At 69.0% G+C, this 911,794-nt stretch carries 858 protein-coding genes, 12 tRNA genes, 1 other RNA gene, 14 pseudogenes and 3 riboswitches (2 of these 888 only partly in view); of the genes and pseudogenes, 536 read left to right on the forward strand and 349 right to left on the reverse strand.

Features of this window, described 5'->3' with window-relative positions:
- Positions 1–499: the 3' portion of a phosphoglyceromutase gene (locus AC37TH_RS09570; protein WP_490764126.1), read on the forward strand. 251 nt of this gene lie to the left of the window's left edge; only the last 499 of its 750 coding nucleotides appear in the window; the start codon falls outside the window, past its left edge; the stop codon is at positions 497–499.
- Between the two features lie 107 nt (positions 500–606).
- On the opposite strand, the gene phoU is transcribed toward AC37TH_RS09570, so the two are convergent.
- The gene (gene phoU, locus AC37TH_RS09575) at positions 607–1,263 is read right to left on the reverse strand and encodes a phosphate signaling complex protein PhoU (protein ID WP_490764127.1); all 657 of its coding nucleotides are present in this window, start codon (positions 1,261–1,263) and stop codon (positions 607–609) included.
- A 189-nt stretch (positions 1,264–1,452) separates the two neighbouring features.
- Between phoU and AC37TH_RS09580 the strand changes: the two genes are divergently transcribed.
- The gene (locus tag AC37TH_RS09580) at positions 1,453–2,604 is read left to right on the forward strand and encodes a sensor histidine kinase (protein WP_490764128.1); all 1,152 of its coding nucleotides are present in this window, start codon (positions 1,453–1,455) and stop codon (positions 2,602–2,604) included.
- Positions 2,601–3,284: a response regulator gene (locus tag AC37TH_RS09585; protein ID WP_490764129.1), complete on the forward strand. Its 684-nt coding sequence runs from the start codon at positions 2,601–2,603 to the stop codon at positions 3,282–3,284. The genes AC37TH_RS09580 and AC37TH_RS09585 overlap by 4 nt, the downstream gene beginning before the upstream one ends.
- An 87-nt stretch (positions 3,285–3,371) precedes the next feature.
- Here the strand turns inward: AC37TH_RS09585 and AC37TH_RS09590 are convergent, their stop codons facing one another.
- Positions 3,372–3,878 (reverse strand): hypothetical protein, encoded by a 507-nt coding sequence (locus AC37TH_RS09590; protein ID WP_490764130.1) that lies wholly within the window; start codon positions 3,876–3,878, stop codon positions 3,372–3,374.
- A 165-nt stretch (positions 3,879–4,043) separates the two neighbouring features.
- On the opposite strand from AC37TH_RS09590, the gene AC37TH_RS09595 reads away from it, so the two are divergent.
- The 4 genes from AC37TH_RS09595 to rlmB all read left to right on the forward strand — a co-directional run bounded on the left by AC37TH_RS09595 (position 4,044) and on the right by rlmB (position 8,286).
- Positions 4,044–4,526 carry a CarD family transcriptional regulator gene (locus tag AC37TH_RS09595; protein WP_021763858.1) on the forward strand — a complete coding sequence of 161 codons (483 nt, stop codon included), beginning with the start codon at positions 4,044–4,046 and terminating at the stop codon, positions 4,524–4,526.
- Positions 4,527–5,732 carry a 2-C-methyl-D-erythritol 4-phosphate cytidylyltransferase gene (gene ispD, locus AC37TH_RS09600; RefSeq protein ID WP_490764131.1) on the forward strand — a complete coding sequence of 402 codons (1,206 nt, stop codon included), beginning with the start codon at positions 4,527–4,529 and terminating at the stop codon, positions 5,730–5,732.
- 65 nt (positions 5,733–5,797) lie between these two features.
- Positions 5,798–7,231 carry a cysteine--tRNA ligase gene (gene cysS, locus AC37TH_RS09605; protein ID WP_490764132.1) on the forward strand — a complete coding sequence of 478 codons (1,434 nt, stop codon included), beginning with the start codon at positions 5,798–5,800 and terminating at the stop codon, positions 7,229–7,231.
- Entirely contained in the window at positions 7,228–8,286 is a 1,059-nt protein-coding gene (rlmB, locus tag AC37TH_RS09610) for a 23S rRNA (guanosine(2251)-2'-O)-methyltransferase RlmB (protein ID WP_490764133.1), read from the forward strand. Before cysS ends, rlmB begins: the two co-directional genes overlap by 4 nt.
- Before the next feature lie 99 nt (positions 8,287–8,385).
- Here rlmB and AC37TH_RS09615 read toward each other — a convergent pair whose 3' ends face one another.
- Both AC37TH_RS09615 and AC37TH_RS09620 read right to left on the reverse strand, forming a co-directional pair.
- On the reverse strand, positions 8,386–9,690 hold the full coding sequence (locus AC37TH_RS09615) for a DUF4032 domain-containing protein (RefSeq protein WP_490764134.1): 1,305 nt from the start codon (positions 9,688–9,690) through the stop codon (positions 8,386–8,388).
- 103 nt (positions 9,691–9,793) lie between these two features.
- Positions 9,794–10,888, reverse strand: coding sequence for an ABC transporter ATP-binding protein (locus AC37TH_RS09620; protein ID WP_490764135.1), 1,095 nt, complete (start codon positions 10,886–10,888; stop codon positions 9,794–9,796).
- Positions 10,889–11,166: 278 nt separating this feature from the next.
- Between AC37TH_RS09620 and AC37TH_RS09625 the strand changes: the two genes are divergently transcribed.
- The 5 genes from AC37TH_RS09625 (at position 11,167) to AC37TH_RS09645 (ending at position 15,576) form a co-directional block, all read left to right on the forward strand.
- A complete protein-coding gene (locus tag AC37TH_RS09625) occupies positions 11,167–12,072 on the forward strand; it encodes a DsbA family protein (RefSeq protein WP_490764136.1) in 906 nt (301 codons plus the stop codon).
- 65 nt (positions 12,073–12,137) lie between these two features.
- Positions 12,138–12,210, forward strand: a tRNA-Thr gene (locus AC37TH_RS09630).
- A gap of 281 nt (positions 12,211–12,491) precedes the next feature.
- Positions 12,492–13,223 (forward strand): DUF2510 domain-containing protein, encoded by a 732-nt coding sequence (locus AC37TH_RS09635; protein WP_490764137.1) that lies wholly within the window; start codon positions 12,492–12,494, stop codon positions 13,221–13,223.
- Positions 13,224–13,388: 165 nt separating this feature from the next.
- Positions 13,389–14,222 carry a siderophore-interacting protein gene (locus tag AC37TH_RS09640; RefSeq protein ID WP_490764138.1) on the forward strand — a complete coding sequence of 278 codons (834 nt, stop codon included), beginning with the start codon at positions 13,389–13,391 and terminating at the stop codon, positions 14,220–14,222.
- 70 nt (positions 14,223–14,292) lie between these two features.
- A complete protein-coding gene (locus AC37TH_RS09645; RefSeq protein ID WP_490764139.1) occupies positions 14,293–15,576 on the forward strand; it encodes an O-acetylhomoserine aminocarboxypropyltransferase/cysteine synthase family protein in 1,284 nt (427 codons plus the stop codon).
- A gap of 26 nt (positions 15,577–15,602) precedes the next feature.
- Here AC37TH_RS09645 and AC37TH_RS09650 read toward each other — a convergent pair whose 3' ends face one another.
- On the reverse strand, positions 15,603–16,796 hold the full coding sequence (locus AC37TH_RS09650; RefSeq protein ID WP_490764140.1) for a MalY/PatB family protein: 1,194 nt from the start codon (positions 16,794–16,796) through the stop codon (positions 15,603–15,605).
- A 124-nt stretch (positions 16,797–16,920) separates the two neighbouring features.
- On the opposite strand from AC37TH_RS09650, the gene AC37TH_RS09655 reads away from it, so the two are divergent.
- Entirely contained in the window at positions 16,921–17,637 is a 717-nt protein-coding gene (locus tag AC37TH_RS09655; protein WP_490764141.1) for a GAF and ANTAR domain-containing protein, read from the forward strand.
- 9 nt (positions 17,638–17,646) lie between these two features.
- Positions 17,647–18,360, forward strand: a complete 714-nt coding sequence (locus AC37TH_RS09660; protein WP_490764142.1) for a GAF and ANTAR domain-containing protein — start codon at positions 17,647–17,649, stop codon at positions 18,358–18,360.
- On the opposite strand, the gene AC37TH_RS09665 is transcribed toward AC37TH_RS09660, so the two are convergent.
- From AC37TH_RS09665 to AC37TH_RS09675, 3 genes are all read right to left on the reverse strand, one after another.
- Positions 18,357–18,749, reverse strand: a complete 393-nt coding sequence (locus AC37TH_RS09665) for a PLD nuclease N-terminal domain-containing protein (protein WP_490764143.1) — start codon at positions 18,747–18,749, stop codon at positions 18,357–18,359. The two genes, AC37TH_RS09660 and AC37TH_RS09665, sit on opposite strands and share 4 nt — an antisense overlap.
- A 141-nt stretch (positions 18,750–18,890) precedes the next feature.
- Positions 18,891–19,220 carry a YciI family protein gene (locus AC37TH_RS09670; RefSeq protein ID WP_490764144.1) on the reverse strand — a complete coding sequence of 110 codons (330 nt, stop codon included), beginning with the start codon at positions 19,218–19,220 and terminating at the stop codon, positions 18,891–18,893.
- Between the two features lie 109 nt (positions 19,221–19,329).
- Entirely contained in the window at positions 19,330–20,367 is a 1,038-nt protein-coding gene (locus AC37TH_RS09675; RefSeq protein WP_490764145.1) for a LacI family DNA-binding transcriptional regulator, read from the reverse strand.
- Positions 20,368–20,507: 140 nt separating this feature from the next.
- On the opposite strand from AC37TH_RS09675, the gene AC37TH_RS09680 reads away from it, so the two are divergent.
- From AC37TH_RS09680 to AC37TH_RS09695, 4 genes are all read left to right on the forward strand, one after another.
- Positions 20,508–21,425, forward strand: a complete 918-nt coding sequence (locus AC37TH_RS09680; protein ID WP_490764146.1) for a carbohydrate ABC transporter permease — start codon at positions 20,508–20,510, stop codon at positions 21,423–21,425.
- Between the two features lie 140 nt (positions 21,426–21,565).
- Positions 21,566–22,375: a carbohydrate ABC transporter permease gene (locus tag AC37TH_RS09685; RefSeq protein WP_490765094.1), complete on the forward strand. Its 810-nt coding sequence runs from the start codon at positions 21,566–21,568 to the stop codon at positions 22,373–22,375.
- Between the two features lie 95 nt (positions 22,376–22,470).
- The gene (locus AC37TH_RS09690; protein WP_490764147.1) at positions 22,471–23,817 is read left to right on the forward strand and encodes an ABC transporter substrate-binding protein; all 1,347 of its coding nucleotides are present in this window, start codon (positions 22,471–22,473) and stop codon (positions 23,815–23,817) included.
- A 96-nt stretch (positions 23,818–23,913) separates the two neighbouring features.
- Complete coding sequence (locus AC37TH_RS09695; RefSeq protein ID WP_490764148.1) at positions 23,914–25,743, forward strand: glycoside hydrolase family 35 protein; 1,830 nt, start codon at positions 23,914–23,916, stop codon at positions 25,741–25,743.
- A gap of 96 nt (positions 25,744–25,839) precedes the next feature.
- On the opposite strand, the gene araA is transcribed toward AC37TH_RS09695, so the two are convergent.
- From araA to AC37TH_RS09715, 4 genes are all read right to left on the reverse strand, one after another.
- The gene (gene araA / locus AC37TH_RS09700; RefSeq protein ID WP_490764149.1) at positions 25,840–27,357 is read right to left on the reverse strand and encodes an L-arabinose isomerase; all 1,518 of its coding nucleotides are present in this window, start codon (positions 27,355–27,357) and stop codon (positions 25,840–25,842) included.
- Positions 27,357–28,067, reverse strand: coding sequence for an L-ribulose-5-phosphate 4-epimerase (locus AC37TH_RS09705; protein ID WP_490764150.1), 711 nt, complete (start codon positions 28,065–28,067; stop codon positions 27,357–27,359). Before AC37TH_RS09705 ends, araA begins: the two co-directional genes overlap by 1 nt.
- On the reverse strand, positions 28,064–29,731 hold the full coding sequence (locus AC37TH_RS09710; RefSeq protein ID WP_490764151.1) for a xylulokinase: 1,668 nt from the start codon (positions 29,729–29,731) through the stop codon (positions 28,064–28,066). The genes AC37TH_RS09705 and AC37TH_RS09710 overlap by 4 nt, the downstream gene beginning before the upstream one ends.
- A gap of 160 nt (positions 29,732–29,891) precedes the next feature.
- Entirely contained in the window at positions 29,892–30,935 is a 1,044-nt protein-coding gene (locus AC37TH_RS09715) for a LacI family DNA-binding transcriptional regulator (RefSeq protein ID WP_490764152.1), read from the reverse strand.
- A 102-nt stretch (positions 30,936–31,037) separates the two neighbouring features.
- Between AC37TH_RS09715 and AC37TH_RS09720 the strand changes: the two genes are divergently transcribed.
- Entirely contained in the window at positions 31,038–31,979 is a 942-nt protein-coding gene (locus tag AC37TH_RS09720) for a siderophore-interacting protein (protein WP_490764153.1), read from the forward strand.
- Between the two features lie 10 nt (positions 31,980–31,989).
- Here the strand turns inward: AC37TH_RS09720 and lepB are convergent, their stop codons facing one another.
- The gene (gene lepB / locus AC37TH_RS09725) at positions 31,990–32,724 is read right to left on the reverse strand and encodes a signal peptidase I (protein WP_490764154.1); all 735 of its coding nucleotides are present in this window, start codon (positions 32,722–32,724) and stop codon (positions 31,990–31,992) included.
- 215 nt (positions 32,725–32,939) lie between these two features.
- On the opposite strand from lepB, the gene AC37TH_RS09730 reads away from it, so the two are divergent.
- The 4 genes from AC37TH_RS09730 to AC37TH_RS09745 all read left to right on the forward strand — a co-directional run bounded on the left by AC37TH_RS09730 (position 32,940) and on the right by AC37TH_RS09745 (position 37,668).
- Positions 32,940–34,280: a M23 family metallopeptidase gene (locus AC37TH_RS09730; RefSeq protein ID WP_490764155.1), complete on the forward strand. Its 1,341-nt coding sequence runs from the start codon at positions 32,940–32,942 to the stop codon at positions 34,278–34,280.
- Positions 34,281–34,367: 87 nt separating this feature from the next.
- Complete coding sequence (locus tag AC37TH_RS09735) at positions 34,368–35,708, forward strand: maltokinase N-terminal cap-like domain-containing protein (protein ID WP_490764156.1); 1,341 nt, start codon at positions 34,368–34,370, stop codon at positions 35,706–35,708.
- A gap of 68 nt (positions 35,709–35,776) precedes the next feature.
- Positions 35,777–36,409, forward strand: a complete 633-nt coding sequence (locus AC37TH_RS09740) for a GntR family transcriptional regulator (RefSeq protein WP_490764157.1) — start codon at positions 35,777–35,779, stop codon at positions 36,407–36,409.
- Positions 36,406–37,668: an MFS transporter gene (locus AC37TH_RS09745; protein ID WP_490764158.1), complete on the forward strand. Its 1,263-nt coding sequence runs from the start codon at positions 36,406–36,408 to the stop codon at positions 37,666–37,668. The genes AC37TH_RS09740 and AC37TH_RS09745 overlap by 4 nt, the downstream gene beginning before the upstream one ends.
- 164 nt (positions 37,669–37,832) lie before the next feature.
- On the opposite strand, the gene AC37TH_RS09750 is transcribed toward AC37TH_RS09745, so the two are convergent.
- The 7 genes from AC37TH_RS09750 to paaA all read right to left on the reverse strand — a co-directional run bounded on the left by AC37TH_RS09750 (position 37,833) and on the right by paaA (position 43,890).
- The gene (locus AC37TH_RS09750; RefSeq protein ID WP_490764159.1) at positions 37,833–39,221 is read right to left on the reverse strand and encodes an LLM class flavin-dependent oxidoreductase; all 1,389 of its coding nucleotides are present in this window, start codon (positions 39,219–39,221) and stop codon (positions 37,833–37,835) included.
- A 112-nt stretch (positions 39,222–39,333) separates the two neighbouring features.
- On the reverse strand, positions 39,334–40,104 hold the full coding sequence (locus tag AC37TH_RS09755) for an enoyl-CoA hydratase/isomerase family protein (RefSeq protein ID WP_490764160.1): 771 nt from the start codon (positions 40,102–40,104) through the stop codon (positions 39,334–39,336).
- Positions 40,105–40,165: 61 nt separating this feature from the next.
- Positions 40,166–41,272, reverse strand: a complete 1,107-nt coding sequence (gene paaE, locus AC37TH_RS09760) for a 1,2-phenylacetyl-CoA epoxidase subunit PaaE (protein ID WP_490764161.1) — start codon at positions 41,270–41,272, stop codon at positions 40,166–40,168.
- Positions 41,272–41,769 carry a 1,2-phenylacetyl-CoA epoxidase subunit PaaD gene (paaD, locus tag AC37TH_RS09765; RefSeq protein WP_490764162.1) on the reverse strand — a complete coding sequence of 166 codons (498 nt, stop codon included), beginning with the start codon at positions 41,767–41,769 and terminating at the stop codon, positions 41,272–41,274. The genes paaE and paaD overlap by 1 nt, the downstream gene beginning before the upstream one ends.
- Positions 41,766–42,626, reverse strand: a complete 861-nt coding sequence (gene paaC / locus AC37TH_RS09770; protein ID WP_490764163.1) for a 1,2-phenylacetyl-CoA epoxidase subunit PaaC — start codon at positions 42,624–42,626, stop codon at positions 41,766–41,768. The genes paaD and paaC overlap by 4 nt, the downstream gene beginning before the upstream one ends.
- On the reverse strand, positions 42,623–42,937 hold the full coding sequence (gene paaB, locus AC37TH_RS09775) for a 1,2-phenylacetyl-CoA epoxidase subunit PaaB (protein WP_490764164.1): 315 nt from the start codon (positions 42,935–42,937) through the stop codon (positions 42,623–42,625). Before paaB ends, paaC begins: the two co-directional genes overlap by 4 nt.
- On the reverse strand, positions 42,937–43,890 hold the full coding sequence (paaA, locus tag AC37TH_RS09780; protein ID WP_490764165.1) for a 1,2-phenylacetyl-CoA epoxidase subunit PaaA: 954 nt from the start codon (positions 43,888–43,890) through the stop codon (positions 42,937–42,939). The genes paaB and paaA overlap by 1 nt, the downstream gene beginning before the upstream one ends.
- Before the next feature lie 95 nt (positions 43,891–43,985).
- On the opposite strand from paaA, the gene paaI reads away from it, so the two are divergent.
- The 3 genes from paaI to AC37TH_RS09795 all read left to right on the forward strand — a co-directional run bounded on the left by paaI (position 43,986) and on the right by AC37TH_RS09795 (position 46,456).
- Positions 43,986–44,387 carry a hydroxyphenylacetyl-CoA thioesterase PaaI gene (paaI, locus tag AC37TH_RS09785; protein ID WP_490764166.1) on the forward strand — a complete coding sequence of 134 codons (402 nt, stop codon included), beginning with the start codon at positions 43,986–43,988 and terminating at the stop codon, positions 44,385–44,387.
- Positions 44,388–44,460: 73 nt separating this feature from the next.
- Positions 44,461–45,786, forward strand: a complete 1,326-nt coding sequence (gene paaK, locus AC37TH_RS09790; protein WP_490764167.1) for a phenylacetate--CoA ligase PaaK — start codon at positions 44,461–44,463, stop codon at positions 45,784–45,786.
- 73 nt (positions 45,787–45,859) lie between these two features.
- Positions 45,860–46,456, forward strand: a complete 597-nt coding sequence (locus tag AC37TH_RS09795) for a TetR/AcrR family transcriptional regulator (protein ID WP_490764168.1) — start codon at positions 45,860–45,862, stop codon at positions 46,454–46,456.
- Between the two features lie 9 nt (positions 46,457–46,465).
- Here AC37TH_RS09795 and paaZ read toward each other — a convergent pair whose 3' ends face one another.
- From paaZ to AC37TH_RS09815, 4 genes and pseudogenes are all read right to left on the reverse strand, one after another.
- Positions 46,466–48,571: a phenylacetic acid degradation bifunctional protein PaaZ gene (gene paaZ / locus AC37TH_RS09800; protein ID WP_490764169.1), complete on the reverse strand. Its 2,106-nt coding sequence runs from the start codon at positions 48,569–48,571 to the stop codon at positions 46,466–46,468.
- Positions 48,568–49,484 (reverse strand): annotated as a pseudogene (locus tag AC37TH_RS09805) (3-hydroxyacyl-CoA dehydrogenase family protein). Before AC37TH_RS09805 ends, paaZ begins: the two are co-directional and overlap by 4 nt.
- On the reverse strand, positions 49,481–50,254 hold the full coding sequence (locus AC37TH_RS09810) for an enoyl-CoA hydratase/isomerase family protein (RefSeq protein WP_490764170.1): 774 nt from the start codon (positions 50,252–50,254) through the stop codon (positions 49,481–49,483). Before AC37TH_RS09810 ends, AC37TH_RS09805 begins: the two are co-directional and overlap by 4 nt.
- A 35-nt stretch (positions 50,255–50,289) precedes the next feature.
- Entirely contained in the window at positions 50,290–51,486 is a 1,197-nt protein-coding gene (locus AC37TH_RS09815; protein ID WP_490764171.1) for a thiolase family protein, read from the reverse strand.
- 144 nt (positions 51,487–51,630) lie between these two features.
- On the opposite strand from AC37TH_RS09815, the gene AC37TH_RS09820 reads away from it, so the two are divergent.
- The gene (locus tag AC37TH_RS09820) at positions 51,631–52,029 is read left to right on the forward strand and encodes a PaaI family thioesterase (RefSeq protein WP_490764172.1); all 399 of its coding nucleotides are present in this window, start codon (positions 51,631–51,633) and stop codon (positions 52,027–52,029) included.
- A gap of 187 nt (positions 52,030–52,216) precedes the next feature.
- On the opposite strand, the gene AC37TH_RS09825 is transcribed toward AC37TH_RS09820, so the two are convergent.
- A complete protein-coding gene (locus AC37TH_RS09825; protein ID WP_490764173.1) occupies positions 52,217–52,645 on the reverse strand; it encodes an Lrp/AsnC family transcriptional regulator in 429 nt (142 codons plus the stop codon).
- A 128-nt stretch (positions 52,646–52,773) separates the two neighbouring features.
- Between AC37TH_RS09825 and pdhA the strand changes: the two genes are divergently transcribed.
- The 6 genes from pdhA (at position 52,774) to AC37TH_RS09855 (ending at position 58,992) form a co-directional block, all read left to right on the forward strand.
- On the forward strand, positions 52,774–53,880 hold the full coding sequence (gene pdhA / locus AC37TH_RS09830; protein ID WP_490764174.1) for a pyruvate dehydrogenase (acetyl-transferring) E1 component subunit alpha: 1,107 nt from the start codon (positions 52,774–52,776) through the stop codon (positions 53,878–53,880).
- A complete protein-coding gene (locus AC37TH_RS09835; protein ID WP_490764175.1) occupies positions 53,877–54,935 on the forward strand; it encodes an alpha-ketoacid dehydrogenase subunit beta in 1,059 nt (352 codons plus the stop codon). The genes pdhA and AC37TH_RS09835 overlap by 4 nt, the downstream gene beginning before the upstream one ends.
- The gene (locus AC37TH_RS09840) at positions 54,932–56,356 is read left to right on the forward strand and encodes a dihydrolipoamide acetyltransferase family protein (protein ID WP_490764176.1); all 1,425 of its coding nucleotides are present in this window, start codon (positions 54,932–54,934) and stop codon (positions 56,354–56,356) included. The genes AC37TH_RS09835 and AC37TH_RS09840 overlap by 4 nt, the downstream gene beginning before the upstream one ends.
- A gap of 30 nt (positions 56,357–56,386) precedes the next feature.
- Positions 56,387–57,715 carry a M57 family metalloprotease gene (locus tag AC37TH_RS09845; RefSeq protein WP_490764177.1) on the forward strand — a complete coding sequence of 443 codons (1,329 nt, stop codon included), beginning with the start codon at positions 56,387–56,389 and terminating at the stop codon, positions 57,713–57,715.
- A 23-nt stretch (positions 57,716–57,738) separates the two neighbouring features.
- A complete protein-coding gene (locus AC37TH_RS09850) occupies positions 57,739–57,864 on the forward strand; it encodes a hypothetical protein (protein ID WP_490764178.1) in 126 nt (41 codons plus the stop codon).
- Between the two features lie 105 nt (positions 57,865–57,969).
- On the forward strand, positions 57,970–58,992 hold the full coding sequence (locus AC37TH_RS09855; RefSeq protein ID WP_490764179.1) for a DMT family transporter: 1,023 nt from the start codon (positions 57,970–57,972) through the stop codon (positions 58,990–58,992).
- Here the strand turns inward: AC37TH_RS09855 and AC37TH_RS09860 are convergent.
- Together AC37TH_RS09860 and msrB are read right to left on the reverse strand one after the other, a co-directional pair.
- Entirely contained in the window at positions 58,976–59,527 is a 552-nt protein-coding gene (locus AC37TH_RS09860; RefSeq protein ID WP_490764180.1) for a nitroreductase family protein, read from the reverse strand. The two genes, AC37TH_RS09855 and AC37TH_RS09860, sit on opposite strands and share 17 nt — an antisense overlap.
- Positions 59,524–59,961 carry a peptide-methionine (R)-S-oxide reductase MsrB gene (gene msrB / locus AC37TH_RS09865; protein ID WP_490764181.1) on the reverse strand — a complete coding sequence of 146 codons (438 nt, stop codon included), beginning with the start codon at positions 59,959–59,961 and terminating at the stop codon, positions 59,524–59,526. The genes AC37TH_RS09860 and msrB overlap by 4 nt, the downstream gene beginning before the upstream one ends.
- A gap of 167 nt (positions 59,962–60,128) precedes the next feature.
- On the opposite strand from msrB, the gene AC37TH_RS09870 reads away from it, so the two are divergent.
- From AC37TH_RS09870 to groL, 4 genes are all read left to right on the forward strand, one after another.
- A complete protein-coding gene (locus AC37TH_RS09870; RefSeq protein WP_490764182.1) occupies positions 60,129–60,422 on the forward strand; it encodes a DUF3263 domain-containing protein in 294 nt (97 codons plus the stop codon).
- Positions 60,423–60,436: 14 nt separating this feature from the next.
- Positions 60,437–60,985, forward strand: a complete 549-nt coding sequence (locus AC37TH_RS09875) for a LytR C-terminal domain-containing protein (protein WP_490764183.1) — start codon at positions 60,437–60,439, stop codon at positions 60,983–60,985.
- A 172-nt stretch (positions 60,986–61,157) separates the two neighbouring features.
- Positions 61,158–61,361, forward strand: a complete 204-nt coding sequence (locus AC37TH_RS09880) for a cold-shock protein (protein WP_490764184.1) — start codon at positions 61,158–61,160, stop codon at positions 61,359–61,361.
- Between the two features lie 185 nt (positions 61,362–61,546).
- Entirely contained in the window at positions 61,547–63,166 is a 1,620-nt protein-coding gene (groL, locus tag AC37TH_RS09885; protein WP_490764185.1) for a chaperonin GroEL, read from the forward strand.
- A gap of 244 nt (positions 63,167–63,410) precedes the next feature.
- On the opposite strand, the gene AC37TH_RS09890 is transcribed toward groL, so the two are convergent.
- The 3 genes from AC37TH_RS09890 to AC37TH_RS09900 are packed head-to-tail and all read right to left on the reverse strand — an operon-like array spanning position 63,411 to position 65,862.
- Entirely contained in the window at positions 63,411–63,857 is a 447-nt protein-coding gene (locus tag AC37TH_RS09890; RefSeq protein WP_490764186.1) for a sensor histidine kinase, read from the reverse strand.
- Positions 63,749–65,116 (reverse strand): sensor histidine kinase, encoded by a 1,368-nt coding sequence (locus AC37TH_RS09895; protein WP_490764187.1) that lies wholly within the window; start codon positions 65,114–65,116, stop codon positions 63,749–63,751. The genes AC37TH_RS09890 and AC37TH_RS09895 overlap by 109 nt, the downstream gene beginning before the upstream one ends.
- 53 nt (positions 65,117–65,169) lie before the next feature.
- The gene (locus AC37TH_RS09900) at positions 65,170–65,862 is read right to left on the reverse strand and encodes a response regulator transcription factor (RefSeq protein ID WP_055895214.1); all 693 of its coding nucleotides are present in this window, start codon (positions 65,860–65,862) and stop codon (positions 65,170–65,172) included.
- Positions 65,863–65,988: 126 nt separating this feature from the next.
- On the opposite strand from AC37TH_RS09900, the gene AC37TH_RS09905 reads away from it, so the two are divergent.
- Genes AC37TH_RS09905 through AC37TH_RS09920 form a run of 4 tightly spaced genes read left to right on the forward strand, consistent with a single transcriptional unit; the run spans position 65,989 to position 69,762 of the window.
- Positions 65,989–67,215 carry an NAD(P)/FAD-dependent oxidoreductase gene (locus AC37TH_RS09905; protein WP_490764188.1) on the forward strand — a complete coding sequence of 409 codons (1,227 nt, stop codon included), beginning with the start codon at positions 65,989–65,991 and terminating at the stop codon, positions 67,213–67,215.
- Positions 67,202–68,113 carry a dihydropteroate synthase gene (gene folP / locus AC37TH_RS09910; RefSeq protein WP_490764189.1) on the forward strand — a complete coding sequence of 304 codons (912 nt, stop codon included), beginning with the start codon at positions 67,202–67,204 and terminating at the stop codon, positions 68,111–68,113. Before AC37TH_RS09905 ends, folP begins: the two co-directional genes overlap by 14 nt.
- A complete protein-coding gene (locus AC37TH_RS09915) occupies positions 68,106–68,861 on the forward strand; it encodes a pyrimidine reductase family protein (RefSeq protein ID WP_490764190.1) in 756 nt (251 codons plus the stop codon). The genes folP and AC37TH_RS09915 overlap by 8 nt, the downstream gene beginning before the upstream one ends.
- Before the next feature lie 28 nt (positions 68,862–68,889).
- Positions 68,890–69,762, forward strand: a complete 873-nt coding sequence (locus AC37TH_RS09920) for an aminoglycoside phosphotransferase family protein (RefSeq protein WP_490764191.1) — start codon at positions 68,890–68,892, stop codon at positions 69,760–69,762.
- A 92-nt stretch (positions 69,763–69,854) separates the two neighbouring features.
- On the opposite strand, the gene AC37TH_RS09925 is transcribed toward AC37TH_RS09920, so the two are convergent.
- From AC37TH_RS09925 to AC37TH_RS09935, 3 genes are all read right to left on the reverse strand, one after another.
- Positions 69,855–71,495, reverse strand: a complete 1,641-nt coding sequence (locus tag AC37TH_RS09925) for a DNA repair helicase XPB (protein ID WP_490764192.1) — start codon at positions 71,493–71,495, stop codon at positions 69,855–69,857.
- 139 nt (positions 71,496–71,634) lie between these two features.
- Positions 71,635–73,497, reverse strand: coding sequence for a helicase-associated domain-containing protein (locus AC37TH_RS09930; RefSeq protein ID WP_490764193.1), 1,863 nt, complete (start codon positions 73,495–73,497; stop codon positions 71,635–71,637).
- Positions 73,498–73,528: 31 nt separating this feature from the next.
- Positions 73,529–73,837, reverse strand: a complete 309-nt coding sequence (locus tag AC37TH_RS09935; RefSeq protein WP_490764194.1) for a hypothetical protein — start codon at positions 73,835–73,837, stop codon at positions 73,529–73,531.
- Positions 73,838–73,893: 56 nt separating this feature from the next.
- Here AC37TH_RS09935 and AC37TH_RS09940 point away from each other — a divergent pair, with 56 nt between their 5' ends.
- Positions 73,894–74,274, forward strand: coding sequence for a cold-shock protein (locus AC37TH_RS09940; protein WP_490764195.1), 381 nt, complete (start codon positions 73,894–73,896; stop codon positions 74,272–74,274).
- Entirely contained in the window at positions 74,267–75,091 is an 825-nt protein-coding gene (locus tag AC37TH_RS09945; protein WP_490764196.1) for a DUF3027 domain-containing protein, read from the forward strand. The genes AC37TH_RS09940 and AC37TH_RS09945 overlap by 8 nt, the downstream gene beginning before the upstream one ends.
- Here AC37TH_RS09945 and AC37TH_RS09950 read toward each other — a convergent pair.
- Positions 75,005–75,220: pseudogene (locus AC37TH_RS09950) on the reverse strand (hypothetical protein); the annotation flags it as partial. The gene AC37TH_RS09945 and the pseudogene AC37TH_RS09950 sit on opposite strands and share 87 nt — an antisense overlap.
- The gene (gene serC / locus AC37TH_RS09955) at positions 75,187–76,302 is read right to left on the reverse strand and encodes a phosphoserine transaminase (RefSeq protein ID WP_490764197.1); all 1,116 of its coding nucleotides are present in this window, start codon (positions 76,300–76,302) and stop codon (positions 75,187–75,189) included. The gene serC and the pseudogene AC37TH_RS09950, both read right to left, overlap by 34 nt.
- Before the next feature lie 121 nt (positions 76,303–76,423).
- Between serC and AC37TH_RS09960 the strand changes: the two genes are divergently transcribed.
- The 6 genes and pseudogenes from AC37TH_RS09960 to AC37TH_RS09985 all read left to right on the forward strand — a co-directional run bounded on the left by AC37TH_RS09960 (position 76,424) and on the right by AC37TH_RS09985 (position 81,279).
- Entirely contained in the window at positions 76,424–77,113 is a 690-nt protein-coding gene (locus tag AC37TH_RS09960) for an iron-dependent transcriptional repressor DtxR (protein WP_490764198.1), read from the forward strand.
- 296 nt (positions 77,114–77,409) lie between these two features.
- Positions 77,410–78,240: a C40 family peptidase gene (locus AC37TH_RS09965; protein ID WP_490764199.1), complete on the forward strand. Its 831-nt coding sequence runs from the start codon at positions 77,410–77,412 to the stop codon at positions 78,238–78,240.
- Between the two features lie 469 nt (positions 78,241–78,709).
- Positions 78,710–79,207, forward strand: coding sequence for an HNH endonuclease (locus tag AC37TH_RS09970; RefSeq protein ID WP_490764200.1), 498 nt, complete (start codon positions 78,710–78,712; stop codon positions 79,205–79,207).
- A 202-nt stretch (positions 79,208–79,409) separates the two neighbouring features.
- Positions 79,410–79,697, forward strand: a pseudogene (locus tag AC37TH_RS09975) (DUF4190 domain-containing protein); the annotation flags it as partial.
- Between the two features lie 154 nt (positions 79,698–79,851).
- The gene (locus AC37TH_RS09980) at positions 79,852–80,136 is read left to right on the forward strand and encodes a hypothetical protein (RefSeq protein WP_490765119.1); all 285 of its coding nucleotides are present in this window, start codon (positions 79,852–79,854) and stop codon (positions 80,134–80,136) included.
- Between the two features lie 39 nt (positions 80,137–80,175).
- Positions 80,176–81,279 (forward strand): ABC transporter ATP-binding protein, encoded by a 1,104-nt coding sequence (locus AC37TH_RS09985; protein ID WP_490764201.1) that lies wholly within the window; start codon positions 80,176–80,178, stop codon positions 81,277–81,279.
- Positions 81,280–81,336: 57 nt separating this feature from the next.
- Here the strand turns inward: AC37TH_RS09985 and AC37TH_RS09990 are convergent, their stop codons facing one another.
- Both AC37TH_RS09990 and AC37TH_RS09995 read right to left on the reverse strand, forming a co-directional pair.
- Positions 81,337–82,974 carry an amidohydrolase gene (locus AC37TH_RS09990; protein ID WP_490764202.1) on the reverse strand — a complete coding sequence of 546 codons (1,638 nt, stop codon included), beginning with the start codon at positions 82,972–82,974 and terminating at the stop codon, positions 81,337–81,339.
- A 133-nt stretch (positions 82,975–83,107) separates the two neighbouring features.
- Positions 83,108–84,043 (reverse strand): LysR family transcriptional regulator, encoded by a 936-nt coding sequence (locus tag AC37TH_RS09995; RefSeq protein WP_490764203.1) that lies wholly within the window; start codon positions 84,041–84,043, stop codon positions 83,108–83,110.
- A gap of 148 nt (positions 84,044–84,191) precedes the next feature.
- Between AC37TH_RS09995 and AC37TH_RS10000 the strand changes: the two genes are divergently transcribed.
- The gene (locus tag AC37TH_RS10000; protein ID WP_490764204.1) at positions 84,192–85,649 is read left to right on the forward strand and encodes a purine-cytosine permease family protein; all 1,458 of its coding nucleotides are present in this window, start codon (positions 84,192–84,194) and stop codon (positions 85,647–85,649) included.
- Positions 85,646–87,193 carry a GMC family oxidoreductase gene (locus AC37TH_RS10005; protein WP_490764205.1) on the forward strand — a complete coding sequence of 516 codons (1,548 nt, stop codon included), beginning with the start codon at positions 85,646–85,648 and terminating at the stop codon, positions 87,191–87,193. Before AC37TH_RS10000 ends, AC37TH_RS10005 begins: the two co-directional genes overlap by 4 nt.
- A 447-nt stretch (positions 87,194–87,640) precedes the next feature.
- Here AC37TH_RS10005 and AC37TH_RS10010 read toward each other — a convergent pair whose 3' ends face one another.
- Both AC37TH_RS10010 and AC37TH_RS10015 read right to left on the reverse strand, forming a co-directional pair.
- Positions 87,641–89,164, reverse strand: coding sequence for an APC family permease (locus AC37TH_RS10010; protein ID WP_490764206.1), 1,524 nt, complete (start codon positions 89,162–89,164; stop codon positions 87,641–87,643).
- Positions 89,165–89,207: 43 nt separating this feature from the next.
- Positions 89,208–90,671, reverse strand: coding sequence for an aldehyde dehydrogenase family protein (locus tag AC37TH_RS10015; protein ID WP_490764207.1), 1,464 nt, complete (start codon positions 90,669–90,671; stop codon positions 89,208–89,210).
- Positions 90,672–90,919: 248 nt separating this feature from the next.
- Between AC37TH_RS10015 and AC37TH_RS10020 the strand changes: the two genes are divergently transcribed.
- Genes AC37TH_RS10020 through AC37TH_RS10035 form a run of 4 tightly spaced genes read left to right on the forward strand, consistent with a single transcriptional unit; the run spans position 90,920 to position 94,497 of the window.
- The gene (locus tag AC37TH_RS10020; RefSeq protein ID WP_490764208.1) at positions 90,920–92,200 is read left to right on the forward strand and encodes a flavin-containing monooxygenase; all 1,281 of its coding nucleotides are present in this window, start codon (positions 90,920–90,922) and stop codon (positions 92,198–92,200) included.
- Positions 92,200–92,637, forward strand: a complete 438-nt coding sequence (locus AC37TH_RS10025; protein ID WP_490764209.1) for a RidA family protein — start codon at positions 92,200–92,202, stop codon at positions 92,635–92,637. Before AC37TH_RS10020 ends, AC37TH_RS10025 begins: the two co-directional genes overlap by 1 nt.
- Positions 92,634–93,305 (forward strand): DUF1028 domain-containing protein, encoded by a 672-nt coding sequence (locus AC37TH_RS10030; protein WP_490764210.1) that lies wholly within the window; start codon positions 92,634–92,636, stop codon positions 93,303–93,305. The genes AC37TH_RS10025 and AC37TH_RS10030 overlap by 4 nt, the downstream gene beginning before the upstream one ends.
- 7 nt (positions 93,306–93,312) lie before the next feature.
- Positions 93,313–94,497, forward strand: a complete 1,185-nt coding sequence (locus tag AC37TH_RS10035; protein ID WP_490764211.1) for a M20 family metallopeptidase — start codon at positions 93,313–93,315, stop codon at positions 94,495–94,497.
- Positions 94,498–94,523: 26 nt separating this feature from the next.
- On the opposite strand, the gene AC37TH_RS10040 is transcribed toward AC37TH_RS10035, so the two are convergent.
- Positions 94,524–95,162: a TetR/AcrR family transcriptional regulator gene (locus AC37TH_RS10040; protein ID WP_490764212.1), complete on the reverse strand. Its 639-nt coding sequence runs from the start codon at positions 95,160–95,162 to the stop codon at positions 94,524–94,526.
- A 111-nt stretch (positions 95,163–95,273) separates the two neighbouring features.
- On the opposite strand from AC37TH_RS10040, the gene AC37TH_RS10045 reads away from it, so the two are divergent.
- Both AC37TH_RS10045 and AC37TH_RS10050 read left to right on the forward strand, forming a co-directional pair.
- Positions 95,274–97,274 (forward strand): primary-amine oxidase, encoded by a 2,001-nt coding sequence (locus AC37TH_RS10045; protein WP_490764213.1) that lies wholly within the window; start codon positions 95,274–95,276, stop codon positions 97,272–97,274.
- 34 nt (positions 97,275–97,308) lie between these two features.
- Positions 97,309–97,827 (forward strand): hypothetical protein, encoded by a 519-nt coding sequence (locus AC37TH_RS10050; RefSeq protein ID WP_490764214.1) that lies wholly within the window; start codon positions 97,309–97,311, stop codon positions 97,825–97,827.
- Between the two features lie 6 nt (positions 97,828–97,833).
- Here the strand turns inward: AC37TH_RS10050 and AC37TH_RS10055 are convergent, their stop codons facing one another.
- On the reverse strand, positions 97,834–99,522 hold the full coding sequence (locus tag AC37TH_RS10055) for a CocE/NonD family hydrolase (protein ID WP_490764215.1): 1,689 nt from the start codon (positions 99,520–99,522) through the stop codon (positions 97,834–97,836).
- 84 nt (positions 99,523–99,606) lie between these two features.
- Here AC37TH_RS10055 and AC37TH_RS10060 point away from each other — a divergent pair, with 84 nt between their 5' ends.
- Positions 99,607–100,263, forward strand: a complete 657-nt coding sequence (locus tag AC37TH_RS10060; protein ID WP_490764216.1) for a TetR/AcrR family transcriptional regulator — start codon at positions 99,607–99,609, stop codon at positions 100,261–100,263.
- A 98-nt stretch (positions 100,264–100,361) separates the two neighbouring features.
- Positions 100,362–100,706, forward strand: coding sequence for a LysR family transcriptional regulator (locus AC37TH_RS10065; protein WP_490764217.1), 345 nt, complete (start codon positions 100,362–100,364; stop codon positions 100,704–100,706).
- Between the two features lie 50 nt (positions 100,707–100,756).
- Here AC37TH_RS10065 and AC37TH_RS10070 read toward each other — a convergent pair whose 3' ends face one another.
- Entirely contained in the window at positions 100,757–101,170 is a 414-nt protein-coding gene (locus AC37TH_RS10070) for a MarR family winged helix-turn-helix transcriptional regulator (RefSeq protein WP_490764218.1), read from the reverse strand.
- Between the two features lie 47 nt (positions 101,171–101,217).
- On the opposite strand from AC37TH_RS10070, the gene AC37TH_RS10075 reads away from it, so the two are divergent.
- Positions 101,218–101,997 carry an alpha/beta fold hydrolase gene (locus AC37TH_RS10075; protein ID WP_490764219.1) on the forward strand — a complete coding sequence of 260 codons (780 nt, stop codon included), beginning with the start codon at positions 101,218–101,220 and terminating at the stop codon, positions 101,995–101,997.
- A gap of 50 nt (positions 101,998–102,047) precedes the next feature.
- Here the strand turns inward: AC37TH_RS10075 and dinB are convergent, their stop codons facing one another.
- The 3 genes from dinB to AC37TH_RS10090 form a co-directional block, all read right to left on the reverse strand.
- Positions 102,048–103,244 (reverse strand): DNA polymerase IV, encoded by a 1,197-nt coding sequence (dinB, locus tag AC37TH_RS10080; RefSeq protein WP_490765095.1) that lies wholly within the window; start codon positions 103,242–103,244, stop codon positions 102,048–102,050.
- A gap of 69 nt (positions 103,245–103,313) precedes the next feature.
- Entirely contained in the window at positions 103,314–104,387 is a 1,074-nt protein-coding gene (locus AC37TH_RS10085; RefSeq protein WP_490764220.1) for a DNA glycosylase AlkZ-like family protein, read from the reverse strand.
- Positions 104,388–105,167 carry a hypothetical protein gene (locus tag AC37TH_RS10090; protein ID WP_490764221.1) on the reverse strand — a complete coding sequence of 260 codons (780 nt, stop codon included), beginning with the start codon at positions 105,165–105,167 and terminating at the stop codon, positions 104,388–104,390.
- Between the two features lie 95 nt (positions 105,168–105,262).
- Here AC37TH_RS10090 and AC37TH_RS10095 point away from each other — a divergent pair, with 95 nt between their 5' ends.
- Positions 105,263–105,883 carry a TMEM175 family protein gene (locus AC37TH_RS10095; protein WP_490764222.1) on the forward strand — a complete coding sequence of 207 codons (621 nt, stop codon included), beginning with the start codon at positions 105,263–105,265 and terminating at the stop codon, positions 105,881–105,883.
- Here AC37TH_RS10095 and AC37TH_RS10100 read toward each other — a convergent pair.
- The gene (locus AC37TH_RS10100) at positions 105,877–106,320 is read right to left on the reverse strand and encodes a CGNR zinc finger domain-containing protein (RefSeq protein WP_490764223.1); all 444 of its coding nucleotides are present in this window, start codon (positions 106,318–106,320) and stop codon (positions 105,877–105,879) included. The two genes, AC37TH_RS10095 and AC37TH_RS10100, sit on opposite strands and share 7 nt — an antisense overlap.
- A 134-nt stretch (positions 106,321–106,454) precedes the next feature.
- Here AC37TH_RS10100 and AC37TH_RS10105 point away from each other — a divergent pair, with 134 nt between their 5' ends.
- Genes AC37TH_RS10105 through AC37TH_RS10115 form a run of 3 tightly spaced genes read left to right on the forward strand, consistent with a single transcriptional unit; the run spans position 106,455 to position 108,596 of the window.
- A complete protein-coding gene (locus tag AC37TH_RS10105; RefSeq protein ID WP_490764224.1) occupies positions 106,455–107,003 on the forward strand; it encodes an NAD(P)H-dependent oxidoreductase in 549 nt (182 codons plus the stop codon).
- Positions 107,000–108,043, forward strand: a complete 1,044-nt coding sequence (locus tag AC37TH_RS10110) for an SLAC1 family transporter (RefSeq protein ID WP_490764225.1) — start codon at positions 107,000–107,002, stop codon at positions 108,041–108,043. The genes AC37TH_RS10105 and AC37TH_RS10110 overlap by 4 nt, the downstream gene beginning before the upstream one ends.
- A gap of 55 nt (positions 108,044–108,098) precedes the next feature.
- Entirely contained in the window at positions 108,099–108,596 is a 498-nt protein-coding gene (locus tag AC37TH_RS10115) for a hypothetical protein (protein WP_490764226.1), read from the forward strand.
- Positions 108,597–108,663: 67 nt separating this feature from the next.
- Here the strand turns inward: AC37TH_RS10115 and AC37TH_RS10120 are convergent, their stop codons facing one another.
- The 3 genes from AC37TH_RS10120 to AC37TH_RS10130 are packed head-to-tail and all read right to left on the reverse strand — an operon-like array spanning position 108,664 to position 109,937.
- The gene (locus AC37TH_RS10120) at positions 108,664–109,107 is read right to left on the reverse strand and encodes an SRPBCC family protein (protein ID WP_490764227.1); all 444 of its coding nucleotides are present in this window, start codon (positions 109,105–109,107) and stop codon (positions 108,664–108,666) included.
- Positions 109,108–109,122: 15 nt separating this feature from the next.
- Complete coding sequence (locus AC37TH_RS10125; RefSeq protein WP_490764228.1) at positions 109,123–109,566, reverse strand: SRPBCC family protein; 444 nt, start codon at positions 109,564–109,566, stop codon at positions 109,123–109,125.
- Entirely contained in the window at positions 109,563–109,937 is a 375-nt protein-coding gene (locus AC37TH_RS10130) for an ArsR/SmtB family transcription factor (protein WP_490764229.1), read from the reverse strand. Before AC37TH_RS10130 ends, AC37TH_RS10125 begins: the two co-directional genes overlap by 4 nt.
- Before the next feature lie 139 nt (positions 109,938–110,076).
- Here AC37TH_RS10130 and AC37TH_RS10135 point away from each other — a divergent pair, with 139 nt between their 5' ends.
- From AC37TH_RS10135 to AC37TH_RS10145, 3 genes are all read left to right on the forward strand, one after another.
- Positions 110,077–110,970: an oxidoreductase gene (locus AC37TH_RS10135; protein ID WP_490764230.1), complete on the forward strand. Its 894-nt coding sequence runs from the start codon at positions 110,077–110,079 to the stop codon at positions 110,968–110,970.
- Positions 110,971–111,012: 42 nt separating this feature from the next.
- Positions 111,013–111,561 (forward strand): hypothetical protein, encoded by a 549-nt coding sequence (locus AC37TH_RS10140; protein WP_490764231.1) that lies wholly within the window; start codon positions 111,013–111,015, stop codon positions 111,559–111,561.
- Between the two features lie 63 nt (positions 111,562–111,624).
- Positions 111,625–112,296, forward strand: a complete 672-nt coding sequence (locus AC37TH_RS10145) for a DnaJ family domain-containing protein (RefSeq protein ID WP_490764232.1) — start codon at positions 111,625–111,627, stop codon at positions 112,294–112,296.
- A 36-nt stretch (positions 112,297–112,332) separates the two neighbouring features.
- Here the strand turns inward: AC37TH_RS10145 and AC37TH_RS10150 are convergent, their stop codons facing one another.
- From AC37TH_RS10150 to AC37TH_RS10160, 3 genes are read right to left on the reverse strand one after another with little or no spacing between them, the layout of a single operon-like run.
- A complete protein-coding gene (locus AC37TH_RS10150) occupies positions 112,333–113,166 on the reverse strand; it encodes a hypothetical protein (protein ID WP_490764233.1) in 834 nt (277 codons plus the stop codon).
- Complete coding sequence (locus AC37TH_RS10155) at positions 113,091–113,588, reverse strand: DUF6114 domain-containing protein (RefSeq protein WP_490764234.1); 498 nt, start codon at positions 113,586–113,588, stop codon at positions 113,091–113,093. The genes AC37TH_RS10150 and AC37TH_RS10155 overlap by 76 nt, the downstream gene beginning before the upstream one ends.
- Positions 113,579–114,175: a DUF6230 family protein gene (locus tag AC37TH_RS10160; RefSeq protein WP_490764235.1), complete on the reverse strand. Its 597-nt coding sequence runs from the start codon at positions 114,173–114,175 to the stop codon at positions 113,579–113,581. The genes AC37TH_RS10155 and AC37TH_RS10160 overlap by 10 nt, the downstream gene beginning before the upstream one ends.
- Positions 114,176–114,351: 176 nt before the next feature.
- Between AC37TH_RS10160 and AC37TH_RS10165 the strand changes: the two genes are divergently transcribed.
- Together AC37TH_RS10165 and AC37TH_RS10170 are read left to right on the forward strand one after the other, a co-directional pair.
- A complete protein-coding gene (locus AC37TH_RS10165; RefSeq protein WP_490764236.1) occupies positions 114,352–114,936 on the forward strand; it encodes a TetR/AcrR family transcriptional regulator in 585 nt (194 codons plus the stop codon).
- A gap of 212 nt (positions 114,937–115,148) precedes the next feature.
- Complete coding sequence (locus tag AC37TH_RS10170) at positions 115,149–116,114, forward strand: nucleoside hydrolase (protein ID WP_490764237.1); 966 nt, start codon at positions 115,149–115,151, stop codon at positions 116,112–116,114.
- A gap of 73 nt (positions 116,115–116,187) precedes the next feature.
- Here the strand turns inward: AC37TH_RS10170 and AC37TH_RS10175 are convergent, their stop codons facing one another.
- On the reverse strand, positions 116,188–117,222 hold the full coding sequence (locus AC37TH_RS10175) for a LacI family DNA-binding transcriptional regulator (protein ID WP_490764238.1): 1,035 nt from the start codon (positions 117,220–117,222) through the stop codon (positions 116,188–116,190).
- A gap of 92 nt (positions 117,223–117,314) precedes the next feature.
- On the opposite strand from AC37TH_RS10175, the gene uriH reads away from it, so the two are divergent.
- From uriH to AC37TH_RS10190, 3 genes are read left to right on the forward strand one after another with little or no spacing between them, the layout of a single operon-like run.
- A complete protein-coding gene (uriH, locus tag AC37TH_RS10180) occupies positions 117,315–118,271 on the forward strand; it encodes a uridine-preferring nucleoside hydrolase UriH (RefSeq protein ID WP_490764239.1) in 957 nt (318 codons plus the stop codon).
- Positions 118,268–119,701: a uridine transporter UriT gene (gene uriT / locus AC37TH_RS10185; RefSeq protein ID WP_490764240.1), complete on the forward strand. Its 1,434-nt coding sequence runs from the start codon at positions 118,268–118,270 to the stop codon at positions 119,699–119,701. Before uriH ends, uriT begins: the two co-directional genes overlap by 4 nt.
- A gap of 60 nt (positions 119,702–119,761) precedes the next feature.
- A complete protein-coding gene (locus tag AC37TH_RS10190; RefSeq protein ID WP_490764241.1) occupies positions 119,762–120,679 on the forward strand; it encodes a ribokinase in 918 nt (305 codons plus the stop codon).
- Between the two features lie 86 nt (positions 120,680–120,765).
- On the opposite strand, the gene AC37TH_RS10195 is transcribed toward AC37TH_RS10190, so the two are convergent.
- Positions 120,766–121,101: a hypothetical protein gene (locus AC37TH_RS10195; protein WP_490764242.1), complete on the reverse strand. Its 336-nt coding sequence runs from the start codon at positions 121,099–121,101 to the stop codon at positions 120,766–120,768.
- Positions 121,102–121,204: 103 nt separating this feature from the next.
- On the reverse strand, positions 121,205–122,041 hold the full coding sequence (locus AC37TH_RS10200; protein ID WP_490764243.1) for a DsbA family protein: 837 nt from the start codon (positions 122,039–122,041) through the stop codon (positions 121,205–121,207).
- Between the two features lie 191 nt (positions 122,042–122,232).
- Here AC37TH_RS10200 and AC37TH_RS10205 point away from each other — a divergent pair, with 191 nt between their 5' ends.
- Both AC37TH_RS10205 and AC37TH_RS10210 read left to right on the forward strand, forming a co-directional pair.
- Positions 122,233–122,859, forward strand: coding sequence for a class I SAM-dependent methyltransferase (locus AC37TH_RS10205; RefSeq protein ID WP_490764244.1), 627 nt, complete (start codon positions 122,233–122,235; stop codon positions 122,857–122,859).
- Between the two features lie 95 nt (positions 122,860–122,954).
- A complete protein-coding gene (locus AC37TH_RS10210; RefSeq protein WP_490764245.1) occupies positions 122,955–123,587 on the forward strand; it encodes a G5 domain-containing protein in 633 nt (210 codons plus the stop codon).
- Between the two features lie 18 nt (positions 123,588–123,605).
- Here the strand turns inward: AC37TH_RS10210 and AC37TH_RS10215 are convergent, their stop codons facing one another.
- Complete coding sequence (locus AC37TH_RS10215; RefSeq protein ID WP_490764246.1) at positions 123,606–125,039, reverse strand: MDR family MFS transporter; 1,434 nt, start codon at positions 125,037–125,039, stop codon at positions 123,606–123,608.
- A 104-nt stretch (positions 125,040–125,143) separates the two neighbouring features.
- Here AC37TH_RS10215 and AC37TH_RS10220 point away from each other — a divergent pair, with 104 nt between their 5' ends.
- The 4 genes from AC37TH_RS10220 to AC37TH_RS10235 all read left to right on the forward strand — a co-directional run bounded on the left by AC37TH_RS10220 (position 125,144) and on the right by AC37TH_RS10235 (position 131,218).
- Positions 125,144–125,761 (forward strand): ArsR/SmtB family transcription factor, encoded by a 618-nt coding sequence (locus AC37TH_RS10220; RefSeq protein WP_490764247.1) that lies wholly within the window; start codon positions 125,144–125,146, stop codon positions 125,759–125,761.
- Complete coding sequence (locus tag AC37TH_RS10225; RefSeq protein WP_490764248.1) at positions 125,758–127,077, forward strand: MFS transporter; 1,320 nt, start codon at positions 125,758–125,760, stop codon at positions 127,075–127,077. The genes AC37TH_RS10220 and AC37TH_RS10225 overlap by 4 nt, the downstream gene beginning before the upstream one ends.
- Positions 127,078–127,170: 93 nt before the next feature.
- A complete protein-coding gene (locus AC37TH_RS10230; RefSeq protein WP_490764249.1) occupies positions 127,171–130,896 on the forward strand; it encodes an AAA family ATPase in 3,726 nt (1,241 codons plus the stop codon).
- 142 nt (positions 130,897–131,038) lie between these two features.
- A complete protein-coding gene (locus AC37TH_RS10235; RefSeq protein ID WP_490764250.1) occupies positions 131,039–131,218 on the forward strand; it encodes a hypothetical protein in 180 nt (59 codons plus the stop codon).
- A 36-nt stretch (positions 131,219–131,254) separates the two neighbouring features.
- On the opposite strand, the gene mscL is transcribed toward AC37TH_RS10235, so the two are convergent.
- The 3 genes from mscL to AC37TH_RS10250 form a co-directional block, all read right to left on the reverse strand.
- Positions 131,255–131,683: a large conductance mechanosensitive channel protein MscL gene (gene mscL, locus AC37TH_RS10240; RefSeq protein WP_490764251.1), complete on the reverse strand. Its 429-nt coding sequence runs from the start codon at positions 131,681–131,683 to the stop codon at positions 131,255–131,257.
- 39 nt (positions 131,684–131,722) lie between these two features.
- Positions 131,723–132,064 (reverse strand): FmdB family zinc ribbon protein, encoded by a 342-nt coding sequence (locus AC37TH_RS10245; protein ID WP_490764252.1) that lies wholly within the window; start codon positions 132,062–132,064, stop codon positions 131,723–131,725.
- Between the two features lie 62 nt (positions 132,065–132,126).
- On the reverse strand, positions 132,127–132,711 hold the full coding sequence (locus tag AC37TH_RS10250) for a 5-formyltetrahydrofolate cyclo-ligase (protein WP_490764253.1): 585 nt from the start codon (positions 132,709–132,711) through the stop codon (positions 132,127–132,129).
- A 58-nt stretch (positions 132,712–132,769) separates the two neighbouring features.
- On the opposite strand from AC37TH_RS10250, the gene galU reads away from it, so the two are divergent.
- The 4 genes from galU (at position 132,770) to AC37TH_RS10270 (ending at position 135,821) form a co-directional block, all read left to right on the forward strand.
- Positions 132,770–133,750 carry a UTP--glucose-1-phosphate uridylyltransferase GalU gene (gene galU / locus AC37TH_RS10255; protein WP_490764254.1) on the forward strand — a complete coding sequence of 327 codons (981 nt, stop codon included), beginning with the start codon at positions 132,770–132,772 and terminating at the stop codon, positions 133,748–133,750.
- A 22-nt stretch (positions 133,751–133,772) separates the two neighbouring features.
- Entirely contained in the window at positions 133,773–134,435 is a 663-nt protein-coding gene (locus AC37TH_RS10260; protein WP_490764255.1) for a GNAT family N-acetyltransferase, read from the forward strand.
- A gap of 145 nt (positions 134,436–134,580) precedes the next feature.
- Positions 134,581–135,693 carry a hypothetical protein gene (locus AC37TH_RS10265; RefSeq protein ID WP_490764256.1) on the forward strand — a complete coding sequence of 371 codons (1,113 nt, stop codon included), beginning with the start codon at positions 134,581–134,583 and terminating at the stop codon, positions 135,691–135,693.
- Between the two features lie 52 nt (positions 135,694–135,745).
- A tRNA-Ala gene (locus AC37TH_RS10270) sits at positions 135,746–135,821 on the forward strand.
- A gap of 77 nt (positions 135,822–135,898) precedes the next feature.
- On the opposite strand, the gene AC37TH_RS10275 is transcribed toward AC37TH_RS10270, so the two are convergent.
- The 3 genes from AC37TH_RS10275 to AC37TH_RS10285 all read right to left on the reverse strand — a co-directional run bounded on the left by AC37TH_RS10275 (position 135,899) and on the right by AC37TH_RS10285 (position 137,448).
- Positions 135,899–136,429, reverse strand: coding sequence for a hypothetical protein (locus AC37TH_RS10275; protein WP_490764257.1), 531 nt, complete (start codon positions 136,427–136,429; stop codon positions 135,899–135,901).
- Positions 136,426–136,671: a DUF2076 family protein gene (locus AC37TH_RS10280; protein ID WP_490764258.1), complete on the reverse strand. Its 246-nt coding sequence runs from the start codon at positions 136,669–136,671 to the stop codon at positions 136,426–136,428. The genes AC37TH_RS10275 and AC37TH_RS10280 overlap by 4 nt, the downstream gene beginning before the upstream one ends.
- 168 nt (positions 136,672–136,839) lie before the next feature.
- Positions 136,840–137,448 carry a sensor histidine kinase gene (locus AC37TH_RS10285; RefSeq protein ID WP_490764259.1) on the reverse strand — a complete coding sequence of 203 codons (609 nt, stop codon included), beginning with the start codon at positions 137,446–137,448 and terminating at the stop codon, positions 136,840–136,842.
- A gap of 25 nt (positions 137,449–137,473) precedes the next feature.
- Between AC37TH_RS10285 and AC37TH_RS10290 the strand changes: the two genes are divergently transcribed.
- The gene (locus AC37TH_RS10290) at positions 137,474–137,902 is read left to right on the forward strand and encodes a hypothetical protein (RefSeq protein ID WP_490764260.1); all 429 of its coding nucleotides are present in this window, start codon (positions 137,474–137,476) and stop codon (positions 137,900–137,902) included.
- A 50-nt stretch (positions 137,903–137,952) separates the two neighbouring features.
- On the opposite strand, the gene AC37TH_RS10295 is transcribed toward AC37TH_RS10290, so the two are convergent.
- Positions 137,953–138,621, reverse strand: a complete 669-nt coding sequence (locus tag AC37TH_RS10295) for a response regulator (RefSeq protein WP_490764261.1) — start codon at positions 138,619–138,621, stop codon at positions 137,953–137,955.
- Positions 138,622–138,898: 277 nt separating this feature from the next.
- On the opposite strand from AC37TH_RS10295, the gene AC37TH_RS10300 reads away from it, so the two are divergent.
- From AC37TH_RS10300 to AC37TH_RS10320, 5 genes are all read left to right on the forward strand, one after another.
- Positions 138,899–140,935, forward strand: a complete 2,037-nt coding sequence (locus tag AC37TH_RS10300) for a bifunctional lysylphosphatidylglycerol flippase/synthetase MprF (RefSeq protein WP_490764262.1) — start codon at positions 138,899–138,901, stop codon at positions 140,933–140,935.
- Positions 140,936–140,974: 39 nt separating this feature from the next.
- Complete coding sequence (locus AC37TH_RS10305; RefSeq protein WP_490764263.1) at positions 140,975–142,288, forward strand: alpha/beta hydrolase; 1,314 nt, start codon at positions 140,975–140,977, stop codon at positions 142,286–142,288.
- Between the two features lie 63 nt (positions 142,289–142,351).
- Positions 142,352–142,915, forward strand: coding sequence for an RNA polymerase sigma factor (locus tag AC37TH_RS10310; RefSeq protein WP_490764264.1), 564 nt, complete (start codon positions 142,352–142,354; stop codon positions 142,913–142,915).
- Between the two features lie 88 nt (positions 142,916–143,003).
- The gene (locus AC37TH_RS10315; RefSeq protein ID WP_490764265.1) at positions 143,004–144,302 is read left to right on the forward strand and encodes a hypothetical protein; all 1,299 of its coding nucleotides are present in this window, start codon (positions 143,004–143,006) and stop codon (positions 144,300–144,302) included.
- A 147-nt stretch (positions 144,303–144,449) separates the two neighbouring features.
- A complete protein-coding gene (locus AC37TH_RS10320; protein ID WP_490765096.1) occupies positions 144,450–146,348 on the forward strand; it encodes an FAD-binding monooxygenase in 1,899 nt (632 codons plus the stop codon).
- A gap of 28 nt (positions 146,349–146,376) precedes the next feature.
- Here the strand turns inward: AC37TH_RS10320 and AC37TH_RS10325 are convergent, their stop codons facing one another.
- On the reverse strand, positions 146,377–146,994 hold the full coding sequence (locus tag AC37TH_RS10325) for a LysE/ArgO family amino acid transporter (RefSeq protein ID WP_490764266.1): 618 nt from the start codon (positions 146,992–146,994) through the stop codon (positions 146,377–146,379).
- A 71-nt stretch (positions 146,995–147,065) separates the two neighbouring features.
- On the opposite strand from AC37TH_RS10325, the gene AC37TH_RS10330 reads away from it, so the two are divergent.
- Positions 147,066–147,950: a LysR family transcriptional regulator ArgP gene (locus AC37TH_RS10330; protein ID WP_490764267.1), complete on the forward strand. Its 885-nt coding sequence runs from the start codon at positions 147,066–147,068 to the stop codon at positions 147,948–147,950.
- A gap of 21 nt (positions 147,951–147,971) precedes the next feature.
- Here AC37TH_RS10330 and AC37TH_RS10335 read toward each other — a convergent pair whose 3' ends face one another.
- Positions 147,972–149,123: an epoxide hydrolase family protein gene (locus tag AC37TH_RS10335; protein ID WP_490764268.1), complete on the reverse strand. Its 1,152-nt coding sequence runs from the start codon at positions 149,121–149,123 to the stop codon at positions 147,972–147,974.
- Between the two features lie 61 nt (positions 149,124–149,184).
- A complete protein-coding gene (locus AC37TH_RS10340; RefSeq protein WP_490764269.1) occupies positions 149,185–152,160 on the reverse strand; it encodes an aminotransferase in 2,976 nt (991 codons plus the stop codon).
- Positions 152,161–152,256: 96 nt separating this feature from the next.
- Here AC37TH_RS10340 and AC37TH_RS10345 point away from each other — a divergent pair, with 96 nt between their 5' ends.
- Positions 152,257–152,646, forward strand: a complete 390-nt coding sequence (locus AC37TH_RS10345; protein WP_490764270.1) for a DUF3054 domain-containing protein — start codon at positions 152,257–152,259, stop codon at positions 152,644–152,646.
- A 133-nt stretch (positions 152,647–152,779) separates the two neighbouring features.
- Here AC37TH_RS10345 and AC37TH_RS10350 read toward each other — a convergent pair whose 3' ends face one another.
- From AC37TH_RS10350 to AC37TH_RS10365, 4 genes are all read right to left on the reverse strand, one after another.
- Positions 152,780–154,051 (reverse strand): DUF445 domain-containing protein, encoded by a 1,272-nt coding sequence (locus AC37TH_RS10350; RefSeq protein ID WP_490764271.1) that lies wholly within the window; start codon positions 154,049–154,051, stop codon positions 152,780–152,782.
- A complete protein-coding gene (locus AC37TH_RS10355; protein ID WP_490764272.1) occupies positions 154,048–155,160 on the reverse strand; it encodes an aminopeptidase P family protein in 1,113 nt (370 codons plus the stop codon). The genes AC37TH_RS10350 and AC37TH_RS10355 overlap by 4 nt, the downstream gene beginning before the upstream one ends.
- Before the next feature lie 64 nt (positions 155,161–155,224).
- Positions 155,225–156,382: an acyl-CoA dehydrogenase family protein gene (locus tag AC37TH_RS10360; protein WP_490764273.1), complete on the reverse strand. Its 1,158-nt coding sequence runs from the start codon at positions 156,380–156,382 to the stop codon at positions 155,225–155,227.
- 76 nt (positions 156,383–156,458) lie between these two features.
- Positions 156,459–157,214 (reverse strand): SDR family NAD(P)-dependent oxidoreductase, encoded by a 756-nt coding sequence (locus AC37TH_RS10365; protein WP_490764274.1) that lies wholly within the window; start codon positions 157,212–157,214, stop codon positions 156,459–156,461.
- Between the two features lie 60 nt (positions 157,215–157,274).
- Here AC37TH_RS10365 and AC37TH_RS10370 point away from each other — a divergent pair, with 60 nt between their 5' ends.
- From AC37TH_RS10370 to AC37TH_RS10380, 3 genes are all read left to right on the forward strand, one after another.
- Complete coding sequence (locus AC37TH_RS10370) at positions 157,275–157,883, forward strand: TetR/AcrR family transcriptional regulator (RefSeq protein WP_490764275.1); 609 nt, start codon at positions 157,275–157,277, stop codon at positions 157,881–157,883.
- Positions 157,871–158,665, forward strand: a complete 795-nt coding sequence (locus AC37TH_RS10375; RefSeq protein ID WP_490764276.1) for an alpha/beta fold hydrolase — start codon at positions 157,871–157,873, stop codon at positions 158,663–158,665. Before AC37TH_RS10370 ends, AC37TH_RS10375 begins: the two co-directional genes overlap by 13 nt.
- A 107-nt stretch (positions 158,666–158,772) precedes the next feature.
- On the forward strand, positions 158,773–159,756 hold the full coding sequence (locus tag AC37TH_RS10380) for an aldo/keto reductase (RefSeq protein WP_490764277.1): 984 nt from the start codon (positions 158,773–158,775) through the stop codon (positions 159,754–159,756).
- Positions 159,757–159,809: 53 nt separating this feature from the next.
- Here the strand turns inward: AC37TH_RS10380 and AC37TH_RS10385 are convergent, their stop codons facing one another.
- The gene (locus AC37TH_RS10385; RefSeq protein WP_490764278.1) at positions 159,810–161,021 is read right to left on the reverse strand and encodes an MFS transporter; all 1,212 of its coding nucleotides are present in this window, start codon (positions 161,019–161,021) and stop codon (positions 159,810–159,812) included.
- Between the two features lie 283 nt (positions 161,022–161,304).
- Between AC37TH_RS10385 and AC37TH_RS10390 the strand changes: the two genes are divergently transcribed.
- Both AC37TH_RS10390 and AC37TH_RS10395 read left to right on the forward strand, forming a co-directional pair.
- Positions 161,305–163,782, forward strand: a complete 2,478-nt coding sequence (locus AC37TH_RS10390; protein ID WP_490764279.1) for a ribonucleoside-diphosphate reductase subunit alpha — start codon at positions 161,305–161,307, stop codon at positions 163,780–163,782.
- 110 nt (positions 163,783–163,892) lie between these two features.
- Positions 163,893–164,882: a ribonucleotide-diphosphate reductase subunit beta gene (locus tag AC37TH_RS10395; RefSeq protein WP_490764280.1), complete on the forward strand. Its 990-nt coding sequence runs from the start codon at positions 163,893–163,895 to the stop codon at positions 164,880–164,882.
- Positions 164,883–164,978: 96 nt separating this feature from the next.
- On the opposite strand, the gene AC37TH_RS10400 is transcribed toward AC37TH_RS10395, so the two are convergent.
- The gene (locus tag AC37TH_RS10400) at positions 164,979–165,965 is read right to left on the reverse strand and encodes an AraC family transcriptional regulator (protein WP_490764281.1); all 987 of its coding nucleotides are present in this window, start codon (positions 165,963–165,965) and stop codon (positions 164,979–164,981) included.
- 63 nt (positions 165,966–166,028) lie between these two features.
- Here AC37TH_RS10400 and AC37TH_RS10405 point away from each other — a divergent pair, with 63 nt between their 5' ends.
- From AC37TH_RS10405 to AC37TH_RS10420, 4 genes are all read left to right on the forward strand, one after another.
- On the forward strand, positions 166,029–166,859 hold the full coding sequence (locus tag AC37TH_RS10405; protein WP_490764282.1) for a sulfurtransferase: 831 nt from the start codon (positions 166,029–166,031) through the stop codon (positions 166,857–166,859).
- 71 nt (positions 166,860–166,930) lie between these two features.
- A complete protein-coding gene (locus tag AC37TH_RS10410; protein WP_490764283.1) occupies positions 166,931–167,947 on the forward strand; it encodes a PLP-dependent cysteine synthase family protein in 1,017 nt (338 codons plus the stop codon).
- Positions 167,948–167,973: 26 nt separating this feature from the next.
- Positions 167,974–169,275, forward strand: coding sequence for an NtaA/DmoA family FMN-dependent monooxygenase (locus AC37TH_RS10415; protein WP_490764284.1), 1,302 nt, complete (start codon positions 167,974–167,976; stop codon positions 169,273–169,275).
- Positions 169,275–170,738: an aromatic amino acid lyase gene (locus tag AC37TH_RS10420; protein WP_490764285.1), complete on the forward strand. Its 1,464-nt coding sequence runs from the start codon at positions 169,275–169,277 to the stop codon at positions 170,736–170,738. Before AC37TH_RS10415 ends, AC37TH_RS10420 begins: the two co-directional genes overlap by 1 nt.
- Here AC37TH_RS10420 and AC37TH_RS10425 read toward each other — a convergent pair.
- Positions 170,711–171,226, reverse strand: coding sequence for a GNAT family N-acetyltransferase (locus AC37TH_RS10425; protein WP_490764286.1), 516 nt, complete (start codon positions 171,224–171,226; stop codon positions 170,711–170,713). The genes AC37TH_RS10420 and AC37TH_RS10425 overlap by 28 nt on opposite strands.
- Positions 171,227–171,459: 233 nt before the next feature.
- Between AC37TH_RS10425 and AC37TH_RS10430 the strand changes: the two genes are divergently transcribed.
- Genes AC37TH_RS10430 through AC37TH_RS10440 form a run of 3 tightly spaced genes read left to right on the forward strand, consistent with a single transcriptional unit; the run spans position 171,460 to position 174,139 of the window.
- Positions 171,460–172,359, forward strand: coding sequence for an ABC transporter substrate-binding protein (locus AC37TH_RS10430; protein WP_490764287.1), 900 nt, complete (start codon positions 171,460–171,462; stop codon positions 172,357–172,359).
- 5 nt (positions 172,360–172,364) lie between these two features.
- Complete coding sequence (locus tag AC37TH_RS10435) at positions 172,365–173,351, forward strand: amino acid ABC transporter permease (RefSeq protein ID WP_490764288.1); 987 nt, start codon at positions 172,365–172,367, stop codon at positions 173,349–173,351.
- Entirely contained in the window at positions 173,348–174,139 is a 792-nt protein-coding gene (locus tag AC37TH_RS10440) for an amino acid ABC transporter ATP-binding protein (RefSeq protein ID WP_490764289.1), read from the forward strand. Before AC37TH_RS10435 ends, AC37TH_RS10440 begins: the two co-directional genes overlap by 4 nt.
- Before the next feature lie 92 nt (positions 174,140–174,231).
- Here AC37TH_RS10440 and hrpA read toward each other — a convergent pair whose 3' ends face one another.
- On the reverse strand, positions 174,232–178,095 hold the full coding sequence (hrpA, locus tag AC37TH_RS10445; protein WP_490764290.1) for an ATP-dependent RNA helicase HrpA: 3,864 nt from the start codon (positions 178,093–178,095) through the stop codon (positions 174,232–174,234).
- A gap of 82 nt (positions 178,096–178,177) precedes the next feature.
- Between hrpA and AC37TH_RS10450 the strand changes: the two genes are divergently transcribed.
- From AC37TH_RS10450 to AC37TH_RS10460, 3 genes are all read left to right on the forward strand, one after another.
- Positions 178,178–178,807, forward strand: coding sequence for a hypothetical protein (locus tag AC37TH_RS10450; RefSeq protein WP_490764291.1), 630 nt, complete (start codon positions 178,178–178,180; stop codon positions 178,805–178,807).
- 5 nt (positions 178,808–178,812) lie between these two features.
- A complete protein-coding gene (locus AC37TH_RS10455; RefSeq protein ID WP_055896466.1) occupies positions 178,813–179,103 on the forward strand; it encodes a winged helix-turn-helix domain-containing protein in 291 nt (96 codons plus the stop codon).
- 151 nt (positions 179,104–179,254) lie between these two features.
- Positions 179,255–180,847, forward strand: coding sequence for a long-chain-fatty-acid--CoA ligase (locus AC37TH_RS10460; RefSeq protein WP_490764292.1), 1,593 nt, complete (start codon positions 179,255–179,257; stop codon positions 180,845–180,847).
- On the opposite strand, the gene AC37TH_RS10465 is transcribed toward AC37TH_RS10460, so the two are convergent.
- The 3 genes from AC37TH_RS10465 to AC37TH_RS10475 form a co-directional block, all read right to left on the reverse strand.
- Positions 180,844–181,326, reverse strand: coding sequence for a hypothetical protein (locus AC37TH_RS10465; protein WP_490764293.1), 483 nt, complete (start codon positions 181,324–181,326; stop codon positions 180,844–180,846). The two genes, AC37TH_RS10460 and AC37TH_RS10465, sit on opposite strands and share 4 nt — an antisense overlap.
- 119 nt (positions 181,327–181,445) lie before the next feature.
- Complete coding sequence (locus tag AC37TH_RS10470; RefSeq protein WP_490764294.1) at positions 181,446–181,856, reverse strand: hypothetical protein; 411 nt, start codon at positions 181,854–181,856, stop codon at positions 181,446–181,448.
- A gap of 84 nt (positions 181,857–181,940) precedes the next feature.
- The gene (locus tag AC37TH_RS10475) at positions 181,941–182,774 is read right to left on the reverse strand and encodes an aldo/keto reductase (RefSeq protein ID WP_490764295.1); all 834 of its coding nucleotides are present in this window, start codon (positions 182,772–182,774) and stop codon (positions 181,941–181,943) included.
- Positions 182,775–182,951: 177 nt separating this feature from the next.
- Here AC37TH_RS10475 and msuE point away from each other — a divergent pair, with 177 nt between their 5' ends.
- Positions 182,952–183,554: an FMN reductase gene (msuE, locus tag AC37TH_RS10480; protein WP_490764296.1), complete on the forward strand. Its 603-nt coding sequence runs from the start codon at positions 182,952–182,954 to the stop codon at positions 183,552–183,554.
- Between the two features lie 34 nt (positions 183,555–183,588).
- Entirely contained in the window at positions 183,589–184,983 is a 1,395-nt protein-coding gene (locus AC37TH_RS10485; protein WP_490764297.1) for an NtaA/DmoA family FMN-dependent monooxygenase, read from the forward strand.
- Between the two features lie 18 nt (positions 184,984–185,001).
- On the opposite strand, the gene AC37TH_RS10490 is transcribed toward AC37TH_RS10485, so the two are convergent.
- Entirely contained in the window at positions 185,002–186,123 is a 1,122-nt protein-coding gene (locus AC37TH_RS10490) for a fatty acid desaturase family protein (protein ID WP_490764298.1), read from the reverse strand.
- Positions 186,124–186,266: 143 nt separating this feature from the next.
- On the opposite strand from AC37TH_RS10490, the gene AC37TH_RS10495 reads away from it, so the two are divergent.
- Positions 186,267–188,174, forward strand: coding sequence for a thioredoxin domain-containing protein (locus AC37TH_RS10495; protein WP_490764299.1), 1,908 nt, complete (start codon positions 186,267–186,269; stop codon positions 188,172–188,174).
- On the opposite strand, the gene AC37TH_RS10500 is transcribed toward AC37TH_RS10495, so the two are convergent.
- The 3 genes and pseudogenes from AC37TH_RS10500 to AC37TH_RS10510 all read right to left on the reverse strand — a co-directional run bounded on the left by AC37TH_RS10500 (position 188,171) and on the right by AC37TH_RS10510 (position 189,853).
- Positions 188,171–188,506 (reverse strand): hypothetical protein, encoded by a 336-nt coding sequence (locus AC37TH_RS10500; RefSeq protein WP_490764300.1) that lies wholly within the window; start codon positions 188,504–188,506, stop codon positions 188,171–188,173. The two genes, AC37TH_RS10495 and AC37TH_RS10500, sit on opposite strands and share 4 nt — an antisense overlap.
- 158 nt (positions 188,507–188,664) lie before the next feature.
- Positions 188,665–189,549: pseudogene (locus tag AC37TH_RS10505) on the reverse strand (aminodeoxychorismate lyase); the annotation flags it as partial.
- A gap of 4 nt (positions 189,550–189,553) precedes the next feature.
- Positions 189,554–189,853: an acylphosphatase gene (locus AC37TH_RS10510; RefSeq protein ID WP_490764301.1), complete on the reverse strand. Its 300-nt coding sequence runs from the start codon at positions 189,851–189,853 to the stop codon at positions 189,554–189,556.
- A gap of 94 nt (positions 189,854–189,947) precedes the next feature.
- Between AC37TH_RS10510 and AC37TH_RS10515 the strand changes: the two genes are divergently transcribed.
- Positions 189,948–191,501: a DUF7059 domain-containing protein gene (locus tag AC37TH_RS10515; RefSeq protein WP_490765097.1), complete on the forward strand. Its 1,554-nt coding sequence runs from the start codon at positions 189,948–189,950 to the stop codon at positions 191,499–191,501.
- 71 nt (positions 191,502–191,572) lie between these two features.
- Here the strand turns inward: AC37TH_RS10515 and AC37TH_RS10520 are convergent, their stop codons facing one another.
- A complete protein-coding gene (locus AC37TH_RS10520) occupies positions 191,573–192,094 on the reverse strand; it encodes a metallophosphoesterase family protein (protein WP_490764302.1) in 522 nt (173 codons plus the stop codon).
- 122 nt (positions 192,095–192,216) lie between these two features.
- Here AC37TH_RS10520 and AC37TH_RS10525 point away from each other — a divergent pair, with 122 nt between their 5' ends.
- Together AC37TH_RS10525 and AC37TH_RS10530 are read left to right on the forward strand one after the other, a co-directional pair.
- On the forward strand, positions 192,217–193,248 hold the full coding sequence (locus AC37TH_RS10525; protein WP_490764303.1) for an aldo/keto reductase: 1,032 nt from the start codon (positions 192,217–192,219) through the stop codon (positions 193,246–193,248).
- On the forward strand, positions 193,245–194,729 hold the full coding sequence (locus AC37TH_RS10530) for an MFS transporter (RefSeq protein ID WP_490764304.1): 1,485 nt from the start codon (positions 193,245–193,247) through the stop codon (positions 194,727–194,729). Before AC37TH_RS10525 ends, AC37TH_RS10530 begins: the two co-directional genes overlap by 4 nt.
- Here the strand turns inward: AC37TH_RS10530 and AC37TH_RS10535 are convergent.
- Positions 194,704–195,297 (reverse strand): NADPH-dependent FMN reductase, encoded by a 594-nt coding sequence (locus AC37TH_RS10535; protein ID WP_490764305.1) that lies wholly within the window; start codon positions 195,295–195,297, stop codon positions 194,704–194,706. The genes AC37TH_RS10530 and AC37TH_RS10535 overlap by 26 nt on opposite strands.
- Positions 195,298–195,405: 108 nt before the next feature.
- A complete protein-coding gene (locus tag AC37TH_RS10540) occupies positions 195,406–195,714 on the reverse strand; it encodes a hypothetical protein (protein WP_490764306.1) in 309 nt (102 codons plus the stop codon).
- Positions 195,715–195,830: 116 nt separating this feature from the next.
- Here AC37TH_RS10540 and AC37TH_RS10545 point away from each other — a divergent pair, with 116 nt between their 5' ends.
- A complete protein-coding gene (locus tag AC37TH_RS10545) occupies positions 195,831–198,725 on the forward strand; it encodes a helix-turn-helix transcriptional regulator (protein ID WP_490764307.1) in 2,895 nt (964 codons plus the stop codon).
- A 17-nt stretch (positions 198,726–198,742) separates the two neighbouring features.
- On the opposite strand, the gene AC37TH_RS10550 is transcribed toward AC37TH_RS10545, so the two are convergent.
- Complete coding sequence (locus AC37TH_RS10550) at positions 198,743–199,228, reverse strand: TraR/DksA family transcriptional regulator (protein ID WP_490764308.1); 486 nt, start codon at positions 199,226–199,228, stop codon at positions 198,743–198,745.
- Positions 199,229–199,325: 97 nt separating this feature from the next.
- On the opposite strand from AC37TH_RS10550, the gene AC37TH_RS10555 reads away from it, so the two are divergent.
- Positions 199,326–199,616: a hypothetical protein gene (locus tag AC37TH_RS10555; protein WP_490764309.1), complete on the forward strand. Its 291-nt coding sequence runs from the start codon at positions 199,326–199,328 to the stop codon at positions 199,614–199,616.
- A 39-nt stretch (positions 199,617–199,655) separates the two neighbouring features.
- Here the strand turns inward: AC37TH_RS10555 and AC37TH_RS10560 are convergent, their stop codons facing one another.
- The 3 genes from AC37TH_RS10560 to AC37TH_RS10570 all read right to left on the reverse strand — a co-directional run bounded on the left by AC37TH_RS10560 (position 199,656) and on the right by AC37TH_RS10570 (position 202,652).
- Positions 199,656–200,144 carry a glutathione peroxidase gene (locus AC37TH_RS10560; protein WP_490764310.1) on the reverse strand — a complete coding sequence of 163 codons (489 nt, stop codon included), beginning with the start codon at positions 200,142–200,144 and terminating at the stop codon, positions 199,656–199,658.
- A gap of 86 nt (positions 200,145–200,230) precedes the next feature.
- Positions 200,231–201,178, reverse strand: coding sequence for a sulfurtransferase (locus AC37TH_RS10565; RefSeq protein ID WP_490764311.1), 948 nt, complete (start codon positions 201,176–201,178; stop codon positions 200,231–200,233).
- A gap of 88 nt (positions 201,179–201,266) precedes the next feature.
- Entirely contained in the window at positions 201,267–202,652 is a 1,386-nt protein-coding gene (locus AC37TH_RS10570; RefSeq protein ID WP_490764312.1) for an L-serine ammonia-lyase, read from the reverse strand.
- A 145-nt stretch (positions 202,653–202,797) separates the two neighbouring features.
- On the opposite strand from AC37TH_RS10570, the gene AC37TH_RS10575 reads away from it, so the two are divergent.
- From AC37TH_RS10575 to AC37TH_RS10590, 4 genes are all read left to right on the forward strand, one after another.
- The gene (locus tag AC37TH_RS10575) at positions 202,798–203,037 is read left to right on the forward strand and encodes a helix-turn-helix domain-containing protein (RefSeq protein WP_490764313.1); all 240 of its coding nucleotides are present in this window, start codon (positions 202,798–202,800) and stop codon (positions 203,035–203,037) included.
- Entirely contained in the window at positions 203,030–203,539 is a 510-nt protein-coding gene (locus AC37TH_RS10580; protein WP_490764314.1) for a Clp protease N-terminal domain-containing protein, read from the forward strand. The genes AC37TH_RS10575 and AC37TH_RS10580 overlap by 8 nt, the downstream gene beginning before the upstream one ends.
- A 147-nt stretch (positions 203,540–203,686) precedes the next feature.
- Positions 203,687–204,691, forward strand: a complete 1,005-nt coding sequence (locus AC37TH_RS10585; RefSeq protein ID WP_490764315.1) for an ATP-binding cassette domain-containing protein — start codon at positions 203,687–203,689, stop codon at positions 204,689–204,691.
- Positions 204,688–205,506, forward strand: coding sequence for an ABC transporter permease (locus AC37TH_RS10590; RefSeq protein WP_490764316.1), 819 nt, complete (start codon positions 204,688–204,690; stop codon positions 205,504–205,506). Before AC37TH_RS10585 ends, AC37TH_RS10590 begins: the two co-directional genes overlap by 4 nt.
- Positions 205,507–205,595: 89 nt before the next feature.
- Here AC37TH_RS10590 and AC37TH_RS10595 read toward each other — a convergent pair whose 3' ends face one another.
- Positions 205,596–208,904: an AfsR/SARP family transcriptional regulator gene (locus AC37TH_RS10595; RefSeq protein ID WP_490764317.1), complete on the reverse strand. Its 3,309-nt coding sequence runs from the start codon at positions 208,902–208,904 to the stop codon at positions 205,596–205,598.
- Positions 208,905–208,988: 84 nt separating this feature from the next.
- Between AC37TH_RS10595 and AC37TH_RS10600 the strand changes: the two genes are divergently transcribed.
- Positions 208,989–209,573 carry a class I SAM-dependent methyltransferase gene (locus tag AC37TH_RS10600; protein ID WP_490764318.1) on the forward strand — a complete coding sequence of 195 codons (585 nt, stop codon included), beginning with the start codon at positions 208,989–208,991 and terminating at the stop codon, positions 209,571–209,573.
- 102 nt (positions 209,574–209,675) lie between these two features.
- Here AC37TH_RS10600 and AC37TH_RS10605 read toward each other — a convergent pair whose 3' ends face one another.
- Entirely contained in the window at positions 209,676–210,281 is a 606-nt protein-coding gene (locus tag AC37TH_RS10605; RefSeq protein WP_490764319.1) for a CoA-binding protein, read from the reverse strand.
- Positions 210,278–211,576 (reverse strand): O-acetylhomoserine aminocarboxypropyltransferase/cysteine synthase family protein, encoded by a 1,299-nt coding sequence (locus AC37TH_RS10610; RefSeq protein ID WP_490764320.1) that lies wholly within the window; start codon positions 211,574–211,576, stop codon positions 210,278–210,280. Before AC37TH_RS10610 ends, AC37TH_RS10605 begins: the two co-directional genes overlap by 4 nt.
- 84 nt (positions 211,577–211,660) lie before the next feature.
- A riboswitch (guanidine-III (ykkC-III) riboswitch) is annotated at positions 211,661–211,726 on the forward strand.
- A 10-nt stretch (positions 211,727–211,736) separates the two neighbouring features.
- Here AC37TH_RS10610 and AC37TH_RS10615 point away from each other — a divergent pair.
- Positions 211,737–212,057, forward strand: coding sequence for a DMT family transporter (locus AC37TH_RS10615; protein WP_490764321.1), 321 nt, complete (start codon positions 211,737–211,739; stop codon positions 212,055–212,057).
- Between the two features lie 99 nt (positions 212,058–212,156).
- Here the strand turns inward: AC37TH_RS10615 and AC37TH_RS10620 are convergent, their stop codons facing one another.
- The 4 genes from AC37TH_RS10620 to AC37TH_RS10635 all read right to left on the reverse strand — a co-directional run bounded on the left by AC37TH_RS10620 (position 212,157) and on the right by AC37TH_RS10635 (position 218,344).
- The gene (locus AC37TH_RS10620; protein ID WP_490764322.1) at positions 212,157–213,173 is read right to left on the reverse strand and encodes a YeiH family protein; all 1,017 of its coding nucleotides are present in this window, start codon (positions 213,171–213,173) and stop codon (positions 212,157–212,159) included.
- A 25-nt stretch (positions 213,174–213,198) separates the two neighbouring features.
- Positions 213,199–214,974: a cell wall-binding repeat-containing protein gene (locus tag AC37TH_RS10625; RefSeq protein ID WP_490764323.1), complete on the reverse strand. Its 1,776-nt coding sequence runs from the start codon at positions 214,972–214,974 to the stop codon at positions 213,199–213,201.
- Positions 214,975–215,071: 97 nt separating this feature from the next.
- On the reverse strand, positions 215,072–216,661 hold the full coding sequence (locus AC37TH_RS10630) for a S53 family peptidase (RefSeq protein WP_490764324.1): 1,590 nt from the start codon (positions 216,659–216,661) through the stop codon (positions 215,072–215,074).
- 69 nt (positions 216,662–216,730) lie between these two features.
- Positions 216,731–218,344 (reverse strand): dolichyl-phosphate-mannose--protein mannosyltransferase, encoded by a 1,614-nt coding sequence (locus tag AC37TH_RS10635; RefSeq protein ID WP_490764325.1) that lies wholly within the window; start codon positions 218,342–218,344, stop codon positions 216,731–216,733.
- Between the two features lie 44 nt (positions 218,345–218,388).
- Between AC37TH_RS10635 and rsmI the strand changes: the two genes are divergently transcribed.
- From rsmI to AC37TH_RS10660, 5 genes are all read left to right on the forward strand, one after another.
- Entirely contained in the window at positions 218,389–219,204 is an 816-nt protein-coding gene (gene rsmI, locus AC37TH_RS10640) for a 16S rRNA (cytidine(1402)-2'-O)-methyltransferase (protein WP_490764326.1), read from the forward strand.
- A gap of 55 nt (positions 219,205–219,259) precedes the next feature.
- Complete coding sequence (gene metG / locus AC37TH_RS10645) at positions 219,260–220,849, forward strand: methionine--tRNA ligase (RefSeq protein ID WP_490764327.1); 1,590 nt, start codon at positions 219,260–219,262, stop codon at positions 220,847–220,849.
- On the forward strand, positions 220,846–221,775 hold the full coding sequence (locus tag AC37TH_RS10650; protein WP_490764328.1) for a TatD family hydrolase: 930 nt from the start codon (positions 220,846–220,848) through the stop codon (positions 221,773–221,775). Before metG ends, AC37TH_RS10650 begins: the two co-directional genes overlap by 4 nt.
- Positions 221,772–222,620, forward strand: coding sequence for a 16S rRNA (adenine(1518)-N(6)/adenine(1519)-N(6))-dimethyltransferase RsmA (gene rsmA / locus AC37TH_RS10655; protein ID WP_490764329.1), 849 nt, complete (start codon positions 221,772–221,774; stop codon positions 222,618–222,620). Before AC37TH_RS10650 ends, rsmA begins: the two co-directional genes overlap by 4 nt.
- 90 nt (positions 222,621–222,710) lie before the next feature.
- Positions 222,711–223,583, forward strand: a complete 873-nt coding sequence (locus AC37TH_RS10660) for a 4-(cytidine 5'-diphospho)-2-C-methyl-D-erythritol kinase (RefSeq protein ID WP_490764330.1) — start codon at positions 222,711–222,713, stop codon at positions 223,581–223,583.
- 103 nt (positions 223,584–223,686) lie between these two features.
- Here the strand turns inward: AC37TH_RS10660 and AC37TH_RS10665 are convergent, their stop codons facing one another.
- Both AC37TH_RS10665 and AC37TH_RS10670 read right to left on the reverse strand, forming a co-directional pair.
- On the reverse strand, positions 223,687–224,520 hold the full coding sequence (locus AC37TH_RS10665; RefSeq protein WP_490764331.1) for an undecaprenyl-diphosphate phosphatase: 834 nt from the start codon (positions 224,518–224,520) through the stop codon (positions 223,687–223,689).
- Between the two features lie 256 nt (positions 224,521–224,776).
- Positions 224,777–227,629, reverse strand: a complete 2,853-nt coding sequence (locus AC37TH_RS10670; protein ID WP_490764332.1) for a helix-turn-helix transcriptional regulator — start codon at positions 227,627–227,629, stop codon at positions 224,777–224,779.
- Positions 227,630–227,784: 155 nt separating this feature from the next.
- Here AC37TH_RS10670 and AC37TH_RS10675 point away from each other — a divergent pair, with 155 nt between their 5' ends.
- Both AC37TH_RS10675 and AC37TH_RS10680 read left to right on the forward strand, forming a co-directional pair.
- The gene (locus AC37TH_RS10675) at positions 227,785–229,590 is read left to right on the forward strand and encodes an ABC-F family ATP-binding cassette domain-containing protein (RefSeq protein ID WP_490764333.1); all 1,806 of its coding nucleotides are present in this window, start codon (positions 227,785–227,787) and stop codon (positions 229,588–229,590) included.
- Between the two features lie 46 nt (positions 229,591–229,636).
- On the forward strand, positions 229,637–231,265 hold the full coding sequence (locus tag AC37TH_RS10680; protein WP_490764334.1) for an acyl-CoA dehydrogenase family protein: 1,629 nt from the start codon (positions 229,637–229,639) through the stop codon (positions 231,263–231,265).
- Between the two features lie 58 nt (positions 231,266–231,323).
- Here AC37TH_RS10680 and AC37TH_RS10685 read toward each other — a convergent pair whose 3' ends face one another.
- Together AC37TH_RS10685 and AC37TH_RS10690 are read right to left on the reverse strand one after the other, a co-directional pair.
- Positions 231,324–233,819: a CDP-glycerol glycerophosphotransferase family protein gene (locus tag AC37TH_RS10685; protein ID WP_490764335.1), complete on the reverse strand. Its 2,496-nt coding sequence runs from the start codon at positions 233,817–233,819 to the stop codon at positions 231,324–231,326.
- An 84-nt stretch (positions 233,820–233,903) separates the two neighbouring features.
- Positions 233,904–234,407 carry a MarR family winged helix-turn-helix transcriptional regulator gene (locus AC37TH_RS10690; RefSeq protein ID WP_490764336.1) on the reverse strand — a complete coding sequence of 168 codons (504 nt, stop codon included), beginning with the start codon at positions 234,405–234,407 and terminating at the stop codon, positions 233,904–233,906.
- 88 nt (positions 234,408–234,495) lie between these two features.
- On the opposite strand from AC37TH_RS10690, the gene AC37TH_RS10695 reads away from it, so the two are divergent.
- The 3 genes from AC37TH_RS10695 (at position 234,496) to AC37TH_RS10705 (ending at position 237,000) form a co-directional block, all read left to right on the forward strand.
- A tRNA-Gln gene (locus AC37TH_RS10695) sits at positions 234,496–234,567 on the forward strand.
- Positions 234,568–234,597: 30 nt separating this feature from the next.
- Positions 234,598–236,022 carry a bifunctional UDP-N-acetylglucosamine diphosphorylase/glucosamine-1-phosphate N-acetyltransferase GlmU gene (glmU, locus tag AC37TH_RS10700; RefSeq protein WP_490764337.1) on the forward strand — a complete coding sequence of 475 codons (1,425 nt, stop codon included), beginning with the start codon at positions 234,598–234,600 and terminating at the stop codon, positions 236,020–236,022.
- On the forward strand, positions 236,023–237,000 hold the full coding sequence (locus AC37TH_RS10705; RefSeq protein ID WP_490764338.1) for a ribose-phosphate diphosphokinase: 978 nt from the start codon (positions 236,023–236,025) through the stop codon (positions 236,998–237,000). It begins immediately after the preceding gene.
- A gap of 29 nt (positions 237,001–237,029) precedes the next feature.
- On the opposite strand, the gene AC37TH_RS10710 is transcribed toward AC37TH_RS10705, so the two are convergent.
- From AC37TH_RS10710 to AC37TH_RS10720, 3 genes are all read right to left on the reverse strand, one after another.
- Entirely contained in the window at positions 237,030–237,380 is a 351-nt protein-coding gene (locus AC37TH_RS10710) for a hypothetical protein (protein WP_490764339.1), read from the reverse strand.
- Positions 237,381–237,426: 46 nt separating this feature from the next.
- Positions 237,427–238,878, reverse strand: coding sequence for an NADP-dependent phosphogluconate dehydrogenase (gnd, locus tag AC37TH_RS10715; RefSeq protein WP_490764340.1), 1,452 nt, complete (start codon positions 238,876–238,878; stop codon positions 237,427–237,429).
- Between the two features lie 187 nt (positions 238,879–239,065).
- Positions 239,066–239,725, reverse strand: coding sequence for a hypothetical protein (locus tag AC37TH_RS10720; protein ID WP_490764341.1), 660 nt, complete (start codon positions 239,723–239,725; stop codon positions 239,066–239,068).
- A gap of 278 nt (positions 239,726–240,003) precedes the next feature.
- Between AC37TH_RS10720 and AC37TH_RS10725 the strand changes: the two genes are divergently transcribed.
- The 4 genes from AC37TH_RS10725 to mfd all read left to right on the forward strand — a co-directional run bounded on the left by AC37TH_RS10725 (position 240,004) and on the right by mfd (position 245,764).
- Positions 240,004–240,636 carry a 50S ribosomal protein L25/general stress protein Ctc gene (locus tag AC37TH_RS10725; RefSeq protein ID WP_490764342.1) on the forward strand — a complete coding sequence of 211 codons (633 nt, stop codon included), beginning with the start codon at positions 240,004–240,006 and terminating at the stop codon, positions 240,634–240,636.
- A gap of 8 nt (positions 240,637–240,644) precedes the next feature.
- A complete protein-coding gene (gene pth, locus AC37TH_RS10730) occupies positions 240,645–241,226 on the forward strand; it encodes an aminoacyl-tRNA hydrolase (RefSeq protein ID WP_490764343.1) in 582 nt (193 codons plus the stop codon).
- A gap of 141 nt (positions 241,227–241,367) precedes the next feature.
- A complete protein-coding gene (locus AC37TH_RS10735; RefSeq protein ID WP_490764344.1) occupies positions 241,368–242,069 on the forward strand; it encodes an alpha/beta fold hydrolase in 702 nt (233 codons plus the stop codon).
- Between the two features lie 77 nt (positions 242,070–242,146).
- Entirely contained in the window at positions 242,147–245,764 is a 3,618-nt protein-coding gene (gene mfd, locus AC37TH_RS10740; protein WP_490764345.1) for a transcription-repair coupling factor, read from the forward strand.
- Between the two features lie 24 nt (positions 245,765–245,788).
- On the opposite strand, the gene nhaA is transcribed toward mfd, so the two are convergent.
- Complete coding sequence (nhaA, locus tag AC37TH_RS10745) at positions 245,789–246,940, reverse strand: Na+/H+ antiporter NhaA (protein ID WP_490764346.1); 1,152 nt, start codon at positions 246,938–246,940, stop codon at positions 245,789–245,791.
- Between the two features lie 196 nt (positions 246,941–247,136).
- On the opposite strand from nhaA, the gene AC37TH_RS10750 reads away from it, so the two are divergent.
- The 5 genes from AC37TH_RS10750 to AC37TH_RS10770 all read left to right on the forward strand — a co-directional run bounded on the left by AC37TH_RS10750 (position 247,137) and on the right by AC37TH_RS10770 (position 251,975).
- The gene (locus tag AC37TH_RS10750; RefSeq protein ID WP_490764347.1) at positions 247,137–247,862 is read left to right on the forward strand and encodes a nucleoside triphosphate pyrophosphohydrolase; all 726 of its coding nucleotides are present in this window, start codon (positions 247,137–247,139) and stop codon (positions 247,860–247,862) included.
- An 81-nt stretch (positions 247,863–247,943) separates the two neighbouring features.
- Entirely contained in the window at positions 247,944–249,002 is a 1,059-nt protein-coding gene (locus AC37TH_RS10755) for an iron-siderophore ABC transporter substrate-binding protein (protein WP_490764348.1), read from the forward strand.
- Positions 249,003–249,010: 8 nt separating this feature from the next.
- Positions 249,011–250,096 (forward strand): FecCD family ABC transporter permease, encoded by a 1,086-nt coding sequence (locus tag AC37TH_RS10760; RefSeq protein ID WP_490764349.1) that lies wholly within the window; start codon positions 249,011–249,013, stop codon positions 250,094–250,096.
- Complete coding sequence (locus AC37TH_RS10765; protein WP_490764350.1) at positions 250,093–251,166, forward strand: FecCD family ABC transporter permease; 1,074 nt, start codon at positions 250,093–250,095, stop codon at positions 251,164–251,166. The genes AC37TH_RS10760 and AC37TH_RS10765 overlap by 4 nt, the downstream gene beginning before the upstream one ends.
- Positions 251,167–251,168: 2 nt before the next feature.
- Positions 251,169–251,975, forward strand: a complete 807-nt coding sequence (locus AC37TH_RS10770; RefSeq protein WP_490764351.1) for an ABC transporter ATP-binding protein — start codon at positions 251,169–251,171, stop codon at positions 251,973–251,975.
- 342 nt (positions 251,976–252,317) lie between these two features.
- Here AC37TH_RS10770 and AC37TH_RS10775 read toward each other — a convergent pair whose 3' ends face one another.
- Entirely contained in the window at positions 252,318–253,442 is a 1,125-nt protein-coding gene (locus tag AC37TH_RS10775) for an epoxide hydrolase family protein (protein WP_490764352.1), read from the reverse strand.
- Between the two features lie 138 nt (positions 253,443–253,580).
- Between AC37TH_RS10775 and hisS the strand changes: the two genes are divergently transcribed.
- Positions 253,581–254,873, forward strand: a complete 1,293-nt coding sequence (hisS, locus tag AC37TH_RS10780; protein ID WP_490764353.1) for a histidine--tRNA ligase — start codon at positions 253,581–253,583, stop codon at positions 254,871–254,873.
- Positions 254,874–254,888: 15 nt separating this feature from the next.
- On the opposite strand, the gene AC37TH_RS10785 is transcribed toward hisS, so the two are convergent.
- Positions 254,889–256,433 carry an MFS transporter gene (locus AC37TH_RS10785; protein WP_490764354.1) on the reverse strand — a complete coding sequence of 515 codons (1,545 nt, stop codon included), beginning with the start codon at positions 256,431–256,433 and terminating at the stop codon, positions 254,889–254,891.
- Positions 256,434–256,481: 48 nt separating this feature from the next.
- On the opposite strand from AC37TH_RS10785, the gene AC37TH_RS10790 reads away from it, so the two are divergent.
- Complete coding sequence (locus AC37TH_RS10790) at positions 256,482–257,093, forward strand: TetR/AcrR family transcriptional regulator (protein WP_490764355.1); 612 nt, start codon at positions 256,482–256,484, stop codon at positions 257,091–257,093.
- Between the two features lie 14 nt (positions 257,094–257,107).
- On the opposite strand, the gene AC37TH_RS10795 is transcribed toward AC37TH_RS10790, so the two are convergent.
- The gene (locus AC37TH_RS10795; RefSeq protein ID WP_490764356.1) at positions 257,108–257,389 is read right to left on the reverse strand and encodes a DUF1905 domain-containing protein; all 282 of its coding nucleotides are present in this window, start codon (positions 257,387–257,389) and stop codon (positions 257,108–257,110) included.
- Positions 257,390–257,527: 138 nt separating this feature from the next.
- Between AC37TH_RS10795 and eno the strand changes: the two are divergent.
- The 5 genes and pseudogenes from eno (at position 257,528) to AC37TH_RS10820 (ending at position 262,813) form a co-directional block, all read left to right on the forward strand.
- A pseudogene (gene eno / locus AC37TH_RS10800) lies at positions 257,528–258,810 on the forward strand (phosphopyruvate hydratase).
- Between the two features lie 244 nt (positions 258,811–259,054).
- Entirely contained in the window at positions 259,055–259,588 is a 534-nt protein-coding gene (locus AC37TH_RS10805) for an FtsB family cell division protein (protein WP_490764357.1), read from the forward strand.
- Positions 259,588–260,103, forward strand: a complete 516-nt coding sequence (locus AC37TH_RS10810; RefSeq protein WP_490764358.1) for a DUF501 domain-containing protein — start codon at positions 259,588–259,590, stop codon at positions 260,101–260,103. Before AC37TH_RS10805 ends, AC37TH_RS10810 begins: the two co-directional genes overlap by 1 nt.
- Positions 260,100–261,359, forward strand: coding sequence for a S8 family serine peptidase (locus AC37TH_RS10815; RefSeq protein ID WP_490764359.1), 1,260 nt, complete (start codon positions 260,100–260,102; stop codon positions 261,357–261,359). The genes AC37TH_RS10810 and AC37TH_RS10815 overlap by 4 nt, the downstream gene beginning before the upstream one ends.
- Positions 261,360–261,397: 38 nt before the next feature.
- Positions 261,398–262,813, forward strand: coding sequence for an NAD(P)/FAD-dependent oxidoreductase (locus AC37TH_RS10820; RefSeq protein ID WP_490764360.1), 1,416 nt, complete (start codon positions 261,398–261,400; stop codon positions 262,811–262,813).
- A gap of 102 nt (positions 262,814–262,915) precedes the next feature.
- On the opposite strand, the gene AC37TH_RS10825 is transcribed toward AC37TH_RS10820, so the two are convergent.
- Entirely contained in the window at positions 262,916–263,500 is a 585-nt protein-coding gene (locus tag AC37TH_RS10825; RefSeq protein WP_490764361.1) for an IMPACT family protein, read from the reverse strand.
- A gap of 129 nt (positions 263,501–263,629) precedes the next feature.
- Here AC37TH_RS10825 and AC37TH_RS10830 point away from each other — a divergent pair, with 129 nt between their 5' ends.
- Positions 263,630–264,871, forward strand: coding sequence for an MFS transporter (locus AC37TH_RS10830; protein WP_490764362.1), 1,242 nt, complete (start codon positions 263,630–263,632; stop codon positions 264,869–264,871).
- A 39-nt stretch (positions 264,872–264,910) separates the two neighbouring features.
- On the opposite strand, the gene AC37TH_RS10835 is transcribed toward AC37TH_RS10830, so the two are convergent.
- Positions 264,911–265,354, reverse strand: a complete 444-nt coding sequence (locus AC37TH_RS10835) for a MarR family winged helix-turn-helix transcriptional regulator (RefSeq protein ID WP_490764363.1) — start codon at positions 265,352–265,354, stop codon at positions 264,911–264,913.
- A 63-nt stretch (positions 265,355–265,417) separates the two neighbouring features.
- On the opposite strand from AC37TH_RS10835, the gene AC37TH_RS10840 reads away from it, so the two are divergent.
- The 4 genes from AC37TH_RS10840 to AC37TH_RS10855 all read left to right on the forward strand — a co-directional run bounded on the left by AC37TH_RS10840 (position 265,418) and on the right by AC37TH_RS10855 (position 268,734).
- Positions 265,418–266,827, forward strand: a complete 1,410-nt coding sequence (locus AC37TH_RS10840; protein ID WP_490764364.1) for an MFS transporter — start codon at positions 265,418–265,420, stop codon at positions 266,825–266,827.
- The gene (locus AC37TH_RS10845; RefSeq protein WP_490764365.1) at positions 266,824–267,426 is read left to right on the forward strand and encodes a YbhB/YbcL family Raf kinase inhibitor-like protein; all 603 of its coding nucleotides are present in this window, start codon (positions 266,824–266,826) and stop codon (positions 267,424–267,426) included. Before AC37TH_RS10840 ends, AC37TH_RS10845 begins: the two co-directional genes overlap by 4 nt.
- Before the next feature lie 89 nt (positions 267,427–267,515).
- The gene (locus AC37TH_RS10850; protein ID WP_490764366.1) at positions 267,516–267,899 is read left to right on the forward strand and encodes a phage holin family protein; all 384 of its coding nucleotides are present in this window, start codon (positions 267,516–267,518) and stop codon (positions 267,897–267,899) included.
- 61 nt (positions 267,900–267,960) lie between these two features.
- The gene (locus tag AC37TH_RS10855) at positions 267,961–268,734 is read left to right on the forward strand and encodes a hydroxypyruvate isomerase family protein (RefSeq protein WP_490764367.1); all 774 of its coding nucleotides are present in this window, start codon (positions 267,961–267,963) and stop codon (positions 268,732–268,734) included.
- 31 nt (positions 268,735–268,765) lie between these two features.
- Here the strand turns inward: AC37TH_RS10855 and AC37TH_RS10860 are convergent, their stop codons facing one another.
- The 7 genes and pseudogenes from AC37TH_RS10860 to AC37TH_RS10890 form a co-directional block, all read right to left on the reverse strand.
- Positions 268,766–269,155, reverse strand: coding sequence for an isochorismatase family protein (locus AC37TH_RS10860; protein WP_490764368.1), 390 nt, complete (start codon positions 269,153–269,155; stop codon positions 268,766–268,768).
- A pseudogene (locus AC37TH_RS10865) lies at positions 269,124–269,315 on the reverse strand (isochorismatase family protein); the annotation flags it as partial. The pseudogene AC37TH_RS10865 and the gene AC37TH_RS10860, both read right to left, overlap by 32 nt.
- A 168-nt stretch (positions 269,316–269,483) precedes the next feature.
- Positions 269,484–270,710 (reverse strand): RNA polymerase sigma factor, encoded by a 1,227-nt coding sequence (locus tag AC37TH_RS10870; protein WP_490764369.1) that lies wholly within the window; start codon positions 270,708–270,710, stop codon positions 269,484–269,486.
- Entirely contained in the window at positions 270,707–271,042 is a 336-nt protein-coding gene (locus tag AC37TH_RS10875) for a YciI family protein (RefSeq protein WP_490764370.1), read from the reverse strand. Before AC37TH_RS10875 ends, AC37TH_RS10870 begins: the two co-directional genes overlap by 4 nt.
- A gap of 17 nt (positions 271,043–271,059) precedes the next feature.
- Positions 271,060–271,656, reverse strand: coding sequence for a dihydrofolate reductase family protein (locus AC37TH_RS10880; RefSeq protein ID WP_490764371.1), 597 nt, complete (start codon positions 271,654–271,656; stop codon positions 271,060–271,062).
- A 79-nt stretch (positions 271,657–271,735) separates the two neighbouring features.
- On the reverse strand, positions 271,736–271,987 hold the full coding sequence (locus AC37TH_RS10885) for a hypothetical protein (RefSeq protein ID WP_490764372.1): 252 nt from the start codon (positions 271,985–271,987) through the stop codon (positions 271,736–271,738).
- Positions 271,988–272,006: 19 nt separating this feature from the next.
- Positions 272,007–272,080 (reverse strand) — tRNA-Leu (locus AC37TH_RS10890).
- 64 nt (positions 272,081–272,144) lie between these two features.
- On the opposite strand from AC37TH_RS10890, the gene AC37TH_RS10895 reads away from it, so the two are divergent.
- From AC37TH_RS10895 to AC37TH_RS10905, 3 genes are all read left to right on the forward strand, one after another.
- Positions 272,145–272,558 (forward strand): hypothetical protein, encoded by a 414-nt coding sequence (locus AC37TH_RS10895; protein ID WP_490764373.1) that lies wholly within the window; start codon positions 272,145–272,147, stop codon positions 272,556–272,558.
- A 193-nt stretch (positions 272,559–272,751) separates the two neighbouring features.
- Positions 272,752–273,120, forward strand: a complete 369-nt coding sequence (locus AC37TH_RS10900) for a VOC family protein (protein ID WP_490764374.1) — start codon at positions 272,752–272,754, stop codon at positions 273,118–273,120.
- Between the two features lie 354 nt (positions 273,121–273,474).
- A complete protein-coding gene (locus AC37TH_RS10905; RefSeq protein WP_490764375.1) occupies positions 273,475–274,125 on the forward strand; it encodes a YbhB/YbcL family Raf kinase inhibitor-like protein in 651 nt (216 codons plus the stop codon).
- Positions 274,126–274,335: 210 nt separating this feature from the next.
- Here the strand turns inward: AC37TH_RS10905 and AC37TH_RS10910 are convergent, their stop codons facing one another.
- Positions 274,336–274,803, reverse strand: a complete 468-nt coding sequence (locus AC37TH_RS10910) for a hypothetical protein (protein ID WP_490764376.1) — start codon at positions 274,801–274,803, stop codon at positions 274,336–274,338.
- Positions 274,804–275,021: 218 nt separating this feature from the next.
- Between AC37TH_RS10910 and AC37TH_RS10915 the strand changes: the two genes are divergently transcribed.
- Entirely contained in the window at positions 275,022–275,456 is a 435-nt protein-coding gene (locus AC37TH_RS10915; RefSeq protein ID WP_490764377.1) for a pyridoxamine 5'-phosphate oxidase family protein, read from the forward strand.
- A gap of 139 nt (positions 275,457–275,595) precedes the next feature.
- Here the strand turns inward: AC37TH_RS10915 and AC37TH_RS10920 are convergent, their stop codons facing one another.
- A complete protein-coding gene (locus AC37TH_RS10920) occupies positions 275,596–276,276 on the reverse strand; it encodes a cation diffusion facilitator family transporter (protein ID WP_490764378.1) in 681 nt (226 codons plus the stop codon).
- Positions 276,277–276,324: 48 nt separating this feature from the next.
- Here AC37TH_RS10920 and AC37TH_RS10925 point away from each other — a divergent pair, with 48 nt between their 5' ends.
- The 3 genes from AC37TH_RS10925 (at position 276,325) to AC37TH_RS10935 (ending at position 277,883) form a co-directional block, all read left to right on the forward strand.
- Positions 276,325–276,906, forward strand: coding sequence for a cation diffusion facilitator family transporter (locus AC37TH_RS10925; RefSeq protein ID WP_490764379.1), 582 nt, complete (start codon positions 276,325–276,327; stop codon positions 276,904–276,906).
- A gap of 222 nt (positions 276,907–277,128) precedes the next feature.
- Positions 277,129–277,416: a hypothetical protein gene (locus AC37TH_RS10930; RefSeq protein WP_490764380.1), complete on the forward strand. Its 288-nt coding sequence runs from the start codon at positions 277,129–277,131 to the stop codon at positions 277,414–277,416.
- 92 nt (positions 277,417–277,508) lie between these two features.
- Positions 277,509–277,883: a YchJ family protein gene (locus AC37TH_RS10935; RefSeq protein WP_490764381.1), complete on the forward strand. Its 375-nt coding sequence runs from the start codon at positions 277,509–277,511 to the stop codon at positions 277,881–277,883.
- On the opposite strand, the gene AC37TH_RS10940 is transcribed toward AC37TH_RS10935, so the two are convergent.
- Positions 277,880–280,090: an Ig-like domain-containing protein gene (locus tag AC37TH_RS10940; RefSeq protein WP_490764382.1), complete on the reverse strand. Its 2,211-nt coding sequence runs from the start codon at positions 280,088–280,090 to the stop codon at positions 277,880–277,882. The genes AC37TH_RS10935 and AC37TH_RS10940 overlap by 4 nt on opposite strands.
- Positions 280,091–280,299: 209 nt before the next feature.
- Here AC37TH_RS10940 and AC37TH_RS10945 point away from each other — a divergent pair, with 209 nt between their 5' ends.
- The 4 genes from AC37TH_RS10945 to AC37TH_RS10960 are packed head-to-tail and all read left to right on the forward strand — an operon-like array spanning position 280,300 to position 284,790.
- On the forward strand, positions 280,300–280,950 hold the full coding sequence (locus AC37TH_RS10945) for a TetR/AcrR family transcriptional regulator (RefSeq protein WP_490764383.1): 651 nt from the start codon (positions 280,300–280,302) through the stop codon (positions 280,948–280,950).
- Positions 280,947–282,203 (forward strand): MFS transporter, encoded by a 1,257-nt coding sequence (locus tag AC37TH_RS10950; RefSeq protein WP_490764384.1) that lies wholly within the window; start codon positions 280,947–280,949, stop codon positions 282,201–282,203. Before AC37TH_RS10945 ends, AC37TH_RS10950 begins: the two co-directional genes overlap by 4 nt.
- On the forward strand, positions 282,203–283,480 hold the full coding sequence (locus tag AC37TH_RS10955) for an amino acid deaminase/aldolase (protein WP_490764385.1): 1,278 nt from the start codon (positions 282,203–282,205) through the stop codon (positions 283,478–283,480). Before AC37TH_RS10950 ends, AC37TH_RS10955 begins: the two co-directional genes overlap by 1 nt.
- Positions 283,477–284,790 (forward strand): D-arabinono-1,4-lactone oxidase, encoded by a 1,314-nt coding sequence (locus AC37TH_RS10960; RefSeq protein ID WP_490764386.1) that lies wholly within the window; start codon positions 283,477–283,479, stop codon positions 284,788–284,790. The genes AC37TH_RS10955 and AC37TH_RS10960 overlap by 4 nt, the downstream gene beginning before the upstream one ends.
- 351 nt (positions 284,791–285,141) lie before the next feature.
- Here AC37TH_RS10960 and AC37TH_RS10965 read toward each other — a convergent pair whose 3' ends face one another.
- Entirely contained in the window at positions 285,142–285,288 is a 147-nt protein-coding gene (locus AC37TH_RS10965; protein ID WP_490764387.1) for a hypothetical protein, read from the reverse strand.
- A gap of 448 nt (positions 285,289–285,736) precedes the next feature.
- On the opposite strand from AC37TH_RS10965, the gene AC37TH_RS10970 reads away from it, so the two are divergent.
- Positions 285,737–286,303: a LemA family protein gene (locus AC37TH_RS10970; protein WP_490764388.1), complete on the forward strand. Its 567-nt coding sequence runs from the start codon at positions 285,737–285,739 to the stop codon at positions 286,301–286,303.
- A gap of 9 nt (positions 286,304–286,312) precedes the next feature.
- Positions 286,313–287,215 (forward strand): M48 family metallopeptidase, encoded by a 903-nt coding sequence (locus tag AC37TH_RS10975; RefSeq protein WP_490764389.1) that lies wholly within the window; start codon positions 286,313–286,315, stop codon positions 287,213–287,215.
- Positions 287,216–287,239: 24 nt separating this feature from the next.
- Here AC37TH_RS10975 and AC37TH_RS10980 read toward each other — a convergent pair whose 3' ends face one another.
- Positions 287,240–287,662 (reverse strand): hypothetical protein, encoded by a 423-nt coding sequence (locus AC37TH_RS10980; protein WP_490764390.1) that lies wholly within the window; start codon positions 287,660–287,662, stop codon positions 287,240–287,242.
- 70 nt (positions 287,663–287,732) lie between these two features.
- A complete protein-coding gene (locus tag AC37TH_RS10985; protein ID WP_490765098.1) occupies positions 287,733–288,941 on the reverse strand; it encodes a winged helix-turn-helix domain-containing protein in 1,209 nt (402 codons plus the stop codon).
- 177 nt (positions 288,942–289,118) lie between these two features.
- On the opposite strand from AC37TH_RS10985, the gene AC37TH_RS10990 reads away from it, so the two are divergent.
- From AC37TH_RS10990 to ilvA, 6 genes are all read left to right on the forward strand, one after another.
- Positions 289,119–290,258 carry an ABC transporter substrate-binding protein gene (locus tag AC37TH_RS10990; protein ID WP_490764391.1) on the forward strand — a complete coding sequence of 380 codons (1,140 nt, stop codon included), beginning with the start codon at positions 289,119–289,121 and terminating at the stop codon, positions 290,256–290,258.
- On the forward strand, positions 290,237–291,202 hold the full coding sequence (locus AC37TH_RS10995) for an ABC transporter permease (protein WP_490764392.1): 966 nt from the start codon (positions 290,237–290,239) through the stop codon (positions 291,200–291,202). Before AC37TH_RS10990 ends, AC37TH_RS10995 begins: the two co-directional genes overlap by 22 nt.
- The gene (locus tag AC37TH_RS11000) at positions 291,199–292,152 is read left to right on the forward strand and encodes an ABC transporter permease (protein WP_490764393.1); all 954 of its coding nucleotides are present in this window, start codon (positions 291,199–291,201) and stop codon (positions 292,150–292,152) included. The genes AC37TH_RS10995 and AC37TH_RS11000 overlap by 4 nt, the downstream gene beginning before the upstream one ends.
- 5 nt (positions 292,153–292,157) lie before the next feature.
- Positions 292,158–293,246 (forward strand): ABC transporter ATP-binding protein, encoded by a 1,089-nt coding sequence (locus AC37TH_RS11005; RefSeq protein WP_490764394.1) that lies wholly within the window; start codon positions 292,158–292,160, stop codon positions 293,244–293,246.
- A 163-nt stretch (positions 293,247–293,409) separates the two neighbouring features.
- A complete protein-coding gene (locus AC37TH_RS11010) occupies positions 293,410–294,687 on the forward strand; it encodes an AI-2E family transporter (protein ID WP_490764395.1) in 1,278 nt (425 codons plus the stop codon).
- An 89-nt stretch (positions 294,688–294,776) separates the two neighbouring features.
- The gene (gene ilvA, locus AC37TH_RS11015; protein ID WP_490764396.1) at positions 294,777–296,036 is read left to right on the forward strand and encodes a threonine ammonia-lyase; all 1,260 of its coding nucleotides are present in this window, start codon (positions 294,777–294,779) and stop codon (positions 296,034–296,036) included.
- Between the two features lie 270 nt (positions 296,037–296,306).
- Here ilvA and greA read toward each other — a convergent pair whose 3' ends face one another.
- Positions 296,307–296,795, reverse strand: coding sequence for a transcription elongation factor GreA (gene greA, locus AC37TH_RS11020; protein ID WP_490764397.1), 489 nt, complete (start codon positions 296,793–296,795; stop codon positions 296,307–296,309).
- A 112-nt stretch (positions 296,796–296,907) separates the two neighbouring features.
- Complete coding sequence (locus tag AC37TH_RS11025) at positions 296,908–297,303, reverse strand: DUF4307 domain-containing protein (protein WP_490764398.1); 396 nt, start codon at positions 297,301–297,303, stop codon at positions 296,908–296,910.
- Positions 297,304–297,491: 188 nt separating this feature from the next.
- Here AC37TH_RS11025 and AC37TH_RS11030 point away from each other — a divergent pair, with 188 nt between their 5' ends.
- Positions 297,492–297,764 carry a hypothetical protein gene (locus AC37TH_RS11030; RefSeq protein ID WP_490764399.1) on the forward strand — a complete coding sequence of 91 codons (273 nt, stop codon included), beginning with the start codon at positions 297,492–297,494 and terminating at the stop codon, positions 297,762–297,764.
- Between the two features lie 80 nt (positions 297,765–297,844).
- Here AC37TH_RS11030 and trhA read toward each other — a convergent pair whose 3' ends face one another.
- Complete coding sequence (gene trhA, locus AC37TH_RS11035) at positions 297,845–298,534, reverse strand: PAQR family membrane homeostasis protein TrhA (RefSeq protein WP_490765099.1); 690 nt, start codon at positions 298,532–298,534, stop codon at positions 297,845–297,847.
- A gap of 263 nt (positions 298,535–298,797) precedes the next feature.
- Between trhA and AC37TH_RS11040 the strand changes: the two genes are divergently transcribed.
- The 5 genes from AC37TH_RS11040 to AC37TH_RS11060 all read left to right on the forward strand — a co-directional run bounded on the left by AC37TH_RS11040 (position 298,798) and on the right by AC37TH_RS11060 (position 304,486).
- Positions 298,798–299,583 (forward strand): isoprenyl transferase, encoded by a 786-nt coding sequence (locus AC37TH_RS11040; protein ID WP_490764400.1) that lies wholly within the window; start codon positions 298,798–298,800, stop codon positions 299,581–299,583.
- A gap of 181 nt (positions 299,584–299,764) precedes the next feature.
- Positions 299,765–300,757, forward strand: coding sequence for a hypothetical protein (locus AC37TH_RS11045; protein ID WP_490764401.1), 993 nt, complete (start codon positions 299,765–299,767; stop codon positions 300,755–300,757).
- Positions 300,758–300,881: 124 nt separating this feature from the next.
- Positions 300,882–302,006: an aminotransferase class V-fold PLP-dependent enzyme gene (locus tag AC37TH_RS11050; protein ID WP_490764402.1), complete on the forward strand. Its 1,125-nt coding sequence runs from the start codon at positions 300,882–300,884 to the stop codon at positions 302,004–302,006.
- 308 nt (positions 302,007–302,314) lie between these two features.
- Positions 302,315–303,658 carry an RNA 5'-3' helicase PhoH2 gene (gene phoH2 / locus AC37TH_RS11055; RefSeq protein WP_490764403.1) on the forward strand — a complete coding sequence of 448 codons (1,344 nt, stop codon included), beginning with the start codon at positions 302,315–302,317 and terminating at the stop codon, positions 303,656–303,658.
- Between the two features lie 135 nt (positions 303,659–303,793).
- On the forward strand, positions 303,794–304,486 hold the full coding sequence (locus AC37TH_RS11060; RefSeq protein ID WP_490764404.1) for a prepilin peptidase: 693 nt from the start codon (positions 303,794–303,796) through the stop codon (positions 304,484–304,486).
- 124 nt (positions 304,487–304,610) lie between these two features.
- On the opposite strand, the gene AC37TH_RS11065 is transcribed toward AC37TH_RS11060, so the two are convergent.
- Genes AC37TH_RS11065 through xseA form a run of 5 tightly spaced genes read right to left on the reverse strand, consistent with a single transcriptional unit; the run spans position 304,611 to position 308,945 of the window.
- Complete coding sequence (locus AC37TH_RS11065) at positions 304,611–306,017, reverse strand: class II fumarate hydratase (protein ID WP_490764405.1); 1,407 nt, start codon at positions 306,015–306,017, stop codon at positions 304,611–304,613.
- A 55-nt stretch (positions 306,018–306,072) separates the two neighbouring features.
- On the reverse strand, positions 306,073–306,729 hold the full coding sequence (locus tag AC37TH_RS11070) for a carbonic anhydrase (RefSeq protein WP_490764406.1): 657 nt from the start codon (positions 306,727–306,729) through the stop codon (positions 306,073–306,075).
- Complete coding sequence (locus tag AC37TH_RS11075; protein ID WP_490764407.1) at positions 306,726–307,382, reverse strand: DUF4245 domain-containing protein; 657 nt, start codon at positions 307,380–307,382, stop codon at positions 306,726–306,728. Before AC37TH_RS11075 ends, AC37TH_RS11070 begins: the two co-directional genes overlap by 4 nt.
- Positions 307,379–307,678 carry an exodeoxyribonuclease VII small subunit gene (locus AC37TH_RS11080; RefSeq protein WP_490764408.1) on the reverse strand — a complete coding sequence of 100 codons (300 nt, stop codon included), beginning with the start codon at positions 307,676–307,678 and terminating at the stop codon, positions 307,379–307,381. Before AC37TH_RS11080 ends, AC37TH_RS11075 begins: the two co-directional genes overlap by 4 nt.
- 10 nt (positions 307,679–307,688) lie before the next feature.
- Complete coding sequence (xseA, locus tag AC37TH_RS11085; protein ID WP_490765100.1) at positions 307,689–308,945, reverse strand: exodeoxyribonuclease VII large subunit; 1,257 nt, start codon at positions 308,943–308,945, stop codon at positions 307,689–307,691.
- A gap of 99 nt (positions 308,946–309,044) precedes the next feature.
- On the opposite strand from xseA, the gene AC37TH_RS11090 reads away from it, so the two are divergent.
- Positions 309,045–310,073 carry a 4-hydroxy-3-methylbut-2-enyl diphosphate reductase gene (locus AC37TH_RS11090; protein ID WP_490765101.1) on the forward strand — a complete coding sequence of 343 codons (1,029 nt, stop codon included), beginning with the start codon at positions 309,045–309,047 and terminating at the stop codon, positions 310,071–310,073.
- On the opposite strand, the gene AC37TH_RS11095 is transcribed toward AC37TH_RS11090, so the two are convergent.
- Entirely contained in the window at positions 310,070–310,435 is a 366-nt protein-coding gene (locus tag AC37TH_RS11095; protein WP_490764409.1) for a winged helix-turn-helix transcriptional regulator, read from the reverse strand. The genes AC37TH_RS11090 and AC37TH_RS11095 overlap by 4 nt on opposite strands.
- A 95-nt stretch (positions 310,436–310,530) precedes the next feature.
- Between AC37TH_RS11095 and AC37TH_RS11100 the strand changes: the two genes are divergently transcribed.
- Positions 310,531–311,400: an SDR family oxidoreductase gene (locus tag AC37TH_RS11100; RefSeq protein ID WP_490764410.1), complete on the forward strand. Its 870-nt coding sequence runs from the start codon at positions 310,531–310,533 to the stop codon at positions 311,398–311,400.
- A gap of 73 nt (positions 311,401–311,473) precedes the next feature.
- Here AC37TH_RS11100 and AC37TH_RS11105 read toward each other — a convergent pair whose 3' ends face one another.
- Together AC37TH_RS11105 and fbaA are read right to left on the reverse strand one after the other, a co-directional pair.
- The gene (locus tag AC37TH_RS11105) at positions 311,474–312,211 is read right to left on the reverse strand and encodes a DUF6264 family protein (protein ID WP_490765102.1); all 738 of its coding nucleotides are present in this window, start codon (positions 312,209–312,211) and stop codon (positions 311,474–311,476) included.
- Positions 312,212–312,346: 135 nt separating this feature from the next.
- Positions 312,347–313,372: pseudogene (fbaA, locus tag AC37TH_RS11110) on the reverse strand (class II fructose-bisphosphate aldolase).
- A 219-nt stretch (positions 313,373–313,591) separates the two neighbouring features.
- Here fbaA and glpX point away from each other — a divergent pair.
- Positions 313,592–314,593 (forward strand): class II fructose-bisphosphatase, encoded by a 1,002-nt coding sequence (gene glpX, locus AC37TH_RS11115; protein WP_490764411.1) that lies wholly within the window; start codon positions 313,592–313,594, stop codon positions 314,591–314,593.
- An 88-nt stretch (positions 314,594–314,681) separates the two neighbouring features.
- Here glpX and AC37TH_RS11120 read toward each other — a convergent pair whose 3' ends face one another.
- Entirely contained in the window at positions 314,682–316,064 is a 1,383-nt protein-coding gene (locus tag AC37TH_RS11120) for a DNA recombination protein RmuC (protein ID WP_490764412.1), read from the reverse strand.
- Between the two features lie 104 nt (positions 316,065–316,168).
- On the opposite strand from AC37TH_RS11120, the gene iolC reads away from it, so the two are divergent.
- The 7 genes from iolC to AC37TH_RS11155 all read left to right on the forward strand — a co-directional run bounded on the left by iolC (position 316,169) and on the right by AC37TH_RS11155 (position 324,603).
- A complete protein-coding gene (gene iolC, locus AC37TH_RS11125) occupies positions 316,169–317,146 on the forward strand; it encodes a 5-dehydro-2-deoxygluconokinase (RefSeq protein WP_490764413.1) in 978 nt (325 codons plus the stop codon).
- Positions 317,133–318,035, forward strand: coding sequence for a Cgl0159 family (beta/alpha)8-fold protein (locus AC37TH_RS11130; RefSeq protein ID WP_490764414.1), 903 nt, complete (start codon positions 317,133–317,135; stop codon positions 318,033–318,035). The genes iolC and AC37TH_RS11130 overlap by 14 nt, the downstream gene beginning before the upstream one ends.
- Positions 318,036–318,144: 109 nt before the next feature.
- Positions 318,145–319,659 carry a CoA-acylating methylmalonate-semialdehyde dehydrogenase gene (locus tag AC37TH_RS11135; RefSeq protein WP_490764415.1) on the forward strand — a complete coding sequence of 505 codons (1,515 nt, stop codon included), beginning with the start codon at positions 318,145–318,147 and terminating at the stop codon, positions 319,657–319,659.
- Between the two features lie 8 nt (positions 319,660–319,667).
- Positions 319,668–320,654 (forward strand): 5-deoxy-glucuronate isomerase, encoded by a 987-nt coding sequence (gene iolB / locus AC37TH_RS11140; protein WP_490764416.1) that lies wholly within the window; start codon positions 319,668–319,670, stop codon positions 320,652–320,654.
- Between the two features lie 14 nt (positions 320,655–320,668).
- A complete protein-coding gene (gene iolD, locus AC37TH_RS11145; RefSeq protein WP_490765103.1) occupies positions 320,669–322,552 on the forward strand; it encodes a 3D-(3,5/4)-trihydroxycyclohexane-1,2-dione acylhydrolase (decyclizing) in 1,884 nt (627 codons plus the stop codon).
- Between the two features lie 23 nt (positions 322,553–322,575).
- A complete protein-coding gene (locus AC37TH_RS11150) occupies positions 322,576–323,493 on the forward strand; it encodes a sugar phosphate isomerase/epimerase family protein (protein ID WP_490764417.1) in 918 nt (305 codons plus the stop codon).
- 93 nt (positions 323,494–323,586) lie between these two features.
- Positions 323,587–324,603, forward strand: coding sequence for a Gfo/Idh/MocA family protein (locus AC37TH_RS11155; protein ID WP_490764418.1), 1,017 nt, complete (start codon positions 323,587–323,589; stop codon positions 324,601–324,603).
- 84 nt (positions 324,604–324,687) lie between these two features.
- Here AC37TH_RS11155 and AC37TH_RS11160 read toward each other — a convergent pair whose 3' ends face one another.
- Positions 324,688–325,449: a GntR family transcriptional regulator gene (locus AC37TH_RS11160; RefSeq protein WP_490764419.1), complete on the reverse strand. Its 762-nt coding sequence runs from the start codon at positions 325,447–325,449 to the stop codon at positions 324,688–324,690.
- A 129-nt stretch (positions 325,450–325,578) separates the two neighbouring features.
- Positions 325,579–326,160, reverse strand: coding sequence for an exonuclease domain-containing protein (locus tag AC37TH_RS11165; RefSeq protein ID WP_490764420.1), 582 nt, complete (start codon positions 326,158–326,160; stop codon positions 325,579–325,581).
- A gap of 143 nt (positions 326,161–326,303) precedes the next feature.
- Between AC37TH_RS11165 and AC37TH_RS11170 the strand changes: the two genes are divergently transcribed.
- The 3 genes from AC37TH_RS11170 (at position 326,304) to AC37TH_RS11180 (ending at position 328,886) form a co-directional block, all read left to right on the forward strand.
- Positions 326,304–327,050: a class I SAM-dependent methyltransferase gene (locus AC37TH_RS11170; RefSeq protein WP_490764421.1), complete on the forward strand. Its 747-nt coding sequence runs from the start codon at positions 326,304–326,306 to the stop codon at positions 327,048–327,050.
- Between the two features lie 155 nt (positions 327,051–327,205).
- The gene (gene ychF, locus AC37TH_RS11175; RefSeq protein ID WP_490764422.1) at positions 327,206–328,279 is read left to right on the forward strand and encodes a redox-regulated ATPase YchF; all 1,074 of its coding nucleotides are present in this window, start codon (positions 327,206–327,208) and stop codon (positions 328,277–328,279) included.
- A gap of 370 nt (positions 328,280–328,649) precedes the next feature.
- Positions 328,650–328,886 (forward strand): hypothetical protein, encoded by a 237-nt coding sequence (locus tag AC37TH_RS11180; protein WP_490764423.1) that lies wholly within the window; start codon positions 328,650–328,652, stop codon positions 328,884–328,886.
- Positions 328,887–328,971: 85 nt separating this feature from the next.
- Here AC37TH_RS11180 and AC37TH_RS11185 read toward each other — a convergent pair whose 3' ends face one another.
- The gene (locus AC37TH_RS11185; protein WP_490764424.1) at positions 328,972–329,160 is read right to left on the reverse strand and encodes a hypothetical protein; all 189 of its coding nucleotides are present in this window, start codon (positions 329,158–329,160) and stop codon (positions 328,972–328,974) included.
- Positions 329,161–329,319: 159 nt separating this feature from the next.
- On the opposite strand from AC37TH_RS11185, the gene AC37TH_RS11190 reads away from it, so the two are divergent.
- The 3 genes from AC37TH_RS11190 to AC37TH_RS11200 all read left to right on the forward strand — a co-directional run bounded on the left by AC37TH_RS11190 (position 329,320) and on the right by AC37TH_RS11200 (position 330,990).
- Positions 329,320–329,715 (forward strand): DUF2510 domain-containing protein, encoded by a 396-nt coding sequence (locus AC37TH_RS11190; protein WP_490764425.1) that lies wholly within the window; start codon positions 329,320–329,322, stop codon positions 329,713–329,715.
- Between the two features lie 191 nt (positions 329,716–329,906).
- Positions 329,907–330,377, forward strand: a complete 471-nt coding sequence (locus AC37TH_RS11195) for a DUF8821 family protein (RefSeq protein ID WP_490764426.1) — start codon at positions 329,907–329,909, stop codon at positions 330,375–330,377.
- A gap of 46 nt (positions 330,378–330,423) precedes the next feature.
- Positions 330,424–330,990 (forward strand): GNAT family N-acetyltransferase, encoded by a 567-nt coding sequence (locus AC37TH_RS11200; RefSeq protein WP_490764427.1) that lies wholly within the window; start codon positions 330,424–330,426, stop codon positions 330,988–330,990.
- Positions 330,991–331,006: 16 nt separating this feature from the next.
- On the opposite strand, the gene AC37TH_RS11205 is transcribed toward AC37TH_RS11200, so the two are convergent.
- Positions 331,007–332,125: an NAD(P)/FAD-dependent oxidoreductase gene (locus tag AC37TH_RS11205; protein WP_490764428.1), complete on the reverse strand. Its 1,119-nt coding sequence runs from the start codon at positions 332,123–332,125 to the stop codon at positions 331,007–331,009.
- A 1-nt stretch (position 332,126) separates the two neighbouring features.
- Positions 332,127–332,837 (reverse strand): alpha/beta hydrolase family protein, encoded by a 711-nt coding sequence (locus AC37TH_RS11210; protein ID WP_490764429.1) that lies wholly within the window; start codon positions 332,835–332,837, stop codon positions 332,127–332,129.
- 324 nt (positions 332,838–333,161) lie between these two features.
- Between AC37TH_RS11210 and AC37TH_RS11215 the strand changes: the two genes are divergently transcribed.
- Positions 333,162–337,319 carry a hypothetical protein gene (locus tag AC37TH_RS11215; RefSeq protein ID WP_490764430.1) on the forward strand — a complete coding sequence of 1,386 codons (4,158 nt, stop codon included), beginning with the start codon at positions 333,162–333,164 and terminating at the stop codon, positions 337,317–337,319.
- On the forward strand, positions 337,316–342,127 hold the full coding sequence (locus AC37TH_RS11220; RefSeq protein WP_490764431.1) for a hypothetical protein: 4,812 nt from the start codon (positions 337,316–337,318) through the stop codon (positions 342,125–342,127). Before AC37TH_RS11215 ends, AC37TH_RS11220 begins: the two co-directional genes overlap by 4 nt.
- A gap of 46 nt (positions 342,128–342,173) precedes the next feature.
- Here the strand turns inward: AC37TH_RS11220 and AC37TH_RS11225 are convergent, their stop codons facing one another.
- Positions 342,174–343,574 (reverse strand): MFS transporter, encoded by a 1,401-nt coding sequence (locus AC37TH_RS11225; protein WP_490765104.1) that lies wholly within the window; start codon positions 343,572–343,574, stop codon positions 342,174–342,176.
- A 47-nt stretch (positions 343,575–343,621) separates the two neighbouring features.
- On the opposite strand from AC37TH_RS11225, the gene AC37TH_RS11230 reads away from it, so the two are divergent.
- Positions 343,622–344,101 (forward strand): nucleoside deaminase, encoded by a 480-nt coding sequence (locus tag AC37TH_RS11230; protein WP_490764432.1) that lies wholly within the window; start codon positions 343,622–343,624, stop codon positions 344,099–344,101.
- A 48-nt stretch (positions 344,102–344,149) separates the two neighbouring features.
- Here the strand turns inward: AC37TH_RS11230 and AC37TH_RS11235 are convergent, their stop codons facing one another.
- Positions 344,150–344,395 carry a hypothetical protein gene (locus AC37TH_RS11235; protein ID WP_490764433.1) on the reverse strand — a complete coding sequence of 82 codons (246 nt, stop codon included), beginning with the start codon at positions 344,393–344,395 and terminating at the stop codon, positions 344,150–344,152.
- Positions 344,396–344,514: 119 nt separating this feature from the next.
- Here AC37TH_RS11235 and AC37TH_RS11240 point away from each other — a divergent pair, with 119 nt between their 5' ends.
- From AC37TH_RS11240 to AC37TH_RS11250, 3 genes are read left to right on the forward strand one after another with little or no spacing between them, the layout of a single operon-like run.
- Positions 344,515–344,877 (forward strand): DUF7882 family protein, encoded by a 363-nt coding sequence (locus AC37TH_RS11240; RefSeq protein WP_490764434.1) that lies wholly within the window; start codon positions 344,515–344,517, stop codon positions 344,875–344,877.
- 4 nt (positions 344,878–344,881) lie between these two features.
- Positions 344,882–345,205: a DUF7882 family protein gene (locus AC37TH_RS11245; protein ID WP_490764435.1), complete on the forward strand. Its 324-nt coding sequence runs from the start codon at positions 344,882–344,884 to the stop codon at positions 345,203–345,205.
- A 53-nt stretch (positions 345,206–345,258) separates the two neighbouring features.
- Complete coding sequence (locus tag AC37TH_RS11250; protein WP_490764436.1) at positions 345,259–345,507, forward strand: hypothetical protein; 249 nt, start codon at positions 345,259–345,261, stop codon at positions 345,505–345,507.
- Between the two features lie 107 nt (positions 345,508–345,614).
- Here AC37TH_RS11250 and AC37TH_RS11255 read toward each other — a convergent pair whose 3' ends face one another.
- From AC37TH_RS11255 to AC37TH_RS11270, 4 genes are all read right to left on the reverse strand, one after another.
- Positions 345,615–346,550, reverse strand: coding sequence for an NADP-dependent oxidoreductase (locus tag AC37TH_RS11255; RefSeq protein ID WP_490764437.1), 936 nt, complete (start codon positions 346,548–346,550; stop codon positions 345,615–345,617).
- Positions 346,551–346,640: 90 nt separating this feature from the next.
- Positions 346,641–347,774 carry an NYN domain-containing protein gene (locus tag AC37TH_RS11260; protein WP_490764438.1) on the reverse strand — a complete coding sequence of 378 codons (1,134 nt, stop codon included), beginning with the start codon at positions 347,772–347,774 and terminating at the stop codon, positions 346,641–346,643.
- A 92-nt stretch (positions 347,775–347,866) separates the two neighbouring features.
- Positions 347,867–349,315, reverse strand: a complete 1,449-nt coding sequence (locus AC37TH_RS11265) for an aspartate aminotransferase family protein (protein WP_490764439.1) — start codon at positions 349,313–349,315, stop codon at positions 347,867–347,869.
- Between the two features lie 19 nt (positions 349,316–349,334).
- The gene (locus tag AC37TH_RS11270; protein WP_490764440.1) at positions 349,335–350,819 is read right to left on the reverse strand and encodes a CoA-acylating methylmalonate-semialdehyde dehydrogenase; all 1,485 of its coding nucleotides are present in this window, start codon (positions 350,817–350,819) and stop codon (positions 349,335–349,337) included.
- Positions 350,820–350,929: 110 nt separating this feature from the next.
- Between AC37TH_RS11270 and AC37TH_RS11275 the strand changes: the two genes are divergently transcribed.
- Positions 350,930–352,624 carry a PucR family transcriptional regulator gene (locus AC37TH_RS11275; protein WP_490764441.1) on the forward strand — a complete coding sequence of 565 codons (1,695 nt, stop codon included), beginning with the start codon at positions 350,930–350,932 and terminating at the stop codon, positions 352,622–352,624.
- A gap of 246 nt (positions 352,625–352,870) precedes the next feature.
- On the opposite strand, the gene AC37TH_RS11280 is transcribed toward AC37TH_RS11275, so the two are convergent.
- The 9 genes from AC37TH_RS11280 to AC37TH_RS11320 form a co-directional block, all read right to left on the reverse strand.
- Positions 352,871–353,209: a cupin domain-containing protein gene (locus AC37TH_RS11280; RefSeq protein WP_490764442.1), complete on the reverse strand. Its 339-nt coding sequence runs from the start codon at positions 353,207–353,209 to the stop codon at positions 352,871–352,873.
- An 11-nt stretch (positions 353,210–353,220) separates the two neighbouring features.
- Positions 353,221–354,141, reverse strand: coding sequence for an ABC transporter permease (locus AC37TH_RS11285; protein ID WP_490764443.1), 921 nt, complete (start codon positions 354,139–354,141; stop codon positions 353,221–353,223).
- On the reverse strand, positions 354,138–355,151 hold the full coding sequence (locus AC37TH_RS11290; RefSeq protein ID WP_490764444.1) for an ABC transporter permease: 1,014 nt from the start codon (positions 355,149–355,151) through the stop codon (positions 354,138–354,140). Before AC37TH_RS11290 ends, AC37TH_RS11285 begins: the two co-directional genes overlap by 4 nt.
- Positions 355,151–356,329 (reverse strand): polyamine ABC transporter substrate-binding protein, encoded by a 1,179-nt coding sequence (locus AC37TH_RS11295; RefSeq protein WP_490764445.1) that lies wholly within the window; start codon positions 356,327–356,329, stop codon positions 355,151–355,153. The genes AC37TH_RS11290 and AC37TH_RS11295 overlap by 1 nt, the downstream gene beginning before the upstream one ends.
- A 1-nt stretch (position 356,330) precedes the next feature.
- Positions 356,331–357,209, reverse strand: coding sequence for an ABC transporter ATP-binding protein (locus AC37TH_RS11300; RefSeq protein ID WP_490764446.1), 879 nt, complete (start codon positions 357,207–357,209; stop codon positions 356,331–356,333).
- Positions 357,206–357,433 (reverse strand): ATP-binding cassette domain-containing protein, encoded by a 228-nt coding sequence (locus AC37TH_RS11305; RefSeq protein WP_490764447.1) that lies wholly within the window; start codon positions 357,431–357,433, stop codon positions 357,206–357,208. The genes AC37TH_RS11300 and AC37TH_RS11305 overlap by 4 nt, the downstream gene beginning before the upstream one ends.
- 79 nt (positions 357,434–357,512) lie before the next feature.
- On the reverse strand, positions 357,513–358,919 hold the full coding sequence (locus tag AC37TH_RS11310) for an FAD-dependent oxidoreductase (protein ID WP_490764448.1): 1,407 nt from the start codon (positions 358,917–358,919) through the stop codon (positions 357,513–357,515).
- Positions 358,920–359,177: 258 nt separating this feature from the next.
- Positions 359,178–359,570: a cupin domain-containing protein gene (locus AC37TH_RS11315; protein WP_490764449.1), complete on the reverse strand. Its 393-nt coding sequence runs from the start codon at positions 359,568–359,570 to the stop codon at positions 359,178–359,180.
- 133 nt (positions 359,571–359,703) lie between these two features.
- Entirely contained in the window at positions 359,704–360,273 is a 570-nt protein-coding gene (locus tag AC37TH_RS11320) for a carboxymuconolactone decarboxylase family protein (RefSeq protein ID WP_490764450.1), read from the reverse strand.
- Between the two features lie 69 nt (positions 360,274–360,342).
- On the opposite strand from AC37TH_RS11320, the gene AC37TH_RS11325 reads away from it, so the two are divergent.
- Positions 360,343–361,098: a class I SAM-dependent DNA methyltransferase gene (locus AC37TH_RS11325; RefSeq protein WP_490764451.1), complete on the forward strand. Its 756-nt coding sequence runs from the start codon at positions 360,343–360,345 to the stop codon at positions 361,096–361,098.
- A 95-nt stretch (positions 361,099–361,193) separates the two neighbouring features.
- On the opposite strand, the gene AC37TH_RS11330 is transcribed toward AC37TH_RS11325, so the two are convergent.
- The 7 genes from AC37TH_RS11330 to AC37TH_RS11360 all read right to left on the reverse strand — a co-directional run bounded on the left by AC37TH_RS11330 (position 361,194) and on the right by AC37TH_RS11360 (position 368,926).
- Positions 361,194–361,556, reverse strand: coding sequence for an iron chaperone (locus tag AC37TH_RS11330; RefSeq protein ID WP_490764452.1), 363 nt, complete (start codon positions 361,554–361,556; stop codon positions 361,194–361,196).
- Between the two features lie 28 nt (positions 361,557–361,584).
- Positions 361,585–363,162, reverse strand: coding sequence for an MDR family MFS transporter (locus AC37TH_RS11335; protein WP_490764453.1), 1,578 nt, complete (start codon positions 363,160–363,162; stop codon positions 361,585–361,587).
- A gap of 114 nt (positions 363,163–363,276) precedes the next feature.
- Positions 363,277–364,419, reverse strand: a complete 1,143-nt coding sequence (locus AC37TH_RS11340; protein WP_490764454.1) for a cysteine desulfurase family protein — start codon at positions 364,417–364,419, stop codon at positions 363,277–363,279.
- A complete protein-coding gene (gene nadC / locus AC37TH_RS11345; RefSeq protein WP_490764455.1) occupies positions 364,416–365,276 on the reverse strand; it encodes a carboxylating nicotinate-nucleotide diphosphorylase in 861 nt (286 codons plus the stop codon). Before nadC ends, AC37TH_RS11340 begins: the two co-directional genes overlap by 4 nt.
- Positions 365,270–366,847 (reverse strand): L-aspartate oxidase, encoded by a 1,578-nt coding sequence (gene nadB, locus AC37TH_RS11350; RefSeq protein ID WP_490764456.1) that lies wholly within the window; start codon positions 366,845–366,847, stop codon positions 365,270–365,272. The genes nadC and nadB overlap by 7 nt, the downstream gene beginning before the upstream one ends.
- A 1-nt stretch (position 366,848) precedes the next feature.
- The gene (gene nadA, locus AC37TH_RS11355) at positions 366,849–368,147 is read right to left on the reverse strand and encodes a quinolinate synthase NadA (RefSeq protein WP_490764457.1); all 1,299 of its coding nucleotides are present in this window, start codon (positions 368,145–368,147) and stop codon (positions 366,849–366,851) included.
- Positions 368,144–368,926, reverse strand: coding sequence for an NUDIX hydrolase (locus AC37TH_RS11360; RefSeq protein WP_490764458.1), 783 nt, complete (start codon positions 368,924–368,926; stop codon positions 368,144–368,146). Before AC37TH_RS11360 ends, nadA begins: the two co-directional genes overlap by 4 nt.
- A gap of 144 nt (positions 368,927–369,070) precedes the next feature.
- A riboswitch (glycine riboswitch) is annotated at positions 369,071–369,171 on the forward strand.
- 1 nt (position 369,172) lies between these two features.
- Positions 369,173–369,273, forward strand: a riboswitch (glycine riboswitch).
- Positions 369,274–369,340: 67 nt separating this feature from the next.
- On the opposite strand from AC37TH_RS11360, the gene gcvT reads away from it, so the two are divergent.
- The 3 genes from gcvT to gcvP are packed head-to-tail and all read left to right on the forward strand — an operon-like array spanning position 369,341 to position 373,818.
- Complete coding sequence (gene gcvT, locus AC37TH_RS11365; protein ID WP_490764459.1) at positions 369,341–370,522, forward strand: glycine cleavage system aminomethyltransferase GcvT; 1,182 nt, start codon at positions 369,341–369,343, stop codon at positions 370,520–370,522.
- Between the two features lie 2 nt (positions 370,523–370,524).
- The gene (gene gcvH / locus AC37TH_RS11370) at positions 370,525–370,896 is read left to right on the forward strand and encodes a glycine cleavage system protein GcvH (RefSeq protein WP_490764460.1); all 372 of its coding nucleotides are present in this window, start codon (positions 370,525–370,527) and stop codon (positions 370,894–370,896) included.
- 15 nt (positions 370,897–370,911) lie between these two features.
- Positions 370,912–373,818, forward strand: coding sequence for an aminomethyl-transferring glycine dehydrogenase (gcvP, locus tag AC37TH_RS11375; RefSeq protein WP_490764461.1), 2,907 nt, complete (start codon positions 370,912–370,914; stop codon positions 373,816–373,818).
- 91 nt (positions 373,819–373,909) lie between these two features.
- Here gcvP and AC37TH_RS11380 read toward each other — a convergent pair whose 3' ends face one another.
- A complete protein-coding gene (locus AC37TH_RS11380) occupies positions 373,910–374,704 on the reverse strand; it encodes a CPBP family intramembrane glutamic endopeptidase (RefSeq protein WP_490764462.1) in 795 nt (264 codons plus the stop codon).
- Positions 374,705–374,976: 272 nt separating this feature from the next.
- Between AC37TH_RS11380 and AC37TH_RS11385 the strand changes: the two genes are divergently transcribed.
- The 3 genes from AC37TH_RS11385 (at position 374,977) to AC37TH_RS11395 (ending at position 379,504) form a co-directional block, all read left to right on the forward strand.
- Positions 374,977–376,767, forward strand: coding sequence for an ABC transporter family substrate-binding protein (locus AC37TH_RS11385; RefSeq protein WP_490764463.1), 1,791 nt, complete (start codon positions 374,977–374,979; stop codon positions 376,765–376,767).
- A 191-nt stretch (positions 376,768–376,958) separates the two neighbouring features.
- Positions 376,959–378,491 carry an ABC transporter permease gene (locus tag AC37TH_RS11390; protein ID WP_490764464.1) on the forward strand — a complete coding sequence of 511 codons (1,533 nt, stop codon included), beginning with the start codon at positions 376,959–376,961 and terminating at the stop codon, positions 378,489–378,491.
- Positions 378,491–379,504 (forward strand): ABC transporter permease, encoded by a 1,014-nt coding sequence (locus AC37TH_RS11395; protein WP_490764465.1) that lies wholly within the window; start codon positions 378,491–378,493, stop codon positions 379,502–379,504. The genes AC37TH_RS11390 and AC37TH_RS11395 overlap by 1 nt, the downstream gene beginning before the upstream one ends.
- A gap of 41 nt (positions 379,505–379,545) precedes the next feature.
- Here the strand turns inward: AC37TH_RS11395 and AC37TH_RS11400 are convergent, their stop codons facing one another.
- Positions 379,546–380,172 (reverse strand): PH domain-containing protein, encoded by a 627-nt coding sequence (locus tag AC37TH_RS11400; protein ID WP_490764466.1) that lies wholly within the window; start codon positions 380,170–380,172, stop codon positions 379,546–379,548.
- An 86-nt stretch (positions 380,173–380,258) separates the two neighbouring features.
- On the opposite strand from AC37TH_RS11400, the gene AC37TH_RS11405 reads away from it, so the two are divergent.
- From AC37TH_RS11405 to AC37TH_RS11415, 3 genes are all read left to right on the forward strand, one after another.
- Entirely contained in the window at positions 380,259–382,112 is a 1,854-nt protein-coding gene (locus AC37TH_RS11405) for an ABC transporter ATP-binding protein (protein ID WP_490764467.1), read from the forward strand.
- A gap of 112 nt (positions 382,113–382,224) precedes the next feature.
- Complete coding sequence (typA, locus tag AC37TH_RS11410; RefSeq protein ID WP_490764468.1) at positions 382,225–384,147, forward strand: translational GTPase TypA; 1,923 nt, start codon at positions 382,225–382,227, stop codon at positions 384,145–384,147.
- A 67-nt stretch (positions 384,148–384,214) separates the two neighbouring features.
- Positions 384,215–384,688, forward strand: a complete 474-nt coding sequence (locus AC37TH_RS11415) for a hypothetical protein (protein ID WP_490764469.1) — start codon at positions 384,215–384,217, stop codon at positions 384,686–384,688.
- 97 nt (positions 384,689–384,785) lie between these two features.
- On the opposite strand, the gene efeB is transcribed toward AC37TH_RS11415, so the two are convergent.
- Genes efeB through efeU form a run of 3 tightly spaced genes read right to left on the reverse strand, consistent with a single transcriptional unit; the run spans position 384,786 to position 388,234 of the window.
- Positions 384,786–386,105, reverse strand: coding sequence for an iron uptake transporter deferrochelatase/peroxidase subunit (efeB, locus tag AC37TH_RS11420; RefSeq protein ID WP_490764470.1), 1,320 nt, complete (start codon positions 386,103–386,105; stop codon positions 384,786–384,788).
- A 7-nt stretch (positions 386,106–386,112) separates the two neighbouring features.
- On the reverse strand, positions 386,113–387,291 hold the full coding sequence (efeO, locus tag AC37TH_RS11425) for an iron uptake system protein EfeO (RefSeq protein ID WP_490764471.1): 1,179 nt from the start codon (positions 387,289–387,291) through the stop codon (positions 386,113–386,115).
- Between the two features lie 43 nt (positions 387,292–387,334).
- Positions 387,335–388,234, reverse strand: coding sequence for an iron uptake transporter permease EfeU (gene efeU, locus AC37TH_RS11430; protein ID WP_490764472.1), 900 nt, complete (start codon positions 388,232–388,234; stop codon positions 387,335–387,337).
- 101 nt (positions 388,235–388,335) lie between these two features.
- Between efeU and AC37TH_RS11435 the strand changes: the two genes are divergently transcribed.
- The 4 genes from AC37TH_RS11435 to AC37TH_RS11450 all read left to right on the forward strand — a co-directional run bounded on the left by AC37TH_RS11435 (position 388,336) and on the right by AC37TH_RS11450 (position 391,665).
- Positions 388,336–388,710, forward strand: coding sequence for a DUF6113 family protein (locus tag AC37TH_RS11435; RefSeq protein ID WP_490764473.1), 375 nt, complete (start codon positions 388,336–388,338; stop codon positions 388,708–388,710).
- Positions 388,711–388,748: 38 nt separating this feature from the next.
- Positions 388,749–389,069 (forward strand): ferredoxin, encoded by a 321-nt coding sequence (fdxA, locus tag AC37TH_RS11440; protein WP_055895722.1) that lies wholly within the window; start codon positions 388,749–388,751, stop codon positions 389,067–389,069.
- A 16-nt stretch (positions 389,070–389,085) separates the two neighbouring features.
- Positions 389,086–390,204 carry a succinyldiaminopimelate transaminase gene (gene dapC, locus AC37TH_RS11445; protein ID WP_490764474.1) on the forward strand — a complete coding sequence of 373 codons (1,119 nt, stop codon included), beginning with the start codon at positions 389,086–389,088 and terminating at the stop codon, positions 390,202–390,204.
- A gap of 162 nt (positions 390,205–390,366) precedes the next feature.
- On the forward strand, positions 390,367–391,665 hold the full coding sequence (locus AC37TH_RS11450) for a citrate synthase (protein ID WP_490765105.1): 1,299 nt from the start codon (positions 390,367–390,369) through the stop codon (positions 391,663–391,665).
- A 116-nt stretch (positions 391,666–391,781) separates the two neighbouring features.
- Here the strand turns inward: AC37TH_RS11450 and AC37TH_RS11455 are convergent, their stop codons facing one another.
- Entirely contained in the window at positions 391,782–394,370 is a 2,589-nt protein-coding gene (locus AC37TH_RS11455) for a penicillin acylase family protein (protein ID WP_490764475.1), read from the reverse strand.
- Between the two features lie 112 nt (positions 394,371–394,482).
- The gene (locus tag AC37TH_RS11460) at positions 394,483–395,109 is read right to left on the reverse strand and encodes an SACE_7040 family transcriptional regulator (protein WP_490764476.1); all 627 of its coding nucleotides are present in this window, start codon (positions 395,107–395,109) and stop codon (positions 394,483–394,485) included.
- A 105-nt stretch (positions 395,110–395,214) separates the two neighbouring features.
- On the opposite strand from AC37TH_RS11460, the gene AC37TH_RS11465 reads away from it, so the two are divergent.
- The 8 genes from AC37TH_RS11465 (at position 395,215) to AC37TH_RS11500 (ending at position 404,549) form a co-directional block, all read left to right on the forward strand.
- The gene (locus tag AC37TH_RS11465; RefSeq protein ID WP_490764477.1) at positions 395,215–396,822 is read left to right on the forward strand and encodes a carboxyl transferase domain-containing protein; all 1,608 of its coding nucleotides are present in this window, start codon (positions 395,215–395,217) and stop codon (positions 396,820–396,822) included.
- A gap of 5 nt (positions 396,823–396,827) precedes the next feature.
- On the forward strand, positions 396,828–399,017 hold the full coding sequence (locus tag AC37TH_RS11470) for an acetyl/propionyl/methylcrotonyl-CoA carboxylase subunit alpha (RefSeq protein WP_490764478.1): 2,190 nt from the start codon (positions 396,828–396,830) through the stop codon (positions 399,015–399,017).
- Positions 399,014–400,225: an acyl-CoA dehydrogenase family protein gene (locus AC37TH_RS11475; RefSeq protein WP_490764479.1), complete on the forward strand. Its 1,212-nt coding sequence runs from the start codon at positions 399,014–399,016 to the stop codon at positions 400,223–400,225. The genes AC37TH_RS11470 and AC37TH_RS11475 overlap by 4 nt, the downstream gene beginning before the upstream one ends.
- 121 nt (positions 400,226–400,346) lie before the next feature.
- On the forward strand, positions 400,347–401,114 hold the full coding sequence (locus AC37TH_RS11480; protein WP_490764480.1) for a CoA transferase subunit A: 768 nt from the start codon (positions 400,347–400,349) through the stop codon (positions 401,112–401,114).
- Positions 401,111–401,815: a 3-oxoacid CoA-transferase subunit B gene (locus tag AC37TH_RS11485; RefSeq protein ID WP_490764481.1), complete on the forward strand. Its 705-nt coding sequence runs from the start codon at positions 401,111–401,113 to the stop codon at positions 401,813–401,815. Before AC37TH_RS11480 ends, AC37TH_RS11485 begins: the two co-directional genes overlap by 4 nt.
- On the forward strand, positions 401,812–402,357 hold the full coding sequence (locus AC37TH_RS11490; RefSeq protein ID WP_490764482.1) for a MaoC family dehydratase: 546 nt from the start codon (positions 401,812–401,814) through the stop codon (positions 402,355–402,357). The genes AC37TH_RS11485 and AC37TH_RS11490 overlap by 4 nt, the downstream gene beginning before the upstream one ends.
- Complete coding sequence (locus AC37TH_RS11495) at positions 402,354–403,175, forward strand: HpcH/HpaI aldolase/citrate lyase family protein (protein ID WP_490764483.1); 822 nt, start codon at positions 402,354–402,356, stop codon at positions 403,173–403,175. The genes AC37TH_RS11490 and AC37TH_RS11495 overlap by 4 nt, the downstream gene beginning before the upstream one ends.
- Before the next feature lie 165 nt (positions 403,176–403,340).
- Positions 403,341–404,549, forward strand: a complete 1,209-nt coding sequence (locus AC37TH_RS11500) for an aldo/keto reductase (RefSeq protein WP_490764484.1) — start codon at positions 403,341–403,343, stop codon at positions 404,547–404,549.
- Between the two features lie 78 nt (positions 404,550–404,627).
- On the opposite strand, the gene AC37TH_RS11505 is transcribed toward AC37TH_RS11500, so the two are convergent.
- Positions 404,628–405,212, reverse strand: coding sequence for a TetR/AcrR family transcriptional regulator (locus AC37TH_RS11505; protein WP_490764485.1), 585 nt, complete (start codon positions 405,210–405,212; stop codon positions 404,628–404,630).
- Between the two features lie 172 nt (positions 405,213–405,384).
- Here AC37TH_RS11505 and AC37TH_RS11510 point away from each other — a divergent pair, with 172 nt between their 5' ends.
- Both AC37TH_RS11510 and AC37TH_RS11515 read left to right on the forward strand, forming a co-directional pair.
- On the forward strand, positions 405,385–406,761 hold the full coding sequence (locus AC37TH_RS11510) for a M16 family metallopeptidase (RefSeq protein WP_490764486.1): 1,377 nt from the start codon (positions 405,385–405,387) through the stop codon (positions 406,759–406,761).
- Positions 406,762–406,799: 38 nt separating this feature from the next.
- On the forward strand, positions 406,800–407,402 hold the full coding sequence (locus AC37TH_RS11515) for a histidine phosphatase family protein (protein WP_490764487.1): 603 nt from the start codon (positions 406,800–406,802) through the stop codon (positions 407,400–407,402).
- 95 nt (positions 407,403–407,497) lie between these two features.
- Here AC37TH_RS11515 and AC37TH_RS11520 read toward each other — a convergent pair whose 3' ends face one another.
- The gene (locus AC37TH_RS11520; RefSeq protein WP_490764488.1) at positions 407,498–407,992 is read right to left on the reverse strand and encodes a GNAT family N-acetyltransferase; all 495 of its coding nucleotides are present in this window, start codon (positions 407,990–407,992) and stop codon (positions 407,498–407,500) included.
- Between the two features lie 79 nt (positions 407,993–408,071).
- Here AC37TH_RS11520 and dapB point away from each other — a divergent pair, with 79 nt between their 5' ends.
- Both dapB and AC37TH_RS11530 read left to right on the forward strand, forming a co-directional pair.
- Positions 408,072–408,851: a 4-hydroxy-tetrahydrodipicolinate reductase gene (gene dapB / locus AC37TH_RS11525; RefSeq protein WP_490764489.1), complete on the forward strand. Its 780-nt coding sequence runs from the start codon at positions 408,072–408,074 to the stop codon at positions 408,849–408,851.
- A 5-nt stretch (positions 408,852–408,856) separates the two neighbouring features.
- Positions 408,857–409,309, forward strand: a complete 453-nt coding sequence (locus AC37TH_RS11530) for a hypothetical protein (protein ID WP_490764490.1) — start codon at positions 408,857–408,859, stop codon at positions 409,307–409,309.
- Between the two features lie 76 nt (positions 409,310–409,385).
- Here the strand turns inward: AC37TH_RS11530 and AC37TH_RS11535 are convergent, their stop codons facing one another.
- The 4 genes from AC37TH_RS11535 to AC37TH_RS11550 form a co-directional block, all read right to left on the reverse strand.
- Complete coding sequence (locus AC37TH_RS11535; protein WP_490764491.1) at positions 409,386–410,276, reverse strand: TIGR01777 family oxidoreductase; 891 nt, start codon at positions 410,274–410,276, stop codon at positions 409,386–409,388.
- Positions 410,277–410,279: 3 nt separating this feature from the next.
- Complete coding sequence (locus AC37TH_RS11540) at positions 410,280–410,705, reverse strand: OsmC family peroxiredoxin (RefSeq protein WP_490764492.1); 426 nt, start codon at positions 410,703–410,705, stop codon at positions 410,280–410,282.
- Between the two features lie 109 nt (positions 410,706–410,814).
- Complete coding sequence (locus AC37TH_RS11545; RefSeq protein WP_490764493.1) at positions 410,815–411,330, reverse strand: DUF4395 domain-containing protein; 516 nt, start codon at positions 411,328–411,330, stop codon at positions 410,815–410,817.
- Positions 411,317–411,757, reverse strand: a complete 441-nt coding sequence (locus AC37TH_RS11550) for a thioredoxin family protein (RefSeq protein ID WP_490764494.1) — start codon at positions 411,755–411,757, stop codon at positions 411,317–411,319. The genes AC37TH_RS11545 and AC37TH_RS11550 overlap by 14 nt, the downstream gene beginning before the upstream one ends.
- 138 nt (positions 411,758–411,895) lie before the next feature.
- On the opposite strand from AC37TH_RS11550, the gene dapA reads away from it, so the two are divergent.
- The 16 genes from dapA (at position 411,896) to dapF (ending at position 428,812) form a co-directional block, all read left to right on the forward strand.
- On the forward strand, positions 411,896–412,873 hold the full coding sequence (gene dapA / locus AC37TH_RS11555) for a 4-hydroxy-tetrahydrodipicolinate synthase (RefSeq protein WP_490764495.1): 978 nt from the start codon (positions 411,896–411,898) through the stop codon (positions 412,871–412,873).
- A 65-nt stretch (positions 412,874–412,938) separates the two neighbouring features.
- Positions 412,939–414,615, forward strand: a complete 1,677-nt coding sequence (locus tag AC37TH_RS11560; protein ID WP_490764496.1) for a ribonuclease J — start codon at positions 412,939–412,941, stop codon at positions 414,613–414,615.
- Positions 414,616–414,754: 139 nt separating this feature from the next.
- Positions 414,755–415,753, forward strand: coding sequence for an efflux RND transporter periplasmic adaptor subunit (locus AC37TH_RS11565; protein WP_490764497.1), 999 nt, complete (start codon positions 414,755–414,757; stop codon positions 415,751–415,753).
- Positions 415,750–416,454, forward strand: coding sequence for an ABC transporter ATP-binding protein (locus tag AC37TH_RS11570; RefSeq protein WP_490764498.1), 705 nt, complete (start codon positions 415,750–415,752; stop codon positions 416,452–416,454). The genes AC37TH_RS11565 and AC37TH_RS11570 overlap by 4 nt, the downstream gene beginning before the upstream one ends.
- Positions 416,451–417,671, forward strand: coding sequence for an ABC transporter permease (locus AC37TH_RS11575; RefSeq protein WP_490764499.1), 1,221 nt, complete (start codon positions 416,451–416,453; stop codon positions 417,669–417,671). The genes AC37TH_RS11570 and AC37TH_RS11575 overlap by 4 nt, the downstream gene beginning before the upstream one ends.
- A 52-nt stretch (positions 417,672–417,723) precedes the next feature.
- Positions 417,724–418,215 carry a GNAT family N-acetyltransferase gene (locus AC37TH_RS11580; RefSeq protein ID WP_490764500.1) on the forward strand — a complete coding sequence of 164 codons (492 nt, stop codon included), beginning with the start codon at positions 417,724–417,726 and terminating at the stop codon, positions 418,213–418,215.
- Between the two features lie 96 nt (positions 418,216–418,311).
- A complete protein-coding gene (locus tag AC37TH_RS11585; RefSeq protein ID WP_490764501.1) occupies positions 418,312–421,107 on the forward strand; it encodes an FtsK/SpoIIIE family DNA translocase in 2,796 nt (931 codons plus the stop codon).
- A gap of 5 nt (positions 421,108–421,112) precedes the next feature.
- Positions 421,113–421,736, forward strand: coding sequence for a CDP-diacylglycerol--glycerol-3-phosphate 3-phosphatidyltransferase (pgsA, locus tag AC37TH_RS11590; protein ID WP_490764502.1), 624 nt, complete (start codon positions 421,113–421,115; stop codon positions 421,734–421,736).
- The gene (locus AC37TH_RS11595; RefSeq protein WP_490764503.1) at positions 421,723–422,223 is read left to right on the forward strand and encodes a CinA family protein; all 501 of its coding nucleotides are present in this window, start codon (positions 421,723–421,725) and stop codon (positions 422,221–422,223) included. Before pgsA ends, AC37TH_RS11595 begins: the two co-directional genes overlap by 14 nt.
- 157 nt (positions 422,224–422,380) lie before the next feature.
- The gene (locus tag AC37TH_RS11600; RefSeq protein WP_055895785.1) at positions 422,381–422,692 is read left to right on the forward strand and encodes a helix-turn-helix domain-containing protein; all 312 of its coding nucleotides are present in this window, start codon (positions 422,381–422,383) and stop codon (positions 422,690–422,692) included.
- A 90-nt stretch (positions 422,693–422,782) separates the two neighbouring features.
- A complete protein-coding gene (locus tag AC37TH_RS11605) occupies positions 422,783–423,007 on the forward strand; it encodes a DUF3046 domain-containing protein (RefSeq protein ID WP_490764504.1) in 225 nt (74 codons plus the stop codon).
- Between the two features lie 189 nt (positions 423,008–423,196).
- Complete coding sequence (recA, locus tag AC37TH_RS11610; RefSeq protein WP_490764505.1) at positions 423,197–424,270, forward strand: recombinase RecA; 1,074 nt, start codon at positions 423,197–423,199, stop codon at positions 424,268–424,270.
- Positions 424,271–424,469: 199 nt separating this feature from the next.
- Entirely contained in the window at positions 424,470–425,273 is an 804-nt protein-coding gene (locus AC37TH_RS11615; protein ID WP_490764506.1) for a regulatory protein RecX, read from the forward strand.
- Positions 425,274–425,361: 88 nt separating this feature from the next.
- Entirely contained in the window at positions 425,362–426,972 is a 1,611-nt protein-coding gene (miaB, locus tag AC37TH_RS11620) for a tRNA (N6-isopentenyl adenosine(37)-C2)-methylthiotransferase MiaB (RefSeq protein WP_490764507.1), read from the forward strand.
- A 53-nt stretch (positions 426,973–427,025) separates the two neighbouring features.
- Positions 427,026–427,928 (forward strand): tRNA (adenosine(37)-N6)-dimethylallyltransferase MiaA, encoded by a 903-nt coding sequence (gene miaA, locus AC37TH_RS11625; RefSeq protein ID WP_490765106.1) that lies wholly within the window; start codon positions 427,026–427,028, stop codon positions 427,926–427,928.
- Positions 427,929–427,930: 2 nt separating this feature from the next.
- Positions 427,931–428,812, forward strand: coding sequence for a diaminopimelate epimerase (gene dapF, locus AC37TH_RS11630; RefSeq protein ID WP_490764508.1), 882 nt, complete (start codon positions 427,931–427,933; stop codon positions 428,810–428,812).
- A gap of 114 nt (positions 428,813–428,926) precedes the next feature.
- Here the strand turns inward: dapF and AC37TH_RS11635 are convergent, their stop codons facing one another.
- Positions 428,927–429,595 carry a class I SAM-dependent methyltransferase gene (locus AC37TH_RS11635; RefSeq protein WP_490764509.1) on the reverse strand — a complete coding sequence of 223 codons (669 nt, stop codon included), beginning with the start codon at positions 429,593–429,595 and terminating at the stop codon, positions 428,927–428,929.
- A gap of 57 nt (positions 429,596–429,652) precedes the next feature.
- Here AC37TH_RS11635 and hflX point away from each other — a divergent pair, with 57 nt between their 5' ends.
- Entirely contained in the window at positions 429,653–431,206 is a 1,554-nt protein-coding gene (gene hflX, locus AC37TH_RS11640; protein WP_490764510.1) for a GTPase HflX, read from the forward strand.
- Between the two features lie 13 nt (positions 431,207–431,219).
- On the opposite strand, the gene AC37TH_RS11645 is transcribed toward hflX, so the two are convergent.
- Entirely contained in the window at positions 431,220–431,840 is a 621-nt protein-coding gene (locus tag AC37TH_RS11645; protein WP_490764511.1) for a DUF1003 domain-containing protein, read from the reverse strand.
- A gap of 323 nt (positions 431,841–432,163) precedes the next feature.
- On the opposite strand from AC37TH_RS11645, the gene AC37TH_RS11650 reads away from it, so the two are divergent.
- From AC37TH_RS11650 to AC37TH_RS11660, 3 genes are all read left to right on the forward strand, one after another.
- Positions 432,164–433,195, forward strand: coding sequence for a methylenetetrahydrofolate reductase (locus AC37TH_RS11650; RefSeq protein ID WP_490764512.1), 1,032 nt, complete (start codon positions 432,164–432,166; stop codon positions 433,193–433,195).
- Positions 433,192–435,546 carry a 5-methyltetrahydropteroyltriglutamate--homocysteine S-methyltransferase gene (metE, locus tag AC37TH_RS11655; RefSeq protein WP_490764513.1) on the forward strand — a complete coding sequence of 785 codons (2,355 nt, stop codon included), beginning with the start codon at positions 433,192–433,194 and terminating at the stop codon, positions 435,544–435,546. The genes AC37TH_RS11650 and metE overlap by 4 nt, the downstream gene beginning before the upstream one ends.
- Positions 435,547–435,657: 111 nt before the next feature.
- Entirely contained in the window at positions 435,658–436,008 is a 351-nt protein-coding gene (locus AC37TH_RS11660; protein ID WP_490764514.1) for a metallopeptidase family protein, read from the forward strand.
- A gap of 162 nt (positions 436,009–436,170) precedes the next feature.
- Here AC37TH_RS11660 and lexA read toward each other — a convergent pair whose 3' ends face one another.
- Positions 436,171–436,890 (reverse strand): transcriptional repressor LexA, encoded by a 720-nt coding sequence (gene lexA / locus AC37TH_RS11665; protein WP_490764515.1) that lies wholly within the window; start codon positions 436,888–436,890, stop codon positions 436,171–436,173.
- A gap of 234 nt (positions 436,891–437,124) precedes the next feature.
- Here lexA and AC37TH_RS11670 point away from each other — a divergent pair, with 234 nt between their 5' ends.
- The 6 genes from AC37TH_RS11670 to AC37TH_RS11695 are packed head-to-tail and all read left to right on the forward strand — an operon-like array spanning position 437,125 to position 441,588.
- On the forward strand, positions 437,125–437,493 hold the full coding sequence (locus AC37TH_RS11670) for a LysM peptidoglycan-binding domain-containing protein (protein ID WP_490764516.1): 369 nt from the start codon (positions 437,125–437,127) through the stop codon (positions 437,491–437,493).
- Between the two features lie 57 nt (positions 437,494–437,550).
- On the forward strand, positions 437,551–438,654 hold the full coding sequence (locus tag AC37TH_RS11675; RefSeq protein WP_490764517.1) for a histidinol-phosphate transaminase: 1,104 nt from the start codon (positions 437,551–437,553) through the stop codon (positions 438,652–438,654).
- Entirely contained in the window at positions 438,651–439,253 is a 603-nt protein-coding gene (hisB, locus tag AC37TH_RS11680) for an imidazoleglycerol-phosphate dehydratase HisB (protein WP_490764518.1), read from the forward strand. Before AC37TH_RS11675 ends, hisB begins: the two co-directional genes overlap by 4 nt.
- The gene (gene hisH / locus AC37TH_RS11685) at positions 439,250–439,882 is read left to right on the forward strand and encodes an imidazole glycerol phosphate synthase subunit HisH (protein WP_490764519.1); all 633 of its coding nucleotides are present in this window, start codon (positions 439,250–439,252) and stop codon (positions 439,880–439,882) included. Before hisB ends, hisH begins: the two co-directional genes overlap by 4 nt.
- Positions 439,883–439,937: 55 nt before the next feature.
- On the forward strand, positions 439,938–440,684 hold the full coding sequence (priA, locus tag AC37TH_RS11690; RefSeq protein WP_490764520.1) for a bifunctional 1-(5-phosphoribosyl)-5-((5-phosphoribosylamino)methylideneamino)imidazole-4-carboxamide isomerase/phosphoribosylanthranilate isomerase PriA: 747 nt from the start codon (positions 439,938–439,940) through the stop codon (positions 440,682–440,684).
- Entirely contained in the window at positions 440,668–441,588 is a 921-nt protein-coding gene (locus AC37TH_RS11695; protein ID WP_490764521.1) for an SseB family protein, read from the forward strand. The genes priA and AC37TH_RS11695 overlap by 17 nt, the downstream gene beginning before the upstream one ends.
- A gap of 15 nt (positions 441,589–441,603) precedes the next feature.
- On the opposite strand, the gene AC37TH_RS11700 is transcribed toward AC37TH_RS11695, so the two are convergent.
- Complete coding sequence (locus AC37TH_RS11700; protein WP_490764522.1) at positions 441,604–442,845, reverse strand: MFS transporter; 1,242 nt, start codon at positions 442,843–442,845, stop codon at positions 441,604–441,606.
- Between the two features lie 78 nt (positions 442,846–442,923).
- Between AC37TH_RS11700 and AC37TH_RS11705 the strand changes: the two genes are divergently transcribed.
- The 12 genes and pseudogenes from AC37TH_RS11705 to AC37TH_RS11760 all read left to right on the forward strand — a co-directional run bounded on the left by AC37TH_RS11705 (position 442,924) and on the right by AC37TH_RS11760 (position 458,099).
- Positions 442,924–443,817, forward strand: a complete 894-nt coding sequence (locus tag AC37TH_RS11705; protein WP_490764523.1) for a LysR family transcriptional regulator — start codon at positions 442,924–442,926, stop codon at positions 443,815–443,817.
- Positions 443,818–443,905: 88 nt separating this feature from the next.
- Positions 443,906–445,069, forward strand: coding sequence for a hypothetical protein (locus tag AC37TH_RS11710; RefSeq protein ID WP_490764524.1), 1,164 nt, complete (start codon positions 443,906–443,908; stop codon positions 445,067–445,069).
- Positions 445,070–445,137: 68 nt separating this feature from the next.
- The gene (locus AC37TH_RS11715) at positions 445,138–445,353 is read left to right on the forward strand and encodes an SCO4848 family membrane protein (protein ID WP_490764525.1); all 216 of its coding nucleotides are present in this window, start codon (positions 445,138–445,140) and stop codon (positions 445,351–445,353) included.
- A 20-nt stretch (positions 445,354–445,373) separates the two neighbouring features.
- Positions 445,374–445,943, forward strand: a complete 570-nt coding sequence (locus AC37TH_RS11720; protein ID WP_490764526.1) for an HhH-GPD-type base excision DNA repair protein — start codon at positions 445,374–445,376, stop codon at positions 445,941–445,943.
- A 57-nt stretch (positions 445,944–446,000) separates the two neighbouring features.
- On the forward strand, positions 446,001–446,336 hold the full coding sequence (locus tag AC37TH_RS11725; protein WP_490764527.1) for a nuclear transport factor 2 family protein: 336 nt from the start codon (positions 446,001–446,003) through the stop codon (positions 446,334–446,336).
- Between the two features lie 349 nt (positions 446,337–446,685).
- On the forward strand, positions 446,686–450,456 hold the full coding sequence (locus tag AC37TH_RS11730; protein WP_490764528.1) for a hypothetical protein: 3,771 nt from the start codon (positions 446,686–446,688) through the stop codon (positions 450,454–450,456).
- 309 nt (positions 450,457–450,765) lie between these two features.
- A pseudogene (locus AC37TH_RS11735) lies at positions 450,766–454,246 on the forward strand (TM0106 family RecB-like putative nuclease).
- Between the two features lie 58 nt (positions 454,247–454,304).
- A complete protein-coding gene (locus AC37TH_RS11740; RefSeq protein WP_490764529.1) occupies positions 454,305–454,712 on the forward strand; it encodes a helix-turn-helix domain-containing protein in 408 nt (135 codons plus the stop codon).
- Between the two features lie 95 nt (positions 454,713–454,807).
- The gene (locus AC37TH_RS11745) at positions 454,808–455,227 is read left to right on the forward strand and encodes a VOC family protein (RefSeq protein WP_490764530.1); all 420 of its coding nucleotides are present in this window, start codon (positions 454,808–454,810) and stop codon (positions 455,225–455,227) included.
- A gap of 237 nt (positions 455,228–455,464) precedes the next feature.
- The gene (locus AC37TH_RS11750; RefSeq protein ID WP_490764531.1) at positions 455,465–456,412 is read left to right on the forward strand and encodes a MetQ/NlpA family ABC transporter substrate-binding protein; all 948 of its coding nucleotides are present in this window, start codon (positions 455,465–455,467) and stop codon (positions 456,410–456,412) included.
- Positions 456,413–456,417: 5 nt separating this feature from the next.
- Complete coding sequence (locus tag AC37TH_RS11755; RefSeq protein ID WP_490764532.1) at positions 456,418–457,443, forward strand: methionine ABC transporter ATP-binding protein; 1,026 nt, start codon at positions 456,418–456,420, stop codon at positions 457,441–457,443.
- Positions 457,440–458,099: a methionine ABC transporter permease gene (locus AC37TH_RS11760; protein WP_490764533.1), complete on the forward strand. Its 660-nt coding sequence runs from the start codon at positions 457,440–457,442 to the stop codon at positions 458,097–458,099. The genes AC37TH_RS11755 and AC37TH_RS11760 overlap by 4 nt, the downstream gene beginning before the upstream one ends.
- A gap of 128 nt (positions 458,100–458,227) precedes the next feature.
- Here AC37TH_RS11760 and AC37TH_RS11765 read toward each other — a convergent pair whose 3' ends face one another.
- Positions 458,228–459,499, reverse strand: a complete 1,272-nt coding sequence (locus AC37TH_RS11765) for a citrate synthase (protein WP_490764534.1) — start codon at positions 459,497–459,499, stop codon at positions 458,228–458,230.
- Positions 459,500–459,576: 77 nt separating this feature from the next.
- On the opposite strand from AC37TH_RS11765, the gene AC37TH_RS11770 reads away from it, so the two are divergent.
- Entirely contained in the window at positions 459,577–460,731 is a 1,155-nt protein-coding gene (locus tag AC37TH_RS11770; protein ID WP_490764535.1) for a citrate/2-methylcitrate synthase, read from the forward strand.
- A 67-nt stretch (positions 460,732–460,798) separates the two neighbouring features.
- Positions 460,799–461,449 carry a putative glycolipid-binding domain-containing protein gene (locus AC37TH_RS11775; RefSeq protein WP_490764536.1) on the forward strand — a complete coding sequence of 217 codons (651 nt, stop codon included), beginning with the start codon at positions 460,799–460,801 and terminating at the stop codon, positions 461,447–461,449.
- Between the two features lie 8 nt (positions 461,450–461,457).
- On the opposite strand, the gene AC37TH_RS11780 is transcribed toward AC37TH_RS11775, so the two are convergent.
- Together AC37TH_RS11780 and AC37TH_RS11785 are read right to left on the reverse strand one after the other, a co-directional pair.
- Complete coding sequence (locus tag AC37TH_RS11780) at positions 461,458–462,723, reverse strand: MFS transporter (protein WP_490765107.1); 1,266 nt, start codon at positions 462,721–462,723, stop codon at positions 461,458–461,460.
- A 98-nt stretch (positions 462,724–462,821) separates the two neighbouring features.
- Positions 462,822–463,250 carry a hypothetical protein gene (locus tag AC37TH_RS11785; protein WP_490764537.1) on the reverse strand — a complete coding sequence of 143 codons (429 nt, stop codon included), beginning with the start codon at positions 463,248–463,250 and terminating at the stop codon, positions 462,822–462,824.
- Positions 463,251–463,401: 151 nt separating this feature from the next.
- On the opposite strand from AC37TH_RS11785, the gene AC37TH_RS11790 reads away from it, so the two are divergent.
- Positions 463,402–464,976, forward strand: coding sequence for a bifunctional phosphatase PAP2/diacylglycerol kinase family protein (locus AC37TH_RS11790; protein WP_490764538.1), 1,575 nt, complete (start codon positions 463,402–463,404; stop codon positions 464,974–464,976).
- Here the strand turns inward: AC37TH_RS11790 and AC37TH_RS11795 are convergent.
- From AC37TH_RS11795 to AC37TH_RS11815, 5 genes are read right to left on the reverse strand one after another with little or no spacing between them, the layout of a single operon-like run.
- Positions 464,916–467,426 (reverse strand): ATP-dependent DNA ligase, encoded by a 2,511-nt coding sequence (locus AC37TH_RS11795; protein ID WP_490764539.1) that lies wholly within the window; start codon positions 467,424–467,426, stop codon positions 464,916–464,918. The two genes, AC37TH_RS11790 and AC37TH_RS11795, sit on opposite strands and share 61 nt — an antisense overlap.
- A 31-nt stretch (positions 467,427–467,457) precedes the next feature.
- Complete coding sequence (locus AC37TH_RS11800; RefSeq protein ID WP_490764540.1) at positions 467,458–468,249, reverse strand: nucleotidyltransferase domain-containing protein; 792 nt, start codon at positions 468,247–468,249, stop codon at positions 467,458–467,460.
- A gap of 38 nt (positions 468,250–468,287) precedes the next feature.
- Positions 468,288–468,584 (reverse strand): DUF4287 domain-containing protein, encoded by a 297-nt coding sequence (locus AC37TH_RS11805; RefSeq protein ID WP_490764541.1) that lies wholly within the window; start codon positions 468,582–468,584, stop codon positions 468,288–468,290.
- A 26-nt stretch (positions 468,585–468,610) separates the two neighbouring features.
- On the reverse strand, positions 468,611–469,177 hold the full coding sequence (locus tag AC37TH_RS11810) for a dihydrofolate reductase family protein (protein ID WP_490764542.1): 567 nt from the start codon (positions 469,175–469,177) through the stop codon (positions 468,611–468,613).
- Positions 469,174–470,043: an alpha/beta fold hydrolase gene (locus AC37TH_RS11815; protein WP_490764543.1), complete on the reverse strand. Its 870-nt coding sequence runs from the start codon at positions 470,041–470,043 to the stop codon at positions 469,174–469,176. Before AC37TH_RS11815 ends, AC37TH_RS11810 begins: the two co-directional genes overlap by 4 nt.
- A gap of 89 nt (positions 470,044–470,132) precedes the next feature.
- On the opposite strand from AC37TH_RS11815, the gene AC37TH_RS11820 reads away from it, so the two are divergent.
- The 4 genes from AC37TH_RS11820 to AC37TH_RS11835 are packed head-to-tail and all read left to right on the forward strand — an operon-like array spanning position 470,133 to position 473,394.
- On the forward strand, positions 470,133–470,771 hold the full coding sequence (locus AC37TH_RS11820) for a TetR/AcrR family transcriptional regulator (protein WP_490764544.1): 639 nt from the start codon (positions 470,133–470,135) through the stop codon (positions 470,769–470,771).
- 58 nt (positions 470,772–470,829) lie between these two features.
- Positions 470,830–471,429, forward strand: a complete 600-nt coding sequence (locus AC37TH_RS11825) for a DUF1349 domain-containing protein (RefSeq protein WP_490764545.1) — start codon at positions 470,830–470,832, stop codon at positions 471,427–471,429.
- A gap of 49 nt (positions 471,430–471,478) precedes the next feature.
- Entirely contained in the window at positions 471,479–472,432 is a 954-nt protein-coding gene (ku, locus tag AC37TH_RS11830) for a non-homologous end joining protein Ku (RefSeq protein WP_490764546.1), read from the forward strand.
- Positions 472,429–473,394, forward strand: a complete 966-nt coding sequence (locus AC37TH_RS11835; protein WP_490764547.1) for a DNA topoisomerase IB — start codon at positions 472,429–472,431, stop codon at positions 473,392–473,394. Before ku ends, AC37TH_RS11835 begins: the two co-directional genes overlap by 4 nt.
- Here the strand turns inward: AC37TH_RS11835 and AC37TH_RS11840 are convergent.
- Positions 473,387–474,829, reverse strand: a complete 1,443-nt coding sequence (locus AC37TH_RS11840; protein WP_490765108.1) for an MFS transporter — start codon at positions 474,827–474,829, stop codon at positions 473,387–473,389. The two genes, AC37TH_RS11835 and AC37TH_RS11840, sit on opposite strands and share 8 nt — an antisense overlap.
- Positions 474,830–475,122: 293 nt before the next feature.
- On the opposite strand from AC37TH_RS11840, the gene AC37TH_RS11845 reads away from it, so the two are divergent.
- Complete coding sequence (locus AC37TH_RS11845; RefSeq protein WP_490764548.1) at positions 475,123–476,034, forward strand: sigma-70 family RNA polymerase sigma factor; 912 nt, start codon at positions 475,123–475,125, stop codon at positions 476,032–476,034.
- A gap of 5 nt (positions 476,035–476,039) precedes the next feature.
- Here AC37TH_RS11845 and AC37TH_RS11850 read toward each other — a convergent pair whose 3' ends face one another.
- Positions 476,040–476,381 (reverse strand): DUF7882 family protein, encoded by a 342-nt coding sequence (locus AC37TH_RS11850; RefSeq protein ID WP_490764549.1) that lies wholly within the window; start codon positions 476,379–476,381, stop codon positions 476,040–476,042.
- Between the two features lie 92 nt (positions 476,382–476,473).
- On the opposite strand from AC37TH_RS11850, the gene AC37TH_RS11855 reads away from it, so the two are divergent.
- Positions 476,474–477,973 carry an SDR family oxidoreductase gene (locus AC37TH_RS11855; RefSeq protein ID WP_490764550.1) on the forward strand — a complete coding sequence of 500 codons (1,500 nt, stop codon included), beginning with the start codon at positions 476,474–476,476 and terminating at the stop codon, positions 477,971–477,973.
- 4 nt (positions 477,974–477,977) lie between these two features.
- On the opposite strand, the gene AC37TH_RS11860 is transcribed toward AC37TH_RS11855, so the two are convergent.
- Entirely contained in the window at positions 477,978–478,550 is a 573-nt protein-coding gene (locus tag AC37TH_RS11860; protein WP_490764551.1) for a MarR family winged helix-turn-helix transcriptional regulator, read from the reverse strand.
- A gap of 76 nt (positions 478,551–478,626) precedes the next feature.
- Between AC37TH_RS11860 and AC37TH_RS11865 the strand changes: the two genes are divergently transcribed.
- From AC37TH_RS11865 to AC37TH_RS11890, 6 genes are read left to right on the forward strand one after another with little or no spacing between them, the layout of a single operon-like run.
- Positions 478,627–479,709, forward strand: coding sequence for a polyprenyl synthetase family protein (locus tag AC37TH_RS11865; protein WP_490764552.1), 1,083 nt, complete (start codon positions 478,627–478,629; stop codon positions 479,707–479,709).
- Positions 479,706–480,629 (forward strand): phytoene/squalene synthase family protein, encoded by a 924-nt coding sequence (locus tag AC37TH_RS11870; RefSeq protein WP_490764553.1) that lies wholly within the window; start codon positions 479,706–479,708, stop codon positions 480,627–480,629. Before AC37TH_RS11865 ends, AC37TH_RS11870 begins: the two co-directional genes overlap by 4 nt.
- Positions 480,626–482,224, forward strand: a complete 1,599-nt coding sequence (gene crtI / locus AC37TH_RS11875; protein WP_490764554.1) for a phytoene desaturase family protein — start codon at positions 480,626–480,628, stop codon at positions 482,222–482,224. The genes AC37TH_RS11870 and crtI overlap by 4 nt, the downstream gene beginning before the upstream one ends.
- Entirely contained in the window at positions 482,221–482,550 is a 330-nt protein-coding gene (locus AC37TH_RS11880) for a lycopene cyclase domain-containing protein (RefSeq protein WP_490764555.1), read from the forward strand. The genes crtI and AC37TH_RS11880 overlap by 4 nt, the downstream gene beginning before the upstream one ends.
- Entirely contained in the window at positions 482,547–482,867 is a 321-nt protein-coding gene (locus AC37TH_RS11885; protein WP_490764556.1) for a lycopene cyclase domain-containing protein, read from the forward strand. Before AC37TH_RS11880 ends, AC37TH_RS11885 begins: the two co-directional genes overlap by 4 nt.
- Positions 482,864–483,751: a prenyltransferase gene (locus AC37TH_RS11890; protein WP_490764557.1), complete on the forward strand. Its 888-nt coding sequence runs from the start codon at positions 482,864–482,866 to the stop codon at positions 483,749–483,751. The genes AC37TH_RS11885 and AC37TH_RS11890 overlap by 4 nt, the downstream gene beginning before the upstream one ends.
- A gap of 48 nt (positions 483,752–483,799) precedes the next feature.
- On the opposite strand, the gene AC37TH_RS11895 is transcribed toward AC37TH_RS11890, so the two are convergent.
- The 4 genes from AC37TH_RS11895 to AC37TH_RS11910 form a co-directional block, all read right to left on the reverse strand.
- Entirely contained in the window at positions 483,800–484,630 is an 831-nt protein-coding gene (locus tag AC37TH_RS11895; RefSeq protein WP_490764558.1) for an alpha/beta fold hydrolase, read from the reverse strand.
- Positions 484,627–485,109, reverse strand: coding sequence for an SRPBCC family protein (locus tag AC37TH_RS11900; RefSeq protein WP_490764559.1), 483 nt, complete (start codon positions 485,107–485,109; stop codon positions 484,627–484,629). The genes AC37TH_RS11895 and AC37TH_RS11900 overlap by 4 nt, the downstream gene beginning before the upstream one ends.
- Positions 485,106–485,483 (reverse strand): ArsR/SmtB family transcription factor, encoded by a 378-nt coding sequence (locus AC37TH_RS11905; RefSeq protein WP_490764560.1) that lies wholly within the window; start codon positions 485,481–485,483, stop codon positions 485,106–485,108. The genes AC37TH_RS11900 and AC37TH_RS11905 overlap by 4 nt, the downstream gene beginning before the upstream one ends.
- Positions 485,484–485,603: 120 nt before the next feature.
- Entirely contained in the window at positions 485,604–485,984 is a 381-nt protein-coding gene (locus AC37TH_RS11910; RefSeq protein ID WP_490764561.1) for a glyoxalase superfamily protein, read from the reverse strand.
- A gap of 204 nt (positions 485,985–486,188) precedes the next feature.
- Here AC37TH_RS11910 and AC37TH_RS11915 point away from each other — a divergent pair, with 204 nt between their 5' ends.
- A complete protein-coding gene (locus AC37TH_RS11915) occupies positions 486,189–487,139 on the forward strand; it encodes a J domain-containing protein (protein WP_490764562.1) in 951 nt (316 codons plus the stop codon).
- 38 nt (positions 487,140–487,177) lie between these two features.
- Entirely contained in the window at positions 487,178–487,567 is a 390-nt protein-coding gene (locus AC37TH_RS11920) for a VOC family protein (protein WP_490764563.1), read from the forward strand.
- Here the strand turns inward: AC37TH_RS11920 and AC37TH_RS11925 are convergent.
- The 3 genes from AC37TH_RS11925 to AC37TH_RS11935 are packed head-to-tail and all read right to left on the reverse strand — an operon-like array spanning position 487,564 to position 489,196.
- Positions 487,564–488,376, reverse strand: a complete 813-nt coding sequence (locus AC37TH_RS11925) for a DUF72 domain-containing protein (protein WP_490764564.1) — start codon at positions 488,374–488,376, stop codon at positions 487,564–487,566. The two genes, AC37TH_RS11920 and AC37TH_RS11925, sit on opposite strands and share 4 nt — an antisense overlap.
- Positions 488,376–488,747, reverse strand: coding sequence for an RNA-binding S4 domain-containing protein (locus tag AC37TH_RS11930; RefSeq protein ID WP_490764565.1), 372 nt, complete (start codon positions 488,745–488,747; stop codon positions 488,376–488,378). Before AC37TH_RS11930 ends, AC37TH_RS11925 begins: the two co-directional genes overlap by 1 nt.
- 2 nt (positions 488,748–488,749) lie before the next feature.
- The gene (locus AC37TH_RS11935; protein ID WP_490764566.1) at positions 488,750–489,196 is read right to left on the reverse strand and encodes a hypothetical protein; all 447 of its coding nucleotides are present in this window, start codon (positions 489,194–489,196) and stop codon (positions 488,750–488,752) included.
- Between the two features lie 71 nt (positions 489,197–489,267).
- Here AC37TH_RS11935 and AC37TH_RS11940 point away from each other — a divergent pair, with 71 nt between their 5' ends.
- Positions 489,268–489,801 carry a hypothetical protein gene (locus AC37TH_RS11940; protein WP_490764567.1) on the forward strand — a complete coding sequence of 178 codons (534 nt, stop codon included), beginning with the start codon at positions 489,268–489,270 and terminating at the stop codon, positions 489,799–489,801.
- Here the strand turns inward: AC37TH_RS11940 and AC37TH_RS11945 are convergent.
- A complete protein-coding gene (locus AC37TH_RS11945; protein WP_490764568.1) occupies positions 489,785–490,615 on the reverse strand; it encodes a DUF1295 domain-containing protein in 831 nt (276 codons plus the stop codon). The genes AC37TH_RS11940 and AC37TH_RS11945 overlap by 17 nt on opposite strands.
- A gap of 79 nt (positions 490,616–490,694) precedes the next feature.
- Between AC37TH_RS11945 and AC37TH_RS11950 the strand changes: the two genes are divergently transcribed.
- The 4 genes from AC37TH_RS11950 (at position 490,695) to AC37TH_RS11965 (ending at position 493,238) form a co-directional block, all read left to right on the forward strand.
- A complete protein-coding gene (locus AC37TH_RS11950; RefSeq protein ID WP_490764569.1) occupies positions 490,695–491,309 on the forward strand; it encodes a CDP-alcohol phosphatidyltransferase family protein in 615 nt (204 codons plus the stop codon).
- 12 nt (positions 491,310–491,321) lie between these two features.
- On the forward strand, positions 491,322–491,825 hold the full coding sequence (locus AC37TH_RS11955) for an FHA domain-containing protein (RefSeq protein ID WP_490764570.1): 504 nt from the start codon (positions 491,322–491,324) through the stop codon (positions 491,823–491,825).
- Between the two features lie 26 nt (positions 491,826–491,851).
- A complete protein-coding gene (gene ftsR, locus AC37TH_RS11960) occupies positions 491,852–492,550 on the forward strand; it encodes a transcriptional regulator FtsR (protein WP_490764571.1) in 699 nt (232 codons plus the stop codon).
- Between the two features lie 142 nt (positions 492,551–492,692).
- Entirely contained in the window at positions 492,693–493,238 is a 546-nt protein-coding gene (locus AC37TH_RS11965) for a MerR family transcriptional regulator (protein ID WP_490764572.1), read from the forward strand.
- A 115-nt stretch (positions 493,239–493,353) separates the two neighbouring features.
- Here the strand turns inward: AC37TH_RS11965 and AC37TH_RS11970 are convergent, their stop codons facing one another.
- A complete protein-coding gene (locus tag AC37TH_RS11970; protein WP_085368010.1) occupies positions 493,354–494,160 on the reverse strand; it encodes a ParA family protein in 807 nt (268 codons plus the stop codon).
- 80 nt (positions 494,161–494,240) lie between these two features.
- On the opposite strand from AC37TH_RS11970, the gene AC37TH_RS11975 reads away from it, so the two are divergent.
- The 4 genes from AC37TH_RS11975 (at position 494,241) to AC37TH_RS11990 (ending at position 500,500) form a co-directional block, all read left to right on the forward strand.
- A complete protein-coding gene (locus AC37TH_RS11975; RefSeq protein WP_490764573.1) occupies positions 494,241–497,645 on the forward strand; it encodes a pyruvate carboxylase in 3,405 nt (1,134 codons plus the stop codon).
- A 142-nt stretch (positions 497,646–497,787) separates the two neighbouring features.
- Positions 497,788–499,107, forward strand: a complete 1,320-nt coding sequence (locus AC37TH_RS11980) for a MinD/ParA family ATP-binding protein (RefSeq protein WP_490764574.1) — start codon at positions 497,788–497,790, stop codon at positions 499,105–499,107.
- 35 nt (positions 499,108–499,142) lie between these two features.
- Positions 499,143–499,634: a peptide deformylase gene (gene def / locus AC37TH_RS11985; protein WP_490764575.1), complete on the forward strand. Its 492-nt coding sequence runs from the start codon at positions 499,143–499,145 to the stop codon at positions 499,632–499,634.
- Positions 499,635–499,654: 20 nt separating this feature from the next.
- Positions 499,655–500,500: an NAD-dependent epimerase/dehydratase family protein gene (locus AC37TH_RS11990; RefSeq protein WP_490764576.1), complete on the forward strand. Its 846-nt coding sequence runs from the start codon at positions 499,655–499,657 to the stop codon at positions 500,498–500,500.
- Here the strand turns inward: AC37TH_RS11990 and AC37TH_RS11995 are convergent.
- Positions 500,497–502,326 carry an AMP-dependent synthetase/ligase gene (locus AC37TH_RS11995; protein WP_490764577.1) on the reverse strand — a complete coding sequence of 610 codons (1,830 nt, stop codon included), beginning with the start codon at positions 502,324–502,326 and terminating at the stop codon, positions 500,497–500,499. The genes AC37TH_RS11990 and AC37TH_RS11995 overlap by 4 nt on opposite strands.
- Positions 502,327–502,475: 149 nt before the next feature.
- On the opposite strand from AC37TH_RS11995, the gene AC37TH_RS12000 reads away from it, so the two are divergent.
- From AC37TH_RS12000 to AC37TH_RS12010, 3 genes are all read left to right on the forward strand, one after another.
- Positions 502,476–503,426, forward strand: a complete 951-nt coding sequence (locus AC37TH_RS12000) for an ROK family glucokinase (protein WP_490764578.1) — start codon at positions 502,476–502,478, stop codon at positions 503,424–503,426.
- A gap of 9 nt (positions 503,427–503,435) precedes the next feature.
- A complete protein-coding gene (locus AC37TH_RS12005; protein ID WP_490764579.1) occupies positions 503,436–504,125 on the forward strand; it encodes a lysophospholipid acyltransferase family protein in 690 nt (229 codons plus the stop codon).
- Between the two features lie 127 nt (positions 504,126–504,252).
- Positions 504,253–505,581: a class II 3-deoxy-7-phosphoheptulonate synthase gene (locus AC37TH_RS12010; RefSeq protein WP_490765109.1), complete on the forward strand. Its 1,329-nt coding sequence runs from the start codon at positions 504,253–504,255 to the stop codon at positions 505,579–505,581.
- A gap of 80 nt (positions 505,582–505,661) precedes the next feature.
- Here the strand turns inward: AC37TH_RS12010 and pknB are convergent, their stop codons facing one another.
- Positions 505,662–507,578: a Stk1 family PASTA domain-containing Ser/Thr kinase gene (pknB, locus tag AC37TH_RS12015; RefSeq protein WP_490764580.1), complete on the reverse strand. Its 1,917-nt coding sequence runs from the start codon at positions 507,576–507,578 to the stop codon at positions 505,662–505,664.
- A 91-nt stretch (positions 507,579–507,669) separates the two neighbouring features.
- Positions 507,670–508,809, reverse strand: coding sequence for a LysM peptidoglycan-binding domain-containing protein (locus AC37TH_RS12020; protein WP_490764581.1), 1,140 nt, complete (start codon positions 508,807–508,809; stop codon positions 507,670–507,672).
- A gap of 150 nt (positions 508,810–508,959) precedes the next feature.
- Here AC37TH_RS12020 and AC37TH_RS12025 point away from each other — a divergent pair, with 150 nt between their 5' ends.
- Positions 508,960–509,301, forward strand: a complete 342-nt coding sequence (locus AC37TH_RS12025) for an Rv2175c family DNA-binding protein (RefSeq protein ID WP_490764582.1) — start codon at positions 508,960–508,962, stop codon at positions 509,299–509,301.
- A gap of 19 nt (positions 509,302–509,320) precedes the next feature.
- On the opposite strand, the gene AC37TH_RS12030 is transcribed toward AC37TH_RS12025, so the two are convergent.
- Positions 509,321–510,439, reverse strand: coding sequence for a polyprenyl synthetase family protein (locus AC37TH_RS12030; protein ID WP_490764583.1), 1,119 nt, complete (start codon positions 510,437–510,439; stop codon positions 509,321–509,323).
- Between the two features lie 76 nt (positions 510,440–510,515).
- On the opposite strand from AC37TH_RS12030, the gene AC37TH_RS12035 reads away from it, so the two are divergent.
- The 21 genes from AC37TH_RS12035 (at position 510,516) to dnaE (ending at position 534,573) form a co-directional block, all read left to right on the forward strand.
- Positions 510,516–510,902 (forward strand): SCO2097 family morphological protein, encoded by a 387-nt coding sequence (locus AC37TH_RS12035; RefSeq protein WP_490764584.1) that lies wholly within the window; start codon positions 510,516–510,518, stop codon positions 510,900–510,902.
- A 263-nt stretch (positions 510,903–511,165) separates the two neighbouring features.
- A complete protein-coding gene (mraZ, locus tag AC37TH_RS12040) occupies positions 511,166–511,597 on the forward strand; it encodes a division/cell wall cluster transcriptional repressor MraZ (protein ID WP_085367985.1) in 432 nt (143 codons plus the stop codon).
- 108 nt (positions 511,598–511,705) lie between these two features.
- Positions 511,706–512,659: a 16S rRNA (cytosine(1402)-N(4))-methyltransferase RsmH gene (gene rsmH, locus AC37TH_RS12045; protein ID WP_490764585.1), complete on the forward strand. Its 954-nt coding sequence runs from the start codon at positions 511,706–511,708 to the stop codon at positions 512,657–512,659.
- A complete protein-coding gene (ftsL, locus tag AC37TH_RS12050; RefSeq protein WP_490764586.1) occupies positions 512,656–513,354 on the forward strand; it encodes a cell division protein FtsL in 699 nt (232 codons plus the stop codon). The genes rsmH and ftsL overlap by 4 nt, the downstream gene beginning before the upstream one ends.
- Before the next feature lie 18 nt (positions 513,355–513,372).
- Positions 513,373–515,121, forward strand: a complete 1,749-nt coding sequence (locus AC37TH_RS12055; RefSeq protein ID WP_490764587.1) for a peptidoglycan D,D-transpeptidase FtsI family protein — start codon at positions 513,373–513,375, stop codon at positions 515,119–515,121.
- Positions 515,122–515,149: 28 nt separating this feature from the next.
- Positions 515,150–516,694, forward strand: coding sequence for a Mur ligase family protein (locus tag AC37TH_RS12060; protein ID WP_490764588.1), 1,545 nt, complete (start codon positions 515,150–515,152; stop codon positions 516,692–516,694).
- Positions 516,694–518,121, forward strand: coding sequence for a UDP-N-acetylmuramoyl-tripeptide--D-alanyl-D-alanine ligase (locus AC37TH_RS12065; RefSeq protein WP_490764589.1), 1,428 nt, complete (start codon positions 516,694–516,696; stop codon positions 518,119–518,121). Before AC37TH_RS12060 ends, AC37TH_RS12065 begins: the two co-directional genes overlap by 1 nt.
- Positions 518,118–519,230: a phospho-N-acetylmuramoyl-pentapeptide-transferase gene (mraY, locus tag AC37TH_RS12070; protein WP_490764590.1), complete on the forward strand. Its 1,113-nt coding sequence runs from the start codon at positions 518,118–518,120 to the stop codon at positions 519,228–519,230. Before AC37TH_RS12065 ends, mraY begins: the two co-directional genes overlap by 4 nt.
- Positions 519,227–520,756, forward strand: coding sequence for a UDP-N-acetylmuramoyl-L-alanine--D-glutamate ligase (gene murD, locus AC37TH_RS12075; protein WP_490764591.1), 1,530 nt, complete (start codon positions 519,227–519,229; stop codon positions 520,754–520,756). The genes mraY and murD overlap by 4 nt, the downstream gene beginning before the upstream one ends.
- Positions 520,722–521,951 carry a putative lipid II flippase FtsW gene (gene ftsW, locus AC37TH_RS12080; protein WP_490764592.1) on the forward strand — a complete coding sequence of 410 codons (1,230 nt, stop codon included), beginning with the start codon at positions 520,722–520,724 and terminating at the stop codon, positions 521,949–521,951. The genes murD and ftsW overlap by 35 nt, the downstream gene beginning before the upstream one ends.
- Positions 521,948–523,015 (forward strand): UDP-N-acetylglucosamine--N-acetylmuramyl-(pentapeptide) pyrophosphoryl-undecaprenol N-acetylglucosamine transferase, encoded by a 1,068-nt coding sequence (locus tag AC37TH_RS12085; protein ID WP_490764593.1) that lies wholly within the window; start codon positions 521,948–521,950, stop codon positions 523,013–523,015. Before ftsW ends, AC37TH_RS12085 begins: the two co-directional genes overlap by 4 nt.
- Positions 523,016–523,070: 55 nt before the next feature.
- Positions 523,071–524,480: a UDP-N-acetylmuramate--L-alanine ligase gene (gene murC / locus AC37TH_RS12090; RefSeq protein ID WP_490764594.1), complete on the forward strand. Its 1,410-nt coding sequence runs from the start codon at positions 523,071–523,073 to the stop codon at positions 524,478–524,480.
- Positions 524,481–524,491: 11 nt separating this feature from the next.
- A complete protein-coding gene (locus AC37TH_RS12095; protein ID WP_490764595.1) occupies positions 524,492–525,493 on the forward strand; it encodes an FtsQ-type POTRA domain-containing protein in 1,002 nt (333 codons plus the stop codon).
- Positions 525,494–525,649: 156 nt separating this feature from the next.
- On the forward strand, positions 525,650–526,825 hold the full coding sequence (ftsZ, locus tag AC37TH_RS12100; protein WP_490764596.1) for a cell division protein FtsZ: 1,176 nt from the start codon (positions 525,650–525,652) through the stop codon (positions 526,823–526,825).
- Positions 526,791–527,492, forward strand: a complete 702-nt coding sequence (locus tag AC37TH_RS12105) for a YggS family pyridoxal phosphate-dependent enzyme (protein WP_490764597.1) — start codon at positions 526,791–526,793, stop codon at positions 527,490–527,492. The genes ftsZ and AC37TH_RS12105 overlap by 35 nt, the downstream gene beginning before the upstream one ends.
- 63 nt (positions 527,493–527,555) lie before the next feature.
- Positions 527,556–528,068, forward strand: a complete 513-nt coding sequence (locus tag AC37TH_RS12110) for a cell division protein SepF (protein ID WP_490764598.1) — start codon at positions 527,556–527,558, stop codon at positions 528,066–528,068.
- A gap of 67 nt (positions 528,069–528,135) precedes the next feature.
- The gene (locus AC37TH_RS12115) at positions 528,136–528,432 is read left to right on the forward strand and encodes a YggT family protein (protein ID WP_490764599.1); all 297 of its coding nucleotides are present in this window, start codon (positions 528,136–528,138) and stop codon (positions 528,430–528,432) included.
- Positions 528,433–528,582: 150 nt separating this feature from the next.
- Positions 528,583–529,452 (forward strand): DivIVA domain-containing protein, encoded by an 870-nt coding sequence (locus AC37TH_RS12120; protein ID WP_490764600.1) that lies wholly within the window; start codon positions 528,583–528,585, stop codon positions 529,450–529,452.
- Positions 529,453–529,483: 31 nt separating this feature from the next.
- Entirely contained in the window at positions 529,484–530,065 is a 582-nt protein-coding gene (lspA, locus tag AC37TH_RS12125) for a signal peptidase II (RefSeq protein ID WP_490764601.1), read from the forward strand.
- 2 nt (positions 530,066–530,067) lie between these two features.
- The gene (locus AC37TH_RS12130; protein WP_490764602.1) at positions 530,068–530,988 is read left to right on the forward strand and encodes an RluA family pseudouridine synthase; all 921 of its coding nucleotides are present in this window, start codon (positions 530,068–530,070) and stop codon (positions 530,986–530,988) included.
- 114 nt (positions 530,989–531,102) lie between these two features.
- Positions 531,103–534,573, forward strand: coding sequence for a DNA polymerase III subunit alpha (gene dnaE / locus AC37TH_RS12135; protein ID WP_490764603.1), 3,471 nt, complete (start codon positions 531,103–531,105; stop codon positions 534,571–534,573).
- Between the two features lie 23 nt (positions 534,574–534,596).
- Here dnaE and AC37TH_RS12140 read toward each other — a convergent pair whose 3' ends face one another.
- The gene (locus tag AC37TH_RS12140; protein WP_490764604.1) at positions 534,597–535,145 is read right to left on the reverse strand and encodes a flavin reductase family protein; all 549 of its coding nucleotides are present in this window, start codon (positions 535,143–535,145) and stop codon (positions 534,597–534,599) included.
- A 62-nt stretch (positions 535,146–535,207) separates the two neighbouring features.
- Between AC37TH_RS12140 and hisD the strand changes: the two genes are divergently transcribed.
- From hisD to AC37TH_RS12155, 3 genes are all read left to right on the forward strand, one after another.
- Entirely contained in the window at positions 535,208–536,512 is a 1,305-nt protein-coding gene (gene hisD / locus AC37TH_RS12145) for a histidinol dehydrogenase (protein ID WP_490764605.1), read from the forward strand.
- A gap of 63 nt (positions 536,513–536,575) precedes the next feature.
- Positions 536,576–537,058, forward strand: a complete 483-nt coding sequence (gene nrdR / locus AC37TH_RS12150; RefSeq protein ID WP_490764606.1) for a transcriptional regulator NrdR — start codon at positions 536,576–536,578, stop codon at positions 537,056–537,058.
- 39 nt (positions 537,059–537,097) lie between these two features.
- A complete protein-coding gene (locus tag AC37TH_RS12155) occupies positions 537,098–538,141 on the forward strand; it encodes a quinone-dependent dihydroorotate dehydrogenase (protein WP_490764607.1) in 1,044 nt (347 codons plus the stop codon).
- Here the strand turns inward: AC37TH_RS12155 and AC37TH_RS12160 are convergent.
- Both AC37TH_RS12160 and AC37TH_RS12165 read right to left on the reverse strand, forming a co-directional pair.
- Positions 538,106–539,041, reverse strand: a complete 936-nt coding sequence (locus AC37TH_RS12160) for an RNase H family protein (RefSeq protein ID WP_490764608.1) — start codon at positions 539,039–539,041, stop codon at positions 538,106–538,108. The two genes, AC37TH_RS12155 and AC37TH_RS12160, sit on opposite strands and share 36 nt — an antisense overlap.
- A gap of 2 nt (positions 539,042–539,043) precedes the next feature.
- Entirely contained in the window at positions 539,044–539,640 is a 597-nt protein-coding gene (locus AC37TH_RS12165) for a DUF3043 domain-containing protein (protein ID WP_490764609.1), read from the reverse strand.
- Positions 539,641–539,682: 42 nt separating this feature from the next.
- Between AC37TH_RS12165 and AC37TH_RS12170 the strand changes: the two genes are divergently transcribed.
- The 5 genes from AC37TH_RS12170 to AC37TH_RS12190 all read left to right on the forward strand — a co-directional run bounded on the left by AC37TH_RS12170 (position 539,683) and on the right by AC37TH_RS12190 (position 544,779).
- Entirely contained in the window at positions 539,683–541,110 is a 1,428-nt protein-coding gene (locus AC37TH_RS12170) for a dipeptidase (RefSeq protein WP_490764610.1), read from the forward strand.
- A 94-nt stretch (positions 541,111–541,204) separates the two neighbouring features.
- Positions 541,205–541,561 carry an iron-sulfur cluster insertion protein ErpA gene (gene erpA, locus AC37TH_RS12175; RefSeq protein ID WP_490764611.1) on the forward strand — a complete coding sequence of 119 codons (357 nt, stop codon included), beginning with the start codon at positions 541,205–541,207 and terminating at the stop codon, positions 541,559–541,561.
- Between the two features lie 141 nt (positions 541,562–541,702).
- Positions 541,703–542,590, forward strand: coding sequence for an aa3-type cytochrome oxidase subunit II (gene ctaC / locus AC37TH_RS12180; protein WP_490764612.1), 888 nt, complete (start codon positions 541,703–541,705; stop codon positions 542,588–542,590).
- A gap of 11 nt (positions 542,591–542,601) precedes the next feature.
- Positions 542,602–544,353 carry an aa3-type cytochrome oxidase subunit I gene (gene ctaD, locus AC37TH_RS12185; RefSeq protein ID WP_490764613.1) on the forward strand — a complete coding sequence of 584 codons (1,752 nt, stop codon included), beginning with the start codon at positions 542,602–542,604 and terminating at the stop codon, positions 544,351–544,353.
- A gap of 3 nt (positions 544,354–544,356) precedes the next feature.
- Positions 544,357–544,779: a cytochrome c oxidase subunit 4 gene (locus AC37TH_RS12190; RefSeq protein WP_490764614.1), complete on the forward strand. Its 423-nt coding sequence runs from the start codon at positions 544,357–544,359 to the stop codon at positions 544,777–544,779.
- A gap of 75 nt (positions 544,780–544,854) precedes the next feature.
- On the opposite strand, the gene AC37TH_RS12195 is transcribed toward AC37TH_RS12190, so the two are convergent.
- The 6 genes from AC37TH_RS12195 to ctaE form a co-directional block, all read right to left on the reverse strand.
- Positions 544,855–545,169, reverse strand: a complete 315-nt coding sequence (locus AC37TH_RS12195) for a hypothetical protein (protein WP_490764615.1) — start codon at positions 545,167–545,169, stop codon at positions 544,855–544,857.
- A complete protein-coding gene (locus AC37TH_RS12200; protein ID WP_490764616.1) occupies positions 545,163–545,708 on the reverse strand; it encodes a putative RNA methyltransferase in 546 nt (181 codons plus the stop codon). The genes AC37TH_RS12195 and AC37TH_RS12200 overlap by 7 nt, the downstream gene beginning before the upstream one ends.
- Before the next feature lie 123 nt (positions 545,709–545,831).
- Entirely contained in the window at positions 545,832–547,451 is a 1,620-nt protein-coding gene (gene qcrB, locus AC37TH_RS12205) for a cytochrome bc1 complex cytochrome b subunit (RefSeq protein WP_490764617.1), read from the reverse strand.
- Positions 547,448–548,521, reverse strand: a complete 1,074-nt coding sequence (gene qcrA, locus AC37TH_RS12210; protein ID WP_490764618.1) for a cytochrome bc1 complex Rieske iron-sulfur subunit — start codon at positions 548,519–548,521, stop codon at positions 547,448–547,450. Before qcrA ends, qcrB begins: the two co-directional genes overlap by 4 nt.
- Before the next feature lie 39 nt (positions 548,522–548,560).
- Complete coding sequence (qcrC, locus tag AC37TH_RS12215) at positions 548,561–549,382, reverse strand: cytochrome bc1 complex diheme cytochrome c subunit (RefSeq protein WP_490764619.1); 822 nt, start codon at positions 549,380–549,382, stop codon at positions 548,561–548,563.
- A 25-nt stretch (positions 549,383–549,407) separates the two neighbouring features.
- Positions 549,408–550,046 carry an aa3-type cytochrome oxidase subunit III gene (ctaE, locus tag AC37TH_RS12220; RefSeq protein WP_490764620.1) on the reverse strand — a complete coding sequence of 213 codons (639 nt, stop codon included), beginning with the start codon at positions 550,044–550,046 and terminating at the stop codon, positions 549,408–549,410.
- Positions 550,047–550,178: 132 nt separating this feature from the next.
- Here ctaE and trpD point away from each other — a divergent pair, with 132 nt between their 5' ends.
- The 6 genes from trpD to AC37TH_RS12250 all read left to right on the forward strand — a co-directional run bounded on the left by trpD (position 550,179) and on the right by AC37TH_RS12250 (position 557,033).
- Positions 550,179–551,228 carry an anthranilate phosphoribosyltransferase gene (trpD, locus tag AC37TH_RS12225; RefSeq protein ID WP_490764621.1) on the forward strand — a complete coding sequence of 350 codons (1,050 nt, stop codon included), beginning with the start codon at positions 550,179–550,181 and terminating at the stop codon, positions 551,226–551,228.
- A gap of 20 nt (positions 551,229–551,248) precedes the next feature.
- A complete protein-coding gene (gene dhaK / locus AC37TH_RS12230; protein ID WP_490764622.1) occupies positions 551,249–552,250 on the forward strand; it encodes a dihydroxyacetone kinase subunit DhaK in 1,002 nt (333 codons plus the stop codon).
- A gap of 22 nt (positions 552,251–552,272) precedes the next feature.
- Positions 552,273–552,911, forward strand: a complete 639-nt coding sequence (gene dhaL, locus AC37TH_RS12235; protein WP_490764623.1) for a dihydroxyacetone kinase subunit DhaL — start codon at positions 552,273–552,275, stop codon at positions 552,909–552,911.
- Positions 552,904–553,668, forward strand: coding sequence for a dihydroxyacetone kinase phosphoryl donor subunit DhaM (gene dhaM / locus AC37TH_RS12240; protein ID WP_490764624.1), 765 nt, complete (start codon positions 552,904–552,906; stop codon positions 553,666–553,668). The genes dhaL and dhaM overlap by 8 nt, the downstream gene beginning before the upstream one ends.
- 128 nt (positions 553,669–553,796) lie before the next feature.
- Positions 553,797–555,509 (forward strand): MFS transporter, encoded by a 1,713-nt coding sequence (locus AC37TH_RS12245; protein WP_490764625.1) that lies wholly within the window; start codon positions 553,797–553,799, stop codon positions 555,507–555,509.
- 3 nt (positions 555,510–555,512) lie between these two features.
- The gene (locus AC37TH_RS12250; protein ID WP_490764626.1) at positions 555,513–557,033 is read left to right on the forward strand and encodes a leucyl aminopeptidase; all 1,521 of its coding nucleotides are present in this window, start codon (positions 555,513–555,515) and stop codon (positions 557,031–557,033) included.
- An 82-nt stretch (positions 557,034–557,115) separates the two neighbouring features.
- Here the strand turns inward: AC37TH_RS12250 and AC37TH_RS12255 are convergent, their stop codons facing one another.
- Both AC37TH_RS12255 and AC37TH_RS12260 read right to left on the reverse strand, forming a co-directional pair.
- Entirely contained in the window at positions 557,116–557,619 is a 504-nt protein-coding gene (locus AC37TH_RS12255) for a GNAT family N-acetyltransferase (RefSeq protein WP_490764627.1), read from the reverse strand.
- A complete protein-coding gene (locus AC37TH_RS12260; protein WP_490764628.1) occupies positions 557,616–558,917 on the reverse strand; it encodes an aspartate aminotransferase type Ic in 1,302 nt (433 codons plus the stop codon). The genes AC37TH_RS12255 and AC37TH_RS12260 overlap by 4 nt, the downstream gene beginning before the upstream one ends.
- A gap of 68 nt (positions 558,918–558,985) precedes the next feature.
- Here AC37TH_RS12260 and AC37TH_RS12265 point away from each other — a divergent pair, with 68 nt between their 5' ends.
- Positions 558,986–559,633, forward strand: a complete 648-nt coding sequence (locus AC37TH_RS12265; RefSeq protein WP_490764629.1) for a DUF1345 domain-containing protein — start codon at positions 558,986–558,988, stop codon at positions 559,631–559,633.
- A 46-nt stretch (positions 559,634–559,679) separates the two neighbouring features.
- Here AC37TH_RS12265 and AC37TH_RS12270 read toward each other — a convergent pair whose 3' ends face one another.
- Positions 559,680–560,162: a dihydrofolate reductase gene (locus AC37TH_RS12270; RefSeq protein ID WP_490764630.1), complete on the reverse strand. Its 483-nt coding sequence runs from the start codon at positions 560,160–560,162 to the stop codon at positions 559,680–559,682.
- Positions 560,159–560,968 carry a thymidylate synthase gene (locus AC37TH_RS12275; protein ID WP_490764631.1) on the reverse strand — a complete coding sequence of 270 codons (810 nt, stop codon included), beginning with the start codon at positions 560,966–560,968 and terminating at the stop codon, positions 560,159–560,161. The genes AC37TH_RS12270 and AC37TH_RS12275 overlap by 4 nt, the downstream gene beginning before the upstream one ends.
- 80 nt (positions 560,969–561,048) lie before the next feature.
- Between AC37TH_RS12275 and AC37TH_RS12280 the strand changes: the two genes are divergently transcribed.
- From AC37TH_RS12280 to AC37TH_RS12300, 5 genes are all read left to right on the forward strand, one after another.
- Complete coding sequence (locus tag AC37TH_RS12280; RefSeq protein ID WP_490764632.1) at positions 561,049–563,220, forward strand: purine-cytosine permease family protein; 2,172 nt, start codon at positions 561,049–561,051, stop codon at positions 563,218–563,220.
- A gap of 10 nt (positions 563,221–563,230) precedes the next feature.
- On the forward strand, positions 563,231–564,058 hold the full coding sequence (locus AC37TH_RS12285) for a Nif3-like dinuclear metal center hexameric protein (RefSeq protein WP_490764633.1): 828 nt from the start codon (positions 563,231–563,233) through the stop codon (positions 564,056–564,058).
- Between the two features lie 71 nt (positions 564,059–564,129).
- Positions 564,130–564,864: a zinc ribbon domain-containing protein gene (locus tag AC37TH_RS12290; RefSeq protein ID WP_490764634.1), complete on the forward strand. Its 735-nt coding sequence runs from the start codon at positions 564,130–564,132 to the stop codon at positions 564,862–564,864.
- 54 nt (positions 564,865–564,918) lie between these two features.
- Positions 564,919–565,303: RNase P RNA component class A (gene rnpB / locus AC37TH_RS12295), an RNA gene on the forward strand.
- A gap of 27 nt (positions 565,304–565,330) precedes the next feature.
- Complete coding sequence (locus AC37TH_RS12300; RefSeq protein WP_490764635.1) at positions 565,331–565,750, forward strand: hypothetical protein; 420 nt, start codon at positions 565,331–565,333, stop codon at positions 565,748–565,750.
- On the opposite strand, the gene AC37TH_RS12305 is transcribed toward AC37TH_RS12300, so the two are convergent.
- The 4 genes and pseudogenes from AC37TH_RS12305 to map form a co-directional block, all read right to left on the reverse strand.
- Entirely contained in the window at positions 565,723–566,415 is a 693-nt protein-coding gene (locus AC37TH_RS12305; RefSeq protein ID WP_490764636.1) for a response regulator, read from the reverse strand. The genes AC37TH_RS12300 and AC37TH_RS12305 overlap by 28 nt on opposite strands.
- Entirely contained in the window at positions 566,412–568,910 is a 2,499-nt protein-coding gene (locus tag AC37TH_RS12310; RefSeq protein WP_490764637.1) for a DUF4118 domain-containing protein, read from the reverse strand. The genes AC37TH_RS12305 and AC37TH_RS12310 overlap by 4 nt, the downstream gene beginning before the upstream one ends.
- Positions 568,911–568,924: 14 nt before the next feature.
- Positions 568,925–569,681, reverse strand: a pseudogene (gene ppgK, locus AC37TH_RS12315) (polyphosphate--glucose phosphotransferase).
- Between the two features lie 36 nt (positions 569,682–569,717).
- A complete protein-coding gene (gene map, locus AC37TH_RS12320; RefSeq protein ID WP_490764638.1) occupies positions 569,718–570,584 on the reverse strand; it encodes a type I methionyl aminopeptidase in 867 nt (288 codons plus the stop codon).
- A gap of 12 nt (positions 570,585–570,596) precedes the next feature.
- On the opposite strand from map, the gene AC37TH_RS12325 reads away from it, so the two are divergent.
- Entirely contained in the window at positions 570,597–570,806 is a 210-nt protein-coding gene (locus AC37TH_RS12325) for an SPOR domain-containing protein (protein WP_490764639.1), read from the forward strand.
- 93 nt (positions 570,807–570,899) lie between these two features.
- On the opposite strand, the gene panB is transcribed toward AC37TH_RS12325, so the two are convergent.
- Positions 570,900–571,751, reverse strand: a complete 852-nt coding sequence (gene panB, locus AC37TH_RS12330) for a 3-methyl-2-oxobutanoate hydroxymethyltransferase (protein ID WP_490764640.1) — start codon at positions 571,749–571,751, stop codon at positions 570,900–570,902.
- Between the two features lie 104 nt (positions 571,752–571,855).
- Between panB and glnA (AC37TH_RS12335) the strand changes: the two genes are divergently transcribed.
- Positions 571,856–573,193: a type I glutamate--ammonia ligase gene (gene glnA / locus AC37TH_RS12335; RefSeq protein WP_490764641.1), complete on the forward strand. Its 1,338-nt coding sequence runs from the start codon at positions 571,856–571,858 to the stop codon at positions 573,191–573,193.
- 5 nt (positions 573,194–573,198) lie between these two features.
- Complete coding sequence (locus tag AC37TH_RS12340) at positions 573,199–576,222, forward strand: bifunctional [glutamine synthetase] adenylyltransferase/[glutamine synthetase]-adenylyl-L-tyrosine phosphorylase (RefSeq protein ID WP_490764642.1); 3,024 nt, start codon at positions 573,199–573,201, stop codon at positions 576,220–576,222.
- A gap of 64 nt (positions 576,223–576,286) precedes the next feature.
- Here the strand turns inward: AC37TH_RS12340 and glnA (AC37TH_RS12345) are convergent, their stop codons facing one another.
- Entirely contained in the window at positions 576,287–577,711 is a 1,425-nt protein-coding gene (gene glnA, locus AC37TH_RS12345; protein WP_490764643.1) for a type I glutamate--ammonia ligase, read from the reverse strand.
- Between the two features lie 139 nt (positions 577,712–577,850).
- On the opposite strand from glnA (AC37TH_RS12345), the gene AC37TH_RS12350 reads away from it, so the two are divergent.
- Positions 577,851–578,288 (forward strand): RDD family protein, encoded by a 438-nt coding sequence (locus AC37TH_RS12350; RefSeq protein WP_490764644.1) that lies wholly within the window; start codon positions 577,851–577,853, stop codon positions 578,286–578,288.
- A gap of 193 nt (positions 578,289–578,481) precedes the next feature.
- Here the strand turns inward: AC37TH_RS12350 and AC37TH_RS12355 are convergent, their stop codons facing one another.
- The 3 genes and pseudogenes from AC37TH_RS12355 to lipB form a co-directional block, all read right to left on the reverse strand.
- The gene (locus tag AC37TH_RS12355; RefSeq protein ID WP_490764645.1) at positions 578,482–579,180 is read right to left on the reverse strand and encodes a DUF4191 domain-containing protein; all 699 of its coding nucleotides are present in this window, start codon (positions 579,178–579,180) and stop codon (positions 578,482–578,484) included.
- Positions 579,181–579,229: 49 nt separating this feature from the next.
- A pseudogene (gene lipA / locus AC37TH_RS12360) lies at positions 579,230–580,220 on the reverse strand (lipoyl synthase).
- Positions 580,217–580,867, reverse strand: coding sequence for a lipoyl(octanoyl) transferase LipB (lipB, locus tag AC37TH_RS12365; RefSeq protein ID WP_490764646.1), 651 nt, complete (start codon positions 580,865–580,867; stop codon positions 580,217–580,219). The pseudogene lipA and the gene lipB overlap by 4 nt, the downstream one beginning before the upstream one ends.
- A gap of 300 nt (positions 580,868–581,167) precedes the next feature.
- On the opposite strand from lipB, the gene AC37TH_RS12370 reads away from it, so the two are divergent.
- Positions 581,168–582,703 carry a hypothetical protein gene (locus AC37TH_RS12370; RefSeq protein WP_490764647.1) on the forward strand — a complete coding sequence of 512 codons (1,536 nt, stop codon included), beginning with the start codon at positions 581,168–581,170 and terminating at the stop codon, positions 582,701–582,703.
- 62 nt (positions 582,704–582,765) lie between these two features.
- Here AC37TH_RS12370 and sucB read toward each other — a convergent pair whose 3' ends face one another.
- From sucB to AC37TH_RS12385, 3 genes and pseudogenes are all read right to left on the reverse strand, one after another.
- Positions 582,766–584,316, reverse strand: coding sequence for a 2-oxoglutarate dehydrogenase, E2 component, dihydrolipoamide succinyltransferase (gene sucB, locus AC37TH_RS12375; RefSeq protein ID WP_490764648.1), 1,551 nt, complete (start codon positions 584,314–584,316; stop codon positions 582,766–582,768).
- A gap of 64 nt (positions 584,317–584,380) precedes the next feature.
- A complete protein-coding gene (gene lpdA, locus AC37TH_RS12380; RefSeq protein ID WP_490764649.1) occupies positions 584,381–585,754 on the reverse strand; it encodes a dihydrolipoyl dehydrogenase in 1,374 nt (457 codons plus the stop codon).
- Positions 585,755–585,863: 109 nt separating this feature from the next.
- Positions 585,864–587,380: pseudogene (locus tag AC37TH_RS12385) on the reverse strand (leucyl aminopeptidase).
- 96 nt (positions 587,381–587,476) lie between these two features.
- Here AC37TH_RS12385 and AC37TH_RS12390 point away from each other — a divergent pair.
- The 5 genes from AC37TH_RS12390 to AC37TH_RS12410 all read left to right on the forward strand — a co-directional run bounded on the left by AC37TH_RS12390 (position 587,477) and on the right by AC37TH_RS12410 (position 593,322).
- Complete coding sequence (locus AC37TH_RS12390) at positions 587,477–588,409, forward strand: proteasome assembly chaperone family protein (RefSeq protein WP_490764650.1); 933 nt, start codon at positions 587,477–587,479, stop codon at positions 588,407–588,409.
- Between the two features lie 28 nt (positions 588,410–588,437).
- Positions 588,438–589,778 (forward strand): MFS transporter, encoded by a 1,341-nt coding sequence (locus AC37TH_RS12395; RefSeq protein ID WP_490764651.1) that lies wholly within the window; start codon positions 588,438–588,440, stop codon positions 589,776–589,778.
- Between the two features lie 221 nt (positions 589,779–589,999).
- Complete coding sequence (locus tag AC37TH_RS12400; protein ID WP_490764652.1) at positions 590,000–591,325, forward strand: RNA polymerase sigma factor; 1,326 nt, start codon at positions 590,000–590,002, stop codon at positions 591,323–591,325.
- Between the two features lie 9 nt (positions 591,326–591,334).
- Positions 591,335–592,609: a MurT ligase domain-containing protein gene (locus AC37TH_RS12405; protein ID WP_490764653.1), complete on the forward strand. Its 1,275-nt coding sequence runs from the start codon at positions 591,335–591,337 to the stop codon at positions 592,607–592,609.
- Positions 592,606–593,322: a type 1 glutamine amidotransferase gene (locus AC37TH_RS12410; protein ID WP_490764654.1), complete on the forward strand. Its 717-nt coding sequence runs from the start codon at positions 592,606–592,608 to the stop codon at positions 593,320–593,322. The genes AC37TH_RS12405 and AC37TH_RS12410 overlap by 4 nt, the downstream gene beginning before the upstream one ends.
- Before the next feature lie 57 nt (positions 593,323–593,379).
- On the opposite strand, the gene alr is transcribed toward AC37TH_RS12410, so the two are convergent.
- The 3 genes from alr to AC37TH_RS12425 form a co-directional block, all read right to left on the reverse strand.
- Positions 593,380–594,456, reverse strand: coding sequence for an alanine racemase (gene alr, locus AC37TH_RS12415; protein WP_490764655.1), 1,077 nt, complete (start codon positions 594,454–594,456; stop codon positions 593,380–593,382).
- Positions 594,453–594,944, reverse strand: a complete 492-nt coding sequence (locus AC37TH_RS12420) for an alanine racemase C-terminal domain-containing protein (RefSeq protein WP_490764656.1) — start codon at positions 594,942–594,944, stop codon at positions 594,453–594,455. Before AC37TH_RS12420 ends, alr begins: the two co-directional genes overlap by 4 nt.
- A 267-nt stretch (positions 594,945–595,211) precedes the next feature.
- On the reverse strand, positions 595,212–595,448 hold the full coding sequence (locus tag AC37TH_RS12425; RefSeq protein WP_055896232.1) for a DUF7455 domain-containing protein: 237 nt from the start codon (positions 595,446–595,448) through the stop codon (positions 595,212–595,214).
- A 212-nt stretch (positions 595,449–595,660) separates the two neighbouring features.
- On the opposite strand from AC37TH_RS12425, the gene AC37TH_RS12430 reads away from it, so the two are divergent.
- Positions 595,661–597,745: a DNA gyrase/topoisomerase IV subunit B gene (locus AC37TH_RS12430; protein ID WP_490764657.1), complete on the forward strand. Its 2,085-nt coding sequence runs from the start codon at positions 595,661–595,663 to the stop codon at positions 597,743–597,745.
- Between the two features lie 93 nt (positions 597,746–597,838).
- Here the strand turns inward: AC37TH_RS12430 and AC37TH_RS12435 are convergent, their stop codons facing one another.
- On the reverse strand, positions 597,839–600,316 hold the full coding sequence (locus tag AC37TH_RS12435; protein WP_490764658.1) for a DNA gyrase/topoisomerase IV subunit A: 2,478 nt from the start codon (positions 600,314–600,316) through the stop codon (positions 597,839–597,841).
- A gap of 63 nt (positions 600,317–600,379) precedes the next feature.
- On the opposite strand from AC37TH_RS12435, the gene AC37TH_RS12440 reads away from it, so the two are divergent.
- The gene (locus AC37TH_RS12440; protein ID WP_490764659.1) at positions 600,380–601,516 is read left to right on the forward strand and encodes an alkaline phosphatase family protein; all 1,137 of its coding nucleotides are present in this window, start codon (positions 600,380–600,382) and stop codon (positions 601,514–601,516) included.
- Here AC37TH_RS12440 and AC37TH_RS12445 read toward each other — a convergent pair.
- From AC37TH_RS12445 to AC37TH_RS12455, 3 genes are read right to left on the reverse strand one after another with little or no spacing between them, the layout of a single operon-like run.
- Positions 601,464–602,789, reverse strand: a complete 1,326-nt coding sequence (locus AC37TH_RS12445; protein ID WP_490764660.1) for an acyltransferase family protein — start codon at positions 602,787–602,789, stop codon at positions 601,464–601,466. The two genes, AC37TH_RS12440 and AC37TH_RS12445, sit on opposite strands and share 53 nt — an antisense overlap.
- A 53-nt stretch (positions 602,790–602,842) precedes the next feature.
- On the reverse strand, positions 602,843–603,859 hold the full coding sequence (gene sepH / locus AC37TH_RS12450; protein WP_490764661.1) for a septation protein SepH: 1,017 nt from the start codon (positions 603,857–603,859) through the stop codon (positions 602,843–602,845).
- Positions 603,825–604,019: a hypothetical protein gene (locus AC37TH_RS12455; RefSeq protein ID WP_490764662.1), complete on the reverse strand. Its 195-nt coding sequence runs from the start codon at positions 604,017–604,019 to the stop codon at positions 603,825–603,827. The genes sepH and AC37TH_RS12455 overlap by 35 nt, the downstream gene beginning before the upstream one ends.
- Positions 604,020–604,225: 206 nt before the next feature.
- Between AC37TH_RS12455 and AC37TH_RS12460 the strand changes: the two genes are divergently transcribed.
- Positions 604,226–604,519 (forward strand): DUF4193 domain-containing protein, encoded by a 294-nt coding sequence (locus AC37TH_RS12460; protein ID WP_026307201.1) that lies wholly within the window; start codon positions 604,226–604,228, stop codon positions 604,517–604,519.
- A 10-nt stretch (positions 604,520–604,529) separates the two neighbouring features.
- Here AC37TH_RS12460 and AC37TH_RS12465 read toward each other — a convergent pair whose 3' ends face one another.
- Positions 604,530–604,976 (reverse strand): DUF3093 domain-containing protein, encoded by a 447-nt coding sequence (locus AC37TH_RS12465; RefSeq protein WP_490764663.1) that lies wholly within the window; start codon positions 604,974–604,976, stop codon positions 604,530–604,532.
- Positions 604,977–605,014: 38 nt separating this feature from the next.
- Here AC37TH_RS12465 and dut point away from each other — a divergent pair, with 38 nt between their 5' ends.
- The 8 genes and pseudogenes from dut to dxs all read left to right on the forward strand — a co-directional run bounded on the left by dut (position 605,015) and on the right by dxs (position 615,098).
- Positions 605,015–605,473 carry a dUTP diphosphatase gene (dut, locus tag AC37TH_RS12470; protein WP_490764664.1) on the forward strand — a complete coding sequence of 153 codons (459 nt, stop codon included), beginning with the start codon at positions 605,015–605,017 and terminating at the stop codon, positions 605,471–605,473.
- Positions 605,470–606,096 carry a DUF3710 domain-containing protein gene (locus AC37TH_RS12475; protein WP_490764665.1) on the forward strand — a complete coding sequence of 209 codons (627 nt, stop codon included), beginning with the start codon at positions 605,470–605,472 and terminating at the stop codon, positions 606,094–606,096. Before dut ends, AC37TH_RS12475 begins: the two co-directional genes overlap by 4 nt.
- Before the next feature lie 10 nt (positions 606,097–606,106).
- Positions 606,107–606,892, forward strand: coding sequence for a DUF3159 domain-containing protein (locus AC37TH_RS12480; RefSeq protein WP_490764666.1), 786 nt, complete (start codon positions 606,107–606,109; stop codon positions 606,890–606,892).
- Positions 606,893–606,895: 3 nt separating this feature from the next.
- Entirely contained in the window at positions 606,896–609,271 is a 2,376-nt protein-coding gene (locus tag AC37TH_RS12485; RefSeq protein ID WP_490764667.1) for an HAD-IC family P-type ATPase, read from the forward strand.
- Positions 609,272–609,416: 145 nt separating this feature from the next.
- Positions 609,417–612,231, forward strand: a pseudogene (acnA, locus tag AC37TH_RS12490) (aconitate hydratase AcnA).
- Positions 612,232–612,314: 83 nt separating this feature from the next.
- A complete protein-coding gene (locus AC37TH_RS12495) occupies positions 612,315–612,587 on the forward strand; it encodes a type II toxin-antitoxin system TacA family antitoxin (protein ID WP_490764668.1) in 273 nt (90 codons plus the stop codon).
- Positions 612,584–613,102, forward strand: a complete 519-nt coding sequence (locus AC37TH_RS12500) for a GNAT family N-acetyltransferase (RefSeq protein ID WP_490764669.1) — start codon at positions 612,584–612,586, stop codon at positions 613,100–613,102. Before AC37TH_RS12495 ends, AC37TH_RS12500 begins: the two co-directional genes overlap by 4 nt.
- 55 nt (positions 613,103–613,157) lie before the next feature.
- Positions 613,158–615,098, forward strand: coding sequence for a 1-deoxy-D-xylulose-5-phosphate synthase (gene dxs / locus AC37TH_RS12505; RefSeq protein WP_490764670.1), 1,941 nt, complete (start codon positions 613,158–613,160; stop codon positions 615,096–615,098).
- A 17-nt stretch (positions 615,099–615,115) separates the two neighbouring features.
- Here dxs and AC37TH_RS12510 read toward each other — a convergent pair whose 3' ends face one another.
- Positions 615,116–615,652, reverse strand: a complete 537-nt coding sequence (locus tag AC37TH_RS12510) for a dihydrofolate reductase family protein (protein WP_490764671.1) — start codon at positions 615,650–615,652, stop codon at positions 615,116–615,118.
- A 72-nt stretch (positions 615,653–615,724) separates the two neighbouring features.
- Between AC37TH_RS12510 and AC37TH_RS12515 the strand changes: the two genes are divergently transcribed.
- Positions 615,725–616,105, forward strand: coding sequence for a MerR family transcriptional regulator (locus AC37TH_RS12515; protein ID WP_490764672.1), 381 nt, complete (start codon positions 615,725–615,727; stop codon positions 616,103–616,105).
- Positions 616,102–617,079: an aldo/keto reductase gene (locus AC37TH_RS12520; RefSeq protein WP_490764673.1), complete on the forward strand. Its 978-nt coding sequence runs from the start codon at positions 616,102–616,104 to the stop codon at positions 617,077–617,079. The genes AC37TH_RS12515 and AC37TH_RS12520 overlap by 4 nt, the downstream gene beginning before the upstream one ends.
- Before the next feature lie 84 nt (positions 617,080–617,163).
- Here AC37TH_RS12520 and AC37TH_RS12525 read toward each other — a convergent pair whose 3' ends face one another.
- The 4 genes from AC37TH_RS12525 to AC37TH_RS12540 are packed head-to-tail and all read right to left on the reverse strand — an operon-like array spanning position 617,164 to position 623,436.
- Positions 617,164–620,142: a glycoside hydrolase family 2 TIM barrel-domain containing protein gene (locus AC37TH_RS12525; protein WP_490765110.1), complete on the reverse strand. Its 2,979-nt coding sequence runs from the start codon at positions 620,140–620,142 to the stop codon at positions 617,164–617,166.
- Positions 620,139–621,086, reverse strand: a complete 948-nt coding sequence (locus AC37TH_RS12530; protein ID WP_490764674.1) for a carbohydrate ABC transporter permease — start codon at positions 621,084–621,086, stop codon at positions 620,139–620,141. Before AC37TH_RS12530 ends, AC37TH_RS12525 begins: the two co-directional genes overlap by 4 nt.
- Positions 621,083–622,099, reverse strand: a complete 1,017-nt coding sequence (locus AC37TH_RS12535) for a carbohydrate ABC transporter permease (RefSeq protein ID WP_490764675.1) — start codon at positions 622,097–622,099, stop codon at positions 621,083–621,085. Before AC37TH_RS12535 ends, AC37TH_RS12530 begins: the two co-directional genes overlap by 4 nt.
- Positions 622,096–623,436: an extracellular solute-binding protein gene (locus AC37TH_RS12540; protein ID WP_490764676.1), complete on the reverse strand. Its 1,341-nt coding sequence runs from the start codon at positions 623,434–623,436 to the stop codon at positions 622,096–622,098. Before AC37TH_RS12540 ends, AC37TH_RS12535 begins: the two co-directional genes overlap by 4 nt.
- 78 nt (positions 623,437–623,514) lie before the next feature.
- On the opposite strand from AC37TH_RS12540, the gene AC37TH_RS12545 reads away from it, so the two are divergent.
- Positions 623,515–624,129 (forward strand): TetR/AcrR family transcriptional regulator, encoded by a 615-nt coding sequence (locus AC37TH_RS12545; RefSeq protein ID WP_490764677.1) that lies wholly within the window; start codon positions 623,515–623,517, stop codon positions 624,127–624,129.
- Positions 624,130–624,182: 53 nt separating this feature from the next.
- On the opposite strand, the gene AC37TH_RS12550 is transcribed toward AC37TH_RS12545, so the two are convergent.
- The 4 genes and pseudogenes from AC37TH_RS12550 to AC37TH_RS12565 form a co-directional block, all read right to left on the reverse strand.
- Positions 624,183–626,321 carry a 3-hydroxyacyl-CoA dehydrogenase NAD-binding domain-containing protein gene (locus tag AC37TH_RS12550; protein ID WP_490764678.1) on the reverse strand — a complete coding sequence of 713 codons (2,139 nt, stop codon included), beginning with the start codon at positions 626,319–626,321 and terminating at the stop codon, positions 624,183–624,185.
- 3 nt (positions 626,322–626,324) lie between these two features.
- Positions 626,325–627,529 (reverse strand): annotated as a pseudogene (locus AC37TH_RS12555) (thiolase family protein).
- Positions 627,530–627,600: 71 nt separating this feature from the next.
- The gene (locus AC37TH_RS12560) at positions 627,601–628,797 is read right to left on the reverse strand and encodes an HRDC domain-containing protein (protein WP_490764679.1); all 1,197 of its coding nucleotides are present in this window, start codon (positions 628,795–628,797) and stop codon (positions 627,601–627,603) included.
- Positions 628,790–629,383 carry a DUF3000 domain-containing protein gene (locus AC37TH_RS12565; RefSeq protein ID WP_490764680.1) on the reverse strand — a complete coding sequence of 198 codons (594 nt, stop codon included), beginning with the start codon at positions 629,381–629,383 and terminating at the stop codon, positions 628,790–628,792. Before AC37TH_RS12565 ends, AC37TH_RS12560 begins: the two co-directional genes overlap by 8 nt.
- Positions 629,384–629,482: 99 nt before the next feature.
- On the opposite strand from AC37TH_RS12565, the gene AC37TH_RS12570 reads away from it, so the two are divergent.
- Positions 629,483–630,688: an alpha/beta hydrolase family protein gene (locus AC37TH_RS12570; protein WP_490764681.1), complete on the forward strand. Its 1,206-nt coding sequence runs from the start codon at positions 629,483–629,485 to the stop codon at positions 630,686–630,688.
- On the opposite strand, the gene AC37TH_RS12575 is transcribed toward AC37TH_RS12570, so the two are convergent.
- The 4 genes from AC37TH_RS12575 to AC37TH_RS12590 are packed head-to-tail and all read right to left on the reverse strand — an operon-like array spanning position 630,685 to position 632,763.
- Positions 630,685–631,074 (reverse strand): VOC family protein, encoded by a 390-nt coding sequence (locus AC37TH_RS12575; protein ID WP_490764682.1) that lies wholly within the window; start codon positions 631,072–631,074, stop codon positions 630,685–630,687. The two genes, AC37TH_RS12570 and AC37TH_RS12575, sit on opposite strands and share 4 nt — an antisense overlap.
- Positions 631,071–631,355, reverse strand: a complete 285-nt coding sequence (locus AC37TH_RS12580; RefSeq protein WP_490764683.1) for an ArsR/SmtB family transcription factor — start codon at positions 631,353–631,355, stop codon at positions 631,071–631,073. The genes AC37TH_RS12575 and AC37TH_RS12580 overlap by 4 nt, the downstream gene beginning before the upstream one ends.
- Positions 631,356–631,410: 55 nt before the next feature.
- The gene (locus AC37TH_RS12585; protein ID WP_490764684.1) at positions 631,411–631,854 is read right to left on the reverse strand and encodes a SufE family protein; all 444 of its coding nucleotides are present in this window, start codon (positions 631,852–631,854) and stop codon (positions 631,411–631,413) included.
- 9 nt (positions 631,855–631,863) lie between these two features.
- Complete coding sequence (locus AC37TH_RS12590) at positions 631,864–632,763, reverse strand: sulfurtransferase (RefSeq protein ID WP_490764685.1); 900 nt, start codon at positions 632,761–632,763, stop codon at positions 631,864–631,866.
- A 155-nt stretch (positions 632,764–632,918) separates the two neighbouring features.
- On the opposite strand from AC37TH_RS12590, the gene zapE reads away from it, so the two are divergent.
- The 4 genes from zapE (at position 632,919) to AC37TH_RS12610 (ending at position 637,282) form a co-directional block, all read left to right on the forward strand.
- A complete protein-coding gene (gene zapE, locus AC37TH_RS12595; RefSeq protein ID WP_490764686.1) occupies positions 632,919–633,968 on the forward strand; it encodes a cell division protein ZapE in 1,050 nt (349 codons plus the stop codon).
- A gap of 202 nt (positions 633,969–634,170) precedes the next feature.
- On the forward strand, positions 634,171–635,445 hold the full coding sequence (locus AC37TH_RS12600) for an ammonium transporter (protein WP_490764687.1): 1,275 nt from the start codon (positions 634,171–634,173) through the stop codon (positions 635,443–635,445).
- 114 nt (positions 635,446–635,559) lie between these two features.
- Positions 635,560–636,861, forward strand: coding sequence for an ammonium transporter (locus AC37TH_RS12605; RefSeq protein ID WP_490764688.1), 1,302 nt, complete (start codon positions 635,560–635,562; stop codon positions 636,859–636,861).
- Between the two features lie 64 nt (positions 636,862–636,925).
- Positions 636,926–637,282 (forward strand): type II toxin-antitoxin system PemK/MazF family toxin, encoded by a 357-nt coding sequence (locus tag AC37TH_RS12610; protein WP_490765111.1) that lies wholly within the window; start codon positions 636,926–636,928, stop codon positions 637,280–637,282.
- Between the two features lie 7 nt (positions 637,283–637,289).
- On the opposite strand, the gene AC37TH_RS12615 is transcribed toward AC37TH_RS12610, so the two are convergent.
- From AC37TH_RS12615 to AC37TH_RS12625, 3 genes are all read right to left on the reverse strand, one after another.
- The gene (locus AC37TH_RS12615; protein ID WP_490764689.1) at positions 637,290–638,306 is read right to left on the reverse strand and encodes an acetamidase/formamidase family protein; all 1,017 of its coding nucleotides are present in this window, start codon (positions 638,304–638,306) and stop codon (positions 637,290–637,292) included.
- Entirely contained in the window at positions 638,303–639,802 is a 1,500-nt protein-coding gene (locus AC37TH_RS12620; protein WP_490764690.1) for an APC family permease, read from the reverse strand. The genes AC37TH_RS12615 and AC37TH_RS12620 overlap by 4 nt, the downstream gene beginning before the upstream one ends.
- A gap of 77 nt (positions 639,803–639,879) precedes the next feature.
- Positions 639,880–640,947: an ABC transporter substrate-binding protein gene (locus AC37TH_RS12625; RefSeq protein ID WP_490764691.1), complete on the reverse strand. Its 1,068-nt coding sequence runs from the start codon at positions 640,945–640,947 to the stop codon at positions 639,880–639,882.
- Positions 640,948–640,956: 9 nt separating this feature from the next.
- On the opposite strand from AC37TH_RS12625, the gene AC37TH_RS12630 reads away from it, so the two are divergent.
- Positions 640,957–641,466: a MarR family winged helix-turn-helix transcriptional regulator gene (locus AC37TH_RS12630; RefSeq protein WP_490764692.1), complete on the forward strand. Its 510-nt coding sequence runs from the start codon at positions 640,957–640,959 to the stop codon at positions 641,464–641,466.
- Between the two features lie 91 nt (positions 641,467–641,557).
- Here AC37TH_RS12630 and AC37TH_RS12635 read toward each other — a convergent pair.
- Positions 641,558–641,630, reverse strand: a tRNA-Val gene (locus tag AC37TH_RS12635).
- A gap of 164 nt (positions 641,631–641,794) precedes the next feature.
- On the opposite strand from AC37TH_RS12635, the gene AC37TH_RS12640 reads away from it, so the two are divergent.
- From AC37TH_RS12640 to AC37TH_RS12660, 5 genes are all read left to right on the forward strand, one after another.
- Positions 641,795–641,867 (forward strand) — tRNA-Gly (locus tag AC37TH_RS12640).
- 53 nt (positions 641,868–641,920) lie between these two features.
- Positions 641,921–641,994, forward strand: a tRNA-Cys gene (locus AC37TH_RS12645).
- A gap of 20 nt (positions 641,995–642,014) precedes the next feature.
- Positions 642,015–642,089, forward strand: a tRNA-Val gene (locus AC37TH_RS12650).
- A 209-nt stretch (positions 642,090–642,298) separates the two neighbouring features.
- Positions 642,299–644,281 (forward strand): threonine--tRNA ligase, encoded by a 1,983-nt coding sequence (gene thrS / locus AC37TH_RS12655; RefSeq protein WP_490764693.1) that lies wholly within the window; start codon positions 642,299–642,301, stop codon positions 644,279–644,281.
- The gene (locus tag AC37TH_RS12660) at positions 644,269–644,925 is read left to right on the forward strand and encodes an HIT family protein (RefSeq protein ID WP_490764694.1); all 657 of its coding nucleotides are present in this window, start codon (positions 644,269–644,271) and stop codon (positions 644,923–644,925) included. The genes thrS and AC37TH_RS12660 overlap by 13 nt, the downstream gene beginning before the upstream one ends.
- A gap of 101 nt (positions 644,926–645,026) precedes the next feature.
- On the opposite strand, the gene pdxY is transcribed toward AC37TH_RS12660, so the two are convergent.
- From pdxY to AC37TH_RS12690, 6 genes are all read right to left on the reverse strand, one after another.
- Positions 645,027–645,878 carry a pyridoxal kinase PdxY gene (pdxY, locus tag AC37TH_RS12665; RefSeq protein WP_490764695.1) on the reverse strand — a complete coding sequence of 284 codons (852 nt, stop codon included), beginning with the start codon at positions 645,876–645,878 and terminating at the stop codon, positions 645,027–645,029.
- 12 nt (positions 645,879–645,890) lie between these two features.
- Complete coding sequence (locus AC37TH_RS12670) at positions 645,891–646,262, reverse strand: hypothetical protein (RefSeq protein ID WP_490764696.1); 372 nt, start codon at positions 646,260–646,262, stop codon at positions 645,891–645,893.
- Between the two features lie 3 nt (positions 646,263–646,265).
- On the reverse strand, positions 646,266–647,387 hold the full coding sequence (locus tag AC37TH_RS12675) for a hypothetical protein (protein WP_490764697.1): 1,122 nt from the start codon (positions 647,385–647,387) through the stop codon (positions 646,266–646,268).
- Between the two features lie 106 nt (positions 647,388–647,493).
- Positions 647,494–647,901 (reverse strand): hypothetical protein, encoded by a 408-nt coding sequence (locus tag AC37TH_RS12680; RefSeq protein WP_490764698.1) that lies wholly within the window; start codon positions 647,899–647,901, stop codon positions 647,494–647,496.
- A 143-nt stretch (positions 647,902–648,044) separates the two neighbouring features.
- Positions 648,045–648,452 (reverse strand): hypothetical protein, encoded by a 408-nt coding sequence (locus AC37TH_RS12685; RefSeq protein ID WP_490764699.1) that lies wholly within the window; start codon positions 648,450–648,452, stop codon positions 648,045–648,047.
- A gap of 64 nt (positions 648,453–648,516) precedes the next feature.
- The gene (locus AC37TH_RS12690; RefSeq protein WP_490764700.1) at positions 648,517–649,824 is read right to left on the reverse strand and encodes an aminotransferase class I/II-fold pyridoxal phosphate-dependent enzyme; all 1,308 of its coding nucleotides are present in this window, start codon (positions 649,822–649,824) and stop codon (positions 648,517–648,519) included.
- Positions 649,825–649,911: 87 nt separating this feature from the next.
- Between AC37TH_RS12690 and pdxS the strand changes: the two genes are divergently transcribed.
- The 11 genes from pdxS (at position 649,912) to AC37TH_RS12745 (ending at position 660,568) form a co-directional block, all read left to right on the forward strand.
- Positions 649,912–650,814 carry a pyridoxal 5'-phosphate synthase lyase subunit PdxS gene (pdxS, locus tag AC37TH_RS12695; RefSeq protein ID WP_490764701.1) on the forward strand — a complete coding sequence of 301 codons (903 nt, stop codon included), beginning with the start codon at positions 649,912–649,914 and terminating at the stop codon, positions 650,812–650,814.
- Complete coding sequence (gene pdxT / locus AC37TH_RS12700) at positions 650,804–651,412, forward strand: pyridoxal 5'-phosphate synthase glutaminase subunit PdxT (protein WP_490764702.1); 609 nt, start codon at positions 650,804–650,806, stop codon at positions 651,410–651,412. Before pdxS ends, pdxT begins: the two co-directional genes overlap by 11 nt.
- A 120-nt stretch (positions 651,413–651,532) precedes the next feature.
- Complete coding sequence (locus AC37TH_RS12705; protein WP_490764703.1) at positions 651,533–652,294, forward strand: YebC/PmpR family DNA-binding transcriptional regulator; 762 nt, start codon at positions 651,533–651,535, stop codon at positions 652,292–652,294.
- Positions 652,295–652,309: 15 nt separating this feature from the next.
- On the forward strand, positions 652,310–652,903 hold the full coding sequence (gene ruvC, locus AC37TH_RS12710; protein ID WP_490765112.1) for a crossover junction endodeoxyribonuclease RuvC: 594 nt from the start codon (positions 652,310–652,312) through the stop codon (positions 652,901–652,903).
- Positions 652,900–653,547 carry a Holliday junction branch migration protein RuvA gene (ruvA, locus tag AC37TH_RS12715; protein ID WP_490764704.1) on the forward strand — a complete coding sequence of 216 codons (648 nt, stop codon included), beginning with the start codon at positions 652,900–652,902 and terminating at the stop codon, positions 653,545–653,547. Before ruvC ends, ruvA begins: the two co-directional genes overlap by 4 nt.
- Entirely contained in the window at positions 653,544–654,584 is a 1,041-nt protein-coding gene (ruvB, locus tag AC37TH_RS12720; RefSeq protein ID WP_490764705.1) for a Holliday junction branch migration DNA helicase RuvB, read from the forward strand. Before ruvA ends, ruvB begins: the two co-directional genes overlap by 4 nt.
- A gap of 57 nt (positions 654,585–654,641) precedes the next feature.
- A complete protein-coding gene (yajC, locus tag AC37TH_RS12725; protein WP_490764706.1) occupies positions 654,642–655,049 on the forward strand; it encodes a preprotein translocase subunit YajC in 408 nt (135 codons plus the stop codon).
- 69 nt (positions 655,050–655,118) lie between these two features.
- Positions 655,119–656,867 carry a protein translocase subunit SecD gene (gene secD, locus AC37TH_RS12730; RefSeq protein WP_490764707.1) on the forward strand — a complete coding sequence of 583 codons (1,749 nt, stop codon included), beginning with the start codon at positions 655,119–655,121 and terminating at the stop codon, positions 656,865–656,867.
- Positions 656,867–657,883 carry a protein translocase subunit SecF gene (gene secF, locus AC37TH_RS12735; protein ID WP_490764708.1) on the forward strand — a complete coding sequence of 339 codons (1,017 nt, stop codon included), beginning with the start codon at positions 656,867–656,869 and terminating at the stop codon, positions 657,881–657,883. Before secD ends, secF begins: the two co-directional genes overlap by 1 nt.
- 9 nt (positions 657,884–657,892) lie before the next feature.
- On the forward strand, positions 657,893–658,246 hold the full coding sequence (locus AC37TH_RS12740; protein WP_490764709.1) for a rhodanese-like domain-containing protein: 354 nt from the start codon (positions 657,893–657,895) through the stop codon (positions 658,244–658,246).
- A gap of 69 nt (positions 658,247–658,315) precedes the next feature.
- Positions 658,316–660,568 carry a RelA/SpoT family protein gene (locus tag AC37TH_RS12745; RefSeq protein ID WP_490764710.1) on the forward strand — a complete coding sequence of 751 codons (2,253 nt, stop codon included), beginning with the start codon at positions 658,316–658,318 and terminating at the stop codon, positions 660,566–660,568.
- On the opposite strand, the gene AC37TH_RS12750 is transcribed toward AC37TH_RS12745, so the two are convergent.
- From AC37TH_RS12750 to AC37TH_RS12760, 3 genes are all read right to left on the reverse strand, one after another.
- Positions 660,555–661,124 (reverse strand): type IV toxin-antitoxin system AbiEi family antitoxin, encoded by a 570-nt coding sequence (locus AC37TH_RS12750; RefSeq protein ID WP_490764711.1) that lies wholly within the window; start codon positions 661,122–661,124, stop codon positions 660,555–660,557. The genes AC37TH_RS12745 and AC37TH_RS12750 overlap by 14 nt on opposite strands.
- 95 nt (positions 661,125–661,219) lie before the next feature.
- On the reverse strand, positions 661,220–662,449 hold the full coding sequence (locus tag AC37TH_RS12755) for a DUF349 domain-containing protein (protein WP_490764712.1): 1,230 nt from the start codon (positions 662,447–662,449) through the stop codon (positions 661,220–661,222).
- Between the two features lie 106 nt (positions 662,450–662,555).
- Entirely contained in the window at positions 662,556–663,335 is a 780-nt protein-coding gene (locus AC37TH_RS12760; protein ID WP_490764713.1) for a peptidylprolyl isomerase, read from the reverse strand.
- A gap of 192 nt (positions 663,336–663,527) precedes the next feature.
- On the opposite strand from AC37TH_RS12760, the gene AC37TH_RS12765 reads away from it, so the two are divergent.
- The 31 genes from AC37TH_RS12765 (at position 663,528) to rpe (ending at position 696,199) form a co-directional block, all read left to right on the forward strand.
- On the forward strand, positions 663,528–664,868 hold the full coding sequence (locus tag AC37TH_RS12765; RefSeq protein ID WP_490764714.1) for a replication-associated recombination protein A: 1,341 nt from the start codon (positions 663,528–663,530) through the stop codon (positions 664,866–664,868).
- Positions 664,869–665,042: 174 nt separating this feature from the next.
- Entirely contained in the window at positions 665,043–665,672 is a 630-nt protein-coding gene (gene rpsD, locus AC37TH_RS12770) for a 30S ribosomal protein S4 (RefSeq protein ID WP_490764715.1), read from the forward strand.
- 140 nt (positions 665,673–665,812) lie between these two features.
- Positions 665,813–666,190: a DUF948 domain-containing protein gene (locus tag AC37TH_RS12775; RefSeq protein ID WP_490764716.1), complete on the forward strand. Its 378-nt coding sequence runs from the start codon at positions 665,813–665,815 to the stop codon at positions 666,188–666,190.
- Positions 666,191–666,265: 75 nt separating this feature from the next.
- On the forward strand, positions 666,266–666,457 hold the full coding sequence (locus AC37TH_RS12780) for a hypothetical protein (protein WP_490764717.1): 192 nt from the start codon (positions 666,266–666,268) through the stop codon (positions 666,455–666,457).
- 42 nt (positions 666,458–666,499) lie between these two features.
- The gene (gene alaS, locus AC37TH_RS12785) at positions 666,500–669,157 is read left to right on the forward strand and encodes an alanine--tRNA ligase (protein WP_490764718.1); all 2,658 of its coding nucleotides are present in this window, start codon (positions 666,500–666,502) and stop codon (positions 669,155–669,157) included.
- Positions 669,158–669,163: 6 nt separating this feature from the next.
- Entirely contained in the window at positions 669,164–669,631 is a 468-nt protein-coding gene (ruvX, locus tag AC37TH_RS12790; RefSeq protein ID WP_490764719.1) for a Holliday junction resolvase RuvX, read from the forward strand.
- Position 669,632: 1 nt separating this feature from the next.
- Positions 669,633–671,321, forward strand: coding sequence for an endolytic transglycosylase MltG (mltG, locus tag AC37TH_RS12795; protein WP_490764720.1), 1,689 nt, complete (start codon positions 669,633–669,635; stop codon positions 671,319–671,321).
- Between the two features lie 10 nt (positions 671,322–671,331).
- The gene (locus AC37TH_RS12800) at positions 671,332–672,537 is read left to right on the forward strand and encodes a shikimate dehydrogenase family protein (protein WP_490764721.1); all 1,206 of its coding nucleotides are present in this window, start codon (positions 671,332–671,334) and stop codon (positions 672,535–672,537) included.
- 98 nt (positions 672,538–672,635) lie between these two features.
- The gene (gene aroC / locus AC37TH_RS12805) at positions 672,636–673,844 is read left to right on the forward strand and encodes a chorismate synthase (protein WP_490764722.1); all 1,209 of its coding nucleotides are present in this window, start codon (positions 672,636–672,638) and stop codon (positions 673,842–673,844) included.
- Between the two features lie 11 nt (positions 673,845–673,855).
- A complete protein-coding gene (locus AC37TH_RS12810) occupies positions 673,856–674,347 on the forward strand; it encodes a shikimate kinase (protein ID WP_490764723.1) in 492 nt (163 codons plus the stop codon).
- Positions 674,344–675,435 (forward strand): 3-dehydroquinate synthase, encoded by a 1,092-nt coding sequence (gene aroB, locus AC37TH_RS12815; RefSeq protein WP_490764724.1) that lies wholly within the window; start codon positions 674,344–674,346, stop codon positions 675,433–675,435. Before AC37TH_RS12810 ends, aroB begins: the two co-directional genes overlap by 4 nt.
- Positions 675,432–675,890, forward strand: coding sequence for a hypothetical protein (locus AC37TH_RS12820; protein WP_490764725.1), 459 nt, complete (start codon positions 675,432–675,434; stop codon positions 675,888–675,890). Before aroB ends, AC37TH_RS12820 begins: the two co-directional genes overlap by 4 nt.
- A 6-nt stretch (positions 675,891–675,896) precedes the next feature.
- Positions 675,897–676,334: a type II 3-dehydroquinate dehydratase gene (locus AC37TH_RS12825; protein ID WP_490764726.1), complete on the forward strand. Its 438-nt coding sequence runs from the start codon at positions 675,897–675,899 to the stop codon at positions 676,332–676,334.
- Between the two features lie 113 nt (positions 676,335–676,447).
- Positions 676,448–677,011 carry an elongation factor P gene (gene efp / locus AC37TH_RS12830; RefSeq protein WP_490764727.1) on the forward strand — a complete coding sequence of 188 codons (564 nt, stop codon included), beginning with the start codon at positions 676,448–676,450 and terminating at the stop codon, positions 677,009–677,011.
- Positions 677,012–677,428 carry a transcription antitermination factor NusB gene (gene nusB, locus AC37TH_RS12835; protein WP_490764728.1) on the forward strand — a complete coding sequence of 139 codons (417 nt, stop codon included), beginning with the start codon at positions 677,012–677,014 and terminating at the stop codon, positions 677,426–677,428.
- A gap of 39 nt (positions 677,429–677,467) precedes the next feature.
- The gene (locus AC37TH_RS12840) at positions 677,468–678,196 is read left to right on the forward strand and encodes a DsbA family protein (RefSeq protein WP_490764729.1); all 729 of its coding nucleotides are present in this window, start codon (positions 677,468–677,470) and stop codon (positions 678,194–678,196) included.
- Positions 678,197–678,293: 97 nt separating this feature from the next.
- Positions 678,294–678,887, forward strand: coding sequence for a bifunctional pyr operon transcriptional regulator/uracil phosphoribosyltransferase PyrR (gene pyrR, locus AC37TH_RS12845; protein ID WP_490764730.1), 594 nt, complete (start codon positions 678,294–678,296; stop codon positions 678,885–678,887).
- Positions 678,884–679,840, forward strand: a complete 957-nt coding sequence (locus AC37TH_RS12850; RefSeq protein WP_490764731.1) for an aspartate carbamoyltransferase catalytic subunit — start codon at positions 678,884–678,886, stop codon at positions 679,838–679,840. The genes pyrR and AC37TH_RS12850 overlap by 4 nt, the downstream gene beginning before the upstream one ends.
- Positions 679,837–681,192 carry a dihydroorotase gene (locus tag AC37TH_RS12855; RefSeq protein WP_490764732.1) on the forward strand — a complete coding sequence of 452 codons (1,356 nt, stop codon included), beginning with the start codon at positions 679,837–679,839 and terminating at the stop codon, positions 681,190–681,192. Before AC37TH_RS12850 ends, AC37TH_RS12855 begins: the two co-directional genes overlap by 4 nt.
- The gene (locus AC37TH_RS12860) at positions 681,185–681,733 is read left to right on the forward strand and encodes a PH-like domain-containing protein (RefSeq protein ID WP_490764733.1); all 549 of its coding nucleotides are present in this window, start codon (positions 681,185–681,187) and stop codon (positions 681,731–681,733) included. The genes AC37TH_RS12855 and AC37TH_RS12860 overlap by 8 nt, the downstream gene beginning before the upstream one ends.
- 1 nt (position 681,734) lies before the next feature.
- The gene (carA, locus tag AC37TH_RS12865; protein WP_490764734.1) at positions 681,735–682,898 is read left to right on the forward strand and encodes a glutamine-hydrolyzing carbamoyl-phosphate synthase small subunit; all 1,164 of its coding nucleotides are present in this window, start codon (positions 681,735–681,737) and stop codon (positions 682,896–682,898) included.
- The gene (carB, locus tag AC37TH_RS12870) at positions 682,898–686,185 is read left to right on the forward strand and encodes a carbamoyl-phosphate synthase large subunit (RefSeq protein WP_490764735.1); all 3,288 of its coding nucleotides are present in this window, start codon (positions 682,898–682,900) and stop codon (positions 686,183–686,185) included. The genes carA and carB overlap by 1 nt, the downstream gene beginning before the upstream one ends.
- Positions 686,182–687,051: an orotidine-5'-phosphate decarboxylase gene (gene pyrF / locus AC37TH_RS12875; RefSeq protein ID WP_490764736.1), complete on the forward strand. Its 870-nt coding sequence runs from the start codon at positions 686,182–686,184 to the stop codon at positions 687,049–687,051. The genes carB and pyrF overlap by 4 nt, the downstream gene beginning before the upstream one ends.
- A complete protein-coding gene (gene gmk, locus AC37TH_RS12880) occupies positions 687,044–687,976 on the forward strand; it encodes a guanylate kinase (RefSeq protein WP_490764737.1) in 933 nt (310 codons plus the stop codon). Before pyrF ends, gmk begins: the two co-directional genes overlap by 8 nt.
- An 80-nt stretch (positions 687,977–688,056) precedes the next feature.
- Positions 688,057–688,314 (forward strand): DNA-directed RNA polymerase subunit omega, encoded by a 258-nt coding sequence (rpoZ, locus tag AC37TH_RS12885; RefSeq protein WP_490764738.1) that lies wholly within the window; start codon positions 688,057–688,059, stop codon positions 688,312–688,314.
- Positions 688,315–688,387: 73 nt separating this feature from the next.
- Positions 688,388–689,728 carry a bifunctional phosphopantothenoylcysteine decarboxylase/phosphopantothenate synthase gene (locus AC37TH_RS12890; RefSeq protein WP_490765113.1) on the forward strand — a complete coding sequence of 447 codons (1,341 nt, stop codon included), beginning with the start codon at positions 688,388–688,390 and terminating at the stop codon, positions 689,726–689,728.
- A gap of 26 nt (positions 689,729–689,754) precedes the next feature.
- Positions 689,755–690,948 (forward strand): methionine adenosyltransferase, encoded by a 1,194-nt coding sequence (metK, locus tag AC37TH_RS12895; protein ID WP_490764739.1) that lies wholly within the window; start codon positions 689,755–689,757, stop codon positions 690,946–690,948.
- Between the two features lie 2 nt (positions 690,949–690,950).
- Positions 690,951–692,990: a primosomal protein N' family DNA-binding protein gene (locus AC37TH_RS12900; protein ID WP_490764740.1), complete on the forward strand. Its 2,040-nt coding sequence runs from the start codon at positions 690,951–690,953 to the stop codon at positions 692,988–692,990.
- A gap of 112 nt (positions 692,991–693,102) precedes the next feature.
- The gene (locus AC37TH_RS12905) at positions 693,103–694,020 is read left to right on the forward strand and encodes a methionyl-tRNA formyltransferase (protein ID WP_490764741.1); all 918 of its coding nucleotides are present in this window, start codon (positions 693,103–693,105) and stop codon (positions 694,018–694,020) included.
- Complete coding sequence (locus AC37TH_RS12910) at positions 694,017–695,507, forward strand: RsmB/NOP family class I SAM-dependent RNA methyltransferase (RefSeq protein ID WP_490764742.1); 1,491 nt, start codon at positions 694,017–694,019, stop codon at positions 695,505–695,507. Before AC37TH_RS12905 ends, AC37TH_RS12910 begins: the two co-directional genes overlap by 4 nt.
- 20 nt (positions 695,508–695,527) lie before the next feature.
- Positions 695,528–696,199, forward strand: coding sequence for a ribulose-phosphate 3-epimerase (gene rpe, locus AC37TH_RS12915; RefSeq protein WP_490764743.1), 672 nt, complete (start codon positions 695,528–695,530; stop codon positions 696,197–696,199).
- A 30-nt stretch (positions 696,200–696,229) separates the two neighbouring features.
- Here rpe and AC37TH_RS12920 read toward each other — a convergent pair whose 3' ends face one another.
- Complete coding sequence (locus AC37TH_RS12920; RefSeq protein WP_490764744.1) at positions 696,230–697,501, reverse strand: MFS transporter; 1,272 nt, start codon at positions 697,499–697,501, stop codon at positions 696,230–696,232.
- 152 nt (positions 697,502–697,653) lie between these two features.
- On the opposite strand from AC37TH_RS12920, the gene AC37TH_RS12925 reads away from it, so the two are divergent.
- The 27 genes from AC37TH_RS12925 to AC37TH_RS13055 all read left to right on the forward strand — a co-directional run bounded on the left by AC37TH_RS12925 (position 697,654) and on the right by AC37TH_RS13055 (position 726,801).
- Positions 697,654–698,433 (forward strand): IclR family transcriptional regulator, encoded by a 780-nt coding sequence (locus tag AC37TH_RS12925; RefSeq protein ID WP_490764745.1) that lies wholly within the window; start codon positions 697,654–697,656, stop codon positions 698,431–698,433.
- A gap of 43 nt (positions 698,434–698,476) precedes the next feature.
- Positions 698,477–699,712: a 4-hydroxybenzoate 3-monooxygenase gene (locus AC37TH_RS12930; RefSeq protein WP_490764746.1), complete on the forward strand. Its 1,236-nt coding sequence runs from the start codon at positions 698,477–698,479 to the stop codon at positions 699,710–699,712.
- Positions 699,709–700,503 (forward strand): protocatechuate 3,4-dioxygenase subunit beta, encoded by a 795-nt coding sequence (gene pcaH, locus AC37TH_RS12935; RefSeq protein ID WP_490764747.1) that lies wholly within the window; start codon positions 699,709–699,711, stop codon positions 700,501–700,503. The genes AC37TH_RS12930 and pcaH overlap by 4 nt, the downstream gene beginning before the upstream one ends.
- Positions 700,500–701,066, forward strand: coding sequence for a protocatechuate 3,4-dioxygenase subunit alpha (gene pcaG / locus AC37TH_RS12940; RefSeq protein WP_490764748.1), 567 nt, complete (start codon positions 700,500–700,502; stop codon positions 701,064–701,066). Before pcaH ends, pcaG begins: the two co-directional genes overlap by 4 nt.
- Positions 701,063–702,481, forward strand: a complete 1,419-nt coding sequence (locus tag AC37TH_RS12945; protein WP_490764749.1) for a lyase family protein — start codon at positions 701,063–701,065, stop codon at positions 702,479–702,481. The genes pcaG and AC37TH_RS12945 overlap by 4 nt, the downstream gene beginning before the upstream one ends.
- Positions 702,478–703,662 (forward strand): bifunctional 3-oxoadipate enol-lactonase/4-carboxymuconolactone decarboxylase PcaDC, encoded by a 1,185-nt coding sequence (pcaDC, locus tag AC37TH_RS12950; RefSeq protein WP_490764750.1) that lies wholly within the window; start codon positions 702,478–702,480, stop codon positions 703,660–703,662. Before AC37TH_RS12945 ends, pcaDC begins: the two co-directional genes overlap by 4 nt.
- Before the next feature lie 68 nt (positions 703,663–703,730).
- On the forward strand, positions 703,731–704,969 hold the full coding sequence (locus AC37TH_RS12955; RefSeq protein WP_490764751.1) for a thiolase family protein: 1,239 nt from the start codon (positions 703,731–703,733) through the stop codon (positions 704,967–704,969).
- Positions 704,966–705,634, forward strand: coding sequence for a 3-oxoacid CoA-transferase subunit A (locus tag AC37TH_RS12960; protein ID WP_490764752.1), 669 nt, complete (start codon positions 704,966–704,968; stop codon positions 705,632–705,634). The genes AC37TH_RS12955 and AC37TH_RS12960 overlap by 4 nt, the downstream gene beginning before the upstream one ends.
- A complete protein-coding gene (locus AC37TH_RS12965; protein WP_490764753.1) occupies positions 705,631–706,302 on the forward strand; it encodes a 3-oxoacid CoA-transferase subunit B in 672 nt (223 codons plus the stop codon). The genes AC37TH_RS12960 and AC37TH_RS12965 overlap by 4 nt, the downstream gene beginning before the upstream one ends.
- A gap of 53 nt (positions 706,303–706,355) precedes the next feature.
- On the forward strand, positions 706,356–707,195 hold the full coding sequence (locus tag AC37TH_RS12970) for an IclR family transcriptional regulator domain-containing protein (protein ID WP_490764754.1): 840 nt from the start codon (positions 706,356–706,358) through the stop codon (positions 707,193–707,195).
- Between the two features lie 12 nt (positions 707,196–707,207).
- Positions 707,208–707,471 (forward strand): phosphoribosyl-ATP diphosphatase, encoded by a 264-nt coding sequence (locus tag AC37TH_RS12975; protein ID WP_055894116.1) that lies wholly within the window; start codon positions 707,208–707,210, stop codon positions 707,469–707,471.
- Positions 707,472–707,519: 48 nt separating this feature from the next.
- Positions 707,520–708,359: an ATP phosphoribosyltransferase gene (gene hisG / locus AC37TH_RS12980; RefSeq protein ID WP_490764755.1), complete on the forward strand. Its 840-nt coding sequence runs from the start codon at positions 707,520–707,522 to the stop codon at positions 708,357–708,359.
- Positions 708,359–709,123 (forward strand): imidazole glycerol phosphate synthase subunit HisF, encoded by a 765-nt coding sequence (hisF, locus tag AC37TH_RS12985; protein ID WP_490764756.1) that lies wholly within the window; start codon positions 708,359–708,361, stop codon positions 709,121–709,123. Before hisG ends, hisF begins: the two co-directional genes overlap by 1 nt.
- Positions 709,120–709,515: a phosphoribosyl-AMP cyclohydrolase gene (gene hisI, locus AC37TH_RS12990; protein ID WP_490764757.1), complete on the forward strand. Its 396-nt coding sequence runs from the start codon at positions 709,120–709,122 to the stop codon at positions 709,513–709,515. Before hisF ends, hisI begins: the two co-directional genes overlap by 4 nt.
- Complete coding sequence (locus AC37TH_RS12995) at positions 709,512–711,059, forward strand: anthranilate synthase component I (protein ID WP_490764758.1); 1,548 nt, start codon at positions 709,512–709,514, stop codon at positions 711,057–711,059. Before hisI ends, AC37TH_RS12995 begins: the two co-directional genes overlap by 4 nt.
- A complete protein-coding gene (locus AC37TH_RS13000) occupies positions 711,043–711,822 on the forward strand; it encodes a Trp biosynthesis-associated membrane protein (RefSeq protein ID WP_490764759.1) in 780 nt (259 codons plus the stop codon). The genes AC37TH_RS12995 and AC37TH_RS13000 overlap by 17 nt, the downstream gene beginning before the upstream one ends.
- A gap of 134 nt (positions 711,823–711,956) precedes the next feature.
- The gene (locus AC37TH_RS13005) at positions 711,957–712,187 is read left to right on the forward strand and encodes a DUF6704 family protein (RefSeq protein ID WP_490764760.1); all 231 of its coding nucleotides are present in this window, start codon (positions 711,957–711,959) and stop codon (positions 712,185–712,187) included.
- Between the two features lie 3 nt (positions 712,188–712,190).
- Entirely contained in the window at positions 712,191–712,961 is a 771-nt protein-coding gene (gene trpC, locus AC37TH_RS13010; RefSeq protein ID WP_490764761.1) for an indole-3-glycerol phosphate synthase TrpC, read from the forward strand.
- Positions 712,961–714,172 carry a tryptophan synthase subunit beta gene (gene trpB / locus AC37TH_RS13015; protein ID WP_490764762.1) on the forward strand — a complete coding sequence of 404 codons (1,212 nt, stop codon included), beginning with the start codon at positions 712,961–712,963 and terminating at the stop codon, positions 714,170–714,172. Before trpC ends, trpB begins: the two co-directional genes overlap by 1 nt.
- Positions 714,169–714,963: a tryptophan synthase subunit alpha gene (gene trpA / locus AC37TH_RS13020; protein WP_490764763.1), complete on the forward strand. Its 795-nt coding sequence runs from the start codon at positions 714,169–714,171 to the stop codon at positions 714,961–714,963. Before trpB ends, trpA begins: the two co-directional genes overlap by 4 nt.
- A gap of 100 nt (positions 714,964–715,063) precedes the next feature.
- Positions 715,064–716,053: a prolipoprotein diacylglyceryl transferase gene (gene lgt / locus AC37TH_RS13025; protein ID WP_490765114.1), complete on the forward strand. Its 990-nt coding sequence runs from the start codon at positions 715,064–715,066 to the stop codon at positions 716,051–716,053.
- Positions 716,054–716,211: 158 nt separating this feature from the next.
- Complete coding sequence (gene gltB / locus AC37TH_RS13030) at positions 716,212–720,789, forward strand: glutamate synthase large subunit (RefSeq protein ID WP_490764764.1); 4,578 nt, start codon at positions 716,212–716,214, stop codon at positions 720,787–720,789.
- Positions 720,782–722,239, forward strand: coding sequence for a glutamate synthase subunit beta (locus AC37TH_RS13035; protein WP_490764765.1), 1,458 nt, complete (start codon positions 720,782–720,784; stop codon positions 722,237–722,239). The genes gltB and AC37TH_RS13035 overlap by 8 nt, the downstream gene beginning before the upstream one ends.
- 84 nt (positions 722,240–722,323) lie before the next feature.
- On the forward strand, positions 722,324–723,739 hold the full coding sequence (gene pyk, locus AC37TH_RS13040; RefSeq protein ID WP_490764766.1) for a pyruvate kinase: 1,416 nt from the start codon (positions 722,324–722,326) through the stop codon (positions 723,737–723,739).
- A gap of 137 nt (positions 723,740–723,876) precedes the next feature.
- Positions 723,877–724,998 (forward strand): LolA family protein, encoded by a 1,122-nt coding sequence (locus AC37TH_RS13045; protein WP_490764767.1) that lies wholly within the window; start codon positions 723,877–723,879, stop codon positions 724,996–724,998.
- Positions 724,995–725,939, forward strand: coding sequence for an ABC transporter ATP-binding protein (locus AC37TH_RS13050; protein ID WP_490764768.1), 945 nt, complete (start codon positions 724,995–724,997; stop codon positions 725,937–725,939). Before AC37TH_RS13045 ends, AC37TH_RS13050 begins: the two co-directional genes overlap by 4 nt.
- The gene (locus tag AC37TH_RS13055; RefSeq protein WP_490764769.1) at positions 725,926–726,801 is read left to right on the forward strand and encodes an ABC transporter permease; all 876 of its coding nucleotides are present in this window, start codon (positions 725,926–725,928) and stop codon (positions 726,799–726,801) included. Before AC37TH_RS13050 ends, AC37TH_RS13055 begins: the two co-directional genes overlap by 14 nt.
- Positions 726,802–726,813: 12 nt before the next feature.
- On the opposite strand, the gene AC37TH_RS13060 is transcribed toward AC37TH_RS13055, so the two are convergent.
- From AC37TH_RS13060 to AC37TH_RS13070, 3 genes are read right to left on the reverse strand one after another with little or no spacing between them, the layout of a single operon-like run.
- Positions 726,814–727,698: an EamA family transporter gene (locus AC37TH_RS13060; protein ID WP_490764770.1), complete on the reverse strand. Its 885-nt coding sequence runs from the start codon at positions 727,696–727,698 to the stop codon at positions 726,814–726,816.
- 17 nt (positions 727,699–727,715) lie between these two features.
- Positions 727,716–728,297: a GNAT family N-acetyltransferase gene (locus tag AC37TH_RS13065; protein ID WP_490764771.1), complete on the reverse strand. Its 582-nt coding sequence runs from the start codon at positions 728,295–728,297 to the stop codon at positions 727,716–727,718.
- Positions 728,298–728,307: 10 nt separating this feature from the next.
- Positions 728,308–729,156 (reverse strand): alpha/beta fold hydrolase, encoded by an 849-nt coding sequence (locus AC37TH_RS13070; RefSeq protein ID WP_490764772.1) that lies wholly within the window; start codon positions 729,154–729,156, stop codon positions 728,308–728,310.
- Here AC37TH_RS13070 and AC37TH_RS13075 point away from each other — a divergent pair.
- Positions 729,155–731,641 carry a phosphoketolase family protein gene (locus tag AC37TH_RS13075; RefSeq protein WP_490764773.1) on the forward strand — a complete coding sequence of 829 codons (2,487 nt, stop codon included), beginning with the start codon at positions 729,155–729,157 and terminating at the stop codon, positions 731,639–731,641. The two genes, AC37TH_RS13070 and AC37TH_RS13075, sit on opposite strands and share 2 nt — an antisense overlap.
- A gap of 42 nt (positions 731,642–731,683) precedes the next feature.
- On the opposite strand, the gene AC37TH_RS13080 is transcribed toward AC37TH_RS13075, so the two are convergent.
- Positions 731,684–732,469: an SGNH/GDSL hydrolase family protein gene (locus AC37TH_RS13080; RefSeq protein WP_490764774.1), complete on the reverse strand. Its 786-nt coding sequence runs from the start codon at positions 732,467–732,469 to the stop codon at positions 731,684–731,686.
- 57 nt (positions 732,470–732,526) lie between these two features.
- Between AC37TH_RS13080 and AC37TH_RS13085 the strand changes: the two genes are divergently transcribed.
- Positions 732,527–733,000, forward strand: a complete 474-nt coding sequence (locus tag AC37TH_RS13085) for a VOC family protein (protein WP_490764775.1) — start codon at positions 732,527–732,529, stop codon at positions 732,998–733,000.
- 4 nt (positions 733,001–733,004) lie between these two features.
- Here the strand turns inward: AC37TH_RS13085 and AC37TH_RS13090 are convergent, their stop codons facing one another.
- Both AC37TH_RS13090 and AC37TH_RS13095 read right to left on the reverse strand, forming a co-directional pair.
- On the reverse strand, positions 733,005–733,940 hold the full coding sequence (locus AC37TH_RS13090) for a hypothetical protein (RefSeq protein ID WP_490764776.1): 936 nt from the start codon (positions 733,938–733,940) through the stop codon (positions 733,005–733,007).
- 195 nt (positions 733,941–734,135) lie between these two features.
- Entirely contained in the window at positions 734,136–735,149 is a 1,014-nt protein-coding gene (locus AC37TH_RS13095) for an LLM class flavin-dependent oxidoreductase (RefSeq protein WP_490764777.1), read from the reverse strand.
- A 179-nt stretch (positions 735,150–735,328) separates the two neighbouring features.
- Here AC37TH_RS13095 and AC37TH_RS13100 point away from each other — a divergent pair, with 179 nt between their 5' ends.
- On the forward strand, positions 735,329–736,078 hold the full coding sequence (locus tag AC37TH_RS13100; RefSeq protein WP_490764778.1) for an MBL fold metallo-hydrolase: 750 nt from the start codon (positions 735,329–735,331) through the stop codon (positions 736,076–736,078).
- A gap of 19 nt (positions 736,079–736,097) precedes the next feature.
- Here the strand turns inward: AC37TH_RS13100 and AC37TH_RS13105 are convergent, their stop codons facing one another.
- Positions 736,098–736,424 (reverse strand): thioredoxin family protein, encoded by a 327-nt coding sequence (locus tag AC37TH_RS13105; RefSeq protein ID WP_490764779.1) that lies wholly within the window; start codon positions 736,422–736,424, stop codon positions 736,098–736,100.
- Positions 736,425–736,492: 68 nt separating this feature from the next.
- On the opposite strand from AC37TH_RS13105, the gene AC37TH_RS13110 reads away from it, so the two are divergent.
- Both AC37TH_RS13110 and AC37TH_RS13115 read left to right on the forward strand, forming a co-directional pair.
- A complete protein-coding gene (locus tag AC37TH_RS13110; RefSeq protein ID WP_490764780.1) occupies positions 736,493–736,993 on the forward strand; it encodes an FBP domain-containing protein in 501 nt (166 codons plus the stop codon).
- 15 nt (positions 736,994–737,008) lie between these two features.
- Complete coding sequence (locus AC37TH_RS13115) at positions 737,009–737,410, forward strand: DUF6855 family protein (RefSeq protein WP_490764781.1); 402 nt, start codon at positions 737,009–737,011, stop codon at positions 737,408–737,410.
- Positions 737,411–737,428: 18 nt separating this feature from the next.
- On the opposite strand, the gene AC37TH_RS13120 is transcribed toward AC37TH_RS13115, so the two are convergent.
- A complete protein-coding gene (locus AC37TH_RS13120) occupies positions 737,429–739,420 on the reverse strand; it encodes a cell wall-binding repeat-containing protein (protein WP_490764782.1) in 1,992 nt (663 codons plus the stop codon).
- Between the two features lie 129 nt (positions 739,421–739,549).
- Positions 739,550–739,632 (reverse strand) — tRNA-Leu (locus tag AC37TH_RS13125).
- A 38-nt stretch (positions 739,633–739,670) separates the two neighbouring features.
- Between AC37TH_RS13125 and AC37TH_RS13130 the strand changes: the two genes are divergently transcribed.
- A complete protein-coding gene (locus AC37TH_RS13130) occupies positions 739,671–740,276 on the forward strand; it encodes an ANTAR domain-containing response regulator (RefSeq protein ID WP_490764783.1) in 606 nt (201 codons plus the stop codon).
- Between the two features lie 109 nt (positions 740,277–740,385).
- Here AC37TH_RS13130 and AC37TH_RS13135 read toward each other — a convergent pair whose 3' ends face one another.
- Positions 740,386–740,790, reverse strand: coding sequence for a hotdog fold thioesterase (locus tag AC37TH_RS13135; protein WP_490764784.1), 405 nt, complete (start codon positions 740,788–740,790; stop codon positions 740,386–740,388).
- 67 nt (positions 740,791–740,857) lie between these two features.
- Here AC37TH_RS13135 and polA point away from each other — a divergent pair, with 67 nt between their 5' ends.
- From polA to AC37TH_RS13245, 22 genes and pseudogenes are all read left to right on the forward strand, one after another.
- A complete protein-coding gene (gene polA / locus AC37TH_RS13140; protein ID WP_490764785.1) occupies positions 740,858–743,530 on the forward strand; it encodes a DNA polymerase I in 2,673 nt (890 codons plus the stop codon).
- Between the two features lie 61 nt (positions 743,531–743,591).
- Entirely contained in the window at positions 743,592–745,262 is a 1,671-nt protein-coding gene (locus AC37TH_RS13145; RefSeq protein ID WP_490764786.1) for a DUF885 domain-containing protein, read from the forward strand.
- Between the two features lie 9 nt (positions 745,263–745,271).
- Complete coding sequence (locus AC37TH_RS13150) at positions 745,272–745,901, forward strand: DUF4166 domain-containing protein (protein ID WP_490764787.1); 630 nt, start codon at positions 745,272–745,274, stop codon at positions 745,899–745,901.
- Positions 745,898–746,881, forward strand: coding sequence for an epimerase (locus AC37TH_RS13155; RefSeq protein ID WP_490764788.1), 984 nt, complete (start codon positions 745,898–745,900; stop codon positions 746,879–746,881). Before AC37TH_RS13150 ends, AC37TH_RS13155 begins: the two co-directional genes overlap by 4 nt.
- Before the next feature lie 108 nt (positions 746,882–746,989).
- A complete protein-coding gene (gene rpsA, locus AC37TH_RS13160) occupies positions 746,990–748,444 on the forward strand; it encodes a 30S ribosomal protein S1 (protein ID WP_490764789.1) in 1,455 nt (484 codons plus the stop codon).
- 83 nt (positions 748,445–748,527) lie between these two features.
- On the forward strand, positions 748,528–749,124 hold the full coding sequence (gene coaE / locus AC37TH_RS13165) for a dephospho-CoA kinase (RefSeq protein ID WP_490764790.1): 597 nt from the start codon (positions 748,528–748,530) through the stop codon (positions 749,122–749,124).
- Between the two features lie 79 nt (positions 749,125–749,203).
- On the forward strand, positions 749,204–751,270 hold the full coding sequence (gene uvrB, locus AC37TH_RS13170; RefSeq protein ID WP_490764791.1) for an excinuclease ABC subunit UvrB: 2,067 nt from the start codon (positions 749,204–749,206) through the stop codon (positions 751,268–751,270).
- 66 nt (positions 751,271–751,336) lie between these two features.
- The gene (locus AC37TH_RS13175) at positions 751,337–752,047 is read left to right on the forward strand and encodes a DUF4129 domain-containing protein (RefSeq protein WP_490764792.1); all 711 of its coding nucleotides are present in this window, start codon (positions 751,337–751,339) and stop codon (positions 752,045–752,047) included.
- The gene (locus AC37TH_RS13180) at positions 752,044–752,715 is read left to right on the forward strand and encodes a hypothetical protein (protein ID WP_490764793.1); all 672 of its coding nucleotides are present in this window, start codon (positions 752,044–752,046) and stop codon (positions 752,713–752,715) included. Before AC37TH_RS13175 ends, AC37TH_RS13180 begins: the two co-directional genes overlap by 4 nt.
- On the forward strand, positions 752,712–753,770 hold the full coding sequence (locus tag AC37TH_RS13185) for an AAA family ATPase (protein ID WP_490764794.1): 1,059 nt from the start codon (positions 752,712–752,714) through the stop codon (positions 753,768–753,770). Before AC37TH_RS13180 ends, AC37TH_RS13185 begins: the two co-directional genes overlap by 4 nt.
- The gene (locus AC37TH_RS13190; protein ID WP_490764795.1) at positions 753,767–755,113 is read left to right on the forward strand and encodes a DUF58 domain-containing protein; all 1,347 of its coding nucleotides are present in this window, start codon (positions 753,767–753,769) and stop codon (positions 755,111–755,113) included. Before AC37TH_RS13185 ends, AC37TH_RS13190 begins: the two co-directional genes overlap by 4 nt.
- Positions 755,110–755,667, forward strand: a complete 558-nt coding sequence (locus AC37TH_RS13195) for a hypothetical protein (protein WP_490764796.1) — start codon at positions 755,110–755,112, stop codon at positions 755,665–755,667. The genes AC37TH_RS13190 and AC37TH_RS13195 overlap by 4 nt, the downstream gene beginning before the upstream one ends.
- A gap of 162 nt (positions 755,668–755,829) precedes the next feature.
- Positions 755,830–758,707 (forward strand): annotated as a pseudogene (gene uvrA / locus AC37TH_RS13200) (excinuclease ABC subunit UvrA).
- 8 nt (positions 758,708–758,715) lie between these two features.
- Positions 758,716–760,707, forward strand: a complete 1,992-nt coding sequence (gene uvrC / locus AC37TH_RS13205; protein WP_490764797.1) for an excinuclease ABC subunit UvrC — start codon at positions 758,716–758,718, stop codon at positions 760,705–760,707.
- 37 nt (positions 760,708–760,744) lie between these two features.
- Positions 760,745–761,620 (forward strand): RNase adapter RapZ, encoded by an 876-nt coding sequence (gene rapZ / locus AC37TH_RS13210; protein WP_490764798.1) that lies wholly within the window; start codon positions 760,745–760,747, stop codon positions 761,618–761,620.
- Between the two features lie 57 nt (positions 761,621–761,677).
- Positions 761,678–762,658: a DNA-binding protein WhiA gene (gene whiA, locus AC37TH_RS13215; protein ID WP_490764799.1), complete on the forward strand. Its 981-nt coding sequence runs from the start codon at positions 761,678–761,680 to the stop codon at positions 762,656–762,658.
- Between the two features lie 130 nt (positions 762,659–762,788).
- Positions 762,789–763,415 carry a superoxide dismutase gene (locus AC37TH_RS13220; RefSeq protein ID WP_490764800.1) on the forward strand — a complete coding sequence of 209 codons (627 nt, stop codon included), beginning with the start codon at positions 762,789–762,791 and terminating at the stop codon, positions 763,413–763,415.
- 101 nt (positions 763,416–763,516) lie between these two features.
- Positions 763,517–764,527: a type I glyceraldehyde-3-phosphate dehydrogenase gene (gap, locus tag AC37TH_RS13225; RefSeq protein WP_490764801.1), complete on the forward strand. Its 1,011-nt coding sequence runs from the start codon at positions 763,517–763,519 to the stop codon at positions 764,525–764,527.
- A gap of 15 nt (positions 764,528–764,542) precedes the next feature.
- Positions 764,543–765,760, forward strand: a complete 1,218-nt coding sequence (locus AC37TH_RS13230) for a phosphoglycerate kinase (protein ID WP_490764802.1) — start codon at positions 764,543–764,545, stop codon at positions 765,758–765,760.
- A complete protein-coding gene (tpiA, locus tag AC37TH_RS13235) occupies positions 765,748–766,551 on the forward strand; it encodes a triose-phosphate isomerase (RefSeq protein WP_490764803.1) in 804 nt (267 codons plus the stop codon). The genes AC37TH_RS13230 and tpiA overlap by 13 nt, the downstream gene beginning before the upstream one ends.
- Before the next feature lie 68 nt (positions 766,552–766,619).
- Positions 766,620–766,871 carry a preprotein translocase subunit SecG gene (gene secG, locus AC37TH_RS13240; RefSeq protein ID WP_490764804.1) on the forward strand — a complete coding sequence of 84 codons (252 nt, stop codon included), beginning with the start codon at positions 766,620–766,622 and terminating at the stop codon, positions 766,869–766,871.
- Positions 766,872–766,899: 28 nt separating this feature from the next.
- Positions 766,900–767,268 (forward strand): RNA polymerase-binding protein RbpA, encoded by a 369-nt coding sequence (locus tag AC37TH_RS13245; protein WP_490764805.1) that lies wholly within the window; start codon positions 766,900–766,902, stop codon positions 767,266–767,268.
- 64 nt (positions 767,269–767,332) lie between these two features.
- Here the strand turns inward: AC37TH_RS13245 and pgl are convergent, their stop codons facing one another.
- From pgl to tkt, 6 genes are read right to left on the reverse strand one after another with little or no spacing between them, the layout of a single operon-like run.
- A complete protein-coding gene (gene pgl, locus AC37TH_RS13250; RefSeq protein ID WP_490764806.1) occupies positions 767,333–768,103 on the reverse strand; it encodes a 6-phosphogluconolactonase in 771 nt (256 codons plus the stop codon).
- Positions 768,100–769,062, reverse strand: coding sequence for a glucose-6-phosphate dehydrogenase assembly protein OpcA (locus tag AC37TH_RS13255; protein ID WP_490764807.1), 963 nt, complete (start codon positions 769,060–769,062; stop codon positions 768,100–768,102). Before AC37TH_RS13255 ends, pgl begins: the two co-directional genes overlap by 4 nt.
- Positions 769,059–770,600: a glucose-6-phosphate dehydrogenase gene (gene zwf / locus AC37TH_RS13260; RefSeq protein ID WP_490764808.1), complete on the reverse strand. Its 1,542-nt coding sequence runs from the start codon at positions 770,598–770,600 to the stop codon at positions 769,059–769,061. Before zwf ends, AC37TH_RS13255 begins: the two co-directional genes overlap by 4 nt.
- A 28-nt stretch (positions 770,601–770,628) precedes the next feature.
- Positions 770,629–772,239, reverse strand: a complete 1,611-nt coding sequence (locus AC37TH_RS13265; protein ID WP_490764809.1) for a phosphoglucose isomerase-related protein — start codon at positions 772,237–772,239, stop codon at positions 770,629–770,631.
- A complete protein-coding gene (gene tal / locus AC37TH_RS13270; protein ID WP_490764810.1) occupies positions 772,236–773,348 on the reverse strand; it encodes a transaldolase in 1,113 nt (370 codons plus the stop codon). The genes AC37TH_RS13265 and tal overlap by 4 nt, the downstream gene beginning before the upstream one ends.
- A 27-nt stretch (positions 773,349–773,375) precedes the next feature.
- The gene (gene tkt, locus AC37TH_RS13275) at positions 773,376–775,469 is read right to left on the reverse strand and encodes a transketolase (RefSeq protein ID WP_490764811.1); all 2,094 of its coding nucleotides are present in this window, start codon (positions 775,467–775,469) and stop codon (positions 773,376–773,378) included.
- A gap of 282 nt (positions 775,470–775,751) precedes the next feature.
- Here tkt and AC37TH_RS13280 point away from each other — a divergent pair, with 282 nt between their 5' ends.
- Both AC37TH_RS13280 and AC37TH_RS13285 read left to right on the forward strand, forming a co-directional pair.
- Positions 775,752–776,672, forward strand: coding sequence for a heme o synthase (locus tag AC37TH_RS13280; RefSeq protein WP_490764812.1), 921 nt, complete (start codon positions 775,752–775,754; stop codon positions 776,670–776,672).
- Positions 776,673–776,674: 2 nt separating this feature from the next.
- Positions 776,675–777,211, forward strand: a complete 537-nt coding sequence (locus tag AC37TH_RS13285) for a GNAT family N-acetyltransferase (RefSeq protein ID WP_490764813.1) — start codon at positions 776,675–776,677, stop codon at positions 777,209–777,211.
- A gap of 30 nt (positions 777,212–777,241) precedes the next feature.
- Here AC37TH_RS13285 and AC37TH_RS13290 read toward each other — a convergent pair whose 3' ends face one another.
- The 6 genes from AC37TH_RS13290 to AC37TH_RS13315 all read right to left on the reverse strand — a co-directional run bounded on the left by AC37TH_RS13290 (position 777,242) and on the right by AC37TH_RS13315 (position 781,119).
- On the reverse strand, positions 777,242–777,577 hold the full coding sequence (locus tag AC37TH_RS13290; RefSeq protein ID WP_490764814.1) for a hypothetical protein: 336 nt from the start codon (positions 777,575–777,577) through the stop codon (positions 777,242–777,244).
- Positions 777,574–777,921 carry a hypothetical protein gene (locus tag AC37TH_RS13295; RefSeq protein WP_490764815.1) on the reverse strand — a complete coding sequence of 116 codons (348 nt, stop codon included), beginning with the start codon at positions 777,919–777,921 and terminating at the stop codon, positions 777,574–777,576. The genes AC37TH_RS13290 and AC37TH_RS13295 overlap by 4 nt, the downstream gene beginning before the upstream one ends.
- Before the next feature lie 14 nt (positions 777,922–777,935).
- The gene (locus tag AC37TH_RS13300) at positions 777,936–779,168 is read right to left on the reverse strand and encodes a Tle-like phospholipase domain-containing protein (protein WP_490764816.1); all 1,233 of its coding nucleotides are present in this window, start codon (positions 779,166–779,168) and stop codon (positions 777,936–777,938) included.
- On the reverse strand, positions 779,165–779,602 hold the full coding sequence (locus tag AC37TH_RS13305; protein WP_490764817.1) for a hypothetical protein: 438 nt from the start codon (positions 779,600–779,602) through the stop codon (positions 779,165–779,167). The genes AC37TH_RS13300 and AC37TH_RS13305 overlap by 4 nt, the downstream gene beginning before the upstream one ends.
- Complete coding sequence (locus AC37TH_RS13310) at positions 779,599–779,976, reverse strand: hypothetical protein (protein ID WP_490764818.1); 378 nt, start codon at positions 779,974–779,976, stop codon at positions 779,599–779,601. The genes AC37TH_RS13305 and AC37TH_RS13310 overlap by 4 nt, the downstream gene beginning before the upstream one ends.
- 195 nt (positions 779,977–780,171) lie before the next feature.
- Positions 780,172–781,119: a COX15/CtaA family protein gene (locus AC37TH_RS13315; RefSeq protein ID WP_490764819.1), complete on the reverse strand. Its 948-nt coding sequence runs from the start codon at positions 781,117–781,119 to the stop codon at positions 780,172–780,174.
- Positions 781,120–781,403: 284 nt separating this feature from the next.
- On the opposite strand from AC37TH_RS13315, the gene sufB reads away from it, so the two are divergent.
- The 6 genes from sufB to AC37TH_RS13345 all read left to right on the forward strand — a co-directional run bounded on the left by sufB (position 781,404) and on the right by AC37TH_RS13345 (position 787,191).
- A complete protein-coding gene (gene sufB / locus AC37TH_RS13320) occupies positions 781,404–782,822 on the forward strand; it encodes a Fe-S cluster assembly protein SufB (RefSeq protein WP_490764820.1) in 1,419 nt (472 codons plus the stop codon).
- Positions 782,823–784,010 carry a Fe-S cluster assembly protein SufD gene (sufD, locus tag AC37TH_RS13325; RefSeq protein ID WP_490764821.1) on the forward strand — a complete coding sequence of 396 codons (1,188 nt, stop codon included), beginning with the start codon at positions 782,823–782,825 and terminating at the stop codon, positions 784,008–784,010.
- Positions 784,010–784,333 carry a non-heme iron oxygenase ferredoxin subunit gene (locus tag AC37TH_RS13330; RefSeq protein WP_490764822.1) on the forward strand — a complete coding sequence of 108 codons (324 nt, stop codon included), beginning with the start codon at positions 784,010–784,012 and terminating at the stop codon, positions 784,331–784,333. Before sufD ends, AC37TH_RS13330 begins: the two co-directional genes overlap by 1 nt.
- Positions 784,334–784,336: 3 nt before the next feature.
- Positions 784,337–785,131 (forward strand): Fe-S cluster assembly ATPase SufC, encoded by a 795-nt coding sequence (sufC, locus tag AC37TH_RS13335; RefSeq protein ID WP_490764823.1) that lies wholly within the window; start codon positions 784,337–784,339, stop codon positions 785,129–785,131.
- A gap of 9 nt (positions 785,132–785,140) precedes the next feature.
- Positions 785,141–785,470: a metal-sulfur cluster assembly factor gene (locus tag AC37TH_RS13340; RefSeq protein ID WP_460631985.1), complete on the forward strand. Its 330-nt coding sequence runs from the start codon at positions 785,141–785,143 to the stop codon at positions 785,468–785,470.
- Positions 785,471–785,592: 122 nt separating this feature from the next.
- On the forward strand, positions 785,593–787,191 hold the full coding sequence (locus AC37TH_RS13345; RefSeq protein WP_490764824.1) for an ABC-F family ATP-binding cassette domain-containing protein: 1,599 nt from the start codon (positions 785,593–785,595) through the stop codon (positions 787,189–787,191).
- Between the two features lie 36 nt (positions 787,192–787,227).
- On the opposite strand, the gene AC37TH_RS13350 is transcribed toward AC37TH_RS13345, so the two are convergent.
- Genes AC37TH_RS13350 through AC37TH_RS13360 form a run of 3 tightly spaced genes read right to left on the reverse strand, consistent with a single transcriptional unit; the run spans position 787,228 to position 788,641 of the window.
- A complete protein-coding gene (locus tag AC37TH_RS13350; protein WP_490764825.1) occupies positions 787,228–788,115 on the reverse strand; it encodes an SURF1 family cytochrome oxidase biogenesis protein in 888 nt (295 codons plus the stop codon).
- Positions 788,112–788,333, reverse strand: a complete 222-nt coding sequence (locus AC37TH_RS13355; RefSeq protein ID WP_490764826.1) for a hypothetical protein — start codon at positions 788,331–788,333, stop codon at positions 788,112–788,114. The genes AC37TH_RS13350 and AC37TH_RS13355 overlap by 4 nt, the downstream gene beginning before the upstream one ends.
- Positions 788,330–788,641: a DUF3099 domain-containing protein gene (locus AC37TH_RS13360; protein ID WP_490764827.1), complete on the reverse strand. Its 312-nt coding sequence runs from the start codon at positions 788,639–788,641 to the stop codon at positions 788,330–788,332. The genes AC37TH_RS13355 and AC37TH_RS13360 overlap by 4 nt, the downstream gene beginning before the upstream one ends.
- A gap of 60 nt (positions 788,642–788,701) precedes the next feature.
- Between AC37TH_RS13360 and fabG the strand changes: the two genes are divergently transcribed.
- The 5 genes from fabG to AC37TH_RS13385 all read left to right on the forward strand — a co-directional run bounded on the left by fabG (position 788,702) and on the right by AC37TH_RS13385 (position 792,517).
- The gene (fabG, locus tag AC37TH_RS13365) at positions 788,702–789,412 is read left to right on the forward strand and encodes a 3-oxoacyl-ACP reductase FabG (protein ID WP_490764828.1); all 711 of its coding nucleotides are present in this window, start codon (positions 788,702–788,704) and stop codon (positions 789,410–789,412) included.
- 158 nt (positions 789,413–789,570) lie between these two features.
- On the forward strand, positions 789,571–790,134 hold the full coding sequence (locus AC37TH_RS13370) for a TasA family protein (protein WP_490764829.1): 564 nt from the start codon (positions 789,571–789,573) through the stop codon (positions 790,132–790,134).
- A 36-nt stretch (positions 790,135–790,170) separates the two neighbouring features.
- Positions 790,171–790,752, forward strand: coding sequence for a hypothetical protein (locus AC37TH_RS13375; protein WP_490764830.1), 582 nt, complete (start codon positions 790,171–790,173; stop codon positions 790,750–790,752).
- Entirely contained in the window at positions 790,749–791,927 is a 1,179-nt protein-coding gene (locus AC37TH_RS13380; RefSeq protein ID WP_490764831.1) for an RCC1 domain-containing protein, read from the forward strand. The genes AC37TH_RS13375 and AC37TH_RS13380 overlap by 4 nt, the downstream gene beginning before the upstream one ends.
- Before the next feature lie 23 nt (positions 791,928–791,950).
- Complete coding sequence (locus tag AC37TH_RS13385; RefSeq protein ID WP_490764832.1) at positions 791,951–792,517, forward strand: signal peptidase I; 567 nt, start codon at positions 791,951–791,953, stop codon at positions 792,515–792,517.
- Here AC37TH_RS13385 and serB read toward each other — a convergent pair.
- On the reverse strand, positions 792,423–793,100 hold the full coding sequence (gene serB / locus AC37TH_RS13390) for a phosphoserine phosphatase SerB (RefSeq protein ID WP_490764833.1): 678 nt from the start codon (positions 793,098–793,100) through the stop codon (positions 792,423–792,425). The genes AC37TH_RS13385 and serB overlap by 95 nt on opposite strands.
- Positions 793,097–794,338, reverse strand: coding sequence for a glucose-1-phosphate adenylyltransferase (locus tag AC37TH_RS13395; protein WP_490764834.1), 1,242 nt, complete (start codon positions 794,336–794,338; stop codon positions 793,097–793,099). The genes serB and AC37TH_RS13395 overlap by 4 nt, the downstream gene beginning before the upstream one ends.
- Positions 794,339–794,384: 46 nt before the next feature.
- On the opposite strand from AC37TH_RS13395, the gene glgA reads away from it, so the two are divergent.
- The 3 genes from glgA to AC37TH_RS13410 all read left to right on the forward strand — a co-directional run bounded on the left by glgA (position 794,385) and on the right by AC37TH_RS13410 (position 796,759).
- The gene (gene glgA / locus AC37TH_RS13400) at positions 794,385–795,569 is read left to right on the forward strand and encodes a glycogen synthase (RefSeq protein WP_490764835.1); all 1,185 of its coding nucleotides are present in this window, start codon (positions 794,385–794,387) and stop codon (positions 795,567–795,569) included.
- Positions 795,570–795,591: 22 nt separating this feature from the next.
- Positions 795,592–796,389, forward strand: coding sequence for an ABC transporter ATP-binding protein (locus AC37TH_RS13405; RefSeq protein ID WP_490764836.1), 798 nt, complete (start codon positions 795,592–795,594; stop codon positions 796,387–796,389).
- Between the two features lie 118 nt (positions 796,390–796,507).
- The gene (locus AC37TH_RS13410) at positions 796,508–796,759 is read left to right on the forward strand and encodes a type B 50S ribosomal protein L31 (protein ID WP_085370637.1); all 252 of its coding nucleotides are present in this window, start codon (positions 796,508–796,510) and stop codon (positions 796,757–796,759) included.
- A gap of 61 nt (positions 796,760–796,820) precedes the next feature.
- Here the strand turns inward: AC37TH_RS13410 and AC37TH_RS13415 are convergent, their stop codons facing one another.
- The 3 genes from AC37TH_RS13415 to treS form a co-directional block, all read right to left on the reverse strand.
- Positions 796,821–797,135 carry a DUF4190 domain-containing protein gene (locus AC37TH_RS13415; RefSeq protein WP_490764837.1) on the reverse strand — a complete coding sequence of 105 codons (315 nt, stop codon included), beginning with the start codon at positions 797,133–797,135 and terminating at the stop codon, positions 796,821–796,823.
- A gap of 55 nt (positions 797,136–797,190) precedes the next feature.
- Positions 797,191–797,877, reverse strand: a complete 687-nt coding sequence (locus AC37TH_RS13420) for a 3'-5' exonuclease (protein ID WP_490764838.1) — start codon at positions 797,875–797,877, stop codon at positions 797,191–797,193.
- An 87-nt stretch (positions 797,878–797,964) separates the two neighbouring features.
- On the reverse strand, positions 797,965–799,674 hold the full coding sequence (treS, locus tag AC37TH_RS13425; protein ID WP_490764839.1) for a maltose alpha-D-glucosyltransferase: 1,710 nt from the start codon (positions 799,672–799,674) through the stop codon (positions 797,965–797,967).
- 134 nt (positions 799,675–799,808) lie between these two features.
- Here treS and AC37TH_RS13430 point away from each other — a divergent pair, with 134 nt between their 5' ends.
- From AC37TH_RS13430 to AC37TH_RS13440, 3 genes are read left to right on the forward strand one after another with little or no spacing between them, the layout of a single operon-like run.
- Positions 799,809–800,723 (forward strand): alpha/beta fold hydrolase, encoded by a 915-nt coding sequence (locus AC37TH_RS13430; RefSeq protein ID WP_490764840.1) that lies wholly within the window; start codon positions 799,809–799,811, stop codon positions 800,721–800,723.
- On the forward strand, positions 800,720–801,811 hold the full coding sequence (locus tag AC37TH_RS13435; protein ID WP_490764841.1) for a glycosyltransferase family 4 protein: 1,092 nt from the start codon (positions 800,720–800,722) through the stop codon (positions 801,809–801,811). The genes AC37TH_RS13430 and AC37TH_RS13435 overlap by 4 nt, the downstream gene beginning before the upstream one ends.
- A gap of 54 nt (positions 801,812–801,865) precedes the next feature.
- Positions 801,866–803,914 carry a cell wall-binding repeat-containing protein gene (locus tag AC37TH_RS13440; protein WP_490764842.1) on the forward strand — a complete coding sequence of 683 codons (2,049 nt, stop codon included), beginning with the start codon at positions 801,866–801,868 and terminating at the stop codon, positions 803,912–803,914.
- 6 nt (positions 803,915–803,920) lie between these two features.
- On the opposite strand, the gene AC37TH_RS13445 is transcribed toward AC37TH_RS13440, so the two are convergent.
- Together AC37TH_RS13445 and AC37TH_RS13450 are read right to left on the reverse strand one after the other, a co-directional pair.
- Positions 803,921–804,520: a histidine phosphatase family protein gene (locus AC37TH_RS13445; RefSeq protein WP_490764843.1), complete on the reverse strand. Its 600-nt coding sequence runs from the start codon at positions 804,518–804,520 to the stop codon at positions 803,921–803,923.
- A gap of 41 nt (positions 804,521–804,561) precedes the next feature.
- Positions 804,562–805,407, reverse strand: coding sequence for a Sir2 family NAD-dependent protein deacetylase (locus AC37TH_RS13450; RefSeq protein ID WP_490764844.1), 846 nt, complete (start codon positions 805,405–805,407; stop codon positions 804,562–804,564).
- A gap of 122 nt (positions 805,408–805,529) precedes the next feature.
- Between AC37TH_RS13450 and AC37TH_RS13455 the strand changes: the two genes are divergently transcribed.
- Together AC37TH_RS13455 and AC37TH_RS13460 are read left to right on the forward strand one after the other, a co-directional pair.
- A complete protein-coding gene (locus AC37TH_RS13455; RefSeq protein ID WP_490765115.1) occupies positions 805,530–806,354 on the forward strand; it encodes a TrmH family RNA methyltransferase in 825 nt (274 codons plus the stop codon).
- Positions 806,355–806,373: 19 nt separating this feature from the next.
- Positions 806,374–807,615: a D-alanyl-D-alanine carboxypeptidase family protein gene (locus tag AC37TH_RS13460; RefSeq protein ID WP_490764845.1), complete on the forward strand. Its 1,242-nt coding sequence runs from the start codon at positions 806,374–806,376 to the stop codon at positions 807,613–807,615.
- A gap of 33 nt (positions 807,616–807,648) precedes the next feature.
- Here the strand turns inward: AC37TH_RS13460 and AC37TH_RS13465 are convergent, their stop codons facing one another.
- Positions 807,649–808,437 (reverse strand): SGNH/GDSL hydrolase family protein, encoded by a 789-nt coding sequence (locus tag AC37TH_RS13465; RefSeq protein ID WP_490764846.1) that lies wholly within the window; start codon positions 808,435–808,437, stop codon positions 807,649–807,651.
- Positions 808,438–808,584: 147 nt separating this feature from the next.
- On the opposite strand from AC37TH_RS13465, the gene AC37TH_RS13470 reads away from it, so the two are divergent.
- Positions 808,585–810,402 (forward strand): DEAD/DEAH box helicase, encoded by a 1,818-nt coding sequence (locus tag AC37TH_RS13470; protein ID WP_490764847.1) that lies wholly within the window; start codon positions 808,585–808,587, stop codon positions 810,400–810,402.
- Between the two features lie 9 nt (positions 810,403–810,411).
- Here AC37TH_RS13470 and gdhA read toward each other — a convergent pair whose 3' ends face one another.
- Entirely contained in the window at positions 810,412–811,764 is a 1,353-nt protein-coding gene (gene gdhA, locus AC37TH_RS13475; protein WP_490764848.1) for an NADP-specific glutamate dehydrogenase, read from the reverse strand.
- Between the two features lie 132 nt (positions 811,765–811,896).
- Here gdhA and AC37TH_RS13480 point away from each other — a divergent pair, with 132 nt between their 5' ends.
- The gene (locus tag AC37TH_RS13480; RefSeq protein ID WP_490764849.1) at positions 811,897–812,640 is read left to right on the forward strand and encodes a VIT1/CCC1 transporter family protein; all 744 of its coding nucleotides are present in this window, start codon (positions 811,897–811,899) and stop codon (positions 812,638–812,640) included.
- 84 nt (positions 812,641–812,724) lie between these two features.
- Complete coding sequence (locus tag AC37TH_RS13485) at positions 812,725–813,513, forward strand: AMP nucleosidase (RefSeq protein WP_490764850.1); 789 nt, start codon at positions 812,725–812,727, stop codon at positions 813,511–813,513.
- A 20-nt stretch (positions 813,514–813,533) separates the two neighbouring features.
- Here AC37TH_RS13485 and AC37TH_RS13490 read toward each other — a convergent pair whose 3' ends face one another.
- The 6 genes from AC37TH_RS13490 to AC37TH_RS13515 all read right to left on the reverse strand — a co-directional run bounded on the left by AC37TH_RS13490 (position 813,534) and on the right by AC37TH_RS13515 (position 820,968).
- Positions 813,534–816,926, reverse strand: a complete 3,393-nt coding sequence (locus AC37TH_RS13490) for an error-prone DNA polymerase (protein ID WP_490764851.1) — start codon at positions 816,924–816,926, stop codon at positions 813,534–813,536.
- Positions 816,926–818,569: a DNA polymerase Y family protein gene (locus AC37TH_RS13495; protein WP_490764852.1), complete on the reverse strand. Its 1,644-nt coding sequence runs from the start codon at positions 818,567–818,569 to the stop codon at positions 816,926–816,928. Before AC37TH_RS13495 ends, AC37TH_RS13490 begins: the two co-directional genes overlap by 1 nt.
- Position 818,570: 1 nt before the next feature.
- Entirely contained in the window at positions 818,571–819,266 is a 696-nt protein-coding gene (gene imuA', locus AC37TH_RS13500) for a DnaE2-dependent mutagenesis accessory factor ImuA' (RefSeq protein WP_490764853.1), read from the reverse strand.
- A gap of 137 nt (positions 819,267–819,403) precedes the next feature.
- Positions 819,404–819,607: a cold-shock protein gene (locus AC37TH_RS13505; protein ID WP_055893908.1), complete on the reverse strand. Its 204-nt coding sequence runs from the start codon at positions 819,605–819,607 to the stop codon at positions 819,404–819,406.
- A 186-nt stretch (positions 819,608–819,793) separates the two neighbouring features.
- A complete protein-coding gene (locus tag AC37TH_RS13510) occupies positions 819,794–820,630 on the reverse strand; it encodes a DUF3097 domain-containing protein (RefSeq protein WP_490764854.1) in 837 nt (278 codons plus the stop codon).
- Between the two features lie 47 nt (positions 820,631–820,677).
- Complete coding sequence (locus AC37TH_RS13515; RefSeq protein ID WP_490764855.1) at positions 820,678–820,968, reverse strand: DUF6504 family protein; 291 nt, start codon at positions 820,966–820,968, stop codon at positions 820,678–820,680.
- An 88-nt stretch (positions 820,969–821,056) separates the two neighbouring features.
- Here AC37TH_RS13515 and AC37TH_RS13520 point away from each other — a divergent pair, with 88 nt between their 5' ends.
- Complete coding sequence (locus AC37TH_RS13520) at positions 821,057–821,614, forward strand: DUF1707 SHOCT-like domain-containing protein (RefSeq protein WP_490764856.1); 558 nt, start codon at positions 821,057–821,059, stop codon at positions 821,612–821,614.
- A 10-nt stretch (positions 821,615–821,624) separates the two neighbouring features.
- Here AC37TH_RS13520 and AC37TH_RS13525 read toward each other — a convergent pair whose 3' ends face one another.
- The 4 genes from AC37TH_RS13525 to AC37TH_RS13540 all read right to left on the reverse strand — a co-directional run bounded on the left by AC37TH_RS13525 (position 821,625) and on the right by AC37TH_RS13540 (position 825,018).
- On the reverse strand, positions 821,625–822,728 hold the full coding sequence (locus AC37TH_RS13525; RefSeq protein WP_490764857.1) for a VIT1/CCC1 transporter family protein: 1,104 nt from the start codon (positions 822,726–822,728) through the stop codon (positions 821,625–821,627).
- 14 nt (positions 822,729–822,742) lie between these two features.
- Positions 822,743–823,705, reverse strand: a complete 963-nt coding sequence (locus AC37TH_RS13530; protein WP_490764858.1) for a helix-turn-helix transcriptional regulator — start codon at positions 823,703–823,705, stop codon at positions 822,743–822,745.
- Positions 823,706–823,810: 105 nt separating this feature from the next.
- Positions 823,811–824,851, reverse strand: coding sequence for a cation diffusion facilitator family transporter (locus AC37TH_RS13535; RefSeq protein WP_490764859.1), 1,041 nt, complete (start codon positions 824,849–824,851; stop codon positions 823,811–823,813).
- 82 nt (positions 824,852–824,933) lie between these two features.
- Positions 824,934–825,018: transfer RNA gene (locus tag AC37TH_RS13540), tRNA-Leu, on the reverse strand.
- 188 nt (positions 825,019–825,206) lie between these two features.
- Between AC37TH_RS13540 and AC37TH_RS13545 the strand changes: the two genes are divergently transcribed.
- Together AC37TH_RS13545 and AC37TH_RS13550 are read left to right on the forward strand one after the other, a co-directional pair.
- Positions 825,207–826,520: a M20/M25/M40 family metallo-hydrolase gene (locus AC37TH_RS13545; protein WP_490764860.1), complete on the forward strand. Its 1,314-nt coding sequence runs from the start codon at positions 825,207–825,209 to the stop codon at positions 826,518–826,520.
- Positions 826,521–826,559: 39 nt separating this feature from the next.
- Complete coding sequence (locus AC37TH_RS13550) at positions 826,560–827,423, forward strand: undecaprenyl-diphosphate phosphatase (protein WP_490764861.1); 864 nt, start codon at positions 826,560–826,562, stop codon at positions 827,421–827,423.
- 109 nt (positions 827,424–827,532) lie between these two features.
- Here the strand turns inward: AC37TH_RS13550 and AC37TH_RS13555 are convergent, their stop codons facing one another.
- Positions 827,533–828,477, reverse strand: a complete 945-nt coding sequence (locus AC37TH_RS13555; RefSeq protein WP_490764862.1) for a proteasome assembly chaperone family protein — start codon at positions 828,475–828,477, stop codon at positions 827,533–827,535.
- An 87-nt stretch (positions 828,478–828,564) separates the two neighbouring features.
- On the opposite strand from AC37TH_RS13555, the gene AC37TH_RS13560 reads away from it, so the two are divergent.
- The 10 genes from AC37TH_RS13560 to lnt all read left to right on the forward strand — a co-directional run bounded on the left by AC37TH_RS13560 (position 828,565) and on the right by lnt (position 838,729).
- Positions 828,565–829,263 carry an HAD family hydrolase gene (locus tag AC37TH_RS13560; RefSeq protein ID WP_490764863.1) on the forward strand — a complete coding sequence of 233 codons (699 nt, stop codon included), beginning with the start codon at positions 828,565–828,567 and terminating at the stop codon, positions 829,261–829,263.
- Entirely contained in the window at positions 829,260–830,282 is a 1,023-nt protein-coding gene (locus tag AC37TH_RS13565; protein ID WP_490764864.1) for a tRNA (adenine-N1)-methyltransferase, read from the forward strand. The genes AC37TH_RS13560 and AC37TH_RS13565 overlap by 4 nt, the downstream gene beginning before the upstream one ends.
- A gap of 61 nt (positions 830,283–830,343) precedes the next feature.
- Positions 830,344–831,249, forward strand: a complete 906-nt coding sequence (locus AC37TH_RS13570; protein ID WP_490764865.1) for an FKBP-type peptidyl-prolyl cis-trans isomerase — start codon at positions 830,344–830,346, stop codon at positions 831,247–831,249.
- Between the two features lie 79 nt (positions 831,250–831,328).
- On the forward strand, positions 831,329–832,357 hold the full coding sequence (locus tag AC37TH_RS13575; RefSeq protein WP_490764866.1) for a helix-turn-helix transcriptional regulator: 1,029 nt from the start codon (positions 831,329–831,331) through the stop codon (positions 832,355–832,357).
- Positions 832,350–833,324, forward strand: coding sequence for a helix-turn-helix transcriptional regulator (locus AC37TH_RS13580; protein WP_490764867.1), 975 nt, complete (start codon positions 832,350–832,352; stop codon positions 833,322–833,324). Before AC37TH_RS13575 ends, AC37TH_RS13580 begins: the two co-directional genes overlap by 8 nt.
- A gap of 9 nt (positions 833,325–833,333) precedes the next feature.
- Positions 833,334–833,684: a hypothetical protein gene (locus AC37TH_RS13585; protein ID WP_490764868.1), complete on the forward strand. Its 351-nt coding sequence runs from the start codon at positions 833,334–833,336 to the stop codon at positions 833,682–833,684.
- A 3-nt stretch (positions 833,685–833,687) separates the two neighbouring features.
- Positions 833,688–833,921: a Sec-independent protein translocase subunit TatA gene (gene tatA / locus AC37TH_RS13590; protein WP_490764869.1), complete on the forward strand. Its 234-nt coding sequence runs from the start codon at positions 833,688–833,690 to the stop codon at positions 833,919–833,921.
- 42 nt (positions 833,922–833,963) lie between these two features.
- A complete protein-coding gene (gene tatC / locus AC37TH_RS13595; RefSeq protein WP_490764870.1) occupies positions 833,964–834,716 on the forward strand; it encodes a twin-arginine translocase subunit TatC in 753 nt (250 codons plus the stop codon).
- A gap of 10 nt (positions 834,717–834,726) precedes the next feature.
- Positions 834,727–837,156 (forward strand): DEAD/DEAH box helicase, encoded by a 2,430-nt coding sequence (locus AC37TH_RS13600; protein WP_490764871.1) that lies wholly within the window; start codon positions 834,727–834,729, stop codon positions 837,154–837,156.
- Between the two features lie 46 nt (positions 837,157–837,202).
- The gene (gene lnt / locus AC37TH_RS13605) at positions 837,203–838,729 is read left to right on the forward strand and encodes an apolipoprotein N-acyltransferase (RefSeq protein ID WP_490764872.1); all 1,527 of its coding nucleotides are present in this window, start codon (positions 837,203–837,205) and stop codon (positions 838,727–838,729) included.
- A 21-nt stretch (positions 838,730–838,750) separates the two neighbouring features.
- On the opposite strand, the gene AC37TH_RS13610 is transcribed toward lnt, so the two are convergent.
- The 4 genes from AC37TH_RS13610 to AC37TH_RS13625 all read right to left on the reverse strand — a co-directional run bounded on the left by AC37TH_RS13610 (position 838,751) and on the right by AC37TH_RS13625 (position 841,603).
- Entirely contained in the window at positions 838,751–839,122 is a 372-nt protein-coding gene (locus AC37TH_RS13610) for an RNA polymerase-binding protein RbpA (RefSeq protein ID WP_490764873.1), read from the reverse strand.
- Positions 839,123–839,220: 98 nt separating this feature from the next.
- Positions 839,221–839,970, reverse strand: coding sequence for a glycerophosphodiester phosphodiesterase family protein (locus tag AC37TH_RS13615; protein WP_490764874.1), 750 nt, complete (start codon positions 839,968–839,970; stop codon positions 839,221–839,223).
- Positions 839,967–841,079 (reverse strand): SPFH domain-containing protein, encoded by a 1,113-nt coding sequence (locus AC37TH_RS13620; protein WP_490765116.1) that lies wholly within the window; start codon positions 841,077–841,079, stop codon positions 839,967–839,969. The genes AC37TH_RS13615 and AC37TH_RS13620 overlap by 4 nt, the downstream gene beginning before the upstream one ends.
- Before the next feature lie 20 nt (positions 841,080–841,099).
- Positions 841,100–841,603, reverse strand: coding sequence for an NfeD family protein (locus tag AC37TH_RS13625; protein ID WP_490764875.1), 504 nt, complete (start codon positions 841,601–841,603; stop codon positions 841,100–841,102).
- A 108-nt stretch (positions 841,604–841,711) separates the two neighbouring features.
- Here AC37TH_RS13625 and AC37TH_RS13630 point away from each other — a divergent pair, with 108 nt between their 5' ends.
- Both AC37TH_RS13630 and AC37TH_RS13635 read left to right on the forward strand, forming a co-directional pair.
- Positions 841,712–842,482 carry an SDR family oxidoreductase gene (locus AC37TH_RS13630; RefSeq protein ID WP_490764876.1) on the forward strand — a complete coding sequence of 257 codons (771 nt, stop codon included), beginning with the start codon at positions 841,712–841,714 and terminating at the stop codon, positions 842,480–842,482.
- Entirely contained in the window at positions 842,479–844,482 is a 2,004-nt protein-coding gene (locus AC37TH_RS13635) for a S9 family peptidase (protein WP_490764877.1), read from the forward strand. Before AC37TH_RS13630 ends, AC37TH_RS13635 begins: the two co-directional genes overlap by 4 nt.
- 114 nt (positions 844,483–844,596) lie before the next feature.
- On the opposite strand, the gene AC37TH_RS13640 is transcribed toward AC37TH_RS13635, so the two are convergent.
- Positions 844,597–845,229 (reverse strand): HdeD family acid-resistance protein, encoded by a 633-nt coding sequence (locus tag AC37TH_RS13640; protein ID WP_490764878.1) that lies wholly within the window; start codon positions 845,227–845,229, stop codon positions 844,597–844,599.
- A gap of 209 nt (positions 845,230–845,438) precedes the next feature.
- Here AC37TH_RS13640 and AC37TH_RS13645 point away from each other — a divergent pair, with 209 nt between their 5' ends.
- The 12 genes from AC37TH_RS13645 (at position 845,439) to AC37TH_RS13700 (ending at position 860,387) form a co-directional block, all read left to right on the forward strand.
- On the forward strand, positions 845,439–848,237 hold the full coding sequence (locus AC37TH_RS13645) for an MMPL family transporter (RefSeq protein WP_490764879.1): 2,799 nt from the start codon (positions 845,439–845,441) through the stop codon (positions 848,235–848,237).
- A 1-nt stretch (position 848,238) separates the two neighbouring features.
- Positions 848,239–850,620, forward strand: a complete 2,382-nt coding sequence (locus AC37TH_RS13650; protein WP_490764880.1) for a YhgE/Pip family protein — start codon at positions 848,239–848,241, stop codon at positions 850,618–850,620.
- 40 nt (positions 850,621–850,660) lie between these two features.
- Positions 850,661–851,032, forward strand: coding sequence for a YciI family protein (locus AC37TH_RS13655; protein ID WP_490764881.1), 372 nt, complete (start codon positions 850,661–850,663; stop codon positions 851,030–851,032).
- A complete protein-coding gene (locus tag AC37TH_RS13660; protein WP_490764882.1) occupies positions 851,029–852,246 on the forward strand; it encodes an RNA polymerase sigma factor in 1,218 nt (405 codons plus the stop codon). Before AC37TH_RS13655 ends, AC37TH_RS13660 begins: the two co-directional genes overlap by 4 nt.
- A 248-nt stretch (positions 852,247–852,494) precedes the next feature.
- Positions 852,495–852,971 carry a MarR family winged helix-turn-helix transcriptional regulator gene (locus AC37TH_RS13665; RefSeq protein WP_490764883.1) on the forward strand — a complete coding sequence of 159 codons (477 nt, stop codon included), beginning with the start codon at positions 852,495–852,497 and terminating at the stop codon, positions 852,969–852,971.
- 107 nt (positions 852,972–853,078) lie between these two features.
- On the forward strand, positions 853,079–853,711 hold the full coding sequence (locus AC37TH_RS13670; RefSeq protein WP_490764884.1) for an NAD(P)-dependent oxidoreductase: 633 nt from the start codon (positions 853,079–853,081) through the stop codon (positions 853,709–853,711).
- Between the two features lie 144 nt (positions 853,712–853,855).
- Positions 853,856–854,080, forward strand: coding sequence for a DUF4287 domain-containing protein (locus AC37TH_RS13675; RefSeq protein ID WP_490764885.1), 225 nt, complete (start codon positions 853,856–853,858; stop codon positions 854,078–854,080).
- A gap of 188 nt (positions 854,081–854,268) precedes the next feature.
- On the forward strand, positions 854,269–854,955 hold the full coding sequence (locus AC37TH_RS13680; RefSeq protein ID WP_490764886.1) for an SDR family oxidoreductase: 687 nt from the start codon (positions 854,269–854,271) through the stop codon (positions 854,953–854,955).
- A 197-nt stretch (positions 854,956–855,152) separates the two neighbouring features.
- The gene (locus tag AC37TH_RS13685; protein ID WP_490764887.1) at positions 855,153–857,411 is read left to right on the forward strand and encodes a cell wall-binding repeat-containing protein; all 2,259 of its coding nucleotides are present in this window, start codon (positions 855,153–855,155) and stop codon (positions 857,409–857,411) included.
- A gap of 114 nt (positions 857,412–857,525) precedes the next feature.
- Positions 857,526–859,565, forward strand: a complete 2,040-nt coding sequence (locus AC37TH_RS13690) for a cell wall-binding repeat-containing protein (protein ID WP_490764888.1) — start codon at positions 857,526–857,528, stop codon at positions 859,563–859,565.
- 76 nt (positions 859,566–859,641) lie between these two features.
- Positions 859,642–859,866 (forward strand): hypothetical protein, encoded by a 225-nt coding sequence (locus tag AC37TH_RS13695; RefSeq protein WP_490764889.1) that lies wholly within the window; start codon positions 859,642–859,644, stop codon positions 859,864–859,866.
- Between the two features lie 101 nt (positions 859,867–859,967).
- Positions 859,968–860,387, forward strand: a complete 420-nt coding sequence (locus AC37TH_RS13700; protein ID WP_490764890.1) for a hypothetical protein — start codon at positions 859,968–859,970, stop codon at positions 860,385–860,387.
- A gap of 66 nt (positions 860,388–860,453) precedes the next feature.
- On the opposite strand, the gene AC37TH_RS13705 is transcribed toward AC37TH_RS13700, so the two are convergent.
- Genes AC37TH_RS13705 through AC37TH_RS13715 form a run of 3 tightly spaced genes read right to left on the reverse strand, consistent with a single transcriptional unit; the run spans position 860,454 to position 862,468 of the window.
- A complete protein-coding gene (locus AC37TH_RS13705) occupies positions 860,454–861,005 on the reverse strand; it encodes an MOSC domain-containing protein (protein WP_490764891.1) in 552 nt (183 codons plus the stop codon).
- Positions 861,006–861,019: 14 nt separating this feature from the next.
- Positions 861,020–861,547: a GyrI-like domain-containing protein gene (locus AC37TH_RS13710; RefSeq protein WP_490764892.1), complete on the reverse strand. Its 528-nt coding sequence runs from the start codon at positions 861,545–861,547 to the stop codon at positions 861,020–861,022.
- Between the two features lie 42 nt (positions 861,548–861,589).
- Positions 861,590–862,468 (reverse strand): alpha/beta fold hydrolase, encoded by an 879-nt coding sequence (locus tag AC37TH_RS13715; protein WP_490764893.1) that lies wholly within the window; start codon positions 862,466–862,468, stop codon positions 861,590–861,592.
- A gap of 106 nt (positions 862,469–862,574) precedes the next feature.
- On the opposite strand from AC37TH_RS13715, the gene AC37TH_RS13720 reads away from it, so the two are divergent.
- Positions 862,575–863,054 (forward strand): MarR family winged helix-turn-helix transcriptional regulator, encoded by a 480-nt coding sequence (locus tag AC37TH_RS13720; RefSeq protein WP_490764894.1) that lies wholly within the window; start codon positions 862,575–862,577, stop codon positions 863,052–863,054.
- A gap of 39 nt (positions 863,055–863,093) precedes the next feature.
- Here AC37TH_RS13720 and AC37TH_RS13725 read toward each other — a convergent pair whose 3' ends face one another.
- Positions 863,094–864,518: an ABC transporter permease gene (locus AC37TH_RS13725; RefSeq protein WP_490764895.1), complete on the reverse strand. Its 1,425-nt coding sequence runs from the start codon at positions 864,516–864,518 to the stop codon at positions 863,094–863,096.
- On the reverse strand, positions 864,515–865,276 hold the full coding sequence (locus tag AC37TH_RS13730) for an ABC transporter ATP-binding protein (RefSeq protein WP_490764896.1): 762 nt from the start codon (positions 865,274–865,276) through the stop codon (positions 864,515–864,517). Before AC37TH_RS13730 ends, AC37TH_RS13725 begins: the two co-directional genes overlap by 4 nt.
- 185 nt (positions 865,277–865,461) lie before the next feature.
- Here AC37TH_RS13730 and AC37TH_RS13735 point away from each other — a divergent pair, with 185 nt between their 5' ends.
- Positions 865,462–866,724 carry an MFS transporter gene (locus tag AC37TH_RS13735; RefSeq protein ID WP_490764897.1) on the forward strand — a complete coding sequence of 421 codons (1,263 nt, stop codon included), beginning with the start codon at positions 865,462–865,464 and terminating at the stop codon, positions 866,722–866,724.
- On the opposite strand, the gene AC37TH_RS13740 is transcribed toward AC37TH_RS13735, so the two are convergent.
- The 3 genes from AC37TH_RS13740 to AC37TH_RS13750 form a co-directional block, all read right to left on the reverse strand.
- A complete protein-coding gene (locus AC37TH_RS13740; protein ID WP_490764898.1) occupies positions 866,718–867,368 on the reverse strand; it encodes a hypothetical protein in 651 nt (216 codons plus the stop codon). The genes AC37TH_RS13735 and AC37TH_RS13740 overlap by 7 nt on opposite strands.
- Positions 867,369–867,513: 145 nt before the next feature.
- A complete protein-coding gene (locus tag AC37TH_RS13745) occupies positions 867,514–868,890 on the reverse strand; it encodes a hypothetical protein (protein ID WP_490764899.1) in 1,377 nt (458 codons plus the stop codon).
- A gap of 30 nt (positions 868,891–868,920) precedes the next feature.
- A complete protein-coding gene (locus tag AC37TH_RS13750; RefSeq protein ID WP_490764900.1) occupies positions 868,921–869,694 on the reverse strand; it encodes a polyprenol monophosphomannose synthase in 774 nt (257 codons plus the stop codon).
- Between the two features lie 261 nt (positions 869,695–869,955).
- Here AC37TH_RS13750 and AC37TH_RS13755 point away from each other — a divergent pair, with 261 nt between their 5' ends.
- Genes AC37TH_RS13755 through AC37TH_RS13775 form a run of 5 tightly spaced genes read left to right on the forward strand, consistent with a single transcriptional unit; the run spans position 869,956 to position 873,252 of the window.
- Positions 869,956–871,185 carry an AI-2E family transporter gene (locus tag AC37TH_RS13755; RefSeq protein WP_490764901.1) on the forward strand — a complete coding sequence of 410 codons (1,230 nt, stop codon included), beginning with the start codon at positions 869,956–869,958 and terminating at the stop codon, positions 871,183–871,185.
- Between the two features lie 32 nt (positions 871,186–871,217).
- Positions 871,218–871,544, forward strand: coding sequence for an ArsR/SmtB family transcription factor (locus AC37TH_RS13760; RefSeq protein WP_490764902.1), 327 nt, complete (start codon positions 871,218–871,220; stop codon positions 871,542–871,544).
- 13 nt (positions 871,545–871,557) lie between these two features.
- A complete protein-coding gene (locus AC37TH_RS13765) occupies positions 871,558–872,211 on the forward strand; it encodes a dihydrofolate reductase family protein (protein WP_490764903.1) in 654 nt (217 codons plus the stop codon).
- A gap of 9 nt (positions 872,212–872,220) precedes the next feature.
- Positions 872,221–872,691 (forward strand): SRPBCC domain-containing protein, encoded by a 471-nt coding sequence (locus AC37TH_RS13770; RefSeq protein WP_490764904.1) that lies wholly within the window; start codon positions 872,221–872,223, stop codon positions 872,689–872,691.
- 27 nt (positions 872,692–872,718) lie between these two features.
- Entirely contained in the window at positions 872,719–873,252 is a 534-nt protein-coding gene (locus tag AC37TH_RS13775) for a putative immunity protein (protein WP_490764905.1), read from the forward strand.
- 19 nt (positions 873,253–873,271) lie between these two features.
- On the opposite strand, the gene AC37TH_RS13780 is transcribed toward AC37TH_RS13775, so the two are convergent.
- A complete protein-coding gene (locus AC37TH_RS13780) occupies positions 873,272–874,864 on the reverse strand; it encodes an ABC-F family ATP-binding cassette domain-containing protein (RefSeq protein WP_490764906.1) in 1,593 nt (530 codons plus the stop codon).
- A 327-nt stretch (positions 874,865–875,191) separates the two neighbouring features.
- On the opposite strand from AC37TH_RS13780, the gene AC37TH_RS13785 reads away from it, so the two are divergent.
- Entirely contained in the window at positions 875,192–875,755 is a 564-nt protein-coding gene (locus tag AC37TH_RS13785) for an isochorismatase family protein (protein ID WP_490764907.1), read from the forward strand.
- Positions 875,756–875,798: 43 nt separating this feature from the next.
- Here AC37TH_RS13785 and AC37TH_RS13790 read toward each other — a convergent pair whose 3' ends face one another.
- The 18 genes from AC37TH_RS13790 to AC37TH_RS13875 form a co-directional block, all read right to left on the reverse strand.
- Positions 875,799–876,050: a hypothetical protein gene (locus AC37TH_RS13790; protein WP_490764908.1), complete on the reverse strand. Its 252-nt coding sequence runs from the start codon at positions 876,048–876,050 to the stop codon at positions 875,799–875,801.
- A gap of 48 nt (positions 876,051–876,098) precedes the next feature.
- Positions 876,099–876,434 carry a PRC-barrel domain-containing protein gene (locus AC37TH_RS13795; protein WP_490764909.1) on the reverse strand — a complete coding sequence of 112 codons (336 nt, stop codon included), beginning with the start codon at positions 876,432–876,434 and terminating at the stop codon, positions 876,099–876,101.
- Positions 876,421–876,822, reverse strand: a complete 402-nt coding sequence (locus AC37TH_RS13800) for a hypothetical protein (protein WP_490764910.1) — start codon at positions 876,820–876,822, stop codon at positions 876,421–876,423. Before AC37TH_RS13800 ends, AC37TH_RS13795 begins: the two co-directional genes overlap by 14 nt.
- On the reverse strand, positions 876,819–878,048 hold the full coding sequence (locus AC37TH_RS13805) for an NRAMP family divalent metal transporter (protein WP_490764911.1): 1,230 nt from the start codon (positions 878,046–878,048) through the stop codon (positions 876,819–876,821). Before AC37TH_RS13805 ends, AC37TH_RS13800 begins: the two co-directional genes overlap by 4 nt.
- Positions 878,045–878,500 (reverse strand): hypothetical protein, encoded by a 456-nt coding sequence (locus tag AC37TH_RS13810; RefSeq protein WP_490764912.1) that lies wholly within the window; start codon positions 878,498–878,500, stop codon positions 878,045–878,047. Before AC37TH_RS13810 ends, AC37TH_RS13805 begins: the two co-directional genes overlap by 4 nt.
- A 47-nt stretch (positions 878,501–878,547) precedes the next feature.
- On the reverse strand, positions 878,548–879,420 hold the full coding sequence (locus AC37TH_RS13815; RefSeq protein WP_490764913.1) for an alpha/beta fold hydrolase: 873 nt from the start codon (positions 879,418–879,420) through the stop codon (positions 878,548–878,550).
- 27 nt (positions 879,421–879,447) lie between these two features.
- Positions 879,448–879,810, reverse strand: coding sequence for a hypothetical protein (locus tag AC37TH_RS13820; RefSeq protein ID WP_490764914.1), 363 nt, complete (start codon positions 879,808–879,810; stop codon positions 879,448–879,450).
- A gap of 157 nt (positions 879,811–879,967) precedes the next feature.
- Positions 879,968–880,972 carry a squalene cyclase gene (locus AC37TH_RS13825; RefSeq protein ID WP_490764915.1) on the reverse strand — a complete coding sequence of 335 codons (1,005 nt, stop codon included), beginning with the start codon at positions 880,970–880,972 and terminating at the stop codon, positions 879,968–879,970.
- A gap of 20 nt (positions 880,973–880,992) precedes the next feature.
- Positions 880,993–881,277, reverse strand: a complete 285-nt coding sequence (locus AC37TH_RS13830; RefSeq protein ID WP_490764916.1) for a hypothetical protein — start codon at positions 881,275–881,277, stop codon at positions 880,993–880,995.
- Between the two features lie 50 nt (positions 881,278–881,327).
- Entirely contained in the window at positions 881,328–881,873 is a 546-nt protein-coding gene (locus AC37TH_RS13835; protein WP_490764917.1) for a GNAT family N-acetyltransferase, read from the reverse strand.
- 12 nt (positions 881,874–881,885) lie between these two features.
- Entirely contained in the window at positions 881,886–882,437 is a 552-nt protein-coding gene (locus tag AC37TH_RS13840; protein WP_490764918.1) for an isochorismatase family protein, read from the reverse strand.
- Between the two features lie 86 nt (positions 882,438–882,523).
- Positions 882,524–883,084, reverse strand: a complete 561-nt coding sequence (locus AC37TH_RS13845; RefSeq protein WP_490764919.1) for a universal stress protein — start codon at positions 883,082–883,084, stop codon at positions 882,524–882,526.
- Between the two features lie 89 nt (positions 883,085–883,173).
- Positions 883,174–883,596 (reverse strand): VOC family protein, encoded by a 423-nt coding sequence (locus tag AC37TH_RS13850; RefSeq protein WP_490764920.1) that lies wholly within the window; start codon positions 883,594–883,596, stop codon positions 883,174–883,176.
- Positions 883,597–883,712: 116 nt separating this feature from the next.
- Complete coding sequence (locus AC37TH_RS13855; protein WP_490764921.1) at positions 883,713–884,783, reverse strand: zinc-ribbon domain-containing protein; 1,071 nt, start codon at positions 884,781–884,783, stop codon at positions 883,713–883,715.
- Between the two features lie 58 nt (positions 884,784–884,841).
- Positions 884,842–885,594 carry a DUF1295 domain-containing protein gene (locus AC37TH_RS13860; RefSeq protein ID WP_490764922.1) on the reverse strand — a complete coding sequence of 251 codons (753 nt, stop codon included), beginning with the start codon at positions 885,592–885,594 and terminating at the stop codon, positions 884,842–884,844.
- Positions 885,595–885,749: 155 nt separating this feature from the next.
- Positions 885,750–886,343 carry an RNA polymerase sigma factor gene (locus tag AC37TH_RS13865; RefSeq protein ID WP_490764923.1) on the reverse strand — a complete coding sequence of 198 codons (594 nt, stop codon included), beginning with the start codon at positions 886,341–886,343 and terminating at the stop codon, positions 885,750–885,752.
- A gap of 139 nt (positions 886,344–886,482) precedes the next feature.
- A tRNA-Val gene (locus AC37TH_RS13870) sits at positions 886,483–886,555 on the reverse strand.
- Positions 886,556–886,604: 49 nt separating this feature from the next.
- Entirely contained in the window at positions 886,605–887,078 is a 474-nt protein-coding gene (locus AC37TH_RS13875) for a peroxiredoxin (protein WP_490764924.1), read from the reverse strand.
- Between the two features lie 202 nt (positions 887,079–887,280).
- Here AC37TH_RS13875 and aceE point away from each other — a divergent pair, with 202 nt between their 5' ends.
- Positions 887,281–890,007, forward strand: coding sequence for a pyruvate dehydrogenase (acetyl-transferring), homodimeric type (gene aceE / locus AC37TH_RS13880; protein WP_490764925.1), 2,727 nt, complete (start codon positions 887,281–887,283; stop codon positions 890,005–890,007).
- Positions 890,008–890,018: 11 nt separating this feature from the next.
- Positions 890,019–891,248, forward strand: a complete 1,230-nt coding sequence (locus tag AC37TH_RS13885; RefSeq protein WP_490764926.1) for a PucR family transcriptional regulator — start codon at positions 890,019–890,021, stop codon at positions 891,246–891,248.
- Between the two features lie 117 nt (positions 891,249–891,365).
- On the opposite strand, the gene AC37TH_RS13890 is transcribed toward AC37TH_RS13885, so the two are convergent.
- Positions 891,366–895,784, reverse strand: a complete 4,419-nt coding sequence (locus AC37TH_RS13890) for a DUF7507 domain-containing protein (RefSeq protein WP_490764927.1) — start codon at positions 895,782–895,784, stop codon at positions 891,366–891,368.
- Positions 895,785–895,995: 211 nt separating this feature from the next.
- Between AC37TH_RS13890 and AC37TH_RS13895 the strand changes: the two genes are divergently transcribed.
- The 4 genes from AC37TH_RS13895 (at position 895,996) to AC37TH_RS13910 (ending at position 899,579) form a co-directional block, all read left to right on the forward strand.
- Positions 895,996–896,916 (forward strand): ACP S-malonyltransferase, encoded by a 921-nt coding sequence (locus AC37TH_RS13895; protein ID WP_490764928.1) that lies wholly within the window; start codon positions 895,996–895,998, stop codon positions 896,914–896,916.
- 10 nt (positions 896,917–896,926) lie between these two features.
- On the forward strand, positions 896,927–897,931 hold the full coding sequence (locus AC37TH_RS13900; protein ID WP_490764929.1) for a beta-ketoacyl-ACP synthase III: 1,005 nt from the start codon (positions 896,927–896,929) through the stop codon (positions 897,929–897,931).
- Between the two features lie 43 nt (positions 897,932–897,974).
- Positions 897,975–898,223, forward strand: coding sequence for an acyl carrier protein (locus tag AC37TH_RS13905; RefSeq protein ID WP_055893767.1), 249 nt, complete (start codon positions 897,975–897,977; stop codon positions 898,221–898,223).
- 120 nt (positions 898,224–898,343) lie between these two features.
- Positions 898,344–899,579: a beta-ketoacyl-[acyl-carrier-protein] synthase family protein gene (locus AC37TH_RS13910; protein WP_490764930.1), complete on the forward strand. Its 1,236-nt coding sequence runs from the start codon at positions 898,344–898,346 to the stop codon at positions 899,577–899,579.
- Between the two features lie 149 nt (positions 899,580–899,728).
- Here the strand turns inward: AC37TH_RS13910 and AC37TH_RS13915 are convergent, their stop codons facing one another.
- Positions 899,729–900,232: a DUF3145 domain-containing protein gene (locus AC37TH_RS13915; protein WP_490764931.1), complete on the reverse strand. Its 504-nt coding sequence runs from the start codon at positions 900,230–900,232 to the stop codon at positions 899,729–899,731.
- A gap of 184 nt (positions 900,233–900,416) precedes the next feature.
- Here AC37TH_RS13915 and AC37TH_RS13920 point away from each other — a divergent pair, with 184 nt between their 5' ends.
- Positions 900,417–900,980: a PadR family transcriptional regulator gene (locus AC37TH_RS13920; RefSeq protein WP_490764932.1), complete on the forward strand. Its 564-nt coding sequence runs from the start codon at positions 900,417–900,419 to the stop codon at positions 900,978–900,980.
- A gap of 93 nt (positions 900,981–901,073) precedes the next feature.
- On the opposite strand, the gene AC37TH_RS13925 is transcribed toward AC37TH_RS13920, so the two are convergent.
- Together AC37TH_RS13925 and AC37TH_RS13930 are read right to left on the reverse strand one after the other, a co-directional pair.
- Entirely contained in the window at positions 901,074–901,922 is an 849-nt protein-coding gene (locus tag AC37TH_RS13925; RefSeq protein WP_490764933.1) for a DUF1684 domain-containing protein, read from the reverse strand.
- An 88-nt stretch (positions 901,923–902,010) separates the two neighbouring features.
- Positions 902,011–903,684, reverse strand: a complete 1,674-nt coding sequence (locus tag AC37TH_RS13930; protein WP_490764934.1) for a bifunctional 3'-5' exonuclease/DNA polymerase — start codon at positions 903,682–903,684, stop codon at positions 902,011–902,013.
- Between the two features lie 109 nt (positions 903,685–903,793).
- Between AC37TH_RS13930 and AC37TH_RS13935 the strand changes: the two genes are divergently transcribed.
- Entirely contained in the window at positions 903,794–904,129 is a 336-nt protein-coding gene (locus AC37TH_RS13935) for a hypothetical protein (protein WP_490764935.1), read from the forward strand.
- Between the two features lie 37 nt (positions 904,130–904,166).
- Here the strand turns inward: AC37TH_RS13935 and AC37TH_RS13940 are convergent, their stop codons facing one another.
- Positions 904,167–904,625, reverse strand: coding sequence for an NUDIX hydrolase (locus tag AC37TH_RS13940; RefSeq protein ID WP_490764936.1), 459 nt, complete (start codon positions 904,623–904,625; stop codon positions 904,167–904,169).
- Between the two features lie 91 nt (positions 904,626–904,716).
- Here AC37TH_RS13940 and AC37TH_RS13945 point away from each other — a divergent pair, with 91 nt between their 5' ends.
- Positions 904,717–905,187, forward strand: coding sequence for an NUDIX hydrolase (locus AC37TH_RS13945; protein ID WP_490764937.1), 471 nt, complete (start codon positions 904,717–904,719; stop codon positions 905,185–905,187).
- Between the two features lie 40 nt (positions 905,188–905,227).
- Here the strand turns inward: AC37TH_RS13945 and AC37TH_RS13950 are convergent, their stop codons facing one another.
- The gene (locus AC37TH_RS13950; RefSeq protein ID WP_490764938.1) at positions 905,228–905,623 is read right to left on the reverse strand and encodes a hypothetical protein; all 396 of its coding nucleotides are present in this window, start codon (positions 905,621–905,623) and stop codon (positions 905,228–905,230) included.
- Positions 905,624–905,694: 71 nt separating this feature from the next.
- On the opposite strand from AC37TH_RS13950, the gene AC37TH_RS13955 reads away from it, so the two are divergent.
- Positions 905,695–906,123, forward strand: coding sequence for a hypothetical protein (locus AC37TH_RS13955; RefSeq protein WP_490764939.1), 429 nt, complete (start codon positions 905,695–905,697; stop codon positions 906,121–906,123).
- A 12-nt stretch (positions 906,124–906,135) separates the two neighbouring features.
- Here AC37TH_RS13955 and AC37TH_RS13960 read toward each other — a convergent pair whose 3' ends face one another.
- A complete protein-coding gene (locus AC37TH_RS13960; protein WP_490764940.1) occupies positions 906,136–906,486 on the reverse strand; it encodes a hypothetical protein in 351 nt (116 codons plus the stop codon).
- A 227-nt stretch (positions 906,487–906,713) separates the two neighbouring features.
- On the opposite strand from AC37TH_RS13960, the gene AC37TH_RS13965 reads away from it, so the two are divergent.
- Entirely contained in the window at positions 906,714–907,742 is a 1,029-nt protein-coding gene (locus AC37TH_RS13965; protein ID WP_490764941.1) for an LCP family protein, read from the forward strand.
- A 95-nt stretch (positions 907,743–907,837) separates the two neighbouring features.
- Here the strand turns inward: AC37TH_RS13965 and AC37TH_RS13970 are convergent.
- From AC37TH_RS13970 to AC37TH_RS13980, 3 genes are all read right to left on the reverse strand, one after another.
- A tRNA-Ile gene (locus tag AC37TH_RS13970) sits at positions 907,838–907,911 on the reverse strand.
- Between the two features lie 10 nt (positions 907,912–907,921).
- The gene (locus AC37TH_RS13975) at positions 907,922–909,205 is read right to left on the reverse strand and encodes a glycosyltransferase (protein ID WP_490764942.1); all 1,284 of its coding nucleotides are present in this window, start codon (positions 909,203–909,205) and stop codon (positions 907,922–907,924) included.
- A gap of 90 nt (positions 909,206–909,295) precedes the next feature.
- Positions 909,296–910,261, reverse strand: coding sequence for a DMT family transporter (locus AC37TH_RS13980; RefSeq protein WP_490764943.1), 966 nt, complete (start codon positions 910,259–910,261; stop codon positions 909,296–909,298).
- Between the two features lie 40 nt (positions 910,262–910,301).
- On the opposite strand from AC37TH_RS13980, the gene def (AC37TH_RS13985) reads away from it, so the two are divergent.
- Positions 910,302–910,868 carry a peptide deformylase gene (gene def, locus AC37TH_RS13985; RefSeq protein WP_490764944.1) on the forward strand — a complete coding sequence of 189 codons (567 nt, stop codon included), beginning with the start codon at positions 910,302–910,304 and terminating at the stop codon, positions 910,866–910,868.
- A 38-nt stretch (positions 910,869–910,906) separates the two neighbouring features.
- Here def (AC37TH_RS13985) and AC37TH_RS13990 read toward each other — a convergent pair whose 3' ends face one another.
- Positions 910,907–911,794, reverse strand: the 3' portion of a protein-coding gene (locus tag AC37TH_RS13990; RefSeq protein WP_490764945.1) for a sensor histidine kinase. 24 nt of this gene lie beyond the right edge of the window; the window shows 888 of its 912 coding nt (coding positions 25–912); its start codon lies beyond the right edge, outside the window; it ends in the stop codon at positions 910,907–910,909.

Consider the following 911,794-nt stretch of genomic DNA (forward strand, 5'->3'; position numbering starts at 1 on the left):
TTCCTGGCGTCTCAACGAGCGCCACTACGGTGCGCTCCAGGGCCTCGACAAGGCGGAGACGCTGGAGAAGTACGGCCCTGAGCAGTTCCAGCTCTGGCGCCGTTCGTTCGACGTCCCGCCGCCGCCCCTCGACGACGACAGCGAGTGGTCGCAGGCGCACGACCCGCGCTACGCAGGTCTCGGCGACGACCTGCCCCGCACCGAGTGCCTCAAAGACGTCATCGACCGGATGCTGCCCTACTGGGAGTCGGACATCACGAAAGACCTCGCCGCGGGCAAGACCGTGCTGGTGACCGCGCACGGCAACTCGCTGCGCGCCCTGGTCAAGCACCTCGACGGCATCTCGGACGACGACATCGCCGAGCTGAACATCCCGACCGGCATCCCGCTCGTCTACCAGCTCGACGAGGACTTCCGCCCGATCGCTCCCGCCGCCTACCTCGATCCGGAGGCCGCCGCCGCCGGTGCCGCCGCGGTCGCCGCCCAGGGCAAGAAGTAGCCCCGCCCCTCACCAACCCCAACACTCGAGCCCAGGCTTCTTCCGCTTAAGAATCGCTCTTAAGGGGAAAAGCCTGGGCTCGATTGCTTGGAAGTCGCGGGAGCGCGCTAGGAGGCGAGCTCGGGGGCCCAGTCGCCGGTGGCGAGGTACTGGACCTTCTTGGCGATCGAGACCGCGTGGTCGGCGAAGCGCTCGTGGTAGCGGGAGGCGAGTGTGGCATCGACCGTGTCGACGGCCTGACCCTTCCAGGTCTCGCCGAGGACCTTGTCGAAGACGCTGACGTGCAGCTCGTCGATCTGGTCGTCCTCGTTGCGGATCTCGTCGGCCAGCGCGAGGTCCTGGGTGCGGAGCAGTTCGGCGAGCTTCTGCGCGATCAGCACGTCGAGGCGCCCCATCTCAGCGAAGGTCGAACGGAGGCTCTTCGGAACGACCTTGTCCGGGAAGCGGTAGCGGGCGAGCTGTGCGATGTGCTCCGCCATATCGCCCATACGTTCCAGTGAGGCGCTGATGCGCAGCGCGCTGACGACGATGCGCAGGTCGCGGGCGACCGGCTGCTGGCGGGCGAGGATCTGGATGGACAGCTCGTCGAGGAGCACGGTGAGCTCGTCGATCTTGTTGTCGTTGGCGATGACCTCTTCGGCGAGGCTGACATCGGAGTTGTTGAACGCCTGCGTCGCATTCTGGATGGAGATGACGACGAGTTCCGCGATCTCGACGAGACGGTCCTGAACTTCCGCCAGCTCCTGCTGGAATACTTCACGCATGGGGTGTGGTCCTTCCTGGCGTGCGCACGCACGCGGGATGCGGGGTCTTCTGACCCCGTGAGCATGTTCCCTTCGCCAGGTTAACGGTTGGTGCCGTGCGCCTGAACACTGTCTAAAGTACCCGCGAAAACACCCGGCCGCTGGGGGATGCGTGCATTCGGCTCTTTACGTATCCCATACGCTTGCCTCATGGACTCCGCCTGGTTGGTGCTGCTGTCTCTGGCACTCGGCCTCGTGGTCGGCGCCGGATTCGTGTGGATCCTGCATATCGCCGCGAGACGGGGCGATCACGCCGTGCAGGTGGTGAGCCCGACGGTGCCGGACGGCGTCGATCAGGTGATGGATGCGCTCGAATCCGCCGGGGTCGTGCTCGACCCGTCGAACAACGTGATCAAAGCGTCGCCGGGCGCGCTCGCCATCGGGCTGGTCTGGAACGGCGCCCTCGTGCATCCGCACCTCGTCGAGCTCGTCGACCGGGTGCGCAGGACGGGCGATCCGGTGACGGAGGAGTGCGAGCTAGCTCGCGGTCCGTTCGGCGATGCGAACATCAACCTCAGTGTGCGCGTCGCCCGGCTCGGCAGCCGGTATGTGCTGCTGCTCGCCGAGGACCGCACCGAGTCGTTCCGGCTGGACACCGTGCGGCGCGACTTCGTCGCCAACATCAGTCACGAGCTCAAGACGCCGATCGGGGCGGTCGGTCTGCTGGCCGAGGCGCTTGACGGCGCGTCCGACGATCCGGACCAGGTCCGCCGTTTTGCGCACCGGCTCACCCAGGAGGCACATCGCCTCGCTCGCATCACGCAGGACATCATCGAGCTGAGCAGGCTGCAGGCCACGGATGCGATCGGCAACGCGCAGCGCATCAGCGCGAGGTCCGTGGTCAGCGCCGCGATCGACCAGAACAAGGTCGCGGCGGAGACCCGCGGCATCGAACTCGCGGTGCGCGGTGACAAATCCGTCGAAGTGATCGGCAACGAACCGCTGCTGGTGACCGCCGTGCACAACCTGATCTCCAACGCCATCCAGTACTCTCCGGACGACTCCCGCATCGGCGTCGGCGTGCGCGTGATCGACGGCGTCGTCGAGATCGCCGTCACCGACCAGGGAGAGGGGATTCCGGAGGACGACCTCGACCGCGTCTTCGAGCGCTTCTTCCGCGTCGACCAGGCGCGCTCCCGCAACACCGGGGGCACGGGACTCGGGCTCGCGATCGTGAAGCACGCCGTCCAGAACCACGGCGGAGAGGTGCGCGTCTGGTCGCAGCCAGGCCGCGGCTCGACGTTCACCATCCGGCTGCCGGAAGCATCCACTGTTCGTCCCCCGATAGGAGACCCAACGTGACATCCATCCTGCTCGTCGAGGATGAGGCCGCTCTGAGCGAGCCGCTCGCCTACCTTCTCAAGCGCGAAGGCTACGAGGTGACGGTCGCCGAAGACGGGCCCACCGCGCTGGCCGAGTTCGACAAGGACGGGGCCGACCTGATCCTGCTCGACCTGATGCTCCCCGGCATCCCGGGCACCGAGGTGTGCAGGGAGATCCGCACCCGCTCGTCGGTTCCCATCATCATGCTGACGGCCAAGGATTCGGAGGTCGACATCGTGGTCGGGCTGGAGCTCGGCGCCGACGACTACGTGACCAAGCCGTACTCGTCGCGCGAACTGCTCGCGCGCATCCGGGCGGTACTGCGGCGCCGGGTGGAGGCCGAAGAGGCGATCGACGACGCGATCCTGGAAGCCGGATCGGTGCGCATGGATGTGGACAGGCACACCGTGCAGGTCAACGGCTCCGAGATTTCCATGCCGCTGAAGGAATTCGAGCTGCTGGAACTGCTGCTGCGGAACGCAGGACGCGTGCTGACCCGTGGTCAGCTGATCGACCGGGTGTGGGGGAGTGACTACTTCGGCGACACCAAGACGCTGGATGTGCACATCAAGCGCATCCGGTCGCGGATCGAGGAGAGCCCCTCCGAGCCGGCGATGCTGGTGACCGTGCGGGGGCTCGGCTACCGCTTCAACGCGTAGAAACCACAACGACTCCGGACTTCTTCCCGCTGCGCTGACGCGCCACGGGAAGGAGTCCGGAGTCGTTTGTGTGTTGAGCGGGGAACGCTACTTGGCGGCCGGGAGGATGGTCGGCGGCACCAGATCGGCGTATTCGGGGAGAGCGCCGTCGAGGACGGGCACCTTGAGGTTGAGGCCGGTCACGTCTCCGTACTGGAAGTAGACGGAGTAGAGGCTGCCGGGCTTGGCCTTGAAGTTGGCGAAGAAGATGTTGTTGCTGGAGGCAGACTGCGGGTCGTTGCCGAGCTGCTTGACCTGGCCGGGCTTGACCGTGACGTGCGCGGTCGCCGCGCTCTGGTCGCCGCCCTGGATGGAGAGGTCGATGCTCTTGGTGTCGTTGTTGACGAGGGTGACGACCAGGTTGCCCACGGTGCCGTCTTTCGCGTCGGTGATGATGATGGCGTTGCGCACGTCGATCTCGCCGACGTTGCCGCTCACCCCGTCGCTGGCGTCGTAGTGCTTCGTGGTGGCCTGCGGTGCGAGGAATCCGCAACCCGCCGTTCCGAACGCGACTGCCAGAGCAAGGGCGATGGACGCTGCGAAACGAGCTTTCACTGAGTGACCCTCCAGATCGTTCCGCTCGGCCTGCGAATGCGCCGTGTGAGAAAGCGGAATGCGGTACGAGTTTAGCGCATGCGCACGGGCGCTCAGGCGCGCGAAGGCGAACCTTAGCATGTGCCTCATGTGGTATCCTATTAGTTGCTGAAGGGACATCAATCTATGCTTTTCGAGGTTGGCGAAACCGTCGTTTACCCCCACCACGGTGCTGCGACTATCACCGAAGTCAAGAAGAGAATCATCAAGGGTGAAGAGAAGCTGTACCTCAAGCTCAACGTGACCCAGGGCGACCTCACAATCGAGGTGCCCGCTGAGAACGTCGACCTCGTCGGCGTCAGGGACGTTATCGGCAAAGAGGGTCTCGACCGCGTCTTCGAGGTTCTGCGCGCTCCGTTCACCGAGGAGCCCACCAACTGGTCCCGCCGCTACAAGGCGAACCTTGAGAAGCTCGCCTCCGGCGATGTCATCAAGGTCTCCGAGGTCGTCCGCGACCTGTGGCGTCGCGACCAGGACCGCGGCCTGTCCGCCGGTGAGAAGCGCATGCTCGCGAAGGCTCGTCAGATCCTGATCTCCGAGCTCGCTCTCGCCGAGAAGACCGACGACGAGAAGGCATCGAGCCTGCTCGACGAGGTTCTGGCCTCCTAGGTGTCGCCCCGTGTCGCGGTGGTGATCGTCGCCGCCGGCACTGGATCGCGGCTGGGTGCTGAGCTCCCGAAGGCATTCGTGCCTCTCGGGGGCTCGACCCTGCTCGAACGGTCGGTTCATGCCGTCGCGGGAATGAGTGAAGAGTCGCAGGTCGTCGTCGTGGCACCCGCCGAACTCGTCGGGGACGCGAGGGAACTCGCATCCCGGGCGTTCGGTGCACCCGTCACGGTGGTCGCCGGAGGATCGACGCGGCAGCAGTCCGTCGCGTCCGGAATCGCCGCACTCGACGCCTCCGTGGAGGTCGTCCTCGTGCACGATGCCGCTCGCGCGCTCACGCCGGCGGCACTGTTCGATGTCGTCGTGGCCGAAGTGGATGCGCGCGGCCACGGTGTCGTGCCCGGACTTGCCGTCAGCGACACCATCAAGAGGGTCGGCGCCGACGGCGAGATCCACGAGACCGTCGACCGGTCCGTGCTCTCCGCGGTGCAGACTCCGCAAGGCTTCCCACGTTCCGACCTGGAGGCCGCGTACGCCGCGGCCTCGTCGGACGAGACGGACGACGCCGGGCTGGTCGCAGCCTCCGGAGGCGCTGTCTCGGTCATCGCGGGCGACGCACACGCGTTCAAGATCACCACGCCGTGGGACCTGCGGCGGGCCGAAGAGCTGCTGGCCGGTCCCTCCGCCGGGCATGCTGCTGGCGCGCCGCGGATCGGTTTCGGAACGGACACCCACGCCTTCGACCCTGCGGCCGACCTCTGGCTGGCCGGCCTGCACTGGCCGGGAGAAGCGGGGCTCGCCGGTCACAGCGACGGCGACGCCGTCGCCCACGCGATCACGGATGCGCTGCTCGCCGCCGCGGGACTCGGCGACATCGGCGGCGTGTTCGGGACGAGCGACCCCCGATTCGTCGGAGCGCACGGTTCGGTGTTCCTGACCGAGACGCGTCGGCTGGTCGAACAGGCTGGATTCCGGATCGGGAACGTGTCCGTGCAGCTGGTCGGGAACCGGCCGAAGTTCGCACCGCGCCGACAGGAAGCGGAGGCGTTGCTCGGCGGCATCCTCGGCGCTCCGGTGTCGGTGTCGGCGACCACGACGGACGGCCTCGGCTTCACCGGTCGGGGTGAGGGGATCGCGGCGTTCGCCACGGCTCTCGTCCTCCAGAGCGCTCGTCCGCCTGGTCCGTCCCTCCACAGCCCCAGGGCTTGACGAGTTACTGACATGTTCGATCGCTCGCGCAGCACCCGCGCGGCCCGGCCCGTAGGCTGTATGCCGTGACTGTGCGACTCTACGACACGAAGGCCGGTGCCCTTCGCGACTTCATCCCCCTCCGCGACGGCGAAGTGGGGATCTACGTCTGCGGTCCCACCGTGCAGTCGTCCCCGCACATCGGCCACCTCCGTTCGGCACTCGTCTACGACCAGCTGCGCCGGTGGCTGAGCTACCGCGGCTACCGAGTGACCCTGGTGCGCAACGTCACCGACATCGATGACAAGATCCTGGTCAACGCCGCCGCCGCGCGGGAGTCCGGGAGCGCGGAGGAGTGGTGGGCGCTCGCCTACCGGTTCGAGCTGGAGTTCACGGCCGGGTACACGGCGCTCGGCGTGCAGGCGCCGACTTACGAGCCGCGCGCGACGGCGAGCATCCCGCAGATGCAGGAGATCATCGCCCGCCTAATCGAGCGCGGCCACGCGTATGCCGCGGCAGACGGCTCGGGAGACGTGTACTTCGACGTGAAGAGCTGGCCGAGCTACGGCGAGCTGACCAGGCAGAGCATCGACAACATGGAGGCCGCGGCCGACGCCGACCAGCGCGCCAAGCGCGACCCGCGCGACTTCGCCCTCTGGAAGGGCAGGAAGAGCGACGAACCGGAGTCCGCCTCCTTCCCGTCGCCGTGGGGCGACGGCAGGCCGGGGTGGCACATCGAGTGCTCAGCCATGTCGCGCCGCTACCTCGGACCACAGTTCGACATCCACGGCGGAGGGCTCGACCTGCGCTTCCCTCACCACGAGAACGAGATCGCGCAGTCGACGGCTGAAGGGGATGCGTTCGCCAATTACTGGGTTCACAACGGGCTGGTGAACGTCAACGGCCAGAAGATGAGCAAGTCGCTCGGCAACTCGGTCTACGCGGCCGACCTGCTCGGCGCCGCGCGGCCCCTGGTGGTGCGGTACTACCTGGGATCGGCGCACTACCGGTCCACCATCGACTTCCACGACGGGTCGCTCGACGAGGCGGAGGCGGCGCTCGAACGCATCTCCGGGTTCTTCGAGCGCGTCGACCGCCGGCTCACCGGCACCCGGTTCGCCGGAAGCGGCGTCGAGACGGTTCCGGAGGCCTTCGCCGAGGCGATGGACGACGACCTCGCCATCCCGCAGGCCATCGCCGTCCTGCACGACACCGTGCGTTCAGGAAACGCGGCACTGGATGCGGAAGACTTGGAGGCCGCAGCCTCTGCTCGCGGGCATGCGCTCGCAATGGCAGAGGTGCTCGGCATCAACCCGCTGTCGCCGCAGTGGAACACCGCAGGATCGGCGGCGGCGGACGCCGCCCTCGGCAAGCTGGTGCAGCGGCTGCTCGCCGACAGACAGGCAGCCAGGCAGGCGAAAGACTTTGCGGCAGCAGACCGCATCCGCGACGAACTGACGAGCGCGGGAATCACCATCGAAGACACCCAGACGGGGTCGCATTGGAGCATCGAATCATGAAGAACTCGGGTGGAAAGCCCCGCGCCGGGGCCGTGAGGAAGAGCCGCAAGGGTCCCCAGGTGGGCTCGGGCGGACAGGGCAGGCAGGCGCTCGAAGGCAAGAAGCCGACGCCCAAGGCGGAGGACCGGCCGTACCACCCCGCAGGCAAGGCGAAGGCGGCACGTGAGCGCTACGTCGCGGCCGGCGGGCGTGGCAAGGCCGGCGACGGTCGCGGGCAGGGCTCCGGCCAGGGCCGTGGGCGCGGAGACACCACCCCGCGTGGTGCGTCCGGTGCTGCTCGTCGTGCCAAGACGGGCGACGAGAGCGAGATCGTCACCGGCCGCAACTCGGTCGTCGAGGCGCTGCGCGCGCACATCCCGGCCAGCACGCTCTACATCGCAGCGCGCGTGGAGATGGACGAGCGGGTGAAGGAGATCCTGTCGATCGCCACCGGTCGCGGTCTCCCGATCCTCGAGGTGATGCGTCCGGAGCTCGACCGCCTGGCCGGGAGGGACTCTGTGCACCAGGGCGTTGCGCTCAAGGTTCCGCCGTACGAGTACGCGCACCCCGCCGACCTGCTCGACCTGACCATCCGCAAGGGGGAGACGCCACTGTTCGTCGCCCTCGACGGCATCACCGACCCGCGCAACCTCGGAGCGATCATCCGTTCGACCGCAGCGTTCGGTGGCCAGGGCGTCATCGTTCCGCAGCGACGCTCGGTGGGCATGACGGCGTCGGCATGGAAGACCTCGGCGGGCGCCGCCGCGCGCACGCCCGTCGCCATGGCGGCCAACCTCACCCAGACGCTGAAGGCGTTCAAGGAGGCCGGTGTCTTCGTGCTCGGACTCGACGGAGGCGGCGACGTGTCGCTTCCCGGCCTGTCGTTCGCCGACCGGCCCGTTGTGATCGTGGTCGGTAGCGAGGGCAAGGGGCTGTCGCGCCTGGTCACCGAGACCTGCGACGCGATCGTCTCCATCCCGATCACGGCGACCACCGAGTCGCTGAACGCGGGAATCGCCACCAGCGTCACCCTCTACGAGATCGCGAAGCTCCGCGCGGAGGGCACAAAGAAGTAGAGCACCGCGAAGTAGGGCACCGCGAAGTAGGGCACCGCGAAGTAGAGCACCACGAAGTAGCGGCGGTCGCGCCTCCGGCCGCGCCGCCGTCGCCCGGCGTCAGACCTTCGAGCGCCAGTCGTCTGCGTCGTCCTCGTCGTCGGAGCCCAGCTCCGAGGCGATGATCGGGATGCTGATGGTCTCGGTGGGCGGGGCGATCACGGTCGCCTCGTCGCGGCGGTGGCGCAGGATGTCGTTGATGTACGACGTCAGCGCCTCGGCGAGAGGGACGTCTCTGCCCTCGGACTGAGACATGAACCAGCGATGTTCCAACAACTGGTGGAACACCTCGGCCGGCTCCAGCTTGCCCTTGAGGTCGACCGGGATGGCCCGGATCACCGGTTCGAACACGCGCATCAGCCACTCGTGCGCCATCGCCTCCTCATCGAGGCCCTGTTTGCCGAGGGTGGCCGCATAGGAGTCCAGGTCGTTGAGCAGGCGGCGGGCCTGGTTCTCCCCGGTGTCGAGACCGGTGAGGCGCAACAGCCTGCGCTGGTGATGGCCGGCATCCACCACCTTCGGCTGGATGCGCACGGTCGTGCCCTCGTCGGACGTCTTGATCGCGAGCTCCCCGATGTCGAACCCGAGGTCGTTGAGCCGGTCGACACGCTGGTTGATGCGCCAGCGCTCCGACGACTTGAACGACTCGCTTCCGGTCAGTTCCTTCCACAGCGACCGGTACGCCGCGACGATGCCGTTGGAGACCTTGATCGGGTCGAGCTCCTCGTCGACACGGCCGCCGGCCTCCAGGTCCATCAGCTCACCCGCGATGTTGACGCGCGCGATCTCCAGGTCGTTCTCGCGCTGGCCGTTCGACAGGCCGCCATCGTAGAGCTGGCCGGTCTCCGCATCCACCAGGTAGGCGGCGAACGCCCCGGCGTCACGACGGAACAGGGTGTTCGAGAGCGAGACGTCGCCCCAGAAGAAGCCGACGATGTGCAGGCGCACCAGCAGAACCGCGAGCGCATCCACCAGGCGGGTCGCGGTGTCAGGACGCAGGGTCTGCGAGAAGAGCGCGCGGTATGGCAGCGAGAACTTGAGGTGCCGCGTGACGAGCACGGCCTTCAGCGGATCGCCCTCGTCGTCTGTGCGGTTCTTGATCACGGCGACCGGGTCGACGCAGGGGATGTCGAGGCGTTGCAGGGTGCGCAGCATCTCGTACTCCCTCGTGGCCATCTCCGCCGTGGTCTCCTTGATGGCGATGACGTAGCCGGAGAGGTTCGCGAACCGCACGAGGTGCCGGGAGATGCCCTTCGGGAGCACAGCGATGTGCTCGCTCGACCACTCGTCGAGCGGAAGGTTCCACGGGAGGTCGAGGAGAGCAGGATCGACGGTCGCTGCGGTGATGTTGAGGGAGCCGGCCATGATGAAAACCTATCGGATGCGGGTGGAAGCGCTGCGGGGCGCCGGAAAAGAACAGTGCCGCAGTCCGGGACGGACTGCGGCACTGTCAGGTTGCGTTTCGACCTCAGTCGACGACGGCACCGCCGAGGCGCTCGCCGTTCTCCGCGTGGAACGCGTGGACGTGACCCGGCTTCGGGGTGATGTACACGGTGTCGCCTGCGTTGGGGTGCATGCGACCGTCGACACGACCGACGATGTCGGTGCGCTTGCCGTCGATCTCGGAGTGACCGTAGAGGTAGCCGTCGGCGCCGAGCTCCTCGACCAGGTCGACCGTGACCTTGAGGCCGGTGTTCTCGGTGGTGGAGACGACGACGTCTTCCGGGCGGACGCCGATGGTGACGGACGGGCCGGCGTTGGCGATGATGTCGCGCTCGATCGGGACGACCGAGCTGCCGAACTTGACGCCGCCGTCGGTGACGTCGGCCGAGAACAGGTTCATGGCCGGGCTTCCGATGAAGCCGGCGACGAACACGTTGTTCGGCTGCGCGTACAGGTCGCGCGGGGTGCCGACCTGCTGCAGGACGCCGTCCTTGAGGACCGCGATGCGGTCACCCATGGTCAGGGCCTCGGTCTGGTCGTGGGTGACGTAGACCGTGGTGACGCCGAGACGGCGGGTGAGCGAGGCGATCTGGGTGCGGGTCTGGACGCGGAGCTTGGCGTCGAGGTTCGACAGCGGCTCGTCCATGAGGAACACCTGAGGGCTGCGAACGATCGCGCGGCCCATCGCGACGCGCTGACGCTGACCACCGGAGAGTGCCTTCGGCTTGCGGCCGAGGTAGGGCTCCAGGTCGAGCAGCTTGGCGGCCTCGAGCACGCGGGTGGCGCGCTCGTCCTTGTTGACGCCGGCGATCTTGAGCGCGAAGCCCATGTTCTCTGCGACGGTCATGTGCGGGTAGAGAGCGTAGTTCTGGAAGACCATCGCGATGTCGCGGTCCTTCGGGGGAACGTCGGTGACGTTGCGCTCTCCGATGAAGATGTTGCCGTCATTGACCTCTTCGAGGCCGGCGAGCATACGCAGCGAGGTGGACTTTCCACAGCCCGACGGGCCGACGAGGACGAGGAACTCGCCGTCTGCGATGTCGAGGTCGAGTGCATCCACTGCTGGGCGGTTGGAACCCGGGTAAAGACGGGTTGCCTTGTCATAGGTGACTGACGCCATTGTTTTCTTACTCCTTCACCGGCAGGTACGTGCCGGACGATCCGTTGTGAATGGGTAGGTGGAACTGTCATCCTGAGGCGACGGTGCCACGACCCCATAGTATGACATCGGCGACGGCGTCGTGACCAGACGCGGGCCCTCGGGCTCCGGTGGCGTTCAGCCGGTGTCTGGGCGATTCCCAGACTGCCGAATTACGATCGACCGGTTGCGTGCAGCGCGCGCGAGCGAACACTGCTCCGAATGCAGTGCCCCCAGCGATTCCCCCGAAAGTGACATTCATGACCGACGGTCCCGACGACAGCCGCCCCGCGAACGAACGGCGCGAGGCAGCCAGGCAGAAAGCGCACCAGCTGCGCACGAGCCAGCAGCGCAAGGATCGCAGGAACAAGACGTTGGTGGCAGGCGGCATCGTCGTCGGTGTGCTCGCCGTCGTCACGGTCGTCGTGCTGATCATCGTGAGCGCGATCCGCCCGACGGTCCCCGGCCCCAAGAACATGGCGAGCGACGGCGTGCTCATCGGCGCCGGACTCAAGGTGAAGCCGACGCCTGCCCTCGCGGCCGACGCCAAGCCGATCCCCTCCGCGCCCGACCCCACAGGCAGCGTCGTCGACATCCGCGTGTACGCCGACTACCTGTGCGACCTTTGCGGCGACTTCCAGCGCACCAACCTCAAGCAGCTCGAACCGCTGGTCAGAGACGGCGCTGTGACGATGGAGGTGCACCCCGTCGCCATCTACACCAGCCACTCGGCGGGCACCAAGTATTCGCTCCGCTCCGCCAACGCCGCAGCCTGCGTCGCGAACTACTCGCCGAACGCGTTCTGGAAGTTCAATTCCGGGATGTTCATGGACCAGCCCAAGGAGGGCGGCCCCGGCCTCACCGACACGCAGATCAAGAAGCGCGTCAGCGCAGCGGGAGCCTCCAACACCTCGGACATCTCGTCGTGCATCGACGACGGGCGCTTCAAGACCTGGGTGACCACGGCGAGCGACCGCGCGCTGAGCGGCCCCATCCCGAACTCGACGGTCAAGAAGATGACCAACGCGCTCCTGGTGCTCGTCAACGGCAAGCAGTACACGGGCTCGCTCACCAGCGCAGCGGACTTCAAGGCGTTCGTGCTGCAGGCGCAGGGCGACCAGTACTCCTCGACCGCGACGCCGACGCCGAGCCCCAGCGCCGGCTGATCGCGCTGAGGAAGACCCCGGCACGAATCCCCTAGGATGGTGCCGACGACGGGCGACCGTCGACTGCCGGCCTGGCGCAATTGGTAGCGCACCGCTCTTGTAAAGCGGGGGTTACGGGTTCGAGTCCCGTGGCCGGCTCTCTTCTGTCTGACGCGGGCGTTCCCGTCGAGCTCGCCTCCGCCGGCGCCATCCACGACGACCACATCTCCGCCGGCTACGTCGCGCAGTCTGGAAACCGGTAGGTGAAGCCGGGCGGTGACGAGCCCCGCCCGACGATCGACCTGCTCATTCAGTCGTTGAACGGCCGGTTCAGCGACGAGGTTCGGGGCGAGCGCGGACAGTGGGTCCACCCAAACGGGGTCTGAACGAATCCTCAGTTTTGTGAGACGGTTGGTGTTCCCGTATCGAGAGGCAGCAACGTGAGCGACATCCCCGCAGGTTGGTATCCGGACACCGAGCAGCCCGGAAACGAACGCTGGTGGGATGGCAGCACATGGACCGACGCGCGACGGCCCGTCCTCGCCGCCCCGCCAGCGCCAGCGCCTGCGGCCATGACCGTGCCGGGCGGAGCCAACCTTTCTGGAACCGCACGCACAACTCCGTTGCCTCTTTGGAAGCGCCCCTGGTTCATCGTCGTCGGCGCTGTGGTCGCACTCGTCATCGTGGGTTCGGTGTCCGGGGCGATCGCCGCGGGGAACAAAACCGCTCCCGTCGCCGACAACGTCCTCGCCCAGACCACACCGAGTGCGGTGGCGACGCCGACACCGGTCGCGACGCCCGTCGCCAGTACACCGCCTGCGCCGGTGTCCTCCGGGGTCGACCCGACGTACTTCAAGGCCACCGCCGGGAAGCAGTTGGACGACTACGACAAAGACCTGAACGACATGGCCGACGCCGTCTCCAAGGGTTCGACGCTGCGAGTGGCGACCAATTCGGTGGAGTTGTCGTTCAACTCGGCCCAACTGCTTGAGATCAATGCGCCGGAGTCTGTCGTCGCTGACTGGACCCTCGCGAACGCGTCGCTCGTAGCCATCAATGGGCAGATCTCCAACGCTGTTTCCTCAGATGACTACACGACGGTGACGACCCTCATTCCGCAAGCGCACGCGCAGATCCAGGCGCTGCGGGACATCGTCGCACGCGCCAGCTGAACCGCGTCGCAGCCGAAAGCGGGGGTTACGGGTTCGAGTCCCGTGGCCGGCTCTCTTGAATGGACGGCGCACATCAGCGCGGGGTGGCCGGACGCGCGTCGCGGCCCGGCTACGTTAGGTTGTCCTCAGCAACAGTTCGCCCCCCGTCGACTGGAGTTTCCAGAAATGCCTTTCGCTCGTCAGCGCCTCCGGCACGAGTTCGCCATCCGTCATGTCATCGTCCGCCGCGTGAGCAGGATCGTCCCGTCGATCGTCAGGATCACGTTCAGCGGCACGGACCTCGACGGGTTCACGAGCGCCGGGCCGGCCGACCACGTCAAGGTGTTCTTCCCCGACCAGCAGTCCGGGATGCTCATCGTGCCGACGGTGACGCCGGACGGCCTCGTGCCGTCGGAGCAGGGGACGCCCACCGCCAGGGACTACACGCCGCTCGACTTCCGTCCGCGCGGCGACGACCAGGAGGCCGCGGAGCTCGACATCGACTTCGTCCTGCACGGGGACGAGGGGCCCGCGTCCGCCTGGGCGGCCCGCGCGACGCCGGGCGACGTCGTCGCCATCGGAGGCCCGCGCGGATCGCAGCTGGCCCCGGAGGGCATCGGCCGGATGATCGTGATCGCCGACGAGACCGCCCTGCCCGCCGCGTCCCGCTGGCTCACCACGGTCGGCCCGTCCGTTCCCGTCACCGCGCTCTTCGACGTGGCGGACGACAGCGTCTCCTCCTACCTGCCCGCGGCCCTCGCCGACCGAGTGGATGCGCGGTGGCTGTCCAGGGCGAGTGGCGCATCCACGGTGGAGGCCGAGTTGCGCGCGCTGGGGCCGATCGGCGACGACACGTTCGTGTTCCTCGCGGGCGAGGCCGGTGCGCTCATCCCGGCGCGGCACTACCTGCGGCGCGAGCTCGGGCTGCCGGGCGAGCAGGTCGTCGCCAGCGGGTACTGGAAGCGCGGCGTCGTCGCACTCGACCATCACGCCCCGGTGGACCCGACCGACCCGGACTGAGCACTCGCCTGTACGACCGAATGTTGCGCGAGCGCGAGCGCATCCACCCGGCGGTTCGTACAGTTGCTCCATGGCTGACTTCGAGACCAGGCAGATCCACGCCGGCGCCGTCGTGGACGCGCAGACCAGCGCACGCGTGACGCCGATCTATCAGACCGCCGGATACGTCTTCTCGGACTTCGACGACGGCGAGGACCGGTTCGCCGGGCGCAGCACGCAGCGGGCGTACTCCCGCAACGAGAACCCGACCAACCAGGTCGCCGGGCGCCGCCTCGCCGATCTGGAGGGCGGGGTCGACGGCATCGTCGTCTCCAGCGGGCAGGCGGCCATCGCGGCCGCGTTGTTCTCGCTCGCTCGCGCAGGGGACCACATCCTGGCCACCTCGTCGCTCTACGAGGGGACGAGGGAGATGTTCGGCGGCGCGCTGCACAGGCAGGGGCTCACTGTTGAGTACGTCGCCGACGACGCCGATGAGTCGGAGTGGGCGGCACGGGTCACCGACCGCACGAGGGCGATCTACACCGAGACCATCCCGAACCCGCTCAACCAGGTGGTCGACCTGGAGCGTTTGGCCGGGATCGCCCACCGGGCCGGCGTGCCTCTTGTCGTGGACAGCACCGTCGCCACGCCATACCTCTGTCGTCCGATCGAGTGGGGAGCCGACATCGTCGTGCACTCGACGTCGAAATGGCTTGCCGGGCACGGAGCCGTCATCGGCGGCGCGGTGATCGACGGCGGGACGTTCGACTGGGCGGCCAACGCCGACCGCTTCCCGCACCTGGTGGAGGCGCCGCGAACCGGGGTCCCGTCGTTCCTGGAGCGTTTCGGCGCAGGGGCGTACCTCGGCTACCTGCGCACGGTGACCGTGCTGGAGTACGGGCCGACCGTGCCGCCGACCAGCACGTTCCTGCTGCTGCACGGCATTGAGACGCTGTCGCTCCGGATGGACAGGCACGTCGCCAACGCGCAGCAGATCGCGGAGTGGCTGGCCGGGCGGCCCGAACTGGCCGCTGTGCACTATCCGGGACTCGCGACGGATCCGTTCCACGAGCGGGCGCAGAAGTATCTGCCGCTCGGGGCGGGATCGGTGGTCAGCATCGACCTGGCCGGTGGTCGGGCGGCAGCGCGCCGGTTCATCGACGCGCTCGAACTCGTCAGCCCGATGACGCACATCGGCGACGTCCGCACGCTCGCGATCCACCTCGGCAGCACGATCCACGCCAAGCTCACCGAGCAGGAGCGGCTGGACGCCGGGATCACGCCGGGGCTCATCCGGTTGTCGATCGGTCTGGAGAGCGCACGCGACGTGATCGCCGACCTCGAACGCGGCTTGCTGGCGGCGGGGACGGACTAGATAGAGCCCGTCGCGCGATCGTCCGATCAGGCTGGAAGCGCGACGCCCGACCGCTCACCGGCGGTTGCGCGACTCCGCACCACTGCCGCGATGCGGCGCACCGCCTCGGTGATGGTCTCCGGGTCGCAGGCGATGTTCATCCGCGCGAAACCGCGACCGCCCTGGCCGAAGCTGGGCCCGGAGTTGAGGGCGACGCGGGCGTCGGCCAGCAGGATGGCGGCCGGGTCGTCTCCGAGGCCGAGCGCGCGCAGGTCCAGCCAGACCAGGTAGCCGGCGTCCGGCTCGACGACCAGGGCCTCCGGCAGATGGATGCTCAACTCACCGACCAGGAGGCGGTAGTTGTCGGTGATGCGGTCGATGGTCTGGTGCAGCCAGGTCTGCGCCTCGTACGCGGCGATGTTGGCGTGCAGGCCGATGATGCTGGTGCGGGCGGCGAGCTCCTCCGGGAACCGGGAGAGCAGGGCGGCGCTGTCCGCGTCGTTCGCGACGGCGACGGCGCACTTGAGGGCTGCGAGGTTCCAGCCTTTGCTGGCGGAGGTCACGGTGACGGAGCGGACCCCCGCCCCGGTACACGCCACGGCGAACGGCGTGAACGGCGAACCGGGATGCGCGAGCGGCGCGTGCACCTCGTCGCTCACCACGAGCACGTCGTACTGCGCGGCCAGCCGGGCGAGCTCTCGCAGGCTCTCGGCGCTGTGCGAGCGTCCGGTGGGGTTGTGCGGGTTGCAGAGCAGGAACGCATCCACTCCGGAGGCGAACGCACGCTCGATGGCGGGAAGGTCGAGCGACCAGCCGGCGTCCTCGCGCAGCGGAACCTCCACGGTCTCGGCGCGCGCCTCACCGACCATCTCCACGAACGGCGCGTACACCGGCGGGGTGATCACGACGCGTCCGCCGACGCTGGGCACGGCGAGGCGCAGCGTCTCCAGGACGCCGACCGTCACATCCGTCGCCAGGTGCACTCTGGACTCGTCGACCTGCCAGCCCCACGCCCCGGCGGCGAACTCGGCGAACGCCGCAGCGAGCGGGCCGGGGGAGTCCAGGTAGCCGGTGTCGGAGCGCAGCAGGTGGTCGATCGCGGTCTGAGCGACGGACGGCGCGATCTCGAAGTCCATCTCGGCCACCGACATCGGAAGGACATCGGCGGGGAACCGGTGCCACTTGATGCTGGTCCTGCGTTCGCGCAGGTCGGCGAGGGGTCGCGCGTGAATGCCACTCATGCGACAACTGTCCTCGGGCGGAGCGCGGAACGCGAATGGGCTGTCGAAAAGTGAAACAAAAGTGGACGGTCGCGGCCGTTCAGGATGGGGGACAATGGCAGCAGGGAACGGAGAGTGCGGCGACGTGAGCGACGAACGAGCGGCGGTGACGGCCAGGGGCACGTACTGCGCCCCCTTCCTGCGCGCCCTCCCGGTGACCGGGGCCGCGGTCTCCACCATCGGCGATCTGATCGCCCCGGAGACGGTGTGCGCGACCGACGACGTCGCCGCCCGTCTCGACGAGTTGCAGCTCGACCTCGGGGAAGGCCCGTGCTGGGATGCGTTCGCCACCAAACGGCCGGTGTTCGCACCCGAGCTGCACGGCACGCACGGTGCCAGATGGCCGTCGTTCGCGCACGCGGCGGCGGAACTCCCTGTGGCTTCGCTGTTCGCCTTCCCGCTCGCGATCGGTTCGCTCACGCTCGGCGTGATCGACCTCTACAGCACGCAGCCCCTCCAGCTGCTGGATGCGGACAGCAAGCGGGCGACGGCGCTCGCCGAAGACGCGGGTCGTCTGCTGCTACGAGACCTGCTCGGCCGGCTGGGCGCTGCTCAAGCGGAGGACAACGACGGCGGCGAGTTCTCGCGGAGGCGCATCCACCAGGCGACGGGGGCGGTGATCGCGCAGCTCGCGGTCTCGCCGGGGGATGCGGAGCTGCTCATCCGGGCGCACGCGTTCGCACACGACATGACGATGCGCGAGGTGTCGGAGGAGATCCTCGCGTGGCGCCTCGATTTCAGCACGGACCTCGATTTCAGCACCGACCTCGATTTCAACACCGACGCGGACGCAGAGGGGTAGGACCGCTTAATGCAGGAGACCACACGAGAGGGTCGCATCCTCGAAACGTTCGCCATGCTCGCGGACTCTCTGGTCGCCGACTACGACGTCGTCGACCTGCTGCAGGCTCTGGTCGAGCGCTGCCAGGGGCTGCTCGACGTCAGCCAGGCGGGGATCCTGCTCGCCGACGGCGATGGTGAGCTGCACGTCGTCGCCTCCACCGACGAACGCAGCGGACTGATCGAGCTGATGCAGCTGGGACCGGACGGCGGACCGTGCGTCGAGTGCTTCCGCACGGGGGTGGCCGTCTCCGTCGACGATCTGGCGACGGTTCAGGACACCTGGGTGCAGTTTTGTGCTGCGGCGGATCGCGAAGGTTTCCGGGCTGTGCACGCGTTCCCGCTCCGGCTGCGCCGCACGACGATCGGCTCGCTCAACCTGTTCGGCGACGAGCCGGGGCGGATGGACGAGCTCGACGCCGTCGCCGCGCGGGCGATGGCCGATGTGGCGACCATCGGCATCCTGCAGCAGCGGGCGCTCGCCGAGAGCGACACCGTGCGCCACCAGTTGCAGCATGCGCTCGACAGCCGCGTGATCATCGAACAGGCGAAGGGCGTCGTGTCGTACCGGCATCGCATCCCGGTGGAGGAGGCGTTCGTGCTGATCCGCTCGCACGCCCGCAGGCACGAGATCGCGCTGACCGCGGTGGCGCAGCAGATCGTGCGGCGCGAGCTGGTGCTTTAGAGCGCGGCCTCGCCGGAGCCGTCGCGGCGGCGCTGCACTTCCTGTTCGAGCTTGCGGATGCGCTCCTGGCGTTCGTGGTACTCGATCTCGGCGGTGACGGCCGCCAGCTGCTCCTCGGTGCTGAGCGCCCTGCCGTGCTGGCCGCGGGCGAAGGCGCTCGGCTCTATGGCAGTTTCGCGCACCACGACGGCCCGCGGTCGCGCATCCGGTCGTTGTGCGTACTCGCGGCCGATCGCGAACCACAGGATGCTCCCGACGAACGGCAGCAGGATCACGATGAACACCCAGGCGAGCTTCGGCAGGTGCTTCACCTGATCGGACGGCCGCAGGATGATGTCCACCAGCGCGAAGACGAACAGCGTGAGCGAGAGCAGCGGAACGAGCAGCATGGCCCGATCCTATGGGATTGCTGTGCGCCGGGTCCACGTCTCGCGCTCCCCCCGATCGAGTGGTCCCGAATTGCCGTGGATGCACGTGGGCACGCGGCAATTCGGGACCACTCGATGGGGGATTGCGAGCGGGAGGGGCGACTACTGCCAGGTCATGAAGGGGCGGATCTCCAGCTGGCCGTTGCGGGCCATGGGGTGCCTGGATGCGATCTCGATCGCTTCGTCGAGGCTCTCGCACTCGAGGATGTCGAACCCGCAGATCCATTCCTTGGTCTCGGCGAACGGTCCGTCTGTGACGTGGCGTTTGCCGTCGCGCACGCGGACGATGGTCGACTTCGCGGGCGGTTCGAGCACCTCGCCGATCACCCGCTTGCCGCTGGCGTCGAGCTCGTCCACCCAGAGGTCGACGTCGGACTCGTCCGACTCGGTGTCAGGGTTGGAGTCGGTGACAACGAACATCATGTACTTCATCGTTCATCCTTTCGATCGCGAACGGTTCATCCACACGTCGAACGAGGATGCGCGCCATCGACATTCTGCAAGAAAAACACCGTCGAGCCCAGGCTTCTTCCCGTGGTGGTCAGCGCACGGGGGCCGGGCCGGTGGAGGCGCGGACGACGAGGCGGGTGGGGAGGACGGTGGCCGCGGCGGGCTCCGGGCGGGACTCGATCTCGGCGATCAGGAGCTCGACGGCGCGGTGCCCGGTCGCCTCGAACTCCTGGTGCACCGTGGTGAGCGGCGGCCAGAACGAGTCGGACTCCGCCATGTCGTCGAAGCCGACCACCGAGACGTCCTCCGGCACGCGGCGGCCGCTCTCATGCAGGGCACGCAGCACGCCGAGCGCCATCTGGTCGTTGGCGGCGAACACCGCCGTGATCTCCGGATGCGCGGCGATCGTCTTCCCGTGCTGGTAACCGGCCGCCGTCGACCAGTCGCCGAGCATCGGCTCTGGAACAGGGCGGCCCGCCTCCTCCAGCACGGCGCGCCAGGACCGCTCGCGCCGGGTGGCCGAGTACGAGTCGGCGGGACCTGCGATGTGCCAGACCGTCTCGTGGCCGAGCGAGAGCAGGTGCTCCGTGGCGATGCGCGCGCCCTGCGCCTGGTCGGTGTCGACCTGCGGGTAGTCGGCGCGCGCGGTGGAGTCGATGACGACGACGGAGAGGCCGGGCGGCAGCTCGACGTCGGCCCGGTCGACGATGTGCGCTTCGATGACGATGATGATGCCGTCGACCGCCTGTTCGAGCAGCCGGGAGAACGCGACGGACACATCCTGCTGGGTGGGGTGTTCGACGGGCACGAGGTTGATCGAGTATCCGGCACGGGCCGCTGAGACGGCGATGGCGTCGAGCGTGCGCATGTTGCCGTACGACGACAGCGTGAACATCACGACGCCGATGCTGCGGAAGCGGCCGGAGCGCAGCGCGCGCGCCGCACGGTTGGGCCGGTAGCCGAGGGTCTGCATCGAACTGAGCACGCGGTCGCGGGTGGCGGGTTCGACGTTGGTCAGGCCGTTGGCGACGCGGGAGACGGTCTGCGTCGAGACGCCGGCGTGGCCGGCGACGTCGGCGAGCGACGGCCCGCGCTTGGCGCGCTGGCGCTCGGTGTCCTGCTCGGTCATCGCGCACCCTTTCGTGTGAGTCCTGTGGATTCAACTCTGGCATATCAGCCCGAGGGGCTTGCGCCATGTTGACGTCAACATGCTAGTGTAGCCCCGCTGATGTTGACGTAAACATCGGCGAGACGACAAGGAAGACCACATTGACAACGACGTCCGCACCCCGCAGCGCCTCCCTCAGCGCGCCGCGCCGACGCCACCGTCGCGACTGGCGCGGCTGGGCGTTCGTAGCCCCCTTCTTGGTCGTGTTCGCGGCCATGATCATCGCGCCGGTGATCTACGCGATCTACCTCAGCCTCTTCCGGCAGCAACTCATCGGGGGCAACGCCTTCGTCGGCTTCGAGAACTACATCGCAGTCTTCACCGACGCGAAGTTCTGGGAGTCGCTCGGCCGCGTCACCGTCTTCCTGGTGGTGCAGGTGCCGATCATGCTCGTGCTCTCGCTCACCGCGGCGCTCGCCCTCGACAGCGCCCGGCTGCACGGCGCCGGCTTCTTCCGTATCGCGATCTTCCTGCCGTATGCGGTCCCCGGCGTCGTCGCCGCCCTCATCTGGGGCTTCATCTACGGAGACCAGTTCGGGCTCACCGGGAGCATCAACGACCTGCTCGGCACGAGCTTCGCCCCGCTCAGCGGCTCCTGGATCCTGGGCTCGATCGGCAACATCGTCACCTGGGAGTTCATGGGCTACAACATGCTGATCTTCTACGCGGCGCTGAAGGTGATCCCCGGCGAGCTGTACGAGGCGGCGGAGATCGACGGAGCAGGCGCGTTCCGCACGGTGTTCAGCATCAAGATCCCCGCCGTGCGCGGCGCCATCGTGATCGCGACGATCTTCTCGATCATCGGCAGCTTCCAGCTCTTCAACGAGCCCAACCTGCTGAAGCCGCTCGCACCGAACGCGATCTCCAGCTACTTCACCCCGAACATGTACGCATACAACCTCTCGTTCGCCGGACAGCAGTTCAATTACGCGGCGACGGTCGCGATCGTCATGGGCGTGCTCACTGCGGTGATCGCCTACGTCGTGCAACTGCGCGGCTCGAGGAAGGAGAACGCCTGATGGTCGCCATCGCCCCCGAGCGCGAGGGCCGCACCCCGGCGCGGCGCGCATCCAGAGCATCCCGTGCATCCGGATCGTCGAGAGCACGCTCTTCGCGCCGCAACCCGCGGAACCGCCGGTCGATCGTGCTCACCATCGTCATGGTGATCTTCACGGTGTACTCGATCGTGCCGCTGGTCTGGCTGGTCGTCAACGCCACCAAGACCCAGCCCGAGCTGTTCTCCTCATTCGGGCTCTGGTTCGGCAACGGCTTCTCGCTGTTCCAGAACATCGCGGACACGCTCAGCTACCGCAACGGGATCTTCCTGCAGTGGTTCGGCAACACCCTGCTGTATGTGGTGGTCGGCGCGGGAGGGGCGACCCTGCTCGCCACCGTCGCCGGATACGGGCTCGCGAAGTACAACTTCCCCGGCAAGCGCGCGGTGTTCGCGATCATCCTCGGCGCCATCGCGGTGCCGGGCACGGCGCTCGCGGTCCCCACCTTCCTGATGTTCAGCCAGGTGGGCCTGACGAACACGCCGTGGGCGGTCATCCTGCCGTCGCTGGTCAGCCCGTTCGGCCTCTATTTGGTCTGGACCTACGCGTCAGAAGCCATCCCGACCGAACTGCTCGAAGCGGCCCGGATGGACGGCGCCGGCGAGTTCCGCACCTTCTTCACCATCTCGCTGCGGCTGCTCGCACCCGGCATCGTGACGGTGCTGCTGTTCGCCATCGTCGCCACCTGGAACAACTACTTCCTTCCGCTGATCATGCTGAGCGACCCGCAGTGGTACCCGCTCACGGTCGGACTCGGCCAGTGGAGCGCCCAGGCGATCGGCGTCGGAGCGCAGCCGATCTACAACCTGGTCATCACCGGCTCACTGCTCACCATCGTGCCCATCGTCATCGCCTTCCTCTTCCTGCAGCGGTTCTGGCAGTCGGGGTTGAGCGCCGGAAGCGTCAAGCAGTGACGGGAGACCGCTGCTTGCCATCGCACCATCCCTCCCACGGGCGTCCTGCCCAACACCCCTCATCCCGATGAAGTGAATGAAGTGAAAGGAACACCATGAAGCGCATCACGCGTTCGTCGGTGCTTCGACGCGTCGCGACGGCCATCGCCGTCAGCGCCGTGCTCGGCGCGTCGCTCGCCGCCTGCTCGGGCGGAACAGCAGCATCCGGAGGCAACTCCTCCGACATCGAGTCCGCACTGAAAGAGGGCGGCACGATCACGTACTGGTCGTGGACGCCGTCGGCGGAAGCGCAGGTCGCCGCGTTCGAGAAGCAGTACCCGAAGGTGAAGGTCAAGCTGGTCAACGCGGGCACCAACACCACCGAGTACACCAAGCTGCAGAACGCCATCAAGGCGGGCTCCGGCGCTCCGGATGTGGCCCAGGTCGAGTACTACGCCATCCCGCAGTTCGCACTCGGCAAGGCGCTCGTCGACCTCAAGCAGTACGGCTTCGACTCGCTGAAGAGCGACTACACGCCCGGCCCGTGGGGCTCGGTCAACGTCGGAGGCCAGCTCGTCGGGCTGCCGCAGGACTCAGGGCCCATGGCGATGTTCTACAACAAGACGGTCTTCGACACGTACGGCATCGCCGTGCCGAAGACCTGGGACGAGTATGTGGATGCGGCCACCAAGCTGCACGCGGCCGACCCGACCAAGTACATCACCAGCGACTCCGGAGACTCCGGCTTCACCACCAGCATGATCTGGCAGGCCGGAGGCCGTCCGTTCCAGGTCGACGGCACGAAGGTGTCGATCAACCTCCAGGACGACGGCACCAAGAAGTGGACGGGCACCTGGAACAAGCTCGTTCAGAACAAGCTGCTCTCCTCCGTGCCCGGCTGGAGCGACGACTGGTTCAAGGCGCTCGGCAACGGCTCCATCGCCACCCTCGTCACCGGCGCGTGGATGCCCGGCGTGCTCGAGTCGTCGGTGAAGGACGGATCGGGCCAGTGGCGCGTCGCGCCTGTGCCGACCTACGACGGCACTCCGACCAACGCCGAGAACGGCGGAGGCGGACAGGTCGTGCTGAAGCAGAGCAAGAACCCGGCGCTCGCCGCCGGCTTCCTCAAGTGGCTGAACAACAGCCCGGAGTCGATCAAGGTCTTCCTGCAGTCCGGCGGCTTCCCGTCGACCACGAAGGACCTCAACGCGAGTGACTTCCTGGCCTCCGCGCCCGACTACTTCGGCGGGCAGAAGATCAACGAGGTGCTCGTGGACGGCGCGAAGAACGTCTCGACCGGCTGGCAGTACCTGCCGTTCCAGGTGTACGCGAACAGCATCTACGGCGACACCGTCGGCCAGTCGTACTCGAACAACAGCGACCTGAACACCGGCTTGCAGGCCTGGCAGAAGTCGCTGGTCGACTACGGCAACCAGCAGGGCTTCACCGTCACCGGCAAGTAGCCGAACGCACGACCAGTGGATGCGGCCGGTCGCCCAGCGCGGCCGGCCGCAGCCACGACACAGCACGAACACGACACGATGGAGACGACACCACCGATGGCTACGGGCACAGCAGACACCGACACCCTGGACACACGCACGGCCATCGCCGAGCGGCCGAGCCGGTTCGAGATCGGCGAGCGCGACTTCCTGCTCGACGGCGAACCGTTCCAGGTGATCTCCGGCGCGCTGCACTACTTCCGCGTGCATCCCGGGCTGTGGGCCGACCGCATCCACAAGGCCAGGCTGATGGGTCTCAACACCATCGAGACCTACGTGCCGTGGAACCTGCACGAGCCGGCCGAGGGGGAGTGGACTGCCGAGGGCGGCCTCGACCTGGGCGCGTTCCTCGACGCGGTCGCTGCGGAGGGTATGCGCGCCATCGTGCGTCCCGGCCCGTACATCTGCGCCGAGTGGGTCAACGGCGGCCTCCCCGCCTGGCTGACCGCCGAGCCTGGCGTCGGCATCCGCCGCAGCGAACCGCGCTACCTCGCCGCCGTCAGCAGCTACCTGCGCGAGGTCTACGCGATCGTCGCCCCGCGCCAGCTCGACCAGGGCGGCCCGGTCGTGCTCGTGCAGATCGAGAACGAGTACGGCGCGTACGGCGACGACAAGGACTACCTCCGCGCGCTGGTCGACGTGACCCGCGCCTCCGGGATCGTGGTGCCGCTGACCACCGTCGACCAGCCGCAGCCGGCGATGCTGGAGAACGGCTCGCTGCCCGAGCTGCACCGCACGGCGTCGTTCGGCTCGCGCGCCGTCGAGCGGCTTGCCACGCTGCGCGAGCACCAGCCGACCGGACCGCTGATGTGCTCCGAGTTCTGGAATGGCTGGTTCGACCACTGGGGCGAATACCACCACATCACCTCACCCGCCGACTCCGCCGCCGAACTGGATGCGGTGCTCGCTGCTGGCGCGTCGGTGAATCTCTACATGGTGCACGGCGGCACCAACTTCGGCTTCACGAACGGCGCCAACCACAAGGGCCACTACACGCCGATCGTCACCAGCTACGACTACGACGCCCCGCTCGACGAGGCGGGCAACCCGACCGCGAAGTACTGGGCGTTCCGGGAGACGATCGCTCGGCACGCGCCTGTGCCGGACGAGGTGCCCGTCGCCTCCGGTGCTTCGCCCGTCGTGACCAGCACGTTCGACGCGACACTGCCGCTCGACGCGGTCGCCGCCGTGTTCGCCGAGCCGGTGCGCGCCGACCAGCCCCCGACGATGGATGCGCTCGGCCACTACGGACCGTTCGCCTTGTACCGCGCATCCATCGACGCCGCCGCAGGCTCGGTGCTGACGGTCGGCGAGGTGCGCGACCGAGCATGGCTGACCATCGACGGCGTGCCCGTCGGGCGGCTCGCACGCGAAAACAAGGAGCGAGCGCTGGTGCTTCCCGGCGGAGGCGAGCTGCGCATCCTGATCGAGAACCAGGGCCGAGTGGACTACGGGACGCGCATCGGCGAGCCCAAGGGGCTGATCGGCACGGTCGCCGTCGACGGACGCGCGGTGACGGGGTGGACCGTGGAGCCGATCGACGTGTCCAGCGCCGCGGCCATCGCGGGTGCCGAGGCGGCGCTCGACGAGGTGCGCGGGGAGCCCGTCGGCCTGCTGTCGGGGCCGGTGTTCGCCTCAGGGACGTTCGAACTGGACGAACCGGCCGACCTCTACCTCGACACGAGCGGCTGGGGCAAAGGCGCGGTCTGGATCAACGGCTTCTGCCTCGGCCGCTACTGGTCGCGGGGGCCGCAGTACACGCTCTACGTGCCGGCGCCGATCCTCAGCGCGGGAACCAACCGCATCCTGGCTCTCGAACTCGAGATCGCGACCGACCCCGCCGTCTGCTTCGTCGCGCAGCCCTCGCTCGGCCCCCTCGACCTCTGAGGCCCGCCCGTCCTGCCCCGATGCTCGATGGCGTTGGGAGAGGGGTCCTGGCCGCCGTCGCCGATGACAGGCCGGCGGCCAGGGGTCGGTGGGCGGCTAGATTCCGCGGGCGAGACGGTAATAGGCCGCGTTCCAGCGCAGCGCCTCGGAGAAGCCGCGGAGCGTGGTCTGCTCGTCGATGATCAGCAGCTCCGTCTCCGCCATCCTGGCGAAGTCCTCGAACGCCTGCAGGCCGACGGCCGTCGACATGACGGTGTGGTGGGCGGCCCCGGCTTCGAGCCACGCGGTCGCCGACGTTGTGAAGTCCGGCGCGGGCTTCCAGACGGCGCGACCGACCGGCAGGTGGGGGAGCGGAGCGGTCGGCTCGACCACCTCGACCACGTTCGCCACCAGCCGGAACCGGTCGCGCATGTCCGACAGCGCCACGACGACGGCCGGGCCAGGGTCGGCGGTGAACACCAGGCGCACCGGGTCGTCCTTGCCTCCGATGCCCAGTGGATGCACCTCCAGTGTCGGCCGCGCAGAACTGAGCGCCGGGCTCACCTCCAGCATGTGCGCGCCCAGGATGCGCTCGTCGCCGGGGGTGAGGTCGTAGGTGTAGTCCTCCATCAGCGACGCGCCGCCCCGCAGCCCCGCGCCCATCACGTTCGCGGCGCGCACGAGGATCGCGGTCTTCCAGTCGCCCTCTGCACCGAACCCGTAGCCGTCGGCCATCAGCCGCTGCACGGCGAGGCCGGGCAGCTGCTTCAGCGCACCGAGGTCTTCGAAGCTGGTGGTGAACGCGCCGAAGTCTCCGGCTTCGAGGAACGAACGGAGCCCGAGCTCGATGGCCGCGCCGTCGCGAAGCGAGGCATGCCTGTCGCCGCCGCGGCGCAGCTCGGGCGCGACATCGTAGATCTCCTCGTACTCGGCGACCAGTGCATCCACGTCGGCGTCGGACGCGTCGGCGACAGCGGCGGCCAGGTCGTTGACGCCCCAGGTGTTCACCTGCACGCCGAAGCGCAGCTCGGCCTCCGTCTTGTCACCCTCGGTGACGGCGACGAAGCGCATGTTGTCGCCGAACCGGGCGAGCTTCAGCGAACGGGTCGCCGCCCATCCTGCTGCTGCGCGCATCCAGGTGCCGATGCGGGAGGTGACCTCCGGGTTCGAGACGTGACCGACGACGGTCGTGCGGGCGAAGCCGAGCCGCGACTGGATGTAGCCGAACTCACGGTCGCCGTGCGCAGCCTGGTTGAGATTCATGAAGTCGAAGTCGATCTCGCCCCACGGCAGTTCGACGTTCGCCTGCGTGTGGAAGTGCAACAGCGGCTTGCGGAGCGCGTCGAGCCCGGCGATCCACATCTTCGCCGGGCTGAAGGTGTGCATCCAGGCGATGAGGCCGATCACGGCGTCGTCGGCGTTGGCCTCCAGCGCGATGCGGCGGATGGCATCCGCGTCGGTGAGCACCGGCTTCCATACCACGCGCACCGGCACGTCGGTGGAGGCGGCGAGCTGGTCGGCGATGGCGCGCGACTGCTCGGCGACCTGGGCGAGCGTCTCCGGGCCGTAGAGGTGCTGGCTTCCGGTGAGGAACCAGACCTCGTAGTGGTCGAGGGTGTTCGTGGGCCTCGGCATCAGCTGGTGCTCCTTTGCGTGTTCTGTCCGTAGACGTTCTGATAGCGGTGGTAGAGGGTGTCGATGGCGTCGGCGGGAATGGGGACGAGCTCGCCGCCCTGCCGGGCGATGTGCACAGTGCGGGCGACGTCCTCGGCCATGACGGCGGCCTTCACGGCGGCGCGCGCATCCCGACCGATGGTGAAGACGCCGTGGTTCTGCATGAGCACAGCGGGGGAGCGGTGCCCGGAGAGCGTCGAGACGATGCCGCGGCCGATCGAGTCGTCGCCGATGATCGCGAACGGTCCGACCGGGATGTCGCCGCCGAACTCGTCGGCCATCGCGGTGATGACGCACGGGATGGGCTCGGCCCGCGCCGCCCAGGCGGTGGCGTAGGTGGAGTGCGTGTGCACGACGCCGCCGACCTCCGGCATGGACCGGTAGACGTAGGCGTGCGCGGCGGTGTCGCTGGACGGTGACCGGTCACATCCGGCGGAGCCGGGCACCACTTCGCCGTCGAGGGTGCAGAGGATCATGGTGTCCGGGGCGAGGTCGTCGTAGTCGACGCCGCTCGGCTTGATGACGAACAGGTCGGTGCCGGGGACGCGACCGGAGACGTTGCCGCCGGTCCAGACGACGAGCGCGTTGCGGGTCAGTTCGGCGTGCAGGGCGGCGACCTGCTCGCGGACGGCGCGGACGGCGGGGGACTCGGGCGTGGCGGAGGAGGTCACACGTTTCCTTTCAGGGGGAGCGCTTCGACGGCGGCGCGCTCGATGGCGAGGCCGTCGCGATAGCGGTCGAGGTAGGCGGCGAACCCGGCGACGTCGGCGGCGTACGGTTCGGCGGTGTCGAACTCGAACGCGTGGAAGACGCTGGTGCGCAGATAGGTGTCGAGGTCGGCGGACGCGGCTTCGCTCTCCTCCGCGCGGGCGACGGCGCCCGCATACGCGGCCAGCACCGCGATGCCCCACGCGCCACCCTCCGACGCGGTCTCCGCGACCGAGACCGGCGCATCCAATGCCCCGGCCAGGAACCGCTGCGCGACCCCGGCGGTGCGGAACATGCCACCGTGGGCGAACATCCGGTCGAGGGCGACTCCCTCGTCGGCGAGGACGCGCATCCCGAGGGCGAGGGTGCCGAAGACGCCGTAGAGCTGGGCGCGCATGAGGTTGCCGAGGGTGAGGCGGCTCTCCGGGGTGCGGACGATGAGCGGCCGGCCCTCGGGGAGCCCGGCGATCGGTTCGCCCGCAAGAGTGTTGTATGCGAGGAGGCCGCCGGCGTCGCTCTCGCCGTCGAGGGCTTCGCGGAACAGGGTGTCGTAGACGGCGTCGGTGTCCGCGGTTCCTCCCGATGCGAGGGAGAACCGCGCGAACATTCCGGCCCACGCCGCCAGCTCGCTCGCGCCGTTGTTGCAGTGCACCATCGCGACCGGATCGCCCGCGGGCGTCGTGACCAGGTCCAACTCCGGATGCACGCCGCCGATGGGGCGGTCGAGCACGACCATCGCGAAGATGCTGGTGCCCGCGCTCACGTTGCCCGTGCGCGGCGCGACGGAGTCGGTGGCGACCATCCCGGTGCCCGCGTCGCCCTCCGGCGGGCAGAACAGCGCGCCGGGCCGCAACTCGCCGGTGGGGTCGAGGAGGCGCGCGCCCTCCGGCGTCAAGCGCCCGGCGGATTCGCCGGCGACGAGGACCTGCGGAAGCAGATCGGCGACGCTCCCCGTCGGGATGCGCGACCCGGCGAGTGCGTCGTAGCGCGCGATCATTCCGGCGTCGTACGTCTTCGTGTCCTGGTCGATCGGGAACATCCCGGATGCGTCCCCGACGCCGAGCACGGTGCGTCCGGTGAGCTGGCGGTGAACGTACCCGGCGAGCGTCGTCAGCGAGTGCAAGCGGGGGAGGTGCGGCTCGGCGTCGATGACCGCTTGGTGCAGGTGCGCGATCGACCAGCGCAGCGGGATGTTCATTCCGAACAGCTCCGTGAGCTCGGAAGCGGCGGGACCGGTGGAGGTGTTGCGCCAGGTGCGGAACGGGGCGATGGCCGCGCCGTCGGCGTCGAGCGGGAGGTAGCCGTGCATCATCGCGGAGACGCCGATGCCGCCGTAGACGGTGGGCCGGACGCCGTGGCGGCGCTCGGCGTCGGCGACGAGGTCGGCGTATGCGGCCTGCAGCCCGGTGCGGACCGCGTCGAGCGAGTACGTCCAGACGCGGTCGACGAACTCGTTGTCCCACTCGTGCGCGCCCACGGCGAGCACGATGGACGGATCGTCGGCGTCCACGAGGCACGCCTTGATGCGCGTCGACCCGAGTTCGATTCCGAGCGAGGTGCGCCCCGTCTCGATGGCACCCGCTGCGCCGGTCGACTCCGTCGCCGTCTCGTTCCCGTAGCCCGACATCCGTCTCCTCACGCCAATGTGACCGGTCACATGCGGCCGTCACCAGTATCGCCCGCCCCCTCCGCCCCTGTCAATCGCGCCCCGAAGCCATCGAGCCGGGACTTGTGCACACGACACGCCGGGGTGGACTGGCGTGTCGTGTACAGAAGTCCCGGCTCGATTATGTGGCGGGTGAGGTAGAGGCGCGGAGGACGAGGGTGGGGGCGACCGGCGGGGCGGTCGCGGAGCCCGCGCCGGACGCGGCGACCGCTCCGATTTCGGCGAGCAGACGTGCGACGCACCGGCGGCCGAGCTCGCCGAAATCCTGGCGCACCGTCGTCAGCGGGGGTGCGAAGTACGCCGCCTCCGGGATGTCGTCGAAGCCGATCACGCTCACGTCCTCCGGCACCCGGCCGCCGGTCGTGCGCAGCACGTGCAGCAGCCCGAGCGCCATCTGGTCGTTCGACGAGAACACGGCCGTCACGTCCCGCCCCGCTGAACCGTCGGCGAACAGGGCGGCGCCGATGCGGGCCCCGGAGGCGGAGGTCCAGTCTCCTGGTTCGGTCACGTACCCGTCCAGCCCGGCGTCGGCGAGCTCGGCGGTGAAGCCGCGCCGTCTGGCCGCCGCCTCCTCCCACTCCGCCGGTCCGGCGAGGTGTGCGATCCGGCGGTGGCCGAGGTCGAGCAGGTGCCGCACCGCCAAGCGTGCCCCGGCGACCTGGTCGACGAACACGCCGTCGCCTTCCGGCTCCTGCGAACCGTGCAGCGTCACGAACGGGACGCCGATCGCGGCGGAACCGAGCGCATCCACCACCGGGCGTTGCGGCGCGACAACGACGATGCCGTCGACGGCCTGCGCGGCGAGATGGTCGAGCGCCGCCTCCACCTCCTCAGTCGAGGTGTCTGCGACATGGGCGATGGTCACGAAGTATCCGGCGGCGCGCGCCGCGTTCTCGACGGCGTCGATGCTGCTCGCCGGACCGAACAGGGTGGAGGCGGAGGACGCGAGGATGCCGATGGTGTTCGACCGTGCCGTTGTGAGCATCCTGGCGGCCCTGTTGGGACGGAACCGCAGTTCTTCCATGGCGGCGAGCACGCGCATCCTGGTCTCGTCGCGGATGCTCGGGTGCTCGTTCATCACGCGCGACACGGTCTGCCGCGACACCCCGGCGACCCTGGCCACGTCGCGTACCCCTGGCGCCCTGTTCGTGCCGTTGGTCTCCACGGTGACCAGCGTATGTCCTCGCGCAGACCCAGGGAGGCGCAAGCTGGTTAGTGTAGCCTCACCTTACCCAGATCACCCGCCCGCCGATCAGGAAGACGACCTGTGCCGTTGCTCGCGCCCGAGAAGACCGACCGTCCCGGCTACCGCCCATACTGTGCCACCGTCGTCGCGCTCCGGCAGCTCAGCCCGAGTTTCGTCCGCGTCACCTTCACGTCCGACGACTTCGGCACCTTCGGCACCGACTGCCAGGACCAGCGCATCAAGATCGTCTTCCCGTTGCCGGACGGCAGCTTCTCCGACCTCGGGATGGACAGCGAAGAGGCCATGCTGGCCGGCGACTGGTACGACCGCTGGCGCGCGCTCCCCGACGAGCGGCGCAACCCGTTCCGCACATACACGGTACGCTCCGTCGACACGGCTGCGCGCCTCCTCGTCGTGGACTTCGTGTCGCACGGCGACGGCGGACCCGCTGCGCAGTGGCTCGCCGGGGCCGCGCCGGGCGCGGCGGTCGTGATCATCGGCCCGGACGGCCGCAGTGTCTACAGCGGAACCGGCATCGACTGGCGTCCCGGCGATGCGAGCGACCTGCTCCTGGCCGGCGACGAGACGGCGGCCCCGGCCATCGCGGCGATCCTGGAGTCGCTGCCGGCCGGGCGCCGCGCCCACGCGTACATCGAGGTCCCGGATGCGCGCGACAGCCTCGCCATCGACCACCCGGCCGGATGCACGATCACCTGGCTCGACCGCGCCGACGGCGACAACGGGTGCCGGCTCGTGCCGGCGGTGCAGGGATGGTTGGCCGCGCATCCGGAGACCGTCGCAGGCGCGTCGGCCACCCGCGAGCAGCTGCTCGACGACGTCGACATCGACACGGAGACGCTGTGGGAGAGTCCAGAGGACGCGGCGACCGGCTTCTATGCCTGGATCGCCGGAGAGTCGTCGACTGTGAAGACCCTTCGCAGGATGCTCGTCACCGGAAGCGGCATCGACCGCAGCCGGGTGGCGTTCATGGGGTACTGGCGGTTGGGTAAGGCGGAGTCGTAGCGCGAGGCGGTCAGCCGCCGCTGCCCTGTTTCTCCGTGCCCGCGAACGTCTCCGGATAGTTGCTCAGCCACGACCAGTGGCTCAGCGGCCAGCTGACCACGAAGGCGCGGCCGACCACGTCGTCGAGGGGGACGAAGCCCTTGCCGGGGTCGTCCATGTGGTAGCGGGAGTCTGCGGAGGCGTAGCGGTTGTCGCCCATCACCCAGAGCTTGCCGGCCGGGACGGTGACGTCGAACGGCTTCGCAGACACGGCCTGGACTCCGGCGGGGAGGAGCACGTACGGCTCCTTCAGCGGGACGCCGTTGACGCTCATCTGACCGAGAGCGTTGCAGCAGGTGATGTGGTCTCCCGGGAGTCCGATGACGCGCTTCACGAGGTGCTGGTCGCTGTCGGAGGCGCCGAGGCCGACGAAGTCGAGGACGGCGCCGACGCCCTTCTGCAGCGGAGAGGAGTTGCTCGGCGCCGGAGCGGGGAGCCAGCCGCCCGGGTCTTTGAAGACGACGACGTCGCCGCGCTGCAGGCCGAAGAGCTTCGGCTGGAATTCGTTGACGATGATCCTGTCGTTGATCTGGAGCGTGTTCTCCATCGACCCGGACGGGATGTAGAACGACCTGACCACGAACGTCTTGACCAGGAACGAGACGAGCACGGCCACCAGGAAGATGACGACGACGTCCCTGAGCAGGGTTTTCCAGGTCGACTTCTTCGCGCTGCGGCGCGGGGTGGCTGTGGTGCTTTCGGTCACAATCTTTCACCGTAGCGTGCCGACCCTGTGAGCTGCATCCGACTCCCCGTGACCCCGCTTCGGGAGCCTTGTGCAAGCAGGTCGGCGGGTGGGACCATCAGTTCACGGGTACGCCGGTCCCACCGGCCGCCCGCGTGACGATGCGGAACGAGCTGAAACGCTACGAGCAGTGGTCACGACGCGAACATCCGCGCCGCGCTGGACGAGCGTGTGCCGTGGCGGTGGTCGCACTCGCCCTCATCTTCGGAACCCAGCAGACGGCTTTCGGCGCCGGATGCGCGGACGGCGCCATCGGCGACAGTGGATGCGCGGTGTCGACGGACACTCCGACACCGACCACCGCCCCGGGCGACGACGGCGACGGCGGCGCGACGTCGACCCCCACGCCGTCAGCTACGCCGACGCCGACGCCGACGCCGAAACCCACGCCCACCCCGACACCGACACCGACGCCGACACCGACCCGCACGCACACTCCCACCCCCACTCCGACACCGACGCCCACCCCGTCCCCCACCGCACCGGCTCCCACCGACCAGATCCCGCTCGAACCGTCGCCCGTCTTCGACAACGGCGCCACGTTCGACGAGGCGCAGCTGCAACAGGCCTCGCAGCTCGCCAGCGACCTGGCGTCCGCGCAGCAGACCCTCGCGGATGCGACGCAGCAGTCGATCGGCGTGCAGCGCGAGAAGGATCAGGCGGACGCCTCCGCGAAGGCGCTCGCCGCTCAGGCGAAGACGGCGAAGAAGCAGGCCCAGCAGTCCGCGGCGTTCGCGACCGCCCTGATCCGGTCGGAGGGCTCGCGTTCGCTGACGATGGACCCGCTGACCGCGGCGCTCGCGAGCCCTGGCAACCTGCTCGACAAGCTGGGCGCTGTCGACCGGTTCCGGTCGGTGACCTCGTCCCGTGAGGCGGCGATGGCGGCCGCGAAGCACGATGCTCAGCTGGCGGCGACGCTGCGCGCCAGGGCGGCGAAGGCGCTGACGACCGCGAACGGCGTCGACCTCGGCGGTAGTGAGCAGGCCGTCGCGGACGCGCAGACGGCGGTCGACACCGCGGAGTCCGCGCTCGCCTCGCTGCCGACCCTGCAGGCGGCCGGTGTCGGCTGGCAGTCGCTCGTCACCGTCCCCGTCGGGGCGACCGGCTGGGTGCTCCCGGTGCACGGGCCGATCACGGACGTGTTCGGACCCCGGCCTTCGCGCCCGGCCGGCACCGCGCTGTTCCACCCTGGCGATGACCTCGGCGCCGGATGCGGAACCACCATCGTCGCGGCGGCCGCGGGAACCGTCGTCGCCGCTGGACCGAACGGCTCGTACGGCAACTTCGTGATGATCGACCACGGCGGAGGCGTCGCGACCGCGTACGGGCACATCGTCGACGGCGGGATCGGCGTGACCGTGGGGGAGACCGTTGCGGCCGGGCAGCCGATCGCCCGCGTCGGCAGCACCGGCGCATCCACCGGTTGTCACCTGCACTTCGAGGTGCGGGTGAACGGCGTGCAGATCGATCCGCTGCCGTTCATGGCTGCCAGAGGGGTGACGCTCGGGACGCGCTGAGGCACGTTCTTCCAGCGTCTTCGCACGTTCCTCCGTGTTCCCAGGGTGGTCTGGCCGTTTCCGCATTCGCGGGCGTACGGTGCAAATATGACCGAACTCACCGAGCTCGTCGGGTCATGGATGCGGCGCCAGCGCTGGTACTCGACCAAGAGCGTCGAACCGCGGCTGCGGCTGCTCGCCTCCTTCGAGACAGGACCTGCGAACGCCGACGTGCGCATCGTCACCCACTTCTTCGCCGATGATGCGCCACGCACCCCGCGGGTGTATCAGGTGCCCGTCGTCGCCCGGCCGCGCCAGGACGGCGACCCCGTCGCCCTCATCGGTGAGGCGGGAGGACGGTTCCTCTACGACGGACCGGACGATGAAGCGTACGTCGCCGCGCTCGTCGGGCTGATGGATGGCGAGCTCCGTGTCGAGGGCAGGGAGGCGGACGCGCGCGGGCACACGCTTGGCGCGCCGATCGCCGTCGCCTCGTCGCGCAAGCTCACCGGGGAGCAGTCGAACACGTCGATCGTCGGGGAGCTGGTCGGCGGCAGGCTCGCGCTGATCAAGGTGTTCCGGGTCGTGCAGGATGGCGAGAACCCGGATGTGTCGACCCTCGCCGCCCTCACGGCGGGCGGCTCGCTGCGCACCCCCGCGTTGCTCGGCTGGCTCACCGGAAGCTGGCCGGCCCCGGCAGGCGGCGGACGCGCCTCCGGGGAGCTGGCGCTGGTGCAGGACTTCCTCACCGGGGCAGAAGACGGCTGGGAGCTCGCGGTGAGCGCTGCCGAGGCCGGAGAGGACTTCGCGGAGCGTGCTTGGGCGCTCGGGGCAGGGACGGCGGAGCTGCACCTCTCGCTCGCGGCCGCCCTCCCGACGAAGACTGCCGCCCGCGACGATGTCGCCCTCGCGCTCGACGGGATGTTCCAGCGGCTCACCATCACCTCCAGCGAGGTGCCGGAGGTGGCGGAGCTGCGGGCGGGGATCGCCGCGGTGTACGAGCTGGCGGCGGAGGAACCGCATCCCCTGTTGCAGCGCATCCACGGCGACCTGCATCTGGGCCAGGTGCTGTACTCGCCGGAGCGCGGCTGGCAGTTCATCGACTTCGAGGGGGAGCCGCTGCGGCCGCTCGCGGAGCGGGCGATCCCGGATGCGACGATGCGGGATGTGGCGGGGATGCTGCGCTCGTTCGACTACGTGGCGGGTTCGCTCGCCCGGCGCGAGCCGCCGATCGACGTGAGCGCGTGGGCGTCGCGAGCGCGGCAGGCGTACCTCGACGGGTACGCGTCGGTTGCGGGCTCAACGCTGGCCGACCATCAGCAGCTGCTCGACGCCTTCGAGCTCGACAAGGCGGTGTACGAGGTGACGTACGAGGCGCGGCACCGGCCGTCGTGGGTGCCGATCCCGCTGGCCGCCGTGCACCGGTTGTTGTCGACGCGCGTCGGCTGAGCGTCGGCAGTGGCCCGACGGCTTCGCATCTTGCACGCAAGCTTGCATGCAAGGCGTAGACTGGGGGAATGATCCCCGCGGCAGAGCTTGCGTACGCCACCACCAAAAGCCTCATCCTGAGTGGAACAGCGCCCGGCGGCGCCCTGCTCAGCGAAGCGCAGGTCGGCACGGAACTCGGGATCAGCCGTACGCCCGTGCACGAGGCGTTCCTGCGCCTCGCCGCGGAAGGTCTGCTCACGCTGGAGACCAGGCGCGGCGCCGTCGTCACGCCCATGTCGCCCAGGGAGGCGCAGAACGTCCTCGACCTGCGCGAGGCCATCGAGGCGAGCGCCGCCCGCCGGGTTCTGGATGCGGGTGGCCCAGACGATGCGCTGCTCACCGCCCTCGACGACGCGCTCGCCGAACAGCGCGCCGCCATCGAGGCCGACGACGTCGAGCGCTTCGTCGAAGCCGACCAGTGGTTCCACGCGGCCATCGTGGAGGCGTCCGGCAACGACCTCGCCGTGCACTTCTTCGGGATGCTCAGGGACAGGCAGCAGCGCATCCGGCACCAGCTGTTCCGGGTGCGCCCGGGCACGCTCGGCGACTCGCTCGCCGACCACGAGGGGCTGCTGGACGCCTTGCGTGCGAGCTCAGCGGGCGCCGTATCGTTCGACGAGCGGCTGCGCGCGCACATCGCGAGGAACCAGGGGGCGCTGTGACCCGCGCTCTGCCCCGCGCGCTGCCCACCCAGCCGAAGCCGCCATGGCGCATCGTGTTCGCGCTGATGTTCTTCTGCTCCTGGTGCGGCAACCAGTTCAGTCCGCTGCTGCTGATGTACAAGGATGTGCAGCACTACTCCGAGCTGACCGTGAACATGTTCCTCGGCGTCTACGTGCTCGGCCTCGCGCCAGCGCTGCTCGTCGCCGGGCCGCTCTCCGACCGGCACGGACGGCGACCGCTGATGTTCGCCGCGGTGATCACGGCGGTGCTGGCGAGCGCGAGTCTGGCGCTCGGCGTCGTCGGGCCCGCGCCGATCTATGTCGGGCGGTTGCTCTCCGGCATCACGGTCGGCATCGCGATGGCGGTGGGGACCAGCTGGATGAAGGAGCTGTCGTCTCCGCGATTCGAGCCAGGCGTGGATGCGGCGGCCGGGGCACGGCGCTCGTCGCTCGCGTTCACCCTCGGCTCGGCGACCGGCGCGCTCGTCGCAGGGGGCATTGCGCAGTTCACCGCACTGGGCGAGGAGCTGCCGTTCGCCGTGCATATCCTGGTCACGATCCCGTTCGCGTGGCTGGTGCTGCGCGCGCCGGAGACGGTGACCGCCGGAGGCGAGCGCGGTCCGCTACTGGCGCAGCTGCGCATCCCGGCGGCAGGGCACAAACGGTTCCGTCGGGTGGTGATCGTCGCGGCACCGTGGATCTTCGCCGCCGCGGCACTGGCATACGGCTACCTGCCGGTGCTGCTGGCGAAGCAGACCGGCGAGTGGGGGCTCGGCTACGCGACACTGCTGACCGTCGTGGCGCTGGGCGTCGCCTCGCTGGTGCAGCCGATCGCGAAACGCGTGCACTCGGTGTCGAGCGCGCGCGGCCTGGTGGTGGCGCTGGCCGTCATCGGGGTGGGGCTGGTGGTGCTGACGGGTGCTGTGGCGTGGGGTTCACTGTGGTTGGGCGGTGTCGCGAGCGTGGTCCTGGGCGCGGGGATGGGTGTCGCCCTGGTGTCCGGGCTGCTCGAAGTGCAGCGGATCGCGTCGCCGCGCGACCTCGCCGGGCTGACCGGGATGTTCTACGCCGTCGCGTACGCGGGGTTCCTGGTGCCGACGATCATGGCCGCACTCACCCCGCCGCTCAGCACGATCGGCCTGTTCATCGCGCTCGTGGTGCTCGCTGCGCTCTCCGCCGGGCTGCTGCTGGCGTCGTACACGAAGCACCTGCCGCATCCACCAGTAGCGACAGCACCGACGCCCGCCGTCGGCGGCTGACGCGCCGACGGCTCGCCGCGCACTGACGCCGCGCGACACGCCGCGGCGCCGGAGCGTTACCCGCGCGTCCGGCGCCACGTGAGGTCGGCGCATTTTGAAGCCCTGTGCCGCCTTGCGGCGATTGTCCTGCTGTCTGCCGACGAGCGGTAGACAGACTGGGGATTCTACTGCTGAGTCGTTGCCTGGGCGCCGATGCGGTAGCGGGCGCCGCGGTGGTTCTCCGCCAGCCGGTCGCCCGCCCCGTGGAGCTTGTGGCGGAGGCTGCCCGGCACGTACTCGTCCGGGTATGCGCCGCGCTTGCGCAGCTCCGGGATGACGAACTCGACGATGTCCTCGAACGTGCCGGGGGTGATCGCGTACGCCAGGTTGAACCCGTCCACGTCGGTCTCCTCGACCCACTCCTGCAACTGGTCGGCGATGCTCGCGGCTCCGCCGACGATGAACGGTCCGAGCCCGCCGATGACGCCGTTGCGGCCGATGTCGCGCACCGTCCACTCTCCGCCGTCTTCGTTGGGGCGCTGGAAGTTGGCGACGGCCGACTGGATGGCGTTGCTCTTCACATTCCCGATCGGCTCGTCCAGGTCGTACTGCGACAGGTCGACGCCCATCCAGCCCGACATGAAGACCAGCGCACCCTCGTCGCTCGTGTACTGCAGGTAGTCCTCGAACTTCGCCTGCGCCTTCTCGTCGGTCTCGTCGGTGATGATCGTGAGCAACGTGTAGATGCGTGCGGCGTACCGGTCGCGGCCTGCGGCTTCGAGCGCATCCCGCAGCTTGGCGACCGTCTCCTTCAGGCCGGCCTTTGTCGAGGCGGCCACGAAGATGGCTTCCGCGTTCTCCGCCGCGAACGAGATGCCGCGCTTGGATGCTCCAGCCTGGTAGATCACCGGCGTGCGCTGGGTGCTCGGCTCGGACAGGTGGATGCCCGGCACCGTGTAGTGCTTGCCGCTGTGGCCGATCTCGTGCACCTTCGACGGGTCGGTGAACACGCCGGACTCGCGGTCGCGGATGACGGCGTCGTCCTCCCACGACCCCTCCCACAGCTTGTAGAGCACCTCCAGGTATTCGTCGGCCTGGTCGTAGCGGTCGTCGTGCTGCAGCTGGTCCTCGTGGCCCATGTTGCGTGCGGCGGAAGGCAGGTAGCCGGTGACGACGTTCCAGCCGACGCGGCCGTTGGTGAGGTGGTCGAGCGTCGACATGCGGCGCGCGAACGGGTATGGATGCTCGTAGGCGGTCCCAGCCGTGATCCCGAACCCGAGGTGCTCTGTGACCAGCGCCATCGCCGACACCAGGAGCACGGGATCGTTCACGGGCACCTGCGCTCCGTGCCGGATGGCCGCCTCGTTGGAGCCGCCGTACACGTCGTATGTGCCGAGCACGTCGGCGATGAAGATGCCGTCGAACGCGCCGCGTTCGAGCAGCTTGGCGAGCTCGGTCCAGTACGTGAGGTCTTTGTACCGCCAGGCCTGGTCGTCCGGGTGTCGCCACATGCCGGAGGACTGGTGGGCGACGCAGTTCATGTCGAAGGCGTTGAATCGGATCTGACGGGTCATGAAGCCAGGATGCGCGACGAGGGCGGCCGGGCGCACCCCTCGCGAAACCTGGCGTAAAGAAAGGTGGACGAACCGGGATCAGGCGACGCGGATGCGCACGCGCCGCGAAGCGTCACTCGCCGCGGAACTCCGGCCGCCGCTTCTGCTGGAACGCCGCGAACCCTTCGCGGTAGTCCGTCGTGTCGCGCAGCTCGGCCTGCGCCCTGTTCTCCGCGGCGACCGCATCCCACAGCGCCAGCTCGCCGTCGCGGATGGCGGCGACGATGCGCTTGCTCGCGAGCAGCGCCTGCGTGGCGCCCGCTGCGGCTGTCAGGGCCGCCGCATCCACGGTCGCCGTCAGCTCGTCGGCGGGCAGCGCCCGGCTGAACAGCCCGGAGGCGACCGCCTCCGTCCCGCTCATCAGCCGCCCGGTGTAGATGAGGTCGAGCGCCTTGTGCGCTCCGAGCCGCGAGACGAACAGCGAGTGGCCTCCCGAGTCGAGCAGTGCGCCGAGCGCTGCGAACGGCGAGCCGATCTTCGCGTCCTCGGCGACGTAGACGACGTCTGTCGCCAGCAGCAGTCCCAGCCCGACCCCGAGGGATGCGCCCTGTGCGGCCGCGAAGGTCGGCGCGGGGAAGGCGCTCATCCGGCGCAGCAGCGGCGTGACCAGGCCGTCGAGGTAGCCGCTCACGTCGTCGGTCGCCGGGTCGACGCCCGCGATGTCGCGTCCGGCGCAGAACGCGCGCCCCAGGCCCGTGAGCACGAGCGCGCGCACCCCGGCGCCCTCGGCCTCCTCGTAGGCGGCGGACAACTCGCGCAGTCCGGTCTCGTCGAGCGCGTTCAGCTTGGCGGGCGCGTTCAGGGTGACCCTGGCGATCCCGTCGGCGATGGCGAGGTCGATCATCGTTGCTCCCTAGCGGTCGAGGCGGTCGTGGCGGTCGATCCGGTCATCGCTGTCCGTCCGGTCACACGTCGTAGTCCACCACGACCCGGTCGGTCAGTGGATGCGATTGGCAGGTGAGCACGTATCCCCGCGCCAGCTCCTCCGGTTCGAGGGCGTAGTTCTCCGTCATCCGCACGTCGCCCGTGACGAGCCGTGCCCGGCAGGTGCCGCAGACGCCGCCCGCGCAGGCGAACGGCACGTCCGGCCGCACCCGGAGGGCGGCGTTCAGGACGGACTCGTTCGCATCCACCGGGGTGTCGACCGTGGAGGTCTGCCCGTCGAGTGTGAACTCGATCTGGACCGTCTTGTCGCCCTCGCGCGCGACGACCGGACGCCCGGCGTCGCCGGTGACCTGCGTCGGCTCACCCGTGGTGAACAGCTCGAACCGGATGTGCGACCGGTCGACGCCGACCGATTCGAGCACGTCTTTGCACAGCTGCACCAGCTCGAACGGCCCGCAGAGGAACCACTCGTCGACCGTCGACGGTGGGACGAGCACGTCCAGGATCGTCCGGAAACGTTCCTCGTCGATCCGCCCGGAGAGCAAGGGGGCCGAGCGCTGCTCGCGGGAGAGCACGTGGTGCAGCGCGAGCCGCGACGGGTAGCGGTCTTTGAGGTCGGCGAGCTCTTCCAGGAACATGACGTCGATCGCCGTCCTGTTCGTGTACACGAGCGTGAACTGCGAGGTGTCCGACGCCGAGAGGATGCTGTGGGCGAGCGACATCAGCGGCGTGATCCCCGACCCGGCGGCGACCCCCACGATGTGCTTGCCGTCCAGCGCCCCCAGATCGGTGGTGAACGTGCCTTGCGGGCTCATCACGTCGATCCTGTCGCCCGGCTTCAGCTCGCTGGTCGCCCAGGTGGAGAAGGCGCCGCCGAGGTCGCGCTTGATCGCGACGCTGATGCTGCCCGCCCGGCCTTCGGTAGGACGCTGTGGAGGACGGCAGATCGAGTAGCTGCGCCGCAGCTCGTGCCCCGCCACCGTCGCGCGCAGGGCGACGTGCTGCCCGGGCTGGTAGTCGTACTCTCCGCGGAGCGTGTCCGGCACCGCGAAGGTCACCTCGACGCTTGCCGCGGTGAGCGGCCGCACGTCCGCGACCGAGAGCGTGTGGAATCGGGCGCGCGCCATCACAGCACCTTGAAGTAGTCGAACGGCTCCCCGCACGCAGCGCACTCGTAGAGCGCTTTGCACGACGTCGAGCCGAAGTGCGACACCTCGCGGGTGTCGAGCGACTGGCAGTGCGGGCACTTCACGGCCATCTGGATGCGCACACGGCCGGTCGCGACGGCGGCCGTGCCGGTGGGCGGCGCGATCCCGAACTCGGTCAGCGCCGCCTTGCCCTTCTCGCTGATCCAGTCGGTGGTCCAGGCGGGGGAGAGCGCGAGCCGGACGGTGACGTGCGCGAAGCCCGCCGCGGTGAGCGCCTGCACCAGGTCGGCGCGGATCGTCTCCATCGCCGGGCAGCCGCTGTAGGTCGGCGTGACGACGACGTTCACGCCGTGGTCGGTGACGGTCACCTCGCGCAGCACGCCCAGGTCGTCGATGGTGAGCACAGGCACCTCGGGGTCCACGACCGCGGCGGCGACGTTCCAGGCCTGGTCCGCCTCGGCGAAGTGGCCGCTCACCAGGTGGCTCCGGGGAACTGCCTGGCGAGCACCTGCATCTCGGCCAGCATCGGGCCGAGGTGCTCCGAATGCCGTCCGTGCCTGCCGCCACCCGAGGCGGTGAACACGGCCGGCAGCTCCAGTCCGGTCTCGTCGAGCACCGGACGGATGCTCGCGTCGAACGCAGGGCGCAGCGACGTCGGCCGGGGCGCGACGTCCTCCAGCCGGTCGTGCAGGTCGTCGTCGGTGAACAGTTCGTCCACGTACGGCCACAGGTCGAAGAGCGCGACGGTCAGGCGACGGCGCGATTCGTCCGTGCCGAGCGCGAGGCGGAGCATCCACTGGTCGGCGTGGTCGCGGTGGTAGTCGACCTCTTTGACGGCCTTGGCGGCGACGGCCGCGAGGGTCTGGTCGGCGGAGGCGCGCAGCCGCTCATACAGTTCGAACAGGTAGTGCGAGACGGCGAACTGCCGCACGATGGTGTGCGCGAAGTCGCCGTTCGGCTGCTCCATCAGGTGCGCGGAGCGGAACTCGTGCTCGTCGCGCCAGTAGGCCAGATCGTCTTCCGACCGACCGGATGCGGTCCCCGCGTATCGCAGCAGGGAGCGGGCGTGTCCGAGCAGGTCGAGCGCGATGTTGCCGAGTGCGACGTCCTCCTCCAGCTCCGGGGCGCGGGAGATCCAGGAGCCGAGGCGCTGGGCGAGCACGAGGGCGTCGTCGCCGAGCCACAGGGCGTATTCGGCGGCATCGGCGCTCGCCACCTCGTCTCCGGCGATGAACTCGCTGTCGAGGCTGACGGCGGAGACCTCGACGTGACCGTGCTCGTACTCGTCTGGGGCGGCAGGGGCTGGGCTGGCCGGGGCGGTCTGCTCGGTCACAGGTGCTTCACCCCTTCGCTCTCGGTGTAGTAGGTGGCGTGCCGGTAGTTCTTCCCGGCGGGCGACTCGAAGAACGCGCCCTTCGCATCCGGGTCGCTGGCGGTGATCGCGTCGGACGGGACCACCCAGATCGAGACGCCTTCGCTGCGGCGGGTGTAGAGGTCGCGGGCGTTGCGGACGGCCATCGTCTCGTCCGGGGCGTGCAGGGAGCCGACGTGCACGTGGCTGAGCCCACGGCTCGACCGCACGAACACCTCCCAGAGCGGCCAGACCTCGGGGTGCGCGGCGTCCGGGGTGCCGGGGGCGCCCATCAGGCCACCGCCTTCTTCGCCGCGTACGCCGCGGCGGCCTCCCGCACCCAGCGGCCGTCCTCGTGCGCCTCGCGGCGGCGCGCCATCCGCTGCGCGTTGGCCGGTCCGCGGCCGGCGAGCACCTCGTGGAACTCGGTCCAGTCGATCTCGCCGAGGTCGTAGGCCTGGCGCTCCTCGTTCCAGCGCAGGTCGGGATCCGGCAGGGTGACGCCGAGCACTTCGGCCTGCGGCACGAGCATCCCGACGAAGCGCTGGCGCAGCTCGTCGTTGGAGAACCGCTTGATCTTCCACGCCATCGAGCGGGCGGAGTTGGGGGAGTCGTCGTCCGGAGGCCCGAACATCATCAGCGACGGCCAGTACCAGCGGTTCACCGCATCCTGGGCCATCTCGCGCTGCCCGGCGGTGCCGCGCATCAGCGTGAGCAGGATCTCGAAGCCCTGACGCTGGTGGAACGACTCCTCTTTGCAGATGCGCACCATCGCGCGACCGTACGGCGCGTACGACGCACGGCAGAGCGGCACCTGGTTGCAGATCGCCGCGCCGTCGACCAGCCAGCCGATCGCGCCCATGTCTGCCCAGCTCACCGTGGGGTAGTTGAAGATCGATGAGTAGCGCGCCTTGCCGGCGATGAGCGCTTCGGTCATCTCGTCGCGGGTGATGCCGAGCGTCTGCGTGGCGGAGTAGAGGTAGAGGCCGTGACCGGCCTCATCCTGCACCTTGGCCATCAGGATGGCCTTGCGCTTGAGACTCGGTGCGCGGGTGATCCAGTTGGCCTCCGGCTGCATGCCGATGATCTCGGAGTGCGCGTGCTGCGACATCTGCCGGATGAGGCTCTTGCGGTAGTCATCCGGCATCCAGTCGCGCGGTTCGACGCGGGAGTCGGTGGCGAGGAGTTCGGCGAACCGTGCTTCCTCCGGTGTGCTGGCCTGCAACGGCTCTGCCGTGATGGTCATCGTCGACCCTTCCGAATTACTAACTGATCGTTCGGTTAGTATATAGTCTGGAACACGGTCCGGCAAACACGGCGGACAGCGACGAGGAGGTCGGAATGACGCAGGCGCCCGCGGAGGCCATGATGGCCCGCGACCGAGCATCCGCAGCATTGGGCATGGTCGTGGAACAGTCGGAGCCCGGCAGCGCCAGGGTCAGAATGCTCATCCGCGACGACATGCTCAACGGCTTCGACGTCACCCACGGCGGCTTCGTCTTCGCGCTCGCCGACACGGCGTTCGCCATCGCCTGCAACGAAGATGAGCGGGTGACCCTCGCCTCCGGAGCCGACATCGTGTTCCTCAAGCCGACCACGGCAGGACAGACCCTCACCGCCACGGCGCGCGTGCGGGCCCGCAGCGGCCGCACAGGCCTCTACGACGTGAGCGTGACCGACGACGACGGCGAACCCGTCGCGGAATTCCGCGGGCGCAGTCACACCACGACGCGCACCGCCTGACCGCACGGCACCGCGCCACCACACGCTTCATCCCCACGCTTCATCCCACTCAGCACCACACACGGAGGTCCCGATGTCGACGACGACACCGACCAAGAACGCCATCCGCCCGCCGGCTCCGGACGAGCTCGACCCCGAGGAACGACTCGACCGCGACGCGCTCCGCGCCTTGCAGCTGACGCGCCTGCAGTGGACCGTGCGCCATGCATACGAGAACGTGCCGCTCTACACGGCCAAGCTCGATGCGGCGGGCGTGCGCCCCGACGACATCCAGAGCCTCGACGACATCGCCCTGCTGCCGTTCACCACCAAGGACGACCTGCGGCAGACGTATCCATTCGGGATGTTCGCCGTTCCGATGGAGCGGATCGCGCGCATCCACGCGTCGTCGGGCACCACCGGCCGCCCGACGGTCGTCGGGTACACGACGGGCGACCTCGACCGCTGGGCGTCGCTGGTCGCGCGGTCGCTGCGTGCGGCAGGCGTGCGACCAGGGATGCGCGTGCACAACGCGTACGGCTACGGCCTGTTCACGGGCGGTCTCGGCGCTCACTCCGGCATCGAGAAGCTGGGCGCGACCGTCATTCCGATGTCGGGAGGCCAGACCGCCAGGCAGGTGCAGCTCATCCAGGACTTCGAGCCGGACGTCATCCTCTGCACCCCGAGCTACCTGCTGACGATCGCCGACGCGATGGTCGAGGCGGGCATCGACCCGCGCTCGACCAGCCTGCGCGCCGCCGTGCTCGGCGCGGAGCCGTGGACCAACGCCATGCGCCTGGAACTGGAGGAGCGGCTCGGCATCGACGCCCTCGACATCTACGGGCTCAGCGAGGTGATGGGGCCGGGCGTCGGCAGCGAATGCCTGGAGACGAAGGACGGCCCGCACATCTGGGAGGACCATTTCCTGCCGGAGGTCGTCGACCCCGAGTCCGGGGCGGTGCTGCCGGACGGCGCACCGGGCGAACTCGTCTTCACGAGCCTCACCAAAGAGGGCTTCCCCGTCCTGCGCTACCGCACCCGCGACCTCACCCGGCTGCTCCCCGGCACCGCAAGGCCTGGGATGCGGCGGATCGAGAAGGTCACCGGCCGCGACGACGACATGATCATCCTGCGCGGCGTGAACCTGTTCCCGACGCAGATCGAAGAACTGGTGCTCGGCATCGACGACCTCTCGCCGCACTTCGTGCTCGAACTGACCCGCCCGGCGAGCCTGGATGTGCTGACCGTGCGCATCGAGACGCGACCGGGGGCCTCCGGGGAGGCGGCCGACCAGGCGTGCGCGCTGCTGGTGCGCCGGGTGAAGGAGCGGATCGGCGTGACCGTGAACGTCGCCCGCGAGGAGCCGGGCCGCCTGGAGCCGAGTGCCGGCAAGCAGCAGCGGCTGTTCGACCTGCGCTGACGCACTTCGACTTGCGCTGAGGCGCACAGACCTGCGCTGACCGGCGCGGGCCCCATGCCAGACTTGGGGGACTATGACTGAGACCGAGATCCGACGGGGGCGCCCCGGTTACGACCAGCGCGGAATCCTCGAGGTCTCGGTCGCGGCCTTCAACGAGCACGGCTACGACGCCACCTCCATCGGGATGCTCGCCGAACGTCTCGGACTGTCGAAGTCGGCCATTTACCACCACGTCTCCTCCAAGGACGAGCTGCTGGAGCTGGCGCTCGGCGAAGCGCTCGACAGCCTGGAGGGCGTCCTTGCCGAGCAGGGCGCGACCGAGGGCGTCGCCGCCGACCGGCTCGCCCACGTGCTGCGCGGCGCCGTGCGCGTCCTGGTCGACAAGCTGCCGTATGTGACGCTGCTGCTTCGCGTGCGCGGCAACACCGAGGTGGAACGCGCAGCGCTTTCCCGGCGTCGCGCCTTCGACCGCGCGGTCGCGTCGCTCGTGGTGGAGGCCCGCGACGAGGGATCGCTGCGCGCCGACCTCGACCCCGGCATCGTCTCGCGCCTGCTCTTCGGCATGATCAACTCGATCGCCGAATGGTACCGGCCCGGCGGCCCGGAGGACGCCGAGCAGCTCGCCGCCGACGTGCTCACCGTGGCCCTCGACGGCCTCCGCGTGAAGTAGCGGGGTTCTCTACTCCTTCGCCACCAGCGTCAGCACGTCGTAGGTCGCCACCGTCTCGTCGTGCTGGTTGCTGATCACCGCATCCCAGCGCACCTCGCCGTAGTCGTCGGTCTCCCGCGGTGTGATCTGCTTGGCCGTCAGCGTGACCCGGATGCTGTCACCGGGAACCACCGGCGTCAGGAACCGCAGGTTCTCCAGCCCGGAGTTCGCGAGCACGGGCCCAGGCGCCGGGTCGACGAACAGTCCTGCCGCCCAGGAGACGAGCAGGTAGCCGTGGGCGACGCGGCCGGGGAAGAACGGGTTCGCCGCCGCCGCCTCCTCGTCCATGTGGGCGTAGAAGGTGTCGCCGGTGAAGGTGGCGAACGTCTCGATGTCATCCAGGGTGACGCGGCGGGCGGCCGAGCGCACCTGGTCGCCGATGGCGAGCGTCGCGAGCGACTTGCGGAACGGGTGCAGCCCATCCGGGTTGGCGGTCGCGCCCTGGTGCCACACGCCGGTCACGGCGGTCAGCAGGTCCGGCGTCCCCTGCACGGCCGTGCGCTGCATGTGGTGCAGCACGGCCCGGATGCCGCCGAGCTCCTCTCCGCCGCCCGCCCGGCCCGGTCCGCCGTGCACGAGGTGCGGCATCGGCGAACCGTGGCCGGTGGACGTGCGCGCGTCGTCGCGATCGAGCAGCAGCACGCGGCCGTTGGAGGCGGCGATCCCGGTGACCAGTTCCCGCGCGATCGCCGGATCGTGGGTCGCCACGCTGGTGACCAGGGAGCCGCCGCCTCGCGCGACCAGACGCACCGCATCCTGGGTGGTGTCGTAGCCCAGGATGCTCGTGACAGGGCCGAACGCCTCGACCGTGTGCACCGCCTCCACGTCGGCGTCGTCGAACCGGAGTACGAGCGGTGCGACGTACGCGCCGTCCTCCTCCACCCCGGTGCTGCCGTCGGCGCGCACGACCTCGGGGGCGGAGAGGTCGCCGATGACCAGTTCGCCTCCCGCATCCATCAGCCGGCCGACCTGGCGCAGCACCTCGTCGCGCTGAGCGAGCGACGCGAGCGGACCCATCGTCACGCCGTCCGCGCGCGGGTCGCCGACGACCACCCGCTGCCGGATGCGGTCCCGCACCGCGTCGACCACCTCGCCGACCAGGGCGTCCGGCACGATGGCGCGCCGGATGGCTGTGCACTTCTGGCCGGACTTCGCCGTGAGCTCGGTGACCAGCTGCTTCACGTACGCGTCGAATTCTGGCGTCCCCGCCACCGCGTCCGCGCCGAGCACGGACGCGTTGATCGAGTCTGTCTCGCTGGTGAACCGCACGCCGCCGGTCTGCACAGCATCGTGCGCGCGCAGCTTCTCGGCGGTGGACGCCGACCCGGTGAACGCCACGATGTCGCCCAGCCGCAGGTGCTCGAACAGGTCGGGCACGCCGCCGGACACCAGCTGCAGCGAGCCCGTGGGCAGCAGCCCCGTCTCGTCCAGGATGCGCACCATCGCCTCCGCGACGAACCCGGTGGGCGTCGCGGGCTTCACGAGCGTCGGCACCCCGGCGAGGAACGCGGGGGCGAACTTCTCCAGCGCACCCCAGACGGGGAAGTTGAACGCGTTGATCTGCACGGCCACGCCGGGCAGCCGCGTGTAGATGTGGCGGGCGATGAACGAGCCGTCCGCCGAGAGCGTCTCGACCGGACCGTCGAGGTAGACCTGCCCGTTCGGCAGTTCGCGGCGTCCCTTCGACGAGTAGGTGAACAGCACGCCGATGCCGCCGTCGATGTCGATCCAGGAGTCGGTCTTCGTCGCTCCCGCCATGCTCGACAGCGCGTACAGCTCGTCTTTGCGGGCGGTGAGCGCCTGTGCGAACTGCTTGAGCAGCACCGCGCGCTGGTGGAAGGTGAGCGCGCCGAGCGACGCCTGGCCGACGGTGCGCGCGTAGTCGAGCGCCGCGCCGAGGTCGAGCCCGGCCGTGCTCACGCGGGCGACCAGCTCGCCGGTGGAGGCGTCGCGCACCTCTGCGGCGGTGCCGGCTCCGGAGGCGTCGGCGTCGTCCGGTGTCCACCACCGGCCGTTCACATAGCTGGGCACGAAGCCGGTCAGGGTGCTGGTGGGCGTGCTGGTCATGGTGTTCATCGGTGAACCTCCGGTGTTGCGTGGTCGGAAACGGTCGACGTCGTGGGGGTGGCGCCGGGCGCATCCGGCCAGTCGTAGAAGCCGCGCCCGGACTTCCGCCGAGCCGCCCCTCCGCGACCATCGTGCGCAGCAGCGCGGGCGGCTCGAAACGCTGGCCGAGGTGTTCGTGCAGGTACTCGGCGATGCCGAGCCGCACATCCAGGCCGACGATGTCGGTGAGCCGCAGCGGGCCGACCGGGTGCTTGTAGCCGAGGACCATCGCCGCGTCGATGTCGTCGGCGCTCGCGACGCCCTCTTCGAGCATCCGGATGGCTTCGAGGCCGAGTGCGACGCCGAGCCGCGACGAGGCGAAGCCGGGGGCGTCGGAGACGGTGATCGGGGTCTTGCCGATCGCTTGGACCCAGCCCTGCGCGGAGGCGACGACCTCGGGACGGGTGGAGGCACCGGTGACCACCTCGACCAGCGCCGACGCCGGCACCGGGTTGAAGAAGTGCATCCCGAGGAAGCGGCCGGGGGAGCGGAGGTCGGCGGCCAGCTCGTCGATGGAGATGGACGACGTGTTGCTCGCGAGCACCGCGTCGTCGGCCATCGCGCCCTCCGCGCGCAGGAGCGCGTCGCGTTTGAGCGCGCGATCCTCCGGCACGGCCTCCACCACCAATCCGCAGGCGGAGAAGCCGTCGACGCCCGTCGCGGTCGTGAGCCGCGCCTCCAGGTCGTCGGCGCTCCGCTCGGTCGCGCCGCGCTGCACCGACGCGTCCAGGGCACTCCGGATGCGCGACCGGGCAGCGTCCGCCGCCTCTGCGTCGCGCTCGACCACCGTCACGGCAGCCCCGGCGAGCAGGAACGCGTGCGCGATCCCGGCGCCCATCCGTCCGCCGCCGAGCACGCCGACACTGTCGGGAACCCTCGTCATTGCTTCCGCCTCTCCAGGAACTCCGTCATCCGTCTGTGCTTCTCCGGCGACTCGAACAGCACGGCCTGCGCGTCCGCCTCTGCAGCGGGATGCGCGGTGCGCGGCGCGTGGAACACCGTCTTGGTGTACCGCGTGGCGAGCCGGTCGTTGGTCGCGATGCGGTCGGCGAGCGCGTGCGCGGCCGGGAGCAGCGCCTCCGGTTCGTGCAACTCGGTGATCAGCCGCACGGCCAGCGCCTCCTCGCCGGTCAGGACCCGCCCGGCCAGCACGATCTCCTTGGCCAGCGGTTCGCCGACCAGCTCGGCCAGCCGCCAGAGGGCGCCCGCCGCCGCGATGATGCCGAGCCCGGTCTCCGGGTTGCCGATGCGCAGCCGCGGCGTGCCGAGGCGGAAGTCGGCCGCGTACGCCAGCTCGGCGCCCCCGCCGAGGGCGTAGCCGTCGAGCGCGGCGATCACGGGCATGGGCAGGGCGGCGATCCGGCTGAACACGGTGGCGTTGATCAGGAGGCGGGCGTCCGCCGCCGTGCGCTCACGCAGCTCGGCGATGTCCGCGCCGGACGCGAACACGCCGTCGCCGCCCGCCACGATCAGGATGCGCGGCTCGGCCTCGAGCGCGGCGCACACCTCGTGCAGGTCGTCCACCATCCGCTGGTCGATCGCGTTCCTGGTCTCCGGCCGGTTCAGCCGGACCACGACGCGATCGTCGCCCTCCTCGACGAGGAGTGTGCGCATCCCGTTCATCCCGGCTCCGCTCCTGCTGCTGTTCTTCATACGGCTGTCCATACGGCTGTCCATACGGCTGTCCTTCATACGGCTTCCACGATCATCGCGGCGCCCTGGCCGACGCCGACGCACATCGTGGCGAGACCGTACTGCGAACGCTCGCGCTCCATCCGGCCGAGCAGGGTCACCAGCAGGCGGGCCCCACTCGACCCGAGGGCGTGGCCGAGCGCGATGGCGCCGCCGTCGGCGTTGACGCGGCTGTCGTCCAGCCCGAGGCGCCGGATGCACGCGAGCGCCTGGCTGGCGAACGCCTCGTTCAGCTCGACGCTGCCGAGCTGCCCGATGTCGAGCCCGCTGCGCTCCAGGGCTTTGGTCACGGCGGGGACCGGGCCGAGGCCCATGATCTCCGGCGCGACGCCGACACTCGTGCCGACCACGACCCTCGCCCGCGGCGTCAGCCCGTAGCGGCGCACGGCGTCGGCGCTCGCCACCACGATCGCAGAAGCGCCGTCGTTGAGCGGCGACGAGTTGCCCGCCGTGACCACGCTGCCCCCGGAGACGACCGGCTTCAAGGTGGCCAGTGCCTCCATCGTCGTATCACGCCGGATGCTCTCGTCGGCGGTGACCGTCGCTGCGGCCGTGCCCTGTTTGGCCTCGACCGGCAGGATCTCGTCGGAGAAGCGCCCGGCATCGGTCGCCGCCGCAGCACGCTGGTGGCTGCGCAGGGCGAAGGCGTCGGCGTCCTCGCGGCTGATGCCGTCGACGCGCGCGACCTCCTCCGCTGTCTCCGGCATCGTGTATGTGGCCTTGTCCCGGTCGAGGAAGCGCGGGTTGGTGAATCGCCAGCCGATGGACGTGTCGAACTGCTGTCCAGGCTTCGCGAAGGCGCGCTCCGGCTTGCCCTGCACCCAGGGCGCCCGCGTCATCGACTCCACGCCGCCCGCGACCATGATGTCGGCGTCGCCCGCACGGATCGCCTGCGCCGCCATCGTCACGGCCGACAGCCCGGAGGCGCAGAGGCGGTTGACGGTGATGCCGGGCACCGCATCCGGGAGCCCGGCGAGCAGGGAAGCCATGCGGGCCACGTTGCGGTTGTCCTCGCCGGCCTGGTTGGCTGCGCCGAGGATGACCTCGTCGATGCTCGCGGGGTCGATGCCCGCCCGGCGCACGGCCTCGGCGACGACGAGCGCCGCGAGATCGTCGGGACGGACACTGCTGAGCACACCGCCGTAGCGTCCGACCGCGGTGCGGACACCGCCGACCAGATAGGCCTCCGTCATTGTGCTGCCCCTGTCTGTCGTTCGTCATCGAGCGCTTGTCGTTCGTCATCGAGCGCGGACGGCCGGAATTACCGACCGAACGTTCAGGAAGTAATCTTTTCAGACGCAGCCGCTCACCACAACTCCGCCGGTATGCTGTGCCGCATGAGCGACGGCGACTGGACCATCCACCTCGGCGAACTGGACGAGAAGATGGGTGTGCGCATCCTGGAGCAGTCGGCGGAGCGCGTGGTCGCCACGATGCCAGTCGAAGGCAACCGTCAGTCGTTCGGGCTGCTGCACGGCGGCGCGTCGGTCGCGTTCGCCGAGGCGCTCGGCTCGTGGGCGGCGGTCATCCACGCCGGCCCAGGGCGCTCGGCGGTCGGCGTGGACATCAACGCCACGCACCACCGTTCGGCCCGCAGCGGCCTGGTCACCGGCGTGGCCACGGCCATCCGGCTCGGCCGCACCATCGCCTCCCACGAGATCGTCGTCACCGACGAAGACGGCAACCGCCTCTGCACGGCACGCATCACCAACCTCATCATCGACAAGCCCGCGTAGCGCGCGCGGCCCGTCCGCACCGCGCACGATTCGTGCGAAACGTGCGGTCACACACGTCGCGACCGCACTTTTCGCACGAATCGTCCTGTCCCCGCGCGCTCGATTCGTGCGAAACATGCGGTGCCGTGCGTCGCGACCGCACTTTTCGCACGAGGCGACGAGGCGGCGCGCGGACGCGCCGCCGGCGTCAGCGCTGGTCGTGGTCCTCGAAGACGAGAGACGTCTTCGTGTCGCGGACCGACGGGATCGCGGGCAGCTCCTCCAGGACGACGCGGCGCAGGTCTTCGTTGTCGCGCGCCCGCACCAGCAGGATCACGTCGAAGTCGCCGCCGACCAGCGCGAAGTGCTCCACCTCCGGGATGGCGCGGAGCGTGTCGCGCAGTTCGTGCCACGACGCCTGCTCCACCCGCATCGTCACATACGCCGACGACGCCCGGCCGGAGAGTCGCGGGTCGACCTTCGCGGTGAAACCGGTGATCACGCCATCCTCCATCAGCCGGGAGAGCCGGGTGTACGCGTTCGCGCGGGAGACGTGCGCCGCCTCGGCGACCGCCGTGATGGAGGCGCGGCCGTCGGCGCGCAGCGCGTCGATGATGCGGGAGTCGATGTCGTCCATGTCTGTCAGACAGTTTGACACGCACGTGCACGATCCGCACCCGTTCGTCTCGAAAACCCCGGACGTCTGGCGCAGCCGATCCAGTGGAGTCATCCTGAATGACAGCGACGTCTTTCAAAGGAGAACGGATGCACGCCGACGACCTGCTGCCGCGCGCCACCCCGGTGCGGCTGATCGAACAGGATGGTTCGTCCCACGAGGACGACCAGTACCCCACCCCGTCCGTCGAGCGCATGCTCGACGGCTACCGCAAGCTCGTGCTCGGCCGGCGCATCAACGACCAGGCCAACGCCCTCGTGCGTCAGGGCCGGCTCGCCGTGTACCCGTCGTCGCACGGCCAGGAGGCCTGCGAGGTGGCAGCCGCGATGGTCCTCGCCGACCGCGACTGGCTGTTTCCCACCTACCGCGACACGGTCTCCGTCATCACCCGCGGTGTCGACCCGTTCGACGCGTTCCTGCTGCTGCGCGGAGACTGGCACTCCGGCTACGACCCGCACGAGCACAACGTCGCCCCGGCGGCGACCCCACTCGCCACCCAGCTCCTGCACGCCGTCGGGTTCGCCCACGCCGCCAGGATGCGCGGGGAGGACACGGTCGTCCTCGCGATCTGCGGAGACGGCGCCACCAGCGAGGGCGACTTCCACGAGGCGATGAACTTCGCCGCTGTCTTCCACCTGCCGGTCGTCTTCCTTGTACAGAACAACGGCTACGCCATCTCCGTCCCGCTCAGCAGGCAGACCGCTGCGCCGAGCATCGCCCACAAGGGCATCGGCTACGGGATGCGCGGCCGCCAGGTCGACGGCAACGACCTCGCCGCCCTGCTCGCCGTCCTCGGCGAAGCGGTCGACGAGGCGCGTGACGGGGGAGGTCCGACGCTCGTGGAGGCCCTCACCTACCGGATCCAGTCGCACACCAACGCCGACGATGCCACCCGTTACCGCAGCGACGCCGAGGTCGCGCCATGGCTCGACCGCGACCCGCTCCTTCGGGTGCGCGCCTGGCTGCGGGCGATGGATGCGCTGAGCGACGGCGACGAGGTCGAGCTCCAGGCGCACGCGGAGCGTGTCGCCAGCGACCTGCGGTCCGCGATCAACGCCGAGGCGGAGCCGCACCCGGAGGACCTTTTCGCCTACGTCTACGACACCCCCACCCCGCAGCTGCGGGAGCAGGCGGCGCAGCTCGCCGACGAGCAGCGGCGCCAGCAGCAGGCCCAGAGCCAGGAGGCGACCCGATGACGCTCATGCACGACGCTCCCACCAGTGACGCGGCCGCGGGCGCGACCCCCGCATCCACGGTGCAGACCATGACCATGGCGCAGGCCATCAACCGCGCGCTCGCCGACGCCCTCGACGCCGACACGTCCGTCCTCGTCTTCGGCGAGGATGTCGGCGTGCTCGGCGGCGTCTTCCGGATCACCGACGGGCTTGCTGCCCGGTTCGGCGAGTCCCGCTGCTTCGACACCCCGCTCGCGGAAGCCGGCATCGTCGGAACGGCCGTCGGCATGGCCATGAACGGGATGCGCCCCGTGGTCGAGATGCAATTCGACGCGTTCGCGTATCCCGCGTTCGAGCAGATCGTCGACCACGTGGCCAAGATGGGCAACCGCACCAAGGGGGCCGTGCGCCTGCCGATGGTCATCCGCATCCCGTATGCGGGCGGTATCGGCGGTGTCGAGCACCACTCCGACTCGTCGGAGTCGTACTACGCGCACACGCCGGGGCTCACGGTGGTGTCGCCGTCCAGCCCTCAGGATGCGTACGGGCTGCTCCGTGCCTCCATCGCGTCGCCGGATCCGGTCGTCTTCCTCGAACCGAAAAAGTTGTACTGGTCGACCGGAGAGGTCGACCTGTCCGCCCCGATCCCGCAGCTCGGACAGGCGCGCATCGCGCGGGAGGGCACGGACGCCACGCTCATCGCCTACGGTCCGTCGGTCCCCGTCGCGCTCGCCGCGGCCGAGGCGGCCCAGGAGGAGGGCCGCAGCCTGCAGGTCGTCGACCTGCGCAGCCTCGTGCCGTACGACGACGAGACCGTCTGCGCCGCCGTGCGCTCGACCGGCCGCGCCGTGGTGGTCGCCGAGGCTCCCGGCTTCGCCAGCATGGCCAGCGAGATCGCGGCGCGTGTCTCCGAGCGGTGCTTCCACGTTCTCGAAGCGCCGGTGCGCAGGGTGACCGGTTTCGACACCCCGTTCGCGCCCCCGAAACTGGAGAGGTTCTATCTGCCGGGCGTCGACCGCATCCTGGACGCCGTCGATGACCTGCAGTGGGACGACGTTCCGGAGGGGCGTGCATGAACCAGCAGATCTTCCGGCTGCCCGACCTCGGCGAGGGTCTCACCGAGGCTGAACTGGTGCGCTGGCTCGTCGCTGTCGGGGACACGATCGTCGTCGACCAGCCCATCGCCGAGGTGGAGACGGCGAAGTCGGTCGTGGAGGTTCCGTCGCCGTTCGCCGGGACCGTCTCCGTGCTGCACGGCGAGGAGGGGGAAGCGCTCGCCGTCGGCGCCCCGCTGATCGAAGTGGGGGAGCAGGCGGCAGTGGATGCAGCAGTGGATGCAACAGTGGATGCGGCAGTGGACGCAACAGTGGATGCGTCGAGCTCCGGCTCGGGGAACGTGCTCGTCGGCTACGGCACGACCGAACTCCACCACTCGGGCCGCCGTCGCGTGCGGCGTGCGGCTGTGGCCGCCCCGTCCACGGTGACGCAGGCGCGACCAGGTCCGGTGCCGGTGATCTCACCGGTGGTTCGCACCCTGGCGCGCACGCACGGGATCGACCTCGCCACCGTTCACGCGACGGGTGAAGGCGGCGTCGTCACTCGGCGCGATGTGGAGGCGGCGTTCGCCACGGCACCCGCGCCATCCACAGCAACCGCGCCATCCGCGGCGCCCGGCACGGCATCGAAGGCCGCCCCATTCGCTTCGCCCGCTGAATCGTCCACCACATCGGCCGCCGACCAGCGCACCGGGCTCACCGTCCGCGCCTCCACCCCGTTTTCGCTGTTCCGTCGCACGGTCGCCGCGAACATGACCCGCAGCCGCTCCGAGATCCCGGAGGCGACCGTCTGGGTCGACGTCGACGCGACGGAGCTCTGGGATCTGCGTCGCCGTCTTCGCGTCGGCGACCGCACCCCGTCGCTGCTGTCGTTCGTGGCCAGGTTCACGCTCGCGGCGCTCGCCCGGCGCCCGGAGCTGGCAGGAAGGGTCACCACGGACGGCGCCGGCCTCGACACGTTCGACGGCGTCAACCTCGGCTTCGCCGTCGATTCGCCGCGTGGGCTCGTCGTCCCCGTGGTCCGCCGCGCCGACCTGCTCACCATCCGCGAGCTCGACGGCGCGTTCGACAGGCTGACCAGGGATGCGCGGGAGGGGACGCTTCGCACCCGCGCAACTCAGCGGCTCCACGTTCACCATCAACAACTACGGCAGCCTCGGCGTGGACGGCAGTGCGGCGATCATCAACCATCCGGAGGTCGCGATCCTCGGCATCGGCCGCATGATCCAGCGACCGTGGGTGGTCGACGGCGTCGTCGTGCCCCGCCGCATCGCCCAGCTCTCGCTGGTCTTCGACCACCGGGTCACCGACGGCGGGGTCGCCGCCGGGCTGCTGCGCGACATCGCCGACGCGATGGAGTCGCCGCTCGCGCTCGTCCTGGATGCGTCGCCGGACTGACCGATTCCGGCGAAACACCCACGCATCTATTATGCGGCATGTAAAGATCAAACATGTCACAAAATCGCACCCCTTTGACGAGAAGCCTGACGGCGTTCATCGGCCTCCCCCTGATCGCGGCGCTCTCCCTCGCCGGGAGTGCCGTGCCTGTCGCGGCGGAGACGGGCCACGACTCCGATGTCGTGGCGATCGACGTCGACACGGGGCAAGAACTTCTGCCCATCGCGTCACGGGCGCGAGCGGCCGGCGACGGCTACGCGTTCTTCGAGTTCGCGGGCGGCGCCTTGACCAGCAACCTCGGAACGTACACCGTGCGCCTCGTCGAATCTCCCGGGATCGAGGGCCTCCGCGCAGCCGTCCAGGGGGCGGTCGACGATGTCAACGCACAACACGGCGCGAAGCTCACCTTCGCGCCCGGTGTCGTCCGCGCATCCGGTGCCCCCGCGTCGCTGGTCGCCGCCCGCGGCGAGATCCTGGTGATCGTCGACGACACCATGTGCCCGACGGCGGCCGGCTGCGCCAGCCCCGGCGTGCAATATGTCGGCAGCGAATACCACGCCGTGTCCGGTCGCGCCTGGATCACGCAGAGGGTGTTGCTGTACACCCCGGAGCAACGAAAGCACGTGGTCGCGCACGAACTTGGCCACACGCTCGGCCTCGCCCACTACGACCAGCAGCACCAGGGCCGGGCGCAGCTCATGCACGCCTCGTCGTACGACGCGACAGAACCGCGGGCGGGCGACACCGCCGGGCTCCGCATCCTGGGTACGCCGAACCTGCTCGGCCCCGCCACCCTCGCCGGCTTCTTCCGCGATCTGCTCGGGCGCACCGCCACGGCAGCAGAACTCGACCAGTTCACGCGCGAGTATGCGACCCGTGGGCCGGATGCCGTTGCCAAGCAGCTCGTCGAGTCCGCCGAACACCGCATGGTCGTGGTCGATCGCAGCTACAGGGCAGCTCTCGGCCGGAATCCGACAGGCGCAGAGCTCGCTCAGCAGCTCGGTGCGATGGCGGGAGGCGGGACCGAGCGCACGCTCCTCACCGCCCTGTGGAGTTCCAACGAGGCCTTCGCCGCAGCGGGGAACACGAACGCGAGCTGGATCGCCTCCGTCCTCCGCGGTGCCCTCGGACGCGACGGGAACCCTGCCGAACTCGCTGCCTCGGTCGCCGACGCCGAGCGGTCAGGCCGTATGACGGCGGTGACGCGCATCCTCTCGTCGCCGGATTATGCGAGCTCCTACCTCGATGCGCAGTACGGACGGCTCTTCACTCTCCCGGTGAGTGCGCTCGGCATCTCGATGTGGGCGCCGTACGTGCAGCGTGGCGACTGGGAGGAACTCACGCGTCAGCTCGTCACCACCTTCACCTACGAGAAGGTCGTGCTGGCCCGCTACGGGCTCTGACCGGCCGGGCGTACGCTGTCCGCATGAACGACAAGAAGCCGGACGACGACGACTACGACCTCTCCATCGAGAAGGAGGTGGCGCCGGAGGAGAACATCCCCTGGCTGCCGCACCCGACCCCGGCCGACGGCGACGCCCCCGCCCCCTGAGCCCGCGTCCCGCACGCGCAGTCCCAGCAACGAGTGGTCCCGAATTGCCGTGCGCCGAACATACGCACGGCGATTCGGGACCACTCGTCCCTCTAGGCTTGTTCGGTGAGCGCTGAGGAGACGGACAACACAGGCACGCCGGACACCACGGACACCACGGTGAAGCGGCGGGCGTTCCCCGCGTGGCTGGCCATCGTCTTCGCCGTCGTGTGCGGCGCGGGAGTCGCGCTGCAGTCCCGCATCAACGGCGAGCTGGGCGCGCAGATCGGCGACGGCTTCACCGCCGCCGTCATCTCCTTCGGCTCCGGACTCCTCATCCTGCTCGTCGCACTCGCCGTCGCCCCAGCAGGGCGCCGCGGTCTCGGACGCGTCCTCCGGGCGCTCCGCGCCCGCGAACTGCGCTGGTGGTACGTCTGCGGCGGCGCGGCGGGCGCGTTCCTCGTGCTGTCGCAGGGACTCACCGCCGCGGTGCTGGGCGTCGCGCTGTTCACCGTCTCGATCGTGGCCGGACAGACCGTCAGCGGGCTCGTCCTCGACATGATCGGTGTCGGCGCGGGCGGCAAGCGGCCGCTCACCGCCGCCCGCGTCGTCGGCGCCGCCCTCGCGCTCGCGGCCGTGACGTGGGCGGTGTCGTCGCAGTTCGGCAGCGGCGTGCCGGTCTGGATGATGGCCCTCCCGCTGATCGCCGGGCTCGGCATCGGCTGGCAGCAGGCCGTGAACGGTCAGGTCCGCGTCGTCGCGGAGAGCGCGCTGACTGCGACCTTCATCAACTTCGTCGTCGGCACGACGGTGCTCGTCGTCCTCATGCTCATCCACTCGTCGATCGTCGGCTGGCCGACGTCGCTCCCCACCGAGCCGTGGCTTTACGTCGGTGGAGCGATCGGCTGCGTCTTCATCGCGGGCGCGGCCCTGCTCGTCCGGGTGCTCGGTGTGCTCGTGCTCGGGCTGGCGACCGTCGCCGGGCAGCTCCTGACCGCGCTGCTGCTCGACCTGCTCGCGCCGAGCTCCGCACATCCCGTGGCGTTCTCGACGGTCGCAGGCACCGGGCTCGCGCTCGTCGCTGTGGCCGTCGCGAGCATCCGGTGGGGTGGCGCCGCCCGCAGCGGGCAGGCTACGAAAGCGTCGTGAGGTAGCGCTCCGGATCGATCGTCTTGCGGTGGCTCTCCTTGGAACCGTCCGGGATGCCGCCGACGTAGAGCCAGCCGAGCAGTCGCTTGTTCTTCTTCAGACTGTGCATCTTGTGCACAGCCTTGGACCTGGTCTGGTGGCCCGTGCGCCAGATGACGCCCCAGCCCGCGTCGTGCAACAGCAGGCTCAGGATGTGCGCCACACCGGAGGCGACGGCGTCCTGCTCCCAGCCGGGCACCTTCTCGCTCTTGGTGCGCACGGCCACGATCGCCAGCAGCAGGGAGGAGCGCAGCGGCTTGGCCGCGATCTTCTCGGCATCCGATCCGGACAGGTGGGCGTCCTTCGCGAACGCCTCGCCCAGCCGTGATCGGGCCGCCCCACGCAGCTCGATGACGCGCCACGGATGCAGGGAGCTGTGATCGGCCACCCGTCCGGCGGCCGCGATCAGCGGAAGCAGCTCGTCGTGCGTCGGCGCCGCCTCCGTCACCCGCGAGTACGAGCGACGGGAGGCGACGGCGTCGGAGACCTTCGTCACGCCTGGTCGTCCGCTGTGACGTCGCCCGCTGTGACGTCAACCTCGGTGAAGTTGAGCGAGAGGGAGTTCATGCAGTACCGGTCGCCCGTCGGGGTGCCGAAGCCGTCGTCGAAGACGTGGCCGAGGTGGGAGCCGCAGTTCGCGCAGCGGACTTCGGTGCGCACCATTCCGAGGCTGTCGTCTTCGAGCAGCTGCACGGCGTCGGGCCGCACGGACTCGTAGAAGCTCGGCCAGCCGCATCCGGAGTCGAACTTGGTGCCGGACTTGAAGAGCTCGGCTCCGCAGGCGGCACACGTGTAGAGGCCGGCGCGGCTCTCGTCCAGCAGCTCGCCCGTCCACGGACGCTCGGTGCCGGCCTCGCGCAGCACGGCGTACTGCTCGGGGCTGAGTTCCTTGCGCCACTCGTCTTCGCTCTTGGCGACGTCGTACTCCATGCGTGTTCCTTTCGTCGTTCCCAACACTAAACGGCGGAGGGGTCGTGACTGTTCCCTGTTTCGCACGGAGACCGCGCGCCGGGAGGCCAACACACAGAAACGCGCAAATAGGATGAACCGCGAACGCAGGAGCTCTCGGAACGACCGACAGGGAGGATGGGATCACGATGGCGAACGCGGCAGACGAGCCGGCATCCAGTCGGCGCCCTGACGACCTGAGTGATCGGGACGTCGCCATCCTCGCGTTCGAGCGGCAGTGGTGGCGGCATGCCGGCGCCAAGGAGCAGGCCATCCGCGAGGAGTTCGGTCTTTCCGCGGCACGGTACTATCAGCTGCTCGGTGCACTGATCGACCAGCCGGCCGCTCTGCAGCACGACCCCATGCTCGTCAAGCGGCTTCTCAGACTGCGCGAGGCGAGAATGGCCGCCAGAAGCTCCCGGACGCTCGCGTCCGACGACTGAGGACTCCCGACACGATGGCAGAGAAGTACCCCAAGGACCGTTTCGACGCGATTCCTGACGACCTGACCCGCGTCGGAGCACACCGCGCACCCCGTGCCAAGGGCCGGGGCTGGATCGGTTTCGGCTGGGCGGCGCTCGCCACCGTCGTGCTGATCGGCGCCGGAGTGTTCGGACTGTCGGTCATCAACGGCAGCATCTCGTTCCACGGCTCGCCCGCGACCAACTCCGCGTCGAAGACGCCGAGCGCGACGCCGACGCCGACCATCGTTCCGACGATCGACCCCGCGCTCACCGTCAACGTGCTCAACGGGACGACGACCGTCGGCCTTGCGCAAGCGGCGGGCACCAAGCTCACCGCGGCCGGGATCAAGGTCGGGGCGCTCGCCAACGCCGACAAGACCGACCTCACGCAGACCGTCGTCTACTACTCCGACCCGAAGAACGCCGGGGCGGCGCTCGGCGTCGCGCAGGCGCTGCCCGGGGCGACAACGGCGGAGACTCAGGACTACGCGAACACCGGCGCCGATATCACAGTGGTGCTGGGAAGCAACTTCACGGGCTGACCTTTTCGCCCATCCGGTTTTGTTTCGGCGTGTTTAACTTCTAACGGTTTCCAGTCATTTCCTGCCTTTTTGACGAAATAGCTGGTGTTTGCGTGCATTGAAAGCATTAGTATCTGGTTTCAACGCGCCGGTGATGGGCCGTCGCTTCGAAACACAGCAATAGGAGTAATGCATGGCGAACGGAACCGTGAAGTGGTTCAACGCTGAAAAGGGCTACGGATTCATCACCGTCGATGAGGGGGGACAGGACGTCTTCGTCCACTACTCCGCCATCGACATGAACGGCTACAAGGTCCTCGAAGAGGGTCAGCAGGTCGTGTTCGAGGTCGGCAGCGGACAGAAGGGCCCGCAAGCTGAGTCGGTGCGTCCGGCGTAGCACGCAGCAACCAAACCGTGTGAGCGCCGTCCCGAGAGGGGCGGCGCTCTCGTCTGTTCCGGCCCTCGGCGCGTTCTCGCCTTGCACTCGGCTGGCACGAGTGCCAGAATCGCTTTAGCACTCCAGCTGTTCGAGTGCTAACCGTTCGCATCTTTCGCAACGTCCGGGAGGGACGAGAAACAACCATGGCAAAGATCATTGCTTTCGACGAGGACGCCCGCCGCGGCCTTGAGCGCGGCCTCAACATCCTGGCCGACACCGTCAAGGTGACGCTTGGCCCGCGCGGCCGCAACGTCGTTCTCGAGAAGAAGTGGGGCGCCCCCACGATCACCAACGACGGCGTGTCCATCGCGAAGGAGATCGAGCTCGACGACCCGTTCGAGAAGATCGGCGCGGAGCTCGTCAAGGAGGTCGCCAAGAAGACCGACGACGTCGCAGGTGACGGAACCACCACCGCGACCGTTCTCGCTCAGGCGCTCGTCAAGGAAGGCCTCCGCAACGTGGCCGCCGGCGCAGACCCCATCACCCTGAAGCGCGGCATCGAGAAGGCCGTCAAGGCCGTCACCGAGGAGCTCGTCGCGAGCGCCAAGGAGGTCGAGACCAAGGCCGAGATCGCTGCGACCGCGTCCATCTCCGCCGGCGACACCACCATCGGCGACATCATCGCCGAGGCGATCGACAAGGTCGGCAAGGAGGGCGTCGTCACCGTCGAGGAGTCGAACACCTTCGGCACCGAGCTCGAACTGACCGAGGGCATGCGCTTCGACAAGGGTTACCTGTCGCAGTACTTCGTCACCGACCAGGACCGCCAGGAGGCGGTGTTCGAAGACCCGTACATCCTCATCGCCAACCAGAAGATCTCCAGCATCAAAGACCTGCTGCCGATCGTCGACAAGGTGATCCAGGCCAACAAGCAGCTCCTGATCATCGCTGAGGACGTCGACGGCGAGGCCCTGGCCACGCTGATCGTCAACAAGATCCGCGGCATCTTCAAGTCGGTCGCCGTCAAGGCTCCCGGGTTCGGCGACCGCCGCAAGGCGCAGCTGCAGGACATCGCCATCCTCACCGGTGGCCAGGTCATCTCCGAGGAGGTCGGCCTCAAGCTCGAGAACGTCACCCTCGACCTGCTCGGTCAGGCACGCAAGGTCGTCATCACCAAGGATGAGACCACCATCGTCGAAGGCGCCGGCGACTCCGAGGCCATCGCCGGTCGCGTTGCTCAGATCCGCAACGAGATCGAGAACACGGACAGCGACTACGACCGTGAGAAGCTGCAGGAGCGCCTGGCGAAGCTCGCCGGCGGTGTTGCAGTCATCAAGGCCGGCGCCGCGACCGAGGTCGAGCTCAAGGAGCGCAAGCACCGCATCGAAGACGCGGTCCGCAACGCGAAGGCAGCCGTCGAAGAGGGCATCGTCGCCGGTGGTGGCGTCGCCCTCATCCAGGCGGGCAAGACCGCTTTCGCGAAGCTCGAGCTCACGGGTGACGAGGCCACCGGCGCCAACATCGTCCGCGTCGCCATCGAGGCTCCGCTCAAGCAGATCGCCATCAACGCAGGCCTCGAGCCCGGCGTCGTGGTCGAGAAGGTCCGCAACCTCCCGGTGGGTCACGGCCTCAACGCCGCCACCGGCGAGTACGTCGACATGCTCGCCTCCGGCATCAACGACCCGGTGAAGGTCACCCGCTCGGCCCTGCAGAACGCAGCGTCGATCGCCGGGCTGTTCCTCACCACCGAGGCCGTCGTCGCCGACAAGCCGGAGAAGAACGCCGCTCCGGTCGGCGACCCGACCGGTGGCATGGACTTCTAAGTCCGACACACCTCGAAGAGGGCGTCTCCCGCACGGGAGGCGCCCTCTTCTGTGTCTCGGTGGGCTCTGTGTCTCGGTGGGCTCTGTGTCTGGGCGGGTGGGGTCCCGCGCTTGCCACCGACGGCACGGTTTATCCACAGCTCCGGGCAGGGCTTCGCGAGATGCCAGTAACTGTCGCGAAACACCCGGGATGCTGCGCAGTTACTGGTATCTCGCGGGCTGCGCGGCGGCGCGAGCGGCGCGGCTACGCCGCGGGCGCGGCGGCCGGGGTGCCGGTCGGCGCCAGGGGGAGGGAGACGCGGAAGGTGGCGCCACCGCCGTCCGTCTCGACGACCTCGACCGTGCCGTGGTGCGCGGAGATGATGGAGGAGACGATGGCGAGGCCGAGGCCGCTGCCGCCCGTCTCGCGGGCGCGGGAGGTGTCGGCGCGCCAGAAGCGCTGGAAGATCTTCTCGCGGATCTGCGGCGGGATGCCGTCGCCGTGGTCGCGGACCTCGAGGATCGCACGGCCGGTCAGGTGGTTGACCTGCACCATGATCTCGATGGGGGTGCCCTCTGCGGTGTATCGCAGGGCGTTGCCCATCAGGTTGGTGACGACCTGGCGCAGCTTGTTCTCCTCCGCGAGCACGATCGCGGGCTCCGCGGCGATCGGCTGGTGCAGCACCAGCTGTTCTGCCGTGGTGATCGGCATCGGCTCCGCCCCTGGGCGACGGGAGCGGCCGCGGCGCAGGCGCGCGAGGGTCGCCCCGGCGAACGCGATCGGACCGGTGGCGTTGCTGACGCGGGCGCCCTGATCCTGGATGGGCATGGGCACCGTGTCGACGCCCGGCTCCTCCGGGCCGAACTCGGGGAGGAGATCGGGTCGGGGGTGATGACCGTGACGACGCGTCCGGGGGAGCCGGCCATCGCATCCATTGCGGCGTCCTGGGCGATGCGCACCAGGTCGACGGGGTGCAGGTTCAGCGGCTTGGTCTCGTCGAGCCGGGCCAACTCCAGCAGGTCTTCGACGAGGCCCCCCATCCGGATGGCCTCCTTCTCGATCCTGTCCATCGCCTGCGCGACGTCCTCCGGGGTCTGCAGCGCGCCCATCCGGTACAGCTCGGCGTAGCCGCGCACCGAGACGAGCGGGGTGCGCAGTTCGTGGCTGGCGTCTCCGACGAAGCGGCGCATCTGATCGATGGTCCTGGCGCGGTCGTTGAACGCCCGGTCGATGCGGTTCAGCATGGTGTTGAGCGAGCGGTTGAGGCGGCCGACCTCGGTGTTCGGGGTGGCGCCGCCGAGGCGCTGGCTGAAGTCGCCGTCCGCGATGGCCGCCGCGGTCTGCTCCACCTCCCTCAGCGGGGAGAACGTGGTGGTCACCAGCATCCGGGTGAGCCCGGCTCCGACGATGATCACGATGACGCCGAAGCCCAGGAAGATCGCGAGGAAGCTCGCCATCACCGTGTCGATCTGCGACGTGGTCGTGGCGACGATGGCCGTGCCGAGGGCACCGGGCGGGTTCGTCAGCGTGACCGTCTGCGCCAAGGCGCGGTATGCGGTGTGCCCATCATTGCTGAGCAGCGGGTAGCCGCCCGCCGGGAGCTGCTTGCCCTCCGACACGGTCAGCGTCTTGGGCACCGCAGGCCGGTGCGCCTCCGGGATGTTCGCCCAGTTGGAGCGCACCAGCTTGCCGTCCGAGTCGTAGAGCGCGGCGAAGTAGTCGGACGGGCTGGCGTCCGTCGCGATCTTCTCGCTGTCGGCGGACGTGCCGTAGAGGTAGGTGTTGAGGTAGGTGGCCCCTGACGCGGCGGAGAGCTGCGCATCCAGCTGGTCGAGCAGCACCGGCTTCAGCATCGACATGGTGCCGATGCCGGTCACCAACAGCCCGAGGGTCAGCATCAGCACGGTGACGCCCGTGATCTTGGTGCGCAGAGAGATCGCGTTCCATCGATCGAGTAAGCGATTGTGCATGAGGCCGCCAGTTTACGCAGCCGAAGCTGTGCCTGGAATGTGGGGGATCCCGGTCAGACCTTCGCGGCCTTCAGCATGTAGCCGAAACCGCGCTTGGTCTGGATGAGGGGCTCGCTGGAGTGCGCATCCACCTTGCGGCGCAGGTAGGAGATGTACGACTCGACGATGCCGGCGTCTCCGTTGAAGTCGTATTCCCAGACGTGGTCGAGGATCTGCGCCTTGGACAGCACGCGGTTGGGGTTCAGCATCAGGTAGCGCAGCAGCTTGAACTCGGTGGGGCTGAGCTCGATGGCGGTGTCGCCGACGAAGACCTCGTGGGTGTCCTGGTCCATCGTGAGCTCGCCGGCGCGGATGACCGCATCTTCATCGGCCTGCATCGTGCGGCGCAGGATGGCCTTGATGCGGGCGACGATCTCGTCGAGGCTGAACGGCTTGGTGACGTAGTCGTCTCCACCGACGGTGAGACCGGTGATCTTGTCCTCGGTGTCGTCCTTGGCCGTGAGGAACAGGATGGGCGCGGTGTACCCGGCGCCGCGGAGGCGCTTGGTGACGCCGAATCCGTTCATGTCGGGGAGCATCACGTCGAGGATGATGAGGTCTGGTTCCTCTTCGAGGACCGCGGAGATGGCCTGCGCACCGTTGCCGACCGCGCGCACGGCGAACCCGGCGAAGCGAAGGCTGGTGGTGAGGAGGTCGCGGATGTTGGGCTCGTCGTCGACGATCAGGATGCGGGGTCCGGCGTTCATGGCTCCTAGTATCTGCGCGTTGGCTGAGTCCTACCTGAGAGCGTTCGGTGTGGGGTTGGTGTGAGGGTCTGGCGGGGGCCGTACGAACAGTGGATGCTGGAAGCAACCGTCGCGAGGAGGACCCCCATGTCGAAGCCCACCGTCGTCATCGCCGGAGCAGGACTGGCCGGGGCCACCGTCGCCACCGAGCTGCGCGAGCGCGGGTTCGACGGCCGCATCCTGCTGTTCGGGGCGGAGACTCACCACCCGTACATCCGGCCGCCGCTGTCGAAGGAGTTCCTGAAAGGCGAGGCGGAGCGCTCGGCGGAGGACGTGCATTCGGAGGGGTGGTACGCGGACAACGCGGTCGAGTTCCTGCCGGAGACCGTCGCGAGTTCGTTCGATCCGGCGGCGCACGAGCTGTTCCTCGACGGCGGGGCGCGCATCACGTTCGACAGCCTGGTGCTCGCCACCGGGGCGAGCCCGCGGAGGCTCACCGTGCCCGGCGCCGGTCACGGCGCCGTCTTCACGCTGAGGACCGTGGAGGACAGCGAGTGGCTGCGGTCGGCGCTCGCGGTCGGCGGCCGGCGCGTGGTGGTGGTCGGCTCGGGATGGATCGGTCTGGAGGTGGCGGCCGCGGCGCGCGGCTACGGCAACGAGGTCACGGTGGTGGGGAGTTCCGCGGTGCCACTGAGTTCCGCCATCGGCGCCGAGCTGGGTCGGGTGTTCGAGCGGCTGCACACCGGCAACGGGGTCTCGTTCCGCCACGCGACATCGGTGGTCGCCATCGATGGGGCGGACGACGGCCCGCGCGAGGTGGTCACGGGGGCTGGGGAACGCATCCCGGCCGACCTGGTGGTGGTCGGCGTCGGTGCAGCCCCGAACACGGCCATCGCCGAGCGGTCCGGGCTCTCGCTCGACAACGGCGTCCCCGTCGACCAGGGGATGTGCACGGCCGCAGAGGACGTGTACGCCGCCGGAGACCTCGCCAACACCTTCCTGCCCGCGATCGGGCGGCATCTGCGCAATGAGCACTGGGCGAACGCGATCGCGGGCGGCACGGTCGCCGCGCACAGCATCCTGGGCGAGACGGCGAGCTACGACGACATCCCGTACTTCTACTCCGACCAATACGATCTGGGCATGGAGTATTCGGGTTACGGGCCGCTGGCCGCAGACGCCAGGGTCGTCTACCGGGGCGACGTCGAGCAGCGCGAGTTCGTGGCGTTCTGGCTGCGCAACGACCGCGTGGTCGCCGGGATGAACGTCAACGTCTGGGACGTGAACGAGCAGGTGCAGCGACTGATCCGCTCCGGCGAGCGCGTCGACGTCGCCAGGCTCACCGACGAGAGCGTGGACCTTGCCGCGCTCTGACCTGTACCTGCCACCGCTCCGCATCCCCGTTCGCACCATCGGCGCCCGCACCTTCGACTTCTCCCGGCGCGTGGCTGTGATGGCCGTCGTCAATCGCACCCCTGACTCGTTCTTCGACCAGGGCAGGACCTTTGCGCTCGATAAGGCCGTGCAGGCGAGCTTTCGCGCCGTCGAGCTCGGCGCGGACTGGGTGGACATCGGCGGGGCGCCGTTCGCGCCGGGGGAGCCGATCCCGGTGGAGGCGGAGGCGGAGCGGGTCGTGCCGGTGGTCGCCGAACTGCGCGCGGGCTCGGACGTTGTGATCTCGGTCGACACGTTCCACGCCGAAGTGGCGCGCCGGGCCATCGCGGCGGGTGCCACCGTCGTCAACGACACGACTGGTCTGAGCGACCCGGAGCTGGTGTCCGTCGTCGCGGACAGCGACGCCACCCTCGTCATCACCCACAGCCTGGCGACGCCGCGCACCTTCTACCCGCGCCCGCACTACGACGACATCGCCGCCGAGGTCGCCGCCTTCCTGCTGGCGAGGGTCGAGGTCGCGCTCGCCGCGGGCATCCCGGAGGAGCGGATCATCGTCGACCCCGGCCACGACCTCAACAAGAACACCCTCCAGTCGCTCGAACTCACCCGGCGGCTCAGCGAGATCGCCGACCTCGGCTACCCGACCCTCGCCGCCGTCTCGAACAAAGACTTCATCGGCGAGACCCTGGATGCGCCCCGATCCGAACGCCTCGAAGGCTCGATCGCCGCCGCGGTGGTCTCGATCGTCAACGGTGCCCGCATCATCCGGATGCACGACGTGGCCTCGTCGGTGGCCGCCACGCGGATGACGGAGGCGATCCTCGGCCTCCGCGAGCCCGCCTTCCTCAAGCACAACATGGGAGACGCCAATGACTGAGACCGCGATCGCGAAGCTCTCCCCGCTGCCGGCGGCGAACGACCTCAGCGACGACGACCTGGCCGCCCTCTACCGCGACGGCGCCGACGACCTGCCGTGGGTGCGCATCAACTTCGTCAGCAGCGTCGACGGTGCCGCCACCCACCAGGGGCTCTCCGGCGACCTCTCCGACGATGCGGACAAGCGCGTGTTCGCCGTGTTGCGCCGCCTCTGCGACGTGGTCGTGGTCGGGGCGGGCACCGTTCGCGCGGAAGGCTACAGCGCGATGCGGGTCGACGCCGCCTCCGAGCGGTGGCGGACCGAGCACGGCCTGAGCGCGCATCCGGTGTTCGCGATCGTCTCCGCGAGCCTCGACCTCGACGTCGCGAGCCCGATCTTCCAGGATGCGCCGGTGCGGCCGATCGTGCTCACCACGGAGCGGTCGCGGGCGGACCTCCGCGAGGCGCTGTCCGAGGTGGCTGACGTGGTGGTCTGCGGGCGCGACCGGGTGCAGCCGGAGGCGCTGGTGCGCGTGCTGAACGAGCGGGGGCTGGGGCGCATCCACTGCGAGGGAGGGCCGCACCTGTTCGGGGACCTGATCGCGTCCGCCCAGCTGGACGAGCTGTGCATCACGATCAGCCCGCGGCTGGAAGCCGGGGTGTCCACCCGGATCTCGGCGGGTGCGTCGCCGATCGTGCCGGTGGGGCTGCGGCTGGCGCACACGCTGCTGTCCGGCGACACGCTGCTGCTGCGGTATGTCCGGAGGTGAGGGGGCGCCGGTGGCCGATTCTGCGCCAGTGGCTGAGCCTTCGCCCGTCATCGATGCCGCGCTCGCCCGGCGGCTCGTCGACAGCCAGTTTCCGCAGTGGGCCGGGCTGCCGATCCGGGCGGTGGAGCTCGACGGGTGGGACAATCGCACCTTCCGGCTGGGGGAGGCGCTGAGCATCCGGTTGCCGAGCGGCCCGTGGTACGCGGAGCAGGTGGCGAAGGAGCAGGAGTGGCTGCCGCGACTGGCTCCGTTGCTGCCTGTGTCCATCCCAGTGCCGGTCGCGGCGGGGGTCGCAGGATCGGGCTACCCGTATCCGTGGTCGGTGTACCGCTGGCTCGACGGGCGGCCGGCCGCACTGGAGGGCATCGGCGACCCCGTGGCGTTCGCGGAGGCGGTCGGGTCGTTCCTGGTCGCGCTGCGGTCCTGCCCGACCGACGGCGCTCCGCTGCCGGGACGACACAACTTCTTCCGCGGCGACCCGCCAGCCGTCTACGGAGACGAGACGCGAGCGGCGATCAGCGCGCTCGCCGCGGCGGGCGATCCCATCGACCTGGATTCGGCGGCGCGGGTCTGGGCGGAGGCGGAGGCGGCAGTCTGGCTGGGCGACCCTGTCTGGTTCCACGGCGACATCGCCGGTGGCAACCTGCTGATGCGCGACGGGGCGCTCGCTGCGGTGATCGACTTCGGGACGTCCGGCGTCGGCGACCCGGCGTGCGACCTGGCGCTTGCGTGGACGACGCTCGACGGTGCAGCGCGGGCGGCGTACCGCCGCGTGCTCGGCGCCGACGACGCGATGTGGGCGCGCGGGAAGGGGTGGGCGCTGTGGAAGGCGCTCATCACGTTGCGCGACGACCCGAGCGATGTCGGCGCGCGCCTGACGGCCGAGCGCGTGCTGGCCTGAGCGCGCACGACTCGTGCCAAAAGTGCGGTTGCGCGCACCTGCACCGCACTTTTCGCACGAGCGGACAGGCCGCGCACGCGGCCGCGGGCTGCCTACGCGGCTAGCGCGTGCGCATCCAGGATCGTGTACGAGTACCCCTGCTCCGCGAGGAACCGCTGCCGGTTCTGCGCGAAGTCCTGGTCGACCGTGTCGCGGGAGACCAGCGTGTAGAAGTTCGCCGACAGGCCGGACTCCTTCGGGCGCAGCAGCCGTCCGAGGCGCTGCGCCTCCTCCTGCCGGGAGCCGTACGAGCCGGACACCTGGATGGCGACTGTCGCCTCCGGCAGGTCCACCGAGAAGTTCGCGACCTTGCTGACCACGAGCACCTCGGTCCTGCCCTCGCGGAACTCCTGATAGAGCCGTTCGCGCTCATCCACCGGGGTTGCACCGGTGAGCGATGGCGCATCCAGTGCTTCGGCCAGTTCGTCGATCTGGTCGAGGTACTGCCCGATGACCAGGATGCGCTCGCCCTTGTGGCGCGCGACGAGCTGCCGCACCACATCCAGTTTGGCGGGGGCGGTGGCCGCGAGGCGGTAGCGTTCGTCGTCCGCGGCGGCGGCGTAGCTGAGCCGGTCGGAGGCGGGAAGGTCGATGCGCACCTCGTAGCAGGCGGCGGGGGAGATGAAGCCCTGCGCCTCGATCTCCTTCCACGGGGCGTCGAAGCGCTTCGGGCCGATCAGGCTGAACACGTCGCCTTCCCGGCCGTCCTCGCGCACCAGGGTGGCGGTGAGGCCGAGGCGGCGGCGGGCCTGCAGCTCGGCGGTCAGCTTGAAGACGGGCGCGGGGAGCAGGTGCACCTCGTCGTAGACCACGAGGCCCCAGTCCATCGCGTCGAGCAGCGCGAGGTGCGCGTACTCGCCTTTCCGCTTGGCCGTGAGGATCTGGTAGGTGGCGATGGTGACCGGCCTGACCTCTTTGACCTGGCCCGAGTATTCGCCGATCTCGGCCGCGGTCAGCGTGGTGCGCTTGAGCAGCTCATCCCGCCACTGCCTGGCCGAGACCGTGTTGGTGACCAGGATGAGCGTGGTGGTCTTCGCCGTCGCCATCGCGCCCGCGCCGACCAGCGTCTTGCCCGCGCCGCAGGGCAGCACGACCACCCCGGAGCCGCCGTCGAAGAAGCTGTCGACGGCCTTGTTCTGGTAGTCGCGCAGCTTCCAGCCGTCTTCCACGAGGTCGATCGGATGCGGGGTGCCGGGCGTGTAGCCGGCGAGGTCCTCTGCCGGCCAGCCGAGCTTGACGAGCTCCTGCTTGAGCTGGCCGCGCGCCCAGGCCTCGACCACGAAGGTCGCCTCGTCGCGGCGTTCGAGCAGCAGCGGGGCGATCCGCTTCGCGCCAGCCACCTCGGTGAGCACGGGCAGGTCGGTGGAGCGCAGCAGCAGGACGCCGTCGTCGTCGCGCTCGATCACGAGGCGACCGTAGCGGGCGACGGTCTCCGCCATGTCCACGGACACGGTCTGCGGGATGGGGAACTTCGAGTACCGCTCCAGCGTCCCGAGCATGTCGGCCGCCGTGTGCCCGGCCGCGCGGGCGTTCCACAGTCCGAGCCGGGTGATCCGGTAGGTGTGGATGTGCTCCGGCGCGCGTTCGAGCTCTGCGAACACGGCGAGGTCGTGCCGTGCGTCTTCGGCCGACGGATGCGCGACCTCCAGCAGGACGGTGCGGTCGCTCTGGACGATCAGGGGGCCATCTGACATAACCGCTGAGTCTACGCCCCGATCCTCTGCGCCCTTTGCAGCCTCCCAAGCAATCGAGCCGGGACTTGTGTACGCGACACGCCGGCGTGTCGCGTGCACAAGTCCCGGCTCGATTGCTTGGGGACGGAAGCAGCGCGGGTCAGTCGGCGGGGCGCAGGCCCTTGACGCTGGAGAGGGGGAGGGTGCGCTCGATGTCGGCGGCGCGGTCGCGGCCGCGCAGGCGGCCCCCGCCGACGCCGGTCGGCTCGAGCAGATAGTCGACCACGCGGCCGTCCGGCATCGCGACCTCCACGATCACCAGCGTCCTGCCCCGGATGGCCAGGTCGAGCTGGCGGGTCAGCCACTGCTCTCCGGTGCTCTCGTCCGCGGTGTCGTCCGCCTCCCGCAGCCGGGCGACGAGCGCGGCCTCCTGGTCGGCGCGCTCGGCGACCCGTGGATGCGCCACCCGCTGTCTCCGCAGCGCCTCGACGTTCCCGTGCGCGTCCTCCGCAGCCACCGGATACCGGGCGTCGCTGATCGCCCAGAACACCACATCCCGGCCGAAGCGGCTCTCCAGCCGGTCCTCCGCCGCGCGAACGAGTCCGAGCGCGCTGAGCGACTGGTCGACCTCGATGGTCGTCAGCAGTGTGAGATCGGCCGAGACGACCGCCGACCGCATCCGCCCCTCCTCGCCGAGGGAGCGCACGCGCACGCGGCCGTACCGCTCCGCCGCATCCCGCACCAGATAGTCGAGCGGCTGAGGAACCCCGGTGAGCGAGATCTCCGCCAGGAACGCGCGGATGCTCTCGGCCGTCTCGCCCGCCGTGATCGCCCGGTCGATGGTCGCGGCCGACACCCGGAACGTGGATGCGAGCGCCCTGCTCTCCACGTCGGCCATGCCGCGCAGCCGCCCGTCGATCGCCGGTTCGAGCGGTCCGGGAGCGACGATGGTGAGGTCGTGCTGCAGGTAGACCTTCGAGACCTCGGCAGGGAACAGTTCGCGCAGCACGGCGGACGCCGCCTCCGGCCCACTCTCGACGAGCGCGCAGCCGGCGCTGCTCGGCGCCTGGTGCGCCGTGACGCCCAGCCACTCCGCATCCCGGGTGTACGCCGCGATCCGCTCCTCGGCGACCGCGCGCCCCGCCGGGTACAGCCAGCCGACGTACTCGCGCAGGCTGTCGCCCCAGGCCGCGCGGCTGCGCGACGCCAGGATGCGCCGGAGGTCGTCGGGCAGCGCGCTCTGCCAGGCGGCGGCGAGGACGCGCCAGCGGTCGGCGGTGGGCGAGTGCTGCCATGGGACGGCGGCGTCGGTCGGCAGCCAGACCGCGTCTTCGATGGCGACGAGGCCGGCTCTGGAGGCGACCGAGAACACCGTCGGTATCACCGAGACGTCCACGGCGAGGGCCCCGGCGATGCGCTTGCTCGCCGGAAGCGCCAGGCCGCCTTTCTGCAGTTCGCGGGCGCCCTCCCTGAACAGTTCGGCGATCAGTTCGGACACTCCGGAGACCGCGTCGAACGCGCGCTCGGCGGCAAGGCGGTCGGTGAAGCGGCGCTCGGTGTCCGGCACTGCGGCCAGGGCGGGAGGCGCAGGCTCGGCGAGGAGCGCATCCGGAGCGGGAAGACCGATGGTCGGCCAGGCGTCCAGTTGCGCTGTGACGGCCTCGTAGGCGGAGAACGCGCCGGAGTCCGTGTGGGCGAGGAGGAGGCCGGAGACGGCGTCCAGCGCCTCCTGGGCGGCATCAGCGGTGATGCCGGGGGTGGCGGGGGAGTCGGCCAGCGCGGCGGCGACGCCCTGCGCATCCATCGGGGTGGCTGTGCGGCCGAGCGTGACGAGCACCGCCAGCCTGGTGCGATCGAGACCGGACAGTGCCCGCTGGACGGACTCCCTGTCGAGGAGGGCGTCGGCGAGATCGAAGAAGTCGGAGACCCCTGCGCGGCGGATGGTCCGCTCGTGCAGGACATGGACGATGGACTCGTCCGGCATCGCCCGCAGGCGAGCGGCCAGAGCGAGCGTGTTCGTCATCGGTGCTGATCCAGCCCGGCCGTCCGCCGGCCTACCGCTTGCCCTGTCCGGTTCCGCGCGGGCCGGGAGACCCTGCGGCCTTCGCCGCCTTGCTGCGCTGGCGCCCCACCACGATGATCAGCGTGATCACCAGGATGAACGCCACGGACAGCCCGACAAGGGGCAGGAGGAACACCACCGGCCAGATGCCCTGGCCCGAGCCCTGCGCTGGCATACCGCCCAGAGCCGAGCCGATCAGGACGGCTGCGATGCAGACCAAAGAGATGATCACGAGTGCCGCAATGATGTACGACAGGATGCGTTGGAGGCGGCTTGCCGCCTGTGGGGTCTGCTGGGTCACGAAATCAAGGATAATTGAGGTTGGTCATCCGATCCCCCATGTGAAATGAGGTTCCCATGCCAACCGGCAAGGTCAAGTTCTACGACGACGAGAAAGGCTTCGGCTTCATCAGCTCCGATGACGGCCAAGAAGTCTTCCTGCACGCCTCCGCGCTGCCGGCAGGTGCCGTCGTGAAAGCGGGAACCCGCCTCGAGTTCGGCATCGCCGACGGCAAGCGCGGTGCCCAGGCACTGTCGGTGCGCGTCCTCGACGCTCCGCCCAGCCTCGTGAAGATGAGCCGCAAGTCGGCCGACGACATGGCGATCATCGTCGAAGACCTCGTGAAGCTGCTCGATGGCATCGGAGGCAACCTCAAGCGGGGCAAGTACCCGGACAAGGCGCACGGAGCGAAGATCGCCGCCGTGCTGCGCCGGGTTGCGGACGACCTGGATGCCTGACACCGAGTTCGAGGGCGACTTCGAGGCCGACGCTGCGGCTGAGCCGGAGACAGAGCCAAACACCGAGACGACGGCGCCCTCGGTCGAGGCCGCACCCGTCTGGACTGTTCCGGACGACGTGCTGCTCGCCGCCGCCACCCAGGCACGCGATGCGCTGAAGGAGATCACTCCGGAGGCCACCATCGGCGCGCCCGTCGGTCACATCGTGGAGGGCGAGCACGTGCTCTCCCTGCTGTTCGAGTGCACCATGCGCGGCTATCCGGGCTGGCACTGGACGGTCACGCTGTCCCGGATCGACGGCGACGCCGCCCCGAGCGTGCTCGAGGCCGAGCTGATGCCGGGCGAGCGCGCCCTGCTGGCGCCGGACTGGGTGCCGTGGTCGGAGCGGCTCGCCGACTACCAGGCGTCGCAGGAGGCCATTGCGGCCGCCGAGGCCGAAGCGCTGACCGACGACGGCGACGATGACACCGACGACGAGGATGCAGACGACTTCGACGACGAGGACGACGAGGATGAGGACGGCGAGCACGATGTGCACGACCTCCACCCGGACGACCTCGACGGTGTCGACATCGAGAGCGCGGACGAGTCGTACGACGACGAATCCGAAGGCGACGACGAATCCGAAGGCGACGCTACCGACGACGACGCTACCGACGACGACGAGTCAGCGCCGTTTGACGGTGAGGTAGGCGAGGCCGACGAGTCCGAGGACGAGTCCGACGACGACCGTCCAGAACCACCAGCCGTCTCCGGAGGCGCTGAGCTGCCGGAAGAAGACGAGCGTCACGACGAGGGCGACCACCCACAGGCCTAGCCCGACGAGCACGGCCTTCCTGTCGTCCGTCTTCACGGGGACAGGATCAGGCCGTCGCTCGTCGTCGCGGAGCCAGAGGCGCACGATCTCTCCGCTCAGCCGAGCTTCTCGACGACGTACTCGATGCAGCCGATCAGCGCACGGACGTCGTCCGGCTCGATGGCCGTGAACGTCGCGACGCGCAGCTGGTTGCGGCCGAGCTTGCGGTACGGCTCCGTGTCCACGATGCCGTTGGCGCGCAGCACCTTCGCGACGGCCGCCGCGTCGATGGCGTCGTCGAAGTCGATCGTGACGACCACCTGCGAGCGGTGCGCGGGGTCGGCCACGAACGGCGTCGCGTACTCGACGCCTTCCGCCCAGCTGTACAGCGCGCTGGACGACTCGGCCGTGCGGGCGCCGGCCCAGGCGAGACCGCCGTTGTCGTTCATCCACTGGATCTGGTTCTCGAGGAGCACCAGGGTGGAGACGGCCGGGGTGTTCAGCGTCTGGTTGAGGCGCGAGTTGTCGATCGCGTTCTTGATACTGAGGAACTCCGGGATGTACCGGCCGCTCGCTGCGATGCGCTCGACTCGCTCGACGGCGGCGGGGGAGAAGAGGGCGAGCCAGAGGCCGCCGTCCGACGCGAAGTTCTTCTGCGGGGCGAAGTAGTAGATGTCCGACTCGGAGGCGTCGATGTCGACACCGCCCGCCGCGCTGGTCGCGTCGATGACCGTGAGGGCGCCATCATCGCCGTGGATGCGCTTCACCGGGGCCATGACGCCGGTCGAGGTCTCGTTGTGCGGCCAGGCGTACACGTCGATCCCGGCGGCCGCCTCCGCCTCGCTGCGCGAACCGGCCGGAGCGTCGATGACCTGGGGAGCCTCGAGCCACGGCGTCTTCGCTGCGGCGGCGAACTTGCCGCCGAACTCGCCGAAGACGAGGTTCTGGCTGCGCTTCTCGATCAGCGAGAACGCCGCGGCGTCCCAGAACGCGGTCGAGCCGCCGTTGCCGAGCACGACCTCGTAGCCGTCCGGGATGCGGAAGAGCTCGCCGAGTCCGTCGCGCACGCTGCCGACGAGGTTCTTGATCGGAGCCTGCCGGTGGGAGGTGCCGAGCAGCTTCGCTCCCGCTCCTGCGAGGTAGGCGACCTGCTCAGGGCGGACCTTGGAGGGTCCGCATCCGAAGCGTCCGTCGACGGGCAGCAGATCAGTGGGAATCGTCACATCCGGCATATCCAGAGTCTATTGGCTGTTGGAACCCCTGTCGGTCGACTCCGCCGCGCCAGCGACCGGGTGTCACCGGCAACAAGTAGGCTCTACTGGACATACGCGCGCGACACAAGCTGGAGGGTTGATGACCGACCTGATCGATACGACCGAGATGTACCTTCGCACGATCCTGGAGTTGGAAGAAGACAACATCATCCCTCTGCGTGCGCGCATCTCCGAGCGTCTCGGCCACTCCGGCCCGACCGTCTCGCAGACCGTCGGCCGTATGGAGCGGGACGGCCTCGTCGTCGTCTCCGGCGACCGCCACCTCGAACTGACGGAAGACGGACGCCGCAAGGCCGTTCACGTGATGCGCAAGCACCGTCTCGCAGAGCGTCTCCTCAGCGACGTCATCCAGCTCGAATGGGAGTTCGTGCACGAGGAGGCCTGCCGCTGGGAGCACGTGATGAGCGAGCAGGTCGAGCGCAAGCTGCTGACAATGCTCGGCCACCCCACGGAGTCGCCGTACGGCAACCCCATCCCCGGCCTCGACGAACTGGGCGACATCGTGTCGCCGACCACCGAGGGTCTCACCAATCTCGTCGACGTGGTCGTGGGCAACGATTCTGGGGTTTCTGCCAGGATCAAGCGCCTCGGAGAGCCGGCCCAGGTCGATCCCGAACTGCTGCTGCAGCTCAAGCAGGCCGGTGTTTTTCCCGGCTCGACCGGCACATTCACACCTGCCGGGTCTTACGTCGCCGTGCAGATCGACGGCTTCGAGAACGGCCTGGAACTTCCGAACGAGCTGGCAGCACACATCTTCGTCGAAGCCTGATTTTCGTTACCGGTTTGTTAAAAATATCGGAAAAAGGATGTGACAAAGCGGGGGTCGTCCCGTAGTCTCTAACGAGTCCGACGGGCCAGAAGCCGGCCGCAGGACCCGAACCGGGACGCTCCACCCCCCAATCCTGTCTCCTGGTTCGCGAAGCCAAGCTATAAGCATTCGGGACAGGGCAGCTACCTAGTGCTGTGGGAGCGCAGGAGGTTCAAACCTTGGCCCTATTAGGTACACCCGGCTCTGAAGAGAGCCCTTCGAACCCGAATAGCTCGACCCCCGCAACCTCCGACATCGTGTCCCGCCGCTCTGTGCGCGGTGCGCGAGTGGAGAAGCAGGTCGCGCCAGCCGCCGCATCCCGTGCAGGCGGCGCACCAGGCTCGGACGTCGCGTTCCGCAAGCCCGCCGCGAAGAAGTCGAGCAAGAAGGTCAAGGGCGGCGTGATCAACGTCGCCGTCATGACTCTCGCCGCAGGCCTCATCGCCACGATGGCCATCCCGGCCTACGCCTTCAACCCTCAGGGCGCCGACACCGCGCAGTTCAAGAGCAGCGCCGTCGACAGCATGAAGAAGGCGCAGCCGCAGAGCGTCGAGGTGCCTCAGACCGTCGCAGCCGCCGCCGTCTCCCGAGACGCCGCCACCGCGACCAGCGAGCAGGAGCTCTCCGCCGCCAAGGCAGCGAAAGCAGCCGAGGCCGCCCGCCAGCAGGCCGCCGTCTCGTTCGCGAGCTACGCCAGCTACTCCGGCCCGTCCGTCACCGACTTCCTGGCCAACCCGCCATACCCGAGCTTCAGCCTCCCGCAGGTGTTCTCGGTGGCGCAGCAGTACATCGGCACCCCGTACGTCTTCGGCGGCTCCACGCCCGCCGGCTTCGACTGCTCCGGCTACGTGATGTACGTCTACGCCCAGTTCGGCATCTCCCTCCCGCACTCGGTCTCCGGCCAGGCTGCGATGGGCAAGCGCATCTCGATCGCGGACGCCCAGCCGGGCGACCTGGTCATCATGTCCGGCCACGACGGCTTCTACGCCGGCAACGGCAACATCATGGATGCGCCGGACACCGGCCGCAGCATCTCCATCCGCCCCATCTGGACGAGCGACTACTACATCGTTCGATTGGGCATCTGATTTCGGGCATCTGACGGGCTTCCTGAGGCTTCCAGAACCCCAACACGACGTGAACTCCGCGTAACGCGGACCGGGAACGGCGCGCCACGAATATGTGGTGCGCCGTTTCTGCGTTACTCTGATCCCCTGAAACCGTGAATGTCCACGCGTTGGATGTTCGCACCGCGAGAGATCCGGGGAGTGCGATGGCCGAGCCGCGCAGGGTGACTTCCTGGCTAGACCGCGGCCTTCTCTCGCCGGATGACGGTGCTGCTTCTGCCGCCGGCCTCTTCGTGCCGCGCGACCACGACTTCCTCGCCTGTCGCCACCATGTGGTCTCGTGCCGTCGCCCCTTCGTGGCCTGCCGCCACCATGCCCCCGCTTCACTGGGCGCTGTCCGCACGGACAGTGCCCTTTTTCTTTCCCAACGCACTGTTTTCCTCTCCCATCGCACTGCGCATCCCGTCGCAGAATCGCAGGAAGGTCCCCGATGAAGACACTGGTCCTCAACGCCGGCTACGAACCGCTCGCGGTCGTCTCCTTCAAACGCGCCATCGTGCTCGTCATGAACCAGAAGGCCACCGTCCTCTCCATCGACCAGGACCACCCGGTCTGGGGCATCTCGGCCAGCTACGAACGCCCGTCCGTCATCCTCCTCACCCGCTACGTCCGCATCCCGCGCGGCCGCGCCGTCCCTGTGAGCCGCCGCGGAGTGCTCCGACGCGACCTGCACCGCTGCGCATACTGCGGCAAGTCGGCCACCACGATCGACCACGTCCTCCCACGCTCGCGCGGGGGAGCGGACAGCTGGGAGAACCTGGTCGCCTGCTGCCTCCGCTGCAACAACGTGAAAGGCGACAAAACCCCCGCCGAGATGAACTGGTCCCTCAAGTTCACCCCCCACGTGCCCCACGACGCGTCCTGGGTGGTGCGCGGCACCGAGGTGACGCAGCCCGACTGGAGCGACTACCTGGCGCCCGCCGCCTGACGCGCTCGGCGCGCGGGTCCCGGTTTCGCTCTGGATCGCGGCCCCCGGTAGACTCGTGCGGTCAGCCTCTGTAGCTCAATGGAAGAGCTGCTCCGTCCTAAGGAGAAGGTTGGGGGTTCGAGTCCCTCAAGGGCGCACCTTCTTCTCCGATGGTGCGCTGCATGCGCGCGATTCGGTCCGGACGTAGCACAATATGGGGGGTATGACTTCCGAGTTTTCGCCGCCTCCCGGCAGCCCGCCGCCTGCGCCGCCGACGGGTCCGTGGACCGGCGTCGATCCGCGTGAGCAACCGCCCTACCTGCCTTCGCCCTACCCGCCCCAGCCCCCGCCCACGACAAACGTCCTGGCTATCGTCGGGTTCGCAGGCGCCTTCTTCAATAGCCTGGTCGGGATCGTCTGTGGTCACATCGCGCTCGCTCAGATCCGGCGGACCGGGGAGCAGGGACGTGGCCTGGCGCTCGCTGCGGTGATCATCGGTTACGCCCAACTGGCTTTGGTGTTCTTCGCAAGCATGTCCGTCGCTGTCGTCTTCGCCCTCGGTGGGTTCGCGGCCGCTCTAAGCGCCTACGGGACTGGCACTCAGAGCGGCTCATCGGCTGCAGCAGACTGCGCGACGGTGACGCGGGCCGCCGGCGATGTGTCGAGTGTGCTCTTCGAGCATCGAGAACTCGTCATGGCAGAACGCACCCGCGGCCGCGAAAGCCCAGGTGGTCGACGCGTCGAACCGATTCAACGATGCGACGTACAACATCTCCGACCGCGGGCTGAGTGCCGGTGTCAACACCGAGGAGGGGGACCTCACTTTTCTCGGCTCGGCTCTGGTCGACTACGAGGCGGCCGAACCGGGCCAGGGCGACGAGGCGCGCGTCACCGCCGCACTTACGAAGGCGTCCGACGACCTCGACGCGCTCACGTCCTCCTGCAGGTAGCACCGCAAGACCGTCCTGCGCTATCTCGTCGCAAACCGCGTGGTCGTTAGCTCGCCACGAAAAGGCCGCCGACGAAAGAATTATGGATCCCCTCGTCTCCAAGACTTCAACGGAACGCGAGTCCTCGAACCCCTGGACCTGATCGTCGGCGACGGGCAGTTCTGCTGCATGCTCGGCTCCTCCGGGTCGGGCAAGTCCACCCTGTTGCGCATCGTGGCCGGCCTGGAGGAGCCAGACGATGGCGCCATCCGCGTCGGGTCGCGGGACATCACCCGGCTCTCGGTCGAGAAGCGCAACATCGGCTTCGTCTTCCAGAACTACGCACTGTTCCCGCATCTGAGCGTGCTGTCGAACGTGATGTACGGACTGCGCGCCCGCCGCACGCCGCGGGCGGCCGCGAAGAAGAAGGCGGAGGAGATGCTCGGCCTGGTGGGGCTCGGCGACTTCGGCGGACGCTCGCCCGCGCAGCTCTCCGGCGGCCAGCAGCAGCGCGTCGCCCTCGCCCGCGCGCTGGTCACCAGCCCGGACCTGCTCCTGCTGGATGAGCCGCTCAGCGCCCTGGACAAGAAGATCCGCGGCGAGATGCAGCGCGAGCTCAAACGCATCCACCAGGAGACCGGCCTCACCACCATCATGGTCACGCACGACCAGGAGGAGGCGATGGACCTCGGCGACCAGGTGATGATGCTCGACCGCGGTGTCGTCCAGCAGAACGACAGCCCGGAGTCGATGTACCGCGCGCCGGGCAACCGGTTCGTGGCGCAGTTCCTGGGCGGCCAGCTGCTCGGGACGGGCGTGGTGCACGGCTCCGGCCCCTCCGCGACAGTGGCGGTCGGCGGTCTGTCGCTGTCGACAGCGCAGGACGACCTCCGCGACGGCGACCAGGTGGATGTGCTGGTCATGGCGGAGCGCGTGCGCATCGTCCGCGACGACGCAGCGACCGGCTCCGGCGCCGCTGCCGGTGTGCTGAGCGCGATCGACTTCTTCGGTCCTTTCGCCCGCGCGGAGATCACCGCAGGCGACCTCCGGGTGCCCGTCACGATGCTCTCGCAGGAGGCGGACGCGCTGGTCGCCGGTCAGCGGGTGAGCTTCGCGATCTCGCCGGAAGGCCTCCACGCCTTCGCCGGCGAGCGCGCCGCCTGAGCCGAGCCGGAAATCAGGCAGCGGTCTCCCGCGCCTGACGGGGATCCTGGATCTCCGTCAGGCGCGGTAGACCGTGCGCCCGGCGACGATGGTCTCGACGACGCGAGCGGTGTCGATGCCGCGGCCGTCGGAGATGTCGCGGTCGAGGAGGACGAGGTCGGCGGCGAGGCCCGGCTCGAGTCGTCCGGTGGTCGTGTCCAGGCGGCCGATCCAGGCCGCGGTGCCGGTGTATGCGTCGAGTGCGGTGCCCAGGGGGAGCGCTTCTCCGGCCAGCAGCGGCTCGGTCAGCGCGAGCCCTGTCGCGTGCGGGTCTGTGGAGGGCGCCAGCCGGGTGGTGCCCGTGTGCACCGCCCACAGCGGGTCAGGGTCGGAGACCGGCCAGTCGCTGCCAGCGACGATGCGGGCGCCGTTCGCGTGAAGCGACGCGAAGGGGAAGTGCCGCGCGGCGCGGTCGTCTCCCATCATCGGCAGTTTGCGTTCGACGATCTCGGTGTCGGTGCGCGCCCAGAGCAGCTGGGCGTTCACGGTGACGTCGAGCTCCGCGAATCGGGCGAAGTCGGCGGCGTCGACCACGTCGAGGTGCGCGAGCTGATGGCGGCCCCCGGTCTGGCCGTTGGTCGCTCTGGCGTGCGCGATCGCGTCGAGGCTCTCCCGCACGGCCCGGTCGCCGACGGCGTGCAGGTGCACGTCGAAGCCGCGCGCGTCGAGCTCGGCGACGATCGTCGCGAGCTCGACGGGCGGGAGGAACGAGTCGCCGCGCACACCGGGTGCATCGGTGTAGTCGTCGAGCATCGCCGCGGTGTGGTTCTCGATCATGCCGTCCTGCATGATCTTGACGGTGCCGGCCGAAAGACCGCGGACGTGCGCGACCTGCGCGCGCCGCGCCTCGAGGTCGGCGAGCTGTTCGAGGCCGCGGTCGCGGTCCCACCACTGGCACAGGACGACCCGGGCGGTGAGCGCACCCTGCGCCGCCAGGTGTAGGTAGGCGTCGAACGAGTCCGGCCCGAGCTCGTTCTTGCCCACCGCGGCGTCGTGCCAGGTGGTCACCCCCACCGAGTGGAGGCGGCGCTGCGCGGCCAGGATGGCCTGCTCGAGGAAGCCGGGCGCTGGGGCGGGGATGATCGCATCCAGTGATTGCACCGCGGTGTCCAGCAGGACGCCGGTGAGGTCGCCGCGCTCGTCGCGGACGAAGTGGCCGCCGAGCGGGTCGGCGACGCCGGGCGCGATGCCCGCCGCCTGCAGCGCGCGCGTGTTGACCCAGACGCCGTGGCCGTCGTGGCTGGTGAGGATCACCGGCCGGTCGGGCACGACTGCGTCGAGGATGGCGCGGGTCGGGAAGCCGCCGGGGAAGACGTCGCCGTACCAGCCGACACCGACGACGGTGTCGAGCTCCGGATGCGCGGCCGCGTACTCGGCGATGATCCGCAGGTACTCGTCGGCGTCGTGCACGGGCATGAGGTCGATGCCGAGCAGGGAGGCTCCCGCCATGGGTGGGTGCACGTGGGTGTCGTGGAAGCCGGGGAGGAGGGAGGCGCCGCCCGCGTCGCGCACTTCGGTGTCTCCGTCGCGCTGGGCCGCCACCGTGTCGTCGGGCCCGGCGGCGACGATGACGCCGTCGCGGACGAGCACGCCGCCGTCGAGCCAGCGCCCGTCGCCCTGATAGAGCCGGGCGTTCGTGATGTGCAGACTCGTCATCGAAGTCCCTTCGCGTTTCCGACCAGTCTCCGCCGCGCATCCCGGATCACGCAAATAGTTTTACCTGGAGCGCTTCATCATCAGGTCAGATGCGCAACGCGTGCGAAACGCGACCGTCATCTCACCGGGATACTCAGGCCCGCGATGGCTCAGGATTGAGCGTCTGCGCCACCACCTGCGCCGCGATCTCGCTGACCGCCCGCGCCCGCGCCGTCGCCCGCACCGAGCGCATCGCCGCGAGGACGACCGGCAGCGCCGGCACGCTGTCGCCGATCGGGAGCGCGGCCACGCGCTCCCCGTCGTAGCTGAGATCGTGCTTGGGCCGCTGGTTGAGGATCGAGAAGCCGTGGCCGTGCGCGACGAACGCCCGCACCGTCTCGTAGTTGAGCGAGCGGTGCCTTATCTCCGGCTGCAGACCGGCGCCGGCCAGGATGCCGAGGAAGTACTCGCGGCTGTGCGGCAGGTCGAGCAGGATCATCGGCTCGCGCGAGAGCTCGCGCAGGAACACCTGGGGCGACGCGGCCAACGGGTGATCGGCGGGCAGGATGACGTGCGGGGGAGCGTCGGACAGCACGGCCGTGCGGATGTCGTTGCCGAAACCGAAGTCGTAGCCGATCAGCAACTCCACCCGGCCGCTGCGCAGTGCGGCCCGCGCGCCGTCGGTGTCGAGCTCGTCCACCTCGATGTCGAGGTAGGGATGCTCCGACCGCACCCGGCTGACGATCGCCGGGAGGATGAAGGGTGCGAGCGTGACGAAACAGCCGATGCGGATCGTCCCGCGCACCTGGTTGTCGATGCCGCGCGCGGTGTCGAGCGCCTCCTCCAGATTGAGCAGGAGGGCGCGGGCATCGCCGAGGAACTGCTGTCCTGACGGCGTGAGCGTCAGGCCGCGGGAGCGCTGGCGGATGAACAGCTGCGCGCCGACCTGATGCTCCAGCTGTGCGATGGCCGAGGAGACGGCCGACTGGGCGACGAACAACTCTTCTGCGGCGCGGGTCATCGAGAGGTGGGTCGCCGCCTCGATGAAGTAGCGCAGCTGCGCCAGCGTGACATCAGGCTTCTTGCTCATCCGCGACCTCCGGTTACGACGATGTTTCCGCTCTGTTTCCCCCGGCCCTGTATCTGCCCAAGTGATGCAGTGGTTCAGGCAACCTTAGTTGATTGATGCGGGAAAGCAGCAGAAGCTTCTATGCCAAGCGACCAAGAGGAGCACGCCCATGAGCACTGAGGTTCACAGCGACGCCCTCGGCGTCGAGACCCGCACCATCGACTACATCCCCGAGAACGAACGGCACGGCAAGGCCCGCAACCTGTTCACGATCTGGTTCGGCGGCAACATCATGATGCTGTCGATCGCGACCGGACTGCTGGCGACGGCCGTGTACGGCCTCCCGATCTGGGCCGCGATCGTCGCACTCGTCGTCGGCAACCTCGTCGGCGGCGTCGTGATGGCGTTGCACGCGGCGCAGGGCCCGCAGATGGGCGTGCCGCAGATGCTGCAGACGAGAGCCCAGTTCGGTTCATACGGCAGCCTGCTCGTCGTCGTAATCGTGGTCGGAATGTACGTGGCGTTCTTCGCCTCCAACGTGATCCTGGGCGGTCAGGCGCTCGACTCGCTGACCCACCTCGGCGCCTTCTGGTCGACGGTCCTCGTCGGCCTGATCAGCGTCTTCGGCGCGGTCTTCGGCTACCGCCTCCTGCACGTCTTCGGCACGGTCATGAGCGTCGTCGCCGGCCTCACCATCGCGCTGGTGTTCGTTTACATCTTCGCGGCGGGGACCCTTCCGGCCAGCGCACTGAGCTACGGCTCGGTGACGGCGACCGGGATCATGGGCACCATCTCGGTGGCCGCGCTGTGGCAGATCGCGTACGCACCATACGTGTCGGACTACACCAGGTACATGCCCAAGGACACCGGCGTGCGCGCCGCGTTCTGGGCGACCTTCGCCGGCTGCGTGCTCGGCTCGGTCATCCCGATGGTGCTCGGCTCGATCGTGGGCGCCGCCTTCCCGAAAGACGACGTCGCCACGGGGCTGAGCGCGCTCATCCCGGGGATCGCCGGTCTGGCGCTGCTCGTCTTCGGCGTCGGCATCAGCGTCAGCAACGGCATGAACCTCTACTGCGGAAGCCTCGCGATCATCACGATCGGGCAGACCCTGTTCCCGAAGTGGATCCCGCGGGCCGCCTCCCGGGGCGCCATCGCGGTCATCCTCTTCCTGGTCGCACTCGTGCTCGGGTTCGCCTTCTCGAGCAACTTCCTGGTCAACCTGTCGAACCTGATGATCCTGTTGCTGTGCGTGCTGATCCCGTGGACAGCGGTCAACCTGGTCGACTACTACGCGGTCAAGCACGGCAAGTACGACATCGCGTCGCTGTTCCGTCAGGACGGCGGCATCTACGGGCGCATCAACCGCAACGCGGTGCTCTGCTACGTGCTCGGGATCCTCGTGCAGCTGCCGTTCATCAGCACCGCCTTCTACACCGGGCCGATCGCCACCGCCCTCGGTGGCGTCGACATCTCCTGGATCGTCGGCCTGGCTGTGATCTGCCCGCTCTACTACGCGCTCATGAAGTGGGCACCGTCGAAGACGCCCGTGCCGGCCGACCAGGCGCCGGCCGATCCGGCCCCGGCCGTCACCCCCGTGTCCACCATCGGAACAGCAGGAGCAGAATGACCGACGACCACGCACAGCCCGCCGCCGAGTACGACTATGTCGTGGTCGGCGGCGGCACTGCGGGCGGCATCGTCGCCGCGCGCCTCTCCGAGAATCCCGGCGTCACGGTCGCGCTCCTGGAGTGGGGGCCGAGCGACCGCGGCGAGGGCCGCGCCCGCGAGATCCGGCGCTGGGAGGAGATGATCGGAAGCGAGTACGACCTCGACTACGGCAGCGTGCCGCAGGAGCGGGGCAACTCGTCCATCCGCCAGTCCAGGATGCGCATCCTCGGCGGCTGCTCGACGGCCAACACCATGATCGCCTGGCGTCCGCCGGCCTCCGACCTGGACGAGTGGGTGGAGGCCGGAGCCGCCGGCTGGGACCCGGCGAGCTTCCAGCCGTACTTCGACCGGCTGCAGATACCGATCCATCCGGTCGGCGCGGCGGACAGGAATCCCTTCGTCGCCGACGTCGTCGCCGCGGCGGCTACAGCGCTCGATCTGCCGCTGCAAGAGCAGTGGAACGACGGCCGCACCGACACGCTGGCGCGCGGCGCCGGGTTCTTCGAGGTCGGCTACGACCCGCAGACCAACGTGCGCGGGTCGAGCTCGATCCACTACCTCCACGACGTGATGGATGCGCGGGAGTCGCTGGATGTGATCACGGGAGCCCGTGCGGAGCGCGTGGTCGTCGAGGACGGCCGTGCGGTGTCGGTGCGCTACCGCGACTCCGACGGCGCACTGCGCGAGGTGCGCGCCCGCCGCGAGATCGTGCTGGCCTGCGGGGCGATCGACACCCCGCGGTTGCTGCTGCTCTCCGGGATCGGTCCGTCCGCTGTGCTCGCCGCCGCCGGTGTCGAGCAGGTGCACGAGCTCGCCGGTGTGGGGGAGAACCTCCAGGATCACGCGGAGGGCCTCGTGGTCTGGGAGGCCGTCGCTGCGCCCTCCGCTGTCTCGGCCTCCGGCTGGGACGCCGGGGCGATGGTCGGGGTCGACGGCGACCCGACGAGACCGGATGTGCTCATGCACTTCCCTGTCGAGCCGGTCGTCGACCACCCGCGTGCGCGCGGGGTCGTGTTCCCGGAGACGATCGTGGCGATCGCCCCGAACGTCGCGAAGCCGCACAGCCGTGGCCGCGTCACCATCGCCACCGCCGACCCGGACGAACCTCCGGTGATCGACTACCGCTACTTCACGGATGCCTCGGGCCACGACGAGCGCATGCTCGTCGCCGGGGTGCGCCTGGCGCGGCGGATCGCCGAGGAGGAGCCGATGCGGCACCACCTGGTGCGGGAAGTCTTCCCCGGTCCGGACGTGCAGAGCGACGAGGAGCTGTCAGCGGTTCAGCGCGAGATCCACCAGACCGTCTACCACGTGAGCGGCACCTGCCGGATGGGCGCGGCGGACGACGAGCTGGCCGTGGTCGATCCCGCGCTGCGCGTGCGCGGGATCGACGGGCTGCGCATCGCCGACGCGTCGGTGTTCCCGACCCTGACCTCGGTGAACCCGGTCATCACGGTGATGATGGTGGCGGAGCGGGCGGCGGACCTGGTGACGGAGCGCTGACACCCGAAAGACCCCACAAGTCGAACCCTCAGCGCACGGCGATCCGCTGTCAGAGGAAATTAGACTCACGCCATGACCGTCACAGTTGGACGCACGGCTGACGAGAAGTGCATTGTTGCGCTCGCTTTGACCTGGGAGCCGTAGGTGACACCGTTCGTAGGTCTGGTCGTTGTCCCGGTCCTTCTCATCGGGGCGGTTGTCTTCTTTGTTTGGGCCAAGAGGAGGGAACGGCGCACGAGAGGCGCGACGCCAGCACGTACCGTTCCTCGCGCGTCGGTTCTCATCCTCATCGCCGCAATTGTCGTTCTCTGGATCGGAGCGAGCGTAATAGTAGCGGCGATTCACTCGTGACTCGTCGGTGCCGCGTCCAACTCAAGTCGGCGTCCGATCGCCTGCTCTCACGTGCTACCGCCATCAGGGTGGGGGCACTGCACCTGACGCGACCCCTCAGTCCCTGACCGGCTCCAGCAGCGCCTCCGGCTGCGGCTCGACACGGCGGTCGCGCGCCCGCTGCCAGTAGTAGCCGACCAGCGCCATGACCGTGATGACGATCAGGGTGCCGACGGTGAAGCCCTCGAAGGTCGGCCGGTCGACGCCCCAGGTGTCGACGAAGTCGTACTTCAGGCCGAACACCGATTCCAGGGTGCCGGGGAAGACCGCGACCCACGAGCCGAGAGCGACCCAGGCGTAGATGATCACCACGGCGATCCACAGCCCGGCCCGGCCGCCGGGGACGCGGAACGGGCGCTCGACGTCCGGGTATTTGCGGCGCAGGCGCACGATCGACGGGAAGATCACCAGGTAGGACAGCAGCAGAGTCGAGATCGCGACGGTGAGCACGACCGTGAACACGGCCGCCGTGCTGCCCTTCAGCAGCAGGGTGGCCGCGACGCAGAACACGGTGGCGACGATGCCGGAGAGGAGGTTCATCCGCACCGGGGTGCCGAACCGCTTGGAGAAGGCGCCGAAGTAACGGAAGAACGCACCGTCGGCGCCGGCCGCGGCCTGCACGCGGTCGGAGGCGATCATCCACGCACTGGCCTGGGTCAGCACGACGAACACGAAGAGCAGACCCGCGACGAACATCACCGGGCCCGAGGCCAGCCCGTAGACGGAGAAGACCTCCTTGAACGCCTCCAGGAAACCGCTCGCGCCCTGCACCTTGCTGGCGGGCAGCACCGCCAGGATGGCGAAGATCGGCACGAGGTAGCAGAGGATCGAGATGATGCCGGAGGTGGCGATGGCCCGAGGAACGTCGCGCTGCGGGTCGCGCATCTCCTCGGCGGCGCCGTTGGGCGCCTCGAAGCCGACGACCGCGAACAGGATGACAGGGGTGACAGCGAGGAACCCGCCGAGGGTGGGGGAGAAGTCGCCGGCCGCGTAGCCGTGGATTCCGTTCTGGACGGCGTAGACGACAACCGTGACGACGAAGACCACCAGCAGGGCGACCTTCACGATCGCCCCGGCGGCCACGATGTGCTTGCCGTACTTCAGGCCGATGATCGCGGTGCCGATGGCCAGCCAGATGAAGATCAGCTTGAACGCGATGTCGCCGGCACTGCCCTCCGGCAGCGGTGCGATGTATGCACTCCAGGTGGCCGCGGAGATGAACACCAGCGATCCGCCCATCCAGAGCGGGTTGGTGATCCAGTAGAACAGGGTCGCGATCGCGGCCGTCAGCTTGCCGAACGCGAGCCGCACCCAGACGAAGGGGCCGCCCTCGTCGTGGAAGGTGCTGCCGAGCTCGGCGATGACGAGCGCATACGGGAACAGGAACGTGATGCCGATGATCACGGTCCAGGTGAACGCCTCAGCGCCTCCCCCCGCGGCGATCTGCGCGACGGTGTCGATGGCGATGATCGCGCTGATCGACAGGAACACGATGTCGAGACGGCCGAGTGTCTTATGGAAGTGCTGGGATCGGATGTTCGAGGTCTCGAGCATCGCGTCGTTCCTGGCTGGTGAACTCATCGGTGGGACTCCTTCGTCCTTCATTCTCGGGGGTTGCGGCGCCCTAGGCGTGCTGGAACCACGTGGTCTTGAGTCCGACGTAGTTGTCGATGGCGTGGCGGGAGAGGTCGCGGCCGAAGCCCGACTGCTTGAACCCGCCGAACGGGGTGGTGGAGCCGAGTGCATCCACGGTGTTCACGGAGACCGTGCCGGCGACCAGTCGCCCGGACACCCGGTGCGCGCGCGACAGGCTGGAGGTCCAGACCGAGGCGGCGAGACCGAAGTCGGTGGCGTTCGCGGCGCGCACGGCGTCGTCCTCGTGGTCGAACGCTTGCACGACGACGAGCGGCCCGAAGATCTCGTCGCGGTGCAGCGGGTGCGACAGCGGAAGGCCGGTGACGATCGCCGGGTCGATGAACGCGGACGATCCGTCGCGCTGGAGGCGCTCGCCGCCGATCAGCTCGCCATCGCGCGCTGCGGCGGCGATCGCTTCGGCGACGCTGTCGGCGTGAGACTCGGAGACGAGCGCGCCGTTGCCGCTGGCCGGGTCGAGCGGGTCCCCGGAGCGGTACGCCTGCGCCGCCGTGGTGAGGAGGCCGACGAACTCGTCGTAGACCGGGCGCTCGACGAAGATGCGGGAGTTGGCCGAGCAGACCTCGCCCTGGTTGTAGAACGCGCCGAACGCGGCCTGCTCCGCCGCCAGCGCCAGGTCTTCCGCGTCGGCGAAGATCAGGTTGGAGCTCTTGCCGCCCGCCTCCAGGCTGAGCCGCTTCAGGTTCGACTCCCCGGCGTAGGTCATCAGCTTCTTGGCGACAGCGGTCGATCCGGTGAAGGTGAGCGCGTCGACGTCTGGGTGCAGGCCGAGCGCGCGGCCGATGACGGAGCCCGGCCCTGGGACGACGTTGAGCACGCCGGCAGGGAGGCCGGCCTCCAGGGCGAGCTCGCCGAGCCGGAGGGCGGTGAGGCTCGTGGTCTCCGCGGGTTTGAGTACGACGCTGTTGCCGGCAACCAGGGCGGGCGCGAGCTTCCAGGCGGCGATGTCGAGGGGGTAGTTCCACGGCACGATCGCGGCGACGACGCCGAGGGCGACCCTGCTGACGATCGCCGTGGAGCCCGGGGGAGTGGCTGGGACCTCGTCGGTCAGCTTGTCGGCCAGCTCGCCGTACCAGCGGAACGTCGCTGCGGTTCCCGGCACGTCGACGGTGCGGGTCTGCGAGAGCGGCTTGCCCATGTCGAGCGATTCGAGCAGTGCGAGCTCGTCGGCGTCGCGCTCGATGAGGTCGGCGAGTCGCCGCAGGACGGCACCGCGCTCGGCGGCGCCGAGGCCGCTCCACGACCCGTTCTCGAAAGCGGAGCGCGCCGATGCGACGGCCCGGTCGATGTCGGCGCTGCCGCCCTGGGCGACCTCAGCGATGGCGGAGCCGGTCGCCGGGTTGATCGTGACGAAGGTGCCGCCGGAGGCCGCGTGGACCCTGTCGCCGTCGATGAGCGCCCGGCCGTCGACGCGGATGGTTGTTTCGATCGTCATGCCGGAAGAGTACGCATGAGCGGCACATCGAAACGAGCGTTGAAAACTGCTGAAGTGCATCTGCTGAAGCGATGCCGCGCGGACTCTTGGGTCGAGGGGGCGACTTGAAAATGGAAAATTCACGCGCGCGACCCGGCGTGGGAGGCATCACTTCCGTTGATCCAATTCGGCGATTCTCATTGTTTTACAGATCCGGGCGCGCCTGCTGACAATGGCTGGACCGCTCACCGATCAGCGAAGGAGATCACATGTCGAGCCAGGAAATCGAGGTCGTCGTCGTCGGCGGGGGCCAGGCCGGTGTGGCGATGAGCGATCATCTGACCGACCGTGGCATCCCGCATCTCGTCCTCGAGAAGGGCCGCATCGCCGAGCGCTGGCGCTCCGGGCGCTGGGACTCGCTCGTCGCCAACGGTCCTGCCTGGCACGACCGCTTCCCCAAGTTGGAGTTCGAGACGGTCGGAGCAGACGACTTCGCGCCGAAGGACGACGTCGCCGACTACTTCGTCGCATACACGAAGCTCATCGACGCGCCCATCCGCACCGGCGTGGAGGTCACCCGCGTCATCCGGAACTCCGACCGGCCAGGGTTCACGGTCGATACCTCCGACGGCGTTCTCCAGGCGCGCTACGTTGTCGCGGCCACCGGGCCGTTCCAGGTCCCCGTCATCCCCGCGGTCATCCCGGACGGCTCCGGGCTCAGCCAGCTGCACTCCAGCGACTACCGCAACCCGGCGCAGCTCCCGGCGGGCGGCGTGCTCGTCGTGGGCGCAGGATCGTCCGGCGTGCAGATCGCCGACGAGCTGCGCCGGTCGGGCCGCGAGGTCTTCCTCTCCGTCGGACCGCACGACCGGCCGCCGCGCCGCTATCGCGGCCGTGACTTCGTCTGGTGGCTCGGCGTGCTCGGCAAGTGGGACCTGTCGGCGCCTCCCCAGGGTGCGGAGCACGTCACCATCGCCGTGAGCGGTGCGGACGGCGGGCACACGGTCGACTTCCGCGAGCTCGCCGCGGGCGGGATCACCCTGGTCGGCCGCACCATCGCATACAGCGACGGGCGGATGCGGTTCGCGCCAGACCTCGCCGGCAACGTCGCTGCGGGAGACGGCAACCTGTTCGCCCTCCTCGACGAAGCGGACGCCTACGTCGCCCGCAACGGACTCGACCTGCCCGAGGAACCGGAGGCGCGCCTGGTCGGCGCCGATCCGGCGAGCCTGACCGACCCGATCCTCGAACTCGACCTGCGGGCAGCAGGGATCACCACGATCCTGTGGGCGACCGGCTTCCGCACCGACTACAGCTGGCTGCAGGTGGATGCGTTCGACGAGAACGGCAGACCGGCGCACCAGCGCGGCGTCTCGACCGAGCCGGGCGTCTACTTCCTCGGCCTGCCGTGGCAGTCGCGCCGCGGCTCCAGTTTCATCTGGGGCGTCTGGCACGACGCCGGCCACATCGCCGACCAGATCCAGATCCAGCGGGGCTACCTCGCGTATGACACGCAGGCCGCACTCGCGGCGGAAGGAGCGGTTCTCTGATGCCGACGCACACCAGGATCCGGCCGTTCAACACCAAGGAGACCTACCCGGAGCAGAACCTCGACAACGATCTCTGCCAGGCGGTCGTCGCGAACGGGGTCGTGTACCTGCGCGGCCAGATCGGCCAGGACCTGGAGACACGGGAGTCCGTCGGCATCGGCGACGTGGAGGCGCAGGCCGAGAAGGCGATGGCGAACATCGCCATGCTGCTGGAGGAGGCCGGTTCGGGTGTCGAGGACATCGTCAAAGTCGTGATCTACCTGATCGACCCGCGGTACCGCGAGACGGTCTACCGTGTGGTCGGCCGCTGGCTGAAGGGCGTCTTCCCCGTCTCCACCGGCATCGTCGTTTCGGCGCTCGCCCGGCCGGAGTGGCTGGTCGAGATCGACGCGACGGCGGTCATCAGCTCGGGTGCTGCAAGGGAGGGCTCGCGATGACGTTCTCCATCCTCGCCGTGGACGACAGCGGCGCTATCGGCTCTGCGATCTGCTCGTCCTCGCCGGCCGTCGCCGCGCGCTGCGTCAACCTCGCGGACGGCGTCGGCGGGGCGCACTCGCAGAACATCACCGATCCCCGGCTCGGTCCGCAGCTCATCGCCGGGCTGCGCGACGGCCGGCCGGTGGAGGAGGTGCTGGCGTGGGTCGTGGACTCCACGCCGGACATCGACTTCCGGCAGCTGCTGGTGATCGACCGCGCCGGCCGCTCCGCCATCCATTCGGGGTCGCACGTGCTCGGCGCGCACGGCCAGGCGCAGTCGGCGCACGCGGTCGCGGCGGGCAACATGCTCGCGACGGCCGACCTCCCGCAGCTGATGGTGGACGCGTTCGAGGCGGCCGAGGGCGACCTGGAGGTGCGGCTGCTGTCCGCGCTGAAGGCCGCGGTCGCCGCGGGCGGCGAGGAAGGGCCGGTCCGCTCGGCGGGCGTGGCCGTGGTGCGCGACGCCGGCTGGCGGGTCACCGACCTGCGCGTCGACTGGGCCGACCATCCCGTCGAGCTGCTGGACGAGATCCTGGTCGAGACTTGGCTGCCGCAGCGCGACGCGTACGTCACGCGCGGGCTGATGCCGGCCGGAGCGCCGAGCTACGGTGTGCCGGGCGATGAGTGACGCGGGGATGAGCGACACCGCGAGGAGTGACCCGGTGACCGGCACAGTCGCCGCCGACGACCTCGCTGCGCTGAAGCGGCGCGTGCGCGACCAGGTCGACGCCGAGCTGCCCCGGCTGGTCGGCCTCTCCGAGTCGCTGCACGCCGACCCGGAGACCGCGTGGAACGAGCGCCGCGCCAGCGCCAGGCTCTGCGACGAACTCGCGTCGCGCGGTTTCGCGGTGACGCCCGCCTACCTCGGGTTGGAGACGGCGTTCCTCGCGACGGCGGGCACCGGCCGGGTGCGCATCGGCGTCTGCGCCGAGTACGACGCACTCCCGGGGCTGGGCCACGCCTGCGGTCACAACCTCATCGCCGCGATCGCCGTCGGCGTCGCCGTCGCGCTCGCGCCGCTCGCGGACCAGCTCGGCATCACCGTCGAGGTGTACGGCACCCCGGCGGAGGAGGGCGGCGGCGGCAAGATCGAGCTGCTCGACCGCGGAGCTTTCGCCGGTCTCGACCTGGCCGTCATGGCGCATCCTGGGCCGGTCGATGTCGCAGAGGCGAGGCCGTTCGCCGTGGCGCACTCCCACGTGCAGTACGACGGCAAGGCGGCCCACGCGGGCGCGTATCCGGAGCAGGGTGTTAACGCCAACGACGCATTCGTCGTCGCGCAGGTCGCCATCGGCCTCCTGCGCCAGCAGTTGCCGCACTCGGCGCGGGTCCACGGCATCCAGACCGTCGGCGGCCAGGCGCCCAACGCCATCCCGAGCCGGACGGAGGGCCGCTGGTACGTGCGCGCCGAGACCCTGGACGAGCTGGATCAGATCGAGCAGAGGGTGAACCGCTGCTTCGAGGCGGGCGCGCTCGCCTCCGGGACAACGCTCACGATCACGCCGGAGAGCAAGCCGTACTCCGAGTTCCGCACCGACGAGCGGGCGCTCGACCACTATCGTGCGAACGCGGCGGCGCTGGGCAGGGTGTTCGACACCTCCGGCACCGGGGCGATGAACCGCGCGTCGACCGACATGGGCAACGTGTCGCAGCTCGTCCCGGCCATCCACCCGTATGTCGGCATCGGCAGCCTTCCCGCGACCAACCACCAGCCCGAGTTCGCCGCGGCGTGCGTCGGGCCGGTGGCGGAGAAGGCGCTCCGGGATGCCGCGGTGGCGCTCGCGCAGACGGTGGTGGACGTCGTCCGGGACGTTTCGTGAGCGCGGTGGGCTGAGAGGCCGGGGAGTCAGCGGGTCCAGCTGCGGAGCGTTGTCGCGGCAGCGGAGGGGGAGGCGGACTCTGCGAGCCAGGGCGCGACCGCTGTCGCGAACGATCGGCGGGCCTGCCGGGGGTCGTCTTCGATGGACTCGGCCGCCCAGATGACCTGCTCGCCGGCGTAGACGGAGTCGAGCAGGCGCACCAGCGGTTCGAGCGGGGTCGCTGCGACGAGGTCGGCGTCGGCGACCGCTTCGGCCAGGGCGACGCGGGTGCGGTCGGTGAACTCGCGCGGCCGGCCGTACGCGGAACGTGCGTCGGCGTCCGGGAGCACCTGACCCCAGAAGGCGACGACGACGCGCGCCTCCTCGCGGGTGACCTCGGTGATCGGGAGGATCTCCTCAGCGATCGCGAGCAGTGCGGCGAGTCCGCGCAGCTCGCCCGACCGCTCCTGGATGCGCGCCAGCGTGCGCTCGACCCCTCGCCTGGCGGCGGCCTCCGCGATCTGCTCGACGGAGTCGAAGTAGTGCCAGAGGGTGCCGGGCACGACGCCGAGCTCGGCCGCGACCGACCGCCCGTGCGTGCCCGCGACACCCGAGCGCGCAAGCACCCGCAGGTAGGCCTCCACGATGTCGCGGCGGCGCTGGTCGTGGTCGACGATCTTCGGCACGCTCCCCATCTTGCCCGACGAATTCGGTTTCGCTCTTCCCGGAGCATGATTTTGACGCTAGAGTCAATAACAATTCGGGAGCACCGACGAAGGAGTTGAGGAATGTCCCAAATGACCGCCAGCACGGTGACTGCGAGCACGGTGACTGCGAGCACGACGACCGCCACCACGACCATCCACCCGCTCGCCGCGCTCACGGGCGCCGAGATCGACCGGGCGCGCGAGGTCCTCACCGCCGCCGGGCTGGTCACCGAGCACACGCGCTTCACCTACGTGCTGCTGCACGAGCCGCACAAGCGCGACGTGCTCGACCCCGAGCGCGCGGCGCAGCTGCACCGCGAGGTGGAGACGCTGCTGCTCGACGTCGCGACCGGCGCGGTCACGCAGGTGGTCGTGGATGTGACCGGCGGCGTCGTCGTCAGCACGCGGGAGCTAGACCCCGTGACCGAGGGAACCGCCCCCGTCCTCGACGAGGAGTTCGCGCTCGTCGACGAGATCGTCAAGGCCGATGCAGGCTGGGTCTCCGCGCTCGCCGAGCGCGGCATCCACGACGTGACGAAGGTGCGCACCTGTCCGCTCACCGCCGGGCATTTCGACTACGACGACGAGGAGGGCCGCCGGATGTTCCGCGTGCTCGCCTTCTATCAGGCCGACGAGGCCGACCTCCCGTGGGCGCACCCGATCGACGGCGTCGTCGCGCACGTCGACACGCTCTCGTGCTCGGTGATCCGGTTGGTCGAGACCCCGGTCGACACCGTGCCGATGGAGTCCGGCGACTACCTCGACCCGGAGGTCACCGGCCCACTGCGCACCTCTCTGAAGCCCATCTCGATCACCCAGCCGGAGGGCGTCAGCTTCCGCTACGACGACGGCGTGCTGAGCTGGGAGAACTGGGACCTCCGCGTCGGCTTCAACGGCCGTGAGGGCCTGACGCTGCACGACGTCGCCTTCACCTACCAGCAGGAGCGGCGGCCGATCCTGTACCGGGCCTCCATCTCGGAGATGGTCGTCAACTACGCGGACCCGACGCCGATCCACGGCTGGCAGAACTACTACGACGCCGGTGAATACCAGTTCGGCCGGCTCGCGAACTCCCTCGAACTGGGCTGCGATTGCCTCGGCGAGATCTTCTACCTCGACGCGGTCGTGGCCGACGACTTCGGCCGCCCGCGCACGATCGGGAACGCGATCTGCATCCACGAGGAGGACTACGGGATCCTCTGGAAGCACACCGACGAGTTCACCCACACCTCGGAGGCGCGCCGCCAGCGCCGTCTGGTCATCTCGTTCTTCACGACGGTCGGCAACTACGACTACGGGTTCTACTTCTACTTCTACCTGGACGGGACGTTCGAGGTGGAGGCCAAGGCCACCGGCATCGTCTTCACCGGCGCCCACGACGGCGGGGACGACCCGTACTCCACCCCGCTCGCGCCGGGACTCGGCGCACCCGTGCACCAGCACATGTTCTGCGCACGCCTCGACATGACCGTCGACGGCGTCGACAACGCGGTCGACGAGATCGACGTGACCCGCATTCCCGTTTCGGAGTCGAACCCCTGGGGAAGCGCCATCGGCCGCACGATCACCAGGCTCGGGACCGAATCCGGCGCGGTGCGCGACGCCGACGGCCGCGTCGGGCGCGTCTGGAGCATCAGCAGCACCTCCCGCACCAACCGGGTCGGGCGTCCCACCAGCTACGTGCTGCACCCCGAGTCGGGCCCGGCCCTGTTCAGCGCGGACGAGGCGCACCAGCGCAAACGCGCCGGCTTCGCCGCCCACCACCTGTGGGTGACGCAGTACGAGCCGTCGGAGCTATGGGCAGCCGGCTACGCGGTCAACCTGCACCCGGGCGGCGCCGGGCTCCCCGCGTACATTGCACAGGACCGGCCGATCGACGGCGAAGACATCGTGGTGTGGCACACCTTCGGGCTGACGCACTTCCCCCGGCTGGAGGACTGGCCGATCATGCCGGTCGACTACGCGGGCTTCTCGCTGAAGCCGTACGGCTTCTTCGACAGGAACCCCACCCTGGACGTTCCGCGGTCGGCATCGGCGTGCCACGCATCCACTGCTGCGTCGTGCGGCGCCGACTGCCGGTGCGGCAGCTGAGCGGCCCCGCGCGCTGAGGGCGAGGAGCAGGGGGATGGCGTTCGATATCGGCGCGCTCGGCGCCTCCACACTGTCGGCGTGCTGCCTGCTCGGCTCGGCGCGCCCGTGGCGGGTGTGGACGGCGGCGGCACTGATGGTGCTCGCGATGCTCGGCTGCGTGCTGGCGTCGGCCGCGCCGGGACTCGGCCTGATCTCCATCGTGCTGTCGCTCGCGTCGGCGGGGTTCTCGCTGCACCGGCGGGAGGGACGCGTCTCGCCGATGAGTCTCCACCGTGCCCTCGGCGGCGTGACGATGGCGGCGCTGGTCGCTCACTCGCTGAGCATGGGGACGCCGCAGGCGGAGGCCGCGCACGCCCACCACGGCGTCTCGTTGATGGCGATCGTGGTGGCGTTCGTCGCCGGATACCTCGCATACAGCGCCTGGCTGCTCGTCGCGATGCTGCGCAGCGACACCGGGGCCCCTGGCCAGCGCGGTGGCCGTCGTCGCAGGGTGCTCGCGATCGGCGAGGTCGCGGCCATGATCGCCGGCGTGCTCCTGATGTCGCTGATGTAGCGGCGATCACACCTCCGGAACGGCCGGGATCTCCAACGTCGCCGGCCGCTGGAGCGTCCAGCTGATCGTGGCCCTGCCCGACCGGCTGGGCACGTAGTGCGTCGGGAAGTGGCCGAACAGCGGGTTGCGCGGCTGCGGGTAGCGGCCGGCGACGAGAAGCCGCAGACTCTCGCCCGCGTGGAAGACGGTCGCCGACGAGCTGAGCGGGATGACCACGTCCATCGCCTCGCCGTCTGGCACCGGCTGCACGCTGTGGAAGGTGTGCTCCGGCTGGTGGGGCGTGCTCCGCTCCTGGTCCAGTTCGCGGAGGGCGAGGCGCAGCCTGCCCTGGGCGACGTGGTCGCGCCCGTAGCCGTACGAGCCCTCGAACGGGACGGGTGCGCCGTTGGACCGCTTCTCCACGCCGACGAAGAGCCGCGGGTCGTCGGCTCCGGTGGCGGCCACGGCGATGCGGAGGGTCATCGGCCCGCTGAGCTCGGTGTCCTGCGCGAAGCGGTACTCGAACGCCGCCGCCTCCCGCCGGAGGTCGAAGGTGACGGCGCCCGGGGGCGGTGCGGACTCGCTGAGTGCGCCATCCTGGGCCAGGTGCAGCAGCCGCCAGTCGGTGCGGGCGAGCGGCCACTCCTGCTCTTCGCGCACCTCCACCACGTGGTCGCGCCTGTCCCGGACCTCCAGCCGCAGCCGGGGGAGCGGAGGAACGTCCCGCTCGCGCAGGTGCCGGTCGAAGAACGCGAGCTGGCTGCGGCGGGCCTCCTCGCCGTAGAAGGTGGACCACTTCGGACCGCGGTGCGCGTACGCGTGCCTCTCGGCCGACCCGGCCTGCTGGAACGCGCGCATCGACCCGACGCTGTGCAGGTTGGCGTCGGAGAAGCTCGTGCACTCCAGGAGCGGGACGCGGATGCGATACAGGTCGGGCGTGATCGCGTCCCACCACTCGTCCAGCAGTGGATGCGCGCGGCGCTCGGCCGCGAGGTCGCCGCTCAGGCGTGCGACCCGGCCGCTGAGGAACAGCCAGACGCGGGCGAAGCCGTTCTCGACGACGCCTCCCGGGGTGAAGAAGTCGCGGTACGCGTCCGTGAAGCCCTCCCATGGGCAGATCGCCTTCAGCGCGGGAGGGTTGAGGGCCGCGACCTTGTATTGCGAGAGCGCGAGGTAGGAGACGCCGAGCATCCCGATGCGGCCGGTCGACCAGCCCTGGTCGGCGATCCAGGCGATGACCTGGGCGATGTCGTCCGCCTCCTGATCGGAGAAGAGGGCGCCACGTCCTTCGGAGTCGCCGCCGCCACGGGTGTCGAGGTTGATCACGGCGTAGCCCTGCTGGGCCCACCAGACCGGGTCGGGCGCCTCCCAGCTGGTCTGGTCGGAGATCCGGAACGGCTCGGGCTGGTTCATGATCCGGAACTGCGGGTTGAGGGACCACCGGCCGCGGCGCTTCCGGGTCGGGACCGCGTCTTTGCCATACGGGTGCGCCGACAGGATCACCGGGAGCGGGCCGTACTCGCCGGCAGGGCGGAACAGGTTGAAGCGCAGGATGGTGCCGTCCCTCAGCCGCACCGGCACGTCCGTCTGCTTGCTGACGCTCGACGGCATCGGGTACACGGTGACCGGGGGGTGGAAAGCTGCCGCCCGGCGGTGGCGCGCATACGCGGCGCGGCCGGGGCGTTTCCACGGTCTGTCGATGGAGCTGTCCTTCACGGTCCTCGCGCCTTCGTTCATGTTTTAGAGTGATGTTCCAATGAATGTGAGCGTCACTCTAGAGCATGGGGTACGCTGCTGTCCATGACCGCAGACGAAACCGCCGCTCCCGAACGCCGGAGCCGCCAGAAGCGGGTCGGCGACGCCCTGCGCCGCGACACCCGCGACCGTCTCCTCGAAGCGGCCGAAACCGAGTTCACGGCCAACGGCTACGCCGCGACCACCGTCACCCGCCTCGCCGCCGCAGCGGGGGTCTCCGTGCAGACCCTCTACCTGGCGTGGGGGAGCAAGCGCGAACTGCTCCGCGGCTACATGGAGCACGCCCTCGCCGGAGACGCGGCGTCGCCCGAAGACGTCGCCCACCGTTTCGCGGGCCTGACGCCCGCCGCGCGGATGGCGGAGCTGGCGGACGTCGTCGCCGAGATCGCCTCGCGCGCGGCGACAGGCTGGATGCTGTACCGCGACGCCGCCGCGATCGACCAGGAGATCGCCGCCGACTGGGACGACCTCCAGACTCTGCGCCACCGGCTGTTCACACGCGTCCTGAGCGAGGTCCCGGAGGCGGCGCTCGCCGACGGGCTGACGCGGGAGGCGGCGGTGGATACGGCGTGGGCCATCGCGAGCCCGGAGGCGTACGACCTGCTGGTGCGGCGGCTGGGGTACTCGCTCGACGGGTTCCGGGAGTGGATGCGGGGGACGCTCGCGCGGGCGGTGCTCCGGCGCGAGGACGCGCCCGGGTGAACAGGGCGCGGTAAGCTGAGGCTTTTGCGGGGCTCGTTCAGTGCAGGAGGCGCGGTCGGGGCTCGCAGTGCCGGGCTCATGATCGAGGAAGGGCGTCCGTGAACATCACCCTGCTCGTGCGGTTCGTCGCCGTGGCCGAAGAACTGCATTTTCCGCGTGCAGCACAGGCACTCGGCATCCCTCTCGCCTCGCTCTACTCGTCGATTGCGAAACTCGAAGACGAAGTGGGATCTCCGCTCTTCGTCCGGAACAGCGCGAGAACCCAGCTGACCGAGGCGGGAGTGCTCTTCCTGGAAACGGCGCGGGACGAGATCGCCGCCGCGCCGCCCGTCGCGAAACCCGTCAATTCAGGCGGCGGCAAGGCCAAAGCCTCGAAGGGCAAGGGCCGCGCTCCAGCGGTGAAAGGGCAGCCCAAGCCGTTCAAGAAACGCCAGGGCCGCTGAGCCGAGGACGGGATTGCGCCATCAACGGGCGCTGTTCCAGCGGGGGACGATCACGCCTCCGCGGTCAGAATCAGGAGCGTCTGGTGGAGCGCCGCGCGCTGATCCTCATCGAGCGGCGCAAAAAGGTCGTGCAGCACGCCGCGCGCGGTGTGGTGGCCGTCCTTCAGGGCGGCGCGCCCCGAGTCGGTCAGCGTGTGCTCGATCCGGCGTCCTCGTCCAGCTGATCTCGTGATGAGGCCGCGATCGACCAGGCGGCTTGCCAGGGTGCCGAACGACTGGTCGCTCTGGAACGTCGCCAGGGCGAGGTCGTGGCCGGAGGCGTCCGGCATTCGCTCGATGGCGCGCAAGGCATCCCACTGCACGAGGGTGATCCCGATCTCGCGGAGTGCGGCATCCATTGTGCGGTGATTCCGGTACTGCGCGCGTTTGATGCTCTGCCCGAGCGCTTCCAAGTTCGTGGTCACGGTGCTACTGTATCAACACCCGTATATAAACATGTTGATTTAGGAGCATGATGAACGCCACACTTCCCGAAGACCTTCCCGTCGTCCAGGCCGGCGACCCGGCGTCGCGGACGGCCCTCGTGCTTCATGGCGGTGGCGGACCGCAGACTGTCGCGCCCATCGTCGGACACCTCGCGTCCGCCATGCATGTCCTCGCGCCGACGCATCCGGGGTGGGAGGGGACGCCGCGTCCGGACTCGATCGCCTCGGTCGCTGACCTCGCAGCCGGTTACCTCGACTATCTGCTCGATCGGGGAGAGCAGGACGTCGTGCTGATCGGATCGTCGATCGGCGGGTGGATCGCCCTGGAGATGGCGCTGCAGGCCGCTGCGGATGCGCGGTACAGCGGGCTGATCGGCGCGGTGGTCGACATCGACGGGGTCGGCGCTGTCGTCGACGGCGAGCCCATCGCGGACTTCTTCGCCCTGGATGCACGGGGTCTCGCCGAGGTCGCCTGGCACGATCCGGAGCGCGGCTACCGGGATCCTGCCGGGTTCACTGACGCGCAGCGCGCCATCCAGCAGAGCAACGGTCGGACGATGGCCGTCATCGCTGGTGCGGGCATGAACGATCCGGCCCTGCTCGGGCGGCTCGGCGCTCTGCGTGTCCCGGCCCTGATCGTGTGGGGGGAAAGCGACCGGATCGCCACCCCGGGCTACGGACGGGCCGTCGCCGCGGCCGTGCCAGGGGCGCAGTTCGCCGAGATCCCCGAAGCCGGGCACCTGCCGCACCTCGAAGCCCCGGATGCGACGTGGGCGGCGATCGATCCGTTCCTGGCGCGGAACTGACCGGATGCCTCAGCCGGGGTGACCGTGCGAGGCACTCGTTCGCGCCCGCGTCACTGGTGTTCCGGCAGCAGGGGAGTCGACCATCCCGGATCGCGGCCGAGTTGCGCGGCCCGCGAGACGGACGTGGCCCCGAAACGATCCCGGACGGCGTCGAGCACGGTGTCGAGGCGCGCGCCGTCGTTCCAGTCGATCGGCAGTTCTGGCTGGAAACTGTCCGACCGGCCCAGTTGCGACAGCGAGATGCCGATGAGGGTGATGCCGCGTTCGGTGATCTCCGGCTGAGCGGCAGCGAGCAGGGTGCGGGCGACACCGAGCAGCACGGACGTGCGGTCGGACGGGAAGCCGAGGGTGCGGGAGCGCGTGGCCTTGGCGAAGTCGCCGAAGCGGAGTCGCAGCACGATGGTGCGGCAGGTGCGGTCGCCGTCGCGGAGCCGACCCGCGAGGCGATCGACGAGCTGGGTGAGGATCAGGTCGAGTTCTTCGGCGGTGCGCGGGCGGCTTCCGAGGGCGCGCTGCGACCCGATGGAGCCGCGTCGGCGGGTGGTGTCGACCGGGCGGGGGTCTCGCAGGCGGGCCAGCGCGTGCAGGTGCGCTCCGGCCGCCCTGCCGAGCAGCCGCTCCGTCGCGGCCTCTTCGAGCTCGGCCAGCTGGCCGACGGTGCGGATGCCGAGACGGTGCAGTTTCTCCGCGGTGACGGCGCCGACGCCCCAGAGTCGTTCCACCGGGAGGGGGAGCAGGAACTCCTGTTCCCGCTCCGGCTCGACCAGGAGCAGGCCGTTGGGCTTGCTCACGGCGCTGGCGACTTTGGCGAGGAACTTGGTCCGCGCGATCCCCACAGAGATGGCGAGACCGACCTCTGCGTGGACGCGCTCGCGCAACCGTGCCGCGATCTGCTCCGGCGTGCCCGCGATGCGTCTGAGCCCGCCGACTTCGAGGAACGCTTCGTCGATCGACAGCCCCTCCACCAGCGGCGTGGTGTCGCGGAAGATCGCGAACACGTCCTTGCTGGCCGCGGAATACGCATCCATCCGGGGAGGGACGACGATGGCCTCCGGGCACAGCTCGCGCGCCTGCCGTCCGCCCATCGCGGTGCGGACGCCCCGCGCCTTCGCCTCGTAGCTGGCCGCCAGCACCACGCCGCCGCCGACGATCACGGGCCGGCCGCGGAGGGCGGGCGCGTCACGCTGCTCGACCGAAGCGTAGAACGCGTCGAGGTCCGCGTGCAGCACGGTGGCCTCGCCCCGCATCCCGGCCTCCGATCGTTCGTCCGTCGGGAGAATGATCGCACGGACCGCGGACACCGGACCCCCGCAGTGTCACCACTCCGGGACGTCGACTCCCAGCCACCTGCCGAGGTCCGCGATCTCCGCGTGGACCATGTCGTGCTCGACCTCGTCGAAGGGCACGAACTCGTGAATCGCGGTGACTTTCAGTTCGTCGCGCTCGCCGTCGACCTCGGCGTCGAGCATGCCCATAAACCGGTCGCCCATCAGGATCGGATGGGCGAAGTATCCGAACTTTCGCTGCGGCTTCGGCTTGAACTGTTCGAGCACGTACTCGAACTCGAAGAGCTCCCGCAACCGGGGGCGATCGAAGAGCATCCCGTCGTACGGGCTGAGGAACGCAACCCGGCCGCCTTCGTCGTTCTCGAGCGCGGTGAGCGCCTCAGGGTCGACGCGATACTTCTGCCGCATCCCGTCGACCGTCGCCGGTTCGCCCGCCTCCCCGACCGGCGTCCACGGTGATCGCTGCTTGGCGATGCCGGCCGCCTGGAGCCTGCGCTCGTTCAGCAACCGGTCTGCCTCGTCGTCGCCGTAGTCGGGCAGGTCCTGCGGGTAGACGCGCTCAGCGAGATCCCAACGCCGATGGCGGCCCTCCCGCCCGGCGATGGCGACCTCACCGCGCCGGTGCAGGAAGTCGAGCATGTGCCCGACCTGATTGGCCCCTGACCAGCCGTCCGGCGGCCGGGCGACGTCGGCGGTGTCCGGGATGTCGCTGGCGAGGAGCGGCCCTTCCGCTCGCAGTCTGGCCAGAACCTCGGTGTGGAACCGATCGTTCGCCTCCAGCCACTGCCGGCTGCTCGCCCTGCGCGGCCAGCGCCGCATGGCCGGAAGCATCAGCGGCAGCAGGCTCACGGGACGGAAGGCGCCGTCGAACTCGAACAGCAGCCGGTCCGACTCCACGGCCTTCGGCAGCTGCCCCCTGTCGTACGTCCAGCCGATCCGCGACCACAGGATGGTGTGCTCCGCCGGTGCGATGGTGGCCGTCGGGTCGACCTTGATGGCGCCGAGTTGCTCGGCGATGCCGACGACATCGTCTGGGCGGCGCGCATCCAGAAGCTGGGCCTGCACGGCGATGCGGCGTGCCTGGTCGCGGGTGAGGTGATGCATTCAGCCGCCGTACTTCGAGTGGATCGCGATCGGGGTCCCGTTCGCGGTGCAGATCTGCCCGGCGAGCGCGTAGGCGGCGGTGAAGTCGCCGAGTTGCGGGTGAAGGATCCCTCCGGGGTGATCGCCTGCCCCGGTCAGCCAATCGGCCAGCTGCGGGATGACCGTGCTGAGCAGGCTGGTCGACTCGGTCTTTGCCTTCGCCTCCGTGGCCAGCGCGGTGAGGTCTGCCTTGGCCTGCGCAGTCTGCGCGGACCATTGCGCGTCGCTGACGTCTCCGTGGTCGTGGCCTTGGTCCGCGTTCCAGTACGCCTCGATGATCGGTGTGAGCGCCGCGCACTGCTTCTTCGTCACGGGGTTCGGGGCGACAGGGCGAGGACTGAAACGGAGAGCGGCGGCGAACCGGGTGTCGTCGGGGACGACGACATCGACGGTGACCCGTCGTCCGGGACTCGCCGTGGTCACGTCGAAGTCGAACGACTGCGCGCCCCCGCACGAGCCGGAGCGATCGTCCATCCCGAGATCCGGGGAGATGGAATACAGGCCGGACGTGCAGGTGAAGTCGACGTGGAGGGTGCGCGCGCCTGCGGGGAGGACGAGGGCGAGGGTCGAGCGGCCTTCGTGATAGAGGTCGGCTGTGGGCCAGTCGGCGGTCGACACCTTCGTCGACGTCGCGGCGGGCGCGCTTTGTGCTGCCGTGCATCCGGCCAGCGCGAGCGATCCCGCCAGCGCCATCGCCAGCAGTGCTGTGCCGACGAGCCTGGACCGGTATGGGGTGTGCATTCGCGTCGTTCTCCTTCGGACGTTGCCCGCGTCACAGCGTAGTCGCGAGCGAGTCGCCGGTATCCCTGAGCCGACTATCCCGGCAGGATGGGCGCATGATGTCGAAGGCTCGGTTCGAGGCGTTCAGCGACGGTGTGCTCGCGGTGGCGATCACGCTGCTCGTGCTCGATCTCCACGTCGACATCGGTCCTGGCCGGTCGCTGGCGGAGGCGCTGGCGAACCAGTGGCCGTCGTTCGTCGCCTACGCGCTGAGCTTCCTGGTCATCGGCGTGATCTGGGTCAACCACCACTCCGTCCTCCGATTCGCCACCGTCATCGATCGGGTGCTGCTCTTCGAGAATTTGCTGCTTCTGATGGTCGTCACCACGATTCCGTTCACCACGTCCACACTCGCCGCAGCTTTCGCCCACGGCACAGGTCAGGACATCCGACTCGGCGCCCTTCTCTACGGCGCGTCGATGACGGGCATGGCGATCACCTTCACGCTGCTGTTCGCCAGGGTCAGCGCCACGCGGCTGGCGGCCGGAGCCATCACGCGCGCGCAGAGACGCAGCGCGGTCCTCCGTTTCGGAGCAGGGACGCTCCTGTACCCGCTGACCGCCGTCGTCGGGATCTGGAACGCGCCGATCATGCTCGCCGTCTACGGCGCGCTCAGCATCTACTACCTGTTCAACCAGACCGGCATTCCGGAGACGGCGAGCGAACCCGTTCAGTGACGCGCGCTGCGCTGCCGCGCGTAGTGGCGACGCGCCTTCATCCTGTTGCCGCAGTCGGACATCGAGCACCATCGTGCGCTGTTCGGCCTGCTGTGGTCGATGAGGAATTTGGTGCATTCCGGATTGGCGCACGGCCGGAGGCGGTTCGGAAGTTCCCGGTGGACGCGGTCCCATTCCACGACCAGTTCGGCCCGCTGGAGTGCCCCGTCTGGACCGTCGAGCGTCCACGCGACGCCGACGCCGGTGACCTCGGGGCGTCGCGAGACGCCGGTGAGGTGCCGTTCGAGGATCGTCGGAGGTGCTTCCCCCCGGATGACGGCTTGCAGGTCGCTGCGGAGCGTGATGAGGAGGGGGTCCTCCAGGGTCTCCACGATGCTGCCGTCGATGACCGGGGCGCTGTTCAGCAGGGCGAGGAGTCTCTCTTCGCTTTCGATCATCTAACCGTCCTATCAGGCCGAGCCGGTTAGGGGCGGGAATATTCTCCAACTCCTAACCTTTTAACAGGCTTGTAAAGGTTAGGGCAACGCGGGATGATCATTCTCTCGACTCTGGCCGCTGAAAGGACCACACTGTGAGCACCGCCCTGATCGTCGGTCATCCCGATCTCGCGTCGTCACGAGTCAGTGCCGCGCTGGTGGATACGGCGCTCGGCGTCCCTGAAGTCGACGTGCGGATCGCTGCGGCGCTCGGGCACGGCGGGACGATGGACATCACCGCCGAGCAGGCCGCGTTGGCGTCAGCGGACGACATCGTCCTCCTCTATCCCACGTACTGGTACTCGACCCCTGCACCGCTGAAACGCTGGCTGGATGAGGTCCTCACGCGGGGCTGGGCATACGGAACGGGGTCTCCCGGAGCCTTGCACGGGAAATCCTTGCGCATCGTGACCACGACGGGCGGCGCGTTCGACGCCTATCGCGACGGGGCCTTGCACAGCTTCGAATACGACGCCATCCTCGCCCCGCTCAAAGCAACGGCCCACCGGCTCGGGATGCGCTGGCTCGACCCCGTGGTGATCCACGGTGTGCGAGACCTCGACGACACCGCGTTGCAGACCGCCGCGGACTCCTTCCGGAGCCTGTTACTTCCCTCGCTGACGGAAATGGAGGCCTCGAAGTGACCGAGGCAGCACGCGTGACGAGGCCATCGGCCGTTCCACGGCGTCGAACGGCGCAGAGGATTCCGCTGAACACGTTCGCGATCGCCTTCGGCCTCGCGGGGTTGGCGACAGTCTGGACGACCTCCGCCCGGTTGCTCGGGGTGTCCGATGTCATCGGCCAGGTGCTGTGGGGCGTCGTGGTGGTGGCGTGGGTGTGGTTGGTCGTCGCGCACCTGCGGCGGGGCGCCCGCAGCTCTGAGACGCTCGCCCAGCAGCTGCGGCACCCAGCCCAGGGGCCGATCGCTGCGCTCGTGCCGGTGGTGGGCATGCTCGTCGGGGCCGACCTCTACCGGTTCGCACCGGCGGCGGGGGAAGTGCTCGTCGTCGTCTCCATCGTCGCTGCCGCCGCGTTCGCCGCGTGGATCCTGGCGTTCTGGCACACCGGCTCGTTGACGCCGGAAGCGTTCCACCCCGGCTACCTGCTTCCGACTGTCGCCGCCGGCCTGATCGCGGCGACCACCGCCTCCAAGGTGGGGCTGCCGCTGCTGGCGATCGGAAGCTTCGCGGTCGGGATCTTCTTCTGGGTCGTGGTGTCCACGGTCGTTCTCGCCCGGCTGGCGTTCTTCGCGCCATTGCCCGCCGCGCTCACTCCGACCTGCGCGATCCTGCTCGCCCCTCCCGCAGTGGCGGGCACGGCCTGGTTCACCATCAACGGTGAGCACGCCGACCCGGTGTCGGGTGCTCTGCTCGGACTGCTCGTCCTCCTCACTCTTCAGCAGCTCGCCCTCCTCCCTCGCTACCGTCCGCTCCCCTTCACCCTGGGCTTCTGGTCGTTCACGTTCCCTCTGGCGGCCGCAGCCGGGTACGGAATCGAATGGCTGTCCATCGCCGACTTCGCAGGATGGCAGGTGGTCGCGTGGCTGCTCGTCGCGATCGTCACCGCGGTCGTCGTACTGGTCGGGCTGCGTTCCCTCCTGCTGGTGACGGGCGTGCGCCGGGGAGCGCTGCGGGCGGAGAGTGTCCTGCGACGGGCGGACAACGCCGTCGAACGCCCGGAGTGACGTTCGGTCGGGCGCTCGTTGTGGATGGCGTCGGCGTGGATTAGCATCTGGTCGCATGACCGCGTTGCACGTCGCGTTGATCCTGATCCATGCGAGTGCGGCGACGGTGGCGTTCGTTCTCGGATTCCTGTTGTGCGCACGGGTTCCCGACGCCGCCCGTTCGGCGCGGTTCGCGGTGTATGCGATCTGCGTGTGGACGGCCGTGCTGACCTTGATCACCGTGGTGCTGGTCGATTGGGGGCGCCTCGATCCGGTGAGGCACATCGCGTTCTCGGTGCTCGGCGTGCTCGGCGTCTACCTCATCTGGCGAACGGAGCGGGCGCGGCGGCAGCTTCGCGGGCGACCGCAGGGCTGGCAGCTTCGCTTCGTCGGTCACGTCGGCTTCGTGCTCATCTCGCTCTTCGATGGATTCTGCATCGTGCTGGCGATCGACCTGGGGATGCCCGGATGGGTCGTCGCCAGCGTCGCGGTGCTCGGCGTGGCCGTCGGCGTCATCGCGCTGCGTGCTCGTGCCAGGGGACTTCGGGTTCAGCAGGAGCTTCCGGAGGGGTAGCGTCGCATCCACCGCTGCGCGCAGATCGCCGTCGTGCGCCTCCGGATTCGGTCGTCGTCTGCTCCCCTCAGTTCCACGAGTCGATCTTCGTGTCCCGCGGCGACGGCGCGCCCGCACCGGTCTCCAGCAGCGACTTGAGGCTCAGCATGAACACGCCCCACTTGGTGCTGCAGTGGTGCATGAACGGCACGGGTTCCGCCCAGCCCTCGTGGATGAAACGGATCAGCGTGTAATCGCCCTCGCGGTCCAGCGCGAAGTTCACGTGCGTGCCGATCCACTCGGCCGGGCCGTCGACGACCTCCCAGCGCACTTTCGAGCCCGGGTGCAGTTCGACGACCTTCATGTCGATGTCGCCCGGCTCGAAGCGGAAGCGGATGACGCCGTCGACGTCGGTGTCTCCTGAGGTGTTCTCGGTCCACCAGCCGGAGAGGCCGTCGATGGTGGAGATGGCGCGGTATGCGTCGTCGGGGGTGACGTCTTTGACGCCGACCTGGTGCAGGATGTCGACCATTGTGTGCTCCTTCGTTCAGTGTTGCGTGGCGTATGCGTCGAGGCCGGACAGGCAGTCCGTCCAGCCGTCGGTGTGCGCATCCACTGCCGCCTGGTGCGGCAGGAGTTCGTGGGTGACGATCACTTCCGTCCCGGAGCCGCGGGGCTCGAAGTCGACGGTGACCAGCGTCTCCTCGTCTTCGGTCACGGGGGAGCGCCAGGTGAAGGCGAGACGGCGCGGGCGGTCGATCGTCCGGTAGGTTCCCCGGTGCACGATGGGCGCCTCCAGGGTGTGCATGACGATGCGGAACTCGCCGCCGACGCGGGGGTCGGCGGAGGCTTCGGTGTGGGTGATGTCGGCCGGGCGCATCCAGACGGCGAGGGCTTCCGGGTCGAGCCAGGCGTCGAACAGGGGTTCGGGAGCGGCGGCGATCAGGCGCGAGACGACGAGCGGGGCGGTCTGGGCGGTCTGGGCGTTCATCGGTCGGTCTCCTTCGGAGCGGTGGCTGGATCAGTGGACGAGCCGGCTGCGCCGGTGACGAAGCGATCCAGAGCGGCCAGGCGATCCGTCCAGAACGCGCGGTAGTGGTCGATCCACTCCGCCGCCTGGGCCATCGGGTCGGCGTTGAGGGAGAGCACGTGGTTGCGGCCGTGGACGGTGCGCGTCACGAGTCCGGCCTGTTCGAGCACGCGGACGTGCTTGGACACGGAGTTGAGGGAGATCGTGAAGTTGCTCGCCACGTCGGTGACGCGTTCGTCGCCGCCGGCGAGCCTGTTCAGGATCTCGCGCCGGGTGGGGTCGGAGATCGCTCCGAACACCCGGTCGAGTGTTGCTGCTTGAGATTCACCCATGTGGGTGAATATAGCATCGACGATGGATGCGCGCCAGAGCTACTGCCGATCTGTGGGGCAGAGGCACTGCCCATCCACGGGAAGGAGGAGCATCGTTGAACCTGTCGCCCGGCATCCCGCCGCCCGACAGGAAGGAAGCATGGCATCCTCGATTCTCCCCGGCGGACTCTTCCCGGTCGGCGACCTCGAATTCACGCGCGTCGGCTATGGCGCGATGCAGCTCGCGGGGCCAGGCGTCTTCGGGCCGCCCGCCGACCGTGACGAGGCCGTCGCCGTGCTCCGCGAGGCCGTCGAGCTCGGCATCCGGCACATCGACACGGCGGAGTACTACGGGCCGCACGTCACCAACGAGATCATCCGGGAGTCGCTCTCGCCGTATCCGGAAGACCTGCACATCGTCACCAAGGTCGGCGCGCGCCGCGACGCCGAAGGGCACTGGCCGAACGCCCGCACCCCCGACGAACTGCGCGAGCAGGTGCACGAGAACCTGCGCACGCTGGGGGTGGATGCGCTCGACGTCGTCAACCTGCGGATGGGCGGGTTCGGGGATCCGGAGCAGGGGAGCATCGCCCCGCAGGTGGAGGCGCTGGCCGAGTTGCGCCAGCAGGGGCACATCCGCCACATCGGGCTCAGCACGGTCAGCCCTGAGCAGCTCGCCGAAGCGCAGGCCATCGCGCCGATCGTGGAGGTGCAGAACTTCTACAACATCGCCAGGCGCGACGACGACGCCCTCGTCGACGAGACCGCCCGGCAGGGGATCGCCTACGTCCCGTACTTCCCACTCGGCGGGTTCACTCCGCTGCAATCGGACGAGCTCGGCGAGGTCGCCCGCGAACTGGAGGCGACGCCGATGGCGGTCGCGCTGGCCTGGCTGCTGCAGCGCTCGCCGAACATGCTGCTGATCCCCGGCACGTCGTCGCGGGCGCACCTGCGGGAGAACGTCGCGGGGGCGGGGCTGGAGCTGCCGGTGGATGCGGTGGCACGGCTGGATGCGATCGGCGCGGCGGCCGGGGGTGGCCGCGCGTCATCCTGACGACGGATGCGCACGGTTCCTGCCGCGCGTAGCGTTTCGCCCATGTCAGTGAGGACGGTTGTCTGGCTGGCGGTCGCTGCGGCGATCGTCACGATCCTTTTCGGCACGATCTATGTGGTCGCCCAGCAGGCGGGCCGCTCCGGCGCCGACGACGCGCCGATGCGGCTGCTCTCGCAGCTGGGCGACGAACCGGGGAGCGCGGGGCGCGTCGACCTCGCCACCAGCCTCGCGCCGTTCGAGGTCAGCTATGACGAGGGCGGTCGTGCGATGTCCGGTGACGCGTACCTGGACGGCCGGCTCGCGAGCATCCCGATCGGCGTCGTGAAGAACGCCTGGGCTTTCGGCGAGGACCGGGTCACCTGGCAGCCGCGCGACGACCTGCGGTTCGCGATCGTCGCCGAGCGAGACGGCAACCGCGTGGACGTGGCTGGCCAGTCGCTCGTGCCGGTGGAGGCTCGGGCGGAACGGCTGCTGCTACTCGTGGCGGCGGGGTGGGCTGCGTGCATCGCCGTGCTCGGAGGCGGTGCGCTGGTGAGCTGGCTGCTCGGTCGGTACGGGCGGCGGTGGCGGCGCGGAGTCGAGCCGGGGTGACCGGCGGCGAGCGTGACGGGCCACCGCTCGCGCCCCGCGCATCCATCGTTTTACGCTGGAGGCATGGCGAAAGGGCAGGAGCACGGCGACTCCCGGGTGGAGGCGTCCCGCTACGTGGTCGACCGGCTGGTCGACGAGGAGCGGCGACAGGCGGGCGAGGAAGCGCCGAGTGAGGCGGCGGAGCCGAGCAATACCGGCGCCCCGACGATGGATCAGCGTGCGCACGTCGTGGAGAACGCCATCCAGCAGGCCATCCGCCGCGGCGAGTTCGACAACCTGCCGGGTGCGGGCAAGCCGTTGGAGAACCTGTCGGGGACGCACGATCCCGACTGGTGGATCCGACGCAAGATCGAACGCGAACGGCTCACCGGCCTCGGGCCTCCCGCGCTCACCCTGCGCACCGAGCACGCGCAGCTCGACGCGAAACTGGATGCGAGGGGCTCCGAGGCGCGCGTGCGCGAGATCCTGAGCGACTTCAACAAGCGCGTCGTGGAGGCGCGGCGGCAGTTGCAGGGCGGCCCGCCGGTCGTCACGCCGACCAGGGACGTGGAGGGGGAGGTCGCGCTCTGGCGCGCACGCCGGGACGCGCGACGCCTGGCCGCGCAGCAGGAGCGTGAGCGGCAGGAGACGGAGGAGGCGTCGCTGAGCAGGCAGGAACGTCGGGAACGGCGGATGCGCCTGCGGGCGCAGCGGCAGCAGGAGAAGCAGCGGCAGAAGCGGCAGAAGCGCGGCTGAGCCCGGCTGAGCGCTGCTGAGCCCGGCTGCGTCCGGCTATTCCGTCAGGTGCTGGTGCGGGTTCGTGAACGCGATCTGGTCCGCCGTGACGCCGACCAGTCCGAGGGTCACCTTCAGCAGTTGCGGCGGCAGGCCATCGGCCGGGGGAGGGGTGGAAGCGCCGAGGGTCAGTGATTTCCCGTCTTTGCCGGTCGCCGTGACCGAGTCGAGGTAGACCTGCACGTTGCCGGTGAGGCGCATCCGGTCGGCGGTGGTGGCGAGCACAGGGCCGGTCGCCTTGCGGACCGTCAGGCTGAAACCGTCGATCGTGATCTCGTCGGCAACGAGCTTCAGCACCGGGATGCGGGAGCCGTCGGCGACAGGGACCGTCACCACGCTGAGCGAGCGCAGGCCGGAGAACGAGAGCGACGAGCTGCCGAGCTGCGCGGGCGGCTGGGCGAAGACGGGTGCTGCGGCGTCGGGGGAGGCCGGCGTGGCGGGAGCCGCGGGGGCGGGCGCTCCGGTGCTCGGGGACGGCGTGGGTTTCGGGGCGCTTCCCGGGGCGGCTGGCGCACCGGGGAGGCCGGGGAGTCCAGGGAGGCCGGGCGCGCTCGGCGTCGGAGTGGGCGTCGGTGTCGGGCTGGGCGCGGGCGTGCTGCAGTCCATCAGCAACGGGATGCACCACGCCCCCTCCGGCACGACCATCGGCGCCCGGGCGAAGCCGAAGCCGACCAGCGCGACCGCGAGGCACACGGCGAGCGTGCCGCGCATCCCGCGCATCCCGCGCCGGTGGGGGGTGGGGGCGTCGCGGCGGCTCAGGATGGCGTCCCGTCGTCGACGACGGCAGCGTCCGCCGTCGCGGCTTCGGCGGGCGCTGTCCGCGGCATCCACGCCACCGCCAGCACACCGCCGACCGTGCTCAGCAACATCCCGACGAAGAAGCCGCCCAGGTTCACCCCGACGAGCGAGTACACCGCGACCACCAGTGCGATCACGCCGTAGAAGATGCGGTGCGCCGGCATCAGCACGATCAGCACGCCGAGCAGCACCAGCACGATCGGGATGATCGTGGCCTGCAACCCCTCGATGCCGAGCTGCACGTGGATCTTCCCGATGTCGAGCTGGCCGGAGAAGAACAGTTCGATGCCGCCGAGCGCGATCAGCACGCCGCCGACGAACGGGCGCTGCCTGCGCCAGCGCGAGAACCGGGTCCAGGCGGTGTCGGTGTCGGTGTCGGTGTCGGTGTTGGCGGCGGCGGCAGTCCGCGCCGCGCGCCTGCTGCCGCTCCCGTCCGTCGAGGCGTTCAGAAGCATCCCTTGGACCCGTCGGTCAGCTGCACGTGCATCCCGGTCAGTGTGAACACCGAGGCCTGGGTGCTCCAGGCGGTCTGCTGCAGGTGGGCGATCTTCACGGTGTCCGCATCCTGGGCGAAGTCGCCGACGCCGCCCTTGGCCGCCGTGTTCACCGTGGAGGCGTCGACGCCGATCCGGATGTTGCCGAACGTCGAGTCGCCCTTGAGGTCGGTCATCCCGATCTGCAGGTCGGAGGCGCTTGCGGGCGAACCGCCGCCGCCCGCGGTGATGAGGAGTCCGACTTTGCCCATCGGGGTGTCGGTGATGACGGACTGGCACAGGTCGGCGAGTGTGGCCGACTTGATGTTGGCGATGGCGACCTGGTGGTCCTTCCCGGCGGTGTCGGGGGCGACACCCGCGTACTGGCTGAACCCGGTGCCGTCGAGCTCCGAGGCGCTGATCTGGAACTGGCTCCCGGAGACCGCGAACGACACGGGAACGGCCCCGTTGGCGACCCCGGCCATCAGCAGCGACGACACCACGGCCACTGGCACGGCGGCGAGCACGATGCGCCCGGTGTGGGAGCGGGTGACTGAGCGGAACTTCATCGATCCTCCTCGTTTTGGGGTATTGACAGCGGCGATGCTGGTCAGGTCGGAACCCCACGAGCGAGCATATTCGCTATTGACGGGTTGTCAATAGTGCAGTGGATGCGGGTGGGCAGTGCATGCCGGTGGGCAGGGCACGCGGGTGGGCAGTGCATCCGGGTGGTTAGGCTCGACGCATGGAGATCGACCGGCGCACCAGGCTCACCCCGGACGAGCGCCGGGCCCAGCTGGTCGCGCTCGGCGTCGCCTTCCTGGTCGACAAACCATTGGATGCGCTGACCATCGACGTGCTCTCTGCCCAGGCGGGCGTGTCGCGGGCCTTGCTGTTCCACTACTTCGGGTCGAAGCAGGGGCTGCACCGCGAGGTGGTGCGCACCGCCCGCGACAGCATGTTGCGGGCGACGGAGCCGCAGGAGAACCTTCCGCCGCTCGACCGGCTGCACGACACGCTCAACAGGATCGTGCGGTTCGTGCGCGACCACCGCGGCACGTTCTACTCGCTGGTGCGCGGCGTCGCCAGCGGCGACACCGAGGTGCGCGAGGTGGTCGAGGAGGCGAGGACCGTGCAGGCGGAGCGGGTGATCGCGGTGTTCCTGGAACTCGGCGCCGCCGACAGCGAGCTGCTGCGCATCGCGCTGCGCTCGTGGGTGGCGTTCGCGGAGGAGGCACTCGTGCGCAGCGCCCTCGGCACCGACCTCGCGTCGGACGAGGTCGTCGCGTTCCTCGACCGCAGCGCCCGCGCCGTCGTCGCCGCCCTCTGAGCGCGCCGCCCGCCGCTCGGTTTCGCTTGGTCCCGCCCGGTTCCGCTCGGTCCCGCCCGGTCCCTCCTGTCCCGTCCCGTGGTCTCCCACGCCCGCCCCAGCAATCGAGCCGGGACTTATGCACGCGACACGCCGGTCGATAGCGTGCATAAGTCCCGGCTCGATTGCTTGGGTGCGGGGGAGGCGGGGTGGTCGGCGGTAGCCTCGGGAGCATGCCTGAAACGACCACCGGCCGCCGTCCCGTCTACCTCGATTGCGACACGGGGATCGACGACGCGCTCGCCATCGCCTACCTGCTCGCGTCGCCGGAGGTCGAGCTCGTCGGCATCGGCACGGTGAGCGGCAACGTCAGTGCGGCGCAGGGCGCGGAAAACACCCTGCGCATCCTGTCGTTGGCCGGCCGAGGGGACATCCCGGTGGCCGTCGGCTCGCACGATGCGCTCGCGCGGCCGTTCGATGGGGGAGCGACGCACGTGCACGGCGGCAACGGGATCGGCGGCGTTCAGCTGCCGGAGACCGACCTGACGCCGATCGACGAGACGGCGCCCGAACTCCTCCTCCGCCTGTCGCGGGAGCACGATGGCCGCCTCGAGGTCATCACCATCGGGCCGGTGACCAACATCGCGCTCGCGCTGCGGCTCGACCAGGAACTCCCCGGCCGGGTCGCCGCCGTCACCGCGATGGGCGGGGCGGCGTACGCGTCCGGGAACGTCACCCCGGTCGCCGAGGCGAACATCTGGAACGACCCGGAGGCCGCGGTCGTCATGCTCTCCGCGCCGTGGCCGGTCACGCTCGTCCCGCTGGATGTGACCGTCGAGAACATCTTCGAGGAGGAGCACCTGAGCGCCCTCATCGCGGCGGAGCAGCCGCTCGCGCGCGCGGTCGGCGAGATGCTCGGCTTCTACTTCGACTTCTACGTCGACCTGTACGGACGCCGCGCCAGCGCTTTGCACGACCCACTCGCCGCGGCGCTCGCCGTCGGCACGATCGTCGCGACCGACGCTCCGCTCGTCGACGTGGTCGTCGACGCGACCGCCGGTCCAGCACGCGGCCAGACCATCTGCGACCTCCGCGGCCAGCGCCTCGGCCCGGTCGATCAGCCCGGCGCGCACATCCGGGTCGTCCTCGACACCGACCGCCCGCTGGCACCGCACCTTCTCGAGCGCCTCCTCGCCTGACCATCGAGTCCGGACTTGTGCACGCGACACGCCGGGATGCGTCGGGGTGTCGCGTGCATAACTCCCGACTCGATCATGCGGGGGCGGTGGAACCTCGGGGGATGAGGGACGCGATCAGGTCGGCGGGGGCGGCGGCGGTGGACGCGCCTGCGTCCGCGGACGGCGCGGCGTCGATCTGCGCGAGCAGGCGGGCGGCGGCGGCGCGGCCGAGCGGCTCGCCAGGGAGGCGCACCGTGGTGAGCGGCGGGGCCGTCACGCGCGAGTACGGGAGGTCGTCGAAGCCCGTCACCGCCACGTCGCCCGGCACCGACAGTCCGGATGCGCGGGCCGCCTCCAGCACCCCGTACGCGTGCGTGTCGGTCGCGCACACCACCGCGGTCACGCCCTCGGCCGTCCAGGTCGGCCACGCCTCCGCGAACGCCGCCGCCGCCGCGCCCAGCTCGATGATGCTGCGGGCCGCATCCGGTGCGCTCACGGTCATCCCGTGCCGCTGCGCAGCAACGGTGAGCTGTTCGCGGCGCAGCTGGAAGGTGCGCGTGTCGGTGATGCTGTCGAGGTAGCCGAGGGCCGTGTGCCCGCGGGAGGCGAGGTGCGCGGCGAGCTCGTCGATCGCATCCCGCATGTCGTAGTTGACGCTGGCGACGTCGGTGCGCAGCTCCGGCGCATCCAGAGCCACCAGGGGCACGTCGTCGCCGAGTTCGTCGAGGAACGCGTCGGAGGGCGCATCCACCAGGTAGCCGGCCGGCCGCAGCCCGGCGAAGCGGCGCACGTCGGACGCGGAGGGCTGCACGCCGCTCTCGGTCACCGACAGCAGCAGCTGGAACCGGGGGCCGAGCTGCTGCTCGATGCCCTGGATGACCGAGCCGAAGAACGGGTTGGAGAGGTCGGGCGCGATCAGGACCACGAGGTCCGATCGTCCGCGGGCGAGGGCGCTCGCGCCCTGGTCGACCACGTAGCCGAGCTCGGCCACCGATGCCCGCACCCGCTCGATGTTGGCGGAGGAGACCCGGCCGTGCGTCTTGTCGTTGAGCACGAGCGAGACGGTGGCGATCGAGAGCCCGGCGTGCGCGGCCACCTGCGCAGCTGTGACTCTGGATGGTCGGGGCATACGTCGATGCTATCGGCGCACGATTTAACGTCAAGCGCTTAACGTGATATGCATTAAGCGCTTAACTCATCCCCCGACGAAGTGGAGCCCCTGTGGCAAATCCGGGTAAGAAAATCATCCTCGACTGCGATCCAGGGCACGACGACGCCATCGCGATGCTGCTGGCGCACGGCAACCCCGACATCGAACTCCTCGCTGTCACGACCGTGGTCGGCAACCAGACGCTGCCGAAAGTGACCCGCAACGCCCTCGCCGTGGCCGAGATCGCCGGCATCGTCGGCGTCCCCGTCGCCGCAGGCGCGACCCGCCCGCTGGTGCGCACCATCGAGAACGCACCGGAGATCCACGGCGACTCGGGCATGGACGGCCCCGTCCTCCCCGAGCCGACCATGCAGGTGGATGCGCGTCACGCGGTCGACCTGATCATCGACACGATCATGGCGCACGAGCCTGGCACGGTCACCCTCGTCCCGACCGGCGGCCTCACCAACATCGCGCTCGCCGTCCGCAAGGAGCCGCGCATCGCGGACCGGGTGAAGGAGGTCGTGCTCATGGGCGGCGGCTACCACACCGGCAACTGGAGTGCCGTCGCCGAGTTCAACATCAAGATCGACCCAGAGGCGGCCCACATCGTCTTCAACGAGAGCTGGCCGGTCGTGATGGTCGGTCTCGACCTCACCCACCAGGCGCTCGCGACGCCCGACGTCGTCGAGGCGATCAAGGCCGTCGGCACGAAGCCAGCGCAGTTCGTCGTCGAACTGCTCGAGTTCTTCGGGCACACCTACAAGGAGTCGCAGGGCTTCGACGCCCCGCCGGTCCACGACCCGTGCGCCGTCGCGTACGTGATCGACCCCAGCATCGTGCGCACCGTCAAGGTGCCGATCGACATCGAGCTGAGCGGCGCGCTGACTCTCGGGATGACCGTGGCCGACTTCCGTGCCCCCGCGCCGGACGACTGCACCACCTGGGCTGCGACCGAGCTCGACCGCGAGCGCTTCTGGGCGCTCGTCGTGGACGCTCTTGAGCGCATCGGGGAGGTCCGCGCATGAGCAGCGTGACCACCTCCACCGGCTCCACCGGAACCGGACTGACCAGCGGCGGCAAGAGCCTTGTCGCCCTCACCGCAGCGCTGCTCGCGGCCTGCGTCGCGTTCCAGCTGAACGCGAGCATGCTGAGTCCGGTGCTCGTCACCATCTCGCACGAGCTGAAGACCGACGACGCCTCTGTCGGCCTCTCGCAGACCATGTTCTTCACGCTCGCCGCGCTGTTCTCGCTGTTCCTGCCGCGCCTCAGCGACATCGTCGGCCGCAAGCGCATCCTGATCGGGATGCTGCTGGTGATGATGCTCGGAAGCATCGTCGCCGCCCTCGCAGTGAACCTGCCGATGCTCTACGTCGGCCGCGCCATCCAGGGCGTCTCCGGGCCGGTCGTTCCCGTCTGCCTGCTGATGCTGCGCGCCGAGATCTCCGACCCGAAGAAGTACGGCGCCGCGATGGGCCTGCTCACCGCTGTCAACGGCGGCATCGCCGGGATCGACGCGATCGCGGGCGGCTGGCTGGCCACGACGCTCGGCTTCCGGTCGGTGTTCTGGGTGATCGCGGTCGTCTCCGTGGTGGCCGTCGCGCTCGTCCTGATCTGGGGTGTCGAGTCGAAGCCGTCCGCCGGAACGCGCATGGACTGGTGGGGCGTGCTCCCGCTGGTCGTCTCCATCGGTGCACTGCTGATGGCGCTCAACGAAGCGGGCAAGCTGGCCGCGGCCAACTGGACGCTCGTGATCGGCGGGATCGTGCTCTCCCTCGTGGCGTTCGTGGTGTTCTGGTTCGTCGAGAAGCGCATCCGGGAACCGCTGGTGCCGCCGAAGTACCTGCGCCAGCGCAGCACCTGGGCGCTTCTGGTGACCACGCTGCTCACCATGACCGGCGTCTTCGCGGTCGTCAACGGCCTCGTGACCTCGCTCGCCCAGAACGGCGACGCCGGGTTCGGGATGCAGGCCGACCTGGCCTCGCTCGCCTTCCTCACCCCGTATGCGATCGTCGGCTGGATCGTCGGACCGTTCGCCGGACGCCTCGCGCCGACGCTCGGCTACCGCAACGTGCTGCGCGTCGGACTCGTCGGCAGCATCGTCGCCACCGTGCTGATGGCGTTCGTCGGCGTGCAGTCGCTGCCGGTGCTGATCGTCGCGACCGTGCTGATCGGCGTCTGCTACGCGGGCATCGCGAACATCATGCTCAACGGGCTCGGCATCGTGCTGTCCCCGGCGGACAACCCCGGCTTCCTGCCCGGCATGAACGCGGGTGCGTTCAACCTCGGCGCCGGGCTCAGCTTCGCGCTGCTGCCCGTGCTGCAGGTCGTCCTGAGTCCGGCGGGCAGCGCATCCACAGTCGGCTACAGCGCCGGGATGCTCGTGGGTGCCGCGATCACAGTCGTCGCCCTCGCGGTGTCGTTCCTCATCCCGAAGCCCGTCACGGCCGAGGCGTGAGGCGGCGGCAGGAGCGGGCGGCGAGGCCGGGACGAGCAGAGGAAATGAGAGGCTTGGGGCATGACTGACTCCGGCATCCTGATCGTGGGCTCGCTGAACGCCGACCTCGTCGTCCGTACCGACCGCTTCCCCGGTCCGGGGGAGACGGTGCGCGGCTCCGAGCTCGTCACCCTGCCGGGCGGCAAAGGCGCGAACCAGGCCGCCGCTGCCGCCCTCCTCGACGGCGACGTGCGGATGCTCGGCGCCGTCGGGGCGGACACGCACGGCGACCTGCTGACCGACGCGCTGCGCCGTGCGGGCGCCGACGTCGACCGCGTGAGGCGGATCGACGGCGTCGCCACCGGCACGGCGATGATCACGGTGAACGCCGACGGCGAGAACACGATCGTCGTCAGCCCCGGCGCGAACGACCGGCTGACCGCCGACGACGTGCGGGGGAGCGACGCGTTCTCCGGCCGCGGCGTGCTCGGGCTGTGCCTCGAGATCGACACGGCCGTGGTGCTGGCCGCCGCCGAGCGCGCCTCCGCCGCCGGCGCGACCGTGCTGCTCAACCTGTCTCCGTATGCGGAGGTGCCGCAGGAACTACTGACGGCGACGGACGTGCTGCTCGTCAACGAGCACGAGGCGTCGACGCTGCTCGGCGTCGACGTGGAGGCGGTCTCACCGGAGGAGGTCGCATCCCGGCTCGCCGACCGCGGCATCCGGCGTGCCGTCGTCACCCGCGGCTCGGAGGGCGCGCTCGTCTTCGACGACGGCGCGCACGAGTCGGTCCCGGCCGTCCCGGTCACCGCCGTCGACACCACCGGATGCGGCGACGCGTTCATGGGGGCACTCGCGGTGCGCCTCGCGGCCGGTGAGACGCTCGCCTCCGCCGCGGCCTTCGCCGCCGCCGTCGGCGCATACGCCGCCACCGGCCACGGCGCCCAGTCCTCCTACCCCACCCTCGCCCAGCTGCACACCTTCCGCGCCTCCCGCTGACCCCACATCATCGAGTCGGGACTTATGTACGCGACACGCCAGCGTGTCGCGTACATAAGTCCCGACTCGATTGCTTGGGGGGCGGGTCAGGCGTTGGGGTCGCGGGCGGCGTCGGGGGCGTCTGGGTCCGCGTCGGCATCGGCGGCGGAGGCGTGCTCGTCGTACGACGGGGAGGCCTCAGAGGGGGAGCCGCCGGTGGGACCGTCGTTGCCGTCTCCGGCGCCCGGCCAGACGGTCTCGCCGGCGACCGCATCCGTGGTCACCAGGTCGTCCGCGAAGTCGGCGGCCGCGATCGGGTCGTTCGCCGCGTAGTCGACGTCACCGTCGGCCGGGTCGACCCAGCCAGCCGTGTCTCCGGCGTCTGCGTCGCCGAGCAGGTCGTCGTCGAGTCCGTCGATGCCGTCGTCCGGGATGCGGTCCATGGTGTTTCCCTTCGCCGTCTGGTGCTGGTGCAGCGAACGCTACACCGCGCCGCGGGAACGCAGAAGACGCCCGGCCAACCGGCCGGGCGTCTTCCGTCTCGCGCTACTTCTTGGAGGGCGACGGCGTCGGGAAGGTCACGCTTCCGCTGCTGCCCGCGTCGTTGACCGCGGTCTGCACGAACGTCGCGAACGCGGACGCATCGGTGAAGCCGCCGGAGTACCGCTGACCGTTCACGAACACGGTCGGCGTTCCGAACCCGTTCGTCCCGCGCAGCTGGGTGTCGGCGCTGGCCGACTGGGTGCGGTTGGTGACGAACTTCGCGAACCGCTGATCGTTCACGCAGTCGGTGATCGCCTGCGATGACGCCCCCGCTGTCTTGAACAGTTTCAGCATCTCCGCGTTCGTCAGGCCGGAGCCGGTCTGTTCATCCGGTTGGTTGGCGAACAGCGCGCTGTTGACGTCGAAGAATTTGTCCGGCATGAAGTTGGCGACGCACGATGCTGCTGCCGCAGCCCTGGTGGAGTATTTCTTGTTGGTCGAGGAGTCGAGGATCGCGACAGGGTGGATCTCGAGCGTGGCCTGGCCGTCGGCCATCCACTGCTTCATCTGCGCGGAGTTCGTGGTCTCGAACTGGTCGCAGTATGGGCACTGGTAGTCCAGCCAGATCTGGATGTGCGCCGTCTTGCCGTCGAGCGTCTGCTTGGTCGGCGTCGGGTCTGAGCCCTTCGCGATGGCCGGGGTGGTCACCGCTTTGTCCGCCTTGGTCAGCAGAATGCCGCCGCTGAGCATGTTCTTGGGGTTGGCCACGTTGTTGGCCGCGCTGACACCGGCGAAGATGAACCCGCCGACGATGGCGAGCACCGCGATGATTCCGACGATGACGGAACCCTGCACGATGATCTTCTTGCGCTTGGCCTTCTTGGCGGCTTCCTCGCGCATGAGGCGGGCATGTTCCCTCGCCTCTTCCCGGCGGTCGCGTTTATTCGGCCCCGAAGCGCCCCTGCCTGTTGCCATTCGGCTCAATCCCATCAACGGTGAACAGTTCCCTGACGATGTTATTGGGTGAATGCTTTGAAGGGGCTGTACCGGTGCCGTACCGTTGCAGGGATGCGAGACGAAGGTGGGCGACTGTGACGGCAGCGAAGGCTGAAGACCCAGGGGGCTCCGGCAGCGGAACGGCCGGCCTCGAATACGCGGAGCGCCTCCGGAGGCTCGACAACTCGTGGTGGAGGAGGACGCTCAACGTCCAGGCCCCGTACCGCTACAACATCCGGCACATGCACCTCGGCCGCGTGCTCGACATCGGATGCGGTCTCGGCCGCAATCTCGCGCACCTCGGCAACAACGGGGTCGGCGTCGACCACAACCCCGAGTCGATCGCGACGGCCCGCGCCCGCGGGCTGACGGCGTTCACGAGCGACGAGTTCCCGTCGACGCCGTATGCGGTGCCAGGCGCGTTCGACGCCGCCCTCGTCGCGCACGTGGTCGAGCATCTCGATCCGGACTTCGCGGTGGAGCTCATCCAGAGCTACCTCCCGTATGTGCGTTCCGGGGGACAGGTGGTGTTCATCACGCCGCAGGAGCGCGGCTACCGCAGCGACGCAACGCACGTGACGTTCGTCGACTTCGACGGCCTGCGCGCCCTGAGCGTGAAGCTCGGCCTGACGCCCATCCGCCAGTACTCTTTCCCGTTCCCGCGCGCCGCCGGCAAGGCGTTCGCGTACAACGAGTTCGTCACCCTCGCGCGCAAGCCGTAATTTGCACCCCGTTCTGGGCTGTTGCCGGGCTGAATGCTCTGGCGCATACTCGCTGCGTGGGAACAAACCTGACAAAGACTCAGAAAAACGGATGGATGCGCGCGCGGACGACCTGGGTCGTCGCCGCTTCGGCGTTCGTCCTGGTAGTCGGTACGACCGCGATAGCCAACGCAGTGGCACCGCACGCACCGGCCTCGGACCCCGTCGGGTTCGCGGCGGAAGTCGACTCGAGCCCGAGCGCAACTCCATCGACCACGCCGACTCCTGTGGTCGAGACCAAGACGGTGACTGTCGACGAGCCGGTCCCATTTGCGGCCACGACCATCGATGATCCTGGCACCGATGTCGGGTTGACCGCCGTCACGACCGCCGGTCAGAACGGCGTGAAGACAACGACCTTCCAGGTGATTCTGCGCGATGGCGTCGAGATCAAGCGCACGTTGGTCTCCGAAGTCGTGACGACGGCACCTGTCGATCAGGTGACGAGCGTCGGCAGCCGCCAACCCGCGCCACCCCCCGCTCAGGAGCCGGCCGCACCGCCCGCTGATCCTGCGGCAGCATCCGGATGCGACCCGAACTACGCCGGGGCGTGCGTCCCGATCGCGAGCGACGTCGATTGCGCGGGAGGAAGCGGAAACGGTCCTGCCTATGTGCAAGGCCCCGTCCGCGTGGTCGGCTCAGACATCTACGACCTCGACCGCGACGGCAACGGAGTGGGCTGCGAGTAAGCCCATACACGGCGCGTATCAGGTGGCGGGGGTGAAAGCGACGTCCTCGACGCGGGAGCGCGGCATGGCCGCGCCCGCCGCGATCGTCAGCGCCGAGACGACCGCCACCGACACGAACACGGCGGTCGCCGCGGCCTGCACCGTGCCTGGGTCGTGCTCGCCGCCGGGGGAGCCGCTGATGATCGAGTTCGCGATCGCGCCGAACACGGCCACGCCCACCGCGCTGCCGATCGAGCGGGCGAACATGTTGGTGCCGGTCACCACGCCGCGTTCGTTCCAGTCGACGCTCGACTGCGCAGCGATCAGCGTCGGGGTGGCGATGAGCCCCATCCCGAGGCCGACGATGAAGCAGCTGATCGCCACGAACGCGACACTCGGATGCACGGAGGTCGCTGCGAGCGTGATCGCCCCGACGAGTGCGATCGCCGACCCGAGCAGTGCCGTGTTGCGGAACCCGATCCGCAGGTAGAAGCGTCCGGACTGCGACGCGGCGATCGGCCAGCCGATGGTCAGCGCCGCGACAGCGAGGCCGGAGACCAGCGGCGTCACGTGCACCGTGCCCTCCAGATAGGTGGGGACGTACGAGGTGAGGCCGATCAGGATCGCGCCGACGCCCAGCGACACCAGCGTGGTGGTCACCAGCAGCCGCCGCGAGAACACCCAGAGCGGCAGCACCGGCTCAGCCGCCCGCCGCTCCACGAGCACGAACGCGACCAGGATGAGGCCGCCGAGCACGAACGACCCGATGCTCCAGATCGAGTTCCAGGCCCAGCCGGTCCCGCCTTCCAGCACGGCCAGGATGAGCAGGGTCATGCCGGAGGTGAGCAGGATGGAGCCCGCGTAGTCGATCCGGTGCTTGCGGCGTTCGATCTTCTCGTGGAAGGTGCGGATGAGCATCCACCCGGCCAGGATGCACAGGGGCACGTTGACGAAGAAGATCCACCTCCACGACGTGAACTCGGAGAACAGCCCGCCGAGCGTGGGTCCGACCACCGAGGAGATCGCCCAGACGCTCGCCAGGTAGCCCTGCGCTTTCGCGCGTTCGGCGACCGTGTAGATGTCGCCCGCGATCGTGACGGCCATCGGCTGGATGGCGCCCGCGCCGATGCCTTGCACGGCCCGGAACGCGATGAGCGCGGGCATGCTCCAGGCGAACCCGCAGAGCACGGAACCGACCAGGAACAGGGCGATGCCGATGAGCACGATCGGCTTGCGTCCGATGGTGTCGGAGAGTTTGGCGTAGAGCGGGACGGACACGGCCTGCGCGAGCAGGTAGACCGAGAACAGCCACGGGAACTGGGCGAACCCGCCGAGGTCGGCCACGATCGACGGCACAGCGGTGGCCAGAATGGTCGAGTCGATAGCGACCAGTCCGGTGGTCAGCATCAGCGCGATCAGGATGGGGCCGCGCTCGGATCGGAATCCGATATTGGCCGTGGTGGTGCTCGACATCGCTCTCCAGCTCTGTTGCGTTCGTTAACGTTCTACAACAACGCGTCCACGGGTCAACCATTCCCCGCTTGACGTGAAAGAACGGACAGCCGACAATGTGAAACATGTCTTTCACATCGGGCACGCCAGAGGAATCGGGCAGACCAGAGAACCGGCGGCAGGTCACCGACGCCCGCGCGCTCCGTGCCCTCGCGCATCCATTGCGGCTCGCGCTGCTGAACCACCTGATGGCGTTCGGCACCCAGACCGCGAGCCAGTGCGCGGAGGTCGTCGGGTCGACGGCGTCGAACTGCAGCTACCATCTGCGCTCGCTCGCCCGCTACGGGCTCGTGGAGTCGGTCGACCCGGTCGACGGGCGCGAGCGGCCGTGGCGCTCCACGGCCACCGGGCTGCAGTTCGGCAACACCGACGACCCGGCCGTCGCCCTCGGTGCAGACACCGTCGAGCGCGCGCTTGTCGAGAAGCAGATCGACGACGAGGCCGCGCTGACCCGCCGCGCCGTCGCCGGCCGCGACGCGATGCCGGACGAGTGGAAGGACGCCATGCGCCTCTCCGGCTACGCCCTGCGCCTGACGCCGGACGAGCTCCGCGACCTCGGCGACCGGGTGGATGCGCTGATCCGCCCGTACATCGGGCTCACCCGCACCGACGCCCCGGACGGCAGCGAGGTCGTCGCCGTGCACCTCAACGCCTACCTCCACCCGGATGCGAGGACATCGTGACCCGCACGGGCACGGGCACCGGCACGCAGCAGCCGGCGGAGCGGAAGCGCTCGCCCCTCCTGCGCCGCGATTTCGCCCTCGTCTGGGCGAGCAGTCTCATCTCGGACAGCGGCGACTGGCTGCTGATGATCGCCCTCCCACTGTTCGCGTTCGCTGTCACGGGTTCGGCGCTCGGTGCCTCCACCGTCTTCCTCGCCGAGCTCGTGCCGATGCTCGTGCTCGGCAGCTTCCTCGGCGTACTCGTCGACCGCTGGGACCACCGCAGGACGATGATCGTCGCCAATCTGCTGCAGGGCGCGCTCCTGCTCCCGCTGCTCGCGGCGTCCGCCGACCGGATGTGGATCGTCTACGTCGTCGCGGCGCTCGAAGCGTGCCTCGGAGCGGTGGTCAACCCGGCCAAGCAGGCGCTCGTGCCGCGCCTTGTCGACGCCGAACAGCTCGGCCAGGGCAACGCGCTGATGGCGGTCAGCGACAACCTCGCCCGGCTGATCGGCTCGCCGCTCGGCGGTCTGGCGTTCGTGCTGGTTGGGCTGCCGGGCGTGGTGGTGGTGGATGCGGTCAGCTACCTCGTGAGCGCCGGGCTGGTCGCGCTGAGCCGGCCCCGCGCATCCACAGGCCAGGCGGCAACCCAGGATGCTGCAAACCAGGATGCGCGCTCCGTCCCGATCCCGCGCGTCCACTTCCTGCGCCAGTGGCTCGACGGCCTCACCACCATCCGGCGGGTGCGCCCGCTCGGCGCCGTGACAGCGATCACCACGCTCGGGCAGTTCGCGCAGGGGATCTTCCTCGTCCTCTTCATCGTCTACGTCACGAAGCAGCTGGGCGCGAACGGCACAGAGGTCGGGCTGCTGCGCGGGGTGCAGGCGATCGGCGGCGTGGTCGGCGGCCTCCTCACCGGCGTGCTCCTGCGGCGGTTCACCCCGCGCCTCCTCGTCGGCGCCGGGTACCTCGTCTTCGGCGCGATCTCCATGCTCACCTGGAACCTCTACCCGGTGACCACTGCCGTCGGCGTCTACGTCGGCCTGTTCATCGCCGTGGGCATCCCGGCCGTCGCGACCAGCACCGGCATGATCACGATCGTGCAGCGGGTCACCCCACCGGAGGCGCTCGGTCGCGTGTTCGCGAGTGTCACCACGCTCGGCGGCGCCGCCCAGGGAGCCGGGCTCCTCGCGGCCGGGTTCTTGGCCGAACGGTTCGACGTCGTCGCCATCCTGAACGGGCAGGCGCTCGTCTATGTGGCGTGCGGCGTGCTCGGCCTCGCGCTGCTCGGGGAGGGACGCGCCGCACGGCGAGGTAGCCTGGACTCTGCCCTTTAGCGCGAAACTCGCCAGGATTGCAAGGGGAATACTGGAATCAGCCCGTAGGGTGGCCGTGTGTGGCGACTGGACAGGAAGAACGAGGATGACGGCATGATGTCGGACATTCCGGACGATGACGCCCTGAACCCGCAGAACACGACGTCACCGCACGCGATCAGCCTGGGCGACCCGGCGCTGGTGGCAGGGAACATCGCAGAGCCGGTGTGGCACACGTGGCGCGAGCAGATCGCGGCGCTGGGCGGCGCCTCCCCTCTGCTGCACTTCGAGGACAGCCCGCGGACCCGCATCGAGCTGAGCTCGACGCATCCCGGTGGCCTCCCGCAGTTCATCACCGGTCAGTCGACGCTGCTGTCGAGCCTGATCCGCGACGAGCTGGCGCTCCGCACGGCGCGGGCAGCGGCTAACGCGATCACAGCCAAGGGCATCGAGCTGCGCTCGGTGCGCGGCATCGAGTCGGTGCACCTCGCGATCGGCCTCGCCCAGTGGCGGCACGGCGGCGAGGAGTACACCGCCCCGATCCTGCTCCGGCCGCTCGCGATCCGCCGCTACGGCCGCGACTTTGAACTGAAGCTCAAGGGCCAGCCCTACCTGAACCCCGAGCTCGCCCGCGCCCTGACCGAGCAGTTCCAGATCACCCTCGATGCCGACGCGTTCGTGGCGCTCGCCCTCACCAACGGCGTGTTCAAGCCGCAGCCGGTGATCGACAGGCTGCGCGGCCTCACCTCGCACCTGCCCTGGTTCAACGTGCAGCCGCGGCTGGTCGTCTCCTCGTTCGCCGACGTCGCGACCGCGATGCGGGCGGAGGCCGACGACCTCGACACCGTGGTCCTGGATGCGCTGGCCGGCAACCCGTCGGCGCGCCGCACTGTCGAGAGCGCCTTCAACCCCGTGCAGCCGGTCCGTCAGGACGAGCGCCCTCCCGCCACCGACACGCTCCTGCTGGATGCGGACGAGGAGCAGGAGAACGTCGTCGCGCAGATCGCGGCGGGCAACTCCATCGTCGTCAAGACGCTGCCCGGCACCGGTGGAACCCAGACCATCGTCAACGCCATCGGCGCCCTGGTCGGCCAGCACAAGCGCGTGCTCGTCGTCACCCCGCGCCGGTCGAGCATCGAAGACATCACGCACCGGCTCACGCAGGTCGGCCTGCCCGGCCTCGCTGTGACGCCGCGCACGCTCCGCCGCGACGTGATCCAGTCCATCGGCCGCAACGAGAAGGCCACCCAGCCCAAGGTCACGGACGTGGACGAGGCGCTGGTCCGGCTCCGCAAGGTGCTCCTCGACTACCGCGCGGCGCTCACCCGCCGCGATCCGGTGCTCAAGGTCTCGGTGCTGGACGCGCTCGGCGAGTTGTCCAGGCTGTCCCTGCTTCCCACCCCGCCGTCGACGACCGCACGGCTCGACCGCTCGGCCATCGAGCTGCTGGCGGGCGACCGGCCTGCCGCGGCCGACGCGCTCATCCGCGCCGCCCGGCTCGGCGAGTTCCGCTACGGACCCAACGACTCTCCCTGGTACGGCGCGTCGTTCGGCACGACGGCGGAGGGCAACGCGGCGCACGAGCTGGCCAAGAAGCTCAACCGCTCCGAGCTTCCGCGCCTGATCGAGCGCGCCAAGAGCCTCATCGGCCAGACCAGGATGCGCCCCTTCGAATCCATCGCGGAGCTCGGCGTCTACCTGCGCCTCCTCCTCGACGTGCGCGAGACGCTGGACAAGTTCCAGCCCGCCGTCTACGACCGGTCGATCGCCGAGCTCATCGCCGCGACGGCGACCCGGCGCGAGTCGCCGTCGATGTCCGGCGCCAACCGTCGCCGGCTGCGCAAGCTGGCGCTGGAGTACGTGCGCCCCGGCGTTCACGTCACCGACCTCAACGAGAGCCTGCGGCGCATCCAGCAGCAGCGCATCCTGTGGCAGCGGTTCGCCGCGGCCGGCGTGGTGCCCGAGGTGCCCGTCGGCATCGCGGACGTGCAGGTGGCGTACCAGCGGGTCGCAGAAGACCTCGCCAGGCTCGACATCCCGCTGCGCCGCACCGGGACGCCGTTCTCGCTGTCCGTGCTGCCGATCGACGAACTGACCAGGCAGATCGCGGGACTCGCCGCCGAGTCCGAAGTGCTCGCCAACCTGCAGGAGCGCACGGCGCTGCTCACCGAGCTGCGCGACCGCAAACTCGACCCTCTGCTCTCCGACCTGTCGCAGCGACACGTTCCCGAGACACAGGTCAGCGCCGAACTCGAACTCGCCTGGTGGCAGTCCGTGCTGGAGTCGCTGCTCGCCTCCGACCGCGCACTGCTGAACGGCAACACCGGCGTGCTCGATCGCCTCGAAGCCGACTTCCGCCTGGTCGACGAGGCGCACGCGTCGGCCACCGGCCAGCAGCTCGCCTGGATGCTCGCGGAGACCTGGAAGATCGGCATCGTCGACTGGCCGGACGAGGCCGCGGCGCTCAAGAAGCTGCTGAAGAGCGACAGGACCACGGCGGCCACCCTCAACGAGGTCGCGCCGCACCTGGCCCGCCCGCTGGCTCCGGTGTGGCTGGTCTCGCCGTACGAGGTGACGGCCATCAGCCAGGATGTCGCGTTCGACGCCGTCCTGCTGGTCGACGCCGGCGCATCCATGCTGTCGGAGAACGTGCCGGTGATCCGGCGCGCCCGCCAGATCGTGGCGTTCGGCGACCCGGTGACGCAGACGCCGTCGCCGTTCGACATCGGCGCCCACGAATACGGAACGACCGTCGACCAGATGGACGTGGATGCGGCGCACGCCGGCTCGGCGCTCGCCGAACTGTCCGAGCTGCTCCCCGTGTACACCCTCACCCGCAGTTACCGCGCGGGAGGGGAAGACCTCGCCGACCTCGTCAATCGCCGCTTCTACGGCGGGATGATCGACTCGCTGCCCTGGGCGGGAACGTACCTCGGTCACGGCAGCCTCACCCTCAACTACGTCACCGGCGGCCAGGGAATGCCAGACAGCGACACCGGAGCCGTGGAGAGCACGGACGCCGAGGTGTCGCGGGTGGTCGAGCTGGTGCTCGAACACGCCACAGAGCGCCCGCGCGAATCCCTGATGGTCATCACGGCGAGCGAACGGCACGCCGTCCGCGTCAACCAGGCGGTGCTCGCGGCGTTCGCCAAGCGCACCGAGCTGGCCGACTTCATCCTGAAAGACAGGGCGGAACCGTTCACGGTCGTCACCCTGGAGCAGTCGGTGGCGCAGAGCCGCGACCGCGTCATCTTCTCGATCGGCTACGGCCGCACCCCGCACGGCCGCCTGCTCTCCAACTTCGGGGCACTCGCGGAGCCGGGAGGGGAGCGGCTGCTGGCCGTCGGCATGACCCGCGCCCGCCGCGGCATGGACATCGTCTCCTGCTTCAAGCCGGAGGACATCGACGAGACCAGGATGCGCCACGGCATGGCCGCGCTGTCGCAGGTGCTCGGCGAGGCCGACCAGATCCAGGCGGCGACCGCGCAGTACCTCAGCCACGACTCCGACCCGATGGTGCTCGACCTCGCCAAGCGCCTCACCAGGCGCGGGCTGGACGTGCAGCTCGGCTACCGCGGCAAGCTCGCGCTCGTCGCCTCCAACGGAGGCCGCGCCGTCGCGGTCGAGACCGACGACGACGTGAACAAGGGCAGCCTGCGCGAGTCCCTGCGCCTGCGTCCGGACGTGCTCCGCCGTCTCGGCTGGCACTACTTGCGCGTGCACAGCTTCGAGCTGTTCGCCGACCCGGACGCCGTCGCCGCGCGCATCGCGCGCCTCATCGGCATCTCCGAGCCGGACACCGAGACCGCACCCATCGCGATCCCGGTCCAGCAGCCGTAGCCTCGGGTGGTCAGCGAACTGCAGGTCGAGGACGGCTATTTGCGAATGTTCGAGGAGTGGGACGCCTCGGACGACAAGAGACTCTCGGACGCGACGAGCCCCGACGGCCTGAGCTAAATCAGATCGCGGCTACGCTGGATGGGTGAGTGAACGACCAGCGCGGACGCATCGGAGGGTGCGGGTGGCGGGAGCGCCCGGCGCCGACCCTGCACCGCAGAGCGGCGTGCCGGAACGCGCGGCCGAAGACACCGACCGCGCCTGGAACGACAGCACGGACAGCAACGACGACCAGCTCAAGCGGGACGTTCCACCCCACTGGTGACGCGCGTCACTGTCTGGCTCGGCGGCCCGCAGGGAGCTACTCGGCGTGCTTGCCCGCCGCGGACGGCGGTGCGGCCTGGGTCTGCAGCAGGTCCCGGATCTCGGTGAGCAGGTCGAGCTCGGTGATCGGGGCATCCGGTTCGACGACGCCCTGGTTGCGGAGCTTCTGCGCGCGGTTCTTCGCGAGGTTGATCGGGTAGACGAAGACGAAGTAGACGACCACGGCCACGATCAGGAACTGGATGATCGCCCCGACGACCGCGCCGAACTTGACGTGGGCGTCGCCGATCACGAGCGTCATCGAGTTGTCGAGGCTGCTCGCTTTGAAGATCGCGCCGATCAACGGGTTGAACACGTTGGTGACGATCGAGTTCACGACAGCGGTGAACGCGGCGCCGATGACGACGGCCACGGCCAGGTCGATCACGTTGCCGCGGAGGATGAACTCCTTGAATCCTCTGAACATGCCGGTCCTTTCGGTCTGGTGGTGCTGGATCGGGTGGGACTAGTTAGACGACGAGGAGGCGGCCGGAGCGCTGGAGGACCCGGACGACGAGGAGGAGGAGCCGGACGACGACGAGCCGGACCCGGACGACGAAGACCCGGAGCCGGACGAGGAAGACCCAGAGCCGGACGAGGACGACCCCGGCGCCGTGCTCGACGACTTGGTGCCGCGCGAGTCCGTCCGGTAGAAGCCCGAACCGTTGAACGTCACGCCGACCGCACCGAACACCTTGCGCAGGCTGCCGCCGCAGGTGGGGCAGACGGTGAGCGCGTCGTCGGTGAACGCCTGCTGGATGTCGAAGGCGGTCCCGCAGTCGCGGCACGAGTACGAATAGGTGGGCATGTATCAGGCTCCGGGAAGGTCGTGGTGCCGGGCGGGTTCGCCCGGTGCTGGCGTCATGGGGCTCATGAGAACTGGACGATCCTGGTCGGGGTGACCGCACCGTCGACCGGTTGATCGTGTCGTTCGCGCGGCACATCGTCGACGAGCTCGGTGTCGAACAGCACAGCGTACACCGGGGGACATTTTTCCATGCTGCCGAGGGTCTTGTCGAAATAGCCTCTGCCCCAGCCCATCCGCATCCCGCTCTGGTCGACGGCTGCGGCCGGGATGACGATGAGGTCGACGTCGTTGATGGCGATGGGGCCGAGCAGCTCTCCGACCGCCTCCGGCATCCCGAACAGTCCCTCGGTCTCGGTCTCGCCGTCTCCCGTCGTCCAGTCGAGGAGGCCGTCCTCGCGGGAGATCGGCAGCAGCACCCGGATGCCCTGTGCGTGCATCCAGTTGACGAAGGGACGCGTGTCCGGCTCGATCGGTGTGGAGAGGTAGCAGGCCACGGAGCGGGCGGACAGGTCCGTCGCCAGATCGGTGAGGTTGCGGGTGATCCCAGCCGTCGCCGCAGCACGCTCGGTGCTGGTGAGGTTCTGTCGTCGTTCGCGGAGTTCAGCGCGCAGTGCGCGCTTGCGATGGGCGGCAGTATCCGAATCCATGTGCCAATCCTAGGAGATTGCATCCGGGGGTGCCTGGAATTGCCGATACCCTGAGCAGATGGCAACGCACGTCACTAAAGCAGTCATCCCCGCTGCGGGTCTCGGCACCCGCTTCCTTCCCGCCACCAAGGCGATGCCGAAGGAGATGCTCCCGGTCGTCGACAAGCCGGCCATCCAATACGTGGTCGAGGAGGCGGTGGACGCCGGACTCCACGACGTCCTCATGATCACCGGCCGCAACAAGAACGCGCTGGAGAACCACTTCGACCGCAACGCGGAGCTCGAAGAGACCCTCACCAGGAAGGGCGACACCGACCGCCTGGAGAAGGTCAACTACTCCACCGCGCTCGCCGACATGCACTACGTGCGCCAGGGCGACCCCAAAGGTCTCGGCCACGCCGTGCTGCGCGCGAAGATGCACGTCGGCCGCGAGCCGTTCGCCGTGCTCCTCGGCGACGACATCATCGACTCGCGCGACGAACTGCTGTCCAGGATGCTCGAAGTGCAGCAGGAACGGAACACCACCGTCGTCGCGCTGCTCGAAGTCGACCCGAGCCAGATCCACCTGTACGGCGCCGCGGCCGTCGAGGCGACGGAAGACGACGACGTCGTGCGGATCACCGGCCTCGTCGAGAAGCCGGACCGCGACAGCGCTCCCTCGAACTACGCGATCATCGGCCGGTACGTGCTTCGCCCGGAGGTCTTCGACGTCCTGGAGAAGACGGAGCCGGGCAAGGGCGGCGAGATCCAGCTGACGGATGCGCTGCAGTCGATGGCTCAGGCGCCGGACTGGACAGGCGGCGTCTACGGCGTCGTGTTCTCCGGCCGTCGCTACGACACCGGCGACCGCCTCGACTACATCAAGGCGATCGTGCAGCTCGCGTCCGACCGCGAAGACCTCGGCCCCGACCTGCGACCCTGGCTCCGCGAGTTCGCGGCCGGCCTCGACGACGAGCCTGGCGAGATCCTGCCGGAGATGCCGGCAGAGCCTGCGGAGTCCGTCGATTCCCTGGTCGCCCCCGCCGACCAGGCCAACTAGCCGCACCACGAAGGAGAGGTCCGTGGCGATCGTCGTACCGTCACTCAGCGACGGCAGAGTCGGGCTCAGGCCCATCCGCCTCCGCGACGCCCGCGGTCTGGAGCGTTCCCTGCTCGACAACCGCAGCTGGCTGCGCCAGTGGGAGGCGACCAGCCCGTATGCGCCGACGTCGTTCGACACGAGGTCGAGCATCCGGTCGTTGCTGTCCAATGCGCGCGCCGGCCACGGCCTGCCGTTCATCGTCGAATACGACGGGCAGCTGGCCGGCCAGCTCAACGTCTCGTCGATCACCTACGGATCGCTGTCGAGCGCGACGATCGGCTACTGGGTCTCCGAGGAGTTCGCCGGGCGCAACATCACGCCGACCGCCGTCGCCCTCGCCACCGACTACTGCTTCTACCAGCTGGGGCTGCACCGGATGGAGATCTGCATCCGTCCGGAGAACGTCCCGAGCCTGCGCGTGGTCGAGAAGCTCGGGTTCCGCTACGAGGGGCTGCGCCGTCGCTACATCCACATCAACGGCGACTGGCGCGACCACTTCTGCTTCGGCCTGGTGACGGAGGAGCTGACCCAGGGCGTGTTGCGCCGGTGGCTGGACGGCAACGCCCCTCAGGATGCGGCGACGATCCCGGCGGAGGACAGGGCCGCCGCCGCCATCCCCATCCCGATCGCCCGGCAGCGCTGAGGTTCCGGCAGCGCTGAGGTCTGGACGGCTCCGCGGTTCCGGCAGCACTGAGAGCGGCCTGCCGCTGCGCTGAGAGAACTCTCCATCGCGAACACACCCGGCGCGCTGCCCGGGCGCTGGACGCCCGGCCCCCTACCGTAGAGGCATGACTGGGGACGTGATGGGCGGTGGGGTGGTCGTAGCGATCGCCGCTGCACTCTGGCTGGCCTACCTCATCCCGGTGTGGCTGCGCAGACGTGAGTATCTGGCGACCGAACGCAACGCGGTGAGGCTGCAGCAGACGCTGCGCATCCTCGCCGAGACGAGCGAGGTCCCCGAGCAGGTGCGCATGGAGGCCACGGCCCGCACGGTCGCCGAGCAGCAGCGCATCCTGAAGCGTGCGGAGCAGAAGAAGCTCGCCGAGACCCGGGCCGCCGCGGCCGCCCACGCGCGCCGCGAGCAGGCCATCGCGGAGGAGGAGCGCCGCATCGCCGAGGAGGCGGAAGCCGCCGCAGCCGACGCCATCGCCCTGGAACGTGCGTCCCGCGCCGCCGCCGCGCAGCGTGCCCGCGTCCTCGCGGCGACGACGACGCGACCGGCCATGTCTTCGCAACGCCGCCGACGCCTGCGCCGCTCGCGCGGACTGAGCACGCTCGTGCTCGTCGCCTCCGTATTCGGGGGAGTCGTCGGAACGGTCTCCCTGGTCACCACGGGCGCGTGGATGGCGCTCGCGGTCTCCGCTGTCGCCGCCGTGCTGGCCACCGGGATGCTCGTCCGCCTCGCCGGAGCGGAGCACGTCGCCCCGGCCGTGGCCTTCGTGCCCGCCGCAGCACCAATGGCTCACGCCCTCTACGACGACGCGACCCACGACAACATCCGCCAGGCTGCGCCGACGCGCCAGGAGAGCTGGACACCCCGCCCGCTGCCGAAGCCGCTGCACCTCTCCCGCGGCACGATCGCCGCGACGGCGATGGCCTCCATCGACGCCGCCACCGAACTCCGCCGCTCCGCCGCCCGCGCCGAGGTCGAGCGCAAGGCCACGGAGCGCGTCCCGGCCGAGCGCATTCCTGCGCCGCTGCCGCTGCGTCCGGTCGCCATGGCGCCCGTGCTGCCCGCAGCGTCGGCATCGGCCTCCGCGGCAGCATCGGCCTCCGCGTCGGTCGCGGTTGCACCGAGGCAGGCACCCAGCAGGTACGCCGCGATGGGCCTCGTCGACGACCTCGCCGACGGCGCGATCGACCTCGATGCCGTCCTCCGCAGGCGACGCGCCGCGAGTTAGCCTCGATTCGATTTTGCTCCCGCCGGGGTGTTATGGTTTTGGAGCAGTTCAAGGGGCTATGGCGCAGTTGGTAGCGCGCTTCGTTCGCATCGAAGAGGTCAGGAGTTCGAATCTCCTTAGCTCCACCATCGGGAGAAATCCCACCACGAGAACCTCACTTCCGCAGGCGCGGGGGTGGGGTTCTTTCGTTTCTCGGTCGGCGAGATCAGGCGTCCGAGCGGCGCACATCCATGGCCCACACGACGGCGAGCTTCACCGTCGAGCCTTCGGGGAGACTGGCGGCCGCGTCCGTGTCGAGCGCGTAGACCGCTCGTACGATGACGGCCTTCGCCGTCGGGTCGGCCGGGAGGGTCACGGTGTAGCCGAGGTCGTCGTGAGCGAGGTCGCAGCGTTTCGACGTGACGCAGTCCACGACGTCGCCGCCGTCGACGGGCGTGCCGTCGGGGGAGAGTCGCGGATACTGACCGATGCTGAGCACGCGGGGGAGGGCGTCGCCGGACAGCGTCAGGCGGAGCCGTGCGCCGGTGGCAGCCACGACAGGACGCCCCGTGTACGTCCTCACGCGCGGTGCGGCGCCGTTCTGCACCACCGTGACCTGGGCGGGATCGACGGATGTGGTGCCGAGGCTCAGCGTCGGCGTCTTGTCCGGCAGCCCCGCCGTGCCGGCCGCGCATCCCGTCGCGAGCGCCAGGATCGAGAGTGCGACGGCGACCACTGTCACCGGTCGGCGAATCACGCGTCCGACCGACTGGACGCAGTGTCCAGGCGCAGCGCGCGGGGGTCGGTGGTCGCTCGCTTCGCCTTCTCGATGGCGGCCGTCTGCACGAGGACGGTCTGCACCAGGTAGTAGACGGCGTCCGGTTGCGTCGCGACCAGATGGTTGATGAGCCCGGCGGACTCGGTGTCCTTCTTCACCGGTGATGCGACGCGGATCGACTCGGCGAGGTCGGCGATCATCCGGATGTCGTTGGCGTCCATGAGCGGTGTCCAATCGGTGAGGGAGCGGGCGGCGCGTGCACTACCAGCCTGGGTCGAACGCGACGCCGGGGGTATCCGCCGTTCGGCCGAAGTGGCGACGGGAGAATGCATCCGATGGGGGAGCGAGACCCGCCGATCGGCGGGTGCCGGCGCGACCGCCCTCGCTGCTCAGTCCGGGACGACGGGGAGGGTCATCGACACGCGGAACCCGCCGTCTGCCGTCGGCTCGGCCGTGAACGTCCCGCCGAGAAGGTCGGCCCGCTCACGAAGCCCGATGAGCCCGACGCCCGCCCCGGGGAGCGTGAGCGCCGGCCGGGTCGCTCGCGTATTGGCCACCACGACGGTGACCGTCGACACGGTCGACGAGAAGTCGATCGTCACGGACGCGTCGGGGGCGTGCTTCCGGACGTTGGTCAGCGCCTCCTGCACCGTCCGATAGAACGCGCGCTGCACGGGGACGCCGACATCGGCTGGCAGCTCTCCGTGCACCTCGGCCGCGATGCCGCTCGTGTCCACGAGGGCGCGCAGGTCTGCCATGGTCGGTTGCGGGGCCAGGCCCGGGCTCGAACTGCCCGCGACGCGCAGCAGCGCTACCATCGACCTCAGCTCGTCCAGCGTCGTGACGCTCAGCCGGCGGATCGTGCCGCCTGCCTCCCGCGCGTCGGCGCTCGTGCCGGCCACCTGCAGCGCCGCAGCCTGGACGGCGATCAGGCTGACCTGATGCGACACGACGTCGTGCATCTCCCGTGCGAGCTGCGCCCGCTCCCTGGTGAGCACCGACTCCGCGTAGAGCTTCTCGCTCGTGCTCGCGGGCCTGCTCGATCTCGGCCAGACGCTTCGCCAGGTCTTCCCGCGCCTGCACCAGCTGCCCGAGGAAGAGGGGTGCGGCCGCCGTCGCCAGCTGGTAGACGAAGTAGACCGCCGTCCCGAACTGGTCGTCCCCGTCCGCCGTGAGCGGCCACGGGAAGACCGTCGACACGGCGAACGCCGCGGCACAGGCGGCGAGAAGCCAGCGGCGACGGGAGATCCTGGACAGGGTGAACAGTGCGATCATCGGCGCAGCGAGGAGGTTCTGCACGAGATTGGACGGCAGCGTCAGGAGGAAGGCGATCAGCGGGAAGCGGCGGCGCAGGAGGAGGCCCCCGCACGCGACCGCCGTCAAGACGATGCTGAGCGGGTCGAAATCGCCGGCGTAGATCACCGCGTCGGCGACGGCGATGGCGACGGCTAGCAGATCGATCACAAAGGGTGGAAGCCTCCGCCACAGACGGATGAACCAGTTCACAGTGCGTCTTCGTCCGTCGCGGCGTCGAGGAGCCCGGCGCGCTGCGCCGCGAGCGCAGCCTGGACGCGGCTCGTGACGCCGAGCTTGCTGAGGATCGAACTGACGTGGTCCTTGACCGTGCCGGCGCCGAGGAACAGCCGCGCTCCGATCTCGGCGTTGGAGAGTCCGGTGGCCACGAGGCGAAGCACCTCCTTCTCGCGCGCTGTCAGGTCGTGCACCCTGCCCGCCTCGGCGTCCAAGGACGGTTCGAGCAGCCGGTCACTCCGCATCAGCGTCAGCGACGCTTTCGGCGATAGCACGACGCCCCCGGCGGCGAGGGCTCTGACGTAGTCCGCCAGCTGCTCAGGCTCCGTGTCTTTGAGGACGAACCCTGCGGCGCCGAGGCGCAGCGCCGTCATGATGTATTCGTCGGCGTCGAAGGTCGTGAGCATGGCGACGACGGGCGCATCCGGCCTGGTCCGCAGGGCGTTGAGGACGGCGAGCCCGTCGACATCGGGCATCCGGATGTCGAGCAGGACCACATCCGGCCGCTCGCGCTCGATGGTCTGGAGCGCGTCGCCGCCGGTCGCGGTCGCGACGACCTCGATGTCGTCTGCTGTGTTGAGGATGAGGCTGAAGCCCGAGCGGACGAGTGCCTCATCGTCGACGACGACGACCGTGATCATCCAGTGCTCCGCTTCCCGGGCCGCGAACCGGCGCCGCGCCTCCTCCGACGTTAGAAGATTCCACGCCCGTGTGGGGAGAGCCGGGCCGAATACCCCCCGATCGGCGGGTCGGGATCCGCCTCTGGGACGATGCGGCCCTATCGTCGGCACGGTTGGCTGAGAAGACGGATCCGTCCGCCGGATGCATTCAGCGGGCGGGGCGACCGGCCGGCGTCTGCAAGATCAGGCGTGCGGCGGACAGAGACGCTCTGTGGGGGAAGCGATGAAGGAGTACGAGATGAGTGACGACAGCGGGATGAACCAGCTGAGGCGGCGGCGTGCCGTCGGCCTCGCCGTGCGCTTTCCCGCGACGCTCGTCGCGGCCGTCCTGGCGGTCGTCGGCATGGTGCTCGCTTCGCCGGCGATCGACGAGGGCGCTGCCGCCAGTGTGCTGTTGAACGTCCTCGGGCTGATCTCCGCCGTGGTGGCGATCGGGGTGGCGGAACGCGTGGTCGGAACGGTGCGCGCGCTCGGGTTCAGCGGTATCGCGGTGGTCTCGGCGCTCCTGATCGGGGGCGGCCTGCTGGCTGTCGGCGCCGGAATGGGCGAGGCCGTCGCCGCCGGCATCGAGGGGGAACAGCTCTGGGCGCCCTCGCTCGTCACCGCCGCGCTGCTGATGGCGGTGTCGGCGAGACTGCGACCGCGAGCGCGACAGGCGACCCGCTGGGGCGTGCTGACCGCGAGCGCGGCGCTCCTGCTCTTCGACGGGCACGCAGCCGACGTCATCCGGGTGCTGGCGGCGCTCGCCGGGCTTGCGATCGGCGCCCTCGCGACCCGATCCGGGCGCGACCTGCACGTTCACACATCTCTTCTGCCGCGGGTTCGAGTCGCGGTGTGCGCTCTGCTCTTCCTGATGGGTGCCGGTGCCCTCATCACCCTCCTGCTCCCCGAGGCGGACGGGCTTCTCGCCCCAGTCGGGTACGTCGTCGGCCCGGTCGCCAATCTGCTGGTGGGACTGTTGACGCTCGCGTCCGCTGTGCTCCTGTTGCGCGGACGCCTGATCGGGGTGGTGCTGGCCGTGGCGGCGCAGACGACTCTGGTCGTGCTCGCGGTGACGGAAGGAGTGGTCGCGGCGATCGTCAGCGACGTCGCGGATCAGGGATTCTCGATCGCTGACCTCGAGTGGTACGCCGGGGCGGTCGTCGCGTGCGCGCTTCCTGCCGTGATGGCCGTTGCCCTGATTCTGCTCGCCCGCCGTCTGGTGCGCCGAACGGCGTCCCCGGCCACCGCAGAGGAACGCGCGCGCATGCGCTCGCTCATCGTCGACGGGTCCACGGGCTCGATGGCCTTCATGGGCACCTGGGAGGACAACTCCGTCTGGTTCGCTCCAGACGATGCCGGTGCCGTCGCATACCGGGTCGGCCGCGGGGTGGCGTTCACGGTGTCGGACCCGGTCGCGCGTCCCGGACGACGTCTCGACGTGATGCTCGGGTTCGTCGAGCACTGCGAGCGGATGGGCTGGGTTCCCGTCTTCTACAGCGTGCACGATGAGGTCGTCGCCGAGACGGAGCGTCTGGGCTGGGTGCGCACAGCAGTCGGCACGGAAGCCTCGATGGACCTGGCGACGTTCACGCTGTCCGGCAAGCGCCGCCAGGACCTCCGGACGGCTGTCAATCGGGCCGCCCGCGAAGGGCTGCGTGCCGAGTGGCGATCGTTCGCCGAGCTCACCGCCCAGCAGCGTGCCGATGTCGAGCGTGTGTGCGCGGGCTGGGCGGGCCAGAAAGCCCTGCCAGAGATGGGGTTCACCCTCGGCGGTTTCGCCGAGCTGCAGGACAGCGCCGTGCGACTGATGCTCGCCTACGACGAGCAGGGCCGACTGCACGGTGTGACGAGCTGGCTGCCCGCGTTCGGCGACGGCGAGCCTGCCGGGTGGACCTTGGACGTCATGCGGCGGGGCGACGACGCGATGCCGGGTGTGATGGAGTTCCTCATCGCGACGACGGCGCTGCGCAGCGCCGAGCACGGCCTCTCGACCCTGAGCCTGTCCGGCACACCGCTCGCCCCGCACACCGGGGCGGCTGAGACCTTCGTCAGCAGGTTGATCCCGCGGCTGGCGACCTGGCTCGAACCCGCTTACGGCTTCGCTTCGCTTCGGCGCTTCAAGGCCAAGTTCGGTGCCGCGGAGCAACCGCTCTGGATGACGTATCCGGCGAGCGGGCAGCTCGCCAGGATCGCGCCTGCCCTGGCATCGGTGTATGTGCCGGACCTCTCGGCGAAGGGGCTTGTGCGCCTGGCTCAGCTGCACTCCGCTGGAGCGGGGAAGACGAGCGTATGACCCCGCGCCGGGGTCGGCGTACGGAGACGGCAGTGCTGAATGCTTGAGTACCTCGGTGCCGTCAGCATCGTGTCCGGACCCCTTCCATACTCTCTTCTCGCCGTTTCAGGGACCTTCGTCGGCTTCTTGGCCACCCAAGCCGGGCTCAAGAGGAAGCAGCCCCGCTCCCGCCGTCTCGCGGGAGTGCTCGTCGCCGTCGCGGGTGGCGCAGCGCTCGGGTTCGTCGCCTTCCTGGTGACGGCGGTGCTCTGGAACCCGTTCCGGATACCCGTGCCGCGCTCGATCGCGCTCTACACCGCAGCCCTCGGCGCCGGCGTGGCGATCGCGGTGCTCTCCGTTCAGCGCGCGCACTGGTGGCGTGTCGTGCTCGCAGCGGTCGGTGTCGTCGTTCTCTCGGTGACCGCCGTTCTCGCCTCGATCAGCGAATTCGGAGTCAATCCCACCGTCGGCTCCCTCTTCGGGCAGACCCTCGCGCACGGCCCTGCCGGACCGGTCGTCAGTCCTCTGCCGGTGCAATCGCACTCTCCCGGCATCGCATCCAGCTGGAAACCGCCGAAGGACCTGCCGAAGAAGGGAAGGACCACGATGGTCGCGATCCCCGCGACGCACTCGGGGTTCCCGGCGCGGGATGCCGGTCTGTACCTTCCGCCCGCGGCGCTGGTCAAGGATCCTCCTCGCCTGCCGCTGGTGCTGCTGATGATGGGGCAACCCGGCAACCCGGACCCGCAGTACGTCGCCGCGATCCTCGATGGGTTCGCGAGCCGCAATCACGGCCTCGCACCGATCGTGGTGGTGGCCGACCAGCTGGGGAATCCAGCCCAGGACCCCGGATGCACGGACTCCGACCGTTTCGGCAAGGTCGAGACGTACATCACCGTCGACGTGCTCGGCTGGGCGCGACAGCACCTGAAAGTCGATACCTCGGGAGCGAGCACGACCGTCGCCGGGTATTCCAACGGCGGAGCGTGCGCGATGCTGTTCGCCGCGAAGTACCCCGACGATTTCCGGAACGTCGTCGACATCTCCGGCGAGCTCTTCCCCGGTCAGGAGGACCAGGCGTCGATGCTGGCGAACGTCTTCGCCGGCGATCAATCGGCGTACGACGCCCAGAAACCGGAGAACATCCTGAAGAATCGAACGTACGAGGGGGTGGGGATCTTCACCTCCGGCTCCGATGACCCCGTCTACGTCGAGGCGGGACGACAAGCAGCCAAGAACTTCGCCGACGCGGGATTCACGACACAGTTTGTGGAGATCCCGAACGGCGGGCACGTGCTTGGCGCCATCAATGGCGGCCTCTCAAGCGCCTTCACCCTCCTCTACCCGCGACTGGGGCTGCAGGTGCCAGGCTGACCCGAAAGCGTGAGAGTGATCGGCGCGGTGCAAGATCCACGCGATAGCCGACAGAGACAGACTGTGAGGACCGCAGCCGGTGCCGACATGACCCAGGGGGAGACGATGGCCGACGATGGCGCGCCCGCCCAGCCCGAACACGACATCGCGTGGTTCACCGCCGTGGTGGGGGAGCACTCGACGGCGATCGTGCGGTACTTCGCGCGCCGGGGACCACGCCAGGATGCGGAGGACCTCGCCGCCGATGTGTTCGCGACGGCCTGGCGGCGCCGCGCCGCTGTGCCGAGCGACGCCGTGCTTCCGTGGCTGTACCGGACGGCCGGATTCACGCTCGCCAACCATCGCCGCAAGGTCGTCGATCTGCCGGTCGACGAGCTGCCGGAGACCGGTGCGCGCCGGGTGCGCGACGACCCGGAGCTGGCCGCGCTGTTCGACGACGAGCTGCGGGGTGCGCTCGGCAGCGTCGCGGAGCGCGACCGGCGCATCCTGCTTCTGCACGCCTGGGAGGGGCTCGACGGGGAAGAGCTGGCGTCTGTGCTCGGGATCTCGCGGTCAGGGGCGGACGCTGCGCTGTCGAGGGCACGCAAGCGTCTGCGTGAGGCATGGGGCGACCGGCTGACGTTCTGAGTGTCCGTGCAAGGTCTGTGGCCGTGTGGACATAGATGCAGGTGAAGACGTTGGCGCTCGTAAGGGCGAACCGATGAAGGGGTATGAGATGAGTGACGACAACGGGCGTGACCCGCTCCAGCGGCTGCGTGCCGCCGACCCGGCCGCCGGCGTCGAGCCGCGGGCGGGCTTCGCCGAGGAGGTCGTCGCACGCGCAGCGGCGGAGTCGGACGAGCCGGCGGAGGTCGTCGAGATCGCGCAGGGACGCCGGCGTCGGCTCTGGCTGCCGATCGCGGCCGTCGCGGCGTCGATCGCGGTCTTCGGCGGGGCCGGGTTCGCCGTGGGTTCCGCGACGGGGGGCACGACGGTCGCCGGTGGGCCGGGAGCCCCCATCTCGCTCCAGAACCAGGGACACGGCCAGAGCCCGCAGGAACAGGGGTCCGACGCTTCGCCGAAGCTGTCGGCCTCCGGCGGAGCAGACCGGGCGTACCCGTACGGTTTCGGCCGCAACAGCTTCCACTCGACGGGACTCTCCACTTCGGCAGGACGGGCGCAGGCGTACGGTTTCGACGCGCGGACCGCCTCCACCGAGAAGACAGTGGCCGCCCTCGCCACGGCGCTCGGCGTCAGCGGTGCGCCACACCTGGCAAACGGCTCCTGGGCGACCGGGCCGCAGGACGGGTCGGCGCCGTCGCTCACGGTCGGACTCGACGGAACTCTGAGCTTCTACTACTCGAACCCGCAGCTCGCGCCTGCCCCGTGCGTCGCGCCGGGGGACACGGCAACGCCGGGCGACGCCGCAACTCCGGATGCCTGCCCGTCGACACCGGCGCTCCCGGCGGCCGACGCCGCGATCGCAGCCCTTCGTACCCTCGTCTCGGCGACCGGCCGCGACCCTGAGGCGTTCCAGTTCGCCTCGGAGACACCGGAGGGCTCGTACACCCGCACGGCGCAGGCCTGGCCGGTGCTGGACGGTCAGCGGATCGACCAGTCGTGGTCGCTGGAGCTCGGCACAGGGGGCATCGTCGGCGTCTCCGGCTTCCTCGCAGCCACGACCTCGCTGGGTGAATACGCGATCGTCAGCCAGCAGCAGGCGTTCGAGCGCCTGTCCGACCCCCGGTTCGGCGCCTCCCTGACCGGCGGGCCGATCGCACTGCGCGACCAGGCTTCCTCCGGGGAGCCCACGACGCCCTCGACCGAGCCGCCCGCCGCGCCGAAAGCCGGCGAGCCTCTCACCTGGCCCGTGCACCGGGTCGAGATCGTGAGCGCCCGGCTGGGACTGGCGAGCCAATGGCAGTCGAGCGGCAGTGTGCTCGTCGTTCCGGCTTACGAGTTCACCGACTCCGACGGCGGCACGTGGTCCGTCATCGCCGTCGCCGAGGAGCAGCTCGACTTCTCGGCCTTCTAGGGCGTTGCGAGGGGACGTCCCCACGGTGCGCGGCTTGTCGCGTCGTCCGTGCGCGTCTATGATCATCATGCGATATCAGAACAGTGTGTTCACATAGAGAACACGCGATCCGTCGCCCTCGTACCCACGAAGAAGTGAGGAGTGCCCGTGCAGTTCCACCACCACGGCTATGTTTCCGGTGATCCGCGCATCCAACCGGCGGCAGGCGTCGGCATCGACCGGCCGGACGAGTTGCCGGACGAGGTCGACGTGCTCATCGTCGGCACCGGCCCCGCCGGCATGATCACCGCGGCTCAGCTGTCGAAGTTCCCGGGCATCACAACGCGCATCGTGGAGCGGAGGGGCGGCAGGCTCGCGATCGGCCAAGCGGACGGCATTCAGGCGCGCAGCGTGGAGACTTTCGACGCGTTCGGGTTCTCCGAGCGGATCATCGCCGAGGCGTACCGCATCACAGAGATGGCGTTCTGGAAGCCGGACCGCGACGACCCGTCGAGGATCGTGCGGTCGGCCGTCGCGGTCGACGACCCGACCGGGGTCAGCGAGTTCCCGCACCTGATCGTCAATCAGGCGCGCGTGCTCGACTACTTCGCCGAGGTCATGGCGTACTCGCCCAGCAGGCTGACGCCGGACTACGGACTGGAGTTCGTCGGTCTCGACGTCGCGGACCACGGCGAGTACCCGGTCACCGTGACGCTCGCCCACACGGTCGGCGAGCGGGAGGGACAGGAGCGCACGGTGCGCGCGAAATACGTCGTCGGAGCGGACGGCGCGCGCAGCAGGGTGCGCGAGTCCATCGGATGCACGCTCGCCGGCGACCAGGCCAACCACGCCTGGGGTGTCATGGACGTGCTCGCCGTCACCGACTTCCCCGACATCCGCACCAAGTGCTCCATCCAGTCGGAGGCTGGCAACATCCTGCTCATCCCGCGGGAGGGCGGCTACCTGTTCCGGATGTACGTCGACCTCGGCGAGGTGCACGACGACAGTGGCGCCGTGCGCGCCACCACGATCGAGCAGATCATCGAACGGGCGAACGCCATCCTGCACCCGTACACGCTCGACGTGCGCAACGTCGCCTGGCACAGCGTGTACGAGGTCGGCCACCGGCTCACCGACCGCTTCGACGATGTGCCGCTGGATGCGCTGGGCTCGCGCACCCCGCGCGTCTTCATCACCGGGGACGCCTGCCACACCCACAGCGCCAAGGCCGGTCAGGGCATGAACGTATCCATGCAGGACGGATTCAATATCGGCTGGAAGCTCGCGCACGTTCTCGACGGGCGGAGTCCGGAGAGCCTTCTCGCCACATACTCCGCCGAGCGGCAGGTGGTGGCGAAGGACCTCATCGCGTTCGACAAGGAGTGGTCGACGCTGATGGCGACGAAGCCGGAGGAGCTCGACGACCCGACCAGCCTGGAGGACTTCTACGTTGCGACCGCCGAGTTCCCCGCCGGGTTCATGACGCAGTACGCGCCGTCGATGCTGATCGCCGAGCCGTCGCACCAGGAGTTGGCGACCGGTTACCCGATCGGCAAGCGCTTCAAGTCCGCGATGGTCAGCCGGGTGGGCGACGGGGTGCCGACGCACCTGGGACACCACGCGAAGGCGGACGGCCGGTGGCGGATCTACGTGTTCGCCGACGCCGCGCGGCCGGGCGACGCCTCCGGTGTCGCCGACCTCGCGCGGTGGATCGGCAGTGCGCCGGAGTCTCCGGTGGTCGCCTTCACGCCCGAGGGCGCCGACCCGGACGCCTGGTTCGACGTGAAGGTGATCTACCAGCAGCCGCACGGCGACGTGGACCTGGGCGTGGTGCCGGACGTGTTCCTGCCGCGGGTGGGGCCGTTCGGGCTGATCGACTACGAGAAGGTGTACGCAGTCGCACCGGGCGACGACATCTTCGAGCAGCGCGGCATCGACCGGGGAGGGGCGATCGTCGTCGTGCGGCCGGACCAGTACGTCGCCGACGTGCTCCCATTGAGCGCGACCGCCGAACTCGCCGGGTTCTTCCGCGGGGTCATGCTCGACCGCAGGCACGCGATGGCGTGATGGACGTCCCGCTCCTGTCGCCCGCCGCTCAGACCACGAGCAGGATCGCCAGCACGACCATGAGCACAGCGATGGCTCCGTCCAGGATGCGCCAGGCGACAGGGCGGGCGAAGACCGGGGCGAGGTAGCGGGCGCCGAAGCCGAGCATCCCGAACCAGAGGATGCTGGCGGTGACGGCGCCCGCACCGAACACCCAGCGGCCTGGGTCGCCGTGCGAGGCGCTCAGCGAGCCGAGCAGCAGCACCGTGTCCAGGTAGACGTGCGGGTTGAGCCAGGTGAGGGCGAGGCAGGTGCCGACGGCGGCGAGCAGGGTGGTGGCCCCGGCGCCCGTCCCGGCGTCGAGGCGCTCAGGGCGCAGGGCGCGGCGCGCGGCGAACAGCGCGTACAGCAGCAGGAACGCGAAACCCGCCCAGCGGATGATCTCCAGCGCGACCGGCGCCGAGCGGATGATCGCGCCGATACCGGCGACGCCCGCGGCGATCAGCACCGCGTCGCTGGCGACGCAGATCAGCACGATCGGCAGCACGTGCTCCCGCCGCAGCCCCTGCCGCAGCACGTAGGCATTCTGCGCGCCGATGGCGATGATGAGGGAGGCTCCTGCGCCGAGCCCGGTGAGGTAGACGGCGAAGGCGGAAGCGGGGGTCACCGTTCGAGCGTATGGCGCGAGCGACCTGCAGGGAAGCTCATGATTCTTACGAACCATTAGCATGGCTGTTGATGGACGCCAGCACCGATCAGCTCCGCACCCTGGCCGCGGTCATCGACCACGGCACCTTCGACCGCGCCGCCGCGGCACTGCACCTCACGCCGTCCGCCGTCAGCCAGCGGATGCGTTCCCTGGAATCGCAGATCGGCCGGGTGCTCGTCCGCCGCAGCAAACCGATCGAGCCGACCGACGCCGGCCGCGTCCTGCTCAAGCTCGCCAGGCAGGTCGCGCTGCTGGAGAGCGAGGCAGTGGATGCACTCGGCGGTGACGAGGCCGATGCCCTCCCGCGCATCCCGCTGGTGGTGAACGCCGACTCGCTGGCGACCTGGGTGCTCCCCGCGCTCGCCGACGTCGCCGAACGCACCGGCATCGCCTTCGACCTTGCGCTCGACGACCAGGAGCACACGCTCGACCGGCTGCGCGACGGCACCGCGATGGCGGCGATCAGCTCCGACCCGGACGCCGTGCAGGGCTGCACGGTCACGTCCCTCGGCGCGATGCGCTACCGGGCGACGGCGAGCCCGGCGTTCGTCGAGCGCCGGCTGCCGGACGGCTGGACGCCCGCCGCGATGGCTGTCGCCCCGATGCTGGTGTTCGACAGGAAGGACACGCTGCAGGACCGGTACCTGGCCGTCCACGCTCCGGAGGCGCATCCGCCCCGCCATTTCGTGCCGGCGTCGTCGGAGTTCGTGCGCGCGGCGGAGCTCGGCCTCGGCTGGGGCATGTTGCCCGACCTGCAGACCGCGGCGCAACTCGCCGACGGCCGCCTCGTCGCGCTCGACGACGCGGCGCCGCTCGACGTCCCGCTGTACTGGCACCAGTGGTCGCTGGAGTCAGCGACACTCGCAGCCGTCGCCGCCACGCTCGCGGACGCCGCGGCGCGCGTGCTGCGCTAGCGCGCATCCCGGATCGACTGGTCAGGCGGTGGCGCGCACGATCTGGAGGAAGGCGCGCAGGTCGGCGGCGACGAGGTCGGGCGTCTGCTTGGCGGTGAAGTGGCCGCCGGTGGGCAGGTCGTTCCAGAACCGGATGTCGGTGTATGTGCGCTCGGCGTAGTGCCGGGGGAAGCCACGCTCGCCGTACTGGATGGAGACCCCGACCGGCACGTGGATGCGCGGCATCGGCGTCTCGAACCGGTCGTCAGAGTAGCTGCGGAACGAGGTGCCGATGGTCCCGGTGAACCAGTACAGCGAGAGCGTGGTGAGAATCTCCTCCGTCGTCCACCAGGTGGCGAGGTCGTCCGAGCCGCTCCACTCCCGGAACTTCTCCACCAGCCACGCTGCGAGACCGGCAGGGGAGTCGGTGAGCCCGACCGCGAGCGTGTCCGGCCTGGTGGACTGCTGCGCGGAGTAGGAACTCGCGCCATCCCATTTCTGTGCCAGCCAGCCGAGGAACGCGGCTTCCTCGTCGGTGAGGTCTCCGCGGCGTTCCTCCGGCGGGAAGGCGGCGTGGGTGGCGAACAGGCCGAGCACCGACTCCGGGTGGAGGGCGGCGAGGCGGTCGCTCACCCAGGTGCCGACGTCCTCCCCGTAGGTCGCATAGCGCTCGTAGCCCAGCACGTCCGCCATCAGCGTGTGCCAGCGTTCGGCGACCGCGGTGGAGGTGAACGGCTCCCGCAGCGTCTCGGAGAACCCGTATCCCGGCAGCGACGGCACGACCACGTCGAACGTCACCCCGGAGCCGTCGTCTCGGCTGAGCAGGTCGGCGAGTGGCAGCAGCTCGATGAAGGAGTACGGCCAGCCGTGGCTCAGCACGATCGGGATGCGGTCTTCCGCGCCCTGGCCGCGCAGATACGCGAAGTGCACCCGTTCGCCGTCGATCACCGACGTGTACTGCGGCACCGTGTTCAGGCGTGCCTCGGCCGCGCGCCAGTCGTAGCCGTCGCGCCACTCGTCCATCAGCGCGCGGAGCGTCGGCAGGTCGATCCCGGCCGACCAGGCCGCACCGGGCGACTGCGCGGGGTAGCGGGTGCGGGCGAGCCGGGAGCGCAGGTCGGCGATGTCGTCGTCCGGCACCGCGATGCGGAACGCCTCCGCCTCGGTGAACGTGACTGCTGGCGATGCGACCATACTGCGAGGCTACGCCCCGCCGCCGACACGGGCGCGGCGGGGCGCGTCGCGTCGCGTCGCGTCAGAGCGTGGCGAGCACCAGGTCGAGGGCGTCCACGAAGCGGTCGGCGCTCGCGCGGGTGATGCAGAGCGGCGGCTTGATCTTGAGGACGTTCTTGTGGTCGCCGGTGGGCTGCACGATGCAGCCTTCCGCGAGCATCCGGTCGCAGACGGTTGCGGCCTCCGCGGTGGCCGGTTCGAGGGTCTGCCTGTCGCGCACGAGTTCGACGCCGAGGTAGAGGCCGAGCCCGTGGACGGCGCCGATCAGCGGGTGGCGCGTGCCGAGGTCGCGGAGGCGGCCAGCGAGGTGGTCGCCGACCTCTGCGGCGTTCCGCTGCAGGTCCTCGTCGCGCATGATGTCGAGCACGGTGAGCCCGACGACCGAGCTGACCGGGCTGCCGCCCGCCGACGAGAAGAAACTGCCCTCCGCGGCGAACGAGTCGGCGATGGCCCTGGTCGTGATCACCGCGCCGAGCGGGTGGCCGTTGCCCATCGCCTTGGCGACGGTGATGATGTCCGGCACCACGCCCTGCTGCTCCGAGCCCCAGAAGTAGTGCCCGAGCCTGCCGTAGCCCACCTGCACCTCGTCGGCGATGCACACGCCACCCCGATCCCGGATGCGCTGGTACACGCCACGCAGGTAGCCGTCTGGCAGCATGACGCCGCCCGCATTGCCGAACACGGGCTCCGCGATGAACCCCGCGATGGATGCGCCCGATGCGCCCAACTCGCCGGTCCCGCGGGCGGTCGCCGCCGCGTCGAGCGCGGCGAGGTCCGCATCCAGGTCGGCCAGGTAGGCCGCGGCGGAGTCCGCTCCGCGGTGCCGACCGCGGTAGGTGTGCGGCGACGCGACCAGCTTCACCCAGTCCGGCCGGGTCTCCAGCGCGCGTGGGTTGTCGCCGATGGAGGAGGAGACGGCGTCGGCGCCGACCGTCCAGCCGTGGTACGCCTCGGTGACCGCCAGGATCGCACTCTGCCCGGTGTGCGTCTGCGCGAGCCGCAGGGCGAGGTCGACGGCCTCGCTGCCGCTGTTGACCAGGAACACCGTGTCCAGCGGCGCTGGCGCGAGTTCGGCCAGGCGCGCGGTGAACCGGGCGAGCTCCTCGTAGTGGAACCGCGAGTTCGTGTTGAGCAGCGCCCACTGGTCGCGCACGGCGTCGACCAGCCGTGGATGCGCGTGGCCGACCGCCGTGACGTTGTTCACCATGTCGAGGTAGCTCTGCCCTGCGGTGTCGACGAGGTGGTGCCGCCAGCCGCGCTCGATCAGCGGCGGAGCAGTGAAGTAGTGCTCCTGCACGGCGGCGAAGCTGTCTTCGCGACGCGCGAGCGCCTGCTCAGGTTCGCTTTCCGGGGCGGCAAGGCCGGCGAGGCCGGTGCCGAACAGCGGGGACGGGTCCGGCGCGATCTGCTCCCACAGCAGCCTCGGGATGCTCGGGGTGACGAACGCCGGGGGCCGCCGGCCGCGCAGGCGGCTGAGCTGAACGGTGAGCGTGACGGCCGCTCCGATGGTGTCGCCCGCCGCCACCAGCGCGGTGGTCAGCGGCCTGCTGAGGCCGTCGAGCCACAGGTCAGCGTCGTCGCCGCGCAACCGCCACGAACCGTCGACGAGCGCGAGCTCGCCGGGGAACGGAGCGGCGATCTTGACGCCGCCAGGCGCATCCAGTGTCACAGAGAGCGCGCGGGTGGGGGAGGCGGCACTCCGGTCGAGGGTCGCCCTGGTGAGGCGGTGCTCCGCGTAGCGGGTGACGGCGTGGCCGTGCTCGCGGCAGACGGCGGAGAGCACGGCGGTCTCGGCGTCCGCGTCGAGCCAGCGCCCGCCGTCGAGGGCGTGCGAGGTGACAGAGAGGTCGGCGACGTGGCGCGGTTCCGTGATGAGACCGACGAGCGGAGTGTCGACCCGCACGGGTGCCAGGCCGTTTCGGGCCGCGCTCTCGATCCGCCACCGCAGCGCGGCTTCGAACTCGTCGGCGTCGATGCGCCTGGCCAGGTCGAAGGCCAGCCATTCGTGCGCGCGGTTCTCGTCGGCGTACGCGTTGTCGCCGTCGAGCGCGACCTGCTGCTCACCGCTCACCACCAGGACGGCGCCGCGGAGGACGACGAGCGGCCAGAGCGCTGCCAGGTCGGCGTCGTCGAGCGGCGACCGCTCGGCGAACGCCTCGGCGACGTCGAGCACGGCGAGTGGGTCGGCGGGAACGTGGTGCAGCGCGCTCGTGACGGTCGCGGCGAGTTCGGCCACGAGCCAGCCGTCGGCCACGTCGCCGAAGTCGATCACCCCGGCGCCCGTGCCGCTGCCGCCTGTGCCGTCGCCGCCCGATCCGTCGCCATCCTGATCGCTCCCGAGCACGATGTTGTCGTCGGTCACGTCGCCGTGGACCGCCTGCACCCGGAGGCGGGCGCGCAGCGGGGCCAGCCGGGCGAGCGCCGCGTCCGTCGCCTCGCGCACTGCGCGCTGCTTGGCCGGGTCGGCGACGTGCCCGATGAGGAGGTCGACGACCTCGCCGCCGATCCGCGCATCCCACTGGGTGGTGCGCGCCAGCCCGGGATGCCGGAGCGAGGCGAGTCCGGCGGCGACGTCTCCTGCGAGAGTGCCGAGAGTGCGCAGCTGCTCGACGGACGGTTCGGCGACGCCGGTGAGCGGCTCCCCGTCGAGGTAGCCGAGCAGCCGGGCGAACAGCGCGACCCCTCCGACCTCGACGGCGACGAGGTCGCTCCCGTCGGTCGCAGCGACCACCTCCGGCACGCGCACGCCGGCGTCGGCCAGCGTGCGCATCCCGGCGTTCTGGGCGTGCAGTTCGTCGGCCGAGAACACCGGATTGGCGAGCTTCAGCACGTAACGACGGGCTCCGGTGTCGATGAGGAAGTTGCGGTCCTGCTGGCTGCCGAGCTCGGTCACCTCGCCGCTCAGACCGTAGTGCTCAGCGGCGATCGCGACGGCGTCGCCAGGGCTTACCGCGGGTCGCGGGAGCGACGGCTGGGCGAGGAAGTCGAAGTTCGGCACGGGGGACTCCAAGGCTCGGCGTCAGGGTGACGACAGTCTACTGACGCTCACCGCGCTACCAGCCAACGCACGGGTGTCCGCGCGTAGCATCAAGCCGTGAAATCCTGGAAGACACCACTGCTCGCGTTCGTCATCGACGCCGCGCTCGTGCTGCTCTTCGTGCTCATCGGCCGCCGCAGTCACGCGGAGGCGGCGAGTTTCACCGGGATCGTCGACACGTACTGGCCGTTCCTCGTCGGCCTGCTCGCCGGGTGGCTGGTGACCGTCGCGTGGCGCCGCCCGCTCGCGATCCTCTGGCCGGGCATCCCGGTCTGGCTGATGACCGTCGCACTCGGGATGCTCATCCGCACCTCGGTCGGCCAGGGCATCGAGCCGAGCTTCATCGTGGTGGCGACCGTCGTCCTCGGCGTGTTCCTCGTCGGCTGGCGGCTGCTCGCGCTGCCGCTCGTGCGGCGTCGCCGCCGAGCGCGCGCCGTCGCCCGCTGACGCTCGCGCGCGCCCGCTGACGCGCGCCGCCTTCCACGACTCGTGCGAAAAGTGCGGTCACGCGCGCCGCGACCGCACTTTTCGCACGAGTCGAGGGCGCGCCGACCGCCCCGTTCGCACGAGTCGGGCCCGCTCAGAGGGCCAGCACCGCCGTCGCGATCGTGAAGATCGCCACGCCGGCGAGTGCGCCGACCACGGTGCCGTTGATCCGGATGAATTGCAGGTCCTTGCCCACCTGCAGCTCGATCTTCTCGGTCGTCTCCCGCGGGTCCCAGGCCGTCACGGTCTCGCTGATGACGCTCGCGATGTCGTGCCGGTATGTGGCGACCAGGTGCACGGCCGCGTCGGTGACCCAGGTGTTCATCTTCGCGCTCAGTTCAGGATCGGCGGCGAGGCGGGTGCCCGCGTCCGCGACGGCCGCCTCCGCGCGCAGCCGCAGCTCGCTCTCCGGATCGGCCAGCGCATCCACTGCTGCCGACTTCGCCGCCTCCCACGCGGAGGCCGCCAGCTCCCTGACCCGCGGGTCGTCGAAGGCGTTGTGCTTCGCGGACTCCAGCTTGGCGATCGTCGCGGGGTCGTGCTGCAGCCGGTCGACCAGCTCGGCGAGGTAGCCGTCGATGGCGATCCGGAGTTTGTGGTCCGGGTCGGCCCGCACATCGCCGAGGAACCGCCGCACCTCCGTGTACACGCGGTCGTCCACCAGGCGGTCGACGAACGACGGCAGCCAAGACGGCAGCCGCGCCGAGACGACCGCGCCGAACGCATCCGGGTTGGCCGCCATCCACTCGTCCAGGCGGTCGATCAGCAGGTCGACCGCCTCGTGGTGCCCACCGGAGGCCAGGACGCGCGCGCCGAGCCGGCCGACCGGCGGCGCCCACTCCGGGTCGATCAGGTGCTTGCGGGCGATGGCTTCGATGGCGTCGCGCATCGTCTCGTCGTCGAGCATCGTTGCGAGCCCGCGCGCGGCGGTCGACGCCTCGCCGACGATCCGGCGGGCGTTCTGCGGCTTCGACACCCAGGTGCCGAGCGCCCCCGCGATGTCGATCGAGGAGAGCTTGCCTGACACAACCTCATCCGAGAGGAAGTTGGTCTCCACGAACTCGCCGAGGCTCGCGCCGATCTCGTCCTTCCGATTCGGGATGATCGCGGTGTGCGGGATGGGCAGTCCGAGCGGGCGGCGGAACAGTGCCGTCACCGCGAACCAGTCGGCCAGCGCGCCCACCATGCCGCCCTCGGCCGCCGCGCGCACATAGCCCAGCCACGGGATGCTGCCCTGAAGCGAGAACGCGATCACGAAGACCAGGGCCATCAGCACGAACAGGCCGGTGGCGATCAGCTTCATCCTGCGCAGGGCCCGCAGCCGGACGGTGTCGGCCGGGCTGAGGATGCGAGTCGCCGTGGTCACTGGACGATGTGCAGCTCGCGGCTGGTGTTGTTGAGCCGCTGCGCCCCGGTCTCGGTGGCGACGACGATGTCCTCGATCCGCACGCCGAACCGGCCGGGCAGGTAGATCCCCGGCTCGATCGAGAAGCACATCCCTGCCTCGATCGGCCGCTCCTCGCCCTCCACCATGTACGGCGGCTCGTGCGTGGTCATGCCGATGCCGTGGCCGACCCGGTGGATGAAGTACTCGCCATACCCGGCATCCGCGATCACCGCGCGGGCGGCCCGGTCGATCTCCTGGCAGGCGACGCCGACGGCGACGGCCTCGAACGCGGCCTGCTGGGCGCGCTTCACGACCTCGAAAACCTCGTGCTCCTCGTCGGTCGGCTCGCCGACGTGGACGGTGCGGGTCGTGTCCGAGCCGTAGCCGTCCATGATGCCGCCGAAGTCGAGGACGACCATGTCGCCGGTCTGGATGGTGCGCTCGCCCGCCTCGTGGTGCGGGTTCGCGCCGTTCGGGCCGCTGCCGACCACCGTGAAGTCGACCTGCGAGTGACCGTGCTCGCGCAGCAGTGCGGCGAGGTCGGCGGCGACCTCGTTCTCCGTGCGACCGGCGAACCTCACGGCCAGGATGTCCTCGAAGGTCGCGTCGGCGGCGGCGCCCGCGGCGGCGAGCCTGTCGATCTCGTCGGCGCCCTTGACGGCGCGCAGCATGGGCAGCGCGTGCGAGATCGACTCGAACCGCGCCTCCGGGAGCTTCTGCTGCAGTGCGAGCAGGTGCATCGCCCAGGCGGCGTCGGAGATCGCATAGCGACCGTCGGCGCGCAGCAGCGCGGCGGTGGTGACGTATTCGTCCGTGCCGTCCGACCAGTCCACGATCCGGATGGCCTCGGCCGCGCGCGTGTCCGCCGCGCTGTCGTGCTCCAGGATCGGGACGATCATGGTGGGGTCGCCGTCGGCGGGGATCACCAGCAGGGTGATGCGTTCGGTGGTGGCGATCGGCAGGTAGTCGGCGAAGTACGCGAGGTCGGGACCCGGCGCGATCAGCAGGCCGTCGAACCCGGCGGCCGCGGCACTCGCTGCCCCGCGCTTCAGGCGGTCGGCGAAGTCGTCGGCGGTGATCTGCTTCATTCGTTCCCTTTCATACGCTTCATACACGGCGGTGTTCGTACGCGGCGGCGTCAATTCGTGGCGGCTATTCGGCCGGGCCGAGCCACGCGTTCGCAACGGTGGAGTGCGCCGACTCGTCGTCGGACGGGTGGAAGATCCCGGCGAGCACGTCGCGGTACAGCCGCCCCAGCTCGTTCCCGGCGAAGTACGTCGAACCACCGGACACCCGGATGGCCTGGTCGACCACCTGCCGTGCGGTCTCGGTCGCCCGCACCTTCAGGCCGACCAGTTTCGGGAAACACTGGGCCCCGTGGTCGGCGAGCTCGTCCACATCCCGGGCGACGGCGTCGAGCTGGGGGAGCAGCGCATCCTGGGCGATGGCGGCGTCGGCCACCCGCCACCGGATGTCCGGGTCGTTCGCGTAGCTGCGGCCGTCGTTCTTGAGGCTGGTGCGTCGGTGCGCTGCGGCGACAGCGAGGTCGAGGGCGCGGGCGCCGATGCCGGTGTAGACGGCGGCGAGCAGGACCTCGAAGGTGGCGAAGATCGCGAACACGAGCGAGTCCGGATTGGGGCCGGGGTCGAGACGCCGGATGATGCGGTCGGCGGGCGACCTCGCGCCGTCGAGCACGGTCGTGTTGGACTGGCTGGCGCGCATCCCGATGGTGTTCCAGTCGTCCCGGATGCTGAAGCCGCCGCCGTCGCGGTCGATGAAGCCGTAGACGATCTTGGGCGCGTCTGCGCTGGTGCTGTCGAGGCCCATCGTGCCGAGGCGGGTCCAGGCGGGGGAGAGGGAGGTGAAGATCTTGGTGCCGTGGAAGCGGTACGAGCCGTCGTCCTGCGGGCGTGCATCCGTGGTCGAGCCGAACAGGACGAGGTCGTTGCCCGCCTCGCTCAACCCGAAGGCGAACACCTCGCCTGCTCCGGCGTCGCGCAGCACGAAATCGGTGGAGGCGTCGCCCCGGTCGTGCAGGACCTTGGCCACGCCGGTCCAGACGAGGTGCATGTTGACGGCCAGCGCGGTCGCGGGCGCCGCCCCGGCGAGCCGCACCTGCTCGCGGGCGACCTGCTGGAGCGTGAGCCCCAGGCCGCCGAACTCGACGGGCACCAGGGCTTTCAGATAGCCGGCGCCGACCAGCTCGGCGAAGTCGTCGGCGAAGAAGGCGTTCGCGGCGTCGTATCCGGCGGCGCGGGAGCGGATGCGCTCCAGCAGCTCGTCGCTCAGCAACGGGATGTGCTCGGTCACGCTCCCCAGCCTAGGGGAGCGCGACCGGGCGCGCAGGGGCGACCTGCCCGCAGTATCGGGCGGATCACGGGGCGGATTACTGAGCGGTGTATCCGCCGTCGACCAGGTGGTAGCTGCCGGTGATGAAGCTGGCCGCGTCGGAGGCGAGGAACGCCACGAGCGCCGCCACTTCCTCCGGCTCGCCGAGGCGGCCGAGGGCGTGCTTCGACTCCAGGAAGTGCAGGGCGTCCGCATCCATCGCCGACTCGACGAGCGGGGTCTTGATGAAGCCGGGACCGACGGCGGTGACGCGCACCTTCTGGTCGGCGTACTCGATGGCGGCGTTCTGGGTGAGACCGAGCAGCGCGTGCTTGGCAGTGACGTAGGCCGACGAGTTGGCGAAGCCGACGCTGCCGAGGATGGAGGCCATGTTGACGATGGATCCTCCGCCGTTGGCGCCGATCGCGTCGAGCTGCGGGCGCATCGAGTAGAACACGGCGTTGAGGTTGATCTCGATGACCTTGCGCCAGCTGTCCAGCGAGTATTCGCCGACCTTCGCGGCCTCTCCGCCGATGCCGGCGTTGTTGACGGCGATGCGCAGCGGGGCGAGCTCGTTCGCGGCCGCGACGCTGGCGACGGCGAATTCGGGGTCCGTCACGTCTCCGATGAGGGCGGCTGCCGTGCCGCCCGCCGCCTGGATCTCGCCGACGACCGCGTTGGCGTTGGTCTCGTTGAGGTCGGTGACGAGCACCGCTGCCCCACTGGCGGCCAGCGTGAGCGCGACCGCGCGCCCGATGCCGGAGCCTCCTCCTGTCACGATCGCGGAACGGCCTGCGACGTCGTACTGAGCCATGGGTGAATCTCCTTTCAGTTATCCAACACATGTCGGATAGCTCGATTGTACGATCGAAACATGGATGCCCGCCAAGAGAAGACGATCGCGCGCCTGAGCGCGGCCATCCTGGAGCTCGCCACCGAGCGTCCCGTGACCGAGGTCACCGTCTCCGAGCTCGCCCGAACCGCCGGTGTGCATCGGTCGACGGTGTACGTCTACGCCCCCTCTCCCGTTGAGCTGCTGCAGAACGTGTTGCGCACCGAGCTCGACGTGCTCCGCGCCGACTACCTGGTCGGCGTCGAGCCGGACGACGCGCTCCAGGCCGTCGAGGGCGTCACCCGCGGCGTGCTCGTGCACGTCGACCGGCACGACGCGATCTACCGGCGCGGCCTCGGCGCCGACAGCGGCTCCGCAAGCCTGCAGGCGATGCTGAGCAGCCACTTCCAGGGCTCGATCGAGCTGCTGATCGACCAGCACAGCGTCACGGTCCCCTCCACGATTCCCGCCGAGCGCCGGATGATCACCCGCTACCTCGCCGACGGCATCATCGGCGGCATCGACGTCTGGCTCGACAGCCCCCGCCCCCGGAATGTGGATGCGCTGCTCGGCGTGCTCGACCTCGTGCTGCCCGCGTGGTGGCCGCACCGGGGGCAGCGTGGTGAGAGGGTGGGGGCATGGGGCGACTGACGGACGCGTTCGGGCGGCTGTTCCACCGCGCCCCGCTGCTGCACGTCGCGGGCGACGAAGGCGACGGGCCGGTCGTCGTGCTGGTGCACGGCATCGCGTCGTCGTCTGTCACCTTCCAGAACCTGGTGCCGCTGCTCGAACCGGCCCACCGGGTGATCTCGATCGACATCCTCGGCTTCGGGCGCTCGCCGACGCCCCCGGATGCGACGTACACGCTGGAGGAGCACGTCGCCGCCCTGCACGAGACGCTGCGGTCGCTGAAGATCGCGCATCCGTTCGTCCTGGTCGGCCACTCGCTCGGAGCCCTGATCGTCTCGCGGTACGCCGCCGTGCATCCGGAGGGGCTGTCTCGGCTCGTGCTCGTCGGCCTGCCGATCTACGGGTCGCCTGCGGAGATCGGCGATCGGCGGGTGCGCAGCAGGGTCAGCGCGTACCTCCGCGCATACGAGTTTCTCCGCAGCAACAAGGAGTTCACGATCCGCAACGCCGGCGTCCTGGCCAGGCTGCTCCCGATCAAGGGCGTCTTCGAGGTCACCGAGAAGAACTGGACGCCGTTCGTCCTCTCGCTGGAGCACTGCATCGAGTCGCAGACCGTCGTGAGCGACCTGGCGAGGGTGCGGGTGCCGGTCGAGGTGGTCTACGGCACGCTGGACGCCTTCATCGCGCCGGGGAGCCTCGCGGTGGTCGAGTCGATGCGGCACGTCACCATGCACAAGGTGGAGGCGAACGACCACATCATCCGGAAGCGGATGGCGCGCGTGGTCGCGGCCGCCTGCGGGTGACCCTGCCCGCCTCCCGCGTCTCGTGCCAGGCATCGAGTGGTCCCGAATTGCCGTGCGCGCCCCCGCCGCACGGCAATTCGGGACCACTCGTTCGCTAGCCTGGCTGGATGCAACAGCGCACACTCGGCAGGACGGGCCGCACGGTCTCCGTCATCGGACTCGGCACCTGGCAGCTCGGAGCGGACTGGGGGGACGTCAGCGAGGCGGACGCCCACGCCGTCCTGGATGCCGCAGTGGAGGCCGGCGTCACCTTCTTCGACACGGCGGACGTCTACGGCGACGGGCGCAGCGAACGGATCATCGGCGCATACCGGGCCGCGCATCCGGAGGTGCCGTTGACGGTCGCCACCAAGATGGGGCGCCGAGAGGCGCAGGACGCGGACAACTTCACCCTCGCGAAGTTCCGCGAGTGGACGGACCGCTCGCGCGCGAATCTCGGCGTCGACACGCTCGACCTAGTGCAGCTGCACTGCCCGCCGACGCCGGTGCTCAGCAGCGACGCGGTCTACGACGCCCTCGACACACTCGTCGCCGACGGCGCGATCGCGAACTACGGCGTCAGCGTCGAGACCTGCGACGAAGCCCTGGCCGCCATCGCGCGTCCCGGCACGGCGACCGTGCAGATCATCCTGAACGCGTTCCGGCTGAAGCCACTGGATGCGGTGCTCCCCGCCGCGCGCGAGGCCGGCGTCGGCATCATCGCCAGGGTGCCTCTCGCTTCCGGGCTGCTGAGCGGCCGGTACACGGCGGACACCGTCTTCGCGCCGGACGACCACCGCACGTACAACAGGCATGGAGAGGCGTTCGACGTGGGGGAGACCTTCTCGGGCGTCGACTTCGAGACCGGCGTCGGCGCCGCGCGCGAGTTCGCGGCGCTCGTGCCGTCCGGGCTGACGCCCGCGCAGGCCGCGCTCGCCTGGGTGGCGCAGCAGGACGGCGTCTCCTCGGTCATCCCCGGCGCCCGTTCGCCCGAGCAGGCGCGCGCCAACGCGGCCGCCGGTTCGGCCGAGGCGCTCGGCGCGCCGTTCGAGGCGGCCGTCCGCGACATCTACGACCGTCGCTTCCGCGCCGCCGTCCACCCGCGCTGGTAGCGCTGCTCAGCCGCTCAACTGCTCAGCCGTTCAGTCGTTCTGGGGGTCGGCCGTCAGGACGGCTGGACGGGCACCGGCTCGGTGTCCGGGATGGGGGAGGCGTCCCTGCCGCGCAGATCCGGGTGGATGCGGTGGGCGAGCGCCGGCACGATGAAGCCGAGCAGGGCGAACACCCCGGCCACCCAGAATGCGCCGATCGCCCCGCTGCCGTCGATCAGGAAGCCCGCGAGGGCCGAGCCGAGCGCCGCGCCGATCAGCTGACCGGTGCCGACCCAGCCGTACGCCTCCGCCGTGTCGGAGAACTTGACGCTCGCCGAGACGATCGCGAACAGCACGGCCAGGGCGGGCGCGATGCCGAGCCCGGCGATGATGAGCGTGAGCGAGAGGCCCCACCAGGAGCCGAGCATGAACGTGGAGATGACGACTCCGACGAAGACGATGAACATGCGACGCGCCGTCGCCCACGGCCCGATCGGCACGTGCCCGAACGCGAGGCCGCCGACCAGGGAGCCGAGCGACCAGATCGCCAGCACGATGCCGGCGAACGGGGATCCCTCGCCGAAGTTGGCGACGACGCCCGCCTCGATCGCGGCGCACGAGCCGATCAGCAGAAAGCCGACCACGGTCGCCAGCAGCACGGGAGGACGCGCGAGCACCACGCCGAACCGGCGCTTGCTGCGCGGGATGCGCACCCGGCCCACCTCGGGCGACGAGATGAACCACAGGCCGCCGAGCAGCATGATCGCCACCGACATCAGGATGCCCTGCATCGTGCCGATCTGGGTCGCCACGAACGTGATGGCAACAGGACCGGCGATCCAGATGATCTCCTGTGCGGACGCGTCGAGTGAGAACAGCGGGGTGAGCTGGCGCGAGTTGACCATCTTGGGATAGATGGTGCGCACGGCCGGCTGGATGGGCGGCATGCTGAGCCCCGCGAAGAACGCCACGGCCATGGTGACCGGGATCGGCATGACGAGGACGCCGATCGCGGCCACGGCCACGGCGCACAGGATGAGCGTCGTCCACAGGACCACGCGCATCCCGAGCACGCCCATCAGCCTGCTCGTCATCGGACCGGCGATGGCCTGGCCGATGCTCATGGCGCCGAGCACGAGTCCGGCGGCTCCGTAGGAGTGGTGCACGTGCTCGATGTGCAGGAGGAAGGCGAGCGAGAGCATCCCGAACGGGAACCTGGCCAGCAGCTGGGCAGCGATGATCCGCGAGACGCCCGGCGTCTTGAGAAGGCTCGAATACGTGCTCACAAGAGGTCAAGTCTATCGGTGGGACGGCGTTCGCCAAGGGGTCTCGCGGCCTGTGGATAAGTGCATAACTTGTCCACACCTGTGGATGACACGCCCACTAGATATGGGGTTCGATAAATGTCGGCACCCCGCTATATAGTGGTCACACGCCGAAACGCACTGCGGGTCTCCGCCAGCGGATTTCGGTCGTGACAAGGGGTTTTGCGAGCGCGCCGTGCGCGCTCGCGGGGAACGCAACAGACTTCGCCGCTCAGGCAGAGCGGCCCAGTAAGAGGGAGAGAAAGTGGCAATCACGGTCGTGAAGCGCAACGGCGAGAGGGAGCCGTACGACGCGAACAAGATCAACCTGGCCATCGAGTCGGCGGCGCAGGGTCTCGACGAGAACATCACCTGGGTCACCCAGATCGCCAGCGAGCTCGAGCTGACGCTGTTCGACGGCATCACGACCCAGCAGCTCGACGAGGCGGTCATCCAGGTCGCCCTGCAGAACGTCAAAGACGACCCGGCGTTCGACACCGTCGCCGCGCGTCTCCTGCTCAAGACGATCTACAAGCGCGTGCTCGGCGACTACGAGGGCCACGACGAGCTCGTCTCGCTGCACACCGGCCACTTCCGTGCCTACATCGAGCGCGGCGTCTCCGAGCAGCTGCTCGACCCGCGCTTCACCGACCTCTTCGACCTCGACCGCCTGGCCGGGTACCTCGACCCGTCGCGTGACGAGCTGCTCAAGTACATCGGCGTCGTCACGCTGAACAACCGCTACGGCATCAAGGCCCGCAACGGCGAGACCCTCGAGGTGCCGCAGTACTTCTGGATGCGCATCGCGATGGGCCTGTCCCTCAACGAGGCAGACCCCACCTCCCACGCTCTCGGGTTCTACGACAAGATGTCGAAGCTCGAATACCTCGCGGCGGGATCCACCCTCGTCAACGCGGGCACCGCATACCCGCAGCTCTCCAACTGCTTCGTCATGGAGATGCAGGACGACATCGAGCACATCGCCAAGAGCGTGCGCGACGTCATGTGGCTCACCAAGGGAACGGGCGGCATCGGCCTCTCCGTCACCAAGCTGCGCGCCCAGGGCTCGCCCATCCGCTCCAACAACACCACCTCCACCGGCCCCATCCCGTTCATGCACACGATCGACTCCGTGCTGCGCGCGGTCAGCCGCGGTGGAAAGAAGTTCGGCGCCCTCTGCTTCTACATGGAGAACTGGCACATGGACTTCCCGGAGTTCCTCGACCTCCGCCAGAACTCCGGCGACCCGTACCGCCGCACCCGCACCGCCAACACGGCCGTGTGGATCAGCGACGAGTTCATGAAGCGCGTGCAGAACGACGGCGACTGGTACCTCTTCGACCCGCTGGAGGTCTCCGACCTCAACGAGCTGTACGGCAAGGCGTTCTCCGACCGCTACGCGTTCTACGTGGGCGAGGCCGAGGCCGGCCGCCTGCACATGTTCAAGAAGATCAGCGCTCGCTCGCAGTTCAAGGACATCCTGATGAGCCTCCAGACCACCAGCCACCCGTGGCTGACCTGGAAGGACACCATCAACAACCGTGCCCTCAACAACAACACCGGCACGATCCACCTGTCCAACCTCTGCACCGAGATCACGCTGCCGCAGGACCGCGACAACGTCTCCGTCTGCAACCTGGCGTCGATCAACCTGTCGCGTCACCTGGTAGACGGCAAGATGGACTGGGCCCGCATCGAGGAGAGCGCCCGCAGCGCCGTCCGCCAGCTCGACAACCTGATCGACATCACGATCTCCAGTGTCGACGAGGCCGACTTCTCCAACCAGCAGAACCGCGCCATCGGCCTGGGCGTCATGGGCTTCACCGACATCGTCGAGCGACTCGGCTTCAGCTACGAGTCCGAAGAGGCGTACGACCTGATCGACGAGATCATGGAGCACGTCTCCTACGCGGCCATCGACGAGAGCGCCGACCTGGCGCAGGAGCGCGGCGCATACCCGAACTTCGACGGTTCGCGCTGGTCGCAGGGCCTCGTGCCGTTCGACTCGATCGCCCTCACCGAGGCCGACCGCGGTGTGCCGATCAAGGTCAACCGCACCACCCGCCTCGACTGGGACCACCTGCGCGAGAAGGTCAAGGGCGGGATGCGCAACGCGACCCTCATGGCCATCGCACCGACCGCCTCCATCGGCCTGGTCGCAGGCACCACCCCCGGCTTCGACCCGCAGTTCTCGCAGATCTTCAGCCGCTCGACCTCGTCCGGCAAGTTCCTCGAGGTCAACCGCAACCTGGTCGAGGCGCTGCAGGCGCGCGGCCTGTGGGAGACCACCCGCGAGTCGATCCTGCGCTCGCAGGGCGACATCCAGAACGTCGCCGAGATCCCGGACGACCTGAAGGCCGCGTTCAAGACGAGCTTCCAGCTCTCACCGTACGCGTTCCTCGAGGTCGCAGCCCGCGCCCAGAAGTGGATCGACCAGGCCATCAGCCGCAACATGTACCTGGAGACCAGGGACATCGGCGACATGATGGACATCTACTACGCAGCGTGGGAGCGTGGCGTCAAGACCACCTACTACCTGCACATGAAGCCGCGTCACCAGGCCGAGCAGTCGACCGTCAAGGTCAACAAGGCCGAGGAGATCTCGGGCGGCCGCAAGGGCTTCGCCACGGTCGGAGCAGGCGCCCCCGCCCCCGCCGCAGCGGCCGAGACGGCAGAGGCTCCCGCAGCACCGGCTCGCCGTGGCTTCGGCTTCGGAGGACTGTCGACGGGTGGTGAGAAGTAATGAACACCAACAAGATCGAGGAATACTACGTGCCTGTCGACCCGATGGACGACCTGCAGTGCGAATCCTGCCAGTAGCCGGCTGACCAGAGACAAGAGAGAAGACACACGATGGGAATCCTGGGAACGGGAATCGAAGAGGGCCTGCTTCTCAAGCCGGTGAAGTACAAGTGGGCGATGGACCTGTACGACCAGGCCGTTGCGAACACGTGGTTCCCGAACGAGATCCAGCTCGGCGAGGACATCGCCGACTTCAAGAAGATGACCGACGAGGAACGTCACGCCGTCACCTTCCTGATGAGCTACTTCAACCCGAACGAGCTCCTGGTGAACAAGGCTCTCGCGTTCGGCGTTTATCCATACATCAACGCGGCCGAGGCGCACCTCTACCTCGCCAAGCAGATGTGGGAAGAGGCGAACCACTGCATGTCGTTCGAGTACGTCCTGGAGACGTTCCCGATCGACCGCGAGCAGGCGTACAACTCCCACGTGGACATCCCGTCGATGGCCCGCAAGGAGGAGTTCGAGGTCAGCTTCATCAAGCGGATGACCGAGCAGACACTCGACATCACGACGACCGAGGGCAAGCAGGACTTCATCCGCAACCTCGTCGCGTACAACGTGATCCTCGAGGGAATCTGGTTCTACTCTGGCTTCATGGTGGCGCTGTCGTTCCGTCAGCGGAACCTGCTGCGCAACTTCGGTTCGCTGATCGACTGGGTGGTGCGCGACGAGTCGCTGCACCTCAAGTTCGGCATCAACCTCATCCTCACGGTGCTCGAAGAGAACCCGGACCTGCAGACGCCCGAGTTCGCGAACGAGATCCGTCAGATGATCCTGGATGCGGTCGCCATGGAAGAGGAGTACAACCGTGACCTCCTCCCCGGCGGCATCCTGGGACTGAACGCGAACTACATCAACCAGTACGTCCGCTACCTCGCCGACCGTCGACTCGAAGAGCTCGGCTTCGAAGCGGAGTACAAGGTCGCCAACCCGGCCAAGTGGATGGCGACGGCGAACGACACGCTCGAACTGGTGAACTTCTTCGAGTCCACCAACACCTCGTACGAGTCGAACGCGAAGGCGTCGACCGGCCACTGAGGTCGAGCACCGCGTGGAACGGCGCCAGGGGAGCGATCCTCTGGCGCCGTTCGTGCGTCGGCGCGTCGCGGCCGGTCCCAGCGAGTTCAGGCCGGTTCAGCGCGGCAGCTCGCCCGAGCGCTGCGCCTCGGACGGCGAGAGCCCGTACTGCTCGCGATAGCGCGCGGCGAACCGGCCGAAGTGGTAGAAGCCCCACGCAGCGGCGATCTGCGACACCGACAACTGCCCAGCACCTCCGGCGACGAGCTCCCGGTGCGCCCCCTCCAGCCTGACCCTGGTGAGGTAGGCGAGCGGGCTCGTGCTGAGGTGTTCCCGGAAACCGCGGTTGAGCGCGCGGACGCTCGCTCCGACGGAGGCGGCGATGTCTGGCACAGTGATCGGGGTCTGCGCGTTCTCGTCGATGAACTGGACGGCGCGGCGGACGGTGGCCGGCGTCTGGGGCGCGGCCGGCGCATCCAGTGCTGTGCGGAACGGGTGGTCGGCGGCCAGGAGCAGCCCGGTCGACAGGACGCTGGAGACCTGAGATGCGATGAGCGGGTTCAGCGTGAGCGTGCCGGAGCGATTGAGGGACTCGAACAACGACCGGGCGTATGTGTACCACTCGGCTCCGCGGCCGCTCCGGAGGTCGAGGGCGCGGGGGAAGACGATCAGGTCGGGGGCGTCGCGGCCGAGGAGGCGCCCGAGGTCCGCTTCGAGGGCGCGCCGGTTGAACCACACCATCGAGAGGATGTCGCCGTCGACCGCCCAGCCTCGCACGTTCACGGCGTCGGCGGGACCGCTGATCGTCGCCAGGTCCGGCGTCGAGGTGTACTCCACGGCCCCCGTGCGGATGTTGAGGACGCTGGCGCTCGGCACGCTCGCGGCGTACCTGTCGTCGACCCCGTCGATGTCCACCGAGACCTCGCAGCCGTACTGCACCTGCCCGACGGAAAGCGCTCCGACCTGCGCCGCGCGCAGGCTGTACGAGAACGACGCATTGGCATGTCGTGGCACGACGCGATGGTCGTTGAACAGGCGGGAGCCGACTCTGACCGCCTCGTCCAGGTCGTTCGTTTCGAACGATTGAACAACTGAGCTCGTCATCTTCGACACCTCCGACTTGCTGCGCAAACTCTACTCCGCCGGTGATGGAGGAGAATGCAGGTCATGACGCACCTCATCGACGCGGACCACCTCTCCGACGCTGTGACCGCAGCCACTCCTCCGCGGGTGCTCGATGTGCGCTGGAAGCTGGGCGGCCCTCCGGGCCGCGAGGAATACGCCGCCGGCCACATTCCCGGAGCGGTATACGTCGACCTGGACACCGAGCTGGCCGGGCACGGCGTGCCGACGGATGGGCGGCATCCGCTGCCCCAGCTCGCCGACTTCCAGGAGGCGGTTCGGCGCTGGGGACTGAACGACGGCGACGACGTCGTGGTCTACGACGACGTCTCCGGCACCTCGGCCGCCCGCGCGTGGTGGCTGCTCCGCCACGCCGGTTTCGGGAGCGTCCGCCTGCTCGACGGCGGGCTAGCCGCCTGGCGGGCGGCCGGTGGAGAGCTCGAGACGGCGGAGAACATCCCGGAGCGGGGGACCGCGACCGTCGAATACGGCTCCCTGCCGACGATCGATGCGGACGGCGCAGCGGCCTTCCCGCAGCACGGTGTGCTGCTCGACGCCCGGGCGGGTGAGCGGTTCCGCGGCGAGGTCGAACCCGTCGACCCTCGGGCCGGGCACATCCCCGGAGCGGTGAGCGCACCCACCGCCGGCAACCTCGCCCCCGACGGGACCCTGCTCCCCGCCGACGCGCTCATCGACCGGTTCGCGGCGCTCGGCGTCACTAGCGATGCGCCGGTCGCCGTCTACTGCGGTTCCGGAGTGACGGCCGCGCACGAGATCTTGGCGCTCGAGGTCGCCGGGTTCGAGGCGGCGTTGTATCCCGGCTCGTTCTCCGCGTGGTCGAACGACGACGAAAGGCCGGTCGCCACCGGCGCCTGATGCGTCTTCGTGTGACGTAACAGTCGGCAACAGCCGCCCGTCGGCACCGGATGCGCGCCTAGGGTCTCTGCATGACCACCGTGGATGTGCCACCAGACGCGCGAGTCGCCGAGCGGGTCGGCGAGACCTTCGACAGCGTCGCCTCCCTCATCGGCAACACGCCGGTGGTGGAGCTGCGCTCGCTGACGCGCGGTCTCGCCTCCCGGGTGTTCGTCAAGCTGGAGGGCCGCAACCCCGGCGGGTCGTCGAAGGACCGCATCGCGCTGAACATGATCCGCACGGCGGAGGCTGACGGCTCGCTCGCGCCGGGCGGGACGATCATCGAGGCGACGAGCGGCAACACCGGAATCGGCCTGGCTTTGATCGGGCGGCTCACCGGGCATCCCGTCGTCATCGTGCACGCCGGAGACATCTCGGACGAGAAGCGGAAGGTGCTCTCCGCCTACGGCGCACGCCTGGTCGTCGCCGACTGGGAGGCGGGACCGGACGACCCGGCCAACCCGCGTGCCGTCGCCGACCGGATCGCCGCAGAGACGCCGGACTCGTGGCGTCCTGCACAGTTCGCGAACGCCGCCAACCCGGCCGCGCACTACCAGAGCACCGGCCCGGAGGTCTGGCGGCAGACGGCGGGAACGGTGACGCACTTCGTCGCCTCGATCGGCACCGGAGGGACGGTCAGCGGCACCGGCCGCTACCTGAAAGACGTCAGCGCGGGCGCGGTGCGCGTGATCGGCGCGAACCCGGTGGGCTCGACGTACGCGGGCGGAGCGCCAGGGCGCATCCTGGTGGACGGCGTCGGTTCGGCGTGGCCGCGAGAGTGGTGGCCGCACACCTTCGACGCCGACGTGCTCGACGAGGTGCGCACGATCGACGACCGCGAGGTCTACGACACCGTGCGCAGGCTCGCCGCCGAGGAGGCACTGCTGCTCGGGCCGTCCTCCGGGCTCGCCGTGGCGGTCGCCCTGCGCACCGCACAGGATGCGCGCCCCGGTTCGGTGGTCGTCGCCATCGCGCCGGACGGCGGCATCAACTACCTCACCAAAGCGTTCGACCCGGACTGGCTCGCCGCCTCCGGACTCGACCGCTGACAGAACGACCACGACAGAAAGAACTCATGAGTCTTCTCCACTTCGGCTGGTTCCTCGGCGCAGGCTTCGGCGTGCAGGGCTGGGGCGACCCCAGCTACGGGATCGGGTACGACTGGAAGCAGCCGCAGGTGTACCAGGACGCCGCGCGCGTGTTCGAGGCGAGCGGGTTCGACCTGTTCATCATCGAGGACGGCGTCGCCGTGCCGGACACCTACGGCGGGACGGCGGAGGTCAACCTGTCCGCAGCGCGGTTCGTGCCCAAGCACGACCCGCTGCCGCTCGTGCCGTATCTGCTCGGCGCGACGCACGATCTCGGCATCGTGCCGACGCTCAGCGCAAGCTTCTACGAGCCGTTCACCGCTGCCCGCCTGCTCTCCACGCTGCAGCACTTCGCCGGAGGGCGGCTCGGCTTCAACGTGGTCACCAGCGGCTCCGACCTGGCGGCGCAGAACTACGGCCTCGACAAGCAGGTCGAGCACGACCTCCGCTACGACAGAGCGGACGAATGGGTGGACGTGGTCCGCAAGCTCTGGCGCAGCTGGGAGCCGGACGCCATCGTGGAAGACGCAGAGCGCGGAGTGTTCGCCGACTTCCGCAAGGTCCACACGATCGACCACGACGGCCGGTTCTTCCAGGTGCGCGGGCCGCTCAACACCGCCCCGGCCGCCGACGAGCCCGTGATGGTGCAGGCGGGCGCGTCCGGTCGTGGCCGCGACTTCGCGGGCAAGAACTCGGACGTGGTGCTGGCGCTCGCCTCCACCCCCGACCGGATGCGCGAATACCGGGAGAGCATCAGGGAGGTCGCCGCCTCCGCCGGCCACGACCCAGACGGCATCAAGGTGCTGTTCGTGGTGAACCCGATCGTCACGGCCAACGCGGAGGAGACCGCCACGGTGAAGGCCGCGCGCGCGGAGCTGACCCAGGCGGCCATCGACGAGCAGCTGCAGTCCGTCTCGTATCTGAGCGGCGTGGACTTCAAGACGTTCGACCTCGACGCGCCCCTGCCGGAGCTCACCACCAACTCCAACCAGGGCACGCTCGACAACTTCGTGAAGTCGGCGCCGGCCGGGTCGACACTGCGCGAGATCCTGCAGGCCAGGGCGCGCAAAGACGGCCTCGCGATCGTCGGAACTGCCGACGAGATCGCCGACCACCTCGGCGAACTGGGCGCGGCGGTGGGCGGCGACGGGTTCCTGTTCACCGGCCAGGTGCACCCGGCGAATGTGCACCGCACACTGGATGCGCTGGTGCCCGCGCTCCGCCGCCGCGGACTGATCCGCACCGAGTTCGGCGGAGGCGGGTTGCGGCAGAACCTGCTGGAGTTCTGATGGTGACGTTCGGGGCCGCGGCGCCGACGACGGCCGACATCGTCGCCATCGCCGATGGAGCGCCCGTGGAGCTGTCCGCCGACGCCCTGGATGCGCTGGCGGCGTCCCGCGCGGTCGTCGAGCGGGCGATCCAGGCGGGGGAGCCGGTGTACGGCCTGAATCGCAGGCTCGGCGCCGGCCGGGATACGGTGGTCGACCCGGCCGAGTTCGCCGCGTTCCAGCGTCGGACGATCGCCAATCACCGCGGGGGCACCGGCGAACCGCTGGAGGTGCGCGAGGTGCGCGCCGTGATCGCCGCGCGACTCGCCGGGTTCACCCGTGGCGGGGCGGGGGTGCGGCCCGAACTGGCTGCGGCGTACGCCGCTCTGCTCGACGCCGGTGTGCATCCACTCGTTCCGCGGCGTGGATCGGTCGGAGCCGCCGACCTCACGCTGCTCGCCGAAGTGGCAGCCGTCGTGACAGGCGATGGGCTGGTGCTGGGCGAGGACGGCGAACGCCTTCCTGCCGCCGACGCACTCGCGGGCGCCGGACTGACGCCGCTCGCCCTCGCACCGCACGAAGGCCTCGCCGTCCTCAGCGCCAACTCGTACAGCGTCGGCGTCGGCGCGCTCGCTGCAGCAGAAGGTGCCGCGCTCGCGGACGCCGCCGACCTCGCCGTCGCGCTCTCCCTCGAAGCGGTCGGGGCGTCATCGGCGGCCGGCAACCTCAGCCCGTACACCGCCACCATCGCCGACGCGCGGGGCGGTGCCGGGCAACGGGTCTCCGCCGCACGTATCCGGGACGCGGTGGCCGGAGGCGACCTGGAACGACCGGACCGCACCGTGAGCGTGCAGGACCCGCTCGCATTCCGGACAGCGCCGCAGCTGCACGGTGCGCTGCGCGAGGCCGTGGACCGGCTGACCGCCGAACTGGATCTCGAACTGGCGGCCCGCGCCGAGAACCCGCTGGTGGATGTGGACAGCGGCCGGATGGTGTCCGGCGGCAACTTCCAGGCGCTGCCGCTCGCGCTCGCCTTCGAGAACCTGCGGTTGGTGCTCGCGCACGTCGCGTCGGCGTCGGAGCGCCGGACGGCGGCGCACTCGCTCGCCCTCGCGCCGTCGCGCGCGGCGGGAGAGACGCGCATCCCGGGGCTGCTGCTCTACTCCGCCGCGGCCGCCGTCGCCGAGCTGCGCCAGCTGGCAGCGCCGGTGAGCCTCGGATTCACGACCCTGTCCGGGGTCGAGGACCACGCGACCCTCGCGCCGGTCGCCCTACAGCTGGCGCAGCGGTCGCTGGCGCTCACCGCGGAGGTGCTGGCCATCGAGGCGCTGCATGCGACCGACCTGCTGGGCGTGAGCGGCGCATCCACGTCGGGGGCTCTGACGGGCGGCCTGCAGGCGTCACTCGACGGTCTCGTCGCGGAGGGAAACTCCGCCGCCGACCTCGTCGTGCGCGCTCAGAGCGTCTTGCGGAACTCCAGGTAGGAGACGGCTTCCCAATCGCCGTCGACGTCGAACAGCGGCTCGTAACCGAGGGAGAGGTAGAGGGCCACGGCCTCCGGCTGGCGTGCTCCGGTGGTGAGGACCACGTTCGCGATCCCGCGCCTAGCCGCCTCCGCCTCCAGCTCCACCATGACGCGTCTGGCGAGGCCGCGGCGACGGTAGGAGGAGTGCGTCCACACCCGCTTCACCTCGACCGTGTCGTCGTCCTCGCGCTTGAACGCCCCACCGGCCACGGGCTCGCCGTCGACCAGCAGCAGGATGAACGTCCCGCCCTGCTCGGCGCTGAACAACTCGGCCGGATACCGCGACAGCTCCACCGACGACGGGATGCCGTCGTTCAGCCCATAGCGCTCGTCGTACTCCCGTGAGAGCTCGGCGACCAGCGGGGCCGCGAGGGCGTCGTCCGGCGAGGTCACCAGCACAACGGCGGAGTCTGCGAAGTCTGCCAGGTCGGCGGGGAGATCTGTCACCTTCCGACGATATCCCGCGCGGTGCAGCCAACGCACGTCCACCGTCACGCTTCGTAGTGTTTTCGTGTGTCCAGCTACGGATTCAGTGCAATAAATCCCGAAACATGTCCGAAATCTCCGCGAAAAACTGCGTTGCACGCGTGAATTAGTGTGAATGAACCACACCGCGGCTGAGGTATGCTCCCATCACCCGCACCTGCATCCCCTGCACAGGAAGAAGGACGAACACCATCATGCGCATCCGATCCGTGGCCTCCGTGGCCGCCATCGCCGCCGTGGCAGCGCTCGCGCTCAGCGGCTGTGTCGACAACTCCACTCCGGCCGACAGCAGCTCACCGTCGAGCGCGTCCGGCGTGAAGAAGGACGACGCCCTCGCCAACCAGCTGCCCGACGCCATCAAGAAAGCCGGCGTGCTCACCGTCGGCATGGACAACACATACCCGCCGAACGAGTACAAGGACGACAGCGGCCAGCCCGCCGGCTGGGAGGTCGAACTGACCAACGCCATCGGCGACAAGCTCGGCCTCAAGATCAACTACGCCATCGCCAAGTTCGACAACATCATCCCGAGCATCGTCGGCGGCAAGGACGACTTCGGGATGTCGTCGTTCACCGACACGACCGATCGCGAGAAGCAGGTCGACTTCGTGAACTACTACACGGCCGGCATCATGTGGGCATCGGCCAAGGGCAAGACGGTCGACCCCGACAACGCGTGCGGCCTCAAGGTCGCCGTCCAGTCGACGACCTACGAGGACACCGACGAGGTCCCCGCCAAGTCCAAGGCCTGCACCGACGCGGGCAAGCCGGCCATCCAGGCGCTCCGCTTCGACACGCAGGATGCGGCCACCAACGCCGTCGTCCTCGGCCAGGCCGACGCACTCAGCGCCGACTCGCCCGTCACCCTCTACGCCGTCTCCAAGTCGAGCGGCAAGCTCCAGGCCGCCGGCAAGGCGTTCGAGGTCGCCCCGTACGGCCTGCCGGTCGCGAAGGGCTCGAAGTTCACGCCCGTACTGCAGAAGACCGTCCAGGCGCTCATCGACGACGGAACGTACGGCAAGATCCTCGACAAGTGGGGCGTCTCCGACGGCGCGGTCACCAAGGCCGACCTCAACGCGGCCTCGAAGGGCTGACTGAGATGACCCTGGGCAACCAGGACCGGCCGGCGACGGGCGCAACCCCGTCGCCGGCCGGCGCACCGCCCTCCGAGCCGATCAAGGCGATCAAGCTGAGGCACCCGTGGCGGATCTTCTTCGCCGTCGTGCTCATCCTGCTGGTCGTCTGGTTCGTCATCGACGCCTCCCAGCGCAGTGCATACGGCTGGGAGTACGTCGGCAAGTACATCTTCGACAAGCGCATCAGCGCCGCCGCCCTCGTCACCCTGCAGTTGACCATCTACTCGATGATCATCGGCGTGATCCTTGGCCTGATCCTCGCGGTGATGCGCCTCTCGCCGAACCCGGTGGTCAAGTCGATCGCGTGGCTCTACCTCTGGATCTTCCGCGGGACACCGGTGTACGTCCAGCTGGTGTTCTGGGGCCTGTTCTCGCTGATCTACCCCAAGATCTTCCTCGGCGTGCCGTGGACCAGCTGGGGTGTCAGCTTCGACCTGGCCTTCATGCAGAACGCGTTCATCATCGCGATCATCGGTCTCGCGCTCAACGAGGCCGCGTACATGGCCGAGATCGTGCGCGCCGGGCTCCTCTCCGTCGACTCCGGTCAGGAGGAGGCCGCGACGGCGCTCGGGATGGGCTGGGGCCGCACGATGACCCGCATCGTCATCCCGCAGGCCATGCGCGTGATCATCCCGCCGACCGGCAACGAAGTGATCTCGATGCTGAAGACCACCTCGCTGGTGGCGGCGATTCCGCTGACCACCGACCTGTACGGCGTCGCCCGCGACATCTCCGCGGTGACGTACACCCCCATCCCGCTGCTGATCGTCGCCTCGTGCTGGTACCTGCTCTTCACGTCCATCCTGATGGTCGGGCAGTACTTCCTCGAACGACGGTTCTCCCGCGGGGTGAACGCCCGACGGCCCGACCGCGGAGACGGAGCTGCGCTGACCGGCGCGGTTCCCGTCGCCGGAGTGCCGGACGGCAACGACCTGGGAGGCAAAGGATGAGCGACCAGACACTGACTCCACGCACCGGGACCCCGATGGTGCTCGCCGACGGCGTCTCGAAGAGCTTCGGCTCCAACGAGGTGCTGAAGAGCATCTCGCTGTCGGTGAACCCCGGCGAGGTGCTGTGCATCGTCGGACCGTCCGGTTCGGGCAAATCGACCTTCCTGCGCTGCATCAACCACCTCGAGCGGGTGGACGCCGGCCGCCTGTCGGTCGACGGCCAGCTCGTCGGCTACCGCCAGCACGGCGACAAGCTCTATGAGCTGAAGCCGAAGGAGGCCGCCAAGCAGCGCCGCGAGATCGGCATGGTGTTCCAGCGGTTCAACCTGTTCCCGCACATGACGGCGCTGGAGAACGTGATGGAGGCGCCGATCCATGTCAAGGGCGTCTCCAAGTCGCAGGCCGTCGCCCGCGCCCAGGAGCTGCTGACGAGGGTCGGACTCGGGAACAAGGGCGACCACTATCCGGCTCACCTGTCCGGAGGTCAGCAGCAGCGCGTCGCCATCGCGCGGGCGCTGGCGATGGACCCGAAGCTGATGCTGTTCGACGAGCCGACGTCCGCGCTCGACCCCGAGTTGGTCGGCGAAGTGCTCGACGTGATGAAGGGGCTCGCCGCCTCCGGGATGACGATGATCGTGGTCACCCACGAGATGGGCTTCGCCCGCGAGGTCGCCGACGAGCTGGTCTTCATGGACGGCGGCGTGGTCGTCGAGTCCGGAGACCCCCGCGAGGTCCTCGCCAACCCGCAGCACCAGCGCACCCAGGCCTTCCTCTCCAAGGTGCTCTGACCCGTCCCCCGTCTCCCGTCCCCCATAATCGAGCCGGGACTTGTGTACGCAACACGCCAGCGTGTCGCGTACACAAGTCCCGGCTCGATTTTTTAGGAGGCGAGGATTTTGCGGATGCGCTGGATGGAGACGGACTCGGCGGTGCCGAGGGACTGGGCGAAGAGCGAGACGCGGAACTCTTCGAGCATCCAGCGGGCGTGCACGAGGTTCTCGGGGGAGTGCGGCGCCAGCGGGATGCGGCCGCCCGCCTCGGTGTAGAGCGCGACGGCGGTCTCCACCTGGGTCTGCCAGGCGCGGTCGCGGCCGGGGTTCACCGGGAGCGCGGCGATCCGCTGGCTGATGCCGTTCAGGTAGCGCGGCAGGTGCTGCAGCTGGTCGATCCCTGTGGCCGACACGAAGCCGGGATAGACGAGCCCGGCGAGCTGCGCCTTCGCATCGTTCAGTGCGGAGAGGAAGACCAGGCTGGTCGCGCCGCCGATCGCCTTCTCGGCCGCGCGAGCAGCCGTCAGGATGCGCGTGACCAGGGCGACGGTCGTGAACATCGAGTCCATCACGATCCCGGAGACCCGGTCGCGCACCGCCTCGAACTCGGCGCGCATGAACACCTGGCCGTCCGGCTTCATCCGGAACAGCACGCTGTCGACCACGGCCAGCAGGCAGTCGTCGAACAGCGCCTTCGTGTTCGGGTACGGGCTCGCGGCGAGCGTCAGCTTCTCGTTCGACGTGAGGTGCTGCTGCACGTACGCCACCGGCGACGGGATGCTCGCCAGCAGCAGCCTGCGCACCCCGCCCGGCATCGCACGCGCCTGATCGGCCGGGGTCCCCATCAACCGGATGCTCACGCTGTCGCCGTCGTCGACGAGCGCCGGGTATGCGCGGATGACGTTCTTCGACCCGCCTGGACCCTCCTGGGTGCTGTCGAGGAAGCGGGGCAGCTCGTCGAAGTCCCAGGTGGTGAGCCCGGAGCGTTCGATCGCGTTCGGCGTCCGCGCCTCAGCGACCTTGGCCACGGAGTCGCGGGCGCGGGAGCGCAGCTGGTCCTGCAGTGCAGCGAGGTCTTTGCCGGACGCGATGGTGCGACCGCGCTCGCCGACGATCTGGAACGTCGGAGACAGATGGGCCGGGATGCGCTCGCGCTCGAAGTCGGTGCCGCTCACCCGGGAGCCGGTCATCCTGCTGATCGTCGCAGCGAGGGTGTCGGCGAGCGAGGCCGCTGGCTTCTCGCCCTCGTGGGCGTGCATCCCGGCCGCACCGCTCAGCTCGCCGAGCAGCCGGGACGCCCAGTCGGCGGCCGGGACAACCTGGCGGCGGATCGCCTTGGGGAGCGCCTTGATCATGGCGGTGACGAGGTCGTGGCGAAGGCCGGGGACCTGCCAGTCGAAGCCGTCCGGCAGCAGGCCTGCGAGCAGCGGGAGCGGCACCTGCACGGTCACGCCGTCGTCCTCCGCGCCGGGCTCGAACCGGTAGCGGAGCGTCAGCTGCTGGTCGCCCTGGCGCCAGACCGGAGGGAACGCGTCGTCGTCGACCGGCGCGGAATCCGCATCCAGCAGGGCGTCCTGGGTCATCGTCAGCAGGTCGGGGGTGTCGTTCCTGGCCTTCCGCCACCAGCCCTCGAAGCTGCGCGTCGAGACCACGTCGGCAGGAAGGCGCTTGTCGTAGAACTCAAAGACGGCCTCGTCGTCGTTCAGGATGTCGCGGCGCCTGGTGCGCTCCTCCAGCTCGCGCAGCTCGGCGCGCAGCTTGGTGTTCGCGCGGTCGAACGCCTGCTTGGAGTCCCACTCGCCGTCCACGAGGGCGTGCCGGATGAACAGTTCGCGGGAGAGCTCCTGGTCGATCCGCGAATACTGCACGCGGCGACGCGGGATGATCGGGACGCCGTAGAGCGTGACCCGCTCGTAGGCGACGACCGCGCCCTGGTTCTTCTCCCAGTGCGGCTCGCTGTATGTGCGCTTGCAGAGGTCGCCCGCGATCGGCTCGGCCCAGGCCGGGTCGATGGACGCGTTCATCCTGGCGAACAGGCGGCTGGTCTCGACGAGCTCGGCGCTCATCAGGGCGTTCGGCTGCTTCTTGGCGAGCGTGGATCCGGGGAAGATCACGAACCGGGTCTGGCGGGCTCCGAGGTATTCGGACGAACGTGCGCCGCGGGCGCCGCCCTTGTTGCCGGACGCGGTGAGGTCTTTGAGCCCGATGTGCGAGAGCAGACCGGCGAGCAGCGACTTGTGGATGCCATCCGGGTTGACGGACGGCTCGCCCATCGTCAGGCCGAGCGGCTTGGCCAGCTGGCGCAGCTGCCGGTAGACGTCCTGCCACTCGCGCACGCGCAGGAAGTTGAGGAACTCGGCCTTGCAGAGCCGGCGGAAGGCGCTGGAGGAAAGCTCCTTCTGTTTCTCCTCCAGATAGTTCCAGAGATTCAGCAGGGTGAGGAAGTCGCTGGTCGGGTCGGCGAAACGCGCGTGCTGAGCGTCGGCTGTGCCGCGGCGCTCGACGGGCCGCTCGCGCGGATCCTGGATGGTGAGGCCCGCCACGATCGCCATCACCTCGCGCGAGGTGCTGTGCCGCTTCGACTCCACGACCATCCGGGCGAACCGGGGGTCGATGGGAAGTTGCGCGAGGTTGCGGCCGACCTTGGTCAGTGCGTTGTCGCCGTCCTTCGTCTTCACCACGGCGCCCAGCTCGGAAAGCAGGTCCAGGCCGTCCTTGATGCCGCGGGAGTCGGGCGGGGTGAGGAACGGGAACGCGGCGATGTCGCCGAGGCCGAGCGAGATCATCTGCAGGATGACGGCGGCGAGGTTGGTGCGCAGCACCTCCGGCTCGGTGAACTCCGGGCGCTTCTCGAAATCCTCCTGCGAGTACAGCCGGATGGCGATGCCGTCGCTGGTGCGGCCGGAGCGGCCGGAACGCTGGTTCGCACTCGCCTGCGAGATGGCCTCGATCGGGAGACGCTGCACCTTGGCGCGCACGCTGTAGCGGCTGATCCGCGCGGTCCCCGCATCCACCACGTATTTGATGCCGGGGACGGTGAGGCTGGTCTCCGCGACGTTGGTGGCGAGCACGACACGGCGGCGGACGCCCGGCGTGGTCGAGCGCTGGAAGACCCGGTGCTGCTCGGCGGACGACAGTCGGCCGTAGAGGGGGAGCACTTCGGTGCCCGGCAGGTTGCGCCCGCGGATGGCGTCGGCCGCATCCCGGATCTCGTTTTCGCCGGACAGGAACACCAGCACGTCGCCCGGCGCCTCGCGGGCGAGCTCGTCGAGGGCGTCGTTGATGCCCTGCAGGTAGTCGCGGTCGGCGGACGGGATGGGGTCGGCATCGCCGGCGTCCGGGTCGTCGCTGTCGTCGTCGGTCAGGGCGTCGGCGACCAGTGGACGGTAGCGGACCTCGACCGGGTATGTGCGGCCGGAGACCTCGACGATCGGGGCCGGGGTGCCGTCCGCGGAGGCGAAGTGCGCTGCGAAGCTCTGCGGGTCGATGGTCGCGGAGGTGATGATGAGCTTGAGGTCGGGGCGCTTCGGCAGCAGCTGCTTGAGGTAGCCGAGCAGGAAGTCGATGTTGAGGCTGCGCTCGTGGGCCTCGTCGATGATGATCGTGTCGTACTTGCGGAGCATCCGGTCGCGGTGCATCTCGTTGAGCAGGATGCCGTCGGTCATCAGCTTGATGCGGGTGTCGGACGTGACGCGGTCGGTGAACCGCACCTGGTAGCCGACCGTGGCGCCCACCTCCTCGCCGAGCTCCTCCGCGATGCGTTCGGCGATCGTGCGCGCCGCGAGACGGCGCGGCTGGGTGTGCCCGATGTTCGTCCGGCCGAGTTCCAGACAGATCTTCGGCAGCTGGGTGGTCTTGCCGGAGCCGGTGGCGCCGGCGACGATGACCACCTGGTTGTCGCGGATGGCGCGCGCGATGTCATCCCGCTTCTGGCTGACGGGCAGCTCGGGAGGGAAGGTGATCGTGGCAGTCATGAGCCTTCCATCCTCCCATGTCGGCGGGGCAATCTCCCAACTATTATTGCGTTTGCAAACTACTTTGTGTTACAAAGTGAATATGGACACACAATCTCAGCACGAGAAGTCCGAAGACCCGCGCAGCAGACTCGACATCATCGACGACCAGCAGCGCCGCGTCGACCGCGACTTCGAACGCCCAGTGGTCTGGCTGTACGCGGTGTGGGGCTTCGCCTGGTTGATCGGCTACCTCGTGCTGTGGCTCGCGACCGGACCCCTCAGCGGCACCATCCCCGGTGTGCTCGCCGGCATCGTCTTCGCGGTGCTCATCGTCGGCTCCATCGCCGCGTCCGCCATCATCGGCTCCCGCATCGGCCGCGGAATGCGCGGACCGTCCACCTTCTCCGGAATCGTCTACGGCGTCTCCTGGTCGGCGTGCGCCATCGCGTTCGCCGCCCTGGGTATCGGGCTCGTGGTGAACGGGTTGTCCGGCGAGCTGACGTCGCTGTACTTCCCGAGCGCGTACGCCCTGATGTGCGGCGCGCTCTACCTGGGCGGCGCGGCGATCTGGCAGGACAAGACCCAGCTGGTGATCGGCGCCGTGCTGCTCGCGCTCGGCGGGGCCGCACCGTTCGCGGGAGCCCCGTGGAACCTGCTCCTGATGGCGGTCGTCGGCGGGGGAGCGTTCCTCGTCGGTGCCCTCGTCACCGTCGTCCGCGTGCGGAAGTGACGCCGGTGGACGAACTCGACCCGGTCATCCACCCGGCGGTGCGGCTCAAGATCACGGCGACGCTGGCGACCATGCCGCCGGGGGACAGCATGGCGTTCCCCCGCCTGCAAGAGCTCCTCGACCTCACGGCGGGCAACCTCTCCACCCACCTGCGCAAGCTCGAAGACGCCGGCTACGTCGAGGTCGAGAAGACGCACCGTGGACGCACCCCGGTGACGTACTTGCGTCTCTCCCGCACCGGCCGCCGCGCGTTCGAGGACTACACCGCCGCACTGCGCGCGCTGCTCGCGCCGTAGCGCGCGCGACTCGTGCGAAACGTGCGGTCCAACGCTCTGTAACCGCACTTTTCGCACGAATGGTGTCGACGCCGCGTGTGCGGCTGGTTAGGGGTAGGTTTCGTATCAACCCGAACGGGTTCTTGTGTCGATGGAGACAGGGAGCACGCAGATGAGTCATGGTTTCGCCACGATGTCGGTCGCCAGCATTCTCGCTGAGACCGCCCACCGGATGCCCGACAACGTCGCGCTGATCTTCGGTGATCAGCAGATCGCGTACGGCGAGCTCTGGGAGCAGACCCGCAGGTACGCAGGGGCGCTGCGCTCGCGCGGCATCGGCGAGGGTGACGCCGTCGCCCTGCTGCTTCCGAACGTGCCGGACTTCCCGCGCGCGTATTACGCGGTACTTGCGCTCGGCGCTGTCGTGGTGCCGGTGCACGCGCTGCTGAAGGCCGAGGAGATCGCGTATGTGCTGCGCGACAGCGGCGCCAAGCTGCTGATCTGCGCCGCCCCGCTGCTCGGCGAGGGCGCGAAGGGTGCTGCGCTGGCCGGAGTCGAGACGCTGTCGGTGCTCGTGCCGGACGACAAGCACGCGGAGCTGCCGTTCGCCAGGCTCGAAGACGAGGCACGGGATGCGCACCCCGTCGACACGTACGTCCCGCGCGACCCGCTCGACACCGCAACCATCCTGTACACCAGCGGCACCACGGGCAAGCCGAAGGGCGCGGAGGGCTGTCACTTCGCGCTGGTCGAGCAGGTCAACGTGCTGCTGGCCGGGACGCTCGACATCGAGCAGGACGACCGCATCCTGGGTTGTCTGCCGCTGTTCCACACGTTCGGCCAGACCTGTGTGATGAACATGGGCTTCCGCGCGGGGGCGGCGATCGTGCTCGTGCCGAAGTTCGACGGAGCGACGGCGCTCGCGCTCCTCAACGCCAACGCCTGCACGATCATGACCGGCGTGCCGACGATGTACATCGCACTGCTCGAAGCGGCGAAGTCCAACCCAGAGCGGCCGCCGCTGCGCTACGGGATGTCCGGCGGCGCCGCCATCCCGGTGGCCGTGATCGAGCGGATGAAAGAGGTGTACGGCATCGACGTGCACGAGGGGTACGGCCTCACCGAGACGTCGCCCGTCGCGTCGTTCAACCATCGCGGCAGGCCGACCAGGGTGGGCACCGTCGGCACGCCGATCTGGGGCGTGGATGTGGAGATCGCCGACGCGGAGATCGACGACAGGGTGGAGCTGCTGCCGCGCGGCGAGCTCGGCGAGATCGTGGTGCGAGGCCACAACCTGATGAAGGGGTACCTGAACCTGCCGGACGCGAACGCGGAAGCCGTGGTCGACGGCTGGTTCCGCACCGGCGATCTCGGCACGAAGAGCGACGACGACTACATCACGATCGTCGACCGCAAGAAGGACATGATCGTGCGGAACGGTTACAACGTGTATCCGCGCGAGGTCGAAGAAGTGTTGTCGACGCATCCGGCTGTCGCGATGGTGGCCGTGTTCGGGGTGGCCCACGAGGTGCACGGCCAGGAGGTGATGGCCGTGGTCACGGTGATGCCGGGAATGACGGCGGACGGCGACGACCTGGTCGCGTTCGCGCAGGAGCACATCGCCGCGTACAAGTTTCCGCGCAGGGTGGAGATCCTGGAGTCGCTCCCGCTCGGACCCAGCGGGAAAGTGCTGAAACGGGAGCTGGTCGCGCGGTTCGAGGCGGAGGCGGCGTCCGCATCCGCGACCGACGCCGCCCGCCCCTAGTCGAGCGTGGAGACCGTCGGGACGACCGAGTCGCTGAACACCTCGGGCACGCCGGGCTGGAAGTCGCCGGAGAGGTAGAGCCGGACGCCTTTCGTCGGGCGCGCGGGGTCTGCGACCTCTGCCGCGTCTCTGAGCGACTGGGAGAACCAGGCGTCGCCGAGCAGGGCGAGCGCGAACGCGAGGGCTTCCGCGTCGGTCGGCGCCGTGGTCTCGTCGTCGCGGGCGACGGCGCTCAGTTTGGTGGCGATGAGGGTGATCGGCTGTCCGTCGCTCGCGCCGATGCAGGTGCACGCGAACACGCACAGCACGTCGTCGCGCTCGGGGGAGGCGACGGCGATGGGTTCGGTGGACTGCGGATGTCCGTCGGCGGTCTGCGCGTCGATCAGGGTGAACATCCGGTCGCGGACGGCGGCGAACCGGTCGGCATTCGCGGCCAGGAGTGCCTCTGCCAGTGCGTCGACTTGCGCGCGCGTCGTCATGCAGTCGACGCTAGCGCACGGGACGGCCGGTCGCGCGGAAGGGAGGCGCGGCCCGGCGGTTCAGGGCGCGGCGGTTCAGGGCGCTGCGGTTCAGGGGGCCGCGGCTCAGGCGCCGGAGTTCACGGCGCGGTGTCGAGCGTGCGCAGCCGATAGGAAGAGTGCAGGTAGAACGCGGCCAGTGCGGCGTAGACCACGCAGGCGACGGTGGGCACGAACGCGTCGGCGGGCTTGGAGGCGAGCGCGCCGAGCAGTGCGATGCCCGCGGCGACCGCGAGGCCGCAGCCGATCCACACCCCTGCGGCCGGACGCGCCGTTGCACGCCACCAGACCCGGGGGTCCTCCCTGTTCTCCTCGAGGCCGCGGAAGGTGCGGACGCCGATCGCGACGTATGCGACGTTGAGGATGGCGACGATCAGCACGTCAATGGTCGGGTTCACCAGCTGCTGGAACACGAACACGTTCAGCACCAGCAGCAGCCCGTAGCCGCCGATGACGTAGATGATCTTGCCGGTGATCGTCAGGATGCGCACACGGCGAGCCTAACGGTCGCGGTGCCGCGCACGCGGAAGCGCGGCCCCCGCATCCAGGATCCGGGGGCCGCGCAGGTGCTAGTGCTAGTTGACCTCGTTCGGGTGCGCGCTCACGCGGCCCTCGCGCTCCATCGACGTGATCGCGGCGACCTCGTCGGCGGTCAACTCGAAGTCGAAGACGTCGAAGTTCTCAGCCATGCGCTCGCGGCGGTTCGACTTGGGGAAGACGATGTTGCCGGTCTGGAGGTGCCAGCGGATGACGACCTGGGCGGGCGTCTTGCCGTGTGCCGCAGCGGGGGCCGCGACCTCCGGGGCGTCGAACAGCGGGTACTTGCCCTGGCCGAGCGGGCCCCAGGCCTCGATGTGGATGCCGTGCTCGCGTGCGAACGCGGTCACCTCCGGCTGCTGGTGCGCCGGGTGCAGCTCGATCTGGTTCACGGCGGGGACGATGTCCGTGTTCGCCAGCAGCTTCTCCAGGTGCGGCACCAGGAAGTTGGACACGCCGATCGCCTTGGCGCGGCCGGTCGCGTAGATCTTCTCCAGCGACTTCCACGCCTCCACGAAGGTGTCCTTCTCGGGGGTCGGCCAGTGGATGAGGTACAGGTCCACGTAGTCGAGGCCCAGCTTGCCGAGCGACTCGTCGAAGGCGGCCTCGGCGTCGGTCTGCCGGTCGTTCCACAGCTTGGTGGTGACGAAGAGTTCCTCGCGTGCGATTCCGGAGGAGGCGATGGCCTCGCCGACGCCGGTCTCATTGCCGTAGATCGCCGCGGTGTCGATGTGGCGGTAGCCGACCTCGAGCGCGTCGGTGACGATGCGGGTCGTCTCGGCCGGTTCGACCCGGAAGACGCCGAAGCCGAGCTGCGGGACGACGGTGCCGTTGTTGAGTTCAAGGGTGGGGATATTTGCGGTTGCAACCATTCTTCTACGGTAATCCCTGCCGTTCAGTGACTCCAACCGCCGCTGGTGATGGATTCAGTGACGGCGGTTCTGAATGCGGGGAGGAGCAGCACTGCATGACGTCGTGTTGCGCCGCAGGTTTACGCCGCATGACGCCGGGCCTGGTATTCCAGGATGCACGGGCTTAGCGTCGCAGGCATGTCCCAGCTCTCGTCGAACCAGACCGGCCGTCCCCTGCGCGTCGTCGCCGTGTCCGGAAGCCTCCACACGCCGTCGAAGACCACAGCGCTCGTCGGCGAGATCCTCGCGTCGTTCGGGCGCGAGCTCTCCATCGACGCCCACCTCATCGCCGTCAACGAGATCGGACCGGACTTCGCCGGCGCGCTCCGCCGCGACGAACTGCCCGCCTCCGTCGAAGCCGAGCTGCAGCGCATCGAGAGCGCCGACCTGCTCATCGTCGCGAGCCCGGTGTATCGCGCCTCCTTCACCGGGCTGTTCAAGCATCTGTTCGACTTCGTCGGCCAGTACGCGCTCGTCGACACCCCTGTGCTGCTCGCGGCCACCGGAGGCTCCGACCGGCACGCGCTCATCATCGAGCACCAGTTCCGGCCGCTGTTCGGGTTCTTCCAGGCCCTCACCCTCCCCATCGGCATCTACGCGAACGACTCCGACTTCACCAACGGGGCCGTCAGCAGCCTCGACCTGCACGAGCGGATCGACCTGGCCGTCGCACGCGCCATCCCACTGATCCGCAGCAACGTCGCCGAGGCGGAGTCGATCGCCAAGTACCTGGGACGCTGATGCCGGCCGCCCGACGACGAGACCGGCACCTCCGATGACCAGGCAGCTCATCCTCGGTGCGGTGTTCCGGGCGCTCGGCGCCTTCCCGTCGGGCTGGCGCCATCCCGGCGCACACAACGACCCGCTGCGCGACCCTGTCGTGCTGCGGCGCACGGCGCGCACGGCAGAGGCGGCGAAACTCGACTACCTCTTCTTCGGGGAGTGGCTGGCGACCGGCGCCGACCTGGAGTTCCGCGATCCTGACCTGCTGGCCAGGATGGATCCGCTCAGCGCCATCGCCTACCTGGCCGGCGTCACCAAGCGCATCGGACTGATCGCGACGGCGAACACCGGATACTACGACCTGTTCACGCTCGCGCGGCAGACCGCATCCATCGACCGGCTGAGCGCCGGACGCGCCGGGATCAACCTGGTGACCGGGGCCGACCCGCGTGCAGCGGCGAACCACGGGCGCGACGCGCTCGGCGGGGCGGAGCCGCGCTACGACGAGGCCGATGAGTACGTTCGGGCGTTGCGGCTGCTCTGGGACAGCTGGGAGGACGACGCGTTCGTCCGCGACAGAGCCTCCGGTCGCCTGATCGATCCGGCGCGGCTGCACCGGACGGACGCGGTGGGCGCGCACGTCAGCGTCTCCGGTCCGCTGACGGCGCCCCGGCCGGTCCAGGGGCACCTGCCGATCGTGCACGCGGGAGGGTCGAGCAGGGCACGCCGCCTGGCGGGTGAGCTGGCCGACGTGTCCATCGTGGCCGTCGCCTCGATCGACGACGCGGTGGTCGTCCGCGCGGAGACGAGCGCGCGCGCCGCAGCCGCCGGACGCACGGACGGCGGACCCCGGATCGTGACGCCCGTCCTTCCCGTCGTCGCCGAGACGACGGAGGAGGCGCGTGCGATCTACGACGAGCTTCTCCGGCTGGTTCCGCTCGCCGACGACCCCGCAGCGCAATCGCCGGACTTTCCCGGCAACCGCACGATCCGCGCACTCTCCGGCATCGTCGGCGTGCCGCTCGGCACGCCGCCGCTCGACGCCGAGGTTCCGCTGCGCGTGTCCCGGCGGTTCTCCGAGGGCGGTCAGCGGCTGCTGGAGGGCGTGCAGACCCGCACCGGTCGCCGGGTCGGCGGCGAGCATCCTGTGACGTACCGGCAACTGCTCGCCGCGCACGTCGTGCCCGCCGCGGCGGTCGTCGGCTCTGGGACGGAGGTCGCCGACCACCTGGAGGCGTGGTTCGTCTCCGGCGCTGTCGACGGCTTCAACGTCCTGGCGCCGTTCCTCTCCGGCCAGTTCGACGCGTTCACCGCGCTCGTGGTCCCCGAACTGCAGCGGCGCGGCCTGTTCCGCACCGAGTACGACGGCACCACCCTCCGCGACCATCTCGGGCTGCCGCGACCGGACAACCTGCACGTCGAGAAGGCGTCGCGCCGCACCGCCTGATCCGACCCTGCCGCACGGTCACTTCGGCGATGGCCCTGCGCTGTCCCTTGCGGCCCAGGCCGGGTCGGTGACCGCCTCGCGCTGTTCGAGCAGCGGGCAGGCGAACGGGTCCTTCTCGCCGAGCCCGACCCTGTTGATGTAACGGAGCACGATCGCGTACGACTCGCCCAGACCGGTCTCCGTGTACGCGATGCCGTGCTCCGTGCAGAACGACCGGATGACCGGGGCGGCGCGCCGCAGGTGGATGCTCGGCATCGACGGGAACAGGTGGTGCTCGATCTGGTAGTTGAGTCCGCCCATCAGAAAGTCGAGCGCCCTGCTGCCCCGGATGTCCCGGCTGGTCAGCACCTGCCGCCCCAGGAAGTCGAGCCTCGCGTCGTGCGGCACGAGCGGCATCCCCTTGTGGTTGGGTGCGAACGACAGGCCCATGTACACGCCGAAGAGCCCGAGCTGCACGCCCAGGAAGGCTACGGCGATGCCGGGGGAGAGCACGACGAACACGAGCGTGAGATAGCCGCCGATCCGCACCGCGAGCAACGCGATCTCGACTGGACGGCGCTTGATCGGCTCGCTGGAGAGCACCCTGCGCACGCTCGACGCGTGCAGGGACAGGCCTTCCAGCAGCAGGATCGGGAAGAAGAACCAGCCTTGATGGCCGGTGACCCAGATCCCGAACCCGCCGAGGAAGGTGGGAGGGCGTCTCAACGACGCCTGTGCGGGGGTGAAGATGACCACAGGCAGGTCGAGATCGGGATCGACGCCCTCCCGGTTCGGATTGGCGTGGTGGCGCGTGTGCTTGTGCTGCCACCAGCCGTAGCTCATGCCGACGAACAGGTCGCCGACGATGAGGCTCGTCCAGTCGTTCCACCGGCCGGAGCGGAAGATCTGACGGTGCGCCGCATCGTGGCCGAGGAACGCCGTCTGGGTGAAGATGAACGCGAACACCGCCGCAGTGACGAGCTGCCACCAGCTGTTGCCGATGAGCAGGAACGCGCCGACGGCGGCGAACGTCGCGACGGGGACGGCGGCGAGCCTCGTCCAGTAGTACCCGTAGCGACGGCGCAGCAAGCCGGACTGTCGGACGACGGCGGCGAGCGCGGCATAATCGTCAGCCTTCGACGCGACGATCCGTGCCGCCATGATGACCCCGCTCCCTCGCTGGATGCGCGTGCCGGGGTCTGGGGTACTCCTGACAGGATACGCTCAGCCGCGCCTCAGCGTCGGCTTTTTTCAGCCAACAGGGAGCAGGGCCGCTGCGCGCATCCCGGGGCTAGTGTTGCGGCATGGCGAACCGGCTCAGCGATGCGATCAGTCCATACCTGCTCGCGCACGCCGACAACCCCGTCGACTGGTACCCGTGGGGGTCGGCGGCGTTCGACGAAGCACGTCGGCGGGATGTGCCCGTGCTCATCTCCATCGGGTACGCCACCTGTCACTGGTGTCACGTGATGGCCAGGGAGAGCTTCAGCGATCCCGTGCTCGCCGCGGACCTCAACGCGCGGTTCGTGGCCGTCAAGGTGGACAGGGAGGAGCATCCGGAAGTGGATGCGGGCTACCTTTCGGCCGCGAGCGCGTTCACGGGCAACCTGGGCTGGCCGCTGACGGTCTTCGCCACACCGGATGGGCGCGCGTTCTTCGCCGGAACCTACTTCCCGCCGACGCCGATCGAGGGCAGGGCATCGTTCCGCCAGGTGCTCGACGCCGTCTGGGACGCCTGGACGGAGCGCCGAGACGAGGTCGAGAGCAACGCCGCAGCGGTCGTCGCAGCGCTCGAAGCGGCGTCCACGGCGGCGACCGTCGTCTCCGAACTCCCGGATGCGCGCGCGCTCGATGGAGCGGTGACGGCGCTCGCCGCGGCGGAGGACGAACGGTTCGGCGGGTTCGGCACGGCGCCGAAGTTCCCGGTCGCCCCCGTCCTGGGCTTCCTGCTCACCCGAGGCAGCGGCAGAGATCTCGCCGCCCGCACGCTGCGCCGGATGGCGGACTCGCCACTCCGCGACCCCGTCGACGGCGGCTTCTTCCGCTACGCGACGCGCCGCGACTGGAGCGAGCCGCACTATGAGCGGATGCTCTACGACAACGCGCTGCTCCTGCGCTGCTACACCGCGGCCTGGCAGCAGACCGGCGCGGCGTGGGCGGAGGCTGCTGCCGACGGGATCGCCGACTTCCTGCTCGACGTGCTGCGCAGACCGGACGGCGGTTTCGCGTCGGCGCAGGACTCGGAGAGCACCATCGACGGCGCGCGCGTCGAGGGGACGTACTACCGCCTGCCCGCCGTGGAACGTGCACGGCTGGACCCGCCGCCGGTCGACGCCAAAGTGCTCACCGGCTGGAACGGCTTCGCGGTCGGCGCACTCGCCCAGGCGGCGTTCGTGTTCGACCGGCCGGCCTGGCTGACGGCTTCGCGCGCCGCAGCGGACGACCTGCTCGCCCGGCACCGCACCTCCAGTGGGATGCTCGTCAGGGCCTCGCTCGGCGCTCGCGTCTCCGACGCCGCCGCCACCCTCGAAGACTACGGCGGGCTCGCCGCCGGACTGCTCGACCTCGCACTCGCTGCCGGGGACCCCGGCTACGCGACGGCGGCGCGCGACCTGATCGACCTGTGCATCGACGCGGCGGGCGACGCGGACTGCCCGTTCGAGACGCCGGGAGGCGGCGATCCCGTGCTGCAGGGCAACGGGATGGCGATCAGGGTGGACCCGTCGGAGGGCGCGTATCCGTCCGGGCTGTCGTCGACGGCGACCGCGGCCCACACGCTGTTCCTGCTGACCGGGGAGCGGCGCTACGAGCGGGCGTCCCGCGAGGCGATGCGGGTGGTCGCCGCGCAGGCGATCAGCACGCCGAGCGCGTTCGGCGCCGCCCTGGAACTGATGTCGCGGCTCGCCGACGAGCCGGAGCAGCTGGTGCTCGTGACGCCGACCGGGGCAGGGGTGACGAGTGGGGCGGGTGCGCCGAGCGGAGCGGGTGCGCCGACCGGACTGGATGCGCAGCGCCGCGACCTCGTGACCGCCGTGCGCCGCCGGGGCGCCGCGCTCACGGCTGCGGTGGACGACGCGGGGGCCGAGGCGTTCGCGGCGGAGGGCTTCGAGCTGTTCGCTGGACGCGCATCCATTGGTGGGGCGGCAGCGGCGTACCTGTGCCACGACTTCGTCTGCGACCTGCCGGTGACGACGGCCGAGGCGCTCGGTTAGGCCCGTTCCACCCGGTCGACCAACTCCCAGACCGCCTCGCTCAGCTCTGGATGCGTTAGGGCGATCCGGCGAAGGACCCCGTATTCGAAGCGCGCGAACACGGCGCGGCCCGCGGCGGGGTGGTGAGCGCGGGACTGCTCCTCCGCAAGGTCGAACGCATCGATCGCGCTGGCGCGGAGGGCGATGACGACCTGTTGGTCGACGCTCGGCAGGTCCGGGATGAACTGCCACGGGTCCTCGCCGGCGCGGCAGCGGTGCTCGATGATCGCGGAGAGTTCGTCGCGCGCCTGCTGGCGCAGCACCTCGACACTCGTCGGCACGTGATCGGCCACGCTCATCCCTCCCCTCGGGCTCCTCTCGATGCGTTAAAGCCTAAACGCGCACGCGAGATACCCGTAACCGTGTCGAAATCTGCAGAAATCGACACAGTTACTGGTATCTCGCGTGCGCCGGAGACGCCCTCGGGGAGAAGTCTCAGGAGGTGCGGGAGAAGAAGGTACTCGTTCAGCTCAGTGGTGAGGGCGGCATCCACGGGGAACGACCGGCCGTCGAGGTCGGTGATCGGGGCGGCCTGGCGCACACTGGAGACGAGCCAGAGGGCGTCGGCGCCGGGGAGCTCGTCGGCGCGGATCTCCTCGTAGACGGTGTCGAAGCCGCGCGCGGAGAAGAACTCGAAGACGCTCGCCTGGGTCGTCCCTGCCAGGATGCCCTGGTCGGTCTGCGGGGTCCTGACGGTCGTGCCGGAGAGCAGGATCACGTTCGAGGTCGGACCCTCCAGGGCGAAGCCGTCCGAGCTGACGAAGATCACGTCGTCCGCACCGCGGCGCACCGCCTCGCGCTGGGCCGCGCGGTTGACCGCGTACGACAGCGTCTTCGCGCCCTGCAGCAGCCAGGGGGAGGTCTCCGCCACGTCGTGCCGGTACCCGCGGTCGAGCGTGACGACCCGGATGCCCACGCGGGCCTGCGAGAAATCCTCCCCGGCATCCACGAAGATCCAGCCGCTCGGCGAGCCTGACCCCTCGATGCCGCGCGAGTAGATCAGCTTCGCGAACAGCTCCTCCTGCGCGCCTCCCGCGCCGTGCCTGGCCTGGTAGTCGGCGACGCCCGCGAGGACGGCCGAACGCCACACGTCCAGCGCAGGAGCGGGCAGATCGAGGAGGCCGGCCGAATGCGCGAGCCGCGCGAGGTGCGGCTCCAGCGCCTGCGGGTGCCCGCCGATCACGGCCACCGTCTCGAAGACGCCGTCGCCGCGCGTCACGCTCAGATCGGTGATGCGCACCTGCGGCGCGTCGAAGTCGGCGAGCTCGAAACCGGCGTCCCCGGATGCCGGGGTGCCGGTGGGAGCGGTGATGGTCAGCAGCGTCGCGCGGGTCATGGCTCTATTGTGACCCCGGTCCGGCGTTCTCCACCGTCTCTCTGATGCGGAAGGCGTCGTCGCCATCCGGTGCCGCGTCCGTCACGTCGACGCCGTCCACCTCCGAACCCGGCGGGCCGGTGCGCAGCCAGGCGAGCATCCGCTCGACGGGCTCCTGGTCGCCCTCCACCTCGACTTCGACGCTGCCGTCCGCCCGGTTGCGGGCGAACCCGGCCACCCCCAACCGGTGGGCGGTTTCCCTGGCGCTCCAGCGGAACCCGACGCCCTGCACCGCGCCTGTCACGATCGCTCTCTTGCGGACCATGCGTCCATTCTGCTCCCGGTGGGCTCCCGGTGGGGCTCGCAACGGTGGATGCGCCGGATGCGTGCGGCCGGATGCGCCGGATGCGCGTGGCCGGATGCGTTTGAATAGTCCGGTGACCGCTTCGCCCATCTCCGCCCTCCGTTCCGACCTCTCCGCCGCCGGTTATTCCGTCTCGGGCGTCACCGCGCTGTGGGGCGCCGACGCGGCGGAGGCTCTGCACCGCGGGCAGCGCGTCCCTGCCTCGCGGGCACTGGATGCGGAGGAGCACCGGCGGGGCATCAGCCCGCTGGCTACGCTCGCGCGGCTCTTCCTGCTCGGGCAGCCCGTCGCCGCCGACGATCTGGCGCGCGCGCTCCCTGCCCTCGGCGTGGACGGCGCGGCGGCTCTGGGGCTGGTCGGCGCTGCCGACGGCGACCGCTTCCTCGCGGCGGTGGACCTGCGGCCGTACTCGTTCGTCGACGCGCACGGCCACGCGGACTGGTGGATCGTCTCCGACCTCGGCAAGCTCTTCCTCGGCCACGCGCTCCCCGTCGACCACGTGCTCGGCGTGGGCGGCGCATCCACCACCCTCAGCGGGTTGATGCTGCAGAACCCGGTCGACCGGGTTCTCGACCTCGGCACTGGCTGCGGCATCCAGGCCATGCACGCCTCCCGCCACGCCAACCACGTCGTCGCCACCGACATCTCGGAGCGGGCGCTGGAGCTCGCCGCCATCAATGTCGAACTGAACGGGATCGCCGGGGTCGAGTTCCGGCTCGGCAGCCTGTTCCAGCCGGTGCGCGGAGAGACGTTCGACCACATCGTGTCGAACCCGCCGTTCGTGATCACGCCGCGCGCGGAGGGGGTGCCGGAGTACGAGTACCGCGACGGCGGCCTGGTGGGCGACGCGCTGGTCGAGGCGGTCATCCAATCGGCCGGGGACCATCTGGCGCCCGGCGGCGTCGCCCAGTTGCTCGCCAACTGGGAGTACCGCGGCGCAGGTGACGCGTTCGACAGGGTGTCCGGCTGGATCGACGCCTCGGCCGTGCCGGTCGACGCCTGGGTGATCGAGCGCGACGTGGAGGATGCCGCTCGGTATGCCGAGACCTGGATCCGCGACGGAGGGACGAAACAGGGCACGGACGCCTTCGACCGCCTCACGTCGGCCTGGCTGGACGATTTCGCGCAGCGGGACGTGCGCTCTGTCGGTTTCGGCTACGTGCTGCTGCGCCGTCCGATCGCGGGCGAGCGGACGCTGCGCAGGCTGGAGCGCAGGCACGGGTCGCTCGGCTCCAACGAGGCCGGGCTCGGCGTGCACCTCGGTGAGAGCCTGGCCGCGCACGACTGGCAGGCTGCCATCGACGACGACGCGTTCGCGTCCCACCGGTACGCGGTCGCCGGGGACGTCACGGAGGAACGGCACTTCTGGCCGGGCGACGAGTCGCCGACCGCGATGCTGCTGCGCCAGGGCGGCGGGTTCGGGCGGACGGTGCAGGGCGACACCGGGCTGATCGCGCTCGTCGGGGCGTGCGACGGCGAGCTGAGCGTCGCGGCGATCGTCGCGGCTCTCGCGCAGTTGCTCGACGTGGATGAGATGGCGCTGTTCGCGGAGCTGGTGCCGACGGTGCGCGCGCTGGTGGTGGACGGGTTCCTGGTGCCGGTGGAGTGAGCGCGTGGAGTGAGCGCGTGGAGTGAGCGCGTGGAGTGAGCGCGTGGAGTGAGCGCGTGCGATGACCCGCCTCAGCGCTCGATCGGGACCAGCCGCACGTCTGTGAGTGCACCATCGGCGACGGTCGCCGTCATGAAGGTGCCGTTCGGCTGACGCCGGCGGTCGGTGGGGGAGCCGGGGTTGAGCAGGCGGAGGCCGTTCGGCGCCGTCGTGTCCCACGGGATGTGGCTGTGGCCGAAGACGAGCACGTCCGTGTCCGGGAACGCGGCAGCGCAGCGGAGCTCGCGCCCGGCCGCCCGACCGGTCTCGTGGACCACCGCGAACCGCAGGCCGCCGAGGTCGGCCGTCTGCACCTCGGGGAGACGTTCGCACAGTTCGCCGTGGTCGTTGTTGCCGTATACGGCGATCAGCCGGCGCGAGCGGGCCTCGAAGAGGTCGAGAGTCGGCGCGTCCACCCAGTCGCCGGCATGGATCACCACGTCGGCGGCGTCCATCCCGGCGAGCAGCGCCGCCGGGAGCGTGCGGGCGCGTTTCGGGATGTGGGTGTCCGACACGAGCACGAGGCGCAGTGCGTCGTTCGATGGCTCCGGCATGAGTCCAGCCTGGCACGATCGTGGCCTGGCACGATCCCTCCACAGCCCGGTCTCACCACGAGTTCTCCACCGTTCGACGGCAAACCATTCGCAAACGGGCAGGACAGGATTAGCGTCGAGACATGGAACTTCGCACTCTTGGAAACAGCGGCACCATCGTGTCGGAATACGCGCTCGGAACGATGACCTTCGGCGCGGAGGCCGATGAACAGACCTCGCACGCCATCATCGACACCTATCTGGACGGCGGCGGCACCTTCATCGACACGGCAGACGTCTACAGCGCCGGCACGTCGGAGACCATCATCGGCCGCTGGCTCGCGCAGAACCCCGGCCGCCGCGGCGAGGTCGTCATCGCCACCAAGGGCCGGTTCCCGATGGGCGACGGCCCCAACGACCTCGGCCTGTCCCGCACACACCTGCGCGCCGCCCTCGACGCGTCGCTGTCCCGTCTCGGCGTCGACCACATCGATCTCTACCAGCTGCACGCCTGGGATGCGCTGACCCCGCTCGACGAGACGCTCGGCTTCCTCGACCAGGCTGTCCGCGACGGCAAGATCTCCTATTACGGGTTCTCCAACTACCTCGGCTGGCAGCTCACCAAGGCCGTGCAGCTCGCGCGTGCGAACGGCTGGGCGGTTCCGGTGACCCTGCAGCCGCAATACAACCTGCTCGTGCGCGGCATCGAGCACGAGATCGTCCCGGCAGCACTGGATGCGGGCATCGGCCTGCTGCCCTGGTCCCCGCTCGCGGGCGGCTGGCTCAGCGGCAAGTACACGCGCGATCAGAGCCCGACCGGCGCCACCCGCCTCGGCGAGAACCCGAAGCGCGGCATGGAGGCCTGGGACAAGCGCAACGCCGACGAGCGCACTTGGCAGGTCATCGACGCGGTCGCGGCCATCGCGGAGGAGACAGGGGCGTCGTCCTCGCAGGTGGCGCTGTCCTGGCTCGCCGACCGTCCAGCGGTCACCTCCGTGATCCTCGGCGCACGCACCGTTGAGCAGCTCACCGACAACCTCGCTGCGGCCGACCTCACTCTCACGGAGGAGCAACGCGCCAGGCTCACCGACGCGAGCGCTCCGCGCACCGACGACTACCCATACGGCGCACCCGCCATCGCGCAGCGGCACCGCAAGCACGAGGGCGGTCGGTGACCGCGGGAGACGCCTCAGCGACGCATCTCACCGAGCGCAGGCAGCTGGCGCTGACGCTGCTCGTGGCCGGCACGTTCTTCATGGAGAACCTGGACGGCACGATCCTGGCGACGGCGGCCCCGACCATCGGACGCGCGTACGGCATCGACTCGGCGACGGTCGGCGTGGCGATCACGGCGTACCTCGTGACGCTGGCGGTCCTCATCCCGATCTCCGGCTGGCTCACGCAGCGGCTCGGCGCGCGCGTGGTCTTCACCGGCGCGATCGCGGTGTTCACGGTGGCCTCCGTGCTGTGCGCGCTCAGCACGGACCTCGTGCAGCTCACCGCCATGCGGGTGCTCCAGGGCGCGGGCGGCGCCATGATGGTGCCGGTCGGGCGGCTCGCCGTCCTGCGCGTCACCGAGAAGAAGGATCTGGTGCGGGCCATCGCGTGGCTGACCTGGCCGGCGCTCGCCGCTCCCATCGTCGCGCCGCTCGTCGGCGGCCTGCTGGTCACGTACGCCAGCTGGCACTGGATCTTCCTGCTCAACGTCCCGCTCGGCGCCGTCGCGTTCGTCGCGGCGCTCCGGCTGAGACCGCGCGAGACGGAACGGCACAGGGTGCCGCTCGACTGGCTCGGCTTCGCCCTCACCTTCACCGGTGTCGGCGGCGTCGTCGTGTTCGGAGCGCTGCTCTCCGACCCGACGGCGCCGGCGGGCGCGACCATCGCGGCCGGGGTGGCCGGTGCGCTGCTCACCGGGTGGGCCGTGCTGCACCTGCTGCGGGCCGCGCATCCACTGCTCGACCTGCGGGCGTTCAGGATCGAGACGTTCCGGGTCACCCACGCCGGGGGATCGCTGTTCCGGCTGACCATCTCCGCCGTGCCGTTCCTGCTGCCGCTGTTCTTTCAGGATGCGCTCGGCTGGTCGCCCGTGCAGGCCGGCGCGATCGTGCTCACGCTGTTCGTCGGCAACCTCGTGATCAAGCCGGCGACCTCGCCGCTGCTCGTGCGGTGGGGATTCAGGCGCGTGCTGATCGTGTCGACAGCTGGCGCGGTGCTCAGCATGGTGCTCTCGGCGTTCATCGCGCCGCTGACGCCGATCGCGCTCGTCGTGGTGCTGCTGGTGTTCAGCGGTATGACCAGATCCACCGGCTTCACGGCGTACAACACCATCGCGTTCGCCGACGTGCCCGCCGCGGAGATGACGGCGGCGAACACCCTCGCGTCGACCGTGCAGCAGATCGCGGCCGGACTCGGCGTGGCGGTCGGCGCGGTCGCGCTCCGGTTCGGCGATCCGCTCGCTCAGCTCGTCGGGCTGCACGAGCCGGCAGGGGCGTACCGGGTGGCGTTCGTGCTGATCGCGCTCCTCGCACTCGGCTCCGTGATCGAGGCCGTCCGGCTGTCACCGGAGGCCGGGGACAACATCCGGCCGTCCCGTCGTGCCGGCGGCCGGTTCCGGTCGTCCCGTCGTGCGGTCAGCGCGCCTTCGGCACCACGCTGAGGACGCGTTCGATGAACTCGAAGAACGAATCAAGGTAGCCCTTCAGGAACGCTTCGGTTCCTGGGTCTGTCACGTGGCCGTCCTCGGTGATCAGCCCGGGGCGCAGGGTGATGTACGCCTCCGGGGCATTCATCTGTGGTGCCTGCAGGAAACCGAGAACACTGCGCAACTGCTGCTGCGCCACGGCCGTGCCGATGGCCCCGCTTGAGGCGCCGATCACAGCCGTCGCCTTGCGCGCGATCACGTTCTCGCCGTATGGACGGCTCGCCCAGTCGATCGCGTTCTTCAGCGCGCCGGGGATGGACCTGTTGTACTCGGGGGTGACGAACAGCAGTGCGTCCTGCTCGGCGATGAGCGCCTTGTAATCGATCGCCACCTGGGGAAAGTCGCCGTCCAGATCCCGGTTGTACAGCGGGAGCTCCCCGATCGGGATCTCCGTGAATACCAGGTCTTTCGGAGCGAGCGCGAGCAGCGCGTTCGCGAGCATCCTGTTGATCGAATGCGACGAGAGACTGCCGACGAAATAGCCCACCCGATAGGGCGGCGTGAGCTCGTTGATGGTTGCCATGACCCCAGCTTCCACCCGGGTTCCTGTTGTGTCGAGGACCATCCGGAAACCGAAATAGGGCATCTGCCCGATGTCCCGACCCTGCCTTAGAGACGAGAGTCGAACCACTCAAAGAACGTAGGACAGCAGATAGGGGAGAAGACGATGCTGCTCGAAGAATTCGTGACAGAACGGGTGCGGACGCAGGAGCGGGCCGCGCACACCAGAGAGCTCGAACAGCTGCGCATCATCCAGGAGGACGACGGCGGACGACGCGAGACCGGGTGGCTTGCCCGGCGCCGTGCGGCGCGGGCGGACGCCCGTGCGCACGTCGGCGCTCAGGAGCCTGTGGGCGAGCGGACGCCGGTGGAAGAACCGGCACACGTGGACGTGCAGCCACACCAGGAAGAGCCTGCTCGGGAGCGCGAGCTCCAGCACGCCGGACGGTGAGTCAGAAGCCGACGCGCACCATCGATCCCGCACCGGACTCCGCCCGTCGCGAACGCCTGCCGCCCACCCCGCCGAATGTCGGTGGTGGGTGGCAGGATCGACTCATGCGATCACCGGCGTCGAGCGCTTCGTTGATCGGGCGCGAGTCCGATCTCGTCGCGTTGCGCGACGAACTGGCAGCGGTCTCCGATGGGCAGCCGCGAGCGATCGTCATCGGGGGCGAAGCCGGCATCGGCAAGTCGCGCCTGATCTCCGAATTCCTCGCAGAAGCGGCGTCGACGGCCACCGTCCTCACCGGTCGGTGCGTCGACCTTGGCAGCGACGGCGCTCCATACGCTCCGTTCACCGCGATCCTCCGCCAGCTGGTCGATGCCATCGGACTGGAGGCTGTCCTCGCAGCCGCAGGGCAGGGCGCCGGAGTGCTCTCCGTCCTCCTTCCCGAGCTGACCTCGGTGGACGCTGTCGCGGCGCGCACCGGCGCCGACCGTCTCTACGAACTCGTCACTGTGTTGTTCGAGAACGTGTCGGAGACGCATCCACTGGTCGTCACGATCGAAGACATCCACTGGGCAGACACCGCAACGCTCGAACTCGTGCGGTTCGTCATCCGCATGATGGAGCGCGGGCGGTTCCTCCTGCTGCTGACCTATCGGAGCGACGAGGTGCTGCGCGGCCATCCGCTGCGGTCATACCTGCCAGAGCTCGACCGCACCCGGCGTGCCACGCGCTGGGAGCTGGGGCGGCTGAGCCGTGCCCAGGTCGCGACGCAGTCCGAGCAGATCCTCGGCTGCCCGCCGGACAGCGCGACGGTCGACAAGGTCTACCAGCTCAGCGAGGGCGTGCCGTTCTTCGTCGAAGAGCTCATCGGCATCGAGCACCTGGGCACGGGGGAAGACCTGCCCGAGACGCTGCGCGAGCTGCTGCTCGCGCGCTACGAACGACTCACCGAGGCAGCGCAGCGGCTGCTGCGGCTGCTCTCCGCCGGTGGCGTCTGCATCGAGCACGACCTCCTCGCCGCGGTGTTCGACGGCACAGCCGACGAGTTGGATGCGGCGGCGCGGGAGGCCGTCGTCGCCCACGTCCTCGCCGCGGACACCACGGAGTACACCTTCCGGCAGGCGCTCGTCCGGGAGGCGATCCACGCCGACCTGCTGCCGGGGGAACGCACCAGGTTCCACACCCGCTACGCGCTGGCGATCGAGGAGGCGGGCGGCTCCGCGAGCCAGATCTCGTCGCACTGGATGGCGGCGCACGACCTGCGACGGGCGTTCATCGCGTCCCTCGAGGCCATGGAGGAGTCGCGGCTCTCCTACGCGTTCCGGGCGGCGGCCGCGATGGGCGACCGGGCACTCGAACTGTGGGATCGCGTCGACGACGCCGAGGCGCTCGCCGGTCGCAGCCGCACCGAACTGCTGTCCCGCACGGCGTCGGCGTTGCGCAACGCCGGCGACAGTGAGCGTGCCCTCGCCCTGGTCAACGTCGCGCTCGCCGACACCACCGGCCTCAGCGCCGACAGGCACGCGCGGCTGCTGCGCGACAAGGCGCAATATCTGGCCAACCTCAGCAGGCCGGGGTCGGTCGAGCTGCTGCAGGAGGCGCTCGACGTCGCGCCGCACGAACCGGGCGACGGTCTGCGCGCGCAGCTCCTCGCCGAGGTGGCGGGCAGGCTCATGCTCGAAGCCCGCTACGACGAGGCGATCCGCACGTCCACGCTGTCCATCGCCGAGGCCGCAGACGAGGCGAGCGCCCGACGCTCGGTCGCGCACACCATCCGCGGAACCGTCCTCGTGAACGACGGCGCCATCGACGAGGGGCTGGCCGACCTCGAAACGGCCCGCGTCCTCGCCGGAGCCGACAGCGGGCCGCTGCTGCGGAACGCCGTCAACGCGTCCGACGTGATGAACCTCCTGGGACGCTTCGACGACGCCGTGCGCATCGCCCAGGCCGGTGTCGAGCAGGCCAGAATGCGCGGCGTCGAGCGGACGTCCGGCGTCATGCTCGCCTCTAACACGGTCGAGCCGCTGCTCGCGCTCGGCCGGCTCGACCTCGCAGAGAACATGCTCGACCCCGCCCTCGAACTCGACCCGCCACCTGGGTTCCGGGTGCACCTGCAGCGCATGAAGCTCTGGCTCACGCTCTGGCGCGGCGACCCGCTGCGCGCGGAGGAACTTCTGCGGCGCTGGCGCAAGGGGATGCTCGTGCAGGCGGAGCTGGAGATGCAGTCCCGCCTCGGCTTCGCCCGCGTCGCCGCGGAGATCGCCATCGCGCGCGGAGACGCGACGACCGCCTGGCGAGACGCGAGCGTCGTGATCTCCGACGCCCGCCGGTCCATCCCCGCGTACGACCTGCCACTCCTCGCCGTCGCCGCGCGCGCCCTCGCGGAGCTGGGCGACGACGCGGCCGATGAGTTAGGCGTCCCCGTCGATACCGCCGCCGCCGCGCACGCGCTGCTCGGCGTCCTGTCCGAACTCGTGAACTGGCCGACCCACCCGGTCTGGGCGCCGATCGTCGAGGCGGAACTCACGGGCCTCCGTGGCGCCTCCCCGGCGCAGGTCGTCGCAGCGTGGGAGCTCGCCGCGCTCGCCGCCCAGGGCACAGGGGCTCCGGCACACCTGCACCCGTACGCACTGCTCCGACAGGCGCAGGCGAGCGCGATCGCGGGCGATCGGGTCGCGGCGGAGCACGCGGCCGCCGAGGCGCGTTGTCTCGCCGACAACCTCGGCTTCGGCCTGCTGGTCGCTTCTGCCGACGAGCTCATCGCGTCCGCCGTGCCAGCCAGGCATGTCACGGCGCGTGGAGCCGAGCCGGTGCTGACCGACCGGGAGGTGCAAGTGCTCGCCCTCATCGAGCAGGGTCTCAGCAACAAGCAGATCGGCGAACGCCTCTACATCAGCGCCAAGACGGCGAGCGTGCACGTGTCGAGCATCCTGAGAAAGGTGGGCGCGTCATCCCGCACGGAGGCCGTCTACCGCGCCGCCCGCGTGGCCGCGCCGCAATAGCGCGCAACAGCGCCGCCTCAGCTGTCGACGACGAGGGCGCAGCCGATGCACAGCTCGGCCGTCGGCCTCGCGCGCAGTCTGTCCACACCGATCGGCGAGCCGCAGCGGGTGCACGCGCCGTACGTCCCCTGCCGGATGCGGTCCAGCGCCGCATCCACGGCCCGGATGTCGTCGCTGGTCTCGCTGCGGAGGGCCTGGATCCTGCTCCACTCGGACGAGAGGGTCGGACCCTCCGGATCGTGCTCGTCGTCGGCGGTGGCGTCCGAGCGGGCGGACAGGACGATGCCGAGCGATTCGGCGAGGTGCTCCGCCTCCGCCTGGTCGCCCCTCCGACGTTCGCGGAGCACGTCCACGAGCTCGTCGAGCTGCTCGCGCGTGAGGTCGCCGCCGAGCTCGCCCGAGAGCGGGCGCACCGCGCCATGCTCCGGTGCGCCGTGATCGGGCGCATCCAGGTCCTGTCCTCGAAGTCGTTGCTCGTGCACGTTCGTCGTCGTTCCATCCATTCGCATCATTGCGCCCCCGTCACGCGTGGTTCGATCGAGGACAGGGTACGCCTCGGTCGCGGAAATGCCAGCTTTGGCGCTCGCGTAGTCTCGAATAGTGCCATCGTTCCGTGTCATCGTCGCTGTCGGTCTCCTCCGCCCTGGCGTTCGCCCGGACGCTGTCGTTCCTGCTGCTGCCGCCGCTGTCGCCGAGCGCGCTGTCGTCGAAGCCTCGAGTCTGGATGTGGTCGCGGGCGAGGCCAGGGTCACCGTGCGCTTCACCGCGGACGGGGTCGACGACGCGCTCCCGACCGCCGAGCACGCCGTCGAACGCCTCCAGACGATGGCGCGGACAGGCGCGTGGCGGCTCACCGAGCGCGTCGGCGGCCGCTGGTTCCGGCGCGCCTGAACCCTCGCCGAACCGCTCGTCAGGCGCCCGTTTCGGGCGTCAGGCCGCTTCGGCCAGGGCGCCCTCGATCACGGCGATGATCGCCGGGTCGTCGGGTTCCACTGTCGGGCGGAAGCGGTGCACGTCGCCGTTCGGGAGGACGACGAACTTCTCGAAGTTCCACTTGATCTTGCCCGCCTTGCCCTGCGCATCCTGGGCCTTGGTCAGTTCGGCGTACAGCGGGTGCTGCGACTTTCCGTTGACCTTGATCTTCTCCATCATCGGGAAGGTGACGCCCCAAGTGGTCGAGCAGTACTCCTTGATGGCGTCCGTCGTCGACAGTTCCTGCAGGAACTGGTTGCTCGGGAAGCCGATGACCGTGAAGCCGCGGTCGCCGTAGGTCTTCTGCAGCGCTTCGAGCTTCTCGTACTGGGGTGCGAGGCCGCACCGGGAGGCGACGTTCACGATGAGGATGACCTGGCCGTCGTAGTCGGCGAGGGAGGTCGATCCGCCGTCGATGGTGGTGAGGGGGATGTCCGTGAGACTCATGATGCGAGCTTAGGCACACAGATCCGTCGCACGATCCGGGTTCGGCGAATCCCCAGTGTGGATTCAGGGTTGCATCGAACCGCGGTCTACGCCGCCTGCGCGTCGCGTTCGAGCGGGGTCTCCGGATCGGCGGTCCACTCGTTCAGGGAACCGTCGTAGATCGCCACGTCGTCCCGTCCGAGCAGCGCGAGGGCGAGCGCGTCGGAGGCCGCCGCGATCCCCGCTGCGCAGTACGTGACGATGCGCGCGTCGGAGGCGAGCACGTCGGCGAACGTCTCTCGGAGCGCAGCCACGGGCAGGAACGCGTTGGTGTCGCGGGAGACGAGCCGGCCGGCCGGTGCGCTGACGCTGCGGGGGATGTGGCCGAGGCGGTCGCGGGTGCCGGCTTCGCCCGAGAATTCTTTGGGCGGGAGGCCGCAGACGAGCGTCGCCTCCGCCGTCCCGTCGAGTACGGCAGCGACATCGTCCTTCGACGCCCAGGATTCCGGGCGTTCCTCCGCCAGGAATCCAGTGGTGGCACGCGGCTCGACGTGCCCGGCCTCGACCGGCCGGTCTTCCGCCTTCCACTTCACGATGCCACCGTCCAGCACCGCCACGCTGGGGTGCCCGAAGGAGCGGAACAGCCACCACAGGCGCGACGCCCATTGGCCGGCCGCCGAGTCGTAGACGACGACCGTCGTGTCCGCGTCGACGCCGACCGACTCGGCCGCCGCCTCGAACGCCTCGGCGCTCGGCCGGGTGAACGGATACGGCGCAGCCGGGTCGCTGAACACGTCGAGCAGGTCGGCGAAGATCGCGCCGGGGAGGTGACCGCCGACCAGATACTCGTCGAGTCCGCTGATGGATGCGGGGGAGCCGTCCGGCCGGGTGGAGGAGACGACGGTCGCATCCAGGATCACCAGGTTGTCGGAGCCGAGGTGGTCGGCGAGCCACTGCGTCGAGACGAGCGGCCCGGCGAGGGCGGCGCCGATGGCGGAACCGGCGGCCGTTGCGTCGGTTCCGGCGCGGTCAGAGGTTTCGGGTGCGCGAGTCACGGCACAACGCTAACCAGCGAGCGGGGATCGGCCCACCTTCTCCGCAACGCGGCGTAACGCGCATCCCTCGGCGGACGGACCGGCAGCGTCAGCACTCGATGACGTTGACCGCCAGGCCGCCTTCGCTCGTCTCCTTGTACTTCGTGGACATGTCGAGGCCGGTCTGGCGCATCGTCTCGATGACCGTGTCGAGCGAGACCAAGTGGGAGCCGTCGCCGTGCAGCGCGAGGCGCGCGGCGGACACGGCCGTGGACGACGCGATGGCGTTGCGCTCGATGCACGGGATCTGCACCAGTCCGCCGACGGGGTCGCAGGTGAGGCCGAGGTGGTGCTCCATCGCGATCTCCGCCGCGTTCTCCACCTGGCGCGGCGTTCCGCCGAGCACGGCGCAGAGCGCGCCAGCCGCCATCGCGCAGGCCGAGCCGACCTCCGCCTGGCAGCCGCCCTCCGCACCGGAGATGGAGGCGTTCGCTTTGAACAGGGAGCCGATCGCCGTGGCCGTCAGCAGGTATTTCCTGATGCCCTCGATGGAGGCGCCAGGCACGAACCGCAGGTAGTAGTGCGCGACGGCGGGCACGATCCCCGCCGCGCCGTTGGTCGGCGCGGTGACGACCCTGCCGCCGGAGGCGTTCTCCTCGTTAACCGCGAGCGCGAACGCGTGCAGCCACTCGACGGACGTGTCGCGCCCAGGCTCGTCTCCGACGCACTCGAGGTGCTCGCGCATCGCCGCCGCGCGGCGCTTCACGCCGAGGCCGCCCGGCAGGGTGCCGTCGCCGGCGAGGCCGTTGGCCACGCACTCCGCCATCGCCGACCAGATCAGGTCGAGGCGTTCGCGGGTCGCATCCTCGCCGTGGATGGCGGCCTCGTTGCGCCGCGCCACCTCGCAGATCGGGATGTCGAGGGCCTGGCAGAGCGCCAGCAGCTCTTCCGCGGTGTCGTACGGCAGGGGGTGCGCGGCCCGTGCCGAGAGCTCGGCCTCCTCGCCGTCGCGCCGGATGAACCCGCCGCCGATGGAGTAGTAGGTCTCTTCGAGCAGCGGGAGCGCATCCACGGTGCCGTCGTCGTTGCTGCCCCACGCCGTGATGGTGAGCGCGTTGGGGTGGCCGGGCAGGCGGGTGCGCGGCTCGAAGGCGATGTCGTCGCGGGCGATCGGGATGGTGCGCCGTCCGGCGAGTAGAAGGGTCGAGCCGTCGCCGAGGCCGGACCAGGCGCCGTGGACGTCCTCCGGGGTGCAGGTCTCTGGTTCGAGTCCTGCGAGGCCTGCGATCACCGCATCCGGGGTGCCGTGGCCGATGCCGGTGGAGCCGAGCGAGCCGTACAGGGTGCAGGTCACCTGGCTGACGCGGTCGAGGAGGTCGTCGGCGATGAGGCGTTCGGAGAACGCCCGCGCCGCGCGGAGGGGGCCGACGGTGTGCGAACTCGATGGGCCGATACCGATCGAGAAAAGGTCGAAGGCCGAGACGTACGCTGTCACTTCACCAGTCTACGTCGCGCGTGATGCACGTTTGCTGCGTCTCGGCGCTCGTTCGCGCACGGAAACGGCGCGCGTCTCCGACGCCTGGAAGCCCGATTTAGCAACTTAAGTTGACAAGCATGGTTTAGCAACCTAAGTTGCTTCCATGGGACCTACACCGACACCAGCACCCATCGGAGGATCAGCCGACGGACTCGCCTCCGTCGTCGCCCTCCGCGAACTCGCCGACCGGCTCGAAGACGCCGAAGTGGAACGCGCCCTGCGCGACGGCTGGACCTGGACCCAGATCGCCGACGCTCTCGGCGTCACCAGGCAGGCCGTCCACAAGAAGCACCTGCGACGCGTCGCGGCCGCCGGCATCGAACTGAGGAGGCGCAATGCCTGACAACACCACCCAGGACACCGGCGAGAACGACCGCCGCCTGTCCCGCGCCCTGCGCGACACCGTCACGAGGGCCGTCGACGAGGCCCGCCTCCGCGGCGCATCCCTCGTCGAGGCCGAGCACCTGCTGCTCGCGCTGTCCACCACCGCGGACTCGACGGCTCAGAGCGCCCTCGCGTCCTCCGGACTCGACCACGCGGGCATCGAGGCCGCCCTCCGCGCTGAACGCGACGCCAGTCTGCGTGCAGCGGGCGTCGAGCCCGTCCCGGAAGAGCGCCTGACCGCGACGCCCAGCACCGCCCGGCCCCGCTGGGGCGCGTCAGCACGGGATGCGCTGGTCAGGGCGCACAAGCTCGCCGGCCGGGGACGCGACAGGCGGACCGCGGAATCCGACCTGCTCGCAGGCATCCTGAGTATCGAACTCGGTACTGTCCCGCGCGCCATCGCGATCGCGGGCATCGACAGGACGGCGCTGCTGGCGACCGTGCTGCGCACAGCGGCCTGAGCGAGCCGCAGCGCCCCTCGTAGCCCGGCCACCGAGCCGCTTACAGCGCCAGGATGCGCGTGTAAGCGCCACGTAAGCGCTGTGTAAGCGCGCCCGGCGAGCATCGACACCATCAACTCGAATCCCATCCCACCAGGAAGGATCACCATGACCAACAGCTCAGACTGGGCGGTCGAAGCCCACGGGCTCGTCAAGGTCTTCGGCGACAACCGCGCGGTCGACGGCGTCGACCTCAGCGTCCGCGCCGGAACCGTCTACGGTGTGCTCGGCCCCAACGGGGCAGGCAAGACCACCACCATCTCCATGCTCGCCACGCTGCTCAAGCCGGACGCCGGCGAGGCGACGATCTTCGGTCACGACATCCGCAAGGAGCAGCAGGTCGTCCGCCAGCTCATCGGCGTCACGGCCCAGTTCGCCTCTGTCGACGAGACGCTCTCCGCCACGGAGAACCTCATCATCTTCTCCCGGCTTCTCGGCCTCAGCCGGTCGCAGGCGAAGGCCAAGGCCGAAGCCCTGCTTGAAGAGTTCGGGCTCACCGAGGCCGCCAAGCGTCCGCTCAAAAAGTTCTCCGGCGGGATGCGCCGCAGGCTCGACCTCGCGGCCAGCCTGATCTCGCAGCCGCCGCTGCTGTTCCTCGATGAGCCGACCACGGGGCTCGACCCGCGCACGCGTGCCCAGATGTGGGACACCATCCGACGCCTGGTCTCGACCGGTTCGACTGTGCTCCTCACCACGCAGTATCTGGACGAAGCCGACCAGCTGGCCGACCGCATCGCCGTGATCGACACGGGGCGCGTGGTCGCCGAGGGCACCGCCGACGAGCTCAAGGCCTCCGTCGGCGAGTCGTCGCTCCAACTGCGCCTGGCCGACGCCGCCGACATGGAGGACGCGCGTCGTGCCATCGCCGCCGTGCTCGGCGTCGATGCGGTCATCTCGCCGGAAGGCTCGCGGATCACGGCACCCATGCGCAACCCGGACGCCGTCACCGACCTGTTCATCACGTTCCGCGAAGCGGGCATCCACCTCACCGAGATGTCGGTCCAGAAGCCGACCCTCGACGAGGTCTTCCTCACCCTCACCGGCCACGGCGTCGATGAGGACGAATCCGGCACCGGCCCGGTCGCCGCAGCACCAGAAAGGGTCGACGCATGAGCGCCATCACCGTCATCACCCCGCCCTCCGAGCGGAAACTGAAGAACCACGTCAGTGTCACCCAGACGATCGCCAACTCGTTCACGATGGCGTACCGCGGCCTGCTGAAGATCAAGCGCACGCCCGAGCAGCTGATGGATGTGACGCTCCAGCCGATCATCTTCACGCTGATGTTCACGTACATCTTCGGTGGCGCCATCGCCGGGGACATCGTCAGCTACCTGCCGATCATCATCCCCGGCATCCTCGTGCAGACCGTGCTCACCACCTCTGTCGTGACGGGCGTGCAGCTGCGGGAGGACATGGACAAGGGTGTGTTCGACCGGTTCAAGTCGCTGCCGATCGCCCGCATCGCCCCGCTCGCCGGCGCTCTCCTGGCGGACACCGTCCGGTACACCATCGCCACCACGCTCACCTTCGTGATGGGGTACATCATGGGCTACCGGCCCGGCGGCGGGATCGGTTTCGTCGTGCTCGCCGGTCTGCTCGTGATCGCCTGCTCCTGGGCCATCAGCTGGATCTTCGCGTTCTTCGGCGTGATCGCCCGCACGGCGAGCTCCGTGCAAGGCATCTCGTTCCTCGTGCTGTTTCCGCTGACGTTCCTCTCGAACGCCTTCGTGAACACCAGCACGATGCCGGCGCCGCTGGAGTGGTTCGCGAACGTCAACCCGGTCTCCCACCTCGTTACCGCGGTGCGCGACCTGGCGAATACCGGATCCTTCGGCGCCGACGGCTGGCTCGCCCTCCTCGGCGCGGCGATCATCGTGGCGGTCTTCGCCCCGCTCACCGTTCGCGCGTACATGCGCAAGGCGTAACGCAGCCCCGCACCCCGCTGACGCGCCGCTCGCGTCTCCGCCATCGCGGAGGCCCGGGCGGCGCTTCGTGTTCCCGCGCGGCGATCAGCTCAATACCGCAGTGACCGCAGAAGCTCGTAGCCGTCCTCCGCCGCCTCGTCCCTCGGCAGCTCCGCCACCGCAGCGACCGCGGCCTCCACCCGCTCAGCGCCGTGCGTCGCCGCGAGTTCCGCCCCGAGCACCGTGTGGTCGAGGCTCGGCAGGTCCTGCCTGGCGCTCATCCGGATGGCGAGCCCGTAGAGGCGGAAGCCCGCATCCGCCCAGGCGTCGTCGTCGGCGTGCGCGTTCTCCGGTGCAAGCATCCATCCGGCCAGGGCGATCAGGCCGCTGCCGACAACAGGCCTGTCCACGTATGTCGATTGGAAGCGACGGCTGACCAGCATCCTGGTGCGCAGTTCGCGTGCCAGGGCGGCCACCCGCTCCTGGCCGAGCACCGCTGGCGAGCGGCGGCTGACCCGCTGCAACGCGAGCAGAGCCGATCCGGCGAGGATGACCAGCCACGGGTTCGTCAGCGAGTCCACGCGCCCGAACACGCCGACCGACTCCTGGAAGAGCCGAACAGCCTCGGCGTCGTCCCCCTCGATGAACGCGATCTCGGCGAGGCCGGCGTAGGCGACGCCGAGGTAGTCGACGTAGTCGAAGCCGGTGTCGTCCTGGTCGCGCAGATAGCGTTCGAGCAGGTCGCGGCCGCGGTCGAGCTCGCCGAGCGTCACCGAGTTGATCGCGACGATCCAGTCGATCTGGCGCATGTCGCCCACCGCCTGCAACTCGCCGAAACCGGACTGGGCACGGTCGGCCCACAGGATGGCCTCTGCCGGATTCGCGAGTTCGCTGTGCACCTGCGCCAGCGACTGGGCGGCGGAGGCGGTGGTCCAGGTGTCCTCGGCGGCGAGCGCCTTCTCCCACGCTCGCTGCGCACTCTCCCTGGCGCCGGCGAGGTCGCCGGTGTTCTCGGCGAACTGCGCCAGCAGCAGGTTGCCCATCGCCGCGAGACCGGGGTCGGCCGTGTCGCGCAGCCGCTCGAGCAGCGCCATGGTCGGCGCGATCCTGCCGCCCAACGTCACAAGGCCGGCGAGGGTGTTGAGGCGTTCGTCGAGCAGCACCGTGTCGCCGCGCGCCTTCTTCAACCGTGTGATGACGCGCAGTGAGGTGCGCCGGTCGGTGAACAGGAACGTCCCGGCGAGAATCGTGTACGCCGCGACGGTGTCCCTTCGCTGCTCATCCGTCTCCGGCTCCCAGCCAGTGAGCGCCTCGATGACGGCGGGGGCGAAACCGATCACTTCGGTGTGCGCGCTGCGCAGGGACCAGTAGTACGCAAGCGTCGCGAACACGGCGACGATCGTCTGGCCGTCCCGCTCGTCGAGGGAGAGACGCAGGATCGCGACGAGGTTGTCCTGCTCGACCGTCACCCGGCGGAACGCAGGCACCTGATCGCGCCCGCTCATCGTCCCGAGCGCATCCCTCGCGAACGCTCGCGCCCACGCGGCCATCCGTCGCTGCACCAGCTCCGTCTCACTGGCCTCGGTCAGCGCGAGGTCGCCGAACTCGCGCACCGTCTCCAGCTGGTGATAGCGCACGGTGCCCGTTGTGTCGTCTTCGGTGACCGTCACGAGCGACTGGGTCACCAGAGCGTCGAGGTCGTCCAGCACGGAGGAGGAGTCGTCACCGGAGACGACCTCCGCCGCGGCCGAGCTGAACCCGTCCGGGAAGCGCGACAGCCGCCGCAGCAGTGCGCGCTCGGATGCGCCGAGCAGGTTCCAGCTCCAGTCGATCACGGCGAGCAGCGTGCGGTGACGCTCCGGTGCCGTCCGCTCGCCCCCGGTGAGCAGTGCGAAACGATTGCCGAGACGGCGCGCGATCTCCTCGACCGACATCGACCGGGTGCGGGCGGCTGCGAGTTCGATCGCGAGCGGCAGGCCGTCGAGGCGCACGCAGAGTTCCGCGACGGTGCCGAGCGGCAGCACGACGCCGGGTCGCGCCGCCCGCGCCCGCTCCACGAAGAGGTCGACGGCGGGGCCGCGGAGCGCGTCGCCGGACGGAGCGTCGCCCGCGCCGGAGCCTGCCCCCGCATCCGGGGTCGTGCTGGACAGCGAGTCGAGCGGGTACACATGCTCGGCGCCGATCGCCAGCGGCGCCCTGCTCGTGGCGAGCACCCGCACCGTCGCCACCGATTCCAGGATGTCGGCGATCCACCCGGCCGCCGCATCCACGATGTGCTCGCAGTTGTCGACGATCAGCAGCGTCTCGCGCTCGCTCAGCACACCCAGGATGCGCGAGCGCAGGTCGACCCGCGCGCCGGGGTCGGTCGCCCTGGTCGCGCTGGCCTCCCGGATGCCGAGGGTCGACGCGATGGCGAGGGTCACGTCGTCGCCGGTGCGCACGCTGGCGAGCTCCACGAACACCACCGCCGGGAAGCGCACGGCGCGGTGGCCGATCTCCTGCGCCAACCGCGTCTTGCCGAGCCCGCCCGCGCCGAGGATCGTGGTGAGGCGGGAGGACGCGATCAGGTCTTCGAGCGCATCCAGGTCGTATTCGCGGCCGATCAGCGCGTTCGGGGCCGCGCGCAGTCCGATGCGGACGCGGGACGGCGCGACGGGCGGGGGAGGCGCGTCGTGCTCGACCAGGAGCGCCGCGTTGTATGCGACCAGCTCAGGGCCCGGCCTCGTACCGAGCCGGTCGAGCAGCGACTCCTTCACGTCGGCGAAGACGCGGAGGGCGTCGGAGCGCCGACCGGCGGCGTCCAGGGCGCGCATCCGCTCCAGGTGGATGTGCTCGTCGAGCGGTGCGGCGTCGGCCAGGCGCTGCAGGTCGTCGATGGCGGCCTCAGGGTCGCCGAGCAGCCGGGAGGCACGAGCGCGGAGCAGCAGCAGTTCGTCGTGAATCGCGGCGGCAGTCCGGCCGAGCTCGTCGGCGAGCGGGGTGCCGCCGAGTTCGACACCGGGCTCTCCGCGCCAGAGTGCGAGGGCCGCCGCCGTCTCCGCTGCAGCGGTCGCCGCATCCTGTGCCCGGTCGGCCGCGCGTGCCCGCTCGAGGTGCCGACGGGCGAGGCCGAGGTCGGTGGCGGCGTCGTCGATACCGAGGGCGTACCCGCTCGGCGTGGACTCCAGCAGCCCGTCCGCCGTGACGGTGCGTACGCGCGACACGAGCGTCTGGAGGGCCGCCCGCTCCTGCCGCGGAGGTGTGTCGTCCCACAGGTCCGAGACCAGGGACGGCACGGACAGCGAACCGCGCGCAAGGACGAGGGCGACGATCAGGCTCTTGCCGAGGACGCCAGCAGGTTCGGCGAGTGCGCCGGACCGGTCCTCGACCAGCACGGGGCCGAGAATCGCGATCCGGGGGGACGACGGCCGAGACTCCACCTGCCGATCGTAGCGACAGTGGGCGACGTCCTCGCCCACGCGCGCGTAGGCTCAGGGCGAACATCCGTCTCGACGAGGAGGATCATGGCGTTCGACTGGTCAGAGTTCTACACCGAGCAGGGCGGTCGTGGCGTGCGCGGCACCTTCCTCAGCGGCCTCGAGGCGTGGCAGGGGGATGCGCCGGGGGACGCGATCGACCTCGGCTGCGGCGACGGCGTGGAGACCCGCTACCTCGCAGAGCGCGGCTGGAACGTCCTGGCTGTGGACGCGGATCCCGGCGTCGAGGAACGGGTCGCCGGCGCGGTCGGTCCGGAGCTCGCCGGCCTCGTCGACGTGCGTCGCGCCGGCTTCGAGACGGTCGGCGCCCTTCCGGCCAGCGACTTCGTCTACGCCGGGTTCGCGCTGCCGTTCTGCGAGGCGGCGCACTTCCCGTACCTCTGGGCCGACATCCGGGATGCGCTGCGGCCCGGGGCGATCTTCGCCGGCGAGTTCTTCGGCCCGCACGACGAGTGGTATGGCCGGCCGCGCATGAACTTCCACGACCGCGCCGGCGTCGAGGGCATGCTCACCGGCCTCGACGTCCTGCACCTCACCGAGGACGACCGCCGGGGCATGTCCTTCGAGGGTCCCAAGCACTGGCACGTCTTCCACGTCGTCGCCCGAGCCTGACCCCGCGCCCCCAAGCAATCGAGTCGGGACTTATGCACGCGACACGCCGGGGTGTCGCGTGCATAAGTCCCGACTCGATTGCTGGGGGACGGTGGGGAAGGGTCAGCGGAGGGTTTTGCGGGCGGTGATCTGGCCGGTGTCGAAGCCGAGGAGGTGCAGGCCGCCGTGGAAGCGGGCGTGCTCGATCTTGATGCAGCGGTCCATGACGACGGTGAGGCCCTTGGACTCGCCGTACTCCGCGGCCTCCTGGTTCCAGATGCCGAGCTGGATCCAGACGGTGGGGGAGCCGACGGCGAGCACCTCGTCGATCACGGCGGGCAGATCGCCCGGCTTGCGGAACACATCCACGATGTCCGGGACCTCGGGCAGCGACGCCAGATCCGGGTAGGCCTTCTCACCCAGGATGGTGTCGGCGTTCGGGTTGACGAAGTAGACCCGGAAGTCGCTCGACTGCTGCAGGTACGTCCCGACGAAGTAGCTGGAGCGGGCGGGGTTGGGCGAGGCTCCGACGATGGCGACGGACTTCGCCGACCGCAGGATGCGCAGCCGCTCCTTCGCGTCCGGACCAACCCAGGTGCGCTGCGACTTGAGCAGCTTTGCCAGCGGGGAGTCCGCGGGGACGGCACAGGACAGGCCGTTGGCCAGCTGCACCTGCTCGGTGTCAGTGTCTGTGTCGGCTGTGCTGTCTGCGGTGTCTGCGACCGTCATGCGTTCGTCTCCTTCACGGCGAGGGTGAGGGCCTGATCCAGATCGTAGATGATGTCGTCGACGTCTTCGATGCCCACGCTGATCCGCACGACGCCGGGCAGCACCCCCGCATCCAGGAGCTGCTGCTCGGTGAGCTGCGCGTGGGTGGTCGACGCCGGGTGGATGACGAGGGTCTTCGCGTCGCCGATGTTGGCGAGGTGGCTGGCCAGGTTGAGCGATTCGATGAACCTCTGGCCGACGGCACGGCCGCCCTTGACCACGAAGCTGAATACGCTGCCGGCGCCCTTCGGCAGGTACTTCTGCGCGCGGTCGTGGTGCGGGTGCGCCGGGAGACCGGCCCAGAACACCGACTCGATGCGGGGGTCGGCGTCCAGCCACTCTGCCACGACGCGAGCGTTGTCGACGTGCGCTTGGATGCGATACGGCAGGGTCTCGACGCCCTGCGCCAGCAGGAAGGCGGAGTGCGGGGCGAGCGACGGCCCGATGTCGCGCAGCTGCTCGGCGCGCAGGCGGGTGAGGAAGGCGTACTCGGCGAAGTTGCCCGACCACTCCAGGCCGCCGTACGACGGAACCGGCTGGCCGAATAGCGGGAACTTGTCGCTGTGCCAGTCGAACCGGCCGCTCTCCACGACGACGCCGCCGAGGGTGGTGCCGTGGCCGCCGAGGAACTTGGTGGCCGAGTGGATGACGATGTCGGCGCCCCACTCGATCGGCCTGTTGAGGTACGGCGTCGCGATGGTCGAGTCGATGATGAGCGGGATGCCTGCGGCGTGCGCCACTTCGGCCAGACCCTCGATGTCGGCGATCTCGCCGGACGGGTTCGCGATGGTCTCCGCGAACAGCAGCTTGGTCTTGTCGGTGATGGCGGCCGCGTAGTCGGCCGGGTTCGCACTCTGGATGAACGTGGTCTCGACCCCGAAGCGGCGGAGGGTCACGTCGAGCTGGGTGATCGAGCCGCCGTAGAGGTTGGCCGATGCGACGATGTGGTCGCCTGCCCCGGCGAGCGAGGCGAAGGTGATGTACTGCGCGCTCAGCCCGCTGGCGGTCGCGACGGCGCCGAGGCCGCCTTCGAGGCTCGCGACGCGCTCCTCGAACGACGCGACGGTCGGGTTGGCGAGGCGGGAGTAGATGTTGCCGTACTTCTGCAGGGCGAACCGGGCGGCAGCGTCGGCGGTGTCGTCGAAGACGAACGCGCTGGTCTGGTAGATCGGGAGGGCGCGGGCGCCGGTCACCGGATCGGGGATGTTGCCCGCGTGAATCGCACGCGTGCGGAAGCCGTATTCGCGATCTGCCATGACGCAACGCTAGCGGAGGGCGGGGGACGAACGCCGGTCGGTGACGTAACAGACCGCAACCGGAGCGGGTGTGATACAGTTGTGCTAGATCGCGTGATTCGCGATCCCGGACGACGGATCAGTACCCGGTGCGCGACAAGACTGGCCACGGGAGTGAATCATGTCGTGGATCGTCCTCATCGTGTCCGGCGTCCTCGAAGCCGTCTGGGCCACAGCGCTCGGGCTCTCCGCCGGCTTCACCAAGCTCTGGCCGTCGGTGATCTTCGGGGTGGCGCTGATCGCATCCATGGGTGGGCTGGCCTATGCCATGCGTGACATCTCCACGGGCACCGCCTACGCGGTCTGGGTCGGCATCGGCGCTGCCCTCACCGTCCTCTACGCCATGTTCTTCGGCGGCGAGGGCTTCTCCCTCGTCCGCGTCCTCCTCATCCTGGGCCTCGTCGGCTGCATCGTCGGCCTCAAGCTCACCTCCGCGCACTAGCCGTCCCCAAGCTATCGAGCCGGGACTTGTGCACGCGACACCCCGGCGTGTCGCGTGCATAAGTCCCGGCTCGATGGCTGGGGAGGGCGGCGACGGCGGTCAGGAGAGGTGGACGGCGGCGAGGGCGAGCGCGGCGACGACGACCCAGGAGAGCAGGCCGACGGCGAGCGCGCGCCAGCCGGTGCCGAGGAGCGTGCGCAGCCGCACGGCCGTGCCGAGGCCGAACAGCGCCATCGCGAGGAGCGCGGTCTGCAGGGAGTCGGCGCCGGAGGTCACCACCGCGGGCAACGGGATGAACGACGCCACCAGCACCGCGACGATGAACCCGGCCACGAACAGCGGCACGATCGGCGGGCGCTTGGCCGCCGGGTCGCCCTCGACGTGACGGCGGCGCTCGACGACGGAGGCGACGGCCACCATCGGCGCGAGCATCAGCACGCGCGTCAGCTTCACCACCACGGCGACGGCCAGCGCGGCCGGCCCGGCGAGCTGCGCGGTCGCGACGACCTGCCCGACGTCGTGCACGCTGGCCCCCACCCAGTGCCCGAACTGCAACGAGCTGAGCCCCAGTGGATGCCACAGCACGGGCAGCACAAAGATGGCGAGCGTCCCGCACAGGGTCACCAGCGCGACGGGAGTCGCCGTCTCCTCGTCTTTCGACTTGACGACGCCGCTCATCGCCCCGATCGCGGACGCACCGCAGATCGAGAACCCGGTTGCGACCAGCAGCGGCTGGTGGCCGGGCAGCCGGAACAGCCGCCCGAGCCACATCGTGCCGACGAATGTCAGCAGCACGATGCCGACGGTGGTCAGGATGGTCACCCAGCCGAGCTGCGCGATGTCGCCGAGGCTCAGCTTGAGCCCGAGCAGCACGACACCGATCCGCATCAGCCGCTTGGCCGACACGGACAGTCCGGGGGCGAGCGTCCCCGTCACCGCGGGCCGCGCGAACGGCAGCTGCCCGACCACGATCCCGAGCACCACGGCCGCCGTCAGCAGCGGCACGGCGGGCACCAGCCAGTGGATGCCCCACGCGACCAGGGCTGCGACAGCGGCGGCCGCCACCCCTGGCACCCAGCGTGGTGGCGTGCGGGTGACGGCCGTCGTGCTCTGCATTCCTCCTATTGTGGCCGAACGGCGGTTAGTGCTTCGCCCGCCCTGCCGTGATCGCCGCGTTCAGTGCCGCGGAGTCGAGCGTGATCTGCTTCACGTCCTTCGGCGTCGGGGCCGCTGCGGAGCCGAGCTCCGCGCCGGACCCGTACAGGCCGGGCTGGCAGTAGGTGATCTGGTGCTCGATGTCCATGCTCAAGACGCTCTTCCCACCGACGGCCCAGTATGTCGAGACGCCCTGGATGTTCGAGTCGGTGAACTCGCCGTACGGGATGCAGTCCGGCACGGCGAGGAGGAGCGGCGCTCCGCTCGCGCCGGCGATCGCGGAGATCGACAGGGCGTCAGGGAAACCGAGGCCGCTCGCGACGAACGCCGTGTCGGCGAAGGGGAAGATCTCCTTGTTGACGGCCTGTGCAGTGCCGAACCTGTCATTGCCTGCGAGGCGCAGCACGGTCGGGACTCCGAGCTTCTCCAGGTCGCGCTGGATGCCGGTCGACACCGAGTTGGCACCGCCCGCGATGTAGATGCGCAGCGGAGAGAGGGAGGCGATCAGAGACTTCGTCGCTGCGTCGAGCGAACCGGACCAGCCGTTGACGAGGAGCAGCGCACCGCCCTGGTAACCGGCCGCCGAGCCGGCGACGAGCGCGTCAGGGAAGCTGTTGCCCGTCGCGATGAAGACGCTGTCGACGTGCTTGCCTGCGAAGGCGCCCGCGACGGCTCGGGAGGTGGCGAACCGGTCGTCGCCGGAGACCCTGGTGACGCTAGGGGCGAGCTTCTGCAACTGCGCGAACGCGGACGTTCCGACCGCGGCGAGTCCACCGACGACGACGATCTTGGGCGGGGCGAGCTTCGTGATGGCGTTGACGACGCTGGCGGGAACGAAATCCTGGCGGGTCAGCAGAAGCGGCCCACCGAGACGGGCTGCTGCGGCGCTTGCGGCGAGAGCGTCCGGGAAGTTCACGCCGTTCGCCACGTAGACGACGTTCGCCTGGCCAGCCGAGTACGAGCCGAGTGCGACCTGCACTGAGGTGTCGAAGCGGTCGGCTCCGGCGATGCGGCCACTGTAGTAGGACCAGGGGCCGACCGATCCATTGATGCCCGTGACCTTCTGGCCCTCGGCGACCGTGATCGGTGTGGAGCTCCACAGGGTGTCGACGTTGTCGTAGTAGCTCGTCGAGAACCCGGGTTGGGTGGCGTTCGCGTCGGCGAACCGGACGACGTATTCGCCGGCGGCAAGGCCGGCGAGCGTGTAGTTGCCGTTCGGGCTGAGGACCGGCGGCGTCTCGTTGAACTGCTCGAACAGCCCCGTGGACGGGTTGAGCCGGTAGGCGCGGAACCCGTTGCTGGTGGTCGCTCCGGTCACCGTGCCGCTGATCGAACCGCCGACCGGCTGAGTGGCCGTCAGGCCCGAGATGTTGGCGTTTGCGACGGTCAGGACCTTGGCTGAGTCCTCGAAGGAGCCGCCGAGCCAGGTTCCCGCGTTCGCGCCGTCTCCGGTCGCGCGGAACTGTACGCGGTACCGGCCAGGCGTCACGCCGGGGATGCTCCACGCTCCGTTCGTGGTGAAGGAGGACAGAGGCTGGCGCGGAGTGCTTCCGGTGAGCGGGAGGAGGAAGACATACGACGTCCCGGTCGTCGTCGTCCCGCCTCCTGCCACGTCGTAGTTCACCGTTCCGCTGACGGTGTACGTTCCTGCCGCCAGGGCGGCGGCGGGGACGAAGGCGAGTCCGGCGACGGTGAGCGCTGCCGCCACACCGCCGACGAAGAGGGTTCTGAGTGCGCGCAGTGGGCGCCGTGTTCGAGTCACGGGGGGAGCATACTGGTCGGTCGGTCAGCGGGGCTATGTCCCATTAGGGGTGTGTCTTCGCGCAGATCAAGCGCAGAGGAAGCGCCGCCGAGCTCCGCTACAGCGTCGCCAGCAGCGCCGTCCCGTCCGGCACGCCCAGCCCGGTGCACGCATCCCACCCGGCGGCGGCGGTGAACGCCCCGTTGTCGCCGCTCGTGATGTCGCGGAATCCGGCGGCCACCTGCCCCGTCTTCACCGAGTCGTAGAGCGCGGGCTGGGCCAGCCCGAGGGGCTTGCCCGTCGACTGCACCAGCCGCGCCACGAGGGCGGCCCAGAGCGGCGCCACGGCGCTCGTCCCTCCGATGACCAGCTCTTTTCCGTCGACGAGCACCCGGTAGCCGGTCTGCGGGTCTGCGACCGCCGAGACGTCGGGCACCCCGCGTCCGCTCGGTCCGTTGGCGCTGCCTCCCGCATCCACGCCGCCCGCCCCGACAGGGACGCCGACGTTCTTCTGCCAGGTCGGCTGGGCGAAGGCGGCGCTGACGCCTCCTCCTGTCGCGCCGGCGCCCGCGCCGTTGTTCCAGACGGTCTCCGACTGCACGACACCGGTGGAGGCGTCTGCGCTGAGCCTGGTGCCTCCGCAGGCGAGGGCGTGCGGGGACGACGCGGGGAAGTCGACGTGCGCCTTGCCGTCTGTCACCCTGTCGCTGCTTCCGTCGTCGCCCGCCGCTGCCGTCACGGTCGCGCCGAGGGCGGCGGCGTCGGTCAGGGCCTGGTCGAATGCGTTGCGTGCCTGGGCGGTCCAGGCGTCCTCCGATTGGCCCCAGCTGATGCTGATGGCCGCGGGGGTGGGATCGGCGTGAGCCGCGGTGGTGACCGCGTCGATGAATCCGGCGTCGGTGTTCGGTGCGAAGTAGACGACGATGGATGCTCCGGGCGCGAGCGCCCCCGCCACCTCGATGTCGAGCATCACCTCGCCGTCGGCGCCGTTCGGGTCGGCGCCCGGCTGGTTCGACGCGCCGTCCACCCCGACGGCGGTGACGGTGGGCCCGGTGATGCCGAGCCCCGCGAAGTAGGTGTCGAGGTCGCTCTGCTCGTACCCGCCGCCGAGCTCGATGATGGCGATGGTCTGGCCGCTGCCGTCGGTGTTCGCGGGGAAGCGGTAGATCGCGCCGAGCTCGAGCGGCGTGTAGCTGGTGCTGACCGCCGCAGGCCGCGCCACCCGGAACAGCGCGCGCGCCTGGGGGCGGTCGTCGATGCCGAGCACGGCCGTCACCACGCCGTCGAGCGCGGCCGGGATGCTCAGCCCGCCGGTGCGGTGCCGGTGGGTGTATTCGCGGTCGGCCGCATCCCGTGCTGTGGTCTGGTCGAGGTCGGTGCCGAACACGCGGCCGAGTTGCGCTGCCGTCCCTGACACGCGCACCCGCCGCTCCGCCGCGTTCGCGTCGAGCACGGTGAGGCCGAGCTCCGTCATGGTCGAGGTGACGAGGTCGACGTCGGCCGTGGAGGCGCCGTAGGTCTTCGCGAAGTCCGCCCGGCTGAGCGGCGAGGCGAGGGCGGTGTCCGGCAGCTCCTCCTGCCGCCGGAGCACGAGCGTCGCCTCGACCGTCGACTCGGGGTCGATGGCGGCGTGGGCGGTGACGCCCGGTGTCTCCGGCCGTTCGCTGCCGGGCAGGGGGACGAGATCGATCGGCTGGTTCGCATCCATAGCAACGGTCTACACCCGGCCACCGACCGTGCACAGGCCTTGCCGGCACAGGATGCGGCTACCGGAGGCTCACACCCAGCTGGGCAGCCACATGTGGATCTGCCAATACCAGAACGGCACCTGCTGCGCCGTCCAGATCGGCCAGAAGAACACGCTGACCGCCGACACGACCGCCAGGAACACGCCCACCCAGATGAGCCCGCGTTTCCGGCGGTGCGACGGATCGCTGCGTCGTCCGAGCACGATCCCGATCACCGCCGTCAACCCCAGGATCAGGTACGGCTCGAACGCGATCGCGTAGAACTCGAAGATGGTGCGGTTGATGTACAGCAGCCAGGGCAGGTATCCGGCGGCGAGGCCGGTGAGGATGAGCCCGACCTGCCACTCGCGGTAGCGGATCACCCGGTAGACCAGGTAGAACGCCGCCGCGGCGGCCGCCCACCAGATGATCGGGTTGCCGAGCGAGGTGATCGCCGACGCGCAGGCGTTGGCCGTGCAGCCGTTCTCGCCGACGTTCGACCCGACGTAGTACATGCTGGTCGGCCGGATCATGAACAGCCAGGTGAGCGGGTTCGCCTGGTACGGATGCGAGACGTGCAGGTTGATGCTGTACCCGTACATCTCGGTCTGGTAGTGCCACAGGTTCTGCACCCAGAGCGGCACCCACGACAGGGCGCCGGACCACTGCATGTGCGTCGACTCCGCCCAGTGGCGGTAATAGCCGCCGCTGGTCACGAGCCAGCCGGTCCAGGTCGCCACGTAGCTGACGAGTGCGATCGGCACCATGAGCACGAACGTGGCGGGCGCCTGCTTGAGGATCCCGCCGCTGATGTAGAACGGCAGGCCGACGCGGCGGCGCGCGATGATGTCCACGACGACGGTGTAAACGGCGAAGAACGCGAGGAAGTAGAAGCCGCTCCACTTCACCCCGGCGCACAGCCCGGTCAGGATCCCGGCGGCCAGCAACCAGGGCCGCCACCACAGCACCGGCCCCCAGGCGGGGTCGCGCCCGGCCGCCCACGCGGCGTGCACCTTCTCCGCGAGTCTGGTGGCGTGCCACTGCCTGTCCAGCAGGATGCACCAGAACGCCAGGAGCGCGAGGAACATCACCGAGTTGTCCAGCAGGGCCACCCTGCTCATCACGATCGCGTGGCCGTCGATCGCCAGCAGGAACCCGGCGACGGTGGCGAGGATGGTCGAGGAGAACAGCTTCCGTGCGATCAGGAACACCACGAGCACGGCCAGGATGCCGACCACGGCGGTCGAGATGCGCCAGCCGAACGAATCCCCGGCGCCGAATGCGGCCATCCCGAGCCCGATCATCCACTTGCCGAGCGGGGGATGCGCGACGAACGACGGGTCGGACGTGAAGATGTTCGTGTTCCCCCCGGCGAACTGCTGATCGGCCTTGTCCGGCCAGCTGCCCTCGTAGCCGAGGTGCATCAGCGACCACGCGTCCTTCACATAGAAGGTCTCGTCGAACACGAGCACGTGCGGGAAGCCCAGGTTCCAGAGCCGCAGCACGGCGGCGAGCAGTGTGACGGCGATGGGGGCGCCCCAATACCAGAGCTTCATCCGCAGCGGGGTGCGGAGCATTCTGGCCCACCAGTCGTCGAGTCGGGTGCCGGTCGGCTCCGCCGGTGGCGGCGCGATCGGGATGCCGATGCCGGGTGTCGAAGTCACCAGATCATGCTAGGGGGTGTGCCAGTGGGTGACAGACTCGAGGCATGATCATCCTCGCGGCCACCCCCATCGGCAACCTCAAGGACGCCTCCCTCCGGCTGATCGAGGTGCTGGGGTCCGCCTCGGTCGTCGCGGCGGAGGACACCAGGGTCACCCAGCGGTTGCTCGCCGGGCTCGGCATCGAGAACCGGCCGCGCCTGATCGCGCTACACGACCACAACGAGCGCGACAAGGCGGCCGAACTGGTCGAGCTGGCGCGCGAACAGGATGTGGTGGTGCTGTCGGATGCGGGGATGCCGACCGTCTCCGATCCCGGCTTCCACTTGGTGGAGGCCGCGGCCGCTGCCGGTGTCGGCGTCACCGTCCTCCCCGGCCCGAGCGCGGTGGTGACGGCGCTCGCCGTCTCAGGGCTGCCGACGGACCGCTTCACCTTCGAAGGATTCCTGCCGCGCAAGCAGGGCGAACGGCTCAGCACCTTCCGTGCGCTCGCCTCCGAGCCTCGCACGATGGTGTTCTTCGAGTCGCCCAACAGGATCGCCGCCTCCCTCACCGACCTCGCGACCGTGCTCGGCGATGACCGGAGGGTCGTGGTCTGCCGCGAGCTCACGAAGCTGTTCGAGGAGGTCAAGCGGGGCACCGCCGCCGAGCTGGCCGCCTGGGCGGCCGACGGCGTCCGCGGCGAGATCGCCGTCGTGGTGGCGGGAGCGGAGGCGCGTACGGTCGATCTGGAGACCGGCGTAACACAGGTGCTGGCGCTGGTCGCCGCCGGCACGCGGCTGAAAGACGCGGCGGGCGAAGTCGCGGAGGCGACAGGGCTCGGCAAACGGGACCTCTACCAGGCCGCTCTCGACCGGAAGTGACCCCCGACCGGTAACACGCCCGGATGCGGTCCGGCGCGCCCGTAGGATGGTCACCATGTCCGACGGCTCTTCGTTCTACATCACCACGCCGATCTTCTACGTGAATGATGTCCCGCACATCGGGCACGCATACACGGAGGTCGCCGCTGACGTCCTTGCGCGCTGGCACAGGCAGGCCGGTGACGACACCTGGCTGCTGACCGGCACGGACGAGCACGGGCAGAAGATCCTACGCACCGCGACCGCGAACGGTACGACGCCGCAGGAGTGGGCGGACAGGCTCGTCACGAACGAGTGGCTGCCGCTGCTGAAGACGATCGACATCGCGAACGACGACTTCATCCGCACCACGGACGAGCGCCACGAGAAGAATGTGCAGAAGTTCCTGCAGAAGCTCTACGACGACGGCTTCATCTACGCAGGGGAGTACGAGGCGCTGTACTGCGTCGGCTGCGAGGAGTTCAAGCCACAGAGCGAGATCGTCGACGGCACGGGGGAGTACGAGGGCCAGAAGGTCTGCGCCATCCACTCCAAGCCGCTGGAGCTGCTGCAGGAGAAGAACTACTTCTTCCGGATGAGCCAGTTCGCCGACCAGCTGCTGGCGCTCTTCGAGGAGCGTCCAGGATTCGTGCAGCCGGAGTCGGCGCGCAACGAGGTCGTCTCGTTCGTGCGGCAGGGCCTCAGCGACCTCTCCATCTCCCGGTCGAGCTTCGACTGGGGCATCAAGGTGCCGTGGGACGAGTCGCACGTCGTCTACGTCTGGTTCGACGCGCTGCTGAACTACGCCACCGCTGTCGGCTACGGCCAGGACGACGCGAACTTCGCCAGGCGCTGGCCGGCCACGCACATCGTCGGCAAAGACATCCTGCGCTTCCACGCAGTGATCTGGCCCGCGATGCTGATGGCCGCGGGGCTCGACGTCCCGCACCAGGTCTACGGCCACGGCTGGCTGCTGGTCGGTGGCGAGAAGATGTCCAAGTCCAAGCTGACCGGCATCGCGCCCACCCAGATCACCGACACGTTCGGGTCGGATGCGTTCCGGTATTACTTCATGCGCGCCATCAGCTTCGGCCAGGACGGCTCGTTCAGCTGGGAAGACCTGTCTGCGCGCTACCAGGCGGAGCTCGCGAACGGTTTCGGCAACCTCGCCTCCCGGGTGGTCGCGATGGTCTCGCGCTACTTCGAGGGCGTCGTCCCGCCGGCCGACCGGTATGAAGACGCCGACTTCGCCGTGCAGAAGACGGTCGCCGACGCCGCAGCGGCGGCAGACGCCGCCATCGAGAAGCTCGCCATCCACGACGCTCTCACCGCGATCTGGACCATCGTCGACGAGCTCAACGGCTACATCACCGCTCAGGAACCGTGGAGCCTCGCCAAGGACGAGACGCAGCGCGAACGCCTCGGCACGGTGCTGTACACCGCGGCGGAGGGCCTGCGTGCGCTCGCCGTGCTGCTGTCGCCCGTGATCCCCAAGGCCACCCTCAAGCTGTGGGTCGCTCTCGGTGCGGAGGACGAGCTCGGCGGTCTCGACGAGCAGCCGTTGCGCACGGCGGGGGACTGGGGCCAGTTGCCCATCGGCACGACGGTCAACGGACTCGAAGCGCTGTTCCCCCGGATCGACGCGGACGCGGTGCCAGGAGCATGACCGACCCGGCGTTCATCCGGCAGCGGCACGTCACCGACGGGCGCGACCTGGAGTACCCGCCGCTCCCGGAGGCGCTGGTCGTCCCCGTGTACGACAACCACACGCATCTGGAGATCGCGGACGGCGACGAGCCGATGGACTACCGGGAGCAGCTGGACCGCGCATCCAGTGTCGGCGTGCGCGGTGTCGTGCAGGTCGGCAATGACGTGGAGACGTCGCGCTGGTCGGCCGACATGGCCGCCATCGAACCCCGGATGCTCGCGGCCGTCGCCCTGCACCCCAACGACGCTCCCGACTACGCCGAGCGCGGTGAACTCGACGACGCGCTCGCCGTGATCGCCGAACTCGCCGCCCGCCCGCGGGTCCGCGCCGTCGGAGAGACCGGCCTGGACTTCTACCGCACCGAGGCCGGGCCCCGGCGGGAGGCGCAGTTCCGCTCGTTCGAGGCGCACATCGAGATCGCCAAGCAGAACGACCTCGCCATGCAGATCCACGATCGGGATGCGCACGCCGACGTCATCGCGACGCTCAAGCGCGTCGGCGCCCCCGAGCGCACGGTCTTCCACTGCTTCTCCGGCGATGCCGAGTTCGCCCAGCTCTGCGCGGAGAACGGCTGGTACATGTCGTTCGCCGGGAACGTCACCTTCAAGAACGCGGAGAACCTGCGCGAGGCCCTGCGGGTCGCGCCGCGCTCGCTGATCATGGTCGAGACCGACGCCCCGTTCCTCACCCCGACGCCGTTCCGCGGCCGGCCGAACGCGCCTTATCTCATCCCGCACACCCTGCGGGCGATGGCGGAGACGATCGGCACGGACGCCTCGACGCTCGCCGCGCAGATCTGCTCCAACACCGAGCTGGTCTACGGCCGCTGGGACGCCGAGCCCGTCGCGTCACCGCCGACCACGCCCATCGGGATCATCGCGTGAGCGCCCTCCGTCTGCTCGGTCCAGCGGAGATCCGCGACCTGGCCGATCTGCTCGACGTCACGCCGACCAAGAAGCTCGGCCAGAACTTCGTCATCGACGGCAACACCGTGCGCCGCATCGTGCGCGTCGCGAAGGTGCAGCCGGGCGACGTGGTGGTCGAGGTCGGTCCCGGTCTCGGCTCGCTGACCCTCGGGCTGCTGGAGGCGGACGCGACGGTCGTCGCCGTCGAGATCGACGGCAGGCTCGCCGAGCAGCTGCCGACGACGGTGCGCACGATGGCTCCGGAGGCGGCGGGCCGGCTCACCGTCGTCCACAAGGACGCCCTGCGCGTCACCGAGCTGCCGCAGTCGCCGACCCGGCTGGTGGCGAACCTGCCGTACAACGTCTCCGTGCCCGTGCTGCTGCACTTCCTGGAGCATTTCCCCGGCATCCGGAGCGGTGTCGTGATGGTGCAGGCCGAGGTCGGTTTCCGCGTCGCAGCGGAGCCGGGGTCGAAGGTCTACGGCGCCCCGAGCGTGAAGGCCGCCTGGTATGGCAGCTGGCGCACGGCGGGCACCGTGAGCCGCCAGGTGTTCTGGCCGATCCCCAACGTCGACTCCGTCCTGGTCGCCTTCGAGCGTCACGCCGAGGAGCCCGGGGACGAGACGCTGCGCGCCGCCACCTTCGAACTGGTGGATGCGGCGTTCCAGCAGCGCAGGAAGATGCTGCGGCAGGCGCTCGCGCCGGCCTACGGCGACTCCGCCACCGCATCCGCCGCCCTGGAGGCTGCCGGGATCGCGCCGACACTCCGGGGCGAACAGCTCGGCATCGCGGACTTCGTCAGGCTCGCCACCGCGAGGGTCTAGCGCCGGGCGCATCCGCCTGTAGGTTGGGACTATGACCACTCCGGCCATTGACGCAGTTCACGTGCGAGCCCCGGCAAGATCAACGTGTTCATGCGCGTCGGCGCGGTGATGGACGACGGTTACCACGACGTCGCGACCGCGTACCAGGCCGTCTCGCTCTACGAGGATGTGCGCGCGTATCCCGACGACGAGTTCTCGGTGAGCTTCGGCGGCTCGATCGACACGTCCGGGCTGCCGACGGACGGCACCAACCTGGCCATCAAGGCGGCGAAGCTGCTCGCCAAGAAGACCGGGTACACCGGAGGCGTCCGGCTGGAGATCGACAAGCACGTCCCCATCGCCGGCGGCATGGGAGGAGGCTCGGCGGACGCCGCGGCCACCCTGGTCGCCTGCGACGCCCTCTGGGGCACAGAGGCGAGCAAGGAAGACCTGCACAGCATCGCCGTGCGTCTTGGCGCAGACGTGCCGTTCGCGCTCGTCGGAGGAACGGCGATCGGCACGGGCAGGGGAGACCGGCTGAGCCCGGCGCTGGCGACCGGCCAGTTCCACTGGGTGCTCGCCCTCCCGGACAGCCAGCTGAGCACGCCGGCCGTGTACAGCGAGCTCGACCGTCACCGGGAGCGTCACTCCCGAGACATCGCGCCCGCCCAGTTCACGCCGACGGTCGACACGGCGGTGCTGCAGGCGCTGCGGGCAGGCGACCCGGCCATGCTCGCCGAGTCGCTGACGAACGACCTCCAGGCCCCGGCCATCCACCTGGCGCCCGAGATCGGCGCCGTGATCGAACTGGGCGAGATGAACGGGGCGCTCGCGGGGATCGTCTCCGGTTCGGGGCCGACGGTCGCGTTCCTGACCGCCGACCTCGACAGTGCGCTCGACCTGCAGATCGCGCTGAGCGCCGCGCGGCTGACGGCGGTGCGGGCCACCGGCCCGGTGCACGGGGCGCGCATCCTGCCGGAATAGTCCGTCGCGTGAGATGCCAGTAACTGTCGCAAAACGCCCGGGATGCGCGACAGTTACTGGTATCTCGCCGCGGCCGGACTTCGGCCTGTGGAGAACGCGCGCGTCAGGTTGCGGTGATGACGCCCGTCAGCAGCAGGATGGCCACCAGCACGGCCAGCCCGATGCGGTACCAGATGAAGATCGTGATCGGGTGCTTGCTCACCAGGCGCAGCAGCCAGGCGATGCTGACGTATGCCACCACGAGGCTCACCAGCGTGGCCACGATTGTCGGCAGCCAGCCGACGCTGGCGCTGATCGCGCTCGCCTGCGTGATCCCCTCGTAGCCGCCGGCCGCGACGAGCGCCGGGATGGCGAGGAAGAACGACAGGCGGGTGGCCGCGACGCGGTCGAGCCCGCGGAACAGGCCCGCGCTGATCGTCGCGCCGGAGCGGGACACGCCGGGAATGAGGGCGATCACCTGGAACACGCCGATGGCGATCGCGTCGACCGTGTTCGTCGACTCCTCGCCGCGGTTCTGGCGTCCCACCCGCTCGGCCGCCCACATCACGATGCTCCACAGGATGAGGGCCGCGACCACCACCCACAGGTTGCGCAGTCCGCCCGAGATGAGGTCTTTCGCCAGCAGGCCGACGATCGCGATGGGGATGGAGCCGATGATCACGTACCAGCCCATCCGGTAGTCGTGGTCGCGTTTGTCCCGGTTGAACAGACCTTGCACCCAGGCGACGACGATCCGGACGATGTCTTTCCAGAAGTAGATGATCGCGGCCAGGATGGCGCCGACTTGGATGATCGCGGTGAACGCCGTCACGCCTTTGTCGTCGATCGTCAGTCCGAGGAGTTTCTCGACGATGGTCAGGTGTCCCGTGCTCGACACGGGAAGGAACTCGGTGATGCCTTCGACGATGCCGAGGATCAGGGCTTGCAGCAGGTTCATCCGGCGGCCTCTCGATTCGGTGTGCGCGTCCCAGCATGTCGGGATATCGGCAAGAAGTCTCTGAGAATCGCGAGACCTCGCTCAAAAGAATCGAGATGGTTTCTACCCAAGGATGCCCTTAGCGCAGACGCAAGTCGGGTGTTGAGACGATTCGTTCTTGCATCGTATCCAAGCGCCCCCGCGGTCGGGCATCCCCGGGTGTGATTCCAAAATACCGAGCCCGTCAGGTGCTCTCATAACCGTGACGGGAAAACCGTCAAGTATTGACGGGGCGGTGCCGGGAGCGGTTCGCGCGCACGCTCCGGGAGGCGACGCTGAGCTTGCGCAGGTCGCGCCGGGAGGACAGTTCCAGCTTCGCCAGGATGTTTCGCACGTGGAAGTTGACCGTGGTCACCGACACGTACAGCCGCTCCGCGATCTCCTTGTTGGTCATGCCGGCGGCGAGAGCGTACGCGACCTGTCGTTCCCTGGTCGTCAGCGGCGCGAACGGGTCGGCCGACGCGTCCTCCGCGCCTCCGGCGGTGACCGTCAGCTCTTCCAGCAGGCGGGCGCAGCGGGCGAGGTATCCGGAGGCTCCGACGCGGCGGAACGTCTCGGCCGCCTGTTCGAGCAGCGCGGTCGCTCGTGGCCGGTCCGTGCCGAGTTCGGCCAGGAGCCGTCCGGCGTCCGCCGCCGCGACCGCCTGCGGGAACGGGAAGCGCGCGGCGGACGGGTCGTCCAGCGACGCGAGGTACGCCTCCACCGCCTCCTGCTTCTTCCCCTCCGCTTCGAGCACCCGGCCTTCCAGCCAGCCGAGCGAGCCGTAGTATGGCCGCCACATCCGGTCCTCGGCGCAGCGGGAGAGGGATGCGCGTGCGTCGTCTGCGCGACCGAGTGCGGCGAGCGCATCCACCCTGTGGGTCAGCCAGCCGAGGGTGGATGCGCGGGTCGCCACGGACTCCGCCTCCTCCGCCACGGCGAGTTGTGCTTCCCGGTCGTCGTGGGCGCGGGCGAGTTCGGCGCGCGCGATGTATGGGAGGTCGCTGTCGTACGACCCGGCGATGCTGAGCTTCGCCTGCGCCGCCGACCGGAGCCGTTCGTCCACGGCGGCGGTCTCGCCGCGTCCGGCACGCACCAGCGTCGACGCCCAGAGGGCGATCGGCCAGCCGGACAGATCGGTCTCGTCGAGGGCGAGCGCGACCGCCGCGTCCGCGAGCGTCACCGACTCGTCCCATTCGCCGACGAGGAAGAGGACGTGCGCGAAGATCGTTCGGGCGAAACCGGCCGTCCAGCTGGACGGGAACCGCTGGAGAAGTTCGTTGGCCCTCTCGAGGTCGTCGCGGGCGCGGCCGACGTCTCCGGCGAGCACGAACACCCTGGCGCGGGACACGAACGCGTCGACGGCCGAGGGCGAGGCAGCATCGACCAGGAGTTCGTCGAGTTCCTCCACCAGCGCCGGCACGAGGTCGGGGCGGACGTGTCCGGCGGCGGTGAGCGCCCAGCCGAGCAGCCGGAGCAGGTAGTCGCGCGGCTGGGCGAGCCAGCGCAGTGCAGGGTCTTCGACCTCGTCGGGGTCGGCGGGAGCGGCGGCGATGAGCTGCCGGCCGATCACCAGGTGGTCGAAGACGCCGGGGAAGTCGCGGGTCGCCATCAGCACCTTCGGGATGGCCTCGGCCACGTGCGCGCGGATCGCCCGCTCGTCCGCTGTGGTCCCCTCGCCGGCCTCCAGCGTGAGGGCGACGGAGAGTGCGCCGGGGATGTCGCCGGTGAGCGTGCGCAGTTCGAGCACCACGAGGTCGCGCGCCTGCGACGCGGGCAGCGCTTCGATGGCTGGGGTCAGGTCGAAGATGCGCTCGTGCATCCTGGTGCGCAGCGCGAGCAGGCCGATCTCCAGGAGGGCGCGGTCGTGCTCCGGCCCCGGGGCGGCGAGGTGCACGGCGGAGCGGGCGTAGCTCATCGCCTGGTCGGCCTGATTGCGGTCCGCCGCCGTCCTGCTGGCGTCGAGCAGTTCGGCGACGAGGGTCGGGTCGGCGATGTCGGCCGCCTCGACCCGGTGCCGGAGGGCGCGGTGGCCGGTGAGCACGTCGGCGGCGACCCGGTGGATGGCGACTTTGCGCTGCAGGGTGAGCTCGCCGGAGAGCGCGTCGGCGAGGATGGCGTGCGCGGGTTCCACCCAGACGACGCCGTCGCGTTCGGAGGAGAGCACGAGTCCGCGGGAGACTGCGCCCGCGGCGTCCACCCGGCTGTCGAGGCGGGCCGCGATGGTGCCGAACACGGGGAGGGGGAGCGGGTCGCGCAGCACGGCGATGATCTCCGCCGCCTCGCGGACGGACGGGTCAGCGCCCTCCAGCGCGGCGCCGACCGCCGTGGAGAGCGGCGTGATGGCAGCGGCCGGCAGGTCCCAGCCCGCCGGGTGCAGCGCGGCGGCGAACGTTTCGCGCAGCTGTCCGAGCAGCACGCTGAGTAGCAGCGGGGAGCCCTGGGTCGCCTCGGTGAGCCTCGTCGCCGTCCGCCGGGAGACGGCGTGACCCAGGATGTGCTGGGCGAGGTCCTGCGTGTCCGCCACGCTCAGCGGGGTGAGGTCGACGCGGGCGTGGTTGACGGTGGACGACGCGACGTCCTCGAACAGGGAGACGACGCTGCCGGGGAGCGGACGCGTCGCTGCGGTGAACAGGAAGCCCTGGTCGGACAGGCGGCGCACGACGAACCGGAGCGCCCGCGCCGACGCCTCATCCACCCACTGCGCGTCGTCGACGATCAGGCAGACGGGCTTGCCGACGCCGTCGATGGCGTCAAGCAGAAGACGGCCGACCGTCAGAGGGTCGTCGGACTGCTCCGGCGGCCGGATGCGCGTGCCGCTGACGGCGTTCAGCCCGCGCACCAGGGTCTCCACCGTGGCGTAGCTCAGGTCGGACTCGAACGAGTCGGCGTGCACCCGCAGCACGGTCCAGCCGTCCAGCCGCTCCGCCACGTCGGCGAGCAGCGCGGTCTTGCCGAGGCCGGCCTCTCCGGTGACGAGGAGCGCCCCGCCGGAGCCGAGGGCGCGATGGGCGACCAGGAGCATCGTCTCGCGTTCCCTGTCGCGTCCGAACAGCGGCTTCGCATCCGGGCTCGAGGCGTAGTCGGTCACGGCGTTCCCCATCCCGACCGGTCGGTCGCCGTGAACGGGTCGGAGTAATCTGTCGGGCGGGCAGACCGGTCCCAGTGATCCTCCCATACCGCGGGTGCCGTCCGGGATCACCCGTCCTGGGGGCGAACGCCCGTGCCGGTAGGCTGGAAACCCTCATGGCACACCTCCTCGGCGCTGAGTCGCTGCACCTCGAATACCCGACGCGCGTGATCTTCGACAGCGTCACGATCGGCATCAACGAGGGCGACCGCATCGGCATCGTCGGCCGCAACGGAGACGGCAAATCCACCCTGTTGTCGCTGCTCGCCGGGCGCATCGAGCCGGACGCAGGGCGGGTCACCCGCCGCCGCGACGTGACCGTCGGGATGCTCGACCAGGGCGACGAGCTCGACCAGACCCTCCGGGTCGGCCAGGCCATCGTCGGCGACCAGGACGAGCACCTGTGGGCGGGGGATGCGCGGGTCAGGGACGTCCTTGCCGGGCTCGTCTCGGACATCCGCTGGGAGGCGACGATCGGGGAGCTCTCCGGCGGCCAGCGCCGCCGCGTCGCGCTCGCAGCGCTGCTGGTGCACGACCACGACATCCTGTTCCTCGACGAGCCGACCAACCACCTCGACATCGAGGGCGTCGCCTGGCTGGCGGCGCACCTGAAGACGCGGTGGCCGGCGAATTCCGGCGGCCTCGTCGTCGTCACGCACGACCGGTGGTTCCTCGACGAGGTGTCCACGGCCACCTGGGAGGTGCACGACCGGCTGATCGAGCCGTTCGAGGGCGGATACGCCGCGTACATCCTGCAGCGCGTGGAGCGCGACAGGATGGCGGCGGTGGTCGAGGGCAAGCGTCAGAACCTGATGCGCAAGGAACTCGCCTGGCTGCGCAGGGGAGCGCCGGCTCGCACCTCGAAGCCGAAGTTCCGGATGGACGCGGCGGCCGAGCTGATCGCCGACGAACCGCCCGTCCGCAACGCCGTCGAGCTCAGCCAGATGGCCACCGCCCGGCTCGGCAAAGACGTGGTCGACCTGCTCGACACCACCGTCGTGTACCCGCCGAAGACCGTACTGCGCGACATCGAGTGGCGGATCGCCCCCGGCGAGCGCACCGGCATCCTGGGCGTCAACGGCGCTGGCAAGTCGACCCTGCTCGGCCTGATCGCCGGGACGGTCGAGCCGACGTCCGGCCGCGTCAAGCGCGGCAAGACCGTCAAGATCGCGACGCTCACGCAGCAGCTCTCCGAGCTGGACGACGTGATGGAAGACAGGGTCAGCGCGGTCATCGCAGGCAAGCGCACCACCTACCTCGCCGGGGGCAAAGAGATGACGCCCGGGCAGATGCTCGAACGTCTCGGCTTCACCAACGCCCAGCTCTCCACCCCGGTCAAAGACCTCTCCGGCGGTCAGAAGCGACGGCTGCAGCTGCTCCTCATCCTGCTGGACGAGCCGAACGTGCTCATCCTCGACGAGCCGACCAACGACCTCGACACCGACATGCTGGCCGCGATGGAAGACCTGCTCGACTCCTGGCCAGGCACCCTCATCGTGGTCTCGCACGACCGCTACCTGATCGAGCGCGTCACCGACCAGCAGTATGCCGTGATGGATGCGTCCCTCCGGCACCTGCCCGGCGGGGTCGACGAATACCTCGCGTTGCGCAAGGGGCAGCTGGCCACGGGCGGTCCCTCCGCGACGGCGGCCGCCGCGCCCGCGATCGCGAGCGGCGCATCCACTGGCCCCGCGCTCAGCGGAGCCGCCCTGCGCGCCGCCGAGAAGGAGGTCTCCTCCATCGACCGCCGCCTCGGCAAGCTCGCCGACCAGGTCGCCGCGACGCATGAGCGTCTCGCCCAGCACGACCAGTCCGACTACGAGGGCATCGGCACCATCTCGGCCGAGCTGCGCGCTCTCGAAGACGAGATCGCCACGCTCGAGACCCGCTGGCTCGACCTCTCCGAGCAACTCGACTCCTAAGAACCACCACATCCGGGGGTGGCGGGTGCGCGGGTAGGCTCGCGGCATGGCAACGCACGCCGTCACCAACCAGCCGCCGCCGCGGGTTGACCTGGACGAGTTCGCCGCGAACGTCCCGCTCGTCGAGGCGGTGGAGCGCCACGACGCCGGATGGGCGACCGGCCGGCTCGCGGAGGTCGGCCGGCTGGTCGGGAGCGCACGGTTCCAGCACGACGCCGAGCGGGCGAACGTGCACGAACCCGTGCTGAACGCGTTCGACCGCTGGGGGAACCGCATCGACGAGGTCGAATACGACCCGTCGTACCACCGCATCCTCGGCGAGGCCGTCGCCGCTGGAGCGCACACGTCGGCGTGGGCGGAGCCCCGCCCCGGCGCGAACGTCGCGAGGGCGGCCGCGTTCCTGCTGTTCGCGCAGGTCGAGCCCGGCCACGCCTGCCCGGTGTCGATGACGCACGCGGCCGTTCCTGCGCTTGCCGCGTCCGACGCGCTGAGCGCGACCTGGCTGCCGCGTCTGCTCAGCCGCGAGTACGGTCCCGTGCTCGCAGCGGGGAAGCGCTCTGCCCTGTTCGGCATGGCGATGACCGAGAAGCAGGGCGGCTCCGATGTGCGCGCCAACACGACCACCGCCGTTCCGGAGGGGGAGGGTCGCCACCTGCTCACCGGCCACAAGTGGTTCTGCTCCGCGCCGATGTCGGATGCGTTCCTCGTGCTCGCGCAGACCGCCTCCGGGCTCAGCTGCTTCCTGGTGCCGCGGATGCTCGACGACGGATCGCGCAACGTCTTCGCCATCCAGCGGCTCAAGGACAAGCTCGGCAACCGCTCGAACGCGTCCAGCGAGGTCGAGTTCGACGGCACGGTCGGTCACCTGCTCGGCGAGGAGGGCCGCGGCGTCCGCACCATCCTGGAGATGGTGAACCGCACCCGCCTCGACTGCATCCTGGGCAGCGCGGCCGGGATGCGGCAGGCGGTCGCGGAGGCGTCCTGGCACGCCAGGCACCGGTCGGCGTTCGGCGCCCGCCTGATCGACCAGCCCGCCATGACCGCCGTGATCGCCGACCTCGCCCTGGAGTCGGAGGCGGCGACAGCGGTCGGGCTGCGGCTCGCTCGCGCCCACGACGAGGACGCGACGGACGTCGAGCGCGCGTTCCGGCGTCTCGCGACGGCAGTCACCAAATACTGGGTCTGCAAGCGCGGCCCCGGCCACGCGTACGAGGCGATGGAGTGCCTCGGTGGCAACGGGTTCACCGAGGCCTTCCCGCTGGCCCGCCGCTACCGGGAGCAGCCGGTGATGGCGATCTGGGAAGGCTCAGGCAACGTCATCGCCCTGGATGTGCTGCGCGCGATCCAGCGCGAACCGGAGTCGCTCGCTGCGTTCGACACCGAACTCGCCGCCGCCCGCGGCGTGCATCCGGTGTTCGACGCGCATCACGACGCGCTGCGTACGACAGTCGCCGGGCTGGCCGGCGGCGACCCTCGGGATGCGGAGGCCGCCGTCCGCCCGCTGGTCGCGTCGCTGGCGCTGGCCCTGCAGGCGTCGCTGCTGCTGCGGCACGCACCGGCTGCGGTGGGCGCAGCGTTCGTGGAAGCGCGCCTGGGCGACGCCCGCGGCGCACTCTACGGCGAGCTCCCGGCGTCGGTCCGGTCGGCGATCCCGGCGCTCGTCGCGCGCGCCTGACTCGCCCGACGCGCCTGACGCGCCTCACGCGCGTGACGCGCCTGACGCGCGCGCGCCGCTACTCGGCGCCGATCGCCGCGTAGAACTGCGTGACGGCCTTGCGGTTGTACGCCACGTAGTCGAACGCGCTCTCCGGCACCTCACCGTCAAGGAACGCGGCGAGGCCTGCCGCGACTCCAGCGTCCGACTGCGGCACGACCAGCCCGCTTCCCACCGGCAGCGCGTTCTTCGCCGACGCGAACTCCACCGTGACGATCGGCAGGCCGAGCACCAGCGCCTCCAGGATGACCATCGGCTGGCCCTCGTAGTCGCTCGACAGCACGAAGCAGTCGGCCGCCGCCATGATGGCGTGCGGGTTGCGCTGCATCCCGGTCAGGAACACGGCGTCGCCGAGTTCGAGGCTTTCGATGAGCGCAGACAGGTCGTCGAACAGGGGACCGGCGCCGACGATGATCAGCCGGGTGGCCGGATGCGTGGCGTGCACCTCGGCGAACGCCCGGATCAGCCGCGCTTGGTTCTTCTCCGGCGAGAGCCTGCCGACGTTGACGAACGTGGTCACATCGTCGGATCGTGCGAGCAGGGCGTTCGCCCACGGCGGGTTCTCGCCCGTCTCCTCGTCGAAGGCCAGTTCGTGCAGGTCGGCCTGCGCGTTCTCGAGGATGTGCTCGGCATCGACCGTGTTCAGCGCGAACGTGAACTTCTCCGGCGGCGCGAACTCCGAGAGGCCGTCCCGGTTGATGTCGGACAGGGTCGGCGACACCGAGACGAGATGGTCGTACTGCTCGTACAGGGTGAAGAGCTGGGTGAGGCTGTGCAGCATCTTCTTCTCGCCGCCGACCTCGCGGTGCGCATCAGACGCCAGGTCGTTGTGCAGCCAGATCGAGCGCTTCGCCGCGGGGGAGTGCAGCAGCAGCGTCGCCCAGAACGGCCCGTAGCCGGAGAAGTCGACCACGTAGTCGAACGCGCTGTCACCGAAGCACCGCGACCACTCGTCGTTCCACAGCCGGTTCTGCGACGGGATGTTCGAGTGCTCGGCGATGCGTCCGCGACGGAAGTCGAGGTGGCGGGCGAGGTGGCGCAGCTTGGCGCCGTTCATGCCTCCGACGCGCGGGAACTGACGGACCGCTGGGTGGATCTGCTTCTGTTTGGCGATCGTCGCCGCCGACCTGCTCTGCGAGAAGAACGCCGACACGTCATAGCGCTCGTGGTCGAGGTTGTTGAGCAGGTTGAGAGCGGACGTCGTGATGCCGTTGGGGCGCATCCCGCCGAGGTACAGCAGGATCTTGGTGCGCCCGTCGTCCTCGATCCCGGTGCGCAGGCGGTAGCCCTCCCTGACGCCGCGGAACACGATGTCGACGACGCGCTTCGACGCGGCGCCATCTTCGTACGGGGTGAACCGGCGCTGCGCCGCGAGGTAGCGATCGCGCCAGGCCTCTGGCACCGCATCCCCGTTCTCGGCGATGGCGGCGAGCTCGTCGCCCAGAGCGGCAGCGGTCAGATGCGAAGGCCCCGGCCACTCGTCCGGCTCGAAGTAGAGGCCGCGGGTGCCCACGTAGTCGGCGATGTCCGGCGTGAAGAACAGGATGGGGCGGCCGGTCTGCAGGAAGTCGAAGAAGATGCTGGAGTAGTCGGTGATGAGCGCGTCCGTCACGCCGAGAACGGCGTTGGTGGGGATCTCGTTCGGGACGAGCATCCGCTTCAGCTCCGGCCGGTGCCTGGCGAGCCGGTGGACGCTCTGGTGGGTCTTCAGCAGCACCGCGTACCTGCTGGTGTCGATGCCCTCCTCGATCGCGGCGATGTGCTGCAGGATGTCGTCGATGTCGTCGGTGGGCCGACCGAACGAAGCACCCTTCCAGGTGGGCGCGAAAAGCACCACCTTGCGGTCGCCGAGCGGGATTCCGGCGTCGACCAGCTGACGACGGACGGATGCGCGTCCAGCGTCGTCCAGGAACTGCCTGTCGATCCGCGGGTAGCCTTCCTCGACCAGCGTTCCCCGGTAGACACCGGTGAGCTTGTACCCGGTCTCGTACATCTGCTCGGTCATGAACGGGTTGGCGGAGAGCAGGTAGTCGGCCTGCACGAAGTTGCGGATGATGTTGGCCGTGCCGAGCGCGCCGTCTTCGATGTCGTATCCCATGCGCTTCAGCGGGGTGCCGTGCCAGGTGTTCAGATACACCTGGCCGTCGCGTTTGCCGAAGTCGAACGGGAAGGTCGCGTTGTTGACGAGATACTGGCTCGTGGCCAGAGCGCGGTAGTAGGCGGCGGAGCCGTACTTCACGAAGCTGACCCGGGGATTGCCGGCGAACTCGTCGACGGCCGCCTGGTACTGCCCGAGATCGGAGAGGGCCCAGATGTGGGTGAGGTGCGCGAGGTCGGGGGCGGCGAGGAGCTCGCGGAAGATCGCCTCGGGGTTGTCGAGCATCCCGTTGCCGGAGAAGGCCTCGTAGAAGACGGACCCGACGACGATCGGCTGCCGGCGCCAGTGCGCGTGGATCTCGAAACGGGCGGCGCGCTTGACCTTGGAGGGCAGGCGTTTCAGGCGGGAGAGTCTCATCGCCTCCGAGTTTATGAGAGCGGCATAACAGTCTGCTGAGAGCGGGCTGCTCCGGTTGGCCGCTACGACTCCGCTACGACGCCGCTACGACTCCTCGTCGAAGCCGAGCGACAGCTTGCGCAGCAGGGACGCGAGCCGTTCCTGCTCGGTGGGGGAGAGGCCGGCCAGCAGCTCGGACTCGGCGTCGACCAGGCGGGTGATCGCCGCATCCACCCTGATGAGGCCCTGTGCCGTCATCTGCACCAGGATGCCGCGGCCGTCGTTGGGGTCGGTGCGCCGCTCGACCAGCCCGCGGGAGACGAGCCGGTCGATGCGGTTCGTCATGGTGCCGCTGGAGACGAGGGTCTGCTGCAGCAGCGCCTTCGGGCTGAGCTGGTACGGGGTTCCGGCACGGCGGAGCGCGGCGAGCACGTCGAACTCCCACGATTCGAGGTCGGAGCGCTCGAACGCGGTGCGACGCGCCCTGTCGAGGTGCCGGGAGAGCCTGGCAACACGGGAGAGCACCTGTAGGGGGGAGAAGTCGAGGTCCGGGCGTTCGCGCAGCCAGGAGTCCACGATGCGGTCGACTTCGTCGCGTGCGTCAGCCATCCCCCCATGCTATTTCGTCGGGCGTGCGGCCGATGGTCTGGCAAACTGTGTTGTGCGCGTGGCGCGGTCTTCGACGGGCAGCGCGCGGTCCGCCTTGGTGTAATGGCAGCACGACAGCCTTTGGAGCTGTTAGGTCCAGGTTCGAGTCCTGGAGGCGGAGCGGAACCGATCGTCCGATCCCTGGAGTGATATGACCGACCAGAACCTTGCCATCGTCGTCCTCGCGGCCGGACAGGGCACGCGGATGAAGTCCGCCACCCCCAAGCTCCTGCACCCGCTCGCGGGCATGCCGATCGTGGGGCACGTGCTCGCGACGGCCAAGCAGCTGGATGCGGCACACGTCGTCTCTGTCGTCCGGTACGAGCGCGACCGCCTCGTCGAAGTGATCTCGGCGGATCTGCCGGAAAGTCTGATCGTCGACCAGGACGACGTGCCTGGCACCGGCCGCGCCGTCGAGCTGGCCGTCGCGGCTCTGCCCACCGACTTCGCCGGAGACGTGCTGGTCGTGAACGGCGACGTCCCTCTCCTCGATTCGGCCACGCTGCGCGAGCTGATCGAGAAGCACCGTGCAGGGGGCGCCGCCGCGACCATCCTGTCGTCGTTCCCCGCCGACGCCACCGGCTACGGCCGCATCGTCCGCACGGAGAGCGGTCACCTCGACCGCATCGTGGAGCACAAAGACGCCACGGACGCGGAGCGCGAGATCGGCGAGATCAACGCGGGCATCTACCTGTTCGGCCTGTCGCAGCTGCGTGATCAGCTCGCCGCGCTCACCACCGACAACGCGCAGGGCGAGAAATACCTGACCGACGTCATCGGGCTGCTGCGCACGGCGGGCTTCGACGTGGATGCACTGCCCGTCTCCGAGTCGTGGCTGGTCGAGGGCATCAACGACCGCGCCCAGCTCAGCGAGGCCGCGGCCAAGCTGAACGCCCTGATCGTGCGCACCTGGCAGCTCGCCGGGGTCACCGTCCAAGATCCTGCGACCACCTGGATCGACGTCAAGACGAGGCTCGCCCCGGACGTCACGATCCTCCCCGGCACGCAGCTCCGCGGCGCGACCGTGGTCGAGACCGGCGCCGTCGTCGGCCCTGACACCACGCTGCTCGACTGCGAGGTCGGCGAGAACGCCACGGTCAAGCGCACGGACGCGACGCTCGCCGTGATCGGCGCCGGAGCAACGGTCGGCCCGTTCGCCTACCTGCGCCCCGGCACGATCCTCGGAGCCGACGGCAAGATCGGCACCTTCGTCGAGACCAAGAACGCGGTCATCGGCGCCGGCACCAAGCTCGCCCACTTCAACTACGTCGGGGATGCGGAGGTCGGCGAGAAGTCGAACCTCGGCGCCGGCGTCATCACCGCCAACTACGACGGCGTGAACAAGCACCGCACCGAGATCGGCTCGCACGTTCGTGCCAGCACGAACACCGTGTTCGTCGCGCCCGTTAGGATGGGTGACGGAGCGTACACGGGAGCGGGAACCATCGTCCGCAAGGACATACCTGCTGGAGCGCTCGCCCTCACGGTGGCTCCGCAACGCAACATCGAAGGTTGGGTCGCACAGAAGCGGCCGGGCACCGAAGCCGCCACAGCTGCGGAAGAGAGCGGAGAGTAAGTGTCAGGGATCACCACCACCGGCCAGAAGCGACTTGTTCTGATTTCTGGACGGGCGCATCCCCGGCTGGCAGAAGAGATCGCGGAGTGCCTGGGCAGCGACCTCGTTCCCACCGACTCACGCACCTTCGCCAACGGCGAGATCTACGCGCGCTTCGATGAGAGCGTCCGCGGCTCGGACGCGTTCGTCATCCAGTCGCACACCTCACCGATCAACGAGTGGCTCATGGAGCAGTTGATCATGGTGGATGCGCTCAAGCGGGCCTCCGCCAAGCGCATCACCGTCGTCGCCCCCTTCTACCCGTACGCCCGTCAAGACAAGAAGGGCCGCGGCCGCGAGCCGATCTCCGCCCGCCTCGTCGCCGACCTGTTCAAGGCGGCCGGCGCCGACCGCATCATGTCGGTCGACCTGCACGCCGCGCAGATCCAGGGCTTCTTCGACGGCCCCGTCGACCACCTCTTCGCCATGCCGGTGCTGCTCGAGCACATGAAGCGCGAGCTCGACCCGGCCATCACGACCGTCGTCTCTCCCGACATGGGCCGCGTGCGCGTCGCCGACATCTGGAGCGACAAGCTCGGCGTCCCGCTCGCGATCATCCACAAGCGCCGCGACCCGCTCGTCCCCAACCAGGTCTCGGTCCACGAGATCGTCGGTGCGGTCGAGGGCCGCGTCTGCCTGCTCGTCGACGACCTGATCGACACCGGCCGCACCATCGTGAAAGCCGCGGAGGCTTTGAAGGCCGCCGGCGCGCTCGGCGTCGTCGTCGCCGCGACGCACGCGGTGTTCAGCGACCCGGCCGTCGAGCTCCTGCAGAGCGACGCGATCGACTCGGTCGTCGTCACCGACACGCTTCCGCTTCCGGAGCACAAGCGCTGGGACAAGCTCACCATCCTGCCGATCGCCCCGCTGCTCGCGAACGCGATCCAGCAGGTCTTCACGGACGGCTCCGTCACGTCGATGTTCGACGGGGCGGCGTAACGCCCGTCGCTCTCCCTCCGGGGCTCTCCCTACGGGAGCGCGTGCGGCGTCGACGGAATGAGCCCGAGGGGCGCCACGAACGTGGCGTCGCCCTCGGTGTTCAGCGCGTAGCACTGCCAGCCCGGCCCGGCCGGCGCGAACAGTTCGAAGCGCGCTGACGAGCCCTGCGCATCCGGTGCGTAGCGGGACACGTACACGGCGCAGGTCTGCGTCGCAGTGGTCGACGCGATGCTGATCGTCACGAGCACGCCCGGCAGCACGAGCGCGACGAGTCCGACGATCACGACGATGCGCGTCGCGATCATCGTCCGGCGCCCGCGCAGCGGCCGCTCGTCGTCCGGCTCGTACCCCACCAGCTCCGGATGCTCGTCAAAACTCACCCTCCGAGTCTCAGCCGAACGCGCCCATTCCGCAACCTCACCCGGGTTAGTGGCTGGAGCCCTCTGTCTCGATTTCGGTGCGGTCGGCGGACCAGAGGGTGTGGAAGGTGCCGTCTTTGTCGACGCGCTTGTAAGTGTGCGCGCCGAAGAAGTCGCGCTGTCCCTGCACGAGGGCGGCGGGGAGGCGGGTGACCGCGAGCGAGTCGTAGTAGCTGAGCGCGGCACCGAAGCCCGGAATCGGGACACCGGAGAGCGCTGCGGTCGCCACGACGCGGCGCCACGCGGCCTCGCCCTCGGCGACGGCGTCCGCGAAGTACGGCGCCTCCAGCAGCGTGGCGATGTCCGGGTTCTCGTCGTACGCGTCGGCGATGCGGTTGAGGAACTGGGCGCGGATGATGCAGCCGCCGCGCCAGATCTTTGCGATCTTGTCCTTGTTGATCGTCCAGCCGTACTTCTCGGCGCCGGCGATGATCGCGTCGAAGCCCTGCGCGTATGCGACGACCTTGGAGGCGTACAGCGCCTTGGACACGTCGTCCGCGAACGACGCTTCCACCGGCTGCACCTCTGGGCGACTCTTCACCACGGCCTGCACCGCTGCGCGCTGGGCGGGCTTGGACGACACGGCGCGGGCGAACACGGCCTCGGCGATGCCGCCGACCGGGATGCCGAGGTCGAGTGCGTTCTGCACGGTCCACACGCCGGTGCCCTTGGACCCTGCCTGGTCGAGGACGATGTCGACGAACGGCTTGCCGGTGTCCGCATCCACCTGGCGGAGCACCTCGGCGGTGATCTCGATGAGGTACGACTTGAGGTAGCCCTTGTTCCACTCGCTGAACACGTCGGCGATCGCGGCGGGCTCCAGGCCGCCGACGGTGCGCAACAGGTCGTACGCCTCGGCGATGAGCTGCATGTCCGCGTATTCGATGCCGTTGTGGATCATCTTCACGAAGTGGCCCGCACCGTCGGTGCCGACGTGCGTCACGCACGGCTCGCCTTCGGCGACCGCGGCGATGGAGGCGAGGATCGGCCCGAGGGTCTTGTACGACTCCTCCGACCCGCCCGGCATGATCGACGGGCCCTTGAGCGCGCCCTCCTCGCCGCCGGAGATCCCCGTGCCGACGAAGTGGATGCCGCTGGGGGAGATGCGCTTCTCCCGCTCGATGGTGTCCTGGAAGTTCGCGTTGCCGCCGTCGACGATGATGTCGCCGGGCTCGAACCGCTCCACGAGCTGGTCGATGACCGCGTCGGTGCCCTTCCCGGCCTGCACCATGATGATCGCGGTGCGCGGCTTCGACAGCGACGCCACGAAGTCGTCGATGCTCTCCGAGGAGACGAATCCGGCTTCGGGATGCTCGGTGATCAGTTCGTCGGTGCGGGAGTACGTGCGGTTGAACACGGCGACCGTGTTCCCCTCACGCGAGGCCAGGTTGCGGGCCAGATTCGAGCCCATCACAGCCAGGCCGACGACGCCGATGTTGGCTGATGCTTCGTGAGACACAGAACGCTCCTTCGTGTGCGGCGGACGGTGCGCCGGCGTAGAGGTGTAGAGGGGACGCGAGATCGCGTGCGGGCCGAGACGTCCAGATCCGGACCGGAGGCCAACTTTCGCGCTCCGACCCCGCTGTTTGCGTGCGTCGAGCAGACGTCCCCAGCCTACCAAGCCATCGAGCCCAAGGTTCTTCCCGCTATGAGTTGCAGATGGACGATGGAACGCGGTCGTCGCCGCCGACCCAGAGTTCGGTGACGAAGCCGTTGGCGTTGACGACGAAGTCGACGAAGCGGCCGCTGCCGTCGCCGAGGGCGTACGCGCGCTGGCCCCCGGACACGCTGTTGCTGCGTTCCAGCCCCGGATACGCCTGCTTCAGCGCATCCAGCGTCGAGCCGAGACCGATCCCCGCGCTGGTCGTCGGGGTCGGCGTCACGGGCTGGTCGAGGCCGGACGCGTCGACCGCCTGGATGCGCACGGTCGACGTCGCCCGCCCCGTGCCGGCGACGGTGGACACGGCGATGCGCGTTCCGGACGGCGCCGCATCGGTCGGCTGCGTCTCGAGCCGGTAGCCGAAGCAGCCGTCCTGATCGAACGTGTTCTGGAAGCCGGGGATGGCTGCAGTCTGCGCGGTGACGTCGCCGCCGATCGTGAGCGGCCCTGTTCCCGCCCAGGTGACCAGCCAGCCCGAGAGGTCGGCGGGGTCGACCGGGTGGGCGGACGGCGTGTTCTTCGGGGCGGGGCGCGTCGGCGATGCGGCGGCCGGCGACGTCGTCGGATCGTCGGACGACGTGCATCCGCCGAGGGCGGCGAGCGCGACGGCCGCGGCCGCCACGGCGACCGCTGTCAGTCCGTTCACACGCATCCTGTGCCCCCTTCGACCCGATCGCAGATCATCAATATTGCATACGGTGGTCGTGCGCCGCCACCAGTGCCGGGATCGGCTAGACTTGGCGATTGAACTTCGGCGAGGGATGCACGCGGTCACGCGCGCAGTCCGTAATCGACGCGGTGGAGCAGGGCTTCGCAGTCTTTCCTCACACGTCTTTCATCAGATCGATGCGTTCGAGTCGAACACAACCAGACACTGCGAGCAGCGCTCGCCCGACAGCCGGCACGGCCGGCAAGGAGACAATCATGGCTGACGAGTCCAACAAGGTCGTTACCGAGGCACGCGAGAGCTTCGGCAAGGGCGCCGCCCGCAAGATCCGCGCAGCGGGCAAGATCCCCGCCGTCGTCTACGGTCACGGCACCGACCCCATCCACGTGACGGTCCCGGCCCACCAGGTCGGCCTGCTGCTCCGCAAGGCGAACGCGGTCCTCGACCTCGACATCGCGGGCAAGAGCCAGCTCGTCCTCGTGAAGGACGTCCAGAAGGACCCCGTGCTCCAGATCATCGAGCACCTCGACCTCATCGTCATCCGCCAGGGCGAGAAGGTCTCCGTCGAGGTCCCCGTGCACGTCGAGGGCGAGCCGTTCTCCGGCACCATCGCGGTGCTCGACATCCCGACCCTGCGCCTCGAGGTCGAAGCGACCCACATCCCGGAGCGCATCGTCCTCGATGTCACCGGTGCAGAAGAGGGCACCCAGTACCACGCGAAGGACTTCGTCCTTCCTGCGGGCGCCGCTCTGGCCGAGGACGAGGACCTCCTCATCCTCAGCGTCATCGTCCCCGCCGCGTCGCGCGCCGACGAAGAGGCCGACGCCGCCGTGGCCGAGGCCGCTGCCGCTGAGTCTGCTGCCGCTGCTGCCGAGTCGGCCGCCGAGTAACACTCTCGATGGAATCACCCTGGCTCGTGGTCGGGCTCGGTAACCCCGGGCCCGGCTACGCCGCCACGCGTCACAACGTGGGGCAGATGGTGCTCGACGAGCTCGCGGAGCGCGGTCGTCTCACCTTCAAGTCCCACAAGACGAACGCCACGGTCGCCGAGGGGCGCATCGCCCCCGGCGGGCCGCGGTTCATCCTGGCCAAGCCGAACACGTTCATGAACGTCTCCGGCGGGCCTGTCGCGCAGTTGCTGCGCTTCTACTCGCTCGAACCGTCGCAGCTGATCGTCGTGCAGGACGAGCTCGACATCCCATTCGACACCCTCAAGCTCAAGTTCGGCGGAGGTCACGGCGGGCACAACGGCGTCCGCGACGTCATGTCCGCCATCGGGACGGGCGACTTCGCCAGGGTGCGTGTCGGCGTCGGTCGCCCACCCGGTTCGTCCGGCGCTGCCGATCACGTCCTCAAGGGCTTCAGCAGCACCGAACGCAAGACGCTCCCGAATCTCGTCGCCGACGCGGCGGATGCGGTTGAGCAGATCGCCGCGGAGGGCATGACGGCTGCCCAGTTGCGGTTCCACACCGCGCGGTGAAGGCCGTCGGCTCGTCCACCTGACGCCGGCGCCCGGCCGTGAGACCTGCGGCGAGACCTCACGGCCAGCGTCCAGCATCCACCTGTTGCGCACCCAGCGCATCCCGATGCCATCCGCAGGCTGGGCTCGTATGGTTCGGTCATGAAACTGTTCACGCGCGAGTGGGGCACCGGAGACCGGTACGCCGTCCTGGTGCACGGCGCGATGTCGGACTCGCGCAACTGGCGTCGCGTCGGGCCGGCCCTCGCCGAGCGGGGATACCACGTGATCGCCGTCGACCTGCGCGGCCACGGCCGGAGCCCTCGCGCCATCGAGTACACCGCCGAGCTGCTGGCCCGGGATGTGGTCGAGACGGTCCCCGCGCATCCCGAGCTGGTCATCGGGCACTCGCTCGGTGGGCTCACCGTCAGCCTCGCGGTCGAAGAGCTGCAGCCGCAGCGCGTGGTCTACGTCGACCCGGCGTTCGGGCCGAACGTCCCGTGGTGGCAGCGCAAACTGGCGCCGGCGTTCTTCCGCACCCTCGCGAACGCGAACGCCGAGCGCATCGCCAAACGCAACCCGCGCTGGGATCCGCTCGACGTGGCCATCGAGTTCGAGACGATGCGCGCGTTCGACCACGCCGTCGTCCCCGTGCTGGTCGGGCGCGGCTCGCTGCGTGCGCCGGTGACGATGGAGGTGCCGTCGCTGGTGATCCTCGCCGGGCGCTCCCAGCTGGTCAGTCCGCGCGTGGCGGAGCGGCTGGGCGAGGCAGGGTTCGTCGTGCGGTCGGTGCCGGGAGCCGGGCACACTGTCCACCGCGACGACCACGCCGGGTTCATGCACGCCCTCGACGGCTGGCTGTGACGCGCTGGCTGTGATCCTGCTGGGCCGTTCCGCGCATCCGGCACCGAGTGTCGGTGGGAGTCCGTAGACTAACGCGAGTGATACTGCAGGGCTTGATCGCAGCGCTTTCGCGCGCCTCCACGTTCGATGACGCCCTGGCCTCCGCGGCCCGTGACGCCGACTTCTCGCTCACCGATGGGCTGCGCGCGCCACTGCTCGCCGGGCTGCTGCAACGCAGAGCGGCCGCGGGCGCATCGCAGGCGCTGCTCGTGATCACCGCGACCGGACGCGAGTCCGAGTCGATCCGCGGCGCTCTCGGCTGCGTGATCCCGAACGCCGAGATCGTCGAGTTCCCCGCGTGGGAAACCCTCCCGCACGAGCGTCTGAGCCCGAGCGCCGAGATCGTCGGCAAACGCCTCACTGCCCTGCGCCGCCTGGCCGACTGGGATGCGGGCGACAAGTCCACGCCGCTGGTCCTGGTCGCATCGGTGCGCGCGGCGCTGCAGCCGCTCGCCGACAACCTCACCGACTACGCGGCGGTCGACCTCACGACGGGCGGCCGCGGCTTCGACCTGTCTGCGCTCGCGGTGCGGCTGGTCGACCTGGCGTACGCCCGCGTCGACATGGTCACCCGGCGCGGCGAGTTCGCCGTGCGAGGCGGCATCCTCGACGTCTTCCCTCCGAACGGCGACCACCCGTACCGCGTCGACTTCTTCGGCGACGAGGTCGACCAGATCCGCGCGTTCTCGGTGGCCGATCAGCGGTCGCTGCCCGACCCCATCCCGTCGGTGTCGCTGCCGCCGAGCCGCGAACTGCTGCTGAGCGAGTCCGTGCGGCAGCGGGCGCGCGAGATGGAGCACGAGTTCCCGAGCATGTCGGCGATGCTCGCCAAAATCGGCGAGGGCATCCCGGTCGAGGGCATGGAGTCGCTGGCGCCCGCGCTGGTCGACCGGCTCGTGCCGCTGACCCACTACTTGCCGGATGGCGCAGCCGTCGCCGTGCTCTCGCCCGAGCGCGTCGCGAGCCGCGCGGTGAGCCTGGCGGAGACGAACCGCGAGTTCCTGTCGGCGGCGTGGAGCGCGGCGACGGTCGGCGCCGCCGCACCGATCGACCTCGCGGCCGGCGACTTCCTCACGCTGCAGCAGCTCCGCGACTCCGTCACGTTCAGCAAGCCGGGGGAGAAAGCCCCGAACCACCCCTGGTGGACGATGAGCGGCTTCCAGGCAGACGAGGTGCTTCCGGAGGACCGCGAGATCGAGGAGCACCTGCAGCAGCGCATCGCCGCGGAGGCGGTGCCGAGCTTCCAGGGCAATGTCACCGGAGCGATCGAGCACATCGGCGCGCGGCTCAAAGACGGCTGGAGCGTCGCGATCGTCGCCGAGGGCGCCGGGCTGGTGGAGCGTGCGGCCGACGTGCTCTCCGAGGCCGAGCTGCCCGCCCGCCACGTCGAGGAATTTCCCGCAGAGCCGGAACCGGGCATCGCCTACCTGCTGCGGGCCACGGTCGAGCACGGCTTCGAGCTGGGCGAGACCAAGCTGGCGCTGTTCAGTGAGGGCGAGTTCTACGGGCGCACGGTCGGCTACGACTCGCGCCAGGTCAAGAAGCTCGCGACCAAGCGCAAGAACGTCGTCGATCCGCTGGCGCTCAAGCCGGGCGACTACGTCGTGCACCAGACCCACGGCATCGGCAAGTTCGTGGAGCTGACCCAGCGCGAGGTGTCGAGCGGCGGCCGCAACGCGGTCAAGTCCAAGCGCGAATACCTGCTGCTGGAGTACGCGCCGTCGAAGCGTGGATACCCGGGAGACAAGCTCTACGTGCCGACCGACCAGCTGGATCTGCTCACCCGGTATGTGGGCGGGGAGGCTCCGGCGCTCAGCAAGATGGGCGGAAGCGACTGGTCGGCGGCGAAGGGCCGCGCCCGCAAGGCTGTCCGCGACATCGCGGTCGAGCTGGTCAAGCTGTACTCGGCGCGCATGGCGAGCAAGGGCCACGCGTTCGGGCCGGACACGCCCTGGCAGCGCGAGCTGGAGGAGGCGTTCCCGTTCGCGGAGACGCACGACCAGCTGCAGACCATCGACGAGGTGAAGGCCGACATGGAGCGGCCCATCCCGATGGACAGGCTCATCTCCGGCGACGTCGGCTTCGGCAAGACCGAGATCGCGATCCGTGCGGCGTTCAAGGCGGTGCAGGACGGCAAGCAGGTCGTGATGCTCGTGCCGACCACCCTGCTCGTGAAGCAGCACTTCGAGACGTTCCAGGAGCGCTTCGCCGGGTTCCCCATCCACTTGCGGGCGCTCAGCCGGTTCCAGACCGACAAGGAGGCGAAGGAGACGATCGACGGCATGGCCGACGGCACCGTGGATGTGGTCATCGGCACCCACCGGCTCCTCTCCGACAACATCGTGCTCAAAGACCTGGGCCTCGTGGTCATCGACGAGGAGCAGCGGTTCGGCGTCGAGCACAAGGACGCGCTGAAGAAGCTGAAGACCAACGTCGACATCCTCGCCATGAGCGCCACGCCCATCCCGCGCACGCTGGAGATGGCGGTGACGGGCATCCGGGAGATGTCGACGCTCGCCACCCCTCCGGAAGACCGGCACCCCATCCTGACCTTCGTCGGGCCGTACTCGGACAAGCAGGTGGCCGCGGCCATCCGGCGCGAGCTGTTGCGCGAGGGTCAGGTGTTCTTCGTGCACAACCGTGTCGGGAGCATCACGGCGCAGGCGGCGAAACTCGCCGAGCTGGTGCCGGAGGCGCGCATCGCCGTCGCGCACGGCAAGATGAACGAGCGCGCGCTGGAGCAGGTCGTCGTCGACTTCTGGGAACGCAAGTTCGACGTGCTGGTGTCGACCACCATCATCGAGACCGGACTCGACATCGCGAACGCGAACACGATCATCATCGACAGGGCAGACAAATACGGCCTCAGCCAGCTGCACCAGCTGCGCGGGCGCGTCGGCCGTGGCCGCGAGCGCGCGTACGCGTACTTCCTCTGGGACGAGAACAAGCCGCTCAGCGAGACGGCGCACGACCGCCTCTCCACCATCGCGGCCAACAACGACCTCGGCAGCGGCATGCAGGTGGCGCTCAAAGACCTGGAGATCCGCGGGGCGGGCAACCTGCTCGGCGGCGAGCAGTCCGGTCACATCGCCGGTGTCGGATTCGACCTCTACCTCCGGATGATCGGCGAGGCCGTCAGCACGTTCCGCGGCGAGGTCGCGGAAGGGCAGACCGAGCTGCGGCTGGAGCTCCCGGTGGATGCGCACATCCCGGAAGACTACGTCGACAGCGAGCGGCTGCGCCTGGAGGCCTACCAGAAGCTGTCCACGGCGAGCTCGCCGGCGGCGAAGGACGACCAGATCGACCTCGTGATCGAGGAGCTGACCGACCGCTACGGAGAGCCGCCGCTCGCCGTCAGCAACCTGATCGCGGTGTCCCGGCTGCGGCGCGCCGCTCAGCGGGCCGGTCTCGGCGAGGTGGTCGCGATGGGCTCCAATCTGCGGTTGGCGCCGGCGATCCTGCCGGACTCGCTGCAGGTGCGTTTGCAGCGGATGTACCCGGGGGCGAAGTACCACGCGGCGCCGAAGGTGGTCACTGTCCCGATGCCGCGCGTGAACGGCGAGCCGCTCGACGACGCCGACCTGATCGGCTGGGTCGCGACGCTCCTCGGCGCGCTGTTCCCCGTGCCGGACCCGGTCGCGGCGCCCTCCGCGTAGGCCGTGCATCCCGAGTGGTGCGGCCTAGCGGGACGGGTGCGGGTGCTGCGCGCGGTAGCGGCGCGCGAGCAGCGTGACGCAGATGCCTGCGCCGACGATGGAGACGGCGGAGCCGAGGAGGACGGCGAGCGTTCCTTCGGAGCGGACGAGGTCGCTTCCCGCGAAGGCGAGCTCGTTCATCAGCAGCGAGACAGTGAACCCGATGCCGCCGAGGACGCCGATCGTCACAAGGCCGAACAGCGGGATCTTCGCCCGGTCGGCCTTGCTGCGGGTGAACGAGCCCAGCCAGCCGCCGAGCGTGATGCCGATCACCTTGCCGACCGGCAGCGCGACCAGGATGCCCCAGAAAGACGGCTGCAGCTGCGCGGGCGACACCTGCGGGATCGCGACCAGCGCCGCCGAGAACGCGAACAGCGGCAGGATGAGCCCGTTCGACCACGGCTCAAGCACGTGCGTGACCCGTCCGGCCGGGCGACGCGCCATCACCAAGCCGAGCGCGACGCCGGCGATGGTGGCGTGCACGCCGGAGTCCCAGACCAGCCACCAGGCCAGGCACGCCACCAGTACCATCAGCACGCCGATCGGCAGGCGCATCCGGCCTTTCAGTAGTCGGCTGAGGAGCCCGAACGCGGCGACGGCGACGGCCGCCAGCACCAGCTCCAGGATGTTCGGGTCGGTGGTGAAGAACACCGCGATGATGATGATGGCGATCAGGTCGTCGAGCACGGCGAGCGCCAGCAGGAACACCCGCAGCCGGTTCGGCAGCCCGCGGCCGAACACCGCGAGGACGCCGAGCGCGAAGGCGATGTCCGTGGCCGTCGGGATGGGCCAGCCCTCTTCGAGCCCGCTGCCCGCGGTGAACGCCAGGTAGACCAGGGCGGGCACGATCACTCCGGCGACAGCCGCGATCGCGGGATGCACAGCCTTCTTCACGCTGTTCAGCTCGCCGGCGACCAGCTCGTGCTTGAGCTCCACCGCGACGATGAAGAAGAACACCGCGAGCAGGCCGTCGCTGATCCAGTGCCCGACGCTCATCGTGACGCCACCGAAGCCGATCTTCGTGTGCTGAAGATCGAGGATGGCGGGGCCGACGGCGGTGTTCGCCAGCAGCAGGCCCAGCGCCGCGGCTCCGAGGAGGAGTCCGGCGGCGGTGCGCTCGGATCGGATGATGCTCATAGGGTCTCGCCCATCTCGCGACGTCGTGAACGCGCGGCCGGATGCGGGAGCGGCGCGTTCGCACCACCCGCCGACCAGACTTCCCGGCACACCAGTCACCCACTCTACCGGGGAGGCAGGCGCCGCACAGCGATGGATGAGGGAGGATGGGGGAGGGCAGGAAGTCGCCCGCCCGCGATCGAGGAAGGCGTCCACGATGACCGATCTGAGCTTCTCATCCGCTCCGGCGTCGGAGCAGCCGACCAGACTGGATGAACTGGTCGCCGTGATGGAGCGCCTCCGGGGTCCTGGTGGATGCCCGTGGGACGCCGACCAGACGCACGAGTCGCTCGTTCAGTACCTGATCGAGGAGACTTACGAACTGGTCGAGGCCATCGAGACCGGCAACAGGGACGACCTGATCGAAGAGCTCGGCGACGTGCTCTACCAGGTGCTGTTCCACGCCGACATCGCGGCGCACACCCCTGGCGAGGATTTCGACATCCAGGATGTGGCCGCGCAGATGACCGCGAAGATGGTCGGTCGCCACCCGCACGTGTTCGGCGACAGGAAGGCGGAGACCGCCGACGACGTCGTCGAGTTCTGGGACGACCTCAAGAAGCGGGAGAAGCCGTCGCGCACCAGCGTCCTCGACGGCATCCCGCAGGCGATGCCGTCGCTGGCGCTCGCCGACAAGCTGCTCGGCCGCGCCGAGAAGGTGGGGCTGCTCGATCTGCGCGAAGCCGGTGGGGTGCAGGTGGACTCGGAGGACGAGCTCGGCCCGCTGCTGCTGGCCATCGTCGCGTCCGCCAAGGCGCAAGGCCTGGATGCGGAGCGCGCCCTCCGCTCGACCCTCCGCGACCTGCAGGACGAGATCCGCGCCCACGAGGCGGACGCCGCCGACGCCGGCATCATCGGCCTCCCCACCGCCTCCGCCGACTGACCCCGCGGCTCCGAAGCGATTGGCGGGGGAGAGGCGGTTAGGTTAGGCTTGCCTAAACCCACCTCGTCTCGAAGGAGAACCATGCTCGAGTCCGTCCCGCGCGGCCACCGCCGGTCCCGTATCGCCCTGATCGCTTCGGCGATCGTCGCGTCAGCTGCGCTCGTCCTCACCGGCTGCAGCGCAGGATCGTCCGGCAGTGAGAGCAGCGCGAGCAGCGACTCCAGCGCCTTCCCTGTGACCATCAAGAGCGCCCTCGGCTCCGTCACGATCGACAAGAAGCCGGAGCGCGTCGCGGTCTGGGGCTGGGGTGCGGCCGACGTCGCCCTCGCGCTCGGGGTCGTCCCGGTCGCCATGCCGAAGATGACCTACGGCGGCAACAAAGACGGCGTGCTGCCGTGGGTCGCCGACAAGCTCACCGAGCTCAAGGCCAAGACGCCGCAGCTGATCGCCGGCGTCGACACCGGCGAGGTCCCGTTCGAGGAGTACGTCAAGGCCAAGCCGGACGTCATCCTCGCCCCGCTCTCGGGCCTCACGCAGACCGAGTACGACACGCTCAGCAAGATCGCGCCGGTCGTCGCATATCCGAAGGTTCCGTGGGGCACCAGCTGGCAAGACCAGACCGACATTGTCGGCAAGGCGCTCGGCCTCTCCGCCGAGGCCACCGCGCTGAAGACGAAGACCCAGGACAATGTCGCAGCGCTCGCCGCGAAGTACCCGGTGCTGAAGGGCAAGACCTTCGTCTACGCCGCCGCCAACGAGCCCGGCATGATCAACGTCTACAAGGCCACCGACTCGCGGGTCCTGCTGCTCAACGAGCTCGGCCTGAAGAACTCGCCGAGCATCGACGCCCTCGACGCCAAGAAGGACGCGGGCAGCTTCTTCTTCCAGGTCAGCAACGAGAACCTCTCCAAGATCGACACCGACCTGCTGGTGATGTACTTCGACAAGCAGTCGTCCGTCGACGCCTTCAAAGCCGACCCGCTGGCCGCGGCGATGCCCACCATCTCCGAGGGCCGGTTCGCCCCGATCGTCGGCGAGTCGTTCGTCATGGCGTCCAGCGCACCCAGCGTGCTGAGCATCCCGTGGATGCTCGACCGCTACGTCCCCGAGCTGGCGGCCGCGGCCGAGAAGGTCAAGTAGCCCGGCAAATGACCACGAGCGTCAACGCGGCGACGAGCGGGCGGGGGAGCGTGCCCCCGGGGAGGAAATCCCAGGGGAGCGCATCCACTGCCCGCCGTCGGCGTCGGCTCACCATCGGATTCGGGGTGGCCGTCGTCGCCCTGCTGGTGGTGTGCATCCTGAGCCTGATGCTCGGCTCGAACCCGCTCGACCCTGCCGCGGTGTTCCACGCGCTGCTGCACTACGACCGCACGGATCAGGCCTCCCTGATCGTTGTGGACAGCCGCCTGCCGCGCACACTGCTCGGACTGTCGGCCGGGCTCGCGCTCGGTCTCGCCGGGACCGTGATGCAGGGGCTTTCGCGCAACCCGCTCGCCGACCCGGGGATCCTCGGCGTCAACTTCGGCGCATCCCTCGCCGTCGTCATCGCCATCTCCGTGTTCGGCGTGACGTCGGCGGGAGGGTACGTCTGGTTCGCGTTCGCGGGAGCCGCCGTCGCCTCGGTCGTCGTCTACGCGGTCGCGTCGGTCGGTCGAGAGGGGGCGACCCCGATCAAGCTCGCGCTCGCCGGGGCGGCCGTCTCCGCAGCGCTCGGATCGCTGATCACCGCGGTACTGCTCACCAGCAGGGTGTCGCTCGATGCGCTGCGGTTCTGGCAGGTCGGCTCGCTCGCCGGCCGCAACTTCGGCGTGTTCTGGCAGGTGCTGCCCACCATCGTGCTCGGCGCGATCGTCGCGCTCGCGCTCGGCCGCGCGCTGAACGGCCTGGCGCTCGGCGACGACGTGGCCCGCGGCCTCGGGCAGAAGGTCGGGCTGTCCCGGGTGTTCGCCGCCGTCGCGGTCGTGCTGCTCTGTGGCTCGGCGACGGCGGCTGTCGGGCCGATCGCGTTCGTCGGCCTGGTGATCCCGCACGTCGCCCGCCGGGTGGTCGGCGCGGATTACCGGTGGATCCTCGCGTTCTCGGCGGTGATCGCTCCGATCATGCTGATCGCCTGTGACGTGATCGGCCGCTTGGTGGCGTGGCCGGGGGAACTGCAGGTGGGCGTCGTCACGGCGTTCGTCGGAGCGCCCGTGTTCATCGCCCTCGTTCGCCGACGCAAGCTGGTGAGCCTGTGACCCCGGATGCGCCGGGCGGCACGACCGGAACCGTGCTGCAGAAGGCGGGTCGCGCCTCCACCGCCGACCGGCGCTCCCGCGCCTCCAGGGTCGTGACGGTGTCCGTGGCGCTCGCGGTGCTCATCCTGCTGGTCTCCGCCGTGTCGCTGAGCCTCGGCGCCGCGGCCGTTGCGCCGGGCGACATCCTGGCGGCGCTGGTGGGCCGGGCGGACAGGCTCACCCAGTTCGTGATCCTGGACCTGCGTCTGCCGCGCCTGCTGGCTGCCGTGCTGGTCGGCGGCTGCCTCGGGCTCTCCGGCGCGCTCATCCAGTCGATCGCCCGCAACCCGCTCGCCAGCCCGGACATCATCGGTATCACGGCGAGCGCGAGCGCGACGGGCTCGATCGCCCTGGTCTGGTTCGGGCTCACCGGGCTCGCGCTGTCCGGTGTCGTGGTCGCCGGGACGCTGATCGCTGCGCTTTTCATCTATCTGCTCGCCTGGCGCGGCGGGATCAGCGGCTACCGGTTCGTGCTGATCGGGATCGGCTTCGCGGCCGTGGCGGGCGGAATCGTGTCGTACGTGCTCACGACCGCCGCCCTCACCGATGTGCAGGAGGCGCTGGTCTGGCTCACCGGCAGTATCAACAGCGTCGACCCGGTCGCGCTCGCCGTGCTCGGTGTGAGCGCGGTGGTGCTCGTGCCCTGCGCCCTGCTGCTCAGCCGTCCTCTCGCGGCGCTGGGTCTCGGCGACGACACGGCGGCCGCCATCGGCGTGCGCGTCGAGCGGACCCGCCTGCTCGTGGTGCTCGTCGGCGTGGCCCTCGCGGCGGTCGCGGTGTCGGTGGGCGGCCCGATCGCGTTCGTGGCGTTCCTGGCGGCGCCCATCGCGCGGCGGCTCGTCGGGCACGGCTCGCTGGCGCTCGTCCCGTCCGCCCTCGTCGGCGCGCTCGTGCTCGTCGTCTCCGACATCGTCGCCCAGTTCGCGGTGCCGGATGTCGCGTTCCCTGTCGGCGTCGTCACCGGCGTCGTCGGCGCCCCCTACCTGCTCTGGCTGCTGACCAGGACCAACCGAACCGGCCGCGGAGGCTGACCATGACCGACTCCCACGAACTCGCCGCGCGCGACCTCACCCTCGCCTACGAGGGCAGGGTCGTCGTCGACGGACTCACCCTGGAGGTGCCGCCCGGCACGGTGACCGCCATCGTCGGCCCGAATGCGTGCGGCAAGTCCACGCTGCTGCGCGGGCTGTCCCGGCTGCTCGCCCCCGCATCCGGAGCGGTGCTGCTGGACGGCACGGACATCCACTCGCTGCCGACCAAGCAGGTGGCGACGAGACTCGGACTGCTGCCGCAGACGCCGACCGCCCCGGATGGGATCACCGTCGCCGACCTCGTCGGCCGCGGGCGGTACCCGCACCAGGGCTGGTTCCGCCGGTGGACGGCGGAAGATGACGAGGCCGTGGCCTCCGCAATGGTGTCGACCGGCGTCGCCGACCTCGCCGAGCGCGCCATCGACGAGCTGTCCGGCGGGCAGCGCCAGCGGGTGTGGATCGCGATGGCGCTCGCCCAGCAGACCGACATCCTGCTCCTCGACGAGCCGACGACGTTCCTCGACATCAGCCACCAGATCGACGTGCTCGACCTGCTGCTCGACCTCAACGCCGCCCGCGGGACGACGGTGGTGATGGTGCTGCACGACCTCAACCTGGCCGCGCGCTACGCCGACCACCTCATCGCGATGCGCGAGGGCGCGATCGTGGCGGCGGGGGCGCCGGGCGACGTCGTGACGGCAGAGCTGGTGCGTGACGTGTTCGGGGTGGAGTCGGTGATCGCATCCGACCCGGTGACGGGGACGCCGCTCGTCGTGCCGCTCGGACGGCACCACCGGCTGGGGGAGTAGCCGCGCATCCGGTGGCTGGGTTCACGCCCCGGCGACCGGCAGCGCGCCCGCTAGGCGATGTCAGCCCACCATTCGGGTGAGAGGCCCGCAGCTTTCGCGGTCGACTCTCCTGGATGGCTGACGGGCGCGTTGTCGGTCTTGTGTCTGACAGCGAGCATCTATCCGTGGTCGGACGGATGCGACTCATGTCAGGTCCAGCGGGACACCACCGAAACCGCAGGGCACGGCCATCAGGGTGGCAACGCCCCGATTCTACGCGCAGCCCCCGTCCCCAAGCCATCGAGCCGGGACTTATGCACGCGACACGCCGCGCGAAGCGTGCACAAGTCCCGGCTCGATGGCTTAGGACAGGGACGCGAAGAAGGCGCGGATGCGGTCGGCGGCGAGGTCGGGCTGCTCCAGGCCGAGGAAATGGCCGCCGCGCGGCGCGAGTTCGAAGGAGCGGAGGTCGAGGGCGGCGCGCTCGGCGAGCGAGCGGGGGAAGCCGTCCATCACGGGCTCCCGGCTGAGAAGTACGCCGACGGGCGCGACGATCGGCGGCCTCGGCGGGTTGGCGTCGTAGTCGAAGTACTGCTGGAACGAGGTGCCGATGCTGCCGGTCGCCCAGTAGAGCGTCGCGATGGTGAGCAGCGCATCCACGGGGACGACGCGTTCGAGGTCGCCGTCGACCCAGTCGTGCCACTTGTCGGCGATCCAGGAGAGCAGCCCGGCGGGGGAGTCGCCGAGCGCAGCGGAGATGGTGTCCGGCCGCGTGCACATGATCTCGCTGTAGCCCCCGTCCAGCGCGTCGTACGCGTCGACCGCCGCCAGGTATTCGCGCTCCTCCTCCGTCTGCGGCTCGTCGTCCGACGGGAACGGCGCGTGGATCAGCTGCACGCCGATCACGCGGTCGGCGTGGTCGGTTCCGAGCCAGGTCGCCGCCCCGCCGCCGATGTCACCGCCGAACGCCGCATACCGGTCGTAGCCGAGCACGGTGGTCATCAGTTCGTGCAGGTCGTCGGCGATCGTCTGCCTCGTCAGGGGCCGGTCCGGGAGGTCGGAGAAGACGAAGCCGGGCAGCGACGGCACGATCACGTCGAACGCGATCCGCGCATCCGACCCGGAGCCCGCGGGGTTCGCCAGACGTTCGGCGAGCGGCAGGTATTCGGTGTAGGCGCTCGGCCAGCCGTGCAGCAGCAGCAACGGGATGCGCGTGTCCGGCGATCCGGCAGCCGGCACCCTCACGAAGTGGATGCGGTGCCCGCCCACCTCCGCGAGGTACTGGTCGTACGCGTTCAGCCGCTCCTCCTGGGCGCGCCAGTCGAACCGCAGCCACGCATCCACCAGGTCGCGCAGCACGGGTTCGCCCGCTCCGCCGTCCCACGGCGCCGACCCGATCGGCGCGACGAACCGGGTGGAGACGAGCCGGGCGCGGAGGTCGTCGAGGACCTCGTCGGGAACGTCGATGCGGAATTCGTGGATGCTCACCTCAGCCACGCTACCCGCCGCCCCCGGCCCCGTCCGGTCCCCAAGCCATCGAGCCGGGACTTATGCACGCGAAACGCCGCGCAGAGCGTGCATAAGTCCCGGCTCGATTGCTTGGGGCGGCATGGAAGAATCGTGTTCATGGCTTCTCCGATCACCCCGCCCCGTGGCATGCGCGACTTCCTTCCGGCCGACAAGGCCCGCCGGGAGCACGCGCTCGGGGTGATCCGCCGGAGTTTCGCCTCGCACGGGTTCGACGAGATCGAGACGCCGGTGGTCGAGGATGTGGCACGCCTGCACTCCGGTTTGGGCGGCGACAACGAGAAGCTCGCGTTCAGCGTGCTCAAGCGCGGCATCGACGCCGACGACCTGCGTGCGGCCATCGACTCCGGCGACGTCCTCAGCCTGACCGACCTCGGCCTCCGGTTCGACCTGACCGTGCCGCTCGCCCGCTTCTACGCCACCCACCGCGCCGAGCTGCCCCCGGTGTTCCGCTCCATCCAGATCGCCCCGGTCTGGCGTGCCGAGCGCCCGCAGAAGGGCCGCTACCGCCAGTTCGTGCAGTGCGACATCGACATCATCGGCGAGGCCGGTCAGCTGGCGGAGGTCGAGCTGATCACGGCCACGGCGGCGGCACTGGATGCGCTGGGCCTGCAGAACTGCACGATCCGCATCAACGACCGCCGCATCCTGAACGGCCTGCTGGAGTTCTGCGGGTTCGCGGAGTCGCGCTGGCCGCAGGTGCTGATCTCGATCGACAAGCTCGACAAGATCGGTGCGGAGGGGGTCGTGAAGGAGCTGAGCGCGGACGGCGCAGACTCCGCTGCCGTGCTCGGCGGCATCCTGGAGCAGCTGGAACCGCACATCGCCGACGGCGGCGTCGCGCTGACCGTCGAGGCGATCACCGGCATCCTGCCGGACGGCATCGACACCGACGCCATCGCCGCCCTGGAGTCACTGGCGCACGCGCTCGACTCGCTTCCCTCCGGCGTCACGCTGCGCTTCGACCCCACGCTCGTGCGCGGAATGGGCTACTACACCGGCACCATCTTCGAGATCGCGCACCCCGGATCCGGCAGCTCGGTGGGCGGCGGCGGCCGATACGACGGGATGATCGGCCGCTTCCTCGGCACAGACGTTCCCGCGTGCGGGTTCTCGATCGGCTTCGAGCGCGTCGTCGACCTGATCGAAGCGCCGACCGACGCCGCGGCCGACTCGATCGTCCTCGTCTACGACCAGGGTGTGCCGCTCGACCGGCTCCTGGCCGTGAAGACCGAGCTGATCACCGCGGGCCGCCGGGTGCGGCTCGACAAGCGCGCCAAGAACCTGAAGGCGGTGCTCGACCGGGCGGAGGCGTCCGGCTTCCGGTCGTTCGCGTTCGTGACCGCAGGCACCCAGGATGCGGCGTCGCTGGAGATCAAGGCGCTCGGTTAGGCCGGGTCGCGGAGCTCAGACCTCGGCGGCTGCGGTCGGGAGCGCCGCTTCCGCCGCTGCTTCCGCCGCCGCTTCTGCTGTCGCCACGGACGCCGTCGCTTCCGCCTGCCCGCGTCGCGAGCGGAGGATGCCCCACCCGACGAGCGCCGCCGCGACGGCCGTGAGCGTGAGCCCGGCGACCGTCACCGTCTGCTCGAACTCCGCGGCCTGCTGCATGCTCCAGCTCGGGGCGGCGATGCTCCCGGTGAACAGCGCGGCCAGGATGGTCCCGGTGACCGCGATGCCGATGCCGGATGCGACCTCCGTCGACGTGTCGGTGAGTGCTGCGCCGATCGTGGTGCGGTTCTCCGGCAGACCGCGCATCACGTTCGTCCCCGCGACGACCCCGACCACGCGCATCCCGGCGGCGACCAGCACGAGCGCGACGGCCACCCAGACGTAGCCGTACTGGCTGAGCACGGCGTAGACGCCGAGCCCGACCACGACGGTCGCCGCGCTCAGCCAGCCGGCGCGCTCGAGTCCGATCCGTCGCACCAGGGGGGTGATGACCGCACCGCCCGCGATGAGCACCACGACCTGCGGCAACATCCCGATGGCGGCGAGAGCGGGCGGCCAGCCCCAGGCGAGCTGCAGTTGCAGCGTGACCAGGTAGCCGAGCCCGGCGGTCGCGAGCCCGGTCGCCGCCTTGAACGCGAGCCCGCTCGACACCAGTGGATGCGCGACCAGCCTCAGCTCCAGCAGCGGGTGCCTCGCGGTGCGCTCGCGCCAGACGAACAGGACGGCGGAGACGACGGCTGCCGCTGTCGTCGTCCACGGTTGCCAGGCAGCGACGCCCTGATCGACGAACAGCGTCGGCGCGACCAGTGCGAGCACGATCGTGACCGTGCCGAGCACCGCACCCGCCACATCCACGGGGTCGCGGTGCAGTTCGGCCGCCCGGTCTTTCGAGACGCCGATCAGGATGCTCACGAACGCGAGCAGGGCGATCGGCACGTTCACCAGCAGCAGCACCTGCCACGGCGCCACGGCGAGCGCCAAGCCGCCGACCGTCGGGCCGATGGCGAGTCCGACCAGGCCGACCGTGGAGATGAGGGTGAGCGCGCGCACCCGGAGGCCGTCCTCGGCGAAGAGGCGGAACGCGAGTGCCATCGAGCCCGGCGTGGTCATCGCGGCGGCGACGCCCATCGCGACGCGCACGGCGATGAGTTGCTCGGGCGTCGTGACGAATGCGGTGGCGAGGCTCGCGACGGCCAGCAGCACGAGGCCGACGAGCATGACCCTGCGGCGGCCGTACCGGTCGGAGACAGCGCCGAACGCCAGCATGAGGCCGCCGAAGACCACGGCGTATGCGCCGGTCACCCACTGCAGCCCGGTGCTTGAGGCGTGCAGCTCGCGCCCGATGGTCGGCAGGGCGACGTTGAGGATCGAGTTGTCGAGCATCTCGAAGAGGAAGACGGCGGAGAGTCCGGTCAGGGCGAGCCACGCCTCCCGGAGCGAGCGCGGGGAGCGCGGAGAGCGCATGTCCCCGTCGATAATGGCTGTGGCGCGGGTGGATGACATGCGACTAGGTTATGTCACTAAGTTTAGTCGCACAAGAGAGTGGATGAGATGCCCAGAAACAGCGAGCGCGGCGGACCGCAGACGCGGGCGCGGATCGCGGAGATCGCCTCCGGGCTGTTCCTCGAACGCGGCTTCGACGCCGTCACTGTCGCCGATGTCGCGCGCGCCGCCGGGGTGTCGAGCGTCACCGTGTTCAACCACTTCCCGCGCAAGGAAGACCTTTTCCTCGACAGGGCGGCCGACGCTGAAGAATTCCTGCGGTCGGCGGTGCGCGACCGGCCGGACGGCGCGGACGCGCTGTCGTCACTCCGGGAGGCGACCTTGCGGCTCGTCGACGAACGCAGCCCGCTGTCCGGCGTCGACGGACGATCCGTCCCGTTCTTCCGTACGGTCGCCGGGTCGCCGGCGCTGATCGCCCGGGCGAGGGAGCTCGCAGCAGACCTGCAGCGCATCCTCGCCGACGAACTCGACGCCGATCCGGGATTCGACGGGGACGCAGGACTGTTCGCCGCGTTCTTCCTCGCCGGATACGGCACCGTGCTGGTCGATACGGCGCGGCGGCTCATCGCGGGGGAGGACGAGGGCACGGTGCTGGCGGAGCACCGCGCGCGCCTCGAAGTGCTGTTCGACGCGCTGCGTCCGGTCGCGCGGGAGCGATAGCGGTCGCGCGGCCGCTAGGCGCGCTTCACGATCACGACCCTGACCGGGTCGCCGACCTCCTTGCCGAGACGCGCGCGCACCTTGGCGCTCAGCGACACCATGTGGCCGCCCCGTCCGGTGACCATCGCTCCGACGTTCTCCAGCGTCACGTCGTCGATCGTCGCGTCCACCCGCACGCTCCGGCCGGTGCCGAAGAACTCGGCGGAGTCCGGGATCTCGACGCAGCTCCAGGTCTCGCCCTTCACCTCGACGCCGATGGTGGTGTCGAAGGAGACGCGGTCGGTGTTCTCAGCCATGCCCACCACGATACGCACCCGGCCGGTCGCCCCGAGCATCCACCGGTCGGAGCCGGCTGCCGGACCTCAGTAGACTGGCGAGCGGATCACCGCTGATTTTCACCCATCCCCACACACATGTGAAACAAGGAGACTGTTGTGGCTCAGATCGAAGCTGTAGGCGCTCGCGAGATTCTCGACTCGCGCGGAAACCCGACCGTCGAGGTCAAGGTGCTGCTCGAAGACGGCACGGTCAGCCGTGCCGCCGTCCCGTCCGGAGCGTCGACCGGCGCGTTCGAGGCGTACGAGCTCCGCGACGGCGACAAGGACCGTTACCTCGGCAAGGGCGTGCAGAAGGCCGTCGACGCCGTTCTCGACGAGATCGGCCCGGCGATCGAGGGCTTCGAGGCCGCAGATCAGCGCCTCGTCGACTCCGCCATGATCGAGCTCGACGGCACCGACAACAAGAAGCGCCTCGGCGCGAACGCCATCCTCGGCGTCTCGCTCGCCGTCGCCAAGGCCGCGGCCGACTCGGCCGACCTGCCGCTGTTCCGCTACATCGGCGGCCCGAACGCGCACACCCTGCCCGTGCCGATGATGAACATCATCAACGGTGGCGCGCACGCAGACACCGGCGTGGACATCCAGGAGTTCATGGTCCTGCCGATCGGTGCGGAGACGTTCTCCGAGGCCCTCCGCTGGGGCGTCGAGACGTACCACTCGCTCAAGTCGCTGCTCAAGCAGCGCGGGCTCAGCACCGGCCTCGGCGACGAGGGCGGCTTCGCCCCGGAGCTGGAGCACAACCGTGCGGCGCTCGACCTCATCTCCGAGGCCATCCAGAACGCCGGCTTCACCGTCGGCCGCGACATCGCGCTCGGCCTCGACGTCGCTTCCACCGAGTTCTTCGAGAACGGCGTGTACCGCTTCGAGGGCCAGGACCGCACGGCCGCCGAGATGTCCGCGTACTACGCGGAGCTCGCCGCCAACTACCCGCTGGTCTCCATCGAGGACCCGCTGGCCGAGGACGACTGGGCGGGCTGGGCGCACCTCAACTCCGAGCTCGGCAGCAAGCTGCAGCTCGTCGGCGACGATCTGTTCGTCACCAACCCGAAGCGTCTCGCCAAGGGCATCGAGGTCAAGGCCGCCAACAGCATCCTGGTCAAGGTCAACCAGATCGGCACCCTGACCGAGACCCTGGATGCGGTCGCCCTCGCCCAGCGCAACGGCATGACCGCCGTGCTCTCGCACCGCTCCGGCGAGACCGAGGACACCACGATCGCCGACCTCGCCGTCGCCACCGACGCCGGCCAGATCAAGACCGGTGCCCCGGCCCGTTCCGAGCGCGTCGCCAAGTACAACCAGCTCCTCCGGATCGAGAGGAAGAGCTCGGCGAGGCCGCCGTCTACGCCGGCCGCAGCGCCTTCCCGCGCTTCACCGCGTAACCCACCTCCGAAAGCCCCCGGCCCCGCGCCGGGGGCTTTCGTGCGCCCTCCCGCCGTCCCCGGATAGTCGAGCCGGGACTTATGCACGCGACACGCCGCGCCAAGCGTGCATAAGTCCCGGCTCGATTATCAGGGGACGCGACTCGGCGGGGGAGGGACAGGGGGCGCGCGGGAGCGTGGCTTACGATTGTGGGCGAGGGTCCGGACGGGGCCCGCACCGTTCCGCAGCGCGTTTGGAGGGCCCGTGGCCAAGCCTCGCACCCGCCGGGTCCCCGTGGCGATGTCGTCCGGTTCCGCCACAGGGCGCTGGCTGCGCGGGCTGCACTTCTCCGGGTTCTCGCTCGTGATGATGGGGCTGCTCATCCTGGCGGTCGTCGTGCTCGCGCCCACCGCGCAGAGCCTGATCTCGCAGCGCCAGCAGATCGCCGACCAGCAGAAGGCAGTGGATGCGCTCTCCGGCCAGGTCACCGACCTCAAGGAGCAGCGGGCACGGTGGAACGACCCCAGCTACATCCGGGCGCAGGCCCGCGATCGGCTCTACTACGTGATGCCCGGCGAGGTCAGCTACCTCGTGATCGACGACCGGCCTCCCGCGGCGAAGGCAGCGGATGCGCCGGTCAGCTCGAAACTGCAGAAGACGCAGACCGACTGGCTCGGCTCCCTGTTCGGCTCGTTCATGGGCGCCGGCCTCAGTACAGCCACGCCCTCGCAGCTCGACGGGACCGCCCCGGCCGGCACCCCGACCCCGACTCCCACCTCGACTCCTGGCGGCAAGTGATGACCACCCCACCCTTCGATGCAGTGACCGACCAGGACATCGCGACGGTGTCCGCCCAGCTCGGGCGGCAGGCGCGCAACGTCGTCGGCATCGCCGCGCGCTGCGTGTGCGGCAACCCGACCGTGGTCTCGACGGCGCCGCGCCTGGACGACGGAACGCCGTTCCCGACCTTCTACTACCTCACGCATCCGGCAGCCACCGCCGCACTGTCTCAGCTGGAGGCGACGCAGGTGATGAACGAGTACAACGAGCTGCTGGAGGGCGACGAGGAGATGCGCGAGCAGTACGCCGCGGCGCACCGTGCCTACCTCGCCGATCGCGAGAGCATCGCCGTCGTCGACGAGATCGCCGGGATCTCGGCAGGCGGGATGCCTGTGCGCGTCAAGTGCCTGCACGCGCTCGGCGCGCACGCGCTCGCGGCGGGCCCTGGCGTGAACCCGATCGGTGACCTCGCTCTGGCGCGCGCCGACTGGTCGCCCGAGGTGTGCGAGTGCCAGGACTACACAGCCGGATGACGCGGCTCGGCCGCGCAGCGACCGCCATCGTCATCGGTGCGGCGGTCGCCGTCGCGCCGGCGACCATCGCGCACGCCGACCAGGTGCGCGACCTCGAATACTGGTTGAACGACTACGGCTTCACCCAGGCGTGGCAGACCACCAAGGGCGCCGGGGTGAAGGTCGCCGTCATCGACACCGGTGTGGACGGCAGTGTCGCCGACCTCGCCGGGGCCGTCGTCGGCGGCACGGACGTGTCGGGCGTCGGTGCGGCGAACGGGCAGAAGCCGCTCGGCGACGCCGGGTCCGCCGACCACGGCACCTGGGTGGCGTCCCTGCTGGCGGGCCGGGGGACCGGACCGGACAGTGGCGTGCTCGGCGCCGCCCCGGAGGCGAGCATCCTGACCGCCTCGGTCGCCCTGGGCTCTGCGGCGGGCACGATCGGCAGCGATGATCAGATCGCCACGGCGGTGCGCTGGGCGGTCGACAACGGCGCGAAGGTCATCAACATGTCCCTCACCAGGAACACGCTCGATTGGCCGACCAGCTGGGACGAGGCCTTCCAGTACGCGTTCGATCACGACGTGGTCGTGGTCGCCGCCGCCGGCAACAGGGGCAGCGGCACCACCGAGGTCGGCGCACCGGCGACCATCCCGGGCGTGGTGGCCGTGGCCGGTGTCGACCGGCAGGGTCAGGCGAGCTTCGACGCGTCGTCGCAGGGCATCACCATCGCGGTGTCCGCGCCGAGCGAGGAGCTCGTGGGGGTGAGCCCGGGCGGCGGATACGTGCAGTGGGCGGGCACCAGTGGCGCGACCCCGCTGGTGGCGGGGGCCGTCGCGCTGATCAGGGCCGCGCATCCGGAGTTGAAGGCACCGGATGTGATCGAGCGGCTGATCAAGACAGCCCGCGCCGTGCCCGGCACCGTCCCCAGTCCGATCTACGGCTACGGACTCCTGGATGCGGCGGCCGCGGTGACCGCGAAGGTCCCGCATGTCACAGCCAACCCGATGGGCGACCTCACCGAGTGGGTCCGCATCCACCGTCGCGCCGACCTTCCAGCCACCCCTGCTCCTGGCGGCGCACCGGGCACGACCTCCACGCCGAGGGCGCTTCCCCCAGCCCCGTCCGCGCGCGTCGATCAGCTGCTCTGGCCGCCGTGGACAGCGCTCACCGGCTTCTGGTTGCCGTTCAGCCTGATCACCGGATTCGTCGTCCTGGCGGCCCTCGGCGGGGTCGGCGCGTTCCGGCATTTCAGAGGGACGGCCCGCAGGGAGTAGATTAACTGAATACTTTCGTGTTGAGGAGACCCACCACTGTGCCCAAAATCCTGATCGTCGGCGGCGGATACGCCGGTTTCTACACTGCGTGGAAGCTCGAGAAGCAGCTGCGCAAGGGGGAGGCAGAGGTCACTATTGTCGACCCGCTGCCGTACATGACCTACCAGCCCTTCCTTCCTGAGGTCGCGGCGGGGTCCATCGAGCCTCGCCACGCGGTGGTCGCCCACCGTCGCCACCTCACCAAGACCAACATCGTCACGGCCAATGTCACGTACATCGACCACGCGAAGAAGACGGCGACCATCCAGCCGCCCGTCGGCGACGCGTACGAGTTCGAGTACGACATCGTCGTGGTCACCGCCGGCGCCGTCTCGCGCACGTTCCCGATCCCGGGCGTCGCAGACCAGGCCATCGGCCTCAAGACCATCGAGGAGGCCGTCGCGATCCGCGACCGCGTCCTCACCAACTTCGACAAGGCGGCCAACCTGCCGGCCGGCCCTGAGCGCGACCGTCTGCTGACGTTCGTGGTCGTCGGCGGCGGCTTCGCGGGCATCGAGGTGTTCGCCGAGCTGCGTTCGTTCGCGAGCGCGCTGCTCAAGAGCTACCCGCAGATCGCTTTCGAGGACACGCACTTCCACCTCATCGAGGCGATGGGCCGCATCATGCCCGAGGTGTCGCTGCCGACGAGCCACTGGGTCATCAAGAACCTCGCCCAGCGCGGTGCGGAGATCCACCTGGACACGCAGCTGGCGAGCGCCGTCGACGGCGTGATCGAGCTGTCGACCGGCGAGTCGTTCGAGACCGACCTGATCGTCTGGACCGCCGGTGTCATGGCGAACCCGACGATCGTCCGTCACACCGACCTCCCGATCGAGGAGCGCGGTCGTCTCCGCGTCCGCGCCGACCTCCGCGTCGGCTCCGAAGACGAGATCATCAAGGACGCCTGGGGCGCCGGCGATGTCTCGGCCGTCCCGGACCTCACCGGCGCAGGCGTCGGCGGGTACTGCGTGCCGAACGCTCAGCACGCGGTCCGTCAGGGCAAGTTGCTCGCGAAGAACATCATCGCGGACCTCCGCGGCGAGCTTCCCCGCCAGTACTTCCACAAGGGCCTCGGCGCCGTCGCGGGCCTCGGTATCGGCGTCGGCGTGTTCCAGTCCGGCAAGCTCGCGATCAAGGGCCTCCCCGCGTGGTTCGCCCACCGTGGATACCACGGTCTGGCCATGCCGAGCTGGGAGCGCAAGTGGCGCGTGCTGTGGGGCTGGTGGAACAACTTCTGGCTCGGTCGCGACATCGTGTCGCTCTCGGCCACCCAGCACCCGCGTGCCGTCTTCGAGGAGTTCGCCTCCCGTCCCAAGCCGCCCGCGGCCGAGGCGGCACCGGCGGTCGAGGCTCCGAAGAAGGCTCCGGCCAAGAAGACCGCTCCGAAGGAGCCGGTCGAGGTCGCAGCCAAGTAGCGCGAGAGTGTGAACGGGAGGGCCCGGTGCGAGGAATCGCGCCGGGCCCTTTCGCGTGTTCGGGGCCGGCGCCGTTGGCGACGAGCTCAGCCCTCGACAGGTTCAGCCCTCGACGTCGGCGCGCCCCTGCGTGAGGTCGCGGACCGCCTCCCGTGCTGTGTCTGCGGCAGCGCTCGGGAGCCGCAGCGTGAACCGCACGGCCTCGCCGTACTCGGCGTCGCCGGTCTCATGGCCTTCGCCGTCCGCCCACCGCCGGATGCGCTCGGCGTCGCCGTACTCGGCCAGCACCGTGAGCTGCGTCTCCGGCACGCGCTCGACGACGGGCGCATCCACCAGGGCGGCGGCGATCGCATCGGTGTATGCGCCCACCAGGCCACCCGCGCCGAGCTTCACGCCGCCGAAGTACCGGATGACCGCCGCGAGCACGCCGTCGAGGTCGTGGTGCCGCAGCACCTCCAGGATGGGCCGCCCGGCCGTGCCGGACGGTTCGCCGTCGTCGGACATTCCGGAGTGCCCTCCGGCCAGCAGCGCCCAGCAGACGTGGTTCGCGTCCGGATGCTCGGTGCGCAGACGGGCGACTTCGGCGAGCGCCGCCTCCCGGTCGGCGACGGGGATCGCGACGGCGATGAACCGGCTGCGCCGCACCTCCACCTCCGCGCTGACGGGGGAGGAGAGGGTGTACGGCACGGCTCAACGGTAGCCGACGGCGCGTGCAGCGGCGCGGCGTTGCGGCACGGGTCGCCCTGGGCATAGCATCGAATAAAACCGTTCAGAGAACGGTTTTTCCATGCCCACCCTCGACGAAGAGACCACCGGATGACCGATCAGCTCACGCGCGCCCCTTCTGCCCTGCGGGTCGTGCTCCGCTCGCCGCTCTACCGGGGTGCGACGGTCGCCCTGTTCCTCTCCGGGCTCGGCTTCTCGGCCGCCGCCCCGCAGATCGCGCAGTTCCTGGTGAACGACCTCGGTGCGTCGCTGACGGTCGCCGGCCTCTACTACCTCACCAACCTCACGGCGCCGATCGCGGGCTATCTGATCGGACGGCGCTCGGACCGCACCGGCCGCCGCCTCGGCCTGTTCCGGCTCTGCGCCGTCGCGGGAGGTCTCGGCTGGCTCGGGATCGCCGCGTCCACCGAGCTGTGGATGCCGTTCGTCATCAGCGCGGTCGTGCTGGGCTTCGCCGGTGCCGCCACCTCGCAGCTGTTCGCGGCCATCCACGACGAGCTGGCGCGTGAGCCGGAGGTGGGGGCGGCCGGGGACGGCGTCGTCTCGATCGTCCGGATGGCGCTGACGCTCGGCTGGGTGGTCGGCCCCGTCGCCGGGTCGTTCCTCGCCGCCCAGCTCGGACTGCACGCACTGCTGTTCGCCACGGCGATCTGCACGTTCGCGCAGCTCCTGCCGCTCGGAACGATCCGCGAGACGGTGGATGCGCAGGGCGCGGCGACCGCGGACGGCCCGCCCAAGGAACGCGCCCACGTTCCGGTGCGGGCGATGGTCCCGCTGCTCGCCTTCACCGGGCTGTTCATCCTCGTCTACGCTGGTGAGCCCATCAAGTACGCGTACCTGCCCATCTACATGAACCAGGATCTGCACCTGCCCGCAGCGCTGAGCGGCGCGATCATCGGCATCCAGCCTCTGGTGGAGCTCATCCTGATGCCCGTGGCCGCGATCGTCGCGCGGCGGGTCGGATTGCTGCCGCTCATGGTGGTGGGCGCGCTGCTCGGGGTCGCTGCGAACATCCTGTTCGCCACGACCGGGACGGCGCTCGGGCTCTTCGCCGGTCAGATCCTGATGGGCGGGGTCTGGGGTGTGTTCGCGGCTCTCGGGATCATCGTGGCGCAACGCCTGTTGCCGACGGCGATCGCGACCGCGTCGGCCATCTTCCTCAGCGCTCCGGCGCTCAGCTCCGCCATCGGCGGGCTCGCTGGCGGGGTCGGGGCGGGAACGCTGGGACTGCCCCTCGTCTTCGTCATCCCCGCGGGGCTCGCGCTGATCGCGGCCGCGGGGCTCGTGGTGCTGCACAAGCGCGTCGGCGATCGGGTACAGGAGCCGGCGTAGCGGCGCACCGGCGCGTAGCGGCGAGGCGTAGCGCCCCGCTCACCCCTCCGAGATCTCCCACAGCACGCGCGCGGCCACGGCGAGTGCTTCGCGTTCCTCCGGCGTGCGCTCCGCAAGGTGCTCGTTCAGCCACGCGTATCGCCGCGCCCGCGCCTCGCCTGCGACCCGGTGACCGTCCTCGGTCGGCGCGAACAGCACCCTCCGCCCGTCGGCGGGGTCGGTCGTCCGAACCGCGTAGCCGAGGGCGACGAGCCGGTTGACCGTCTGGCTCATCGAGGCGGCGGTGACGCGTTCGTGCTCGCTGAGGGCGGTGAGGGTCTTCGGGCCGTAACGGTGCAGGTGACCCAGGACGCCCATGGCAGCGTCGCCGAGTTCGCCGGCGCTGCGTTCGGCGCGGAAGCGGCGGTAGATCCGCGCCACCGATCGGGCGATCTGCTCGCCGAGGTCGTCGGCGGGAAGTGTCTCGTTTGCGTGCGCATCCACGATTGATTAGTATACCTAAAGAAGTAGTTAGCACAGGTAAAGCAGTCAACTCTGGAGGAGCGCGTGACGGACACCGACACGGAGAAGGCGACCGGCCACAAGTCGTTCGGCTGGCGGTTCACCGCCCCGCTCCTGCTCGGGTCGACCCTCAACCCGATCAACAGCTCGATGATCGCGACCGGGCTGCTCGGCATCGGACTCGACTTCCACCTCGGTCCAGGGCAGACGGCCAGCCTGATCTCGGTGCTCTACCTGTGCAGCGCCGTCAGCCAGCCCACGATGGGCAAGCTGGCCACCCTGTTCGGTCCGCGCCGGGTGTTCATGTCCGGGGCGATCATCCTGTTCGTCGCCGGAGTCATCGGAGCGGCGGCCCCCGGCTTCGGTTTCCTGCTGCTCTCACGTGCCCTCATCGGCATCGGCACCTCCGCCGCATACCCGACCGCGATGGCGCTGGTGCGCCGCCGGGCGGACGAGAACGGCATCGGCGTTCCCGCGCGGGTGCTCGGCAACTTCTCGATCGCCGCCCAGATCACGACGGTGTTCGGTCTGCCGCTCGGCGGTGTGCTGGCGGGAACGTTCGGCTGGCGAGCGCTGTTCTTCGTGAACATCCCGCTGGCGATCGTCACGTTCGTGTTCACCCTGCTGGGCGTCGAGAAGGACCCGCCCCGCGAGCGTCAGGGCGCCGGGACTCTCATCGCGTCCATCGACATCCCCGGAATCGTCCTGTTCGCGGGCACCGTGGTGAGCCTGCTGGTGTTCCTGTCCGAGTTGGCCGCGCCGCTCTGGTGGCTGCTCCCGGTCGTCGTCGTGTTCGGCGCCGCCCTCATCCTGTGGGAGCGGCGAGTCGCCAAGCCGCTGATCGACGTCAGGATGCTCGCCAGGAACAGCCCGCTGCAGCGCACCTACCTGCGGCAGACCCTCTCCGCCCTCGTGGTCTACTCGGTGCTCTACGGCACGAGCCAGTGGATGGAGCAGGCCGCCGGCTACAGCGCCACCGCCGTGGGGCTCATCCTGTTGCCGCTGTCCGGTCTCAGCATCGTCATCGCCCGCGTCGCCTCCACGCGGGGCTGGGTGCGCTGGCCGCTCGTGATCGGAGCGGTCTCGGTGGTGCTGAGCGCTCTGGTGATGCAGTTCATGGACGGCGGGTCGAGCGTGTGGGTGCTGATCAGGATGTCCCTGCTGCTCGGCTGCGCCAACGGGTTCACCGGCTTCGCCAACCAGGCCACCCTGTATGTGCAGGCGCCGGCCGAGGAGATCGCCGTCGCCTCCGGGCTCTACCGCACGTTCGCCTACCTGGGCGCGATCTTCTCCTCCAGCCTCATCGGCATCACCTTCGGCAGCCAGGCGACAGACGCCGGCCTGCACACCCTCGCCTGGGTGCTCGGCGGCATCGGTGTGCTGCTCCTCCTGATCACCGCCCTCGACCGACGCATCCCCGTCACCACCACCTCAGCGAAAGCCGGACACGCGTGAGCGCACTCGAAACCCTGGTCACCCCGCTCGGCTGGCTGCTCCGCGCCAAGCGGCCCGACCAGGCGCTGAGCGTCCGCAACCGGCCGGAGCTGGCGACGACGGAGCGCCTCCGCGTCACGAGCGCCGCGTTCGACGACGGAGGGCGCATCCCGGATCGGCACGCAGGGGAGGGCCGAGGTGACAACGTGTCGCCCGCGCTCGCCTGGACGGGAGCGCCGGAGGCGACCACGCACATGCTTCTCGTCATGGAGGACCGGGATGTGCCGTTCGCCCGGCCGATCCTGCACCTGGTGGCGCTGTTCGCGCCCCAGGCCGGTGGTGCGGGGGCGGCCGGCGCCGGAGCCGGTGTTCTCGCCGAAGGTGTTCTCGTGCCGTCCAATCCGGCGATGCGGTTCGTGCCGGGCTTCCGCGGCCGCACCGGGTACCAGGGTCCGCGGGCGCTCCCGGGACACGGGACACACCGGTACGGGTTCCACCTCTATGCACTGGGTGTGCAGGTACCGCCTGACACGGCGCTCGCCTCCCTCGACGACGTGCTGCCGTTGGTGGCTGGCCACGTGCTCGCAAGCGGCGTGGCGGAGGGGACGCAGCGCGGCTAGGCTCGCCGCCTCCGCTCGTCTGGCCTGGCCGGCTCCGCTCGTGTCGCCGCCTCCGCTAGTCTCGGGAGCACCGTCGACAGGAGACTGCTGTGATCCGATTCCTCATCCGTGCCGCGATCTTCCTGGTGACCGCCGCCATCGGGCTGCTGGTGGCCGGGTGGCTGGTGCCCGGCGTGCGCCTGGAGTGGGGCGGCTTCCTCGTGGCGGCCATCGTGTTCGCGATCGCGCAGAGCATCCTGTCGCCGTTCGTGTTCAACATCGCCCGCAAGTACGCGTCCGCGCTGCTCGGCGGCATCGGGCTGGTGTCGACGTATCTGGCACTGCTGGTCGCGAGCCTGTTCCCCGGCGGCATCCACATCGACGGCGTGACCGCCTGGATCCTGGCGACCCTCGTCGTCTGGATCGTCACGGCCCTCGGCGGCTGGCTGCTGCCCATCCTGTTCCTGAAGAAGCGCGTCGTCACCGCCCGCTGACCAGCGCCCTGGAGGGGAGTCGCGGGAAGAACGTGGGCGGAAGTTCGAGAGGAGAGTGCGGATGAGCGCGATCGCCGTGAACCTGGAGTGGCTGTTCAGCGAGGCGGGGGACGACCCGGCCGACCGGATCCGGGCCGCCGCCGCGCACGGGCTGGACGCCGTGGAGCTGTGGAGCTGGCGCGACAAAGACGTCGACGCCCTCGACACCGCGTTGCGCGCATCCGGTGTCGAGCTCGTCTCGCTCATCGTCGACCCGCAGCTCCAGCTCACCGACCCGGGGAGGCGCGACGCCTTCGTGCGCGCCGTGGCCGACTCGCTCACGGTCGCCGTGCGCCTCGGCTCGCCGAACCTGGTGGTGGTCAGCGGCGACGAACGGCCGGGCGTCCCGCGCTCCGAGCAGCGTGCCGCGCTGGTCTCGGCGCTCGCGGCGGGTGCAGCGGTGCTCGACGGCTCACCCGTCCGGCTTCTGCTCGAACCGCTGAACACCCGGGTCGACCACGTCGGCGCCTTCCTGTCGTCGACCAGGGACGGGCTCGACATCGTGCGCGAGGTCGGGTCGCCGCACCTCCGGCTGCTGCTGGATGCGTACCACGTGCTGATGATGGACGAGGACATCGCCGAGGTGGTCGGCGACGACATCGCCCTGATCGGCCATGTGCAGGTCGCCGACCTGCCCGGCCGCCACGAACCGGGCACGGGCGTCGCGGACTGGGGCCACCAGTTCCGGACGCTGCGCGGCCTCGGCTACGACGGCCGTTTCGGGATGGAGTACCGGCCGACCGTGGAGACCACCCGGTCGCTCGCGGTTGTGGAGGCGGTGACAGCGGGACTCTGAGGCGGGAGCGCCCGAATGCCGGTTGCGCCCGTCAGGCGTCCGCGCCGACGAGCTCGTCGGCGCTGACCAGCGTGGCGAAGTTGCCGTCCAGCGCCGCCATGAACGACGCGTGCACCGTCGCGCCGGGCACGGTCGTGTCGCCGAAGGCGAGGTCCGGTGCAGCACAGGCGTCGTGCACCACCGTCACGTCGTAGCCGCGTTCGGCCGCCGCGCGCACGGTCGAGTCGACGCACATGCTCGACATCATTCCGATGACGACCAGCTGATCCGGGGCGAGCGCCGCGAGCGTCGCATCCAGTGCTGTGCCGATGAACGAGTTCGGCTCCGTCTTTAAGCACAGGCTCGTCTCCGGCGGGCGCGACCAGCGGGTGGATCTCGACCCCAGCGGTGCCCGGTCGCATGAACGACGCATCGGGTGCATCCCACACGTGCTGAATGTGCACGACCGGATCGCCGGAAGCCCGGAACGCCGTGAGAACCGCAGCAGCCCGTTCGGCCGCCGGCACCGATCCGACCAGGGGATATGCGCCACCCGGGAAGTAGTCGTTCTGGATGTCGACGATGACGAGCGTGCGAGACACGGGTGCCCTTCGGTGCGGCGGAACAGGTGCGGCGGAACAGCGACGGCGGAACGGTGGCCGTGAATTGAGGACGGCCCGGACGCCGTACCCGAAACGACGGCCGGGCCGCCGGGCGTGGGCTTGGCCCAACAGCGCTGATGATACACCCGCCTGGATGGAGGGGCTCGGCTAGGAGCCGAGCTCGCCGCGCCGCCGCGCCAGGTACGCGACCTCGGCGGTGTTCCCCGCGAGCGCGATCGCCGCGTCGTACGCAGCGCGGGCCTCCGCGTGTCGGCCGAGCCGTCCGAGCAGCATCGCCCGGGAGGCGTGGAACGGGTGATATCCGTCGAGTTCCGTCGTGAGCACGTCGGCTAGAGCGAGGCCGTCGGCGGCTCCGTCGCGCTCACCGACCGCGATGGCCCGGTTGAGCCGCACGATCGCCGACGGGTCGAGCCGCACCAGCTGGTCGTAGAGCGCCACCACCTGGGTCCAGTCCGTCGCAGCGCCGTCCGTGTGCACCGCGCTGATCGCGGCCAGCAGCTGATACCGGCCAGGCGCGAGTCCGGACGCCAGCCGCTCGCGGACCAGGGCGTGCCCCTCGGCGATGAGGGCCGCATCCCACCGATCCCTGTCTTGCTCCGCCAGAGGGACCAGCTCGCCCGACGGGGCGACGCGGGCTCCACGCCGCGCCTCGGTCAGCAGCATCAGCGCCAGCATCCCGGCGACCTCGCCGTTCGTCGGCAGCAGCTGGCGCAGCAGCCTGGCGAGGCGGATGGCCTCCGCCGTCAGCTCTTTGCGCACCGGCGGCGTCTGCGGCCCGGACGCCAGGTACCCCTCGTTGAAGATCAGGAACAGCACGGCCAGCACTCCCGACACGCGGGCGGGCAGGTCGGTCGCGGCTGGCACACGATACGGGATGCGGTTCGCCGCGATCTTCGCCTTCGCGCGCGTGATCCGGGCACCCATCGTCGTGTCCTGCACGAGGAACGCGTTCGCGATCTCCGGCACGGTCAGACCGCCGACCAGGCGCAGCGTCAGAGCGACCCGCGCATCCATTGCCAGTGCCGGATGGCAGCAGATGAAGATCAGCCGCAGCCGATCGTCGTCGATCGCGCCGAGCGGTTCCGTCGCGGTGCTCCCGGTGTCGTCTACGAGCATCGCCTCCCGGTGCCTGGCGTCGCGTGTGCTCTCCCGCCGGATCCTGTCGATCGCCTTCCGCGTCGCCGTCGTGGTCAGCCACGCGCCCGGAGCGGGCGGGATCCCGTCGACCGGCCAGCGCTCGGCTGCCGTCGCGAAGGCGTCCGCTGCGGCGTCCTCGGCGTCGTCGAGGCTGCCGAAGCGTTTGACGAGCGTCGCGACGATCCGTGCCCACTCCTCGCGGTGGACCAGGCTCAACGCGTCGCGGACGTCGCTCACTCGGGCGGTGGAAGGACCGGACGGATTTCCAGGCGGCGGTTGCACGCCTTCGAGCCCTCGGCCACCAGTGTCAGGGCGACATCCAGGTCGGGAGCTTCGATGATCCAGAAGCCCGCGGCCCACTCTTTCGTCTCGACGAACGGGCCGTCAGTGAACACGGGTTCGTCCCCGCGTCCGTCGATGACCGTCGACACGGTCGGATCGGCGAGGCCGGCCGCGAACACCCAATGCCCGCCGGCGATCAGTTTCTCGTTGAACGCGTCGATCGCGACGGCTTCCTCGGCGGTGCCGGACTCGCTGCGGTCGTCGATGACGTTGACCAAGTACTGCATGGTGTCGATCCTCTCACTCACACGTAAGCGGGGCGGCCGCCCAGGCGGTACGTGAGCGCGACGATGCCGGTCGGGAAGACCGTCGATTCCAGCAGCGTCAGCCCGAAGTCCAGGCCGCTCGGCGGGAGGAACCGCTCGCCCTCGCCGACGATCACCGGGAACTGCACGAGGTTCAGCTCGTCGACCAACTCGTTCTCGAGCAGCCACCGCGCGAGCGCCACGCTCCCCACCACGAGCAGCTCGCCGCCCGGCTTCTCCCTGAGCTCCCGGATGTGCGCCGCGGCGTCGCCGGAGATGACCGTGGTCTGCTCCCACGCCGGGTCGGACATGGTGTTGGAGACGAGGTACTTCGGCTTCGAGCTGATCGCCTCGCCGAAGCCGCCATCGTGGCTGCGCGCACCCCAGAACGTCTCGAAGAACCCGAACGTCTTCCGCCCCAGCAGGAACGCCTCCGGCCGGCGCCAGGTGTCCAGGATGTACTGCGCGGCGTCGCGGTCGTTGAGCGCGCGCGCCCAGCCGCCCCGGCCGAACCCGGGATCCAGTTCCTCGTTGTTGCCGCCGTTCGCCTGCGCGACGCCGTCGATGGTGACCTGCAGGCTGATGGTGATCTTCATGGTGAGTTCCCTTTCTCTCACCAGTACCACGAACGCGGGACCGGGGTTTCGACAGGGGTGTGGAAATTCGTTCGGTGGCTCAGACCGGTGGGTGCTGCGGCGCGTAGCTTCCGTGGCGTCGTCCGCGGTCGCGGACAGCGACGACCAGCATCGCCGCGCCGAACACCGACCAGACGACTGCGAGAAGAAGCGGCCACAGTCCGGCAGCTCCGCTGAACAGCGCGAACGCCAACCAGACCACGCTCATCACCAGCCAGGCAACGCCATTCCAGATGCGCGGTCGTCCGACCGCGAAGCGAACCCAACGCGGGTAGTCTCCGGCTTCCGTCACATCGCGACCATACCGCGCGTACCCCCAGTGGGACTCGAACCCACACTGAAGCGATTTTAAGTCGCCTGCCTCTGCCGATTGGGCTATGGGGGCCCTGGCATCCATCGTAGCGGCGCGGTTGCGGCGCTCTCGGAGTAGTAACGGGCAGAGTGGGGACGTGCAGACGGGACGCGCGGGGGAGCGGCGGGGGACATCATCCGGTGGCGGACGGCCGCCGTCGCGGGGACGGTTCACGCTCGCCGTGTTCCTGTCGGCCGTGGCGCTGCTGGTCGCCTGGACGTGGTTCGCGATCGTCGTCGAGGACACATGGGGCGACGAGTGCAAGGCGCGCGCTGCCGGTCAGAGCGGGGTTGGGTTCCTGATCGTGTTCGGAGTCGTGCCGCTCGTCGTGGTGACGATCGGTGCGGCGGCCGCGCTGATCGGCTTCGCCTCTGGCTCGCGCGGCTGGCGTGTGCTGCGCGGGGTCGTCGCGCTGCTCGTCATTACTGCGTGCGGGCTGTTCTTGGCGCTGTGGATGACCGATTGGATGCTCGTGGCGCATCTCGCGCTCGGCTCCGACTGCCTGGCATAAGGCCCACCCGGACCGACCGCAGGATCAGCGGTTGCGGTACGGCGACTTCACCATCGCGATAAGGGCGGCCAGCGCCAACCCTCCGCCGACGACGATGACGAGCCAAATGAATCCGATCAGCAAACCAGCCATGCGCTCACGGTACACCCGCGGGGCGCTGGCGGTAGCGCATCCACGGGCGGATACTGAGGCCATGATGCGCATCGGTTCGATCGTGTGGGGGGTGCGGGATGTGCCGCGCGCCATCGAGTTCTGGACGGCGGCGCTCGACTACCGTCCGTTGCGAGAGCCGGATGCGGACTGGGCGATCCTCGTGCCGAAGGCCGGGCAGGGGCCGCAGCTGGCGATCACCGAGGTCACGAGCGCGGCGGCCGGGCACCAGCGGCACCACCTCGACCTCTACGCGTTCGACCAGGACGTGGAGGTCGAACGGTTGCTCACGCTCGGTGCTGCTCACGTCGACTGGGACTATGAGGACAACGCCGACTACGTCGTCCTCTGCGACCCGGACGGCAACCGGTTCTGTGTCGTCGCCGCCGGAGACGCGGCGAACGCGCCCTGAAGCCGGGCGCGATCTCAGGCTGCGGGACTCGGGCTGCGGGTCTCAGGCTGGCCGTCTCGTCGCTGTGAGGTTCTTCATCGCACGGTGAGCGTGCATCCACCTGCGGGGCCCACACTGGATGCGGACGCCGAACTGGTGTGGTGTCTCTTGACCCGGTCGTGGCTGCGATTCCCCCCAAGGTGCCACGGCCGGGTCCTTCTTATACGGGTGCCTGCCGGCGTCTCCCGACCCCGCGACGCCGCGGCGCAGCAAGAGACGTTGCATTGCGGGGCGGGGGTCTTCAACTCGCCCCAGGGGCGCCGTTCAGCCGACTACGCTGTAGCCGTCCGCTCGATAGTGCGTGAAGGGGTAAACGTGTCCCAGGTTTATGACCCATATGAGCAGTTGGCGAAGGTTCCCGACTTCGAGGTGACAAGCACAGATATGGCAGACGGCCAGCCTCTGTCACCCGCGCAGATGTCCGATCTGTTCAGCGCGCCAGGCGGAAAAGACATTTCGCCTCAGCTTTCGTGGTCGGGCGCACCCCGCCACACAAAGAGTTATGCCATAACGGCCTACGATCCGGATGCGCCCACCGGCTCTGGGTTCTGGCATTGGGCCGTGGTCAATATTCCTGATTCTGTCTCAGAGCTGCCAACGAATGCCGGGCAGCGTGATGGGTCGCTGCTTCCTGGCCACGCGTTCCATTTGCGCAATGACGCGAGCTTGTTGGGCTACGTGGGGGCTGCGCCGGATGCGGCCAGCGGTATCCACCGCTACTTCTTCGTGGTGCACGCGCTGGACGTCCGGAAACTTGAGATCCCTTCGGACGCGACGCCTGCCTATCTCGGTTGGATGATGGACGGTCACACGATTGCGCGGGGCCGGATCGTTCCGGTCGCGGGGATCCTCGGCCTCGTCGAGGGAATCACCGGTCAGGAGTACGCGGTTATCTCCGGAACTGAGGACACAGAGAAGAGTCCTACACCGATCAACGCTGCAGGCCTGGACCTCGGTCTCGGATAGCTAACCCGCCAACCGTTCGCAAGCGTTCTGCGAGGGTGTCAGAAGGATCGACCGATTCAGTTCCCCGCCTGCTCGGCGGGCAGGGAACTGAGGGCGTTTCGCGCTAACGCCGATTGCCGATCCCGAGGATCCCACCACTGCACCTCAAGGCGACCAGCTTACGGTCGGTCAGAGGGCTTCACTTCCGAGGACCTGCGTGCCCAGACCCGATCAATGGACCGTTGGGGCGTCGCTGCCGTCTTCCTGGCAGAACGTGATGGCCTCGGCCCGTCCCCACCACCACGACCTCGTGTTATCGCCTGCACGTTTCGCCGCGCAAACACCGTAGATTCCGAAGTTGACCGTGGAGTACGTGGGACCGTCGACACCGTTGGCCGAACTGGATTCGGAGGGTGAGTCCAGCGGAGATCCGACCGTCATGCGATGCCCGTCCGGGAAGATCAACTCAATACCTGCCGGATCGCATGTAGCCCGTGGCTGGTCCGCAAGGTCGCTCACCACGATGGGGTCTCTGTCGACGCACCGCGGCAAGGTGGTCTCTGCGGGGCTGAACGAATGCCCCGACGGCAGATGCAGGTTGGTGCCGACTCCGATCATGACGAGGCCAACGGTGAACAGCCCAGCAAGTGCCACCGCGATGACGAAAGAGGTCAGAAGCCGCCGAACCAACACCGACATTGACTCGCCTCTCGCGTCGACCCGCCGCCGTTGCGCACGGCTTTGAACGCGGTCGCGCGAATCCATAAGGCGACAGAACCCGCTCGGGTTCGGGTCCACGCTAGCCGGTTCGAATACAGGTATCCGGTCCACTGTTGCCCCAATCCGGGTGGCGGGATCATGGGGCCGTTGGCAAGGCGCAAGCCGCCATGGAAGCTACTCCCGGATATCCTGCAGTCATGGTGATAGATCCGGCCGATCCCGCCTCGCTGGTCGAGTTCGTGCGACGAGAGCGGCGTGGAGTTGTTGCCACGGTGTCGGTGGAGTCCGCACCGGAAGCGGCGCTTGTCGGCCTGGCAGCGCTCGATGACGGGACGTTGCTCTTCGACAGCCCCGAGAAGTACCGCAAGATCGAGAACCTTCGCACCTGCGACCGGGTCGCGGTCGTGGTGGGCACCGACGGGTCGATCAGCGCGCAGATCGAGGGGACTGCGTTCGTGGCGTCGGACGAGGGGGAACGAGAACGCCTCGGCCGTGCGTACATTCAGCAGTTCCCGGGATCACGAGCGCTAACTGACGGCTTCGTCGTCGTCGGCATTCGCCCCACCTGGGTTCGCGTCTACGACGCGTCCGTCGACCCCCCTCGGGTCACCGAGGCGACATGGAACCCGTGAGCACACTCAGCCGAAACGGGATCGGCTCCTATTACCTGTCGACGATCCCTTGAGATTGTCCCCTGCGTCCACCCCACCTCGCTTGCCGCCAACAAACTGTCCAGCTGGGCCGCCATTTAGATTGTCCACAACTGGGGCCTCAATCGTCGTCGAAGTCGACGTCCTTCCCACGCAAGGCGGCGATTGCTTTGACGATCAGCTGGATCGCTGCGACGGCAATCAGCACTGATACCCCGAGCGCGAGCACCGGGTCCAGCCAGTAGAGCCCGTCCGCGACCAGGATGATCGCGCCCGCAACCGCGATCGCAGCGGCGGCCGCGGCGTCGGCGATCGCGTCGATCAAGACCGATCGCATGTGTAGGTCCTCGCCTGCAGCCGATCGGCCGAGGACGAAGGCACCGGCCAGCATCACAACCATCGTGATCAGGCTGACGATCACCATCGGCAGACCCTCCACCGGTGGTGAACCTTCCTGCAGGCGGCCGACCGCTTCGATGGACACCGTGACCGTAACGGCCAGCAGAAGGGTGGCATTCACGAGCGCGGCGACGGCGATCGGTCGCTGCGCGTGTGGGTGATCGGGATCGCGATCGCGAAGCGCGATGGCGACCAGCCCCAGCCCCAGTGCGAAACAGTCGGCCGCGGTATCTCCGGCGGCGGCGAACACACTGACCGAGTGCGCGAGTATGCCCGCGACGACCAGCCCGACGATCAGGGCGACGTTGAGACCCAGCACGATGAGGATCCGGCGACGTTGACTCCACTTCGGCGCCACGGCCCTAGAAGGCGCAGGCTTGCGGTCATTCGGTGCATCGGACACCTCAGAATTGTTTCATCCGGAACTCGACCGCTCCGGTAGCGTCATCGTGTGACCGACACCGCGTTGAGGCTTCGCCGGGCAGGAATCGGTCTGGAGATCATCACGCTCGCCTGGAACGTGGTCGGGGTCGTGCTGCTGGCGCTGCTCGCCTACCAGTCCGCATCGGTGGCGCTGCTGGGGTTCGGGCTCGACAGCCTGATCGAGATCGGTGCAAGCACCGTCGTGATCTGGGAACTCACGGACACCAGCCCGACCCGGCAACGCGTCGCCCTCCGCCTCATCGGGTGGGCGTTCATCGTCCTGGCCGCCTACCTACTCGTCCAAGCCGCGGTCGTGCTGCTGCTCGGCCATCACGCGACACCCCTGATCGGCGGTATCGGCTGGACCGGGCTCACCGCACTGGTGATGTTCGCGCTCGCCTGGGGCAAATGGGTCGTTGGCAAACGCCTGGACAACGCTGTCCTGCTCACCGAGGGGCGGGTCACCCTCATCGACGGGATCCTGGCGACCAGCGTGCTGCTCGGGATCGTGCTCGACTACACGCTCGGCTGGTGGTGGGCAGACCCCATCGCCGGACTCGTCATCGTCTTCTACGCCGCGCGAGAAGCCATCCACATCTTCCGCGAGTAGCGCGCCGCGCCATCCCGTCGAGGGTAAAGACCCACCCGTGCATGGAAAGCGCCCGCCACTTAGATGGTCCCGCACCTCCACACAGGTGCAGAAACCATCGCTCCGAAGTCTCCGCCAGCCAGAGGGAGAATCATTTTCTCTGGCCTGTCGATTTCGGATGCGCTCGCACGTCGTACTGCTGAGTCGACATTTGAGGTCGACCAGAATCTGAAGGAGCACACCATGTCTGCTTTCGTTCTTGCTTTCCGCAACGATCCCGCCGTGACTGCCACCGAGCAAGAAGTCGCTGCGTGGGGCGCCTGGTTCCAGAAGCTCGGCGCGGCCGTGACCGACATGGGCAGCCGCGTCGGGGCGACCAACCTGCTGGGAACGTCCGCCGGAGCCAACGCCTTGTCCGGCTACACCGTTATCGATGCAACCGACCTGGCCGCGGCGACCGCGCTGGCCGAAGGGTGCCCCGGTCTCTCCTACGGGGGCAGCGTCGAGGTGGGCGAAGTGGTCGCGATGTAGAGAGCGCTGCGCTCGACCTCGCGAATCGTCTGAGGACGCGAGGGAGCGAGAGGGGGTTCGGAGCAAGGGCGCGCCCCGGGTATGCTCATCCGGTGTCGTCCTCCCGGTGCCCCTGTCTCAGCGGGCTGGGCTATGACGACTGCTGCGGCCCGCTGCATCGCGGTGAGCTGGCCGCCCCGACCGCCGAGCGGCTGATGCGGTCGCGGTTCTCGGCGTTCGCGCTCGGCGACGTGCCGTATCTGCTGCGCAGCTGGCACCCGTCGACCCGGCCGGAAACCCTGGAGCTCGACGCCGGGCTGCGCTGGTACCGGCTCGACATCGAGCGAACCGAACGGGGTGGGCCGTTCGACAGGGACGGCGTCGTCGAGTTCTCCGCCTACTACAAGGGGAGTGAGCGCGGCGTGCAGCACGAGGCGTCCCGGTTCGTGCGCGATGGTGGGGACTGGTTCTACGTCGACGCGGTCTAGCGCGACGGCTCCACGTATTTCTCCCACAGCCAGACGCAGACGCTGAGCGCGGCGAACCCGAACGCGGCGATCGCGATGACGAGGACGCCCTGTCCGGCCTCGACCAGCGACGCCACCGGCAGCAGCAGCGCGAACAACAGTGTGTAGACCACGAGTCCGAGGCCCAGCCAGATCCCGCGCGACCACTGGAACACCGCACGTCCAGCGAGTCCGCCGATGGGGAGGAGGGCGATCGAGGCGGAGCCGAGGCCGAGGAGCGACACGGCGTTGGCGAGTTCGCGGAAGAACGCGGACACCACTCCGACAGGCTCCGGGAGCAGACCGACGGTCAGCCAAGCGAGCACTCCCAGCACGGCGACGCTGGCGATCTGCACGGCCCCGACGCGGCCTCGGGCCACCCGCCCTGTCGCCCCGGCGAACGCGACTCCGATGATCAACCCGAACAGCAGCGCGGGCTGCAGGCCGAACATCCGGGATGCGATGGCTGTGATGCCGACGATGATGAGCATGGACGGGCGGAAGATCATCGTCGTCCTGCCGCCGCCGAAGTGCGGGGACGTCCACCGGCCGACGGCGACCCAGACCGCATTCACCGCGCAGAGCGCCACCGTGATGGCGAGGATCACGCGCAGGTAGGCACCGGCGTCGTCGACGGGGCTCGACAGGGTGACGAGCGCCGCTGCGGCGACGAGAGCGGCCGGGATCAGCCAGGGGTTGCGCCGGGCGGAACCCACGCCGGATGCTTCAGCCGCACCGACTGCGAATGCGCCGCCAGCCCCGGATGCGCCGCCAGCCCCGGATGCGCCACTCCCTCCGGATGTGCCTCCCGCCCCTGCGTACAGCGCGTCGGCGTCGCGCAGCTCGGCGCGGCTGCGGTTGCGTCCGAAGATGCTCGACCGGCTGCGCGCAGCCCGCCCGTCGCGCTCGCGAGCGACGGTCACGGCGAGCAGCCGTGCCGGAAGCGCGAGCAGCAGCAGGGCAGCGGCGGCGAGCAGCAGGGAGCGCAGCCAGCCGGGGAAGGCGTCGACGGACACGACCGGCGCCGACGCGCTCGTGAACGGCGTGTTCAGCCAGTCCGGCGTGCCGGACGGGCCGTTTCCGCTGTTGGGGTCGGACGGCGCCGGGCTCGGCGTGGTTCCCGGAGGGACGGCCGGCACGGCCGGCGCAGGCGTGTTGTTCGGGGAGGGGGTCGCCGACGGCGACTGCGGCTCGGTGGTCGGCGAGTTCGCGGGGGTGAGGACGGTGATCGCGACCGGGTTCGATCCGCCGCTGACGTTTCCCGCCGCATCCCGTTGCAGCGCGGAGACGACGAACTTCCCGGCGCCGAGGGTGCCGGTGCAGGTCCAGGCGGTGCCAGTCACGACGGCCGTGCAGACGACCGTGCTGCCGTTGTCGTCGCTGCCGTAGACGGTGACCTTCGCCGCGTTCTCGCCCGACCCGGAGAACGCGAGCGGACGCCCGACCGGAGTCTCGGTGCCCGGTGCGGGCGAGCTGATGCGGGGAGCGGCGGGCGGCGTGGTGTCGACGGTGATGCCGACGGGTGCGCTCGCCGCCGACGAGTGGCTGGAGAACGGCGCGCGCTGCGTCGCGGTGATGGTGTGCTTGCCGGTCGGCAGCGGCCCGCTCAGGACGCAGCCCCAGGTGCCGGCCGAGTCGGCGGGGAACGAGCAGGTCGCGCCGTTCTCGGCGCGCACGGTGACGGTCGCTCCTGCGTATGCCGTTCCGTGGACGCCGCCGCCGGAGACGATGGTGCCGTTCTGGGCCGCGATCACCGGAGGGTGGAGCACGTCCACCCGGCCGGAGGCACTGAGCCCGGTGTCCCGTGAGTCGGCACGGACGGCGACACCGGGGCCGTCCGGGGGAGTAGCGAGCTTGCAGGTCCAGTCGCCGTTCGCATCCACGGGGGCGGCGCAGCGGGCGCCCGCCGTGCTGGCGGCGCCGGCGGAGACGGAGAGCACGTCGCCCGGTGTTCCGGTGCCGGTGACGACGAGCGGGAAGGTGGTGACGAGGCCGGTCGGCAGGGCGTTGATCGTCGGCGGGCCAGGGGTCGCGGGTGGAGAGGTCGGTGTGGCGGAGTCGGAGGGGGTGGCGTCTGCCGGGGCGGCCGGTGCCGCCGGTGCGGGGGCGGACGGCGTCGCGGTGTCGGCAGTGGCCGGCGCGGCCGAGCCGAACGCTCCCAGGATCGTGGCGCCCGCGACAGCCAGCACGATCAGGGCAGACAGAACCAGCCCGGTCGACCCCCTCGACCGGACTGGTGGCGAAACATCTGACGAAAACACCCGCATTCCACCCCATTTCAGGTGGCGAGAAGCGATCTGTCAAACTCCCAAGCCGGATTTACGGCATACTGACAACTGGGTCAACCGTCCCACTTCACGCGCGAGGATGCGCGGGAAGCCCCGCAGAGGAGTCCGCCGTGACACGTATCTCCGCCGTGGAACGCCGCACCGCACTGGTGCAGGCCGCCCTTGTGGTCGTCGCGCGCGACGGGGTCGCCGCTGCGACCACCCGCAGGATCGTCGCCGAGGCCGGGATGTCGCTGGCCAGCTTCCACTACGCGTTCACCTCCCGCGACGAGTTGATGGCCGAGCTCGTGAACACCGTCGTCGACGGCGAGGAGTCGGCGTTCGCTCCCGTCTTCGAGCCAACGGCCGACGTCGTTCCCGCCACCATCCGGGACGCGGTGCGCTCCGGCCTGGAACACTACTTCGCTGCCGTGCGCGCCGACCCGGACAGGGAGAAGGCGATGTTCGAGCTCACCCAGTGGGCGCTGCGCGAACCCGGCTTCGCCCCGCTCGCCGCCCGGCAGTACGAGCGATACTTCGCTGTCGCCGAGCACGCCGTCGTCCAGGCCGCAGCGATCACCGGATGCGCGTGGTCGCGCCCGACCGGCGAGGTCGCCCGCCTGCTCGTCGTCCTCACAGACGGTCTCACCGTCGCCTGGCTGGTGACCCGCGACGACGCGGCGGCCCAGGCGACCATCGACTTCGCCGCCGACGCGGTGGCGATGCTCGCAACATCCCCTCCTGTTCCCTCCGCCCTCGACCCGAACGCAGGACTCCGATGACAGACACCACAGCTCCGGCGGTCTACGCCGAGCCGACCCGCCGGGTGCCCGGCCGCTGGATCGCGTTCTTCGCGATGGCGTGGCTCGGCGTCTGGATGGCGCAACTCGCCCCCATCCAGAAGCTGCTGCCCGATCAGGTGCAGAAGCAGCTCGACACCACATACTGGGTGGACAACGTGGTGGTGTTCGGCATCATCTCCGGCATCTCCGGGGTCTGCGCCATCATCGCGTATCCGCTGACCGGCGCCCTCTCCGACCGCACCACCAGCCGGTTCGGGCGGCGGCGGCCGTGGATCGCGGCCGGCGCCGTCGTGTTCGCAGTGTCGCTCATCCTGCTGGGGCTGCAGTCGAGCATCGTCGGGATCGGCGTGTTCTGGTCCCTCGCGCTCACCGGGTTCTGCATCCTGACCGCCGCGCTCACCGCGACGATCAGCGACCAGGTGCCGGTCGGCCAGCGTGGATACGTGTCCGGGTGGATCAGCGCGCCGCAGGCTGTCGGCATCATCCTCGGCGTCTCGCTCGTCACCTACGTGTTCGTCGGGGCGCTGTTCGGCTACACGGCGATGGCGGTGCTGCTGCTCGTGCTCGTCCTCCCGTTCCTCTTCCTCCCCGACGCGGTGCTCCCGGCCCACCTGAAGCAGAAGATGACGTTCCGCGGGATCATCGAGAGCCTGTGGATCTCGCCGCGCGAGCATCCGGACTTCGGCTGGACCCTGCTCAGCCGGGTGCTGGTCAATTTCGGCAACGCGTTCGGCACCTCGCTGCTCCTCTACTTCCTGGAGTTCGGGCTGCACGACAAGAACGCCGACGACGACCTGCTGGTCCTCATCCTCATCTACATGGTGTTCGTGATCGTGGCGTCGCTGGTGATGGGCCGCTGGTCGGACAGGATCGGGCGGCGCAAGGCGTTCGTGTTCCTGTCGTCCGCCATCCAGGGTGTCGCCGCTCTGCTGCTGGCGTTCGTGCCGGAACTGTCGGTGGCGATGGTCGCCGCTGGACTCCTCGGCCTCGGCTACGGCTGCTTCCTCTCCGTGGACCAGGCGCTCGCCACCCAGGTGCTGCCCGACCCGGAGAACCGCGGCAAAGACCTCGGCATCATGAACATCGCCACCGCCGTCCCCCAGGCGATGGCCCCGCTCATCGGCGCCGGTATCGTCGCCGCGCTCGGCGGGTTCGTCGGGCTGTTCGTCCTCTCCGGTCTGTTCGCGTTCGCGGGTGCTCTCGCGGTCGCACGAGTGAAAGCGGTGCGCTGATGACCTACGACCTCGACCTCTCCACGAAGCCGGCGCCGTCCGAGCGCACCTGGACCACCCCGGATGCGTTCTGGCCATCCCTGTCAGCGGCGACCGCCAGGCTCGACCCTGCGCTCGCCGTGCTGCACGTCCCTGCGCTCCGCCACAACACCCACGACATGCTGCGGAGGGCGGCGGGCAAACCGATCAGGGTCGCCTCCAAGTCGGTGCGCGTGCGGTCGGTGCTGGATGCGGTCCTCGCGCTCCCCGGCTACGCGGGCGTGCTCGCGTACACACTCCCCGAAGCCCTGTGGCTGGCGGAGGGGACGGACGGGCACGCCCCGATCGAGGACGTGGTGGTCGGATACCCGACCGCCGACCGTGTCGCCATCGCGCGCCTCGCGTTCTCGCCGGAGCTCGCCTCCCGAGTGACGCTGATGGTCGACTCGGTCGCGCACCTGGACTTCATCGACGCGGTCGTCCCGCCGTCGCAGCGGTCGAGCATCCGGTTGTGCATCGAACTGGATGCGTCGTGGAAGAGCCCGGTGCTCGGCCACATCGGAGTGTTCCGGTCGCCGTTGCACACGCCGTCCTCGGTGCGGGAGCTCGCCGAGGCGATCGTGCGCCGGCCCGGCTTCACCCTCGTCGGCATCATGGCCTACGAAGCGCAGATCGCGGGCCAGGGCAACAACCCGCCCGGCAAACCGGCCTGGGGTGCGACCGTGCGCTGGATGCAGAAGAACTCCGGCGCCGAACTGCTCGAACGGCGTGGCCAGGCTGTTGCCGCGGTGCGGGAGATCGCCGACCTCGAATTCGTGAACGGGGGAGGGACGGGGTCGCTCGAGTACACGTCCTCCGACGAGTCCGTCACCGAGATCGCGGCGGGTAGCGGGCTCTTCGGCGGCTACCTGTTCGACTCGTACGCCGGATTCCACCCCGCCCCCGCCGCGTCGTTCGCGCTGTCGGTCGTGCGGAGGCCCGGCCCGGAGGTGGCGACGCTGCTCGGCGGCGGCTGGATCGCCTCAGGCCCTCCCGGCGCGGACAGGATGCCGAAGGTGGTCTGGCCGACCGGGCTCTCGATGGTCGCGCGCGAGATGGCGGGCGAGGTGCAGACGCCTCTCACCGGAGCCGCCGCGGGCGTGATGCGCGTGGGCGACCGGGTGTGGCTGCGGCACACCAAGTCCGGCGAGCTCAGCGAGCACGTCGACGAGTTCCACCTGATCGACACGGTGGACGGCCGCGCGACGGTGGTGGGCTCCATCCCCAGCTACCGCGGCGACGGACAGGTGTTCCTGTGACGGCGACCGGCGCCGTCTGGCGCAACTGGGCACGCACGGAGCAGGTGCGCCCGACCCGCGTCGAACGGCCAGTAGACGCCGACGCCGTCCAGCGCGCCGTCGCGGCGGCGGTCAAACAGGGGATGCGCGTCAAAGCCGTCGGCGCCGGCCACAGCTTCACGGGCATCGCGGTCGCCCCCGGCGTCCAGCTGGACCTGTCGGCCCTGCGCGGCATCGTCAGCGTGGACGTCGAACGCGGACGCGTCACCCTCGCCGCCGGAACCCATCTGCACGAGCTGCCGCGCTTGCTGCGCCAACACGGCCTCGCCCTGCAGAACATGGGAGACATCGACCGGCAGACCATCGCCGGAGCCACGTCGACCGGCACCCACGGCACCGGAGGGGGCTTCGGCGGCCTGGCGACGCAGGTCGTCGGCGCGACGCTGGTGACCGGCACCGGGGAGGTGCTGACCGTCGACGAGACCACGAATCAGGAACTCTTGCCCGCCGTGCGTCTCGGGCTCGGCGCGCTCGGTGTGCTGGTCGATCTGACCATCCAGTGCGTGCCCGCGTATCTGCTGCAGGCGGTCGAACGTCCGGAGCCGTTGCAGCACACGCTCGATACGTACCTCGACCGTTCGGCGGCGGAGGACCACTTCGAGTTCTACTGGTTCCCGCACACCGAGACGGCGCTCACCAAGACGAACACGCGCCTGCCGCTGTCCGCGGCCTCCGCGCCGCTTCCCGCCCTCGGACGCTGGGTCGACGACGAACTCCTCGCCAACGGCCTCTACCGCGGCGTCTGCGCCCTCGGAACCGTCGCGCCGTCGATCATCCCGCCGTTCAGCCGCCTCGCCCAGAAGCTCACGGGCAACCGCGACTTCACGGACGTGTCGCCGAAAGTGTTCGTGACCAACCGCACGGTGCGCTTCCGCGAGATGGAGTACGCCATCCCCCGGGAGGCGGTCCCCGCGGCGCTCGCCGAAGTGAAAGCCCTGATCGAGCGGAAAGACTGGCGGATCTCGTTCCCGGTCGAGGTGCGCTCCGCCGCCGCCGACGAGAACTGGCTGTCCACGGCCTACGGGCGCGAGACGGGCTACATCGCCGTGCACCGGTACTACCGGGAAGACGCGACGGAGTACTTCACCGCCGTCGAGGAGATCATGATGGCCCACGGCGGGCGCCCGCACTGGGGCAAGATGCACACCAGGCACGCGGACTCGCTGCGCGAGGTGTACCCGCGCTTCGACGACTTCCTCGCCGTGCGCGACCGCCTCGACCCGGAACGCCGCTTCGAGAACGTGTACCTCCGCCGCGTGCTGGGGGAGTGAGCGCGGCGCTCGCCGCTCCGGCTCCCGATTCCCCATCGAGTGGTCCCGAATTGCCGCGTGAGCGCAGGCCGCACGGCAATTCGGGACGACTGGATGCGCGGGACGAGGGTTGCGGCGTGTCCCCAAAGCGGGTGGCGTGAGGCGTGCGCCGCGTTGAGTGCCCGTGGCTGAGGATGACTCGGAATTCCGCGGAAAATCGCGGAAATCGCCGTTGATCCGGGAGTTTGCGGGCGCGGAGCGAGGGGGCCGTGTGACAGATGTGACTGACGGGAATCTTGACAGGTTCTCATTTCACTGAAACACTCCGTGCTAGCTGTGAATCACCTGTGAGTTGTTGAGAATAATTCATCTTCAGGAAGCGAACCCGATGTCCGACCGCATCACCCGTGCTGCCCGTGCTGCCAGCGCACCGCGCCGCGTCACCGCCGCCGTCGCGTCCGCCGCCCGGGCCGCGGCCGTCGCCGCTGCCGAATACCAGGATGCGAGGAGCCGCGCCACGGACTCCGTCGCCCCGTCGCGCGCTTCGGCTGCCGCGCCTGTCGCGCCCGCCGCGGCTGCGCCGTACTACGCCCCGGGGGTGTCGTCCGCGCCCCCGGACAATTCGGGGTGCGGTCCGTGCCCCGGCGCAACGCTCGTGCTGACCCCATCGGGATATTGGGGTTGTCCTTAGCCGAGCTCTGACGGCATCCGTCCGACCACGGATGCCGCCGGCGAAACGAACGCGGCGTCGACCGCCCCCGGTGTCGGGCACCCGGGGCATCGGCGCCGCGTCGTCGTTCCCGCCCCCTCCGCCCCGTCGGCCCGCGCCTCGCGAGGGCATCGCCTGTCGAACCGCGGCATGCTTGCTTTGAGAGTGGTGGGAACGCGGTGGGAGCGCTGCGGGCCGCCGTTAGTATTGGATCTGCGCCCCGTGTTCACGCGCCAGCACACCAAGGAGTACCCGAAAATGGAATGGCTCATCCCGGTCATCATCGTCGTCGTGATCGTCGCGATCATCGGGATCTACCTGTGGGCCACCTACAACTCGCTGGTCACCCTCAAGGTGCGCGTCGACGAGGCGTGGAGCGACATCACGGTGCAGCTCAAGCGGCGTGCCGACCTCATCCCCAACCTCATCGAGACGGTCAAGGGCTATGCGGCGCACGAGAAGGGCGTCTTCGAGTCCGTGACGCAGGCGCGCGCAGAGACCCTGTCCGCGCAGGGTCCGGCCGACGCATCCGTGGCCGAAGGTCACATGCAGAGCGCCCTGAAGAGCATCTTCGCCGTCGCTGAGGCGTACCCGCAGCTGCAGGCGAGCCAGAACTTCCTGCGTCTGCAAGCCGACCTGGTCGACACGGAAGACAAGATCCAGGCGTCACGCCGGTTCTACAACGGTGGGGTGCGCGAGTTCAACACCAAGATCAAGGTCTTCCCGAACAACATCTTCGCCAAGCGCATGGGCTTCACGGAGCGCGACTTCTTCGAGGTCAGCGACCTCGCGGCGATCGCCGAGCCCCCGCGCGTCCAGTTCTAGCGGGCGGCGATGTATAGGGCGATAGCCAGGAACAAGCGCAACACGGTCTTCACCATCCTGCTGTTCCTGCTGATCATCGGTGGGCTCGGGTGGCTCGCGAGCTTCATCTACAACAGCTACACGATCCTCTGGGTCGTGGTCATCGGCGCCACCCTCTACGCGGTTGTCCAGTACTTCCTGGCGAGCAGCCAGGCGCTGAGCATGTCGGGGGCCGTCCCCATCACCAAATCAGACAACCCGCGGCTGTGGAACGTCGTCGAGAACCTGTCGATCACCACGGGCACGCCGATGCCGGCGGTCTACGTCGTCAACGATCCGGCCCCGAATGCGTTCGCGACCGGACGCGACCCGGAGCACGCCTCCGTCGCCGCCACCACGGGGCTGCTCGACATCATGACCGACGCCGAACTCGAAGGCGTCATGGCGCACGAGCTCGGGCACGTCCGCAACTACGACATCCGGTTGTCGATGATCGTCTTCGGCCTCACGGTCGCCATCGGCTTCATCGCCGACATCTTCCTGCGCATGGCATTCTTCGGCGGCATGGGCAACCGCAACAACAGCAACGGGGGAGGCGGTGGCGGCGGCAACCCGGTGATCATCGTCTTCGGACTGATCGCCGCGATCATCGCCCCGCTCGTCGCGACGCTCGTGCAACTCGCCGTCTCCCGGCAGCGCGAATACCTCGCCGACGCCACCGGCGCCATGACCACCCGGCATCCGGATGCGCTGGCCAGCGCCCTGCTCAAGCTGGAGGCTTACGGTCGCCCGATGCAGAAGCAGAACTCGTCCATGGCGCACCTCTGGATCGCCAACCCACTGAAGCCCAGCCTGATGAGCCGCCTCTTCAGCACGCACCCTCCCATCCCCGAGCGCGTTGAGCGCCTCGAGAAGATGGGCTCCAACTTCTAGGTCACCAGGTGACCTGGGCGGGGCTCAGCCGAGCTCGGTGGTGCCGGCGTAGCGGTAGGGGACGCGCGTGGAGGTGGCGCTCGGCGCATCCACGGGGTGCCAGGCGGTGCCCACGGTCTGGCCGTCGACGGTCGCCACATCCCGGATGGGGTCGGCCGGCTTGCCGTCGATGAAGCTCTGCACGACTTCGGTGTAGACGCTGTCGTCGGGATTCAGCAGCACGGCGACGTAGTGGTCCGACGCGCGCACCTCGGCGGCGGGGACCCAGATGCGGCCGTCGAACTGCACCAGCGTCGCGCCGTCCTGCGCGCCGCCGGGTTTCACGCCGGTGACGAAACCGTCGCGCCAGCTCTCGCCGTCGCGGTAGGCGTAGAGCTCGCGCATCGGCGATTCGAAGTCGGCCTCATCGGCCCCGGCAGCATCCAGATACTCCAGCGGTGAACTCATGCCCGCACACTACGCCCCGCAGACCTGCAATCGAGTCCGAACCTCTTCACGCTTTCGACGGCGGGCTGCGTCAGAGTGCGGCGGCCAGCCGCGGCGCGAGGTCGCCGCGGTGCGGCGCCGCGACCGCCACGGCGTCGAGACCCTGCCACGCGGCCGTGCTGCGTAGCAGCGGCACGAGCCGCTCCACCGTGTCCGCCGGCGCACCCGGCTCCGACCACGCCGACTGCACGCGCAGCACGCGCGCTTGCCGGTCGCTCTTCAGGTCCACTCGGCCGACCACCCGGTCGTCGAGCAGCAGGGGCAGCGTGTAGTACCCGAAGATCCGCTTCTCGGCCGGCGTGTAGATCTCGATGCGGTAGTGGAATTCGAACATCCGCAGCGCGCGGTCGCGGTACCAGACCACGGGGTCGAACGGCGAGAGCAGGGCGGCGGCCTCCACGCGGCGGGGGAGCCGCGCATCCCGGTGCAGCCACGCCTTCTCCGGCTTGCCGCCGCGCTCCCACCCGCCGACGGTCACCGGGATCAGCTCTCCGGCGTCTTCGAGTTCCTGGATGGCGGCGGTGGCGGGTGCGCGCTTGATGCGGTAGTAGTCGCCCAGGTCGCCGGCCGTGCCGACCCCGTGTGCGACCGCTGAGCGGCGGATCAGCTCGCGCACCGCATCCGGTGTCGGCACCGTGGACGCCAAAACGGACGCGGGAAGCACGTCTCCCGCGAGCGCGTACCGCCGCTGGAACCGCGTGCGTCCTGCGACCGCCACCTCGCCGAACAGGAACAGGTACTCGAGCGCCCGTTTCACGTCCGACCAGCCCCACCACGGCCCGCTGCGCTTGTTCGCGTCGTGCTCGATCTCTCCGGCGACGAGCGGTCCGCGTTCGGCGAGTTCCGCCCGCAACCACTCCACCGTGGATGTGTTGCTCTGGTACCAGCTGTCCGGATCCGTGCCGTAGCGGGCGCGGTACGCATCCATCCGCCACTGGAACAGCGGCCAGTCCTCCCGCCGCATGAACCCGGCCTCGTGCGGCCAGTACTCCGTGTGCGGCGCCTTCGCCTCGAAGGTCAGCCTGTCGAGCAGCGCCTTGTCGTAGGCGCCCAGCCGCGCGAACACCGGCAGGTAGTGGCTGCGCTCGAAGACGTTCACCGAGTCGATCTGCAGCAGGTTGATGCGGTCGATCACCCCGTTGAGCTGCCGCGTGCCGACCGTGGACGGATGCGGGCGGCCGAACCCCTGCGCGGCCAGGGCGACACGACGTGCGAGCGCGGGGGAGAGCTTTTCAACCACGATGTCGACCATAGCGGCACCCTCGGACAGTCCTTCTCCGGTCGTTCACCTGCCGTCCATTGCGCGACCCCCGGCCGGTCGACGGGCCGCCATACGTTGGCCACGGCTCGGACGGGAATCCGCTGCCCGGCGACCGAACGCCGGACGACATTCCGAGTACCCCACACTGGAGGAATAGTGACCAACAAGCGCGCACGCGTCGCCGGCCTTGCCGCCGCGGCCACCGTCGTCGCACTCTCGCTCGCCGCCTGCACCGGCGGAGCGAACGCAGCAGACCCGACCGCGTCGAAGGACATCGCGTCGGCTGTCGACGTGAAGGCGGCGGGCGGCATGGATGCGCTCATCGCAGCCGCGAAGAAGGAGGGCAGCCTCAACATCATCGCGACACCGGGCGACTGGGCCAACTATCAGGAGATCTTCGACGGCTTCACCAAGAAGTACGGCATCACGATCAACCCCAGCCAGGACAGCGCCTCCAGCCAGGAGGAGATCGACGCGGCCAAGAAGCTCAAGGGCCAGGACACCGCTCCGGACACCTTCGACATCGGCTCCTCGGTCGCCCTCGCGAACACCGACTACTTCGCGGCGTACAAGCCGACCGGCTGGGACGACATCCCCGCCGCGCAGAAGGAGAGCACCGGTCTCTGGAAGGTCGGGTACTACGGCGTCATGGCCGTCGGCTACGACGCCAACAAGATCAAGTCGGCGCCGAAGAGCCTCGACGACCTGCTCGGCTCCGCCTACAAGGGCGCTGTCGCGCTGAACGGCAACCCCACGCAGGCCGCAGCGGCCGCCGGCGCCGTCGCTTATGCCGACCTGCAGGCCGGCGGAACGCTCGACGACCTCACCCCGGGCGTCGACTGGTTCGCCAAGCTCAAGAAGGCCGGCAACTGGAACGCCGCCGACGGCAAGCCGAACACCATCGCCTCGGGTGAGACCCCGGTGCTGCTCGACTGGTCGTTCAACCAGAAGGGCTACACGACTTCCGACACCATCAAGGGCGGCGGCGTGAACTGGAAGTACACCGTGCTCCCCGGCACCGCATACGTCGGCTACTACAACCAGGCCATCAACAAGGACGCCCCGCACCCGGCGGCCGCCCGCCTCTGGGAGGAGTACCTCTACACCGACGCCGCGCAGAACGCCTGGCTCAAGGGTGGCGCGTACCCGGCCCGTGTGGATGCGATGGAGAAGGCCGGAACGCTGAACAAGGACGAGTTCCCCGGCAAGCTCGACAAGGTGGCCGTCATGACGGACAAGCAGGCGACCGACGCCGGAACCCTGCTGAACGCCAAATGGGCGAACGCGGTCGGCTAGTGACAGAGACCATCGTCGGCGCGCCAGCGCCGTCGCTGGGCGGTGACGGCGCCGGGGAGACCCGGCGCCTGTCGCCGTCTGTCGCCGCCCGTCGACGCCCACGCCTCCCCGCGATCCTCGGCCTCACCCCGTTCGCCTTCTACGTCGTCGTGTTCCTGGCGATCCCGACGGTCATCGCGGTCGGCAGCGGCTTCGTGGACGGGGAAGGCCGGTTCACCTGGTCGAACATCACCGGTCTCGCCGAGCCGGCCATCGTCGGCTCGTTCGTCGGCGCCTTCGCCCTCTCCGCGATCACCGCCGTGGTCGGCGCGATCGGCGGCGCGGCTCTCTGCTTCGCGATGCTGCGCTCCCGGCCGGGCGGCGTGTCCCGTTCGCTGGTCGACTCCGCCAGCAGCGTCTTCGCCCAGTTCGGCGGCATCATGCTCGCGTTCGCGTTCATCGCGACCATCGGCGCCCAAGGCCTCGTGACCGTGCTGCTGCGCAACCAGTTCCACATCAACATCTACGAGAACGGCGTCTGGCTCTACACGGTGCCCGGCCTCATCCTGCCGTACCTCTACTTCCAGATCCCGCTGATGGTCATCACGTTCATGCCTGCCCTCGAAGGACTGAAGCCGCAGTGGCTGGAAGCGAACGCGACCCTCGGCGGCAGCCGGGCGAGCTACTGGTTCCGGGTGGGCATCCCGGTGCTGCTGCCGTCGTTCCTCGGCAGCCTGCTGCTGCTGTTCGCGAACGCGTTCTCCTCGTACGCGACCGCCGCCGCCCTCGTTGGCCAGGCCAACAACATCGTCTCGCTGCAGATCCGCCAGGCTCTCATCTCCGAGACGGTTCTCGGCCGCGCCAACCTCGCCGGGGCCATGTCGCTCGGGATGCTCCTGGTGATGGTCGTCGTGATGCTCGGGTATTCGGCGCTCGCCTCGCGCACCGCGAGGTGGCAGCGATGAGTGGGGTGGAGGTGAGCGCGGTGGAGGCCAGCACAGTGGATGCGCAGGGTACGCGGGATGCACAGGATGCGCGGGATGCGCGGGATGCGCGGAACACCCCGCCGGCCCCGCGTCCGCGCAGCGACCGTGCCCGGCGGAAGGCCCAGGCGCTCCGTTTCGGTCCCGGCCCGGTCACGCGGACGATCATCTGGACGATCTTCGGCCTCTTCTTCCTCATCCCGTTGTTCTCGATGGTGGAGTTCACCCTCCGCACCGCGAAGCCCGGCGTATACAACATCGACAGGTGGGTGCTCGTGTTCAGCGGGGAGACCACCCGCTACGACCGCATCTACCAGGGACTCGGCAACTCGCTGGTGCTGGCCGTGGTCACGGTCGCCATCGTGCTGCTGGTGCTGCTGCCGACGATGATCCTGGTCGAGTTGCGCATCCCGAGGTTGCGTCGTGCGCTCGAACTGGTCTGCCTGCTGCCGATCGTGATCCCCGCCATCGTCATGGTGGTCGGGCTCGCGCCGACGTATGCGGCGGTCACCGACCTGTTCGGCTCCGGCACCTGGACGCTCGCGTTCGCCTACGGGATCCTGGTGCTCCCTTATGCCTACCGGGCGATCCAGAGCAACATCGCGGCCATCGACGTCGTCACTCTCAGCGAGGCCGGCCGTTCGCTCGGCGCAGGCTGGCTGAGCGTGCTGCTGCGCATCCTGGTGCCGAACCTGCGCCGCGGCATCCTGGCCGCCAGCGTGCTCTCGGTGGCGGTCGTGCTCGGCGAGTTCACCATCGCGTCGCTGCTCAGCAGGGTGAACCTGCAGACGTCGCTGCTGCTGGTGTCTCAGTCCGATCCGTTCGTCGCGGTCATCTTCGCCCTGCTGGCGCTGGTGTTCGCGTTCCTCCTCCTCTTCCTCGTCGATCGGCTCGTCACCGCCGGCCGTCGACGCCGCACCGCGAAAGGCTGACGCCCGTGTCCGCACTCGAAACCCCCCTCGTCGCCGGGCTCGGCAGCGACCTCGGCAGCACCGTCGAGCTCCGGGACGTCGTCCGCGACTTCGGCGGAGGGGCGGGCCTCGCCGGTCTCAGCCTGAGCGCCCGCCCCGGCGAGCTGATCGCCCTGCTCGGCCCGAGCGGCTGCGGCAAGACGACGGCGCTCCGCTCCCTCGCCGGGCTCGAACGCGTCGACTCCGGCAGCATCCTGATCGACGGCGAGGACGTCACCGATCAGCCGACCAATCGCCGCGACCTCGGCATGGTCTTCCAGTCGTACTCCCTGTTCCCGCACCTCACGGCCGGACAGAACGTCGAGTTCGGGCTCCGGATGCGCAGGGTCGCGTCCGGGGACCGCCGCCGTCGCGCGGCGGAGGCCCTCGAACTGGTCGGCCTCGACCACCACGCCGACCGCTACGCTCACCAGCTCTCCGGCGGCCAGCAGCAGCGGGTCGCCCTCGCCAGGGCGCTCGTCACCCGGCCGCGCGTGCTCCTGTTGGACGAGCCGCTGTCCGCCTTGGACGCGAAGGTCAGGGTGCAGCTGCGCGACGAGATCCGGCGCATCCAGACCGAGCTCGGCATCACCACGTTCTTCGTGACGCACGACCAGGAGGAGGCGCTCGCCGTCGCCGATCGGGTGGCCGTGATGCGCGCGGGCGACATCGAGCAGATCGGGGAGCCGGAGGAGCTGTACCGGCGTCCGGCGTCGGCGTTCGTCGCCGAGTTCGTCGGGCTCACCAACCGGGTGGGCGGCGTCGTCGCCGGGGGAGAGCTGACGGTGTTCGGGAGGCGCGTGCCGCTGGTGTCGCCCTCCGCGGACGGCCCGGTGACCGTGTACCTGCGACCGGAGGACGTGCTGTTCGCTGGTGAGGGCGCCGACGGCGTGCTGCCCGGCGTGGTGCTCACGACGAGCTTCCTCGGCGCGCTGCGGCGCACCAGGGTGCGCCTCGACGACGGCACCGAGCTGGCCGTGCAGCACGAGACGCGGCACGCCCCGGCACCCGGAGAGCGCATCCACCTGTCGTTGGCCGGAACCCCGGTCACGGTGGGGGCTGCGCCGCGCGAGTAGGAGCCGCAGCGACAGTGGATGCGGGCTGCCCGGGCGACCGGGCGGGCCCGCACAGCTGTGCCCACTGCTGCGCGCCCCTCCACAGCTGGGCGCATCCTGTGTCTTGTCCACACCCCGCGTCAACCCCATGGCGCACCGGAACCGCCCGCCTAGACTGGCCAGCATGTCAGAGACCGACGCGACGCCGAAACAGATCACCGTCACGCCTGGCGAGAACCGTGCACCGGCCAGAGGCTGGTTCCTGAACCGCCGCAAGCCGCCGACCGGCACGCCGGGGCGTGAGGGGCGGCCGGGGGCGTCGGAAGTGTCGTCCGTCGAGGACTCGCTGCCGCACGGGATGCTCGTGGCGGGCGCCTGGTCGTGGAGGCTGCTGGTGGTCGGCGCCGTCATCGCGGTCGCGATCTTCCTGGTGGTGCAGTTGCGGCTGATCATCATCCCGCTGATGATCGCGGTGCTCATCTCGGCCCTGCTCGTGCCGTTCGTCGACTTCCTGCACCGTCACCGGTGGCCGCGCTGGGCGGCGATCGTCGCCGCGATGGTGGCGATGATCGTCGTGGTGGGCGGTCTGCTCTATCTCGCGATCTGGCAGGTCACGAAGGAGAGTCACGAACTGCAGACGCAGTCGGTGGCCGCCTACGATCAGTTCCGCAGCTGGCTGACCACCGGGCCGCTCGGACTGAGCGAGAGCCAGATCACCGGCGCGCTCGACTCGCTCGTGAAGTCCATCCAGCAGGACAGCCAGATCTTCATCTCCGGCGCGCTCTCCATCGGCTCGACCCTCGGCCATGTGCTCGCCGGGGTCCTGCTCACGCTGTTCAGCACGCTGTTCATCCTCATCGACGGGCGCTCCATCTGGGGCTGGATCGTCCGCATCTTCCCGAAGCGCTCGCGCGCGGCGGTCGACGGTGCGGGACAGGCCGGCTGGGTTACCCTCCGCAACTTCGTGAAGGTGCAGATCCTCGTCGCCTCCATCGACGCTCTCGGCATCGGCCTCGGCGCGTTCTTCCTCGGGCTGCCGTTGGTCATCCCGATCGCGGTCCTGGTGTTCCTCGGCTCGTTCATCCCCGTAGTCGGCGCGGTCGTCACCGGGGCGCTCGCCGTCTTCATCGCGCTGATCTTCAAGGGCTGGGTGTTCGCGCTCATCATGCTGGGCGTCGTGCTGCTCGTGCAGCAGATCGAGGGGCATGTTCTGCAGCCGCTCATCATGGGAACGGCGGTCAAGGTGCATCCACTGGCCGTCGTGCTGGCGGTCGCCGCCGGTTCCCTGCTCGCGGGCATCCCCGGAGCGTTGTTCGCCGTCCCGATCGCCGCCGTGCTGAATGTGATGGTGCACTACGTGTCGAGCGGCGTCTGGCGGGAGGGAGCGGTGGGGAAGTTCGCCGCGCCGGACACGGTGCTCTGGCAGACGGTCCCGCGGCCGCCGCGCAGGGCGCGAACGTGAGTGGCGCCGCCAGCAGCGGCGTTTCGGGGGAACGCGTCCGCGCTATTCACATTCGGTCCGCGGAATACGTCCGCGAGTAGGCTGTCGTCGTGGCCACGCTGACAGATTCGACGCGCACTCCCTTCGCTGGGCCGAGCCTCGACGAGATCGAGGCAGCGCGTGCGATCGTCTCGCGGGTCGCCGACCCGACACCGGTTGAGACGTCTCGCTTCCTCGCCGACGTGCTCGGCGCCCCCGTCCTGCTCAAGTGCGAGAACCTCCAGCGCACCGGGTCGTACAAGATCCGCGGCGCGTACAACCGGATGGCCAAGCTCAGCGCCGAGGAGCGTGCGCGCGGCGTCGTCGCTGCGTCAGCGGGCAACCACGCGCAGGGTGTCGCGTTCGCGGCCAGGGAGCTGGGCATCCACGCCACCATCTTCATGCCGGTCGGCGTCGCCATCCCCAAGTTCCAGGCCACGCGCGACTACGGAGCAGACGTCGTCCTCAGCGGAAGCATCGTCGACGAGACGCTGCGCGCCGCCGCCGACTTCGCCGCGGAGACCGGCGCCGTCCTCATCCCGCCGTTCGACCATCCGGATGTGGTGGCCGGTCAGGGCACGCTCGGCCTCGAAATCCTCGACGACGTTCCGGATGCAACCACCATCGTCGTCCCGATCGGCGGCGGAGGACTCATCTCCGGTGTCGCCAGCGCCGTCAAGCAGCGGGCGGCGGCGGAAGGCCGCGAGATCCGTGTGATCGGCGTGCAGGCGGCCAACGCCGCCGCATACCCGCCGTCCCTGGATGCGGGCGAACCCACCGAGATCGCGATCGCCGGGACCATCGCCGACGGCATCGCGGTGAGCAAGCCGGGCGCTCTCAACTTCCAGATCATCCGCGACATCGTCGACGAGATCGTCACGGTCTCCGAAGACGACATCGCGCGCGCCCTGCTCGTGCTCCTCGAACGCGCGAAGCTCGTCGTGGAGCCGGCCGGTGCGGCCGCCGTCGCCGCGATCCTGGCAGGCAAGATCCCCGCGCTCGGCCCGACGGTCGCGATCCTCTCCGGCGGCAACATCGACCCGCTGCTGATGCAGCGCATCATCAGCCACGGTCTCGCAGCGTCGGACCGCTACCTCAAGCTCACCATCATGCTGCCGGACCGCCCAGGTCAGCTCGCCCGCATCTCCGAGATCCTGGCCGGTGTCAACGCCAACGTGGTCGAGGTGCTGCACACCCGCCACGGCCGCGGCCTGCAGCTCAGCCAGGTCGAGCTCGACGTCAGCGTCGAGACCCGCGGCACGGACCACCGCCACCACGTCATCGAGGCGCTCCGCTCCGCGGGCTACGACCCCGTCCTCGACTACGAGTAGGCCGCGCCGCCTGTCCGCGTCCGCACGGGCCGCGCCGCTGCGCAGGCGTGCCCACGCGACTCGTGCCAAAAGTGCGGTGCGCGCCTTCAACACCGCACTTTTCGCACGAGTCGTGCGCGAGCGGTTGCCTCTACTCGTGCCAAAAGTGCGGTGCGGACCTTCGGCACCGCACTTTTCGCACGAGTCGTGCGCGAGCGGTTGCCTCTACTCGTGCAAAAAGCGCGGTGCGGGAGACCCGCACCGCGCTTTTCGCACGAATCGACGGCCGGCTCAGCCGGTGTACGTCTCGACCTTCAGGATGCTGACGGCGATCTGCTTGCCGTTGGGCGCCGTGTACGAGGTGGACTCGTCGACCTTGAGACCCAGGATGGCCGCACCGAGCGGCGAGCCCTCGCTGTAGACCTGCAGGTCGGTGCCCGCAGCCATCTCGCGGTTGCCGATGAGGAACTTGCTCTCGTCACCGGCGATGGTCGCGGTGATGACCGTTCCCGGCTCCACGACGCCGTGGCTCTCGGGGGCGGCGCTCACGGTGGAGTGACGCAGCAGGTTGGTGAGCTGGATGATGCGGGCCTCGATCTTGCCCTGCTCGTCTTTCGCGGCGTGGTATCCGCCGTTCTCCTTGAGGTCGCCCTCCTCGCGGGCCGCCTCGATGCGTTTCGCGATCTCGTTTCGGCCGTTGACGCTGAGCTCCTCGAGTTCGGCCGCCAGACGGTCGTACGCATCCTGGGTCAGAAAGCTGACCTGAGATTCCTGAGACATGATGAACTCCTTTGCGCCGCCGGTCCGGGAACCGGCTGGGCAGATCGGCCGATCCGGGGACCGGCTGGATAAAGTCGACGCCCCGACATCGGTCGGGGCGTATCGAAGAATCCTAGGTCAGCCAGCAGCTGGAAATCAAACCTGTGTTGCTCTGCTCGGTCGTCCTGATCGTCTCCGTGTACTCCGTGAGACGCTTCTCAGACGCCGGATAGCTGATGATCCGCCAGCCGACGATCGCGAACGACTCGTTGAGTGCCTGCACGGCGCACGTCACCGGGGTGCCGGGCGGCGTGTTCACCGTGAAGCTGATGGACACGTGGTGCGCATCCGTGATCGTGTATGCGGTGTCCGTCGCCTCCAGGTCGGCCTGGTTGTTGTCCCAGCCCGCCCAGAACGTCCACGCGGCGAAGATCGCGACGAACGCGATCGCCACTCCGATGATCCACCAGCGATCCCGGCGCTTGCGACCGGGCGTGCGACCGTAACGGTGATCGAGTGTCTCGGTCACCGCCATCCTTCTCCCTGCACTGGACGTTCTCCCGTGGAAAATGCACCGTCCTGGCGACGGTAGGCTTGAACCAACACTAGGAGACGAAGCTGTGAAAATCTGCGCTTCGTCCTCGGCTCGAAAGTGGAGACCCGGATGCCCGTAACCGCCCTGTGCGCAGGAATCGTCGTCGACCGTGAGGGAGCACGATGATCCAGGATGCGCTGCTGCGCGCGGCCGTGTGGGTCACCGCTGCGACTCCGACGCCGACCCCGTCGAGTGGTCCGAACGCGGATTCGGTAACGCCCGGCGTCGTCGGCTTCGTGGTGACGTTCCTGGTCGCGGTGGCCGCCGTGCTGCTCGCGATCGACATGACCAGGCGCATCCGGCGCGTGCGTTACCGGGCGGAGATCGCCGAGAAGCTGGACGCCGAGCAGGCGGAGCAGACCGGCCAGGATCGCTCGGACGACGCAGGCCGCTGACGACGCAGGCCGCTGACGACGCAGGCCGCTGACGACGCAGGCCGCTGACGGCGCAGCCGCTGACGGCCGGGCCGAACTTCTCAGCCCACGTTGTACACGGGGTGCATTGCGATCAGCAGCACCGCCGTCCAATGGCACAGGAAAGCCAGCACCGTCAGGGTGTGGAAGATCTCGTGGAAGCCGAACACTCCGGGAACGGGGTTCGGCCGTTTGACCCCGTAGATCACCGCGCCGACGGTGTAGAACAGTCCGCCGACGAGCACCAGGATCATCATGGCGAGGTTGGCGTTCATCAGGTCGACGATGTACATCATCGCCGCCCAGCCCAGCGCCAGGTAGAGCGGGACGTACAGCCAGCGCGGCGCGGAGATCCAGAACACCCGGAAGCCGATGCCGAGGAGCGCGCCGGCCCAGACCAGGGCGAGCAGCAGGAACCCCTGCTGCGGCGGGAGCGCGAGGACGGCGAGCGGCGTGTACGTTCCCGCGATCAGCAGGAAGATGTTCGCGTGGTCGATCCGCTTGAGGATGATCTTCATCCGCGGTTTCCAGTTGAACCGGTGGTAGAGCGCCGAGTTGCCGAACAGCAGCATGGAGGTGAGCACGAACACCGCGGACGCCCACTTGGCCGGTGCGCCGTGCGCGAGCGTGATCAGCACGATTCCGGCGGCGATGGTCACGGGGAAGGTTCCGGCGTGGATCCAGCCTCGCCAGGTCGGTTTGATCTCGGCCGGTTCGGCGATGGATGCTTCGAGCAGCGGAATGTTCGGCAGGTCCGGTCCGCGGTCGTCTTCGGCTGTGACGACGGCGGCGTCGGCTGCGGCGACGTCGGCTGCGGCGACGTCAGCCGAACCGGGGGTGTCTGCCTGGCCGTTCGGCACGTCTGACCGCCCGTGCGGGACGTTCGACCGCCCGTCCGGGACACCGGCGACGTGCTCCGGCTTGGGGGCTTTTCGCGCAGTCATGAATCAAGGGTACGGGAGCAGCGCGACCCCATGCTGTGAGTTCGTGCCTACGGTCGCGGTAACGTACTTCCGTGAGCAGATGGAGTTTCCCCCTCGGACGTGGGCTGCTCTACGGGCTCTACCAGAACCGCCTCAAGCGCGACCTGCAGGGCGAGTCGATGCCGCGCCACGTCGCCATGATCATCGACGGCAACCGGCGCTGGGCACGGCAGCTCGGGCTGACGACCGTCGCACACGGGCACCGGGCGGGCGCCGCCAAGATGCGTGAATTCCTCGAATGGTGCGACGACCTCGGGATCTCCGTGGTCACGCTCTACCTGCTGTCGAGCGACAATCTCACCAACCGCGAGTCCGGGGAGCTCTCCGACCTCATCGAGATCATCGCCGAGCTCGCCGACGACCTCTCCCGCTACCGCGACTGGCGCGTCCAGCACGTCGGTTCGACTGCAGGCCTGCCGGAGCCTCTGGTCGCCGCCCTGTCGGCCGCTGAGGCCCGCACGGCCACGAACAAGGGCCTGCACGTCAACCTCGCCGTCGGCTACGGCGGACGCAAAGAGATCACCGACGCGATGCGCGACATCGTCGCGGCCCACCATGCCAAAGGCGGGAGTCTCGAAACGCTCGCCGACCTGCTCACCCCCGACCTCATCGGCGAGCACCTGTACACCGGCGGCCAGCCCGACCCCGACCTCGTCATCCGGACGTCGGGCGAACAGCGCCTCAGCGACTTCATGCTCTGGCAGAGTGCCCACAGCGAGTTCTACTTCGTGGAGGCCCTCGGCCCCGACCTGCGCGAGGTCGACTTCCTTCGCGCCGTGCGCGACTACTCGCGCAGGCAGCGCCGCTTCGGCGGCTGAGCGCCGCGGCATCGGGGAGGTGCCCAGAGCGGTCGGGCTGGCTTCGCTTCCGCTGTGCTGTGCTGTGAGGCGAGCTCGTCGTCCGTCCCACCCCGGCCGCTGCTAGGGTCGAGCAACGCCGCGAAGACGCGGTGGAGCGTCGGCGCGGTGCGCTGGCGCAGGCTCGGACGAGGGGGACTCGATGGGGGCGACGAGACGGATCGCAGTGGCGGCCTGGCGTGCGGACGACACCAGGATGCGCGTGGCCGCGTGGACAGCGACGGTCGCAGCGCTCCTCGGCATCGGCCTCGCCTGGTCGGCGCTCCGCGTGATCTGGCTGTACGCGCTGTGGGCGATCGGGACCGACACCGGACAGATCCTCGCCGCCGACTACGGCCTGCGTGCGGCGTTGCTGGTGGCGACCGTCGTCTGCGTGGTCGTCGGGGTCGGACGGCGGGCCGCGGTCGGGCGGGGGACGGGCATGCTCGTCGTCGCGATCGTGCTTGCGGGCCTGGGAGTGCTGGTGCAGGTCGCGGAGGTCGCGGCCCTGACGCACTTCGACTGGCGCCTCCTGACGAGCACGGAGTCGCTGAGCTGGCTGGCGTTCGCGGCGCTGACAGTGGTCGCGTCGGGTTGTGCGCTGGCCGCCGAGCGGCCGACCTCTGTGCGGGAGGACGTGCCGGTTGTGACAGCACCGGATGCGCGGCCCGGGGAGGCAGACACAGCCACCTCAGTGCCCGGGGGAGCGGCGCAGGCCGCTGCCGCGCCGTCCGTGTGGCTGTCCGTGGGTGCGGCGTTCGTCGCGTTCGCCGTCGCCGTGCTGGTGCTCGCGCAGTCGCTGATCGTGCCGGACGCGTGGGGCCCCGCCCTGGTGGAGCTCACGCAGGCCGGGGTGACGATCGTCCTTGTCGCGGTGCAGGTGATCGCCGCCCTCTTCGTCGTCCGCGGCTCGGCGCTGGCGCGGCTCGTGGTCAGCGCGGTCGCCGTCATCCTCCTCGTGGACGCCGTCAATTCCCCCTGGTTCGTCGCCAGCGATAGCGCCGGGTCGTTCAGCGCGATCGGCCTGACGATCGCGGCGGTGCTCGCCGTTGCGGCAGCGGTGCCCCTGTGGTTGCCTGCCGTGTCGCGATTCCTCGCCGAGCCCGCCGCCGCGACCACGCAGGCGACGCGACCCGCCCCCGTCTCCCCGGAGTAGCAGCGACCAGCCGGGGGACCGGGCCACGCCCATCCGGAGCGCGAGCCGCCCGCAGCCGAGACCCGCGCGATTCGCATCCGCACCCGCCCTTCCTGACAGAATGTTCCGGGAGGTCAACACACTGATGACGACGACGACCATCGACGAGTTCGCGGCAGGGTTCACCGAGGAGTCCGGCTACCTCGACTACGGGCGGGTCGGGCCGATCTCGGCGACCGCGCTCGCCGAGACGGTCGGGCAGTACGAGATCCTCGCCAAGGCACGGTTCGGCAGCATCGAGCGGATGAAGGCGGAGGACGAGCGCGTGCGGGAGGCGGTCGCAGCCCTCACCCGGTTCCCGTCCGGCCAGGTGTCGTTCCAGCCGACGGCGTCGATCGGCCTCATGCACGCCGCGTTCGGGCTCACCGGCGGCGAAGTGCTGCTGTCCGCCGCGGAGTTCCCGAGCATCACATACGCGGCCGTGCGGGCGTCGCAGGCCATGCGGGTCGTCACGCCGACCTGGCTGGAGACGGACCACCAGCGGGTGACGCCGGCGCGCATCCGGGAGCAGTTGACGCCGAACACGACGGCGGTGATGGTCAGCCTCGTCGATTCGCGCACCGGGTATCTGGCCGACATCGACGGCATCCGTCAGGTGATCGGCGACCGGTTGCTGATCGTGGATGCGATCCAGGGCTTCGGGGTCGTGGATGCGCCGTACGAGGTCGCGGACGTGGTCGTGGCCGGCGGCCAGAAGTGGTCGCGTGCCGGCTGGGGGACAGGGTTCCTCGCCGCCAGCGAGCGCGCCATCGAACACCTGACGCCGGTGTTCAGCGGCTGGACGGGAGCGGACCTCGACGGTTCGTGGGACCAGGTGGGGGAGCCGAGCGCCAGCGCGCGGGCGTTCAGCATCTCGAACCCGGACCCGATCGCCCAGGCGCGGTTCGCCGCGGCGCTCGAAGACATCGCGGCGGTCGGCGTCCCGGCTGTGAGTGCGGCGATCGCCGGTCGCGTCGAGCAGGTCTTCGACCTCGCCGACGAGTACGCGATCCCGGTCGCCTCGTCGCGGAACGCCGCGGAGCGGGCGGGTATGGTCGTGCTCGAGCCGATGCCGGAGCAGCTGACGGCGCTCACCGCGTCCCTCTTCAACCACGGGATCACCGCCTCCATCCGGGCGACGAACGTGCGCGTCTCCGTGCACGCCGGCACCAGCGACGAGACGTTCGACATGCTCCGCGGCGCGTTCACGTCTTACGCCTCCGCCTCCTGAGCCTGCCGCGCCGTCCGTCCCTCGGGTACCGACGCAATCGAGTCGGGACTTATGCACGCGACACGCCGGCGTGTCGCGTGCATAAGTCCCGACTCGATTGCTGGAACCCCGAAGTGGGGGCGATTGTTCACCTGATCGAAACGTGCGACGGCGGTGTGTCGCCGTGGTGTGTCGGAGGGGCGGCGTAGGTTCGGCTTATCGGGCACGGAGCCCGATCGAGACGGCCACGTAAGTTCGTTTCGACACCCACCGGCCGACTCGCCAAACAGATCCGCGAGCTCTACGGAGCGAGCGGGGTGGGAGTGGTCGTGGCTGAATCAGGTACCCGACAGTTCGAGTCGACCGACAGCGGAACCAACCAGGCGGAGCGCACATACGTGCTCGACACCTCGGTCCTGCTGTCCGACCCCCAGGCGATCTTCCGTTTCGCCGAACACGCTGTCGTCATCCCCGTCGTCGTCGTGAGCGAACTGGAGGGCAAACGCAACGATCCAGAGATCGGCTACTTTGCGCGGCAAGCGCTGCGCAACCTGGACGAGCTGAGGATCAAGCACGAACGGCTCGACTTCCCCATCCCGGTCGGGGAGGGCGGATCGCTGCGCGTGGAGCTCAACCACTCCAACATGTCGGTGCTGCCGAGCGGTCTGCAACTCGGCGACAACGACTCGCGCATCCTGGCGGTCGCCCTCAACCTCGCCAACGACGGACTCGCGGTCACGGTCGTCTCCAAAGACCTGCCGCTGCGCGTGAAAGCGGCCTCCATCGGCCTCGCGGCGGAGGAGTACCGGCACGAACTCGCCGTCGACTCCGGATGGACGGGGCTCGCCGACATCGCCCTCGGCAGCGACGCGATGAGCGACCTCTACGAGAACCAATGGATGCGCACCGAGCTGATCGAGGGGATGCCGGCCAACACAGGACTCATCATCCACTCCGACCGCGGCTCGGCCCTCGGACGCGTGGTGGGTGACGGCCAGCTCAAACTGGTCCGCGGCGACCGGGACGTGTTCGGCCTGCACGGCCGCTCGGCGGAGCAGCGCCTCGCCATCGACATGCTCCTCGACCCCGAGATCGGCATCCTGTCCCTCGGCGGACGGGCGGGCACCGGCAAGTCGGCGCTCGCGCTGTGCGCGGGCCTGGAGGCGGTGCTCGAACGGCAGCAGCACAAGAAGATCATGGTGTTCCGTCCGCTGTACGCGGTCGGCGGCCAGGAACTCGGCTACCTGCCCGGCGATCAGGGCGAGAAGATGAACCCGTGGGGCCAGGCGATCTTCGACACCCTCGGAGCGCTCGTGTCGCAGAACGTACTCGACGAGGTGCAGGATCGCGGCATCCTCGAAGTGCTGCCGCTCACGCACATCCGGGGCCGGTCGTTGCACGACGCGTTCGTGATCGTCGACGAGGCGCAGTCACTGGAACGCAACGTGCTGCTGACGGTGCTCAGCCGCGTCGGGCAGAACTCGCGCGTGGTGCTCACCCACGACGTGGCGCAGCGCGACAACCTGCGCGTCGGTCGGCACGACGGTGTCGCGTCGGTCATCGAGACGCTGAAAGGCCACCCGCTGTTCGGCCACATCACGCTCACCCGGTCGGAGCGGTCCGCGATCGCGGCGCTCGTGACGGAAATGCTGGAGGGCAACGAAGTGATGTGATCGTCGGCGACGAACGCGCGCGGCGGCGCCCGGCCCGGTGAGGGTGCGGGCGCCGCGGTGCGCCCGGGTGTGGAAAGAATCCCGCGGCTATGGATAACTGGAATTGATGTCTGACCAGGTTGCTACGGTCGGTGGATGGAGCGAAGAGAGCGGGATGCTGAGGCCGTCGGCGGTGTGATGGCCGCTTCGTGGGTGGGCGCTGCGTTGGCGGGTTCCGTGCAGGTGGGCATCGTGCTGGTGGGCGCCACGCTGGTTGTGCTCGCAGCGCCCTGGATCCCTGGCGGACTCGGGGTGCAAGGGTCGCAGCTGTCGCGGCTGGTCGGCCTTGCGTACATCGCTGCCGTCACGTTTCCGCTGTGCGTCATCGACATTCGCGAGCGTCGCCTGCCCAACGCCCTCGTGCTGCCCGGCTACGCTGTCGCCGGGACCGGCCTGGTGTGGGATGCGCTCGCCCGCGGTCATCCGGTTCAGGCCGTGGCCGAGGTGGTGCTGTGCGCAGCCGGGGTGCTCGGGGTGCTGCTGGCTGTGGCGGCCGGAGGCGGGATCGGGATGGGAGACGTCAAGCTCGCCGGCCTGCTCGCCCTGGTGCTCGGCGGCTTGGGGATCGGTGGCGTTGGTGCTGATACCGCAGTAGGCAGTGCAACGATCGGCCCCATCGTCCCTGCGTTCGCGTGCATCGCGGTGGCGTTCGCCGCCGCGGGACTGGTCGCTCTGCGCGCGCCGCCGCTCCGCGCAGCGTCGGACGAGGGAATTCCGCTCGGGCCGTATCTTCTCGGCTCGTTCTGGGCGGTCGGAGCGGCGCTCACCCTCGCGACGACCACGGCGTGAAGCTGGAAGGCTGCCTGAACATCGAAGCGCGCTTGAACGACGAAGCGCGTCGGAACGTCGAAGGGCGCCCTCCCGAGGAGGGCGCCCTGTACGTCACAGAACAGCTACCGGATGAGCGGTGCGCTCAGCCCGGGTGGGTCATGCTGAGGACGTCGAGTGCTGTGTCGAGCTGTTCGAGGGTGACCTCGCCGCGCTCGACGAAGCCGAGGTCGATGACGGCCTCGCGCACCGTCATGCCCTGGGCGACGGCGTGCTTGGCGACCTTCGCGGCCGACTCGTAGCCGATCACCCGGTTGAGCGGCGTGACGATCGACGGGCTCGACTCCGCGTATGCGCGGGCGCGCTCGACGTTGGCCTCCAAGCCGGAGACCGTCTTGTCGGCGAGCACGCGCGAGCCCTGGGTGAGGAGGCGGATCGACTCCAGCAGAGCCGTGCCCATCACCGGGATGGCGACGTTCAGCTCGAACAGGCCGGATGCGCCGCTCCACGCGATGGTCGCGTCGTTGCCGATCACACGGGAGGCGACCATCAGCACGGCCTCCGGGATCACCGGGTTGACCTTGCCGGGCATGATCGACGAACCGGGCTGCAGGTCCGGGATGTGCAGCTCGCCGAGGCCTGTGTTGGGGCCGGAGCCCATCCAGCGGAGGTCGTTGCAGATCTTGGTGAGGCTGACCGCGATGGTGCGGAGGGCGCCGGACGCCTCGACCAGTGCATCCCGGTTGGCCTGCGCCTCGAAGTGGTTGCGCGCCTCGGTGATCGGCAGCTCGGTCTCCTGCGTGAGCAGTTCGATGACCAGCTGCGGGAAGCCGAGCGGGGTGTTGATGCCGGTGCCGACGGCCGTGCCGCCGAGCGGGACCTCCGCGACGCGGTGCAGCGACGCCTGGACACGCTCGATGCCGAGACGGATCTGCGCGGCGTAACCGCCGAACTCCTGGCCGAGCGTGACGGGGGTCGCATCCATCAGGTGGGTGCGGCCGCTCTTGACGACCGTCGCCCACAGCTCCGCCTTCGCCTCGAGCGACACTGCGAGGTGGTCGAGCGCGGGGATGAGGTCGTCGATGAGCGCGCCGGTCACGGCGATGTGCACCGAGGTCGGGAACACGTCGTTGGACGACTGCGATGCGTTCACGTGGTCGTTCGGGTGAACGGGCTGGCCGAGGTTGCGGGACGCCAGCGTCGCGAGCACCTCGTTCATGTTCATGTTCGACGACGTCCCGGAGCCGGTCTGGTAGACGTCGATCGGGAACTCGCTGTCGTGCGCGCCGCTGACGACCTCGTCGGCGGCGGCGGCGATCGCGTCGGCGATCGACTGGTCGAGCACGCCGAGCCTGGCGTTCGCGAGAGCAGCCGACTTCTTGATGCGGGCCAATGCCGCGATTTGGGCCGGCTCCAGCACCGATCCGGAGATCGGGAAGTTCTCGACGGCGCGCTGCGTCTGCGCGCCGTAGAGCGCGGCCGCTGGGACGCGGACCTCGCCCATCGTGTCGTGTTCGATGCGGTAGTCGGCGTCCGCCTGGGTGTCCACCACGGTGTGTTTTCCTTTCTGGTGCGGGGCCGGCGGAATCGCCGGGCTGCCCGCGGTTTCAGTCGGAGGCCTGGTCGACCAGTCCGACGACGACGTCGGGGACGACCCGACCTTCCTGAAGCCGGTAGTTGGCACCAACGATAGCCAACGAACCGTCGGCGACGGCGGCGCTGATCATCTCGGAGCCTTCGAGCAGCTCGGCCACTGTGTGGCGCAGGTGCTCGCGTCCGACCTCGAGCGCATCCACGGTGGCCGGATCGACCGGCCGGCCGACGGGGACGCCCGCGACAACGTGCACGGCGGGGACGATGGGCGCGATGAGGTTGGCGATGTGCGGGGGGAGCGGGGTGGCATCCTGGGCCTGGGAGTCGATGGCAGCCCGGACGGCGCCGCACTCGTCGTGCCCGAGCACCAGGATGAGCGGGACTTCGAGCACGCCGACCGCGTACTCGAGCGAGCCGAGCACGGAGTCGGAGATGACCTGACCAGCGTTGCGAACCACGAAGGCGTCGCCCAGGCCCAGGTCGAAGATGATCTCGGCGGCCAGCCGGGAGTCCGCGCATCCGAAGATCGCGGCGAGCGGGGCCTGTCCGGTCGCGATTGTCTCACGGCGCTCGACATCCTGGCGGGGATGGTCGGGCTCTCCGGAGACGAAACGCTCGTTGCCACGCAGCATGGCGTCCCAGACGCGGGACGGCCTCGGCTTACCCATCATGAACCTCCGAGTTGACGTATCTGATCGGCGATGGAACTCGCGACGGTGCCGAATTCGGCGTCGCTGGCCGTGCCGAAGAGGATGACGGTGCTCTTGCCCGCCGTGTTGACGAGCGCGTACTCGACGTTGCCGTTGTCGTCGCTCGACGTTCGGTTGTCGTAGACGTCCCAGCGCACGCCGTCGATGGTGCGAGTGCCCTTGATCATGGTCTTGTTGACCTGCTGGGCGGTCCAGGTGTCGTTGCCGTTGAAGCCCTGGGTGATGCCGATGTACTGCGACTTCGGGGTGATCAGGCCGACGTACCACGAGTCGACGCCGTCTGGGGTCTTGGTGCGCAGCTCGGCGTTGTTGGACTTCCACGTCGACGGCAGTTCCGGCACGAGCAGACGGTTCGGCTCCGACCCCTGCGCCTGCGACGCGATGGAGGCGTAGTCGACAGGGGGAGCGGACGACACCGGATTGCCGCGGGGCACGAACAGCACGATCAGCGCGACGAGCGCGACACACGCGATCAGTGAGTAGACGAGGTTGTTGACGGTCTGCCTGTTGCGGTGGTTGGCGGAGTTCACGGCCTTGCGGGCTGCGGTCTCCTCCGCCGTCTCCGGGCGTCCGAGCTCGGCGACCACCGCTGGCGGCTTGGTGCGAGGACTCATTCGGCGCTCGTCGCTCCCGCTGCGGCATTCGCTCCGCCGCGCGCAGCATCCAACCGGGCCTTGGCGCCGATCAGCCACTCCTCGCAGTGACGTGCGAGAGCCTCACCGCGCTCCCAGAGCGCGATGGACTCCTCGAGGCTCGACGAGCCCTGCTCCAGCTGACCGACGACGCGGATCAGTTCGTCACGCGACTCCTCGTAGCTGAGCGCGGCGAGCGGGTCGCCGCCGGGGGCGTCGCCGCCGAGCGCGTCGGCGCTGAGGGCGTCGTCGCCGGAAGTCGGCTCTGTGGTGGGCATGACATCCATTCTATTCGTCCGTCTGAGCGATCTCTCCGAAGTGCCCGGCCGGCGACGGGATGGGGTCTCCCGCCGTCGCGGCCACAGCGCCGCCGGAGACGGTGAGGCGCAACGCGGTGCCGGTCGGCATCTCGTCCGGAGAGGTCACGACGTGGCCGGAGGCGAGCTGGACGATCGCGTATCCGCGGTCGAGGGTGCCCTGCGGCGAGAGCGCGCGGAGCTGGCCGCGGAGCTCGGCGACCCTGGTGGACTCGCGGTCGACGCGGCGCTCGATCAGCTCGGCGCCCCTGGCGACGAAGCGGGTGAGTTCTTCGGCCCGGGAGTCGACGATCCAATTCGACGACGCGAGCGAGGGGCGCGTGCGCAGGTGGCCGATGCGGTCGATCTCGGCCGCGATCATATGCGTCACCCGCATCCCGATACGTGCTCTGGCCTGCTGAACGCGGGCGAGCTCCTCCGCGACATCCGGGACGACGCGCTTGGCCGCATCCGTCGGGGTGGAGGCGCGGAGGTCGGCGACCTCGTCGAGCAGCGGCCGGTCAGCCTCGTGCCCGATGGCGCTGACGATGGGCGTGGTCGCTGCGGCGGCGGCGCGCACGAGTGTCTCGTCACTGAAGCCGAGCAGGTTCTGGAAGTCGCCTCCGCCACGGGCGACGATGATGACCTCGACCTCCGGATCGGCGTCGAGGGTGCGGATGGCGGCCGTGACCTCCGAGACGGTGCGGTCGCCCTGCACGGCCGCGTACACGGTGCGGAAACGCACCTGCGGCCAGCGCAACTGCGCATTGCGGATCACGTCTTTCTCGGCGTCGGAGTCTTTGCCGGTGACGAGTCCGATGGTGTGAGGGAGGAACGGGAGGCGCTTCTTGCGCTCCGGCGCGAACAAGCCCTCGGCGGTGAGCTGCTGGCGGAGGCGTTCGAGACGTTCGAGCAGGTCGCCGAGTCCGACATGGCGCATGTCGAAGACCTGCATGGTGAGCGTGCCGCCCTTGACCCAGAAGTTGGGCTTGATCGCGGCGATCACCCTGTCGCCCTGTTTGAGGTCGGCCGGGATGCGTGCCTTCACCGACGACCAGATCGTGAAGCTGACCGTCGCATCCTCATTGAGGTCTTTGAGCTTGCCGTAGACGTTGCCGCCCGAGACGCCCCACTGGGTGATCTCGCCCTCCACCCAGGCGGTGCCGAGGCGTTCGATCCAGCCTCGGATCTTGCCGGCCAGCGTGGCGACAGGCCACGGCGCATCGGCGGTCGGCGGGCCGACCTCCATCGACGGTGCGCGGGTCGTGTCCGTCACCGAGCCTCCCAACCAGTGTTCAGCGCACTCACCTAGGATCGAAGGGTGAGCGACGCAACCATCAGCCTTCCGATGCCGAGGATTCCCGGTGCGCGAGGCCGGCTACAGGATACCCCGGTCGTCGGACACAAGAGGGTCCTGCTGGCCGCACCCCGTGGATACTGCGCGGGTGTTGACAGGGCCGTGATCGCCGTCAAGAAGGCGCTCGAGCACTACGGGGCGCCCGTCTACGTGCGTAAGCAGATCGTGCACAACGTGCACGTCGTGTCCACGCTGGAGCAGCAGGGCGCGATCTTCGTCGATGAGGTCGAGGAGGTTCCGGAGGGCGCGCACGTCGTGTTCAGCGCCCACGGTGTCTCGCCCGCGGTCGTGCAGGCCGCCTCCGACCGGGGGCTGCAGGCGATCGACGCGACCTGCCCCCTGGTCACCAAGGTGCACCGCGAGGCGGTGCGCTTCGCCCGCGACGACTTCGAGATCCTGCTGATCGGCCACAAGGGGCACGAAGAGGTCGAGGGGACGGCTGGCCATGCGCCCGACCGCGTCACCCTCGTCAACAGCCCGGACGACGTCGACTCGATCACGGTGAAAGACCCGGACAAGGTCGTCTGGCTCTCCCAGACCACCCTCTCGGTCGACGAGACGATGGAGACGGTCCGCCGTCTCCGCGAGCGCTTCCCGAACCTGCAGGATCCGCCGAGCGACGACATCTGCTACGCCACCCAGAACCGTCAGGTGGCGATCAAGAAGGTCGCGGAGCAGGCGGAGCTGGTGATCGTGGTCGGCTCGGCCAACTCGTCCAACTCGGTTCGTCTGGTCGAGGTCGCGCTGGAATACGGCGCGAAGGCCGCATACCGGGTCGACTACGCCAGCGAGGTCAAGCAGGAGTGGCTCGACGGCGTGGCGACGGTCGGCGTGACGAGCGGAGCATCCGTGCCGGAGGTGCTGGTGCAGGAGGTGCTCGACGACCTCCGCGGCGCCGGCTACGGCGACGTGCAGGAAGTCAAGACGGCGGAGGAGGACCTCATGTTCTCGCTCCCCAAGGAGCTCCGCAAAGACCTCACCGGCAAGCAGGACGCGCGCGCCATCGGCGGCCGCCGCTAAGCGACGATGTCGTCGGCGTTGGCGGCGATCCAGGACATCAGCGGGAGCAGGTGGGCGGTGAGGTCGCGGCCGCGCTGCGTGAGGCTGTAGTCGACGCGGGGCGGGATGGTCGGCTGCGCCGTGCGGAGCACGAAGCCGTCCTGCTCCAGCGTGCGGAGGGTCTGGGCGAGCATCTTCTCGCTGATGCCCTGCACGGTGCGGCGGAGTTCGCCCCAGCGGTGGTCGCTCTGCGAGAGCGCAACGAGTACGAGCACGCCCCAGGTGCTCGTCACGTGGTTGAGGACGACGCGCGTCGGACACGCCGACGGCAGCACGCCGTCGGTGAAGCCGAATCCGTTCAAGGTCTCAAAACTGGTGTCCACGTCAGTAACTTACCAAAAAGTGCGTACCTTCGAATGGGAAGTATTGGTCCGGCACCTCGGTTGGCATCGATGACCGACCGAAAGGAAACACCCATATGACCATCGTCGTCACCGGAGCAACCGGCCACCTTGGACGCCTCGTCGTCGAATCCCTGATCGCCCGCGGCGTCCCCGCCGCCGACATCCGCGCGCTCGGACGCTCGGCAGAACGGCTCGCGCCGCTCGAGGCGCTCGGCGTGCAGACCGCCGTCATCGACTTCGAGAAGCCGGACACCCTGGCGCCCGCCTTCGCCGGCGCCGACGCCCTGCTCCTCGTCTCCGGCAGCGAGGTCGGCCAGCGGGTGCCGCAGCACGCCAACGCCATCGACGCCGCCGTCGCCGCTGGCGTGGGGCGGATCGTCTACACCAGCGCGCCGCACGCCGACGACACCTCGCTCATCCTCGCGCCGGAGCACACGGCCACGGAGAAGCTGCTCGCCGAGTCCGGACTGCCGGTGACCATCCTGCGCAACAACTGGTACACCGAGAACTATGTCGGCCAGGTCGAGACCGCCGCCGCGACGGGCGAGATCGTGTCGAGCGCCGGCGAGGGCAGGGTGGCGAGCGCGACGCGCGCCGACTACGCCGACGCCGCTGCGGTCGTCCTGAGCACGCCGGGCCACGATGGTGCGGTGTACGAGCTCGCGGGCGACGTCGCCTGGACGTTCGACGAACTGGCGGAGGCGGCCGCGGCCATCCTGGACCGCCCGGTGGCCTACCGGGCGGTGAGCGAGGACGAGCACCGGAGCATCCTGAGCGGGGCCGGGCTCGACGACGGCACGGTCGGGTTCGTCGTCGCGCTCGACGGCAACATCCGCGACGGAGCGCTCGCGGACAACCCCGGGACGCTCAGCGAGCTGATCGGCCGCCCGACGACGACGCTCGTCGACGGCCTGCGCGACGCGCGCACGGCAGCGGCGGCCTAACCGCATCCACTGGTCGGCGAACGGCCCGGTGCGGGATGCGCCGGCCCCTTCGTCGTGCTGTCGAGAGGCCCGCTCAGGGCGTGCTGGTCGGCGCCGGTGTCGGGATCGGGGTGACGGACGGTGTCGGAGTGACCGACGGTGTCGGGGTGACGGACGGGGTTGCTGACCCGGTCGGCGTCGGGGTGATCCCGCTGTAGAAGTCGACGAGCACCGGGTCGGTCAGCAGCACGGCCGAGATGAAGCCGAGCAGCGCGATCAGGGCGATGACACCGGCGATCAGCGGGATGTAGAAGGCGATCCTGCGCTTGACCAGCAGCCAGATCGACAGTGCGGTGGAGGCCGCCCAGATCAGGCCGATGGTGACGGCGCCGGCGATCAAGGTTCCCTGCACGGAGGCGGCGGGCGTGTATGCGCCGAGGTTCTGGTTCTCGTGCATCAGCTGCATCGCGCTCGGCAGCGAGAGCAGTCCGCTGATGGAGTTGGTCGCGCCGAAGAGTCCGAAGACGATCAGGACGACCGTGACGGTCATGTTCCAGCGCGGCGCATCGGCGCGCAGTTGCGGGCTCTGCTGCTGCGGCTGGTGCTGCGGGAACTGCTGGTGCTGGGCGTGCGGAGGCGGGAAGCCGGGGAAGCCGGTGTGCGGCGCGCGCTGGTCCCGGCCGTCGCCGGTGCCGCCGGTGCTGCCGGAGCCGCCGGTCTCGCCGGGGCGACCGGTTCGCTGGCCGGAGTCGCCGTGCTCGCCGTAGCGATCAGGCTCCGCGACGGGATGCGACGTGTCCAGCCGGTTCGCATCGGCCGGTGGATGCCACACCCACCCCTCGGGCGCCAGCTCGCCGTATTTCGGGCGCGGTCGCTCGTCGGGCTTCTTCTCGTCGTCGGCCATGGCGGCCGCCCTCCCTGGATATGACGCGGCGGCCGGAGCGTGAGCCCCGACCGCCGCCGAATACTACTTGCCGGAGTGTCCGGCCGAGCCGAGCTGCTGGGTGGCCTCGACCACGCGAGCGGCCATCGCCGTCTCCGCGACCTTGCCCCACGCGCGCGGGTCGTACAGCTTCTTGTTGCCGACTTCGCCGTCGATCTTGAGGACGCCCTTCGTAGTTCGCGAACATGTAGCCGGCGATCGAGCGGGTGAACGCGTACTGCGTGTCCGTGTCGATGTTCATCTTGACGACGCCGTTGGCGACCGCCTCGGCGATCTCGGCGTCGGTCGAGCCCGAGCCGCCGTGGAAGACGAGGTCGAGCGGCTTCGGGCCGTGGCCGTACTTCGCCGCGAGGCCATCCTGGATGGTCTTCAGCAGCTCCGGGCGCAGCTTGACGTTGCCCGGCTTGTACACGCCGTGCACGTTGCCGAAGGTGAGGGCGGCCATGTAGCGGCCGTTCTCGCCGAGGCCGAGGGCCTCCACCGTCTGGATCGCGTCGTCGAGCGTGGTGTAGAGGTGCTCGTTGATGTCGTGGCTGACACCGTCCTCCTCGCCGCCGACGACGCCGATCTCGACCTCGAGGATGGCGTTGATGGCCTTCGTGCGCTTGAGCATGTCCTCCGCGATCTGGAGGTTCTCGCCGAGCGGCACGGCCGAGCCGTCCCACATGTGGGACTGGAAGATGGGGTTGCGTCCGGCGCGGACTTCCTCCTCGGAGGCGGCGATGAGCGGCAGCACGAAGCCGTCGAGCGCGTCCTTCGGGCAGTGGTCGGTGTGGAGCGCGACGGTGATCGGGTAGTTCTTGGCGACCTCGGTAGCGAACTTCGCGAACGCGATCGCGCCAGCTGCGCGGTTCTTGATGGTCTGGCCGGCGAAGTAGTCCGCGCCGCCCGTGGTGACCTGGATGATGCCGTCGCTGCCGGCCTCGGTCAGGCCCTGGAGCACCGAGTTGATCGTCTGCGACGACGACACGTTGAACGCGGGATACGCGAAACCACCGGCCTTCGCCTTGTCGAGCATTTCTGCGTATTGGTCCGCGTGGCGATGGGCATTACAGCTCCTTGAAGTCGAAGAGTCGAACGCGTCTCATCATACCGAGCCGGTGGGAGGCGGGTCCGCCGCCGTTCCTGCCATCGAACGGTGGGACGCGCGTTGCACGATAGGTGAACGTTCGTGCGGGATCCGGCCGGGCGACGCGGCGCGTCGATACACTGGCTTCGCCGATACAGCACGTCGAAGACGACGACCGAATCCGTCCGGGAGGACCCATCATGATCAGCACTGACACCGCATCCCTCTTCCTGCATCCAGACAGGAACCTCGCCATGGAGCTCGTCAGAGCCACAGAGGCTGCGGCCATCCGGGCGACCCCCTTCATCGGCCGGGGCGACAAGAACGCCGCAGACGGTGCCGCAGTGGATGCGATGCGCAAGTTCCTGGGCACGGTCAACTTCGACGGGCTCATCGTGATCGGCGAGGGCGAGAAGGACAACGCCCCGATGCTCTTCAACGGCGAGCACGTCGGCAACGGCCGTGGACCGGCGGTGGACATCGCCGTCGACCCGATCGACGGGACGTCGCTCACCGCAGCGGGTCGTCAGAACGCGCTCTCGGTGATCGCGGTGTCCGACCGCGGTTCGATGCTGGATGCGTCGAGCGTGTTCTACATGGACAAGATCGTCACCGGGCCGGAGGGCATCGGCGTGGTGGACCTGTCGCAGTCGATCGGCGACAACATCCGGGAGCTGGCGAGGGCGAAGGGCAAGCCGGTCGGCGAGATCCGGGTCGCCATTCTGGACCGCCCGCGCCACGAGGGCCTGATCGAGGAGGTCCGCGCCGCGGGCGCCGGGACCAGGCTGATGCTCGACGGCGACGTGGCCGGCGGCATCAACGCGGCCAGGTACGAGTCGCGAATCGACCTGTGCGTCGGCATCGGCGGCAGCCCGGAGGGCATCACGACTGCGTGCGCGATCAAGGCGCTCGGCGGGTTCATGCAGGGCAGGCTCGCGCCGAAGGACGACGCGGAGCGCGCAGGCGGCATCGCCGCCGGGCTCGACATGGACCGCATCTACGGCGCCGACGACCTGGTGAAGGGCGACAACACGTTCTTCGTCGCGACCGGCGTGACCGACGGCGGCCTCGTCGAGGGTGTGCGCCGCAAGGGTCCGATCATCCGGACCGAGAGCATCGTGCTCCGCTCGAAGTCGGGCACGATCCGCCGCGTGATCGCCGACCACCTCGCCGCGAAGTGGCTCGAGCCGGATCAGCTGTAGGCGACGGCCGAACGATTCGTGCGAAAAGCGCGGTGCGGGTCTTCCGCACCGCGCTTTCCGCACGAATCGAGCGCCTGCCGCGCTCGCGTCAGGCGGAGCGGCGCTCGGGGAGCGCGCGGTCGGGCTCGGGCTCGGGCTCTGCGTCGTCGCCGAGTTCGGCGACGAGCTCGAAGGCGGTGAGCTCGCGCGGCGCCTCGTCGATGCCGTCGAGGACGCCGATCATCTTGGACTCGTCGAGCGCGTTGAGCTTGCGCGCGGCGGGGAAGACCTGGCGCTCGAACGAACCGACGAAGCCGTTGTAGTCCTTCACGGTGCGCTCCAGCGAGCGGCCGAGCTTCTCGATGTGGGTGGCCGTGGTGGACAGGCGCGAGTAGAGCGTGCGGCTCAGGTCGAAGAGCTGCTTCGCCTCCTGAGTGAGCACATCCTGCTGCCAGCTGAACGCGACCGTCTTGAGCACCGACCAGAGCGTGACCGGCGATGCCAGAGCGACCCGCTTGCTGAAGGCGAACTCCATGATCGACGGGTCCGCCTCCATGGCCGACGACACCAGCGACTCGCTCGGGATGAACGCGATCACCAGCTCCGGAGAGGAATCGAGGCCCGTCCAATAGGCCTTGTTGCCGAGGGCCGTGATGTGATCGCGGACCGCCTTGACGTGCTGCTTGAGCAGCGCATCCCGTTGCGCGCCGTCGGCGCCGGTGGCCGTGGCGGGGATCTGGCTGGCCTCGAGGTAGGCGTTGAACGGGACCTTGGCGTCGAGCGCGATGCTCTTGCCGCCCGGCAGATGCACGATCATGTCCGGGCGTCCTGCACCGGATTCCGACTGGATGCTCGACTGCACGTCGAAGTCGACGCGCTCGATGAGACCGGCCGCCTCGACCACGCTGCGCAGCTGCGTCTCGCCCCAGACGCCGCGCGTGCTGTTGGAGCGCAGGGCGGATGCCAGGGACTCGGCAGTGCTGCGGAGCCTTTCCTCCGATTCGGTGGCCGACTTGAGCTGCTGCGTGAGCTCGCCGTGCTGCTGCGTGCGCTGCGATTCGAGATCGGCGACCTTCTTCTGCATGTCGCTGAGGCTCGCTCGAACCGGTGCGAGCGCCTGCAGGACCTTGCTCTCTTCGCGCTCCCGCTCGGTCTGCGCCTGCGCCTCGACACGGTGCCGCTCGACCAGCTCGCGGTATTGCAGCTGGTGCGAGATGACCTGTTCGCGCAGTGAGTCCGCGGTGGCCTGCGTCGCAGCGAGATCCTGCCGGATCTCGGCCTGGACCGCCGCCTCCGCCGCCCGCAGCTCCGCCAGCTCGGCCGCGTGCCGCGCGGCGACGACCGCCGGGTCTTCCACCTGCACGGCCGGCGCAGCCGTCTCGGCAGTCTCCGCCCTCCGACGCAGGAGAGTGGCGACGGCGAAGCCGCCCGCCGCTGCGCCGATGACGACACCGGCCAGGAGTCCGAGGAGAAGGGAGAGGATGGGGTCCATGCTTCGAGTGTGACAGGGCCCCCCGACACTCGGAGGTTGCGCGCGGGGCACGCCGCGAATAGGCTTCCCATGTCACTATGTCAGGACATGAAGACGGAGTCGGGATGACGGACACCAGCACACACGAGGCGCCTTTCGACGTCCTCGCCATCGGCAGGGTCGGCGTCGACCTCTACCCGCTGCAAGACGGCGTCGGTCTCGAGGAGGTCAGCACCTTCGGCAAATACCTCGGCGGGAGCGCGACCAACGTCACGGTCGCCGCCGCGAGACACGGTCGCCGTTCGGCCGTCATCACGCGCACCGGAGCCGACCCGCTCGGGCGCTTTGTCAGCGCCGAGATCGCGCGCCTCGGCGTGGACAACCGTTTCGTCTCCACCGTCCCCGGGCTCAATACGCCGATCACGCTCTGTGAGATCTTCCCTCCGGACCACTTCCCCCTCTACTTCTACCGCGACCCCATCGCGCCCGACCTGGTGATCGAGCCGTCGGAGCTCGACCTGGCGGCCATCCGGGATGCACGCATCTTCTGGGCGACGGTCACCGGCCTGTCGCAGGAGCCGAGCCGCTCCGCCCAACACGCCGCCTGGGCGGCACGCGGCCGCGCCCCGCTCACCGTCCTCGATCTCGACTACCGGCCGATGTTCTGGAACTCGGCGGCCGAGGCCACGGCCGAGGTGTCGCGCGCGCTCGAGAACGCGACGGTCGCCGTCGGCAACCGTGAGGAGTGCGAGATCGCCGTCGGCGAGACCGACCCGCACCGGGCGGCGGACGCCCTGCTCGAGCGCGGTCTCGAACTCGCCGTCGTGAAGCAGGGTCCGCGGGGCGTGCTCGCGAAGACCAGAACGGAGACGGTGGAGGTCGAGCCGTTCCCGGTCGACGTGGTCAACGGCCTGGGAGCCGGTGACGGCTTCGGCGGCGCCCTCTGCCACGGCCTGCTGTCCGGCTGGCCGCTGGAGCGGGTGATCCGCTTCGCCAACGTGGCGGGAGCCATCGTCGCGAGCCGTCGCGAGTGCTCCACCGCCATGCCGACGACCGCCGAGGTCGACGCACTGCTGAAGGGAGCCTCCCATGCAGCACGCTGACGGACCCATCAGCGCCGCCGACTTCGAGAGGCTGCGTCGCATCAGGGCGGCCGAGCCCGCCGCGATCGCGGAGGCGCTCGCCACGCGCCAGACGCGTGACCTGCTGACCGGCGACGAACGGCTCTTCATCGTCGCCGCCGACCACCCGGCGCGCGGGGCGCTCGGCATCGGCTCCGACCCGCTGGCGATGGCCGATCGCTACGACCTCCTGCAGCGCCTCGCCGCGGCCCTGGAGCGGCCGGGCGTCGACGGCGTCCTCGGAACGCCGGACATCATCGAAGACCTGGCCGTCCTCGGCCTCCTCGACGGCCGTATCGCGGTCGGCTCGATGAACAGGGGAGGGCTGCGCGGAGCGTCGTTCGAGATGGACGACCGGTTCACCGCATACGACGTGGATGCACTGGTCGCCGCCCGACTCGACTTCGCCAAGCTCCTGGTGCGGATCAATCTCGCCGACCAGGGCACCGCCGCCACACTGGCGGCCTCGGCCGACGCCGTGACCGCCGCCGCCGCCGCGCGGCTGCCGATCATGATCGAACCGTTCATGAGCATCTGGAGAGACAAGCAGATCTTCAACGACCTCACGACGGATGCGGTCATCACCTCGGTGGCGATCGCGTCCGGGCTCGGCGCGAGTTCGGCATACAGCTGGCTCAAGCTGCCGGTCGTCAAAGACATGGCGTCGGTGATGGCTGCAACCACGCTGCCGACGCTGCTGCTCGGAGGCGATCCGGCGACCGGCGCGGCGCCGGGGACGGTGTACGACGCCTGGGGGAGCGCCCTCGACCTGCCCGGCGTGAGGGGCCTCGTCGTCGGCCGCACGCTGCTCTATCCGGACAGCGGAAACGTAGCGGCAGCGGTCGACCAGGCCGCATCCCTCGTCCACTGAGCACCGCACACCGACCGGCATCCGCCGGCCATCGACCCCTTCATCCGCTGACCTTCATCCACCGGCGTCGCGCACCGGATCGAACCACCTGCTGAGGAGCATCCGCACCATGCCAGACACCGAACTCTCCGACCTCCCCGTCATCCCGCACTACATCGGCGGACGACGTACGCCGAGCGCCAGCGGCCGGCTCGCCCCGGTGTACGACCCCGCCCTCGGCACAGCGAGCGCCACGGTCGGGCTGGCCGACGAGGCCGAGGTCGTCGCGGCGATCGATTCCGCCGCGGCCGCCTTCCCCGTGTGGCGCGACACGTCGATGGCAAAGCGTCAGCAGGTCATGTTCGCCTTCCGCGAGCTGCTGAACGCCCGCAAGGGCGACCTCGCCGAGATCGTGACGAGCGAGCACGGCAAGGTCGTCTCCGACGCGCTCGGCGAGATTACCCGCGGACTCGAGGTCGTCGAGCTGGCGACAGGGTTCCCGCACCTCATCAAGGGCGAGCACTCTGAGAACGTCTCGACCGGGGTCGACGTGTACTCCCTCAAGCAGCCGCTCGGCGTGGTCGGCATCGTGAGCCCGTTCAACTTCCCGGCGATGGTGCCGCTGTGGTTCCTCCCCATCGCGATCGCGGCGGGCAACGCCGTGGTCCTGAAGCCGAGCGAGAAGGACCCGTCCGCCGCGGTCTGGCTCGCCGAGCTGTTCACGGAGGCGGGGCTGCCGGACGGCGTCTTCACCGTGCTGCAGGGCGACAAGGTCGCTGTCGACGGACTGCTCGAGCACCCGGAGGTGCAGGCCATCTCGTTCGTCGGCTCCACGCCGATCGCCCGCTACATCTACGAGACGGCCGCCAGGAACGGCAAGCGCGTCCAGGCTCTCGGCGGTGCCAAGAACCACATGCTGGTGCTCCCGGACGCCGACCTCGACCTGGTCGCCGACGCCGCGGTGAACGCCGGGTTCGGGTCCGCCGGTGAGCGCTGCATGGCGATCAGCGTGATCGTCGCCGTCGAGCCGGTCGCCGACGAGCTGATCGCCAAGGTGACAGAGCGCGTGCGCGGCCTGCGGATCGGCGACGGCCGCCGCAACTGCGACATGGGTCCGCTGATCACCCGCGAGCACCGCGACAAGGTCGCGTCGTACATCGATGTCGCCATCGCCGACGGCGCGGAGGTCGTCATCGACGGCCGCGGCATCGAGGTGGACGGAGCACCGGACGGCTTCTGGCTCGGCCCCACCCTGATCGACCGCGTGAGCACCGCATCCCGGGTGTACACCGAGGAGATCTTCGGCCCTGTGCTGGCCGTGGTGCGCGTCGAGACCTATGAGGAGGGCGTCGACCTGATCAACGCGGGGGCTTTCGGCAACGGCACCGCGATCTTCACGAACGATGGAGGCGCGGCGCGCCGGTTCCAGAACGAGGTGCAGGTCGGCATGATCGGCATCAACGTGCCGATCCCTGTTCCGGTCGCCTACTACTCGTTCGGCGGCTGGAAGCAGTCGCTGTTCGGCGACGCGAAAGCGTACGGTGTGCACGGCTTCGACTTCTTCACCAGAGAGAAGGCCGTCACCAGCCGCTGGCTCGACCCGAGTCATGGCGGCATCAACCTCGGATTCCCGCAGACCAAGTAGGAGCGACCATGCGGAACGGCAGTGAGTGGGTTTACGGCCCCGGCGACCTGGCTGACGACGGCTGGGAGTCGGTGGTGGATGCGCGCATCCCCGGTTGGCAGCACACCGGCTTGCGGGTCGCGGCGCTCGACGGTGGCGCCGTGGCGCTCGCCGCGGACGACGTGGAGCGGATGATCGTGCCGCTCGCCGGGTCGTTCACGGTGGAGTACCGGGAGCCCGGCGCCGAGGCGGCCGTGCAGCAGCTCGCCGGTCGGTCTTCCGTCTTCGACGGGCCGACCGACGTGCTCTATCTCGGGGCCGGAACGTCCGCGACCATCGGAGGCACAGGACGTGTCGCGGTCACGGAGGCCCCGACGCCGGAGCGCCGCCCTGCGGCGTACCTTCCCGTCACGGCTGTTCCGGTCGAGCTGCGCGGGGGAGGCCAGTCCAGCCGCCAGGTGCACAACTTCGGCGTGCCCGGCGCACTGGATGCGGTCAAGCTGATCGCCTGCGAGGTGATCACGCCTGCGGGCAACTGGTCTTCGTACCCGCCGCACAAGCACGACGAGAACCGGCCGGGCACCGAGTCCCGACTGGAGGAGATCTACTACTTCGAGACCGCCGTGACGCGTGGTGTCGACGCACCGGATGCCGCGGAGCCGTTCGCGGTGTTCGCCACGTATTCGTCGGGGGAGCGGCCGATCGCCATCGACGCGCGCGTCGGCAGCGGAGACATCGCGCTCGTGCCGCACGGCTACCACGGGCCGGCCGTCGCCGCCCCGGGCTACGACCTGTACTACCTCAACGTGATGGCCGGTCCGGATGCCGAGCGCTCTTGGCTGATCACCGACGATCCGGCCCACGGCTGGGTGCGCCAGACCTGGGCGGCCGACGGGATGGACGCCCGCCTGCCGTACGCATCCAGCGCCGTCGGTTCGGTAGCCGACGACGAACGGCACCCTGGAACGAACGCCGGAACGAACACCGGAACGAACACAGAAGGAGCAGCCCTGTGAGCGGCACCAAGCGCATGACCGTGAGCCAGGCGCTCGTCGAGTTCCTCGCTCACCAGTGGACGGTGGACGGCGAGCACCGCGAGCGCACGATCGCCGGCACGTTCGGCATCTTCGGGCACGGCAACGTGGCCGGGGTCGGGCAGGCGCTCAAGCAGTTCGCCGTGCAGGACCCCGATCTGATGCCGTACCACCAGGCCCGCAACGAGCAGGCCATGGTGCATGAGGCCGTCGGATACTCCCGGATGCGTCGGCGCCTGGGCACGTTCGCGTGCGCCGCCTCGGTGGGCCCCGGCGCGACCAACATGCTCACTGGCGCAGCACTCGCCACCACCAACAGGCTGCCCGTGCTGCTGCTGCCCTCCGACACCTTCGCCACGCGGGTCGCCGACCCCGTCCTGCAGCAGCTCGAGTTGCCGCACGACGCGTCGATGAGCGTCAACGACGCGTTCAAGCCGCTGTCCCGGTTCTTCGACAGGGTGACGCGGCCGGAGCAGCTGTTCTCCGCCGCCCTCGGCGCGCTGCGGGTGCTGACCGATCCGGTGGAGACGGGCGCCGTCACGATCGCGCTGCCGGAGGACGTGCAGGCCGAGGCGCTGGACGTTCCGCTGGAATTCCTCGCGGACCGCGAGTGGCACCTCCGTCGTCCCGTCCCCGAGCGCGGCACGCTCGCGAGGGCGGTCGAGGCCATCGCGGCGGCCGAGCGTCCGGTCATCGTCGCAGGCGGCGGCGTCATCTACTCCGACGCGGTCGCCGAACTTCGCGCGTTCGCCGAGGCGACGGGCATCCCGGTGGGCACGACCCAAGCGGGCGGAGGGTCCATCGAGTGGGACCATCCCCTCTCCCTGGGCAGCATCGGCTCCACCGGCACCTCTGCGGCCAACCGCCTCGCGGCGCAGGCCGACCTGGTGATCGGGATCGGCACCAGATACAGCGACTTCACCACCGCATCGCGCACGGCGTTCGCGCGCGACGGTGTGCGGTTCGTCAACATCAACGTCGCGTCGTTCGACGCGTACAAGCACGGGTCGACGCTTCCGGTGATCGCCGATGCCAGGGAAGCGCTCGTCGCCCTGCGCGCAGCGCTCGCCGGATTCGGCACGCCGTCCGCCTACCGCGACGAGATCGCGGGCGAGAAGCGTGCCTGGGACGCGCTGGTCGACTCGAGCTTCGTCGACCGGCGGCTGGAACGACCGTCGCAGAGCGAGATCATCGGCGCGGTCAACGCGGCGAGCGACCCGCGAGACGTGGTCGTCTGCGCGGCGGGATCGCTGCCCGGCGACCTGCACAAGCTGTGGCGGGTGCGCGACGACCTCGGCTACCACGTCGAATACGCGTTTTCCTGCATGGGCTACGAGATCGCCGGCGGGATGGGCGCCAAGCGCGGGGCGGACGACCGCGACGTGATCGTGATGGTCGGCGACGGCTCCTACCTGATGATGCACACCGAGCTGGTGAGCGCGGTGGCGGAGGGTGTGAAGATCATCGTCGTGCTCATCCAGAACCACGGGTACGCCTCCATCGGGCACCTGAGCGAGACGGTCGGATCGCAGCGCTACGGCACCAAGTACCGGTTCCGCGACGACGCGGCGAACGCCTTCGACGACGGCCCGGCGCTTCCGGTCGACCTCGCGGCCAACGCGGCGAGCCTCGGCGTCGACGTGATCAGGGTCGAGCCGAGCGCGAACGCGATCGCCGACCTCACGGCGGCCGTTGCAGCAGCCAAGGCCGCCACCGGGCCGACCCTCATCCACATCAACAGCGACCCGCTGCTGTTCTCGCCCGACGGCGAAGGCTGGTGGGATGTGCCCGTGGCCGAAGCCTCGGAGCTCGACAGCACGCGCGACGCCAGAACCGCCTACGACGAGCAGAAGACGCGCCAGCGTCCCTACATCGGCTGACCCACACCATCACGAGGAGAACGATGACAGACAGCACCCCCGCCCTGCGGATCGGAACAGCACCGGACTCGTGGGGCGTCTGGTTCGCCGACGACCCGAGACAGATCCCGTGGCAGCGCTTCCTCGACGAGGTCGTCGCGTCCGGGTACACCTGGATCGAGCTCGGGCCGTACGGCTACCTGCCGACCGACCCGCACCAGCTCCAGGACGAGCTCGGCTCGCGAGGACTGAAACTCTCCGCAGGGACGGTCTTCACCGGCTTCCACAAAGGAGAGGACCAGTGGCAGCGCGCGTGGGATCAGGCGCTTCAGGTGGCCGGCCTCGCGACGGCTCTCGGTGCAGAGCACCTGGTGGTCATCCCCGACCTGTGGCGCAGCGACGCCACGGAGGAGGTGCTGGAGAGCCGCACCCTCGACGACGACCAGTGGAAGAAGCTGGCAGCCGGGCACGACAAGCTCGGCAAGGCGCTCCTCGACGAGTTCGGGATGCACCAGCAGTTCCACTCGCACGCCGACAGTCACATCGGCACCTACGGCGAGGTCGAGCGGTTCCTCGCGGAGACGGACGCGGCGTACACCAACCTCTGCCTCGATACCGGGCACTTCTCCTACTACCTCGGCGACAACCTGAAGCTCATCCAGGCATACCCGGAACGGATCGGCTACCTGCACCTCAAGCAGGTCGACCGGGACATCCTCGCCGACGTGCTCAAGAACGACGTGCCGTTCGCCACGGCGGTCGCGCGCGGGGTCATGACCGAGCCGCCGGCCGGCGTCCCCGACTTCGCGCCGATCATCGAAGCGGTCAGCGCCATCGACCAGAACATCTTCGCGATCGTCGAACAGGACATGTACGGCACGGACATCGAGCGTCCGTACCCGATCGCGAAGCGCACGCGCGAGCACATCTTCGGATGCACGCGCCACGCCAGACAGGACTGAGCAGCCGGCCGGGCAGCCGCTTCGCCCACACCTCGGGCACTCTTCGGGCACACGTCGGCATCGACGAACCATCACCATCGAAAGTAGAAAAGCATGACCACTGAACCGCTCCGTATCGCCGTCGTCGGCGCAGGGATCATGGGTTCCGACCACATCTCCCGGATCACCCAGCGCATCACCGGCGCCGAGATCGCGGCCGTCGTCGAACCGGACGCCGGGCGCGCTTCGGCGGCCGCGGCCGGTGCTCCGGGCGCCGCAACGCGCAGCCGCATCGAGGACGCACTCGAGCACGACAGCATCGACGCCGTCATCATCGCGACCCCCGGTCCGTTCCACGAGTCGGTGCTGCTGCCGGCACTCGAAGCCGGGGTGGACATCCTGTGCGAGAAACCGCTGACGCCGGACTCCGAGTCGTCGCTGCGCATCCTGGAGGCCGAGCAGAAGACGGACCGTCCGCGCATCCAGGTGGGCTTCATGCGGCGCTTCGACGAGGAGTACATGCAGCTCAAGGAGCTCATCGACTCCGGAGACGCCGGGGCGATCCTCGCGCTGCACTGCGCGCACCGCAACCCGTCGACGCCGCCCGGATACACGGAGACCATGCTGATCACCGACTCCGTGGTGCACGAGATCGACGTCGTGCCGTGGCTCGTCGGCGAGCCGATCGCGGCCGTCGAGGTGCGCAAGCCGCGCCGCAACTCGCTCGCGCCCGAGGGTGTGCGGGAGCCGCAGCTGGTGCTGCTGGAGACCGCATCCGGAGTGCTGGCCGACGTCGAGATCAGTGTGAACATCCAGTTCGGCTACCAGGTGACCACCGACGCGGTGTTCGAGCGCGGCGTGGCCGAGATCGGCCGCACCTCCGGCATCGCGCGGTATGTGGACGGTGCGTTCCGTCAGGCCGAGCACCTGTCGTACACGACGCGTTTCGCCCGGGCATACGACACCGAGGTGCAGCGCTGGGTGGATGCGGTGCGCCGCGGCACCATCGACGGCCCGAGCGCGTGGGACGGCTACCTCGCCGCCGCGGTCTGCGAAGCCGGCGTGCTGGCGCAGGCCTCCGGTCTCCGCCAGGAGGTCTCGTACATTCCGCAGCCAGCCTTCTACGCGTAGGCGCTGCGGCGGCGAGATACCAGTAACTGCGCGGAATCCCGGGCGATTCGCGACAGTTACTGGTATCTCGCGGCAGGCGGGTGGCTACTTGTCGACGAGGGTGATCTTGAACGAGTACAGGTCGGGCCGGTAGCAGTGGTGGCCGAACTCGACAGCGCGTCCGGAGTTGTCGTAGGCGGTGCGGTCCATCGTGAGGACGGGGCCGCCGCCGTCGATCTCCAGCAAGCCGCTCTCCTCGCTGGAAGCGCGGCGTGCGCCGATTTTCTGCCTCGCCACGCGCATCGTGGTGCCGCGTCCGCGCATCAACTGGTAGAGGCCGTGCGCGGCGAGGTCGGCCTCGGTGATGTCGATGAAGTCGGTCGGCAGGTAGTTCTCGAGCACGCCCACCGGCACGTCGTCGGCGCTCCGGAGGCGGCGCAGGTGCAGCACGGGGCTCTCGGCATCGAGGTTGAGGAGTTCGCCGATCCTGGCACCGGCGGGGATGATCTCGTGCAGCAGCATCCTGGTCTGCGGCTGTTGCCCGCCGCGCGCGAGGTCGTCGTACAGGCTGGTCAGCTCGACCTTCCGGGTGACCGGGCCGTGCACGACCTGGGTGCCGATGCCGCGGCGGCGCACGACCAGACCCTTGTCGACCAGTTCCTGGATGGCGCGACGAACGGTGGGGCGGGAGAGCCCGAGGCGCTCGCCGAGCGCGATCTTGTTCTCCAGGCGTGAGCCCGGCGGCAGTTCGCCGTCGACGATGGCGCTCTCGATCCTGGTCGCCACCTGGAAATACAGGGGGACCGGGCCGGAATGGTCGAGGTCCATGAACAGGTGCTGCGGGAGGGAGCCGTCGCTCTGGGGCACGATACCTCGTTCATGTCAGGACAAATGGTTGGTCACGACATTATCACCCGGGATGCCGGGTGGTGCGGCGGTGCGGGCGCTGCGGCGCTGCGAGCGGTGCGGGGTGTGGCTAGGCAGCCTGCGCTGTGGCTAGGCGGCTTGCGCTGCGCCGATGCGTCCGAGCCGCGAGCCGGTGCTCGCGGCGAGCTCCTCGAGGGTGGCTGCGCCGTGGCGGCGGGCCGCGTGCACGATGATGGCGGCGCAGGCCTCGGCGTCGGCGAGGGCGTCGTGGTGGTGGAAGCCCTCGAAGCCGGCGGCCATCGCGGCGACAGGAAGACGGTACGAATCGAGCGTGTATGTGCGGCGGGCGACCTGCAGGCTGCACAGGTAGCTGTACTCGGGGCACGCGACGGCGGTGGCTGTGCACGCGGCGCGGATCACGCCCATGTCGAATCCGGCGTTGTGGGCGACCAGGTAGTCGTCCTCCGCGAACGCGACGAGGTCGGGAAGCTGGTCGATCCACCCGGCGGCGTCGACGACGTCCTCCGCATAAATGCCGTGGATGCGGGTGTTCCACTCCTGGAAGAAGTCGTGCCCGACCGGCGGCTGGATGAGCCATCCTGCCCGGTCGACGACCTTGCCGTCCCTCACTTTGATAAGCCCGACCGAGCACGCGGAGGCGGCACTCCCGTTCGCGGTCTCGAAGTCGATAGCGGTGAAGTCCAGTGGCACGGGAACATGCTCGCACGGCCCACCGACGTCCCCGGGATGCGGGTGCGGTGTGCCGTGGATGCGCATGCGCTCGTGCTCGGATGCGTCGTGCATACAGTGGTCTCACGTCCAGCGGCTCCGGCGGCGCGCGTAGCATCGGCAGCATGTACGAACGGAACGACCACGACGCCCACGCCCGCTCCTTCGACCAGGCCGCCGACGTGTACGACGCCGCGCGGCCCGACTACCCGGCCGAGGCCGTGTCCTGGCTGATCGGCGACGCGACCGGACCGGTGATCGACCTCGGCGCCGGCACGGGAAAGCTGACGGCCGCCATCGCGCGGCGCGGGTTCGAGGTGACGGCGGTCGACCCGTCGCCGGAGATGCTGCGCGTGCTCGGGGACCGCATCCCGGGTGTCGCCGCGCGGCTGGGGACGGGGGAGAAGATCCCGGCGGACGACGGTTCGGCGGGGCTGGTGCTCGCTGCGCAGGCGTGGCACTGGGTGGATCCGGTGGTGGCGGTGCCGGAGGTGGCGCGCGTGCTGCGGCCGGGCGGGGCGCTCGGGCTGGTGTGGAACTTCCGTGACGAGAGCGTCGACTGGGTGCGGCAGCTCGGCGAGCTGATGGACACCGGGGCGGCGTATGCCAGCGACGAGGTCGAGCCGGTGGTCGGCTCGCCGTTCGGGCAGCTGGAGCGTCATGAGGTGCGCTGGGTGCAGGAAATGACCGTCGAGCGGATGCTCGACCTGGCCCGCTCGCGCAGCTACTTCATCACGAAAGACCCGGACACCCAGGCCGCGGTGATCGCGTCACTGCGGAGGCTCGCGGCCGAGCATCCGGACCTCGCAGGGCGGGAGCGGTTCGAGCTGCCGTACGTGACGCACTGCTACCGGGCGGTGCTCGGCGGCTGAGCCGCGACTCGCTGCCGCTGGCCCGCGCGTCGTCGCCCGCGCCCGCGCCTGACTCGTGCGAAACGTGCGGTGCGGAGCGCGTGCACCGCACCTTTCGCACGAGTGGAGCATCCACCGGTGGGGTGCGCGGCGACCGGCCCGTAGAATGGTCGATCGTGGCTCTCACTATCGCAATCGTCGGACTCCCCAACGTGGGAAAGTCCACCCTGTTCAACGCACTGACCAAGAACACCGTGCTCGCGGCGAACTACCCGTTCGCCACCATCGAGCCGAACGTCGGCGTGGTGAACCTGCCCGATCAGCGCCTCGACAAGCTCGCGGAGGTCTTCGGCAGTGAGCGCATCCTGCCGGCTCCGGTGTCGTTCGTCGACATCGCCGGCATCGTCAAGGGCGCGAGCGAGGGCGAAGGCCTCGGCAACAAGTTCCTCGCGAACATCCGCGAGGCCGACGCGATCGCCCAGGTGGTCCGCGGCTTCGACGACCCGGATGTGGTGCACGTCGCCGGCAAGGTGGACGCCGCAGGCGACATGGAGACCATCAACACCGAGCTGATCCTCGCCGACCTGCAGACGCTGGAGAAAGCGATCGCGCGGTACGAGAAAGAGGTCAAGGGCCGCAAGCTGGAGCCGATCGTGCTCGAAACTGCGCAGGCCGCCCACGCGGTGCTGTTCGAGGGCAAGCCGCTGTCGAGTGCCTCCATCGACCTGGAGCCCATCGCCGAACTCGGCCTGCTGACGGCGAAGCCGTTCATCTACGTCTTCAACGTGGACGAGGCCGTCCTCACCGACGACGCCCGCCGTGCCGAACTCGCCGCGCTGGTCGCCCCGGCCCAGGCGGTCTTCCTCGACGCGAAGCTCGAATCGGAACTCATCGACCTCGATGCCGACGACGCGGCCGAGCTCCTCGCATCCACTGGCCAGTCGGAAAGCGGCCTGGACCAGCTGGCGCGCATCGGCTTCGACACGCTGGGCCTGCAGACGTACCTGACGGCCGGGCCGAAAGAGTCGCGCGCGTGGACCATCCACAAGGGCTGGAAGGCTCCGCAGGCGGCCGGCGTGATCCACACGGACTTCGAAAAGGGCTTCATCAAGGCCGAGGTGATCTCGTTCGACGACCTGGTGGATGCGGGCTCCGTCGCCGAGGCGCGCGCGCGGGGGAAGGCGCGGATGGAAGGGAAAGAGTACGTGATGCAGGACGGGGATGTTGTGGAGTTCCGCTTCAACGTCTAGTTGAGCTGCTGTTCACTTTGCGCTGGAGGTCGGGCAAACTCGCGGCCGCGAGTGATCCACGGGCACTACTCGATCTAACAGTGTCGGGCACCTGGCTCGAATTACTCACTACGGGGGATTGATGTCACGTTCGCTTACCGAATTGCTTCGGCCGGGGCGCGCTGCGGTCGTAACTGTCGCGCTCATCTGCGCGGTGAGCGCGGCGTTGTCCGGATGCTCAGGCGTCGGAAGCGCGCCTGGAGCAGTCGGAACGACAACGCCATCGGGTCGCGACGTACCGGCGACGAATGCGGCGAGCCCCAGTCCCGTCCCGACGGCGGCCAGGAGCGAATTCGACAGGAATGCTGTCTACGCCGCCTGCAATGCCGCCGTGCCCGTCGGCGTCTGGGGCGGACAGGCGCCGCTCCCGCCCGGTCCGATCGGCGCCGACACGTTCGGGCTTGCTTCGTCAGATGGCTACGCGGCCGCACACACGAACGGCGACCCGAGTGCGATCTTTGTCAACGTCCAGTACTTCCGCGGCGATGTATTCGCGTTCTCGGCGCTGTGCGTCGCGTCGGGCGATCCAGCCGCACCCCGCGTCGAGTACATTCGGACACTGGACTGAGGGCGAACGTCGAGACGTAGGTTCTCGGCGGAACGTGGTGGAGTTCCGGTTCAACGTGTAGTTCTCGGAGGTCGGACCGACGCCGTCACAGCTGTTTCGCACGTTGGGCAGCTCGCGCGCGTCGTCGTTGATTGAGTTGCGCGATCAACTTCGGCAGTCCCCACATGAGCCAGCAGATCGCGAACGCGATCAGCACGAACGCTGCGAACAAGACAAACACGGCTCCGAACACGACTGAACCGTAGCACCGCGCGGCGAGGTCGCGATTGGACACTCACCGCCTTCCGGAGCGTCGACTGGACAGAGCCGGGTAACCCGAGGCCGGTCAACCGGACCTTCTCGCCGTGCCTCGGACCCGCGCGCCCGCTCAACTGCCGACGACTCCGTGCGCCAGACTTCGACGAGTCACGACAAATAGACGAGAGGCAGGGCGATGTCCACTGAAACGCAGGCAGGCTGGTACGACGACGGGTCGGGCACGACGAGGTGGTGGGACGGCCAGACCTGGACGGACAAGGTCCAGCCGCCGCCGCCTCCGTCGGCCGGTGGGTTCGGCGGCATGATCAGCAGGATCGAAGCGGACGCCGTCGCGGGTGGTCGGCCGCGTCCTGCTCCAGCGGGGATGAGCTACGTCGTCCTCCAGGTGATCCTGAAGGAGAAGGTGTGGGGGACCGGCTCCGGCAACCTCACCGAGCTGGAGAAGGCGATCAACGCTCAGGCCGCGCTCGGCTACCGGCTGCACACCATCTCGACGGCGGCATCCGGCAGCAAGGGACTCGGCGGCGGCGACCGCATCCAGGTGACGATGGTGTTCGAGCGGCTGAGTTGACACGCTTGTGCGGTCGATCGGCAGTGTCGGGATGCGCGCCTGACTGATGATCGGGACGAGTGGCGGCACGAGCGCGCCGCGCATCCCGAACGGACGGCAGTGCACCCTGCCACCTGACCGTTGCCCGCACCCGCCACCGGCGCACTGTGCAAGAATTCGACCGCACCACCATCACCACCCCAGGAGGACCCATGCCGTACACCGTCGATTTCGTCAACGTTTCCACCGTGGGCTTGGAGTCCTCTCCTGTCGCCGAGGCGCTTGCCGGGTTGCGGGCGAATGAGGCGCGCTATTTCCACAACAAGTACGACCACGATTTCACGGTCAGTTCGGTGGAGGAGCCGGAGGCTGCGGCCGCGCTCGCGTGGGTCACGGGCATCCTGAAGGAGGAGCGTGACCTGGTGATCGGGTCGCGGGCGCTGGAGGCGACGGCGTTCGAGGTCGAGGGTATCCGGATGGCGTACGTGTTCTATGAGTCGGGGCTGTCGATCAACGTGATGTACACGATCGAGGATGCCGGGAAGCGCGCCGTCGGGTTCAAACTGTCGGACGGCATGGAGGTTCCGGAGGAGCTGGCCGCGCAGTTCAAGTTCGCCCGGCAGAAGTCGAAGCTGGCCGGAACCATCCGCGGCTCGTACTTCGTGATCAAGGGCGAGCACTAGCCCCGAGCGCACGCGCCGTGTCGGTGGCGACCGGTAGCGTTCTTCCATGTCCATCGCTGTGCTTCCCGCCACCGGCCGGTGGGACGATTTTGCCACCTTCATGGTGCCGCGCAAGCCGGGCGCCGGCGGGTGCGTGTGCATGTCCTATCGGGATGCGCGGCTCGGAATGCCGGAACGCATCGAGTACATGCGGTCGGAGTGTTCGGCGGAGCCTGGACCTGGCGTACTCGCGTATGTGGACGGCGAGGTGGCCGGCTGGTGCTCCGTCGCGCCGAAGTCGACGTATCGGCGGCTGATGCGGTCGCGGACCATCCCGCACCTCGACGAGGAGCGCGACCCGTGGTCCATCGTGTGCTTCGTGGTGCGCGGCGGGTATCGCAAGCGTGGTCTCATGCACGACCTGCTGGACGGCGCGGTGGAGCACGCGCGCGCATCCGGTGCCGCGATGGTCGAGGGCTACCCGGTCGACACGGGCGGGGAACGGGTGGATGTGATCAGCGGCTACGTGGGAACCGTGGCGCTGTTCGAGGCGCACGGGTTCTCGCGCGTGCAGGCGACGGATGCGCACTCGGGTGCCACCACGCGGTGGCTGATGCGGCGCGAGCTGGGCTGAGTGCCGGTCACACGGGTCACATCCTCGCGTCGACGTCCGACAGGAACCCGTCCGCAGACGTCTCGGCTTCTCCCACCACCACGGCGGCGAGGCGGTCCCCGACGAGTGGCCCCATCGTGAGCCCGGCCGCGCCGAAGCCCGCGTTCACGTACACGCCGTCCAGCCCTCGCAGCGCGCCCACCACGGGCAGCTCGCCGTCCGCCAGGGGGCGCAGACCGACGCGCGTCTCGATGATGGTCGCGTCAGCGAGCCCGGGCGCGACCGACAGTGCGTTCTCGAGGATCTGTCGCTGACCGTCCGCCGTCACGCGCGGGTCGAATCCGCTGCCCGTCTCGCGCGTCGCACCGACGACCACGCGCCCGTCGTCGAACGCCACAAGGTAGTGGCTCGCCACCGGATGCACGGACGGCCAGAAACGGGTGTCGGCGCCCGCGACGCGCAGGTGGGTGATCTGCCCGCGCTGCGGTTCGGCGCCGATGCGCCGGCCGAACGGTTCGAGCAGCCGATTCGTCCACGCTCCCGCCGCGATCACGAGGGTGTCGGCTGCGAGCGCGCGCCCGTCGACCTCGACCGCCCAGCCGCCCGCATCCATCGGGGCGACCGACGCCGTGCCGGGCAGGACCGTCGCTCCGAGCGCGGTCGCCCCCGCGAGGAGACCGGCGCGCAGAGTCCGCCCGTCGACCCGGGCGCCCCCGCTGATGTGCACGGCGTCGAAGCCGTCGCCGAGCGGAGGGAACAACTCTCGCGCGCGACTGTTCGGGATGCGCGAAACGGTGCCGACCGATGCCGCCGACGCAGCACGCCGTGTGACACGGGACTCGATCAGGTCCAGCACGGCGGGGTCGCGATTGACCACCAGGGCACCCGAGCGGCGGTAGCCGATGTCGTGCACGCGGACGGCGGCGAGCTGTTCGATGAGCTCGGGGTAGTGGTCGGCCCCTGCCGCGTAGAGCTCGTAGAACAGGCCGTCGGCCGACGAGCTCCATGGCTGGATGATCCCAGCACCGGCGGCCGTCGCCTGGCCGTCGAACCCGGCGTCGATCATGGTCACCGCCACTCCGCGCCTGGCGAGCGAGAATGCCGTCGACGCTCCGGCTACGCCGGTGCCGATCACGATCGCGGTCTGCGGCGACATGTCACACCACCTCGTCCACGAACGCCGCGACCGACGACACCACCAGAGCGCGCACCCCGGCCGCGCCGAGCGGGGATGTCTTCAGCACGCGCATCCCGTGGTCGGCTCCGGGCACACGAATCACCCGGAGGTTCGCATGCGCCCCGGCTTCGGCCGCGATGGTCTCTGCCGTGCCGAAGGTGTCGCGCTCGCCCTGCAGGACCAGCACGGGCACGGTGGGGGCGAGCAGTTCATCCAGCCTGCTCTTCTCCGGTCGTCCAGGTGGATGCAGAGGGAACGCCAGGCAGACCACCGCGGCCGCCCCCGTGGAGGCGGCGGTGCGGCAGGCCACGCGGGCGCCTGCGCTGCGGCCGCCCACCAACACGGGCAGGCCGTCGGCGATCCCTTCGACGACGGACGCCGTCTCCAACCAGGCCGCGTCGAGCGCTGCCGGACGGGACGCGAGACGCTTGCCCGCCACTCGCCACGGCTGTTCGTAGCGGACGACGGTGACGCCGTGGCCGGGAAGGGCGGCGGCGAGCGCGGAGAGGTCGGCGGCGTCGATGCCGCCCCCTGCGCCGTGACCGAGCCAGAGGACGGCGCGCGGGTCGTCGGCTGCGTCGACGGTGAGGCGGCCGGGGCCGAGAGAGTCTCTGCGGTGACGAGCATGGATCGACCGTACCGCGTGCTGGCCGGGAGCGACCGTCCCCGGATGGCAGAACGTACCGTCCACCTTTTTTAGAGTTTTTCTCATGTCTCTCTGGCGTGTCGTATGTGGAGGGGAGCACAATAGGGCGCGTCACGGCCTTCTGCCGGTCGTCGAGGGGTGAGCGAAAGCCCTGCTCGAAGGAATTGAGACCGCGCGCGACGCGCGCCCATTCACACAACACGTCACGCTGCGGACAGTGGCAGACTTCCGCAGCGGACGGCCGCCGGACACGACACCGCGTCGGGTCCGGCGGGCACACACCAGCACGGACGTCGACGGCATCGTCTCAGGCAGCTGAGCACGCCGGGCACCTGCTCTCGACGACGTTTCGAGAAGAACGGTGGGCCCATGTCCGCAGGGCAGAACAACAAAGGGACGCGCAGCACACGGCGCGCGGCAGGCACCGCAAAGCCGAGCACCGCAAAGCCGAGCACCGCAAAGCCGAGCACCGCACAGCCGAGCGCCGCACAGCCGAGCGCCGCACAGCCAGCCACGGAGCCCGTCGCTGCTTCCGCCGCCCCCACGCTCCGCTTCGCCGCGTCGTGGCGTCGCATCGGCCATCCCGGGATCGCGTTCGGCGGCCCCGATCTCGCGGCCGGTCCGCGCTTCCCCGGCATCCCGGAGCTGCCCCCGATCGGCGGCCCCGGCCTCCCTGGTCACAAGCCGCACCTGCGGAGCACCGTCGTCGCCGACCTCATCCGCCCCGACGACCTCGTCGCGCTCACCGTCACCTTCTCCGGATGCACGTTGACCGCCGGCGCGAACCCCACTGTCTCCCCGGAGCCTGGCGACGCCGGCGCGCCCGCGACCATGACCGTCGATTTCGCCTTCCAGCATCTGCACGAGGAGGCGCTGTACGAGGCGCCGACCGGCCCTCCCGCCCTCATCGTCGATCCGGCGACCGGCACGCCGATCCCGGATCCCGCTGTGCCGTCCGCGCCGGGCGCCACCGTGCATCCGATCGTCGGGCATCGGCCGGCGAGGGGGTCGCGGCTGGTGTTCGCCGTCCCGGACGGTGAGAGCATCCCGTTCACGTCCGCGGGAATCCTCGCGGCCATCACGCGCCTGACGCCGATGCTGCATCCCCTCGCAGCGCCGTCGGGCACGGCCCCAGCGCCCTGGAATCCCGGGGACAACCCGTCCGCCGCGAAGCAAGGAGGAGGGGGAGGCGGTTTCCAGAAGGCCGTCGTCGGCAAGGGAATCATCGCCACCCTCACCGGGGCCGGTGTCGTCCTCGACACGGCGACGGCGGCGCAGCAGCGGAAGGTGGCCGGTCCTGTCACGCTCGACAACCTCGTCTCGACCGCGAAGGTGCTCGGGCAGGTGCGCGCGTCGCTCGCCGCCACACGTCCCGTCGTCTCCGATGGCGTGAAGCTGGGCGGCCTGGACGGCAGCCTGGTGGGGGCCGTGACGCACGGCCCGATCGCCGGTCCCGTGCTCGGCGGCGGCTTCGGCAACCTGCCGCGCACCCGTCCGATCCTCAGCGACAAACCGGATGCGGGCCAGACCGCCATCGAGGCGCCGTTCCGGCTGATGATCTCCCCGACAGCGGACGGCCGCTGGGCGCACGCCGTCGCGCCGGTGCCGAGCGCGACCGCGGCGGGGTTCGTCGAGCTCTGGCATTCCCGGCTGGGCGTCGCCTCCGACGATCCGACCGTCCCTGATGAGCGCGACGCCGATCACCGGGTGATCCGCGCAATCTGGACGCGCGATCGCGACAGCGTCACCGCGGCGGAGTGGCAGTCCGCCGCCGTGGATCAGGCCGGGGGAGCGTTCACCGTCCCGCCGATCGGAGGGGACTCGCCGTTCCGCGCCTCCCTCAACGCCGCGGACCGGCAGAGGCTGGTGCGGCAGACGTCGGAGTCGTGGCTCGCCAAGAACAGGCGGAGCCGCATCGACCCGATCCCGGTCGGCGCGAAGGCGCTCTGGCTGTCCGGGCTCGGCGCGACCCTCGACCTGCACGGCGCCTGGCCGACCCTGCCGTATTCGCTAGCCGGGCTGGCCTCGGTGCTCACCTGGGACCACGAGGCGCCGTTCGGCCGCGACCAGTATGTGCGGGTCGCGTACCCCGGCTACCTGTTCCCGCTCGGGCACAAGGCCGCGCTGATCAAGGTGACAGAGCGGAAGATGAAGGCGGCGACCGGCGGCTCGATCGCCGGGCTGTACCAGCGCAAGTTCATCGTGCTGCTGGAGCGCACGCGCAGCTACGCCGGTCAGCGGGACTTCCCGTTCGCATCCATCGAGTTGCAGCCGTCCGTCACGCCGGTGATCGACGATCCGGGCGCGTCGGAGAACTCGTCGTTCTGGCCGACGATCGGCGGTCAGCGTTTCCGTTGGGTGGTCAACAGCGTCGACCGGGATGCGCAGCCGATCCGGCTCAGCTTCCCGATGCTGTGGGTGAGCGAGTCGGTGCAGCCGCCCGACTTCGCCACGGTCATCCACGCCAAGTACGACAACGACCAGGATCGCCAGGTGCCGGCGCACGGCCAGCGGGTCGCCTTCGCGCCGCGCCCGGCGACAGGCTCCGGCGACGCGCAGGCGGAGACCCAGACCATCCGATTGCTCGGCACGCCCGTGGTCGGCTCGTCCACGCCGACGATGAGCTCGGCCGACGTCGTGCTCCCCGCCGTGCAGCACCTGTCCGCCACGCCGAGCCTTCCCGTCGCGTACGCCAAGCAGTTCCTCTCCACCGGCCTGGATGCGGGCAACGCCGGGCAGGTGTGGGCGAACGTGCTCGCGAACGACGGCACCATCGCCCCGGCCGACTTCCCCGACCTCACTGCGTTCGGGATCCCGCTGCCGTCCCTGTCGTTCGGCGGCTCCGGCTCGACCAGCGGCACGGACAAGGGCGGCGGCTTCATCGCGCCGAACCTGCCGATCCGCGGCGTCTCGGCGCTGTCCGGCCCGGTCGGCGACATCGACAACGCCATCCACCAGGACTTCGACCCCGTCGCCTACCTCAAGGGCGCCCTGCCGAAGCTGTTCGGTCTGGTCGATCTGGTGGAGGTGATCGAGGCGATCACGGGCGAACCGCTCAAGCTGCCCAAGGTGGTGTCGCAGGCGGTCCAGCTCATCGAGGGCTTCATCGACGACGTGCAGCGGCTGCGGGATGCGGCCGAGCAGGCCGTCCGGGATGCGCAGCTCGCGGTCGACAAGGCGTCCGACCGCTCCCAGGACGCCGTCGCCAAGGCCACCGCGATCCGCGACAAAGTCGTGGCCGCCAAGGACACGATCGTCGCGCTCGTCACCGATTTCCCCGGACAGTTGGCCGGGGCCGTCGCCTCCCCGCCGACCGTCACCACCGCGCAGTTGCAGGGCGCCATCGGCCAGGTGGGAACGGCGCTCGACGGTGTCCTCGCCATCGACGGCCTGCCCGTCTTCGCGCGCAACCAGCTCACGTCGCTCAAGAAGGCGATCGACCCGGTCGTCGCCGACGTGGATGCGGCGCTCAAGGCCATCGACTTCCTCCGCGGGCTCGCTTCCGACACCCCCCAGGTGCGGTTCCGGTTCGAGTGGACGCCGGAGATGAAGTCGTGGCCGGCCGGGGCGGACCCCATCCTGAGTCTGCAGAAGGACAGCCTGGTCATCGCCATCGACGGCCGGGCAAGCGCGACCGGGGACATGACGGTCGACGTGCTCGCCGAGCTGCGCGATTTCCAGCTGAACCTGCTGCCAGGCGCCGAGCTCATCCGGGTGCCGTTCGAGCACATGTCGTTCAAGGCGGGCTCGAACGGCAAGACCGACGTGGATGTGGTGCTCGGCGACCTGAAGTTCGTCGGCCTGCTCTCGTTCGTCGAGGTGATCAAGGAGCTGATCCCGTTCGACGGGTTCTCCGACCCTCCGTTCCTGGATGTGTCGCCGTCCGGGCTGAGCGCCGGGTTCACGCTCGTGCTGCCGAACGTCGCCATCGGCGTGTTCAGCCTGTCGAACATGTCGCTCGGCGCGGACGTGCAGGTGCCGTTCCTCGGCAAATCGGTCACGGTCGGTTTCAACTTCTGCACCAGGGAACGGCCGTTCACCCTCGCCGTCGTGTTCCTCGGCGGCGGCGGCTGGTTCGGGATGCGGATCGGCCCGAAGAAGTTGGAGCTCCTGGAGATCGGCCTCGAAGCCGGTGCCTGCCTCGCCGTCGATCTGGGGGTCGCCTCCGGGTCGATCTCGGCCATGATCGGCATCTACATCCGGTTGGAGGCCGACGCGGGCTCGCTCACCGGCTACTTCCGGCTGCGCGGCGAAGTGGATGTGCTCGGCTTGATCTCGGCGTCCATCGAGCTCTACATGGAGCTCGTCTACCAGTTCAACACCGGCAAGATGATCGGCCGGGCGACGATCACCGTGCAGATCAAGGTGCTGTTCTTCTCCGCCTCCGTGCAGATCAGCGCTGAACGCCAGTTCGCCGGCTCCAACGGCGACCCGAGCTTCCGCGAGGTGATGTGCGAGCCGGACGGCGAATCGCCGGACTGGGGCCTGTATTGCGAAGCATTCGGAACGGAAGGGGTGGCGCCATGAGCACCGAGACGTTCATGACGACCGTGCTGCCGCGGTCGACCAGAGCGGACGCAGACGCGCACGTGTCGGTGTTCGTCAGCCCGAAACTGGTGCCGGATGCGGAGGTCGCGCGCCTCGACACCTTCGCGCTGTTCCCGCACTGGGCGGCGCAGGTGCTCGACGGGCTGACGATCGCGCTCGCCGACGACAACGGCCCCGTCGCCTCCACCGTCGCGACGGCCGCCGAGTTCGCCCCGGATGCGGCGGTCTGGGACACGATCTTCCCGCCGGACACCCCGGTGAAGGGCAACCCCGTCCCGCGGCTCGACCAGAACCGGTGGCGCGGCTTCTCTGCCAGGTCGGTTCACGACATCGGCAAGCTCGTGCACCTGGCGACCGTGCTGTCCGACCCGACGTCCCCTCCCGCCCCGTCCGCGCATCCACTGGCGGAGCAGGCGCGCGGGATGGCCCAGCGCTGGCCGACGCACGACACGGCGGACCGCAACGACCTGGAGTTCGACGAGGCGCGGCTGACCGCCTTCCTCGACGAGACGATCGAGACGAACGCGGAGCCGCAGGAGATCTCCCGGAGGATCGCGGCGAACGAGGACTGGTTCCTGCGGGCGCTCGGCGAACTGCACAGGGCCAGGCGGTACTACGAGCGGCCGGAGTCGGCGCAGCCGTACCAGGAGGTGCCGGACACCGCGCCGGTCGGCCTCCCTCCGCACGGTGCGGAGTTCCACGAGCGGGTCGGCACGATCGGCGACCACGCCGCGCTGCTGCGCCGCACGGGGCTCGTGATCGACCTGCGGGTGGCCGACGCCTCCCGGCTGCTGAAGTCCCGCTGGCTGACCGCCGTGCTGACCGTCGGCGGGAACGCCGCGGCCTGCCGGCCGACGCACGTGTTCGTGCGCGCGCTCGGAGACGGCACGTTCGTGACCGTCGGGCAGACCGGGGACTGGGTCGACGGCTCGCTGGCCCTCGGCGACGACACGCTCTTCTCCGTCCTCGACCTGGAAGCAGACGGGACGGCGCTCAAGACCGAACGGTTCCTCTGGACCCTCCCGCGGCTCCTGCACGTGCAGGACAACGACGACCCGGTGAACGCCGCCACCCCCGCGATGCGCGCGAGCGGCCTCACCGTCTCCCGGGCGGAGGAGGCGCAGAGCGCGAAGGACCAGCTCGCCCACCAGGCGGCGCTCGAGACCACGGCCGTGCCCGACCTGTTCACCGAGCAGGTGACCCGCGGGATGCGTGTGGAGGTCTGGGACGACACCGTGCGCACGTGGGCATCGCTGCACGCCAGGCTCGCCGACGTCGACGCCCGCCACGACGACGGCACGTACACCCCTGTCTTCGCCGCGCTGCCGGAGCAGGGCTTCATCCAGGGCACGGCCGCGAACCAGACGCCTGGCGACCCGGCCAACCCGGTCAACGTGCACGAGGCCGTCTTCGGCTGGGAGGGCTGGAGCCTGTCCGCTCCGCGATTCGGAAAGCGCGTGCGCAACGAGCAGCAGCTCGTCGACGGACGCGAGCAGACCGTGGAGGTGGTCGAGGACGTGCCGGACGATGTCCCGGACCCGACGCATCCACTGCGGTTCGTCAACCGGGTCGCTCCCGGCACGCTGCCACGCCTCCGGTTCGGCCGCTCGTACGCGTTCCGGGCCTGGCAGGTCGACCTGGCGGGGAACACGCGTGCGGACGAGTTGAACCCGCAGCCGTTGCCGCCGGGGCCACCGGGGCCACCGCCGGAGGCGATCCTGGCGGGACTGCAGGCGGCTCCTGCACCGTTGTTCGACGCGCCGGGGGCGACCATCGGCCCGGTGCTGTCCGGGCTGCGCGACGGGACGGCCGCGCTGCACGAGGCGAGGATCGCCGTGGAGGACGCGGCGGTTACGGCGGCGGCGGCGACCTCGCAGGCGCAGGACACCGACGCGGTCAGCGCACTGCGCGCAGTGTTCGCCGCAGACCCGCCCGCCGCCGTGGTGGACGGGCTGCTCGCCCGCGTGCGCGCCAGGGCTCAGACGACGGGATCGGTGTCAGCAGTGCAACCCGGTGGACTCGGCGCCAGCGCGTTCGGCGTCGCCGCCGACCGTCGCAGTCTGGTGGATGCGGCGTTCTCCGCCGCCGTCGTCGACCCCGCCATCCCGTTCGCCCAGCCGACCGCCACGCGCGATCCCGCCGACCTCGCCGCCATCGCCGCAGCCCAGCTGACCCGTCAGCCGGAGTTCCTGCACCAGCCGAACGGTGCGCTCGATCCCGCCGTGGTCGCCGCCGCGGTCCTCGCGGCGATGAAGAAGGTCACCCCGCTCGTCCCGTTCCTCCGCTGGGATCCTGTGCCGTCACCGGCGCTCGTGCCCCGGCGCCGCTTCACCGAGGGCGAGTCGCTGCGCGTGCTGGTCGTCCGCTCCGGCGTGACCCAGGATCCGGCGACGCTCGCGATCACCGTCACCGAACCGTCCGTCTACGCCGCAAGCGTCGACGCCGCGCACGGCTACGCCGCCGACACCGACCGACACCTCACCGCCCCGAAGACCAGCCAGATCCAGGCGGAGCTGCATGGCGAGTTCGACGCTGCCATCGGCTCCGGCCAGGCCGCGGCGCAGCGGGCGGCGCTCGCCGCGATCCTGCGCGAGAACGGCAGCTTCTTCGACATCGACATCGCCGACCTCGCGACCGTCGGCGCGCGCCTTCCTCAGCCGGGGATGGCGCTGCTCAGCCAGACGCTCGAACCGGACGGCAGCCAGCCGGTGCCGTCGCCGGAGAACGGCCTGCGGATGCTCGCCCTGCGCCCCGGCGAACTCCCGAACCCCGATCCCGCCGTCGAGAAGCTGCGGCTGCGTCCGGGCGACGCCCCGGCGCCCGGTCAGTATGTGGTGCACGACGTCGACGAGCTCGAACTGCCGTACCTGCCCGACCCGATCGCCGACGGCGTCAGCCTGGTCTTCCCCGAGGCCGGGGTGGGTCGCACCATCCGGTTCCCGTTCGGCACGGAGGGCTTCACGGCGGCGTATCCGGGCGACTGGCCGGACAGGAAGCCGTTCCTGCTGTCGCTGGAGGGCGGCGACGTGCTGGACTCCGCCGTCGCCGGGCGGCGCATCCGGTTCGTGCTCGCGCCGGGCGACGTGCAGCGGGCGCGGCTGGCGAGCAGCCTCGTGCGCAGCCGCCTCGACTGGCTGGGCGTCTGGCGCAGCTTCGCGACCGTGCTGCAGCAGACGCCGGAGGTGCGGGAGGCCGCCGTCGACGGCTGGCTGTGGGGGCTGACGCCGTCCGAGGACCTGACCTTCGTGCACGCGGTCCCGAGGCCGCTCGAAGCGCCGCGACCCACGGTGCTGCACGCGTTCCGGTTGCCGGGAGACACCTCGGCGTTCCTCTTCGGCGGCGTCGACATCGACGGTCAGAGCACCGACAGCATCACGGCGCTGGCCGCGTGGGACGAACCGGTCGACGACATCACCCAGGATGCGCCAGGCACCTCGCACACAGACGCCATCGCGTTCACCACGGCGATCCTCCCGGACGAGAGCCTCGCCGTGCTCGCCGGTCACGACGCCGTGATCACGCTGCCGGGCTTCGGGCAGCTGCGCACCCACGAGTCGACGCACCGGTTTGCGGACACCAAACATCGGCAGGTCGCGTACTTCTTCCGCGCGGCGACCCGGTTCCGCGAGTATTTCGCGCCGGACCTGCTGGTCGGCGACCCGGCGAACCCGCTCGACGACGGCGCGAGCGTCATCGGTGAGACCGTGCAGGTCTCGGTGCCGTCGAGCGCGCGCCCTGCCGCCCCGGTCATCCACTCGGTGCTGCCGCTGTTCCGCTGGAACGAGGGTGTCGAACCGGAGCAGCCGATGGCGCGGCGCGTCACCCGGCAGGCCGGGGTGCGCATCTACCTGCAGCGCCCGTGGTACTCCAGCGGCGACGGCGAACTGCTCGCCGTGCTGCTCGCGGCGGGTGGCGACGACGTGTTCGGCGAACCATCGGACGATCCTGGCACCGGCTTCCCGTACGTCAGCCAGTGGGGAGGCGACCCGCTCTGGGTCAGCGCTCCCGTGGCGGCCCGGCCGCTGAAGACGGTGCAGCTGGACGACCTGCTGCACTCGTCCGGCATCGACGACGAACCGCGTCCCGGTCGGCCAGTGACCCCGGCCGTCTCCCTTCCCCTCCCCGCCGGGGTGACCGACCGGAACGTGCTCGCCGTCGGGTACCGGCCGCAGTACAGCGCGGAGCGGAAGCTCTGGTACGTCGACATCGCCATCGACCCCGGCACCGCTTTCTGGCCGTTCGTGCGACTCGCCGTCGCGCGCTACCAGCCGGACAGCGTCGCGGGGGAGCACCTCTCCTCCCCGGTGCGCTGCGACTTCGTGCAGCTCACCCCGGAACGCATCGCGAGCGTCAGCCGCACCGACGACACGCACGTCAGGGTGGTGGTCAGCGGCACCCGCGGCCTCACCCGCGATGCCACGGCCCCCCGGTTCGGGCTGGAAGGAGTCTTCGCGCGGCCGGCGGACGAGAACAGGCTGCTGGTGGCGAGCATCCAGACCGTCGACCCCGCGATCGGCGGCGACCTCGGCTGGCAGACGGTCGCCACGGCGGAGCTGGTGCTGCGTGGGCGTGGCGCGAACGCGTTCGAGGGCGCCTGGGTGGGCGAGCTGGACGCGGGGGAGGTCATTCCGCTCAGCCGTCCTGGCCACAATGCCGGATGGCGCGTGCACGTGGAGGAGTGGGAGCGGTTCCCCGGCGACCCCCCTGCGCCGGACGACCCACGGGTGTACCCGGATGGTCGGGTCTGGGAGCAGCGGCTGGTGTTCGCGGCAGACGTGGAGCTGTAGCGGACGCGGGCGCGGGCGCGCATCCTGAGGAGGCGGCTGTCGCGGGTTACGCTCCGGAGGCCGCGGTGTCGGCGTTGCCGCGCGTCCGCACGAACACGAGCAGCAGCAGGTGCACCACCGCCAGCGCCGTCGCGATGCCCACCGCCGCCAGCCAGGTGGATGCGGTGGTCCCTCCGGTGAACAGCAGGCCGAGCATCGTGGTGGCGACGATCGCGCCCACGTAGCGCGAGGTCTGGAAGATCCCGGCGGCGACTCCGGCGTCCTGCGGCCTGGCCGCCGCGTACAGCGCCTGGTTCATTGCGATGCTCACGACGCAGTACGGCACGCCGAGCACAGCTGTGAGCGCGAGCACCGCGACCGGGGAGGTGGTCGCGGCGCCGACGGCGAGAAGCCCGGCCCCGACGATCAGCGCCGACGCACCCCAGAGCAGCGTCGTGCGCACCCCGACGCGCTCGATGGCGCGCGCGGCCAGCGGCGTGGCCACGATCGTCACGGCGGCGAGCGGGAACATCAGCAGGCCGGTGATCCCCGCCGAATACCCGCCGTGCTCCTGCAGATACTGCGGGAGGCCGAAGAACGCCGAGTAGTAGACGACGTTGAAGATCGCGAAGCAGAGGTAGACCATCAGCAGCCGCCGGTTGGCCGCCAGCAGCCGCAGGTCGATGAACGGGTGCGCCGTGCGCAGCTCCCGCCACACGAACAGGGCGCCCGCGGCGATGCTCACCGGCAGCAGCCACCACAGCGGCTGGGGCCGCAGGTCGAGGAGGAACACCAGCATCGTCGCCAGGGCCGTCACGAACGCGAGGATGCCCGGGATGTCCGACTCGGCCACCACCTGCCGCAGCGGCACTTTCACGCGGTCGGGGTCGTGCGGCGCGAACAGCCACACCCCGACGAAGGCGACGGCCGCGATCGGCACGTTCACCCAGAAGATCGCCTGCCAGCCGAGGAACGTCACCAGCACGCCGCCGAGCACCGGCCCGATCGCGGCGCCCGAGGTGTTGGCGATCTGGATGCGCCCCAGCAGCCGCGGAGTGCCTGCGCCGGACCCGCCCGCCGCCGTGATCGACCGCAGCATCGCGATGGCCGACGGGAACGCCGTCGCCGTTCCGATGGCGAGAGCGACCCGCCCGGCGCAGACGGCGACGAACGAGGAGGCGAACGGCGTGAGCGCACAGGTCACGGCGACCACGAGCATCCCGAACAGGAAGAGCCTGCGCGGGCCGAACCGGTCGGCGAAGCGGCCCATCAACGGCTGCCCGGCCGCCGACGCCAGATAGAACGACGTGATGACCCAGGTGACCGTCGTGATGTCGACGCGGAAACTGTGCTGCAGCGACACCAGCGCGACCGCGATCATCGACGAGTTCAGCGGGTTGAGCAGCGTCCCGACGCTGAGCGCTGCGACGGCGGCGCCGGGGCGCTTGGCATCGGTCACACGGACCAGCCTACGGCGCGGGCGCCGCTCGGACGGCACGGGGCTAGGGTGTCGGCATGACGATCACCGAAGCCGACCGACGCCACCTGACCCGCGCCGTGCAGCTCGCGGAGGAGGCACTGGAGGCGGGCGACGAGCCGTTCGGCTCCGTGCTGGTCGCCGCGGACGGCACGGTGCTGGCAGAAGACAGGAACCGTGTCGGCGGCGGCGACGAGACGATGCACCCTGAGTTCGAGCTGGCGCGCTGGGCGGCGCGGAACCTCGACCAGGATGCGCGGGCGACGGCCGTCGTCTACACGTCGGGGGAGCACTGCCCGATGTGCTCTGCCGCGCACGCGTGGGTTGGGCTCGGGCGGATCGTGTACGCGGCGTCGACCGCGCAGATCGTCGCGTGGCGCGCATCCTGGGGGCTGCCGTCGTCGGCGGTGAGGCCGCTGCCGATCGGGGAGGTGGCGCCGGGCATCCCGGTGGACGGGCCGGTGGCGCCGTTCGACGGCGAGGTGCGGGCGCTGCTGGAGCGCTCGGCGCGCGGCTAGTCGGCGCGGCTAGTCGGCGCGGCTAGCCGTCGGGCCCAGCCGGCAGGGCTAGTCGGTCAGGTCGGCTGTGGTGACCGGCACGGTGGCGCGGTACGGGTATGCGGGCATCGACGAGAACTCCTCGTCGTCGTCCAGCTCGTACACGTCGTAGGCGAGTGCGCCGCCGAACGTCGTCGCCACGCGGATCTCGCCCGGCGGGCACCCGCCGATCAGGGGGACGATGACGACGCTGTCCAGCGTCACCCCGTCCTCGTAGAGGAGGGCCGCTTTGATGGTTCGCGTGAGAGCGTCCATGCCGCGGAGCATACGACCGGATGCGCGCTGTCCCGTGCAGGAAACGCGCACGACACGGAAACCGCCCGGCGACTTGACGGCGCGACCTGCTAAGGCGAAAGTTGACCCGGAGGAACCGAATGGGAACATTGATCTACGACGGCACGGACGGCTTCACGTTCGACGACCGCGTGCTCGCTCATCTGCAGGCCGTGATCGCGACGAAGCTTCGACGCCGCGAAGGTTTCCTGCTGCTGTGGGTCGACTCGTCGGGCGTCTCGGACGGCACGCTGCGGTCGATCTGGCTCGATCCGTCGATCAGCATCCAATTCGTGTTCACGCACCCGAAGCTTCCGGAGCTCAACCGGGAGTGGCTGACGATCCTGACCGAGCGCGCCAACAGCAACTCCGGGCTGCTTCTCGAAGACGAGCTGCGCGCGGAGATCCGCCAGGAGGTGCCGGAAGGCACATACCGCGCCGCCAGGACGAAACGGTCGGAGTGACACCATGGGCACTCTGATCTACGGGTACGGCCAGAAGTTCGAGTTCGACGACCGGCTGCTCTCCCACGTGAAGATCGCCCTCGTGACGAAACTCCGCAGGCACGAGAGCTTTCTGCTCAACTGGGAGATCCCGCGGGAGCAGGGCGGCGGCAGGATCAGCCTCTGGATCAGCCGCGAGATCCCGATGGCGTTCGTCTTCGCCGGCAGCAGGCCGCCGACGCTGAACGAGCAGTGGATGGAGGCGCTGCTGATCACCAGTCAGCGCACGGGCGGCATGGTCATCATGCCGGAGGAGCAGGCGGAGTCGCACCTGCGCGAGCAGCGCTGAACCCGCACAAAACTCACGGCCCGCATCCACTGTTGCGGACGTACGATCAGCCCATGATACGAGTGGAGAACCGCCGCGGCGAACGTGCCGAACGCGCGGCGGAGTGGCTGGATGCCCGGCTGCTCCCGATCCTCGGACCACCCCCGATCGGCCCGTACGATCCCGAGAGCCCGAGGACGGCTGCGGTGAGCGTCTGCCCACTGTGCGGCCACCGGATCGACGAACACGGACGGGAGCAGGACCACGGCCACGCATTCCTGCTCTGCCCCGCGCCGTCGACCCAGCAGCTGCAAGTGAGCTGACCGCACCGGGACGCAGGCGTGACCTCAGATGCCGCGGGCCTGAAAACGACCCCGGCGGGGGCGGAGGTGCGTTCGCGACGGAGCCGGTGCGGGCCAACACAGGTGGGTCAGGGCAGCAGGGCGATCTTCCCGCCGGGGTGGCCCTCCGCGAGGAACGTCAGCGCCTCGACGGCGTCGGCGAGCGGGTACGTGCGCGCGACCGGCACCTGGAGTCGTCCGCTTCCCGCCAGGGCGAGCAGGTCGGCGCGGACGCTGTCCCGGTAGGCTGCGCTTTCCGGCTGCTGGCCGCCGATGGCGCGGAAGCCGTCCTGGGCGGCGCGTCCCGGTGCCGCGATCGTGACGATGCGGTTGCGGTCGGCGACCAATTCGAGGGAGACGTCGATCGCCTCGTCCGTCCCGACCGTGTCGAGTGCGGCACGGATGTGGCCGTGCCCGGCGTCGCGTGCCCGGTCGAGGAGGCCGGGACCGTAGGCGATCGGCGTCCCGCCGAACCGGCGGACCTCGGAGAACCGCGCCTCGCTCGCCGTGCCGATCACGTGCACTTCGAGTTCGGAGGCCTGCTGCAGCACGCTCACGCCGACGGCGCCCGATGCGCCGTGCACGAGGATCGTCTCCCCGGCGCGCACGCCGACGACGTGCAGCATCTGCGATGCCGTGGAGCCGGCCAGCAGCAGGTTCGCCGCGGCGGTGTCGTCGAGCCTGGCCGGCTTCGCGAACACGTCGGAGGCCTTCACGACCACGTCGGTGGCGTAGCCGCCCGAGATGCGGAAGGCGACGACGGCATCGCCGACCGCGCCACCGCCGGAGGCGATCTCGGTGTCAGGGCCGACGGCCGACAGGACCCCGGCCACCTCGTAACCGATCGGAGCCGGGAGGTCGAGCCCGGGGCGGGGTGAGGAGACGTGCTTGTAGTCGGCGGGGTTCACCCCGACGGCGGTGACCCGGATGGTGACCTCGCCTTGCGCAGGCTGCGGGAGCTCCACCTCCTGGAACTCCCAGCCGTCCAGTCCACCCCAGCGTGTCGCAACCCATCGTCGTGCCATGCGTCTATCCAAATCCCCGGACCTGTGTGTCCGCTTTGGATCGTCGGCCCAGGACAGTCTGCCCTGGGCATTCGGCTCAAGACCGTCGGTTCACGACACGCGCCCCGAGTGCTGCGCCCGGCGTGCTGCCCTCGTCGGCGCGAGCCGCAGCATCTGCGCGGTCGAGCTGTCGTCGAGTTCGACCAGGGTGCTGCGCGACTTGATGAAGTCACTGAACGAGCGGAATCCGAGCGACTTCTCGCTGAACGACGGGTCCATGCGCTTCATCTGGCCCTTCACGGTCGAGCTGTGCAGCCACTCGGCGTCGTCTTTCTCGTGGCCGAGCTGCATTGCGCGGGCGAGCAGGCGGGTCGCGACGAGCTGCGGGTCCTCGCGCTCCTCTTCGACCACCTCGACGACCTCGGCGGGCTCCGGTTCCGGCTCGGCTGCGGGAGCGGCGGCGGCCTTGGTCGAGCGGCGCTTCTTCGGCGCGGCCGGAGTCTCTGCGGCCGATTCTGCGGCCGATTCGGGGACGGTCTCTGCGACCGGCGCCCTGCGCCTCGAGGCGGCCGGCGCATCCTGAGCAGCGGTCGCGGCGTTCGCGGCGGTGGCGGCTGCCGCAGCGACTGCGGCGGCGACTTCGGCCCCCACGTCATCGCCATCGGCCTCCCCGTCGTCCGCGCGCGCGACGCCGGGCAGGTCGTCGTAGGTCACGAAGTCGTCGCAGGCGGCGGCGAGCGACTTGCTCGTCGACCCGGCGACGCCGATGCCGATCACATACCGGCCGAGACGCTTGCAGCGCTGGGCGAGCGCGATGTAGTCGGAGTCTCCCGCCACGATCACCACGTGGGTGAGGTCTGGCAACCGGAACAGGTCTTCGACCGCATCCACGGCCAGGCGGATGTCTGCGCCGTTCTTGGCGTATGCGGCGGCGGGGAACAGCTGCACGAGGTCGACGGCGCGACCGACGAGCTGGCCGCGGTAGTCGGCGTTGACCGTGGCCGACCAGTCGGCGTACGCGCGGGTGAGGACGAGTGTGCCGAACGACGAGGCGAAGTCGATCACCGCGCCGATGTCGACGGTCGCCGCAGCGAGCTTGGCGGTGAAGGTGGGGTCGGTCTTGCCCGCCGCCTTCTGGCGGTCGCGCATGAACTGGCCGCGGCCGTGCACTTGGTCGTACCTCGAGATCACGATGTTGTCGAAGTCGATGTACACGGCCACGCGGCCGTCTCCGGGTTCGGTCATGGCCCAACGATATCCGTAACGAGGGGCCCCGGCATCGTGCCGAGGCCCCTCTGTGGACAACGTCCGCGCTGTGGACGGGCGCGGCTGCCCGGTCAGCGCGTGTGGCGGTCGGCCACGGTGAGCGCTGCGTCGATCACCTCGAGGCCGCGCCGGAGCTCGTCCTCCTCGATGATCAGCGGCGGTGCGATGTGCATCCGGTTGAAGTGCGTGAACGGCCAGAGGCCGGCCGCCTTGCACGCCGCGGCGACCTCGCCCATCGGCGCGGCGTCCGCTCCGGTCGCGTTGAACGGAACGAGCGGCTCGCGCGTGTCGCGGTCTCGCACCAGTTCGAGCGCCCAGAACAGGCCGCGCCCGCGCACCTCGCCGAGCGACGGGTGCGTCTCCAGCCATCCGGTGATGGTCGGCTCGACGACCCGCGAGCCCAGGTCGCGCACGCGCTCCAGGATGCCGTCGCGCTCGAACACGTCGAACGTCGCGACGCCCGCAGCGCAGGCCAGTGGATGCCCGGAGTACGTCAGGCCGCCCTGGAACGACACGTCATCGAAGAACTCCGCGATCCGGTCGGAGATGACGACGCCGCCGAGCGGCACGTAGCCGGAGTTGACGCCTTTCGCGAAGGTGATCAGGTCGGGGACGACGTCGAACGCGTCCACGGCGAACCACTCGCCGATGCGCCCGAAGCCGACCATGACCTCGTCGGCGATGTACACGATGCCGTAGCGGTCGCAGAGTGCGCGCACACCGGCCAGGTAGCCGGGCGGCGGCACCAGGACGCCGTTGGTGCCGACGACGGTCTCGATGATGATCGCCGCGACGGTCGCGGCGCCCTCCAGCACGATCACGTTCTCCAGGTGCTCCAGCGCCCGCTGCGTCTCCTCCTCCGGCGTGGTGGAGTGGAACGCCGAGCGGTACAGGTACGGGCCGAAGAAGTGCGCGACCGAGGAGTCGCTCGGCTCGTTCGCCCAGCGGCGGGGGTCGCCGGTGAGCGAGATCGCCGTGGCCGTCCCTCCGTGGTACGAGCGGTACATCGACAGCACCTTGCGGCGGCCGGTGACCCTGCGCGCCATGCGCACCGCGTACTCGTTGGCGTCCGCTCCGCCGTTGGTGAAGAACACCCGGTTGAGGGTTCCGGGCGCGACGCGGGCGATGCGGCGGGCGAGCTCGCCGCGCACGTCGTTCGCCATCGACGGCTGGATGGTCGCCAGCCGTCCGGCCTGCTCCTGGATGGCGCGGACCAGATCCGGATGCTGGTGACCGAGGTTCAGGTTGACCAGCTGCGAACTGAAGTCGAGGTAGGCGTTGCCCTTGTAGTCCCAGAACGTCGAGCCCTCGCCGGCCGCGATCGGCAGCGGGTCGATCTGCGCCTGCGCGCTCCAGGAATGGAAGACGTGGCTGCGGTCGTCGGAGCGCACCTGGGTCTCGGCGTCGCTGTCCCCGAAGGAGTGCGTGACGCCGCGGCGGTCGGTGTAGCCGGTGCGGGTGTCAGCTGCGCCGACTGAGGCGTCGGCCGCTGAACCAGTGGATGTGATGGTGTCTGTCATGGTGTCCGTCCTGTCCTGCTCAGGAGTTGCCGGGGAAGGCGAGCTCGATCTTCGAGTGCACCGGGTCCGGCCAGCGCGTGGTCACGACCTTGCTGCGCGTGTAGAAGTGGAACGACTCCGGCCCGTAGATGTGCGAGTCGCCGAACAGCGAGTTCTTCCAGCCGCCGAACGAGTACGCGCCGATCGGCACCGGGATGGGGACATTGATCCCGACCATGCCCACCTCGATGTCGAACTCGAACTGGCGGGCGGCGCCGCCGTCGCGGGTGAACAGGGCGACGCCGTTGCCGTAGACATTGCTGTTGACGAGGGCGACGGCCTCCTCGAAGGTGTCGACCCGGACGACGGAGAGCACCGGGCCGAAGATCTCGTCGGTGTACACCTTCATGCCGGTGCCGACGTCGTCGATGAGGCTCACGCCGATGAAGAAGCCGTCGGCGTCGAACTGCTTGGCGGTGCCGTCGACCACGACGGTCGCGCCCTCCGCCGCGGCGCCCGCGACGTAGGAGGCGACCTTGTCGCGGTGCTCGCGGGTGATCAGCGGACCCATCTCGCTGGCGGCGTCGGTGCCGTCACCGATCACGAGCCCGTCGAGGCGGCGCTCGATGGCGGGCACGAGGCGGTCGCCGACGTCGCCGACGGCCACAAGCACGCTCACGGCCATGCAGCGCTCACCGGCCGAGCCGTACGCGGCCGACACAGCGGCGTCCGCCGCGGCCTCGATGTCGGCGTCCTCCAGGACGACCATGTGGTTCTTCGCACCGCCGAGCGCCTGGACGCGCTTGCCGTTGGCGCTGGCGCGCTGGTAGATCGAGCGGGCGATCGGTGTGGAGCCGACGAAGCTGACCGCATCCACATCGGGGCTGTCCAGGATGGTGTCGACCGCGACCTTGTCGCCGTGCACCACGTTCAGGACTCCGGCGGGCAGCCCCGCCTCCAGGAACAGCTGCGCCAGGAAGACGGACGCACTCGGGTCCTTCTCGCTCGGCTTGAGCACCACGGTGTTGCCGCAGGCGATCGCGCTCGCGACCATCCAGAGCGGAACCATCACCGGGAAGTTGAACGGCGTGATGCAGCCGACCACGCCGACCGGCTGCTTGACGCTGTGCACGTCGATGCCGTTCGAGACCTGCTGGCTGTACTCGCCCTTGAGCTGGTTGATGAGGCCGGAGGCGAACTCCACGTTCTCCAGGCCGCGGCCGATCTCGCCGGCGGCGTCGGAGAGCACCTTGCCGTGTTCGCTCGTGACGATGGCGGCCAGATCGCCGGCACGGGCCGTGAGCAGGTGTCGCATTTTGAACAGCACGTCGGCGCGCTTGGTGAGGCTGGTCGCCCTCCAGCCGGGGAGGGCGGCCTTGGCGGCCGCGATGGCCTGCTCGACGTCGGCGACGCCGGCGAGCACGACCTCGTGCTGCTGCACGCCGGTGGCGGGGTTGAAGACGGGGCCGGTGCGAACGGGCTCGCCGGTCTCGGTGCCGTCGATCAGATGGCGGATGAGGGCCACGGGCATTCTCCTTGGGGACGCTCCGGACGAAGTGCCCGGATGAAACAGTAGGCTTGTCTCCCAATGGTTACAGAGAAGGAGGCGGGCGAGGGATGCCAGATCGTCGGGGCTTGAGCGCGGACGCTACAAATCGTCCGGACGGCAGTTCCGGCTCGCAGCCGCGATCGTCGGTCGTGCTTCCGAGCATCAGGGAGATCCTGCGCTTCGACGAGGTCGCGCGAGCGCTCCCCGAGGTGCTGTCCGGCGAGGACGCCCTCGACCGCCCGGTGCGCTGGGTGCACGTCTCCGAGACGGCGGAGAGCGCCAGGCTGGTGAGCGGAGGGGAGCTGCTGCTGTCCACCGGCGCGGGCTGGCCGGTCGACGAGGCGGCGCTGCACGCGCTCGCGGACCAGTTCGCCGTCGCGGGCATCGCCGGTCTCGTGCTCGAACTCGGCGACAGGATGCCCGCCCCGCCTGCCGCCCTGCTCGACGGGTTCCGCGCCTCCGGGCTGCCGCTCGTCGTGCTGCACAGGGAGGTGCGGTTCATCGCGATCACCGAGGCGGTGCACGTCAGGATCATCGCCGACCAGATGGTCGCCTTGCGGGCGCGCGACGAGATCCACGCGCTCTTCACCGAGCTGAGCCTGCGCGGCAGCCCGGCCGACTTCATCGTCGCCCAGGCGGCCCGCGCGCTCGCCGCCCCTGTCGTGCTCGAAGACCTGAACCACCGCGTGATCGCCGCCTCCGGCATCGACGCGACGGAGGAGGCGCTGCGCGGCTGGGAGCAGCGCTCCCGTCAGGCACACCGCGGCACCGGAGACGAAAGCTGGCTGATTACCCCCATCGAGGCGCGCGGGATGCGCTGGGGGCACCTGATCGCGCTGCCCGGCCGCCCGCATCCGGCCGGCCGCTCGAACGTGCTCGAACAGGCCGCCGTCGCCCTCGCGCTCAGCCGCCTCGCCGACCGGGATGCGGACGAGTGGACCAGGCAGAGCCACGACCGGCTGCTCGGCGCGCTCCTCGGCCGCCGGTTCGCGAGCGAGAGCGGACTGGTCGCGCGGTTCGAGGCGTCCGGGCTGCCCGTCGCCGGACGCCTGCTGAGCGGAGCCGTGATCGGCCTCGGCGCGCGCGGTGCGGGCGTCGATGTCGCCGCGCTCGCGGACGCGGCGACCGCCGAGGCACGCGACCAGGGACTCGACGTGCTGGTCTCCCCGCATCCGGAGCGGACGGCCGGGCTGCTGGTGCTGGCGGTGTCGTCGCGTCCGGACCGGCCCGTGACGGATGCGGCGCTGACGGCGGTCGCCGGTGCTGTTGCGGCTGCGGCAGGGGCCGCGGCCGGGGCTGCGGTGCGCGGTCCGGCCGCCGGCGACCCTGTCGGCGCAGGGGCGGTGACTGTCGCCCTCGGGTCGCAGGCTCCTGGCATCCCTGGCCTGCTTGCGTCGATCGCCGAAGCCGGTCAGCTGATCGCCCGCGCCGACAGCAAGCGGTCGCGCGGCACGGCGATCCTGCGGGCGGAGCACCGGCCGCTGCTGCGCCTGGTCACCACGCTCGGCGCCGACCCGCGGATGCAGGAGCACAGCGAACTCATGCTGCGTCCGCTGATCGACTACGACCTGGCGAACGACGGCGACCTGCTCGACGTGCTTCGTGCATACGCGGCGCACCCCGGCAATCGCACGAGGGCGGCGGCGGCGAGCCACCTGTCGCGCTCGGTCTTCTATCAGCGCATCGCCCTCATCGAGGACCTCCTCGACATGGACCTCGACGACGGCGAAACCCTCTCCGCGCTGCACGCCGCCCTCCTGGCGCGCAGCGCCCGCGGCTGACGCAGGGCGCGCCACGCGTTGTCTGGCCGCGAGATACCAGTAAGTGCGCGATATCCAGGGCGAATCCGTGCAGATACTGGCATCTCGCCGTCTCGACCCGTCCCGCCTGTGGAACGGGCTGTGGAGGGTTTTACCCCGCCCGCGCCGCGCCTCCTGAATCGAGTGGTCCCGAATTGCCGTGCGGCGTGCGCCCGCACGGCAATTCGGGACCGCTCGTTCCTGGAACAGTGCGGCCTGGGCGAGGCCTTACCCCGCCACCCACACCTTCCGCAGTGTCTCGGTCACCGTCCACACGGTCTCGTCGCCGGCGGTGAGGCGCACCACGTCGCCCGGACCGACGGCCATCACGCGGCCGGTCGCCGGGAACTCGATGGTCGCCCGCCCGGCGATCACCACGAAGACCTCATCGGCCTCCACATCGGTCATCGTGCCGGGGGTCATCTCCCAGACGCCGACCTCCGCACCGCCGAACGTGCCGAGCGATTCCAGGCCGGTCGTCGGCGCACCGGCCACGCGCTGCTCGGTCGCCACCGGCTCGTGCGCGAGCGCGAGGCTCAGCGCCCCCACCCGCCCCGTCGCATCCATCGGCTCACCCATCACGCGCTCGCCAACGTCTTCGCCATCTCCTCCGTGGATGCGCCGCTGCGGCGCAGCACGAAGCCCACGACCGCGAGCGCCACCAGCGTGAGCACGAACATCACGGCGGAGACCGCGGCGATCTCCGGCCGCAGTCCGACACGGAGCGAGCTGAAGATGTAGACCGGCCACGGCGTGGAGCCGGGGACCTGCACGAAGCTGGAGACGATGGTGTTGTCGAGGCTGAGCGTGAACGACATCAGCGCGCCCGCCCAGATCGCCGGGCTCGCCACCGGGAGCGTGATCTGCCAGAAGCGCTTGAGCGGCGGTGCGTACAGGTCGGCCGCCGCCTCCTCCAGCGCCTCGTCCATGCCCTGCATCCTGGCGCGGACGATGAACGTCACGACCGCGACGGACAGCACGGAGTGCGCGACGACCAAGCGCACCAGGCCGTTGCTGAAGATGCCGATGCCGAAGTCCGTTCCAAGGCTGACGAACCAGGGGAGCATCGACACCGCATCCACGATCTCGGGGGTGAACAGCGTGATCGTGAGCAGCAGCGTCGCCCAGAGCACCCAGGACGTCTTCGCCTTCGACCTGGCGAGGGCGAGGCCGCCCAGCGTGCCGAGGATCGTGGCCAGCACGGCCGCGCCGAGCGCCGCCTCCAACGAGGTGACCACCGACGACCGGATGACCGGGTTGGCCCAGGCGTTCACGTACGCGTCGAAGCCGAAACCCTGCCAGGTCGCCAGCAGGCGTCCGGTGTTGAACGAGTACACCAGCATCACCAGGATGGGCAGGAACAGGAACGCGAACACCAGGATGCCCCACACGGTCAGCCCGATGTGCACCCCGTCGCGGCGGCGCCGGACCTTCGGGCGCTCTCCGGCCTCCTTGGTGCGGATCGCGGCCATGGACTCGGTCGCTGTCGGCGCGCTCATGCTGCCTCTCCCTTCGTCAGCCCGGCCATCGTCGGCTGCACCGGCGTCAGCACGACCCGTCGCGAGCGGCGGAGCACCGCCCGGATGATCAGCATCGCCCCGCCGACGACCACCACGGCCGCCGCGATGAACAGCATCAGCAGCACCGCCATCGCCGAGCCGAGCGCCCAGTTCTGGGCTGTGTTGAACTGGCTGGCCACCAGCTGGCCCACCATGTTGCCCTGCGCGCCGCCGAGCACCGACGCCGTGACGTAGTCGCCCATCAGCGGAATGAAGACCAGCAGGCAGCCGGAGGCGATGCCCGGCGCCGCGAGCGGCAGCGTCACCTGCAGGAACGTCCGCACCCGGTTGGCTCCGAGGTCGGCGCTCGCCTCACGTAGCGGCTGGCCTGCGCGGTCCATCGCCACGTAGAGCGGCAGGATCATCAACGGCAGATAGTTGTAGACGACACCGAGTTGCACCGCGGCCTGCGTGTACAGCACGTCGAGGTTGCCGTGGATGATCCCGAGGCTCTGCAGCGCGTCGGAGAGGAAGCCCTGCGGCGACAGCACGATCTGCCAGCCGAGGGTGCGCACCAGGAAGTTGGTCCAGAACGGCACGAGCACGAGCGCGAGGGCGAGCGCCCGGTACTGCGGGCGCAGCTTCACCGCCAGCCAGTATGCGAACGGCACGGCGATCACCAGGCAGATCGCGGTGCCGAGCAGCCCGATCCTCAGGGTGTTCAGGAACGTGCCGAGGAACGTCGCATCCAGTGCCTCGGCGTACCGGTCGAAGGACAGCTTGTCGTTGGCGTGCGCCGAGAACAGGTCGGGCTTGTAGCCGAACGAGTACCAGAGCACGAGCGCCAGCGGCACGACGAAGAAGAACAGCACGAACGCCCAGGTCGGGAACCCGGCCACGGTCGTGCCGGAGATCCGGGAGCGCAACGGCCGGCGCTCGCGCGGAGCGCTGCCGGAGCCGGAGTCCAGGCGTTCGTCGTCGATCCTGGATGCGGTCGCCGTCGCGGTCATCACGATCCTGCCTTCGCCATCATGCGGTTCACGATCGACACGAGCCGCTCGGCTGCGTCGTTGAGTTCGGCCGGGGTGAGCCTGGCGATCACCTCGTCGGAGGGGAACACCAGGTCGGGGAGGTCGAAGCCCTCCTTCTGCGCGCGCTCCTTGAGGCCCTTCACACCGGTCGAGTATCCGATGTAGTCGACCTCGCGGTAGGAGGCGTCCGGTTCCAGGATCGCGTCGATGAACGCGTACGCCGCATCCGGATGCTGGGCGCCGGTCGCGATGGCCCAGGTGTCCATCCAGAGATTGGCGGTGGGCGTCGGGTAGACGAACTTCCAGTTCTTGGGGATCTTGTCGGTGGCGAGCATCCCCTGCCTGGCGTCGCCGTTGAACGCCTGGATGAGGGCGAAGGTGCCCTCGGGGATGCCGCTGGTGACGGCCGTCGAGTTGAACGCCTTGAGGTGCGGGGACAGGGTGTTCACCAGGAAGGTCTCCGCCGCATCCAGGTCGGCCTTCTTGGTGGTGTTCGGGTCGATGCCGTTGGCGGCGAAGTACATGCTCGTCACCTCCCACGGGTCTTCGAGCACGGCGACGTTCTTGCTCGCCTCGTGCTGGGCGGCGTCGAGGAAGTCGGCCCACGAGGTCAGCGGGCGCTTGATGACGTCCGTGTCGTACGCGAAGCCGGTGGTGCCCCAGTCTTTGCAGACCGTGTAGACGTTGCCGCGGTCCCAGGACTGGTCGGTGTAGTGCGGGTCGAGGTTGCCGAAGTTGCGCAGCTTCGAGTGGTCGAGCTTCTGCAGCAGGCCGTTCGCCGCCATCATCGGCACGTAGTTGCCGGTCGGGACGACGATGTCGTACCCGCTCGTCCCGCGGGTGGCGCCGAGCTTGGCGATCATCTCCTCGTTGGAGCCGTAGCTGTCGAGCTGCACCGTCACGCCGGTCTTCTTCTGGAAGGCGGAGATGTTGGCCGGGTCGTCGTAGTCGCCCCAGCTGTACACATTCAGCTGGCTCTCCAGCTTGCCGTCCGGGGCGATGGAGGCGCCGAACGCCGTCTGCCTGCTGCACGCGGTGAGCGCGAGCCCGGCCGCTGTGACGGCGAAGCCGCTGAGCAGGGCGCGGCGACTGATCCGGGCGGCCCCCGCTTTCGGGATGAGGGCGACGACGTCGGCGCCGCTGCGGAACCCCGCCATCTCAGGCGGCCTCTGCGTCGTCTGCGTCCGCGCGGAACACATGCAGGTCGCTCTCGTCCCAGCCGCACCACACCGCATCCCCGGTGCTCAACTGTGCGGCCTGGCCGGGCGCCTGCCGGGAGAGCAGTTCGACCCCGGCAGCGGTCACGATCACGTACTGGATGACGTCGCCGAGGAACGAGATCCCGGCGAGCGTCCCTCGCACGGCGTTCCCGGCGGGACGCTCGTGGCTCACGGTGACGGCCTCGGCGCGGACCGCGACGCGCACGCGGTCGCCGGAGTGCGCGTCCGGCCGGGCGGCGGCGGAGCCGACAGGGCCGTCGGCGGCGAGCAGCGCGCCGTCTTGCTGCACGGTGGCGTCGATGAAGTTCTGCTTGCCGATGAAGCCGGCGACGAACGCGTTCGCCGGCGACAGGTACACCGACTCCGTCGAGCCGATCTGCTGCACGGCGCCGCCCTGGAGCACCACGATGCGGTCGCTCATCGAGAGCGCCTCCTGCTGGTCGTGGGTGACGAAGACGAACGTGATGCCGAGCTGGCGCTGCAGCAGCTTCAACTCGATCTGCATCTCCTCGCGCAGCTTGCGGTCGAGGGCGGACATCGGTTCGTCGAGCAGCAGGACGCGCGGACGGTTCACCAGGGCGCGGGCCAGGGCGACGCGCTGCTGCTGGCCGCCGGAGAGCTTTTGCGGGCTGCGGTCGGCGAACCCGCCCATCCTGGCCATGTCGAGCGCATCCCGCACCCGGCCGGCGATCTCCGAGCGCGGAACGCGCTTCTGCCGCAGGCCGTACGCGACGTTCTCCGCGACGGTCATGTGCGGGAACAGCGCATACGACTGGAACACGGTGTTGACGGGGCGCTTGTAGGGCGGCGTGTTCACGACGCTCGCCCCTCCACCAGGATGTCGCCCGCATCCGGATGCTCGAACCCGGCGATCATCCGGAGCAGGGTGGTCTTGCCGCAGCCGGACGGCCCGAGCAGGGAGATGAACTCGCCGCTGTGCACGTCGAGGTCGATGTGGTCGACCGCCGTCTGCGATCCGAACAGTTTGGTGACACCGCGCAACAGCACGGAGCCGTCGGGGGCAGGTGGGGCGATCGTCATCGATGTTCTCCTGGGTCGGGGTGCGAAAAGTCGGGGCTGTGCAGAGCGGGGGAGGTGCAGCGAGTGGCGGCGCGGCGGGTCAGCTGTCGAAGCCGAGCCCGACCGCATCCAGGGCCTTCAGGAACAGGTTGCGTTTGCCGTCGTTGTGGTCGGCACGGTCGAGCGACATCCTGGTCAGGTTGATGCCGATGGCCGCTGCGGGTTCCGGCGGGAACGGCAGGGGGCGGCTCTTCACCATCGCGAGCTCGGTGCGTTCGGTGCTGCGCCCGGCGAGCAGGTCGAGCATCACCTTCGCACCGAAGTGCGTCGCGGCGACGCCGAGGCCGGTGTACCCGGTCGCGTAGGCGACACGGCCGCCGCGGGCCGAGCCGAAGAACGCGCAGAACCGGCTGCAGGTGTCGATGGCGCCCGCCCACTGGTTGCTGAACCGCAGGCCCTCCAGCTGCGGGAACGTGGTGAAGAAGTGGTTCGCCAGCTTCTCGAAGGTCTCCGGCCGGTTCTCGTACTCCTCGCGGACCCGGCCGCCGTAGTGGTAGATCGCGTCGTAGCCGCCGAACAGGATGCGGTTGTCCTTCGAGAGCCGGTAGTAGTGGAACTGGTTGGCTGAGTCGCCGAGTCCCTGCCTGCCGGACCAGCCGATGGAGGCGAGTTGCGCATCCGTCAGCGGCTCGGTCATCAGCACGTAGTCGTAGACGGGCACGGTCGCGAGCCTGTTGCGCTTGAGCAGGCTCGGGAACACGTTGGTCGCCAGCGCCGTCCGCTCCGCCCTCACGACACCGCGCGGCGTCTCGATCACCGTGCCGTCGCCGATGCTCGACACGGGGCTGTTCTCGAAGATCTCCACCCCCAGGTCAGTGCAGGCGCGGGCGAGCGCCCTGGCGAGCTTGGCCGGGTGGATGAGGGCGGAGTCGCGGGTGCGCAGCAGCCCGGCGAGGTAGCTGGGGGAGTGCACCTGGGCACGCATGGCGTCGGTGTCGAGGAAGAGCGCGTCGTCGCCGTTCGCGGCCTCGCGAAGCCACTCGACCTGGTGCGGTTCGGTGGCGAGGTCGATGGCGCCGTTGCGCTCGAAGTCCGCGTCGAGGCGGAGGTCGGAGACGGTGGCTTCGATCTCGTCGAGGTTCTGCATCCCGAGCCGTTGCAGCTGGTCGAACTCCTGCGGGAACCGGCTGAGCCCGTTGTCCTCACCGTGCGTGAGGCTCGCCTCGCAGAATCCGCCGTTGCGCCCGGAGGCCGCCCAGCCGATCCGGCGGGCCTCCAGCAGCACGACGCGCGCGGCCGGGTTCTCCTGCTTGGCGAGCAGGGCCGTCCACAGCCCGGAGTATCCTCCGCCGACCACGACCAGGTCGCAGCCGATGTCGCCGGTGAGTGTCGGGTACGCGTCGCCCGGCGCATCCTCTGTCCAGAACACGGCCTGCCGTGTGTCCGCCAGTGCGTGACGCACGACGGACGCATCCGGTCGATTCCGTTCGAATACGGTGGTTCCCACGGTCAGTACACGCCCCTTTGCCAGGTGTTTGGAACATTCTGCCCGCCCACAACGATACGTAACGACCGATTCCGTACCGATTCCGGCGACTTTCCATGCATTTCGTCTGGCTCGCCCCGGGAACGACGTCGAAACCCGCCGCCGCCGCCGCCGCGTCGCGTCCCGTCCGGCCCCGCCCGCAGCCATCGAGTGGGCCCGAATTGGCGTACGCATTCCGGCGGCGCGGCAATTCGGGACTACTCGTTGGGTCGGCGGGCCTCAGGGGAAGGTGATCGAGGGGTCCTCGCCCACACCGACCGGGAAATGGGCGAGGAAGGTCACGCCCTCCGGCCCGGCGTCGAACTGCGCGATCCGCGCGCCCTCCGCCTCATAGAACACGTCGCCGGCCACGAGCAGGTGCTCAGGGCCGCCGTCGATCCGGTAGATTGCGGTCCCAGCCTCGATGCTTCCGACGACCGGCCCGTTGTGGATGTGCACCCCGGATGCGGCGTCCGGCGCGATGGTGATGCGTCGGCTCTGGATGCGGCCGAACACGCGCGGCCTCGGCAGCGCCACATCCTGGACGACGACACGGACGACGGGGCTCACTGCGGTGTTCTGGACGGGACTCTCGGTTGCGCTTTCGGCGGTGTTCTCGGCGGGCTGCTCCATGCCTCCGACCCTAACGCCCGCCCAGCAGCCATCGAGTGGTCCCGAATTGCCGTGAGCCGACTGGCGGCACGGCAATTCGGGACCACTCGTTCGGTCGGCGCGTTGGGCGGGGCGAGCGCCGGGGATGAGCTGGCTACAGCGGGGCGAGGAGCGCGCCGCGGAGGCGGTCGCTGAGGTCGGGAGGGACGTCCACGTCGACGGCGAGAGCCTGGACGGCTCTGCTGAGGTAGTTGCGGGCGGCCGCCGCCAGCGTGATGTCGACGATCTCCCTGTCGGAGAAGCCGACCTCGCGCAGCCGCAGGCTGTCGGCGTCGGTCATCGCGTACGAGTCGCGGCTGACCCGCTCCGCGTACTCCATCATCGCGACCTCCGCCTCGCTGAGGTCGGCGTCGTGGTAGTCGCGGGCGACGCGGACGAGCTGGTCCTCCTCGATCAGCGGCAGCGTCTTCCGGCCGTGCGCGAGTCGGCAGTGCTCCGAGTGGTTGCCCTGCGCGGCGGCGAGCGTGACCAGCTCGTAGCGCCGGACGCCGAGCTGGGAGACGATGGAGCGCACCAGCTGCTCCCACGCCTGGTACGCCTCCGGGTTCACGGCCATCGCGCGCGTGTGCGATGGCACGTAGCCGAGGTCGCGTTCGTCTTTGGCGTAGATGGCGGCGACCTCTCCCTCCGCGTCGTCCGGATCGGTTGTCTCGATGATGGACATGGGTTCCTCCTTCGTCGCAGGACCACCACCATGCTCGCACCGGAACCGGCGTCCCGCTAGCGTTGAACCGTGACCGAGGACGCCAGCTACCGTGACCCCCGCCTCGCCGCGCTGTACGACCGGATGAACCCGTTCGCGGCCGACACCGAGTTCTACCTGGCGTTCGCCGACGAGCATCCGGAGGCGCGCATCTTGGACATCGGCTGCGGCACGGGGCTGCTGACCGTCGAGCTCGCGCGTCGGGGGCACCGGATGCTCGGCGCGGACCCGGCGGAGGCGATGCTCGACATCGCCAGGGCGCGCGACGGCGGCGACCTCGTCGAGTGGCTGCAGGCGGAGGCCGGGGCGCTGCCCGCCGGTGACGCGGACCTCGCGATCATGACAGGGCACGTCGCCCAGGTGTTCGTCACCGACGACGCCTGGCAGGATGCGCTCACCGCCGCCCACCGCGCGCTGCGGCAGGGCGGCCTGCTTGTCTTCGAGAGTCGCGACCCGCGCGCCAGTGCGTGGCTGCGCTGGGGCGACGGCCGAGAGACCATCGAGACCGCAGACGGGCCGGTGACGGCGTGGAACGAGGTCACGGCGGTTGACGAGACGACCGCCGAGTCCGGCGGCGTGGTCGGGCTCGTCGGCCATTACTCGCTGCCGGGCGGCGAGCATCTCACCGACGAGGGTGCGCTGCGGTTCCGCACCGAGGAAGACCTGCGTGCCACGCTGGTCGGCGCGGGCTTCGGCGTCCGCGCCGTCTACGGCGATTGGATGCGCGGCCCCGTCACAGACACGACCACCGAACTGATCGTGGTCGCGGAGGCCCGGCCTGCTTAGACCCTGCCCGGCCGAGACGTTGCCCGGCTTAGACCCTGCCCGGCCGAGACGGTGCTCCGCCTACACACTGCCCGGCAGACGCCGCCGCGAGCCGGTCAGCCGCCGAGCTCGCCGACCCGGTAGTCGATGATGGCGCGCAATGTGTCGACGCTGAGGGGCGCATCCGGTGGGAAGTGCAGCGTCGCCCCGCTGAACGAGCCCTCGCTGAGTGTGCCGGTGAGCGCCGCAGCGGCCGGGGGACTCATCAGCAGCAGGCTGCACTCTTTCGCCGTGGCCGAGAGGCCGATCAGTCCGCGCCCCCGGTAACGGAAAACCGGCACGCGGTAGCTGATGACCTGCTCGGCGTCGGGCAGCAGCTGGACGATGCGGTCGCGCACGGTGCGCAACGCGGTCGAGAACGGTTCGCCGATCCGGTCAAGATACTCCTCGACCGTGTCGGCCTCCACTCCGCGTGCCATGTCGTCCTCCCGCTCCGATCCGGCCGGATCAGTGTGCGAAGTGCCCTTCCGGTGCGATCACGTCGGCCGGCTTCCGGATGAAGAAGCCGCCCACCACCGCGAACAGCGAGATGATCGCCGCCGCGAGGAAGGCCAGACGCACGCCGCCAGCGGTCGCGGACTCGATGCTGCCGCCCGCTCCGACGAGGGAGGCGGTGTGCGCTGACATGATCGCGACGAGCAGTGCGGTGCCGGCGGCGCCGGCGACCTGCTGCACCGTTCCGACGATCGCGCTGCCGTGCGAGTACAGGTTCGGCGGCACTGCCCCGAGCCCGGCCGTGAACAGCGGCGTGAACATCAGCGCGAGACCGATGCTCAAGGTGACATGCGCGCCCATGATGAGGTACTGCGATGTGTGCTCGGTGATCAAGGTCAGGCCCCAGAGCACGGCGCTGACCAGGATGGCTCCCGGCACGACGAGCACGCGCGGCCCGAACCGGTCGTAGATCCGGCCGACGAATGGTGCCAGCACACCCATCACGACCCCGCCGGGCAGCAGGAGCAGCCCGGTCGCGAGGGTGTCGAGGTGGAGGACGTGCTGCAGGAAGAGCGGCAGCAGGATGATCACGCCGAACATCGCCGCCGTGCTGATCGCCATCAGCAGGATCGACACGGTGAAGATCGGCGAGCGGAACGTACGGAGGTCGAGCAGTGCGCTGTCGTGGCGCTGCAGCAGCAGCTGGCGCACGATGAACGCCGCGAGCGACACGACGCCGACGACCAGCGACACCCACATCACGGCGGGCGACGTTCCGGGGCCGGTCGCGCCGGTCTGGGTGAGGCCGTAGAGCAGGCCGCCGAAACCGAACGCCGAGAGGATGACCGACAGCACGTCGATCTTGACCTTCTGCGGCTCGGTGACGTTCTCGACGTACTTGATGCCGATGAGCAGCATGACCACCGCGATCGGCAGCACGATGAGGAACATCCAGCGCCAGTCGAGGTAGTTGAGGATGACCCCGGAGATGGTCGGGCCGATCGCGGGCGCCACCGAGATCACGATGGAGACGTTGCCCATCGTGCGACCGCGCTTGTTCGCGGGCACCAGGGTCATCAGGGTGGTCATCAGCAACGGCAGCATGATGGCCGTGCCGGACGCCTGGATGACGCGGGCGACCACCAGCAGGCCGAAGCCGGGGGCCAGGGCGGCCGCAAGCGTTCCGAGCGAGAACAGGCTCATCGCCGCGATGAAGATGCTGCGGGTGCTGTAGCGCTGCAGCAGGAAGCCCGTGATCGGGATGACGACCGCCATCGTCAGCATGAACGCGGTGGACAGCCACTGGGCGGCGAGCGCGTCGACCCTGAGGTCGTCCATCAGCTTCGGGATGGCGACCGACATGATCGTCTCGTTGAGGATGACGACGAACGTGGCCGACAGCAGCAGCCAGATCACGCGGTTGTTGCGCTTGGTGTGGTCCGGTTCTGTGACCGAGGCGACCCCTCCCCGCTGGACGTCGGCGGCGGATTCGACGAACGTCTGGTCGTCGAAGGCGGGGTCGGCGAGCGCCTCAGGCGCGGGCGGGGTGTTTTCAGTCACGGGTTCGAGCGTAGTGACGGCCACCGACATCCGGGGTTTCGCGCGGGTAAACGATCGCCACGTTCACTCTGCGCGTAATCGATGCGTTCGCATCCGGCGGCGGCGGCGACGGCGGTCGGCTCTGCTGCTCGTCACGCGGCGCGGTCAGCGCCCGAGCCCGGCGACCTCGCGCACCGCGTCCCCGACCGCCGGGGCAACGGCGGCCAGCTGCGCCGCATCCACGTCCGGCCCCCAGCTGAACCGGACCGCCGTGCGAGCCACGTCCTCGTCGTAGCCGAGCGCGAGCAGCACGTGGGAGGCGTCCTCGCTGCCCGCCGCGCACGCCGAACCACTCGACGAGACGACGCCGCGCCGCTCCAGTTCGAGCAGGATGGTCTCCCCGTTGCTGCCGGGGAAGACGAACGACGCCGTCCCCGGCAGCCGCTCGGTCGTGTGCCCGGTGAGTCGTGCCTCCGGGAGCTCGGTCAGCACCGCGGCGACGAACGCATCCCGTGCGTGCGAGGCGGCAGCAGCCTGCTCCTCGCGGTGGGCGGAGGCCAGCCGGACGGCGGCGGCCAGCCCGACCGCGCCCGCCACGTTCTCGGTGCCGGATCGGCGTCCGCGCTCCTGCCCACCGCCGTGCAGCACGGGCTCCACCGGGATGCGGCCGCGCACGTACAGCGCGCCGATGCCCTTCGGGGCGCCGAGCTTGTGGCCGGAGACGCTGAGCGCATCCACCCCCAGCCGGGCGACGTCGAGCGGCAGCCAGCCCGCCGCCTGCACCGCGTCGGTGTGGAACGGGATGCCGAGGCCGCGGGTGAGAGAGGAGAGCGCCGCGATCGGCTGAACCGTGCCGACCTCGTTGTTGGCGAGCATCACGCTCGCGAGCGTGGTGTCCGGGCGGAGCTGGGAGGCGAACGCGTCGATGTCCACGAGTCCGTCCCGGCCGACCGGCGCGAACTCGACGGTGAAGCCGTGCTGCCGCACCAGATAGTCGGCCGACGCGAGCACCGCCTCGTGCTCGATCGGCGTCGTGACGATGTGCCTGCCGCGCGGGTTCGCGATGGCGATGCCTTTGACCGCGAGGTTGTCCGCCTCTGTCCCTCCGGACGTGAACACGACCTCCGAGGCGCGGCAGCCGAGCCAGGATGCGACGGTCGCCCTGGCCTCCGCGAGCGCCCGCGCGGCCGACTCGCCGACCTCGTGGTGGCTCGACGGGTTGCCGAAGTCGCCGGTGAGGTACGGCCACATCGCTTCGAGCACCTCGCGACGCACCGCCGAGGTGGCCGCCGCGTCGAGGTAGATCATGGCGCGGCGACCACCACGTCGAGTCCCAGGTCGAGCGAGCGGACGCTGTGGGTGAGCGCTCCGACAGAGATGACGTCGACGCCGGTCTCGGCGACGGCGCGCACGGTGTCGAGCGTGACGTTTCCGCTCGCGTCCACGATCGCCCTGCCGCCCACAATGGCGACGCCCTCGCTCAGCTGTTCGATGGTGAAGTTGTCGAGCATGATCGTGTCGACGCCCGCGGCCAGCACCGGCTCGATCTGGTCGATCCTGTCCACCTCGACCTCCAGGTGCGTGGTGTGCGAGAGCTGCGCGCGCACGGCGAGCAGCGCCCCCGTCACAGACAGGCCGGACTGCTCGGTGAGCACGGCGAGGTGGTTGTCCTTCGCCATCACGGCGTCGGAGAGCGAGAAGCGATGGTTGTGGCCTCCGCCGGAACGCACGGCGTGGCGCTCGAACGCGCGCAGGCCAGGGGTGGTCTTCCGCGTGTCGACGATTCGCGCTCCTGTGTGTGCGACCTCGGCGACGTAGGACGCGGTGAGCGTCGCGATGCCGCTCATCCGCTGAACGAAGTTGAGGGCGACGCGCTCGGCCTGCAGCACGGATCGCGCAGGGCCGGAGACGATCGCGAGGGTGTCGCCGCGCTCGAACGTCTCCCCGTCGGCGACGGCGAGTTCGACGTCGATCCGCGGGTCGGTGATCGTCATCGCCGCCGCGAACACCGCGCCTCCGGAGAACGTGCCCGGCTCGCGCGCGGCCAGGCGCGCGGTGGCCGTCGCCGACTCGGGGATGAGCAGCGACGAGGTCACGTCGCCCCATGGCGCGTCCTCGACGAGCGCAGCCCGCACGACGGTCTCGATGATCTGGTCGGTCAGCATGGAACGGTCACCTCTGTTGCGGATAGGACGGACATCAGGTCGGAGGGGCGCGCGAGGCGCGCGGTGTGCCTCGGTTCGAGGGAGGTCAGCGGGAAGTCGGAGCGGAAGTGCGCCCCGCGCGACTCCTCCCTGCCCAGCGCCGACGAGACGACGAGCCGCGCGAGATCGAGCAGGTTGGCGTCCTCACGCTCGGTCCGGCCACGCTGCCCATCCAGCCCACTGGATGCACGCCAGCTGGCGAGCGTGTCCGCCGCGGCTTCCAGGCGCTCGCGGTCGCGGTGGACGCCCGCGGCCTCCCAGAGCAGGGCCTGCAGCCGAGCGCGGTCGACGGGGACCGCATCCGGTCGTTGGTCCGGATCGGCGGCACCGGCCGTGAGCGCGCCGTCGAGCCACTCGGGCGCCTCCGGCCACTCCGCACCGATCGCCGCGACCGCACGGTGCGCGAACACCAGCCCCTCCAGCAGCGAGTTCGAAGCCAGCCGATTCGCCCCGTGCGCGCCTGTGCAGGCCACCTCGCCGACCGCGAACAGCCCGCGCAGCGTGCTGTGCCCGCTCGTGTCGGTGGCGACCCCGCCCATCCAGTAGTGCGCGGCCGGGGTGACGGGCACGGGCATCCGCGACCAATCCATTCCTGCGGCCCGGCAGGCGGCGTCGATGGTGGGGAAGCGTTTCGCGAGGAACGCCGCCCCCAGCGCGGTGGCGTCGAGCACGACGGGTCGGCCGCCCTGCGCCGCCATCTCCACGGCGATGCCGCGGGCGACCACGTCGCGCGGGGCGAGCTCCGCCTCCGGATGCACGTCCAGCATGAAACGTTCGCCGCGCGCGTTCCGGAGCACGGCGCCCTCGCCGCGCACGGCTTCGGACACCAGGAACGAGCCGGGGACCGCCAGCGCAGTCGGGTGGAACTGGTAGAACTCCAGGTCGGCCACGGCCGCACCGGCGCGCCAGGCCGCTGCCATGCCGTCTCCGGTCGTCACGGCCGGGTTCGTGGTGTGCGCGTAGAGCTGCCCTGCGCCGCCGCTGGCGAGCACCACCGCCTCCGCGTCGAGCACCTCGGTCGAGCCGTCGGCCAGCAGCAGTTCGACGCCGGTGACAGCGCCGTCCTCCACGATCAGGTCGCAGAGGAACGCCTGCTCGACGATGCGGGCGGCCGACGCGCGGACGGCGCGCACCAGGGCGCGCTCGATCTCCGCGCCGGTCGCGTCGCCTCCGGCGTGCAGGACGCGGGCGTTCGAGTGGGCGGCTTCGAGCCCGCGCGCCAGGTCGTCGCCCGACCGGTCGAACGCGACGCCGAACGCGATCAGGTCGCGGATCCGGTCAGGTCCCTCCGCGCAGAGGGCGACGACCGCCTCCCGGACGTTGAGGCCGGCTCCCGCGCGCAGCGTGTCGGCCACGTGCGACTCGACGCTGTCGTCGGCGAAGTACGCGGCGGCGATCCCGCCCTGCGCGTACGCCGTGTTGCTCTCCGCGAGCTCGGCCTTCGTCACGAGGGTGACCTCGTGCGTCGCCGACGCCTCGACGGCGGCGACGAGCCCGGCGATGCCGCTGCCGACCACCACGACCCTGGCCATGTCAGGCCGCCATCGTGGTGTCCGGCCGCGCGGCGAGCATGCGCTCCAGCGCGACCCTGGCCGGCTCGGCGACGTCGGCCGCGACCTGGATGCGGTTCAGCACCTCACCGCGCACCAGCCCCTCCAGCACCCACGCCAGGTACCCCGGGTGGATGCGGTACATGGTCGAGCACGGGCATACCACGCTGTCGAGGCAGAAGATGGTGTGCTGCGGGAACTGCGCGGCCAGCCGCTGCACCAGGTTGATCTCGGTGCCGATCGCGAACGTCGACCCGTCCGGAGCGGCGGCGATGGCCTTGACGATGTAGTCGGTGGAGCCGTACTCGTCGGCCGCGTCGACGACCTCCATCGGGCACTCCGGGTGCACGATCACGCGCACGCCGGGGAACTCCGCGCGGGCGTGCTCGATCTGGCCGACGGTGAAGCGCTTGTGCACGGAGCAGAACCCGTGCCAGAGGATGACCCGCGCATCCTGGAGCGTGTCGGCGCTGCTGCCGCCGAACGGCTTGCGCGGGTTCCAGAGCGGCATCTGCTCGACAGGGACGCCCATTGCCTTCGCCGTGTTGCGGCCGAGGTGCTGGTCGGGGAAGAATAGGACGCGCTGGCCGCGCTCGAACGCCCACTTCAGCACGGTCTCGGCGTTCGACGAGGTGCAGACGATCCCGCCGTGCTCGCCGCAGAAGCCCTTGAGTGCTGCGGACGAGTTCATGTATGTGACCGGGATGACGGGGACGCGGCCGTCCGCATCCGGTTCGGTGCCGTACAGCTCCTCGAGCTGCTCCCAGCACTCGGTCACCGAGTCGATGTCGGCCATGTCGGCCATCGAGCATCCGGCGGCCAGGTTGGGCAGGATGACCGCCTGCTCGGGGCGCGAGATGATGTCGGCGGTCTCCGCCATGAAGTGAACGCCGCAGAAGACGATGGCCTCCGCCTCGGGCTTCGCCTTGGCGGCGTTGGCGAGTTGGAACGAGTCGCCGACGAAGTCCGCGTACTGCACCACCTCGTCGCGCTGGTAGAAGTGGCCGAGCGTGACCACGCGGTCGCCGAGCGTCGCCTTCGCGTTCAGGATGCGGTCGTGCAGTTCCTCTTTGGAGGCCGTGCGGTACTCGTCCGGCAGTTCGCCCTGACGCGGTGCATCCACCGGGATGGGGTCGGCCATCGACGCGCCAGGACCGTACGACGGTGCCAGGGAGTCGAACGTCCACGGGGCGTCGACGAGGTCGGGGGTGCAGGTCTCGCCGTTCAGCTCGCCGGTGGCGATGAGCTGGATGGTGGTGTCGACCGAGGCGATGGTGCTCATTCTTCTCTACTCTCGAACGGTGCCGTGCTGGCGAACGGGGTACTGCTGGCGAACGGTGTACTGCTGGCGAACGGATGCTGCTGACGGGGGAGTGGGCCGGCGTCGGCGAGGTCGATGGAGTCGTTGTACCGGTACAGCCGCGGAGGCCGGTGGCGCGTGCCGGTGAGGTACTGGTCGGTGGCGACCACGGCGCCGGAGCCCTCGATGGTGCGCCGGAAGTTGGCGGGGTCGAGGGGGCGGCCGAGCACCGCCTCGTGCACCTCGCGCAGCTGGGCGAGCGTGAACGTCTCGCCGAGGAAGGCGTGCGCGATGCGGGAGTACTCCATCTTCGTGCGGAGCCTCCAGAGCGCGTACTCGACGATCAGCTTGTGGTCGAACGCGAGGCTCGGCAGCTCGTCCGCCGGGAACCAGCGCACGTTCTCTCCAACGCTCGCCCGCGCGGCCTCCTCGCTGCGGACGAGTGCCCAGTACACGATCGAGACGACGCGCTCTGCGCCCGTCGACCGGGAGGCGTCGCCGAACGCGTACAGCTGCTCCAGGTAGCGCGGGGTGAGCCCGGTGGTGTCGTTGAGGGTGCGGGCGGCGGCGAAGGCGAGGTCCTCGTCCCCGTGCAGCGGGCCGCCAGGCAGAGCCCAGCAGCCCTCGAACGGCTCGCGGACGCGACGCACGAGCGGAAGCCACACGCTCGCGATGTCGCCGGTCTCCTCGTCGTTCCGCAGCGAGAAGATCACCGTCGACACGGCCAGCACGGCGCTGACGCGTCCGCTGTTCGCTGCCATGCGGCCCCTCCCTCACTAAAAGTCACCCTGACCCTAAGGGTGCACTCATCTTAGTGTCACTCCGACCAGAACCACAAACCCCCACCCCCGAAACAATCCGGATATGCTAAGCGGGCAACGTGCACAACTGAACACTGGGCCAACGAGGTCGATGCGGGAGAGCCGGGCGCGCGAGAGCGACGTGCCGGCACCGAAGGAGCAATCCTCCCCGACAATCTCTCAGGTACTCGTACCGCATCGGACTGGCCACTCTGAAAAGCAGGACGACGACACGATCGTCGTCCTCGCCCACGGTGAAAGCCGCGCGCCAGCGCGGTGAAACTCTCAGGCCGGATGACAGAGGGGGAGTTCTCACGTCGATCGCAGCGCGGTCGGCTCCCAACTCCCGGCGACGGCCGGCGAATCGGAGAACTCATGACCTCGAACGACACGGACCGCCTCTCCCCGCTGCACGACGCGCATCAGGCCGCCGGCGCCTCCTTCACGGACTTCGCGGGCTGGCAGATGCCCGTCCGGTACTCCAGCGACCTGGCCGAGCACCACGCGGTCCGGGATGCTGCCGGCCTGTTCGACCTGTCGCACATGGCCGAGATCGTGGTCATCGGCCCGGAGGCGGGCGCGGCGCTCGACTACGCGCTCGCGGGCAAGCTCTCCGCCGTCGCGAACGACCAGGCCAAGTACAGCCTGCTGCTCTCGCGTTCCGGCGGGATCATCGACGACCTCGTCGTCTACCGCACCGGCGACGACCGGTACATGGTGGTCGCCAACGCCTCCAACCGCTTCCAGGTCGTCGAAGAGCTGCGCTCCCGCACCGCGCCGTTCGACGCCGAGGTGTTCGACGAGAGCGACGACATCGCGCTCATCGCCGTGCAGGGCCCGGCCGCGCTGTCCATCCTGAGTGCGACGCCCGGCTTCGCCGTCGAGGGCGGCGCGTACGACGGCGACGACTTCGCCTCGCGGCTCGACGGCCTCAAGTACTATTGGTCGCTCCCCGCGCTCTACGAGGGTCACCCCGTGCTCGTCGCACGCACCGGATACACGGGGGAGGACGGTTTCGAGCTGTACCTTGCCCCGGACAACGCGCCGACGCTGTGGGATGCGCTGCTCGAGTCGGGCGCTGCGCAGGGCCTCGTGCCTGCCGGGCTCGCTAGCCGCGACACCCTCCGTCTCGAAGCGGGCATGCCGCTGTACGGCCACGAGCTCGGCCTCGACGTCTACCCCGCGCAGGCCGGTCTCGGCCGCGTCGTCAACCTCGCCAAGGACACCGACTTCATCGGCCGCGCCGCCAGCGAGGACGGCCCGGACGCGGAGGCGCCCGTGCTGGTCGGGCTGATGGGCCGCGGCAAGCGCGCCGCCCGCGCCGGATACCCGGTGTACGCGACCGACCAGGTCGACGGCGGGGACGCTGGCCACGACGAGTCGGTCGGCGTCGTCACCTCCGGCGCCCTCTCTCCGACCATCGGCGTGCCGATCGCGATGGCGTACGTCGCCCCGCGCTTCGCCAGGCCGGGAACCCAACTGCATGTCGACATCCGCGGCACTCGCCTCGGATACACCGTCACCGCCCTCCCCTTCTACAGCAGAAAGAAGCACTAGTCATGGCCGCAGAACAGGACCTCAAATACACCGCTGAGCACGAGTGGATCCTCGTGGACGGCGACGTCGCGACGGTCGGCATCACCTCGTATGCGGCCGAGAAGCTGGGCGACGTCGTGTTCGTCGAGCTCCCCGCCGTCGGCAGCGAGCTGGCCGAGGGCAAGGTCGTCGGCGAGATCGAGTCGACCAAGTCGGTCGGCGAGCTGTTCGCCCCCGTCGATGGAACGGTCACCGAGATCAACGAGGCCGTCGTGGATGCGCCGGAGCTCGTCAACAGCGACCCGTTCGGCGAAGGCTGGCTCGTCAAGATCGCCTTCACCGCTCTCCCCACCCTTCTCAGCTACGACGAATATGCCGCCCTCACGGGCGAGTGAGGCACCTCCACTTCGATGACTGAACTCTTCCAGACGCGTCACATCGGCACTGGCGACGACGCGCAGCGCACCATGCTGTCCTCCATCGGCTACGAGACGGTCGCCGACCTGGTCACCGCGGCCGTCCCGGACGCCATCCGCGTCGATTCCGGTTTCGAGTCCGTGCTGCCTGCCCCGGCGAGCGAGCGTGCTGCGCTCCGCGAGCTGCGCGGGCTCGCGGCGCAGAACACCGTGAACACGTCGCTGATCGGACTCGGATACTACGGCACCATCACGCCGGCCGTGATCAAGCGCAACGTGCTCGAGAACCCGAGCTGGTACACGGCGTACACGCCGTATCAGCCGGAGATCTCGCAGGGCCGCCTGGAAGCGCTGATCAACTTCCAGACGATGGTCGCCGACCTCACCGGGCTCGACACCGCCAACGCGTCGATGCTGGATGAGGGAACCGCCGTCGTCGAGGGGATGCTGCTGGCCCGCCGCGCCTCCAAGGTGAAATCTCCGAGGTTCGTCGTCGACGTCGACACGTTCCCGCAGACCCTCGCGCTGCTGCGCAACAGGGCGGACGCGGTCGGCATCGAGCTGGTCGTGCTCGACCTCGCCGCGACTCCGGCCGACTCGGCCGAGCTGACCGACGCGTTCGGACTCTTCTTGCAGTACCCCGGCGCGTCCGGCCGGGTGTGGAACCCCGCCGACGTGATCACCACGGCCAAGGCGGGCGGCGCCGTCGTCGTCGCCGCTGCGGACCTGCTCGCGCTCACCCAGCTGCGCTCGCCCGGCGAGCTCGGCGCCGACGTCGCCGTCGGCACCAGCCAGCGGTTCGGCGTCCCGATGGGCTTCGGCGGTCCGCACGCCGGCTACATGGCGGTGCGCTCCGGCCTCGAACGCCAGCTGCCCGGCCGCCTCGTCGGCGTGTCCCAGGATGCGGTGGGCAAGCCGGCGTACCGGCTCACCCTGCAGACGCGCGAGCAGCACATCCGGCGCGAGAAGGCCACCTCGAACATCTGCACCGCACAGGTCCTGCTGGCGGTCATGGCCGCGATGTACGCGGTTTACCACGGCCCGCGCGGGCTGAAGGCGATCGGGCGCCGCGTGCACCTGTCCGCAGCTTTCACGGCGGGCGTGCTGCGCGAGCGCGGCGTCGACGTGATCTCCGACTCGTTCTTCGACACCTTCCAGGTGCGCGTCGCCGACGCCGCCGCGACGGTCGCCGCCGCCCACGAGCGGGGCATCCTGCTGCACGCGGCCGACGCAACCACCGTCTCCGTGAGCTTCGACGAGGAGGTCGCGGCCGACCTGGCCGAGGGCTCGACACTCGTCGCGGACCTGCTCGCCGTCTTCGGGGCGGAAGCGGGCGCAGACGTCGACACCGCCATCCGGATGCTCGACGGCGAGCCCTCCTTCGACGCCGGACTCCTCCGGTCGAGCGCGTACCTGACCCACCCGGTCTTCAACACGCACCACTCCGAGACCGCCATGATGCGCTACCTCAAGTACCTCGCCGACAAGGACTACGCGCTCGACCGCGGCATGATCCCGCTCGGCTCGTGCACGATGAAGCTCAACGCCGCCACCGAGATGGAGGCCGTGACCTGGCCGGAGTTCGCCGGGCTGCACCCGTACGCCCCGGCGGACGACGTGCGCGGCTCGCTCGCGCTCATCGACCAGCTGGAGACCTGGCTCGCCGACGTCACCGGCTACGACTCCGTCTCGCTGCAGCCGAACGCGGGCAGCCAGGGCGAGCTCGCCGGTCTGCTCGCGATTCGCGGGTACCACCGCTCGCGCGGCGACCTCGCGCGCACGGTCTGCCTCATCCCGCAGAGCGCGCACGGCACCAACGCGGCCTCGGCGGTCCTGGCCGGGATGTCCGTGGTCGTCGTCGCCTGCGACGAGCTCGGCAACGTCGACCTCGACGACCTCCGCGCCAAGATCGCCGAGCACGCCGACACCCTCGCCGCCCTGATGATCACCTACCCGTCCACGCACGGAGTGTACGAGCACGAGGTCGTCGCGATCACCCAGGCCGTGCACGACGCGGGCGGTCAGGTCTACGTCGACGGCGCCAACCTGAACGCGCTCCTCGGCTACGCCAGGTTCGGCGACTTCGGCGGAGACGTCAGCCACCTCAACCTGCACAAGACGTTCTGCATCCCGCACGGCGGAGGCGGTCCCGGTGTCGGGCCCGTCGCGGCGAAGGCGCACCTCGCGCCGTTCCTGCCCGGCCACCCGCTGGCCCAGGATGCGACCCACTACCTTGCCGGTGGCGAGCGCGTCGAGCACGCCGGCGGCCCCGTGTCGAGCGCGCCGTACGGCAGCCCGAGCATCCTGCCGATCAGCTGGGCGTACGTCCGGATGATGGGCGCGGCCGGCCTCCGGGATGCGACAGGTGCCGCGGTCCTCGCGGCCAACTACGTGGCCGTGCGGCTGCGCGAGCACTTCCCGGTGCTCTACGCAGGCGACAACGGCCTCGTGGCGCACGAGTGCATCCTGGACCTGCGTCCGCTGACCGAGCAGACCGGCGTGACCGTGGACGACGTGGCCAAGCGTCTCATCGATTTCGGCTTCCACGCCCCGACGATGAGCTTCCCGGTCGCCGGGACCCTCATGGTCGAGCCGACGGAGAGCGAAGACCTGCCGGAGCTCGACCGCTTCGTCGCCGCGATGATCGCGATCCGCTCGGAAGCCGACGCCGTCGCCGCGGGGGACTGGCCGGTCGACGACAACCCTCTGCGCGGCGCTCCGCACACCGCGGAGTCCGTGATCACCGGCGAGTGGGAGCACCCGTACTCCCGCGAGCAGGCCGTCTACCCGGTGCCCGGCCTCGTCCGCGCCAAGTACTGGCCCCCCGTCCGCCGCATCGACCAGGCATACGGAGACCGCAACCTCTTCTGTGCCTGCCCTCCGCCCGAGGCCTTCGCCTAACCGCGCGCGCCCCGTCCCCAAACAATCGAGTCCGGACTTATGCACGCGACACGCCAGCGTGTCGCGTACATAAGTCCGGACTCGATTGTGTCTAGGCGAAGATGTGCGGCCAGAGGGCGACGGCGAGGGGATAGCCGACGAAGGAGACGATGTCGATGACGACGTGGGCCACGACGAGGGGCGCCACGCGGCCCCAGCGGGTGTAGCACCAGCCGAACACCACGCCCATGATGGCGTTGCCGACGAACGGCCCGAAGCCCTGATACAGGTGATAGCTGCCGCGGAGGAGCGCGGCGGACACGATGATCGTCCACGTCCCCCAGCCGAGCTGCCGCAGCCGGGTGAACAGGTAGCCGACGATGATGACCTCCTCCTGCAGCCCGGCCCGCAGCGCCGCGAACACCAGGATGGGGATGGTCCACCAGTGCGTGTCGAGCGGCGAGGCCTGCACTTGCACCGTCACCCCGACGATGCGGCCGAGCGCGTAGAACAGGATGCCCGGGATCCCGATCACGAGGAACAGCAGCATCCCGCCGCCGAGGTCCTGCCACGGCCTGGTCAGGTCGAAGCCGATTCGGCGGAACCCGCTGCGCTCCCGCTGCCAGAGCAGGAAGATGACCAGCGCGACGGCGAACAGCGGGAACAGGTTGCCGAGGAACTGGTACGTGAAGTCCAGCCACTCTCTGGTGCTCTGCGACGGGTTCACCGCCGCCGTCTGGTCGGCGAGCGGGGTCGTGTCGGTCGCCCTGGCGACGATCTCGACGATCGAATAGATCGCCGACGCCCCCAGCGACAGCCCGAGGACGATCGCGATCTCCCACCAGAGCCGCGGGCGCTGTGCGCGTTCGAGCGGAATCTTGGCGGACCAGGGTGTTTCACGGCTCATAGAGGCATCCTGCCAGGTCTCGCACCGACAGTCCGGGATGCGGTTTGTCCAGTTCAAACGGACGGAAGCGCTCGATTCATTGCACGGGACTATCGAAAACAGCCGTTCTTGTGCACATCGTGCAATTTATCGCTAACCGAGTTACCACTGTGTAACGTTTTGCCGCCCCGTTTTGCATTCAATCGTTGCGATACCTAGGGTCATTCTTATCCAGCGCGGTCCGGACGCTCTCGCATGTCCGCGGCCGACGCACACTTCGCACAGGAGGAACATTGCACATCAAGGGAAGAAAGGTCAGGTACGCGGTCAGCGCGGTCGCCATCGCCGGCGTCGCAGCGCTCGCACTGTCTGCCTGCACCACGTCCGGCAGCACCGGTGGATCCACCGCTGCGCAGGGCGGCACCGTGACGGTCGCTGTCGTGAACGACTTCACGTCGTTCAACTCGCAGACCCCCCAGGGCAACCTGGACACGAACGGACAGGTCGGTTACCTCAACGGCTCGTACGGTACGGGGTTCCAGTACATCGACAACAACTACAAGATCGTCCACGACGACAAGTTCGGAAAGTTCGAGAAGGTCTCGGACAGCCCGCTGACCGTCAAGTACACCCTGAACAAGGACGACAAGTGGTCCGACGGACAGCCTGTCACCGCTGACGACATGGTCCTCGCCTGGGCGATCGGCTCCGGCTACTACGACTCGTCGACCACCGACGACCAGGGCAACGTCACCAAGGGAACGCAGTACTTCACGATCGCCGGTTCCACCGCTGGTCTTGACACCACGGCCTTCCCGACCGTCGGAGACAACAACACGTCGATCACCCTGAAGTACGGCACCCCGTACGTCGACTGGGAGCTCGTCGACCCGATCGCGCAGCCCGCGCACATCGTCGCCAAGAAGGCGGGCCTGTCCTCGGCCGCCGACCTGACGAAGCTGCTCAAGGGCCTCGACAAGGGCAACAAGGACGCACCGGCTGCTCCGGACGCCACGCTCAAGAAGGCTGCTGACTTCGTCAACACCGGCTACGACGTGACCGCGTTCCCGACCGACAAGGACCTCCTGGTCTCGTCCGGCCCGTTCGTCGTCTCGAGCTGGACCCCCGGTCAGTCGCTCACGATGGTGCAGAACAAGTACTACGCCGGCGGACTCAAGCCGAACGTGGACAAGATCGTCTTCCGCATCATCCCGGACGCCAACGCCCAGGTCACCGCTCTTCAGAACGGTGAGGTCGACATCATCAACCCGCAGGCCTCCGCTGACACGATCACCGCGCTGAAGAACACCAGCGCGAAGGTCCTCACCGGTGCACAGGCGTCGTACGACCACCTCGACCTGAACTTCGGTTCGAAGACGTTCGCAGACCCGAAGGTCCGCGAGGCGTTCCTGAAGACGATCCCGCGTCAGCAGATCCTCGACTCGATTGTCACCCCGGTCGACCCGAAGGCGGGCGTGCTCAACTCGCAGATCTTCCTGCCCAACCAGGAACAGTACGCGGACACCGCGAAGATGAACGGTTCTGACAAGTTCTCGAAGGTCGACATCGACGGCGCCAAGGCGCTTCTCGCCGGTGCCACCCCGACCGTCCGGATCCTGTACAACACGAACAACCCGAACCGTGTCGACGAGTTCCAGGCGATCTCGACCTCGGCGGCGAAGGCCGGCTTCAAGGTCGTGGACGCCGGATCACCCGACTGGAGCAAGCTCCTCCCGGGTGGGGACTACGACGCATCGCTCTTCGGCTGGATCAGCCCGGGTGCAGGCACGTCGCAGATCCCGCAGCTGTTCACCACCAACGGTGGCGGTAACTACAACCGTTACTCGGCGGCGAACGACCTCGCTGTGAAGTCGCAGACGACGCTTGACCCGTCTGAGCTGACCAAGATCGAGCAGCAGATCGACGCCAAGACCTTCGCAGACGGATACGGCCTCCCGCTGTTCCAGCTGCCGGGTGTCTTCGGTGCGACGACTCGTGTCGACGGCGTGAAGTACAACGGCGGACAGTCCGGTCCGTTCTGGAACTTCTGGCAGTGGTCGGTGAAGTCCTCCACCGCGAAGTAACCAGCTCCATCAGTGAGAGTGCCCGGGTGAACCCCGGGCACTCTCCTGCCGCGGGGCGTCGGCGGTTTCGTCGACGCCCCGTATCATGTAGTCGGTGGACGAGACCCGTTCATCCATTCCGATACGCGTCGACGCGGGCCGAGTGCCCGCCACCCCCGAGCGACGCGCTCTGTCAGTGAGGTTTTCAACCTATGGCGAGTTTCATCCTGAGACGCCTTCTCGTCTCGGTGCTCATCATCATCGCCGCATCGTTCCTGATGTACATGCTGGTCGCGTACAGCGCAGACCCGCTTCAGGACCTGCGAAGCAGCAATTCCCCCAACAAGACCCAGCTCATCAACGCCAGGATCCAGCTGCTGCAGCTGGATGTGCCCCCGCCTCTGCGCTGGGTGCTCTGGCTCGGTGGCGCAGCCAAGTGTCTGATCCCGTTCGCGAACTCGTGTGACCTCGGTTCCACGATCTCCAACGCGAAGGTCGTCGACATCCTGCCGCAGGCTCTCGGAGCCACGATCCAGCTCGTCACGGTCGCGCTCATCCTCGCGATCCTGCTCGGTGTCACCATCGGTATCGTCACCGCCCTTCGCCAGTACAGCGGACTCGACAACGTCGTCACGTTCCTCAGCTTCTTCCTGTACTCGCTGCCGGCATTCCTCGTGGCCGTCCTCCTCAAGGAGTTCGTCGCGATCGGCTTCAACAACTTCCTCGCCCATCCGACGATCCAATGGTGGGTCGCCGCGTTGATCGGGGTGGTGGCCGGACTGATCTGGCAGTCGCTGATCGGCGGCGACATGCGGCGAAGAGTGACGACGTTCCTCATCTCAGGAGTCGCGACCGCCGGTGTCCTGCTGCTCATGTCGGTGACCAACTGGTTCCTGGCCCCGGGCCTCGGCCCGGTGGTGATGATCATCCTCGTCGCGGCCGTCGTGCTCGGGACGACGGCGCTGGTCTCCGGCCTGCAGAACCGCAGGGCACTGATCACCGCGGTCATCACGGGCGCCATCACCATCGTCTGCTACTTCGCGCTGCAGCCGCTGTTCGACATCTCCTCGGTCGCGACCATCGTCATCCTGGCCATCGTCGCCATCCTGGTGAGCCTGGCGATCGGCTACTTCGTCGGCGGGTACGACCGCGGGCAGAACATGCGGGTCGGCGTGATCGTCACGATCGTGTCTGGCGCCCTCGTGCTGCTCGACCGCTTCATGCAGGCGTGGCCGCAGTACTTCCAGGACACCAACGGCCGCCCCATCGCGACCGTCGGGTCGTCGACCCCCGGGCTGACCGGCGACATCTGGGTGACGGGTCTCGACACGTTCACCCACCTGGCGTTGCCGACCGTTGCGCTGCTGCTCATTTCGTTCGCGTCGTACACCAGGTACTCCCGCGCCGGGATGCTCGAAGTCCTGAACCAGGACTTCATCCGCACCGCGCGGGCGAAGGGTCTGCCGGAGCGCACCGTCGTCGTCCGTCACGCCTTCCGCAACATGCTCATCCCGATCACCACTCTGATCGCGTTCGACGTGGGCGCCCTGCTCGGTGGCGCCATCATCACGGAGCACGTGTTCGCCATCCCCGGCATGGGCTCGCTGTTCAACCTCGGACTGTCCCGTGGTGACCTCAACCCCGTGATGGCCTACTTCGTGGTGATCGCGGCGATGGCGATCCTGTTCAACTTCCTCGCGGACCTCGCGTATGCCGCACTCGACCCGAGAGTGAGGGTCCGATAATGTCCAGCACCGAACCCATGATCGCCGACGAGCTGCAGGCTCCGTCCGCACCGCCGGTCAGCCAGGGCAGGCTCATCTGGAGGCGGTTCCTGTCCAACAAGGTCGCCGTCATCAGCGCGATCCTGTTCATCGCCATCCTCCTGTTCTCGATCTCCGCGATCGGCATCGGCCCCATCCACGGCTGGTGGAAGTACGACTACAAGGAGCTCAACGACCAGATCAAGCAGGGCGTCCCGACCGCTGAGCACCCGTTCGGCCAGGACCGCATCGGCAAGGACTACTTCGCCCTGGTGATGCGCGGCATCCAGAACTCGGTGCTGGTGATGGTCATCATCGGTGTCATCGCCAGCGTCGTCGGCGTGGTCGTCGGCGCGATCGCCGGGTACTTCCGCGGCGTGGTCGACGCCATCCTGATGCGCATCACCGACGTGTTCATCGTCATCCCGGCCCTCGTGGTCGGCTCGGTCGTCGGGCACTGGACGGGTGGCCTCGGCGCCCCGACCCTCGCACTGATGCTCGGGTTCTTCTCCTGGATGGGCATCGCCCGTCTGGTGCGAGGCGAGTTCCTGTCGCTGCGAGAGCGCGAGTTCGTCGAGGCGGCGCGCGTCGCAGGAGCCTCGGACGCCCGCATCATCTTCAAGCACATCCTGCCGAACGCCATCGGCGTGGTGATCGTGTCGTCGACGCTGATCATGGCCGCGGCGATCCTGCTCGAGACCGCGTTGTCCTACCTCGGCTACGGCATCCGTCCGCCGGACGCGTCGCTCGGCCTGCTGATCAGCTCGAACCAGTCGGCGTTCCAGACCCGCCCATGGCTGTTCTGGTGGCCTGGCGCGTTCATCGTGACCCTCGCCCTGCTCGTCAACTTCGTCGGCGACGGACTCCGCGATGCGTTCGACCCGCGGCACCGCCGGTTCAACCTGCGCAAGATGCGCGAGGAGGAGCCGGAGCCCGGCGAGGGCGACGGCGGAAGCCCGAAGACCGGAGCGGCCATCGCGGAGGACGTGCTGTGACCAGCGCCGTCCTCGCCTTGCCCCTCGCCCCCGAGCTGGTCTCAGGCGAGGAGCAGGGCGGCGATCGTGCCGCCGAGCAGCAGCACCAGGCCAGCCAAGCTGGCCAGGTGCCATCGCACCGTCACGGGCGTCTGGTCGGCGATCCCCGCCTCGAGCGCTCCGCTGTCGCGCAGCTGCGTCCAGCGGCGGCGCACCACCTCGGCGGCGGCGCCGGACGGGGTGGAAAGCAGGTCGCCCGGGCGGCGAACACTGTCCGCGACGCTCGGCTTGCCGATGCGTCCCTTGGTCTCGCTGCGCGTCGCTCTGAGCGTCCTGGACGTTCCGGGAGCGGGCAGCGACCAGACCGCGTACTTGTGGCCGGGCGTGTAGAGGGTCAGCGCGAACTTCGTGTCCACGTTGATGAGCGCCTCCCACGGGATCTCGACGGTGCTGCTCACGTTGACCACCGTCAGTCCCTCGTCGGCGACGACGAACAGGGGACGCCACAGCGTCGCCCACGCCAGCAGCGCGAAGAACGCGCACGGAACGATGTAGAGCAGCCGCAGATCGTGGATGCTCACCAGCAGTCCGACGGTCAGAGCGGCGCACGCCGCCCAGATCAGGACGGCAACGACCCGGTTGAACCGGGAGACGAACACCTCGCGTTCGTCGGCGGAGGTGTGAGGCATGTGACCATGCTCTCATCCCTCCCGTCTGCGAACGGCGACCGGAGACGCCGGGCGATCCCCGGCGCTCGCGAAAGGAACAGCAACTCATGACCGACAAGACCAACGGTCAGGCCGGCGTCGTCACCGACGCCCCCGTTCTGCAGGTCACCGACCTGTCGGTGGACTTCGGCGTCGACAACGTCTGGGTCCCAGCGGCCAAGAAGCTCAACTACTCGATCAAGGCGGGCGAGGTCCTCGCGATCGTCGGCGAGTCCGGCTCCGGCAAGAGTGCGAGCTCGATGGCGATCCTCGACCTCCTGCCGCAGAACTCGCGCGTGCAGGGCAGCATCAAGCTCGACGGCCGCGAGCTCACCGGGCTCTCCCCGCAGCAGATGCGCCGCGTCCGCGGACGCCAGGTGTCTGTGATCTTCCAGGAGCCGATGACGGCGCTGAACCCTGTGTACACGGTGGGCTTCCAGATCGTGGAGACCCTGCGTATCCACTTCGGGATGTCGCCGCACGAGGCCAAGGAGCGCGCGCTCGAACTGCTCCACATGGTGGAGCTCCCCGACCCGGTGAAGGCGTACAACTCCTACCCGCATCAGCTCTCCGGCGGCCAGCGTCAGCGCGCGATGATCGCCCAGTCGATCTCCTGCGACCCGAAACTGCTCATCGCCGACGAGCCGACCACCGCGCTCGACGTCACCGTTCAGGCCGAGATCCTGGAACTGCTGCGTTCGCTGCGCGACCGCCTCGACAGCGCCATCTTGCTGATCACGCACGACATGGGCGTCGTCGCCGACCTGGCGGACAACATCGTCGTGATGCGCAAGGGCGACATCGTCGAGGCCGGCACCGTCGCCGACGTCTTCGCCGCCCCGCAGCACCCGTACACGATCGCCCTGCTGGATGCGGTCCCGCACCTGGGCCAGCGCGACGACGACGTGATCGACACCACGGCCGCCCTCGCGGCGGGCACGGAGAACCCGGACGCCGCGTTCGCCGAGCGCATCAAGGTGAACGAGCGCATCGCCGCGGAAGAGCACACGAAGTCCGAGATGGACAAGCGCAAGGTCGTCGTCGACTTCCAGAACGTGGCCATCGAGTACCCGAAGCACGGCCGCGTCCCCGCGTTCCGTGCGGCGAGCGACATCTCCCTGCAGATCCACGAGGGAGAGGTCGTCGGCCTGGTGGGGGAGTCCGGCTCCGGAAAGACCACGCTCGGCCGCGCCGCCATCGGCCTGCTGCCCATCCACTCGGGCAAGCTCGTCGTGGCGGGCCAGGACATCAGCAATGCCGACCGGGACGAGATCCGCAAGCTCCACCGCAACGTCGGCATCGTCTTCCAGGACCCGTCGTCGTCGCTGAACCCTCGCCTGCAGATCGCTGACTCGATCGGTGAGCCGCTGCGCCTGGCGAAAGGCCTGAAAGGCCAGAGCCTCGCCAAAGAGGTCGACCGCCTCCTCGACAGCGTCGAGCTGCCGCGCGCATACCGCAGCCGCTTCCCGCACGAGCTGTCCGGTGGGCAGAAGCAGCGTGTGGGCATCGCCCGCGCGCTGTCGCTGGAGCCGCAGGTGCTCATCGCCGACGAGCCGACGAGCGCGCTCGACGTCTCCGTCCAGGCGCGCGTCCTCGACCTGATGCAGGGCCTGCAGCGAGAGATGAACTTCGCCTGCCTCTTCATCACCCACGACCTCGCGGTCATCGACGTGCTCGCGGACCGCATCGCGGTGATGCACCACGGCAACCTGGTCGAGGTCGGAACGCGCAACGAGATCCTCCGCTACCCGAAGGAGGCGTATACGCAGCGCCTCCTCGCCGCGGTTCCGCTGCCCGACCCCGAGCAGCAGCGCGCCCGCCGCACCCTGCGGCTCGAACTGCTGGCCGCCGGCTCGGACGAGGGCATCGTGCCCCCCGTCCAGCTGCCGGAGGCGGAGCCGCCGGTGGCGCAGGGGCTGTAGCCCACAGCAACCTCGAAGGACCCGACGCCGTACGCGTCGGGTCCTTCGTCATTCCCCTGATAGAATGGACCGTTCCCCACTTATCCTTCTGACGAGAGTCGAGTCTGCACGCATGTCCGAGAACGCCGTCGCCCACCGCGATGATCTGCGCAATGTCGCGATCGTCGCCCACGTCGACCACGGCAAGACCACGCTGGTCGACGCCATGCTCCGGCAGACGAATTCGTTCGGTGACCACGAGCACGTCGAAGACCGTGCCATGGACTCCAACGAGCTCGAGCGCGAGAAGGGGATCACGATCCTCGCCAAGAACACGGCGATCTCGTACAAGGGCAAGCACGCCGCGAACGGCCCAATCACCATCAACGTGATCGACACCCCCGGCCACGCCGACTTCGGTGGAGAGGTCGAGCGCGGCCTGTCCATGGTCGACGGCGTCGTGCTGCTCGTCGACGCGTCGGAGGGGCCGCTGCCGCAGACCCGCTTCGTGCTGCGCAAGGCCCTCGAGGCCAAGCTGCCGGTCATTCTGGCGGTCAACAAGACCGACCGTGCCGACGCACGCATCGAGGAGGTCGTGAGCGAGAGCCAGGACCTGCTGCTCGGCCTCGCCAGCGACCTGGCCGACGACGTGCCCGACCTCGACCTGGATGCGATCCTCGACGTCCCCGTCGTCTACGCCTCCGGCCGCGCAGGCGCCGCGAGCCGCAACCAGCCCGCCAACGGCGAACTTCCGGACAACGACGACCTGGAGCCGCTGTTCGAGGCGATCCTCGAGCACATCCCGGCCCCCACCTACGACCCGGCCGCTCCGCTGCAGGCGCACGTCACCAACCTCGACGCCTCGCCGTTCCTCGGCCGCCTCGCCCTGCTGCGCATCTTCAACGGCACGCTGAAGAAGGGCCAGACGGTCGCGTGGGTCCGCCACGACGGCGACGTGCACAACGTGCGCGTGACCGAGTTGATGATCACGAAGGCGCTCGACCGCTACCCGGCCGAGAGCGCGGGCCCCGGCGACATCGTCGCCGTCGCCGGTTTCGCCGACATCATGATCGGCGACACCCTGGCCGACCCGGACGACATCCGCGCCCTTCCGGCCATCCACGTGGACGAGCCCGCGATCTCGATGACCATCGGAACGAACACGTCGCCGCTCGTCGGCAAGGTCAAGGGTCACAAGCTGACCGCCCGCATGGTCAAGGACCGCCTCGACCGCGAGCTGGTCGGTAACGTCTCGCTTCGCGTGCTCGACATCGGGCGCCCGGACGCCTGGGAGGTCCAGGGCCGCGGAGAGCTCGCACTCGCCATCCTGGTCGAGCAGATGCGTCGCGAGGGCTTCGAGCTCACCGTCGGCAAGCCGCAGGTGGTCACCAAGCGCGTCGACGGCAAGCTGCAGGAGCCGTTCGAGCACCTGACGATCGACGCACCGGAGGAGTACCTCGGCGCCATCACGCAGCTCCTCGCCGCCCGCAAGGGCCGCATGGAGAACATGTCGAACCACGGCACCGGCTGGGTCCGTATGGAGTTCATCGTCCCGTCGCGCGGCCTCATCGGCTTCCGTACGGAGTTCCTGACCACCACGCGCGGCACCGGCATCGCCAACGCCATCGGTCACGGCTACGACGACTGGGCCGGCCAGATCATCACCCGCAGCAACGGCTCCATCGTGGCCGACCGCTCCGGTGTTGTGACGCCGTTCGCGATCATCGCACTGCAGGAGCGCATGACCTTCTTCGTGAACCCCACCGAAGAGGTCTACGAGGGCATGGTCATCGGTGAGAACTCGCGTGCAGACGACATGGACGTGAACATCACCAAGGAGAAGAAGCTGACCAACATGCGTCAGTCCACGGCCGACAACTTCGAGTCGATGACGCCGTCGCGTCAGCTGACGCTCGAAGAGTGCCTCGAGTTCGCCCGCGAAGACGAGTGCGTCGAGGTCACCCCGGAGATCGTGCGCATCCGCAAGGTCGAGCTGGACTCGAACGCGCGTGCCCGCGCGACCTCGCGTCTGAAGAAGCAGGACCAGAACGCCTGATCGAACGTACGCTTGACCTGACGGCCCGCGCGACGCAAGCGACGGGTCGTCAGGGAGGGCGACGATCATGAAACGCACCAGGATGCTCGTGGGCCTGCCGCTCGCGATCGTGCTCGCCGTGGGCGTCGCCCCCGCACTGACGGGCTGCGGCATCGAGGGCACCATCAAAGATGTGACCGGCGGCAACGTCGACATCGGCGGTTCGAAGGTCCCCGCGGACTTCCCGTCGGAGGTGCCACTCTACAAGGGCGATGTCGTCTTCGGCGCGACGGTCGGCTCCGGTGACGGCAAGGTCTGGAACGTCACGGTCAAGCTCCCGGACGCGAAGGCGTTCCAGGACATCCAGAAACAGCTCGCCGACGCCGGTTTCACCAGCGTGAACGCCGCGACCGCCCCCGATGGCGGCGGCACGGGCACCTTCTCCGACGGCACATACGGCGTGATCGTCGTCGTCACCTCCGCCGGCGTCAACGGCTGGGTCGCCAACTACTCCGTCTCCCGCGTCCCCACCGCCTCCCCGACCCCAACCCCCGCCCCCTGATAATCGAGCCGGACTTATGTACGCGACACGCCGGGGAGGCGCGTACATAAGTCCCGGCTCGAATATCAGGGGGCGGCTGGGGACAGGAAGGGCGGGGTCAGGCGAAGAGGGGTGCCCCGACGTACGAGCCGGAGGCGGCTCCGGGCGGAACGGCGAAGACGCCGGAGCCGACGTGCTTGAGGTACTCGTTCATGGCGTCGTTCTTGGCGAGCTGCGACTGGATCGGGATGAACTGCTTGCGCGGGTCGCGCTGGAACGCGATGAAGAACAGCCCGGCGTTCAGCCGCCCGAGCTCGTCGTTGCCGTCCACGAAGTTGTAGCCGCGGCGCAGGAGCTGCGCGCCGCCGTTCGTCGACGGGTGCGCGAGGCGCACGTGCGAGTCCGGGTCGATCTTGGTGCCGCCGGTGGGGGAGACGGCCAGGAAGTTTGGCTCGCTGAACTCGGTGCCGCCGGACAGGGGCGCTCCCTCGCCCTTGTCGCGCCCGATGATGCGCTCCTGCTCGCCGAGCTGTTGCCGATCCCAGGTCTCGATGACCATCCGGATCTTGCGCGCGACCAGATACGACCCTCCGGCCATCCAGGCGTCGCCTGAGCCGTCCGCCGCATCCGCCCACACCTGGTCGTGGACGACCGTGGTGTCCTCCGACTTGATGTTCGCGGTGCCGTCCTTGAACCCGAACAGGTTGCGTGCGGTGGTCTGGCTGCGCGACGTCGACGACGTGCGCCCGAAACCGAGCTGCGACCACCGGATGGATGCGCGCCCGAACGCGATCCGCGACAGGTTGCGGATGGCGTGCACCGCCACCTGCGGGTCGTCGCTGCACGCCTGCACGCAGAGGTCGCCGCCGACGAGCGCATCCTGAAGTGCATCGCCGGGGAAGTGCGGAAGGTCGACCAGCGCCTCCGGGCGGCGGGACGCGATCCCGAACCGGTCCCGTCCATCCGCCGTCCTGAACAGGCTCGGGCCGAAGCCGAACGTGAGGGTGAGGCCGCCGGCGGGCAGGTCGAGGGCTTCGCCGGTGTCGTCCGGCGGCGCATCCGCTGGACCGCTCGCCGGTCCGTATTTGCCGGCCGGGCGCCCTTGGGTCATGCGCGCTGCGGCGGTGGTCCAGTCCTGCAGGAGCTCGACGAGCCCCGCGCGGTCGACGCCGTCGGCGATGTCGAAGGTCGCGAAGTGCAGCCTGTCCTGCGCCGGGGTGGTGATGCCGGCCTGGTGCTCCCCGTAGAACGGGTAGGTCGCGGACGAGTCCGTGGAGGCGCCGAGCACCGTCCTGTCGATCGCGATGCCCGCGCCGACGCCCACCACACCGGCGCCGACGGCCGCGCCGGCGAGGCCGAGAAGCCCGCGGCGGGAGAGGCCGGTCGTGCCGGTCCCTTCCGCCGCGGGCGCGTTCTCGCCGGTGGTCTCCGAAGTCACCTGGACCCTACTTGACGATGATCGAGGTGAGCTGGCTGAGCGGCTCGCTCAGCGCGTTGACCGCGTCGGACAGCTCTTTCACCTGGGAGGTGTTCAATTCGGTGTAGCTGACGAAGCCGTCGCCGGACTTGTACTTCGCGAGCAGCTCGGTGATCGCGGCGAACTCGCTGTCGAGCTGCGCGACGACCTTCTTGCCGTTCGCGCCCTTGCTCTCCGCGATGTCCCGGACGATGCCGTATGCGACCTGGGCACCCTCGACGTTGGCCTGGAAGTCCCACAGGTCCGTGTGGGAAAAGGTCTCCTCCTCGCCGGTGATCTTGCTGCGGGAGACCTCCTCCATCAGACCGATGGCTCCGTTGGAGATCTGGTCGATGGTGAGGCTGAAGTTCTTCGCGTACACGAGGTCGTAGAGCTTTTGCGTGTCGGCGACGAGCTGGTTGCCGAGCTGTGTGCGGCCTGCGGCGTCGGATGGCGTGAAGCCGGCGGGGGCCCAGAGGTCCTTCTCGATGCGGTGCCAACCGGTCCAGGTCTGCCCGCTCTCCAGGTCGGCCTCGCGCAGGTCGATCGCCGGGTCGATAGTGCCGAACTGTTCGGCGGTGGGCTCGATGCGCTCGTAGAAGGCGCGGGCGGCGGGGTACTGGGCCCGTGCGGCGGCGTCGTCGCCTGCCTCGTAGGCCTTGGCGAACGCCTGCGTGGCCGTCAGCAGCTGGCCGCTCTGGTCTTTGACGTAGGAGATGTAGTTGGTGACGGCCTGCGAGACCTGCTTGCTCTCGCTCGCCGACACGTTCGCGGTGTCGCCCTTGGTGACGGCGAACTTCGCGTAGGAGGTGGGGCTGCCGACCATGCCCTTCTTGCACGCCGTGTAGTAACTGCCCTCGGCGAGCTGGACGACGTAGTTGACCGTCGTGCCCGGTCCGACGTTCTCCTTCTCACCCGCGATGCGCAGCTTGTCCTCGGCGAGCACCTCGAACTCGTTCACGTCCGTGCCGGTGTTGCTGACCTGGAAGGTGACGGCGCCGCTGGGGGCGGTCGCGGTGGAGACGGTGCACTTCTCGTCGTTCAGCGTGACGCTGATCGCTTCGGCGCTCGCGGCGGCCTTGTTCGGCACGCAGCCGGTGAGGGCGATGGCGATGGTGGCGGCGCCGATGGTTCCGGCGAGGATGCCGAAGGAGCGTGAGCGTGGCATAGGGGTGCTTTCTGTGCGGGGGAGGGCGGCGGACGGACGCCGGTCAGGATGCTGTGGTGCTGCGGAGGGCGGAGCCGCCGCCGGCGGAGGCCGTCGCCGGGGTGTGCTGCTGCGCATCCGGGGCCTTCGCCGTCGGTTTCGCCGACGCGCGGTGCTGGCGGAGGTAGAACGCGGACACGATCACGACATAGGCGAGCCAGCCGAACACCTGCAGCCAGGTGGGGGACGGGTTGAAGTTCACGATGCCGGTGAGCAGCGTGCCGTACCAGCTCGACGACGGGATGATGTGGCTGATGTCGTACGCGTGGATCCCGGCGCCGGGGAGCACACCGGCCTCCTGCAGGTCGCCGATGCCGTACGCGAGTACGCCGCCGGCCACCAGGATGAGGAACGCGCCCGTCCAGGTGAAGAACGTCCCGAGGTTGATCCTGACCATGCCCCGGTAGAGCAGAGCGCCGATCACGGCGGCGGTGAGGATGCCGAGGACGGCTCCGACGACCGGCTCCCAGCCGCCGCCGAGGCTGGCGACGGTGGCCCAGACGAACAGCGCCGTCTCGATCCCTTCGCGTCCGACGCTCAGCATGGCCAGGATGATGATTCCCCAGCCGGCGCCGACGAGGGCGGAATCGAGCTTGGAGTGCAGCGTGGACTTCATCGTGCGGGCGGTCTTGCCCATCCAGAAGGTCATCCAGGTCACGAACCCGACGGCGACGAGCGAGAGACCCCCGCCGAGGATCTCCTGCGCCTGGAAGCTAAGGCCGTACGGTCCCCAGGTGAGAAGCGCGCCGAGCCCGAGCGGCACGACGACGGCGATCCCGACGCCGGCCCAGAGCTTGGAGAGCACATCGCGTCGCCCGACCTTCACCACATAGGCGATCAGGATGCCGACGACGAGAGAGGCTTCGAGACCTTCGCGGAGGCCGATCAGATAGTTCGCGAACACAGAGGACTTTCGCTTGAAGGAGGTCGGGAGGTTGGTAAGGCTAACCTTACCGCCTTCGACCTTAGACAACCGCGCCCAGCATGTCCAGATAGGATTCGTGAATGCTCAGCCGGATCGTGAATTACGTGCTGCTCTTCATCGTGGGAGCGCTCGTGGGCGCCGTCGGAACGGTCGCGCATCAGACCACGGTGACCTGGGGGATCAGCATCCCGCTTGGCCTCATCGGGTCGCTCACGGCATACACCGCGCTGCTCGTCGGTCTGCGCCTGCTCGCGCACAACCGCATGGCCCCGCTGGTCGCGGCGATCGGCACGATCCTGGCGATCCTGCTGTTCTCGCAGAAGAGCGCTGGCGGCTCGGTGCTCATCCCGAACAACCTGCTCGGGCAGCTCTGGCTCGCCGGTCCGATCGTGATCGCGGCCATCGTGCTCGCCTGGCCGGACCTGTCGCGGTCGCGTCGTCCGGAAACGGCATAAGCTAGAGACGTTCATCTCGCGAAGGGAAATACTGCACTGTGACCTACGTCATCGCCCTCCCCTGCGTCGACGTGAAAGACCGGGCCTGTATCGACGAGTGCCCTGTCGATTGCATCTACGAGGGCGAACGGTCGCTCTACATCCACCCCGATGAGTGCGTCGACTGCGGCGCCTGCGAGCCGGTCTGCCCCGTCGAGGCGATCTACTACGAAGACGATCTGCCTGAGCAGTGGGCCGACTACTACAAGGCCAACGTCGAGTTCTTCGACGACATCGGCTCCCCGGGGGGAGCGGCCAAGGTCGGCGTCATCGCCAAGGACCACCCGGTGATCGCCGCCCTGCCTCCGCAGGCTCACTGAGCCGGCCGCGCCGCAGATGGCACTCGCCGAACTCCCCGAATACCCCTGGGATCAGATGGCGCCGTTCGCGGCGCGCGCCAGGCAGCACGCCGACGGCATCGTCGACCTGTCCATCGGCTCCCCGGTGGATGCGACCCCCGACCTCATCCGCACCGCCCTCGCCGAAGCGACGGATGCGCACGCGTACCCGCAGACCGTCGGCACGCCGGCCCTGCGTGAGGCGATCGTCTCCTGGTTCGAGCGCCGACGCGGCGTGCACGGCCTGACGGTCGACAACGTGCTCCCGACCATCGGCTCCAAGGAGCTGGTGGCGTTCTTGCCGTTCATGCTCGGGCTGGGGGAGGGCGACGTGGTCGTGCATCCCCAGGCCGCTTACCCCACCTACGCGATCGGCGCCGCCATCGCGGGCGCCGAGGCTCTCGCGAGCGACGACCCTGCGTCGTGGCCGTCGAACACGCGCCTGGTCTGGCTGAACAGTCCTGGCAACCCGGATGGACGTGTGCTGTCGGTCGACGAGCTGCGCGCCGCCGTCGAGCGGGCACGTGAGCTGGGAGCCTACGTTGCGAGCGACGAGTGCTACGCCGAGCTCGGCTGGGATGCGCCATGGGACGAGACGCCCATCCCGAGTGTGCTCGACCAGCGCGTGATCGGAGACTCCCGCCGCAACGTCATCGCGGTCTACTCGCTGAGCAAGCAGTCCAACCTCGCGGGATACCGCGCGGCGTTCATCGCCGGATGCGCCACTGTGGTCGGCAAGCTCCTGACCGTGCGCAAGCACGCCGGCCTCATGCTGCCGGCGCCGCTGCAGGCCGCGATGGTCGCGGCCCTCGGCGACGACGAGCATGTCTCCGTCCAGCGCGAGCGCTACCGCGCTCGGCGCGACCAGCTGCGTCCGGCGCTCGAAGCGGCCGGATTCCGGATCGACCGCAGCGAGGCAGGGCTCTACCTCTGGGCGACAGAGGGCAGAGACGCGTGGGAGAGCATCGAGCGGCTCGCCGACCTCGGCATCCTGGCCGGTCCCGGCGTCTTCTACGGCGATTCGTCGCCGCAGCACGTGCGGCTGTCCCTGACCGCGTCGGACGAGCGGATCGCTGCCGCGGCCGCGCGACTGCGCGCCGTTGGAGAGACCCTCTAAGGGGAACGTCCCCCTTTTGCACGATGCAACAGTTGTCGCCGTCGTTCGTTAGGCTGTATCCGCACGACTTTTGCAGCGCTGCCACGATCAGCGCGCGAACCCAACCCATACCCTGGAGGCGTTGTGAGCGGAACCGGCACCGATAAGGCACAGGCGGAGAGCATTGCTCCCGCCCGCACCGAAGCGGCGACCGCTTCGCTGAGCTACCCGGGTGGCACAGCCGAGTTCCCCATCCTGCCGAGCGTCAGCGGAGCGTCGAGCATCGACTTCTCCACGCTCACCAGGCAGACAGGGCTGACCAGCCTCGACTACGGGTTCGTCAACACGTCGGCCACGCGGTCGGCCATCACGTACATCGACGGCGACGCGGGCATCCTGCGCTATCGCGGATACCCGATCGAGCAGGTCGCCGAGAACTCCACGTTCCTCGAGGTCGCCTGGCTCCTCATCTACGGCGAGCTTCCCAGCCCGAGCGAGCTCGCGGAGTTCGACGAGCGCATCCGTCGTCACACGCTGCTGCACGAAGACCTCCGCCGCTTCTTCTCCGCCCTGCCGCACGACGCGCATCCGATGTCCGTGCTCTCCAGCGCCGTCTCCGCGCTGTCGACCTTCTACCAGGACTCCCTGAGCGTGCACGACCCGGAGCAGATCGAGCTCTCTACGGTGCGCCTGCTGGCCAAGCTGCCGGTCATCGCCGCGTACGCGCACAAGAAGAGCCTCGGCCAGGCGTTCCTCTACCCGGACAACTCGCTGAGCTTCGTCGACAACTTCCTGCGCCTCAACTTCGGCACGATGGCGGAGCCGTACGAGGTCAACCCCGTGCTGTCGAAGGCGCTCGAGCGCCTGCTGATCCTGCACGAAGACCACGAGCAGAACGCGTCGACGTCCACGGTCCGGCTCGTCGGCTCGACGCAGGCCAACCTGTTCGCCTCCGTCTCGGCCGGAATCAACGCCCTCTACGGTCCGCTGCACGGCGGGGCCAACGAGGCCGTCCTCGACATGCTCGCCGGCATCCGCGACTCGGGCGAGAGCGTGCAGAAGTTCGTCGAGCGCGTGAAGAACAAAGAAGAGGGCGTGAAGCTGATGGGCTTCGGGCACCGCGTCTACAAGAACTTCGACCCGCGCGCCCGCCTCGTCAAGCAGTCCGCCGACGAGGTGCTCGCCGCCCTCGGCGTGCACGACCCGCTGCTCGACATCGCGAAGGAGCTGGAAGAGGTCGCGCTGGCCGACCAGTACTTCATCGACCGCAAGCTGTACCCGAACGTCGACTTCTACACCGGCGTCATCTACAAGGCGATGGGCTTCCCGACCAGGATGTTCACCGTCCTGTTCGCGATGGGCCGCCTCCCCGGCTGGATCGCCCACTGGCGCGAGATGAACACGGACCCGGCCACCAAGATCGGCCGCCCGCAGCAGCTCTACACGGGCTCCGCCGAGCGCTCCTGGCCCACCGCCCGCTGAGCCCTTCTCGCCCCTGAACTCCCGCGGCGCCCGCCGCCATCGAGCCGGGACTTATGCACGCGACACCCCGGCGTGTCGCGTGCATAAGTCCCGGCTCGATTGTTGGGGGACGCGGGTCAGCGCGCGGCCGGGGGACGGAGCGTGAGGGTCTGGGAGGAGGCGGCGGCGACGGCGGCTCGGCTGAAAGGCCAGGGGCGCGTCTGGTTGTGCTGCCAGAGCGGGGTCTGGTCGGTGTAGTGCGGGCTGAACGCATGCCCGGAGGCGCCGGTGAGGTTGATCCAGGTGCTCTTGTCGAAGTCGCTCAGGTCGATCACCTGGCGCATCGACGGCACCCAGTCCACCTGGTAGCCGACCGAGGCGTCCCAGCCCACCGCATCCACGACGCTGGAGCTGCCGCCGACCGGATACGGCCCGCGGTTGAACAGCCACTCGATCGGCGCGACGCCGGACGTGCCGAAGCTCGCATTGGTGAGGGTGATGGTGTGGATGCTGTCCCAGCGCCACGCGGTCTGGTCGCCGCCCATCAGCCGGCCGGCCTCCGACCACGCGTTGTTGGCGACGAGCGCGAACATGGTGTCCCTGTCGCTCGTCCCGAGCTTCGAGTCCACCCACCACGCCGAGTCCTGGTCCGTCACGAGGTTCTGCACGACGGCGAACCACCTGTCGCCGCCGACCGGGGGAGCGGATGCCGGGAGCTTGCGCCCGAACGCCTCCTGCAGCAGCGTGCGCCAGAACACGTTGAAGTATGCCGCCGCCGCACTGTCCGCGTCGTCGTGATAGTTCCAGCCGGACAGCAGCTGGGCCGCGCGATAGGCGCCGGATGACGGATCGGCCTTCTTGCCGACCGCGACGATGAGCGGCACGAGCGTTGCGGCGTTGGCGTCGTATTTGTCCGCCTGGATGGCGGCGAAGTCGGCCGCGGTGACCTTTTTGCCCGCGGCGATCAGCTTCGTGAGCCGCAGCTGGATCTGGTTGGCCCGGTAGCCGTACTCCCAGTCCTTGGTGATCAGCTGCGGGAAATCCGGCCCGACGGCGGCGTTGTTCGCCGTGACGATCATGCCGCTCGGCGGGTTGTACACGGACGGCAGCTGGTCGAACGGGATCGTGCCGGTCCAGCCGTAGCGGCTCGTCCAGCCGGGAACGGGCATCGTGCCGTCTCCGGATGCGCGGATCGGCACGCTTCCCGGCGCCTGATAGCCGATGTTGCCGTCGACGTCCGCGTAGATCAGGTTCTGCGACGGCACCTGGAAACTCTCTGCCGCCGCACGGAAGCTCGTCCAGTCGGTCGCCGTGTCGAACGCGAAGATCGCGCCCGCCGTGGGTCCCGGTGTGAGGGCGGACCATTGCAGCGAGAGCTGGAACTGCTGGGCGGGCACGTCGAGCTTGCCTGCCTGGTCTTTCGCGATGATCCCGAACCCGTCGGTGAGGTCGGTGACGATGGGGCCGTGGCGGGTGGAGCGCACCGTGAGCTTCACGTCTGTGCCGCCTGCGACCTTGATGGTCTCCTTCCGGAGCGTGAGGGGAACCTGCTTGCCGTCGTATTCGTAGGTGTCGCCCGTGACCTTCTCCTCGTAGAGGTCGGCGACATCCGGACCCAGGTTGGTGAACCCCCAGGCGATGCGGTCGTTGTGCCCGATCACCACGCCGGGCAGCCCTGAGAAGCTGAAGCCGGCGACGTCGAACGGGCACGCCGGTCCGACCTTTCGGCAGTGCAGCCCGATCTGATACCAGACCGATGGCATCGCGGCTCCGAGGTGCGGATCGTTCGCCAGGAGCGGCTTGCCGCTCGCGGTGTGCGCGCCGGAGACCACCCAGGAGTTCGACCCGATGTCGCTGCCGGCCGGTCCGAGGAGGGTGGGCATCGCCTGCAGGCTCGTCGCCAATTGCGCGAGCGCTGGTGCGAATGCGGCCGGCGTCGCCGGCGCACCAGGAGCGGCGGCGGGCGTGGCTGGCGTGGACGTCGACGACGGCGCGCTCGACGTCGACCCGGTCGCCGCCGCATCCGGTGTCGTGCGCGTCGGATCGCCCCCGCCCTCGCTGGTGATGGTCGGGTGCGTCGCGTACGGATACGCGGGATGCAGTTCCGCGATCTCCTGCGGGCTGAGCGCGGTGGAGAGCAGTGCCCTGTCGATCTCGTCTTCGAGGTTGGAGCGGAGGTCCCACGCCATCGCTTTCAGCCACGCCACCGAGTCGGCCGGGGTCCACTTCTCCGGTTTGTAGTCCGGGTTCTGCAGACCGAGCACCGCGTATTCGAGCGAGAGCTCCGCGCCGGAGTGCCTGGCGAGGTAGGCGTTCACGCCGTCGGCGTAGTCCTGGTAATAGCGCAGCTCGGTCTTGCTGAGCAGCTTCACCTCCTGCTCGGCCACCGTGCGCCAGCCGAGGGTCCGGATGAACGTGTCCGTCGGCACCTGGCTCGCCCCGAACATCTCGGACAGCCGCCCGGCCGTGACGTGACGCCGGAAGTCCATCTCCCAGAACCGGTCTTGCGCGTGCACGTAGCCCTGCGCGCGGAACAGGTCGTCCGACGTCGACGCCTCCAGCTGCGGGATGCCCGCATCGTCTCGGTAGACCGTGACGGGGGCGGAGAGCCCCGGCACGTCGACCGAGCCCGCGGTCTGCGGGAACGACCGGACGACCGTCCAGACGCCGACGCCGCCCGCGATCACCACCAGGACGAGCAGCACGGCCACCCCGATGCCGACCACCCGCAGAACTCGATGATGTCGTCGTAGTCGGGGTGTGTCGTCGCCCACGCCAGTCCTTCCGGTGGTTGGTGTCCTGCGACTGTAACGCATGGGGGTGACGCCCCCGGGGTGGTCAGTGCGCGTTCAAGCCCGCCCAGGCCATCCGCTCCAGCACCGGCCGGACCGTCGCGGCGTCCACGCTCGTGCCGCCGACCCTGGCGGTGTGCGGCGTCGAGTTGATCAGCCCGAACGCGGCCTGGACGCGCATCCGGAGCTCGTCGGGGGAGAGGGAGGGGTGGAGGCGGCCGAGCACGTCCATCCACAGTTCGATGTAGCGGCGCTGGAGCCTGCGAACGGCGCGGCGCTCGTCGCCGGGGAGGGCGTCGAGGTCGCGGTCCTGCACGCGGATCGTCTCCGGTTCCGTCACGGCGAAGTCGACATGGAAGACGATGAGGGCGCGGAGGGCGTTCGCCGGGTCATCCGCGGCGGACTCGACGCGTGTCCCTCCGTCGAGCAGCCGCTCGCTGACGCCGACCAGGAGTGCGGCGAGCACGGCTTGCTTGGACGAGAAGTGCCGGTAGACGGCAGGGCCGCTGACGCCCGCCGCGGCACCCAGGTCTTCGATCGACACACCGTTGAAGCCCCGTTCGGAGAACAGGGTGGCTGCAGCGTCGAGCAGGGCGGCGCGCCGGTCGGCTTTGGCCTGGCTGCGCTGGGTGGGTCGTCCGGTGTCCTGCGCGGTGTCTGCGAGTTCGGTCATGGTGTTCTTCCGGGTGCTGGACTTTTGGTTAATGAACACTAACCTAAATTCGAGTTAGTAACCACTAACCGAATGTCGACGACGACGAAGAGCGAGACGCGAACCATGCCAACGCTGACCAGCGCCACCAGCGCGACCGATGCCGGGTACGAGCAGAACGACGCCGCCCAGCGCGCCCTGGTGGCCGACCTCCGCGAACGCCTCGCGACGGCCGCGGCCGGAGGGCCGGAGCGCTCCCGCGAACGGCACATCGCCCGCGGCAAGCTCCTGCCGCGCGAGCGCATCGACGCCCTGCTCGACGAGGGCAGCCCGTTCCTGGAGGTCGCGCCGCTCGCCGCCACCGGCCTGTACGGCGACGAGTCACCGGCGGCGGGCGTGATCGCCGGCATCGGCCTCGTGCACGGCCGTCACGTGCTCGTCATCTCCAACGACGCCACCGTCAAGGGCGGCACCTACTACCCGATGACCGTCAAGAAGCACCTGCGGGCGCAGGAGATCGCGCTGGAGAACCGCCTCCCGTGCATCTACCTGGTCGACTCGGGAGGCGCATACCTGCCGATGCAGGACGAGGTCTTCCCCGACCGCGACCATTTCGGCCGCATCTTCTACAACCAGGCCAGAATGTCCGCGGCGAAGGTGCCGCAGATCGCCGCGGTGCTCGGATCGTGCACCGCCGGCGGCGCGTACGTTCCCGCGATGAGCGACGAGACCGTGATCGTGCGCAACCAGGGCACCATCTTCCTCGGCGGACCACCGCTGGTGAAGGCCGCCATCGGAGAGGTCGTCACGGCGGAGGAGCTGGGCGGCGGCGACCTGCACGCGAAGACCTCCGGCGTCGTCGACCACCTCGCCGAGAACGACAGGCACGCCCTGCAGATCGTGCGCGACATCGTGGCCACCCTGCCGGAGCCGCAGCAGCCGGCCTGGGATGTGCATCCAGCCGTCGCCCCCGTCGCCGACCCCTCCGAGCTCTACGGCGTCGTCCCCACCGACGTGCAGGCGCCGTACGACGTGCGCGAGGTCATCGCGCGCCTCGTCGACGGCAGCGAGCTGCACGAGTTCAAGAAGGAGTACGGCACGACACTCGTGACCGGCTTCGCGCGCATCCACGGCCATCCGGTGGGGATCGTGGCGAACAACGGCGTGCTGTTCAGCGAGTCGGCGCTCAAGGGCGCGCACTTCATCGAACTGTGCGACCAGCGCGGCATCCCGCTGCTGTTCCTGCAGAACATCTCCGGCTTCATGGTCGGCCGCGACTACGAGGCGGGCGGCATCGCGAAGAACGGCGCCAAGATGGTCACCGCCGTCGCCACCGCGCGGGTGCCGAAGCTCACCGTCGTGATCGGCGGCTCGTTCGGCGCGGGCAACTACTCGATGTGCGGGCGCGCGTATTCGCCTCGTTTCCTCTGGATGTGGCCGGCCGCGCGCATCTCGGTGATGGGCGGCCCGCAGGCGTCGTCGGTGCTCGCGACGGTCAAGCGTGAGCAGCTGGACGCCCGCGGTGAGGAGTGGTCGGCGGAGGACGAGGCCGCCTTCAAAGCCCCGATCGCCGAACAGTATGAGCAGCAGGGCAGCCCGTACTATTCCACCGCCCGGCTCTGGGATGACGGCGTGATCGACCCGGCGGACACCCGCACGATCCTCGGCCTCGCCCTCGACGTCTGCTCCCGAAGCCCGCTGCCAGACACGGCCTTCGGCCTCTTCCGGATGTGATCGCCATGCCCTCCCACTCCACGTCCTCCGCGTCGGCCTCCGCCGCCGCTGCGCCGTTCGGCACCGTGCTCGTCGCCAACCGCGGCGAGATCGCCTGCCGGGTGATCCGCACCCTGCGCCGCCTGGGCATCCGCTCTGTCGCCGTGTTCAGCGACGCCGATCGGGATGCGCCCCACGTCGCCCTCGCAGACGTCGCCGTGCGCATCGGCCCGGCCTCTGCCGCCCACAGCTATCTCGATATCGCGGCCATCGTGGCCGCCGCGCAAGCGACGGGAGCCCAGGCCGTGCATCCCGGCTACGGGTTCCTGTCCGAGAACGCCGAGCTCGCCGCCGCCTGCGACGCGGCAGGGATCGTGTTCGTCGGACCCGGCGTGCGCGCCCTCGACGTGATGGGCGACAAGATCGCCGCGAAGCGCGAGGTCGAGCAGCACGGCGTCCCGACCATCCCCGGCATCGCGCGACCCGGCCTCAGCGACGACGACCTCATTCTGGCGGCCGACCAGATCGGCTACCCGGTGCTCGTGAAGCCCTCCGCGGGTGGCGGCGGCAAGGGGATGCAGGTGGTCCGCGACGCCGCAGAGCTGCCGGAGGCGCTCTCCGCCGCCCGCCGGGTCGCGGCGTCCGCGTTCGGCGACGACACGCTGTTCCTGGAGCGGCTGGTGGATGCGCCCCGCCACATCGAGGTCCAGGTGCTCGCCGACCGGCACGGCACGGTGGTGCACCTGGGGGAGCGCGAGTGCTCCCTCCAGCGCCGCCATCAGAAGGTGATCGAGGAGGCGCCGTCGCCGCTGCTCGACGCGGACACCCGCGCCCGGATCGGTGCGGCCGCGTGCGCGGTCGCCGCGAGCGTCGACTACGTGGGTGCAGGCACCGTGGAGTTCCTGGTCTCCGACGCGGCTCCCGACGAGTTCTACTTCATGGAGATGAACACGAGACTTCAGGTCGAGCATCCGGTGACGGAGCTGGTCACGGGGCTCAACCTGGTGGAGTGGCAGCTGCGCATCGCGGCGGGCGAACCGCTCGGGTTCGCCCAGGAGGACGTTCGCCTGACCGGTCATGCCGTCGAGGCCCGCGTGTACGCGGAGAACCCGGAGCGCGGATTCCTTCCGAGCGACGGCCGCGTGCTCGCACTGCACGAGCCGTCCGGGGACGGCGTGCGGGTCGACAGCGGCCTGGCCGCCGGGGTGCCGATCGTCACCGAGTACGACCCGATGCTCGCCAAAGTCATCGCGTGGGGTCCTGACCGGGCGGAGGCCATCACCCGCCTCGACCGCGCGCTCGCCGACACGGCGATCCTCGGCGCCGTGACCAACGTGCGCTGGCTGCGCGAGCTGCTCGCCGACGACGACGTGCGCGCCGGACGCCTCGACACCACGATCATCGACCGCCGGTTCTCCGAGCAGGCTCCGACCGAGCCGGGCGAGGACGAGCTGATCGCTGCAGCCTTGCTCGCGCACCTGGCTCGACTCCAGCAGTCTCAGGATGCGGTGGGTGCGCTGTGGGCGCAGCCGTCCGGCTGGCGGCTGGGCGAGCACAGGGCGACGGCGTACGACCTCGGGACGGCGATCGTGCGCGTCGCGGGGGACGCCGCGGCGCTCGACGCGGGGACGGCGGTGGTGACGGTCGAGACGGCTGGCGCGGCTGCCGCCACTGCCGCCGTAGCCGACGCCGCCGCCGCTCGGACCGCCGGGCTGCGGGTGCTGCCTCCGGTCGCCCCCGGCGAGCCCGGCATCGCCCTGCTGACGCTCGACGGCACAGTGACCACCTTCCGCTTCGCGCTGGACGGCGCATCCACCTGGCTGGGGCGCGGGGGTGCTGCCCGGGAACTGCGGCTGCTCACGCGGGCAGAGCGGGTCGCGCGCGACCTCGCCGGGCTCGCCAGAGCGGCCGGCGTCGCCGATCCCGAGTTGCGCACGCCGATGCCGGGGACGGTCGTGTCCGTGTCCGTCACGACCGGCGACCTGGTCGAGGCCGGAGACACCATCGTCACCGTCGAGGCGATGAAGATGGAGCACCGACTCGTCGCCCCGCTCTCGGGGACCGTGCAGGTGCGCGTCGCCCAGGGCGACCTGGTGAAGCTCGACCAGCTCGTCGCGAGCGTCGAAGGCACCGCCGCCGAGACCACCATTGCCGACGCCACCACCACCGACACCACTACCACCAACGAATCCAGCACAAGACAGGGAACCCCATGACCATGCAGATGACGCGATCAGGAGCAGCGGACGCCGACGTCGCCGGCTTCGAACTCACCGCAGAGCACATCCGTCTGCGCGACACGGTGCGCGACTTCGCCGACACCGTCGTCGCGCCGGCCGCCTACGACTACGACACCCGCCGCAGCCTGCCGTACGACATCATCGCCGAGATGGGGCGGATGGGCCTGTTCGGCCTGCCGTTCCCCGTCGAGTACGGCGGGCAGGGCAAGGACTACCTGTCGCTGTGTCTCGCCGTGGAGCAGCTCGGCCGCGTCGACCAGTCGATCGGTGTGACCCTGGAAGCGGGAATCGGGCTGGGCGCGATGCCGATCTTCCGCAACGGCACGGAGGCGCAGAAGCAGGAGTGGCTGCCGATGCTCGCACGCGGTGAGGCGCTCGCCGGATTCGGGCTCACCGAGGCCGACGCGGGATCCGACGCCGCCGGTACCAAGACGACAGCGGAACTGCGCGACGGCGAGTGGGTCATCAACGGCTCCAAGCAGTTCATCACCAACTCCGGCAGCGAGATCACCAAGCTGGTCACGATCACGGCCGTCACCGGGGAGCACGAGCGCGCGGACGGCTCGCTGAAGAAGGAGCTGTCCGCCATCCTGGTGCCGGTCGGCACGCCCGGTTTCGTGCAGGAGCCGTCGTACGACAAGGTCGGCTGGCACACGTCGGATACGCACCCGCTGACGCTCACCGACGTGCACGTCCCTGAGGCGAACCTGCTCGGCGAGCGCGGGCGCGGCTACGCGAACTTCGTGCAGACCCTGGATGAGGGACGCGTCGCGTTCGCCGCGCTCTGCACCGGGGCAGCGCAGGGCTGTCTCGACGAGGCGATCCGGTATGCGAAGAGCCGCAACGTGTTCGGCCGTCCGATCGGCTCCAACCAGTACATCGCGTTCAAGATCGCCAGGATGCAGGCCCGCGTGCACACCGCGCGGCTCGCATACTACGACGCCTGCTTCAAGCTGATGGCGGGAACGCCGTTCAAGATGGAGGCCTCCATCGCCAAGCTCGTCGGCAGCGAGGCCGCCATGGACAACGCGCGCGACGCCACCCAGGTCTTCGGCGGCTACGGCTTCCTCAACGAGAACCCCGTGGCCCGCCACTACCGCGACTCGAAGATCCTCGAAATCGGCGAGGGCACCACCGAGGTCCAGCTCATGGTCATCTCGCGCGCCCTCGGTTTCAACGCCTGACGTCCCCCAGCCATCGAGCCGGGACTTATGCACGCGACACGCCGGGGGTAGGCGTGCATAAGTCCCGGTTCGATAATCAGGGGACCGGCAGCAGGGCAGTAGTAGCAGGAGGAGGAGAACAGTGATCGACAAAGTGGTCGGGAGCGCGGAGGAGGCGGTGGCCGACGTTCCGGATGGCGCGTCGCTCGCCGTCGGCGGGTTCGGGCTGTGCGGCATCCCGAGTGCGCTCATCCAAGCGCTGCACGCGCGCGGGACGTCGGGACTCGAGGTCGTGAGCAACAACTGCGGTGTCGACGACTGGGGGCTCGGGATCCTGCTGGCCGACGGGCGCATCCGGAAGATGATCAGCTCGTACGTCGGGGAGAACAAGGAGTTCGCCCGGCAGTTCCTCTCCGGCGAGCTGGAGGTGGAGCTGACGCCGCAGGGCACGCTCGCCGAGAAGCTGCGGGCGGGCGGCGCCGGCATCCCGGCGTTCTTCACCCCCGCGGGCGTCGGAACGCAGATCGCCCAGGGCGGCCTGCCGCGGCGGTACGCGGCCGACGGCAGCGTCGCCGTCGCGTCCGAGCCGAAGGAGGTCCGTGCGTTCGACGGGGCCGACTACGTGCTCGAACGCTCACTCACCCCCGACTTCGCCCTCGTGCACGCCGCGAAGGGCGACCGGTACGGCAACCTCGTCTTCCACGCCGCGGCGATGAACTTCAACCCGCTCGCCGCGATGGCCGGCCGCATCACCATCGCCGAGGTGGAGGAGCTGGTCGAGCCGGGCGAGCTCGACCCCGGCACCGTGCACACGCCGGGCATCTTCGTGCAGCGGGTCGTCCACGCACCGGATGGGGAGAAGCGCATCGAGCGCCGAACCGTCCGCCTCGACGACGGGAGCGTCCGATGAGCCTCACCCGCAACGAACTCGCCGCCCGGGTGGCGCGCGAGCTGCGCAACGGCCAGTACGTCAACCTCGGGATCGGGATGCCCACTCTCATCCCCAACTACATCCCCGCTGACGTCGAGGTCATCCTGCACTCGGAGAACGGCGTGCTCGGCGTCGGTCCGTACCCGGAAGACGCCGCGGTCGACCCCGACCTCATCAACGCGGGCAAAGAGACCGTCACCGTCAACGACGGCGCCGCCTTCTTCGACTCCGCGCTCTCGTTCGGGATGGTCCGCGGCGGCCACGTGGACGTCGCGGTGCTCGGCGCGATGGAGGTCTCGCAGAACGGCGACCTGGCCAACTGGATGATCCCCGGCAAGATGGTGAAGGGGATGGGCGGTGCGATGGACCTCGTGTTCGGCGCCAAACGACTCATCGTGATGATGGAGCACGTGGACAGGGAGGGGCGTCCGAAGATCGTCGCCGAGTGCTCGCTGCCGCTGACCGGCACGGGATGCGTCGACAGGATCATCACCGACCTGGCCGTGATCGACGTGGTCGGGGACGGCGGCGGCAGCGGCGACGGCGGTTCCGAGACCGGCTCCGCGCGCCTCGTGCTGCGCGAGGTCGCGCCGGGGGTGACCGTCGACGAGGTCGTCGCCGCCACCGGCGCCCCGCTCACGATCGACCTGGACGCCGACCGGAACGGGAGCGCGTCGTGAGGGAGATCGAACAGCGCGGCCTCTACTTCGAGGAGTTCGAGGAGGACACCCGTTACCTGCACCGCCCAGGGCGCACGGTGACCGAGGCTGACAACGTCTTCTTCACCACCCTCACCATGAACACCCAGGCGTTGCACCTCGACGCGGCCTGGTCGGCGACGCAGCCGTTCGGCGAGCGGCTCGTGAACTCGATGTTCACGCTCGCGACGTTGGTCGGCGCCTCCGTCGCCCAGCTCACTCAGGGAACCATCGTCGCGAACCTCGGGTTCAGCGACGTGACCTTCCCGCATCCACTGCACCACGGCGACACCCTGTACTCGGAGACGGTGGTGGTCGCCAAGCGGCTGTCGTCGTCGCGGCCGGGGCAGGGCATCGTCACGCTGGCGCACACCGGCCGCAATCAGGATGGCGTGGTCGTCGCGACCGCGACGCGCCAGGTGATGATGTGGTGCCAGGATGCGCACCTCGACCTCACGCGCGATGCCGGCAGCGGCGACGGGCCTAGCGGCGACCGGCTCGGCGACGCGGCGGAGGACGTATGAGCAGCGCCCCGTTCCCGTTCGGCCCCGCCCTGCTGTTCTGCCCGGCCGACCGCCCCGATCGGTACGCCAAGGCGCTCGACCGGGCGGACGCGGTCATCATCGACCTCGAAGACGCCGTCGACCCCGCCCGCCGCACCGAGGCGCGGGAGGCGCTCGCCGCCTCCGACCTCGACCCGGAGCGGGTGATCGTGCGCATTAACAGGGCGGGGACGGACGACCACGCTGCCGACCTGTCCGCGCTCGCCGTGACGCAGTACAGCAGGGTGATGCTGCCGAAGGCGGAGTCGGTCGCCGAACTGCGCGACCTCGGCGGGCTGTCGGTGATCGCGCTGTGCGAGACGGCGGCCGGGGTGCTCGCGGCTCCCGGGCTCGCGGCAGCGAGCGAGGTGGTCGCGCTGATGTGGGGCGCGGAGGATCTGGTCGCCTCCCTCGGCGGGACGTCCAGCAGGCACAGCGACGGCCGGTACCGGAATGTGGCGACCCACGCGCGCTCCTCCGTGCTGCTGGCGGCCGGCGCAGCGGGGATCGCGGCCGTCGACACGGTGCACCTCGACATCGACGACCTCGCCGGGCTGGAGGCGGAGGCGGAGGACGCCGCGGCGGTCGGGTTCGCGGCGACCGCGTGCATCCACCCCGGTCAGGTGGACACGGTCAGGGCCGCGTATCGGCCGACGCACGGCGAACTCGCCGACGCATTGGAGCTGTTGGAGGCGGCCGCCGCAGCCGATGGCGTCTTCCGTTTTAGAGGGCGGATGGTGGACGGCCCGGTGATCGCGCACGCCCGTTCGGTGGCCGCCAGAGGGGGCGTTTCACAGTGAACCGATTCGGCTCCTGCTTCGTGATGAAACTGTGACCAAGCATTGTGTAACAGTTCACCGCGATTGTCCGTGGCCTGTCGGACGTATGCCTTACGCTGCAAGTAAGTATCGGGGAACCGGGGTCCTCGAATCGATTCGAGTCGCACGGGAGTAGGGGGAGAGCACATGCCGCAGCTGTTACCTCTCCGCCTGCGCGAGACCGTCGCCCGCCGAGGATCCGCCGCTGCCGATGCGGCTGCGGGAGATGGCGTGGAGGCCGTGACCCGGCCCGGCACGATCGGTCGTGGGGCCACCAAGAGCGGTGTCGTCGAGACCGGCGCGCCCGAGGCCGCCATCGCGGCCGGAGTCATCGAGCCCGGCACTCCGGAAGAGGTCCTGACCGAGTCCATCGGCGTCGAGACCGCGGCGCTGCCCGCTCTCGACCCCGCCCTCGAACGCACGGGGCCGCTGTCCATCATCGCGCCCCGCCGCATCGGCGAGAGCGACCTCGCGGTCTACCCGCTGTCGCTCGGCGCGAGCGTCTTCGGCTGGACGGCAGACGGCGACACCTCCCTGCGCATCCTGGACAGGTTCGCCCACCTCGGCGGCAATTTCATCGACACGGCCGACAGCTACGTCGGCGGCCGCAGCGAGGTCCTCATCGGCAAGTGGATGCAGGAGCGGCACAACCGCGACCAGGTGGTCGTCGCCACGAAGGTCGGCCGTCACCACGAGAATCCGGGGCTCGGCTCCGTCAGCATCGTGCGGGCCGTCGAGGCGTCGCTCGAACGCTTGCAGACCGACCACATCGACCTGCTCTACTTCCACGACGACGACCCGGACGTGCCTCTGGAAGACAGCCTCGCGACCGTCGAGTGGCTGATCGAGTCCGGCAAGGTGCGCTACCTCGCCGCGTCCAACTTCAGTGCCGACCGGCTGATCGAGGCGCGCATCCTGTCGTCGACCGGCCTGCCCAAGTTCATCGCCGTGCAGACCCAGTACAACCTGATGCACCGCACCGACTTCGAGAGCGCCCTGCGCATCGTCGCGTCGGCGCAGGGTCTCGCGGTCATGCCCTATTACGCGCTCGCGAACGGCTTCCTCACCGGCAAGTACCGCAGCAAGGGCGACCTCAACGCCGATGCCCGCAGCATCCGCGCCGCCGCCTACGTCAACCGCAAGGGGCAGCGCGTCCTCGCCGCCCTCGACCGCATCGCGGCCGAGCAGGAGGTCACCCCGGCGAGCGTCGCCATCGCGTGGCTCCTCGCCAAGCGCAACGTCGTCGCGCCGGTCGCAAGCGCCAGCAGGCCAGAACAAGTGGATGCGCTGATGGTGTCTGCGGGCATCCGGCTCACCCGGGCGAACATGCTCGAATTGGACCGCGTCTCGGAGTAGCGGGTCGGCCGAGTAGCGGGTCGGCCGAGTAGCGGGTCAGTCGAGTAGCGGGTCAGCCGCGCAACCGCGCTCTCCGGCCTACGACTCCGCGAGGATACGGTCGAGCGACCGGTGCAGTGCGGCGCCGGCCGCGATCGGGTCGCCGACGTAGCCGCCGGCCAGGGCGCCGTCCCTCGCCAGGATCAGGTCGTCCGCTGCGTCTCCTGGCCGGGGGTGGCCGATGTCGCGGAACAGTTCCTCGATGCGGCGTGCGTACCAGTCGCGGTGGTTGCTGACGGCCACGCGCACGGGGTGGCTCTCGTCGGCGAACTGCGCGGCGGCGTTGATGAACGGGTCGCCGTGGAAGCCGGGGCGCACCGCTTCGAGGTTGATCGAGTCGACCAGGGCTCGCGCGATCTCGCGCGGGTCTTTGCCTTCGCGCTCCTGCTCGTCGAACCAGTCGCGCACCTGCTTGTCGCGTCCTTCGACGTACGCGATGATCAGCAGGTCTTTCGACCGGTAGTGCTTGTAGAAGGTCGCCTTCGTGACGCGCGCTCCCGCGATGATGCGGTCGACGCCCACCGTGTGGATTCCTTCTTGGTAGAAGAGTTCGTCGGCCGTCGCAAGGATCTTGACCTTCGACGGCGCGGGCGGCCGGACGGTCGCTCGGGCACTAACGACCATCCGGCACGACTCCTTCATTGCAGGGGACGGTCGGGCCCGTCCTCTTGGTGTCGCATCGGCGTAGGGACCCGCCGATGCGCTGGTGAAAACCAGTATAGCAGTAGACAGACTAGTCTGTTTGTCCTCATTACACGTCCAGGAGTTTCATAGCCGCTGGCGTAGGGTGGAGGGGATGAACAGCGCAGTCGACCTCCCGCTCGGTCTGGCCGACCTCTCTTTCGCCGCCTCCGGCGATGCGCTGGTCCGGCGCACCGTCCTCCCAAGCGGGGTGCGCATCCTGAGCGAGCAGGTGCCGGGCGCCCGCAGTGCCACCCTCGGCTACTGGGTGGCCGTCGGCTCCCGGGACGAACTGGATGCTGTCCCCGCCACGGCCGGGCGCCCGGCGGTCCCCGCGAGCTTCGGCTCCACCCACTTCCTCGAGCACCTGCTGTTCAAGGGCACCCCGAGCCGGACCGCCCTCGACATCGCGATCTCCTTCGACTCCGTCGGCGGCGAGCACAACGCGATGACGGCCAAGGAGTACACCTGCTACTACGCCAAGGTGCAGGATCGCGACCTTCCGATGGCCGTCGAGGTCATCGCCGACATGCTCGCGTCGTCGCTGCTCGACCCTGTCGAGTTCGAGAACGAGCGCGGCGTCATCCTCGAAGAGCTGTCGATGGCGGAGGACGACCCCGCCGACGTCGCCAACGAGCGGTTCTTCGGGGCGGTGCTCGGCGCGCATCCATTGGGTCGTCCGATCGGCGGCAGCCCGCAGACCATCCGCGAGGCCACCCGGGATGCGGTGCTCGCCCACTATCGCGCCAACTACCGCCCGCAAGACCTCGTCATCACGGCGGCGGGAGCGGTCGACCACGACCTCCTCGTCTCCGGCGTCGAGCGTGCACTCGTCGGGGCCGGCTGGGACCTGAGCGTCGAGGCCGCCCCGGTGGAGCGCCGCGCCTTCAGCACCGCCGCCATCGAGCGCGGGGCAGCGGTCGTCACCGTCCAGCGCCCGACCGAGCAGGCCAACCTGCTGATCGGCGTTCCCGGCATCGTCGCGACCGACGAACGCCGCACCACGATGGGCGTGCTCAACTCGATCCTCGGCGGCGGGATGTCGAGCAGGCTGTTCCAGGAGGTCCGCGAGAAGCGCGGCCTCGCCTACGCCGTCTACTCCTTCTCCGGCGCGTACTCCGACGCCGGGATCTTCGGCCTCTACGCGGGATGCGCTCCCGCCAAGGCCACCCAGGTGGCCGAGCTGATGCTCGGCGAACTCCACCGCCTCGCAGACGGCGGCGTCAGCCCGGACGAGATGCGCCGAGCGGTCGGCCAGCTCTCCGGCGGCGCAGCCCTCGCCCTCGAAGACTCGGACACCAGGATGTCGCGGCTCGGTCGAGCCGAGATCAGCCTGGGGGAGTTCTCCGACCTCGACGAAAGCCTCCGGCGCCTGCACCTCGTCACCGCCGACGATGTGCGCAGCCTCGCCTCCGATCTGGCGAGCCGACCGGTCTCCGTCTCTGCGGTGGGGAGCGTGACCGACGACATGTTCGCCGGACTCGCTCCCTGATCAGCCGCTTCGTCCGCATCATCCGAAAGGCCATCCCGGTGCCCCACTACCTTTACCTCGTTCGCCACGGCGAGCAGCAGGATGCAGAACACGGCCTCCCCGACGGGCCCCTGTCGCCGCGTGGCAAGCGCCAGGCGCAGCTCGTCGCCGAACGGCTGAGCGGCGTCCCGTTCACGGGCATGTACCACTCGCCGCTGAACCGGGCGGCCGAGACAGCGGCGATCATGGCGGAGCGGATGCCGGCACTCACCCCGGAGCCGTCCAGCCTGCTGTTCGACTGCATCCCGTCCGGGCCGACGCCGGACATGCCGAAGGCGTTCGAGTCGTTCTTCGGCTCGGTCACCGATGCGGAGATCGAAGCGGGCAGGGCGCAGATGGACGACGCGGTCGGCGAGTTCCTCACCCCGGCACTCGGCGACAGGCACGACCTGCTCGTCACCCACAACTTCGTGATCGGCTGGTTCGTCCGTCACGTCTTCGACGCGCCGGCGTGGCGCTGGCTGGGGCTGAACCAGGCCAACTGCGGCCTCACGATCATCCGGGTCCGCTCCGCGAAGCCGCCGGTGCTGGTCGTGCACAACGACCTCGGGCACCTGCCCGTCGAGCTCCGCACCGGCCTCCCGGAGCTGCAGCCCGTCTAGGCGCCCGCCGCCATCGAGTGGTCCCGAATTGCCGCGCGCCACGTGCGCACACGGCAATTCGGGACCACTCGATCCGCAGCGGCGGCCCGCCCGCGTCAGCCGAGCTGCTTGCGGAACCAGTCGGTCGCGTTGGGGTTGTCGTTGTACGGCTGGATGTTCTCGTAGCCGTGGCTGCGGTAGAGGCCGCCGGCCGCCTCCAGGCTGGCGTTGGTGTCGAGGACGACCTCGGTGGCGCCGAACCCGCGCGCGCGGTGCTCCAGTTCGGACAGGATCGCGCGGCCGAGGCCCCGTCCGCGGTGCGTCGGCGTCACCCACAGGTGCTTGATCTCGTAGCGCACCACCGGCAGTTCAGGATCGACGTCGGCCAGCGGCACGGTGAGTTCCCGGATACCGCCGCAGCCGGCCTCGCCGTCCTCGTCGTACGCCAGCAGGAACACTCCGGACGGCGGGACGAACTGACCGGGGTCGGGGAACGTCGTGCGGTACGCGCCCTGCGAGGAGGGGAACGAGGCAGCCCGCTCGGTGAAGTAGTCGGTCAGCATCCGGTGGACGGTCGCGTCCGTGACGGCGACATCAGCAAAAGACACCATCGACCCAGCGTAGTTCCGAGGGCTGCGCAGACCGCGCATCCCGGATTTTTCTCAGTGGTGCGGCGGGTAGATTGGTCGGGTGACTATTCGTGTGGCCGTCGCCGGAGCGACCGGAAAACTGGGCAGCGTCGCCGTGCGGCTGATCGAGCAGGCGGACGACCTCGAACTCGTGGCACGCCTCGACTCCCGCTCTCCGCTGGAGGACATGCTCGCCGCCGACGTGCTCGTCGACATGACCCTCCCGGCCGTGAGCCCCGACATCGTGGCCTTCGCGGTCGACAACGGGATGAAGGTGCTGGTCGGCACATCCGGATGGTCGGCCGACCGCATCCTGGGCCTGGAGCGCCGCGTGGCGGAGCACGAGGGCACCGGCGCCGTCGTCATCCCCAACTTCTCCCTCGGCTCCGCGCTCGGCACCGCGTTCGCCACCGTCGCCGCCCGCTTCTTCGACTCGATCGAGATCATCGAGGCGCACGGCGCAGGCAAGGTCGACTCGCCGTCCGGCACGGCCGTGCGCACCGCCGAGCTGATCGGCGCGGCACGCGCAGAGCGCGGCCCTGTGGATGCGCCGCACACCGATCAGCGCGCCCGCGGGCAGCAGGTGGCGAGCGTCCCCATCCACAGCCTCCGGATGCGCGGGGTCGTCGCCCAACAGCAGGTCATCCTGGGCGGACCGGGGGAGACCCTGACGATCCGCCACGACACGGTGGGGTCGGAGTCGTACGAGGCGGGCATCCTGCTGGCGATCCGCGCGGCGGCGACGGCGACCGGCGTCACCGTCGGTCTCGACAAGCTGGTCGACCTCGGCATCGCGGAGCCGAACGGCGAACCGCCCCGACCGACCGTGCGCGAGGAGTAGCCGTAGTGAGGAACCGCATCGCGGCGATCGTCATGGCGGCGATCCTCGCCCTCTATCTCGTGCTGGTGTTCCAGCGCGCCATCATGCTCATGGCGACCGGCGAGGGCATCGCCATCGCGATGGGGATCGCCCTGCTGGCGCTGCCCCTCGTGGCGGCCTGGGCCATCGGCCGCGAACTGCTGTTCGGGGCGCGCACCGAGAAGCTGGTGAAGATCCTGGATGCGGAGGGCGGGCTCCCCGTCGAGGACCTCCCGGTGAGGGCGAGCGGGCGCCCGCTGCGCGACGCCGCCGACGAGGAGTTCCCGCGCTACAAGGAGGAGGTGGAGTCGCAGCCGGAGAGCTGGCGCGCCTGGTTCCGCCTCGGCCTCGCCTACGACGCCTCCGGCGACCGCCGGCGGGCGCGGGCCGCGCTCCGCGAGTCGATCCGCCTGTACCGCACGGAGCAGCGCACGGCGTAGCGGGACGGCGGCGGCGCGACACGCTCCGGCGACCACCGCGGGCCGCTCCGTGACCGACCGCGCGGCAGCGCCCCGTCTACCGCTTGGCGACCAGCCGATCCATCGCGCCGCGCACCGTCGGGTCGGCGAAGACGAAGCCGTCGTCGAGCAACTTCTGCGGCACGACTTTCTGGCTCGCCAGCAGCAGCTCGCGTCCGGCATCGCCCAGTGCGAGGGTGATCGCCTTCCCTGGAAGGGGCAGCAGGTACGGCCGCCGCAGTGCCGCCGCGAGCGACCGCAGCACCGTGTCGGCGGTCGCGGGTGTTGGGCCCGCGACGTTCACCGGCCCGCGGAGCGTCGAGTCGAGCAGGTGAACGATCGCCGCCGCCTCGTCCCGCAGGCTCACCCACGGCCAGTGCTGTCCGCCACCGGCGATCGGGCCGAGCAGCCCCAGCCGGCCGGCCGGGAGCAGCGGCTTCATCGCTCCGCCACGCCCGATCACCACACCCGTGCGCACGGTGACCACCCGCGTCTTCTCCGGCGCGAGGTGAGCCGCGGACTCCCACGCCTCGACCACATCCGAAAGGAACCCGGTTCCCTTGATCGCCGACTCCGTCAGCTTCTGGCCGGGCCGGTCGCCGTAGAACCCCACGGCAGACCCACTCACGAACACCGCGGGCGGCGACGACGCCATGCGCATCGCGTCGGTCAACGTGTGCGTCGCCTCCAGCCGCGATGACAGGATGTTCCGCTTCCACGCCGCCGTCCACGGCAGACGACTGATGGACGCTCCGGACAGGTTGACGACCGCATCCACTCTGTCCATCAGCGTGAAGTCGATGATGCGGGCGGACGGCGCCCAGTTGTACTCGTTCGCCGCCTTCGGCGTTCCGCGGACGAGTCTCAGCACCTCGTGCCCCTGCGCCACCAGTTGCGCGGTGACCTCGGTGCCGATCATGCCGGAGGCGCCCGCGATGAGCACCCGCACGGGTCAGACCAGGGTGGCTTCGATGGTGATCGGGATGCCGACCAGAGCGCGCGAGACCGGGCAGCCGCTCTTCGCCTCTTCCGCGAGGCGGGTGAAGTCCTCGGCGGACAGCCCCGGCACGGTCGCCTGGACGACCAGGTGGCTGCCGGTGATGCCCTCAGCGGGGTCGAACGTGACGTGGGCGGTCACCGAGATGCGCTCCGGCGTCGTGCCGAAGCTGCTGAGGGCGTTCGAGAACGCCATCGAGAAGCAGGCCGAGTGCGCGGCGCCGAGCAGCTCCTCCGGCGTGGTGACCTCAGTGGAGCCCTGCGAGCGCGCCGCCCAGGTGACGGGGAACTCGGCGGAGTGGGACGAGTCGAGGGTGACGGTGCCCGCACCGGACTTGAGATCTCCGGTCCAGACCGTTGTCGATTCGCTCGTGACTGCCATAGTGGTCCTCCTCGTCATTCCGTGCCGCTCGTTCCGCGGACGGTTCGACCAGCCTAATCGCGCCCTCCGACACCGTGGAGGCGCGCACGGTGGATTCCCTGGTTGCCGCTCAGACCGGGGTCGGGGTTGTCCGGCGGATCGCTCCCGCACGCACGAGCAGCAGGTAGATCTGGCAGCCGAGGCAGTACCCGAACGCCGAATTGAGGAACGCGGCGATAAAGGCGAGTCCCGCCGCGATCGGGAGGACGAACGGCACACCGAACAGGTGCAGGATCAGGCCGAGGCCGGTGACGAACAGGCCGACCCCCTGCGCGAACGTCGGCGGCGCTGGATCCTCCAGCTCCGCCGGAGGCGCGAGTCGCGGACGCACGAACGCGCGGAACAGCGCGCCGTACGGGTGACGCCGGATGCCGGCGAACGCGCCCCAGGCGAAGAGCAGGGCGATCAGCAGAAGCAGCCAGAACGCCGCCGTCGTCGCGCCGATCAGCGCGAGGAAGAGGTCGACGAGCAGCAGGACGGCCGTGATCCCCGCCCCGAAGCGAGGCGACCGGGGGTCGATCCCCGTGCGGGCGGGGCTGGGCGTCTGCGTCGCTCCAGCCGGGGTCGTTTCGTCAGGCTGAGACATGGGAGCTCCCGGTGATGCTGTCGATGGTCGAGCGCACCTCGTCGGCGCGCACCGCGCCCCCGATGCGCGCGCGGATCGTGCCGGACGCGTCGAGCACGAGGGTGGTGGGGGTCTGAAGGACGCCGAAACGGCTGGCGAGCTCCGGGCGGTGGGTGAGGTCCACATCCACGTGGGTGACGCCGGATCGTTCGTCGGCGATGCCGTCCAGGATGCGAGCGGTGGACCGGCACGGGGCGCAGAACTCGGTGGAGAACTGGAGGAGCGTCACACTGCTGCCGAACGCGGCGGCGCCGACCTCGGCGGGCCTGACGGCCCTCGCGTCCTTGGTCCGGCGCACGCGCCCCGTCGTGGCACGCCAGAGCAGTCCCGCCGCCGTGGCGACGACGACGAGTGCGACGACGACGGCAGCCGCGGCCCAGGCGTTCATGAGCGTGACGCTACGGCAGCACCGGCCGTGGATGTGGAGTGTGACGGCGGATGACGCGTGCCTGTGCAGAGCGTGAACTGTCCACAGATCCGTTCGGATGGCGAGCGCCCGGAGCGGGCGACCCGATAACCTTGAGCCATGTCAACCTCCGCGAATCCGTTCGGTCAGGTGCTGGTCGCCCTGGTCACCCCGTTCACCGCCGACGGCGAAGTCGACTGGGCGGGCGTGGAGAAGCACATCGACGATGTGATCACAGCGGGTGCCGACGGCATCGTCGTCACGGGCACGACGGGGGAGACCTCCACGCTCACCGACCACGAGAAGCTGCGGCTGGTCGAGGTCGGCAAAGACGTCGCGTCCGGGCGGGCCAAGATCATCACCGGCGGCGGCTCGAACGAGACCGCGCACGCCATCCAGCTCTATCAGCAGAGCGAGAAGGCCGGGGCTGACGGCGTCATGATCGTCACTCCCTACTACAACAAGCCGACGCAGGCCGGCATCCTCACCCACTTCCGGCTGATCGCCGACTCCACCGATCTTCCGGTGATCCTCTACGACATCCCCGGCCGCACCGGGGTGCCGATCAAATACAAGACCATCCTCCGAATCGCCAAGCACCCCAACGTGCGCGCCATCAAAGACGCCAAGGGCGACTTCAGCGAGGTGAGCCGCGTGCTCAACCAGACCGATCTCCTCTACTTCTCCGGAGACGACGCCAACGTGCTCCCGCACCTCGCGATCGGCGCCACCGGGCTCATCGGCGTCACCGCCAACATCGCCGCGCGTCCATACCGCCAGATGGTGGATGCGGTGAACGCTGGCGACCTCGCCACCGCCACCGCGGCGCACCAGAAGCTCGAACCGCTGGTCCGCGCCGTCATGACGCACGTTCCAGGCACTGTCGCCGCCAAGTACATCCTTCACGGTCTCGGCCGCATCTCCAGCCCGCGCGTGCGCTTGCCGCTCGTCGGGCCGGAGGAGTGGGAGGCCGCCCAGATCGAAGACGAGCTGGACCTCGTCACAGACATCCCCGGTGTCGACTTCTCCAACTTCCGGCCGGATCGCAACGCCGCAGCAGGCGGTGCTCTGCCCCGAATCGCCGGAACCACCCGTTAGGCCGTGCCACTGCACGGCCCGAACCACCACAGGCGCCCAGCGCCCGTATCTGTTTAGGAGGGCACATGCCCAACCTCGTCTCCGACCCGCCCGCGCTCGAACCCGGCACGCTGAGGATCATCCCCACCGGCGGCCTGGGGGAGATCGGCCGCAACATGACCGTCTTCGAATACGAGGGCAAGCTGCTCATCGTCGACTGCGGCGTGCTCTTCCCCGAAGAGAACCAGCCGGGCGTCGACCTCATCCTCCCCGACTTCCAGCCGGTCCGCGACCGCCTCGACGACGTGGTCGGCGTCGTCCTCACCCACGGACACGAAGACCACATCGGCGCCGTGCCGTACCTTCTCAAGCTGCGCAGGGACATCCCGCTGATCGGCTCCGGCCTCACGCTCGCCCTGGTGGAGGCGAAGCTCAAGGAGCATCGCATCCAGCCGTACAGCCTCACGGTCAAAGAGGGCCAGGTCGAGCAGCTCGGCCCGTTCTCGCTCGAGTTCGTCGCGGTCAACCACTCGATCCCGGATGCGCTCGCCGTCGCGATCACCACCCCGGCCGGCGTCGTGCTGCACACCGGTGACTTCAAGATGGACCAGCTCCCGCTCGACGACCGCCTCACCGACCTGCGCGCGTTCGCACGCCTCGGCGAGAAGGGCGTCGACCTGTTCCTCGCCGACTCCACCAACGCCGACGTCCCCGGGTTCACGCCGCTGGAGCGTTCCATCGGCCCGGTGCTCGACAACGTCATCGCCCGCGCTCCGCGCCGTGTGATCGTCGCGAGCTTCTCCAGCCACGTGCACCGCGTGCAGCAGGTGCTCGACGCCGCTGCGGCCAACGGGCGCAGGGTCGCCCTCCTCGGCCGCTCGATGGTGCGCAACATGGGCATCGCCGCCGACCTCGGTTACCTCAAGGTGCCGGAAGGCATCCTGATCGACTACAAGAAGGCCGCAGACCTCCCCGACGACGAGATCGTCTACATGTCGACCGGCTCGCAGGGCGAGCCGATGGCGGTGCTTGCACGCATGGCCAACCTCGACCACCAGATCGAGATCGGGCACGGTGACACGGTCATCCTGGCCTCCAGCCTCATCCCCGGCAACGAGAACGCCGTCTATCGCGTGATCGACGGCCTCACCAAGCTCGGCGCGAACGTCGTGCACAAGGGCAACGCCAAGGTGCACGTCTCCGGGCACGCAGCAGCGGGCGAACTGCTCTACTGCTACAACATCCTGAAGCCCAAGAACGTCATGCCCGTGCACGGCGAATACCGGCACCTGGTCGCCAACGCCCGCCTGGCGATGGACACCGGTGTGCCGGAGGAGAACACGATCCTCGCGGAGGACGGCACAGTCATCGACCTGCGCGACGGCGTCGCGAAGGTCGTCGGACAGCTCGACCTCGGCTTCGTCTACGTCGACGGTTCGAGCGTCGGCGAGATCACCGACGCCGACCTGAAAGACCGCCGCATCCTGGGTGAAGAGGGTTTCATCTCGATCATCGTCGTGGTCGAGGCGGCGACGGGTCGCATCGTCACCGGGCCGGAGATCCACGCGCGCGGTTTCGCGGAAGACGACGCCGTCTTCGATGCCGTCAAGCCGAAGATCGCGTCCGCGCTGGCCGACGCCGCCCACAACGGCGTCAGGGACTCGCACGCGCTGTCGCAGGTTGTCCGCCGCACGGTCGGCCGCTGGGTGAACACGAGCTACCGTCGTCGTCCGATGATCGTTCCGCTCGTCATCGAGGCGTGACAGACTAGGCCGACAGATACCGGGGGTCCGGTTCTCCCGCCCGATGGGCGGCGAGGACCGGAAGCAGCAGAAAGCAGGAGCAGTGGGGGTTACGCGACGATGGGTTTTTCCCATCATCCGTCTGGTTCTGGTCGCCGTCGTGGCGGTCGCGCTCGTCAAACTGGCGTTCTTCGGCGACGGGCAACCGGCCACCGATCCGCTCCAGCCGACCGCTGACCTGAGCGACCCGACCGTCGCCGTGCAGACCGGGACGATCGTTAACGACGTGACCGTGAGCGGCTCCATCGTCGCCGACCCCGCCGCTCCCGTCCGCGCGACGGCGGGCGGGGTCGTCGACGAAGTGCAGGTCGCCGTCGGCGCGACGGTCGAGGCCGGCGCGACGCTGTACGACATCAAGGTGGAGACTCCGCGCGATCCGGTCGAGACGACCGGTCCAGACGGACTGCCCGTCATGTCGCAGCCGAAGCCGGCCGTGAGTTACGTCGAGGTCACCGCGCCGATCGGCGGCGTCGTCAGCGCGCTCCCCGTCATCGCCGGACAGGCGGTGACCGTCGGAGAGGCGACGGGCGGCATCGCGCCACCCACGTTCTCCGCCACGGCCTCACTGCCCTCCGCGCAGCAGTACCGCCTGCTCAACCGGCCGACCGAGGGCCTCATCGCGATCAAGAACGGTCCAGCGCCGTTCGCCTGCACCGGGCTCACCATCTCGACGCCGGCCGCCACCGCAGCCGAGGCACCCCAGGGCACCGGCACCCCCTCCGGAGGCGATAGCGGCGCGACAGGATCGACGACCACGGTGCGCTGCGCGATCCCAGCGGGCGTCACGGTCTTCGCAGGCCTCGCCGCCGACCTCACGATGTCCGGTGGTCGCGCAGAGGGCGTGCTGACGGTACCGACCACCGCCATCAAGGGCACCACCGAGAAGGGCATCGTCTACGTGCCAGACCCGAAGGGCGGCGATCCGAAAGAGGTCGCCGTAACGCTCGGGCTCACTGACGGGAAGACCGTCGAGGTCCGCGGAGGGGTGAAGGAGGGCGACACTGTCCTCGAGTTCGTCCCCGGAGCACGGATGCCGGACGAGAACGGATGCATCACCGGGCCGGACGGCTCGATGTCCTGCGCGTCGGTCGGTTCGTGAGCCTGCTGCGGCTCGAGGGCGTGACGAAGACCGTCGACGTTCCGGACGCCGATCCGTTGACGATCCTCGACGGCGTCGATCTGGTGGTCGAGCACGGCGACCGCACGTCCATCGTCGGGCGCTCCGGTTCGGGAAAGTCGACCCTGCTCAACATCCTCGGGCTGCTCGACGCGCCCACTTCCGGCGTCTTCGAGTTCGACGGACGCCCCGTCGCGCGCCTGCGCTCCGGCGCACGCGACCGGCAGCGCGGCGCCGATGTCGGCTTCATCTTCCAGCAATTCAACCTGCTGTCGGGGCGCTCAGCGCTGGAGAACGTGATGACGCCGCTGCTGTACGCCAGCGGACGCCGGTTCTGGCACCGTCGCGCGATCGCTGCCGAGATGCTGGAGAAGGTCGGGCTCGGTCACCGCCTCGACACCATGCCGGAGAAGCTGTCCGGCGGCGAGCAGCAACGCGTGGCCATCGCCAGGGCCCTCGTGCGCGAGCCGAGGCTCATCCTCGCCGACGAGCCGACCGGCGCGCTCGACGTCGAGACCGGCATGTCCGTCATGGGGCTCCTCGACACCGTCGCCACCGACTACGGCGCAGCGCTCGTCACCATCACGCACGACCCGGCCATCGCCGCGCTCGCCGACGAGCGCCACCGGCTCGACGCCGGCCGCCTGCATCAGGTCGCGTCGGAGCGGGAGGTCGCAGCATGAGGGCGGTGGAGTCGGTCTGGGGTGCGATCGTCGAAGCCTGGCAGGAGGTGCGCATCCACAAGGGGCGCGTGCTGCTCTCGCTGATCGGTGTCGCCGTCGCCGTGTGCGCGCTGAGCTCGGTCGTCGGCCTCGCCAATATCGCCCAGCAGGGCATGACGGAGTCCAACGAGCGGTATGGCGGCCGCCCTGCGCTCCTGGTGGTCTCGACCTCATACGGTCAGGACGGCATGCCGATGTCGGCGAAGGGGCTCCCGGAGGCCTGGGCCGGCGTCGTCGAACGACACAAGATCGAGTACACATCGTCGGTGTTCCAGAACGGGATGCGCGTGCAGTTCCGTGGCGGAGTCGCCGATGTCAGCGCGACAGCGGTCGACCAGCCGTACGCGGCGATGCACCGCATCCAGATGGCGCAGGGCTCGTGGTTCACGAAGGCCGACACGGAACGGCTCGCCCCGGCCATCGTGATCAACGGCGACTTCTGGCGCAAGCTCGGCTCCCCGGCGCTGGAGTCGCACCCCACGGCCAGAGTGCTCGCGGGCGACGGCGAGGTGACGGCCGTAGTGGTCGGCGTGCTCCGCGGCTCGAAGAACGACGACACCTATCCCATGGCGTTCATGCTCGCGTCGGCCGCGCCGCAGCTGATGTCCGTCGACGCGGGCGCGCCTCCGGCGACACTCGAGGCCTGGGTGCCTCCTGAGCTGGCCAAGCCTCTCATCGCCACGATCACGGCGGAGCTCAACCAGTCGCTCGGCGCGGGGACCACGAGCATCAACCGGCAGGATTACCTGGCCCACGGAGACGACCCGCTCGCGTTCTTCAAGACGGTCGTCATCGGCATCGCGGTCCTCGTCCTCCTGCTGGGTGCGCTCGGGCTCGTCAACATCGCGCTCGTGACGGTGCGTCATCGCATCCGGGAGATCGGGGTGCGGAGGAGTTTCGGGGCCACGGCCGGCCGCGTCTTCTTCGCGGTGATGATGGAGAGCATCGTGGCGACGGTCGTCGCGGGCGCCGCCGGAGTCGGGTTGTCCATCCTGATCGTGAAGAGCCCGTGGCTGGAAGAGCTGATCGGGCAGGGAATGGTGTCGGACCTGCCGCCGTTCCCGGTCGAGGCGGCGGTGATCGGGATGGTCGCCGCGACGGCGGTCGGAGCCATTGCCGGGCTGCTCCCGGCGCTCGTCGCCGTTCGGGTCAAGGTCATCGACGCGATCCGGTACTGATCGGCCCTTTTTCGTAACCTCGCCGTAACACGTCACCGAGTAGCGTTCGTGCATGGCAGTATTCCGGATCAGACCCGCGACCGGAGACGACGCGCGTTTTCTCGCCGACATGCTCGTCGAGGCGTCCAACTGGAACCCCGTCAGCGCGCGCGCCAGGGTCGCCGTGCTCGAAGACCGCACGGTCTCGCGGTACATCAGCGGCTGGAAGCGGCCGGGCGACTTCGGGTCCGTCGCCGTCGACGCGCGCGACGTTCCCATCGGGGCGTGCTGGGGCCGGCTCTTCCCCGCGAACGCGCCAGGGTACGGTTTCGTCGCCGTCGGCGTGCCGGAGCTCACCCTCGGCGTGAACACGCAGTGGCGCGCCAGGGGAGTCGGCAGGGCGCTGCTGCAGGCCGTCGCCAGGCAGGCAGGCGCGGCGGGGCACAACCGGCTCAGCCTGAGCGTCGAGCGCGCGAACTTCGCCCAGCGCCTCTACGTGAGCGAGGGGTACGTGACCGTCGAGTCGGGGACGAACTCGGACACGATGGTCAGAGCGGTGCACTGACGGCCGTTTCCCGCACAGGCCGGCCGGATAACGGATTTTCCACAATCCGCGCGCGGTAACCGCTCGAAGACGGGGGTGCGAAGTACCGTGGACCCTATGGCTACGAGCACCAAGTCGACATCGCGCGCGCGGAACTCCTCCGGCCGCGGCGGCTCGACCGCGCGCAAGCCGGCGGCGAAGACCACGGCCCAGAAGACGGTCGCATACCCCACCGCCGACGCGGGGCCGAATCCTCTCGTCCGCGCGTGGATGGGCCTCGCCCACCTCACGGGAGCCGCCTTCCGCGCCCTCGGCCCGGAGAAGCTCGCCAAGGAGGAACGCAGGGACGGCTTCCCGTTCTTCCTCGTCCTGCTCGCCGTCGCCGGCGCGGTGGTCGAATGGTTCCTCATCAACGACGCCGTCGCCCGCACACTTGATGCGTGGACCTTCGGCGGTCTGTTCGGCCGGGTGGCGTTCGCGCTCCCCGTCATCATGGTCATCTTCGCCGGGTGGCTGTTCCGGCACCCGAGCTCCGTGCACGACAACACCCGCATCGGCATCGGGCTGAGCATCCTCCTGCTCACCATCTCCGGGCTGTGCCATCTGTTCAGTTCGCACCCGCAGCCGAGCGACGGCATGGCGATGCTCGCGCAGGCCGGGGGAGTGCTCGGCTGGCTGCTCGCCGCGCCCCTGTCCGCCCTGATCACGCCATACGGTGCGGCAGCGGTCATCATCGTGCTGCTCATCCTCAGCATCTTCATCATCACCAAGACGCCGCCGAACAAGGTCGGCGTCCGTGTGCGCGAGCTCTACGCCTATCTGTTCGGCGCGCAGCTGGCCACCGAGGAGGAGCGCCAGGCGGCCAAGGAGGCCAAGACCCAGCAGGTCGAGCTCGACGGCATCGACGACGACGCGGCGCCGGAGGAGGCCAACCTGCCCTGGTGGCGCAGGAACAAGTCCGGCCGCGAGGAAGACCCGGCGTTCGACACCCCGGTCGTCGACGACAGTCTCACCGAGGTGTTCGGCGACAAGTCCAAAGGCAAGGGCGAATTCGCCACAGCGCTGGAGCCCGACCCGTCGAGCGACCACTACAACACCGAGGTTCTCAGCGAGCTCGCGCTCGCGGAGGATGCGGTCAAGCGGTTTACGGGCGAGATCGCACCGGGCTCCGCTGCCCCGATCGTGCCCGCCGTCCCGGCGGTGCTGCCCGGTTTCGTCCCGGACGCCGCCGGTGCAGGAGCGGACGACTTCGACGAGACCGCCACGCTCCCGTCGGCGTCGGAGCCCGCGGCGCCGTACCACCTGCCGGCGGCCGGAATGCTGTCCGAGGGAACGCCGGCCAAGACCAGGTCGAGCGCCAATGACGACATCGTCGCGGCGATCACCGAGGTGCTCACCCAGTTCGGCGTCGATGCCAAGGTCACCGGATACTCGCGAGGGCCGACGGTCACGCAGTACGAGATCGAGCTCGGCCCCGGCGTGAAGGTGGAGCGCGTCACCGCGCTCAGCAAGAACCTCTCATACGCGGTCGCGAGCAACGAGGTCCGCATCCTCTCGCCCATCCCCGGCAAGAGCGCGATCGGCATCGAGATCCCCAACTCCGACCGCGAGATCGTCTCCCTCGGCGACGTGCTGCGTTCCGGAGCCGCCACGAAGAGCACCCACCCGATGACCATCGGCGTCGGCAAAGACGTCGGCGGCGGCTTCGTGGTCGCCAACCTGGCCAAGATGCCCCACCTCCTGGTGGCCGGTTCCACCGGCTCCGGAAAGTCGAGCTTCGTCAACTCGATGATCACCAGCCTGCTGATGCGCGCCAAGCCATCCGACGTCCGCATGGTGCTGATCGACCCGAAGCGCGTCGAGCTCACCATTTACGGCGGCGTTCCCCACCTCATCACGCCCATCATCACGAACCCCAAGAAGGCGGCGGAAGCGCTGCAGTGGGTCGTGAAAGAGATGGACATGCGCTACGACGACCTGGCGAGCTTCGGTTTCCGGCACATCGACGACTTCAACAAGGCCGTCGTGAACAACGAGATCGTGCTCCCGGCCGGCAGCGAGCGCAAACTCAAGCCGTACCCCTATCTGCTGGTGGTGGTCGACGAGCTCGCCGACCTGATGATGGTCGCCCCGCGCGACGTCGAGGACTCGATCGTGCGCATCACCCAGCTGGCGCGCGCCTCCGGGATCCACCTGGTGCTCGCCACGCAGCGGCCGTCGGTCGACGTCGTTACCGGCCTCATCAAGGCGAACGTCCCGTCACGTCTCGCGTTCGCCGTGACGAGCGTGACAGACTCCCGCGTCATCCTCGACCAGCCGGGCGCGGACAAGCTCATCGGCCAGGGCGACGCGCTGTTCCTCCCCATGGGCGCGTCGAAGGCCATCCGCGTGCAGGGCGCGTGGGTGAACGAGGCCGAGATCCAGAAGGTTGTCGAGCACGTCACCCGCCAGGCACGGCCGGAGTACCGGCAGGATGTCGCCGCCTCGGCAGAGAAGAAGCAGATCGACTCCGACATCGGCGACGACCTCGAGCTGCTGCTCGCCGCCGCCGAGCTGGTGGTGTCGACCCAGTTCGGCTCCACCTCGATGCTGCAGCGCAAGCTGCGCGTCGGCTTCGCCAAGGCCGGACGCCTGATGGACCTGCTCGAATCGCGCGAGATCGTCGGCCCGTCCGAAGGGTCGAAGGCCAGGGACGTTCTCGTGACGGCGGAACAGTTGCCCGCCGTGCTCGCAACACTTCGCGGCCAGGACACCCCCGCCGCTGCGGCCGCGGGAGCAGCGCCGTCCGCCGCCGCCTCGTCCGCCGACGACGACCAGTACGCGGGAGACCCTGTCGCGCGGATGACCGAGGGCTATCCTGAGGTGGACGGCGACTCGGACGAGGACGCCTGGCAGCTGACCGACAGGGAGTAGACCACATGTCGGTGCACGACACGCCTCCGCCTGCTCCGGCGGAGGGCACACCGTCACGCGCGAGCAACTGGAACGTGCCCAACATCATCACGGTGGTGCGCATCCTCTTGGCGCCGCTGTTCGTGTGGATGCTCCTGGCCGACGCCGGGGACGACGGCTGGCTCCGCTGGGCGGCCGCCGTGCTGTTCGTCATCGCGATCGCCACCGACGGCGTCGACGGCGCCATCGCCCGGCGCAACAACCTCGTCACCGAGCTGGGCAAGCTCCTCGACCCCATCGCCGACAAAGTGCTCACGGGGGGCGCGCTCGTCGCCCTCTCGATTCTGAACGAGCTGCCGTGGTGGGTCACCATCGTGATCCTCGTCCGCGAGATCGGTATCACCGTGTACCGGTTCGTCGTCATCAAGCAGGGCGTGATCGCGGCGTCGCGCGGCGGCAAGATCAAGACGATCGTCCAGTCGGTCGCCATCAGCCTCGCCCTGTTCCCGCTCTGGACGCTGTTCGGAGACTGGGTGTTCTGGGTCAACGGCATCGTGATGACGGCCGCGGTCATCCTCACCGTCGTCACCGGCCTCGACTACCTCTGGCAAGCGTGGAAGGGGCGGAGGGCGAAGCGTGCCGTCGTCTGATCCGACTGCCCGCCTCATCCCGTTCCTGGCCGCTCGCGGTCTCACCGTCGCCGCCGCGGAGTCGCTGACCGGCGGCGAGCTCGTCGCCGAGTTGACCCGCGTCGGCGGAGCGTCCTCCGTGGTGCTGGGCGGCGTGGTCGTGTACGCGACGGAGTTGAAACACACGCTGGTCGGGGTGGATGCCGAACTCCTGGCAGCCGAGGGTCCGGTGCATCCGGAGGTCGCCAGGCAGCTCGCCTCCGGGGTCAGGGACGCCCTCGCCGTCGGTGGCAGGCCGGCCGACATCGGACTCTCCACCACGGGCGTCGCCGGTCCTGACGAACAGGGCGGTCGGGCGGTCGGCACGGTGTTCGTCGGTATCGCGACCGCCGCCCGTACGCGGGTGGTCGAACTCGCGCTCAACGGGACGCGCTCCGAAATCCGGCGCCAGGTCGTCGAGTCGGCGCTCGCTGAGCTGGCTGCCGAGGTCGATCTCGATCCGGTGTGACCGGCGGGAATACCTGCTGTTACGGTCTCGTTACACCTGCTGCATTCACAAGAAAAGCCCAGTCGTCGCCGATATCGTTGAGCCTCATAAGATGCGCTAGTCTTGGCATCCGCATTAAGGTCCGATACGTCGGCAGGGTAGAAGAAGGAGGCTCCGAATGATTCTTGTACGTCAGGAAATCGGCGACGTGCTCAGGGACTTCCGCCTGCAAAAGGGCCGTACGCTCCGTCAGGTGGCAAGCAAGGCGAGTGTCGCCCTCGGCTACCTCAGCGAGGTGGAGCGCGGTCAGAAGGAAGCTTCGTCCGAGATTCTCGCCTCGGTCGCCGAAGCGCTGGACACCCCCATCTCCGTCATCATGCGCGAGGTCGGTGACCGCCTCGCAGTGCTGGAGGGGATCGAGCCCATCATCCCCGACACCGTCCCAGACGAATTCGTCTCGGCGATGGACGCGGATCTGGTCGCACGCTGATTCAGACTCATCAGAGGACGCCCCGGGAGACCGGGGCGTCCTTCGTTTCCCCCGGCGCTCCGCGTCGGTGCCGACCCGTAGGGTGGATTCATGAAGTTGAGCGAGTTCCAGCGCGCGATCATCGACGAGTTCGGGTCCACGTACGGCCAGGCGCTCACGACCGACCTCGTGCTCGGCGAGCTCGGCAACCGCACGGCGCAGCAGGCGCTGGCCGCGGGCATCGCACCACGCGAGGTGTGGATCGCGCTGTGCCGTGAGGCCGGCGTTCCGCAGTCGCACTGGTACGGCGCCGGCAAACCCGCGCCGAAGCGCTGAGCCGCGTCTCTCTGCGCGCAGCCACGACACGCCGCCGGAAAAGTCTCGAAGATATGTTCGGATGTAGTTAGACTCCTTCACAACGGCAATCGAAAACGGGTTGTCCACAGTTCGCGCGGCCGACGCCCGAGTGTCGGACGTTCCCCATACAGTCGAACTCGTTAGCGAAGCCGAGAAGGAGAACTGCACATGCCATCACCCGCAGACCGCGAAAAGGCGCTCAAGACCGCGCTCGCGCAGATCGATCGCCAGTTCGGCAAAGGCTCGGTCATGCGACTGGGCAGCGACGAGCGCGCACCCGTCGAGGTCGTCCCCACCGGCTCGATCGCCCTGGATGTGGCGCTCGGCATCGGCGGACTCCCGCGCGGCCGCATCGTCGAGATCTACGGTCCGGAGTCGTCGGGTAAGACCACTCTGACCCTGCACGCGATCGCGAACGCCCAGCGCGTCGGCGGCATCGCCGCCTTCATCGACGCGGAGCACGCGCTCGACCCGGAATACGCCCGCAAGCTCGGCGTCGACATCGACGCCCTCCTCGTGTCGCAGCCCGACACGGGTGAGCAGGCGCTCGAGATCGCCGACATGCTGGTACGAAGCGGCTCGATCGACCTCATCGTCATCGACTCCGTCGCAGCACTCGTGCCCCGCGCCGAGATCGAGGGCGAGATGGGCGACTCGCACGTCGGCCTCCAGGCCCGCCTCATGTCGCAGGCGCTCCGCAAGCTCACCGGTGGTCTCAGCCAGACCAACACCACGATGATCTTCATCAACCAGCTGCGCGAGAAGATCGGTGTCTTCTTCGGAAGTCCCGAGACCACCGCCGGTGGTAAGGCGCTCAAGTTCTACGCCTCCGTCCGACTCGACATCCGCCGCATCGAGACGCTGAAAGACGGCGCGGAAGCGGTGGGAAACCGCACCCGCGTCAAGGTCGTCAAGAACAAGATGGCCCCGCCGTTCAAGCAGGCCGAGTTCGACATCCTCTACGGTGTCGGCATCTCCCGCGAGGGCAGCCTGATCGACTTCGGTGTCGAGCACGCGATCGTCAAGAAGTCCGGCGCCTGGTACACCTACGAGGGTGACCAGCTGGGTCAGGGCAAGGAGAACTCGCGTAACTTCCTGATCGCCAACCCCGACATCGCACTCGACATCGAGAACAAGATCAAGATCAAGCTCGGAATCGTGGCCGACCCGAACGCGGTCGCCGAGGCGCCCGACAACGTCGGATCCATCGAGGCGAAGCTGCAGGCCAAGAAGGGCGCCTAGCATTCACACGGTGCGCGGTCGGTCCGGCACGAAGGTGACGGGCCGACCGCGACCGTGGTCCGCAACGGACCGACGTGTGATGCTCGCCCGTCCACCGGGCCGGGCGAGCTGTGAGGCCGGGCAGGCTGTGGGGTCGAGAAGAAGTGAGGAGTAACCCGTGGTGGTGCGATTTCCTTCGGAGTCCGAGTCGGGAGCAGGCGTGAACTCGGACGATGCGACAACGCCGGATGCGCGACTCGCGCCGGTGACCTACCTGCCGCGCAAGAGCGGTGCCGCTGTGCTCGGGGCTGATCATCCCTCGCGGGGCGGCAGTTCGCGGGACAGTGGTGCGCGCGGCGGCGGTCCGCGGGGCGGCGGTCAACGGAGCAGTGGTGCGCGCGGCGATGGTCAGTGGAGCGGCGACGCCCCGCGGTCCGACGCGTCGGATGAGCCGGTGCCCGTGCGTCCGGTGGTCGCGCTTCCCGGCGCGCAGGTGCCGGAGGAGAGTGATGCGACCGAGGAGGCGGAGGACGGCAAGCAGGTCAAGCGCGCATCCAACGTGTCCATCCATCAGCTCGCCCGGCGCGGCATGTCGCGCTGGGAGCTGAAGCAGGTGCTCGCCAAGCGCGAGATCGACCCGGCCATCGCGCAGGCGGAGCTCAACCGGTTGGAGAGCGTCGGCCTGCTCGACGACGCGGCCCTCGCGGTCACCCTCGTGTACACGCAGCACACCAGGAAGGGTCTCGGGCGCTCCGCCATCTCCCAGGAACTCCATCGACGTCACATCGCGCCGGAGCTGATCAAGGAAGCCCTCGCCGAGATCGCGGACGAGGACGAGCTGGAGCGCGCCACCGAGCTGGCGATGAAGCGCGTGGGGCAGCTCTCTTCGTACGACGATGAGACGGCGAAACGCCGCCTGCACGGCTTCCTGGCGCGCAAGGGGTACAACTCGTCCGTCGTGCGGCAGGCGATGGATGCGGCCCTCGCCACCCGCGGCCGGCGCGGCGGGGTGCGGTTCCAATAGCCCCTGTCCGGCCCCGATTCGGCGGTGATCCGGCCTTGATCCGGTCCTGTTCGGTTCTTCGGGCCGGCGAACGTAAACTTGTCGCACTATGAGCATCACCGAAGAGCGCAGCACCATCATGCGGTCGGACGCAGCCGTCCGCGCGGACGGACGGGCGCGCACGTATGAAGTCAGAACGTTCGGCTGCCAGATGAACGTGCACGACTCCGAACGGCTGAGCGGCTCGCTGGAAGCAGCGGGCTACGTCGCCGCGGACGGCGAAGAGGCCGACATCGTCGTCATCAACACCTGCGCGGTCCGCGAGAACGCGGACAACAAGCTGTACGGCAATCTCGGGCACCTCGCCTCCGTCAAGAAGCGGCACGACGGGATGCAGATCGCCGTCGGCGGCTGCCTCGCCCAGAAAGACAAGAACGTCATCCTCGAGAAGGCTCCGTGGGTCGACGTCGTCTTCGGCACGCACAACATGGGCTCACTGCCGAGCCTCCTCGAACGCGCCAGGCACAACGACGCCGCCGAGATCGAGATCCTCGAATCCCTCGAGACCTTCCCGTCGACGCTCCCGACCAAGCGCGACTCCAGCTACAGCGGCTGGGTGTCCATCTCGGTCGGCTGCAACAACACCTGCACCTTCTGCATCGTCCCGTCGCTGCGCGGCAAAGAAAAGGACCGCCGCCCGGGCGACATCCTCGCCGAGATCCAGGCGCTCGTCGACGACGGGGCCATCGAGGTCACCCTGCTCGGCCAGAACGTCAACTCCTACGGCGTCGAGTTCGGCGACCGGCAGGCCTTCTCCAAACTGCTCCGCGCCGCGGGAGAGATCGAGGGGCTGGAGCGCATCCGGTTCACCAGCCCGCACCCCGCCGCATTCACCGACGACGTGATCGACGCGATGGCCGAGACCGGCTCGGTGATGCCGCAGCTGCACATGCCGTTGCAGTCCGGCTCCGACCGCATCCTCAAGTCGATGCGCCGCTCATACCGGTCCAAGAAGTTCCTCGGGATCCTCGACCGTGTCCGGGCGAAGCTCCCGGACGCGGCGATCAGCACCGACATCATCGTCGGCTTCCCCGGCGAGACCGAAGAGGACTTCCAGGAGACGATGCGGGTGGTCGAAGCGGCACGGTTCGCCTCCGCGTTCACCTTCCAGTACTCCATTCGCCCCGGCACTCCGGCCGCGACGATGGCCGACCAGGTGCCGAAAGAGATCGTCCAAGACAGGTACGAGCGCCTTGTCGCGCTCCAGGACCGTATCTCGCTCGAAGAGAACCAGAAGGTCATCGGTCGCCAGGTCGAACTGCTCGTCGCCAACGGTGAAGGTCGCAAAGACTCGGACACGCACCGCCTCAGCGGTCGGGCACACGACAGCCGCCTCGTCCACTTCGAGGTGCCGGAAGGCTCCGACATCCCGCGCCCGGGCGACGTCGTCACCGTGACGGTCACCCAGGCCGCTCCGTTCTACCTGATCGCCGACTCGGCCGACGGGGCTCCGCTCGCCATCCGCCGCACCCGCGCGGGCGACGCGTGGGACAGGGCGGAGGCCGAGTCCTGCGCCGTCCCCTCGCACGGAGACGGCGTGGCGTCCGGCGCGAAGGGCCGCGTATCGCTCGGACTGCCGACGCTCCGCGGCGGCGAACCGCTCACCTCGCCCGGTGTCGGCACCATGCCGATCTACGACCCGACGGACGGCCAGCGCTGACCGCGTCGTCGCGCGACGCCGCGGCCGACGCCGCCGCCGACGCCGACGCCGCGATCGTCGCGATCGTCGGCCCGACGGGCACCGGCAAGACCGACCTCTCCCTCTCCATCGCCGAGGCGCTGCGGGCGCAGGGTCGCGGCGCGGAGGTCGTGAACGCCGACGCCATGCAGCTCTACCGCGGCATGGACATCGGCACGGCGAAGATCCCGCAGGGGGAGTGGCGCGGCATCCCGCACCACCTGTTCGATGTGCTCGACGTCACCGACGAGGCCACCGTCGCCCGCTATCAGCCGGAGGCGCGGGCAGCCGTCACCGGGATCCTCGCCCGCGGCAATGTGCCGATCCTCGTCGGCGGGTCCGGACTGTACGTGTCGAGCGTCATCTACGACTTCCGTTTCCCCGGCACGGACCAGGAACTGCGCGCAGAGCTGGAGGCCGAGCTCGCCGCGCACGGTCCGGGGATGCTCCACCGGCGCCTCCTCGACATCGACCCCGTCGCCGCGAAGAACATCGGCGCGAGCAACGGGCGACGCCTGGTGCGGGCGCTCGAGGTGGTCGCCATCACCGGTGAGCCGGTCAGCGCCTCCCTGCCCGACGAGCCCGTGCCGTGGCATCCGGCGACCATCATCGGCCTTGCCGCCCCGCGCGACGAGCTCACGCAGCGACTGGATGCGCGGGTCGAGCGGATGTGGGACGCCGGCCTCCTCGACGAGGTCGAGCGCCTCCTCCCGCTCGGGCTGGAGCGCGGCGTGACAGCGAGCCGCGCGATCGGATACGCGCAGGCCCTCGCCGAGCTGCGCGGAGAGTTCACGCGGGCGGAGGCCATCGCGCAGACGCAACAGCTCACCCGGCGGTATGCGCGCAGGCAGGTCAGCTGGTTCAAACGCTACCCGCGCATCCACTGGCTGGACTACGACGACGAGAATCTGACGGCCGCGGCGCTCGGTAGGCTGTGAGCATGGCGACAACCCTCCACTTCACCAAAGGTCAGGGCACGGGAAACGACTTCGTGCTGTTCTCCGACCCGGACGGCCAGGTGAACCTCAGCCCCACGCAGATCGCCGAGATCTGCGACAGGCACTTCGGGATCGGGGCGGACGGAATCATCCGCGCCGTCCGGTCGAAGCACCTGCCCGAAGGTGCAGAGGCGCTGGCGGAGGACGACGCCGCCGAGTGGTTCATGGACTACTACAACGCCGACGGATCGCCCGCCGAGATGTGCGGCAACGGAATCCGGGTGTACGTGCGCTACCTGATCGCGTCGGGCCTCGCCGAGCTCGCCGACGGCGACACGCTCGCGATCGGCACCCGCTCTGGCGTGCGCGATGTTCAGCGCAACCTGACCGGGTTCCAGGTGGATCTCGGCCGGTGGTCGCTCGACGGCGGCGAGCCGCTGGTGCGTGCTAAGGAGCTTCCCGTTGCCCGGCCAGGGCTCGGCATCGACATAGGCAACCCGCACGTCGTGGTCGCCGTGGCCGACGAGTCGGAGCTGGAGGCCGCCGACCTCAGCTACATCCCGCACATCGAGCCGGAGCCGGTTGACGGCGCGAACGTCGAGTTCGTCGTGCCGCACGAGCCGCTCGTGGTCGACGGGGTCGGCCGCATCCGGATGCGCGTGCACGAGCGCGGGAGCGGCGAAACGCTGTCGTGTGGCACGGGTGCAGCGGCGGCAGCCCTCGCGGTGCGCTACTGGGCCGGTCAGGGCGCGCCCAACCAGTGGCGCGTCGACGTGCCGGGCGGCACGGTCGGCGTGCGCATGTTCGCGACGGAGGACGGCGAGCACGTCGCCCTCTCCGGCCCCGCCGAGCTCGTCTACACCGGCACCCTCGACCTCGCCTGACCCCTCCCGCCGCGCACACACCGGCTGCCGATGCAATCGAGTCGGGACTTATGCACGCGACACGCCGGGGTGTCGCGTGCATAAGTCCCGGCTCGATTGACTGGGGACCGGGGGTCAGGAGTCGGCGGGAGTGGGAGCAGCGGGCGCGGACGCGGACGCGGGCGGCGTGGACGCGGCGGAGCGGCGGGCGCGGAGGACGCGGTAGCCCTTGGAGGTGGCCGCGCGGGTGGTGGTCAGGTCGGGGAAGGTGCCCTGCATCCAGCGGTGCAGCGAGTCGGAGCCGAGGTTGCGCTGCACGACGAGCCAGGCGTCCGAGCCGGGTTCGAGGCGCGGGAGCCAGCGCTCCAGCAGGTTGTGCAGCTCGTTCTTGCCCACCCGGATGGGCGGATTCGACCAGATCGTCGTAAAAAATACATCATCGGGAACATCATCGGGCGTCGATGTGTTTACATTGGTGAGTCCGAGTTTTTGCGCATTCCTGCGCACCACGTCCAACGCTCGGGTATTGACGTCGACGGCCCAGACGGTCGCGTGAGGGGATTCGAGAGCAAGTGTGAGAGCCACAGGTCCCCAGCCGCATCCGAGGTCGAGCAACTGACCCCCGGGTGGCGCAGCGGGGACATGGTCGAGGAGCACTCGCGTACCCGTGTCGACGCGCTCGGGGCTGAAGATCCCGTTCGCCGTCGTCAGTTCGTAGGTCTGCCCAGCGAGACGGACCGTGAACGGACGGAGCTTCAGTTCGCTCTCGGGCGCCGGGGAAAAGTAGTGATCTCCGCTGGCCATAAGAGGACCGTACAGGACACTAACAAACTAGGGTTAACCCGGATGCAGGATTTTCAGATGAATGAACATGTGAGCACAGAAGAAACGCCGGAGACGGTCTCGTCGACGGACACCGAACGCGACGCCGACGTCGTTGCTCGCGTGCTCGCCAGCGCCGAGAGCCGCGCGGGCATGACGCTGTTCGGCGGGGGCGCTCAGGCGCTCCAGACCGAGCGCACGGACGACGCAGGGTTCGACGGCGATCAGTTCGACCGCGAGGAGCGTGCTGCGCTCCGTCGCGTCTCCGGGCTCTCCACCGAGCTCGAAGACGTCACCGAGGTCGAGTACCGGCAGCTGCGTCTTGAGAACGTCGTCCTGATCGGCGTCTACTCGCAGGGCAGCCTCCAGGATGCGGAGAATTCCATCCGGGAGCTCGCCGCGCTGGCGGAGACCGCTGGCGCTGTGGTGCTCGACGGCCTGCTGCAGCGCAAGCCGCACCCTGACCCGAGCACCTACCTCGGCAAGGGCAAGGCGCAGGAGCTCGCCGGCGTGGTCGCCGCGCTCGGTGCAGACACCGTGATCGCGGACACCGAGCTGGCCCCGAGCCAGCGGCGCGCGCTCGAAGACGTGGTGAGGGTGAAGGTGATCGACCGCACAGCGGTGATCCTCGACATCTTCAGCCAGCACGCCAAGAGCCGCGAGGGCAAGGCGCAGGTCGAGCTGGCTCAGCTCGAATACCTGCTGCCGCGGCTGCGTGGCTGGGGCGAGTCGATGTCCCGGCAGGCCGGTGGCCAGGTCGGTGGAGCGGGCGCCGGGATGGGTTCGCGTGGTCCTGGTGAGACGAAGATCGAGCTGGACCGCCGCCGCATCCACACCAGGATGGCGAAGCTGCGCAAGCAGATCGCCGGCTTCAAGCCGGCACGCGAGGCGAAGCGGGCGAACCGCAACCGCAACGCGGTGCCGTCCGTCGCCATCGCCGGGTACACGAACGCGGGCAAGTCGAGCCTGCTCAACCGCATCACCAAGGCGGGCGTGCTGGTCGAGAACGCCCTGTTCGCGACCCTGGATGCGACCGTCCGCAAGTCGGTGACCGCCGACGGCCGTCTCTACACGCTGGCCGACACCGTCGGTTTCGTGCGCAACCTGCCGCACCAGCTGGTGGAGGCGTTCCGCTCGACGCTCGAAGAGGTCGCCGAGTCGGACGTGATCGTCCACGTGGTGGATGGGTCGCACCCGGACCCGTCCAGCCAGCTGGCGACGGTTCGGGATGTGATCGGCGAGGTCGGTGCGCGTGAGCTGCCGGAGATCGTGGTCTTCAACAAGTCGGACCTGATCACGCCGGACGACCGGCTGGTGCTGCGCGGGCTGGAGCCGGGGGCGATCTTCGCCTCGGCACGCACGGGCGAGGGGATCGACGAGATCCTGGCCGCCATCGCGCGGCTGCTGCCCGACCGTTCCGTCGAGGTCGACCTCGTGGTCCCGTACGACCGCGGGGATCTCATCTCGGCGCTGCACGAGCGTGGGCGCGTCCTCTCGACCGACTACGCCGAAGACGGCACTAGGGTGAAGGCGCGTGTGATGCCCGAGTACCTGTCGGTGTTCGAGGCGTTCGCTGTGGAGCCGACCGCGTAGAGGCCGAAACGCATCACGAAGCCGGGGCAGGGCCATCCTGTCCCGGCTTCTGCGTATCCGGGGCTGGGCGTGCATCCGGGGCTATGCGTGCATCCGGAGCCGTGCGTGCATCCGGGGCTATGCGTGCATCCGGAGCCGTGCGTGCATCCGGAGCCGTGGGCGTCCCAGTTCCGTCGAGAACCCGCGCGTGCAGCTCCAGCGTGAGCTGGTGGATCGCGCGGGTCAGCTCGGTGTTCTCCTCCAGCAGCTTCTCCTGCGCCGTGTAGTCGTGGTCGGCCTTCGCCTGCTGGAACGCCGCCTGCCTGTTCTGCCCGATCATCACGAACGTGGAGAGGAAGATCGCCTCCAGCGACACGATCAGGGTCAGTGTCGGCCACGGGTTCTTCTCCAGCACGAGCATCCAGACGGCGAAGAGCAGGATGTGCAGATAGACGAACATCATCGACCCGGCGAACGCCGTGATCGCGTCGGCGATCCGCAACTGCACACTGGAGGCGCGGCGTTGCGCCTCCGCGAGCACCGACGGGTGCAGGCGTGCCGCATCCCTGGTCGCCAGCAGTTTCGTCGGCCGCAACACGGGCGGGAGATGCCGGCGGGCGGGCGTCGTTGCTGGGGCGGTGCTCTGCTGGGACATGGTCGTGACCTCACGCTGTACGGGCGGGAACGTCCCGTCCTCCAGCGAGCGTATGCGCTCGGAAACCCGCGGATTCTGCGGGGTCTCACACATTCGGCCGTCACACGATGACACAGAACGGCGCCACTCGGGCCAAACGGCTGTAGATTGCCTTCAACCGCAGCGGGCGATCCGCTCGGTGGTGCGACAGCCGAGCCCGGCACCCGCCCGCGAACACCTCACCGAACGGCCACGGCCGCCCGGTGGGGCCCCACCTTGACCGAGGCGGGCGCGGCCCCGGGCGGGGTTCCGCGTTTCGCCGCCGAGACCCTTCAGAGGACGCCATGAGCTGTACGGACGCGCGGTTCTCGTTCGAGCTGTATCCGCCGCGGAACGCACGCGCCGCCGAGGCGCTGCCCGCGACGATCCTGAAGCTCGCGGCCGCGCATCCGGACTTCATCTCCGTCACCTACGGCGCCAACGGGTCGTCCAGGTCGTCGTCGCTGGACGTGCTGCGGTACATCCTCGACAACACGGACGTCAGCCCGATGGCGCACCTCACCTGCGTCGGCTCGTCGCACGCCGAGGCCGCGACACTCATCCGGGAGTTCCTGGATGCGGGCATCCGCCGGTTCCTGGCCGTGCGCGGAGACCCGCCAGCCGACCTGGCGCCCGGCGAGACCGGACTCGGCGACCTGCACAGCTCCGCCGAACTGGTGCAGCTCATCCACCGGGTGCAGGCGGAGCGCGTCCCATACGGCGAGCTGGCCGTACCCGGGCTGGCCGCGCGGACGGTGCTGTCGCACCGGGAGCACGTGCAGATCGCCGTGGCGGCGTTCCCGAACGGCCACCCCACCTCGCACGGGTTCTCCCAGGACATCGACACGCTGCTGGCCAAGCAGGCAGCGGGGGCGAACCTCGGCATCACCCAGCTGTTCTTCCACCCGGAGGACTACCTCACCTTCGCCCAGAAGGCCAAGGATGCGGGAGTCGCCTTCCCGATCCTGCCCGGCATCATGCCGGTCACCAGCCCGGCGAGGCTCAAACGGATGCTCGAACTCAGCGGGGAGGACCTGCCGAGCGAGCTCGCGATCCAGCTCGAGATCGAGCCGACGGAGGAGGGCCAGCGCGAGATCGGGATCGCGTGGGCGGCCGACTTCGCCCAGAAGCTGCTCGACGGCGGCGCCCCAGGCATCCACTTGTACACGTTCAATCAGCATCAGGCGGTGCTCGCCGTGCTCGAACGGGTGGGACTGCTGGATGCGCGCGGCTCCGACCACGCGAGCCTGCCGACCACCACCGACACGACCTCCACCACCACAACGACCTCTTCCACCACGACCGACCCCAGCACCACCGAAAGGGAACCAGCATGACCGACACGACGCCCAGCACCCCCTTCCCGACGGGAACGATCATCGGCTACCCGCGCATCGGCCGCCGGCGCGAGCTGAAGAAGGCGGTCGAGAGCTTCTGGTCAGGAGCGATCACCGCCGACGATCTCGAAGCGGCCGCCGCCGACCTGCGCGCCGCCACCCGCGAACGGCTCGCCGCACTCGGCCTCGGCCGCGACGACGCCTCCATCCCGGAGAGCTTCAGCTACTACGACCAGGTGCTGGATGCGGCCGTGACGGTCGGCGCGATCCCGTCGCGGTTCGCGGCGCTCGCGGACGCGGACGGTGCCGTCGACCTGGCCGGGTACTTCACCATCGCCCGGGGCGAAGGCGACAATGCGCCGCTGGAGATGACGAAGTGGTTCGACTCCAACTACCACTACCTCGTGCCCGAGATCGGCCCGGAGACCGCGTTCCGGCTCGCCTCCGACCGCATCGTCCGTGAGTTCGAGGAGGCGAAGGCGGCCGGGTTCGTCACGCGTCCGGTGATCGTCGGACCGGTGACGTTCCTGCTGCTCAGCAAGCCGAGCGACGAGGCGCAGGAGGGCTTCCGTCCGCTGTCGCGCCTCGGCGACCTGCTGCCCGTCTACGCCGAACTGCTCGCACGTCTCGGCGCCGCCGGCGCACCGTGGGTGCAGCTGGACGAGCCGGCGCTCGTCAGCGAAAGCATCGACGAGCCCAGGGAGGCCGTGCTCGCGGCCCTCGCGACGGCCTACGACACGCTCGGCGCGGTCGCCGGGCGTCCCGCGCTGTTCGTGGCCGCCCCGTACGGCAGCCTGGACGATGCACTTCCGGTGCTCGCTGCGTCGCCGGTCGAGGCGATCTCGCTCGACCTGGTGCGCGGCTCCGTGCCCCGCGGGCTCGACGCGACCACCGCATCCGGATTGTCGGGCAAGACCGTCGTCGGCGGCGTGGTCGACGGGCACAACATCTGGCGCGGCGACCTCGAGGCCGCGTTCGGCACGCTCACCGAGCTGCTGTCGCTCAGCCCGGACGTCGCGGTGTCCACCTCGACCTCGCTGCAGCACGTGCCGCACGACGTGGACGACGAGCCGGAGCTGTCCGACCACCTGAAGAGCTGGCTGGCATTCGCCGACCAGAAGGTCGCCCAGGTCGCCACGCTGGCTCGCGGGCTGGTAGACGGGCACGAGGCGATCCAGGACGAGCTGAGCGCGGCCTCCGCGTCGCTGGCGGATCGAGCTGCGGCGCCCGGCGTGCGGGTCGCAGCGGTGCGGGAGCGCGAGGAGGCGCTGACGGAGGCCGACTTCGCGCGCGGAGAGTACGAGGACCGTCTGGCCGCTCAGGATGCGGCCCTCGGGCTGCCGTTCCTGCCCACGACCACGATCGGGTCGTTCCCGCAGACCGGCGACATCCGCCGCTCGCGCGCACAGTTCGCCAAGGGACTCATCACCGAGGCGGAGTACCTCGGCCGGATGCGCGATGAGATCAAGCGCGTGGTCGACCTGCAGGAGGAGATCGGCCTCGACGTCATCGTGCACGGCGAGCCGGAGCGCAACGACATGGTGCAGTACTTCGCCGAGAACCTCGACGGGTTCGCGGTGACCCAGAACGGCTGGGTGCAGTCGTACGGGTCGCGCTGTACACGTCCGTCCATCCTGTGGGGTGATGTGTCGCGGCCGAAGCCGATCACGGTCGACTGGTCCACGTACACGCAGAGCCTCACGCCGAAGCCGGTCAAGGGCATGCTCACCGGGCCGGTGACCATCCTGGCCTGGTCGTTCGTGCGCGACGACCAGCCGCTCGGCGAGACCGCCCGGCAGGTGGCGCTCGCGCTCCGCGACGAGATCGCCGACCTGGAGGCGGCGGGCATCGGCGTCGTGCAGGTGGACGAGCCTGCGTTGCGCGAACTGCTGCCGCTGAAGAAGGCGGACCACGCGGAGTACCTGGACTGGTCAGTCGGGTCGTTCCGGCTCGCAACGTCGGGTGTGCGCGACGAGACGCAGATCCACACGCACCTCTGCTACTCGGAGTTCGGTGTGGTCATCGACGCGATCCGCAACCTGGATGCGGATGTCACCAGCATCGAGGCCGCGCGCTCCCGGATGGAGGTCGTCCACGACATCCAGAGCTCCGGGTTCGAGCACGGCATCGGGCCGGGCGTGTACGACATCCACTCGCCGCGCGTTCCGTCGGTGGCCGAGGTCACGGAGTTGCTGGAGACGGCGCTCGGCGCGATCCCCGGCCGCCAGCTCTGGGTGAACCCGGACTGCGGTCTGAAGACGCGCGGCTACGACGAGACCGTCGCGTCGCTCCGCAACATCATCGAGGCGACCCGCGCCGTCCGCGCCTCCGCGCCCGCACCGGCGCTCTAACCCCGCGCCGCTCGCGTTCCAACGCCATCGAGCCCAGGCTTTCTACCGCTCAACCTTTCGGATAGCGGGAAAAAGCCTGGGCTCGCTGGCGTGTGGGGCGAGGATGGGGGAATGGTGGAGATCGGGGCTGACGCGTTCGAGGCGATGGTGGGCGAGGAGTTCGACGCGCTGCCGGCCGACATGGTGGGGCCGCTGGAGAACGTCGCCATCCTGATCGAGGACCAGCCGGTGGGGGCGCGGCCCCGGCTGTACGGGCTGTATAGCGGGCATCCGCTGACGCGGCGCGGGGTATACGGGTTCGGCGAACTGCCCGACCGGATCACGCTCTACCGCAACAACCTCGCGGCCAGTGCAGCCGACCTGGACGAGTTGCGGGCGCGCGTGCGAGTGACGCTGGTGCACGAGATCGGCCACTACTTCGGCCTCGACGACGCCCGCCTCCGCGAGCTCGGCTGGGCCTGACGCTCTCGGCCCACGTTCCGCGCTCGCACGCCCCGACGCAATCGAGTCGGGACTTATGCACGCGACACGCCGGGGTGTCGCGTGCATAAGTCCCGACTCGATGGCTGCGGGAGCCGGGCCGGGCGGGCGCGGGTCAGGCGGGCGCGGGTGAGGCGCGCGGGGTCAGACGGCTCGGAGGACGGCGACGACCTTGCCGAGGACTTCGGCGTAGTCGCCGAGGATGGGCTCGAAGTTGGAGTTGCGGGGGAGCAGCCAGGTGTGGCCGTCGCGCTGGCGGAAGACCTTGACCGTGGCCTCGTCATCGAGCATGGCCGCGACGATGTCGCCGTTCTCCGCCGTCTTCTGCGTGCGGACGACCACCCAGTCGCCGTCGCAGATGGCGGCGTCGATCATCGACTCGCCGACCACCTTCAGCATGAAGAGCTCTCCGTTGCCGACCAGCTGCCTGGGAAGGGGGAAGACTTCTTCCACCTGCTGCTCGGCCGTGATCGGGACGCCGGCGGCGATCCGGCCGACGAGCGGGACCATCGCGGCGTCGCCGACAGGGGTCTGGTTCTCGTAGTCGACGGAATCGGACGTGCTCGACGGCAGGTCGATCAGGATCTCGAGTGCGCGAGGACGGTTCGGGTCGCGGCGCAGGTACCCGCTCAGTTCGAGCTGGTTGAGCTGGTGGGTGACGCTGGACAGGGAGGAGAGGCCGACCGCGTCGCCGATCTCCCTCATGCTCGGCGGATAGCCGCGCTGGCTCACCGATTTCTGGATGACGTCGAGGATGGCCAGCTGTTTCTCGCTCAGGTTTTTACGTCTGCGCGTGCCCCCGCGCTCGCGTGCTCCCTGGTTGTCGTTCGCCACGGTCGTCCCTTTCGTGACCCGTCTGCGCATCCGGCCGGCCCGAATGTCGGTGGTGCCTGGTTGAGTGAAGTCCAGACAATCGAAACTGTATCCACGATGCAGGGCTAAAACAAACATGTGTTCGAGCGTGTCTCGAAATCACTAGGAGTTTTGGCCCCTGAATCTCGCTTGTGGTTTCAAACATTCGAAGATATATTCGGAACACAGCTTCGCATCCGACCTGCCGGCCAAGCATCGGATGCGGAATCTTAGGAGGTCAGCAGCATGAGCACAGCAACGGTCACGATGACGACGTCGCAGTTCCAGACGCCCGCCGGCGCGCACACGCGCCTCCGGCTCACGCGGCGCGGACGCGTCGTCCTCACCACGCTGGCCTCCGTGCCGCTCATCATCGGCGCCCTCGTCTTCGCGCTCAACGGCGGCGGCGCGGCGGCGTCGGGTGACCAGGCCCACGTGAAGTTCCAGTACGTGACGGTGGAGTCGGGGCAGTCGCTGTGGAGCATCGCCGAGAAGCTCGCGCCGAGTGCCGACCCGCGCGACGTGATCGCGGACATCGTGTCGCTGAACCAGCTCGACACCGCCGTCGTCTCGCCGGGGCAGCAGCTGGCCATTCCGTCGCAGTACGGGCGGTAGGCGGGCACATCCCGCCGCGTGGCGTCACGCGGGCCGCGGGCTGGCTAGCATTGTCTAGTGACCTCTCTTTCCGATCTGCCGATTCGTGATGACTTGCGGGGGAAGACCCCGTACGGAGCGCCGCAGAAGGCCGTTCCCGTGGCGTTGAACGTGAACGAGAACACGCATCCGGTGCCTGCGGACGTCGCCGCGGATATCGTCGAGCGCGTCGCAGCAGCACTCGGCAGCGTCAACCGGTATCCGGATCGCGAGTTCACCGAACTGCGCGAGAGCTTCGCTCGATACCTCGGCCACGGGCTGACCGCCGAGAACATCTGGGCGGCGAACGGGTCCAACGAGGTCCTGCAGCACATCCTGCAGGCGTTCGGCGGCCCAGGGCGCAGCCTGCTCGGCTTCTCGCCGACATACTCCATGTACCCTCTGCTCGCCTCCGGCACCGGCACGTCCTGGATCGGCGCGACCCGCGACGGCGAGTACGAGCTGTCCGCGGACACGGCGGCCGAGCAGATCCGGCGCGAAGATCCGGACATCGTCATCCTGTGCTCGCCGAACAACCCCACCGGCACACCCCTGTCGCTCGCGACGATCGAGGCGGCGTACGACGCCGCCCGCGGCATCGTGATCGTCGACGAGGCGTATGCCGAGTTCCTTCCCGACGGCGAGCAGACCGCGTTGAGCCTGCTGCCCGGTCGTCCGCGTCTGCTCGTCTCGCGCACCATGAGCAAGGCGTTCGCGTTCGCCGGCGCCCGCGTCGGCTACCTGGCCGCCGATCCCGCTGTCGTGGATGCGCTCCGCCTCGTTCGCCTGCCGTATCACCTGTCCGCGCTGACGCAAGCCGCCGCCCTCGGCGCGCTGGCCCACTCCGGTGAGATGCTCGCGATGGTCGGGGAGATCCGCATCCAGCGCGACCGGCTCGTCACCGAACTCGCCAGGCTCGGCTACCAGCCGCACCGCAGCGGGAGCAACTTCGTGCTGTTCGGCGGGGTCGCCGACCCGCACGCGACGTTCGAGGCGCTGCTGGAGCGCGGCGTCCTGATCCGTGACATCGGCATCCCGAACCACCTGCGCGTGACTGCGGGCACCGAGCAGGAGACCACCGCGTTCATCGACGCCCTCGCGGCTCTCGGGCGACCGGACGCCCCGGTAAACTCGCTGTCATGACGAACCGCATCGCCACCCTGCAGCGCGAGACCAGCGAGTCCAGCATCGAGCTGAGCATCGACCTCGACGGCACCGGCGAGACGGACATCGAGACGTCCGTCCCGTTCTACGACCACCTGCTCACGGCGTTCGCGAAGCACTCGCTCACCGACCTGCGCGTGCGCGCCAGCGGAGACACCGACATCGACGTGCACCACACGGTCGAAGACATCGGCATCGTCCTCGGCCAGGCCATCAAGCAGGCGCTCGGCGACAAGCGCGGCATCTCCCGCTACGGGGATGCACTCGCTCCGCTCGACGAGGCGCTCGTGCAGGCCGTGGTCGACATCTCGGGACGCCCGTACCTCGTGCACACAGGGGAGCCCGCTGGGTTCGAGCTTCACCTCATCGGAGGCCACTTCACCGGGTCGATGGTGCGACACGTGTTCGAAGCCATCTCCTTCAACGCCGCGATCACCACGCACATCACCGTCGTCGGCGGGCGCGACCCGCACCACATTGCGGAAGCGGAGTTCAAGGCGTTCGCGCGCGCGTTCCGCCAGGCCAAAGCGCTCGACCCGCTGATCACCGGCATCCCCTCCACCAAGGGGGCCCTGTGAGCAGACCCGACGTCGTCGTCTTCGACTACGGAACGGGCAACGTCCACTCCGCGGTCAAAGCGCTCGAAGAGGCGGGTGCGAACGTCGAGCTGACCGGCAACCGCCGACGCGCGCAGGATGCCGACGGTCTCCTGGTGCCCGGCGTGGGTGCGTTCGCCGCCGTCATCGACGCACTGCGCGCCTCCCACGGCGACGAGGTCATCGACCGGCGTCTCGCCGGTGGTCGGCCGGTGCTCGGGATCTGCGTCGGGATGCAGGTGCTCTTCGAGCACGGTGTCGAGCACGGCGTCGCCTCGGAAGGTCTCGGCGAGTGGCCGGGGACCGTCGACCTCCTCCAGGCCGACGTGGTGCCGCACATGGGCTGGAACACGGTCGAAGCGCCAACAGACTCCGCCCTCTTCGACGGGCTGCACGACGAACGGTTCTACTTCGTCCACTCGTACGCCGCTCAGGACTGGACGCTGGACGTCATGCCGCCGTTCCCGAAGCCACGCGTCACCTGGGCGCAGCACGGCACCCCCTTCATCGCCGCGGTCGAGAACGGGCCGCTCAGCGCGACCCAGTTCCACCCGGAGAAGTCCGGACGTGCGGGCATCCACCTGCTCCGCAACTGGATCGGCACCCTCTAGCCACGTGTCACACCCCGAGCCCGCCGCGATGGTGCGGGCCCAACCGAGGAAGATCATGAGCGAATTCAACAACACCCCCCGGCTCGTCCTGCTGCCGGCGGTCGACGTGGCTGACGGCAAAGCCGTGCGCCTGACCCAGGGAGAGGCCGGTTCGGAGACGAGCTACGGCGACCCGGTCGACGCCGCTGCGGAGTGGGCGAACCAGGGCGCCGAGTGGATCCACCTGGTCGACCTCGATGCCGCGTTCGGCCGGGGCGACAACCACGCGATCCTGAAGAAGGTCATCAAGCAGGTCCGCGGCGTGAACGTGGAGTTGTCCGGTGGCATCCGCGACGACGCGTCGCTGGAGTCGGCCCTCGAGATCGGCGCCAAGCGCATCAACCTCGGCACGGCGGCGCTGGAGAATCCCGAGTGGGCGGCGAACGTCATCGGGCAGTACGGCGAAGCGATCGCGGTCGGCCTGGATGTGCGTGGCACGACCCTCGCGGCCCGCGGCTGGACGCGTGACGGCGGCGACCTCTGGCAGGTCCTCGACCGGCTGGAGGACGCCGGATGCGCGCGCTACGTGGTCACCGACGTCACCAAGGACGGAACGCTCCGCGGCCCGAACCTCGACCTGCTGCGTGAGGTAATGGAGCGCACGGCGCGCCCGGTCGTCGCCTCCGGCGGCATCTCCAACCTCGACGACATCGCTGCGCTCCGCGAGCTGGTCTCGCACGGGCTCGAAGGCGCGATCGTCGGCAAGGCGCTCTATGCAGGCGCGTTCACGTTGCCCGAGGCACTGGATGTCGCGGGGCACTGAGCCGGAGGCGCCCGATGAGGGCGCTGGTGGCGTTACCGGCGGTGGCGCGGCTGGAGCCGCATCCGCCGGGCAGCACGCGTCAGACGGCCCGAGCGCCAAAGGCGCTGCGCGGCTGAGCGGTTTCGCCGCGCAGCTCGCCGCCGACGCCGGACGCCTGGCGGACTCGGCAGGGCAGCCCTGGGAGGGGCGTGCGTTCGATGACAACGCATTCGGCGACGACGACGGGAGCGCGCCTCCCGCGCTGCTCGGCGCCCTGGCGGCATTCCGGGCCGGCGAAGTCGGTGCGGAGGTTGTGGTCGACGCTGTGCGCGCATCCCGGTTGCTGATCCCGCTGATGGCACGGCTGGGCGAGAGTGACACGACCGACGACGGGCTGCTGATCGACAAGACGCAGGAGCTCGCGATCGTCACCGTGGCCGGTCCGGACGGGCGCACCGTGCTGCCGGTGTTCTCGTCGGTGACGGCGATGCAGACCTGGAACAGTCAGGCGCGTCCCGTGCCCGCCGACGGGAGGCGCGTCGCACTCGCCGCCGCCGCGGAGGAAACCGAACTGGTGGTGCTCGACCCGACGTCGGAGACCGAGTTCGTGCTGCGTCGTCCGGCATTGTGGGCCATCGCGCAAAGCCGGCCGTGGCTGCCGAGCGACCGCGATCCCGACGTGTTCAGGGCGTTCGCCGCCTCCATCGGGTCTGAGCTCGGCGTGCACGACATCGAGCTGGCCGCCGGCGACCCCGGCGCGCGGCTGGCCGGGGAGGAGCTCGTGGTGCGCCTGACGCTCGGGAGCGGACTCACCAGGGACGAACTGGATGCGGTCCTCGGCAGGCTCGCGCAGCGCTGGGCCGCCGACGACGTCATCGCCACGCGGGTCGACTCGCTGCGGGTGCAGCTCCGCGCCGCCGACTGACGCGCGGCGCGCGGGTCAGCGGCGGAGCATCCGGAGACCGGCGGTGAGGGCGAGCAGCCCGACCACGATCACGAAGGCGACCAGTACCGGCACGACCGGCCAGGCGATGAGCGCGACGCCGACCAGCAGCACGGGCACCGCCAGCCCGACGTAGGCCACCAGGAAGATCGCCGCGAGCACTTCCCCGCGGCGGTCGGGGGCCGCGAGCGACGCTGCGACGGCGATCGCGGAGCGGAACAGCAGGCCGACACCCGCCCCGGCGACGATGCCGCTGGCGACGAACAGCCAGAGGAGGGCATCGAGCACACCGACCGCGAGCCCGGCGAGGCCGACCACGACGAGTGGGATCGCGAGCACCAGCTGTGCCCGCGACGACAGTCGTGCGAACACGATCTGCGACACGGCCGACGTTGCGTATACCGAGAACGGCACGGCCCCGGCCATCAATCGGGAGGTCTCGTGCAGCACCCCGGAGAGCACCGTCGGCGCGAGGGAGCTGAAGAGTCCGAACACTGCGAACCCGGCGAACGCCGCGATCGCAGCCGCGGAGAACGTGCTGCGCGCCTCCCGGGGCAGTGAGATGCGCTGCGGCCGGTAGGCGGGGCGCTCCTCTGCACGCTCGACTGTCTCCGGAACCAGGGCGACGGCCACGGCCGCGACCGCGAGTACCACGAGGAACACCACGTACGGGAGGACCAGGGGAGCCGGCAGGAACTGCGCGAGCGCCCCGGCGATCAGCGGGCCGAGCGCGAGGCCGCCGGTGTTGACGACCGTGGAGACGGTTCCGGCGAGCCGGGGGCTCTCCTCGGGCCTCGCGGTCGAGCGCAGTTCGCTGAGGTGCGCCGTCGCGCTCGCGGTGAGCGCTCCGACCCCCACACCAGAGATGACTCGCGCGACGAGGAGGCCGGGCACGTCGTTCCAGACCAGGAACAGCATGGCGGCCACGATCTCGAGCGCGATGGCGACGAGGATCGTCCGACGGCGTCCCGCCCAGTCGCTGATGTGCCCGATCAGGAACAGGCTGGCCAGCACGCCGATCGCGTACGCGGCGAACACGACGGTGACCACCCAGCTCGGGAAGCCGTCCCGCTGCTGGTAGAGCGCGTACAGCGGCGTCGGCAGCGTGGAGAACGCCATCACGGCGAGGAAGGCGGCGGCGATGACCCAGAACCCGGAACCGTGGCGGAGTCGCCAGGCGCGCCGCCGGGGGAGAGGGCGAGCGGCGACGGCGGGTGTGGAGGAGGTCAGAAGTGCCATGTCGTCATCGTGCTCCTCCGCGGCCATCGAGTCCAACGGATATCACTGATAGGTGTAATCGGGTATTACGATTACCGGATGGACACCCGTCAGCTCGAGTACTTCGTGGCCGTCGCCGACGAGCTCAACTTCACCCGCGCCGCCGAGCGCGTGTTCGCCGCGCAGTCCACGGTCTCCGCCGGCATCCGGTCGCTGGAACGCGAACTGGGAGGTGCGCTGTTCGAGCGCGACAAGCACACCGTGCGGTTGACGTCGCTCGGCCGACAGGTGCTGGATGCGGCCCGAACCACCCTCGAGGCGACCGAGCGGATGCGACTGCTCGCCGACAGTTCCGGCGGTCTCCGCGGAGAGGTCCGGGTCGGCATCTTCACGAACCTCACCACCATCGACCTGCCGGGCATCATGGGCGAGTTCCACGAGCGCCACCCGCTCGTCGACCTCAGCCTCGGCCCGTCGCCCAGTGGGTCGACCGGGCTCGCGCGCGATGTTCAGCTCGGGCGGATCGACGTGGCGTTCCTCGGTCTGCCCGGCCGGGTGCCTGACCTGCATTACCAGGATCTCGCGGTCTCGCCGTTCGTCGCCGTGCTGCCGCAGGCGCATCCACTGGCCGGTCGCGCGGAGGTGTCATTGGCGGCTCTGGCCGATGAGCGCTGGGTGGATGCGCGGGAAGGCTTCGGAAACCGGGCGACCCTCGACCGCGCGTTCGACGCGCTTGGCCTCGCCAGGAGGGTGTCCACGGAGGTGTCCGACCTGGGCGAGATCCCGCGGTTCGTCGCCGCGCGGCTCGGGGTGGCGGCGATGCCGGAGCTGACGGTGCTTCGCGCCCCGGGGACGGTGGTTGTCCCGCTCGCGGAGCGCATCGACTGGACGCTGAGCGCCGTTGCGAGGACCAGGCCGAGCGCGGCGGCGGTGGCGCTGCTCGATCTGCTGAGCGAGCGGTTCGGGTCGCCCGTCCCGGAGGCGGCGCACTGACTGATCCTCAGCATTGCCCTATCCCCAGCCCTGCTCCCGGGCGTACTCTTTCTGGCGTCGCACCGCATTCTCCCGATCGGAGCAGATCATGGGCTGGACTGCACGGAATCTGACAGACACGTTCCACCTCCCGACGGGCGTGTTCGCGCCCGCGGCGTACGACTTCCCGGACGACAAGACCCGCCACGTGATCTACCTGGGCGGCAGCGGCGTCTCCGGCACCACCGGCATCCTGCACGAGTTGTACTGCGGAACCGACGATGTCTGGCACGAGAAGGACCTGATGGCGGAGACCGGTGGGCCGCACTCGTCGTCGGCGCCGCGGGCGTACCTGTTCGTCTTGGAAGGCACGCAGCATGTGCTCTACCTGGACGCCACAGGCGACGGTCATCTGCGCGAGCTGTACCAGGACGACGGCTGGCACCCAAACGATCTCACGAGCGATTCCGGCGCACCGGCGGCGTTCAAGACGGCGCAGGGATTCGAGTTCGCGGCCGGGCGTGCGCAAGTCGTGGTGTTCGTCGCCCTGGACAGGGACGTGCACGTCCTCACCAGGAAGTCGGCGGGCGACGGCGACCCCACGTGGGTGCACAAGGACCTCACCGCCGACCACGGCGGACCCCTGAGTCCGCGGGCGCCCGGCGGGTACTCGTTCTTTCCGGGGCAGACGATGCACGTCGACTACGTCGGCGACGACGGGCGGCTCTACGAGTACACGGGCGCCGCCAACCTCACCTGGGGCGAGCCCGTCGACATCGGGGCAGGGCTCGACGGGCCGGCCGAGATCGTCGGCGACACCTTCCGGGGCTACGGGTTCGCCGCCGACGGCACGAGGCACGTGGACGTGCTCGACACCTTCGGCGACGTCTGGGAGTACAGCTACGACGGCAGCTGGTCGGTCGAGAACCTGACGGCGCCGCTCTCGGCGGCGAAGGTGCAGGCGGGCACGGGCGTCTCCGCCTACGCGTTCGAGGCGACGGAGGCGGTCCCGGTCGCCACCCAGCACGTCGTCTATGCGGGAGGCGACCACCTCATCCACGAGCTCTGGAAGGATCCGACCGGCTGGCACGAGAACGCGCTGACGAACGCGGGCGACCCGGCCGCCGCCTCCACTCCGTCGGCGTTCGCCGACCACGCGACCTCCACGCAGCATGTGTTCTACACGTCAGACGCGAACCAGATCGTCGAGCTGCGGTGGACCGACCGGCCGACGCTGTCGGAGGTGGTGCGGCCGCGGCACCGGCTCGACTGACGGCGGGCGGGCCCACGCGCATCCACTGGGCTCCGGCGCATCCACTGGTCTCCTAGGCTGGAGGCACCATGACCGTCTTCGCCGCCATCGTCCTGTTCCTCAACGCCGTCTTCAACGTGTTCGCCTGGCCGCGGTTCTTCTCCAGGGTCGCGAAGGACACCAGGGCACGGGATGCGGCGGGCAAGCCGACCCCGTTCCTCATCGTGCACGGAGTGCTGCTCGGCGTCGCACTGCTGCTCGCGCTCGCGTCGCTGGTGGCCGGGGTGCTGTTGCTGGTCGCCTGACCGGATGGCAGCATGAACACATGGCCCTGAACATCACCGGCGACCCCGAGGCTGACGCCGTCCTCGACCACTCCTCGTTCGCGCTGATCCTCGGGATGCTCCTCGACCAGCAGATCCCGATGGAGACGGCGTTCTCTGGTCCGGCCAAACTGCAGGACAGGCTCTGCTCCCTCGACCCGGCGACCGTCGCCTCCACCGACCCGGAGAAGTTCGTCGAGGTGATGAAGCAGACGCCGGCCGTCCATCGGTTCCCCGGTTCCATGGCCGGCCGCGTCCAGGCGCTCGCCGCAGCGATCGTGACCGACTGGGGCGACGACACCGCGGCGATCTGGACGCAGGGCGAGCCGGACGGCCCGGAGATCCTGCGCCGGCTGAAGGCGCTCCCGGGGTTCGGCGAGCAGAAGGCGAAGATCTTCCTCGCCCTCCTCGGCAAGCAGCGCGGGCTGACAGCCCCCGGCTGGCGCGAGGCGGCGGGCGACTACGGCACGGAGGGTTCGTTCCGTTCGGTCGCCGACATCGTCAGCCCGGAGTCGCTGACCAAGGTGCGCGAGTTCAAGCGCGCTGCCAAGGCGGCGGCCAAGAAGGCGTAGCGCCGCGATCCGTTTCGGCACTGGCGCCAAGCACGGGATGCGGTCCACACTGGTGCGATGACCGACGAGAGCCGCGATGGCATCCCGCCCGTCGTCGCCACGGCGATCGACGCGGCCAACGCTCACGATACCGAGCGCTTCCTCGACACGTTCGCCCCTGCGGGGGCCGTGGACGACTGGGGGCGCGTGTTCGCCGGGCGGGAGGCGATCAGAGGGTGGAGCGACGGCGAGTTCATCGGTTCGGCCGTGACGCTCGCCGACCTGCAGTTCAGTGCGGTTCCGGACGGCGTGGCGGTGACGGCGCTGGTCGGCGGCGGGGGGTTCAACGGGCCGTCGACGTTCACCTTCCTGGTCGGCAACGGCGGCATCGAGCGGATGACGATCACCGCCTGAGCGCTCGCCTGTGCGCGGCGGTGCGCGGCGGTGCCGACGTCGAAGTGCGAGTTCGCGTTCCTGCGCACGCTCGACGTCAAGCTCGGCAGGATCGAGAAGACCGACGAGGTCGAAGACCCGATGTATGTGCGGTCGTCCCGGCTGGCGCAGGTCATCGCTTCACATCATCGGCGTTCTAGACCTGTTGTCCTTACTCATTGAGGTGGGTGGTCGCATGGGACCGTCTATTCTTACCTGCTTATGTATCGCCGAAGTGTTTGCTGATCACATTCCGGCATGAACGCCCAGGAAGGTAGCTCGAGTAGTTCAGACTGAAGGGTGTCGATCGATCGAGTCGGAGAAAGTAACGATGCGCATCCCCTGGGAAAGATATGGCGGCGAGGACATTGAGGCGATTGTCGCGATGCTGCTCAAGCGGAATTGCCCTACTACCACTCGGATCACTCCTTCCGCGGGTGAGGGTGGTGTCGACATTCTGGACGAGGGTGCAGCCCCAGATGGAGGCGATGTCGTTTATCAGGTGAAGCGGTACACGGGTCCCCTAACCGCCAAACAGCGGGCGAGCGTAGAGGACTCCTTAGAACGTCTGTCGATGGATGAGCGGTGGAAGAATCTGAAGGTCACGCAGTGGTGTCTTGTTATGCCCTGGGACCCGACGCCTGAAGCCTTAGCATGGCTTCACGGCCTGGGCAAGAAGCATGGCTTTGAGGTCAACTGGCAAGGCTTGACATTCATCGACGCGCTCGCAGCAACTTACCCCCGGATCATCGATGCATACGTCGGGAGCGGGCACAGCGTTAGCGTTGACGCGGATGCTGTAAAAGCACTTGTCGATGAGATTGCCCAATTGTCAGCGAGAGGGATCCGTGCCATCTTGGCGAGACTCGGTGACGAAAGCGCACCGACTTTGGAGTTCCCCTCTCCGCGGACCGAGGCGTTTCTGGATCGAATATCGGCCGCGCAGGTGTCAGGTTCCCTGTTGCTCGATGGGCTCGACGGCCAGCTCGCGAACGTGCGTCGTAGAGCGATCGGAGCGAACATTCCGGGAGTGATGGACGCTTCGTCGGAGTGGGCGCACCTCATGGATGCGTTCGCAGACTTCCTGACGTCGGCCGAGCGTCCTGTAGGTGAAGTCGCAACAGCGCTGGCGGCTGTGGAAGAGCGGCTGGGGACGGCACTGGACCGAAACCTCGACATTTCGAAAGCGCAAGGGGCGAGAGCGGAAGCCGCCGCTGGGACCAACTCCAGATTTCTTGAGCGTCAACGGTTTGAGGCTCTGATCGCCTACGGAAAGGGTCTGATTTCACTGGCAAAGTACATCGAAGTCATTCGGTGTGAAGTCGACGCTGCTGCTCGACGGAGCGTACTAGTGACAGGCAGATGGGGCACAGGCAAGAGCTACCAGCTCGCTCGGTATGCCCAGCGTGAGATAGCGCGGGGGACTCCAGTGCTGCTCTTACGAGCTCGGGATTTCGTCGATCCGGCCGCGTCGATCATCGGACAACGGTGGTGGCGGTCACAGCTTGGCTGCGAGGGCCTGTCTGATGAGGAGTTCCTGGAGTCACTGGACGCAATCGGGATGTGGGCGCAGGTTCCTCTGACAATTGCCATCGACGGCCTGAACGAATCTTCCCTGAGAGACGCGTCCGCCGCGTTGGAACGGCTGGTGGCACTCGTGGAACGATTCCCTTCCATTCGCTTGATCGTCACCGACCGTCAGGACGAAGCACGCTCGTCAGCCGTGGACGTTCCAACGTTCCGGCATGACGCTCCTGCCAGAGCCGACATGTCGCATGCCCTCGAGACCGCTCTCGGGGTCCCGCCTGGCACGCCGTGGCATGCCGCGCTGACGAACCCTTTGCTCGCGTCCATGGCTGCACGTATCGTCGACGCGCAAGACACAACGGATGCTGCGCTTGCGGCTTCGTTGAGCCGCGTTTCCCTCCTGAATGCGTGGATCGATCTTCTGGTTAGAGAAGCGAGCGCGAAGCTTGACCTTTCGCACTTGACAGTGCGCAGACTTATCGCATCCGTAGTGCGCCTTGGTGGAACCTGCACCGTTCGACAGGCTGCTGAGCGGTCGAAACTGGCCTTGGAGACCGCCGATCGCATTATCCAGAGCTTTGTGACCGAGGGCCTGCTTGAATGGCATCCCGAAGGTGACGATTCAGTACGGTTCCGATGGCAGGGCGCCGGCGATATGCTCGCTGCCCGCATTGCGCTGGAACATGACCGGAAACGGGGCGCTGCAGAACTCCTTCAAAACGCGGACGAGGCGAGCCGGTTGACTATTCTCGACACTATCGCGGAGACACTCCCCATCCTCTCTCCTTCCTCCGAGCTTCCTGACCTGCGCATTCCCAACACAACAGCAGAAGAACGCGACATCGCGTTCGCATTGTCGCTCGATGGGCGCAATGAAGCTCAGGTCACGGTGGGGACTGAGAATCATGCCCGCAGGTTGTTGTTGCGCGGAGACGAACCAGCGAAGTACATTCTCTGGTCGGTTCTCGCCGCTCCTCGACGAGCAAGGCTGGGTGCCAAGTGGTTGAATGCGCAGCTGTCGAGTATCGGCCTCGCTGAGCGGAGCGTATTTTGGCCGCACGTCCTTGTTGAGTTAGCGGACGGCTCTCCCGTGGATCAGGACGCACTCAGGGATCTACTGACCTGGTATGCAGACATCCTGCTGGACAAGTTCGCCAGCGATGAAGAAGCAGCCGACATGATTGAGACACTCGCCTGGTTCGGTTGTGCCTCGCGCTATTCGCGCCTACCAGCCTTCGGCGTTGCCTACATTGGCGAACTGGTCCGACTCAGGCCCCCCATACTTGCCAACGCTTGGGAAAAGGTTGCGTACGTTGATGATGACCATCCCAGAGATGCGCTCCTTGTTGCGGCCGCTGGTGTGATCTCGCGATGGCCGGGCACAGACGCTGCAGCCGTCGCTCAGAGTGTATGCGCTGACGCGTTGAACACCAGAACGGCGAAATCGTTCCGGTCCCTTGCCTCCATTCACCTCACACTCGCTAACGAGCAGCCCCTGCACGAGTTCTTGCAGAAAGCACTTGACCCGCTACGCGGGCGACACATAGGCCGTGTCCCGGTGGGGATACCGTCCGAGGACCGAGCGATGTTCGCCGACGGACGTTCGCTACACGACGCGCAACAACACGAAGCGCGAGTGTGGGCATCCTTCGAGGTCCCACGACGGCACGCTCGCCGAGTCCTAATAGATCCCGGCGCGTTCACTATCCTGCCCGAAGACACCCATGGCGGAGCGCTTATGCGGGGACGATGGCTCGCTCGCCAATACGCCCACCATCCCACGGGAGCTAGACTCTGGATCGGCACTCACGGGCATGTCAAAGCGGGAACAGCTCTGAACCCTCACGTGTCGTATCTGACGCAAGCTAACGAAGCGTGGGACTTTTGGGTAGACCCCACGATTCCTCTGGAACTCATCATCCACACTTCGGATCGCACAACCGAGGAAACCTGGTGGGCGATCGATGGCAGTGATTTGTCCGTGACGGTGACCGACCCAGAAGGGGTCAGTTGGTTTGTTCTCCAGGGTGGCTTCCGCTATCTCGATCCCGCGCCAGAGTCCGACGGAAAAGAACGCGGCGTCAACGTGGGCAGCCGCAGCTGGTGGTCCAACAACGATGACGGCTCCCCCCGCCCCGGCCTTCTGCGTCATGTTTATGTGGCAGTCTCCGATGCTTTGGTCGCTACTACGGAGCAGCCTGCCGTCGAACCATTCGAGGACGGTCGGCTCCGATTCTCTGAGCTGTTCCACAGCGACGACCATGCGCCGGGGGGACTGGTGCACAGCCGTCACGACGACTCTCGCGTCCCGGCGCCAACGAGCACACTGCTTGGGCTACTTGATGCTTTCTGGACAGGTGAAAGTATCGATTGCCGTGATGCCAGTGGCTCACTCGTAGTCACTGATCCCGCACGCGGGACAAATCGCCCTAGCGCCCTACTTGTGCGCCGAGACAAGCTAGAGAATGCCCTACGTCGACAAAACCAGGTAGTGACTGTCGAGATACATGTCAGCGACATGAGTGCCTCGATCTCTACTCGCAGCTCGTTGGCGACAATGGTGCAGATTGGCTAGCTGCAGGGCCGAGGTAGTGGGGCGAGTATCGTCTTTTGAGGTCGGATCGAGTCCTTTTCCGCAGGGGTGCATCTTGGGGGGCGGGGCGAACCAAGGTGCGGGTAGGTTGATGCGACTTCGCTAGGGGAGGCGCATGACCCGAATCGGAGGGGACTCGATGACGGTCACAGCCTGAGCGTCGGCAGCACTGGATGCGCGCGTGACGGTGCTCGACTGAGTTGGTGTCTCGGGGCCGTGTCGGTGGTTCCGGATAGGCTCGCTGACAGCGGCGGCCGCAGGGGCCGTCGGCGTCGCACGGAGGGAGCGGACGTGTTCCTTCTCGACGGCGTGATCGTCACGAGCGCCAGCGATCTGACCGAGGCGTCGAAGTGCGAGTTCGCGTTCCTGCGCACGCTCGACGTGAAGCTGGGCAGGATCGAGAAGACCGACGAGGTCGAAGACCCGATGTATGTGCGGTCGTCCCGGCTGGGCGACGAGCACGAGCAGCACATCCTGGAGCGCTACCGCGAGCGGTTCGGCGTGGGGGTGGCCGAGATCGAGCGGCCGGAGCGGCTCGACGCCGACAGTCTCGCCGCCGCCGTCGCCGAGACGGCCGACGCGTTCGCGCGCTCGTCGGAGGTCGTCTTCCAGGCCACGTTCTTCGACGGCTCGTTCGTCGGGTTCGCCGACTTCATCGTGCGTCAGGCAGACGGCCGCTACCGGGTGCAGGACTCGAAGCTCGCCCGCAGCGCCCGCGTCACGGCACTGTTGCAGCTCGCGGCATACGCCGGGCAGCTGCGCCGCATCGGCGTCGAGGTGGAGGACACGGTCGAGCTGCTGCTCGGCGACGGGTCGGTGAGCGAACACCGGGTGTCCGAGATCGAGCCGGTCTACCGCAAGCGGCGCGCGCGGCTGCTCTGGATCATCGAACAGCACCTCGCCGACGAAGGGCCGGTCGCCTGGGGAGACCAACGGTTCACCGTCTGCGGCCGCTGCGACACCTGCGATGCCGAGATCCAGGCCACCAGAGACGTGCTGCTCGTGGCCGGGATGCGGGTCACGCAGCGGGCGCGGCTGTTCGAGGCCGGGGTGTTCACGATCGACGCCCTCGCCGCCTCCACCGACCCTATCGACGGCATTCCGGAGGGGACGCTCGACAGCCTCCGCGAGCAGGCGCGGCTGCAACGGGATGCGGTGGAGGGCGAACCCCCGCCGATCCGGGTGTTCAACGCCCCGGTGCTCGCCGTCATGCCGCATCCGGATGCGGGCGACATCTTCTTCGACTTCGAGGGAGACCCGCTCTACACCGAGGGCGCAGGCGAACGCTGGAACCTCGACTACCTGTTCGGGCTGGTAGACGAGAACGCCGAGTTCACCGCGTTCTGGGCGCACGACTTCGCGGCGGAGCGGGTGGCGCTCGAAGCCTTCCTCGCATTCGTGCGCGAGCGGCGCCTGCGCTATCCGAACCTCCACATCTACCATTACGCGGCCTACGAGCAGACCCACCTGCTCGCCCTCGCCGCCCGGCACGGCGTGGGGGAGGAGGAGATCGACGGGCTGCTACGCGACAACGTGCTCGTCGACCTCTACCCGCTGGTCCGCAAGTCGGTAAGGGTCGGCTCACGGTCGTACTCGATCAAGAAGCTCGAACCGCTCTACATGGGCGACGAACTGCGTGAGAGCGAGGTGACCAACGGTGCGGACTCGATCACGCAGTATGCGAATGCGCGCGACCTCCTCGCGGTCGGCCGAGACGGCGAAGCGCAGGCCATCCTGGACGAGATCGGCGACTACAACCGCTACGACTGCGTCTCCACGCTCCGGCTTCGCGACTGGCTGATCGCCCGGGCGCAGGAGAACGGCGTCCCGATCGGGCAGGCTCCCGTCGACGACCTCGAAGTGGCGCCGGAGGAGTCACCGCTGCGGGCAGGACTCCTCGCCTTCGCGGGCGACCCGCTCGACCCGCACCGCACCCCGGACAGGGAGGCGATGGCGCTCGCCGCCGCCGCGATCGACTTCCACCGGCGCGAGCAGAAGAGCTTCTGGCAGTCGCACTTCTCCCGGCTCATCCAGCCGATCGAGGAGTGGGCGGACAGCAGGGACGTGCTGGTGGTGGAGTCGGCGCGCGTGCTCCGCGACTGGTACCAGGACGACGGGCAGCGGGTCGAGCGGCGCGAAGCTGCTGCTCAGCGGGCGGTGGGGGCCGGGCAGTTCGATCCGGGTCAGCGAGCGGACGGGACCGTTCCTGCTCTACGAATACCCCGGGCCGTTCCGGACGCCGCGCTCACAGCCAGGCGCCCGCGCAGTGCGATCGGTCGCCGTGATCGGCGCGACCGACGACGGCGCCGTGATCGTGCGCGAGACGCTGCAGCGCGACGTGATCCCGTACGACGACCTGCCGAGCGCGCTCACGCCCGCCGGGCCACCGGATGCGCGGCGGCTCGCCGAGGCGATCAGGGAGTGGGGGAACGATCTGCTGGCGGCGCGGCGCGCGGGGGAGGATCCGGGCGGCACGTGGCCGCGGAACGCCATGGTCGATCTGCTGCGCCGTACGCCGCCGCGCACGCGTTCGGGCGTGCTCGCGCCGGAGGGCCCGGCCGACGGGAGCGGGCGGATCGACGCCGTCGTCGCCAGCCTCCTCGACCTCGATCGCTCCTACCTCGCGGTGCAGGGGCCTCCCGGCACCGGCAAGTCGTACCTGGGTGCGCACGTGATCGCCGGGCTCGTCCAGCGCCACGGGTGGCGGATCGGCGTGGTGGCGCAGTCGCACGCCGTCGTCGAGAACCTGCTCGACCGGGTCGTCGCAGCCGGGCTGGACGCCCGGCTCGTCGGCAAGGTCCCCGGCAGCGACAGCGACCGGGACGCCCACGCGTTCACGCCACTCGAACCGGACGGTCAGCTGCTGTTCGCCCTCGACAACGAGGCGACGGGATACGTGGTCGGCGGCACGGCCTGGGACTTCGCCAACGCCGCGCGCATCCCACGGGAGAGCCTCGACCTGCTGGTCGTCGACGAGGCCGGGCAGTTCTCGCTCGCGTCCACCATCGGAGCGGGCGTCGCCGCGGCCAACCTGCTGCTGCTCGGCGACCCGCAGCAGCTTCCGCAGGTGAGCCAGGGCCGGCATCCGGAGCCCATCGACGGATCGGCGCTCGGCTGGGTGAGTGCCGGGCACGACGTGCTGCCCGACGCGTTCGGGTACTTCCTCGCCGAGAGCAGGCGGATGCATCCCGCGCTGGCGTCCGCGGTGTCGCGGTTGTCCTACGAGGGCAAGCTGCACGCGCATCCGGAGGCGGCCGAGCGTGCGCTCGACGGGGTGACGGCGGGCCTGCATACCGTGCCCGTTGCGCACGTCGGCAACGCCACCGAGTCGCCGGAGGAGGCGGCGGCGGTCGTCGCCATCGTGCGCGATCTGCTCGGCCGCGCCTGGACGGACCGCAGCGACGACCGGATGCGCGACCCGCTCGGCGAGCAGGACATCATCGTGGTCACGCCGTACAACGCGCAGCTGGCGGCGGTCAGGGCGGCTCTCGACGACGCGGGACTCCCGCGCGTTCGGGTGGGGACGGTGGACAAGTTCCAGGGACAAGAGGCCGCCATCGCGATTGTCAGCCTCGCGGCGTCGTCGTCGGTGGACGTGCCGCGCGGCATGTCGTTCCTGCTTATGAAGAACAGGCTCAACGTCGCGGTGTCGCGGGCGAAATGGGCGGCATACCTCGTGCACTCGCCAGAGCTCACCGAGTACCTGCCCACCACGCCCACCGGTCTCACCGAGCTGAGCGCGTTCATCCGCCTGGTGGAACAGGACGCGTGAGCCCCGTGAGCCTCGTAAGCCTGGGAGGGGCGCGGCCGTGCGGTGCTACGCTCATGGCGTGTCACCGGAGGAGCTGGAAACACTGGCGCACCTGCGCAGGGCGCGCGACCTGATCGACCGTGAGTACGCGCGTCCGCTCGACGTGCCCACCATCGCCAGCAAGGCGCTCATGTCGCCTGCGCACTTCTCCCGGCAGTTCCGTGCCGCGTATGGCGAGACGCCGTACAGCTACCTGATGACGCGTCGCATCGAACGTTCGATGGCACTGCTCCGCTCCGGGATGAGCGTGACGGACGCCTGCATGACCGTCGGCTGTACCTCGCTCGGGTCGTTCAGCTCGAAGTTCAGCGAGATCGTCGGCATGAGCCCGACCGCCTACCGGGCGCAGGAGCACAAAGCCGTCGACGCGATGCCGTCCTGCGTCGCCAAGCAGCGCACGCGACCGGTGCGATCCACCTCCGCCTGAGCGGCGTGCGCCCCCCCCCCCCCCCCCCACACACACGCAGCGATCGAGCAGTTTTCGAGAAGCGCCGCCGCCGCGGCTGTTTCTAGAGTGAGGTCATGACCGTTTCACTCCAGTACTGCCAGATCACCGTCAGCGACCCCGTCGAGTCGCTCAGCTTCTACCGCGACGCCCTCGGGCTCGACGTCGTCAACGACGTCGAGTCGGGCGGCCACCACTGGATCACCCTCGGCAGCCCGGACCACCCCGGGCTCGAGATCGTCCTCTCCGATCCGTACGGCGGCCGGCCCAAGGCCGACGGGGACAGGATCCTCGAGCTCGTCACCAAGGGCGTCCTGCAGAACGTCGTCTTCAGCACCGACGACATCGACGCCGCGTTCGAGCGCGTCCGCGCATCCGGTGCCGAGGTGTTGCAGGAGCCGATCGACCAGCCGTGGGGTCCGCGCGACTGCGCGTTCCGCGACCCGTCGGGCAACATGGTGCGCATCCAGACCGCCAAGCAGCCGCAGAACGCGTAAAGCGCCGTGAGAAGCCAGTATCTGTACGGAATCGCCACGATTCCGCGACAGTTACTGGCTTCTCGCCGTTCTGACCCCCAGTGACTGTGGATGCGCCTGTGAGTCGTTGACGCCGTCCGGGCAGCGAGCGTCACATTTCGGAACACGGTTTGGGCATCCCGGGCGCAGCGGGCAGTCTCGAAGGGCCGCCAAACGAGCGTCGGCACACCCCCACCCCTTCACAAGAGAGGCACAGCCATGTCCGAGGCCACCCCGCCCACCCCGTCCCTTCCCGAGAAGCCGAAATCGAAGACCGGCTGGATCGTCGGGATCGGGATCGCCGTGATCGCCGTCGTCGTGGCCGTGATCCTCGTCGTGGTGAACGTGACCGCCCCGGCGTCGAGTGGCGCCGAGAAGCGCGTGACCGTGAAGATCGGCACCACCGAGCAGGCATCGCCGTACTGGCCGATCCTGCAGAAGGCGGCCGCCAAGGAGGGCATCGACATCAAGGTCGTCGGCTTCCGCGACTACACGCAGGCCAACCCGGCGCTCGCCGACGGGCAAATCGACCTGAACCTGTTCCAGCACCTGCAGTTCCTGGCGAACTACAACGTGAGCGCCAACCAGAACCTCGTGCCGATCGCCTCCACGCTGGTGGTCCCGCTGCCGCTCTATTCGAAGAAGTACACGAAGCTCGACGAGATCCCGCAGGGTGCGAAGATCGCCATCCCGAACGACGCCACCAACCAGGCCCGCGCGCTCCTCGTCCTGCAGAAGGCCGGTCTGCTGAAACTCAAGAACGGCGGCAACACGCTCGCGACCCCCGCCGACATCGTGGCGGCCGACTCGAAGGTCTCCGTCATCCCGGTGGATGCGGCCCAGACCGCTCCGGCACTCGATTCCGCCGACGGTGCGATCATCAACAACGGCTTCGCGCTCACCGCCGGCATCGACCCCAAGTCCGCGCTGTTCCAGGACGACCCGAAGAGCGACACCGCCGAGCCGTACATCAACGCGTTCGTCGCCAAGGCGGCCGACAAGAACAACAAGACCTACCTCAAGATCGCCGAGCTCTACCACTCCAAGCCGGTCACCGACGCGGTGCTGGCCGAGTCGAAGAACACCGCTGTGATCGTCGACCGCCCGCAGTCCGAACTGATCTCGATCCTCGACAAGCTCAAGACGAGCATCAAGGCGGCGAAGTAGCGCGGATGAGTCCCCTCATCGAGTTCCGCGACGTCTCGAAGACGTTCCGCTCCGGCGACGCGGACATCACGGCGGTCGACGGGGTCAGCCTCGCGATCGAGCGCGGTGAGATCTTCGGCATCATCGGATACTCGGGGGCGGGCAAGAGCACCCTGGTGCGGCTGATCAACGCGCTCGAACGGGCGACGTCCGGCAGTATCCTGATCGACGGCCAGGACATCACGCAGCTTCCCGAACCGAAGCTGCGTGCTGTCCGGGCCGGGATCGGGATGATCTTCCAGCAGTTCAACCTGTTCCGTTCGCGCACGGTGTTCGGCAACGTCGCGTATCCGCTCAAGGTGGCGGGCTGGCCGAAGGACAAGCGCAAGCAGCGTGTCGCCGAACTGCTCGCGTTCGTCGGTCTCACGGAGAAGGCCTGGGTGTATCCCGACCAGCTCTCCGGTGGGCAGAAGCAGCGCGTCGGCATCGCCCGCGCGCTCGCGACCAACCCGGCGATCCTGCTGGCCGACGAGTCGACGTCCGCGCTCGACCCGGAGACGACCGCCGACGTGCTGCGTCTCCTGAAACGAGTGAACGACGAACTCGGGGTGACCATCGTCGTCATCACGCACGAGATGGAGGTGGTTCGCTCCATCGCGGACCGCGTCGCCGTGCTCGACTCCGGACGGGTGATCGAGACCGGCAGCGTGTTCGAGGTGTTCTCGTCCCCGCAGACCGGGACGGCGCAGCGGTTCGTCGGGACGGTTCTCAAGAACCGGCCGGACGAGTCGGAGGTTCAGCGCCTCCGCGGCAAGCATGCCGGGCGCATCGTGTCAGCGCGCATCCACGACGACGGCCGCCTCGGTGCGGTGCTGTCGGATGCGGTCGGCACCCACGGCGTGCGGTTCGAGATCGTCTACGGCGGCATCTCCGCGCTGCAGGGCCGCTCGTTCGGCAGCCTCACCCTGGAACTGATCGGCGACGACGCCGGGGTGGATGCGCTGATCGCCGACCTCCGCCAGGTCACCGAGGTGGAGGAGGTGGCGGCATGAACGACTGGAGCACACTCTGGCCGGTGTTCGTGCAGTCCATCGGGCAGACGCTCTGGATGGTCGTGGCGACGCTCGTGCTCGGCGGCATCCTGGGACTCGCGCTCGGGGTGCTGCTGTACACGACCAGACGCGGCGGCCTGCTGGAGAACCGCGCACTCTCCGCCATCCTGAACGTGGTGGTCAACTTCATCCGGCCGATCCCGTTCATCATCTTCATGACGGCCATCGCGCCGCTGACGCAGCTGGTGCTCGGGACGTTCCTCGGGACGCCGGCGGCGATCTTCCCGATGACGATCGCGGCCACGTTCGGCATCTCGCGGATCGTCGAGCAGAACCTGGTGACCATCGACCCCGGCGTGATCGAGGCGGCACGCGCGATGGGGTCGAGCCCGTGGCGGATCATCACGACGCTGCTGATCCCGGAGGCGCTCGGCCCGCTGATCCTGGGATACACGTTCGTGTTCGTGGCGATCGTGGACCTGTCCGCCATCGCGGGCAGCATCGGCGGCGGAGGCCTCGGGGACTTCGCGATCTCGTACGGTTACCAGCGCTACAACTGGGCGGTGACGTGGATCGCGGTGATCGCGATCGTGGTCCTGGTGCAGGCGGCGCAGTTCCTCGGCAACTGGCTGGCGCGCAAGGCGCTGCGGCGCTGACGCGCGCGACGGCGCCTGCCGCCCGATCGAGTGGTCCCGAATTGCCGTGCGCACACGTGTGCACACGGCAATTCGGGACCACTCGTTGCTGGCGGACCGGTGGCGGGCTAGGCAGGGCAGGGCGCCCGTCAGCCGACGTAGCGGCCGACGGGACGGAGGCGCATCGGGGGCCGGGTGTACTCGTCGAGGGCGTGCACGACCCAGCCGACGCTGCGCGCGGTGGCGAAGATGACCTCGCCGGCGTCGTCCGGCATCCCGGATGCCAGGGCGAGTGCCGCCAGCGCGAGGTCGATGTTGGGCTGGGCGCCCGTGCGGCGCCGGACGATCGCCGCGACGCGCTCGGCGGCGGCAATGGATGCAATGCTCCCCGGCTGCGCACCCTCCGCCAGTATCCGCAGGAGCGCCTGCGCGCGCGGGTCGCCGTTCTGATACAGCACGTGACCGAACCCAGGCACCGGCCCGCGTCCGGCGACCACGGTGTCGGCGACCACACGTTCGGCCGGCTCTCCGGCGGCGACTCTGGCGAGCATCCGGTGGGCGGCCCGGCTGGCGTTGCCGTGCAGCGGGGAGTCCAGGGCGCCGAGTCCGGCGGTCACCACCGCGTACGGGTTCGCGCGGGCGGAGGCGGCGGCGCGGGCGGCGAGCGTCGACACGGCGAGGTCGTGGTCGAGCAGGAGCACGAGCGCGGCGTTCAGCGCGGGGACGCCCGTCGGCGGAGCATCGGTGAGCGCCGCCCAGAGCCGCGCGGCCAGCGGGGCCGGAGACTCCGGGGCCGGTGACGAAGGCACCGCACCGCGAGCGGGCAGCGCATCCACCATCCCGGCCACCAGTCCTTCGGAGGCGCCGACCACGGCGGCCAGGTCGAGCGAGTATCGCAGCGGATCGGCGGCGGCCAGCGCGGTCACGGCCACCTGCTGCCTGTCGCGGGTGGTCGCGGCGTCGGGGAGGGCGTCCCCTGCAGCTCGCGCCGCGTCGACGCCCGCACCGGCGCGGAACCGGGCCTGCGCATCCCAGTCGGAGGTGAGTGCCCAGTGCGCGACCGTCTCGAACGGCTTCGAGGCCAGAGACGACGCTGTGCGGCCCCGGTAGAACAGTTCGCCGTCCTCGATCAGCGCGAACGAGGTCTCGACCACCATCAAAGGTCGCCCGTCGGAGTGCCCGTGCGATCCGGCGGTCGGGCGTCTGCGTCGGTCGGCCGCGAACCGTTCGACGTCGAGCGGGTCGAAGGTCGAACCGTCGGGGGTGCGGAGACGGTCCAGCTTGCCGCGCGCGACGTACGCGTACAGCGTCTCGACCTTGACCCCGAGGCGCTCCGCCGTCTGCTCTGCCGTCAGCCGGGGGAGCTCGCCGCCCTGCTCGCCGTGCTCACCCCGTTCGTCCTGATCGTTTCGCTCGCTCATTCCACCTCTACATTGATCGAATCAACATTGACGCACCGAGAATCCATGCTCATGCTCATACTATGCAGAACCTACGGATGGACGACACCCTCATCGACGTGCCCCGCGGCCTCACCAACGTGGTCGCGGCGGAGACAGCCATCGGGGATGTGCGCGGGCACGAGGGCTTCTACCACTACCGCCAGTACTCGGCGGTCGACCTGGCGAGCGAACGCAGCTTCGAGGAGACTTGGCACCTCCTGCTGTTCGGCACGCTCCCGGATGCGGTGGAACTCGCGGCGTTCCGGGCGCGCGTCGCACGCGCTCGCCGCCTCCCGGACGAGGTGACCGACCTCCTGCCCGCCATCGCGCGCCTGACCGCCGACGCACCGGATGCGCTCGCCGGAGTGCGCATGGCGCTCGCCGCAGTGGCGGCCGCCGACCGCATCCGTCCGTTGTACGACGAGGACGCCGACGCCCGCACCGCCGACGCGATCAGGGTCGCAGCGGTCACACCGGTGCTGCTGGCCACCTTGCACGCACTCGCCCTCGGCCGCCCGCCGCGGGCCAGCCGCGACGACCTCGGCCACGTCGCGAACTATCTTCAGCTTGTGACCGGCGACGCTCCGGATGCGCGGAGCGAGCACGCGGTGAGCGCCTACATGACCGCGGCGATCGACCACGGTTTCAACGCGTCGACGTTCACCGCGCGCGTCATCGCCTCCACCGGAGCCGACCTCGCCGCCGCCGTCTCCGGTGCGCTCGGCTCCCTGTCCGGGCCGCTTCACGGTGGAGCGCCGAGCAGGACCCTCGACACCCTGGACGAGATCGCGACGCCCGACCGCATCGACGAGTGGGTGACCAGGACCGTCGCCGGGGGAGGCCGCATCATGGGCTTTGGTCACGCTGTCTACCGCACGGAGGACCCGCGGTCGCGGATGCTCCGCGGCATCGCCGAGGGGTTCGGCGGCCCCAGGGTGGACTTCGCCGTGCAGGTCGAGCGTCGGGTGCAGGAGCTCCTCGCCGAGCTGAAACCCGGCAGGGAACTGCACACCAACGTCGAGTTCTACGCTGCGGTGGTGATGGAGGCGTGCGGCATCCCGCGCACGATGTTCACGCCGACGTTCGCCGCTGCGCGCGTGGTCGGCTGGACGGCGCACATCCTGGAGCAGGCGGCGGACGGCAAGATCGTGCGCCCGTCGTCCCGGTACGTCGGGCCCGCGGCTCCCGTCCCGCTGCCGCCGGTGGGCTGAGCGCAGGCCGCGGAGTAGCATCCCGGTGGGAAGGCACAGGAGGCACAGAAGGCACGGGAGGCACAGGATGCGCGGTGCGGTCAGGCAGGTCGAGTGGGTCGGCGACGACGATCCCGACCGGTTGGAGGCGGCCACGATCACGCTCGCGGCCGACCGGCTGGATGCGTTCGGCACCTCCCGGGCGACGGACTACGTAGCGAGCTGGTCGCTGGAGACCGGCGAGGATTGGGTGACCAGCAGGCTCGCTGCGACCGTGTTCGGCCGCGGGTTCACCCGGCGGCTGACACTGGTGCGGGATGCGCATGGCCGCTGGACGAGCGACGCGGCGCACGAGGGCACCAGGCTGTACCGCGGCGAGCAGCTCGACGATCCCGGCCTCAGCGACGCCGACCTGGCGGCCGGCGCGTTGGACGGCGCGTTCGACTGCGACATCGCCTTCTGCCCGGTGACGAACACCATGCCCATCCTGCGCCTCGGTGCGCAGCGGCAGGCGGTGGAGGAGACGCCGTTCGTGATGGCGTGGGTCGGGCTGCCGTCGCTGGCCGTGATCCGCAGTGAGCAGCTCTACAGTGCTGGGCCATTCGATCCGGAGGCCGGGCACGCGGTGGTGCGCTACGTGAGCGGGACCAGGGACTTCGTCGCGGACCTCACCGTCGACCAGGACGGCGTGGTGATCGACTACCCGCAGCTCGCCCGGCGCATCCGCACCAGAGGCTGACGGCGCGGCTACGGCGTCGGCGCGAGCGCGTCGTACTTCCGGAACGCGCCCTGCACGCGCACCACGGTCGCGACGAGCACCATGATGACGAGGCCACCGAGCAGCGGGGGGAACCAGAGCGCGCCGGTCAGCGCGAGCAGCCCGATGTAGAGGTCGCCGAGGCGCGGACCGCCGGTGACGACGACCGTGAAGACGCCCTGCAACCGGCCGCGCATCGCATCAGGCGCAGACGCCTGCAGGATCGTCATGCGGAAGATCGAGCTGATGTTGTCCGCGGCTCCCGAACCGGCCAGCAGGAGAGCGGCGATGATCAGGGCCGGCAGGTTCGCGTCGGCGAAGTTCTGCCCGGAGCTCCCCAGCCCGGCGAACGCGATCACCGCGAGCACGATCCCGAAGCCCAGGATGCACGCACCGTAGACGACGATGGCCCTCCCGACGGCGCGGCCCTGCCAGCGAACGTGACCGAGGCGCCCGGAGAACACGCTCGACAGCAGGGTGCCGACCGCTCCGGCCGCGGTGAGGATGCCGACCGTCACTGGTCCTCCGCCGATGAGCAGCGCCCCGACGGCGGGGAAGAGCGCGCGCGGCTGGCCGAACGTCATCGCGATGAGGTCGAGCACGAACGTCATGCTGAGATTCGGGGCCGTCTTGAGGAAGCGCAGCCCGTCGAGCACGCCCGCGATGCCCGCGCGCTGCCGCTCGCCCTCCGGGACGATCTTCGGCAGGGCGAAGATCCCGAGGAACGCCGCCGTGAAGAGCACGACGTCTACCGTGTATGTCCAGCTGATGCCGACGCTCGCGACCAGCAGACCCGCGAGGGCAGGGCCGATGGTCACCTGCACGCCGAAACCGATGCCGCCGAGGGCACTCGCCGCCGGCAGCAGGCGGGTGGGAAGGAGCCGAGGGGTGATCGCCTGCCGGGTGCCGCCGATGACAACGGTCGCGACCGCGTTGATGGTGGTGAGGATGTACAGCGGCCACACCACCTGGATGTCCAGCCAGGCGAACGTCGCGATCCCGGCCGTCGACACCCAAGCGACGATCGCGGTCACCAGGGCGACGGTCCGGCGGTCGAACGCGTCGGCCAGTACCCCGCCGTACAGGCCGAAGACGATCATCGGCAACAGGGCGAACAGGGCGACGAGGGAGACGGCGAGGGTCGACTGGGTGAGGTCGTAGATGTGCAGGCCGACGGCCACGATGGTCATCTGGCCGCCGATGCCGGCGATGGTGCCGCCCGCCCAGAGCCTGGCGAAGGCGGGCGACTCTCTCAGTGGGGAGAGGTCGACGAAGTGACGGCGACGCGCGAGCGTCGTGCTGTCGGGCTCGTCCGGAGAGTCGGCGCGGGTGGGGGAGCCGGTGGGCTCGCCGCTCAGAACCGGGGCTTCTTGCTGAGTCCGACGGCGGCGGCGGAGAAGACGACGCCTGCGGCCATGATCGTGACCGTCACGCCCTGCAGCAGAACCTGCCAGAACGGCTCGAACGGGGTGACGGACACCCAGAGCCAGAGCACGGCGCCGATCAGCGTGATGACGTAGCTGAACGTCTGGCGGGCGTAGAGCGCGTTGAGCGACACGACGGTGCCGGCGACGAACACCTGGAAGAGCGGGAGGAACTCGTCCTGGTTGCCGGTCCAGGTGAAGACGAGGCTGATCACGAAGAAGACGGCGGACGCCAGCACGACGAGCGTCGCGATGAGCGAGCCGAGCGGACCGGGCAGCACGGCGCTCAGGCTGCGGACGAGGCTGCCGTGCTCGTCGTCGAGGTCTGCGGTGCGGGGTTCTTCAACGTGTGTGCTCACGAAGTAGATCCTAGCGCCGCACCGCCGCCAGCTCGAAAAGCGCACTGTCTGCGGCCGACGCGCCGGGGCGCGGCCGCCCGAGGTTATGGTGGAGGACATGGGGCGAGGGCGAGTACGAATTCGGCGCATTGACGAACGAGTGGCGCGGCGCGTGAACGCGCGGCGCACCGGAGAGAGGGTCGACGGCTTCTGGCGGCTGGTGTCTGCGGCGGCCGATCACGGCAAGCTCTGGATCGCTGCCGCTGCGATCCTGATGGCGGTCGGCAAGCCGCGTGCCGCTGCGCGCGGGCTGGCGTCGCTCGGGGTCGCGAGCCTGGTGGCGAACCTCGTCGGCAAACGGCTCGTCGGCGGCGACAGACCGGCGCTGACCTCCATCCCGGTCACGCGGCGCCTGCAGCGCTCTCCCACCTCGCCGTCGTTCCCGTCCGGGCACACCGCGAGTGCCGTCGCCTTCGCGACCGGCGCTGCGTTGGAGTCCCCGGCGGCCGGGGCGGCCATCGCGCCGATCGCGGCCGGCGTCGCATACTCGCGCCTGCACACCGGGGCGCACTGGTTCTCCGACGTGGTCGGCGGAGCCGCGATCGGGGCGGGCGTCGCGCTCGCCCTGAAGGCGGTCGTCCCCGCGACGAAGCCGTCTGCGCTGCTGAACGCCGAGCCGCCAACGGGGGAGACGATCGACCTTCCGGCGCTCGCGGACGGCGACGGAGCGTACATCCTGGTCAATCCCGGTTCCGGGCGCGGCCTCGGCAGGCCGGACCCGCGTCCCCTGCTCGCGAAGCGGCTTCCGAAGGCCGTCGTGCACGAACTGGCGCGCGGCGACGACTTCGCCCAGCTGGTGGATGCGGCACTCGCGTCCGCGAACCCTCCGCGCGTCATCGGCATCCACGGCGGAGACGGCTCGGTCGGGGCGATGGCCACCATCGCCAGGAAGCACGGCTTGCCGCTGCTGGTGTTCCCCGGCGGCACCTTCAACCACTTCGCCAAAGCCGCCATGCTCGACAGCGTCGACGTCGCCATCGACGCCCTGCAGTCCGGGGCGGGCCGCGCTGTCGACGTCGCCGACCTGCGGTTCGCCACCGGCGACCCCGTCACCGTGCTGAACACCATGTCGGTCGGCATCTACCCGTCGTTCGTCGAGGAGAGGGAGAAGCACGAGAAGCGCCTCGGCAAGCCGCTCGCCGCGCTGATCGCCGCCATCCGGGTCGTGCGGAGGACCACCCCGATGCGGGTCGAGATCGAGGGCGGCCGGCGCACGATCTGGTCGATCTTCGTCGGCGTCGGCCGCTATTACCCCGTCACCGCCGCGCCGATCGAGCGACGGCGTCTCGACGACGGCCTCCTCGACGTCCGCGTGCTCTTCGCCGGGGGAAAGCCGCGCACCCGCGGTACCGTCGCGCTCGCGCTCGGCGGCCGGGTGGATGCTCTGGTCGCCCGCCTGCCGTTCCTGCAGGGCCCGCCGGTCCTCGACGCGTTCACCAGCACCGGCCTCACCATCCGCTCGCGGGACGACGACCCCGGATACGCGCACGACGGCGAAGCGTCGACCACGACGCCGGGCGGCACGGACGACGACGGCGCGACGCGCCTGAACCTCACGCTCGTGCCCGGCGGCCTCCGCGTGTACTCGCCCGCCGAGTCGCCCGCCCACTCGCCCGGCGCGACGCGTCACTCCACGTTGATGTCCGCAACCGACTTGTCGAGCCGCAACCCGCGCCACGACGGCTGACGCAGCCGAGCGGTCGACGTCCACTCCGCGAACTCCACCTCGCCGACGAGTTCGGGCCGCACCCAGCGTGCATCCCGGGCGTCGGCGGCGGGAATGTCGGTCAGCGGGCTGGTCTTCCGTGGATGCGCAGCCAGCCGTTTCGCCAGGTCGTCCAGCATCGCGTCGGTGAACCCGGTGCCGACCTTGCCGACGTAGCGCAGCCCGTCGCCGTCCGGGATGCCCAGCAGAAGGGCGCCGATGCTGTTCGCACGTCGTCCGTTGCCCGGTGTCCAGCCGGCGATCACGACCTCCTCCGCGCGGTGGTGCTTGATCTTGATCCAGGTGCGGGAGCGGCGCCCTGTCGCATACGTGCCGTCGCGCTGCTTGGCCATCACCCCTTCGAGGTTGAGCTCCCTGCTGGCGTCGACCGCGTGGCGGAGGCTGCCGTCGAACGCGGGCGGCACCTGCACGGCGTCGTTCTTCGGCGGGCGGAGCGCGCTTTCGAGGGCGGCGCGCCGCTCGTCGTACGTCTTCGTCCGGAGGTCGTCGCCGTCGCGTTCGAGGAGGTCGAACACCAGGTAGTGCACCGGTGCGCGTTTGGCCGCCGCCTCCACGTCCCCGGGTCTGGTGAGGCCCATCCTGGACTGCAACAGGCCGAAGTCGGGCCGTCCGGTCGTGTCGAGCGCGACGATCTCGCCGTCGAGGACCACGTCGTGGCCGTCGGCGAGTGCGGTGAGGGATGCGAGCTCCGGGTATGCGACGGTGACGTCGTTGCCGTTGCGGGTGCTCAGCCGGAGGGCGTCGCCGCGGACCTCGGCGATGGCGCGGATGCCGTCCCACTTCATCTCGAACGCCCACTCGGACTCGTCGTGGACGTCCTTCTCGGAGCCGAGGGTCGCGAGCATCGGGGAGAGCGGCTTGCCGGAGATCGGCGTGGCGGAGCGGGCTGTCGTTGCATGGTCCGCCGCAGCTGTCTGCGGCTTGGTCTTCGGCTTGGCTTTCGATTCGGTCTTCGGCTCGGTCTTCGGCCTGGCCTTCGACTTCGCCGCACCCGTCCCGCCCGCCGCGTCGTCCTTCATCAGGTGGATCAGCCAGTTCTGCTCGGCCTTGCCGTCGCCTCCGGTGTGGATGAGCGCGAACCTCCTGTCGCCGCCGAGGCCGCCGCCCTGCGTGCCGTGCAGGGTGACGATCACCTCGTCGTCCCGCCACTTCTCCAGGTCGTAGTCGCCCGCATCCCAGATCGTCACGTGTCCCGCGCCGTATTCGCCGTGCGGGATGTCGCCCTCGAACGCACCGTATTCGAGCGGGTGGTCTTCGACGTGCACAGCCAGATGGTTCTGGCCGGGATCCGTCGGCGGTCCTTTCGGGAGCGCCCAGCTGACCAGCACGCCGTCGTGTTCGAGGCGGAAGTCCCAGTGCAGCCGCCGGGCGTGGTGCTCCTGGATCACGAACGTGCGTCCGCTCGTCGAGTGCTGCAGTTTCTCCGGGACGGGTTCCGGCGTCTTGGCCGCATCGCGTTTGCTGCGGTACACGGTCAGCCTGTCCTCCGCCGCACCGTGCACCTCCTCGTCGAGGTGCCCGGCGGACAGGTCGGCGAGCGGGTCGCCCCTGCGCTTCACCCTGGCGAGCACCTCGGGGTATTCGAGCTGAGCGAGATCCTTCCTGGCCAGCTCCGTCCAGGTGCGCGGGGCGGCGACCGTCGGATGGAACCTGCCGCGCAGCGAGTACGGCGCGATGGTGGTCTTCGCCCCGTTGTTCTGGCTCCAGTCCACCAGCACCTTGCCGACGCGCAGCGCCTTCTTCATATCGCTGACGACGAGGTCGGGATGATCGGCTTCGAGAACGCGGGCGAGCTCGTGGGCCACCGAGGCCACCTGGTCGCTGGTCTGGCGGCCGTCCAGCGCCGCATACAGGTGGATGCCCTTGGACCCGCTGGTCACCGGGATCGGCTCCAGCCCCATGTCGGTGAGGATGGCGCGCGCGAGCACGGCGACCTCCGCGCAGTCGGCGAGCGTGACGCCATCGCCGGGGTCGAGATCGAGCACCAGCCTGTCCGGATTCTTCGGCGTCCCGTTCCTCGACACCCGCCACTGCGGAACGTGGATCTCCAGCGACGCGATCTGCGCCAGCCAGATGAGCGTGGCCCTGTCGTTGACCAGCGGATAGTCGTTGGTGTGGCTCTTGTGGGTGATCGTCCTGCGCTTCACCCACGACGGCGTCGACGACGCATCCAGGTTCTTTTGGAAGAACACCTCGCCGGGTTCCTCCGGCGTCCCGACCCCGTGCACCCAGCGCTTGCGGGTGACGATGCGATCCCGGATGTGCGGGAGCATGACCTCGGCGATGGCGTTGTAGTAGCCGATCACGTCGGCCTTGGTGGTCCCTGTCTCCGGATACAGCACCTTGTCCAGGTTCGTCAGGGGGACCCGGTGGCCGTCGATCTCGACGACCTCACTGTCGGTTGCGGCCATGGGGCAGATAGTACGCCCGGGGGTGGAGGTGTCACCGTCCGAGCCCGAGGTATCCTTCCTCGGCGACGGCGGTCGTCAATAGTTCGCGAGCATCCGTCACTGCGCCCGTGAGGCTGCGGGGGTCGATGGCGAGCCGTGCGACGATGCCATCGATGCCGCGGAGTCCGGCCCTGGTCAGCAGCTGCTTCTCGTTGGTGACCCATTCGCCTCGGCGGGCGAGGATCGCGTGAGCGGTGTGACAGGCGGCTTCGCTCAGCAGGCCGGCGCATTGCGCCACGCGGCCGTGGCGTGCGTGCGTGGTCGCGTAGTCGAGGGTGAGGTCGGCGCGCTCCCACCAGATCCCGGGTGCCGCGTCCCGAAGCGGTTCCGGGTATCCCCAATCCGGCAGTGTCCCTCGGAGCGTTCTGTTGATTCCGAGCTCGGCCAGCAGGATGTAAGTGGGGAGGCCGGCCTGATGGAACAGAAGAGGCTCGACGGTGAACTCTCCGCGGAGCGCGTCGTCGTGTATCCGCTCGATCAGGGTGAGGTCACGATAGTGGACATCGATCAGGTGCCCATCGACGGTCAGCTTGCCGCCGCCGTTGAACACCCGCCCCCATCCGCCGATGTCGCTCAGCTCTCCCGGCCAGCCCAGTGCCCGGACGGAGTTCGGGTCGAACTCTCCGCGGTAGTAGATGGCCACGTCCCAGTCGCTGTCCGGCCGGTTCGTTCCTTGCGCTCGGGAACCGCCGAGGGCGATGGCCTCGACCCCGGTCAGGCTGTACAACGCCTCTGCGACAGATTCGATGACGGTGGTGTCGACATTGTGATCTGACGATGTCATGACCAGGTTCTCCGTTGCGTTTTGCGATGCGTGCGTGTTCACGAGGGCGAGGGTTTGGTCGCTTTGCCATCGAGCCAGAGGGTCTCTGACTCATCGCGGTGCGATCCTGTGGTTCCGACGTGCTTCTTATCGATCTGCGGACCCTTCTTGATGACATGGACGATCGCCATTCCGTGTCCCCGCCCGAGGCCGTAGTCGTCGGCGAGCCATCCCAGGATCTCACCCGCTTTCACAGACGGGTCGTCGTACCCCTTGGCTGTTGCGATGGCGAGGAGTTGACGCGGCGTCAGGCCTGTCTTGTCTTCGATGGTGTCGAGGTATGCCTGAAAGGACATCGGAGTCTCCCGTTCGTCGGTGAGGATTAGACAGCGGTCGTGTAGATACGCAGGTTCGCGCCGGAGTCGAACTCTCTGGCGCTGGTGAGGTGGAGCCGCAACCCTGCGGGCCAGGGGCTGCGGCCGTGCCCCAGAGTGACGGGATGCGTGATGACGCGGACCTCGTCGATCAGCCCGTGCCCGAGCATCCGCCGCAAGAACTCCGCGCCGCCGGTGACGCCGATGCGACCGCCCGGCGAACGCCGGAGCGACGCGATCTCGGTCGCAGGGTCGGCGGAGACTCGGCTCCCGGCCCAGGCGGTGAGGTCGATCTCGTCCGGGCGGCTGGTGAAGACCACCTTGTCGTGGGAACTGACCGCATCCGCCAGTTCGCCGGTGCGGTGCGGCCAGGATGCTGCCTGTTCGACGTAGGTGCGTCTGCCCATCAGCATGGTGTCGATGCCGCGCATCGTCGCAGTCGCGTGGTCGAGCATGTCCACACTTCCGCGCATCCAGTCGAGTTCGCCGTCGGGTCCGGCGATGTAGCCGTCGAGGCTCATCTGGAACCCCGCGCTAACGATGCGCGGCGGGGTGCGGGGAGGTGTGCCGCTCATCGTTCAGCGCCGGACAGGGCGGCGACGTACGGCGCGACGGCGTCGGCGAGCGCGGCAGGCTCGACCTGGTGGGTCTGGCCGGGGAGCACCTGCGGTGTCGACTGCGGCAGCCGGGCCGCCAGCTGCTCCGCCGCCGTGGTGATCCACGCGTCGCTCGCGCCGCCGGACATGACGAGCACCGGCACGGCGATGCGTGCGAAGACGTCGAGCGTGTCAGGACGGCCGCGCATCGTTTCGCCCATGATCCGTCCGTCGTACGCGACGGTGTGGCCGATCTGCTCGAAGGCAGGCCAGAACGGCTGCTCGGACATGCCGGCGACCATTTCGGCGGGCACGCCGACAGCATCGGTCATCAGGATCGTGATCGCGTCGCCGGGGCGTCCGGCGGCGACGGCGGCGTCGAGTCGCTCCACATAGTCCGCACCGACCGGTGCACGATCGGTGGACACCACGAACGGTGGCTCGTAGCAGGCGACGCCGTCGAGGGGGAGCCCAGCCGCTGCGGCACGAAGTGCGAGAACCGCACCAGAAGAGACCCCGAGGAGAAACGCGTTGCCGCCGAGCGTGCTGATCAGCGCGCCGATGTCCTCGATCTCCCGCTCGACAGCGTACGGCTGTGTGTCGCCGCTCTCGCCGCGTCCGCGCCGGTCGTAGGAGACGAACCGGAACTGTCCGCCGAGGAGCCGACCGAGTTCGCCACCCGTGAAGTCCAGTCCGCGGTACATAGTGGCGCCGTCGACGCTGATGAGCAGCGGCCCGTCGGTGCCGGTGAGGGTGTAGGCGATCGTCGTGCCGTCGGCGCTGGTCACAGTGGGGCTGCTCACACCGGTGGGGGTGCTGTCCGCGGTGCGGGTCGTTTCGGTCATGGGATTCCTTCCAGGATGGACTCGGCGCTGTCGGGTACCGATCGGTACTGATGTGAGTACGGTACTGTCTAGTACTGAGGAGGTCAAGCATGTCCGAAGAATCAGGTGCTCCGACCACGGCTGACGTTAAACGCGCGGCCATGTTGCGAAGCGCGCTGGGCGCCTTCACGAGCCATGGCTACGTCGGCACGTCCACCGATGAACTTGCAGCGGCGGCGTCCGTGTCGAAGCAGACGCTGTACAAGGCGTTCGGCGATAAACAGGGGGTGTTCACCGCCCTCATCCACGCCGAGTGCGATCGGATCCGTAACCCGTTCACCTCGCTCGTCGAGCAGATGGGAGTGCTGCCGTCGGCAGAGGAAGCGCTCCGGTTGCTCGGCGACCAGTTCGCCAGATCGATCATGAACCACCAGGTTCAGCAACTGAGGCGCCTCGTCATCGCCGAGGCGCCCCGGTTCCCCGAGCTCGGGCTGCTGTACTGGGAGCGCGGCTTCCTCCCGGTGCTCGAGGCGCTCGGGCACTGCTTCGACATCCTCCGTCAACGTGAGCTTCTGACGGTGCCGGATCCGCTGCTCGCGGCCAATCATTTCGCCGGGATGCTGCTGTGGATTCCCAGCAACCAGACAATGTTCGCTTCGGCGACGCTGCCGATCGGACCGGACGAACTCGCCCCGATGATCGACGCGGGCGTGACGGCCTTCCTTCGCGCATATGCCCCCGCCCCGTGAGACGGACTCGGTCCACTGAGCGCCCGCCCTCCGGCACGCCACCCCATACCCTGTTCCTATGACAATCGCCGTCGACACCCTTCCCCCGCTGAGCTGGAGCAACGGACCCGGCGTCGCACAGCAGCCCGCCCCTGGGCGCCTCGTCCTCACCGCGGCAGCCGGCACCGACTGGACCAACAGCGCCCTCGGCGGCCCGCAGCAGCACGCCGCGACGTCGCTCGGCTTCGTGCCGACCGAGGACTTCACGCTCAGCGCCCGCGTGCGCGTCGACGGCCCGCGGAGCACCTTCGACGCCGGTGTCCTTGCGATATGGGGCGACCAGGACCACTGGGCCAAGCTCTGTTTCGAGTTCTCGCCGCAGGGGCAGGCGATGGTCGTCTCTGTGGTGACCAACACGTGGTCCGACGACTGCAATTCCACGGTCGTCACGGAAGGGCACGTCTTCCTCCGGGTGGCGAAGGTGGGTGCCGGATGGGCGTTCCACTCGTCGGCGGACGGCGAGACCTGGGAATTCGTGCGCGTCTTCCGCCTCGACTTCGACGGCGAGCTGAACGTCGGCTTCCTCGCGCAAGCGCCGCTGGGCGAGACCTGCGTGGCCGAGTTCGACGCCATCGAGTACCGGATCGGCGCGCCTTCCGACCTCCGAAACGGACAGTAAACCTCAATCACTGGTTGAAAATCCGGCCGTCCCCGGTCACGATGGGCTCATGAGGGCCATATGGACGGGTGCGATCACCTTCGGGCTGGTCAATGTTCCGGTGAAGGTCTACAGCGCGACGGAGGATCACGACGTGTCGCTGCACCAGGTGCACGATGCGGACGGTGGGCGCATCCGGTATCAGCGGCGCTGCGAGATCGACGGGAAGATCATCCCGTACGAGCACATCGCGAAGGCGTACGACGACGGGGAGCGCACGGTCGTGCTCACCCCGGAAGATCTGGCGTCGCTGCCCGCGGAGCGCAGCAGGGAGATCGACGTCGTCGAGTTCGTGCCGAACGATCAACTCGACCCGCTGATGTTCGACCGCAGCTACTACCTCGAACCGGACTCCAAGTCGCTGAAGGCGTATGCGCTGCTGCGCCGGACGCTGGAGGACTCCGAGCGCACGGCCATCGTGAACTTCGCACTGCGGCAGAAGACCAGGCTCGGCGCACTGCGCGTGCGCGGGGATGTGCTCGTGCTGCAGACGCTGCTCTGGAACGACGAGGTGCGCGAGGCGAGCTTCCCGTCCCTGGACGAGTCCCCGCGGATCACCCAGCGCGAGCTGGACCTGTCGGCCGCGCTGATGGAGAGCTTCGCGGGCGACTTCCAGCCGGAGAAGTTCAGCGACGAATACCAGGACGAACTGCGCAAGCTGATCGACGCGAAGCTCGAACAGGGCGACACCATCGACACGGCGGAGACCTTCGGCGAGCAGGAGGAGAAGAGCTCGGGCGGCGGTGAGGTGATCGACCTGATGGAAGCGCTGCAACGCAGCGTCGAGCGCAGCAGGGGCTCCGGAGGGGAGAAGGGAGGCGGCGCCAAGAAGTCGGCGTCGAAGACGGGCACCGCCAAGGCCGCCACGAAGGCCAATCCTGCGAAGACCACCGCTGCGAAGGGCGAGAAGAGCACGACGGCCGCCAAGAAGCCCGCGAAGACCGCGGCTAAGAAACCCGCGTGACCCGGCTCCGCCGCAGCGACCCGTCCGGGCCGGGCTACCGCAGGGTCAGCGGGAGGAAGGCGCCGACCTATCAGGACGAGGCAGGCAACCCGATCGTCGACGAGCGGGAGCTGGAGCGCATCCGGTCGCTGGTGATCCCGCCCGCGTGGAAAGACGTGTGGATCTCGCCGGACGCGCGCGGGCACATCCAGGCGGTCGGCATCGACCAGGCCGGACGCAAGCAGTACCTGTACCACGAGTCGTGGCGGCTGCATCAGGACCGCCTCAAGTTCGAGCGGGCGGCGCAGCTCGCCGAGACGCTGCCCGCCGCGCGCCGCCGGGTCACGATCGACCTGCGGCAGGAGGGCTTCGGCCGCGACCGCATCCTGGCGGCGGCACTCAGGATCATCGACCTCGGGTCGCTGCGGATCGGCAGCGAGGAATACCTGCACGCCAACGGCAGCAGGGGGCTGACAACGCTGCTGTGCCGTCACGTCGCGATCGACGGGGACGACGTCACGCTGACCTTCCCGGCGAAGAGCGCCCAGAAGTGGACGAGCACCGTCACCGATCCGGATGTGGCTGCCCTGCTGGCCGAGATCGTCGCCGCCCGCGGTGCCCGCTCGCGACTGCTGTCGTGGAAGGAGGGCACCTGGCACACCATCCGTCCGGCGTCCCTCAACGAGTACATCCGGCGGCAGACCCGCGGCGAGTTCACGGCAAAGGACTTCCGCACCCTGCACGGCACCATCGTGGCGGCTGCGGCGCTCGCCGACCTCGGCACGGGCGGCACGGAGCGCGAGCGCACGAAGCGGGTCTCCGCGGCGGTGGCGGCCGCCGCGGACGCGCTCGGGAACACCCCGGCCATCGCGCGCAACAGCTACATCGACCCGCGCATCTTCGACAGGTACCGCCAGGGCGAGGTCATCGACCTGGGCGCCGGGCGTGCCCCGGAGCCCGCGCTGCTGGAGCTGCTCAGCTAGCGCGGTCCGTCGCAGCCCCACCGCTCGACGGCGAGCCGGCGTCCTCCGACGACAGCGGAGCGGCGATCTCCTCCAGGGACTTGCCCTCCGCATCCACCCCCAGGAACAGCTCGACCAGCCCAGCGGCGATCATCAGCCCGGCACCGATGTAATACCCGATGGCAACCGCGTGGATGCCGCTCTCGATCAGATTCCCGAACAGGATCGGCCCGATGATGCCGCCGATGCCCGTCCCGACCGCATAGAAGAATGCGATCGCCATCGCCCGCGTCTCCATCGGGAAGACCTCGCTGACGGTCAGGTATGCGCTGCTCGCGCCCGCGGAGGCGAAGAAGAACACGATCATCCAGCAGGCGGTGAGCCAGAACGCGTCGAGCAGCTTCGCGTCGAACAGCATGGCGGTGCCGACCAGCAGCACCCCGCTGCCGATGTAGGAGAGGGTGATCATGAACCGGCGGCCGACCGAGTCGAACAGGTGGCCGAGGAGGGCGGGGCCGAGGAAGTTGCCGATCGCGATCGGCACCAGCGCCCACGGGGCCAGGTCGTCCGGGATGCCGAGGAGCTTCGTCAGCACCAGCGAGTACGTGAAGAACACCGCGTTGTACAGGAACGCCTGCCCGATGAACAGCGACAGCCCGAGCACGAACCGCTTCGGGTAGCGCGACAGCGCGACGTGCACGATCTCGCCGAACCCGGTCGAGCGGCGCTGCTTGATCCGGATGGCCTTGTCGTCGGGGACGGCGTCGAGCTCGCTGCCCGTGTCCTTCTCGACGTCCTCCTCGATCTTCCCGACCAGCTTCTCCGCCTCCGCGTCCTGGCCATGGATGAACATCCAGCGCGGCGACTCCGGCACGTTGCGCCGCACCAGCAGGATGACGAGGCCGAGCACCGCGCCGAGGCCGAACGCGATGCGCCAGCCGATGTCGGCGGGGAAGATGGCGGTATTCAGCAAGAAGACCGTGAGCACGGCGCCGAACGCCGTTCCGAGCCAGTACGAGCCGTTGATCGCGAGGTCGACCAGGCCACGGCGGCGGGCCGGGATGAGCTCGTCGATGGCCGAGTTGATGGCCGCGTACTCTCCGCCGATGCCTGCGCCGGTGAAGAACCGGAACAGGAAGAACATCCAGGGTGCGAACGAGAACGCGGTGAGCACCGTGGCGACCAGGTAAAGGCCGAGCGTGACGATGAACAGCCGTTTGCGGCCGAACCGGTCGGTGAGGTAGCCGAATACCAGGGAGCCTGTGCAGGCGCCCGCGACGTAGATCGCGGCGGCGAGGCCGACCTGCGCTGTGGTGAGCCCGAGCCCGCTCGACGGTTCGGTCAGCCGGCTGCCGATGGCGCCGACGATGGTCACTTCGAGGCCGTCCAGGATCCAGACGGTGCCGAGGCCGATGACCACGAGCCAGTGGAATCTCGACCAGGGGAGCCTGTCCATCCGGGCAGGGATGGTGGTCTCGATCGTCTTCAGCGTCGCTGCCTGAGAATCTGATGTATGCGCACTCACGGAGCGCAGAATACGTCCACCCTCGCGATCCCAGCAGGGGCTTGACAAAACGCATGCATTGACGTGATCCCCGACACGCCTAGCGGTCCAGCGCCTCCGCTGTCAACCCCTTGTTGGGGGTCATTCCACTTTGCTTACCTAGCTAGAGATTCCCCGTCCGATCACGGGGCAGCACCGCAGTGATGCAGAGCAGATAAATGAACACGATGGATGGGAAAGAGAACATGACAGTACTCGAAGTGACCAACGACCCGGTACGCGACTACCTGAACTCCATCGGACGCACCCGCCTTCTCACGGCGGAAGAAGAGGTCTCCCTGGCCAAGCGCATCGAGATCGGCGTCCTCGCCGGTGAGCGTATCGCCACGAGGAAAGGGCTCACGCCCATGGAGCGCCGCGAACTGCAGTGGCTCGCCGACGACGGCAAGCGCGCTTTCGAACGCTTCATCGAGGCGAACCTGCGCCTCGTCGTCAGCATCGCCAAGCGCTACGCCGGCCGCGGCCTCCCGGTGATGGACCTCATCCAGGAGGGCAACCTGGGTCTCGTGCGCGCCGTCGAGAAGTTCGACTACCGCACGGGCAACAAGTTCTCGACGTACGCCACCTGGTGGATCCGCCAGTCCATCCTGCGCGGCATCGCCGACACGGCCCGCCTCATCCGCATCCCGGTGCACACCGTGGAGAAGATCGACAAGCTCGACCGGATCCGCCGTGACCTCGGCGGCGAACTCGGCCGCACCCCCACGCTGGAGGAGATGGCAGAGGCGTCCAACCTGACGCCCGCCGAGGTACGCAAGCTGCAGATGAGCGACTCGGAGACTGTCTCGCTCGCCGTCCCCATCGGCGAGAACGAGGGGGCGGAGCTCGGCGACCTGATCGAAGACGACGACTTCCCGACCCCCGCGGAGGCCGTCGAGGTCGGCTTCCGCCACCGCGACCTGGAGGAGCGCCTGCGTGACCTTCCGCCGCGTGACGCCAAGGTGGTCAGGATGCGCTTCGGCCTGGACGGGCAGAAGCCGATGACGCTGGATGAGGTCGGCGAGATTTACGGCATCACCCGCGAACGGGTCCGCCAGCTGGAGACCCGCAGCCTGAAGCGCCTCCGGTGCCCCGAGCTGCTCGAGTACCTGCGCTGAGCGCCTCAGCGACCGGGGGGAGAGTCCGCGTTGACCTCGTCGGCGCCGAGCGCGCCGATCTCCTCGGTCAGCTGCAGGCCTTGGGCGCTGTTCGACGACAGGGTCATCGCCTCCAGCCAGGACTTGTTGATCGACGGCTGCCTGCCTCCGCTGTAGCGGAACAGCAGCGGGATGGATGGGTCGATCCAGATCGCACTCCGGCCGTCGCCGACACCCTGCTCGTCCCGCCAGGAGAAGAAGAAGCCCTCCTTGCGGCGCAGCTTCAGCCCCACCACGATCTGCAGATGAGCCAGGACCCGATCCTCGAATCCGATCTCGGTCGTCCCAGCGTAAACAAGCTTGCCCATGGCACGAAGCTACAGGACGGCGACGGTCTCGGCGTCGACCGGCACGATGCGGCGCCCGGTCTGCCCCGCGAAGAGGGGCGTACGGTCGCCGCATGACAGGCAGACGAGCACTCGTGACCGGAGCGACGGGCTATATCGGAGGACGGCTGGTGCCCCGGCTGATCGCCGACGGGTTCACGGTGCGGGTGCTCGCGCGCTCGCCGCAGAAGCTGACGGATGTGCCGTGGGCCGACGAGGTCGAGATCGCGGAGGGCGACCTGCACGACCGGGATGCGGTGGCCGCGGCCGTGCGGGACGCCGACGTCGTCTACTACCTCGTGCACTCGATGCGCGCGTCCGGCGATTTCGACGACGAGGAGGCGGACGCCGCCCGCGTCGTCGCCGAGGAGTCGGCCGCGGCCGGCGTCGGGCGCATCGTCTACCTGGGCGCCCTGCATCCGGACGGGGAGCTGTCGCGGCACCTGCGGTCGCGCGTGGCGGTCGGGCGCATCCTGCTCGACTCCGGTGTTCCGACCGTCGTGCTGCAGGCTGGGGTGGTGATCGGCTCCGGCTCCGCGTCGTTCGAGATGATCCGCCATCTCACCGAGGTGCTGCCGTACATGCCGGCTCCGCGGTGGGTGCGCAACCGCATCCAGCCGATCGCGATCCGGGATGTGCTCCGCTACCTGATCGCTGCAGCCGACCTTCCGCCGGAGGTCAACCGCGCATACGACATCGGCGGGCCGGACATCCTCCGCTACGGGCAGATGATGAACGGGTTCGCCGTGGAGGCCGGGCTGCGCCAGCGGCCGATCGCGGCGCTGCCGGTGTTCACACCCTGGCTGGCGTCGCAGTGGGTCAACCTGGTCACGCCGATCCCGCGCAGTCTCGCCGTGCCCATCATCGAGTCGCTGCAATACGACTGCGTCGCCCGCGAGCACGACATCGACGCCGTCATCCCGCCGCCCGAGGGCGGGCTCACCGGCTACCGGACGGCCGTGCGGCTGGCGCTCGCCCGGATGCGCGACGGCGACGTGGAGACGAGCTGGCGCAACTCGTCGGTCAGCACGGCTCCGAGCGACCCGCTGCCGAGCGACCCGGACTGGGCGGGCCACACCGTGTACACGGACGTGCGCGAGCGCGAGAGCGGCGCATCCACCGTCCGGTTGTGGCGCGTGGTCGAGGGGATCGGCGGCGAACGCGGCTGGTACTCGTTCCCGCTCGCCTGGGCGCTGCGCGGCTGGATGGACAAGCTGGTGGGCGGCGTCGGCCTTCGCCGGGGTCGCCGCGACGCCGACCGGTTGCAGACCGGCGATGCGCTCGACTGGTGGAGGGTCGAGCGGATCGAGAGGGGCAGGGAACTGCGGCTGCGCGCCGAGATGGTGGTGCCCGGACGCGCCTGGCTGGAGATGCGCGTCGAACCGGACGCCGCTGGATCGCGGTACACCCAGCGGGCGATCTTCTTCCCGGCCGGGCTGGCCGGGCGGCTCTACTGGTTCGCGATCCTGCCGTTCCACGGCGTGATCTTCAACGGGATGGCGAACAGGATCGTCGCGGCGGCAGCAGCGGAAGGCACAGCGGATGCGGTGGGCACGGCCGAACCTGGTGCCTGACGGGTCAGTCGACCCGCTCGGGCTCGGGCTCGGGTGTCGGCTCCGGAGTGGCCGCCAGCTCGGTCAGGAACCGGATGACCACCTCGCGCTCGTCTCCGGTGAGCGCTTTGGCGACCTCGAACCGGTGCGCGTGCTGCATCCCCATGATGCGGCGCACCTCCCGATGCGTCTCCTCGGTGATCGCGACCGTCACCGCGCGGCGGTCGGTCGGGTGCGGCCGGCGCTCGATGTGGCCAGCGCGCTCCAGTCGGTCGAGCAGTTTGGTGGTGGACGCGGTCGAGATGTGCAGGTGCTCGGACAGCGCCCCGGCCGTCACGGCCACATCGGAGTTGGCCGACGCGATGATGTAGCGCAGTGCCTTCATGTCCGTGTCGTTCAGCTTCATCTTGCTGCGCGACTCGAAGCTGAACTTCTGCTCGGCCTCCCGCCAGTCGCGGATCGCGGTGAGCACGCGGACGACCTGTTCGAGCTCCGGCTCGCTGAGGTCGTCGTGCCGGACGAGTTCCTGTCGAGGGTCGATCACGCGGGGGTCGAGAAGCGACCCTGAGACGCGGCGTGCGTCCTCCTTGAAACCCATGCGCACATCCTATGCCCCGCCAGTAAGAATCGTGCTAGGTTATTTACTTACTTGGCTAGACAAAGGGGCGGGGAGGATGACCCAGATCCACCAGGGAACACCGCGAATCGGTCTGCCGGAGGTCGACGCCAGGCTCGCAGCGTTCTTCTCAGAGCGCACAGGGCAGGCGACCCGATACGGCAGCGAATACCAGCGGCTCTGGGCGAGTGCACGAAACGGCAGTGACGGCGGCAAACGCATCCGGCCGCGATTCGTCCTCAGCGCATTCGACGCCATCGGCGGTCCATCGGCCGGAGTCGCGACCGCCGCCGACGCCGTCGACACCGCGGTCGCCTTCGAACTGCTGCACACCGCCTTCCTGCTGCACGACGACGTGATCGACGGAGACACGATGCGTCGCGGCCGCCCCAACGTGTCCGGCGAGTTCGCACAGGATGCGGCCTCCCGCGGCGTCGGGGCGGAGCGTGCGACCCTGTGGGGCGAGACCGCTGCCATCCTCGCAGGCGACCTCCTCCTGCACGCCGCCGCGTCGCTCGTCGCCCGGCTGGAGGTGGCGCCCGCCGCGCGCACGGCGCTCCTCGACCTGCTCGACCACAGCATCTTCGTCACCGCCGCCGGGGAGCTCTCCGACGTGTCGTACAGCGTCGGCATCGACGAGGCCAGGCTCCCGGACGTGCTCGCGATGACCGAACGCAAGACAGCGGCGTACTCGTTCGCCGGTCCCCTCACTGCCGGCGCCATCCTGGCCGGTGCGGGAGGCGATGTGCTGGCGGCGCTCGCCGAGTACGGCAGGCTTCTCGGCATCGCATTCCAGCTCGGCGACGACATCCTCGGCGTCTTCGGCGATCAGGATGCAACAGGCAAGAGCATCGTCAGCGACCTGCGCGAGGGCAAGGAGACGTCGCTGATCGCGTACGCGCGGGCGACCTCGGCGTGGCCGGCCATCGAGCCGTGGTTCGGCAGGGCCGACCTCGATCTCGGCGCCGGACGCCGTCTCGCGACGGCTCTCGACGCGTGCGGAGCGCGCGCGTTCGTGGAAGGGCTCGTCACTGAGTACGCCGAAGCCGCCGTCGCCGCGCTCTCCGCGCCGGGGCTCCCGCTCTCGCTGACCGACGAGCTCCAGACCGTCGCGCGCTCCTGCGTCGGGAGGATCGCGTGACCCGCGAGGCGGAGCTGACGACGCCGGGCGGCGCACACCCGCTGAACCCGACCGACCTCTCGCTGTACACCAGGGCGGCGCACACCAGCTCGGCCACGATCATCCACGAGTACTCGACCTCGTTCGGGATGGCGACCAGACTGCTGTCTCCGGACGTACGGCCGCTGGTGGAGGACATCTACGCACTGGTGCGGATCGCCGACGAGATCGTCGACGGCGCGGCGGCGGAGGCGGGCCTCGCCCTCGACGACCAGCGCGCGCTGCTCGACGCGCTCGAAGCAGACACCGAGCGGGCGATGCGCACCGGGTACAGCGCCAACGTCGTCGTTCACTCGTTCGCCTGCACGGCGAGGGCGGTCGGCATCGACGCGTCGCTCACCGCGCCGTTCTTCTCGTCGATGCGCAGGGACCTGAGCCCCGTCGACTTCAGCTCGGACGAGCTGAGCGCATACATTTACGGTTCGGCCGAGGTGATCGGCCTGATGTGCCTGCGCGCGTTCCTCTCCACCGAACCGGTCGCCCCCGACCGCCGGATGCGGTTGGAGCGCGGAGCCCGCAGGCTCGGCGCCGCCTTCCAGAAGATCAACTTCCTGCGCGACCTCGCCGTCGACTGGACGGAGCTCGGCCGCAGCTATTTCCCCGGCATCGATCCAGGGCGGCTGACCGAGCGGCAGAAGCTCGAACTGGTCGTTGACATCGAGCGCGATCTGGGGGCGGCGGAGGACGCCATCCCGGAGCTGCCGGACAACTGCCGTCGTGCGATCGTCGCGGCGCACTGGCTGTTCGCGGAACTGACAGACCGCCTCCGGACGACCCCGGCGCCGCTGCTGCTGTCCACGAGGGTGAGCGTTCCGGCGCGGACGAAGCTGGCGATCCTCGTGCGCGCCACCGCCGGCTGGGGCGCAGGGGGCGCCCGATGACCGCGCCGCTCTCCGTCGTCGTGATCGGCGGCGGTATCGCGGGGGTGGCGACAGCGGCCCTGCTCGCCGACGACGGCTATCGCGTCACCCTGCTCGAACAGCACGACACGCTCGGCGGGCGCGTCGGCACCTGGCTGCACGACGGCTTCCGCTTCGACACCGGACCGTCGTGGTACCTGATGCCGGAGGTCTTCGACCACTTCTTCCGCCTGCTCGGCACGACTTCCGCCGAGCAACTCGACCTGGTGACGCTCGATCCCGGATACCGGGTGTTCTCCGAGTCGGGGGAGCAGCCGCTCGACATCCACGCGGACTACGTGGCCAATCGCGCACTGTTCGAGGCCGTCGAACCGGGCGCAGGGGCGCGACTCGACCGGTATCTGGCGAGCGCCCGGGACACATACCGGATGGCGGTCGACCGCTTCCTCTACGGCACCTTCGCGTCGTTCCGTCCGCTGTTCTCGGCCGGAATCCTGGCGCGCAGCGGGCGGCTGGCGCGACTTCTGCTCGAACCTCTCGGGCGTCTGGCGGCCCGCACGGTGAAGGACACCAGGCTCCGCCAGATCCTCGGTTACCCCGCGGTGTTCCTCGGCACGTCGCCCGGCCGGGCGCCGAGCATGTACCACTTGATGAGCCACCTCGACCTGGAGGACGGCGTCCGGTACCCGCAGGGCGGCTTCGGCACGATCGTCGAGCGCATCGCCGCCATCGCCCACTCGGACGGCGCCGACCTCCGCACCGGCGCGCGCGTGACGGCGATCCGCACCGAACCGGGTGCCGCGCGGCACAGGGTCTCCGGTGTCGAATACCGGGATGCGGCCGGCGGCCGGCACTTCGTCCGTGCCGATGTCGTGGTGTCGGCCGCCGACCTGCACTTCACGGAGACCCGCCTGCTGCCCGAGCCGCTGCGCACCTATCCCGAATCGTTCTGGGAGCGCCGCGACCCAGGGCCGGGCGCCGTGCTGGTCATGCTCGGCATCCGCGGCACGCTTCCGCAGCTCACCCATCACAACCTGTTCTTCACCACCGACTGGGACGAGAACTTCGACAGGATCTACGGAGCGGAACCGTCGATCCCCGACCCGGCATCGCTCTACGTCTGCATGCCGAGCGCCACCGACGACTCCGTCGCTCCGGACGGCTGCGAGAACCTGTTCGTGCTGGTCCCTGTCCCGCCCGACGAGTCCATCGGCTCCGGAGGGGTGGACGGCGCGGGGGACAGGCTGGTGGAACGGACGGCGGACGCCGCCATCGCCCAGGTCGCCGCCTGGGCGGGCATCCCGGACCTCGCCGACCGCATCGTCGCGCGCCGGACGGTCGGGCCGGACGACTTCGCCACCGACCTGAACGCCTGGCGCGGTGGCGCGCTCGGACCGGCGCACACCCTGCGGCAGAGTGCGTTCTTCCGCGGCCGGAACGCCTCGGCGAAAGTCGACGGCCTGCTCTACGCCGGCGGCTCGACCATCCCCGGAATCGGCCTGCCGATGTGCCTGATCAGCGCCGAACTCGCCCTCAAGCGTCTCCGCGGAGACACGAGCGTCGGGCCCCTCCCCGAGCCGCTCGCTGCGGAGGCGCGCACCGAGCAGGTGACATGAGCATCCTGTACCTGCTGACCCTGGTGGTCGCGCTCGGCTCGATGGTGCTGCTCGACCGCCGCTTCCGGCTGTTCTTCTGGCGGGATGGGCGCCGCGCCACGATCGTGCTGGTGGTCGGCGTGCTGTTCTTCCTCGTCTGGGATCTCGCGGGAATCGGTCTGCACGTGTTCGCGCGAGGCGGGTCGCGGTTCCTGACCGGCATCGTCCTCGCGCCGGAGCTCCCGCTCGAGGAGGTCTTCTTCCTCACCTTCCTCTGCTACCTCACGATGGTGCTCGTGACCGGCTCCCGCCTGCTGCTCGACCGCCGGGACCGGGGGAGAGCATGACCTACCTGCTCCTCAGCGTCGTCTTCCTCGCGGTCGCCGCGGTGGTCCTCGCCGTTGCGCTGGCCACCGCCCCGGACCGCGGCGCGATCGTGCGCCGCTGGTGGCTGCCCGTGCTCATCGCCGGAGTCGTGGTCGCCGTCCTCACGGCCGTCTTCGACAACGCCATGATCGCCGCCGGCCTCATGACATACGGCCGTGCCCACATCTCCGGCGTCACGGTCGGCCTCGTGCCCATCGAGGACTTCGCCTACCCGCTCGCAGGACTCCTGCTCCTTCCGTCGCTCTGGCTGCTCCTCCGCAGGAGGCGACCGGAATGACCGCCACCGCCCACGCCGTCTCCCCGGTGCGCCAGCTCCTGCTCGCCTCCCGCCCGCTCAGCTGGATCAACACCGCCTTCCCGTTCGCGGCGGCGTATCTGCTCACCACCCGACAGGTCGACCTCACGCTCGTCGTCGGCACGGTCTACTTCCTCATCCCGTACAACCTCGCGATGTACGGGATCAACGACGTCTTCGACTACGAGTCCGACCTGCGCAACCCACGCAAGGGCGGCGCGGAGGGCGCACTGCTCGACCGGGGCATGCACCGGCGCACGATCATCGCTGCGGCCGTCACGAACACCCCGTTCCTGGTCTACCTCGTTGCGGTCGGCTCGCCGGTGTCCTGGCTCGTGCTCGCCGTGAGCGTCTTCGCCGTGCTCGCGTACTCGGTGAAAGGGCTCCGGTTCAAAGAGATCCCGTTCCTGGACTCCGTGACCTCGAGCACCCACTTCGTGAGCCCCGCCGTCTACGCGCTGGTGCTCGCCGGCGCCGTGTTCACTCCGCAGCTGACCGCGCTGCTCGTCGCCTTCTTCCTGTGGGGGATCGGCAGCCACGCATTCGGCGCGGTGCAGGATGTGGTGCCGGACCGGGAGGGCGGCATCGCCTCGATCGCGACAGCCCTCGGCGCGAAGCGGACGACCCGGTTCGCGATCCTGGCCTGGACCCTCGCCGGTGTCGCGATGCTGTTCACCGTGTGGCCAGGGCCGCTGGCGGCCGTGCTGGTCGTGCCGTACATCGCGGCCGCAGTCCCGTTCTGGGGGGTGAGCGACCAAGACTCCGCCTCCGCCAACCGCGGCTGGCGGAGGTTCCTCTGGATCAATTACGCCTGCGGCTTCCTAGTGACGATGCTGCTCATCCTGTACGCGGCCGGTACACGCTGACCGCAGCGGCCGCAGCGGCCGCAGCGGCCGCACCGGCTCAGCGCGCGGCTAAACGCAGAACGCGGCGATTTCCGGCCCGATCGACTTCTCCGACACCTGGTGGGTCTGCCCGGCGAGCACCCCGGAGCGCGAGCCGGGGATGGTGGCGGCCAGCGCATCCTGGGCGGCGCGCATGGGAGCCGCCGCCTTCGAGCCCACCAGCACCAGGCTCGGGACGCCGATGGCCGACAGTCGCTCGGTGGGGAGCCGGAAGTCGCTCATCACCCGAATGTCGTTCGGCAGCGTGGGAGCGACGGCGGTGAGTTGCTTCCACACCTTCGGCATGAGGCACATCATCACCGGCAGGAAGGAGGGAGCTCCGACCATCTTCGTGAGGAAGTAGGAGACCGCGGCGCCGTTCTTCCCGTCGGCCAGCAGCGCCTGGACGGCGGCCAGGTGGTCGACGTCCGGATTCTTCCACCCGTCGGCGATGTACGGCGCTTCATAGGTGACGAGCCGTCGCATCGGCACGCCGGAGGCGGCGGCCTCCAGCGAGATGCCCGCACCGGAGGAGCTGCCGTAGACGTTCACCGCGCCTCCGGTGTCCGCCGCCGCCTGGTCGATCACCGCCCGCAGGTCGTCGATCTCGTTCTGGATCGCGTACGGCTGCCGGTCGCCGCTGTCGCCTCGGCCGCGCCGGTCGTAGCAGTACACGGTGAACCGGTCGGAGAGGAACGCGGCGAGCGGCCTGGACGGTCCGAACGCGCGGGAGCAGAGGGCCCCGTCGACGTTGACCAGCGCAGGGCCCGATCCGGAGCGCTCGTACGCGATGCGCGTTCCGTCGGCGGAGGTGACGGCTCCGACACGTGGCGTGACGATGGATGCGGTCTTGTCGGTCATGCTGTCCGCTCCTGTTCGGCGAGCCGGGCGTCGAGCTTCACGAACGATTCGCCCCAGCCGACCTCCGTGGCGTGCTTGGCGTCGATGTCGAACGGTCCCTGGTGCAGGGTGATCCTGGTCCGGTCGCCGTGGTCGTGGAACTGGATGCGCAGGAACAGCCTGTCGAGCGATCCGAGCTCCGCTTCAGCGGACACGTCGAGCACGAGAAGCTCCGGCTCGACCAGCTCGACGATCGTGCCGCGCATCGGGAAACTCGTGCCCGTCGCGTCCTCGACCATCGCGAGCTCCCAGCGGCCGCCGACCCGCGGCTCGACGACGATGGCCCCCTCCGGCGCCGAGTATGCGGTGGGTGCGAACCAGGATGCCAGCAGCTCCGGCTGCAGGAAGAATCGCCAGACCACTGCACGCGGGGCGTCGAACGCCCTGGTGATGTAGACGTCCGTGTCGGCGATTCCGCCTGGACGGGTGATGTCGCTCATGATGCTTCGTCCTCCTTGTGTGTCTCCACGCGTTCCTGTTCCTGCTGCTGGAAGGCGGCGATGGCCGCGTCGAGGTGGTCGAACCGCGCGTTCCAGAACCGTTTGTACCGCTGCATCCACTCGGTCGCCTCGCGCAGCGGCTCGGCTTCGAGGTGGCTGAGGCGGGTGGTGGCGACTCTGCTGCGCGAGACCAGCCCAGCGCTTTCGAGCACCTTGAGGTGTTTGGAGACGGCTGGCTGGCTTATCGCGAACGGCTCGGCGAGCTCGCTCACGGACGCGTCGCCGTCTTGCAGGCGCAGCAGGATCTGCCGCCGGGTGGGGTCGGCCAGCGCGGCGAACACCGCGCTCAGCTGGTCGGTCTCCGACGGTTCCACACCGATCTCCATTCATAACCAAGTGGTTCTATAACCACTGAGGCAAGAATAGTGGATGCGCGGCGCCTGTCAAGAGGCGCCGCGCATCCTGTGCCGGGAGATCGTGTGCCCGGAAGCCGTTCAGTCCCGCTTCGGCAGCTCCTGCAGCGACCACGCGTTGCCGTCCGGGTCGGAGAACGTCACGAACCGGCCCCAGGCCAAGTCGGCGACGCCCTCCGCCGCCACGCCGTTCTCCTGCAGGTGGGCGAGCGCGTCGTCGGCATTCGGCACGACGATCTGCAGGCCGCGCTGCGAGCCGGGCTCCATGTCGGTGAGGCCCTCGCCGAACGCGATCGAGCAGGCAGAACCGGGAGGGGTGAGTTGCACGAAGCGCAGCGTCTCCGAGACCCGCTGGTCGAAGTCGTCGACGAAGCCCACCTGGTCGACGTAGAACGCCTTCGCGCGGTCGACGTCGGTGACGGGGATGATGATGAGTTCGATACGCCAGTCGGTGATGGCCATGAGCTGGGCCCTTTCTGTCGGTGTTCCGTTCGTTGATTCCAGCGTAAGGACCATTGCGGTCAGTTCCCGGCCGCAATGAAAAACTGTGGAAAACATCTCACTCCCGGCTCGTGGGGAGCAAGCTCACAGCGCAGTGACGGTATCGTCGGAGGGCAGCGCGGAGCAACCCTCCGCATCCGGACGGCCGAGAAAGACGAACGAGCGATGAGCGACAGCCCGGCTTCGCCCACTCCATACGAGGTGCTCGGCGTGGCCTCCACGGTCAGCCACGACGACCTTCGCCGTGCATACCGCCGGCTGCTCCGCGAGACCCACCCGGACACAGGGGGAACCGCAGCACGCTTCCAAGCTGTGCAAGACGCCTGGGAGCTCATCGGCGAACCGGACGACCGCGCCCGCTATGACCGCGGAGAGTCGGCATACGCCGCCGACATTCCCGCAGACGACGCATACGGGGCCGGCTTCAGCGCCACCTTCCACGCCACCCGCTCGCAGTCCCGCGGCGCCACCGTGCGCGCCCGCAGCTACGGTCACCCCGGCGGGCAGGCGCGCGAACGCTACCTGCACCTGATGCGCGAATGGATGGGCAGGGGCACCGAGCTCGACGACCCGTACGATCCCGGCCTCGTCCGCTCCGCCCCGCGTGAGATCCGCCAGCTGCTAGCCGTTGCACTCGCCGAGGAGGCGACGGCACGCGCTGTCGCCGGTCTCGGCATCGGCTTCACGATCTGGAACGACGTCTCCGTGCATCCGCGGTCGGCGGCGAAGCTCGACCACGTCGTGCTCGGGCCGGCCGGGCTGTTCGCGATCCGCTCAGCAGACTGGGGCGGAGAGGTCAAACTGTCGAAGGGCGACGTGGTCGGCCAGACCATCGACCGCGACGACGAGCCGTTCCACGACCTGCTGCGCGACGCGAAGACGTTCTCTCGCCAGGTCGGGGTGCGCTTCACCGGGCTGATCATCGTGGTACCGGATGCTGCGCTCGCTGTGCCGTACGACCGCATCGAACGCGGCCGCCTCTCCGGCTCCCTGCTCGTGCGACGCTCGCTCCTGCCGCAGGTGCTCCGCAACGGGGCGAACGCCGCCGGACGCGAGAGCGTCGATCGCGCGTTCGAGCTCCGGACCCGGCTGCAGGAGAGCATCCGGTTCGTCTAGCTGTAGACGTGCGCGGACAGGAGGGGCAGAGTGGAGCCATGGTCACACCACTCGACATCTTCAGCGGTTTCAGCGTCGACGACATCCCCGCGGCGAAGGCGTTCTACGGCGACACCCTCGGCCTGAACATCACGGACGGCCCGATGGGCAACCTCGACCTCGCCCTCCCGGCCGGCAGTCACGTCTTCATCTACCCGAAGCCGGATCACACCCCGGCGAGCTTCACCATCCTGAACCTCGTCGTCGCGGACATCGACGCCGCCGTCGACGAGCTCAACGCCAAGGGCGTGAAGACAGACATCTACGACGACCCCAACCTGCCCACCGACGCCAAGGGCATCCTGCGCGGCAAAGACGTAGATCGCGGCCCGAACATCGCCTGGTTCCTCGATCCAGCAGGCAACGTCGTCTCCGTCATCCAGAATTAGCGCGCGAGGAGGGCGCGCAGCGCCATCGCGTCGACAGGGGAGCGCACCTTGGCGTCGTTGTCGAAGTACACGTATACGTCGAGGTCCTCGGCCAGCCAGCCCCGGATGTCGTCCGCCCAGCGGACCAGCGCCTCCGCCGTGTACCCGCTCGTGTAGAGCTCCTCATCGCCGTGCAGCCGCACGTACTGGAAGTCGACGGTCGTCTCGCGGATGACCGGGAATCGTCCGGCGGTGTCAGCGACCACGATGGCGACCCCCGCCTCCCGCGCGATGGCCGTGAACTCCGGCACGTCGAACGTGTGACTCCGCACCTCGATCGCGTGCCGCAACGCCCGCTCCTGCCCGGCTTCCGCGAACACCCGGTCCTCGTCCAGTGTCGTCTCGGCCGCGAGAGCAGCCGCCTCCGTCGTCGTGCGCGGGAGCATCGCGAGGAACGCGGCGACCGCCTCCGGATCGAACGCGAGGTTCGGCGGGAGCTGCCAGAGCATGGGCCCCAGCTTCTCGCCGAGCGCCAGCATCCCGGAGGCGCAGAAGTTCGCCACCGCGCCGCGGGCGTTCTTGAGCCGCAGGATGTGCGTGATGTACCGGCCGCCCTTGATCGAGAACACGAAGTCGTCCGCGGTCTCCTCGGCCCAGCGCCGGTAGCTCGCCGGCTTCTGCAGCGCGTAGAAGCTGCCGTTGATCTCGATCGAGTCGAGACGCTCTGCCGCGTACGCGAGCTCCGCCCGGTGCGGCAGCCCTTTCGGGTAGAACGTGCCGCGCCACGGCGGGTACGTCCATCCGGAGATGCCGACGCGCGCGACGGCCATCAGCGCCCCCGCAGCTGGTCCAGGATGCGCCTGTCGCGTTTCGTCGGGCGCCCGGCTCCGCGCTCGCGCACGATCGCCGACGGCGCCTCGGCCTTCGGTGGGGGCGGGGGAGTCAGCTCGTCGACGCACTCGGCCGCCACGGCAGCGCCGACCCGCTTCACGATCAGCCGCTTGGCGATCAGGATGCGCTCGGTCTCGCCGACCCTGGCCCGCACCTCATCGCCGATCCGGACGGGCGTGGCCGGTTTGGCCTTGTCGCCGTTCACCCGCAGGTGCCCGGCCTTGCACGCGGTGGAGGCCGCCGACCTGGTCTTGTAGAGTCGCACGGCCCACGCCCAGGAGTCGACGCGGACGCTCGCTGGTTCTGCCACGATCAGACCGCTTCGGCCAGCTGGCTCTTCCACTTCACGAGGCTGCGGACGGTCTTGCTCTGGTCGGTGGCGAGCTTCTCCATCACGTCCTCCGGGACGAAGTAGTTGACGGCCACCCAGCCGCGCACGGTCTCCGAGCGGTCGTCGGCGAGCATCCGGAGGATGTCGCACGGCGTCGCCTCGTTCTTGGCGACGCAGCCGCGGACCCCGGCGTCCGGGTCGTTCGCGAGGGTGACGAACAGGTCTTCCGGAGTGTTGTAGCTGCTCGCGACGCTCTCCCTGATCTTCGGGTTCGCATCGGTGGCGAGCAGGCGGAGCCGGCGGATCTTGCTCTCGGTGACCGCGGGAGACGGATGCAGCGCCGCCGCCTCCTCCGCAGTGAGCATCGCAGGACGGTGCTCGCGCATCGCCTGACGCTGGGCCGGGGTGTTGAACCGAATGCACGACATGGCTCAACGGTACGCGCTCCGTCCATCGAAAGGTGGAAGCGGACGCGCGTGGTCCGAGTTACCGTTGGAGGATGGAATCTCTGCTGAGGATGCTCGACCGCATCGCTGGTGGGCGTCACGCCGATTACACGATTCCGGACGAGAACCTGCGCGATCCGCGCACCCGCCGCGCCTTCGTGGTGATCACCTGGCTGCTCGTCGCGGAGTTCGTGCTCGGACTCGTCGCGGTGGCGATCGCCGCCGTGCTCGTGCTCGGCGGCCAGAGCGTCCCGTGGGCGGTCTGGATGCGCGGCGTCGTCGTGCTCGGCATGACCGTGACCCTGTTCTATTTCGCCTGGCGGGCGCAGAAGGGCTACTACTGGGCGTACTCCCGGCTGCGGCTGTTCTCGAAGATCTTCCCGGTCGTCACGCTCGTGATCGCCGCGATCCCCGGGTTGTACCCGCTCTGGATGGTCACCGAGCAGATTCTGTTCAGTCTCATCCTGATCGGGGTCGCCGACTATCTCGACTCCGACCACATGCGGGCGGCGTTCCCGAAGCCCGCGAAGCGCGGAACAACAGGGACGACAGGGAAGACGGGCGGTCCGGCTACGGCGCAGCCGTGACGGGCTCGTCGCCGCGGTGCCGCGGTGGCCACGGCACGATCGGCGACGTGCGCCGCTGATACTGCGCGTACTCGGGGTACCGGCCGAGCGAGATGCTCTCGGTGAACACGGTCGAGCCGATGAACAGCCCGGTCAGCAGCAGCGGACCGATCACGGTCCACTGCAGGATCGACCCGGCGGCGACGCACCCGAAGAGGAACAGCACCCACCACTGCGCCTGCTCGAAGAAGAAGTTGGGGTGACGGGAGACGCGGAACAGCCCGGACTGCAGGAAGCGCGGCTGCGGGTCGCGGCCGGCGGCCCTCTCCGCGTTCTTCCACTGGTGGAAGTTCCACTGCTGCTGGTCGGCCACCGTCTCGCCGACCAGGAAGGCCAGGAACACCAGGGCGCAGACGATGTCGAGCACACCGAGCGGTGTCTGGTGCTGGTATGCGACCCAGGCGGGCAGTGTGATGAGGTACAGCAGCACGTTCTGGTAGATCACGATGAAGAACAGGTTGAACAGCCAGAACTGCCACGCGGGCATCCGTGCGCGGAGCACCGCCCAGCGGTAGTCCTCTCCGCCGGGGGCGTATCCGCCCTTGCGCGCGAAGTTGAAGGTGAGCCTGATGCCCCAGAGGGTGACCAGGATCGCCATCAGGTTCAGCCGTGCGTCCTGCAGCCCGGCCGATCCGGCGTAGATCCAGACGTACACGACGGGCACGACCGACCAGATGCGGTCGACCCAGGAGTGCTCGCCCGTGATGAGCGAGAGCACCCAGGTCACGACGCAGACGCCGACCAGGACCCAGAGACTGACGATGAGAGGCTCCACGACCACATCCTATGCGTGCATTTCCGCAGCGCCGGGGAGCTTCGCGGCACGGGGAGTTGGATCACTAGACTCGTATGTCGTGGAAGATGTCGGTGCGCGCGCGGTCAGTTCGCGGGTTCTGACGATCCCGAACGTCCTCAGCTTCTTCCGGCTCGCCCTGGTGCCGGTGTTCCTCGCATTCATCATCGTCGGCCAGGATGCGCTGGCGCTGCTCGTGCTCGTCGTGTCCAGCATCACCGACTTCCTCGACGGTTTCCTCGCGAGGCGGCTCAACCAGGTGTCCAGGCTCGGGCAGTTGCTCGACCCGGCCGCCGACCGGCTGTACATCTTCGCCGCCCTGATCGGGCTGGCCTGGCGGGAGGTCATCCCGTGGTGGCTGGTGGCGGTCATCGTGGCGCGGGATGTGATGCTGGCCGTGCTCGGCGTCATCCTCGCCAACAACGGCTTCGGTCCTCTTCCCGTGCATCACCTGGGCAAAGTCGCCACGTTCTGCCTGTTCTGGGCGCTTCCGCTGCTCATGCTCGGGGAGGCATTCGACGTGCTGGCTCCGTTCTCGCTGCCGCTCGGCTGGGCGTTCGCGCTCTGGGGAGCGTTCCTCTACTGGTGGGCGGGATTCGTGTATATCGGAGAAACGGCGAGAGTAATCCGTCTTCCGGCCGACGACGGAGCCGAACGATCCGATACGCTGGAATAAGAGGAGGTTGACGTGCCTGACGAGACATACCCGAATGGGCCGGCGGATGACGCCGAGAACAACCCCCTGCGTAATTCTGCCGCGGGGAACGAAGACACGACCGCACGCTTCGGCGAGGAGTTCGTGTCGAAGATGTACCCGATGGACGGGGAGGTCTCCCCGGAGGAGCAGGAGGCCATCGCCGCCCTGCCGTCCGGCTCCGCGCTGCTCATCGTGCGACGAGGGCCGAACACCGGTGCGCGCTTCCTGCTCGACGCCGATGTGACGAGCGCAGGACGCCACCCGAACGCTGACATCTTCCTCGACGATGTGACCGTGTCGCGTCGTCACGCGGAGTTCACTCGGCGGGGAACGGCGTTCGAAGTCCGCGACCTCGGATCGCTGAACGGCACGTACTACGACGGGGTCCGCATCGAGAGCGCCCTGCTCTCCGACTCCGCCGAAGTGCAGATCGGCAAGTTCCGGCTCACGTTCTACGCCTCGCGTCTCGACCTCGCAGCGCCGGCTCAGAGCTAGCGGCCCGAGTCAGTGGCACAGAGCTAGTGGCGCGGCAAGCAGCGAGCGCTCGGGGCGGATCGCCCGCGCTGCTCAGCATCGGGCAGGTGCTGGCGCGTCTGACGCCGGAGTTCCCCGATCTCTCGTCGTCGAAGCTGCGCTTCCTCGAGGAGCGCGGACTCGTCTCTCCCGCACGAACCGCCTCCGGATATCGCAAGTTCTCTCCGGACGACGTCGAGCGGCTGCGGGTCGTGCTCGGGATGCAGCGCGACCACTACCTGCCGCTGAAAGTCATCAAGGCTTATCTCGCCGATCTGGATGCGGGGCTGAACCCGCCGACGCCGGGTGCCGCTCCCGCCGCCGGTCCGTCGATGCTACCCACCGGTCGCCGGTTCAAGCGCGGCGAGCTGCTGCGGGAGGCGCAGGCGAGCCCCGAGCTCCTGCAGGATGCGATCACCGCCTCCGTCATCGCGCCGGCCGAGATCTACGGCGAGGAGACGCTCACGGTGCTGCGCGCCCTCGTCGAGCTGCAACGGCACGGCATCGAACCCCGCCATCTGCGCGGCTTCCGCGCGGCGGCGCAGCGCGAGCTCGGCCTGATCGAGACGGCGCTCGTGCCGATCGCCCGGCGCAACGACGTGTCGAGCAGGGCGCAGACCGCCGAGCTGGCCAGGGAGATCTCCGGACAGCTCGATGTGGTGCGCGGGAGCATCATCCGGTCGGCTCTTGCACGTATTCAGCCATGACCTCGGCGGACCGACTGACGGATCGGCTCGACACGCCGATAGTCAAACGGCGAATGTCGTTGCCCGCGACCCTGACCATGGGTACCGTGGATGATGCGCCCGTCGAACGTGCGCATCCCAAGACCGGGCGAGAGGCGAACCCATGAGTGAACTGAGTCGTGACAACGACGCTGCCCGGTATGGTCTGGGGCTGCTGTTCACCGACGGCCTCCCCGAGATGGACGACGCGAACGGGTATCGCGGCGCCGTCGCCGCCCGCGCGGCCGGCATCTCCTACCGTCAGCTCGACTACTGGGCCCGCACCGGGCTCGTCGAGCCGACCGTGCGCGGCGCGGCCGGGTCCGGCTCGCAGCGCCTCTACGGTTTCCGCGACATCCTCGTTCTCAAGCTCGTCAAGCGTCTCCTCGACACCGGCATCTCGCTGCAGCAGATCCGCACGGCGGTCAACCAGCTCCGCGAGTCCGGGGTCAGCGACCTCGCCCAGACCACGCTGATGAGCGACGGCGCGAGCGTCTACCTCTGCACGTCCAACGACGAGGTCATCGACCTCGTGAGCCGCGGTCAGGGCGTCTTCGGCATCGCCGTCGGCAAGGTCCTCCGCGAGGTCGAGACGAGTCTCGTCGAGCTCGACACCCAGACGGACGCGATGGACGAGCTGTCCGCGCGCCGCGCCTCCAAGGCGTCCTGAGCTCAGACTCTCCGCGGGTTCACCGCACCGCGGGTTCACCGCACCGCGGGTTCACCGCATCCCGGTACGACGCACCCACCGGATGCGCGTGACCGCTGGCGACCGCGAGCGACCGCTACGGTGCGACGGCGTACTCTCCGATGCGGGCCGTGCGCAGCACGCGCTCGAGCAGCATGTCGAAGTTGTGCGCCATCTCCTGAGCGCTTTCGCCCGGCCAGACGTGCAGGGGCTTCGCGGCGCCCTGCGCCTGCTGCAGCGACGTGCGCTCCGGCAGTTGCGGGGAGAGCACGAGCGGCCCGAACATGTCGCGCAGCTCTTTGATGCGGAACTGGTGCTCCAGCGACTGCACGCGCGCACGGTTCACGATGATGCCGAGCGGCTGGAGCCGGGGGGAGAGGCCGCGGCGGATCTCCTCGATCGCCCGCAGCGCGCGGTCGGCGGCGGCGACGGAGAACAGCCCGGGCTCGGTGACGACGGCCACGCGGTCGCTGGCCGCCCACGCGGTGCGGGTCAATGCGTTGAGCGACGGGGCGCAGTCGATCAGCACGAGCTCATAGTCGTGCTCGACGTTCGCCAGCGCCTCCTCGAGCTTCCAGATGTCCCGGATGCTCGGGTGCGGGCCGTCGAAGTTGATGGCGGACGGGCTGCCGATCATGACGTCGATCTTGCCGGAGCGGCCCTTGGTCCAGCCGGAGGGCGCGATCGCCGCACGGACGATCTTCTCCTTCGGCGACGCGAGCACGTCGGCGACGTTGAGGTGTCCGGCGACCTGGATGTCCATGCCCGTGGACACGTCCGATTGCGGGTCGAGGTCGACCACGAGCGTTCGGAGTCCCTTCGCGAATGCCGCGGAGGCCAGTCCAAGCGTCACTGTGGTCTTTCCGACACCGCCCTTGAGGGAACTAACGCTGAGTACGTGCACAAGAAGCCACGTTACCTTCACTAGTCTTAGAGAACCTAACCGTTTGCTGTGTGGCGTAGCCCCCTGCTCGAAAGGTCCCCATGTTCCGTAAGATCCTCGTTGCCAACCGCGGTGAAATCGCCATCAGGGCCTTCAGGGCCGCTTACGAGCTCGGCGCTCAGACCGTGGCGGTCTTCCCGTATGAGGACCGCAATTCCATGCACCGCCTGAAGGCGGACGAGGCGTACCAGATCGGCGAGCCCGGTCACCCGGTGCGCGCATACCTCGATGTGTCCGAGATCATCCGTGTCGCCAAGGAGTGCGGCGCCGACGCGATCTACCCCGGATACGGCTTCCTGTCGGAGAACCCCGAGCTGGCAGAAGCCGCCCGCGAGGCCGGCATCACCTTCATCGGCCCGCCGTCGCGCGTGCTGGAGATGGCAGGCAACAAGGTCACGGCCAAGGAGCACGCCATCGAGGCGGGCGTCCCCGTGCTCAAGTCCACCCCTCCGTCGAAGGACATCGACCTGCTCATCTCGCAGTCGGACGAGATCGGCTTCCCGATCTTCGCCAAGGCCGTCGCCGGCGGCGGCGGGCGAGGGATGCGTCGTGTCAACACCAAGGACGACCTCCGTGGAGCGCTCGAAGAGGCGATGCGCGAGGCGGACAGCGCCTTCGGTGACCCGACGATGTTCCTGGAGCAGGCCGTGTTACGGCCCCGCCACATCGAGGTGCAGATCCTCGCGGACTCTCAGGGTGGCACGATGCACCTGTTCGAGCGCGACTGCTCCGTTCAGCGCCGCCACCAGAAGGTCATCGAGATCGCCCCGGCGCCGAACCTCGACGAGACGACCCGCCAGGCCCTCTACGCCGACGCCATCGCGTTCGCGAAGTCGATCGGCTACGAGAACGCCGGAACGGTCGAGTTCCTGCTCGACACGGCCGGGGAGCGCGCGGGCGAGCACGTCTTCATCGAGATGAACCCGCGCATCCAGGTGGAGCACACGGTCACCGAGGAGATCACCGACGTCGACCTGGTGCAGGCGCAGATGCGCATCGCGGCGGGGGAGTCGCTTGCCGACCTCGGGCTCAGCCAGGAGACCGTGCACATCCGCGGCGCCGCGCTGCAGTGCCGCATCACCACGGAAGACCCGACAGCCGGGTTCCGCCCGGACACCGGCAAGATCACCACCTACCGCTCGCCGGGCGGCGGCGGCATCCGTCTCGACGGCGGAACCATCAACCCCGGCGCGCAGATCAGCCCGCACTTCGACTCGATGCTGGCCAAGATGACCTGCCGCGGCCGCGACTTCGCCGCAGCGGTGAGCCGTGCCCGCCGAGGCCTGGCCGAGTTCCGCATCCGCGGTGTCGCCACGAACATCCCGTTCCTGCAGGCCGTGCTCGACGACCCGGACTTCATCGCAGGCAACGTCAGCACCTCGTTCATCGAGGAGCGACCCGAGCTTTTCAAGGGCCGTGCCTCCAAAGACCGCGGCACCAAGGTGCTCAACTGGCTCGCCGACGTCACCGTCAACCAGCCGAACGGCGTCCGCCCGGAGACGCACGCGCCTGTCGACAAGCTTCCCGCCATCGACCTGTCGGCTCCTGCGCCGTCCGGTTCGCGGCAGAAGCTGCTCGAACTCGGCCCGGCCGGGTTCGCGAAGGCGCTGCGTGAGCAGACCGCCCTCGCCGTGACGGAGACCACCTTCCGCGACGCGCACCAGTCGCTGCTCGCGACCCGCGTCCGCACCCGCGACCTGCTCGCCGTCGCGCCGTACGTCGCCCGCATGACTCCGGAGCTGCTCTCGGTCGAGGCGTGGGGAGGCGCGACGTACGACGTCGCGCTCCGCTTCCTCGGCGAAGACCCGTGGGAGCGTCTCGCGACCCTCCGCGAAGCGCTGCCGAACGTGAACATCCAGATGCTGCTGCGCGGTCGCAACACGGTCGGGTACACGCCGTATCCCACCCAGGTGACGGATGCGTTCGTCCGGGAGGCCGCGGCCACCGGTGTCGACATCTTCCGCATCTTCGACGCCCTCAACGACGTCTCGCAGATGCGCCCGGCCATCGAGTCGGTTCTCGCCACCGGCACGGCCGTCGCCGAGGTCGCCGTCTGCTACACCGGCGACCTGCTCGACCCGGCAGAAGACCTCTACACGCTCGACTACTACCTGAAGCTCGCTGAGCAGATCGTGGACTCCGGCGCGCACATCCTCGCGATCAAGGATATGGCCGGTCTGCTGCGTCCCGCCGCCGCCGAGAAGCTCGTCTCCGCGTTCCGCGAGCGCTTCGACCTGCCGGTGCACGTCCACACGCACGACACCCCAGGCGGCCAGCTCGCGACCCTGCTCGCGGCCAGCCGTGCCGGTGCCGACGCGGTCGACGTGGCCAGCGCGCCGATGGCCGGAACCACGAGCCAGCCGAGCGCGTCCGCCCTGGTCGCGGCCCTCGCGCACACCGAGCGCGACACCGGCATCTCGCTGGCGTCCGTCAACGCGCTGGAGCCGTACTGGGAGGCCGTCCGTCAGGTCTACCGGCCGTTCGAGTCCGGTCTGCCCGGCCCCACAGGACGCGTCTACAAGCACGAGATCCCGGGCGGTCAGCTCTCCAACCTACGCCAGCAGGCGAAGGCGCTCGGCCTCGCAGAGGACTTCGAGCTGGTCGAGGACATGTACGCCGCGGCGAACCAGATCCTCGGGCGCATCCCGAAGGTGACGCCGTCGTCCAAGGTCGTCGGCGACCTCGCCCTGCACCTCGCCGCCGTGCACGCCGACCCGGCCGACTTCGCCGAGAACCCGCAGAACTACGACATCCCAGACTCGGTGGTCGGCTTCATGGCGGGCGAGCTGGGCGAACTGCCCGGTGGATGGCCGGAGCCGTTCCGCACGAAGGTCCTCGCGGGCAAGACCGTGAAGATCGGCGTCGAAGACCTCTCCCCGGCCGACGCGAAGCTGCTGGAAGGCACGAGCGAGGAGCGCCGCTCCACCCTCAACCGCCTGCTGTTCCCTGCCCCGACGCGCATCTACGAGCAGATGAGGGAGCTCTTCGGAGATCTCTCGGTCGTCGACTCGCTCGACTACCTCTACGGGCTCCGGCAGGGCACGGAGCACGTCATCGAGATCGACAAGGGCGTGCGCCTCTACATCGGCCTCGAAGCCATCGGCGAGGCCGACGAGAAGGGGATGCGCACGGTCATGACCACGCTCAACGGCCAGCTCCGGCCGGTGTTCGTGCGCGATCGCGGCATCGTGGTGGAGGCGAAGGCGGCCGAGAAGGCGGACACAGCCAAGCCCGGACAGGTCGCGGCTCCGTTCTCCGGCGTCGTCACCCTGCAGGTCGCTGTCGGCGACACCGTCGCCGCCGGTCAGTCCGTCGCCTCGATCGAGGCCATGAAGATGGAGGCGGCCATCACCGCCCCCATCGCCGGCACCATCGAGCGCCTCGCCATCCCCAAGACCCAGCAGGTCGACGCGGGCGACCTCCTCGTCGTCGTCGCCCCCGCCTAACCCCCAACCCCCATAATCGAGTCCGGACTTATGTACGCTTCACCCCGGCGTGTCGCGTACACAAGTCCGGACTCGATTGCTGTGTCCGCCACCCGGGTAAACTGGTGGCCGTCGCTCGCAGCGACAGAGAGAGATGTGATCCGTGCCAGACAACCTCAAGCCCGAGCGTCCCGAACCGGGCGCGCTCGTGTCGCCTGATGACGATCTGACCATCTCGGTTCCGGACACGCTCAGCATCGCGGTCGACCTGCCGCCCGCCCCGGCGCCCGAGGTGCCGGAGGACGAGGCGGCCGTCGCGATCGACGAAGTCCCGGTCGACCCCGGTTTCGTGGCGTCGCCCGCCGAGCCGACCACCATGTCGGTCGCCATTGTCGCTTCCCGTCTCACCACAGGCCCGACAGGCACGCTTCCCGGCGCAGCGGCGCAGGCGGCTGCTCCGCAGGAGATCCCCGAACTGCCGTCGTCCGACCCGTTCTCGCAGTCCCGCCGTGGACGCCTGCGCGGCGAGCACTCGCAGCAGCCGGAGCCGGCCGCCATGCTCACCGCCGACCGCCTGCTCGAGGTCAACCGCAAGACCAGGCCCGGTCCAGAGGGCGGCTGGCAGCGCTTCGTGTACAACGTCACCTTCCGGATGGTGAACCTCGGCGACTCTGCCAAGGTGCGCGCCCGCAAGGAACTCGACCACCGCATCCAGAAGCAGTTCGAGGGCGGGACCCGCTTCGTGCCCGTGCTCACCCGCAAGGGCGGCGTCGGCAAGACCACCGTGACCGCTCTGCTCGGGATGGCGCTGGCCGACGCCCGCGAAGACCGCATCGTGGCCATCGACGCGAACCCCGATCGCGGCACGCTGTCGGAGCGAGTCCCCAAGCAGACCAGGGCGACCGTCCGGGATGTGGTGCACAAGGCAGCGACCATCGGCGGCTTCACCGACTTCTCGGCGCTCGTGTCGCGCGACGAGACCCGGCTCGACATCCTCGCATCGGACACCGACCCTCTGCTGTCCGAGGCGTTCGACGAGAACGACTACAACGTCGTCGCCGACCTCTCTGCCCGGTTCTACTCGATCGTGCTCACCGACTGCGGAACGGGCATCGTCCACTCGGTGATGCGTGCGACCCTGCAGCGTGCCGACTCCGTCGTCATCGTCTCCGGCGGCAGCGTCGACGAGGCTCGCCTGGCCTCGGAGACGTTGACCTGGCTCGAAGCCAACGGCTACGGCGACCTGGTGCGCAATGCGGTCGTCGCCCTCAACACGGCCACCCAGGGCACCAACCTGGTGAAGCTGGAAGAGATCGAGTCGCACTTCCTGTCGCGCGTTCGCGAAGTCGTGCGCATCCCGTACGACCCGCAGCTCGCCGCAGGCTCCGTCGTGTCGTACAAAGACCTGAAGCCCCTGACCAAGCAGTCGGCGCGCACCCTCGCCGCACTCGTGGTCGAGGGCCTGCCCGCCACGCGCGCCTGAGCCGCGCATCCCGTGCCCCTGCCAAGGAGACAGCTGTGACCGAACGTCAGATCCGCCTGTTCGGCGACCCCGTCCTCAAGACCGTGTCCGACCCCGTCGGCGACATCGACGACGGGGTGCGCGGCCTGGTGGAAGACCTGGTCGACAGCGTGTTGCCGCCCGGACGCGCCGGTGTCGCGGCCCCGCAGATCGGCGTCAACCTGCGGGCGTTCAGCTACAACGTGGATGGGGACGTCGGCTACATCATCAACCCGGTCATCGTCGAACTCTCCGGCGAGCCGGAACTGATGGACGAGGGGTGCCTCTCCGTCCCCGGACTCTGGTTCACGACCTCGCGCTACCCGTACGCGAAGGTGCGCGGCGTCGACCTCGATGGCAACGAGGTCGAGCTGTCCGGCACCGGCGTGATGGCACAGGCCATCCAGCACGAGACCGACCATCTGGACGGCAAGCTCTACCTCGACCGCCTCGACAAAGACACCAGGCGCGAGGCGATGAAGCAGGTCCGCGAGTCCGACTGGTTCTGACCGCCCTCTAGACTGGCGGCATGCGAATCGCGGTCACCGGTGGATCAGGCAAGCTCGGGCGCACGGTCGTGCGCGAACTCACGGCGGCGGGCAACTCCGTCATCAATCTGGATGCGACGGGGGAGCGTGGGCCTGGCTTCGTCCGGGTCGATCTGACCGACTACGGGCAGACGCTGGATGCGATCCTCGGCGTCAACGACCAGCACGACGGCTTCGACGCCATCGTGCACCTCGCCGCCATCCCTGCCCCGGGCATCCTGAGCGACGTCGCCACGTTCCACAACAACATCCGGGTCACATACAACGTGTTCCAGGCTGCGCGGAGGGCGGGCATCCGGAACGTCGTCTACGCGTCGAGCGAGACGGTCCTCGGCCTGCCGTTCGACGTGCCGCCGCCGTACATCCCGGTGGATGAGGACTACCCGGCCCGCCCGGAGAGCACGTACTCCCTCGTGAAGCACCTCGAAGAGCAGCTGGCGATCGAGCTGGTGCGCTGGGATCCGGCGCTCAAGATCGTGGCGCTGCGGTTCTCCAACGTGATGAACCCGGAGGACTACGCCGCGTTCCCCGGATACGACGCCGACGCGACCGCGCGCAAGTGGAACCTCTGGGGTTACATCGACGGCCGAGACGGAGCACAAGCCATCCTGCGCGCCCTGGAGTGGGACACCACCGGGTTCGACCGCTTCATCATCGCCGCCGCCGACACGGTGATGTCCCGTCCGAACGACGAGCTGGTGGCCGAGGTCTTCCCCGGTGTCCCGCTGAAGGGCGAGCTAGGCGTCAACGACACCTTGCTGTCCATCGCCAAGGCCCGCAGGGTGCTCGGCTACGAGCCGAAGCACTCCTGGCGGGACGAGGTCTAGTGCGCTAGCGAGATGCCCTGCGTCGCAGGGGATCCGCTGTAGATGCCGTCGATCACGTCGGCGAAGTCGGCGAGGATCACGTTGCGCTTGATGCTGAGCTTCGGCGTCAGGTGTCCGCTCGCCTCGGTGAGGTCTGTGGACAGGATCACGAACTTGCGGATGGACTCCGCCCGGGAGACCCCGCCGTTCGCAGCCTCGATGGCGCGCTCGACCTCGGCGTAGACGGCCGGGTTGACCGACGCCTCCGCCAGCGTCATGTCTTTGTCCTCGCCGTTGTTCGCGAGCCAGGTGGGGAGCATCTCGGTGTCGAGCGTGACGAGGGCCGCGATGAACGGCTTCTGATCGCCGACGACGATCACCTGGCTGATCAGCGGGTTGGCCCGCACCGGGTCTTCGAGGGCGGCGGGGGAGACGTTCTTGCCGCCCGCCGTGACGATGATCTCCTTCTTGCGGCCGGTGATGGTGAGGAAGCCCTGGTCGTCGAAGGAGCCGAGGTCGCCGGTGCGGAACCAGCCGTCGTCGAACGCGGCCGCGGTGGCCTCCGGGTTCTTCCAGTACTCCTTGAAGACGTTGATGCCCTTGACCTCGATCTCGCCGTCGTCGGCGAGGCGGACGGAGACACCGGGAAGGGCAGGCCCGACGGTGCCGATCTTGAACGTGTCCGGCCGGTTGACCGTCGCGGGCGCCGTGGTCTCGGTCAGCCCGTAACCTTCCAGGATCTTGATGCCGAGGCTGTGGAAGAAGTGGCCGAGGTGCGAGCCGAGCGGCGCGGAGCCGGACACGGCGTACTTCACCCGGCCGCCCATCGCGGCACGCAGCTTGCTGTAGACCAGCCGGTCGAAGATCGCGAAGCGCAGACGCAGACCGAACGGCACGGAGCCGGCCTCGACGGCCTTCGAGTGCTCGACGGCCACGGCGGCGGCCTGACGGAAGATCTTGCCCCGGCCGCCGGACTCCGCCTTCTGCTCAGCGGAGTTGTAGACCTTCTCGAACACGCGGGGCACGGCGAGGAGGAACGTCGGCTTGAAGCTCGCCAGCGCGGGGAGCAGCTGCTTGGTGTCCGCCTGGTGGCCGACCTTCACACCGGCGGTCACGCAGAGCACGGCGATGAAGCGCGCGAAGACGTGCGCCGTGGTGATGAACAGCAGCGTGGATGCGCCACCCGGCTGCATCACGACCTCTTTCAGCGCCTCGGCCGAGTTGCGGGAGAGTTCCACGAAGTTCGCGTGGGTGAGCACGCAGCCCTTGGGCTTGCCGGTGGACCCCGACGTATAGATGAGCGTGCCGATGTCCTCACCGCGGGCGAGGTTCCTTCTGCGCTCGATCTCGCCGTCCGGGATGCCCGTGCCGGAGGCTGCGAGCTTGTCCAGGTCGCCGAGGTGGAGCTGCCACACGTTCTGGATGAGGGGGAGGTCGGCGTGCACCTCGTCGAACCGGGAGAACATCTCCGCGTTCTCCAGGATGACGGCGATGGCGCCGGAGTCGCTCATGTTCCACTGCACCTGGGCAGGAGAGGAGGTCTCGTAGATCGGCACCAGCACGGCACCGGCGAACCAGGCGGCGAAGTCGATCAGCGACCACTCGTAGCGGGTCTTGCACATCAGGCCGATCTTGTCGCCCGGCTGGATGCCCGCCTCGACGAACCCCTTGGAGAGCGCGACGACCTGGCGCAGGAACTCCGCCGCGGTCACATCCGTCCAGGTGTCGCCGTCCGGGATGCTGAACAGCGGCGCATCCGGAGTGGCGGCCACGCGGTCGACGAGAAGGTCGGTCGCGTTCGCCTCCGGGTCGGCGGGGACGATTGCTGGACTATCGAACTGGTGCACGGTAACTCCCTTGGTACCGGGGTGGACGTCAGGCGGCCAGATGGCTTCCGCCGGACTGGTTAACTACACTCTAGATGGTGCGGATGTGAGTCTTATGGCGCTCGCCGACTCCCGCGCCGCTACCCGCAACTGAACGAAAGGCTGTGTCTGTGCACGCGATCGGGATCGACATCGGCGGAACGAAGATCGCAGGAGCAGTCGTCGACGAACTGGGCACGATCGTCCGCGAAGACAGGGTCCCGACCGACGCAGCGCAGCCGCACGAGATCGAGAACGCCGTCGTCGAGATGATCGAGCGGCTCGCCGACGGCGACGAGGAGATCGCGGGTGCAGGCGTCGCAGCGGCCGGCTTCATCGACGCGGCGCAGTCCACCGTCTACTACGCGCCCAACATCAACTGGCGCAACGAGCCGTTCCGCGAGAAGCTCGAGAAGCGTCTCGACCTCCCCATCCTGATCGAGAACGATGCCAACGCCGCAGGCTGGGCCGAGTTCCGCTACGGAGCGGGGCGTCTGGTCAGCGACATGGTGATCCTTACGATCGGCACGGGCGTCGGTGGCGCGATCGTCAGCGGCGACCGGCTGTTCCGCGGCGGCTTCGGCGCGGGGGCCGAGGTCGGCCACATGCGCGTGGTGCCCGGCGGCCTGCCCTGCGGCTGCGGCGCGCACGGCTGCATCGAGCAGTACGGCTCTGGCCGCGCGCTTCAGCGCATGGCGAACGAGTTGGCAGACGCGGGCGGCATCGGCCAGACCCTCGCCGACGTCCGGTCCAAGAAGGGGTCGCTCAGCGGCACCGATATTAGCGAACTCATCATGGCCGGCGACCCCGGTGCGCTCGCGGCCCTGCGCCAGCTGGGCGACTGGCTCGGCCAGGCCTGCGCGAGCCTCGGCGCCGTGCTCGACCCGCAGCTGTTCGTGTTCGGCGGCGGGGTCGCCCAGGCCGGTGAACTGCTGCTCGAACCGATCAGGCTCGCCTACCTGGAGAACCTGCCGGCCCGCGGCTTCCACCCGGAGCCCGAGTTCCGCATCGCCGAGCTCGTGAACGACGCCGGTGTGGTCGGTGCGGCCGACCTCGCGCGGTTGCACGCGACCGCGCGTTAGGCTGAGCCGGTGTTCTACTGGCTGATGAAACACCTGATCGCGGGCCCCTTGCTCAAGGGGATCTTCCGTCCGTGGGTCGTCGGGCTCGAAAACGTGCCGGAGAACGGCGCTGTGATCCTCGCCAGCAACCACCTGTCGTTCATCGACTCGATCATCCTGCCGCTCGTCGTCGACCGGCGGATCTCCTTCCTCGCCAAGAGCGACTACTTCACTCGCAAGGGCTTCAAAGGCTGGGCGACCAAGACCTTCATGCTCGCCACCGGTCAGATCCCGATCGACCGCTCGGGCGGCAAAGCGTCGGAGGACTCGCTGAACACCGGTCTCACCGTCCTCGCTCGCGGCGACGTCCTCGGCATCTACCCGGAGGGCACGCGTAGCCCGGACGGCAAGCTCTACCGGGGCCGCACCGGCGTCGCCCGGATGATCCTGGAGGGCGATGTGCCCGTCGTGCCCGTCGCGATGGTCGACACCGAGAAGATCATGCCCATCGGGAAGCGTCTGCCGAAGATCGGCCGCATCGGCATCGTCATCGGCGCACCGATCGAGTTCTCCCGCTTCGAGGGCATGGAGGGCGACCGCTTCATCCTGCGCTCGGTCACCGACGAGATCATGTACAGCCTGCACGGCCTCGGCGAGCAGGAATACGTCGACGTCTACGCCAGCAGCGTGAAGGAAAAGCGCGCAGCGCTTTCACGGTAGGCTCAAGTACCCGGCGCCGCCCGTGCGCCGAAACACCCATCGGCATGCCGATTTCGAGGCACGCCCTGAACTGAGCGGAAGACCAGTGCTAGACACCTCCGATCCCGTCGTTTTGGCTGACGAGTCTGTGATCGAGGGCCTGGACTATTGGCGCACGCTCGCGATCAAGCAGCAGCCCACCTGGCCAGACCAGGATGCGGCCGCCGCGGCTTCCGCCGAGATCGCCACGCTCCCTCCACTGGTGTTCGCCGGTGAGGTCGACCAGCTCCGTGAGCGGCTCGGCCGTGCGGCGGACGGCAAAGCTTTCCTGCTTCAGGGCGGCGACTGCGCAGAGACGTTCGCCGGTGCGACGGCCGACCAGATCCGCAACAGGGTCAAGACCGTGCTGCAGATGGCCGTCGTGCTCACCTACGGCGCCTCCATGCCCGTCATCAAGATGGGCCGCATGGCCGGCCAGTTCGCCAAGCCGCGCTCCAGCGACACGGAGACGCGCGGCGGTGTGACGCTTCCCGCCTACCGCGGCGACATCGTCAACGGCTACGACTTCACACCGGAGTCTCGCCAGGCCGACCCGCGCAGGCTGGTGAAGGGTTACCACACCGCCGCCTCCACGCTGAACCTCATCCGGGCCTTCACGCAGGGTGGTTTCGCCGACCTGCGCCAGGTGCACAGCTGGAACAGGGGCTTCGCCGCGAATCCGGCCAACCAGCGTTACGAGGGTCTCGCCAAGGAGATCGACCGCGCGATCAAGTTCATGGAGGCGGCAGGCGCCGACTTCGACGAGCTGAAGCGCGTGGAGTTCTACTCCAGCCACGAGGGCCTGCTGATGGACTATGAGCGCCCGATGACACGCATCGACTCCCGCACGGGAACGCCGTACAACACGTCGGCGCACTTCATCTGGATCGGGGAGCGCACGCGCGACCTCGACGGTGCGCACGTCGACTTCCTGTCCAGGGTCCGCAACCCGATCGGCGTCAAGCTCGGCCCGTCGACCACTCCGGAGACGATGCTGGAGCTCATCGAGAAGCTCGACCCAAACCGCGAGCCTGGGCGTCTGACGTTCATCACCCGCATGGGCGCAGGCAAGGTCCGGGATGCGCTTCCTCCGCTGCTCGAAGCGATCAAGGCATCGGACGCGCGCCCGCTCTGGGTCACCGACCCGATGCACGGCAACGGTCTCACCACGCCGAACGGCTACAAGACCCGCCGCTTCGACGATGTGGTGGACGAGGTCAAGGGCTTCTTCGAGGCGCACCGTGCTGCGGGGACGCACCCGGGCGGCATCCACGTGGAGCTGACCGGCGACGACGTCACGGAGTGCCTCGGCGGCTCGGAGCACATCGACGAGGCCACGCTGGCGACCCGCTACGAGTCGCTCTGCGACCCGCGCCTCAACCACATGCAGTCCCTCGAACTGGCCTTCCTGGTCGCCGAGGAGCTCGCAGCCCGCTGACCCAAGCAATCGAGTCCGGACTTATTCACGCATCACGCCAGCGTGTCGCGTGCATAAGTCCGGACTCGATGTTTAAGGGCTCAGCCGAAGATGGGCTTGAAGGAGACCTTGATGGTCGAGCCCTTTTGGACGTCGGTTCCGGCGGCGGGATTGGTGCTCGCGACCACGGCGACGCTCGGGAGGATGTCGGCGGTGTGATCGTAGTCGAGCTGGAAGCCGGCGTCTTTCAGGGTCTTCTTCGCCACATCCCAGGTTTTGCCGGAGACATCGGGGACCGGAATCGGCTCCGGGCCCTTCGAGGTCTCCAGCAGCAGGGTGTCGTTGGGCTTCACCGGGCCGTCACCCTGCGCTTGGGCCTGGATGACGTCGCCCTGCGGCACCGTGTCGCTGTAGCTCTGCGGGCCCTGCTCGGCGAACAGCCCGACGTCTTTGAGGGTCGCCGTCGCGTCCGCGACCGACTTGCCCGCGACGCTCGGAATGGCGCCGACCGAGACCACGAGGTTGATCTTCGTGCCCTCGAAGGATTTGCCGCCGCCGGACAGGTCTGCGCCGTTCGGGTCGCTGGCGGAGATGACGGTGTCTTTGGGCACCTTGTCGTTGAACTGCTGCGCGACGGTGCCTTCCACCGCTCCGACCCCGGCGAGGAGTGTCTTCGCCTTGTCGAGCGTCTGACCGGCGAGTGCGGGGATCTCGATCGGCTTCGGCCCCTGCGACACCTTGATGGTGACGATGCTCCCGCGGTTGGCGGACGCTCCAGGCTCCGGGTCGGTGTTGGCGACCAGTCCCGTCGCGATGGTGGTGCTGTACTCCTGGCCGAGCTTGGTCTCGAACCCGAGGGCCTTCAGCTGGGTCGCTGCCGCATCCGGTGTCTTGCTCGCGACATTCGGGATCTGCACCAGCGAGCCAGGACCGGAGCCGAAGTACCAGCCGGTGCCGCCTGCGACCCCGGCGAGCACGAGCACCAGCGCGAACAGCCACCAGCCCTTGCCGCGCCGGCGCTTGGCCGTGGCGGTCAGGGTGTCGAGGCTGCTCGGGGTGGTGGAGGCGACCTGCTGACGGATCGCGGGGTTGATGATCTGGGTGTCGCCGTCGTCGATGCCCGGGCCGAACGCGGGCGGCATGACCATGGTCGGCTGGTACGCCGACGTCTCGTCCCTGATCGCCTTCTCGGCCTCGATCAGTCGGTCGAGCATCTCCTTGGCGTCCTTCGGACGCTGGTCGGGGTCTTTCGCAGTCGCCCAGAGCACGAGGTCGTCGAGCTCGGCGGGGACGGACGGGTTCTTGCTGCTCGGAGACGGCACAGAATCGTTGGCGTGCTGGTATGCGATCTGCATCGGCTGCTCGCCCTTGAAGGGCTGCTCGCCGGTGAGCATCTCGAACATCATGATGCCGAGCGCGTAGATGTCGCTGCGCGCGTCGGCCACTCCGCGGGTGACGAGCTCGGGGGAGAGGTACGCGATGGTGCCGAGGAGGGCCTGACCGGTGGCGGTGTTGGCGCTCGCGGCGCGCGCGAGACCGAAGTCGCCGATCTTGATGCGACCGTCGTCGGCCAGCAGCACGTTCTCCGGCTTGAGGTCGCGGTGCACGATCCCGGCCTTGTGCGCGGCGGCGAGGCCGGAGAGCACGGCCTCCATGATGTCGATGGTCTGCTCGGGGGTGAGCTTGCCGTAGTCCTTGAGGAGATCGCGCAGCGTGATGCCGGGCAGGTACTCCATGACGAGGTACGCCATGTCGGAGTCCTGGCCCTGGTCGAACACGTTGACGACATTCGGATGCGCGAGGCGGGCGGCCGAGCGGGCCTCTTGCACGAAGCGGCTCTTGAACGTGCTGTCGTCGGCGAGGTGCCCGTGCATGATCTTGATCGCGACACGGCGTTCGAGGCGCAGATCGGTCGCGAGATACACCGTCGCCATGCCGCCTCTGGCGATCCGCGAGCGCACCTGATAACGGCCGTCGATAAGACGGCCGATCATGGGATCGGTCTGGCTCGTGGTCACGTGTCGAGTGTATTGAAAGGGGTCTGCGCGAAGCCTGCAAAACACCGTGAACGGCCGGGCCGTGATCGCGTTGTGACCATCCGGCGCCCGATCAGCCGAGCTGGGCGAGCCAGGCCCGCGCCGACGCCTCCCATTTCGCGTACGCGTCCGGGTACGCGGAGATCTGCACGGCCTGTGCGGCCTGGGTCACGCTCATCGACGTCCATCCTGGGATGTCGAGCAGTCCGCGGGTGCGGCCGGCGTTCGGGTTGTGCGCTCCGCCGTAGAAAGCCATGGCCGCGAAGTGGGGGTCGAGCACCTGGGCCGGGGTTCCCCATCCGGTGCTCGGGCGCTGCTGGAAGAGGCCGAGCGAGTCGCGGTCGCCGTAGCGGACGTTGCGCATCCCGGACTCCTGGGCGGCCGCGGCGAGGGCGACGACGATGCCCTGGTCGCTGACGCCCTCCTGGCGTCCGACTTGAACGATGACGGCCGCGTTGTTGCGCATCTCGGAGGTCAGCGCGACGACGGCGCCGGTGGCGGGCGCCGGGATGGGCGCGGGCGCGACGGGAGCGGCGGCGACCGGAGCGGGAGCAGGCGCAGGGGCGGCGTGCGGCGTGTTGAGCGCGGCCGAGGTCATCCCAGGAATGGTGACGAGCTGGCCGGGGAAGATGAGACTGGAGCCGCTGAGGCCATTGGCGCTCAGGACGGCGCTGGTCGCGACGCCGAACCGGGCGGCGATGCCGCTGATGGTGTCGCCGGAGGCCACCTTGTACTTGCTCGCCGCCGGGACGGGCGACGGCGCGGTGACCGGGGTCGCCGCTGTTCCTCCGCCGAGTGCGAGCACCTGGCCGGGAAAGATGAGGCTCTTCCAGCTGAGCCCGTTGAGGGCGAGGACGCTGGCGGTCGACAGCCCGAAACGTCCGGCGATCCCGGAGACCGTGTCCCCATTCTGCACGCGGTAGCTCGCGGGAGCGGCGGCGACGGTGGTGCCGGCGATGGAGGCGGTCTGCGCTCCGGTGATGGAGCTCACGGTCGATCCGGGCTCGCCCTGGTTGTCCGGCGCCTTCTCTTTGGCGCGTTCGGATTCACCGTGCGGCTCCTGGGCCTGGGCGGGCGCCACGAGGCCCAGGGTGACGGCGACCGAGCTGGCGATCGCGATCGGCACGGTGCCGAAGACTCCGCGCGTCGTGCGGCGCTGTGCCCGCGCCGGAGTGTCCGTTGTCGCTCTGGTCTCGCTGTCGAGCATCGACATAGAACCCCATCTCCGTGCTGTGTTACGAGCCTCAACGCTGACACACAATGAATAAGGAGTCAATTAGTGTGACGGAAGTGATTTGAGTTTACATGATCGTAACAATTGAATGGGCTCACACCCGGTGGCCTGACGTGGCACTCTTGGAGTGTGACTGAGCAAGCCCCAGCCCGCGAGTGGCTGACAATTCCCGACCTCGTCGACTCTCTCGGACTCGGCGTCAGCCGTGTCCGCCGTCTGATCGACGACCGACACCTGGCCGCCAAGCGCATTGACGGCGTTCTCAAGGTCCCCTCCGACTTCCTCAGAGACGGTCAGCCGCTCGGGGAACTCCACGGCACGCTGATCGTGCTCGGCGACGCCGGCTTCGACAACGAGGAAGCCGTTGACTGGCTGATCGAGGAGGAGGAGACGCTCGGCACCGCTCCGATCGACGCGCTGCGCGCCGGCCGCAAGGCCGAGGTTCGGCGCGTGGCTCAAGCGCTGGCCTGAGCCCCCAAGGGGGTCGCCCCTAGTAGTTCCTGCGGGTGACCGTCACGGCCAGCTCGCGCAATTGCGCTTTGGCCTGTGCGCCGATCGGGGCTGCCTCGACGGCTGCGATCGCCCGTGCGACGTTGTCGCTGATCATCTTCTCGACCTTGTCGACGGCTCCGGATGCGCGGATCGTCATCTGCATCGTCTCGATCTGCTGCGCGGTGAGCGCCGGATCGCCGAGCAGTTCGTCGAGCGTGGCGCGCGCTCCACTCGGGATGGCCTCCCTGGTGAGGGCGATGAGAACGGTGCGCTTGCCCTCGCGCAGATCGTCTCCGCTCGGCTTGCCGGTGACGGACGCGTCACCGAAGACGCCGAGGAGGTCGTCGCGCAGCTGGTACGCGATCCCGAGCGGGAGGCCGAAGTCGCGGAGGGCGTCGAGCTGGCCGACGGTGGCCCCTGCGAGGTTCGCACCGATCAGCAGCGGTGCCTCGATGCTGTACTTCGCCGACTTGTAGACGATCACGCGCTCTGCGCGCTCCAGCTGGTCGGCGTCCGGCTGGCCTGACCAGCCGATCTCCTCGAAGATGTCGAGGTACTGCCCGGCCATGACGTCGATGCGCATCCGGTTGAATTCCGCGCGGGCGGCACGGCGGGCGGACGGGCTGACCACCTCGGTGAGTCCTTCGTCGAACAGTTCGTCGCTCAGGATGAGGAGGAGGTCGCCCAGCAGGGTCGCGGCTCCTGTGCCGAACGTCTCGCCGGAGCCCTGCCAGCGGTTCTCCGCGTGCAGTCCTTCGAATCGCCGGTGGGCGGCTGGTGCGCCGCGTCGGGTGTCCGAGTTGTCGATGATGTCGTCGTGCACCAGGGCGGCGGCGTGGAACACCTCCAGAGCGCTCGCGACGGAGACCACGGCGTCGAGCGGGCCACCCGGAGTGATGGCCGTCTCCGCCCCGTCGTCTCCCGCCGATCGGACGGCCTGCCAGCCCCAGAAACAGAACAATGCCCGGAAACGCTTGCCGCCGCTGAGAAAATCCCGGGAGTAAGCCGCGATCGGGGAGAGTTCGTCGGCTATGGAGACGAGAATGGATGCGCGTGCATCGAGGAATCCATCGATTCTGGACTGGATGAGGTCGACGAACCGAATGCTTTCTGACACACGCCTAGCCTAGCCATCACGGCGGGACTAGAATCAGGCTCACAACGCCACGAACCCGGGAAAGAGGGGGAAACGGATGCCGCTTTCGGAACATGAGCAGCGCCTCCTCGAAGAGATGGAACGCAGTCTCTATCAGAATGACGCTGATTTCGTCGCGAAGGTCGGGGGCACAAGAGCTCGCCCCGCGTACCGTTCGATCGTGCTCGGCATCCTGCTCGCCGTGGTCGGCATCGCCGTCCTCGTCACCGGGGTGTTCGTGCAGCAGCCGCTGGTCGGCATCCTGGGTTTCGTCGTGATGTTCGTGGGGGTGCTCATCGCCATCGCCCCCGGCAAGCGCATCGCACCGGATCCTGACGCAACCTCGTCGTCCGCCAATGGAGCCAAGCAGGGCAAGGCCGCCCAGGCCGGCTTCATGAACAAGCTCAACGACCGGTGGGACAAGCGCCAAGACGGACAGAGCTAGCGCTCATCCTCCGCCGGGCTCCACCGGGCTCCACTGTCACCCCTTCTGCGGGCCGATCTTCGGATCGGCCCTTTTTTGTGCCCTTTTCAGCCAGACTCGCCCCAAAGTCATCCACTTCCCTCCACTCAATAATTCCTTGATTTCACGCGGACAATTGACCCCTTATCGGGGCAATATTCCCCAAGTTGCTGAATTTGTGGATGGTTGTGGAGTAAAGTGGAGTCACACCGCAACCTTGGCCGGAAGAGTGGGGGGAGTCACCGATGTTCCTCGGTACGTACGCCCCCAAGCTCGACGAAAAAGGGCGCATCATCCTGCCGGCCAAATTCCGGGATGAGCTCGCGTCCGGGATCGTCCTCACTCGCGGCCAGGAGCACTGCGTCTACGTCTTCAGTCAGCGCGAGTTCGAAGCGCTGCACGAGAAGATCCGCCAGGCGCCGGTGACGAGCAAGCAGGCCCGCGACTACCTCCGCGTCTTCCTCTCCGGAGCGAGCGCAGAGGTTCCGGACAAGCAGCACCGCGTGACGGTGCCGACGGCGCTCCGCTCGTACGCGGGACTCGATCGCGACCTGGTCGTGATCGGCGCGGGCAGCCGCGCGGAGATCTGGGACGCACAGGCCTGGGAGACCTACCTGGCCGAGCAGGAAGCAACATTCGCCAACACCACCGAGGAGGTGATTCCGGGACTCTTCTAGCACCTGACGCCCGACTCCCAGCCATTCACATCGCCCTGACGCCACTTCCCCGGCTGCAGGTAACGAATGGATGGGGATCAGGTCTCAGGAGCAAGGTCCTCATCGCTCATGACCGACGATCAGATCCACACCCCCGTCCTCCTCGAGCGCTGCATCGAGTTGCTCGCCCCCGCCCTGGATGCGCCTGGCGCCGTGTTCGTCGACGCCACGCTCGGCATGGGCGGCCACTCGGCCGGCATCCTCGAACGCTTCCCCGACGTCACGCTCGTCGGTCTCGACCGCGACCCGGACGCTCTCGCCATCGCGGGGGAGCGGCTGGCGCGGTTCGGCGACCGCGTGCACCTGGTGCACACGGTCTACGACGGCATCCTGGAGGCGCTCGACGACCTCGGCATCGACGAGGTGCATGGCATCCTGTTCGACCTCGGCGTCTCGTCGCTGCAGCTCGACAGGGTGGAGCGTGGCTTCTCGTACTCGAAGGACGCCCCGCTCGACATGCGCATGGACGGCACGAGCGACCTGACGGCCGCCACGATCCTCGCCGAGTACAGCGAGGCCGACCTGCGCCGCATCTTCCGCGAGTACGGCGAGGAGAAACTCGCCGCGCGCTACGCCCAGAAGATCGTCGCCGCGCGCGAGGTGGAGCCGTTCGTGCGCTCGGCTCAGCTGGTCGAGGTGATCACCAAGGCCACCCCGGTGGCTGTGCAGCGCCAGGGGCACCCCGCCAAGCGCGTCTTCCAGGCGCTGCGGATCGAGGTCAACCAGGAGCTGTCGGTGCTGGAGCGGGCGATCCCTGCGGCGATCGACGCGCTCGCCATCGGCGGTCGCATCGTGGTCGAGGCGTATCAGTCGCTCGAAGACCGGATCGTCAAGCGCGAACTGCAGACCAGGTCCACCTCCAGTGCGCCGGCCGGACTCCCGGTCGAGCTGCCGGAGCACCGGCCGGAGCTGAAGCTGCTGATCCGCGGCGCCGAGCTGGCGAACGACGAAGAGAAGGCGGCCAACCCGAGGGCGACACCTGTTCGTCTCCGGGCGGCCGAACGCGTGAGGAGGGGCTCGTGAGCACCAATCTGGCCGAGAAGCGCCCATCCGTCGGCTGGATCGGCCGCACCGCTCCGCGGGAGGAGATCGAGGAGCGCCCTAGTCACCTCGAAGTCGTCACCACCCGGTCGCAGCGCCGAGCGCGCCCGCGCACCGTCTACGCGATCATCGCTGTGGCTGTATTGTTCGGCGTCGTCGTGGCGCAGCTGCTGATGAGCATCGCCGTGTCGCAGGGCGCGTATCAGCTCAATTCCCTTCAGGACAAGCAGACCGAGCTGCAGCGCTCGGTCCAGGCCGCGTCCGAAGACCTCAACAGGCTCACCTCCCCGCAGAACCTGGCGGCCAACGCCAACGCGCTCGGGATGGTCACCAACAGCAACCCGGTCTACCTGCGGCTGTCCGACGGGGCGGTCCTCGGAGCCCCCGTCGCTGCGAACGGATCGGCCGGAACGGTGACGGGCGGACAGGGAAACCTGGTGCCGAACTCGCTGCTGACCGGTGTTCCGCTCGCCGCGGCCAAGACCCCCGCCGCCAACGCGACGGCGACGCCGCTGCCGGGAGCGACCACCGGAGCGACCGCAGCGACGGGAGCCGCCGGAGCGACCGCCACAGGAACGCAAGCTGGGAATTCCGGCAGCGCGAGCGCGCCGGACAAGCAGGCAGCACCGCCCGCCGTACCGTTGGACGGAGCGTTGCCGACCCCGGTGACGCACTGACGCGGGGACGCTCCAGACGTGATTACGAGAAAGATGATGCGGCGCAGGACCGCCATCACGATCGTCGCTGTCGCGGCGACCGTCGGCATCCTCGGCGCCAAGCTGGTCGACATCCAGGTGGTCAACGCCGCTGAGCTGCAGAAGAAGTCGGTGAACGCCAAAGAGGTGCAGACCGCCCTCGTCGGCGCGCGCGGGAGCATCGTCGACGACAGCGGCACCGTGCTGGCTGACACCGTGTACAAGTACACGGCCGCCGTCTCTCCGCGCGACGCCGTGGCGGGCAAGGACGGCAAGGCCAACATGATCGCGGCCGCGGCCAAGATCGGCGCGATCACCGGTCAGGGCGGCCCCGCCGTCCAGAAGATCATCGAGGACGCCCTCGCCGCGAACCCGAAGTCGCAGTACGCGCTCGTGAAGACCGGGCTCGACGTCGGCGCGTTCAACAAGCTCGACAAGCTGCCGTATGCGTGGCTCACGTTCACGAAGGTGCCTGCGCGCACGTACCCGAACGGCGCGGTCGCCGGCAACCTGCTCGGCTTCGTTTCCGCCGGGGGCCTCGGCGGCCTGGAGGACAGCGAGAACACCTGCCTCGCGGGCGAGAACGGCTCGCAGACCTATCAGCGCGGCGCCGACGGCGTCGCCATCCCCGGCAGCACCGTCACGCAGAAGCCGGCCAAGGACGGCGGGACGCTCAAGCTCACCATCGACCGCGACCTGCAGTGGTTCTCCGAGCAGACGCTCGCGCAGCAGGTCGCTGCGACAGGCTCCACGTTCGGTTTCGTGACCGTCGCCGAGGCGAAGACCGGCAAGATCAAGGCCATCGCGCAGTGGCCGGCCCTCGATCCGAACAACATCGACGCCACGGACTCGAAATACTGGGGACTCCTGCCGTTCACGACCCCGTACGAGCCAGGGTCCACCTTCAAGGCGCTCACCGCCGCGATGCTGATCGACAAGGGCGCCGCGACGCCGACGAGCCAGGTGCTCGCGCCGTACCGCTTCGTCTCCGGTCAGGGCGCAGACCTGCACGACTCCGGATACCACGACCCGGAGCGTCTCACCCTCACCGGGGTGCTGATGAATTCGTCGAACGTCGGCATGTCCATGCTGGGAAGCGCGCTCACCGACCAGACCAGGTACGACTACCTGAAGAAGTTCGGCATCGGCGACGCGACGGGACTCCCGTATCCCGGCCAGTCGGACGGCATCCTGAACCCGGTCGCCGACTGGGACGACCAGACCAAGTACGCCACCATGTTCGGCCAGGGCGTCTCTGCGACGCAGGTGCAGATGGTGAGCGCGTACCAGGCGCTCGCGAACGGCGGCAGCCGCATCCCGCTGTCACTGGTCGATGGCTGCACCAAGGCGGACGGCACGGTCGTCGACGTCCCGAAGCCCAAGGCGACGCAGGTCGTGTCGGCCGCCGCGGCCAACACGACACTCGGGATGATGGAGAGCGTCGTCACCGACGGAGAGCTCGCCAAGCAGCTGCAGATCCCCGGATACCGCATCGCCGCGAAGACCGGAACGGCCCAGCAGCCGGACGGCAAGGGCGGCTACCTGCCGTCGTACTACGTGTCGGTGATGGGCGTCGCTCCGGTCGACGATCCGCAGTACGTCGTTTCGGTCAACCTCGGATACCCGACTACCATTACTTCGTCGGCAGCTGCCGCTCCGCTGTTCCACACGATCATGAGTCAGGTGCTGAAGACCTACCGGGTGAAGCCTTCGACGTCGAGCCCGGCCGAATACCCGCCCTATTACTGATGAACACCGTCTACTGAAAGTGAGCCCCGTGACAGGACCGGCGCCTACGTCCCTGCGCCCCGAACATCCCGTCGCCCGACCGCTCGCACAGCTGGCCAGGGAGTTCGGGCTGGACTGGCGCGGCGATCTCGATGCAGTCGAGGTCACCGGTGTCGCACTCGCGACCACCGCGATCGAGCCAGGCGACCTCTATGTCGGGGTCCCCGGCCGCAACTCCCACGGTGCGAGCTACGCGGCGAAGGCCGCCGAGGCCGGCGCCGTTGCGATCCTGACCGACGAGGCCGGCGCCGAACTGGCCGCCGCGAGCGGTCTGCCCGTCATCGTCACCCAGGATGCGCGCGCAGCCCTGGGCGCCGTCGCCGCGTGGATCTACCGCACCGACGAGAACGCGGCGACGCTGTTCGGCGTCACGGGCACGAACGGCAAGACCAGCGTCGTGTACCTGCTGAACGCGATCCTCGGTCAGCTCGGGGTCGTCTCCGGCCTCAGCTCCACCGCCGAGCGCCGCATCGGCAGCACTGCGATCACGAGCAAGCTCACGACGCCGGAGGCGAGCGAACTGCACGCCCTGCTGGCCAGGATGCGCGAGGAGGCCGTCCGCGCCGTCGCCATCGAGGTCTCCGCGCAGGCGCTCAGCCGCCATCGCGTCGACGGCATCGTCTTCGACGTCGTCGGCTTCACGAACCTGAGCCACGACCACCTCGACGACTACGCGGCGATGGACGACTACTTCGCGGCCAAGCTGGAGCTCTTCCAGCCCGACCGCGCCCGCCGCGGCGTGATCACGGTCGACTCCGACTGGGGCCGTGCCCTGGTCGAGCAGTCGCGCATCCCGGTCACGACGTTGTCGACATCGGCCGGCGCTGACGCCGAGTGGACCATGACGGTGACCGACGAGACGCTGGAGCACACCGCGTTCGTGCTGGAAGGCCCGGAGGGCAGCAGGCTGGAGTCGCGCGTGCCGTTGCTCGGCGCGTACAACGCCGCGAACGCCGCACTGGCCATCATCATGCTGGTCGAGTCCGGCTACGACCTGCACGCGATCGGCGCAGCTCTCGACCGCGACGGCGGGATCGACGCGTACATCCCCGGGCGTGCAGAGCGCATCTCCGGCGACCGCGGCCCCGTGGTCTTCATCGACTACGGCCACAGCCCGGATGCGTTCCTCTCCACCCTGAGCGCCCTCCGCAAGGTCAGCGACGGCAAGATCGTCATGGTCTTCGGAGCGGACGGCGACAGGGACACCACCAAGCGCACCGACATGGGCGCCATCGCGGCGCGCGGCTCGGACGCGGTGGTCATCACTGACTTCCACCCGCGCTGGGAGGACCCGGCCGCCATCCGAGCGACGCTCCTCGACGGAGCCCGTGGAGCCGTCCCCGACCTCGAACTGTACGAGGTGGCCGACCCGCGCGCCGCCTTCCGCACCGCGCTCGCGCTGGCGGCGGAAGGGGACGTCGTCCTCTACGCCGGTCCTGGACACGAGGACTACCAGGAGGTCGCGGGGGAGCGCATTCCGTATTCGGCCCGCGAGGACGCCAAGCTGGCGCTGCGAGAGGCCGGGTGGCTCTGATGATCGCGCTGACCCTGGCGGAGATCGCCTCCGCCACCCGAGGCTCCCTCGTGCTCGACGGCACGGGTGCGACGCAGGAGACCGTCGTCGACGGACTCTCCACCACCGACTCCCGCGAGGTCGTCGACGGCACCGTCTTCTTCGCCAAGCACGGAGAGTTCACCGACGGGCACCTCTTCGTGCCGCAGGCAGTGGACGCTGGGGCCGCGCTCGTCGTGGTCGATCACGCCCTGGCCACGGACGAGTGGAGTCGCACGGTTCCGCAGCTCGTCGTGGAGGACACCGTCGTCGCGCTCGGCGACCTGGCGACCGAGGTCATCGCGCGCGTTCGTGCGGCCGGTCTCCTGAAGATCGTCGGCGTCACCGGCTCGAACGGCAAGACCACCACCAAGAACCTGCTCCGCGAGATCCTGGAGCACGTCGGACCGACCATCGCTCCACGGGCCTCCTTCAACAACGAGGTCGGCGCCCCCGTCACCATGCTCGAAGTCACGGAGGACACCGAGTTCCTCGTGGCCGAGATGGGGGCGAGCGGGATCGGCGAGATCGCCAGACTCGTGCGCATGGCGCGTCCCGACATCGGCATCGTGCTCAAAGTGGGCCTCGCCCACGCCGGAGAGTTCGGCGGCATCGAGGCGACCCTCGCGGCCAAGACGGAAATGGTGAGCGACCTGCTCGACTCCGACGTCGCGATCCTCAACCAGGACGACCCCCGGGTGGCGTCGATGGCGGACAAGACCGTCGCGCGCATCCTGTGGTTCGGGCTGGAGGGCACAGCGGACGTGCAGGCGACGGACGTCGTCTCCACCGCGCAGGGCACTTCGTTCGTGCTGCATCTGCCGAATGGCGAGTCGCGTCCCGTGCAGTTCCGCGTGCTCGGAGAGCACCACGTGATGAACGCGCTGGCGGCCGCCGCGGCAGCGCACACGCTCGACGTCGGCATCGACGCGATCGTGGACGGCCTGCAGCGCGTGACTCGCGCGGAACGCTGGCGGATGGAGGTCATGGGCGGAGCCCGCGGCGTCACCGTCATCAACGACGCGTACAACGCGAGCCCGGACTCGATGGCCGCGGCGCTCAAGACGCTCGCGCAGATCGCGGAGCCAGGTGGCCGCACGATCGCCGTCCTCGGCGAGATGAGCGAGCTCGGCGAGTTCTCCGGGGAGGAGCACGACCGCATCGGCCTGCTCGCCGTCCGGCTCAACATCGACCAGCTCATCGTCGTCGGCCCCGCCGCACGCCGGATGCACATCTCGACCATCAACGAAGGTTCGTGGGACGGCGAGTCGAAGTACTTCGACACGCCGGACGCCGCCTTCGAGCACCTGCAAGGCGCCCTGAATGCGGGGGACACCGTGCTCGTGAAGTCGTCGAACTCCGCTGGGCTCCGGTTTCTGGGCGATCGACTGGGAGAATTGTTCTCGTGAGAGCTCTGCTGACGTCCGGTGCGCTGTCGATGGCGTTCACCCTGTTCCTCACCCCCGTCTTCATCCGGTTGTTCCGCCGTCTGCAGTGGGGCCAGTTCATCCGCGACGACGGGCCGCAGAGCCACCACGCCAAGCGCGGCACCGCCACGATGGGCGGGATCGTCGTCATCCTGGGCACGCTGTTCGGCTACTTCGTCGCTCTGCTGCTGACCGGTGACGAGACCAGTGTCTCCGCGCTGCTGGTCCTCTTCCTCATGGTCGGCCTCGGTGTCGTCGGCTTCATCGACGACTTCCTCAAGACCCGGCGAGAGCGCAGTCTCGGCCTCACCGGCTGGGCGAAGGTCGCGGGCCAGGTGGTCGTCGCGACCGTCTGGGCGATCCTGGCGATCATGTTCCCGAACGGCAACGGAGACACCCCGGCGACGATGAGCGTCTCGCTCATCCGCGATCTGCCGATCGACTTCATGTCGATCACCAAGTTCGGGGCGATCGGCGTGATCGTCGGCTACGGGCTGTACCTGATCTGGATCAACTTCATCGTGGCGGCCACCTCCAACGGCGTGAACGTCACGGACGGCCTCGACGGGCTGGCGTCCGGCGCCTCCATCCTCGCCATCGGGGCGTACATCATCATCGGCTTCTGGCAGTCCATCCAGTCCTGCTCCAACATCAAGCTCGATCCGGCCAACGTCGCCAAGTGCTACGACGTGCGCGATCCGTTCGACCTGGCGATCGTGGCGACGGCCATCGTCGGCGCGGTGGTCGGCTTCCTCTGGTGGAACACGTCGCCAGCGCAGATCTTCCTCGGCGACACCGGCTCGCTCGCCCTCGGTGGCGCGGTCGCAGCCCTCGCGATCCTCAGCCGCACCGAACTGCTGCTCGTCCTCATCGGCGGCCTGTTCGTGATCGAGGCCGGTTCGGTGATCGTGCAACGCGCATACTTCAAGCTCACCCACGGCAAACGCATCTTCCTGATGAGCCCGATCCATCACCACTTCGAGCTGAAGGGCTGGGCGGAGGTGACGGTCGTCGTGCGATTCTGGATCATCGGCGGACTGCTCGTGGCGGCCGGCGTCGGCAGCTTCTACCTCGAATGGCTCGCGACGTGACCGAACTCGACGACCGCCTGGCGGCGCTGACCAGTTGGCACGCCGACTGGCGCGGCCTCCGGGTCGCGGTCTACGGGCTCGGGGTCACCGGCTTCTCCGTCGCCGACACCCTCGCCGAGCTCGGCGCAGCTGTGCTCGTCGTGACCGCGAAGGCCGATGACGAGCGTGCCATGCTGCTCGAGGTCATCGGTGCCGAGCTCCTGGAGCAGACCGACCTGAGCGCGCCTCCCGCACGCCTGACCGAGTTCGATCCAGAGCTCGTGATCGCCTCGCCGGGCTTCCACCACGACCATCCACTGCTCAGGTGGGCGGAGGGACGCGGCACGCAGATCTGGGGAGACATCGAGCTCGCCTGGCGGCTGCGCGACAAGGTCGGCACGCCCGCCGACTGGATCGCCGTCACCGGCACCAACGGCAAGACCACGACGGTGCAGCTCACGGCGACCATGCTCGTCGCCGGCGGATACCGGGCGGCTCCGTGCGGCAACATCGGCATCCCGGTGCTGGACGCGATCCGCGACCCGCAGGGCTTCGATGTGCTCGTCGTCGAGCTGTCGAGCTACCAGCTGCACTGGGTGAACAGGAACGCCGGAGGCGAGCTGTCGCCGTACTCGGCCGCCTGCCTGAACATCGCGGACGACCACCTCGACTGGCACGGATCTCTCGACGCGTACAAGGCGGCGAAGGCCAAGGTCTACCAGAACGCGCAGGTCGCCTGCGTCTACAACAAGGCGGACAGCGCGACACGGACCATGGTGGTGGAGGCGGAGGTCGTCGACGGCGCCCGCGCCATCGGCTTCGGGCTCGACGTGCCGGGTCCGAGCGACTTCGGCATCGTCGACGGCATCCTGTGCGACCGCGCCTTCCTCGAAGACCGCTTCACCACGGCCATCGAGCTGACGACCCTGGACGAGCTCCGCGAGGCCGGTCTCGCGGCCCCGCACGTCGTCGCCAACATCCTCGCCGCGAGTGCGCTCGCCCGGTCGTACGGCGTCGAGCCCATCGCCATCCGGGATGTGCTGTCCGCCTTCCGGCTGGACGCCCACCGCATCGAGCTGGTGCGCGTCGAGGCCGGCGTGCAGTGGGTCGACGACTCCAAGGCCACGAACCCGCATGCGGCGGCGGCGTCGCTGCGCGCGTACGAGTCCGTCGTCTGGGTCGCAGGCGGTCTGCTCAAGGGCGTCGACATCGACGAGCTTGTGCGCTCGCACGTCGGCAGACTTCGCGCCGTGGTGCTGATCGGCGTCGACAGGGACGCGCTCCGCTCCGCATTCGCGCGACACGCCCCCGAGCTTCCCGTCTACGAGGTGGACGCCGACGAGACTGATGACGTGATGCCGACGGCGGTCAGGCTGGCCGGCGGCGTCGCGCAGGCGGGGGACACCGTCCTCCTCGCTCCTGCCGCGGCGTCGATGGACCAGTTCTCCGACTACGCGGAGCGAGGCCGCCGGTTCCAGGCGGCCGTGAACGAGTTCTTTGGAGGTGAGGCGGATGACCAGTCCGCCTCGCACCCTGGACAGGCCTGACTCCTCCTCGTCGAAGCTCGCCGGACTGACCGCGCGGATCTCGCTCGGCAAGGCGGTGCAGGCGGAGTCCGCGAACTACTTCCTGCTGCTCGGGATCACCCTGTTCATGGTCGTCTTCGGCCTGGTGATGGTGCTGTCGTCTTCGTCGGTCGAGTCCCACAACGACACCGACAACTTCTTCGCCAGGTTCTGGTCGCAGGGCGCATACGCACTGCTCGGCCTCCCGCTGATGTTCATCGTCTCCCGCCTGCCGTCCCGGTTCTGGAAGAGGACGATCTGGTTCTGGCTCGCCGCCGCGTGCTTCCTCCAGCTGCTCGTGCTCTTCACCCCGCTCGGGATGGAGATCGGCGGCAACCGCAACTGGCTCAAGATCGGCTCGCAGACCATCCAGCCGTCCGAGGCGATCAAGGTCGCCCTCGTGATCTGGCTGGGCGTGGTGCTCGCGCGCAAGAAGGACCTGCTCGGGCAGTGGAAGCACGTCGCCGTGCCCGTCGTTCCGATCGGCGGAGGGGCGATCCTGCTCGTCACTCTCGGCGGCGACCTGGGAACCACCATGATCATGGCAGCGATCCTGCTCGGCGCGCTGTTCTTCGCCGGGGTGCGGTTGCGTCACCTGGCGGTGGGTACACTCGCGATCTCGGTGCTCGCCTTCCTCGTCGCGATCTCCAGCCAATCGCGGCTCGGCCGCATCGCTGCGCTGTTCGGCGGTTCGTCGGCGGCCAACCCCGACGTGAACTGGCAGATCGACAACGGTTTCTACGCCCTCGCCTCGGGCGGCGTGTTCGGCGTCGGGCTCGGCAACTCGCACTCCAAATGGTCGTGGCTCCCCGCGGCGGACACCGACTTCATCTTCGCCATCATCGGTGAGGAGCTCGGCCTGATCGGCGCCGTGGTCGTCCTCATCCTGTTCGTGCTGCTGGCGATCGTCTTCCTCCGCATCATCCACGCGTCGTCCGACCCGTTCGCGCGCGTCACGACGGCGGCGATCATGGTGTGGCTGATCGGGCAGGCGTTCGTGAACATCGCCGTCGTGCTCGGTGTCATACCCGTGCTCGGCGTCCCGCTCCCACTGATCTCTGCGGGAGGCACTGCGATGATTAGTTCCATGATCGCAATCGGCATCGTCCTGTCCTTCGCCCGGGAGACCGGCCGGGAGGCGCGCCGCGAGCGCGTCGCGAAGGGCTCAGCGGAGTGACGCGCTACCTTCTGGCCGGCGGGGGGACCGCCGGTCATGTGAACCCGTTGCTCGCCGTCGCCGACCGTCTCCGCCGAGACGACCCGGCGGCCGAGATCCTCGTGCTCGGAACGGCCGAAGGCTTGGAGGCGCGCCTCGTCCCCGCCCGCGGCTATGAGCTGGCGACCATCCCGAAGCTGCCGTTTCCGCGGCGCCCGAACGCGGCGGCCCTGCGCTTCCCCGGCGAGTACCGGAAGTCGATCCGCACGGTGACCTCGCTCATCCGGGATCGCGGCATCGACGCGGTGGTCGGCTTCGGCGGTTACGCGTCGGCGCCCGCATATTCCGCCGCGCGCAAAGCCGGTGTGCCGCTCGTGCTGCACGAGGCGAACGCGAAGCCGGGGCTCGCCAACCGGCTGGGCGCCAGGTACACGCCGTACGTCGGTGTCGCCTTCGACGGCACCAGGCTGCCGCACGCGACCTTCGTCGGTATGCCGCTGCGGGTCGAGATCGAGGAGCTGGACAGGACAGCCTCCCGTCCGGCTGCCATCGCCGAGTTCAGTCTCTCCGACGATCGCCCGACGCTGCTCGTCACCGGAGGATCCCTCGGCGCGCGCAGACTCAACCAGACCATCGCAGACCGCGCGGAGGCCATCGTCGCCGCCGGGTACCAGATCCTGCACATCCAGGGCGGCAGGGGAGAGCTGACCGACCCCGGCATCGAGCACTACCGGCTGATCGAATACTGCGACAGGATGGACCTCGCCTTCGCGATCACCGACCTGGCCGTCGCCCGGGCGGGAGCGGCCACCGTCTCCGAGTTCGCGGCGCTCGGCATCCCCGCCGTCTACGTCCCGTTCCCCGTCGGCAACGGCGAGCAGCGCTTCAACGCGGCCGGTGTCGTGGACGCAGGCGGGGGAATCCTCGTCGACGACGCGGCGTTCCTGCCCTCGTGGGTGGACGCGACACTCCTCCCGCTGCTGCTGGACGGCGGCGCGATCGCCGACATGGGCGCACGCGCGGCGGGTGCGGGAGTCCGCGACGGTTCCGACCGCATGGTGTCGCTCATCCGAAGCTCGCTCTAGAGCGCGTACCGTCATACTTGACGGTGCGATTCCGTCCCGAACGAAAGCAGTGCTCGTGATCAAACCCGACCTCACCATGACACTTCCCGCCGAGCTCGGCGCCCTCCACTTCGTGGGCATCGGCGGCTCGGGGATGAGCGGCATCGCCCGCCTCTTCCTGGAAGCCGGATACACGGTGACGGGCTCGGACGCGCGCGAGTCGGACAATGTGCTCGCCCTCCGTGAGCTCGGCGCCACCATCGCGATCGGCCACGACGCCGCGAACGTCGGCGACGCGGACACGCTCGTGGTCACCGGCGCGCTCTGGCAGGACAACCCGGAGTACCAGCTCGCCCTCGCGAAGGGGCTGCCCGTACTGCACCGGTCGCAGGCGCTCGCCTGGCTGATCAGCAAGAAGCGACTCGTCTCCGTCGCCGGAGCGCACGGCAAGACCACGTCAACGGGCATGGTCGTCACCGGCCTGCTCGGCATCGGGGAGGACCCGAGCTTCGTCAACGGCGGTGTCATCGAGTCGCTCGGCAAGAGCTCGCAGACCGGCACCGGTGAGCTGTTCGTCGTCGAGGCCGACGAGTCGGACGGCTCCTTCCTGCTCTACGACACGGCGGTCGCGCTGATCACCAACGTCGATCCGGACCACCTCGACCACTACGGCTCGCTCGAAGCGTTCGAGGACGCCTTCGTCACCTTCGCCCGCGAGGCGAGCGAGTTCGTCGTCGTCTCCTCCGACGACGCCGGGGCGGTGCACATCACCGCGAAGCTGCGCGCGGAAGAACCGGACAAGCGCATCGTGACGTTCGGCGAGGCGGAGGACGCGCAGGTGCGCGTCCACTCGATCGTCACCGACGGCCCCGTCGCGTTCACCATCGCGTACGACGGCTCGGAGTATTCCGCCCAGCTGCGCGTCCCCGGCCGCCACAACGCGATCAACGCCGCCGGAGCGTTCGCCGTCCTCACCGGGCTCGGCTTCGACCCGGCGGCGTCCCTCGCCGCCATCGCCGGATTCGGCGGCACCCAGCGCCGCTTCGAGCTGCACGGCACCGTCGGCGGCGTCAGCGTCTACGACGACTACGCCCACCACCCCACCGAGGTGGCCGCCGCGCTGTCCGCTGCGCGCACCGTCGTCGGCAACGGCAGGATCATCGCCGTGCACCAGCCGCACCTCTACAGCCGCACCAGGATGTTCGCCAAAGAGTTCGCCGAGACGCTGGAGACCTACGCGGACGAGACCGTCGTGCTCGACGTGTACGGCGCCCGTGAAGACCCGGAGCCCGGTGTGACCGGAGCCCTCGTGGCCGAGCGGTTCGCGCATCCGGAGCACGTGGCGTTCATCGCCGACTGGCAGGATGCCGCCGACCACACCGCCGACATCGCCCGCGACGGCGACTTCGTGATCACGCTCGGCTGCGGAGACGTCAACCGCATCGTCCCCCAGCTGCTCGACTCGCTCCGCCGCGTGCGCGGGTAGCCGCTGTCGTCGTGAAGCGTCCCCAGGGTTTCGACGGGTCGGCAGCCGCCCAGCAGCCGCCGGCCGCACCGCCGACCCCTCCTCCCGCGCGGAGGAGCACGGCGACGACGGAGCCTATCCCGATCATCCAGCCGGCCAGGGTGGAGGCGGGACAGGCGCAGACGGGCGGACCGGAGCCGACGCGCGCGCGGCAGCCCGAGCGCACACCGGTCGCCGAACCGTACGACCACCTGCCGTCCAATCGCGAGATCAGCAGGGAGCTGCGCCGCGCCAAGAAGGACAGGGCGAAGGTCGAGCGCGGAGAGGTGCGCCGCTTCACCAAGCGGTCGAGGCGCAGGAAGCTCGCCTGGTTCTCCGCACTCGGCGTCGTCGTCGCTCTCGTGCTCGGGGTCGCGCTGACCGCGTTCTCCCCGCTGATGGCGCTGCGCACGATCGACGTGACCGGCACCTCTCGGCTCGACGTCGCCGCCGTCAAGAAGGCGCTCTCCGATCAGCTCGGCCGCCCGCTTCCGCTGGTCGATCAGGGCGCGATCAGAGGCGACCTGGCCGCGTTCCCGCTGATCAGGAGCTACAGCGTCGAGAGTCACCCTCCGAACACCGTCGTCGTCAGGATCGTGGAGCGTCAGCCGATCGGCGTCCTCCAGAGCGGCACGACGTTCACGCTGGTGGATGCGGCGAAAGTCTCGATCGCGTCCGCGCCGGCCAGGCAGGACGGCTACCCGCTGATCACCGCATCCGGTGCGGCAGCGGAGACCGACGCGAAGTCCGGTTTCGCCGCGGCGGCCGAGGTGCTCGGCGCCCTCCCCTCCGATCTGCTCGCCCGCGTCGACACCATCTCGGCGACGACGGCGGACGACGTGAGCTTCACACTGCGCGAGAGCGGTGCGAAAGTGGTGTGGGGAAGCGCGGAGGACTCGGAGCTGAAAGCGGCGGACCTGTCCGCCCTCCTGAAGAGCGCGGCCGACGCGAAGGTGTTCGACGTCTCGTCGCCGCACAGCGTGACCACGGGATGACAGGCGAAATGGCACGATTACGTGCCGACTTTTCCGACACGCCCCGCGGATTGCGGCGGCGGGGGCCGCGCGCGCCTAACGTCGAATCAAGAATTGCATACTGAGCATAACTTTAAGCCTCGACTTGAGGTTGAAGGTTCCCAGTGGAGGCCGGACGTGACATCAAACCAGAACTACCTCGCCGTGATCAAAGTCGTCGGCATCGGCGGTGGCGGCGTCAACGCCGTCAACCGGATGATCGAACTCGGGCTTCGCGGCGTCGAGTTCATCGCCATCAACACGGATGCGCAAGCGCTCCTGATGAGCGACGCGGACGTCAAGCTCGACGTCGGCCGTGAGATCACCCGTGGACTCGGTGCAGGCGCAGACCCTGAGGTCGGCCGCCGTGCGGCGGAGGACCACGCGGAGGAGATCGAGGAAGCGCTCGCCGGCGCCGACATGGTCTTCGTCACCGCCGGAGAAGGCGGTGGAACAGGAACGGGCGGCGCCCCTGTCGTCGCGCGCATCGCGAAGTCCATCGGCGCTCTGACCATCGGTGTCGTCACCAAACCGTTCGGCTTCGAGGGCAAGCGCCGCTCCGAGCAGGCCGAAGCAGGCGTGCAGCGCCTGAAGGAAGAGGTCGACACCCTCATCGTGGTGCCGAACGACCGTCTGCTGGAGATCAGCGACCGCGGGATCAGCATGCTGGAGGCGTTCTCCACCGCCGACCAGGTGCTCCTCGCCGGTGTCCAGGGCATCACCGACCTGATCACCACCCCCGGCCTCATCAACCTCGACTTCGCCGACGTCAAGTCGGTCATGCAGGGAGCAGGGTCCGCCCTCATGGGCATCGGCTCGTCCCGCGGAGCCGACCGCGCCATCAAGGCGGCGGAGCTCGCCGTCGCATCCCCGCTGCTCGAAGCGAGCATCGACGGAGCACACGGCGTCCTGCTCTCCATCCAGGGCGGCTCGAACCTCGGCATCTTCGAGATCAACGACGCGGCCAGGCTCGTGCAGGAGGCCGTGCATCCAGAGGCCAACATCATCTTCGGTGCCGTGATCGACGACACTCTCGGCGACGAGGTGCGGGTGACGGTCATCGCGGCCGGATTCGACGGCGGAGACCCCAACGCCAAGCCCCAGCAGCTCGCCGAGGCGCGTCGCACCACGTTCGTGGAGGCCGGAGACGACGACGGGCTGGCGAGCACCGCAGCGCTCGACGCGGAGGACATTCCGTCCCCGTCCACCGACGCCTGGTCGGCCGGGGAGAGCCCCGTGTCCGACGCCGCCCCCAAAGACCCTGCCTTCGACGACGAGAATGACGACCTCGACATCCCCGACTTCCTCAAGTAGTCCGCTCGCCGAAAGACTCGGCGCCGTGCGGGCGGGCATCACGGATGCCGCCCGCGCGGCGGGACGCTCTCCGGAGGAGCTGACGACGATCGTCGTCACCAAGTTCCATCCGGCGTCGCTCGTGCGCGAACTGGCCGCCCTCGGCGTGCAGGACGTGGGGGAGAACCGCCACCAGGAGGCGCAGGCCAAGGCGGCGGAACTCGCCGACCTCGACCTGCGCTGGCACTTCGTGGGGCAGCTGCAGAGCAAGAAGGCGAGGCAGGCGCGGGCGTACGCGTCCGTGATCCACTCGGTCGACCGGCTGTCGCTGGTGGATGCGCTGCGCTCCGACGAGTCGGAGATCGACTGCTTCGTGCAGCTCAACCTCACCGACGACCCTGCACGCGGCGGCGTCTCCGACCGCGACCTCGAACCCCTCGTCGACCACATCGTCGGGACGCACGGCCTCCGGCTCCTCGGCGTGATGGCCGTCGCCCCGATCGACGAGGAGCCGCGCCGAGCCTTCGAGCGGGTGCGGCTCGCCAGCGAAAGGGTGCGAAGCATCGCTCCCGACGCCACGAAGATCTCGGCCGGCATGTCCCAGGACTACGCAGAAGCCATCGCAGAAGGAGCGACACACCTTCGCATTGGCACGGCCATTACCGGGAATCGACCGCAGCCCGGTTAATCTCGAAGAGAAGGTTCGTCGTGCGTGGAAAGCGACGGCGCACAGGTCTACACGGAGGATCGCATGTCCAACCCGCTGAAGAAGACGATGGTCTACCTCGGCCTCGCCGACGAAGAGCTCGAGTACGACGAGCAGGCACAGGAGCAGCCGCAGCGCCAGCAGGCGCCGCAGCAGCACCCGACCCCCGTCGCGCCCGTTCCCCACCCGGCACCGGTCGCCCCCGTCGCCGGCCGCGCTCCGGTGACCCCGCTGCGTAAATCATCCACCGCACGGAATGTTTCGGTACAGGAAATGAACGAGATCCTCACGGTCCACCCCCGCCAGTACCGCGACGCCCAGGCGATCGCCGAATCCTTCCGCGAAGGAATCCCGGTGATCATCAACCTGTCGCAGATGAGCGAAGGGGATGCGCGCCGGCTCATCGACTTCGCCAGCGGCCTCTCGCAGGGCCTCTACGGCAAGATCGAGCGCGTGACGCCGAAGGTGTTCCTGCTGTCCCCGTCGCACGTCGTCGTCTCCGGCGAGCACGGCGGCCAGGACGCGGAGGTCGACGCCTCCTTCTTCGCCCAGGGCTGAATCCCAGACTCTCCGACAGCGCGCCGTTCCCAGCTGGGACGGCGCGCTTTCGACCATACTGAGACTCGTGTTTGTCCTCGCGATCGTCGCCACTGTGGCGTACTACCTCCTCCTGATCTATTTCTTCGTGCTCTGGGCCCGCTTCGTGCTCGACCTGGTGCGCACGTTCAGCAGGGGATGGCGCCCTCGCGGCTTCGGCCTGGTGCTCGCCGAGTCCGCCTATGTGGTGACCGATCCTCCGATCAAGTTCTTCCGCAGGATCATCCCTCCGCTGTCGATGGGACCCATCGCCATCGATTTCGGCTGGAGCCTCACGATGCTCCTCGTGATCATCGGGCTCTACGTGACTGTGGGTCTTACCTGAGAGTCGATCCGCAGCCAGGCGCAGCTCGGGATGTAGTGTTGACGAGCCGACGCCGGATGAGTGCGGGCGGAGTGCGCACCCCCAGCGCACTTTGCTAGCGTTGGCTGAACGCATTTTTTGTTCGTACCCCAAGATCTAAGGTGGCTTGCCATGGCGCTGACTCCGGAAGATGTAGTCAACAAGCGGTTCCAACCGACGAAGTTCCGTGAGGGCTATGACCAGGACGAGGTCGACGACTTCCTCGACGAGGTCGTTGTCGAGCTTCGTCGTCTGAACCAGGAGAACGAGGAGCTCAAGCAGCGCCTCGTGGCGAGCGATTCCCGCATCGCCGAGCTGCAGCGCAGCGGAGGCCAGGGCGGCGCAGCCCCCGCTCCCGTCGCAGCGGCACAGGACAACGGCGAGGTCACCCGCCTGCAGCAGGAGAACGAGGACCTCAAGAAGCGCCTCGCCGCCGCTCAGCAGGCCGCTCAGGCCGCTCCGGCAACAGCAGCGGCCCCGGTCGCAGCAGCGGCGGCAGCAGGGGCCGCCACCGCCGCCTACACCGCGCCGGACGCCAACGCCGCAGACCCCAACAGCACCAACAACCTCCTGCAGCTGGCTCGCCGCCTGCACGAGGAGCACGTGCGTGAGGGCATCGAGAAGCGCGACTCGCTCATCGCAGAGGGCCACGCCACCGCGGCCCGCATCGTCGCAGAGGCCGAGTCCAAGCAGCGCGCCCAGATCAGCGCACTCGACCAGGAGCGCAGCTCGCTGGAGAGCCGCATCGATGGCCTCCGCTCGTTCGAGCGCGAGTACCGCGAGAAGCTGAAGGGCTACATCGAGGGCCAGCTCCGCGACCTCGAGAACTCGTCGGTGTCCGGCACGGGCAGCTACGCGCAGCGCTCCGGCTCGCAGGACGCCTCCGGCGCCGCCAACACGGGAGCGGTCCCCGCCCCGGTGTCCGCCAACGCAGGCGACAGCGCCGCGAACGCTCAGGACCAGGGCCAGCAGCCCCCGGTCTTCCCCGGCTTTGGAGGCTAGTACCTCCCGCGCCAAGGTCAGCATCCGGGCCTTGGCGGTCCTCGGCATCGTCGCGCTCGTCGTGTACCTCGTCGACCAGACCGCCAAGGTCCTGGTGGTGGCCAACCTCTATGAGGGTCAGCAGGTCGAGGTGCTCGGCCAGCTGTTGCAGTTCCACTTCGTCAAGAACGCCGGAGCCGCTTTCTCGATCGGGAGCGGCTCCACCTGGATCTTCTCCATCGTGGGCGTCGGCGTTCTCGGGTTCGTGATCTGGTACGCCCCGCGCATCCGGTCGGTGGCGTGGGCCATTCTGTTCGGGCTGTTGCTCGGCGGACTGCTGGGCAACCTGACGGACAGGCTCTTCCGGGAGCCGGGCTTCGGCGTCGGCCATGTGGTCGACTTCCTGCAGATCCCGCTCCTGCCGGCCATCTTCAACCTCGCCGACGTCGCGATCGTGTCGAGCATGGTGCTCTTCCTCATCCTGACCATCCGTGGCATCGGCCTGGACGGCAAGCGAACGGACGACGAAGAGGAGGCGGAGGCCGAGGCGGTCGCCGCCGAAGCCGAGCCGGACCCGCACAACGCGCCGCACGAGCACAACGCGCCGCATCAGCACGACAAGCCCAGCAGCTAGTCATGGAGTCCAGGAGCTTCCCCATCCCGGACGGCCTCGAGGGCGCCAGGGTGGATGCGGGCCTCGCCAAGCTTCTCGGCTTCTCGCGCAGTTTCGCCGCCGAGATCGTCGAGGCGGGCGGCGTGAGCGTCGACGGTCGGCAGGCCGACAAGTCCGACAGGCTCTCGGCGGGCAGCTGGCTCGAAGTGAGCTGGCAGCCGAAGACCGAGGTGCGGATCGTCCCCATCGCCGTCCCCGAGCTGACCATCGTGCACGACGACGACGACATCGTGGTGATCGACAAGCCGGTCGGGGTCGCCGCGCATCCCGCTGCCGGGTGGGAGGGGCCGACCGTGCTCGGCGCCCTCGCCGCCGCCGGCTTCCGGATCTCCACCTCCGGCGCCGCAGAGCGGGCAGGCATCGTGCACCGCCTCGACGCCGGCACCAGCGGTCTCATGGTGGTCGCCAAGTCGGAGCGCGCATACACGCACCTCAAGCGCGCGTTCCACGACCGAACCGTCGAGAAGATCTACCACGCGGTCGTCCAGGGGCACCCGGACCCGCTCGTCGGCACCGTGGACGCCCCGATCGGCCGTCACCCGAAATCCGACTGGAAGTTCGCGGTCGTCGCAGGCGGCAAGCCGTCCGTGACGCACTACGAGACCATCGAAGCGTTCCCGGCGGCCAGCCTGCTGGAGGTCCACCTGGAGACCGGCCGCACCCACCAGATCCGGGTGCACATGGCCGCTCAGCGGCACCCGTGCGTCGGCGACGCGATGTACGGAGCCGACCCGACGCTGTCGGCCAGGCTCGGCCTCACCCGACAGTGGCTGCACGCCGTCCAGCTCGCGTTCGAGCATCCAGGATCGCGCGAGTGGGTCACCTTCACCACGACCTACCCCGACGATCTGCAGAACGCTCTGGATGTGCTGCGCGCCTCATAACGCTGTCGCCGGTCCGTCGTAGTCTTAACCCTCCACCACGTCAGACAGGGAGTTCCCGGCTTGGCCCCAAGCGGCGATTCGTTCGTTCACCTCCACGTCCACAGCGAGTACTCGATGCTCGACGGAGCGGCGCGCATCAAACCGCTCGTCGAGGCCGCCGTCGAGCAGGGCATGCCCGCCGTGGCCGTCACCGATCACGGCAACATGTTCGGCGCCTTCGACTTCTGGCGCACCGCGACAGACGCCGGCATCAAGCCGATCATCGGCACAGAGGCCTACCTCACGCCGGGCACGCATCGGACAGACCGCACGCGCATCCGGTGGGGCGACGGCGGGGGAGACGACGTCTCCGGCTCGGGTGCATACACGCACATGACGATGTTTGCGTCCACCACCGAGGGGATGCACAACCTCTTCCGGATGTCATCGCTCGCCTCCACCGAGGGGTACTACTTCAAGCCCCGCATGGACAGGGAACTGCTCAACCGGTACTCCAAGGGCATCATCGCCACCACGGGGTGCCCGTCCGGCGAGGTGCAGACGCGCCTGCGGCTCGGTCAGTACGAGGAGGCCAAGAAGGCGGCGGCGGAGTTCCGCGACATCTTCGGCAAAGAGAACTTCTTCGCCGAGATCATGGACCACGGACTCGGCATCGAGCGCCGCATCATGGCCGACCTCATCCGGTTGGCGAAAGAGCTCGACCTCCCGCTCGTCGCCACCAACGACCTGCACTACACGCACGCGGCAGACGCCAAGAGCCACGCCGCGCTGCTCTGCGTCCAGTCCGGTTCGACGCTGGACGACCCGAACCGGTTCAAGTTCGACGCCGACAAGTTCTACCTCAAGTCCGCCGACGAGATGCGGCAGCTCTTCCGCGACCACCCGGAGGCCTGCGACAACACGCTCGCCATCGCCGAGCGCTGCGAGGTGAAGTTCGACACCTCCGCCAACTACATGCCGCGCTTCCCCGTGCCGGAGGAGGAGACGGAGCAGAGCTGGTTCGTCAAAGAGGTGGAGAAGGGGCTGCACGAACGCTATCCCGAGGGCATCACCGAAGACGTGCGCAAGCAGGCGGACTACGAGATCGGCGTCATCTCGCAGATGGGCTTCCCCGGCTACTTCCTGGTGGTCGCCGACTTCATCAACTGGTCCAAGCGCAACGGCATCCGGGTCGGCCCCGGCCGCGGCTCCGGCGCCGGTTCCATGGCGGCGTACGCCATGCGCATCACCGACCTCGACCCGCTCCGCCACGGCCTGATCTTCAAGCGCTTCCTCAACCCCGACCGCGTCTCCATGCCCGACTTCGACGTCGACTTCGACGACCGTCGCCGCGGCGAGGTCATCAAATACGTCACGGAGAAGTACGGCGAGGAGCGCGTCGCGCAGATCGTCACCTACGGCACCATCAAGGCCAAGCAGGCGCTCAAGGATTCCTCGCGCGTGCTCGGGTTCCCGTTCGGGATGGGCGACAAGCTCACCAAGGCCATGCCGCCGCCCGTGATGGGCAAAGACATCCCGCTCACCGGGATCTTCGACAAGAACCACCCCCGTTACAAAGAGGCCGTGGACATCCGGGCCGTCGTCGAGAGCGACCCCGAGGCCAAGACGGTGTTCGACACCGCCCTCGGACTCGAGAACCTGAAGCGCCAGTGGGGTGTGCACGCGGCCGGCGTGATCATGTCGTCCGATCCTCTGATCGACATCATCCCGATCATGAAGCGCGAGCAGGACGGCCAGATCGTCACGCAGTTCGACTACCCGGCCTGCGAGTCGCTCGGACTGATCAAGATGGACTTCCTGGGGTTGCGCAACCTCACGATCATCAACGACGCGCTCGACAACATCGAGGCCAACCGTGGCGAGAAGCTCGTCCTCGAAGACCTCGAACTCGACGACCGCGGCGCGTACGACCTGCTGTCCCGCGGAGACACGCTCGGCGTGTTCCAGCTCGACGGCGGCCCGATGCGCGCCCTGCTGCGCCTGATGAAGCCGGACAACTTCGAGGACATCTCGGCGCTCATCGCCCTTTACCGTCCTGGCCCCATGGGCGCCAACTCGCACACCAACTACGCGCTGCGCAAGAACAAGCTGCAAGAGATCACGCCGATCCACCCGGAGCTCGCAGAGCCGCTCGCCGAGATCCTGTCCACCAGCTACGGCCTCATCATCTACCAGGAGCAGGTGATGGCGATCGCGCAGAAGGTCGCAGGCTTCTCGCTCGGTCAGGCGGACATCCTGCGCCGCGCGATGGGCAAGAAGAAGAAGTCGGAGCTGGACAAGCAGTTCGAGGGCTTCGCCGGCGGCATGAACGCCAACGGCTTCTCGATGGAGGCCGTCAACAAGCTGTGGGAGATCCTGCTCCCGTTCTCCGACTACGCCTTCAACAAGGCGCACTCGGCCGCTTACGGCGTCATCTCGTACTGGACCGCGTACCTCAAGGCGCACTATCCGGCCGAGTACATGGCGGCCCTGCTCACCAGCGTCGGCGACTCCAAAGACAAGATGGCGCTCTACCTCAACGAGTGCCGCCGGATGGGCATCAAGGTGCTCCCGCCGGACGTCAACGAGTCCAACCTGTACTTCGCCGCCGTGGGCACAGACATCCGCTTCGGGATGGGCGCTGTGCGCAACGTCGGAGCGAACGTGGTCGAGGGTGTGCGCGAGGCCCGCGAGGCGAAGGGCCGCTTCGACTCGTTCCACGACTTCCTCAACAAGGTGCCGATCCACGCCGCCAACAAGCGCACCGTGGAGTCGCTGATCAAGGCGGGCGCGTTCGACTCGCTCGGCCACACCAGGCGCGCGCTCGTCGAGGTTCACGAAGACGCGGTCGAGTCCGCCGTCAAGATCAAACGCAACGAGGCGAACGGCGACGTCGGCTTCGACTTCGACAGCCTGTGGGGCGAAGACGAGCAGACGGCGTCGCAGCACCACATCCCGGATCGGCCGGAGTGGGGCAAGCGGGACAAGCTCGCCTTCGAACGCGACATGCTCGGGCTCTACGTCTCCGACCATCCACTGGCCGGGCTGGAGTTGCAGCTCGCCAAGCTCGCGAGCACGGGGATCGCCGACCTGGTCGGTTCGGAGAACATCCAAGACGGCGAGACGGTCACCATCGCCGGCCTCGTCACGAGTGTGCAGCACCGCGTGGCCAAGGCGTCCGGCAACCAGTACGGCATGATCCAGGTCGAGGACTTCGGCGGCGAGATGACCGTGATGTTCATGGGCAAGGCCTACCAGGAGTTCTCACCGATGCTGGTGGGCGACGCGATCGTGGTCGTGCGCGGGCGGGTGAGCTTGCGCGACGACGGGATGAACCTGCACGCGTTCAGCCTGATGACGCCCGACCTCGGTCAGGTCGACGAGGGCGGGACCCTCATGATCACGATGCCGGACCAGCGTGCGACGACCGCCACGGTCACGAGTCTCGCGGAAGTGCTCGCCCGTCATCCCGGTGACAACGAGGTGCGACTGCGTCTCGTGAAGGGCCAGGTCGCCCGCGTCTTCGAGGTCCCCAAGCCTGTCGCCATCAGCGCCGACCTCTACGGCGAGCTCAAGGGCCTCCTCGGCCCCAACTGCCTCGTGTAGCCCGCCTCGTCTGGCCCGCCGGGCTAGGCGAAGTCGCCGGGGGTGAGGTAGCGGCGCTCGTGGTAGAGGAGGGCGGCGTCGTCGTCGCCGACCTCGCCGTCCTCGATCTGGACGACGACGACCGCGTTGTTGTGCACGGCCACGCGCTCGACGATCCGGCCGACCATCCAGCTGGTGACGTCTTTGATGATCGGGAGGCCGTGCGGCCCCGGATACCAGTGGTCGCCGTCGAAGCGGAGCGCGTTGTCTCCTGCGAGCTTCTCGGCGACCGCCCTGTTGCGCACGCCGAGCATGTGGATGACGACGCGGTCCGTCTCCGCGATCGCCGGCCAGCTGGAGGCGGAGCGGGCGATGTTGAAGGTCGCCAACGGCGGCACGGCCGCGAGGGAGGCGAGCGAGGTCGCCGTGAAGCCGACGGGCGTGCCGTCCGGCGTCAGCGCCGTCACGATCGCGACGCCCGCGGCATGACGGCGGAACGATTGGCGGAAGGCGGTGAGGTCGGGCGTGAGGTCGGGTTCGACACGGTCGGAGGGCCGCTCCGCCGGGAGCTGGGGTTCGGGCGAACTATTCATACGTATGCATCAGCGCGGTCGGGCTCCTGAGTATTCCGGGTTGCGGATAGTCTTGTCTGGTCATGATGCAGACCATTGATCTCCGCGGAATCCAGCCTACCCGCGCTGCCTTCCAGCGCCTCGTCCCCCGTCCCGTCGTGGATGTGTCCGTCGCCATCGAGGTGGCGTCGGCACTGATCGACGACGTGAGGACGCAGGGCGCCGCCGCGCTCGCGGCGCAGGCGGAGAAGTTCGACGGCGGCGCGCCTGCCTCTGTGCGCGTTCCGCAGGAGGAGATCGACCGTGCTGTGGCCGACCTCCCCGCCGAGGTCCGCGCCGCGCTGGAGGAGGCCATCGCCCGCGTGCGCGAAGCGACGGCCGCGCAGGTGCCTCCCGCCGCGGAGACCAGGATCGGCCCCGGTGCCACCGTCGTGCAGCGCTGGCAGCCGGTCGAACGCGCGGGACTCTACGTGCCGGGCGGCAAGGCCGTCTACCCGTCGAGCGTCGTGATGAACGCGGTTCCCGCACAGGTCGCCGGCGTCGCATCCATTGCTCTGGTCAGCCCGCCGCAGCGCGCGTTCGGGGGAGCGGTGCACCCGACGATCCTCGGTGCCGCCGGTCTGCTCGGCATCAGCGAGGTGTATGCGATGGGCGGCGCAGGAGCCATCGGCGCGCTCGCCTGGGGGGTCGAGGAGATCGGGCTGGACCCCGTGCAGGTCATCACCGGTCCAGGCAACATCTACGTCGCCGCCGCCAAGCGGGTCGTGCGCGGTCAGACCGGCATCGACTCGGAGGCGGGGACCACCGAGATCCTGGTCATCGCCGACGACACGGCCGACGCCCGATTCGTCGCGGCCGACCTGGTCAGCCAGGCCGAGCACGACGAGGCCGCCGCCTCCTTGCTCGTCACCGACAGCCCGGCGTTCGCCGACCGTGTCGCGGCCGAGCTGGAGACCATCGCCGCGGCCACCAAGCACGCCGCGCGCGTGCGCACGGCGCTCTCCGGCCAGCAGTCGGCCATCGTCCTGGTCGACGATCTGGCCGCGGCCGCCGCCTTCAGTAACGCATACGGTCCAGAGCACCTGGAGATCCAGACCGAGAACCCGGATGCGGTGCTCGCCACCATCGAGAGCGCCGGCGCGATCTTCCTCGGCCCGCACTCCCCGGTGAGCCTCGGCGACTATCTCGCCGGCTCCAACCACGTACTCCCCACGGGTGGGCAGGCCCGGTTCTCGTCCGGTCTCGGCGCGTACTCGTTCCTGCGCCCGCAGCAGGTCATCCGCTACGACCGGCCCGCCCTGCAGCAGGTGGCAGACCGCATCGTGGCGCTGTCCGGCGCGGAGGACCTCCCGGCTCACGGCGAGGCCGTGACCGTGCGTTTCCCGTAGGCCTGCGCAGCATCCGGCCGCATCCCCGGATGCGCGCGACCGGCCGGTAGAATCGGAGTCACTATGTTCTGCCCTTTCTGCCGCCACCCGGATTCCCGTGTCATCGACTCCCGTACGAGCGACGACGGGCTGTCGATCCGCCGCCGTCGGCAGTGCCCGGAGTGCGGACGCCGCTTCTCCACCACCGAGACCGCGAGCCTCAGCGTCATCAAGCGCAGCGGCGTCGCTGAGCCGTTCAGCCGCGAGAAGATCGTGCTCGGCGTCCGGAAGGCCTGCCAGGGTCGTCCTGTGACCGACTCGGACCTCGCCGTGCTGGCGCAGAAGGTCGAGGAGACCATCCGCTCCACCGGTGCCTCGCAGATCGAGGCGAACGACATCGGCCTCGCCATTCTGCCCCCACTGCGGGAGCTCGACGAGGTCGCCTACCTGCGGTTCGCGAGCGTCTACCAGGGCTTCGACTCCCTCGACGACTTCGAGGACTCCATCCGGCAGCTGCGCATCGAGCACCACGGCAGCCCGCTGGATGCGCAAGCCGACACCGCCTGATGCGACGGCGCCCGTCGCGCCCGGTATCCTCGTACAGGCATGTATCGCACACTCTTCTCCCTCGTCCTGTCGAAGCTCGACCCTGAGCGCGCGCACCACCTCGCGTTCCTGGTGATCCGCGCCCTTCCGGTGCTCGGCCTCGGCCGTCTCGTGCGCCGGTTCACCGCCCCTGATCCGTCGCTCGCCGTCGAGGCCCTGGGCCTCCGGTTCGATTCGCCGTTCGGCGTCGCCGCCGGCTTCGATAAGAACGGCGAGGCCGTCGTCGGCCTCGGCCAGCTGGGCTTCGGGCACGTCGAGGTGGGCACCGTCACCGCCATTGCGCAGCCGGGCAACGACAAGCCGCGCCTGTTCCGGCTCATCCCGGACCGCGCCGTCATCAACCGGATGGGCTTCAACAATCAGGGTGCCGCGGCCGCGGCCAACCGTCTGCTCGGTGTGGTCCGCGCGCGAAACCGCCCGGTGCTCGGCGTCAACATCGGCAAGAGCCGCGTGGTCGCCGTCGAGGACGCGACCGCCGATTACCTCACCAGCGCGCGTGCCCTGTCGCCGCTCGCCGACTACCTCGTCGTCAACGTCAGCTCCCCGAACACGCCCGGCCTCCGCGGGCTGCAGGAGCTGGAACTGCTTTCGCCGCTGCTGTCCGCCGTGAAGGTGGTGGCGGGCGACAAGCCGCTGCTGGTCAAGATCGCGCCGGACCTCACCGACGAGCAGGTCGAGAAGATCGCCGCCCTCGTGGTCGACCTCGGACTGGCGGGCATCATCGCCACCAACACGACCATCTCCCGCGATGGGCTGCGCACCGAGCCGGCCGTCGTCGAGGCGGCTGGTGCCGGTGGCCTCTCCGGAGCCCCGCTCGCCGACCGGTCGCTGGAGGTCCTGAAACTGATCCGCGCCACCGTCCCCGCCGACCTGTGCGTCATCTCGGTCGGCGGCGTCGAAACCGCCGCCGACGTGCAGGAGCGACTGGATGCGGGTGCCAACCTCGTGCAGGGTTACACCGCGTTCCTCTACCTCGGACCGCTCTGGGCCAGGCAGATCAACCGCGGGCTACTCCGCCTCCGGCGTCCCCTGGTGGAAGCGTAGCCGCCAGCGGCCGTTGACCCGCAGCCAGAGCGAGCTGCGCAGCGAGCTGCCCCGCGCGTCCGTGGTGCGGGCGGTGAGCAGGATGATCTCGGGGGAGAGCGTCTCGGTGCCGAGCAGCTCGAAGTCGGCTGCGGCAGCGTCGTCGGCGGCGGCCACCTCCTGAACGATCGCGTCGCGGCCCCAGAGGCGCCCTGACCGGCCGATCTCCTCGAAGTCGGGGTGCAGCAGCGCCGCGACCCGGGAGGCGTCGGAGCGCACGGCCGGGTCGAGCAGTTCGCGCTCCAGCCGAACCACGGCTTCTGCGTCGGTCTCGGCGGCGGACAGATCGCCGAACAGGTCGAGTTCGACGCTCTCCTGAGCTGCTCCCACGCCAGCGCCGACAGCACCGGATGCGGTCGCCTCGATGATCTCGCCCGTCGCCTCGTCGGCGCGTGAGCGCCCCGGCCAGCCGGGACCGATCGGGATGGGGTCGCCCTTCTGGTACGCGGTCGCGACCGCGCGGGCGCGCACATCGGCGGCCTCGTTCAACGCGTGGCCGGCGTGCCCCTTCACCCACTCGAAGGTGTACTTACGGCCCTGGACGGCGCGGTCGAGGCGCTCCAGCAGCTCGCGGTTGAGGACAGGGGAGCCGTCGGCTTTGCGCCAGCCCTTGCGCTTCCAGCCGGGCATCCACTTGGTGACGGCGTTGATGACGTATTGGCTGTCGCACAGGATGCGCAGCTCCTCGTCGAGGTGCGCAGTGGAGTCGAGCAGGTCGATCACGGCCATCAGCTCGCCCTGGTTGTTCGTTCCGTGCGGCCAGCCTCCGGCAGCCCAGGTGGTGTCGTCGACGTACCACGCCCACCCTGCCGGCCCGGGATTGCCCAGTGCGGAGCCGTCCGCCGCTGCGACGATCGTCACGGTCAGCTGGGGAACTGGCCGCGCTTGACCTGCGGCTTCGGCAGGCGCATGACGCGCAGCTGCAGAGCCCGCATGGCCGCGTACCAGCGCACGCCGCGCTCGACCTTGCTCTCTCCGAACTTCTCGCGCAGGCGCTTGCGCACCAGCAGCCCGAGCACGAAGCAGTCGATGACGGCGATGGCGAAGAACGCCCACAGCGCCAGCAGGCCGTAGACCTGGAAGTAGCCGGGGAGGAAGGACAGCACGATCACCAGCAGCATGACCGGGATGAGGTATTCGCCGATGCTGAACCGCGCATCCACGTAGTCGCGGACATAGCGGCGCTGCGGACCCCTGTCGCGGGCGGTGAGGTAGCGGTCGTCGCCGGCGGCCATGCCGACGCGTGCCTTCTCGCGGGCCTCGGCGGTCTTCGCCCTGGCCATGCGCGCTGCTTCTTTGCGGTCTTCCGGCACCAGGGGGCGCTTGCGGGCGGCCTCCTGCTCACGGCGGGTCGGAGTCGGGGCGCCCTTGCCCTGCCTCAGACGCTCTGCCGTCTCTTCTTCTGTCTCGACGACAGGCGTCTCCGCCTTGGTCGACTGGGGGTTCTCTCGTTTTGCCAACGCTAAGCCTTCGGTTCGTGGGGTCCGCTTAAGATTACCGTCATGACGAACGCTCAGCAGACCCCGCCCACCGAACCCACAGCAGCAGAGGAGGCGGTGCGCGCCAGCGTCGAACGATCCCTGCCGTCCACGGTGGCCGATCTGGCCGCCCTCGTGCGCATCCCTTCGGTGTCGTGGTCGGCGTTCGACCCGGCGAACGTCGCCGCCAGCGCTGAGGCTGTCGCGGCGCTGCTGCGGGGGACGGGCGCCTTCGAGAGCGTCGAGATCAAGCGTGCGCCGATCGGAGACGGTGCGGAGAGCGGCCAGCCGGCAGTGCTGGCCACGCGCGCGGCTCGCAACGGACGCCCGACCGTGCTGCTCTACGCCCACCACGACGTGCAGCCTCAGGGCAAGGACGAAGACTGGAACACCCCGCCGTTCGAGCCGACCGTGCGCGGCGACCGGATGTACGGCAGGGGAGCGGCGGACGACAAAGCAGGTGTCATGGCGCACGTCGCCAGCGTCCGGGCCATCGTGGAGGCGCTCGGGAGCGATTTCGACCTGGGGCTCGCCGTCTTCATCGAGGGGGAGGAGGAGTTCGGCTCCCGCTCGTTCGCGAACTTCCTGCAGCAGAACAAGGACGCCCTCGCGGCGGACGTGATCGTGGTGGCCGACTCCGACAACGTCGACGTCGACACCCCGGCACTCACTGTGTCGCTGCGCGGCAACGTCACCTTCCGTCTCACCGTGTCGACGCTGGAGCACGCCTCGCACTCCGGCATGTTCGGCGGCGCAGCCCCGGATGCGATGCTCGCCATGGTCAAGCTGCTCGCCACCCTGCACGACGAGAACGGCTCGGTGGCCGTCGACGGCTTCACCGGTCGCACAGACGCCGCAGAGCCGCCGGCCGTCACCGAGGAGCACTTCCGCGCGGAGGCCGCGCTCCTCGACGGCGTAACGTCGATCGGCACCGGTCCCATCCTGTCCAGGATGTGGTCGCAGCCGACCGTCACCGTGACCGGCATCGACGCGCCGAGCGTCGCGAACGCGTCCAACACACTCCTGCCGAGCGTCTCGGTGCGGATCAGCGCGCGCGTCGCACCCGGCCAGCCCGCGGCGGACGCGTACGCCGCGCTCGAACGCCACCTGCGCGCCAACGCGCCGTTCGGGGCGCACATCGCCATCGACGACGTCGACACGGGGGAGGCGTTCCTCGTCGACACGAACGGCTGGGCGGCCACCGAGGCCAAGCGGGCGATGACGGACGCGTGGGGCAAAGAAGCGGTCGAGACCGGCGTGGGAGGGTCCATCCCGTTCATCGCCGACCTCGTGCGGGAGTTCCCGGAGGCGCAGATCCTGGTCACCGGCGTCGAAGACCCGGACTCGCGGGCGCACAGCCCGAACGAGTCGCTGCACCTCGGCGTCTTCAAGCGGGCCATTCTCGCCGAGGCGCTGCTGCTCGCGCGGCTCGACCGGCGCACAGACGCCTGAGAAGGGAATGTCCGGGGCCGATTCCCGGTTTTCCGACGTAGAATTGTCCCAGATTTCGTCCAGAAGTCCGAACAAGACCCGTAAGAGGAGTCCCATGACCGACACAACGCTGACCGAGACGAAGGCGCACGGCGTCGGGCTGTCCGACACTGCGGCGAGCAAGGTCAGGAGCCTGCTCGAGCAGGAGGGCCGCGACGACCTGCGTCTGCGCGTCGCCGTCCAGCCCGGTGGATGCTCAGGCCTGATCTACCAGCTCTACTTCGACGAGCGGATGCTCGACGGAGACGCGACCGTCGACTTCGACGGCGTCGAGGTGATCGTCGACAAGATGAGCGTCCCGTATCTCGACGGTGCGTCCATCGACTTCGAGGACACCATCCAGAAGCAGGGTTTCACCATCGACAACCCCAACGCCTCCGGCTCGTGCGCCTGCGGAGACTCGTTCCACTGAGTCGCCATAGCACACGAAGGTTGAGGGCCGCCCCATTGGGGCGGCCCTTTCTGTTCAAATCGGCGCGTGCGGCGGAGTAGGGTGGATACAGCCAAATACAGTTACGTGTGAACTGTCCATGAGTCACTCGAAAGGTCACCGGTGCGTCACAATCGCCGTCTCCGATGGGCTGCCATTCCGATCGCAGCGACGCTCGTCGTCGTTCTCGCGGGATGCACGCAGGCACAGCTGAACGGATTCCTTCCCGGATTCGTCGAGGGTAAGGAGCCCGTCACCAACCACACCGAGCGCATCAGCGGTCTGTGGGTGACGAGCTGGATCGTCCTGCTCATCGTGGGAGTGATCGTCTGGGGTCTCATCGTCTGGGCGGTCATCGTGTACCGCCGCCGCAAGGGTCAGACCGGCCTCCCGGTCCAGATGCGGTACAACATGCCGATCGAGATCTTCTACACGATCGTCCCGCTCATCCTCGTCCTCGGCTTCTTCGCGTTCACCGCGCGTGACCAGAACGCGATCGAGCAGCCGTACGCTCACCCCGACCTCAAGATCCAGGTCTACGCCAAGCAGTGGGCGTGGGACTTCAACTACCAGACGGACAACGTCTACGACCCGGGCATCCAGGTGCAGCCGGACGACTCGAGTGCGACCCCCGGCTCCGTGCAGGAGGGGGAGATCCCCACCCTGTACCTGCCCGAGAACAAGAAGGTCACGATCCAGCTCGACTCGCGCGACGTGATCCACTCGTTCTGGGTCCCCGCGATGCTGTACAAGAAAGACATCATCCCCGGCAAGACCAACTACATGTACTTCTCGACGACCGGCCGTACCGGCACGTTCGTCGGAAAGTGCGCCGAGCTCTGCGGCGAGTACCACTCTGCGATGCTCTTCAACGTGAAGATCGTTCCGCAAGACGTCTACGACGCGCACATCCAGAGCCTGCGCGACAAGGGCTTCGAGGGCCAGCTGGGCTCCGAGTACGACCGTAATCAGAACCTGCCCGGAACGGGCGCTCCCAAGGGTAACGAGTAGGGCATCCACGAATGACGACGACAGCACCGGCTCCAGCGGCCACCACGGCGCCAGCACCGAAAGCCAATCCGGCACTCGGCGCCAACCAGGTGGAGCGCAAGGGCAACATCCTCGTGAACTACATCACGTCGACCGACCACAAGACGATCGGGTACATGTACCTGATCTCGTCGTTCATCTACTTCCTCATCGGTGGTGTGATGGCGCTCATCATCCGAGCTCAGCTGTTCGAGCCCGGACTGGAGGTCGTGCAGACCAAGGAGCAGTACAACCAGCTCTTCACCATGCACGGCACGATCATGCTGCTCATGTTCGCGACGCCGCTGTTCGCCGGCTTCGCCAACGTGCTCATGCCGCTGCAGATCGGTGCTCCTGACGTCGCCTTCCCGCGTCTCAACGCGCTGGCGTACTGGTTCTACTCCTTCGGCTCGCTGATCGCGGTCGCCGGCTTCCTCACCCCGCAGGGTGCCGCATCGTTCGGCTGGTTCGCGTATGCACCACTATCGAGTACCACGTTCTCACCAGGCGTCGGCGGCAACTTGTGGGTGGTCGGCCTCGGTCTGTCCGGTTTCGGTACGATCCTCGGCGCCGTGAACTTCATCACCACCATCATCACGATGCGCGCCCCCGGCATGACCATGTTCCGCATGCCGATCTTCACCTGGAACACGCTTGTCACCTCGATCCTCGTGCTGATGGCCTTCCCGGTCCTCGCCGCGGCGCTGTTCGCGCTGGCTGCGGACCGTGTGTTCGACGCGCACATCTACGACGCGGCCAACGGCGGAGCCCTGCTCTGGCAACACTTGTTCTGGTTCTTCGGGCACCCGGAGGTCTACATCATCGCGCTGCCGTTCTTCGGCATCGTCTCCGAGATCTTCCCGGTGTTCAGCCGCAAGCCGATCTTCGGATACAAGACGCTCATCTACGCGACGATCTCCATCGCCGCCCTGTCCGTCACCGTGTGGGCCCACCACATGTACGTGACCGGCTCTGTGCTGCTGCCGTGGTTCTCGCTGATGACGATGCTCATCGCGGTTCCGACCGGCGTGAAGATCTTCAACTGGATCGGCACGATGTGGCGTGGCTCGCTCACGTTCGAGTCGCCGATGCTGTGGTCGATCGGCTTCCTGATCACCTTCACCTTCGGTGGTCTGACCGGTGTCATCCTGGCGTCCCCGCCGCTCGACTTCCACGTCTCCGACACGTACTTCGTCGTCGCCCACTTCCACTACGTCGTCTTCGGAACCGTCGTGTTCGCGATGTTCGCCGGCTTCTACTTCTGGTGGCCGAAGTGGACGGGCAAGATGCTGAACGACCGTCTCGGTAAGTGGCACTTCTGGCTGCTGTTCATCGGCTTCCACACCACCTTCCTGGTGCAGCACTGGCTGGGCGTCGTCGGCATGCCGCGTCGCTACGCGACCTACTTGCCGTCCGACGGTTTCACCTGGATGAACCAGCTGTCGTCCATCGGCGCCGGCATCCTCGCCATCTCGATGATCCCGTTCTTCGTGAACGTGTACCTCACGGCGCGCAACGCGCCCAAGGTCACGGTCAACGACCCGTGGGGCTACGGCCGTTCGCTCGAGTGGGCGACCAGCTGCCCGCCGCCGCGCCACAACTTCACGTCGATCCCGCGAATCCGTTCGGAGTCTCCCGCGTTCGACCTGAACCACCCGGAGGCCGGGATCCCGATCGGTGTCGGCGGCGCGAAAGATGCGCCGGATGCCCTTGTGCTCGACGTCGCGAACAACGAGGTGAAGTAACCCATGAGAGCCAACGCGATTCTCTTCTGGATCCTCTCGATCTTCTTCATCCTCTCCGCCATCGTCTACACGGTGTGGAGCCTGCTCGACCCGATGCACCTCAAGGTGGAATGGGTCGGAACGGTCGCGCTCACGCTGAGCGCCATCCTCGCCGCCTTCATCGCGTTCTACGTCGGCCGCTCGCACGCCTCGCAGGGCGGTGAGCTCCCGGAGGACCGCCTCGACGCCAACATCGACGACGGCGACCCGGAGCTCGGGCACTTCAGCCCGTGGAGCTGGTGGCCCGTGTCGCTCGCCTTCGCGGCGGGTCTCGTGATGCTCGGCCTCGCGGTCGGTTTCTGGATCTGCTTCATCGGTGTCGCCTTCGCGCTGATCTGCATCATCGGCTGGACCTACGAGTACTACCGCGGCTACTTCGCCCGCTGATCCTCACGCACGCAAGCGCCGCACCCGTCCTCGGGTGCGGCGCTTCTGCATTCCCGGGCCGCCGAAGCTCGAATGCTACTCGGCGCGGGTGAAGCAGAGGACGTCGACGGAGAGCGTCGCTGATGTAGCGGCGGCGGGCGAGGTGAGGCCGACCGGGGCGGCCGCGTCGGCCGACGGTGCGGCGTGGTGTGCGGAGGGGCCCATGCCGATCAGGGCGGCCCGCAGATCGTCGGTGAGTGTAAGGACCTCGGTGACGTGTTCTCGCGTCTGGAGGGCGAACAGGGGCGCTGCGGCGGCGATGAGGTCGTCCGCCTTGTCGGCGGGGACGTCGAGCATCGTGCCGGTGGCGCGCAGCTCTGCAAGGTGGTCGGCGCGAGGGACCGCTACCACGAGCGTGCCACCCTGGCGCAGCACCCGATGGAACTCGGCCAGGTTGCGGGGGGCGAACACGTCCAGCACGCTGTCCGCGGCGGCGGTGCGCACGGGCAGCGGTTGCCAGGTGTCGGCGACGAGGCCGTCGATGCGGTCGGAGCTGCGGGAGGCGCGGCCGACGGCGGCGGGGAGAGGTCCATCGCCAGGCCGCGCGCACCCGGATGCGCGTTCAGCGCGGCCCGCAGGTAGTACCCGGTGCCCGCGCCGGCATCGAGGATGCGCGTGCCGGACACGGAGCGGGCGACCGCGGCGGAGAGCGCGGCGTACGTTCCCGACTCGAGCACTGCATCCCTGGCGTCGAGCATGGCGGCGCTGTCGCCGACGAACCTGGTCCCACCGGCCAGGAGCGACACGTAGCCGCGTTTGTTCACGTCGAAGCTGTGCTGACGCGCGCACGCCAGCCTGAGGCGTCCAGCGGGCTCCAGTGGTTCGCCGCACACGGTGCAGCGCAGCCACGACGCGAGCGACGCCAGCGGGTCATCGGTGCTCTGGCTCATGGCTGCCTCTCGAGGGAGTGCTGCTCTGGGGGAGGATCACCGGGACCGACGATCGGGGTGGATGCGCGAAAGCGCCGGCGCGAGAATCGCGGCCGGCGCTTTCACGACGGTGGAGCAGGGCGGCTAGTGGTGGCCGTGGCCCGACTCGAGCTCGCCCTTGGTGGGCGGCACGATGCGGTCCTCGAAGAACCAGCGGGACATGCTCGCGCGCATCCGGTTGCCGACCGTGATCTTGCCCTTGCTGTTCGGGCGGATCATCAGCGGCTCGTAGCTCTCGAAGCTGATCAGGCGCCAGCGCTCGTACTCGTCGAGCTGCTCGTGCACCTCGATGAACTCGCCACCGGGGAGCTTCACGATGCGGCCGGACTCGTAGCCGTGCAGCGCGATCGAGCGGTCCTTCTTCTGGAGCGCGAGGCAGACGCGCTTCGTGACGAAGTAGGCGATGATCGGGCCGACGATGAGCAGCGCCTGCAGGGCGTGGATGACACCCTCCATCGTCAGATGGAAGTGCGTGGCGATGATGTCCGAGCTGGCCGCCGCCCAGAAGACCGCGTAGAACGTGACACCGGCCGCGCCGATGGCGGTGCGGGTGGCAGCGTTGCGCGGACGATCCAGGATGTGGTGCTCACGCTTGTCGCCGGTGACCCACGCCTCGATGAAGGGGTAGATCAGCACGGTGACGATGAACAGGCCCAGGATGGCGACCGGCACGATGATGTTGAACGACCAGGTGCGGTCCAGCCAGACGAACTCCCAGCCCGGCGGAACCAGGCGCAGAGCACCGTCGGCGAAGCCGATGTACCAGTCGGGCTGCGTTCCCGCCGACACCGGCGACGGGTCGTATGGACCGTAGTTCCAGATCGGGTTGATGGTGAAGAACGACGCCATGAGCGCGATGACACCGAACACGATGAAGAAGAAGCCGCCGGCCTTGGCCGCGTACACCGGGAGCACCGGGTAGCCGACCACGTTGCCCTGCGTGCGGCCGGGGGCCGCGTACTGGGTGTGCTTGTGGATGACCACGAACATCAGGTGCAGCGCGATGAACGCGAGCACGAGCGCCGGGAGCAACAGGATGTGCAGGGTGTACAGGCGTCCGACGATGGCTGTACCTGGGAACTCGCCGCCGAAGAGGAGGAACGAGATCCAGGTGCCGACCACGGGGAGGCCCTTGATCAGGCCGTCGATGATGCGGAGGCCGTTTCCGGAGAGCAGGTCGTCGGGAAGCGAGTACCCGGTGAAACCCTCGGCCATCGCGAGGATGAAGAGCACGAAGCCGATCACCCAGTTGAGCTCGCGCGGCTTGCGGAACGCACCCGTGAAGAAGATGCGGAGCATGTGCAGGCCGATGGCCGCTACGAACAGCAGAGCCGCCCAGTGGTGGATCTGGCGCATGAGCAGTCCGCCACGGATCTCGAACGAGATGTTGAGCGTGCTCGACATCGCGGCCGACATCTCGACGCCCTTCAGTGGGACGTACGAGCCGTGGTAGACGACCTCGGCCATCGACGCCTGGAAGAAGAACGTCAGGAACGTTCCGGAGAGCAGGATGACGACGAACGAGTAGAGGGCGACCTTGCCGAGGAGGAACGACCAGTGGTCGGGGAAGATCTTGCGTCCGAACTCCTTGACGGCGCCCGAGATGCTGGTGCGGTCTTCCAGGTAGTTCGCGGCTGCTGCCGTGAACCCGCCCTTTTTGGCCGGTGCTTGTGCCGCGTCAGGTGCGGCGGTGGTGGTGCTCAATGACGCTCCCAGAAACTCGGGCCGACGGGCTCGGTGAAGCCGCTGCGCGCGACCAGGTAGCCATCGGCGTCCACGGTGATCGGCAGCTGCGGAAGCGGACGCTTGGCCGGGCCGAAGATCACCTCGGCCTCGTGCGTGATGTCGAACTGCGACTGGTGGCACGGGCACAGAAGGTGGTGGGTCTGCTGCTCGTAGAGTGCCACGGGGCACCCGACGTGCGTGCAGATCTTGGAGTACGCGACGATTCCGTCGTAGTTCCAGTTCTCGCGGCCCTTGGAGACGTGGAGGTCTTCGGGCTTGAGACGCATGAGCAGCACGGCCGCCTTGGCCTTCTGCTCGAGACGGTCCTCCTTCTCGTTCAGCCCCTCGGGGATGACGTGGAAGGCACTGCCGAGTGTGACGTCCGATGCCTTGATGGGCGTGCCGGACGGGTCGCGGGTGAGGCGGATGCCCTTGGCCCACATCGTCTCGTTGAGCAGCGCCACCGGGTCCTGGTTCTGCGGAGCGAGTCCGCGGAACAGGACGACGGCGGGGAGCGGGAACGCGATGAGTGCGCCGATCAGGCTGTTGCGCACGAGGACGCGACGGCTGAAGCCCGACTCTTCGTCTGCCTGGCGGAAGATCTCGGTGGCACGCTCGGTGGTCGACTCCGCGCCACGGACGGGGTGACGGAGGTCGACCCCTTCCTTCTCGTGCATGAGGGCCTTGCCCCAGTGCACGGCGCCGATGCCGATCGCGAGGAGTGCGAGCGAGATCCCGATGCCGATGAACAGGTTGTTCAGGCGGACGGAGCCGGGGTCGTTGTCGTTGATCGGGAACGCCATATAGGCCGCGACGGCCCAGACGCTTCCGACGATCGACAGGTAGAACAGCGTGTAGACGGTCCGTTCGGCCCGACGCTCCTTCTTCGGATCGAGGTCGGTGACGCGGGGGCGGTGCGGCGGGAAGCCGGGGTTCTCGACCTCGTCGCGAATGATGAGCGCCGTTCCCGGATCGCCCGTCCTGTGCACGTCGACGGCTGACGAACTGGCAGAGGTCAGCTCGTGACCGCTGTTATCGTCGTGTGCCATTGTTCTCCTTCTTACGCTGTGACATGTCTCGAGTACCGGCTAGTTCGACTTCGCCGTGATCCAGACGGTCAGCGCGACGATGGCGCCGAGTCCGAAGATCCAGAGGAAGAGACCCTCCGCGACCGGACCGAGCGAACCGAGCTCGATTCCGCCGGGCGACGGGTTGTTCTGGATGTACTTGAGGTACGTGATGATGTCGGCCTTGCCCTGCGGCGTGATGTTGAGGTCGTTGAACACGGGCATGTTCTGCGGACCGGTGATCATGGCCTCGTAGATGTGCTGGGCGCTCACGCCGGTGAGCGGGGGAGCGTACTTGCCCTCGGTCAGCGCGCCACCGGCGCCGGCGACGTTGTGGCACATGGCGCAGTTGATGCGGAACAGCTCGGCGCCGTTGGCGGCGTCACCCTTGCCGTCGAGGTACTTCTGCTCAGGGATGGAGGGGCCCGGGGCGAGCGACGCGACGTAGGCCGCGAGCTGCTTGACCTGCTCGTCGGTGAACTGGACCGGCTTCTCCTGAGCCTGCGGGCCCTGCATCTGCATGGGCATGCGGCCCGTGCCGACCTGGAAGTCGACGGAGGCGGCGCCGACGCCGATGAGGCTCGGCGCGTTGACGGTTCCCTGGGCGTCGAGACCGTGGCAGGTGGCGCAGTTCGACTGGAACAGCTTCTTGCCCTGGTCGACGGTGTCTTGCGACGCGGCCTGGACCTGCTGGGTCTCTGCGGAAGCGGTGGTCGTGTTGAACGCCGCGTACGCGCCTCCGGTGAGGCCGAGGCCGATCGCGATCAGTGCGACGGTGGCGAAGGGATGACGGCGACCGCCCTTGCGGACTGTCTTCGTCTTGGTGCGTGTATTCGGACGCATGGTGGTGAGGTCAGCTCCTGTTGTTCTATCTGATGATGTAGATGACCGCGAACAGTCCGATCCACACGACGTCGACGAAGTGCCAGTAGTACGAGACGACGATGGCGCTCGTCGCCTCCTTGTGGCCGAAGGTCTTGACCGCGAACGCGCGGCCGATGACGAGGAGGAACGCGATGAGGCCGCCGGTGACGTGGAGGCCGTGGAACCCGGTCGTCAGGTAGAACGCCGAGCCGTATGCGTTGGAGCTGAGGGAGATGCCCTCGGAGACGAGCGTCGCGTACTCGAGGATCTGCCCGGAGACGAAGATCGCGCCGAGCGCGTATGAGACGGTGAACCACTCGACCATGCCCCACTTGACGGGGCTCCAGCCTGTCGCACGCGGCTGGAGGCGCTCCGCCGCGAACACGCCGAACTGGCACGTGAACGAACTGGCGACCAGGATGATCGTGTTCGTCAGCGAGTACGGGATGTTCAGGTGCGCGGTCTCGGCCGCCCAGAGATCCGGCGACGTGGACTTGAGGGTGAAGTAGATCGCGAACAGACCCGCGAAGAACATGACCTCACTGCCCAGCCAGACAATGGTGCCGACGGCCACGACGTTGGGCCGGTTGATCGTAGGCGCACTCGCCGTAGGAGATATTGAGGTGCTCGTCACGGTAACCATTATGGCTGAAAAGAAGCCGTGGTTTTCTCATCCGACAGGCCGGAATCGTCGTTAATCGGGGTTAGGTCGCCCTAAATTCGCCTGTTCGCCGCTGGTTGCCGCACCAGGTCGCCCGCTCAGTAGGATCGGTACATGTCGGAAATGCAGTCCTGGTCGTCCGTGCTCACCACCCTTCTCGAGGGTGAAGACCTCAGTGTGGCCGACGCCGCGTGGGCGATGGACCAGGTGATGCAGGGTGAGGCGACGGACGCCCAGGTCGCCGGTTTCCTCATCGCGCTGCGTGCCAAGGGCGAGACCGTCGACGAGATCGTGGGCTTCCGCGATGCGATCCTCGACCACGCCGTGCCGCTGCCGGTCAACCCGATGGCGCTCGACATCGTCGGGACGGGAGGGGACAGGTTCGGCACCGTGAACGTGTCGACCACCGCATCCATCGTCGCCGCGGCCGCCGGAGTCCCCGTCATCAAGCACGGCAACAGGGCGGCGAGCTCGTCCTCCGGTTCGTCCGACGTACTCGCGGCGCTGGGGATCGACCTGACGCTCCCGTCCGAGAAGGTCGCAGAGGTGCTGGAGACGGCGGGGATCACGTTCGCGTTCGCGAGCGCCTTCCACCCCGGCTTCGCCAATGCCGCGCCGGTGCGCGCCCAGCTGGGCGTCCCGACCGTGTTCAACTACCTCGGCCCGCTCTGCAATCCGGCGCGTCCGGAGGCATCCGCCGTCGGCGTGGCGTCGCTCGACCGCGTCCCGCTCTTCGTCGGCGTCTTCCAGACCCGGGGAGCGACGGCGCTGGTCTTCCGCGGGGACGACGGGCTCGACGAGCTGTCGACCACCGGCCACAGCCATGTCTGGGAGGTCTCACGAGGCCTCGTCACCGAGCACGACATCGACCCGAGGGATCTGGGTATCCCGCGCGCGAAGATGAGCGATCTGCTCGGAAAGGACGCCGCGTACAACGCCGGCGTCGTACGTGCCGTGCTCGCGGGCGAGACAGGCCCTGTGCGCGACATCGTGTTGCTCAACGCGGCGGCAGGGCTCGTGGCATACGAGCTCGCGTCCGACCCGTCGAGGGTTCAGGAAGCCATCCTGGATCGGTTCCGTTCGCAAATGGCGATCGCCGCCGAAGCGATCGACTCCGGGGCTGCGGCCGCGAAGCTCGAGGACTGGATAGCGGCGACGCACTGACAGCAGTGGAAAGGGTTTCGATGAAGAAGCTCATCAACGGCGTACCCGACGTCGTGGACGAATCCCTCGACGGATTCGCCCGAGCTCACTCGGACATCGTGAAGGTGTCCCACGACCCGCGTTTCGTGTCCAGGGCAGACGGCCCTGTGCGCGGCAAGGTCGGCCTGGTCAGTGGCGGCGGAAGCGGTCACGAGCCCCTCCACGCCGGTTTCGTCGGAAAGGGAATGCTCGACGCCGCCGTCCCAGGCGAAGTGTTCACGTCCCCGACCCCGATGCCGATCGTCGAGGCCACCAAGGCGGCCGACGGCGGGGCCGGGGTCCTGCACATCGTCAAGAACTACACCGGCGACGTGCTGAACTTCGAGACGGCCGCCGATCTGGTGGCCGCCGAGGGCATCGCAGTCAAAGCGGTGGTCACGAACGACGATGTCGCCGTGCAGGACTCCTTGTACACGGCGGGAAGGCGTGGCGTGGCCGGCACGGTCCTGGTCGAGAAGATCGCCGGAGCGGCGGCGGACAGGGGCGACGATCTGGATGCTGTCACCGCGGTCGCCGAGCGCGTGAACGCGAACGTCAGGTCCATCGGTCTCGCGCTCACCGCTGGAACGGTGCCTCACGCCGGAGAGCCCGGCTTCGACCTGGCGGACGACGAGATCGAGTTCGGAGTCGGCATCCACGGCGAACCCGGCCGCGAGCGCGTCAAGGTGCAGCCGGCCGACGCCCTGGTCGACCGCATGATGGCGGCGATCCTCGACGACCTGCCGTTCGCCTCCGGTGACTCGGTGCTGCTGTTCGTCAACGGGATGGGCGGCACTCCGCTGTCCGAGCTGTACATCGTGTTCCGGCGTGCAGCACAGATCCTGGATGAGCGGGGCATCACGCTCGGCCGTTCCCTGGTCGGCAGCCTGGTCACCTCCCTGGAGATGCAGGGCGCATCCATCTCGGTGCTGAAGCTGGACGACGAACTGACCGCCCTCTGGGATGCGCCGGTGCACACCGCCGCACTCCGCTGGGGACTCTGAGAACCGTAAGGAGGAGACGCTCATGGCGCTCGACACGAACTGGGTGAAGGCCTGGATGACGGCGGCCGCGGCGGTGATCGCCGAGAACAAGCACGAGCTGAACACGCTCGACCGCGAGATCGGCGACGGCGACCACGGAGAGAACATGGACCGCGGCATGCGCGCCGTGGTTGATGCGCTCGGGAAGCTGCCGGAGGACGCGACGCCCAACGCCGCGTTCCGGTCGATCGCCATGACGCTCATCTCCACGGTCGGCGGTGCGTCCGGCCCGCTCTACGGCACGGCGTTCCTCAAGGCGGGCGACCCGATCGGCGACGCGGCGGAGATCGACGCGGCGACACTGGTCGCCGTGCTCGGCGCAGCCCGCGACGGCATCGTGTCGCGCGGAAAGGCGGCGGTCGGGGACAAGACGATGATCGACGCTTGGACTCCGGCGGTCGATGCGGCCGCTGCCGCGCAGGAGGCGGGCGCCTCGGCCGCCGACGTCCTGCGCGAGGCGGCGGATGCCGCGGAGGCCGGAGCCGTCGCCACCGAGCCGCTCGTCGCCCACAAGGGCCGCGCGAGCTACCTCGGCGAGCGGTCGGCCGGTCACCGGGATCCCGGTGCGCAGTCGACGGCGCTCCTGCTCCGCACGGCGGCGGAGGCGGCGGCCGATGAGTGAGCGGGTCGGAATCGTCTTCGTCTCGCACAGCGTGCAGCTGGCGGACGGCATCGTCGCCCTCGCGGGCCAGATGGCGCCGTCCGTCCGGCTGCTGCCGGCCGGTGGAACGGACGACGGAGGGATCGGGACGAGTTTCGCCGCGGTCAGTGCCGCCGTCGAGGACGCGGACGGCGGTGCGGGTGTCGTGGTCATCAGCGACCTCGGTTCGGCACTGCTGACAGCGGAGACCGTTCTCGACCTGCTCGAGGACGATCAGCGTTCACGGGTCGCTGTGGTCGACGTCCCGTTCGTGGAGGGGGGTGTCGCCGCCGCGGTCGCCGCCGAGAGCGGCGCCGACCTCGCCGGGGTCGTCGCTGCGGCGGAGGGCGCGAGGGCGGCGTGGGTGGAGGCACCGGTGTCCGCGCCCGCCGCCGCGCCCGCCGCCGCGCCCGCCGCCGCGCCCGCCGCCGCGCCCGCCACCGCACCCGCTTCTGCCGGCTCCTCGGACCCCGCTTCGTCCGGCCGCTATGTCCGCGAGGTCGTCCTCCGCAACAAAGACGGCCTGCACGCCAGACCCGCCGCCGAGTTCGTCAAGCTCGCCAGCACGTTCGGCGCATCCGTCACGGTCAACGGCAAGGATGCGAAGAGCCTGCTCGGCATCATGTCGCTCGGTCTCACAGCGGGGAAGACCGCGGAGATCGCCTCGGCGGACGACGACGGCGTGCCGGCAGTGGATGCGCTGGCGGCCCTCGTTGAGAGCGGTTTCGGGGAGGCCTGAAATGACCGATTACATGTAATGACAGATCGCCTTCCGCCGCGCCAGAATGAAGCCAACCCCACCGGGGGTGACATCCGAACAGTGCGCGGCAGCTCCGTGATGCGGGCCGCGCAGAGGAGGGCCGGGCGATGAGCTCACCATCAACCAGAGTCCCGACGACGGCAGCCAAGACATCTTGGCTGCCGCTCATCGTGGTCGTCCTGACACAGATCCAGGCGTCGTTCGCCGTCAACACGCTCACCGTCTCGATGCAGGGGATCACGACCGATCTCCATATGGCTGCGACCTCGGTTGGCACGGCGATCACGGCAGGCACCTTCGCGATGGCCGCCTTCATCCTCCTGGGCGCGAAGCTGGGCGCGCGGTTCGGCACCAGGCGCGTCTTCCAGATCGCCGTGGTCATCCACGCCATCGCCATGGCCGTCGTCGCGCTGAGCGTCACCCCGGCGATGCTGTTCATCGCCCAGGCCGTGTCCGGCGCCGTGATCGCACTCATCGCTCCCGCGTTGACGGTCTTCATCGCCACCAACTACAAGCGCGAACAGCAGGCGACGGCGATCGGCCTGCTCGCTGCCGCGATCCCGGCGGCCGGGGTCCTGGCGCTCCTGATCGCCGGCACGTTCGCCTCCACCATTGGCTGGCGCTGGTCGTTCTGGCTCATCGCAGCGCTCGGCGTCGTCAACCTCCTGCTCAGCTTCCGCTTCAAGGCGGTTCCCGCGCAACGCGATCTGGTCATCGACTGGACGGGTGCACTGCTCGCAGCCGCGACGATCATCCTGCTCAGCTTCGGCTTCAGCGGCCTGGAACCGTGGGGCCTCGTGCTCGCGACGGACAACGCGCCGTTCACCATCCTCGGGCTCTCGCCCGCGCCGTTCCTGGTGCTGCTCGGTCTCATCGGCGGCCAGCTCTTCTTCGTCTGGCTCCGCAAGCGCCAGGCGGAGAGGAAGCCGCGTATCTTCGACCTGCGAGTGCTCGCGACGGGCTCCGAGCGCGCCGTCACGATCTGCATGGCCGCAATGCTGTTCGTCGGAACGGCGGCCAACTTCCTCATCCCGCTGTACATCCAGGTGGTGCAGGGCAGGAGCAGTTTCGAGACCTCGATCGCCGTCATCCCGTACACGCTGTCGATCTTCGTCGCGAGCACGTTCGTCGCCACGCTGTACAAGCGCTTCCCGCCGCGAGTCCTCGCCCGCTTCGGATTCGTAGTCGTGGCGGTGGGGCTGATGATCCTCGCGTTCAGCGTCCGCAACGAGTGGGAGCAGTTCGTGGTGGTCGTCGGGTTGATCGTCCTCGGCATCGGCCAGGGCTCGATCGTGGCCCTGGTGTTCAACACGCTGCTCTCCGCCGCTCCGAAGAAGCTCGCCGGCGACGTCGGCGCCTGGCGTGGGCTCGTCCACAACCTCTCCGGCAGTGTCGGCATCGCCGTCGCGAGCGTGTTCGCGGTCGGCATCCTCGGCGGACTCCTCTCCTCCAGCCTCGCCGACCACCCGACGTTGCCGCCTGCGCTGGTGTCCCAGGTCAACCTCGACGACGCCAACTTCGTGACGAACGACCACCTCAAAGGCTTCCTGGAGACCAGCACGGACGCGACACCGGCGCAGATCACCGAGGCCGTCGTCGTCAATGCGGATGCCAGGCTCCGCGCGCTCAACATCTCGCTGCTCGGACTCGCCGGCATCGCGCTGCTCGCGATCATCCCGGCAGGGCGGATGCCAGGGCGCCGCAAGGGAGACCTGCCTGAGCAGCTCGAACCCTCCGATCCTGAGGACGTCCAGGATCCGGACGACCCGATCGCCGAAGAGGGCGACACCGTGACGACCATCGCACTCTCGAAGGGCTGAACCATGACCTCCAGCGCATACAAACTCATTCCGGACACGTTCACTCCGGCACCGTCCGTCATCCCGGAGCGGGTGGTCGACTTCGACGCGGTCGCGGAGTTCTCCGCCGGCCTCGACGCGATCGGCGTCACCGTGGGCGCGACAGGCACGGTGGATGCGGCCCTCGGGCTCGACAGGGACGCCCTGACCCGCGCTGGGTTCACCGGGGCAGAAGGGCAGACGCTCCTCCTGCCGACGGAGTCAGGACCGGTGCTCTACGCCATCGGCATCGGCGACCCGTCGGAGGTCACGTCCGACGTGCTGCGCGATGCCGCAGCGGCCTTCGCACGCGCCGCCGCGTCGTCGGCGCGCATCGGCCTGCGCCTGACCGACGTCGGCGCCGTGCCCGCCGAGCGCGCGGGTCAGGTGGCTGCGGAGGGTGTGCTGCTCGCGCGCTACCGCTACAGCGCGTTGAAGACCGACCCGAAGGTGACGGCGCTCACGGCGGTGGAACTCCTGGTCGACGGCGTCGACGCCTCCGCTGTCACGGCGGGGATCCCGCACGGCGTCGTCAACGCGCGCGGAGCCAACCTCGCCCGCGACCTCGCGAACACCCCTCCAGGACACCTCACCGCGACCGATTTCGGCGACCTGGCCCTGTCGCTCGCCGAACGGTTCGGCATCGAGGTCGAGGTGTTCGACAAGGCGCAGTTGATCGAGCTGCGCGCCGGCGGACTGCTCGGCGTCAACGCCGGCAGCGCAGAGGAACCGCGCATGATCAAGCTGCGCTACACCCCGAACGGCGAGCCGACGGGACACCTCGCCATGGTCGGCAAGGGCATCATGTACGACTCCGGCGGAATCAGCCTCAAGCCGTCCGACCCGATGCACCTGCTGATGAAGATGGACATGGGCGGCGCCGCCGCGATCTTCGGCGCGTTCACGTCGTTCCGCGATCTGGACTGCACGACGACCGTGACCGCGTTCCTGATGTGCACCGACAACATGCCATCCGGCAGCGCGTACAAGCTCGGCGACGTGCTCACCGCCAGGAACGGCACCACCATCGAGGTGAAGAACACGGATGCGGAGGGCCGGCTGGCGATGTGCGACGGCCTCGTCCTCGCCGCGGAAGAGAAGCCGGACGCGATCGTCGACATCGCGACGCTCACCGGGGCGGCGCTCATGGCGCTCGGCCCGATCCGCGCCGCGCTGTTCGGGAACGACCAGGCGTTCGTCGATCAGGCGACCACCGCATCCGGTGCCACCGACGAACGGGTGTGGCAGTTGCCGCTCGAGACGAAGTACCGCAAGGCGCTCGACTCAGACATTGCTGACATCTCCAACCTGGGTGGTCCGTACGCCGGCGCGACGACCGCTGCGCTGTTCCTCAACGAGTTCGTCGACGGACTGCCGTGGGCGCACATCGACATCGCGGGCACCATGCAGTCCGACACGGACGACGCCTGGCGCTCCAAGGGCGCGACCGGCTTCGGCGCGCGCCTCCTCACGGAGCTCGCCCTCCACTTCCGCCCCGTCCGCTGACCGCCCCGCCCCCAAGCAATCGAGCCGGGACTTATGCACGCGACGCCCCGGCGTGTCGCGTGCATAAGTCCCGGCTCGATTTTCAGGGGAGGGGGCGGGACATCTCGAGTTCGAGGGTGGAGCGGTCGAGGGGGTACGGCGCGGTGGCGCCGGTGAGGGTGAAACCGCGGCGGGCGTAGAAGCGCTGCGCGGCGGTGTTGCTCTCGTGCACCTGCAGCAGCAGCCGGTCGCTGCGCGGGAGCGCCCAGGCGATCACCGCATCCAGGAGGGCATCGGCCATTCCGTTCGTGCGACCGCGGAACTCCGGGGTGATGTAGACGCCGACCAGGTGCGGATGCGGCGCACCGGTCGCCTGGAAGCCGCCCATCGTGCCGAGCCACCGCCCGTCGTCGGCGACCGCGGCGAACAGGCGGCTCATCGACGACGGGTTGGCCGCCCTGTTCCTCCAGTGCTCGTCCGGGTGCGTCCTGGCGTGCTCCAGCGTCTCCAGGAACGCGACAGGGGTGTCCTCCAGCATCTCGAACCGGAGGGCGCGGTATGCCCGCCAGTCGGCCTCGACGCTCGCGCGCACCCGCCAGCCGGTCATGCCTGTGCGGTGTCGCCGTTCGCGAGCAGCCGCTCGGTCTCGGCGAGCAGGATGGCCGTGCACAACCCGTCGAGAGCCGTCTCCAGCTCGGCGAGCGGCGGGAAGGTCGGGGCGATCCGGATGTTGGAGTCGCGCGGGTCGTCGCCGTACGGGAACGTCGCGCCGGCCGGGGTCACAGCGATTCCGGCTTCCGCGGCGAGCTGTACGGCACGCTTGGCGCAGCCGTCGAGCACGTCGAGGCTGACGAAGTATCCGCCCTTCGGCGCGGTCCAGGTGCCTGCACCGTACGGCGCGAGACGGGCCTCGAACGCCCGGATGACGGCGGCGAACTTCGGCTCCAGGATGGCGCGGTGCTTCTCCATCTGCGCCGCGAGACCGTCGGCGTCGCGGAGCAGCTGCACGTGGCGCAGCTGGTTGAGCTTGTCGGGGCCGATGCTCTGTGCTGACAGGTTGTGCAGCATCCACTGGACGTTGGCAGGGGAGCCGCCGACGAAGGCGACGCCGGACCCGGGGAAGGTGACCTTGGATGTGGACGCGAAGACCAGCGGACGGTCCGGGTTGCCGGCCTCTGCCGCGAGCGCGAGTACGTCGATCGGCGCAGGACGCTCGTCGGTGAGATGGTGCACGGCGTACGCGTTGTCCCAGAACAGGCGGAAGTCCGGTGCGGCCTTCAGCGAGACGAGGGCACGGACGACGTCCTCCGAGTACACGGCGCCGCTCGGGTTCGAGTACACGGGCACGCACCACATGCCCTTGATGCTGTCGTCGGCGGCGAGCAGGGCGGCGACCGCCTCGATGTCCGGTCCGTCGTCGTTCAGTGGCACGGGGATGAGCCGGATGCCGTAGCGCTCGCAGATGGTGAAGTGCCTGTCGTAGCCGGGCACGGGAGCCAGGAAGCTGATCGGCTGCGCGCCCCACGGACGCTCGCCGCCGGGAACGCCGTGCAGGAGCGCCTGCACGATGGTGTCGTGCATCACCGTGAGGCTGGCGTTTCCGAGGGCGAGGAGCTGTTCGGCCGGAACCTGGACGGCGTCGGCGAAGATCGCGCGGAGCTCAGGCAGACCGGTCGCCCCACCGTAGTTGCGGAGGTCGGTGCCGGCCGCATCCCGGTATGCGCCGTCTGGCAGGTGCAGCAGATCGTTGGAGATGTCGAGCTGCTCGGCGGAGGGCTTGCCGCGGGTGAGGTCGAGCTTCAAACCCGAGGAGCGCAGCGCGTCGTACGCTGCCGAGAACTCGGCGTTGGCCGCGCGGAGCGCGTCGGGGGACAGGTCGGCGAGAGGCGTTGGGGCGGAAGTCACGATCTGATCGTAGCCGCGCCCGAAGTGGCGTGGGAGTGCTCCGCACAGGGTGTGCGAACATCGCAGATGTGTCAGAAGAAACGAAGCGGGTGAAAGGCCGTTCGCGCCTGCGGATGATCGCGGCGTTCCTGGTCGGTGTCATCGTGGCGATCGTCACCGGCCTGCTCGGCGCGTGGCAGTTGGCTGCCATCACCGGCTGGGCGGCGGCGTGCGTCGTCTACATCGTCTGGGTGTGGGCGGTCATCTGGGGGATGGGCGCGGAGGAGACGAGGTCGCATGCGACGAGGGAGGACCCCGGCACGCGGGTCTCCGACCTTCTGCTGCTGATCGCGAGCCTCGTCGCGCTGGTGTCGATCGTGTTCGTCTTGGTCGCAGCACGCCAGCTGCACGGGGCTCCTCAGGCGTGGCTGGCGCTGCTCGCCATCGCATCGGTCGCGCTGTCGTGGACGCTCGTGCACACCATCTACACCCTCCGGTACGCCAGGATGTACTACCACAAGCCGGCCGGTGGCATCGACTTCAACCAGGAGGAGCCGCCGCGCTACAGCGACTTCGCCTACCTCTCGTTCACCCTCGGGATGACGTTCCAGGTGAGCGACACCAATATCGGCAACCCGCACATCCGGCGCGCCATCCTGCGTCACACGCTGCTGTCGTACCTGTTCGGCTCCGTGATCCTGGCGACGACCGTCAACCTGGTGGCCGGGCTCACTTGAGTCGAAGGGCTCGCCTGAGCCGAAGGGCTCGCCTGAGCGGCAGGGCTCACCGCAACCAGTGGATGAAGCGGTACCGCATCCCGTTCGCCGCGGTCTGCCACGGCTCGGCGTCGATGGTCCAGCCGGTCGGGTCGAGCCGGGGAGCGTATGTGTCCCCGACGACCTGCAGATCGATCTCGGTGATCTCGATGCGGTCGGCCTGCGGCACGCAGAGCGCGAACAACTCGGAGCCGCCGATCACCCAGGTCGTCCCGGTGGTGGATGCGGTGAGCGCCTCGTCGAGGCTGTGAGCGACCTCGACGCCCGGCGACGCCCATCCGGTCTGCCGCGTGATCACGATGTTGGCGCGGCCAGGCAGCGGGCGAAACCGCTCAGGCAGCGATTCCCAGGTCTTGCGGCCCATGACGACCGTGTCGTCGCCGGTGAGCTCCTTGAAGTGCTTCAGATCTTCGGGGAGGTGCCACGGCATCGTCCCCCCGGCGCCGATGACGCCGCCGTCCGCCTCGGCCCAGATGAGCCCGAGCGTCATACGGCGACCAGCGCCCGGATCGCCGGGTGGTGCTGGTAGTCCTCGATCACGAAGTCCTCGTAGCGGTAGTCGAAGATGCTCTCCGGCGTGCGCGCGAACCGCAGCGTGGGCGCCGGGTACGGGTCGCGGGAGAGCTGCTCGGTGACCTGTTCGAGGTGGTTGTCGTAGATGTGCACGTCTCCGCCGGTCCAGACGAACTCGCCGGGCTCCAGACCGGTCTGCTGGGCGACCATCAGGGTGAGCAGGGCGTAGCTGGCGATGTTGAACGGGACGCCGAGGAACATGTCGGCGCTGCGCTGATAAAGCTGGCAGGAGAGCTTGCCGTCGGCGACGTAGAACTGGAAGAACGCGTGGCAGGGGGCGAGCGCCATCTGCGGGATGTCGGCGACGTTCCAGGCGGAGACGATGATGCGCCGGGAGTCCGGGTCGCTGCGCAGGGTGTCGATCACCTGGCTGATCTGGTCGATGTGGCTGCCGTCCGGCGCCGGCCAGGAGCGCCACTGCACCCCGTAGACCGGCCCGAGCTCGCCGTTCTCGTCCGCCCACTCGTCCCAGATGGTGACGCCGTTCTCGCGCAGCCAGCCCACGTTGCTGTCGCCGCGCAGGAACCAGAGCAGCTCGTATGCGATGGACTTGAAGTGCACCCGCTTGGTGGTGATCAGCGGGAAGCCGTCGGCGAGGTCGAACCGCAGCTGCCGGCCGAACACGCTGCGCGTTCCCGTTCCGGTGCGGTCGGACTTGTGCGTTCCGGTCTCGAGCACATCGCGCAGGAGGTCTTCGTATGGGGTCGGAATCGTCTCGCTCATCGAGTCGATGGTAGCGCCGATCACGGCGAATGACCGCTGCGAACCGGCTCCGTGACGGTACGCGTCGCTAGGCTTTCTCCATGGACAGCGATGAGGTCGCGGACGACCCGTCCTCGGCCGCTGCCCAGGACCCCGCCGCCCTCACCGACGAGGAGGTCACGGAGCTGGTCGGGCACGACCTGGACGCGCACGACACCCTCGCGGCGATCGAGCACCTCCAGAGCATCCTGGTGGCGCGCGCGACGGCGGCCATCCCGATCCAGAGGGCCAGGGACGTCGAGCAGGAGTCCGCCGCCGCCGAAGAAAGCACGGACGAGGCAGAGTGGTCGGATACCGACGGCGCCCCCACTCAGCTCATCAGCTTCGACGACCTGCCCGTCCCGCGGGTCGACCGTGGCCCGCAGCCCACGTTCAGCGCCTGGATCGCGCCCGCCGCCGCGCATCCGGAGCCTGCGCAGCCTTCGCGTCCGGAGCCATTGGATTTCGTGCCGCCTGAGGTCGCGCCGCGCGACTCCGAGCCGCTGCCCGTCGTCCCGCTCCTTCCGCTCGCCCCACTGCCGGTCGAGCATCCGGATGCACCGAGCGTCGACTCCGTGCCGCTCCCGATCGTGCAGGCAGACGCCCTCGCAGCGCACGACCTCGGCGCGGCCGGCCCGGTCGGCGACGTGATCGACGACGACCTCGCCGACGACGCGGACGACGTGCGGCTGCCGACCGGTTCGCTCGCCGCCCCCATCGCGAGCCAGCGCGTTGCGACGGACGAGCGCATCCTGTTCGACGACGAGCCTGTGCCGGCCCCGCTGCTGGAGGTGGAGGACGCCGACCTGCAGCCGACGCCCGTGCTGCGGAGGGTCGGACGCGCATCCAGGCTGTTCTGGCTGTGGTTCGCCGGGACGTCGTCGCTGATCAGCGTCGGGGTCGGCGCCACGCTGTTCACGCTCGGGCTCAGCCTGCGCCAGATGCTCGTCGCGACCCTTGTCGGCGTCGCCCTGTCGTTCCTTCCGCTCGGCCTCGGCACGCTCGCCGGAAAGTGGAGCGGCCAGCCGACCATGGTGGTCTCCCGGGCCACATTCGGCCTGCGCGGCAACGTGGTGCCGGCGGCGCTCGCGCTGCTGACCAGGCTGTTCTGGGGAGCGGTGCTGCTCTGGCTCGCCGGGGCGGCGGTCGGGGCGCTGTTCACGTCGGAAGGCTGGGCGGGGGACCCGCTGCTTCCGACCACGGCCGGGCTCATCGTCGCCATCGCCATCGCGCTCGCCATCGCGTACTTCGGGTACGCGCTCGTCGCGCTGGTGCAGCTCGTGCTGACGATCGCCTCCGCCGTGCTGATCGTGGTGATGATCGCGGCGACCTGGCGTTTCGTCGACCTTCCGACCGCGCTCGCCGCACCGGATGCGATCTGGTTGCGGGTGATCACCGGCGCCGTGCTCGTCTTCAGCTATCTGGGACTGGCGTGGGCGAACAGCAGCGCGGAGGTCGCCCGCTACCAGCGACCGACATCGTCCGGGGCGACCGGGATGCTCTGGGCGACGTTCGGCGCAGCGCTGCCCCCGTTCATCCTGATCTCGTACGGCGGCCTGCTCGCCGCCTCCAACACGGCGCTCGCCGACGACTTCGCATCCAACCCGGTGAGTGCGTTCGCCCGGCTGGGGCTGCCGGCCTGGTATCCGGTGCCGCTGCTGCTCGGCGTGACACTCAGCCTCGTCTCCGGGCTCGTGCTGAACATCTACTCCGGCGGGTTCACGCTGGAGGCGCTCGGCGCCGGGCTCGGCCGGAGGTGGAGCACGGTCGCGGTCGGCGGGGGGATCGCGCTGGCGGGATTCGTGCTGGCTGCGACGGTGAGCGACTTGTCCAGCGTCGTCCGAAGCCTCCCGGTGACGCTCGCCGTCCCGGTCGCCGCGTGGGCTGGCCTGTTCATCTCCGAGATGATGCTGCGCACAAGGCGCTTCCACCAGCCGTCGCTGCTGAACAGCGGAGGGGCGTATCCGGACTGGCGCTGGACCAACCTCGGGATGCTCGGGGCCGCCACCATCATCGGATTCGGCCTGATCTCGTCCGACCTGCCCTGGTTGCGCTGGGAAGGCTACCTGTTCCGGCTCGCCGGGATCGCGCCGGGCAGCGACATCGGCATGACCGACATCGGGGTGATCGTCGCGCTCGGCATCGGCATCCTGACCCCGATCGTCGCCGGAGTCCCTGCCCTCCGCCGCGAGGAGGAGGCGATAGACACCGCGGCGATCTCCCTCGGCAAGTAGGCTCTATCCCGTGCCGTACACGCTTGCTTCCGTCCGTGAGACCGTCGAGCGGCTCTGGCCGCTCTCCGGGGCTGAGGCCTGGGATGCGCCGGGGCTCGTCGCCGGGGATCCTTCCGCTCCGGTCGAGCGCATCCTGCTCGCCGTCGACGCCGTGCAGGCGACCGTCGAGGAGGCGGTCGACGGGGGAGCCGACCTGCTCATCACCCACCACCCCCTGCTGCTTCGCGGGGTGACGAGTGTGGCCGAGGACCGGTACAAGGGAGCGATCCTCGCCCGTCTGATCAAGGCGGACTGCGCTCTCATCGCCGCCCACACCAACGCCGACGTCGTCGCCGACGGCACCTCCGCCGTCCTCGCCGCCGCCCTCGGACTCACCGATGCCGTGCCGATCGCCCCGTCCGCAGACGGAATCGGCGGTCGCACCGGCATCGGCCGCGTCGGCGCCCTGGCGGAGCCGACCACCCTCGGCGCCCTCGCCCGGCGTCTCGCCGAACTCCTCCCGGCGACCGCGGGCGGCATCCGGGCGGCTGGGGACTATCAGCAGCCCGTCACGACCGTCGCGGTCTGCGGAGGAGCGGGCGACTCGCTGCTCGGCACGGACGCCGTGCGCGGCGCCGACGTCTACATCACCGCCGACCTCCGCCACCACCCGGCCTCGGAAGCGCGCGAACAGGCGGCCATCGGGGGAGGACCCGCCCTCCTCGACGTCTCGCACTGGGCCAGTGAATGGCTCTGGCTCGACATCGCGGCCGACCAGCTCAGGGCCGAGCTGCCCGGCATCGTCGTCGAGGTCAGCGACCTGCGCACCGACCCGTGGGACTTCGCCATCCTGCAGTGACCTCGGTCACCCGAACAGACCATCGGCGCCCCACCTGGGCGCCCGCAGCAGCACAGAGAGAGCGGACCACCGTGAAAGCCAGCCCCACCGACCAGAACGAGCTCCTGCGTCTCCAGACGGCGGACACCCGCCTGAACCAGCTCGATCACACGGCCAAGAAGCTCCCGCAGCTCGCCGAGCTCGCCGCCCTGCAGCCGGAGGTGGAGGCTCTCCGCACCCGCTGGATCGCCCGCACCGGCGAGCTCGAAGACTCCCGCGCCGAACTCAAGCGGGTCGAGTCGGACGTCGCCGTCGTCGAAGCGCGCATGGCCCGTGACAGCGGCCGCCTGCAGCAGACGTCGTCCACGAAAGACGTGCAGGCGCTCGAAGCAGAGCTGACCTCGCTCTCCAAGCGCCGAGACGACCTCGAAGAGATCGAACTGACCGTCATGGAGCGCGTCGAGGAGCAGGAGGAGGCGCTCGCAGCGGTCGAGGCGGACCGCGCAGAGCTGGACGGCCGCGTCCAGGCGCTCGAAGCCGCGAAGGCCGACGAGCTGGCGAAGGTGGAGGCGCAGCGCACGGCCGTCGAGAAGGACAGGGCCGCGATCGCCTCCGCCATCCCCGCCGACCTGGTCGAGCTCTACGAGAAGCAGCGCGCGCGCTACGGCATCGGCGCAGCCCTGCTCGTGCGCGGCGTCTCGATGGGCAGCAACGTGAAGCTCACCGAGTCCGACCTCTCCGTCATCCGCCGCGCCGCCGACGACGAGGTCGTGCTCTGCCCGGACAGCGGCGCCATCCTGATCCGCAACGAGGAGTCCGGCCTCTGAGCCTGCTGAACGTCTGACGGACCGCATCCGCTGCTGCGATAGTGTGGATGCGAATGGGCCGGCAAGACGGTCGCGTCGGTCTGCTTCGGCAGGCCGCCGAGGAACGTCCGGGCTCCACAGAGCAGGGCGGTGGGTAACACCCACCCGGGGCAACCCGCGAGACAGTGCCACAGAGAACAGACCGCCACGCGGCACGATCCCCGGATCGGGTCGCGGGGTAAGGGTGAAACGGTGGGGTAAGAGCCCACCAGCGACCGGGGTGACCCGGCCGGCTCGGTAAACCTCGCCCGGAGCAAGGTCAGACAGGGAACGTTGAGGCTGCTCGCCGAGTTTCCGGGTAGACCGCTAGAGGGCGGCGGCAACGCCGTCCCGAGATAGATGGCCGTCCACGGTGCCTCGCGCACCAGGACAGAACCCGGCGTAACAGCCGGCCCATTCCTCCACACACCAGGGGACGGAGGCGGGGGTGAAGGCGCGGCAGCCGAACGTGAGGCGGATCGCCGAGGTCGCGAGCGCCCTGACGGCGCTCGTCATCGTGCTCATCGCCATCGGATACTGGTTCTGCGTCTGGTTCTTCTTCGCGATGCCGTGGTTCGTGACCCCGCCGGTGGACTCGTTCGAATTCGCCAGGCGCGCCGACACGTACCAGAGCGCCGTCGGCAACCTCGTCTACTGGGTGACCGCCTTCGCCGTCACGCTCGGTCTCGCGCTGCTCATCACGGTGTGCGGCGTGCGGGCGATGCAGATGCTCTGGCAGTGCACTCCGGATGCGCTGATCGTCGACAGGGTGGACGACACCGACCCGGCGACCACTGTCGCCAGGCTCGATTTGAACCGTTCGGGGCTGAACCGTTCGGCTCAGGCGGAGTCCGGCGAGAACCGGTAGCCCATCCCCGGCTCGGTCAGCAGATACTTCGGATGCGCAGGCTCCGGTTCGAGCTTCTTGCGCAGCTGCGCGAGGTAGAGGCGCAGGTAGCCGGTGTCGCTCGTGTACTGCGGACCCCACACCTCGGTGAGCAGCGCCTGCCTGGTCACCAGCCGGCGCGGGTTGCGCACGAGCACTTCCAGGATCGCCCACTCGGTCGGTGTGAGCCGCACCGGCGCCTCGCCGTCGGCGGTGCGCCTGGTCACCTGACGCGCCGCCAGGTCGACCGCGATGTCGCCGAACGTCACGACGGGCTCGTCGGCCGACGGGGTCTGGCGCCGGGTGAGCGCCCTGATGCGCGCGAGCAGCTCGTCGGCGGCGAACGGCTTGGTGACGTAGTCGTCCGCTCCGGCGTCCAGCGCATCCACTTTGTCGGCGGAGTCCGTCCGTCCTGACACCACCAGGATGGGCACGGAGGTCCAGCCGCGCAGCCCCTCGATCACCTCGATGCCGTTCAGTTCGGGCATCCCGAGGTCGAGCATCACGAGGTCGGGGTGGTGCTCGACGGCCTCGCGGAGGGCCTCTGCGCCGTTCCTGGCGATGCTGACCTCGTAGCCGCGGGCGGTCAGCAGGATGCGCAGGGCCCGCAGGATCTGCTGGTCGTCGTCGGCGATGAGGATCCTCACTCCGCGTTCCCTTCCGTGTGTTCGGCGGCGACAGACAACGCGACCACCATCGTCAGTCCACCGCCGGGCGTGTCCTCGGCCTCGAGCGTGCCGTCCATCCCCTCGACGAAGCCCTTCGAGAGCGCGAGGCCCAGCCCGATGCCCGTGTCGTTGTCCGTGTCGCCGAGCCGCTGGAACGGCACGAAGACGGCGTCGCGGCGCTCGCCGGGGATGCCCGGTCCGTGGTCGATCACGCGCACCTGCACGGAGCCGCCGAACTCGCTGGCGGCGATCACCGGGCGCGATCCGGCCGGGCTGAACCGCAGCGCGTTTCCGAGCAGGTTGACGAGCACCCGCTGCAGCAGCACCGCGTCGGCCGCGACCGGCGGCAGGTGCTCCGGCAGGTCGAGGTCGACGTCGGCTGGACCGACGCCCAGTTCGTCGAGCGCTGCGGGGACGATGTCGTCGACATCGGTCGGCGCGAGGGAGACGGCGAGCACACCGGCTTGCACCCGGCTCACGTCGAGCAGGTTGGTGACGAGCTGGGCGAGGCTGCCGAGGCTGTCCTCCGCCGTCTCCAGCAGCGCCTCCCTATCGGCGGGAGCGAGCGTGATGTCCGGCTGCCGGAGGGTGGTGACCGCTGCGGTGGCCGCAGCGAGCGGGCGTCGCAGGTCGTGGCCGACCGCGGCGAGGAGGGCGCTGCGCACCCGGTCGGCCTGCGCGAGCGGGCCGAGCTCGCTGGCCGTCGCCTCCAGGTCGCGGTGTTCGAGGGCGGCGTCGAGCTGGGCGACGATCGCCGCGAGCAGGCGCCGGTCTGCCGCCTCCAGCGTCCTGCCGGAGAGTTCGAGCGTGCCGCGGGTGCCGACCGGGAGGCGCTGGGTGTGCTCGTCGTCGGAGGGCTCGCCGTCGCTGGAGACCACGTCCTCTCCGTCGAGCAGCCGGACCCCGGTCAGCGAGAATGCCTCCCTGGTGCGGGTGACCAGCGCCTGCAGTGCGTTCTCGCCGCGGATGACGCCCCCGGCGACGGTCGCCAGCAGTTCGGCCTCCGCCGCAGCACGGGTGGCGGCCCTGCTCCGCCGGGCGGCCTGGTCGACCACCAGGCTCACCAGGGCTGCGATCACCAGGAAGAGCACGAGGGCCAGCAGATGCAACGGCTCGCTGATCGTGATCGTGTAGAGCGGGGCGACGAAGAAGTAGTCCAGAGTGACGCCGGCCAGCAGGGCGGAGAACAGCGCAGGCCAGATCCCGCCGATCAGCGCCACCACCACCACGAGCAGCTGGTATGCCAGCACATCGCTCGTCATCGAGTCCGGTGATCGCACACTGGTCAGCAGCCAGGTCAGCAAGGGGCCGCCGACGAGCGCGAGCGCGAACCCGTACAGCTGCCGCCTGGCGGTGAGTCCACCCCGGATGCGCGGGAGCGAGAAGCGGGCGCCCGCCTTGGCGTGCGACACGATGTGCACGTCGATGTCGCCGGACTCCCTGATGACGGTCGATCCGATGCCGGGACCGGTCAGCAGGGCGGAGAGCCAACTGCGACGGCTGACGCCGATGACCAGCTGCGTCGCGTTCTCGCCGCGCGCGAACTCGACCAGGGCGCGGGGGATGTCGTCGCCGACGACCTGATGGTAGCTTCCGCCGAGCTGCTCCACCAGGGTGCGCTGTGCCGTCAGTGCTCCGGGGTTCGCTTCGCGGAGGCCGTCTTGGCTTGTCACGTGCACCGCGAGCAGCCCGCCGCCGGCCGTCCGCGCGGCGATCCGCGCGCCGCGGCGCAGCAGGGTGTCGCCCTCCGGCCCTCCGGTGAGGGCGACGACCACGCGCTCTCGCGCCTCCCAGGTGCCCTCGATGCCGTGCTCTGCCCGGTAGCGCTGCAGTGAACTGTCGACCTCGTCGGCCAGCCAGAGCAGGGCGAGCTCGCGGAGCGCCGTGAGGTTGCCGAGGCGGAAGTAGTTGGAGAGCGCGGCGTCGATGCGCGCGGCGGGATACACGACGCCGTCGGCGAGGCGGTCGCGCAGCGCCTGCGGCGCCAGGTCGACGACCTCGATCTGGTCGGCGCGGCGCAGGACCGCATCCGGGATCGTCTCACGCTGCTGGGTGCCGGTGATCTGCTCGACCACGTCGTTCAGCGACTCGATGTGCTGGATGTTCACCGTCGACATCACGTCGATGCCTGCATCGAGGAGCGCATCCACGTCCTGCCAGCGCTTCTCGTGCTCAGAGCCTGGCGCGTTGGTGTGGGCGAGCTCGTCGACCAGCGCGAGCTGGGGTGCGCGGGCGAGGACGGCGTCCAGGTCGAGCTCCGTCAGCTCGATGCCGCGGTGCTCGACCGTCCGGCGGGGCACGACCTCCAGCCCGTCGAGCATCCCGGCTGTCGCGGCGCGGCCGTGGGTCTCGACCACCGCCACCACCACATCGGTGCCGACGGACTGCAGGCGCTTGCCCTCTTCGAGCATGGCGTACGTCTTGCCGACGCCCGGCGCCGCGCCGAGCATCACCCGCAAGCGGCCGCGTGGCATGCCGGCTGGCCTGGCTAGCGACGCGCGGCGAGTGCCGCCGCGCCGAGGATCCCGGCGTTGTTGCGGTGCACGGCCGGCACGATCTCGGTCTTGAGGTCGAGCAGGGGGAGGAAGTCCTTGTAGTTCTTGGACACGCCGCCGCCGACGATGAACAAGTCGGGCGTGAACAGGAACTCGAGGGTCGTGTAATAGGTCTGCAGACGCTTCGCCCACTTCTCCCAGCTGAGGTCCTCGCGCTCCTTCGCCGAGTACGCCGCCTTCGACTCCGCGTCGTGCCCGTCGACCTCGATGTGGCCGAGTTCGGCGTTCGGGATGAGGACGCCGTCGTAGATGAGGGCAGAGCCGATCCCGGTGCCGAGTGTCGTCATGATGACGAGGCCGTCCTTGTCCTTCGCAGCGCCGAACCTGGTCTCCGCGTATCCGGCAGCGTCCGCGTCGTTCACGAAGTGGATGTCGCGGCCGAGCGCCTTCTTCGAACAGGTCCTCCGCGTGCAGGTCGATCCACTTCTTCGACACGTTCGCGGCGGACAGGGTGACCCCGTGGCTGACGATCGCCGGGAAGCAGACGCCGACCGGCGCATCCGGGTCTTCTGCGGCCAGCCGCTCGACGATCTCTTTGGTCGTCTCGACGATGTCGTCCGGCTTGCCGCCGTCCGGGGTGGGCAGCTTGATCCTGTCGCTGATGAGTTCTCCGGTGTCGAGGTCGACCAGACCCCCCTTGATCCCGGTTCCTCCGACGTCGATTCCGATTGCCTGGTTCTTCGAACTCATGGCACGAATCTACCCGTACGGGATGCGCGGCGCGCGTTAGGGAAGCGTGAGGATCTCCGCGCCGCGCTCGGTGACCACCAGCGTGTGCTCGAACTGGGCGGAGACGCGCTTGTCGCGGGTCACTACGGTCCAGTCGTCCTCCCACATGTCCCACTCGTGCGTTCCGAGGGTGAGCATCGGCTCGATGGTGAAGACCATCCCGACCTCTATCACGTCGTCGTGCAGGGGAGCGGAGTCGTAGTGCGGGATGATCAGGCCGGTGTGGAACGCGCTGCCGACGCCGTGCCCGGTGAAGTCGCGCACCACGCCGTAGCCGAACCGCTTGGCGTACGACTCGATGGCACGGCCGATCACGTTGACCTGGCGCCCTGGCGCGACCGCCTTGATGCCGCGGTTCAGAGACTCGCGGGTGCGCTCGACCAGCAAGGCGACCTCCTCCGTGGCGGTTCCGGCGATGAAGGTCTGGTTGCTGTCGCCGTGGAAGCCGTTCTTGTATGCGGTGATGTCGATGTTGACGATGTCGCCGTCCTCGATCACGGTGTCGTCCGGGATCCCGTGGCAGATCACCTCGTTGACCGAGCTGCAGATCGATTTCGGGAAGCCGCGGTAGCCGAGCGTCGACGGGTACGCGCCGTTGGCGATCAGGAACTCGTGCCCGATCACGTCGAGTTCCTCCGTAGTGACGCCGGGCCGCACGCTCTCTCCGACGAGCGCGATGGCCTGCGCGGCGATCCGGCCGGACTCGCGGATCAGCTCGACCTCTTCCGGGGTGTACACGTCTGTGCCGGTGAACGGCGCTGGCGCCTTCTTGCCGACGTACTCCGGCCTGGCGATGCTCGACGGCACGGGACGGACGGGGCTGACGCGGCCCGGAATGAGGTGACCGGCGGAATCCTTGGGCATAGGATCAAGCTTATGACCGGCGAGAATGATCACGGCATCGCACAAGATGCTGAACACAAGTTCTGGTACAACATGAAGACCGGCCAGGTCGAGCAGGGTTTCCTGTCTCCTGCGCCCGACCGTGTCGGCCCGTTCGACACCCATGTCGAGGCCGAGCACGCGCTCGAAAAGCTCCGCGCCAACTCCGCGAAGTGGGCAGAGGAAGACGCCGAAGACCGCTGAGTCGCGCCGCGCTGCGCGACTCGTGCGAAAGGTGCGGTCGTGCGCGCCTGAACCGCACTTTTCGCACGAGTCGTGCGCCGGGTCAGGGCGAGGTCAGAACGTGTTCTCGGGTGCAGGGAACGTGCCGGACTGCACGTCGGCCTTGTAGGCGGTGGCAGCGTCCGTCAGGATGCCCTGCAGGTCGGCGTACTGCTTCACGAAGCTCGGGATGCGCCCGGTGGTGAACCCGGCCCAGTCCGTCCAGACGAGGAGCTGCCCGTCCACATCCGGGCCCGCACCGACGCCGATGGTCGGGATGCGCAGCTCGGCCGTGACCCGCGCTGCGATATCGCCTGGCACCATCTCCATGACCACCGCGAACGCGCCGGCGTCTTCGACAGCGTGAGCGTCGGCGAGCAGCTGCTCTGCGCCCTCTCCCCGGCCCTGGATGATGTGACCGCCGAGACCGTGCTCGCTCTGCGGCGTGAAGCCGATGTGCGCCATGACGGGGATACCGGCATCCACGATGCGGCGGATCTGCTCGGCGCTGCGCACGCCGCCCTCCAGCTTGACCGCGTGCGCACCCGTCTCCTTCATGAAGCGCACAGCCGTGTGCAACGCCTCCAGCGGACCCGTCTCATATGAGCCGAACGGCATGTCGGCGACCACGAACGCACGCTTCACCGCACCGGCCACCGCCCGGGTCAGCGGGATGAGCTCGTCGACCGTTACGGGCAGCGTCGTCTCGTAACCGAGCACGTTGTTGCCGGCGGAGTCGCCGACCAGGAGGAAGTCGATGCCGGCCGCGTCGAAGATCTGGGCGGTCAGCTGGTCGTAGCTGGTGAGGCCGGTGAACTTGGCCCCTTCCTCCTTCGCGATCTGGAAATGTCGCGTCCGCACCCGCTTCAGGGACTGCATCGACGACGTCGTCGGGTGGGTGGACGGCATGGGGGACATGTCAGACATGGCCTCAGTCTAATGAGGCTGACAGACCACCGAACGGGGTGCGTCCGACGCCTGAATTCGGTCATCGGAACCACTAGTCTGGGAAGGCTGACGAAAGGGGCAGGATGGACAAGCAGCGCGACTTCGTTCTTCGCACGATCGAGGAACGTGGCGTCAAGTTCGTGAGGCTGTGGTTCACCGATGTCGTCGGAACTCTCAAGTCCGTCGCCATCGCCCCCGCCGAGGTAGAGGGCGCCTTCACCGAGGGCCTCGGCTTCGACGGGTCGGCGATCGAGGGACTGACGCGCGCCTACGAGTCCGATCTGCTCGCGCTGCCAGACCCCACCACGTTCCAGATCCTTCCGTGGCGTGGCGAGATCGACCCGACCGCCCGGATGTTCTGCGACATCACGACGCCGGACGGCCAGCCGTCGGTGTCCGACCCGCGCAACGTCCTCAAGCGCACGCTCGAGAAGGCGGCCGACCGCGGGTTCACGTTCTACACGCATCCCGAGATCGAGTTCTACCTGCTGAAGTCGTCGGCGTTCGACGAGAACGGCCCGGAGCCGGTCGACTCCGCGGGATACTTCGACAACGTCCCCGGCGGCACCGCCCACGACTTCCGCCGCCGTTCGGTCAGGATGCTCGAAGACCTCGGCATCTCCGTCGAGTTCAGCCACCACGAGGCTGGCCCCGGCCAGAACGAGATCGACCTGCGCTACGCGGACGCCCTCACCACGGCCGACAACATCATGACGTTCCGCACGGTCGTCAAAGAGGTCGCCATCGAGCAGGGCGTCTACGCCACGTTCATGCCGAAGCCGCTCTCCGGCCACCCCGGCTCCGGGATGCACACCCACATGTCGCTCTTCGAGGGAGACACCAACGCGTTCTACGAAGCGGGAGCCGAATACCAGCTCTCCAAGGTCGGCCGTCACTTCATCGCCGGTCTGCTACGCCACGCGCCGGAGATCACGGCCGTGACCAACCAGTTCGTCAACTCCTACAAGCGCCTCTGGGGCGGCGACGAAGCCCCGAGCTTCGTCTGCTGGGGTCACAACAACCGGTCGGCTCTCGTCCGCGTCCCGCTCTACAAGCCCAACAAGGGCCAGAGTTCGCGGGTCGAGTACCGCGCCATCGACTCCGCCGCCAACCCGTACCTCGCGTTCTCGCTCATGCTGGCGGCCGGTCTCAAGGGCATCGAGGAGCAATACGAGCTGCCGCCGGAGGCCGAGAACAACGTGTGGGCGCTCAGCGACGCCGAACGCCGCGCCCTCGGGTACAACCAGCTCCCCGCGAGCCTCGACCACGCCATCTCGCTGATGGAGGACTCGGAGTTGGTGGCCGAGACGCTGGGCGAGCAGGTGTTCAACTACGTGCTGCTGAACAAGCGGCAGGAGTGGTCGGCGTATCGCGCGCAGGTCACGCCGTACGAGCTGCGCACCAACCTCGAGATCCTCTAGGCGCCGTGCCGCGCGACCAGCTCTCACTGACCACACTCGCGCGGTCGGGCTTCGTCGGCCTGAGCTCGGTCCGGGCTCAGCTCCACGAGCTGGCTGAGCTCGCCGGCATCACGGTCGAGGAGGCGCTTCCGGCCTTCGCGGTCGCCGCCGACCCCGACAGCGCTCTGGGCTGCACGCTCGCGCTCGTGCGCCGAGCGCCGGAGGGCGTCGCGCCGTATCTGCGCAGGCAGGACGCGGCCACGCGCATCCTGCGGGTGATCGGGGCGTCGCAGGGCATCGGCGAGTTCTTCCTCCGCCAACCCGACCAGCTGGATGCTCTGGATGCGCCCGTCTGGAGCCTCCCGTCCGCGGCCGAGCTGCGTGACGACCTGCTGGCGTCGGTCGGCGCGGTGGACGGCTTCGCCTCTGTCACCGAGGAGGAGGCGTGGACCGCGCTGCGCATTCGGTATCGCAGGCGGCTGGTGCAGCTGGCGAGCTTCGATCTGGAGCAGGCCGATCCTGTCGACGGGTTCGACGCCATCGCTGCCGCGATCTCCGATCTGGCCGCCGCCGCGTTGGAGGCATCGCTCGCCATCGCGCGCAGGCAGGCCAGCGGGACGGGCCCGGGCCGGTTCCCCGAGGACGAGGTGCGGGCGACCAGGCTCGCGGTCATCGGCATGGGCAAGGCGGGCGCGCGTGAGCTCAACTATGTCAGCGACGTCGACGTGATCTTCGTGGCAGAGGGCGACGAGGAGGCGGGCGTCAGCTCCGGACGTGCTGTCGACATCGCGACCCGGCTGGCGATGCTGACGATGCGCGGCATCCACGATCCCGCCATCGAACCGGGACTGTGGGAGGTCGACCCGAACCTGCGACCCGAGGGCAAGGACGGCGCGCTCGTGCGCACCCTCGAATCGCACATCGCGTACTACGACCGCTGGGCGAAGGGCTGGGAGTTCCAGGCGCTGCTGAAGGCACGACCGCTCGCCGGCGACCTCGACCTGGGGGAGCGGTACGTCGCCGCCATCTCGCCGAAGGTGTGGAGCAGCGCCTCCCGCGAGAACTTCGTCGAGTCTGTGCAGCGGATGCGCGAACGCGTCACCGACCACATCCCGGACGACGAGGTGCACTACCAGCTGAAGCTCGGCCCAGGAGGCCTGCGCGACGTCGAGTTCACCGTTCAGTTGCTGCAGCTCGTCCACGGCCAGACCGACGACCGGGTGCGCCAGCGCGACACGCTCTCCGCCCTCGCCGCCCTCGCCGAGCAGGGCTACATCGGCCGCGAGGAGTCCGCCGACTTCTCCCGCGACTACCGCACACTGCGCCTGATGGAGCACCGGCTGCAGCTGCGGCACCTGTCGCGCACGCACCTGATGCCGCGCGACGAGGGCGACCAGCGCGTGCTCGCCAGGGCCACTGGGCTCGCCACCGGCGCCGAACAGCTCTTCGAACGCTGGAACGCGATCAAACACCGGGTGCGCGGGCTGCACGAGCGCCTGTTCTACCGGCCGCTGCTCAGCGCCGTCGCCTCGGCGCCGAGCGAGGACACCAAGCTCACCGGGCAGGCCGGCCTCACCAGCGAGCAGGCGGAGGCCCGCCTCGCCGCAATCGGCTTCCGCGACCCGCGCGGAGCCCTTGCGCATATCGCGGCGCTCACCGGCGGCGTGTCCAGGCGGGCGACCATCCAGCGCCATCTGCTGCCGGTCATGCTGCAGTGGTTCGCCGACGGCGCAGACCCCGACTACGGCCTCCTCACCTTCCGCCGCCTCAGCGAAGACCTCGGCTCCACGCACTGGTACCTGCGGATGCTCCGCGACTCCAGCGGCGCCGCCGAGCGTCTGACGCGGGTGCTGTCCGGCTCGCGCTTCGCCGGGGAACTGCTCGGGCGCATCCCGGAGTCGGTCGCCTGGCTGGAATCGGAGGACGACCTGCGTCCCCGGTCGGCCGCGCTGCTGCGCGAGGAGACCAGGGCGATCCTCGGCAGGCACTCGTCCGCGGAGTCCGCTGCGTCGGCGTTGCGAGCTGCCCGCCGCCGTGAGGTGCTGCGGCTCGCGTTCTCGGGCATCCTCGGATTCAGCTCGATCGAGGAGCTGGCGCAGGGTCTCACCGACGTCACCGAGAATGTGATCGCGGGTGTGCTGGAGGCGATCAGGGAGAGCAGGGCCGACAGGGACCTGTTCGAGTTCGCGGTGATCGGGATGGGCCGCTTCGGCGGCCGCGAGCTCGGTTTCGGCTCCGACGCCGACGTGATGTACGTGTTCCGCCCGCTCGGCGACGACCAGGAGTCCGCCCACCGCGCCGCCCTCCAGGTGGTCTCCGAGCTCGGCAGGCTCACCGAGGACAACGTCCTTCCGCTCGACCTGGACATCGGCCTGCGGCCGGAAGGCAAGAACGGCACCCCGGTCCGTTCGCTCGACTCCTACCGCGCCTACTATCAGCGCTGGTCGCTCACCTGGGAGGCGCAGGCGCTGCTGCGCGCGCGCGGTGTCGCGGGAGACGCAGCCCTCCTCGACGATTTCGAACGCGTCGCCGACGAGGTGCGCTACCCGTCCGCGATCGCCGAGCAGGCGGTGCGCGAGGTGAAGCGCATCAAGGCCCGGGTCGAGGGCGAACGTCTCCCGCAGGGGGCGGACCCCGCCCGCCATCTGAAGCTCGGCCGCGGCTCGCTGAGCGACGTGGAATGGTTCGTTCAGCTCATCCAGTTGCAGCACGCTGCGGAGATCCCCGACCTGCAGACCACGTCCACCCTGGATGCGCTCCGCGTCGCCGCGGAGACGGGCTACGTCACGGCCGAAGACGCCGCCAAGCTCCGGGACGCCTGGGTGTTCGCCTCCCGTGCCCGCTCGGCGATGACCCTCTGGACCAACAAGACGGCCGACGTCCTCCCGTCCGACCGCGGCGCCCTCGACGGCGTCGCCCGCCTGATGGAATACCCGCCCGGCTCCGCCAGCCGCCTCGAAGAGGACTACCTGGCCGTCACGCGCCGCGCCCGCGCAGTCTTCGAGCGCAGCTTCTACGGCGTGCAGGAGCGGCCGGCGCCGTCGGCGTGAGTCCCGCCGAAACGCCGGAAGGCCGCACCCCCGAAGGGATGCGGCCTCCCGCAACGTCAGAGCGTCAGACGCCGAAGTACAGCTCGTACTCGAACGGGTGCGGACGCTGCGCGAGGGGCTTGATCTCCTTCTCGCGCTTGTAGTCGATCCAGGTCTCGATGAGCTCCGGGGTGAACACGCCGCCTGCGAGCAGGAACTCGTGGTCGGCCTCGAGCGCATCCAGGACCTCGGCGAGGGTGCCGGGAACCTGGGGGATGTTCTTGGCCTCCTCCGGCGGGAGCTCGTAGAGGTCCTTGTCGACCGGCTCGTGCGGCTCGATGCGGTTCTTGATGCCGTCGAGGCCGGCCATCAGCTGAGCCGCGAACGCGAGGTACGGGTTACCGGACGCATCCGGCGCGCGGAACTCGATGCGCTTCGCCTTCGGGTTCGTGCCCGTGATCGGGATGCGGATGGATGCCGAGCGGTTTCCGGCCGAGTAGACCAGGTTGACCGGGGCCTCGAAGCCGGGGACCAGGCGGTGGAACGAGTTCACCGTCGGGTTCGTGAACGCCAGGACGGCGGGGGCGTGCTTGAGCAGGCCGCCGATGTACCAGCGGGCGAGGTCGGAGAGGCCGCCGTAGCCCGCCTCGTCGTAGAACAGCGGCTTGCCGTCGTTCCACAGCGACTGGTGGGTGTGCATCCCGGAGCCGTTGTCGCCGAACAGCGGCTTCGGCATGAAGGTCGCGACCTTGCCCCAGAGCTCGGCCGTGTTCTTCACGATGTACTTGAACTTGAGGATGTCGTCCGCCGCGTGGACCATCGTGTCGAAGCGGTAGTTGATCTCGGCCTGGCCGCCGGTGCCCACCTCGTGGTGCGCGCGCTCCAGGATGAGGCCTGCGTCGATCAGCTTCAGCGAGATGTCGTCGCGCAGGTCGGCCTGCTTGTCGACCGGGCTGACCGGGAAGTATCCGCCCTTGTACGGCGTCTTGTTGGCGAGGTTTCCGCCCTCCTCGACACGGCCGGAGTTCCAGGCGCCCTCCTCGGAGTCCACCGAGTAGAAGCTGGAGTGCTGGTTCACCTCGTAGCGGACGTCGTCGAAGATGTAGAACTCGGCCTCCGGCGCGAAGAACGCGGTGTCGGCGATGCCGGTGGAGGCGAGGTACTTCTCGGCCTTCTTAGCGACCTGACGCGGGTCCTTCGAGTAGATCTCGCCGTTGCGCGGGTTGTAGATGTCGAAGACCATGATGAGCGTCCGCTCGGCACGGAACGGGTCGACGTACGCCGTTGCGACGTCGGGGATGAGCTGCATGTCCGATTCGTGGATGGACGCGAAGCCGCGGATGGACGAGCCGTCGAAGAGCTGGCCGACGGAGAAGAACTCCTCGTCGACGGTCGATGCGGGAATGTTGAAGTGCTGCTGCACACCGGGCAGATCGGTGAAGCGGATATCAAGGAACTTGACGTCGGTGTCCTTGATGAACTTGAGCACCTCGGAAGAATCACGGAACATGCGGAGGACTCCCAAAAATGGATTGAGGTGGTGGACTGCACCTGCAGCCCAAGACCCAACGTACGGGGAAGGAGTTTCCCCGGGGTGACGCAAATGTTTCCGGCGTGTTACGCATACCCGTGGCCGGTAAACTCGTCTGGTGCCACAGAACCCGCCAACGCCCAGCTCCGGCAACATCGCACCGAGCCGTTATCCCGGTGAACGACTGGGACTTCCGGAGACCGGCCGCGGCTCAGTCGGTCGCGCAGGGCGGCGAATCGGGGCGATCGTGGTCGACTGGGGAATCGCCTACCTGATCTCGTTCGCGTTCTTCCGCGTCGACAGCATCGCGAACGGCTGGGCCACCACTGGCATCTTCGTGCTCATGCAGATTGTCTTCATCCCGACCATCGGCGGCGGCATCGGCCACCGCGTGTTCGGGATGCGCGTCGTTGCGATCCGCGGAGGCTGGGTCGGCCTGTGGCGCCCGATTGTGCGCTCGCTGCTGCTCGCCATCGTCATCCCGGCGCTCGTCTGGGACTCGGACCAGCGCGGCTTCCACGACAAGATCGCCGGCACCGTCCTCATCCGCGCCTGACGGGCCGCCGCCGTTGCCGTCGGCGTCCCTCCGGAATCGAGTGGTCCCGAATTGCCGTGCGCACACCTGCGCCCACGGCAATTCGGGACCACTCGATCGGGCGCACTCTCATCTAGCCCAGTCGCAGAAACGAAAGTGCGGCCCCGTCGAAGCGGGACCGCACTGACATTGCCCGCGAGGCGGGCTGCACGTTCTAGCGTGCGCGCTGCGCGCGCGCCTTCATCGGGTCGATGCCCTTCGGGATCGGCATGGCGCTCTCCAGCGACTGCAGACGGTTGCTGATCGCCATGACCTCGGCCTTGGTGAGCGTCGGCTTGATCTTGGCGAGCACGCGCGGGATCTTGTGCAGCGGGATGGAGTCGCTGTCCGGTCCGACGCTGATCGTGGTCACGGGGACGTTCGGCAGCACGCGGGTGACCTTGCGGCGTTCCTCGTCGATCATCCGCTGGGTGCGGGTCTTCGGACCCTCGCTGATGAGGACGACGCCGCCGCGACCGGTGGCGCGGTAGATCGCATCCTGGGTCTTGCCGTTGACGGCGACCGGCATCTCCGAGCCGCGCCAGCTGCGCTTCAGCGAGCTGCGCAGCACAGCGCCGACCGCGCCGGGCTGGCCCTCGATCTGCGAGTACGCGGCACGCTCCGCGCGACGACCGAGGATGATCAGGCCGATCAGCACACCGGCGAGCACGCCGGCCAGGATCCACATGCCCATCGTGAAGCCGTTGCCGTCCGACAGGAAGATCGCGAGCAGCACACCGACGATGATCGGCGCCACGATGCCGCCCACGATGTACAACACCGCCCGCTTGTCGTAGCGGCGGGTCATCTGGAAGACCTGCCACATCTGCTTGAGCCGACCGGGCTCCTTGGTGGACTTGTCCTTGCGTGCCATAGTCACAAGGATACCGGCTCGAACGCCTGTGCAGCGACGTTGTTCGCGGTCAGGAGACGGCCTGGGCGAAGCCGAGCGATGCGTCCGCCAGGTGACGCAGTTCGGCGGGCACATCGCGGCCCTTCGCCTGCATCGACTGCGCCCACAACCGGCCGGCTCGATACGACGAACGAACCAGCGGTCCGGCGAGCACGCCGAGGAAGCCGATGGCTTCCGCCTCCTCTTTCAGCTCCACGAACTCGTCCGGATGCACCCACCGGGCGACCGGCAGATGCCGGGGGGCTCGGCCGCAGGTACTGGGTGATCGTGATGATGTCCGTCCCCGCGTCGTGCAGGTCCTGCAGGGCCTGGCTGACCTCTGCGCGTTCCTCGCCCATCCCCAGGATGAGGTTGGACTTGGTGATGAGACCAGCATCGCGGCCCTGCGTGATCACATCCAATGAGCGCTCGTAGCGGAACGCTGGGCGGATGCGCTTGAAGATGCGCGGCACCGTCTCGACGTTGTGTGCGAACACCTCCGGGCGCGCGGAGAACACCTCGCCGAGATACTCGGGGTTTCCGGAGAAATCGGGGACCAGGATCTCGACCCCGGTGCCAGGGCTCTGCCGGTGGATCTCGCGGATCGTCTCCGCGTACAGCCAGGAGCCCTCATCGGCGAGGTCGTCGCGGGCGACCCCCGTCACCGTCGCGTACCGCAGGTCCATCCTGGACACCGACTCGGCGACGCGACGCGGCTCGTCGGTGTCGTAGTCGGCGGGCTTGCCGGTGTCGATCTGGCAGAAGTCGCAGCGGCGGGTGCACTGGGCGCCGCCGATGAGGAACGTCGCCTCCCTGTCCTCCCAGCACTCGTAGATGTTGGGGCAGCCGGCCTCCTGGCACACCGTGTGCAGGTCCTCGCTCTTGACGAGGCTCTGCAGCTGACGGAATTCAGGCCCCATCTTCGCCTTGGTCTTGATCCACTCCGGCTTGCGCTCGATGGGGGTCTCGGCGTTGCGGATCTCCAGGCGCAGCATTTTGCGCCCCTCTGGTGCTGCGCTCACGCGACGGACTCCAGTTCTTTCTCGAAGCGGGCGCGGATGAGGGGGACGACGTCCTCCGGGGTGACGGTGCGGCCGAGGACGCGGCTGATCGAGGTGATCCCCGCATCCCGGATGCCGCAGGCCACGATGGCGTCGTACGCCTCGAAGCCATTGGAGCAGTTGAGCGCGAACCCGTGCATGGTCACGCCCTCGGCGACGCGGATGCCGATGGCGGCGATCTTCTCGTCGCGTGGCGTTCCGTCGGGCTGGACCCCGCGGATCCAGACGCCGGAGCGGCCGTCGACCCGCTCGCCTGTCACGCCGAGCTCGGCGAGCACGTCGATCAGGATGCTCTCGAGTCTCCGCACATAGCCGACGACGTCGATGGGTTCCGGAAGGTGGAGGATCGGGTATCCCACGAGCTGCCCCGGCCCGTGCCAGGTGATCTTCCCGCCGCGGTCGACGTCGATGACGGGGGTTCCGTCTGTCGGCCTTTCGTCGGGCTCTGTGCGTTTCCCTGCGGTGTACACCGAGGGATGCTCGAGGAGAATGACGGTATCGGGCGCCCGGCCTGCGACGACATCGGCGTGCATGGCACGCTGGTGTTGAAGGGCCTCGATATACGGCACGGAGTTGGCGCTTAGCCCCGTGACGACGTAGTCGACCACGCAGACAGTCTACGTGGACCGCGCCCCTGCACAACTCGCGGCGTTGGCGCGTTGTCCACCGATTCCGGATGTTCACCCCGTGTGCGCGACGGGTGCACTGGACTGGACGCATGCCGCACAGACAGATCTCCGCGCACCCGCCCCACGCTTCTCTGCTCAGCCGACCACCGGACCTGGAGCGTCTTGTCGCGAGCCGGGCGCGGGAACGCGGCTGGCGGGTGATCGAGACGCTGTCGATGGATGCGGGGGAGCTGCGGCAATTGGTCCTGGTGCCGGAGTGCCCGTCCTGTGGTCGTGTGTGTGCGTACAGGCGTGGACTCGGCGGCCGCGACGGCGCGGGAGGAGTCGGCGCGTCGAACGGCGCGATCCGAGCACGTGGTCGGAGTGGTGAGTGGTGTCGGAGAGGGACTCGGCGCCGGTTTACGAGGCGGCCACGCCGAGTTCCTGCTCCTGGAGCATGCCACCGGTGGCACGCTGGCAGACCTGCTCGCGCGGCGGCGCCTGGTCAGAACCGACGAAGCCGCCACGATCCTGGTCGGCGTCGCCTCCGGCCTCGGAGCGCTCCACGAGGCCGGGTGGGCCACGGGCGGGCTCACGGCAGGCGGGGTCGCGTTCCGGAGGGACGGGTGCCCGGCCATCGACGGGCTACACGGTGCGACGGCGATCGGAGACGACGTCGCCGCGGGTGCGGGTGGCGGTGCTGGTGGCAGAGCGGGTGATGCCGATTCTCGGGCGTTTATTGCTGTCGCGGCTCAGCTCTGCGCTGTCGTCCCCGCGCCAGGCGGTTGGCGGCTGGTTAATGCGGTGGAGGCGGTGCTCGGATCAGGTGCGACAGCACTGGGCGCGGGGATCGGAGTGTGGGAGCGGGTGATCGAGCGAGTTCTCGCGGTGGTCGAGCCGGGGATGATCCGGTTGGCGGACGAGTCGCTCGAGCTTCGTGCTGTTCCGGAAGGTGCGGGTGCGGACGGTCTGCGAATCGGTGTGACTCCGATCGAGGCGCAGCAGGGCCACGCTGGCGAATCGGGCGCTCGCGCGACCTCCCGCCGAACCCAGGCGGAGTTGCTCGCCGTGGGGTTGCTGGGTGCCGCTCGGCGCGCGGGTGGCGAAGGCGCGCGCGGAGACTTCGCGCCGCGAGCCGCCGCTGCTTCATCATCCCGGCCTGCCGAGGTGCTCGCTCGCTCACCGGGCGCTGCGGTCTCATCGCCTGCGGCGATCGCGAACGTTCTGCTCGACGGCAACCCGGTCGCCCACATCGCCGGACGTGCCCGCGCCTGGCTCGCCGTGCGGAAGAAACTCGTGGTGATCGCGGTCGCGCCCGTCGTGGCTGTCGGCGCGTCGCTGCTGCTGATTCCGGGGGCTGCCGACGCCGGGGGAATCGGCGGCGCGGGAACTGGTGGCGTGGGAGCCGGTGGCGGGGGAGCCGACAGCGCAAGCGCCAGTAGCGCGAAAGGCGGCAACGGCAGCGCGGCGTCCGGCGGTCCGGCCACCTCGTCGTCCCCGCCTCCCGCGTCCGCATCCCCGTCCGCAGGTCTCGGCCAGCGACCCGCTTCCGCTGTGCCCGAAGAGCCGGTGGCCGCCGCGACGGCGCTGCTGCTGGCGCGGCACGCGTGCTTCGCCGCGCGAGTACGGGAGGCGTCGTGCCTGGACGACATCGTGCAGGAGGGTTCGCCGCTCGCGGACTCCGATCGGGCCGCGGTCGGCGGCGACGCGTCCGCCGATGAGTACGACTTTGCCGGAGCCGCTGTCGAGCTCGTGCAGCGCTGGGGCGAGGCGGCGCTCGTGTCGGTGGCTCCCGACCGTGCGCGCACCCGGAAAAGCGACCGGCCTCGCTCCTGATGGTCAGGAGCGAGGCCGGGTGGCGTCTGCGGGAGGTGTTCCCGTGACTAGATGCCGAGTGACTAGATGCCGAGGTTCGCCTCGAAGTTGCCGCCCTCGAGACGGTTCTTCACCGCGACGAGGAAGCGGGCAGCGTCGGCGCCGTCGACGATCCTGTGGTCGTACGACAGAGCCAGGTACACCGTGGAGCGGATCGCGATCGAGTCGGTTCCGTCGGCCGAGATGACGACGGGCTTCTTCGAGACGATGCCGGTTCCGAGGATCGCAACCTGCGGGAGGAACACGACGGGGGTGTCGAACAGCGCGCCGCGCGAACCCGTGTTGGTCAGCGTGAACGTGCCGCCAGCGAGCTCGTCCGGCTTCAGACGGTTCTCACGGGTGCGCTCGGCGAGGTCCGCGATCTCCGTCGCGAGACCGGCGAGGTCGAGCTTGGAAGCGTTGCGCACCACAGGGGTGAGCAGGCCGCGCTCGGTGTCGACGGCGATCGACATGTTCTCGTGGTCCGGGTAGACGATCGAGTCGCCGTCGATGGTGGCGTTGATGACGGGGTACGACTTCAGCGCCTCGGCAGCGGCCAGAGCAAAGAACGGGAGGAAGGAGAGCTTCACGCCGGTCTTGGTCTGGAACTCGCCCTTGACCTTGTCGCGGAACGCGGCGACCTTGGTCACGTCGACCTCGACGACGGTGGTCAGCTGAGCCGACGACTGCATCGAGATGACGGCGCGCTCGGCGACGACCTTGCGCAGACGCGACATGGGCTGGGTGGTGCCACGCAGCGGCGACACCTCCGGAGCGGGTGCGGCGGCAGCAGCGGACGGGGCGGCGGCGGCCGGAGCAGCAGCAGCGGAGAGAATGTCCTCCTTGCGGATGCGTCCGCCGACACCGGTGCCGGTCACGGTCGACAGGTCGATGCCCTGCTCGTTCGCCAGCTTGCGGACGATCGGGGTCACGTAGCCGGCGTTGCCGGCGTGAGCGCCACCCGATGCGGCCGGAGCAGCAGCGGCGGGAGCCGGAGCAGCAGCGGCGGCAGGAGCCGCAGGTGCCGGAGCGGCAGCTGCGACCGGAGCCGGGGCAGCCTCAGCGGCGGGAGCCGGAGCGGCAGCAGCGACCGGAGCCGGGGCAGCCTCAGCGGCGGGAGCCGGAGCGGCAGCAGCGACCGGAGCCGGGGCAGCCTCGGCAGCAGGTGCCGGTGCGGCCTCAGCAGCAGGTGCCGGTGCGGCCTCAGCGGCAGGTGCCGGTGCGGCCTCAGCGGCGGGAGCGGGCGCAGCCTCAGCCGCGGGCGCAGCCTCAGCCGCGGGTGCAGCCTCAGCAGGCGCAGCTTCAGCAGCCGGTGCGGCCTCAGCAGCCGGCGCGGCCGGAGCCTCGCCGCCGCCGGAGCCGTCGCCGATCGTCACGAGCGCGGTACCCACCTCGACGGTCTCGTCCTCCTGCACCAGGATCGCCTCGATGACGCCCGCGATGGGGGAGGGGATCTCGGTGTCGACCTTGTCGGTCGAGACTTCGAGCAGGGGCTCGTCCACCTCGACACGGTCGCCAACGTTCTTCAGCCAGCGGGTGACCGTGCCTTCCGTGACACTCTCGCCGAGTGCCGGGAGGCTGACGGATTCGCTCATGAGCTTGTCTCCTTCAAACCAATTCGTTCAGTAGTTTATTGCAGTCGCGCCGACCGGCGGCGGACTAAAGGGTGTGCAGCGGTTTGCCTGCGAGGTACAGGAACGCCTCGCCCAGCGCCTCGTTCTGCGTGGGGTGCGCGTGGATGAGCGGGGCGATGTCTTCCGGGTATGCTTCCCAGTTCACCGCGAGCTGTGCCTCGCCGATGAGCTCACCGACGCGGGCGCCGATCATGTGGACGCCGACGACGGGGCCGTCGACGACGCGGACGACCTTGACGGAACCGTTGGTGCCGATGATCTCGCTCTTGCCGTTGCCGGCCAGGCTGTAGTCGTAGCTCGACACCTTGTCGGCGCCGTACTGCTCCACGGCCTTCGCCTCGCTGAGGCCCACCGAGGCGACCTCGGGGTCGCAGTACGTGACCTTCGGGATGTTGACGTCGGGGACGACGATCGGGTTCAGGCCCGCGATCTCCTCCGCGACGAAGATGCCCTGCTGGAAACCGCGGTGCGCGAGCTGCAGGCCGGGAACGATGTCGCCGACCGCGTAGACGCCGGGAACGCTCGTGTGCAGGCGCTCGTCGGTGATGACGAAGCCGCGGTCCATGGTGATGCCCGCCTCTTCGTAGCCGAGGTTGGCGGTCGACGGGCCACGGCCGACGGCGACGAGCAGCAGCTCGGCGTCCACAGTGTCGCCGTTTTCGAGGGTGACGACGACGCCGTCCTCGTTCTGGGTGACACCGGCGAACCGGATCCCGAGACGGTAGTCGATGCCGCGACGGCGGAACGCGCGCTCCAGCGACTTGCTGATGGACTCGTCCTCGTTGGGGACGAGGTGCGGGAGGGCCTCGATGATGGTGACGTCTGCGCCGAAGGACTTCCAGACGCTCGCGAACTCGACGCCGATGACGCCGCCGCCGAGCACGGCGACCTTCTTGGGCACGAAGTCCAGCTCGAGAGCCTGCTCGCTGGTGATGACGCGGCCGCCGATCTCCAGACCGGGGAGCGAGCGGGAGTACGAGCCGGTGGCCAGCACGACGTGCTTTCCGACGATGGTGTCTTCGCCGACCTGCACCGTGGTGGGGGAGACCAGACGCCCCTCGCCCTCGATGACCGTGATCTTGCGCGCCTTGACCAGGCCCTGCAGGCCCTTGTACTTCTTGGCGACGATTCCCTGGCGGTATTCCGTCACACCGTTGATGTCGATGCCCTGGAACTCGGTGACGATGCCGTACTTCGACGACTCCCGCGAGTAGTCGGCCACCTCGGCGGCGTGCAGCAGCGCCTTGGTGGGGATGCATCCTCGGTGCAGGCAGGTGCCTCCGACCTTGTCTTTCTCGATCATCCCAACGGTGAAACCGAGCTCGGACGCACGCAGCGCTGCTGCGTATCCTCCACTCCCACCGCCGAGTACCACAATGTCAAAGTTCTGCTCAGACACCCAGCTACTCCCTCGCGCATCAAGTTTCGTGACACGACCCTGCCCCGAGGGGTCACTCGAGGGCAGGCGTTTGATTGCGGCAAGAATTTTTCTTGCCCATACGACCCTACTACTTCCGGGAAAAGTCCTCGGCCAACCGGAGGAGGGCTCTGACGGTGACGGCGGTCGGTCCCTTGCCGGTGAAACCGTACGGAGAGGCCGGGCCCTTGGCCGGTCCGGCGATGTCGAGGTGGGCCCACGGGATGCGCGGCGAATCCTCTGCATCTCCTGTGCGTCCGACGAACTCCTGCAGGAAGACGGCTGCGAGGAGCATCCCGCCTGCGGTGTTGCCGGGGTTCGCGTTGGCGATGTCGGCCACGTCGGAGTTGATCGTGGCGCGCAGCTCACCGGGCAGCGGCATCGGCCAGAGCAGTTCGCCGGTCGCCCCGGCGGCGTCGACGACCTCGTCGACGAGCGCGCCGTCACCCATCACGGCCGCGTAGCGCGTGCCGAGGGCGACCATCGCGGCCCCGGTGAGGGTGGCGACGTCGATGATCGCGTCCGGGCGCTCCTCGCTCGCCGCGACCAGGCCGTCGGCCATCACCAGGCGACCCTCGGCGTCGGTGTTCAGCACCTCGACCGTTCGGCCGCCCCGGATGCGCAGGACGTCGTTCGGACGGATCGCGGAGCCGGACGGCATGTTCTCGGCGATGCACAGCCATGCAGTGACCTTCACCGGGAGCGCGAGCCTGGCCGCCGCGACGGCGACGGCGAGCACGGTGGCGGCGCCGGTCATGTCGTACTTCATCCCGACCATCCCGGTCGGCGGCTTGAGGGAGAGCCCGCCGGTGTCGAACGTGATCCCCTTGCCGACGAGCGCGATGTGCTTCGCGGCTCCAGCGGGGAGTACGTCACCTTCACCAGTCGCGGCGGCCGCGTCGAGCCCTGCCCGACGCCGAGGATGCCGCCGAAGCCGTCCGCTTCGAGCTGCTTCTTGTCCCAGACCTTCACCTCGACGGGCAGGCCGGACGCCGCGGCCTCCGCGGCGTCGGCGAGCGTGGCGGGGTAGAGGTCGAGCGGCGGCGTGTTCACGAGGTCCTTGACCAGCGCGACCGCCTCCGCCGTTGCGGTTGCGCGGGCGACCAGCCGGTCGGCTGCGCTGGCGTCCGACGGCGAGCCGACGACCTCGATCGTTGCGACGGGCGTCTTCACCGACGGCTTCGATGCCTCGCGGTATGTCGTGAACGCGTACGAGCCGAGCGCTGCTCCTTCGAGCGCGGCGCCCAGCTTCTCGTCGTTGTCCGTCGGCAGCGCCACGGTGACGGCCCCGGTGCCCGCGAGCTGACGGATGCCGCTGCCGGCTGCGAACCGCACGGCGTCCGCATCCACCGGCTCCGGAAGTCCGATCACGGCGAGCGATGGTCCGTCCGCAGCACCGGGGAGGCGGACGAGCTCGTCCTTTCCTCCGCCGAAGCCCACGGCCTGCAACTGGGCCGCGAGGTCCCCTGCAGCGGCGACAACGGCCTCCACGGCGGCGTCGGCGGCGATGACGACCGAGCCACCGGATGCGCGCGCGCCGATCAGCAGCACATCGCCGGACGGCGAGACGACGGGGGAGGACGAGAGCGAGAGAGAGGGCACGGTCATGCTTCGAATCTAGCCTCCCGCCGTGTTCGCTGTGGGCGTGCGACTTCGGAGCCGGTTCGCAGCGTCGGGCTGTTGGCGTCGGCCTAGAGTTGAAATATGCGCGATCCGGGTGACCTGTACGACCTCAACGCGGCCCTCACCGAGGTGCCCGAGGGGCTCAACCTGGTCGCCGGCCTGACCGGCTTCGCCGACGCGGGCTCCGGCGTCACCCAGCTCGGCACCTACCTGCTCGGCACGCTCGACAACGAGGTCGTCGCCACATTCGACGCGGACATCCTGCTCGACTACCGTGCGCGCCGCCCGATCATCTACTTCGATCAGGACCACCTCACCGACTACCAGCCGGCCACGCTCAAGCTCTACCTCGCGTACGACGAGCTCCGCCAGCCGTTCCTCCTGCTCACCGGATTCGAGCCGGACTTCCAGTGGGAAGGGTTCACCCAGGCCGTCCTCGGTCTCATCGACAAGCTCAAGGTCAAAGCGGTCACCTGGGTGCACTCGATTCCGATGCCCGTTCCGCACACGCGGCCGATCGGCGTCACTGTGAGTGGCAACCGCACCGAGCTCATCGATTCGATGTCGATCTGGAAGCCGCACACCCAGGTGCCCGCGAACGCACTCCATCTGCTGGAGTTCCGGCTGCAGCAGCTGTCGTACCCGATCGCCGGCTTCATCCTGCTCGTCCCGCACTACCTCGCCGACACCGAATACCCGGCGGCCGCCATCGCGGCCCTCGACAGCATCAGCGCGGCGACCGGTCTCATCTTCCCGACAGACCGACTCCGCGAGGAGGACAGGGAGTTCGTCGCGAACATCGACGAGCAAGTCGACTCCAACGCCGAACTCGGCAAGCTGGTCGGAACGCTCGAGGAGCGACACGACAGCTATATGGAGGACAACCAGCTCCGGTCCCCTCTCACAGACAGGGACGGCGAGCTTCCGAGCGCCGACGAGATCGCAGCCGAGCTGGAGAACTTCCTCGCCTTCCGTCGTCACGGTGACGAGGAGAACGGCCCGACCGCATCCTGAGTCGCTCGCGCGGTAATACGCTGGTGAGGTGAATTCGCGTCGATCCTGGCTCATCTTCGGAGTCGGCGTCTTCGCGTACCTCGTCGCCGTGATGCAGCGCACCAGCATCGGGGTCGCAGGCGTCGCAGCATCGGATCGTTTCCACAGCACGGCCTCCGTGCTGTCGACGCTCGCCGTCGTGCAGCTCATCGTCTACGCGGCTATGCAGATCCCGGTCGGCGTGCTGATCGACAGAGTCGGCTCGCGGTGGCTGATGGCGGTGGGGACGGCGCTGATGATCGCCGGGCAGGTGACCGTGGCCTTCGCGCCGAGCATCGGGGTGGCGATCGTCGGCCGCATCCTGGTCGGTGCCGGGGACGCGACGGTGTTCACCTCTTTGATGCGGTTGACCAACTCGTGGTTCCGCGGGCGGATCGTGCCGCAGCTCTCGCAGTGGATCGGCAACATCGGGCAGCTGGGTCAGGTGCTGTCGGCGATCCCGTTCGCGATCATCCTGCACCAGGCTGGATGGACGACCGCCTTCCTGAGTGCAGCGTCGCTGTCCGTCGTCGCGCTGGTCGGCATCGTGGCCGTGATCTCGGACCGGCCGGTCGGGTCGACGGAAGGACCACGTCCCGCCACTTGGACGGAATCGCTCAGGCAGCTCAGGGTGAGCCTCAGCCGTCCTGGCACCCAGCTCGGCTTCTGGTCGCACTTCGTCACGCAGTCGTCCGGGACCGTGTTCACGCTGATGTGGGGGCTTCCGTTCATGGTCTTCGCGCTCGGGATCGACCCGGCGGAGGCGGCCGGTCTGTTGATCGTCGCCGTCGTGGCCGGACTCATCTCCGGGCCGATCCTCGGCGTGCTCACCGCGCGATACCCGCTGCGCCGCAGCAACCTGGTGCTCGGGATCGTGGCGATGATGGGCATCGTCTGGGCCGTGGTGCTGCTCTGGCCGGGCACGCCGCCGCTCTGGCTGCTCATCGTGCTGCTGATCGCGATCGGGATCGGAGGGCCGGGCTCCCTGATCGGGTTCGACTTCGCCCGCACCTCCAACCCCCTGCACAGCCTCGGATCCGCGAACGGCATCGTCAATGTCGGCGGTTTCCTCGCCAGTTTCGTGATGATGTTCCTGATCGGCGTCGCGCTCGACCTGCAGAACAATGCGCGTGTCGCCGCAGGGGGAGCGTCTGATCTCTACGCCTTCGACTCGTTCCGCTGGGCGTTCGCCATCCAGTACGTGATCGTCGGCATCGGGGTGGGTTTCCTCCTGCGGGCGAGGCGCCGCACCCGCCGCCTGCTGTCGGAGGACGAGGGAATAGAAGTGGCCCCGTTGTGGGTTCTACTCTCCGACGCGTGGAAGAGACGCGGACGAGGGGCGGCGAGCTGACCGACAGCCGGGGGATGGCGAACGGATGGTCGGGAACGCCCATGAAACGTGCAATAATTGTTGATCGGACCCGTTCATATCCAGGGGCTCGAAGCATTGCGAAATGCTCGGCGCACAGACCCAGGACTTGACATGGGTCTTAGTAATGTCCGCACGCAACCTGAGCCAGGCCAAGGCGCTTTGGAATCTCGGCCCCTCCGCTTGGTATGAAAGGTGTTCACATGGCAACCCGTGCAGCAACGAAGGCCCCCGTGGCCGATGTCACCGAAGCAGAGGTGACAGAGGTCGAGGCCACCGCGACGACCGCGAAGAAGACGGCGGCGAAGGCCGCTCCCGCAGCGAAGAAGGCGGCAGCGAAGGCTCCCGCCAAGAAGGCGCCTGCCAAGGCCGGCGCCAAGAAGGCCACCAAAGCCAAGGGTGACGACGACGAGATCGGCGACGACGAGGCCGTCGAGATCGACGAGGCGGCAGACGTCGAGGTCGACGCCGCGGCGGACGGCGACGACGCCGACGAGAAGTCGGACGACGACGACGCCAAGCCGGCGACCGCCGACGAGCCCCTCCCGACGGGCGCGCTCGTTCTGCGTGCCGTCGACGAGGACGACGACATCCCGGTCTACTCCAGCACGATCACCGGAGCGACGGCCGACCCTGTCAAGGACTACCTGAAGCAGATCGGTAAGGTCGCCCTGCTGAACGCGGCGGAGGAGGTCGAGCTCGCGATGCGCATCGAGGCCGGCCTGTTCGCCGAGGACAAGCTGGCGAACACGCCGAACATGACCAAGGAGCTCGAGCGCGAGCTGCGCTGGGTCGCCCGCGACGGTCAGCGTGCCAAGAGCCACCTGCTCGGCGCGAACCTCCGCCTCGTCGTCTCGCTGGCCAAGCGCTACACCGGTCGCGGAATGCAGTTCCTCGACCTGATCCAGGAAGGCAACCTGGGCCTCATCCGTGCGGTCGAGAAGTTCGACTACACCAAGGGCTTCAAGTTCTCGACGTACGCGACCTGGTGGATCCGTCAGGCGATCACCCGCGCCATGGCCGACCAGGCCCGCACCATCCGCATCCCGGTGCACATGGTCGAGGTCATCAACAAGCTCGCCCGCGTGCAGCGCCAGATGCTTCAGGACCTGGGCCGCGAGCCCACGCCGGAAGAGCTGAGCCGCGAGCTCGACATGACCCCGGAGAAGGTCATCGAGGTGCAGAAGTACGGCCGTGAGCCGATCTCCCTGCACACCCCGCTCGGCGAGGACGGCGACAGCGAGTTCGGCGACCTGATCGAGGACACCGAGGCGGTCGTCCCGGCCGACGCGGTGGGCTTCACGATGCTGCAGAAGCAGCTCGAGAGCCTGCTCGACTCGCTCTCCGAGCGTGAGGCAGGGGTGATCCGCATGCGGTTCGGCCTCGGCGACGGTATGCCGAAGACGCTCGACCAGATCGGCGACACGTTCGGGGTGACGCGCGAGCGCATCCGTCAGATCGAGTCGAAGACGATGGCGAAGCTCCGTCACCCATCCCGGTCGCAGTCGCTTCGCGACTACCTCGAGTAGGCCGGGGGAGTGCGCTACAGGCTAGCGGTCGTCGCCGGTCGCCTCGCCCGCTGGCTGCTGCGCCTGCGCGGCGGTGGCTCGGCTGTGCCGGGTCGCGTCGCTCTGGCGATCGCGCCGAAGTTTCTGGAACGCGCCGTCGCCGAGCTTCCGCTCGGCGTGGTGTTCGTCTCCGGATCGAACGGCAAGTCGACCACGACGAACATGCTCACGGGCATCCTGCGCGAGCACGGGCTGACCGTGTTCACCAACCCGTCCGGCGGCAACCTGCCGCAGGGGATCGCGTCCGCGTTGCTCGCGACGGTCCCGCTCGACGGGCGTGTGCGCGCCGATGTCGGCGTGATCGAGGTGGACGAGGCGTACGGCGTCGACCTGGCGACCATCCTCAAGCCGCGCGGTTCGCTGTTGCTGAATGTGCAGATCGACCAGCTCAACCGGTTCTTCGAGCCGACCAGGGTGGTCGGGATGCTGCGCTCGATCGGAGCATCCTCGTCGGAGTTCGTGGTGGTGAACGCGGACGACGACAGTCTCGCCCGCGTCGGCGCCGAACTCCTTGCCGAGAGCCGTGACGTCTCGACGTTCGCGGTCGCGCCGTCGATCATCGACGCATCCCCCAACGGGCTCGCCAACGTGAAAGACGTCTCGGGTGTGCCGGCCGGCACCCTTCCCGTGCCCTCTGTGTTCGTCAGCGAGCTGGATGCGCGAAGCGCCAGGCTCGCCTTCGGTGGAGAGAGCGTGCAGGTCGCGCTCCCGGCCAGAGGCCTCCACTACGCCGTGGATGCGGCCGGTGCGACCGCGATGGCCCGCCGCCTGCTCGGTGACCGCTTCCAGCCGCAGGCTGTCGTGGCCGCGATGGCGTCGCTGCGCACGGTCTACGGTCGCGGCGAGACGCTGCGGGTGGGCGAGGAGGACATCGAGATCATCATGATGAAGAATCCGCCGAGCCTGCAGCTCAACCTCGACTATCTGAGCGCCCCGCCGGAGCAGGTCTTCGTGGCGGTCGACGAGGGGACACCGGACCCGTCCTGGGTCTACGACATCGACCTGTCCTCGATCGAGCACGTCGACGTCGTCTCCGGCACCAAGGCCTGGCAGTTCGCCACCCGGTTCGCCTACGCGGGCATCCCGGTCGACCAGGTCGTGCCGGAGCTGAAGCCGGCGCTGACCGCGTTCCTCGACCTGCCGAAGCCGGCGACGGGCACCAAGACCATGATCGTCAACTACGAGCAGATGATGCTGATCCGCAAACAGCTCGGCTTCCTCGACTTGGAGGGCGGCGAGCGATGACCGTTCTGCGCATCCTGCACCTGTACCCGGCCGAGCTCGGCATCAACGGCGACGCCGGCAATGTGACCGCCCTGGTCGAGCGCGCCCGGTGGCGCGGCATCGAGGCGGAGGTCGTGCGGCACCAGGTCGGCGGCGTCCTTCCCGAAGCGGCGGACATCGTCCACATCGGCAGCGGTCCGCTGTCGTCGCAGCGCGCGGTGCTGGAGGACGTGCAGCGCATCGCGCCGACACTGCGCGCGTGGCGTGACGCAGGCACCCCGATCCTGGCGATCGCGGGCGGCTGGCAGCTGCTCGGCACCGAACTCGTCACCGCGGACGGTGAACGCCTCGCCGGAGCCGCCGTCTTCCCGACCCGCGCTCAGCTCGGCGCCACCCGGCACGTCGGCGAGATCGTCGTGCGCACCGGGCAGGGAACGGTCGCCGGGTTCGAGAACCACTCCGCCGCGACGACGCTGGAGGGTGCTGAACCGTTCGGCACGATCGTCAGCGGCACCGGCAACGACGGCGGGCACACGGAGGGCGTCGTGGTGGCCGCGGCCATCGGCACCCACCTGCACGGGCCCGTGCTGCCGATGAACCCGTCGCTGGCCGACCGGATGCTCGTGACGGCCCTGCGCGGCGAGCTCGCCCCGGTGGCGCAGACCGAGAGCGTCGACCGGTATGCGGCCAACGCACGGCGCGCGATCGCCGACCGCCTCGGCGTGAAGCTCTGAAGAACTGCGTGCTCTGAACAGCGCGCCCTGAGCTGCGGCGTTACGCGCTGAGCGGCGTCAGCCCACGTAGACGCGGGGGACGCGGACCGCGACACCCGTGAGCATCTCGTCGGCGATCGTCTCAGCCCAGTCCGCCCACTTCTCGGCGATGACCTCGCCGTTCACGCCTGGACCGAACAGGATGGCGGTGTCGCCGACCTCCACGCGGGTCTGCCCGGCGTCGATCAGCATCGAGTCCGCGTCCACGGACAGCACCCGGCACGGCAAGCCGCCGAGGGAGACGTGCGCTTTCGCGATCCCGAGCGTCGGGACGCCGTCTGCGTAGCCGATGCCGATGCGCGCGTGGGTGGTGCCCCCGACGTGGACGTGGGTGACCGGAGCTTCGAGCCGCATCGTGGGGACGAGGTCGAGATCGGCTCCCGTGCTGTCGTCGAAGGGGGAGACGCCGTACGCTGCGATCCCGAACCTGACGAGGTCGAAGCGCGCTTCCGGCATCCGGATGCCGGCCGAACTGGCCGCCAGGTGCAGGATCTCGAACGTGGCCCCGCGTTCCTCGGCGATGCGGACGGCGTCCAGGAACTGGGCGAGTGCGGCCTCGTCGTCCTCGAGCGACGCGTCGGCGAGGTGCGACCAGGCGGCACGGATGCGGACGACACCCTGCTCCTGGAGCCCGACTGCAGCATCCACCAGGGCAGGCCAGTCCTCGCGGGTGGCTCCGTTGCGGCTGAGGCCCGTGTCGACCTTGAGGTGCACGACGGCAGGCCGGTCTGCTCCGGCGGCGGCGATTGCGTCGAGCTGCCAGCGCGCCGAGATGCCGAGTTCGATGTCCGCTTCGATGCCGGAGCGCCAATCGGTGTCCGTGCCGTGCAACCAGGCGAGCAGTGGAACCGTCACGCCGGCCCGCCGCAGGACTAGTCCGGCCGGGATCTCCAGCACGGCGAGCGACCCTGCGCCCGCCTGGATGCCCGCCTCGGCGACCGGGAGCAGCCCGTGGCCGTATGCGTCGGCCTTGACGGCGAGCATCAGCTCCGACGGCGCGATCAGGGCGGCGAGGTGGGAGACGTTGTGGCGGAGGGCCGCGAGGTCGATGACCGCGCGCGGCAACGGCTCCGCGATGGCGTCGACGATCGTCATGCGCTGTACACCCTCTCGATGCGGCGGCCGAGGCGGGACGTGATGACGGGGGCGGCGATGCCGATGGCGTCCGCCCAGTCGAGCACGGTCGGCTCGCCGAGCGCCGCGTCGCCGAAGAGGACAGCAGGATCGCCCGGCTGCGCCTCCCGGCCGTCGAGGTCGACCACGAACTGGTCCATGGCGATGCGCCCGGTGACACGCCCGGTGAAGTCGCCGATGCGCACCGGCGCCTTGTTGGTGACCACGCGCGGGATGCCGTCGGCGAAGCCGAGCGCGATCAGCGCGAGCGTGGTGTCGTGGGGAGTGCGGTAGGTATAGCCGTACGAGACGCCGCTGTCGGCCGGCACGCGCTTCACGGCGATGATCTCGCCGACCAGCCGCATCGCCGCCCGTGGATGCGCGCCCCGCGTCAGGCCGAACAGCTCTGGTCCGAGCGCGGTCGAGCCCGCGGGAGCCCCCGCATTCGGTGCATCCGGATCGGCGACCAAGGCCCCGGTGAGCCCGGCGTCGGCGAGAGCCGCCGCGTCTTCGAGCCGGGAGACGAGAAAACGCCGACCCCCGCATCCGACAGCGCACGGGCCACGGGGATGAGCCCGTGTCCGTACGCGTCGGCGCGGAGGTCGGCGGTGAGGTCGGTGGGTGACGCTGCAGCCGCGTTGGCCAGGATGGCGTCGAGGTCGATGAGGGCGTGCCTTCGCACGCCCGTCGGCCGTTCACTCATCGTCTGGGTGACTCGCTTCAGCGCCGGGGGCGCGTTACGCGCGCTGCTCTTCGAAGAGACGTGCCGTCTCGTCGTGCCAGCTGTGCGCGATCTGCGAGAGCTTCTCCTGGTGCTTCTTGCCGTGGTGGGCGCAGAACAGGAGCTCGCCGTTATTCACGACGACGCGGATGTAAGCCTGGGCTCCGCAGCTGTCGCAACGGTCGGCCGCAGTCAGTTGCGGCCCCGATGCGAGCTCGTCAACCGCACCGTTCTCCGTGGTGATCGTCGACATATGATGCTCCTTTCAGATCGCAACCGTGAACTCGATACATCTATAGAACCACGTTCCGGCCGCAACACTGCCCGATTCGCCCCCCATTTCGCTGAACGCGTAGCACACACTCAGCCGGGTGTCGGTGGCGGGCGGGGCTCCGGGGAGTACGTAGGCTGGAAGTCGTGTGACGCCGGCACCCATCCGGCGCATCGGAATCGCAAGGAGCGCTCGTGGCGAGCTCAGACTATTCGGCCAGACATCTCTCAGTCCTCGAAGGCCTGGAGGCGGTGCGCAAGCGCCCAGGCATGTACATCGGATCGACGGACTCGCGCGGTCTGATGCACTGCCTCTGGGAGATCATCGACAACTCCGTCGACGAGTCGCTGGCCGGTCACGGCACGTCCATCGAGGTCGTCCTGCACGCGGACGACAGCGTCGAGGTGCGCGACAAGGCGCGCGGCATCCCGGTGGACATCGAGCCGAAGACCGGGCTGTCCGGGGTCGAGGTCGTCTTCACCAAGCTGCACGCGGGCGGCAAGTTCGGCTCCGGCTCGTACGCCGCATCCGGTGGGTTGCACGGCGTCGGCGCCTCGGTCGTCAACGCGCTCTCCGAGCGGCTCGACGTCGAGGTCGACCGCGACGGCAAAGTCTGGGCCATGTCGTTCCACCGCGGAGAGCCCGGCGTCTTCGACGACGGGAAGAACCCGCCGAGCCCGGACGCCCCGTTCACGCCGTTCGTGAAGAACAGCGAGCTGCGGGTGGTCGGCAAGGTGGCGAAGGGCGTCACGGGGACGCGCATCCGGTATTGGGCGGACAGGCAGATCTTCACCAAGGGCGCGAACTTCCAGGGAGACGACCTGATCGGGCGCGCGCGTCAGACGGCGTTCCTCGTGCCGGGGCTTGCGATCAGCATCGACGACAAGCGCAGCGACGAGGCGGAGAAGACCACCTTCGAATACCAGGGCGGCATCTCCGAGTTCGTCGACTTCCTTGCGCCGGACAGCCCGATCACCGAGACCTGGCGCCTCACCGGCAACGGCACGTTCACCGAGACGGTGCCCGTGCTCTCCGACAGCGGCGCGATGCTCCCGACCGAGCTGACCCGCGACTGCGAGGTCGACATCGCGCTGCGCTGGGGCACCGGATACGACACCGTGATGCACAGCTTCGTCAACATCATCGCGACCCCGAAGGGCGGAAGCCACCAGACCGGCTTCGACCAGGGGATGCTCAAGTTCCTCCGCGCGCAGGTCGAGCAGAACGCGCGCAGGCTGAAGGTCGGCAGCGACAAGCTCGACAAAGACGACGTGATGGCCGGGCTCACAGCCGTGCTCACCGTGCGCCTGCCCGAGCCGCAGTTCGAGGGTCAGACCAAGGAGATCCTCGGGACGCCCGCCGTGCGCGCGATCGTCGCCCAGGTGGTGCAGAAGGCGATGGCGGAGCGCTTCGGGTCGTCGAAGCGCGATGACAAGGCGCAGTCGGCCTTGCTGCTCGACAAAGTCGTCGCCGAGATGAAGTCCAGGATCTCCGCTCGTGCCCACAAGGAGACCCAGCGCCGCAAGAACGCGCTGGAGACCTCATCCCTGCCCGCGAAGCTGGTGGACTGCCGGTCGAGCGATGTGGGCAACAGCGAGCTGTTCATCGTCGAGGGCGACTCGGCGCTCGGCACTGCGCGGCGTGCGCGCGACAGCGAGTACCAGGCACTGCTGCCGATCCGCGGCAAGATCCTCAACGTGCAGAAGGCGTCGGTCTCCGACATGCTCTCCAACGCGGAGTGCGCGGCGATCATCCAGGTGATCGGAGCAGGCTCCGGACGCAGCTTCGACCTGTCTACGGCCAGGTACGGCAAGGTCATCATCATGTCCGACGCGGACGTGGACGGGGCGCACATCCGGACGCTGTTGCTGACGCTGTTCTTCCGCTACATGCGGCCGATGATCGAGGAGGGGCGTGTGTTCGCCGCCGTTCCTCCGCTGCACCGCGTGATCGTGATGAACCCGGGATCCAAGCCGAACGAGACGATCTACACATACTCGGAGGCGGAGCTGCAGGCCGTGCTCGCCGACCTGAAGAAGCGCAACAAGCGCTACCAGGAGCCGATCCAGCGCTACAAGGGACTCGGCGAGATGGATGCGGACCAGCTCGCGACCACGACGATGGACCGCCACCACCGCACTCTGCGGCGCGTGCGCGTCCCGGACGCAGAGCAGGCTTCTCGCGTCTTCGAGCTGCTGATGGGCAACGACGTCGCCCCGCGCAAGGAGTTCATCATCGCCGGTGCCGACGACCTCTCCCGGGCCCGCATCGACGCCTGACGCCCACTCCTAAGCGATCGAGCCGGGACTTATGTACGTCAGACACGGTGTGTCGCGTGCATAAGTCCCGGCTCGATGGCTTGGGGTGGGGAGTCAGGCGAGGCGGCGGCCGATGGCGGCGACGACCATGTCGAGGGGGGTGCCGGAGGCGTCGCGACGGGTCGGGGTGTCGGGGAGCGAGCGGGCGGCGCCGTCCGCGGCGACCGCGAGGGCCGGAGCGCGTCCGACCCAGGCGAGCTGCAGCTCGGTCTCGCCCTTGAGGAATCGCTGGGACCGCACGCCGCCGGTGGCCCTGCCCTTGGCGGGGAACTCGGCGAACTCGCTCACCTTGCCGCTGCCGGGGTCGGCGCCGAGCAGCGTCTCGCCTCCGGTCGCGATGGTGACGACGACGGTCTCGTCCTTCTCGTCGGCGGGGACCGTGCCGAAGAAGACGACCCGCGCATCCGGAGCCAGGTTGATGCCGGCCATGCCGCCAGCCGACCTGCCCTGCGGACGCACCGCAGAGGCGGCGAAGCGCAGCAGCTGGCTGTCGCTGGCGACGAACACCAGTTCGTCGGTCTCGTCGCCCTGCACGGCGCCGACGACTTCGTCGCCCGCCTTGAGCCCGATGATCTCGAACTCCGGCTTGTTGGCCCAGTCGCCTGCGGTGACCCGCTTGACGACACCTTGCTTCGTTCCGAGGGCGATCGACCGCGGTGCATCGAGCGACACGATGGCCAGGATGCGTTCCTTGCGGTCCGCGAGCGCCAGATAGTCGCCGATCTTCACGCCGGCGCCGAGCTGGATCGAGTTGACGGGGGCCGCAGGAAGGTCGACGGGGGAGAACCGGATTAGACGCCCCCGGTTGGTGACAGCGCCGATCTCGGTGCGCGTGGTGGTGTCGAGCTGGGACAGGATCGCGTCGTGCTTGCTCCGGCGCGCCGGGGCGGCGATGCGGTCGAGGCCGCCGTCGTCGCCCGGCTGCTGGTCCACCCGCAGGATGCGCCCGGTGGTCGACAGCAGCACGCGGCACGGAACGTCGGCGACTTCGAGCACGACCTGCTGCTTGCCGCGTGCGGATGCCGTCGCGATGGACGGGCGCGCCTCGGTGAGCAGCGTGCGGCGCGGGGTGCCGAACTTCGCGGCGACCTGCTCCATCTCGTCCGAGACGAGCGCGTTGATGCGGTCGCGGCTGGCGAGCAGCTCCTCGAGCTCGGCGATCTCCGCTTCGAGCTGGGCCTTCTCGGTCTCGAGTTCGATGCGGGAGAAGCGGGTGAGGCGACGCAGCCGCAGTTCCAGGATGTAGTCGGCCTGCAAGGTGCTGAGGTCGAACACATCCATCAGCCTGGTGCGCGCCTGGTCGGTGTCGTCGCTGCCGCGGATGACCTGGATGACCTCGTCGATGTCGAGGATGGCGATGAGGAGGCCTTCGACCAGGTGCAGGCGTTCCTTACGCCGGGCGAGGCGGTACTGGGAGCGGCGGGTGACGACCTGAATGCGGTGGCTGAGGTAGACGGACAGCAGCTCTCGCAGTCCGAGGGTCTGCGGGCCGCCCTCGACGAGCGCGACGTTGTTGATCGAGAAGCCGTCTTCGAGTGGCGTGTGCCGGTAGAGCTGTTCGAGCACAGCCTCCGGACTGAACCCTGTCTTGATGCCGATGACGAGCCGGAGGCCGTGCTGGCGGTCGCTCAGGTCGGTGACGTCGGAGATGCCGGAGAGCTTCTTGGAGTTGACGCCGTCTTTGATCTTCTCGATGACCTTCTCCGGGCCGATCAAGTAGGGAAGCTCGGTGACGACCAGGCCGCTCTTGCGTGCGGTGATCGACTCGACGGTGACCTTGGCGCGGGTCTTGAAGCTGCCGCGGCCGGTCGCGTACGCATCTCTGACGCCGGAGAGGCCGACGATCGTGCCGCCCGTCGGCAGGTCGGGGCCCGGCACATACTCCATCAGGTCGTCGAGGGTCGCCTCCGGATGGGCGAGCAGGTGGCGCGCGGCGCCGACCACCTCGATGAGGTTGTGCGGGGCCATGTTGGTGGCCATGCCGACCGCGATGCCGCTCGCTCCGTTGACCAGGAGGTTCGGGAAGGCGGCGGGGAGCACATCCGGCTGCATCAGCTGGTTGTCGTAGTTGGGGACGAAGTCGACCACGTCTTCGTCGAGGTCTTCGGTGAGGGCGAGCGCCGCGGCGGCGAGGCGTGCCTCGGTGTAGCGGGGGGCGGCGGGCCCGTCGTCCAGGGAGCCGAAGTTGCCGTGTCCGTCGATGAGCGGGACGCGCAGGGTGAAGTCTTGGGCCATGCGCACGAGGGCGTCGTAGATGGCGCTGTCGCCGTGCGGGTGCAGCTTTCCCATCACTTCGCCGGTGACACGGGCCGACTTGACGTGGCCGCGGTCCGGGCGGAGGCCCATCTCGGTCATCTGGTACAGGATGCGCCGCTGGACCGGCTTCAGGCCGTCGCGGGCGTCTGGCAGCGCTCGGGAGTAGATGACGGAGTATGCGTACTCGAGGAAGGAGCCCTGCATCTCGGTCGTGACGTCGACGTCTTCGATGCGTTCGGTGGTGCCCGCTGCGGCCTGGTCGTCTGCTGGTGTCATTCGTGCAATCTCGGGAGGGGAGAGAGGGGCGTCAGCCCGTCACGCTGTGACAAACTGGGCCGGATGCCCCCCATGCTACCGGCCGCGTTCACCACGCGAGCGAGCCTTGCCGCTGTTCTGCCAAGTTCCCTGTCCGCGCTCAGCGGCGATGCGAACGAGCTCGGACTCCCCGCGCTCGACCAGGTGGTCGTCGTGGTGGTCGACGGGCTCGGCGCCTCCTCGCTGCGCGCCCGTTCCGGCCACGCCAGGACGCTCGCCCCTCTCCTCGGCAAGACGACGACGATCGACGCCGGATTCCCGACCACGACCGCCTCTGCGCTCGCCACCCTCGCGACGGGCACGACCCCCGGCGAGCACGGCCTCGTCGGCTACCGCGTCCTCGACACCGGCAACGACAGGATCGTCAACCAGCTGAGCGGCTGGGACGACCGCCTCGACCCCGCCACCTGGCAGCGCTCGCGCACCGTGTTCGAGCAGGCACGGGATGCGGGGGTCGCCACCCGCGCCATCGGCCTTCCGAAGTACAGCGAGTCCGGTTTCACTGCTGCCGTGCTGCGTGGGGCGGAGTTCGTCGGAGGCCGCACCATGGCAGACCGGTTCGCGGCGGCGGAGCAGGTGCTCAGCACCCCCGGCCGAGCGCTCACCTACCTCTACGTGGCCGAACTCGACCAGCTCGCCCACGCGAAGGGCTGGGAGTCGCCGGAGTGGACGGCCGCCCTCGAAGCACTGGATGCGCTGGTCGCGTCGCTCGCACGCCGCCTCGGCCCCCGTCAGGGGATGCTGCTGACCGCCGACCACGGCGTCATCGACGTGCCGGTGAGCGGCCACGTGCTGTTCGACACCGCGCCAGAGCTGATCGATGGCGTCCGGCTGATCGCGGGGGAGCCGCGCTTCCTGCACCTGCACCTGGACAGCCCCGACGACGCCACGGCGGTCGCCGAGCTGTGGCGCTCCGCGGAGGGCGACAGGGCGTGGGTGGCGACGCGCGCGGAGGCGATCGAGGCCGGCTGGTTCGGCCCGTCCGTGCATCCGGAGGTCGCGCCGCGCATCGGCGACGTGCTGGTGGGCGCGCGCAAGCGGGTGGCGTATTACGACTCGCGGGACAGAGCAGACACCGGCCGCGGCATGATCGGCCAGCACGGCTCGCTCACTGCGGACGAGACGCGGGTTCCTCTGCTGCGGTTCGGGGCCGCTGGCTGAACTCGACCGGCACTGTGGCGACCGGCACCGTGGTGACCGGAGCCGTGGCGACCGGCACCGTGACCGGTTCTGTTTCGTTGGGGTCCTCCGGCGCCGGCGGCAGGTGCCGTGGACGGGGGCGGAGCAGTGAGCGCACCCACTGCCACCAGTGCGCGATCCCGCGGCCGGGGCCCCAGTCCTTCAGCTTCATCGCGTGCTTCTCGACCACGTGCCAGGAGAGCCAGGCGCAGATCGCCGTGACGATCGTCGCGCCGAGCAGGTACGGGAAGAAGCCGAGCTTGAAGAGGCCGAAGTATGCGAGCGTCTGCTGCACGAGGAAGCCGTAGATGTAGACGCCGTATGAGTAGTCGTTGGTGCGTCCGACGCGGCGGAGGGGTCGGGGGAGCACAGCCCCGAGCCAGAGCACGAAGTACACGCCTGCCGGGACTCCGAAGACGGCGTAGCCGCCGTTCAGCAGCGTCAGGACGAGCACGAGACCGCTGGCGACGCCCAGGCGGTGGTCCAGCGGGATCGACCGCGAGTACACGGCGATCAGGGCGCCGACCATGAACGGGTAGCTCATCCAGAGCAGCAGCACGCTGCCGAACATCGGGGTGACGTCGCCCATCATGCCCGGCGAGACGATCTGCACGATCTGGCCGATGGCGATCACGGCCGTGACGGCCGCGACGATCGGTCGTGCCTTGAGCAGGACCGCCGAGGCGCACATCGCGGCGATGATGAGATAACAGGTCCACTCGTAGTCGAGGGTCCACAGTGACCCATTGAGCACGCTGGCGCCGGTCAGGCGGCCGTATGGGGTGGTCTGCTGGAAGATGTCCTGGATGCCGAACGAACCGACGCGGAGGGTCCAGTTGGAGGCGATGTAGTGCCACGGACTCGTCGGGGCGAGCGAGAAGTACGCGGTGAACGAGTGGCCGTCGAGGACCCAGATCAGCGGACCGATGACGAACGCGCCGACGCCGAGCACCACCAGGAACGCTGGGAAGATGCGCAGAGTGCGGCGCCAGAGGAACTGCAGGACGTCGGCGGACATGCCGCTCTTGGCGATCAGGTATCCGCTGATCGCGAAGAAGCCTGCGACGGCGAGTGATCCGAGGTTCGCCTGACTGTGCACCCACTTCCCGCCGAAATCGGGGCCGAAGCCGCCGAGCGGGAACGTGTGGTCGACGAGCACCAGGAACGCCAGAACGAGGCGGATGAAGCCCAGGGCGTTGTCGTGGCCGCGGAGGCCGACGCCGATGGAGCGCAGGGAGGCGTCGGCGGAAGGCATTCGGCTATCCTAAACGACCGCCCGGACGCGGCAGCACCGGGCGGTCACAGTGGCTAGGCCAGGTCGTCGTCGGTGCGGGCGCCGAAGACGATCTCGTCCCAGCTCGGCATGGAGGCGCGGCCCTTCTTGCTCGCCCTCGCGGACGACGACGACGCGGACGAGTCGGAGGACGACGACGAAGACGGTGACGATGTCGGAGCCGTCGGTGTCGCCGTCGGCGCGGACGCCTCCGGCGCAGCGGGAGCGGCGTCGACGGGAGGGTCGAAGATCGCGATGGGCTCGTCGATCAGCCGGAACGGCGCATCGCCGAGCTCGGGGGAGTCGCCCCGCAGTTCTCCACGCAGGTCTCCGCGCACATCCACCGGCTCGTCGTACACGGCCGCTTCGCGTTCGCCGCGGCGGCGGCGCAGTGCTTCGAGCAGGTCGGCGGTCTGATGCAGGTCGCGCGGGGTCTCGTCGTCTGCGCGTTTGATGGCGGAGATGGCGATCGAGTTGTTGGCGCCGTTCGGCGTGCGGCTGTATGTGAGCGGCTCGAGCGGCTGGGTGATCTCCGGACCGAGCAGGTCGGGGGCGTCGGGGAACGTGAAGGCTCCGCTGTCGAAGCGCGACTCGTCCGGCTCGCCCTCGTGCGGCATCACTGCGCGCAGCCTCGGGATGAGGGTGCCGCCCTTCAGCTCGCCGGCCTGGGAGAGCGTCGTCGCCTCCGAGTTGAGCGGCGCGAGGGCGTGCTTGCGGGCGTCGTAGCCCCAGCGGGCGTCGTGGTCGATCAGGTCGGCCGTGAATTCCAGCTTGACGATCCAGCCGGCTTCGCTGTCTTTCCAGCTCGCCCAGCGCTCTCCGGCGACGCCGAGCGACGCCAGCCTGTCGCGGATGACGGAGCCGAACGTGTTGCCCTCACCGAGCGGATCGACATCCGCCGTGGTGACGACCGGCACGCTCAGCGCGCTCGCGACGATGTGCTCGCGTTCGGCGACGATCGGTCCCTCGAAGCGCTGCACGTAGTCGAGCGGGGCGCCGGTGACGCTCGCGACGTCCTCAGCGGACATGCCCGACCGGATGTGCGCCTGCACTTCGCGCGGCGACAGCTTGGGTGCTGTGGCGGAAGTCCTGCCTGACCTGGCGGATCTTCGACTGCAGCACATCGTCGACGGCGATGCGGAACCGCTCACCGTCGTCGCCGACGGCGAGCAGTGCGCCGCTCTCGACCCCGATGACCTTCAAATCCTGCATGATGGATGCCTTCCCAGCTGCGTGCGTACCGGCCCAGGATGCCACGGAAACGGCCGGAATCCGGGGAATAACCGTGGCGTGCCGGAAGTTGAAAACCGAGCAATCACCGAGAGGCAGCCGAGTGGTTTGCTATTCGCACCACGATGATGCAAACTATGGCCGCCGATTGCGAAGAATCGGCCGTTAAGTACGAGAAGTGGATGGGCATGGCAACGGATTACGACGCACCGCGGAAGACCGAAGACGACTCCGAGTCGATCGAGGCCCTCAAGGAGCGAGTTCCGGACAAGATGTCCGGTGTTGTCGACGTCGAAGACGCCGACAACCCGGGCGGATACGAGCTTCCCGGAGCCGATCTGTCGGACCTCGACCTCGACGTCGTGGTGCTCCCGCCGCAGGCGGATGAGTTCACCTGCGTGAACTGCTTCCTGGTGAAGCACCGCTCGCAGATCGATCACGAGACAAAGCTCGGACCGATCTGCGTGGAGTGCGCAGCTTAGGAGCGAAACCTCACGACGCGAGTCGAGCCTCATCGAGAACCCGGACCAGCTGGTCCGGGTTTCTTGTTGAGACCAGCCAGTACGGCGCCGGGTCGCTCGCGTCGAGCACGGGGATCTTGACGACGGGCTTCACCCAGCCGCGGATCAGCAGCCAGGCGCGTGCATCCAGCAGTCGGCCGCGCTGCAGCGACGCCTCGTCGCCCGTGTAGGCGGTCGGCTCCCCGACGAACTCCAGCGGGATGCTCGCCCGCCCGGCGATCAGCTCGGTCTTCGTGACGCGCACGGGCGCGGCGGAGGACACGATCATCAGCACGATCGCGATGTAGAACACGATCGCGAGCACGATGCCGACGGCCATATTGATCGGGGCGAACACCAGGATCGTCGCGGGGATGACGAGGGCGGTCGAAATGTAGAGCCAGGGGGCTGCCCACAGGCGCTCACGGTACAGGTCCATGACCCTATTCGATCAGACTTCTGCACTACCCTCGACACGTGACCGATTCCGTTGACGTTCCGATCGTCGCGAACACCCTCCCTGTCTACGCCCACCCCGGCGACGCCGGTGCCGATCTGTGCGCCGCGGAGGCCGTTTCGCTGGACCCGGGACAGCGGCACACGGTGCCGACCGGCGTTTCCATCGCGCTGCCGGACGGGTATGCGGCGTTCGTCGTGCCCCGCAGCGGTCTCGCGGCGAAGCACGGCATCACGATCGTGAACTCGCCGGGAACGGTGGATGCCGGCTATCGCGGTGAAATCAAGGTGACCGTGCTGAACACGGACAGTTCGATGCCGTACGATATCGCCGTCGGCGACAGGATCGCCCAGCTGATCGTCATGCCGGTCACGCGGGCCGTCTTCCTGCCCGTCGACCGCCTGCCGGAGAGCCACCGCGGAACAGCGGGGTTCGGCTCGTCCGGCTACAGAGTCACCCAGTCAGGAGAACACGCTTGAGCGACACCAACGACACCGGCAGCGACAGCTGGGAGAAGTCGGCGCCGGAGGACCGCGCGACGGAGGGGCCGCTCGACGAGAGCGAAGCCAACCCGGTGCGTCCGTACGTCGACCTCGGCGGCGTCAAGATCCTCCCGCGCGAAGGCCTCCACCTCCGCCTCGAGGTCGAGGAGGAGACGCAGCGCGTCGTCGCCGTCGGACTGGACTACGCCAACTCGACGCTGCAGGTGCAGCCTTTCGCCGCCCCGCGTTCGAGCGGCCTGTGGCACGAGATCCGCGAGCAGATCACCGATCAGGTCAACAGGCAGGGCGGTCGCACCTCCGAGCGAGACGGCGTGTTCGGTCCGGAGCTCGTCGCCGAGATCCCGGTCGCTGCGCCGGCCGGTGGCCCGGGCGAGACGCGCGTCGCGCGCTTCGTCGGCGTCGACGGTCCCCGCTGGTTCCTCCGCGGGGTGATCGCCGGCGACGCCGCGATCAAGCCGGACGCGGCAGCCCTGGTCGAGGACCTGTTCCGCAGCATCGTCGTCGTCAGAGGCGACTCCCCGATGCCGCCGCGCGACCTCATCCCGCTCCGGATGCCGACGGCGCCGGAGACCGGTCCCGACAGCTACACCTCGCTCTAGGCAGGACACCGTGACCGACCGCTCCGACAGGGAGCACCCGGCGGAGAACCAGCCGGAAGAGAAGGCGGCCGCGGCCATCGGCGAGTCCATCGCCCGCGCGGCGCAGAAGTCCGGCCTCGGTCAGCTCGCCGACGGCGAGACCCCGACCGGAGCCGCCCTCCTCGGGGCGCTCGGAGGCATCCGCGGCCTGGCCGAGACGATTCTCCCCGGCCTCGTGTTCGTGATCCTGTTCACCTTCACCCAGAACGTGCCGCTGTCGATCGGATGCTCGGTGGCCGTCGCCGTGGTTTTCACGGCCATCCGGATCATCGGCAAGACCCCGGTGACCCAGGCCATCGCCGGGCTTCTCGGTGTCGGCATCTCCGCGATCCTCGCGCTGATCACCGGGCGGGGCGAGGACAACTTCATCCTCGGCATCTGGACGAACGCCGCATACGGCGCCGCCCTGCTGGTGTCGATCCTGGTTCGCTGGCCGCTGATCGGCCTCGCGGCCGGCTACCTGATGGGCGACGGGCTCGCCTGGCGCAGCGTGCGCAGCAAATTCCGGGTGATGCAGGCGCTCACCTTCCTCTGGTTCCTGCTGTTCGCGGCCCGCCTGCTCGTGCAGGTGCCGCTGTACCTCGCGCACACGGACGCGGCGACGACCGCCCTCGGGATCACCAAGCTGCTGATGGGCGTTCCGCTCTACGCGCCGCTCCTGCTGATCACCTGGTTCGTGGTGCGCGGGCAGTTCCCCGAGCAGAAGAAGCCGCCGACGCCAGCTAAACCGCCAGCGCAGAAGCCCACCGAGGGGTAGGCCATGCTGGATGCGCGAACCAGGGAGGGGCTGACCAGCGCACAGGTCGCCGAGCGTCATCAGGACGGCCGGGGCAACACGCAACGCCAGCCGAGCTCGCGCTCCATCGGCGACATCCTGCGTGAGAACATCTTCACGCTCTTCAACGGCATCCTGACCGTCTGCTTCATCGCCGTGATCGTGCTCGGCGACCTGAGGGACGGCTTCTTCTACGGCGTCGTGGTCGTGAACGCGCTGATCGGCATCGTCCAGGAGGTGCGGGCGAAGGTGGTGCTCGACAGGGCCGCCCTCCTTGCCGCCCCCGAGAGCAGGGTGCGGCGCGACGGCGTCGCGGTGACGGTCCCCGTCGATGGCGTGGTGCTCGACGACCTCCTGGTGCTGCGGCCGGGCGACCAGATCCCTGCGGACGCCAAGGTCGCCGAGAGCACCGGTCTGTCGCTCGACGAGTCGATGCTCACCGGCGAGTCCGACCCGGTGTTCAAAGACGAGGACGCGCTCCTCCTATCCGGATCGCACGTCGTCTCCGGCACCGGATACGCGGTCGTCACGGCGGTCGGGGCCGACTCGTACGCCAGCAAGCTGACGAGCGAGATCCGCCGCCACTCGCTCGTGCACTCCGAACTGCGCGACGCGACCAACCGCATCCTGGTGTACCTGTCGTGGATCCTCGGCCCGGTCATCCTGATCACGCTGATCGGGCGCGTGTACGCCTACGGGGGCTGGAGCGAGCTGTTCGTCGACGCGCGCTGGCGTCGAGCTCTGCTGGATGCGGTCGCCGCGGTGGTGGGCATGATCCCGGAAGGTCTCGTGCTGCTGACGAGCCTCGCCTTCGGCGTCGCCGCCATCCAGCTGGCCGCCCGCAAGGTGCTGGTGCAAGAGCTCGCGGCCGTCGAGGTCCTGGCCCGCGTCGACGTGCTCTGCCTCGACAAGACCGGGACGCTGACGACGGGCGAGCTCGCGTTCGACAGGACGGAGCTCGTCGGGCGAGAGGTCCCGGAGGAGCTCGCGGGCATCGCGCTTGCGGCGTTCGGAGCAGACGATGCAGGCAACGCGACCTCTGGCATCCTGTCGAGCGCGTTCAGCTCCGACCGGTTCCGCGTGCTGCGGAGGGTGCCGTTCTCGTCGGCCACCAAGTACAGCGGCGTGGTGATCGTGGTCGACGGCGAGGAGTCGTCGTGGCTGCTCGGCGCCCCGGAGCGCGTGCTCGCGGCGCATCCGGATGATCTGGCCCTGGCGAACGTCATCGCGGCGACCGGGCAGCGGACGCTCGCCCTCGCCCGCTCGGTCGAGCCTCTTCCTCCCGGGTCGCACGTCCCGCTCGACGGCAGGGAGGTGCAGCCGGCTCTGCTCGTCGTCCTCAGCGAGACGGTGCGACCGGAAGCGCGGCAGACGCTCTCCTACTTCGGCGAGCAGTCCGTGCGCGTCATCGTCATGTCCGGCGACAACCCGATCACCGTCGCCGCCATCGCCAGAACTCTCGAACTCGACGGCGACGCCGTGGACGCGTCGACGCTCGACGACGCCGCCGCCCTCGCCGCCGCGCTCGCGACGGCGAACATCTTCGGCAGGGTGAGTCCCGAGCAGAAGCGCGTCGCCGTCGGCCTGCTGCGCGAGCAGGGCAGCACGGTGGCGATGACCGGGGACGGCGTGAACGACGCCATGGCCATCAAAGACGCGAACCTCGGGATCGCGATGGGCAGCGCGACGGCGGCGACCAAGGCGGTCAGCAGGCTGGTGCTGCTCGACAACAGGTTCGACCGGCTGCCGGATGTGCTCGCCTTCGGTCGCCGGGTGATCGCGAATGTCGAGCGGGTGTCCAACATCTTCCTGGCGAAGACGGTGTACGGCATCGTCCTCGCGCTCGTCAGCGCCGCACTGCTGCTGCCGTTCCCGTTCCTTCCTCGGCAGCTGACGCTGGTGTCGACGCTCGCCATCGGCATCCCGGCGTTCTTCCTCGCGCTCGCGCCGAACGCCCGCATCTACACGCCCGGGGTGCTGCCCAGGGTGCTCAAGTACTCCATCCCGACCGGGCTCATCGCCGGTGCCACGGCGATCGTCGCGTACCTGCCGCTGTACCAGAGCATCCCGTTGCGGGAGGCGAGGAGTGTGACGACCATTGCGCTGTTCTGCGTGTCGGTGTGGATCCTCTGCGTCCTCACCAGACCGCTCAGCGGGCCGCGCGTCGCGCTTCTGGCCACCGTGGCGGCGGCGATGGTGCTGGTGTGCGTGATCCCGTGGACCGCCGAGTTCTTCCAGATGCACGTCCCGCTGTCGCCCGAGCTGGCCTGGGGGATCGCGGTCGGCGCGGTGGGGGCGGCGGGAATCGAAGTGTTCTATCGGTTCGCCAGACGGCGCGGCCTGGTGTTCGACCGCGTCTGACGCGTGCTAGATTTATCTTGACGTCAAGATATCTTTTCCCGCGGACGACTTAGGATTGCCTTGCTGGAAACACACTTCGACGGACAACCAAGATGGACATTCGAAGGCATGCGTCACCAGGCCTGCCGATGAAGGAGAGGGCAACGTGTCTGCGGTAAACAGCTTCGGTGCAAAAGACACCCTGACGGTCGGCTCGACCGACTACCAGGTATTCCGGATCGACAAGGTCGACGGATACAAGAGACTTCCGTTCAGCCTCAAGGTTCTGCTCGAGAACCTGCTGCGCACGGAGGACGGCGCGAACATCACCGCCGACCACATCCAGGCCCTCGCGGGCTGGGACCCGACGGCGGAGCCGGACACCGAGATCCAGTTCACGCCGGCGCGCGTGATCATGCAGGACTTCACCGGTGTTCCCTGCATCGTCGACCTCGCCACCATGCGCGAGGCTGTCTCCGCCCTCGGCGGCGACCCCAAGAAGATCAACCCACTCGCGCCGGCCGAGATGGTCATCGACCACTCGGTCATCGCCGACCTGTTCGGCACAGAAGAACGCGCTCGAGCGCAACACCGACATCGAGTACGAGCGCAACGGCGAGCGCTACCAGTTCCTCCGCTGGGGCCAGACCGCGTTCGACGACTTCAAGGTCGTCCCGCCGGGAACCGGCATCGTGCACCAGGTCAACATCGAGTACCTGGCACGCGTCACCATGACCCGCGAGGTCGGCGGCGAGTTGCTCGCATACCCGGACACCTGCGTCGGCACCGACTCGCACACCACCATGGTCAACGGCCTCGGCGTGCTCGGCTGGGGCGTCGGCGGCATCGAGGCAGAGGCGGCCATGCTCGGCCAGCCCGTCTCCATGCTCATCCCGAAGGTCGTCGGCTTCAAGCTGAGCGGCGCCATCCCGACCGGTGTGACCGCGACGGACGTGGTGCTCACCATCACGCAGATGCTGCGCAAGCACGGCGTCGTGGGCAAGTTCGTCGAGTTCTACGGAGCCGGCGTCGCCGAGGTCCCGCTCGCGAACCGCGCCACCATCGGCAACATGAGCCCGGAGTTCGGTTCGACGGCCGCCATGTTCCCGATCGACGATGTCACCCTCGACTACCTGCGGCTCACCGGCCGCAGCGAGGAGCAGATCAAGCTGGTCGAGGAGTACTCGAAGCTGCAGTCGCTCTGGCACGACGCCTCCGTCGAGCCGGTCTTCAGCGAGTACCTCGAGCTCGACCTGTCCACGGTCGTTCCCTCGATCGCCGGCCCGAAGCGTCCGCAGGACCGCATCGAGCTGAGCGGCGCCAAGGAGCAGTTCGAGAAAGACCTCGTCGACTACGCCGAGATCTCGCACGACATCGTCGACCTCACCATCTCGGAGTCGTTCCCCGCGTCCGACCCCGGCGAGCTGAGCCCGGAAGACGGGCACAGCCACCACGAGCACCACCACCACAGCCACGCCCCCAAGACCGCGTCGAACCCGACGCCGGTCACGCTGGCCGAGAACGGTGCGGAGTTCACGATCGACCACGGAGCGGTCGCCATCGCGGCGATCACGTCGTGCACGAACACGTCGAACCCGTCGGTGATGCTCGCCGCCGGTCTGCTCGCCCGCAACGCGGCGCAGAAGGGCCTCAAGGCCAAGCCATGGGTCAAGACCACGCTGGCTCCCGGGTCCAAGGTCGTCACCGACTACTACGAGAAGGCCGGACTCACGACCTACCTCGAGGCGCTGGGCTTCTACACGGTCGGCTACGGCTGCACCACCTGCATCGGAAACTCCGGTCCGCTGATCGACGAGATCTCGCAGGCGGTCAATGACAACGACCTCGCTGTCACCGCCGTCCTCTCCGGAAACCGCAACTTCGAGGGCCGCATCAACCCCGACGTCAAGATGAACTACCTGGCGAGCCCGCCACTGGTCATCGCGTACGCGCTCGCCGGTTCGATGAACTTCGACTTCGAGGTGGACGCGCTCGGCAAGGACGCGGACGGCAACGACGTGTTCCTCAAGGACATCTGGCCGGACGCCGCCGAGGTGCAGGACACCATCGACTCCTCCATCAACGAGGGCATGTTCACCCACGAGTACGCGAGCGTGTTCGAGGGCGACGAGCGCTGGAAGTCGCTGCCGACCCCGACCGGCTCCGTCTTCGAGTGGGACGAGAAGTCGACCTACGTGCGGAAGCCCCCGTACTTCGACGGCATGACGCTGGAGACCACCCCTGTCACGGACATCGCCGGCGCCAGGGTGCTCGCGAAGCTCGGCGACTCGGTCACGACCGACCACATCAGCCCCGCCGGAAACATCAAGGCGGACAGCCCGGCCGGCCGCTACCTCGACGAGCACGGCATCGAGCGCAAGGACTACAACTCCTACGGCTCGCGCCGCGGCAACCACGAGGTGATGATCCGCGGAACGTTCGCGAACATCCGCCTGAAGAACCAGCTCCTGGACGGCGTCGAGGGCGGATACACCCGCGACTTCACCCAGGACGGCGGTCCGCAGTCGTTCATCTACGACGCGTCGCAGAACTACCAGGCCCAGGGCACGCCGCTGGTGATCTTCGGCGGCAAGGAGTACGGTTCCGGTTCGTCGCGCGACTGGGCGGCGAAGGGCACCAGCCTCCTCGGCGTCCGCGCGGTCATCACGGAGAGCTTCGAGCGCATCCACCGGTCGAACCTGATCGGCATGGGCGTGGTTCCGCTGCAGTTCCCCGCCGGCGAGAGCTGGGCGTCGCTCGGCCTCGACGGCACGGAGGTCGTCTCGATCTCCGGCCTGGAGGAGCTGAACCAGGGCACGACGCCGAAGACGGTCCACGTGGTCGCGGAGCCGAGCAGCGACTCGGCCGCAGGCAAGCAGACCATCGAGTTCGACGCCGTGGTCCGCATCGACACCCCGGGTGAGGCCGACTATTACCGCAACGGCGGCATCCTGCAGTACGTGCTGCGCAGCCTCGTCTAGGCAATGACGCGTAAGCGGGCCGGTGATCCTCGGATCGCCGGCCCGCTTCGATTTGTGCGCCTGATGGGCGTACACTGTGGTTTATGACCATCATCAAGCAGGAGCGTCTCGCCGTGCGCGTGACAGCGCAGCAGAAGCAGACAATCGAGCGCGCCGCCGAAGTGATGGGGCGCAATGTCACCGAGTTCTCCATCGAGGCGCTCACCGAGCGCGCCGAAGAAGTGCTCGCCGACCGTGCGGCGTTCGGCGTCTCCCAGGAGGCGTGGGATGCCTTCTCCGCTCAACTCGACGAGCCCGCCCGTCCCGTCGCCGAGCTCGTCGAGCTGCTGAAGCGGCCGTCCGTCTTCGACGCGTGAGCGGGTTCACCGCGCCGACGCGGTTGACCGCGGAGCACGATCTCGGCGACTTCTCCAGCGGCAACGCCGCGCTGGACTCGTGGTTCCGTGACCGTGCGCTGCGGAACGAGGTCTCCGGCGCATCCCGGAGCTATGTCACCTGCGCGACCGGCACGTCCGCGGCCGTCGGGTTCTACACGCTCGCGGCGTCGTCCGTCCTGCTCGCGGACGCCCCAGGGTCGGTGCGGCGAAACATGCCCTCTCCCGTCCCGGTCATCCTGCTCGGGCGACTCGCGGTCGACGAGCGTTCGCACGGCGCCGGGCTGGGTGCGTCCCTGCTGCAGGATGCGGTGCTCCGCGTCGCCGCCGCTGCCGAGGCCGTCGGCGTGCGGGCCATGCTCGTGCACGCGATCGACGATGCGGCGGTCGCGTTCTACCGGCATTTCGGGTTCGCGCCGTCTCCGTTGGATGAGCAGACCCTGTTCCTCTCGCTGGCCACCATCAGGAAGAGTGCGACGAAGGCGGTGCTCGGATGAGCCGGATATCCCGTTTCCGGGCGAGCTTCGATTTGCGCGCGCCTAGACTCGAAGCATGAGCATCCTCGAGACCATCCACGGTCCCCGCGATCTGGACAAGCTCTCTGAAGAGGAGCTCGTCACGCTGGCGGGGGAGATCCGCGCCTTCCTGGTCGCGAACGTCGCCAAGACCGGTGGGCACCTCGGGCCCAACCTCGGTGTCGTCGAGTCGACGATCGCCATCCACCGGGTCTTCGACTCGCCGCGGGATGCGATCGTGTTCGACACCGGGCACCAGTCGTACGTGCACAAGCTGCTCACCGGTCGTCAGGACTTCTCCCAGCTGCGGCAGCGCGGCGGCCTCGCCGGCTACCCGCAGCGCTCGGAATCCGAGCATGACATCGTGGAGAGCTCTCACGCCTCCAGTTCGCTCTCGTGGGCAGACGGCATCTCGCGCGCCTTCGCGATGACCGGCCAAGACGACCGGCACGTGATCGCAATGGTCGGCGACGGCGCGCTCACCGGCGGCATGACGTGGGAGGCGCTGAACAACATCAGCGACGACAACACGCGCAGGCTCATCATCGTCGTCAACGACAACGGCCGGTCGTACGCCCCGACCATCGGCGGCATGGCGCGGTTCCTCAATACCGTGCGCACGCGCAGGAGCTACCGCAACCTCTACCTGTCGAGCCGCAAGGCGTTCGACAAGCTGGGTGGTCCAGGGCAGTCGTTCTACCGCGGCATCCGCGGCGGGCTGCACGGCTTCCTCAGCCGGTTCTCCAACAACGAGGCGCTGTACTCCAACCTCGACATCAAGTACATCGGCCCGGTGCACGGGCACGACATCGAGGCGATGGAGGAGGCGCTCCGGCAGGCGAAGAACTACGGCGCCCCGGTGATCGTCCACGCCATCACGCAGAAGGGCCGCGGCTATGAGCCAGCGCTCCGGGACGCGGCCGACCAGTTCCACTCCGTCAACAAGATCGACCCGGAGACGGGAGAGCCGATCGAGAGTTCGAGCAAGCCGTCCTGGACCAGCGTGTTCTCCGACGAGATCGTCCGGCTCGCCGAGAAGGACGAGAAGATCGTCGGCATCACGGCCGCGATGCTCCGTCCGACCGGACTGCACAAATTTGCCGAGCGCTTTCCCGAACGGGTGCACGACGTCGGCATCGCCGAGCAGCACGCGGCGACGAGCGCCGCCGGGCTGGCGTTCGGGGGACTGCATCCGGTAGTCGCCATCTACGCCACGTTCATCAACCGCGCCTTCGACCAGGTGCTCATGGACGTCGCACTGCACAAGGCCGGCGTCACCTTCGTGCTCGACCGTGCAGGTGTCACCGGTCCGGACGGACCGAGCCACCACGGCATCTGGGACCTTGCCATCCTGCAGGTCGTGCCCGGCATCCGGCTCGCAGCCCCGCGAGACGGCGCCCGGTTCCGCGAGGAGCTGGCGGAGGCCGTCGCCGTCGACGACGCCCCCACGGTGCTGCGCTTCCCGAAGGGATCCGTCGGCCCCGACATCGACGCGCTCCGCCGCACCGACGACGGTGTTGACGTGCTGCGCGAGGCCGACCGTAAGGACGTTCTGATCGTCACCGTCGGGCCGATGGCCGACCTCGGACTCAAGGTCGCCGAAGCGCTGGCCGCGCAGGGGATCGGCGCCACCGTCGTCGACCCGCGCTGGGTGGTCCCTGTCGCACCGAGCATCCTGGACCTGGCGGCGGGACACCGGATCGTCGTGACGATCGAGGACGGCATCCGAGTCGGCGGCATCGGCACCCGCGTGCGGCAGAGCCTGCGCGAGGCCGGAATCGACACCGCCGTGGACGAGCTGGGCCTGCCGGACGAGTTCATCGACCACGCGACCCGCGAGCAGATCCTCGAGGATGCGGGCCTCACCGCGCAGAAGATCGCCCGCGACCTCGTCGCCCAGGTGCTCGGCAGCCGCATCCCGATCGCCCGTCCGCTGCCCGTGGATGAGTTGAGCGAGCAGCGCCACCTCGACGCCTGACCGGCCGCGCCGTGCACCTACCGGAGCCGGTAGATGTGCTCCACGGCGCCGCTCGGGAACGTGGTGGTGTCAGAGAGCGTGAGGGGCGTGCTCGCCGCGGAGACGGGCAGCAGTGGCTTGCCGGAGCCGACAAGCACCGGCACGTACGTGACGTGGAGTTCGTCGAGCAGCCCTGCGTCGGCGAACTGCGCAGCGACCGAGCCGCCTCCCACCACCCAGACGTCGCGGTCGCCCGCTGCGTCGCGGAGCTCGCCGTCGAGCGCCGCGAGGTCGCCCTCGAAGAAGGTGAGCTCTGCGCCGGGGATCGACGGGAGCACGCGGTGCGTGACCACCCAGGTCGGGATGCCGGGGTACGGCCACTCCGTCGATTCGTCTGCAAGGAGGAAATCGTAGGTCGCTGCTCCCATCACGATGGCGCCGATGCCGGAGAAGAAGCGCTGGTAGTGCTCGTCGAACTCCTCGAAGCCGAACTGCATCAGCCAGTCGATGCGGTCGTCGGTGTCGGCGATGAAACCGTCGATGGAGGAGGCGACGTAGTACTTCGTGAGAGCCATGCTGGGAAGATAACAGGAGCATCCGACACCCGGATTGACTTCGAGTGCACTCGAAGTCCTATCGTGGCAAGCATGACCGATACAGCGACCGAACTCTCGATCTCCGAAGTCGCGGAACGCACGGGCCTCACCACGCACACGCTGCGCTACTACGAGCGCGAGGGGCTGATGATCGTGCCTGTCGGCCGGGCGTCGTCGACGCACCGCCGCTACACCGACGCCGACGTGACCTGGGTCGGCTTCCTCACCAAGCTGCGCCTCACCGCCATGCCCATCGCGAAGATGCGCGAGTACACCGAGCTCGCGCGTCGCGGCGACGACAGCACCGCCGAGCGGCTCGAACTGCTGCTCGTGCACCGGATGAACGTGGCGAAGCAGCTGGAGGAGGTCACGGCCAGTCTCGCCGCCATCGACCACAAGATCGGTCTCTATCAGGAGAAGGTAACCGCATGAAGAAGATCACACTCGGCACCGAGAAGCTCGAGGTCTCGCGTCTCGGCCTCGGCTGCATGGGCATGTCCGCGTTCTACACCGGCGCCGGAGACGACGACGCCGGTTCGATCCGCACCATCCACCGCGCCATCGACCTGGGGGTCACGTTCTTCGACACCGCCGAGATCTATGGCCCGTACGCCAACGAGGAGCTGCTGGCGCGCGCGTTCGCCGGCAAGCGCGACCAGGTGGTCATCGCGACCAAGTTCGGCACGATCCTGCACAGGACGACGGACGAGCGCGGCATGGACGGCTCGCCCGAGAACGTCCGGCTGTCGGTCGAAGGTTCCCTGCGCCGCCTCCAGACCGACCACATCGACCTCTACTACCAGCACCGGATGGACCCTGGCACCCCGATCGAGGACACGGTCGGTGCGTTGGCCGAGCTGATCGACGAGGGCAAGATCGGCCACTACGGGCTGTCAGAGGCGGCTCCGGAGACGATCCGCCGGGCGAACGCCGTGCATCCGGTGACGGCGATCCAGACCGAGTACTCGCTCTGGAGCCGCGACCCGGAGGCCGAGATCCTGCCGACCGTCCGCGAACTCGGCATCGGCTTCGTGCCGTACTCCCCGCTCGGCCGCGGGTTCCTGACCGGAACCATCCGTACGCTCGACGACCTCGCCCCGGACGACTTCCGCCGCTTCAACCCGCGGTTCGAGGGAGACAACCTGGAGGCGAACATCCGGATCGTCGAGCAGGTGGATGCGGTGGCCCGCGAGGCAGGGGCGACGCCCGGCCAGGTGGCGCTCGCGTGGCTCCTGGCGCAGGGCGACGACATCGCCCCCATCCCGGGCACCCGCCGTGTGGAGAACCTGGAGCAGAACGTGGCGGCGGACGAGCTGGTGCTCTCGCCGGAGCAGCTCGAGCGGCTGAGCTCCGTCGCGCCCGCCGTCGGCGACCGCTACGCGGACATGACGCCGCTCAACCGCTAGCAGGCCCAACGAGTGGTCCCGAATCGCCGTGCGCACATCGTGCCGCACGGCAATTCGGGACCACTCGTTTGTGTTGGGGGGCGGTCAGGCGAAGCGGATCGTGATGGTGCGCGCCTCCGGCCGGAGCGCGTGTTCGGCGGCGACGTCCGGGCCGCAGGCGCGGGAGCCGAGGCCGTGCTGCGCGGCGTCGACGAACAGGTAGGTCGTCGCGCTCACGGGCAGCTCGTGCGGGTGCCCGGCGGCGGCGACCTGCTGCGGGGTGTGCCTGCTCAGGCTGAAGCCGGGGCGGCGGCCGGCCGTGTCCGGAATCAGCTCGAGTCGCAGTGCTTCCGCGCCGGCGGTGCCGAGCGTCAGCGAGCGGACGTCCGCGCGGTGTCCGGTCTCCTGCGGGCGCGCATAGACCACGTTCAGCTCGTCCACCGTCGCGCCGAACCGGCCGACCATCGCGGCCGTCATGCTGTCCGGGTACGCCTCCAGCGGTCCGCGGCCGAACCACTCGGCGCGGTCGACGGCCGCCGTGCCGTCCGGCAGATCGAACCGCAGCCCGATACGCGGCCACACGGTGTCCCATCCGGTGGAGGGGGCGATGTCGGCACGCAGGGTGAGCACGCCGTCGGCGTCGAGCGTCCAGAGCGCATCCACCCAGACGGCTGCCGACGAGTTCGCGGCGGAGACCCGCGTGCGCACCAGCAGCGATCCGGCGTCGTGCTCGACCGCCGTCACGCGGTGGGTGAGACGGTCGAGCCCCTCCGCCCGCCAGAGCGCTGCGCTGGAGACGCCGTCGATGCTCGCGTCGTCCTCGCCCTCTTCCGCCCGGGAGGCGCCTTCGTCGTTGTCCGTCGGGGCGCGCCACAGTTCGAGGCGAGGGCCGGCCACGTCGCGTCCGCCCAGCCGCACCAGCGCGCCGTCCTCGAACTCGGCGGGTCCGAGGGTCAGTCGCTCCGGCACCCCCGCCGTACGTGCCGACACGACAGGCGGCACGAAAACCATCGGGATGCGCGCGCTCAAGTCCACCTGTCCGCTCGCGACCACGTGCCCGGCCTCCGCCCACGCTGTGCCGGACGACAGCACAGCGTCGATCGTCAGCCAGGTCTCCGCGCCGGCAGCCACCTCCACCTCCGGCAGCGGGACGACGACCGAGGCACCGGCCGTGAGTTCGCCGACGGCCAGCTCACCCCGCGACACCCGGCTTCCGTCGTGCTCGACCCGCCAGCGGAAGGCGAGGTCGGAGGCGTCGGCGGTGTGGCGCAGGTTCGTGAGCGTCACCGTTCCTTCTCCGAAGGCGAACCGGATCGGCTGCACGACGGCCTTGTACTCGGCGAGCCCCGGTGTCGGGGTGTCGTCGCTGAGGATCATGCCGTCCATGACGAAGTTGCCGTCGTGGACGACCTCGCCGAAGTCGCCGCCGTAGGCGTAGTAGGGCGTGCCGTCGGGCGTCGTCGTCAGGATGCCGTGGTCACGCCACTCCCAGACGAACCCGCCGTGCAAGCGCGGGTGCTCGTGCACGAGCCGCTCGTACGCATCCAGGGCTCCCGGCCCGTTGCCCATCGCGTGCGCGTACTCGCAGAGCAGGAACGGCTTGGTGCGCTGCCGCGCGCCCTGCGCCGGTGTGGTGGCGAGCAGCGGGTACCGCGAGCCGTCCGTGCCGATCTCCGCCGTCTCGCGCACCGAGGAGTACATCCGCGAGTACACGTCGGTGTACTCGCCGGTGTAGTCGCCCTCGTAGTGCACGGGTCGCCCGGGGTCGCGGTCGTGCACCCACGCGGCGTTCGCGGCGAGGTTGGCGCCGGTGCCCGATTCGTTGCCGAGCGACCAGATGACGATGCTCGGGTGGTTCTTGTCGCGCTCGACGGTGCGCCGGATGCGGTCGAGGTATGCCTCCCGCCAGCGCGGGTCATCGCTGGGGTTGGCGACCCAGCCGTCCTTTTCGAAGCCGTGCGTCTCAAGGTCGCACTCGTCGATCACCCAGAAGCCGAACTCGTCGGCGAGGTCGAGCAGGCGCGGGTGCGGCGGGTAGTGGCTGGTGCGGATGGCGTTGACGTTGAACCGCTTCATCCTGGCGAGGTCGTCGCGGGCGTGCTCCTCGTCGAAGACACGGCCTCGGGTCGGATGGGTCTCGTGCCGGTTCATCCCGTGGAACACCACCCGGCGGCCGTTCACGAGGAACCGGTCGCCGACGATCTCGACTGTGCGGAAGCCCGCGCGCAGCGCGATCGTCTCCGCCGCGTTCGACACCGTCACGTCGTAGAGCCGTGGCGTCTCCGCCGACCACGGTTCCACCGCATCCACGGTCACCGGCTGCACGTCGGCCGCGCTCGCCCAGACCTGCTCCACCCCCAGCTCCGGGATGTGCAGGGTCACCGGATACGCCGATGCCGCGGCGGTCAGTTCCACCTCGACCGTGCCGGACCCGTCGAGGTATCCGGTGCGCAGCCACACGTCGTCGATGCCGCCCGCCGGGCGCGCGAGCAGGGTCACGTCGCGGAAGATGCCGGGCAGCCACCACTGGTCCTGGTCTTCCAGATAGCTGGCCGCCGACCACTGGTGCACCCGCACCACGACCACGTTCTCTCCGGGATGCACGACGTCGGTCACGTCGAACTCCTGCGCGAGCCGAGACCCGGCCCCGACGCCGACCTCGATGCCGTTGAGCCACACCTTGTACAGCGACTCGACGCCGTCGAACCGCAGCAGCACCCGCTCGGCCGCCGCGAAGTCCTCCGGGAGCGTGAACCGGCGGCGGTGGTCGCCCGTCGGGTTCTCATCCGGAACGTGCGGGGGGTCGATCGGGAACGGGTACTGCACGTTGGTGTAGATCGGCCGGCCGTACTCGCCGTCGCCGTGCAGCACCCAGTGCGACGGCACGGGCAGCTCCGCCCATCCGGAGTCGTCGAAGTCCGCGCTCGCGACGTCGTCGGACAGTGCTGCCGTGGGGGAGAGCCGGAACGCCCAGTCGCCGTTCAACGACAGGGACGGCGCATCGGAGTGCAGCCACGATCGCGGGGCGGTGCGGGCTCCGGAGCCCGGCGCGGTGTCGGACAGGTACGCAGGGGTGAGCACTATTTCACGGATCCTTCGGTGAGACCGCCGCGCCAGAACCGCTGCAACACGATCATGGCGATGGCGAGGGGGATGATCGACAGCAGGACGCCGCCGGTGGTCAGCTCGTAGAACTCCGGCAGCCTGTCGGTTTGGCTGCGCCAGTTGTTGAGGCCGAGGGTGATCGGGTAGAGCGTGTTGTCCGACAGCATCACCAACGGCAGGAAGTAGTTGTTCCAGATTCCGACGAGCTGGAACAGGAACACCGTCACCAGCGCCGGCACCATGATCCGCAAGCCCACCGTGTGGAAGATCCGCAACTCGCCTGCCCCGTCGATCCTCGCCGCCTCGATCAGCGCCGTGTCGACCGTCGCGTCTGCGTAGATGCGGCAGAGGAACAGCCCGAACGGGGAGACGAGTGACGGCAGCAGCACCGACCAGTACGTGTTCGCGAGCCCGAGCTGGCTGAACAGCAGGAACAGCGGAAGCGCCGTCGCCGTGCCGGGCACCAGCACGCCGCCGAGCACCAGCCCGAAGATCAGTCCGCGCCCGCGGAAGGCGTACTTCGACAGCGCGTACCCTCCGGCCGCCGCGAAGTACGTCGCGAGGATCGCGCCGACCCCGGCGTAGAGCACCGAGTTGAGGAACCAGCGCACGAAGATGCCGTTGTCGTAGCTGAGCACTTCGCTGAGGTTGTGCCAGAGCGCGAACGTCGGGGCGAACCAGAACCCGTTGGTCGCGAACAGGTCCTGGGTGGTCTTGGTGGCCGCGACGATCACCCAGTAGACGGGCACGAGGAAGTACACCGCGACGACGACCAGGATGCCCGTGACCAGGATGCGCATCCCCGGCCGGCGTCCCGGTTTGTGGTCAGGACCGGTGCCGTGCGCTTTCTGCGCGGTGACGGACGAGGTGCCCGGTGCGGCGACATTGCCGGTGGTGCCGGTCTGCGTGTCGGCGGCGGTCATTTCGCGCTCCTGCTCGTCGTGGCCGGTTTACTGTCTGGGGCCGCTTTGCTCGTCGGGGCCGGTTTGCTCTTCGGTGCCGGCCTGTTCGTCAGGCGCAGGAACGCGAACGACAGCAGGAACGCGACCAGGGCGATGAGCACGGCCTGTGCAGCCGCGACGTTGTAGTCGTTGTACGCGAACGCCGTGGTGTACGCGCTGAGGTTGGGTGTGTACTCGCTGTCGATCGCGGGGGAGACGGTCTGCAGCACCTGCGGCTCCGCGAAGAGCTGCAGGGTGCCGATGATCGAGAACACGGTCGTCAGGATGAGCGCGGGCTTGATCAGCGGCAACTGGATGCTCAGCGCCACCCGCCATGGGCTCGCGCCGTCGACCTTCGCCGCCTCGTACACCTCGGTCGGGATCGACTTGAGCTGGGCGATGATGATCATCATGTTGTAGCCGGTGTATGTCCAGGTGACGATGTTCGCGATCGACCAGAGCACGGTGTCGGGTCCAAGGAAGTCCACCTGCAGGCCGAACGCGTTCGCCAAGTCGACCAGCGGGCTGAGCCCGGGCACATAGAGGAACGACCACAGGATGGTCGCCACGACGCCGGGGATGCCATACGGCAGGAAGTACACGGCCCGGAACATCCCCGGCCACCGGGCAGACGCCGACTCCAGCAGCAGCGCGAGCACGGTGCAGAGGGCGATCATGAAGGTGACCTGCACGACGCCGAACAGCAGCATCCGGCCGATGGAGGCGATGAAGTTGCCGTTCGAGAGTGCCTGCGCGTAGTTGGCGAACCAGGCGAACTCGCTGGTCACACCCTTCTCGCCGAACACTCCCTGCCTGGTCACCTTGGTGAAGCTGCTGCCGATGGCGACGATGATCGGCAGGATGAACGTCAGCAGGAACAGCGCGAGGAACGGGCCGAGCAGCACCCAGGGCGCCCATGTGGTGCGAACGCCGCGCCTGCCGTTGCGCGCACTGGGACGGGTGTCTGCGCGTGCGACGGTGCGCACGCCGCTCACGAGTTCACCTTCTCGATGCTGAGTCCCTTGTTCCGGAACGCGGTGATGATGTTCTTCTCGCTCTGCGCGACGGCGTCGACGAGCGATTGGCCGGACGACTTCTTGCGGAAGCCGTCCGCCAGGATGTTGAACGACTGCTGCGTGATCGGCCACCACGACCAGTCCTGATTCTGCTGCTTCGAGGCGGGGAGGAAGACCTCCTCGTTGTAGTTCTGGCCGCCGAAGAACTTCGAGGGCTTCATCCTGCTGGTGCCGATGAAGTCGGCGGACGGCGACCAGCCGATGCCGCTGTTCTCGATCATCGCGTCGATGCCCTCGTGGCTGGTGGTCATCCAGACCGCGAACTCGAGAGCCTCCTTCGGGTGCTTGCTGTTGGCGAGCACGGCGGCCGTCGAGCCGCCGAGGGCGCTCGACCCGTAGCCGGTCGACCCCCAGCGCGCCATCGGCGCGACCCGCCACTTGCCTTCACCGCCGGAGACGCCCTCCAGCAGCGCGTCGCCCCAGCTGGCACTGGTGAGGCCGGCTATCTGGTTCGAGGCGGCCGCGGCGAACCACGGGGTCGAGTACGCGCCGTATGCGGTCTGAATGAGGCCGTCGTCGATGGCCTTGTCGAAGAAGCGGGCGGCGGTCAGAGTGGCGTCGTCGGTCATGTCGATGGTCCAGCGGTCGCCGTCGACCGCGAACCAGGATGCTCCGGCCTGCGCGGCGATGGCGGCGAACCACGACGGGTCCGCGTAGTTGAACGTGTCGATCCAGGAGCCGGCCTTGCGCAGTTCCGCGCCCGTGCTCATCCACTCGTCCCAGGTGGTCGGCGCCGTCGCCCCCACCTTCTGGAAGAGGTCGGGACGGAAGTAGAACGCCATCGGCCCGGAATCCTGGGGGATGGCGTACACGCCGTCCACGTAGCTGACCTGGTTCCACAGCGTGCGGTCGTAGCGGTCGGCGTAGTCGTTCGCACCGTACCTGGACAGGTCGACCAGGCCGTTGACGAGCATGAACTCCGGCACCGAGCGCAGCTCGACCTGGGCGAGGTCAGGGCCTCCGCCCGCGGCGAGGGCGGAGTAGAGCTTCTGGTAGCCGCCGCTGTTGCCGCCGGGGATCCAGACCGCCTCGACCTGCACATCCGGATGCGTGGCGTTCCACACGTCCGCGACCTTCTGCAGGTCTTTCAGCCAGGCCCAGTACGTGAGGGTGATCTTCTCTCCACTCGCCGCCGGCTGGATGAGCGGCCTGCTGTTCACGGAGGTGGTGCCGGGAGTGCTGCAGCCGGCGAGGAGTGCCGCGGCCCCCGCCGCGGCTCCCAGGCTGAGGAGACTTCGTCGTGTGAGTTGCGTCATGTCCTTCACTTCGTCGTGAGTGGAATACGTGTACAGCGACCATATACAAAAGTAGCGCGCGTGACCTAATTTAAGGATGTGGATATCGAGACCCCCGGTCCCCGCCGACGCGGACCGTACGCGAAGAGCGCCGCACGCCGCCGCCAGATCGTCGAAGAGGCGTACCGCGTGTTCGCCACGCGCGGTTACCACGCCAGCTCGCTGCGCGAGATCGCGTCGGCGGCCGGTATCAGCCTGTCCAACCTGCAGCACTACTTCACCGGCAAGGAGGACGTGCTGCTCGCCGTCCTCGCCCTCCGCGACGAGCTGGGAGGAGGGGAGACCGCCCCGACGTCGCGCGAGCCGTTCGAGCGGCACATCGTCTCCCAGGCGGCGGCCAATGAGCGCATTCCCGGCCTGATCGCCCTGTACAGCGTGCTGTCGGCCGAGGCTGTGACGGAGGACCATCCTGGACGCGAGTACTTCCTCGACCGCTACGACCAGCTCCGCACCGAATACGAGGCCGAGTTCGCCGCCCTCCGCGACCAGGGGCGGCTCCGCGAGGGAGTGGACCCCGCGGTCGCCGCAGCGACCGTGATCGCGCTGTGGGAGGGCATCCAGCTGCAGTGGCTGTACACGCCGGAGCTGATCGACGCGGGTGCCACGCTGCGCGCCTACCTCGACCTGGTGGTGAAACAGCCGACGAGCCGGTGACCACACCATCAGGATGCGGTCACCGGCCCGTCGACAGCGTTGTGCGCCGAGCGCTAGAGAACGCCCTTCACCGGCGGGTGCTGGAATGTGTCCCCGAAGACGCGCTCGGATGCGCCGACCCGGTCGAGGTACGGCGTGATGCCGCCCATCTGGAACGGGAAGCCGGCGCCGAGGATCATGCACAGGTCGATGTCCTCCGGTGCCGCGACGACGTGGTCGTCCACGAGCATCCGGTGGATCTCGTCGGCGAGGCCGTCTTCGAGCCCGCGCAGGATCTGCTCCTTCGTCCACGGGTTCTTCCCGCCGGAGACGATCTTCGCCGCCTGCTTGTCGATGCCCTTGACCCTGCCCTTCGAGTCCTTCTCCAGCAGGGTGCCGTACTCGGCCAGCTTGTGCAGGTTCTCGCTGCGGTAGAAGCGGTCAGGGAAGGCGGCGTGGTGCGTGTCGAGCACGTGCGCGCCGACCTTGAGCCCCACCAGGTCGAGCAGCGCGGACGGCGGCATGGGGAGGCCGAGCGGCGCGAACGCCTCGTCGACCGTCTCGAACGGCGTTCCGTCGTCGACCGCGTGCATCGCCTCGCCGAGCACCTTGGCCAGCACGCGGTTGACCACGAAGCCGGGGGTGTCGGCGGTGATGACCGCGTTCTTCTTGAGCGTGGCGGCCGTGACCATGGCGGTCGAGAGTGTCGCCTCGTCCGTGTTCGGCGTGTTCACGACCTCGATCAGCGGCATGACGGCCACCGGGGTGAAGAAGTGGAAGCCGACCAGGCGCTCCGGGTGCTTCAGCTTGGCGCCGATCTGCTCCACCGATAGCGAGGAGGTGTTGGTGGCGAGCACGGCATCGTCGGAGATGTACTGCTCGATCTCCGCGAACACGTCCTGCTTGACCGACAGCTCCTCGAACACGGCCTCGATCACCCAGTCGGCGTCGGCGAACAGGGACTTGTCCGTCGTGCCGGTGACGAGCGCGCGCAGGCGGTTGCCCTCATCCGGGGAGATGCGGCCCTTCTCCTGCAGTTTGCCGATCTCGTCGTGGATGTACGCCACGCCCTTGTCGACGTGCGCCTGATCGAGGTCGGTGATGACCACCGGCACCCGCAGGCGGCGCACGAACAGCAGCGCGAACTGGCTGGCCATGTATCCTGCGCCGATCACGCCGACCTTGGTGACCTTCTTCGCGAGCTTGCGGTCCGGAGCCCCTGCCGGGCGCTTCGCGCGCTTCTGCACCAGGTTGAACGCGTAGATGCTCGCCTGGAACTGGTCGCCGGAGATGAGTTCGGCGAGGGCGTCGTCCTCGCGCTCGAAGCCTTCCTCCTTGGTGCCGGACTTGGCGGCCTTGAGGAGGTCGAGAGCGGCGTACGGCGACTTCGGCACCGTGCCGATGCGGCTCTCCAGCATCTTGCGGGCGATGCCGATGGCCGCGTCCCACTTGACCATGCGCTCGACCTTGCCCGGCACGTTCGGGCGCTTCACGGTGAGCGCGCCGGTGAGGACGGAGTCCGCCCACTTCAGCGAGTCCTCCAGGAAGCTCGCGGAGTCGAAGATCGCGTCCGCGATGCCGAGGTCGAAGACATCCTGGGGCTTCAGCATCCTGTTCTGCTTGAGCGGGTTCTCGACGACGACCTTGAGGGCGTTCTCGATGCCGATCAGGTTGGGCAGCAGGTACGCGCCGCCCCAGCCGGGGATGAGGCCGAGGAAGACCTCGGGAAGCGCGAACGCCGCCGCCGACCTGTCGATGGTGCGGTAGTCGGCGTTCAGGCCGATCTCCACGCCGCCGCCGAGCGCGAGCCCGTTGGTGAACACGAAGGACGGCACGCCGAACGTCGCCTGCTTGCCGAGCACGTAGTGGCCGAGCTGGGGGAGCAGCTTGGCGACCTCGACGCTCGGGATGTCGCCCACGCGGCTGAGGTCGGCCCCGGCCGCGAGGATGAACGGCTTGCCGGTGACGGCGACCGCGTCGATCTCGCCGCGGCCCGCGCGCTCGGTGAGCTCGTCGAAGGTCTTCCCGAGCTCCAGGAGGGTCGCAGGGCCCATCGTGTTGGGACGCGTGTGGTCGCGGCCGTTGTCGAGGGTCACCAGAGCGAGCGTCTTGCCGCTCGGCAGCGGGATGTCCTTGACGAACGAGTGGGTGACGACCTCGTCGGAGGTGAGGTCGACGAGCGGGCTGAAGTCGATCTTGCTGTAGTCGGTCACGTGTCAGGCCTTCCGGGCGCGCTTGTTGTAGTGGGGGTTCTCCCAGATGACGCTGCCGCCCTGGCCGAGTCCGACGCACATCGCGGTGAGGCCGTAGCGGACCTCGGGGTGCTCCGCGAACTGCGCGGCGAGCTGGATCATCAGCCGGACGCCGCTGGCGGCGAGCGGGTGGCCGACGGCGATCGCGCCGCCCCATTGGTTGACGCGCGGGTCCTCGTCGTCGATGCCGAAGTGGTCGAGCAGCGACAGCACCTGGATGGCGAACGCCTCGTTCAGCTCGAACAGTCCGATGTCGTCGATGCTGAGGCCCGCCTTGCGGAGCGCCTTCTGGTCGACGGCACCGGGCCGATGCCCATGATCTCCGGCTCGACGCCGGCGAACGCGAAGCTCACCATGCGCATCTTCGGCTGCAGGCCGAACTCCTTCACGGCGTCGCCCGACGCGAGGATGCTCGCGGTCGCGCCGTCTGTCAGCGGCGACGAGTTGCCCGCGCTGACGCGGCCGTGCGGGCGGAACGGGGTGCGCAGGGTCGCGAGCGACTCCATGTTGGTCTCCGGCCGCATCCCCTCGTCCTGGGTGGCGAGGCCCCAGCCGCTCTCGGAGCGGAGGGCGACGGGCACCAGGTCGGGCTGGATCTTGCCTGCGGCGTACGCGGCGGCGGTCTTCTGCTGGCTGCGCATCGCGTAGCGGTCGGAGCGCTCCTTGGTGAGCGCAGGGAACCGGTCGTGGATGCGCTCGGCCGTCATGCCCATATTGAGGGCGTCTTCGCCGACCAGGCGCTCAGAGAGGAAGCGCGGGTTGGGGTCGGCGCCGAAGCCCATCGGGTGGCGTCCCATGTGCTCGACGCCGCCGGCGATGGCCAGGTCGTACGCCCCGAAGGCGATGCCGGAGCCGAGTGTGGTGACGCTCGTCATGGCGCCAGCGCACATCCGGTCGATGGCGAAGCCCGGCACCGATTTCGGCAGGCCGGCGAGCAGCGCAGCCGTGCGGCCGAGGGTGAGCCCTTGGTCGCCCTGCTGCGTGGTGGCCGCGATGGCCACGTCGTCGATCCTGTCTTTGGGCACGTTCGGGTTGCGCTCCAGCAGGTCGATCATGGCTTTGACCACCAGATCGTCTGCGCGCGTGTTCCAGTACTGCCCTTTTTCGCCGGCTCGCCCGAACGGAGTGCGAACTCCGTCGACGAAGACGACATCAGCTCTTTCGGCCACAATGCCTCCCAAATCAGGTCGATTTCGATCCTAGGGACACCGAGGAGAGGGAAAGAATCGTTTGATTCTTTCTACGAATCCGACTCAGCGACCTCCGGGCCGATTTGGCTGGCTTCCACAAACGCCTGGGCGATCGACTGTGAGGTTGCCTCAATCTGCCAGGGTCTGGCGCCCCATTGCGCGAGGGCGGCGCCGATGGATGCACTGTCCAGCGTCTCCGGGGGAGTCCACGCCACCCGGCGCAGCGTCTCCGGCGTCAGCAGGTTCTCGACCGGGATGGACAGCTCCTCGGAGAGGGCGACGATCGCGGCGCGCGCCGTCTTCAGCCTGACGTCCGCCTCGGGGTTTCTGTCCGCCCACGCGCGCGGAGGAGGCAGGGTATCGCCGTTGCCGCGCATCACGGGCAGGTCGTCGGTGGTGCGTCCGGCCTCGATGGCGGCCCACCAGCGGTCGATCTCGGTGCGGCTCGCGCGTCCGTTGAACTCGCGGAGCGACGCCAAGCCGCGCTTCGTGTCAGGCATAGCTTTCGCCGCGGCGGTGAGCGACGCATCCGGAACCAGGCGGCCGGGCGCGATGTCGCTGGTGCGCGCGAGCTCGTCCCTGCTCAGCCACAGCTCGCGGGCGACGGCCAGATTGCGGATGCCCCTGATCGAGTGGATTCCGGACAGGCGCCGCCACGGCTCGTTGCGCACCACCTTGAGGTCGCGGGAGAGCTCGTCAGCGAACTCCTGCTGGGCGATCGCCGTCTTGCCCTGCTCCTCGAGGAGCGCCGAGACCGCATCCCGCAGGTCGGGCAGCAGCTCCACGTCGAGGGCGGCGTAGACGAGCCACGGCTCCGGCAGCGGCCTGGTCGACCAGTCCGCCGCCGAGTGCTCCTTGGCGAGGTGGATGCCGAGCAGTTCCTCCACCACGGTGCCGAGGCCGACTCTGGGCATCCCGAGCAGGCGCGCGGCCAGCTCGGTGTCGAACAGGTGGTGAGGGTCGAGTCCGACTTCGCGCAGGCAGAGCAGGTCTTGCGTGGCCGCGTGCAGCACCCACTCGTCGTCTGCAATGGCGGCGTTCAGCTCGTCGAAACGCCCGATCGCGGGAGGGTCGAACAAGAAGGTGCCTGCGTCGCGGCGGAAGACCTGGATCAGATAGGCGCGCTGAGAGTACCGGAAGCCGCTCGCCCGCTCCGCGTCGACGGCCACCGGGCCGTTCCCCGCCGCGATGGTCTCGACGGCTTCGAGGTATTCGTCCCTCGTCTCGATGACGTGATGGTCAGCCACGCGGCGCCCTTCTGGTCAGCAGGCTGACCCCCTCGCCGGTCGGCGGAAGCCCAGCGAGCATGCACAGCAGCTCGCCCCAGCCCTCGACATGCGCGGTGATGTCGCTCTCCAACGGGCTCCAGGATGCGCGCAGTTCGATCTGGGAGCCGTCGCCCTGGGCGGCGAGCTCGCCGAAACCGGTGGAGATGATCTTGGTGGCCGTTCCGCTCGCGGCCGTGTACTTGGCGTGCCGCGCATCCAGTGCGTCCACCAGCCACGACCAGGCCACGTCGGCGAGGAACGGGTCGAGCCCGATATCGGTCTCCAGTGGAGCCTGCGCGAAGCAGACGATGCGGAACGGGCCGCCCCAGGCCTCGGGCTCGTCCTCGTCGTAGAGCAGGATGAACCGGCCGGTGCCGAGGTCGGAGTCACTTCCGTGCCTGGTCGGCTGGACGTCGGCCGCGAGCGCGACGGAGTATGGCGCAAGCTGGCCGGGCGCTGGGATCTCGGTGACCACGAGCTCCGGGCGGGCCTTCGCGTTGCGGATCGTCTCCAGCGCCGCGGCGAACTCCGGGGGAGTGCGTGGGGTCGAGGGTGTTGTCGGCACGTTAGGAACACTATGGTCCTAGCCGGGTGGCGACGGTAAGGCACGCCGCCTGAGGAAGTCCTGAACACCCGTCCGGCGCATCGGGGATACGCTGACGGCATGGCGCGTTCGACGTTCGCGAAATCCGTCCGCACGGCCGCTGTCGCGGCCGCCGTCCTCGGCCTCGCGGCCGGAGCCGGAGCAGTCCTCATCATGACCAGGGTGGCGCGCACCGTCGTCACACCAGTGCGCAAGCGGCCGCAGAACCAGAGCATCCGGGAAGTCGACGAGGATGCAGGGACGGTCACGCTGCGCGAGACGCCGGACTCCTCCGTACCCGGTCGCTACGGCCTGTGGTTCGCGGAGGAGGCCGGATACGCGAAGATCGGCGGCGTCATCTCCCGCGAGGGCGGCTCGGTCACCCGCACGCTGGAGTCCGTGGCGTTCGGCGAGCTGCGGCCGGGCCGCGGACGCATCAGCGGGTACTACTACCTCGAACCGTCCGAGCTGGGCCTGCCGGTGCAGAGCGTCATCATCGACACCGAACTTGGCGAGGCGCCCGCGTGGCTGTTCCCGCCGGAGCCCCAGGCGGACACCGGCCGCTGGGTGATCCAGGTGCACGGCTGGGGAGCCACCAGGCAGGAAGGGCTCCGCGGCGTCCGCACCTTCCACGAGCAGGGCTACACCTGTCTGCTCGCCTCGTACCGCAACGACGGGGACGCCCCCAACAGCGCCGACCGCCGCTACGGCCTCGGCGGCACCGAGTGGCACGACATCGACGCCGCCCTGCGGTTCGCGGCGGACAACGGCGCCACCGCCATCGTGCTGATGGGCTGGTCGATGGGCGGCGCGGTGGTGCTGCAGACCATCACCCGCTCGTCGTCGCTCGGCCTCCTGCGCGGCATCATCCTGGAGTCGCCGGTGATCGACTGGATCGACACCCTCGAATACCAGGCCAGGATGCTGCGCCTGCCGGACCCGATCACCCAGGGTGCGCTCCGGCTGATCGAGTCGACCTGGGGCGGCCCGCTCACCGGGCAGGCGGCGCCGATCGACCTCACCAGCATGAACTTCGTCGCCCGCGCCGCCGACCTCAGCCTGCCCACCCTCATCCTGCACAGCGACGACGATGGATTCGTGCCGTCCACCGCCTCCCGAGCGCTGGCGGAGGCCCGCAGCGACATCGTCACCCTCGTGCCGTTCGCGACCGCGCTGCACACCAAGCTCTGGAACTACGACGAGGAGCGCTGGAGCACGTCCATCGCCGGCTGGCTGGAGGAGCACATCGACGCGGAGGCGCCGACCGAGGCAGAGGCCGCGAGTTAGCGGTTGGGCGTGACCAGTTGGATCAGGTTGCCGCAGGTGTCGTCGAGCACGGCGATGACGACGGTACCCATGTCCGCTGGCGGCTGAGTGAACATGACGCCGCGTTCGCGCAGGCGTTCGTATTCGGCGTGGACGTCATCGACCGCGAACTGAGCGGCGTGGATCCCGTCCGCCAGCAGGGCGTCGCGGAACGGCTGCACGGCAGGGTGGCCGGACGGCTCGAGCAGGAGTTCCGGCCCGTCCGGGTCGTCAGGGGAGACCACGGTGAGCCAGAAGTCGTCCCCGATGGGCACTTTGTGTCGCAGCGTAAAGCCGAGGATCTCTGTGTAGAAGCGCTGCGCAGCCTCCTGGTCATCGACGAACACGGTCGTGAGTGCGATTCTCATCGGGGCTTTCCTTTCGTAGCCGGCCACCGCTGCGTGATCTCGCGAAGCGGGGCCGGGTTGAAGTAATGGAACTTCGAGCGTCCGCGACGCTCGGTGACGACGAGTCCGGCAGCCTCCAGGACGTCCAAGTGCTGCGAGATCGCTTGCCGCGTCAGGCCGACACCATGGACAGAGACCAACGTCGTGCACAGGTCGAAGAGTGTGCGCCCGTCCCGTGCGGCGAGCTCGTCGAGGAGGAGACGTCTCGTTGCATCGTCCAGGGCGCGGAACACATCAACCACAGCCACATGATACGCAAGTCCAGGCTTGCATATCAAGCACCGGGTGCGTGTACCGCTACGCGGCCAGCTTCTCCCGCACCTGACGCTTCGTGCGGCCGAGCAGCGCCGACATGCCCCGGATGCGCAGGGGCGAGACCGCCTGTGTGAGACCGAGCGTCTGCGGGTAGTCGTCCGGAACGGCGAGCACCTCGTCGGCGGTCAGCCCGGCGAGACCCTGCGCCAGGATCGACGCGAACCCGCGGGTGGTCGGAGACTCCTCCGGTGCGGTCGCGAAGAGGTGGACGATGTTGCGCTCGTCCACCTCGACGAAGATGTACACCGGCGACTGGCACTCCACGACCCGCTCGAACAGATCGGGATGGTCGCGATAACGCTCCGGAAGATCCGGCAGCTCCTCGGAGAACTCCAGCAGCAGCTGCAGCCGGTCCGGCTGCTCGAGCGCCAGGAAGTCGTCGCGGATCTCCGCGAGCGCGGGCGCCAGGGCAGACGAATCAGTCATACGACAAGGCTACTTCGCCGGAACCTCGCCCGGCTCGCTGCCCGTCACGATCGGTACGCGCACAGCGGAACCCCACTCGGTCCACGAACCGTCGTAGTTGCGCACGTTCTCGAAACCGAGGAGGTGGGTGAGGACGAACCAGGTGTGACTCGACCGCTCGCCGATGCGGCAGTACGCGATCACGTCGTCGCCCTCTTTCAAGCCGGCGTCGCCCAGGTAGATGGACTCCAGGTCCGCGCGGCGCTTGAACGTCGCATCCGGAGCTGCCGCCCTCGCCCACGGCACCGACGCCGCCGATGGGATGTGACCGGCCCTGAGGGCGCCCTCGGTGGGGTAGCCGGGGATCTCGGTGCGCTCGCCGCTGTACTCCTCGGGGGAGCGCACGTCGATCAAAGGCTTGCCGAAGTGAGCGAGCACATCATCCTTGAACGCGCGGATGACGGTGTCGTCGCGCTCGATCACGGGGTATTCGACCGGGGTGACGACCGGCTTCTCCTTGGTGAGCTCACGGCCTTCGGCGATCCACTTGTCCCGGCCGCCGTCGAGCAGCCGCACGTCTTCGTGCCCGAACAGCGTGAACACCCAGAGCGCGTACGCCGCCCACCAGTTGTTCTTGTCGCCGTAGATGACGACCGTCGTGTCGCGGGCGATGCCCTTGGAGCCGAGCAGCGCGGCGAAGTGCTCGCCGTCGACGTAGTCGCGCTGCACCGGGTCGTTGAGGTCGGTGTGCCAGTCGATCTTCACGGCACCGGGGATGTGCCCGGTCTCGTAGAGCAGAACGTCTTCGTCGGACTCCACCACCACCAGTCCCGGCTGTCCGAGGTGCTCGGCGAGCCACTCGGTGCTCACCAGCCGTTCCGGATGCGCGTACTCGGCGAAGACAGGGGACCGGTCGACCTCGATGGACATGGGTGCATTACCTCCAGGGGGCGCCTCGTGAGCGCGAAAAGGAACAATCGGCTGCGTCGGTTTAGGCTGATACCCCGACACTGTGCGAACTTACGTTCCAGGCTATCTGCGCGTAAACCGGTGCGGTAAGACTTCGACACAAAGGTGCAGCTTCCATGACGATCGACCAGACCGGCGCCCTCGTGCGCCTCGCCGACCGTGCCCCGCAGATCACCGGGGCCGAGATCGCGTCGTCGCTGGTTCCACCGTCGCAGTTCCACAACGCCACGTTCGAGTCGTACCGGCCGGACCACGACTATCCGTCGCAGGCGGAGGCCGTCGGCCTGCTGCGCTCGTTCGCGAAGTCGTGGGAGCCGCAGCGCCCGGCCGGACTGTTCAGCCGCAACCGCAAGAAGGCGGAGGCGAAGCCGGGCGTGTACCTCGACGGCGGGTTCGGCGTCGGCAAGACGCACCTGCTCGCGGCGCTCTGGCACGAGGCGCCCGGCCCCAAATACTTCGGAACGTTCATCGAGTACACCGCCCTGGTCGGAGCGCTCGGCTACGCGGGCGCCGTGAACCTGCTGCGCGGCTCCGCCCTCATCTGCATCGACGAGTTCGAGCTCGACGACCCGGGCGACACCATGATGATGACCAGGATGCTCGGCGAGCTCGTCGCCTCCGGCACCCGGATCGCGGCCACCAGCAACACCCCGCCGAACGCGCTCGGCGAGGGCCGGTTCGCCGCGAGCGACTTCCTCCGCGAGATCCAGTCGTTGTCCGCCAACTTCGAGACCATCCGCATCGACGGCCTCGACTACCGCCGCCGCGACACGGAGGGCAGGGCGGTCACCGTCGAGCGCGAGGAGTACGACAGGATCGCCTCCGCCCTCGCCTCGCGCGGGGAGACAGTCACCAGCGATGACTTCGACGCACTGATCGCGCACCTCGCCACCGTGCACCCGTCGCGGTACATCAAGCTGCTCGACGGCGTGGATGTCATCGGCCTGACGGATGTGCTCATCTTGCACGACCAGATGGCGGCGCTCCGTCTGGTGGCGTTCATCGACCGCGTCTACGACGCCGAGATCCCGATCGTTCAAACGGGCACTCCGCTCAGCGAGGTCTTCGACGAGGAGATGCTCGGCGGCGGCTACCGCAAGAAGTACCTGCGCTCCGTGTCGCGCATGATCGCGCTGACCACCGGGGAACTTCCTCCGCACGACTGAGCAGTGCTCGATGGGGCAGTGCACGACTGATTCGTGGCGGCACGAAACACGATGTTTACACGCATAGTGGATGCGTAACAGACCCGAAACACGAGCATCCCTCCACGGAAACCTCCCGTGATGAAACTGGGCACACCCCGAAACGGTCACCGATCAGCCAGACCGGGGCCCGTGCGCATTCATGAGAGAGGTAGACCAACGTATGTTGCTACACACAGCAGCGGACTACGCACCCGTAGGGACCGTCAACGCCCTGTGGCTGCTCGTCGCCGCCGCCCTTGTTCTGCTGATGACCCCCGGCGTGGCGTTCTTCTACGGAGGAATGGTCCGTGCCAAGAGCGTGATCAGCATGATGATGATGAGCTTCGGCGCGATGGCGATCGTGGGAGTCCTGTGGGTGTTCTACGGGTACGGCCTCGCCTTCGGCAAGCCGCTCATCCCGCACTTCCTGGGAACGCCTGACTGGTTCCTGTCCAGCCTGATGGGCAAGGACGGCCTCACGCCGGACCTGGGCGGCCTCGCCTTCGCCGGCTTCCAGGCCACCTTCGCGATCATCACCGTCGCCCTGATCTCCGGTGCGATCGCCGACCGCGCCAAATTCGGCGCGTGGATGGTGTTCGCCGGCATCTGGGTCACCGTCGTCTACTTCCCCGTCGCGTACTGGGTGTTCAACCTGGCCGACGGCTGGGCGCCCGCCCTCCTGCACGTCAACGACTTCGCGGGTGGCACGGCGGTCCACATCAACGCCGGAGCCGCGGGCCTTGCACTCGCCCTGGTGCTCGGCAAGCGCGTCGGCTTCCAGAAGGGCATGTCGAAGCCGCACAACGTGCCGCTCACGCTCCTCGGCGCAGCCCTGCTGTGGTTCGGCTGGTTCGGCTTCAACGCCGGATCGGAAGCCGCAGTGGACGGCGTGGCTGCTCTCGCCTGGGTCAACACCCTGGCCGCTCCCGCCGCCGCGACGATCGGCTGGCTGATCGTCGAGAAGCTGAAGGACGGCAAGCCGACCTCCATCGGTGCAGCGTCCGGAGCCGTTACGGGCCTGGTCGCCATCACCCCGGCCTGTAACATCCTGACCCCCGGCTTCGCGATCCTCCTCGGCCTCGTCGCCGGTGCGGTCTGCGCCGTCGCCATCGACCTCAAGTTCAAACTCGGGTTCGACGACTCGCTCGACGTGGTCGGCATCCACCTCATCGGTGGGCTCATCGGAACGCTCTGGATCGGCGTCTTCGGCTTCACCCACATCGACGGCGACGCCACGAAGGGCTTCTCCAGCCTCCTCTACGGCGGCAGCCTCACCCAGCTCGGAGCCCAGGCGATCGGCGCGTTCAGCGTGATGATCTACTCCTTCGGACTGGCCTGGATCATCGGCACGGTCATCCAGCGGACGATGGGCTTCCGGATCAAGAACGAGGACGAGCTCGCCGGCGTCGACACGGTGGTGCACGGCGAAGAGGGCTACGCCCTCGAGACGGTCTGACCGGTTCCAGCAGCAACACAGCACGCGAGCGGGGTGTCGCCTTCGGGCGGCGCCCCGCTTCGCGTTCGCGGCAAGTAATGTGTTGATGCCCGGTTCGCGCGACGAGGAGGACGGATGACGCCAGCCACGAGCGAGCAGGTCGACGCGCTCATGCTCCTGGTGGCCGCGACGCTCGTCATGGCGGTCGTCCCCGGGCTCGCGTTCTTCTACGGCGGCATGACGGGAGCGCGCGGCGCAGCGACGGCGCTCCGGGCGGCCATCGTCGGCTCGGCCATCGTGGTCGTCCTCGCCGTGCTCGGCGGCTACGGGATGCTCGCGGGCAGCCCGCTCATCGCCCACGTGATCGGGCGACCGGACTGGGGGCTCTCCGACCTGTTCTCGCCCGGCAGGAGCGGCGCCTCCACGATGTATCCGCTGGCGCGGGCCGGCTATCTGATCGCCGTCTGCGCGGTCGCGGTGACGATCCTCGGAACGGCGGTGGCATCCAGGGTGACGCTGCGAGCCTGGGCGGTGTTCTCGGCGCTCTGGTCGGTGCTCGTGCTGTTCCCGGCCGGCTACGCGGTGTTCGCGCTCAGCGACGGCTGGGCGGTCGCCGGGCTGCACGTGATCGACTTCGGGGGAGCGCTCCCGGTCAGTCTCGCTGCGGGGAGCGGCGCGGCGGGTGTCATCCTCGCCTGCGGCCACCGCGACCATCCGGTGGCGGGCGAGAGACGCCTCCCGCTGGTGGCGATCGGCGGGGCGCTGGTCTGGGTGGGCTGGTTCGGCCTGACCGTCGGCTCGGAGGGCGCACTGGATGCCTTCGCGCCGGTGATCGCGCTGAACACGCTGATGGCCTCCGCGGGCGGCGCACTGATGTGGATCCTGGTCGACAGGGTGCTGCTGCGCCGCCCAACGGTGACCAGCGCCCTCTGCGGGGCCGTCTCCGGCCTCGTCGCGATCACCCCGGCCTCCGGCGTGCTCACGATCGGCTGGTCGCTGCTGCTCGGCGCGCTCGCCGCCGTCGCCTGCGCGAGCATGGTGGACCTGGCCGCCAGGGCGCGGTTCGGCGTCCCGATGACGATCTGCGTCATCCACATCGTCGCGAGCCTGGTCGGGCTGCTCTACATCGGTCTGTTCGCCTCCGGCGACGGAATGGTCGACAGCGGCAACTTCGACCTGTTCGTCTCGCAGGCCATCGCGGGCCTCGGCGTCGCGCTGTACTCGTTCGTGGTGTCGCTGGTGATCGCGATCGCGCTGCGATACACGATCGGGCTCACCCGGCTCCGGTATCGTGCGGACGGTGGCATTCCCGATGAACCTGGTGCGCGCGATCACGAACGCGCTGCGGCCGAAGAAGAACCAGACAGTAGCGACGACGCCCCAGAAGTCGGCCCAGAAGTCGGCGCAGCGGGCGGCCCCGCGGACGGCAGGGGATGAGCCGGGCCGGTCAGGACCGTCCGCGACCGTCGAAGTCGACCCGCGCGCCGTCGGCCGCGTGACCATGTCGTACGCGCCGCGCACCGACGGCGACGCCGACCCCGGCGAGATCGTCTGGACCTGGGTGCCGTACGAGGAGCGGGACGGCAGGGGCAAGGACCGCCCGGTGCTCGTCGTCGCCTCCGAGCGCGCCGGAACGGTCCTCGCCGTGCAGCTCACCAGCCAGGCGCACGACGGTCGCACCGAATACGTGCCGATCGGCACCGGAGCCTGGGATGCGCAGCGCCGACCGAGCTACGTCAACACCGATCGGGTCTTCCGTCTCCACCAGGCGGGGATGCGCAGGGAGGCGACGGCGCTCGACCGGCGTCGCTACGGCGTAGTGCGCGACGCGCTGGCGGCGAGGTACGGGTGGCGGTGAGCCGTCGTCACGCCCCTCTCGCGGCCGTGTAGCTCTCGGCGGCCGCGCGGAGCCGCTTGTGCACGCCGCCGTACGCGACCGCCGACTTCACCGCCCAGATGGGGAGCTTCGCGACCATCGTGTAGTTGGGGTCGCAGACGTTCGCCGCGGGGGACAGGCCGAGCTGGCTGACCAGCTGGTACGCATCCATCGTGTCGAGGCCGGTCAGGTCGCTCGTCCAGTCGACGAGTTCTTTCTGGCTGATCCGGTACGCGTCCTCCAGGGGGCGGGTGGAGCCGGTGGTCATCAGGAAGTCATCGCTCTCCAGGCGCGGCCAGGCGGGGGCTCCGCCCTTGACCAGGTCGACCGCGATCACGGAGTTCATCGCCGATTCGAGCCCGGTCCCGCAGACCTCGCCCTCGCCTTGCCTGGCGTGCCCGTCGCCCAGGGAGAGCATCGCCCCTGCCACGTTCACGGGGAGGTAGAGCGTGGTGCCCGCGCGGACCTCCGGGGTGTCCATGTTGCCGCCGTGGGTGGACGGGGTGACGACGAGGCGCACCTCACCGCTCGCAGGGGCGACGCCGACCGTGCCGTGCATCGGGTCGAGCGGAAGTTCCAGGGTGTAGTCGGAGGCGCGTGCGCGGTAGGTGGCCGTCCACGCCTCCAGATCGATGTCGTAGAACCACACGCGCTCCTCGAGCGCGCCGCTCAGCATCGCCGTCTCGTGGGTCGGCGTGAGAGCGCCGAACAGCGGGAACGTGCTGGAGATCGCGTACGGGCGGGCCGGGACGATCGAGACGAAGTGCACGGCGAGGAGGTCGCCGGGTTCTGCGCCCTCGACCTCGATCGGGCCGGCCACCGGGTTGAGCTCGGAGAACGGGACGACGCGGCTGGGCAGGTCGTCCTGGCTGGTCACCCGTCCGCCGAAGCAGTCCTCCGTGCTGACCTCGACGATGTCGCCTGGCCGGATGCTCAGCCGGGGCTCGACGCCACCGAAGACGTAGGAGAACTCGTCGGGGGTCGGTCTCAGTTCGTGGACGGTCATCGTGCGTTCGCCTCCGTGGTGTCGGTTCCTGGGCCTGTCGAGGTCCCCGCATCCAGTGTGCCCGTTGCGGTCGGGTCGGTCATCCTGCCTCTGCTGCGCAACACGAGCGCCAGCACGATGCCGACGGCGAGCCAGATCACGCCGAGGATCTGCGCCGAGGCGCGCGCGTTGTAGATGACGGCGAGCAGGATCAGCAGGCCGAGGGCAGGAAGCACCAGGTGCACGAACCAGCGCTTGGAGCGCTGCTTGACAATGAACCACCAGATCACGGCGACGTTCAGCAGCACGAACGCTGTCAGCGCACCGAAGTTCACCAGCACGGAGATGGCGCTCAGACCGTCGGGGAGCCAGGTCAGGTAGAGGCCGAGCACCAGCGAGATCCCCGCGACGACGAACGTCGCATTCACCGGAACGCCGTGCTTCGGGTCGATCTTGCTGAGGAACTTCGGAAGCTGACGGTCGCGCGACATGGCGAACAGCAGCCGGGACGTCGCGGCCTGGGCCACCAGCGCGTTCGCGAAGCCCCACGCGATGGCCGTCGCTGCGGCGGTCAGCACGAACATGAACGGGCCGCCCGCCTGAGCAGCAGCCTGGTAGAACGCCGTGCCGGCCGCATCCCCCTTGCTGATCAGCTGATCCGGATGCGGGACGAGCATCGCCGCCACCCACGTCTGCACCACGAAGAGCACGCCGACGAGGAGCAGCGCGAAGATCATCGAGCGACCGAGCGACTTGCTCGTGCCCGAGTTCTCCTCCGCCAGCGTGGAGATGCCGTCGAAGCCGAGGAACGACAGCACCGCGATCGACACGGCGCCGAAGACCAGCGGCCAGGAGAACGTGTGCGGGTTGAAGAACGCCTCGAAGGTGAGCCCGTTGCCCTTGCCCTGCGCGACCGCGACGAAGCCGATCACCAGGAACACCGCGAGCACCAGCAGCTCCAGCACCAGCATCACCTTGTTGACGCGGGCGGTGAACTGGATGCCGAGGTAGTTGATGACGGTGTTGAGCGCCACGAAGACGAGCAGCCAGCCCCACAGCGGCACACCGGGGATCATGCCGTTCATGGCGATGGACGCCGCTAAATACAGCAGGGCGGGGATGAGGATGTAGTCGAGCAGGATCATCCAGCCGGCGATGAAGCCGAGCACCTTGGCGATGCCGCGGCCGACATAGGTGTACACCGAGCCGGACATCGGGAACGCCTGCGCCATCTGGGCGTAGGAGTTCGCCGTGCACATCATCGCGAGCATCCCGACGATGTAGGCGGCGGCGACCATGCCGCCCGACGCCTGGAACACGCTGCCGAAGATGGCGAACGGGGCGATCGGCACCATGAAGATCAGGCCGTAGACGAGCAGATCGGTGAACGTCAGCTTGCGTCGGAGTTCCTGGGTGTAGCCGAACTGCTCGATGCCGCCCTGCTGTTCGCCGTCGGCGCCCGCCGGAGGGGCCGAGTGGGGCGATCCTGATGCTTCTGGGGTGTTCGGAACTGTCACGGGGTGTCCGTTCTTCGGGACGAAGGGGGCTTCGTCAGACCTCGGAAGATATTTCCAGCTGGAAATAATTGGACAGGCTACACCAGAGCGAGATCGTCGACGACCCGCAATTCGGTGCCGTCCGCGAAAGCGAGCTGCGGCGACCGTCTCGTCGCGGAGTGGAGGAGGGCGGCGCCGGCACGCGTCACCGTGGTGCCTCCGGCGAGCATCCCGCTGGTGCACAGGGTCGCGAGGGCGTGCATCCCCTCGTAAGCGCTCTCGGCGTACGCGCCGGGCACGGGCGCCGTGGCTCCGAACCGGGAGGCGTACAGCTCCATCAACCGGTGGTGGCGGTCGTCGTTCTGCAGGACGAACGACGGCAGCGTCGTGAACGCCGAGCTGGACGCGTCCCCACCGGAGGCGACCAGGCTGTTCTCGTCGAACGCCGTGTACAGCCGCACCAGCTGCCGCGTCGCCACCGCAGCGAAGCCACGCTGGAACGTGATGCCGTCCCTCCCGATCAGCGACACCAGGACGGCGTCCGCCCCAGCAGCCTCTGCCTCGCCGACGAGCCGTTGGGTGTCGACGCCCCCGACGGGGACGAGACGGTCCAGGACCACCTCGTGCCCCAGCTCCACCAGGATGCTCGCGGCGGCGTGGTGCATCTGCCTCGGCCACACGTAGTCGTTGCCGATGAGCGCCCACCGCTTCACCCGCCGGTGCGCGCCCAGCCACCTGATCGGCCGGCGCACCTGCTCCGCGGGTCCGACGCCCAAGTAGAACGACGCGTGATCGGAGCGCGGATACTCGTGCGGCGGAGTGAAGACATAGGGGACACGCCTCCGCACGACACGGTCGACCGCCTCCCGGACATCCGACGGGTGTGTCCCGACGAGCCCGCGCACCAGCCCGGTGCCGACCAGCACGTCGACCTCGGCCGCGACCGACGCCGGGTCCCGCCCCGCATCGACGATGACCAGCTCGATGGCCCGGCCGGACGTGGCGCTCACCTCTTCTGCGGCGAGGATCGCGCAGTTCACGATCGACGGCCCGGCAACGCCCATGATCCCGGAGAGCGGCACGAGCAGAGCGACCGTCGTCCGCTCCCGCGCAGGCTCGCGCAGCAGCAGGTCGCTGGTCAGCGCGACGGTGACATCCGAGTTCACAGCACTAGTATGACCGCACAGACGAAGGGGGCCCCCGCCATGCACGACGGTCGCACCGGAACGATCGTGACGCGACACGGCGACGCGACACTCGCCGACGCCATCGTCAAGCTCTCCGACGTCGAGCAGCGGCTGACCAGAGGGCTCGCTGCGGCGCTCGCCGAGTCGCAGGCCACCGTCGAGCAGTGGCGGCTCCTCGAACTGGTGGACGCCCTCGACGCCCCGACCATGGGAGAGCTCGCCGCCGAGTCCGGCCTGCCGGGCTCCTCCCTCAGCAGAACAGTGGATGCGCTGGAAGACGACGCATCCGTGTATCGGCTCGCCGACGCGGCAGACCGGCGCCGCATCACGGTGCGCCTCTCCGACCACGGCGCATCCCGGCTCGACGCCATGCGTGCGATCGTGGCGGCATGGGACGCCAGGATGCGTGCCATCCTGGGCGCGGAGGTCGTCACGCGGCTGACGGCGGCGACGGGAGAGGCGGCCGGGCGGCTGGACGCGGGGGAGACGGGCCGCTGAGTGCGGGTGGATGTGGCCGCGTTCTCGTTCCCGTTCGCGCTCGCGCACGTCTTCGGAAACACGAAAGGCCACGGTCTCCCGTGGCCTGCTGTGGGCGATACCGGACTCGAACCGATGACCTCTTCCGTGTGAAGGAAGCGCGCTACCAACTGCGCCAATCGCCCTGGGGTTTCGCTGCCGTGAACCGGCTGCGAGACTCGATACTAGCCGACGAACGGGGCCCGGCGCACATCCGGAGTGCGACACACCCGGCCGCGTGGCCCGGTTTGGTTTTCCGCGTGGGCATCAGCTAAAGTCATTCAAGTGCCGCAGAGATGCGGAACGAAATGCGGATGTAGCGCAGTTGGTAGCGCATCACCTTGCCAAGGTGAGGGTCGCGAGTTCGAATCTCGTCATCCGCTCGAGTCAGCCCGACCGAAAGGTCGGGCTTCTCACAACGGTGGTGAACCCAAACGGTGGATTGGCCGAGAGGCGAGGCAGCGGCCTGCAAAGCCGTATACACGGGTTCGAATCCCGTATCCACCTCCAACCTGGAAGCATCCAGGCTTGGGCGATTGGCGCAGCGGTAGCGCGCTTCCCTGACACGGAAGAGGTCACTGGTTCGATCCCAGTATCGCCCACCAACACAAACCCCCGGCTTGTTCCGGGGGTTTTGTCATTCCGCCGGGCAAGCGCCCGCAGGCTGGCCAGCGAGATGCCAGGAACTGCGTCGATTCCGCCCGATTTCGGCACAGTTACTGGCATCTCGTGGTTCCAGCACGCGCCAAGACGCCCACCCCGCGCGCACTAAGGTTGAAGGGTTCCGATTCATACGACCCAAGGAGTGGAAAAGGTGGCTGACGGCTTCGAGCTCTTCACCGACCGTTCCGTTGTCGCAATGCGCGTCAACGGCGAGCTGAAAGATCTCGCAACGCAGGTCACGACCACGGACACCGTCGAACCGGTGACCATCGACTCCCCAGACGGGCTGAACATCCTGCGGCATTCCACCGCGCACGTGCTCGCGCAGGCCGTACAGGCGGTCAACCCGGAGGCGAAGCTCGGCATCGGGCCGCCCATCACCGACGGTTTCTACTACGACTTCGACGTCGCAGAGTCCTTCACTCCGGAAGACCTCAAGGCGCTCGACAAGGAGATGTCGCGCATCGTCCGCGCCGGCCAGCGTTTCGTGCGCAGAGTCGTCACGGACGACGAGGCGCGCGCCGAGCTCGCAAACGAGCCGTACAAGCTGGAGCTGATCGGCCTCAAGGGCGGCGTCGTCCACGGCGACACCGCCGCGTTCGACGAGAGCGAGAGCGTCGAGGTCGGCGGGGCAGAGCTCACCATCTACGACAACGTCGACCCGAAGTCGGGGGAGACCGTCTGGAAAGACCTCTGCCGCGGGCCGCACCTGCCCAACACCCGGATGATCGGCAACGGTTGGTCGCTCACCCGAGTCGCCGCCGCATACTGGCGCGGCAACGAGAAGAACAAGCAGCTGCAGCGCGTCTACGGCACCGCCTGGCCGACCAAAGACGAACTGCGCGCATACCAGACCCGCATGGAGGAGGCCGCCAAGCGCGACCACCGCAAGCTCGGCTCGGAGCTCGACCTGTTCAGCTTCCCCGAGGAGATCGGGTCCGGGCTGGCGGTGTTCCACCCCAAGGGCGGCATCATCCGCAACGAGATCGAAAACTTCATGCGTGAGCGTCTCATCGCGAACGACTACGAACTCGTCAACACCCCGCACATCACCAAGGGCCGGCTCTACGAGATCAGCCAGCACCTCAACTGGTACAAAGACGGGATGTTCCCCGCCATGCACCTGGACGAAGAGGTGGATGCGGAGGGCCATGTCACCCGCCAGGGCCAGGACTACTACCTGAAGCCGATGAACTGCCCGATGCACAACCTCATCTACCGGGCGAGGGGCCGCAGCTACCGCGAGCTCCCGCTGCGGCTGGCCGAGTTCGGCACCGTGTACCGCTACGAGAAGAGCGGAACGCTCTCCGGCCTCACCCGCGTGCGCGGGCTCACCCAGGACGACGCGCACATCTACGTCACCGACGAGCAGATCAAGGACGAGGTCGCGCGCCAGCTCGAGTTCGTGCTGGAGACGCTCCGCGGTTACGGTCTCACCGACTTCTACCTGGAGCTCTCCACTAAAGATCCGGACAAGTACGTCGGCTCCGACGAGAGCTGGGAGCAGGCCACGGAGACACTGCGGCAGGTCGCCGTCGAGTCCGGCCTTGAGCTCGTCGCCGACCCGGGAGGGGCCGCGTTCTACGGCCCCAAGATCTCGGTGCAGGCACGGGATGCGATCGGCCGCACCTGGCAGCTGTCCACCGTGCAGCTCGACTTCAACCAACCGGAGCTGTTCGAGCTGGAGTACACCGCGGCCGACGGCACGCGCAAGCAGCCGGCGATGATCCACCGCGCGCTTCTCGGCTCCATCGAGCGGTTCTTCGCGATCCTGCTGGAGCACTACGCCGGGGCGTTCCCGGTGTGGCTGTCGCCGGTCCAGGTCGTCGGCATCCCGGTCGCCGACCAGTTCGGTCCGTTCCTCGACGACGTCATCGGGCGGCTCAAAGCACGCGGCGTTCGCGCCGAGGTCGACCACTCCGACGACCGGATGCAGAAGAAGATCCGTACGCATACCAAGGCCAAGGTGCCGTTCCAGCTGATCGTCGGCGAGGAGGACGCATCGGCTGGGACGGTCAGCTTCCGCTTCCGCGATGGCACGCAGCGCAACGGCGTCACCGTCGACGAGGCGATCGATCGAATCACCTCGGCGATCGCGAAGCACGAGCAGGTCGACACCGCATGGCTCGACTGAGCCTCGACGACTACGCCGACGCCGGGGGCGCGGGTTCCGACCAGGGAACCGCATCCGGAATCGGCGCATCGGGGATGGGCGCATCGGGCGTGAGCGCAGGGGAGGCCGGGGTCCGCATCGACGACCCCGGCTACCTCGTCGGCGTACCCGACGAGTTCCAGCGGCTCTGGACGCCGCACCGGATGGTCTACATCCAGCACGGCCAGCAGCCGGACAAAGACGATTGCCCGTTCTGCGTCGCGCCGAGCATGAGCGACGAAGATGCGCTGATCGTCGCGCGCGGGAAGCACGCGTATGCGCTGCTCAACCTGTTCCCGTACAACAGCGGTCATCTGCTGGTCTGCCCGTACCGCCACATCGCCCAGTACGACGAGGCGACGCCGGAGGAGGTCGCCGAGATCGGCAGCATCACCCAGACGGCGATGCGGGTCATCCGGCAGGTGTCCAAGAACGACGGCTTCAACCTCGGGATGAACCAGGGCGCCATCGCGGGGGCCGGGATCGCCGCCCACCTGCACCAGCACATCGTGCCCCGCTGGGCCCAGGATGCGAACTTCCTCCCGATCATCGCCAAGACGAAAGCGCTCCCGCAGCTCCTCGGTGAGGTGCGGACGGCCATCGCGGACGCCTGGCCGACCGAGTAGCGACCCAGGCGCCGCACGAGGCCCAGACACCAAAAGAGACCCAGACGCCACACGTGAGCCCGCGCCGATCCGGTGCGGGCTCACTCGCGTTCTGCGGCCTCTCAGCGCACGCGGGTGACCGCGAACTGCTCGCGCGGGTGCGCGTAGAACTCCTGCGACTCGACCAGCTGCAGCTCCCGTTCGCCGGATTCGAGCGTGCGGGCCAGCAGGTCGTAGACGCTCGATACGGTCTTGCGGAGCGCGGACTCCGCATCCCGGTCGCGGATGTAGTGCGCCGTGAACAGGGCCGCGGTGACATCGCCGGAACCGTTCGCCTTCATCGGCAGGCGCGGGGTCTGCACGATCCACGCTCCGCTGCCGTCGACGGCGAGCATTTCGATGGTGTCCGCTGGACGGTCCGGTCGTTCGACGCTCGTCACGAGCACCGTGTCCGGACCCATCGCGCGCGCCGCGTCGACCGACGCCAGGGTGGACTCCAGGGTGTCCGGCGTCGTGCCGGTGAGGTAGCCGAGCTCGAACTGGTTCGGCGTGATGATGTCGGCGACCGGCACGACACGGTCGCGCAGCAGGTCAGGGATGGCCGGTGCGACGAAGCAGCCGGAGGTGGCATTGCCCATCACCGGGTCGCAGGCGTATAGCGCATCCGGGTTGGCGGCCTTGACGCGGGCGACGGCGTCGATGATGACGTCGCCGATGCCCTCGCCGCCCTGGTAGCCGGACAGCACGGCGTCGATCTGGCCGAGCACCCCGCGCTCCTCGATGCCGGTGATGACCTCGCGCACGTCGTCCGGCGCGATCATCGGTCCGCGCCACGCGCCGTATCCGGTGTGGTTGGAGAAGTTCACCGTGTAGACGGGGAGCACCTCCACACCGATGCGCTGGAGCGGGAAGACGGCTGCGGAGTTGCCGACGTGGCCGTACGCCACCGCCGACTGGATGGAGAGGATCTTCATCCCTCGATCCTCTCAGATTCCCGTCAGGTGATGCTGTTCACACCGTGCGTGTAGTCGAGGTCCGACGTGATGCGGTTGAGGCCGAGCTTCGACCTGTTCGGCGACCAGACCGGCGAGGACCGTGTTGCTGAAAGTCGCCCCGCCCAGATTGAGGGAGACCTCGACGGTGGTGGCTTCCACGGCGGCCCAGCGGGTGGAACGTGTGACGGCATTCCTGCCGTGGACGATCGCCGGGAGAAGCGCGTTCAAGAGCTGGACGGCTGCCTCGTGCACGAGCTCGTCGATCTGGCTCGGGACGTCGTGGAGACCTTGTCCGATCCCGTCGATCAGGTCTGCCAGGTTCTTGTACGCGAGGTTGGCGTTGTTCGATCCGTAGTCGGACATGCGTCACTTCGCTTTCTGGGTGGGTTGGCTGTAGATCGACGCCCACTGCTTGTCCTGGTCGGCGGCGTTCTGAATGGCGGTGCTGATCCCGGCGAAGAGTTTCTGCACGGTGTCGCTGTGGTCGTCGATGCGCCGGTTCACGGCGGCGACGGCGTCCTCGTCGATGTTGTGGTGCACCTGGAGCCGGTGGGCAGCCACGCAGTTCTCGATGTCCGCCTCGGTGATGTACGGCAGGTCGAACGCGGCGCGTTTGGCCTCGTCGAGGTCGAGCTGCATCTGCGGGATCAGCCCGCTGTTGGTCTCCTTGACCTTGGTCAGCAGTTCGTTCGTTCGGAGGATCGTGGAGGCGAGTGCAGCGGCCGCCACGGTGTCCACCGCCACCAGGACGGCGGACACAGCCCGCCCGACCGACGCGCCGATGGCCGGGTCCTGGAACAGGGTCAGGAGTCCGGTCAGTGCGGCGGCGGGGACAGCGCGCAGGTTTTCCGGCATCCCGCTCAACAGGTTCTCGCTGATCTCCAACGTGGACCTACCAGCGACTCCGGCGCCCCTGATCGAGCCATCGGCGTCGAACTGGAAACCCGTTTCGAGGTTGTGATAGTCCATGGCGGCCAGCCCGGTGTCACCCGCAACATAGACGGCGGCACCGGTGCCGTTCCCGCTGAAGTTGCCGACCACATCCCACTCGTTCACATAGTTGCACAACGGGTTCTCGCCCGCGGCGATCCGCTCCAGCAGCCACGCCTGCGCCTCCGGAGACATCGCCGAAAAGGGATCGGGCGCGTTGAACGTCGTCGCCGACCAGTGCAGTTCACCCGCGACATACAGCGCGAGGTAGCCGCCCAGCGAATGCCCGACCGTGGAGAACGCCGCGTTCGGATGCTGTGCCCGCACCTCCGCCTGCACCTTCTCGGCAAACGCCAGAGCCTGACCGGCCTGCGTCGCAGAGGCGATCTCTCCGCCGATCACAAGCTGCGCATCCGCGCTGATGTCCGCATGGTGACCCGGATTCGTCCCTGCGAACGACACGTACACCTGGGAGAAATCCGGAAGCCCGTCCACCAGCGGCGCTGCCACAATGGCCTGGAGACCCGTCACCGGATCGCTCACCGGGTCGGAAATCACGACGTAGCGCGGATTCTCCTGAGGAAATGTAGTTCCCTTTGTGGAGGGAGGCTGGCGCCAAAGCGGATCTGCGTCATATGGCGCCTTTGCCAGGTGGGCGAAGTCTTCATCCGAGTTCATGGAGTACCTCTGACGTCCCGTCACTGTAAATGAGGGTCACTGCTCCAGGCTTCGCTTCTGGTCCAACGGGTGGCAATGCGTCTCCGCTAGACATGAAGGTCCCGAGGATCCCGTTGTACCTCGTTCCCGCCACAGTGATGACAGCGTTGGCTCCCCACGAACCAGAACCATCAACACTGCCCCTATTGGTGAATGCGATCGCCTCCAGCTCAGGGTTGGGATAGTTCTTCACGAACTTCTCTGCCACTTTTCGCTGATTCGCCAGATTTGCCTGCATCTGTTTCGCCCTCTCAAGTCCGGGCAGCGAGCAACCACTGAGGCCGACACAGACGCCGACGATGATCGCGATGGCGGCGAGTATCGCTCTGCCCCCACGATTAGCTTGCTGCGCCATTTGTGAAACATTACCGTTTCAGTAACAAGAATTACAATGCCTGCGCGGCGACTCACTGTGTTTCGGGGGAAGGTGTTGGGTGCGTGACTGCCGCTTTCGGCCGCGTTGTCGACCATTGACGCCACACCCGCTTCGGGGACGTGTCATCCGTGGCCATTCAGCAAGTCGGACGTGCCGTCACTGTAGATCAGGGTCACTGGACCAGCTTTCGCGTCCGATTCAATCGCAGGCAAGGCATCGCCGATGGACAAGAGGGTCCCGAGGGTCCCGAAGTAATCCGTTCCCGCAACCGTGATGACTGCATTGGCTGCCCATGACCCCGAACCGCTCACGCGGCCCCCGTCGGTGAACGCGATCGTCTCCAACTCGGGATTGGGGTAGTCCTTCACCAGTTTCACTGCGACTTTTCGCTGATTCGCCAGATTTGCCTGCATCTGTTTCGCCTTGACGACCCCGAATAGCGAGCATCCACCGAGGCCGACACAGGCGCCGACGGCGACCACGATTGCGATGAGCAGGGCTCCAACGCGAGTGCTCGCATGGTGCGCCATGGGCGAAACGTTACCGTTTTAGTAACGGAAATGCCAATACAAAATATAAAGGAGAATGGTTCGCTCAGACGGCCGCGTCCGCCAGGTCCCCGACCAGCCGCTCCGTCTCCTCCGCGGTGAGGTCGTGCACCGTCAGCCGAAGGTGGTGCGACGGGCCGGCGCGCTCGGTGAGCTGGAACTCGTCGCCGGTGCGCGCGAGCCAGCCGCGCCGCATCAGGCGTTCGGCGACGAGCTTCGCTTCGACGGGCAGCTCGACCCAGACGTTGAGGCCGTCGTCCGCCGACGCGTGCAGGCCACGTTCGGCGAGGAGCGCGGCGAAAGCCGTGTTGCGATCGGCGTAGTGCCGTCCGGCGTCGGCGATCTGGGCCAGCACGGTGTCGTCGGTGAGCTGTGCGAGCACGAGCCGTTGCAGCAGGTGGCTCACCCAGGTCGTGCCGGGGCTGAGCCGGAGCGAGAGGCGCTCCGCCGTCTCCGGGTCGGTCGCCGCGATGGCCAGGCACATGTCCGGTCCGAGGAACTTGGACACCGAGCGCACGAGCGCGAAGCGACGGTGGCCGGGGCCGATGAGCGTCTCGTATGGCAGTCGGGAGAGCATCGAGAAGTGGTCGTCCTCGATGACCAGCACGTATGGATGCGCGGCGAGCAGTGCGCGCAGCGCCTCCGCCCTGCGTGGTGTGAGTGTCGTCCCCGTCGGATTCTGGGCGCGCGGGGTGCTGATGATCGCCCGGACGCCGGCGTCGAGCGCCGCGCGCAGCCCGTCGACGGTCATCCCCTCGTCGTCGACGGGCACCGGGATCGCCCGGTAGCCGCCGAGCCGCACCGTGTGGATGCTCGCGAGGAAGCACGGGTCTTCGAGCGCGACAGCGTCGTCGCGCAGCAGCGCCTGGGCGAGCAATCGTTCGACCGCGTCGACGGCGCCGCTGGTGACGGTGATCCGGAGGTCGACGCCGGGGAGATCCGCGCCTGCCCAGGCGAGCGCGTGGCGTTCGAGAGCCGGGTCGATCACCGGTTCCCCGTACAGCACCGGCCGGCCGGCCGCCCTGGCCAGCGCCAGGCTCGGGTCCGGGATGCGCTGCGCATCCGGGTTGCCCGTCCCGACGTCGCGGAGGACGGTATCGGCCGCGTAGCCCTCCTGGGCGACGGCCTCGTGTCCTGCCACGACAGTCCCAGCTCTGCCGCGGGCGACCACGACGCCCGCCTGCGCGAGCAGACGGTACGCGGCGACGGCGGTGTTGCGGTTGACGCCGAGGATCGTCGCGAGTTCGCGGACGGGAGGGAGTGCATCCCCTGTCCGCAGTTCGCCGCGCTCGTGCAGGGCGCGCACACTGTCGGCGATCTCCGCCGCCGTCGTGCCTGTGATGATCTGTTCCATGACGTTCCCGAGTTTAGTGAGCCTGAACGCTGGTGCTATCGTTTGGCATAGGTCAAACATTACTTAGTTCCAGACGAGAGGACCACGATGGCTGACACGGACAATGGAGCCGCCACCGGATCGAACCGGGTCAAGCGGGGCCTGGCTGAAATGCTGAAGGGCGGCGTCATCATGGACGTCGTCACCCCCGAGCAGGCGCGCATCGCCGAGGATGCCGGCGCCGTCGCCGTCATGGCGCTCGAGCGCGTCCCCGCCGACATCCGCTCGCAGGGCGGCGTCGCCAGGATGAGCGACCCCGACCTGATCGAGGCGATCATCGCCGAGGTGTCCATCCCGGTCATGGCGAAGGCCCGCATCGGCCACTTCGTCGAGGCGCAGGTGCTGCAGGCTCTCGACGTCGACTACATCGACGAGTCCGAGGTGCTGAGCCCGGCCGACTACGTCAACCACATCGACAAGTGGGGCTTCACCGTCCCCTTCGTCTGCGGCGCGACCAACCTGGGTGAGGCGCTCCGCCGCATCAACGAGGGTGCCGCGATGATCCGCTCGAAGGGCGAGGCCGGAACCGGCGACGTCTCCGAGGCGACCAAGCACATCCGCAAGATCAAGTCGGAGATCGCAGCGCTCAGCTCCATGAGCAGGGACGAACTGTACGTCGCCGCCAAGGAACTGCAGGCGCCGTACGAGCTCGTCGCCGAGATCGCCGAGACCGGAAAGCTTCCCGTCGTGCTCTTCACCGCTGGTGGCGTCGCCACCCCGGCGGACGCAGCGATGATGATGCAGCTCGGCGCGGACGGCGTGTTCGTCGGCTCCGGCATCTTCAAGTCCGGCAACCCGCAGCAGCGCGCCGCCGCGATCGTCAAGGCCACCACCTTCTACGACGACCCCTCTGTCATCGCCGAGGTGTCCCGCGGGCTCGGAGAGGCGATGGTCGGCATCAACGTGTCCGACCTGGCCGCGCCGCACCGCCTCGCCGAGCGTGGCTGGTAGCACGCCTGTCGGCGTCCTGGCCCTGCAGGGCGATTTCCGCGAGCACATCGCGATCCTGCGGGGTCTGGGCGCCGACGCCGTTCCCGTCCGTCGCCCGGCCGAACTGGCCTCGGTCGGCGGGCTGGTCATCCCCGGCGGGGAGTCGAGCGTGATGGACAAGCTGTCCCGCACGTTCGGGCTCGCCGAGCCGTTGAAGGACGCCATCGCGGGCGGCCTACCGGTCTACGGCACCTGTGCCGGGCTGATCATGCTGGCGGACAGGGTGCTCGACGGTATCCGCGACCAGCAGAGCCTCGGCGGCCTGGACGTGTCCGTGCGCCGCAACGCCTTCGGCTCGCAGCTCGACTCGTTCGAGACCGACCTGGACATCCCGGCCATCGGCGGAGAGCCGATGCACGCGGTGTTCATCCGGGCTCCGATCGTGGAGAGCGTGGGGGAGAGGGCGACTCCGCTCGCCACGCTGGCGGACGGCCGGGTCGTCGCCGTCGAGCAGGGCAACCTCCTCGGCACGTCGTTCCACCCGGAGATCACCGGCGACACCCGCTTCCACGCGTACTTCCTGAGCAAGGTCGACGAGCACGCGGTGCGTGCGGCGTGAGCTGATCGTGCTGCGCGGCGACTCCGGGCGAGTTGCAGCCGTAGCGGGCGTCGTGCGGGGACAGGGCGGCCCGTCGTCCTACAATGGTCAGGATCTTTAGACGTAACTGAGGGAGCACCAGTGTCCGGGCATTCCAAGTGGGCAACGACCAAGCACAAGAAGGCGGTCATCGACGCACGCCGCGCCAAGTCGTTCGCCAAGCTCATCAAGAACATCGAGGTGGCCGCCAAGATGGGCGGCGCCGACCTCTCCGGCAACCCGACGCTCGTCGACGCCATCCAGAAGGCCAAGAAGACCTCGGTCCCCAACGACAACATCGATCGCGCCGTCAAGCGCGGCGCCGGGCTCACCGGTGAGTCGATCGACTACTCGACGATCATGTATGAGGGATACGGCCCGAACGGCGTCGCGCTCCTCATCGAGTGCCTGACCGACAACAAGAACCGCGCGGCCGCCGAGGTCCGCACGGCGATGACGCGCAACGGCGGCACCATGGCCGACCCCGGCAGCGTCGCGTACAACTTCCACCGCAAGGGCGTCATCGTCGTCGCGCACGCCGACGGCATCACAGAGGACGACGTACTCACGGCCGTCCTCGACGCCGGTGCTGAAGAGGTCACCGACCGTGGAGAGTCCTTCGAGGTCGTGACCGAGGCGACCGACATGGTCGGTGCACGTACCGCCCTGCAGGAGGCCGGGATCGACTACGACTCCGCCGACGTCGAGTTCGTCGCCACGGTGAACGTCGAGGCCGATGCGGAGACCGCACGCAAGGTGTTCCGGCTGATCGACGCGCTGGAGGATTCGGAAGACGTGCAGAACGTCTACACCAACCTCGACCTCACCCCCGAGGTCCAGGCCGAGCTCGGCGAAGACGAGTAGCGTCCGGCGATGTCGGTGCGCGTACTCGGCATCGACCCCGGCCTGACCCGCTGCGGCGTCGGGATCGTGGATGTGCGGCCGGACCGCACGGCCACGCTCGTCGAGGTCGTCGTGATCCGCACCCCACCGACCATGCCGCTCGAACAGCGGCTGCTGGCGGTGGGTGACGGTCTCGAACGGCTTCTCGACACCCACCGGCCCTCCGCCGTGGCGATCGAGCGCGTGTTCGCGCAGCAGAACCTGCGCACGGTGATGGGCGTCGCCCAGGTGAGCGGCGTCGCGCTTCACGCGGCGGCCAAGCGCGGCCTGCCGGTCGCGCTGCACACCCCGTCCGAGGTCAAGGCGGCGATCACGGGGTACGGCGCAGCGGACAAGCGGCAGGTGCAGGCGATGGTCGCGCGCATCCTGGGGCTGGCGGAGGTGCCGAAGCCCGCGGACGCCGCGGACGCGCTGGCCATCGCGATCTGCCACGCGTGGAGGGGCGCTCCGGCCGCGCCGACCACGGCAGGGGATGCGGACGCCGGGTCGCTCACGCCGGCGCAGGCCGCGTGGCGCGCCGCGGAGCGCTCCAGCAGGGCGTCGGCGGTGCCCCGTAGGCTGGCCAAGTGATTTCCTCCCTCCGCGGCGCGGTGCTCCATGCGGCAGGCGGCACGGCCGTGATCGAGGTCGGCGGCGTCGGCTTCTCCGTGCAGCTGACCCCCGACCACGTGCTGTCCCTCCGCATCGGCGACGAAGCGTTCGTCCACACCACCCTCATCGTCCGTGAAGACTCCCTGCAGCTTTTCGGGTTCGCCGACGTGGAACAGCTCCAGGTGTTCGAACTGCTGACCGGCGTGTCCGGCGTCGGCCCGAAGTCGGCCATCGGGGTGCTCGCGGTGCTCTCGCCCGATCAGGTCGCCGAGGCGGTCGCCGCCGACGACGACGCCCCGTTCCGCAAGGTGTCCGGCATCGGACCCAAGACGGCCAAGCTCATCGTCGTGCAGCTCGCGGGCAAGCTGGCCGTGGTGCATCGGACACCGGCCGCCGTCCGGAAGCCGGGAGCGCCATCGTCAGTCGGCGACAGTGTGCTGGTGGCTCTCGTCGGGCTCGGCTGGCAGGAGAGGGTGGCGGCCGAGGCCGTCGCCGAGGTCGTCGCTGACACAGACGAGAAGGAGCGCGACAGCGTTCAGACCCTGCTGCGGCTCACGCTCGCCAGGCTCGGCCCCGCCGCCCACACCGGTGCGCCGGCGCAGCGGGGGAAGGGCGGATCATGAGCGACGACGACCTGACGGCCCCCGAGCTGGAGTCCGAGTCCGAGCTGGCCTTCGAGGGCGCCCTGCGTCCCCGGTCGCTCGCAGAGTTCGTCGGTCAGGCCAAGGTGCGCGGTCAGCTGCAGCTGCTGCTCACCGCGGCCAAGATGCAGGACCGCACGGCCGACCACATCCTGCTGGCCGGCCCCCCAGGGCTCGGCAAGACGACCCTCGCGATGATCGTCGCGCACGAGAGCGAGCGTCCGCTGCGCATGTCGAGCGGCCCGGCCATCCAGCACGCGGGAGACCTCGCCGCCCTGCTGTCGTCGCTGACGCCGGGGGAGGTGCTCTTCATCGACGAGATCCACCGCATGGCGCGCTCGGCGGAGGAGATGCTCTATCTCGCGATGGAGGACTTCCGGATCGACATCATGGTCGGCAAGGGGGCTGGCGCGACGTCCATCCCGCTCGACCTCGCCCCGTTCACCCTGGTCGGCGCCACGACGCGCTCCGGTCTGCTCCCGAATCCGCTGCGCGACCGCTTCGGCTTCACGGCGCACCTGGAGTTCTACGACGAGGCAGAGCTCACCCAGGTGCTCACCAGGGCGGCCGTCATGCTCGACTTCGCCGTCGACAAGGAGGCACTCGCCGAGATCGCCGGCCGCTGCCGGGGAACGCCGCGCATCGCCAACCGCTTGCTGCGCCGGGTGCGCGACTACGCGCTCGTGCACGGAAGCGACGCCGACGTGAACGCCGTCCGCGCCGCCCTCGACCTCTACGACGTGGATGCGCTGGGGCTCGACCGCCTAGACCGTGCCGTCCTCACCGCCATCCTCGAGCGATTCGACGGAGGGCCGGTCGGTCTCAACACGCTGGCCGTGTCCGTGGGGGAGGAGTCGGAGACGATCGAGTCGGTCGTCGAGCCGTTCCTCGTGCGCATCGGACTGCTCTCCCGCACCCCCAGAGGGCGGGTCGCGACTCCGGCGGCGTGGCGTCACTTCGGACTCTCCAGCCCCCAGCTAGGAGTCTCACAGCAACCATCACTGATAGATGACATATAATTCAAGCTGGCCTCTCGGCCATCCCCACAAACTCCACCGAAAGGTTCGGCAGACTTCATGCCCATTGACCCGTTAACCATTGTGATGGTCGTCATCCTGGCGGCACTCATCTTCTTCATGTTCCGCAACAGCCGCAAGCGCCAGAAGGATCAGGCTGAGACGCGTTCGAAGATGGTCCCCGGCGCGGAGGTCATGACCAACTTCGGCCTCTACGGCACGCTGCTCTCCGTCAACGAAGACGACAACACGGCCCTCGTCGAGACCAGCCCCGGCACCATCCTCAAGGTGCACCGCCAGGTGCTCGCCCGCGTCGTCGAGCCGACGGCCACCGAGCCTGTCGCCGAGGAGCAGACCTCGATCGAGCCGCAGCTCAACGAAGACCACGCCATCCCTCTTTCCGAGCCCGAGTTCGGTGAGCGCGTCGAAGACGCCTCCAAGAAGCCCGGCTCGAAGACCGACGACTGATCCGTTCAACCCCTTTGTGCGACGGCGCCACGCCGGCGTCGTCGCGCGCGTAGAAAGCTGAGTTCCTAGGTGGCAAAGTCGACTCCGGTCAAAAAAGCCTGGCGTTCGTTGAGTTGGCTTGGCGTCATCGTGGTGGTGCTCCTCGGAGTGCTCACCGCCGGCGTCATCTGGGGCAATGCCACCTGGCTGCCCAAGCTCGCCCTCGACCTGGAGGGCGGAACGCAGATCATCCTCGCCCCGCAGGTCGAGAACGGTCAGACCGTCCAGCAGCAGCAGCTCGACCAGGCTGTGTCGATCATCCGCCAGCGCATCGACGCGTCCGGCGTCTCCGAGGCGCAGATCTCCACCGAGGGATCGCGGAACATCGTGGTGTCGCTGCCGGGCACACCCGACCAGGCCACGCTCGACCGCGTCAAGGCCAGCGCCCGCCTCGACTTCCGTGCGGTGCTCGCCACCAGCGGCCCGACCAACGAGGTCGTCGGAGCAGACGGCAAGTCGACGCCAGCGCCGAGTCCGGCGCCCGGTCTGCAGTCGACGCCGTCCACCAAACCGACGAACGGCAGCGACCTGGCCTGGGTCACCCCGGAGCTCCAGGCGCAGTTCGACGCTTTCTCGTGCACCACGGCCAACCTGGAGAACGTCAACCAGGCGCCGACGGACAAGCCACTGATCACCTGTGACGACGCCAAAACGGTCAAGTACCTCCTCGGCCCTGTCGAGGTCAAGGGTCAGGACATCTCGGACGCGAACAGCGGGCTCTCCCAGAGCTCGAGTGGTGTGAGCACCGGCCAGTGGGCCGTCAACATCATCTTCAACGGGGCGGGCACCAAGGCGTTCGCCGATGTGACCACCCGCCTCAACGGCCTGCAGGGCGCGCAGAACCAGTTCGCGATCGTCCTCGACGGCAAGGTCATCTCCGCACCGACCACCAACGCGGTCATCACCGACGGCCGCCCGCAGATCACCGGAAACTTCACCGAGGCGTCGGCCAAAGCCCTGGCCGACCAGCTCAAGTTCGGTGCCCTGCCGTTCAGCTTCAAGGTGCAGAGCCAGGACACGATCTCTGCCACGCTGGGTTCCACCCAGCTGATGAGCGGCCTGATCGCCGGCGCGATCGGCCTCCTGCTCGTCGCCATCTACACCTTCTTCCAGTACCGCCTGCTCGGGCTCGTCACGATCACCTCTCTCGCGGTGGCCGCGCTGCTCACGCTGCTGACCATCTCGCTTCTCTCCTGGCACTATGACTACCGACTGTCGTTGGCAGGTGTGGCGGGTCTGATCGTCGCGATCGGATTCACAGCCGACTCGTTCATCGTCTACTTCGAACGAATACGTGACGAGTTGCGAGACGGGAGGGGGTTGGAGTCTGCCGTCGAAGCCGGCTGGTTCCGTGCACGCCGCACGATCTACGCGTCGAAGGCCACCAACCTGCTCGCCGCCATCGTGCTCTACGTGCTGGCTGCCGCCAACGTCCGCGGCTTCGCGTTCACTCTCGGTCTCACGACCGTCATCGACGTGATCGTCGTGCTGCTCTTCACGCACCCGACGCTCCAGCTGCTCGCACGCACCAAGTTCTTCAACACGGGTCACAAGCTCTCGGGCCTCGACCCGCAGGCGCTGGGCGCCGTGTACCGCGGCGCAGCCCAGTTCCGCAAGCCGGCGGTCAGTGTGAGCGCAGGCAAGGCCGCCTCGAGCGGCAAGGAGGCGGCCCGCCGCCAGACGATCGCCGAGCGCAAGGCCGCCGAACTGGCCAGCGCCTCCGCGTCGTCGTCAGCATCGGCGTCCTCGGATCGCTCGACCGAGGGGAAGGACTCCTGATGGCCAGCCGTCTCACCAAGTTCGGAAACGACCTCTACACGGGAGCGCGCTCGTTCGACTTCGTCGGTAAGCGCAAGATCTGGTACACGATCGCGGCCGTGATGGTCGTGATCGCCATCCTGATCCCCGTGGTCAAGGGCGGATTCAACTTCAGCATCGAGTTCCGCGGCGGTTCGCAGTTCACGGTGACGAACGTGCAGTCCACCGACCAGGCGAAGGCCCAGGAGGCGCTGACCAGCGTCGTCCCGAACGCCGTCGCCCACGTCAGCTCCGTCGGCAGCGACGCAGTGCGCGTCCAGACCGACCAGCTGTCCGAAGGGCAGACCAAGGAGGTCGCCGACGCCCTCGCGAAGGCGTACGACGTTCCGGTCACCGAGGTCGCCTCCACGTTCATCGGTCCATCGTGGGGCGCTGTTGTGACGCAACAGTCCATTCAGGGTCTCGTGGTGTTCCTGCTGCTCGCGTTCATCGCGATGGCGCTGTACTTCCGCACCTGGAAGATGTCGGCGTCCGCGATCATCTCGCTGTTCCACGACCTCATCATCACGGCGGGCATCTACGCGCTCGTCGGGTTCGAGATCTCGCCGGCGACCATGATCGGCTTCCTGACGATCCTCGGTTACTCGCTCTACGACACCGTCGTGGTGTTCGACAAGGTGCGGGAGAACACCAAGGAGGAGTTCGACCTCACCAGACGCACGTTCGCGGAATCGGTCAACCTCGCGGTCAACCAGACGCTCGTGCGCTCGATCAACACGGCCGTGGTCGCTGTGCTCCCGGTGGCGTCGATCCTCTTCATCGGTGCGTTCTGGCTCGGTGCAGACACGCTGCGCGACATCTCGCTCGCGCTGCTCATCGGCATCGTCGTGGGAACGTACTCGACCATCTTCCTGGCCGCGCCGATGTACTCGCAGTTCCGCGAGGGCGATGCAGCGGTGCGCAAGCACGACCAGAAGGTGCTCTCCATCCGTCCGAAGGCGTCCAAGCCCGAAGCCGTGCCGGTCGCGGCGGAATAGCAGGAGAGTGTGAGCGGTTCTTATCTGTCGGAAGACGAGGTGAGCGCCGCGCGCGCGCACGAGCTCGTCGAGTCGGGTTCGGCCTGGCTGCTCGATGTCCGTGAGGTGCACGAGTGGGAGGCCGGGCACGCGCCCGCCGCTCACCACATCCCGTTGTACGAGATCGAGTCCCGCCAGCATGAGCTTCCGGAAGACCAGCAGATTCTGGTGGTCTGTCTCTCCGGGGGCCGCTCGCGACTCGTGACCGACGCGTTGAACCGTGCGGACTATCCCACGGCCAACGTGACCGGCGGGATGTTCGCCTGGCAGGCGAGCGGAGCGCCCGTGGTGCGCGACGACGGCTCGCCAGGGGCGGTCGCCTGACCTCCGGAATCGGCCCTGTGTCAAAGCAGGGCGCGATGACGGCGATAATGGACGACAGGAGGCGTGCACATGGTTGATACTTCGACACCACAGGCCGCTTCGCTGCGCCGCCTCGTGCCGCGCATCTTCTCGCGGGCACAGCCGGCCGGAGCCGTCGACACGCTGATCCGCACGGTGCGCCTGCACCACCCGAAGGCCGACCTCTCGCTGATCGAGCGCGCGTACGCCGTCGCGGAGCGCGCCCACTCGGGGCAGAAGCGCCGCTCCGGTGAGCCGTACATCACGCATCCGGTGGCCGTCGCGCAGATCCTCGCCGATCTGGGCATCGGCGCCAAGACCATCGCTGCGGCGCTGCTGCACGACACGGTCGAGGACACCGAGTACACGCTCGACGAGTTGCGGGACGCGTTCGGCGATGAGATCGCCATGCTCGTCGACGGCGTCACCAAGCTCGACAAGGTCAAGTACGGCGACAGCGCACAGGCGGAGACGGTCCGCAAGATGATCGTCGCGATGTCGAAAGACATCCGCGTCCTGATCATCAAGTTGGCCGACCGACTTCACAACGCGCGCACCTGGGGCTTCGTTCCCGCCGCCTCCGCCACGCGCAAGGCCACCGAGACGCTGGAGATCTACGCGCCGCTCGCGCACCGCCTCGGCATCCAGACCATCAAGTGGGAACTCGAAGACCTCTCGTTCGCGGTGCTCTACCCGAAGCTGTACGCGGAGATCGAGAGCCTGGTGCGGCAGCGCACACCCGAGCGCGAGCGTCTGGTGCAGCAGGTCATCGACGCGATCAACGACGACCTCAAGGCCGCGAAGATCCGCGGCAAGGTGGTCGGCCGGCCGAAGCAGTACTACTCCATCTACCAGAAGATGGTGGTGCGCGGCCGCGAGTTCGACGAGATCTACGACCTGGTCGGCATCCGCATCCTGGTCAACTCGGTGCGCGACTGTTACGCGGTGCTCGGCCAGATCCACGCCAGGTGGACGCCGATGCCCGGGCGGTTCAAGGATTACATCGCCACCCCCAAGTTCAACCTGTACCAGTCGCTGCACACCACCGTTGTCGGCCCGGAGGGTCGTCCGGTCGAGATCCAGATCCGCACGGAGGAGATGCACCAGCGTGCGGAGCTCGGTGTCGCGGCGCACTGGAAGTACAAGGAGCAGACCACCGGCAAGAGCTCGGGAGGTCCGGCACGGTCGGACACCGACCTCGCCTGGCTCGCCCACATCTCCGACTGGCAGGCCGAGACGGCCGACCCGAGCGAGTTCCTCGACTCCCTGCGGTTCGAGATCGGCGCCAAAGAGGTCTACGTGTTCACCCCGAAGGGCCGCGTGATCGGTCTGCCGGCCGGTGCCACCCCCGTCGACTTCGCTTACGCCGTGCACACCGAGGTCGGCCACCGTACGATGGGGGCGAAGGTCAACGGCCGCCTGGTGCCATTGGAGAGCGCTCTGACCACTGGAGACGTGGTCGAGGTCTTCACCTCGAAGAACCCGGACTCCGGACCGAGCCAGGACTGGCTCAACTTCGTCAAGAGCCCCCGCGCCCGCAACAAGATCCGTCAGTGGTTCACCAAGGAACGCCGCGACGAGGCGATCGAGCAGGGCAAGGATGCGATCGCCCGTGCGATGCGCAAACAGAACCTGCCGCTGCAGAAGCTGATGTCGCAGGACTCGTTGATCGAGGTGGCGTCGCTGCTGAAGTACGACGACGTCTCGTCGCTGTATGCGGCCGTGGGCGAGGGGCACGTCTCCACGCAATCGGTGATCGAGAAGATCGTCGCGTCTGTGCAGACCGAGGCGGAGTCCGACGGCGGGGACATGGACCTCCCTGTCAAGGGACGTTCGCGCAAGCTCCGCGACAGCGACTCCGGCGTGCTCGTGCGTGGCGCGCCCGACATCCTGGTCAAGCTCGCGAAGTGTTGCACGCCGGTGCCCGGCGACCCGATCGTGGGATTCATCACGCGCGGCGCCGGTGTCTCGGTGCACCAGTCGAACTGCCACAACGTGCAGTCGCTGATGCAGGAGCCCGATCGCATGATCGACGTGGAGTGGGCGCCGAGCTCGAAGAGCGTGTTCCTGGTGCAGATCCAGGTGGAAGCGCTCGACCGCGCCGGACTGCTCTCCGATGTGACGCGCGTGCTTTCCGAGCATCATGTGAATATCCTTTCCGCCACGGTGACGACGTCGAGCAACCGCCTCGCGCTCAGCAGGTTCGTGTTCGAGATGGGGGACACCACCCACCTCGACCGCGTGCTGAACGCCGTGCGCCGCATCGACGCCGTCTACGACGTGTATCGGGTCAGCGCGGGCTGAGAACGCTTGCAGCACGGGCAGTGAGCTGGTCGGCCCGCGCCAGGAAGCGGCGGGCGCTCGTGCGCGGCGCCGCGCGCATCCTGGCGGTGATGGCCGACAGCGGGACACCGGCGACACCGAGCAGGTACTGCACCTGGGCGGCCGAATCCGGAGGGAATCGGCCGTCTGCGCAGAGCAGGTCGATGGCCGTGCGCGCGGGTGACGTGACACGGGACGTCCCGAGCTGGACCACGTCGCCGCGGACGAACGTGCACTGTCTGCTGTCGAGCGCCGGCGGGATCCGCCCCCCACGACTGCCGGAGTCCACGCAGACCTGGAGGCGGCGCGGGGGAGCCGCGCGTGCTCCGTGGATCCACGCGGCCGTTCCGCGGTCCGCGATCACGAACGGCGGGGCCATGGTGGAGAAGGCGTCGGCGCGCAGAGCGGCGGACTCCGGAGTGTCCAGCGTTGCGAACGAGTCGCCCACCCGGTAGAGCTGGCCGTCGAGACACAGCGCGAGAAGTTCTGCGAGCGGGAGGACGTCGGGACCGAGGAGGCGGGGGAGGAGTGCTGTCATGCCTCCACTCTGCGGTGGGAGGTCACCGGAGAGAACACAGGCCGCCGGATCTGTGGAGATCCGGCGGCCTGTGGAGAAGTGGAGCGGTCAGCGCATCACTGCAGTGCGTCGAGCCAGACCTTCCTCGCGTCGAGGGCCTCCTGGGCCTCCTTGACCTTGCGGGCGTCTCCGCTCGCTGTGGCGTCGTCGAGCTCCTGCTGGAGCTTGGCGATGGCGGCATTGAGCTGGCTGGCGAGGCCCTCCGAGCGGGCCTTCTTCTCTGGGTTGTTGCGCTCCCAGTGGTCTTCGTCCAGCTTGCGGACGGCGGCCTCGATCTTGCGGAGGCGGTCTTCGATCGGGCGCACCTGCTCGCGCGGGACGCGCCCGATCTCGTCCCAGCGCTGCTGGATGGAGATCAGCGTGTTGCGCGCTGACTCGCGGTCGGTTGCCTTGAGCAGCGGCTCCGCCTCCTCGAGGATGGCGAGCTTCAGTTCGAGGTTCGCCTGGTATTCGACGTTGTCGCGCGCGTCGACCTCGGCCTTGGCCGAGTAGATGGCATCGCCCGCGGCCTTGAACTTGGCCCACAGGGCGTCGTCGTTGCGCTTACCTGCACGGCCGGCGAGCTTCCATTGATCGAGCAGCTGGCGGTACTCCGGCACACCGTCCGCGCCGCGCGGGATGAGGGCCTCTGCCTGCTCGATCAGCGCGGTCTTACGTGCGCGGACGTCGCGGTGCTGGTTGTCGAGGTCGGCGAAGAACGCCTTGCGGTTGTGCTCGATCGTGGAGCGGGCAGCGCGGAAACGCTTCCACAGCTCGTTGGCCTCGTTCTTGGGGATGCGCGGGCCGTCGTGCTGGTGGCTCTGCCAGCGGGCGAACAGCGTTTCGAGCGCTGCGGTCGTCTGCTTCCACTGCGTGCGGGCGGGGTCTTCTGCCGCCAGGGCCTCAGCCTCCTCGACGATTGAGGTGCGCTCGGCGACGGCCTGCTCGACGGCGGCCTTCGCCTCGGCGCTCTGCTGCTCGGTGAGCTCCTCGACGGTGCCGCCGAGTGCATCCAGCCGGGTGGCGAGCGATGCGAGGTCGCCGACGGCGTTCGCGCCGTCCAGCGTTTTGCGGAGGCCGGCGACGGCCTTGGCGATGTCGGACGCAGGGGCTCCGCGGCGGGCGCGCTGCTCGAGCAGCGTCACCTGACCGGCGAGATCGGTGAACTTGCGCTCGAAGTAGGCGAGCGCCTCCTCCGGCGTTCCGTCGGGGTATTGGCCGACGGCCCGCTCGCTCTCACCTTCGCGGACGAAGACGGTGCCGGTCTCATCGACACGACCCCACGGTTGCTGATCAGTTGTAGCCAAGAGCCTCACCTTGCTGATGTGCGGTGCGGGCGCAGAACGCCCCACGGTTGCGAAATAGCCTATTGCACGAGCGCGCGGCGTGCAGCCGTCGCCGTGAGCTCATGGATCACTTGAGCGTGAACGAGTCGATCTTCGTCGCGACGGCCGGCTTGCCGTCCGTTCCGCCGCCGGACACGCCCTTCGACGTCACCTCGGAGTTGAGGGTGTCGAGTCCGCTGGTGATCTTCCCGATCACCGTGTATCCGCCTGCGGTGTCTGATCCGATGGTGGTGTCTTTGTAGACGATGAAGAACTGACTGCCCTGACTGTTCGCATTGTTGCTCTGCCTGGCCATGGCGATCGTCCCGGCGGGGTAGACGTTGTCCTTCGGCGCGTTCTCGATCGGGCCGTACGAGTATCCAGGGCCGCCGCTGCCGTCGCCGTTCGGGTCGCCGCACTGCAGCACGGAGAATCCGCCGTCGGTGAGCCGGTGGCAGGTCAGGCCGTCGTAGAACTTCTTCTGGGTGAGCGCGATGGTCGACGAAACCGCCTGCGGCGCCTTCGCTCCGTCGAGAGAGACGCCGAGCGGGATGCCGTTGATCGTCATCGTGCCCGTCCAGGTGCGGTCCTCCGCGAGCGTCTTCGACGGAAGCGTGAGCGCCCCGGCCGATGCGGACGCGGACGGCGACGGAGAGCCGGACGCGGACGGCGTTCCCGGCTTCGCGAAGAAGAGGAGCTGTGTCCCGATGGCGAGGACGACGATCACGAGCACAGCGACGCCGCCGATCCAGTTGTCCCTGACGCGCCGCTTTGCCTTCTTCTCGTGCACGGTCTGACGCGCCTGGTACGCCCGGAGTCGCTCCCTGGCCTGCCTGGCTTCGCGATCGTTCTGCTTACTTGGTGCCACGTGTGTCCTCCGGAGCGCGCCGTCGTGCAAAAAACTCGACCCGTCGCGCGGTGCCCGAGGATCAGGATGAACCCTATTGGACCCAGCTATGAGCGGCAAAGTCGCCGCTCCCAGGTTCACGGAACGGACGGAGGCGCATCCACTGGCCGGCGGCGCGGTTCGCGTGTCGGTGGGAGCGACTAGCCTGGACAGGTGGTCGACGTGCAACCTGGGCTCCGCACCGGAGCGACGCCTCTCGCTGTGCGGATGCGGCCGAAGTCCCTCGACGAGGTCGCCGGGCAGAAGCATCTGCTGCGGCCTGGCTCGCCTCTGGTGAGCCTCGCGTCTGACCAGACCGGAGAGACAGGGTCGGTCTCCGTGATCCTGTGGGGTCCTCCCGGCACGGGCAAGACCACGCTCGCGCAGGCCATCGCGCACTCGTCCGGTCGCCGGTTCGTCGAGCTCTCGGCGGTCACCGCCGGCGTCAAAGACGTGCGCCTGGTGATGGACGAGGCGCTCTCCACCCGCGACCTCTACGGGGTGTCGACGGTCCTCTTCCTCGACGAGATCCACCGCTTCACCAAGGCCCAGCAGGATGCGCTCCTGCCGGGCGTCGAGAACGGCTGGGTCATCCTCGTCGCCGCGACAACCGAGAACCCGTCGTTCTCTGTCATCTCGCCGCTGCTCTCGCGCTCGCTCCTGCTGACGCTGGAGACGCTCAGCGACGACGACCTCGGCACGGTGGTCGACAGGGCCGTGGCGGACGACAGGGGCCTGGCCGGTCAGTACACGCTGGCTCCGGAGGCGAGGGCAGCGATCATCCGGCTGGCCTCCGGAGACGCGCGTCGAGCGCTGACAGCGCTCGAAGCCGGCTCGGTGAGCGCTGCGTCGTCGACCCCCGCCACGTCGAAGAAGAAGCCGGTGATCACCGCCGAGATCATCGCGCAGGCGGTCGACAGGGCACTGCTGCGCTACGACCGCAACGGCGACGAGCACTACGACGTGATCAGCGCGTTCATCAAGTCGGTGCGCGGCTCCGATGTCGACGCCTCCCTGCACTACCTCGCGCGCATGATCGAGGCGGGGGAGGACCCACGTTTCATCGCGCGGCGCATCATCATCCTGGCGTCGGAGGACATCGGCCTGGCCGACCCGCAGGCACTCGTGGTCGCGGTGGCCGCCGCAGACGCCGTGCAGCTGATCGGGATGCCGGAGGGGCGCATCCCGCTGGCGCAGGCTGTCGTGCACCTGGCGACGGCTCCGAAGTCCAATGCGGCGTACATGGCACTGGATGCGGCGATCGCCGACGTGCGCGCAGGTCGCATCGGCCGCGTGCCCAAGCACCTGCGCGACGCGCACTATCCGGGAGCAAAGCGGCTCGGCCACGGCAAGGGATACCAGTATCCGCATGACGACGCCCTCGGGGTGCTGCAGCAGCAGTATCTGCCGGACGAACTGCGGGATGCGACGTACTACACGCCGACGGAGCACGGCAACGAACGCGACGTCTCCGCGCGCCTCGCGAAGCTCCGCAGGATCGTGCGCGGACGCTGAGCTTCGTTCTGCTAGACTCGTCTGGCCTAGAAGGCTGTTTCGCGTGCGGCTGCGTCGGAACATCCTCTCGAAGGGACAGGCCCTGTAGCCGGGCGTCCCTGGCACATCCCTCTACTTTTGCAGGACGACATGTGTGCCTGCGTTCATTGTTAGAGAGACAACCGAAAGGACATCGTGTCTACCAAGTCACGTACCCGTAGCAAGACCCGCCTCTCGCGGTCACTGGGCATCGCCCTGACCCCGAAGGCGGCGAAGTACCTTGAGAAGCGCCCGTACGCTCCCGGTGAGCACGGCCGCACCAAGCGCAAGGCCGATTCCGACTACGCCGTTCGTCTGCGCGAGAAGCAGCGTCTGCGCGCCCAGTACGGCATCCGCGAGAAGCAGCTGAAGATCGCGTTCGAAGAGGCTCGTCGCGCCCAGGGCCTGACCGGTGAGAACCTGGTCGAGCTCCTCGAGATGCGTCTCGACGCCCTCGTGCTGCGTGCAGGCTTCGCCCGCACCACCGCACAGGCTCGCCAGTTCGTGGTTCACCGCCACATCCTCGTCGACGGACAGATCGTCGACCGTCCCTCGTTCCGCGTCAAGCCGGGTCAGCTGATCCACGTCAAGGTGCGTTCAGAGGGCACGGAGCAGTTCCAGGTCGCGGCCGCCGGCGGTCACGTCGACGTTCTGCCGAAGACCCCTGGCTACCTCGAGGTCGAACTCGACAAGCTGCAGGCGCGCCTCGTGCGTCGCCCGAAGCGCGCCGAGGTTCCGGTGACGTGTGAAGTCCAGCTCGTCGTCGAGTACTACGCGGCTCGCTAAGCACAGCGCTCAAGTCGGCAGGGGTCGTGGCAGCAGCCACGGCCCCTGCTGTCGTTTCCGCCCGGCTGCCGGGGGTCACATCCTGCCGCGCTGGGGCTACGCTTGAGCCGTATGCCGTTGTCGGAATGGAAGGTGGCCTCGTGTCGGGTGGCGATATCGCAGGACTGATCGCAGCGGGCGTCTTCGCGGTGCTCGTCGGTTTCATCGCGATTCCTCTTGTCAAGTTCGGGCGCGTGCTCGACCAGACGAGGGATGCGATCAAAGAGGCGAGCGACGGCATCACGCCGATCCTCGACGAGACCGCCACGACCATCCACGAGACAAACAAGCAGTTGGCCAGGGTCGACGTCATCACCAAGAACGTCGCGGACGTGACGGGAAACGTGTCGGCGCTCGTCGCCCTGTTCGCGGCGACCGTCGGCGGCCCGCTGATCAAGCTCGCGGGGTTCAGCGCCGCCGTGCGCGCCGCGTTCGGCTGGACGCGGGGCTCTCGACGTTCCCGCACGACCACGCACTAAACTGACCGAGGCGCGCGGGAGACCGCCGGCAGGACGTCGGCGCCCGTGTCGTATCCATCGAGGGAGAATCAGGACATGAAGAGTTTTCTGTGGCTCGTCGTCGGCGTCGCGATCGGTTTCGTCGTCGCGCACAAGGTGAACGAGACCCCGCAGGGGCGGCAGTTCTTCACCAGCATCGACAAGAAGGCGCGCGACTTCGGCGAGGCCGTCTCCGACGGATACCGCCAGCGCGAGGCGGAGATCCGTTCCGCCATCGACGGCGACTGATCCCTCCACCACCGAATTACCGCTCTCTACCGCTCGGAAACCATGCAGACTGCTGAAATCCACCGCCGCTGGCTCGACTTCTTCGCCACGCGCGGTCACACCGTCGTCCCGTCCGCCTCGCTCGTCAGCGACGACCCGTCTCTGCTCTTCACGGTGGCCGGCATGGTCCCGTTCGTTCCATACCTCACCGGGCTGGTGCCAGCGCCGTTCCCGCGCGCGACGAGCGTGCAGAAGTGCATCAGGACGCTCGACATCGAAGAGGTGGGCAAGACCCCACGCCACGGCACCTTCTTCCAGATGTGCGGCAACTTCTCCTTCGGCGACTACTTCAAGGAGCAGGCGATCACCTTCGCCTGGGACCTCCTGACGACGACGGAGGACGATGGAGGACTCGGCTTCGACCCGAAGGACCTCTGGGTCACGGTGTACGAGGAGGACGACGAGGCGCGTGAGATATGGAAGCGCGTCGCCGGTCTGCCGGACGAGCGCATCCAGGGTCTCGGCAGGGACACGAACTACTGGTCGACCGGTCAGCCCGGCCCGGCAGGGCCTTGCTCGGAGATATTCTTCGACCGCGGTCCCGCCTACGGCATCGACGGCGGCCCCGCGACCGACGACGACCGATACGTGGAGATCTGGAACCTCGTCTTCATGCAGTACCTCCGCGGTGAGGGAACCGGCAAGGCGGACTTCGAGATCCTCGGCGACCTGCCCAAGAAGAACATCGACACCGGCATGGGGCTGGAGCGCGTCGCGTTCCTCAAGCAGGGCGTCGAGAACATGTACGAGATCGACCAGGTGCGTCCTGTCCTCGACCGGGCGGCTGTGCTCGCGGGCAAGACCTACGGCGCTGTGCACGACGACGACGTGCGCCTGCGCGTGATCGCCGACCACGTGCGCAGCGCGCTGATGCTGATGTCGGACGGCGTGACGCCGTCGAACGAAGGCCGCGGGTACATCCTGCGCCGGCTGTTGCGCCGCACCGTTCGCGCAATGCGTCTGCTGGGCGTCGACCACGCCACGTTCCCCGAGCTGTTCCCGGTCTCGCGGGATGCGATGAAGGCCGCCTACCCGGAGGTGGATGCGGACTTCGCGCGCATCTCGCAGCTCGCATACGCCGAGGAGGAGACCTTCCTCCGCACGCTCGTCGCCGGCACTGGCATCCTGGACACGGCCGTGGCGAACACGCAGCGCGCAGGCAGGGACCAGCTCGCGGGCGACACCGCGTTCCTGCTGCACGACACGTACGGCTTCCCGATCGACCTCACCCTCGAAATGGCGGAGGAGGCCGGGCTCAGCGTCGACCGCAAGGCGTTCGACACCCTGATGGCCGACCAGCGTTCCCGGGCGAAGGCGGACGCGAAGGCGAAGAAGACGGCCCTCGCCGACCTCTCCGTGTACAGCGCCTTCCGTTCGCAGGGCGAGACCGTCTTCACCGGATACACCGAGCTGGAGACCGAGTCGAGCATCCTGGGCCTGATCGTCGACGGTGCGTCGGTGAGCAGGGCGACCGAGGGGCAGATCGCCGAGGTCGTGCTCGGGGCGACGGCCCTGTATGCGGAGTCCGGTGGACAGGACGCCGACGCCGGGACGATCGTCGGCCCCGGCTACGAGCTCGAGGTCGTCGACGTCCAGAAGCCGGTCAAGGGTCTCATCAGCCACACGGTGCTCGTGCGCAGCGGAGAGGTCGGCGTCGGTTCGCCGGCCACCTCGCTGGTCGACCGGGACTACCGCCGCGGCGCGCGTCAGGCGCACTCCGGCACCCACATCATTCACGCGGCGCTGCGCCAGGTGCTCGGCTCGAACGCGCACCAGTCCGGTTCGTTCAACAAGGCGGGATACCTGCGCCTCGATTTCTCCTGGAACCAGGCGCTGTCGGCGGAGACCCGCACAGAGATCGAGGAGATCTCGAACAACGCGATCCGTGACAACCTCGAGGTGACCACCAGGGAGCTCCCGCTCGCCGAGGCCAAGGCGCTCGGCGCGATGGCCCTGTTCGGCGAGAAGTACGGCGACACCGTGCGCGTCGTCGACATCGGCGGGCCGTGGTCGCGCGAGCTGTGCGCCGGCACCCACGTGGTGTCGAGCGCGGAGATCGGGATGATCAACCTGGTCAGCGAGTCGTCGGTCGGTTCCACGAACCGCCGCGTCGAGTCGCTGGTGGGTCTGGAGGCGTTCCGCGACCTCGCGGTCGAGCGCACCATCGTCTCCCAGCTGTCCGGGTCGCTCAAGACCCCCCGCGAGCAGCTGCCGGAGAAGATCGCCGACCTGCTCGCCAACCTGAAGGCCGCGGAGAAGCGCATCGCGGCGTTCGAGGCGCGTGCGGTTCTCGACAAGGTTCCCTCTCTGCTCGAATCCGCCTCCCGCCACGGCGCTGTCACGGTCGTCGCGAGCGACGCCGGCACGCTGAACTCGGCGGACGACCTGCGCCTCCTCGCCACCACCGTGCGCGAGCGGCTCGGCTCCGACCCCGCTGTGGTGGCGCTGGCCGCCCGTGCGGGCGATAAGCCGGTCGTGATCGTCGCGACCAACCAGGCGGCGCGCGATGCAGGGGTGAACGCCGGAGCGCTCGCGAAGACCGCCTCCGGTGTGCTCGGCGGCGGCGGAGGCGGCAAGCCCGACCTCGCCCAGGGCGGCGGGACGGACGTTGCGGCCATCCCCGCAGCGCTCAGCGCGGTGACGTCGGCGATCGGCGGCTAGGACGCCGTGCGCTCAGGAGTCCGCCTCGGCATCGACGTCGGGAAGGTCAGGATCGGCGTGAGCCGGTCCGACCTGCACGGGATGCTGGCGACGCCGGTGGAGACGGTTCAACGCTCCAAAGATGCTGCGGATCGGCGCAGGATCTCGGAGATTGTGACGGAACTCGGAGTTTTCGAGATTATCGTCGGGTTGCCTTTGGCGCTTTCCGGCGCGCAGACCGCATCCACGGCCGACGCCGTCGGATTCGCCGAAGCGCTCGTCGCTGAGCTGGATGTTCCCGTGCGGTTGGTGGACGAACGATTGTCGACCGTCTCGGCCCATTCGGCCCTGCGAGCGGCGGGAAAGAACTCGAAAAGCGCGCGTCCGGTGGTGGATCAGGTTGCTGCCACGATAATTTTGCAGCACGCCCTCGACGCGGAGCGCGCAACAGACCGTCCGCCGGGCACACCCGTTGAACCGAACATTGGACCCTAGCTTGTCGCAGAACCCTCAAACCCCGGGGCACGGCGAAACCAGCCAGCCGGACGGCCAGCCGGCCCCTCCGCTGTTCCCGACGGTGAATCGGCAGCCGCTGACGCGGCGGGAGGCGAAGGCCAGAGAGGCCGCAGCCGCCGCCGAAGAAGGAGCCGCTGCGGGCGCAGACGGCGCGGAGATCCGAGCGCAGAGCAGCGTGCACGACGCCCCTGACTCCGCTACCGCCCCTGCCGCACCGGCGGCGCCCGTGCCATCGTCCACGGCCGTCGCGCCGGGAACGCCACTCGACTTCGACAGCGTGCTCACCGGGCCGGTCGCCGCGCAACGCGACGACAGCCTCCGGGAGCACGAGGAGGAGTTCGAGCACGAGACCGTCGGAGCACGGCGCTCCAGCTTCGTCAGCGTCCGCGGCCAGGAGGCTCCGTCGCACGAGACTCCCGCGCACGACGCTCCGTCGCACGACGAGCCGGTCGAGTCGGACCCGTTCGCGACGTTCGAGCAGCTCGCCGCGCAGCCGGAGCCCGGCGAGGGTGCCGAGCGCGCGCAGAGGGAGGCAGCCGCAGACTCGCCGCTGGTCTGGCGGCAGCAGCACTACCTCTCGCACACCGAGCCGCCCAGGAAGAAGAAGAAGCGCGGCCTCAGGGCCCTCTGGGTGACGCTGATCATCGTCGCCATCTTCGGCGGCCTCATCGGCGGCGCATACGCCGTCTTCCAGCCGCAGGTCGCGAAGCTCATCCAGGCGATCACTCCCGTCGACAACGACTACACCGGCAGCGGGACGGGCCAGGTGCTGTTCTCGATCCAGTCGGGGGACAGCGGCTCCGACATCGCCAACAATCTCGCCAAGAAGGGCGTGACGAAGACCTACGAGGCGTTCTACACCCTGCTGCTGCGGCAGAAGCCGCAGGTGGACTTCCAGCCAGGGCTGTTCAAACTCGCCAAGGGGATGAGCGCCCAAGCGGCGCTGGTCGCTCTGCAAGACCCGGCCTCCAAGATGGAGAACACCGCCGTCATCCCCGAGGGCACGGCGGAGAAGGACATCCTGCCGATCGTCGCGAGTGCGACGAAGCTCCCGCTCGCCGACCTGCAGGCCGCGGCCGCCACGCCTGCCGCATACGGAGTGCCGGCGGAGGCGAAGACACTCGAAGGCTTCCTGTTCCCCGCGACGTACACGTTCACGCCGGGGATCACGGCGCACGACGCGATCAAGACGATGGTGGACCGCAGCTTCCAGGCGCTCGACCAGGCAGGGGTTCCCGCTGCGGACCGCTGGAAGACGGTGGTGCTCGCCTCCATCGTCCAGCGGGAGGCCGGGCTCGCGCCCGACTACCCGAAGGTGTCGAGGGTCTTCCTCAACCGCCTCGCCCAGGGCTGGGACCTGCAGTCGGACGCGACGGTCGCATACGGCACGGGCAACACCCACACCGTCACGACGACCGACGCGGAGCGCGCGGACGCGGGCAACCTCTACAACACCTACGTGCATCCCGGACTGCCGGTCGGACCGATCTCGAACCCGGGAGATCTCGCCATCAACGCGGCGATCCACCCGGCGGACGGCCCGTGGATGTTCTTCGTGACGTGGAATCTGAAGACAGGCGAGACCATTTTCTCGACGACCGTGGAAGAGCACGACGCCGCGGTCGCGAAGTGGCAACAGTGGATGAGGGACAACCCCGGATATGGATGACAAACGCGACGTGAACAAGCCAGCAGACGCGGATCCGGTGGACGCGGCGTCGGAGGACGCAGTGTCGGAGGATGCAGTGTCGGAGGACGCGGCGGCGGAGGACGGCGTGGCCGAAGCGGCGGCGGAAGCGTCGATCGCGGCCATCGTGGAGGCTGAGCGCGCAGCGGAGGCCGAGGAGGAGGCCGTCGTGGCGGCCGAGGAGGCTGCCGAGCTGGAAGAGCCGGCGGAACCGGAGGAGGCTGTGGAGCCGGCGGACGAGGCTGTGGAGCCGGAGCCGGAGCCGGAGCCGGAGCCGGTAGCAGCGCCGGTAGCGCCGACCAAGCCGAAGGCTGCCAAGGCCAAAGCGGCGAAGCCCGTCGCCCGGCGGCTGGCCGTTCTCGGCTCTCCGATCGAGCACTCCCAGTCGCCCGCCCTGCATCGCGCCGCCTACGATGTCTTGGGACTCGACTGGGAGTACGAGGCGGACGACGTCACGGGGGACACGCTGGCCGACTTCATCGACAGCCGTGGCCCGGAGTGGCGTGGTCTGTCGCTCACCATGCCGCTCAAGCAGTCCGTCGTCCCGCTGCTCGGCGAGATCGACAGGGTTGCAGAGCAGACCGGGGTCGCGAACACCGTGCTCCTCGACGACGACGGCGTGCTGCGCGGGTACAACACCGATGTGTCTGGGCTCGTTCGTGCGCTGTCCGCTGCCGGGTTGGAGAGCGCGCGCTTCGTGCACATCCTGGGTGGAGGTGCCACCGCGGCGTCCGCGCTGGTGGCCGCCGCGGAGCTCGGGGCGGAGAAGGTCGACGTCTACGTCCGATCGCTGGAGCGGAGCGTGTGGCTCGAGCCGCTCGCGCACCAGCTCGGGCTGATGGTGCGGATCCGTCCGCTCAGCCAGGCCGACCGGTCGCTGGAGGTTCCGGACCTGGTGGTCAGCACCCTGCCGGGCGGCGCGAAGACGGAAGCGCTGTACACCGACTCGACCAGGCGCAATGCCCTGCTGTTCGACGTCTCGTACGACCCGTGGCCGAGCGCTATCGGTCGGTCGTGGGAGGCGGTGGGCGGCCGGGTGGTCTCCGGACTGGCGCTGCTCGCGCACCAGGCGCTGCTCCAGGTGAGGATCTTCGTCTCCGGCGATCCGTTGCAGCCGCTGGAGGGCGAAGACGCCGTGCTGGCCGCCATGCTCGACGCGGTCGGGATCGACGAGAGCGGCGCGCCGTTCGAGGTCTGATCCCTCTCTGATCCCTCCACAGGCCGAGTCGCCTCACGGTTGTCCACGGGTTCGTCACGCGGCCAGGAGGCCCCTGCCCGCTGTGCCAGAATCGAATCATGCTTCGTTGGCTCACGGCCGGGGAATCCCACGGTCCCGAACTCATCGCCCTCCTGGAGGGGCTCCCCGCTGGGGTGCCCGTCTCCCTCGACGCCGTCCGCGCTGATCTCGCGCGCCGCAAACTCGGCTATGGGCGCGGTGCGCGCATGAAGTTCGAGCAGGATGCTCTCGACATCTCCGGCGGCGTCCGCCACGGTTTCAGCCTGGGCAGTCCGATCGCGCTGCGCATCGGCAACACCGAGTGGCCGAAGTGGGTCGACGTGATGAGCGCGGAGCCGGTGGACGAGGCGAAGCTCTCCAGCGGTCGCGGCGCTCCGCTCACCCGTCCGCGCCCTGGACACGCCGACCTGGTCGGGATGCAGAAGTACGGCTTCGACGAGGCCCGCCCCATTCTCGAACGCGCGAGTGCGCGGGAAACCGCAGCGCGCGTCGCGCTCGGCGCCGTCGCGCGGTCGTTCCTCGACCAGCTCGGCATCACCCTGGTCAGTCACACGCTGTCGATCGGGCCGGTGCGCGTTCCGGAGGGATCACCGTTGCCGCTTCCGAGCGACGTCGACGCTCTGGACGCCGATCCGCTGCGCTGCTTCGACGCGGAGACGAGCGCGCTCATGGTGCAGGAGGTGGACGCCGCGCACAAAGACGGCGACACCCTCGGCGGTGTCGTCGAGGTCCTGGCCTACGGGCTGCCGCCGGGGCTCGGCTCCCACGTGCACTGGGACCGCAGGCTCGACGCGCAGCTCGCAGCGGCACTCATGGGCATCCAGGCGATCAAGGGCGTCGAGGTCGGCGACGGCTTCCTGACCACGACCCGGCGCGGGTCTGAGGCGCACGACGAGCTGATCGCGGAAGACGGCGAGATCGTCCGCACCAGCGACAAGGCGGGCGGCACGGAGGGCGGAATGAGCACCGGCACCGTGCTGCGGGTGCGGGCGGGCATGAAGCCGATCGCCACCATCCCGCACGCGCTGCGCACCGTGGACATCGCCACGAATGAGGCCGCCGCCGCGCACCACCAGCGCTCCGACGTCTGTGCCGTGCCAGCGGCGGGCGTCGTCGCGGAGGCGATGGTCGCCCTCGTGCTCGCCAACGCGGTCGTGGAGAAGTTCGGCGGGGACTCGGTCGCCGAGACCGCGCGCAACCTTCGCGGCTACCTCGACGCGATCCCGCAGAACCTCGCCACCGAGCGCCTCTCGGCGCCGTACGCCTGAACACCGCTCCCGTGACCATCGTCCTGATCGGTCCGCCTGCGGCGGGCAAGTCGCGCCTCGGCAAGCGGCTCGCTGCACGGTTGCAGGTGCCGTTCGTCGACACCGACGCGCGCATCGTCGCCGCGCACGGCCCGATCCCCGCGATCTTCGCCGAGCACGGCGAACCGCACTTCCGCGCTCTGGAGCGCGAGATCGTCGCGGCGGCGCTCGGCGAGTCCGGCGTCGTCTCGCTCGGCGGGGGAGCCGTGATCGATGCGAACACCCAGGCAGACCTCGCCGAGGCGCGCGTGGTGCTCCTCACGGTGAGCCCAGAGGCGATTGCGACCAGGATCGGCAACAGCAAACGTCCGCTGGTGAGCGACGTCGAATCGTGGAAACGCCTCGTCGCCGCCAGGGCAGACATCTACTCAGCACTCGCCGACTACACGGCAGACACATCGACCAGACCGATCGACGCCATCGTGGAAGAGATCGCGACCTGGATCGAGGAAGGACAGCGATGACAGACATCGAGAACGACCAGCCCACTGAGATCCTCGTTGCGGGAGACGACCAGTATCCGGTGGTGGTCGGCCGCGGGCTGCGCTCGAACCTCGCCGCCTACCTCGGCGGCGGTGTGGCGAAAGTCCTCATCGTGCACCCGCCGACACTCGGCGCAGCGGCTGCTCAGCTGCGCGAATCCCTCGTCGGACAGTACGAGGTGCTGCTCGCGGAGGTCCCGGACGCCGAGGCCGCCAAGCGAGTCGAAGTCGCCGCGTTCTGCTGGCAGGTGATGGGACAGGCCGACTTCACCAGATCCGACGCGGTCATCGGCTTCGGCGGCGGCGCCGTCACCGACCTCGCCGGCTTCGTCGCTGCCACCTGGCTGCGCGGCGTCCGCCTCGTGCAGGTGCCGACCACACTGCTCGGGATGGTCGACGCGGCCGTCGGAGGCAAGACCGGCATCAACACGGCGGAGGGCAAGAACCTCGTCGGAGCGTTCTACGCTCCCGCCGCAGTGATCTGCGACCTCGACACGCTCACCTCGCTTCCGCGCAACGAGATCCTCGCCGGCTTCGGCGAGGTCGTGAAATACGGCTTCATCGCCGAGCCGGAGATCCTCGACATCATCGAACGAGACGTCGACCGGGCCACCGACCCGGTGTCGCCGGAGTTCCGCCGCCTGGTGGAACTCTCCATCGGCATCAAGGCACGCGTCGTCGGCGAGGACTTCACCGAGCAGGGACTCAGGGAGATCCTCAACTACGGGCACACGCTCGGGCACGCGATCGAGCACGCCGAGCGCTACCAGTGGCGCCACGGCGCCGCCGTGTCGGTCGGCATGATGTTCGCCGCAGAGCTCGCGCGGCTGAGCGGTCGCCTGAGCGACGAGGTCGTGGACAGGCACCGCAGCATCCTGGAATCGCTGACCCTGCCGGTCTCGTACCCGCTCGGCCGGTGGCAGACACTGCTCGCGTCGATGCAGAGGGACAAGAAGGCGCGGGGGAGCCTGCTGCGCTTCATCGTGCTCGACGACCTTGCCAGGCCGACCGTGCTCGCCGGTCCCGACCAGAGCCTGCTGTTCGCCGCGTACCAGGAGATCGGTTCGTGACGGAGGAGACGCCGACCGTTCAGGCGACGACCGTGCAGAAGCCGGCGGGTCAGAAGACCGTCGCGCAGAAGCTGCTGGTCAAAGGGGGCGACGTGGTGTGGATCGCCGGAGGCACGGCGGACGAGCGGGCGAGGATCGGCGCCCTGCCGGACGGTGCAGCGGAGGCGCAGAGCGCATCCGGTGCGGCGGAGGTCGACGCCTCCATCGCGGTGACGTTCGTGCACGGCCGCGACGAGCTGTTGCGGCGGTTCGCCGCCGACCTGCCGTCGCTCGGCGGCGCGCGGGCGGTCTGGTATCTGTACGAGAAGCGTGCAGGCTCCGACCTCAACCGCGACACGATCATCCGGGAGACCGGGGCGTTCGGCTGGCGGACGATCAGCAACGTCGCTGTCGACGACACGTGGTCGGCCGTGCGCGTGCGTCCCCTCGCCGCCGACGAAGCGCCGGTAGGCTGATCGGTCATGAGCAGTGTTCTCGTCCTCAACGGCCCGAATCTCGGCCGCCTCGGCACCCGCGAACCGGATGTCTACGGCGCAGGGACTCTCGACGACCTCGCCGCGATCCTGCGGGAGGATGCCCCGGAGACGACCATCGACCTCCGGCAGACCGACGAGGAAGGTCAGCTGCTTCGCTGGCTGCACGAGGCGGCAGACTCCGGCGCTCCGGTCATCCTCAACGCGGGCGCGTGGACGCACTACTCCTTCGCGCTCCGGGATGCGGTCTCGCTCGTGACCAAGGCCGGGGGCACCGTCATCGAGGTGCACCTGTCCAACCCGCACGCCCGCGAGGAGTTCCGGCACACAAGTGTGATCTCGGCCGTCGCGAGCGGGGTGATCGCCGGGTTCGGGTTCGACTCGTACCGCCTGGCTCTCGCCCACATTCGCCGAAACGCCGCCTGACAACTAGAATCTCTTGAGGCTGCCGCCGCGTCCATCGTGCGTGGCCGGCCACCGTGGACCGCTCCGGCGCGCATCCACCCGGAACTTCTCCCATAATCGAACGGAACTCACGCATGGCAACAACCGCTGACATCAAGAACGGCATCGTTCTCAACATGGACGGCCAGCTCTGGACCGTGATCGAGTTCCAGCACGTCAAGCCGGGCAAGGGCGGCGCCTTCGTGCGCACCAAGCTGAAGAACGTCACCAGCGGCAAGACCGTCGACCGCACGTTCAACGCCGGCTCGAAGATCGAGACGTCGAACGTCGACCGCCGCGACTACCAGTACCTGTACCAGGACGGCGAGAGCTTCGTCTTCATGGACACCAGCGACTACGACCAGATCACCATCTCCGGTGTCGTCGTCGGCGACGCGTCCAACTTCATGCTCGAGAACCAGAACGTCACCGTCGCGCTGCACGAGGGAGAGCCGCTCTACGTCGAGCTTCCCGCATCCGTCGTGCTGGAGATCACGTACACCGAGCCTGGCCTGCAGGGCGACCGTTCCACCGGCGGCACCAAGCCCGCGACCGTCGAGACCGGATACCAGATCCAGGTCCCGCTGTTCCTGGAGACCGGCACCAAGGTCAAGGTCGACACCCGCACCGGCGACTACCTCGGCCGCGTCAACGACTAGATGAGCGCCAGGACCAAAGCCCGCAAGCGTGCTCTGGACGTGCTCTACGGAGCCGACGTCCGGCAGATCGCGCTGAACCAGGCGCTCGCCACCGAGGCGGAGCGCGCCGTCAACGAACCGCAGCGTGAGGCCTCTTGGCTCTACGCCCGCGAGATCCTCGACGGGATCATCGACAACCAGGACGAGATCGACGAACAGATCGAGACGTACGCGCAGGGCTGGACCCTCGCGCGCATGCCGATCGTCGACCGCGCGATCCTGCGCATCGGCGTCTGGGAGCTGCTGTTCAATGAGCAGGTCCCCGACGGTGTCGCGATCTCGGAGGCCGTCGAAGCGGCAACCGTGCTGTCGACCGACGACTCGGCCGGTTTCATCAACGGCCTGCTGGCGAAGATCGCCCAGAACAAGCCCCAGTAACGCCAGCATCACCGAACGCCAGAGCAAGGGAACCACCACATGCGCAGCACCCTCTCCGTCCGACGTCCGGGGGTGCGCGCTCTGGGAGCCATCGCACTCGCGCTCGCCCTTCTGGCAGGGACGGCCGCGTGCTCGCTGGTCGGCAACCAGTCGGTGCCCGTCGCGACCGCGAAAGCGCCGACCGGCACCGACGGCGCCGTCAACTTCGACGACGGCTACATCAAGGCGGGGACGGGCGCGAAGCACGTCGACATCTGGTTCGACCCGATGTGCCCCGTCTGCGGCGAGTTCGAGAAGACCAACGGAGACACGCTGGCGAAGGCGGTCTCCGACGGAACGATCACGCTGCGGCTGCACCCGCTGACCTTCCTCGACCGCGCCTCCAACGGCACCGGATACTCGTCCCGAGCGACCGCGGCCCTCACCTGTGTCGCCGTCAAGGAGCCGAACGCCGCCCTCGAGTACTACACGGCGCTGTTCGCCCACCAGCCGGAGGAGAACTCCAACGGGCTGACCGACGAGGAGCTCGCGAAGCTCGCGACGGACAGCGGCCTGACCGACATCACGGACTGTCTCGGCCGCAGCGCGCCGTACCAGGCGTGGGCGCAGGCTAACACGGCGCACTCGCAGACCGGCCCGATCATGGTGGACGGGAAGAAGGCGCTGGACACCATCCAGGGCACGCCGACCGTGCTCGTGGACGGCAAGCAGTTCCCGGGCAGCGTCACCGACGCAGCCGCGTTCACCGCGTTCCTCGCGAAGAACTGACCGGTGGGCGGCCGCGGAGCAGCGCGGCCCCCTGCTATGCTCTTTCGCGATAGACATCCTTTAACAGCCGTCCAGTGAGGCGGGGAAGGAGGTCGGCATGACAGTGCGAACAGTGCTGCAGCACGCTGACATCAGCCGGGCGTTGACTCGGATCTCTCACGAGATCCTGGAGTCCAACCGGGGTACGAACGATCTCATCATCCTGGGCATCCCCACGCGCGGCGTCATCCTCGCGCGCCGGATCGCGGAGAGCATCCAGCGGATCGAGCCGCAGGCGGTCGCCTCGCCGGCCGACCTCGTCGGAGCGCTCGACGTGACGATGTACCGCGACGACCTGTCCAGGAACCCGACGCGCACGCCCGCGCCGACCTCGCTGCCCGGCAGCATCGACGGCAAGACCGTCGTCCTGGTCGACGACGTGCTGTACTCCGGCCGCACCATCCGGGCGGCACTGGATGCGCTGAGCGACCTGGGCAGGCCACGCGCGGTCCGTCTCGCGGTGCTGGTCGACCGCGGCCACCGCGAACTGCCGATCCGGGCGGACTTCGTGGGCAAGAACCTGCCGTCCGCCGCGTCGGAGCGCATCAACGTGCTGCTGACCGAGATCGACGGGGACGAGGCCGTGACCATCGAGGACGGCCTGGCCGACACCGATACAGGCACCGACACCGGATCGGAGGCGACCGCATGAGGCACCTCCTCTCCACCCGCACCCTCGGCCGCGACGACGCCATCCGCATCCTGGACGTTGCGGAGGACATGGCGGACGTGCAGGGCCGCGAGGTCAAGAAGCTGCCGACCCTGCGCGGCAAGACGGTGGTCAACCTTTTCTTCGAGGACTCGACCCGCACCCGCATCTCGTTCGAGGCTGCCGCCAAGCGGCTCTCCGCCGACGTCATCAACTTCAGCGCGAAGGGTTCCAGCGTCTCCAAGGGCGAGAGTCTGAAGGACACAGCGCAGACTCTCGCCGCGATGGGCGCGGACGCCGTGGTGGTGCGGCACAGCGCCTCGGGCGCCCCGCAGACCCTCGCGACGAGCGGCTGGATCGACGCGGGCATCGTCAACGCCGGCGACGGGATGCACGAGCACCCGACGCAGGCGCTGCTGGACGCCTTCACCATCCGCCGCCGACTGCATGGCACCGCCTCCCGCGGCCACGACCTCGACGGCGTCACCGTGACCATCGTCGGCGACATCCTGCACTCGCGGGTGGCCCGCTCGAACGTCTGGCTGCTGGAAACGCTCGGCGCCGAGGTCACACTGATCGCGCCGCCGACGCTGCTGCCGGTGGATGCGTCCGGCTGGCCCGCGACGATCGGCTACGACCTCGACGCCGCGATCGACGCCGGCCCGGACGTCGTCATGATGCTGCGCATCCAGGGCGAGCGGATGAACGCCGCGTTCTTCCCGAACACCAGGGAGTACGCCCGCCGCTGGGGGCTGGACGACGAACGGCTGGCCCGGCTCGGCACGGGTAGCATTGTGATGCACCCCGGTCCCATGAACCGGGGTCTGGAGATTTCGGCGGCGGCGGCGGATTCGCCCCGCTCGACGGTCAGGGAACAGGTCGCCAACGGGGTTTCCGTACGAATGGCCGCTCTGTACCTCCTGCTGTCCGGTGGAGATCGGGAGGACTCACTGTGAACGAGAGATATCTGATCGCGGGCGCGACGCTCGCGGATGGCTCGGCCGCCGATCTGCTGGTCGACGGCGGACGGATCGCGGAGGTCGGCAGCGGGCTCTCGGCAGCGGGCGCGACAGTGGTCGACGCCGCGGGCCTGATCGCCCTGCCCGGCCTGGTCGACCTGCACACGCACCTGCGGGAGCCGGGCTTCGAGCAGAGCGAGACGGTGCTGACCGGCACCCGCGCCGCCGCGGCAGGCGGGTTCACCTCGGTGTTCGCAATGGCGAACACGTCGCCGGTGGCCGACACGGCCGGTGTGGTCGAGCAGGTGCTCAGCCTGGGCGACGCTGCGGGATACGCGACTGTGCGCCCGATCGGCGCCGTCACCGTCGGCCTGGAGGGCGAACGTCTCGCCGAGCTGGGCGCGATGGCCGACTCCCGCGCCAGGGTGCGCGTGTTCTCGGACGACGGCAAGTGCGTCTCCGACCCGCTGCTGATGCGCAGGGCGCTGGAATACGTCAAGGCGTTCGACGGCGTGATCGCCCAGCACGCGCAGGAGCCGCGCCTGACCATCGGCGCGCAGATGAACGAGGGCGCGCTGTCCGGCGAGCTGGGACTCGCGGGCTGGCCGGCGGTGGCCGAGGAGTCGATCATCGCCAGGGATGTGCTCCTCGCCGAGCACGTCGGCTCCCGCCTGCACGTCTGCCACGTCTCCACCGCCGGGTCGGTCGACGTGATCCGCTGGGCGAAGGCGCGCGGCATCGACGTCACCGCCGAGGTCACGCCGCACCACCTGATCCTCACCGAGGAGCTGGTGACCGGCTACGACGCGCGGTACAAGGTCAACCCGCCGCTCCGCCGCTCCGAAGACGTCGAGGCGCTCCGGGCCGGCCTCGCGGACGGGACGATCGACATCGTCGCCACCGACCACGCCCCGCATCCCGTAGAGGCGAAGGACTGCGAGTGGGACGCCGCGGCGTTCGGCATGGTCGGCCTCGAATCGGCGCTCTCCGTGGTCCACGCCTCCGTGGTGCAGAACGGGATGCTCGACTGGGCGGACGTCGCCCGCGTGCTCTCGCACACCCCGGCCCGCATCGGCCGGCTGGCCGGTCACGGTCACGCGCTCGAAGCCGGCGCGCCCGCCGAGTTCACGCTCTACGACCCGACCGCGTCGCGGGAGTTCTCGACCGGCGACCTCGCCGGCAAGGGCGTCAACTCTCCCTACCTGTCGATGACGCTGCCCGGCCGCGTCGTCGCGACCTTCCACCACGGATACCCGACCGTCCTCGACGGCGTGGTCTCCGAGGCTGCGGAGGTCGCTGCCCGAGCTCGGGCGTTCGCCGGACATTCCGAGGAGGCTCTGCGTGGATAAGTTCGTCCCCACCCTGGTCGTCGTGGCCGTTCTGGTCGTCGCGGCTCTGCTGATCCTCTGGGGCTGGCGACGACGAGTCCGACGCGACCGCCCGGCCGGTGGCGGATACCCGCTGCCCGCGACCGCGTCCGGGCAGTCGGCCGCCGCCGCGCAGCCGATCGCGACCGCCGAGAGCTTCTACGTCGCCACCACCAAGGCCGGAGAGCACCTGGAGCGTCTCGCGCTGCCCGGGCTCTCGTTCCGCGGCAAGGCGCGGGTGAGCGTCGCCTCCGACGGCGTGACCATCGCCGTCACGGGGGAGCAGCCCACCTACATCCCGTCGTCGGCGCTCACCGGTCTCGGGGCGGCGACCACCGCCATCGACCGCGTGGTCGAGAAGGACGGGCTCCTGCGCCTGTCCTGGACCACCAGCGGTGGCGCCGCAGCAGACAGTTTCTTCCGGGTCGTCGACCCGGCAGACCGCGCGCCGGTGATCGCCGCGGTCGAATCCATTCTCCCCGCCGGGTCTCAGGCGGGAACCAGCACGGAAAGTGAGGTGTGACGTGGCGAACGCGAACCCAGCCGTCCTCGTCCTCGAAGACGGAACCCGCTATGTCGGCCGCGCGTACGGCGCTGTCGGCCGCACCTTCGGCGAGGCGGTGTTCTCCACCGGCATGACCGGCTATCAGGAGACGCTGACCGACCCGAGCTACGCGGGCCAGATCGTCCTGATGACGGCTCCGCACATCGGCAACACGGGCGCCAACGACGAGGACATGGAGTCCCGTCAGATCTGGGTCGCCGGCTACGTCGTCCGTGAGCCCAGCCGCATCGTGTCGAACTTCCGCGCGACGCGGAGCCTCGACGACGACCTGGTCGCGCAGGGCGTCGTCGGGATCAGCCGGATCGACACCCGCGCGGTGACCAGGCACATCCGGTCGTCCGGTGCGATGCGCTCGGGCATCTTCTCGGGGGAGGACTTCGACCTCACCGACGGCGAGCAGCTCGAACTGGTGCGCTCGACGGCGAAGATGGCGGGAACCAACCTGTCCGCCGAAGTGTCGACGCCCGAGCCGTTCACGGTCCCGGCCGTCGGCGAGAAGGTCGGCTCGGTCGCCGTCCTCGACCTCGGCGTGAAGAAGTCGACGCTGGAGAACCTGGCGGCCCGCGGTCTCGACGTCCACGTGCTGCCGCAGATGGTGTCCGCCAGGGATGTGCTGGAGCTGCAGCCGTCCGCCCTGTTCTTCTCGAACGGCCCCGGCGACCCGCAGGCGTCCGGCAAGCACGTCGCACTGCTGCAGGAGGTGTTGAAGGCGGGCATCCCGTACTTCGGCATCTGCTTCGGCAACCAGTTGCTCGGCCGCGCGCTCGGCCTCAAGACGTACAAGCTGCCGTTCGGGCACCGCGGCATCAACCAGCCGGTGCTCGACAAGCGCACCGGACGGGTGGAGATCACCGCCCAGAACCACGGCTTCGCGGTCGAGGCGCCCATCGAGGGCGTCTTCGACAGCCCGGCAGGGTTCGGCCGCGTGGAGGTCAGCCACTTCAGCCTCAACGACAACGTGGTGGAGGGGCTCAACTGCCTCGACCTCAACGCGTTCAGTGTGCAGTATCACCCCGAGGCGGCCGCAGGGCCCCACGACGCCAACTACCTCTTCGACCGCTTCCTCGAGATGATCACCGCTCGGGAGAACGGCGCCACCGCTTCGCAGGGAGAGTCCGAGTAATGCCCAAGCGTTCCGACATCAATTCCGTCCTCGTCATCGGCTCCGGCCCGATCGTCATCGGGCAGGCCTGCGAGTTCGACTACTCCGGCACCCAGGCGTGCCGGGTGCTGCGCGAGGAGGGCGTCCGCGTCATCCTGGTCAACTCCAACCCGGCCACGATCATGACCGACCCGGACTTCGCCGACGCCACCTACGTCGAGCCGATCACCTGGGAGGTCATCGAGACCATCATCGCCAAGGAGAAGCCGGATGCGATCCTGCCGACCCTGGGCGGCCAGACCGCGCTCAACGCGGCCATCCAGCTGCACGAGCACGGCATCCTGGAGAAGTACGGCGTCGAGCTGATCGGCGCCAAGTTCGAGGCGATCCAGAAGGGCGAGGACCGCCAGATCTTCAAGGAGCTCGTGATCGAGGCGGGCGCAGAGGTCGCGCGCTCGCACATCGCGCACACGGTCGAGGAGGCCGTCGGCTTCGCCGAGGACCTCGGGTACCCGCTGGTCGTCCGTCCGTCGTTCACGATGGGCGGCCTCGGCTCCGGCTTCGCGTACACCGAGCAGGAGCTGCGCCGCATCGTCGGCGACGGCATCCACCAGAGCCCGACCAGCGAGGTGCTCCTGGAGGAGTCGATCCTCGGCTGGAAGGAGTACGAGCTCGAGCTGATGCGCGACACCGCCGACAACACAGTGGTCGTCTGCTCGATCGAGAACGTGGACCCGGTCGGCGTGCACACCGGCGACTCGATCACGGTCGCGCCTGCGCTCACGCTGACCGACCGCGAGTACCAGAAGCTCCGCGACATCGGCATCGACATCATCCGCGCCGTCGGCGTCGACACCGGCGGCTGCAACATCCAGTTCGCGGTCGACCCGGCGGACGGCCGCATCATCGTCATCGAGATGAACCCGCGCGTCTCCCGATCCTCGGCGCTGGCGTCGAAGGCGACCGGCTTCCCGATCGCGAAGATCGCGGCGAAGCTCGCCATCGGCTACCGCCTGGACGAGATCCCGAACGACATCACCAAGGTCACCCCGGCGAGCTTCAAGCCGACGCTCGACTATGTGGTCGTCAAGGTGCCGCGGTTCGCGTTCGAGAAGTTCCCGGCCGCCGACCCGACGCTGACCACCACCATGAAGTCGGTCGGAGAGGCGATGGCGATCGGCCGCAGCTTCAGCAGTGCTCTGCAGAAGGCGCTCCGGTCGCTGGAGAAGCGCGGATCGTCGTTCCACTGGGGCCAGGAGTCGCGCTCCGTCGAGGAGTTGCTGACGAGCATCCAGACTCCGACGGACGGCCGTATCGTCGACGTGCAGCAGGCGCTCCGCCTCGGCGCGACGGCCGAGCAGGTCTTCGACGCCACCAAGATCGACCCGTGGTTCCTCGACCAGATCGTCCTCATCAACGAGGTCGCAGAGCACATCCGTGGCGCAGAGACCCTCGACACCGACACGCTGCGGGATGCGAAGGATCACGGCTTCTCGGACGCCCAGATCGGTCAGCTGCGCGGCTTCGGCGAGGCCGACGTGCGCGAGATCCGCCACATCCTGGGCGTGCGCCCCGTCTACAAGACGGTGGACACCTGCGCAGGCGAGTTCCCGGCGCTCACGCCGTACCACTACTCCAGCTACGACCTGGAGACCGAGGTCGTGGCGAGCGACCGCCGCAAGGTGGTCATCCTGGGCTCCGGCCCGAACCGCATCGGCCAGGGCGTCGAGTTCGACTACTCCTGCGTGCACGCGTCGTTCGCGCTGAGCGACGCCGGGTTCGAGACCATCATGATCAACTGCAACCCGGAGACGGTCTCCACCGACTACGACACCAGCGACAGGCTCTACTTCGAGCCGCTCACGCTGGAGGACGTGCTGGAGGTCATCCACGCGGAGAGCCAGAGTGGCGAGCTCGTCGGCGTCGTCGTGCAGCTCGGCGGGCAGACCGCCCTCGGGCTCGCGAAGGGCCTGGAGGCCGCCGGCGTCCCGATCCTGGGCACGACCCCCGAAGCGATCGACCTGGCGGAGGAGCGCGGACTGTTCGCCGAGATCCTCGAGAACGCCGGGCTCCTCGCCCCGCGCAACGGCACGGCGTTCGATTACCCCGGCGCTGTGCAGGTGGCGGAGCAGATCGGATACCCGGTGCTGGTGCGCCCGAGCTATGTGCTCGGCGGACGCGGCATGGAGATCGTCTACGACAGCCCGTCGCTCGCCGACTACTTCGAGCGCGTGGCCGGTCAGGGCATCGTCGGCCCGTCGCATCCCCTGCTGGTGGACCGCTTCCTCGACGACGCCATCGAGATCGACGTCGACGCGCTGTATGACGGCGAAACCCTCTATATCGGCGGCGTGATGGAGCACATCGAGGAGGCCGGCATCCACTCCGGTGACTCCAGCTGCACCCTGCCCCCGATCACGCTCGGCCGTCGCGAGATCGACCGGGTGCGCGAGGCGACGCTGAAGATCGCCGAGGGCGTCGGCGTGCGCGGCCTGCTGAACGTGCAGTTCGCGATCGGCGCCGGCGTGCTCTACGTGCTCGAAGCGAACCCGCGTGCCTCCCGCACTGTGCCGTTCGTGTCGAAGGCGCTCGGCATCCCGCTGGCGAAGGCCGCCTCCCGGATCATGGTCGGCGACACGGTCGCAGGCCTGATCGCCGAGGGGCTGCTTCCCGAGCAGGACGGGTCGATCATCCCGATGGACTCGCCGGTCGCCGTCAAGGAGGCCGTGCTGCCGTTCAAGCGGTTCCGCACCAAGGAAGGCAACGTCGTCGACTCCGTGCTCGGCCCGGAGATGCGCTCCACCGGCGAGGTCATGGGCATCGACAAGGACTTCCCGCGCGCGTTCGCGAAGAGCCAGTCGGCTGCATACGGGGGGATGCCGCTCGGCGGGACGGCGTTCGTCTCGGTCTCGGACCGCGACAAGCGCTCGATCGTGCTACCCGTGCTGCGCCTGCGGGAGCTCGGCTTCGAGATCCTCGCCACGGAGGGCACGGCCGAGGTCCTGAACCGCAACGGGATCGCCGCAAGCGTCGTCCGCAAGTTCAGCGAGACGGCCGACGGCGACGCGCCGAGCATCGTCGACCTCATCAACCGCAACGAGGTGGATGTGGTCATCAACACCCCGAGTGGACGCTCCGCCCGGGCGGACGGCTACGAGATCCGCGCAGCGGCGGTGGCGGGCGACAAGCCCCTCTTCACCACCATCGCGGAGCTCAGCGCCGCCGTCGCATCGGTCGATGCGATCCGCGAGGGCTTCGATGTGAAGTCGCTGCAGCAGTACGCCGTGGAGAGGGCTGCGCGCGCGTGAGCTTCGGTGACCGGCTCGCCGGAGTCTTCGCGGAGAGCGGGCGCCTGTGCGTCGGCATCGACCCGCACGCGCACCTGCTGGAGAGCTGGGGCCTTCCGGCCTCGGCCTCCGGCGTGCGCGCGTTCGGGCTCGCGGTCGTCGAGGCGGCCACCGGACGCGCGGGGATCGTCAAGCCGCAGGTCGCGTTCTTCGAGCGCTACGGCTCGGCAGGGTACGCGGCGCTCGAAGAGGTGATCGCGGCGGCACGCGCGGCTGGACTGCTGGTGATCGCCGACGCGAAGCGCGGGGACATCGGCACGAGCGTCACGGCGTATGCCGAGGCGTGGCTGACCCCCGGTTCCCCGCTGGAGGCCGACGCGATGACCATCGCCGCCTTCCAGGGCGTCGGTTCCATCGAGGAGCCGATGCGGCTCGCCGAGGCCACCGGCAAGGGCCTGTTCGTGCTGGCAGCCACCTCCAATCCGGAGGCGGCCGCGATCCAGAGGGCTGTCGTACAGGACGGGTCGCGCGCGGGGAGCACCGTCGCACGTGCGATCATCGAAGACGTGCAATCGTTCAATCAGGCGCAGGCCCCTCACGCGTTCGGATCGGTCGGGCTCGTGCTCGGCGCGACCCTCGACCTCTCCGGTTTCGGCATCGACATCGGCAGCCAGACCGCGGGACGACCGAGTCTCAACGCCGCTCCCGTGCTCGCCCCCGGCTTCGGCCACCAGGGCGCGAAGGTGAAGGACGCCTCCCGGCTGTTCGGCTCCTTCGCCGGCGGCGTAATCGTCAGCGAGTCCCGCGGTCTGCTCGGCGCGGGCCCCTCCGGCCTCGCCGACGCCATCGCCCGCCGCACCGAGGAGGTGCGCGCGAGCCATGTCTGAGAACACCACCACGTCGCACCGTCCAGCGCCCCCGGAGGTCGACCGCGCCGCTGCGTCGCAGGCCGCTGTCGCCGCCCGTCGCGCCCGCGCTGCCGTCAAGGCGGCCATCGCGCGCCAGGAGATCTCCCCGCTCACCGTCCTCGACCGTGCGACCGCCGAGCCCGACGGTGTCGAGGGCCGGCTCAGGGTCACCGAGTTCCTGCTGAGCGTTCCGGCCATCGGCACCACCAAGATGCAGGATGCGCTGCAGAAGCTGGCGATCTCCCCGGCCAAGCGGCTGGGCGGCCTCGGCCGGCACCAGCGCCTGCGGCTGCGCGACTACCTGATCGACAGGGAGGCCAAAGCCGGTCGCCTCAAGAACCACCTCGTCGTGCTCGCCGGTCCCACCGCCGTCGGCAAGGGCACGGTTTCCACCTACATCCGCGAGAACTACCCGGATGTGCTGCTCTCGGTCTCCGCGACCACCCGCGCTCCGCGCCCCGGCGAGGTGGACGGCGTCAACTACTACTTCGTCGACGACGCGGAGTTCGATCGAATGATCGCGGAGGGCGAACTCCTCGAATACGCGACCGTGCACAACGCCTATCGCTACGGCACGCCCCGCAAGCCGATCGAGGCCGCACTGGACGAAGGCAAGAGCGTTCTGCTGGAGATCGACCTGCAGGGCGCGCGCAGCGTCCGCGCCGCGATGCCGGAGGCCAGGCTCATCTTCCTGCTGCCTCCCACCTGGGAGGAACTGGTCCGCAGGCTCATCGGCCGGGGCACGGAGGAACCGGCCGAACAGCAGCGCAGACTGGAGACCGCGAAGGTCGAATTGGCCGCTCAGGACGAGTTCGACCACCGCGTCGTGAACACCGACGTGGCCGAGGCGGCGCGCGAGGTCGTAGACTTGATGAAGATCCGCGCGGCGCCGTCGCGCCCGTAGACCGTTTTCGTCGCGTCTTTTCGACGCCGTCGCCGCCTGCGACCACTTTCGATCGACAACCTGCAAGGAGCACTACCCGCATGGCACTCAGCAACAAGGGCATCATCGACCCGCCCATCGACGACGTTCTCGCCAAGGTCGAGTCCAAGTACGCTCTGGTCATCTTCGCGTCCAAGCGCGCACGCCAGATCAACGACTACTACGCCGACCTGCACGAGGGCAGCCTGTTCGACAACGTCGGCCCGCTGGTCGACTCGTCGGTCGACGACAAGCCGCTGTCCGTCGCGCTGCACGAGATCAACAAGGACAAGCTCGTCATCAAGCCGATCGTCGAATAAGTACTGCTTTCCGGGCACAGCCCGGTGTGTGGGGGACTGTGTCGCTGAAGGGTAGGGCGTCGTGAGCGCACGTTTGACCATCGTCGTCGGAGTGACCGGCGGTATCGCCGCGTACAAGGCCGTCGGCGTGATCCGTTCGCTGGTGCTCGAAGGACACTCGGTGCACGTGGTCGCCACGGAGGCCGCGTTGCGCTTCGTCGGCCGCCCGACCCTGGAGGCGATCAGCCGCAACCCGGTCGCGACCGACCTCTACGAGGGCGTCGCCGAGGTGCGGCACGTGGCCATCGGCCAGTCGGCCGACTTGATCGTGATCGCCCCGGCGACGGCGAACACCATCGCCAAGCTCGCGGCGGGCCTCGCCGACGACCTGCTCGGCAACACCGTGCTCGCGAGCACAGCGCCACTCGTGATCGCCCCGGCGATGCACACCGAGATGTGGCGCAACCAGGCTACCGTCGCCAACATCGCCACGCTGCGCTCGCGTGGCGTGACCGTGGTCGGACCAGCGAGCGGACAGCTCACCGGCAAAGACTCCGGGCCCGGCCGCATGGAGGAGCCCTCCGTGATCGTGCGGGAGGCGCTGGCCGCGGTCGGTGCGCATCCGGAGCGGGCCGTCGATGCGCCAGCACCGGTCGAGGCGACGGAGACGGTAGCCGAAGCGGCCCCAGCAGAGGCGCCAGCCGCCTCAACGGGCAACAGCGTCGTCGTGCTCTCCGAGCGCCGCAGGGCCAACGAGGCCGCGCGACGCCCGCGCGGCGGGGACGACCTGGCAGGCAAGCGCGTCGTCGTCACGGCCGGAGGCACCAGGGAGCCGCTCGACCCCGTTCGGTTCATCGGCAACCGGTCGAGCGGACGCCAGGGCGTCGCCGTCGCGAGCGCCGCCCGGGCTCGCGGAGCAGAGGTCGTGCTGATCGCTGCACACCTGGAGGTGCCGGCACCGGAGGGCGTCGAGCTGATCGAGGTGCAGACCGCCCTCGAGCTGCAGGAGGCCGTCACCGAGGCGGCCCGCGCGGCCGACATCATCGTGATGACAGCGGCCGTCGCCGACTACCGTCCTGCCGAGGTCCGCGACGCCAAGATCAAGAAGGCGACCGCTGGGGAGACGCTCACCCTCGAACTCATCGCTAACCCGGACATCCTCGCCGGTCTCGCCGCCGCGAAACGCGACGATCAGGTGATCGTCGGCTTCGCCGCGGAGACCGAGCCCGACCCGTCCGCCCTGATCGAGCTCGGCCGCAGCAAGCTCGCCTCCAAGGGAAGTGACTTCCTGGTGCTCAACCAGGTCGGCTGGTCTCAGGGCTTCGCAACGGACAGCAATGAAGTCGTGGTCCTCCGCAGGGGCGGGGATATAGTGATGGAGGCCTCGGGAAGCAAGTTGTCGGTGGCCGATCGTATTCTCGACGTCATCGCTTAGCGAGCACCTTTCGACCAGGGAGAACAATGGCAGATCTGCGCCTCTTCACGTCCGAATCGGTCACAGAAGGCCACCCGGACAAGATCTGTGACCAGATCTCCGACAGCATCCTGGATGCGCTCCTGACGGTCGACCCGCACAGCCGCGTCGCCGTCGAGACCCTGGTGACCACCGGGCTCGTCCACGTCGCCGGTGAGGTCACTACCAAGGGCTACGTGGAGATCCCCGCCCTGGTGCGTGCCAAGCTCGTCGAGATCGGCTACGACTCGTCCGACGTGAGCTTCGACGGCACCCAGTGCGGCGTCTCCGTCTCTATCGGAGCGCAGTCGCCGGACATCGCCCAGGGCGTCGACGACGCGCTGGAGACCCGCGCGGAGCAGAGCGTCGACGACCTCGACCGGCAGGGTGCAGGCGACCAGGGCATCATGTTCGGCTACGCCACCACCGAGACGCCGCAGTACATGCCGCTGCCGATCTGGCTGGCGCACCGTCTCTCGGAACGCCTCGCGACCGTGCGCAAAGACGGCACGCTCGACTACCTGCGGCCGGACGGCAAGACGCAGGTGACCATCGGCTACGAGGGCATCGTGCCCAAGTCGGTGCAGACGGTGGTGCTCTCCACCCAGCACGCGCCGAGCGTGTCGAACGAGCGGCTGCAGGCCGAGGTGATCGAGGAGATCATCGCGCCCGTGCTGCACGAGGCCGGGCTCGAGTCCGCGCACGTGCGCACGCTGATCAACCCGACGGGACGCTTCGAGATCGGCGGCCCGAAGGGCGACGCCGGTCTGACCGGCCGCAAGATCATCGTCGACACCTACGGCGGCGCGAGTCGTCACGGCGGCGGCGCGTTCTCCGGTAAGGACCCGTCGAAGGTCGACCGCTCCGCTGCGTACGCGATGCGCTGGGTGGCCAAGAACGCCGTCGCAGCCGGATTCGCCGACCGTCTCGAAGTGCAGATCGCCTACGCGATCGGCAAGGCGGCCCCTGTCGGCCTCTACGTCGAGACGTTCGGGACCGGCCGGGTTCCGGAGGAGCGCATCATCGCCGCGATCCGCGAGGTATTCGACCTGCGCCCCGCCGCGATCATCCGCGACCTCGACCTGCTGCGCCCGATCTACGCGCAGACGGCGACCTACGGCCACTTCGGCCGGGAGCTGCCCGATTTCACCTGGGAGCGACTGGACCGCGTCGACGACCTCCGGTCGGCCGCAGGCCTCTGACGATGGCGGCGGCCGGCCGGGTCGCCCGCATCGTGATCGACTCGCCCCTCCCTCAGCTCGATCACCTGTTCGACTACGGCATCCCGGAGGCACTGGAGGCGGAGGTGCGGCCGGGCGTCCGCGTCAAGGCGCCGCTGCGCACCGGTGCCAGGGTGGTGTCCGGGTTCGTGGTCGACGTCCTCCCGCGGGAGGAGATCGACTACGAGGGCGAGCTGACACCGATCGACCAGGTGGTGTCGACCGCGCAGGTGCTGACGCCCGAGGTGTGGGCGCTGGCGCGGAAGTTGGCCGACCGGAGTGCGGGGACGGCCAGCGACATCCTGCGCTTCGCCGTTCCTCCGCGTTCGGTGCGGGTGGAGAAGTCGTGGCTGGCCGCGCAGGCGGCGGCTGAGGCGGACGCGCAGGCGGAGGCGGAGGCGGAGGCGAGTGCGGTGGCGGACGACGCCGCCCGGCTTCCCGTCGCGCCGATCGGCGGGTACGGCGACGGCGTTCTCGAAGCGGCCGTGGCCGCGGGGGAGCGGATCGCCGTGCGCACCATCCCCGGCGTCGTGCACACCCCGGAGGGCGAGTGGGTCGGCCAGTGGGCCGTGACCATCGCCGGTGCGGCTGTGGCCTGCTGGGCGGCGGGCAAGACGGCCATTGTCGCCGTTCCCGACTATCGCGACCTCGACCAGCTCGCCGCGACGCTGCTCGCGCTCGCGCCCGCGGACGCCGTCGTGCGCGTCGACGGCCGCCAGACGGACTCCGAGCGCTACAAGGCGTTCCTCGGCGCGCTGTCCGGCCCGCGGATCGTGATCGGCAGCCAGTCGGCGGTCTACGCCCCGGCGAAGGATCTCGGCCTGCTGATCGTGTGGAACGACGGCGACCCTTTGCACGCGGCCAGGCAGACGCCGTACATCCACACCAGGGATGCGGCGCTCGTGCGGCAGGAGCAGCAGGGCGGCGCGCTCATCCTGGCCGGGCGCATCCGGAGCGTGGAGGCGCAGCGGCTGGTGGAGCTGGGCTGGCTGCGCGCCGTCGACCCGGAGCGTTCGGTGTGGCCGAAGGTGATCCTGAGCGCCAACCAGACGGCGGAGGAGCCGGTGGCGCGGGCGGCGCGCATCCCGTCGGTGGCGTGGAAGACCGCGCGGGCGGCGCTCGACGGCGACGCGACGACGCCCGCCGGCCCTGTGCTGATCCAGGTGGCGCGGCCGGGGTATGCCCCGCAGATCGCGTGCGCGAAGTGCGGCCAGGCTGCCCGGTGCAACACCTGCACGGGTCCGCTCGGGCAGCGGAGGTCCGGCAGTGTGCCGTCGTGCGGCTGGTGCGGGGCGCTGGCGACGAACTGGCACTGCGACCACTGCGAGCACGACCGGTTCCGGCTGGTCACCCTCGGCTCCGGGCGCACGGCGGAGGAACTGGGCCGCGCGTTCCCCGGGGTGAGGGTGATCGTGGCGGACGGGGACCATCCCGTGCAGTCGGTGTCGGAGGCGCGCGCCATCGTCGTCGCCACGCGCGGCGCCGAGCCGGTCGCCGCGGGCGGCTACCGGGCGGTGCTGCTGCTCGACGGCGAACGGATGCTCGCGCGGGAGACGCTCGGGGTCGCGGAGGACTGCCTGCGCTGGTGGTCGAACGCCGCCGGTCTTGCCGCCCCCGGCGCGCCGACCGTGCTGGTCGGCGTGTCCGGCGGGCTCGCCCGCGACTTCGCGACGGGCAGGACGGCCGAGTTCGCGCACGCCGAACTGGTCGACCGCCGAACACTGCATTTCCCTCCCGCTGTGCGGCTCGCGTCGATCGTCGGTGCCCCCGACGTGGTGGAGGCTGCGGTCGCCGCCGTCGACCCCGGCCTGCTGATCGACGTGCTGGGGCCCGCGACGGTGGACGAGTCGACAGTGCGGTCGATCCTCCGGTTCGAGTACGCCAAGGGGCAGGAGGTCGCTGCGGCGGTGCGCGGTGCGATCGTCCGCAACGCGACCAAGCGCCGCAAAGCGCCCGCAGGCAAGACCGGCTACCGGCCGGCCCCGACGCTGCGCGTGCAGTTCGACGACCCGGAGATCATCTAGCCCGGCCGGTAGGATCGACGGTGGCCGCGGAGCACGCGGCCGCCCAGCTCCGACCGAAAGAACCTGTCATGCGCCGAGTCCCGTCCACGCCGTCCCGCACGGAGATCGACGGATGAGGCTGGTCTTCGCCGGCACTCCCGCCGTGGCCGTTCCCGCGCTCCGGCTGCTGGCCGACCGGCACGACGTGGTCGCCGTGCTCACCAGGCGCGACGCCGAACTCGGGCGCAAGCGCGTCCTCACGCCGTCGCCTGTCGCCGCGGCCGCCGAGGAGCTCGGCATCGAGACGATCAAGGCGAACAGGCTCGACGACGAGGTGACGGAGCGCATCGGCGCGCTCGCGCCCGACCTCGGCGTGATCGTCGCGTACGGCGGCCTGGTGCGCGAGCCGCTGCTGTCGACGCCGCGGCTCGGCTGGGTGAACCTGCACTTCTCGCTGCTGCCGGCCTGGCGGGGCGCCGCTCCGGTGCAGCGTTCGGTGATCGCGGGCGACGAGGTGACCGGCGCTGCCGTGTTCCAGCTGGTGCCGGAGCTCGACGCCGGTGATGTGTTCTCCGAGCTGACGCGCCCGACCGGCGCCGACGAGACGGCGGGCGACGTGCTGGACGCGCTCTCGCTGTCCGGCGCCGACCTGCTGGCCGACGCCGTGGATGCGCTGGCCGCGGGCACGGCCGTAGCCGTTCCGCAGACCGGGGATGTCACTCTCGCGCCCAAGCTGTCGCTGACGGACGCCCACCTCGACTTTTCAGAGCCGGCGGAGACGGTGTACGCCAGGCTCCGCGGAGTGACGCCGGAGCCCGGTGCGTTCGCTCTGCTCGGCGACGACCGGTTCAAGGTGCTGACCGCTCGGCGTGCGCCGGACGCGGCACTGGTCGCCCCTGGTGTGCTCGCCCTGGACGGCAAGAGGGTCCTGGTCGGTACGGGGACGCATCCACTGGAGCTGCTGACGGTGCAGCCGGCGGGGAAGAAGGCGATGGCCGCCGCCGACTGGTGGCGCGGCCTCACGGCGGGAAGCGAGCTGGTACTGCGATGAGCGAACGGAATAGACCCCACGACGGCCGCGGGCAGCAGCAAAGCCGCGGGCAGCAGCAAAACCGTGGGCAGCAGGGCGGTCGCGGGCAGCAGGACGGCCACGGGCAGCAGCAGGGCCGTGGGCAGCAGGGCGGCCACGTGCAGCCCGCCCGCCGCGTGGCATACGACGTGATCGCCGCCGTGCGCGACTCCGACGCATACGCCAACCTGCTGCTGCCGACGCGCATCGCGCGCGCCGGGCTGAACCCCGCCGACGCCGGACTCGCGACCGAGCTGACCTACGGCACACTCCGGATGCAGGGGTACTACGACCTGGTGATCGCGCGGGCGGCCGGTCGTCCCGTCGACCGCATCGACCCGCCCATCCTGGACGTGCTGCGGCTGGGTGCGCATCAGCTGCTGTCGACCAGGGTGGCGCCGCACGCGGCGGTCAACGAGTCGGTCGCGCTGGCGCGCTCCGTCGGCTCCCGGTCGGCCACCGGCTTCACGAACGGCGTGCTGCGCGAGATCGGCAGGCACAGTCCGGAGGAGTGGCGGCAGCGCATCCTCTCGGACTCGAAGGGCGTCGATCAGGAGCTCGCGGCGCTGACCTCGCATCCGGTGTGGATCGTGCGCGCGTTCCGCCGCGCGCTCGAAGCGGAGGGCAGGGCGGACGAGCTCGACGATCTGCTGAACGCCGACAATGCGGCGCCCCGTGTCAATCTCGTCGCGCTGCCCGGCCTCGCCGATCTTCCGGACGACGCGACGGAGGACCGATACTCTCCCGTGGGGTTCACGGCGGGCGGAGGTGACCCGCAGTCCCGCGTCGAGGAGGCGCAGGGCAGGCTGCGCGTGCAGGACGAGGGGTCGCAGCTCGCGGCGCTCGCCCTCAGCAGGGCGCGCCCGATCGTGCAGGGGGAGCAGTGGCTCGACCTGTGCGCGGGCCCCGGCGGCAAGGCTGCTCTGCTCGCCGCGGAGGCGCGTCTCGGCGGAGCGACGCTGATCGCCAACGAGGTGGTCCCGGCGCGCGCCGAGTTGGTGCGTCGTGCGCTGGCCGCGATCCCGGAGCCTGTCGAGGTGTGGGAGCTGGACGGCACGACCGTCGGTGAGACGCATCCCGAGCTGTTCGACCGCATCCTGCTGGATGCGCCGTGCACCGGGCTGGGGGCGCTGCGTCGTCGCCCGGAGGCACGCTGGCGGAAGACTCCGCGCGACGTCGCCGAGCTGACCGGGCTGCAGGCGCGCCTGCTCGACGCGGCCGTCGCGGCGCTGAAGCCGGGCGGACTGCTCGCGTACGTGACCTGCTCCCCGCACATCGCGGAGTCGCGCGGGATCGTCAGCGCCGCTCTCGACGCGCACGACGACCTCGAGGCGGTCGACACGCCGTTCGTGCTGCAGCAGGTCGCGTCCGAACGGCTCGATCTCGCGGGCGACGGGCTCGCGGCGCAGCTGTGGCCGCACCGCCACGGCACGGACGCGATGTTCGTCGCCCTGCTCACGAAGCGCTGACGGCTTTGTAGGCTGGAGGCATGCCAGTCCGGATCAACCCCAGCATCCTCGCCGCCGACTTCGTCAACCTGGAGCGCGACCTCGATCGCATCGCGACCGCCGACCTCGTGCACGTGGACGTGATGGACAACCATTTCGTGCCCAACCTGACGTTCGGGCCGCAGATGGTGGGTCGCATCCAGGATGTGTCGGCGATCCCGCTCGACGTGCACCTGATGATCGACGACCCCGACCGCTGGGCGCCAGGGTACGCCGAGCTCGGTGCGTACTCCGTGACCTTCCACGCCGAAGCGGCGGCCGATCCGGTGACGCTGGCCCGGCGGCTGAGGCAGCTCGGCGCCCGCGCGGGGATCGCCCTGAAGCCGGGGACGCCGGTGGACGACTACCTCGACCTGCTTCCGGAGTTCGACCAGGTGCTCGTGATGACCGTGGAGCCCGGTTTCGGCGGTCAGTCGTTCATGGCGGACACGATGCCGAAGCTCGCGCGCCTGCGTTCCGCCGTCGAGGCGTCCGGCGCCGACGTGTGGCTGCAGGTCGACGGCGGCATCACCGAGGAGACCATCGTGATCGCGGCCGAGAACGGCGCTGACACGTTCGTCGCGGGGTCGAGCGTCTTCCGGGCGGAGAACACCGAGCGGCAGATCGCTCTGCTGCGCGAGACGGCGGCGCGCCACAGCCACGCCACCGCGTAGCCGGGAGTCCGGCGGCCGTCAGCAGACGAATCAACCGCCGACGGCCGGCTTGGACAGCGCGCCCCGTTCCCGTCGTCCGACGACCGCGGGGATCGCCGCGATGCTGACCACCGAGATCAGGGCGGCGATCGCGAACAGGTAGAACCCGCCGGGGTACGCCAGGTCCAGGGCCACCAGGGTGCCGGTGATGGCCGGACCGGCGATGGCGCCGAGACGGCCGATCCCGGCGGCGAACCCGAGCGCCGTTCCCCGCACCTCCGGAGGGTAGAGCTGGCTGACGAAGGCGTAGACGAGCACCTGGGCGGAGAACACGAACACGCCGGTGATGAAGATCGCGACGTAGAGCAGCACGACCCCGTCCATCCGGATGCTCAGGAGGGCCAGGAACACGGCGGCGAGGAAGAACCAGATCACCGTGACGCGCTTGATCCCTGAGCGGTCGGCGAGCACTCCCGCGACCACGAGCCCGGCGACGGCGCCGAGGTTCAGGACGAGGAGCAGACCGAGCGAGTGGCCGGTGTCGTATCCGGCCAGCTGCATGATCTGCGGCAGCCAGGTGTTGAGCCCGTAGACCAGCAGCAGCCCCATGAACGACGCGGTCCAGATCCCGATGCTGACGAGCAGGAACGGACGGCGGACGAGGACGCCGACGGAACCGGCAGACGCGCTCGTGCGTCCCTCAGCGCTCGCCGTGCGGCGTTCCAGGAGGGCCGCGGACTCGGGGAGGGTGAACCAGAGCAGCGGGAGCACGACGAGCCCGGCGATGCCGCCGACCATGAACATCAGCCGCCAGTCCGGCACGATCGCCAGCGCGAGCAGCGCCGTGAGGACGGCGCCGACGTGATAGCCGGTCATCGTCAGCGTCGTCGCACGGGCGGTGCGGGCCGCTCCGGCGAACTCGCCGACATAGGCGAGCACGGTCGGGATGCACGCCCCGAGACCGAGACCGGCGATCAGCCGGAACAACCCGAAGACGAAGACGCTCGGGGAGAATGCGACCGCGATCGTGAACACCGAGAACAGTGCGACGCAGCTGATCAGGGTCACGCGACGCCCATAGCGGTCGGTGAGCGGCCCGACGGCGAGCGCACCGATCCCGACGCCGATCAGGCCGGCCGTCGCGACCGCGGTGGCGCCGCCGGGGTCGAAGCCGAGCTGTCCTGTGCCGATCAGGGTCGGGATGACCGTGCCGAGCACGACCAGGTCGAAGCCGTCGAGGGCGACCACGATCCAACAGAGGATGATGGGCCAGAAACGGGCAGTGGGCGTCAAACGGGCGGTGGACGTCGTCGAGCTCGCCATCGGAGCCTCCTTGCTGTGGTGCTGGTGGTGCTGGGCGGTGTTGTGGCGCCGTGGTGCTGTGGAACGCGTCATCGCTGACGTTCGCACACCGCACACTCGTGCGGCAGCTGAACGCACCCTAACATGGGGGAAGGATCGAGGAGGGAGACGAGGTGGCCAATTCACCGTCCGGCGAGTCGCTCATCACGCGAATCGTGCGCATCCTGAGCACCCTGGATGCCGGTCGACCGCCGATGACCGCGACCGCCATCGCGCGTCTCGCCGATCTGCCCGTCGCCACCGTGCACAGGCTCGTGGCCGAGCTGAGCTCGATCGGCTGGCTGGTCAAAGACGAGCAGGGCAGGATCGGCCTTGGACTCGGCCTCTGGGAGCTCGCGCACCGCGCCAGGTCTCCGTTCACCCACCTGCTGGCCACGGCACGTCCCGCGATGCAGGAGGTGCAGTGGAGCGTCGGGCAGAACACCCAGCTCGGCGTGCTCACCGCGGACGGCGACGAGGTGCTCTACCTGGAGTGCTATTCGGGGGAGGGCTCCGTGGAGAACGCGGCGTCGACCGCCGCCCGGCTGCCCGCATACCGCTCGTCGGCGGGGCACGCGATCGTCGCCTTCGCCGACCGGGCGATGCGGGAGAGCTTCATCGCCGACTGGGAGCCGCGGCTGCCCGGACTCCGGCAGCGCCTGGTCGGTGTGCGCACCAGCGGGCACTCCGTGGTGGAGGGAATGATGCACCGCGACACCGCCGGCGTCTCCGTCCCGGTGCGCGAGCCCGGGCTGCAGGTCATCGCGGCGCTCAGCGTCGTCGTGCCGCGCGACCCGGCCGTGATCGCTGCCGTGATCGGCCCCTTGACCGCGGGGGCGGCGCGCATCACCAAGGCGCTGCGCGCCGAGATTATCAATGAACGGGAAGGCCGCTCCGCCGTTCAGGCGTCCTGACAGACTGACCGCACTCGTCGGAACCATCAGGAGGAGTGCGGCTATGGCAGCGGTGCACACGGAGTCGTCCACCCGTTCGGAGACCACCAGAGTCGCGATCGTCGGCGGCGGCCCGGCCGGTCTGATGCTGTCCCACCTGCTCGCGCGCAGCGGCATCGACTCCGTGGTGATCGAACGCCGAACCAGGGCGGAGATCCACAGCACCGTCCGCGCCGGCATCGTGGAGAGCGGCAGCGTGAACCTGCTGGTCGACTCCGGCGTCTCCGACAGGGTGCTCCGCGACGGCGACCGGCACGACGGAATCGAACTGCGTTTCGACGGCACCGGCCACCGGATCGACTTCCAGGAGCTCGCAGGGGAGTCGGTCTGGCTCTACCAGCAGACCGACGTCTTCGCCGACCTTGCCGACGCCAGGGCGCGCGACGGAGGCGACGTGCGCTTCTCCGTGCGCGACGTGGCGGTGCGCGGCGTGACGGACGCGCATCCAGTTGTGGCGTTCACGGAAAGCGACGGCAGCAGGGTGGAGCTGCGCTGCGACGTGGTGGTCGGCGCAGACGGGTCGCACAGCGCCTGCCGCACCCTCATCCCGGAGACGCACCGGCGCACGTTCTACCGTGAGTACCCGTTCGCCTGGTTCGGGATTCTCACCCAGGCACCGCGCAGCGCGGAGGAGCTCGTCTACGCGGCGTCCGACCGCGGATTCGCGCTGATCAGCCAGCGCAGCGACACAGTGCAGCGGATGTACTTCCAGTGCGACCCGTCCGAGGACGCCGAACAGTGGAGCGACGCCGAGATCTGGGACGAACTGCAGAGCAGGGTGGCGGGAGACGGCTTCGCCCTGACGGAGGGGCCGATCACCGACCGGGTCGTGCTCCCGTTCCGCAGCTTCGTCTGCGAACCGCTGCGCCACGGCTCGCTGTTCCTCGTCGGCGACGCAGGACACACCGTGCCGCCGACCGGAGCGAAAGGCCTGAACCTGGCGCTCGCCGACGTGGCCGTGCTCCACGAGGCGCTGGTCGACCTGTTCGAGGGCGGGAACGCATCCGGTGTCGACGCGTACAGCGACCGTGCGCTCTCCCGGGTCTGGAAGAGCCAGCACTTCTCCTACTGGATGACCACCCTGCTGCACGACCAACCGGACGCGAGCGACTTCGACAGACGCAGGCAGCGCGGCGAGCGGGAGTCCATCGTGTCCTCCCGCGCAGGCTCCGCCTTCCTCGCCGAGGGATACACCGGCTGGCAGAGCACGCCGGCCACCGCACAGAAGGGACGCGCATGACCCCCGCACCGAAACGGCCCGGCTCCGAGACGCAGGCGGCGCTCAGCGCGGAGATCGCCTCCATCGACGTCGCCTACGAGTCACGCCTCGCGGCGGGGGCGCCTCCGGAGACCGCCACCCGGCGCGACTTCCCGCCGTACCGCAGCTCCCTGCTGCGCCACCCCACCAAAGACCTGCGGCACACCGACCCGGAGACCATCGAACTCTGGTCGCCCGCGTTCGGGCACAGGGACGTCCACCCGCTCGAAGCCGACCTCACCATCCAGCACAGCGGAGAACCCGTCGGCGAACGGATGGTCGTGACAGGCAGGGTGCTCGACGGAGACGGACGGCCGGTGCGCGGCCAGCTCGTGGAGATCTGGCAGGCCAACTCCGCCGGACGCTACATCCATAAACGCGACCAGCACCCCGCCCCGCTCGACCCCAACTTCACCGGCGTCGGGCGCTGCCTCACCGCCGACGACGGAACCTACCGGTTCACCACCATCAAGCCGGGCCCGTACCCCTGGAAGAACCACCACAACGCCTGGCGTCCAGCGCACATCCACTTCTCGCTGTTCGGCACGGACTTCACCCAGCGGATGATCACGCAGATGTACTTCCCAGGCGACCCGCTGTTCGCGCTCGACCCGATCTACCAGTCCATCGTCGACCAGGACGCCCGCGACAGACTCGTCGCCCGGTACGACCACGACATCACGACCCACGAGTGGGCGACAGGGTATACCTGGGACATCGTCCTCAGCGGTTCGGGACGAACCTGGATGGAACCGGAAGGAGACGAGGAATGAGCACCCTGACACCCACGCCGGGCCAGACCGTCGGCCCGTTCTACGGCTACGCCCTCCCGTTCCCCGGAGACTCCACGCTCTCCGTGCCGGGGGCGCCAGGCACCATCCGGCTGCACGGCACCGTCTACGACGGGGCAGGGACCCCAGTGCAGGACGCGATCCTCGAACTGTGGCAGGCCGACGAGCACGGCGAGATCGTGCGCCGGACGGGCTCCCTCCACCGCGACGGCCACACCTTCACGGGATGGGGACGCGCCGCCACCGACGACGAAGGCCACTACACGTTCAGTACCAGAACCCCCGGCGCGACGCAGGAGGGGGCGCCCGCGTTCTTCGCGATCCTGGTGTTCGCCCGCGGACTCCTCGACAAACTGCACACCCGCGCCTACCTCCCCGACGACGAGACGGCGCTCGCCGCAGACTCGTTCCTGGCTTCGCTGCCGGAGGACAGGAGGCGCACGGTGATCGCCGCGCGCGAAGCTGCGGACTCGCTGCGGTTCGACCTCCGATTGCAGGGCGACGACGAGACCGTGTTCCTCGACTTCGGCGGTCTCGGTCGATGACGGACGCGGACGTCGGCATCCTCGACCCGGCCCTGGCGTCGTCGGCGGGGGCGGCGCTCTGCTCCGACCGGGCGGTGGTGCAGGCGATGCTGGACGTCGAGCGAGCCTGGGCGCACGTCCTGGTCGAACACGGTCTCGGCGACCCGGCGTGGCTGCCCGTCATCGACGACGCCTGCCAGGTCGAGCAGGACGACTTGCCGGCCATCGCCAGGGAAGCGGCGGGCGGGGGCAACGCGCTGATCCCGCTGCTCGCCCGGCTGAGGCAGCGGACGGGGGAGGGCTCTCCGGAGGGCGCCGCCCTGCTACACCTCGGTGCGACGAGTCAGGACATCGTGGACACCGCCCTGCTGCTGGTGGCGTCGCGCACGATCGAGGCCACGACCGCGTCGCTCGACCGGGCGGGGGACGCCCTGGTGGGGCTGATCGGGGAACACCGGACGACGCTCACCGTCGCGCGCACGCTGGCGCAGCACTCGCTGCCGTCCACGTTCGCGCTCACAGCTGCGCAGTGGCTGGCGGGTATCACGGCGGCGAAGCGCAACCTCGGCGACCTGCTGCCGACGCTCCCGCTGCAGTGGGGTGGCGCTGCTGGCACGCTCGCCGCCCTGGACACCGTTCCCGGAGCCGACCCGCTCGCCCTGGTGGATGCACTGGCGGCGCGCCTCGGGCTGGTTGCGCCCGTAGCCCCCTGGCAGAGCACCCGGTGGCCTGTGCTGCGCATCGGAGCGGCGACGGCGGAAGCGGTCGCGGCGTGCGCCGTGATCGGCACCGACGTCGCACTGCTGAGCCGTCCGGAGTTCGGTGAGCTGTCGGAGCCGCGCGCGGACGGCCGCGGCGTCTCGTCCGCCATGCCGCAGAAGCAGAACCCCGTGCTGTCCATCCTGCTCAAGCGCGAGGGCCTCCGCGTTCCGGCGGACCTCGGTGCGCTGACCGCCGCGATCACGGCGACCGTCGACCAGCGCTCGGACGGCGGCTGGCACGCGGAGTGGACACCGCTGCGCTCCCTGCTGCGGTCGGCGGTGGTCTCGGCGGAGCTCGCCGCGGAGCTCGTGAGCGGGCTGGGCGTGCATCCGGAGCGGATGAGGCGGAACCTCGACGCGGCGGGCCCGATGCTGGTGAGCGAGCGCGTCGTCGCCGTCCTCGGTCGCGCGCTCGCCGAGAAGGGCGACCAGGACGGACCCCGCGCGGTGCGCGCGGCGGTGACTGCAGCGCGGGAGGCGGCCGACCCTGATGCGCTGCGGCGAGCGCTCGCCGACGCGATCGGCGCGGACCGGCTGTCGGCGGCCCTCGGGGAGACGTCGCTGGAGACGCTCCTCGATCCGGCCGGATACCTCGGCAAGGCGGACGACTTCTGCGACCGCATCGTCGCCGACTTCCTCTCCACCGCAACCACAGAGAAGGGCTCGGGCGTATGAGCATCCCCACCATCGTCGTCACCGTGCTCGCCGGTCGGGCGGGGGATCCGGCCAAGCCGACCCTCCTGGTCGGTCCGTCGCTCGGCACCTCGGTCAGCGCCCTCTGGGCGCCGGCCGTCCCGTTCCTGGCCGAGCACTACACGGTCATCGGCTGGGATCTTCCCGGCCACGGCCGCAGCCCCCGTCCGGATGCGCCGTTCACGCTGTCCGAGCTCGCCGCCGGTGTGCTCAGCGAGCTGACCGCAGCGCGCACCGCCGGCGACCTCGGCGATGGCGGCCTGTTTGCGGCCGGCGTCTCGCTGGGCGGCGTCGTGACGTTGCGGATGGCGCTCGACGCTCCCGACCTGTTCTCCGGCGTCGCCATCGTCTGCTCCGGTGCGCGGATCGGCGATCCGGCCGCCTGGCGGGAACGCGCTGAGGTCGTGCGGACGCAGGGCACGCCGACCATGCTCATCGGTTCGGCGGAGCGCTGGTTCGCTCCTGGGTTCATCGAACGCTCACCCGAGGTGTCGAGTCGTCTGCTGCACTCGCTGTCCGACGCGGACAAGGACGGCTACGCCTGGTGCTGCGACGCGCTCGCGGAGGCCGATCTGCGCGGCGAGCTGCCGCGCATCCAGGTTCCCGTCGTGGCCATCGCCGGCGAGCACGACCGGGTCGTGACCGGTGAGGACGCCTGGCAGGTCGCCGCCGGCGTCCGCGCCGGCTCCGCCGAGTGGGTGCCCGGGGCAAGCCACCTCGCAGCCGCCGAGGCTCCGGAGCGGGTGTCGGAGATCCTGGTCAGGCACTTCTCCCGCGCCGTCGTCAGCGACAGCTACGGCGCAGGGATGCGCGTGCGCCGTCAGGTGCTCGGGGTCGAGCACGTGGAGCGGGCGACCGCCAGAAGCGCCGGTGCGGTCGACGAGGACTTCCAGGAGCTGATCACCCGGTACGCGTGGGGGTCGATCTGGGCCAGGCCGGGGCTGGCGCGCACCATGCGCAGCGCCATCACGCTCACGGCCCTGATCGCGGGCGGTCACTGGGACGAGTTCGAGATGCACGTGCACGCCGCACTCCGCAATGGACTCACGGCGGAGGAAATCCGCGAGGTGATCATGCAGAGCGCCGTCTACTGCGGGGTTCCCGCCGCCAACCACGCGTTCTCGATCGCCAGGGACATCCTGCGCACAGACGCCGCGCGGTAGACTGTTCGACAGGCGCACGGATGTTCGCACAGCGGACATGCGAGCGTTGCAGACGAGAAGGAGACCCGGTGCAGCACGCATACCTCTACGACGCGGTCCGGACGCCGTTCGGCCGGTTCGGCGGCGGTCTGGCCGCAATCAGGCCGGACGACCTGGCGGCGGCGGTCGTCCGGGGCATCGTCGACCGGAGCCCGTCCCTCGATCCGGAGCGGATCGACGGCGTGGTGTTCGGCAACGCCAACGGCGCGGGCGAGGAGAACCGCAACGTCGCGCGGATGGCGACGCTGCTCGCCGGCCTCCCCACGAGCGTCCCGGGCAGCACGGTCAACAGGCTCTGCGGTTCGTCGCTCGACGCCGCGATGCTGGCGAGCCGCGAGATCGAGGTGGGCGACGCCGACCTGCTGCTCGTCGGAGGCGTCGAGTCGATGACCCGTGCGCCGTGGGTGCTGCCGAAGACCGAGCGCGCGTATCCGGCAGGCGACCTGGCGCTCGCCTCCACCACCCTCGGCTGGCGGCTGGTGAACCCGGCCATGCCGGCGCAGTGGACCGTCTCGCTGGGCGAGGCGACGGAGATCCTGCGCGAACACTTCGGCGTCACCAGGGAGCGTCAGGACGCGTTCGCCGCCCGCTCGCACCGTCTCGCGGATGAGGCGTGGACGGCCGGTCGCTACGACGATCAGCTGCTCAGGATGGACGGCGTCGCGCTCGACCGTGACGAGAGCATCCGCCCGGGCAGCACCGCGGAGGTGCTCGCCGGTCTGAAGACCGTGTTCCGCCCGGCAGACGACACGGCAGCGGGAGGAACGGTGACGGCGGGCAACGCGTCGCCCCTCAACGACGGCGCCGGTGCCCTCCTGGTCGGCTCGGAGGCGGCGGCCGGAACACTGGGACGCACGCCGCTCGCCAGGATCGCCGGTCGCGGCGCCTGGGCGAACGAGCCGCAGCTGTTCGGCTTCGCGCCCGTCGAGGCGGCTAACCGTGCGCTGCGCCGGGCCGGCATCACCTGGGACGAGGTGGGCGCTGTCGAACTGAACGAGGCATTCGCCGCTCAGTCGCTCGCCTGTCTGGATGCGTGGCCGGTCGACCTCGACATCGTCAACGCCTGGGGCGGCGCCATCGCCATCGGGCACCCGCTCGGCGCGACCGGGGCACGGCTGCTCGGCACGCTCGCCGCGCGGCTGGTCGCCGAGAAGCAGCGCTGGGGCGTCGCGACGCTGTGCATCGGAGTGGGGCAGGGCCTCGCCATCGTGCTGGAGAACGTCACCGACACGGCCGCACGCTCCGCAGCCGGGGAGGCCGCAGCATGACGACCATCACCGAGAGCGCCCTGGAGGCCGTCTCGACCATCCAGGATGGCGCGACCGTGCTGATCGGCGGCTTCGGCAAGGCGGGCCAGCCGGTCGAACTGATCGCCGCCCTGCTGGAGCACGGCGCCACGGACCTGACGGTCGTGAACAACAACGCGGGCAACGGAGACGAGGGACTCGCGGCGCTGATCGGCGCCCGGCGTATCCGCAAGATCATCTGCTCCTTCCCCCGCCAGTCCGACTCGCACCGCTTCGACGAGGAGTATCGGGCGGGCAGGATCGAACTCGAATTGGTGCCGCAGGGCAACCTCGCCGAACGCATCCGGGCGGCGGGCGCCGGCATCGGCGGCTTCTTCACCCCCACCGGCTACGGAACGATGCTCGCCGAGGGCAAGGAGACCAGGATGCTCGGGGGCGTCGGCCAGGTCTTCGAACTCCCGATCCACGGCGACGTCGCGCTCATCACCGCGCACACGGCCGACCGGCAGGGCAACCTCGTCTACCGCAAGACGGCGAGGAACTTCGGCCCCGTCATGGCGACGGCCGCGGCCACTACCATCGCGCAGGTGCGCAGCGTCGTGCCGACCGGCGGCCTCGACCCGGAGGGCATCGTGACGCCGAGCATCTTCGTCGACGTCGTCGTGAACCTGGAGGAGACGCTGTGAACGGATCACGCACCACGGAACCGCTGAGCAGAGCCGCGCTGGCTGCGCGGATCGCGGCGGACATCCCGCCCGGCTCGTTCGTGAACCTCGGGATCGGCCAGCCGACCCTGGTGTCCGACTACTTCACCCCGGAACAGGGCGTGATCCTGCACACCGAGAACGGGATGCTCGGCATGGGACGGCAGGCCGTCGGCGACGAGATCGACGACGACCTCATCAACGCGGGCAAGATCCCGGTCACCGAGCTGCCGGGGGCGTCGTACTTCCACCACGCCGACTCGTTCGCGATCATGCGCGGAGGCCACCTCGACGTCTGCGTGCTCGGCGCGTTCCAGGTGTCGGCGTCTGGCGACCTGGCGAACTGGCACACGGGGGAGCCGGACGCGATCCCCGCCGTCGGCGGTGCGATGGACCTGGCGACGGGCGCCAAGCGGATCTTCGTCATGATGAACCTGTTCGGCAAAGACGGCGCGAGCAAGCTGGTGCCGGTCTGCCACTATCCGGTGACCGGCATCGGATGCGTCAGCCGCGTCTACACCGATGTCGCGGTCTTCGAACTGGATGGGGGCCGCGTCACGGTCCTCGACACGTTCGGCGTCACCTCCACTGAACTACAATCGAGGCTCGATGTGCCTCTCGACATCGCGCCGGGAGTCTCCGGGCGCTGAGCGGGCGGTCGTCGTACAGCGACGGAGGGACGGCAGTGGCGCAGGAGAGGTCGATGGACGGATCGTCGCCCAGGTCGAGCGACGGAAGCGACGATCACTTCGTGCAGTCGCTCGCCCGGGGGCTCGCCGTCATCCGCGCATTCGACGCCGACGACCCGACGCTGACGCTCAGCGAGGTCGCGAGGAAGACCGACATGAGCCGCGCCGCGGCCCGGCGCTTCCTGCTGACGCTGATCGACCTCGGTTACATGCGCACGGACGGGCGATCGTTCGAGCTGACCGCGTCCGTCCTGGAACTCGGCTACGCGTTCCTGTCCGGCCAGTCATTGCCGACGTTGGCGGCGCCCGTGCTCGACGCGCTGTCGGCCGAGCTGGGGGAGTCCGTGTCGATGGCCGTGCTCGACGGCACGGACATCGTCTACGTCGCCCGCGTGCACACCCGCAGGATCATGTCGGTCGGGATCGCCGTCGGCACCCGGTTCCCCGCATACGCGACCTCGATGGGCCGCGTGCTCCTCGCCGGGCTCGACGACCAGCAGGTCGCGGCCGTGCTCGCCCGCAGCGACCTGCGGGCGCTCACCCCGAAGACGGTGACAGACCCGGCCGAACTGCTCGCCGCGATCCGAGCCGTCGGACGGGACGGCTGGGCGTCCGTCGACCAGGAACTGGAATTGGGCCTGCGTTCCATCGCCGTGCCGGTGCGAAGCCCCGCCGGAGCGGTCGTCGCCGCCATCAACGTCTCCCTGTCGGCCGCCCTGCTTGGTTCGGGCGACGAGGCCGGACGGATCGCGCGCATCCACCAGGCGCTGCTCGTGGCCGCCGATCGCCTGCTCGACATCCAGCGGACGGTCACCGTTCGCGCACCGATGTCCGGCGGCCCGTTCGCAAGCTAGTAGCCTGTAAAGGTGAAAACCTTCGACGACCTCTTCGCCGAGCTCAGCGAGAAGGCTGCGACCCGCCCGGAAGGCTCCGGCACGGTTCGTGAGCTGGACGCGGGCGTGCACGCCATCGGAAAGAAGATCGTGGAGGAGGCGGCCGAGGTCTGGATGGCCGCCGAGTACCAGTCCGACGAGGAGACGGCCGAGGAGATCTCGCAGCTGCTCTACCACCTCCAGGTTCTGCTCATCGCGAAGGGTCTCAGTCCGGCGGACGTGTACCGACATCTGTGACCGGGGTTCCCGCGTCCTGATCGTCCACTCGTATCCGAAAGACCACCGATGCTGAAAATCGCCGTTCCCAATAAAGGCTCCCTCTCCGAGACCGCGGCTCAGATGCTGCACGAGGCCGGCTATGTCGGCCGCCGCGACCCCAAAGAGCTGATCGTCACCGACGCCCGCAACGACGTCGAGTTCTTCTATCTCCGCCCGCGCGACATCGCGACCTACGTCGGCTCGGGCGCGCTCGACGTCGGCGTCACCGGGCGCGATCTGCTGCTCGACTCCGGCTCGACCGCCGGCGAGATCGCCTCGCTCGACTTCGCGGCCTCCACCTTCCGCTTCGCGGGACCGACCGGCTCGTTCAGCGACCTCGCCGACCTCGACGGCAAGCGCGTCGCCACCAGCTACCCCGGCCTCGTCGGCGCGTTCCTGGCGGAGAACGGCATCTCCTCCACGCTGATCAAGCTCGACGGCGCGGTGGAGTCCGCTGTGCGCCTCGGCGTCGCGGACGCGGTCGCGGACGTCGTCGAGACCGGCACCACGCTGCGTAAGCAGGGCTTGGAGATCTTCGGTCCCGTTATCCTGGAGTCGGAGGCCGTGCTCATCTCGTCCGCGTCTCCCGCGGCCGGGGTCGACACGCTGCTGCGTCGCCTCCAGGGCGTGATGGTCGCCCGCCAGTACGTCCTGGTCGACTACAACCTGCCAGCCGTGCTGCTCGACAGGGCCGTCGCCCTCACGCCCGGCGTCGAGTCGCCGACCGTCTCGCCGCTCGGCGAGCCAGACTGGGTGGCTGTGCGGGTCATGATCAAGCGCGACCAGACCAACCACATCATGGATGCACTGTACGAGCTGGGAGCGCGCGCCATCCTGGTGACCTCCATCCACGCGGCCCGCATCTGATGTCCGTCGCGGTCAGGGTCATCCCGTGTCTGGACGTGGCAGACGGCCGCGTCGTCAAGGGAGTCAACTTCCAGAACCTGCGTGACGCGGGCGATCCCGTCGCCCTCGCCCGCCGCTACTACGAGCAGGGAGCGGACGAGCTCACCTTCCTCGACGTCACCGCCACCGTCGACAACCGGTCCACCACCTACGACGTCGTGCGAGCAACGGCCGAGCAGGTCTTCATCCCGCTCACCGTCGGCGGCGGCGTGCGGAGCGCCGAGGACGTGTCGCGGCTGCTCGCCAGCGGCGCGGACAAGATCGGCGTCAACTCCGCCGCGATCGCGCGCCCCGAACTCGTCGCCGAGATCGCCGACCGGTTCGGTGCGCAGGTGCTCGTGCTCTCGCTCGACGTCAAGCGGTCGGCGGCCACCGCCTCCGGATTCGTGGTCACCACCCACGGCGGACGCACGGAGACCGACCTCGACGCGCTCGAGTGGGCGGAGCGCGCGATCGGCCTGGGCGCGGGGGAGCTGCTGGTCAACTCGATCGACGCGGACGGCACCAAGGAGGGCTTCGACACCGAGCTCATCCGCCTGATGCGCGGCATCAGCAGTGTTCCCGTGATCGCCTCCGGCGGCGCGGGGAAGGTCACCGACTTCGTTCCCGCCATCGAGGCAGGGGCCGACGCCGTGCTCGCCGCGAGCGTCTTCCACTCCGGTGAGATGACCATCGGAGACGTCAAGGACGCACTCGTCCGTGCAGGGCTGGAGATCAGGGCATGAGCAGCAGCGATTCCACCACGATCGACCCCGCGATCATCGACCGCGTCACCTTCACCGGCGACGGCCTGGTCCCCGCGATCATCCAGCAGTGGGACACCAAAGAGGTCCTGATGATGGGCTGGATGGACGCCGAGGCGCTCCGCCGCACGCTCACCGAGGGCCGCGTCACGTTCTGGTCGCGCTCGCGCCAGGAGTACTGGCGCAAGGGGGACACCTCCGGTCACGCGCAGTACGTCAAGGGTGCAGCCCTCGACTGCGACGGAGACACCTTACTGGTGACGGTCGAACAGATCGGCGCCGCCTGCCACACTGGAACCCGCACCTGCTTCGACGCCGACCAGCTCACACCGGTCGTCGGCCACGTCGAGGCGAGCAGCACGGAGGATTCGTGATCGACACCGTCACCAGTTCCACCACCCGCGAGGCCTTCGCGCGCCTGCTGGACGACCACCGCGTCGTCCCCGTGGTGCGCGAGCTGTTCGCGGACGGCGAGACGCCGGTCGGCATCTACCGCAAGCTGGCGGCGAACCGACCGGGCACCTTCCTGCTGGAGTCCGCGGAGCAGGGCGGCATCTGGTCCCGGTTCTCGTTCGTCGGCGTCTCGTCGTTCGGCGTGCTCACCCAGCAGGGGAATGCGGTGCGCTGGCTCGACTACGGCATTCCGGCCGAGCGCGCCATCGGCTCCACCGCCGAACTCCCGCCGCTGGAAGCCCTCGCTGCGCTGTACACGCGGTGGCAGACGCCGCGCATCCCCGGCCTGCCGCCGCTGACCGGCGGCCTGGTCGGCTTCATCGGATGGGAGGCGATCCGACAGATCGAGCGGCTCCCGCACCAGCCGCCCGCCGACTACGACATGCCCGGGCAGGCGCTCGCGTTCTGCTCCGACCTCGTCGCCATCGACCACCGCTACGGCACCGTGCAGCTCATCTCCACCGTCCTGAACGACGGAGTGGACGACGCCGACGCGATGTGGCACGACGCGCAGGCGCGCCTCGACGCCATGCAGGCCGGGCTCGCCCAGCCGTCGGAGGCGTGGCTCGCCCAGGTCGACCTCGGCACGCCCGCGCATCCGGTGTCCCGCACGAAGAAGGACGACTTCCTCGCGGCCGTCGTGACCGCCAAGGAGCGGATCGTCGACGGCGACATCTTCCAGGTGGTCATCTCGCAGCGTTTCGAGCTGGAGTGCGAGGCTGCTCCGCTAGACGTCTACCGCGTGCTGCGGTCGCTGAACCCGAGCCCGTACATGTACCTGCTCGCGCTCGAACGGCCGGACGGCGGAGAGTACTCGATCGTCGGATCGTCTCCGGAGGCGCTGGTGAAGGTGCAGAACGGGCGGGCGTTCACGCATCCCATCGCCGGTTCGCGTCCGCGCGGAGCGTCGCCGGAGGAGGACCTCGACCTCGAGACGGGGCTGCTCGCCGACGACAAGGAGCGCGCGGAGCACTTGATGCTCGTCGACCTCGCCCGCAACGACCTGCTCAAGGTGTGCGCGGCGGGCTCCGTCGAGGTGACCGAGTTCATGCGAGTGGAGCGGTTCAGCCACATCATGCACATCGTGTCGTCCGTCGAGGGCGACGTGCTCCCGTCGAAGTCGGCGGTGGATGTGTTCCGTGCGACGTTCCCGGCGGGGACACTCTCCGGAGCGCCCAAGCCGCGCGCCCTGGAGATCATCGACGAGCTGGAGCCCGCGCAGCGCGGCGTCTACGGCGGCGTGATCGGCTACTTCGGGTTCTCCGGAGACGCCGACCTCGCCATCGCGATCCGCACGGCCACCATCATGGACGGCGTCGCCCGCGTGCAGGCCGGAGGCGGCCTGGTGGCCGACTCCGTGCCGCAGAGCGAGTTCGAGGAGTCGCAGAACAAGGCGGCGGCTCCGCTGCGCGCCGTGGCCGTCGCGAACGCGATGAGGCGGGTGACCGGTGAGCGAGCAGAGTGACCACCCCGGCGAGCAGGACGGCAACGGCGGCGGCGTCGACGGCGTCGGGCGGCGCGTGTCTCGCCGAGCGAAATACCTCTCGCTGCTCGCCCTCGTGGTCGGCAGTCTCCTCGCGCTGGTTGCGTCAACCCAGACCTGGTTCACAGTCCACCTGACCGACGTCGCCGAGCACTCCACGACGCTCGCGGTGTCCGGTTCCGCTGCCGCTCCGGCGCTCACCGCGCTGTCGCTCGCGGGCCTCGCGCTCACCGCGGCGCTCGCCATCGCCGGTCCCGTCTTCCGCATCGTCCTCGCGCTCCTCGGGCTGCTGCTCGGCGCCTCCGTGCTGATCTCATCGATCAGCGCACTCGCCGACGCGCTGCACGCCGCCTCCGCGACGATCACGACCGCCACGGGCGTCGCCGGCATCGCCTCGGTGTCCCGGCTGGTCCACTCCATCTCCACGGAGCTCTGGGCGGGCGTCGCGGTCGCCGGGGGAGTCGTGCTCGTGCTCGGCAGCGCCGCGGTCGTCGTCACCAACCGCCTCTGGCCGGGTTCGTCGCGCAAATACCAGACGCGGTTCGAGGACCAGGACGGCACGACGCTCCTGCTCGACCAGGATGCGGACGCCGACGTCGAGCCGGACGCCGAGGTCTCCGACGACGCGGAGGCTCGCGCCGTCGCGGACGACGAGGAGAAACCGTCCGGTGCCGCGGCGGCCGACAAGGACACCGCCATCGACAGCTGGGACGAACTCAGCCGCGGCGAGGACCCCACCCGCTGACGTCCGGCGCGGTCGCTGACCCACCGCCCGGTTGGCGGGCGAACGTGCCCCACTCGCTAGACTTGATCCGTAATCCCCCCGATCCACCGTGCGCGACGCCCTCTGCGGCGCGCACCTCACGAAGCAGGAGTCCCATGAGCACCGAGTCAGTCGAACCAGGCCACGGTCACTCGCCGGCGGCGTGGACGGCCGTCATCATCATGCTGGTCGCCTTCACCATCGGCGCCGTCGCGTTCTTCTACGACGCGCCGATCGTCGTCTGGGCGGCAGCGGGGCTCGCGATCGTCGGTCTCATCGTCGGATGGGCCATGAAGAGGGCCGGCTACGGCGTCGGCGGCACGAAGTACCAGCCGAAGGGCCACTGACGCGTGCTCGCCGACCTCGTCGCCGGCGCGCTCGAAGACGCTGAGCGACGCCGGGCCGACCGCCCGATCGCCCTGGTCGAGGCTGCAGCGGCCGATCGCGCACCCGCACTGGATGCGCTGAGTCACCTCGCCCCGGCCGACCGCGTCAAAATCATCGCGGAGGTGAAGCGCGCGAGTCCGTCGCGCGGCGCCCTCGCCGAGATTCCGGACCCAGCGGCTCTCGCCGTCTCCTACGAGACCGGCGGTGCCAGCGCGATCAGCGTGCTGACCGAGGAACGCCGCTTCCACGGCTCGCTCGCCGACCTGGAGGCCGTGCGCGACGCCGTGTCGATCCCCGTGCTGCGCAAGGAGTTCGTCTCCGACCCGTACCAGGTGTTCGAGGCACGTGCCGCGGGAGCCGACCTCGTGCTCCTCATCGTCGCCGCGCTCGACCAGCAGCGGCTGGTGGAGCTGCACGAGTTGATCACCTCGCTCGGCATGACCTCCCTCGTCGAGGCGCACACTGCCGACGAGCTCAGCCGCGCGCTCGACACGGGCGCCGGCCTGGTGGGCGTGAACGCCCGCAACCTCTCCACGTTCGAACTGGACAAAGATCTGTTCGGCCGGCTGGCCGACCGCATCCCGTCCGGTGTCATCCGCGTCGCGGAGTCCGCTGTGAAGTCGGCGGCCGATGTCGCGCACTATCGGGCGGCCGGCGCAGACGTCGTCCTCGTCGGCGAAGCCCTCGTCACGAGCGACCCCGTCGCGACGCTCGAAGAATTCCTGGTGGCCTGATGTCCCTGCGTTCCGAAACCGGTCCGTACTTCGGCGACTTCGGCGGGCGTTTCGTCCCCGAGTCGCTCGTCGCGGCGCTCGACGATCTCACCGTCGCGTGGGAGGCGGCGAAGGCCGATCCCGCATACCGCGCGGAGCTCGACGAGCTGAACCGCACATACACGGGTCGTCCGTCGATCATCACCGAGGTTCCCCGCTTCGCAGAGCACGCGGGCGGCGCGCGGATCATCCTCAAGCGCGAGGACCTCAACCACACGGGCTCGCACAAGATCAACAACGTGCTCGGGCAGGCCATCCTCACCAAGCGCATCGGCAAGACCCGCGTGATCGCGGAGACCGGAGCGGGCCAGCACGGTGTTGCCACGGCGACCGCTGCCGCCCTGTTCGGGCTGGAGTGCACCATCTACATGGGCGAGGTCGACACCGAGCGCCAGGCGCTCAACGTGGCCAGGATGCGCTTGCTCGGCGCGGAGGTCGTCGCCGTCAAGACGGGGTCGCGCACCCTCAAGGACGCGATCAACGACGCGATGCGCGACTGGGTCACCAACGTCGAGAACACCAACTACATCTTCGGAACGGTCGCAGGCCCGCACCCGTTCCCCGCGATGGTCCGCGACCTCCAGAAGATCATCGGAGAGGAGGCGCGCCAGCAGGTCATCGACCTCACCGGCTCGCTCCCGGATGCCGTAGTCGCCTGCGTCGGCGGCGGCTCGAACGCGATGGGCATCTTCCACGCCTTCCTCGACGACGAAGACGTGCGCCTGATCGGCTACGAGGCCGGCGGAGAGGGCGCCGAGACGCCCCGTCACGCCGCGACCATCACCAAGGGGCGTCCAGGCGTCCTGCACGGCGCGCGCAGCATGCTGCTGCAAGACGAGGACGGCCAGACCATCGAGTCGCACTCGATCTCGGCCGGACTCGACTACCCGGGCGTCGGTCCGGAGCACGCGTGGCTCGCGTCCATCGGCCGGGCGCAGTACGTCCCGATCTCCGACGCGGAGGCGATGGAGGCGCTGCGGCTGCTCAGCCGCACCGAAGGGATCATCCCCGCCATCGAATCCTCACACGCTCTGGCCGGAGCCATGAAGCTCGGCCAGGAGCTCGGGAAGGACGCGACGATCCTCGTGAACCTCAGCGGCCGGGGAGACAAAGACATGGAGACCGCCGGGCGGTACTTCGACCTCATCGACGACGACGCGGTGCAGTCGTGAGCCGCGCGGAGAGTCGCGTCGAGAGCGTTATCGCCCAGCGCAACGCCGACGCAGCGGGCGCGCTCGTCGGCTACCTCCCCGCCGGGTTCCCTGACCTCAAGACCAGCATCGACGCGGCGGTCGCGCTCGCGCAGAACGGCGTCGACGTCATCGAGCTCGGCCTGCCGTACTCCGACCCTGTGATGGACGGCACGGTCATCCAGGCCGCCACCCAGCAAGCGCTGTCGAACGGCTTCCGGCTGCGCGACGGCTTCACCGCGGTCCGGGAGATCACGGCCCAGGTCGACATCCCGATCCTGGTCATGACCTACTGGAACCCGGTGCTGCAGTACGGGGTCGACCGGTTCGCCGACGACCTGCTGGCCGCCGGGGGAGCAGGGCTCATCACGCCCGACCTCATCCCGGACGAGGGAGCATCCTGGCTCGCGGCCTCCGAGCGCACCGGTCTCGACCGCGTGTTCCTGGCCGCACCGTCGTCCACCGATGAGCGTCTGCGGCAGGCAGTGGAGGCGAGCCGCGGCTTCGTCTACGCCGTCTCGACCATGGGCATCACCGGAGCACGCTCGGACGTCGACTCCGCCGCGCGCTCCCTCGTGGGGCGCCTGCGCGACGCAGGGGCCACAAGCACCTGCGTCGGCATCGGCATCTCGACGGCGGCGCAGGTCGCCGAGGTGCTCGGGTACGCGGACGGCGCCATCGTCGGCTCCGCGCTCGTGAAGGCGCTGGCAGACGGAGGCGTCGACGGCGTCGGCCGTCTCGCCGCCGACCTCGCCGCCGGCACCGCCGGTTAGGCGCAGGGGCCTCCCCAAACCGAATTAGACTATGGTGGCCGCGCGTGGTCTTCGCGCGGTCTGATCAACACGAAAGAGGAGTCATCGGGTGTTTGCGACGATGAGCAGCTGGTACGCGAGCATTCCCAGCCCGGGGCCCGAGTGGCAGCAGATCCCGATCGACATCTTCGGTCTGCACTGGCGCATCCAGACGTACGCGATCTGCATCCTGATCGGCATCGTCGTCGCCGCCATGTGGACGTCGCGTCGACTGTCGAAGCGCGGGGGAGAGCCGGGCGTCGTGCTCGACATCATCCTCTGGGCCGTGCCGCTCGGCATCATCGGCGCCAGGATCTACCACGTGGTGACCCACCCGGCCGACTACTTCTACCCCGGGGCCGACCTCCTCAAGACCCTGTACATCTGGGAGGGCGGAAACGCCATCTTCGGTGCGCTGATCGGCGGCGCCGTCGGTGCGTACATCGGCTGCCGCTGGTCGGGCATCCGGTTCTGGTCGTTCGCGGACGCCCTCGCCCCCGCCATGCTGCTCGCGCAGGCGCTCGGCCGCCTCGGCAACTACTTCAACCAGGAGCTGTTCGGCCTGCCGACCAACCTTCCATGGGGGCTGCAGATCGATTCGGGCAACAAGGCCATCCCGGTCGGGCTGCCGGACGGAACGCTGTTCCAGCCGCTGTTCCTCTACGAGATCATCTGGAACGTCATCGGCATCGTCGTGATCATCCTGCTGGAGCGCAAGTTCCAGCTGCGCTGGGGCAAGGCGTTCGCCGTGTATCTGATCTGGTACGGCCTCGGGCGTTCCTACCTCGAGTCGATCCGCATCGACCCGAGCGAGTTCAACGTGCTCGGCATTCCGACCAACGTCTGGGCCGCTTTCGCCGCCGTCGTGCTGGGTGTCGTGCTCTTCATCGTGCAGACCCGCCGCCACCCGGGCCTCGAGCCCAGCGTGTACCGCCCAGGACGTGAATGGGTTCGGCCCGATGCTGAGGTAGACTCTGACGACACCTACTCGGATGACGAGGTTTCCGGCGATGACGCTGAGGAGCCCACCGAGAAGGACGCAGCCAAGGCCACAAGCTCACTCGGCTCGTAATCAGCAGACACGGTATCACCTGTCGAGGTCATCCCGTCACCTCCACCTCACCGTCTCCCAGAGCTGCACCAAGACTCTCGTGAGCGGCGGAACCCCTTCCCTCAGTCCAGGGCCGATGGCGTCCCCCCGCACCACCGAACATGTGAGGACGGTCGTCGATGGCCTTTAAGCTCCCCCACACCCGCTTCAGCACGACGCCGGTCCAGCAGGGTCTCTACGACCCGGCGCACGAAAAGGACGCCTGCGGGCTCGCGATGGTTGCGACGCTGCGCGGCACGGCCGGTCACGACATCATCGACGCAGCGCTCGACGCCCTGCGCAACCTGGAGCACCGCGGCGCGGTCGGCTCCGACGCGGGCACCGGAGACGGTGCGGGCATCGTCACCCAGGTGCCGGACGCCTTCCTGCGCGCCGTCGCCGGGTTCGAGCTCCCGGCAGCCGGTCGCTACGCGGTCGGCAACGTGTTCCTCCCCGTCGAGGAGGGGGAGCGCGCCGCGGCGAAGGCGGCCATCGAGGCGATCGCCTCCGAGCAGGACCTCACCGTCCTCGGCTGGCGCGAGGTGCCCGTGCGGGCCGAAGAGATCGGAACGCTCGCGCGCGGCGCGATGCCGTTCATCGAACAGCTCTACGTGTCCAGCACCCGCACCGGCGAGGACGGCGCGCAGCCCGGCGGTATCCTGCTCGATCGGCAGACGTTCTTCCTGCGCAAGCGCGCCGAGCGGGAACTCGACATCTACTTCTCGTCGCTGTCGAGCCGCACCATCGTCTACAAGGGCATGGTGACGACCCTCCAGCTGGAGCCGTTCTACCCCGACCTCTCCGACCAGCGCTTCGCCTCCAAGCTCGCGCTGGTGCACTCGCGGTACTCGACGAACACGTTCCCGTCGTGGCCGCTCGCGCAGCCGTTCCGGATGATCGCGCACAACGGCGAGATCAACACCGTGCAGGGCAACCGCAACTGGATGCGCGCGCGCCAGTCCCAGCTGGAGAGCGAACTCCTCGGCGACCTCTCGCCGGTGCTCCCGATCGTGACGCCCGGCGCGTCCGACTCCGCGTCGTTCGACGAGGTCGTGGAACTGCTGTCGCTGTCCGGACGCTCGCTGCCGCACGCCGTCATGATGATGGTGCCGGAGGCGTGGGAGAACCAGACGGACATCGAGAAGTCCCGCCGCGACTTCTACGAGTACAACTCGATGCTGATGGAGCCGTGGGACGGCCCGGCGGCGATCGTCTTCACCGACGGCTCCCTGGTCGGCGCCACCCTCGACCGCAACGGGCTCCGCCCTGGCCGCTACGTCGTCACCAACGATGGCCTCGTCGTGCTCGCCAGCGAGATCGGCGTGCTCGACATCGAGCCGAGCCGGGTCGTGCGCAAGGGCCGCCTCCGTCCCGGCAGGATGTTCCTGGTCGACACCGCAGAGGGCCGCCTGATCGAGGACGACGAGATCAAGGCCGACCTGGCCTCCAGCGCGCCGTACGGCGAGTGGCTGGACGCCGGGCGCATCAACCTCAAAGACCTCCCCGAGCGCGAGCACATCGTGCACACTCCCGCGTCGATCACGCGCCGTCAGCGCACGTTCGGCTACACGGAGGAGGAGGTGCGCATCCTCCTGAAGCCGATGGCGACCACCGGTGCGGAGCCGCTCGGCGCGATGGGCTCCGACACGCCCGTCGCGGTGCTCTCCCAGCGTCCGCGCCTGCTGTTCGACTACTTCACCCAGCAGTTCGCGCAGGTCACGAACCCGCCGCTCGACTCGATCCGCGAGGAGGTCGTCACCTCCCTCAAGCTCGGTCTCGGCCCGGAGCGCAACCTGCTCGACGCGGGCCCGGAGCACGCCAAGCAGGTCGTGCTCGACTTCCCGGTGATCGACAACGACGAGCTGGCGAAGATCCAGCACATCGACCCGCGCCCCGGCAGCCGTCTGACCACCACAGTCAAGGGCCTGTACCGGTTCGACGCCGGCACCGACGCGCTGCAGCTGCGGCTCGCCGAGATGTGCGACGAGGTGGACGAGGCCATCGCGGCCGGCGCCCAGTTCATCGTGCTCAGCGACCGCGACTCCACCAAAGACCTGGCGCCCATCCCGTCGCTGCTGATGCTGGCGGCGGTGCACCACCACCTGATCCGTGCCGAGAACCGCATGAAGGTCGGCCTGATCGTCGAGGCGGGCGACGTGCGCGAGGTGCACCACATCGCGCTCCTGATCGGCTACGGCGCGTCTGCGATCAACCCGTATCTGGCGATGGAGACCTGCGAGGAGCTCGTCCGCAGCGGCGCCATCACCGGCATCTCCCCGGAGAAGGCCGTCAAGAACGTGATCAAGGCGCTCGGCAAAGGCGTGCTCAAGATCATGTCGAAGATGGGCATCTCGACTGTCTCGTCCTACGCGGGCGCCCAGGCGTTCGAGGCCGTCGGTCTCAGCCAGCAGCTCGTCGACCACTACTTCACCGGCACCACGAGCAAGCTCGGCGGCGTCGGCATCGAGGTCATCGCGGCCGAGAACCTGTCCAGGCACGAGAGCGCGTACCCCGCCGAGAGCGCGATCGTCGCCCACGAGCGCCTGGCGACGGGCGGCGAGTACCAGTGGCGCCGTGACGGCGCCCCGCACCTGTTCAACCCGGAGACGGTGTTCCGGCTGCAGCACTCCACGCGCACCAGGCGCTACGACGTGTTCCGCGAGTACACCAAGCTGGTCGACGACCAGGCCGAGAGCCTGATGACGCTGCGCGGCATGTTCACGCTGCGCACCGGCACGCGCCCAGCGGTCCCGCTCGACGAGGTCGAGTCGGTCGAGTCGATCGTGAAGCGCTTCTCCACCGGTGCGATGAGCTACGGCTCGATCTCCCGCGAGGCGCACGAGACGCTGGCGATCGCGATGAACCGTCTCGGCGGCAAGTCCAACACCGGTGAAGGCGGCGAGGACCTCGACCGGCTCCTCGACCCGGAGCGTCGCAGCGCGATCAAGCAGGTCGCGTCCGGCCGGTTCGGCGTTACGAGCATGTACCTGACGCACGCCGAAGACATCCAGATCAAGCTCGCCCAGGGCGCGAAGCCGGGGGAGGGCGGCCAGCTGCCCCCCACCAAGGTGTACCCGTGGGTGGCGCGCACCAGGCACGCGACCGCAGGCGTCGGGCTCATCTCGCCGCCCCCGCACCACGACATCTACTCGATCGAAGACCTCAAACAGCTGATCTTCGACCTGAAGCGCGCCAACCCGGAAGCCCGGGTGCACGTCAAGCTCGTCAGCGAGTCCGGTATCGGGGCGGTCGCCGCCGGTGTCGCGAAGGCGCTTGCCGACGTCGTGCTCGTCTCCGGTCATGACGGTGGAACCGGCGCGTCGCCGGTCAACTCTCTCAAGCACGCCGGAACGCCGTGGGAGCTCGGCCTCGCCGAGACCCAGCAGACGCTGATGCTCAACGGGATGCGCGACCGCGTGGTCGTGCAGGTCGACGGGCAATTGAAGACCGGTCGCGACGTCATCGTCGGCGCGCTGCTCGGCGCGGAGGAGTTCGGGTTCGCGACAGCGCCGCTGGTCGTCTCCGGCTGCATCATGATGCGCGTCTGCCACCTGGACACCTGCCCGGTCGGCGTCGCGACGCAGAACCCGGAGCTGCGCTCCCGGTTCTCCGGCAAGCCGGAGTTCGTCGTCAACTTCTTCGAGTTCATCGCCCAGGAGGTGCGCGAGTACCTCGCCGAGCTCGGCTTCCGCACGCTCGACGAGGCCATCGGCCACAACGAGCTGCTCGGCGTCGACGGAGCCATCGACCACTGGAAGGCGTCGGGTCTCGACCTCTCGCCCATCCTGACCGGCCCGGAGTTCCCCGCCGACGCCCCGCGCAAGAACGCGAAGCAGCAGGACCACGAGCTCGACAAGCACTTCGACAACCACCTGATCGCGGAGAGCGCGGACGTGCTCGCCCACGGCGGCCACATTGCGCTGAACCTGCCGATCAGGAACACCGAGCGCGCCGTCGGCACCATGCTCGGCCACGAGGTCACGGTGCGGCACGGCGAGAACGGCCTGCCGACCGGCTCGATCGAGATCACCCTCACCGGATCCGCCGGGCAGTCGCTCGGCGCGTTCCTGCCGAGCGGCATCACGCTCCGGCTCGAGGGCGACTCGAACGACTACGTCGGCAAGGGCCTCTCCGGCGGACAGATCGTCGTCCGCCCGCCGAAGGGCAGCGTGTTCCCCGCCGAGCAGAACGTGATCGCCGGCAACGTGATCGGCTACGGCGCGACGCAGGGCAGCATGTTCATCCGCGGCATCGTCGGTGAGCGCTTCCTGGTCCGCAACTCCGGGGCCACAGCCGTCGTCGAGGGCGTGGGCGACCACGCGCTCGAGTACATGACCGGCGGTCTCGCCGTCATCCTCGGCGGGACGGGCCGCAACCTCGGCGCGGGCATGTCCGGCGGAACCGCCTACGTGTACGAGCTGAAGAACGAGCTCGTGAACCGGGAGTCGCTCGCGAGCGGCGAACTCGAACTGCTGCCGCTCGGCAGCGCGGACGTGGAGATCGTCCGCGACCTCCTCGAACGGCACGTCGCCGAGACGGAGTCCGAGCTGGCTGCGCGACTTCTCCAGAACTTCGACGACACCGTCGCCAAGTTCGTCAAGGTGCTGCCGCGCGACTACGCGGCCGTGCTGCAGATGCGTCAAGACGCCGTGGACGAGGGCTTGGACCCCGACGGCGACATCGTATGGAACAGAATCTTGGAGGTGACCGGTGGCTGATCCCAAAGGCTTCCTGAAGGTAACGGAGCGCGAGCTTCCCAAGCGCCGGCCGGTGTCGGTGCGCCTGATGGACTGGAAAGAGGTCTACGAGGCCGGCGACCCTGCCCAGCTCCGTCGGCAGGCGGGCCGCTGCATGGACTGCGGCGTGCCGTTCTGCCACCAGGGCTGCCCGCTCGGGAACCTCATCCCGGAGTGGAACGACCTGATGTACCGCGGAGAGGGCCGCCAGGCCATCGACCGCCTGCACGCCACGAACAACTTCCCGGAGTTCACCGGTCGCCTCTGCCCGGCCCCGTGCGAATCGTCGTGCGTGCTCGGCATCAACCAGCCCGCCGTCACGATCAAGCAGGTCGAGGTGTCGATCATCGACCAGGCCTGGCAGAACGGCTGGGTGCAGCCGCACCCGCCGGAGCGCCTCACCGGCAAGACGGTCGCCGTCGTCGGCTCCGGCCCCGCAGGTCTCGCCGCCGCCCAGCAGCTCACCCGCGCCGGCCACACAGTCGCCGTGTACGAGCGCGACGACCGCATCGGCGGCCTGCTGCGCTACGGCATCCCGGACTTCAAGATGGAGAAGAAGCACCTGGAGGCGCGGCTCAACCAGATGATGGCGGAGGGCACCCGTTTCCGTGCCGGCGTCAACATCGGCGTCGACATCAGCTGGGACGACCTCCGCGCCCGCTACGACTCGGTGGTCGTCGCGACCGGTGCGATGGTCCCGCGCGACCTCCCCATCCCGGGCCGCGACCTGAGCGGCGTGCACTTCGCGATGGAATACCTCGTCCAGCAGAACAAGCAGGGCGCGGGCGACCAGGTCGCCGACCAGATCTCTGCGGAGGGCAAGCACGTCGTCGTCCTCGGCGGTGGAGACACCGGAGCGGACTGCATCGGCACGGCGCACCGTCAGGGTGCGGCCAGCGTCACCAACCTCGCCATCGGAACGCAGCCGCCGTCGGAGCGCCCAGGCCACCAGCCGTGGCCGACGACGCCGACGCTGTTCGAGGTCCAGTCCGCGCACGAGGAGGGCGGCAAGCGCGAGTTCCTCGCCTCCACCGTCGAGTTCCTCTCCAACGAGTACGGAGAGGTGCGCGCCATCCGCGTCGCCGAGACCGAATACCTCGACGGACGCCGCGTGCCGAAGGCGGGCACCGAGCGGGAGATCCCCGCCGACCTCGTCCTCCTCGCCCTCGGCTTCACCGGCCCGGAGCAGGACGACCTGCAGGCTCAGCTCGAGCTGCCGTTCGACGACCGCGGCAATGTCACGCGCGACAGCGACTACCAGACCAGCCAGCCCGGCGTGTTCGTCGCGGGCGACGCCGGCCGCGGACAGTCCCTCATCGTCTGGGCGATCGCCGAAGGCCGTGCAGCGGCCGCAGCCGTTGACCGGTATCTTGAGGGGGAGACGCATCTGCCGTCCCCCGTCCGACCCACCGACAGGGGAATCCTCGTCTGACTGAACGGACACCCCGGCACCCCGCGGGCGTCATCACCGAATCGAGCGCCGTCAGGGGCGCAGAATCACGGAGCAACTGAAAGTATGAGAAGGGCGAAAATCGTCGCGACCCTCGGGCCGGCGACATCGAGCTACGACAACATCCGCGCGATCATCGACGCCGGTGTTGACGTGGCCAGGATGAACCTGAGTCACGGAAGCTACGACGTCCACGAGGGCGTTTACGCCAACGTGCGCAAGGCCGCGGACGACGCAGGCAAGCCGGTCGCCGTCCTGGTCGACCTGCAGGGCCCGAAGATCCGTCTCGGCAAGTTCGAGGCAGGCCCATACGATCTCGCCGAGGGCGACATCTTCAAGATCACCACCGAAGACATCATCGGAACCAAGGAGATCTCCTCGACCACGTTCAAGGGGCTGCCCCAGGACGTCAAGCCGGGCGACTTCCTGCTGATCGACGACGGCAAGGTGCGTGTCCAGGTCGTGGAGACCGACGGCACCGTCGTCACCACCAAGGTCATCGTGGCCGGTCCGGTGTCCAACAACAAGGGCATCAACCTGCCCGGCGTCGCCGTGAACGTCCCCGCGCTGTCCGAGAAAGACGAGGCGGACCTCCGCTGGGGCCTCAAGCTCGGCGCCGACCTCATCGCGCTCTCGTTCGTGCGCAACGCCGCCGACATCGAGCGCGTCCACGAGATCATGGCGGAGGAGGGCCGCAAGCTCCCCGTCGTCGCCAAGATCGAGAAGCCGCAGGCCGTCGACAACCTCGAAAGCATCATCGAGGCATTCGACGCGATCATGGTCGCCCGCGGCGACCTGGGCGTCGAGCTGCCGCTCGAGGCCGTCCCGATCGTGCAGAAGCGCGCTGTCGAGCTTGCCCGCCGCGCCGCGAAGCCGGTCATCGTCGCCACGCAGATGCTCGAGTCGATGATCTCCAGCCCCGTCCCGACCCGCGCGGAGACGTCCGACGTCGCCAACGCGGTCCTCGACGGAGCAGACGCTGTCATGCTCAGCGGCGAGACCAGCGTCGGCGAGTACCCGGTCATCACCGTGCAGACCATGGCCCGCATCGTGGAGTCGACGGAGGAGCACGGTCTCGACCGCATCCAGCCGCTCGGCACGCGTCCGCGCACCCAGAGCGGAGCGATCACCCTCGCCGCCGTCGAGGTCGCCGAGTTCGTCGAGGCCAAGTACCTCTGCGTGTTCACCGAGTCCGGCGAGTCCGCCCGCCGCATGTCGCGCATCCGGAACAAGATCCCGATCCTGGCCTTCACGCCGGAGGAGTCGGTCCGTCGCCGCATGTCGCTCAACTGGGGCGTCGAGTCGTTCGTCGTCGACCGCGTCACCCACACCGACCAGATGGTCGCCCAGGTGGACGAGGCCCTCAAGTCGACCGGCCGCGCCGTGAACGGCGACAAGGTCATCATCATTTCCGGTTCCCCTCCCGGAATCCCGGGAACGACCAACGACATCCGCGTCCACAAGGTCGGAGACGTCCTCTAGGTCAGGATCAGCGAACGGCCCCCGCTTCGGCGGGGGCCGTTCGGCGTTCTCCCGGCGCTGTCGGAGCCGCCACTTCCCACGGAGTTCGCAGCATCCGCGAGGGTTCGCCACGCCGCCACAGGCGTAGTCTCGAAGGCATGAAACGCCGTTGGGTCCGCTGGATGCCTGCAGTAGTCGTGCCCGCCGCCATCGCCGCGGGCGTCATCATCGCGCCGCTCGCCGCCGGTGCCGCCGACCTTCCGTCGAAGACGCCGGATGAGGTGTTGCAGCTCGTCGCGGCGAGCGACGTCAAGGCGTTCTCCGGCACGATCGAGCAGAGTTCCGATCTCGGGTTGCCGTCCATTCCGTCCACCGGGCCCGGTTCCGGCGCAGGTTCCGGCTCCAGCGCAGAGAGCGACGCTGCGAGCATCCTGGGGCTGCTGACCGGCGACCACACGGCCAAGGTCTACGCTGACGGGCCGACCAAGCAGCGGCTGCAGGTGCTCGACCAGCTGGCCGAGCGCGACGTGATCCGCAACGGGTCGGATGTCTGGCTGTACACCTCCACCGGCACCAAGGTCACGCACGTGACGGTTCCCGACCGCTCCGCCGTCGACTCGTCCGTGAAGTCGCCGGACCACCGTCAGCCCGACCCGGATGCGACCACCGGCGCGGCCACCACGCCCGCCCAGCTCGCGCAGCGGTTCCTGACCGCCGTCGACTCCAGCACCGCCGTCACCCTCGGCGCACCGCAGAAGGTGGCGGGACGCGACGCGTACGACCTCGTCCTCACCCCGAAGTCCACGGCGACCCTCGTCGGGTCGGTGTCGATCGCGGTCGACGGCACCACGGGCATCCCGCTGCAGGTGCAGGTGGATGCGCGCGGTCAGAGCACACCGGCGTTCCAGGTCGGGTTCAGCGACTTCAGCACCGCGACACCGTCCGCGAGCGTGTTCGCGTTCACCCCGCCGAAGGGGGCGACGGTCACCGAGCAGTCGCCGTCCGCGTCCGGCGAGAAGAAGGCGGGCTCCGGCACGCACCATAAGCCGACCGTCACGGGCAGCGGCTGGGATGCGATCGTGAGCGTTCCTGCCGGAGCGGTGCCGTCCGACCTCACCTCGTCTCCGCTGTTCGCGCAGCTCACCACAGCGGTGAGCGGCGGGCACGCGCTCAGCACCACCCTCGTGTCGGTGCTCCTGACCGACGACGGACGCGTCTTCGCCGGCGCCGTCCCCGTCTCGGCTCTGCAGGCCGCCGCTCTGCAGTCAGCCGGTCAGTGACGGACCCAGCCGCCGCCATCACGACGAGCGGCCTCACCAAACGCTTCGGTTCGCGCGCGGTGGTCGACGGCGTCGACCTGAGCGTTCCGCGCGGGTCGGTGTTCGGGTTCCTCGGGCCGAACGGCTCTGGCAAGACCACGACCATCCGGATGCTGCTGGGGCTGGTGTCGCCGTCGGGCGGAAGCCTCCGGCTGCTCGACCAGCCGATGCCGGAGAACGGCGGGACCGTGCTCCCGCGGGTGGGCGCCCTCGTGGAGGGCCCGGCGTTCGCGCCGTACCTGTCCGGCACGGCGAATCTGCTCCGCCGTGACTCCGCCGACCGGTTCGCGCCGTCGGCGACCAGGAGGGCGCGCGTCGCGTCTGCGCTCGACAGGGTCGGCCTCACCCACGCGGCCGGGCGGAACGTGCGGGCGTACTCGCTCGGCATGAAGCAGCGGCTCGGCATCGCGGGCGCCCTCCTCACCGATCGCGACCTGCTGATCCTGGACGAACCGACCAACGGCCTCGACCCGCAGGGCACCAGGGAGGTGCGCTCGCTCGTGCGCTCCCTCGCCGACGAGGGCAGGACGGTGTTCGTCTCCAGCCACCTGCTGGCCGAGATCGAGCAGATCTGCACGCACGCGGCGATCATGCGCACCGGGCGGCTGGTGGCACAGGGCTCTCTCGACGAGCTGCGCGGCGCGACAGGCCCGCGCGTGCGCGTCGAGACACCGGATGCGCGCGAGGCTGCGACCATCCTCACCAGGCTCGGGATCGCCCCGGCCACGGCCACCGACGGCGTGCTGGACGCACCGCTTCCCTCCACACAGCCGCCCATCGAAGACGTCGTGGCGGCCCTGGTCGCGGGAGGCGTCCGGGTGCGCGGCTTCGGGGTGCACGGTTCGACGCTGGAGGAACGGTTCGTGGAGCTCACCGGGGAGGGCTTCGATGTCGAGCAGTGAGAGCGTCGCGGCGCAGCCCGTGTCGATGGCGAACCGGGAGCGACCGGCGGCCGGCTGGTCACTGCTCTGGTCGGAGCTGTCCGTGCTGTTCCGCCGGTGGCGCACCTGGGCGATGCTCGCTGCTCTGGCGGCCATCCCCATCCTGATCGGCGTCGCCGTCCGGCTCTTCGGCCACGCGCGCCCAGGCAGGGGTCCGGCGTTTCTCGACCAGATCACCTCGAATGGCCTGTTCGTCGGCTTCACCGCTCTGGTGGTGTGCGTTCCGCTGTTCCTTCCGCTGACGGTCGGCGTCGTCGCCGGAGACACCATCGCGGGGGAGGCGAGCCACGGGACGCTGCGCTATCTGGTGATCGCCCCGGCCGGGCGGTTGCGCCTGCTGGCGGTCAAGTATGCGGGCGCCGCGGCGTTCTGCATCGCGGGGACCGCGATCGTGATCCTCGCTGGCACCGCGATCGGCGCGATCCTGTTCCCGGTCGGGCCGGTGACGCTGCTCTCCGGTGACCAAGTGGGGGCCTGGGACGCGTTCGGCCGGCTGCTGCTGATCGGCGCGTACGTGGTCGTCTCGCTGCTCGGGCTGTGCGCGATCGGGCTGTTCTTCTCGACGCTCACCGACGTGCCGGTCGGGGCGATGGCGGCGACGATCGTGCTCTCCGTCGTGTCGCAGGTGCTCGACCAGCTTCCGCAGCTCGACGCCCTGCATCCGTGGCTGTTCAGCCACTACTGGTTCGGGTTCGCGGACTTTTTGCGCGACCCGATCAGCTGGGACCAGTTCGGCAGCAATGCGCTGCTGCAGCTCGGCTACCTCGCCGTGTTCGGGGCGCTGGCGATCGGCCGGTTCACCACCAAGGACATCCTGTCGTAGCGGCTCCGAGCGCTACGGGATCGCCTCGGCGGTGGCTTCCAGGTCGGACGCAGGATGGTCGCGCTGCGTGGCGATGGTGACACCCGCGGCGACGCAGACCACCGCGATCCCGAGCAGCTGCACGCCGCTGAACCGCTCGTGCAATACCAGCACGCCGAACAGGGTGGCGATGGCCGGGCCGAGGCTCGTGATGACCGCGTAGAGCCGCGGGGTGATCCTGCGCAGGATGAACGTGTCGAGGCTGTACGGGATGGCGGAGGAGAGCACTCCGGCGGCCAGGAGCATCCCGATCACCGGCCAGTTCAGGCGGCTGTAGTCGACCACGACGAGTGCGATCGGCAGCAGGATGATCGTGGCGACGACGCTTGCGACGCTCAGCCCTTCGAGGCCGGGAAGCCGGGTGGCGACCCGGCGGGTGAGCAGGATGTACGCCGCCCAGCTCGCCGCGGCCGTGAGCGCCAGCACGACGCCGAGCGGGTCGATGGCGCCGTCGGTGCCGGTGAGCAGCACCACGCCGCCGGCGGCGAACACGGCGCAGATCACGTCGACCACCCGGCGAGAGCCGGCGAGTGCGAGCGCGAACGGCCCGAGGAATTCGATGGTCGCGGCGATCCCGAGCCCGAGGCGGCCGACCGCCTCGTAGAAGCTGAGGTTCATCGTGGCGAGCACCACGCCGAGCGCGATGGCGGGCCAGAGCCGCCGCCAGGTCAGCTCGGCGCGTTTCGGCCGGTAGAACGGCAGCACGGCGACGGCGGTGACGATCTGCCTGACCGCCACGACCACCACGGACCCGACGATCGGGATGAGCAGCCCGGCGATCGACGAGCCGAAGTTGATGCTGACCTCGGTCGCGACCTGGGTTCCAGCGCCGATCAGGCGGTCGCGTTTCGAGCTCACCAGACGAGCTTAGGCGGTCATGGACTCACGGAGAGCCGCATGATGGCGCGCGTGGCCGACGGCCGCCGGATCACCGCGAACCCGGCGGTCTCGAACAGTGAGACGGTGCCGTGGTACCGCTCGGCGGCGGTGAGCGACGGCCGCACTCCCGGGTCGACGGGGTAGCCCTCGATGACCTCCGCGCCGCGCGCGGCGGCGTGCCCGACCGCCCCGGCAAGCAGGGCGCGGGCGACCCCCTGCTTGCGGTGCTCGAGCCGGACCACGAAGCAGGTGACAGCCCACGGATCCTCCGGGTCGCCCGGCTGCCGCTTGGTGATCGGCGACCTCCGCAACCCGGGGTATGCGCTGAACGGCTCGACCGCCGCCCAGCCGACGGGCTCGCCGTCGAGCCGGGCGATCACCCCGGGCGAACCGGCATCGACGCTCGCGTGCAGCAGGTGTGTCTTCTCCTCCCGCGACGCCGCGTGGAACTGCGCTCCGGTGAGCTTGAACCACTGGCACCAGCAGCCGGAGGCGTCGCCGCGCTCCCCGAACACGGTTCGCAGTTCGTCCCAGGTCTCCGCGTCGACGGACTCGACGGTGATCGTCTGCTCTGACATGCCGCACACGTTACCGCGCGTGCAGCGCTCCGACCAGGATCGTCGGGTGCTCCACGTGCCCGAAGTGCCCGGTGGCCGGCACGACGACCGCGTGGAAGTCCGGGATGACCGCCGCAAGCCGGGCGTCGTCGTCACGGCCGACGAACACGTCCCTGTCGCCGTGCAGAGCGACCACCTGGCACCGGATGCGCGCCCAGCGCCAGGCCGCTGGATACGCGGCCGCGCACTGCATCGCTCGCAGGAATGCTCCAGGACGCAGGTCGCGGGCGAGCTCGTGCACAGCCTGTCTGTCCACGATCGTGAACAGCGGGGCGGCGAGCACGCTGAGCAGGCCGATCCGGTCGAGCGCGCGGACGAACCGGGCGGCGAAGGGGCCGAGCGCTGCGAGCATCCGGATGCCGACGGCGAGCAGTTCGAGCGGCGCGTAGTGCACGAGACGTCCGAGCGCGCCGAGCCGATCGCCGCGCGCCCCGAACGTCGTTGCGGAGACGAGCACGACGGATTCCGTGGCCATGGGCTCCCGCACCGCGAGTTCCAGCGCGACGAACCCGCCGAGGGAGTGACCGACGACGCGCCACCGGTGGTAGCCGAGAGCGCGCGCGACATCGCAGACCGCATCGGCGATGCCGCCGGTGTCGAGTGTCGCCAGGTCGGCGACGGGGGAGTCACCCCAACCGGGCAGGTCTGGCATGACGAGGTCGGCCACCGAGCCGCCGGACTCCGCGGCTGCGATGGCGGACCGCCAGGTCTTCCACGAGCCGGCGGCGCCGTGCAGCAGGATCGTCGCCGTGTGGGACTCGCGCGGCGTGTGGCGCACCACGACGGGTCCGAGCGAGGTGGCGACGGTACTGGTTTCCATGCCTGTTGTTCGGAGCGGAGGCCCCGTAGGATTTCGAGCGAGGGGAAGGAAACCTGTGACGACACCGACCACCACGCTCAGCCCGGACACTCTCGACCGATTGGATGCGTGGTGGCGGGCAGCCAACTACCTCTCCGTCGGCCAGATCTACCTGCTCGACAACCCGCTGCTGCGTGAACCGCTCACGCGCGACCACATCAAGCCGAGACTCCTCGGCCACTGGGGCACGACGCCCGGCCTGAACTTCATCTACGCGCACCTCAACCGGGTGATCCAGGAGCGCGACCTCGACACGATCTTCATCGCGGGGCCAGGGCACGGCGGGCCCGGCGTGGTGGCGAGCGCCTACCTCGACGGCACATACAGCGAGACGTACAGCGCCATCGACCAGAGCGTCGACGGGCTGCGCAGGCTGTTCCGGCAGTTCTCCTTCCCGGGCGGCATCCCGAGCCATGCGGCGCCCGAGACGCCCGGTTCGATCCACGAGGGGGGCGAGCTCGGCTACGCCCTCTCGCACGCCTACGGCGCCGCCTTCGACAACCCGGACCTGCTGGTCGCCGCCGTCGTCGGCGACGGGGAGGCCGAGACCGGGCCGCTCGCGACAGCCTGGCACTCCAACAAGTTCCTCGACCCCGTGCACGACGGCGTCGTGCTGCCGATCCTGCACCTCAACGGCTACAAGATCGCCAACCCCACCGTGCTCGCGCGCATCCCGGAGAGCGAGCTGTTCGACCTGATGCGCGGCTACGGCCACACGCCGTATCTGGTCTCTGGCGGCTTCGACGGGGAGGACCCCCGCGCGGTGCACGAGCGGATGGCCGAGACGATGGACGCCATCCTGGACCAGATCGCCGGGATCAAAGCTGCCGCCCTGGCCGGGGAGCTGACCGAGCGTCCGGCCTGGCCGATGCTCATCCTGCGCACCCCCAAAGGCTGGACCTGCCCGAAGGAGATCGACGGGCATCCGGCGGAGAACAACTGGCGGTCGCACCAGGTGCCGCTCGCGGATGCGCGGGACACCGAGGAGCACACGCGCCTGCTGGAGAGCTGGCTGGCGTCGTACCGCCCGGAGGAGCTGTTCGACGAGTCCGGCGCTCCCGTGCCGCTCGTGACGGCGCTGGCGCCGCAGGGTCACAGGCGGATGAGCGCCAACCCCGTCGCCAACGGTGGACTGCTGCGCAAAGACCTGCGGCTGCCCGACTTCCGCGACTACGCCGTGGAGGTGCCGTCGCCGGGCGAGACCGTCGCCGAGGCCACGAAGGTGCTCGGCGAGTGGTTCAGGGACGTGATGGCGGCGAACCAGGACGACTTCCGGCTGTTCGGGCCGGACGAGACCGCCTCCAACCGGCTGCAGGCCGTCTACGACGTGACCGGCAAGCAGTGGAACGCCGAGTACTGGCCGATCGACTCCGACAACCACCTCGTCCGCTCCGGCCGGGTGATGGAGATGCTGAGCGAGCACCAGTGCCAGGGCTGGCTGGAGGGTTACCTGCTCACCGGCAGGCACGGAGTGATCAACTCGTATGAGGCGTTCATCCACATCGTCGACTCGATGTTCAACCAGCACGCCAAGTGGCTCAAGTCGTCCAGGGAGATCGCCTGGCGGCGACCGGTGGCGTCGCTGAACTACCTGCTCAGTTCGCACGTCTGGCGGCAGGACCACAACGGCGCGTCGCACCAGGACCCCGGCTTCATCGACCACGTCGTGAATAAGAAGGCCGACGTCGTCCGGGTGTATCTGCCGTTCGACGCCAACACGCTGCTCTCCACCTACGACCACTGCCTGCGCTCGGTCGACTACGTCAACGTGGTCGTCGCAGGCAAGCAGCCGGCGCCGAACTGGCTGACCATGGAGGAGGCGATCGCGCACTGCACGCGCGGCATCGGCCTCTTCGACTGGGCGGGCACAGAGGTGGCGGGCGAGGAGCCGGACGTCGTCCTCGGTTGCGCTGGCGACATCCCGACCTTGGAAGTGCTGGCGGCGGCGTCGATCCTGAGGGACCGCATCCCGTCGCTGAAGGTGCGCGTGGTGAACGTGGTCGACCTGATGCGGCTGCAGACAGAGGGCGAGCACCCGCACGGCCTCAACGACCGCGCATACGACGCGCTTTTCACAACGGACAAGCCGGTCATCTTCGCCTACCACGGCTACCCGTGGCTCATCCACCGCCTCACCTACCGCCGTGCGGGCCACGACAACCTGCACGTGCGCGGCTACAAGGAGGAGGGCACGACCACGACGCCGTTCGACATGGTCATGCTCAACGACCTCGACCGGTACCACCTGGTGATCGACGTGCTCGACCGGGTGCCGGGACTCGCCGCCAGGGAGGGCGCCCTGCGCCAGGAAATGCAGGATGCGCGAATCGCCGCCCGCGAATACACGCGGGCGCACGGCGAAGACATCCCGGAGGTCGCCGAGTGGACCTGGGCGGGTGGGATGCGCTCGACCAGACTCGACACGACGGGCGGCGACAACGACTGACCCGCGCGGCGGCGGCCTCGTCGTCGTCCTCGTCGTCGGAGGCTAGAGCGGAGCCGCCGCGGTCGGGTCGACCACGGTCAGCTCGGCGATCTTCGCCGCGCGACCGTCGCCGGACGACCGGCCGGTGAGCCTGCGTCCGATCCACGGGAACACGTAGCGTCGGTAGTAGTCCGCCGTGCGGCGCGAGCGCGCCCCGGACGGCGCGTCTGCGACCTCCTCGACGCCCCACTCCGCCGGAACGGGCACGTCGAACGCGGTGAGCACGTTGCTCGCGACGCGCGCGTGACCGAGCACGTTCAGGTGCAGGCGGTCGGGCGACCAGTACCGGATGTCCCAGATCCGCTCGTCCGCCCAGTTGTCCACGAAGGTGACGTTCTCCAGCGGGAGGTGGCGGCGCACTGCATCCGCCAGCTCGTTGCCCCTGCGGCGCACCAGGCCGCCCAGCGGCAGGTGCGCCGACGGGTTCGCGCCGCTGAGCAGCAGCACGTGGATTCCCTCCGCGGTGATCCGCTTCGCCGCGTCCACCAGCTGGGTCGCCACCCCTTCGATGGAGACGCGCGGGCGCATGATGTCGTTGCCTCCGCCGTTCAGGCTGATGAGCTGAGGGTGCTGTGCGACGGCGGGAGGCACCTGTTCCTTGATCAGCGGGCCGAGTTTGCGGCCCCGGATGGCGAGGTTGGCGTAGCGGATCTCCTGGCCGTCCGCCGCGGCCGCCTGGGCGAGCCCGAGCGCGACGAAGTCCGCCCACCCCCGTGCGCGGCCGTCCGGCAGCTCGTCTCCGACACCCTCTGTGAAACTGTCGCCGATGGCGATGTAGCTCGTGAACACATCGCTACGCTACCCGCCTGCGCGTACGATGGCCGCCAACGGATGAAGGAGTCGAGAATGCCGAAGGTCAGCCCATTTCTCTGGTTCGACGACCAGGCCGAGCAGGCGGCGGAGTTCTACGTCTCCCTGTTCCCGAACTCGCGGATGCTGGAGGTGAGCAGGTTCGCATTGGATGCACCCGGTCAGGCGGCCGGTGTGTCGCGCGTCAAGTTCGTGCTCGACGGCGTTGAGGTGATGGCGCTGAACGGCGGGCCGATGTTCCCGTTCACGGAGGCGTTCTCGTTCGCCGTCTCTGCCGAGGATCAGGCCGAGGTCGACCGGCTGTGGGATGCGCTCACCTCCAGCGGCGGTGAGCCGGGGCAGTGCGGCTGGCTCAAGGACCGCTGGGGTCTCAGCTGGCAGATCGTGCCGGCCGCGCTCGATGAGTTGATCGGCGATCCGGACCCCGAGCGCTCCAACCGGGCGATCCAGGCGATGCTGAGCATGGGCAAGCTGGACATCGCCGCCCTGCGCGCGGCAGCAGACGGCTGAGCCGCTACTGGGCGATGAGCGCCTGCCAGCTCAGCAGGTGCTCCGCCGTGATCCCTCGGTAGCCGGCCAGCGCCGCGAGCTGCGTCCTGGCGATGGCCGCCTGCGTTTCGAGCGCGGTCGCCGTGTCGTCGCCGAACGTGTACTGCGGCCCGCCCGCAATGGCGGGGGTGTCCGTCTCGACGCCGACGGTGAACGGCACGGAGTGCGCCGCCGCGGCCGTCGCGGCCGGCAGCGCGAGGGCGACGATGCCGTCGTCTCCCGCGGCGTGGTCGGAGAAGGCGACGATCGCCACCGTGTCGACGTGGGGGAGCAGGCTGTCGAACGCCGTCGTTCCGCCGTAGGGCTTGGCGGCGAGCCACCAGGGCAGATCCGCGCCGATCGGGGTGCCGCCGGAGACGGCCCTGGCCGCCTCGAACATCGTGTTGAGCCGGGGGACGATCGTGCCGAGGTCCGGCTCGCCCCCGCCCGGCGTCGCCCACGGCTCGACATCGAATTGCACGGCGTCGAAGTCGGCGGTGGCGAGGGCGTCGTGGGTCCACTGCGCCGCGAGCTGCGGCTGCACCGCCCACTCCGGGTCGCCGCCGAGGGCGGAGACCGTGGTGACGCCGGCGGCGTGCAGGGCGTCGACCGCTTGGGGCAGCCAGCTCGCGAAAGCGCCCTCCTGGGGCGCCCACGGAACGGACAGGTACACGCTCGTGAGCTGGTGCGCGCTGGCGAACGCGGCCAGCGCATCCGGCTGGAACTGCTGCTGACCGAGGCCACGCGCATCCGCCGTTGGGTCGATGGGGTTGCCCCACGCCCACATGCTCGTGATGGCCGACGGCGCCGAACCCTCGGAGACGTTGGCGACGGCGTTCGCGGCGGTCGGCGCCAGCACTGTGGCCGCCAGAACGGCGAACCCCGCACCGGCGATGGCCGACCTCACTGCCCTGGATCGCACGCACACCCCTTTTCAGCCTCGCCGAATGACGATCGGTGCTGCAAATTCGGGTGTGCAACAGCTCCATTGTCGCAGGCGGAGCGGGGGACGCGCACCCTCAATCCGGGGTACATCGGATGCGGTGGGTCGCCCAATCCTGCGGCGGGTCCTGTGGGATGACGACGCTCGCGAGCATCCGGAGCCGCAACGTCCCGGTCACCCCAGGGCCGGCCGCACGTCCTTCACGATCGACTCCAGAATGCGCGCGTTGAACTCCACGCCCAGCTGGTTCGGCACCGTCACCAGCACGGTGTCCGCCGCCTGCACGGCCTCGTCGGCCGCCAATTCGGCGGCGATCTTGTCCGGCTCTCCCACGAAGCTGCGGCCGAAGCGGGCGAGGCCGCCGTCGAGGTGCCCGACCTGGTCTTTCGACTCCGCGACTGCGCTCGCACCGAAGTAGCGGCGGGTCTCGTCGTCGATGATCGGGATGACGCTGCGGCTCACCGAGACGCGGGGCTCGCGCTCGTGGCCGGCGACGCGCCAGGCGTCCCGGAACATCCGGATCTGCTCGGCCTGCAACTGGTCGAACGGCACGCCGGTGTCTTCGGTGAGCAGGGTGGAGCTCATCAGGTTCATGCCCTGCTCCGCCGTCCAGACCGCTGTCGCACGGGATCCTGCACCCCACCAGATGCGGTCGGAGAGTCCAGGGGAGCGCGGCTCGATCGGGAGGGGCTGGGAGACGCCGGTCATCTGCGGGTTCGACATCGCGATCCCGGCTCCGGCGATGGCGGCGCGGAACACCTCGGTGTGGCGGCGCGCCATGTCGGCGTCCGACTCGTCGTCGGCGGGCACGTAGCCGAACGACTCGTAGCCGCGCACCGCCGTCTCGGGTGAACCACGGCTCACGCCGAGCTGCAGTCTGCCGCCGCTGATCAGGTCGGCCGCCGCCGCGTCCTCCGCCATGTACAGCGGGTTCTCGTAGCGCATGTCGATCACGCCGGTGCCGATCTCGATGCGGCTGGTGCGTGCGCCGATCGCCGCGAGCAGCGGGAACGGCGAGGCGAGCTGCCTGGCGAAGTGGTGCACGCGCACGTAAGCGCCGTCGACCCCCACCTCTTCGGCGGCGACGGCCAGCTCGATCGTCTGCTGCAGGGCGTCGGCCGCCGTGCGGGAGACGGAGCCGGGGACGGGCTGCCAGTGGCCGAAGGAGAGGAATCCGATGCGTTTCACAGTGGTGTCAATGCTGTCCTCTCTGTGCCTATTCCGGCAAGGGGTGAGTATTCCGGTATCGGTGCCTCTTCGGGCAAAGGGGCTATCCCGATGCGCGGCCGCCCGGGTATCGTCGCAGCGTGGTCGACTGGTTGTGCGCTGCGTGCGCTGTGGAGTTTCCGGCGGGGGATACGCCTCCCGTGTCGTGCCCGATCTGCGAGGACGAGCGGCAATACGTGCCGCCAGGCGGGCAGCGCTGGACGTCATTGCAGGCGTTGCAGCGCGACGGGGAACGGGTCACCATCACCGAACTGGAGCCCGACCTGTTCGCGCTCCGAAGCGAGCCGAAGGTCGGCATCGGCCAGCAGAGCATGCTGCTGCGCACGCCGGAGGGCAACCTGCTCTGGGATCCGACGGGGTACGTCGACGAAGCTGCGGCTGCGGCCGTGCAGGATCTCGGCGGTGTCGCGGTGATCGCCTCCAGCCACCCGCACATGTTCGGCGCGCAGACCTCGTGGTCCCGGATGCTCGGCGACCCGCCCGTGCTGGTCAACACGGCCGACCGGGCCTGGGTGCAAAGGGACGAGTCGTGCCTCCGCAGCTGGGAGGGCGACGAGGAGGTGCTGCCTGGGGTGACGCTGCGCACCATCGGCGGTCACTTCCCCGGGAGCGCCATCGCGCACTGGGACCGGGGCGTCGTGCTGGCCGGAGACACGGTGTTCCCCGGTCCGACGCAGCGCTGGGTGACGTTCCTGCGCAGCTACCCCAACGACATCCCGCTGTCGGCCGCCGTCGTGCGACGGACGGCCGACCGGGTGTGCGAGAGCAGCTTCGACCGGCTGTACGGCAACCTCGGCAACGTGGTGCCACAGGATGCGCGGGAGGCGGTGCTCCGCTCGGCCGAGCGGTACATCGGCTGGGTCAGTGGGGCGTTCGACGACCTCACCTGACCGGGATGTGCGGAGATCGTCAGGCGAGGTACGGCGCGAGCTCGAACTCCAGCGCGGGCTTCGGCTTCGCGCCGATGATCGTCTTCACGACCTCTCCGCCCTGGAACACCTTCATCACCGGCAGCGCCATCGCGCGGTAGGTGGCGGAGGCCTGCGGGTTGTCGTCCGCGTTGATCTTCACGATGCTGATGCGGTCGGCGTGCTCCTCGGCGAGCTGCTCCAGGATGGGGCTGAGCGCGCGGCACGGGCCGCACCAGGGCGCCCAGAACTCGACGATGGTGGTTCCGGAGGCGGCGAGCACCGCATCCGGGAATGTGGCGTCGGTGACGGCGTTGAGTGTTGTCATGCGGCGAGGCTAAACCGTGACCTCAGGGTCAGAGTCAAGCTGTGCGAGCATGGAGTGCGGAGGTGCGCATGGAGACATTGACCCAGGAGCAGATCCGGGAGTCGTTCGTGAACTGTTCGAAGAGCGCGGCGGCGGAGTTGCCGCTGCCGCCGGGGATGCACGAGGTGGACTGGTCGAGGCGCGAGTACCTGGGCTGGCGCGACCCGCGCCTCCCGCAGCGCGGGTATGTCGTCGTGCCGACGGAGAACGGGCCGGTCGGCATCGTGCTGCGGGCCTCCGACGCGTCGATGCGGTCGCACGCCCCCTCGATGTGCGGGTGGTGCCAGGACGTGCACGTGACGCGCGATGTCTACCTCTACGTGGCACGCAGAGCCGGTCAGGCCGGACGCAACGGCGACACGGTCGGCACCATGCTCTGCGGCAGTTTCGAGTGCAGCGAGAACGTCAGGAGGACGCCGCCGCCCGCGTACGTCGGCTTCGACGCCGACACCGTCGTGGCGGACAGGATCGCCGGTCTCGCCGAGCGCGCGAGGCGCTTCGCCGCGACCGTGGTCGGCGCCCGCATCTAGCGCCATACTGAGCACATGAGTGACGGAACCAAAGCAGATCCGTGGGTGCTGAAGACGGCCCCTGGATCGAGCGAGTACACCATGTGGCGCGACGAGGAGGCCGACCCGCCCGCGCTCGTCTGCCAGGTGGGCTCGACCACGTTGAAGTATCACCTGAGCGCGATCGACGACCTCGCCGCCTGGCTGCGCGAGCAGGGCGACTGGGTGCCGCTCGGCGCCGCCGACGAGCAGAAGCCCGCCGCCGATGGGTCCGTCGAGGCCTGGGGACGCTCAGAGAGCAACCCTGTTGGCGGCTGGTACGGCCTCCGTAAGGGCTACCGGGGACGCTTCGGGATGTATCTGCCGCCGCTCCTGGAAGCCCTCGGTCTCGTCGAGCTCACCCACGACGCCCGGAACAACCGGGTGCGCGCGGTGTGAGCCCGACGGACCAGTGGACTACTTGACCACGTAGGTGTTCAGCTGGGCGGCGACCGCGACGCTGAGGGCGGCCGCGCCTCCCAGCACCACCACCTTCTTCGGCTTGAGGCGCTTCAGTTCTGCGACGATCGACGCCGGGATGGCCGTCGACTGGGTCAGCAGCACGGGGGCGTTGACGGCTCCGGCCACCGGGGCGCCGGACAGCGCATCCGGGTAGTTGGTGCCGACAGCCACGTAGACCGCGGAGACGCCGGGGGCGAAGTTCGCCTGAGACACCTTCGCGCTGGTGACGTACCGATCGTCGCCGGAGATGCGGGTGACCGAGCCGGTGGTGTACGACGCGAGGGCCGACGCGACGGAAGCGCCGATCGCGTCTGTGCCTCCCAGCACCACGATGCGGCCGGGCCGCAGGCGCTGCAACTCCGTCGCGACGCTCGGCGGAATACCCACCGACGTGACGAGCAGCAGCGGACCGCTGTGGGCGGAGCCGGCGGCGACGGAGGCGCCGGTCAGCGCGTCGGGGAAGTTCATCCCTGTCGCAATGTAGGCGACCGACTGGTTCGCAGCGAACACACTCCGCGAAACGGCGACGCTGGTCTCGAAGCGGTCGGAGCCCGCCAGTCTCGTCACCCCACCGGACGTGTATGCGCCGAGCGCGGACACAGTGGAGTCGGAGACCGCCGACGGACCGCCGAGCACGACGATCCGCGCCGGTTTCAGGCGTTTCAGCTCCGTGGCGATGACGTCGGGGACGCCGTACGGCTGCACGAGGAGGACAGGGCCGTGTTGCTTCCCGGCGGCAGGGCCTCCCGCCAGCGCGTCCGCATAGTTGTAGCCGGAGGCTACATACGCGACGGGCACGCCAGGCGCGAACGTCGCAGACAGCGCGGCACTCGTTCCGAACGCATCGGCGCCCGCGAGCCGGTTACCGAGCGCGAACGCCTGCAGGTCCTGCAGGGAGCCGTTGAAGACATCCTGGTCGCCGGGGAACGGGCCGACGCCGTTGGCGAACTGCCAGATCGTGTACGCGCTCCAACCCGCCGGAAGGGGCGGGGTGCTGATGTTGGAGTAGTTGGCGACGAACAGCGGGTACGAGCCGAAGCCGCCGTAGCCGCCCGTGCAGAGGTTCCACCAGTTGGTGTTGGTGTAGATGGCCGGGGCGCGCCCGGTCATCGCGGTGACGGTGTTGAGGAAGTCGGCGACCCAGGAGACCATCTGCGATGCGCTCAGGCCCCAGCAGGTGTTGCTTCCGCCGTACGGGTTGAACTCGATGTCGAGCAGCGGGGGGAGGGTGCGGCCATCCGCCGACCAGCCTCCGCCGTTCTGCACGAAGTACCTGGCCTGCGCAGCACCGGATGAAGTGTTCGGCGTGGCGAAGTGGTACGCGCCGCGAATGATCCCGGTGTTGTACGAACCGCTGTACTGCGACGAGAACTGGCTGCTCTTGTAGTCGGTCGACTCGGTGGCCTTGATGTACGCGAAGCGTCCGCCGTCGGCCCAGACCTGGGCCCAGTTGATCCCGGTCTGCCAGCCGCTGACGTCGAGGCCGCGCACGCCGGCGGGGAACACGGTCGCCGCCGAGCTGAAGGTGCGGGCCTGGCTGCCGGCGTCGGTGCCCTTCGCGGCGTCGGCCGCTGCTCCGTCGAGCGAGAACGTCGACCCCATCGTGTGGTTGCGTGTCGCGTTCATCTCCGCGAGCGACGGGTCGGGGACGACGGTGCTGTCCGCGGCGGATCCGGGCGCTGCGGGGGCGCTCGCATCCGGTGCGGGGGTGGGAGCCGTGTCGGTGGTGGGAGCCGGACTCGTGCTCGGCGTCGTCGGCTCTGCTGTCGGTGTCGCGGTCGGCGACGCCTCCGGAGCCTGCGTGGTGGTCGGTGTCGATGTGCTGGTCGGTGTGGTCGTCGGCTCGGGTGCCGCCGTGGCGGGGAGCTGCGCTCCGGCCACGACGAGACCGACCGTCGTCACGAGTGTGAAGGTCGTGGCAAGGCCGACCCTGAGCCTGGAACGCATGGTTGTTTCTCCCCTGACCGCCTGTCGGTGCGGTCCCAGGCAGACTAGTTGAGTATCCGCCGATCCACAGCCCTTACGCGCGGACTGTCTCCACATCCGCTCAGGGCGATCTGGGGGGCCCCGTGATTGTGCCGGTGGTGGGACTCGAACCCACACGCCCTCTCGGACAAAGCATTTTGAGTGCTCCGCGTCTGCCATTCCGCCACACCGGCGCACAACAACACCTGAACAATACCGTAGGCTTTTGTCCGTGACTGACCAGGAAGCAACTCCAACCGCACCACGGCGCGTCGTCGTCGCCGAAGACGAATCCCTCATCCGACTCGACATCGTCGAGATCCTCCGTGACAACGGTTTCGAGGTCGTCGGCGAGGCCGGAGACGGCGAGACCGCCGTCGCCCTCGCCACCGAGCTGCGGCCCGACCTGGTGATCATGGACGTCAAGATGCCCCAGCTCGACGGCATCTCGGCGGCCGAGCGCCTCTCGAAGGGGCACATCGCCCCCGTCGTGCTCCTCACCGCGTTCAGCCAGAAGGAACTCGTGGAGCGCGCGACCGAGGCCGGCGCCCTCGCATACGTCGTCAAGCCGTTCACGCCGAACGACCTGCTGCCCGCGATCGAGATCGCCCTCGCCCGCTACGCCCAGATCATCGCCCTCGAAGCCGAGGTGTCCGACATGGTCGAGCGCTTCGAGACCCGCAAGCTCGTCGACAGGGCCAAAGGCCTCCTCAACGAGAAGATGGGCCTCACGGAGCCGGAGGCGTTCCGCTGGATCCAGAAGGCGTCGATGGACCGCCGCCTGACCATGCACGACGTCGCCCAGGCGATCATCGAGCAGCTCGCAGCAAAGAAGTAGCACAGCCAAGAAGTAGCACTCAGACTCTCAGACAGACGAGAAGGGCGGTCCGGAACATCCGGGCCGCCCTTCTTCTGCACCCGGTCTGCACGCACCAGGTGGATGCGCGTCAGCGGTCTTTGATCAGGTTCGTGATCCTGATGGTCGAGCAGCGGCGTCCCTGCTCGTCGGTGACGGCGATCTCGTGCGTCGTCAGCGTGCGCCCCAGGTGGATGGGCGTGCAGACGCCGGTCACATAGCCGCTCGTCGCAGAGCGGGTGTGCGTGGCGTTGATCTCGATTCCGACCGCGAGCCGGTCCGCGCCGGCGTGCAGGTTGGCGGACATCGAGCCGAGCGACTCGCCGAGCACCACGTACGCCCCGCCGTGGAGGAGGTCAGCCGGCTGCTGATTGCCCTCGACGGGCATCCTGGCCACGGCTCGTTCGATGGTGAATTCGAGGATCTCGATCCCCATCTTGTCGGCCAGTTTGCCGAGTCCTCTGCGGTTCACGTATGCGAGTGCGTCCTCGGTCATCGGCGGCCTTTCTCACCTTCGTCGGTCGGGGCGTCTGGGTGTCACAGGTGCCTTGTAGGCTGTCCTGGTGTCAGACTCCGAAAAGCCTACCCTCCTGATCATCGACGGCCATTCGCTGGCATTCCGGGCCTTCTACGCGCTCCCGGTCGACAGCTTCGTCAACCGTGACGGCCAGCACACGAACGCCATCCACGGCTTCATCGCGATGCTCATCAACCTGCTGTCGCAGCAGCGTCCGACGCACATCGCCGTCGCGTTCGACATCTCGCGCTACTCGTTCCGCACCCGCGAATATCCGGAGTACAAGGGCACCCGCGGCGAGACGCCGTCGGAGTTCGTCGGGCAGATCCCGCTCCTCGAAGAGGCGCTGCACGCGATGAACATCACCACCATCGCCAAAGAAGACTTCGAGGCGGACGACATCCTGGCCACGCTGTCGGCGAAAGGCGCGGCGGAGGGCTACCGCGTGCTCATCGTGTCCGGAGACCGCGACACCATCCAGCTCGTCAACGACGACGTCACGCTGCTCTACCCGAACGTGCGCGGCGTCTCCGAACTCAAGATCTACGACCCGGCCGCCGTCCGGGAGCGCTACGGCATCGAGCCCCACCAGTACCCGGAGATCGCCGCCCTCGTCGGCGAGACCAGCGACAACCTGATCGGCATCGACAAGGTCGGCGAGAAGACCGCCGTCAAGTGGGTGCAGCAGTACGGCACCGTCGAGAACCTCATCGAGCACGCCGACGAGATCAAGGGTGTCGTCGGGCAGAACCTGCGCGACCAGAAGGAGAACGCCCTCCGCAACCGCCGGTTGAACAGACTGCTCACCGATGTGGAGCTGCCGGTCGGTCCCGCCGACCTGGAACGTCGACCGCTGAACGAGAACGCGGTGCGCGACATCTTCGCCCAGCTGCAGTTCAAGACCCTGCTCGACCGTCTGCTCAAGACGGCCGCCGAGGAGGGGCAGCTCGATGGGTCATCCGGATTCTCCGCGGCCGTCGAGACCGGCGCCATCGAGATCCCGCCGGTGCGCACCATGGTCGACGAGGAGCTCGCCAACTGGCTGAGCAAGGCATCCGCCGACGGCAAGGCGGTCGGCGTGCAGGTGGAGCGTGGCCCGGCGGGCGTCACCGGTTTCGGTCTCGCCGCCGACGATGACACGGTCTACGTGCCGTGGGCGGCCGGACGCAAAGACTACGAGGCGCTGGAGGAGTGGTTCGCGAGCTCTGCCCCGAAGTATTTCTTCCGGGCCAAGCCGCAGTTCAAAGTGATGAGCCGTGCCGGTCTGATCGTGGACGGCCTCGCGTTCGACACGAGCATCGCCTCCTGGTTGGTTCGCCCTGGGGCCGCGGCGCAGTCGCTCGCCGAGCAGGTCTACGAGGTGCTGGGCGAGACGCTGCCGGTGTCCGACCCCAACCAGCTCGTGGCGCTGACGGATGCGGTCAGCCCGGCCACAGAGGCCTGGTATCTGCGCCGGGTGGCCGAAGCGCAGATGATCGCCCTCGACGACGGCACCAGGAGCGTCCTCGACCAGATCGAGCTGCCGCTCGTGGCCGTGCTCGCCGAGATGGAGTTGACCGGCGTCAGCATCGACAGCGAGGTGCTCGCGCGCCTCCGCGGCGAGCTCACCGACAAGGCGAACGACTACGCGGCGCGGGCTTACGCCGAGATCGGCCACGAGGTCAACCTCGGCTCGCCCAAGCAGTTGCAGCAGGTCCTCTTCGAGGAGCTGCAGATGCCGAAGACCCGCTCGACCAAGACCGGATACTCCACAGACGCGGCCTCGCTGGCCGACCTGCAGGAGAAGAACCCGCACCCCTTCCTCGACCTGCTGCTGCAGCACAGGGATGCGACCAAGCTCAAGCAGATCGTCGAGACGCTGGAGCGCGCCGTCGAGCCGGACGGCCGCATCCACACCACCTACGACCAGACCGGCACCAGCACCGGTCGCATCTCCTCCAACGACCCCAACCTGCAGAACATCCCGGTGCGCACCGAGGAGGGCAGGGAGATCCGGTCGGCGATCCGCAGCGGCGAGGAGTTCGAGACGCTGCTCACCGCCGACTACTCGCAGATCGAGATGCGCATCATGGCGCACCTGTCAGAAGACCCCGGGCTGATCGAGGCGTTCAACGTCGGGGAAGACCTGCACCGGTTCGTCGGCTCCCGTATCTTCGGCGTCGCTCCGGAGGAGGTCACCTCCACGATGCGCTCCAAGGTCAAGGCCATGTCATACGGCCTCGCCTACGGGCTCAGCGCGTTCGGTCTGTCGAAGCAGCTGCGCATCGAGACCTCGGAGGCCCGCCAGCTGATGAGCGACTACTTCGAGCGCTTCGGCAACGTGCGCGACTACCTCCGCAACGTGGTCGAGCAGGCCCGCGTCGACGGTTACACCGAGACGATCTTCGGACGCCGCCGTCCGTTCGCCGATCTCACCAGCACCAACCGGGTGCTGCGCGAGAACGCGGAGCGCGCCGCCCTCAACGCGCCCATCCAGGGTTCCGCGGCCGACGTGATGAAGATCGCCATGCTCGGCATCGCCGGCGACATGATCGACCAGCAGCTCACCTCCCGGATGCTCCTGCAGGTGCACGACGAACTGATCTTCGAGGTCGCCTCCGGCGAGTGGGACGCCCTGGAGTCCATCGTCCGCACCCGCATGTCCACGGCGGCGGACCTCCGCGTCCCGCTCGACGTGCAGGTCGGCCGCGGCCGCAACTGGGACGCCGCAGCCCACTGACGTTCGGCACCGCGCGGATCGGGCATGGTGGGGAAGACGGCTTCCGGAATAGGGTCGAGCCATGACAGATGAATCTCGAAAGCCCACTCCGGTCGACACGATCGCCGAGGAGTGGGTGGACACCCAGCTCGAGTTGTACCCGGAGTTCCACGTCTGGCTCGGCCGACCCGGCCGGGAGGGCGAGTACGCCGACTATTCGCCCGCCGGCGCCGAGCAGGCCATCGGCAAGGTCAGGGAAGCCCTCGCGAAGATCGAGGCGGCCGAGCCCGTCGACGACATCGACAGGGTCACCAAGATGGACCTCGCCCGCGACCTGCAGCTCACCGTCGAGAAGCACGAGGCCGGCTTCAACCAGCGCGACCTCAACGTGATCGCCTCCCCGGCCCAGGAGCTGCGCGACATCTTCGACCTCGTCCCCACCGAAACGGAGGAGGACTGGGCGAACGTCGCAAAGCGACTGCACAACCTGCCCGCCGCGATGGACGGCTACATCGAGACGCTGCGCAGCGGCATCGCGAGCGGCAACGTCCCCGCCATCCGCCAGGTGCGCGAGGTGCTCGCGCAGGCCAACAAGCAGGTCGCAGGCACCGGCTTCTTCTTCGAGTTCACGCAGGGGGCGAAAGCGGGCGACGCGGAGCTTCCCGCCTCGCTGGCCGCCGACCTCGCCTCCGGTGCCCAGGAGTCGGCGCAGGCGTACGCCACGCTAGCCCGCTTCCTCAAGGACGAGCTCGCGCAGCACGCACCGGAGAAGGACGCGGTCGGCCGGGAGCTCTACGCGCTCGCTTCCCGTGACTTCCTCGGCGCCACCGTCGACCTCGACGAGACGTACGAGTGGGGCATCGAGGAGCTGGCGCGCATGGTCGCGGAGCAGGAGTCGATCGCCCGCGAGATCAAGCCGGGCGCGTCCGTCGCCGAGGCCATCGAGTTCCTCGACGGGGACGCCAGCCGCAAGCTGCACGGCACGGACGCCCTGCAGCGCTGGATGCAGGAGACCAGCGACCGCGCCATCGAGGAGCTCGGCAAGTCGCACTTCGACATCCCGGAGCAGATCCGCCGCCTCGAGTGCATGATCGCGCCGACCCAGGAGGGCGGCATCTACTACACCGGCCCGAGCGACGACTTCGCCCGCGCAGGCCGGATGTGGTGGAGCGTCCCGGAGGGCGTCACCGAGTTCGACACCTGGCGCGAGCTGACCACCGTCTACCACGAGGGCGTTCCCGGTCACCACCTCCAGATCGCCCAGGCCACCTTCAACAAGGCGCAGCTCAACTCCTGGCGCCGCATCGCCGGCACCTCCGGCCACGCAGAGGGCTGGGCACTGTACGCGGAGCGGCTGATGGAGCAGCTCGGCTACCTCGACGACCCGGCCGACAGGCTCGGGATGCTCGACGGCCAGCGGATGCGTGCCGCCCGTGTCGTGCTCGACATCGGCGTGCACCTGGAGAAGCAGCTGCCAGACGGCTCTGGACCCTGGACCGGCGAGTACGCTTTCCAGTTCCTCGGCGAGAACGTCAACATGAACGACGGCTTCGTGCGTTTCGAGGTCAACCGCTACCTCGGCTGGCCTGGGCAGGCTCCGTCGTACAAGATCGGGCAGCGCATCTGGGAGCAGCTGCGCGACGAGTACGCGCGCCGTGAGGGTGCGGACTTCGACATCAAGGCGTTCCACAAGAAGGCGCTCGACATCGGCGGTGTCGGCCTCGACACGCTGAAGTCGGCCATGCTCGGCTGATCGGCCTCGATGACAACGTCGCCGTACCGGGTGGCCGTCGGTGACGCTTTCGACGAGCTGCATCCGCGGCTGAAGGCGTACTTCGACGGCCTTCCGGCCGGTGGCCACGGCTTCGGCCGGGGCGTGTTCGACACGGTCGGCACGCCCCGGCGCTGGCTCTGGCCCGTGCTCGCGGTCCTGGCGCGGGCGCACGTCGTGTTCCCGGTGTGGGCGCGCCAGGTACCGTTCACCGTCGAGAACACTCCGGATGCGACGGTGTCCGGTGAGCCGTCGGTCCGGGCCGTGCGCGTGTTCCACTTCGCGGACCGTCGGCGCGCGATGGTCGACGAGATCGCGGTGGACGACGGCACGATCGTGGACACGCTCGGCCGTCCCGCCTGCGTCTCCGCGCGCTTCGACGCAGAGGTCGTCGACGGCGGGCTGGTGCTCACCTCGACGGCGGTGTCGCTCCTGTTCGGCCGGGTGCGCGTCCCGCTCCCGTCGCTGCTGGCGCCGCACGTGGTGCTCTCCGAACGGTACGACGACGACCAGGATGCGCAGCGCGTCTCCATCACGCTGTCCCTGCCGGTCGTCGGTAGGCTCTACGAATACGCGGGAACGTTCCGCTACGAGATCAGAACGGGGGAGCGGGACGCGTGAGCCAACGCATCGTCATCGCTGGGGCCTCCGGCTTCATCGGGCACTATCTCGCGGACGCGTTCCGCGCCTCCGGTGCCGTCGTGCAGACCATCGGGCGCGCAGGCGCCGACGCGCAGTGGGGTGACGCCGCCGGGATCCTGCGGCTGATCGACGGCGCGGACGTCGTCGTCAACCTCGCGGGCAAGAGCGTCAACTGCCGATACTCAGACGCGAACCGCGCCGAGATCTTCCGCTCCCGGCTGCAGACCACGCGCGCGATCGGGGAGGCCATCGCGCAGAGCGAGAACCCGCCACCGCTCTGGATCAACTCGTCGACGGCCACCATCTACCGTCACGCGGAGGACCGGGCGATGACCGAGCGGGGAGGCGAGCTCGGCTCCGGGTTCTCGGTGAGCGTCGCCACGTCGTGGGAGCGGGCGTTCTTCGAGGCCGAGCTGCCGTACACCCGCAGGGTGGCGCTGCGCATGGCGATCGTGCTCGGCGACGGCAGCGCGCTGCTGCCCCTCATCCGGCTCGCGCAGTTCGGGCTCGGTGGTCCGCAGCGCGACGGCCGCTGGTTCGCCTCGTCCGCGCGCAGGAACGCGGGCACCTTCCACGAGTACCGCGCGAGGGCAGGGCGGCAGCGGTTCAGCTGGGTGCACATCCGGGATGTGCTGGGTGCGATCGAGTTCGTCCGCGAGCATCCCGAGCTGGACGGCGTCGTCAACGTGTCATCGCCGAACCCGACGGACAACCGCACGTTCATGGCGACGCTGCGCCGCGTGCTCGGTGTCCCGTTCGGCCTTCCCGCATACCGGTGGATGCTCGAAGCCGGGTCCATCGCCATCCGCACGGAGACCGAACTGGTGCTGAAGAGTCGCTGGGTCGTTCCGGAACGTCTGCTCGAAGCCGGGTACGAATTCGCCTTCCCCGACCTCGAGCCGGCACTCGCCGACATCGTCCAGACGCGCAGGTTGCCGCAGCCCTCATTCCACAGCTAGACTGGACTGTCACATTTGTGGCACCTCTATCCGCCTGCCGTTTGCGGAAACTAACAGAAGCATCACCGCGACCGGCCCGAATTATGTCCATAACGGAGCACTCACTACATGACAACCGCAACGACCGACAAGGCGCCCAAGCAGGTCGCCGTCAACGACATCGGATCTGCTGAAGACTTCCTCGCCGCGGTCGAAAAGACGCTGAAGTTCTTCAACGACGGAGACCTCATCGAAGGAACCGTCGTCAAGATCGACCGCGACGAGGTCCTCCTCGACGTCGGGTACAAGACCGAGGGTGTCATTCCCTCCCGCGAACTTTCCATCAAGCACGACGTCGACCCCACTGAGGTCGTCGAGGTCGGCGACACCGTCGAGGCGCTCGTTCTCCAGAAGGAGGACAAGGAAGGCCGCCTCATCCTGTCCAAGAAGCGTGCGCAGTACGAGCGCGCGTGGGGCGACGTCGAGAAGATCAAGGAAGCCGATGGCGTTGTCACCGGTACCGTGATCGAGGTCGTCAAGGGTGGACTCATCGTCGACATCGGCCTCCGTGGCTTCCTCCCGGCGTCGCTCATCGAGCTCCGCCGCGTGCGCGACCTCACGCCGTACCTCGGCCAGGAGATCGAGGCGAAGATCCTCGAGCTCGACAAGAACCGCAACAACGTGGTCCTGTCGCGCCGTGCGCTGCTCGAGCAGACGCAGTCCGAGAGCCGCACCACGTTCCTGAACAACCTGCACAAGGGTCAGGTCCGCAAGGGTGTCGTGTCGTCGATCGTCAACTTCGGTGCGTTCGTCGACCTGGGCGGCGTCGACGGTCTCGTCCACGTCTCCGAGCTCTCCTGGAAGCACATCGAGCACGCCTCCGAGGTCGTCGAGGTCGGTCAGGAAGTCACCGTCGAGATCCTCGAGGTCGACCTGGACCGCGAGCGCGTCTCGCTGTCGCTCAAGGCGACGCAGGAAGACCCGTGGCAGGTCTTCGCCCGCACCCACGCGATCGGTCAGGTCGCACCGGGCAAGGTCACGAAGCTGGTTCCGTTCGGTGCGTTCGTTCGCGTCGCGGACGGCATCGAGGGCCTCGTGCACATCTCGGAGCTGTCGGGCAAGCACGTCGAGCTCGCCGAGCAGGTCGTTTCGGTCGGCGACGAGGTCTTCGTCAAGGTCATCGACATCGACCTCGAGCGTCGCCGCATCTCGCTCTCGCTGAAGCAGGCGAACGACGGCGTCGACCCCGAAGGCACCGAGTTCGACCCGGCGCTCTACGGCATGCTCACGGAGTACGACGACCAGGGCAACTACAAGTACCCTGAGGGCTTCGACTCCGAGACGAACGAGTGGAAGGAAGGCTTCGACGCCCAGCGCGAGAAGTGGGAGCAGGACTACGCTGCAGCCCAGGCTCGCTGGGAGGCTCACAAGAAGCAGGTCGCCAAGGGTCTCGAAGAGGCCGCTGCCGAGGGCACTGCGTCCGTCGGTGGATCGACCTTCACCTCAGAGTCCACCACGGGCGGAACGCTGGCCGACGACGAGTCGCTCGCCGCTCTGCGCGAGAAGCTCAGCTCGAACTCCTAAGCAGTTCACTGGAACGGCCGGTCCCTCACGGGGCCGGCCGTTCCGGCGTTAACCGGGACCGCTCTCGCGGCTAGCATGGTCTGGTGCAGCTGATCGGACTCACCGGCGGGATCGCCTCCGGAAAATCGACCATCGCCCGCCGTCTCGCAGAACACGGGGCCGTCGTCGTCGACGCGGACCGCATTGCGCGCGAGGTCGTCGAGCCGGGCACGCCCGCGCTTGCGCAGATCGGGGAGACCTTCGGGCCCGGCGTAATCGCCGCGGACGGCAGCCTCGACCGGCCGGCGCTCGGCGCGATCATCTTCGCCGACGAGGATGCACGGCTCCGGTTGAATGCGATCACGCATCCCGCGGTGCTCGCCACCTCCACCGAGCGTTTCCGCGCAGCGGGGGAGGCCGACCCCGACGCCGTCGTCGTCTACGACGTTCCGCTGCTGGTGGAGTCGGCCAACGCGTACCCGTTCGACCTGGTGGTCGTCGCGCACGCATCGGCGGCCACGCGCATCCGGAGGCTGATGGAGTTGCGGGGCACGGACGAGGCGGAGGCGCGGCGCAGGGTCGGGTCGCAGGCGACGGACGAGGAACGACTCGCGGTCGCCGACGTGGTGATCGACACCGACGGCACCCTGGAGCAGACGCTCGCGCAGACCGACCTGCTCTGGGAGCGGCTGCGCGGCTGAGCGGCTGACCGGCTGCGCCCACGTTCCGCCCAGAGCGCACACCGGCAGGAATGTCGGTGGTTCTTCCTAGACTGGTCACATGCAACCCACGCGCGCCGTCCGTCCGTTCGAGGTCGTCAGCGAGTACACCCCGAGCGGCGACCAGCCCCAGGCCATCGCCGAGCTCGCCGGCCGAATCAACGCCGGTGAGACAGACGTCGTGCTGCTCGGCGCGACCGGAACGGGCAAGTCGGCCACCACGGCCTGGCTGATCGAGCAGGTGCAGCGCCCGACGCTCGTGCTCGCGCACAACAAGACCCTCGCGGCGCAGCTCGCCAACGAGTTCCGCGAGCTCATGCCCAACAACGCGGTCGAATACTTCGTCTCCTACTACGACTACTACCAGCCAGAGGCCTACGTCCCCCAGACGGACACCTTCATCGAGAAGGACTCGTCGATCAACTCCGAGGTCGAGCGGCTGCGGCACTCCACCACCAACTCGCTGCTCAGCCGACGCGATGTGATCGTGGTCTCCACCGTGTCCTGCATCTACGGCCTCGGTGCGGCCGAGGAATACCTGGAGGCGATGGTCGCCCTGCAGGTCGGCGAGAACGTGGGCCGTGACAAGCTCATCCGGCGCTTCGTCGGCATGCAATACGAGCGCAACGACGTCGACTTCTCGCGCGGCAAGTTCCGCGTTCGCGGAGACACCATCGAGATCATCCCGGTCTATGAAGAGCACGCCGTGCGCATCGAGCTGTTCGGCGACGAGATCGAGGCGATCTACACGCTGCACCCGCTCACGGGCGACATCATCTCCAAAGTGGACGCGATCTCCATCTTCCCGGCCACGCACTACGCCGCCAGCCCGGCCACGATGCAGCGCGCGATCGGCACCATCCAGACCGAGCTGCACGACCGCCTGGTCGAGCTGGAGCGCGAGGGCAAACTGCTCGAAGCGCAGCGACTCCGGATGCGCACCCAGTTCGACATCGAGATGATGGAGCAGATCGGCTTCTGCTCCGGCATCGAGAACTACTCGCGCCACATCGACGGCAGACAGCCCGGCGAGGCGCCGAACTGCCTGCTCGACTACTTCCCCGACGATTTCCTCGTGGTGATCGACGAGTCGCACGTCACCGTTCCGCAGATCGGTGCGATGTACGAGGGTGACTCGTCCCGCAAGCGCACGCTGGTCGAGCACGGCTTCCGGCTGCCGAGCGCTCTCGACAACCGCCCGCTCAAGTGGAACGAGTTCAAGAACCGCGTCGGCCAGACGGTCTATCTGTCCGCCACGCCCGGCCGCTACGAGATGGGCATCGCGGATGGCATCGTCGAGCAGATCATCCGCCCGACCGGCCTGATCGACCCGGAGATCGTGGTCAAGCCGACCAAGGGTCAGATCGACGACCTGCTCGAAGAGATCCGGCTGCGCGTCGAGCGCGACGAGCGCGTGCTCGTCACCACGCTCACCAAGAAGATGGCCGAAGAACTCACCGACTTCCTCGCCGAAGCCGGGGTCAGGGTGCGTTACCTGCACTCGGACGTCGACACGCTCCGCCGCGTCGAGCTCCTCACCGAGCTGCGAGCGGGCGTCTACGACGTGCTCGTCGGCATCAACCTGCTGCGCGAGGGCCTCGACCTGCCGGAGGTGTCGCTCGTCGCGATCCTGGATGCAGACAAGGAGGGCTTCCTCCGGTCGTCGACCTCGCTCATCCAGACCATCGGCCGCGCGGCCCGCAACGTGTCTGGCGAGGTCCACATGTATGCGGACGTGCTCACCGACTCGATGAAGAAGGCGATCGAGGAGACCTCTCGTCGCCGCGAGAAGCAGGTCGAGTACAACAGGGTCAACGGTATCGACCCGCAGCCACTGCGCAAGCGGATCGCCGACATCACCGACGTGCTCGCCCGCGAGGGTGCCGACACCGCGGCGATGCTCGCGGGACGCCAGGCCAAGAAGAAGAGCCCGACGCCCAACCTCCGCAAAGAGGGGATCGCCGCGCAGGGCGCGAACGAACTCGAATCGCTCATCGCCGACCTCAACGATCAGATGCTCGCCGCGGCCGGTGAGCTCAAGTTCGAACTCGCCGCGCGTCTCCGCGACGAGCTCGGCGACCTCAAGCGCGACCTGCGTCAGATGGAGAAGGCCGGCCACCTCGGCTGACGATCACCGCGCCGCCCTGCCGCCGGTATACGGTGGCAGGGTGAGCGCGACGACGACGGCGGGGCGATGAAGCGTCATCGGATGCTGCTCGCCTGCTCAGCGCTCGCGCTCGTCGTCGTGGTCGCTCTGGCGGTGCAGGGTGCGCCGATCTTCTCCGGGATGCGCTGGGTCCCACCCGCGGTGACGCAGCAGCCGCTCCCTCCCAACCTGACCGGTCAGACGAATTCGGCGACCCCGGCGCCACGCGCGCCGCAACGGGTGGTGACGTTCGACATCTCGTGGATCGTCGTCGCTGCGGCGACCATCGTGATCCTGATCGTCGCCGCGCTGATCTGGCGGGCGGTCCGCCGTCGGCTGCGGGAGCCGGAACAGGACCTGTCGCCCGTGATCGCGGATGCTCTCGGCGACCAGGCGCCCGAACCGGAACCCGCCCCGGAGCCCGTCCAGGTCCGCCGCGGCCTCGACCTCGCACACGACCGGCTCAGCGAACAGCGCGAGCCCAGGGACGCGATCGAGCGCGCCTGGCTCGGACTGGAGGAGGCGGCCGCCGATTCCGGGATGCGCAGGCTCCCCGCGGAGACCCCCGGCGAGTTCACCGCGCGCGTCGTGGTGCGCGTCGCGTCCGATCGTGCGGCCGCCACCGCCCTCCTCGACCTGTATCTCCGCGCCCGCTTCAGCGACGCACCCGTCGCCGCAGCCGATGTGGACAGGGCGCGCGAGGCCGTCGACGCCCTGCGTGCATCCTGGACGACGGTGCAGAGCGGGGGAGGGCGATGAACGCGCCGGGGAGCGACCAGGTCGCACCGGCGCAGGAGGGCTCCCAGAGTCGCCGCCGGCTGTTCGCGGCCGGTGTCCGCTGGAAGCTCGCGGGCTGGCTGCTGCTGGCCGGGATCATCGGCTTCGCCGCCTGGTTCTTCGGCCTGGACGCTGCCCACGCCATCGGTCTCGGCGCTGTGGTCCTGGCGGCTACGTCGGGATTGACGCTCCTGGGCGATCAGGCGGCGGTCGACTGGCCGCCCGACCCGATCCTTCAGCGCGACGGCGCCAGACGCGAGGTGTCCCAGCTCGGCTGGGCGCTGCACAGCCGTGGTGGCGGCGTCGCGCCCGAAGCCGTCCGGCGTCTCCGCTCCGTGACCGCCCAGACGCTCGAACTCCACGGACTGGACCTGGACGCGCCCGGCGACGCGGCGGAGATCGCGCGCATCCTGGGCAACGACACGGTGCGTCTGCTGCGCCGCGGCAGCGCGGAGTTCCCGAAGGCGGCGACGTTCGACACCATCGTCAGCAGGCTCGCCACCCTCGCGGATGCGCCGATGGGCCCACTCGACGCGGCTGCCACCGCCATCGCATCCACTCGCTTGACGTCCACCGGCACGCCGTCCACTCGCTCGCCGTCCATCCGCACGCCGCCCGACCTCATCCATCCCGAGGAGCACCGCCCATGACAGCCGACAGCACCGACACCCCGGCCGCCACCGCACCACGGTCCGGCCCCCTCGCCGTCCCCGAGATCGCGCGGCTGAGCGGGGACATCCTCGACAGGGTCGGCAGCGTCGTGGTCGGGATGCGGCCGGCGCTCGAACTGGCTCTGGCGACCATCCTCGCCGGTGGTCACGTGCTGTTCGAGGACGTGCCGGGCCTCGGCAAGACCCTCGCCGCGCGCAGCATCGCCTCCGCTATCGGTCTCGATTTCCGCCGCCTGCAGTGCACCCCCGACCTGCTCCCCGCCGACATCACCGGCTCGTTCGTGTACGCCCCCGCCACCGCCGAGTTCGTCTTCCGCCCCGGCCCGATCTTCACCGGGCTCTTCCTCGCCGACGAGATCAACCGCACATCGCCGAAGACGCAGTCCGCGCTGCTGGAGGCGATGGCGGAGGGGCAGGTGACCGTCGAGGGTCAGAGCTTCCCGCTTCCGCAGCCGTTCCACGTCGTCGCCACCTCCAACCCGATCGAGTTCGAGGGGACGTACGCGCTCCCGGAGGCGCAGCTCGACCGCTTCATGGCGCGCCTGAGCGTCGGCTATCCGGATGCGCAGGGCGAGGAGCGCGTGCTCCTCGCCAGGGTGAGCCGCCGCCGGGAGGTCGCGACCGTCGAGCCGGTGATCGACGCCGCGACGCTGCGCGCGATGCAGGAGGGCGTCGAGCTGGTCGACGTCGACCAGGACATCGCAGCGTACTGCGTCGCTCTCGCAGCCGCGACCCGCCGCCACCGTTCGGTGGAGGTCGGCGCGTCGCCCCGCGGCTCTCAGGGGCTCCTGCTGGTCGCCCGCGCGCGTGCGGTGATGGCGGGACGAGACTTCGTCATCCCGGACGACGTCAAGGCCGTCGCGCTCCCGGTCCTCGCCCACCGGCTCTCCCTCACCGTGCAGGCGTGGACGAGCGGCGTGCAGGCGTCGCAGGTCGTGGCCGAGGTGGTCAACTCGGTGCCGGGCCCTCCGTCCATCGGCGCGGCACGGGATGCGGAGGGCGTGGCGACGCCGCAGGCCGGGCGCCCGGGGTGAGCGCCCCCGAGCCGGCGCCACTGCCGCCGCCAGCGCGCACCGCGTTCACCAGGTGGAATCTCAGTCCCGCCGTTGTGGCGGCGCTGGTCGTCGGGCTGCTCTGCCTCTGCGCCGGCTTCGTGGCCGGTCGGGTGGAACTGGCGCTGGTCGGCGTCCCGCTCCTCGTCACCGCCGCGTTCGGCTGGGACCGGCGGCCGGGAGATCGCATCCCGCTGACCTTCTCCGCGACGATCCACAACGCACCCGATCCCGCCCAGGGCACAGCTCTCGTCGCCACCGCGTCCGTCGCCGCCCCCGGTGCCGACGCCGTCGGCGTCCGCATCGGCCTCCCGAACCGCGCACCGCTCGACACCGTCCTCACCCCGCGCTCGGCCGCGAGCCTCCGCGCATCCATCGTGGTCGGTCACTCCGGCCCCCAGCGTCTGCTCCGGCTCGCCGCGCGCGCCATCGGCCCCGACGCGGCGTTCGTCGGAGACAGCGCGTCCGGCCCAGCCATCGACAGAGTGGTCAAACCCAGGGTCGTGCCGATCAGGAGCCTGCCCCTCCCCGCCAGGCTGATCGGTCTGACCGGCCCGCACCCGTCGGCACGTCCGGGCGACGGCGGCGAGTTCCGCGACGTGGACAGGTTCCAGCCGGGGGACAGGCTGCGGCGCATCGACTGGAAGGCCACTGCCCGGCGCGCGCAGTCGGCGGGGGAGCTCTTCGTGCGCCGCACGATGGCGACCTCCGACGCGGCCGTGCAGTTCGTGATCGACAGCAGGGACGACCTCACAGGGAGGGTCGCCGACTGGGCCGTTCAATATCCGCTTCCTGGCGTATCGTCGCAGGACCTCGCGAGGGAGGCCGTGGTGTCGCTCGCCGGTGCGTACGTCGCCGCGGGAGACAGGGTCGGCTTCGACGACCTCGCAGACCCAGCGCGCGCCATCCCGCCGCGGGCCGGTGCCAGGCACCTGCACCGCGTGGGCCGCGCCGTGGAGCTCACCGCACCGAGGGGAGCGGCCACCGAGCGTGTGCGAGCCCCGATCCTCGCCCCTGGTGCACTGGTCTATGTGATGTCGACGTTCCTCGACGAGCAGCCGCTGCGGCTCGCGCTCGTCTGGCGGGCGGCGGGGCACAGGGTGATCGCGGTCGACGTGCTTCCCGCGCGGCTCAGCCGCGACCTTCCCACCAGGGAGCGCATTGCGTTGCGCGTCGTCGAGCTGGAGCGGTCGCTGCGGTTCCGCCGCCTGGCCGCCGCGGGGATCGACGTCCTGGTCTGGCAGGACGCCGATGCGTCCGGTGACAGGACCGGTGCGAGGGATGCGCGCCTTCGTGAGCTGAGCAGACCGGCGAGGATGCGGTGAGCGGCGTCGAGACCACCCGGCCGGAGCTCGGGGTCACGGTGCCGGGCTGGAGCATCCGCGTGCTGTTCGGGGTGCTCGGCGCCGTGCTGTGCGTCGCCGTGGCGGATTCCGGCTTCTGGGTCGCGGTGTCGCTCCTGCTGACCGCTGCGGCCGTCGCCGTTCCGCGCTGGCTCACGGCGTGGTTCCTGATCGGCGTGCTCGCGTTCACCGTGCTCCTGCACCAGCAGTCCGTCGGGGAATGGCGCATCTATCTGCTGATCGCCGGCGCGCACGCCCTGCACCTGACGGCGACGTGGATGCTCGTGGTGCCGCCGTTCGCGCGTGTGCAGCCAGCGGTGCTGCTCCCGTCCCTGCGGCGGTTCGTGCTCATCCAGGTGCCCGTGCAGGCGCTGACGGTCGGGCTGCTGGCGCTGACCGGCGCAGCACACGGACACGCTGCGGTGTGGCCGGCGGTGCTGAGCGGCCTCGCCGTCGCCGGGCTGCTGCTCGTCGTCGCGCCGCTGCTGCTGCGCCGCCCGCACCGGGTCGGCGACCGTCAGGACGACCGGCGGTAGCAATGTCGGTGGCCCGGCATAGACTCGGCGGCGTGCGGTGACAGCTCTGTCGATCAACCGGTACAATCGAACATATATTCGATCTGCGCTGGGCGAACACGGCTGGGATGCGGCGGAGAGTAGCGGAGAATTGATCGAGTGACTGAAATTGATCGGGTGGTTATGGGCAAGGTGACCGGTTCACACCTCAGCGTGCGCGGAGCGCGTGTGCACAACCTGCACAACGTCGACCTGGAGATCCCGAGGGACTCGCTCGTCGTCTTCACGGGGCTGTCGGGCTCCGGCAAGTCCTCGCTCGCCTTCGACACCATCTTCGCGGAGGGCCAGCGCCGCTACGTGGAGTCGCTCTCCGCATACGCGCGCCAGTTCCTCGGGCAGGTCGACCGTCCAGACGTCGACTTCATCGAGGGGCTGAGCCCCGCGGTCTCCATCGACCAGAAATCCACCAACCGCAACCCGCGGTCCACGGTCGGCACGATCACCGAGATCTACGACTACATGCGCCTGCTCTGGGCGCGCATCGGCGTCCCGCACTGCCCTGTCTGCGGCGAGCCGATCCAGCGCCAGACCGTGCAGCAGATCGCCGACCAGCTCATGGAACTCGAAACCGGCCGGCGCTATCAGGTGCTCAGCCCCGTCGTCTCACAGAAGAAGGGCGAGTTCGTCGACCTCTTCAAGGAGCTCGCGGCCAGCGGATACTCGCGCGCGCTCGTCGACGGCGAGCAGATCCAGCTGAGCGACCCTCCCACGCTCAAGAAGCAGTACAAGCACGACATCTCGGTCGTGGTCGACCGTCTGGTCGCCGGGCCGGACATCCTGGGCCGTCTCACCGACTCGCTGGAGACCGCGCTGCGGCTCACCGACGGCCTGGTGCAGGTCAACTTCGTCGACGAAGAGGGGCCGGAGGCGTGGCGCACGTTCAGCGAGAAGCTGTCCTGCCCCAACAACCACCCCATCCAGCTCACCGAGATCGAGCCGCGCACCTTCTCGTTCAACGCGCCGTTCGGCGCCTGCCCGGAGTGCTCCGGCCTCGGCACCCGCATGGCAGTGGATGAAGACCTGCTGCTCGGCGACGACAGCCTCAGCATCGCCGAGGGCGTCATCGTGCCGTGGACCACCCAGGGCAAGGGGCTGTTCCAGTACTACGAGAAGCTGCTCGACGGCCTCGCCCGCGACCTCAAGTTCTCGCTGAACACCCCGTGGAGGAAGCTTTCCGAAGAGGTGCGCAATGCGGTCATGCGCGGCGACAACTTCGAGGTCAAGGTCAAGTGGAAGAACCGCTACGGCCGCGAGATGAGCTACACCTCCGGCTTCGAGGGCGTCGTCCCGTACATCGAGCGGCAGTACCTCCAGGCCGAGACAGACACGCAGCGCGCTCGCTGGGCGGAATACCTGCGCGAGGTGCCGTGCTCCGTCTGCGGCGGCAAGCGCCTCAAGCCGGAGGTGCTCGCCGTGCTCGTGCACGGTGCGAGCATCGCCGACGCGTCGCAGCTCAGCCTGAGCGACGCCCGCACCTTCATGGACAAGCTCCACCTCACCGAGCGCGAAGAGAAGATCGCGGCGCAGGTGCTGCGCGAGATCAAGCTCCGCCTCGACTTCCTCATCCAGGTCGGGCTCAACTACCTCGACCTGTCTCGCGCAGCGGCGACGCTGTCCGGTGGAGAGGCCCAGCGCATCCGGTTGGCCACCCAGATCGGTTCGGGGCTCACCGGCGTGCTGTACGTGCTGGACGAGCCGAGCATCGGTCTGCACCAGCGGGACAACCGGCGGCTGATCGACACCCTCATCGCCCTGCGCGACCTCGGCAACACGCTGATCGTCGTCGAGCACGACGAAGACACCATCCGCACGGCCGACTGGGTCGTCGACATCGGGCCGGGCGCCGGCGTCAACGGCGGGCACGTGGTGCACTCCGGCTCCTACGACGACCTGCTGGAGAACCGGGAGTCGCTCACCGGCGACTACCTCTCCGGGCGCAAAGAGATCGAGATGCCGGCCAAGCGCCGCAAGATCGACAAGAAGCGCATGATCTCGGTCGTCGGCGCCGAAGCGAACAACCTCAAGAAGGTCACGGTCGACTTCCCGCTCGGCACGTTCGTCGCCGTCACCGGCGTGAGCGGCTCGGGCAAGTCGTCGCTCGTCAACGACATCCTCTACCGCGTGCTCGCCAACAAGCTCAACGGGGCGCGCAAGCTGCCCGGCAAGCACAAGGCGGTCACCGGGCTCGAGAACCTCGACAAGGTCGTGCACGTCGACCAGGCGCCGATCGGCCGCACGCCGCGGTCCAACCCGGCCACGTACACGGGCGTCTTCGACCGCATCCGCACCCTGTTCTCCGAGACCATCGAGGCCAAGTCGCGCGGCTACCTGCCCGGCCGGTTCAGCTTCAACGTCAAGGGCGGGCGCTGCGAGGCGTGCTCGGGCGACGGCACGATCAAGATCGAGATGAACTTCCTTCCAGACGTCTACGTCGCGTGCGAGGTTTGCGGGGGAGCGCGCTACAACCGCGACACCCTCACCGTGCACTACAAGGGCAAGAACATCGCCGAGGTGCTCGACATGCCGATCAGCGAGGCGGCGGAGTTCTTCCGCCCGATCTCGTCGATCCACCGCTTCCTGCAGACCCTGGTGGATGTCGGCCTCGGCTACGTCAGACTCGGCCAGAGCGCCACGACGCTCTCCGGCGGTGAGGCGCAGCGCGTCAAGCTCGCCACCGAGCTGCAGCGCCGCTCCAACGGCCGCAGCGTGTACGTGCTCGACGAGCCGACCACCGGTCTGCACTTCGAAGACGTCCGCAAGCTGCTGCTGGTTCTCAACGGGCTCCTCGACAAGGGCAACACGGTGATCGTCATCGAGCACAATCTTCGACGTCATCAAGTCGGCCGACTGGATCATCGACATGGGTCCGGAGGGCGGTGCGGGCGGCGGTCAGGTCATCGCGACCGGCACGCCGGAGCGCGTCGCCGAGACGCCGGGCAGCCACACCGGATACTTCCTCAAGGAGATCCTCCAGGGCGAGAGCGCCCGGGGCGCCGCGTAGGGCCTGCGGTGGCAGACACCGTCAGTTACCGGCCGAAAGCCGGCGAGATCCCGACCCAGCCGGGCGTGTACCGGTTCCGCGATGCCACCCGGCGGGTGCTTTACGTCGGCAAGGCCAAGAACCTTCGGGCGCGGCTGAGCAACTACTTCCAGCCGCTCCGCAGCCTGCACGAGCGCACCAGGCGCATGGTGACCACCGCGGCGTCGGTGGAGTGGACGGTCGTGGCGACCGAGTTCGAGGCGCTTCAGCTCGAATACACCTGGATCAAAGAGTTCAACCCGCCGTTCAACGTGCAGTTCCGCGACGACAAGTCATACCCCTACCTCGCGGTGACACTGGGGGAGCGCATCCCGAGGGTGATGGTCACCCGCAACCGCGGGGCGAAGGATGCACGGTACTTCGGCCCGTACACGAAGGTGTGGGCGATCAGGGACACGGTCGACCTGATGCTCAAGGCGTTCCCGATGCGGAGCTGTTCGGACGGCGTGTACCGGAGGGCGGAACTGACGGGGCGGCCGTGTCTGCTCGGCGACATCGGCAAGTGCGCAGCCCCCTGCGTCGGCCGGATCAGCCCGGAGGATCACCGCGGGCTCGCCGAGGATTTCGTCTCGTTCATGGCGGGCGACGACACCAAAGCCATCCGCGAGTTCACCGAACGCATGAAGCAGGCGGCGAGCACGCAAGACTATGAGGCAGCCGCCCGGCACCGCGACGCCATCCAGGCGCTGGAGGCGGCGATGGGCAAGAGCGCCGTCGTGCTTCCGGACAACGTGGACGCCGACGTGTTCGGCATCGCCCACGACGAGCTGGCGGCCGCCGTGCAGCAGTTCATCGTGCGCGGAGGACGCATCCGGGGTGTACGCAGCTGGGTGGTCGACAAGGAGCTCGACGTCGAACTCGGCGACCTGGTCGAGACCGTCGTGCAGAACGCGTACGACGGAGCGGACGCCCCTCCGCGCGAGATCCTCGTGCCAGAGTTGCCGGACGACGCTGCGGAGCTGGAGCAGTGGCTCACGGCCCGGCGGCAGGAGATCGGCGACCCGGCCGCACCGCGTGGACGCCTTGCGGGCCGGGTGGAGTTGCGGGTGGCGCAGCGCGGAGACAAGGCAGCTCTCGCCAAGACCGTCGAGATGAACGCGAAGAACGCGCTCGTGCTCTACAAGACCAGGCGCAGCTCCGACTTCGTCGCCAGGTCCAAGGCGCTGAACGACATCCAGGATGCTCTGGGCATGGCGGACGCACCGCTGCGGATGGAGTGCTACGACGTCTCGCACCTCAGCGGCACCAACATCGTCGCCTCCATGGTGGTCTTCGAGGACGGCCTGCCGCGGAAAGACCAGTACCGGCGGTTCAGCATCCCGGAGTCGACGGACGACACGGAGTCGATCTACCAGGTCATCACCCGCAGGCTCGCGTATCTGAAGAACCCGGAGTCCGAGACGGCGGTTGACGACCAGCTTGCGGCGGAGGCTCCGGTCGCGGGGGAGTCGACTGGCGGCGACGACCCGGAGATCGACATCGACGCGGAGCTCGCCGAGGCGGCGGAGAAGCGGCGCACGAAGTTCGCATACCCGCCCAACCTGCTCATCGTGGACGGCGGTCAGCCGCAGGTCGCGGCGGCCAGGAGGGCGCTGGAGGAGTCCGGCGTCCAGGGCATCCAGCTGGTCGGAATCGCCAAGCGCCTGGAGGAGATCTGGCTGCCGGACTCGGACTTCCCGGTCATCCTGCCGCGCAACAGCGATGCGTTGTTCCTCATCCAGCGCATCCGCGACGAGGCGCACCGGTTCGCCATCACGTACCAGCGGGCCAAACGCAAGCGTGACATCGGGTCCGTGCTCGCCGAGATCCCGGGGCTCGGGCCGTCGAAGGTGAAGGAGCTGCTCAAGCACTTCGGGTCCGTCGCCCAGCTCAGGAAGGCGACGCCGGACGAGATCGCTCATGTGCGCGGAGTGGGTCCGACCCTGGCGGCGGCCATCCATGAACGACTCGCCAGTCGGTAGGCTTGGGGGACACGTTTCGAGCGGAGGGCAAAGGCTGATGAGCACCGACACCGAGCAGCAGGAAGTGCTGATCGTGACAGGGATGTCGGGAGCAGGGCGGTCGACGGTGGCGAACGCCCTCGAAGACCTCGACTGGTACGTCGTCGACAACCTCCCCCCGCAGATGCTGCGCCCCCTGATCGAGCTGGCCAATCGGGCGGAATCCGGGCTGCCGCGCATCGCGGCCGTCGTGGATGTGCGCGGCCGAAACTTCTTCGTCGACCTGCGCGACCTCATCCAGAGCCTGCGCGAGGGCACCAAGGTGCGCGTGCTCTTCCTGGAGGCGACGGACGCCGTACTCGTCCGCCGGTTCGAGCAGGTGCGCAGGCCGCACCCGCTGCAGGGCGACGGCACGATTCTCGACGGCATCACCGCTGAGCGCACCCGGCTGAGGGAGATCCGTGAGGCGAGCGACATCATCGTCGACACCTCCGACCTGAACATCCACCAGCTCGCCACCAATATCACGGAGACCTTCGCGGCGGAGAACACCGCGGGCGTGCAGGTCACGGTGATGAGCTTCGGCTTCAAGTACGGCCTTCCCGCCGACGCCGACCTGGTGACAGACGCCCGCTTCCTCCCGAACCCGTTCTGGAACCCCGAGCTGCGCCCGTTCACCGGGCTGGACGAGGTCGTGCGCGACTTCGTGCTGCACCAGCGCGGCGCGGAGGAGTTCATCGACGCATACACCAAGGCTCTGCGCCCGATCATGGAGGGTTATCAGCGTGAGAACAAACGGCACGCCACGATCGCGGTAGGCTGCACGGGGGGAAAACACCGGTCTGTGGCGATTGCGGAAGAGCTCGCCACCCGGTTGAAAGAGATCCCAGGGCTCGCGGTGAACACCAAACACCGCGACCTCGGCCGTGAATGAAGCCGGCCACACCCTCCACGGCCCCACCACGGCCGTTCGAACAGAAAAGGAACACGATTGGCTCTCACCGCCGACGTCAAAGACGAACTCACGAAGGTCGAGGTCAGTAAGACCACCGTCCGGGCAGCCGAACTCGCGACCATTCTGCGGTTCTCCGGTGGTCTGCACCTGATCAGCGGCCGCATCGCCGTCGAGAGCGAGCTGGACACGCCCGAGCTGGCCCGCCGCGTCAGGAAAGATCTGGCCGAGCTGTACGGCGTCCGCAGCGAGGTCTCCGTGATCTCCGCCTCCGGACTCCGCCGCACCAGCCAGTACCTCGTCCGCGTGCTCGACGGCGGAGAGACCCTCGCCCGTCAGACCGGACTGCTGGATGCCCGCCGCCGCCCGATCCGCGGCCTCCCGAACCGTCTCACCACCGGCTCCCGCGACGAGCTCGCCGCCGTCTGGCGCGGGGCTTTCCTCGCGCACGGCTCGCTCACCGATCCCGGACGCTCCGCTGCTCTGGAGATCACCTGCCCGGGCAACGAGTCTGCAATGGCACTGGTCGGCGCCGCCGGCCGTCTCGGCGTGGCCGCCAAGGCGCGCGAGGTCCGCGGCGTGCACCGCGTCGTGATCCGCGACGGCGACGCCATCAGCGCGATGCTGGTGCACATGGGCGCCGCGAAGACCGTCGAGAACTGGGAGCAGCTGCGCCAGCGCCGCGAGGTGCGGGCGACCGCGAACCGCCTCGTCAACTTCGACGACGCCAACCTTCGCCGCTCGGCGCAGGCAGCCGTCGCCGCCTGCGCCCGCGTCGAGCGCGCGCTGGAGATCCTCGCGGACGACGTCCCAGACCACCTGCGCTACGCGGGGGAGCTGCGCCTCAACTTCCGCGACTCGAGCCTCGACGAACTCGGCCACCACGCTGACCCGCCGATGACCAAAGACGCCGTGGCCGGACGCATCAGGCGCCTGCTGGCGATGGCGGACAAGAAGGCCGTCGACCTCGGCATCCCCGGCACCGAGGCCAACCTGCCGTCCGACCTCGACGAGGTCTGACCCCCGTCACGTTCCCCCGTCACAGGGGGAAGCAACCCCTGGCCAACTTCGTTGGCGTTACTAGACTGGAAATGTCGCTCGAAGCCCGGTGCGAACCGATCGCGCCGGGAACCACATGAGGAGATGAGTAATGGCTGACTACACGCTCGCAGACCTTCCATACGATTACTCGGCGCTTGAGCCGAACATCAGCGGTCGGATCATGGAGCTGCACCACGACAAGCACCACAAGGCGTATGTCGACGGTGCGAACACCGCCATCGCCAAGCTGGCCGAAGCTCGCGACGCCGAGGATCTGTCCAACGTCAACAAGCTCCAGAAAGACCTCGCGTTCAACCTCGCGGGTCACGTCAACCACACGGTGTTCTGGAACAACCTGTCGCCGGACGGCGGAGACAAGCCCACGGGTGAGCTCGCCGCAGCGATCGACGAGTTCTTCGGATCGTACGACAAGTTCCGTGCGCACTTCACCGCGTCGGCTCTGGGCATCCAGGGTTCCGGCTGGTCGATCCTGGCCTGGGATTCCCTCGGCCAGAAGCTGATCATCGAGCAGCTCTACGACCACCAGGGCAACCTCGCGGCTGCCACGGTTCCGCTGCTGCTCCTCGACATGTGGGAGCACGCGTTCTACCTGGACTACGTGAATGTGAAGGCGGATTACGTCAAGGCGTTCTGGAACATCACCAACTGGGGCGACGTTCAGGAGCGCTTCACCCGGGCGCGTGAGAAGACGTCTGGCCTGCTGCTACTGTCATAGCGGGAACGGTGTCCCGGATGGTTCGCCGCCCGGGACACCGCCGTCCGCTCCTACCCATAACACCGCGCCGTCGGGCGCCCATCAAGTAACTGGAGACATCTGTGTCCGTAAAGATCGGAATCAACGGGTTCGGTCGCATTGGTCGTAACTTCTTCCGCGCAGCCCTGGCCAAGGGCAGCGACCTCGAGATCGTCGCCGTCAACGACCTGACCGACAACAAGGCGCTCGCGCACCTCCTCAAGTACGACTCGATCACCGGTCGTCTGGACGCCACGGTCGAGCTCGACGGCGACAACATCATCGTCAACGGCAAGGCCATCAAGGTCCTCGAAGAGCGCGACCCCGCCAACCTCCCCTGGGGCGAGCTGGGCGTCGACATCGTCATCGAGTCGACCGGCCGCTTCACCAAGTCCGAGGATGCGCGCAAGCACATCGCGGGCGGCGCCAAGAAGGTCATCGTGTCCGCCCCGGCGACGGGCGACGACGTCGCGACCATCGTTCTCGGCGTCAACGAGGAGACCTACGACAGCGCGGTGAGCGACATCCTGTCGAACGCCTCCTGCACCACCAACTGTCTCGCACCGCTCGCGAAGGTCCTGCTCGACAACTTCGGCATCGAGCGCGGTCTGATGACCACGGTCCACGCTTACACGGCAGACCAGAACCTGCAGGACGGCCCGCACAGCGACCTCCGTCGTGCCCGTGCAGCAGCCGCCAACATCATCCCGACCTCCACCGGTGCGGCCAAGGCCCTCGGCCTGGTCATCCCGGAGCTCGTCGGCAAGCTCGACGGCTACGCCCTGCGCGTGCCGGTCATCACCGGCTCGATCACCGACCTCACGGTCGAGGTCTCCAGCCCGGTCACGGTCGAGCAGGTCAACGCGGCGTACAAGGCAGCGGCCGAGGGTCCCCTCAAGGGCATCCTGAAGTACACCGAAGACCCGATCGTCTCCACCGACATCGTCAGCGACCCGCACTCGTCGATCTTCGACTCGGGCCTGACCAAGGTCATCGGCGGCACGCAGGTCAAGGTCGCGTCCTGGTACGACAACGAGTGGGGCTACTCCAACCGTCTGGTCGACCTGACCGAGTACGTGGCCGAGCGCCTCTAACGACAGGGAACCGACGTGACGCTCCGCACACTTGATTCACTCGGTTCGCTCGCCGGCAAGCGGGTCATCGTCCGCTGTGATCTGAACGTCCCTCTGAAGGACGGCCAGATCACGGACGATGGCCGCGTGCGAGCGTCGATTCCCACCCTGAACGCCCTGATCAATCAGGGCGCGAAGGTGGTCGTCATCTCCCACCTGGGCCGCCCCGACGGCGCTCCGGATGCGAAGTACAGCCTGGCGCCGGTTGCCCAGCGGCTCTCCGAGCTGCTGGGCAAGCCGGTGACCTTCGCCAAGGACACCGTCGGCTCCGGCGCCCAGGATGCGGTCGACGGCCTGCAGGACGGCGATGTCGCCCTGCTGGAGAACCTCCGGTTCAACCCGGGGGAGACCAGCAAAGACGAGGCGGAGCGAACCGCGTTCGCGGCGAAGCTCGCCGCGTTCGGCGACGCCTTCGTCTCGGACGGCTTCGGCGTCGTCCACCGCAAGCAGGCCAGCGTCTATGAGCTGGCCAAAGCCATCCCGAGCGCGGCCGGTCAGCTGATCGCCACCGAGCTGGATGTGCTCGACCGCCTCACCGAGAACCCCGAGCGACCATACGTGGTCGTCCTCGGCGGGTCGAAGGTCTCCGACAAGCTCGGGGTCATCGGCCACCTGCTCCCGCGGGTCGACTCGCTGCTGATCGGCGGAGGCATGCTCTTCACCTTCCTGGCCGCTCTCGGGCACCCGGTCGGCTCGAGCCTGCTGGAGGCCGACCAGATCGACACAGTGAAGGGCTACCTCGCGAAGGCGAAGGAGCTCGGCGTCGAGATCGTCCTCCCGCGCGACGTGGTCGTGGCGTCGAAGTTCGGTGCTGACGCGGAGCACGTCGTGCGTCCGATCGACGGCATCGAGAACACCGATTGGGGTTCTTCGGGTCTCGGACTCGACATCGGCCCGGAGACCGGCACGCTGTTCGGCGAGTACGTCCGTGGGGCACGCACCGTGTTCTGGAACGGCCCGATGGGCGTGTTCGAGCTGGAGCCGTTCGCGGCCGGCACCAAGGCGGTCGCTCAGGCACTCACCGAGCTCGACGGTCTCGGCGTCGTCGGCGGAGGAGACTCCGCCGCCGCCGTGCGCGCTCTCGGTTTCACAGACGACCAGTTCGGTCACATTTCTACGGGTGGCGGTGCAAGCCTCGAGTTCCTCGAAGGCAAGCACCTGCCGGGACTGGAGGTCCTCGGATGGCAGCAGTGAGCTCGACGGTGCGGCGTACGCCGCTCATCGCAGGCAACTGGAAGATGAACCTCGATCACCTGCAGGCGATCGCGTTCGTCCAGAAGCTCGCGTGGAGCCTCAAAGACGCGAACCACGACTTCGCCAGCGTCGAGGTCGCGGTGTTCCCGCCGTTCACCGACCTGCGCAGCGTCCAGACGCTGGTCTCCGCCGACAAGCTCCCGCTCGCCTTCGGAGGGCAGGACGTCTCGGAGCACGAGTCCGGCGCATACACCGGTGAGATCTCCGCGACCTTCCTCGCGCAGCTCGAGTGCCGCTACGTGATCATCGGCCACTCCGAGCGGCGCACGCTGCACGGCGAGACCGACGAGCAGGTCGCCGGAAAGGTCGCTGCGGCCCTGTCGCACAACCTGTCGCCGATCATCTGCGTCGGCGAGACAGCCGAAGACCTCGAGGTGCACGGCGCGAGCGCCGTACCGGTCGCGCAGCTGCGCGCCGCCCTCGCGAACGTCTCCTCGGCCGCCGACCTGGTGGTGGCATACGAGCCGGTCTGGGCCATCGGCTCCGGCCAGGCGGCGACGCCGGAGCAGGCCGAGCAGGTCTGCGCAGCGCTCCGAGCCGTGCTCGTCGACACCCTCGGCGAAGACGTCGCGGCCAAGACGCGCATCCTCTACGGCGGGTCCGTCAAGTCCGGAAACATCGCGAGCTTCATGCGCGAGCCGAACGTCGACGGAGCCCTCGTGGGAGGCGCCAGCCTCGACGTCGCGGAGTTCGCGGCCATCGTGCGATACCAGAAGCACGTCGGACTCTGACCTCACCGGTTATACTGGTCGTTGGTCTTCCCGGGCGCTGAGCCCGGGTGCTTTGCGAAAGGTACGTCGTGCAAATTCTCCAGGTCGTCCTGCAGGTCCTGCTGGGCATCACCAGCCTCCTGCTGACGCTGCTCATCCTCCTGCACAAGGGGCGGGGCGGTGGTCTCTCCGACATGTTCGGTGGAGGCGTCACCTCCAACCTCGGCGCATCCGGTGTCGCCGAGCGCAACCTGAACCGCATCACCGTGGTTCTCGGGCTCGTCTGGATCACCTGCATCGTCGTGCTCGGACTCATCACCAAGTTCGATTCCGGCGCGTAAGCGCCCCCAGTTCACAACGAGGAGCAGCATGGCATCCGGAGGAAGTGCAATTCGGGGATCGCGCGTCGGCGCGGGCCCGATGGGCGAGCAGGATCGTGGTTTCCACGCCGAGCGCGTCACCATCTCATACTGGGACGCTCTCGGAAATGAGACGGTTCGCCACTTCGCGGCGAACCTTCCCGACGAGGAGATCCCTGACGTGATCGACTCGCCGTCGTCGGGCTTGCCCGCCGGCCGCGACAAGGAAAACCCGCCGTCTGTGACGAAGCTCGAGCCGTACAAGACGCACCTGGCCTACGTCAAGGAGCGTCGCACCGAGGAAGAGGCGGAGCAGCTCCTGGAGGATGCGCTCAACCAGCTCCGCGCGCGTCGCGGCAAGCTGAGCCCCACCAACTAGAGCAACACAGAAGAAGCCCCGCCGGTCGTTGACCGGCGGGGCTTCTTCGTGTGTGCGTATGGGTTCAGTAGCTCGGCGCGATCAGGTTCTCCGGAACGTCGACCGACGCATCCTTGTCGACGAAGAACACCGTGCGCTTGCGACCCTTGGCACCGGCGACCGGGACCTCGGTGTAGCTGGCGCCCGCCAGAGCGAGCCCGAGGGCGCTGGCCTTGTCGCTGCCGGCGAGCACCAGCCAGATGCGGTCGGAGGCGTTGAGCACCGGACGCGTCAGGCTGAGCCGGGCGGGCGGCGGCTTGGGGGAGTCGCGCTCCGCGATCACCGTCGCCTCCGTCTCGCGGATGCCGGCGCGGTCGGGGAACAACGACGCGATGTGGCCGTCGGGACCGACACCGAGGAAGGTGATGTCGAACCGGGGAGCGCGGGCGCCCTCCGGCGCGAACGCCTCCAACTCGGCGGCGTAGACCGAGGCGGCCTCGTCGATGTCGGCGATCTCATCCGACGCGGGGAACGGGTGGATGTTCTCCGGAGGCACAGCGATGTGGTCGAGCAGCGCTTCGCGCGCCTGGCGCTCGTTCCGCTCCTCGCTGGCCTTCTCGACGAACCGCTCGTCGCCCCACCAGAAGTGGACCTTGGACCAGTCGACGCTGTCACGGGCAGGTGACGAGTTGATCGCCTCCAGCACAGCGATGCCGACCGAGCCGCCGGTCAGCGCGATGTTCGCCTCATCGAGCTCATCGAGGATGTCGACGGTCTTCGTGAGGAATCGGGCTGCGACCGATCCGGTGAGCGCTTGCTTGTCGGGGTGGACGAGCACCCGCCGTTCGTTCGTCATGCGTTGGCGCCCGCTCCCTTGTCGGCGGTCTCGAGCTGGTCGAGACCTCTGGTGATCACCTCACCGTACAGATCATCAGGGTCCAGCCTACGCAATTCCTCGGCGAGGCAGTCACGGAGGCTGCGGCGCGGCAGCGCGAGGTCGTGCGTCGGCTGGTTCGGCTGCGACAGCCGGGCGACGTTCGGGATCTCGCGTTCGAGTTCGATGATGCCGGAGGCACGCTCCATGCGGACACCGTGGATGCCGCTGGAACCGGTCGCGCGCGACGACAGGTCGTACTGCACCGGCACCTGCAGCTGCAGGCCCAGCCAGGAGGCGAGCAGGAGCGTGGACGGCGAGTCCGCCGCGCCGGCGACCTCCACCGCGGTGATCGGCTCGTACGGCGGCTGGTCGAGCACGGCGGCGAGCTGAGCACGCCAGAGCGTGAGCCTGGTCCAGGCGAAGTCCGTGTCGCCGGGGGCGTACGTCTTCGACAGGTGGTGCAGAGCGCCCTGCGGGTCCGGCTGCGCAGACGCGTCGGTGATGCGACGGGTCGCGATGCGGCCGAGCGGCGACTTCGAGATCACCTCGGGGGCGACCCCTGGCCACCAGACGACCACGGGGGCGTCGGGGAGCAGCAGGCCGGTGACCAGCCCCTCCTCGTCGCTGGCGGTCTCTCCGTAGGCGCGGAGCACGATGACCTCGCTCGCCCCGGCGTCTCCGCCGACGCGGATCTGCGCATCCAGGCGGCCATCGCCGTTGGAGGTGCGCTCCTCCTCTGTGGAGACCACGATGACGCGCATCGGGTGCTCACGGGAGGCGTCGTTGGCGGCCTCGATGGCCTCCTCCTCCTGACCGAGGTGGGTCGCGATCACCAGGGTGAGCACGCGGCCGAGGGCGACGGCGCCGCCCTCTTCACGGATTTTGACGAGCGTCTTCGAGATGTTGCTCGTCGTGGTGTCGGGCAGATCGACGATCATGGACGCCTCCAAACGCGGCCGTCGCGGGCGAGAAGCTCGTCCGCGGAGCTCGGGCCCCAGGTTCCCGGCCGGTACTGCTCCGGCTGGCCCTGGGTCTCCCAGAATTCTTCGATCGGGTCGAGGATCTTCCAGGAGAGCTCGACCTCCTCATGGCGGGGGAACAGGGGAGGGTCGCCCAGCAGCACATCCAGGATGAGCCGCTCGTACGCCTCCGGGCTCGCCTCTGTGAACGCGTGGCCGTAGCCGAAGTCCATGCTCACGTCGCGCACCTGCATCCCAGCACCCGGCACCTTGGAGCCGAAGCGGATCGTGACGCCCTCGTCGGGCTGCACGCGGATGACGAGCGCGTTCTGGCCGAGCGCCGACGTCTGGCTCTCCGCGAACAGCTGCTGCGGAGCGCGCTTGAAGACCACAGCGATCTCGGTCACCCTGCGTCCGAGGCGTTTGCCGGCCCGCAGGTAGAACGGGACGCCCGCCCAGCGGCGGGTGCCGATGTCGAGCTTGATGGCCGCGTATGTCTCCGTGGTGGAGTCGGGGTTCATGCCGTCCTCCTGGAGGAACCCGACGACCTTCTCTCCGCCCTGCCAGCCGCTGGAGTACTGACCGCGCGCGGTGGAGGTGCTGAGGTCTTTCGGCAGGCGGACCGCCGCGAGGACCTTCTCCTTCTCGGCGCGCAGATCGGCGGCGTCGAAGGAGATGGGCTCCTCCATCGCCGTCAGCGCCAGGAGCTGAAGCAGGTGGTTCTGGATGACGTCGCGGGCGGCGCCGATCCCGTCGTAGTACCCTGCGCGTCCTCCGACGCCGATGTCCTCGGCCATCGTGATCTGCACGTGGTCGACGTAGTTCGCGTTCCAGATCGGCTCGTACAGCTCGTTGGCGAAGCGCAGAGCGAGGATGTTCTGCACCGTCTCCTTGCCGAGGTAGTGGTCGATACGGAACACCGAGTCGGCTGGGAACACCGACTCGACCACGGCGTTCAGCTCACGGGCGGTCTTCAGATCGCTTCCGAACGGCTTCTCGATGACGACACGGCGCCAGCCCGTCTCGGACTGGTCTGCCAGGCCGGACCGGCGCAGCTGCTCGGTGACGAGCGGGAAGGCCTTCGGCGGGATCGACAGGTAGAACGCGTGGTTGCCCATCGTTCCGCGTTCCTTGTCAAGCTCCTCGACCGTGTTCTTGAGACGCTCGAAAGCCGCGTCGTCGTCGAACTCGCCGGGAACGAACCGGATGCCCTGGGCGAGCTGCTTCCAGACGTCGTCCTCGAACGGCGTTCGAGCGTACTGCTTCACGGCGTCGTAGACGACCTTCTCGAAGTCCTGGTCCTCCCAGTCACGCCGGGCGAACCCGACGAGGGAGAAGCCGGGAGGAAGCAGGCCTCGGTTGGCGAGGTCGTAGACAGCCGGCATCAGCTTCTTGCGGGACAGGTCGCCTGTCACGCCGAAGATGATGAGGCTGCTCGGGCCGGCGATGCGATTCAGTCGGCGATCGGAGGGCAACCGCAGCGGGTTGAACTCCGGGGTGATTTCCACCGGGGACATTGAGCTCCTAGGTCAGGACGGTGCGCTGTTAGTTGACGGCCTCGAACAGCGAGACGACGCTCGCTTCCGGGTTCGTCAGGTTCAGGGTCAGGACCGGGCGTCCGTGCTCGCCGAGCACGCTCGCGTCGCCGGCGGCCTGGGCCTGGATCAGCTGGCCGAAGGTGAACGGACGGTCCGGGATCTCCAGGTCTTCCGCCGAGTCGGCGGTGATCTGCAGGAACACGCCGACGGCGGGGCCGCCCTTGTGGAACTGACCGGTGGAGTGCAGGAAGCGCGGTCCCCAGCCGAACGTCACGGGACGCTTCGACTTGGCGGCGAGGAGGTCGCGCATCCCCGCGAGCTGCGGGAGGGCGAGACGGTCGACGTATGCCTGGATGGAGACGTAGCCGTCCGGTCCGAGCTGGGCGAGGAGCGCATCCACTGCCGCATCGAGGGTCGCTGCGGCACCGAGGAAGTCCCCGGTGGTGCGAACCTCGATGCCGCTCGCGACGAACGCGGGCGTCGCGGGCTCCGGACGGTTGTCGAGCAGGGCGCGGGCGGCGATCTTGGCCGCTTCGACGTCCGGCTGGTCGAACGGGTTGATCCCGAGCAGACGACCGGCCACGGCTGTGGCGTATTCCCAGACGATCAGCTGCGCGCCGAGGCTGCCGGAGACCAGGATCTCGCCGTCGTGACGGTTGGCGGGGAACAGGTGGTGCGCCTCTGCGTTGTCGACCAGGCGCACGATCTGCAGGTCGGCGAGCTTCTCGCCGACCTCGGGGGAGAGCGGGTCGAGGACGACGGGGAGGAGGCCGGTGCCTTCCTTGCCCGTCGACTCCGCGATCAGCTGTTCCGCCCAGTCGGCGAAGCCGACGATGTGCGTTCCGTCGGCGATGATGCCGAGCTTGTCCTTGAGCGGGCTGGTGCCGGCGATGGCGGCGCCCAGCACGAGGCCCGGGTTCGCGTCGTTGTCGACGGCGAGCTCGATCAGGGTCGCCTCCGCCTCGTCGAGCAGTTCGCCGATGTTCACCCCGGCGAGACCGGACGGCACGAGGCCGAACGCGGTGAGCGCCGAGTAGCGGCCTCCGACGTTCGGGTCGGCGTTGAACACGCGGTATCCGGCCTCGCGGGCCGACGCGTCGAGCGGCGAGCCGGGGTCGGTGACGACCACGATGCGCTCGGCAGGGTCGATCCCTGCGTCGCGGAACCACTTCTCGTAGACGCGGCGCTGGCTGTCGGTCTCCAGCGTCGAACCCGACTTGCTGGAGATGACGACGGCCGTCTCTGCGAGACGGTCGCGGAGCGCGGAGAGCACCTGTCCTGGATCGGTGGAGTCGAGCACCGTCAGCTCGGCCTCCGCCGTCTTGGTGATGACCTCCGGCGCGAGCGACGATCCGCCCATGCCGCCGAGCACGATGTGGTCGACGCCCTTCGCATGGAGCTGCTCGCGCAGCGCCGTGATCTCGGCCACCAGCGGGCGAGAGATCGAGACGGCCTCCGTCCAGCCGAGGCGCTTGGACGCCTCGGCTTCGGCGGCGGGGCCCCAGAGGGCGGGCTCCTGCGCGGTGATCCCGGACGCGACGCGGTCGGCGACGAGCTGGGGGACGACGGCCTTGACGGCCTCGGCGGTGGCTCCCGTGACGTGGATGCGGAACGTCACTTGGCCGCCTCCAGCGCTGCGGTGACGGTGTCGAGCAGTTCGTTCCAGGACACGACGAACTTCTCCACGCCCTCCTTCTCGAGGACGGCGGTGACGTCGTCGTAGGAGATGCCGAGCGCGGCGAGCTTGTCGAGGACGCCCTGGGCGTCCGCGTAGTTGCCCGTGACGGTGTCACCGGTGATGACGCCGTGGTCGAAGGTCGCGTCGAGCGTCTTCTCCGGCATCGTGTTGACGGTGTTCGGGGCGACGAGCTCGGTCACGTAGAGCGTGTCGGGCAGGCTCGGGTCCTTGACGCCGGTCGAGGCCCAGAGCGGACGCTGCTCGTTGGCGCCGGCCGCGACGAGTGCCTTGGCACGGTCGGTGGCGAAGGCCTCCTCGTAGACCTGGTAGGCGAGGCGCGCGTTCGCGATGCCCGCCTTGCTCTTGAGCGCGAGCGCCTCGTCGGTGCCGATCGCGGTCAGGCGCTTGTCGATCTCGGTGTCGACGCGCGACACGAAGAACGAAGCGACCGACTGGATGCCCGAGAGGTCGATGCCCGCGGCCTGAGCCTGCTCGAGTCCGGCCAGGTACGCCTCGATGACACCGCGGTAGCGGTCGAGGCTGAAGATCAGCGTGACGTTGACGCTGATCCCGGCTCCGATCACGGCGGTGATGGCCTCGAGGCCTTCGACCGTGGCGGGGATCTTGATGAGCACGTTCTGCTTGTCGACCTTGGCGGAGAGCTTCTTGGCCTGCTCGATGGTGCCTGCCGCGTCGTGCGCGAGACCGGGCTCGACCTCGATCGAGACGCGACCGTCGGTGCCTTCGGTCTGCTCGTAGAGTTCGTGGAAGATGTCGCTGGCTGCCGCGACGTCGTCCGTGGTGATTTCGAACACGGCGTCGGTGACGTCGGTGCCGGCGGCGGCGAGGGCGCGCACCTGCGCGTCGTACGCCTCTCCGTTGGAGAGCGCGGTGGCGAAGATCGTCGGGTTCGTGGTCACGCCGACCACGTTCTTCTCGGCGATGAGCTTCTGCAGACCGCCGGAGGCGATGCGCTCACGGGAGAGGTCGTCCAGCCAGATGCTGACGCCTGCTGCGGAGAGCTGTGCGGTGGGGGTGGAGTCTGTCATTTTCTTCTATCTCCTCTTGTCTCGCGCTTAGAGCGACGCGAGCGATTCTTTGGCTGCGGCGACGGCGTGCTCGGTGGTCATGCCGAACTCGCGGAACAGTGTCTTGTAGTCGGCCGATGCACCGAAGTGCTCGATCGAGACGCTGCGGCCGTGGTCGCCGACGTATGCCCTCCAGCTGAGCGCCAGGCCGGCCTCGATGGAGACGCGGGCCTTGACGGCGGAGGGGAGCACTGACTCCTTGTACTCGTCACTCTGCTCCTCGAACCATTCGAGGCTCGGAGCGGAGACGACGCGGGCGTTGATGCCTTCGCCCCGGAGGACCTCGCGGGCCTCGACGGCGATCTGCAGCTCGGAGCCGGTGGCGATCAGCAGCACGTCCGGGGTGCCGTTCGGCGCCTCGGCGAGCACGTACGCGCCCTTGACGACGTTCGCGGCGGACGCGAAGGTGTCGCCCGTGGCCTCACCGTCTCCACGCTCGAACACCGGGATGTTCTGGCGGGTCAGCGCGATGCCGGCCGGGCCCTTACGGCGTTCCAGGATGGTCTTCCAGGCGTACGCCACCTCGTTGGCGTCGCCGGGGCGCACCACGTCGAGCTGCGGGATGGCGCGGAGCGCGGAGAGCTGCTCGATCGGCTGGTGGGTCGGGCCGTCCTCGCCCAGCGCGACGGAGTCGTGCGTCCAGACGAAGATCGACGGCGCCTTCATCAGCGCGGCCAGGCGGACGGCGGGGCGCATGTAGTCGCTGAAGATCAGGAACGTGCCGCCGAACGCGCGGGTCGGCCCGTGCAGGACGATGCCGTTCAGGATCGCGGCCATGGCGTGCTCGCGGATGCCGAAGTGCAGGACGCGGCCGTAGGGGTTGCCGGTCCACTCGTGCGTCGAGTGCTCGGACGGCACGAACGACGCCGCACCCTCGATGGTGGTGTTGTTCGACTCGGCGAGGTCAGCCGAACCGCCCCACAGCTCGGGGATGATCGGTCCGAGTGCGTTGAGCACCTTTCCGCTCGCCGCGCGGGTGGAGACGTCTTTGCCCGCCTCGAAGACGGGCAGAGCCGCCTCGACGCCCTCGGGAAGTTCGCCGGTGAGGAGGCGGTCGAGGAGCTGCTTGCGCTCCTCGTTGGCCGCAGCCCAGGCGTCGAAGCCCTTCTGCCATTCGGCACGCTGTTCGGCGCCGCGCTCGACGGCCTTGCGGGTGTGCTCGATGACCTCGGGGGCGACGTCGAAGTTCTTGTCGGGGTCGAAGCCGAGAACCTCCTTGACAGCGCGCAGCTCGTCGGTGCCGAGAGCCGAACCGTGGATCTTGCCCGTGTTCTGCTTCTTGGGAGCAGGCCAGCCGATGATCGTCTTGAGGATGATCAGCGACGGCTTGTCGGTGACGCCCTGCGCGGCGACGATGGCGTCGTGCAGCTCCTGTACGTCTTCCTCGTAGACGCCGGTCTTTTTCCAGTCGACCACCTGGACGTGCCAGTGGTACGCCTCGTAGCGCGCCTTGACGTCCTCCGTGAAGGCGATGTTGGTGTCGTCTTCGATCGAGATCTGGTTGCTGTCGTAGATTGCGATGAGGTTGCCGAGCTGCTGGTGGCCGGCGAGCGAGGACGCCTCGCTGCTCACGCCTTCCTGCAGGTCGCCGTCTCCGGCGATCACGTAGACGAAGTGGTCGAACGGGCTGGTGCCCTGGTCGGCCTGTGGGTCGAAAAGACCGCGCTCGAAGCGGCTGGCGTATGCGAAGCCGACGGCCGAGGAGATGCCCTGACCGAGCGGTCCGGTGGTGATCTCGACGCCGTCCGTGTGCCCGTACTCCGGGTGGCCCGGCGTGAGCGAGCCCCAGGTGCGGAGCTTCTCGAGGTCGTCGAGCTCCAGGCCGTATCCGCCGAAGTACAGCTGGATGTACTGGGTCAGCGAGCTGTGGCCCGCCGAGAGGATGAAGCGGTCGCGGCCGAGCCAGTGCTGGTCGTGCGGGTCGCGGCGCATCACCTTCTGGAACAGGAGGTACGCGGCCGGAGCGAGGCTCATGGCAGTACCGGGATGCCCGTTGCCCACCTTCTCGACTGCGTCTGCCGCGAGAACGCGAGCGGTGTCTACTGCCTTGTTGTCAATGGGATCCCATTGCAGAGCTGCCACGTGAAAACTGACCCTTCGTAGAAAATGGTGAGGGCCGTCGTGGTCCCGCACCGGTTGAGGTAGTGCGCGCCGTGGACGTCATCGGCGCCGGACCGCATCCGTTCGAGTCCTACAAAAGGCCACGGGGATATTCGGGCTCCGGCTGGCGAGCACCTCCAAGTATAGGTAACGCACACGAAACATGGGGTGTTCCCTCGGCCGGTTGTGGATAACGCGCCCGGGGAGTAAGCGGGCCGGGTATCCTAGAATCGCTGGGGGATCGGTCGAATCGTTAGAGGAGCAATGGACGTCGCTGTAGAGAGCCGTGTCGAATCGGGCCGAATCGGCGTCGCCCGCAAGGTCAAGGCATACTTCGCACTGACGAAGCCGCGTGTCGTCGAGTTACTCCTCGTGACCACCGTTCCGACGATGATCCTCGCGGCCAACGGCATCCCGAACCTCTGGCTGGTCGTCGCCACCGTGATCGGCGGGTACATGTCCGCCGGTTCCGCCGGTGCGTTCAACTGCTACATCGACCGCGACATCGACCGCGTGATGAAGCGCACGAAGAACCGCCCGCTCGTCACCGGCGAGCTGACCGACCGCGAGGCGCTCGTCTTCTCCTACACGCTCGGCGTCGCGTCCGTGCTCGTGCTCGGCTTCTTCACCAACTGGCTGGCAGCAGGGCTCTCGCTCCTCGCCATCCTGCTGTACGTCGTCTTTTACACGCTGATCCTCAAGCGCCGCACCCCGCAGAACATCGTCTGGGGCGGCATCGCGGGCTGCATGCCCGTCCTGATCGGCTGGGCGGCCGTGACCGGCTCGCTCGACTGGCCGGCGTTCATCCTGTTCGGCGTGATCTTCCTGTGGACGCCGCCGCACTACTGGCCGCTGTCGATGAAGTACCGCGAAGACTACAAAGAGGCCGGCGTGCCGATGCTCTCGGTCGTCCGTGGTCGCGCCGTGGTCGGCCTGCAGGTCATCCTCTACGCGTGGGCGATGGTCGCCTGCTCGCTGCTGCTCATCCCGGTCGCGCACATGGGCCTGGTCTACTCCACGATCTCCGTGGTGGTCGGCGCCTGGTTCCTCTACGAGTCGCACCGCCTGTACAACCTGGCGATCCGCCACGCCGCCGTGTCGCCGATGCGCGTCTTCCACGGCTCCATCGCCTACCTGACGCTGATCTTCCTCGCCGTCGCCATCGACCCGCTCCTGCCGTTCTGACGATGCGCGTGCTGCGCACGGAACGTCTCGTTCTCGATGCGCCGCGCGAGTCGGACATCGACGCCGTCTTCGCCGCCTGCCAGGATCCCGGCATCCAGCGGTGGATTCCGATCGCGTCCCCGTACACCAGGGAGAACGCCGCGTTCTTCGTCCGCAGCTATGTGCCGCACGGTGAAGCGAGCGGCCGGTTCGCCGTCTGGGCGTACCGCATCGCAGACGGGCCGCTGCTCGGCGTCGTGGAGGTGCGAAAGGACGAGGCAGATGGCTCCGCCTCCCTCGGCTGCTGGCAGGCTCCGGAGGCGCGGGGCCACGGCTACATGAGGGAGGCGCTGCGGCGCGTCCTGTCGCACGCTCTGGCCCCGGACGGGCTGGGCTTCACCAGGCTGCGCTGGGAGTACCTGGTCGGAAACGAGGCCAGCAAGCGTCTCGCGACCGATCTCGGCTTCGTCTTCACCGGCGCACCGGCGCACACCGTCGAGTTTCGCGGGGAGTCCCGCGAAGCGTTCTTCGGCGTCCTGACCGAAACCAGCCCGGCCTGACTGCTGTGCTGCCGGTGACCCGAGGGTTCGTCAGTCGGTGTCGCGGTGTTCTGCCAGGAACCGTTCGCGCTGCTCGTCCTGCTCTCTGAGCATCGTGTCGTACTCTTCCTCCAGTTCGCCGACCCTGCGGCCCGCGTACGCGACATTCTCGACGGCGGTATCCGAGACGCGCCGGAGCTGTTCGCGGAAGCCCGGATCGTCGACCACGCCTTTGTGCGCGCCGAGGCTGTAGAACGTCTCTCCCACCTGGTCGATGCGGGAGCGGTAGTGGCCGATGTACTGCTCGGCCGACTCCAATTTCAGTCGTGCGGTCCGGCGCTCCTGGTCGTGGGCGTCTTCCAGTTCCGCGAGCGAGTGGTGGGTCACCATGCGATGCTGTTCACCCCCGTGGCGTAGTCGCTCTCCGTCTTCAGCTCGTTGAGGCCGCGTTGCACCGTGTCCGCGACGGCCCCCGCGAGGACCGAGTTGCCGAGATCCGCGGTGCTGAGGGTGAGACCGACGGCGGAACTCGCGGTAGCGACGACGGCGGACTCGCTGAGCTTCACGGCGGAGTTGTTGGCGTGGACGATCGGCGGCATCAGGCTGTTCAGGAGCTGGACTGCTGCACCGTGGACGTGCGCCTCGATCAAGTCCTCGACCTCGTGGACGCCAGTCCGCACCTCCCGGTCGATGCCGTCGAAGAGTTCCGTGACGAAGTCTGCTGGGTTCATAATCAATGCTGCTCCTATCCGCCGAGACCGAAGGTCACGGCCCACTGCGCGTCCTGATCCAGGGTGTGACGCACCGACTGAGAAATGCCCTGGCTGAGCTGGTCCACCCGCACGATGTGGCGGTCGACCCGTTCGCCGACCTCCCGCACGGCGTCTTCATCGACGTTCTGGTGAACGTGCAAGCGGTGCGCATCGATGCAGTGCTCGATGTCGTACGCCGTGATCGTGGGCAGGACCGCGGCGGCGTTTTTCGCCGCCAGCAGACCGTCCTCCATCCTGGGGATGATGCGGCCGTTGGCCGACTTGATCTCGGCCAGCGCGGTCGCGGTTCCGCCGATACTCGCCGCGAGGCCGAGAGCGGAAACCGAATTGACCGCCACCAGAGCCCCCGACACGGTAATGGCCAGTGTCTTCATCGCTGCCGGGTCGTTTGCGGTAACGGCCAGCGCCAGCAGCACGGGAGCAAAAACAGTCGCGGCTCCGGGAAGGAGCGTGTCGGCGGCGTTCGCGAGGATGTCGTCGAAGTAACGAGCTTTCGCACCGGCGTCGGTGACCGAACCATCCGGATCGAATGTGAACGCGCCGCCCTTTCCGATGTTGTGATAGTCCAACGTGTCGCGGCCCCGCTTGTCGGTCACGAAATCGGCAGCGCCCGTGCGGTTGCCGAAGATGTTGCCGACGATGTCCCACTCGTTCACGTAGTTGTGCAGCCGAAGACGACCCGCCTTCTTTTCGGCCTCCAGCCGCTTCTTCGCCTCAGGCGACAACGAGTGCCACGGGTCGGGTCCGTTGAAGGTCGTCGCGTCCCAGTCGTTCTCCGCGGCCACCAGCAATGCGAGGAACGCGCCCAGCGAATGCCCGGCCGTCGAAAGAGTCGAGCCAGGATGCGCCTCCTTCACCCGATCGGCGAAGCGCAGAGCATCCGGTACCTGGCTCAGCGGACCCTGCGTTCCCCCGACGATCGTCTCGACATCCTCCAAGATGTCAGCACGGTGATCCGGATTCGTGCCCGCATACGACACCACGATGTGCGACATGTCCGGCACGCCATCCACGACCGGGACAACCGCCATCGCCTGGAAGCCATTCGCCGCATGGTCCTCGGTGTCGATCACTTGATAGGCCTGCGTGTGGTCGCCGCTTCCGGCGCGAAATCTTTCGCCCACGCTCAGCGGAGGATCCCGGCGTAGTCGGTCAACCTCGTACGCCTTGTCCGCGAGGTCCATGTACTGCTCCGCGGTCGTCACTCGATCACCTCCGACGTTTCATCGCTATAGACGACCGTCAACGGGAGGTGCGGAACGGACATCGGTGCTTCGGGCGGCATACTGTCGCCGCCCACGAATGAGGGACCGAGTGATGGGCTGATGATCACGTGGTACTCAAGCCCCTCGATTGTTGCGATCGCATTTGCTCGCCACGACGCACCGAGGCCTGGCCGCCCACCTTCCTGCGTGAACCGGACCTTTTCGACGTTCGGTTGGTACTCGTCGCGGAAGTAGAGCGCGGCCGCTCGCTGCTGTTCTCGGACTGGGGGGTCTGGTGTCATGAGGCGATCTCCTATCAATGAGCAGGCTGTCAGGCCAACGATCAGGGCGACGCCGAGCAGCGCAGCGCACACCGCTCGAACTCCTTTCGCGTACGGAGCGTTTTGGATCAAGCGGCCTTTGGCGGTCGTCACTCGATCACTTCCGACGTTTCATCGCTATAGGTCACCGTCAACGGGAGGTGCGGAGCGGACATCGCTGGTTCGGGCGGCACGCCGGTGCCGCCCACGAACGATGGACTGGTGGCCGGTCCAATGATCACGTAGTAATCCCCGTCCTCGACAGTGGCCACGGCGTTCACGCACCAGGGGACGCCAAGGCCGGGCCTGCCGCCGTCCCGGGTGAACCGGATCTTTTCGACGTTCGGCTGGTACTCGTCGCGGAAGTAGAGTGCCGCCGCTCGCTGCTGTTCCCGAACGGGAGGGTCGGGTGTGATGAGGCGATCGCGTATCGACGAACAAGCCGCCAGACCCGTGATCAGAACGGCGCCGAGCAGGGCTGCGCTCACCGCTCGTCGAACTGCTCGCGAGGCGCCAGGCGCCTGCGACATCAGTCGAGCGACCCGAACCCTTGGCGGGTCGGAGCTGACCCGTTCTCTGTACACCACATTAATATCTTACACATGACATCGTCAGGCATCACGGCGCGGCGGTTCCAGTACTCTTGAAGACTTTCGCAGATCGTCGGCGTCCCGACCGGGCCGTCAGGCGACGGCGGCGCCGCGCTCGACTGACAACGCGTCTGCGGGGTTCGCCTCGGTGACGGGCGCCTTGAGCGAGAGGACTACGGCCGTCATTGCGGAGGCGAGCGTGGCCGCGAGCATCATATGGATGCCGACCAGGATGCCGGGCAACCCGGTGTTCGCCTGGATCAGTCCGACGGCGATCTGGAGCACCTCGACCGCGAGCAGGTACATCGTGAACCGGTGCACACGTGTCGTCCTGATGCGCAGTGACGCGATGACGAGTACGAGGGTCAGTGCGAAGGTGAGGTAGGCCGGGATCGAGTGGACGTGCTGCAGGATCTCCGGGTTCAGGCCGTTGCGCGGCGCTTTGGCGTCTCCCGCGTGCGGTCCCGACCCCGTGGTGAGGATGCCGACGATGATCGTGACGGCGACGACGAAGCTCGTGATGTGCGTGGTGATGGCGAACCAGCGGGGCACCGCGCGCATCCGGGGTCCCGGTGTCGCGTACAGGCGGAACACGAACGCGGTGCAGAGGGCGACGAGCGCGATCGAGACGACGAAGTGGAAGCCGACGACGTACGGGTTCAGGTCGGTGAGCACGCTGAGGCCGCCGATGACCGCTTGGGCGGGGATGCCGAGCCCGGCGAGCAGGGTGAGCCAGAACAGGTCCTTGCGTTCTTTGCGGAGTCGCAGGATCGCGATGAACGCGACGATGGCGATGATCCCGAGCAGCACGCCCAGCAGCCGGTTGCCGAACTCGATCACGCCGTGGATGCCCATCTCCGGCGTGTTGACCAGCGAATCGGCCGTGCACTTCGGCCAGGTGGGGCAGCCGAGGCCGCTCGACGTGAGCCGGACGAGCCCTCCAGTGCCCACCAGAACGATCTGCCCGACGAGGTAGATCCACCCGATGACCTTCAGCCGGACGTCGACACGGTCGGGCAGCCAGGCGATGATGCGCTTCATTCTGGGTCTGATTTCCTTGCTTCTGGTTCGGATACTCGGGCAACGCGCAGGCGCGTCTCTACTATTACCGGTCTGCACCTGTAGAATTGGTGGGTTCGAGAAACGCGCCCGATGCGCGTGCCTGCAATTGCAGCCGGGGCGATGGAGCCCGAGTCTCCGAACAGTTTAGGTACGCACACCAGCCACCCGCACAATCAGGACGCTGTGCAGGTCGTGTATTCGACCAGTACGAGGGAATGAGCCGGAATGATAGCCGGTTACGAGTGGAAGGAAACGAGGTAGATATGTCAGACATCCTGATCGACCGCCCCGAACTCGACAGCCTTGGGCAGTACGAGTTCGGCTGGGCCGACTCCGACGCGGCAGGGCAGTCCGCGCGTCGAGGGATCTCGCCTGAGGTGGTGACCGATATCTCCGCGCTCAAGAACGAGCCGGAGTGGATGCGCGAGCGTCGCCTCAAGGCGCTGCAGCTCTTCGAGCGCAAGCCGATGCCCACCTGGGGCGCCGATCTCTCCGAGATCGACTTCGACAACATCAAGTACTTCGTGCGGTCCACCGAGAAGCAGGCCCAGTCCTGGGAAGACCTTCCGGAAGACATCCGCAACACGTACGAGAAGCTCGGCATCCCGGAGGCGGAGCGTCAGCGCCTCGTCGCCGGCGTCGCCGCCCAGTACGAGTCGGAGGTCGTCTACCACCAGATCCGTGAGGATCTGGAGCAGCAGGGCGTCATCTTCCTCGACACCGACACTGCGCTGAAGCAGCACCCGGAGATCTTCCAGGAGTACTTCGGAACGGTCATCCCGGCCGGCGACAACAAGTTCGCCGCGCTGAACACCGCTGTGTGGTCTGGCGGATCGTTCGTCTACGTCCCGAAGGGCGTCCACGTCGAGATCCCGCTGCAGGCGTACTTCCGCATCAACACCGAGAACATGGGGCAGTTCGAGCGCACCCTGATCATCGCGGACGAGGATAGCTACGTCCACTACATCGAGGGCTGCACCGCCCCGATCTACAAGTCGGACTCCCTGCACTCCGCCGTGGTCGAGATCATCGTCAAGAAGAACGCCCGCGTCCGGTACACGACCATCCAGAACTGGTCCAACAACGTCTACAACCTCGTCACCAAGCGCGCCACGGCCGCCGAGGGCGCGACGATGGAGTGGATCGACGGCAACATCGGCTCCAAGGTGACGATGAAGTACCCGTCGATCTACCTGATGGGGGAGCACGCCAAGGGCGAGACCCTCTCCGTCGCGTTCGCCGGCCCCGGCCAGCACCAGGACGCCGGCGCGAAGATGATCCACATGGCGCCGTACACGCAGTCGTCGATCGTCTCCAAGTCGATCGCGCGCGGCGGTGGTCGCGCCGGTTACCGTGGTGAGGTCAGGGTGGATGCGAACGCGCACCACGCGGCCAACACCGTGCGCTGCGACGCTCTGCTCGTCGACTCCATCTCCCGGTCGGACACCTACCCGGCGATCGACATCCGGGTGGACGACGTCCAGCTCGGCCACGAGGCGACCGTCTCGCGGGTCAGCGAGGAGCAGCTCTTCTACCTGATGTCGCGCGGAATGCCGGAAGACGAGGCCATGGCCATGATCGTGCGCGGCTTCATCGAGCCGATCGCGCGGGAACTCCCGATGGAATACGCACTCGAACTCAACAAGCTCATCGAGATGGGCATGGAAGGCTCTGTCGGCTAAATGACCACCGCCACCCCGAAGACCATCGAAACCGAGGGAACGGCAGCGCCGAAGCACATGCGCAGCGCTGTGCCCGTGCAGACCCGCTCCGACCGTTTCAAGTCCACCGTCGTCTCCGAGTTCCCGGATGTCACCGGCCGCGAGGCCGTCTGGAAGCACACTCCCGTCGCCCGTCTCGCCGAGCTCATCTCCGGCGAGCTGGACGGCGCGCCGTACGTGTTCGACGCGAACGTCGCCTCCGGTGTCAGCACCGCGTGGGTCGGTCGTGACGACGCCCGCATCGGCAGCGCAGGCACGCCGGAGGACCGCGCGTCCGCGAACGCGTGGAGCACCTTCGAGCAGGCGCTCCTCATCTCCGTCAGCGGAGACGAGGGCGCAGAGTTCACGCTCACCAGGTCGGCTCTCGGCAGCGCGCCCCGCGCGGCGCACACCATCGTCGAGGCCGCGCCGCACAGCCGGGCGACGGTCATCCTGCAGAACAGCGGGGCCGCGCGTCTCACCGAGAACGTCGAGTTCCTGCTCGGCGAGGGCGCGCACCTCACGGTCGTCACCGTGCAGGAGTGGGACGACGACGCACTCCACGTCGCCACCCACTTCGCCAGCATCGGCCAGGATGCGCTGCTCAAGCACGTCGCCGTCACGCTCGGAGGAAGTGTCGTCCGACTGAACCCGTCCGCGCACCTCGCCGGCGAGCGGGCCGACGCCGAACTGTTCGGCGCATACTTCGCCGATGCCGGCCAGCACCTCGAACAGCAGGTGTACGTCTTCCATGACGCACCGGCCACCCGCAGCCGCGTCACGTACAAGGGCGCTCTGCAGGGCGACGGCGCTCGCACGGTCTGGATCGGCGACGTGCTGATCGGGCCGAAGGCCGTCGGCACAGACACCTACGAGCAGAACCGCAACCTCGTCCTCACCGACGGCGCTCGCGCCGACTCGGTCCCGAACCTCGAGATCGAGACCGGCGACATCGTCGGCGCCGGCCACGCCAGCGCCACAGGCCGGTTCGACGACGAGCAGCTGTTCTACCTGCAGTCCCGAGGGATCACGGAGGAGGAGGCTCGTCGCCTCGTCGTCCGCGGCTTCCTCGGCGAGATCGTGCAGCAGATCGGTTCGCCGGCGCTCCAGGAGCGTCTGCAGGCCGCCATCGAGGCCGAGCTCGAGTCCGCCGTCACGGTGGGGAGCTGATGGGCACGCGCGTCTGCTCCGCCGACGAGCTGGTGGTCGACCAGGCCACCCGCGTCGTCGTCGACGGCACGCCGATCGCCCTCGTCAAAGACTCGGCAGGAGACATCCACGCCATCGGTGACACCTGCACGCACGGCGAGATCTCGCTGTCGGAGGGTTTCATCGAGGGCGAGACGCTGGAGTGCTGGGCGCACGGCTCGCAGTTCTCCCTCCTCACCGGCAAGCCCCTGAACCTACCGGCGTACGAGCCGGTCCCCGTCTACCAGGTCGAGCTCATCGACGGAGACGTCTACCTCGACCCGAACGCAACGAAAGAGATTTAGTCCATGTCAGTCCTTGAGATCCGCGACCTGCACGTCACCGTCGAGACGGAGCAGGGCACCAAGCCCATCCTGAACGGCGTCGACTTGACCATCCGCGAGGGCGAGATCCACGCGATCATGGGCCCGAACGGCTCGGGCAAGTCCACTCTCGCCTACACGATCGCCGGGCACCCGAAGTACACCGTCACCCAGGGCACGATCACGCTCGACGGCGCCGACGTGCTGGCGATGACCGTCGACGAGCGCGCCCGCGCCGGCCTGTTCCTCGCCATGCAGTACCCGGTCGAGATCCCCGGTGTGACCAACACCAACTTCCTGCGCACCGCCAAGACCGCGATCGACGGAGAGGCTCCGTCGATCCGCAGCTGGGTCAAGGATGTCCGCGAGTCGATGGGCAAGCTCCGCATGGACTCGTCCTTCGCAGAGCGCAACGTCAACGAGGGCTTCTCCGGTGGAGAGAAGAAGCGCAACGAGATCCTGCAGCTCGAGCTTCTCAAGCCCACGTTCGCCGTGCTCGACGAGACCGACTCCGGTCTCGACGTCGACGCGCTCAAGATCGTCTCGGAGGGCGTGAACCGCGCCAAGGAGAACACCGGCCTCGGCATCCTCCTCATCACGCACTACACGCGCATCCTCCGCTACATCAAGCCGGACTTCGTGCACGTGTTCGTCGCAGGCCGCGTGGCAGAGCAGGGCGGCCCCGAGCTGGCCGACCGGCTCGAAGAAGAGGGCTACGACCGTTACGTGGACGCTCCGGAGCCGGCCAAGGCCGACGCCGCCGAGCTGACAGAGGCGTAGGCTTCAGTCATGCCCGCCACCCTGAGCCCCGCGCTCTTCGACCAGGTCGAGGAGGCACTGAAGAACGTCATGGATCCCGAGCTCGGGATCAACGTCGTCGACCTCGGCCTCATCTACGACCTGGCCTGGGACGACGAGAACAACGCGCTCATCATCTCGATGACGCTGACCAGCGCAGGCTGCCCCCTCACCGACGTGCTCGAAGAGCAGACCGCCGAGAGCCTGGACGGCATCGTCGAGGCCTTCCGCATCAACTGGGTGTGGATGCCGCCGTGGGGTCCCGACCGGATCACCGACGACGGCCGCGACATGATGCGAGCCCTCGGCTTCGCCATCTAGCTCCACCCCGCCACACCCCGGATCTACCAACACACAAGAGAGTGGTCCCGAATTGCCGCGCGAGCTTCGGCTCGCACGGCAATTCGGGACCACTCGTGTGACCACGAACGAATGGATTGACTGTGCTTGCCGTGCAAGACCTCGAGCTCCGAGTCGGAGCCCGGTTGCTCATGGAGAACGTGAGCTTCCGTGTCGCGCCCGGCGACAAGATCGGTCTCGTCGGCCGCAACGGAGCAGGGAAGACCACCCTCACCAAGGTGCTGGCCGGCGACCTGCTGCCGAATGGCGGCAAGGTCGATCGCACGGAGGAGCTGGGCTACCTGCCGCAGGACCCGCGCTCCGGCAACCTCGAAGACCTCGCCCGCACCCGCATCCTGGATGCCCGCGGCCTTGGCTCGATCGTGCTCGGTATGCAGCAGGCCACCCACGACATGGCGAGCACGGACGAGAAGGTGTCCGCCGCCGCCATGAAGAAGTACGGCACGCTGGAGGAACGCTTCCACATGCTCGGCGGGTACGCGGCCGAGGCGGAGGCCGCGTCGATCGCGAGCAACCTGAACCTGCCGGACCGCATCCTGGACCAGCAGTTGAAGACGCTCTCCGGCGGTCAGCGTCGTCGTATCGAGCTGGCGCGCATCCTGTTCTCGGACGCACGCACGATGATCCTCGACGAGCCGACCAACCACCTCGACGCCGACTCGGTGATCTGGCTGCGCGAGTTCCTCAAGAACTACACCGGCGGCTTCATCGTGATCTCGCACGACGTGGAGCTGGTGGGGGAGACCGTCAACCGCGTCTTCTACCTGGATGCGAACCGTCAGGCCATCGACATCTACAACATGGGCTGGAAGCACTACCAGCGCCAGCGCGCCGCCGACGAGGAGCGCCGTAAGAAGGAGCGCGCCAACGCGGAGAAGAAGGCGGGCGTCCTGCAGTTGCAGGCGGCCAAGTTCGGCGCGAAGGCGAGCAAGGCCGCCGCCGCGCACCAGATGGTCGCTCGCGCCGAGAAGCTGCTGGCGGGCCTTGAAGACGTGCGCGCCGTCGACCGCGTCGCGAAGCTGCGCTTCCCGACCCCCGCTCCCTGCGGCCGCACGCCGCTGCAGGCGAGCGACCTCTCGAAGAGCTATGGCTCCCTGGAGATCTTCACCGCCGTCGACCTCGCGATCGACCGCGGCTCCAAGGTGGTCGTCCTCGGACTGAACGGTGCGGGTAAGACCACCCTGCTCCGGATGCTCGCGGGCGTCGACAAGCCGGACACCGGCCAGGTGGAACCCGGTCATGGTCTCCGCATCGGCTACTACGCGCAGGAGCACGAGACGATCGACGTCGAGCGCTCCGTGCTGCAGAACATGATGTCGGCCACCCCCGACCTCGCCGAGACGGAAGCGCGCCGTGTGCTCGGCTCGTTCCTGTTCACCGGCGACGACTCGCACAAGCCGGCCGGGGTGCTCTCCGGTGGAGAGAAGACCCGTCTCGCGCTCGCGATGATCGTCGTCTCCGGCGCCAACGTGCTGCTGCTCGACGAGCCGACGAACAACCTCGACCCCGCCAGCCGCGAGGAGATCCTGGATGCGCTGGCGCACTACGAGGGTGCCGTCGTCCTGGTCAGCCACGACGAGGGCGCTGTCGAGGCCCTGAACCCCGAGCGCGTCCTCATCCTGCCGGACGGCGTCGAGGACCACTGGAACAAGGACTACCTGGAGCTCATCTCGCTCGCGTAGCGGTAATGCGCTCGGCGCGGATGAGCCCGGGGGCGATCAGCCGTTGGCGTCGATCAGCTCATCCTCGACGTCGGCGTCGGTGCGCTTCAACGCGCGCCGGCGCTGACGCTCTGCGGCCTTGGCCTGCTCTTCGGCTGTGTGCTCGTTGCGCTTGCGGTATTCCGTCAGGAGGGCGTAGCCGAGGCCGAAGAACCCGATCAGCGCGAAGATGATCCACTGGATCATGTACGACCAGTGCAGGCCCTCATCTTGGGTCGGCGGGTCGGTGACGGTGGGGGTCGGGGCGGACGCGGGGGACGGCTTCTGCGAGTCGAGCAGACCGTATGCGCCGGTGTACACGTTGTCGCTGTCGAGTTTCGACTTCACGACGGAGAGCTGGATGGTGCCTACCTGACGGCCGGTCGCTGTGCGTCCTGGGATGGACGGCTCGCTGGCTTTCAGGCGGGCGACGACCGTGACGGTCCCCGACGGTGCGGCCGGGACGCTGTCCGGCGCATCCGTGGTGTTGCCCGTCGGCACCCAGCCGCGGTCGATGATGAACAGGGAGCCGTCCGCTGTGCGAAGCGGCGTGAGCACCTCGAAGCCCGGGCTGCCGTTGAACGGGCGGTTGCGGGCGAGGAGTTCCTGGCCCTTCTCGTATGTGCCGGTCACCTGCACCCTGGTCCACTCCTGTTTCGGCGCGTACGCCGTGAGGCTGGACAACTCGTCGGTGAGCGGAACCGGCTTCGAGTAGAAGTTCTGCGAGATGAGCGCGTTGGCGGCGGCGGCCTCTTTGCTGCGTGCGAGCTGCCAGGCGGACAGTCCGCCGCAGGCGATGGCGAACACGACGGCGAACGCCAGGTAGCCGAGCCAGCGACGGGAGAACGCGAACCGCCAGCTTCCGCGTGCGTCGTCGTCCGCGCCTCCGGTGGTGCCGCCGCTCACGCGGTCGTCCTCTCCGACACGGGATGCACGCTCAGCGGGAAGTCCCTCGCTCCCAGGAACTCTCTCAGGAAGTCGATGTGCTCAGCGCACGCGAGCCAGACTTTCACGCGGTCCTCCGTGTGGATCTTCGGGTTGCGCCACTCGATGCGCCACGATGCCTGCTCACGGCAGCCTGCGCGGGAACAGGTCAGGGGTTCCGGTTCGCCGAAGCCGATCACTCGTCCGCGCCTTTCGTCTCGTCCGGGCCCCCAGAGGGCGGGGGAGGGCCCATGGGAAGGATATTCCCCGGACGCTGAACTTCCGCTCGACGCGGGTCGGTGGAGACGTTCGCGACGACGACCGCGAAGTACGGCAGGAAGATGGCGCCGATGATCGGGATGATCGCCCACCAGCCCGGCACGAACAGCAGCGCGAAGATGCAGAGCACACGGATTCCCATGGCGACCGAATACTTGATCATCCGGTGTCGTCGCTCTTCGTCGGGTGAGAGCGGAAGATTCGTGATCGACTGTTGTGGGTGCTTCATGTGCGTTGGATCAAGACTACGTCCATAAACTGGTGAGCGTTTCTATTGAGAGGAAAATGCATGTCTACCCAGCGCACCGTGCTCGTCACCGGAGGAAACCGCGGAATCGGCTTCGCCATCGCGGAGGAGTTCCTGGCTCAGGGGCACAGGGTCGCCGTGACCGCGCGGTCCGGCGAAGGTCCGGAGGGGGCGCTCACTGTGCGGGCGGACGTGACGGACAGCGCGGCGGTGGATGCGGCGTTCGCGGAGATCGAGCAGAAGCTCGGCCCGGTGGAGGTCGTCGTCGCGAACGCGGGCATCACGCGCGACACCCTCCTGATGCGCATGACGGACGAGGACTTCGACACGGTCGTCGACACGAACCTCGGTGGGTCGTTCCGAATCGTCAAGCGCGCCTCCAAGGGGATGCTGAAGGCCAGGTTCGGGCGGATCGTTTTCATCTCGAGCGTCGTCGGCCTCTACGGCAGCGCCGGACAGGTCAACTACGCGGCGTCCAAGGCCGGGCTCGTCGGTATGGCGCGTTCGATCACGAGGGAGCTTGGGGCGCGGGGGATCACGGCGAACGTCGTCTCGCCCGGTTTCATCGAGACCGACATGACGGCCGCGCTGCCGGAGACGCAGCAGGCCGAGTACAAGCGCAACATCCCGGCCGCACGGTTCGCCACGGCGGCCGAGGTCGCGAAGGTCGTCGCCTGGGTCGCCGGGGACGACGCCGGCTACATCTCCGGTGCTGTCATCCCGGTGGACGGCGGCCTGGGCATGGGCCACTGATTGCATTTCAGTATTTTGATATACAAATGTCAATTTAGGTAGCTCAGTCGCTCCGCGTCTCGATAGGTTTGCGCCAATCGGGACGTGGACGGCGTGAGGCTCGCCGGAGACTCCACATCCCGTGCAGCGCACCAGCGCTCAATCGGGAGGTGGCAACAATGGCGAAGACACTCACGCCGAGGATCAAGGTCCTGGCGGCGGCGGGCATCGTGCTGACGGCAGCCGTCGGCATGACGCTGGCGGCGTTCACAGACACGGGAAACGTGCAGACCACGTTCACCTCCGGCTCGCTCGACCTGAAGTTCGACGACGATCAGGACGGCAACCCCAGCAACTACCTGGTCGACTTCAGTGCCGGCTTCGACAACCTCGCCCCCGGCGACACCGTCTCGCGCGACCTGCAGGTCTTCAACTCGGGCACGGTCAACGCGGACGTCGCCCTGGCGGACCCGCAGATCACGAACACCGCAGTGTCCCCGGCGTCCGAACTGCAGGACAGCCTGTCCATCGTCATCACGGATACGACCGTCCCGGCCACGCCGACGACCCTCTACAGCGGTCCGCTGACTGCTGCGGCCTTCTCGGCTCTCGACATCTCCTCCGGCGGGTCGGCGAACGGACGGACGCTTCATCTGAAGGTGACGCTCGACCCGGCGGCGACGGTCGACGTGGCCGGCCAGAGCATCCAGGTGGTGTTCCCGTTCACCGCCACGCAGGCCTAGCGCGCACGGCGAGCTGACACGACGATGGGATGCACGATGCTGCTGGACGCGTCCATCACGCGGTCGTCGCTGATCTCCGACCCTCCCGGGCTGACGTTCACCGATCTGAAGCCGGGCGACGTGGTCGACAAGACGGTGACGGTGACTAATGCGGCGCCGTACCCGGTCGAGCTGAGCAGTCAGGTGACGCGAGACGGCGCGCTGTTCCAGGGCGCTCATCCCCTCGTCGTGTCGTTCGACCTGACCCAGCAGAACGGCGAAGCCGGGACGTGCCCGGGCGTCGAGGACGCCCTGGCGGCGGACGCGACGGCCATCGTGCACGTGCACGCCAGGTTCCCCTCAGCAGCGGGCAACGAGTACCAGTCGCAGAGCGGCACGGCCACGCTGTTCTTCACGGCGACGCAGTTGACCTCCGAGGAGTGCGGCGGCACGCTGGTGTCGCCGCCGATCATCGCCGGAACGCCGCCGCGGCTGCCGAGCACCGGCATCGACGCGTCGGGGGTGCTCCTGCTCGCGGTCGGGCTCTGCGTGCTCGGGGTGGTCGTGCGGGCGGTCGTCGCCCGGCGCGGGTGGTCGCGACGGTACATTCGCAGGGATGTCGGGGTGCCGCGCGCATGATGGTGTCGCGCCTCCGGCTCTGCCTGGCCATGGTTCTCGGGCTCGTGCTGCTGCTCGCTGCCGTTCCGGCGTCGAGCGCCGCATTGACAGACAGCGGGGCTGTGCAGACCGGTTTCGCCAGCGCGGCCGCGGTGCCGCTCGACTTCACCGGCGGCGAGGCGGGCGACGACTACTCGATGGGCTGGACATCGGACGGCAGGCTCTACGCCTGGGGCGCGAACGACCGCGGGCAGCTCGGGCTGGGCGACACCGTGTCGCGGTCGTCGCCGACACGGGTGCCGTTCTCACCGGGTGTGTCGATCGCCAGTGCCTCGGCCGGCATCAACATGTCGATAGCGCTCAGTACGACCGGCGACGTGTACACCTGGGGCAACTCCGACGTGAGCCCGAGTGGGCCGACACCGGGCGTCGTGCCCGAGCTGTCCGGTCAGGGTGTGATCGGGGTGTCGGCCGGCGGGTTCTTCTTCCTCGCCTGGACGGCGGACGGTCGCCTGTACTCCTGGGGGAACAACTGCGGAGGGCGACTCGGCCGGGCCGGAACGGGCAACCTGCTCACCCCGGCGCCGGTCACAGCGCAGGGGATCGACACGCGCGCCGTGCAACGCGCCGTCGCCGGGCGGTTCTTCGCCGCTGCCGTGGTCGATGGTGGCACGAGCGACGTCGGTTGGGGCTCGTTCTACAACGCGGAGACCGGAGACACCTTCACCGGGCTCCCCGCAGACTCGCCGGTCGTCGGCCTCAACGCCGGGAACTCGTTCCTCTTCGCGTGGACGGCGGACGGCCGGTTGTTCTCCGGGGCGAGCACGTTCGCCCTGTCGTACGAGTCGGAACTCAGCGGCGTCACCGTGCGCGGGGCCGCGGTGAGCATGCCCGTCAGCGGCGCCAGCTCGTTCTTCGTCTGGAACGACCAGCTCGAGCTCTATTCGTGGGGCCTGAACAGCTCTGGCCAGCTCGGCCTCGGCGACACCGTCGACCGGGCGGAGCCGACCCTGGTGACCCTGCCGCCCGGCGCACACGTCGAAGACCTCGCGGAGGGGAATGCGCACGCGCTCTTCGTCGGGACCGACGGGTCATACTCAGCCGCCGGGTCCAACAGTGCTGGACAGCTCGGCACGCACGATACGGCTCAGCGCGACACGTTCAGTTTTCCCGTCCTCATCGAGCGGTGGCCGTGAGCGCGCCACGACCGATCCGACCGATGGCGCGGATCACCCTGAACATTGCGGCCGTCCTCGGCTTGCTGTGCGTGGTGGTGGGGGCCGTCGCGTTCCTGACCGGCGTGCGACCGATCATCTTCCAAACGGGCTCGATGGCGCCGGGCATCCCGGCCGGGTCGCTCGCGCTGACGGTCCCGGTCTCGGCCGCGGACATCCGGGTGGGCGATGTCGTCAGCGCGCCGCGGGCCGGGGACGGCAAGCTCGTCACCCACCGCGTCGTCGCTGTGACGCAGCAGGGGAACCTGCGGCTGGCTACGCTGCGCGGAGACGCGAACAAGGCGGACGACGCCACGCCGTACGACGTGACGGCGGGCGCTCAGCGGCTGGTGTGGTCTGTGCCGGGCGTCGGCGCGGCGATGGCGAGCATCCGGAGCCCGTGGCTGCTGCTGGGGTTCCTCGCGCTGCTGGCGCTGATCGCCGTTCCGACCAGGCGCGCCAGGCACCGCGCGAAGATCAGCCGCGCAGACCGAGCAGCGGAAGCACCTGCGACAGATCCTGACGGTCGATCACGACATCGGCCTGCGCCCGCACGGTCGGCTTCGCGTTGAACGCCACGGAGAGGCCGGCGACGTCCATCATCCGCAGGTCGTTCGCGCCGTCGCCGATCGCGACCGTCTGAGCCAGCGGGATGCCCGCCTGCTCCGCCCACTCGCGGAGCGCGGACGCCTTGGCCTCCGCATCCACCACGCCGCCGACGACGGCGCCGGTGAGGACGCCGTCGACCACCTCGAGCCGGTTGGCCCTCCAGCGGTCGAGGCCGAGCCGTTCGCCCAGCGGGTCGAGTGTCTCGTGGAAGCCGCCGGAGACGACGCCGACCACTCCGCCGGCCGCCTGAACGCCCGCGATCAACTCAGGAACGCCGTCGGTCACGGTGATGCGCTCACCGACGCGGGAGAAGACGGTGGAGGGAAGCCCCTCCAGGGTCTTCACCCGCTCGCGCAGGCTCTGCGCGAAGTCGAGCTCGCCGCGCATGGCGCGCTCTGTGACCTCCGCGACTTCGGCGCGAGCGCCGGCCTCCTCGGCCAGCAGCTCGATGACCTCGTCATGGATGAGGGTGGAGTCGGCGTCGAGGACGACGAGGAAACGCGGTGCGGGAACTGGGGACGTTCCGCTGCTGTCACTGCCGGTCATGGAACGACGTGCACTCCCTTGCCGACCACGGTCAGGCCGGAATCCGTCACGGTGAAACCGCGTGCGCGGTCGCGCTCGGGGTCGACGCCGATGGAGGAGCCCTGCGCCACCACCACGTCTTTGTCCAGGATGGCACGGCCGACGAAGGCGTTCGCGCCGATCACGGCGCGCTCGAAGACGACGGAATCGACCACCTTGGCGCCGGAGTCCACCGTCGCCCACGGGCCGAGAACACTGCGCTCCAGGTGGGCGCCGGAGATCACGGAGCCGAGCGACACGATCGAGTCGATGGTCGTGCCGAGCGCCCCGCGACCGTCGCGGACGATCTTCGCCGGGGGAGAGTTGAGCACCTGGCTGAAGATCGGCCACTCCCTGTTGTAGAGGTTGAAGACCGGCAGCGCGGAGATCAGGTCCTGGTGGGCCTCGAAGAACGAGTCGATCGTTCCCACATCCCGCCAGTAGTACCGATCGCGATCGGTCGATCCTGGAACGTCGTTACGGTTGAAGTCGTAGACGGCCGCCTCGTCGCGCGCCACGAAGTCGGGGATGATGTCTCCGCCCATGTCGTGATTGGAGTCAGGCCGGTCGCCGTCGCGCACCACGGCGTCGATCAGAGCGTCGGCGTCGAAGACGTAGTTGCCCATGGAGGCGAGCACCTCGTCCGGCGAGTCCGGCAGGCCGATGGGGTCGCTCGGCTTCTCGCGGAACGCGCCGATGCGGTCGGGGCGGGCCGGATCGACTTCGATGACGCCGAACTGGTCGGCCAGCCCGATCGGCTGACGGATCGCGGCGACCGAGGCGGGAGCGCCGGAGGCGATGTGCGCCTCGATCATCTGGCCGAAGTCCATCCGGTAGACGTGGTCGGCACCGACCACGACCACGATGTCCGGCTTCTCGTCGCGCAGCAGGTTGAGGCTCTGCAGGATCGCGTCGGCCGAGCCGCTGAACCAGCGTTTTCCGAGCCGCTGCTGGGCGGGAACAGACGCGATGTACGAATTGAGCATTCCGTCGAGCCGCCAGGTCTGCGACACGTGGCGGTCGAGGCTGTGGGACTTGTACTGGGTCAGGACGACGATCTGGCGCAACTGCGAATTGATGAGGTTCGAGAGTGCGAAGTCGATGAGTCTGTACTGTCCGCCGAACGGGACGGCCGGCTTCGCGCGGTCGGCCGTCAACGGCATCAGCCGCTTCCCTTCGCCACCCGCGAGAACAATGCCGAAGATCTTCTTGCCTGCCATGCCACCACAGTAGAGGCAACATGCGACCTGTACTAGCGTTCTCGACATGCGCGTTGATCTTCTGACCCGGGAATACCCGCCGGACATCTATGGCGGGGCTGGAGTGCACGTGACCGAACTGGTCCGCGCACTGCGCACGGACACCGAGGTGCAGGTGCGCTGCTTCGGCGCGCCGCGCGACGAGACGGATGTGCACGCATACCGCGTTCCGCATGAGCTCGACGGTGCGAATGCCTCGATCAGCACGCTCGGCGTCGATCTGCAGATGGCTCAGGACTGCGGCGGGGCCGACCTGGTGCACTCGCACACCTGGTATGCCAACGGCGCAGGCCACGTCGCGAAGCTGCTGCACGGCGTCCCGCACATCGTCACGGCGCACAGTCTGGAACCGCTGCGGCCGTGGAAGGCCGAACAGCTCGGCGGCGGATATCGCGTGTCGAGCTGGATCGAGAGGACGGCGTTCGAGGGCGCCGATCGCGTCATCGCCGTCAGTGAGGGGATGCGGCGCGACATCCTCGCCGCGTACCCGTCGCTCGATCCGGAGCGCGTGACCGTCGTCTACAACGGCATCGACCTCGACAGGTGGAAGCCGCTCGACGATGCGGAGCGGGCGCGTGCCCTCGGCATCGACCCCGACCGGCCCGCCGTCGTCTTCGTCGGCAGGATCACCAGGCAGAAAGGCCTGCCGTACCTGCTGCGCGCCGCCAGGCTCCTGCCGGCCGAGGTCCAGATCATCCTGTGCGCTGGAGCACCGGACACGCCGGAGATCATGGCGGAGGTCACGCGCGGCGTCGAGCAGCTTCAGGAGGAGCGCGACGGCGTCGTCTGGATCGACAGGCTGCTGTCGCAGGAGGAGCTACGGGTGGCGCTGACCGCCTCAACGGTCTTCGTCTGCCCGTCGATCTACGAGCCGCTCGGGATCGTGAACCTGGAGGCGATGGCGTGCGGCCTGCCGGTCGTCGGCACGGCGACCGGCGGCATCCCGGAGGTGATCGTCGACGGCGTCACCGGCCGTCTCGTGCCGATCGAGCAGGCGACGGACGGCACGGGCACGCCGACCGACCCCGACGCGTTCGTGGCCGACCTGGCCGCCGCGCTGACCGCGGTGGTATCCGATCCGGAGCGTGCGGCTCTGATGGGCGCAGCGGGCCGGCTGCGGGCGGAGACGGCGTTCAGCTGGGAGTCCATCGCGGAGCAGACACGGGAGCTCTACCGGTCCGTCGTGGCCTGACGTCGCCGCTAGGCTAGAGGCTATGTCCAGCGTTCTCCAGCTCCATGATGTGTCCGTTGTCCGCGACGGGAATACGGTTCTCGACTCGGTGAACTGGACGGTGGAGCCCGACGAACGCTGGGTGGTCCTCGGGCCGAACGGCGCGGGTAAAACCACGCTCCTGCAGATCGCGGCAGCGGCACTCCACCCCACCTCCGGCGACGCCGAGGTGCTCGGGGAGGCGATCGGTCACAGCGACCTGTCCGAGCTGCGTCCGCGCCTCGGTTTCGCCTCCAGCGCGCTGGCCAGGCGCATCCCGCGCACCGAGACCGTGCTCGACGTCGTGATGACTGCGGCATACGCGGTGACCGGCCGCTGGCACGAGGAGTACGAGGAGATCGACGAGAGGCGCGCCCGTCGCGTTCTCGGAGAGTGGAACCTCGACCACCTCGCCGACCGCACCTTCGGCAACCTGAGCGATGGGGAGCAGAAGCGCGTCCAGATCGCGCGTTCCGTGATGACGGACCCGGAGATCCTGCTGCTCGACGAGCCGGCCGCGAGCCTCGATCTCGGCGGACGTGAGGAGCTGCTGCAGCTCCTCGGCGGCTACGCGAGCGACCCCAACTCGCCCGCGATCGTCATGGTGACCCACCACGTCGAAGAGATCCCGCTCGGCTTCAACAGGGCGCTGCTGCTGGCAGACGGGCGCATCGCCGCCCAGGGCACCCTGGACGAGGTCATCACCGCCGAACGTCTCAGCGAGACCTTCGGGGTAGACGTGGACCTCACCGAACAGGATGGCCGCTACGCGGTCCGCGCGCGTCGCGGCAGCGCCGACTGAACATCTGCTAAACTCGATAGCTGGCCCACCAGCCGACATACTTTCCGCGCTGGGCTCGTCGCACTGACGTCGACGCTCAGGCCTCAACCGACAATCACTACGCAACAAGGAAGTCCTGATGAAGACTGACATCCACCCCGACTACGCTCCCGTCGTTTTCCGCGACCTGGCCTCGGGTGCGGTGTTCCTGACCCGCTCGACCGTGACGAGCGAGAAGACGATCGAGTGGGAAGACGGCACCGTTTACCCCGTGATCGACGTCGAGATCTCCTCCGAGTCGCACCCGTTCTACACGGGCAAGCAGCGCATCATGGACTCGGCCGGTCGCGTCGAGAAGTTCAACTCGCGCTACAAGAACTTCGGCAAGTAGTCACACGCCACGAAGAAGGCCCCGACCGTTACGGTCGGGGCCTTCTTTTTCGTGTGGGTGATCAGCCGTTGTAGGTGTTCGCCGTGGAGGCGATGAGGGCGACGAAGATGATCGAGAAGATGATGCCGAGGACGATCTCGGCGAAGCCGATGATGATGGCGGCGATGGCCAGGCCACGGCCCTGCTCGCCGGTGCGCTTGATCTGGGACAGGGCGACGAAGCCCAGGATGACGCCGACGACGCTGATGAAGAACGCCAGAATGAAGCCGACGATCGCCATGGTGTTGTAGCCGGGGGCGGCCGGGCCGGGCTGGTAGGACTGCTGCGGCGGCTGTTGGGGAGGGAGAGGCTGTGGGTTGAGGTTTGAATCGCTCATAGCCGTTATGGTAGCCGGTCAGCAGATTCCAAGCCAACCCCCAGAAATGCAGGCGTTAGCGGAGCGGCCAGGCGCCCGATGTCGTGAAGTGCGGGTCGCGGACGCGGCGCATGTACTCCTGGAAGTCCGCCGCCTGCTCGCGGCACCACTCCACCTGCATCCTGTGCAGTTCGGCCGCCTCGAACGCGAGGGCCTCCGTGTGCACGCGGGCGAGCGCCTGAGCGACCCGTCCGGCCGCGACGGCGTCCGCCCCGGCGTCATGGGCGTCGGTGAGGTCGACGCCGTAGTAGGTGGCGGTGACCTCGAGGGTGCGCTTGCCCTTGCGGTACTTGTCCACCGCTTTGTCGATGACCAGCGGATCGACGATCGGGCCGGGGGAGACGAGCGGGGAGACTCCGTGGCGGCGCGCTTCGCGGTCGAGCAGAGTGAAGTCGTACGGCGCGTTGTACGCCACCACGGGGACGCCGCGGCTGAACAGCTCGCGGAGTGCCTCCACGATCTGTGCGGTGGCGACGGCGGCGTGCATCCCGTTGCTGCTGGCGTGCTCGGTGGTGATGCCGTGTACGGCGGTGGCGCCGGCCGGGATCTCGACGCCGGGGTCGACCAGCCAGTCCTGACGCTGCACGATCGTGCCGGTGTGATCGAGGAGACCGACGTGCGCGGTGACGATGCGCGCCGTCTCCACGTCGATGCCGGTGGTCTCCAGATCGAAGACGCCCAATTCCTGATGCCACTCGCTCATGGATTCAGCGTATGAGCGACCACCGTCAGGCCAGGGACCGACACGGCGAACCGCGGAGGCGCGCGGCGAGCTCCCAGGTGCCCGGCCTCAGCCGCGCCGCGGCTCGACGTGCAGCCAGTAGAAGTTCTGCGTGCCGAGGGTCAGCGTGAACCGGCCGTCTTCCGCGACGGTCGGGAACTCCGCGCCGCCAAACAGGTCGTACAGCGTGGATCCGGCGAACTCGGGCGCTTCCAGCGAGACAGAGACCGGGTTGTGCGCGAACGAGAACACGCAGAGCACGTCCTCCGGCTGGTCGCCGAAATGCGAGCCGCTGCCCTCGTAGGAGCGCACGAACGCGAGCACGGACTCGTGGTTGGTCTGCAGGACCCTGATCGTGCCGAGCCCGAACACCGGATGCGCCTTGCGCACGTGGATGACGTTGCGGATCCAGTGCAGCAGCGAGCGCGACTGGGCGAGCTGCGCCTCCACGTTGACCTGGTTGTAGTGGTAGACCAGCGACTGCACGACGGGCAGGAAGAGCTTGCCCGGATCGGCCGTGGAGAACCCGGCGTTGCGGTCGGGCGTCCACTGCATGGGCGTGCGCGAGCTGTCGCGGTCCGGCAGCCAGATGTTGTCGCCCATCCCGATCTCGTCGCCGTAGTAGAGGAACGGGCTGCCCGGCAGGGAGAACAGCAGGGCGTGCGCGAGTTCGAGCTCGGCGCGCGAGTTGTCGAGCAGCGGGGCGAGCCGGCGGCGGATGCCGATGTTGGCTCGCATCCGCGGGTCGTATGCGTACCAGCCGTACATCGCCTGCCGGTACTCCTCGCTCACCATTTCGAGCGTGAGCTCGTCGTGGTTGCGGAGGAAGACGCCCCAGGCGGAGCCGTCGGGTACGTCGAGCGTCTCGGACAGCACCCGCACCAACTCGGCGGACTGCTGCGAGCGCAGCGCGTAGAAGATGCGGGGCATGACGGGGAAGTCGAAGGCCATGTGGCACTCCGGCTCGTCCTCTGTTCCGAAGAAGGCGGCGACCTCGCGCGGCCACTGGTTCGCCTCGGCGACCATCATGCGGCCGGGGTACTCGCGGTCGACCATCTCGCGGAGCTTCTTGATGAACTCGTGTGTCTTGGGCTCGCCCTCGCCGTTGCCCTCGTCGGACTCGTAGAGGTACGGGATCGCATCCAGCCGGAAACCGTCGACGCCGAGGTCGAGCCAGAACCGGACGATCTCGAACATCGCGTCGTGCACGGCGGGGTTCTCGAAGTTGAGGTCGGGCTGGTGCGAGAAGAAGCGGTGGAAGTAGTACTGGCGGCGCGCCTCGTCGAAGGCCCAGTTGGAGTCTTCCGTATCGACGAAGATGATGCGGATGTCCGGGTACTTCTCGTCGGTGTCGTTCCAGACGTAGAAGTCGCCGTACGGGCCCTCAGGATCGGAGCGGGACTGCTGGAACCACTCGTGCTGATCCGAGGTGTGGTTCATCGGCAGGTCGATGATGATGCGCATGTTGCGCTCGTGCGCCTTGGTGACGAGGTCGCGGAACTCGTCGATCGTGCCGAACTCGGGCAGGATCGCGCGGAAGTCGGACACGTCGTATCCACCGTCGCGCAGCGGGGACTGGAAGAACGGCGGGAGCCAGAGTGCGTCGATTCCGAGCCACTGCAGGTAGTCGAGCTTGGAGGTGAGCCCTGCGAGGTCGCCGGACCCGTCTCCGTTGCTGTCGACGAACGATCGCACCATGACCTCGTAGAACACCGAACGGCGATACCACTGCGGGTCGAGGGTGAGCCCTGGCAGCGTGATGGGCGCAGTGAAACTCACGGTTCTCCTTCCGGCGCAGCGGCCGATGCAAGCGATTACAGTCAGTCGAGTCTAGGTGGTCGCGCGGGTGCCATGTCCAGTCCTGTCGGCACATTGCCGGACGAGCGGTTCCGCGCTGCCTAGACTGGTCTGCGATGACCCCTTCCTCGCCCCATTCAGCCTCACCATACGCCGAGGCACTGGACCGTCTCCCCGTGCGCACCGCCGAGTTGTCCCTGCTGGGCGGGACCACCCGCTACTGGGACTACGGCGACCCCGGCGCTGGCACGACGCTTGTGCTCGTGCACGGGTTCCGCGGCGACCACCACGGGCTCGAGCCGGTGGTGGCGCAACTGCGCGGCGTCCGGATGATCTCGCCCGACCTGCCCGGCTTCGGGGAGTCCACCCCGATGACGGAGGCGAAGCACGACATCGAGGGATACGCGCGCTGGCTGCGGGCGTTCGTCGGCGCTCTCGGCATCGAGGGGCGGTTCGTGCTGCTCGGGCACTCGTTCGGTTCGATCGTGGTCTCGGCGACGCTTGCAGACGCGACTGCGCCGGATGCGGTCGTCCCGGACGACGTCATCCTGGTGAACCCGATCGGGCAGCCGGCCCTGGAGGGACCGCGCGGCATCATGACCAGGCTCGCGATCTTCTACTACTGGCTGGCTGCGGCACTCCCGCAGCGGCTCGGCTTCGGCCTGCTGCGCAACCGGGTCATCGTCCGCGTGATGAGCATCACGATGGCGAAGACCAAGGACAAAGACCTGCGGCGCTGGATCCACTCCCAGCACGATCAGTACTTCAGTGCCTTCAGCGACCGCGACGTCGTGCTCGACGCCTTCCGCGCCTCGGTGTCGCACGACGTCAGCGAGTATGCGGCGCGCATCCGGGAGCGGACGCTGCTGGTGGCCGCCGACAAAGACGACATCACGCCGATCGCCGCCCAGTACCGCCTGCAGCCGCAGTTCCCGGATGCGCGGCTCGTCGTGATCCCTGGCGTCGGGCACCTGATCCACTACGAAACCCCCGCGCAAGCGGCCAGAGCGATCGAGGACTTCCTGGCATGAGGATCGTCTTCGACTGCCGATACACCAGGATCGGGCGCCACGACGGGATCAGCAGGTACACGGCCGGGCTGGTCGGAGCGCTCGCGAAGCGGCACGCCGTCACCATGCTGATCAGCGATCACCGCCAGCTGGAGATGCTGCCGAACCTGCCCTGGGAGCTGATCGGCTCGCCGACCAGCGCGGGCGAGCCGTGGGTGGCCAAGCAGGTCAACCGGCTGAAGCCGGACGTGGTGTTCACGCCGATGCAGACGATGGGCGGCTGGGGACGCCGCTACCGGTTGGTGCTCACCGTGCACGACCTGATCTACTACCGCAACCGCACACCACCGCGCGACCTGGCCGCGCCCATCCGGTTGCTGTGGCGGCTGTATCACCTGGCCTGGTGGCCCCAGCGGATGCTGCTCAACCGGTCGGATGCGGTCGTGACGGTGTCGCAGACCACCAAGCAGCTGATCGCCGAGCACACGCTGACCCGGCGGCCGGTGCACGTCGTGACGAACGCGGCGGACATGCCGGAGCTCGACGCCGCGCGCTTGGCGAGGACCAGCCCGGAGACGAAGTCGCTCGTCTACATGGGCTCGTTCATGCCGTACAAGAACGTCGAGACGCTGGTGCGTGCCGCGGCGCTGCTGCCCGATTACGAGCTGCACCTGATGAGCAGGGTCACCGACGCCGAGCGCTCCCGACTCTCCGCGGTGGCTCCGGAGGCACGGATCGTGTTCCACAACGGCGCGAGCGACGAGGAGTACGCGGAGACCGTCGCCGTGGCCACCGCACTGGTGACAGCGTCGCACGACGAAGGCTTCGGCATCCCGCTGGTGGAGTCGATGACGCTCGGCACGCCGGTCGTGGTCAGCGACATCCCGATCTTCCGGGAGATCGGGGGAGAGGCCGCGCTGTTCTTCGCGCCGGACTCCGCCGAGGAGGCCGCCGCGCGCATCCGGCATCTGGAGCAGGACGGCGTCTGGGCTGCACGCTCGGCGGCGTCGAAACGGGAGGCGGAACGGTTCACCTGGGACGCGTCGGCTGAGCATCTTCTCACGGTGCTCACGGCGGCTGCGGCGCGTGCAAAACGCAAGCTCGATTGATGCCATAATCGCGAGACGTGCGCAGATGCACTTTTCGAGTGGGGGGAACAATCGATGTCGGGTAAAGGGTGGATCAGGACGGCCGCGGCCGTCGGAATCGCGGCAGCGACCGCGGTCGCGGGGACAGTGCTCGGGGCGATGCCCGCGAACGCCGACCAGTCGATGTATCGGATCGTCAACATGCTGCCTGCAGCGCCCGGCACCGACCCGTGGGCGACCGTCCCGACGATGGCCGTCGATCCGGCGACGAACACGATGTTCGCTCTAGTGGTGAGCAGTACCGCCAGCAGTCTGTCGGTGCTCGACCTCGCCGACGGTTCAATGACGAAGTCTCTTCCGCTGCCGCACATCCCGGACGGCGTCGACATCGATGCCGGGCGCGGGCTCGTGTACGTCACTGTCGCGGACATCAACGCCGGAACGGCGTCGCTGGCAGTGTTCAGCACGGCGACGAAGACGCAGGTGGCGACCATCCCGCTCGGGACGGTCAACCTGGTCGGTTCCAGTGGAGACAGCGGGATGGCCGTGGACACCGCGACGGGCTCCGTGTACCTCGTCGGCACGCGCTCGGTCGGCGGGACACCGACACCGTCCCTGCTGGTGCTGACGGCCGCGCAGATCGCCACCGCCGTCGGCGGGACCGGCGTGACACCCACGGCGGTGCCGCTGCCGCCGACGACGCAAAGCCCGAGCGCCGTCGCTGTCGACGCGGCCGCCGGCGTCGTGTACACAGTGACGAATTCGCCGACGGCCTCCACGCTGTACGCGTTCAGCACGGCGTCGAACGCGCTGACGCGCACTGTTCCGCTGACCGGAGTCGCCGGCGTGGCGACGGTCGACCAGGCGACGGGCACGGTGTACCTCTCCCGTCGCACCGCGGCGTCGTCGACCACGTATGAGCTGGCGCTCGTGCTACGCGGCGCCTCCGCCGTGTCGTCGACCATCGCGCTTCCCGCCGGGGCGCAGTCGCTCGAGGTCGATCAGACCGCAGGCACGCTGTACGCGGCCGTCTCCCAGCCGTTCGAAGGCGGGACGATCAACGAGGTGTTGGCGATCGCCACAGCCTCGAAGGCGATCGTCTCCGGGGTGGGGGTGCCGACCCCCGCCGACGTCGCGGTGAACCCGGCCACGGGAACGGCATACGTGTCCGGCGCTCGCTCCGGCGACACGCTGATCGCGGTCGTCCGGAAGCTCACCACCCAGCGGGTGGCGGGCAGTGACCGCTTCGCGACCTCGGTGGCAGTCTCGAACCGGGCCTTCCCCGGGACGGCTCCCGTGGTCTACATCGCATCCGGCCTGAACTACCCGGATGCCCTCGCCGCCGGGCCCGCGGCAGCGAAGCGCGGAGGACCGCTGCTGCTGACGCCCGCAACCGGGCTCACGGCGGACGTCGCCGCAGAGGTCGCCCGCCTCAAGCCGGCGAAGATCGTGGTCGCAGGAGGACCTGCCTCGGTGTCCGACCGGGTGCTGGGCCAGCTGCGGACGGCTGCGCCATCGGCGACGGTGAGCCGGGCAGCGGGAGACGACCGTTTCTCCACCTCCCGCTCCGTGGTGACGGGCGCGTTCTCCACGGCGGACACGGTGTACCTGGCATCCGGCACAAACTTCCCCGATGCGCTTTCGGCGGGAGGAGCCGCAGGGTCGAAAGGCGCTCCGGTCCTGCTGGTCGACGGTGCGGCGAGCAGCATCGACTCCGCGACCTCGACGCTGTTGAAGTCGCTCGGCGCGAAGAACGTGATGCTGGTCGGCGGGACGTCGGCCATGTCGAGCGGGCTCGAGTACTCCCTGACAGGCGCCGGATACACTGTCACCCGTCTCGCGGGCTGGGACAGGTACTCGACGGCGGAAGCGGTCAACGTCAGCACATACGCCAACGCCTCCACCGCGGTCCTCGCGACCGGATTCGGCTACCCGGACGCCCTCTCGGCGAGCAGTTGGGCTGCCAAGACATCGTCGCCGCTGTTCCTCGCACCGGGTGACTGCGTACCCAGTGGCGTACTGGCCGACATGGGGCGCCTCGGCGTCCGGACGGTCACTCTGATCGGCGGTCCGGCGGTGCTCACCGGCTCCGTGGAATTCCTCACCCCCTGCGTCGGGATGTAGCGATCGCTACAGCACGGAGGCCGTGAACAAGTCGCGGTCCTCCGGGTGGAGGTTGAAGCGGTCGAGCGTCAGCGTGCCGTCCTCGTAGACGAACTCGTGCACGGAGCCGTTCGGGATGACCTCGCCCGGACCGGGCAGCGCGTGGCCGGTGACGTGACGCACCAACGACCCGATCACGCCGCCGTGGCTCACCACGATGACCGACTCGTCGGGGTGCTGCTCACCGAGGGCGAGCAGAGCGGGGAGGGCGCGCTCCACCACCTCGTCGCGCGACTCGCGGCCGGGCACCGGCGTGCCCTCCGGCCAGCGGGCCAGGATCTCGGCGCCGGTCAGGCCCTCCGCCTCTCCGTAGCGGCGCTCGGCGACCTCGGGGAGCGGGAGGGGCGCATCCAGACCGGTGTGCGAGGCGATGATGCTCGCCGTCTCGCTCGCGCGGCTCAGTGGGCTCGCATAGATGGCGTCGTACCGTCCGCCTGCCAGCGCGCGGCCGGTGGCCTCGGCCTGTTCGCGTCCGGTGCCGTTCAGCGGGATGTCGCTCGACCCCTGGATGCGTTTGGCGAGGTTCCAGTCGGTCTGACCGTGGCGAACGAGGGAGATTCTGGTCACGCGCGTCCTTTCATCGCGAGGACGCGGATCAGCCTCCCTGGCTAGGTGAGCCTGGCGGCGAGCTCGACGAGAGTCTCCGTCGTCCCAGCATTCAGCTTAACGGTCGCCCGGCCGTCGCCCTTGGTGTCGCCCCTGTTGACGATCACGATGGGGAGCCTGCGCCGCCTGGCCTCCTCCAGCAACCGGATGCCCGAGTTGACCGCCAGGGAGGATCCCGCGATCAGGAGGGCGTCCGAACTGCGGACCAGCGCGCTCGCCTCCCGGTACTTCTCGGCGGGGATGAACTCGCCGAAGAAGACCACATCCGGCTTGAGACGACCTCCGCAGACCGTGCAGTCCGGAACCTCGAACGCGTCGACATCGGTGACGATCGCGTCGCCGTCCGGGGCGATCTCGACGGCGCCCTCCGCATCCAGCCACGGGTTGGCCGCCTCGATGCGGGCGGAGATGGCCTCGCGGGCGAAGATCTGGCCGCAGACCAGACAGAGCACGCGGTCCATCGCGCCGTGCAGATCGACGACCTTGCGCGAGCCCGCCTGCTTGTGCAGGCCGTCCACGTTCTGGGTGATGACGCCGTTGGCGGCACCGCCGAGCTCCAGCGCTGCGATGGCGCGGTGCCCGTCGTTCGGCGCGGCGGCGGCGAACCGGCGGTAGCCGAGGTGACTGCCAGCCCAGTACCGCTTGCGGTAGGTGTCGTCGGCGAGGAACTGCTGGAAGGTCATCGGAGTGCGCTTCGGCGCGCCCTCGCCGCGGTAGTCGGGGATGCCGGAATCGGTCGAAACGCCCGCCCCGGTGAGCAGCGCGAAGCGGCGGCCGGACAGGAGGTCGACCGTCCTGTCGATCTCCCTGGCCAGTTCGGGAGAGAGCTCCGTCGTCACCGTTGCCACATGCGCCTCCCGATCGGTACTCACAGAAGTCTAAACACGCGAGTTTTCCGGAATGTTTCCGACGACTGGCAATCTGGAAGCTGCACCGTGATCCTCCGGTGCACGATCGAGAGGCACCAGCCGTGCGCATCCACCGCATCACCGACCTGACCGCCGACGGACTCGCCGACTATTCGCGGCTCACCGACGTCGCCCTGCGCCGCGTGAGCGAGCCGGAGGGCGGGCTCTACATCGCGGAGTCGTCCAAGGTGATCACGCGGGCGCTGGCGGCCGGGCACCGCCCCCGGTCGGTGCTGCTGCAGGAGCAGTGGCTGCCCGACCTGGAGCCGCTGCTGGCCGACTACCCGGACGTCCCGGTGTTCGTGGGCGACAGCACGGTGCTGGAGGAGCTGACCGGATACCACCTGCACCGCGGCGCGCTGGCGGCGATGCACAGGCCGGTTCTGCCCGACCCGGCCGACCTGCTGCGGGATGCGCGGCGCGTCGTGGTGCTGGAGGACATCGTCGACCACACCAACGTCGGTGCGATCTTCCGCTCCGTCGCCGGGCTCGGGGCGGATGCGGTGCTGGTCAGCCCGCGCTGCGCCGACCCGCTGTACCGCCGGAGCGTTCGCGTGAGCATGGGCACGGTGTTGCAGGTGCCGTGGACGCGCATCCCGGAATGGGACGAGGCGGCGCCGATCCTGCACGACGCCGGGTTCGAGATCGCGGCGCTCGCGCTCGCGGACGACGCGGTGGACCTCGCGACGTTCGCCGCGTCGGCACCGGAGAAGGTGGCGCTCGTGCTCGGGTCGGAGGGCGACGGGCTGAGCCGCAAGGCGTTGGCCGCGGCCGACAGGGTGGTCACCATCCCGATGCTGCACGGGGTGGACTCGCTCAACGTGGCGTCGGCGAGTGCGGTGGCGCTCTGGGCGTTGCTGGCGCGTTCTCAGCCGACGCCTGAGTAGCCCCGCATAGAATTCTCGGGTGCAAGACCAGCCCCGCCAAGTCTCCCGTCAGGTGTATCGCCGACGCCGGATCGTCGTCTTCAGCATCGTCGGGGTCGTCCTCGCGAGCCTGATGTACCTGTCCGGGTCGCTGTTCGGGCCGGTGCCGGCGACGGCCGCCGTCGTGCAGCACGAGAAGGCCATCGCGCAGCCGGCAGCGCAACTCGCCTGGCCCGGCTGGGGCGCGAGCGCGATCTCTGCACCGGATGTCGACGGGGCGACCGAATACCACGGCAGCGACAAGTCCCTGCCCATCGCGAGCGTGACGAAGACGATCACAGCGCTGGTCGTGCTCGACAAGAAGCCCATCACCGGAGGCTCGGACGGTCCGACGATCTCGTTCACCCAGAAAGACGTCGACATCTGGAACGAGGTGATCAGCGAGGGCGGCTCCTGGGCGCCGGTCGTCGCGGGGACCTCGATGACCGAGAAGCAGGCGCTCACCGCGATGCTTCTCCCGTCGGCGAACAACTACGCCATCTCACTCGCCAACTGGTCGTACGGCTCCACGGACGCCTTCGTGAAGGCCGCGAACACCTGGCTCGCCGCCAATAAATTCACCGGAACGCACCTCACCAGCCCGGACGGCCTCGACCCGGGCAGCGTCAGCACCACCAAAGACCTGATCGGCATCGGCAAGCTCGTGCTCGCCGACCCCGTGCTGTCGGCGATCGTGTCGCAGAAGTCGGCGACGCTGCCGGGAGCGGGCGCGCAGGACAACACGAACACGCTGCTCGGCGTCGAAGGCATCGACGGCATTAAGACCGGCAACACCGACCAGGCGGGCAACTGCCTGCTGTTCTCCGCGGAGATCGGCGTCGGCACCAACAAGGTGCGCGTCGTCGGCGCGGTGCTCGGCGCGCCGACCCACGATGACCTGTGGGCCGCGGTCAAGGCGCTGCTGGTGAGCATGAAGGCCGGCTTCCACCAAGTGGATGCGACGAGCGTCGGCCAGAAGTACGGCACGTACTCGACCCCCTGGGGTGCGTCCTCCGCCCTCGTCTCCACGGCGACGAAGAGCTTCGTCGTGTGGTCGGACACGCCCATCCAGGTGGACATGCAGACGCGCACCATCCAGTCGGGCCGCAAGGGCGACGTCGTCGGGCAGGTGACGTTCACGCTGAACGGCAAGACGCAGACTGCGGACCTGGCCCTCGCGCACGACATCCCGGACCCCGGGTTCGGCTGGCGCCTCGCTCACCCCGGCGGCCTCGGCGCCTGACCGTAGCCGTCTGCCGCAATCCGGGGCGCTGGGTCAGGCCTCGGGGAGACGGAACGGGCCGGCGTCCGGGCGCTTGGGGAGGACGTGGTCTCCGGACGACTGGTGCCGGACGCGGCGGAGCACCCACGGCACGAGGTACTCCCGCGCCCAGGACAGATCCTCCGACCGCGCCTGCCGCCAGGTGCGCACCGGCAGCGGCTCGGGCTGCAACGGCTGCAAATCGTTCTCGACGTTGAGCGCTGCGAGCACCATTCTGGCCACGGTGTGGTGGCCGAGCGGCGCGAGATGGAGACGGTCGGGCGCCCACATCCGCTGGTCCTGGATCTCGGTGAGCGCCCACTGATCGGCCACGATGCAATCGTGCTTGGCCGCGACGGCGCGCACGTTCTCGTTGTAGATCGCGACCTTGCCGCGGATGCCGCGGAACACGGGCGAGAAGCCGACGTCGACGCCGGTGAAGACCACGACGGTCGCCCCGTCGACGCGCAGGCGCTCGACCGCCTGGTCGAAGAGGACCGCGATCTGGTCGGGGTCGGTGCCAGGCCGGATGACGTCGTTGCCCCCGGCCGAGATCGTGATCAGGTCGGGCCGCAGGGCGACCGCCGCGTCGACCTGCTCATCCAGGATCTGCTTGATGAGCTTGCCGCGCACGGCGAGGTTGGCGTATGCGAAGTCGTCTGTCTGACTGCTGAGCACGTCGGCGACCCTGTCAGCCCAGCCGCGGTGCCCGCCAGGGCTGCCCGGCTCCGGGTCGCCGATCCCCTCGGTGAACGAGTCGCCGATGGCGACATACCGCGACCATGGATGCTGAGCTTCTGGCATTCCTTCATTCTGCACAGCATCCATTGTGCACACACCGCGCGCCGCTGCTCCCGGCCGCACAGCTCCGACGGGTGCGGACGGCGGCGGCACGCCCGGGGTGGAGGGCGCGTGGGCGAGTGTCGGTGGGAGCCGGTAGATTTGATCCAAGTGGAACAGCCGACCGAACCCGAGACCTCGCTTCGCCCTGGCGCGCACGCCGGAACTTTCGCCGCTGAACACCTGTCGCCCTCCTTCCCGGAGCGCGCGGCCTGGGGTACAGCGGGAAAACTGCGTGCCTGGCAGGCCGAGGCGCTCGACGCATACTTCGTGAACGAGCCGCGCGACTTCCTGGCAGCGGCGACGCCCGGCGCGGGTAAGACGACCTTCGCTCTGCGCCTCGCAACCGAACTGCTCGCGCGCAGGATCGTGGAGCGCATCACCGTCGTCGCGCCGACCGAGCACCTCAAACGGCAGTGGGCGGAGGCCGCAGAGCGGGTCGGCCTGCACCTCGACCCCGAGTTCAAGAACTCGGACGGCCGATACGCCCGCCACTTCAAAGGCGTCGCCGTCACATACGCTCAGGTCGCGATGCGGCCGAGCCTGCACAAAGACATCACCGAGAACTACCGCACCCTCGTCATCCTCGACGAGGTGCACCACGGCGGAGATGCGCTCAGCTGGGGCGACGGCATCCGCGAGGCGTTCGAGCGGGCCACCAGGCGCCTGTCGCTCACCGGGACGCCGTTCCGGTCCGACACCGCTCCCATCCCGTTCGTCACCTACCTGCCGGACAAAGCGGGCATCCGAACCTCGCTCACCGACTACAACTACGGCTACGGCCGTGCGCTGGCCGACGGCGTCGTGCGCCCCGTCATCTTCCTCGTCTATGCGGGCCACATGCGCTGGCGCACCAAGACGGGCGACGAGATGGAGGCGCGGCTCGGCGAAGGCAACACCAAAGACATCACATCGCAGGCCTGGCGCACCGCCCTGGATCCTCGCGGCGAATGGATCCCGGCCGTCCTGAACGCCGCCGACCGCCGCCTCACCGAAGTGCGCAACGCCATCCCGGATGCGGGCGGTCTCGTGATCGCGACCGACCACTACGCGGCACGGGCATACGCCGACCTGCTGCAGCAGATCTCGGGGGAGCCGGTCACCGTCGTGCTCTCCGACGAGAAGGAGGCGAGCGACAGGATCGCCGGCTTCGCAGCTGGCACCTCCAGATGGATGGTCGCGGTGCGGATGGTCTCGGAGGGTGTCGACGTTCCGCGGCTGGCGGTCGGGGTGTACGCGACCAGCGCATCCACCCCGTTGTTCTTCGCGCAGGCGATCGGACGCTTCGTGCGCGCCAGGCGTCGCGGCGAGATGGCGTCGGTCTTCCTGCCGAACGTCCCGACGCTGATGGCGCTCGCGAACGCCCTCGAACTGGAACGCGATCACGCGCTCGACCGCCCGACGGACGAGAACGCCGAGGGTGACTTCTTCAACCCGGAAGACGCCATGATGGCGGACGCGAACCGGCAGGAACGCGGTTCAGAAGCGCTGATGGACGAGTTCTCGTTCGAGGCGCTCGGGTCGGAGGCGAACTTCGACAGAGTGCTCTACGACGGCCAGGAGTTCGGCAGTTTCGCCGTGCCAGGCAGCGATGAGGAACTCGACTTCATCGGCCTCCCCGGCATCCTGGAGCCGGAACAGGTGCACGAGTTGCTGACACAGCGGCAGCAGCGGCAGGCCCGCCGCACCAGTTCACGACCGCCGTCGGCCGACGGCCACCCGCCCGCGCCGCTCTACCGCAACCTCAAGGAGCAGCGCTCCCTGCTGAACAGCCTGGTCGGGCTCTACTCCAAGAACACAGGGGAGCCGCACGGTCTCATCCACGCGGAGTTGCGCCGCGCCTGCGGCGGCCCCGCCGTGGCGCAGGCGTCGGTCACGCAACTCCAGTCGCGCATCGACTACCTGCGCCGCCGCCTCGGCCGCGCGTAGAGCGCGCGGCTAGATGACGCCCATCGCGATCATCGCGTCGGCGACGCGGGTGAAGCCGGCGATGTTCGCGCCGAGGACGTAATCACCGGGAGCACCGTACTCGTCGGCGGTGTCCGCGCAGCGGTCGTGGATGCCGACCATGATCTCGGCCAGGCGGCTCTCCGCGTACTCGAAGCTCCACGCATCCCTGGACGCGTTCTGCTGCATTTCGAGCGCCGAGGTCGCGACACCGCCGGCGTTCGCGGCCTTGCCCGGCGCGAACAGGACACCCGCGGCGGCCAGGACGCGGACCGCATCCGGGGTGCACGGCATGTTGGCGCCCTCGACCACGGCGGCGACGCCGTTGTCGGCGAGAGTCCTCGCCGCGCTTTCGCCGAGCTCGTTCTGCGTGGCGCATGGGATGGCGACGTCGATGGTCGTCTCGGCGGCGAGCGCCCAGATGTCGCCGCCCGCCCGGTATTCGGAGGCGGTGCCGCGGGCCGCGGCGTAGTCGCTGAGGCGTCCGCGCTGCTGCTCCTTCACGTCGCGGAGGAGGTCGAGGTCGATGCCGTCCTTGTCGTAGACGACGCCGGTGGAGTCGGAGCAGGCGACGACGGTTCCGCCGAGCTGCTGCACCTTCTGGATGGCGTAGATGGCGACATTTCCCGACCCGGAGACGAGCACGCGCGCGCCGTCGAACGAGCGGCCGCGGGTGGCGAGCATCCGGTCGGCGAACACGACGGCGCCGAAACCGGTCGCCTCCGTGCGGACGAGCGAACCGCCCCAGCCGATTCCCTTGCCGGTGAGGACGCCGGACTCGTAGCGGTTGGTGATCCTCTTGTACTGGCCGAAGAGGTAGCCGATCTCACGGCCGCCGACGCCGATGTCGCCGGCAGGGACGTCGGTGTACTCGCCCAGGTGGCGGTACAGCTCCGTCATGAACGACTGGCAGAACCGCATCACCTCGGCGTCCGACTTGCCCTTGGGGTCGAAGTCGCTTCCGCCCTTGCCTCCGCCGATCGGAAGGCCGGTGAGGGCGTTCTTGAAGATCTGCTCGAAGCCCAGGAACTTGACCGTGCCGAGCGTGACAGTGGGGTGGAACCGCAGGCCGCCCTTGAACGGGCCGAGCGCCGAGTTGAACTCGACACGGAAGCCGCGGTTGATCTGCACACGACCCTTGTCGTCCGTCCACGGCACCCGGAAGATGATCTGGCGCTCCGGCTCGCAGAGCCGTTCGAGGACGGCGGCCTCCGCGTAGCGGGGATTCCTGGCGATCACAGGTCCGAGAGAATCGAAGACCTCCCTCGCCGCCTGGTGGAATTCTGGCTCTCCGGCGTTCCTGGTGAGGACGTCGTCGAGGAGGGTGTGGAGGTCAGTATTCACTCGCGGCCTTTCAGTCGTGCACAAGATTTCTGAGTCTACTCTCAGAGAGCTGAGCCTCTCCGCTGTGTGACGACCAGCGAGGTGAGCCTGTGCATGCTGGCAGCGACGCCCGTGAGTTCCTAGGCTGAGCCCATGAGCGAGCGACAGCCGGACGGACAGGGTGCACAGGCGCAGCACGCGGACGAACCGCACAGGGAGGGTCTCGCGCAGCGGCTCAACTGGCTGCGCGCGGGGGTTCTCGGCGCGAACGACGGCATCGTGTCCGTTGCCGCAGTGGTCGTCGGCGTTGCCGGTGCGACGAGGGACATCGCGCCGATCCTCACCGCGGGTGTCGCGGCGCTCGTCGGCGGCGCGATCTCGATGGCGCTCGGCGAGTACGTCTCGGTGAGCAGCCAGCGGGACAGTGAGCACGCCCTCATCGCCAAGGAGCGGAGGGAGCTGGAGGAGATACCGGAGGCCGAGCTCGCCGAACTGGCCGGACTTTACGAGGCGAAGGGCCTGAAGCCGGAGACTGCGCGGCAGGTCGCCGTCGAGCTGACGGAGCACGACGTCTTGGCCGCACACCTGTCGGCGGAGCTCGGCATCGATCAGGACGACGTGGTGAGCCCGTGGCACGCCGCGCTCGCGTCTGCCGTGGCGTTCACGATCGGCGGGCTGCTGCCGTTGCTGACGATCCTGCTGCTGCCGGAGGCGACGCGCATCCCTGTCACGTTCGTGGTGGTGCTGGTGGCGCTGGCTGTCACCGGCTACGCGGCCGCGTACATCGGGGGCAGCCCGCGTGGGAAGGCGACGCTGCGGGTGGTGATCGGCGGTGCGCTCGCGCTCATCGTGACGTTCGCGATCGGCGCGCTGCTGGGGACGTCGGGCGTGGTGTGAGGTGCGAACGGTGAGGTCCCGGAGCGATGCGGCCTCGGCCCCCGGCTACGGTGTGACGGACGGGACAGCGGAAGGATGAGTGGCGTGGCAGGTTTGAAGGACAAACGGGAGATCGTCGCCAACTGGCTGCCCCGATACACCGGGACGCCGCTCGAGGACTTCGGCGACCATATCCTGCTCACCAATTTCGGCGACTACGTGCAGCGCTTCGCCGAATGGTACGGCGCGGAGGTCCGCGGCGCGGACAAGCCGATGCCGAACGCGACGGCCGACGGCATCACCATCATCAACTTCGGGATGGGCAGCCCCAACGCCGCGACGGTGATGGACCTGCTCAGCGCCATCTCGCCGAAGGCCGCCCTGTTCCTCGGCAAATGCGGGGGAGTGAAGCGCAAGAACCAGCTCGGCGACCTCGTGCTCCCCATCGCGGCGATCCGCGGGGAAGGCACGTCGAACGACTACCTGCCGCCCGAGGTGCCTGCGCTTCCGGCGTTCCAGCTGCAGCGTGGCGTCTCCACCACGATCCGGGACTTCGGCCACGACTACTGGACGGGAACCGTCTACACGACCAACCGCCGCGTCTGGGAGCACGACGAGACGTTCAAAGCCCGCCTGCGCGAGACGCGGGTGATGGCGGTGGACATGGAGACGGCGACGATCTTCGCCGCCGGCTTCGCCAACCGCATCCCGTGCGGGGCGCTGCTGCTGGTGTCCGACCAGCCGATGATTCCGGAAGGCGTGAAGACGGCGGAGAGTGACCGCAGCGTGACGGGCGCGTTCGTGGAGCGGCACATCCGGATCGGTGTGGAGGCGCTGCGGCTGGTGCGGCGCAACGGGCGCAGCGTGCGGCACCTGCGGTTCGAGGACGAGTAGGCGCATCACCCCGCCCACCCCTACCGGAAGTCGCGCGACATTGTCCGCATCCCCGCGTCCAGGAGTTCGAGCCGGTCGGCGATCACGTTGACCACGCCCTCCTCGCTGCGTTCCAGCATGCCCCGGATGATCATGGCCGGGGCCTCGCGCGCCACCCGGCGGTAGCGGTTCCAGACGCCGACGGGACAGATCACGTTGATCAGGCCGGTCTCGTCCTCCAGGTTGAGGAAGGTGACGCCAGCCGCCGTGGCCGGGCGCTGCCGGTGGGTGACGACGCCGCCGACCTCGATGCGTCGGCCGGACTCCGCCGTCGCCAGCGCATCCGCCGCGTAGACGCCGCGGGCGCGGAGTTGCGTGCGGAGGAAGCCGATCGGGTGATCGTCGGTGGAGAGGCCGGTCGCCCACAGGTCGCTCGCCAGTTGCTCCGCCGGGCTCAGCATCGGCAGCAGCGGCGGCTGGACGCTGATCGACGTGCCCGCCAGGTATTCCGGCTTCTCCTGGGCGGCGTTGCCCGCCTCCCAGATCGCCTGGCGGCGGCTCAGCCCGAAGCTCTCGAACGCACCGGCCGCCGCGAGCGCCTCCAGTTGTGCAACGTTCAGTCCCACCCGCCTGGACAGGTCGCCGAGGCTCAGATAGCGGCCACCGGAGGCGCGCTCGGCGACGATGCGCTCCGCCAGCTTCTCGCCGATCGTCGTCACTCCGGCGAGTCCCAGCCGCACCACGTGGCCGGCGTCGCGGCGGTGCAGCGTGTGGTCGAGCGGGATGCTGCGGTCGAACGGCGCGATCTCCGGCTGCTCGTGCGCGAGACACGGGTCAGTGCCGGTCGGGCCCGCGTGCGCCGCATCCTGTGCTTCGAGGACGGGGAACACCATCGACCGCTCGATGTCCGGCCGCTCCACCAGCACGCCGTGCCTGCGCGCGTCCGCCGTGAGCGTGCGCGGCGAGTAGAACCCCATCGGCTGCGCGCGCAGCAGGGCGGCGAGGAACGCGCCTGGATAGTGCAGCTTCAGCCACGAGCTCACGTAGACGAGCAGGGCGAAGCTGATCGCGTGGCTCTCGGCGAAGCCGAAGTTCGCGAACGCCTCGATCTTGGCGTAGATGGCGTCTGCGTCGTCGCCGACGATGCCGTTGCCTGCCATGCCCGCATACAGCTTGTCGCGCAGCGAGCCGATCTTCTCCTGCCCGCGCTTGGAGCCCATCGCCCGCCGCAGCAGGTCGGCGTCCTCCGCCGTGCAGTCGCCGACCGCCACGGCCATCTGCATCAGCTGCTCCTGGAACAGCGGAACCCCCAGCGTGCGCTCCAGCACCGGCTCCAACGCCGGATGCAGGTAGGTCACCTTTTCCTGCCCGAGCTTCCTGCGGATGTACGGGTGCACCGCCCCGCCCTGGATGGGGCCAGGACGGATGAGCGCGATCTCGATCACCAGGTCGTAGAACGCCCGCGGCTGCAACCGCGGCAGGGTGCCGATCTGCGCCCGGCTCTCCACCTGGAATACGCCGATCGAGTCCGCCCGGCAGAGCATGTCGTAGACGCCCTGCTCCTCTTTCGGGATGCTGTCGAGCGTCCACTGCTCTCCGAGCGACTCCGCGATGGTCTTCATGGCGTAGTCGATGGCGCTCAGCATCCCGAGCCCCAGCAGGTCGAACTTGACCAGTCCCATCCAGGCGCAGTCGTCTTTGTCCCACTGCAGCACGGTGCGGTTCTCCATGCGGGCGTGCTCGATCGGGCAGACCTCGCCGACGGGGCGGTCGGTGAGCACCATGCCGCCGGAGTGGATGCCCAGGTGCCTGGGGAACTTCAGCACCTGCTGGGCGAGGCCGACCACCGCATCCGGGATGTCGTGGTCGGCTGTGGGCTGGATGGACCCCCACGAGTCGATCTGCTTCGACCAGCCGTCCTGCTGACCCGTCGAGTATCCGAGGGCCTTCGCCATGTCGCGCACGGCGTTCTTCGGCCGGTAGGTGATGACGTTCGCCACCTGGGCGGCGTTGTGCCTGCCGTATTTGCGGTAGACGTACTGGATGACCTCCTCGCGCCGGTCGGAGTCGAAGTCGACGTCGATGTCCGGTTCTTCCTCGCGCATGCTCGACAGGAAGCGCTCGAACGGCAGGGCGTATTTGATGGAGTCGACCGCGGTGATCTCGAGCAGGTAGCAGACCGCCGAGTTCGCGGCCGATCCCCGCCCTTGGCAGAGGATGCCCTGGCTGCGGGCGAACTTCACGATGTCGTAGACGATGAGGAAGTATCCGGGGAAGTCTTTGGCCTCGATCACGTCCAGCTCGCGGGCGATGCGCTCCCGCTTGGCCGGGTTGCTGGCGAGATCCGGGTAGCGCCGCTCCGCACCGCGCCAGGTGAGTTCGCGCAGCCAGCTCATCGGGGTGTGGCCGTCGGGGACCTCCTGTTTCGGCAGCTTGGGGCGGGCGCTGCGCAACCGGAACTCGAGGTCGTCCGCGACCTCCACAGTGCGCTCCACCGCCCCGGGATACCGGGCGAACCTGGCGGCCATCTCCCGCCCGCTGCGCAGGTGGGCGGCGTCGGAGGCTGGCAGCCAGCCGTCCATCTCGTCGAGGCTGCGGCGGGCGCGGACGGCGGAGAGCGCCGAGGCGAGCGGGTATTGGGCGGGGGAGGCGTAGTGCACATTGTTGGTGGCGACCACGGGCATCCCGAGCCGGCCGGCGATGCGGGCGAGCGCATCGTTGTCGGTGGTGTCGCGCGGGTTGCCGTGGTCGATCAGCTCGACCAGGACGTTGTCGCGCCCGAACAGCTCGCCGAGCCTGGCGACCTCCTGCTCCGCCGCCCGTTCGCCGTCGGAGGCGAGGGCGAGGCGCACGTCGCCTTTGCGGCATCCGGTGAGTACCATCCAGTCGCCGGATGCGCGCCCGCCCAGCCCCTCCAGGTCGTAGACCGGCCTGCCCTTCTCCTCCCCGGCCAGCTGGCCGTCGGTGATCGCCGCCGCCAGGCGGTGGTAGCCCTCCTGCCGCCGGGCGAGCACCACGAGGTGGCTGCCCTCCGGGTCGGCCTCCCCGTTCTGCGGGCGGCTCAGCTCCAGCGACAGCTCGGCGCCGAACACGGTCTTCACCTGCTCATACGCCTCGGCGGCCTCTGCCAGGTGCACGACGCCGTACAGCCCGTCATGGTCGGTGACCGCGAGCCCGTGCAGGCGCAGCCTGGTGGCCTCCTCCAGCAGTTCCTCTGGCGAGCTGGCGCCGTCGAGGAAGCTGAAGTTGGTGTGCGCGTGCAGCTCCGCATACGGGACGTGGCCGTCGTCCTCGTCCTCCTGCACGATCGGGGCGGGGACGTACGCCGGCCGCTTCCTCGACGACGGCCGCTCGTCCGCCTGCTCGCTCGTGCGGCGGCCCGACAGCCTCCGTTCGAACTCCGACCACGGGATCGGCGGGTTGTTCCAGCCCATCAGTCGTACCTCGCCTCTGCCAGCCACACGCCGTCGGCGAGCACCAGCAGCCAGGCGTTCCCGTCGGCGTCGACCACCTGGAAACGGTGGGCCGTGCGGGAGGCCGCGGCGTCCCACCAGCGCTCGCGCACCGGCCAGGGGCCCGCCCAGGAGTCGACGGGGCGCGCATCCCGTGCAGTAGCCGTGGAAGCGAACTGGACGATCGGCGTCGTCACGACGCCGCGCCCCGTCACGCCGACCTGCTCGCCGTCCGCGCCGAGCACGACCACCGGGCGCGGAGTCTCGAACACGGTCGACGGAGCGGGCGCCGGCAGGCTGCCCGGCCACGGCTGGTCGGCGCGCGCGACCCCCACCGCCCGATCGCCCCACGGCACGAGCACCTGACGTTCGGCGAGCCCGCGACCTCCGCCGATCGTCGCCGTGAGCACGGCGTCGTGGCCCAGGATGCTCTGCACCCGGGACAGTCCGTGATGGATGCGCTCGTCGGCGCCTCCACCCCACAGCCCCTCCTCGTGGTGGCCGATGTCGTCGACAGCCTCCGGCTCCACCAGCACACGCGCGATCGGCGAGCCGAGACCGCTCTCGATACTGCCGGAGCCCTGCAGCTGCCAACGCACCCTATCGACCACGTCGGCCGCCGAGAACAGCCGCGGGTGCAGCCAGGTGCGCTCGCTCACCCGCCCGGACTCGTCCGTCACCTCGATCCGCAGCGCCGTGCACACCAGCCCGGCCTTGGTGAGTCCGCCGATGAACGTCTCCGCCGTTCCCCGGAACGCGAACGTCACCTGGTCGACTCTGTCGAGCGGAGGCTTCAACTCGATCACCCGCTCCAGCTGCTTCGGCGGCGTGCGCGGCACCACCGCCGTGCTGTCCAGGCCGCTCGCGATGGTGTGGCACCAGGCGCCGCGCTCCCCGAACCGCTCCCGCACATCCGTCGCCCCGAGCGCGGCCAGGTGGCCGAGGGTGTGGATCCCGAGCCGGCGGAACAGCGGGGTCAGTTCGTCGTGACCGAGCTGCGCGATCGGCAGCGGGGCGACGAAGGCGTGGGAGTCGCCGGGCGGGATGACCCGGATGCGCTCCGTCCCCGTGGTGCGGGCGGCCTGCTCCGCGGCGAACGGGCCGTCGGCGATGCCGATGCGGGCATCGGGGACGCCGAGGCTCTCCAGGCAGCGCAGCAGCTCGGCGGCGGCGCGCTCCTCTCCGCCGTAGTAGCGGGCAGGACCGCGGGCGCGCAGCACGCAGGTGCCGGGCCGAACAGCCTGGACACCCGGGGTGATCTCCTCGATCGCGGCCAGCACAGGATCGAAGGCGCGCGCATCCAGGACGGGGTCGTACGGCAGCACCTCCAGCTGGGTGCACCGCGACTGCGCCTCCCGGATGCGCAGGCCCCGCTTCACACCCTCCGCCCGCGCGGACGCCGAGCAGGCGAACACGAGGTTGCGGTCGACGAGCGCCAGCGGGGTGTCTGCCGGGAGATCGCTGGCGTGCAGGGCGGCTGTGATCGGCCAGTCTGGGCACCACACCACGAGCGCGCGCGTGACGACCGGAGCGCCTGCACGGGCGCCGACCGGCGCACCGGCACGGTTGCCGACGCGTGCACCGCCAGCGCTGCCGCCCCCGGCAGAGGACATCACGACGGCCATTTCAGCTCACCGCCTCCAGGCGCGTGGTGCCGGAGGCCGCCCGGAAGCTCTCGTCCAGCCCCGGCAGCCAGAGCTCCGCGCTGCGGCGCTGGCCGGAGCCGCCGCGCGGAGCCGATTCGACGGTCACCCGCCGGGAGGAGAGGTAGCCCGTGCCCCCGCCGAGCCCATCCCAGCCGCTGCGGGAGACCGTGAGCGTCGCCTCGACCTGCGGCCAGTCGCCCACCACGATCAGGGTGGCCTCGCGCTGCCGGAGCCGGGCGGTGAGCCGGGCGACGTCGCCGTCGCGCGCCCGGCCGGTGGGGGAGACGACGATCACGCTGAGCACGTCGACGACGGCGGCCGTGACGGTCAGCCACTGGTCGCCGGGGTGCGGCACGAGCACCAGCCGGTCGAGGTCGATCCCGAATCGTCCGGCCGCCTCCGCCCCGAAGTCGGGCATCCCGACCACGCCGCACCAAGCCCCCGCGGCGCTCGGACCGGCGAGCATGGCCATGACGAGCGTCGTCGACCCGCGCACGGCGTATGCCGCCCCAGCTTTCAGGGCGCCGCCCGGCAGCAGCGGGGAGAGCGCCGGATGCGTCTCCAGCTGCCTGCTCTGCAGTGTGGTGGCCTGCATCTGCCGGATGCGCGACTGCAGCTCGTGCACCTGCGCGCGGTCGACGACCGGTTCGGCGATGGCGGCTGCTGACGAATACATGCCTCTATTTTCGAACATATGTTCGACGATGGCAAATGCATTTTCGCTGTTGTGGATAACTCGCAGCGCCGGCGCGGAGACGCCTGGACAACGAAAAACGGGGCCGCGCCGAAGCGCGACCCCGTTCGAAGCTCAGGTTAGAGCGGGCGGATGTTCTCCGCCTGCAGGCCCTTGGGACCCTGCGTCACCTCGAACTCAACCTTCTGGTTCTCTTCCAGCGAGCGGTATCCGCTCGATGCGATCGCCGAGTAGTGGGCGAACACGTCAGCGCCACCGTCGTCGGGGGCGATGAAGCCGAATCCCTTTTCAGCGTTGAACCATTTGACCGTACCAGTAGCCATATCTCCTCCAGGAGCGATATTCCTCGACCCCGACTGTCGGGGCCTCGTTACGTGTTCTCCTGCTCCTGTAAAGCTGGCAACGCTCCGGGTTTGGGACGCACCTATCCAACACATGCAAAACACGCAACTGTGCTCAGCCTAGCCGCCAACCCGCGAAAAACCCACAAATGATGTCTAATCCGAACTTCACGGTTCGGTGACGAAGTCGATCAGCTGCTCCACCCTGCCCAGCAACTCGGGCTCGAGGTCGGCAAAAGTGTGCACTGTTCCGAGGATTCGTTTCCACGCGCGGGCCGTGTCGGCCTGCGTGTCGTGGGGGAGCCCGAGGGCGGCGCAGATGCCCTTCTTCCACTCGATCGAGCGCGGGATGCTCGGCCAGGCATCGAGGCCGACCCTCGCCGGCTTCACTGCCTGCCAGATGTCGATGTACGGGTGCCCGACCACCAGGACGTGCGCCCCGAACGGCCCGCGCTTGACCGTCTCGGCGATCCTGCTCTCTTTGGAGTTCGGCACCAGATGGTCCACCAGCACGCCGATCCGGCGGGAACGGTCCGGCGCGAACTCGCGGACGATCGCATCCAGATCATCGACGCCCTCCAGGTATTCCACGACAACGCCCTCCACCCGGAGGTCGTCGCCCCAGACCTTTTCGACCAGCTCCGCGTCGTGCCGTCCCTCCACGAAGATGCGGCTGGCGCGCGCGATCCTCGCCTTCTGGTCGTCGACGGCGAACGATCCGGATGCGGTCCTCGTCCGGCCCCCTCCGCCCTTCTTCGCGTGCACGAGCGTGATGGGTTCCCCGTCGACCAGGAACGAGCCGCCGATCGGGAAGACGCGCTTCTTCCGGAAATAGTCCTCCAGCTCGACGGTCTGGCCTTCGATCCTGGTGATTGCGCCGCAGAAGCCGCTCGCCGCGTCTTCGATCACCAGATCGCGGACGGCCTCGACCTCGGGGACGACCTTGCGGCCGGCGTTCTTCCAGTCGTTCGCCAGCACATCGGTTCCATAGCGGTCGTCGTTCACCCGGCGAGACTAAGCGGTGCGGAGGTGGTGGCGGGGGAGGCACGCCATCAGTCGAAGATCCTCACCAGTTGCCAGCTGCGGCTGGCGTTGTCGTGGCGCACGTCGAACACGTGCGCGCATCCAGAGTCGTCTGTGGCCTGGAAGCGCCAGCCGCCGATCTCCCTGGGCAGGCTGCCGACGCCGTAACGGTGCTCGCCGAACGGACGCCACCACGCGCACACCTCCGCCCACACCGTCGGCGTGTCGCTGACGCGGTATCTGGTCGCGCGCCACACCAGCCTGGTCGGGATGCCGTCGTCCGTCGTCCACACCGCGACGGCCTCGCCGATGTCGGTCATTGCTCCCACCTCACTTCGCTCGAACGTATGTTCGATTAACGAGTGTAAAGCCATCGACCGACGAACGCACCTGCGCCATACTGGCTGCATGACCGACCTGAACGATCCTTCCGGCGCGGCACTCCGGCTCAGCCACGAGGAGCGCGACCGTGCCGTCGCGGCGCTGCAGGCGCACGGCGCACAGGGGCGCCTGACCGATACGGAGGTGGAGACGCGGGTGCAGTCGGCGCGCGCCGCCGTGACCCGCGGCGACCTCGCTCCGCTGTTCGCCGACCTGCCAGGTCAGGTCGACCTGGACGGGACAGGCGCCGCCCAGGGAGGGTCAGGCGCGGGAGCGCCGGGCACGGGAGCACCGAGCACCGGAGCACCGGCCGCCGGAGCCGCATACGCGACGCCCTCGTACCAGGCCCCGCCGCAGCCGTTCGCGCCCCGCGACCCGTCAGGAGGGTCCTCGCACTTCGGCCGCTGGGGACTCGCGATCGTCTCGGTGACCCCGTTCGTCGCACTCATCCTGTTCTTCGTCACCAGTGCGATCTGGGGATATGCGCTGAGCTGGCTCTGGTTCCTACTCGTCCCGATCGTGGGGGCGCTCGTCTACGGTACGGACGGCGGGCAAGGCCGCGACCGCGACCGCAACCGACGCTGACCGTCGCGCGCTAGCCCAGCGTCGCGCCGAAGAGCAGCCCGAGCAGATACGTCGCTCCCGCCGCCCCATAGCCGATGGCCAGCTGCCGCAACGCCCGCTTGAGCGGCGACGCGCCGGACAGCAGCCCGACGATCGCGCCCGTCCCGAGCAGCACGATGCCCACCAACAGCGCGGCGACGATCACCGCGGTCGTCCCCTGCAGCCCGAACAGGTACGGCAGGATCGGGATGAGGGCGCCGGAGGCGAAGAAGCAGAAGCTCGACACGGCGGCGTTCCAGCCGGTGCCGACCGACTCGTGCTCGTCGATCTCCTCACCGGTCACGGCCTGCACAGGCGCCGTCTCCGCGCGGGCGTGCAGCCCGGCGAGCACGGAGTCGGCGTGCGCCTTCGCCTCGTCCGGCGTCATGCCGCGGGCACGGTAGACGAGGGTGAGCTCGTTCGCGTCGACATCCAGGTTCGGCAGCGCTGAGCTGGTCTCCGGGTTGGGAGACGACGCCTGCAGCAGCTCGCGCTGCGACCGCACGGACACGTACTCGCCTGCACCCATCGAGAGCGCCCCGGCGAGCAGTCCGGAGATGCCGGTCAGCAGCACGACGTGGTTCGGCACGCCGCTCGCGCTGATGCCGAGCACGAGTGCGAGGTTGCTGACGAGTCCGTCGTTCGCCCCGAACACGGCGGCGCGGAAGGTGCCGGAGAGCCGCTGCCTTCCTCGGGCGGCGAGGGCACGGACGACCTCTTCGTGGATCTGTTCGTCCGCGGCCATCTGCGGGGTCGCATCCACGTCGTCGCTGTACGGGGATCTGGCCTCAGCGCGCTGCGCGAGCGCGAGCACGAAGACCGAGCCGAAGCGCCTGGCGAGGAAGCCGAGCACGCGGGTGCGGAAGTCGCCGCGCAACGGGCGGCCGACGTTGTCCCCGAGCAGGGTGAGCCAGTGCTGCTCGTGCCTGCCCTCCGCGTCGGCGAGCGCGAGCAGAATCTCGCGCTCCTCTCCGGTCCTGCGTCCGGCGAGGTCGCGGTAGACGGCGGCCTCTGCGCGTTCGTCCGCCAGATATCTGCGCCAGCGCCGGATGTCGGCGGGCGTCGGTTCGCGGTCGGGGGTCGTGGCTGTCGTCATAACGATTGGACAGTCTAGGGGAGTCGTCGCGTCGCGCCCGTGAACCGTTCGCCCCAGACCCGGGCCCTCTCGACGACCTCCGGCGGTGCGAGCACCTCGAACGGCGCATCCACTGCGGCGAGACCGAACAGCGCCCAGTCCGCGCTGTCGGCCGACAGGTGGATGCGCGTGGTCGCCGCATCCATCGCCTCCGCCGTCGCCCAGCGCCCGATGGCGGCCTGCACCTGGCCAAGCGGTGCGTGCACGATCGCCTCGATCGCGAGTGTCTCCGCGGTGGCTCCGAGCGAGGAGGCGACGAAGGTCGCGGCGTCGTCCGCCGGGAGCTCGCGCGGCCGGAACCGCTGGCCGGTCGGATGCGGGTCGGCGAGCCGGTCGAGACGGAAGCTGCGCCAGTCGAACCGGCCGAGGTCGTACGCGACGAGATACCAGCGTCGCTCCACCGACACCAGCGTGTGCGGCTCGACGCGGCGGTCGGTGCGTTCTCCGTCGCGGGCGACGTAGGCGAAGTCGAGGCGTTCCTCGTCACGGCAGGCCTGCGCGACGACCGTGAGCACCTCGGCGTCGACCGTCGGACCCTGCCGGATCGCTCCGGCGACCGTGGAGGTGCGGAGCGCATCCACTCGTCGGCGCAGCCGGGACGGCATCACCTGCACCACCTTGGCGAGGGCGCGCACGGAGGCGTCCTCGATGCCGGCGATGCCGGACTGCGCTGCGGTGCGGAGGCCGACGGCGAGGGCGACGGCCTCTTCGTCGTCGACCACGAGCGGCGGGAGGGATGCGCCGGCGGCGAGCTGATAGCCGCCGTCGACGCCGCGACTCGCATCCACCGGGTAGCCGAGCTCGCGCAGCCGGTCGACGTCGCGGCGCAGCGTGCGGGGCGAGACCTCCAGCCGCGTCGCGAGTTCCGGCCCCGGCCAGTACCGATGCGTCTGCAGCAGCGCCAGCAGTTGCAGTGTCCGTGCCCCTGTCGTACTCACTCTCCCATCATGCGCCAGGATGCGGTCACTTCCCGTCCGCAATCGAGTCGGGACTTATGCACGCGACACGCCGGTGTGTCGCGTGCATAAGTCCCGACTCGATGATCAGGGGGCGGGGGAGGAGGACGGGGAGGGCGGCGGGAGGAGGGGAGCGGCGCCGGGACGGGAGAGGGTGAGGATGGCCTCGGCGACGTGCGGGTCGGCTTCGAGGGCCCCACCGATGGCGACGAGGTCGGCGGCCACGTCCGACTCCCGGTCGTCCCCGACGAGGTCGACGGCGGCCACCACGTAGATGCGTTCGGGACCGACGTACTCCACGTGCAGGTAGGTGACCGTCTCCACCTCCGGATGCGCGAGCAGAGCAGCCAGAACGGCCTGGGTCGCGCGGTCCGACGCCTGCTCCCCGAGCAGGAACCGCCTGTTCCTGTCGATCAGCACCAGCGCGACGATCGCCAGCAGCACGCCGATCAGGATGGAGCCGATCGCGTCGTAGACGGCATTCCCGGTGAGTTCGTGCAGCAGCAGCCCGAAGAACGCGATGAGCAGTCCGATGAGGGCGGCGGAGTCCTCGAAGAACACCGCCCGCAGCGTCGGGTTGGACGTGCTGAGCACGTGCGAGAGCGTCCCGGTGCCGCGCTCGTCGGCGCCCCGCCTGGCCTGCCGGAACGACTGGAGGAATGAGATCCCCTCGAACACGAACGACACGGCGAGCACGATGTACGCCACGGCGTAGTCGTCGGCCGGCTCCGCGCTCCCGAGCTGCGAGACGCCGTGCGTGATCGACACCACCGCGCCCGCCGTGAACAGCCCGACCGCCGCGAACAGCGACCACACATACGCCTCGCGTCCGTACCCGCCCGGATGCGCGACGTCGCGCGGACGGGACGACGAGCGTTCCGCCTGCAGCAGGAAGACCTCGTTGCCCGCGTCCGCCCAGGAGTGCGCCGCCTCCGCCACCATCGAGGCGGAGCCGGTGAGCACGGCGGCGATGGTCTTGGCGACCGCGACGACGATGTTCGCCCCGAAGGCGATGACGACGGTGAGCAGGCTCGACGACTGCTGCGCGGACGACTGCTGCGCGGACGACTGCTGCGCGGACGACTGCTGCTTCGGCGGCGGCTGCTGCGAATCCCGAGACTCCGGCATAACCGCAACAGTATCCCGCGCCGTGCACCGCGAAGGCCGGAAATGACGAAAACCCCGGTCTCTCGACCGGGGTTTCCTACTGTGTCCGAGGGGGGACTTGAACCCCCACGCCCTATACGGGCACTAGCACCTCAAGCTAGCGCGTCTGCCATTTCCGCCACCCGGACAGGTGTTTCGTTCCAGCAACCGAACCGGCCGCCGAAGAAAGACATTAGCACGAAAAGCGACGTGCCTTTCACTCGGCCGAGCATCCCGGGCGTGGCGGGTGATCGGCGGATCATCGGGGCGTACGCAGGCGGCGCGCGGTGCGTGCGTCGCGTTGGCCGGCACCGGATGCGCAGGTAGCGTTGGGGCTATGACGGATGCCTTGAGCGACGAGCAGCTGGACGAGACGGCGGTCATCGCCCGCGACCTGATCCGGTTCGACACCACCAATTACGGGGAGGGGAAGTCGAACGGCGAGACCGACGCGGCGGAGTACGTGGAGGCTCGCCTGAAGGCGATGGGCCTCGAACCGCGGATGTTCGAGTCCGATCCAGGTCGCACGAGCGTCGTCGCCAGGGTTGCTGGCAGGAACTCCGCCAAACCGGCACTGGTCGTGCACGGGCACCTCGACGTCGTGCCCGCAGACCCGCGCAACTGGTCGGTCGACCCGTTCGGCGGCGTCATCAAGGACGGCCTGCTCTGGGGCCGCGGTGCCGTCGACATGAAGAACATGGATGCGATGATCCTGACCGCGGTCGGCGACCTGCAGGCCGCGGGCGAGCAGCCGGAGCGCGACCTCGTGGTCGCTTTCTTCGCCGACGAGGAGGATGGCGGCCGCCGAGGCTCGCACTTCCTCGTCGACAACCATCCCGAACTGTTCGCCGGTGCGACAGAGGCCATCAGCGAGGTCGGCGGTTACTCCATCGACCTCGACGGCAAGCGCGCGTACCTGATGCAGACCGGGGAGAAGTCGCTCGTCTGGATCAAGCTGGTCGCCCGCGGCCGCGCCTCGCACGGGTCGCGTCTGGTGCGCGACAACGCGATCACCCGGCTCGCCGAGGCCGTCGTCGCCATCGGGCGCCGCGAGTGGCCGATCCAGCTGACGGACACGACCACCCAGCTGCTCGCCGAGGTGTCGCGCATCCTGGGCATCGACCAGCAGCAGGTGGGCCCTGACGAGGTCGTGCTGCGCACCGGAACGGCGGCCGGCTTCATTCTCGCCACCCTGCGCACCACCACGAACCCCACGCTGCTCGACGCCGGATACAAGCACAACGTCATCCCGGACACGGCGGAGGCGCTCATCGACATCCGCACCCTTCCCGGTGAGGAGGACGCGGTGCTCGCTCAGGTGCAGGAGATCGTCGGCGACGACATCGAGATCAGGATCATGCACCGCGACGTCGGCCTGGAGGCAGCATTCGACGGCCCGCTGATCGACGCGATCGTCGACACCATCGGCGTCCACGACCCGGGAGCGCCCGTCCTGCCATACCTCCTGTCGGGGGGCACGGACAACAAGGCGCTCAGCAAGCTCGGCATCACCGGATACGGGTTCGCGCCACTGCGGCTTCCGAAAGAACTGGACTTCCCCGGTATGTTCCACGGCGTCGACGAGCGCGTCCCGCTCGACGCGCTAGTGTTTGGCAGGTCCGTCCTGCGAGACCTGCTCCGCAGCTACTGACACGCGCACGCCGTCCAGCACCACGTACGAAAGCACCACATGGAATTCATCAACGCCCTCATTCTGGGTCTCGTCCAGGGGCTCACCGAGTTCCTCCCGATCTCGTCGAGCGCGCACATCCGCATCGTCGGGGAGCTGCTCGGCATGGGAGGCGACCCCGGCGCGCGCTTCACCGCGATCATCCAGCTGGGCACAGAGGCCGCCGTGCTGCTGTACTTCTGGAAGGACATCGTCCGGATCGTCGGGCAGTGGTTCCGTTCGCTGTTCGGCAAGGTTCCCCGCAACGATCCGGATGCGCGGATGGGCTGGCTGGTCATCATCGGCAGCCTGCCGATCGTCGTGCTCGGCCTGCTCTTCCAGAACTCCATCGAGACCACCTTCCGTTCGCTCTGGATCGTCGCGGCGACGCTGATCGTGTTCGGCATCCTGCTCGGGGTCGCCGACTACGTGGGCAGCAAGACCAAGCGGCTGCGGGAGCTCACCTGGGGCAACGGCATCATCTTCGGGCTGGCGCAGGCGCTCGCGCTCATCCCCGGCGTCTCCCGCTCCGGCGGCACCATCACGGCCGGGCTGTTCATGGGCTACCAGCGCAGGGCCGCAGCGCGGTACTCGTTCCTGCTCGCGCTCCCCGCCGTCTTCGGCAGCGGCTTCTACCAGCTGTACAAGTCGATCAAGGAGCCGTGCACCCAGGCCCTCGCCGCAGCGAACACCTGCACTGTCGAGGTGTTCGGTCCGTTGGAGACCGCAGCGGCGACCGTCGTCGCGTTCGTCGTCGGCCTCGTGGTGATCGCGTTCTTCATGGGCTACATCTCGCGCCGCAGTTTCCTGCCGTTCGTGATCTACCGCATCGCCCTCGGCGGCCTCCTCATCGTCCTCCTCTCCACCGGAGTCCTCGCCGCGTAATCCGCCCTCCGAAGCAATCGAGTCGGGACTTATGCACGCCTGCACTCGGCGTGTCGCGTGCATAAGTCCCGACTCGACTATTTGGGGGGACTAGGGGACGGGGAACGCGTCAGGAGCGCCAGGGTTCGTCGGGGCGGCCTCCGGCCTGGCCGTCGCGACCGTCGCCGCGGCGGCGAAGGTAGCGCTCGAACTCCTGGGCGATGGCCTCGCCACTCGCCTCGGGCGAGTCGACCGTGTCACGCGCCTGCTCCAGCTGCTCGATGTAAGAGGCCATCTCTTCGTCGTCGGCCGCGAGCGCGTCGATCCCGGCCTCCCAGGCCGACGCCTCGTCGACCAGCGTTCCGCGCGGGATGGTCACGTCGACGAGCTCTTCGAGCTTGTCGATCAGCGCCAGCATCGCCTTCGGGCTCGGCGCGTTGTGGACGTAGTGCGGCACGGACGCCCAGATCGTCACGGTCGGGATGCCGACACCCTCCGCACCCTCGGCGATGGCACTCAGGATGCCGACTGGGCCCTCATAGGTCGAGCGCTCGATCGAGAGGTCGGCGCGCACAGCGGCGTTCTCGCTCGACGCGAAGATCGAGATCGGCCTGGTGTGCGGGACGTCGGCGAGCATCGCGCCGAGGAAGACGATCACGCCGATGTCGGCGGAGAGGGCCGCATCCAGGATCTCGGAGGTGAAGCTCTTCCAGCTGCGGGACGGCTCCGTTCCGAGCAGCAGGTAGATGTTGCCGACGTTGTCCCCGCTGACCCGCACGCTGGCGTCTCCGGCGAGGTCTTCCGCCAGATCCTGTGCTTCGGCTCCTGGATGCGCAGGGCCGTACATCACGGCGGACGGCCAGATGAGGTGGCGGCGCCCGTCGTCGTCGGCCACGACGGGCCGGTTGAACTGGAAGTCGAAATAGAGCTCAGGGTCGACCTCGGAGATCGGCACGACGTCGAGCACGTCCTTCAGCGTCTTGACGGCGCCGCTCGCTGCCTCGCCTGCGTCGTTCCAGCCTTCGAAGGCCACGACCAGGATGCGGCCGCCGAGGAAGTCGTTTCCGTCAGTCACAGTGGATCTACCCTGTCCTCTCCAGACGGCCGGTCGGACGCCATCCATCCAGGATAGGCCCGCCGGTCACCGGTAGGCTTGTGGTCCGTGACCTCACTGACTCCTCCGAGCCCGCCGGCCGCCGTTTTCTGGGACATGGACGGCACCCTCGTCGACACCGAACCGTACTGGATGGCCTCCGAAGTGGAGCTCGTCTCCTCGTTCGGCGGTGTGTGGACGCACGAGGACGGCCTGCAGATGGTCGGGCTGGGCCTCTGGAACTCCGCCGAGATCCTCCGCGCGGCCGGGGTCGACCTGTCCGCCGACGAGATCGTGCAGTGGCTGACCGACCGCGTGCAGCAGAAGCTCGACACCGACGGCGTGCCGTGGCGTCCCGGCGCGCGCGAACTGCTCGCCGACCTGCGCGAGCGCGGCATCCCGACCGCCCTCGTCACCATGTCGGTGCGCAGGATGGCCGAGCAGATCGTCGCGAAGATCCCGTTCGACGCGTTCGACGTGATCGTCAGCGGCGACGAGGTCACCGAGGCCAAGCCGCATCCGGAGCCGTACCTGCGTGCCGCTGAACTGCTTGGCGTCGACGTGACCGCCGCGGTCGCCATCGAGGACTCGCTCGTCGGGCTCACCTCCGCCGTCGCCTCCGGGGCCGCCACGATCGGCGTGCCGCACATCGTCGCACTGCCGGAGAGCGCTGAGCACACGCTGTGGGAGTCGCTCGACGGCAAGACGGCAGACGACATCGCCGCGGTCGCAACAGCAGCAGCCGCCGCGAAGGGAGCACTCCTGTGAACACGGCAGACCCCCAGAACAGCGGGCCGTTCCGCGCGGGCGACCGCGTGCAGCTGACCGGCCCGAAGGGCAAGCTGAACACGATCACCCTGGAGCCTGGCAAGGTGTTCCACACCCACCGCGGCATCCTGGAGCACGACGCCATCATCGGGCTCCCGGACGGCTCCGTCGTGTCGAACAACGTCGGCGTCGAGCACCTCGCGCTGCGTCCGTTGCTCAGCGATTTCGTCATGTCGATGCCGCGCGGCGCCGCGATCATCTACCCGAAAGACGCAGCGCAGATCCTGTCGCTCGCCGACATCTTCCCCGGCGCGAACGTCGTCGAAGCCGGCGTCGGCTCGGGAGCGCTGTCGCTCTGGCTGCTGCGCGCCATCGGCCCGGCCGGCACTCTGCGGTCGTTCGAGCGCAGGGACGAGTTCGCCGACGTGGCCCGCGCCAACGCCGCGACCTTCCTCGGCCACGACCCGGAGAACTGGACGGTCACGGTCGGCGACCTGCAGGATGCGCTGCCGGAGGCCGTCGAGGAGCAGAGCGTCGACCGCGTGGTGCTCGACATGCTCGCGCCGTGGGAGTGCCTCGACGAGGTCACCGCCGCGCTCAAGCCAGGCGGGGTGCTGCTCTGCTACATCGCGACCGTCACGCAGCTGTCGCGCGTCGCCGAGGCGATCCGCGCGTCCGGCGACTACACGCACCCGCAGTCCAGCGAGACCATGGTGCGCGGCTGGCACGTCGAAGGACTCGCCGTGCGCCCCGACCACCGGATGATCGGCCACACCGGCTTCCTCATCACCGCCAGGCGCCTCGCGCCCGGCTCGGTCCTCCCCGAACTGAAACGCCGTCCGTCGAAGAGCGACTACAGCGACGACGACGTCGAGGCCTGGACCCCCGGCGCCCTCGGCGAGCGGCAGTCCAGCCCGAAGAGCCTGCGCAAGCGGGTGAGGGCGGCCGCCGCCAGCGCCGAGCTGTCGAAGGCGCGCGCGGCCGAGGCTGCGCACGAGGACGACTCCACCATCAACTAGCATGGGGAGCCGGAGACCACCGAGTCGCCGGAATCCCACCGATCGCACCGAAAGAGGACTCGTGCGCAGAGCTACCGCACTCGTCGTAGCAGCAGGGCTGCTGGCCGTCACGCTGACGGGATGTACATCAGACCCGAACGCGAACTGCGACACCGCGCTCAAGCCGGGAACGGCGTCCGACCTCATCACGGCGACGGGCGCCATCGGCGCGAAGCCGAAGGTGAGCTTCCCGACTCCCGTCGACACGAAGACGTCGCAGGCGTCGACGCTCGTCACGGGCAAGGGCGACAAGGTCCAGAAGGGCCAGATGGTCGAGATCCAGTACACGCTGCTCGACGGCGAGACCGGTTCGACCATCGGCGCGAGCTCGTTCACTAAGAGCCAGCCGACCCTCATCCCGGTCGGCAAGAGCGGCGTTCCCGGCATCGACAAGGGCCTGCAGTGCGCCACCGTCGGTTCCCGCGTCGCGATCGCCATCGCGCCGAAGGACAGCGGCCAGTCCGGCACGACCAGCTCCGGCGTGGCCGTGATCGACGTGGTCGGCTCCTTCCTGCCGCGCGCGAACGGCGCCGTTCGGCCGTCGGTGTCCGGCTTCCCGACCGTCGTGCTCGCGCCGACCGGTCAGTCCGGCATCACCATCCCGTCCGGCTCGGCACCGACGAAGGTCCGCAGCGAGACGCTGAAGGCCGGCGACGGAGCGACCGTGAAGAAGGACAGCTCGGTCGTCCTGCACTACACGTCGGTCGGCTGGGAGAACAAGAACCTCGTCTACAGCACCTGGAACGGCGGAAGCCCGGACCTCGTGTCGATGTCCACCGGTCAGAGCAACGCCAACCAGGCGCTTCCGCAGTCGATGCTCAAGGAGCTCATCGGCGCGAAGGTCGGTTCGCAGCTCGTGATCGAGACGCCGGCCGACAGCAGTGTGCCCGCTGCCGCGTGGGCCGTCGACATCCTCGGAGTGCTCTAGGTCTTTTCGGAGGGTGCTCCGGTCCTTTCCGGAGCACGCTGGTCCTTTCCGGAGCACGCTGGCCGATTAGGATGGACGGGTGCCTCCGTCCTCGTCTTCGCCCTCCCGCGTGCCGGTCGAAGAGCGGCTGTTCAGCCTCGTGCTCGCACTGCTCGCGACCGAGACCGGTCTGACCAAGAACGAGATCCTCTCCACCGTCCAGGGCTACCGTCAGCGCTACGTCACCCACGGTGACAACAGCAGCCTGGAGCGTCAGTTCGAGCGGGACAAAGACGACATCCGCGAGCTCGGCGTCCCGCTGGAGACGGTCGAGTCGCCCGGGGACACCGGCAACAATCAGCTGCTGCGCTACCGCATTCCCAAAGGGGCATACGACCTGCCGGCCGATGTGGTGTTCTCCCCGGAGGAGATCACGCTGCTCGGGCTGGCCGCCACTGTGTGGAAGGAGGGCTCGCTGTCCGGCGAGTCCCGCAGGGCACTGATGAAGCTGCGTTCGCTCGGAGTGGAGGCGAACGACCCGATCGTCGGATACGCGCCGAGGCTGCGTGCCCGCGAAAGCGCGTTCGAGCCGCTCAATCAGGCGCTCGAACGGAACGCGATCGTGCAGTTCCCCTATCTGAAACCGGGGGAGAGCGCGTCTCGGGTCAGGACCGTCGCGCCGCTCGCGATCGTCCAGCACCAAGGCAGGTGGCACCTGCAGGGCATCGATCAGGATGCGCGGGGCTCGCGCACCTTCCTGCTCTCCCGCATGGTCGGTCCCGTCAAGATCACCGCACGCACGTTCGAGCCGGACGGTTCCGATTTCGCGGCGAACGCCCTCGCCGACCTAGAACGGATCTGGGAGGGCAACGTCGCCACCATCGAGGTGACGGCAGGCACGGACGCGGCGACGCGCCTCGGCAAACGCTTCGGCGACGCCGTTCCCGTCGCCGGAGACGGTGAGGCGATCCTGCTCACCGTCAACTACTCCGACCTGAACATCCTGGCCGACCAGCTGGCGAGCTTCGGCCCGGAGATCCTGGTCATCGCGCCGGAGGTGTTGCGCGACGCCGTCCGCGACCGTCTCCTGGCCGTGTCGGCCGCCCACGAGGGGAGCGACCGTGGCTGAGCGCCGCAAGCCGATGCAGGCCCAGGACAAGCTCGCCTTCCTGCTGGCGCTCGTCCCGTATCTGATGGACAGAGACCGGGTGAGCGTCGCGGAGGCGGCGGAGCATTTCGGCGTCGAGCCGTCGCAGCTGCGCGACGCCGTGCGCCTGATCGCCGTGTCCGGTATCCCCGGAGAGACCAACCAATACCAGCCGGGCGACCTGTTCGACATCGCCTGGGACGACTTCGAGGACAACGACCAGATCGTTCTCACCCACCAGGTGGCCATCGACGACTCCCCGCGGTTCTCCGCCAGGGAGGCCGCAGCGCTCATCGTCGGTCTGCAATATCTGTCCGCGCTCCCGGAGAACGCCGACCGCGACGTGATCGGCTCGCTGATGGCTAAGCTCGCCCGCGGCGCGTCCGCTGTGCCGAGCCAGGTGGCGGTGGCAGGGTCGGAGACCGACGCGACGCTCGCGACGATCCGGGATGCGGTCGCCGGCGGCACTCAGCTCGACTTCGACTACCTCAACTCGCGCGGAGAGCGGGAGCGCCGCAGAGTCGACCCGCTCCGCATCGAGTCGATCGACCAGGACTGGTATCTGCGCGGGTGGGACCACCTCCGCACGGCGATCCGCACGTTCCGGCTCGACCGGATCGACGATCTGCGGTCGACGGACGAGCCGATCACCTACCGGCCGGGCGATGTGACCCTGCCAGAGACCCTGTTCGAGGGAACCCCGGACGACCTGCTGGTGACCATCGAGGTGTCGGCGTCCGCCGTCCCGCTGATCGAGGACTACATCCCGGAAGGCGCAACACGGCAGGAACGCGACGGCATCGTGCGCACCAGCGTGCGCGTCGCCCACTTCCATGGACTGAAACGCCTCGTCGCCGGGCTGTCCGGTGTGCTCACCGTTCTCGATCCTCCGGAGGCGCGTGCAGTCGTCGCCGGTTGGGCCAGGGCGGGCGCGGAACGCTACCGGTAGGCTTCTATCATGCCGTGGTGGTCGTGGGTGGTGATCTGGGTCGTCCTGGTGCTCGGCCTGCTCGGGATGCTCGCGTTCTTCGCCGTCCACCTGTTCCGCAAGCTCATGGCGGCGGGCACGGAGGCCTCTGCCCTGATCGAGAAGACCGAGGTACTGAGCAGCCGCGTGGACGAGCTCGACGACGCCGTCTTCCGCTCGGCGGTGTTCGCGGACGCGGCAGTCCTGCACGACGAGCGCGAGCAGGCGAAGGCCGATCGTGTCGTTGCGAGGCAACTTCGCAGGGATGCACGGGTCAGACGCGGTAAACTGCTCGTCAACGCCGACCCGCGTCGGTACTCGCACTTCATACAAAGGGATTGACTCATGCTCGGCGGCCTTACCGGATGGCACTTGCTCATCATCCTCGCAGTGATCCTGCTGCTCTTCGGTGCGCCGAAGCTCCCCGCGCTCGCTAAGAGCATCGGCCAGTCCATGCGCATCTTCAAGGGTGAAGTCAACGAGATGAAGAAGGACGGCGACAAGCCCGACGCCTCTTCCTCCGAGAAGCCGGCTGACGGCAGCACCACCGCGTCGCCTGAGACGCACACGAAACCGTAGTCGGTGGCCTCCACGAAGCGAGGCAAGAACCGCGAAGGACGGATGACGCTCTCCGAGCACTTCGTCGAGCTTCGCAAACGCCTCTATCGCTCTGCCATCGCGCTGCTCGTGGGCGCTGTCGCCGGCTGGTTCCTGTCCGGGTATCTCCTCGATGCCATGCGCGTCCCGATCACTGAGATCGCGACCCAGCAGGGCCGCGTCGCGACGCTGAACTACGACAGCATCACCGGCGCTTTCGACCTCAAGATGCAGATCGCGATCACCATCGGCGTCATCATCTCGAGCCCCGTGTGGCTCTACCAGATCTGGTCGTTCTTCGTGCCGGCGCTCAGCCGCAAGGAGCTGAAGTACGGGCTGGGGTTCTTCTTCACTGCGGTGCCGCTGTTCCTGATCGGCGCGTACGTCGGCTGGCTGCTCGTGCCGCACATCGTCTCGCTGCTGACGAGCTTCGCGCCGTCCGACGACTCGGCGATCATCTCGGCCAAGACGTACTTCGACTTCATCCTGAAGCTGTCGCTGGCGGTCGGGGTGGCGTTCGTGCTGCCCGTCTTCCTGGTGCTGCTGAACTTCGTCGGCGTCCTGAGCGCCTCGTCGATCATCAAGTCGTGGCGCTGGGCGATCATCCTGATCGCGCTCTTCACCGCGATCGCCACCCCGGCGGCCGATGTGCTCTCGATGTTCCTCCTCGCCGTGCCCATGATCGTGCTGTATCTGGTGGCGTATGGGGTGGCCTGGCTGCACGATCGACGGGCCGCGAAGGTCGCCATGCGCCTGGAGACCGAACTGGCGGCATAGGCTTGGGCGTGTGACCGATCAGCTGTCGCCGGCCGAACGCTATTCCGCGTCCCGCGAGCGCACCCGCCAGCCTCTCGTCGAGGCATTCCGCGACGGGCTCAAGTTCGACCTCGACCCGTTCCAGCGTGAGGCGTGCTCGAGCCTCGAAGCGGGCAGGAGTGTGCTCGTCGCAGCCCCCACCGGGGCGGGCAAGACGATCGTCGCCGAGTTCGCGGTGTTCCTCGCGATGCGCGAGCCGAACGCGAAGGTCTTCTACACGGCGCCGATGAAGGCGCTCAGCAACCAGAAGTTCCAGGAATTGGTGGAGGAGTACGGCCCGGAGTCCGTCGGGCTCCTGACCGGCGACACGAACATCAACTCGCGTGCCCGCATCGTCGTGATGACGACCGAGGTGCTGCGCAACATGCTCTACGCCGACTCCGACCTGCTCGCCGACCTCGCATACGTGGTGATGGACGAGGTGCACTATCTCGCCGACCGGTTCCGGGGCGCGGTCTGGGAGGAGGTCATCATCCACCTGCCTCCAGCGGTGCGGATGGTCTCGCTGAGCGCGACGGTCTCGAACGCCGAGGAGTTCGGCGACTGGCTGCAGGCGGTGCGCGGCGACACGGACGTGATCGTGTCGGAGGAGCGTCCTGTGCCGCTGGAGCAGCACATCCTGATGCGGTCGAAGCTGATCGACCTGTTCGACTCCTCCGGGCTCGCCGCGACCAACCGGGTGAATCCGGAGCTGGTGCAGATGGCACGCTACGGCGGCAGGGTGCTGAGCAGCAGGCAGACGCGCGACGTCGGCCGCTACCACTCGCGCGGCGGCCGTCCTGACACGTTCCGGATGGACAGAGCCGACCTGGTCAGGCTGCTGGGGGAGCACAACCTGCTTCCGGCCATCTTCTTCATCTTCAGCCGCAACGGCTGCGACCAGGCGGTGCGCCAGACGCTCCGCACCGGCGTCAAGCTGACCGAGGCGCACGAGCGCGACGAGATCCGCGCGATCGTCGAGGAACGCTGCCGGACCCTGCTCGACGAAGACCTCGCCGTGCTCGGATACTGGGAGTGGCTCGAAGGTCTGGAGCGCGGCGTCGCCGCCCACCACGCAGGGATGCTCCCGGCGTTCAAAGAGGTCGTGGAGGAGCTGTTCCGGCGGAAGCTGGTCAAGGTCGTGTTCGCGACGGAAACGCTCGCGCTCGGCATCAACATGCCCGCCAGAACGGTCGTGCTGGAGAAGCTGGAGAAGTTCAACGGAGAGGCGCGCGTCCCGATCACGCCGGGGGAGTACACGCAGCTCACCGGCCGGGCAGGACGGCGCGGCATCGACGTCGAGGGCCACTCGGTCATCCAGTGGCAGGACGGCCTCGACCCGCAGGCAGTCGCCTCGCTCGCGTCGCGGCGCAGCTACCCGCTGAACTCGAGCTTCCGGCCCACATACAACATGGCCGTGAACCTGATCGACCAGTTCGGCAGGGAGCGCACCCGCGAGATCCTGGAATCGTCGTTCGCGCAGTTCCAGGCCGACCGCGCGGTGGTCGACCTGGCGCGCAAGGTGCGTCAGCAGGAGGAATCGCTCGCCGGGTACGAGAAGGCGATGACCTGCCACCTGGGCGACTTCCGCGAATACTCGGGCATCCGGCGCGAATTGAGCGACCTGGAGCGCAAGGGCTCGACGATGGAGCACGCCTCCCGCGCCGACCGCGACAAGCGGCAGCGCAGGCTCGTCGCTCTCCGCAAGCGGATGAAGGAGCACCCCTGCCACCGCTGCCCGGATCGGGAGAAGCACGCCCGCTGGGCGGAGCGCTGGTGGAAGCTGAAGCGCGAGACCGACGCGCTCAGCGCTCAGATCCGGTCGAGGACAGGAGCGGTCGCGAAGGTCTTCGATCGCGTCTCCGACGTGCTGCTCGAACTCGGCTATCTGAGCCGGGAAGACGACGTGACGGCGCTCACCGTGCACGGCCGCACCCTCAAGCGGATCTACGGCGAACGCGACCTGCTCGTCGCCGAGTGCTTGCGTAGGAACATCTGGAACCAGCTGGATGCGCCGAGTCTCGCCGCGATGGCGTGCGCCCTGGTCTTCGAGCCACGCCGCGACGAGGGGCTGGCGCACGAGCGCACCCTGCCGCGGGGCGCGTTCCGGGCCGCCCTCGACAAGACCATCGACATCTGGAGCCGCCTGGACGACCTGGAACGCGAGAACAGGCTGTCGGGCAGCGAGCCGCCGTCCACGAGCCTCGCGATGGCGATGCACGCCTGGGCGAAGGGCACCAGCCTGAACACCGTGCTCTCCGAGGCCGACATGGCCGCCGGCGACTTCGTGCGCTGGACCAAGCAGACCATCGACCTCCTCGACCAGCTCTCGCTCGTCGCGCAGGGCCCCGTCGGGCGCACCGCACGGCAGGCTCTCGAATCCATCAGGCGCGGCATCGTTGCTTACTCATCCGTCGCCTAGCATTTCTGCGGCGAACGCCGAACGGCGTCCTCTAAGCTCTCTCCTCGTGACCCCAACGCCCCGCGCCGTGCTGCCCCTGTGGTTCGCACTCCTCCTGGCGGCGGGTGCTGGTCCCGTGCTTGACGCAGGCTTCCCCGATCGCAGCTGGTGGCCGCTCACCTTCGTGGGCATCGCGATGGTGCTGCTCGCGGTGCGCGGCCGGCGTGCTGGCAGCGCGTTCCTGGTGGCCTGGGTGGCGGGGGAGTCGTTCTTCCTGTTCCACGTCGCCTGGACGGCGCTCTACCTCGGCCCGCTTCCGTGGGTGGCGCTCTCGACGCTGGAGGCCATCTTCTATGGCCTGGGCGGGATGCTGATCGCCCTCGCGTACCGCTGGGTGCCGCGAGCGTGGCCGACCAGGCTCGGGCGGCTCGGTCTGCTGCCGGTGATCGTCGGCGGCCTCTGGACGCTGCGCGAGTACGTGTCGGGAAACTGGCCTTATGGCGGTTTCTCCTGGGGCAGGGTGGCGGAGTCGCAGGCGGAGAGCCCGTTCGCTCCGCTGGTGGCGTGGCTGGGCATCTCCGGGCTCAGCTTCGTGATGGTGTGGCTGGTCGCTCTGCTGCTGGAGGTCTGCTTCGAGGTGGACCTCCGGGGCGCATGGCGCGCATCCATCGCCGTCGGTGCCGTCGCGGTGGTGCTCGTGATACCTGCGTGGCCTGCGACCACCAGCGGCACGACCAGGATCGCGGCCGTGCAGGGCAACGGTCCCGCCGGCTACTTCGACAACGCGCCCCCGGATGCGGTGCTCAACTCCCAGATCGCCGAGACCGAGAAGATCGAGGACGAGAAGGCGGACATGGTCGTCTGGCCCGAGGGAGCGGCCCAGCCGGACCCGACCCGCGACCCGCAGACCGCGGCGATCCTGGATGCGCTGAGCAGGAAGATGGGCGCGCCGTTCATCGTCGGCACGATCACCGCCAGGGACGACAAGTACTTCAACACCTCGCTGCTCTGGAAGGCCGGTCAGGGCGCCGTCGACTACTACGACAAGAAGCATCCGGTGCCGTTCGGCGAGTACGTGCCGGATCGGGCGTTCTGGCGGCCGTTCGCGCCCGACCTGATCGACCTGATCGGCCGCGACTACACGCCGGGCACGCGGGACAACGTGTTCGACGTGAACGGCGTGCGCGCCGGGATCTCGATCTGCTTCGACATCGTCGACGACCAGTTGCTCACTGACATGATGCAGGGCGGAGCGCAGGTGATCCTCGCCCAGACCAACAACGCCGACTTCGGGCAGACGGACGAGAACGAGCAGCAGCTCGCCATCGCGCGGCTGCGCGCCATCGAGTCCGGCCGGTCGCTCGTGAACATCTCCACAGTGGGCAGTAGCCAGATCATCGGGCCGAGCGGGCGCACGATCGCGGAGATCCCGCCGTTCAAGCCAGGCCACATGGTGGCGGACGTGCCCATTGGCACCACGACCACCCCGGCGACGCTGCTCAGCCGCGGCATCGAGTTCCTCGTCGCCGGCCTCGGCCTCTTCGGCCTCCTGATCGCCTCCGGCGCGCGAAAAGGCCGTCCTCACCGGAGGTGAGAACGGCCGGGGTATGGCGGGTCAGGCGCCGATCTTGTGCTCGCCTGTGCCTCTGCGGGAACGCAGGTAGGTGAGCCGCTCCTCGAGGAGTTCCTCGAGCTCGTCGCGGGTGCGACGTTCGAGCAGCATGTCCCAGTGGCTGCGCGGGGTCTTCACGTCTGACCGGTCGACCTCGACGGGGGTGTCGCCGACCAGCAGTGTGGCCTCATGGCCGCAGTGCTTGCACTCCCAGGTCTGGGGTGCGTCCGCCTCGGCGGAGAAGACCATGTCGGTCTCCTTGCCGCATTCGGGGCAAAGGTAAATGTAACGGGAACGCGGGGAGTACACGACGCCTTCTTCGCTCTGTAAGCTCTGGGCGCCAAGCCTCATTCCGCGCAAACTGCGATCTGCCATTGTGTGGTTCTCCTCTGTGCACGCGTACTGCACAGTTATAAACCGTCAAGCTGGGCATTCTCTTTCCGTCGGGCAGCTACTCTCAGGCGCCTCTCAGGTCAGTTTCGTGCGTCGACCAGCGCTTTCAGTGTGTCGCAGCGGTCCGTGACGAGTCCGTCGACTCCGAGATCGAGCAGGCGCGTCATGTCGGCCTGCTCGTTGACGGTCCACACGTGCACCTCGACGCCCGCCGCGTGCAGGATGCGCACGGTCCGGCGGGTGACGAGGCGCAGCACTCCCTGACGCTCAGGGATCTGCACGGCGACGAGACCGCGCAGCGCGCGCCGGACGCCGGAGACGGAACCGGCCTTTGCGGCGGCAATGGCGGGGAGGAACCGCGTGACGGACGCCGAGCTGGCGACGCCGGGCAGCGCATCCACTGCGGCCCGCCTGCGCTTCTCGTCGAAGCTGGTGATGAGCACGCGGTCGGTGGCGCGGGCCTTGAGAATCGCGGCGGCGGCGGGGGCGGCCGACGCCTCGTCTTTGATGTCGATGTTGAAACGCGCCTGCGGGAAGGCGTCGAGCGCGTCGGCGAGCGAGGAGAACGACTGACCGTCACCCAGCTGGATGCGCCGGAGCTCGGCCATCGTGAGCTGCTGGACCCGGATGGGGCGGCCGGCCACGCGGCTGAGGTCGGGATCGTGGCTGATCACGGCCACGCCGTCTGCCGTGGCGTGCACGTCGGTCTCCAGATGCGTCGCCCCGGCGTTCAGCGCGCGCAGGAACGCGAGGAGGGTGTTCTCGGGGGCCTCGATGGCGAGGCCCCGGTGTGCGATGATCCGGGGGAGCGGACCGCTCAGGTACGTCACGCCGGCGGCGTCTGCTCTCCGGGCGCCTGCTCAGTGGTCGGAGCGCCGGCGTCGGGGAGACCGACCTCCGGAGCCCCTGGCGCGGCCTGCGCTGCGGCGGCAGCAGCCGCCTCCAGTGCGGCGGCGACCTCGGCGTGGGCGTCTTCGGCTGCTGCTGCCGCATCGGCCTGGGCGGCTTCGGCGGCTGCTGCGACAGCGGGGTCGGGTATCACGGGGGAGCCGGGCACGCCCGGGATGCCCTTGTCCCCGAACGCCTTGCCGATGCCCTGCAGCGCCTGCGTCAGCTCGCTCGGGATGATCCACAGCTTGTTCGCCGGGCCTTCCGCCAGCTTCGGCAGCGTCTGCAGGTATTGGTAGGCCAGCAGCATGTTGTCCGGGTTCCCCTGGTGGATGGCGCCGAAGACGGTCGTGATCGCCTTCGCCTCGCCCTCCGCCCGGAGCACGGCGGCTTTCGCGTCGCCCTCCGCCTTGAGGATCGCGGCCTGCCGCATGCCCTCCGCGTTGAGGATCTCGGACTGCTTGGTGCCCTCGGCGGTGAGGATGACGGCTCGGCGGTCACGCTCTGCACGCATCTGCTTCTCCATCGAGTCCTGGATGGAGATGGGCGGGTCGATCGCCTTCAGCTCGACGCGCGATACTCGGATGCCCCACTTGCCGGTGGCTTCGTCGAGCACGATGCGGAGCTGGCCGTTGATGTTGTCGCGGCTGGTGAGCGCCTCTTCGAGGTTCAGCCCGCCGACGACGTTACGGAGCGTCGTGGTGGTGAGCTGCTCGACAGCGCCGAGATAGTTGGCGATCTCGTAGGTGGCGGCGCGCGCATCCGTCACCTGGAAGTACACGACCGTGTCGATCGACACGACCAGGTTGTCCTCCGTGATGACCGGCTGCGGCGGGAACGAGACGACCTGCTCGCGCATGTCGAGGAGCGGCCGCACCTTGTCGACGAACGGCACCACCACGTTGAGTCCGGGGTTCAGGGTCTTGTGGTACTTGCCCAGTCGCTCCACCACACCGGCGCGAGCCTGCGGGATGATGCGGATCGCCCGGAACAGGGTGACCAGGACGAAGACCACGATGATGACGATGATGACCGTCACCACGATCCCCACGACCAGTTGGCTCGTGTCGTTCACGACGCACTCCTTTCTGTGAAGCCGTCGGCGTCCGAAGAGATCGGGGCGGGGGCCACGACGGCCGTCGCCCCCTCGATCGAGACGACGACGACGTGCTCGCCAGGAACGAGCTCAGGGGGTCCTGAGACGATTCCGGGCGCTAGGCGGGCCGTCCAGGTCTCCCCGACGGCCAGTTTGACCTGGCCCGTGGTGCGGGAGACGGTCTGGACGACCGTGGCTGACATGCCGATGAGGGCGGCGACATTGCTCTTGGTCGGGTCTCCTCCGCGCTTCAGCGCGTGCAGCAGGGGAGGCCGGATGAAGAAGATCAGGATGACCGAGAGTGCAGCGGCGATGATGAGCTGAAGCCACCACGGAGCGCCGACCAGACCGGAGACGAGACCGCCGACGCTGCCGACCGCGATCATCAGGAAGACGAAGTCCAGCGTGAGCATCTCGATGATGATGAACACGAGAATGAGGACGAGCCAAACGATCCAAGCAAAGGATGCGATGTCCATGGCGACTCCCTTCCCTAGTCGTACTCCGACCGTATCAGTTGGCGAACAGGAGACGCGGAACCCACTTGGTAGTCTCAGGGACTGAAACCCATCTTTCTAGGAGTCTTCGTGTCCAACCCTCTCGCCGCCGATTCCCTCGCAGGGAAGCGCGCGCTCATCACCGGATCGTCCCGCGGAATCGGTGCAGACACCGCCCAGTACCTCGCCTCCGCCGGCGCCAGTGTCGTCATCAATTTCCGCAACAAGGAGGCCCGCGCCGTCAAGCTCGCGGACGCCATCCGGGAGGCGGGAGGCACCGCGCTCACGGTCGGCGCCGATCTCACAGACCCGGCCTCCGTCGCCGGGATGTTCGACACCGTCCGCGGCGAGTGGGGCGGCCTCGACATCCTGGTGCTGAACGCCTCGGGCGGCATGGAGTCCGGCATGGCGGAGGACTACGCCATGCAGCTGAACCGCGACGCGCAGGTCAACACGCTCAACGCGGCCCTGCCGCTGCTGGCCCCCGGTTCGCGCGTGGTCTTCGTGACCAGCCACCAGGCGCACTTCATCAACACCACGGCGACCATGCCGGAGTACGAGGCCGTTGCGCACAGCAAGCGCGCGGGCGAGGACGCCCTGCGCGAGCTGATCCCGGCGCTGACCGAGAAGGGCATCGAGTTCGTCGTCGTCTCCGGCGACATGATCGAGGGCACCATCACGGCCACGCTGCTCAACCGGCTGAATCCCGGCGCCATCGATGCGCGCAAGGAGGCGGCTGGCAGGCTCTACAACGTGAGCGAGTTCGCCGCGGAGATCGCCCAGGCGGTCGTCGACCCGATCCCGGCGGATCACACCCGCCTGGTCGGTGACGTCTCCGACTTCGTGCCGGTCGCCGAATGAGGGCGGCAGACCTCCCGCTGCTGACCGGCGTGTCGACGCCCACCGTGCATCCTGGTGGCACGCGCGCCGTGGTGTCGGTGACGCATCCGTCGCTGGAGGCGGACGCCACGGTCGGGCAGCTCTGGACCGTTCCGCTGACGGGGCATGCAGCCCCCAAGCGACTCACCCGCGGCTTCCGCGACACCGCGCCTCGGTTCTCGCCGGACGGCAGGCTGATCGCCTTCCTGCGCGCTCCGCAGAAGGGCGCGCCGCAGCTGCACGTGGTGGATGCGGCGGGCGGCGAGCCGGTGCAGGTCACCGACCGCACCCTCGGCGTCTCCGAGTTCGCCTGGTCGCCGGACGCGCGCACGCTGCTCTTCGTCAGCAGGGTGCCGGAGCAGGGCCGCTACGGCACGGTGGAGGGCCTGGAGGCCAACGCCGAGCCCCCTCGCCACATCCGGACACTGAAATATCAGGCGAACGGGGTCGGGTACACGATCGACAGGCACGCGCACCTCTTCAGCGTCGCGGTGCCGGACGTCTGGGGCGAGCCCGTCGCGAAAGCGGCTCCGCAGCCGGACGGGACCACGGCATCCACAGCCTCCACGTCGTCGGTGCCGGAGGCGCAGCAGCTGACGACGGGGGAGTGGGACGACCAGTCCGTGGCGTTCTCGCCGGACGGCGACACGATCGCGTTCGTGTCCGCCCGCCACGACACTCGCGACGACGACCTGCGCTCGAATGTGTTCCTGCTCGCGGCCGACGGCTCCGGCGACCCGAGGGAGGTCACCTCCGAGCACGGGAACTATTCGATCAACGACCTGGCCTACGGGCTCAACGGCGTGCTCTACTTCACCGCGCAGGACGTGGGGGAGAGCGGACGAGACTTCGTCGGGCGCAACTCGGCGCTCTATGCGATCGACCAGGTCGGGGACGCGCCGCGGCGCATCACCGACCCGGAGACGGTCGACCTCACCGAGAGCGCCATCGTCGCGTTCGAGGACGACTCCGTGCTCGTCACCGACCGCAGCCGGGGGGCGCTCGTGCTCACGAAGGTGACCGCGGCGGGCGATGCCGAGCGACTGACCGATCCGACGACGGTCGTCGGCGGCGTCGGCGTGGCGGGGGATGTCGTCGTGGCGTCCGTCGCCGACGCGCGGACCGCCGGCGATGTCGCCATCGTCGACGGCGGCGGACTGCGCACCCTCACCGACTTCTCGGCGGAGCTCCGTGCGGCTGGGGTGCTCCCGGTGCGAGAGTTGACGGTCACCGCGCGTGACGGCTACCCCGTGCACGGCTGGGTGGTCGTGCCGGAGGGCGAGGGACCGCATCCGGTGCTGTTGAACATCCACGGCGGGCCGTTCGCGGCGTACACCGGCAGCGTGTTCGACGAGGCCCAGGTGTATGCGGCGGCCGGCTATGCGGTCGTGATGTGCAACCCGCGCGGGTCAGCAGGCTACGGGCAGGAGCACGGGAGGGTGATCCGTCAGGCGATGGGCACCGTCGACCTGACCGACGTGCTCGACTTCCTCGACGGGGCGCTGGCAGATACGGACCTTGACGGCGACAGGGTCGGCATCATGGGCGGTTCCTACGGCGGATACCTCACCGCGTGGACCATCGCGCACGAGCATCGGTTCGCCGCGGCCATCGTGGAGCGCGGCTTCCTCGATCCGGAAGGGTTCGTCGGCACGAGCGACATCGGCAGCTTCTTCGGCGATGAGTACGTCGGAACCGACGAGGCACTGATGCGGTCGCAGAGCCCGCAGGCCGTGGTCGGCGACGTGCGCACGCCGACGCTGGTGCTGCACTCCGCGAACGACCTGCGCTGCCCGCTGTCTCAGGGGGAGCGGTACTTCGCCGCCCTCAAGCGCAACGGGGTGGAGGCGGAACTGCTCGTCTTCCCCGGCGAGGACCACGAGCTCAGCCGCGCTGGCCGCCCCCGGCATCGCGCCCAGCGCTTCGACGCCATCCTGGACTGGTGGGCGCGGCACCTGCCGAGCGCGCAGAACCCGGCCTGACGCTCGCGGGGCTCGACGCCTCCGGGCTCGACGCCTACCGGCTTAACGACGAGTGGTCCCGAATCGCCGTGCGCGCAGTGCGCACGCGGCAATTCGGGACCACTCGTTCGTTCGCTAGACGGCGGGCGCTGCGGCGGAGGTCGCAGCCAGGACGTCCTTGCCGAACGTGAAAGCACGCACGATGCCGATGATGCCGAGCACGATCAGCGCGATGGCGGAGAAGATCAGCAGGAACAGCGCAGACGACGCCGGCAGGAACAGCACGACGATGCCGGCCACGATGCTGATGATGCCGAACGTGATCGCCCAGCCGGACGACGCGGCGCGTCCCGCCTCGGCGATGGACATGATGCCCTCGATGATCCAGGCGACGCCGACGAAGGCGATGGCCAGGATGACGAGGGTCGCGGCGGCGACGGTCACGTTCTTGAGCGCGATGATGCCCGCGAACACCAGCAGTGCGCCGAACACGATGTGCATCGCGCGCACGCCGCCGGTGATCCCCTTGCTGAAGATGCCGATGGCGAGGCGCATGACGCCCGCGATGATGAAGTAGATGCCCAGGAAGGCGGCCACGACGGCGAGCGTCCTGACCGGCCAGAACAGCAGGACGACGCCGAGGATGACCGCGACGGCTCCGCTGATGCCGAGCGCCGCGCGCACGCCGTTGATGGCGCCGCGGGTGAGGTCGGCTGCGTTGAGCGAGAACTCCTGGAACGCTGCTGAGGTGGAGCCTGGTGTCGACATGATGATCCCCTTGATTCCTTCGGTGCCGCGACAGGTGCGGCTTTGCTGCTGACACTATCGCTCCGGCGTACAGCGGCGGTCGGCGTGTTACGGCGTTTCCGTACGGTGCGACCGGTTCCGCCACCCCTTGCCGTCAGCTGAGGAAAGCTCTACATTAGCGACGAAGCGCCCGTGATGTGGCAGCCCCGGTCGCAGATTCGAGGTGCTCCGTGCCTTCCGTCCTCTCCGCGCTCGGTCGTTGGGCGTACCGGGCGCGCTGGCGGGTGCTGACGATCTGGGCGGCGGTGATCGTCGTGCTGTTCGCGGCGGCCGGACTGCTGAGCACGGGGACCGAGAACACCTACACGATTCCCGGCACGGAGTCGCAGCAGGCACTGGATGCGCTGGCCAGGACGTTCCCGCAGGTCAGCGGGGCGTCGGCGCAGCTGGTGGTGGTCGCCCCGGACGGCGCGGACGTGCGGGATGCGAGCATCCAACCGTTGGTGGAGTCGACGGTGGCGGCGATCGCGGACCTGCCGCAGGTGTCCAGTGCGACCTCGCCGTACGGCTCGAGCTCCACGACGAACATCAGCTCGGACGGGTCGGCCGCCCTCGTGCCCATCCAGCTCTCGGTGGCGCAGAGCGCCGTGCACGACAGCACCAAGAATGCGCTGCAATCGGCGGGGACGAGCCTCGCAGCCGCGCTCCCGCACGGCTCGCAGGTCGCGGTCGGCGGGCAGCTCTTCTCACAGGGCGACACCGGCATCAGCATCACGGAGCTGCTCGGCATCCTGGTGGCGTTCGTGGTGCTGCTGTTCACCTTCGGTTCGCTCGTCGCCGCCGGACTGCCGTTGATCACGGCGCTCCTCGGGGCGGCGCTGTCGCTGTCGCTGATCTTCGTGGCCACCCGATTCGTCACCATCACCTCCACGACACCGCTCCTCGCACTGATGCTGGGACTGGCGGTGGGGATCGACTACGCGCTCTTTATCGTCTCCCGCCACCAGGAGCAGCTGAAGCAGGGGATTGAGCCGGAGGAATCCGCCGCGCGGGCGGTCGCGACGGCGGGTTCGGCCGTGGTATTCGCGGCGATGACGGTGATCATCGCGCTGCTCGGGCTCTCGGTGGCCGGCATCCCGTTCCTGACGACGATGGGTGTGGCCGCCGCGGTCGCGGTGGCGATGGCGGTGGTGATCTCGATGACCCTCACACCGGCGCTACTGGGGTTCGCGGGGATGCGGGTGGTGGCGAAGCGGTACAGGAAGCCGGTGGCGGCGCCAGCGCCGGATGCACCGGATGCGCCCGACGCGCCGGAAGCGCCTGCGGTCGCACAGCGCGGGTTCTTCCTCGGCTGGGTGCACGGCGCGACGAAGTGGCCGGTGGTGACGGTCATCGCCGTGGTCGCCCTGCTCGGCCTCGCGACCGTGCCGGCCGGGTCGCTCCGGCTCGCGCTGCCTGATGCCGGGTCGCTCGACACCCACGAGCCCGCCAGGATCACCTACGACCTCATCGCCAAGCATTTCGGCCCTGGCTACAACGGCCCGCTCGTCGTGACGGGGCAGATCATCCAGAGCACCGACCCGGTGGAGCTGATGAACGAACTGGCCACCGAGATCCGGAGCGTCCCCGGCGTCGCCGCCGTGCCCCTTTCGACGCCGAACGAGCCGGGCGACACCGGCATCACACAGGTGATCCCGGTCGGAGGGCCGGACTCGGAGCAGACCACCGAGCTCGTCGCCGCACTGCGCGGTATGCACGACCACTTCCTCCGCGAGTACGGGGTCGACCTGTCGGTCACCGGGTACACGGCCGCCGGCATCGACATCTCCGCGCAGCTCGGGCACGCCCTGCTGCCGTTCGGGCTGGTCGTCGTCGGGCTGTCGCTGGTGCTGCTGGCGATGGTGTTCCGCTCGATCGTGGTCCCGGTGACCGCCGCCCTCGGCTATCTGCTCTCGGTCGGGGCGGCGTTCGGGATCACCAGTCTGGTCTTCGAGAGCGGGTTCCTCGCCGGACCGCTCGGGGTGGCGTCGCTCGGCTCGGTGATCAGCTTCATGCCGATCATCCTGATGGGGGTGCTGTTCGGGCTCGCGATGGACTACGAGGTCTTCCTGGTCAGCAGGATGCGCGAGGACTACGTGCACCACGGCGCCGCCCGGCACGCGGTGGAACGGGGCTTCGTCGGCTCTGCGCGGGTGGTGACCGCTGCGGCGCTGATCATGTTCGCGGTGTTCGCCGCGTTCATCCCGTCGGGCGACGCGTCGATCCAGCCGATCGCGCTCGGCCTCGCCGTCGGCGTGGTGATCGACGCGTTCGTGGTGCGGATGACGCTCATCCCCGCTGTGCTGGTGCTGTTCGGCGACAAGGCCTGGTGGATGCCCGTCTGGCTCGACAGGGCCCTGCCGTCGTTCGACGTGGAAGGGGCGGCGCTGCAGCAGGAACTCGACGCCGCCGACTGGCCGGAACCGGGATCCAGGGTCGCGATCGCGGCCTCCGGCGTTACAGTGGGCCGGCCGTGGCGGCCTGTGGTGAGCGGGATCGACGTGATGGTGCCCCAGGGGCACGTGCTGATCGTGTGCGGGGGACACCGGCGGGAGCGGGCGGCTGTCGTGCTGGCCATCGCGGGGAGGATGCGGGTCGGCGCGGGACGGTTGAAGGTGCTGGGGGAGTTGCTGCCAGGGAAGGCAGGCGCGGTGCGCCATGTGGTTGGGGTGGCCGTGCTGGGCGATGGGCGGCGCGGTGCGGAGGCCGTCTCCGCCATCCGTGCAGCGGTCGCCGGCGAGGGTGGCGTACTGGCCATCGACGACGTGGATGCGGTGACCGGCCGCGCCGACCGGGCTGCTGTCACCCGGGAGTTGCGTGCGGCGACGCGCGACGCCGGGCGGCGGGCGCATCCATTGACCATCGTGGTGTCGTGCCAGGACGAGGCCGGAGCGGACGATCTGCTGCCCGTCGGTGTGAAGCGGGTGGTGCTCGACCTCGACGGCGGGCGCCGGGTGCCGAGCGTCGAGTCCGAACGGGCGTTGGCCTGAGATGCCGGGCAGGGCGTTCACTGCGCGGTTCGGTCTGGAGAGGATCGGGCCGTTCACGGTCGTCGCGTTGCTGATCCTGCCCCTCGTGGTCGGCGGCCTGCTGATGCTGGCGCTCTGGAATCCGTCGCAGAGCCTGGACAGGGTGACGGCGGCGATCGTCAACGACGACCTGCCGGTGACGGTGAACGGGCAGACCGTCCCGCTCGGACGGCAATTCGCCGCTGGGCTGATCGCGGGAGGGACGCCGTCGTCGACGGCGACAAACGGGACACCGGGAGCGTCCACCCTCACCTGGGTGCTCACGAACGACGCGGACGCGAAGAAGGGGCTCGCCGCGGGCGGTTACGTGGCGGTGGTGACCATCCCGCCGTCGTTCTCGGCGGACGCCACCTCGATCTCCGGTCCCGCCGCCTCCGCCAGAAAGGCGACGCTCCACGTCACGACCAGCCCGGCATCGGCGCTGCTCGATCCCGTCGTGACCGCCGCCGTCGTCCAGGCCGCGACCACGTCGCTGAACACGCAGCTGACCAGCCAGTACCTCAGCAACGTCTACGCGGGGTTCAACACCATCGGCTCGCAGATCGGGCAGGCGGCAACCGGTGCGCAGAGCGTCGCGACGGGCGCGGACTCGCTGGCCGCCGGCGCGCAGTCTGCGGCGACCGGCGCCGCGAGCCTCTCGGCGGGGCTGGTGCCCCTGGATGCGGGGGCGGCCAGCCTCGCTGCGGGGCTCGCTCAGCTGAACGCCGCGGCAGCACCGTTGCCGGGGCAGACGGCCGCGTTGGCGCAAGGGGCGCAGGCCGTCGCCGGAGCGGCGGGAACCGCATCCGGATCGGTGGCGGCTGCGACTGCGCGCTTCACCGCCGTCGTCGCGCGCATCTGCCAGACCCCCGGACGGCTCTGCGACGACGCCACGAACGCGCTGGCCACCCTGAACTCCGCCAACGCGGGAGCGGCGCAGTTCGCCGCGGGCGCAGACCAGGTGGCGTCGGGGAACTCCGCCCTGGCCGCTGCGATGCCGACGCTCGTCGCCGGGATCGGGTCATCGGCGTCCGGCGCGGCATCGGTCGCGTCGGGGGCCGCGCAGGCGGACGCGGGGGCGAGCACGCTCGCGACGGGAACCGCGTCGGTCGCTTCCGGGGCGACCCAGGTGGATGCGGGGGCGACCCAGCTCGCGCAAAGCCTCGCCGAAGCGGCGCAGAAGATCCCGGCGTACAGCGACTCGGACATCACTACTCTGTCTGCTGTCGCCGCGCATCCGGTGGACGACGCCACGGTGCGCGGCCACGACGACCGGCAGACGGCTCCGTTGCTCGCAGCGATCGCGCTGTGGATCGGCGGACTCGCCACCGTGCTCGCGCGGCGCGCGGTGCCGACGCACGAACTGCTCTCGACGCGCTCATCGGTGCGGCTCACGCTACGCAGCACGGCGACCACGACGCTGATCGGCGTGGGGCAGGGCGTGCTCGTGGCGGCGGCGGCGCAGGTGGGGCTCGGCCTCCCGCCGGGCGCCTGGCTGGGCTTCACACTGCTGTGCTGCCTCGCCGGGGCCGTGTTCGGCGTGCTCAATCAGGGGCTGGTCGCGGCGTTCGGCGCCGTGGGGCGTCTGGTGGCCGTCGTGGTGGCGCTGGTGGCATTCGGGGTGGGATTGACGTCGACGGTGCCGCCTGTGCTGGCAGGCATCGCTGGGGTGCTGCCGACCGCATCCGGAGTGCTGGCGATGCAAAAGGGCGTCGGCATCGGGGACACGAGTGTCGGTGCCGTGCTGGTGGTTGCTGCGGAACTCGTGGCGTGGGGTGTGGCGGGAGCGGTGCTGGTGTGGGCCGGGATCGCCGCCAGGCGGGTGTGGGGACGGGGGAGTACACGCCGTCGCGCGAGTCGGAGTCGGCGATGCACGCGGCAGGCCGTCCGACCGTATGACTCAGCAATCTCCGTCGAGGTGTCCATCGGCGGACCATCCGATCGTCATCTCTGCGAACCCGCACCGCGCGGGGGACTGGAGGGGAGACGAATGGGCACGATCACGGCCTACGAGAGCATCACCATCGACTCGCTGCTCGGTTCGGACAAGTTCGTCGTCTCGCGCAGCGCAGACACCGAGCTCGCGTTTCCGAACAGCGAACTCCTCGTCGGCGACGCCGTCGAGACCGTAATGGCGCTGAAGAAGCGCCACTCCGGCGACATCCTGATCATGGGAAGCGGCGAACTCGTACGCGCACTTCACGCCGCCGGACTCGTCGACCGGTACGCACTGCAGGTCTATCCGTTCGTGCTCGGCGCCGGCACGAGACTCTTCGCCGACGGTGACCGTGTCGACCTGCGCCTGGAGCGCAGCCTCCCGACGACCACCGGCGTGCTCATCACCGAGTACACGGTCATCCACTGATCCATTGCCCACTGCACGACCGAACGAGAGAATGAGAACCATGCGGTACATGCTCCTGATGCACTACTCCGAAGACGCTGGTCAGAAGCTCAGCGAGGAGGCGATCGAGAACGCGAAGAACGCGTTCGCCTCATACACGGCGACGCTGGAAGCCGCGGGGGCGCTGATAGCGGCCGAAGTGCTCAGACCCACGGAGAGCACGACGACGGTGTCCATGGCCGGTGGAGAGTTCCGCATCCAGGACGGCCCGTTCGCGGACACGAAGGAACAGCTGGGCGGGGCCATCGTCATCGAGGCGACCGACCTCGATGCGGCGCTCGACTGGGCCAGACAGGCCCCGCCGGTGCAGTGGGGGTCGATCGAGATCCGACCGGTGGCGACGCATACCGTCGAGGGCCGCTGGGTCGAGTGACCGCAGACGCGCCGTCCGTCGCCGAGCACGCGGCCCGCGCGTCGTTCGGGAGACTCGTCGCACTCCTCGCCGCAGCCAACGGCGACATCGCCGACGCAGAGGACGCCGTGGCGGCCGCGTTCGAGCAGGCGCTCGTCTCGTGGCCGGCGTCCGGCGTGCCGGAGAACCCGGAAGGATGGCTGCTCACTGTGGCCAGGAACAGACAGCGCGACGTCTGGAAGTCGTCAGCCCACCGCACCGGCACGGAGCTCGACGACGACGACCCACGCCTGCGCACGACACTGGAAGACATCGACCAGGATGCGATCGGCGACCGGCGGCTGGAACTCCTGTTCGCCTGTGCGCATCCGGCGATCGACCCGGCCATGCGCACACCGCTCATGCTGCAGACCGTCCTGGGCTTCACCGCGGCGCAGATCGCCGCAGCGTCCGGGGCGGCGCCTGCGGCGTTCGCGAAGCGACTCGTGCGGGCCAAGAACCGCATCCGGGATACGGGCATCCCGTTCTCCGTCCCCGGCCGCGCGGACATGCCGGCGCGGCTCGGCGCCGTGCTGGAGGCGGTCTACGGCTGTTACGCGATCGCCTGGCACGACGCCGACGTCCGCTCGCACCGTGAGCCGGACTCCCTCGCCGGGGAGGCGCTGTATCTCGCGGTGACCCTTGCGTCCCTCCTCGAAAGGGAACCCGAAGCCTGGTCGCTCGCCGCGCTGATCGCGCTCTCGCTGTCCAGAGCGGACGCGCGCGCGGGCGCGTTCCTGCCGTTGGAGGATCAGGACCCGGGGGATTGGGATCCGGGGTTGATCGCCGAGGGGGAGAGCTACCTCCTCCGTGCCACCGCGCTGGGTGGGACACCGGGACGATTCCAGCTCGAGGCGGCGATGCAGGCCGTCCATGCCGCACGCATCCGGGGAGCGGCGGTGGACTGGACGGCCCTCAAGACGCTCGCGGGCGCACTCGTCATCGTTGCGCCGACCGCCGGCGCCCGGATCGCGCTCGCGGCCATCACCGGCCGGACCGACGGGCCGGACGCCGGACTCGCGCTTCTGGACGGCCTCCCCGCCGAGAGCAGTCGACTGGCGGCCTTCCACGCCACCCGCGCCGACCTTCTCACGCGCGCTGGGCGCGAGGAGGACGCCGCGGTCGCGTACCTGCGCGCGGCGGCACTCGAAACGGACCCCGCCGCTGCGGATTACCTCCGCTCCCGCGCCCGCTGACACGACCAGGTCAGGCTTGTTCGTCGTGAGGAACAGCGACGCCACCACCTGGGAGATGCCGAGAAAACCCCGTAGGTCGGCGTGGCCTGCCGTCGCGCGACGGGTGAGAGCCTGGCCGTGAGCAGTTTCCTCACACGCCATAGTCACAACGCTGACGGTCAGCAATCGTGACTATAATCTGACAGCGGCACGGAAGGCAACCGTCTGCGAATCGGGCTCGATTGAGTTGACACAGGGGAGTGGGCGTCGTGGAATCAGAAGCGAATGGAGCCGAGAGCGGCCTCTTCGGCGCGCTGGGTGCCAATTTGGGCGTGTCGCTGTTCATTCCGTATCGGTATACCGAGGAGCGGATGTTCCGGGCTGTTCAGGAGGCCGGGTTCGACGACTGGACTCTCGCTCAGTGTCGCGTGTTTCAGCGCATCGCACCCGAGGGCTCGCGGCTCACGGATCTCGCCGAGCAGGCGCAGATGAGCAAGCAGAGCGCCGGAGTGATGGTCGACCAACTGGAACGCCTGGGCTACGTGCGTCGAGTTGCGGATCCCACGGATGGTCGTGCCCGTCTGATCGTGATCGAGGGGCGTGGGGTAGAGGCGGCGGCCGTCGCCCAGGCGACGCTCGACGAGATCCTCTCCGAGTGGAAGGACTACCTGGGCACCCGCAATTTCACCCTCCTGCAACAGATCCTGGACCAGCTCCGCGAGATTACAGACCCTTTCGCCCGATAAGCACTTCAGGCTTTCTGCTCTGTTGACATTAGTCAGGAATATTGACTATTGTCGTGATTGTCCCGCCGAACTGATCGGGCCGGACGACGAGCAGAAAGCGAATAGCCATGAAATTTCTCGTCCTCGGAGCGACTGGGCGCACCGGTGTCATCTTCATCCAGAAGGCTCTCGACCAGGGACACCAGGTGACCGCGCTTGTTCGGAGAGCCAACGCCACCGTCGACTCTCGCGCTCACATCGTCACTGGCGACGTCACCGACCCCGACGTTATCGCGGCGGCTGCTCACGGTCAGGACGCGATCATCAGCACGATGGGGACGAGAAGCGCCCGCGAAACTCCGACACTGATCACCGACACCGTCCGCGCCGTCATCGCAGCCGTGCAAACGTCCCGCGTCGACCGCTTTGTCGTCGTGTCGGCGTTCGGCGTCGGTGATTCCCTGGCCAAAGCCTCATTCCTCGCCGGCGCGATCTTCCGCACCGCGCTTCGGAAGGTCTACGCCGACAAGGCCGCGTCGGAGGTCCTCTTGAAATCCAGCGACCTGAAGTGGACCCTCGAGTACCCCGGAGCACTGAACGACCGGGACAGCTCGCGGTATGCCGCGGTGACTCTCGAAGAGGTCACGAAGTTGCCCATCTTCCCGGCAACGTCTCGGACGAACGTTGCCCAGTTCCTGCTCGATTCCGCCGTCCAGGACAGCTTCATCCGCCAAATCGTCGTCGTCACCGACGCTAAATAGGTCGGCGACGCCGCGCACGCATTCGTCCTGGCTGGCGGCCAGCATCCGGATGCTCGTGCACCTTAGTGGCCGCCCAGTTTCTTACGCTGATAATGCACATTATGTCAGCTCGGGTGTTTCGGGGTCGGTTCTAAAATGTCGGACATGACGGAAAAGATCACAGGCCCGGCGAGCTACTTCCCCTCCATCGAGAAGAAGTACGGGCATCCCATCGAGTACTGGTTCGACGTAGTTCGGAGTGCCCCAGTGACAAAACACATGGAGATCGTGAATTGGCTGAAGTCTGAGCACGGAATGGGACACGGACACGCCAACGCCATCGTCGGCTATGTCCGAGCACAAGACGACGCGTCTGGTTCTCAGAGCTAGACCTTCGCCGACCACACCGAACACTGCTCCCCCACGTCGTGACACCGACGTAGAGTCGTCTCCGACATCCGAAAAACGACGAGGAGACGACGACGACCAGCCCCAGCGTCCCTGATGACAACCGCCGACTTGCAGGAAAGGTCTGTGTCGTTGTGGGAGTCGGCGGCGCGATCGGTTAAGCCGTAGCTGTGCGTTTCCTGAGTGAGGGCGCAACGGTGGTCGGCCTCGATCGTGACGAGGTCGCGCTCTCGAATGTCGAGCATCATCGCGTCGACGTCCGGGACGAGAGCGGTGTGATGGAGGTCGTGTCCGCGATCGTCGATCGCCACGGACGGATCGATGTGCTCTACAACAACGCCGGGCCCCTCGACCCGGACGACCACACGCTCGAAGGGAACAGCACCGCCACCTGGGAGGCCGCGTTCCGGAACCTCGTCCTTCCCGTCGTCCTGATGTGCAAATACGTGACTCCCGTGATGCGTTCCAGCGGTCGCGGCGGCTCGATCATCACGACCGGCTCGTTTCTCTCCGGGATGGGAGCCGCGACGGCCCAGACAGCCTTCTCCGCGGCCAAAGCGGCTGTCATCCAGACCACACGGGATCTCGGCATCCACCTCGCCAAGACCGGTATTCGCGTGAATTCGATCAGCATCGGGCCCGTCGAGACTCCGCAGAGCCGAGCCATGTTCGAGAAGGTCGGGCCCGAGGGACTGAAGGAACGTCTGGGCCACGTACCGACCGGCAGGTTCGCGACGCCCGCAGAGATCGCAGGTGTGGCGGCCTTCCTCGCATCCAGTGACAGCGGGTACCTCACCGCAGCCGACATCCCGGTGGACGGCGGCATCCGCGGGGCATACACGATCCCTGAGCTGTGAACTCCTGACGGAAACGGCACTCTCGCCGTGCTCGTGGCTCGGCGTGAGCATGCAACGGGCAACCTCTCTGGCGAGCTCCCAGGACACGGCCGGCGGAACCGCGACTCCGGGTGCGCTGCCCCTTACGCGGGCCATCGGCACGGGTGCCTGTTCGGATAGCATCGCCTACGGCAGCGTCGATGAAGGAGCCGGTGGAGATGAGCAGCATCAGCCTGAAGCGGACTGCGCCCATCGCGCTCGCCATCGTTGCGATCATGATGGGGTTGCTCGGTACAGCTGTCCCCGCGGCGGCGGTCGGACCGTCGTCAGCCTCGCTTCCCGCGCCAGCGAGTCCAGCCGCCGACCGCATTCTCGTGACGCCCACATTTGCCTATCCGCAGACCACGGACACCTTCCAAACGCAGTCGCCGCTCGTCAACGGTCCCGATGGAGCCCTGTGGTTCACTTTCGGAACGAATGACATCGTGCGGATGACGACGAGCGGTGTCTACACCCGCTTCGCCGCGTATCCCCCCGGCGGAATCTCTTCGGTGGGCTCCCACCTGGTCCGCGACGACCGGAACGGCTTCACGTACGTGGTCGCCGTCGGCGAGCCACAGGTGGCGCATGTCATGCACATCGCGATCGACGGTACGGTCTCCGAGATCCCCCTGCCGGCGGGCGCGACCTGGGCGGACTATCTGAACGCGGGAAGCGACGGCACGGCGTGGTATCAGGGCACCTTTGCAGGCGGCTCGGACAACTCCGACATCGCCGTGCGTATCACCCACGGGGCTGCTCGCGCCTTCACCGTTCCTGGCCGCATAATCTCCATCGTGCCGACCGACGACGGCGGAGCATGGGTCAGCCTGCGCGGCTCCCTCACACGGATCGCTCCGGATGGGACGGTCTCCTCCCCACCGAGTGTCAACGGCGTCCTGATGTCGTCCGTCTGGCCTGGCGCCGGCAACGCGCTCTGGTATGTGGGACGAATCCCCGGGGACGGGCTCTCCCGAGCCGGGCTGGTACAACCCGACGGGACTGTCGCCGAGAGAACGCTCGGAACGAACTTCAGCACCGCGTGGCCGATGACTCGGCAGGCGCAACGGTCCGCGACGTGGATCAACTCGGAGATGGCCGATGGGACCCATGCGATCTTCGCCGGCACGACGCCGTCGAATCTGCGACTGATCGCCCTCCCCGCGCCGGAAACACTTCAAGCTTCGGGAATCGAATCCGGAGGCAGACTCTGGGCTGTCGATAGTTCACATATGGATCTGGCCTCCGGCACGGGGGTGGCGCACCTTCTCTCGATCGGACTCGACGGCTCCGTGCAGGACCGGGCCGATCTCCGCGACAGTGATGTCCGTCCCGTCGCCGCAGAGCAGGACGGCACTATCCTCCTGGTCGGCCAGAGTTTCCAAGACGGGCTGACTTCCGTCGCCACGCAAGTGCTTGCACTGCGCCCGGGTGGGACGCTTCTCCGAGGAGCTGTCGACGTGGGCAACGTGAACTCCGTCACACTCGATGCGCAGGGGCGGCCCTGGTTAGCGACGAACACGGGCATCGCAACCATCGCCGAAGCCACGGCGAGCCGTCTGGGCGGCGGCGATCGCTACGAGGCCGCGGTCGCCATTGCGAGAGCGTCCTTCCCCAATGGTGCTCCCGTCGTCTACGTCGCATCGGGCGAGAACTTCCCTGATGCGCTCTCTGCCGGGCCGCTCGCCGCGGCGAATCACGGCCCGCTGCTCCTCACGCTCGGAGGCGGCCTGCCGGGCGCGACCCGCGCAGGCATCGTCGCTCTTGCGCCGTCGAAGATCGTCGTCGTCGGCGGACCGGCCGCCGTCTCGGATTCGGTGGTCGCCCAACTGCTCGCTCTAGCACCCACAGTGCAACGGGTCAGTGGCCCAGACCGCTATGCCGTGTCCCACGGAATCGTTGCGGCGAACCAACACTCCGGAAAGCCGCTCTTCGTGGCGACCGGTACGGGATACGCGGATGCCGTCACCGCGGGAGCCGCGGCGGCACGAGCTGGCGGCCAGTTGCTCCTCGTCCCCGGAGGCTGGGCGGGTCTCCCTGCGGGATACGCGTCGTTCATTCGGACCCTCCACCCGTCGTCGATCGCCGTCGTGGGTGGGCCTGTCGCCGTGAGCGACGGGATCCTGACCGACTTGCGTGGCGTCGCGACCACCACGCGCTACGGCGGAGCAGATCGGTACGCCGTGTCGGCGGCCGTTCTCCGAGCCTTCGGGGATCCTTCCGCGCACCTCTATCTGACCACCGGCCAGAACTTTCCTGACGCGCTCGCCGCTGCCCCACTCGCTGGGCGGAGCGGCGCGACAGTCGCGACGGTTCCGGGCGGTTGTGTCCCCGACGACACGTTCCGTGCGATCCAGAACCTCCGCCTGACTGCGGTCACGGTGCTCGGCGGCACGTCCGCGGTCGGGTCGAGCGTGACGTGGGCCCGACCGTGCTGAGGTCCGTTTCGGTCCCTTGAACGGTTTCGAATGGAAATACGTCGCCTCTCCGTGCGAATCTGAGCCGACGTTCTTCGCTGCGACGCAACGTCGAATGAACAGAGGAGCGTGCACGTGCACCGAAGCCAGGCGCCCGCATCGAGGCTGGTGCTTGCTGTAGCGGCGATCATCGCCGTCACCGTGCTGGCCGGGACGGGGTTCGCACCCGCCTCCACCGGGCAGTATTTCACCGTCACCGGACATGTCTCGCTCGGCTCCCCCGGTGTGGCCGCCGGTGCGGGCGACGTGGAGGTCGGCTGGGGCGCTGTCACCTCCAACCCGGCTCCCAGCGACGAGGCTGCCACGGACGCCGCCGGAAACTATTCGCTCACGCTTCCGGCAGGAACCGGCTTCGGGATTCGCTTCAGATACACCGGAACCGGCGGGTTCCTCAGCCCGTGGTGGACACCGAACGCCTCCGCGACCGGCCAGTATGCGAGCTATGTCGGCGAAGCAGCGACCGTTTCCATCCCGAGTTCGTCGCCGACGGTCGCGGACATCACGCTCCCGGCCCCCGCGAGCGTGAGCGGCACCCTGAGTCGCTCCCCCGGTCTCGCCCACACCCCGCAGCCGAGCGTCGTGCTGACCCGTAACACGTCGCTCAACCAAGGACTCAATCCGTACTATCACCCGGATCAGGGGTACGCGAACCTCAATCCGGACGGGTCGTACACGGTCACGGGCCTGTACCCCGGGACGTACACCGGAGAGTTCGGCTCGGACGAAGGGATCGGATTGACGTCGACCTGGGCGCATCTCGGATCGACCGCGACGAATCCGACGGAGAACGATTCGGTCGTGGTGAAGGCCGGCCAGGCCGTGACCGGCGCGAACGGATACACATTCCTCGGCGCCGCGATCCACGGGAGCGTTTCATGTCCAGGCTGCAAGGCGGGCGGCGTCACACCGAGCGGACCGGACACCGAGTGGCTGCAGGTGTGGCGTCAGGACACGGCGGGCGGGTTCGCGCTCTACGTTGACGGCACGCGCGGGCTTCCCTCGCGGCTGGCCGGGGACGCATACGCCACCGGCCCCCTCCCTCCCGGAACGTACCGGCTGAAGCTGCGGGGCGGTGCGGTCGGTTACGCGATCAGTCAGCCGATCACGGTCGCCGTGGGCGACTGGACCGACCACCCGCTCACCCTGGCGCTTCCTCCCACAACGCGGCTCGCCGGGGATGATCGGTTCGCCACCTCCGTCGCCATTTCGCGGAACGTTCTGGAGCCGTCGAAGGCCTTCTCCCCTGGCGTTCCAGCGGTGTACATCGCCAACGGATACAACTTCCCGGATGCGCTCTCCGCGGGCCCCGCCGCCGCTGCGCAGCACGCACCCCTGCTCCTGGTGGCGCCGACAGCGATCCCCGCGTCCATCCAGAGCGAACTCGTGCGGCTGAAACCGAAGAAGATCGTCATCGTCGGCGGCACGGCCACCGTGTCGGCCGCCGTTCAATCCCAGTTGCAGAAGTACGTCCCGGTTCAACCCGACGTGGTGCGTGTTGCCGGCCCGGACCGCTTCGCGACCTCGCGGGCCATCGCGGCGTACGCGTTCCCGCACGGCGCGCAGACCGCGTACGTCGCGACGGCCGCGACGTTCCCCGACGCCTTGTCCGCAGGAAGCGCCGCCGCCTCAGCCGGCGGACCACTGCTCATCGTCGACGGGAGTGCATCCACGGCCGACGCGGCAACCAGTGCGGCCCTCAGAGCGCTCCAGACGACGAAGATCCTGGTGGCGGGCGGGGAAGCCGCGGTCAGCGCAGGCGTCACCGACTCGCTGGGCCGACTGCCCGGCGTTACGGTCACGCGCCTGGCCGGCCGGGACAGGTACGAGACGTCCGAATCGGTCGTCGGCAACGCGTTCGATGAGGTGTCACCGACTACCGGGTACGCGCACACGTCGACCTTCGCGTTCCTCGCTCTCGGGACGAACTTCCCTGATGCCCTCTCGGGTGGCGCCCTGGCCGGCGCGCTCGGAGCGCCGCTCTATGTCACCCCGTCGTCCTGCGTGCCCCCGACAATCATCAGCCAACTGTCCGATCTGGAGGTGTCGACGGTGGTACTGCTCGGAGGCACCTCCGCGCTCGGTGTTCCGGTGAGCACGCTGACCGAGTGCGACTGATCGGCCGGTCGGCCACGCCGCGCCACGCCGCGTTGCCTGCGTGGAACCTTTTCGTCCGCTGCGGACACTATGGGGTATGACGTCCTCGGTTTTCGGCGACGCGGAGCCAGACGAGTGGGCCGCGGTCCGCTCAGGCGACGCAGCCGCGTTCGGTGCGCTGTTCGCGCTGCATCGTGAACGCGTGCTGTGGCAGGCGATGCGCTCAGTACGCTCGTTCCACGACGACATCATCGACGGCGCGATTCAGCGCATCCAAGTCGGCCCGAGTTCGGTGCTGCCGTCGGAGTACTGCCCCGCATGATCGCCGAGCGTCAGCGCCCCGCGCATCCACTGGTCCCGAATTGCCGCGCGCACAGCGGCCGCACGGCAATTCGGGACCACTCACTGCGCGCGGGAGGGAGGGTGGCCGAACTGGTCGGGGCTTGTCTTGTTGTGGCCTGCATCCTGACGGGGTGCGTCCAGGACGATCCCACTGGCGCCCCGCCCGCCGGGGGTGCTGCCAGCCAGATCGACGCCACCCTGCTCGCGTTCGACAAGCCGGATGCTCGCCGCCTCCAGGCTCTATACCCACAGACTTCTCGAGCAGACCTCGACTCCGTCGTTACGGATTGCAGCGGCATCGCCCCGGCGAACCGGAGCAAAGTCGTCGAGCAGGAGAACGGTCCGATGACCGCGATGGTGTCCGTCTACGGCTGGTCGCGGGACAGCGGGAGGCGACCTCTGTCGTGCACCTTCGACATCTACTGGCAGCAGGAATCGCGCACGTGGACCATCGGCATCGTCCCGTCGTCCACTCCGAGCCCTGGAAGCGCATCGAAATAGCCGGCGAGGCTGCGCATCGCTCCGGCGTGGACCGCTCGGGCGGCCGCCGATCGAAACGACTCGCCCTCAGACGCGCGTGAGTGGAAAGTGCGGCTCCGGCGGTAGCTCCACCGAGATGCGATCACCGGGCCGCACCTGGCCCGAACGCGCGACGACGCCCATCACCCCCGCGAGCCGGACGACCTCGCCGTCGGCGTCGGTGTGAACGAGGCGCCTCATCAACCCGTGCTGGAAGTCGTTGATCTGCTGGCACGGGTTGCGGAGGCCCGTGATCGTGATCACCGCGTCGCCGATCGTGAGCCGCGTGCCGACAGGGAGGTCGAGAAGGTGGATCCCGCGGGTCGTGATGTTCTCCCCCAACTCCCCCGGCGTCACCTGGTGGCCGGTCGCCGCAAGCGCGTCGAACAGCTCCGCGTGGATGAGGTGCACCTGGCGGAGGTTCGGCTGTGACGGGTCGGCCCTGACCCGCGAGCGGTGCTGCACGGTGGCGCCGTAGTGCGCGTCGCCGGCGACTCCCAGACCTTCGTGCAGTTGGATCGCGTCGACGGCGGCCTTGGAGAACGAATGCGTCGCGCTCGCCTGGACCGCGACGACGCGCGGGTCGTCAAATTCCGTCACCGTTTCATCCTCCTTCATTCACCGTCCGCGTCTCGTGGTGAGCGGGTGAGGAAGGCGAGTTCGACGATCCAGCGGGTCTTGCGCGGCTCCGTGCGCGGGTCGGTCAGGTAGATCTCGCACCGCGAGGCGAAGGCCTCGCCACGCGGGTGCGGCTGTGTGTCCAGTTCGAGGCCGTGCTTACGGACCCAGCCGTGCAGGGCACGGTTCGCGGCGAGCGACTTCGCGCGGTATGCCAGGACGGCGTATTCACCGGCTGGGATGACCCCGGCCTCGACGCGCCCGTCGGTGGCGTCCGACTCCCCCACGACGCCGACCTCGATGTCCATCAGGTCGGACATGTTCACCACATGGAGGCGAAGGAAGAACGGACCCGTCGGCTCGATATCGTGCTCGTCGAGCCAGCCGATCAGTTCCGCGAGCAAGCGGTCCCGCTGGGAGAGCATCGTTCGGAAGGGGACGGTCTCCCGGATGCCGAGTGTTCGGAGAGCTGGGCGGTACGCAAGCTCGGGACCACTCACCACATCCAGGTCACGTGTTGGCATGGCAGCATCCTCCCACGCGCCCGGAGGAGCTGTCCTGCTTGGTCATGGAGTGGGCACAGCGAAGGTCGTGAGGAGGGCCTCCGCCAGCAGCCCGGGCGCTTCCTGCGCGACATAGTGGCCGACGCCGTCCAGCCGGATGGCGGTCGGCTCCCGTTCGGTGACCCCGCGGAACGCCGCCTGGGTGAACCCTCCCCCACGAGTTCCGATCGTCGTCACGGGCATGCGCAGCGGCAGATCGTGAGCGATTCGGCGCAGTTCGTCACCCTCCGTCAGCATCCCGCGGTAAAGTCCCGCCGCCCCGGAGAATCCGCCCGGCCTGCCGTAGCTGCGGGCGAACTCGGTGACGTCCTCCTGCGTGATCGCACTGCGAGGAACGCCGTAGAGGGGGTACAGGTAGTCGCCGATGAAGGCTTGGGCTTCCTTCTCGAAGAGCAGCTCCGCGATGCCGGGCGCGGCGAGGGCGCCGATGTACCAGACGCCGCCGTGGGTGACGTCTGCGAGTGCTTCTGCGCCGAACCCGGCCAGGGCCGCCTCGACGGCGGTGAGGCTGAGCAGGTCGCCCGGGTGCGTTGCGGCGAGTCGATAGACCACGCCGCCGCTGATGTCCTGCCCGACCACGTGCATCGGACCCAGCGACAGGTGTGCGATCAGCGCATGCAGGTCGTCGGCGGCGACAGCGTCCGAATAGTCCTGGTCGGCGACGTCGGAGTCACCGAAGCCGCGGAGGTCAACCGCAACGACGCGGTGGTGAGCGGCGAGAAGTGGGATCAGGGTGCGGAACGCCCACCACGTCTCCGGGAATCCGTGCACCAGAAGCACCGGTGCGCCGCGCTCCCCCGCCGTCACATAGTGCAGCCGCGTGCCGTTCACCGCTGCCGTTTCGTGACGAACGCCGGGGATCGTTGCCTTTTCCGAGATCATGCCGCCTCCTGGTGGATGTGCAGGTAAGAAGACAACCAGGTTGTCACACTGGAGAGAGATAAGCAACCAGGTTGTCGATTCAGGCTGGGCTCGCTACGATAAACCCGTGTCTCGACGTGGTGCCGACCTGGCCTTGCTGCTCCTCGGCGGATTCCGCTTCCTCGCCGATGAGGCGACGCAGCGACTCGACGCGCGCGGGCATCCCGGGGTTCGGCCCAGTCACGATTTTGCGCTGCGCGCCATCGCGGCGGGCGCTGCCTCGGTCTCCGACGTCGGGCGGCGCACGTCGGTCTCCAAGCAGGCAGCGGCGAAGACGATCACGTTCCTGGAGGAGTCCGGCTACGTCCACCGCTCCCCCGATCCCGGCGACGGACGACGAGCGCGCCTAGAGGTGACGGATCGCGGACACGCGCTCATGCGCGAGGGGGAAGCCGTCTTCGACGAGCTGCGGGCTCAGTGGGAGTCGCTCGTCGGCCCCGACCGCATCGCCGAGGTGCAGGATGCCCTGCAACAGCTGCTCGGCGCCGACGGCGCGAGCAGTGGCGGGGTCGAGGGCGGGGTCGAGCGCGACCTCTCGGCTGAGTAACGCACACCTGATCCGGCGGTCCTTCTGGACTCGCGGCGTTCAGTCGATCGCCAGGGCCGCCACAGGGCTCACCCGCGTCGCCCTGCGCGACGGCAGCAGGGACGCCACGATCGCGAGTGCGAACGAGCCGAGCACGACCGCGGCGACGAGGGGCAGCGGAATGGTCGGCCAGAACAGCCCGCCGATGTGATGATCGGAGGCGATGGCGGTGGACACTCCCACCCACCCGTAGAACACGCCGAGCACCAGCCCCATCACGGCGCCGACGATGGTGAGCTGCGCGCTCTCGGCGAAGACCATCGCGCGAACCTGGCCGACCGTGAACCCCAGAGCCCGAAGGAGGCCGATCTTGCGACGTCGTTGCAGGACGCTGAGCGAGAGACTGTTCACGAGACCGATCGCGGCGATCGCGATCGAGAATCCGATGAGCACGCTCAGGATTCCGACGGTGAGACCGAGGAAGGACTGATCGCTCGCCGCTTCGGCCGGGCTCGCGCCTGCGGCCACGGGGTTCGCTTCGGCACTGAACGACGAGGCGGCCACCGCGAACATGGTGACCAGAGTGACACCGATCAGCAGTCCGATCGTCGACCGGGAGGCGCGGACCGGGTAGCGAAGCGCGTTGGCGCTGGCGAGAGCGTTCGCCGGTCCCCGGCCGGTCAGCCTGCCGACGAGCTTCAGGATCGGCGGAAGGAACGTCGACGAGCCGAGGACGAACCCGAGGAAACTCAGCGCACCTCCGGGGGCTGCGATGAAGAGGGCGAACGGCGTCTTCAAGCCGACGATGAAGGCCACCAGCATCATCGCAAGGCCGCCGAAGACCATCACCAGCACGACGACCCGGCGCGTCGGCGAGACGCCACGAAGGCTCGCCAGGCTGGGTTCCTCCGTGCGTCCGACCGCCTGGATCGGCGAGACGTCCAGGATGCGCCGGGAACCGAACCAGGCAGCGCCGGTGGTGCTGATCACGCCGACGAGGATCGGTACGGCCAGCGCCGGAGTGAGCAGCTGCATGTGGATCGGGAGGAACGCACCCGTCGTCACGAGGATCCCGCAGAGGATCTGGGTGAGCACCACGCCGAGCACGACCCCGATGAGCGCCCCGACCAAGCCGACGGTCGCCCCTTCGACCACGACGGCGCCACGCAGGACGCGGGCACTCGCGCCGATCAGACGGAGCAGCGCGATGCGCTTGACGCGGCCGGCCATGATGATCCCGAAGGTGTTCGCGGTCACGATGCACGCCACGAACGTCGCGACGAAGAGGAACACCGTCCCGAGAACCGCGAGCAGGAGCCGGACGAAGCCGTGCTCGATGAACCCGCCGCCCACCGACTGGAGTTGGAGGATCACGTCCATCTCAATCAGCATGGTGGCGAACACCGACGCGATCACGGCGACCAGAACAGTCGAGACATGCTGAGTTCCCCGATGCCGCAGTTCGCTCAGTGCGAGGCGGATCACGGCCTGGTCTCCAGTCCGAGGACGATGTCGGACAGTGTCTGCGCGTCGGCTCCGGGAACATCACGCGCGATCGACCCGTCGGCGATGAAGACGACGCGGTCGGCGTAGGACGCGGCGACGGGATCGTGGGTGACGAGCACCACCGACTGTCCGTACTCGCGGGTGGCGGAGCGCAGGAGGGTGAGCACCTCACGGCCCGTCCGCGAGTCGAGGTTCCCTGTCGGCTCATCGGCGAAGATCAGCGTCGGTCGCACGCCCAGCGCTCGGGCGATGGCCACGCGCTGCTGCTGCCCGCCGGAGAGTTCGTGCGGGCGCCGCTTCTTCATGCCCGCCAGGCCGAGATCGGCCAGCAGCTTGTCGATCCATTCGAGGCGTTCGGCCGTCGGCTTCGCACCGTCGAGCTCGAAAGGCAGCATGATGTTGCCGAGAACGTCGAGTGTCGGAACCAGGTTGAACGACTGGAAGACGAAGCCGATTTCGCGTCGACGGAGGACCGTGCGCTCGTCGTCTCCGAGAGCGCCGAGCTCGACCTCTCCGACGGTGATGGAGCCACTCGTCACGTCGTCGAGCCCTGCGAGCACGTGCATCAGCGTGGACTTGCCGGAGCCGCTCGGCCCCATGATCGCCGTCAGCTGCCCGCGGGCGATCTCGAGGTCGATGCCGTCGAGGGCGGTGACCTGTCCCGACCCGTGTCCGTAGACCTTTGTGACAGATCGTGCGCTGGCTACGACCGTCGTGGCGACGACAGATTCGGACATTGACGACCTCGCGAGTGTGAAAGTGGGTGGTGCGCCTGCGCCGAGATCGGCCGCTGCGCCTGTCAAACCTAGGGGCAGCGGGAGGCGCTCGGCTGAGCTTCTCGTGACAGTCCTGCGGGGTCTCTCATCTCCTCGGGCGGGGAGGGCTCCGCTACCGTGGTGCACAGACACGAGGGGGTGAGCTGGTGGGTGATCTGAAGGTCTCTGGTCCCATCTCCCGTGGTTCGTTCGCCCGGTACTGGACCGCTGCCACGATCAGCTCCTTCGGCACGGCGGTGACCGCCGTGGCGATGCCGGTGCTGGTCGTTCAGGTGCTGCACGCGACGCCGCTCGAGGTCGGTGTCGTGAACGCCGCGCAGTTCGTGCCCTATGCCCTGCTCGGGCTGATCGCCGGTGTGTTCGCGGATCGCTGGCGTCGGAAGCCCATCCTCGTGTGGGCGAGTGTCGGGCGGGCGTTTTCGTTGGGGGCGATTCCTGTCCTGTGGCTCTGCGGCGTGCTTCAGATCTGGATGCTGGCCCTCGCTCTGCTGCTCTTCGGGGGCTTCTCGGTCTTCGGGTTCGCCGCCACCCAGTCGCTGCTCCCCCGGCTGGTGCCGCGCACGCGTCTGATGTCGGCCAATGCACGGCTCGACCAGTCGGATGCAGCCGCTCAGACGCTGGGGCCGGCTCTCGGCGGCGGACTCGTCGGGCTGCTCGGTGCGCCGGTGGCGATCGCCGTCGACGCGGTCAGCTACCTCGTGGATGCGGCACTGAACGCGAGTATCCGTGTCGCTGAGCCGAGACCTGGTCCCCGCACAAGCCGCTTCGGCGCCGAGATCCGCGACGGCTTGACGTCGACATACCGTCATCGGACTCTCGGCCGGTTGGCCGTGTCCACCCACATCTGGTTCATCGCCAATGGTGCGGCGATGACGGCGCTGTCCATCCTGGCGTTGCGCACCCTCGGTTTCTCCGCGTTCACGTTCGGGCTGCTGCTGACCGTGTTCGGCATCACCGGTTTCGCCGGCGCCTCGCTCGCTCCCCGGCTCGGCGCCTGGCTCGGGTCGGGCCGCGTGATCGTGTTCGCCCGCGTGATCTACCCGGTCGGCTGGCTGCTCGTGGCGCTGGCTCCTCCGAGCACGGTCGGCGTGGTCCTCCTGTTCGTCGCTCTCGCGCTCCAGGGGCTCGCGATGGGCGCGGAGAACACCCACGAGCAGGTCTTCTGGCAGACGCTGACACCGGACGAACTTCTCGGCCGCACCAGCGCCACCCGGCGTTCGGTCAACCGGACGATGGCGGCGGTGGGCGCGCTCGCATCCGGCCTGCTCGTCGGCCTGGTGGGCGACCGTCTGGTGATCGTCGGGGTGGTCGTCGTCTTCGCGGCAGCCGCGCTCACGGCGGTCCTGTCGCCGCTCCGGTCCGCGGCCGAACCTGATGACAGCGCTGGACGCCGCGATCCGGGTCACTGACCGGCGACTGCGCTTCCGGTCAGTTCGTGGCGCGAGTATGTGTAGACGAAGCAGTAGTACGTGCGCGTGCCGGTCGCCCACTTCTCGCTCGTGTCCGGGTAGCGCAGGTCCACCTGGACGTCCTCGTTCCAGACCGCGACCCAGTCCCAATTCAGGTGTGGCTGACAGAGGTCGCTGACCTCGGTGTCCAGAGCGGCCGTGCCGGGGAAGGCTGAGCCCGCCGCCTCCGGGAGCACCCCCGACGACAAGAGTTGCGCGATGTGCGGCGCTGAGCAGCCGACCACCGGATAGCTGTCCGCCCATTTCGAGTCGTAGGTCTGCAGGCAGTCCCCTGAGGCCAGAGAGGCGACCGGCTCCGACGGGACGGTGGCGAGCAGGGTGTGCGTCGGCCTCGGCGGCAGGCCGAGCGGCGTGGGTCCTGTCGCGAGATCCGGGATGCGCGGCGCCGCGGCCTGAGATGTCGGGGAATCCTTCGCGCGAGTGTCTCCGGCGGGGCTCCCCAGCGCGAGGATGGCGGCGGTCACGACGGCGAGCCCCACGGCCGCGGTGACGCCGACGAGCAGAAGCCAGCCGCGCCGTGACAGCCCCTCCGAGCCGGTGTCGTCCGTCGGGCGATCCCGTCTCCGCGATCGGCTGGCTCTCACTTGCTGCTCCCCCGCTTCTCACTCCGTCGCTGACGGTCGAACGTCCGTGAGTCCCTGCGCTCACCCCACGAGCATAAGCACGCCGCCACTCAATGTTCGATCCTGGAGGCGGGCCCGCGCGCAGGACGCCGGGTGCCGCCGCGCGCTACCCGGCGCGGGGAGCGGGGCGATCCTGGTCGACAGTGGCGGTCGCCGCGAGGTCACGGCAGGGCACGCTCACCTTCCAGCTGATCGTCTCGCGGAGGTTCACGAACGCCAGGTCGTCGTCCCGGCGGCACTGCGCTGCCGCAGCGGCGATCTGGGGTCGCCACTCGGGCCCGTTCGATCGGCGCGTCCACTGCGGCGCGAGTTGGGCGAGGATGAGCACGGCCGACAGGCCGGCCGCCGACACGATCCACCAGGCGGACCGGGGCCGCACCGGGTGGCGGGCGAGCGCGATCGTCGCCGCCACCGGCAGGATGAGGGCGAGCAGCATGGAGGGGACGACCCCGTATCGAGCCAGCCAGACCGTCTCCTGCTCGGCCGAGGTGAGGCGGGCGTAGTCATAGAAGCTGTTCGGGTTGGCCTCCACGCTCGCCAGATAGAGGAGCACCGATCCGCACAGCGCTGCCAGGACGAGCCGCCGCTGCGCGGGTGTGCCGCGCGCCGCGACGTACCAGACAGCCGTCAGGATCACAGCGAGGATTCCGAGTCCGAGCGCCGGACCGCTCGAGGCGAGGACGTGCCCGAGCTGGGCTTGGGACACGCCGAGCGGCATCACCGCGTTGATCAGGTAGCCGTAGGCCACGGACAGCGGATCGACGCCGGGGTTCGTGTTCTGCGCGCGCGGCCAGCCGAGCGTCACGACCAGCTGGACGAGCACCCCGGCGAGCAGCCCGGCCCTGACGATCCAGACGCGACGCTCCCGCGAAGGGAACAGCAGCAGGAGAGGAAGGAGGAGCACTGCCTGGATCTCGGTCAACGCACCGAGCAACGCCCCCGCCGAGAGGACGATCGCGCCCCACCGCGTGCGCGGTCTGGCCAGCACGCTCCAGAACAGCGTCCAGAGGAACAGCGAGTGCAGATTCGCGAGATTGCCCAGAACCTCGCGCGGCGCAAAGGGCGCCAGGACAGTTAGTCCGGCGATGAAGATCCGCGCGGGCAGCCAGGTCACGACGTCGCGGGTGCAGACGAACACGACGACGGCGAGACCACCGGCGACAACGCACGCGATGGCCGTGGTGGCGAGCGCCCACCACGACACCGGCAGCAGCACCACGAGGGCCGCCGCCAGGCGCGGGACGGTGTGCAGGTAGCCGGCATACGGCTGGAAAAGAACGCTCGGTCCGCCCAGCGCTGCCGCAGAGACGAAGGTGCGGCCGTCCTCGGCCCAGAACGTGTCCCTGGCGACAGCCGGGATGCGCAGCCAGGCGATGGCTGTGAAGAGCAGCCCCAAGCCGATCAGCAGCAGGGCGGGGCGGCGGCGGACCGCGTCCCGAAGGTGCGACCGTCGCGATCGCGGGACGAGCGGCGTGGTGGTCATTCGCGATCCATCGTCAGACGGCGTCGACCGTCAGGCGGCGTCGACGGCGACCCTGTCGCGTTCCGGCGAGCTCGTGTGCAGACGCAGCGCGACGAGCTGGCGCAGGTAGGCGGTCCCGTTGGCCAGTGTCGCCTTGGAGACCCCGGCCGGACGGGTGCCGAAGACGAACGGGATCTCCGCCACCTGCAGGCGGTGCCGCACGAGGACTTCCAGCAGGATCTTGAAGCCCTGCGGCTGCAGCGACTCCAGGGTGAGCGCATCCCGTCGCACAGCGAAGAAGCCGGTCATCGGGTCGGAGCAGCCCCGCAGCCGTCGCGGGAAGAGGGCGCGCGCGGCGAGACCGCTCGCGGTCGAGACGATGTGGCGCACGGACCCGTCGAGACCGCCGGCGTTTCCGCCCTGCCGATAGCGAGATGCGACGACGATGTCCGCGCCCTGTGCCCTGCCTGTTGCGACCAGGCGCGGCACATCCTCGGGCGGGTGCTGCAGATCGCCGTCCATGACGACGACCCACGGATGGACGGCCAGCCGCAGACCGACGAGCACGGCTCCGGAGAGGCCACCCAGCGCATCCAGCCGGTGGATGACACGGATGCTCTGTGGAACCCGCTCGGCGGCGGCCAACGCCACCGCGGCGGTGTCGTCGGTCGAATCGTCGACGATCAGCACCTCGGTCGAATCAGGATCGAGCAGACGGGACAGGCGCTCGACGAGCATCCCGATGTTCCCCGCCTCGTTGAAAGTCGGAATCACCACGGTGACGCCGGTGACGGGTACCTCCGCCGACCACTCTCGCTGTCCCATCTTCGCCTCCAGGTCTCTCGTTTCATTCGATACCCGAGGCTCCAAGATTCGCCACAGAAAGCGGGATGCAGCCTGGGAGACGGCTATGCATCTTCGATCAATCCGCCGGTGGCGAGACGAACAGCCACCGCCCCGGCGTCCGCGCGACGGCGTCTGGGCGATACGGCTCATCGGGCCGCCTCTAGACAGCGCCCGCCGACCGCCGTAGCCTCACAATCAGCCGCGTTCTTCCGTGGAGTACGCGAGGAAGGGGGACCTCCGATGGCCGGAAGATCCGCCCGCTGGTGGCCGTTCTCCCGCCGCCCGAAACCGTCGCCTCCGCCACCGCCGCCCGGTCCGGATGCCAGCGCAGGCACCGACGCGCCTGGCGGGCGCGGAGTCCGGATCCTTCTCGGACTCTCCGGCGTCGTCGTCGTCTCGTTCGGGATGCACGCGATCGGCAGCATCCTCGCCCCGACGCTCCTCGCCCTCATCCTGGTCATCTGCGCCCAGCCCGTTCGCGTCTGGCTCACCCGGCACGGCACACCGGCCGGGATCGCGACCGGCGCCGTCGCGCTGACCACGTTCGCGCTGCTGGCCGGGTTCGCGGCCCTGCTGGTCATCGCGTTCGCCCAGTTCGCCGGGATGCTTCCGCAGTACGCCGCCCAGTTCCAGCAGATCGCGGCACAGATCGGCGAGTGGCTGCACACCCTCGGAGTCGGGCCGGACCAGGTGAAAGCGGTGGTGGGCGGTTTCGACCCCGCCAAGTTCGTCGACTTCTTCAGCGGCGTGCTCGGTGGGGCGTTCGGGGTGCTCACGTTCGGCGTCATCGTGCTGACCATGCTCATCCTGATGCCGGCGGACGCCGCTTACGCGCCTACCCTGCTCGAGCAACTGAAGCCGAAGAAGCCGAACCTCGTCTACGCGCTCACCGGGTTCGCGCACAGTGTCCGGCGCTACATGGTCGTGACCACCGCACTCGGCATCGTGCAGGGCGTGATCAACGGTTTCGCGCTCTGGATCATCGGCGTCCCGGCGCCGCTGCTCTGGGCGATCCTCAGCTTCCTCTGCAGTTTCATCCCGAACGTCGGATACTTCGTCGCCATCGTTCCTCCGCTGGTCTTCGGCTATCTGATCGGCGGCTGGGGCACCGTCATCGCGATCATCGTGGTCTACGGCATCGTCAACGCGGTGGTGCAGTCGATCGTCCAGCCGAAGGTCGTCGGAAACGCCGTCGCGCTCAGTCAGACGCTCACGTTCTTCTCCGTGCTGTTCTGGGCGATCGTGCTGGGGCCGCTCGGGGCGATCATCGCCGTGCCGCTCACCCTGCTCGTGCGCGCGGTCCTGGTGGACTCCGATCCGCGGGCCCGGGTCTGGCGTGCCGTCATCGGCGACCTGTCGGAGACCAAGCAGCTCATGCAGACCGAGTCGGCCGAGCTGAAGGTGGAACGTGCGGCACGGAAGGGCTCCCACTCCCCCGCAGAGGGCGGCCAGCCGCGACAGGACGGTTGACGAATGGGCGTCCGTGAGCAATAGTTAGGCATATGCCTAGGTTTTATGACGAGCTCGACGCCGTGCTCCGCGCCCTCGCGGACCCGACGCGACGCGCCGTCGTCGAACGGCTGGCGCTCTCCCCCGCCGTGGTGTCCGAACTCGCCGCTCCCTTCGACATGGCTCTGCCGTCGCTCCTGCAGCACCTGCGCATCCTGGAGGATGCGGGCCTGATCACGTCGGAGAAGCACGGCCGCGTCCGCACCGTGAGCCTGCGCCCCGGAGCACTCGACGTGCTCCACCTGTGGCTCGGCGAGCAGCGGACGCCGGCAGAGAACCACGCCGACCGGCTCGGCATCCACCTCCTCCGCACCCCCTAGAAAGGACACTGACATGACTCGTGTACGTATCGACCTGAACATCTCGCTGGACGGCTTCGGCTCTACGACCGACCAGACTCCGGAGAAGCCGATGGGCGAGGACTGGAGCCGCCTCACAGCGGCATACACGGCGACCCGGACGTTCCGCACCCGCGTGCTCGAAGACGCCAGCGGCGGCGGTACGACGGGCGTCGACGAGAAGTACGCAGCCGCGTACTTCGAGGGCATCGGCGCCGAGGTCATGGGAGCAGGGATGTTCGGCTTCCACACGTTCCCCGACGACCAGGACTGGAAGGGCTGGTGGGGCGACACCCCGCCGTTCGGCTACCCCGTCTACGTGCTCACTCACTCGGCTCCGCGCCCGTCCATCCCGATGGACGGCGGCACCACGTTCCACTTCCGGAACACCGCGATCCAGGACGTGCTCGCCGAAGCCACCGAGGCTGCTGCAGGCCAGGATGTGCGCATCGGCGGCGGGATCAGCACGGCAAGGGAGTTCCTCCGCGCCGGCCTGGTGGACGACCTGCACGTCGGCATCGCACCCATGCTGCTCGGCAGCGGCGAACGGCTGTGGGACGGCCTGCGCGGCATCGAGCACACCCACCAGGCTACGACCGAGGTGGCCGAGAGCGGTGTCATCCACGTCACCTTCAGCAGAGAAGCCTAGGGCTGCCGCATGACGACCGAACGCCGCATCGCACGCTCGGGCTTCACACTGACCCGCGACTACCCGGCCCCCGTCGACCGCGTCTGGAGCGCGTTCGCGGAAGAGGACCAGAAGTATGCCTGGTTCGGCTCCGGCGACAGTTACGCCTCCGGCGAGTGGGTCTTCGACTTCCGCGTCGGCGGCCAGGACGTCGCCGAGGGCGCCTTCCACGACGGCCCGGTCTCCCGGTACGTCGGCACGTACACCGACATCGTCGACCAGGTGCGCATCGTCGCCACCTACGACATGTGGCTCGACGGCGTACACATGTCCACGTCGGTGGTGTCGTACGAGTTCGAGCCGGTCGACGGCGGCACCCGGTTCACGCACGTCGAGCACGGGGTGTTCTTCGACCGGTTCTGGGCGGACGGGCCGAACCGCGAAGCAGGAAGCCGCGGCATCCTCGATCAGCTGGGGAGGCATCTGGAGTCCATCGGCTGAGGCGCGGGCGTGTGAGAGGCTGCTCCCGTGGCCTCACCCCAAGCGCTGTCCCTGCAGGATCGCCGTCTCGTCGCATCCTGGGCTGCCGACTGCGCGGAAAGGGTGCTCCCGCTCTTCGAGGCCGCAGTGCCGGACGACCTCCGGCCCCGGGAGGCGATCGAACACGCCCGCGGGTTCGCGCGCGGCGAGTTCGGCGCGGCCGAGGAGATCCGGCGACGCTTCGTCGCCGGGCGTGCCGCGCGCGGGCTGGCCGACCCCGCCGCCAAGGCGGCGGCGCTCTCCGCTGCGCAGGCAGCCGGTGTCGCGCACATGGGCGCGCACGCGCTCGGCGCAGCAGCTTACGCGGCGACGGCAGCGGGGTTCGCCGCACCGGACGATCCCGGCGCCGTCGACCGTGAGGTCCGCTGGCAGCTCGACCACCTGGATGCGGACACGCGCTCAGCGCTCGCGAGCCTGCCTCCGCTCGGCCAGGATTCGGCCGGGCCGCTGGGGACCGGGCTCCTCGCGTCCGGGACGCGCGGAACGGTGATCCGGATGATCCAGGCCAACCTGTCCGCGTGACCGCCGGCAACTCCTGCGCCTACACCCGGCGCAGTTCACCTCCCGCACCGAGTTCAACCACCTCGGTGAGTCCGAGCCTGGCGAGGAACCGGTCGTCGTGGCTGACGAGGATGAGGGCGCCGCGATAGGCCGTGAGCGCCGAGACGAGCTGATCGACGCTCACCAGGTCGAGGTTGTTCGTCGGCTCGTCGAGCACCAGGAGCTGTGCGGGAGGGTCCGCGAACAGCAGCCGCGCGAGCGACACGCGGAACCGCTCGCCGCCCGACAGGGTGCCGACGGCCCGGTCGACGTCGCTCCCCTTGACCAGCAGCCTGCCGAGCTGGTTGCGGATCTGCGCATCCGGTGTCTGCGGCGCGACGGCCCGCAGGTTCTCTAGAACGGTGCGACTCTCGTCGAGATCGTTCAGACGCTGGGTGAGGTAGCCGACCCGGGCGGTGTGCAGCACGCCGCCCGCGCGCCCCGGCTCGGCGGGACGGCCGGAGACGAGGTTCTCGAGCAGGGTGGTCTTGCCGACCCCATTCGCGCCGACGATCGCGATCCTCTCCGGGCCCTGCATCAAGATGGTGCGGTCGGTGCCGTGCAGCTCGCCGATCCGCCGCCCGGCCGGGACGTCAGGGTCGGGAAGCTGCACGCTGATCTTCTGATCCGGCCGGATGCGCGCCGCCGCCAGCTCCTTGTTCGCCTTGGCGGCGTCCAGCCGGTCGTCGAGCCCGGTGCGCAGTTTCCCTGCCGAGTTCTCCGCCCGGGACGCCTGTCCGTTCATCAGGATCTTCGACCCTCGCTTGTTCTCGTTGGCCGTCTTTGCTGTGCGCGCGCGCTTGGCGAGTTTGCTTTCCGCCTCGGCCCGCCGGCGTCGTTCGGCTTTGACCGCGTGGTCCGCGGCCTGCGCGGCCAGAACAGCGGCGGCCTGCTGCCCGTCGAGGTTCTCCCTCCACTCCGTGTACGGACCGCCGAACACGGTGAGCCGACCGCCGTAGAGCTCGGCGGTCTCCTCCATCCGGTCGAGAAGGTCGAGGTCGTGGCTGACGACGACGAGAGTGCCTGGCCAGGTGTCGACGAGGTCCCCGAGCATCCGCTTGGCGTCTCGGTCGAGGTTGTTGCTCGGCTCGTCCAGCAGGGTGATCGGCAGCCGGCGCACTCGGAGCCCTGCGATCGCGACAAGCATCACCTCGCCTCCGGACAGCGCGCTGACGCTCCGGTCGAGGTCCGCGGAGCTGAAGCCCACCCGGCGGAGCTGCTCGTCCGCGCGGGACTCGATGTCCCAGTCGTCGCCGATCGTGTCGAAATGGTGCTCGGCCACGTCCCCGCTCTCGACCGCGCGGACGGCGCGGACGATCGGGGCGATGCCGAGCAGGTCGGCCATGGTGGTGGAGTCCCGCCAGGTGAGCGACTGCGACAGATAGCCGACATCGCCGGTGGCGCTGACGGACCCGGCCGTCGGGGCGAGTTCGCCGGCGATGAGGCGGAGGAGCGTCGACTTGCCCGCGCCGTTGTCGCCGACGAGGCCGGTCCGCCCGGTGCCGAAGCTGCCGGTGACGCCGGTGATGGCGGGTTCGCCGTCCGGCCAGGCGAAGGAGAGGTTGCTGAGAACGATGGATGCGTTGACTGACATGAGAATCCCAAAGACGTGCGCGCTCGCCGGATGCGGGAGCGGAATGAACGAGAACCAGGCCGCGGACCGGTGTGACCGGTCGGCGCGCCAGACGGCGTCGCAACACGACGGCGCGGCCCTGCGGAGGGCAGCACGCGGTGCTCGTTGCGGGGCCGCCACCGAGAATTCGGTGGCTAGGCTCTGTCGACTTCGGGGATCAGCACAGCAACGACTGTAGCGGAACCGACTCGCATCCTGCGAAGACGCTCAGTGAGCAGGCCTCTGCCGGGACGGACGCGATACCGCGCGGGCGTAGGCTCGAATCCCCGTTTCGAAAGGCTCACCGGCATGACTCTCAGCACACTCGACCAGCGCACGGCCCTGATCGTCGTCGACCTCCAGAACGCGATCCGCGCGTACCCCGTCGCGCGCGGCGAGGAGGTCTTCGCGAACGCCGGTGCGCTCGCCGACGCCTTCCGCTCCCACGGCCTGCCCGTCGTGCTGGTGAACGTCGCCGGTGGCGCTCCCGGCCGCACGGAGACGCCGCGACCGGCGGCCGGTGAGCGTCCGGCGGACGCGATGGAGTTCGTGGCCGAGCTGCACAGGGCCGACGGCGACCACGTGGTCACGAAGCAGACCTGGGGCGCGTTCACGGGCACCGATCTGGATGCGTACCTCACCGCGGAAGGCGTCACCCAGGTGGTGCTCGCCGGCATCGCGACAAGCGCCGGCGTCGAGTCGACGGCCAGGCACGCGCACGAGAACGGCTACAACGTCACCCTCGCCACGGATGCGATGACGGACAGGAGCGCCGAGGTGCACGACTACGTCGTCGGCAACGTCTTCCCGCGCATCGGCGAGACGGGGACGACCGCGGAGGTCATCGAGCTGCTCGCCGCCACGCGGGACTAGCAGTCGGCCGGCGGTCGGACGGCGGTAGCCCCAGCGGTCGGCTTCAGCGCTGGTCTCCGCGCTCGGCCTTCGGGTAGTTGCCGCGCCGGAGCTTCGCGTCGCGGACGAGCGGCTCCTCCCCGTCGTGCTCCGCTCCGATGTACGTGCCGACCACGCGGTCGTCCGGTCCCTCATCGAGCACGTCCTGAACGAGCGGCGGCGGGCGATCACCGATGTCCTCTCCGCGGACGACAGGGACGTCGTTGCTGCGGCGTTCACGGCCTTCGCCGCTGCGGCCGGCGGCGGACCGAGTCACGACGGACGGTTCGCGCTCTCCGTGCGACAATGACGGCGGAGCCGGCCGTCAGCGCCGCAGCCCCGGTTCGTACCGACGGTAGCCCTCGCGCAAGCTGACGCCCGTCGGGGAGATCCGAGCGACATCCTCCCAGCGCACCAGGAACGCGCCGCGGTGCCGCCAGCGCAGGAACCGCGCGATCAGCCACGGCGACCTCTCGTCGCTGCGCTCGTAGCCCAGGAACGACGAGCCGGAGTGCGCGCTGACGATGAAGCCGTCCAGCCGCGCCTCGGACAGCAGGGGCCCCGGGGCGCCGTCGACCACGAACCGTGCATCGATCACGCGGCCGAGCCTCGTGCCGTCGGCGTCGAGCACCGGCGTCTGCATCAGGTCACTCAGGATCATGCCGGCCTCCCGGTATGCGCGCGATGATGTGGTCGCGCGCCCAGCGCTCCACCCAGGTGGCGTCGAGCTGCTCACCCGGCACCCCCAGCGACACGACGACATCCACGCGCGCCACGTCGGACCACGGGATGCCGTGCAACCGCGAGCGCGGAGGGCGGCCTCCGAACATCCTGGTCCAGAGCGCCGAACCGCTGAGCAGTGCGGTGATGACCGGCGCCGGCGTGCCCGGCTCGATCGGCTCGTCGAACGGGATGCCGGACAGCTCCAGGTCGTCGACGGTGACGATCGGCACATCGTCGCGGTCGAGGATCTGCCTGTCGAGGAGGTGCAGCTCGGCGTCGAGCACCTGACCCGCGTACTCCACCGGTGGTTCGAGGTCGTCCGTCATGCGCCCATCCCTGTCACGATCATCAGTGGGATCGCGGCGATCGAGGCGACCAGGATGATCCCGAGGTAGACCATCGCGAACGCATTGGTCACCTTCCCGTTCGCGGAGTCCCCCATGTACTGCTTGTCATTGGCGACGACCAAAATCGGCAGGTATGTCAACGGCAGAGCGATCGCGGAGAACACCACGGAGAACTCGGTGACCGCCACGGGGTCGACGCCCGTGGCGAGTACGCCGATCCCGATCAGCAGGGCCACGATCATGGTGATGTGGAAGCGCGCCGCCTGTGCGGGCCGGCGGAACTTGCCCCACGACCAGCCGAAGAACTGGGCGAGCGTGTATCCGCTGGACAACGTGGTCTCCAGGGCGGCGCCGAACGTCGCAGCGACCATGCCGACGATCACGAGTGCCAGCGCGAGCTTTCCGCCCGCCTCCGCGACGGGAAGCGCCACCTGCGCGAGCGAGGTCACGTCGATGCCGCGCGGGAGCAGCACGATGGTCGCGCATGCGGCGATGGCGAGCGAGAGCACACCGCCGAGCGGGAAGCCGACAAGCACGTTGATGCGGGACTGCGCGATGTCCTTCTTCTTCCACTTCTCCTCCACGGCTCCGCTGGAGAAGAAGAACACCTCGTACGGCGTCATGGCCGCCCCGAACAGGGCGATGGCGTAGTACCAGTACGTGGCGCCGTGCTCGCTGGCCGGAACGTGCGGCGTGATGGCCTGGCCGGCCAGCACCGCCCAGTTCGGGTGCAGCAGGAACACCGCGACCGCGAACACGATCAGTGTCAGCCCGAGCAGCCCCGTCACGTTCTCCATGAGGGAGAACTTCGCCCGCCACACCACCAGCCAGACCGCGAACGCCGCCACCGGGATCCAGAGCGTCGGCTCGATGCTGCTCGCCAGCTGCAGCGAGAGCGCGATGCCGCCGACCTCTGCAGTCAGGGTGAGGAGGTTGATCAGGAACGACGCCGTCAGGTTCGCGAGCCCCGTCCTCGGCCCGAGCCGTTCCCTGATGATTTCGAAGGTCGCGCGGCCGCTGACCGCGGCGACTCTGCCGGACATCTGCGCGAACAGGCAGATCCCGACGACGCCGACCACGACCACCCACGCCAACGACATCCCGAAGCGCGAGCCGACGACGGCGTTGGTGACGAGGTCCCCGATGTCGAGGAAGCCGCCGATGGCGGTGAGAACGCCGAGCATGACGCCCAGGAGCCGTTTCACTGCTTCGCCTGTTCTGCCGCCTGGAGCCGGGCCGTGAGCTTCTGGAGGTCGGTCGCCGCCGCTCGGAGCGCGGGAACGGCAGAGGCGGCGTCCGTCTCCACAGCCCGCTGGGCTGCGAGAACCGCGTCGGTCGCCGCCCTGATCGCCGCCAGGGTGCGCGTCTGCGCCGCCGTCTCCGCCGGCGAGGACGGCTCGACCTCGGTGGCGGCCTGCTCGGCCGAGCCGAGTTCGGTCACCGCGTCGCCGAGCGCGGTCTGCGTGGTGGTCAGGAAGGTGCGGTCGTCGCGCTGCTGGGTCACGGCGAGCTGCGCCGCCGCCGTCGCCGACCGTGCGTCCGTTGCCGCCTGGCGCAGCGACGACGTCGCGCTCGCGCATCCGGTGAACAGCACCGCTGCGACGATGACGACGACGATGGAGGCGGCAGCTCTGCCGATGGTCGATCTCACGTTCACGGCGCGAACAGTATGCCTCTGCGCGTTCTCTGGGAAGGGGCTGGACGTCACCCGGCAGGCCGATCCGTCAGAAACGCCGCAAGGGCGACGCTCAGCTCGTCCGGCGCCTCCTCCGCCATATGGTGCCCGGAGTCGATCGCCCAGCCGCGCACGTCGGTCGCCCAGTCCGCCCAGATCGCGAGCGGATCGCCGAACAGCTCCTCCAGGTCGTCGCGGCCGGACCACAGCACCAGCAGCGGTTGCTCGATCCTCCGTCCGGCGTTCCTGTCCACCTCCTCGTGCTCCCGATCCACCGTGAGGCCTGCCCGGTAGTCCTCGAGCATCGCCCGCACCACGCGGGGGTTGCGCATCGCCTGTCGCCACTCGTCGTGATTCGCGCGGCCCATGCGCTCCGGATCGCCGTGGTACCACGCATCCGGATCGGCGAGGATCACCCGCTCCGGAACGTCCGGCTGGGCGAAGAAGAACCAGTGCCACCATGCCGTCGCGAACTCCGGGGTGATCCGCTCCAGGTGCTCCACGATCGGGATGCAGTCGAGCAGCGCCAACCGTGACACCCGCCCCGGGTGGTCCATCGCCAGCCGGAACGCCACGTAACTGCCCCTGTCGTGACCGACCAGCGCGAACGAGTCGTGCCCGAGCGCATCCATCGTGGCCAGGATGCGATCGGCCGTCGCCCGCTTGGAGTGCGGGACGTGATCGGGCCGGGGGTCGGGCACGGTGGACGCCCCGTAGCCGGGGAGGTCGGGCACGACCACGGTGAAGCCCAGATCGAGCAGGGTCGGAGCCACCCGGTGCCAGGTCGCACCGGTGCGCGGATGCCCATGCAGGAGGACGACCGGAGGACCATCGCCCGCATGCCGGACATGGACGACGCCATCGCCGACGTCGATGTCGTCGCAGTCGAAACCGGCGAACATCCGGTCGTTCTCCTGTCCTTCCGCGCTCTAGTCCGCGCGCTCCTGCGCCCGGTCGATCCCGCCGAGCAGTTCCTTGAGGGCCTTCTTGATCGTGGGGTGGTCGTACTGGCCGGCCCTGCTCTCACCGGAGATGACCGCGCAGCGGTGCAGCTTCCGGAAGTCGCCGTACGGGAACGAATACCTGCCTTTGGTCCCCTCGGTCTTCGAGGTGTCCTCGCCGAGATGCCACTTCGCGAACTCCCCCATGCCGTGCGCGTCGATGAACGCGTTCTCCTCCTCGGCGGTCGGCGCGTGCTCGCTCCAGTCGTCGCGCTCGTCGGCGACCGTGTCGCCGCGGCGAAGCAGCCCACGCGCGTGCGCGAGGCCGTCCTTATTGAGGCTCACTGTCATGTCCCGTTCCTCCCACGTCGATCGGTGCCCCAGACGGCGACCGCGCGATCTCGCGCGCGGCCGCCGCCACGGCCGGGGCTGCGGTATGTCGGCCGCCCCTGTCAGCTCGACCCGCCATCCGGCTCGCCGCTCACCGTGGCCCTCGGCAGCGCGATCGTCAATCCCCTGGCGCGACCGAACCCGACGTGCCCTCGGCCGCCTCCCACCAGTCGAGCACTCTGGAGGCGTGCAGGGTCAGCCACTTCGACGGCTCGCCCGGTGGCACGTCGACCTCGAACCACGCCCGCCCCGGATGCCGGTACTCCTGCATCCATCGGCCGTCTGCCGTCCGGGATGCGCGGATCACCTCGACGGCGTCAGCCAGCCGCGCATCGGGGGCCGTGTCGTCGTGCAGTGCCGCCGCACGGAAGTAGCCCGCCGCGCGCAGAGCACTGTACGGCCAGCGGAACGGATACGCGAACCTCGTCGCCCACGGGCCGACGATCTCGCCGGTCGACAAGCGTCGGAGGAGGTGACGTTCGAGCAGGTACTCCTCTCCGGCGTGCCTGGCTGCGCGCAGCGCGTCGCTTCCTCCCGTCCCGCCCTCGAACGCCAGCAGCCCCGTCAGCGAGTTCAGCGTGGAGTGGAACGACGAGCGCGTCGACCCCTCCACCCAGTCGCAGTTCCAGCCGCCGTCGGACATCCGGTGATCGAGGAACCACTGCGCGAGCCCGGAGACGTCGGCGCCGAGCCACACACCGTTCGCCAGCGTGTAACCGTTGATGCAGCAGTCGACCTCGCCTCCCCAGTAGGGCAGGTCGTCGTACTCCCAGCGACTGTTCGCCGCAAGCAGGTCGGCGGTGCCTGCGAGGACGGAGGCGTCGACGCCCCACTCCCGGAGCGCGTTGAGGCTCCAGGTGGTCGCCAGATATGGCTGGCCGCCCGCATCCCGCTCATCCGGATGCTCGAACGACATGTCGCCGGGAAAGTACGCGCCGCCGGCCCACTGCCCGTCGTCGTCCTGCTCGGCCAGCAGCCTCGCGCCGAAACCCTCCGTGGCGACACGGGCGCGGGTGGCCGCCCACACCTCAGGAGGCGCGCCCAGCAGATCCCGCTCGACCTGCCAGCGCAGCGCAGGGTCGGAGTCCAGCATCCAGTCGAGAACAGCGGCGTCCGTGCTCATGGGCAGCACGGTACACCGGGTCACTCCTCGTCGTCGGCGTCGGCGTCGGCGTTCTCGTCTTCGTCGTCTTCGTCGTCGGTGCCCTCGTCGTTCGCCGCCTCCTCGATCCAGTCCACGTCGTCGTCGCTCAGGTAGCTGCCGGGAGGCACGTCCTCCGCCTCATCACCGGAGCCGACCACGTCCACGGCTCCCCCGGCCTCCAGGATCGCCGCGACCACCGCATCCGGGATCGCGTCGCCGTTGTTGGCAATGAGCCACTGCCGTGACGACTCCCCCAGGTTGCCCCACCACTCCTCGATACGCATGTCCGCAGTCTGCCACTCCGCACCGGGATGCGCTCAGCCGGCCCGCCCCGTTACGCGAGGTCGTACACCCACGCGTTCACCCGGATCGGGTGCCCTTTCGGATACTCGAATCCTTCCTCCCCCGCGCACACGAACCCGACCGCTCTGCAGAGAGCGTTCGATCCGACGTTGTCGGTGCGCGGAAACGCCACCACCGCAGTCCTGTCCTCCTGCACGGCCGCGTCGTCGAGGCACGCCCGCAACGCCCGGGAGGCGATCCCCCTGCCCTGGTACGCACTGTCGACGCCCCAACCCGCTTCGTACACCGGCCGGTCGTGCCACCGGGTGGGCCAGTAGCCCACCGAACCGACGGGTTCCTCGACTCCGTTCATCCTGATCACGAACATTCGCGCCTCACCGTCGTCCCAGTAGCGCAGATAGCGCTGGTGCCGATCCAGCACCTTCTCCTCCGGCTCCGGGCCGCCGAGGAAGGCCGTCATCTCCACCGTGTTCGCGCGCTGGAGGACCGGCAGGTCGTCTTGTCCCCAGCGGTGGAGGGTCACGTCGCCGAGCGTCGCGACGGCGTCGCCGGGCCGCAGAGCCGGGTCGACCTTCATGCTCCCGGGGCCTCAGCCGAAGACCACATCGGACGCCGCGACCACGTCGGCCGTCCGGCCGGGCGCGCGGTGGTTGCCCCAATAGAGGTTCGTGTGCGCGATCACCAGGTCCGGCGTCGGCGCTCCCCACTCGCTCAGGTCTTCGGTGGTGTGCGCGTCGCCCACCAGCGTCACGTCGTAGCCGCGGGTCAGCCCGCCGTGGATGGTCGAGCGGATGCACTCGTCGGTCTGCGACCCGGTCACCACGATGCGTCCGATCCCCGACCTTGCGAGCACCTGTTCGAGCGTCGTCTCCTCGAACGCGTCGGCGTAGTGCTTCGGCACGAGCGCTTCGTCCTCGTTCCTCGACAGCTCGGGGACGTACTCCCAGGCCGGACTGCCGTGTTCGATGTGCTCGTCCGAGTGCTGCACCCAGACCACGGGCACCCCCTCGCTCCGGGCGCGATCGACGAGCGAGCGAATCGCTCCCACCACTTCGTCGCGCCGGTACGCGCCGTCGATGACCCCGTTCTGCACGTCGATCACCAACAGTGCAGACGCCTCGCGTCCCTCCAACGTCGACATGAGCCTCCCCTTCCCCGATCAGCCGTCACTTCGCACGACAAACGGTACGCCCGCCCGCCGACACGGACACCACCGGATCAGCGCGATCACCCCAGCGTCGCCGTGCTCCTGCTCTCGTGCCCGATGGGCACCACCAGCACCGACCGCTGTTGCAGGCGCGTCAGCTGAACGGCCACCGAACCGGACAGCCACTCCTCGACGGCGTGCCCCAACCCCGTCTGATGCGTCCCAACGACGATCAGCGCCGCATCCACCTCGTCGGCGACGCGTGCGAGGGCTTTCGCGGGATCACCCGCAAGGATGCGGAGCACCCATCCGCCCGTCAGCGCGCCTCGGGAGGCGGGGGACGCCGAAATCTCGGAGGGCGCACTCCCCGCTCGGGAGGCCGTGAGCGACGACGTGATCGCTGCCGCCAGGTCGATCGCCAGCCGTTCGTCGTCCGGGCCCACCCCTTCCGGATGCAGCGACGCCTCACGGCGTAGATCGGCGCGTTCCCACTCGGTCAGATAGCTGTCCGGCGTCACATATCCGCAGATCATCGGCCGGCCGAGCATCGCAGCGAGGGCAGCGGCCTCCTGCACGACCGCGGCCGGCTGGCCGGGGTACACCCCGACGACCACGGGACCGGACGTCGACGACACGCTCATGCCTCATTGTCGCCTCGCCACCGCGACGGGGCAACCGTCCGGCGGCGAGCCGACACGTGGCGACCCGGGCCGACCCGAGGCGCCCGCCGTCAGCCCTGCGGAGGCGTTCCGGCGATGTTGACCAGCCAGGAGACGCCGAACTTGTCGACGGCCATCCCGAAGCTGTCGCCCCACGGCGCCTTCGACAGCGGCTCGATGACGGTGCCGCCTTCGACCAGCTTGGCGTAGTAGCCGGAGAGCTCCTCCTCGTTGTCGCCGCTGAGCGAGACCGAGATGTTGGAGCCCTCTGCGAGATCCATGTGCTTGGGCACATCCGCGACCATCAGCGTGAACCCGCTCGGCGTCGTGAGCTGGGAGTGCATGATGAGGTCCTTCTCCTCCGGGTCGGTGCTGACCTGGAAGTCGGCGAAGGTGCTGCGCTGTACGTCGCCGCCGAAGACCGACTGGTAGAAGTCCATCGCCTCTCTCGCCGACGTGCGGAAGTTGAGGTAAGGGTTGAGTGTGGAAGCCACCGTTTTCTCCTTCGATTGGGACGGTACGGGTTCAGCGTAGCCACGCCCACCGACGTTGCGCGAGTGCAGATTCCCCGCTGAAATGCACGCAAATCGAGTCTCCGGCGGCCACCCGGTCAGCGCAGATACGCCCCGACGAACAGGTCGCCCCTGATCTCGCAGAGCCTGTCCAGGATGCGGTCGACGAGCGCCGCGCTGACGCCTCCCGCCGTCAGGTCGAACGGGCCGATCGGCTGCAGCTTCCCGCACCGGATGCGCACCACCTCCCAGCCGGACGCCCGGAGCAGCCTGTCCTTCTTCTTGTCGGTCTCCTCCCTGCGGCCGACGTGCTCCAGCCCGTGCCTGCCGATGGTGTCGTACTCGATCGCGACCTGCAATTCGGGGATCACGATGTCCGGCCAGACCTCCAGGTGCGAGAAGAACGGCCGGGCCACGCGAACGGCGTTGTTCCCGAGATCGACGTCGAGTCGCTCGGCGATGCGCTGCTTCAGGGCCGGTTCCGCGGCGGACGCGGGAGCGGGCGCCCAGCGGCTCACGAACGCGCCGCCGACCGCGACGGCATCGGCGCCCGCCGCCGCGTGACGGCAGACCGGGCAGCGCCGCCCACCCAGGATGCGCTCGATGCTCGCCTGATACGCCGGGTGCCCGCGGTCGCACTGCCAGGCGTGCTTCGCAGCCGTGCCGTTCTCCGCCGACACCGCGACCCGCGAGGCAGGGGCGGCGAGGGTGACCAGTTCTTCCCTCGTGAGGCGTTCCGTATCGAGCCTGCGACAGAGGAAGCAGCGGTCGTCGTCGGCGTCGTGCTCGATGCGGCGCGGGTCGCGTGCGTGACCGCACGCGTGCATCCCGTCGCTCTGCTGTTGCGGCTGCCGGATGCGCCGGGGCGCCGCCCCCTCCGCGCAGGCCGGGCACCACGCGGAGCGCCGCCTCGTTCCGCCCGGCCGCGACCGCTGCTCCTCCGGCGTGGCGACGAAGCGGTGTCCGGCGTCGCACTCCCAGAGCAGGTAGACGTCGGCGGCGGGAGGCACCTGGCTGAGCACGATCCCGTGGTTGAGGTCGGGATGGTACTGGCGGATCAGCAGCGGAAAGCGTTGCCAGTCCGTCCGGTATGAGCCGATCGGGTACGGCGTCTCCTGGCCTTTCGACCACTGGCGGCGTTGCCACCACTGTTCGACGCTCTCCGGCACCGTCCGCTCCTCTCCCGGCCATCGTGTCCGGTCGCGGTCAGCGTACGCGGCACCACCGTCAGAGCAGGTACGGCACGATCGCTTTGCGCTCCGGCGGGTAGTCGGCGAACGTCCGCCGGTACCAGCGGTGGTTTGCCAATGCGCGCGGCGCCAGGTTCGCCACGGTGTAGAGCGCGAAGGCCAGTCCGGCCGGCGACCAGGTGGCGATCGCCCATCCCGTCCACTCCACCATCTCGCCCAGGTAGTTCGGGCTCGACACCCAGCGATATCCTCCCCCGTACGGGATGCGGTATCCACTGTCGCGCGCTCCCCGCAGCCGGCGCAGGATGCGGTCCGAGCCCAGGTTGAGCGCGAACCCGCCGAGGAACACCAGCACGCCGATCCAGAACCGCGGGTCGGCCAGCCAGCTGTTCGGGTACGAGCCGTACTGGGAGAGCCACCGGGCGTTGACCCACGCGTTCAGCAGGTTGAAGAGGATCGCCATGGCCACCACCGATACCGGCATCCGCGCCCCGGAGCGCATCAGGAACGGGTACACGAACGCACGCTGCACGTAGTGGAGCTGCCACAGCGCGAGGAGAAGCAGCGGCACCAGGTCGAACCGGTGATCCCCGAGGAGGAAGAACAGCACGAAGACGATGGAGGCGGGACTCTCCATGATCACCCAGCCGACGCGCGCGGGGACGGTCGGTCCCCATCCGGAGCGGCCATGGCGCCCGTACGGGGCGACGATGAAGCAGAGCGCGACGAACGTGACCACTGCCAGGGCGATCTCGGCGTACACGAACCAGCGGTATGGGCCTTCGGGCATGGCCGGAGTCTAGACGGACGATGGTGGCGGCGGGCCAACCCGATCGGCACGCCGCCACCGTGACGAAGCAGCCCATCTCGGGGCCAGAATGCTTCGTTGTATAAGAGTCGGCGCGAACCGTTCGATCACGCGGGCTCCGGATATTCTTTCGTGCGCTAGGCGGCTGACGCGTACCAGGAGCGTCGCAGCCCCTCCCTGGCCCGGTACGCCAGGGCGGCGGCCGCATTCGGCTTGATCCCGAGAATGCTCGCCAGCTCCGGCGGGGTCAGCTGCTCCACCTCGCTGTACCAGAGGGCTCGACGCCAGCGTTCCGGCAGGGCGTCGAACACCTCCGCGACGCGCGGCAGCTCCCACGCCAGGTCCTCCCGCTCCGGGCCGAACCGGGTGTCGGCGAAGACGGCCGGATCGTCGACCGGGACCTCCTTGCGCGCGTTGCCCCAGGTCGCCGCCGTGTTGCGGATGGTCGCATAGAGGTAGCTGCGGAAGCCCCGGCGCGGGCCGTTGCCGTTGCGCAGGGCGACCATGATCTTGGTGAACGACTCGGAGACGAGGTCGGCGGCGTCGAACGTGGAAGTGACGGACGCCGCGTAAGCGAGCCCTGCGCCGGAGTGGCGGCGCCAGAGCTGAGCGTACGCGTCACGGTCGCCGTCTCTGCTCCGGGCGACGAGATCGTCGTCGGTGGGCGTCGGGTCGCTGGATGTCGGGTCGCTGGAAGCAGGGTCGCTGGAGGGAAGTGCGGTCGGGCGCATCGGGTGTTCCTTTCGAGAACAGCCGCGCCGTGCGATCGGCCGTCTCAGAGTGGTCGGGGTGCAACCACCGTAGGAAAACCGCGAGCACCCGAAAAGCCGTTTCAGGACGCGCGCATATCCACTTTGCGCCAGGAGAGGGTGGGCCCTGCCGGGATCGAACCGACGACATCCACGGTGTAAACGTGGCGCTCTACCAGCTGAGCTAAAGGCCCTTCACCGCGTCAGCGGCCAACCCAGCTTACCGGGCCGCCACGCAGTGGACTACGCGACGTGCGCAGGGAGGAGGTCGAGCGCTGCGCGGTACGCCTCGATCGAGCGAGCCTCGCCCGGAGCAGTGATGAACGAGGCGCGAATGATGCCGGACTCGTCGATCACGAACGTGGCCCGGTTGGCGAAGCCCTTCTCGGGGAGGAACACGCCGTACTCCTTCGAGATCTCGCCGTGCGGCCAGAAGTCGGCCAGGAGGGCGAAGTCGTAGCCCTCCTGCTCCGCCCACGCGCGCAGCGTGTACTTCGAGTCGACCGAGATGCCGATGAGCTCCACCGCGTGGTCTTTGAACAGGGCGAGATTGTCGCGCAGGGCGCACAACTCACCGGTGCAGGTTCCGGAGAACGCGAGGGGGAAGAAGACCAGCGCCACGGCCTTCTTGCCGCGGAAGTCGCTGAGTCTGACCGTCTCGCCGTACTGGTTGACGAGTTCGAAGTCGGGTGCCTGGGTGTCGTTCTCCAGAGCCATGGTGTTTCCTTTCGCCGCTCGCGGCCGAATGCCGCGCACGCACGAGGACACAGCTTAGACCTCGCCGCCGTGGAGTCAAATGATGCGGTCACCGGCGGGCTCGGAGTGAGGCTAGGCTGGCAGATGGTGCCATCGCATTTGTTGTGACCCGACAGCGATCAGCTCCGTCTACCATCTATCCGACACAAGAAAGAGGTCGAGGGTGACTGTAAACGACCAGGACCCGTACTCGGTGAATCACATCGATTCGGACCCGGAGGAGACCGCCGAATGGCAGGAATCCCTCGACGCACTGGTTGCGGCCCATGGCCACGAGCGCGCTCGTGAGATCATGCTGAGCCTGCTCAAGCGCTCCAAAGAACTGCAGCTCGGCGTGCCGATGGTTCCGACAACGGATTACATCAACACCATCTCGCCCGAGAACGAGCCGGAATTCCCCGGCGACGAAGAGATCGAGCGCCGCTACCGCGCCTGGGTCCGCTGGAACGCAGCCGTCATGGTGCACCGCGCGCAGCGCCCGGGCATCGCCGTCGGCGGCCACCTCTCCAGCTACGCCTCCAGCGCGACGCTCTACGAGATCGGCTTCAACCACTTCTTCCGCGGTCAGGACCACCCGGGCGGAGGAGACCAGGTCTTCTTCCAGGGTCACGCCTCCCCCGGCCCGTACGCCCGCGCCTTCCTCGAAGGACGCCTCAGCGCCGACCAGCTCGACGGTTTCCGTCAGGAGAAGTCGCACGCAGGCGGCGGACTGTCGTCGTACCCGCACCCCCGCCTCATGCCGGAGTTCTGGCAGTTCCCGACCGTGTCGATGGGTCTCGGGCCGATCAACGCGATCTACCAGGCGCAGCTCAACAAGTACCTCACCAACCGCGGCATCAAGGATGCGAGCGACCAGCACGTCTGGGCGTTCCTCGGCGACGGCGAGATGGACGAGGTCGAGAGCCGCGGGCAGCTGCAGGTCGCAGCCAACGAGAACCTCGACAACCTGACCTTCGTCGTCAACGCCAACCTGCAGCGCCTCGACGGCCCTGTGCGCGGCAACGGCAAGATCGTCCAGGAGCTGGAGAGCTACTTCCGCGGCGCCGGCTGGAATGTCATCAAGGTCATCTGGGGCCGCGAGTGGGACGCCCTGCTCGCCCGCGACACCGAGGGCGCCCTGGTCAACCTGATGAACCAGACCCCGGACGGCGACTACCAGACGTACAAGACGGAGAACGGCGCATACGTGCGCGAGAACTTCTTCGGCCGCGACCCGCGCACCCTCGAACTCGTCAAGGACTACACGGACGACCAGGTCTGGGGCCTCAAGCGCGGCGGCCACGACTACCGCAAGGTCTACGCAGCATTCAAGGCGGCGACCGAGCACAAGGGCCAGCCCACCGTCATCATCGCCAAGACCATCAAGGGCTACGGCCTCGGTCCGAGCTTCGAGGGCCGCAACGCGACCCACCAGATGAAGAAGATGACGCTCGACAACCTGAAGACGTTCCGCGACGCCATGCGCATCCCGGTGTCGGATGCGCAGCTCGAAGAGAACCCGTACCTCCCGCCGTACTACAACCCCGGCCCAGACGACGAGGCGATCCAGTACCTGCACGAGCGTCGCCGGGCACTCGGCGGCTACGTGCCGGAGCGCCGCACCAAGTACACCCAGCTCAACCTTCCGGACGACTCGGCATACGCCATCTCCAAGAAGGGCTCCGGCACGCAGGAGATCGCCACCACCATGGCGTTCGTCCGTCTGCTGAAAGACCTGCTGCGCGCGAAGGACTTCGGCCACCGCATCGTTCCGATCATCCCGGATGAGGCACGCACCTTCGGTATGGACGCGTTCTTCCCGAACGCGAAGATCTACAACCCGAACGGCCAGCACTACACGTCGGTCGACCGCGAGCTCCTCCTGGCATACAAGGAGAGCCCGCAGGGCCAGATCATCCACGTCGGCATCAACGAGGCGGGCGCCCTCGCGGCGTTCACCAATGTCGGAACGTCGTACGCCACCCAGGGCGAGCCGCTCATCCCGGTGTACGTCTTCTACTCGATGTTCGGCTTCCAGCGCACCGGCGACGCGATCTGGGCGGCGGGCGACCAGATGGCCCGCGGCTTCATGATCGGCGCCACCGCAGGACGCACCACGCTGACCGGCGAGGGCCTGCAGCACGCCGACGGCCACTCGCTCGTCCTCTCGTCGACCAACCCGGCCGTCGTCTCGTACGACCCGGCATACGGCTACGAGATCGGGCACATCGTCCGCAGCGGCCTCGACCGGATGTACGGCGATCACCACCCGGACCCGAACGTCATGTACTACATCACGGTCTACAACGAGCCGATCGTCCAGCCGGCTGAGCCGGAGGGTGTCGACGTCGACGGGATCGTGCGCGGCATCCACCGCCTGCGCGTCTCGGATGTCGCGGGCCCTAAGGCGCAGCTGCTCGCATCCGGTGTCTCCGTTCCGTGGGCGCTCGAAGCGCAGCACCTGCTCGCGCAGGACTGGGGCGTGTCGGCCGATGTCTGGTCCGTCACCTCGTGGTCGGAACTGCGCCGCGACGGTCTCGCGGCGGAGGAGCACAACTTCCTCTACCCGCAGCAGGAGAAGCAGGTGCCGTACGTCACCCGCAAACTGCAGGAGGCGGACGGCCCGTTCGTCGCGGTCACCGACTTCATGCACGCCGTCCCCGACCAGATCCGGCAGTTCGTCCCCGGTGAGTTCGCCACGCTCGGCGCCGACGGCTTCGGCTTCTCGGACACCAGGCCCGCTGCTCGCCGGTTCTTCAAGATCGACGGTCCGTCGATGGTCGTCCGCACCCTCGAGCTGCTCGCGGCTCGCGGTCAGGTCGACCCGAACGCGCCGGCCTGGGCGATCGAGAAGTACCTGCTGCACGACGTGAACGCCGGAACCACCGGTAGCGCCGGCGGCGAGAGCTGACGCCGGCTCCCGTGCCGAACAAGCCAGTGGCTGCGCAGACGAAACCAGCGGAGAGGTCGAAGGCCGACACGCTGGCCTGGCTGCGCACGATCTCCGGCGAACTCGCTACGGCGACGCTGAAGCGTCTCGAGGACACCCTGCCGTGGTACCGCGACATGCCTCCTGGCAGGCGGTCTGCGGTGGGCCTCGTCGCGCAGGCGGGCATCTCGTCGTTCATCTCGTGGTTCGACGACCCCCGGTCGACGCCGTGGATCGCGGCCGACGTCTTCGGGGCGGCTCCTCGTGAGCTGCTCCGGAGCGTCAGCCTGCAGCAGACCCTGCAGCTGATCAAGGTGGTCGTCGAGGTCGTCGAAGACCGGGTGAAGAACGGCGGAGAGGCTCTCCGCGAGGCGATCCTGCTCTACTCGCGCGAGATCGCCTTCGGCGCGGCCGACGTCTACGCCCGCGCCGCCGAAGCGCGTGGCCTGTGGGACGCACGCCTGGAGGCCCTCGTGGTCGACAGCATCCTCACCGGCGAGTACGACGACGAGCTGCCCAGCAGGATCGCGGCGCTCGGCTGGCACGGCCACGGCGAGGTCAGCGTCCTCGTCGGGACGGCGCCGAAGCTCCTGGACGTCGATCAGCTGCGTCGCACCGCCCGGCACATGTCGGCGGACGTGCTGATCGGAGTGCAGGGCAGCAGACTGGTGCTCGTCATCGGGCGGGCCTGGCCGAGCGCCTCCACCCCGGACGACGCTATCGGCGCGACGCCGGTGGTGAGCTTCCTCGAGATCGCCCAGCAGCTCGAACCAGGTTTCGGCGCAGGGCATCTGGTGCTCGGCCACGAGGTCCCGAGCCTGGTGGATGCGTCGAAGAGCGCCAAGGCCGCCCTGGCCGGTTTCGCGGTCGCGCGCGCCTGGCGCAACTGCCCGCGTCCGGTGCACGCCGACGACTTGCTGCCGGAGCGTGCGCTCGCCGGCGACGGGCTGGCGCGTGCCACGCTCATCAACCGCATCTACCGCCCGCTGCAGGCGCACTCGACCGAGCTGTTGACGACGCTCTGGTGCTACCTCGACAACGGCCGTTCGCTGGAGGCGACGGCCCGCGAGCTGTTCGTGCACCCGAACACGGTCCGCTACCGGTTGAAGCGCGTCTCCGAGGTGATCGGCTGGGATGCCACCGGTGCCAGGGAGGCGCTCATCCTGCAGGCCGCCCTCATCGTCGGTTCCATCAACGAACCGGATGCGCCCCGCCGCGCCTGAGAAGCCCGCCACCGCGTACGCCTGAAGACTCGCGCCGCAAACTCGCATGCCCGTAAACGGCGAACGGCGCCGTGACCTGACCGAAGTCAGCTCACGGCGCCGTTCGCCGTTCCGCGGCTAGCCGCGGGTGCGTCGCCTGCGCTGCAGGAGCAGGAGTACTCCGCCGAGCACGAGCATCCCGCCCACGAGGACGATCAGCGTGGCAGCGATGTTCGATCCGGTCGCGGCGAGTCCGGTGTCCGGCTTGGTCTCCCCCGGCACGTCGAGCTCGACAGCGGCGGTCGATGCGCTGGACCGGACGTCGTCACCCTTCGGCGAGCGGCCGGAGGCCTCCGCCGTGTTGGTGAGCTTTCCGGTCGCGGCGTCGGCCGCCGTCACCGTGTACTCGGCCGTGCACGTCGTCTTCTCGCCGGTCGCCAGTTCTGTGACAGGGCAGTCGATGGCAGAGATCGTGCCGGTGCCGCTGAACGCGCCCTCGTCGACGGCGAGATTCTTCACCGTCACGTTGCCCGTGTTGACGATGACGAACGAGTACGTCACCACCTCGCCGACCGTGCCGGTCGTGCCGGGCTTCGCCGACTTCGTCAGTTCGAGACCGGGGGCTGCCGGGATCGCGACGCTCGCGGCGGACGCCTCCGACGTGACGGGGTCTCCACCGGCCGGCGGCGTGCCGGAGGCGCTGGCCGAGTTGGTCAGTTCTCCCGCGTCGACATCCGCTGCGGTGGCCGTGTACTCGGCCGTGCAGGTGACGGAGTCACCGGCGGCGAGCGACGCCAGATCCGGGCACTGGATGCTCGGAGCCGTTCCCGTGCCGCTGAAGTCGCCCTCGTCGACCGTCAGGTCGGTGAGCGTGACGTTGCCGGTGTTCTTCACCACGAACGTGTACGTGATGACGTCGCCGATGGCGGACACGGTCGCCGGGCTGGCCGACTTGGTGAGCGAGATGCCCGGTTCCGCCGGGACGGTCAGCGTCACCGTGGATGGCTCGGACTCGACAGGGGCGCCACCCGCGGGAGGCAGCGCGGAGCCGGTCGCCGAGTTGGTCACCCAGCCGGTATCCGCGTCGGCGGCGGTCACGGTGTACGTGGCCGTGCAGTCGACGGACTCTCCCGGAGCGATGCTCGCACCGTCCGGGCACGTCGGCGCCGGCGCGGTGCCGGTGCCGCTGAACGCACCCTCGGTCACACTGACGCCGTGCATCGTCACATTGCCGGTGTTCGTCACCGTGTACGTGTACGTCACGGACTGGCCCTGGGCGGTGACGACCTCGTGGTCGACCTTCTTCACGAGCGTCATCGACGGCACAGCCGGGATGTCGACGACGTTCGCCGACGGCGGCGCGTCGACGCGCGGGGCGCCCGCCGGAGGCTGTCCGGAGGCGCTGGCCTGGTTGTCGACGTGTCCGCGGTCGGCATCCTGCTGCGTCACGACGTAGTCGGCCGTGCAGGTCAGCGACTCGCCGACGGCGAGCGACGACGCCGGGCAGTCGATCACGGGCGCGGTGCCGGTGCCGGAGAACGAGTCCTCCGTCACCAGCAGCCCGCTCAGCGTGGTGTTTCCGGTGTTCGTCACCAGGAACTGGTAGGAGACCGTGTCGCCGACTGTCGGCGTTCCCGGCAGAGCCGACTTCACGATCGTCATGGACGAGTCGGCGGCGACGGGCACCCGGACGGTCGAGTTCGGCGAGACCACGGACTGTCCGCCCGTGGACGTGCCGGTGGCGGCGGCGGTGCTGTCGATGCCGCCGGCGTCCACGTCGGCCTGGGTGAGCGTGTACGCGCCCGAGCAGTTGGTCTGATCGCCGGGCGCGAGCGTCGCCGGCCCTGCGCAGGTCACGGCCACCGGAGCGCCGGTTCCGGAGAACGAGCCCTCAGCGATCCCGACCCCGGAGACGGAGACGGTGCCGACGTTGGTGACCAGGAACGAGTATGTGATCGTCTCGCCCGCGTGGTCGGCGGTGAGCGGGCTCGCCGTCTTCAGCAGCGCGAGCGCCGCCAGAGGGTCGGCCTGCAGCACAGCAGTCGACGGTGGAGAATCGACCGTGGCTCCGTCGGCGTCGAGGCCGGAGGCCGTTGCCGTGTTGCTGACCTGTCCTGCGTCGATGTCGGCCTGGGTGACGGTGTACTCCGCTGTGCAGACGACGTGCTGACCGGGCAGCAGGGTGTTCGGCGCAGCCGGGCAGGCGGCGGTCGGCGCCGTTCCCGTTCCGGAGAATGCGCCCTCGGCGACGCCGACGTTGCGCACGCTGACGTTACCGGTGTTGGTGATGGTGAAGTCGTACGTCACGGTTGCGCCGGCGATGGTGGTCGTCGCGGGGGTGACGGTCTTCTTCATGGACAGCGACGGGTTCCGCACCGACGGCGACTGCGTCGTCGACGGAGGGGAGGTGATCCGTGCGCCCTGCGGCGGCGTGCCGGAGGCGGTCGCCGTGTTCAGGAGGACGCCGGAGTCGACATCTGCCTGCGTCGCCACGTAGTCCATCGTGCAGACCTCGGAGGCGCCGGGTGCGAGGGTGTCGCTGCCGGACGGGCAGGTGATCGGTCCAGGGGTTCCTGCGCCGGTGAACGCGGTCTCGTCGACAGCGACACCGCTGAGGGTGACGGTGCCGGTGTTGGTCACGACGAAGGAGTATTGGATGTTCTGCCCGGCCACGAGCATCCCGTCGACCAGGCTGGACGACTTGACGACCTCGATGCCTGGTGCAGCGGAGATGGACACGTCCGCCTGCGAAGACGGCGATGTGACGGGCGTGCCGGAGGCATTGCCGGTCGCGATGGCGACGTTGTGCACGCCTCCTCCGTTCACATCCGCCTGGGTCACGGTGTACGTCGCCACGCAGTCGATGCTGCTTCCTGGGGCGATCGCGATGTTCGGGCAGACCGCTGCCGGAACGGCCCCGGAACCTGTGAACGTCGTTTCGTCGATGGCGATGCCGTCGACGGGGACGTTGCCGGTGTTGGTGACGGTGAACCGGTAGTTCACGACAGACCCGGCGACCTGAACGGACGTCGGCGTCGCCGTCTTCACCATGGTGAGACTGGGAGCCGCCGTCATGACGGGCGTCTCCGTCGATGAAGTCCCCGAATTGACGACGGCCTCGGTGCTGCCCACGGGGCGACCGCTCGCGGAGGAGTTGTTGATCACCTTTCCTGCCGTGGCGTCCGCGGCCGTGATGACGTACGGGTTCGTGGCGGTGCAGGTGATGCTCGCGCCGGACAGCAGCGGGCCCGCCGGGCAGGTCACGGCGCCGATCAGCGGGTCGGTCACCTGGAAGCGGTCGAGCGGGAGGTCGCCGGAGTTCGTCAGGGTGAAGGTGAACGGGATGGTGTCTCCCGCGTCGACGATGCCGTTCTTGTTGACGTCCGTCGGAGTCCCTGCGTGCTTCTGCAGAATCAGGCCGGTGGCTCTCGCGGAGTTCGTGATCGTGCAGTCGACGAAGTCGCCGACATCGAGGAGGACCTTCGCGCTCGTGCCTGCAGGTCCGCTCGGCAGCGTCGGATCAGGATCACTGTTCCTCGTGCACGCCCAGTTCGGTGTGTACCTGCTCGCTGTGCTGCCGGTGCTTGACTCCTGCAGGGTGAACACATCCGTCGGTGCGCTCGCGATGGCGATGACGCCCGTCGTCGCCGACGCTGTCGTTCCGGTGTTCGCCGACCCCAGTTCGACGCCGGAGGGAGCGGTGACGGACACGCCGAACGCATCGGACGCGTCGACGCGCGAGTCGACCTTCTTGGTGAGCTGGGCGAACGACATCAGCACGGCGAAGGCAGCGCCCTGGCGCGAGGGGCCATCGAGGGTCATGGTCATCGACTTCGCGCCGTCGGCCGCGATCATCGGAGCGCCCGTTCGCACTTTGGCTGCCGCGGAACTGCAGTTCACCGTGGTCGTCCCTGCTCCGCTGAACCCGCTGTCGCAGGCGTTGCCGATCGGACCGATGGCTCGCGCCGGCTTGTCGAACTTCCAGGTCAGGGACTCCTGGAAGTCCGTCGCTTCAGCGTCGATGCCGGCGAGGGCGTATGACTCGACGGTCGCACCGCTGCGATCGCGGGCCACGACATTGCTGATGATCATGGACGTGTCGCGCGGGATCGACGGAGTCTTCGTGACCTGGTAGTACGCCGCCTGGCCCGCAATCCCGGTGTAGAAGCCGTTGTTGCCGAAGAACGCACCCGAGTATGTCGGCAGCGTGGTCGGGGTGGCTTCGCGGCCGGTCGTGCGGACGTTGTAGTCGAAGGTGTAGTTGCCGCCTGGCACTTCCAGCCGCATGTCCTGGCCAGCAGGCGTCGAGGCTTGCGCCGGGTTGATCACCGACAGGTCGAGCACGCACAGGGTCTTCGCGAACTCACCGGTGCCGGGGTTGGCGAAGCTGCAGGTCTGGATGGTGGCCGCCTGGGCGGCACCGATCGGCATGACCACGAAAGCCACAACGGCGAGCAGCATCGCGAGCGAAGCGGCGACGATGCCTCGCACCACACGCGATTGCCGCGCTCTGGCGCGACCGAGGAGTGCGACCGTGCGCACAGGGAGGTGTTTCATACCGCGATTTCCCAATCGTTCAGGGTGTCATCGACGAGCAGCGGCCAGCGCTGTTCATCGCAATATCCCGCACATTACACACCTCATGTCATGAACAAAATGACTGCATTGGTGGAACAACGGGGCGTTGTCACCGGATGACAAAGGTTTGCGGAATACTTGGTAGCCGTTCGACACATCCGCAGAGCGGAAGATTGGCAGACTGGAACTCGTGATCGTCATCGTGTGCCCTGGGCAGGGCTCCCAAACCCCTGGCTTCCTCGACCCCTGGCTCACCGAGTCATCGTTCAGGGATCAGCTCACCGGCATCTCCGACGCGGTCGGCATCGACCTCGTCGCCCACGGCACCGTCAGCGACGCGGACACCATCCGCGACACCGCGGTCGCCCAGCCCCTCATCGTCTCGGCCGGGCTCCTCACGCTCTCCGCCCTCCTCGCGGACGGCCGCCGCGACCGCATCGGCGGCATCGCGGGCCACTCGGTCGGCGAACTGACCGCCGCGGCGGGAGCGGGCGTCCTGAGCGAGACCGACGCCGTCGCCTTCGTGCGCGAGCGGGGAACGGCGATGGCAGCCGCCGCAGCGCAGACGCCCACCGGAATGAGCGCCGTCCTCGGAGCCGACGAGAGCGAGCTGCTTGCGAAACTCGATGAGCTCGGCCTCTCCCCCGCCAACTACAACGGCGCGGGCCAGATCGTCGTCGCCGGGGCACTGGATGCGCTCGCCGCGCTCTCCGAGAACCCTCCGGCCCGCGCCAGGGTCATCCCCCTGCAGGTCGCCGGCGCCTTCCACACCCGATACATGGCTCCCGCCGTCCCTGCCCTGGAGGCGTTCGCCTCCACGCTCACCACCTCTGACCCGACGGTGCCGCTGTGGACCAACAAAGACGGCTCGCTCGTCGAGTCCGGCGCCGAGTTCCTCCGTCTCCTGGTCGGCCAGGTCTCCTCCCCCGTGCGCTGGGACCTCTGCATGGAGTCGTTCCAGGCGGCCGGCGTGACGGGTATCGTCGAGGTGGCCCCGGCCGGCGCTCTCGTCGGCCTGGCCAAGCGTGGACTGAAGGGCATCCCGAGCGTCGCCATCAAGACGCCGGACGACCTGCCCGCCGCGTTCGAGCTCATCGACCAGGCCGCCTAGGAGACAGCAGATGACCAAGCCAACCCTGCAGCAGGCCCACGGCCCGCAGTACACCCGCATCCTGTCGATCGGCGCCGCCCGCGGCGACCTCGTCGTGCCGAACGACGACCTCGTCGGCCCGATCAACTCCTCCGACGAGTGGATCAGGCAGCGCACCGGCATCGTGACACGCACAAGGGCGAGCCACGACGTGCTCGCCGTCGACCTCGCCACCGAGGCGTCGAACGAAGCGATCGCCGCATCCGGTGTCGACCCGGCGCTCATCGACCTGGTCATCGTCGCCACCATCAGCAACTCGCGCCAGACCCCGTCCCTCGCCGCCGTGCTCGCCGACCGGGTGGGCGCCAACCCGGCTGCCGCATACGACATGAACGCCGCCTGCGCCGGATACGCGTACGCCGTCGCTCAGGCCGACGCCCTGATCCGCACCGGCGTCGCCCACTACGCACTCGTCGTCGGAGCAGAGAAGCTCTCCGACGTCGTCGACCCGACCGACCGCACCATCTCGTTCCTGCTCGGAGACGGAGCAGGCGCCGTGGTCATCGGGCCGAGCGAGTACCCCGGCATCTCCAAGACCATCTGGGGCTCGGACGGCTCGAAGGCCGACGCCGTCGGCATGGACGGCACACTGACCGAGTTCCGCGACGGCGAGACGCCGTGGCCGACCCTCCGCCAGGAGGGCCAGACCGTCTTCCGCTGGGCGGTCTGGGAGATGGCCAAGGTCGCTAAGCAGGCACTGGATGCGGCAGGCGTCACCCCCGACCAGCTCGCCGCCTTCATCCCTCACCAGGCGAACATGCGCATCGTCGACGAGTTCGCCAAGCAGCTCAAGCTGCCGGACACCGTCGCCATCGCGCGTGACATCGAGACGACCGGGAACACCTCGGCGGCTTCCATCCCATTGGCGACTCACCGGCTGCTGCAGGAGAATCCTGAGCTGTCCGGCGGGCTGGCACTCCAGATCGGCTTCGGCGCAGGACTCGTGTTCGGCGCACAGGTCGTCGTGCTGCCCTAAACTGTTCAACGGTCAAAACGACACCCCTCAAGGAGATAACACCATGGCATTGTCCACCGAAGAAGTTCTCGCCGGCCTGGCCGAGCTCATCAACGACGAGACCGGCATCGCGACCGACACTGTCGAGCTGGGCAAGTCGTTCACCGACGACCTGGACATCGACTCCATCTCGATGATGACCATCGTGGTCAACGCCGAGGACAAGTTCGACGTCAAGATCCCGGACGAAGAGGTCAAGAACCTGAAGACCGTCGGCGACGCCGTCGAGTTCATCGTCAAGGCTCAGGCCTAGTACCCCGCACGAGAAACGTCCCTCGCGGTCGGGACCGGCTCGGCACCACCGATGTCCGGTCCCCCGCGGTTGGCCGCGCCATGAGCGCGCGCCGTGTTCCATCTACGGAGAGTTGCCGTTATGACCAAAAAGATCGTCGTCACCGGCGTCGGCGCAGCGTCGCCGCTCGGTGGCACCGCCGCCGACACCTGGAAGGCGCTGCTCGCCGGCGAGTCCGGTGCGAGCACCATCGAGAAGGAGTGGGTCTCCGAGCTCGCCCTCCCCGTCACCTTCGCCGCACAGGCCAGGGTCGACGCGACCTCGGTGCTCGAGCGGCACGAGGTGAAGCGCCTCGACCCGTCCAGCCAGTTCGCTCTGATCGCCGGGCGTGAGGCATACGCAGACGCCGGCTCCCCCGAGGTCGAGCCCGAGCGGCTCGCCGTCGACTGGGCCACCGGCATCGGCGGCGTCTGGACCCTGATCGACGCCTGGGACACGCTGCGTGAGCGCGGCCCGCGCCGCGTCATGCCGATGACCGTCCCGATGCTCATGCCGAACGGCCCTGGAGCCGCGATCGGCATGGACCTCCACGCCCGCGCCGGCATCCGCACCGTCGTCTCCGCCTGCGCGTCCTCCACGGAGTCCATCGCCAACGCATACGACCACCTGCAGCAGGGTCTCGCCGACGTCGTCATCGCCGGAGGCTCGGAGGCGGCCATCCACCCGCTGCCGATCGCGTCCTTCGCCGCCATGCAGGCGCTGTCCAAGCGCAACGACGACCCGGCCACCGCCTCCCGGCCGTACGACGTCACCCGCGACGGCTTCGTGCTCGGTGAGGGTGCAGCAGCGCTCGTCCTCGAGACCGAGGAGCACGCCAAGGCCCGCGGTGCGAAGATCTACGCCGAACTGGTCGGCGGTTCCGTCACCAGCGACGCGTACCACATCACCGCCCCGGACCCGGAGGGTTCGGCGGCCGCCCGCGCGATGATCGCCGCGGTCGAGGGAGCGGGGGCATCGCTCTCCGACGTCGCCCACATCAACGCGCACGCCACGAGCACGCCGGTCGGCGACATCGCCGAATACAACGCCCTGCGCCGCGTCTTCGGCGACCTGCTCGACGGCATCCCGGTATCGGCGACCAAGGCGTCCACCGGTCACCTGCTCGGTGGCGCCGGTGCGATCGAGGCGTTCTTCACCGTCATGTCGCTGCACGAGCGCGTCGCACCGCCGACCATCAACATCACCGAGATGGACCCGGAGATCCCGCTCGACGTCGTCCGGACGCCGCGCGCGCTCGGAGACGGCGACCTGCTCGCGATCAGCAACTCGTTCGGCTTCGGCGGTCACAACGCCGTCGTGGCGTTCCGCTCGGTCTGACCGGCACCACGGTCCGCACGCACGAAGGCCCCGCCCACCAGCACTCTGCTGGATGGTCGGGGCCTGTCGCGTTTCACCGCGTGCGGGCGGCAGCGCATGATGCCTGGGCCGGCCCGCCGCGGGAGTCCACGGCCTGACTGTGCGGCCGGTCAGCCCACCTTGTGCAGCCAGACCACGCTGGTCTCGTCACTGGCGTGGCGGAACGGTTCGAGTTCGTCGTCCCACGCCTGGCCGAGTGCCAGTCGCAGCTCGCGGTGCAGTTCGCGGGCGTTCGCCCCGGCGATCTCCATCGCGTACCGCACCCTGTCCTCCGGAATGACCATGTTGCCCGCCGTGTCCGTCTGGGCGAAGAAGATCCCGAGGTCGGGGGTGTGCATCCATCGGCCGCCGTCGCTGCCGAGGCCCGCGTCTTCCGTGACCTCGTAACGCAGGTGCTCCCAGCCGCGCAGAGCGGAGGCGATAGCGGCTCCGGTGCCCTGGGGTCCCTCCCAGAAGTACTCGGTGCGCTGGGCGCCCTTGAGGACCGGCTGCGACTCCCAGGTGAAGTTCACGGCGCGACCGATGGCGCGTCCCGCGGCCCACTCGATGTGGGGGCAGAGCGCGCCAGGAGAAGAGTGCACGTAGAGCACTCCTCGACTTGCGTGTGCCGCCATGATGTCCTCCGTTCGATTGGATGCGTCTTCCCCAACGACCAATCGGCGGAACTTCACCGGCACAGTATGAAATTGCGGCAACCGTACGGCTGCTCTTGTGAATTATGCCGTAGAACCACCGCATGTCACAAGATTGCAACGGTTTCGATGCCGGCGCGGCGTGCGAAGGAATAGCATACTGAGTATGTCGGTTCAGAATGGTTTTCTCGCTCTGCTCACGCAGGGCGCCGCCTACGGCTCGCAGTTGCAGGGCGAGTTCCTCGCGCGGGCGGCTCACCGTCGCCAGCTCAACGCCGGCCAGGTGTACTCCACGCTCGACAGGATGGTCGACCAGGGCCTCGTGCAACCGGCGGGAACCACCGACGACGGACTGCCGCTTTACGCCCTCACCGCCGACGGCGCGGCGGCGGCCGAGGACTGGCTGACCGCAGGCCCCGTGGATGCGCGCCCGGACTGGGACGAGATGCAGGATCAGGTGCTCATCGCCGCGTCGCTCGGCGGCGCTGACGCCCCTGCTGTCGTCGCCGACTACCGCAGGGCGTTCGAGGAGAAGATCCGCGAGCTCACCCACGACGCGGACTCCCGTGCCGTCCTGGCCGCGAACCGCGCCGCCGAGCTGGGCGCCCGCGCGGCCATCGAGTGGCTCGACGAAGTTGCCTCCACCCTCACCGCGCATCCGGATGCGCTGCTCCAGCACCGCTCCCCCGAGCGCCCGCGCCGCGGCCGCCGCCCCGCAGAGACCCCCTGACCCCTGACCCCTGACCCCAGCAATCGAGTCGGACTTATGCACGCGACACGCCGGTCTGGGGCGTGCATAAGTCCTGACTCGATAGCTTCGGAGCTAGTGGAGGAGGGCGCCGGACTTGCTCAGGACGTTCTTCTCGCCGGCCTCGATGGGGACCGCGAAGCGGTTCTGCGCGGGAGGCAGCGGGCAGTTGAAGTTGTAGCTGAACGCGCAGGGCGGCAACACGGCGAGGTTGAAGTCGAGCGTCACCGTGCCGTCCGGGTTCGGGGCGACGAAGAGGAACCGGCCGACCGAGTATGTCGACTCGCCGTTGGTGCTGTCGGCGAAGACGAGCTGGAGAGCTCGTCCGGCCTTGAAGGCGGCGAGGTTGTACTTGACGCCGTCCTTGCTGAACGTGATCTCTCCCGGGATGACCTTCTCCCTGGTGCTCCCGTCGTCTTTGAGGTGCTCGAAGCCGACCGTCTTCCCGCCCTCGATCGGCGTGAACTGCGCCTGGATGATCCACTCGGGGTTGAAGTCGAACGCGTCGATCGAGCCGAACTGCTGGATCGCCTCCGAGTTGGAGTCCCAGACCCGCAGCGCGTAGTCGCCGTCCTCGCTCGCGATGACGAACCCGGTCACCGTGTCGCTGAACACGATCTCACTCGGGGTTGCGTCGTCTTTGCCGCGCACGATCGCCTCACCGTCGACGAGCACGCCGTCGACCACGATGCCGTCTTCGGCGGTCGCCACAACCTTCAGCCCGGACTGCCCCTTCGGCAGGGGCGCCCACAGGCCAGGGATGCCCCATACGGGCTGCGCGGCGGCCTCCGGGTCTCCGGTGATCCACTGCGTGTTCACGAGCGCCAGGTTGCCCTTCGGCGCCGTGACAGCCTGCTCGCGGCGTTGGCGGTACCTGGCCAGGATGTCGCGAGGGTCTGCTGGTGCGGTGGCGGTGTCTGTCATGGTCTCCATCCTCGGTCAGATCACCTTCGACAACCAACTCCGACACAGGTTCATTCCGGTGGCCGCGACGATGCGGCACCTGTGCGCGTCACTTCGCCTCCGCGTAGCTGTCGACGACCGCCGCCGTGACGGGGAACTCGACAGGAAATGCCCCGAACAGGAGGCGACCTGCGGCCTCTGCGGAGGCGACCACCGCCTCTGCCGCCTGGTGGGCGAGGTCGGCCGGAGCGTGCACGATCACCTCGTCGTGCAGGAAGTACACGAGGTGCGGGCTCTGCAACAGCGCACCGTCTCCTCCGAGCGCGGTGAGCCGTCTGCGCAGGTCGGCCATCCAGCACAGCGCCCACTCCGCCGCGCTCGCCTGCACCACGAAGTTGCGGGTGAATCTGCCCCAGTCGCGTGCCTGGCTGCGCGCCCGTCGTTCGTCGGCCTCCGTGGATTCCGGCGACGACGCCGCCGACTGGGTCGCTGACCAGCTGCCGCCCGGCCGCGGCGAGCTGCGTCCCAGCCGGGAGGTCACAGATTCGCCCCGCTCACCGGCGCGCGCCGCGTCCTCAACGAGCCGGATGGCGCGCGGGAACGCCCTGGTCAGCCGCGGCATCAGCCGGCCGCTCTCCCCCGTCGTCGCTCCGTACATCGCGCCGAGCATGGCCACCTTCGCCTGCGCACGTTCTTCCACGGCTCCGGACGCCACGATGCCTTCGTAGAGGTCTTTCCCGCGTCCGGCCGCCGCCATCGACTGGTCGGCAGCCAGTCCGGTCAGGATGCGCGGCTCGAGCTGGGCGGCGTCGGCCACCACGAGCTTCCAGCCCGGATCGGCGACCACCGCTCCGCGCACCTGCTTCGGCAGCTGCAGTGCCCCGCCGCCTCGCGTCGCCCAGCGGCCGGTGACGACGCCGCCCGGCACGTAGTCGGGGTGGAACCGGCCATCCTGGACCCAGGTGTCGAGCCAGGTCCAGCCGTTCGCGGTGAGCAGGCGGGACAGCTTCTTGTACCTCAGCAGCGGGGCGATGGCCGGGTGCTCGACCTCCCGCAGCTCCCACGATCGCGTCGAGGTCACCATGAGACCGGCGCGCTTGAGCGCCCTGAGGACATCGGGCGGGCTGTCCGGGTTGAGATCTGGGCTCTCCAGCTCCGAGCGGAGCTCGGCGGCGAGAACATCGAGCACGGCGGGCCGGCCGGAGGCCGGACGGGCGCCGAGCAGTTCGGTCAGCAGCGCGTCATGCCGTTCCGCGCTGTACGGCAGCCCGGCGAACCGCATCTCCGCGGCGATCAGCGCCCCGGCCGATTCCGCGGCGAGCAGCAGGCGCAGCCGGCCCGGCCCCGTGCTGTCCGCAACGGCGGCGCGCTGCGCCTGAAACTCCTCGAGCGCGGAGGGTGGCTGTTGTGCCTGGTGGTCGGCGAGATCGAACAGGGCGGTGTGGACGGCGGGCTGCTCTTCGGCGAAGGCGGGGGCCGCATCCCAGGGTCCGAGTGGGGCGGTGGCGAGCGCGGAGGAGGAGGACAGTGTCGACATCCGCAGGATGGTGTGGCTGAGCTGGAGGTCGTCGCAGCGTTCGACGCGCACCCCGGCGGCGAGCAGGGGCGGATACCAGCCGCGGGTGTCACTCCAGGCCCAGCGTGGGTGCGCGGGCTCCTCGCTCCGGACGAACGCGGCGAGGTCGGCACTCGGGATGGTCTGCTCCCCCACGACCAGGCCGTCCGTGTCGACTCTGGTCGCCAGGACGCTGCCGGGCGACGGCCGGTCGAGTACGAGGTGCACCCATCCATTCTGCCGCCGGCGGGCGACATTACCCGACGGGTCTTGCCACCATGGTTGAAGGTGAGGATAATTCACTCGACGACGATCCCAACCCGAAAGGCGATCGACGATGACCGCATATCTGCACGACAGTCAGGGCACCTGGATCGCGTTCCGCCCCGACGAGGGCGGACGCTTCCTTTTCAACCCGGACGGCGACTGGATCGGCTGGTTCCCCTGGAACGACGACGACGCCGTCACCCCGGACGGACACTACCTCGGCACCGTCGTCGGCGACCGCCTGCTCTGCGACACCGACCACCCGTTCCGCGGCACGCCCGACTACCCTGGCGCACCGCGATACCCCGGCCGGGCCAGCTATCCAGGAGCGGCGGCCTTTGTCAGCCTGCCCGTCGGCTATCAGGACGTCGCAGGCTCCGTGCTCTGGCCGCGCATCGCATCCTGAGCGTGGCCGGTCGTCGGTCGTCGGCCGGCGCGTCCGGTCAGTCGGACAGGCCGGCCAGACGCGCCCGCAGCTCCGGCCAGGAAGCCGCGAACCCCGGATGCAGCGGCAGCTCCGTCACGCCGCCGACCTCCACCCAGCGCAGCTCTATGCTCTCCGGGTCGGCCACCTGCGCCTCGAATGGATGAACGGCCTCCGCGACCACGGTGGTGTACGACCAGAACCCCAGGTCGAGCACACTCGTGAACAGCACGCTCACCGCCTCCGGAGGCACCGACGCCTCCTCGGCGGCCTCGCGCAGAGCGCCGTCCACAGCAGACTCCCCCTCGTGCCGCGCGCCGCCCGGGAGCCCCCAGGTTCCGCCGAAGTGGCTCCAGTCGGCACGGTGCTGCAACAGGATGCCGCGGCGGGTGTCGTGGATGAGCAGACCAGCAGCGCCGAACCGGCCCCAGAAGCGTTCGCCGTCCGGGCCCTCGACCCATGCGTCTCCACTGTTCACCCTTCCACGTTAGTCGTCGTGCAGGGTGCTCCCGTCACACGCAGTCACGGTTCTAGGGTGGGTACATGACCATTGAACGCCGGACCGCCTGATGCCCAAGGTCCGCAGCGCCGGGATTCTGCTCTACCGCAGGCGCGATGCCGTCGAGGTGTGGATCGCGCACATGGGCGGCCCGTTCTGGGCGCGCAAGGACGAGGGCGCGTGGTCCATCCCGAAGGGCATCGTCGAGGCCTCGGACGGCGAGGACGACCTTGCCACGGCGCGCCGGGAGTTCGCGGAGGAGATCGGCGTCGACGCCCCGGATGTCGAGTACACCCCACTCGGCGACTTCCCGCTCTCGTCCGGCAAGACCGTGACGGTGTTCGCGGCCGAGGCCGACGACTTCGCGCCGGAGACGGTGACGAGCAACGCGTTCGAGCTGGAGTGGCCGCCGCGCTCCGGCCGCATCCAGTCGTTCCCCGAGATCGACGAGGCCTGCTGGACCCCCGTCGATCGCGCGGGCACCCAGCTCACCAAGGGCCAGCGCCCCGTCCTCGACGCCCTGCTCGGCCACCTCGCCTAGCACCCCCTCCCGCGCGCCCGGCGAACCGAAGATGGCGACGTCAGCCGCGGAAGAAGTCGACGGCGCGACCCGACCAGAGCATGACGATGATGACAAGCGAGACGGCGGCGCTGATGGCGGCGCCGGGAAGCTGCGCGGGAAGCAGGATAGCGGTGTACACCGCCGACGCGATGGCGAGCAGCTGCACGAACGTCACCAGCGAACGAGCGAAGCTGCTCCCGCGCAGCAGGCCGCGCGCGACGGAGAACGTGACGAGCGCGAGGATGATCAGCACGACCCCGGTGACGATGACTCCTGTCGAACCGCCGAACTGGGCGCGCAGCGTCAGGTCGTTCTGCAGCACGAGAAGCCCGATACCGGCGATCAGGTCGAACAGCGCCTGGATCCAAGTCAGCACGGCGATGAAGGTGACCCTGGCGGGTCGTCGGGCAGCCACCGGGACGGCTCCTTTCGTCTGGATGCGAGCATACCGGGGTGCTGCTAGCCTGCGGAGCAGGGGGTATGGGGATGCGACGACTCACGATGCGGCGCGCTGCGCTGACGGGGCTGGCCGGACTGACGGCGATCGGGCTGGCTGCGTTGCTGACCGGGTGCGTCAGCGTGCCGTCGCCGTTCGACGGAGAACGTGACGCCGCCGACACGCTACCCGACGCCGTCACCCCATATACGGGCGGCGCGATCCCGGACACGTCCCGCTATCAGGGCGAGTCGGGTGGCCTCTCGCTCTACCTGTTGAAAGGCACCGACCCGTCGAGCGTCTGCCTGGCGTACACCGACGGAACGAAGGAACGCTCGGGCATGTCCTGCGGCGGCGGCGGATGGCTTGAGACGCAGGTGCCGGGCGGCCAGCACTTCCTGATCAAGCCGGGCGGTCTCGACGACGACCCGGGCATCGGCCAGACCGACGTCTCCCGGTACGTGCGCAGGCTGGCGTAGCCCGCAGGTCGATCAGCCGCCGACCAGCGGCTCCGGCGCGCGCAGGAACGCGAGCCCCAGGCCGGTGAGCAGCACACTCGCGATCATCCCGATCACCGGGGCCAGCCAGGCGCGCTGCCGACGCGCGCTGAACGAGAGCACCAACGCGGAGGTCGTGGCGATCAGCACAGGCAGGCACGCTCCGAGGACGGCGAGCTTCGGCGCCGGTCCCAGCCGGTACAGTTCGTCCCTGCCGATCTCCGGGCCGCCGACCGCGAGCGCGAGCGACAGGGCACCCATGGCCAGAACCAGCGCGAGCACGACGTGTGCACAGACCAGCGATGCGGCGATGAGGCCGGGCCTTCTGCGTAGGGAATCGGTCATCAGCACACCGTACGATTCCGGATCCTGGTGGCGCGTCCGTCCGCCGGATGAGATCGTCGCGTGCTCCCTGCCCGTCGCACCGGACAATGACCCCATAACTGGGGTACGGCTGAGTCCTCCAAAAGGAGGACAACGAGCAACTCGCGTCGTACTCTCGATATAGCTGAGTAAACCTCATTTTGGTTGCCGACAATGCGTCCCGATCGGGCGCGAAGGGGGCGAGCGCCGTGGTCTCTCACACCGCTCTTCATCATCCTCACCGCCACACGCACGCTCGCCATCACTGGTGGTTCGTCGCGGCGGCCGTGGTCGTCGTCACCGTTGCCACGGCCGTCGTGGTGGTCTTGGGCGGCGGTGCGATCTACGCCGGCTCTGTCGCGTCCACGTTCGACACGCACGTCTCTCACATTCAGCGCGCCTTCCCTGCTCCCGCCACCCGCCCTGCGGCGACCAGAACGGGAGCGATGAACATCCTGCTACTGGGATCCGACTCGCGTGGCGCGCCGACGAGTGTCGGGACGACCGGCGTCTCTGATCAGCGGGCGGACACGATGATGCTCGTGCACATCGACGCCGACCGCAAGAACGTCTACGTGATGTCCATCATGCGCGACCTGTGGGTGCCGATCCCCGACAACGGGACGGCGAAGATCAACGCCGCGCTGGCATGGGGTGGCACTCCGCTCGTGGTCCAGACGGTCGAGCACCTCCTCGGAACCCGCATCGACCATGTCGCGATCATCGACTTCGCCGGCCTGAAAGCCATGACGAACGCGATCGGCGGGGTCGATGTCGACAGCCCGGTCGCCTTCACCACCGTGAAGTCCCCGCACTACACCTTCGTCAAGGGGATCAACCACCTCGACGGCGACCAGGCGCTCGCGTTCGCGCGGGAGCGGTACGCCTTCGCGACGGCGGACTACCAGCGTGTGGCAGACCAGCAGGCCCTCATGCGGGCGTTCGGCTCGAAACTATTGAGTTTCTCGCTCCTCGCCGACCCCGCAAAGCTCACCGCCTTCGCAGCGGCCACAGGCTCCACCGTCAGTGTCGATCAGGGCTTCGACTTGCAGACGATGCTCGGGCTGGCTGCCAGCATGCGACTGTCTGGCCTGTCGAGCATCCACACGTTCACCCTCCCGACCGCCGGGACCGGGACATCGGCGGACGGCCAGTCCATCGTGAACGTTGACCCTGCGGCGCTCGCGCGTCTTCGAACGGACCTCGCGAACGACGCCCTGTCCACCTTCGCCGGCTAGCGCGACGCGAACCGGCGTTCCTCGACCGGGTTCCAACCCTCTGAGGTGCGTCCGGTGACGCGGAGTCTGCGTCACCGATTCCGCGTCAGTGATCGTAGGGCGGACGGGACTTGAACCCGTGACCGGCGGATTATGAGTCCGATGCTCTAACCAGCTGAGCTACCGCCCCGTGTGCCTCGTCAGTCTGCGCGCGGCACCGGCGGGGCCGCGTCCGTCACCGGGTCGGCCACCGGTTCACCACGATACAGGCTTTCGAAGGTACTGATCGTGGTCTGGATATCGTGGGCGGCGACGATGCGCAGCGACGCGTTCTTGAGCACGTCGAGTTCGTCCTGCGGCAGGGTGAGGACGTGCTGGAGGCGGTCGGCGAGGTTCTGCGCGTTGCCCGGCTCGAAGAGGTAGCCGTTGTCGCCGTCGTGCACGAGGTGCGGGAGCGCCATCGCGTTCGCGGCGACGACCGGCAGCGCGGAGGCCATAGCCTCCATCGTGGCGATCGACTGCAGTTCGGCGATCGACGGCATCGCGAACACCGTGGCGCGCGTGTACGCCTCGCGCAGCTGCTCGTCGGTGACGTAGCCGGCGAAAGTGACGCGGTCGGCGATGCCGAGCTGGTCGGCCATCGACTGGAGGTTCTTCAGCTGGTCGCCGCCTCCGACGATCTCGAGCTTCGCATCCAGGTCGGCCGGCAGCAGCGAGACCGCCTTCAGCAGCACATCGATCTGCTTCTCGCCGGTCACCCGGCCGACGAACAGGATGTGGTTGCCGGTGCGCGGGGTGAAGTCTGGCGTGTAGTTGTGGGCTTCGATGCCGCACGAGATGGCGTGCACGTTGTGCAGGCCGGTGTACTTCTCCAGGAACTGCGCCGCCTTCGCGGTCGGCGTCGTCACGGCTTCCGCCCGCCCGAAGGTGCGGCGGGCCGCCTTCCAGGCGAGGCCGATCGCGTAGTCCTGGATGAACCGAGGGAGGAGTGTGAACTCCAGCATGTTCTCCGGCATGAAGTGGTTGGTGCCGATGATCCGGATGCCGCGCTTCTGGGCCTCCTGCGACAGTCCGCGGCCGACGACGATGTGCGACTGGAAGTGCACGACGTCGGGCTTCACCTCGTCCAGGATGCGCGAGCTGTTCTGCTTGATCCGCCACGGGATGGCGAAGCGCAGCCAGTCGTGCGGGTACCAGCGCCAGCTGTAGAGACGATGGGCCGTCATCTTCTGGCCCTCGTGCTCTTCGATCCAGGTTCCGTGCTTGCGGCTCGCAGCCGGGGCGACGATGTGCACGTCGTGACCGCGGGAGACGAGCCCGGCGGCGAGGCGCTCGGCGAACCGCGCTGCCCCGTTGACGTCCGGTGCGAAGGTGTCAGCACCGATCAGGACCGTCAGCGGTTTCCTGCCTGTGTCGGACGGCCTGGCGGCCTGGACGGAGGGCTGGGCGGGCGTACTGCTCGGCTGTCCGCTCGTATCGGGCACGTGGTGAATCCCTACGGTAGTGGGCCGGGATGGTGAATCCGGCGACGGTCTTCGCTCGCCGATCGGGGCCCGACCGGCTGATTCAACGGCCTAGTCTAAGCCGGATTCGGCTGCTTTGTCGGCAACGGCGGCCGCCACCGGCGCGGCGGACGCAGCCTGCGGGTGGTGTCTCGCGAGCTGGAACACGCCGTAGATGGCCACAGCACCGGAGAGGACGAAGCCGACCATCGCCCACCAGGGCGCCCCGGCCGCCTCGTCGAGGATCACGATTCCGATGGTCACCGCGACCAGCGGGTCGACCACGGTGAGGCCAGCGATCACCAGGTCGGGAGGGCCGGACGAGTACGCGTTCTGCACGAAGTACGCACCCAGGATCGCGGCGGCGAGCAGGGCGATGATGCAGAGCACCAGAAGCCAGTCCCACTCCTGTCTGGACACGCGGTCGATGACCACCTTGGCGAGCGTCGCGACGAAACCGTAGAGCACGCCGGCGCCGATGATGTAGATGATCGCCTTGAACTTGGCGCGGAGGAAGTAGAACAGCGCCCCGAACGCGAGCAGCACGACAGCGAGGATGATCAGGATCTCCACGAGCGCCTGCGTCGTCACAGGCCGGTCGCGCGCGAACACGGCCGCGATCAGCACGAACGCACCGACACCGCTCACGCAGAGGCTCACCGCGATCACCGACCGGTGGTTGAGCTTCACCCCGCTGACCTTGGCGTTCAGGATGCTCGTGATGACGAGGCCGACGACGCCGAGCGGCTGCACCAGGATGAGCGGCGACAGTTTCAGGCTGACGAGCTGGAAGACGATGGCGAGACCGAGCAGCACCGTGCCGATCACCCACGACGGCCGGGCCAGGAGCAGGCCGAGCTGCCGCAGATTCAGTCCGGACTGCGCATCCTGGGTGTTGGCTTCGACCTTCGCAACACCGTGGTGCTGGAGCTGGGCTCCGACGGAGAGGAAGCACGCTCCGATGAGCGCGATCGGGATGCCCAGCAGCTGGCTCGGCTCATAGGCCAAGTCGAGTGCATCCATCAGTTCCGTACCCACCCCACGACCCTATCCAGTTTCACCCCGATATTCTTGCTGAATGGCCGTCCTTCCCATCCGGATCACCGGAGACCCCGTCCTGCACACGCCCGCCGCCCCTGTCACGGAGTTCGACGGCGCGCTGCGCACCCTCGTCGCGGACATGTTCGAGACGATGGATGCGGCACCCGGCGTCGGTCTCGCCGGCCCGCAGGTCGGTGTTCCGCTTCGCCTGTTCGTGTTCGGCTGGACGGACGACGAAGACGTGCTGCATAGGGGCGTCGCGATCAATCCGGTGCTCTGGATCAGCCCCACGAGCATCGACGAGCTCGACGAGGACGACGAGGCGGAGGGCTGCCTGTCGTTCCCCGGCGAGCGTTTCCCGCTGCGGCGCGCGCAGAGCGCCATCCTGCAGGCGGTCGACCTCGACGGCGAGGCGTTCGAGATCCGCGCGGACGGCTGGCTCGCTCGCATCTTCCAGCACGAGTTCGACCACCTGGACGGCGTGCTCTACGTCGACAGGCTCAGCCACCCGTACGGCAAGGCGGCGGCGAAGGTGCAGAAGAAGAGCAGCTGGGGCGTTCCAGGGCTCAGCTGGCTGCCGGGCCGCGACCACCTGGACGACTGAGCCGGGCGGACCGGCGGGCAGACCGGCGCGTGGACGGATCAGCGCCCGAGGTCGACCCCGTGCACCCCGTTGTGGAACTTCAGGGCGGGGAACACCACAGACAGTGAGAAACCGACACCCGGCACGGTGGAGGCGTTCAGCACTCCCCCGAACAGCGCCGCGCGTTCGCGCATCCCGGTGAGGCCGGCGCCGTCGTACGTCTCGGTGAGCGCCCGCAGGTCTTCGTCGATCGTGTACTGAGTCGCCTGGTCCACGGCGTCGCCGTCGAGCCCCGCCCTGCGCGCCGCCGACCGGATACCGTCGTCGTCGACGCTGACCTGCAGCCCATCGCCCGTCCAGGTGAAGGCGATCGCGACGGCCGTCCCTGGGCCTCCGTGCTTGAGCGCGTTCTCCAGGCTCGACTGCAGGATGCGGAACACTGCGAGCTCGGCGCCCTGCCGGAGCTCGAACCGCTCGCCGTTCTCGGTGAACGTCACGTCGAGCCCGGCGTCGCGCATCACCCGGAACAGGTCGCGGGCCGAGTGCAGGCTGGGCTGGGGCATCGCGGCACTCTCGCCGTCGCGCACGACGGTCTGGATGCGCCGCAGGTCGCCGAGCGCATCCCTGGCCGACGTCTCCAGGGCCGCGACGGAGCGGGCGGCGGCCTCCGGATCGGTGGCCGCCGCATAGCGGACGCCCTCCGCCTGCGACGCGAGACGCGACACCGACTGGATGGCCACATCGCCGAGTTCCCGCACGATGCGGAACCGGCCGGCCTGCTCGGCCAGCTCCAGTTCCCTGTCGATGCGGTCCCACTCGTTCTCCGCGCGCTGATCGCTCAGCCTGGAGTGCGCGCGGCGTGCGCGCAGCCAGAGGACGAGCAGGACGACGACGGCGACGAGGAGCACAGCTCCGACGATGGCGAGCACGAGCACCAGGCTCCTGGC

The organism is Leifsonia sp. McL0627, assembly GCF_058244615.1.

Coding starts and splice junctions, on each gene's coding strand:
- phoU (WP_490764127.1), bottom strand. CDS start 1,263: ATGCGTGAAGTATTCCAGCAGGAGCTGGCGGAAGTTCAGGACCGTCTC.
- AC37TH_RS09580 (WP_490764128.1), top strand. CDS start 1,453: ATGGACTCCGCCTGGTTGGTGCTGCTGTCTCTGGCACTCGGCCTCGTG.
- AC37TH_RS09595 (WP_021763858.1), top strand. CDS start 4,044: ATGCTTTTCGAGGTTGGCGAAACCGTCGTTTACCCCCACCACGGTGCT.
- rlmB (WP_490764133.1), top strand. CDS start 7,228: ATGAAGAACTCGGGTGGAAAGCCCCGCGCCGGGGCCGTGAGGAAGAGC.
- AC37TH_RS09615 (WP_490764134.1), bottom strand. CDS start 9,690: ATGGCCGGCTCCCTCAACATCACCGCAGCGACCGTCGATCCTGCTCTC.
- AC37TH_RS09620 (WP_490764135.1), bottom strand. CDS start 10,888: ATGGCGTCAGTCACCTATGACAAGGCAACCCGTCTTTACCCGGGTTCC.
- AC37TH_RS09625 (WP_490764136.1), top strand. CDS start 11,167: ATGACCGACGGTCCCGACGACAGCCGCCCCGCGAACGAACGGCGCGAG.
- AC37TH_RS09640 (WP_490764138.1), top strand. CDS start 13,389: ATGCCTTTCGCTCGTCAGCGCCTCCGGCACGAGTTCGCCATCCGTCAT.
- AC37TH_RS09645 (WP_490764139.1), top strand. CDS start 14,293: ATGGCTGACTTCGAGACCAGGCAGATCCACGCCGGCGCCGTCGTGGAC.
- AC37TH_RS09650 (WP_490764140.1), bottom strand. CDS start 16,796: ATGAGTGGCATTCACGCGCGACCCCTCGCCGACCTGCGCGAACGCAGG.
- AC37TH_RS09660 (WP_490764142.1), top strand. CDS start 17,647: ATGCAGGAGACCACACGAGAGGGTCGCATCCTCGAAACGTTCGCCATG.
- AC37TH_RS09665 (WP_490764143.1), bottom strand. CDS start 18,749: ATGCTGCTCGTTCCGCTGCTCTCGCTCACGCTGTTCGTCTTCGCGCTG.
- AC37TH_RS09670 (WP_490764144.1), bottom strand. CDS start 19,220: ATGAAGTACATGATGTTCGTTGTCACCGACTCCAACCCTGACACCGAG.
- AC37TH_RS09675 (WP_490764145.1), bottom strand. CDS start 20,367: ATGACCGAGCAGGACACCGAGCGCCAGCGCGCCAAGCGCGGGCCGTCG.
- AC37TH_RS09685 (WP_490765094.1), top strand. CDS start 21,566: ATGGTGATCTTCACGGTGTACTCGATCGTGCCGCTGGTCTGGCTGGTC.
- AC37TH_RS09690 (WP_490764147.1), top strand. CDS start 22,471: ATGAAGCGCATCACGCGTTCGTCGGTGCTTCGACGCGTCGCGACGGCC.
- AC37TH_RS09695 (WP_490764148.1), top strand. CDS start 23,914: ATGGCTACGGGCACAGCAGACACCGACACCCTGGACACACGCACGGCC.
- araA (WP_490764149.1), bottom strand. CDS start 27,357: ATGCCGAGGCCCACGAACACCCTCGACCACTACGAGGTCTGGTTCCTC.
- AC37TH_RS09710 (WP_490764151.1), bottom strand. CDS start 29,731: ATGTCGGGCTACGGGAACGAGACGGCGACGGAGTCGACCGGCGCAGCG.
- AC37TH_RS09735 (WP_490764156.1), top strand. CDS start 34,368: ATGACCGAACTCACCGAGCTCGTCGGGTCATGGATGCGGCGCCAGCGC.
- AC37TH_RS09740 (WP_490764157.1), top strand. CDS start 35,777: ATGATCCCCGCGGCAGAGCTTGCGTACGCCACCACCAAAAGCCTCATC.
- AC37TH_RS09750 (WP_490764159.1), bottom strand. CDS start 39,221: ATGACCCGTCAGATCCGATTCAACGCCTTCGACATGAACTGCGTCGCC.
- AC37TH_RS09755 (WP_490764160.1), bottom strand. CDS start 40,104: ATGATCGACCTCGCCATCGCCGACGGGATCGCCAGGGTCACCCTGAAC.
- paaE (WP_490764161.1), bottom strand. CDS start 41,272: ATGGCGCGCGCCCGATTCCACACGCTCTCGGTCGCGGACGTGCGGCCG.
- paaB (WP_490764164.1), bottom strand. CDS start 42,937: ATGGGCGCCCCCGGCACCCCGGACGCCGCGCACCCCGAGGTCTGGCCG.
- paaA (WP_490764165.1), bottom strand. CDS start 43,890: ATGACCATCACGGCAGAGCCGTTGCAGGCCAGCACACCGGAGGAAGCA.
- paaI (WP_490764166.1), top strand. CDS start 43,986: ATGACGCAGGCGCCCGCGGAGGCCATGATGGCCCGCGACCGAGCATCC.
- paaK (WP_490764167.1), top strand. CDS start 44,461: ATGTCGACGACGACACCGACCAAGAACGCCATCCGCCCGCCGGCTCCG.
- AC37TH_RS09795 (WP_490764168.1), top strand. CDS start 45,860: ATGACTGAGACCGAGATCCGACGGGGGCGCCCCGGTTACGACCAGCGC.
- paaZ (WP_490764169.1), bottom strand. CDS start 48,571: ATGAACACCATGACCAGCACGCCCACCAGCACCCTGACCGGCTTCGTG.
- AC37TH_RS09810 (WP_490764170.1), bottom strand. CDS start 50,254: ATGAAGAACAGCAGCAGGAGCGGAGCCGGGATGAACGGGATGCGCACA.
- AC37TH_RS09815 (WP_490764171.1), bottom strand. CDS start 51,486: ATGACGGAGGCCTATCTGGTCGGCGGTGTCCGCACCGCGGTCGGACGC.
- AC37TH_RS09820 (WP_490764172.1), top strand. CDS start 51,631: ATGAGCGACGGCGACTGGACCATCCACCTCGGCGAACTGGACGAGAAG.
- AC37TH_RS09825 (WP_490764173.1), bottom strand. CDS start 52,645: ATGGACGACATCGACTCCCGCATCATCGACGCGCTGCGCGCCGACGGC.
- pdhA (WP_490764174.1), top strand. CDS start 52,774: ATGCACGCCGACGACCTGCTGCCGCGCGCCACCCCGGTGCGGCTGATC.
- AC37TH_RS09835 (WP_490764175.1), top strand. CDS start 53,877: ATGACGCTCATGCACGACGCTCCCACCAGTGACGCGGCCGCGGGCGCG.
- AC37TH_RS09840 (WP_490764176.1), top strand. CDS start 54,932: ATGAACCAGCAGATCTTCCGGCTGCCCGACCTCGGCGAGGGTCTCACC.
- AC37TH_RS09850 (WP_490764178.1), top strand. CDS start 57,739: ATGAACGACAAGAAGCCGGACGACGACGACTACGACCTCTCCATCGAG.
- msrB (WP_490764181.1), bottom strand. CDS start 59,961: ATGGAGTACGACGTCGCCAAGAGCGAAGACGAGTGGCGCAAGGAACTC.
- AC37TH_RS09870 (WP_490764182.1), top strand. CDS start 60,129: ATGGCGAACGCGGCAGACGAGCCGGCATCCAGTCGGCGCCCTGACGAC.
- AC37TH_RS09875 (WP_490764183.1), top strand. CDS start 60,437: ATGGCAGAGAAGTACCCCAAGGACCGTTTCGACGCGATTCCTGACGAC.
- AC37TH_RS09880 (WP_490764184.1), top strand. CDS start 61,158: ATGGCGAACGGAACCGTGAAGTGGTTCAACGCTGAAAAGGGCTACGGA.
- groL (WP_490764185.1), top strand. CDS start 61,547: ATGGCAAAGATCATTGCTTTCGACGAGGACGCCCGCCGCGGCCTTGAG.
- AC37TH_RS09890 (WP_490764186.1), bottom strand. CDS start 63,857: ATGCCGATCACCACGGCAGAACAGCTGGTGCTGCACCAGCCGATCGCC.
- AC37TH_RS09895 (WP_490764187.1), bottom strand. CDS start 65,116: ATGCACAATCGCTTACTCGATCGATGGAACGCGATCTCTCTGCGCACC.
- AC37TH_RS09900 (WP_055895214.1), bottom strand. CDS start 65,862: ATGAACGCCGGACCCCGCATCCTGATCGTCGACGACGAGCCCAACATC.
- AC37TH_RS09905 (WP_490764188.1), top strand. CDS start 65,989: ATGTCGAAGCCCACCGTCGTCATCGCCGGAGCAGGACTGGCCGGGGCC.
- AC37TH_RS09915 (WP_490764190.1), top strand. CDS start 68,106: ATGACTGAGACCGCGATCGCGAAGCTCTCCCCGCTGCCGGCGGCGAAC.
- AC37TH_RS09925 (WP_490764192.1), bottom strand. CDS start 71,495: ATGTCAGATGGCCCCCTGATCGTCCAGAGCGACCGCACCGTCCTGCTG.
- AC37TH_RS09930 (WP_490764193.1), bottom strand. CDS start 73,497: ATGACGAACACGCTCGCTCTGGCCGCTCGCCTGCGGGCGATGCCGGAC.
- AC37TH_RS09940 (WP_490764195.1), top strand. CDS start 73,894: ATGCCAACCGGCAAGGTCAAGTTCTACGACGACGAGAAAGGCTTCGGC.
- AC37TH_RS09945 (WP_490764196.1), top strand. CDS start 74,267: ATGCCTGACACCGAGTTCGAGGGCGACTTCGAGGCCGACGCTGCGGCT.
- serC (WP_490764197.1), bottom strand. CDS start 76,302: ATGCCGGATGTGACGATTCCCACTGATCTGCTGCCCGTCGACGGACGC.
- AC37TH_RS09960 (WP_490764198.1), top strand. CDS start 76,424: ATGACCGACCTGATCGATACGACCGAGATGTACCTTCGCACGATCCTG.
- AC37TH_RS09970 (WP_490764200.1), top strand. CDS start 78,710: ATGAAGACACTGGTCCTCAACGCCGGCTACGAACCGCTCGCGGTCGTC.
- AC37TH_RS09990 (WP_490764202.1), bottom strand. CDS start 82,974: ATGACGAGTCTGCACATCACGAACGCCCGGCTCTATCAGGGCGACGGG.
- AC37TH_RS09995 (WP_490764203.1), bottom strand. CDS start 84,043: ATGAGCAAGAAGCCTGATGTCACGCTGGCGCAGCTGCGCTACTTCATC.
- AC37TH_RS10000 (WP_490764204.1), top strand. CDS start 84,192: ATGAGCACTGAGGTTCACAGCGACGCCCTCGGCGTCGAGACCCGCACC.
- AC37TH_RS10005 (WP_490764205.1), top strand. CDS start 85,646: ATGACCGACGACCACGCACAGCCCGCCGCCGAGTACGACTATGTCGTG.
- AC37TH_RS10010 (WP_490764206.1), bottom strand. CDS start 89,164: ATGAGTTCACCAGCCAGGAACGACGCGATGCTCGAGACCTCGAACATC.
- AC37TH_RS10015 (WP_490764207.1), bottom strand. CDS start 90,671: ATGACGATCGAAACAACCATCCGCGTCGACGGCCGGGCGCTCATCGAC.
- AC37TH_RS10020 (WP_490764208.1), top strand. CDS start 90,920: ATGTCGAGCCAGGAAATCGAGGTCGTCGTCGTCGGCGGGGGCCAGGCC.
- AC37TH_RS10025 (WP_490764209.1), top strand. CDS start 92,200: ATGCCGACGCACACCAGGATCCGGCCGTTCAACACCAAGGAGACCTAC.
- AC37TH_RS10030 (WP_490764210.1), top strand. CDS start 92,634: ATGACGTTCTCCATCCTCGCCGTGGACGACAGCGGCGCTATCGGCTCT.
- AC37TH_RS10035 (WP_490764211.1), top strand. CDS start 93,313: ATGAGCGACACCGCGAGGAGTGACCCGGTGACCGGCACAGTCGCCGCC.
- AC37TH_RS10045 (WP_490764213.1), top strand. CDS start 95,274: ATGACCGCCAGCACGGTGACTGCGAGCACGGTGACTGCGAGCACGACG.
- AC37TH_RS10050 (WP_490764214.1), top strand. CDS start 97,309: ATGGCGTTCGATATCGGCGCGCTCGGCGCCTCCACACTGTCGGCGTGC.
- AC37TH_RS10060 (WP_490764216.1), top strand. CDS start 99,607: ATGACCGCAGACGAAACCGCCGCTCCCGAACGCCGGAGCCGCCAGAAG.
- AC37TH_RS10075 (WP_490764219.1), top strand. CDS start 101,218: ATGATGAACGCCACACTTCCCGAAGACCTTCCCGTCGTCCAGGCCGGC.
- dinB (WP_490765095.1), bottom strand. CDS start 103,244: ATGCGGGGCGAGGCCACCGTGCTGCACGCGGACCTCGACGCGTTCTAC.
- AC37TH_RS10085 (WP_490764220.1), bottom strand. CDS start 104,387: ATGCATCACCTCACCCGCGACCAGGCACGCCGCATCGCCGTGCAGGCC.
- AC37TH_RS10090 (WP_490764221.1), bottom strand. CDS start 105,167: ATGCACACCCCATACCGGTCCAGGCTCGTCGGCACAGCACTGCTGGCG.
- AC37TH_RS10095 (WP_490764222.1), top strand. CDS start 105,263: ATGATGTCGAAGGCTCGGTTCGAGGCGTTCAGCGACGGTGTGCTCGCG.
- AC37TH_RS10100 (WP_490764223.1), bottom strand. CDS start 106,320: ATGATCGAAAGCGAAGAGAGACTCCTCGCCCTGCTGAACAGCGCCCCG.
- AC37TH_RS10115 (WP_490764226.1), top strand. CDS start 108,099: ATGACCGCGTTGCACGTCGCGTTGATCCTGATCCATGCGAGTGCGGCG.
- AC37TH_RS10120 (WP_490764227.1), bottom strand. CDS start 109,107: ATGGTCGACATCCTGCACCAGGTCGGCGTCAAAGACGTCACCCCCGAC.
- AC37TH_RS10125 (WP_490764228.1), bottom strand. CDS start 109,566: ATGAACGCCCAGACCGCCCAGACCGCCCCGCTCGTCGTCTCGCGCCTG.
- AC37TH_RS10130 (WP_490764229.1), bottom strand. CDS start 109,937: ATGGGTGAATCTCAAGCAGCAACACTCGACCGGGTGTTCGGAGCGATC.
- AC37TH_RS10135 (WP_490764230.1), top strand. CDS start 110,077: ATGGCATCCTCGATTCTCCCCGGCGGACTCTTCCCGGTCGGCGACCTC.
- AC37TH_RS10140 (WP_490764231.1), top strand. CDS start 111,013: ATGTCAGTGAGGACGGTTGTCTGGCTGGCGGTCGCTGCGGCGATCGTC.
- AC37TH_RS10145 (WP_490764232.1), top strand. CDS start 111,625: ATGGCGAAAGGGCAGGAGCACGGCGACTCCCGGGTGGAGGCGTCCCGC.
- AC37TH_RS10155 (WP_490764234.1), bottom strand. CDS start 113,588: ATGCTTCTGAACGCCTCGACGGACGGGAGCGGCAGCAGGCGCGCGGCG.
- AC37TH_RS10160 (WP_490764235.1), bottom strand. CDS start 114,175: ATGAAGTTCCGCTCAGTCACCCGCTCCCACACCGGGCGCATCGTGCTC.
- AC37TH_RS10165 (WP_490764236.1), top strand. CDS start 114,352: ATGGAGATCGACCGGCGCACCAGGCTCACCCCGGACGAGCGCCGGGCC.
- AC37TH_RS10170 (WP_490764237.1), top strand. CDS start 115,149: ATGCCTGAAACGACCACCGGCCGCCGTCCCGTCTACCTCGATTGCGAC.
- AC37TH_RS10175 (WP_490764238.1), bottom strand. CDS start 117,222: ATGCCCCGACCATCCAGAGTCACAGCTGCGCAGGTGGCCGCGCACGCC.
- uriT (WP_490764240.1), top strand. CDS start 118,268: ATGAGCAGCGTGACCACCTCCACCGGCTCCACCGGAACCGGACTGACC.
- AC37TH_RS10190 (WP_490764241.1), top strand. CDS start 119,762: ATGACTGACTCCGGCATCCTGATCGTGGGCTCGCTGAACGCCGACCTC.
- AC37TH_RS10195 (WP_490764242.1), bottom strand. CDS start 121,101: ATGGACCGCATCCCGGACGACGGCATCGACGGACTCGACGACGACCTG.
- AC37TH_RS10200 (WP_490764243.1), bottom strand. CDS start 122,041: ATGCGCGAGGAAGCCGCCAAGAAGGCCAAGCGCAAGAAGATCATCGTG.
- AC37TH_RS10210 (WP_490764245.1), top strand. CDS start 122,955: ATGCGCGCGCGGACGACCTGGGTCGTCGCCGCTTCGGCGTTCGTCCTG.
- AC37TH_RS10215 (WP_490764246.1), bottom strand. CDS start 125,039: ATGTCGAGCACCACCACGGCCAATATCGGATTCCGATCCGAGCGCGGC.
- AC37TH_RS10220 (WP_490764247.1), top strand. CDS start 125,144: ATGTCTTTCACATCGGGCACGCCAGAGGAATCGGGCAGACCAGAGAAC.
- AC37TH_RS10230 (WP_490764249.1), top strand. CDS start 127,171: ATGATGTCGGACATTCCGGACGATGACGCCCTGAACCCGCAGAACACG.
- mscL (WP_490764251.1), bottom strand. CDS start 131,683: ATGTTCAGAGGATTCAAGGAGTTCATCCTCCGCGGCAACGTGATCGAC.
- AC37TH_RS10245 (WP_490764252.1), bottom strand. CDS start 132,064: ATGCCCACCTATTCGTACTCGTGCCGCGACTGCGGGACCGCCTTCGAC.
- AC37TH_RS10250 (WP_490764253.1), bottom strand. CDS start 132,711: ATGGATTCGGATACTGCCGCCCATCGCAAGCGCGCACTGCGCGCTGAA.
- galU (WP_490764254.1), top strand. CDS start 132,770: ATGGCAACGCACGTCACTAAAGCAGTCATCCCCGCTGCGGGTCTCGGC.
- AC37TH_RS10265 (WP_490764256.1), top strand. CDS start 134,581: ATGACTGGGGACGTGATGGGCGGTGGGGTGGTCGTAGCGATCGCCGCT.
- AC37TH_RS10280 (WP_490764258.1), bottom strand. CDS start 136,671: ATGGACGCCAACGACATCCGGATGATCGCCGACCTCGCCGAGTCGATC.
- AC37TH_RS10295 (WP_490764261.1), bottom strand. CDS start 138,621: ATGATCACGGTCGTCGTCGTCGACGATGAGGCACTCGTCCGCTCGGGC.
- AC37TH_RS10300 (WP_490764262.1), top strand. CDS start 138,899: ATGAGTGACGACAGCGGGATGAACCAGCTGAGGCGGCGGCGTGCCGTC.
- AC37TH_RS10305 (WP_490764263.1), top strand. CDS start 140,975: ATGCTTGAGTACCTCGGTGCCGTCAGCATCGTGTCCGGACCCCTTCCA.
- AC37TH_RS10315 (WP_490764265.1), top strand. CDS start 143,004: ATGAGTGACGACAACGGGCGTGACCCGCTCCAGCGGCTGCGTGCCGCC.
- AC37TH_RS10330 (WP_490764267.1), top strand. CDS start 147,066: ATGGACGCCAGCACCGATCAGCTCCGCACCCTGGCCGCGGTCATCGAC.
- AC37TH_RS10335 (WP_490764268.1), bottom strand. CDS start 149,123: ATGGTCGCATCGCCAGCAGTCACGTTCACCGAGGCGGAGGCGTTCCGC.
- AC37TH_RS10355 (WP_490764272.1), bottom strand. CDS start 155,160: ATGAAGCAGATCACCGCCGACGACTTCGCCGACCGCCTGAAGCGCGGG.
- AC37TH_RS10365 (WP_490764274.1), bottom strand. CDS start 157,214: ATGGCTCAGTACGACGTCGCAGGCCGTTCCGCGATCGTGACAGGAGGA.
- AC37TH_RS10370 (WP_490764275.1), top strand. CDS start 157,275: ATGGATGCCCGCCAAGAGAAGACGATCGCGCGCCTGAGCGCGGCCATC.
- AC37TH_RS10375 (WP_490764276.1), top strand. CDS start 157,871: ATGGGGCGACTGACGGACGCGTTCGGGCGGCTGTTCCACCGCGCCCCG.
- AC37TH_RS10380 (WP_490764277.1), top strand. CDS start 158,773: ATGCAACAGCGCACACTCGGCAGGACGGGCCGCACGGTCTCCGTCATC.
- AC37TH_RS10395 (WP_490764280.1), top strand. CDS start 163,893: ATGGGAATCCTGGGAACGGGAATCGAAGAGGGCCTGCTTCTCAAGCCG.
- AC37TH_RS10400 (WP_490764281.1), bottom strand. CDS start 165,965: ATGACGAGCTCAGTTGTTCAATCGTTCGAAACGAACGACCTGGACGAG.
- AC37TH_RS10405 (WP_490764282.1), top strand. CDS start 166,029: ATGACGCACCTCATCGACGCGGACCACCTCTCCGACGCTGTGACCGCA.
- AC37TH_RS10410 (WP_490764283.1), top strand. CDS start 166,931: ATGACCACCGTGGATGTGCCACCAGACGCGCGAGTCGCCGAGCGGGTC.
- AC37TH_RS10415 (WP_490764284.1), top strand. CDS start 167,974: ATGAGTCTTCTCCACTTCGGCTGGTTCCTCGGCGCAGGCTTCGGCGTG.
- AC37TH_RS10420 (WP_490764285.1), top strand. CDS start 169,275: ATGGTGACGTTCGGGGCCGCGGCGCCGACGACGGCCGACATCGTCGCC.
- AC37TH_RS10430 (WP_490764287.1), top strand. CDS start 171,460: ATGCGCATCCGATCCGTGGCCTCCGTGGCCGCCATCGCCGCCGTGGCA.
- AC37TH_RS10435 (WP_490764288.1), top strand. CDS start 172,365: ATGACCCTGGGCAACCAGGACCGGCCGGCGACGGGCGCAACCCCGTCG.
- AC37TH_RS10440 (WP_490764289.1), top strand. CDS start 173,348: ATGAGCGACCAGACACTGACTCCACGCACCGGGACCCCGATGGTGCTC.
- hrpA (WP_490764290.1), bottom strand. CDS start 178,095: ATGACTGCCACGATCACCTTCCCTCCCGAGCTGCCCGTCAGCCAGAAG.
- AC37TH_RS10450 (WP_490764291.1), top strand. CDS start 178,178: ATGGACACACAATCTCAGCACGAGAAGTCCGAAGACCCGCGCAGCAGA.
- AC37TH_RS10460 (WP_490764292.1), top strand. CDS start 179,255: ATGAGTCATGGTTTCGCCACGATGTCGGTCGCCAGCATTCTCGCTGAG.
- AC37TH_RS10465 (WP_490764293.1), bottom strand. CDS start 181,326: ATGACGACGCGCGCGCAAGTCGACGCACTGGCAGAGGCACTCCTGGCC.
- AC37TH_RS10475 (WP_490764295.1), bottom strand. CDS start 182,774: ATGGTTGCAACCGCAAATATCCCCACCCTTGAACTCAACAACGGCACC.
- msuE (WP_490764296.1), top strand. CDS start 182,952: ATGTCCCAGCTCTCGTCGAACCAGACCGGCCGTCCCCTGCGCGTCGTC.
- AC37TH_RS10485 (WP_490764297.1), top strand. CDS start 183,589: ATGACCAGGCAGCTCATCCTCGGTGCGGTGTTCCGGGCGCTCGGCGCC.
- AC37TH_RS10490 (WP_490764298.1), bottom strand. CDS start 186,123: ATGGCGGCACGGATCGTCGCGTCGAAGGCTGACGATTATGCCGCGCTC.
- AC37TH_RS10495 (WP_490764299.1), top strand. CDS start 186,267: ATGGCGAACCGGCTCAGCGATGCGATCAGTCCATACCTGCTCGCGCAC.
- AC37TH_RS10510 (WP_490764301.1), bottom strand. CDS start 189,853: ATGGTCCGCAAGAGAGCGATCGTGACAGGCGCGGTGCAGGGCGTCGGG.
- AC37TH_RS10515 (WP_490765097.1), top strand. CDS start 189,948: ATGCGTTTGAATAGTCCGGTGACCGCTTCGCCCATCTCCGCCCTCCGT.
- AC37TH_RS10520 (WP_490764302.1), bottom strand. CDS start 192,094: ATGCCGGAGCCATCGAACGACGCACTGCGCCTCGTGCTCGTGTCGGAC.
- AC37TH_RS10525 (WP_490764303.1), top strand. CDS start 192,217: ATGGAACTTCGCACTCTTGGAAACAGCGGCACCATCGTGTCGGAATAC.
- AC37TH_RS10535 (WP_490764305.1), bottom strand. CDS start 195,297: ATGGCAACCATCAACGAGCTCACGCCGCCCTATCGGGTGGGCTATTTC.
- AC37TH_RS10545 (WP_490764307.1), top strand. CDS start 195,831: ATGCGATCACCGGCGTCGAGCGCTTCGTTGATCGGGCGCGAGTCCGAT.
- AC37TH_RS10550 (WP_490764308.1), bottom strand. CDS start 199,228: ATGGATGGAACGACGACGAACGTGCACGAGCAACGACTTCGAGGACAG.
- AC37TH_RS10560 (WP_490764310.1), bottom strand. CDS start 200,144: ATGAGTCTCACGGACATCCCCCTCACCACCATCGACGGCGGATCGACC.
- AC37TH_RS10575 (WP_490764313.1), top strand. CDS start 202,798: ATGGGACCTACACCGACACCAGCACCCATCGGAGGATCAGCCGACGGA.
- AC37TH_RS10580 (WP_490764314.1), top strand. CDS start 203,030: ATGCCTGACAACACCACCCAGGACACCGGCGAGAACGACCGCCGCCTG.
- AC37TH_RS10585 (WP_490764315.1), top strand. CDS start 203,687: ATGACCAACAGCTCAGACTGGGCGGTCGAAGCCCACGGGCTCGTCAAG.
- AC37TH_RS10590 (WP_490764316.1), top strand. CDS start 204,688: ATGAGCGCCATCACCGTCATCACCCCGCCCTCCGAGCGGAAACTGAAG.
- AC37TH_RS10600 (WP_490764318.1), top strand. CDS start 208,989: ATGGCGTTCGACTGGTCAGAGTTCTACACCGAGCAGGGCGGTCGTGGC.
- AC37TH_RS10605 (WP_490764319.1), bottom strand. CDS start 210,281: ATGACGGTCGCAGACACCGCAGACAGCACAGCCGACACAGACACTGAC.
- AC37TH_RS10610 (WP_490764320.1), bottom strand. CDS start 211,576: ATGGCAGATCGCGAATACGGCTTCCGCACGCGTGCGATTCACGCGGGC.
- AC37TH_RS10615 (WP_490764321.1), top strand. CDS start 211,737: ATGTCGTGGATCGTCCTCATCGTGTCCGGCGTCCTCGAAGCCGTCTGG.
- AC37TH_RS10620 (WP_490764322.1), bottom strand. CDS start 213,173: ATGCAGAGCACGACGGCCGTCACCCGCACGCCACCACGCTGGGTGCCA.
- AC37TH_RS10630 (WP_490764324.1), bottom strand. CDS start 216,661: ATGGATGCGAACCAGCCGATCGATCTCGTCCCCCTGCCCGGCAGCGAA.
- rsmI (WP_490764326.1), top strand. CDS start 218,389: ATGATCATCCTCGCGGCCACCCCCATCGGCAACCTCAAGGACGCCTCC.
- metG (WP_490764327.1), top strand. CDS start 219,260: ATGTCCGACGGCTCTTCGTTCTACATCACCACGCCGATCTTCTACGTG.
- AC37TH_RS10650 (WP_490764328.1), top strand. CDS start 220,846: ATGACCGACCCGGCGTTCATCCGGCAGCGGCACGTCACCGACGGGCGC.
- AC37TH_RS10660 (WP_490764330.1), top strand. CDS start 222,711: ATGCGCGTCGGCGCGGTGATGGACGACGGTTACCACGACGTCGCGACC.
- AC37TH_RS10665 (WP_490764331.1), bottom strand. CDS start 224,520: ATGAACCTGCTGCAAGCCCTGATCCTCGGCATCGTCGAAGGCATCACC.
- AC37TH_RS10675 (WP_490764333.1), top strand. CDS start 227,785: ATGGCACACCTCCTCGGCGCTGAGTCGCTGCACCTCGAATACCCGACG.
- AC37TH_RS10680 (WP_490764334.1), top strand. CDS start 229,637: ATGGCAACGCACGCCGTCACCAACCAGCCGCCGCCGCGGGTTGACCTG.
- AC37TH_RS10685 (WP_490764335.1), bottom strand. CDS start 233,819: ATGAGACTCTCCCGCCTGAAACGCCTGCCCTCCAAGGTCAAGCGCGCC.
- AC37TH_RS10690 (WP_490764336.1), bottom strand. CDS start 234,407: ATGGCTGACGCACGCGACGAAGTCGACCGCATCGTGGACTCCTGGCTG.
- glmU (WP_490764337.1), top strand. CDS start 234,598: ATGACCGACCAGAACCTTGCCATCGTCGTCCTCGCGGCCGGACAGGGC.
- AC37TH_RS10725 (WP_490764342.1), top strand. CDS start 240,004: ATGGCTGACGAGTCCAACAAGGTCGTTACCGAGGCACGCGAGAGCTTC.
- pth (WP_490764343.1), top strand. CDS start 240,645: ATGGAATCACCCTGGCTCGTGGTCGGGCTCGGTAACCCCGGGCCCGGC.
- AC37TH_RS10735 (WP_490764344.1), top strand. CDS start 241,368: ATGAAACTGTTCACGCGCGAGTGGGGCACCGGAGACCGGTACGCCGTC.
- nhaA (WP_490764346.1), bottom strand. CDS start 246,940: ATGAGCATCATCCGATCCGAGCGCACCGCCGCCGGACTCCTCCTCGGA.
- AC37TH_RS10750 (WP_490764347.1), top strand. CDS start 247,137: ATGACCGATCTGAGCTTCTCATCCGCTCCGGCGTCGGAGCAGCCGACC.
- AC37TH_RS10755 (WP_490764348.1), top strand. CDS start 247,944: ATGCTCGAGTCCGTCCCGCGCGGCCACCGCCGGTCCCGTATCGCCCTG.
- AC37TH_RS10760 (WP_490764349.1), top strand. CDS start 249,011: ATGACCACGAGCGTCAACGCGGCGACGAGCGGGCGGGGGAGCGTGCCC.
- AC37TH_RS10770 (WP_490764351.1), top strand. CDS start 251,169: ATGACCGACTCCCACGAACTCGCCGCGCGCGACCTCACCCTCGCCTAC.
- hisS (WP_490764353.1), top strand. CDS start 253,581: ATGGCTTCTCCGATCACCCCGCCCCGTGGCATGCGCGACTTCCTTCCG.
- AC37TH_RS10785 (WP_490764354.1), bottom strand. CDS start 256,433: ATGTCATCCACCCGCGCCACAGCCATTATCGACGGGGACATGCGCTCT.
- AC37TH_RS10790 (WP_490764355.1), top strand. CDS start 256,482: ATGCCCAGAAACAGCGAGCGCGGCGGACCGCAGACGCGGGCGCGGATC.
- AC37TH_RS10795 (WP_490764356.1), bottom strand. CDS start 257,389: ATGGCTGAGAACACCGACCGCGTCTCCTTCGACACCACCATCGGCGTC.
- AC37TH_RS10810 (WP_490764358.1), top strand. CDS start 259,588: ATGACCACCCCACCCTTCGATGCAGTGACCGACCAGGACATCGCGACG.
- AC37TH_RS10815 (WP_490764359.1), top strand. CDS start 260,100: ATGACGCGGCTCGGCCGCGCAGCGACCGCCATCGTCATCGGTGCGGCG.
- AC37TH_RS10830 (WP_490764362.1), top strand. CDS start 263,630: ATGACCGATCAGCTCACGCGCGCCCCTTCTGCCCTGCGGGTCGTGCTC.
- AC37TH_RS10855 (WP_490764367.1), top strand. CDS start 267,961: ATGAGCGCGATCGCCGTGAACCTGGAGTGGCTGTTCAGCGAGGCGGGG.
- AC37TH_RS10860 (WP_490764368.1), bottom strand. CDS start 269,155: ATGCACCCGATGCGTCGTTCATGCGACCGGGCACCGCTGGGGTCGAGA.
- AC37TH_RS10875 (WP_490764370.1), bottom strand. CDS start 271,042: ATGCAGTACTTGGTCAACGTCATCGACGACCGCAGCGAGTCCGGCACC.
- AC37TH_RS10880 (WP_490764371.1), bottom strand. CDS start 271,656: ATGAAGATCACCATCAGCCTGCAGGTCACCATCGACGGCGTCGCGCAG.
- AC37TH_RS10900 (WP_490764374.1), top strand. CDS start 272,752: ATGATGCGCATCGGTTCGATCGTGTGGGGGGTGCGGGATGTGCCGCGC.
- AC37TH_RS10910 (WP_490764376.1), bottom strand. CDS start 274,803: ATGTCGGTGTTGGTTCGGCGGCTTCTGACCTCTTTCGTCATCGCGGTG.
- AC37TH_RS10915 (WP_490764377.1), top strand. CDS start 275,022: ATGGTGATAGATCCGGCCGATCCCGCCTCGCTGGTCGAGTTCGTGCGA.
- AC37TH_RS10930 (WP_490764380.1), top strand. CDS start 277,129: ATGTCTGCTTTCGTTCTTGCTTTCCGCAACGATCCCGCCGTGACTGCC.
- AC37TH_RS10950 (WP_490764384.1), top strand. CDS start 280,947: ATGACAGACACCACAGCTCCGGCGGTCTACGCCGAGCCGACCCGCCGG.
- AC37TH_RS10955 (WP_490764385.1), top strand. CDS start 282,203: ATGACCTACGACCTCGACCTCTCCACGAAGCCGGCGCCGTCCGAGCGC.
- AC37TH_RS10970 (WP_490764388.1), top strand. CDS start 285,737: ATGGAATGGCTCATCCCGGTCATCATCGTCGTCGTGATCGTCGCGATC.
- AC37TH_RS10975 (WP_490764389.1), top strand. CDS start 286,313: ATGTATAGGGCGATAGCCAGGAACAAGCGCAACACGGTCTTCACCATC.
- AC37TH_RS10980 (WP_490764390.1), bottom strand. CDS start 287,662: ATGAGTTCACCGCTGGAGTATCTGGATGCTGCCGGGGCCGATGAGGCC.
- AC37TH_RS10995 (WP_490764392.1), top strand. CDS start 290,237: ATGGGCGAACGCGGTCGGCTAGTGACAGAGACCATCGTCGGCGCGCCA.
- AC37TH_RS11000 (WP_490764393.1), top strand. CDS start 291,199: ATGAGTGGGGTGGAGGTGAGCGCGGTGGAGGCCAGCACAGTGGATGCG.
- AC37TH_RS11010 (WP_490764395.1), top strand. CDS start 293,410: ATGTCAGAGACCGACGCGACGCCGAAACAGATCACCGTCACGCCTGGC.
- greA (WP_490764397.1), bottom strand. CDS start 296,795: ATGTCTCAGGAATCTCAGGTCAGCTTTCTGACCCAGGATGCGTACGAC.
- AC37TH_RS11030 (WP_490764399.1), top strand. CDS start 297,492: ATGATCCAGGATGCGCTGCTGCGCGCGGCCGTGTGGGTCACCGCTGCG.
- AC37TH_RS11045 (WP_490764401.1), top strand. CDS start 299,765: ATGGGGGCGACGAGACGGATCGCAGTGGCGGCCTGGCGTGCGGACGAC.
- AC37TH_RS11050 (WP_490764402.1), top strand. CDS start 300,882: ATGACGACGACGACCATCGACGAGTTCGCGGCAGGGTTCACCGAGGAG.
- AC37TH_RS11060 (WP_490764404.1), top strand. CDS start 303,794: ATGGAGCGAAGAGAGCGGGATGCTGAGGCCGTCGGCGGTGTGATGGCC.
- AC37TH_RS11070 (WP_490764406.1), bottom strand. CDS start 306,729: ATGATGGGTAAGCCGAGGCCGTCCCGCGTCTGGGACGCCATGCTGCGT.
- AC37TH_RS11075 (WP_490764407.1), bottom strand. CDS start 307,382: ATGAGTCCTCGCACCAAGCCGCCAGCGGTGGTCGCCGAGCTCGGACGC.
- AC37TH_RS11080 (WP_490764408.1), bottom strand. CDS start 307,678: ATGCCCACCACAGAGCCGACTTCCGGCGACGACGCCCTCAGCGCCGAC.
- xseA (WP_490765100.1), bottom strand. CDS start 308,945: ATGGAGGTCGGCCCGCCGACCGCCGATGCGCCGTGGCCTGTCGCCACG.
- AC37TH_RS11090 (WP_490765101.1), top strand. CDS start 309,045: ATGCCGAGGATTCCCGGTGCGCGAGGCCGGCTACAGGATACCCCGGTC.
- AC37TH_RS11100 (WP_490764410.1), top strand. CDS start 310,531: ATGACCATCGTCGTCACCGGAGCAACCGGCCACCTTGGACGCCTCGTC.
- glpX (WP_490764411.1), top strand. CDS start 313,592: ATGATCAGCACTGACACCGCATCCCTCTTCCTGCATCCAGACAGGAAC.
- AC37TH_RS11120 (WP_490764412.1), bottom strand. CDS start 316,064: ATGGACCCCATCCTCTCCCTTCTCCTCGGACTCCTGGCCGGTGTCGTC.
- iolC (WP_490764413.1), top strand. CDS start 316,169: ATGACGGACACCAGCACACACGAGGCGCCTTTCGACGTCCTCGCCATC.
- AC37TH_RS11130 (WP_490764414.1), top strand. CDS start 317,133: ATGCAGCACGCTGACGGACCCATCAGCGCCGCCGACTTCGAGAGGCTG.
- AC37TH_RS11135 (WP_490764415.1), top strand. CDS start 318,145: ATGCCAGACACCGAACTCTCCGACCTCCCCGTCATCCCGCACTACATC.
- iolB (WP_490764416.1), top strand. CDS start 319,668: ATGCGGAACGGCAGTGAGTGGGTTTACGGCCCCGGCGACCTGGCTGAC.
- iolD (WP_490765103.1), top strand. CDS start 320,669: ATGACCGTGAGCCAGGCGCTCGTCGAGTTCCTCGCTCACCAGTGGACG.
- AC37TH_RS11150 (WP_490764417.1), top strand. CDS start 322,576: ATGACAGACAGCACCCCCGCCCTGCGGATCGGAACAGCACCGGACTCG.
- AC37TH_RS11155 (WP_490764418.1), top strand. CDS start 323,587: ATGACCACTGAACCGCTCCGTATCGCCGTCGTCGGCGCAGGGATCATG.
- AC37TH_RS11170 (WP_490764421.1), top strand. CDS start 326,304: ATGTACGAACGGAACGACCACGACGCCCACGCCCGCTCCTTCGACCAG.
- AC37TH_RS11190 (WP_490764425.1), top strand. CDS start 329,320: ATGTCCACTGAAACGCAGGCAGGCTGGTACGACGACGGGTCGGGCACG.
- AC37TH_RS11195 (WP_490764426.1), top strand. CDS start 329,907: ATGCCGTACACCGTCGATTTCGTCAACGTTTCCACCGTGGGCTTGGAG.
- AC37TH_RS11200 (WP_490764427.1), top strand. CDS start 330,424: ATGTCCATCGCTGTGCTTCCCGCCACCGGCCGGTGGGACGATTTTGCC.
- AC37TH_RS11205 (WP_490764428.1), bottom strand. CDS start 332,125: ATGTCGCCGCAGACCGCGATCGTGATCGGCACCGGCGTAGCCGGAGCG.
- AC37TH_RS11215 (WP_490764430.1), top strand. CDS start 333,162: ATGTCCGCAGGGCAGAACAACAAAGGGACGCGCAGCACACGGCGCGCG.
- AC37TH_RS11220 (WP_490764431.1), top strand. CDS start 337,316: ATGAGCACCGAGACGTTCATGACGACCGTGCTGCCGCGGTCGACCAGA.
- AC37TH_RS11230 (WP_490764432.1), top strand. CDS start 343,622: ATGACGATCACCGAAGCCGACCGACGCCACCTGACCCGCGCCGTGCAG.
- AC37TH_RS11235 (WP_490764433.1), bottom strand. CDS start 344,395: ATGGACGCTCTCACGCGAACCATCAAAGCGGCCCTCCTCTACGAGGAC.
- AC37TH_RS11240 (WP_490764434.1), top strand. CDS start 344,515: ATGGGAACATTGATCTACGACGGCACGGACGGCTTCACGTTCGACGAC.
- AC37TH_RS11245 (WP_490764435.1), top strand. CDS start 344,882: ATGGGCACTCTGATCTACGGGTACGGCCAGAAGTTCGAGTTCGACGAC.
- AC37TH_RS11250 (WP_490764436.1), top strand. CDS start 345,259: ATGATACGAGTGGAGAACCGCCGCGGCGAACGTGCCGAACGCGCGGCG.
- AC37TH_RS11255 (WP_490764437.1), bottom strand. CDS start 346,550: ATGGCACGACGATGGGTTGCGACACGCTGGGGTGGACTGGACGGCTGG.
- AC37TH_RS11260 (WP_490764438.1), bottom strand. CDS start 347,774: ATGACCGAACCCGGAGACGGCCGCGTGGCCGTGTACATCGACTTCGAC.
- AC37TH_RS11265 (WP_490764439.1), bottom strand. CDS start 349,315: ATGACAGACACCATCACATCCACTGGTTCAGCGGCCGACGCCTCAGTC.
- AC37TH_RS11280 (WP_490764442.1), bottom strand. CDS start 353,209: ATGGATGCGACGGGGCGGGTGGGGGCGCTGAGCCTCGCGCTCGCGCAC.
- AC37TH_RS11285 (WP_490764443.1), bottom strand. CDS start 354,141: ATGAGCGCGCCGACAGCGACCGAGTCCATGGCCGCGATCCGCACCAAG.
- AC37TH_RS11290 (WP_490764444.1), bottom strand. CDS start 355,151: ATGACCGCGACGGCGACCGCATCCAGGATCGACGACGAACGCCTGGAC.
- AC37TH_RS11295 (WP_490764445.1), bottom strand. CDS start 356,329: ATGGCGGGGTTCCGCAGCGGCGCCGACGTCGTCGCCCTCATCCCGAAA.
- AC37TH_RS11305 (WP_490764447.1), bottom strand. CDS start 357,433: ATGACGATCGCCCCACCTGCCCCCGACGGCTCCGTGCTGTTGCGCGGT.
- AC37TH_RS11315 (WP_490764449.1), bottom strand. CDS start 359,570: ATGGAGCAGCCCGCCGAGAACACCGCCGAAAGCGCAACCGAGAGTCCC.
- AC37TH_RS11320 (WP_490764450.1), bottom strand. CDS start 360,273: ATGTCCATCATCGAGACAACCGATCCGGACGACGCGGAGGGAGAGGTC.
- AC37TH_RS11330 (WP_490764452.1), bottom strand. CDS start 361,556: ATGGCACGCGGAGTGGAGGCCGACACGGTCGAGGAGTATCTTGACCGG.
- AC37TH_RS11335 (WP_490764453.1), bottom strand. CDS start 363,162: ATGTCGGTGGCCGTCACTACGCTCGAACCCGTGACTGAAAACACCCCG.
- AC37TH_RS11340 (WP_490764454.1), bottom strand. CDS start 364,419: ATGATCTACCTCGACGCGGCGGCCACCTCGGCGGTGCGTCGCGAGGTG.
- nadC (WP_490764455.1), bottom strand. CDS start 365,276: ATGCTGACCGACCAGATCATCGAGACCGTCGTGCGGGCTGCGCTCGTC.
- nadB (WP_490764456.1), bottom strand. CDS start 366,847: ATGGCCAGGGTCGTGGTGGTCGGCAGCGGCATCGCCGGGCTCGTCGCC.
- nadA (WP_490764457.1), bottom strand. CDS start 368,147: ATGAGCACCATCGCCTCGGTCGACACCACCATCCAGCTCATCGCCACC.
- AC37TH_RS11360 (WP_490764458.1), bottom strand. CDS start 368,926: ATGGCAGCGAACAGCGGACGCGTCAGCGCCGTGCTGGCCGTGTCGACG.
- gcvT (WP_490764459.1), top strand. CDS start 369,341: ATGACCTCGAACGACACGGACCGCCTCTCCCCGCTGCACGACGCGCAT.
- gcvH (WP_490764460.1), top strand. CDS start 370,525: ATGGCCGCAGAACAGGACCTCAAATACACCGCTGAGCACGAGTGGATC.
- gcvP (WP_490764461.1), top strand. CDS start 370,912: ATGACTGAACTCTTCCAGACGCGTCACATCGGCACTGGCGACGACGCG.
- AC37TH_RS11380 (WP_490764462.1), bottom strand. CDS start 374,704: ATGAGCCGTGAAACACCCTGGTCCGCCAAGATTCCGCTCGAACGCGCA.
- AC37TH_RS11390 (WP_490764464.1), top strand. CDS start 376,959: ATGGCGAGTTTCATCCTGAGACGCCTTCTCGTCTCGGTGCTCATCATC.
- AC37TH_RS11395 (WP_490764465.1), top strand. CDS start 378,491: ATGTCCAGCACCGAACCCATGATCGCCGACGAGCTGCAGGCTCCGTCC.
- AC37TH_RS11400 (WP_490764466.1), bottom strand. CDS start 380,172: ATGCCTCACACCTCCGCCGACGAACGCGAGGTGTTCGTCTCCCGGTTC.
- AC37TH_RS11405 (WP_490764467.1), top strand. CDS start 380,259: ATGACCGACAAGACCAACGGTCAGGCCGGCGTCGTCACCGACGCCCCC.
- typA (WP_490764468.1), top strand. CDS start 382,225: ATGTCCGAGAACGCCGTCGCCCACCGCGATGATCTGCGCAATGTCGCG.
- AC37TH_RS11415 (WP_490764469.1), top strand. CDS start 384,215: ATGAAACGCACCAGGATGCTCGTGGGCCTGCCGCTCGCGATCGTGCTC.
- efeO (WP_490764471.1), bottom strand. CDS start 387,291: ATGCCACGCTCACGCTCCTTCGGCATCCTCGCCGGAACCATCGGCGCC.
- AC37TH_RS11435 (WP_490764473.1), top strand. CDS start 388,336: ATGCTCAGCCGGATCGTGAATTACGTGCTGCTCTTCATCGTGGGAGCG.
- dapC (WP_490764474.1), top strand. CDS start 389,086: ATGGCACTCGCCGAACTCCCCGAATACCCCTGGGATCAGATGGCGCCG.
- AC37TH_RS11460 (WP_490764476.1), bottom strand. CDS start 395,109: ATGACCGAACTCGCAGACACCGCGCAGGACACCGGACGACCCACCCAG.
- AC37TH_RS11465 (WP_490764477.1), top strand. CDS start 395,215: ATGCCAACGCTGACCAGCGCCACCAGCGCGACCGATGCCGGGTACGAG.
- AC37TH_RS11470 (WP_490764478.1), top strand. CDS start 396,828: ATGCCCTCCCACTCCACGTCCTCCGCGTCGGCCTCCGCCGCCGCTGCG.
- AC37TH_RS11475 (WP_490764479.1), top strand. CDS start 399,014: ATGACCATGCAGATGACGCGATCAGGAGCAGCGGACGCCGACGTCGCC.
- AC37TH_RS11485 (WP_490764481.1), top strand. CDS start 401,111: ATGAGCCTCACCCGCAACGAACTCGCCGCCCGGGTGGCGCGCGAGCTG.
- AC37TH_RS11495 (WP_490764483.1), top strand. CDS start 402,354: ATGAGCAGCGCCCCGTTCCCGTTCGGCCCCGCCCTGCTGTTCTGCCCG.
- AC37TH_RS11500 (WP_490764484.1), top strand. CDS start 403,341: ATGCCGCAGCTGTTACCTCTCCGCCTGCGCGAGACCGTCGCCCGCCGA.
- AC37TH_RS11505 (WP_490764485.1), bottom strand. CDS start 405,212: ATGGTCGTTAGTGCCCGAGCGACCGTCCGGCCGCCCGCGCCGTCGAAG.
- AC37TH_RS11510 (WP_490764486.1), top strand. CDS start 405,385: ATGAACAGCGCAGTCGACCTCCCGCTCGGTCTGGCCGACCTCTCTTTC.
- AC37TH_RS11520 (WP_490764488.1), bottom strand. CDS start 407,992: ATGGTGTCTTTTGCTGATGTCGCCGTCACGGACGCGACCGTCCACCGG.
- AC37TH_RS11540 (WP_490764492.1), bottom strand. CDS start 410,705: ATGGCAGTCACGAGCGAATCGACAACGGTCTGGACCGGAGATCTCAAG.
- AC37TH_RS11545 (WP_490764493.1), bottom strand. CDS start 411,330: ATGTCTCAGCCTGACGAAACGACCCCGGCTGGAGCGACGCAGACGCCC.
- AC37TH_RS11550 (WP_490764494.1), bottom strand. CDS start 411,757: ATGAACGCCTGGGCCGCGGCTGCCGTCGTCGTCGCACTCGTCGTCGTC.
- dapA (WP_490764495.1), top strand. CDS start 411,896: ATGTCAACCTCCGCGAATCCGTTCGGTCAGGTGCTGGTCGCCCTGGTC.
- AC37TH_RS11560 (WP_490764496.1), top strand. CDS start 412,939: ATGCCCAACCTCGTCTCCGACCCGCCCGCGCTCGAACCCGGCACGCTG.
- AC37TH_RS11575 (WP_490764499.1), top strand. CDS start 416,451: ATGAGGGCGGTGGAGTCGGTCTGGGGTGCGATCGTCGAAGCCTGGCAG.
- AC37TH_RS11580 (WP_490764500.1), top strand. CDS start 417,724: ATGGCAGTATTCCGGATCAGACCCGCGACCGGAGACGACGCGCGTTTT.
- AC37TH_RS11585 (WP_490764501.1), top strand. CDS start 418,312: ATGGCTACGAGCACCAAGTCGACATCGCGCGCGCGGAACTCCTCCGGC.
- pgsA (WP_490764502.1), top strand. CDS start 421,113: ATGTCGGTGCACGACACGCCTCCGCCTGCTCCGGCGGAGGGCACACCG.
- AC37TH_RS11600 (WP_055895785.1), top strand. CDS start 422,381: ATGATTCTTGTACGTCAGGAAATCGGCGACGTGCTCAGGGACTTCCGC.
- AC37TH_RS11605 (WP_490764504.1), top strand. CDS start 422,783: ATGAAGTTGAGCGAGTTCCAGCGCGCGATCATCGACGAGTTCGGGTCC.
- recA (WP_490764505.1), top strand. CDS start 423,197: ATGCCATCACCCGCAGACCGCGAAAAGGCGCTCAAGACCGCGCTCGCG.
- miaB (WP_490764507.1), top strand. CDS start 425,362: ATGAGCATCACCGAAGAGCGCAGCACCATCATGCGGTCGGACGCAGCC.
- dapF (WP_490764508.1), top strand. CDS start 427,931: ATGGCGACAACCCTCCACTTCACCAAAGGTCAGGGCACGGGAAACGAC.
- AC37TH_RS11635 (WP_490764509.1), bottom strand. CDS start 429,595: ATGGCCAGCGGAGATCACTACTTTTCCCCGGCGCCCGAGAGCGAACTG.
- hflX (WP_490764510.1), top strand. CDS start 429,653: ATGAATGAACATGTGAGCACAGAAGAAACGCCGGAGACGGTCTCGTCG.
- AC37TH_RS11645 (WP_490764511.1), bottom strand. CDS start 431,840: ATGTCCCAGCAGAGCACCGCCCCAGCAACGACGCCCGCCCGCCGGCAT.
- AC37TH_RS11650 (WP_490764512.1), top strand. CDS start 432,164: ATGAGCTGTACGGACGCGCGGTTCTCGTTCGAGCTGTATCCGCCGCGG.
- metE (WP_490764513.1), top strand. CDS start 433,192: ATGACCGACACGACGCCCAGCACCCCCTTCCCGACGGGAACGATCATC.
- AC37TH_RS11660 (WP_490764514.1), top strand. CDS start 435,658: ATGGTGGAGATCGGGGCTGACGCGTTCGAGGCGATGGTGGGCGAGGAG.
- lexA (WP_490764515.1), bottom strand. CDS start 436,890: ATGCGCAGACGGGTCACGAAAGGGACGACCGTGGCGAACGACAACCAG.
- AC37TH_RS11670 (WP_490764516.1), top strand. CDS start 437,125: ATGAGCACAGCAACGGTCACGATGACGACGTCGCAGTTCCAGACGCCC.
- hisB (WP_490764518.1), top strand. CDS start 438,651: ATGACGAACCGCATCGCCACCCTGCAGCGCGAGACCAGCGAGTCCAGC.
- priA (WP_490764520.1), top strand. CDS start 439,938: ATGAGCGAATTCAACAACACCCCCCGGCTCGTCCTGCTGCCGGCGGTC.
- AC37TH_RS11695 (WP_490764521.1), top strand. CDS start 440,668: ATGTCGCGGGGCACTGAGCCGGAGGCGCCCGATGAGGGCGCTGGTGGC.
- AC37TH_RS11700 (WP_490764522.1), bottom strand. CDS start 442,845: ATGGCACTTCTGACCTCCTCCACACCCGCCGTCGCCGCTCGCCCTCTC.
- AC37TH_RS11705 (WP_490764523.1), top strand. CDS start 442,924: ATGGACACCCGTCAGCTCGAGTACTTCGTGGCCGTCGCCGACGAGCTC.
- AC37TH_RS11710 (WP_490764524.1), top strand. CDS start 443,906: ATGGGCTGGACTGCACGGAATCTGACAGACACGTTCCACCTCCCGACG.
- AC37TH_RS11715 (WP_490764525.1), top strand. CDS start 445,138: ATGACCGTCTTCGCCGCCATCGTCCTGTTCCTCAACGCCGTCTTCAAC.
- AC37TH_RS11720 (WP_490764526.1), top strand. CDS start 445,374: ATGGCCCTGAACATCACCGGCGACCCCGAGGCTGACGCCGTCCTCGAC.
- AC37TH_RS11725 (WP_490764527.1), top strand. CDS start 446,001: ATGACCGACGAGAGCCGCGATGGCATCCCGCCCGTCGTCGCCACGGCG.
- AC37TH_RS11730 (WP_490764528.1), top strand. CDS start 446,686: ATGCGCATCCCCTGGGAAAGATATGGCGGCGAGGACATTGAGGCGATT.
- AC37TH_RS11745 (WP_490764530.1), top strand. CDS start 454,808: ATGACCGTTTCACTCCAGTACTGCCAGATCACCGTCAGCGACCCCGTC.
- AC37TH_RS11750 (WP_490764531.1), top strand. CDS start 455,465: ATGTCCGAGGCCACCCCGCCCACCCCGTCCCTTCCCGAGAAGCCGAAA.
- AC37TH_RS11755 (WP_490764532.1), top strand. CDS start 456,418: ATGAGTCCCCTCATCGAGTTCCGCGACGTCTCGAAGACGTTCCGCTCC.
- AC37TH_RS11760 (WP_490764533.1), top strand. CDS start 457,440: ATGAACGACTGGAGCACACTCTGGCCGGTGTTCGTGCAGTCCATCGGG.
- AC37TH_RS11765 (WP_490764534.1), bottom strand. CDS start 459,499: ATGAGCGAGCGAAACGATCAGGACGAACGGGGTGAGCACGGCGAGCAG.
- AC37TH_RS11770 (WP_490764535.1), top strand. CDS start 459,577: ATGGACGACACCCTCATCGACGTGCCCCGCGGCCTCACCAACGTGGTC.
- AC37TH_RS11775 (WP_490764536.1), top strand. CDS start 460,799: ATGCGCGGTGCGGTCAGGCAGGTCGAGTGGGTCGGCGACGACGATCCC.
- AC37TH_RS11795 (WP_490764539.1), bottom strand. CDS start 467,426: ATGGCCGCAACCGACAGTGAGGTCGTCGAGATCGACGGCCACCGGGTC.
- AC37TH_RS11800 (WP_490764540.1), bottom strand. CDS start 468,249: ATGACATCGTCAGATCACAATGTCGACACCACCGTCATCGAATCTGTC.
- AC37TH_RS11805 (WP_490764541.1), bottom strand. CDS start 468,584: ATGTCCTTTCAGGCATACCTCGACACCATCGAAGACAAGACAGGCCTG.
- AC37TH_RS11810 (WP_490764542.1), bottom strand. CDS start 469,177: ATGAGCGGCACACCTCCCCGCACCCCGCCGCGCATCGTTAGCGCGGGG.
- AC37TH_RS11815 (WP_490764543.1), bottom strand. CDS start 470,043: ATGACCGAAACGACCCGCACCGCGGACAGCACCCCCACCGGTGTGAGC.
- AC37TH_RS11820 (WP_490764544.1), top strand. CDS start 470,133: ATGTCCGAAGAATCAGGTGCTCCGACCACGGCTGACGTTAAACGCGCG.
- AC37TH_RS11825 (WP_490764545.1), top strand. CDS start 470,830: ATGACAATCGCCGTCGACACCCTTCCCCCGCTGAGCTGGAGCAACGGA.
- ku (WP_490764546.1), top strand. CDS start 471,479: ATGAGGGCCATATGGACGGGTGCGATCACCTTCGGGCTGGTCAATGTT.
- AC37TH_RS11840 (WP_490765108.1), bottom strand. CDS start 474,829: ATGGACAGGCTCCCCTGGTCGAGATTCCACTGGCTCGTGGTCATCGGC.
- AC37TH_RS11845 (WP_490764548.1), top strand. CDS start 475,123: ATGACAGTACTCGAAGTGACCAACGACCCGGTACGCGACTACCTGAAC.
- AC37TH_RS11850 (WP_490764549.1), bottom strand. CDS start 476,381: ATGGGCAAGCTTGTTTACGCTGGGACGACCGAGATCGGATTCGAGGAT.
- AC37TH_RS11855 (WP_490764550.1), top strand. CDS start 476,474: ATGACAGGCAGACGAGCACTCGTGACCGGAGCGACGGGCTATATCGGA.
- AC37TH_RS11860 (WP_490764551.1), bottom strand. CDS start 478,550: ATGGGTTTCAAGGAGGACGCACGCCGCGTCTCAGGGTCGCTTCTCGAC.
- AC37TH_RS11865 (WP_490764552.1), top strand. CDS start 478,627: ATGACCCAGATCCACCAGGGAACACCGCGAATCGGTCTGCCGGAGGTC.
- crtI (WP_490764554.1), top strand. CDS start 480,626: ATGACCGCGCCGCTCTCCGTCGTCGTGATCGGCGGCGGTATCGCGGGG.
- AC37TH_RS11880 (WP_490764555.1), top strand. CDS start 482,221: ATGAGCATCCTGTACCTGCTGACCCTGGTGGTCGCGCTCGGCTCGATG.
- AC37TH_RS11885 (WP_490764556.1), top strand. CDS start 482,547: ATGACCTACCTGCTCCTCAGCGTCGTCTTCCTCGCGGTCGCCGCGGTG.
- AC37TH_RS11890 (WP_490764557.1), top strand. CDS start 482,864: ATGACCGCCACCGCCCACGCCGTCTCCCCGGTGCGCCAGCTCCTGCTC.
- AC37TH_RS11895 (WP_490764558.1), bottom strand. CDS start 484,630: ATGACCGACAAGACCGCATCCATCGTCACGCCACGTGTCGGAGCCGTC.
- AC37TH_RS11900 (WP_490764559.1), bottom strand. CDS start 485,109: ATGAGCGACATCACCCGTCCAGGCGGAATCGCCGACACGGACGTCTAC.
- AC37TH_RS11910 (WP_490764561.1), bottom strand. CDS start 485,984: ATGGCCATCACCGACTGGCGTATCGAACTCATCATCATCCCCGTCACC.
- AC37TH_RS11915 (WP_490764562.1), top strand. CDS start 486,189: ATGAGCGACAGCCCGGCTTCGCCCACTCCATACGAGGTGCTCGGCGTG.
- AC37TH_RS11920 (WP_490764563.1), top strand. CDS start 487,178: ATGGTCACACCACTCGACATCTTCAGCGGTTTCAGCGTCGACGACATC.
- AC37TH_RS11925 (WP_490764564.1), bottom strand. CDS start 488,376: ATGGCCGTCGCGCGCGTCGGCATCTCCGGATGGACGTACCCGCCGTGG.
- AC37TH_RS11935 (WP_490764566.1), bottom strand. CDS start 489,196: ATGTCGTGCATTCGGTTCAACACCCCGGCCCAGCGTCAGGCGATGCGC.
- AC37TH_RS11940 (WP_490764567.1), top strand. CDS start 489,268: ATGGAATCTCTGCTGAGGATGCTCGACCGCATCGCTGGTGGGCGTCAC.
- AC37TH_RS11965 (WP_490764572.1), top strand. CDS start 492,693: ATGAGTGAACTGAGTCGTGACAACGACGCTGCCCGGTATGGTCTGGGG.
- AC37TH_RS11975 (WP_490764573.1), top strand. CDS start 494,241: ATGTTCCGTAAGATCCTCGTTGCCAACCGCGGTGAAATCGCCATCAGG.
- AC37TH_RS11990 (WP_490764576.1), top strand. CDS start 499,655: ATGCGAATCGCGGTCACCGGTGGATCAGGCAAGCTCGGGCGCACGGTC.
- AC37TH_RS12020 (WP_490764581.1), bottom strand. CDS start 508,809: ATGTCGATGCTCGACAGCGAGACCAGAGCGACAACGGACACTCCGGCG.
- AC37TH_RS12035 (WP_490764584.1), top strand. CDS start 510,516: ATGCCGCTTTCGGAACATGAGCAGCGCCTCCTCGAAGAGATGGAACGC.
- mraZ (WP_085367985.1), top strand. CDS start 511,166: ATGTTCCTCGGTACGTACGCCCCCAAGCTCGACGAAAAAGGGCGCATC.
- rsmH (WP_490764585.1), top strand. CDS start 511,706: ATGACCGACGATCAGATCCACACCCCCGTCCTCCTCGAGCGCTGCATC.
- AC37TH_RS12065 (WP_490764589.1), top strand. CDS start 516,694: ATGATCGCGCTGACCCTGGCGGAGATCGCCTCCGCCACCCGAGGCTCC.
- ftsW (WP_490764592.1), top strand. CDS start 520,722: ATGACCAGTCCGCCTCGCACCCTGGACAGGCCTGACTCCTCCTCGTCG.
- AC37TH_RS12105 (WP_490764597.1), top strand. CDS start 526,791: ATGACGACCTCGACATCCCCGACTTCCTCAAGTAGTCCGCTCGCCGAA.
- AC37TH_RS12110 (WP_490764598.1), top strand. CDS start 527,556: ATGTCCAACCCGCTGAAGAAGACGATGGTCTACCTCGGCCTCGCCGAC.
- AC37TH_RS12120 (WP_490764600.1), top strand. CDS start 528,583: ATGGCGCTGACTCCGGAAGATGTAGTCAACAAGCGGTTCCAACCGACG.
- AC37TH_RS12130 (WP_490764602.1), top strand. CDS start 530,068: ATGGAGTCCAGGAGCTTCCCCATCCCGGACGGCCTCGAGGGCGCCAGG.
- dnaE (WP_490764603.1), top strand. CDS start 531,103: ATGCTCGACGGAGCGGCGCGCATCAAACCGCTCGTCGAGGCCGCCGTC.
- AC37TH_RS12140 (WP_490764604.1), bottom strand. CDS start 535,145: ATGAATAGTTCGCCCGAACCCCAGCTCCCGGCGGAGCGGCCCTCCGAC.
- hisD (WP_490764605.1), top strand. CDS start 535,208: ATGATGCAGACCATTGATCTCCGCGGAATCCAGCCTACCCGCGCTGCC.
- nrdR (WP_490764606.1), top strand. CDS start 536,576: ATGTTCTGCCCTTTCTGCCGCCACCCGGATTCCCGTGTCATCGACTCC.
- AC37TH_RS12155 (WP_490764607.1), top strand. CDS start 537,098: ATGTATCGCACACTCTTCTCCCTCGTCCTGTCGAAGCTCGACCCTGAG.
- AC37TH_RS12170 (WP_490764610.1), top strand. CDS start 539,683: ATGACGAACGCTCAGCAGACCCCGCCCACCGAACCCACAGCAGCAGAG.
- erpA (WP_490764611.1), top strand. CDS start 541,205: ATGACCGACACAACGCTGACCGAGACGAAGGCGCACGGCGTCGGGCTG.
- ctaD (WP_490764613.1), top strand. CDS start 542,602: ATGACGACGACAGCACCGGCTCCAGCGGCCACCACGGCGCCAGCACCG.
- AC37TH_RS12190 (WP_490764614.1), top strand. CDS start 544,357: ATGAGAGCCAACGCGATTCTCTTCTGGATCCTCTCGATCTTCTTCATC.
- AC37TH_RS12200 (WP_490764616.1), bottom strand. CDS start 545,708: ATGAGCCAGAGCACCGATGACCCGCTGGCGTCGCTCGCGTCGTGGCTG.
- qcrA (WP_490764618.1), bottom strand. CDS start 548,521: ATGGCACACGACGATAACAGCGGTCACGAGCTGACCTCTGCCAGTTCG.
- qcrC (WP_490764619.1), bottom strand. CDS start 549,382: ATGCGTCCGAATACACGCACCAAGACGAAGACAGTCCGCAAGGGCGGT.
- ctaE (WP_490764620.1), bottom strand. CDS start 550,046: ATGGTTACCGTGACGAGCACCTCAATATCTCCTACGGCGAGTGCGCCT.
- trpD (WP_490764621.1), top strand. CDS start 550,179: ATGTCGGAAATGCAGTCCTGGTCGTCCGTGCTCACCACCCTTCTCGAG.
- dhaK (WP_490764622.1), top strand. CDS start 551,249: ATGAAGAAGCTCATCAACGGCGTACCCGACGTCGTGGACGAATCCCTC.
- dhaL (WP_490764623.1), top strand. CDS start 552,273: ATGGCGCTCGACACGAACTGGGTGAAGGCCTGGATGACGGCGGCCGCG.
- dhaM (WP_490764624.1), top strand. CDS start 552,904: ATGAGTGAGCGGGTCGGAATCGTCTTCGTCTCGCACAGCGTGCAGCTG.
- AC37TH_RS12245 (WP_490764625.1), top strand. CDS start 553,797: ATGAGCTCACCATCAACCAGAGTCCCGACGACGGCAGCCAAGACATCT.
- AC37TH_RS12250 (WP_490764626.1), top strand. CDS start 555,513: ATGACCTCCAGCGCATACAAACTCATTCCGGACACGTTCACTCCGGCA.
- AC37TH_RS12255 (WP_490764627.1), bottom strand. CDS start 557,619: ATGACCGGCTGGCGGGTGCGCGCGAGCGTCGAGGCCGACTGGCGGGCA.
- AC37TH_RS12270 (WP_490764630.1), bottom strand. CDS start 560,162: ATGACGCTCGGGCTCATCTGGGCCGAGGCGGACGGCGGCGTCATCGGC.
- AC37TH_RS12275 (WP_490764631.1), bottom strand. CDS start 560,968: ATGAGCGAGACGATTCCGACCCCATACGAAGACCTCCTGCGCGATGTG.
- AC37TH_RS12280 (WP_490764632.1), top strand. CDS start 561,049: ATGGACAGCGATGAGGTCGCGGACGACCCGTCCTCGGCCGCTGCCCAG.
- AC37TH_RS12310 (WP_490764637.1), bottom strand. CDS start 568,910: ATGCCACGCGGCCGCTTGCGGGTGATGCTCGGCGCGGCGCCGGGCGTC.
- map (WP_490764638.1), bottom strand. CDS start 570,584: ATGCCCAAGGATTCCGCCGGTCACCTCATTCCGGGCCGCGTCAGCCCC.
- AC37TH_RS12325 (WP_490764639.1), top strand. CDS start 570,597: ATGACCGGCGAGAATGATCACGGCATCGCACAAGATGCTGAACACAAG.
- panB (WP_490764640.1), bottom strand. CDS start 571,751: ATGTCTGACATGTCCCCCATGCCGTCCACCCACCCGACGACGTCGTCG.
- glnA (WP_490764641.1), top strand. CDS start 571,856: ATGGACAAGCAGCGCGACTTCGTTCTTCGCACGATCGAGGAACGTGGC.
- glnA (WP_490764643.1), bottom strand. CDS start 577,711: ATGTTCCGTGATTCTTCCGAGGTGCTCAAGTTCATCAAGGACACCGAC.
- AC37TH_RS12355 (WP_490764645.1), bottom strand. CDS start 579,180: ATGGCACGCAAGGACAAGTCCACCAAGGAGCCCGGTCGGCTCAAGCAG.
- sucB (WP_490764648.1), bottom strand. CDS start 584,316: ATGAGCGAATCCGTCAGCCTCCCGGCACTCGGCGAGAGTGTCACGGAA.
- AC37TH_RS12390 (WP_490764650.1), top strand. CDS start 587,477: ATGCGCGATCCGGGTGACCTGTACGACCTCAACGCGGCCCTCACCGAG.
- AC37TH_RS12400 (WP_490764652.1), top strand. CDS start 590,000: ATGGCAACCCGTGCAGCAACGAAGGCCCCCGTGGCCGATGTCACCGAA.
- AC37TH_RS12410 (WP_490764654.1), top strand. CDS start 592,606: ATGACCGTTCTGCGCATCCTGCACCTGTACCCGGCCGAGCTCGGCATC.
- alr (WP_490764655.1), bottom strand. CDS start 594,456: ATGACGATCGTCGACGCCATCGCGGAGCCGTTGCCGCGCGCGGTCATC.
- AC37TH_RS12425 (WP_055896232.1), bottom strand. CDS start 595,448: ATGTCGACGATCACCACGGAGAACGGTGCGGTTGACGAGCTCGCATCG.
- AC37TH_RS12435 (WP_490764658.1), bottom strand. CDS start 600,316: ATGACACCAGCAGACGACCAGGCCGCAGCGGGCACCACCGAACGCATC.
- AC37TH_RS12440 (WP_490764659.1), top strand. CDS start 600,380: ATGCCCCCCATGCTACCGGCCGCGTTCACCACGCGAGCGAGCCTTGCC.
- AC37TH_RS12445 (WP_490764660.1), bottom strand. CDS start 602,789: ATGCCTTCCGCCGACGCCTCCCTGCGCTCCATCGGCGTCGGCCTCCGC.
- AC37TH_RS12455 (WP_490764662.1), bottom strand. CDS start 604,019: ATGCAGGATTTGAAGGTCATCGGGGTCGAGAGCGGCGCACTGCTCGCC.
- AC37TH_RS12460 (WP_026307201.1), top strand. CDS start 604,226: ATGGCAACGGATTACGACGCACCGCGGAAGACCGAAGACGACTCCGAG.
- AC37TH_RS12465 (WP_490764663.1), bottom strand. CDS start 604,976: ATGGACCTGTACCGTGAGCGCCTGTGGGCAGCCCCCTGGCTCTACATT.
- AC37TH_RS12485 (WP_490764667.1), top strand. CDS start 606,896: ATGCTGGATGCGCGAACCAGGGAGGGGCTGACCAGCGCACAGGTCGCC.
- AC37TH_RS12495 (WP_490764668.1), top strand. CDS start 612,315: ATGACCATCATCAAGCAGGAGCGTCTCGCCGTGCGCGTGACAGCGCAG.
- dxs (WP_490764670.1), top strand. CDS start 613,158: ATGAGCATCCTCGAGACCATCCACGGTCCCCGCGATCTGGACAAGCTC.
- AC37TH_RS12510 (WP_490764671.1), bottom strand. CDS start 615,652: ATGGCTCTCACGAAGTACTACGTCGCCTCCTCCATCGACGGTTTCATC.
- AC37TH_RS12515 (WP_490764672.1), top strand. CDS start 615,725: ATGACCGATACAGCGACCGAACTCTCGATCTCCGAAGTCGCGGAACGC.
- AC37TH_RS12520 (WP_490764673.1), top strand. CDS start 616,102: ATGAAGAAGATCACACTCGGCACCGAGAAGCTCGAGGTCTCGCGTCTC.
- AC37TH_RS12530 (WP_490764674.1), bottom strand. CDS start 621,086: ATGACCGCCGCCGACACGCAGACCGGCACCACCGGCAATGTCGCCGCA.
- AC37TH_RS12540 (WP_490764676.1), bottom strand. CDS start 623,436: ATGACGCAACTCACACGACGAAGTCTCCTCAGCCTGGGAGCCGCGGCG.
- AC37TH_RS12570 (WP_490764681.1), top strand. CDS start 629,483: ATGGCGCGTTCGACGTTCGCGAAATCCGTCCGCACGGCCGCTGTCGCG.
- AC37TH_RS12575 (WP_490764682.1), bottom strand. CDS start 631,074: ATGAGAATCGCACTCACGACCGTGTTCGTCGATGACCAGGAGGCTGCG.
- AC37TH_RS12585 (WP_490764684.1), bottom strand. CDS start 631,854: ATGACTGATTCGTCTGCCCTGGCGCCCGCGCTCGCGGAGATCCGCGAC.
- AC37TH_RS12590 (WP_490764685.1), bottom strand. CDS start 632,763: ATGTCCATCGAGGTCGACCGGTCCCCTGTCTTCGCCGAGTACGCGCAT.
- zapE (WP_490764686.1), top strand. CDS start 632,919: ATGACGATCGACCAGACCGGCGCCCTCGTGCGCCTCGCCGACCGTGCC.
- AC37TH_RS12600 (WP_490764687.1), top strand. CDS start 634,171: ATGTTGCTACACACAGCAGCGGACTACGCACCCGTAGGGACCGTCAAC.
- AC37TH_RS12605 (WP_490764688.1), top strand. CDS start 635,560: ATGACGCCAGCCACGAGCGAGCAGGTCGACGCGCTCATGCTCCTGGTG.
- AC37TH_RS12610 (WP_490765111.1), top strand. CDS start 636,926: ATGTCGTACGCGCCGCGCACCGACGGCGACGCCGACCCCGGCGAGATC.
- AC37TH_RS12615 (WP_490764689.1), bottom strand. CDS start 638,306: ATGACCGTCCACGAACTGAGACCGACCCCCGACGAGTTCTCCTACGTC.
- AC37TH_RS12630 (WP_490764692.1), top strand. CDS start 640,957: ATGACCGCACAGACGAAGGGGGCCCCCGCCATGCACGACGGTCGCACC.
- AC37TH_RS12660 (WP_490764694.1), top strand. CDS start 644,269: ATGGCTCGACTGAGCCTCGACGACTACGCCGACGCCGGGGGCGCGGGT.
- pdxY (WP_490764695.1), bottom strand. CDS start 645,878: ATGAAGATCCTCTCCATCCAGTCGGCGGTGGCGTACGGCCACGTCGGC.
- AC37TH_RS12670 (WP_490764696.1), bottom strand. CDS start 646,262: ATGTCCGACTACGGATCGAACAACGCCAACCTCGCGTACAAGAACCTG.
- AC37TH_RS12680 (WP_490764698.1), bottom strand. CDS start 647,901: ATGGCGCAGCAAGCTAATCGTGGGGGCAGAGCGATACTCGCCGCCATC.
- AC37TH_RS12685 (WP_490764699.1), bottom strand. CDS start 648,452: ATGGCGCACCATGCGAGCACTCGCGTTGGAGCCCTGCTCATCGCAATC.
- AC37TH_RS12690 (WP_490764700.1), bottom strand. CDS start 649,824: ATGGAACAGATCATCACAGGCACGACGGCGGCGGAGATCGCCGACAGT.
- pdxS (WP_490764701.1), top strand. CDS start 649,912: ATGGCTGACACGGACAATGGAGCCGCCACCGGATCGAACCGGGTCAAG.
- ruvB (WP_490764705.1), top strand. CDS start 653,544: ATGAGCGACGACGACCTGACGGCCCCCGAGCTGGAGTCCGAGTCCGAG.
- yajC (WP_490764706.1), top strand. CDS start 654,642: ATGCCCATTGACCCGTTAACCATTGTGATGGTCGTCATCCTGGCGGCA.
- secF (WP_490764708.1), top strand. CDS start 656,867: ATGGCCAGCCGTCTCACCAAGTTCGGAAACGACCTCTACACGGGAGCG.
- AC37TH_RS12745 (WP_490764710.1), top strand. CDS start 658,316: ATGGTTGATACTTCGACACCACAGGCCGCTTCGCTGCGCCGCCTCGTG.
- AC37TH_RS12750 (WP_490764711.1), bottom strand. CDS start 661,124: ATGACAGCACTCCTCCCCCGCCTCCTCGGTCCCGACGTCCTCCCGCTC.
- AC37TH_RS12780 (WP_490764717.1), top strand. CDS start 666,266: ATGAAGAGTTTTCTGTGGCTCGTCGTCGGCGTCGCGATCGGTTTCGTC.
- alaS (WP_490764718.1), top strand. CDS start 666,500: ATGCAGACTGCTGAAATCCACCGCCGCTGGCTCGACTTCTTCGCCACG.
- aroC (WP_490764722.1), top strand. CDS start 672,636: ATGCTTCGTTGGCTCACGGCCGGGGAATCCCACGGTCCCGAACTCATC.
- aroB (WP_490764724.1), top strand. CDS start 674,344: ATGACAGACATCGAGAACGACCAGCCCACTGAGATCCTCGTTGCGGGA.
- AC37TH_RS12825 (WP_490764726.1), top strand. CDS start 675,897: ATGAGCAGTGTTCTCGTCCTCAACGGCCCGAATCTCGGCCGCCTCGGC.
- efp (WP_490764727.1), top strand. CDS start 676,448: ATGGCAACAACCGCTGACATCAAGAACGGCATCGTTCTCAACATGGAC.
- nusB (WP_490764728.1), top strand. CDS start 677,012: ATGAGCGCCAGGACCAAAGCCCGCAAGCGTGCTCTGGACGTGCTCTAC.
- AC37TH_RS12840 (WP_490764729.1), top strand. CDS start 677,468: ATGCGCAGCACCCTCTCCGTCCGACGTCCGGGGGTGCGCGCTCTGGGA.
- pyrR (WP_490764730.1), top strand. CDS start 678,294: ATGACAGTGCGAACAGTGCTGCAGCACGCTGACATCAGCCGGGCGTTG.
- AC37TH_RS12850 (WP_490764731.1), top strand. CDS start 678,884: ATGAGGCACCTCCTCTCCACCCGCACCCTCGGCCGCGACGACGCCATC.
- carB (WP_490764735.1), top strand. CDS start 682,898: ATGCCCAAGCGTTCCGACATCAATTCCGTCCTCGTCATCGGCTCCGGC.
- gmk (WP_490764737.1), top strand. CDS start 687,044: ATGTCTGAGAACACCACCACGTCGCACCGTCCAGCGCCCCCGGAGGTC.
- rpoZ (WP_490764738.1), top strand. CDS start 688,057: ATGGCACTCAGCAACAAGGGCATCATCGACCCGCCCATCGACGACGTT.
- metK (WP_490764739.1), top strand. CDS start 689,755: ATGGCAGATCTGCGCCTCTTCACGTCCGAATCGGTCACAGAAGGCCAC.
- AC37TH_RS12900 (WP_490764740.1), top strand. CDS start 690,951: ATGGCGGCGGCCGGCCGGGTCGCCCGCATCGTGATCGACTCGCCCCTC.
- AC37TH_RS12905 (WP_490764741.1), top strand. CDS start 693,103: ATGAGGCTGGTCTTCGCCGGCACTCCCGCCGTGGCCGTTCCCGCGCTC.
- AC37TH_RS12910 (WP_490764742.1), top strand. CDS start 694,017: ATGAGCGAACGGAATAGACCCCACGACGGCCGCGGGCAGCAGCAAAGC.
- rpe (WP_490764743.1), top strand. CDS start 695,528: ATGCCAGTCCGGATCAACCCCAGCATCCTCGCCGCCGACTTCGTCAAC.
- AC37TH_RS12920 (WP_490764744.1), bottom strand. CDS start 697,501: ATGGCGAGCTCGACGACGTCCACCGCCCGTTTGACGCCCACTGCCCGT.
- AC37TH_RS12930 (WP_490764746.1), top strand. CDS start 698,477: ATGGCAGCGGTGCACACGGAGTCGTCCACCCGTTCGGAGACCACCAGA.
- pcaH (WP_490764747.1), top strand. CDS start 699,709: ATGACCCCCGCACCGAAACGGCCCGGCTCCGAGACGCAGGCGGCGCTC.
- pcaG (WP_490764748.1), top strand. CDS start 700,500: ATGAGCACCCTGACACCCACGCCGGGCCAGACCGTCGGCCCGTTCTAC.
- AC37TH_RS12945 (WP_490764749.1), top strand. CDS start 701,063: ATGACGGACGCGGACGTCGGCATCCTCGACCCGGCCCTGGCGTCGTCG.
- pcaDC (WP_490764750.1), top strand. CDS start 702,478: ATGAGCATCCCCACCATCGTCGTCACCGTGCTCGCCGGTCGGGCGGGG.
- AC37TH_RS12960 (WP_490764752.1), top strand. CDS start 704,966: ATGACGACCATCACCGAGAGCGCCCTGGAGGCCGTCTCGACCATCCAG.
- AC37TH_RS12970 (WP_490764754.1), top strand. CDS start 706,356: ATGGACGGATCGTCGCCCAGGTCGAGCGACGGAAGCGACGATCACTTC.
- hisG (WP_490764755.1), top strand. CDS start 707,520: ATGCTGAAAATCGCCGTTCCCAATAAAGGCTCCCTCTCCGAGACCGCG.
- hisF (WP_490764756.1), top strand. CDS start 708,359: ATGTCCGTCGCGGTCAGGGTCATCCCGTGTCTGGACGTGGCAGACGGC.
- hisI (WP_490764757.1), top strand. CDS start 709,120: ATGAGCAGCAGCGATTCCACCACGATCGACCCCGCGATCATCGACCGC.
- AC37TH_RS13005 (WP_490764760.1), top strand. CDS start 711,957: ATGAGCACCGAGTCAGTCGAACCAGGCCACGGTCACTCGCCGGCGGCG.
- trpB (WP_490764762.1), top strand. CDS start 712,961: ATGTCCCTGCGTTCCGAAACCGGTCCGTACTTCGGCGACTTCGGCGGG.
- lgt (WP_490765114.1), top strand. CDS start 715,064: ATGAGCAGCTGGTACGCGAGCATTCCCAGCCCGGGGCCCGAGTGGCAG.
- gltB (WP_490764764.1), top strand. CDS start 716,212: ATGGCCTTTAAGCTCCCCCACACCCGCTTCAGCACGACGCCGGTCCAG.
- pyk (WP_490764766.1), top strand. CDS start 722,324: ATGAGAAGGGCGAAAATCGTCGCGACCCTCGGGCCGGCGACATCGAGC.
- AC37TH_RS13045 (WP_490764767.1), top strand. CDS start 723,877: ATGAAACGCCGTTGGGTCCGCTGGATGCCTGCAGTAGTCGTGCCCGCC.
- AC37TH_RS13055 (WP_490764769.1), top strand. CDS start 725,926: ATGTCGAGCAGTGAGAGCGTCGCGGCGCAGCCCGTGTCGATGGCGAAC.
- AC37TH_RS13065 (WP_490764771.1), bottom strand. CDS start 728,297: ATGTCAGAGCAGACGATCACCGTCGAGTCCGTCGACGCGGAGACCTGG.
- AC37TH_RS13075 (WP_490764773.1), top strand. CDS start 729,155: ATGCCTGTTGTTCGGAGCGGAGGCCCCGTAGGATTTCGAGCGAGGGGA.
- AC37TH_RS13070 (WP_490764772.1), bottom strand. CDS start 729,156: ATGGAAACCAGTACCGTCGCCACCTCGCTCGGACCCGTCGTGGTGCGC.
- AC37TH_RS13085 (WP_490764775.1), top strand. CDS start 732,527: ATGCCGAAGGTCAGCCCATTTCTCTGGTTCGACGACCAGGCCGAGCAG.
- AC37TH_RS13105 (WP_490764779.1), bottom strand. CDS start 736,424: ATGACAACACTCAACGCCGTCACCGACGCCACATTCCCGGATGCGGTG.
- AC37TH_RS13110 (WP_490764780.1), top strand. CDS start 736,493: ATGGAGACATTGACCCAGGAGCAGATCCGGGAGTCGTTCGTGAACTGT.
- AC37TH_RS13115 (WP_490764781.1), top strand. CDS start 737,009: ATGAGTGACGGAACCAAAGCAGATCCGTGGGTGCTGAAGACGGCCCCT.
- AC37TH_RS13120 (WP_490764782.1), bottom strand. CDS start 739,420: ATGCGTTCCAGGCTCAGGGTCGGCCTTGCCACGACCTTCACACTCGTG.
- AC37TH_RS13135 (WP_490764784.1), bottom strand. CDS start 740,790: ATGACCGAGGACGCACTCGCATACGTGAACCGCAGAGGACTCGGCAAA.
- AC37TH_RS13145 (WP_490764786.1), top strand. CDS start 743,592: ATGACAGATGAATCTCGAAAGCCCACTCCGGTCGACACGATCGCCGAG.
- AC37TH_RS13150 (WP_490764787.1), top strand. CDS start 745,272: ATGACAACGTCGCCGTACCGGGTGGCCGTCGGTGACGCTTTCGACGAG.
- rpsA (WP_490764789.1), top strand. CDS start 746,990: ATGACAACCGCAACGACCGACAAGGCGCCCAAGCAGGTCGCCGTCAAC.
- uvrB (WP_490764791.1), top strand. CDS start 749,204: ATGCAACCCACGCGCGCCGTCCGTCCGTTCGAGGTCGTCAGCGAGTAC.
- AC37TH_RS13175 (WP_490764792.1), top strand. CDS start 751,337: ATGAAGCGTCATCGGATGCTGCTCGCCTGCTCAGCGCTCGCGCTCGTC.
- AC37TH_RS13180 (WP_490764793.1), top strand. CDS start 752,044: ATGAACGCGCCGGGGAGCGACCAGGTCGCACCGGCGCAGGAGGGCTCC.
- AC37TH_RS13185 (WP_490764794.1), top strand. CDS start 752,712: ATGACAGCCGACAGCACCGACACCCCGGCCGCCACCGCACCACGGTCC.
- rapZ (WP_490764798.1), top strand. CDS start 760,745: ATGAGCACCGACACCGAGCAGCAGGAAGTGCTGATCGTGACAGGGATG.
- AC37TH_RS13220 (WP_490764800.1), top strand. CDS start 762,789: ATGGCTGACTACACGCTCGCAGACCTTCCATACGATTACTCGGCGCTT.
- tpiA (WP_490764803.1), top strand. CDS start 765,748: ATGGCAGCAGTGAGCTCGACGGTGCGGCGTACGCCGCTCATCGCAGGC.
- AC37TH_RS13245 (WP_490764805.1), top strand. CDS start 766,900: ATGGCATCCGGAGGAAGTGCAATTCGGGGATCGCGCGTCGGCGCGGGC.
- pgl (WP_490764806.1), bottom strand. CDS start 768,103: ATGACGAACGAACGGCGGGTGCTCGTCCACCCCGACAAGCAAGCGCTC.
- AC37TH_RS13255 (WP_490764807.1), bottom strand. CDS start 769,062: ATGATCGTCGATCTGCCCGACACCACGACGAGCAACATCTCGAAGACG.
- zwf (WP_490764808.1), bottom strand. CDS start 770,600: ATGTCCCCGGTGGAAATCACCCCGGAGTTCAACCCGCTGCGGTTGCCC.
- tal (WP_490764810.1), bottom strand. CDS start 773,348: ATGACAGACTCCACCCCCACCGCACAGCTCTCCGCAGCAGGCGTCAGC.
- AC37TH_RS13280 (WP_490764812.1), top strand. CDS start 775,752: ATGGACGTCGCTGTAGAGAGCCGTGTCGAATCGGGCCGAATCGGCGTC.
- AC37TH_RS13285 (WP_490764813.1), top strand. CDS start 776,675: ATGCGCGTGCTGCGCACGGAACGTCTCGTTCTCGATGCGCCGCGCGAG.
- AC37TH_RS13295 (WP_490764815.1), bottom strand. CDS start 777,921: ATGAACCCAGCAGACTTCGTCACGGAACTCTTCGACGGCATCGACCGG.
- AC37TH_RS13315 (WP_490764819.1), bottom strand. CDS start 781,119: ATGAAGCGCATCATCGCCTGGCTGCCCGACCGTGTCGACGTCCGGCTG.
- sufB (WP_490764820.1), top strand. CDS start 781,404: ATGTCAGACATCCTGATCGACCGCCCCGAACTCGACAGCCTTGGGCAG.
- sufD (WP_490764821.1), top strand. CDS start 782,823: ATGACCACCGCCACCCCGAAGACCATCGAAACCGAGGGAACGGCAGCG.
- AC37TH_RS13330 (WP_490764822.1), top strand. CDS start 784,010: ATGGGCACGCGCGTCTGCTCCGCCGACGAGCTGGTGGTCGACCAGGCC.
- sufC (WP_490764823.1), top strand. CDS start 784,337: ATGTCAGTCCTTGAGATCCGCGACCTGCACGTCACCGTCGAGACGGAG.
- AC37TH_RS13340 (WP_460631985.1), top strand. CDS start 785,141: ATGCCCGCCACCCTGAGCCCCGCGCTCTTCGACCAGGTCGAGGAGGCA.
- AC37TH_RS13360 (WP_490764827.1), bottom strand. CDS start 788,641: ATGAAGCACCCACAACAGTCGATCACGAATCTTCCGCTCTCACCCGAC.
- fabG (WP_490764828.1), top strand. CDS start 788,702: ATGTCTACCCAGCGCACCGTGCTCGTCACCGGAGGAAACCGCGGAATC.
- AC37TH_RS13370 (WP_490764829.1), top strand. CDS start 789,571: ATGGCGAAGACACTCACGCCGAGGATCAAGGTCCTGGCGGCGGCGGGC.
- AC37TH_RS13375 (WP_490764830.1), top strand. CDS start 790,171: ATGCTGCTGGACGCGTCCATCACGCGGTCGTCGCTGATCTCCGACCCT.
- AC37TH_RS13380 (WP_490764831.1), top strand. CDS start 790,749: ATGATGGTGTCGCGCCTCCGGCTCTGCCTGGCCATGGTTCTCGGGCTC.
- AC37TH_RS13385 (WP_490764832.1), top strand. CDS start 791,951: ATGGCGCGGATCACCCTGAACATTGCGGCCGTCCTCGGCTTGCTGTGC.
- serB (WP_490764833.1), bottom strand. CDS start 793,100: ATGACCGGCAGTGACAGCAGCGGAACGTCCCCAGTTCCCGCACCGCGT.
- AC37TH_RS13395 (WP_490764834.1), bottom strand. CDS start 794,338: ATGGCAGGCAAGAAGATCTTCGGCATTGTTCTCGCGGGTGGCGAAGGG.
- glgA (WP_490764835.1), top strand. CDS start 794,385: ATGCGCGTTGATCTTCTGACCCGGGAATACCCGCCGGACATCTATGGC.
- AC37TH_RS13405 (WP_490764836.1), top strand. CDS start 795,592: ATGTCCAGCGTTCTCCAGCTCCATGATGTGTCCGTTGTCCGCGACGGG.
- AC37TH_RS13410 (WP_085370637.1), top strand. CDS start 796,508: ATGAAGACTGACATCCACCCCGACTACGCTCCCGTCGTTTTCCGCGAC.
- AC37TH_RS13415 (WP_490764837.1), bottom strand. CDS start 797,135: ATGAGCGATTCAAACCTCAACCCACAGCCTCTCCCTCCCCAACAGCCG.
- AC37TH_RS13420 (WP_490764838.1), bottom strand. CDS start 797,877: ATGAGCGAGTGGCATCAGGAATTGGGCGTCTTCGATCTGGAGACCACC.
- AC37TH_RS13430 (WP_490764840.1), top strand. CDS start 799,809: ATGACCCCTTCCTCGCCCCATTCAGCCTCACCATACGCCGAGGCACTG.
- AC37TH_RS13435 (WP_490764841.1), top strand. CDS start 800,720: ATGAGGATCGTCTTCGACTGCCGATACACCAGGATCGGGCGCCACGAC.
- AC37TH_RS13440 (WP_490764842.1), top strand. CDS start 801,866: ATGTCGGGTAAAGGGTGGATCAGGACGGCCGCGGCCGTCGGAATCGCG.
- AC37TH_RS13465 (WP_490764846.1), bottom strand. CDS start 808,437: ATGCCAGAAGCTCAGCATCCATGGTCGCGGTATGTCGCCATCGGCGAC.
- AC37TH_RS13480 (WP_490764849.1), top strand. CDS start 811,897: ATGAGCGAGCGACAGCCGGACGGACAGGGTGCACAGGCGCAGCACGCG.
- AC37TH_RS13490 (WP_490764851.1), bottom strand. CDS start 816,926: ATGGGCTGGAACAACCCGCCGATCCCGTGGTCGGAGTTCGAACGGAGG.
- AC37TH_RS13495 (WP_490764852.1), bottom strand. CDS start 818,569: ATGGCCGTCGTGATGTCCTCTGCCGGGGGCGGCAGCGCTGGCGGTGCA.
- imuA' (WP_490764853.1), bottom strand. CDS start 819,266: ATGTATTCGTCAGCAGCCGCCATCGCCGAACCGGTCGTCGACCGCGCG.
- AC37TH_RS13505 (WP_055893908.1), bottom strand. CDS start 819,607: ATGGCTACTGGTACGGTCAAATGGTTCAACGCTGAAAAGGGATTCGGC.
- AC37TH_RS13515 (WP_490764855.1), bottom strand. CDS start 820,968: ATGACCGACATCGGCGAGGCCGTCGCGGTGTGGACGACGGACGACGGC.
- AC37TH_RS13520 (WP_490764856.1), top strand. CDS start 821,057: ATGACCGACCTGAACGATCCTTCCGGCGCGGCACTCCGGCTCAGCCAC.
- AC37TH_RS13525 (WP_490764857.1), bottom strand. CDS start 822,728: ATGACGACAGCCACGACCCCCGACCGCGAACCGACGCCCGCCGACATC.
- AC37TH_RS13535 (WP_490764859.1), bottom strand. CDS start 824,851: ATGCCGGAGTCTCGGGATTCGCAGCAGCCGCCGCCGAAGCAGCAGTCG.
- AC37TH_RS13545 (WP_490764860.1), top strand. CDS start 825,207: ATGACGGATGCCTTGAGCGACGAGCAGCTGGACGAGACGGCGGTCATC.
- AC37TH_RS13550 (WP_490764861.1), top strand. CDS start 826,560: ATGGAATTCATCAACGCCCTCATTCTGGGTCTCGTCCAGGGGCTCACC.
- AC37TH_RS13585 (WP_490764868.1), top strand. CDS start 833,334: ATGCCGTGGTGGTCGTGGGTGGTGATCTGGGTCGTCCTGGTGCTCGGC.
- tatA (WP_490764869.1), top strand. CDS start 833,688: ATGCTCGGCGGCCTTACCGGATGGCACTTGCTCATCATCCTCGCAGTG.
- tatC (WP_490764870.1), top strand. CDS start 833,964: ATGACGCTCTCCGAGCACTTCGTCGAGCTTCGCAAACGCCTCTATCGC.
- AC37TH_RS13610 (WP_490764873.1), bottom strand. CDS start 839,122: ATGGCAGATCGCAGTTTGCGCGGAATGAGGCTTGGCGCCCAGAGCTTA.
- AC37TH_RS13625 (WP_490764875.1), bottom strand. CDS start 841,603: ATGGACATCGCATCCTTTGCTTGGATCGTTTGGCTCGTCCTCATTCTC.
- AC37TH_RS13635 (WP_490764877.1), top strand. CDS start 842,479: ATGAGGGCGGCAGACCTCCCGCTGCTGACCGGCGTGTCGACGCCCACC.
- AC37TH_RS13640 (WP_490764878.1), bottom strand. CDS start 845,229: ATGTCGACACCAGGCTCCACCTCAGCAGCGTTCCAGGAGTTCTCGCTC.
- AC37TH_RS13650 (WP_490764880.1), top strand. CDS start 848,239: ATGCCGGGCAGGGCGTTCACTGCGCGGTTCGGTCTGGAGAGGATCGGG.
- AC37TH_RS13655 (WP_490764881.1), top strand. CDS start 850,661: ATGCGGTACATGCTCCTGATGCACTACTCCGAAGACGCTGGTCAGAAG.
- AC37TH_RS13670 (WP_490764884.1), top strand. CDS start 853,079: ATGAAATTTCTCGTCCTCGGAGCGACTGGGCGCACCGGTGTCATCTTC.
- AC37TH_RS13675 (WP_490764885.1), top strand. CDS start 853,856: ATGACGGAAAAGATCACAGGCCCGGCGAGCTACTTCCCCTCCATCGAG.
- AC37TH_RS13685 (WP_490764887.1), top strand. CDS start 855,153: ATGAGCAGCATCAGCCTGAAGCGGACTGCGCCCATCGCGCTCGCCATC.
- AC37TH_RS13695 (WP_490764889.1), top strand. CDS start 859,642: ATGACGTCCTCGGTTTTCGGCGACGCGGAGCCAGACGAGTGGGCCGCG.
- AC37TH_RS13710 (WP_490764892.1), bottom strand. CDS start 861,547: ATGCCAACACGTGACCTGGATGTGGTGAGTGGTCCCGAGCTTGCGTAC.
- AC37TH_RS13715 (WP_490764893.1), bottom strand. CDS start 862,468: ATGATCTCGGAAAAGGCAACGATCCCCGGCGTTCGTCACGAAACGGCA.
- AC37TH_RS13730 (WP_490764896.1), bottom strand. CDS start 865,276: ATGTCCGAATCTGTCGTCGCCACGACGGTCGTAGCCAGCGCACGATCT.
- AC37TH_RS13745 (WP_490764899.1), bottom strand. CDS start 868,890: ATGACCACCACGCCGCTCGTCCCGCGATCGCGACGGTCGCACCTTCGG.
- AC37TH_RS13750 (WP_490764900.1), bottom strand. CDS start 869,694: ATGGGACAGCGAGAGTGGTCGGCGGAGGTACCCGTCACCGGCGTCACC.
- AC37TH_RS13755 (WP_490764901.1), top strand. CDS start 869,956: ATGGCCGGAAGATCCGCCCGCTGGTGGCCGTTCTCCCGCCGCCCGAAA.
- AC37TH_RS13760 (WP_490764902.1), top strand. CDS start 871,218: ATGCCTAGGTTTTATGACGAGCTCGACGCCGTGCTCCGCGCCCTCGCG.
- AC37TH_RS13765 (WP_490764903.1), top strand. CDS start 871,558: ATGACTCGTGTACGTATCGACCTGAACATCTCGCTGGACGGCTTCGGC.
- AC37TH_RS13770 (WP_490764904.1), top strand. CDS start 872,221: ATGACGACCGAACGCCGCATCGCACGCTCGGGCTTCACACTGACCCGC.
- AC37TH_RS13780 (WP_490764906.1), bottom strand. CDS start 874,864: ATGTCAGTCAACGCATCCATCGTTCTCAGCAACCTCTCCTTCGCCTGG.
- AC37TH_RS13785 (WP_490764907.1), top strand. CDS start 875,192: ATGACTCTCAGCACACTCGACCAGCGCACGGCCCTGATCGTCGTCGAC.
- AC37TH_RS13795 (WP_490764909.1), bottom strand. CDS start 876,434: ATGATCCTGAGTGACCTGATGCAGACGCCGGTGCTCGACGCCGACGGC.
- AC37TH_RS13800 (WP_490764910.1), bottom strand. CDS start 876,822: ATGACGGACGACCTCGAACCACCGGTGGAGTACGCGGGTCAGGTGCTC.
- AC37TH_RS13815 (WP_490764913.1), bottom strand. CDS start 879,420: ATGTTCGCCGGTTTCGACTGCGACGACATCGACGTCGGCGATGGCGTC.
- AC37TH_RS13820 (WP_490764914.1), bottom strand. CDS start 879,810: ATGACAGTGAGCCTCAATAAGGACGGCCTCGCGCACGCGCGTGGGCTG.
- AC37TH_RS13825 (WP_490764915.1), bottom strand. CDS start 880,972: ATGAGCACGGACGCCGCTGTTCTCGACTGGATGCTGGACTCCGACCCT.
- AC37TH_RS13830 (WP_490764916.1), bottom strand. CDS start 881,277: ATGCGTATCGAGGAGTGGTGGGGCAACCTGGGGGAGTCGTCACGGCAG.
- AC37TH_RS13835 (WP_490764917.1), bottom strand. CDS start 881,873: ATGAAGGTCGACCCGGCTCTGCGGCCCGGCGACGCCGTCGCGACGCTC.
- AC37TH_RS13840 (WP_490764918.1), bottom strand. CDS start 882,437: ATGTCGACGTTGGAGGGACGCGAGGCGTCTGCACTGTTGGTGATCGAC.
- AC37TH_RS13845 (WP_490764919.1), bottom strand. CDS start 883,084: ATGAGCGTGTCGTCGACGTCCGGTCCCGTGGTCGTCGGGGTGTACCCC.
- AC37TH_RS13860 (WP_490764922.1), bottom strand. CDS start 885,594: ATGCCCGAAGGCCCATACCGCTGGTTCGTGTACGCCGAGATCGCCCTG.
- AC37TH_RS13865 (WP_490764923.1), bottom strand. CDS start 886,343: ATGCGCCCGACCGCACTTCCCTCCAGCGACCCTGCTTCCAGCGACCCG.
- AC37TH_RS13875 (WP_490764924.1), bottom strand. CDS start 887,078: ATGGCTCTGGAGAACGACACCCAGGCACCCGACTTCGAACTCGTCAAC.
- AC37TH_RS13890 (WP_490764927.1), bottom strand. CDS start 895,784: ATGAAACACCTCCCTGTGCGCACGGTCGCACTCCTCGGTCGCGCCAGA.
- AC37TH_RS13900 (WP_490764929.1), top strand. CDS start 896,927: ATGACCAAGCCAACCCTGCAGCAGGCCCACGGCCCGCAGTACACCCGC.
- AC37TH_RS13905 (WP_055893767.1), top strand. CDS start 897,975: ATGGCATTGTCCACCGAAGAAGTTCTCGCCGGCCTGGCCGAGCTCATC.
- AC37TH_RS13910 (WP_490764930.1), top strand. CDS start 898,344: ATGACCAAAAAGATCGTCGTCACCGGCGTCGGCGCAGCGTCGCCGCTC.
- AC37TH_RS13915 (WP_490764931.1), bottom strand. CDS start 900,232: ATGGCGGCACACGCAAGTCGAGGAGTGCTCTACGTGCACTCTTCTCCT.
- AC37TH_RS13920 (WP_490764932.1), top strand. CDS start 900,417: ATGTCGGTTCAGAATGGTTTTCTCGCTCTGCTCACGCAGGGCGCCGCC.
- AC37TH_RS13925 (WP_490764933.1), bottom strand. CDS start 901,922: ATGACAGACACCGCCACCGCACCAGCAGACCCTCGCGACATCCTGGCC.
- AC37TH_RS13935 (WP_490764935.1), top strand. CDS start 903,794: ATGACCGCATATCTGCACGACAGTCAGGGCACCTGGATCGCGTTCCGC.
- AC37TH_RS13945 (WP_490764937.1), top strand. CDS start 904,717: ATGCCCAAGGTCCGCAGCGCCGGGATTCTGCTCTACCGCAGGCGCGAT.
- AC37TH_RS13955 (WP_490764939.1), top strand. CDS start 905,695: ATGCGACGACTCACGATGCGGCGCGCTGCGCTGACGGGGCTGGCCGGA.
- AC37TH_RS13960 (WP_490764940.1), bottom strand. CDS start 906,486: ATGACCGATTCCCTACGCAGAAGGCCCGGCCTCATCGCCGCATCGCTG.
- def (WP_490764944.1), top strand. CDS start 910,302: ATGGCCGTCCTTCCCATCCGGATCACCGGAGACCCCGTCCTGCACACG.